Genomic DNA, 922,746 nt, shown 5'->3' with positions numbered 1-922,746 from the left:
AGCGAAGGACGTTCTGAAGATTTTCAAGCACATTTCTGTGGAACGCACTTTTTTAATCCGGCACGTTACTTAAAATTATTCGAAATCATTCCTGGTCCAAAAACCAATCCTGAAGTATTGGATTTCTTAACTGAATATGGTTCTAAGTTTTTAGGAAAAACTTCGGTTGTTGCTAAAGATACTCCAGCTTTTATTGGAAACCGAATCGGAATTTTTGGAATCCAAAGTCTATTTCATTTAGTAAAAGAAATGGGATTGACTATTGAAGAAGTAGATAAATTAACTGGCCCTGTTATTGGACGACCAAAATCAGCAACTTTTAGAACAGTAGATGTGGTTGGATTAGATACATTAGTTCATGTAGCAAATGGTATCTATGAAAACTGTCCAAACGACGAAGCTCACCACTTATTTCAACTTCCCGATTTTATTTCCAAAATGATGGAAAACAAATGGTTAGGAAGTAAAACAGGTCAAGGTTTTTACAAAAAAGAAGGTAAAGAGATTTTATCTTTAGACTTAAATACATTAGAGTACAGAGCTTCGAAAAGAGCTTCTTTTGCTACTTTAGAATTAACCAAAACGATTGATAAACCAATCGACCGTTTCAAAGTTTTAGTTAAAGGAAAAGATAAAGCTGGTGAATTTTACAGAAAAAATTTCGCTGCCATGTTCGCCTATTGTTCCAATAGAATTCCGGAGATTTCAGATGATTTCTATAAAATTGATGACGCTATGAAAGCTGGTTTTGGATGGGAAAATGGACCATTCGAAATTTGGGATGCGATTGGCGTTGCAAAAGGAATCGAATTGATGAAGTCAGAAGGATATGAACCAGCAGCATGGGTTAACGAAATGATTGCGTCAGGAAATACAAGTTTTTATACTGTAAAAGAAGGGGCTACTTATTATTACAACATTCCATCAAAATCAGCAACAAAAGTTCCTGGACAAGATGCTTTCATTATTTTAGATAACATAAGAGAAAGTAAAAAAGTTTGGAGTAATAGTGGTGCTGTAATTCAGCATTTGGGTGACGGAATTTTGAATCTTGAATTCCAATCTAAAATGAATACCATTGGTGGTGATGTGCTACAAGCTATCAACAAAGCCATTGACTTAGCTGAAAAAGAATATAACGGTTTGGTTATTGGAAATCAAGGCGCGAATTTCTCAGTTGGTGCCAACATCGGAATGATTTTTATGATGGCAGTTGAGCAAGAATACGACGAATTGAACATGGCTATTAAAATGTTTCAAGATACTATGATGCGTGTGCGTTACTCTGCAGCTCCTGTAATTGTTGCTCCACACGGAATGACATTAGGAGGTGGATGTGAAATGACGATGCACGCCGACCGAGTAGTTGCTGCGGCAGAAACTTATATTGGTTTAGTAGAATTCGGAGTAGGTGTTATTCCTGGTGGAGGTGGTTCTAAAGAAATGGCCTTGCGTGCTTCGGATTTATTCCACAAAAATGATGTTGAATTGAATGTATTGCAAGAATATTTCTTAACCGTTGGAATGGCAAAAGTAGCAACATCTGCTTATGAAGCCTTTGATATGGGTGTTTTACAAAAAGGAAAAGATATTGTGGTAGTTAATAAAGACCGTCAAATAGCTGTTGCTAAACAAGTGGCATTACAAATGGCGGAACAAGGTTATACGCAACCAATGCAACGAAAAGACGTAAAAGTACTTGGAAAGCAAGCGTTAGGAATGTTTTTAGTAGGAACAGATCAAATGCAAGCAGGTAAATACATTTCAGAACATGATAGAAAAATTGCCAATAAATTAGCTTATGTGATGGCTGGTGGTGATTTATCAGAACCAACCTTGGTAAGCGAGCAATACTTATTGGATATTGAACGTGAGGCTTTCTTAAGTTTATGTACTGAGAGAAAAACATTGGAAAGAATCCAATTTATGTTAACTAAAGGGAAACCATTACGTAATTAATTTTCTTAATCCACACTGATTGAAATTCTATCTGTGTACCAAAAAAATAAAAGATGAAAACAGCATATATTGTAAAAGCATACAGAACCGCAGTGGGCAAGGCTCCAAAAGGCGTGTTTAGATTTAAAAGACCTGATGAATTGGCTGCAGAAACCATCCAATTTATGATGAATGAGTTGCCTGATTTTGACAAAACTCGTATTGACGACGTGATGGTAGGTAATGCCATGCCGGAAGCAGAACAAGGATTAAACGTAGGTAGATTAATTTCGTTAATGGGATTGAAAGTTACTGATGTTCCTGGTGTAACTGTAAATAGATATTGTGCCTCAGGATTAGAAACTATCGGAATGGCTACTGCCAAAATTCAAAGTGGAATGGCTGATTGTATCATTGCTGGTGGTGCCGAAAGTATGTCTTTTATTCCGATGGGAGGTTACAAACCTACTCCTGATTACGGTGTCGCTGCGGCAGGAAATGAAGATTATTATTGGGGAATGGGTTTGACCGCTGAAGCTGTTGCAAAACAATTTAATATTTCTCGTGAAGACCAAGATGAATTTGCTTTCAACTCTCACCAAAAAGCTTTGAAAGCTCAAGCTGAAGGTAAATTTGATAAACAAATAGTTCCTATTACTGTAGAACAAACATTTATAAACGAAAACGGTAAAAAAGAAACTAAAACCTATACCGTATCGAAAGATGAAGGGCCAAGAGCCGACACCAACATTTCTGCTTTAGGTAAATTAAAACCTGTTTTTTCTGCTGATGGAAGTGTAACTGCTGGAAACTCATCTCAAATGAGTGATGGTGCTGCCTTTGTTTTGGTAATGAGTGAAGAAATGGTCAAAGAATTAGGCATTACTCCAATTGCACGATTAGTGAATTATGCCTCAGCTGGTGTAGAACCAAGAATTATGGGTATTGGACCTGTAAAAGCAATCCCGAAAGCGTTGAAACAAGCAGGATTGACATTAAACGATATTGACTTAATCGAGCTAAACGAAGCTTTTGCATCTCAATCATTAGCAGTTGTTCGCGAATTAGGTTTGAACCCAGACATCGTAAATGTGAATGGTGGCGCTATTGCTTTAGGTCACCCTCTAGGTTGTACTGGAGCTAAATTATCGGTGCAATTATTTGATGAAATGAAAAATCGAGGTAGCAAATACGGTATTGTAAGTATGTGTGTTGGAACTGGTCAAGGTTCAGCTGGTATCTACGAAATTTTATAATTAAACAATATTGATTTATCAAACAACAGTAAAAAAATAAATTATGGAAGATATTACTAGAGGAGGACAATTCCTTGTAAAAGAAACTAAATGTGAAAATATATTCACACCAGAAGATTTTTCTGAGGAGCAAATCATGATGCGTGATTCGGTTAAAGAATTTGTAGACAAAGAAATTTGGCCGTTCAAAGATCGTTTTGAAAAGAAAGATTATGCTTTAACCGAAGAAACCATGCGTAAAGCAGGGGAAATGGGTTTCTTAAGTATTGCAGTTCCTGAATCGTATGGCGGAATGGGAATGGGATTTGTAGATACTTGTTTAGTTTGCGATTATATTTCGGGAGCAACGGGTTCGTTTTCAACAGCTTTTGGTGCGCATACAGGAATTGGTACTATGCCAATTACTTTATATGGAACAGAAGAACAAAAGCAAAAATACGTTCCGAAATTAGCTTCGGGCGAATGGTTTGGAGCCTATTGTTTAACTGAACCAGGAGCAGGAAGTGATGCTAATTCAGGTAAAACAAAAGCGGTTTTGTCTGAAGATGGAACACATTACAAAATCACAGGACAAAAAATGTGGATTTCTAATGCTGGTTTTTGTTCACTTTTTATCGTTTTTGCAAGAATTGAAGACGATAAAAACATTACTGGTTTCATCCTAGAAAATACAGCTGACAATGGAATTTCTTTTGGAGAAGAAGAACATAAATTAGGAATTCGTGCTTCATCAACACGTCAGGTATTCTTTAACGAAACGAAAGTGCCAGTTGAAAACATGTTATCTGAAAGAGGAAACGGGTTTAAAATTGCTATGAACGCTTTGAATGTTGGTCGTATTAAATTAGCGGCTGCATGTTTGGATGCACAACGCCGAGTAGTTTCAAATGCAGTAAACTATGCTAATGAAAGAGTTCAATTTAACACTCCAATTTCAAGTTTTGGTGCTATTCGTGCTAAATTAGCTGAAATGGCTACCTCTACTTATGCGGGAGAAAGTGCAACTTATCGAGCAGCGCAAGATATTGAAACTCGAATCAAACTTCGTGAAGCGGAAGGTATTTCACACCAAGAAGCAGAATTAAAAGGAGTTGAGGAATTTGCTATTGAATGTTCTATCTTGAAAGTAGCCGTTTCAGAAGACGTACAAAATTGTGCTGATGAAGGTATTCAAGTATATGGCGGAATGGGATTCTCTGAAGATACTCCAATGGAATCGGCTTGGAGAGATGCTCGTATTGCACGTATTTATGAAGGAACTAACGAAATCAACAGAATGCTTGCTGTGGGTATGCTAATCAAAAAAGCCATGAAAGGTCAGGTAGATTTATTAGGCCCTGCAATGAAAGTGCAAGAAGAGTTAATGGGTATTCCTTCTTTTGACACACCAGATTATTATGAATTATTTTCAGAAGAAAAAGAAATGATTGGTAAATTGAAAAAAGCATTCTTAATGGTTGCGGGTGGTGCTATTCAGAAATTTGGAACTGATTTAGAAGCACACCAACAATTATTGATGGCTGCCGCTGATATGCTAATTGAAATTTATATGGCTGAAAGTACAGTTTTAAGAACTGAAAAATTAGCTAAAAAACAAGGCGAAGCTAATGTTCAAGAACAAATAGCAATGGCTAGATTATACTTATATCAAGCTGTTGATATTGTAACTCAAAAAGGAAAAGAAGGTATTGTATCTTTTGCTGAAGGAGATGAACAACGAATGATGTTAATGGGGCTACGTCGTTTTACTAAATATACTAATATGCCAAACGTAGTAGCGCTAAGAGAAGTAATTACTTCAAAATTAGTTTTAGAAAACACTTACTGTTACTAAGCATAAAGATAGTTTTTAGTTTGAATTTAATTTGTTTTGAAAACCGCTTTTGATTTAATTCAGAGCGGTTTTTGATTTTTAAATTATTTATCTTAGATTATCATTTTATGTGTAACTTTATGCAATAAATAAAAATCATGAAAAAAATAATCTTTTCAATTGTCTTAATAATCGTTGTAATTATTGGTTGTAAAACAGTGTCGAAAAACACCAAACAATTGCGATTAAATTTTGAAGCTAAAAGCAATAGTAATGTGTCAGGAACTGCAACTTTTATTGAAAATAAAGGTAAAGTTACTTTTGAAGCTAAACTTTCAGGATTACAGCCAGGTGTTCATGCAATACATATTCATGAAAAATCAGATTGTTCAGCAGCAGATGGTAGTTCGGCAGGTGGACATTGGAATCCTACTTTTAAAAAGCATGGTAAATGGGCCGAGGGAGAATATCATAAAGGAGATATAGGTAACTTTACAGCTGATGAAAATGGAAATGGAACAATAACTTTAACTACTGATGAGTGGTGTATTGGTTGTGATGATCCAACTAAGGATGTTACAGGCAAAAGTCTGATTGTTCACAAAGACAAAGATGATTTTGTATCACAACCTACAGGAAATTCAGGAGCACGAATAGCTTGCTCAGCTATAATAAAATAGGTGCATTTGTAAATCGTATATAAAACCGTTTTGTGAATTAATACAAAACGGTTTTTTATTTTTTATTTCATCTTTGGAACAAGAAAAAAACATAGCTTTGTATTTTAATTTGCATTAATGATTAACCCTTCAGTTCCAGGATGGATTGCTAAATTTTATAGCGAACAAAAAATTTCAGAAATGGAATTGGTTTCCGATAGTAGTTCATTTTATGAATCCCTACAAACATCGGGTTTTATCTACGGTCATATCATTGCACTTCATACCAACACTCCTATTCCAATTCAAGGTTGGTTTAAAGAAGAAGTTTCAAAAGTAGCGTTATTCAACTCGCTTTTGGAAGTATATTCATTAACTAATGATACGTTAAACTGGTCTGAATTCATTGAGAAAACTGTATCATATTACAACGAAATGCATCCTGAAGGTTTTAACTTATTCAAAAAATTACTTCCGAAAAATAGTCCTTCGCTAACACTTGAAAAATTCATTGATGAAAGAGTGCAAACTAATGAGAATAGTATCATCAAAAATTTCTCTCACTTAGTCACAAATGCACTTTTATTTATTGATGTTTTAGGATTTCGTCAATTTTTAATTCACGGCAATATACCTGAAAAATATCTCAAAAGAATTGAAGAAACCATTGTGAATATTGTGACTTTGGCATTAAAGGTGAAATCAGATAAATCTCAATATGATGACTTGCTGATCAAACTTTTTGAAGCATCAATTCGCTACAGCAAATTTTCTGCTCCAACCAAATTAAATCTAGATAGTTTTCAACTAGAGTACTTTACCGATGAACTTGAAAAAAAATATTTAATTGATATTGCGGGTATGGCGATGTGGAATGACGGCGTATTAGATTCCAATGAGTTATTCTTTTTAAAGGAATTAGCTGCAAAACTCTCAATATCAGAAGAATTTGTAGATCAAAGTGTTCTCAAAACAAATCAATTCATTTCTAAGCACAAGAAAAATATCCCATACTTCAATTATTCTAATCCTGTAAAGCATTTTTACGAGCATACTACTCAAAGTGTCCTCACATTACTTGCTAGAAACAAAACTAGATTGGTAAAAGAAATTGTTCAAAGTAAAGAATTAATGATGCTTTTAGCTATTTCAACCAGAAGAGATTTAGACGAAAAGGAGAAAAAGAAGATAAAAAAACAAATTCTTGATATTTGTAAAACTATTCCATCGCTAACTATTTTTCTTTTACCAGGAGGAAGTTTACTATTGCCATTGCTGATTAAATTTATTCCAACAATGCTTCCTTCGTCATTTAATGAAAATTTAGAGGACTAGTAATTATTAATCCAAGAAAAAACACTTTCATTAATTCTTAATTTTTCTGCTTGTAAATAAGTTAGATAAGCTTGTGCTACAGGGCTCATTTTTTTATCCTTTAACCATATTAATTTCCAATTGGAAATCATAGGTAAATCTTCAAACTGAATTATTTTTATGTCGCCTCTTTCTAGCTCATTCTTCAACCCAATCAAAGGCATAATGGAAACTCCTAAACCGGATATTACTGCTTGTTTTACAGCTTCATTTGATGTGAGTTGGAGTTTGCTTTTTACAACTAACCCTTTATTTTTTATGTATTCTTCCATATACAATCTAGTAGCCGAACCCTCTTCTCTGAAAATTAATGGAATATCTTGAAGAAGAGTTTTCATCTTAAACTCATCACTATATCGTATTTGTTTTCCCCCAACAAGAAATAATTTATTTTCCATTAAGGATTCAAATTCTAAATTGATATCATCTGGAATGCTAGACACTAATGCAAAATCGATTTCATTATTCTTGAGAGCTGTAATTACTTTTGTTTTATTTGTTACATCCATTTCTAATTCAATCCCTTTATTGGCATTCATAAAATCAGATAAATAAAAAGGCATTACGTACTTACCGGTAGAAACAACTGAAATTTTTAAAACACCAGACATAATCCCTTTATATGCCAGTGACTTATAATTAATTTTATTAACCTCATTTACGATTTGCTCAACAGCAATTGCAATTTCTTTTCCAAAATCAGTTATATAAAGCTGTCTACCAATAACTTCTGTTAAAGGTATCTCAAATTGATCTTGTAAATTTTTTAATTGAATGGACACCGCCGGTTGAGAAAGATTTAACTCCTCTGCAGCCTTAGTAATACTTCTAGTTTTTGAAACTTTCAAAAAAACTTTTAATTGATGTAGAGTATAATTCATAAGATTAATTTATAAGTTTTATAACAAATATAAATAAAAATATATACATAAAAAAAAGGAAATTTGTCAAAAATAGGAATTGATGAAAAATATTGTTTCAAAAATTAAAAAAATTATTTTAAACTATTTGATAACAAACTCACAATTTACCTATTTATTAATCCTTTTCGTTTTAATAATTGGGTTAATTACAAACATTCTGTTTGAATTTTCTTTATGGTCAATTAGTATTCTTGGAACATCCTTGCTTATTGCAACCTACTTATTAAAAATCTTAAAAATTAAACTTTAACTAATGGAAAATGAATTTGAATTTGAATTAGTAAATGGAAATTTCAATCCTGAAGAAGCCAAAACAGTAATTAATTCATTGATAAATAGTAAAATTAACTTTCACAATTTAGAAGATTTTAGTAATAGTATTCGATTCAATTCTGATAGTTCACATTCTAAAATTAGAATTGAACAATTGAATGAAATTAAGACCAAAATAAATCAATTATTGACTGAAGCGAATTCAAAAAGCTTAAGTGTTGAACTCAATTGTCATTTCGAAGTAAAATTTAAATAAGAATGTTTCAAGGTCGTAAACTACTTATTGCAACAAAACATAAAAAAGAGAAAGTAATTTCTCCTATAATTGAAAGTGAGTTAGGAGTAATTAGTGAAATCAACACACTTTTCGATACCGATAGTTTGGGGACTTTTAGTGGAGAAATCGATAGAAAGGATGACGTAATCACTACTCTCAAAAAAAAATGTTTACAAGCTATGGATCTTCATAATGTTGATCTAGCTATAGCAAGTGAAGGCTCTTTTGGAGCTCATCCATCAGTATTTTTTTTACCTGGCAATGAGGAGTTTTTAATATTAATTGATTTTAAAAACAATTTAGAAATTACAGCTAGTGAATTAGTAACAGATACTAATTTCAATGCTCAATTTGTTTCAGAAAAAGACGAATTACTAGAATTTGCCAAACGGGTTCATTTTCCATCGCATGGATTAATTTTAAAATCTGATAAGGAAAAATGGGAAAAAATATATAAAGGAATTACAAACGAGGATGAACTTATTGAAACATTTGAAAATCTAAAACAAGAATTTGGTAAGGCTTATGTTGAAACTGATATGAGGGCCAATTACAATCCAACTAGAATGAATGTAATTGAAAAAACTACTCGAAAACTGGTTGATAAAATTAAGAATAAATGTCCTCAATGCGCTTGTCCGGGATTTGATGTTACTAGTGTAAAAAGAGGATTAGCTTGTAGCCAATGTAATTCTGCAACTCAATCCATACTTAGTCTATTGTATTGCTGCAAAAAATGCAACTACTCATTAGAAAAAATGTACCCAAATAATAAAAAATCAGAAGATCCAATGTATTGTGACTATTGCAATCCTTAACTATTTATGACACTAATCACTAAAGATATTCAAAAAGCTGTAGCCGCTTTAAACAAAGGGCAAGTAATTGCTATACCAACTGAAACTGTATATGGATTAGCGGCTAATATTTATGATGACAATGCCGTAAATTCTATTTTTGAAATTAAAAAAAGACCGAATAATAATCCATTAATTGTACACATTAAGTCAATAGACGAGTTAGCTAGTGTTGCAAGAGAAGTCCCTCCTATTGCAGAAAAACTCGCAAGTCACTTTTGGCCAGGACCTTTAACACTTGTTTTAAAAAAACAAAAAACAATTTCCAATCTTATCAGTTCTGGGAAAGATACCGTAGCAGTAAGAGTTCCAAATCATAAAGTGACACTCAATTTACTTGAAAATTTAAATTATCCACTTGCTGCTCCAAGCGCAAATCCATTTGGTTCAATTAGTCCAACAAATACTAACCATGTATTTCAATATTTTAACGATCAAATTGATATCATTTTAGAGGGTGGAAGTTGTAGTAATGGAATTGAATCTACTATTATAGGTTTTGATAACAACGAAGCTATACTTTACCGACATGGTTCAATCGCCATAGAAGAAATTGAAAAAATCACTGGACCTCTTACAATTGTTACTAAAGATAATACTGCCCCAAGTGCTCCTGGAATGTTCACAAGACACTACGCACCGTCAACCAAATCATTTCTGGTGGACGATTGTCGCAAAGAATTGGAATCATTTGGTACTGAAAAAATAGGTGTGCTACAATTTCAACATAAAATAGAAACAGATAGACCTATAACTCAATATGTTTTATCCTCAACTGGAGATTTTATGGAAGCTTCAAAAAACTTATATGCGTATTTACATGAAATGGATTCTCTTCAATTAGACATCCTTTTGATTGAAAAATTACCAAACATCAATTTAGGAAAATCAATTAACGACCGATTAAACAGAGCAGTTGCAGAATCATGAGACTAATTATTAGAAACGCCAAAATTGTTAATGAAGGTACAATTGTAACAAAGGATATCTTAATCAACAATGAAAGAATAGAGAAAATTGACCATTCGATTTCTTTAGATGCTGGACATTTATATGAAGAAATTAACGCAGAAGGTCTGTATGTACTTCCAGGTTTTATTGACGACCAAGTTCATTTTAGAGAACCTGGATTAACACATAAAGCAACCATTTTCTCAGAATCTAGGGCAGCTGTAGCGGGAGGAATTACATCCTTTATGGATATGCCTAATACGGTGCCAAATACACTCACCAATGAACTACTTGAAGAAAAATATGCGTTAGCTTCTAAAAGCTCATTGGCAAACTATTCTTTTTTTATGGGATTAACCAAAGACAATTGGGAAGAAACTTTAAAAACGGATACAGAAAATGTTTGTGGAGTTACTGATGACGGTTTATATTTTTCTAAAGAGGATGGAATAATAGCAAATTACCCTGACTATATTGAGAAAATATTTGCTAATTCAAATACATTAATTGCTTTGCACAGTGAAAATGATGGCATTATTAAAAACAACACAGCGCTTTACAGACAACAATTTAACAATGACATTCCTTTTAAATACCATTCTTTAATTCGAAGTGAAGAAGCTTGCTATGAAACAACAAAAAATGTAATTGATATAGCAAAAAAGTATGATAACCGACTGCATCTTTTTCACATTTCGACAAGTGCAGAAACTGAGTTGTTTGAAAATTCAATACCATTACATAAAAAACGAATTACTGCAGAAGCTTGTGTCCATCATTTATGGTTTTCAGATAAAGATTACGATAATCTTGGCGCAAAAATAAAATGGAATCCATCAATTAAGTCCAAAGGCAATCAAATTGGGTTATTCAATGCATTACATAGCGGAAAGATAGATATAATTGCTACTGATCATGCGCCACATACTTTGGAAGAAAAAAGTGGTAATTATTTTGAAGCAATGTCGGGCGGTCCATTAGTTCAACACGCATTACCTGCCTTACTTGAATTTTACCATGAAAACAAAATGTCGTTAGAAATGATTGCTGCTAAAACAGCTCACAATGTAGCCGAAATATATAAAATAAAAGAGCGAGGCTATATTAGAGAAGGCTACTACGCTGACTTAGTGTTAGTCGATTTGAATAATTCATGGCAGGTTACACCAAATTCTATCTTGTACAAATGTGATTGGTCACCATTTGAAAATCAAATATTCAAGAGCAAAATAATATCTACAATTGTCAATGGTCAGGTTGTGTATTCCAATGGGAAATTCAATGAGATCAAAAACGGAAAGAGATTAAAATTCGATAAAATTCGATAAAATTCGATAACATATTAAACTAATTAAAATAATGAACACAAATTTACTGATTGAAAACCTCACAAATCCAGCCCTTCTTTTCTTTGTATTAGGAATTATTGCCGTTTACTTAAAAAGTGATTTGGAAATTCCAGAGAACTCATCAAAATTTATATCACTCTACTTACTTTTTGCAATTGGATTTAAAGGGGGGCAAGAACTTTCGCATGAAGAATTTACTAGTGAAATTATTTGGTCCATGCTTTTTGGAATCGGAATTTCAGCTTTCATACCGTGTTACACCTTTTTTATATTAAAACGTAAATTAAATGTATTTGACGCAGGAGCTATTGCGGCAGCTTACGGATCAGTTAGTGCAGTGACTTTTGTAACCGCAGTGTCATATCTTGAGGCACATCAACTGGAGCTACACGGCCATATGGTTGCAATAATGGCTTTAATGGAATCCCCAGCAATAATCATTGGACTATTGCTAATATCAAATTATGACAATTCAGAAAAGAAAAAAATTAATCAGAAGTCAATATTAAAGCATTCTCTTACTAATGGAAGTGTGCTATTAATTTTAGGAAGTTTAATTATTGGCTTCTTTGCTGATGCTAAACAAGCTGAGGGAATAAAGCCTTTTACTAATGATTTGTTTAAAGGATTTTTAGCTATTTTTCTTTTAGATATGGGGATTTCTAGCGGTAAAAAATTAAAATCATTCTTTAACTGTGGATGGTTTCCATTCGTTTTTGCAATTGTGATTCCAATCCTCAATGGATGCCTTTTTGCTGTGCTAAGTTCCTTTGTCACTGACGAAATTACCAATCGATTTATATTTGCAATACTTGCTGCGAGTGCTTCTTACATAGCTGTTCCAGCAACAATGAAAATTACTGTTCCTAAAGCTAATCCTGGTTTGTATTTACCGATGGCTTTAGCAGTAACATTTCCAGTTAATATTACTATAGGAATGCCTATCTATTTGTCTGTCATCTATAATACTATGTAAAATAGAACGCAACTTTTTGGTTGACTTTTTAAAATTCATTTTCATTAGATAACAATTCTATATTTTTTTAAAATTATTAGAAAACGTTATATAAGACAAACTTATTGTTTTTATATTTGCATAAATAAATACTATTATAATGACAATCACTCAATTGAAATACGTACTGGCTGTTGCCGAATACAAGAATTTTACAGTAGCAGCAGATAAATGTTTTGTAACTCAGCCAACACTAAGTATGCAAATTCAAAAAATTGAAGAAGAACTTAGCATTCAAATTTTTGACCGTACAAAAAAACCGATTCAATTGACAGATATTGGTCTTAAAATAGTATCACAAGCTAAGAATATTGTGAATGAAGCTGACAGAATTCAAGATATCGTTGAACAACAAAAAGGATTTATTGGGGGTGAATTCAGATTAGGAATAATTCCAACAATTATGCCTACTTTGTTACCAATGTTCTTAAATAATTTTATCAAAAAATATCCCAAAGTTAAATTAATAATTGAGGAATTAAATACTGACGAAATTATCACTAAATTAAATAACGGACATTTAGATGCCGCTATAGCTGCTACACCTCTACAAGAAGAAAAAATTAAAGAAATTGTATTGTACTTTGAGCCATTTGTGGCTTATATCCCTGAACAACATCATCATTTTAATAAACAAGAAATTGAAGTTGCAGATTTGAATATAGATGAAATTCTTTTACTACAAGACGGACATTGTTTTAGAGATGGGATACTTAATCTATGTAAAAATAACAGCAAAAATGATATCAATCATTTTCAGATCGAAAGTGGAAGTTTTGAAACCTTAATAAAATTAGCAGACGAAGGATTAGGTACTACTTTATTACCGTATTTACATACCTTGGATTTAAAAGATGCAGACAAGTTAAAATTACGTCATTTTAAAGAACCTAAACCAGCTAGAGAAGTGAGTTTAATTTATCCAAAAAGTGAATTAAAAATACACATCATCGATGCATTGCGTACTACCATCTCTGGAGTCATAAAAGGAGCAATTACATTTCAAAATGTTGAAATAATAAGTCCGCTACAAAAAAAATAAAAAGGGAGAAATTCTCCCTTTTTTTATTTGATTACCTCTAAACAAGGTTTTAATTCTGGTTTTTCTTTTGTGAAATTTAACAACCATACTTTAAGTTGCTCCATTTCATAAGGAAGTAAGGAGCGAATAGCTTTTTGCAATTCTTTGTAAAAAAGTGCTGGGTCAAAACTCACTCTTTCTAAAATTGATTTTGTGTAGTCAAGCATAACTTTGGTCATAATGAATTCAATTTGGGTTAAACATTCATTTTAGTATAGTGTAAATATAAATCACAACTTTCAATTTCAAATGAGTTTTAACTTTGTTTTAAGTCATTATTAACTATCACTTATACTTAGTAGCCCTAAACATTTCTCTCTTACCTGGAGGTCCCGGAAGTTTTTCTACAGTAAAACCTACTTCGATCATACTTCTTTTTACTACACCTCGTGCTGCATAGGTTACTAATTTTCCTCCCGGTCGCAATGCTGTATGCATTTTTTTAAATATAGAAGTACTCCATAAGTCGGGTTGAACTCTGTAACCAAAAGCGTCAAAATAAATTAAATCGTATTGTTCACAATCGGTAATTTCTTCAAAAAACTGTTGTCTTTTAGTAATGGTAAAAAAAGGATCAATCACTACCTTTTCCTCCCAGTTTGATTCATGAAATAAATTAAAAATCGCATTCTTATCATCTGCATTCAATTCTGAAACATAATTCATAGCACTTAATTCAGAAATACTTACAGGATATGCCTCTACTCCGACATAGTTAATTTCCAAATCTAACTTTTTAGATTCGAGATAGGTAATAAATGCATTCAGACCTGTCCCAAAGCCAATTTCAAGAATTGAAACTGATTGATTTTGATATAAAGCAAGTCCATTCTTAATAAATACATGTTGTGCTTCTTGAATAGCACCATGTTTGGAATGATAACATTCATCCCAATCTTTAATATGTATGGTAGTTGAGCCGTCTTTAGTTCTAATTATTTCTCTCTCCAAAAGGTACTATTTAAATTTAAATTCATTATTTCACGAATTTAAGTTAAAAACTTAAGGTGTACGCATTAGAAATCGGAATTTTGTTAGTGTATAATTAACAAATCGTCTAAAAATATAGGATTAAATTTAAAAATGTATAAATCTCAGTTATTTGACACTATTTCTGTTTATTTCATAAGTTTCGTGATGATTTTTTTTTAATTTTGCAACAGTTTATTTTGCTTAAAAACATTTAATTACACAAAACTAATCAAGCCTAAAATGGAAATAATAAAAGCAACTAGCACAAAAATTAAAGATGTTGATTTTGAAAATTTAAGCTTCGGCGCAATTTTTACAGATCATTTATTTGAATGTGACTTTATAAATGGCGAATGGCAAACTCCAACAATCAAGCCCTATGCCCCTTTCTTAGTTGATCCTTCGTTAAAAGTATTTCATTACGGACAAGCCATTTTTGAAGGTATGAAAGGATACAAAGATGAAAACAATGACATTTGGTTGTTTCGTCCAGAAGAAAACTTCAAACGATTTAATAAATCTGCAGAAAGAATGGCAATGCCAGAAGTTCCTGAAGAAGTGTATATGAACGGTTTAGTTGAGCTATTACGCATTGATAGAGATTGGCTTCAAAAAGGAAAAAACCACTCTATGTACATTAGACCTTTCATGATAGGAACAGGTACTGGGGTTATTGCTAACCCGTCGAATAATTATAAATTCATGATAATAATGTCTCCAGTAAAATCCTATTATGCAGGAGAGGTCAAAGTTATAATTGCAGAACATTTCAGTAGAGCTGCGAATGGTGGTATTGGTTATGCTAAAGCTGCAGGAAATTATGCCGGACAGTTTTACCCTACCAATTTAGCTAACAAAGAAGGATTTCAACAAATTATTTGGACGGATGATGCTACACATACTAAGTTAGAAGAAGCCGGAACGATGAATGTTTTTTTCCGAATTAACAATACATTAATAACTGCTCCCGTAAGTGAACGAATTTTAGATGGTGTAACTAGAAAATCTTTGTTGGATTTAGCTAAAAGAAATGGAATGGATGTAGAAATTAGATCTGTTTTAGTGGACGAACTAGTTGAAGCAGCCAAAAACGGATCTCTTCAAGAAATATTTGGCGCAGGAACTGCGGCTGTTATTAGTCCAATTAGCGGTTTTTCATACAAAGACACCTATTATGAATTGCCAAAAAATGAAAATCCTTGGTCGTTACAACTAAAAGAAGAGTTAACCAATATTCAACACAAAGTAAGTGAAGATCATTTTGGTTGGACTTTCAAAGTATAATTTTTTAAAAAGCGATTTTCATCAGAAAATCGCTTTTTTTTAATCAAAATTTCAATTATTCCATTATGATTTTAGAAAAGTCCGGTTTAAAATAATTGGGACCTTTCATTACTTTTCCATCTTCGCGATAAATTGGATTTCCATCTTCTCCTAACTTACTCATATTGGAGCGCTGAATTTCATCAAAAACAGCTTCTATTTTATGCTGCAACCCATGTTCAATGATGGTGCCACAAAGAATATATAACATATCTCCTAAGGCATCGGCAATTTCAACCAAATCATTATTTAATACCGCTTCAAGATATTCCTCATTTTCTTCTTTCATTAAATTATATCGGAGCTGTTTTTTGGTTTCACCCAAATCAGCAATGGGAAATTCACTATGACCTATTCTAAATGCGGTATGGAATTCTTTGACTGCGTTAATTTGTTTTTGCATGATTTTAATCTTTAAATGATTTCGAAAATTAATAACTATTCCTGAACAATTGACTAAATTTGCTTTAAAATTTTACACTATGTTTAGCACCGGACAATTAATCTTTGGAATTATTTTCTTTTTTGCCTTTTTAATTGCAATGTTTTTTGCCTATAAAAAAGATGCAAAACTACACCAGTTATTTTATAAAGGAAATTATAAGATACTTTTAGGATTTGCTCTTTTCATTGTTTTACTGTTTGTAATTAAGATTTTCTTCAAGCGCTAGTTTATCAGTATTCCTGCTTATAATTAGATTTAAATAGCTAACTTTACGTTAGTAACCCATTAGTATTCCCAAAATGAAAATCTTAAAATACATATTCCTATTACTAATTCTAAGCTTTGTCTCTTTTTCTGTATTTATTGCTACCCAAAAAGGAACGTTTAAAGTAGAAAAAAGTAAATTAATTAAAACTACAAGGGCAAATGCGTTTGGTTATGTCAATGACTTTCAAAACTGGGAAGATTTTATGGTATTTATTGACGGAGAAAAAAGTGTTCAGTCCCGTTTTTCAAAAAAGTCAATCAGTCAAAATGCTCAATATTCATGGATTGGAACTGAAAATAGTGGATGGGTCGAAACCAATTCATTCCAAGAAAACTCCCGTATTGATCAAAAAATGAATATTGAAGGTTCTGAATTTAAAATGACTTGGGTATTCAAAGATACTTTAGGTGGAACTAAAGTAACTTTAAAATCAGAAGGTGAAATGAGCTTTTCATACAAGATTTACAATGCACTTAATGGAGGTGCTGGAAAAATTATTGGTAACTTATTTGAAAAAAGCTTAGTTAATCTAGATAAAAATCTAGACTATGAGATCAATACCTACAAGATCAACATTAAAGGATTAGTACAAAAGAAAGGTACTCCCTATCTGAAACAAACATTTACTTGTAAAATCAACACCGTTTTAAAAAACTCAAAAATTGTTTTTCCAAAATTAATTGCTTTTTGCAATCAAAATCAGATAGAACGAAATGGAAAACCATTTATTATCTACCACACCTACGATACAAAAAATGGTCTAACTAAAATCTCTCTATGCGTTCCGATCAAACAAGCTATAATGACAAGCGATGGAAGCGATATTTTGGCCGATGAGTTAGCTCCTTTTAAAGCTATTAAAACTACTTTATACGGTGACTACTCGCATATTAAAGAAGCGTTGAAAAAAACCAATGCATACATAAACCAAAAAATAATTACCAAAGATTCGGATTTTTCTCATTTAGAAGTATTTAGTATTGGTAAATCTGAAAGTAAATACCCGTCCCAATGGAAAACAGAAATCTACTTTCCTATTCGCTCTAAAAAAACTAGTCCAAAAGTGGAAGTTAAAACTGAAGATACAAATCCAATCGAATCTGAAATTAATCCCACAACAATTTAATCGTTCATTTTAAACCTTTTGATTGAATCAAAATCTAATTAGTTAAACCAAAGTTTTGGAAGAAGAAAAGGATTTTATTAAACTACTGTTGGATCCCAAAACGCAAAATGAAGCGTTTCAAAAACTCTTGAATACCTACCAAAAGCCTTTATATTTTCATATTAGAAACATCGTGTTAAATCATGACGATGCAGATGATGTATTGCAAAACACGTTTTTAAAAATATATCAATACTTAAAAAACTTCAAAGGAGATAGCAAACTCTTTTCTTGGATGTATCGAATTGCAACTAATGAAGCATTGACGTTTCTCAAACAAAAAGCACAACGCAATAAAGTTTCAGTCGAGGAGCTAAATTCCAAAATAATTGATAATCTTAGTGCAGATAGCTATTTTGATGGTGATGAAATCCAAATTAAATTACACAAAGCGATTGCGCTTCTTCCTACAAAACAACAATTGGTTTTTAAAATGAAATATTTTGAGGAATTGAAATATGAAGAAATTGCAAGTATTTTAGATACGTCTGTAGGAGCATTAAAAGCGTCTTACCATCACGCATCAAAAAAAATAGAAGCTTATATGCATCACAATTAAACCTTTACATCATTACAAAGTCTAATTAACGTTATGGAAAAAGATAAATTAAATACAAAATCAAAAATCACTTCTGGATTTTCTACTCCAGAAAATTATTTTGATGATTTTTCAGATAAGATACTTTCAAAATTACCTCAGGAGGAAAGTAAAATAATCTCTTTGAAGGCTGACAAAAAGTATTGGCTATTTGCAGCCGCTGCTGCAGTTTTAATTCTGCTTTCAATACCTGTTTTCAATTTAATTCAATCAAACTCTGCAGAATTAGATTCTGCCACTTATGAAGATCATTTTGTATACCACTCAGAAATTGATGCTTATGAACTTATCAATGATTTGGATGGAAAAGATCTAGACACACTTAAGTCTCAATTAATTGTTCAAGACGAAACATTAGAAACCATTCTAGCAACAAGTCCTTCTATAGAAATCTTACTATCAGAATAACCATTTAATAATACCACCATGAAACTATCCTCTATTATAGCGCTGCTTTTTTTATTGATTTCTTTCAATTCTCAAGCTCAATCAGACAAAATGAAAGAAAAAAGAGAGCAAATTAAATCAATGAAAGTTGAATTTCTAACTACTGAATTGGACTTAAGTCAAAGCGAGGCTGATAAATTTTGGCCTATCTACACTGCTTTTGAAGATAAAGAGTTTGAATTGAAACACTCTAAATCAAAAACATTGATCAAAAAATACAATGAGAGTAAAGATAAAATGACAGAAAAAGAGGCAAGTCTTTTATTGAACCAAATGGACAAAAACGAGGAAGAATTATTTTTGCTTAGAAAAAAATTTGCAGCTAATTTGAAAGGAGTTATCCCTCCATCAAAAATAATTCTCCTAAAAAAGTTAGAAGAAGATTTTAATAGAAAATTATTAGCCCAATACCGAAATAAAGGGCAACAACGAAAAGATTAAATGCTAAAAAACTAATGTACACTACTTCTTAAAATGAATTAGAATAATTTTATTTTTTCCAGCAGCAACAGCAGTAACGTTATTTATCATTCTAATAGTATACAATGTTTTATCCGAACTGAATTGTTTCCAAGTATGTCCGCGATCTCCAGAATAAAAAATTCCTGATGCGCCAACAGATAACAATTCGTTTCCTTTACTTCTTGGAACATACTGCACACAAGACGCATAACCAAACCCTAAATTTTGAGCTACTAATTTCCAGGTTTTACCGCCATCTAATGTGAGTGCTTTATTATCGTAATTTTGCTCTAAATTCTCATAGTTTCCTCCAGAAATAAAACCAATTTTATCATTGTAAAAATCGGCAGTAAATATTCCTGTCATGGATTTACCTTGAACTATAGGAGTGGAATATACTTCCCAATTTTTTCCTTTATTATTTGAAAAAAACACCCTTGATTGTTTTCCTCCAGATACCACCCAAGTTTTTTCTTTTTTGGTAATAATACTCGTATTACTCGCAGCAAAAAAAGCTTCTCCTTCTTCTAATTTTGGCAATTGACTATCTGGTATCTTTTGCCAAGTTTTACCGCTATCTTTGGTAACAATCAAAGAAAAACTTGATGCAATGGGATCGCCAATTGCAATTCCTTCTTTATCATTCCAAAATTGCATACTATCATAAAAGACTTTTTCATGCTGTTCATGATATACTAATTCATAACTTAAGTCTTGTTTATCAATTCGATACAATAATGCTGGATTGGCAACGCTTAACACAAAAATAAAGTGTTTTGTTTTAGCAATACTTCTAAACTCTGTTTGCTTATTGGAACCTATTTCGATTTCTTTTTTTTGTAACGATACTAAATCTATACAGCCAAATCGAGACTTATCAGCAGAATACCAAACTTTATCATTAGCGATTGTGATTGCTCTAATACTAATTTTATCCATTAACAATGTATCTACTCTTTCTATACCTGAAAGCGCAATAGATTGATTCTCTGAATGCCTTAGTCCTATAGAAGAACAGGAAAAAAGTGTTTGAAACACTAAAAAATAAACCAAAAATTGTTTCATAAAATGGAATTAAAATAAAAAAACAGTAGCTGGTTAAAACTACTGTTTTTAAATGAATTAGAATACATTAATTTTTTATTACAAATTTCCTCTTAATTCTTGTTCTCGTTCTAGAGACTCAAATAATGCTTTGAAATTTCCAGCACCAAATGATTGTGCTCCTTTTCTTTGAATAATCTCAAAAAATAAAGTAGGTCTATCCTCAACAGGTTTTGTAAAAATTTGCAACAAATACCCTTCCTCGTCACAATCAACTAAAATCCCAAGACTTTTTAAAACTGATACTTCTTCATCTATTGATCCTACTCTGTTAGATAACATTTCATAATAGGCATTGGGTGGAGCGCTTAAAAATTCGACTCCATGGGCTTTCAATTGCGTTACTGTAGTAATTATATCGTTCGTAGCCACTGCGATATGCTGTACTCCTTCCCCTTCATAGAAATCTAGATATTCCTCTATTTGAGATTTCTTTTTGCCAATAGCAGGCTCGTTAATTGGAAATTTTGAATAACCGTTTCCGTTGCTCATTACTTTACTCATCAATGCAGAGTATTCAGTATTAATTTGTTTATCGTCAAAAGTTAGGATATTGACAAATCCCATTACCTCTTCGTACCACTTAACGGTTTCATTCATACGGTTCCAACCCACGTTTCCAACACAGTGATCAATATATAATAGACCTGCATCTTTTGGATTATAGTCTGATTTCCACTCTTGGTAACCCGGCATAAATAAACCTTTGTAATTTTTTCTTTCAATAAAAAGATGCACTGTTTCTCCGTAGGTGTAAATTCCAGACATACGAATTTCTCCATTCTCATCTTTCAAAGTAGTAGGCTCTAAATAGGTCTTACCTCCTCTTTTTGTAGTTTCTTCAAAAGCTAAATAAGCATCATCCACCCATAAGGCAAGTACTTTAACACCATCGCCATGTTTTTTAGCATGTTCAGCAATAGGACTATCGGATTTTAAAGCTGTAGTTAATACCAAACGGATTTTCCCTTGTTGTAAAACATACGATGCTCTATCTCTAACTCCGGTTTCAGGACCCGCATAGGCAAGCGATTGAAACCCAAAAGCAGTCTTATAATAATGCGCTGCTTGTTTAGCATTTCCAACATATAATTCAATAAAATCAGTTCCATTGATAGGAAGAAAGTTTGGCGCTTTAGCGATCTTTTCAGCAAAAGTTTCAGTATTCATATATAGTATAAAAATTTAATTGTACATAATTTTAAGACTGCCAACTAGCAAAATAGTCCTCGTCTTCTATGGCTAAAGCCTCTTCAGTAATCATTAATGGCTTGAATGGGTCTATCATCACAGCGAGTTCTTCTGTACTTTCCTTTCCAATCGACTTCTCAACAGTTCCAGGATGAGGTCCGTGCGGAATTCCAGCAGGATGCAAAGTGATTTGACCTTTTTCTACACTTTTACGGCTCATGAAATCGCCATCAACATAGTACAATACTTCGTCACTATCTACATTACTATGATGGTAGGGCGCTGGTATTGACAAAGGGTGGTAATCGTATTTTCTTGGAACAAATGAACAAATGACAAAATTATGCGCTTCAAAAGTTTGATGCACAGGAGGCGGTTGATGTAATCTACCAGTAATAGGTTCAAAATCATGTATTGATAAAGCCCAAGGATAATGAAAACCATCCCAACCCACAAAATCAAAAGGATGTGTTCCGTAAGTATAGGGATACATCATTCCTTGTTTTTTTATTAAGACTTTAAAATCTCCGATCTGATCTATCGTTTCTAAATCTTTAGGTTTTCTTATATCTCGCTCACAATAAGGAGAATGTTCTTGCAATTGACCAAATGCATTTCTGTAACGCTTTGGAGTTTGAATGGAACTAAAACTTTCGACAATAAAAAGTCGGTTTTTTTCATCGTCAAATTCAATTTGATAAATAGTTCCTCTTGGAATAACTATATAATCGCCATAACCAAAATTAAGTTTGCCAAAACCAGTTTTTAATACACCTGAACCTTCATGAATAAATACGACCTCATCAGCCTGACTATTCTTATAAAAATAGTCTGTCATCGATTTTTTTGGGGCAGCTAGAGAAATATGCAAATCATTATTTGCCAATATCACTTTTCTACTCTCTAAATAATCATCTACAGGCTGAATTTTAAATCCTTTTAAACTGGTATGCTTCAAATGTTTCTCACGCGCTATTTTAGGCTCTACAGAATAAGGAGTTCCCATAGATTTAACTATTGTAGGCGGATGGCAATGATACACTAAAGAATACAAACTCGAAAAACCCTCTGTAGAAACTAGCTCTTCTGCATAAAGTTCCCCGTCAGGTTTGCGAAAAACGGTATGTCTTTTTAAAGGAATTTTTCCTAAAGAATGATATATTGGCATACTTCAAATATTTAAAAGTCAACTTAGTTAAAATAAATAAAAAAGAATCTAATTGCAATTACTAAAAGCAGATTTAGTAATATAAAATATTCAATTTAATTACGACATATCAATTTTTTTAATGATTTTCTGATGATATGACATATTCTCAAAAAGAAATCCAAATTTAATTAAAATATTCTTAATTTTACGTCGCTTTGATTTATTTTTACACATCACTAAACAATACCCATTTCAATATGAAATTAGTAAGTTACTCACAAGACAAAAAAACACATTTAGGAATTATGGTACATAATTCTATTTATAATTTAAATGCTATTAATGAATTGATTCCAAATGATATGGCAACTTTTCTTGAAGGTGGCCAATCAATGATGGATAAAGCCAAATTAGTTGAAACATCAATTCTTAATGATAGTAGTATTGCAACACCAATTTCTAATTTCAATCTCCTAGCGCCAGTTCCAAAGCCTAGCTCTTGTAGAGATGGATATGCTTTTAGACAGCACGTTGCTTCGGCAAGAAAGAATCGTAAATTAGATATGATTCCGGAGTTTGATCAATATCCAATATTCTATTTCACAAACCACAATGCGATTCAGGGACCAGGAGAAATTGAATGTATGCCCGATCACTTTGAAAAATTAGATTTCGAATTAGAAGTAGCAGTAGTAATTGGTAAAAAAGGTAGAAATATCTCTGCAAAGGATGCCGATTCTTATATAGCTGGCTATATGATTATGAACGATATGAGCGCAAGAACGCTTCAAATGGAAGAAATGATTTTGAATTTAGGACCTGCAAAAGGGAAAGATTTTAGCACAGTGATTGGACCTTGGTTAGTAACTCCTGACGAGTTAGAACCCTATAAAGTTCCAGCCAAACCAAATCACGTTGGAAATAATTATAATCTAACGATGAGTTGTAAAGTCAACGGTATAGAAGTATCTCGTGGTAATATGGCAGATATGGATTGGACTTTTGCAGAAATTATAGAGCGATGTGCCTATGGAGTAGATATATATCCTGGGGATGTAATTGGATCCGGAACAGTGGGTACTGGATGCTTTTTAGAACTTAATGGAACCGGATTACTAAATGACCCTAATTTTAAACCACAATGGCTACAAGACGGAGATACTGTAGATATGGAGATTACTGGTCTTGGTGTATTGAACAATACAATTAAAAAAGTGGATACCAATTTTTCAATTTTAGCATTAAAAAAAATATAACCAATTAGTACTATACTACTAAACAAGTAAACATATGATTACGCTTAAATGTGAAGACCTTTCAACGGTAGAGCTGCAAAATTATTTACAGTACGCTATAGCTCCTAGACCAATTTGCTTTGCCTCAACAATTGATTTAGAGGGCAATATCAATCTTAGTCCATTTAGCTTTTTCAATATGTTTAGCACAAACCCACCCGTTTGTATTTTTTCTCCTGCAAGAAGAGTTCGCGACAACACGATAAAACATACGCTTGAAAACGTAATGGAGGTCAAAGAGTGTGTGATCAATATTGTCAATTACGATATGGTACAACAAATGAGTTTAGCAAGTTCTGAGTATGCCAAAGGCATAAATGAATTTGAAAAATCGGGATTCACAATGTTACCTTCGGAAGTTGTTCGTCCGCCAAGAGTGGCAGAAGCACCTGTACAGTTTGAATGTGTTGTAACGCAAATAATTCCGCTTGGAGATCAAAATGGAGCAGGTAATTTAATTTTGGCCGAAATAAAATTAATCCATATTTCTGAGGCTGTACTTGGTGACGACGGTAAAATTGATCAAAACAAAATGGATTTAGTAGCGCGTCTTGGAGGCGATTGGTATTGTAGAATAACTGAGGACAATTTATTCAAAATTCCAAAACCAGTAACCACTAATGGCATTGGTGTGGATGCTTTACCAACATTAATTCGGAATTCAAAAATTTTAACTGGAAATGAATTAGGATTACTAGGCAATATGCCCAACATTCCAAATCCAGCTGCAATAGAAAAGAAAAAAGAATGGCCTCAACTAAAGTCCATTTTAAATACTTCAGATACTGATGTTGATGCAAAACAACTTCAAATTCACCAATTAATTAGTTCCCTTTTGAAAAATTCGGAATTTGAGGCTGCTTTAGAAATTGCTTTTTTAACTATTTAGAAAAGCAATTTCTATTTCTTAACTTAAAGTTTCAATTACCATTAATCCATCAGAAATTAACTTACTAAAGTTAGGATTTTCTTTAATTTTTGTATTTAAATGATTTCGCAAATCAGTACTAAATGAGTGATCGAAATCAGCCGTTTTAGCTATTTCATATATTTCTAACAAGCTCAACCAATCATGAGGATAAACTTCCATAATTTCCTGAGCCAACTCAGGTAGTTTTGCAAATTCTTCTTGTTTCTCTCTAATCTGACGAATTGTTGCATAAATAGCTTGTAATCTTAGTTCTTCAGCAGAGAAGCAAAGATTATTGCTTTTTTGAGTGGTAACAGATTCTTGAATAACGCATTTTGACTTATCAGCAACTCCATTAAATACAGATACAATCTTCTCACCCACTGCCATATCATAAATTCCCCATTCTGGTAAAAACAATACTTTCAAATCTTGATCAAGGACAGTACAATTTTCAAAACTAATGAGAATAATTTTATCACCATTCTTAAGAATATTAAGCACGGTTCCACTAACTTGAATACCACTTTCAAAAACCAATTGGGCAAAACTACCAATTGCAATATGGAGTTTTTCTAAATCTTCCTGAGAGGCGTCTTCTAATGAAACCTCTAAAGAATTCAACTTACCGACAGGAGACGAAAATCCAGCAGCATGATAATCACTTCCTTGATTGGGTAATTCAGCATCATTACACGCTAAAGAAGTAGGACCCTCTGTTTTAATAAAAGACAAATTATTGTTATGATCTCTATAGAACAAACTAAATACTCCTGTAACTTGAAGTCCTGAACTATATACTGCAGTGCAAGTATTTTGGCACTCAATAGCCTTTGAAATCCCGGACCAACCACCTGTTCTAAAAGCCATACTATTAGCAAAATCTTCCAGAACATCCATCAAATTTTGAAAATTAGGGGTCACAAATAATTGAGGTTGTGGTTTTGTGATATCGTATGAATAATGAATTGCATTAGAATCATATAGCAATTTTGGAACATCTTTGCTCATGCAAGTAGCGCTTTCGCCAATAGAGGACAACAAACCTGCGCCGTAAATTTTAGGATCTTCTAAAGTCCCAATTAAACCATATTCTACTGTCCACCAATGCAAACGACTTAACAATGCCATTTCTGAGGGTTCACCCATATTTTGTGAAATGGTCTGAAGTTTATTTTCTACAAGCTCAATTTCTTCTGGAGTAGAATCTAAAGCTTCTTTTAAAATAGACAGCTCTCTAATTGCTTCATACAATTCAAAATCTTTTTTGGAAAACATGGCCTTGGAACCAATAGAACCAAAATAACTTAAATATGAACTGTATTCTGCATCAGCAATAATTGGAGCATGTCCAGCGCTTTCGTGAATAATATCGGGTGCTGGAGTATATTCAATATGATTAATCTGTCTAATATCTGCAGCAATAACTAAAACATGATAAGCTTGAAATTCCATAAAGGCCGCTGGAGGAATAAATCCGTCAACAGTAACAGCACCCCATCCAATCTTGCCCAAATTGTCATTCATTTTTTGCAAATCAGGAATAGACTCTATACTTAATCCAGCAATTTCAAGACCTTTAATGTATGGATAATAAGCGACATTTTTTAAATAACTGTAGTTTTGACGCATTACATAACGCCATACAGCATGATCTATCGGAGTATACGTATCGTAATTTTGATCAACAATAAATTGCTTCAAATGTGAGGGCAAACCCGCCACCTGAATATTATTAAAATCATTAAAGCTTTTCATATTTCAAAAATTAGCATTGCTAAATTAGTAATTTGAACTGATTTTTAATTGCTTTTTTTAAATAATCAATTAAATAATATGTTAAAAAATAATTATAATACAATTACTTCATAACGAAATTAAATTGGCACAGTAATTGAAAATATTTAAAAGTAATTTAAAACTAACGAATTATGAAAACGAAACTATTTTTTTGGAGCTTAGTTGGAATTTTAACTTTTCAAAATATTGAGGCTCAAAATAGAGCTAATATAAACGCTGTAAACTCTCAAATCAGTGCTAATTTAGATTTAAAATCAATTGCTAGAATTTTTGGAGAAGCACAAAATTTAGAAGATTTTGAAATACGATTGAATGATCCAGAATACCAAATATCCAATTTAGATTTAAATGAGGATAACGAAGTAGACTATCTTAGAGTTGTTGAATCTATAGAAAACAGATCTCATTCAATCGTAATCCAAGCTGTTTTAGACCATACACTTTTCCAAGATGTGGCAACTATTACTTTAGAAAAGAATAATTTGAATTCAGCACCAATTACTATTATCGGAAATCAAAGTTTGTTTGGTTCTAACTACTATTACAGACCAGTTCTTCATAGGAATTCAATTATTTTAAATCTAATATGGAAATCGAATTACAGACCCTATTATTCAAATTGGAGATGGAAGAAGTATCCAAATAGTTTTTGTTCAAGAAAACCTTTTGGAGCTATTAAATTCAGACACAACAAGAGGGCACCCTTCAATTTATATCATTATAGATCTATTCCAAAACAAAATAGAAACTACTATCCTGTAAGCAATCAGAGCAATTTCAACAAACGAATTGAAAAAACAAAACAGAACAATCGCAGAGCAAACTATGACAACAATTCGAGACCGATAGTACCTATACCAGAGCAAGAAAACAAGGTAGCATTGAAACTAAATGAAATAGAAATACATAATAGAAAAACACAGTATGTAGACATCCCGAAAAAATCGGAAAACTCTGAAAACTCTAGACAAATTAGTCGACGAAATTAAAAATAACATCGCATCAATAAAAACACGATAAATCAATCGTGTTTTTTTTATATTTTTTGAACTCATATATTTAAAAAGAGTAAATTTGCCCTCTTTATAATTGAATATCATGAGCGTAGCGCACAAAGATCTGCACAGTAAATTAACACTTGGCGGATTATTAGTTTCATTGGGAATTATTTATGGTGACATTGGAACTTCCCCATTATATGTAATGAAAGCCATTCTTGGAAATCATATTATTGATGCCAACATTGTTTTAGGAGGAATATCTTGTGTTTTCTGGACACTTACCTTACAAACTACAATCAAATACGTACTAATCACATTAAGCGCTGATAATCATGGCGAGGGTGGAATTTTTGCTTTGTACGCTTTGGTCAAAAAAACAAAAATCAGATGGCTCATAGTCCCTGCTATAATTGGGGGAAGCGCATTATTAGCTGATGGAATTATCACACCTCCTATCTCGGTATCATCTGCAGTTGAAGGAGTTAGAACATTTTACCCAGAAATCAATACAATCCCAATTGTTATTGGCATTTTATTTATTCTTTTTACCATACAACAATTTGGAACCAAATTAGTTGGAAAGTTTTTTGCACCAATGATGTTAATTTGGTTTAGCATGTTAGCTATTTTGGGGGGAATTCAAATTTTTAAGCACGTTGAAGTTCTTCAAGCCATTAATCCTTACTATGCTTATAAGTTATTATCCATTCACCCAGACGGTTTTTTTGTTCTTGGGTTTGTATTTCTATGTACAACTGGAGCTGAAGCATTGTATTCAGACATGGGGCATTGCGGAAGAAAGAATATCCGAATCAGTTGGATTTTTGTTAAAACTGCTTTAGTTCTTAATTATTTTGGTCAAGGGGCTTATTTAATTCATCACGAAGGAGAAACTCTTCAAAGTCTGGGTGGAAAAAATGGAAATCCTTTCTATTTAATTATGGCTGATTGGTTCCAACCCATAGGAATTGTAGTCGCTACATTGGCAGCTGTAATTGCATCACAAGCTTTAATTAGTGGTTCGTTTACCTTAATTAATGAGGCCATGCGTTTGAACTTCTGGCCTAAAGTGAAGATCAAATACCCTACGGAATTAAAAGGACAACTCTACATTCCTTCTATCAACTGGTTGTTGTTTGTAGGTTGTGTTGGAATCGTGTTGCATTTTGAGGAATCAAGTAATATGGAACATGCCTATGGATTAGCCATTATTTTATGTATGATAATGACGACATTACTTTTAAATTATTTCTTAATAATGAAAAGGGTGAAATGGTATTTATATGTTCCATTAATTGCGATTTATTTAGCAATTGAATTCAGTTTTCTATCGGCTAACATAACAAAATTTGCAGAAGGAGGTTATGTAACACTATTAATTGCAATTACTCTTATTTCAATTATGACGATCTGGTATGTGGCTAAAAAAATTAATAAAGCCTATACTAAAATTGTGAAAATTGAAGATTATAAAAAAGTGCTTAGTGAGTTAAGTGCTGATTTATCTATCCCGAAATACGCAACTCATTTAGTATATATGACTAATGCGGGAAGAATCGATGAAATAGAAGAAAAAGTAATGTATTCTATTCTTCAAAAAAGACCAAAAAGAGCTGATTTGTATTGGTTTGTTCATGTCAATATACTTACAGAACCGTACAAAACTGAATACAAGGTAACAGAAATTTTAAAAGATGATATCTATCGAGTTGATTTCAACTTAGGTTTTAGAGAACCAACTAAGATCAATTTAATGTTCCGAGAGGTTTTGAAGGATATGGTTAAAAATGGAGAAGTAGATATTACTAGCCGTTACGAATCATTGAATAAAAACAATATCCTCGGAGACTTTAAGTTTGTATTGTCTGAGAAATTCTTATCTAATGATAGCGATTTATTATGGCATGAAAAATTAGTAATGAATTCCTATTTCTTTATCAAAAAACTAAGTTTATCTGAAGAAAGAGCATTTGGATTAGATAGTAGTTCTGTGAAAATTGAAAAATTCCCATTAGTACTTCATGCACCAGAAAATATAGGATTAACAAGACTAAAATAAAAACACTCTATTTATAGTAAACTTAAGACACTGTTTCACCACAGTGTCTTTTTATTTAAAGGATTAAATTTAGCTTTCCAATCAATAAATAGTACCTTTGCATTTCAATTTTTTACAATGAGATTACACAGAAATTTAGTTTATACTACCATTGACGCTTTGAATGCTATCTTCAATGAAGGAGAATATGCAGACAAAGTGGTAGCACGTTCCTTAAAAAAAGACAAACGTTGGGGAAGTTCCGACAGAAAGTTTGTTGCCGAAACCATATATGAAATAGTCCGCTGGAAGCGATTGTATTCTGAAATTGCCGAAGTTAAAGAACCTTTTGACAGAGACAATTTATGGAGAATTTTTGCGGTTTGGGCGGTTTTAAGAGGATATCCAATTCCTGATTGGCGCCAATTAGATGGCACTCCTGAACGAAAAATTAAAGGTCGTTTTGATGAATTGTCTAAAATTAGAACCTTTAAAGAGTCTATTCCTGATTGGATGGAAGAAATCGGCGTGAAAGAATTAGGAGAAAAAGTTTGGTCAAAAGAAATTGCAGCGCAAAATCAACCAGCAAAAGTTATTCTTCGTGTCAATACCCTTAAAACTACCAAAGAGAAGTTAAAAGCTATCTTGATGGATTTGAATATTGAAACCGACTATTTGAAAGACCAGCCTGATGCTTTGGTTTTAAAAGAAAGAGCCAATGTCTTTTTAACAGACGCTTTTAAGCAAGGTTTCTTTGAAGTGCAAGATGCCAACTCACAATTAGTAGCTGCTTTCCTTGATGTGAAACCTGGAATGCGTGTAGTTGATACATGTGCAGGTGCAGGAGGAAAAACATTACACATTGCTTCTTTAATGGAAAATAAAGGGCAATTGATTGCTATGGATTTATACGAAAGTAAACTAAAGCAGTTAAAACTAAGAGCGAAAAGAAATAGCGCTTTCAATATCGAATACCGTATAATTGACTCAACCAAAGTCATTAAAAAATTACACGAAAAAGCAGATCGCGTATTGATCGATGCACCATGTAGCGGTTTGGGAGTTTTAAAAAGAAATCCTGACGCTAAGTGGAAATTGCAACCTGAGTTTATTGATAACATTCGTAAAGTGCAATCTGAAGTTTTAGAAAACTATTCTAAAATTGTAAAACCTGGCGGCAAATTAGTCTATGCCACTTGCTCTATTTTACCTTCGGAAAACCAAGAACAAGTACAACGTTTCTTAACTACTGAAATTGGTAAACAATTTCAGTTTATTGAAGATCGAAAAATATTGGCTTCAGAATCAGGTTTTGATGGATTTTATATGGCGTTGTTAGAACGTAAAAACGCATAACCAAATAATATAAACATAAAAAAAGTCCCAATTGGGACTTTTTTTATGCAATTATAGTTCAGAATTAATCATTCATTGAAATCAAAAATTCCTCGTTATTCTTAGTTTTTTTGAATCGGTCATTGATGAAATCCATTGCTTCCACAGGATTCATATCCGAAAGGTATTTACGCATAATCCACATACGTTGTAAGGTTTGTGGATCCAACAATAAATCATCTCTTCTCGTACTAGAAGATGTTAAATCAATTGCAGGGAAGATACGCTTGTTAGCAATTTTTCTATCCAATTGTAATTCCATATTTCCAGTTCCTTTGAATTCTTCAAAAATCACCTCATCCATTTTAGAACCCGTTTCGGTTAAAGCGGTTGCAATAATACTCAACGAACCTCCATTTTCTACATTACGAGCTGCTCCAAAGAAACGTTTTGGTTTTTGTAAAGCATTGGCATCTACACCACCACTTAATACTTTACCAGAAGCGGGTTGAACTGTATTGTAGGCTCTTGCTAAACGAGTAATCGAATCCAAAAGGATTACTACATCGTGACCACACTCTACTAATCTTTTGGCTTTCTCTAAAACAATGTTGGCAATTTTAACGTGTTCTTGTGGCTCTCTATCAAAAGTAGAAGCGATAACTTCTCCACGAACACTGCGTTGCATATCCGTAACCTCTTCTGGACGTTCGTCAATTAAAAGAACAATTAAATAAACCTCAGGATGATTAGCAGCAATAGCATTAGCAATGTCTTTTAACAACATTGTTTTACCTGTTTTAGGTTGTGCTACAATCATACCACGTTGTCCTTTTCCTATTGGAGAAAACAAATCAATAATTCGCGTAGAAATAGTACTTTGCTTTTCAGCCAATTTGAATTTTTCTTTTGGAAAAACAGGCGTTAAATGTTCAAATGAAACTCTATCGCGAACCACTTGTGGATCGTGACCATTAATTTTTAATACGCGCACTAATGGAAAGAATTTCTCTCCTTCTTTTGGAGGGCGTACCACTCCTTTTACAGTATCTCCAGTTTTTAAACCAAATAGACGAATTTGAGAAGTTGATAAATAAATATCATCTGGCGAAGCCAAATAATTATAATCAGAAGAACGCAAGAAACCATAGCCATCAGGCATCATTTCTAATACACCTTCACTTTCAATGATTCCATCAAACTCATAATCCGAGTGACCAAAATTACTTTTCTTGTTCTTTTGGTTCGGATTCTGATTCTGGTTTCCGTTTTGATTTGGATTCTGGTTTTGTTTATTTAATTGATTTGGATTTACTTTTTTAACAACCGCTGGAGTTTCTCCAGATTCATTAGAAGGCGTTTCCAATGGCAATTCAGGTGCTCCTGTAGTAACTTTTGTTGTTACTTTTTCTTTTTTTGCTATCTTTTGTTCGTAAGCCAATTTATTGAACTTAACTATTTTAGGAGCCTCACTTTCTGAAGTCTCAGAGGCAATTTCAGCTCCATTAGATGTTGTATTGGAAACCTCTTCGGTATCCTGAGTCGCTTGAACTGATTCTTTTTTTGAAGGAAGTATTCTTGCTCTTTTAGGTTTTTCAGTTCCTACCTCAACTGATGTATTGTCTTCTTTTGAAGTTGCAAGTTGTTGCTCTACAATTTGAGCAATTAAATCTTCTTTTTTAACCCCAGCAAACTTTATGGTTTTAGCTAATTTAGCAATGTCTTGAAGCTCAGAAAGCTTCATGTTTTTTAATGCAGAAATATCAAACATGAATGTTCTTGTTTTAATTTATTTTTTTTTGGAAAACTGTTGTGAAAGATAAGCAGTAAAGTTTATTGGATTGTCCGCAAGATGAAGTGCTTACGATATAACTATGCAATAATACGAATATTTTTTAATCATACAATAGTATTTATAAAAAAGAAAACTTTATTTTTGTTGTTCATTTAATTACAATGATACAAAGAATACAAACCTTATATCTTTTAATAGCTTTTATAGTTACAGGCGTACTCCCATTTGTTTTTCCATTATGGACATTAGCAAATGGCAATGACTTTTTATTCATGCAAAATCAGTTGTATGTTATCCTTTTTGGTTTGAGTACCACTATGAGTTTATTAAGTATTATTTCGTATAAAAAAAGACAACATCAGTTTGTTATTGGCAGACTGAATATCATATTAAATTTAATTTTATTAGGATTATTTGTTTATCATTCACTAAATCTATCCGGAGAGACTCCAGCAGTTTCAGAGAAGGGTATTGGGATGTTTCTACCTATCTTGGCTATCGTATTATTAGGTTTTGCTAATAAGGCCATCAAGAAGGATGAAGATCTTGTAAAATCTGTGGATCGATTGAGATAAACCTATAAACTTAGTTTATTAGTGCGAGAAAAACCCGAATGTAACAATTCGGGTTTTTTATTTTAATTAAATTTCGAACCAAAGAAGTTATATTCGTCAAATTTTCTTACATTTGAAATTGAGACACCCCCAAAACGAATGGAAAACAAAATAAAAATCTATCTCGCTGATGATCATCAAGTCCTTCTTGATGGACTTCTTATTTTGCTTAAAACAGTCGCTAATTTTGAAGTAGTAGGATTTTCTCTAAATGGATACAATCTGTATGAAGAAGTAGAAAAAACAAATGCAGATGTATTAATTCTTGATTTAAATATGCCAGAAAAAGATGGTATTGAAGTAATTAAAGAATTTGCCCAAAAAGGAATTCCCTGTAAAGTAATCATTTTATCTAGTTACGACGATTTAAAATTAATCAAAGAGGTGATGCGATTAGGAGCTAATGGTTATCTAACAAAACAATGTGCTGGAGAAAATATTGTTGAAGCCATACAAGCCGTTAGTAATGGAGAGGACTATTTTTGTAGATCAGTTAGAGAAAAAATATTTAATCTAGTTACTAAAGACAATCAAAAAGTAAACCCCAATTTTACTCTTGCCAATACAATTTTAACAGAAAGGGAATTGGAAGTAATCACCCTTATTTCACTTGAATTAAGCGGAAAAGAAATTAGTGATAAATTATTCATAAGTACGAATACCGTAGAAACCCATCGGAAAAATATTATGAAAAAAATTGGTGCTAAAAATACGATTGGATTGGTCAAATATGCCATTAAAAATAACCTTATTAAAGATTAATTTTTTTCTAAAATTTATGGCTTTTAATCGTATTTCATCCCTTTTTATTCTTGTTTTACTTTTATGGAACTGTTCTGTTATATCTCAAAACAAAATAGTTTCTAAAAAAGAAACAGAGAAAGAATTGAAAGAGGCTATTCGATTAATGCGTAAAGGGAGCTATGATAAATCCCTTGTAAAATGCCGAACCATTCTTCGTAATGCAATAACACTAAAAGACAATGATATTATTGCGTCCACTTATAATACTATTGGAGGTAATTTTGATTTATTCTCAAATCCAGAAAAAGCCTTTTTTTACTATAAAAAAGGATTAATTTATGCAGATCGCACTAATAATTTAAAATTAAAAAATTTACTGCATAACAATCTAGGAAATATCTACTGTTTCGATAAAAAGGAATATCAAAAAGGTATTGAACATTATAAACAATCTCTCGAATACAGTGAACAAATTAAAGATTCTGCTCGACTTGTTTTAACCAATTTAAATGTTGCGTGGGCTTACTTTGATATCAACGAGTTTGACAAAGGTCTCCCCCATTTACAGTTTACGAATCTTCATCATGAAAAGCATGGAAGCGACTTAACTATTGTTGCTCTAAAAATGCTTAACGGTATCTACTATGGAGTAAAAAAAGAGCATTCTAAAGCTGAAAGTAATTTTAACGAAGCGATTCAGCTTGGCAATGCAGGTGATGAAAAATTTGACTTAGCTCTAACACATCAAGAGTATGCTAAATATCTAAATTCAGTTCAAAAACACAAAGAGGCTTTTGACCATCTAGCTACTTACAATACAATTACTGATGAGTTAAATGCAGAGGACAAATTAAACAAAGCAAAAAATGAAGGCCTTAATTTAGAAATTGAAGAATACAAGAGAGAGGTCGAAAAAATTGAATCTGAATTTAAAACACAACAAGACGTTTTAAATCAGGAAAAAGTGATGACTAGACGAAAACTTATTGCTATAATTTCTATTTTCTTAATAAGTATAGTATTGTTTTATTTTTACTTACAAAATTCAAGACTTATCCAGAAAAATAGATTAAGTGGTTTGCGAAATAAAATCCAACAGAATATTATAAACGCAACTATTTCTGGCCAAGAAACGGAACGAAAAAAAATCGCATCCTTTTTACACGACAATATTAGTGCCCTATTGTCCTCAGCTGGATTGCATCTTAGTGTTATTAAAAAAAATAACAGTAACTCTAATGAAGATGAAATCACAAAAACGATTCATCTTTTAGAAGAAGCTCACAATAAAGTGAGAGATTTGTCTCACGAATTAATTCCCGCTCTCTTAGTTCGATTTGGACTTCTTTTTGCTTTAGAAGATTTATGCGAAAAGAATTCTAACTCTACTTTACAATTTCAGTTTGAATGTAATATCAATAACAGCCAAAGGTATACAGAAGATTTTGAAATTAAAGTTTACTTTATAATTTCTGAACTTATCAATAATATTGTCAAACATAGTAAAGCGACTACAGCTAAAATCATAATTAAAGAAAACGCAAATTACTTTAAAATTCAAGTTATTGATAATGGAATCGGTTTTGATACCAACCAATTTCAAATAATTGAGGGATTTGGTCTCAACCAGATTAGAGCTAGAATTAATGTGATGAGGGGAAATTTAAATATCGACTCAAAAATAGAAAAAGGAACAACAATTAAGATTGATATTCCAAATTCCAAAGCGTAATAGATTTACCGCTTATCTATTTCGATAATTTCTAATTCTTTAATTGCATCACCGTCAATTATAAATCGTAGCATCGTTCTCACTTGATGGAAACCACTTTTGCCCGCTGCACCCGGATTCATAAACAACAAATTATTCTGCTTATCAAATTGTACTTTTAGAATGTGCGAATGTCCGCAAATAAATAATTGAGGTGAATTTTGCTCTAATTCGGAACGAACAGCTTGATTATATTTTCCAGGATAACCACCAATGTGGGTAATCCAAACCGAAACTCCCTCACAAAAAAACCGATGATGTAATGGAAATTCTAAACGAGCTTGTGCATCATCAATATTACCATAAACAGCGCGAAGTGGTTTTAATTTTTTAATTGTATCCGTTACAACAAGGTCTCCAATATCTCCCGCATGCCAAACCTCATCCGCTTGAACGACATATTTTAGAATCGTATCGTCAATATGACTATGAGTATCTGAGAGTAAAAGAATTTTTTTCATTGTAAGCGAACTTAGTTCGTCAAAGTTACAAACTAAAAAGACGAAATAAAAAGCCAAGAATAACTTACTTATTTGGCTTTGCCCAACCTAAAAACTTTGTACATTTGAAGCTTGAACTTTTTGACGAATCAACTTGAGATATTTCATACATTTAGCCTATAACGGTACCCGTTTTCATGGCTGGCAAATACAGCCAAATGCAACTTCTGTTCAGGAAAACCTGAACAAAGCATTTTCTGTTTTATTGCAAACTGAAATCAATTTGATGGGGGCCGGACGAACCGATACTGGAGTTCATGCAAGAGAAATGTATGCCCATTTTGATACGGATAACTCTTTTGACATAACAACCTTAGTTCACAAACTCAATTCTTTTTTACCAAAAGACATTGTGATTTATGACATCATTCCGGTTCATGATGACGCACATTCTCGATTTGACGCCACAAAAAGAACCTATGAATACCACATTCACCAATTCAAAAATCCATTTATAGATGAACTGAGTTGGTATTTCCATCAGCCTTTGGACATCGACTTGATGAACCAAGCTTCGCAATTATTATTTAATTATACCGATTTCGAATGTTTTTCTAAAGTCAATACCGATGTAAATACATTTGATTGTACTATTTTTGAAGCGTATTGGAAACGAGGAAAGAACGATCAACTTGTTTTTACGATTTCAGCAAATCGGTTTTTGAGAAATATGGTGCGTTCCATTGTTGGGACGCTTATCAATTTAGGGTTGCATAAGATTACATTAGATGATTTTACTAAAATTATTGAAAGTAAAAGCAGGGAAAAAGCAGGATTCTCTGTTCCAGCACATGGTTTATATTTAACGAAAATAGAATACGATTACATCAACCCATAGCCCTGATAGAAGCGGCATCCTTTTTATAGGAGGACTGAGGCTCTCGAAGTCCACATATAAAAAGATACAGCGGATAGCAGGAAATAGCTCCAAATAAAATGAAGGCAAAAGCATTCGATACACGATTATTCAAACGAATATTAAAATACACTAAACCCTATCAATTACGATTTAGAGGAGTGATTGTATTTGCCATATCATTATCTGTTTTTGCGGCTTTGCGTCCTTATTTGTTAAAACAAACTGTTGATGGTTACATCAAAACTCATGATCAACAAGGTTTATTATTCTATATAACTTTAATGGGAATTGTTCTTTTAGCCGAGGTTTTTTCACAATATTATTTTGTGTTTTGGGCCAATTGGCTAGGACAAGATATCGTAAAAGATATTCGAACTAAATTATTCAAGCATATTTTAAGTTTCAGAATGAAATATTTTGACCACGTTCCTGTTGGTCAATTAGTCACACGTTCTGTTTCGGATATTGAAGCTATTGCCCGAATCTTCAGTCAAGGCCTTTTTATGATCATCAGTGATTTGATGAAGATGGTGGTAGTACTATTTTTCATGTTTTACATGAACTGGAAACTAACATGGATTGTCATTGTAGCTATGCCTGTTTTAGTATTTTTTACTCGTATTTTTCAACGCAAAATGCAAATTGCTTTTGAAGAAGTGCGAACAGAAATTGCCAACATGAATTCCTTTGTTCAGGAACGTGTTACTGGGATGAAAATTGTGCAATTGTTCAATCGTGAAGATATTGAATTGGACAAGTTTAAAAACATCAACGAAAAACATAGAAAAGCATGGATTAAAACAATCTTATACAACTCCATCTTCTTTCCTATTGCCGATATAATTTCTTCATTAACACTTGGTTTTATTGTCTTATATGGAGGATTTAAAATTCTGAATGGCGATATGTTTACCACTTTTGGGGATTTATTTTCGTATACTATGTTCATTGGAATGTTATTCAATCCGTTGCGCCAAATTGCGGATAAATTCAACGAAATGCAATTAGGGATGATTGCTGCCAATCGTGTTTTTGATATTTTAGATACCCAAGACCAAATTCAAGATACTGGAACTATTGAGGCTCCCGTTTTTAAAGGTGATATTGAATTTAAGGGTGTGCGATTTGGATATATACCTGATGAAGAAGTGATCAAAGGAATTGATTTAGAAGTTAAAGCGGGACAAACCATAGCTATTGTAGGTTCTACAGGTGCTGGAAAGTCAACGATTATTAATTTGTTAAATCGTTTTTATGAGATCAATAGCGGAACCATTTGTATCGATCATCATAACATTGAGAATTATACATTGGACTCGTTACGAAAGCAAATTGCGGTGGTTTTACAAGACGTTTTCTTATTTGCAGATACCATTTACAATAATATAACCTTGAATAATCCAGCTATTTCTCGTGAAGAAGTTTTAGCTGCAGCACAAAAGATTGGCGTACACGATTTTATCATGAGTTTGCCAGACAATTATGACTTTGATGTAAAAGAACGAGGCGTAATGCTATCGTCTGGGCAACGCCAATTGATTGCTTTTTTACGTGCCTTTGTAAGTAATCCGAGTATTTTGATTCTAGATGAAGCTACTTCTTCTATAGATACCTATTCAGAAGAATTAATTCAACGAGCAACAGAAACAATCACACAAGGGCGAACTTCTATTGTTATTGCCCACCGATTAGCTACCATTATTAATGCTGATAAAATTGTAGTCATGGACAAAGGTTTGGTTGTAGAAGAAGGAACACATCAAGAGTTAATTAATAAAGAAAGTGGTTATTATAAAAATTTATACGATTCCCAATTTTCGGTGGCCAATTAAATTGTAAATAACTGGATAAATACTTACTCTGTCAAATGAAAAAAATCAGTCTTTATCTTCTATTTCTCTTAGTTTATTCTTGTATTCCATATAAAATTGCTCCAAAAATTGAGGGTGAAAAAATAATAAAGGCAAAGAAATTCAAAAAAGATCTACCTAATTATTATGGTTTTATATTTGAAGACACCAAGAATGCTAATGAGTTTTACAATTTCATAAACACTAAATACAACCTAAAAAAGCAAAATGTTGAGTCAAACGTTCCTATCAGCATAAATAACAAGACGTATTATTTATCATTTTTTGAGCGAGAGAGAACTACATCTACATTAAATTTGTTACCATTAGCTATTGATACCCATAGAAATAGTAATAATAAAAATCCAATGTTAGAAGATTTGTATACATCCAGAAGAGGTTTTTGGTATTTAATTTTAACAGTAATAGATAATGATATTAAAGATTGCCTTAATCCTAATTATCCTAATTATGAAGAAATAATTAGTCATTTAAAAAAACTAAAAAAAGAATACTATTCTACAAACAATTATTTAGAAGCTCATTTAAAAATGAAATAATATTTTTGAGCATTTCAAGATGTAATAAACTTTAAAAAGCTCTATTTTTTTTTAAATTTAATCCTTAATTTTGCCTCATCAAATCAAAAAAGAAAACAGTAAAATGAAATACGATATTATAGTTTTAGGAAGTGGACCTGGAGGATATGTAACTGCTATTAGAGCTTCTCAATTAGGTTTTAAAGTAGCCGTTATCGAAAAAGAAAATTTAGGTGGAGTATGTTTGAACTGGGGTTGTATTCCAACAAAAGCTTTGTTGAAATCTGCACAAGTTTTTGACTACTTAAAACACGCTTCAGACTACGGATTGACTGTTTCATCATTTGATAAAGATTTCTCTGCGGTAGTAAACCGTTCAAGAGGAGTAGCTGACGGAATGAGCAAAGGTGTTCAATTCTTGATGAAAAAAAATAAAATCGACGTTATTGATGGTTTTGGTAAAATCAAACCAGGAAAAAAAGTAGATGTAACTGATAAAGACGGTAAAGTAACAGAATACAATGCAGACCATATCATTTTGGCTACTGGAGCACGTTCTCGTGAATTGCCTAACTTACCTCAAGATGGTGTAAAAGTAATTGGATACCGTCAAGCAATGACCTTACCAAAACAACCAAAATCGATGATCATCGTGGGTTCGGGAGCTATTGGTATTGAATTTGCCCATTTTTACAACTCTATGGGAACAGAAGTAACCATTGTTGAGTTTATGCCTAATATTGTTCCTGTTGAAGACGAAGATATTTCGAAACAAATGGAACGTTCTATGAAAAAAGCAGGTGTCAATATTATGACTAACGCTTCAGTAGAAAAAATTGATACTTCTGGAAAAGGTGTAAAAGCATTTGTTAAAACAGCTAAAGGAGAAGAAGTATTAGAAGCTGACATGTTACTTTCTGCTGTTGGGATCAAAACCAACATTGAAAACATCGGATTAGAAGAAGTCGGAATCGCTACTGATAAAGATAAAATCTTAGTAAACGCATACAACCAAACGAATATCCCAGGTTATTACGCAATTGGAGATATTACTCCAGGACAAGCTTTGGCTCACGTAGCTTCTGCTGAAGGAATTAATTGTGTGGAAAAAATCGCTGGATTACATGTAGAACCAATTGATTACGGAAACGTACCAGGTTGTACCTATGCTACTCCTGAAATTGCTTCGGTTGGATTAACTGAAAAAGCAGCGAAAGAAAAAGGATACGAATTAAAAATTGGTAAATTCCCTTTCTCAGCTTCAGGAAAAGCAAAAGCTTCAGGAGCTTCTGATGGTTTCGTAAAAGTAATCTTTGATGCTAAATACGGAGAATGGTTAGGATGCCACATGATTGGTGCTGGTGTAACTGATATGATTGCTGAAGCAGTTGTAGCACGTAAACTAGAAACTACTGGACACGAAATCTTAAAAGCAATCCACCCACACCCTACTATGAGTGAGGCAGTAATGGAAGCGGTAGCAGATGCATACGGTGAAGTAATTCACTTGTAAAATAGTAATTGCATATTCAATTGCAAAGACAAAATTCAAAAATCCGATTGGCCAATGCTAATCGGATTTTTTTATGTCAATTATTAATTTTAATAAGCTAGTAGCATAATTTCAGTATCTTTATTCCAATTACCAACTAAATCACACAATTATGAAATGGAAAGCCGCATTGAGTTTAATCATTAGTATTTCCGCTTTTGCGTATAGCCAACAAATGGATGAAGAAACAGCTATCAAGAAACTATTAGAAAAAGAATCCGCTACCTGGAGAACCAAAGATGTAAAAGGTCATGCAGATTGTTGGCACATTCAACCCTATAGTAGAATCTTAGTTTCTTTACCCGATGGACAAACCATAGACGTACCTCCTACTGTAATGAAGAATCAAAAACCAGAAACTATGGGCAATGGCGGATTTGCAGTAAACTCCAATTATAAAATGAGTATTGCTAAAAATAATGCTTGGGTAAGCCATGACGAATTATCGACAGATGTTGAAGGGAAACGCACTTGGTCTTATGAAATTCGATTATTAGAAAAAGTGAACGAACAATGGAAATTAGTAGGACAATCACTCCACATTTACAAACGAGAAAACTAAATATACAATAGCGTTTCATAAGAAAAATTCAACCTAACTGTTGGATTTTTCCATTTTTATACGGTCTTAAAATGTTTATCTTTGTTTAAAATATAATATCATGCAACATATAATAGATAGATTCATTAGTTATGTCACAATAGACACCGAATCTGATCCCAATTCAACAACAACCCCAAGTACTAAAAAACAATGGGATTTGGCCAATAAACTAGTCGAGGAATTAAAAACAATTGGACTCCAAGACGTAAGTATTGATGACAAAGCCTATATCATGGCAACACTTCCAAGTAATGTAGAACATGAAGTTCCTACTATTGGATTCATTTCGCATTTTGATACTTCTCCTGATTTTACGGGTGCCAATGTTAAGCCTCAAGTAATTCCAGATTACGATGGTGGTGATATTGTATTGAATGCTGATAAAAACATTGTTTTGTCTCCAAAATACTTTAAAGATTTATTGCAATACAAAGGTCAAACACTAATTACTACAGACGGAACTACATTATTAGGAGCCGATGACAAAGCCGGAATTACCGAAATTGTTACGGCCATGGAATACCTTATACAACATCCAGAAATCAAACACGGCAAGATTCGAATCGGATTCACTCCCGATGAAGAAATTGGACGTGGAGCGCATCATTTTGACGTTGCTAAATTTGGAGCCGATTGGGCGTACACTATGGACGGAAGTCAAGTAGGTGAATTGGAATATGAAAACTTTAATGCAGCTGGCGCCAAAATTACGTTCAAAGGAAAAAGTGTGCATCCAGGCTATGCTAAAGGTAAAATGATAAATTCGATGCTGATTGCTAATGAATTTATCAATGCCTTACCAAAAGGAGAAACTCCAGAGGAAACGAAAGGTTATGAAGGTTTTTTCCATGTACATCATGTCAACGGAAGTATTGAAGAAAGCCTAGTCGAGTTGATTATTCGCGATCATAACAAAAAGAAGTTTGAAAAACGCAAGGCCTTAATTCATAAGATTACTCAAAAAATCAATAAAAAGTTTGCCAAACAATTTGGGGAAGACATTGCTATTGCTGAAATCAATGACCAGTACTACAACATGAAAGAAAAAGTATTACCGGTAAAACACATTGTCGACATAGCCGAAAAAGCAATGAAAGAAGTAGGCATTAAACCTTTGATAAAACCTATTCGCGGTGGTACAGATGGTTCTCAGTTGTCATATATGGGATTGCCTTGCCCTAATATTTTTGCTGGCGGACATAACTTTCATGGAAAATATGAATATGTCCCGGTTGAGAGCATTCAAAAAGCAATTGAAGTAATCATCAAGATTGCAGAATTAACTGCTGTTAAATAGTGGTTACAAAAAAAGCTCCCAATTGGGAGCTTTTTTTGTAAGTATCTATCTTTTATTTTTTGTTCAAAGCGGCACTCATTTCCATTGAAATAGCTGAACGCTCCATTTTCAATTTACCTGACATCGTTTCAACGACTACTGTAGTCTCAGCTAATTCAGCAATTTTACCGTGTAGCCCACTTTTAGTAATGATTTTATCGCCTACTTTCAAGTTACTTTCGAATTCTTTTTCAGCTTTAGCTCTTTTTTGTTGCGGTCTAATCATAAAGAAATAGATCACTACAAACATTAATAAGAACGGCGCAAATTGACTTAATTGTTCCATAATTGTATTATATTATTAATTTAACATTACATCAAGCCTCTACCGGCTTTGATCATTTTTTTATTGGTTTGAAATTCCTTAACTAGGTTATCTAAAATTCCGTTGATAAAAATACTACTTTTTGGAGTAGAATATTCCTTAGCTAATTCTAAATATTCGTTAAGAGTTACTTTAACAGGAATTGATGGAAATTTCAATAACTCACAAATTGCCATTTTTAAAATAATCGTATCCATTTCTGCAATACGATCCATGTCCCAATTGGGCGTTTTCGAATCAAATTCTTTGGCTAATTCTTTTTCGTTCAAAACAGTTTTTCGGAACAAATCTTTTGCAAAATCTTTGTCGTCAGCATCTTTAAATAGTTTAGGAACTCTAAAACTGTCATCTTCAGCCGACTTCAGACTTTTTAATTGTTTAACAATGTTCGTGTTTACCACCGGAATATCGTCAATCCAAGTTAATTTATCATCTTCCAAATATTCGTATAGTTTCTCATTTGGAACAATTATCTCTGTAAAAAGATCAATTACAAACTGTTTGTCTTCTTCAAAAGATACAGTTGGATTACTCATGTATTTATCATACAATTTACTTTCTTTCAATGATGTTAAAAGCAATTGAATATAATCATCATGGATATTCCAATTATTAATTTTTCTATTCTCTAAAGCAATGCTCAAAGAACTATTATCTTCTAATAATTTGAAAATTGAATTATTGATAAATTTAGTATTGGGATTTCGCTCTTCAGAGGTAGCTAAATGTTTCTGACTTGATAAATGCAAAAAAACTTTTTCTTTCTTGGCTAACTCAATTAAGGAAGAAACCATAACTAAGTATAAATCTTGTATCGAATCGATACTGTAAAATAGAAATTTCTCTTGACCTTCTAAATTATCCGAACCGTTTTGATGCATAGCATAAATCGTTTGCATAACCTTAACGCGAATGTGTCTTCTATTTACCACTGGGAAAGAACTTTTAATGAATTAGGCTGCAAAAATAGGTATTTCATACCTTAAAAGAAAATTTAAACCTCTTTTTTAATTCAAAAAAAACTGAGTCTGAATTAAAGTCCGCTTACTTTTACATTCAATTATTCCTTTAATTACTTTATATTTGCGAAGCTAAAAGTGCAGCGATACAATGAGAGAATTAAGTTATTTAAATAAGTACTTCGTCAAATACAAATTCAGTTTTTTACTAGGAATAGTAATTACCATTGTAGCACAAATCTTTTCTTTGTTCACACCAAAACTGATTAGTCAATCATTAGAAGCCATTGAGAAATTTGATCGCTTATCCATTCAAGAAAAATCCTCTGAATCTGTTCTATCGCATTTCAAAAGCGATTTGGTTGACAATATACTACTTATCATTGGAACCACTATTATTGCCGGATTTTTGACCTTTTTAATGCGACAAACATTAATCGTAATGTCACGTCATATTGAATTTGATCTGAAAAATGAAGTCTTTAGACAATATGAAAACCTTTCCCAACAATTCTACAAACAAAATAGAACCGGTGATTTAATGAACCGAATTAGTGAGGACGTTTCCAAAGTCAGAATGTATGTTGGTCCCGCCGTAATGTACACTATCAACACTTTTATTCGCTTTGCAATTGTTATTGCTTATATGTACAATGTATCGCCAAGATTGACTTTATATACTATTTTACCCTTACCTATTTTATCTTATACAATTTTTAAATTAAGTACTGAAATCAACAAACGTAGTACCGTATTCCAACAATATTTATCGAAAGTCTCTAGTTTTTCTCAAGAAATTTTTTCTGGAATTCGAGTTATCAAAGCCTATTCCTTAGAAAATCAGCATCAAGATAATATGATTGCTTTAGCCAATGAAAGTAAAAGCAAAAGCTTGGACTTGGCACGAGTACAATCTTTGTTTGGGCCGTTAATGTTAGCGTTAATTGGTATTAGTAACCTTGTAGTGATTTATTTTGGCGGACTGATGTACATGGACGGAACCATTAAGAGTATTGGTACCATTGCAGAATTTATCTTATATGTAAATATGTTGACATGGCCGGTGGCTTCTTTAGGTTGGGTTTCTTCTATGGTGCAGGAGGCAGAAGCGTCTCAAAAACGTTTGAATGAATTTTTAAAAATCGAACCTGAAATTAAAAATACAAATCCAAATCGTTCATCTATTGAAGGAAGCATTGTGTTTAATAACGTAAGTTTTACCTATGAAGATACCAATATCAATGCCATTCAAAACATTTCGTTTACTGTAAATAAAGGAGAGACTTTAGCTATTTTAGGAAAGACTGGTTCAGGAAAATCAACTATTTTATCTTTAATTTCCAGATTATATGATGTTAACGAAGGTGAAATTAATATTGACAACAGACCAATTCACACCCTTAACTTATTTGATTTACGAAATAGTATCGGAATTGTTCCACAAGATGCTTTTTTGTTTTCAGACAGTATAAAAAACAACATTAAATTTGGTAAAGAAGATGCCACCGATGAAGAAATTGAGTTAGCAGCTAAAAATGCGGTTGTTCATGACAACATCATGGGATTCAATAAAAAATACGATACGGTTTTAGGCGAAAGAGGAATTACACTATCTGGAGGACAAAAACAACGTGTGTCAATAGCTAGAGCTATTATTAAAAATCCGCCTATCTTACTTTTTGACGATTGTTTATCTGCAGTTGACACCGAAACGGAAGAAACCATTTTAAACAATTTGTACGAAATTTGTAAAGATAAAACTACCATCATCGTCAGTCATCGTGTTTCCTCTGCAAAAAATGCAGACCAAATTATTATTATCGATGAAGGAAAAATCATTCAACAAGGTTCTCATAATCAATTACTAAATGAGAAAGGGTACTATGCCGACTTGTATTTGAAACAATTATCGGAAAAAGAATTAACATAATTTTTGGTCAATCAATTTTTTTTTATCATTTTTGGATGTCAATAAACCAATAAATGAAGAACGGATTATGAGAGAAAATGATATGTTAGAAAAAGAGGAAATATTTTCTAAGATTTTAAGAGCCGGAAGAAGAACGTATTTTTTTGATGTAAGAGCTACTAAAGCAGATGATTATTACATCACAATAACCGAAAGTAAGAAGTTTACTGAAGAGGATGGTTCTTTCCACTTTAAAAAGCATAAAATATATTTGTACAAAGAAGATTTTGCAGCCTTTACTGAAATTCTTGGAGATATGACGTCTTACGTTTTAAATCATAAAGGAGAAGAAGTAATTTCAGAAAGACACCAAAAAGACTTTAAGAAAGAATACACATCTGAAAATACAGAAGACGAGGTTACTCCTCAAGTATCAAGCTTTACAGATATAGATTTTGATGATATTTAATCAAAATTGGAATTAATAAAAAAGCCCAAAATCAAATTGATTTTGGGCTTTTTTATTTCTAGTATTTAGCGGGAACACCTGGCTTTGGTAATGATTTTTGAATAAATATTCTTAAGTCTTCATTCCCTTTAATTAAATCTTCTTTACGAAGGTACATCATATGACCGCTTCGGTATCCTTCAAATGACATTCTATCTTTCAGTTTACCACTTGGATCCATTTGCCACATATTGTATTTGGCATTAAAATAATCACAAGCACCATCATAATATCCAGATTGAACTAAAACGTGTAAATAAGGATTCTGCGCCATAGCTTGTCTCAAATTCTCTCCAGTTTTGTCTCCTGAATTATCCCAAGGATAAACTGGTCCAAACATATTGTACTTTAAATCAGTTTTGTATCCTAAATTATTTCGTAAGTAAATATTAATTGCTGGCGTAAACGAATGCAACCAAGACGTCAACTCTGAATTAAAGTCAGGATTATCCCCAGCATCTTTGCGATCAATTCCTTTATAACGAGAATCCAAACGGCCTACAGTATGCCCTTGATCTCGCAACAATTCTTTCCAAAAATAATCCAAAGGAACATCTAGGTTATTTTGCAAAATCACTTTTTCTGACATTCCTGAATAACGGGCTATTTTAGCCGCTATAGCATTTCTTTGAGATGCTTCTAGAGAACCTCCTTTACTCAATGCCGGAATCAATTCGTTTAATGTGAAATTTTCTACTTCAGGCAACATAGCTGTTAAATCTTTGGATTGCAAATCAGACGGCAGCATTTTGTGAAACCAAGCTGTAGCAGCATAATAAGGCAAACGCAAAGCGGCTTTAGAAACCACACCTCTCTCTATTCCTAAAGTAGTTGGGGATACCAAAACAACGCCATTCAAATACATCCATTGACTATTTTGTAATTCTAAAGCCAAGCCAGAAACTCTTGTAGTTCCATAACTTTCGCCAATAAGATATTTGGGAGAAGCCCAACGATTAGAACGCGTAACAAATGTTTTGATCCATTCAGCTAAATATTTCACATCTGCATTCACACCAAAGAAAGTAGATTTTGGAGTTTCTTTATTGGTAATTCTTGAATACGCTGTGTTTACCGGATTAACAAAAACAATATCTGCTACATCCAAAATAGAATACGGGTTTTCTTTAATTCCGTAAGGTTGAACAGGATATCCTTCGTCATCTATATTCAATAAAGTGGGACCAGTATACGCTATTTGCATCCAGACAGAAGCTGAACCCGGACCTCCATTAAAGGAGATTACCAAAGGACGACTAGCGCGATCTTTTACATCAGAACGCTCATAATAGGTATAAAAAATTCCTGCAATAGTTTTTCCATCTTCATCCCAAACAGGCATAGTTCCTGTTGTGGCTTGATAAGGTACTTTTTGCCCTTTAATAGTCGTAAGATGTTGGGTAATTACTTTTTCGTCTGGATTGAATTTTATATTGGAAACTAAATTTTCTACTTTTTCAGCTGGAGTAGCAGCTGAAACCTCTGCTTTTTTTGAAGGTGATTGTGCAGTAACAAATAAGAAAGAACCTGTTAACGCAAAAGAAAACAACATTTTTTTCATAATAATAGTATTTGTGTGGTTACATATATTTGATTAGATAAACAAATGTAAAATAAATTGAGAATAAATCACGCTACACAAACAAGTTAAATACAAACACAAAAAAATCCCAAAGCAAGGCTTTGGGATTCTAGTACATACTATAAAGATGGATTATTTTACATCCATTAATTCTACATCAAAAATTAAAGTAGCATTTGGCGGAATAACCCCTCCAGCACCACGAGAACCATATCCTAGATGCGACGGAATTACAAAACGCGCTTTATCACCCACCTGCAACAACGCAATTCCTTCATCCCAACCTTCGATCACATTACCTCTTCCTAATGGAAATTCAATTGGTTTTTTACGAGCATACGAACTATCAAAAACTTTTCCGTCAGGTAATTGACCCGAATAGTGAACAGAAACTGTCTTACCATCTTCTGCTTTTTTACCAGAACCTCTTTGGATAAATTGGTAACGCAAACCGCTTTCTGTTTTTTCAAAACCAGCGGCTAATTTCTCCATTTCAGCTTCAGCAGCAGCGCGTTCTGCCTCAATACGTTTTGCACGTGAACCTTCAAAAGTTCTAAACGCTTCTACCGCATTCCATTGCTCAGCCTCTGCACCCACTCTTAAAATTTCTAAAGTTTCCAAAACATCCCCTTGAGCAACAGCATCTACAACATCCTGTCCTTCAACTACATGTCCAAAAACTGTATGTTTCCCATCTAACCAAGATGTAGGAACGTGAGTGATGTAAAATTGAGAACCATTAGTTCCAGGACCCGCATTAGCCATAGCCAAAACTCCTGGACGATCGTGTTTTAAATTGGGATGAAATTCATCGTCAAATTTATATCCCGCATCTCCAGTTCCAGTTCCTTGAGGACAACCTCCTTGTATCATAAAATCAGGAATCACACGGTGAAATGTTAATCCGTCATAATATTTTGTTCCTTGTGGTTTTACCTTGTTCTCTAAGTTTCCTTCAGCCAAAGCCACAAAGTTCCCAACCGTTCCAGGTGTTAAATCGTGTGTTAATTTTACTATAACCGAACCCTTAGCGGTGTTGAATTTAGCGTATATTCCGTTTTCCATTTTTGTTGATTTTTATTGAAGTGCAAAATTACAACAATAATATAGAAATGACAAAAACTTCTTAGGCGTGCCCTCCGCAAACGCTTCGGTCGGGCTGTACGTTCTATCTTTTTAGGCGGTCTCGAATGCCTCGACCACCTAAAAAGGATGCCACTTCCATCCCTCACGCAAATGCAGACTTCGTAAAACAAATTCGTTATTAAAAGTACTTTAAACTTTGTACCTTTGTCGCTTTACAACTTTGCACACTTCACAATGCGTATAGATATTATTACTGTTCTTCCTGAATTATTACGAAGCCCTTTTGAAGCCTCTATTATGAAACGAGCTATCGACAAAGGTTTGGTAGAAGTTCACTTCCATAATTTACGTGACTATACAACAAACAAACAAAAAAGTGTTGATGATTATCCTTTTGGCGGTGGCGCTGGAATGGTGATGACCGTACAACCTATTGACGCTTGCATTACGCATTTAAAAAGTGAACGAGAATACGACGAAATCATTTATATGTCGCCAGATGGTGAAACGCTGAATCAAAAAATGGCGAATACCATGTCTATGTATGAAAACATCATCATTCTTTGCGGACATTATAAAGGAGTAGATCAACGAGTGCGTGATCATTTTATTACCAAAGAAATTTCCATTGGCGATTATGTTTTAAGTGGAGGAGAATTAGGCGCATTAGTTTTATCAGATGCTTTAATACGATTAATTCCTGGGGTCTTAAGTGATGAAACCTCTGCCCTTACCGACAGTTTTCAAGACGGATTATTGTCAGGACCTATTTATACTCGTCCAGCAGATTACAAAGGATGGAAAGTGCCTGAAGTATTAACCAGCGGTAACTTTGCTAAGATTGATCAATGGCGAGAAGATAAAGCCTACGAGCATACTAAAAACCGTCGTCCCGATTTATTAGAAGAGTAATGGAATATTTTTTTTCTTTTTTTCTTTAATATTCAAAATTTATAATTAATTTCGCAGCCGCATTAGACCAACCTCTGGCGAGAACCGTGAATGTTGCTCTATATTAAACCATAATTAAAATTATCATGGCAGATTTAATGAAATTCGTTAAAGACGAATTTGTAACAAGAAAAGATTTCCCTGAATTCGGAGCTGGAGACACAATTACTGTTTTCTACGAAATTAAAGAGGGTGAAAAAACAAGAACTCAGTTCTTTAAAGGAGTAGTGATTCAAAGAAGAGGTTCTGGTAACACAGAAACTTTCACTATCCGTAAAATGTCTGGAGCTATTGGAGTAGAGCGTATCTTCCCGGTAAACTTACCAGCTTTACAAAAAATTGAAATCAACAAGAAAGGTGCTGTACGTAGAGCTAGAATTTTCTACTTCAGAGAACTTACTGGTAAAAAAGCGAAAATTAAAGATAAGAGAAGATTCTAAAATAATTTTCAAAATAGTTAAAGTCCCACAATGTTGGGACTTTTTTTTGTCAATAATTTAACTTAAAATTTTCAAATTAGGAATTTTACCCCTCTAAAAATAGCAATTAAGTAATTAGGTGTTAAAACCTCTAAAATATTCATTTTTAACAACTAACTCGAATCATTTTTACATCTGATTTTCCTATATTTGCCGCACTAAAAAAATTAACGCAAACGTTTTAGTTAATTATACATTAATTAAAGATTTATTTAATCATTATACAATGGCACAGAAATCCAAAATTTTTTACACGCTTACAGATGAAGCCCCTTTGTTAGCAACTTATTCTTTTTTACCTATCGTTCAAGCCTTCACTGGCACCTCTGACATTGAAATTGAAACAAGAGATATTTCATTGGCTGGAAGGATTTTAGCTAATTTCTCAGAGTATTTGACAGATAGTCAGAAAACAGGAGATGCATTAGCAGAATTAGGTCAGTTAGCAACAACTCCTGAAGCGAATATTATAAAACTACCTAACGTTTCTGCTTCTGTGCCGCAATTAAAAGCTGCTATTGCTGAACTGCAATCTCATGGATATGCATTACCTAGCTTTCCAGAAGATCCTCAGAATGAGGAAGAAAAAAACGTAAAAGCAAAATACGCTAAAATATTAGGATCAGCTGTAAATCCAGTTTTACGTGAAGGCAACTCAGATCGTAGAGCGCCAAAAGCAGTAAAAAATTACGCCAAAGCCAATCCACATTCTATGGGAGCTTGGTCGCCAACATCAAAAACCTACGTTGCCTCAATGGAATCGGGTGATTTTTACGGAAGTGAACAATCGGTTACCATTGCTGAAGCAACCGATGTAAAAATAGAATTTGTAGCTAAAGACGGAACAACTACCGTTTTAAAAGCTAGTACTCCATTAAAAGCTGGCGAAATTATCGATTCGTCAGTAATGAATGTAAACGCTTTAAAATCTTTTGTAAACAAAACAATAAACGAAGCCAAAGAACAAGGGCTATTACTTTCAGTTCACTTGAAAGCAACTATGATGAAAGTTTCTGACCCAATCATTTTTGGTGCTATTGTTGAAGTGTATTTCAAAGATGTTTTTGAAAAATATGCCGCTTTATTTGCTGAATTAAATATCGATACCAGAAATGGTCTTGGGGATGTTTATGCTAAAATTGCTGGTCATGCGAAACAAGCTGAAGTAGAAACTGCAATCAATAATGCTATTGCAAATGGCCCTGCTATTGCTATGGTAAATTCTGAAAAAGGAATCACAAATCTTCATGTTCCATCGGATGTAATTGTAGATGCTTCAATGCCAGCTATGATTCGTACTTCAGGCCAAATGTGGAACGCAGCAGGCAAACAACAAGATACTGTAGCCATTATTCCAGACCGTTGTTATGCTGGTGTATACACTGCTACAATTGATTTTTGTAAACAAAATGGTGCTTTTGATCCTACAACTATGGGAAGTGTTCCGAACGTAGGTTTAATGGCTCAAAAAGCAGAAGAATATGGTTCTCATGATAAAACATTCCAAATGCAAGCAGATGGGGTGGTTCGTGTTGTAGATACTAATGGAAATGTTTTGATGGAACAAGCTGTTGAAGCGAAAGATATTTTTAGAATGTGTCAAGCAAAAGATGCTCCAATTCAAGACTGGGTTAAACTAGCTGTAAATAGAGCGCGTTTGTCAAGCACACCAGCTATATTCTGGCTAGATGAAAATAGAGCTCACGATAGAGAATTGATTGTAAAAGTTCAAAAATATTTGAAAGACCACGATACAACTGGTTTAGATATTCAAATACTTTCTCCAATCGCAGCTACTAAAGCAACTTTGGAAAGAATCATTAAAGGACTAGATACTATCTCTGTTACTGGAAACGTATTACGTGATTACTTAACTGATTTGTTTCCAATTTTAGAAGTGGGAACTTCAGCTAAAATGTTATCTATTGTTCCTTTGATGAATGGTGGAGGCTTATTTGAAACAGGTGCTGGTGGATCAGCTCCAAAACACGTGGAGCAATTTACTGAAGAAAGTTATTTACGTTGGGATTCACTTGGTGAGTTTTTAGCTTTAGGTGCTTCTTTAGAACATTTGAGCCAAACATTAAACAATCCTAAAGCTATGGTTTTAGCTGAAACATTAGACGTTGCAACTGAAAAATTCTTAGCGAATGATAAATCTCCAGCGCGTAAAGTAGGTCAAATTGACAACCGTGGTTCTCATTTCTACTTAACAATGTATTGGGCAGAAGCATTAGCAGCACAAGATAAAGACGCAGAATTAAAAGCAACTTTTACTCCTGTTGCGAAAGCATTTATTGATAATGAAGCTACTATTAATTTAGAATTAATTGGCGCGCAAGGAAAATCACAAAATATTGGTGGATATTACCAACCAAATCCAGATTTAACATCAAAGGCTATGCGACCAAGCGCTACTTTTAATGCAATTCTAGCCACAATAAAGTAAAACTTGTAACTTATTTAAAAAAGGCAACTAACACAGTTGCCTTTTTTTATGTAACTTTATGTCTTCAATAATTAAATTGGGTTGATACAAAATAGTAACTATGAAATTGGAAAAATTGAAAAGAATTATTAAAAGTAAGCTAGTAATTTTTTTATTTTTATTTAGCTGTTTTTACACATCGGCTCAAGAAAAATATACTTTGAGTGGAACTATTAGCGATAGTAATAGTAATGAAACCCTAATTGGCGTTACTGTATTTATCCCTGAATTAAAAACAGGAGTTTTAACAAATGAATATGGATTTTATTCCATTACACTTCCTAAAGGAAAGTATTCTATTCGAATCAACTATTCTGATTATCAAAATCTTGATGAAGTACTAGAACTAAATCAAAATCTAAAAATAAATTACAAACTTATTCCGAAAGAAAACGTTTTAAGAGAAGTAATCGTAACCAGTAGTAAAAACATTACTGATATTCGAAAGCCCGAAATGAGTGTAAACAAGCTTTCAATATCAACAATAAAAAAAATGCCTGTTGTATTGGGCGAAGTGGATATACTAAAATCAATCTTATTACTTCCAGGTGTAACCAATGCAGGCGAAGGTGCTTCGGGATTTAATGTTCGTGGTGGTGGAGCTGATCAAAATTTAATCCTTTTAGACGAAGCTATGATTTTTAATTCGTCTCATGTATTCGGTTTTTTCTCAGTCTTTAATCCCGATGCAATCAAAGATTTAAAATTATATAAAGGGGGGATTCCTGCTCGATATGGCGGAAGAGCCTCTTCTGTTTTAGATATTTATCAAAAAGACGGAAGTAGTAAAGGTTTTCATGCCAATGGCGGAATTGGTCTAATCTCTAGTCGATTACTTCTTGAAGGACCAATTGTAAAAGACAAAGGTTCGTTTTTAATAGGAGGTCGAAGTTCGTATGCACATCTTTTTCTTAAGTTATCAGAAGACCAAAAAGATAACGCAGCTTATTTTTATGATTTAAATACCAAATTGAGTTACAAAATCAATCCTAACAATAATATTTTCTTATCCGGTTATTTTGGTCGTGATGTATTTAGTTTAGCAAATAGTTTTACTAATATTTACGGAAATTCAACACTAAACCTGAGATGGAACCATTTATTTTCTGACAAACTTTTTTCTAATTTGTCATTGATTTATTCCGACTATTATTATGGATTAGATTTGGATTTCGTGGGATTTAAATGGGATTCTGGAATAAAGAATTACAATATCAAGTACGATTTAAAAAATTATATTTCTGATAAATTCAAATTGAATTATGGAATAAACGCCATTTATTATGATTTCAATCCTGGTATTATTAGACCTTCAGATCCAAATTCAGGCATCAACTTTGCTCAACTTGACAAAAAATATGCTTTTGAACCAGCCGCTTATTTAGATGCTGAGCAAGAAATATCTGATAAAATTGCTATTTCTTATGGTTTACGATACAGTTTATTTTATCGTTTAGGTAATTCAAAAATAAATATTTACGAAAACAACAACCCTGTTTTATTTAATTCTGAAATGCAGATTTATGAAAAAGCAACTCCAATAGGGGTTCAGAATTATAAAAAAAATGAAACCATCACAAATTTCGGAAATCTAGAACCTCGTTTTTCACTAGCTTACCAAGTAAATGACTCTCAATCTATTAAAACGAGTTACAATAGAATGGTTCAATACCTTCAGTTAGTTTCCAATACCGCTTCTCCTACTCCATTAGATGTATGGACTCCAAGTGACTCATTCATAAAACCTCAAATTGCAGACCAAGTAGCGGTTGGATATTTTACGAATTTTTCTGAAAATAAGTATTCCTTAGAAATTGAAAGTTATTATAAAAAAATCCAAAACCGTATCGATTATATTGATGGAGCTGATTTAATTGCAAATAACGCATTAGAGCAAGTAATTTTAAACGGAAGAATGAGGGCTTATGGATTAGAAATCATGTTAAAGAAAAATGAAGGGAAATTCAACGGTTGGATTTCATACACATTATCTAGATCTGAACAACAAACTCCTGGAAGAACAATTTTAGAAACAGGTATTAATAATGGAGAATGGTACAAATCAGCTTTCGATAAAACCCATAACTTAGCCATTACAAGTGCCTATGAGTTAAATAAAAAATGGTCTTTTGGTGCGAATTTCGCATTACAATCTGGACAACCTGTGACCTTTCCTAATGGACAATATCAATATTTAGGAATCACTGTACCAAGTTATGGATTACGAAATGAAAACAGGTTACCTGCATACCACCATTTGGATATATCCGCTACATTATCACCAAGTAAAAATAGTTCGCGAAGTACAAAAAGTGAATGGGTGTTTAGTATTTATAATTTGTACAACAGAAAAAATGCAGCTGCTATCAATTTTAGGCAAAATAGTGACACAGGAAACAATGAGGCCATAAAAACCTCAATTTTCGGAATAGTTCCAGCTGTCAGTTATAATTTTAAATTTTAGAAAGTATGAAAAACATATATTATTTATCGTTCATAATATGGAGCTTCTTACTTGTTAGTTGCGAAGAAGTAATTCAGTTAGATTTAGACACTGCAGCCCCAAAATTAGTTATTGAAGCGGCTATCACATGGAAAAAAGGAAGTGCTGGAAATGTTCAAAAAATTAAACTTAGTACTACAACTAGCTTTTATAGCACTTCGCCTAATATAGCAAAGGGTGCAATTGTAAGTGTTGAAAATAGTAAAAATCAAAAATTTAATTTTGTTGAAGCCCCTAACACTGGTGAATACAGATGTTCGAATTTTGTTCCTGTAATTGGTGAAACTTATCGTTTGACAATACAATACAACGGGGATACGTATACAGCAGAAGAAATAATGCAGCCAGTGGCAGCAATTACTAAAGTGGTACAAAATAATAACGGTGGCTTTGGAGGGAATAGTATAGAGCTCAAAGCACATTATATAGATCCCGCAGTTGTAAAAAATTTCTACCTCTACAGATTTACCTATGCGACTCAAGTTACTTCTAACTTTTATACAGATGAAGATGTGTTTTTTAATGGTAATGAATTCTTTAGCATTTCCCAAAATGACGACATTAAACCTGGAGACAAAGTAGAAATCAATCACTATGGAATTTCCAGAACCTATTTTAATTATATGTCTGTTTTGGTAAGTATTGCAGGTAATAGCGGAGGCGGCCCTTTTCAATCTCCACCAGCAACAGTTCGTGGTAATGTTATAAATACTACAAAAAAAGAGAATTTCCCATTAGGCTATTTTTCATTAAGTGAATACGATTCTGTTAATTATATTGTAAAATAATTTAATAGTATTTGTTTTTTTTAAATTCGCATTATAATTATTAACCCTAAATCTTAACAAAATGAAATTACAAATTTTGTCAATTGCCCTATTTACATCAATTGTTTTTTACTCATGCGATTCTTCATTGATTCAAAGTAGTAATGCTAACAATGTAATCGAACAATCCATTACTAACAAAAAATGGAAAATTACACTTCTAAATTCCGAGAAAATTCAAGGAGACGAAAAAGACTTTTATCTTAAACTTAATTCTAATTCAAATCAATTAGAAGCCAAAGCAGGATGTAATCAACTATTTGGTGAGTTTCAAATAAAAGAAAATTTTATCTCATTTTCAAAAATTGGATCAACAAAAATGTATTGCGGAGATACTATGGCAATTGAAAATTCTTTTATTGCAATTTTATCTCAAACTAGTAAAGTGGTAGTCATAGATTCATCCAAGTTCATATTACTTACAGATGATATAGTTATTGCACAATTTGAACTAGTTAAATAAATTATCTTATTTAAATCCTGTAAGTTAAAATCTTACAGGATTTAATTCTTATTTAGTACTTTAAAAATAGATAATTTAATACATTTACGGTACTAAAAAACATCCAATGTCTTCACATCATATCGTTAGAGACGACCAAGAACCGGCTTTAATTATTGCTAATGGCGCCTCGTGCCAACCTGAATTATTAGGACAATTACTAGAGTGGTCTCCGCTCGTAGTGGTATTAGATTCAGCTATGGAACGCGTTATGGAATTGGATATCAAAGTAGATGTTTTAATAGGTGATTTTGATCGTAATTTTGATCCAGAAAAGTACCAAGAAGAACAATTTCCAATTGAAATCATTCATACACCCGATCAAAACAAAACCGATTTAGAAAAGGCATTTGATTATTTGATAGCGCGAAATATCCCTGCAGTAAATGTCGTTTGGGCAACTGGTAAAAGAGCCGATCATACTATAACTAATATAACGTCTATTTCTAAATACCGTAATGTTTTAAAAATTGTCCTTTTAGACGACCATTCCAAAATATTTTTATTATCCAAAAAGTTTGAAAAATGGTACACCGCTAACACTCCCATTTCTTTAATACCGATAGGAAATGTGACAGGAATTCGTTCTTTCAATTTATTTTACCCACTTCAAAATGACACTCTTACTTTAGGATATCGAACTGGAAGTAGCAATCATGTAACTCAAGATGGAATTGTAACCATAGAGCACGAAGATGGTGATTTACTCTTGATGGAATGTATTGATTAATATAATACCGTCGAGATTGCTTACTTTTGTAACGAAATGGAAAAACAACAAGTACTAGCACCGATACTAAAACAAAAATTACACCCTCGAAATCTTGATAATTCAGGTTATCATTTTGACCAATTAATTAATTCCTGTTCTGAACTTGCTAATTTTGTTTTTACCAATCCGCATAAGATTCAAACCATTGATTTTGCTAATCCTGAAGCTGTAAAAACACTAAACAAGGCGTTATTAGCTTTCCATTATGGAATTCAAAATTGGAATATCCCTAAAAACTACCTCTGCCCTCCCATTCCAGGTCGTGCTGATTATATTCATTACATAGCTGATTTATTAGCTGCAAGTAACAACGGTAGTATTCCACAAGGTGAAACAGTTCAAGGTTTAGATATTGGAATTGGAGCCAATTGTATCTATCCAATTATAGGAAATGGATCTTACGGATGGAGTTTTGTTGGGACAGATATCGATGAAAATGCCATTCAAAATTGCAAAAAAATCATTCAAAATAACTCTAAACTAATTGATGCAATTAGTTTGCAACTACAAACTGAATCCCGTTTTATTTTTAAAAACATCATTACTCCTGAAGATAAATTTGCTTTTACTGTTTGTAATCCGCCCTTTCATAAATCGGAAGAAGAAGCAAACAAAGGAACCCTTCGGAAAATATCGAATTTAAAACAGCAAAAGACCAAAAAAGTGGCACTCAACTTTGGTGGTCAAAATGGGGAGTTGTGGTGTGATGGTGGCGAACTGCGATTCATCACTCAAATGATTTACGAAAGTGTAAAATATACTATGAATTGTATGTGGTTTACTACTTTAGTATCCAAAAAAGAAAATCTTGCTAGCATTTATAAAACTTTAAATAAAGTAAATGCCGTCCAAATAAAAACTATCGATATGGCTCAAGGCCAAAAAACAAGTCGTTTTGTAGCATGGACTTTTATGACTTTGGAACAACGAAAAAATTGGCAATTTTAGATTGAGATAAACACTAATTTCACAAATTACACTATTAAATTGGATGAGTTGTAATTACAATTAGGTGCTTAGACCTCTTTTGTCTCTTGATTTGAATTAAGTATCTTTACCAAATGAATTTCCAAGTAGTATCTGATTACCAACCCAAAGGCGACCAACCACAAGCGATTGAAAAATTAGCTCGTGGCATCATTGAGGGTGAACAGTTTCAAACCTTATTAGGAGTAACGGGATCCGGAAAAACATTTACAGTAGCCAATGTCATTCAGGAAGTACAACGACCTACTTTGGTTTTGGCACACAATAAAACCTTGGCAGCCCAATTATATTCGGAATTCAAACAATTTTTTCCCAACAATGCTGTAGAGTACTTTGTTTCCTACTACGATTACTATCAGCCTGAAGCTTTTATGCCAGTTACAGGAGTATTTATTGAAAAGGATTTATCCATCAATGAAGAACTAGAAAAAATGCGTTTAAGCACGACCTCTTCCCTTCTTTCAGGCCGAAGAGATATTTTAGTAGTAGCTTCAGTTTCCTGTTTGTACGGTATTGGAAATCCGGTAGAATTTCAAAAAAATGTAATTGCCTTGGAACGCGACCAGGTGATTTCGAGAACCAAATTATTGCATAGTTTAGTTCAAAGTTTATACGCGCGTACCGAAGCTGATTTTAATCCAGGAACTTTTCGAATTAAAGGTGACACAGTCGAAGTTTTTCCAAGTTATGCCGATGATGCTTTCCGAATTCACTTCTTTGGTGACGAAATTGAAGAAATAGAAAGTTTTGATGTCAAAAATGCGCAGGTGCTAGAAAAGTTTGAAAAACTGACTATCTACCCCGCCAATATGTTTGTGACTTCGCCAGATGTTTTGCAAAATGCTATTTGGGAAATCCAACAAGATTTAGTCAAACAAGTTGATTATTTTAAAGAAATAGGCAAACATTTAGAAGCCAAGCGTCTTGAAGAGCGCACTAATTTCGATTTAGAAATGATTCGAGAATTGGGGTATTGTTCGGGTATCGAAAATTATTCCCGTTACCTTGATGGACGAGCAGCTGGAACACGACCGTTCTGTTTATTGGATTATTTTCCAAAGGATTTTTTAATGGTGGTAGACGAAAGTCACGTAACCCTCTCACAAGTTCACGCGATGTATGGAGGCGACCGAAGTCGAAAAGAGAACTTAGTAGAATATGGTTTTCGATTACCAGCGGCCATGGATAACCGTCCGTTGAAATTTGAGGAGTTTGAGGCGATGCAAAATCAAGTTATTTATGTCTCAGCTACTCCTGCCGACTATGAATTACAAAAAACAGATGGAGTTGTTGTAGAACAAGTCATTCGCCCTACGGGTCTTTTGGATCCAATTATTGAAGTGCGACCAAGTTTGAATCAGATCGACGATTTGATTGAAGAAATTCAGCAACGTTGTGAACTGGACGAAAGAGTTTTGGTGACCACCTTGACCAAAAGAATGGCGGAAGAATTGGCCAAATACTTGACTAAAGTGTCTATTCGATGTCGCTATATTCACTCGGACGTTGATACTTTGGAGCGAATTGAAATTATGCAAGATTTACGAAAAGGCCTATTTGATGTTTTGATTGGCGTCAACTTATTACGAGAAGGATTGGATTTACCCGAAGTTTCTTTGGTGGCCATTTTGGATGCTGACAAAGAAGGTTTTTTGAGAAGCCATCGTTCGTTAACACAAACTATTGGTCGTGCTGCCCGAAACCTGAATGGAAAAGCCATTATGTATGCTGACAAAATCACGGATAGTATGCAAAAAACGATTGACGAAACCAATTACCGAAGAACAAAGCAGATTAATTTCAATATCGAAAATAATCAAGTTCCTCAAGCTTTGAATAAGAAAATAGATTCGGCTTTTACCAAAAATCCTTTGGTGGAATACGAATTAGGACATACATTAAACATTGCGGCTGAAGCTGAAACTGCTTATTTATCTAAATCAGAAATTGACAAATTGATTCGCGAAAAGCGCAAATCAATGGAAAAAGCTGCCAAAGAACTGGACTTTATGCAAGCCGCAAAATTGCGTGACGAAATCAAAAAATTACAAGAACAAGCCGACTAATAGCATTGCTGATGGAAATGATTTTAAAAGCCTACGACCTCAAATTGAAACATACTTTTACCATTTCCAGAAAGTCAATTGATGTACAACCTTGTGTAATTGTAACTTTAAGAGACGGTAAATTTGCCGGATTTGGCGAAGCTTCTTCCAATCCCTATTATAATATTACGGTACCTATGATGATAGCTGATTTAGAAAAAATCAGATCGATTATTGAATCCTCAGGAACTGAAACCCCAGAAGTATTTTGGACCAAAATATTTCCCTATTTAAAAGACAACTTATTTGCTTTGTGCGCTTTAGACAATGCATACAACGATTTATACGCGCGCAAAAAAGGAAAGAAGTTATATGAATTATGGGGATATACCACTGAAAAAAATCCATTGACAGATTATACTATCGGCATAGCACCTATTGAAAAAATGGTAGCTAAAATGGAAGAATTGCCTTGGCCGATTTATAAAATTAAATTAGGAACACAAGAAGACATAGCCATTGTAAAAGCACTTCGACAACACAGTAACGCCATTTTTAGAATTGATGCCAATTGTGGTTGGGGTGTCGATGAAACAATTCGTAATTCAATTGAATTGAAAAAGCTTGGCGTAGAATTTTTAGAGCAACCCTTACAAGCTGATGATTGGGACGGACATAAAGAAGTGTTTAAACATTCCGCTTTACCTATAATAGCAGATGAAAGTTGTATCAAAGAAGAAGATGTAGCGAAATGCTTTCAGCATTTTCACGGAGTCAATATTAAATTGGCCAAATGTGGTGGAATTACTCCTGGAAGACGAATGATTCAAGAAGCCAAGCGATTAGGGTTACGAACCATGGCAGGTTGTATGACCGAATCTACCGTTGGTATTTCTGCTATTGCGCATATATTACCTGAATTAGATTATGTTGATATGGATGGTCCTTTACTATTGAGTGAAGATATTGCTAGTGGAGTTACTATGGAATTCGGAAAAATTAGTTATGCAGAAGGTAACGGAACCGGAGTGCATTTATTCTAAATTAAATACTATTTAAATGTACCTTTGTAAAAAATAAAAACATGACCAATAACGATATCTTTAAAAAATTACGTGTCGCTTTGATGCTTCGTGATGATCAAATAGTTGAGATTTTAGAATTAGTTGATTTTAGAATTTCGAAATCAGAGTTAGGTGCTTTCTTTCGTGATGAAAAACACGAAAACTATATGGAATGTGGTGATCAAGTGTTGCGTAATTTCTTGAATGGTTTAGTGATTCATTTGAGAGGAACCAAAGAAAACCCAAAAAATCCTAATGAGGTTTTAGCCAAACACAAAGCTGAAATTCCAAAGAAAGAAAATTCAAAAGACCGACCTGAATTTAAAGCCAGTACTAAAGATCCAGAAAAAGCAAGAGGAGATCAAAAACCCAAATCATTTGCTGGAGCAAAAAAACCGTTTAAGAAAAATAATGCTAAAGCAACTCCCAAAGTACAAGTGGTAGAAAAAGTACAATTCAAAAACGGTAAGAAAAATTCATAAAACAAAAAAATCCTGAGCTTTCACTCAGGATTTTTTTTTTATAAATTGGTTTTCTAATTAAGAAAGTGCCGCTTGAACTTGGTCAGCTGCTTCTTGGAATTCAACAGCAGATAAGATTGGCATTCCTGAATTATCAATTAATTCTTTTGCAATGGCAGCATTAGTACCTTGTAAACGAACAATGATTGGCACTTTAATTGCATCACCCATATTTTTGTAAGCATCAACTACACCTTGTGCCACACGGTCACAACGAACAATTCCGCCAAAAATATTGATTAAGATAGCTTTTACGTTAGGATCTTTTAAGATAATACGGAAAGCAGTCTCAACACGTTTTGCATCAGCAGTTCCTCCTACGTCAAGGAAGTTAGCTGGTTCAAAACCTGCATATTTAATCAAATCCATGGTAGCCATCGCTAATCCAGCTCCGTTTACCATACATCCTACAGTTCCGTCAAGATCAACATAGTTTAATCCAACTTCTTTTGCTTCTACTTCAATTGGATTTTCCTCACGGATATCACGCATGTCAGCATATGCTTTTTGTCTGTATAAAGCGTTATCATCAATATTTACTTTAGCATCTACAGCTAAAATTTTATCATCAGATGTTTTTAATACTGGGTTAATTTCAAACATAGAAGCATCTGAACCGATATATGCATTGTATAAAGAATCGATGAATTTTACCATTTCTTTAAACGCATTTCCAGAAAGTCCTAAATTAAAAGCAATTCGTCTTGCTTGGAATCCTTGTAATCCAACAGCTGGATCAATTTCTTCTGTAAAGATTAAATGTGGAGTGTGTTCAGCCACTTCTTCGATATCCATTCCACCTTCAGTAGAATACATAATCATATTGCGTCCCGTAGCTCTGTTCAATAAAACAGAAACATAAAACTCAGAAGTTTCACTTTCACCAGGATAATACACATCCTCAGCAATTAAAACTTTATGTACTTTTTTTCCTTCAGCAGAAGTTTGAGGAGTGATCAATTGCATTCCGATGATTTGCTCAGAAATCTCTTCTACTTGTTGTAAGTTTTTAGCCAACTTAACTCCACCACCTTTTCCACGACCACCTGCGTGAACTTGTGCTTTAACAACGTACCAACCTGTTCCGGTCTCAGCTGTTAATTGTTTTGCTGCAGCAACAGCTTCTACTGGACTATTAGCTACAATGCCGCGTTGAATGCGAACTCCGTAACTAGATAAAATTTCTTTTCCTTGATATTCGTGTATGTTCATAATTAAGAATTTGTCTGCTTCACTGAAATTATTTTCAGAGTAAAAGTGGTACAAAAATAACAAAATAATACACAAACAATAAATTTTTTTTAATAAAAAAGGGCAAAACACAAATAATCATCAATACAATTATAAAATAAGGTCATTTCATTCTAAATTTAAATTTTTCAGACAAATTTGTTAGAAAAAAATAAATCTGAATGAAACCTATCCTCTAATGCATAAAACCTAAAATAAAACACTAAAACTTATTACTTCAATTTGTCAAAAGCATAATTCGACCTAGGTAAAAAAACAAAATCGTCATTTAAAGATGTCTTTTTTAGCATTATGGTAAAAATGAATGGAAACAAGGCTAGTAAGGCATTAACTATCCATAAATCTTTAATTTTGTAAAAAAAATAATAAGCATGATAGTTAAAGAACAAGGCCTTTATTTACCAGAATTTGAGCACGACAATTGTGGCGCTGGATTTATATGTAATTTGAATGGAATTAAGTCGAATGATATCATTCACAAAGCACTTGATATCCTAATTAAATTAGAACATCGCGGTGCTGTAAGTGCTGATGGAAGAACTGGTGATGGAGCTGGAATTCTATTTGATATCCCAGATGCTTTTTTTAAGAAAGTATGTGATTTCGATTTGCCAGAAGCTCGTGAATATGCTGTAGGTATGCTTTTTTTACCAAAAAGTCAAAATCAAGTAGATTTTTGTATCTCTACTTTTGAAAGATGTGTTCAAGATCAAAATTTACAAATATTAGGTTGGAGAGATGTTCCTGTAGATGTTTCTAATTTAGGTCAAATTGCAGCAGAAAAAGAACCAACAATCAAACAAGTTTTTGTGGGTAAAAATGGTTTGCAATTGACTGAGCAAGAATTCAATGCCAAGTTATTTGCTGCGAGAAAAATTTCGGAGCATACAATTCGAAACTCCAAAACTTCAGAAAGTCACAGATATTACTTCACTAGTTTATCTACTACAGTAATCATATATAAAGGTTTGTTAATGCCAGAGGACATTAGTAGATACTATACTGACTTAGCAGATACTGATGTAGTTACCCGACTAGCTTTGGTTCACCAACGTTTCTCTACCAACACTTTCCCATCATGGGATTTAGCGCAACCATTTAGATACATGTGTCATAATGGTGAAATTAATACATTAAGAGGAAACGTGAGCCGTATGCGTTCTCGTGAAGAATTAATGGAGAGTCCAGTTTTTGGTGATGATATCAAAAAATTATTCCCAATTATATTAGAAGGAAAATCAGATTCGGCTTCCATGGATATGGTAGTTGAATTATTGATTATGACAGGGCGTTCTTTACCAGAAGCTATGATGATGGTCGTTCCAGAAGCTTGGGAAAAACACCAAACCATGTCGAAAGAAAAGAAAGCGTTCTATGAGTACAATTCTTGTATTATGGAGCCTTGGGATGGTCCTGCTTCAATACCTTTTACAGATGGAAATGTAATTGGGGCATTATTGGATAGAAATGGATTACGACCTTCTCGTTATACGTTGACAAAAAGCGGATTTGTAATCATGTCATCTGAAATTGGCGTTTTGGATATTGATCCAGAAGATGTAATTCAGCACGGTCGATTAGAACCTGGAAAAATGTTCTTGGTGGACATGAACGAAGGACGAATTATTGAAGACGAAGAAGTTAAAAATGCCGTTGTAACTAAACGTCCATATCAAAAATGGTTGGACGAAAACTTGGTTCAATTAGCAAAAATACCATACACCAATAACCCAATTCCTACAGAAAGTATTGATTTTCATACTAGACAACGTTTGTTTGGTTACACTATTGAAGATTTAAAAACAATCATTAACCCAATGGGGGCAAAAGGAGCTGAGGCGATTAGTTCTATGGGTAATGACACACCGCTTGCTGTTTTATCTGAACAACCCCAACTATTATACAATTATTTCAAGCAATTATTTGCTCAAGTTACCAATCCACCGTTAGATGGTATCCGTGAAGAGATTATTACAGATATCAGTTTAGCTATTGGCGGTGACTACAATATTTTTGACATTAGTGCTAAACACAGTAAAAAAATAAAAATTCAAAATCCAGTTATTTCTAACGAAGATTTAGATAAATTACGAAATATTGAACATTCTGATTTCAAATCAGTTACTATTTCTACATTATACAAAATTGAAAAAGGAGTTAATGGATTAGAACGTTCTTTGGAAAAATGTGTACAGGCGACATTCAAAGCAGTAGCTGAAGGCTGTAATATAGTTATTCTCTCAGATAGAGGTGTTACCGAAAAACTTGCTCCAATACCGATGTTATTAGCTTGTTCATACATACACCACACTTTAAACAAATTAGGAGTTCGTTCTAAATTCGGAATTATTATTGAATCAGCAGAACCACGTGAACCTCATCACTTTGCTTTATTATTTGGATACGGTGCCAGTGCCATCAACCCTTATATGGTGAATGAGATTATTCATGACCAAGTAAATGAAGGTCATATTACAGGAGTTAAAGCAGATTATGCTATTGCCAATTATAACAAAGCCATCGCAAAAGGAATTGTTAAGATTATGAATAAAATTGGTATTTCTACCTTACATTCCTACAGAGCTGCACAAATTTTTGAAATTCTAGGCTTAAACAAAACGTTTAGTACTAAATATTTCCCTTTCACTCCTTCACGAATTGAAGGTATTGGATTAATGGAAGTTGAAAAAGAAATCAAGAAAAGACATCAAAAAGCGTTTCCTAATTCTAAAATTGCCAACTTATTACCTTTAGAAATAGGTGGTATTTACAGATGGAGAAGATCAGGTGAAAAGCACATGTTCAATCCTACCACTATTGCTAAACTGCAACAAGCGGTTCGTTTGAACAGCCCTGAAGCCTACCAACAATATTCTGATATGGTCAACAATCAAAGTAAAAACTTGATGACCATTAGAGGTTTATTTGAATTCAATAATTTAGACCCAATATCTATTGACGAAGTAGAACCTTGGACAGAAATCGTTAAGAAATTCAAAACGGGTGCTATGTCGTATGGTTCAATTAGTTCTGAAGCACACGAGAATTTGGCTATAGCCATGAATAGAATTGGTGGCAAAAGTAACTCTGGAGAAGGTGGAGAAGATCCAAAACGTTTCCAAAAAGAATTAAATGGAGATTCAAGAAATAGTGCTATCAAACAAGTTGCATCAGGTCGTTTTGGTGTGTCAATAAACTATTTGACTAATGCCAAAGAAATACAAATTAAAATGGCTCAAGGAGCAAAACCTGGTGAAGGTGGTCAACTTCCTGGAGAAAAAGTAGTGCCTTGGATTGCAGAAACAAGAAATTCAACACCTTATGTTGGTTTGATTTCTCCTCCTCCACACCACGATATTTACTCTATTGAAGATTTATCACAATTGATATTTGACTTGAAAAATGCCAACCGTGAAGCACGTGTAAACGTAAAATTAGTTTCTGAAGTTGGAGTTGGAACTATTGCTGCGGGTGTTGCCAAAGCAAAAGCTGACGTCATCTTAATTTCAGGATACGATGGAGGAACAGGTGCTGCACCATTGACTTCATTACAACATACCGGTATTCCATGGGAATTAGGATTAGCCGAAGCACAACAAACCTTGATTCTAAATGACTTAAGAAGCCGTGTCGTTTTAGAGTGTGACGGACAATTAAAAACCGGCCGTGACGTAGCTATCGCTGCTTTATTAGGAGCTGAAGAATTCGGATTTGCAACTGCTCCATTAGTAGCTTCAGGTTGTATTATGATGAGAGCTTGTCACTTGAATACGTGTCCGGTTGGAATCGCTACACAGGATCCAGAATTGAGAAAGAATTTCAAAGGAACTCCAGAACATGTCATTAACTTCATGTATTTCATTGCTGAAGAGTTACGACAAATTATGGCGCAATTAGGATTTAGAACCTTGAAAGAAATGGTAGGTCAATCACAAAAATTAAATGTGAACAAAGCGATCGATCATTACAAAGCCAATGGTTTGGATTTATCAACTATTCTTTACAAACCAGAAAAAGCGAGTGTAGTTCCAAATAACAATACTACAACCCAAGATCACGCTTTAGAAAACGTATTGGATTTTGATATTATCAAAGCCGCTATTCCTTCTATTTATAGAAAAGAAAAAACAAGAGTTACTTTTAATATCAAAAATACGGACCGTTCAGTTGGTGCAATTTTAAGTAACGAAATTTCTAAAATATACGGTGCAAAAGGCCTTCCAGACGATACGATCTTAGTAGACTTTACAGGTTCTGCAGGACAAAGTTTTGGAGCTTTTGCTACGAATGGATTGTCATTCAAAATCCACGGTAACTGTAATGATTACTTAGGAAAAGGACTTTCTGGTGGTAAATTAATTATCAAAGTTCCGCCAACAGCAACTTTCAAACCAGAAGAAAACATCATCATTGGTAACGTTGCCCTTTACGGTGCGATTACAGGTGAAGCCTACATCAACGGTATGGCAGGAGAACGTTTTGCAGTTCGTAATTCGGGTGCAACAGCAGTTGTAGAAGGAATTGGAGATCACGGTTGTGAATACATGACGGGTGGAAACGTAGTCATTTTAGGCAAAACAGGTAGAAACTTTGCAGCGGGTATGAGTGGTGGTATTGCTTACATATACGACCCTGAAAGAAAATTCGATTCAACCGTTTGTAATATGGAAATGGTCGCTTTCGAAGAAAACGAAGCTGAAGACATCACTAAATTGAGACGTTTGATCAAGAATCATTCTATGTATACTAATAGCCCATTAGCAAAACGAATTTTAGCGGATTGGGAGAATCAACAAAAACACTTTATCAAAGTGATGCCAACAGATTACAAAAAAGCATTACAAAGATTGGCAGAAGAGGCCCCCCAACCCCCTAAGGGGGAGCTGGTTGAAATAAATAGTTAATATTTATTTAGGCATCTCAAAAATGAAAATGAATTAATAACAAAATAAATACTCCAAGTTACCTCTCCCCCTCCTTAGGAGGGGGCTGGGGGGAGGCTCAAAATCATGGGAAAGATCGGTGGATTTAAAGAATATAGTAGAGCGGACGAAAGTAATATCGCTGTAGCAGAACGTGTTTCTAATTACAATGAATTTACCGTTCCGTTATCGAAAGAAAAAATAAAAGAACAAGGTTCAAGATGTATGGATTGCGGTATTCCGTTCTGTCACAGTTCCTGTCCGTTAGGAAATTTAATTCCTGATTTTAACGACATGGTGCACCAAGAGGAATGGGAAAGTGCTTTAGCTATCTTGCAATCAACTAATAACTTCCCAGAATTTACTGGAAGATTATGCCCTGCTCCTTGTGAAAAATCATGCGTTTTAGGTATTATCAAAGAACCAGTTGCTATTGAAAATATTGAGAAAAATATTGTCGAAAGAGGCTTCGCTGAAGGTTGGATCAAACCACAAATTCCTACACAACGTACTGGTAAAACAGTTGCAGTTGTAGGTTCTGGACCAGCAGGTTTGGCTGCAGCACAACAATTGAACCGTGCGGGTCATACCGTAACCGTTTTTGAAAGAGACAATGCCATTGGAGGTTTATTGCGTTACGGAATTCCTAATTTCAAATTAGAAAAAGCAATCATTGACAGACGTGTTGCTATTTTAGAAGCAGAAGGTATTACTTTCAAAACAAATGTTCACGTAGGTGTAAACTTCAGCGTTGAAAATTTGAATGCGTTTGATTCTGTTGTACTTTGTGGTGGTGCTACTGAAAGAAGAGGATTACCAACCAAAGGAGCTGATGCTAAAGGAGTTGTTCAAGCAATGACCTTCTTAACACAACAAACTAAAGTGGTAATGGGAGAATCAATTCAAGACCAAATTGTAGCTACTGGTAAAGATGTAATCGTTATTGGTGGTGGAGATACAGGTTCGGACTGTGTAGGTACATCAAACAGACAAGGAGCTAAATCAGTAACTAACTTTGAGATTATGCCAAAACCTCCCGTGGGAAGAAGCGAATCTACTCCATGGCCTTACTGGCCGTTACAATTGAAAACATCATCTTCTCATGAAGAAGGTTGCAATAGAAACTGGTTGATTAACACCAAAGAATTTATTACCAATGATAAAGGCGAATTAACTGCTTTAAAAACAGTGGAAGTAGAATGGAAAATTGTTCCAGGACAACGCCCAGAATTAATTGAAAGAGAAGGTTCAGAAAAAATCTGGCCTTGCGATTTAGCCTTATTAGCACTAGGATTTACTGGTCCTGAAAAAACATTGAGCGAGCAATTAGGCATTGAAACTGATTTAAGAACGAACTATAAAGCTACCAACTACAAAACTAATGTACCTCACATTTTCACTGCTGGTGATATGAGAAGAGGACAATCGTTAATTGTTTGGGCTATCTCTGAAGGACGTGAAGCTGCAAGAGAAGTAGATTTATTCTTAATGGGTTCAACCAACTTACCTACAAAAGGAAACGGAGATTTACCAACTCTATAACTAAACCAACAACACAACTCTCCGATAATCCCTTGATTCATTTCAAGGGATTTTTTTTTGTAAAAAAAGGACTTAATGTTGTAAATTAAACATTTTGTTATATTTTGTTAAACAATCTTAATTTACTTGTATGAAGAAAATAAGTACTCTAAATTTGTACAAAATTTATATCCAATGCAAGGAAAAGACTTATTACAATTAGCAGAGCAATTTGGTAGCCCCTTATATGTTTATGATGCCGAAAAGATAGAATCACAGTACAACAGATTGACCAAAGCGTTTTCCAAAGTCGATACACTCCGTATTAACTATGCTATGAAAGCTTTGTCAAATGTTGCAATTCTTCAATTATTGAGAGATAAAGGAGCTGGATTAGATACGGTTTCTATTCAAGAAGTATTATTGGGATTACATGCAGGTTATTCACCTGAAAAAATATTCTTTACCCCAAATGGTGTTTCATTAGAAGAAATTGAAGAAGTGGCAGCAATGGGAGTCCAAATCAACATTGACAACTTGTCCATTTTGGAACAATTTGGAACAAAATATCCAGAAACTCCAGTTTGTATTCGTATCAATCCTCACGTAATGGCAGGTGGCAACACGAATATTTCTGTAGGACATATTGATAGTAAATTTGGAATTTCAATTCATCAATTGCCACACTTAATTCGGATTGTAGAGAATACAAAGATGAATATTGTTGGCGTTCATATGCATACTGGATCTGATATTTTAGATATCGAGGTGTTTTTGTATGCAGCTGAAATCTTATTTGATGTAGCTAAAAATTTCAAAAAATTAGAATTCTTAGACTTTGGAAGCGGTTTCAAAGTACCTTACAAGAAAGACGATATTGAAACAGACATTGAAGAATTAGGTAAAAAATTATCCAAACGATTCAATGATTTCTGTGTAGAGTATGGTAAAGATTTAACATTAATCTTTGAACCTGGAAAATTTCTAGTAAGTGAAGCAGGCTATTTCTTAGCTAAAGTAAACGTAGTAAAACAAACTACCTCTACTGTTTTTGCAGGAGTTGATAGTGGATTCAACCATTTGATTCGTCCAATGTTGTATGGATCACAGCACCACATCGAGAATATTTCTAATCCAAAAGGCAAAGAGCGTTTCTACTCTGTTGTGGGTTATATCTGTGAAACAGATACATTTGCCAATAACAGAAGAATCGCCGAAATCAATGAAGGAGATATTCTTTGTTTCAAAAATGCAGGAGCTTATTGTTTCTCCATGTCATCGAATTACAATTCAAGATACAAACCCGCCGAGGTTTTATGGATGAATGGTCAAGGGCATTTAATCCGTGCGAAAGAAACCTTTGAAGATTTATTACGAAATCAAATTCCGTTGCCAGTCGCTGCAACTGTTTAATACACAAAAATCCCGTTCTAGTTTAGAACGGGATTTTTTGTACAAGACCGTTTTTCTATTATTTTCCCAACAATTCTTCTAAAACTTCTGAATCCGTTCCATTAGGAAATGGGATTTTCAACATTTGAGAAAGCGTAGGTGCAATTTGGGTAATCTGTTTTTTAGAATACGAATTCCCTTTTGGCACGTGCCAACCATAAAAAAGCATTGGGACATGAGTATCATAACTATTCGGTGAACCATGAGTTGTTCCAGTTTCAATGTACTGCATATAACCAGCTTTATCTAAAAGAACTAGATCTCCATTTTGTTTTGGATCATAGCCTTTAGCGATAAAACTCAAAAAATAGTCATCTCCAGTCGAAGCTAAAATTTCTTCTTCGGTGTAAACTCTTTTCACATGCTCTTGAGTCATTATGAAATCTTTAAAAATTTGTTTCACTTTAACTAACTCTAAGCTCTTATCTTTCAATATGTTTCTATCAAAATACAAATTGAAATTAGAATAATTCAACAGTACATCTACACCAAAAGTAGCCACGGAAAATTTACGTAAAGCACTTTCAATTCCTCTTGATGGCACATTTTTGACGTTGTATTTATTATCTTTCAAATAATTAGAATTTTCTGCACCAGCATGGTCCGCAGTTAAAAAAACCAAATAATTATCTTTCCCAACTGTCTGATCCAAGTAAACCAACATTTTTTCAAGCGTTTGATCTAATCGTAAATACGTATCCTGCAACTCCATAGAACGAGGTCCAAAAGTATGTCCTACATAATCTGTAGAAGAAAAACTTACGGCTAAAAAATCGGTAAAATTGTCTTTACCCAAACTTTCTTTTTCAATAGCTTTAATTGCTAAATCCGCCAAGATATCATTCCCAAAAGGAGTAGAACGCAATACATCGGCTCCTTTTTCATCGTATATTTTCTTTAAATTATAAGGAAAAATAGGTTGGCTTGACTTGTCAATTTTTCCTTCGTATGGATTATCATCTACTAAACTTTCATCATAAGTAGCGATAGGTTTTAATAAATTCCAACCACCATTAATGTAGTTCATATAACGCTTTTCATTATTAAATTGAGTAACCCAATCTGGTAAATTAGCGCCGTAAAATGTACTCGAAATAAAATCCCCAGTTTTACTATACCAATAGGCATTATTAGCAAAATGACCTGCAGGCAAAATAGCGCCACGATCTTTTATGCTCATTCCGATGACTTTTCCTCTAAAATTAGTAGCCATTCGCAATTCATCTGTAATTGTTGTAGTCAATAAATTTCTTGGCGACATAGCGCCTTCTTTATCCGTTCCTCCTCCTATTGTTGTAACAGATGCATCATCAGTGCAATATAATTCTTTTCCAATGGCACGATTAAACCATTCATTCGCAACAATACCGTGACTAGAAGGTGTTGTCCCAGTATAAATTGACGCATGCCCTGGAGCAGTATAGGTTGGCGCATAATTGTAATGCATATTGTGAAAAGTATAACCTCCGTTCATGATTCGTTTGAATCCATTTGCAGAAAAGTCGTCTGAAAAACGGTACAAATATTCCATTTTCATTTGGTCCACTACAATTCCAACTACCAATTTAGGACGCTGCTGCGCTTGAACATTCAAAACAAAACTAAAAGTTAAAAACAAAACTAATTTCTTCATACTTAATAAATTTATTACACAAATTATATTACCAAAAATACGGTTTAAATTGGACAACTATTTTCAAAAAGAGAGTTTCTGACTAAGTTTAATTAAAAAATAACATCAAATTAAGAATCTATCATGGATTTTCCTCAAAATAACGTTGTTCAATTCGTTTGATGTCTTTGATGGAATTTTTGGCCCAAGCCAATCGTTTCTCCAAAATTTCGTCTTCAGATAATTGCCAATTAATATCCGAATTACGTAGTCTGTTGGTCAAATTCTGAATGATAATCGCAGCTGAGACCGAGATATTCAAACTCTCTGTAAATCCGACCATCGGAATCTTTAAAAACCCATCAGCTTCGCGCATAATTTCTTCTGACAAACCGTCGATTTCGGTTCCGAAAAACAAAGCGCTAGGTTTCGAAATATCAAAATTTTCTAATAAACAATCGTTCTCGTGTGGTGTAGTCGCAATGATTTGGTATCCTTTATTTCGTAAAGTGTGAACACAAGCAGAAGGCGATTCATAAGTATTGATGTCTACCCACTTTTGAGCACCCATCGCAATTTGTTTGTCGATACTTTTTCCGTAACGTTGTTCGATTACGTTCAATTCTTGGATTCCAAAAACTTCGCAGCTTCGCATTACCGCACTGGTATTGTGCATTTGAAAAACATCTTCTACTGCTATTGTAAAATGATTGGTTCTATTTTTCAAGACATTCAAAAAGCGCTCTTTTCGATTGTCTGTCAAAATATTTTCAAGAAAATTAAGGTAATCGATATCAATCATTGTCTCATTTTTTGGAGGCAAAAATACTAAAAAGGTTTATATTTGCACTTTCGAAAAAACAACACAAAAATGACTACTTTAAACGAATTGAATGCCATCTCTCCAATTGATGGAAGATACAGAAATAAAACCCTTTCTTTAGCTCCTTTTTTCTCGGAAGAAGCTTTAATTAAATACCGCGTTTTAATTGAGGTTGAATACTTTATCGCTTTATGTGAAGTCCCTTTACCTCAACTTAAAAATGTAAATCCAAATGTATTCGAAAGTTTGCGTGCCATCTACAAAAACTTTTCTACCGAAGATGCACTTTGGATCAAAGAAACAGAGAAAGTGACCAATCACGATGTGAAAGCGGTAGAATATTTCATCAAAGATGCTTTTGAAAAATTAAGTTTGTCTGAATACAAAGAGTTCATTCACTTTGGGTTGACTTCTCAAGATATCAATAACACTGCAATTCCTCTTTCGACCAAAGAAGCGTTTGAAAAAGTATATATGCCTTCTCTAATTGGTTTAATTTCAAAATTAAAAGAATTAAGCTCAGAGTGGCGTGACATTCCAATGCTTGCACGTACTCATGGACAACCGGCTTCACCTACTCGTTTAGGAAAAGAAATTGGTGTTTTTGTAGAACGTTTGGAAGAGCAAATGCGTTTGTTATTCAATATTCCGTTTGCAGCTAAATTTGGTGGTGCCACTGGAAATTACAATGCGCACCACGTAGCCTATCCACAAATCGATTGGAAACAATTTGGAGATTCTTTTGTAGAAAACAATTTAGGTTTACATCACTCCTTCCCTACTACACAAATTGAGCATTACGATCACTTTGCAGCATTTTTTGATGCCTTGAAGCGAATCAATACGATTATCATTGACTTAGATCGCGATATTTGGACCTATGTGTCAATGGACTATTTCAAACAAAAAATCAAAGCAGGAGAAATTGGTTCTTCGGCTATGCCACATAAAGTAAACCCTATTGATTTTGAAAATTCAGAAGGAAATTTAGGCATTGCTAATGCTATATTCGAACATTTATCGGCTAAATTACCAATTTCAAGATTGCAACGCGACTTGACTGACAGTACCGTTTTACGAAATATTGGTGTACCAATGGGGCATACTATTATTGCTTTTGAAGCTACCTTAAAAGGATTGAATAAATTATTGCTAAACGAACCTAAATTCCACGAGGATTTAGAGAAAAACTGGGCGGTTGTGGCTGAGGCTATCCAAACGATTTTACGTCGTGAAGCCTATCCAAATCCGTATGAAGCATTAAAAGGTTTAACAAGAACAAACGAAGCGATTACTAAAGAATCGATTCATAGTTTCATTGCTACTTTAGACGTTAGTGAGGCTATTAAAACAGAATTATTGCAAATTACGCCAAGTAACTTTGTGGGAATTTAAATTCAGTTATCAGCTATCAGCATAACAGTTATCAGCTAATCCTACTAATTTAGTTTAGTAGGATTTTTTTATTTAATAAACTGAAACTTTAGCATAAAAAAACCTGATACGGAATACATATCAGGTTTATAAATTAATGAACACTACTCAATGAGCACTGAACACTTATGTTATCTTGAATAATTAGGAGCTTCTTTAGTAATTGTCACATTGTGTGGGTGACTTTCTGTAATTCCACTTGAAGTAATACGAACAAAACGTCCTGTTTCTTGTAATGTTGGAATGTCTTTAGCGCCACAGTATCCCATTCCGGCACGAAGACCTCCAATGAATTGCAACATACTTTCGTTCAATTCTCCTTTGTAAGGCACACGACCTACAATTCCTTCTGGAACTAATTTCTTCACATCGTCTTCTACATCTTGGAAATAACGATCTTTAGAACCTCCTTGCATGGCTTCAACAGAACCCATTCCGCGATAAGATTTGAATTTTCTTCCTTCAAAAATAATCGTTTCTCCTGGAGATTCTTTTGTTCCTGCTAAAAGCGAACCTAACATCACACAGTCGGCACCTGCAGCAATCGCTTTAGGAATATCTCCTGTATAACGAATACCTCCATCAGCAATAACTGGAACACCAGTTCCTTTGATAGCAGCAGCTACTTCTAAAACAGCTGAAAATTGAGGAAAACCAACACCTGCCACAATACGAGTAGTACAAATCGAACCTGGTCCAATTCCTACTTTTACTCCATCAGCTCCATTTTCAACTAAATATTTAGCCGCTTCTGGCGTAGCAATGTTTCCAACAATAACATCAATTTTTGGAAATTTAGCTTTTACTTCTTTCAATACGTTCACCACACCTTGCGTGTGTCCGTGAGCCGTATCAATAATAATAGCATCAACTCCAGCATTCACCAAAGCTTCTGCTCTTTGAACCGCATCACCTGTAACGCCAATCGCCGCAGCAACACGCAAACGTCCATAAACGTCTTTGTTGGCAATTGGTTTCTGAGTTAATTTGGTGATATCTCTAAAAGTGATTAAACCTACTAATTCGTATTTAGCATTAACCACTGGTAATTTTTCGATTTTGTTTCCTTGTAAAACTACTTCTGCTTGCTCTAACGAAGTTCCTTCAGCAACAGTGATTAAGTTTTGAGAAGTCATTACCTCTACAATAGGACGTGCCCCATTTTTTTCAAAACGTAAATCACGATTGGTTACAATCCCTTTCAATATTCTATGTTCGTCTACAATTGGGATTCCACCAATTCCGAATTCTTTCATTGCATTTTTAGCATCTGCAATAGTTGAAGTCAAAGGTAAAGTTACTGGATCTATAATCATTCCAGACTCCGCACGTTTCACTTTTCGCACTTTAGCAGCTTGTTGCTCAATAGTCATATTCTTGTGTAGCACCCCAATTCCGCCCTCTTGCGCCATAGCAATTGCCATTGCACTTTCTGTAACCGTATCCATAGCTGCAGCTACAATTGGAACATTTAACGTAATGTTTCTTGAAAATTTGGATTGAATACTTACTTCTCGTGGAAGTACGTCAGAATAGTTAGGAACTAATAGAACGTCGTCGTACGTTAATCCTTCGCCGATAATCTTTGAATTGTGTGCGATCATTGCAATTTGTTGTAGTTGTTAAATTGCATGCAAATGTACAAAAATTTAATCAATAATATACAACCAACAAATTAGTAAATTTAATACTGATTATTAATGAAACTCCCCAAATACTTTTGATGCTTCATTATAAGCACTTTCAAAACTCATTGGACTTAAATTGGTATTTGCTTTTTTTGCAGTAAAGTAAGAAAGTAATTTTTCTGTAGGCATATTTCCAGTCAAATGATTGGTCGCCATTGGACAACCACCAAAACCTTGAATAGCTCCATCAAAACGAAAACACCCAGCTTGGTATGCTGAATCTACTTTTTCATACCAAGAATCAGGTGTGGTATGCAAATGCGCCCCAAATTCAATCGATGGATAGGCTGAAATCAAATTAGAAAATAAATATGAAATAGTTTCAGGAGTAGAACTTCCAATAGTGTCTGAGAGTGAGACAATTTTTACTCCCATCGCAGCTAATTTTTCAGTCCAATCTCCTACAATTTCTGTGTTCCAAGGATCTCCATACGGATTACCAAATCCCATTGAAAGATAAGCGACAACTTCTTTATTATTGGCATCAGCCAAATTCAAAATTTCTTCTAAACTGATCATAGATTGCGCAATCGTTTTGTGAGTATTACGCATTTGGAAATTCTCCGAAATAGAAAATGGAAAACCTAAATACTGAATTTCAGAAAAATTACAAGCCGCTTCTGCGCCAAGTGTATTGGCGATGATTGCCAATAACTTACTTCGGGTTTTCGACAAATCCAATTGGGCCAATACCTCGGCGGTATCTTGCATTTGAGGAATGGCTTTTGACGAAACAAAACTTCCAAAATCTATGGTGTCAAAACCAACACGTAGTAAAGACTGAATATAAGCCACCTTAGTTGCAGTAGGAATAAAAGATTTTATTCCTTGCATAGCATCACGTGGACATTCGATAATTTTTACTGTTTCCATAGAAATTCAAAGGTAGGAAAAATCAATAGTTCGAATGTAAAGAAAAAATTATTTGTTTCGCAAAATGGCTTTGTTGATTGCTTTTACTAAAGCAGGACCTTCATAAATAAATCCTGTGTACAATTGAACCAAACTGGCTCCGGCTTCCAACTTTTCTATAGCGTCTTCGGCAGTGTGAATTCCACCAACACCAATAATTGGAAACGATTTGTTGCTTTTCTCAGATAGAAATCGAATGACTTCAGTTGAACGTTTTGCCAAAGGTTTCCCAGACAAACCACCCATTTCTATTTTATTTTCAGAAGCCAAGCCTTCACGTGACAAAGTGGTATTAGTAGCGATAACTCCGGCTATTTTGGTTTCATTAATAATATCAATAATATCCAATAATTGTTCATCTGTTAAATCCGGTGCGATTTTTAACAAAATTGGTTTCTGCTTTGGCTTAGCCAAATTCTTATTTTGTAAAGTTTGCAACAAGTCAGTTAAAGGTTCTTTATCTTGTAAAGCACGTAAATTAGGGGTGTTTGGCGAACTCACATTGACCACAAAATAGTCCACATAATCAAACAGCGCCTCAAAACAAATTTCATAATCCGAAGTAGCTTCTTCGTTTGGAGTGACTTTATTTTTTCCAATATTTCCTCCTATTAAAACTCCGTTATTTTGCTTCAAACGCAATACTGCCTCATCCACTCCGCCGTTATTAAAACCCATTCGGTTAATAATGGCGCTATCTTCTTTTAAACGAAACAAGCGTTTTTTTGGATTTCCATCTTGTGCTTTTGGAGTAATAGTACCTATTTCGATAAATCCAAAGCCGAAATCAGACAATTCTTTGTACAAAACGGCATTTTTATCAAAACCTGCTGCTAAACCCACTGGATTTTTAAATTTCAATCCAAAAACTTCCGTTTCTAATCGGCTATCTTTGACTTCATATAAAGCACGAAAAAGTAATGAAAAACCAGGAATTTTAGCAAGTCTTCGAATTAAAGAAAAGGTAAAATAATGTACTTTTTCGGGATCAAAACAGAAAAGTATCGGACGAATTAGTAGTTTGTACATAGTGTTGTAATTGTGTGATGCAAAAGTAAAGAATAGTTTTCAGTATCGAAACTTCTCGAGTCAATTTTAGAATAAGCTTGTGTTTTTATAATTATATGGGATTTATTTGCCGAAAACCACGAAAAACCGCTCACAAACCCTGCTTATATTTTGTAAGTGTTTTTTCAATAGTCTATATTTGCATTCCTAAAAATAGTTAAAAATGATTAAGATTACTTTACCCGATGGGTCTGTGAAAGAATTTGCAGCTGGGATTACCCCAATGGACGTTGCAAAAAGCATTAGCGAAGGATTAGCTAGAAATGTAATTTCTGCTTCATTCAATGGTACTACCGTTGAAACCGTTACGCCTTTGACCACAGATGGTAGTCTTGTTCTTTTTACTTGGAATGACGAAGGAGGAAAAAAAGCGTTTTGGCACTCTACTTCGCACGTTATGGCTCAAGTTTTAGAGGAAATGTACCCAGGTATCAAATTAACCCTTGGACCTGCAATTGCTAACGGATTTTATTACGATGTTGATTTTGAAGATCATAAAATTACCGATGCCGATTTCAAAAAAATTGAAGACCGCGTATTAGAAATTTCAAGAGACAAACACGAATTCAAATTGCGCCCTGTTTCAAAAGCAGAAGCACTTGAAGTCTACAAAGACAATGTTTATAAAACTGAATTAATTTCGAACCTAGAAGACGGAACTATTACTTTTTGTGACCACTCTACCTTCACCGATTTATGTCGTGGAGGTCATATTCCAAATACTGGAATTATTAAGGCAATGAAAGTAATGAGTGTAGCCGGTGCTTACTGGAGAGGAGACGAAAAAAACAAACAGTTAACTCGTGTCTACGGAATATCATTCCCAAAACAAAAAGACTTAACTGAATACCTAGAATTGTTGGAAGAGGCGAAACGTCGCGACCATAGAAAACTAGGAAAAGAATTGGAATTATTTGCTTTTTCAACTAAAGTTGGACAAGGTTTGCCTTTGTGGTTGCCAAAAGGAGCTGCTTTGCGTGATCGTTTGGAGCAATTTTTGAAAAGAGCACAGAAAAAAGCAGGATACGAACAAGTAGTGACACCACATATTGGTCAAAAAGAATTGTACGTGACTTCTGGACACTATGCTAAATATGGTGCCGATAGTTTCCAACCCATCAATACACCTGCAGAAGGTGAAGAGTTTTTGTTAAAACCAATGAACTGTCCTCATCACTGTGAGATTTACAATGTTCGTCCTTGGTCATACAAAGATTTACCAAAACGTTATGCAGAATTTGGAACGGTGTATCGTTACGAACAAAGTGGAGAATTACACGGATTGACTCGTGTAAGAGGATTTACTCAAGATGATGCGCATATTTTCTGTACACCTGAACAATTGGACGAAGAATTCAAGAAAGTAATTGATTTAGTATTGTATGTTTTCGGTTCATTAGGATTTGAAAACTTCACTGCTCAAATTTCATTACGCGACCAAGAAAACAGAGAAAAGTACATTGGTTCCGATGAAAATTGGGAAAAAGCAGAAAATGCCATTATCAATGCTGCTAGAGATAAAGGATTGAATACTGTTGTGGAATATGGCGAAGCTGCTTTTTATGGTCCAAAACTGGATTTCATGGTAAAAGATGCTTTAGGAAGACAATGGCAATTAGGAACTATTCAGGTAGATTACAACTTGCCAGAACGTTTCGATTTGACTTACAAAGGTTCTGACGATCAATTACACAGACCGGTAATGATTCACCGCGCTCCATTTGGTTCAATGGAACGTTTCATAGCTATTTTATTAGAGCATACTGCTGGTAATTTCCCATTATGGTTAATGCCAGAACAAGCTATTATCTTGTCATTGAGCGAGAAATACGAAATATATGCTAAAAAAGTTTTAGATTTGCTAGAAAATCACGAAATTCGCGCCCTAATTGACAACCGAAACGAAACAATCGGGAAGAAAATTAGAGATGCTGAAATGCAAAAAACGCCTTTCATGCTGATTGTGGGTGAAGAAGAAGAAAAAAACGGTACAATTTCTATTCGACGTCACGGTCAAGAAGGAAAAGGAAATATAACAGTTACCATAGAGGAATTTGCCGCTATTGTTACTGAAGAGATCAACAAAACATTAAAAGTATTTACAGTTTAACTTAAATTTTAAAGCCATAGCAATAAGAAGCAACAGAGGTTACCAACCTCGAGTAGAAAAGAAAGATGCACACCGAATTAATAATTTTATTCGTGTACCAGAAGTACGTCTTGTAGGTGAAAATATTGAGCCTGGAGTTTTTAAAACTGCAGATGCTTTGAAATTAGCTGACGAATTTGAATTGGATTTGGTTGAAATTTCGCCAAATGCAGATCCACCCGTTTGTAAAATCATGGACTACAAAAAGTTTGTCTATGAGCAAAAGAAACGCGAAAAGGTTTTGAAAGCTAAATCAACACAAGTGGTGATTAAAGAAATTCGTTTTGGTCCTCAAACCGATGAGCATGATTACGAATTCAAAAGAAAGAATGCTGAAAAATTCTTGAAAGAAGGTTCTAAATTGAAAGCTTTTGTTTTCTTTAAAGGACGTTCAATCATTTACAAAGATCAAGGTCAAATTTTATTATTACGTTTGGCAACTGATTTAGAAGAACATGGTAAAGTAGAAGCGATGCCAGTTCTTGAAGGAAAGAGAATGATTATGTTCATTGCTCCTAAGAAAAAGAAATAATCCTGACTTCACACTTTTAAAAGTGTTTAGAGAAAAAGGGAAACTAATATTGAGATTGCTTCGCAAACTCGTAAAGACAGTAAGTAAGATAAATTAAAAACACTAGGAAAAAATGCCTAAAATGAAAACCAAATCTAGCGCCAAGAAACGTTTTAAAGTTACTGGTTCTGGAAAGATTAAAAGAAAGCATGCTTTTAAAAGTCATATCTTGACTAAAAAATCTAAAAAACGTAAATTAGCTTTGACTCACTCAGCGTTAGTTCACCAATCAGATGAAAAAAGCATCAAACAACAATTAAGAATTATCTAATCGACGATTTATTGTCAATTACAAAAATAATTCTTTAGGTTAAAAACAATTTAATAACCTTGGAGTATGGCCTTAAGTTCTCTTGATTAAATTCGGGACGCCTGCTACAAAAAAAACAGTAAAATTATGCCAAGATCGGTAAATTCAGTTGCTAAAAGAGCAAGAAGAAAAAAAATAATGAAGCAAGCCAAAGGTTTCTTTGGTAGACGTAAAAACGTTTGGACAGTTGCTAAGAACGCGGTAGAGAAAGCAATGTGCTACGCTTACCGTGACAGAAAAGTGAATAAAAGAAATTTCCGTGCTTTATGGATTCAACGTATCAACGCTGGAGCTCGTTTGGAAGGAATGTCTTATTCTCAATTCATGGGAAAAGTTAAAGCTAACAATATCGAATTGAACCGTAAAGTTCTTGCAGATTTAGCTATGAACCACCCAGAAGCTTTCAAAGCAATACTTAATAAAGTAAAATAAACGTTTTATCAACTCAATTTAGATTACTTACTTATAGAGAAACCTCAATCGAAAGATTGGGGTTTTTTGTTGGAAAAATATAAAATTCAACCGCAGATTCGCAGATTTATAAAAATTTTTTGAAATCCTTTTTAATCTATGGCAAAATAATATTATTAATTTCATGCCAACGGACTAAAAATTCTTAATCAACCTATCTCCCAATATTTAGCTGCTAAAGGAGCTTATTTAGTTTTAAATAAATTTAAATCTTAATGCCTTTGTGTCTTTATATCAAATAAACTATTTTTGAAGTAACCCAAATTCAGTCTTATGAAAAAACTAATTATTCTATTATTCCTTTTCCTATATTCTTCTGGCTTTAGTCAAGTTAAAATGATCTCTTGGAATATTGAAAACTTTGGCAAATCAAAATCTAATGACGAAATAGCCTATATTGCCACTCAATTAAATAAATACGATGTAGTTGCAGTACAAGAAGTCGTAGCGGGTTACGGAGGCGCACAAGCTGTTGCATGGCTCGCTGACGAACTTAATAGAAAAGGAAACAAATGGGAGTATACCATCAGTGATCCAACTACAAGTACGCCTAGCAAAACCGAACGCTATGCTTTTCTTTGGAAATCAGCAATAATTAAGAAAATAGGAAAAGCTTGGCTCGAAAAAAAATACGCGTTAGTTATGGAACGCGAACCCTATTTATGCACTTTTGAATACAACAAAAAGCAATTTACAGTTGTATCCTTTCACGCCATTACTAAAAGTCAGCAACCTGAAAGAGAAATTAAATATTTCAAATATTTTCCATCAGCATATCCTAAACTTAATCTAATTTTTGCGGGAGATTTCAATTGTCCACAATCACATTCTGTATTTGATCCTTTACGAAAAATGGGATATGCTTCGGCTTTAGTGAACCAAAAAACTTCGTTAAAACGCAGTTGTAAAAATGGAGTATGCCTCGCCTCTGAATATGACAATCTATTTTTTTCAAAATCAAAAATCAGAAAGTTAAATTCAGGTGTAATTCCTTTTTACCAAAACTTTCAATCATTAAAAGAGGCTAGAACTATATCTGACCACTGCCCTATTTGGATAGAGTTTAGTTTGAATTGATAATTTAAAACTATGCACTATGCAAAAACACCTCGGCAGGAATGCTAAAATAATTCTTCAGTTTTTGAGCCATTTTCAAAGTAATTTCGCGTTTACCTGAAAGAATAGCTGATACATGTCCTTTGCTACCTATAATAGGTTCCAAATCTTTTGCTTTCAACCCCATTTCTTCCATTTTATACTTTATTACTTCTAAGGCATCTAATTCTGGTAACTCATAATGTTTATCATCATAATCTTTAACTAAAACTAATAATAATTCTAATTCATCTCCTTCTAGAGTATTAGGAGCTGCATGGAATAATTCCATCAATCGCAAAGACGCGGTATTATAATCTTCTTCCGTTTTTAAAACTTTCCAATTCATAATTATTATTTTTTATATGCTAAAATTGCTGTATCAAAAGCAACAGTTTCTACCTTAATTTTGTCATATTCAGAATGTGTCCCAAACCAAATCACATAACAGGCTGTTTGTGAAAAATTAATTGAGACAACCAATCTAAAATCATTCCCTTTAATATTAAAAACGACTCTTTCATTATTTACTATACTTGCGTTTCCGTATACTTGTTTTAATTCATTAAAATTATGAAACTCTAATTTTGAAAACTCATTGTACCAAATTAAAAGCTGTGTTTTGGCAATAGGGTATTTATTAATGTAAAACAAAATGGTTTTCTTTACAAGAATTTTCATGGGGCAAATATAGTATAAAGTTTGCAAAAAGCAAACTTTTGGTTAATGTTAAAATTATTATGAATTAGGTCTTTTGTTTTTTCTTCTTAGCAGCAGGAAATAAAACATTGTTTAAAATCAATCGATAGCCAGGTGAATTCGGATGTAAATCTAAAACCGTTGGAGGATCACCTACTTGATGTTGAAAATCTTCTGGATCATGTCCCGAGTAAAAACTGAACATTCCTTTACCTTTTTGCCCATGCAAATAACGCACTTCACTATTCAATTCACAACTTCCTAAAACCAAGACATTAGACTTGACAAAATTTGTATCAAAAGCGGTAGTTTGTCCCATAAATCCTTTAATTAATTGCGTATGATTTTGACATAACATACTCGGAATGGGATCCCATTTAGCTGAAAATTCCATTAAAGTAAAGTAATCCTTGTCTGGTGGAATTTGTCTTTTAGAAGTCATGTCAATATCGGAAAACTCATATTGCTCAGGTTTTCGTTCCAAAGTAAAATTTTTAAACGCAAACGCATTGTCGTAATTCAATTTGGACTGATAACTAGGTTCACTTGGATCTCCATCAAACATAGCTTCACATATATCAATTCCGTCAGCAGCCAAAGCAATATCAAAACTATCTGTAGCAGAACACATCGCAAACATAAAGCCCCCACCAATGACAAAATCGCGAATTTTTTTGGCCACCGCACCTTTTTCTTGCGAAACCTTAGAAAACCCTAATTGCTCTGCCAACTTTTCTGCTGCTACCTTTTGCTCTATATACCAAGGAACGTTCCGATAGGCTGCATAAAATTTTCCGTATTGTCCTGTAAAATCTTCATGATGCAAGTGCAACCAATCGTATAATAGCAGTTGGTCAGATAATACTTCTTGATCATAAATGGGAGTAAATGGAATCTCAGCATAGGTCAGCACTAAAGTTACTGCATCGTCCCAAGGTTGTTTACCTTTGGGAGTATAAACCGCAATTTTGGGGGCTTTTTCTAATAAAACCGACTCCATATTTTGTGAGGGACTCGAAATTTCATTCAAAATAGCTTCTTGTTCTCCATCCGAAAGGATTTCAAAACTTACTCCACGAATCTGGCATTCTTTTCGGATTTCGTCAGCATCAGGTAATAAAAAGGAACCACCTCTATAGTTTAGTAACCAATTAACCTTATAACTTTTATCCAAACACCAATAGGTAATTCCGTAGGCCTTTAAATGATTTTGTTGAGTCGTTTCATCCATAGGCAACAAAATATAAGAGGCCTTTCCTGAAAAAGAAATCAGGAACAGCAATACCAAAATTATTTTTTTGAAGCACATGGTGTTTTTATTTCAAAGATAAATAGTTAAGTTAATGAACTTATTTACACCTAATTTACATAATTTAATCCAAGATAACTTAATCCATTAATCTTAAATTCTAACTATCTAATATTCTTAAAACGGAACATCACTGTCCTCATCATCGTCATTTAGATTACTACCAAAGGCTTCATTTGCCGACGGCAAGTTTTTAGTAATAAATAGATTATCGTCACTATTCATACTAGAAGGTAAGTCATCAAAACTACCTGAATAATCATCTAAATTGTCGAATTTCCCTAAGTGACCAATAAATTTCAAACGAACATTTTCGATACTACCATTACGGTGCTTGGCGATCATAATCTCGGCTTGACCAGCAGTTGGCGAAGCTTCATCATCATCCCATTCGTCAATTTTATAATATTCAGGACGGTATAAGAACGAAACAATATCGGCATCTTGCTCAATCGCTCCCGATTCACGCAAGTCAGACAACAAAGGTCTCTTACTTGAACCACGAGTTTCCACCGCACGCGATAATTGCGAAAGTGCAATAACTGGAACATTCAATTCTTTGGCTAATGCTTTTAAATTTCGAGAAATAGTTGAGATTTCTTGCTCTCTATTTCCACCACCTTTTCCGTTTCCTCCAGCAGTCATCAATTGTAAATAATCGACAATGATGATTCTAATGCCGTGCTGAGAGACTAAACGTCTCGCTTTGGCCCTTAAATCAAAAATAGAAAGCGATGGCGTATCGTCAATATATAATGGTGCTTTTTCAAGATTCTTTACTTTAGTACTCAATTGTTCCCATTCGTGTTTTTCTAATTTTCCTGTACGCAATTTTTCAGATGACAAACCTGTTTCCGAAGAAATCAAACGTGTAATCAATTGTACAGACGCCATCTCTAAAGAAAATAGCGCAACTGGCATTCCAAAATCAATAGCCATATTTCGCGCCATAGACAAAACAAAAGCGGTTTTTCCCATCGCAGGTCTAGCTGCAATAATAATCAAATCGCTTGGTTGCCAACCCGAAGTAATCTTGTCCAATTTTTCAAAACCAGTCGCCACTCCACTTAATCCTTCTTGACCAGCAATCTCTTCAATTCTTTTCTTGGCTTGTAAAACTAAACTTTGTGCAGTTTCAGAACTACGTTTAATGTTTCCTTGCGTTACTTCATACAATTTAGATTCAGCTCGATCCAACAAATCGAATACATCTGTAGTTTCGTCATACGAATCTTCTATAATTTCAGAGGATATTCGGATCAAGCTTCGCTGGATGAATTTTTGTAAAATAATTCTTGAGTGAAATTCGATATGTGCCGAAGAGGAAATTTTTTGAGTCAACTGAATCAAATAATAATCACCACCGGCTAAGTCTAATTTTCCATTCTTTTTAAGCTGAGCCGAAACTGTTAATAAGTCAATAGGTTGGGTTTCTGTAAACAATTGAACAATTGCTTCAAAAATATGTTTGTGAGCATCTTTATAAAAGGCATCGGCTTGTAAAATATCAATTACCTCATCCACTCCTTTTTTATCAATCATCATTGCCCCCAATACAGCCTCTTCAAGATCTAAAACCTGTGGAGGTAATTTCCCTTTTTCGAGATTAATGATAGTTGTCTTATCTACCTTAACTGGCGCTATATTCCTAAAATTTTCCATGTAGCGAAAATAAGAAAAATTAAAAAAAAGTAGACAAGGACTTATTACAAAAGAATGTTGATAACTAACTATTTTTTGTTTATAAGTCAAAAAAAATCCGAAACTGTAAGGTTTCGGATAAACTGAATTTTTGTAAGATTATTAGTCTTTAAAATGCCCCATTGCAAGGTATTTCTCGTATCGTTGGGCTAATAAATCTTCTGTTGATAAGTCTTTCAACTCGTTGTAGCCTTTCATGATATATTGCTCTACAGTTTTAAATGTACTCTCTCTATCAAAATGCGCTCCTCCTAAAGGCTCTGGAATAATATCGTCAATTAATTTTTGCTTTTTCATATCAGAAGAAGTCAATTTCAAAGCTTCGGCAGCTTGTTCTTTGTACTCCCAACTTTTCCAAAGGATAGACGAACATGATTCTGGTGAAATTACAGAATACCAAGTATTCTCTAACATATACACTCTATCCCCCACACCAATTCCTAAAGCACCACCAGAAGCACCTTCTCCTACAATAATTGTAATTACAGGAACTTTTAAGCGAACCATCTCGAAGATATTTCTAGCAATCGCTTCCCCTTGTCCGCGTTCTTCAGCTTCTAAACCTGGATAAGCTCCCGGTGTGTCCACTAAAGTCACCACAGGAATACCAAATTTCTCTGCCATTTTCATTAAACGTAATGCTTTTCTGTATCCTTCTGGATTAGCCATCCCGAAGTTACGGTATTGACGAGTTTTAGTATTGTATCCTTTTTGTTGACCAATAATCATAAACGATTGACCCGCAATTTTACCTAATCCACCCACCATTGCTTTATCATCTTTGAACCCACGATCTCCATGCAATTCTAAAAAAGTATCACCACAAAGCGCATGAATATGGTCTAAAGTATAAGGTCTATTAGGATGTCTTGACAATTGAACGCGTTGCCAAGCTGTTAAGTTTTTGTATATATTACGTTTTGTTTCTTCTAACTTTTTATTGATTTGTTTGCACGTATTGGTTACATCTACATCAGATTCTTTACCAATTACAACACATTTTTCTAACTGATCTTCTAGTTCTTTTATTGGAAGTTCAAAATCTAAATATTCCATGGAGTTACTGTGTTATTTATTTTTTCGATTAGAGATGCAAATATAAAATTTAAAATCGTTTGATAGTTGTTATTTACCATTTAAGTATAAAAACTAGTTCGATTTTGACTACTTTTTTGGTTTGTAATAATGTTTAATTATCCCATTTAAAATCACGGTGATTACAATTATTAAGGCTCCGATATAAAATTCTGTACTCATTTTTTCTTTTCCACCAATGATAAAATACGCAAGTACAATTCCGTAAACCGGCTCTAAATTAGTGGTTAGCATAACCGTGTAAGGGGTTAATTTACGCATTACTTTTACCGAAGCTGTAAAAGCATATGCCGTACAAACGGAAGCCAAAATAAAAAGGAAAAACCAATTATTGAGAGACAAAACAAAAAAATCAAGTGTAAACTTTCCTTGAAAAATAAAATAAAAAGATATGAAAAATACCCCCGAGAGGAATTCATAAAATGTTATTACTGATGGGTCGTGTTTCGCTATCAACTTTCCATTGATTAATGTAAATAAAACCCCTAAAATAATCGATACCAAAGCATAATAAAACCCATATATATAGCCGCTTTCTACTTGAAGAATCAAAAACAATCCTGCTATTATTATTAAACCAAAAAACACTTCGTACCACAAAACCTTTCTCCCGTAAAAAATGGGTTCTAATAATGACGCAAAAAAAGCACCTAAGGAAAAAACAGAAAGTGTTATGGATACATTAGAAATATGTATGGCTTGAAAAAAGAAAATCCAATGCAAGGCGATCAATAACCCTACGAAAACCAATTGCATCAACTCTTTAATTGGAATACAAAATGATTTTTTCTTTACAATTAAAAACAAACCTAAGAATCCACTTGCTAACACCATTCGATACCAAACTAAATTATCAGCAGGAATAGTAATTAAAGCACCTAAAATAGCGGTAAAACCCCATATAAAAACAATTAAATGAAGGTTAAGGTAACTTGTTAAATTATCGTTTCGCATTTCGTAATAAGTAAAAAGCTAGGATTCCAAAAAATAAATTGGGTGTCCAGACAGCAATAAAAGGTGAAAAACTTGTTTTCTCAGCCAAAACACCAAAAATTTTATCGAAAAACACATATGAAAATGCCACTGCAATTCCGATAGCTAAATTCATACCCATTCCACCTCTTCGTTTCATTGCTGAAACTGAGACTGCAATTATTGTTAGAATAAACGCAGAAATAGGAATGCTAAATTTTTTATAGTAAACAACCAAATACATATTGATATTAGAAGATCCTCTTTTCTTTTCTTTATCGATGAACTCGTTTAATTTTCCCAAGGGAAGAGTTTCCGCTATATAAACTACAGGAGCTAAATCTTCTAGATCAAATTTAAATTTCTTTTTTTTCTCGGGCGCTTTTTCAATCTTATCACCTAATGGACCAACTGTTCTTTTAGTATATTCAAAAAGAGTGTAGTTTTTCTCTTTTGGATTCCATTGAATTCGAGAGGCTGTAATTTTGTATACCAATTTTTCATTATTACAGTTTTCCAATGAAAAATTATAAGCGGTTTTAGTTTCGGTATTAAAGCTATTAACATAGATGAATTCAGTGTCACTAATTTGCCTATATACATCAGTATTATCGCCCTGCATTAATTGTTGACCGCCTGTTTTTAAATACGTATATCTAAAATTATTAAATCCTTCACTGGCAATGGGAACCAAATAAAAGCCCATAATTAAAACCACGAATGAAACTATAGAAGCGCCAATAATAAAAGGTCTTAAAAAACGTGTAAAAGATATTCCTGAACTTAAAATAGCAATAATTTCAGTGTTGTTTGCTAACTTTGATGTAAACCAAATTACCGATAAAAACAAAAATATCGGAAATAACATATTCGCCCAATAAATGGTAAAATGAAAATAGTAGATAGCAATTTTATTGAAAGGGACTTGATTTTTGATCATCATGTTAACCTTCTCCGATACATCAACAACAATTCCAATTGGAATAAACAACAATAGCATCACAGAAAAAGTGGCTAAATACCGCTTTAAAATATATTGATCTAGAATTGTTAATTTATTCATGAGAAAATTATAATCGTTGGCTCATATTTTTAACCATCATTTCTTTCCATGGTTTAAAATCTCCTGCTAAGATATGCTTTCTTGCTTCGCGAACCAACCACATATAAAATCCTAAGTTGTGAATGGTTGCAATTTGTTTTCCAAGAAATTCATTAGCAGCGAATAAATGACGTAAGTAAGCTTTCGTATATTCAGTATCTACAAAAGTGATTCCCATTTCATCAATGGGAGAAAAATCAGCTTCCCACTTTTTATTTTTGATATTGATTGTTCCATTAGCAGTAAATAACATCCCGTTTCTAGCATTACGAGTTGGCATTACGCAATCAAACATATCGATTCCCAGAGCAATATTTTCCAAAATGTTAATAGGAGTTCCTACGCCCATCAAATAACGCGGTTTGTCTTCAGGCAAGATTTCGCAAACTACTTCCGTCATGGCATACATTTCTTCTGCAGGTTCTCCTACTGAAAGTCCGCCAATCGCATTTCCTTGCTGACCAGAATTAGCAATATATTCTGCTGATTGTCTTCTTAAATCTTTATAGGTACTTCCTTGAACTATTGGAAAGAAAGTTTGTTCGTAACCGTATTTGAAAGGTAAATTATCCAAATGATTGATACAACGATCCAACCAACGGTGCGTCATGTGCATTGAGCGTTTGGCATAATTATAATCACAAGGATATGGTGTACATTCGTCAAAAGCCATAATAATATCGGCCCCAATTGTACGTTGAATTTCCATTACATTTTCAGGTGTAAAAAAGTGGTACGAACCATCAATATGCGATTTGAATTTCACCCCTTCTTCTTTAATTTTTCGGTTTGCCGAAAGAGAATATACTTGGTAACCGCCCGAATCAGTCAAAATATTACGATCCCAATTCATAAATTTATGCAAGCCACCTGCTTTTTCTAAAATTTCGGTTTGAGGACGCAAATACAAATGATAAGTATTCCCTAAAATAATATCAGGATTAATATCGTTTTTCAATTCGCGTTGGTGCACTCCTTTAACAGAAGCAACTGTCCCAACAGGCATAAAAATAGGAGTTTGAATCACCCCGTGATCAGTAGTGATACTTCCAGCTCTAGCTTTCGATTGTGGATCTTTTTGTAATAAATCAAACTTCATAATGGCTTTTTTCAGTCGGCAAAGATAGGCTAATTTGAATCCTTTTTAAAAAATTTTGCCAAATTGAATTTATAAAACCATTCAAACACTTATTTTTGCGCTATGGCAAGAAAAAATACAGACAAAGTTGTCTTTCATCAAATAAAAGTCCTTGATGCTGGTGCAAAAGGCGTATCGGTAGCAAAAGCGCCCGACGGAAAAGTAATTTTTATCCCTAATGTAGTTCCTGGAGACGTTGTAGATGTGCAAACATTCAAGAAACGTAAGGCTTTTTACGAAGGAAAAGCAGTAAAGTTTCACGAACTTTCAGAACATCGAATAGAACCTATTTGTGAACATTTTGGAGTTTGTGGTGGTTGTAAATGGCAAAATATGAACTACAGCCAACAATTGTTTTACAAACAAAATGAGGTAAAAAACCATTTGCAACGTATTGGAAAAATTGAACTTCCAGAATTTGATCCCATCTTAGGTTCAGAGAAACAATTCTTTTACAGAAACAAAATGGAATTTTCATTCTCGAATAGCCGTTGGTTAACCGAAAAAGAAATCGAAAGTACCGAAGACTTAGGCAATCGAAATGCGTTAGGATTTCACATTCCAAAAATGTGGGACAAAATCTTAGACATCAACAAATGTCATTTACAAGAAGATCCTTCTAATGCAATTCGTAATGAGATTAGGGCTTTTGCTAATGAAAACGGATTGACTTTCTTCAACCCAAGAGCGCACGAAGGTTTGTTGCGTACGTTAATGTTACGAACTGCTTCAACCGGAGAAATCATGGTTTTGATTCAGTTTTTTGAAGATGATAAAGCCAATAGAGAATTAATTTTAGATCATATTTACAAAAAATTCCCTCAAATTACTTCGCTTCAATTTGTGGTGAATAATAAAGCAAACGATACTTTATACGATACCAATATCCAACTATATAAAGGTCGTGATTACATTTTGGAAGAAATGGAAGGTTTGAAATTTAGCATAAATGCCAAATCTTTTTACCAAACCAATTCCGATCAAGCCTACGAATTGTACAAGATAACACGCGATTTTGCTGGACTTACAGGAAATGAAACCGTATATGATTTATATACAGGTACAGGAACTATTGCGCAATTTGTATCTAAAAACGCTAAAAAAGTAATTGGTGTAGAAAGCGTTCTGGAAGCTATTAGCGATGCTAAAGTCAATGCCAAACGCAACGAAATTACCAATTGTGAGTTTTTCGTGGGAGACATGAAAGTGGTTTTTAACGAAAGTTTTATCGCGCAACACGGTAAACCAGATGTGATTATTACTGACCCACCTAGAGACGGAATGCACAAAGATGTTATTGAGCAAATTCTTAAAATTGAACCTCAAAAAGTGGTGTATGTTAGTTGCAACTCAGCTACACAAGCACGTGACTTGGCATTAATGGACGAAAAATACAAAGTAACCCGTGTGCGTCCTGTGGACATGTTCCCGCAAACGCATCACGTAGAAAATGTTGTACTTTTGGAGAAACGATAATCAAATGAAAAAACGAATCCTTATTGTAGTTGTACTGCTGTCGGTGTTTTTCTCAGGATGTGAGAAAGACGACATTTGCGATGCTGCTACAATTACCACTCCCCGATTGGTTTTAACTTTTTATGACATCAATAATCCAAGTGTTGTAAAGAATGTATCGCAATTAAAAGTGGTTGGAGAAGGAATGACCGAAGGGATTATCTTTAGTCCAAATGCGATAGGTGATTCAAAATACGTTACCAATGGAAGTAGGATTTCTATTCCGTTGAAAGTAGATCAGGACATCTCCACTTATGATTTGATTTTTAATTCGGGTAACACAAACCCTGCTTTGGTATTTACTGACAAAATTCAAATCAATTATACCCGAACTAATACATTTGTCTCTAGAGCATGTGGCTACAAAACTACGTTTACTTTACGACCAACAAATCCAATAATTCACTCTGCATTATCTTCAAATAAGTGGATCCGATTCATATCAGTAGATAAAACAACAATAGTAAATGAAAATGAAACACATATTAAACTATTTTTCTAGTGTTTGTTTTTTGGTTGCGTTCACTTTAGTGCAGGCACAAGAAAAATCTACTGTAAAAGCAAATCTTGATACTAAGGCCCTAGAACAAACTGAAGATAGCATTCCAGTAAAAAAAGATCGTTATGGACTACGATTAGGAATAGATCTATTTAAATTCTCAAGAGGTTTTTATGATAAAAACTATAAAGGAATAGAACTTACAGGTGATTTTAGATGGAATAAAAAATACTTTTTAGCAGCCGAACTCGGAAATGAAAATAAAACTACTGAAGACGACCGATTAACATCAACGAGCAAAGGTTCGTACCTAAAAGTGGGTTTCGATTACAATTTATATGAAAATTGGTTGGATATGGAAAATATCATTTCAATTGGTTTGCGTTATGGATTCAGTACGTTTAGTCAAGAATTAAATGGATATAAAATTTATAACCCGCATCCCTATTGGGGAGAATTACCACTAATTCCTGCCAATCAAGAATTCAATGGCTTAAGTGCGAGTTGGATTGAAGTAGTAACCGGAATGAAGGCTAAAATGTTTAACAATGTCTTTGTTGGATTTAGTGTTCAATTAAAAACATTAGTTACCAATAAAAAACCAGACGGTTTTGATAATTTATACATTCCGGGATTTAACAGGACCTATAATGGAAATTTCGGAATTGGGTTTAACTACACTGTTAGTTATTTTCTCCCGTTGTATAAAAAGAAAGTAATCTCTAAATAGTAGTGCTGACTTTTGGCGAAAGCCAAAGATTACAACTCCTTTATACCTTTAATAAAAAGCCAAGACATAAAGAGTTTCTCTCCATCTTTAGTTTTAACGGATTGGAATTTTGGAGAAAGAATTGTCCCTACTACAAAAGCGGTAAACGGAATAAATAATCCTGTCAAATTGGTATAGTTATGAATCAAATAGCGAAAAGCAATAAACAAAATAGCAAAACTTCCCAACTGATACATAAAGGCTCTTAATTGTAATTTAGTCATATCATTTATTTTTTATTCTTTATCGGCTACTTGAAATTTAGTTCTTTTACTGCCTTCATACATTTCGTATTTCACTAATCGGGCTTCTAAACTTGCATTGAACAATTTAATTTTACGTGAAGGTTTCAATCCTACAAATTTCAATGCTTCTAGATTGGCGGTAATAAACCAAGCGTTAGTTCCTGGATAACTCTTTTTCAGCGTATCTCCAATATTCTTGTAAAACTCTTCCATATGAATGTCCAATCGTTCATCATACGGCGGATTGAAAACCATATGTAACTTTCCTTGGGAGTTCTTTTCAGTATCAAAAAAGTTATCTTCGGCAATGCTGATGTAATCTTCTAAGTTTGCATTTCGAATATTGTCTTTGGCTTTACTCACGGCACTTGGCGCCTTGTCATATCCTTTTATGGTATAATGAAACTCTTTTACTTTTTTCATTAAACTGTTGATAATTTGGTCAAACAAATCATTGTCCCAATCGTTCCATTTCTCGAATGCAAATTCTTTACGATTGATATTGGCTGGAATGTTACACGCAATCATAGCGGCTTCCGCCAAAAAAGTGCCTGAACCACACATTGGGTCAAGAAAATCGCTTTGTCCTTCCCAACCTGAAAGGATTAAAATTCCTGCTGCCAAAACTTCATTAATAGGGGCAATATTCGTTGCAGTTCGGTAACCACGTTGGTGCAATGAATTTCCAGAAGTGTCCAAAGCTACCGAGACTTGATCTTTACCAATGTGAATATTGATTCGTAAATCTGGAAAAGCTTTGTCGATACTCGGACGCTGCCCTGTTCTTTCTCTAAATTGATCTACGATCGCATCTTTACATTTTTGAGAAACAAATTCAGAATGGTTAAAATGATCCGAATGTACCGTCGCATCAATTACAAAAGTCTGATTGGCATTCAAATACTTCGACCAATTAATTCCTGAAATTCCTTTGTATAAGGCGTTTTCATTATTGGCTCTAAAAGTATGAATCGGTTTTAAAACTTTCAAAGCAGTTCGCAACGACAAATTGGCTTTGTACATAAAACCTTTGTCACCTTTGAAACTAACCATTCTAATTCCTTGTTCTACATCTTGTGCGCCTAATGCTTTTAATTCATTGGCTAATATTTCTTCAAAACCGAAAAAGGTTTTGGCAATCATTTTAAAATTATCTTCCATTTTTTTCTGTTCAATTCAACTACTTCTGTTTTATTTTAAAAAAAGCAGCGGCAAAAACCTATTTATTGAACTTTGAATTCAAATAATAGGGTTTATTTGTGCAAAAATACACTAAATTTGCGGACTTGATTTAATTGAAAAAGAATAAATGTCTGAAGATTTGATACCAACAGTTTTAGATAGTCAAAAGCCAACACAAAACTGGTTTGCTTCTTGGTTTGATACCCCGTATTACCATATCCTATATAAAGAACGCAATTACCGTGAAGCGCAAATTTTCATGGATAACTTGACGCACTATCTTAATCTTCCAGAAAAAGCCAAAGTATTGGACTTAGCTTGTGGAAAAGGACGTCATGCTATCTATTTAAACCAATTGGGGTTTGAAGTTATTGGTGCTGATTTATCAGAAAATAGTATTGCAGAAGCCAGTAAAAATAGCAATAGTAGTTTGCATTTTCAGGTACATGATATGCGTGAAAAATTCGAGGATCAATTTGATGCTATTTTCAATTTGTTTACGAGTTTTGGTTATTTTGAAAATGATGCCGATAACTTGAAAACGCTTATTGCCATTAAAGAGAGCTTAACCGAACACGGATTTGCAGTCATTGATTTCATGAATGTGAATCAAGTAATCGCTAATCTAGTCCCTGAAGAAACCAAAACAGTAGAAGGCATTGATTTCTATATAAAACGCTATGTGAAAGACGGACATATTTACAAAGAAATTGCCTTTGAAGATCAAGGTGAATCGTTTCATTTCACAGAAAAAGTACAAGCTTTGACTTTACAAGATTTTCAAACGATGATGGATGAAGCAGGTATCTATTTATTAGATATCTTTGGGGATTATAAACTGAAGAAATTCCATAAAACTGAAAGCGAACGATTAATCATGATTTTTAAATAATGAATTATCTTTTACCCTTACTTTCTGTATTAATTGGCTATTTATTTGCTTTGATTTTCCAACCGAAAGACAAGGCAAAACTAAAGCTGCTTTTGGCATTTAGCGGTTCTTTTCTATTGTCACTAACAGTAAGCCATTTGTTACCGGAAATCTATGAAAGTAATAATAATCGAATTGGATTATTTATTATGGTAGGGATTTTGTTCCAAATTATTTTAGAATATTTTTCGCAAGGTGCAGAACACGGACATGTTCATGGACAAGACAAAATGAATCATATTCCATGGTTGTTGTTTATCAGTCTTTGTATTCATGCTTTGGCAGAAGGTTTTCCCGTAGCTCATAATCATGATTTAGCAATTGGTATTGCCATTCACCATTTACCCATCGCTATCATTTTAACTACCTTTTTCATCAATGCTAATTTGAATAAAAAAGCTATTTTTATATTTATGATTAGCTTTGCTATAATGACCCCTTTAGGCACTATTCTGTCAGATTATTTACCGATACTTAATACATATTACACCGAAATAACAGCAATAGTTATTGGGATTTTATTTCATATTTCTTCGACTATCATATTTGAAAGTAGTGAGGGACATAAATTCAATATTGCTAAAATATCGATGATAGTATTAGGATTTGGATTGGCCTATTTAATTTAACTTAAAACATACCATTATGGGAATTTTTTCTGCTTTACTAGGAAATGCTGGAGCTGTAGATCAAGAAAGTTTAATGAATGACTACGGAAAATTACTAATCGAAGGGGAATCGATAGAACTTGGTTTCAAATTAATTAGAGATACATTTATCTTTACATCCAAACGATTGATATTAATTGAAAAACAAGGAATTACAGGAAGTAAAATTGAATATAAATCAATTGTTTACAAAAGTATTTCAAGATTTAGCATAGAAACTGCAGGAACATTCGATTTAGAGGCTGAACTAAAGATTTGGGTTTCTAGTGAAGTAAATCCTAGCATAGTGAAACAATTTAACAAATCTGTTAATGTTTACGATGTTCAAAATATCTTAGCATTTCATGTTTTAAAATAAATTCAATAATTTATTTATGACTTTTACTAAAACTACAGAACAATCCTCAAAATACGACCATTTAGAAAAAATGTCTGTGCAGGAATTGCTGTTCAATATCAATCAAGAAGATCAAACGGTGCCATTGGCTGTTGCCAAAGCAATGCCATCTATCGAGGCCTTAGTAACTCAAATTGTGGCTAAAATGAAATTAGGAGGTAGATTGTTTTACATTGGAGCCGGTACTTCTGGCCGATTGGGAATTGTTGATGCTTCTGAATGTCCGCCTACTTTTGGAGTTCCTTTTGACTTGGTTAATGGAATTATTGCAGGTGGGGACAAAGCCATTCGTCGTGCGGTTGAAAATGCTGAAGACAATAATACACAAGCTTGGATAGATTTACAAGAATACAACATTAACTCCGATGATGTGGTAGTTGGAATAGCGGCTTCTGGAACAACTCCATATGTTATTGGCGGTTTACAAGCTTGCAACGAAAATAATATCATCACTGGAAGTATTTCGTGTAATGCCGAAAGTCCACTTTCACAAACGGCTACATTCCCAATTGAAGTAATTGTTGGCCCGGAATTTGTTACTGGAAGTTCGCGAATGAAAGCCGGAACAGCACAGAAATTAGTGTTGAATATGATTTCTACAGCAACTATGATTCAGCTAGGGAAGGTCAAAGGAAACAAAATGGTAGACATGCAATTGAGCAACACCAAATTAGTAGATCGCGGAGTAAAAATGATTATGAGTGAAATTCCTGTTTCCTATGAAGAAGGAAGCCAATTACTATCTCAATTAGGCAGCGTTAGAAAAGCGGTTGATTTTTACCAGCAGCAAAAAAACTAAATAATGGCAACCAACAAAGCTCTTTTGGCGAAAGCCTTAAAATATTTATCTGGCGCTTTACCTTTATTATTCATTGGTCCTGCGATAATTCATAATGCGTTTATGAACCAAGGAAATAATTGGCATTACCTTGTATTAGGAATTGGAATTGCTTTATGTATTTATGGAGTATATTGCCTGTATGTTGGATTAAAAACTATTATGAACAGTTTATTCAACGATTAATGGAAAACCTCATCAACATTCAAAAAACATTTGAAAAAGTCATAGCTATTGATAGCCGAATCAATCATCGTGAATTTGAAGACTGCATCTTTAAAAACTGTGATTTTTCCAATTCTGATTTAAGTAACAATACCTTTATGGATTGCGAATTTATTGATTGTAATTTATCCATGATTAGCCTTGTTGGAACCAGTTTAAAAACTGTTCATTTCAAGAATTGTAAGTTATTAGGAATTCATTTCAATACTTGTACTGATTTTTTATTCCAAGTGAGTTTTCAAGATTGTGTTTTGGATTATGCCTCGTTTGCCAATAAAAAAATGCCTAAAACAAACTTTATAGCTTGTTCAATGAAAGAGACAGGTTTCATAAATACTCAATTATCCAATTCAATTTTTGATAATTGTAATTTAGATAACGCTATATTTAATGATAGCCAATTAGCAGGAGCTGACTTTAGAACTGCTTTTAACTACAAAATTGATCCAGAGTTCAACCCTATGAAGAAAGCGAAATTTTCAGCTCAAGGTATTGTGGGACTTTTAGATAAATACGATATAAAAATAGAATAATCATGAAGAATATAATCGCTTTATTTGGTTTGCTATTACTAGCCTCTTGTTACAGTACCGAGAACAATTGTAAAGATTTCAAAACAGGGAAATTCAAATTCGAACATGAAGTAGACGGTGTGAAAAAAGTTACATTTTTTGAACGCAATGACAGTATTGAGATCGAAACTTTTGAAGGAAAAACAGACACTGCAATTGTACGTTGGATTAGTGATTGTGAATATGTCCTAAGAAAAAAACATCCTAAAAATAATCAAGAAAAAAGGGCAATAAGCATGAAGATTTTGACCACCTCAAAAAATTCATATACCTTTGAATTCGGAATGGTTGGTGTAGATAGTAAACAGCGAGGTACGGTTATCAAAATTGGAGAAACTAACCTAAAATAAACAGAACATTTAATTCACTATAATGGAAGTATTTTTAAATCCAGATGCTTGGATAGCCCTTTTAACCTTAACATTTTTAGAGATTGTATTAGGAATAGATAATATTATTTTTATTTCTATCGCTACCGGAAAACTTCCTGAAGAAAAACGAAAAAGAGCGACCAAAATTGGTATGTTCCTAGCTATGTTTATGCGTATAGCGTTGTTGTTTGGAATTAATCTACTAATTCAAATGAAAGAACCTTGGTTCCATATTGACTTAAGTTGGTTCTCCGCAAATATTACTGGTCAAAGTATTATTCTTTTGCTAGGAGGCTTATTTTTAATTTATAAAAGCACCAATGAAATTCGTGAAAAAGTAGAAGAAAAAGGACAAGAAGAAAAAGAAATAAAAAAATCAGCTACAAAATCATTTAGAAATGTAATTTTCCAAATCATATTGATAGATATGGTGTTTTCTTTTGATAGTATTTTAACGGCTGTAGGTATGACTAATGGTGTTGAAGGTGCTATATACATTATGATTACAGCTGTTATCATTTCTGTATTTATAATGATGCAATTTGCAGTTCCAGTTGGTAATTTTGTAAATAAACATCCTTCTATACAAGTATTAGGTTTAGCATTTCTAATTTTAATTGGAATGATGTTACTTACCGAAAGCGCGCATTTAGCCGACGCACTTATATTTGGTAATCATGTTACCCCAATTCCAAAAGGATATTTATATTTTGCCATATCATTTTCATTAGTTATTGAAATGCTAAATATGAAAATGACTAAAAAGTAAACCTAAAAAAAGCTCCTGAAATAGGAGCTTTTTTTATTTTAATCTAAACTTAAAGTAATTTGACCGTCATCATTTGTGTCTGTAGGAATGTCTTCTAACTCAGTTGATTCTTCTATGCTTGTCTCCTCGACTTCTTCTTCAGGTTCTTCGTATGGCAATGACTCTAACAAATTCACTTGTTTTAACTTATCTGTTGTCAATTGATTACCAATAGCTTTTATTCCTTTAACCGCTATGAATTGTTCCAAATCAATCGTTTGATTTTCTTTTTGAACACCTTTCACTTTCGCAAATACAATTTCTGCCATTGGACGCCAATCAGTTGAAACAATTTCTAACTGTGATTTTTCGTGTTCAGTAATAAAAATTTCTTCTTTATTTTCATTTTCTACTAAGAAACGTTTTACAAAATAACGCTCTTTTTCTCCATCATAATAAATGGTAGCAATTGGTTTCTTAGGATTCCATTTTTCTAACACAATCATATCCTCGTCAAAATGCGTAGTCAATTCAGGAATAATCGTTTTAAGCTTACCTGATTGATTGATAATCAACAAACGATCATTAGGTCTAAACTCTCCTAACAACTCCCCTCTTCCGTCTACGTTCAATCTTTGGACCGTATCATCAAACCAAACTTTTCTTGGACGCAAAGTTGATATTCCTTTTTCTTTCAACTCAATTTTCTTAATTGGGTATTTAGAAACGGTATTACCTCTCGAAGCACGTCCTTTTATGGCAATATCAGAAAAATCGACATCCCATTTTAATTTCTTAACACTTCCAACCTGACGCAATAAAATAGTCACGACTTCAGCTTCTCCATTTGGATTGGCTGAAAAATACAAGACCATAGATCCAGCATTCTCTTGAGTCAAATCGTAGAACTTATCACGTGTCACTCCAGAAACATTGAAACGTTTGATAAAGGTTGATCCATTTTTACCATCTCGGTAGATCATATTGTAAATGGTACGTTTGTCGTTTTTGTCAAACACCGCAATATGTATAATGTCTTTGCCAATGAATTTCTTTTCATCCACTTTGGTAATCATCATTTTCCCATCGCGAAGGAAAACAATCACATCATCAATATCGGAACAATCGGCAACGTATTCGTCCTTTTTAAGTCCAGTTCCCAAGAAACCTTCCTCTCTGTTGACATATAATTTGGTATTACGCAACACCACTTTGGTAGCTTCAATAGTATCAAAACTTCGCAACTCCGTTTGGCGTTCTCGTCCTTTTCCGTATTTGTCTTTTAATTTTTGGAAAAAGTCAATGGTAAAATCAATGATGTTATCCAAATGATGTTTCACTTCTTCCATTTCGGCTTCCAACTTAGCAATTGCATCATCCGCTTTATCCGAGTCGAAACGCGTAATACGAATCATTGGAATTTGCGTTAATTTTTGCAAATCATCATCATTGGTTTCACGCACAAATGATTTTTTGAAAGGTTCAAATCGGTCGTACATATATTTGTACAATGATTCTCTATCTCCATACAATTTGAAATCAATATACATTTCTTCACGAATGAAAATTTTCTCCAAAGTAGAAAAATGCCATTTGTTTTCCAGTTCGTCCAATTGGATTTCTAGTTCCCGTTTCAACAAATCTACCGTGCGATGTGTGGAGATTTTCAACATTTCAGAAACACCAATAAACAAAGGCTTATTATTTTCAATAACACAACCTAACGGCGCCACAGAAGTTTCACAAGCAGTAAATGCATATAGGGCATCTATCATTTTATCAGGCGAAACACCTGGCGGGAGGTGAATCAAGATTTCTACCTCAGCAGCTGTGTTGTCCTCAATTTTCTTGATTTTGATTTTCCCTTTTTCATTCGCCTTCAAAATACTATCAATCAAGGTAGAAGTATTAGTTGAAAACGGAATTTGAGTAATCACCAAGGTTTGTTTATCCAATTGTGCAATTTTGGCACGAACACGAACACGCCCGCCTCGCAAACCATCATTATAATTAGAAACATCAGCAATACCTGCTGTTGGAAAATCAGGATATAAGGTAAATGATTTGCCCTTCAATACTTTGATAGAACAATCAATTAATTCATTAAAATTATGAGGTAAAATTTTAGTTGAAAGACCCACCGCAATTCCCTCAGCACCTTGTGCTAACAATAAAGGAAATTTAACAGGAAGATTGATAGGCTCAGCTCTACGTCCGTCATACGACATTCCCCATTGCGTGATTTTAGGCGAATATAAAATATCGTGTCCTAACTTACTGATTCGAGCTTCAATATAACGGGAAGCTGCAGCACTATCTCCAGTGAGAATGTTACCCCAGTTTCCTTGCATATCAATAATCAAATCTTTTTGACCAATTTGCACCATAGCGTCTCCGATACTCGCATCTCCGTGTGGGTGATACTGCATAGTGTGTCCTACGATATTAGCTACTTTATTGTAACGACCATCATCCAACTCTTTCATAGAGTGCATAATACGACGTTGCACAGGCTTAAAACCGTCTTCAATAGCCGGCACAGCACGCTCCAAAATTACATACGAAGCATAGTCCAAAAACCAGTCTTTGTACATTCCGGTTACTTTGGTAATCGTATCTTCGGGATTTTCATTATTTTCATAAAAATGATTCCCACCAAAAGCAACGATGTCGTCAAAACCTTCCTCGTTTTCGTTTGCCGTTGTATCCAAAGAATCGTTGGTTTCGTCTTCGTTTGGAATGATGTTATCTTCTTCTTCGTCTTTCATTTTTTTGTAGCACTAAGTTTCACAAAGTTTTACACTAAGTTTAACAAAGTTTATAATTATAATTTTACTTTATGCTATTTTTTACACAATGTTATTCAAAGTATTTCACTAAGTTCCACAATGTTTAAAATTCCTTCGAGAGACTTTACGCTATACTTGGTGTTACTTTGTGCTCCAATTAACTATTTCTCCACAACGTCTAATTCCACCTTCAAATTATTGATGATGAACGTTTGACGGTCGGGTGTATTTTTACCCATATAAAACTCCAATAACGTTTCGATTGAAGTCGCTTTATCCAGCATTACTGGATCCAAACGAATATCGGCTCCAATAAAGTGTTTGAACTCGTCAGGCGAAATTTCTCCCAATCCTTTAAATCGGGTAATTTCTGGTTTTGGTTTCAATTTTTCAATAGCGTTAACACGCTCTTCTTCACTGTAACAATAAATAGTTTCTTTCTTGTTTCGCACACGAAATAAAGGAGTTTGCAAAATATACAAATGGCCGTCTTTAATTAACTCTGGGAAAAATTGCAAGAAGAACGTAATCAATAACAACCGAATGTGCATTCCATCGACATCGGCATCGGTTGCGATAACAATATTATTGTAACGCAAATCTTCCATAGATTCTTCAATATCCAAAGCGGCTTGCAATAAATTAAACTCTTCGTTTTCGTACACAATTTTCTTGGTCATTCCATAGGAATTCAATGGCTTACCACGCAAACTGAAAACTGCTTGTGTATTCACATCGCGCGATTTAGTAATCGAACCCGAAGCCGAATCTCCCTCAGTAATAAACAAGGTACTTTCTAAATAACGTGGATTTTTAATGTCGGGTAAATGCACGCGACAATCACGTAGTTTTTTATTGTGTAAACTCGATTTTTTAGCACGATCTTTGGCTAATTTTCGAATACCTGATAATTCTTTACGCTCTCTTTCGGCTTGTAAAATCTTACGCAACAACAAATCGGCAACTTCTGGATTTTTGTGTAAGAAGTTATCTAATTTGGTGGTAATAAAATCGTGGACAAAAGTACGCACTGTTGGGCCATTCGGACCAATATCTGTTGAACCTAATTTGGTTTTGGTTTGACTTTCAAAAACAGGTTCTTCTACTTTGATCGACACAGCCGAAACAATTGATTTTCGGATATCCGAAGCCTCAAAACCTTTGTTGTAATAATCACGAATCGTTTTCACAACTGCTTCTCTGAAGGCATTTAAATGTGTACCTCCTTGAGTCGTGTTTTGTCCGTTGACAAACGAGTGGTATTCTTCCGAATATTGCGATTTACTGTGCGTTAACGCAATTTCAATATCTTCTCCAATCAAGTGAATAATTGGATATACTGAATCTTCTTCTGTTATGGTTTCTTCCAACAAATCTTTCAATCCATTGTCCGAATAGTATTTTTCGCCGTTGTAGTAAATGGTCAATCCAGTGTTGAGGTAACAATAGTTCTTCAACATTTTTACCACATACTCGTTACGGTATTTATAGTTTTTAAAAATCTGCTCATCCGCAATAAAAGCAACTTTTGTTCCTTTACGTTTGGTCGATTCCTGAACTTCTTCTTCCAAAACCAAATTACCTGCAGAGAATTCTGCTGCTTTTTGTTGGTTGTCACGAACCGATTCGACACGGAAATAATTCGATAAGGCATTCACCGCTTTGGTACCTACACCATTCAAACCAACTGATTTTTTGAAGGCTTTAGAATCGTACTTCCCTCCTGTGTTCATTTTGGAAACTACATCAACCACTTTACCTAATGGAATTCCACGACCGTAATCGCGCACTGTCACCATTTTGTCTTTGATAGTAACTTCAATGGTTTTTCCTGCTCCCATTACAAATTCATCGATACAATTATCTAATACTTCCTTGAGCAAGATATAAATACCATCGTCTGGCGAAGAACCGTCACCGAGTTTTCCAATATACATACCAGGACGCATACGAATATGTTCCTTCCAGTCGAGTGATCGAATATTATCTTCGTTGTATTGATTTTGTTCAGACATTTTAAAAAGTATCGATTTTGTGCTAATTTAAGATAATTTGATACAATCTTAAACAAGCGAAAGCCAAAGTTATTAAGAATGATATTGACAATAAAGGTAGGATATACGAAGTACGGTATACGAAGTACGATTTTCGAATTGGAGATAAAAAAACCGCTAAATTACTTTAGCGGTTTTTGATTGCTTCCTTCCTAGCAATGGATTTATTCCTTGCAATAACTACACATTAAATCTAAAGTGCATTACGTCTCCGTCTTTAACTATATATTCTTTTCCTTCTACACGCAATTTACCAGCTTCTTTTACTTTGGCTTCCGAACCGTATTGAGAGAAATCCTCAAAAGCGATAACCTCTGCACGAATGAATCCTTTTTCAAAATCAGTATGAATAACACCTGCAGCTTGAGGTGCAGTAGCTCCAATATTAATGGTCCAAGCGCGCACTTCTTTTACACCTGCTGTGAAATAGGTTTGTTGTTTCAATAATTTGTATGCTGCACGAATCAAAACAGAAGCTCCTGGTTCAGTCAATCCCATATCTTCTAAGAATACTTGACGCTCTTCGTAGCTCTCTAATTCGTTAATATCAGCTTCAGCACCTACAGAAAGAATAATTACTTCGGCATCCTCGTCTTTTACCAATTCGCGAACTTGATCTACATATTTATTTCCGTTTACTGCCGAATTTTCATCCACATTACACACATACAAAACCGGTTTATTGGTGATTAATTGGAAACTTTCCATTAATTCTTCTTCATCTTGATTTGCAGGCGAAACTGTTCTTGCAGATTTAGCCTGTAATAAAGCTTCGCGAATTCTATTCAACAACGATTGCTCGGCTTGTGCTTCTTTATTACCTGTTTTAGCTGCACGATTTACTTTTTCCAAACGTTTTTCAACCGTTTCTAAATCTTTCAGTTGCAACTCGATATCAATAGTTTCTTTGTCACGAATAGGATTTACATTCCCATCTACGTGAACAATATTATCATTATCAAAACAACGCAACACATGAATAATCGCGTTGCACTCTCTAATATTTCCTAAGAATTGGTTTCCTAAACCTTCCCCTTTACTTGCACCTTTAACTAAACCAGCAATATCTACAATATCAACAGTTGCCATTTGAACACGCTCTGGTTTTACCAATTCTTCCAATCGATTGATTCTTGGATCAGGTACATTAACCACTCCAATATTAGGTTCAATTGTACAAAATGGGAAGTTAGCACTTTGTGCTTTGGCATTAGACAAACAATTAAATAAAGTTGATTTTCCTACATTAGGCAATCCTACAATTCCTGCTTTCATGATAATTTATTTTCGAAAAGTGGTAATAACCACAAATATTAGCAATTCTATTAATAAAGGATGCAAATATAGGATTAAAAAAAGGTTCGTTAAACAAAAACATGGAATTCTTGCATTCTTTGTAAAATTACTGTCTTCAATGAGAAAATGTTAATTTATTCTTAAATAAACAGTAAATTGCGACTTCATTAAACCAATTAAAAACCAAACCAATTATTTATGAAAAAGTACAGTCTTTTTTTGTTGTTAATCAACTTCACTTATCTTTTTGCGCAAGAAAAAACCAATACTGATGCAAAGGAACTAAAAGAAGTTCAAATTGTTGGATCAAGAAACACAAAACGAACAGTTGTTAATTCTGCAGTACCTATCGATATCATAAACGTTAAAGATGTTACAACCCAAAGTGGAAAACTAGAAATTAACGAGTTGTTACAATATGTAGCGCCTTCATTTAATGCAAGTAAACAATCCGGATCTGATGGAGCCGATCACGTAGATCCAGCCTCATTGAGAGGAATGGGACCTGATCAGACATTGGTTTTGATTAACGGTAAAAGAAGACATCAATCTTCATTAATCAATTTATTTGGAACAAGAGGTAGAGGAAATACAGGAACTGATTTAAATGCAATCCCAGCATCTGCTATTAAAAGAATTGAAATTTTAAGAGATGGAGCGGCAGCACAATATGGTTCTGATGCTATTGCAGGAGTAATTAATATTGTATTGAATGACAATGTAAATGAACTAACAGGAGCTGTAACTTATGGTGCTTTCAATACCAATGCTCAAGGAAATTTTTTACCTGGAACTGCTAACACAAAAAACAATTTTCTTGATGAAAATAGTTTTGGAAATACATTAGGACAACAAAGAAATTTTGATGGACAGTCATTGAAAGTTGGTGCAAATTACGGAGTTACCGTAGGTAAAAAAGGAGGTACAGCAAATTTCACTGCAGAATATTTAAACAAAGAAAAAACCTTACGCCCAGGATATGATTTCAGAAAAGGTTTTGGTGAAGCAGCTATTCAAGGACTCAATCTTTTTGGAAACTTAAATTTACCAATATCTGATAGGACTGAGTTTTATGCTTTTGGAGGTAGAAATTTCAGAGATACTGACGCCTATGCTTTCACAAGAAATGGAGGAGAGAGAGTTGTTGAATCTATATTCCCAGGGGGGTATACGCCAAGAATAACTTCAGAAATTGTTGATAATTCTATAGCCGCTGGTATTAGAACAAAAACAGCATCAGGATGGAAAATAGATTTAAGTAATACATTCGGAAGAAATCTTTTTCATTACTACATTAAAGGTACACTTAACGCATCTTTGGCTGGAAATTCTCCAACAGAATTTGATGCTGGAGGACATAGTTTAAATCAAAACACAACTAATTTAGATTTTTCTAAAAACTATGAATCGGTTTTAAATGGGATGAACCTGGCTTTTGGTGCAGAATTTAGAACAGAGCAGTTTAGCATTTTTGCTGGAGAAGAAGGTTCTTATTCGACTTACGATGTTGCTGGAAGACCAATTACCAATCCAACTACTCAAACTGCACCAATTGATCCAATAAGTGGAGAGTTACGACCAGGTGGTTCTCAAGGGTTTCCAGGATACAGTCCTGCAAACGAAGTAAAGAAAAACCGAAGTAACGTATCTTTATATACAGATGCAGAATTTGACGTTACTAAAAGCTTATTAGTAAGTACTGCTGTCCGTTTTGAAAATTATAGTGATTTTGGAAGCACATCGAATGGTAAATTGGCAGCTCGATTGAAAGCGACAGACAATATCAACTTCAGAGGTTCTTTGAGTACAGGATTTAGAGCGCCATCATTGGCTCAGGTATATTATAACTTGCGATTTACAAACTTTAATTCTGGTGGTGCAACAGAAGTACTTCTTTCTCCAAACAATAGTCCAGTTACACAAGCATTCGGAATAAATAAATTAAATGAAGAGAAAGCCGTTAACGGTTCTTTAGGAGTAACTGCTAGTTTCGGAGCTTTCACAGCAACTGTAGATGGATACTTTATAAATGTTCAAGATCGTATCGTACTAACAGGCTATTTTGATGCATCAGCTTTAAATTTAGGAGTATCTGAAGCTCAATTCTTTTCAAATGGTGTGGATACTAAAACTGCTGGTGTTGATTTAGTTTTTGCATGGAAAAAAACAATTGGAGATGCAAAATTTGGAGCAACTTTAGTCGGAAACATTAATAACATGGAGATTAGTAATGTTAAAAATGGTAGTTTAGATGAAGGTACTTTCTTTGGAAAAAGAGAAAAAGCTTTCTTATTGGCTTCAGCTCCTCAAAGTAAATTTGGTTTGAATTTAAATTATTCAAAAAATAAATTTGACGCAGGTTTAGCTTTTACCAACTTTAGTAAAATAGTTCTAGTTGATTACGCTGATGAAGATGATGTATATACTGCTAAAACAGTAACTGACTTAACTTTCGGTTATAAACTATCTAAACAATTAAAGTTGAGTGTTGGAAGTAATAACTTATTCAATATTTATCCAGACCAACAAGATGAGCAAGGTAACACAGAAGCAGGTGGATACTGGGACTCAGTACAAATGGGATTCAGTGGAGCCTATTACTATGCTAGATTAGGATTTACTTTCTAATTCAAATTCTCTTAAACGAAAAAATCCTGAGCAATTGCTCAGGATTTTTTTTTATTTTTTATTTAATAAGGAATATAATCAATAGGCAACATATCACCCACTCTTTTTTCGCTTATATCTCCAGAAAATTCGATTTTATCCACCGGAAAAAAATTCCCGAATTCGTCAACTTGAAATTCGTTTATTTTAAAATTGATTTTAGATTGTTCTCGATTGTTATATAATATGTTGAAACTATTAAAGAATCCAATTTTTGAATTCTGAATTGCTTTCAATTTATTATTTAAAACCTTGATCGTATACAAATTAGCTATTTTATCTACCTTAAATTGAAGGTTAGGATCAGTTACAAAACTCCCTTCAAAAAGTAGAAAGCTTTTTTTATCCCATTTTTTTTCCACCAAGTTTTTAAATAAATGATTGTAGGATCCTAAATAAGACTTTATCCTATTCTTGTTTGTAATTTCAGCTTTATTATTAGTAAGATCGGTAAAAAAAGAAGTCCCAGCAAAGAAACTTGATTTCACATATTGATTGGAAATTGATTTTTTTGAAAACTTTAAATTAAAATCTTGTAATTCAAAAACCAATTTATAACCAAGATGTTTATTGATAATTACTAATTTAGAATCAGAATGTGCATTAAGTTGATTTTTAGAACCATCATAATCCAATTGAATCGCAGATTCATTTTCAATAAAACAACTTCTTCCCGCCTTTGTTTTACCTAGAAAATGGTCTTTAAAGGCTGACATCATTTGCTTTCTGGTAAAATACGGTTTAGATACTATTACTTCCCTTAATTGTGTAATACTGGGAGAAAGTTTAATCGATAGGAATGAAGAGCTATAGTTTTGAATACGTTGTGTTTCATAGCCTAAATAACCTACAACAAGAACAGATTGAGGCAAAACACTTTTTTCAAAATAAAAATTACCAGTCTCATCTGTCAAAAAACCAATTGTAGTTCCATCTAAAAAAAGAGAAACACCTACCATCGGGTTATTATTTTCGTCAACCACTTTTCCTTGAATCTTATTTTGAGAAAAAAGTAAAATAGAAACGCAGAAAAAAGAGATTGAAAAAAATAACTTCATAGGTTCATTTTAATACTATTCGTTATGTAAAAAAGCTTGTCGGTTTAACAATGTTTCTTCTGACTCTACATGATTATCGTCGGGAATACAACAATCAACTGGACAAACTGCAGCACATTGTGGTTCATCATGAAAACCTTTACATTCTGTACATTTTCCTGGAACAATGTAATACACATCGTCAGAAATAGGTGTTTGAGGCGCATCAGAATCTACTTCAGTACCATCAGGCAAAATTACTTTACCCGTAAGTTTAGTTCCGTCTTTATATCTCCAGTCATCAGCTCCTTCGTAAATTGCAGTATTTGGACATTCTGGTTCACAAGCCCCACAATTAATGCATTCATCTGTAATTATTATTGCCATATTTTCTTGTCTTTTATTTGGATATAGAAAGTATCAAAATTGTCTTTTTGACTTTCGTCTATTTTATGCTTAATTTTGCACAAAATTACAATCAAAACCATTCATAAACAAACATTCATGGACTTAGAAACAAAAAAAAATGTTTTTGTTACATTAGGACGATTTTTAGAACAATTTAAAGAAGATAAATCTTCTAAAGACCTTAGCGTTCCTTTAAACGATTTGTTTTATGATGACTTTTTAAATTTGATTCATTTATCACAATCACATAATGGATGGTATACTCCTGAACAAGTCTATTTTTCTATCCAATCTTGGGCTAAAGCATTGACAGAAGAGAACCTCAACAAATGGCTATCCAACTATGATTTCACCCATGTAGAACCAAAAAAAATAGCATTAATTCTAGCTGGAAATATTCCGTTAGTTGGGTTTCATGATTTTATTTCAGTATTAGTTTCCGGACATAATACCTTGGTAAAAACATCCTCTGACGACCAACATTTATTACCTTTTTTAGCAAAATACATTATCGCTATCCAACCCGAATTCGCTCATAGAATCGAATTTGTATCCGGAAAATTAGAAAATTTTGATGCTGTTATTGCTACAGGAAGTAATAATACAGCACGCTATTTTGACTATTATTTCAAAGACAAACCTTCCATTATTAGAAAAAACAGAAACTCTATTGCTGTTTTGGATGGAAATGAATCCAAAGAACAACTAATAGCTTTGGGTGAAGATATTTTTAGGTACTTTGGTCTAGGTTGTCGCAATGTGTCTAAACTTTTTGTACCAAAAGGCTATTCATTTGATGCTTTTTTTGAAGCCATTTTTGAATACCAAGACGTAATACATTATGAAAAATACGCAAATAATTACGACTATAATAAAGCGGTATTTTTGATGAGTAATTTTAAATTATTAGACAATGGTTTTTTAACATTGAAAGAAGACGAAAGTTTTGGCTCTCCTATTTCAAGTGTGTTTTATGAATTCTATGACACTATTGAATCTGTAAAAGAAAAGATCAGCAGTCAAGCCGACGCTATTCAGTGTATAGTAAGTTCAAATTTAGTTCCAAATAGCATTCCTTTTGGCCAAACGCAACGGCCTGAATTATGGGATTATGCGGATAATATCGATACTATTTCGTTTTCGTTAACAATAAACTAGTAAATTGTTTAAATGTTTCCATTATTTTAATTGATTTTAAGAAATGAATGTCGAAATTTGTAATCTTTAAATTTGGAACAAACAACTACCATGAAAAAACACAACTACAGCGCAGGTCCCTGCATTTTACCACAAGAAGTTTTTGAAAAATCATCACAAGCCATTTTAGATTTTAATAATTCAGGTTTATCCATTTTAGAAATTTCCCACCGAAGCAAAGATTTTGTCGCAGTAATGGATGAAGCTAGAGCCTTAGCACTTGAATTACTAGGACTAGAAGGTAAAGGATACCAAGCACTTTTCCTTGCAGGAGGAGCTAGTTTGGAGTTTTTAATGGTTCCGTATAACTTAATGAAAGTGAATGGAAAAGCGGCTTATTTAGATTCAGGAACTTGGGCTTCGGCTGCTATCAAAGAAGCTAAATTTTTTGGAGAAACCGTTATTGTCGCTTCATCAAAAGATCAAAACTACAATAATGTACCTAAAGGATATACTATACCTGCAGACGCAGATTATTTCCACTGTACAAGTAACAATACTATTTTTGGAACTCAAATGAAAGAAATTCCAACTACTAACATTCCAGTAGTTTGCGATATGAGTTCTGATATTTTTTCACGTCAATTGGACTTTACTAAATTTGATATTATCTATGCTGGAGCTCAAAAAAATATGGGGCCTGCTGGAACCACTTTAGTAGTAGTTAAAGAAGAAATTCTAGGTAAAAACGGTAGAGAAATTCCTAGTATTTTAGATTATGCAAAACATATCAAAGCAGAGAGTATGTACAACACGCCCGCTGTTTTCCCTGTATATGCTTCGCTGTTAACACTACAATGGTTGAAAAATTTAGGCGGAATAGCTGCAGTAGAAAAATTAAACAATGCTAAAGCTAATTTGCTTTACACAGAAATTGACAGAAATCCATTATTCAAAGGAGCGGCGGCTGTTGAAGATCGTTCGGCTATGAATGCTACTTTCTTATTGAATAACCCAGAACACGCAACTGTTTTTGATGCTATGTGGAAAGAAGCGGGTATATCTGGATTGCCAGGACACCGTTCAGTGGGCGGTTACAGAGCCTCTATGTATAATGCGATGCCAATTGAAAGCGTTCAAGTTTTAGTTGACGTAATGCAAGCTTTGGAAAAAGCAGTTTAATAAATAATTTATCAATTTGAGGATAAAATTACTTCCTTCCTCGCAATGAAATAAACACAATGAAAGTATTAGCAAATGACGGAATTTCTAAAAGTGGAATTCAAGCATTAGAAAAAGGTGGATTTGAAGTGATTACTACTAAAGTAGCACAAGAACAAGTAGCTAACTTTATTAACGAAAATAACGTAAGCGTTATCTTGGTTCGAAGTGCAACTAAAGTTCGTAAAGATATTATCGATGCTTGTCCTGGTATCAAAATCATCGGTCGTGGTGGTGTTGGAATGGATAACATTGATGTGGATTATGCAAAAAGCAAAGGAATCAATGTAATCAACACACCTGCTTCTTCATCTGAATCAGTTGCGGAATTGGTTTTTGGTCATTTATTTAATGGAGTTCGTTTTTTACACGACTCTAACAGAAATATGCCTTTGGAAGGGGATTCTAACTTTGAAGGTTTGAAAAAAGCATACGCTAACGGAACTGAATTAAGAGGTAAAACTTTAGGAATTGTAGGTATCGGTCGCATTGGCCAAGCTACTGCAAAAATGGCTCTTGGTTTAGGAATGAAAGTTATCGCTGCGGATAGTTTTATTGACAAAGTAGACGTAAAAGTAGAATTCTTTGACGGACAATCTGTAACGACAACAATTGTTTCACAATCTTTAGAATCTTTATTCAAAGAAGCTGATTTCATTTCGTTACACGTTCCTGCTCAAAACGGATACATTATCTCAAAAGCGGAATTGGCTATCATGAAAGATGGCGTAGGAATTGTAAACTGTGCTCGTGGTGGCGTAATTGACGAAATCGCTTTAATCGATGCTTTAGATAGTGGTAAAGTAGGCTTTGCTGGATTAGACGTTTTTGAAAGCGAACCAAAACCAGAAATTAGAATACTTATGCACCCAAAAATCTCTTTAACTCCTCACATTGGGGCTGCTACAGGAGAAGCACAAGACAGAATTGGAACGGAATTAGCCCAACAAATTATCAGTATTTTAGGTTAATTTATTTCAACTATACTCACAAAAAGGATGTCAAAAAAAGACATCCTTTTTTTATGCTTTACTTCGTTCGAAAATCATAACTTTGTATTGCTTTATTCCATAATAATGAAAAAATTAAAAGAGCGCTGGGGAGTGCAATCCAATTTCCAACTGACAATTATTTTTATCGTTTTTGCAATCACCGGTTCAGCTTCAGCAATAGCGTCGAAACCTGTTTGTGTATGGCTTGGAATTACTAAAGATGATTTTGGATTTTTCTTCACTCCTATCCGACTACTATTGCTATTTCCCTTATACCAAGTGTTGTTAGTTTCTATTGGATTTCTTTTGGGGCAGTTTGCCTTTTTTTGGGAGTTTGAAAAGAAAATGCTTCGTAGTATCGGTTTAGGATTTTTATTTAAAGAAAAATAAACTTAGACAAAATTCTTTACCCAAATTTTTCATTTGATAACCAAAAATCTTTGTTTCTTTGTAAAAACTAGTTCCAAATGATACAAGCCAAAAACTTACATAAATTCTACGACCAATTAGAAGTACTAAAAGGAGTAGATTTACACATTAAAAAAGGTGAAATTGTATCTATTGTTGGAGCTTCAGGAGCAGGAAAAACCACTTTGTTGCAATTATTAGGTACTTTAGATCAACCTTCAGTACAAGAGGGAACAGAGTTGTTGATCAATGGAGAAAATGTTTTGACAATGAACGACAAAACACTATCCAAATTCAGAAACCTAAATCTGGGTTTTATCTTTCAATTCCACCAATTATTACCAGAATTTACGGCTTTAGAAAATGTATGTATTCCGGCTTTTATTGCCAATAAAAACAAACAAGAAACAGAGACTGAAGCGAAACGATTATTGGAGTATTTAGGTCTTTCGCATCGAATGGATCATAAACCCAATGCGCTTTCAGGCGGAGAACAACAACGTGTAGCTGTAGCGCGTGCCTTAATCAATAAACCCGATGTGATTTTTGCTGACGAACCTTCAGGGAATTTGGATACGACTTCGGCAGAGAACTTACACCAATTGTTTTTTAAATTGCGTGATGAGTTCGGGCAAACTTTTGTGATTGTCACTCATAACGAAGATTTAGCCAATATGGCGGATAGAAAATTAATTATGGTAGACGGACAGATTAGCAATCTCTAATTGCAAAACACTTTACAATGTCCCAACTTATGAATTCTGCCGAACTACAATCTTTTCTAGACGAAAAAGTTACCCAATACAACACACGAGATTTTATTGATAGCGACCCCGTTCAAATTCCGCATTTGTTTTCACAAAAAGAAGATATTGAAATAGCAGGATTTTTAGCCGCAACTATTGCTTGGGGCAACCGCAAGATGATTATCAAAAATGCACATCGTATGGTAGAATTGATGGGCAATTCACCTTATGACTTTGTTCTTTCCCATCAAGAAAAAGACTTAAAAAATTTAGAATCATTTGTACATCGCACCTTTAACGGACAGGATTTTATTGTATTCATCAAAGGGTTGCAACATATTTATCAAAATCATAACGGACTAGAAGCTGTTTTTGCCAAAAATCAAGAAGCGTTTTCTATGCAAAAGAGCATTCATGAATTCAAGAAAGTTTTTTTTGATGTTCCGCATGCAACACGAACTCAAAAACACATTTCTGATCCACTTAATAATTCGGCGGCAAAACGAATTAATATGTACCTCAGATGGATGGTGCGCCAAGATACTAAAGGAGTCGATCTAGGTATTTGGAAAAGCATCTCACCCGGTGCGCTCTCTTGTCCGCTTGATGTACATTCGGGAAATGTGGCTCGAAAACTAGGTTTATTGAAACGTAAACAAAATGATGGTAAAGCTTTAGCTGAACTCGACACTCAGTTACGAATTCTAGACCCAAATGACCCAGTGAAATATGATTTTGCGTTGTTTGGTTTGGGAGTGTTTGAAGGGTTTTAAAATAATTATGTTTACTAATCAATAATTATTTAGTATTTTTCAAAATCAATATAACGTTTACGCCCCCTAAACTATGAATAAGGAAAAACTATTACTTGAGATAGACCAACTCTATGAAGCTTGTATAACAAATACTAAAGCTTTTCATTTGAAAATTGATATTTGCATCGCACCTGATTACTTGGTAAAAAAGGTTTTTGAAATGACCGATTTAGACATTTCAAATCATTGGATAACAATTGATAATTTCGGAATTATTCATACACTCCAACAACATTCCAATCCATTAACAGAAGCTAAACGAGGACAAATTGCCATTGAAAAAAATGATTTTTTCGATTTAATAGAAGTGGTGCTTTTCCCAGATTTAATTAAAAGATTAGGGAAAACGAATCGAACCAATTTACCACTCCTTCAATTTGAAAAAACAATACAATCTAAGAAAATTGTAGTTAAAGAAATCCGAACCATTACAAGCTCAAAGAAAAAGAAAGTCAGTCGTTTAGTATTTCATACAATGTATAAATTTAAAAAGTCCAACTAACTGATCAGCTGGACTTTACCTACGAATTGTGTTGAACGAATACAACCTATTCAATACGTCCGTGACGTTTAGGTGATACAAATATAAAACATAAATCCATTAAACAAATCATCTTTAATCAATTTTAACAAATTCATAAACAAGTCCCTATTAATAATGTGTTGAATAAATCTAACATGAACTAAACCTCAAGAAATCCCCCTTTTTAATGTACATTTGCACAAAATAGCAATTTATGAGCACTTTTGAGCAATTCAATCTTCCTAAATCCGTACAAAAAGCCATTGACGAATTAGGCTTCACTACGCCTACTCCCATCCAGGAAAAATCATTTTCTGTGATTATGTCGGGACGTGATATGATGGGAATTGCACAAACAGGAACGGGTAAAACCTTTGCTTATTTATTGCCATTATTAAAATTATACAAATTTACTCCTACCAATACACCTAAAATTGTGATTTTGGTTCCCACCAGAGAATTAGTTGTTCAAGTGGTGGAAGAAGTTGAAAAATTGACCAAATACATGTCGGTTAGCACTCTCGGAATTTACGGGGGTGTGAACATCAATACTCAGAAAAAAGCGGTTTATGAAGGCGTTGATATTTTAGTAGGGACACCTGGTAGAACGATGGATTTAGCATTAGATGCTGTAGTTCGATTTGACGAAACTCAAAAGTTAGTCATTGACGAATTTGATGAAATGCTGAATTTAGGATTTAGAACCCAATTGACTGCCTTATTGGCAATGATGAAAACCAAACGTCAAAACATCCTTTTCTCAGCTACAATGACCGAGGAAGTTGATGCTGTTTTGAATGACTTTTTTGATTATCCAGAAGAAGTAACACTTTCAGCTTCAGGAACTCCATTAGAAAAAATTACTCAAATTACTTACCAAGTTCCTAATTTCAATACCAAAGTCAATTTATTAAAACATTTATTGACTACGGATGAAAGCATGAGCCGAGTTTTGGTTTTTGTAAACAATAAAAAAATATCAGATTTACTTTTTGAAAGCATTGACGAGGAGTTTGAAGGACAGTTTGGAGTAATTCACTCTAACAAATCCCAAAACTACCGTTTGAGTACGATGGCTGAATTCCAAGAAGGGAATTTACGTGGTTTAATAACGACAGATATTATGGCGAGAGGTTTGGATATTTCCAATATCACCCACGTAATCAACTTCGAAATGCCTGAACTTCCTGAGTTGTATATGCACCGTATTGGTCGTACCGGTCGTGCTGATGCCGAAGGAACTTCCATTAGTTTTGTTACTCCTCGTGAAGAAGAATCTTTTGTAGAAGTAGAAGTATTAATGAACAAAGAACTTGAAATCACTCCTTTTCCAGAAGAAGTGGAAATTTCAATTAAGTTGATTGGTCCTGAAAAAGACCGCCAACCGGTGAAGTTTTTAATGAAAAAGGTAAAATTAGAAGGTGATGGTGCGTACCAAGAGAAAGCCAAAAAGAACACCAAAGTCAATTTGGGCGGACCTTCAAAAACCAAAAAGAAAACGCATGGTTCTGTCAACCGAAATATGCTAAAAACCAGAGCTCAAAAGAAGAAGAAAAAGTAAATTTTATCTTCTAATTTCCAAAAATCATACAAACCGGAGAACATAATTCTAGGCGTTTCCCTGAATCAGTTATAGCTCCCGAGACTGTATCTCTTTTAAAAACAACAACTTCATTAGAGTATTGGTGAGCTACTAAAAGAAACTTACCTGTTGGATCAATGACAAAATTACGAGGTCCTTTCCCCAAAGAAGAAACCACTGATTGCCTTTGCAATTGACTATTTTTCAGGATTTTAAAAATAGAAATGGTATTGGCTTCTCCCCTATTCGAAGCATACAAAAATTTACCGTCAGGCGAAATATGAATATCCGCTCCGGTAAAATTCCCTTTAAAGTCTTTTGCTAAAATAGTGGTTTCTTGAATTTTATTTAACTGCCCATTCGCAAAACTAAAAACCGACAAAGCGCCGTTTAATTCTTGCAACAGATATACAAACTTGCCGTCTTTACTAAAAGTTAAGTGACGTGGCCCACTTCCTGATTCAACTGTAACTGTACTTTTAAGTTTCATTATTTCAGAAGCTGCATTGGGATGATATTCATAGATATAAACAGCATCCGTTCCTAAATCGTTACTCAAAATGTATTTTTTATCTGGAGAAAAATAGACCATGTGTACATGAGCACTTACTTGGCGAGGATGGATTCCTTTTCCTTTATGTTGCAGTACTTGTTTCGCTTCGGTCAAACTACCATTGGTATTTTTACCGAAAACAGCAATGTTTCCACCTGAATAATTGGCAACAATCACATTTTTGTCATCGTTGATTATATAACAAGGATCGGCTCCTTGTGCTTTTTGCTGATTTAACTCTGTTAATTTTCCGCTACTAGAGTCAAACTGAAACGAACTCACGGTACTTACGGCTCCATTTTCATTAACCGAGTATACTATTTTTTGGTCTTTAGAAAGTGCTAAATAACTTGGATTAATCACTTTTTCAGTAGCGCTTTTGAACACGAAATCTCCTCTATTGGTGTCAAAATCATATACATAAATCCCTTTGCTATCGCAACTATTAGTATACGTACCAATTAATAAAGGAAGTTTTTGAGTTTGAGCCTGTCCAAAAGAAAAAAGAAAGGATACTACGATTGCTATACAATATTTCATTTTCTTGTGAATTGAATTGCTAAAATTAACAATAAATGAACACGAATTAAGATTAAATTGTAATCATTCTAGCTACTTAACTAATTTCAAATTTGTAATTTTGAATGCTATGCAATTTTAACACAAAAACTAATGCAATTCAAACATCCCGAAATCCTGTACTTTCTTTTTCTTTTGGTAGTACCCATTTTGGTTCATTTGTTTCAATTGCGTCGTTTTAAAAAAGAATATTTTACCAATGTTCGCTTTCTAAAAGCTCTTACCATTCAAAGTCGGAAAAGTTCTCAAATTAAAAAATGGCTGTTGTTAGTTACACGATTACTCTTTTTAACTGCTTTGGTTTTGGCCTTTGCCCAACCTTTTTCATCCACAAATGAAAGTTACAAATCACAAAAGGAATTGTACATCATTCTTGACAATTCGTATAGCATGCAAGCTAAAGGAAAGAAAGGGGAACTATTACAAAGAGCTATTCAAGAGTTATTTGAAAATCTACCACAAGAGCAAAATTTTTCTTTATTAACTGCTAATGAATCCTTTTGGAATACCGATATTCAATCCATACAGAAAGAAGTTCAAAATCTAGATTATTGCGCTACAGCTTTTGAATTAGAGCCAATTTTAACTCAGATACAAGCGCGACCATCATTAAATAAAAAAGAAATTTTGATTATTACCGATGGTAAAGGTGTAACAAGTAAAACACTTAAAACTATCAAGGATCAAGAAAACATTACATTTCATATTCCAAAAGTAGAACAACAATATAACGTGTCGATTGACAGTATTTTTATACGTCAAACTTTAGATAATTTTTATGAAATTGGAGTTCAAATTAGCAATTATGGGGAGAATAGCAAAGCTGTTTCGTTAGGAATATATGACCAACAAAAATTGGTAGCTAAATCAATGATTAAATTAGACAAACAAAAACAAGTCTTCCCTTTTACAATTCCCAAAAAGGAGTTCCATGGATATATTTCAATAATCGATAATGGTTTAGCTTTTGATAACACTTACTATTTTAGTATTGGCGAAAGTCAAAAAACCAAAGTAATCAGTATTGGCGAAGCTTCAAAAAGCACTTATTTATCTCGAATTTATACCAACGATGAGTTTGAATATCAAAACAGTAATCTATCACAATTAGACTTTACTAGATTAGAAGTACAAGATGTCATTATTGTTAATGAAATTGATGAAATTTCGCAAGCTCTTCAAACTACGTTACAGTCTTTTGCTGAGAAAGGTGGGACTGTGATAGTAATTCCATCTGCAAAAACTTCAACTTCAAATCTAAATTCATTGTTGAATCCAACAAAAACTATCCAATATAAATCCTTAAATAAAACAGAGAAATTAATTACCAAAATTCACTTTTCAAATCCTGTTTTCAAAAATGTTTTTGACAAACAAATAAGTAATTTTCAATACCCAAAAACTAAAGTAAGTTTTGATTTTAATTCCTTTGGAGCTTCGATTTTATCCTACCAAGATCAAAGCCCATTTTTACAATCTGCTAACTTGGGAACAGGAAAAGTATTTGTTTTCTCAGCACCTTTGAATTCTGACAATTCTAATTTCCAACAATCGCCTCTAATTGTCCCTGTCTTTTATAAATTAGCGCAAAACGAAGAGAAAAATGGGATTGTAGCAAGAACTATTGGAAATTCTGAACCTTATTTTGTACATACTAATAGTAGCAAAGATGGGGTATTACGAATTAAAAATAAAAAGGAACAATTCATTCCTGTACAACAAATTTTGAATACTAAAGTCAAAATGGACTTGGGGAATTTTCCTAAAAAAGATGGTAATTTTGAGATTTTTAACAACGATATAAAAATTGAAAATTGTAGTTTCAACTATGATAGAGTCGAAAGCAATCCCTTTGAAGCAGATCAAAAATGGCTTTCAGAATACCAGCAAATCGATTCAATAAATACTTTTTTTGATAGTATTCGAACCGAAAATAACGATAGTCAAATATGGAAATGGTTTCTTATATTTGCAGTGTTATTTCTACTTACAGAAACTGCAATTATCCGATTTGTAAAATAAATTTATATGAAAACAATCATCCGAAGTGCAAAAATTATAGATCCAAAAAGTCCTTATCATAACAAGACTGTAGATATTTTAATTGCCGATGGATGTATTTCAAAAATTGATTCAACACTATCAAATCCTGAAAATTACAACGAAATAAAGCGAGATAACTTGCATATATCCGTTGGATGGTTTGACAGTAGTGTATCTCTTGGGGAACCTGGTTATGAAGATAGAGAAACCATAAAAAACGGATTAGAGGTTGCTGCAAAAAGTGGTTTCAGCGGAATTGCTTTACAACCCAACTCCCACCCTATTATTGACAATCAATCGCAAGTTCTTTTCGTAAAAAGTAAAGCTCAAGAAGCAGCAACCGAATTGTTCCCAATTGGTGCCTTAACCAAAGAGAGCGAAGGAAAAGATATGGCCGAACTATACGATATGAAAAATGCAGGAGCAATAGCTTTTGGAGATTACAATCGTAGTTTGTCAAATGCCAATTTATTAAAAATTGCCTTGCAATACACCCAAGACTTTGATGGTTTAGTTATTGCATTTGCCCAAGATGATAAAATCAAAGGGAATGGCGTGGCTAACGAAGGAATAGTATCAACACGATTGGGGCTTAAAGGAATTCCTAATTTAGCCGAAGAAATAGAGGTTGCAAGAAACTTATTCTTGTTAGAATACACTGGAGGAAAATTACATATTCCAACCATCTCTACAGCAAAATCAGTTACTTTAATTCAAGAAGCAAAAGCAAAAGGATTACAAGTAAGTTGTAGTGTTGCGGTGCATCATTTGGTTTTGAATGATGAAAAATTGGAAGAATTTGATACTCGCTATAAAGTGACACCTCCATTACGTTCTGAAGCAGACCGATTGGCTTTGATCGAAGGTGTTAAAAATGGAATTATCGATACCATAACATCAGACCACAACCCAATTGATATCGAACATAAAAAAATGGATTTTGACACAGCAAAAAACGGAACCATTGGACTTGAAAGCGCATTTGGGGCATTACTTACTATTCTTCCTGTAGAGACAGTTGTTGAAAAACTAACTTCTGGAAGAGCATTATTCGGGTTAAAAACTCCTTCAATCATCGAAGGCACTCCAGCTAATTTATGCTTATTCAATCCTGATGGAAAAAGTACATTTACTTTGGATAAAATCCTTTCAAAATCAAAGAACTCAGCTTTTATTGGTTCCGAAATTAAAGGAGAAGTATATGGAATTCTGAATCAAAATCAACTGATTCTAAATCAATAAATCATGAATAAAGAGACCATTGAAGCAGGTAAAGCAACTGCTATCACCAGTTATATTTTAGGAATTGGGGTATTCATAGCTATGTCAATGAATGCGGATACTAAAAATCCATTTGCTTCATTTCATATTCGTCAAGGATTAGGATTAACTTTGACTTTTATTTCTTTAGGTTTAATTATCAGTAATTTTGATAGCTTATTAATTTCATTTCCCATGTGGATTTTCATTTCTGTATTATGGACTTATGGTATTTTTACAGCTATAAAAGGAGAAACTAAACCAATTCCTCTTCTAGGAAACTATTTCCAAAAGGGGCTATCCAATATTTCATAAACCATGAATTTATCTTTAGAATACCTCATCAGAGAACCAAAAATAAAAAAAGATTTCAATCCACTTTTACTCTTACTCCATGGCTATGGTAGTAATGAAGCGGATTTATTTTCTTTTACATCTGAACTTCCTGAAGAGTATTATGTGATATCAGCTCGTGCTCCTTACGACTTACAATACGGAAGCTATGCTTGGTATGCGATTAATTTTGATACCGACGAAAATAAATTCTCCGACCATGAACAAGCTAAAGTTTCAAGAGATTTGATAGGAACGTTTATCGATGAACTAATTGAAAACTATCCAATCAACCCGAAAAATATAAACTTACTTGGCTTTAGCCAAGGAGCAATCTTAAGTTATGGTGTAGCCCTTTCAAATCCAAGCAAAATCAAAAATGTAATTGGACTGAGTGGCTATGTAAGCGAACCCATTTTAAAAGAAGGTTTTGAAAATAATGACTTTTCTAAATTGGGAATTTTTGCTTCCCATGGAACTGTAGACCAAGTAATCCCTATTGATTGGGCTAGAAAATCAGATGCTTTTTTAACACAAAAAGGAATAGAACATACCTACAAAGAATATCCAATTGGACACGGTATTTCTCCTCAGGTATTTTTTGATTTCAAGAATTGGCTACAAGAGCATTCGTAAAGAACCTATTATTTTTGATACAAAAGAGATTGATTTACTTCAAACGAAATCGTTTCATCATCATTAACAAAATACTTCAATAAAACTTCACCCCATATTTCGCCATCACTAAAATCTGCAATAATCCAACGGTGATTCAAGATTTTGATTTTGTTGATAATGAATTTATTCGCACCAATTTGATCTTGACCTGTGTATGGGTTTCCTTTAGGATTAGAATTGTAATCCAATAACTTTTCTGTAACTACTGGAATTAGCTTCTCGTATTGAATCGTCTTATTTGAGTTTTGAGAATCAAAATAATTTTGAGCATTTTCATTTTTTTCTAAAGAAAAATAGTTGGCATCCGCCAACTTATTTGAAACAGCTGTCAAACTATCTCTCAACTTTGTAGTGGTTTTCTCAAAACGCTTTTGTTCAAATTGTACTTCACTATTTAAAAATGCATAGGTAAACAAGGTTGTCAAAGCAAAAAGTATTGTCAAATAAAGTAATAAAGATCGTTTCATAGTACGTATTATATAGTAATTTCTAAATTATCGTAAGCCAGAAAAACATTTTCAGGAAGCTTTTTTTGAACTTCTTCGTGAAAACCTAAAAGATGACTAATGTGCGTCAAATAGGTTTTTTCAGGTTGAATCAAAGTTATGAAATCCAAAGCTTCTTTCAAATTAAAATGAGTTTGATGCGGCTCCTCACGTAATGCATTTATTACAAGCACTTTGAGTCCTCTTAATTTTTCAATCTCTGATTCTTGAATGGTTTTCACATCGGTTAAATAAGCAAAATCATCCACGCGATAACCAAACACCTGTAAATCTCCGTGCAAAACATCAATTGGAGTAACCATTTTATTTCCAATAGCAAAAGGGACATTATTAACAACCTCCTGAGTAGTTACCGACGGAGCGCCAGGATACTTATTGACTGTTTCAAATACATAGTCAAAGCGTTTCTTTAAATTTTGAATTACTCGAGAATGAGCAAAAAAAGGTAGGGGTCCTTGACGAAAATTAAAGGGCCTGATGTCATCAATTCCTGCAGTATGATCAGCATGTTCGTGGGTGAATAAAATTCCGTCAACTTTTTGGCAATTCGAAGCCAACATTTGTTGCCTAAAATCAGGTCCACAATCCAGAACAAAGGAATAATCTTCCCAAGACAGCCAAACCGATACTCGCAAACGTTTGTCTTTTGAATCAGTACTTTTGCACACAGGATGATCACTCCCTATAACAGGAATGCCTTGAGATGTTCCAGTGCCTAAAAAATAAACTTTCAAAAAATAGAAGGTGTTGAAATTAAAATACTAACAAAAATAAAAAAAACCATATCGAAAACTAGTGATTCTACATTTCATTCCAAGAAAATTGTTGTTTTCATAATTTTATCGACAAAATGTTATTTTTTTTACAAAAATAAGGTTAATATTCTTTACACAAACTGCTAATTTATTAACTTTGTAACTAATAAGCATTCATATACTAAAGATGTACAGCAAAAAGATAAAATTAAAAGGCGATAAAGCTATAGAGCAAATTCCTTCAATAAAGGACAAAGCGCTTCGTATCAACTTAAATGAAAATATTTATGGAACATTTGCTGAAATTGGAGCTGGACAAGAAACAGTAAGACACTTTTTTAGAGCTGGTGGATCATCTGGAACTATAGCAAAAGCAATGTCGGCCTATGATAAAGACTTTAGTGATGCTGTCTATGGAATAGAAGAAGATGGCCGTTATGTTACTGAAAGTCGATTAAAAAAGATGCTTTCTCATGAGGTTAATTTGATCGAAAAAAGGTTGAGCAGAGACAAACATCCTAACAAAATGTTTTTTAGTTATGCGAATACTGTAGCAACAATCGATTTTGCAAAACAATTTAAAGGGCATGGATGGGTTGGAATTAGTTTCCAAATTGAACCTGACGAAGCTTACAACGAAATCATTCTTCACATTCGTTTCAAGGAGACTGATTCAAGATTACAACAAGAAACCTTAGGTATTCTTGGTGTTAATTTAATTTATGGAGCCTATTACAAATACAATGATCCTAAAAAATTATTGCGCTATTTGTATGATCATTTAGATAAAGACCAATTAGAGATTGACACCATCAACTTCTCAGGACCTCGTTTTGCAGATGTAGATAACCGTCTAATGAGTTTACAATTGGTTAAAAATGGCATGACAGATGCTGTAATGTTCAATCCTGAAGGAAAAAACATTTTACCTGCCTCCATATTATACAAGAAAAACATACTAGCTTTTAGAGGAAGTTTTCGTCCAGTAACTAAGGTAAATATGGACATGTATGAGAAATCTCTAAAAATGTTTTTAGATGAAAATAAAGTAGAAAAAGACAATACGTTAGTCATTTTTGAAATTACTTTATCAAATCTTCGCTCAGACGGAGAAATTGACGAAAGAGATTTCATGGATCGAGCTGAATTACTTTGTTCTCTGGGACAAACTGTAATGATTTCAAATTTTCAAGAATATTATAAAGTAGTAGAATATTTTGCTAATTACACCAAAGCCCGTATGGGATTAGCTATGGGAGTAAATAACTTAGTAGATATTTTTGATGAAAAATACTATCGCCACTTAAGTGGTGGAATTCTTGAGGCATTTGGAAAATTATTCTACCGAGATATGAAAGTCTTCTTGTATCCAATGATAGGTGAAAATGGAGAAATCATAACTTCAGAAAACTTAAAAGTACATCCTCGAATGAAAGAATTGTACAAATTCTTTAAATTCAATGGAAAAGTAATTGACATTGAAGATTACAATCCAGATATATTAGAAGTGTTCTCACGAGAAGTTCTAAAAATGATCAGTCAAGGAAAAGAAGGCTGGGAAGAAATGCTACCAAAAGGAGTATCTGAAATTATTAAAGAACACCGTTTATTTGGCTTTGAACCTAACAAATATTTAAAAGAAGTTTAAAAAAAATCCCAATTTTCATTGGGATTTTTTTTTAAACAATATATTTATTTACAATTTTTATCTAAGTGCTTCTTAATTCGCTGACTGTTAGTGGTATTTCCGCTACAATCAGGGATGTTATCAAAAGTATACAATTGATTCAGACCATTAGAATCTTTATAAGTTAATTCCAAACGAGTTGAGAAATTATCTCCGTCATCATCAACATCTAAATGATTTGGGAATCCATCACCATCTGTATCATCAGGATTAACAGTTGGCGTGATTGGATAACTAACTTTATTTCTAAAATCGTACATATATCCGTCTCCATTCAGATCTTCTAAATAAGAAGGAATTCCATCACCATCTTGATCTGCTCTTTGAATTTCGTATAATTTAAAGCTAAACACTAATGGAGAATAAGAAGGTATACTTCCGCTTCCTGATGCAAAATAGGCTAAGCCTGAAGGAAGAAACATTACTCCAGCTCCAAAATTAGAATAGGATATAGTTCCGTCTGCATTCGTAGTATAAGTCCCTTTTCTAAATTGAGGGAATATTTCACCCCAACCTGTAATGGTATTTAACAAGCTGAAAAAACTCTGAGGAAATTTAGACTCTTCAAATTGAGTAACTCTTAATTCAGCAGCTGTTGTGGTTGTTGCCGCAACTTGCGTTAAATAGTCACCTCTGTATGCAGCTAAAACTCCATCCACATTAGATGGTTTTTCACCCGTACCTTCTCTTAAAACTAGGCAGTAAATTTTATAAGTAATGCCATGAAAATTTACATCTCTAGATAATAACTTTGGAAAAGAAGTAGCATTTAAATAAGACCACATAGATCGTTGATTACCTCCGGTTGGTATCTTAGTAAAAACTACATCTTGATCATCATTAAAACCAGGTCTGTTAGTAACTGTAATGTAATACGATTTAAGATACTCTTCAATAGTAGCTATATCTGTAGTATATTGAACCGAATATTCTCTAAGTGGAACAATTTCAGCAGGATTGTCTTTAGAACATGAAAAAAATGAAATGGTTGTAACTAATACAATAAAATAATACTTAAATTTGTTCATTATGGCGAATTTTTAGATGCGCAAGATACAATATTGATTTATTTTTGTAAACTATTTAACTCCGATTTTAGAAAATTTATGCGAATAGATAAATATTTATGGTGTGTGCGTTATTACAAGACCAGAAACATGGTTACTGAGGCTTGTAAAAAAAACCATGTAACTATAAATGGCCAAATTGCCAAGCCTTCTAGAGAGGTTTTCCCTACTGATAAAATTACATTTAGAAAAGACCAAATAACTCAAATAATCACTGTTTTGGATATTCCAGAAAGCCGAATCGGAGCAAAATTAGTCGATTTGTATCGAAGAAATGACACTCCTCCAGAAGCTTTCGCCCATTTAGAATTATTAAAATTATCCAAAGAGCATTATAGAAAATCAGGGACTGGAAGACCTACAAAAAAAGATCGTAGAGACATTGATGAATACGGAAACGAAATTCCAGAAGATTTATACGATACCACTTTATAATATTTTACATCTTAAATTTGAACCATGAGTAAAAATACCATTTTAACACATCAAGAAATTGAACATAAAATAAAACGAATAGCCTACCAGATATACGAAACATTTGTTGATGAAGAAGAAATTGTAATTGCAGGAATAGCAAGTAATGGTTTTATTTTTGCTGAAAAAATTGCGGCTTCTTTAAAAGATATTGCCAACTTGAATATTCTACTTTGTGAGGTTATTATAGACAAACAACATCCCGAATCTGATGTGCAAACATCTATTCCTAAAGAACAATATGCAAACAAAGGATTAATCTTGGTCGATGATGTACTCAACTCAGGTACTACTCTAATTTATGCGGTAAGACATTTTCTGGATGTACCGCTAACTAAATTTAAAACGGCTGTTTTAGTAGATCGAAATCATAAAAAATATCCGGTAAAAGCAGACTTTAAGGGAATATCATTATCTACATCACTTTTAGAACATGTAAATGTAGTTTTTGATGACAATGGTCAAGATTCAGCTTATTTAAGCTAATATTGATTTAATATCTTCAACTGTTTCATCGATAGTTTTACCATCAACGTTTACTTTGAATTGAGCCTGGTGGTAATAATAATTGCGGTCAAACAAATGTTTTGCGATAAATTCTTTCAATTCTTCATCTGATTTGTTAGCAATAATTGGACGATTAGTTTTATTATTTACTAATCTTTGAAAAAGAGTATCAACCGATGCTTTTAAATATATAGAAGTAACCCCATCTCCATTTAATAATTCATGATTATTAGCATAACAGGGAGTTCCTCCTCCTAAACCGATAATCTGTTTTTCAGACGAAGCCAAAAGTTCGACAAAAACTTCGTGCTCTAACTTCCTGAAATAAATTTCTCCATACATTTCAAAGATTTGATTGATGGTTAAATTGGCTTTATTCTCTATGCTCTCGTCAAGATCGATATAGGGAACTTTCATTAAACTGGAAAGTTTTTTGGCAATCGTAGATTTGCCACACCCCATATATCCTAATATAATTATTTTTTTCATTGGAATAAAACCTTACTAATTAAGGCGTTAAAGACTTTTGTTTAAAAAAGACAAATTTAAAATAAAATAGCTTTGAAATATCAAAAATAAGGCCTTATATTTGCACCCGCATTCAAGAAATGAAAATGACTCGATAGCTCAGTTGGTAGAGCACATCACTTTTAATGATGGGGTCCTGGGTTCGAGCCCCAGTCGGGTCACAAATAGTAATACATTTCATTTCTTGAGTCAACGACTCGATAGCTCAGTTGGTAGAGCACATCACTTTTAATGATGGGGTCCTGGGTTCGAGCCCCAGTCGGGTCACAAAAGGTTGTTCGATTATCGAATGACCTTTTTTCATTTTTTGGCCACGTGGAGAAACGGTAGACTTGCCATCTTGAGGGGGTGGTGCTCGTAAGGGCGTGTGGGTTCAAATCCCACCGTGGTCACGAATAAAACAAAACGCATAAAAAATAATCAAGCTTGCTTGAAATTATTTTTTATGCGTTTTGTTTTTCAAAGCGGAGCTTTGTTGGGAAAGACGCAGTCAATCCCTGTTAACTGATTGAAATTATTTTTTATGCGTTTTGTTTTTCAAAGCGGAGCTTTGTTGGGAAAGACGTAGTCAATCCCTATTGATTACTTGAATTATTTTTTACCCGCCTTTCTCAATTCGGCACTTCCGGGAATTTTCATTTTATCTGTTAAAGCAGGTACTTCATTCAAATCAAAATCACCAATTATAGACATTAAAACCGTTTCTTTCGTTTTTGGATCTTCAATAAATAGTAATAACTCTTTTAATTGAGTTTCACTACTACCCTGCTTAGAGTGGATTCGAACCATTTTACCTCCGTCATTTATTGCCATTAGCTCACTCAATCCAATTGCTTTAATATACTTTTCAGAAGTAAGTCTCATTTGCATAGCAATTCGTTCATTTTGAGTTCGATATACCTTAAGATTATCTATCTTTTTAATTAAGCTCATGTATTGTAAAGTTTCTTTATCAGATGTTTCTAATTTAACTTTACTCATTAGCTCAAACATTTTCTTATTAATATTGATTGCGCTAACAGTTTCAATTCCTTCAAATTGATCAAAAACGGATTGCGCAAAAACTGGGCTTGCCAATACCAAAAAAATTATTGAAACAATATATTTTTTCATAATTTACTTACTTTTATAATAGTCGCATAAATGTATTGATAAAAGTTATTTTAATAAACATAATACGCTACTTTTTTGTTCTAACTAAAACAAAAGTTTGTATTTTTACTTGACAAACCCAAATTACACGAGCATACTATGAAAAAAATTATTCAGCTTTCGATTTTAGTATTTATTTCATTCTTTGTATTTCAAAGTTGCCAAAAAGATGCAGATGACGAAATAATTAGTACCCCAGAAGATGTATCTATTCAAAATTTTATTTGGAAAGGATTAAATCAATACTATCTATGGCAACCAGATGTACCTAATTTAGCTGACAACCGATTCAGAACTCAATCGGAGCGTGATGCATTTTTAAGCAATTACAAAGTACCCGAAGAATTGTTTGATGCACTGCGAGTGAGCCCTACTATTGATCGATTTAGTTGGATGGTAGATGATTATGTTACTTTAGAACAATCGCTTCAAGGAACATCAAAAAACAATGGTGTAGAATTTGGCTTGAGTTATAAACCTAATAGTACTACAGAGTTATTTGGCTTTGTCCGATATATCATTCAAGGTTCAGATGCTTCAAATAAAGATATAAAAAGAGGTGATATGTTTACTGCCGTTAATGGTACTCCATTAACGACAGCTAATTACCAAAGTTTGTTATTTGGTTCAAATGAGAATTATGTTTTAAATATGGCTGATTTTAACGGGACTACTGTTGTTTCAAATGGAAAAACTATATCACTAACAAAAACTACTTTAACTGAAAATCCAATTTTAGTTAAAAAAGTAATTTCGGTAGGAACTAAAAAAATTGGTTATTTAATGTACAATGGGTTCTATGCTGATTTTGATTCACAATTGAATACTGTATTCGGGGAATTCAAATCGCAAGGAATTACTGATTTAGTCTTAGATTTACGATACAATAGTGGAGGATCTGTTCGTACTGCAACCTATTTAGCCAGTATGATTACAGGGCAATTTACAGGGAAAATATTCGCAAAACAACAGTGGAATCCTAAAATTAACGACTATTTTGAAAAAAATGATCCAGATGGATTAAGTAATTTTTTTACAGATAAAATTGGCTCTACTCCAATTAACAGTGTGAATATGACAAAAGTATATATTCTAACTACTAAATCGTCCGCTTCTGCGAGTGAACTTGTAATTAATGGTTTGAAACCTCATATAAATGTCGTACAAATTGGAGATGCAACTACAGGTAAAAATGTTGGATCGGTAACATTATATGATTCTCCTGATTTTACAGAAAAAAATAAAAACCCAAAACACAAATACGCCATGCAACCTATTGTATTAAAAATTGTTAACTCAGCAGGTTTTGGCGATTATTTTAATGGCTTAACACCCACACATGAGTTAAAAGAAACCATTAGTACATTTGGCATTCTTGGAAATGAAAATGAACCTTTACTAAAATTAGCTATTGCAAAAATTACAGGTACAGGAAAATTAACCCCACAAAGTTCAGGTAAAGAATTTGAGTTTTTTAAAGATTCTAAATCTAGCAATCCATTTGGAAACCAAATGTATTTGGACAAAGCACCTAGAGGTCTTCAAAAAGCAATAGACTAGCAAGGTATACAGTACAAAAGAGGCTTTCCAAAAAATAGAAAGCCTCTTTTTTTTATTAATTAAAATTAATCCCTAAAAATTAAATACGAAACCTACTTTGAAATTTCTTCCCAAAGTGCTGTATCCAATATTTTCTACAAAATTTACATTAAATACATTATTCACTGAACCAAAAACAGACAAGCTATTTTTTACTAATTCGTATCGAGCTAAAGTATGTAACAATTGATATGAACCTAGATTAACATTTGCTAAAGCAAAAGTATTTCCATCAAAAAAAGCATCTTTTCTAGCATCCACATATTGGTAATTCATGTTCCAATAAAAACGATCTGAGATTTTAAAATCTAATGATGAATTGATTTTGTTTTTAGGAATTAATCGATTTAAGGCTTCGTCTACATAAGTAAATGTATAATTCCAATTCCATGTGATGGAGTTGCTTACAATAAATTGGAATTCAGATTCAATTCCTTTGGCTCTATTCAGCCCAACAATATTTACATAATTGGAATCAAAAGTACTCGGATTAAAATAAAATCCAATTGAATTAGTTTGTTCGCGATAAAACCCAACTACATTCCATCGTATTTTACTGTTTATTAATTGCGTTTCAAACCCCGCTTCAACTGTGCTGTTTTTTTCGGGTGTCAAATTTCTATTTCCAAATTGAGAATACAATTGGTATAAACTTGGAGTTACAAAAGCAGTACTGAACGAACTTACTAACTTAAACGGAAAAGACTTAAAATCAAAAGAAGGATTGATATTGTAGACTAATTGATTACCATACTCACTATGACTATTCCATCGAGCCCCAATATTCAAATTAAATCCAGATGTAGTTGTCAAAACTCCTGTGAAATAGGGATCAATCATATTAAATTTGGTATTCTCTCTAGCACTGTTTCCAAATGGAGTACTACTATTAGCATCATGAAACTGGTATTGAACACCCGAAACTAGATAGAAAGTTGGAGTAAATTTGTATTTATTATATCCATCAACTACTACAGTTCGAGATTCATATTCAGAAAAACCTACTGTATTAGAATACGAATCAAACTCGTTATAAGAACGAATAATTCTATTAAAACTAGAATTCAAAATGAATTCGCCCTTATCATATTGGAACTTTGGCATAAAGCCAAAACGAAATTGCTTCGAACTAGTTTTATTTTTTTCTGTATCGCTCATTCCTGTATTATCATAACCGCCATCATAATCATTTTTGATTTGATCGTAATTTCCAAAAAAATCAAATGACAATTTATCGGTTACGGCATAACCCACTTTGGCTAAATAATTCAAACGCGAAAAAGGATCATCTTCATACAAATCATCCGAATTAGTTGGAGCAATTTGAGACATTCCTTTTGTTTCTGTACTATTTAAAGAAGTGAAATAAGTAAGTTTTTTACTTGTTCCGTGTAAAGAAAAACCTTGATTAAAATCAGCTAATTTTTGACTTTGATGGGATGCTGTTGCGTTAGTTCCAGTATTTAGATAGGCATTTCCTGCAATCGACTTCTTACTCCCTTTCTTCAATTTAATAGAAATTACTCCTGTAGCAGCCCCAGAACCGTAAAGCGTGCTTGCTGCCCCTTTCATAATCTCAATGCTTTCTACTTGCTCCACTGGCAACAAACGCAAGTCATATTCCATATTTATTCCTGATGCATCGTTTACAGGGATTCCATCAATTAAAATCAAAACTTGATTGTTTTTTCCTCCCCTAATGTAATAGCCTAAATTTTTTCCAGCAACACTTTGATTGCCATTAATTTCTAGTCCCGCAACGGTGTTTAAAACGGCAGCGATACTTTGACCCAGTCTGTTCTTTAAATCCTCAGCGGTAATTTTTGAAATTACCTTTCCTGATTTTTCTTTGGCTAAAGCAAATTTAGAATCAGATACCACTACTTCTTGTAACTCGTTTTGAGAGTTAGCATTTTCTTTTTCTTGCGCAAAAGCACAAGCAGATACTAGCACAAACAATGCGCTAATCCGAACGTTTTTCTTGTTCATTATACATTAAACATTTTGCAACAGCTGAACTGTTACTTTACTAATAATGGGGAGAAAGGCATAGAATTACCCATACCCAAACCTTTTTTCCCGAAAGTTTGATACTCGATGTAATGGGCAGGTCTCCTGGCTTGCGTCTTGTTGTTCACCTTCTCATTCGCAAAGCGAACAATGGTTTTGTAGATAACAACAAGCTTTTTAGCTTACAGTTGCGGGTACAGCGTAAGATTTTTGAATTTTGATTGTTGAATTCTAAATTTCAGATGTTGTTAATTCAATCTAAAATCGTTAATCAGCGATCTTCAATCACTCACTTCCCTTTTAATGCTATTTTGAAAAACAAAAAAGCAACCTCAATACGAGTACAAAGATACCACTAAGATTGGGATAAAAAATTAAATTTGATTTTTAAATCCGTTTACACCTACCTTTGCATATCTTGTAATCAAAGCGATGAAATCATTTTTTTTAAAATTTATTTTCCTTTTGTATATTCTGCTTCTTGGCGGATGCAAACAAAATAGCGCCAATTCAGTAGTTTCAAAAAGAACTGCCAAAAATGAAATTCAGCACGCTAAAGGATTAGAAATATACCATTACCAAGGTTATTCTATTCTAAAGATTACACGTCCTTGGCCTGATGCCAAGACACCATTTACTTATATTTTACAAGAAAAAAATGGCAGTATTCCCGATAGCTTACAACAATACACACGAATTTCAGTTCCCATTCAATCCATAGTAGTTACCTCTACAACACACATTCCAGCATTGGAATTATTAGGCGTTGAGAATACCTTGGTAGGTTTTCCCAATACTGATTTTATTTCATCGGCAAAAACCAGAAAGCGAATTGACGCTGGACTTTTGAAGGAAGTAGGAACCAATGAAACCTTAAATACAGAAATACTAATTGATATGGCTCCGGAGGTTATTGTGAGTTTCGGTTTGAACAATAGTAATCCAACTTTGGATAACTTACAAAAGAGTGGTTTAAAAGTCCTTTTAAATGGCGATTGGAATGAACAATCTCCGCTAGGCAAAGCAGAATGGATCAAGTTTTTTGGTGCTTTGTATAGTTTGGATGCCAAAGCCAAAGCAATTTTTTCCTCCATCGAAAAAGAATACCAAACCACTTTGGCTTTAGCCAAAAAAGCAAAGCAAAAACCGACCGTTTTGAGTGGCGCTATGTACCAAGATCAATGGTTTGTTCCCCAAGGCGAAAGTTGGATGGCTTTATTTCTTAAAGAAGCGCAATCCAATTATTTATGGGCAAATACAACTGGGACTGGAAGTTTGACTTTGCCGTTTGAAACGATTCTCGAAAAAGCACAAAAAGCAGAATTTTGGATTGCTCCAGGTGATTTTACTTCTCTAAAAGAGATGAATAACAGCAATCCGCATTATGCAAAATTTGACGCGTTTAAAAATAAAAAAGTATATTCGTACGCTTTACACAAAGGCGCTAAAGGTGGAATTTTGTTTTTCGAATGGTCTTCTACTCGACCAGATTGGGTATTGAAAGATTTGATTGCTATTTTTCATCCTGAACTGCTACCAAAACATCATCCGTATTTTTTTGAGAAATTAAATTAATTTGAATACAACTAAACGAAATACGTTACTCTTTATTTTCCTGAGCATAGGATTGGTTTTTCTATTTCTAATAGATATCAGTTTAGGTGCCGTTGCTATTCCTTTAAAAGAGGTATGCAACAGTTTAATTGGTTCGGGTGCAAGTAAATCTTCTTGGGAATACATCATTATGGATTACCGCTTACCCAAAGCGATTGTAGCAATCCTTGTTGGTATGGGATTATCGATTAGCGGCCTTTTAATGCAGACATTGTTTCGAAATCCACTAGCAGGGCCTTATGTTCTGGGACTGAGCTCGGGAGCGAGTTTAGGTGTAGCATTAGTGATATTAGGTTCGGCATTTTTACCTTCTTTTGCAAGTAAATTGGTACTTTCTTCTTACGGAATAGTTATCGCATCAAGCTTAGGTAGTTTCCTAGTTTTGTTAGCCGTTTTGGCTGTTGCCCAACGATTGCGAGACACCATGGCGATTCTAATTGTTGGATTAATGTTTGGTAGTTTAACCAACGCTTTAGTGGGTACACTCACCTATTTTAGTACGGCTGAGCAATTGCAAAAATTCACTTTTTGGTCTTTAGGAACTTTAGGTAATTTATCTTGGACTTCAATTGCTATTTTATCTGTTTGTGTTTTGATTGGATTACTATTGAGTTTGGTTAGCATCAAACCATTAAACACCTTGCTTTTAGGCGAAAATTATGCGAAGAGTTTGGGATTGAATTATACTAAAGCGCGTTTCATCATCATCTTAGCTACCAGTATTTTAGCAGGAAGTATTACCGCTTTTGCGGGGCCAATCGCTTTTGTAGGTTTGGCTGTACCGCATATTGCCAAATTAGCTTTTCAAACGAGTAATCACTTGATTTTATTTTGGAGTACAGTGTTATTTGGCGCCATGATTATGTTGATTTGTGATAGTATTTCTCAGTTACCTAATTCAGCAATTGTAATTCCTATCAATGCAATAACTTCTATTTTAGGCGCACCAATTGTAATTTGGTTACTCATCCGCAAACGTAAAATGATGAACTAATGGAGAAAACATTTATTTTACAAGCAACAGATATCAGCATAGGCTATTCCAACAAAAAGGAAACTACCACAGTAGCATCAGAAGTTTCTGTTTCCTTAGAAAAAGGAAAATTGACCGCTTTGATTGGGGCTAATGGAATTGGAAAATCAACACTTTTGCGAACCTTAATTGGTATTCAATCACCTCTTTCTGGAAAAGTCCTTTTAGAGAATAAAGACATTCATTCCATTAATAATTTGACTTTAGCCCAACACTTAAGTGTGGTATTAACCGACAAATTACCTCCAAGTAATTTAACTGTTTTTGAACTCGTTGCTCTAGGAAGACAACCGTATACGAATTGGATTGGGAAACTTACTACAGAAGATATTGAAAAAGTAAAGGAAGCTTTAGAACTGACACAAATTACTCATCTTGCTGACAAAAAACATGATGAAATTAGCGATGGACAATTGCAAATTGTACTTATTGCAAGAGCATTGGCACAAGATACTCCGCTTATTGTTTTAGACGAACCCACTACCCATTTGGATTTATTGCATAAAGTAACACTCTTAAAGCTCTTGAAAAAATTGACTCAAGAAACTGGAAAGTCCATTTTGTTTTCTACTCACGATATTGATATGGCTATCCAATTGAGTGATGAAATGATTATTATGACTCCCGAATCAGTGGTACAAGACCAACCTTGTAATTTGATAATGAAAGGAAGTTTCAATACCTTATTTCAGGATGAACATATTCTTTTTGACGCCGAAAAAGGAAAATTCGTTATCAAAGGATAATAATTTTAAGACTTCAAACCGATTTGTCTTTTGGCTTCGCCAATAACAAAAGCCACCGAATTAGCGACGTTAAAACTTCGAATTAATGATGACATTGGAATGGTTAAATGATTGTCAAACAGATTTAAAACTTCTTCGCTTAAACCTACACTTTCTTTACCAAACACTAACCAATCTCCATCTTGAAATTGAGTTTCCAAATACGATTTTGAAGCACGAGCACTCATCAAAAATACTCGAGAACGATCTGGAATTTGATTCAGCCATTCGTCAACATTTTGATATTCAGCGACATCCAAATGGACCCAATAATCCAAACCCGAACGTTTTAAATTTTTATCATTGATTACAAATCCAAAGGGATGAATTAAATGCAATTTACTTTCAGTTCCAACACAAAGTCGGCCAATATTGCCTGTGTTATTTGGTATTTCTGGTTCTACCAATACGATGTTTAACATATATTTATTTATTTTCTATTTGAAAATCAGCTACTTCAATAACTTCGCCTGCCTGTAAGTCATTCAAACGTACATTTCCCACACGAACACGTACTAAACGCAAAGTAGGAAAACCTACACAAGCTGTCATTTTACGAACCTGTCTGAACTTCCCTTCATTAATCGTAATGGAAACCCAAGAAGTAGGTCCGTGACGTTCATCTCGAATTTTTTTTCCTCTATAGCCAAAAGCAGGAACTTCATGAATTAAAAAGGCTTTGCAGGGTTTAGTGATGTATTTTTTACCGTTAAATCCTATTTCAACACCTTTTTGCAATTGTTCCACCGCTTCTTGATGAATTACACCATCTACTTGCACATAGTATTCTTTTTCCACTTTTTTGCTACGAACAATTTCGCTCATCATACCGTCCGTAGTCAACAATAATAAACCTTCCGAATCTTCATCCAAACGACCGATAGCCATTGTGCCTTCTGGAAATGGGTATAACTCTCCCAAAAGTCGTTTCTTTCTTTTTAATTCATACACAAACTGACTCAAATAGCCGTAGGGTTTATGAATAATAAAATGCTGATGCGACATATGGATTCAATTTGCAGCAAAAGTACATTATTATTGAAGAAAAAATAATTATTTTAAAGCAGCAAATTCAGAGAATTCCCTACTTTTACTACTTACTAAATTCATCCTTTTTATGACAGCTATTCTTCCTGTTTTATTCAGTTTTATAATCGCATTAGCCATTGGGATTTACATTGGCAAACTCATTTTCTCTGCTAAAATGCAAGCTGAAAAAATTAGTTTGGAAGAAAAAGTTTTGGCAAGTCAAGCTCAAATTCAAAACTTGAAAGAAATCCTAGAAAAAGAAAGAAGCGAGAAAGAAGTGATTCGTAACGAGAAGGACAGTTTGGCTATTCAATTGTCTAAAAAAGAAGTTGATTTTGAAAATCTTTGGGAACGCAATAAAGAACAAAAACAAGAAGTAGAACAGCTTCAGGAAAAATTCACTAAAGAATTCGAGAATTTAGCCAACAAAATATTAGACGAAAAATCGAATAAATTTACCGAACAGAATAAAGAAAACATGCAAAATATCTTGACGCCGCTACAAGATAAAATTCAATTATTCGAAAAGAAAGTCGAAGACACTCACAAGGAAAGTATCGATTATCACGCGGCGCTTCGTCAACAAATTCTGGGCTTACGTGAAATGAATCTTCAAATGAGCAAAGAAACCATTAACCTAACAAAGGCCTTAAAAGGAGACAGTAAAATGCAAGGTAATTGGGGCGAATTGGTATTAGAGCGCGTTTTAGAAAAATCAGGTTTAGAAAAAGGACGTGAATACGAAGTGCAACAAGCCTTTACAACAGAGGAAGGTAATCGTGTATTTCCAGACGTAGTAATTAATTTGCCGGATGGCAAAAAAATGATTGTCGATTCAAAAGTATCGCTGACCGCATACGAAAAATACATCAACGAGGAAGACGAAGAATTGAAATCCAACTACCTCAAAGAACACGTCAACTCGATCAAACGTCACGTAGAACAATTGGGAAACAAAAATTACCAAGACTTGTACCAAATTGAAAGTCCTGATTTTGTGTTGCTATTTATTCCAATCGAACCGGCATTTGCTATGGCATTAAACGAAGACACTTCATTGTACAACAAGGCTTTTGAAAAAAATATTGTCATCGTAACTCCAGCTACTTTATTAGCTACTTTACGAACTATTGATAGTATGTGGACCAATCAAAAACAACAAGAAAATGCGTTAGAAATTGCGCGTCAAGCAGGAGCTTTGTATGATAAATTTGAAGGTTTCGTTGCTGATTTAATTAAAATTGGAAAGAAAATTGACGAAAGTAAAGTCGAATATGCTGGCGCAATGAATAAGTTAGTAGAAGGTAAAGGAAACTTAATCAGCAGTGTGGAACGTTTGAAAAAAATGGGAGCCAAAGCTAAAAAAGCATTGCCAGAAAATATCATCAATCGCGCTGAAACAGATGAAAATCAATTGGAATCATAAACCAATAGTTGTATAATTGTGAAAGAGTAACTACCATGCTTTAATACAAACCAAAACCCTACTTTTTTTATTCAACTATTTATTGTAAATTGTAGTTTAAATTTTTGAATTATGAGAAAAATAATTTCAATAATAATACTATTCAATTGCATCTATGTATTGGCACAAAAGAAGTTAGAAACAACTTCAGGAAAAGTATTTTTTGAAGCTTCAGTGCCTTTATTTGAGGAAATCAGTGCTGTAAACAATGCTGTAAATTGTACGCTGAATCTAAAAGACAACTCTATTGTATTTTCCTTAAAAATAAAAGATTTTAAATTCAAAAGAGATTTAATGCATACTCACTTCAATGAAATTTATTTGGAAAGTGATAAATATCCTAGGGCTACTTTTAAAGGGGTAGTACCCAATTTTGATCTCGACAAAATTTCGCCGGAGGGGACTTTTTTAAAGATAAATGGTACCATTAAAATTCACGGAGTTTCAAAACCAATCACTGTTTCTGGAATCTTCAAAAAAACAAAAAATCAACTACAGGTTACAGCTGATTTTATACTTAATACTGATGATTTTGAAATCAAAATTCCTAGTATGATTTTACCTAAAATATCCAAAAAAGTCCAAACACATCTTGAATGTTTCTTGCAATAAATTATTTATCCAAACAATTTTTTAAAGCGAGATTCAATTGTGTAAATTCAAACTTAAAACCAATAGCCTCTATTTTGTTTGATGTTACTCTACGTCCTGTAAGCACTAATTGTGCCATTTCTCCTAAAACAATTTGCAGTAAAAATGCAGGAACATTTGGCAACCAAATACTATAACCCAAAATTGAAGCTAAAGTCTTTGAGAAAATCGAATTCGTAGTACCATCATTAATGGCTGCATTGTAGGGTCCTTGAACTTCAGGATTGATTATTGCCTCCAAATAAATTCGGCATAAATCATCAATATGTATCCATGGCATAAATTGTTTTCCTGAACCAATAGCACTACCCAATCTCAATTTGAAAAGTGGAACTAATTGCTGTAAAACACCATCGCCTTTTCCTAAAACCAAACCCGTACGAATGTATACTGTACGAATACCTAAATCACGTATAGGTTGAGCAGCCGATTCCCATTTCTGGCATACCGTTCCCAAAAAGTCATTGGCAGCAGGAGTAGTTTCAGAACATAAAACATCATCAGTAATAGCTCCATAAATTCCAACACCCGAAGCTGAAATAAAAGCATCCAGTTGTTTGTTGTATTTTTGTAAAGTAGCCAACAGTAATTGAGTAGATTGTTCTCTACTGTCTAGAATTGCTTTCTTTCGATTCCTTGTCCAGCGTTTAGCGCCTATATTTTCTCCAGCTAAGTGTACAATATAATTGGCGCCTAAAATAGCTTGTTCGTCAATTGTTCCATCTTCAACATTCCATTGAGCATAGGAAACTCCAGCTGAATATTCTTTAGCAGTACGACTTAGAATCGTTACTGAATATCCGTTATCTAACAGTAATTGGGTTAATTTTTTACCAACAAAACCTGTACCACCCGTAACTACAACATTTTTTCTATCTTCTAACATAATGTGGTTTGAATTATTTTAATACAAATATATGAAAATATTTTGTTTAACTTTATTACAATATTGTTAAACATTTTGTATCTTTATGCTCTAATTTGAAAAGCAATCAAAATGGCTACTAAAAAATCTACTCTAACTAAAGAAAAAGTAATTTCATTCTATATGCAAAGTACTTTAGAGCACAATTCAAAACCTAAATCAGTATTTCATTTTGCAAAAGAAAATGGATTTACAGAAGCTGAATTCTATACATTTTTTGGCGGTATGGAAGGAATTGAGAAGGAAGTGTTCAATCAATTTCTATCTAAGACAATTGAATTATTAGAAAAAGATAAAGATTACGAATACTACGATATGAAAAGTAAAATGCTTAGTTTTTACTTCACCTTCTTTGAATTACTGACGGCAAACAGAAGTTATGTAGTCCTTAGCTTAAAAGAAAATAGCACTATGCTAAAAGGATTAATGCAACTAAGCGGTTTGAGAAATGGTTTCAAAGACTTTGTTAGTTCTATTATTTCGGATGAATACCGATTGAAACAAGAACGTTTTCAAGACATCCAGGAAAAGGCGTTGCAAGAATCAGCTTGGATTCAGTTGTTAATGACATTAAAGTTTTGGCTGGACGACACTTCAGCTGCATTTGAAAAAACAGACATCTATATTGAAAAATCCGTGAAGGCGTCGTTTGAATTAATGAATACTGCTCCGTTAGAAAGTCTAATTGATTTCGGGAAATTTCTTTTTAAAGAAAAAATACAACACAACTAAATGAAAACTATTGATTATATTCCTACTTCTAAAATCCAACGTGCTAGTAAATTAGTACAAACAGGTGCCAAAGTAGGTGTTAATTATTTAAAATATTATGGCGAAAAAGTAGTGAATCCTTCACTCAATCGTGATAAATTAAATGAAGATAACGCTGAGGATATTTATGATGGACTGAAAAGTTTGAAAGGAAGCGCCTTGAAAGTAGCACAGATGTTGAGTATGGATAAAAGTTTCCTTCCTCAAGCCTATGTGGAAAAATTTTCATTGTCTCAATTTTCAGTTCCGCCACTTTCAGCACCTTTAGTGTTAAAAACATTCAAATCGAATTTAGGCAAAACACCTTATGAAATCTTTGACGAGTTCAATCCAAACTCAGTCAATGCAGCGAGTATTGGTCAAGTCCATTTGGCAGTTAAAGATGGTAAAAAATTGGCCGTAAAAATCCAGTATCCAGGAGTGGCAAATAGTATTTCTTCTGATTTGGCTTTGGTGAAACCAATTGCTATTCGAATGTTTAATTTACAAGGCAAAGATTCAGATAAATATTTCAAAGAAGTTGAAGACAAGTTAATTGAAGAAACCAACTATTTATTAGAACTAAAACAAAGTCAGGAAATCGTAGCGGCTTGTTCTAAAATAAATCACTTGGTTTTTCCAAACTATTACAGTGACTATTCTTCTGAGAAAATAATTACTATGGATTGGATGACAGGATTACACTTGTCTGAGTTTACGAAGGAAAATACCAATGGTGAAATTGGAAATCAGTTAGGACAAGCATTATGGGATTTTTATATGTATCAAATACATGTCTTGCGCAAAGTGCATGCCGACCCTCATCCAGGAAATTTCTTAGTTAACGAAAATAATGAGCTAATTGCTCTAGATTTTGGATGTATGAAAGCCATTCCAAAAGAGTTTTACACGCCTTATTTTGAGTTAATTAAAAAAGAGGTCATTGATAATCAAGTGCTTTTTAACGAAAAATTATTCGAATTAGAAATTTTACGTATTGATGATACTCCTGAAGAAGTAGCTTATTTTACTTCCATGTTCTATGACTTGCTAACATTATTTACTAAGCCTTTTCAATCGGAAACTTTTGATTTTTCTGACGAAATGTTTTTTGAAAAAATAGCACAATTAGGAGAGCGTTTTGCCAATGATACCAATCTTAGAAAAATGAATGGAAATCGTGGATCTAAACATTTTATCTACATGAACAGAACCTTCTTTGGTTTGTACAACTTACTATTTGATTTAAAAGCTGAGATTGTAGTACATAACTATCAGAAATATAGCTAATGAAAAGAGAATTAACTGATATCGATAAAGACCGCATCATTGAAATGGCTTGGGAAGACCGAACAACTTTTGATGCCATTTTACTGCAGTTTGGTTTAAAAGAACAAGAAGTTATTGACTTAATGCGTGCCGAGATGAAACCTTCAAGTTTTAGAATGTGGCGTGCAAGAGTTCAGGGTAGAAAAACCAAACATGAAAAATTACGCGATTTTAGAGAAGGCCGTTTTAAATGTACGCGCCAAAGACAAATAAACAACAACAAAATAGCAAAACGATAAATAATTTAATTAATGAAAAATATACTCATAGTTGGAGGAAGTAAAGGAATTGGTAATGCCATTTTGTTACAACAATTGGAAAAAAATAAGGTGTATACAATCAGTCGTACTGCTCCTGAAATGAGCCATCCAAATCTAGTACATTTCAGTTTAGATGTATTGCAAGATGCATTACCAGAAATCGAAAGTTTGGACACTTTGATTTACTGTCCAGGATCTATTACTTTAAAACCAATTGGTAGCTTAAGTATTGATGATTTTAGAAATGACTTTGAAATCAATGTAATTGGAGCAGTAAAAGTGATTCAAAAATACTTAGCTGCTTTGAAAAAGGGAAACCAACCTTCTATCCTATTGTTTAGTACCGTGGCAGCTAAATTAGGAATGCCTTTTCATGCCAGTATTGCAACAGCAAAAGCGGGTGTAGAAGGATTAGTTAAATCTCTTGGTGCAGAATTAGCATCTAGTATTCGTATCAATGCTATTGCACCAACGATTACCGAAACCACATTGGCTGCAGGGATTTTAAGAAACGACCGAATGAAAGAAAATATGGTAGAACGCCATCCTATGAAAGGCTATTTACAGCCACAAGAAGTAGCTGAAATGGCAGATTTCTTGATTTCAGAAAAAGCAAAATCAATTTCCGGACAAATTTTTGAAATGGATTACGGTATTGTCAGTTTTAAAATATAATTAAATATCCCTACATCAATTTACATGAAAAATTACGAAAAAATAGAACAATACAATACTGAGGTTACTGAACTACTTTCTAATAATTATAAAACGATTATTGAAAATTTAGGAGAAGATGTTACGCGCGAAGGATTAGAGAAAACACCTGAACGAGTAGCAAAAGCGATGCAATATTTAACTCATGGTTACGAACTAGATCCATTAGAAATATTAAAATCAGCCTTGTTTACTGAAGACCATCAACAAATGATTGTGGTGAAAGACATTGAAGTGTATTCTATGTGTGAGCACCATATGTTGCCTTTCTTTGGGAAAGCACATGTAGCCTATATTCCCAACGGGAAAATTGTTGGCTTAAGTAAAATCCCTAGAATCGTTGATGCATTTGCAAGAAGAATGCAAGTTCAAGAACGTTTGACAGATCAAATTAAATGTTGTATTCAAGAGGCATTAGAACCCCTTGGTGTAGCGGTAGTTATAGAAGCACAACACATGTGTATGCAAATGCGTGGCATTCAAAAACAGAATTCAGTTACAACCACTTCATCGTTTACTGGAGCTTTTGAAAAAGACAAAACGCGTAAAGAGTTTATTAGCTTAATTACAAGTAAATTGAGTTAATATATTAGTTGTTTTTTAGGTTAGAGTTAGGTTGGAACTCCCGAATTACTAAAAACAGTTTTCGGGAGTTTTTTTTATAAAGCTATTTTAGAATCCCTGCTTTATAAGTCGCAATAGCGCGATCTCTAGCCATAGCATGATCTACCATAGGTTGGTCATAACCCAAATCAAATTCTTTAACCCACTGTCGAATATAAATTCCCTTTTCGTCAAATTTTTTCTGCTGAATTTCAGGATTAAAAACTCTAAAATAAGGAGCTGCATCACAACCAGTTCCAGCTGCCCACTGCCAATTTCCAACATTAGATGCCATTTCGTAATCTAATAACTTTTCAGCAAAATAGGCTTCGCCCCACTGCCATTCGATTAATAAATGCTTGCATAGAAAACTTGCGACTACCATACGAACTCGATTGTGCATATAACCCGTTTCGTTGAGCTGACGCATTCCAGCATCTACCATTGGATATCCTGTTCTACCCTCACACCAACGCTTGAATTCAGATTCGTCATTGCGCCATTGAATACCATCGTAAGCCGACTTAAAATTCTTATTTTGAACTTTAGGAAAATGATATAAAATTTGCATGAAAAATTCTCTCCATATCAATTCACTCAAAAAAACATCATTTTTACGTACCGCCCAATTGACTAATTTACGAACACTAACGGTTCCAAAACGCAAATGAGGTGACAAATAAGATGTGCTATCTAAAGCTGGAAAATCTCTTGTTTCGTGATAGGTAGCAACCAATTTTAAATTGTGAGGTTTTACTTTAATCGAACTTGGAGCAAAACCAATTTCTTCCAAAGAAAGAACATCTAATTTACTTTTGAAAAAATTAGAAAAATACGGACTAGCATCGTATTCAATAACTGGTGCTATAGTTTTGTATTTTTCCAACCATTTATTTTTAAAGGGAGTGTATACAGTATAGGGTAACCCATCTGATTTGACAATTTCTTCTTTTTCAAAAATGACTTGATCTTTATAGGTCGCTACTTCTACTCCATTTGATTGAAGAATATCAGTTACCGCTGCATCACGTTGCATGGCATTGGGTTCGTAATCTTTATTCCAAACTACTTCTTGAATGGCATACTCTTGAAGTAATGCTTCCCAAACTAATTCAGGCTTTCCCTTAAGAACCAAAAGAGAACTAGCTGTTTCTTGTAATTTAAGATGAATTTTAGAAAGTGATTCGTGAATAAAACCAACTCTTGGATCATTTTTTGGTAAACGTTCCAAAATAGTTTCGTCAAAAATAAATAATGGAATTACTGGATATTTTGATTGTAAAGCATGGAACAAACCTACATTATCTTCCAAACGTAAATCACGTCGAAACCAAAAAAAAACAACTTCTTGTTTAGTCATTATTTTGCATTAAATAATTCGTCTACTTTGATTGTTCGGTAGTTAAAAATGGATTTTAGTTTGTTTTTCACTATCAAAGCATTCATGATTCTACCCAAAAAACCTAATGGTAAGGCATAATGAATCAAGTCTGTCATAAGGACTCCATTGTCTTTTTCTTCAAAAAAATGCTTGTGATGCCAAAGTGTATAAGGTCCGAAACGCTGTTCGTCTACAAAATAACTTTCCTCCTTTACAACAGTTATAACAGTCATCCAACTTAATTTAATTCCAAAAAGTGGAGAAACTTTATATTGTATAATTTGTCCCGCATACATACTTTTTTCATCAAAATCAGTGATTTCAAATCCCATATCAGTTGGTGTGATTTTTTGTAAATTTCTTGGATTTGAAAAAAAAGACCAACATTCTTGAATACTGGCATTAACAAACTGTTCTGCTTTTAATGAATATACTTTCATATGATTATATTTTATAATATTTGAAAGGCACAAACAACATTCCAAAACATTCACCGTGCTCCTTACCTAAATGCTTGTGATGCACTTTATGCGCTTTTCTCAATCCAATCAAATATTTGTTATTGGTATTTTTAAACCATTTAAATCGTTGATGAATTAATACATCATGAATCATGAAATAGCACAATCCGTAAAACATAATCCCTAAGCCAATAAAGAATTTATAATTCAATCCACCCCCTACACCGTAGTAAAAAAGAGCAATACTTGGAATAGCAAAAATGACAAAAAACACATCGTTACGTTCAAAAACATTGGCATATTTTGGTTGATGATGGTCTTCATGAAAATACCACATAAATCCATGCATTACAAATTTATGTGTACACCAAGTTACACACTCCATAATCAAAAAAGTCCCAAGGAAAATCAGAAAAAACTGGATTTCGTTCATTGTAATAATAATTTAATTTTAAACTAATTTTAATTTATAGGTAACAAAAGATTGGGCTAGTAAACCCGCTTTAGTATAATTAGAAACTCGAATTCTTGCTGTGCCAATTTTGTCACTAGGAGTTTTCTCTAACTTTTTTAATAATTTTTTATAATACACATAGGCTGTATAAACTCCAAATTTAGCTTCAATTGGCAACTTGGTAATTCCTTGAAAAGCAACTTTAAAATCCTCTTCAATTTCATTAATAATTGCTTTTTTAGACTGCTCATCAAAAGAGTTTAAATCCACACCTGGAAAATAAGTTCTGTTAAGAACCAAGTTATCGTCTTTTAAATCGCGAAGGAAATTGACTTTTTGGAATGCCGACCCTAATCGCATCGCTTCATCTTTAAGTAGATTGTATTGATTAGTATCGCCGTCAACAAAAACTTTCAAACACATTAAGCCTACCACATCAGCAGAACCGTAAATGTATTCTTCATATTCTTCTTTAGTTTGGTAGTCTGATTTAACCAAATCCAACTTCATGCTTTTCAAGAATGCTTGAATCAAATCATCTGAAATATTATAGCGTTTTACGGTCAATTGAAATGAATTTAAAATTGGATTTAAACTAATTCCAGAATGATACGCTTTATAATACTCTTTTTCAAAATCGTGAATAAGAGTTTCTTTTTCAAAACCATGAAATGAATCTACAATCTCGTCGGCAAAACGAACAAATCCGTAGACACTATAAATGGCTTCTCTTATGCTTGGAGAAAGCATGTAGACTGCTAATGAAAATGAAGTGCTGTAATTTTTAGTTACTAGCTTACTACATTTAAAAGATACGTCATCAAATAACTGCTTCATGTTATGCTTTTGAAAATTGTTTATCAATTAATTCGGACACCAGTTTTCCAGAAATTAATGCTGGAGGTACACCTGGCCCTGGTACGGTTAGTTGTCCTGAAAAAAACAGGTTTCCAACTTTATTACTTTTCAATTTGGGTCTTAAAAAAGCGGTTTGCAATAAAGTGTTAGCCATCCCGTATGCATTGCCTTTGTACGAATTGTATTCGCTTACAAAATCATTTTTGCAAAAAGATTGTTTAACTATAATGCTAGATCGAACTTCTTGTTGTGTTAACGACTCAAAACGATCCATAATTTTGTCAAAATATTCATTACGCAACGCTTCAGTATCTTCAATTCCTGGGGCTAAGGGAACTAAAAAGAAAGCAGATTCCATTCCTTCGGGTGCTGCTGAAGCATCTGTCAAAGATGGGAAATTAGCATAAAACAATGGTTCATCAGGCCATCTCGGTTCGTCATAAATATCTTTAGCATGTTGGTAAAAATCAGTATCAAAAAACAAAGCGTGATGCGAAATGTTTTGAATTTTTTTATTGAAACCTACATAAAATAATAATGAAGAAGGAGCAAATACTCGGCTATCCCAATATTTTTCAGAATAAGCACGGTGTTGTTCTTCTAGTAATGTTTCTGTATGATGGTAATCCGCACCACTCAAAACTACATCCGAATAGATTTCGGTTCCATTAACTACGATTCCTTTGGCTGTTTTATTTTCAACAATAATTTTTTCAATAGCAGCATTAGTTACAAATTTCACCCCTAATTCGGTAGCTAAACTTTCCATACCACGAACCACATCAAACATTCCTGTTTTTGGATGCCAAGTACCTAAACCAAAGTCGGCAAAATTCATAAAACTATAAAACGAAGGGGTATCCGATGGTTTAGCACCAAGAAAAAGAACTGGAAACTCTAAAATTTGAATCAATTTTTCGTTTTTAAATTTATTACGAACATCTCGACTGATGTTACTAAAAAATTGGCCTACTTTTTTAGCCGTTTCCACTGTTATTAATTCCAATGGAGAAACTCCAGGGCGATATACTAAATCTTTAATTGCTATATCATAATTCGATTGCGCTTCCAACATGAACTTTTCTAAAACCGCACCACTCCCTTTTTCAATAGATTCAAAAGTAGCAACAATTTCAGGTAAATTATCTGCAATTGCGATGAATTCATCAACTCCAAAATATACTCGATATGCAGGTGAAAGTTTAATTAATTCATAATAATCAGTCGTTTTTTTGCCAAAATCAGCAAAGAAACGTTCAAATACATCAGGCATCCAGTACCAACTTGGCCCCATATCAAAGGTAAATCCATCGATTTTGAGTTGGCGAGCTCTACCGCCAATACTGTCATTTTTTTCATAAACAGTTACTTTATGACCGCTTTGCGCCAAATAACTTGCTGCCGCTAAAGAAGAAAAACCAGAACCTATTATTGTGATTGTTTTTTGTTGTATCATTAAACGTACAGACTATTTTTTTATTAAATACTACTTACTAACGCCTCAATAGATTGAAATACTTGCATCTTTTCATCAACGATTGCTGGATCGATATGAGCCACCATTCGTCCTATAAACCAAAGCGAAGTAGTGTCAGATTCTAACACCTGTTTCATTTCAGTTATATACTCATTTACATTGTCTTTATCTGGCTGCACTGTCAAGTACGAAACAAAAACAATAGACTCAAAATGATTTTTTAAATATTTCAAACTATCAATTGGAACACTTTCACCTAGATAAATGGTTTTATACCCTTTGGCAAGAATTTCATAATTAAGATACATCAATCCTAATTCATGAATTTCGTTCATTGGTAAAGATAATACAAAAACTTTATCTGTTTTGGTAGGTTTGCGTATTTGTAATTGTTCTGTTTGAATGAGTAATTTTTGCTTGATCAAAAAAGTAATAAAATGCTCGTGTGATGGGGTTATAGTATCTGTTTGCCACAACATACCGATCTCATTCATCAGTGGCAAGAAAACATCATAAAATATTTCTTGAAATGATTTCTCTTTGGTTAACCAATCGTAAGTGTTGAAAAATAACTCTTGATCAAAATTCATCATGGCTATCTTAAACTCACTTATCGCATGACTTTTGGCTGTTTTATTAGTAACAATTTCACGAACTAAAGCAGGAATTGTTTCCGGTGGATATTTGGAAATTTTAGATATTTTATATCCAAAGTCATGAAGTAAAGTAATGTTAAGCAACTTTTGCAAACTAGCTAAATCGTACAATCTAATATTAGTATCAGTACGCATAGGCTCCAAAACGTTGTATCGTTTTTCCCAAATACGAATAGTATGCGCTTTAATTCCAGATAAATTCTCTAGATCTTTGATACTGAATACGTTTTTAACGTTGTTCATCCTTTCTTTGTTTTAATTAAACAAATGTAAAATAAAAAATGGTATTACGCTAATTAATATTACTATTGAAAATTCATTTTTTTCTTTCAGAAGTAATCATAAAAAAAGCCTCCGCATAGAGGCTTTTTAATTCTAAATCTGTTTTTTTATTTACTCAAATACATTTTTCTTCGAGAATACAATTCATAGAATTGGTCGTCTTTCAAGTCGTCAATAAACAAAATACTTTCTCCTGTTGATTTCATCTCTGGTCCCAATGCTTTGTTGACATTTTGGAATTTACTGAAAGAAAAAACAGGTTGCTTAATAGCATATCCTTTCAACTGTGGATTGTATGTAAAATCAGTGACTTTGTTAGCTCCTAACATAACTTTGGTAGCATAATTCACATAAGGTTCCCCATACGCTTTAGCAATAAAAGGAACGGTTCTAGAAGCTCTTGGATTGGCTTCAATAATATAAACAACATCATTTTTGATAGCAAACTGAATGTTGATTAAACCAACGGTTTTAAGCGCAATTGCTATTTTATGGGTATGATCTTTAATTTGTTGCATCACAAATTCACCCAAGTTAAATGGAGGTAAAGTCGCATTACTATCGCCTGAGTGTACGCCACAAGGCTCAATGTGTTCCATAATTCCGATGATGTAAACATTGCCATCCGCATCACAAATCGCATCAGCTTCAGCTTCAATAGCGCCATCTAAGTAATGATCTAATAACAATTTATTTCCTGGAATCGATTTCAATAAATTGATTACGTGTTCTTCTAATTCTTGTTTGTTGATGACAATTTTCATTCCTTGTCCACCTAACACATACGAAGGACGAATCAATAATGGAAAATCTAATGTATCTGCTAGTGCGGCTGCTTCATCAGCTGTTTCAGCAATTCCGAATTTAGGGAACGGAATATTTAATTCGGTCAATAAATCAGAGAAACGTCCTCTATCTTCGGCTAAATCCAAAGCATCAAAACTAGTTCCTAAAATTTTCACTCCGTATTTAGATAATTTCTCTGCTAATTTCAAGGCAGTTTGACCTCCTAATTGCACGATAACACCATCTGGTTTTTCGTGTTGAATAATGTCATAAATATGCTCCCAAAAAACTGGCTCAAAATACAATTTATCCGCCGTATCAAAATCAGTCGAAACCGTTTCAGGATTACAGTTAATCATAATCGTTTCGTATCCACATTCTTTAGCTGCAAGTACCCCGTGCACACAAGAATAATCAAACTCAATTCCTTGCCCAATTCTATTTGGTCCTGAACCTAGAACAATGATTTTCTTTTTATCAGTAACAATACTTTCATTATGAACATAACGTTCTCCATTTGGCTTTTCAATTTCAGCCTCGAAAGTGGAATAATAATACGGAGTTTGTGCCTTAAACTCGGCAGCACAAGTATCTACTAATTTGTAAACACGCTTGATTTTAGACTCCATACGTAAACTATGCACCTGACTTTCTAAACAACCCATCATATGGGCAATTTGTCTATCTGAAAATCCTTTTTGCTTAGCTTCCAACAATAATTCTCTCGGTAAAGAATCTACTTTATATGTAGTAATTTCTTTCTCTAAAGTGAATAATTCCTCATATTGTTTCAAGAACCACATATCAATTTTTGTGATTTCGTGAATACGACTCAACGGAATTCCCATTGCGATAGCATCATAAATCACAAAAACACGATCCCAACTCGCATAAGTCAGTTTCTCAATAATTTGTTCGTAATTGGTATATCCTTTACCGTCAGCTCCTAAACCATTTCTTTTGATTTCCAATGATTGCGTGGCTTTGTGTAAAGCTTCTTGGAACGAACGTCCAATTCCCATCACCTCACCTACTGATTTCATTTGAAGTCCTAAAGTTTTATCAGCACCTTCAAATTTGTCGAAGTTCCAACGTGGTATTTTTACAATTACATAATCCAATGTTGGCTCAAATAAAGCCGAAGTTGATTTTGTAATTTGATTTTGCAATTCGTCTAAGTTGTATCCTAAGGCTAATTTTGAAGCAATTTTAGCAATTGGATAACCCGTTGCTTTGGATGCCAATGCCGAAGAACGAGATACACGAGGGTTGATTTCAATAGCAACAATATCTTCTTTTTCATCTGGCGAAACCGCAAATTGTACATTACAACCTCCAGCAAAATTTCCGATACTTCGCATCATCAAAATGGCCATATCACGCATTTTTTGGAATGTCGTATCCGATAATGTCATCGCTGGTGCAACTGTAATAGAATCTCCCGTGTGGATTCCCATTGGATCCATATTTTCAATAGAACAGATGATAACAACATTGTCATTTTTATCTCTCAATAACTCTAATTCGTATTCTTTCCAACCCAACAAAGCCTTGTCAATCAACACTTCGTGAATTGGCGACATTTCTAAACCGTAAGTTAGTTTTTCGTCAAATTCTTCTTTGCTATGCACAAAAGCCGCACCTGTTCCACCCAAGGTAAATGAGGGGCGAATTACTAATGGAAAGCCAAATTCTTGTGCAATTTCTTTTCCTTGTAAGAACGAAGTAGCTGTTTTTGCAGGCGCAGCAGGGATACCAATTTTCTCTAATAATTGTTTGAACTGCTCTCTATCTTCGGTAATATTAATGGCGTTCACATCAACCCCAATCAAACGAACCCCAAAATCTTCCCAAATTCCTTTATCTTCTGCTTCTAAACACAAGTTCAACGCCGTTTGCCCACCCATTGTTGGCAATACCGCATCAATTTGCGGATGTGCTTTCAAGATTTCAATAATCGACTTGGTTGTCAATGGTTTCAAGTAAACATGATCGGCCATAGAAGGATCAGTCATAATCGTAGCTGGATTCGAATTGATTAATATCACTTCGATTCCTTCCTCACGAATAGAACGTGCTGATTGAGAACCTGCATAATCAAATTCGCAAGCTTGACCAATTACGATAGGACCTGAACCTATTATTAAAACGGATTTTATGGATGTGTCTTTTGGCATTTTGGTAGTATTAGTGTGTTGTTGTAAACTTTATTTTATGATTGTATAGTATGTAGTGGAAACTCTTTTATGGTCAACCGACCCAAAGTTAGCTTAAATATTCAAAAAAAAGCCGTTACTAAAAAATAGTAACGGCTTTATATTGATTATAGAATAACCATTATTTTTTGTGTCTAGGTTCGCTAGAAACAGTCAATTTATGTCTTCCTTTAGCTCTTCTTCTTGCAAGAACTTTTCTTCCATTAGCAGAAGCCATTCTGTCCATAAATCCGTGTTTATTTCTTCTTTTTCTTTTCGATGGTTGAAACGTTCTTTTGCTCATTGGTTTGTATCTTTAAAATCTTTATTTATATGTCTTGTAGTTTTTGAATAACCGTTACCCGAAAACCGAGTGCAAATATACAAAGACTTTTTTTTCTAGCAAGTAGTTTTATAAAAATATTTTTAATTCCTTTTACTATCTTTGCAATCATAAATTCAAACCTATTATGTTTCACAAAAATATCAAACTTATTCTTGCCGGACTTATTGTAGCTGCTGGCATTTGGCAATTTACTGAAAGTAACATCGGAAATGGAATATTCCTTTTACTACTATCAATCATACCAGTTTTTTTATATTTCAAAAACGAATTCATTTTATTGGCGTTTCTAAAGTTAAGAAAGCAAGATTTTGAAGGTGCTAGAAAATGGTTGGATAAAATAAAAAATCCAGAAGGCGCTTTAATTCAAAAACAGCAAGGGTACTTTAATTACTTGCATGGAATTATGCTTTCGCAAACCAACATTAACCAATCAGAGAAATTTTTCAAAAAAGCTATCGAATTAGGATTGTCTATGGATATGGATTTGGCTGTTGCCAAATTAAACCTAGCTGGTATTGCTATGTCTAGAAGACGCAAACTAGAAGCAACTTCATTATTGAATGAAGCTAAAAAGCTGGACAAACAAAACATGCTGAAAGAACAAATCAGTATGATGAAAGAGCAAATGAAGAAAATATAGATTTTCTAGAACCTGAAACAAGTTCAGGTTGACAGATAATATATTATATATAGTACGTCTGTCATTCTGAACTTGTTTCAGAATCTAATTGTTCCCATAAATTAATCCAGTTAGGATTAGATTCCTCAATTAAATTTATCTTCCACTGTCTGTGCCAATTTTTTAATTGTTTTTCTCTAGCAATTGCATCATTAACATATTGAAATTCTTCGAAATAGACTAAAGTTTTTAACTTGTACTTTGAGGTAAATTTTGATCCTTCTCCGCTAACATGCCTCTCCATTCTATCATCTAAACCTCCTGTGACTCCAATATAAAGAACTCCATTAGGTTTATTCGTTACAATATACACCCAATAATTATGGTATACCCTATTAGCCATTTTAAATTCAATTAATTTAGAACCTGAAACAAGTTCAGGTTGACAGTTATCCTGCTTATGTTCTCGTCTTTAATTCTTAACTCGTTTACCTCACCTATTCATTACTTCTCAAGACATATTTTCAATTAGTTAATACCCTTCCAAAGGAATTTCTAGTTGGTATTTTTTATTGGTCGGATTGACCAACTTAGTGGCTCGCAACCAAGGATTGTGAATTTTTAGAATTTTATAATTTATCCCTTGTTGTTTTGCCAAACTAGCTAAATCGTTAACTGTGGTATCAATAGTAATTTTCTTTGTTGGCACTATTCGATATTTTTCTTCTTCACCAATAGGAAAACCATACTGTTCTGGATTTTGCATAATTTGTTTTAAAGCTAAGGTTCTAAAAATATAACGAGAAGTTTCGTCATTCAACAATAAATCGTAATAATTAGTTACTTTTTGAAGATCCATTTGTTTTTTGATGCCACTTCCACCGGCATTGTAGGATGCTGCTACTAAAGTCCAATTGCCAAATCTCTCTTTAGCTTTCAAGAAATAAGCACAAGCTGCTTCTGTTGCTTTTTCTAAATGATAACGCTCATCTACATTTTCGTTCACTTCCAAACCAATTTCTTTAGCCGTTTCAGGCATAAATTGCCAAACTCCTTTGGCTCCAGCCGGAGAAACAGCATTAACCAAACCACTCTCAATCACAGCAACGTATTTAAAATCATCCGGAATTCCGTTTTTCTTTAAAATAGGTTCAATTACCGAAAATGCTCGGCGAGCTCTTTTTAAAATTAAAAAAGTCGAAGCGTTCAAATGTTTATTCACTAATAACTCTCTATCCAAACGCTCTTGTACATCAGCAATTTGCAAAGGCACTGCCTCCCCAGCAAAATCAATTTTAGCAGGGAAATAATTAGGATTGAATTGGGCAATCCATTTAGAAGGTAATTCTAATTTGGATGCAAAAATAAAAAGACCACTAATTAGCATTACGCCAATAACAAGAACCGATTTACGAAAAATATTTGTTGATTTAATCATTGGGTATTGAATTGAATTTAGTACTTCTAATTCCCTTGAATTAACAAAGGAAGATTTTCGTTGAGCCATTTGTATTTACTTAAAATCATGACATGTGTACCGCCTTTAACTACAATACACTTTTTTATATTTTCAATGGGAAACACTTCATCGGCATCACCATGAATATGAATTACATTTTGGTTTAGTTGTTTTGGCTCCCATAAAATTACATTCTCGATTGCCCAATCCAAATAATGTACCTCGCGAACCGACAAATAGCGTTCATATAATTTTAATCGCTGAGTGATGGACTTTCCAAAAGAAAATGTACTTAATTTTTCAATATTTGCAAATATAGAAGTGGGAATTAATTTGTATGCTTTAGTAGTCTTTGCTATCTTCATTCGACGAGGAAACTCAGCATTAGATTTGACACTTGAGATAATGATTACTTTTAAAGGATTCAAAAATGCAGCCATTTCCTGAACCAGAATACCCCCAAAAGAGACACCTATCAATACCGGATTAGGAGCTGTAACCTTCTCTGACATTCGTTTAGCATAATCCATTAAAGGTTCGTTACCTATAGGCAATTCCCAATCTAAAAGATGCACTTCAAAAACAGATTCAGGCAATGCAATACGTTCAAATATTAACGAACTAGCCGCTAAACCAGGCATGCAATACACCGAAATCTTATTAGTATCCATAGTTAAAGCCATTACTTACGGGTAAAAATAAGGATATTTTTCAGAAGAATAGATTTGAATAGAAATAAAGAAAGTCGGTTCCGATAAAAACTACTTCTCGATTTCTCGAAGGTTTTCCATTTTTTTATGTGCTAAGAAACCCGCAATATCTTCAAAGTGTTCCACCACTCTTTTGTTTCCGAATTCAAAAACTTTAGTAGCTAATCCATCTAAGAAATCTCGATCGTGAGATACTAAAATTAAAGTACCATCAAAATCTTTTAAGGCGTCTTTAATTATATCTTTGGTTTTCATATCCAGATGATTGGAAGGCTCATCCAAAATCAATAAGTTAACAGGTTCTAACAACAATTTAATCATCGCTAAACGAGTTTTCTCTCCTCCTGAAAGCACTTTTACTTTCTTGGTCACATCGTCACCATGAAACATAAACGCTCCTAAAATATCTTTGATTTTGGTACGAACATCACCGACAGCAATATCGTCAATAGTTTCAAAAATCGAAGCGTTCCCATCCAATAAAGCCGCTTGGTTTTGAGCGAAATAACCAATTTGAGCATTGTGACCAATTTCGACACTTCCGCTATCAATGCCAATTTCTTTCATAATGGCTTTAATCATAGTCGATTTACCTTCTCCATTTTTTCCAACAAAAGCGACTTTCTGTCCACGCTCAATAACCAAATTAGCGTCTTTAAAAACGACATGGTCACCATACGATTTCGATAATTCTTTTACAATTACAGGATATTGTCCTGAACGTGCAGCCGGAGGAAATTTCAGTTTCAATGCAGATGTATCCACCTCATCAACTTGAACTATTTCTAGTTTCTCCAACATCTTAACTCGTGATTGTACGGCATCTGTTTTTGAAAAAGTACCTTTGAATCGGTCAATAAACGCTCTATTATCAGCAATCATTTTTTGTTGCTCATCGTAGGCTTTTTGCTGGTGCATACGTCGGTCTTTTCTCAATTCCAAATAATGAGAATATTTGGCTTTATAATCATAAATACGTCCCATAGTAACTTCTATAGTACGATTAGTAATATTATCAACAAAAGCCCTATCATGCGAAATCACCACTACTGCTTTGGCTTGGTTTACCAAAAAATCCTCTAGCCATTGAATACTTTCGATATCCATATGGTTCGTTGGCTCATCCAACAAAATCAGGTCGGGTTTTTGCAATAAAATTTTAGCCAATTCAATTCGCATTCTCCAACCACCAGAAAATTCAGATGTTTGTCGCGTAAAATCAGTACGCTCAAATCCTAAACCGATTAATATTTTTTCTACCTCAGCTTCGTAATTGACTTCTTCAATAGCGTAATATTTCTCACTCAAATCAGAAACACGCTCAATCAACTTCATGTACTCATCACTTTCATAATCCGTACGAACGGTCAATTGCTCATTTATTTCGTCAATTTCAGCTTTCATTTTAAATATTTCACCAAAAGCCTTAGACGCTTCTTCAATTACAGTTGCGCCATCCGTTGTCAATAAATGTTGAGGCAAATAAGCCACTACCGCTTCTTTTGGGGCCGAAATCGAACCCGTAGTAGGTTTACTTTGTCCTGCGATAATTTTTAAAAGCGTCGATTTTCCGGCGCCATTTTTACCCATAAGGGCAATTTTATCATTTTCATTTATTGCAAAAGAAACTTCACTAAAAAGTGTTGTTCCGCTAAACTGGACAGAAATATCATTAACTGTAATCATTACCTATTGGTTTTAGTGGATTGAGAAATCGATAATCCGACCTCTATTTTTAGAAGGCGCAAATATAATTCAATTCTCCTCTTTATTAATCATAGACAAAAAAATTAATTTCAAACCCATTTGGAATTTCAGATACTGCTTAAAAAAAGTACTCTAGTTGAATCAAAATAAGACATCAAATAGCTAGAAGAAGCCAATAAAAACAGACTTTCTATAGTCCAAAAAGTAAAAAAAATGGACAAAACATATTATTGAAGTTAATTTAAATAAATAATCCTATTTGATTAACAACTGTTTAGTCACGAAAAATAGCAGAAAATATTGTTTCGTGCATTTTTTTGAAGAGTAAAGAATCTTTTGCTGAATTTTACATTTAAGAAAGTATCCCTACTATTTTCTTCATTAACCAAAACCCCACATGTTATGATTTCAAAAGAAACCACAGCCATCATAAGCATATCAAACAATGGCATTATTTTGAATCCTAGATCTAATAGTAAAGAACAAATTCCATATTCTGATGTATCAAAAATTCACATTAGTGTACATCAGCGTCAATTCGTTTTGAAAATATTTCTTATCAGTTATTTTATTTTCACTCTTTTTTGTTTGAATTACTTGAACTTAGAATTATCAGTTTTTTCAATTGTAATATTTACAATCAACTTTTTGGTAATGAATTCTCTTGATTTCAAAAGTTACCGCCTTCAAATTGTGTTGAAAAATAATATGATCATTGAAAAGCGAATTCCTAAAAAATTGAAATACGAATTCATCAGTATAGTGAACGAAGTTAGGGGAAATCTTAATTTAGAACCAACAGTGGTTTTGTAGTATACTATTTTTTTGTATTTTAGAAAAAAATTAAACAATTCGGGATTTATGAATAGGCTTTTAATTATTTTCTATCTAGTACTTTTACATACCTCTCCAAAAGGATTTTCTCAAACTGACAAATACAAAGGGGAAAGTTTTCTTTTTAAAGATGCAAAAACCAATGACGCAATTGTCATTGAACATGATTCCATTTTTTACAGAAACAACCCTGACCAGATTCAGCGCTTAAAGCATTCTAATTATCCTGAAATAATTTCTAGATACAACGCTTTTCAAATTAAAGGCAAGAATTATTTTGCACACAATGGTTGCGGACCAGTGTTAGAATGGCGTAATGATTCTATTGTGCGCATTGATAAATCGTTTTTACATCAAAATCAATTTGGATCTTCTAATTTCGTTTACAATAACGAGATATACTACTTTGGAGGTTATGGTTTATTTACTTACAAAAACATTCTAACCAAATACATTTTTAAATCCAGAGAATGGATGTCTATTCAAACTTTTGGCAATGAATTTCCGTCTCCAAGACGCGATGCTAATATTGTTTTAATTGGAGATGCTTTATACGTTTTTGGTGGCTGGTCAGAAGACCCTGATAGTTTTTACTTTGGACAAAAATTTGCCGATGATATAGTTTGGAAACTCAATCTTAAATCCATGAAATGGAGCAAAGAAGGCGTATATAATACCAAATACAACTCAATAGAAAACCACATCAACTTTCAAGTTGGTTCAAAAATGTACATGCTGAGCCGTGGTTCTGATAATAAACTTTTAGAGATTGATATTGAGAATAACACCATTAAAAAGTATCTACTTCCTTCACTTATTCTACCTAAATTCATTTATTTTGATGAAAAATCTCAAGAAATAGTAGCATTACATTTCTTAAGCACGAATGCTTCTAGTAAAATTATTCGATTAAAATTAAAAACAATTTTAGTAAATCCAATATACACAGAAACGTTTATAACTACACCATATTCAACCTGGATGTATTCGTTTCTATTAATTGGTCTCGTATTGTTTCTTTTCTATCTGTTTTATAAATTAAAAATAAAAGGCACCATTAATTCTAATAATAGCTTGCTATTTGACAGTGCTTCACAACAATTACTCTTTAAGGGTAAAATTATCGACGCCTTTGATGCCAATGAATTAAAAATCATTTTACATTTAATTAAAAACCAAGCTGACTATATTCCGCTTAACTCATTAAACAATTTATTTGAACAAGAAGAAATTACAGAAAATTATTCAAGTACAACTAAACGCAGAGAAACCACTTTAAACAACATCATCACTAAATTAAGTTTAATTTCGGGAAATAAAGAAAGTGAGATTGTATTGTATCGAAAAAATCCTGACGACAAACGAATGAAAGAAATCAAGTTGAAAGATCGTTTTATTAGAGTCAAGTAAATAAATAAAAAAACTCGCGTCAATTGATGCGAGTTTTTTTTGTATAGTATTCTAATCTTTTATTCTTTTCTCCACTTCTTAGTTTCCTCAAAAACCTGTTCTAAAATTGCTTGTTCTTTTTCGTCAAATTCCACATTTCTGCGGCTCATAACTAGTTTTGCCGTTGCAAAAGCTTTGCTTGTAACATAGGTAGTAAATCCAGCGGCTCCTCCCCAAGAAAAACTCGGTACAAAATTACGCGGAAAACCACTCCCAAAAATATTGGCACTTACACCCACAACAGTTCCTGTATTGAACATAGTGTTTATTGCGCATTTACTATGATCTCCCATAATCAAACCACAAAATTGCAAACCTGTTTTTGCAAAACCTTCGGTTTCGTAACTCCATAATTTGACTTCCTCGTAATTGTTTTTAAGATTGGAATTATTACTATCCGCACCAATATTGCACCATTCTCCTAAAACCGAATTGCCTAAAAATCCATCATGCCCTTTATTAGAATAGCCAAATAAAACCGAGTTGTTCACTTCGCCTCCAATTTTAGAAAAAGGTCCTACAGTAGTTGCTCCGTAAATTTTGGCAGCCATTTTAACCCCTGCTCCTTCGCATAAAGCAAACGGACCACGAATTACAGCGCCTTCCATAATCTCAGCATTCTTCCCAATGTAAATTGGGCCTGTGGAAGCATTCAATGTAACAAACTCCAATTTGGCTCCTTCTTCGATAAAAATATTTTCAGGAGCAATTGTATTCACTGTTTTTGGAATGGGTTGCGATTTTCTATCCTGAGTCACCAACTCAAAATCGGCACGAAGTACCGCATCATTTTTAGAAAAAATATCCCAGGTATTTTGAACCGTCAAACAGTCACCTGAAAATTCTACTATTTCATACGTATCAAAATCAACTTCTTCTTGGTCTTCATTCGTAAAGAAAGCAACAACCTCATCTCCTTTAAAAATAGCTTGATTCGATTCTAAATTCTGAATCATTTCAACTAAAGAAGCGTTAGGCAAAAAAGAAGCATTAATCATTACGTTCTGCTCCATTTCCACCATTGGAAATTTATCTGAAAGATATTCTTCGGTCAAAGTGGTGGTAGTAGATCCTAAGTAAGCTTCCCATTTTTGACGAATTGTCAAAATTCCAATTAAAATATCGGCAACGGGACGTGTGAAAGTAAAAGGCAAAAGGGCATTTCTAGAGGGACCGTCGAAAAGAATATAATTCATTTTAAATTTTTACAAAGTTATAAAGGCTCAAAGTTACAAAGATTTACATAAAAAAAGCCTCACAAATTGTGAGGCTTAGTATAGTAAAAAACAAATTAAAATTATTTAACGTGTTTCGCGTATTTCGTTTTGAATTTATCGATACGTCCTGCAGTATCAATTAATTTAGATTTACCTGTGTAAAAAGGGTGAGAAGTTCTAGAAATCTCCATTTTAACAACTGGATATTCTACACCATCAACAGTGATTGTTTCTTTAGCATCAGCAGTAGATTTAGTAATAAAAACGTCATCATTTGACATGTCTTTAAAAGCAACTAATCTGTAATTTTCTGGGTGTACACCTTTTTTCATCGTAATTCTTTTTTATTAAATTCAATTATAATCTTGCTTTGAAGCTTTTCTTCTAACAGAAAAGGTATAAACCGATTATAACTTTTTGTTTTACATTTATTATTTTGAGACTGCAAATTTACACTTATTTTTCAATAAACAAATCTTTAACTTACTTTTTTTAACTATGGCTTAATACTGATTTTTAGCAGCAAATAAACTCGGAATTACTATATTTGTAGATTAATTTAAAACTACAAAGTCATGATAAACGAAATTATTAAAAAAAATGGCGTTACATATGGAATTATTACAGCTATAATTTCAGTTTTCTCTACTACTATAATGTATTCAATAGACTTAAATCTATTTGTCAATATGTGGATTGGATTTAGTCTTATTGGTTTATACTTGATTATTGGTATAATTTTACTTTTTAACACCAAAAAAGATTTAAAAGGTAATTTATCATTTAAAGAAGGATTTACTACTTATTTTATTTCAGCCTTGATAGGCGTAACGGTTTCTACAGCATTTAGCATACTTCTTTTTAACTTCATAGATACAGAAGCACGTGATCAAATCAGTGAGCTATTCATAAAAAGTCAAGTTAAAATGATGCAAAATTTTGGAGCACCACCAAAAGCAATTAATGAAATGATTACTCAATTAAAAGAAAATTCGCAATTTTCATTCCAAGGACTTATAACAGGTTTTTTTCAGTCAATGTTAGGTTCAATAATTTTTGGATTGATATTAGCCGCATTTTTTAAAAGTAAGTCACAAGAATAATAATACATGAATCTATCCATACTTATCCCGCTTCTTAACGAAGAGGAATCATTGAACGAATTGTACACTTGGATTGTCAAAGTGATGCAAACGAATAATTACACTTACGAAATCATCTTCCTTGATGATGGTAGTACAGATAATTCTTGGCAGTGCATCGAACAATTTGCTCAGGAAAATTCGAATGTAAAAGGAATTCGTTTCATGAAGAATTTTGGCAAGTCGCAAGCCTTACATGCAGGTTTTGCCAAAGCCAAAGGAGATGTTATCATTACTATGGATGCTGATTTGCAAGATAGCCCGGAAGAAATTCCTGGATTGTATGACATGATTACCAATGGAAACTTTGACTTGGTTTCGGGATGGAAAAAGAAACGCTACGATTCTGTTGTTGCTAAAAATTTGCCTTCCAAATTATTCAACTGGGCAGCTCGAAAAACTTCGGGTGTATATTTGAATGATTTCAATTGCGGTCTTAAAGCTTACAAAAATGTGGTGGTGAAAAATGTAGAAGTTTCAGGAGAAATGCACCGTTACATTCCTGTTTTAGCTAAAAACGCCGGTTTCAATAAAATTGGCGAAAAAGTAGTTCAACATCAGGCTAGAAAATATGGCGAGTCAAAATTTGGCATGAGCCGATTTATCAATGGATTTTTAGATTTAATTACCATTTGGTTTTTATCACGTTATGGGAAACGACCTATGCACTTTTTTGGAGCTGTGGGCGTATTAATGTTTATCATTGGTTTTGTTTCTACAGGTTTGATTATTGGTGTCAAATTATTCCGTTTGTACTCGGGTTACGATACCATATTGGTAACAAATAATCCACTGTTTTATATCGCGCTAACCGCTATGATTATTGGTTCGCAATTATTCCTAGCTGGGTTTTTAGGCGAAATAATCCTTCGCACAAAAAATAATGAAGAACGTTATAAAATTGCTAATGAACTGAATTAAAAACTTATTTGAATTAAATGCCCAACTCCCAAATCATTACCCAAAAAATTATCGAAATCAGAGATCACAAAGTACTACTCGATTTTGATTTAGCTGAATTGTACAATACGGAAACAAGAACTCTAAAACAAGCTGTTAGAAGAAATCTAAATAGATTCCCTGAAGACTTCATGTTTGAATTAACCGAAGAAGAATTTCAATGTTTGAGGTCACAAATTGTGACCTCAAACAGAGGAGGAATAAGATACATGCCCTTTGCGTTTACAGAACAGGGCGTAGCAATGCTTTCAAGTGTTTTGAATAACGAAAAAGCTATTGAAATTAACATTGCCATCATGCGCAGTTTTGTTTCGCTTCGAAAATTTGCACTGACGTATGAAGAATTAACAAAACGAGTAACGGAAATTGAACAGCAGTTTGCTGCGCCTGTTCGCCTTAAGGCTCGGGTCCAGAGATTTATAAAGCACTGAATCATTTGATGGATTCCAAGCAACAAGATAAGGTGCAACAAGAACGAAAAAAGATTGGTTATACCAAATAATAGACATAAATGGAAATCAAACAAACTATTTTAGACAAAGTAAACGAATGGCTTTCGCCTAATTTTGACTCAGCAACACAAAATACAATTAAAGAAATGATGACTTCAGCTCCACAAGAGCTAGAAGAAAGTTTTTATAAGAATTTGGAATTTGGAACGGGTGGAATGCGTGGCGTTATGGGAGTTGGAACTAACCGCATTAACCAATACACCTTAGGAAAAAACACCCAAGGTTTGTCTAACTATTTGAAAAAAGTATTTCCTGGTGAAAATTTACGTGTAGCTATTGCTTACGATTGCCGCCACAACAGCGATACTTTGGCTAAAGTAGTTGCTGATGTGTTTTCTGCCAATGGAATTCAGGTTTTCTTATTTTCAGAATTGCGTACAACTCCCGAATTGTCATTTACAGTAAAACATTTGAATTGTCATGCAGGAATTGTGTTGACTGCTTCTCATAATCCACCAGAATACAACGGATACAAAGTATATTGGCAAGATGGAGGTCAATTAGTACCACCTCAAGATGGTGAGATTATTGAGTTAATCGAAGCCTTGAATTATGACGAAATCAAGTTTGAAGCCAACGCTGATCTAATTCAATATATTGGAGCAGAAGTTGATGCTGCTTTTCATCAATCTACAATTGAGAACGCCAGTTTTAAAACAACACCGGCAGCAGCCAAAGAAAACTTAAAAATCGTATACACTTCGCTACACGGAACTTCGATTAAATCGATTCCAACCGTTTTGGCGCAAGCGGGATACTCACAAGTTCATATTGTTAAAGAACAAGCAGAACCAAACGGAGATTTTCCAACTGTTAAATCCCCTAATCCAGAAGAACCAGAAGCTTTAAGTATGGCCATGCAATTAGCGGAAGAAACAGATGCTGATATTGTAATTGGTACTGATCCCGATTCAGATCGTTTAGGCGTAGCTGTAAGAAATACTGAAGGTAAAATGATATTATTGAATGGCAATCAGACAATGATTATCATGACGGCATTTTTATTAGAACAATGGAAACGTGCCGATAAAATTACTGGAACTGAATTCGTAGGTTCGACAATTGTATCGACTCCGATGATGCTCGAATTAGCCTCTGCTTATGGAGTAGAATGCAAAGTTGGGTTGACTGGTTTCAAATGGATTGCCAAAATGATTAAGGATTTCCCTAACCAAAAATTCATCGGCGGTGGAGAAGAAAGTTTTGGGTTTATGGTAGGCGATGCCGTTCGCGACAAAGATGCGGTGGGCGCTTCGCTTTTAGTATGTGAAATTGCCGCTTTGGCGAAAGCCTCTGGAAGTTCGTTATACCAAGAGTTATTGAATTTGTATGTTGATTTTGGTTGCTACAAAGAGCATTTGATTTCGTTAACCAAAAAAGGTATTGACGGACTAGCCGAAATCAATCAAATGATGATTGACTTGCGTGAAAATCCTGTTGATGAAATCAATGGTCAACGCGTGGTATGTATTGATGATTACCAAAATTCAACTTCATTAAACAGAATAACAAACGAAATTGAGCCAATTGCTATTCCTAAATCGAATGTGTTAATCTACTATTTGGAAGACGGTTCTAAAATTTGCGCGCGACCAAGTGGAACGGAACCAAAAATAAAATTCTATTTTAGTGTAAACACTATTTTGGATAAAGTCGAAAATTTTAGAGCAGTTGAAACTGAATTGAATCAAAAAATTAAAAACATAATCGCAGCAATGCAATTGAATTAAATTAATGGAAAAAAACTTAATTAAACTATTACCATATACGAAACCGTATAAGACAAACATTGTTCTCAACATTGTATATAATATTTTATACGCTTTATTTAGCACTCTTTCCATGATTACATTATTTCCATTACTGGAAGTTTTATTCAAAAAAAGCAATGAAGTAATCAAAGAACCAGTGTTTAACGGAATTGAAAATATTGGGAAATTTGGAAAAGAATGGCTTTTCTATAATATCTCTCATTTAAATAAAACACAGGGGCCTGAGTCTGCTTTATTGTTAGTGGTTGTATTAGTAATTATTACCTTTTTATTGAAAAATGTATTTAATTTTTTAGCTTCTTATCACATTACCCATCTAAAAAACGGTGTTTTGCGTGATTTAAGAAAAACGATGTATGATAAGATTGTAGAATTACCTATCCCTTATTATTCAGAAAAAAGAAAAGGAGATATGATGGCGAGAATGCTAGGCGATGTGAATGAAGTTCAAAATTCATTTTTCTCTATTCTTGAACTCATCGTTAAAGAACCTTTAACAATACTTTTTACCATAATTGCAATGTTAAACATTAGTGTTAATTTAACATTATTTGTATTTATTTTTATACCAATTTCAGGATTTGTAATTTCAAAAGTAGGTAAAAGTTTAAAAGCAAAATCCACTCGAGCACAAGAGGAAAGTGGTTATTTTATTTCTTTAGTTGAAGAAAGTTTATCTGGACTTAAAGTAATCAAAAGTTACAATGCTGAAGGAATATTCAAAACTATGTTTGGAGATTCCATCAACAGACTTTTTGTTTTTTCAAATTTAATTGGAAACAAAAATAATTTAGCTTCACCCTTAAGCGAATTTATGGGAATTGTGACCATAGCAACCTTACTTTGGTATGGGGGCAATCTAGTATTAGTCGACAAAACATTGGATGGCTCGCTATTTCTTGTATATATGTTACTTGCTTACAACATATTGACACCTGCCAAAAACATCTCTAAAGCTTCTTATGCTGTTAAAAATGGATTAGCTGCCGCCGAACGTGTTTTTGAAGTTTTAGAAATTGAAAACACCATTCCAAATGATAAAAATGCCATAATTAAAAAATCATTTGATTCAAATATTACCATCTCAAATATCAACTTTAAATACAAAGATGATAATGTACTGAAAGAGTTTTCATTAGAGGTAAACAAAGGGCAAACAGTTGCGTTAGTAGGTCAATCTGGTAGCGGAAAAAGTACAATTGCCAATTTATTGACTCGCTTTTATGATGTGAACGAAGGTACCATTCAAATTGATGGTATTGATATTAAAAAATTAGATATTCATTGCTTGCGAGGTTTAATAGGCCTAGTTACTCAAGACAGTATATTATTTAATGACACAATAAAAGCTAATATTGCTTTAGGAAAAGAGGATGCTACTGATGAAGAAATTATCGAAGCCCTAAAAATTGCCAATGCTTTTGAATTTGTGAACGAATTGCCTCATGGAATTCACACTAATATAGGTGATAGCGGTAATAAATTATCAGGAGGTCAAAAACAACGTCTATCGATTGCACGTGCAGTTTTAAAAAATCCACCAATTATGATTTTAGACGAGGCGACTTCAGCATTGGATACTGAAAGTGAAAAATTTGTGCAAGTAGCCCTCGAAAATATGATGCAAAACCGAACATCTATTGTTATTGCACACCGCCTCTCTACTATTCAAAAAGCAAACAAAATTGTTGTAATGCAAAAAGGTCGAATTGTAGAACAAGGCACTCATGAAGAATTAATTGCATTGAACGGAACCTACAACAAATTGGTGAGTATGCAATCACTCGAATAAAAATGTATTTATCAAGTCCAAATATTAAACTCCCTGAAGATCCAAACACCATTGTTTGGAAATATTTGGATTTGTCTAAATTTTTGGATTTGTTACTTTCTCAAAAGTTATTCATGTCGCGTTCTGATAAATTTGAAGACCAATACGAAGGTACTTTTAGCGAACCCACTTTTGAGGAGATTAAAAAATTAGCTGTTAACAATCCTGAATTTTTAAATTATTACAAAACCCACCGCGAAAAAGTAGCTATTAGTAGTTGGCACATCAATGAATACGAATCTTTCGCTATGTGGCAAATTTTCACACAAAACAGTGAAGGATTGGCTATCCAATCTACTATTGGGCGATTGCAAAAAGCATTGGAACCTGAAAAAAACTTAAAGCAATACATCGGGCAAGTGAATTATATCGATTATAAGAAAGAATATATTCCGTTTGATGATTTATTTTTTCCCTTCTTGTTCAAACGAAAAAGCTTTCAATACGAACGTGAAGTCCGAATTATATCTGATACTTCCGATACTAAAATCAACATTAATGATGGAATTAAAATCAATGTGGATATCAGCCAATTGATTGATAAAATTTACATTCATCCAAAATCTGAAAACTGGTACAAAAACTTGGTTATAGAATTAGTATCTAAATTAGGTTTTGATATTGAAATTGAAAAATCAGATTTAGAAAGTGATATCTTAATTTAGACTATAATTTAGCCGTCAATTTGATATTAAAAACTCGTGTAGTCATGTAATTCGGAATAGCGTATTGATTTTTAGAATACACATCCCGAACCCAAGTATTGGTGATCGCATTTTGATTATTAAATAGATTAAATATCTCTGCTCCTACAGCTAATTCTTTAAAATTACCTAGCCAATTCTTCTTCTTTGAATTACTATAATTATCAATCAATACTTTAGAAAAACCAACATCCGCTCGACGGTAATCCCGCAGTCTATTTTGATATTGATACGGATCTGCATACGAAGGAGAACCGCCTGGTAATCCCGTATTATAGACTAAATTTAAATACACTTTCATACTCGGAATAGTGGGCATATAATCTTGAAATAAAATACCAAACTTTAATAACTGGTCCGTTGGTCGCGCAATATATCCTCTGTTTTCACTATTTTCCTCTGTTTTCAAATACCCAAAACTAAACCAAGACTCCGTTCCGGGAACAAATTCCCCATTCAATCGGAAGTCAAGACCTTGTGCATAGGCCTTCGCCAAATTGTTGGCTGCATACCGAATACGAACATTATCAATTGTATAGGTATTAACATCCGACATGGATTTAAAATAGAGTTCAGAAACCAATTTAAACGGACGATTCCACATCTTAAAATTGTAGTCATTCGCAACCACTAAATGAACAGATTGCTGGGCTTTGACATTAGTTTGTACTATGCCATCGGCGTCACGTAATTCTCTATAAAAAGGAGGCTGGTAATACAGTCCGCCGGATAGTCTGAATAGAATATCCTTTTCCCAATTGGGTTGAATGGCTATTTGTGCGCGCGGACTCCAAACAAATTGTGACTTTCCTAAAGCATTAGTTCCAGCTACTTCCCAATGCTGAAAACGCAAACCTGCATTGTACCAAAGCTTAGCAGACCCTAAATTAGACTTTGAATTCCATTGGGCAAAACCTGAGAATCTATTGATGGTGTTAAAATTTGTAGCACGCACATTTTGATAGGGAACAAGTGGTCCAGAATAGATGGTATTTGGCTCATCACGTTGAGGTAAAATAGTAGGAGGTGGAATCGAAAAACCAAGCGAATCAATGACTTCCCACTCCACTACTCGATCACGAATAGACTCTCGAGTATATTTTACTCCCCAGTCCAATTGGCTTTTCTTCCAATCATGAAATCCTTTCAATTCGATAGTAGCAATTAAAGCATCTAGATTATTTCGGGCGTGGTTTAACTGTGATCCAATACCACGCGAATAGGAAACTTTTCCGTAATTTTCAGAAGCAACATTGTTATCTACTTCCCCTAAACGATATTGAGCCAAAATATCAAAGTGCTCTTGTTCAACAGTATGATAGAGTGAGCTTATCAACTTTAAACTAAATGTCTCAATAGGCTTAAAAGTAGTTTTAATTGCTCCAAAATAAGTACCGTAGCTATTTTTTTCTTGTCCTTCATAAAAGACTAAAAGTGCCATAGGCTGGTCTAGAGTTCCAAAATTAGTTTGGCGCGTCAAAGGTTGGTATTCGTAGTTATTTTTAGAAATAGTACCTAAAAAACTCCACTGCCATTTGGCGGAAGCCTGATAATATATATTGGTTTGGACATCAACAAAGGAAGGAGTAAAATTAGTTTGTGTTTCTTGACTATTCACCAAAAGACTATTGTTGCGGTACCGAACTCCTGTAACAGCTGACCACTTTTTATTTTTTGAAACAGCGTCAACAGACAAACTCCCTCCTAAGAAACTAGCCTCAAAATTAGCTCCGAATGCGGTTGGTTTTCGATACGTAATGTCTAAAACAGAAGACAATTTATCTCCGTATTTAGCCTGAAACCCACCAGCAGAAAAGTCAATATTCTGGACTAAATCTGAATTGATAAAACTCAATCCTTCTTGCTGACCTGATCGAATTAAGAAAGGACGATACACTTCAACTTCGTTAACATAGACTAAATTTTCATCATAATTTCCACCACGAACACCGTACTGACTACTTAATTCATTATTAGAATTGACTCCTGCCAAAGTCTTTAACACATTCTCAACACCTGCATTCGCTCCAGGAGTTTTTCGCAAAATCTCTGGAGTAATTGATGTAATACCTTGAATTCGATTCTTATTTTTTGAAGACACAATTACTTCTCCCATTTGTTCTATCCTAGTATTCATAATAGGATTGAATTCAAAAATTGCATTGGGTTGTAAAGAAATTATTGCACTTACTGATTTAAATGCCAGATGAGAAAAAACAATAGTCGTTTTCTTTTGGGCGGGAATAGGCAGCTCATAAAAGCCATTACTATTGGATCGGGTGGAATTAGTTTCGCTAGAAATAGCAACATTCGCTATAGGAACCTTATTCTCATCTAAAACGACACCTTTAACTCTAGCATTTTGTGCCAAAGAGATAAAAGATACCCCTAAAAAGAAAAAATAAATGCTAAATGTTAGACTGTTTTTCAAACGATTATTTTTTTACACTCCGATTAAATCGAGTTTCAAAGGTAGTAGAATTTCCCATAGCATCTGACACAATTAGTTTCAACTCATTAGACCCATTCAAAAGAAATTCGTCATTAAAAACATGAGTAATGGTATTGGTCTTATTGTCGTACTCAAACAAAACCCAACGTCCGTTCAGAAACCCATTATACTTTTTTATGCCAGAACCTGTATCTGAAATTTGCAATTGGATTGCGTCTTGACTTATCCATTTTCCTTCAATTGACTTTGCTAATGTTATCTTAGGGGCTAACGTATCTGCAACTAATTTGTATTTCCCTAAAATCTTAACCTTAGCTGAAAAAGTAGTGTCTCTTCTGAAAGTTGGATTGTAAATTAATTTATCTCCTTCAATTCGTGCAATATAGGTTTTATCCTGTTTTTCTTTTGGAATTAAACAATCTGAAATAGTAATGGTGAAATTTGTATGTGCTGGTACACTGTCGTCATGAAGGTGTAAAATACTGTTTCGTACATCAAAATTCATTGTAAAATCATCGTAAAAAGTACCAGCAGGAAAAAATACAGAAGCATTGTCTTTTTCAAAAATATTATCTTTTATAGATTTTACAAAATATTTAGAAATTGTGGGTTCAGCAGGAACTAAAACTGGGGTTGTATCATATTGAATGGGTACAGAAATAATTGTTTTATTTCCAAAAAAATCACCCACTTCAATTCGGTATATCCCATCTAAATTGGGTACTGGGGAAATTTGACCTTTCGCTTCATCCGTCTTGATAAAAGGCAAATTATATTTAGAATTCATAAATAATTTTTGCACCCGCTGTTTCGTCTTTTTGTATTTGGAATAATCGATTAAGGCATTAATATAACGCATATCATCAAATGAATACGTATCGAATTGGTAACCAAAAGTTGCTTGTCCATTCAGAATTGAATGCACACTATACACTCCATTTTTATTGAATGAAATGTCATCGTAATCATCTGCAACAATTCCAAATCCAATAGGTCCATTAGCCAACACTTTATCTGAAATAAATCCACCCTCCTTTTGCATAGAAAAATTGATTAAAATAGGACGTTTGGATTTATTTACTGTTGTCGAGGGAGTTAACGGGTAAACATACAAAGCAGAAACTATTGGTTTTTTAGTGTCTTTAATTAAATTATCATAACCAAAAAGCATTGGGTTAATAATAAACTCTGTTTTTGAATCGCGAATTTCAAAATGCAAATGAGGCCCTTCTGAAGCTCCTGAATTACCCGATAAAGCAATCCACTCCCCTTTTTGTACTGGAATTTCTCCCGGTTTGAGATACATTTCAATTTCAAAAGCTTGTTCTTTATAATGCGTTTTTGTTATAAAATCCTGAATGGAACCTACTGCCTTCTGCAGATGAGCATAAACTGATGTATACCCATTTGGATGTGATATATAGATTGTTTTTCCGTTACCAAAAGTCGAAATTTTAATTCGAGAGACATAGCCTTCAGCCACAGCAAAAACCTTCAAACCTTCTTTTTGTTGGGTTTTAAAATCAAATCCTGCATGAAAATGATTCGGACGTAATTCTCCGAAATTCCCCGATAACTGCATAGGAATATCCAAAGGAGAACCAAAATAATCTTTAGGAAAATTATTTTGTGCCACTAATGAAATAGAAAAAAGAAAATAAAAAATAATGAGGCGCATATCAATTTATTTTGGCTAAGATAAAAAAACAAAATCACAAATAAAATCTGATTCAACTCAAATCCGTAACCCTTTGTATCCTAATAATTTAGTTGTTTTTCAATAAAAAAGCAAATAAACTATTGTATTAATAAAAAGGAATACTAACTTTGTAAGATTAAGTAATGAATTGGAATACTAATGAGTGTGATTGCTGAAATAATTGATACTCTTGAAAATAAGATTGAAAAACTCTTCGCTAGGAATACTAGTTTAGAGCAACTCAATCTAGAATTAAAGACCGAATTATCCAACACAAATGCTATCATACAAAACCAATCTCGTGAGATTGATTCTTTGAAAAAAGAGTATGAAGCACTCAAAATAGCCAACTCATTGCTCGGCAGTGAAGAAAACAAAAGAGATACTAAGCTTAAAATAAATTCGTTAATTCGCGAAATTGATTACTGCATAGCACAGCTATCAGATTAAAATTATGGACGAAAAGCTTAAAATAAAAATATCAATTGCAGATCGAGTTTACCCATTAACGGTAGACCCATCTCAAGAAGAAGGACTTCGAAGTGCTTCTAAAAAGATTGATACCATGATTAAGCAATTTGAAGAAAATTATGCTGTTCGAGACAAGCAAGATGTATTGGCCATGTGTGCCCTACAATTTGCTTCTCAAGTAGAACAAAAGCAAATCGATAACGCAATTGACGGAGAAGAAACTATCGAAAGATTGAATAAAATCAATACGATATTAGACAACTATCTCAATAAATAATACGTTCTTACATAGACTAAGATACTGCCTACATTAGTTCAATTTGGTAAACTCAACACTAACAATTTAGAATGAGCAAATCATCACTACTATAGCATGCCCTACTTTGGTAAGGAAGCTTGAACAGTGAGTTAGCTCAAAACTTGTCTTTTCGAGTTTATACAAGCACCTAATGTAGGCTTTTTTTATACATCAATTTTTAATTAACATGGACAACATAGTAACAATCATTATTACCGGAATAGTAGGAGTAGTAGCTGGTTTTGCAATTGCAAAAATCTTAGAAAAAAGCAACATTTCGAACCTAATAAAGACAGCGAAAAAAGAAGCAGCATCTATTATCAAAGACGCTAATTTTGAAGCAGAAAACATCAAAAAAGATAAAATTCTTCAAGCTAAAGAAAAGTTTATCGAATTGAAATCTGAACACGAACAAGTAATTTTAGCTCGTGATAAAAAAGTAGCTGAAGTAGAAAAAAGAGTTCGCGATAAAGAATCTCTAATTTCAAATGAATTGGCTAAAGCCAAAAGAGTAAACGACGACTACGAAGCTAAAACACTTGAGTATACTTCTAAATTGGAAATCTTAGAAAAGAAGCAAGCCGAAGTAGAAAGAATGCATAAAAGTCAGCTGCAACAGTTAGAAGTGATTTCTGGATTATCAGCAGAAGACGCAAAAGAGCAATTAATTGAAGGTTTAAAAGCTGAAGCTAAGACGCAAGCGATGTCTCAAATTCAAGATACTATTGAAGAGGCGAAATTAACTGCACAGCAAGAAGCGAAGAAAATAATCATCAATACCATCCAACGTGTAGGTACAGAAGAAGCAGTTGAAAATTGCGTTTCTGTTTTCAACATTGAATCAGATGATGTAAAAGGTAGAATTATTGGACGTGAAGGACGTAACATTAGAGCGTTAGAAGCCGCTACCGGAGTGGAAATTATAGTAGATGATACTCCTGAAGCAATTATCCTTTCTTGTTTTGATCCAGTACGTAGAGAAATTGCCCGTTTGTCATTACATAAATTAGTAACTGACGGACGAATTCACCCTGCGCGTATCGAAGAAGTTGTTGCTAAAACTGCAAAACAAATCGATGACGAAATCATTGAAGTAGGTAAACGTACGGTAATTGATTTAGGTATCCACGGATTACACCCTGAATTGATTAAAGTGGTAGGTAGAATGAAATACCGTTCATCTTACGGACAAAACTTATTGCAACACTCACGTGAAGTATCTAAGCTTTGTGGAATTATGGCTGCCGAATTAGGATTGAATGTAAAATTGGCGAAGAGAGCCGGTTTATTACACGATATTGGTAAAGTGCCAGATGCAGAAAGTGATTTACCACACGCTTTATTAGGGATGCAATGGGCTGAGAAATACGGTGAGAAAGAAGAAGTATGTAATGCTATTGGAGCGCACCACGACGAGATTGAGATGAAATCATTATTGTCTCCAATCATTCAAGTGTGTGATGCTATTTCAGGAGCAAGACCAGGAGCAAGAAGACAAGTATTGGATTCATACATTCAACGTTTGAAAGATCTTGAAGAAGTAGCTTACGGATTTGGCGGAGTAAAAAGTGCTTACGCGATTCAAGCAGGTAGAGAATTACGTGTAATTGTAGAAAGCGAAAAAGTTTCTGATGACAAAGCATCTAACTTATCATTCGAAATTTCACAAAAAATTCAAACTGAAATGACCTATCCAGGTCAAGTTAAAGTAACAGTAATTAGAGAGACTAGAGCGGTAAATATCGCTAAATAAAGTACTCTATCCCCATAAATAAAAAAAGCCAAATTTCAACTTTGAAATTTGGCCTTTTTATTTAATCCTTTCTGGGATGATAAGTATTCATTACTACGGTTAAGAACCTTCTATCTAAATGCACATATATTTCAGTAGTCGTAATGGACTCGTGCCCTAACATTAATTGAATAGAACGCAAGTCGGCTCCATTTTCTAATAAATGGGTTGCAAAGGAATGGCGTAATGTATGCGGACTGATCGTTTTGTTTAAATTGATTTTGGTTGCCAAATCTTTAATTATAGTAAAAATCATAGCACGGGTAAGCTGACTCCCTCTCCTATTAAGAAAGAGCGTATCTTCAAATCCTTTTTTTACAGCAATATGCGTTCTTATGGTTTCTTTGTATAAAAGAATATATTTTTGAGTCAAATGACCAATGGGTACAAATCGTTGTTTATTTCCCTTTCCCGTTATTTTTACAAAACCTTCATCAAAGAATAAATCGGATATTTTTAAATTGACCAATTCCGAAACACGAAGACCGCAACCGTATAAAGTTTCTAACATTGCTCGATTTCGCTCTCCTTCATTTGATGACAAATCAATAGCGTTGATTAAAGCATCTATTTCTGCTACAGAAAGTGTATCGGGTAGTTTTCTTCCCGTCTTTGGAGTTTCTATTAACTCTAAAGGATTGTCTGAACGATAATCTTCAAAAACCAAATAATTAAAAAAACTTTTTAATCCTGAAATAATTCGAGCTTGCGAACGGGCGTTCACTTGTTTTGAAACACTGTAAATAAATTGCTGAATCGTTTCCTCTGTAATTTTTACTGGCGAAACTTGAATTTGATTTTGCTCTAAAAAAAGACACAAACGATCTACATCAAAAGAATAATTGTCAATAGTATTCTTTGACAATCCCCTTTCGATTCTCAAATACGATTGGTAGTTTTTTATAAAAGTAGTCCAGTTCACTTAACAAAGAAACGCATTTTTTGAAAATAAAGATTGTACATTTGATACTAAATAAATATTTTATTCTGATCTATATAATGATTCGAAAATACATTCTAAAGAAATAAATACCAACACTAAACTGAGGGTAATTAAATATATTTCTTACATTTACACATCAATTATATAATTCACAACCCAATCTTAACAAAACAATTAATCATGAAAAAAAATCTTATTCCAATTTGTATCATCCTAATAACAACACTATCTGCTCATGCACAAATAGTTAAATTAGGTATTAAAGCTGGTGTCAATTACGCTAATCAAAATGGTTCTGATATTACAGTAAACAATGTAAATTATAAATCAGAAGCGATTACCAATTATCACTTTGGTCTTGTTGCAGAACTTCCTCTTGGAGAATCATTTGCCTTTCAACCTGAGGTTTTATATTCCACTGTAGGAGCCAACTACAAAGCAGCTGGAGTACTAGCTGATATAAACAATGAATTAGGCTATATCACAATTCCAGTTTTGGCAAAAATTAATTTAAGCAAGACATTTAGTTTAGACCTTGGTCCCCAAGCTTCTTTTTTAGTAAGCAATAAGGAAAATGTTTTACTAGATGATCCTAAGTCATTTGATTTTGGTGCAGCAGCTGGATTAGGAATCAAAGTTACTAAAAGCATTTTTTTACAAGGTAGATATGTAGTTGGATTGAGCGAGGCATCTACGAATGCTGAAATTAAAAATTCAGTAGTTCAAGTATCCGCTGGATTTTACTTTTAAAACTAAATCAAACTAATTTACATAACCGTTCTATTTATTGGAACGGTTTTTTTATTTTTACAGAAATATCATTGTATGAAAATTTGTATCATTAACGGACCCAACTTAAATCTACTTGGAAAACGAGAACCTGAAGTGTATGGAAACCAAACTTTTGAAGCGTATTTTGATTCTTTAAAATCAAAATTTCCTTCGATTGAATTCCACTATTTCCAAAGCAATATTGAAGGTGAGTTAATCAGTAAAATTCAAGAAGTTGGTTTTACGTATGATGGAATTATCCTAAATGCTGGAGCATATACTCACACTTCTATTGGTATTGGCGATGCTGTAAAAGCAATTACTTCACCCGTTATTGAAGTCCATATTTCGAATACTTTTGGAAGAGAAGAATTCCGTCATCAATCCTACATTTCAGGAAATGCCAAAGGTGTGATTTTAGGATTTGGTCTTAAAAGTTATGAATTGGCGATTCAATCCTTTTTGTAACCAATGAAATTAATAAAAAAAGGCGTTGCAATTGCAACGCCTTTTTTTATTCCGAATCATCTGGTTCGACATGAATTAGAACATGCCCTAACTCAGGTATTTCGGCACGTAATGTGTCTTTCAATTGATGTGCCAAATCATGTCCTTCTTTTACTGTAATTGTTGCCTTCACTGTAGCATGTAAATCGACATGGAATTTCATACCCGACTTACGAATAAAACACTTTTCAGTATCTACAATACCATCTACACTGCTTGCCACTTTTCTTATGTTTTCAATTACATCATCATAAACATGCTCGTCCATAATTTCGCTTAATGCAGGTCTAAAAATGAGATAACTATTGTACACAATGAAACCCGAAGCAAATAAAGCTGCCCAATCATCTGCTGATTCATACCCTTTACCTAAAAACAATGCAACAGAAATACCAATAAAAGCCGCAACAGAAGTAATTGCATCACTTCTATGATGCCAAGCATCTGCTCTCAAAGAAGAACTATTTGTTTCTTTACTTCTTTTCATCACTAATTGAAAAGAGTATTCTTTCCAAATGATGATTAGACCTAAAACATACAATGTCCATGACTTTGGTAAATCATGCGGTGTTCCAATATTCAAGATACTTTCATACGCTATAATCGTAGCCGAAGTAATCAAAAATCCAACTACCAAGAAGGTAATCAATGGTTCCGCCTTTCCATGTCCATACGGATGATTTTCATCTGCAGGTTTGTTAGAATACTTTATTCCAAATAATACCAAAAAAGAGGCAAATATATCTGTTGTAGATTCTATTGCATCTGCAATAAGTGCATAAGAATTTCCGAAAAAACCAGCTAATCCTTTTATGATAGCAAGAGCTGTATTTCCGATAATACTAAAATAAGTAGCTTGTATGGCCGCTTCTACTTTTGGCATTGTATGAGGTGTATAAATTAAAATATCGTTTAGAGATTATAAAAAAATGACTCTAAACGATATTTACTTTTTGATGTCTATTGTAATTAAGCGCGTACAATTTTAGCACCGATAGCTCTTAAACGCTCATCGATTCGCTCATAACCTCTATCAATTTGATCGATATTTTGAATGGTACTTGTTCCTTTTGCCGAAAGCGCTGCAATCAACAAAGAGATTCCCGCACGAATATCTGGAGATGACATTGTAGTAGCCTTTAATTGTGATTTAAAATCATGACCTATAACAACAGCTCTATGTGGATCACACAACATAATTTTGGCGCCCATATCAATCAATTTGTCTACGAAGAACAAACGGCTTTCAAACATTTTTTGATGAATCAAAACATCACCTTTAGCCTGAGTAGCTACAACTAATACAATACTCAATAAATCAGGAGTAAATCCTGGCCATGGTGCATCAGCAATAGTTAATATAGAACCATCAATATCTGTTTTTACTTCATAACCATCCACGTGAGATGGGATATAAATATCATCACCACGTCTTTCCAAAGTGATTCCCAACTTTCTAAATACATTTGGAATAACACCTAAATTATCCCAACTTACATCTTTAATTGTAATTTCTGATTTAGTCATTGCTGCTAAACCAATCCAACTTCCAATTTCGATCATATCAGGAAGAATTCTATGCTCACAACCACCCAAACTTGCAACACCTTCGATAGTCAATAAGTTGGATCCTATTCCTGTAATTTTAGCTCCCATAGAATTTAACATTTTACACAACTGTTGCAAATACGGTTCGCAAGCTGCATTGTAAATAGTAGTAATTCCATTTGCTAAAACAGCCGCCATAACAATATTAGCTGTTCCGGTTACAGATGCTTCATCTAAAAGCATATGTGCTCCCTGCAAACCTTCTGCTGGAGTTTCTACTCCATAGAAATGATCTTCTTTGTTGTATCTAAATTTGGCACCCAAATTAATAAATCCTTCGAAGTGAGTGTCTAAACGTCGTCTTCCAATTTTATCTCCACCTGGTTTTGGAATGTATCCTTTTCCAAAACGAGCCAAAAGCGGTCCAACAATCATAATAGAACCACGAAGTGCACCACCTTCTTTTTTGAAAGCTTCAGTCTCAAGGTAATTTACATTCACCTCATCAGCTTGAAATGTATACGAATTAGGTCCGTTTTTTTTGATTTTAACTCCTAAATTACCTAATAAAGTAATTAATTTATTGATATCAATAATGTCTGGAACATTAGTAATTGTAACTTTTTCTGGAGTTAATAATATAGCACAAAGTATTTGTAAAGCTTCATTTTTTGCTCCTTGTGGTGTGATTTCTCCTTTTAGACGAACGCCACCTTCTATTTTGAAAATTCCCATTTAATTCGATTTATTTTTTTGAAATGTTTTTGATTTTCCTTGCTTATTGTTTTTGTTTCCTTGGATCTTTGGCTGACCTGAAGGAGAGATTTTATTAGATACGCGTTTATTAGTTCGTAATAAATCAGTAGTATTAATTAACTCCTCTGTGCTTTGAAGTAAGTTTAATTTGCCATCTGATAATTCATATAAGTGTTCAAAAATCACATCATCTTTCACTGTATCTTTATTCCAACTCAGGTATGATTTTTTCATGTGATTGGCTATAACTTTAACCAATGCATTTTTCATTTCACCGTCTTCCCATTTATTGGCCACATCAATCATGTATTTGATATTGTTTCCATAATAACGATATTTTGGAAAATTCTGTGGGTATTGAAGTACATCTGGACGAAGTTGCAATACTTCTCGAGATGGAATTGGGTACGGAGATACTACATCTAATTTAAAATCAGACATAATAAATAATTGATCCCACAGTTTGTGCTGAAAATCAGGTACATCACGCAAGTGAGGATTCAATGTACCCATGACTTGGATAATGTATTTTGCTGCTTTATTTCGCTCCTCAGCATCTTCAATAAGCGTAGCTTGATCAATTAATTTCTGCAAATGACGCCCATACTCTGGAATAATTAAATGCGATCTTTCTGCATTATATTCCAAGTGGTGCACTACTTCATTTGCTATTTCTTTGGTGTATTTTAAACTCATATTTTATAAGGAAACGATTCCTTCTATTACAGATACTTCAATGTATTTATCAATTATTTCTTGCGCGTCTTTCATTTGGACATCCACCGAAACACTAGTGAACTTACCTGTTTTAGATTTTGTAGTTTTAATCACAGCACCCATACAATCAAAAGCATTTTCTACGCGCTGCACATTATCATCAACAGAGGGAACAATAAATTTGAATAAGTATTCAGCTGGCCAAGAGTTACTCCTGTCCAACTCTGCCTTTAATCTCTCGTAAAATTCCGCCGTCGTTTTTTCTTTTTCTTGATCCATTACTGTACTAAAAATTAACGCAAATATAAGGTATTGATTTTAGAATTTAGAATTTCAACTCGTTTTTTGAGCCTAATAAGTCTGTTGCATCAGAATATTTTTTTAATTACCATTTTGATTCGGTAAATTTGCGACTTATTTATTTTAAAGTGCAAAAAGAAATCATTGTAATTATTGGCGGACCTGGAACAGGAAAAACAACTATCATAGATGAGTTAGTTCGATTAGGGCATTGTTGCTATCCAGAAATTTCCAGACAAGTAACTGCCGAAGCACAAAAACAAGGAATTGAACAATTGTTTTTAGAAAAGCCATTACTTTTTAGCGAACTTTTGTTAGAAGGAAGAAAAAAACAGTTTCTAGACGCACACAAAGAACCACACAATATTGTGTTTTTAGATCGAGGCATTCCAGACGTTTTGGCTTATATGCATTACATTGGCGACAGCTATCCTGCTTTTTTTGATGCAGCTTGCAAAGAACATATTTACTCAAAAATATTTATTTTACCTCCTTGGGAAGACATTTATGTAAGTGACCAAGAACGCTATGAGAATTTTGAACAAGCGCAATTAATCCATAATCATTTGGTAGAAACCTACCAAAAGTATGGATACGAATTAATTGAGGTTCCGAAAGATAGCGTAGATAAAAGAATTCTTTTTATCTTAGATAAAATTTCAAACTAAATAACACAATGTAGCAGTGATTCACTATTGCATTGAAAACCTAAAGTAGCGCCCTGAAATCGATGCAAACAGCACTAGCTATTCTTCAGAAATATTGGAAACACGATCAGTTCCGATCGCTACAAAATGAAATTATAGATTCTGTGGTTGGCGGTAAGGACACTTTGGCTATACTGCCAACAGGTGGTGGTAAATCCATTTGCTTTCAAGTTCCTGCTCTAATGCAAGAAGGAATTTGTTTGGTAATTTCTCCATTAGTGGCTTTAATGAAAGACCAAGTCGCTAATTTGCAAGCACGCAACATCAAAGCCATTGCTTTAACTGGCGGAATCCGTTCCGAAGAAATGATTGATTTGTTAGACAATTGTCAGTTTGGAAACTACAAATTTCTGTATTTGTCTCCTGAACGTTTACAGTCGGATTGGATTTTGGACCGCATCAAAAACCTACCCATCAACCTTATTGCTATTGACGAAGCGCATTGTGTTTCGCAATGGGGACATGATTTTAGACCTGCTTATTTAAAAATATCCGATTTAAAGAAACACTTTCAAAAAATTCCTTTTTTGGCTTTAACTGCCACAGCAACGCCTAGAGTTAAAGAGGATATAATTACGGAAACCGGATTACAAAATCCGTCTGTCTTTCAAAAATCATTTGCAAGAGACAACATTGCCTATATGGTAATTGAAGCTGAGGACAAATTGTACAAAATAGAGCAAATTCTCAAAAAGAATCCGGAACCTTCTATTATATATGTGCGCAATCGGAGGTCATGTATTGACATTGCAAATCAACTTAAAGCTTTGGGCTTTCAGGCAACTTATTATCACGGTGGGCTTTCGCCAAAGGAAAAAGAAACCAATATGTCCATTTGGATGCAGGAAGAAGCTCAAGTTATGGTGGCGACCAATGCCTTTGGAATGGGAATTGACAAAGCGAATGTCAAAACAGTAATGCATATTCAACTACCCGACAATATTGAGAATTATTACCAAGAATCAGGACGAGCAGGACGCGATGGCGAAAAAGCCTTTGCTATTTTATTGACTAATCCTTCGGATAATTTACAAGCTGAAAACCAATTCTTATTGAATTTACCCGACAAGACATTTTTAAACTCAGTCTTTATCAAACTTTGCAATTACTTTCAGATTGCGTATGGAGAGGGTTTCAATGAGCAATTTGCTTTCAACCTGAATCATTTTTGTTTGAAATACAATTTCCCTACTCTTAAAACCTATAATGCAATTCAGTTTCTAGATAGACAGGGGATTATCAATTTGTCTCAAGAATTTTCTGAAAAGATAAGTTTACAATTTTTGATTCCTTCAAAAGAAGTAATTCGCTACAATAGTTTACATCCCAATGATGAAGAAATCATACTCACTATTTTGCGAACATATCCTGGAATTTATGAAATGCAAACCGCTTTCAATTTGGATTTTATTGCTAAAAAATCCAATCATAAACCAAATGAAGTTCAGGCTGTATTGCACAAGCTAAAAGAAAAAGGCATTGTAAGTTATAATGCAAAAAATAATGACGCTTCCATTTTATTTAATGAAATTCGCGAAGACGAACGAACCATTAATCGAGTAGCTAAATATTTAGAACGCCAAAACCAACTCAAGAAGGATCAATTGCATTCGGTTCTTAATTATGTAAATGAAAAGAAACGATGTAAGAACCAAATTATCCTGAGCTATTTTGGAGAAGAAACAAAAAGCGAATGCGGAATTTGCTCTTATTGTATTGGAAAGAAGAAAACGGTTCCTAAATTACAATCCGTAACGACTCAACTATTAGAGTTGTTACAAAAAGAGTCCCTCAATTCAAGAGAAATTCAAGAGCGAACACAATTAGATTCTGAAACCGTAATCAAAGGACTTCAGAAGCTATTAGAAGAAGAAAAAATCGTCCTTAAGGCGAATAACAACTATACTATACATATATAATGGAAAAACTACGAATAGTTTTTATGGGTACGCCCGAGTTTGCCGTTGGCATTTTAGATACTATTTTACAGAATAAGTACGAAGTAGTTGGCGTAATTACCGCAGCAGACAAACCCGCTGGACGCGGACAAAAATTAAAATATTCTGCAGTGAAAGAATATGCTTTGGACAACAACTTAAGTTTACTGCAACCTACTAATTTAAAAGACGAAAGTTTTTTAACTGAATTGAAAGCGTTAAATGCTAACCTACAAATTGTGGTGGCCTTTAGAATGCTACCCAAAGTGGTTTGGGAAATGCCTTCGTTAGGTACTTTCAATTTACACGCTTCCCTCTTGCCTAATTATAGAGGTGCAGCGCCTATTAACTGGGCGATTATCAATGGAGAAAATAAAACGGGTGTAACTACCTTCTTTATTGATGATAAGATAGATACTGGCGCTATGATTTTGAAAGCTGAAACTCCTATTGCTCAAAATGAATCAGCGGGAGAATTACACGACCGATTGATGTTACTAGGTAGTGAAACTGTTATCAATACTTTAGCCTTGATAGAAAAAGGAAATGTAGTCACCACTGTTCAACAAGACGATAGCGAAATTAAAACCGCTTATAAACTCAATAAGGAAAACTGCAAAATAGATTGGACTAAACCAGCCGCTGAAATACATAATCTTATAAGAGGACTAAGTCCATATCCAGCCACTTGGTGTTATATAAGTGACAAAGGAGAAGAATGGAATGTTAAAATATATGAAGCAATTCCGATTCTTGAATTACACGCATTACCCATTGGACAACTACTATGCAGCAAGAAAGAAATGAAAATTGCTGTTGCAAATGGGTTTATTCAGATAGAAAGCATTCAATTTCCAGGTAAAAAGAAGATGAAAACTGCCGAATTACTCAATGGAATTCAATTTTCTGGGGAGGCAAAAGCGCATTAAAACCTAAAAAAGTGAGCATTTATAACGTTTTCGTGGTAAAAAACAGATGCTTTATGAACAAATAACTCAAGTTATTAACAAATTAGCCATAAAATGAGCTTAGCCTTTGCACAGAAAGGATTTCCTGCTAAATTTGTTTAACAATTTTTTTTTAACCAACAATTAATAACTAATTATTATGAACAAATCAGAATTAATCGACGCTATCGCTGCTGACGCAGGAATTACTAAAGCAGCTGCTAAATTGGCTTTAGAATCATTTTTAGGAAATGTAAGTGGTACTTTGAAAAAAGGTGGAAGAGTATCATTAGTAGGTTTCGGATCTTGGTCAGTTTCTAAAAGAGCTGCAAGAGATGGTAGAAACCCACAAACTGGAAAAACTATCAAAATCGCTGCTAAGAATGTTGTAAAATTCAAAGCTGGAGCTGATTTAGAAGGAGCTGTAAACTAATTAAAGCTTTCCTGATATACTAAAACCTTCCCTTCGGAAGGTTTTTTTATGTTATTATATTTCAAATTGTCCTATTGATTTTAAAATAATTGTTAATTTTAATCAAAAATAAGGAAGTATGTTATCAGTAAAATTAGAAAAAGGGCAACTTCTTGTTGCTGATCCAGACTTGATTGGTGATGTTTCTTTCAATAAAGCAGTAATTCTATTGACAGATCATCACGAACAAGGGTCGGTAGGGTTTATAATAAATAAACCTTTGAAATTTACTATTCAAGATATAGTACCTGATATTATTGGAAATTTCAAAATTTACAATGGTGGTCCGGTAGAGCAAGATAATTTATACTTTTTGCACAATGTGCCCGACGTAATCCCAAACAGTATCGAAATCTCAAATGGAATTTATTGGGGAGGCTGCTTTGATACCGTCAAAGAATTACTAAATAAACAAGAGATAAATAAAGACAATATACGATTTTTCTTAGGATATACTGGTTGGGGTGAAACACAACTTGAAACAGAGATGGAACAAAAATCATGGATAGTTACTCCTAATAATTATAAAAATAAAATTATCGGAAAAACTACATCTCAAATTTGGAAAGAAAAAATTATTGAAATAGGTGGCGACTATCTTATCTGGTCCAATGCACCTGAAAATCCTTACCTGAATTAATTCAAAATTAGTTCGTTTAATTTTTCAACCAAACTACTGGCTAAATCCGTTTTAAATTCTTTTTTCCTATATTTTGTAATGGATTGAATTCCTTTTATAACATTGGTGTAGAATAATTCATCTGCTTTTTGCAAATCAAAAGGTGAAATTATTTCTTCAACAACTTCTAATCCCTCCATTTTTTTAGCCAAAGCAATAAGCTGTTTTCTCAAAATACCATTACAACAACCTTCAGAAATTGGAGGTGTGATCAATTTAGTTCCCTGAAGCATAAAAATATTCCCTTGGAGTACTTCGACTACGTTTTTGCTTTCGTTAAGTAAAATACAGTTGTCCAAATCATTTTCATTGGCATAAATACTAGCGGCAACATGAAGTACTTTATTTGTAGTTTTCAAAGTAGATAGTAACTGCTTACTAATGTAAAAATCTTTATACAAATCCACTTCACAGGATTTAGATTCCAAAACGTAAACTTGGTTTTGTAAAGGTGTCGCATGAATTAAATACGAAATTGTGTTGGTTAAAGGTAAATAATACCCCCCATCATTGCGATAGACTGTAATCCTAACCCTAGCAGAATCAAGAAAACCCTCATTTTTTACAGTTGAAAGTAGTTGCTCTTCAAAAAATTCCATAGTAAAATCCAGCGGGATTTCCATTCGCAAAATTCGCATCGAAGCCATCAGTCTAAAATAATGGTCTTCAAGAAAAAGAATTTTACCTTGTACAATTTTTAAAGTTTCGAAAACCGCGTCACCATATAAAAAACTACGATTATGCGTTAACTTGTTCTCAAATGCAGTAGTATCTCCGTTACAATTATCCATAAAAAAAGCCCTGAATTTATTCAGGGCAAATATAAGTCAAAAATAAATTTACTACACTGATCCGATAAGATGTTTTAAATCGGACACTTGATTTTCCCATAGCTGTTTAGCCTCATCCAACTCGTCTTTGGGTGCAAAATCAATAATAAGTAAGGATACATCTTTTGTTAACTCATCTTCTAAAATATGAATTTCAAAAAAATACTCGGTATCTTTAGCGTTATCATCTACCCATTTGAACTTTACCTTTTCACCCGATTTTTTAGACGCTAATCTTGCTTTCTCTTCAGAGTCATTCCAAATGAAAGTAAAAAATTCGCCACGAGAATTTACATTATCTGCAAACCATTCTGATAAGCCAGAAGGAGTAGCAATATATTGATACAATAATTGAGGGGAAGAATTAATGGGAAACTCTATCTCATAGCGTACTTTTGGTTCCATGTATACTGTTTAATTTTTTTGAAATATAAGAATATAAAGTCAAAAAAAAAGTGTTTTTAAAAATATTTTTTTGTTAAATATTACTTGGAAACGATATTATTATTTCTATATTTGCACCCGCATTGCAAGATGCATAACCCATAGAATTGGCGAGATAGCTCAGTTGGTTAGAGCGCAGGATTCATAACCCTGAGGTCCCGAGTTCAAATCTCGGTCTCGCTACCAAAAGTAAAACCCCTAATACCAAAGTGTTAGGGGTTTTTAAATTTACAACTTACTAATTATTTCATTCTGAAATAAAACCGAGTGATAAAAATTCCATCACCATCGCCTTTTCCAGCATCACTTTCTACACCGCTCACAATGTTAAATAATTCCCATCCATCCTTACTATATTTGTTCAACATAGAAGTAACCATAGCGTCATTAGAAGCAATATTCTGAAAATTAATTCCTACCAAACTGTAAAAATTAACTAAAGTGGATTCCTTTAAATTGTCAATTTTGACATCGCTACGGTCTTTATCGGTTTTCTCTTTTCCTTCTTTAGTTCTGGTTGTTGTGAATTGTGTGTAGTCAACTTCTGTTCCGTTTTCAATAATTCGGGATCGACCTATACCACCTGGAACAACAGATTCGATAGTAGTTACAATTTTGTATTGAAAACCTTGTGCGTTTACAAACAAACCTGCCATGAGTAAAGCAGTAATAATAATTTTTTTCATTTCAATAGATTTTGGGATTTATAATGACAAATATGCTAAAAAAAAATGAAAACAATAAATTAATTAATTCTAATAAATTTGAAAACATTAGAGCATAAATTTTTCTAGTGTATCAACCATATTTTTACTGCCGCAGAAAAAAGGAATTCGCTGGTGCAACTCTGTTGGCTGTAGTTCCATAATTCTATTCTTACCATCAGATGCTTTACCTCCAGCTTGCTCCACTACAAAAGCTAAAGGATTACACTCATACAACAAACGAAGTTTCCCTTTAGGAGATTTTGAACTAGTTGGATACAAATAAATGCCACCTTTAATCATGTTGCGATGGATATCTGAAACTAAACTACCTATGTATCTTGAAGTATATGGTCTATCCTCTTCCTCCATTTGACAATACTTAATATAATCTTTAACACCTTGTGGAAACTGACGATAATTGCCCTCATTGACAGAATAAATAGAACCGTTCTCTGGAAATCTCATATTAGGGTGAGACAAATAAAAAGTTCCAATAGCTGGATTTAAGGTAAAACCATTAACACCATGTCCGGTTGTATAAACTAACATGGTCGAAGTGCCATAAATTACATAACCCGCAGCTACTTGATTTACTCCTGGCTGTAAAAAATCGGCTAAAGTAACTGGAGTTCCCAAGGGAGTAATTCGTCTGTAAACCGAAAAAATAGTCCCCACAGAAACATTGACATCAATATTAGAAGAGCCATCTAGGGGATCCATTAACACAACATACTTATTAGAATTACTCTTATCTGAACCTTCAATCGTGATAAAATCATCATTCTCTTCAGAAGCAATTCCGCATACAATTTCTCTATTGATTAGTGTTTGAATAAAAACCTCATTGGCATAAACATCTAATTTTTGTTGGTCTTCACCTTGAATATTTTGTTCTCCAACCGCACCTACAATATCCACTAAACCCGCTTTATTCACTTTGTAGTTAACCACTTTTGCAGCCAAACGAATCGAATTAATTATACGCGATAATTCTCCAGATGAATATTGAAAATCATTTTGGTTTTCGATTATAAACTCGCCTAGGGTTTTGTTTTTATTACTCATGATGATCTATTAAATGGGTTAGAATTCCAATAAATTTAGGATTACGAAAATTAAAAATATCTCCTGTAAAATTAGTAAAAATTTACATTATTTAAGAAATAGATGCGTTTTGTTTATCAAAACATTTAAATCAAATGAAAAAGATGTCATATTCTCAATTCAATTCGTAGAAGTAAATAAAATAATGTTTGGTAGTAATATTTATCGTAATATTGCAATATAAAAATATAATGAAATGGGAATAACAAAAACAGAACATTTTACAACTACACAAAATGAATTAGCCATCTTAGCTAAAGCAATGGGACATCCTGCTCGAATTGCTATCATTGAATACTTATTAAAAACGGAATCCTGCATTTGTGGTGACATCGTTAACGAATTACCTCTTGCCCAGCCTACCGTTTCACAACACCTGAAAGAATTAAAAAATGCAGGTCTAATTAAAGGGAATATAGAAGGAAACGCTATTTGTTATTGTTTGAACGAAGAAGGATTTACCAAATTAAAAGGCTTTTTCGAGACTATTACTTCCTACCTTACTACTAAAGAATGTTGTTAACTAAAATCAAAATTCATGACACTATCAGCAATTAAATCCGAATTACAAAAAGCAACTACAATCGCTTTTCAGTTGCCTAATGGCGAACTCATAGCACCTCACTTTCATGTAACAGAAGTAGGTAAAATAACCAAACACTTTATTGATTGTGGCGGAACCATTCGAAGCGAAGAAGTAGCCAATTTTCAATTGTGGGAAGCGCAAGATTACGACCATCGTTTGCATCCTGAAAAACTTTTGAACATCATCGAATTATCAGAACAAAAGTTAGGTTTAACCGATTTAGAAATCGAAGTAGAATACCAAATGAAAGATAGTATTGGAAAATTTGGGTTGGAATTCGATGGAACCCACTTTCAACTGACTTCAAAAATAACCAACTGTTTAGCACCAGACCACTGCGGTATTCCAGAAAGTAAAATGCCTAAAGTAGGCGAATGGAAAGCAAAAGCAACTTCTTGTTGTACCCCTGATTCAGGTTGTTGTTAAACAAAAATATTTAAATATGCACCCACAATTAAGTAGCACCTTAGAAAATAGTTCAAAACTCATAATTTCAGAGGAACGAATCGCAGTTTTACAACCTTTAGTTGAATACATCCAAACCAAAATTAACAACCTTGAAACCATTCAATTGAATTTTATTTGTACTCACAATTCGCGCCGAAGTCATTTGTCTCAAATTTGGGCACAAACTATGGCGTATCATTTCGGAATCAAAAATGTATTTTGCTATTCGGGCGGAACCGAAGCAACGGCTATGTTTTCAAAAGTAGGCGAAACACTGACTAATCAGGGGTTTCAAATACAACAATTAAGCAGTGATAACAATCCTGTGTATGCTGTGAAATTTGATAAAAACGAAGCAGCAATTATCTGTTTTTCTAAAACCTTTGATAATGCCTTCAATCCAACTAGTGGTTTCGCAGCCATTATGACTTGTTCCTCTGCTGATGAAGAATGTCCTTTCATTGCAGGTGCCGAAAAACGCTTTCCCATTCGCTACGACGATCCTAAAGCATTTGACGGAACCGATTTAATGGATGCGAAATATGCTGAGCGAAGCTTGGAGATTGCTTCAGAACTGTATTTTGTTTTTTCACAAATAAAATCTCCTGCAAGGTTTTAAAAATCTTGCAGGTATTATAATTAACAAATATGAAAAAAAGACTTAATTTTTTAGACCGATTTTTAACCCTTTGGATATTCTTAGCTATGGCAATTGGGGTGTCAATTGGATACTTTATACCCAACACGGTTAGTTTCATCAACTCCTTTTCTTCAGGAACAACCAATATTCCTTTAGCTATTGGACTGATTTTAATGATGTACCCGCCTTTGACCAAAATTGATTTTTCAAAAGTCCCACAGATGTTTGAAAAACCAAAATTGCTTACTGCTTCCTTTTTCATAACCTGGATTGTAGGTCCCTTTTTAATGTTTTCTTTGGCAATTTTATTCTTACGAGACTATCCTGAATACATGACCGGATTAATTGTGATAGGTTTGGCGCCATGTATTGCGATGGTTATTGTTTGGAACGAACTCGCCGAAGGCAATCGCGAACTCACCGCAGGACTAATAGGTATCAATAGTTTGCTACAAGTGTTCTTTTTTAGTTTGTATGCGTATTTCTATCTCGAAATTATGTTGCCGCTTTTTGGCATTAAAGGATTAGCGTTGAACATTACTGTTGCTGAAATTGCGCAAACCGTTGGAATCTATTTGGGCATTCCTTTTGCATTAGCCGTAACTAGTCGGTATGCTATTAAGAAATACATCGGTGAGAAATGGTTCAATCAGCGATTTATTCCTTTTGTTTCTCCCATTACTTTGATAGCCTTATTGTTTACTATTGTAGTTATGTTTAGTTTGAAAGGTGAAATGATAGTTGATTTACCACTTGATGTACTTCGAATTGCCTTACCTCTTGTTATTTTCTTCGCTATCATGTTTACATTGATGTTTTTTGTCAGTAAAAAAATTGGCGCCAATTACCGTGATGCCGTTGCACTTTCTTTCACTGCTTCTGGAAATAATTTTGAACTAGCAATCGCTGTTTCTATTGGAGTTTTCGGAATCAATAGCGGACAAGCCTTCGCGGGTGTAATTGGTCCGCTAGTAGAAGTTCCAGCGTTGATCGCATTAGTAAATGTGGCATTTTGGTGGAGGAAAAAGTATTATAAGACAACTCAATAACAGCCAATCAATTAAGTTATACTTTTAAGCAAAATTTAACTTCTCCTAAAAATCAACTTAAAAAAAATTTCTATATTTGTTAAAGTAAAAACCAAATCCAATAAAACGAAAGATATGAAAAAAGTAATTGCAATAGTGGCCGTAGCTTTGTTTACAGTAAGCATGAATGCTCAAGAGCCAAAACAAGAAAAAAAAGAAATGGCATGTTGTTCAAAAAATGCTAAAAAGTCAAGTGACGAAGTAGCGAAATGCCAAGCTAAATGTAAAGCTGAAGGAAAAAAATGTGATGCTAAAGCACATAAAGCATCAGGAAAAAAATGCTAATCTAAAGTATAATCATTTTTTATTTACAACAAAAAGCCTCTTGATAGAGGCTTTTTTGTTATTTAACACGAACACTCCATTCAAAATCCATTTCAGAAACTTGAACGCCTTGTTCATTCATGCCAATGGATTTCATCCAAAAGGTTTGACCCTCACCAGTTGCAATTGTTTTTTGAATTGCTTCTTCAATCAGATGCCCATCGTTACATGTAAATGTAATTCGGCCAGTAGCCTTTTTAGTAAAGTTCCCTTTATTATTGGCTACTAACATGGATATTTTTCTTCCACTTTTTTGAATGTGATACATGACTAAAGCGCCTGTACTCAACTCAGCTCCCATCGCTTGGACTGCAAAATACATCGACTGAAAAGGATTTTGATTGATCCAACGGTGTTTTACTGAAACTATACATTCAGTTGCATCAATAGTTTTTACACGGACCCCACAAATAAAAGCAGACGGTAATTTGAAAAATAAAAATTGATTCAGTTTTGAAGCTGTAATTGTCATAATTGCTAATTTTTGTAAAAATAGTAAATTGAGTTAAATAAGTAACAATTAATACTATTCGAAAAAAACTCAACAAACACTAAGGTTAAACCATATACAATCATTTTGAAATGTTAATATTATGTTAATATTTACTACTATGTAAAGCAAGATACTGTTTTTAAGATATATATTTGCATAAGAAATTACTATATACAAATTATGATGCTAACAAATACAGAAAAAAATTGGGCTACAGTGACCCATATTGGAGCTTTTGGTCAATATCTTTTCCCATTTGGGAATTTTGTCATTCCTATAATTATTTGGAGTTCCAAAAAAAACGAGTCGGAATTTATTGATAACAATGGAAAACAATGTATTAATTTTCAATTGAGTGTGATTTTGTACTCGTTGATTTTAGGTGCTATTTTTGTTCCTGCCTTTTTTATCACTTTTCTAAGTCATGTAACTTTTAATGAATTGATTCACGACAGAAATTTTATTGTTCAGGATTTGAACTTTTCAGATAATATTGGATTAATTACCACTGGAGCAATTGCTATATTCTTTTTAGTTTGTCTTAAAATAGCTGAATTTTTCTTAATCATTCAAGCGGCAGTTAAAACAGCTAACGGAGAAAACTATAGCTATCCTTTAACTATAAAATTCATGAAATAACAGACACCCCTAGCCCTGATTGTAATGAAAATCCTTTTTATGTAGCGCAGCAAAATAAAAAGATTGCAATGGAAAGCGAGAAATAGCTCTTAAAAAAAAATAAAAAAAATGAATATAGAAAATACAAAAGCCCAAATGCGCAAAGGGGTTCTCGAGTTTTGCATACTCTCGGTTTTAAAAGAGAAATATGCCTACACCTCAGAGATTTTAGACACCTTAAAAAACGCAAAATTATTAGTGGTAGAGGGTACGATTTATCCGTTGTTGACTCGATTGAAAAACGATGGATTATTAGATTATCGTTGGGAAGAATCGACGTCCGGACCACCTAGAAAATATTATGGTTTGACTGAAGACGGACAAACTTTTTTAACTGAATTACACGGCACTTGGATGGAATTATCGAATGCCGTAAACTTAATTACCAATCAAAACGAATAGTCATGAATAAAACTGTAACCATAAATTTAGGCGGAATTGTATTCCATATAGACGAAGATGCATACCAAAAATTATCCCGCTATTTTGATGCGATCAAACGCTCTTTAACCAATTCGTCTGGACAAGACGAAATAATTAAAGACATTGAAATGCGTATCTCGGAACTACTTTCTGAGAAACTAATTTCTGAAAAACATGTAATTGGTTTAAAAGAAATTGACGAGGTGATTGCGGTAATGGGACAGCCGGAAGATTATATCATTGAAGATGAGGTAAAAAACGAGCAACAGTACACTAACTACAAATCCTCTAAAAAACTGTACCGCGACAAGGACAAAGGAATGATTGGTGGTGTAGCAGCTGGTTTAAGCCATTATTTAGGTATCGATGTAGTTTGGATACGAGTAATTTTATTACTGTTTTTCTTTGGTTTTGGAACAGGAATTTTAGCCTACATTATTTTGTGGATTGCTACTCCAGAAGCAGTTACCACTTCAGAAAAATTGGAGATGACTGGTGAACCAGTAACTATCTCTAGCATTGAGAAAAAAGTACGTGAGGAATTTGATTCGGTTTCTGAAAAATTTAAAAATGTGGATTATGACAAATATGGCAATCAAATCAAAACGGGTGCAGAGAAATTTGGCAATTCATTAAGTGAAATTATCACGACAATTTTTAAAGTGTTTGCTAAATTTTTAGGGGTAATTCTTATAATTACTGGACTTACCGTCTTGTTCTTTTTATTCATCGGTATCTTTACCGTAAGCAGTGGAACTTTTATCGAATTACCTTGGCAAGAATTTGTAAATGCTGGTAATTTTACAGATTATCCTATTTGGATTTTCGGACTAATTATGTTTCTATCTGTTGGAATTCCGTTCTTTTTCTTGACATTACTTGGATTTAGATTGTTATCACCTACAATAAAATCAATTGGTAGTATTGCTAAATATACCCTTTTAGCAATATGGATACTTTCAATTGCAATTTTAATTTCTATTGGTATTCAACAAGCATCTGAAGTTGCCTATGAAGGTAAGACCATTCAAAAAGATTATTTAAACATCAAACCTACCGATACGCTGCAAATAAAGTTCAGATATAACGAAAATTTCACCAATGATATTGATGACAATGAAAATTTCAGATTGGTTCAAGATGCCAATAATAATCAACTGATTTATTCCAATAACATTAGTCTTGAGCTTATAAAAACCGACGAAAAAGTCCCATACATACAGATTGAACGAATTGCACGAGGTAAATCATTTCAAGAAGCGAAAAAACGTGCAGAAAGAATTCAATTTGGGTACAAATTAGAAGGAAATCAATTAATTTTAGACAATTATTTATTATCTACGTTAAACGATAAATTCAGAGATCAAGAAGTTACAATTACTATTTACCTTCCTAAAGGTACTTTATTTAAAATATATGAGTCAGCCCAACATTATGAAATATCTGATAATGATTTTTTCGACCCTGAATATAGTAATGATGATTATATTTACAAAGTAAATAGCAATCAAGTTAAATGTTTGAATTGTCCTGAATACGAAAATGAATACAATGACGTTGATATGAATGTCACCGAAGATATTTCCGATAATGATACGGTAGTTACAACAACCGTAAAGGTAAATGGTGAGGTAGTTACAGTGAAACAAAGCTCAAAAAAAGGATTGAAAGTAAACGAAAACGGTATAATTATAAAAGAATAACGCCATGATAAAAATCATCACTTGGATTACCAAAATTATTATTACAGTTATTACAGCGCTTTTTTTTAGCTCTTGTCATTTAGATTACAATACCATAAAAGGCAGCGGTACGATAACGACTGAAAATAGAACTATTTCAGAAAAGTTTACTGGAGTTGATGTCAGCAGTGCTATTGAAGTAACTATTGAACAAGGAGATACAACCGAAGTAGTTGTGGAGGCAGATGATAATTTACTTAACACCATCAAAACGGAAGTAAAAAATGGGAAGTTAGTTATTTCAAATGAGTCGTATGTTAGCATTAGAAACGGTGTTCGAAAAGTAAGTGTTACAATGCCAATTATTGACAATTTGGAAGCTTCTAGTGCTTCTTCCATAACAAGTAAGAATACCTTGAAAGGTAACCAAATTTTCATCAAAACTTCTAGCGCAGGTTCGGCAAAACTAGACATAGAAATGGAAGCCGTGACTAGCAAATCTAGTAGCGGAAGCACGATTGAATTGAAAGGTTTGGCCATGCAGTTAGACAGTCAGGCGTCAAGTGGAAGTACAACAAAATGCTTTAAATTATTAACCAATTCAGTAGTTGCTGATGCTTCTAGTGGTGCCTCAATAAATGTACATCCCATTGTGAGTTTAAAAGCAGAGGCGTCTAGCGGTGCATCCATCAAATACAATAAAATGCCAAAAACATTTCAAAAAAATTCCAGTTCAGGTGGAAGTATAGAACAAGATTAGTTTTTGAAAATGAATTAATAAATAAGAAAAATCATTCATATCAGAATGATTTTTCTTATTTTTGTTGTAAACCGATTCATTATGAAGCTTAAATTCTTTGGTACTTTAGTACTACTACTTTTTTCAACGACCTTTCTTTTTGCACAAAAAATCGAAAAGATTAAAGGTTCAGGAATAATTAAAATTGCGTCAAAAGAAATTGAATCGTTCAATTCTATAGAAGTAGAAGACAACTTTACAATTGATCTGGAAAAAGGAGAAACTTCTGGACTTAAAATTGAAGCAGATGATAACTTACACGATGTAATTACTACTGTTGTTAAAAATAATGTCTTAGTTATTGCTACATCAAAAGAAGCACATGGGTTTAAAAAACTTTCCGTGAGGATTACTTACACTAATGATTTAAATTTAGTTACTTCAAAAGATGAGGCAATTGTTAACGCAATTCAAGAAATCAGTGTTGAAAATATCACATTCAAATCAATGAATAAATCAAAATTATTTTTGAATGCAAATGTGACTAATTTTAACTTGCAGGCAGATGATAAATCTAAAGTTGAACTCAATCTTAAAAGCGAAAACGCATTTATTGAATTAAGTAAGTATTCCAACTTAAAAGCATTAATTAATAGTGCTGAATTGAAATTCGATTTGTATCAAAAAGCAACAGCTAGTATTGAAGGAGATTCAGATAACACTATTGCTCGATTGGATAATTCATCGGAATTAAATGCACGTAACTTTAATTCGAAAAACATAGATGCCACAGTTGAAGACACCGCAAACTGTAGTATTTTTGCAGAAACTAGCTGTACTTTAGAAGCTACTGACAAAGCAGAAATTAATTTATATGGAAATCCTACAATTACTATCCGCAAATTGTCTGGAGAAGCGAAATTATTTAAAAAACTCCCTCCGAAAAAATAAATTATGACATAAAAAAAGTCCCTAAAGGGACTTTTTTTATATTAAAACATAGCCTACAATTAATGTCCTTTTGCAGCCAAATAACGCTCTGCATCTAAAGCAGCCATACATCCCGTTCCAGCAGCTGTAATGGCTTGACGGTATACATGATCGGCTGCGTCACCCGCAACAAAAACACCTTCAACATTGGTTTTAGATGTACCTGGAGTATTCACTATATAACCCGTTTCATCTAAACTGATGTAGTCTTTAAAAATTCCAGTATTCGGTTGGTGACCAATGGCAACAAAGAAACCGGTTGCCGGAATATCAAAAATTTCGTCGGTAGTTTTGTTCTTTACTTTTACTCCTGTTACTACTTGCTCATCTCCCAAAACCTCTACTGTATCGTGGTTCATTAAGATTGTGATATTTTCTGTTGCGCGAACACGTGCTTCCATAATTTTAGAAGCTCTAAACTTTTCACTACGAACCAACATGGTTACTTTTTTACACAATTTAGATAAATAATGTGCTTCTTCACATGCTGAATCTCCTGCTCCTACAATTACCACTTCTTGATTTCTGTAGAAAAATCCATCACAAACCGCACAGGCAGAAACCCCTCCACCCATTTTTAAATAATGTTGTTCTGAAGGCAATCCTAAATATTTAGCAGTAGCTCCAGTAGAAATAATTACGGTTTCGCAATGCAACTCGATAGAATCATTAATCCAAACCTTGTGAATTGGACCAGAAAAATCAACCTTAGTAGCCCATCCATCACGAATATCCGCACCAAAGCGTTGCGCTTGTGCTTGTAATTGAATCATCATTTCTGGACCAGTAACACCATCTACATAACCAGGAAAATTCTCCACTTCATTAGTAGTTGTTAACTGACCTCCAGGTTGCATTCCTTGATATAAAACAGGATTCATATTCGCTCTAGCTGCATAAATTGCAGCCGTATAACCCGCTGGACCTGAACCTATAATTAGGCATTTTATTTTTTCGATAGTATCTGACATGATAAAAGTATTTTTAATTTATAGTATTACTGCAAAGGTAGTTTTTAAATAAAAAAACCAAGCTAAAAAACATCATTTTTAGTTATACAAAAATAATCTTCCCCTATTTATGCATTTGACTTGCTCGAATAAAAAATAATTCTATCTTTGCACTCGCGTTACGGGGTGTAGCGTAGCCCGGTTATCGCGCCTGCTTTGGGAGCAGGAGGCCGCAGGTTCGAATCCTGCCACCCCGACAAAATCCTTTTAGCTCAGCTGAAAGGATTTTTTTTGTGAAAATCCCAAAATTTAAATTGAAGACCGAATTGATTATTAATTAGTTTTTAATTTCCAAAAATTAAAATGCTGCAGTTTTCCAACAATAATAATTCTAGATCTAACAAATGTTAACAAAATAGATTTTCAGAAACCATAAATAATTGTATTTTTACCGTTCTAAATCTGAAAAAATAAATGGGTAAAATCATTGCAATTGCTAATCAAAAAGGAGGTGTTGGAAAAACAACTACATCAGTAAATCTTGCTGCATCTCTTGGTGTTCTTGAAAAAAAAGTATTATTAATTGATGCTGACCCCCAAGCCAACGCAACATCGGGATTGGGAATTGATGTAGAATCAGTAGAAATTGGTACCTACCAAATTTTAGAACACAGTCACTTACCCAAAGAAGCTATCATTAGCTGTACTGCTCCCAATGTTGATGTAATTCCAGCTCATATTGACCTTGTTGCCATCGAAATCGAATTGGTAGACAAAGAGAACAGAGAATACATGCTGAAACAAGCATTGCAGGAAATCAAAGACGATTATGACTTTATCATTATTGACTGCGCGCCATCTTTAGGGTTACTAACCTTGAATGCGCTCACTGCAGCAGATTCTGTAATTATCCCTATACAATGTGAATATTTTGCATTGGAAGGTTTGGGTAAATTACTTAATACAATAAAAAGTATTCAGAAAATTCACAATACCGAACTGGACATTGAAGGATTGCTTTTAACGATGTACGATTCCCGTTTGCGATTATCGAATCAAGTAGTCGAAGAAGTTCAAAAACACTTTAATGAAATGGTTTTTGAAACCATTATCCAAAGAAATATTAAACTAAGTGAAGCGCCAAGTTTTGGCGAAAGCATCATCAATTATGACGCTACAAGTAAAGGGGCAACCAACTACTTGCATTTAGCTCAAGAAGTAATACAAAAAAACAGCAACTAACTGTATGGCAAAAGCAATTAAAAAACAAGCTCTTGGAAGAGGATTGTCAGCCTTATTAAAGGATCCTGAAAACGATATTAAATCTGTACATGATAAGAATGCAGATAAGGTTGTTGGAAATATTATTGAATTGGAAATTGATGCTATAGAAATCAATCCTTTTCAACCAAGAAGTAATTTTAACGAAGAATCCTTAAAAGAACTAGCTACTTCTATCAAGGAATTAGGCGTTATTCAACCTATAACTGTTCGTAAATTAGACTTTAATAAATACCAATTAATTTCCGGAGAGCGTCGTTTGCGTGCTTCTACTCTAGTAGGTTTAAAAACAGTCCCTGCTTACATTCGTATTGCTAATGACAATGAATCGTTAGTTATGGCTTTGGTAGAAAACATCCAACGTCATGATTTAGATCCAATTGAAATCGCATTATCCTACCAGCGTTTGATGGAAGAAATTGAATTAACTCAAGAGCAAATGAGTGAACGTGTAGGTAAAAAACGTTCTACAATTGCTAATTACTTGCGTTTATTAAAATTAGACCCAATTATTCAAACTGGGATTCGCGATGGGTTCATTAGTATGGGACACGGCCGTGCAATTATAAATATTGAAGATTTAGATGTTCAAACGACTATTTACCAAAAAATAGTAAGTCAAAACTTATCCGTTCGTGAAACGGAAGCATTGGTTAAAAACCATCAAGATAGCTTGAAACCGAAAGCCGCCACTAAAGCAAAATCTACCTCTTTTGATGTAGCTCCTAGTGAGCAAAAGAAATTTGTAGACTATTTTGGCACTAAGGTAGATATCAAAGTAGCTGGAAATGGTAAAGGTAAAATCACCATTCCATTCCACTCTGAAGAAGACTTCAATAGAATTGTCAAACTAATCAAAGGATAGTGCAAAGACATCTATTCATAGCTATACTTTTTTTGCTTTTGGGAAACAATTTAGTTTTGGCACAAGACAAAACGGTTACTCAAAAAGCACAAAAAGACAGCTTGAAACCGAATGATATTGATCCTTTAACACCTGCAAAAGCCGCTTTTTATTCGGCAGTTTTACCTGGATTAGGTCAGGCTTACAATAAAAAATATTGGAAAATTCCTATTGTCTACGGAGCTATTGGCACGAGCTTGTACTTTTATTTGGACAGCAATACCAAATACAACGAAGTGAGAGACGCTTATAAAAGAAGACTAGAGGGTTTTAACGACGATAAATTCAATTATCTGGATACCAACCGATTAATTACTGCACAGAAATTTTACCAACGTAATAGAGATCTATCTACATTGTTTGTGCTTGGTTTTTATGCGCTCAACATTATAGATGCTAATGTGGACGCAGCATTAAAACAATTTAATATCGATGAAAATTTATCATTACGCCCTTCATTATCTGCTGATTATGTAACATTAAGAGCTAATGTTGGACTAACACTTAATTATAATTTTTAGAATTGAATTATTTCTAAATACATCATAAATAGAATTAAATGAAAATTGCACTCTTAGGATACGGAAAAATGGGTAAGGTAATCGAAAGAATTGCCATAGAAAGAGGTCATGAAATCGTTTTGAAGAAAGACGAAAACAATACCTACGACGGACTATCCAATGCAGATGTTGCTATTGATTTTAGCGTACCAACTGCTGCAGTTGAAAACATTTCCAATTGTTTTCATACTCATGTTCCTGTGGTGTCTGGAACAACGGGTTGGTTAGAACGCTATGACGAAATTATAGCGCTTTGTAACGAAAAAAAGGGAGGTTTTATTTCCAGTTCTAATTTCAGCTTAGGGGTCAACTTATTTTTTGAATTAAACGATTATTTGGCTAAAATAATGGCACCATACAATTCGTATTCTGTTGCCATGGAAGAAATTCATCACACTCAAAAATTAGACGCTCCAAGCGGAACTGCAATATCTCTAGCAAATGGAGTTATTGAAAATAGTAATTACACTAAATGGACTATAGACAAGCCCGCTGCTAATGAAATCCAAATTGAAGCATTACGAGTTGAAGATGTTCCCGGAACTCATACCGTGACGTATAATTCTAATGTAGATAGCATCGAAATCAAACATACTGCACATAACCGTGAGGGCTTTGCACTAGGTGCTGTTATTGCAGCAGAATGGTTAGCTGGAAAACAAGGAGTATTTACAATGAAAGATGTATTGAATCTAGAACGTTAGATTTTTTTGACTTCTTAGATCATTAGAAAAATTAATAATAAACATATTTATAAAAAATAAAAAAATAGATTTTTAAAACTTCCAAAACATCTAAGGAATCTAAAAATCTAATAATCTAACAATCTTAATTATGACACTATCACAATGGTTTATATTTTTCTTATCAATACAAGTAATTCACTTTATTGGAACATGGAAATTGTATGTAGCAGCAGGAAGAAAAAGTTGGGAAGCAGCTATTCCCGTGTACAATGCTATTGTCTTGATGAAAATCATAAACAAACCAAGTTGGTGGACTCTTTTACTTTTTATTCCGGTAATTAACCTTATTGTATTTCCAGCAGTCTGGGTGGAAACATTAAGTAGTTTTGGTAAAAACGCAACCAAAGATAAAGTAATTGGTATTGCCACTTTTGGCTTGTACATCGCTTATATCAATTATTCGCAGCAATTGAATTATATCGCTGACAAAAGTTCCCAACCAATCAATAAAACGACAGATACAATTAGCTCTTTACTTTTTGCGATAGTAGTAGCCACTTTTGTACACACCTATTTCATCCAACCTTTTACCATACCGACTTCGTCACTAGAGAAGTCATTACTAGTAGGCGACTTTTTGTTTGTAAGCAAGGTAAACTATGGAGCACGAACTCCAATGACTACAGTAGCACTACCAATGGTTCACGATACCATTCCGTTGACAAAAAAGAAGTCTTACCTTAGTTGGCCTCAATTACCTTATTTCAGAATTCCTGGTTTTCAAACTGTCGAACGAAATGATATAGTAGTATTCAACTGGCCAGTAGACACTGTGTATAAGTTCAGAGATAACTCAGGATTGAGAGCAGACAAGCCTATCGATAAGAAATCAAACTATGTTAAACGTTGTGTTGGTATTCCTGGTGACCAATTGGAAATCAAAGACGGAACCGTTTTTGTAAACGAAAAAGAATTGATTTTACCAGAAAGAGCTAGACCTCAATTTTCCTATAAAGTAGCTTTAGATGGTAAGACACCTATCGATTTTGAATATCTCCTAAAAGACATGGATATTACAGATGGTGCAGGATTTATGGATGCGGAGAAAAGAGATACCTTGTTTATCGCAGCATTAACTGCTTCAAATGCAGAAAGACTAAAACAAATTCCCGGAATTACTGGAGTTGAAAAAATCATTTCAAAAGAAATTGAACCAGGCATTTTCCCTCACATCAATAAATGGAATCGAGATAATTTTGGACCCATTTATATTCCACAACAAGGAAAAACAGTGCCTCTAAATTTAAAGACCTTACCATTTTATAAAACGATCATCACTGATTACGAAAAAAATGATTTGAAAGTAACTGGTTCAGAAATCAGAATCAACGGAAAAATTGCAACTTCATATACCTTTCAACAAGATTACTATTGGATGATGGGAGACAATCGTCATAATTCGGAAGACAGTCGTTATTGGGGGTATGTACCCGAAAATCATATCGTTGGAAAACCAACATTTATCTGGATGAGTTATGATTCCAATGCAAAAGGAATGAAAAAAATTCGTTGGGAACGATTATTCACTACAGTTAGTGGTGAAGGTGAACCCCAATCCTATTTTAAATTTTTCCTGATGGCATTAGTAGCCTATTTTATTGGAGAATATTTTTGGAAGAAAAAGAAATCAGTATAACCAATCTAAACAAATAACCAAATCAACAAATAACCAAATTAACGAATAATCGAATGGACATTCTTATTCACCCCACTTACTTCCCTTCTATAAGTCATTTCGCAGCTATTGTTCAGGCCGAAAAAGTAACTTTTGAAATGGAAGATAATTTCCAAAAACAAACGAATCGCAACCGAACCTATATCTATAGCCCTAACGGAATTCAACTACTGAATATACCTATAAAACATTCTAAAACTGCTCATCAGAAAACAAAAGACATTCAGATTGAAAATGAGTTTGATTGGCAAAAACAACATTTCAAATCCTTAGAAGCAGCCTATAGAAGTTCGCCTTTCTTTGAATATTTTGAAGACGATTTACTTCCAATTTTTGAAAAGAAACATCAGTATTTAATGGACTTGAATTTGGAAGTTTTTGATTTGATTACTAGATGCATTCGAATGAAAATAGAATATACAAAGACAACTGAATATTTTCACGAAATCAATTCAGATGAAATTACTGATTTCCGCTTTTTGGCAAACGGAAAAAAAGACAGTTCGCAATTTGAAAGCTACACACAAGTATTTGATGATAAATTTGGTTTTATCAACAATCTTAGCGTATTAGACTTAGTTTTTAATGAAGGAAAATTTGCGTTGGATTATTTGAAATCACAACCCCTTGTATTGAAATAATTAATCAAAAGAGAGTTTTGCCATTATAGGATAGTGATCTGAATTTTCGAAATCAGAAAAGCTCTCAAACTGTTTTACTTTCATTCTTTCGTCAGCAAAAATATAATCAATGCGCGCTGGATAATAACGGAACTTATAGGTCGCGCCAAAACCTTTACCTGCTTCTTCAAAAGTATCTCTTAGTTTGCCTTTAATATTGCGATATACGTATGAAAAAGCGCTATTATTCATATCGCCGCAGATAATTAAAGGATAATCACAATCCGTTTTGTGTTTTTTGAACAACTCGGCTTGTTGCTGTTGCTGTTTGAACGCTTTACTAATACGTCTCAATAACTTTTGCGATTTACTTTGATTCATCACATTAATATCATCATTAATTTCAGTTACATCGGGAGATATTTTAATGGATTGCAAGTGCATATTGTACACTCTAATAATTTCTTTTCCTTTCTTGATATCCGCAAAAATTACATTATTGTTTGAATTTGGAAAAACTATATTTCCTTCATTAATAATTGGGAATTTAGAAAAAATGGCTTGACCTGTTTTAATTTGGTCACCCGCCATAACGATATATTTGTGTGGATACACTTTTAAATCTATATCCGCTGAATACGAAAACTCTTGGATACAAAGTATATCTGGATTCTTTTCATTAATAAAAGTAAGGATTTGCGAAGGAACATCATCTCGATCAATCCACTTAAAAAGATTTAACAAACGAACATTGTAACTCATTACGCTAAAATTCTTTTCGCTTTCAGGAAATTCTTTGGTAGAGAACTTGTAAAATTTATTAATAAAGGTAATTCCCATCAATAAAACCAAACCCGATAATATCATTCGTTTCTTAAACTGGAAACCCCAATAAAAAAAGAACAAAGCGTTAAATATAAAAAACAGGGGCATAAATAAGGTCAAAACCGATAGTAAAGGAAAAGCTTTTGGCGCAAGAAAAGGCAACAAATAAGCGCTGAAAGTAACTACAGTCAGAACTATATTTAAAAGAAACATCCCTTTATTGAACCACGAAAGATTTTTCATCTCTTTGCTAACTAATTTATTTACCTGCTTTAAACAAGAATTCTTTTTCTTCTTGTGTTAAGGAATCATATCCAGATTGACTGATTTTATCTAAAATTTCATCTATTTGTTGTTGGGTTTTGTCCTTAACCACAATTCTAGAACTTGGTTTTTGTGCCGATTTGGGATAATTTTTATGTACTTTTTTAAAAGGCGCGCGCTTTGATTTTGTAAATGGGTTATTTAAAATGCAACTTAAATCAATTCCATTTTGGAGCAATTTAATAAAAATAAATCCAAAAAAGGCACCCGCAAGATGCGCAATATGTCCGCCTGTGTTTGCAATTCGGAATTGCATAAAATCCAACACTAAAATTACCGCGGTAATATGCCATAATTTAACATTGCCAATAAGTAGTAATCGGACATTCATCAACGGACGAAAAGTTGTTGTTGCAACTAAAATTGCCATTATTGCTGCCGAAGCACCCACCATAGCCGAACTCAAATTCAAAAAGTAATACGCAATTACAAAGGCTAATCCAGAAAAAAATGCACTCAGCAAATACAATCCTAAAAACTGTTTAGTATTGAAAAAAGTTAAAAATAATGTACTGGAGAAATGCAACACCATCATGTTGAAAAACAAATGTCCAAACCCATAATGAAAAAAAGCATAGCTAATCAAGGTCCATGGTTTGGTCACCAAAACCGATGGCTCTGAAGATAAGGCAACCCAATTAGGATAATTAAAAATACCTAATTGAAATTGGTAGAAAAAGACTAACGAAATAAGAAAGCACAACAAATTCCAAAAAATCACTTGAACAGCGATTCCTCCCATTTTGTATTGCATCTTTAAATCGTCTATAATTCCCATTTGTATAAATTTCTTCTAAAAAAACTCTATTATTTATTAATTATTGCGGCTTAATTCCAGCGGTTAGAATTGAATTGATTTTTTTTCCAATACCAAACAATTAAAAAACCAAACAAAGCACCTCCTACGTGAGCAAAATGAGCTACTCCACCTCCACCAAAAATTGATTTTCCCGAGATTCCTAAATACAAATCAACCAGAACTAAGCCTGGTACAAAATACTTTGCTTTGATTGGTATAGGGATAAACATCAAACCCAGTTCAGCATTAGGGAACATAAAGGCAAAAGCTACTATAATTCCGTATATAGCTCCTGATGCTCCAACAGCGGTTCCTACATAGGCACTAGTGAAATTTTGAAACTGTGTTACAGTAATCACTTCTTGCCAACGAGTATCAATTCTTCCTTCGTTTAAAAGTGTTAGAATTTCAGATTTTGAAAATCCGTTGGAAATCAATGCGTCTAAACCTTCTTGAAAATGATAATAATTTACACCCGTATGAACTAGAGCCGAACCCAAGCCGCAGGAAATATAGAAAAACAAAAACTTCTTACTTCCCCAAAATTGTTCTAAAGCAGATCCAAAGGAAAATAAAGCAAACATATTAAATAAGATATGCATAAATCCACCATGCATAAACATATAGGTAATGGGCTGCCAAGCTTTAAAATCTGGGTTTTCCGGAAAAAACAAAGCTAAATATTGATAGGCTGGGCCCGAAACTAAAAGTGTACCAACAAAAAATAAAATATTAATAATAATTAACTGTTTGACAGTTTCCGTTACATTTCTCATAGGGCAAATTTTTTATCTATATCTTCTACACGCATCGTGATGAAAGTGGGTTTTTGAAAAGGGGAAACATTGGGTTCCTTACAAGCAAACAATCCGTTGACCAAGTTTTCTTGTTCTTTTTCGGTCAAATAACTTCCTGTTTTAACCGCCAAACTTTTTGCCATTGATTTGGCAATCGTATCGTTTTGACTGAAACTACTTTCTGGAATTCCGTCCTGCAGATCACTCAACAATTGTTCTAAAACTAAGGAAACTTCACTTTCGGTAATATTCACTGGAATACCAGAAATAACTACATGATCTTCTTGAGTTTCCTCAAATACAAATCCGGTATTCATTAAAGACAACTGCAATTCGGCAATCAATTCCATCTCATTCTTTGAAAAATACAAATTCAACGGAAACAACAATTGCTGACTAGAAGCTTGCTTTACGGTCATATTAACCAAAAATTGTTCGTACAGCACTCGTTGGTGTGCACGTTGCTGATCTACAATCACCATCCCTGATTTAATTGGAGAAACGATGTATTTTTTATGAATTTGGTAGGTCCTGTGAATGGTTGACTCCGCATCTTCTAAATCAAATAATGAAGCTGTTACTTCTTCTTGTTCAAAATTAAAATTACTGGAGGCTGAAAACGTTTCAGTTTCTTGCTTCAATCCCACATACAAACCTTCCCAACTCGAAGCAATTTCTGTTTTTTTATAACTCCCTCCAGAACCTGAATAGGATTTTGTAGGTTGCACTTCTGAAAAAGGATTAAAATTAGCATCAACTTGAACCGTTGGCATAGCTCCTTCCAAATCTTTATAATGGTAGGGTATATCTAAGTTAGCATCGCGATCAAAATCCAACACAGGAGCAACATTAAATTGTCCTAAACTGTGTTTGATAGCGGCTCTTAAAATAGCATATAGGGCTTGTTCATCATCAAACTTGATCTCAGTCTTCGTTGGATGAATGTTGATATCTATAGAATGCGGTGGAACGGTTAAATATAAAAAATAACTCGGCTGCGCACCGTCTTTTAAAATTCCGTCATAAGCCGCCATTACAGCATGGTGCAAATACCCACTTTTAATATATCTGTCGTTCACAAAGAAGAATTGTTCTCCCCTATTTTTTTTGGCAAATTCAGGTTTGCTCACAAATCCTTGAATTTGGACAATCTCTGTTTCTTCTTGAACCGGAACTAATTTCTCATTGGTTTTACCCGAAAAAATACCAACAATTCGCTGTCTAGAATTCGATTGAGGCAGATTGAACATTTCACTTCCATTGTGGTAAAAGGTAAAATGAATGTTGGGATGTGCCAAAGCAACGCGTTGAAACTCGTCAATTACATGACGGTATTCCACAATATCCGATTTTAAGAAATTGCGTCGAGCTGGAATATTATAAAATAAATTTTTAACTGCAAACGAAGTTCCTTTAGGCAAAACTGCCACTTCTTGAGAAATAAATTTACTCCCCTCAATGATCAGATGTGTTCCTAATTCTTCCTGGTCTTGCTTGGTCTTCATCTCCACATGAGCAATCGCCGCAATGGAAGCCAAAGCCTCTCCACGAAATCCTTTAGTGTGCAATGAAAACAAATCTTCCGCCTGGCGAATTTTAGAAGTAGCATGACGTTCAAAACACAAACGAGCATCAGTCACACTCATACCCACTCCATTATCAATCACTTGTATCAATGATTTTCCAGCATCTTTAATGATTAACTTAATGTCTGTTGCTTTCGCATCAACTGCATTTTCAAGCAATTCCTTTACTACAGATGCAGGCCGTTGCACCACTTCACCAGCGGCAATTTGATTGGCAACATGATCTGGAAGCAATTGAATAATACTCGACATCAAAAAGGTTTTAATTGTTGGGGTTTGTTTGTGGTTGCACCATAAAGTACAAATTTAGGGAATTTATACTTGGTTTTAAAACATCCGTAATTACAAAAAATAGACAAACCTATACTATTCTTGTAGTATAGGTTTGTTAGAGTATTTTACTTTTAACTATTCTTCTATTTGCAATGGATTGTTCTCGATTTGCAATGCGCTAGCACCTAATAAGTGTTGATTATCTATTTGATGAGACAACGAAGCTTGTTGACGGATAAAAGCCATTTTAATAGCTGCTATAGCCGCTTCAGTTCCTTTATTGCCATGGATTCCACCACTTCTATCAATAGACTGTTGCATGGTATTGTCTGTCAACACACAAAAAATAACCGGAATATCAGTTTGTACATTCAAATCCTTAATTCCTTGTGTTACCCCTTCGCAAACAAAATCAAAATGTTTTGTTTGTCCTTGAATGACACAACCAATTGCGATCACCGCATCTACATTTTGTGTTTGTAGCATTTTTTTAGCACCGTAGATTAATTCAAAACTTCCAGGTACATTCCAACGAACTATCTGTTGAACGGGAACTTGATTTTCAATCAAAGCAGAAAAAGCACCATTATATAGTCCTTCGGTAATCGTTTCATTCCATTCTGCCACTACAATTCCAAAACGAAAATTGCGTGCATCTGGAACACTATTTTTATCATAATCTGACAAATTCTTATTTTCGGTAGCCATAATCAGTTCGTATTAGTTTACTGTTAAAGATAAAAATAAAGGTTAGAAATTACAACTAATTAGATACAATCTAATTGCATTATAATTGCTAACCTACTAATTTATTGGAGTGTTTAACTATTGTGCCAATCCAATCAATACATCCACTGAAGCTGCTTCAGGAGTTGCATCATAAAAATCTTTGATTTCAGTGAAATATTTCAACGCTTCTTCTTTGTTTCCAAGAGCTAAAGCTGTCTTTCCTGCTTTCAATAAGAAACGTGGTGTAGTAAAATCATTTTTACTAGACTCAGCTGCTTTAATATAATTTTCTAAAGCTTCTTTTTGTTGGTTTTTTTGAGCGTATGCATCTCCAATAGCTCCTTTTGCTAAAGCACCTAAAATCATGTCTTTAGATTCGAATTTGCTTAAAAAATCAATTGCTTCAGCGTATTTACCTGTATTCAAGTATGCGATACCTGCATAATAGTTAGCCAAGTTACCTGCATCAGTTCCTGAATATTCTTCGGCAATTTTAATAAAACCAAATTTACCTTCAGAACCATTCAATGACAATTTGTATAAAGAGTCACTTGCAACTCCATCAGTAGCTTTTTGAAAATTTTGTTGTGCAACAAACATTTCATTAGCCGCTTCTTCTTCCTTAGGTGTTGCAATAAATTTTTCAAATGCTAAATACCCAACAGTTATTAATGCTATTGCAGCAACAAAACCAATAATTACTTTTTGATTTTTAGCAACGAAATCTTCTGTTTTAGTAGCTGTTTCATCTAATTTAGAAAAAACACCAGCTGTTGTACTGTCTTTTTCATCTACTTGAACATCTTCAACAACTTCTTTAACTTCTTTTTCTTTAGGTGTTTTATATCCTCTCTTATTATAAGTGGCCATTTGTATTTAATTTAGTGAGTGGCAAAAATAAAATTTTTATTCAAATCTAAAAGGCATTTTATGGATATTTTTCAATAATTTGCGCACAGTTAGCAAAAGGGTGCTAATAAAACGCTATTCTTCATTCCAGCGAGACAAAATGTATTTAAAAAAGATTTCATTATTCAATTATAAAAACTTTGCTGAGGCTAATTTCGAGTTTGACTCCAAAATCAATTGTTTTGTGGGAAAAAACGGAATTGGTAAAACCAATGTACTCGATGCAATTTACCATTTATCCTATGGAAAGAGTTATTTTAACCCTCTTGCAGTGCAGAATATTAAGCATGGCGAAGAGTTTTTCGTAATCGATGCCGAACTAGAAAAAGATAACAGAGCCGAACAAATTGTTTGCAGTCTAAAAAAAGGACAGAAAAAAGTCTTAAAACGCAACGGCAAAGTTTACGATAAATTTTCAGACCATATTGGCTTTGTTCCCTTGGTGATCATTTCACCAGCCGACAGGGATTTAATCATTGAAGGAAGCGAAACGCGTCGCAAATTTATGGATAGCGTCATTTCGCAACTGGATTCTCATTATTTACAGCAACTCATTCAGTATCAAAAAGTACTCAGTCAGCGAAATGCATTATTGAAGTATTTTGCTTTAAATCAAGTTTTCGAAAAGGATACCTTGTCAATTTACAATGAACAATTGAATGGATTTGCTCAGTCGCTTTTTGAAAAAAGAAAATCGTTTATTCAGGAATTTATCCCGATTTTTAATAAACACCACCAAGCGATAACTGATTCTCAAGAAACCGTTCAATTGGTGTATGAAAGTCATTTATTCGAAAATGATTTGGAAACACTTTTACAAGAGAACATTAACAAAGATAGAGCTTTACAATACACTAGTGTCGGAATTCACAAAGACGATTTATCGTTTGAAATCGACTCGTATCCTATAAAGAAATTTGGTTCACAAGGCCAACAAAAATCATTTCTTATTGCTTTAAAATTAGCCCAGTTTGAATTCTTAAAAAAACAAAGTGGCGTAAAACCATTACTACTTTTTGATGATATTTTCGATAAATTGGACGAAAGTCGCGTAGCCAAAATAGTTGAAATGGTCAATAGCGATACTTTTGGACAGCTTTTTATTTCTGATACGCATTCAGAACGAACAGAAACCATTGTAAAATCAACACATCAATCTTATAAAATTTTTAGTTTGTAAATGGTGTTGAATTAAAGATACAATTTAAAAAAACAGTACTTTTGTAATCTAATTTATACCCTATTAAACAATGAAATCATTCACCTCTTATTTATTGATTGTATTATCTTTTGTTATTGTTTCTTGTAACGGACAATCTTCAAAAAATATTAAAAATGTAGATGCGATGGCTTTTTCTAAATTAATCCAGACTACTACAAATCCTCAAATACTTGATGTAAGAACTCCAGAAGAATTTGCTGCTGATCATATTGATAATGCCAAAAACATCAACTGGCTAGGTTCTGATTTTACTGCAAAAACTACCAGCTTAGACAAATCAAAACCCGTTTATGTATACTGTAAAATTGGTGGAAGAAGTCAGCAAGCTGTAGAAAAATTATCTGAACTTGGTTTTACAGAAATTGTTCAACTAGAAGGTGGATTCTTAAAATGGGAAGCAGCTGGATTATCAAAACCTGCTTCAAAAAAAATTGGAATTTCTCAAAAAGAATATGCTGATTTACTAAATTCTGATAAAAAAGTATTAGTAGATTTTTATGCCGAATGGTGTGCACCTTGCAAAAAAATGACCCCTTATTTGTTGAAAATGGAAAAAGAAATGGCAGATCAAGTGGTAATTATTCGTTTGGATGCTGATAAAAACAAAAGTTTACTTTCAGAAATGAAAATTAGTGAATTACCTACACTTTTATTGTACGAAAATAAACAAATCAAATGGCAGCATTCTGGATACATTAGTGAAGCTGATTTGAAAAAACAATTATAAACGACAGTATGATTACTAAAGACAGTTTGCAATTTCTAGCTGATTTAAAAGCGAATAATAATCGGGACTGGTTCTTGAATAACAAAAAGCGTTACGAGCTTTTTAAGAAAGATTACCACCAACTCGTTGGGTCATTTTTGGACGCGATGAAACCACTTGATCCGTCGTTAGAATTACTTGAAATTAAAAATTGCACTTTTAGAATCAATCGTGATATTCGTTTTTCAAAAGACAAAACGCCATACAAAACCCACTTAAGTGTTTGGATGTCATCCGGAGCTAAGGGAAACAACCGTTCCGGTTATTACATTCATATTGAAAAAGATAAAAGCTTTATCGCTGGCGGATTGTATTGTCCTGAAGCCGAAGATTTGAAGAAAATCCGAAAAGAAATTGCTTTTTTCTATGATGATTTGGAAGCCATCCTACAAGAGAAAAACTTCAAAAAAGAGTTTAAAGATTTCGATCGAAACGAAACGAATGTTTTGAAAAATCCGCCTCGAGGTTATGAAAAAGACCATCCCGCTATTGATTTTTTAAAATTGAAAAGTTTTGAAAGCACTCAACATTTTGATTTCTCCGAAGTCTTGAAAAAAGATTTCGTACAAAATATGTCTCAAAAATTAATTGCCTTACGACCTTTAAACGAATTTATCAATCGAGCGCTAACTACCGACGAATTTTAATTCTTACTTTTGAGCTTTAAAAAGCATTTTATTCTATGACGCTACACTCTAATTTTTCTCTAAAAAACTACAATACTTTTGGCATTGAAGCCAAAGCAAATCAATTCATCGCGGTACATTCGTTAGATGAATTGAAAACTGTTTTAGTTGAAAATCCAACGGAGAAAAAATTTATTTTAGGTGGTGGAAGCAATATGCTTCTCACTCAAGATATAAATGCTTTGGTGATTCATATTGATTTAAAGGGCAAAAAAATCATTGATGAAAATGACGATTTTGTATGGGTAGAAAGTCAGGCAGGTGAAAACTGGCACGAATTTGTACTTTGGACCATTGATCAAAATTTTGGTGGCTTAGAAAATATGTCCCTAATTCCGGGTAATGTAGGAACTACACCAGTGCAAAATATTGGCGCTTATGGTGCCGAAATCAAAGATCACTTTATTTCTTGTCAAGCCATTTCGATAGCTAATCAAGAAGTGAGAACGTTTCAAAATGAGGAATGTCGTTTTGGTTACCGAGAAAGCATTTTCAAAAACGAAGTCAAAGACCAATACATCATCACTTCAGTAGTTTTTAAATTAACCAAACGCAATCATAAAATAAACACTTCTTATGGTGATATTTTAGGCGAATTGGAGAAAAACAACATCCAAAAACCAAGTTTGAAAGACGTAAGTAATGCTGTTATTGCGATTCGTCAAAGTAAATTACCTGATCCTAAAGAATTAGGAAACAGTGGTAGTTTCTTTAAAAATCCTATTGTTCCCAAATCAGATTTTGAGAAAATTCACCAACGATTTCCTGAAATGAAATACTTTGAAGTTTCTACTACCGAAGTGAAAGTTCCTGCAGGTTGGTTAATTGAACAAGCAGGTTTCAAAGGCAAACGTTTTGGCGATGCCGGAGTACACAAAAATCAAGCTTTGGTCTTGGTGAATTATGGAAATGCTACTGGTCAAGAAATATTGGCCGTTTCAAAAGACATTCAAGAAACTGTTTTTACTACTTTCGGAATTCGTATTGAGGCTGAAGTAAATGTGATTTAAGACAATTACTCCCTCTTATCTTGTAATTTAAATTGAATGAAAGGCATAAAAATTTGCCTCCTATTCATTTCAAATTCGTTTTTGTATTCCTACATTTGCACACGATTTAAAAAGACAATTTCCCCATGCTTATACTTTTATACATTTTTATTGGACTAGCCGTAATTCAATTGGCATACTATCTAGGTGTTTTTGGGCAATTTGCTTTTGCAAAAGCACAACAAATTACACCCAAAAGAATTCCTATTTCGGTAATTGTATGTGCTAAAAATGAAGAAGAAAATGTAGTGAAGTACATTCCGCTTTTAGCCGAACAAAATTATCCTGATTTTGAAATCGTTTTGATAGACGATGCCTCAGGTGACAATACATTAGAAATTTTCGAACAATTTGAAAAACAATATCCTAATGTTCGATTAGTAAAAGTAGAGAACAATGAAGCCTTTTGGGGTAATAAAAAATACGCATTGACATTAGGAATCAAAGCAGCTAAAAAGGAATACCTTCTTTTTACTGATGCCGATTGTTACCCAACATCAAAAGATTGGATTACAGCAATGAGTTCGCAATTCACCATGCAAAAAACGATTGTTTTAGGTTACGGTAAATATGAAAAAATCGCTAACTCATTCTTAAACAAAATCATTCGTTTTGAGAATGTATTGAACACTATTCAATATTTTTCTTGGGCAAAATTAGGCTTCCCATATATGGGATTAGGTCGTAATATGGCGTACAAAAGAGAAGAATTTTTCAATGTAAATGGTTTTATCGACCATATGCAAATTCGCACAGGAGACGATGAATTATTCATTAATCAAGCTGCCAACGGTAAAAACACAACCATTGCTTTTACTCCTGAAAGTTTTTCTGTTTCTAAACCAAAAACTACCTTTTCGGCTTTTTTCAACCAAAAGAGAAGACAAATTGCTACCGCAGACTACTTTAAGTCAAGTGATCAATTTAAACTAGGATTATTTTATGGTTCACAATTATTATTTATAATAACGGCGGCTGTTTTATTTGCATTTCAGTTTGAATGGATTATTGTTTTAAGTATTTTCTTGGGACGCTATTTGATTGCTTGGATCGTTGTCGGATTTTCAGCTAGAAAACTTAAAGAGAATGATATTAAATGGTGGTTTCCTATTGTTGAAATTGTACTTATCTTTACACAAGTGAATGCGTATTTTACCAATTTATTCTCAAAACCAATCCAGTGGAAATAAACCAACAAATAGAAAAAGCAAAACTAGGCGATCAAACTGCCTTCACTTTTCTATTGGATTATTATTGGAATGAAGTATATGGTTTTATGTTGGTACGTACTGAAAACGAAACGGATGCCGAGGACATCACCATCGAAACCTTCTCTAAGGCATTTAACAAAATCAGCACCTACAATAACGAATTTCAGTTCAATACTTGGTTAATCGCCATTGCTAAAAACGGTCATGTTGATTTGTTACGCAAACGAAAATCAAGTGTATTTATAGAAATTACGGATGACGAAGATCAGAAAGCTCACAATGTAGCCGACACGACGCCTTCTGTAGAGGACAAAATAATTACAGAACAAAACCTTTCACAATTATTGAAATTCATTAAAGAATTGAAACCACACTATCAGGAAGTCATTCAAATGCGGTATTTTCAAGAAATGAGTTATCAAGAAATAGCCCTCAAAATTGACGAACCGTTGAGCAATGTGAAAATCAAAATTTTGAGAGCTAAAAAATTATTAGCCGAAATCATTCAAAAAGGATCCAAAGGGTAGTTTGATTTTATTTAACTATTGTTAATCCAAAATTTTCGTCTATCTACTTCAATACATTACTTATATTTGCAAAAGAAATTTGATGTTATGGAAACTGTTTTAGAAAATAAATTACCAACAGCTAAGCCAAAATGGTTGCGTGTAAAATTGCCTATTGGTAAAAAATACACGGAGTTAAGAGGATTAGTTGACAAATACAGCTTGAACACAATTTGTACTTCTGGAAGTTGTCCTAATATGGGCGAATGCTGGGGAGAAGGTACTGCAACCTTTATGATTTTAGGGAATATTTGTACCCGTTCTTGTGGTTTTTGTGGAGTAAAAACAGGCCGTCCAGAAACAGTTGATTGGGACGAACCCGAAAAAGTAGCGCGTTCTATAAAAATCATGAACATCAAACATGCCGTGATTACCAGTGTAGATCGTGACGATTTAAAAGATGGCGGATCTATCATTTGGATAGAAACTGTAAAAGCGATTCGCAGAATGAATCCGAACACAACTTTAGAAACCTTAATTCCAGATTTTCAAGGCATTGAAAGAAATATTGATCGTATCGTAGAAGCCAATCCGGAAGTAGTTTCACATAATATTGAAACTGTACGTCGATTAACTCGTGAAGTGCGCATACAAGCTAAATACGATCGTAGTATGGAAGTATTGCGTTATTTAAAAGAAAAAGGAATCAACAGAACCAAATCGGGTATTATGCTTGGTTTAGGCGAAGAAGAGGAAGAAGTGATGCAAACACTTCGTGATTTACGCGCTGCCAATGTAGATGTAGTGACTATCGGTCAATATTTACAGCCTAGTAAAAAACACTTACCTGTTAAAGAATACATCACACCAGAACAATTCGAGAAATACGAAAAATACGGATTGGAATTGGGTTTCCGTCACGTAGAAAGCGGCGCTTTAGTGCGTTCGTCTTACAAGGCACAAAAACACATTCTTTAATTTTCCTATTTTGAAAATACGAATTGCCATCAATGGTTTTGGAAGAATTGGTCGAAATCTTTTTCGATTACTTTTGAACCATCCCCAAATAGAAGTGGTTGCTATTAATGACATTGCCGACACTAAGACAATGGCACATTTAGTAAAATACGATAGTATTCATGGCGTATTACCATTTGAAGTCAGCTCCGATGCAAACGGGATTATAGTAAATGGGAAGCACATTCCATTCTTCCACGAAAAAAGCATTGCTAATTTGGATTGGAAAACTCTCCACATTGACTATGTCATCGAATCAACTGGAAAATATAAAACTTTCGAAGAACTGAATGCGCATATTTTGGCTGGAGCCAAAAAGGTAATTCTATCGGCACCTTCTGAAGTAGATAGTATTAAAACAGTAGTATTAGGAGTAAATGAATCGATACTAGACGGGAGCGAAACTATCATTTCCAATGCGAGTTGCACGACCAACAATGCGGCACCGATGATTCAAATCATTGACCAATTGTGTGGCATTGAACAAGCCTACATCACCACCATTCACTCGTTTACTACCGACCAAAGCTTACACGACCAACCTCATAAAGATTTACGTCGCGCGCGTGGTGCAAGCCAATCTATAGTTCCTACAACAACTGGAGCAGCCAAAGCACTGACAAAAATCTTTACGCATTTAGAAAATAAAATGGGAGGTTGTGGCATTCGAGTTCCGGTTCCGGATGGATCTTTAACGGATATTACTTTCAATGTCAAACGAGCAGTGACCATTGACGAAATCAATACCGCATTTAAAACAGCTGCCGAAACCAATCTAAAAGGAATATTAGCGTACACCGAAGATCCAATAGTATCTGTAGATGTAATAGGCAATACGCATTCCTGTATTTTTGACGCCCAATTGACCTCTGTGATTGACAAAATGGTAAAAGTAGTGGGTTGGTATGACAATGAAATTGGCTACTCGTCTCGATTGATTGATTTGATTTTATACTCCAACAATCTGAAAGCCTAATCTATTGCTTCAAATAGTCCAATACCGAGGCATCAAATTCGTTTGAACCAACTAGTAACGAAGTTCGAATAGGCAAATAATACAATTGCTCTTTTAGGATAGAGTCTTTCAAACGAACATAATCTTTTTCGGTAGTTACAATCATCTTCTCTCCTGCTTGTTGTTTAATTTGTTGGATATCAGTTTCCGTAAAATGATGATGATCTGGATAGGTCAAACAAATAGATGCTGAGTTTGTCAAATAATTAAAAAACGAAGCTGGTTTTGCAATTCCTGCCAGAAGTACACAAGCCGATTGCTGAATAGTTGCCACTGGAACAGATGCAATACTAGATTGTACATTTTCATCAAAAGCAATCGTGCTAAAATAAACCGGAGCATCCGAATATGATTTTATTCTTTGCTTAATTTGACTTTGTTCTGTCTCAGAAAGTGTTGTAGGGCATTTGGTTACTACAATCACATCTGCTCTTTGAGCACCACTTCTTGATTCTCTTAAATTACCTGTTGGCAATAAAAAGTCATCCACAAATACATCATCATAAGCCGTCAACAAAATATAAAAACCCGCCTTGACTTTGCGGTGTTGAAAAGCATCATCCAATAAAATAACTTGAGGCTTCTTCTCTTGAGTCAATAATTGTTCAATCCCATTCTTTCTATCGACGTCTACCGCTACTTGGATCGATGGGAACTTTTGGTAAAATTGATAGGGTTCGTCTCCTAAATTTTCAGCTGTAGCATTGGCATTCGCCAAAACAAACCCTTTTGATTTTCTTTTATACCCTCTACTTAAAGTCGCTATGGCGTAGCGTTCAGAAAATAACCGAATCAGATACTCTATCTGCGGTGTTTTGCCTGTTCCGCCCACGCTCAAATTCCCTACAACAATAACGGGAAGGTCAAACGAATAGGAAGCTAAAATGCATTTGTCAAACAAAAAATTGCGAATACTTGTAATGAAACCATACAGAATAGCGAAAGGGAATAGTATTTTTCGGAGAAGATTCATAGAATTTATTTATCAGAATAATGACCCATTGCAGAAATAACATCTACAACAACCAAATCATCATTAACAGTATAAATTAATCGGTCTTTTGGGTTGATTTGTCTTGACCAAAAGCCAGATAAATTGGATTTTAAAGCTTCGGGTTTACCAACTCCCGAATAAGGAGTTTCAGATAATTCATTTAAAATTATTGCTATTTTTTTGATACTAGACTGATTGCCAGACTTTAAATGTTTAGCAATTTGCTTCTTTGCTAAATCTGTTATTTCAACCCTAAACTTCCCCATATATCATTCGGATCTACTATTGTTCTATTTTTACTTTTTTGAGCTTTTTTTACCATTGCAACAAATTCAGGATCATAGGGACTTTCCTCAATTTTATTAGAATCCGTTTCAATAATTTCAATTCCTTTTACCCCTTTAAAAAAAGATTCAGACATCGCCATAAAGGCTTTACCTGCCTTAGTGCGTTCGTTGATTTTAATGGTTAATGTAGTCATAAGTATTGATTTTTTGAATTACAAATATACAAAAATAGCCGTACCTTTTAATTTCATAAAAAACAGAAAAATAAGCACACTACAGCCAACTTATATTTTTTTAAACTCATCTCTCTTTTGATGCAAAAAGTCCAAAAGCATTAATTGATTATTACTTTTCTCTATCAATCTAGCTTTGGGATCGACATCACAAAATTCGAGAAAAAGAGCGACTTCATCCTCTTTCAAATGCAAGGTTTTAGTATAAAAATCAGGTTTAAAATTATTTTTTATTAGGTCTTTAAATACTATTGGTGGCGATTCCGCTTTAACAATTTCTTTCTCCTTGGAAAACAGTTTACCAATCATATTGGCAATTTTAAAAAAATCTATCCCTGCAGTTTGTCCGTCATAAACCCCAGGATTTTTAAGCGTTTTTTGTAGCTTATCCATAGCTATATCATCTAGTTTATCCTGCTCAAATTTTTCATCTTTACTCAAGTGAATGGAGGGCGTTTTGACAATCAGAACTTCTTGCAACTCTTCCGGCTTCTTTACTAAAACTACTAAATTATCTTGCTTTAGCATCATATCCGCATCAATTACAACACGTTTTAAATCGTATCCCTTAGCAATAAAAATTAGAATTTCCCCAAGTTTACCAGTTAGAACAAACTTGCCTTCAGTATCAGTAAGGGTACTTTTTTTGGAATTAAAATTTACGACATCTACTTTTGCCATTGGGAAATTATCCGATAAAACTGTACCTTTAATCGTTTTTTCGGATTGCGAAAAGCCAATTTGAAAAACAAACAACAAAAAAGCTATTTTTAATTTCATTTTTATTGGTTTATAGGTAATCAAAAATACCATTCAACAGAAATAAAACTCACAATAAAAAGATAAGCTATTGTTAAATTACGTTAAGATGAATTAAATGAAAATAAAAGAAATATTCCCTGTACTCGAAGCAATGGCCCCTTTAGCCTATGCCGAAGACTTTGATAATGTGGGGCTCTTAGTAGGCAATCCAGAAAATGACGCTACTGGAATTTTAGTATGTCACGATGCTTTAGAAAGTGTAATTGACGAAGCCATTACCAAAAATTGCAATTTGGTGGTTTGCTTTCACCCGATTCTATTTTCAGGTTTGAAGAAAATTACCGGAACAACTTATGTAGAGCGCGCAATTCTTAAAGCCATCAAAAACGACATTGCCATTTATGCTGTTCATACCGCTTTGGACAATCATCCTGAAGGAGTCAACAAAATATTTTGTGATGCTTTAGGGCTAAAAAACACCAAAATCCTCATCCCAAAAGAGAATTTCATCCGCAAATTAGTCACCTACACTGTTCCTGAAAATGCAGAAGCAGTTCGCAATGCCTTATTCCATGCAGGAGCTGGAAGTATTGGTAATTATGACAACTGCAGCTTCAACTCAAAAGGGACTGGAACCTATAAAGGCAACGAACATAGCAATCCTGAAATTGGAGAACGCTTTGAATTCGTTCAAGCTGACGAAATCAAAATCGAAGTTACGTTTGAAAAGCACCTAGAAAGTAGAATTTTGAAAACCTTGTTTCAAACGCATATCTACGAAGAAGTAGCTTACGAGATTTACGACCTCAAAAACCAACATCAAAATATTGGCTTGGGAATGATTGGCGAATTGGAAACACCAATGAGCGAAAAAGAATTCTTGGGAATGGTAAAAGAAAAAATGCAAGCAGGCGGCATTCGCCATTCGCAGTTTCTTGATAAACCCATAGAAAAAGTAGCTGTTTTAGGAGGCGCTGGAAGTTTTGCCATCAAAAATGCAATTCGCGCTGGAGCCGATGCTTTTTTAACCGCTGATTTGAAATACCATCAGTTCTATGAGGCAGAAAACCAATTACTTTTGGCAGATATTGGACATTTTGAAAGCGAACGGTATACAAAAAATTATATTGTTGACTTTCTTAGAAAAAAAATCCTTAATTTTGCCATCATTTTTTCAGAAGAAAATACAAATCCAGTTAAGTACTTATAAAATATGGCGACTAAAAAAGAATTAAGTGTCGAAGACAAGTTAAGAGCAATATACGATTTACAACTTATTGACTCAAGAATTGACGAAATCAGAAACGTAAGAGGAGAACTTCCTTTAGAGGTAGAAGATTTAGAAGATGAAGTAGCTGGTTTAAGCACTCGTTCAGAAAAATTAAAAAGCGAACTTGAAGTTATCGAAGAGCAAATCAAAGTAAAGAAAAATGCTATTGACGAGCACAAAGAGGCTATCAAAAAATATACAAAACAACAAGAGAGTGTTCGTAACAACAGAGAATACAACTCTTTGACTAAAGAAGTTGAATTTCAAGAATTAGAAATTCAATTGGCTGAAAAGCAAATCAAAGAAATGAAAGCTTCTATTGAGCACAAAAAAGAGGTGATTGCAAATTCTAAAGAAAAATTAGAATCAAAATCAACTCACTTGAAACATAAAAAATCAGAATTGGATGCTATTATGGCTGAAACTCAGAAAGAAGAAGAATTTCTTTCTCAAAAATCAGCAGAGTATGAAGCACAAATCGAAGAGCGTTTGTTAACTGCTTACAAAAGAATCAGAAGCAGCGTTCGTAATGGATTAGCTGTAGTTTCTATCGAAAGAGGAGCATCTGCAGGATCTTTCTTTACAATTCCACCACAAACACAAGTGGAAATTGCCGCTAGAAAGAAAATCATCACTGATGAACACTCTGGAAGAATTTTGGTTGACAGTACGTTAGCCGAGGAGGAAAGAGAAAAAATGGAAAAATTATTTTCTAAATTTTAACTACTTGAAGTCCCGATGCAAATCGGGACTTTTTTATTATGAAGCAATTTCTTTTCTTTATCACTACCAAATCCTACGGAGCTTACATTAACCTACTGTGTTTTATTGCTCCCAAAAAAGCAACGCTGCTTGCCTTCTCTCTTTTTAGCCATCCTCGAAAAGGAAAACTAAATAGTAACCAACTTCCACCCTTTTTGGCCGAAGCCAAAAAAGAAACTTTTGACAATAACGGTTTGCAGTTCCAAACCTACCGTTGGGACGGAGATGAAAAAATCATTTTTCTTTTACACGGTTGGGAAAGCAATACTATGCGTTGGAAAAAATTACTACCGCATCTCATTGAAACGGGACACACCATTATTGCAATAGACGCACCCGCTCACGGATTATCAGAAGGAAAAGAATTTAATGTGATACGCTATGTAGCCAGTATTGATTGTGTAGCCAAAAAATACAGCCCTAATTATATCATTGGACACTCTATTGGCGGAAAAGCAAGTTTGTATTACCAAGCGACCTACAATAATCCAACTGTAGAAAAAATGGTGCTTTTAGGTGCTCCATCCGATTATGCCATTATTTTTAAAAATTATGTACGCTTATTGCGATTGAATAGCCGAATGGAAAAATTGATTCACCAACATTATTGGGAGCGTTTCCAAGTTAAAGTCGCAGATTTTTCAGCACAGCATTACGCGCAATCCGTGACAGCTAAAGGGCTTTTATTTCATGACTTAGACGATACCGTAGTATTGTATGAAGAAAGTAAAAAAACGAATCAGTATTGGAAAAGGTCTGTTCTAGAAACCACAAAAGGATTGGGACATAGTTTGCAAAACAAAGAAGTCTACAAAAAAATATCCGCCTACCTCTTACAATAAACCCGTACTTTTTTTCAATATTTTTACTTTTTAAAATAAAAATAGTGGATCGCATACAACCTTTTCTCATCCACACTCGTCTATTACTATAACAACTAATTTATAAATCGAATTATAATTTAGAAAATTGTAAATGAAAGTAATTCCAATACATCAAGAAGAAAAACAAATCATTGATTTAGCCATTGCTAACAATCGGCAGGCTCAAAAACAGATCTATGATCAATTTTCTCCAAAGATGTTAGGCGTTTGCAGAAATTACATCAGTGACATTCACCATGCAGAAGACATTCTATTAACTGGCTTCATGAAAGTGTTTTCCAATTTGAAAAAATTTGAACACAAAGGAAGTTTTGAAGGTTGGATTCGACGCATTATGATTTATGAATGCATTGATTTTATAAGGGCAAAAAAAAACCATATCGTTCATCAAAATAATGAAGACTTTATAGTAAGCGAAAAGGAATCTTCTTATGAAATGGAAGATTTTGCAATAGATGATATTCAATATTTAATTGACAATTTACCTGATGGTTATAAAATGGTATTCAATTTATACGCTATTGAAGGATTTAAACATCATGAAATAGCAACAATGCTCAAAATAAGCGAAGGAACATCAAAGTCACAATTATCGCACGCACGAAAGTTGTTACAACACCAACTATTTGAATTAAAAAAGAGACTCAATGGAACAAAATAAAATCGAGAATCAAATCAAAAAGAAATTGAATGACAGAACCATTCAGCCGTCTGCAGCTAGCTGGGATCGATTAGAAGCGATGCTAAACAGTACAGAGAATGAAAAGGCAAAACCAAATTATAACTGGCTGGCTATAGCCGCTGCAGTAGTAGTATTTTTTGGATTAGGAATTCTCTACACTACAACCTCAACATCCACCACTCAAATTGATGATTCAATTGCTGTTGCAACCGTAGCGGAATCAAAAAATGATTCGGTGACAGCAACACCTATTGCAACAATTGCAGTCGAAAAAACATCACCGATTTTGACTCAAAACGAGTCAAACAAAATCAATACTAAAACTATCATTTCAGAGGAAAAAAGTAACCAAGAATTGAAACCCATTCAAATAATAGTTACTCAAGAAATAGTCACTAATTCAAAAGCCACTTCGCCAACAACATACAAATACATGAGTCCTGAGGCACTTTTAAATGAAATAGAGACCGGTCAAAAAACAACCAATCCTACCAGAAATACTGTTTCAAAAAATAAAATAAAAATAAATGCCGCAACACTGCTTACCGGCGTTGAAAAAGAATTAGACAGTGTGTATCGCGAAACTACACTAGACAAATTAAACAAAAACTATAACCGAATTAAGTCAGTCATTGCCAACAGAAATTTCGAATAAATCAAAATCGTACACTAATTAAAAATTAAATCACCATGCAAAAAATTATAATTTACACTGTTATACTTATTGTGAGCTTATTAAGTAAAGTAGTAGCGCAAGAAAAAACATTTGAAAAACAAGTAAAAGAAATTGCTTCAAATATTGAATTAATTACCAATAAGGAAAAAAATAACTTAAAAGTTGAAGTCGAAGCCATTGACCTACAAGTTAAAGAAGGAAAAATCACAGCAGAAAAAGGAAAAGAACTTAAACAGAAAATTGCAGAAGAATTCGCTAAAAATATTGAAAATAAAGTAGCAATGGAAGAGGCTAAATTAGCACAATTGGTACAAGATAAAGTAGATGGTAAATTTACAGTTTCGGAAGAAAAACTAAAAAAAGGAGGGACTACAATTATTCTAGGTAGTAGTCGAAATGATTCAATAGGAAAAAATAGAACAGAAATTAATCTCACTACAATGAAGGTTTACAAAGGTGAGCAAGATAAAATCGAACGCAAATCCAAAAGGACTATCTCACAATTTGTTTTTGCTATGGGATTAAACAATGCTATTCCGGAACTAAAAGATATAGAAAATTCAGATTTTAGAGTTTGGGGATCTCATTTTTATGAATGGGGAGTTACCTATAACAGTAGACTAATCAAAAATCATAATTTAGTTCATGCAAAATATGGTTTCTCTGTCATGTATAATAATTTGCGTCCTACAGACAATCGTTATTTTGTAAAGAGTGGAAATCAAACCTATTTAGCAACTTCAAATTTTGATTTAGAAGAGTCGCGATTAAGAAATGTGTATTTGGTTGCACCATTTCATTTAGAATTCGATTTTACACCAAAAAAATATTCGAAAGACGGCACTACATCCTATTTTAGAACACACGAATCAATTCGTTTGGGAATTGGTGGATATACTGGGGTTCGAATTAAATCCAAACAATTACTTCACATTGAGGTGGATGGAGATACAGAAAAAACCAAACAAAAAGGAGATTTCAATGTGTCTGATTTCAATTATGGATTGAGTACTTACATTGGTTATCGCGCGACAAGTTTGTATTTCAAATACGATCTGAATCCAGTGTTTAAAAAGAATTCCGATATCAATCATGTACCATTAAATAATGTCTCATTTGGTATTCGTTGGGATTTTAATTAAACCAAACTTTAAAGGTGCTTGAATAAAGCACCTTTTTTATTTTGACCTACAATCCTAGTTTAAAAACATTTCTAGTTTGTATCTTTGACCACGCTTAAAATTAGTATACGTAATTTATAGATTCAACTGATCCTTTGGAAAATACAAACGAAAATCTAAAACGCCTTAATAAATTCATTGGAGAAACCGGCTATTGCTCTCGCAGAGAAGCCGATAAACTCATCGAAGAAGGAAGAGTGACCATTAACGGAATTGTTCCTGAAATGGGTACTAAAGTGTCTCCTGATGACGAAGTGCGTATAGACGGCAAACTGATTGTCGAGAAAAATGAGAAATCCATTTATTTGGCTTTCAATAAACCGGTTGGTATTGAATGTACTACTAATTTGGACGTTCGCGATAATATTGTCGATTACATCAATTATCCCAAGCGTATTTTCCCAATTGGTCGTTTAGACAAAGCCAGTGAAGGATTGATTTTTATGACCAATGACGGCGATATTGTCAACAAAATACTGCGTGCCAGAAACAATCACGAAAAAGAATACACAGTAACTGTAAATAGACCCATAACCGATCGTTTTATAGAGCGTATGGGGAATGGCGTTCCAATTTTGGAAACCGTAACCCGAAAATGTAAGGTGGAACAAATCAGCAAATACACCTTCAAAATTATTTTGACTCAAGGCTTGAATCGCCAAATTCGTAGAATGTGTGAATATTTAGGCTACGAAGTAACCGCTTTGAAACGCATCCGAATTATCAATATCTCGCTAGATGTTCCTGTGGGGCGCTACCGCGAATTAACCGATGCTGAAATCAAAGAATTAAACCAACTGATTGAACCGTCCAGCAAAACCGAAGAAGCCAGTTTACCCAAAGCAGAACCAACCCGACGAAAAATAGAATTTCCAAGAAGGGATGATTCTAAATTCAGAAGAAACTAATACTAAAAAAGAGGTTGTCATAAAAGTTTTATACTTGTCAAACTGAACTTGTTTCAGTTTCTATAAATATTTGATTTCAATATTTAAAGATTCCGAAATAAATTCGGAATGACAAAAATGTAGCTTTTAAGACAACCTCTTTTGCTTATTCTATATTCTTTTATTTTCTAGCTCTAATTTGTCTTGCCAAAAGTGTGTTTTTCAACAACATCGCAATCGTCATAGGTCCTACTCCACCAGGAACTGGCGTAATAAAAGAAGATTTTTTACTAACCTCATCAAAATCAACATCACCAGTAATTACATAGCCTTTTGGGTGCGAAGCATCTTCTACTCTAGTGATACCTACGTCAATGACTACTACACCGTCTTTTACCATATCCGCTTTCAAATAATTAGGCACGCCTAAAGCTGTGATAATGATATCGGCATTCTTAGTATATTCTTCGATGTTTTTAGTTCTACTGTGAGTTAAGGTTACCGTTGAATCTCCAGGATAGCCTTTGCGACTCATTAAAATACTCATTGGTCGACCCACAATATGACTTCTTCCAATAACGACAGTATGTTTTCCTGCGGTTTCTACTTTGTAACGCTCTAACAACTGCATGATTCCAAACGGAGTAGCTGGCAAAAAGGTTTCCATTTCCAAAGCCATTTTACCAAAATTCGTTGGGTGAAAACCATCCACATCTTTATCCGGGTGAATCGCCATCAATATCTTTTCTTCGTTGATGTGTTTTGGCAAAGGCAACTGAACAATAAAGCCGTCCAAATTGTCGTCTTCGTTCAAATCAGCAATCTTAGCTAACAATTCGCTTTCGGTAATCGTTTCTGGCAAAGACACCAAAGTCGATTCGAAACCAATTTGTTCACAAGAACGCACTTTGCTGCCCACATAAGTCAAGCTAGCGCCGTTATTCCCAACCAAAACTGCGGCTAAGTGAGGTACTTTCTCGCCTTTGGCTTTCATTATTTGAACCTCGGCTGCAATTTCTTGTTTGATTTCTTCCGAAGTCTTTTTTCCGTCTAGTAGTTGCATTGTATTGTGTTGTATTAGTTTATTTGTTTAAGAGTTTATTTGTTTAAAATTGATCAAATTAAAAAATAAACCCTTACTAGTGTGTTGTAATTATAACCTTGTAACCCTTAACCTTATAACCTTATAACCTTATAACCTTATAACCTTATAACCTTATAACCTTATAACCTTATAACCTTATAACCTTTTAACCTTTAATTATCTCATCCCCGGCATACCACCTGGCATTCCTTTCATTCCGCCCATCATTTTCATTAGGTTTTTACCTCCAGGACCTTGCATCATTTTCATCATTTTACTCATTTGCTCAAACTGTTTCATCAATTGATTCACCTGTTCGATTTTGGTACCAGAACCTTTAGCAATTCTCGTTTTACGTTTCATATCAATCAAAGCGGGTTTGCTTCTTTCAATAGGCGTCATCGAATGGATAATCGCTTCAATATGTTTGAAAGCATCGTCTTCAATCTCTACATCTTTCATGGCTTTAGAAGCACCTGGTATCATTCCCACCAAGTCTTTCATATTACCCATTTTCTTTACTTGTTGAATTTGTGACAAGAAATCGTCAAAACCAAATTCGTTCTTCGCAATTTTCTTCTGTAATTTTCGAGCTTCTTCTTCGTTGTATTGTTCTTGCGCTCTTTCTACCAAAGACACAACGTCTCCCATTCCAAGGATACGTTCTGCCATACGATCTGGATAGAACACATCAATCGCTTCCATTTTTTCGCCAGTACCTACAAACTTAATCGGTTTGTTAACAACTGATTTAATAGAAAGCGCGGCTCCACCACGAGTATCTCCATCTAATTTGGTTAAGATAACTCCGTCAAAATTCAATCTGTCGTTGAAAGTTTTAGCTGTATTTACCGCATCTTGTCCAGTCATCGAATCGACAACAAACAAAGTTTCTTGCGGTTGAATCGCTTTATGAACGCGTTCAATTTCGTTCATCATTTCCTCATCTACTGCTAGACGACCAGCGGTATCGACAATCACTACGTTAAAACCATTGGCTTTAGCGTGTTTGATGGCGTTTTGCGCAATTTCAACAGGATTTTTATTTTCAGGTTCTGAGTACACCTCAACCCCAATAGAATCTCCTACCACATACAATTGCTGAATCGCAGCTGGACGGTAAATATCACAAGCCACCAAAAGTGGTTTCTTTCCTTTTTTAGTTTGTAAATAATTAGCTAATTTTCCAGAGAAAGTCGTTTTTCCAGAACCTTGTAAACCCGACATCAAGATCACCGTTGGCGCTCCCGAAAGATTAATTCCAGCCACATCGCCACCCATCAATTCCGTCAATTCGTCTTTGACCAACTTCACTAACAATTGCCCTGGTTGCAATGTCGTCAATACATCTTGACCCATGGCTTTGTCTTTTACTTTGGCAGTAAAATCTTTAGCAATTTTAAAGTTCACATCGGCATCCAATAACGCACGACGCACTTCTTTCAAAGTTTCCGCAACATTAATCTCAGTGATTTTTCCGTGTCCTTTTAATACGTGAAAGGCTTTATCTAATTTTTCGCTTAAATTACTAAACATACTCTATACTTTTTTTGAAACGCAAAGATAAACTAATTCAATAATTAGGCAATTCAATACTAAAGATAAATACGTTAACTATTTGTTAGTATAAAAGCAAAAAAATAATTTTAATTATAGATTTAACTAATTTAAAATCATTCATTTAACTCCTTAAAAGCTTCATTTAGCAAAAATAAATAGTTAAAAAAAAATTAAATTTTTTTGAAAAATTATTTCAGGAATTGTATTGAGATATATTTGCACTCAAATATGAAAAACAAAGTTTCAAATACAGGCAAAATACTCTCCTTGATTGCATTTTCAATTTATGCAATTATGGTGGGTCTTACTACCTTTGAAATTTCTTTAGAGAAAGAGTCTGCGTTCAATTTAATTGCAATGCATGATGCTGACAACAACTCGGGCAACGACAATTCTACAGACAATAATCAGTTAACTAATATTGATATAGAAGACACCACTGATTACTGGATTTCAAAAAATTTCTTCGAATTTAAAGTTCCAAAACAACTTATATCTAATTCTTTATCTTTCAATTACAAAGAATCAGACCAATTGCAATTTCAAATTGACATTGTATCTCCACCGCCTCAGGTGTAGCATTTACTAAATAGTTATTTCGGTTGTACTTTGAACGTGTAACCCATTCTTCTTGTTATTTACATTAACAATACCTTTTAATTATTCTATAAATGAAAAAAATTACTATGTGTGTTAGTCTGACTTTATTGTTAGGCCTAACAGTTGCTTGCAATTCTAATAAAAACGAAAAAATTGGTTTTGAAAAATATCCCACAACAAAACCAATACTTGTAGATACTACCATAACGAATGAATATGTAGCTGATATTCAATCCATTCAAAATGTGGAAATTAGAACAAAAATTAATGGCTTTATCGAAAAAATTCATGTTGATGAAGGAAAACCGGTAAAAGCAGGTCAGCTCTTGTTTACAATCAATAGCCAAACTTTTCAAAAAGATCTTTTGAAAGCAAAGGCTATGGTAAAAAATGCTATTGCGGAGGCAAAAAACGCAGAGTTGGATTTACAGAATGTGAAATTATTAGCTGGTAAAAATGTAGTCTCAAAAACAGAATTGGAAAAAGCTCAGGCCAACTATTCTGCTGCTCTAGCCCGTGTAGAAGAACACAAAGCCAATCAAGAGTCGGCCGAAATTCATTTGGCAATGACTAAAATACGCGCTCCGTTCAATGGAATAATCAATAGAATTCCGTTCAAAATTGGAAGTTTAATTAATGAAGGCACATTGCTAACCACCATTTCAAACAACAATCAGGTTTATGCCTATTTCAATGTATCGGAAAAAGAATATTTGCAGATTAAAGAACAGCGAAGCGAGAAATCTCATGATGATATTACGCTCCTTTTGGCAAACAATAAACCTCACGATTACAAAGGAACTATTGAAACCATAGAAGGCGAATTTGATCAAAACACCGGAAATATAGCCTTTAGAGCCAAATTCCCAAATCCGAATTTATTATTAAAACACGGATCGAGTGGGAAAATACAATTGACCAACTCAATACAAAATGCGTTGATAATTCCTCAAAAAGCAACCTTCGAAATTCAAGACAAACAATATGTTTTTGTAATTGACAAAAAAAATGTTGTTCGTTCAAGAGCAATCGAAGTTCAGCAACGATTACAACATCTGTACATCATCAAAAACGGACTTTCAGTAGAAGATCAAGTACTCTATGAAGGAATCCAAAACCTTAAAGAAGGGGATACAATTAGCCCACAAGTTATTGCTATGAAAGCACTAATGTCTAAACTGAAATAAGAAATAAATAAAAACCAACTTATGTTTTCAAAATTCATTCACAGACCCGTACTTTCAATTGTAATTTCGCTCATGATTGTACTTTTAGGAGTAGTGTCGCTGACACAATTGCCTATGACCCAATTCCCGGATATTGCTCCTCCTGAAGTAACTGTAACAACTAAATATACCGGTGCCAATGCCGAAGCCTGTGTAAAAGCCGTTGTAGTGACCCTAGAAAGAGCTGTAAATGGAGTGCCTGGAATGGCGTATATGTCCTCTGTATCTGGTAACGACGGAACCAGTGTCATAAATATCATTTTCAAAGCAGGAACCGATCCTGAAATTGCTGCCGTAAATGTTCAAAACCGTGTTTCTTCCGTTTTGGATGAGCTCCCTGAAGAAGTAATCAAGTCAGGAGTAATTGTAGAAAAAGTACAAAACAGTATGTTGCTCTATTTAAACGTACTGAGTTCTGACCCCAACTTGGACGAAAAGTTTTTGTACAACTTTGCAGATATCAATATTCTACCCGAACTAAAACGAATTGAAGGAGTTGGATTTGCAGACATAATGGGACAACGTGAATACGCCATGCGTGTTTGGTTAAATCCTGTAAAAATGGCGGCTTACAAAATTTCGACTGAAGATGTAGTTCAAAGTTTGAAACAACAAAATATAGAAGCCGCACCAGGAAAAGTGGGTGAAAGTTCGGGCAAAAAAGAACAATCTTTACAATATGTTGTGAAGTATGCCGGGAAATACAACACCAAAGAGCAATATGAAAACGTGGTAATTAAGCGCAATTTTGAAGGGGAATTGCTGCGCTTAAAAGATGTAGCTGAGATTGAATTTGGTTCATTGGATTACGATGTGCTTTCTAAAGAAAACGGAAAACCTTCTGCAGCCATTGTATTGAAGCAACGACCTGGAAGTAATGCCAGCGATGTAATCCAAAACATCAAAAGCAAGATGGATGAGTTGCAAAAAATCTTTCCTTCTGGAATTTCTTATACGTATAGCTATGATGTTTCCAACTTTCTAAACGCATCCATCGAAGGCGTTTTGTATACCTTAATTGAAGCCTTTTTATTGGTTGCATTAGTGGTATTTGTTTTCTTAGGAGATTTTAGATCCACTTTAATTCCTGCTATTGCGGTACCCATTTCCTTAATTGGAACCTTCTTTTTTATGCAATTATTTGGTTTCTCCATTAACTTAATTACGCTATTCGCCTTGGTATTGGCAATTGGAATTGTAGTTGATAATGCCATCGTAGTTGTAGAAGCGGTACACGCCAAAATGGAAGAACTGCATCTGGATCCAAAAGCGGCTACCGAAGAAGCGATGAAAGAAATTGGAGGTGCTATCATCGCCATTACACTCGTAATGTCGGCAGTATTTATCCCAGTTGCTTTTTTACCTGGACCAACAGGGGTATTTTACAGACAGTTTTCTTTGACTATGGCTATTGCAATTGTGCTATCCGGAATTAGTGCATTGACACTAACACCTGCCTTGTGTGCTTTGCTTTTAAAAAACACCCATGGGCAAGAAAGAAAACCTACATTAATCAACCGATTTATTGATGCGTTCAACTCCAAATACAATCGAGTTGCAGAACGCTACCGAAGACTATTGGAAATAATCGTTAATCGAAGAGTGGTGACTGTTGTAGCCTTGTTAGCCTTTTGTGTGGCTACCTTTGGATTGGGTAAAATTGTCCCTTCAGGGTTTATCCCTAATGAAGATCAAGGAACAATTTATGCCAGTATTACCACTCCATCTGGAGCAACATTAGAACGATCTGAAGATGTAGTAGATGCGATTCAAAAAGCCGCTTTGGAAAACCAAAATGTAGCCTCAGTTTCTACATTAGCGGGTTACAATTTTCTTACGGATGGAACAGGAGCTTCGTATGGAATGAACTTGATTAGTTTAAAAAGCTGGAAAGAACGCAAGGGAATAACAGATCAAAACATTATTACTGAATTAAAGGAGAAAACCCGTCACATTAAAGATGCTAAAATCGAATTTTTCACTCCGCCACCAGTGCCTGGTTATGGTAACTCTAGTGGATTTGAACTTAGAATTTTGGATAAAACCGGAAAAAGTGACTTGAAAAAATTAGAAACTGTAGCTACCGATTTTGCCAATGAACTGAATAAAAATGAAGCTATCAAAAATACGTTTTCTTCTTTTGATGCCAGTTTTCCTCAGTTTATGGTGAATATTGATAATGCTAAAGCCGCTCAGAAAGGAGTAAACATCAATGAGGTTTTGGGTACTTTACAAACCTATCTAGGTAGTGATTATGCCACTAATTTCATTCGGTTCAACCAAATGTACAAAGTGATGGTGCAATCTTCGCCGGAGTTCAGATCGAAACCTGAAGATATTTTAAAATTGTACACCAAAAATTCAGAAGGAGAAATGGTAGCGATGTCTTCTTTCTTGACTATCGAAAAAGTATATGGTCCAGAACAAATTACCCGCTACAATATGTATCCTGCAGCTATGCTTAATGGAGAGCCAAAAGAAGGCTACAGTAGTGGTCAAGCCATTGATGCTATCAAAAAAGTAGCCGAAGAAAAACTCCCAAAAGGATATGGATTCGATTGGGGAGGTTCATCGAGAGAACAGGCCAATGCCGGAAACGAAGCGGTGTACATCTTCTTGATTTGTTTGTTGTTCATTTACTTATTGCTTTCGGCGCAATACGAAAGTTTTGTCCTTCCGCTTGCTGTGATTTTATCACTTCCAACGGGTGTTTTTGGGGCGTTCTTTCTCTTGGCAACATTAGGTTTAGAAAACAATATTTATGCGCAAGTTGCTATGATTATGCTTATTGGTCTTTTGGGTAAAAATGCCGTTTTGATTATCGAATTTGCGGTTTTGAAAAACAAAGAAGGCCTTTCGCCACTGAAAGCAGCTATAGAAGGAGCAGTAGCGCGTTTGCGACCAATCTTGATGACTTCCTTTGCATTCATCGCCGGATTAATTCCGTTAGTGATCGCATCAGGAGCCGGAGCAATTGGAAACAGAACTATTGGAACTGCTGCTGCAGGAGGAATGCTTTTTGGAACTGTTTTTGGAATTCTAATTATTCCGGGACTGTATTTGATTTTTGCACTCATAGCTGAAAAACTATCCAAAAAAACAACGAATTAAATCAACTGATATTCATACACTATGTCACAATTCAAAAAAATAATGGGTTTGATGATTGTCTTGCTGGCTTTTATGGCGTGCAAAACAAAAGCAATACCAACTGATAAGGACCAAAAACCGTTGCCCGAAAGGTATACAAATCAATCAGACACTGTCAACTCGGGCAGCTTACAATGGCAGCTTTTTTACAAAGATGATAATCTGAAAAAACTGATTGAAACGGCGCTTAGCAATAACTTTGATCTTTTGGCTGCGGTACAAAAAATAGAAATCGCTCAAAATCAATTCCGATTGAAGAAAAGCGAGCTCTTGCCGCTGGTAAATGCAGGTGCAGGAATTGCACAGCGAAAATTTGGTTTATTCACTATGGATGGAGCCGGAAACGCCTCTACTAATATTCGCCCGAATCAAATCGTACCGGAACACTTACCTGATTATCAGGTTGGATTGAATACCAGCTGGGAAGCCGATGTTTGGGGAAAATTGAAAAACAAAAAGAAAGCCGCTTTAGCGCGATACAGCGGAAGCATAGAAGCGAAGAATGCCATTCAGTCTATTTTAATTGCAGAAATCGCTGCTACTTATTATGAATTAATCGCTTTGGATAACGAATTGGATATTATCAAGGAAACTGCTGTCTTGCAACAAGCTGCTTTGGATATTATTAAATTGAAAAAAGAAGCGGGCGTGTACAATGAATTAGCGGTAAAACAATTTGAAGGCCAAGTGTTTAACTCTAAATCTTTCGAGTTGAATATCCTTCAGTTGATTCAAATTACCGAGAACCATTTGAACTTTTTGTGCGGCCGATTTCCACAAGCAATTGCAAGAGATAAAACAACATTTAGCTCTTTTGATTTCAAAATCAGCACCGGAATTCCCTCACAGCTTTTGGCCTTACGACCTGATATTCGCGAAGTAGAATTGGAATTAGCAGCAGCCAAATGCGATGTGAAAGCAGCCAAAGCAGCCTTTTACCCCTCCTTCACGATGACTGGGACAGTTGGTTTTCAGGCCTTTCAATCGGCTTTGCTGTTTCAAACGCCAGCCTCTTTTGCCTATACCATTTTAGGAGGCATTAGTGCGCCACTGCTCAACAGAAGAGCAATCAAAGTACAATTCAATACAGCCAAAGCACTTCAAACGGAGAGTCTTCTCAAATACCAAAAAACAGTTTTGAATGGCTATATTGAAGTCGCTAATGAAATGGCAACTATTGAAACACTAGAAAAAACCCTTGACCTTAAAAATAAAGAAGTGTATTCCTATGAGAAATCTGTAGAAATAGCCAATGATTTATTCAAGTCAGGTAGAGCCAATTACTTAGAAGTCTTAACGGCACAACGAACGGCTTTAGAATCAAAAATAGATTTGATCAACACCAAAAAATCGCAATACAAAGCATCCATCAATTTGTATAAAGCATTGGGTGGAGGTTGGCAATAAAACCATACTAGGGCAGCTCATCGCTGCCCTATTCTATTCCATTAAATTGGTAAAAAAAGGGAACCGAAAAATTCGCGTCAGCTGCTAAATAATTAAATAACAATAATTTTAAAACAAAAAAACGACCCCTAAAGGTCGTTTTCATTTATAATAGAGTTTCAGTTTTTACATTCTTTCCGGAACATTAATTCCTAACAAACTAAACGAAGAAGCAATCGTATCGGCTACTTTTTTAGACAGTTGGACTCTGAATATTTTCTTTTCTTGGTTTTCTTCGCCCAAGATAGGCACCGCTTGGTAAAACGAATTGTATTCACGCACCAACTCATAGGTATAATTGGCAATCAAAGCGGGACTATGATTTTGAGCTGCATTCTGAATTACTTCTGGATACAATTCAATTTGTTTCAACAGTTCTTTTTCTTTTTCGTGCAAGTCGGTAGTTTTGGCTGTAGCCGAAAAATCAAAAGTCGCTTTACGAATAATCGACTGAATACGCGCATAAGTATATTGAATAAACGGCCCTGTGTTTCCAGCAAAATCAACAGATTCTTCTGGATTGAACAAGATGCGTTTTTTAGGATCTACTTTCAAAATGTAGTATTTCAAAGCACCCAAACCAATCGTATTGTATAATTTGGTTTTCTCTTCTTCTGAATAGCCTTCTAATTTCCCTAATTCTTCTGAAATGTTTTGCGCTGTACTCGTCATTTCTTGCATTAAATCATCCGCATCGACTACGGTTCCTTCACGGCTTTTCATCTTCCCTGAAGGCAAGTCCACCATTCCGTACGATAAGTGATACAAGCTTGAAGCCCAATCAAAACCTAGTTTTTGCAAAATCAAAAACAAGACTTTGAAATGGTAATCTTGTTCGTTACCCACCGTGTATACCATACCTCCCACATCGGGATGGTCTTTCACACGTTGGATCGCTGTACCAATATCTTGGGTCATATAGACCGCTGTCCCGTCGGAACGCAACACGATTTTTCGGTCCAAACCTTCGTCAGTCAAATCAATCCAAACCGAACCGTCTGGATCTTTTTCAAAAACGCCTTTTTCCAAACCAATTTGAACCACGTCTTTTCCTAATAAATAGGTATTGCTTTCGTAGTAAAAGCTATCAAAATTCACTCCTAAATTGCTGTAAGTAGTCGCAAAACCATCGTACACCCATTGGTTCATCATCGCCCAAAGGGATTTCACTTCCTCATCTCCTGCTTCCCATCTCAGCAACATTTCTTGCGCTTCTAGAATGATTGGCGCTTGTTTTTTGGCTTCTTCTTCTGTTTTACCCGCAGCCATTAATTGGTTGATTTCTTCTTTGTAGGCTTTATCAAAAGCTACATAGTAATTACCAACTAATTTATCTCCTTTTAATCCTGTGGAAGCGGGCGTTTCACCATTCCCAAATTTTTTCCAAGCCAACATCGACTTGCAAATATGGATCCCACGGTCGTTGATAATTTGGGTTTTATAGACTTTTTTACCCGATGCTTTCAAAATCTCAGCCACTGAATAGCCTAACAAATTGTTACGAACGTGTCCTAAGTGCAAGGGCTTGTTGGTATTGGGCGAAGAATACTCCACCATTACCGCCTTGTCGGAAGGATTTGGCGTTACAAAACCGTATTTTGCATCGTCTTTGATTCCGTTAAAGAAATTCAAGTAATACGAATCCGATATTACAATATTCAAAAATCCAGACACCACATTAAAACGGGCTACTTCTGGAACATTCTCCACCAAATAATTCCCAATTTTGTTTCCTAACTCCACCGGGTTGCTTTTTACCAATTTCAACAAAGGAAAAATAACCATTGTAATATCGCCTTCAAACTCCTTGCGGGTAGCCTGAAACTCTACTTTATCAACGGATACTTCAAATAAATCTTGAATCGCTTTTGCTATAGATGGGGTAAGAATGTGTTGTAATGACATTGAATCTGTTTTTTTAAGAGTGCAAATATAAGGATTTCAGAAGGAAATAGAATAGCCTTTTTTCTATCGGTTTTGGTCCGCAAAACAAAAAGCCGAAAGAATTGAATCCTTCGGCTTTCTGATTTTGCTATTTTGCAACTATTGTATCATAATACAACTTGGACTACCATTTTATAATAGCACTTGCCCAAGTAAAGCCACTACCAAAAGCCGCTAAAACTACCGTATCTCCCGACTTGATTTTACCTAATTCCCAAGCTTCAGTTAAAGCAATTGGAACAGAGGCAGCAGTAGTGTTACCGTATTTCATAATATTGTTATAGACTTGATCGTCATTCAATCCGAATTTCTTCTGAATGAATTGTGATATTCTCAAATTCGCTTGGTGCGGAATCAACATATCAATATCAGAAACCTGAAGATTGTTGGCTTCCAAACCTTCGTTAATTACCTCAGCAAAACGAACTACTGCATTTTTAAATACAAATTGACCGTTCATGTATGGGAAATAAGTTTCGTCGTCTGGATCATTGTCTTTCAAAATATCCGTTACCCAACGACCGCCCATTCCTGGAGCTTTTACAATTAATTCTTCGGCATGAACTCCTTCTGAATGCAAATGCGTAGATAGAATTCCTTTGGTCAAATCTTCTTCACGGCTTACTATAGCAGCTCCTGCCCCATCTCCAAAAATAACCGAAACACCTCTACCACGCGTAGTCATGTCTAGTCCCGCTGAATGCACTTCAGAACCAATCACTAATACGTTCTTGTACATTCCAGATTTGATGTATTGATCAGCTACAGATAAGGCATAGATAAATCCAGAACATTGGTTTCTAACATCCAAAGCGCCCACAGTTCCTATACCTAAATCACGTTGTACTAAAACACCTGGACCTGGAAAATAGTAATCCGGACTTAGCGTAGCAAATACAATAAAATCAATATCGTTTTTATCAATTCCAGCGCGCTCAATTGCAATTTTTGCGGCTTTAACCCCCATAGAAGTAGTCGTGTCTTGACCCGGAATAATATGACGACGTTCTTGAATCCCTGTTCTCTCCTGAATCCATTCGTCATTAGTATCTATAACTTTCGATAAATCATCATTAGTTACAACATTGTCAGGAACATAAAATCCTAATCCTGTAATTTTTGAGTGGTACATATATTTATTTTTAGTCTTTAAATTGTATTATTTGATCTCAAAATGGAGCACTAAAGTAGCAAAATATTTGAAGTGCAATAGTAAATTTTAGAAAATGCTCTTTTTTAAGGCAATCGGCTGCCCTTTTTCTAAAGGCGTTAATGATTCAAAAAAAACGCTTTGCTTGTCTATTGCAACTTCCACTAAATAATGACTACCTCTAAAATAGCACTGTTGCACTATCCCTTTCAATGAGCCTTTCGGGTCCAACTTGAGTTGGTGTGGATAGATTAAATGGACTTTGCCATCCAATTCTAATTCATTGACTTCGCCAAAAAGTGAGGCCACATATTTATTTGTTGGATGAAGATAGAGTTGTTGAGGAGCCTCTTCGGCAATGATTTTCCCGTGTTGCATCACTATCGATTTGTCGGAAAAAGACAACGCATCCGTACTATCGTGTGTAGCAATGATGCAAGTGATTTTCTTTTCTTTTAAATACTGAAATACATTTCTGCGCAAGGCATTTTTCCTGAAAGAATCGATTTGACTAAAAGGTTCGTCCAGCAATAAAATTTGAGGTTCTAAGGCCAAAACACGAGCCAAAGCGACGCGTTGTTGTTGACCGCCACTCAAGTATTTGGCTTTGACTTTGGCAAATTCTGTCATTTCGACCATTTCGAGTAATTCACGCACTCTGGCTTTCTTTTTATCGCGATAGATATTGGAAAGAAACTTGCCCACATTTTCTTCAACAGTGATAAACGGCATCAAATCAAAATCTTGTGCCAAATATTTAATGTACTCTTCTCCCGGAATCAAATTGTACTTCGGACCCAAAATAGGGTTTCCGTTATAACTGATGCTACCCGAATCCAAATCGTACAAACCATAAATCAACTTGAGCAAGGTACTTTTACCGCAACCGCTTTCGCCAATGACAGCAATATTTTGTCCTTGTTGCGCCACAAAACTAAGCTCGTTAATTACGGCTTGATCAATGTAAGTAAACGAAATGTCCTTGAGTTCGAGCATAGTTGAGTTTAAAGAAGCCAAATTTACAATGTTTAATTTGAATCCTGGAAGGGTTGCGACAATTTGTCACATTTTAATAAAATGGTACTCTATTTGAAAACTAGCATTTCATCAATTTAAACTTAAAATTTATACACTATGACAACTGGAAAAATTAATGTTTCGGTAGAGAACATCTTCCCATTAATCAAGAAATTTTTATACAGCGATCACGAAATTTTCTTGCGCGAATTGATTTCAAATGGAACAGACGCTACCTTAAAATTAAAACACTTAACAAGTATTGGCGAAGCCAAAGTAGAGTATGGCAATCCCATTATTGAAGTAAAAATTGACAAAGAAGGCAAGAAACTGCACATCATTGATCAAGGTTTGGGAATGACTGCTGACGAAGTAGAAAAATACATCAACCAAGTAGCTTTTTCAGGAGCTGAAGAATTCTTGGACAAATACAAAGATTCGGCTAAAGATTCTGGAATTATTGGACACTTTGGTCTTGGATTCTACTCCGCTTTTATGGTGGCTGAAAAAGTAGAAATCATTACTAAATCATTCAAAGACGAACCAGCAGCGCATTGGACTTGCGACGGTAGTCCTGAATTTACTTTGGAACCAGCTGACAAAACCGACAGAGGAACCGAAATTATTTTGCATATCGCCGAAGATTCTGTAGAGTTTTTAGAAGAAGCTAAAATCAGAGAATTACTGAACCGTTACAATAAATTCATGCCGATTCCAATTAAATTTGGAACCAAAACTGAAACACTTCCGTTACCAGAAGGTGCTGCCGAAGACGCAAAACCAGAAACTATCGAAGTAGATAATATCATCAACAACCCAAATCCAGCTTGGACGAAACAACCGGCTGAATTAAACGAGGAAGACTACAAAAAGTTCTACCACGAGTTGTACCCAATGCAGTTTGAAGAGCCGTTATTCAACATTCACTTGAATGTAGATTATCCGTTCAACTTAACAGGAATTTTGTACTTCCCTAAATTGGGCTCGGATTTGCAAATCCAAAAAGACAAAATTCAGTTGTACCAAAACCAAGTGTTTGTTACGGATAATGTAGAAGGCATTGTTCCTGAATTCTTGACAATGTTAAAAGGAGTAATCGACTCACCAGACATTCCGTTGAACGTATCACGTTCAGGTTTACAAGCGGATGCTGCGGTGAAAAAAATCTCGAATTATATCACTCGTAAAGTAGCTGATAAACTAAAAGCATTATTCAATGACAATCGTGCCGATTTTGAACAAAAATGGAACGACATCAAAATTGTTTTGGAATACGGAATGCTGTCTGAAGATAAATTCTATGAAAAAGCAGGCGCTTTTGTTTTGTACCCAACGGTAGATGACAAGTACTTCACTTTGGAGGAGTTGAAAGAACAACTGAAAGAAAAGCAAACCGATAAAGACAATAAATTAGTAGTGTTGTACGCAAGCAACAAAGAAGCGCAACACTCTTACATTGAAATCGCTAAAGAAAAAGGATACGAAGTATTGTTGTTGGATTCGCCAATTATCTCTCACTTAATCCAAAAAATTGAAGGAGACAATAGTGAGATTCGTTTTGTACGTGTCGATTCAGACCACATTGATAATTTAATCAAGAAAGAAGATACCGCGATTTCTAAATTATCTGAAGACGAACAAACGAGTTTGAAAACCGTAGTAGAAACGATTGTTCCAAAACAAAACTATACCGTGCAATTGGAAGCCTTAGACAGTCAGTCTGCACCATTCATCATTACGCAACCCGAGTTTATGCGTAGAATGAAAGAAATGAGTCAAACTGGCGGTGGTATGTTTGGTATGGGCAATATGCCAGAAATGTACAATTTGGTAGTGAACACCAACTCCGATTTGGCTACAACCATTTTGAACACCGAAGACAAAAACACTCAAGAAAGCTTAGTTAAACAAGCCTTAGACTTGGCTAAATTGTCTCAAAACTTATTGAAAGGAGAAGCCTTAACCGCTTTTGTGAAACGTAGTTTTGAGTTGATTAAATAATTACGAACTTCGTATAAAATAAAAACCCTGCTAGACACTAGCAGGGTTTTTTGTTTTTAATATTTTTTAACCACATAGAAACATAGCAAAATCTATAATAAAAGATTAATCTAGACGTTTCACTCTTCACATTAGTACTATGTTAAAAACAGTGTTTTTTTCTAAAACCTCTTTTTCTGTTTATCCCACTTCAAAAATTCAACAACTTTTAGTGATTATAAAAAACAATTACTTATCTTTGGCGTTAGTATTGTAACACGTGAGTAGTGATAAAAAGTTTTAGCAATAAAGAGACAGAGAAAATATGGAATGGCATACAGTCAAAAAAATTGCCTTCCGAAATCCAAAATGTAGCTAGACGAAAATTAAGAATGATTAATAATGCTCAAAACATCACTGATTTGAGAATTCCACCCGCTAATCATTTAGAAAAATTGAGTGGCAACCTCTCTGGCCTTTATAGCATTAGAATTAATAATCAGTGGCGAATTATTTTTAATTGGGAAAACGACAATGCATACGAAGTACAAATTATTGATTATCATTAATAAATAAGTGTTATGGAAAATTTGAAAAACATACATCCTGGAGAAGTCTTAAAAGAAGAATTTCTTGAACCGCTTGGAATATCTGCCTATCGTTTGTCCAAAGAAACATTTATTCCTCAAACAAGAGTTAGTGAAATAGTAAAAGGTAAACGTAGAATCACTGCTGACACAGCGCTAAGACTTTCTCTATATTTTGGAACTAGTGCTAAATTTTGGCTTGGGCTTCAAGATGATTATGATCTAGAAGAAGAAAACAACTTAAAGAAAAATGATTTCAAAAACATAAAACCTATGGAAAATAACGCTGCATAATTGTGTGTCTTTCAATTGTAAAAACCCGAAATCAATGTTTCTCACCTTTAAATAACAATAAAAAACCCTGCTAGATACTAGTAGGGTTTTTTGTTTAGTTTCCTATAATTCCGGCTTCTTCTTTTTTGTCCTTATTCAATAAAATTGGAGTTTCTCTCGCTAATTTATTCTTCGTTGGAATCTTGTAATTTATACTAAATCCAAAACGACGGGTATCTTGTTTATTATTCAAAAATAAAGGAGTATTTACCGAATTGAATACAATGCGATTCGTATTCAATAAATCATCCACATTGATTGAAACAGACAATCGATCATTGAAAAACTTCTTTGAGAAGGAAAGATCCAGCGAGTTATTAAAAGGTTTTTCTGCAAGGAAATAATAGTAATTCCCATTAGCAGTGATATAACTAAAATTGGTAACAAACTTAATTTTACTTGGTAAAACCAATTGTGACATTAGATTATAAATCCAAAAGCCACGAGTATCCAAGCTAGGAATTTGATGCAACTGATAGGCTGCATATACAAATAGAAAGTTCATCTCATCTGGATTGACATTCATTTTCATTGTTTCGGCAATTCCTTTGGTAAACAACATATACGGAATTGGCATTCCTATGTTAAAGTTATGCACTTTAAGCTCTGGTACATTCTCAAAAGTGTTGATTACCACATTCGAGCGGGGATTCAAATTTACTCTTTGTACTACTTGATTTCTGGCATTACTAACAGAATACCCGATAAATGCATAATCGTAAGCACTTAACTTGACTTCATAATTATCAAAAATAGTAGGCTGTAAATTAGGGTTACCTGTATTATCAATATTTTGATTTTGATAACTGGTGTTGTTTGGATTCAAAGCAGAGGTACTTGGCAATGTAATTTTCTTATTGTAGTTCACATTAAAGAAAACATTCTTGTTCAAATTGTACTGAGCACTTGCGTTGGGGAAGAAACGAAATTGCTGGAACGGAACTAATTCAGTAGTCAATGTCTTTCCAGTGATAGCATAATCTTCTGCGCGTCCACCTACAATAAAACTCAAGCTTTTAAACTTGGTCTGTAATTCAAAATATCCTGCAGTAGTACTTCTTTGATAATCTAAATTCGTAATTCCTTTACTTTGAGTTTGAAAAATCAAATCATCACGAAGTGCTCCAAAGCTAAGTTTACCTTCATCAGAAAAAGAAATGGGCTGTGAATAATCAAATTTAAGATTCAAGTATTTTTGAAAGGAAGAATTGTCAAGTATTGGCGCAACAATTCCGGCAGTATTTAACAAAAATTCATTGGTATTCTGGTTGAAATTCAGGACAAAATCCAACTTCTTTGACTTGTCATCAAATCGTTTTTGATAAGTGGCTACAGCATCTTGTCTAACCGTTTTTGAATTCGTCGCATCTATTGAAGAAAAACCTAAACCGGTTGCTTCCGTATCACTATTGTTGTTGTTTAGATTCAAATCGTAATTCAATAACAAGCGGTCTTTTTTCAAATCAAATGTCAAAGACGATTTCATAAAGTTAGACCTCCCAAGTCGATCTGAATTAACCTTAGAAAGTAAAGTACTAAGCTGGTTTTCATTTTTAGTAAATGAACCCCAAGTAGCACTCTCTCTATAATTTTGACCCATATTTAATTGCCACCCAAAATACTTGTTCTTAGCATTAAGCAAAATACTATTGTTGACTCTCCATCTTAGGCGATCATAATTAGTGGTATTAACACTATTAGAGTAGGTAGCACTTAAGAATTTTTTGGCGTTTTTATTGGTAATGATATTTAAAATAGCTCCACCAGATGTAGCTGGAAATTCGGCACCGGGTTGGGTAATAATTTCAATTTTCTCAATTGCATTGGCTGGCATTCCTTCTAAAAATCCGTTCAGTTCATTGGAAGAAATATTTAACGGACGTCCGTCCATGAACACCTCTAATTGTTTTCCCTGATACATCATTCCGGCAATATCTGAAGCAATTAATCCCGGCAATTTTTTCAATCCTTCTAAAACCGATCCTGAGTTCAAACTCGGCTGGCTAGCAAAATCAAAAATGGTACGATCGGCTTTTTGCTCAATGGCTTTTTTACTTTTTGTAATAGTAACTTCCTTGAGTTCTTCTGCTTTTTTTGAGGTTTCTTGAGCCGTAAGTTGGAAAACTGCACCAAATAATAAGGCTTGTAAAATAATTATCTTTTTCATTTTAAAATTATTGTTCGATGATTTAGTAGCAATTTCCCTTTTTTGTTACACAATTAAGCTGGAAAATTGAAAAAAAAGTAACAACAACTAAAAACAATGTAAAAGAACTTGAATACAATTAATCATAAAAAAAGTCACCTTTTCAAGAGAACTCGAAAAGGCGACTACTACTTAGCTTACTAATTCACTAAATAATCAAAAACAAACCATTCATTTATTGGTTAATTAAAAAAGGTGTTTTACCATCGGTAACAATTATTTTTGCATTCGGTGAGTTGGATAGTTCCTTGAACGCATCAATACTCCTTAATTTAATTATTTCGTTAGTTAATCCTTCTGAAAGAATTTTTTGAGCGTCTCTGGTTCCTTTTGCTTCAATAATTTTTCTTTCAGCTTCAAATTTTTCTTGTTGCAACACAAACTCCATTCGCATAGCATCTTGCTCTGCTTGTAATTTATTTTCAATTGACTGAGAAAGCCCCTGAGGCAATTGAATACTTTTCATTAAAACAGATTCGATAACAATTCCTTTGGCTAAAAGATTGCCTGCCATTTTCTTAAGAATATCTGTTTCGATTTCAGATCTTTTCCCAGAGTGCATGTCTTTGGCAAAATACTGCGAACAAACATCTGCTGAAGCTGATCTAAAAACGTTAGCAATGATACTCTCACTGTTTAAACCTAAATCATTGACGATTTTTACCACTTCATTTTTTTCCAATCGATACAAAATAGAAATTTGAGACATAATACTTAAACCTTCCTTACTTGGTAGGTTGAGCGTCAGTTCTAAATTTCTTGTTTGGATTGATGTTCTAACAATCTTAGAAGTAAATGGATTAAAAAAAACAGGCCCCTGAGGATAGATCTCATTAGAAAGTTTACCTAATCTTTGCTTTAACCCAACTTCTCCTGGCTTAATAGTTACACAACTACTAACAGCTAAACTAATTACTAAAATCAAACTAATTTTTTTCATGGTATTTTTTTTATTTTCAAATTTCGTAAAAATTATTCATAAGTTTTTATTCATATTTACAATGTTATGTATAAATAATTTTTATTTATAAAATTAAGTTTGGAGTTCAATTCATTTAATAAAAAAGATTAGCGAACTTTGTCGTTCAATACAATTCAAAACGAAATGACACTAGAAATTGGAACTCCAGCACTACTTTTTTCTGCTACCTCATTGATTTTGCTAGCTTACACCAATCGTTTTTTAACGATAGCAAGCATCATTCGTGGTTTAAAGAAAGTCTATAAAGAAAAAGAAAACAGCATGATTTTATTGGAAATCAAAAACCTCAACCTGCGATTAACTCTAATTCGTTACATGCAAATGGCTGGTGTGCTGTGCTTGTTTTTATCCGTTTTTGCTATGCTATTATTGTTTTTTGACGAACAAAATATTAGTATTTATTTCTTTGGTATGAGTTTGTTAAGCTTATTAATTTCTTTAGGATTGTCGTTTTGGGAAATCAGTATTTCTGTGAATGCTTTGCGTTTGCATCTAAGCGATTTATCTGAAATGGAAAAAAAACAAATTCATTAAAATGACGCGCAAATCAAAACTAAAAGGGGTTTTACTTATTGCACTTGGAGCTTCAAGCTATGGCATGTTAGCTACTTTTGTGAAAATGGCCTATTCGGAAGGATTTACCACTCCCGAAGTGACAATAGCGCAATTTACCTATGGAATTTTAGGAATTGTACTTATCAATACGATTCAAAAATCACAAAATAAAAATCAAGCGACTACAGCTTCAACCAAAACGATCATCCAACTCATGGCAGCGGGAACTTCGCTTGGTATGACTAGTGTTTTTTACTATTTGGCTGTGAAATACATTCCCGTTTCTATTGCAATTGTATTGCTAATGCAAACGGTTTGGATGGGCGTACTATTTGAAATGCTGCTGGAAAAGAAAATGCCTTCTGCTCAAAAAATCATTTCGGTTTTTGTGGTACTTGTAGGAACTGCTTTGGCAACGAATATCATCGAAAATAAATTGGTAACAGATTGGCGTGGTATTGTACTTGGATTGCTATCTGCAGCTTCGTTCACTACTACCATGTTTACCGCAAACCGAGTAGGTATTGGTGTATCATCGGCACAACGCAGTTTGTTTATGTTGTTAGGTGGTGCCGTCATTGTATTCGGATTTGCCATCGCCAACCAAACGGGAGATTTCCAATTCGAAATCTTTGCCAAATGGGGAATTATTCTAGCGCTTTTTGGTACTATTATTCCGCCTTTATTATTCAATGCAGGCTTTCCACTAACAGGAATTGGATTAGGAAGTATTGTATCGGCTTTAGAACTACCTGTTTCCGTATTAATGGCTTATTTCCTTTTGAATGAAAACATCAACACTTGGCAATGGATCGGAATTGTGCTAATTATCTTGGCTATTGTCATTATGAATGTCAATTATAAAAAAGACTAGTATTTTGGAGTCGCTATTTAATTTCAAATCAGAACCCCTTATACTCGACTTGCCAGACGCTGAGATTATATATTATCCTCAATTTTTTGACAAAGAACAAGCAGACAAAATATATACCGAATTACTCCAAGAAATAGCTTGGCAACAAGATACTATTACGATTTACGGCAAAACACATCCGCAACCGCGTTTGACTGCTTTGTATGGGAATGAAGGAAAACCCTACTCCTATTCCAATATCACGATGCATCCGCAGCCTTGGAATTCACTTTTGCAAAAAATAAAATACTACATTGAGGCTACCACAGAAAGCCAATTCACAACCGTTTTACTTAATCAATATAGAGATGGTAAAGACAGTAACGGTTGGCACGCCGATAACGAAAAAGAATTGGGTCACAACCCTATTATTGCCTCACTTAGTTTTGGTGCTGAACGGGTTTTTCAACTCAAACACAACACGATAGTTGATGCAAAAAAGAGCATTACATTAGAACACGGAAGCCTTTTATTGATGAAAGGAAGCACCCAACATTTTTGGAAACACCAAATTCCAAAAACAGCTAAACCTGTTGGCACAAGAATTAATCTAACCTTTCGCTCAATTGAATAATTGTTTATATTTGAATTCAAATTATACAATTATGGACACTATTATATCCTACTTTTCGACCATTCCCTCTTCGCATCGAAGCTTAATTTTAGTGAGCGGAATTACTATTTTCTGGTTAATTGAAAACGCATTTCCGTTATTCAATTTTAAATACCGTAGATTTCATCATGCTGGAATTAATATCTTCTTTACTTTAACCACCATCATCGTTAACTTTTGTTTGGCTTTCATTTTACTGCAAGTAGCCGATTGGTCGGTAAATAATGATTTTGGAATTTTACAATGGTTACCTGAAATGTCAATTGGAGTTTATGCCTTAGTTGGGCTGTTATTACTTGATTTAATTGGTGCTTATTTGGTGCATTTGGTAGAACACAAAGTAAAAATACTGTGGCGTTTTCATTTGATTCACCATACCGATACTTGGATAGATACGACTACTGCTAACCGTCACCATCCCGGCGAAAGTGTGATTCGATTTGTATTTACCACCTTAGGAGTACTTTTGGTTGGAACACCAATGTGGTTGGTTTTTTTATACCAAACACTTTCTGTAGTAGCCACTCAATTCAATCATGCCAATATTGCTTTACCTAAAAAAGTGGATTTGTATTTGAGTTACTTCATAGTATCTCCAGATATGCACAAAGTACACCACCATTATGTGATGCCGTATACAGATAGTAATTATGGTAATATTTTCTCTATTTGGGATCGCTTATTTGGCACTTTTAAGGTTTTACCAAGGGAAGAAATTGTCTTTGGTGTGGATACTCATATGCAACCTCATGAGCACAATGATTTGAAGAATTTATTAAAAATACCTTTTCAGAAAAAAAAGTAAACGGACAAGTTGAAGTCATTATTTTTTTTATTAATATTGATATCTATTTAAAAACTAAACAACTAAATAAATTATTAATTAAATTGATCTGAATTATTTTCACCTCATGAAAAAGAGTAGCCGTAAAGAATTAAATTGGGAAGAGACGGAAAAACTGATGACTTTAGCCCTAGAAGAAAGAAACCCTTTTGAAATTATCAAAAAAGAATTTGGACTGGTAGAGAAAGAGGTTTTAGAAATTATGAAAAAGAAAATGCCCGCAGAAAAATTCGAAATGTGGAAAAAGAAAGCGGCTGCCAACAAACCAAAACCAAAACCTGTAAAAATTGATGATTTTGACGATGAATTGGATGGTAAATATTATATCAAAAATAAATTAGACTAAAATACAGAACTCCTGAACAACAGGAGTTTTTTTTATACATCCAGCAAACCCATGAGAAAAATCTTTATTTCATTATTCCTTATAGTATCTGCATCTTCTTTTTCGCAAGTCACTGCAGCCTTTACTAAAGAGAACATAACAGTAAATTCCTTATTGAACGGTAGTTTGTATACTCCAAACCAACAGAACAAAAAACTAAATTTAGTCATTCTCATAGCTGGTTCAGGTCCAACAGATCGCGATGGCAATCAAATGGGCTTGGTCAATAATTCCTTGAAACTATTAGCCGAAGCGCTAGCCAATAATGGTATTGCAGTGTACAGTTATGACAAACGAATATTTGCTCAAATGGCTAGTGGTAAACTAGACGAAGCGAGTTTATCTTTCGACAACTTTATTGACGATGCTAAAGCAGTAATTCAATATTTCAAAAATCAAAAAAAATACAACAGCATTACCGTTGCAGGACATAGCGAAGGCGCTTTAATCGGAATGGTGGCAGCTAATGGCAATGCCGATGGGTACATCTCAATTGCTGGAGCGGGTCGCCCTATTGATGAAGTTCTGTTGGAACAAATTGAAAAGCAAGCCCCTTTCTTAAAAGAGGAAGTCCAGAAAAATTTAGAAACACTAAAAAACGGCACTACCTTCGAATTAAAAAATCAAATGCTAGCCTCTTTATTTAGAGCGAGTGTGCAACCCTATATGATTTCGTGGATCAAATACAATCCGCAAACTGAAATCAAAAAACTACAGATTCCAACCCTGCTAATCAACGGTGACAAAGACATTCAAGTAAGTGTGCAAGACGCTCAATTATTACAACAAGCCAAACTGAATGCTCAACTCCATATTATTCAGAATATGAATCATGTATTTAAAGAAATAAAAGGGGACGATGCAGAAAATAAAGCGGCTTACACGAATCCTGATTTACCTATTAGCATTGAATTATCTTCAATAATTACTACTTTTATTCGCTCGTTGTAAACTGTAACAATTACAGCAGACCTGATACTAATAACCCAATCTAAATTATTCAAAATGAAAAAATCAATTATTGCATTAGCTCTAGTGGCTTTTCTTTGGAACAACCAAGTGGCAAACGCCCAAAAAAAGGCTACTCCAAAACAAGATATTAAAGTAGGCATTGACCTTATCGATGTGAAAGACGATAAAGTAAAAGTGACTGTAAAATCTCCGAAATTTACTGCGGATAAAATTACCTATAGTATTCCTAAAATTGTTCCAGGAACGTATTCTGAGGATAATTACGGAAAATACATAGAAGATTTTAAAGCCTTTGATGCAAAAGGAACTGCACTAGCGGTAACAAAAACCGATGACAATACCTGGTCTATTTCCAATGCTAAAAATTTAGCAACTATTACCTATTTGGTAAATGACACTTTCGACACTGAAAAAGGCGGCAGCTTTGGAACTGATATTTTTTCTCCTGCCGGAACCAATATCGATGCCGGAACTAATTTTGTAATCAACACACATGGATTTGTAGGGTACTTCCAAGACAAAAAAGACTTGCCTTATCAAGTTACTATCACGCATCCGGAGACACTTTGGGGAGCAACTTCTATGATTGATACTGACGCCAGTGCAACCAAAGATGTTTTCAATACACCTCGTTATGCTGAGTTAGTAGAAAATCCAATTATGTATGCCAAACCGGATTACACCTCATTTAATGTAAACGGAATGGAAATTCAAATTGCAGTCTATTCGCCTTCAGGAAAAGTAACAGCAGAAAGCATTACTCCTGAAATGAAAAAAATGATGACGGCTCAGAAAACATTTTTAGGCGATATCAATGCTACGAAAAAATACTCTGTTTTATTGTACTTATCGTCTATGAAACCCGAAGATGCAAAAGGATTTGGAGCATTAGAACATCCTACAGCTACTACTGTTGTACTACCTGAAATGATGCCTCTTGATGAGTTACAAAAATCAATGATTGATGTGGTATCTCATGAATTTTTTCATATTCTAACCCCATTAACAATCCATTCTAACGAAATTCAATACTTTGATTACAATGCTCCTAAAATGTCACAACACTTATGGATGTATGAAGGTGTAACGGAGTATTTTGCTAATTTGTTCCAAATCAATCAAGGATTAATTGACGAAACTGACTTTCTAAATCGTATGGCAGAAAAAATCGAACAAGCAAAAAACTTAGACGATAAAATGCCATTCACCACTATGAGTGCCAATGTATTGAAGAGTCCGTATAAGGAGCAGTACTTAAATGTGTACCAAAAAGGTGCTTTAATTGGAATGTGTATTGATATCATTATTCGTGAAAAAAGCAATGGAGAAAGAGGTATTTTGAGCTTAATGCAACAACTATCAAAAGAATATGGTGTAGAAAAAGCATTCAATGACGACGAATTATTTGCAAAAATCACTGCACTAAGCTATCCAGAAGTAGGGAATTTTTTAAGTACTTATGTATCGGGACCAACACCTATTCCTTATGAGATTTTCTTAGCCAAAATGGGCGTAACTAAAACTAATGATAAAAAAGCGGGTAACGTATTCTTAAAAGGGCAATCGCCTTACATTACCGTTAATCAAGCCACTAAAGAAATTTTAGTACGACCTGATACAGAACTAATCGATTTCTATAAAAAATTGGATTTAAGAGCCAATGATATTATTGTAGCTATTAATGATAAAGCATACACATTGGATAACATTTATGAAATGATTGGCGAGAGTGAAAACTGGAAAGAAAACGATGCTATTTCTGTAAAAATCAAAAGAGACGGTAAAGAACAAATCCTAACTGGAAAAGTAAGCTTGCCTTATGAAGAAGTAGAAGGTTTAAAAGCAACTGACAGTGCTAAAACCAATATGAAAAATGCTTGGTTAAAAGGATAAAAAAATAGTTTTTCCTACAATAATCCCAATTTAGAAATAGATTGGGATTTTTTTTATAATTCAAACTCGCTTTCCAACAATTTTCGTTATTTTGCGCCAAAATACAAATACCCATGAAAAAAATAAGTATCGCTTTAGTAGCCGCTTCACTATTATTTGCTTGTTCTGAAAAGAAATCAGAAAACAACCTCCACCTTACAGGAACAATAAAAGGATTAAAAAAAGGAACTTTATATGTTCAAAGAGAAAAAGACAACAAACTTGTTGCAATAGATACGATTAAAATTGAGGGAAACTCCAGTTTTGAAACTGATATAGAATTAAAATCTCCAGAGATGTTGTATCTTTTCTTAGATCGAGGAGTAACCAATTCGATGGATAATAACCTTTACTTTTTTGCTGAACCTGGCAATGTAAACATTGAAACTAATTTAGAGAACTATTTGGCCGATGCAAAAGTAACAGGTTCTAAAAACCAAGATTTATATTATGATTTCAAAAAGATAGATCGCCGCTTTCAAGAAGAAAATTTAACTCTAATTGAAAAAAAATTCAATGCTCAGAAGAATAATAATGCTAAAGAAGTGGACCGAATCATCAACTTACAGGAATCCAACATAAAAAGAAAGTACCTGCACGCAGCTAATTTTGCTATCAATAACAAAGAGTATGAAGTAGCTCCTTATATCGCACTTTCTGAAATTTATGACATCAATTTGAAATACTTAGATACGATTCAAAAATCAATGTCACCAAAAGTAGCCAAATCGCTATACGGGAAAAAATTGACGGATTATATTGCTTCTATTAAAAAACAGCAATAAAGGAGTAATTAATACAAAAACAAAAACCGACAATTAATTGTCGGTTTTTTTTGTGAAATAGTATGAAATAAAAAAACCATAACTTCCGTTATGGTTTTTGGAGCCGGCGGAGGGACTCGAACCCACGACCTGCTGATTACAAATCAGCTGCTCTAGCCAACTGAGCTACGCTGGCAGCGTATTACGGGTGCAAATATAATTCTGAATTTCTATTTTCCAAAATAAATAAGCACTTTTTTACGGTTTTTTTCGACTATAATTCGTTGATTTTAGCAATCAATTGATTAGCAGTTTGTTCCAATTCAACATTGATTTGTTTGAAATGCGCTTTTTTGTTTTCAACGTTTTTAGCGTTAACTTTTGTGATCAATAAATCGAAAGCCGCAATAGCTTCATCGATTAAAGCATTAGTCTCAGGTGTAGGAACTCCTGAAGTAGAAATTTCAAATAAATATACTGCTTCAATAATATCTCCTAAAACGTAGTTGATGTCTTTCTTTAAATTCTTAACGTTTGCCATTTTATTTTTAATTTTAATTTGCGTGTGCAAAAGTACACATAATCTTTCTATTCCTTACTACGAAATGTAAATTTCTAAAATTGAAGCTTTTCCATTGAACCTACACTTAGTTAGCGCAGCTGGAATAGGTCTCAATCAAAATGTTATTGGTTTACTGAGCCACTATTTTTTTTACTGCGGCAAGTGCTTTGGGTAAATGCTGACCTGCTAACATACTATTAAAAACATATTGAACAACACCTTCCGTATCGATTACGTAAGTAACTCTTCCAGGCAACATTCCGAAAAGAGAGGTAGGAACACCAAACAATCTTCGGAGTTTTCTATCTGAATCAGACAGCAGTAAAAAAGGCAACTTATATTGTTTAGTAAACTTTTGATGAGAAGCTAAACTGTCGCCACTTACACCAATTACCTCAGCACCAAGATCTAAAAAATCTTCGTATTGATCCCTAAAACTACAAGCTTGTGCAGTACATCCTGGCGTATTGTCTTTTGGATAAAAATAAAGTACCAATGGCTTTTTACCAATGATAGTAGTGCTATCAAAGTTAGCTCCATTAGTATCTGTTGCAGTAAATTGAGGCACTTTATCGCCTATTGCTAATGCCATACTTATCCTTTAAAGGTTACAAAATTACGTGGCGTTTCATACAAAACCACTTCTAAGTCGTGAGCTGCAGGAATTCGTTTTCTGATTTTATTCCAAATTACAACAACAATATTTTCGGCCGTGGGATTTAAATCTTGAAACTCAGGAACATCTAAATTCAAATTTTTATGATCCATTTGGTTTTCGACTTCTTCCTTAATAATGTCTGAAAGAATCTTAACATCCATTACATAACCCGTTTCTGGATCAATCTCGCCAGTTACACTCACTATCAATTCGTAATTGTGACCGTGAAAATTCGGATTGTTACATTTCCCAAAAACGGCATTATTTTGTTCAAATGACCAATCTTTTCTGTACAATCGGTGTGCCGCATTAAAGTGGGCTTTTCTTGAAATCGTAACTCTCATTGGTAAGTGTTTTATAGGGTGTGTTCTTCTAAAAAATGATAAAATTCGTCAAAAATGATTTTGAACCAAATGGTATACAAATCAGGATTATTCTGAATGTCGGATTTAACTGCCTCTATAGGCATCCATTTCCAATCCTCTACTTCTTCGGTATTGATATGAGGAGCATAGTTGTAATAGCCAATCATCACATGATCCAATTCATGCTCAGTTAAACCATTGTCAAAAGGCGCTTTGTAAATAAAATGAAATAATTCTTTGAGCTCCGTATTAAAACCCATTTCCTCAAAAAGTCGGCGACTACCCGCTTGAATATTAGTTTCGCCTTCACGTTGGTGACTACAACAAGTATTCGTCCATAAAAGCGGAGAATGGTATTTGTGATGCGCACGTTGTTGCAACATGATTTCGTTTTTGCTATTCAATACAAAAACAGAAAAAGCACGATGCAAAACCGCTTTTTCATGGGCTTCCATTTTTGGCATTAAGCCAATGGGCTCATCTCTTTCGTTAACTAAAATTACATTCTCTTCAATCATACAAAACTATTGGTTCCCAAAAATACAAAAAAGAAGGGGTACAACCGCTGATTTTTTATTTTAAACAAAGTTTAACGAATGTCTAATCTACAAAAGTGTTAAATTTACATACCTATAAATCACCAACCAGTAAAAAAACAAACAATCAATACTATGAAATATTACTTTCTATTGCTCGTTCCCTTGCTATTTTTTTCTGCATGTGGTCAAACAACAAAACAAAAAAAATCCAAAACTACTGTTATGTCAAATACTATTTCTAAACCTGAAAATCCATACTATTCCAATACTGATACTGCAAAACTAACTGTTTCTAATGCCGAGTGGAAAAAAATCCTCTCTCCTGATTTGTACGCAGTTGCACGTGAGGCCGATACCGAAAGAGCTTTTACCGGTACGATGTGGAATGACGAAACCAAAGGAACTTATTATTGTGCTACTTGTGGGTACAAACTATTTCAGTCCAATCAAAAATTTACTAGCAGTTGCGGCTGGCCAAGTTTTTTTGAACAAGAAAATAAAGAAAGTATTGTTTTTAAATTAGACAAATCCTACGGAATGATTCGCACCGAAGCGCTATGTGGCAGATGCGACAGCCATTTAGGACATTTATTTAATGACGGTCCAGAACCAACAGGAAAAAGATATTGTATGAATGCTATTTCACTTGATTTTGTTCCAGATGCAGCACCCGTAGCAAAAAAAGGAGCCTTTAAAACGATTACTATTGGAGGAGGTTGCTATTGGTGTGTTGAAGCAGTATACGACAATCTAAAAGGGGTTCAATCAGTTGTTTCAGGATATGCTGGTGGTCGCACTGAAAATCCAACCTATGAGGAAGTTTGCTCAGGAACAACAGGACATGCAGAAGTTGTTCAAATTACCTATGATCCAACTCAAACCAATACGGATGAAATTTTCAAAGTATTTTTTACCGTTCACGATCCAACCACACTGAACCGTCAAGGTGCTGATGTAGGAACGCAATACCGTTCGGTTATTTTTTATACGAATGAAAAAGAAAAACAAGAGGCACACAACATCATTAACGCCTTAGAAACATCTAAAGTATACGACAGTCCTGTTGTAACTACAATTGAACCACTTACTCAATTCTATAAAGCCGAAGACTATCATCAAGACTATTACAATAACAACAAAAGTCAACCCTACTGCAAAATGGTGATTCAACCCAAAATTGAAAAATTTGAAAAATTATTTAAAAGCAGATTGAAGAAAGAGTAACTTATCCGAACTGCTTTTTGGTTTTAAGTAAAAGAAAAGATTAGTTTTTGTACATTTGGTTATTACACATTCTTATAATAAACCAAATGAAAAAACTAATCTTCTTTTTTTTCCTAGCAATAACCCCTATTGCTCAATCTCAAAATACGCTTCTTAAATCAAAAATAGCTCAAAAAGCAGCAGCTCTTGAGCAACAAGTTATTCAATGGAGACGAGACTTTCATCAACATCCTGAATTAGGCAATAGAGAATTTCAAACTGCCGAAAAAATTGCGACCTATTTAAAAAGTATTGGCATACAAGTGCAAACTGGAGTTGCAAAAACAGGTGTTGTCGGACTATTAAAAGGAGGTAAACCAGGTCCCGTTGTAGCACTTCGCGCAGATATGGATGCATTACCAGTAAAAGAAAGAGTAAACCTTCCTTTTGCATCTAAAGCAGAAGGCGAATATAACAATCAAAAGGTAGCAGTAATGCACGCTTGTGGACATGATACGCATGTTGCTATGTTGATGGGAACGGCGACTATTCTTGCTGAATTACGAAAAGAAATTAAAGGTACTGTAAAATTCATCTTTCAACCCGCTGAAGAGGGAGCTCCAGAAGGAGAAGAAGGTGGTGCCGAACTTATGGTGAAAGAAGGAGTCTTGGAAAATCCAAAAGTAGATGTAATTTTTGGACTTCATATCAACGCACAAACCGAGGTAGGTAAGATAAAATACCGCCCAAAAGGCACCATGGCGTCTTCGGATTGGTTCAAAATAAAAGTAAGTGGTAAACAATCTCATGGGGCGACTCCATGGCAAGGGATTGACCCAATTGTAACTTCATCTCAAATTATTCTTGGTTTGCAAACGATAGTAAGCAGAAACATGGCGCTTACTGAAAATGCTGCTGTGGTAAGTGTAGGTCAAGTGAATGCAGGTATCCGAAGTAATATTATTCCTGAAGAATTAAATATGAGTGGTACCATTCGAACTCTTGACAGCAAAGCGCAAGACTATATACACTCCAGAGTGAAACAAATCGCCACTAACATTGCCGAAAGCGCTGGAGCAACCGCAGTAGTAGACATTACAAAGAAAACATTGATAACTTATAATGACCCTAGCTTAACTGAAAAAATGGTTCCAACATTAGAAAGTTCAGCAGGAAAAGAAAATGTAATTCTAACGGAAGCCGTAACTGGAGCTGAAGATTTTTCATTCTATCAGGATAAAATTCCAGGCTTGTTCTTTTTCCTTGGGGGAATGCCAAAAGGGAAAAAAGCCGAAGAAATGCCTTCACATCATACCCCTGATTTTTATATCGATGAGAGTGGGTTTGTTCTGGGGATGAAGTCTATGGCCAATCTTACCATTGATTATATGGATAAGGCCTCAAAATAATTACTTCCCAAATTTATGAAACAGTTAATTCGTTTTTTAGTTCTTATTGTATTTGTAAACTGCAACAATAGTGAGGCACAAGAATCCAGCCCCAGTTGGACGCTAGTTGATTTTATAAAAATAGATAGTATTAATCCTATTTTATCGCCTAACGCTAAACAAACTTTTAATTGTCCGGTGAGCAAATCATTGGTCAATTGGGAAGAACGCAATGTTCTAAATCCATCTGCTATTGTAAAAGACAATAAAATCTATCTAATTTACCGAGCGCAGGATAACCAAATGACTTCTCGTTTAGGATTGGCAATTAGTGAAGATGGTTTGCATTTTAAAAAAGAAGCCGAACCTATCTTTTTTCCTGATAATGATACCATGAATGGCTACGAATGGAAAGGTGGTGTAGAAGATCCAAGAGTGATTGAATGTCCAGACGGAAGCTATTTTATGACCTATACTTCTTATGATGGGAAAATAGCACGTCTTTGTTTTGCAACTTCTAAAGATTTAAAACATTGGACCAAACAAGGATTGGTGCTAAAAGACGAAAAATACAAAGATCTTTGGGCAAAATCTGGTGCAGTTGTGGGCGAAAAAAAAGGAAATAAAATCGTTGCCACTAAAATTAACAATAAGTATTGGATGTATTTTGGAGATACCGATTTGTTCATGGCCTACTCTGAAGATTTGATTCATTGGCAAGCCGCTGTCAATGAGGAAAGTCAAAAAATGATTAGTGTACTTCATCCTAGAATGGGGTATTTTGATAGTCGATTAGTAGAACCTGGTCCATTTGCGTTGTTGCAAAAGGAAGGTATTCTGCTAATTTACAACGGTAGTAATGCGGCCAATTACAACACTGCCGAGTTACCAAAATTCACTTATGCTGCGGGTCAAGCTTTATTTGACAGAAACCAACCTTATAAATTAATCGATCGTACTCAAAATCATTTTATTCACCCTGATAAACCCTATGAAAAAATAGGCGAAGTCAACGAAGTTTGTTTTGTTGAAGGATTAGTTTTCTTTAAAAATAAATGGTTTTTATACTACGGTACTGCTGACTCAAAAATTGCAGTTACTGTACGAGATAAATAACTATTGATGTAAACTTTCAGCAATTTTCAAAGCACATTTTTCGCCATCAATAGCAGCTGAAATAATGCCGCCTGCATAACCAGCTCCTTCACCGCAAGGATACAATCCTTTGATTTGTAAATGCTCTAAACTAATTCCATCTCTCGGAATTCGAACAGGCGAAGAAGTTCGCGATTCAGGCGCATGCAAAATGGCATCATTAGTCAAATATCCTTTCATCGATTTTCCAAATTCGGTAAATCCTTCACGTAGAATTTGACTTAAAAATCCGGGAAACACCTGCCCCATTTCTACTGAAGTAGTTCCGGGTACATAAGACGTAGGAGGAATACTTGCAGACACTTTATTCTGAGTAAAATCAATCATTCGTTGGGCAGGAACACGCTGTGTTTGACCAGCCAAATGCCATGCTTTTTGTTCGATACTTTTTTGAAATTCCATTCCGGCCAAAGCACCAAATTTTGCAAAAGGTTTAAAATCTTCTAACTTCAATTCGATGACAATACCCGAATTAGCGGTAGCCTGATCTCTTTTAGAAGGCGACCATCCATTGGTCACCACCTCACCCGGACTTGTAGCACATGGTGCAATTACGCCACCCGGACACATACAAAAAGAATACATGCCACGACCGCCCACTTGTTTGACAATCGAATAAGGCGCTGGAGGTAAATGTTCACCACGGTAATCACAACTGTATTGAATGCTATCTATTAACGATTGTGGATGTTCTGTTCGCACTCCTAAAGCAAATGGTTTGGCTTCAATCAGTACTTTTTTGCGATCCAACATTTCAAAAATGTCACGAGCCGAATGCCCTGTTGCCAAAATCATTTTATTGGCGGATATAGTATCGCCATTTTGGGTTACCACACCTTGGACTTCGTTATTTTTAATCAAAATATCCGTTACACGGGTTTCAAACAAAACTTGTCCGCCACATTCGATTATCTTTTCTCGTATATCTTGAATAATTTGAGGCAATTTGTTGGTTCCAATATGCGGATGTGCCTCCACTAAAATATCGGGTGTGGCACCAAAAGCGACTAACAATTCTAATATTCTTGTAACATCTCCACGCTTTTTAGAACGAGTATACAGCTTCCCATCAGAATAGGTTCCTGCTCCCCCTTCGCCAAAACAATAATTGGAATCTTCATTGACAATATGATCTCGATTAATCGCTTTTAAATCACGACGACGCCCACGAACGTCTTTTCCGCGTTCTACCACAATGGGTTTTAATCCCAATTCTATCAATTGTAGTGCTGCAAAAAGTCCCGCTGGTCCTGCGCCAATAACAATTACTTCTTGTTTATTTGTAACATTTGGATAATCCGGAAGCGCTATCGATGATTCTTGAAAAGTTTCGCCTTGCAAATAAATTACAACTTTTAAATTGACTTTGATGGCTTTTTGACGCGCATCAATAGAACGTTTTACTATAGCAATATGTTGAATATCATTTACTCCAACCTTTATTTGTTTGGACAAATGCTCTTGCAACAAGGCAGTATTTGCAGCTATTTCGGGACTAACTTGAAGTAAAAGTTCTTTAGGCATTGGGTATGGATTAATTATTGTAAAGCCTATTTAGCAAAACAATTGGCAAAAATAACATTTTGAAGTGAATTCGGTCAATCAAAATACCAACCATTTTACTTTAGAGTTTGTACCTTTGCAACTCAATTGCAAAAAATGGAAAGAAAAATTAAATTAATTTGGGATTTTAGAGGACCCGCTGCTGCTAAAACTGCAGAACATCATGAAATTCATTTAAAAGAATATAGTACTATTGAAAAGTTACCAATCAATATCACTGGGTATCAAATACTCAATGATATGCATGCAATTGCCTTTATGGTGGTAACAGACGACTATATGATCTCGGTTCGTGATGCCTTAAAACCTCATCGAGGCGAACTATATGAAGAAAAATAAATTAATTAGCCACTTCGCTAATGAATTTAATACGCATCAAACGCAGTTCATCAATATCGTATTCTCCATCAAATTCTTTCAGTGCATCTTCTATTTTATCCGAATCCGATTCCATAAAATACTCATGGATTTCTTCTTGCTGATCGTCATCTAACATGTCGTCAATCCAATATTTGATGTTCAATTTGGTTCCAGAATAAACAATCTGTTCCATCTCTTTTATCAAATCATCCATTGTCATTCCTTTTGCGGAAGCAATATCATCTAGTGAAAGTTTACGATCAATATTTTGAATGATGTACAATTTATTGGCCGAATTCACACCCGTAGATTTGACTACTAAATCATCTGGTCGGATGATATCATTGTCCTCTACATAACGGCTAATTAGTGCTAAAAATGGCGCGCCATATTTTTTTGCCTTCCCTTCTCCAACACCGTGAATGTTTGTTAATTCATCAAGTGAGATTGGATATTTCAAAGCCATATCTTCTAGAGATGGATCTTGGAAAACTACAAAAGGAGGTACCCCTAGATTTTTCGCTTCTTTTTTACGCAACTCCCGTAACATTGCCATCAAAGCCTCATCGGCAGTTCCAGAAGAACTGGCAGCGCTTACAATAGCATCGTCTTCAGTTTCATTGTATTCGTGATCCTCAGACATCATAAACGAAATCGGGTTTTTGATAAAATCCAAGCCTTTATCCGTAATTTTTACGATACCATAGGTTTCAATATCTTTCGCCAAATAGCCATCAACCAAAACTTGTCTTAACAGCGCCATCCAGTATTTTTCATCATGATCAACACCACAACCAAAAAAGGATTGTGAATCTGTTTTGTGCGCTTTAATCACAGCATTTACTCGGCCAATCAAAGTAAACACTACTTCTTTAGACTTGTATAAATGTTTCGTATCTCTTACCACTTCAAGTAATTTCACTACTTGATTTTTAGCTTCTACTTTATTTTTCGGATTGCGAACATTGTCATCCATGTCGGCACCTTCTCCTGTTTCGCTATCAAATTCTTCTCCGAAATAATGCAATAAAAATTTACGTCTGGACATAGAAGTTTCAGCATAGGCCACAACTTCTTGCAATAAAGCAAATCCAATTTCTTGTTCTGCAACGGGTTTACCCGACATAAACTTTTCTAATTTCTCTACATCTTTGTAGGAATAGTAGGCTAAACAATGACCTTCGCCCCCATCGCGACCAGCACGACCAGTTTCTTGGTAATAACTTTCTAAAGATTTTGGAATATCGTGGTGAATTACAAAACGTACATCCGGTTTGTCAATTCCCATACCGAAAGCAATAGTTGCTACGACTACTTCCACATCTTCCATCAAGAACATGTCTTGATGTTTGGCACGTGTTTTGGCATCCAATCCAGCATGATACGGAACTGCACTAATGCCATTCACTTGCAACACCTCGGCAATCGCTTCTACTTTTTTACGGCTTAAGCAATAAATAATTCCTGATTTTCCTTTATTCTGTTTGATAAAACGAATAATATCCGATTCAATATTCTTAGTCTTTGTACGAACTTCGTAATACAAATTCGGTCTGTTGAAAGACGCTTTATAGGTAGTCGCATCGGACATATCTAAATTTTTCAATATGTCTTCCTGCACTTTTGGAGTCGCCGTAGCGGTCAACCCAATAATAGGCACATCACCTAACTGTTTTATTATATAACGTAAATTACGGTATTCCGGTCTAAAATCATGACCCCATTCGGATATACAATGCGCTTCGTCAATAGCTACAAAAGAGACTTTAACCGATTGAAGAAATTGAACGTATTCGTCTTTGGTAAGGGATTCTGGAGCGACATACAATAATTTTGTAATACCCGCTGTAATATCATTTTTAACCTGAGTAATTTCTGTTTTAGTTAATGAAGAATTTAATACGTGAGCAATTCCATTTTCAGAAGATAAACTCCGAATAGCATCTACCTGATTCTTCATTAAAGCAATTAATGGAGACACCACAATGGCTGTCCCTTCTTGAATCAAAGCAGGTAATTGGTAACAAAGTGATTTACCGCCTCCCGTGGGCATAATAACAAAAGTATTTTCTTTATTCAAAATACTTTTAATTACTGGTTCTTGCAGTCCCTTGAATTGTCCGAAGCCAAAATACTTCTTTAATTCTTTATGGATATCAATTTCGTTTGAATTCATTATTTACTGTGTGGTATTTTGTATAAATTTGCACCACATAAAGATACTATTTTCTTTTACAAACACAAATTTAACTATTCTGTTTTGACAACAACATCAAATATTTTGGCAAGTGCCAAAAAAACGATACTCTCTGAGAGCCTATCCATCTCAAAATTAGCCGATTTACTCGATGCTAATTTTGTTGCTGCGGTAGAAAAAATATACCAATCCAAAGGCCGATTAGTGGTTACAGGTATTGGCAAAAGCGCTATCATTGCTCAAAAAATGGTGGCTAGTTTCAATTCGACTGGCACACCATCACTTTTTTTACATGCTGCCGAAGCCATACATGGCGATCTAGGCATGCTTCAAAAAGAAGATGTTGTTATTTGTATTTCAAAAAGCGGCAACAGTCCTGAAATTAAAGTTTTAGTTCCGTTATTAAAACGCTTTGACAATATTTTGATTGCGATTACTGGAAATATGAGTTCGTTTTTAGCACAAGGATCTGATATAGTGTTAAACACAACTGTAGACAGCGAGTCTTGTCCAAATAATTTAGCGCCTACCAATAGCACCACTGCTCAATTGGTTATGGGAGATGCTTTAGTAGTTTGCCTAATGGAGATGCGCAACTTCAAAGCAGAAGATTTTGCCGTGTACCATCCAGGAGGCGCATTGGGTAAAAAATTATTACTTCGCGTAAAGGACATGCTCGAAAACTCCTTGAAACCTATGGTGGCTCCAGATGCTCCAATTAAAAAAGTTATTTTCGAAATTTCGGAAAAACGCTTAGGAGTAACCGCCGTTGTAGAAAACAATAAAGTAATCGGAATCATTACTGATGGCGATATCCGACGCATGTTGAACGAAAGAGATAACTTTTCCGATTTAACAGCAAAAGACATCATGACCCAAAATCCAAAAACTACTTCTTCTGAAGCGATGGTAATTGATGCCTTTCATTTGATGGAAAATTTTAAAATTACCCAATTGATTGTAGTAGACGATTCAGAGTTCAAAGGCGTATTGCATTTACACGATATTTTAAAAGAAGGAATTATATAATGGCAAAGAAAGATTTGAACGAAATGTCGTTTTTAGATCATCTAGAAGAACTACGATGGTTGTTGGTTAAGAGTACTATTGGTATTTTAGTAATGGCAACTTTGACTTTTTTTGTGAGCGACTTTATCTTTAATGATGTCATTTTTGGGCCAACCAAAGCGGATTTTATTACTTACCGATTTTTTTGTGATTTATCACACCAATTGGGTTTTGCCGATAGCATTTGCGTAACTGAAATGGCTTTCATCATTCAAAATACGAATATGGAAGGCCAAATCAATATTTTAATTTGGACTTGTATCACCGCGGGTTTCATTTTAGCTTTTCCTTTTATTTTGTGGCAAATCTGGCAATTTATCAGTCCCGCTTTGTATGAAAAAGAAAAAAAGCATGCTAAATTGTTTGTGTTCACCTCGTCTATTCTTTTCTTTTTAGGAGTATTATTTGGTTATTTTGTTATTGTACCCATGTCGGTCAACTTTTTTGCCACCTTTACTGTCAGTGATGTCATTAAAAATCAGTTTAGTGTAGACTCTTATATTGGGATGCTTAAAACTAGCGTTATTGCCTGTGGTTTGTTTTTTGAACTGCCAATTATTATCTACTTTCTAACTAAATTAGGTTTGGTCACCCCTACTTTTTTAAGAAAATACTGGAAGTACGCTGTAATTATCATTTTAATTGTAGCCGCGATTGTTACTCCGCCTGATGTGGTAAGTCAAATTATAGTTACCATTCCGATGTTAATTATATACGAAGCGAGTATTTTAATTTCTAAAATTGTAATCCGAAATAAAAACAAAGAAAATGGCTGATATTGTAGATGAATTTAATGAGTATCGTTCTAAAATGAACGAGAAATTATTGGCAGACAATAACAAAATTGTCAAAAGAATCTTTAACTTGGATACCAATGCCTATGCCGAAGGCGCTTTGGATGTAAAAACAAAAGAACTTTTAGGCCTTGTTGCTTCAGCAGTATTGCGTTGTGATGATTGCGTTAAGTATCATTTGGAAACTAGTCACAAAGAAGGCGTAACCAAAGCAGAAATGATGGAAGCTATGGGAATTGCGACATTGGTTGGCGGAACCATTGTAGTCCCTCATTTACGTAGAGCCTACGAATTTTGGGAGGCTTTAGAGAATAATAAATAATGTACCAATGCATCGATGTAACAATAAACCAATTGCTACATTTTACTAATTGATTAATTTACACATTTAAAATGATATTAAGAGCAGATAATTTGGTGAAAACCTATAAAGGCCGTAGCGTCGTAAAAGGGATTTCGGTGGAAGTAAACCAAGGAGAAATCGTAGGTCTCTTAGGTCCTAATGGTGCTGGGAAAACGACTTCATTTTACATGATTGTAGGTTTAGTGAAACCCAATTCAGGCAGTATTCATTTAGACAATTTGGAAATAACTGATTATCCGATGTACAAAAGAGCCCAAGCTGGAATTGGGTATTTAGCACAAGAAGCCTCTGTTTTTAGAAAACTAAGTATTGAAGATAACATTTTAAGCGTATTGCAATTAACCAACCTGTCAAAAGCTGAACAAGAAGCTAAGATGGAAAGTTTAATTGCCGAATTCAGTTTGGAACACATTCGTACCAATCGAGGTGATTTACTTTCAGGAGGAGAAAGACGTCGTACCGAAATTGCACGTTGTTTAGCTACCGACCCGAAGTTCATCTTACTAGACGAACCTTTTGCAGGTGTAGATCCAGTAGCGGTAGAAGATATTCAGCGAATTGTTGCGCAATTGAAAAATAAAAACATCGGTATCTTAATTACCGATCATAATGTTCAAGAAACCTTAGCTATTACTGACAAAACTTACTTAATGTTTGAAGGAGGTATTCTTAAAGCAGGAATTCCGGAAGAATTAGTAGAAGACGAAATGGTACGCCGAGTGTATTTGGGACAGAACTTTGAATTGAGAAAGAAAAAATTGGAATTCTAATTCGTCATCCAGAACAAATGGAGCAACCGGACAAAGAAACTTTAGAAAAATGGCACAAAGATCCGAATAATTGGAAATGGTGTTGCTTGTATTACAACAAAGAAGACCAACGTTTATTACCTCCTAAACGTCAAGAATGAATGGGATTAACAATTAATTTTGCCAATCCAAAGTCGGTTTTGGTTTTGGTATTTATGCTTCTTTTCTTCCTACTCATTGTGCTGTTAGCAACAAAAAAAGGACATTCCAACTAAAAGATTTGTTATTTTGATACTAGTACATTGGTAATTACCGATAGTAGAACATACAATACTATTACCAAAGGAATTCCGGCATATTGAAAACTAGCGATTAAAACTACCGAACTTAGCAAAAATCCAATTTGAAATGCATTTTTCTTCAAACTCATTTGCTTGATTTTCAATGAGAATAACGGAATTTCAGCATTCAGCATATACACGCTAAGCAAGGTGATTCCGATCAAAACGAAAGGATTCGTTAGCAATTCCAATACAAAAAAAGAATCCAAATTACGTAACACCAAAGGTAAACTCAAAATAAAAAGGGCATTCGCAGGGGTTGGTAAGCCAATAAACGAATCGGTTTGACGGGTATCAATATTGAAATTGGCCAAACGATAACAAGACCCTAAAGTAATTAAAAAGCCTACAAATGGAAACGGCTCAACGATCCAACCTAATTTAGGATACCCACTCGAGCTTCCCATCAACTGATACATAACAATTCCTGGAACAACACCACTGGTAACCATATCGGCTAATGAATCCAATTGCAATCCTAAGGGACTAGATACTTGAAACAAGCGCGCAAAAAAACCATCAAAAAAGTCCAAGAAAATACCTAAGCTTACAAAATAAAAAGCCATTTCGAACTCTTTGTTCAGCGCAAATACCATGGCAATACAACCACAGAAAAGATTGAGTAAGGTAATCGTATTTGGCACCTGTTTTTTTATCGTCATCATACTATTTATATAACTGTCTTGGGAGGCAAATTTAATACAATTAGTGAATGCTAAAACCTTTGACCCCTGTTTTTTCTCCTGAACTACTCCTTTATTATTATTTGTAGGCTATAAATAGTAACTCTTTGTAAAAAAGTTTAATTTTGAAAACAATAGCAATATACCCAACTATGAAATTTCTTAATCTGCAAAAAATAATTCTATTCACACTCTTTTGGATGAGTATTCCGTTGAGTTTTTCACAAACAATTTCCCTTTCGAAAGAAGCCGAAATAAGTGTATTGACCTGCGGAACCAGTACTGAAGTGTATGCCTTATTTGGTCATACCGCCATTCGAGTAAAGGACAAAGCAGATGGGATAGATGTGGTATATAATTATGGTGCCTTTGATTTTGGTACCCCAAATTTTGCCTTAAAATTCGCCAAAGGCAATCTCCAATATTTTGCAGTAGCCAATTCATATACTGATTTTATTACTAATTATAGCTACGAAAAACGTTCCGTATACGAACAAGTACTCCGCCTTTCGGCCACTGAAAAACAACGATTATTTGACTTGTTAAATGAATCATTATTACTAGAAAATCGCGAATACACCTATAAATTCATCGACCAAAACTGTACGTCAATGACAGTAGACGTAATTAACAAAGCGCTTACTAAAAATATAATTGTAAAAAAAGGAGATACAACTACAACTTATAGAAGCATTTTATTCCCTTATTTCAATAATCATTTTTATGAGCAACTAGGAACTAGTATTCTTTTCGGTACCAAAACAGATCAAGCTGGAACTGCTATTTTTCTGCCATTTGAATTAAAAGAAAGTTTGAATCAGATTCAAATTAACCAACTTCCTATCGTAAAAGAAAACAAAACCCTTTTGGAATTTGAACCAAAAACGAATTCCTCTTGGTGGAACAATCCGTATACTTACCTAATCGTATTAGCATTTGTACTTCTCATAAACAAAAAAACAATTGACACTATTTATTTGGCTACTATGGGAATCCTAGGAATTGTATTTATCATTTTAGGCCTCTACTCTACCCATTTAGAACTAGGTAACAACTACAACATCTTGTTATTCAATCCTATTTTACTCATTCTACTAGCATTTGCAAAAGCTAAAAATGTAAACGGAATACGATATACACTTTGGCTCAACTTGTTTGCGCTAGTAACCTACACCCTACTACTACTTAACAAAGCACATCTTTGGATTGTAGCACCATTGATTATTACTAGTTGTGTTGTATTAGTAAGAGGTTTTTGGAAAAAAGAAATATAATTTACGATATACGATATACGATGTACGATTTAGGAATGTAGCAATTTATAATGTTTGATTTAAGAGAGTGTTCAGGATTCAGCTGTAAGTGTTCAGGTTGTAATACTTAAATGAACTGTAACAGAGCGAAGCAACTTCTTATACTATCTTATATGACTTATATGGTTTTAAAATGTACGATTTACGACATTAGATATACGATTTAATAATCTAACAATTTGAAAATGTAACAATTCAAAATATTTGATTTAAGAGAGTGTTCAGGATTCAGCTCTAAGTGTTCAGGTTGTACTAATTAAATGAACTGTAAAAGAGCGAAGCAACTTTCTTATTTTTTCTTATATAACTTATATGGTTCCAAATTAAACACAAAGAGCACAAAGTCCTTCGGCATGCTCAGGATGACAGCTCAAAGATTCGCTAAAAATATAGCAATTGAATAATTTATAAATGTAACAATTCGCCTAATTAGCAGTACATTCCCCTCTTCAAATCGAAGATTCAACGATTCCAAACAAAATCAATAAAAAAGAGAGTTATAGGGGCTAGGGGTGTGTTATTTGATTTACGATATATAAGTTACGATTTGCGATATATGGAATGTTCAGGATTCAGCTCAAAGTGTTCAGGTTGTACTACTTAAATGAACTGTAACAGAGCAAGCGACTTTCTTATAATTCCTTATATGACTTATATGGTTTAAAAATATACGAGTTACGATATACAATTTACGATTTACGATATTCAAACTACAAGGCGTTCCCCTCTACAGAGGGGCTAGGGGTGTGTTAATTGATTTAGGATATACGAAGTACGATTTACGAAGTTTATTTAGAACTTCATGATAAAAATCTTTGTCGAATAGTGAACATTAGAACATGGAACGCTGAACAAAGAATGGAAAACTGACAACCGAAAACAGATAACTGATTTTATTTCCCAAAGAAGTCTTGCAAAATAATCTCGGTAAACTTTCGAGCGCCTTCATCGTTCAAATGCCCGCAAGAAGAAAAATACTGGTCTCCTTCAACTGCATTCTCATAATTATGAATTTCAGGATATTTGGATTTCACTCTATCAAAATAATCCATCCCCTTTACGTTGGAGCACATAGGAGTCATTAAGGCAATTAATTCGATATTATTGGCTTTACAAATCGCTTTTATCTCTTTGTAATAGCGATTATCCAAAGGTTGCATCTTACGAATATCATTTTTCATATTCCCCTTTTTCTTACCGCCCAAAGGATGATATCCCAAATTATCTAAATAATTCGTTGGCACTTGACGCCAACTACGGTTCATTTCGCGAAAACCAATTTTAGCATCAAAAGCCAAATAACGGTAAAACGGAATAAAATACAACTTCCAGAAATCTTGTTCTACCGAAAAATGATCTTTTATAATTTCAGAATCGTGCAAATAAGGTAGAAATTGAGCGGATATTCCAGCGTCACGGGTTTCGTTAGCCAAATTCATATCGGTTTCCAGAATCAATTTTTTAATTACAAATTTTCGTTCTACCATCAGCTTCAACAACAAGGAGGCTTCAAACAAATGCGAAGCACTCATGCCATAATTAAAGGCCTTAATTCCTTTTTCTTCAAAGAGTGGCGCCACAAAATGATTATTGGCTCGGGAGGAACCTAAAAAAACCACATCGTACTGTTGCGGACCAGCATGATAGACATATTCGATTTTTCCTCTAGTTGACGATTGCTGAAAAATGGTAGTATATCCCCAATCTAGTATTACTGCCAAAAACAAGACAGCGATTAGTATAAAGGCGATTAAACGGATGAATTTTTGCATTAAAATTGAAAATATATAAATTCTTTATAATCAGAAAAAGTACCCAAAGCCAAAATTGCGGCCAAACACAAGACTAATTTAATACCACTATACTTTCCTGAAATCGGTTCTACTTGAGTTCTATAATTCCACTCTACCACAACAAAAGCAGCAATCAAAAAGAGCAACTCATAATTGTATCGCTGATTTTTAAGAAATTGGGAGGTGAAATGTTGGTCAGTAAAAATCTGTTGGATATACTGCAACGCTTGGCTAATAGAACTCGCTCTAAAGAAAATCCAAGCCAAACAACTCATTAAAAAAGTAGTAAGTATACTTCCAAAAACGCGAACGGAATCCCAATTGCGTTGCAAGACCACCGTTTCCATATTAGAACGGTTTCTATTCAGTAGCAATAAGGGTAAGAAATAAATGGCATTAATCAATCCCCAGGCGATGAAGGTCCAATTGGCACCATGCCAAAAACCACTCACCAAGAAAATAATAAAGGTATTGCGAATTTTCATTCCCATGCCTCCACTACTCCCTCCTAACGGAATATACAAGTAATCTCGAAACCAAGACGAAAGCGAAATGTGCCATCTGCGCCAAAACTCGGCGATATCTCTGGAGAAATACGGATAATTAAAATTGCGCAATAAGTCAATCCCGAACAACTTTGACATTCCTAAAGCCATATCCGAATAGCCCGAAAAATCACCATAAATCTGAAAAGCAAAATAGACCGCTCCCAATATCAGCGACAGTGAATTCATCGCCGAATAATTATCGAAAATAGCATTGGCGTAGGTAGCACAAGTATCGGCAATGACCACTTTTTTGACTAATCCCCATAAAAATTGATAAACGCCTTCTTTGGCTTTTTCAAAATCAAAATGACGTTTGACTTTTACTTGAGGTAATAAATGGGTCGCTCGTTCAATAGGTCCAGCTACTAACAACGGAAAATAACTTACAAATAGTGAATAATCCACAAAATTCGTTTCGGCCTTGATGCGTTTCAAATAAATATCAATTACATAGGACAAACCATGAAAGGTGTAAAACGAAATCCCAACAGGCAATACAACATTCAGTAACAACGGACTAGTTGACAACCCAATCCCATTCAAAGCTTCGGATAGCGAACTAGCAAAGAAATTAAAGTATTTAAATACGCCTAGAAAACCAAGATTAACCCCAATACTCAACCAAAACCAAAACTTTCGTCCCAAATCCGTTTTCCCCTTTTCGATTCGGAGCCCCGTATAATAATCTAAGAAGGTTGAAAATACCAACAAGAACAAAAAACGCCAATCCCAACAGGAATAGAAGTAATAACTCGCTACAATCAGCACTGCATTCTGACTGGCTTTGCTTTTGTTAAAAACAAACCAATACAGCACAAATACGATGGGTAAAAAAACCGCAAAAGACAACGAATTAAAAAACATAAATGTGGGGTGTCGAAATTAAAACCGCAAAATTAAGATATATTCTTTTTACAAACTAACAATATACGATTTACGAGGGACGATTTAGAAATGTAGCAATTTATAATGTTTGATTTAAGAGAGTGTTCAGGATTCAGCTGTAAGTGTTCAGGTTGTAGTACTTAAATGAACTGTAACAGAGCGAAGCGACTTCTTATACTATCTTATATGACTTATATGGTTTAGCAATTTACGATATTTGATATGCGAGGTACGATATAGGAAAGGTTCAGAATTCAGCTCTAAGTGTTCAGGTTGTAGTACTTAAATGAACTGTAACAGAGCGAAGCAACTTCTTATACTATCTTATATGACTTATATGGTTTAAAATATTCGAGGTACGAAGTACGAAGTACGATCCCGATGCTTCGGGACGATTTTCAAACTACAATGCGTTCCCCTCTCGAAATCGAAGATTCAACGATTCCAAACAAAATCAATAAAAACTAGAGTTATAGGGGCTAGGGGTGTGTTATATGATTTATGATATACGAAGTACGATTAAGGGAAGGATCAATTTAAAAAAAAGTGTTCAGGTTGTAGTACTTAAATGTGCTGTAACAGAGCGAAGCGACTTCTTATACTATCTTATATGACTTATATGGTTTAAAAATATTCGAGGTACGAAGTACGAAGTACGATCCCGACGCTTCGGGACGATTTTCAAACTACAATGCGTTCCCCTCTTGAAATCGCAGATTCAACGATTCCAAAAAAATCAATAAAAACGAGAGTTATAGGGGCTAGGGGTGTGTTAGTTGATTTCGGATATACGAGTTACGATTTGCGATATAGGAAGGGTTCAGAATGCAGCGGTAAGTATTCAGGATGTACTATTTAAATGCGCTGTAACAGAGCGAAGCAACTTCTTATACTATCTTATATGACTTATATGGTTTAGAAATATACGATATTAGATATGCGAAGTACGATTAAGGGAAGGATCAATTTAAAAAAAAGTGTTCAGGGTAAACTACTTAAATGAACTGTAACAGAGCGAAGCAACTTCTTATACTATCTTATATGACTTATATGGTTTAAAAATATTCGAGGTACGAAGTACGAAGTACGATCCCGACGCTTCGGGACGATTTTCAAACTACAATGCGTTCCCCTCTCGAAATCGAAGATTCAACGATTCCAAACAAAATCAATAAAAACTAGAGTTATAGGGGCTAGGGGTGTGTTATATGATTTATGATATACGAAGTACGATTAAGGGAAGGATCAATTTAAAAAAAAGTGTTCAGGGTAAACTACTTAAATGAACTGTAACAGAGCGAAGCAACTTCTTATACTATCTTATATGACTTATATGGTTCCAAATTAATCACAAAGAGCACAAAGTCCTTCGGCAAGCTCAGGATGACAGCTCAAAGACTCACTAAAAATATAATAATTGAATAATTTGAAAATGTAACAATTCGTGTAAGTAGCAGTATACATTCCCGTCTACAGAGGGATTAGGAGTGTGTTTAAAATTTACGGTATGCGATTTATGATATTCGAAGTAAAAACTTCAATCTCGACACTTAGGTTCAAAATTCAATGTTGAATATTCAATAGTAGAACAATGAATGTTGAACAAAAAACAAAGAATGTTTACTTGAGATTGCTTCACTGCGTTCGCAATGACAAACAACTGACAACTGATAACCAACAACCGACTACCATTAACCAAGAACAGACAACTGACAACCGACAACAACCCTTTACGCCTTAGTGGCTATATACAAAAAAATCCCCAAAGAAATATTCTCTAGGGATTCATTTATTATTAAAAAAAGTATTACTTATCCAACACTTCAAAAGTTGAATTCATACTCTTAAACTCAGGAACAATTTTCTTCATTTGAGCTACAATAGCCTCATTGTCATACACCACTGAACCAGAAATCAATTCGATTATGTCTTGATGCAGTTCTTCAAACTCTTCTTCCTTCTCTTGAGCAATCATGATTTTCTCATGGTGTGTAGCAATTGTTTTTGAATTATCATTTAACAATTCCTCATATAACTTCTCCCCTGGTCGAAGCCCTACAATGTCAATTTTAATATCTACATCTGGAATAAAACCAGCGAGTTTAATCATTTTTCTTGCCAAATCGTATATTTTGACCGGTTTACCCATATCAAATATATAAATTTCTCCTCCGTTACCCATAGCACCTGCCTCTAGAACTAATTGACAAGCTTCTGGAATCGTCATGAAATAACGAATAATATCTTTATGTGTAATAGTTAAAGGGCCGCCTTCAGCAATTTGTTTGGTAAATAAAGGCACTACTGATCCGTTGGAACCCAATACATTTCCAAAACGAGTCGTAATAAATCGAGTGACAACACCAGTAGTTTCATTACTATGCTTCCATTGTAAAGACTGCACATATTTTTCTGCAATACGTTTACTCGCACCCATTACATTGGATGGATTAACCGCTTTGTCAGTTGAGACCATTACAAATTTCACTACGCCATACTTACAAGATAAATCAGCTAAATTCTTAGTTCCTTTCACATTGGTAATGATAGCCTGAGCTGGATTTTCTTCCATTAAAGGAACATGTTTGTAGGCAGCAGCATGGTAGACAACTTGGGGTTGGTAAGCTGCAAAAACAGCTTCCATGGCTTTTTTACTTCTCACATCAGCAATGACACTGTGCAAAGTACATTTTGTATCTAAAGCTTGGGTTTCTAATGTTAATTCATGCAAAGGAGTTTCAGCTTGATCTAACATAATTATAGATTTAGGCTCAAAACTAAGTACTTGACGTACTATTTCGCTTCCAATGGAACCCGCAGCCCCAGTGATTAAAATTGTTTTGTCTTTTAATTGTTTGGAAATGGATTTATCGTCAAGAACGATCGGTTTACGCTCCAATAAATCTTCAATCTGGATATTTTTGATTTTCTGAGAGATTTCTTTTTGATTCTCCCAATTGGTAATCAATGGAACAGTAAATACTTTAAAATTGTATTCCAAACATTGATCTACAATTACAATTTGTTCTTCTTTTGTTAATGCCTTATCAGCTATAATAATTCCCTCTGCACCAACTGATCGCATTAAAGCAGGCAGTTTTTTCTTTTGGGCCAAAATAGGCAAATCCAACATTCTTTTGGAAGCGTTTTGATTGCGATGATCTACAAATCCAATTACTTTAAACCGGGCTGGAGTTTCAAAATTTAAGGCATTGGCAACAGAAATGGCATTGGCATCGGTACCATAAATAATAGTGCGAACCAATTGATTTTTTGAATTTTCTGAAAAGTACAATTCAAAGGTGCGTTTTACTGTAACTCGATACAGAAATAAGCCACAAAATGTAAAAACCGTATTGACAAATAAAGCCGTATTTAAGTAGGCTTTTTCATTAAAATTCAATTCGTAAACCAAATTGAATACTAAAAAGAATACTAAAATTGAAATCTGTGAAAACAATAATTTCACAGCATCTATATAAGAGGAATGTCGAATAATTCCAGAGTAGGTTCTAAACAACCAAAAAGAAAAGACATTCATTATGAGAAAGAAACTGACTAGTTCTCTCCAATAAGGGGTGAAAATAAATTTCAAACCAGTACCCCTAAAAAGCAAAAAATTAAAAACACAAGCAGCAACTAGAACGGTAAAATCTATTGCCAGGATAATCCATCTTGGTAAATAATTCAAACTGCTGATGCTAAATTTCAAATTTTTTTTAGAAAAAATAGAAACCGAATTGTCTTTTTTATTTAACATATATTGGTAATCAAATGACTAGCTTATTCTAAATGTTTTTTAACAAATACATTTTCATTTCATTCAAAATTAAACAAATAAATGGAATCTAAGACTACTAATTTCTAAATTATTTCAACCTAATCTTACAATTTATTTTTTATCACACCCATAAGGTAGTCACCATATCCAGATTTACGCAATGGCTCTGCTAAAGCCTTTAACTGTTCCGTAGAAATAAATCCTTGTCTCCAAGCAATTTCTTCAATACAACCTACTTTTAAACCCTGACGCTCTTCTAACACTTGTACAAACTGTCCAGCTTGCATCAAACTGGCAAAAGTTCCGGTATCCAACCAAGCAGTTCCACGACTTAATATACCCACCTTCAACTTCCCTTGTTGTAAGTATTCCTTGTTAACATCGGTAATCTCATATTCTCCTCGGGCTGATGGCTGAATATTCTTAGCTATTTCAACCACCGAATTATCATAAAAATACAAACCCGGTACGGCATAATTCGATTTCGGTTCCAATGGTTTTTCTTCTATAGAAAGCGCCTTTAAATCAGCATCAAACTCTACTACTCCATAGCGCTCTGGATCTGAAACATGATAGGCAAAAACCACTCCGCCATCAGGCTTCGTATTGGATTGCAATAATTCTTGCATGTGTGCACCAAAGAAGATATTATCCCCTAAAACTAATGCCACCGAATCATTCCCAATAAAATCAGCACCAATTACAAAAGCTTGTGCTAACCCGTTAGGAACAGCTTGTTCGGCATAACTAAATTGGCAACCAATTTGCGATCCATCACCCAATAATTTTTGAAAATTAGGCAAATCATGAGGCGTTGAAATAATCAAAATTTCATGGATTCCAGCCATCATCAAAGTCGACAAAGGATAATAAATCATCGGTTTGTCATAGACAGGCATCATTTGCTTACTCATTGCTAATGTCAATGGGTGTAGTCGTGTACCGGATCCTCCGGCGAGTATAATTCCTTTCATAGTTTCTAATTTTACGAATTTTCGCGAATTACGCTAATATATCGAATTGTGCGAATTAGTCTAAATTTTTGAGTTTACTATTCTTTTATAGGTTAAGGACGGAGTGCCAAAATTAATCAACATTCCCAACTCCATATTAGTGCATTTTAAATAATTTTGCAGTTGAGCATAAAATACCGAAGGTATCTGAGCTACTGCTTTCAATTCCACAATGATGCTGTCATAACATACAAAATCAGCTCTATAGTGCTTTTTTAGTTGTACCCCTTCATAATACAATTTCAATTGTACTTGTCTTTTGTAGGGAATATTTTGAATGATAAACTCTTTTTCTAAAACTTCTTCATACACTGCTTCTAGGAATCCAGCACCTAATGCCCGATGTACTTTCATACAAGCGCCAACAATAGCATAGCTTTCGTCTTTATAGAGTATTTTGGAGGGGCATCCATTACAATTCGTGTTAATTCGTTTAATTCGTGTTAATTTGCATCAATTCGTGATAATTCGTCTTTTAATTCGCGTATTGCTTTTCATAGTAACTCGCATACGCTCCCGAGGTCACATTATCCAACCATGTCTGATTGTCCAAATACCAGTTCACAGTTCGCTCTAAACCTTCCTCAAAAGTAACCGATGGTTTCCAACCCAACTCTTGGTTGATTTTGGTCGCATCAATTGCATAACGCAAATCATGACCTGGACGGTCTTTGACATAGGTAATCAATTGAGCAGAAGTCCCCTCAGGTCGGCCTAATTTTTCGTCCATGATTTTGCACAACAATTGAACTAATTCAATATTTTGCCATTCGTTAAAGCCTCCAATATTATAGGTATCGTGATTGACTCCTTTATGAAAAACCAAATCAATCGCTACGGCATGGTCTTCTACGAATAACCAATCACGCGTATATTTCCCATCACCATAGACTGGCAAAGGTTTGTTATGAATAATATTATTAATAAATAACGGAATTAATTTCTCAGGAAAGTGAAACGGCCCGTAATTGTTCGAACAATTCGTTAACACATAAGGCAAACCATAAGTTTCACCATAGGCACGAACAAAATGATCCGAACTCGCTTTGGAAGCCGAATAAGGCGAATTGGGGTCATAAGATGTGGTTTCAGTAAACAAACCTTCAGCGCCTAAACTACCATAGACTTCATCGGTACTAATGTGGTAAAAACGTTTGCCTTCCATATTGTCTTTCCAAATGGTTTTAGCGGCATTCAATAAATTCATGGTTCCGATGACATTGGTTTTTACAAAGGCCAAAGGATCCGTAATGGAGCGATCCACATGCGACTCCGCTGCTAGGTGCAACACTCCTTCAAATTGGTGTTCAGCAAACAAAGCATCAATAAACGGAGCATCAACAATATCTCCTTTTACAAAAGTATAATTAGGCGCCTTTTCAATATCAGCTATGTTCTCTAAATTTCCTGCATAGGTCAAAGCATCCAAATTAAATATATGATAATTCGGATACTGATTCACAAATCGTCTCACTACATGAGATCCAATAAATCCGGCACCACCGGTGATAAGTATTTTTTTCATTCTATTTGTTTTATTGCCACTAAGTCGCTAGGGCACTAAGTTTATAAATACGATTAAGAAATTAGTAAAATTAAATTCTTCTAATTTGTATGAATTCGCATCAATTCGTGTCAATTCGTGTCAATTCGTGTCAATTCGTGTCAATTCGTGTCAATTCGTAACAATCCCATACACGTTTCCAAACTCTCTCGATACCCTGGCACCACCACCCCAAAGGTAGTTGCAATTTTGGATTTATCCAATAAGGAATAATGAGGTCGTTGTGCTGGAGTAGGATAATCCGTACTTGGTATACCCGAAATAGCGCAATTAAATCCTCCTATTTCTTGAATGGCTAAAGCAAATTCAAACCAGCTGATTTCCCCTTCATTTGAATAATGGTAGATCCCCGCTTGCCAATGCGAATGTGTAATTATAGTTAGAATGGCTTGCGCCAAATCGGCTGCGTAAGTAGGACTGCCAATTTGGTCGTTCACTACATTCAAACTATCGCGTTCCTGCATCAAGCGAGACATGGTTTTAACAAAATTATTCCCAAAACGAGAATACACCCACGAAGTGCGAATGACAATTGCATTGGGATTTTCACGAAGACAGGCTTGTTCACCTGCGAATTTAGTTTGTCCATAGACATTGATCGGTCCGGTTGGGGCATCTTCTGTCAATGCCGTACTTGAAGTCCCATCAAACACATAATCGGTGGAAACATGTACTAATTGACTGCCGTGAGATTGTGACCATTGCGCCAAAACCGCCACAGCTTGATGGTTCAAAACATCGGCTAATTCGGTTTCCGTTTCCGCTTGATCCACAGCCGTATAGGCTGCACAATTAATAATTATTTGCGGCTGAATCGTATCCAATACATTCGATATCGATCCTAAATCACTCAAGTCCAAAACCGAACGATCTGCAAACACCCATTCGAATTGCGAATAGTAAACTGACAATTCCTTCAATTCGGAACCCAATTGCCCGTTGGCACCTGTTACTAGTATTTTTTTCATTTTTTTTACAAATTGCTCTAATTACACGAATTAAAACGAATTAACTCCATACATTGCTCTTTTTTGCTTCGCCTCGGGTCGTGAATCGTAATACGTAATTCACTTTGCTTAAGTCATATCAACTGAACACTTACAACTGAACACTGAACACTTCCTATATCGTACCTCGTATATCGTATATCCCAAATCGTACATTAAAAAGTCATATAAGAAAATCGCATCACTTAAGCTAAATCAACTGAACACTTAAAACTGAACACTGAACACTTAGTCCTAAGCATCGCAATCCTAACTCCTAAATTGTATGCCAAAGCAATCAATACAATAACCCAAAATGCCATAAAGGAATTGTATTAATAAAACCACTTTCTATATCATCTTTTACAACAAAGCCGTTAACTGCTGTTTTGATCTGCTTGTTACTTTTGTTTTTACCTCCAATTTCAAACTCGAATGTGTCAATCGTAAAATCAGCAATCTTAGAAGAGACAATAGGATAACCAACCCGTAGTTGATTAATAAAAAATGTTTCTCTGACATTCCCTTTATTAAGACTTTCTTGGGCTAAGCCAAAGACTAAATTTGTATTGTCGAGGTACACTTTATCTATTTTTCCTAAACCTCTAATTCCGCTCGTTTCAGATCGCAATTGGGTTATCATTCCCGCTTCCTCCATATACAAAAGATAATCGGCAATATTATTTCTACTTATTGCCAACATTTCTGATATTTTACTCATATTTGGCTTAAATGGAACACTATCTGCTACTATTGCCATTAACTGTTTTAACTTTCTTCCTGTCGAAACATTCATAGACGCATACACAGGAATATCGCTTTCTAGTGTTTGATTGACTACTTGCAATAGTTTCATATCAAAGTCGTGCTCTAATGCAAAAGGATAATAGCCTCTTTTGAGATAATCTAAAAATAAAGGTAATGGATGCGCTAATTGAGGAGTGGCTACCTTGTGAGTTAGAATTTCATCCAATGTAAACTTTGGAATGGCTATCTCATGAAACAATTGTAAATATTCCCGAAATGACAACCCTTGCATAGAATAAAGCACCGCTCTTCTACTCAAATCCGAACTTCCTTTTTTAATATCTAATACTGATGATCCCGTAAATACAACCTGTAAATTTTGATGATAATCGTAAATTAGTTTCAATTCGGTAGACCAATCAGGGTATTTATGAATCTCATCAATAATTAAATGTGTACCACCTAATTTAACAAAATCGGAAGCAACATCCAAAAGTCGGTTTTTCGCAAAATAAAAATCTTCTGCAGTAACGTATAACGTATGTTTAAGACTTAGATTATTTTTAATGTGTTGTAAAACTAATGTAGTTTTCCCTATTCCACGTGGCCCGAACAAGCCAATGAGTCTGCTATCCCAATTGATTTGATCGTACATATAACGTGTAAATCCACTATTGATATTGGCAATTAGTCGATTTGAATATTCAAATAATGCTTCCATTTTTTATTTTATTTGAACAAAAATACAAAATTTGCACTACGATAAATCAAAAAATATAAATATTTGCACTTATGTAGTGCATTTTTAAGAAATATAGGAAAGTTTATTTGTTGTATTAATGAATATATACCTAATTTAACAATTAAGATCTACTGTTTTGCAATTGGTACATTGCTTCATTTTTAAATTAAAAAATTTCTTTGCGAACCTCCGTGCTGTCCTCCTGAGCTTAGCGAAGGACTTTTTGCTCTTTGTGGTTGAAACTTAATACTTAAATATCGTAGATCTAACATCGTACATCGTAAATTTCTAAACCATATAAGTCATATAAGAAAATCGAAGAAATTGCTTCACTTATTTAAGAACAGATAAGTATCAGCTATTAAACTATGTGAATAATAGTGTTATTACTATCTCTTCTTCTTTTTTTTAAATCTATGTTCCTATGTGGTTAAAAAAAATCAAAATTCATTATTCCTTATTGAAAATTCATTATTCTTAAACTGAATATTGAACTACTTCTATAGTAAATAATATAGTAATGAATTATTTCATTTTCAAATTGCTACATTTTCAAATCGTCCCGAAACGTCTTGATCGCATATCGTCGCTTGTATATTCCTATGTTAACAAATTATCTAACAGTTCCTTTTTTAATCTTAATCGGATTTTGACGAGAATCGAAGACATCCATTATTTCAATTGCCTTTCGGTCTTCGTTAAACCAATAGATAATTTTGTAGGATTTGTACAAAATATAACGAAACTTTCTAGGGTCTTTTTCTAACAATGGCTCTAAAGTACCCATTGTAGGTTGAAGTTGAAGTTGTTTTGTTTCAGCTACAATTCCAATAACTAATTTTCTAGCCAGTTTACGACTAACATGTTCAAGATAATAATCATAAATAGAACGAACTGCTGATTTAGCAAAATCAGTCCAAAGGATTTTTATTTCCATTCAGCTATTTCTTCCAGAAAATGTTCGGATGAAGTTAATTTACCTTCGTTTGAATCCGATAGCGATTGTTTGATTCTTTTTTGAAAATCAGCAACATTCATAGGCTCTAAAGTAGCGTTAGAATCAGTCTGTTTTTGCAATAATTTTTCAAATTGAACTATTACTTTTTCACTTTCTAATTTTAGGAAATCTTGAACAAAAGCTATTTTTCGAGTTTGTAAATCCATTGTATTTTTTTATAAAATTACAAATTATCTTAACAGGTCACAATTTTTAATTATTTATTATCAAAAGCATTTAGTATGAAATTCTTACTACCTGCTGAAGGCATTTTCAGTTGACTACAATTTGAAGCCAACTGGTTCCTTAAAGATTTATTTAAACCTAATTTACATTTTGTATTTCTAACTTTGTCCTCAAGCGTCGGGATCCAATATCATAAATCGTACATTTAAAAACCATATAAGTCATATAAGAAAATCAAAGAAATTGCTTCACTTATTTAAGAACAGATAAGTATCAGCTATTAAACTATGTGAATAATAGTGTTATTACTATCTCTTCTTCTTTTTTTTAAATCTATGTTCCTATGTGGTTAAAAAAAATCAAAATTCATTATTCCTTATTGAAAATTCATTATTCTTAAACTGAATATTGAACTACGTTTATGGTAAATAATATAATAATGAATTGTTTCATTTTCAAATTGCTACATTATCAAATCGTACTTAATATATCTTACTTCGTATATAACAAATCGTACATTTAAAAAACATATAAGTCATATAAGAAAATATAAGAATTCGCTTCTCTGGAATCAAATCAACTGAACAATAACAACTGAGTACTGAATACTTCCTATATCGTAAATCGTATATTTGTAAACCATATAAGTCATATAAGGGAATATAAAAAGTCGCTTCGCTCTATTCAAGTTCAGATAAGTTAGTTCAACCATTAAGAAGTTAAGTGACATTAAGAATATTTACTTTGTGAACCTTCGCGTCTTTCTTTGCGATCTTTGTGGTTAAATAAATCTAAACCATATAAGTCATATAAGAAAATATAAGAAAAACACTTCGGTTAAGTTAAATCAACTGAACACTTTTAGCCGAACACTGAACACTTTCTATATCGTACCTCGTACCTCGTATATCGTAAATATTAAAACTCACTATTACACCCCTCTATCCCCGGCAATACTAAATCCTTATCCGACACAATAGCGTCCTTTAAATCCATGCCCCAATCGATTTTTAAGCTGGGATCATCAAAACGAATACCACCTTCACTGGCTTTATTATAAAACTGATCGCATTTGTACATAACGACTGCGGTTTCACTGATAACCGAAAATCCATGGGCAAAACCATGCGGAATCAATAATTGTTTTTTATTCTCGGCGGATAGTTTAATAGCAAAATGCTGACCGTAAGTAGGCGATTGCTTTCTAATATCTACGGCTACATCAATGATTTCACCTTGGAGCACTCGTACCAATTTGGCTTGAGCAAAAGGTGGATTTTGATAATGCAAACCTCTCAAAGTACCGCGTTTGGAAAACGATTGGTTGTCTTGCACAAAGGATATGTTAACTCCTTGTGCTGCTAAAGTATTTTGATTATAGGCCTCAAAAAAATACCCACGAGCATCTTCAAATACAGTGGAATTGATAATTACTAAATCTTGTATGGGTGTGGTTTCTATTGTCATTGTTTTCGGTTGTCGGTTGTCTGTCATTGCGAATGTAGTTATGGAATTTCTTACTATCTTAAAATGTTACATTTTTAAATCGCACTTCGTATATCTAGTATCGAATATATCTATACCATATAAGTCATATAAGAAAATCGATTCGGTTAAGCTAAATCAACTGAACACTTTCAGCTGAACACTGAACACTTCCTTTAACGTAAATCGTATATCTTACCTCGTAAATTGACTTATCGTCCAAAATCATCCTGCACTCGTACAATATCGTCTTCATCCGAAGGATGATTGGCATCAGTATGTTGCCAAATCTCAGCAATTACAGCATAATCGTCCAGCCCAATTAAACGGTGACGTTCTCCTTGTTGTAAAGTAATGGTATCGCCTACATTTAATAGTTCCAACTCTCCTTCAATATCATTAGCACTCCGTTTTAACCCAACTTGTCCTTGAATAACACGCCATATTTCAGCTCTACGTTGGTGGTACTGCCAAGACAGTCGTTTCTCAGGGGCTACTATTAATATTTTTGGACTCAATATACTACACTTATTTATTGTCGATAAGTCCAATCCATCAAAGTAAGTGTCTGCAAATTGTTGCGCTTGGTCTTCAGCAATAACAAAAAAACCACCCCATGGGCGGTGTTTATCAAATGATAAAATAGTAAAACTTGAATCAGTAAGTAATTTATTGTACTCCGAAAATATATTCATTTACCTAATTAAATAGTAATTCAATGACTTTTTTTATCCTTTTTCTATCTTCTTCAGTTAAATTAGAACCTGATGGCAAACACAAACCATTGTCAAATAATTCTTCTGAAACCTTTTTTCCATAATACGGATACTTTTCAAAAATGGGTTGCAAATGCATGGGTTTCCATAACGGACGCGATTCGATATTTTCGGCTTCAAGTGCTAAGCGAAGTGTTTCAGCAGTTATGCCTTTGGTTTTTGTGGCATCTATAGTAATGGCGCTTAACCAGTAATTGGCAAAATAATCGTCATTTGGAGTAGAAAAAACTTCAACGCCTTCAATCGATGAAAAAACTGCTACATAAAAATCATGCATTTGTCTGCGTAAGGCAACATGCTTATCTAAAACCTCCATTTGCCCTCTACCAATTCCCGCACAAATATTACTCATACGGTAGTTGTACCCAATGTGACTATGTTGGTAATGCGGAGCATTATCTCGTGATTGTGTCGCATAAAAAACGGCTTTATCTTTTTGAGCAGCTGTTTTCGTTACAATAGCACCTCCTCCAGATGTGGTGATAATTTTGTTACCATTAAATGATAGTACACCAATATCCCCAAAAGTACCACATTTTTGTCCTTTGTACGAACTACCCAATGCTTCTGCGCTATCTTCAAGAATTGGAATAGAATATTTATCCGCAACTTCTCTGATTGATTCTATTTGATACGGCACTCCGTATAAATGTACGGCAATAACTGCTTTTGGTTTCTTGCCATTGTTCATACGGTCTTGAATAGCTTTTTCCAAAGCAATAGGACACAAGTTCCAAGTTTGTTCCTCACTATCAATAAAAATTGGTGTTGCTCCTAAATATAAAATAGGATTTGCCGATGCTGAAAATGTCATACTCTGGCAAATTACCTCATCACCCGCTTTCACGCCTAACAAGATTAAACCTAAATGTATTGCTGCAGTTCCTGAACTCAATGCACCTACGTAAGCTTGGTTATCTAAATATACTTCTAAATCATTTTCTAACCCATTCACATTAGGACCCAATGGGGCAACCCAATTGGCATCAAAGGCTTCTTGTATAAATTTTTGTTCGGTGCCTCCCATATGTGGAGAGGAAAGCCATATTTTTGAATTATTCATTTTAAAAAATTTTCTTTGCTGGATTCCCAAAATAGGTACCTGGTTGTTTTATGGATCTAAATACTACAGAACCTGCTCCAACTATAGTATTATCGGGTATTTTTACACCTGGAAGTATAACCGCATTTGAACCAATAAAAACATTTTTCCCAATTTGAGCCCCTCCTCCTATATCCACATTCGCCATAATACTAGTAAAATCACCTATAACAACGTCATGTCCAATTTGCGAACCATTATTTATAAAAACTAAATCCCCAATTATAGCATCGCAAGATATAATTGAATAAGGCAACATAACAATACCTTTTCCATGCGATGTTCTTTCTCCAATTAAACACGTACTATGAATATAATTAAGAAATATAATTTGATGATTTTCAGAATGTTTTAATAAATCCTCTTTTTTAACACAATTGGTAATCGCACAAATTGCTTTAATATTCTCAGAAAACTTATCGTACCCTATCTTACCTACCACATTTAAACCATATGGATTTGGTTGATCTAGATTATAAAAATCATCCATGTAACCAATTATATTTAACTTGTTTTCAGATAAATTATTCCAACTTGTGATTTCTCTAGCTAAACCACCCGCACCAAAAACTATTAATTCTAAATTATTGTATTGAATATCCTCCATCAATTATAAAATTTTGTCCAGTAATCCATCTTGAGCTAGCAGAAATCAAAAATTCAATTGTAGGCACTACATCACTAACTTCTCCAATTCCTAGTGGATGCATAGCCTTAATTTCTTCCACATTTTCAGCGCTAATTTGACTAAATAAATTTTGAGTCATCGGAGTATTAACAACCCCAGGCAATACTGCATTTACTCTAATTTTTCTTTTTGCAAACTCCAATGCACTAGCCTTTACCATTCCCAAAACAGCCGCCTTTGAAGAACAATAACCAATTTTACCTGGTTGTCCCAAAACACCCATTACTGACGAAACAAAAACAGCGGTAGCGCCATCATTACTATATTTTTTTTTAGTGAAATGCCTCAATAATTCTATTCCAGCAAAAACATTTACTTCATAAATATTCTTAATTTTTGCTGGCGAATATAATGTTAAAGGAATTGTTTCTTCTATCCCAGCACAGTGAATTAAAGCATCTAATTTTTCATCAACTAAATTAATTTCATTAAATATTTTTTCAATATTTTCAGTTTCTTTTAAATCAAATGTAATAGGAACAAGACTATCTGAATGTAATTCCAATAAATTGGATATTTTAGAAAAATCTCTAGCTACCGCAAAAACTTTATTTTTATCGTCAAGTAAACTTTTTAATGTCTCTAAGCCAATTCCAGAAGTGGCACCTGTTAATAGAATATTCATTTTTATTTTTTTAAATATTTATTATAGCTTTTTTGAAATTCACAAACGCGCTTTTCTTCATCGCTCAACTCGCCTTGATAATGTGAATTTTTTACGCCTATTTGAACCTTTTCACATATTACTTTATCCTCTTCAAAAACTTTTCTATTAAAATTTATCAAAGAATTTTTATACATCGATTCTATCGCCTCATTTTTGTATTCATCATCTTTTTTGGTTAAAAAAACAAAACTTCTAAAAAGAGATTTATTTTCATCTATTGGAAGTATTTGAGATAAATTAAATGAAACGCCATAAGTTGTAGAAATTAATATATTAGGAAAAACAATTAAGTGCTTATATCCTTCAATTTTATACATTCTATTTTGATAAGGTTGATGTACTTTTTTCTGTTTACCTTCATTTTCTTTCAATAACACAGAAGCATTCCAAGCAGAATGAACATTTTCAAAAACAAAATCCAAACCATCAGCACCTAATCTTTTAAAAGTTTCCTCATGAATTAAATTTACATGATAACTTTCAAGTGTGTTTTCCACTAAAATTTTCCAATTAGCATCAATGACCATCTCATTAATATCAATCAATTCTCCAAAATTTTGACTCATTTTTTCAATTTCAGAATAAAATGAACCTAAATAATCTTTTAAAGTTTCTAATGAATCATTATTGCTATTTACAAACACTAAATCGCCACAAAAATCAACTTTATATTCTCTCAGTTTTAAACATTCCATTTCCTCTTTATTAAAGCTGAACAAGGGCTTTTTTGGTATTCCAAAAGGCACCCCTTTTTCATTGTAGGCCCATCCATGGTAAGGACATAAAAGTGGTCTATTTCCTTTAGTATCAACTTGAATTATTGAATGTCTATGAGAACATATATTCTTAAAACATCTGATTTCACCTTTACAATTCTGGACAACTACAGGGATCCCTGCTATATCTTGCGTCTTAAAATCATTTACTTGAGAGAAATCATTTTTAAACCCAACAAAATTCCAAATATTAGAAAATAATAGCTTATTTTCATTTTCTAAAACTGTTTTATCACAATATTCTTTTGGTGAAATTAGTGCTTTCATATTGTATTTATATTTCTTTTATTCTTTCGATTTTTGTTTTTGAGATATCAATTATACAATTACCCCAGTTTAATCCCGAACCATAGCCACTGCAAACCACTTTAGATGTTTTAGAAAACTCCTCATTAAAGGATGAAATCAATAGCGGTATTGAAACACCACTAGTATTGCCATAATCCTGAATATTTATAGGCACTCTATCTTCTCCAGCTTCTAACTTTGCTGCAATTTGTTTTATTATAAATTTATTAGATTGATGAAACAAAAATTTATCAACTTTATCTAAATCTTGTTTATAATATTCAAATAATTCTATAATACTTGGATATATTTCTCGTAAAGTAAAATCAAAAACACTTGGTCCATCCATTGCTAATTGCAACCTGTTTTTTGTGTTATTTTTCTCATCAAAAATTGTTTTAAAACTATCTTCAGTAACAACATTTCGAAATCCACCATCGGGAATCATAATTGCATTTGACTTTCCTCCATCAGAATAAAAGTTAAAAAACGATTCTTCAGTTTCATTTTCTGATTTACAAATTAAAATTGCGGATGCGCCATCACCAAATAACATAGTGGTACTTCTGTCTGCACTTGAAAGTATTTTAGATAATGTTTCAGATACTATTAATAATACTTTTTGATCTTTTTGTAATGTATTTGCAATTGAATATGCCGTACTTAAACCTTGTATAAAACCAGCACAACCTGCGTTTACATCTAAACACAAGGTTTGATTTTCAAGACCTAATCTATGTTGTAAGATGTTCGAAGTAAATGGTATTCTATAATCTGATGTTTGGGATAAAAAAATTATACTTTTTATACTCTTTTTATCAATATCATTCTTATTCAAAATTTCAATGGCTGCATGATAACCTAAATCAGAAGCTGTCACATTTTTATCTGCCCATCTTCTTTCAAGGATTCCAACTGTTTTTTCAAACATTTTCGTTTCTTTTTCATTTAATAAAGATTTAAAAAATGAATTTTCGATTCTTCTTGATGGAACACAAGAAGAAATATGTTCAATTGCTACACCGTTGAATTTTTGAAACATAATAAATTAATTAAATTTATCTTGACCGATTTTTTCTATTAAAGATTCAATTGTAGTAATGGCTGTAATATCATCTGCATTTAAAGTCATTCCAAATTCATCTGAAACAAATCCAATAAGAACCATTGCAGCCATAGAATCCCACTCTTCTAAATCCTTAATATTTGTATTTATTTCTAACTCAGACTCAAATTCTAATTCTTCTTGTAATCTAGACAAAAACACTGATTTTTCCATAATTTTATTTTTATTTATAATTTACTATTAATCTTAATTATTCCTCCTGCCCAAGAAAGCCCAACACCAAAACCTACAAGGGCAATGGTTTCTGATTTGTTTTCTTCCATTGTTGACGCATATTTTTTTAATGCAATCGGAATGGTACATGATACTGTATTACCTCCATCTTCTAAATCAACAAAGAATTTATTAGCTTCAATTTTTAATCTTTTACGCATAAAATTTAGCATAAAAGCATTGGCTTGATGGAAAATAAATTGATTTACTTTTTCAAATTCTACTTTGTTTTTTTCTAAAACTTCTTTGGTGAAATTTGGGATTACTTCATTAGTAAAATTAAACACTTCTGGTCCATTCATATACAAATGATTATCAGTATAGACATTATTAGTTCCATAAGTGATTTCTTTTGCGTCAGTATCCGTAGGGTTTCTACTACAACCATTTTTTACAATTAATTTATCATACCCCGAACCATCTGTTCCAAAAAGAAACTCTCCAAAGTATTCTTTATCATCAAATGTAATTAATGTTGCGGCTGCGGCATCTCCAAAAATAGCTCTATTAGATCTGTCTTTAGGATGCATATATTTTGAATAGGTCTCTGCACTAACTAAGAGTACATTTTTTGCCTGTCCGGAATTTATTAATCCTTTTGCTAAACTCATTCCATATACAAAACCAGAACAACCAAGATTAAAATCTAAAGCTCCAACGTTTTTATTAATTTTTAAGTAATCTTGTAAAATACAAGCTGTAGTGGGCAAAAAATATTCTGGACTTTGCGTACAATATAATATATAATCTACATTGTCTTTTGAAAATTTTTTAAACAATTTATCACATGCTTTTTTTGCTAAATCAAGAGCTGTTTCGTTTTCTTTCACCCAATATCTATTCTTAACCCCTACTTTATCTTCAAATTTAGAAAAATCATAATCAGGGAATTCAATAGCTAATTCTTTATTTGTGACTTTTCGCTCTGGATAAACATATTCTATACCTTTAATAACTGAACCCATATTAATTTCCTTTAAAAGCTTCTGCCGAAACTGAATTTTCAGCGGTTATACCTTCTCTTTTAAACACTTTTTTTATTGTTAAAAACACAATTTTACAATCTAATAAAAATGATACATTGTCAACATACCAAACATCATACTCAAATTTCTGTTGCCAACTTATAGCATTACGCCCATTTACCTGTGCCCAACCCGTAATACCTGGCTTTACTTCATGTCTTCTCTTTTGCGTTTCGTTATATAACAGTAAATATTCCGGCAGTAAAGGTCTTGGGCCTATTAAGCTCATTTCGCTTTTTAATACATTCAATAATTGTGGAATTTCATCCAACGAAGTTTTTCGAACCAATTGACCAACTTTTGTTAAACGTTTCGCATCAGGAAGTAAATTTCCATCACTATCCCTTTTATCATTCATCGTTTTAAACTTGATTATTTTGAATAGTTGCTCGTTTTTACCAGGACGTAATTGAAAAAAGAAAGGTTTACCTTCATTAACTAAAGTCAAAAGCAAGGTAACGATGAACAAAAATGGAAAAGTAATAATTAAAATAACAAAAGAGACTGTAAAATCAATTAAGAATTTTATATAAATTTTATACATTCTGCAACCCTTTTTCAATTAACAAACTCTTATATTCATTTAATATAGCATCCCAAACTACTTGTTGTTCAAAACGTGAGACTATTTTATCTCTAGCATTACCAGCTAATTGACATCTCCAATGCTCGTTATTGACCATTTTTAGCATTGATTCAAATAAAGATTTAGGATCTTTAACTGGTATTATAGTTCCATTAATTCCTTCTTCAATAATTTCATTACATCCATTAATATCAGAAACTATGCTTGGCAATCCCATAGCTCCTGCTTGCATGACCACATTAGGAAACCCTTCTCGATAACTAGGAAAAACTAAACAATTACTTATAGCAAAATAAGGTCGTACATCACTTTGAAAACCAACTGATATAATATTTGGATTTTTTTCTATTTTATTAATTGTTTCTTCAAATAAAGGATCCAAATCAGATTCAGCCCCTCCAACTAAAACTAATTTTACATTATAATCATTTATTCTTGAAAAAGCCTCAATTAATTCATTAATTCCTTTATCACCAACTAAACGCCCAACAAAGATAAATACGAAATCCGTATTATGAATATTTAACTTTGTTCTTAAATCTTCTTTTTGTACTTCTAATATGCTTTCTGAGTCGAAATAAGATGTGTCAATTCCATTTGAACTACCGTTGGCAATCACTTTTAATTTTTTAGACGATACTAATTCTTCATTAACAATAAATTGATACAAACCTTTTGAGTTAGGATAAACATTAGTAGCACAAACATAGGTGACTTTTTCAACAAAATTCAATAATTTACGTTTATTTCCTTTAGCTTCCATTAACGGTAATCCTGCAACTGTATGCAATCTAATGGGGACATTAGCTAACTTTGAGGCTAACATTGAAACAATACCCGCTTTAGGAGTATGTGAATGAACTATTATTGGTTTCTCTTTCTTTAATATTTTAAAAAAATAATACACAGATAAGATATCTTTAAATAGCGTAATCTTTCTTGTCATATTTAAGCCTATAACTCTAATATTCTCATCTTGACTCGTTTCATCTAAAGCTTTACTATTAGATGCAACTCCAATTACTTCAAATCCATTTTCAGACATGAATTTATGTTGTCCTTTTAATAATATTTTAAGGGATTCCGATACTGTTGTAACTCTAAATAATTTAGGCTTCATATGTATTTTTATACCATTTTTGAAAACAATAGTAAGTCCAAACCCTGAAAGTGTTGTCTTTTTTTAAATTCAAATGATCTTCTACTATTTTTGAAACTATATCAAACTGAAATATATTCTGTTTATTGATAAATGCTTCATCAATATATGATAATAATTCTGATCGTAAGTCAGAACGTAACCAATCTCCAACAGGAACACCAAAACCTTTTTTTGATTTATTTAAAAAGTCATTTGGAAAATATTCTTTAAAAGCTTCTTTAAGTATGTGTTTTTTATCCCAACCATTAATAAGGTAGGAATCAGGCAATTGATTGGTAAAATCCCAAAGTTCTTTGTTTAAAAACGGAGCTCTACATTCTAAAGAAGCTAACATACTCGTTCTGTCTACTTTAACCAGCATATCTCCTTCTAAACTTAACTTCTTATCAATAGCTCTAAAATTACCTATTGTATTACTTTTTGCCAACGTAGAATTCTTATAGTAATTTAAAACCGCTGGCATATAAACATTGGGTTGTAATATATCTTTCAATTCGGATTCATTAAATCCTAAAGAAATAATATTGTAATAAAAATCACCTTCATAGTTTATCGATTGAAGCAATCTATTTGCTTTAAATTTCAATCCTCTTGAATCTTCTCTAGAAGCTAATAATTTATTCACAAAACTCAAACCATTTTCATGAAGTCTTTTTGGAATTAGGCTAGTATATTTTTGATTTAACTTACCCATATAGTATTTGTTATATCCACCAAAAACCTCATCGCCTCCATCACCAGTCAAAGCTACTTTTACATAGTCTTTAGTTTTTTTAGAAACCAAATAGGTTGCTAATGCAGAAGAATCCGCAAAAGGCTCGTCAAAATTCAATATGATTTCATCAATATTAGCAGTTAAGTCTTTTTCTGAAATTATGAACTCGTGATGGTTACTATTGATTAACTTGGATACTAATCGAGATTTATCGGATTCATCAAAAGATTTTTTATCAAAACCAATTGAAAAGGTATCAATTTTTTGCTCTTGTTGTTGTGCCAAACATAAAGAGACAATAGAAGAATCTACCCCTCCCGATAAAAATGTACCAAGAGGAACATCTGATATAGATCGTGATGCAACACTTTTTTGTACTAATTCATTAGTTACTTTAATCGCTTCCTTTTTTGATTGAATCATAAATTTAGAAGTAGATTCAACTAGTTCAAGTACTTTATAACTATTTTCTACACAATCTATTTCAATGTAATGATTAGCTTCCAATTTATGAATCCCTTCATAAATAGTATGAGGTGCAGGAATATATGTCAATTGAAAATACATTGTCAAGGCAGTTGTATCAATCTCTGGTTTATTATTTAATGTTCGAATGATTGATTTCAATTCGGAAGCCCAAATAAAACCATCTTTAGTTTGAGAATAATACAATGGCTTTTCCCCAAAAAAATCACGAGCTATATATACCTTACCAATCGTTTTATCATAAATACTAAACGCAAACATTCCGTCTAACTTACCAAAAGATCTTACTCCTTCTTTTTCATAAAGTTTCAAAATTACTTCAGTATCGGAGTTGGTTTTAAATACACATCCTTGATTAATTAATTGATTTTTTAAAATTTGATAATTGTATATTTCACCATTAAAAACAATTACTTTAGACAGATCTTCTGAATAAATAGGTTGATTTCCTGTATTTAAATCAATAATAGAAAGCCTGCGCATTCCCATTGCAATCGAGTATTGATACTCTATTGCAACAAATTCACCATTTGCATCTGGGCCTCTATGAATAATAAAATTATTCATAGCTGTTAATTGCTCAGATAGATTTTCTACTTTATTAAGTGCTAAAAAACCATTAATTCCGCACATTGAATAACTGATTAAATATATTAATATAACTTATACTATTGGCTTCAACGGAATAATATTCTTCTACAATTTTTTGATTCCTAAAACCGACTTCTCTATAAAAACTTTCATTAGAAATAAATTTATTGATACATTCTACCCATTCGTCTTTATTGGTTGCAAATAAATTACTATTATTTCTATTTATTTTCACATTTGCTTCCAAAGGTGTTGATAAAGTTGGCTTTCCCATTGCCATATATTGGATAAGTTTAAAACCGCATTTTCCTCTATTGAAAGGCGTGTCTTCTAATGGCATAATTCCCAAATCAATATCATTTAAAAAAATCAATTCTTCTTTCACAGACCAATTATAAAATTCAACATTTGGGAGATCCAATTGAGATTTCAAATTGCTATCAAATCCCATAAATTTAAATGTGATTTTAGGATTTATCCCATATATTTTTTTTATGACTTCTTTAATATTAATAATATTTATAGAAGTAGATTTAGAACCTATCCATCCTATAGATATTGAATTATTACTAGTTTTAAATTGGCATTTTGATTTATAATTTGCATAGTTTACACTCGTTGGAATTTCAACTATTTTAGTTGTAAATCTATTTAAATATGATGAAAGATATGGGCTTCCAGTAATTACCGTATTTGCATATTTAACTATTGAAGGTATTTTATTTCCATACAAATATCTGACCATCTTCTTTGAATGTAAATCATAATTATGAAATATAGCATCATCATAATCCAAAATTATTTTTACATTAGTCTTATACAGCAAATATTCTAAAATAGGTGGAAAATAGGGCAATAACTCATATTCAATAAAAACTATTTTATCTGTTCTAAGATATTTTAAAACTTTAAAAATTCGTGAACAATAGGATGTCAGTATTTGATAATAATTTATTTTTTTGTTGGCATATAGATTATTAATATAATCATCATCAAATAATGGATAATATTGGATATGGAACTCTTTCTCTAGAATATCCTTATATTGAAATGACCTATACCTACTGCTTGGTCCTTTTTCTGTATATTTAGTAAAATAAACTATACTATTCATTTATAACCTTATTAGAAATTGTATTATTTTTAATAATATAATAATACTTGTAAATGATTGCTAAAACAAACCAGAAAAGACCAAGTAACCTTGGACTTCTAAAAAGATTTGCAGCATAATTTTCAAACAAAAACGAAACATAAAAAGCTATAAAAGCGCATATAAAATAAAAAAAATAACTATCTATATTGCTTTTTTTCATTTTCAATAAGTCTAAAAATATTACAATCAATAATATGGCAGAAGTAACAAAACCAACGATACCTGTTTCGGCAAAATTGTGTATATAATAATTATCCGGTACAAGATTAAATTGATTTTCTAAATCCCCAAAACCAATTCCAAAAACAAAATTATCCCATACAACATCTAAAGTTGTTGATGAGTTTTCAAATCTAGCTACAACAGACGCTCCAGAATTAGTTGAACTATCAAAAGTACTTATTGCTCTTTCTATTATAGCAAACTCTTCATAATCTGATATAAAAGAAATTATAGCTAAAAATAAAATAATAAATGTACAGAATATAAATAAAATAGTTTTTATTATATTTTTTTTAAAAAAATATAATAAAACAAATAAACCTAATATCATTCCAATGAATGCACTTCTTGATAAAGTATAAAGAACTAAAACGAAACTAACATTTTGTAAAAAAACTAGGCAATACTTATGCGTAATCGATTTAAAATCATATCGTTTAAAAGAGTAAAAAAAAAGAAAACAACCTACTAAAAAAGCCCCAGCAACATTTGGATTTGAAACAGATTCTTCTGCAATATCTGCGGCTGACAGAAAAGTACCATAAATTCTTTTCTCATAAAAATTAAATGTAAAAGTTTGATAAACAGCGGTACTAATAAACCAAATTGAGGCCATCATTAATAAATATAGAGATTTATATATATTGTTCCTATCTGCCAAAGAATATATACAAACAAATAAAATAAAATATTCAATCCATCTTATTAATTCAATAATTGAAATTATAGAAATAAATCTTGAAGAAAAAATTAATGATAATATAATTGCTGCTAAATATGAAAGAAAGGCATAAATCAACCTTTTAGGAAAAATAACTTTGTTATCAATTAATAAACATATTAATAATAAAAAAATTACAAACTCTGAATATCCTATTGCAATGTTAATTCCAATTAAACCACTTAAATTAAAATTAGTTCCAACTATTAAAACAAAAGGAACTGTATAGATCAATAAATCTTTTAAAAATTTCAATTATACTATTTTTTTAAAAGATTAATATATGAATTTAGCATTAATTCTAAGGAAAATTCTTTTGATTTTAAAATGCCCATTTGTCTCACCTCATTTATTTGAGTCGGATTATTAAGCATATAATCTAATTTTTTTTCTAAATGCTTAGTATCTCCAGAATCAAACAGAAACGAGTTTGTTTCATCAAGAAAAGTTCTAACACCACCACAATCAGAACTTAAAACCGCACATCCTGATGCCATTGCTTCTAAAGGAGGTAATCCAAAACCCTCTTCATATGAGCCAAATATGAATATATTACAGCAATTATAGAAATTAGAAATATCTTCACTTGTTTTAGGAATTTTATGCTGAGAATTAATATTTAAAGGAAGTTTAATGTTCTCATTTGAAAGTACAAATAATTTTATTTGAGATCGCAAATCACATCTCAAATTAGAAATTGCCTCAATAATTAAATCATAACCTTTAATAGGTTTAGTTGAACCAACTATACCAATCGAGTAGAATTCTCTTTGCTCAGGTAATACTTTAACTTTAAAGACATCAAGGTCTATTCCATTTGGTATAACATTTATTTTAGGATCTTTTATTTGTAATTTAATCCAATCTGAAACAGCAACTTTAATGGATGGCACAATAAAACCAATATTTGCAATCCCGATTTTTATTAGTTTAGATAATTTATTTTGTTTTTTAGTGAAATTAATTTGACTTGAAATTTCATAATGTTGTATTAGGTAAACTATTTTGGTGTTAGAAAAGTTGAATAATTTAGATAAATAAACAAATAATGGAGTTTTATAGCCTGTTGCGAAAGAAAAATCATATTTTTTTTTTGCTGAATAACGAATAAAATAAAAAAGATAAAAAAGTCTTTTTCCAAAAATGGAATTTGTATTGACAATTATCAAATTTACCTTTTCAGAAAATTGATAAAAACAATCACTTCTATAATCAGGAACAATCACATCCACAATTAATCCATTTTCTGATAAATAGTTTGCTAAATCGGTTATTACCCTTAGTCCTCCTGAATTATTTAATCCCTCTAATGGAAAACAAACTTTAATCATTGTATAATATTTTATTTATAGAGAAATTATTGCGCTTCAAATATTCTGAAAGTTTTAAATTAGCTTGGTCAATATTATGAATTTCGCTATATAATAATGCGCTTCCAAAAAATTTATTTCTTAAATTTAATATTAAGTACTTAGCTCTTCTAAATATTAAATTTATATATTCAATTAGAACTTTAAATAAATTTAATACTATTGATTTTTGAAAAGTAAATAAAAAAGAACTAATTACATATTTGTAATAACTTCTATTAAACATTAATAAACTAGCATAAATTCTTGGAAAATTATAACTAGCTACTAAATCATCTCTTCTAATCGCTTTTAAAGACATATAAGCTGACTGACTCCAAACAGTTTCAACCGAAAAAATATTAGGTATTTGTTTCGGCCATGAAACAATAGCATTTCTAGAAATATGCTTTTGATCGTTTAATGATCCATGATGCTTTTTTAGATTACTTGATCCTGCAGTACTTTTTATGGAACTTCCAGCAATAAAAATCGGATAATCAATTACACAATATTTATTTATATATGCTGAAGCTACAATTGCTCCTGAAAGATCTGGGCTGACACCAGGAAAATTTGTTCCTATTTCATTTTTTGCTTTTTTTAAAACATCATTTTTAATGATCCCATAATATATTTTTGGAATATAAAATGAATCTGCTAAATCCATACCACAAGTTCTACTTAATTGATTTAATCCATTTTTAACATTTAAAAAAGAAAAATTATTATTGAATTTTTTTATCTTTAAAGTTCCACCAATTGTAGAATTATCTTTTAAATGATTTAAATCTGGCCATATATAATCAGCTATAAATTTAGGTGTCACTGCATCAATATTATTTTTTTTTGCCCATTTTACCAATTCTATTATTTCAGGGTTTAGCCCATCATCATCGCCCATGGTGCAAACATATTCTCCATTAGCATTATCAATACCAATTTGAAAATTTTCTACTACAGTGAGAAATTCATTTTTTCTAATATACTTTAATCGTGAATCTGAAATATTTGAATAAATCCAATTTTGCAACAAATCCTCATCGCTATTGTCTACTACAACTAACTCAAAATTATTATATTCAAAATTTAAAATAGAACAAATACAGATTTTTGCATACTCAACCCTATTTTTTGTTGGAATAACGATTGATAAAGCTATATTACTCATTTAAATATTTTTTTTAATCTTTTGATGTATTTCTCGTAATCTTTTGTTCTAAATAAAAAGACTATAGCAACTAATATTGAAACTATTGTAGATAATCCTATCCAAAAAAACTGTCCAAAACGACTTGGCCAAAAATTAGTAAACTGATTAAAGATATATGTAATTATCAATATAATTATTAATGGTTTAATATAATTGTTTATTGAAAATTTTAATTGAATAATATCTGGCAAGAATTTTTTATGTACTAAGTAAACATAAATAATTGTTATTAACGACTGAACTATGCACCAAGTTATTGCTGCTCCAATTGCACCATATATATTTGTCATGATCCAATATCCTGGCAATGTAACTATTAAACTTAAAATTCCTAATATATTATTAAGTTTAGTGTAGGCATTTGCTATTGCTAAATTAAATGGAAGAATTTGAAAAGAATACACAATCATTCCAACTGACAAAATCGGTATATATATTGAAGAATTATTTGCTAAACCCAAATTATTTGTCCAAATCCAAATTAAATTTTTGCCATTAAATAAAATATTAAGTCCAAATGAAAAAACTAAAATTGAAATAAATAAAGTCATTTTTTCATACAAATCTTTGACCTCAACATATTTGTCTTGAGAAAACAAAGAAGAAATCCTTGGCATAACAGCTGATGAAATTGGATTTACTAATAAAATAATAGATTGAGCTAATGAAATTGCTAAAGTGTAATATCCCAAAATATTAATTGGCAATAGCTTACTAATTGCAAGTTTGTCCATTTGTGTATTAAAACTTGCCACTAAAGACACTAAAAAAATTCCAGCTGCAAACTTCCATGTATTGTTTAATACACTTTTATCAAAAACAGGTTTACGAAATATTGGTATTTGTACATTTAATTCATTTAATAGGTTATATCTCAAAACTAATGCATAAATTATGGTAATTATTGATTGCCATATAAAGTACAATTTCAAACTAGGAAAAAAATAAATTGGTATTATTACAATTCCATTTCTAAAAATACCCCATATAATCTGATATGTGTTCGCTTTTATTTGTTTCTCCAAACCCATAAAACCTCCTATATAAAACTCACATAACAGTTGAAATGAAATGCCAAATCCAATAATTTTTATAAAAAAAGACACATCATCAGGTGAGACTTTATCAAGATTTAACCAATTATGAGAAATAAATCCTGAAAAAGTGAAAAATAATAACAAAATAACTAGACTAATAAAATAGTAGAAAAGTTCAAATGTTTTTATTGTATTAACTTTATCATTATTTGAATTGGTTTTTAGTGCAAATTCCCTAGTAAGTGTAGTAGATAAACCCGCTCCCAGAACAAACATAAAGCCTGACAAAACTAGTGAAAAACTTATTATAGAATAAGATTCAACTCCTAGAAATTTTATATATAAAGGAGTAAACAAAAAAGCGGATAAAAACCCCCAAAATCTTCCTAAAAAATTTGCTAATATGTTTCTTAACATTTACTAATATCTTTATTTCTTTGAAGGTATATAGCTGACATTTTTAAATATTAGTTTATTATCTTCTAAGAATGCATTTGGATATGGATCTGTTAAGCATTTAATAAAATTATATATTTCTTGTAAAGTCATTTTATTAAAATCCCCTAGATTTAATTTACTATCCTTAAATTTTCCAAAATCAAAATCTGTAAATTGATCACTTAAATCAGTATTAGTGATCTTCTGATTAGGAAAAACATATTTTATATTCTTAATTTCTGCCCCCATTTATTAAATTAAGTATTTATATAATTAGATATTTATTATGACTAAAAGTAAAATAAATTAATTATTAGGGATGAATCTTGCTTTGTTATTGTACAAAAACTTATAAATAGCTCTCTCGGATATCGAATTAGTTTTATTAAATGTTTTATCGAATAAATAAAAAATACTCTGAGACAAATCAAGTGACTTAGTTTTTGATTTTGTAAAAATTACATTTTGATTTTCTTTCAAATTAAAAAGATTTAATTCACTTTTGTCTACTTCTAATTTAAAAATTCCGTTGCTTAGCTCAACAAACTCATACAACCATAATTTTAGCATATCAAATTTTTCATCTATTGTTTTTGGAAGGTAAAATTTAACATGCTCCATAATCTTCGCCGGACTACCTGAATATGCTTTATCTGGCAAAGTATCTTTTGTAATTACAGAATTAATTAAAGCTGTACTTCTTTTCCCAAGAACAATTCCTGAACCAACAACACAACTGCCTACCAACCAAACATCATCATTTATGATTGTTTTTCTCTTAGCATAAAGTATACATCCTTCAATTTGTTCTCCACTTGCTACATGGGTCCAAATTTGAGAATACATACCCACTCTTACACCATTTCCAATTTCCAGTCCTCCCGCACCATCTAAAATCGTATTTTGTCCAAACCAGCAATTATGCCCTATTCTCATTGAATCTTCCGGCATTATTAGCATATCATTATGAAAAACATTCCAATCTCCAACGATAAATTCACCGTGAATATAAATTCTTGTATTATCACTTATAATATTATTATCACCTATTAGTGCGATAACATTAGGATTACTTCCTAAAATTTCAATTACAACATTTTTTCCAATTCTATTATACTCACCCAAAATAACATTAGGATGAATCTTTGCTGATTTGTCAATTTCATTTGTATTCATAATTAATGTCTTTTATTGTTAAACCACCACCCACAAGGAATAGCTACAAATTGTTTTTTAAATTTATTTACTCCTTTTAAATTTACTTTATTATTGAAAACAGAATAAATATTATTATTGATGTGTACTCCTGTTGCAAAATAACCTATCGATTTAAAATAAGCTATTGTTTCGTTACTGCTTTTTGAAAGCGTACCAAAAACCCAATAATTAGGCTGGGTATTACTTTCTATCTCTAATGGTTTAATGTCAGTACTATTTTGTAACTCTTTTTGCCATTTGATAGCATTCTGCTGCTGTTGTTTTAATAATTGGTTAATATCTAACATTTGCTTCGTACCAATAAACGAATTTACTTCGCTCATTAGTCCTCCATAGCCTTCTAATTGTATATCGCACTCTGGGTTGATTTCTCCATCAGCCGTTCTAAAATTAGTTCTATCAATACCGTAATCTCTAATTAATACAGCCTTATCATATAACGCTTTATCCTTAAATGCTATAGCACCTCCTTCAATGGTATTCGGCAATCTAACGGTTTGAAAAGAAAAAATGGTTACATCTGTCCCTAGATTTCCTACTCTCTTGCCTTTATATTCAGAACCAAAAGCTTCAATGCCATCATCAATAATAGGAATACCGTATTTTTTACCTAAATTATTAATGGCATCAATATCTCCAACATACCCACAGAAATGATTATGAAAGATGGCTTTTGTATTATCAGTTATTTTAGCTTCAACATCTTCAGGGCATAATGTTCCTGTAGCAGGATTAATATCAGCCCAAATCACTTTTAACCCTTTGGTTGCAAATGGTTGGTTTGATGCTAAACAACTTACCGGGCTGGCAATTATCTCATCGCCAAATTGCAACCCTAAAGTGGATGAAACCACCTGCATAGCTGTGTTATAAGAATTAATTGTTAATATGTATTCACAACCAATAAATTCTTTTAATTGTGATTCAAATTGCTTACCATACTTTCCATAACTTAATTGACCAGAATATAAAATTTCATTCAATTCAGGCAATAAATTTTCAGACATATAAGGTTTGTAAATAGGTATCATTACCAGCCTTGTTTTATCAATTCAACCATTTTATCGCAATCTTCTTCTGTAACCCACCATCCACAAGGGATGTGAACCAATTTAGAATAAAACTTATCTAAATTTGGCATTTCTGATGGATAATCATTTAAATAGGTGTGCCAATCGTTTCGCTTGTGAATTTCAGAAGCCATAAAACCATTGTCTGTCATCATTTTAATGAAATCTTCTCTTCTGTCCACCTTTAAAGTGTATAGCCAATATGATGATTCTGTATTTGGGTAATGAATAACTGTTTCAACTCCTGGTATCCCATTTAACTCAACATCTAAATATTTACCTATAGTGATATATTTTTGTAAAATATTTTGAATATTTTCCAGCTGTACTAAACCAATTGCAGCATTGACATTATTCATGTGGTATTTATATCCTTGAAACTGAATATCATTGTCTAATCTACTTAGCTTTTTATCTAAACCAAACCATCTGATTAACTTCGCTTTTTCATATAATTCTTTATCTTGAATTTGCAATGCTCCTCCGTCAACAGTTGTCAAATGTTTAATGGCTTGAAAGGAAAATACAGTAAAAGGAAAATGATTACCTGATTTTTTTCCATTATAAGTTGTCCCTAAGGCATGTGCTGCGTCCTCAATAACTGGAATACTATACTTTTTTGAAATTTCTTGAATGTTTTTTACATCTACAGATGTTCCTGCATAATCAACAACAATTATAGCTTTTGTCTTTGAATTAATTGCATTTTTAATAGCTTTTGGCGAAATATTACCTGTTTCATAATCAACATCTGCCCATCTCACTTTTGCACCTACCATTTTGATAGCAACATTCGTAGGTTCAGCGGTCATAGCTGTACTAATTACTTCATCCCCTTCTTTTACACCAGCTAAAATCAAAGCAATATGCAAAGCTGCTGTCCCAGAATTTAACGACAAGGTATGACCACTACCAATAAATTCTTCGAACTTTCTTTCAAAATTTTCTACAACATCACCCTGAGCTATATAACCGCTATATAATACCTCTTCTAATTTTGGCATTAATATATCTCGAGGTGGAATATATGTTTTGATTAATGGTAACATAAATTAATTAGTATAGTTTTTCAATTCCTCTTGAACATAATCTAAAGTCAATAACAACTTTTTTAATTCCTCTTTTGTTAGTCGATTTGTATTATGCGAATTGTATTCATCATTAACTAACTTGGGGCCATCCATTTGCAAATACTTCGTGTAATTTAAATCCCTAAAATCTGCGGGAACTCTATAAAATCTTCCTAAATCTTCTGCCTTAGACATTTCTTCTTTCGAGCATAGGGTTTCATATAATTTTTCAGCGTGTCGCTCCCCAATAATATTAATTTCATTTTTGGCATTGAATAATTCTTGTAAAGCTTCTGCTAAAACCTGAATAGTAGCTCCTGGTGATTTCTGTACAAAAATATCTCCTGGATTTCCATTTTGAAAAGCATACATAACCAATTCAACCGAATCATCTAATGACATCATAAATCGTGTCATTTCTGGATTTGTTATAGTCAGTGGTTTCCCTTCTTTAATTTGTTTGATAAATAAAGGAATTATTGAACCTCTTGAAGCCATTACGTTTCCGTAACGAGTAGCAGTATATACGGCATTTACATTTTGAACTCTAGGGTCTCGAGCCTTTGAAACCGCTAATTTTTCCATCATCGCTTTAGAAATACCCATAGCATTAATTGGATAAACTGCTTTATCTGTACTCAATACTACCACACGTTTAACGTTATTTCTTGCTGCTGCTTCTAAAACATTTTCAGCACCTGTAATGTTAGTATGTACTGCTTGCATTGGAAAAAATTCACAAGATGGCACTTGTTTTAATGCTGCTGCATGGAAAACGTAGTCAACTCCTGACATTGCATTATTGATACTATCAAAATCTCTAACATCACCAATCACGAAATTAAGCTTATCGTTTTTGTATTCAATACGCATATCTTCCTGCTTTTTTTCGTCTCTACTGAAGATACGGATTTCTTTCAGTTCTGAATTTAAAAATCCTTTAAGCATAGCATTACCGAAAGAACCTGTACCTCCCGTAATTAATAAAATTTTATTTTTAAACATATTTTATAATTTTCCGTCAGTTTCAACTTTTAACACACCCTTAATATCGTACAACACACTTTGTTTATTTTGAACCAAAGATAAATTTAAATCTAAAAACACTTTATGTGCCACTCCCAAGACTACTGCATCAAATTTTTCAATGGGCATCGAATTAGTAGTTTCTAGTTTATATTCTTGTTGTACCTCTTTCGGGTTAGCCCAAGGGTCATAAGTGGTAACATTTATACCGTACTCTTTTAAAGCCGCTATCACATCAACAATTTTTGTATTTCTAACGTCTGGGCAATTTTCTTTGAAAGTAATCCCTAACATTAACAAAGAAGCACCATTTACCGTAATCCCTTTTTTAATCATCAACTTTACCACCTGAGAAGCCACATACTCTCCCATACTATCGTTTAAACGACGCCCTGCTAAAATAATTTCGGGATGATAGCCCAATTCTTGTGCTTTTTGTGCTAAATAGTAGGGGTCTACACCAATACAATGTCCACCAACCAAACCTGGTTTAAAGGGTAAGAAATTCCATTTAGTACCTGCTGCTTCTAACACGGCATGCGTATCAATATTCATTAAATTAAATATCTTCGCTAACTCATTTACAAAAGCAATGTTAATATCTCTTTGAGAGTTCTCAATCACTTTGGCAGCCTCAGCTACTTTGATACTCGGTGCTAAATGAGTCCCTGCCGTAATGACAGATTGATATAATTCATCAACTTTTTTCCCTATTTCAGGAGTAGAACCCGAGGTTACTTTTAATATTTTTTCTACTGTATGCTCTTTATCGCCAGGATTGATACGTTCTGGAGAGTAGCCAGCAAAAAAATCAACATTGAATTGTAATCCGGAAACTTTTTCTAAAACGGGAATACATTCTTCCTCGGTTGCGCCAGGAAATACAGTAGATTCATATATGACAATATCCCCTTTTTTTAATACTTTACCAACTGTCTCACTTGCCTTATGCAAAGGCGTTAAATCAGGACGATTGTTTTTATCTACAGGAGTAGGAACCGTTACTATATAATAAGTACAATCTTTAATAGCTGCTAAATCATAGGAACAAAAAAGTCCTGTATCTTCATTGTTAGTAGCCTTCAAAACAGCTTGCAAAATTTGGTCTTCGACTTCTAATGTTCCATCATGTCCATTTCGGAGCTCTTCTATTCGAGTTTGATTGATATCAAAACCCACTACATTGTATTTAGTTGCAAATAAACGTGCAAGAGGTAAACCAACGTAGCCTAATCCTATAACTGCTATTTTTTTCATTTATCTATTACTTTAAATTATGAAAGTACCAAGAAACCGCTTCTTTAATGCCTTGTTCAATAGAAAATTGAGGTTTATACCCTAAATTATTTTTTGCTTTTTCGATACTTGCTAATGAATGGGGAATATCTCCTGCTCTGTTGGGACCATGAAGTACTTCTACCTCTCCAATTTTAGGATCAAACTGTGCTAAATTTTCTTTTAGTAGCTGTACTAATTGTGTTAGCGTTGTCCTATCTCCAAAAGCTGTATTGTATACCGTATTTACTGCTTGTGGATTCTCTGTTAGCATTGCCAATTCATTCATTTGGATCACATTATCAATATAAGTAAAATCTCTTGAATAATTACCATCTCCGTTAATTATAGGACTTTCATAGTTCATGAATTGTTTAACAAATAAGGGTATCACTGCAGCATAAGCTCCATTTGGATCTTGTTTTCTTCCAAAAACATTGAAATAACGTAAACCTATCGTTTGAATACCATACGTTTTACTAAATATTTCAGCATACAATTCGTTGACATATTTGGTGATAGCATATGGAGAAAGTGGTTTTCCTATTACATCTTCGACTTTAGGCAAACCTTGAGAGTCACCATAAGTCGATGAACTAGCTGCATATATAAAACGTTTTACTTTTGCATCTCGTGCAGCGGTCAACATATTCAAAAAACCAGTCACATTCACTTCGTTAGTTGTGTTAGGGTCTTTAATGGATCGAGGAACAGACCCTAAAGCAGCTTGATGTAATACAAAATCAACCCTTTGAACAGCTTTTTGGCAATCTTCAATGTTCCTAATATCACCTTCAATTAAAGTAAAATTTGGATTATTGATAACAGCTTTCAAATTATGTGAATGTCCAGTTGCAAAATTATCCAAACAAATAACTTGATGCCCTTTTTCAATAAAATAATCACAAAGATTGGAACCTATAAAACCTGCTCCTCCAGTTATTAGAATTCTCATTACTTTAAATTATTTAATATTCTTTTTATTATCAGAGCTAGAATTACTAAAAATCCAGTTAAAATACCTCCCAATACAATTCCTTTGGCTTTGCCGAATCTTTCTTTAGGCAAAGGTAAAATAGGTCGGTCAATGACTTGAATTAATGGTGTTTCTTTTCGCAGGGTTACCTTCGCTAATTCTACTTGTTTTATCAATTCAGTTAATATAGCCGTATTGGCTTGTACATCGACTTGGCGTTTGGCAGATGGTGCCCGGTTTACATTCAAAGCAGGATTCAACATAAAGGTGTTATCATTCGCTACTGCTACACCAGTAATCGCACCGTTCAATTCTGCACGAATAGAATCCGTTTGGTGTTGTAAAATTGCCATATTCATTCGGGCTTTCTTGCTTTTGGTATTCACATAAAAGTCAGAGACTTGCTTGGCTAAGGTTTCTGAGAACGCTTTAGCAAACGCCTCATTCTCTGATTTGACATCAATACTAATAATCGATATTTTTTTATCTTTCTGGGCTACTGTCAAACTAGTCTTGGACAAGTCTTCATACATCTTACCCATAATACTATCGTGTTCACGGGTAAAGTACTTTCTTTTGGTCAAAGGAGGAAATTGGATGGCTTTCAATTTCGATTTTTCATTCCATTTGTCTCTCCATTCCTGCGTACGAATATACATTTCGGCTAAGGAAATGGTATCGGTTCCTGCTTGTACGGGTTGCATTAAAGTTTGTTCTACCATCGAACGAGACTTGAATAATTCGGTCAAGTTGGCTCCAGAAAAAGCTCCTCCACCACTGCCACCACCTAAATCCAATCCTAAAGAACTAGCCAGTCCTAAAGCACCACTCATTCCTCCACCTTTTTCATCTTCTAAAGCAAAGGATAAGGTAGCCGTGTAAATCGGTTTCTTAAAAATGGAGTAGGTCAATCCTGTAGCTGCTCCTATTACTCCAGCTAAAACAATGATCTTCCATTGTGATAACAAATAAGAATACCATTCTTTGGCTTTTTCGAGTAGTTCTTTGAGGGTGATTTCGTCGTTTTCCATATAGTGTTGTCAGTTTTCTGTTATCGGTTTTCTGTCATTGCTAACAGTGTGAAGCAATCTGTCATTGCGAACGTAGTGAAGCAATCTGTCATTGCGAACGCAGTGAAGCAATCTCTATTGGTTCTTTGTTCAACATTCGTTGTTCTAATGTTCTTTGTTAAAATTTTGTCCCGAAGCGTCGGGATTCAATACGGAATGTTGAATGATGAATGTTTTAATTCGTACTTCTACTATCGTACTTCGACCCGAGGCGAAGCCGAACGGAGCGAAGCTAAAATTAATTAACCATATAAGGCATATAAGTAAATATAAGAAAGTCGTTTCGCTCTATTTAAGAACATTTAAGTAGTTATTCCTGAACACTTCCAGCTGAATACTGAATACTTTATTTATTTAACATCACGAATTGACACATATCATACTTCGTATTTCGTAAATCATAAATCGTAAATTTAAAACCATATAAGTCATATAAGTTAATTTAAGAAATTCGCTTCGCTCTATTTAGGAACATTTAAGTAGTTTTTCTGAACACTTACAGCTGAATACTGAACACTTTTATTAATTTGTATTCACACATTGTTACATTTCTAAATTGATACATTTCTAAATCGTAGCTCGTCCCGAAGCGTCGGGATCTAATATCGTAAATAGTTATCCTAGCCTACGCTAATATTTAAATTAGGCAATTCAATCTGCAATTTAACAGTTGCCTTTAATGCTGTAAAAACGCGCAATAAGGTATCCATGGTAACATTACTAGCATTATTTTCAATCCTAGATATCTGAGCTTTCTGAACTCCAATTAACTTTCCAAGTTGTTCTTGGGTTAAATTTCTTTCTTTTCGAGTTTGCTTGATTGCCTTGCCAATTAAGTCCATCTGAAGTTCATACTCAAAAATGTCACGCGATAGAGTACCTATCTTACCGATAAGTTCATCTTGTACTTGATCTAAGGTATATGTTTTCATTTTTTCTTATTTACTACTTTTTGTTCTTCAAAATAATAAAGCTTCAATTGAATGGCCTTCTGGATTTCTTTGTCTGGGACTTTACTTTGTTTTTTTATGAACCCATGTGTCGCAATTACTACTGTTTCTGTTGTTGCTGTTTTATCCCAAAAAGCAAGTAGTCGATACTGTAATCCTTGATACAAAGTTCTAAACTCCCAAATATCATTAGATAATTTCTTAAATAAATCAGAATTGGTTTCATTTTGTGCACGACGAATATTGTACAGCACTTTTTCGTAATGCTTTCGTTCCAATTGCTTCAAAAATTCAAATGCGTCTTCTAAAAAAAGGATTTCAAATTGGGGCTTCATCTTTTTTTATTATTGGGAACAAATATAATTTAAGTTTCGTTAAATAGAAACTTTTAATTGTAAAAGTTATCACAAATTGTGATAAGCTATTTACACGAATTGTTACATTTTCAAATTATTCAATTGCTTCTTTTTAGTGAGACTTTGAGCTGTCATCCTGAGCTTGCCGAAGGACTTTGTGAGCTTTGTGGTTAAATTTAAACCATATAAGTCATATAAGGTCGTATAAGAAAGTCGCTTCGCTCTATTTAATAACATTTAAGTAGTACTCCCTGAACACTTACAGCTGAATACTGAACACTTTATTTAATTTGTAACATGAATTGGTACATTCCTAAATCGTACTTCGTAAATCTAATATCTTACATCCTACAATCTCCAATAATTTTGATAATCGCTTTTGTTCAACACGCCCTTGATATCAAAAAGATAGACCGGTCCGTTGGACAAGGCTTCGAAATCTTTGGGTTGCATGTTGCGATAGGCTTGATGCCCTACGGCTAAGACAATACTGTCGTATTTGCCTTCGGGAGCTGCTTTTAATTGAATGTTGTATTCGTGTGCCAATTCGGCTGGACTGCCAAAAGGGTCAACCACATCAACGGTAATTGAATAGTCTTCTAATTCTTTGATTAAATCCACTACTTTTGAGTTGCGAATGTCCGACACCTCTTCTTTGAAGGTGATGCCCATCACCAAGACTCGCGATTTTCCTGGATTTTTATCTTGTTCAATCAAGGATTGTACAATGCGTTTGGCTATAAACGACGGAATGAAATCATTCACTCGTCGGCCTGCCGCAATCACTTGTGGCTCAATGCCGATCATTTTGGCTTTGTGCATCAAATAAAACGGATCTACACTAATGCAGTGTCCACCTACCAAACCGGGTTGGTATTGATGAAAATTCCACTTGGTTCCTGCCGCAGCAAGCACCGCCTGGGTATCAATGCCCATTTTATCAAAAATAATCGCCAATTCGTTCATTAACGAAATATTAATATCGCGTTGCGTATTTTCAATCACCTTGGCTGCTTCGGCCACTTTGATGGATTCGGCGCGATGCAAACCTGCTTTGATGATACTGCCGTAAACGCCAGCAATCAATTCTAAGGCTTCAGCATCATTACCCGATACTATTTTAAGTATGTTGGTTAAAGTTCTCACCTTATCGCCAGGAACAATGCGTTCTGGACTATAACCGTATTTAAAATCTTTTCCGCCTTGCAATCTAGAAACTGATTCTAAAATAGGCAAACAATCGTCTTCTGTACATCCTGGATACACCGTCGATTCATAAACCACCACATCCCCTTTTTTCAAGGCCGAAGCCACACTTTTAGAAGCTCCTAAAAGCGGATTCAAATTCGGTACTTTATTAGAATCAATATCCGTAGGTACGCCGATGATATGAAAATGCGCCTGTTGTAAATCGGCAACATTCGATGTAAATGTGATATCGCAACCTTCAAAAGCAGTACTCTCCAATTCCTTAGAAGGATCAATCCCTTGTTGCATCAAGGCAATACGCTCTTGATTGATATCAAATCCAATGACCTTAAACTGCTTCGCTAACTCTAAGGCCAAAGGCAAGCCCACATAACCTAATCCGGTTACGGAAATGCATTTTTCTTTGTCAATAAAAGGTTGGAGACTGTAGGTCATCTTTGTTGTCAGTTGTTGGTTGTCTGTCATTGCGAACGCAGTGAAGCAATCTTTAATTTACCACGAAGGCTCTAGGGCGCCAAGTTTTTATTTGTTATTCGTTGTCGGTTGACTGAGGCACTCGAAGTCAACATTTATTGTACTTTATTTATTGTTCAATATTCGTTATTCTAATGTTGAATATTCAACATGGAATTTTGAATTTTGAATGTTTTAATTCGTAAATCGTAGGTCATAAATCTTAAATTATTACACACCCCTAGCCCCTATAACTCTAGTTTTTATTGATTTTTTGGAATCGTTGAATCTTCGATTTCAAGAGGGGAACGTGTAGATTTACTTACACGAATTGTTACATTTTCAAATTATTCAATTGCTACATTTTTAGTGAGACATTGGGTCTTCTTTGTGAGCTTCGTGGTTAAATTTAAACCATATAAGTCATTTAAGGTCGTATAAGACAGTCGCTTCGCAAAATTAAAGTGCAGTTAAATAGAACATACTGAACACTTACAGCTGAATACTGAACACTTTTTTTAAATTAACATCAGGAATTGTTACATTTTTAAATTGATACATTTCAAAAACGACCCGAGGCGAAGCCGAACGGAGCGAAACTAAAATCGTATATCTTATTTAAACGCATTTAAAATTAACAACGACAAACTCGTAATCACACTACCAATACTTACCCATTCGCCAGTTGACATTTTCTTAGTCAATGGTTTTTCAGGAACTACGATTTGAGAACCAGCGGTTACTTTTGGATAGGATTTGAAAAACAAGAACGAACCCGTTACAGCCGCTTGTCCGTTGGGATAAATCACATACGCCTTTCTTTTCCAAGCTTTAGCATCGGTTCCACCTACAGAATTCAAATAATAATTCAAACTTCTACCATTGTTATATGGGATTTCAGAAGTCAACAATACGCTTCCGGTTACTTTTACACTTTCGCTATACTCCACTACTTCAATCTCATCGCCGGGCATTAAAGTAATATTCGTACGGTTGTTTGGATTACGTTCAATTTTGTTCCAATCTACTGGAATAGTAGCGTATTTTAGCTCTTCTTTTAGTTTTTTAAGTGCAGAATTTTTCACCGTGTCTTTTTTAGCTAAAGTTTCGTCCACTACATTTTTATCAACATCAAAATTGACATTTTCTAATTCTTCAATTTGCTTCGCTTTGATAGGACGCTTGATTTTCATTCCTTTATTGTTCGCCAAAGGAGTTAAACCACCGGCGCGCTGAATTACAGAATACAATTTTTCTTTTTTGTTAGCCAGTACGTATTTTCCAGGATAATGCACCGCTCCGGTTATCGTAACCATTTCTGGTTTCTCGTACACGGCCATTCTACGAATGTTCACCACATCAAAAGGAGCCAAAACAAAGTTCTCGGCTTGCTCGTTATTGCCAGGAGTAATTTCGATATTAAACAATTCGGCACGAGCCGAACTGGTTTGATCAATCTCTTCTGACTTGATCATACGGGCTACTTCCACTCTTTTGGAAGCTGAACCAATTAATCCTCCTGCTTGCACCAATAAATCATTTAAAGTCAAGGCAGGATTGTAGTCGTATTCTCCTGGTTTTTTAATTTCGCCATCAATAGTCACTTTGAACTCTTCTTTGAAATCCAAAATAGAAAAAACAGTTATAATATCTTCTTTTTTCAAGAGAATATTAGCTTGTACATCACCCGCTAACGCTTTGCCCAAATTCACAGCCACCGCTTCTTTAGTAAAATCCGATTTCAAACGGACAATAGTAGCACGAGCTGTATAAGCGTCTTCTTTCAAACCATCAGCTTTAGCCACTAAATCAGCAATTCGCATGCCTTCGTAAAACGAATAGGTATTAGGTCTGAACACTGCACCTTCAATTTTGATACGATTCTCGAATCGGTTTAGGATTTTAGTTACCGTAAATACATCCCCTGAACGAGGTTTGTACAATTTATATTCGGTCGCTTTGACGTCTTTTACTTTGAATTCTTTATCCGTTTTTTGCAGTACATTCACCGAAGCCGTGAAAGCAAATTCATTGAATCCGGAAGCAAAAGTCAACAAGTCTTGAAAACTCTCGCCTGACTTCATTTCAAAAATTCCAGGTCGTTTCACTTCCCCTTCTAAAGTAACTCTTTGGTTGTAGGCTGGAATACGAATGACATCATTGTCTTTCAATCCAATATTATCCGATTGGTTTCCATTCACCAAAAAACGATATAGATCGATGGTGCGGTATACTTTGTTGTTGCGAATCAACTCGATGTTACGGTAACTGCCGTTTTTGGCTGGACCGCCTCCTAAAAATAAGGCATTATACACTGTTGCTAAAGAGGAAACCGAATAATTACCCGGTTGTTTACTACCAATTAAAGTCACTTTTATGGTGCGAATGCGACTCAAACTGATTCCTACTTGCGATTGTCCGGAACGCACCGTACTGTAGACGCGCGCGATTGCATTTTTAATTTTTACAGTAGCTGCTTCAATAGTCATTCCTGAAACCGCAATTTGTCCTACATACTGAATGTTGACTTTTCCTTCTAGAGAAACGGGGACAGCATCACTAAATTCTTGAATGCCATACACGCTAATTTGCAATTCATCGCCTGGGCCAAGAACGTAATTCACGGGAGTAGCCAATTTTAAATTCGGCTCAAAATTCAAAGTCGGATTATCAAACAATTCCGATCCAAAAACCAGGGCGTTCAAACTATCCTTTACTTTTTTATTGATAATCTTTTCTTGTTTTCTAGCGTATTCGTCTTCAGAAAGGGTGTCGTTATCAAAAGAATAGGATGGTTTTTTAAGTTTGGGTTTAGCATTGGTACTTTTCATTCCCAAACGTGCTTTTAACTTGGCAAACTCATTGGCGGGCATTCCTTTTGCCAAAGCCGCTTGTTCTGCTTGTTCAATAGTGACCTTGTTGGTTTCTAATTGTGTACGGATTTTAGCCACATCCGCATCAGATAAATAATCCACTTTCAAAGTACTTAAATCTTGTGCTTTCAATAAATCTTGAGCTGAAGATTCTGTACTTTGCAATACAGCAGCAAATAAAAAAGCGATAAAGAGTAATTTTTTCATAATTCAAATTAGTATTTCGTAAATCGTCCCGAATTGTCGGGATCGTAAATCGTAAGTTATTTTTTTAATTCAATAAGTCCGAGCCCTGTCGTTCCAACTCATTGTAGATGTATTTCACATCCTGTGATTGTTCTTTTTGCAAAATCAAATTGGCATCAGGAGTACTCACAAAAATGGTGTTACGCATTCCAATAAAGGTGGAAAAAACATCCGTTCCAATGATCATATTGCCGAACGTATCAACCGGATGACCTTGAGCTAGCAAATAATCATAAACCGATTCGAATGAACCCAAGTCCGACCAAGCAAATTGCGAAGCCACTACTTTTATTTTTTTAGAACGTTCCATCACCGCATAATCAATACTGATAGACGGAATGGCCATTGACAAATCGTAATCCAATTTTCCTTCTAGATTCGCTTCCCAAGCTTGTTGTGCTTTGGCATAGACTTCCGGTTCAAAAGCTTTCAATTCGTTCAATAACACCCCTGCTTTAAAACAAAACATCCCACTATTCCATAAAAAATTGCCTCTGGAGATAAAATCAATGGCGGTAGCTTTATTGGGTTTTTCTCGAAAGGCAAGTACGGTATCGCCACGATATTGAATGTACCCATATCCTGTTTCGGGCTTGGTCGGCACAATACCAAAAGTAACGATTGAATTTTCTTTTGCTTTGGCAATAGCATCTGTAATGGCGCTCTCGTAAGCTTCGGTATCGTCAATAATATGATCAGAAGGGGTTACAATTAAAATGTCTTCAGGCTGAGCGGCAAAGGCAGCAAAAGCGATTGCTGCAGCGGTATTTCTGGGCGTAGCCTCAACAATATCAATGTAGGGAGTTTGAGTTTTATCCAAGACTCTGCGACTCAAATGACAATTATCGACATTTCCCACCACCATCACTTGGTCCACCAAATGACTATTGCGAGCCACAGTCATTTCAAACAAAGACTTACCATCAAACAATTCCAAATATTGTTTGGGTTGGCTTTTACGAGAGAGCGGCCACAATCGGCTACCTACTCCCCCAGTAAGAATAACATGTATAATGGATTGACTCATGTGTTTTTTTAATTTTTCAGTATTCGTTTTTTACATAAAACTGAAAAGATACTATTTTAGGTAGTAATATAGATTGCTTCACTAGGTTCGCAATGACTGACAACTAACAACCGAAAACAGACAACTGATAACTACTTCTTAACCTGTTTATCCGCTACTTCCTGACGCAAACTGCTGCTTGAAAAACGGTGTTCGCGAATGTTAAAACACAATTCGATGCCTTTTTCTTCGCAATAGGTGCGACCGGTGAAATTTTTATGTTGGTATTCGTCTCCAATGATGCGCACATCAATCTTGAAAGCACGTAAAATATCTTCTAAATCCTGCTCGGTAGCATAGGGTACAATTTCATCTACAAACTTGCAGCCTTTTAATTGAATATAGCGCTCCACCACAGATTGCACTGGGCGGTTTTTTTCTGGGCGATCAATGGTAGGGTCCGTTTGCAAGCCACAGATCAAATAATCACATTGTCTTTTAGCTTCTTCTAACATGGTGATGTGCCCCGCATGTAGCAAATCAAAGGCACTGAAAGTAATTCCAACTCTATGTTTAGCACTCATAATTTGAATCTAATTTAAAATAAACAATTGTTAATTTCAGTTCACGGCTTCGCCATTTCCAGTCACAAGTGGTGCTGGAAAATTGGCGTATTTTAGAACCTGGCAAAAGTAATAAAAATAAACGAATGGTAGGATGCGTTTGAAGCAATCAACCCCTATTTTATTATCAACAATACCTTACAAAGTCCTAAAATACTAATAATCAATTTAAAAACACTATCAAATCAAACGAATTAGTTTGAAATATCACTAAATTTAGTGAGAGAGGATATACGATGGACGGTATAGTAATCAGTGTTCAGAAATAAGTGTTCAGGGCTTACTACATGAATGATCTACAATAGAGTGAAGCGACTTTCTTAAATGACTTATATGACTTATATGGTTCAAATTTGTTTGACCACAAAGAGCACTAAGTCCTTCGGCAAGCTCAGGATAATAGCACTAAGGTTCACAAAGTGTATATTCTAAATGTTTAAATTAACTTATCTGAACTTGAATTGAGCGAAGCGACTTTCTTAAATGACTTATATGACTTATATGGTTTAAATTTGTTTGACCACAAAGAGCACTAAGTCCTTCGGCAAGCTCAGGATAATAGCACTAAGGTTCACAAAGTGAATATTCTTAATGTTTTAATTAACTTATATGAACTTGAATTGAGCGAAGCGACTTTCTTATATTTTCTTATATGACATATATGGTTCAAATATATTTAACCACAAAGAGCACAAAGTCCTGCGGCAAGCTCAGGATAATAGCACTAAGGTTCACAAAGTGAATATTCTTAATGTTTTAATTAACTTATCTGAACTTGAATTGAGCGAAGCGACTTTCTTAAATGACTTATATGACTAATATGGTTTCAAATTTATTTAACCACAAAGAGCTCAAAGTCCTTCGCGAAGCTCAGGATAATAGCACTAAGGTTCACAAAGTGAATATTCTTAATGTTTTAATTAACTTATCTGAACTTGAATTGAGCGAAGCGACTTTCTTATATTTTCTTATATGACTTATATGGTTTCAAATTTATTTAACCACAAAGATCTCAAAGCCCTTCACGAAGCTCAGGATAATAGCACAAAGTCTCACAAAATATAGTAATTCAATAATTTGAAAATGTAACAATTCGCATAAATAGCACTATACCATTCCCCTCTTGAAATCGAAGATTCAACGATTCCAAAAAATCAATAAAAACGAGAGTTATAGGGGCTAGGGGTGTGTAATTTATATAAACCATAATAATATTGGATATATCATCAATAAATACAAAATATATTTTCACACTAAACTATTCCCCTCTTGAGAGGGGCTAGGGGTGTGTGACTTTTAAAATCTATAATAATAATGGATATATCATCAATAAATACAAAATATCTTTTTACACTAAACGTTCCCCTCTTGAGAGGGGCTAGGGGTGTGTAATTTTGTAAAACAATTATGGCATTAGAAATAGAATTAATTATACGTTTCGAATTAATGAATGTGTAATTATTAAATTATAATTACATTTATAATCCCAAATCCCATCCCAAATGACAAAACGAAAAATCATCCCCTACAACCCAAAGCTAACTCAATTAGCTAAAAAACTCCGAAACGAATCAACTGAAACAGAAATCTACCTTTGGTTGAAACTAAAAGGAAAACAAATGTACGGTTATGACTTTCACAGACAAAAACCTATTGACAATTACATTTTAGATTTTTTCTGTTACGATTTAATGTTAGGTATTGAAGTAGATGGTTATTCACACGAAATTCTAGAAGTGCATAACAAAGACATAGTCAAAGAAAAAAGAATGAACGAATTAGGAATAACTATTTTACGTTTCAGTGACTTTGAAGTTTTGAGGGATATGGAAAATGTAATTCGTGCTATTGAATTCTATATTTTAGAATTTGAGAAGACGAATACATCTTTAGAAGAGTGAAAGTAAGTAGTAGAACAAAAAACACACCCCTAACCCCTCTCAAGAGGGGAATAATTCCGAATGAATAATGATGTTTAAAATAAAAAAACAACTAGTCACAAATTGTTACTAGTTCAAGAAACAAAATCGGAAAAAATACTTTAAATGGAAAAACACACCCCTAACCCCTCTCCAAAGGGGAATAAAAAAGTAGTAAATTAGAAATAGTCAGTATATTACAATTACTTATAACCGATAACAGACAACCGACAACCGACAACTCTTACTTATGCTTCATCTTCAGCACGCATCCCATGGATTCCAATACGAGAATGTAATGGGAGTTGGTTACTTTTTGTACTACGGCTTTGTGGTTCACAAAAGGACCTGAATCGACTTCAATAGTATCTCCCACTTGATAAGTGCTCACTTCAATTTCGGCAACATCTGGAGCATTCAACCATTTTTTGATGGTGGTAATTTCGTCTTCGCGCACAATAGCAGGTTTTTGTAACCAAAACAAATAGCGCACAGCACCCGGTGATTGAAACACCAAAGAACGGTCTTTCTCATCAAGGTGCACAAAAACATAGGAATTGAACAAAGGCATTTCGACCTTTTTCTTACGATCAGACCATTGACGTTCTTTGACCACTAAAGGACAATAGCAATCAATTCCGATCGCTTGCAATTGCTCTGCCACTTTCTTTTCCCATTTGGGTTTAGTATAGAGTACGTACCAGTTCATGTTATTTTGCTGCAAAGACACTTAGGCGCTAGGTTAGTAATAATTTAAAAGTCAAAAAAAATTAAGCTCCAATACCTTGGTATACAAAGCCAATGGTTTCCAACTCATTACGATTTAACAAATTACGACCATCGAATACAAAGGCCGGTTTTTGCATACCATCGTATATTTTTTGCCAATCGTAAGTAGTAAATTCATCCCATTCGGTCAAGACTGCAATGGCATGTGCTCCTTGACAGGCCTCATACGCATTAGAGAAAGATTGTATTTGAGCCACATTCGCATCATGCGAACGTGTTTCTAGATAATCCAAATCGGCAATCACCTTAGTAGGCGAAACTTTGGGATCATAAACCGCAATTTGAGCTTGTTCATTGATCAAATCATCAGCTACATAGATTGCAGCTGATTCGCGAGTATCATTCGTATCTTTTTTAAACGCCCAACCCAAAAATGCAATCTTTTTGGATGCCACCGTATTGTATAAGGTTTGAACAATTTTAGCCGAAAAACGTCTTTTTTGATGGTCGTTCATGATAATCACTTGCTCCCAATAATCCGCCACTTCGTTTAATCCATAGGACTTAGCGATGTAGACCAAATTCAATATGTCTTTTTGAAAACAAGAACCTCCAAAACCAACAGAAGATTTCAAAAATTTAGAACCAATACGGCTATCCATTCCAATAGCACGAGCTACTTCATTGACATCAGCTCCGGTTTTTTCACACAATTCGGATAGCGCATTAATCGATGAAATACGCTGCGCTAAAAAAGCATTAGCTGTCAATTTTGACAATTCGGAAGACCAAACATTAGTCGTCAAGATTTTATCTGTTGGCACCCAATTAGCATAGACATCTACTAAGGCCTGAATCGCATTTTGTCCCTCGAGAGTAGTATCACCTCCAATTAAAATACGATCTGGATGTAATAAGTCTTGAACCGCTGTCCCTTCCGCTAAAAACTCTGGATTGGACAAAATTTGAAATTGCACTCCGTTTCCGGTATGGTCTAATATATTTTTAATCGCCTCGGCAGTACGCACCGGCAAAGTAGATTTCTCCACCACAATTTTGTTGTCTTTGGCCACTTGAGCAATTTGACGCGCACACAATTCGATGTACTTTAAATCGGCCGCCATTCCTTTTCCTTTTCCGTAAGTTTTGGTTGGCGTATTCACCGAAATAAAAATCAATTGCGCTTCATCAATCGCTTTTTCCACATCGGTAGAAAAAAAGAGGTTTCTACCTCTGGCTTCTGCTACAACAGCGCTCAAACCCGGTTCATAAATCGGAATATTATCGACATTTTCGTCATTCCAAGCGGCAATACGCTCTGCATTTAAATCGACAACCGTCACTTGAATGTGTGGGCATTTTTGAGTAATTACTGCCATAGTAGGTCCGCCTACATATCCCGCTCCAATGCAACAAATTTTTGTAATCTTCATTGATTCTATCTTTAGTCGTTCGACTTTATTTTAATTGTTCTTGATGGATTTTTCAAAAGGAACGCGTTGTAAAATACTACGTCCTAAGGTCACTTCATCCGCATACTCCAATTCATCTCCCACCGAAATCCCTCTGGCTATCGTAGACAATTCCACTGGATAATCCATAATTTGTTTGTAAATATAAAAATTGGTTGTATCACCTTCCATAGTGGAGCTCAACGCAAAAATGATTTCGCTTACGCCACCTTGCTTTACTTTATCAATCAAAGGACTAATATACAATTGGCTAGGTCCTACCCCGTCAATTGGTGATATTTTACCTCCTAAAACGTGGTAAATACCTCTAAACTGTCCTGTATTTTCTATTGCCATCACATCGCGAATGTCTTCTACCACACAAATCATTTGATGGTTCCGACTCACATTGGCACAAATTTCACACAAATTAGTATCCGAAATATTATTACAGCTCGTGCAATGTTTAATTTCTTCGCGCATGCTTGTCAAAGCTTGGGACAAATACTGCGTTTGTTCCTGTGGTTGTTTCAACAAATGCAAAACCAATCGCAAAGCCGTACGCTTACCAATTCCTGGCAATTGAGACATTTCGTTGACTGCTTTTTCTAATAATTTTGAAGAAAATTCCATGGATACAAAAGTAGTGAATTGAACAAACGAATTGGCTTAATATTGATTGGTAGCCAATAAAACCAAAGTACAAGCAACTTCTACCTGAATATCATTCAGTGCTAACAGTTGGTAAAATTCTGGATTCTCCGTTCCTGGATTAAAAATCACCCGTTTAGGATGGGCTTCAATTATATAATTATAATATTCCCTTTGTCGTGCTGGATTAAGATACAAACTTACTGTGTCTATACTTTTTATAGGCAGTGCTTTGGTTTGGATTTTAACTCCTGCCACCTCACCTGCATTTTGCCCAATCGCCAATACAGAATGCCCTTTGCCCACCAAAGCGGTGATCGCTTTAAAAGCATAACGTTCCGGTTTAGTAGTAGCGCCAAGCACCAAAGTTTTTTTATTTTTCATCGATTTGAATTGTATGCTGCAAAAGTAATCAAAAAAGAAACGTTTGTGTCAAATTATTCCGACTAAACCGTTGCCATAGGTAAGAAAATTTCAGCCATCATACAACGTGCACTTCCCCCTCCACAAGCTTCAATGGTATCTAAATTTGCCTTTAAAATAGTCAAATGCTCTTCTAGTTGCGCAATCTGTTTTTTGGTTAAAGATTGGTAGGCCGAAGCACTCATCACTAAATAGCGACGTTCATTCGCTCCAATCACCTCCAACATATTGCCTGCAAAATTGTTCAACTGCGCTTCTGTAATCAAGATAATTTCTTTTTCGTCACCGCGTAGACTGTCCAAAACCATTTTGCGCTCTTTTTTATCATCAATACAATCCGCACAAATCACTGCAAAGGTGTCGCCAATACACATCATCACATTGGTATGATAAATTAGCTTTCGCTCATCTGCAACTGTTTGAAAGGCTTCAAAAATAACCGGTGTGTATTCAAAATCTTCGCAGAACTCAATGAATAATTCTTCATCAGCACGCGGAGATAAAGCACAATAGGCTTTGCCGTTTTCTCTGTCTAAGACAATACTACCTGTTCCTTCTAGGTAATACCCTTCCGTTTCAGCTGAAGTATAATCCATTATTTCGTTGACCACAAAACCCTCGTCTTCCAATACATCTAAAATATCTTCACGACGCTCCAAACGACGATTTTCAGCAAACATAGGATACAAAACCACATCGCCATTTTCGTGAAACGAAATCCAATTATTCGGAAAAATACTATCGGGCGTATCAGTATCAGTAGTATCCTCTACCACAATAACTTGAATCCCCACAGCACGCAATTGCGCAACGAAAGCATCAAATTCTTGTTGTGCCTTAGCATTAACCGTTGCAGGTAATAATCCGTCCAACACTTTTTGGTAGTAATTATTAACAGCAGTTTGTTCGTTCATTCGAAACGCCACTGGGCGAATCATTAGTATAGCGTTAGTAGTTTGGTTCATGTTTTTTTACTGTTTAAAGTTAGAAGTTTAAAGTTTAAAGTTAGTAACAACCTTAAACTTTAAACTTTAAACACATTTATTCTCTAATCAAAGGCAATGTCGAACATCGCAATAATCCTTCTTGTTTGGCTATTTCAGCATAGGGTATTTCTTCTACTGTAAATCCGTTTTCTCTAAGCCAGTTATTCAAACGTGTAAATTTTCGTTCAGAAACGACCACATCAGGAGCAATCGAAAACACATTCGAATACATATGATACATTTCTTCTCTCTCGATATGAAATAGATTTTCTTTACCAAACAATTGTACTAAGAACATATAATCTGCTTCCTCTCGAAAGCCACGTTTGTAGATAATTCCCTTTGTTTCACCCACAGGTTGAAAACAACAATCCAAATGCAAGGCATTATCACGCGCTTCAATTTTGGATTTAACCAAATCGAATTCTTTTACTATTTTGTTTGGGAACAATTTTCTAAGGTATTCCACACCTTGCCAATTAGTGCGTGCCGTAATATAATCTTTGTAATCACTTCCTTTGTAAGTACCTACAAAAATATAATTCCCCCAAAGCATCACATCGCCTCCTTCAATATGAACCTCTTCGGGTGGGCGAACTACCTTAGTAGGATTCATTTGATCAATCACATATTGAATTGCATCCAATTCGCGCTCTCTATCAGGTAGAATATTAGACTTTACAAATACATCCTCAATAACAAAACCGATATCACGAGTAAAAATCTGATTGTAATTTTCAATTATTTCAGGACGATACACGGTTACACCATACTTTTTGAAAACTGCTTCGAAAGCATCCATTTCAAGAACCATATCGGCTTCAATTGGGTAGGTCCCTGCTATAATATGTTCCAATGATTTTGGATCGTATGCCTCCTCAATTTTTGGAGTTGGCCCATTACTTTTTGCAGTCCCCAGCACTACAGCTCGAAGTCTTGACGACTCATCTTTCACATTTAATTGCAACATAAATTCGGGATTTAAGTGAGCTAAGATAACAAAAAAAGCTTCACTAGAAAGTGAAGCTTTAGAAATATTCGTATTCGAATTATCGTTTAAATTCTCTTAAAGGATGTCCAACATAAACTTGTCTTGGTCTACCAATAGGCTCTTTGTTTTCACGCATTTCTTTCCATTGCGCAATCCAACCAGGTAATCTTCCAATAGCAAACATTACGGTAAACATATCCGTAGGAATTCCTAAGGCTCTGTAAATAATTCCAGAATAGAAATCCACGTTTGGATATAAATTTCTTGATTTGAAGTATTCGTCTTCTAATGCAGACTCTTCTAATTTTTTAGCAATTGCTAAAATTGGATCTTCAACGCCAAGTGTTCCCAATACTTCATCAGCCGCTTTTTTGATAATTTTAGCTCTTGGATCAAAGTTTTTGTACACACGGTGACCAAATCCCATCAAACGGAATGGATCATTTTTATCTTTGGCTTTAGCCAAATACTTATCCGCATCACCACCTGTTTTGTAAATTTCTTCAAGCATTTCTAGTACCGCTTGATTTGCTCCGCCGTGAAGTGGTCCCCAAAGTGCAGAAACCCCTGCAGAAATAGAAGCAAACAAACCAGCATGTGAAGAACCTACCATACGTACAGTAGAAGTAGAACAGTTTTGCTCGTGATCAGCATGAAGAATGAATAATTTATCCAAAGCATTAATAACTACTGGATCAGCAGCATAAGGTCCTGTAGGCAATTCAAACATCAAATGCATGAAATTTTCTACGTATCCTTTTGTATTATCATAATAATTTAACGGGAAGCCCATGCTCTTTCTATACGTCCAAGTTGCAATAACTAAGAATTTACCCATAGTCTTACAAACCGCTTCGTACATTTCTTTACTATTCTCAACATTAACTGACTTTGGATTAAACGCAGTCAAAGCACTTGTCAAAGCTGACAAAACACCCATTGGATGAGCTGTTTTTGGGAAACCATCAATGATATTTTTCATTTCCTCGTTCACCAAAGTATATTTTCTAATGTCTTCCTCAAACTGATGCAATTGCTCTGCTGTAGGTAGTTCACCAAAAATAACTAAATAAGAAACCTCTAGAAAATTCGATTTTTCAGCCAAATCTTCAATAGAATAACCGCGGTAGCGTAATATACCTAGTTCTCCATCAAGGAAAGTGATTTCACTTTTACATGATCCTGAATTTTTGTAGCCTGGATCTAATGTAATTAAACCCGAAGCGTCACGTAATTTACTTATATCAACAGCACCTTCATTTTCGCTTCCAACAATAAGTGGGAGTTCAAATTGATTGCCATCGATTTCTAATGTTGCTATTTTTGACATATTATTAATAGAAATAAAAATTTATAAAATATTTTTCTCAAATTTAGGGAATTCAATATTAATTTGAAAATTAATCCCGTATTGAAAGTGTTAATTTTTTTACAAAAAAAAACCATTCACTATAAGCGAATGGTTAATTACTATCAAATGAGTTGATTATTTAATTTTGAAAGCATTTTTTCCAGGAAAGTAAGCTGTATTTCCTAGTTCTTCTTCAATACGAATCAACTGATTGTATTTGGCCATACGATCAGAACGTGAAGCCGAACCTGTTTTAATTTGACCACAGTTCAACGCCACAGCTAAATCAGCAATAGTGTTGTCTTCTGTTTCTCCTGAACGGTGTGACATTACTGAAGTATAACCTGCATTTTTTGCCATGTTTACTGCTGCGATCGTTTCAGTCAAGGTACCAATTTGGTTTACTTTTACTAAAATCGAATTGGCAATTCCTTTTTCAATTCCTGTTGACAAACGCTCTACATTAGTTACAAACAAATCGTCTCCAACTAATTGTACTTTGTCACCAATTTTTTCAGTCAATAATTTCCATCCATCCCAGTCGTTTTCATACATTCCGTCTTCGATAGAAATAATTGGGTATTTAGCAGCTAATTCAGCTAGATAAGTAGCTTGTTCTTCTGAAGTTCTTACTTTTCCAGTAGGGCCTTCAAATTTAGAATAATCGTATTTTCCGTTTACATAAAATTCTGAAGCAGCACAGTCTAAAGCAATCATAATTTCGTCACCAAAAGTATATCCTGCATTCTCAACCGCTTTTTTAATTGTATCCAAAGCATCTTCCGTTCCACCAGCTAGATTAGGCGCAAAACCACCTTCATCACCTACTGCAGTCGAAAGACCTCTATCGTGTAACACTTTTTTCAAACTATGAAAAATCTCAGTACCCATTTGCATAGAGTGTGAGAAAGAAGTTGCTTTTACAGGGAAAATCATAAACTCTTGAAAAGCAATAGGCGCATCAGAGTGAGATCCACCGTTGATGATATTCATCATTGGTACTGGCAAAGTGTTGGCTGATACACCACCTACGTAACGGTATAATGGCAATCCTAATTCATTTGCAGCCGCTTTTGCAGCAGCCAAAGACACTCCTAAAATAGCATTAGCACCTAATTTAGATTTATTTGGCGTACCATCTAAATCAATCATCATTTGGTCCAATACATTTTGTTCAAAAACTGAAGTCCCAACTAACTCATCAGCGATAAGAGTATTAACATTTTTCACAGCATTCAAAACTCCTTTTCCTAAGAACGCTTTTCCACCATCACGTAACTCAACAGCTTCGTGTTCTCCCGTAGAAGCTCCAGATGGAACTGCTGCTCTACCTAAAACACCATTTTCTGTGATAACATCAACTTCAATAGTAGGATTTCCTCTAGAATCAAAAATTTGTCTTGCATGAATTTTGACAATAATACTCATAATTGGTTTATTTTAAATTGTTGAACTTTATTATTTTATGGCAAATATATTACATCTTTAGTTAATGAAAATATAAAAAAAATCAATCTTATTAACGAAAACGTTGTAATTCTCGCAAGAAAAATTAAGATCAATCAATAAGCTTGTATTTTGAAAATAAGCCTATAAAAAAAGCGAAGTGGTATCACTTCGCCTTTTATTTTATTTTTTCATGTTCTCAATAAATTGATCAAACAGATACGATGAATCATGTGGACCAGGACTTGCTTCAGGATGGTATTGTACTGAAAAACAGTTTTTATTTTTCATACGCATACCAGCAACGGTTGCATCATTCAAATGCAAATGGGTAATTTCTAAATCAGGATGTTGTTCTAATTCTTCTTTATTGACAGCAAAACCGTGGTTTTGAGAAGTAATCTCTCCTTTACCCGTAATAACGTTCTTTACAGGATGGTTGATCCCTCGATGCCCATTAAACATTTTATAAGTAGATACACCATTTGCCAAAGCAATTACTTGGTGTCCTAAACAAATTCCAAATAGAGGTTTGTTGTTAGCAATAATTTCTTTTGCTACTCCAATAGCACTCGTCAAAGGATCGGGATCACCAGGGCCATTTGATAAGAAGTAACCATCCGGATTAAACGAAGCTAAGTCGGTATAAGTGGCATCATAAGGAAATACCTTGATGTAACAATCTCTTTTAGCAAAGTTGCGAAGTATATTGGTTTTAATCCCTAAATCTAACGCAGCAATTTTATAACTAGCATTTTCATCTCCAAAGAAATAAGGTTCCTTAGTAGATACTTTAGAGGCCAACTCCAATCCTTTCATATCTGGAACTTGAGCTAAAGCGGCTTTCAATTCTTCAATAGGAGTTCCGTCAGTACAGATAACAGAATTCATAGCGCCATTATCACGAATATAACTTACTAAAGCGCGAGTGTCTACATCCGAAATACAGATGAGATTTTGCTTGATAAAATACTCTTCTAAACTTTCGGTAGCATCTGGACGAGAATAATTAAAACTGAAATTTTTACATACTAAGCCAGCAATCTTTATTCCTTGCGATTCTATTTCTTTGTCATTCACACCGTAGTTACCAATGTGAGCATTAGTAGCGACCATGATTTGGCCAAAATAAGAAGGATCTGTAAAGATTTCTTGGTATCCTGTCATTCCGGTATTGAAACAAACTTCACCAAAAGTAGTTCCGCTAATTCCAATAGATTTTCCGTGAAAAATAGTTCCATCACTTAATAATAGAATGGCACTTTGTCTAGTTGTGTATTTCATGTGTAGTTAAATATGCTGCAAATTTAAATTATAAAAGCAGCGATTGCAATTATTTTATAGAAGATTTTGAAAAGTTATGATTTTGAAAAAAATCAAAAAAAAAGGATAAACTAAAATTAGTTTATCCTTTTCTATTATTGAATGATTAACATCATAACTATTCAGCAGCTTCAGTAGTTGGTTCAGCATCAGCAACTGGAATTTCTGCAACAGGAGCTGCTTCAACTTCATCCGCTTTTTTAGCTTTTCCACCACGACGGCTTTTTGCTTTTTTAACTTCTTTTTTACCTCCGTTGTAAAGTTCGTTGAAATCTACTAATTCGATCATCGCCATATCAGCATTATCTCCTAAACGATTTCCAACTTTAATGATACGAGTGTATCCACCTGGACGGTCACCTACTTTAGCAGCTACATCTCTGAACAAGTCAGTTACTGCATATTTGCTACGTAAGTAAGAAAAAACAATACGACGATTGTGAGTCGTATCTGCTTTTGATTTTGTTATTAATGGCTCAACAAATTGTTTAAGCGCTTTTGCTTTAGCAACAGTAGTGTTAATACGTTTGTGCTCAATAAGAGAACAAGCCATATTAGCCAACATAGATTTTCTATGTGCAGTCTGTCTGCTTAAGTGATTGAATTTTTTTCCGTGTCTCATTGCTTTATGAAATGTAACCTACCCTAAAGGGGAGATTAGATTATTCTTTATCTAGTTTGTATTTTGCCAAGTCCATTCCGAAGGTCAAGTTTTTAACCGCTACTAACTCATCAAGTTCAGTTAACGATTTCTTACCGAAATTACGGAATTTCATTAGGTCATTTTTATTGAACGATACTAAATCACCAAGTGTATCAACTTCAGCCGCTTTCAAGCAGTTTAATGCTCTAACAGAAAGATCCATATCAACAAGCTTAGTTTTAAGCAATTGTCTCATGTGTAATGATTCCTCATCGTATGATTCTGTTTGTGCTATTTCGTCAGCCTCAAGAGTGATTCTTTCGTCTGAGAACAACATGAAATGGTGAATTAAAACTTTAGCCGCTTCAGTAAGTGCATCTTTAGGATTAATAGAACCATCAGTTTTAATTTCAAAAACTAATTTTTCATAATCTGTTTTTTGCTCTACACGGAAGTTTTCAATAGCATATTTTACATTTTTTACCGGAGTAAAAATTGAATCTGTAAAAATGGTTCCAATTGCAGCATTTTGTTTTTTGTTCTCTTCAGCAGGAACATATCCTCTACCTTTTTCAATTGTTAAATCGAAATTCAGTTTGACTTTACTATCAATGTTACAAATTACAAGTTCTGGATTCAGAACTTGAAAACCTGAAATAAATTTTTGAAAATCACCAGCTGTTAATTGCTCTTTACCAGAAACTGAAATAGTAACAGATTCATTATCGATATCTTCAATTTGACGTTTGAAACGTACTTGTTTAAGATTAAGGATAATTTCGGTAACGTCTTCAACAACTCCTGAAATAGTAGAAAACTCATGATCTACACCTTCGATGCGAACCGATGTGATTGCATAACCTTCCAATGCTGAAAGCAAAACTCTTCTAAGTGCATTACCAACAGTCAATCCGTAACCAGGTTCTAAAGGTCTAAATTCAAATTTACCTTCAAAATCGGTTGAATCGATCATGATAACTTTATCGGGCTTCTGAAAATTAAATATTGCCATAAATTTCGACTAAGTCAATTATTATTTGTTGTACAACTCTACGATTAATTGTTCTTTAATGTTTTCTGGAATTTGCAATCTTGCAGGTACAGAAACAAAAGTTCCTTGCTTAAGATCGTTATTCCATGTAATCCACTCATAAACATGACTTGAATTAGATAAAGAACGTTCGATAGCCTCTAATGATTTAGATTTTTCACGAACTGCAACTATATCACCAGGCTTAAGGTGGTAAGAAGGAATATTAACCACTTCACCATTTACAGTGATGTGTCTGTGAGAAACGATTTGACGAGCACCTCTTCTAGAAGGAGCAATACCCATTCTAAAAACAACATTGTCTAATCTTGCTTCACACAATTGTAATAAAACTTCACCAGTAACACCTTTAGTAGCTGATGCTTTTTCGAATAAATTTCTGAATTGTTTTTCTAAAATTCCATAAGAATATTTAGCTTTTTGCTTTTCCATCAACTGGACAGCATATTCAGATTTTTTTCCTCTTTTTTTAGCCATCCCGTGTTGACCAGGTGGGTAATTTCTTCTTTCGAAAGCTTTATCGTCTCCGAAAATTGCCTCGCCGAATTTACGTGCGATTCTTGTACTTGGACCAGTATATCTTGCCATTTTAAATTGTTTAAGATAGAGATTATGAATTCAGGTCATATCCTTCGATAATCTATAACCTATCTAGTTATACTATAATTAATTTTTGAGTATTAAACTCTACGTCTTTTAGGAGGACGACATCCATTATGAGGCATTGGAGTTACATCAATGATTTCAGTAACCTCAATCCCACCGTTATGTAAAGAACGGATAGCAGACTCACGTCCGTTTCCAGGTCCTTTAACATACACTTTTACTTTTTTAAGTCCAGCTTCTAGAGCTACTTTAGTACAATCTTCTGCTGCCATTTGTGCTGCGTACGGAGTATTCTTTTTAGAACCTCTGAAACCCATCTTACCAGCTGAAGACCAAGAAATAACTTCACCTTTTTTGTTAGTCAAAGAAATGATGATGTTGTTAAAAGTAGCAGAAATATGAGCTTCTCCCGTTGATTCAACGATAACTTTACGTTTTTTTGCAGTTGCTTTAGCCATATTACTTATTATTTAGTTGCTTTTTTCTTGTTAGCAACAGTTTTTCTTTTACCTTTTCTTGTTCTAGAGTTGTTTTTAGTTCTTTGTCCTCTTAATGGAAGACCAGATCTATGACGGATACCTCTATAACAACCAATATCCATTAAACGTTTGATGTTCAAAGAAACCTCAGAACGTAATTCTCCTTCAATTTTGAAAGCTGAAACGGCTTCACGAATTGCTCCGATCTCGTCGTCATTCCAATCTTGAACTTTTTTATCTTGGCTAACTTGAGCTTTTTCTAAAATCTCAATTGCTCTACTTTTTCCTAATCCAAAGATATAGGTTAGTGCTATAACACCTCTCTTGTTTTTTGGGATATCTACCCCTGCTATTCTTGCCATAATTATCCTTGTCTTTGTTTAAATCTAGGATTCTTTTTGTTGATTACGTATAATCTTCCTTTTCTACGAACGATAATGCACTCGGCACTTCTCTTTTTCACTGATGCTCTTACTTTCATTGTTGAAATATCTTTTAATATCTATAAGTAATTCTTGCTTTTGACAAATCGTAAGGACTCATTTCTAGTTTCACTTTATCACCAGGTAATAATTTGATGTAATGCATACGCATTTTTCCAGAAATATGAGCAATTACAATGTGTCCATTTTCTAACTCCACACGGAACATTGCATTTGACAATGCTTCAATAATGGCTCCGTCTTGTTCTATTGCTGATTGCTTTGCCATAGGTTACGCTACTGCTTTTCTATTTTTACCCGTTTTCATTAAACCATCATAATGTTGGTTCAATAGGTAAGAATTAATTTGTTGCATCGTATCAATAGCAACACCAACCATAATAATTAAAGAGGTACCTCCAAAAAACATAGCCCAAGACTGTTGAACATCCATCACACTAACTACAATAGCTGGGAACACAGCAATCAAAGCTAGGAATAGAGATCCTGGGAAAGTAATTAAAGACATCACTTTATCAAGAAAATCTGAAGTTTCAACTCCTGGTTTAACACCTGGAATAAATCCACCACTTCTTTTCAAATCATCAGACATTTTGTTAGTAGGAACTGTAATTGCAGTGTAAAAGAATGTAAACACAACAATTAATGTTGCAAAAACAATATTATACCACAATCCGAACATATTACTAAAAGCACCAACAATAGATTGAGATGCATCTGATTTAGACAGACCTGCGACAGCAGCCGGAATAAACATAATCGCCTGAGCAAAGATAATTGGCATAACCCCAGCAGCATTAAGCTTCAAAGGAATCCATTGTCTATTACCACCCATAACGTCTTGTTCATAGTCACCAGTTGATGTACGACGAGCATATTGAACAGGTATCTTTCTAACCGCCATAACAAGTAATACACAAGAAATAATTACCAACAACCAAACAATAATTTCAATTACCAATAACATTGGTCCACCATTATTGTTAGTTACTCTAGTTGTAAATTCTTGAATAAAAGCTTGTGGTAAACGAGCTAAAATACCTACCATAATTAACAAAGAAATACCATTACCAATTCCTTTATCAGTAATTTTTTCTCCTAACCACATAGCAAATATGGTTCCTGTAGTTAAAATAACCACTGAAGAAAATAAGAATTCAAAAGAATTAAAACCTAATAAAAAAGCATTACCAGGTAAGGTTCTGTATAAATTGTAAATGTAAGTAGGCCCCTGAAGTAAAGTAATTCCAATTGTTAACCAACGAGTAATTTGATTGATCTTCTTTCTACCACTTTCACCATCGCTTTGTAGCTTCTGCAAGTAAGGAATAGCCATACCCATCAATTGTACTACAATAGATGCAGAAATGTAAGGCATAATACCTAAAGCAAAAACAGACGCTTGAGAAAAAGCTCCACCTGTAAACATATCCAAAATAGAACCTATTCCGTCTTTTGTTTGACCAGCTAAATTAGCCAATTGTGTAGCATCAATCCCTGGAAGCGTAACTTGAGCTCCAAATCGATAGATTAATAGCAAACCAAGAGTCATAAGAATACGATTCTTTAACTCTTCGATTTTCCAAACATTACTTATTGATTCAATAAATTTCTTCATCTTAATTGAAAATTATAATGTTACAGCTTCTCCACCTGCAGCTTCAATAGCCGCTTTTGCAGTAGCAGTAAATTTATGAGCAGTTACTTTTAATTTTGCTTTCAATTCACCTCTACCTAAAATCTTAACGATTTCATTTTTAGTAGCCAAACGATTAGCAACATATACTGCCATATCAACAGTATCAGTAATTACTCCATTATCAACTAATAATTGAAGAGTATCTAAATTAACACCTTCGTATTCTTTACGGTTGATGTTTGTGAAACCAAACTTAGGTACACGTCTTTGAAGTGGCATTTGACCACCTTCAAAACCAATCTTTTTAGAATAACCAGAACGAGACTTAGCTCCTTTGTGACCACGTGCAGCAGTACCACCTTTACCAGAACCTTCTCCTCTACCTAATCTTTTATTTTGATTGTGTGTAGCACCTTCAGCAGGTTGTAAGTTACTTAAATTCATAACTATAATTGTTATTTAACTTCCTCTACGGAAACTAAGTGTTTAACTTTATTTATCATACCAAGGATTGCAGGATTTGAATCATGCTCTACAACTTGTCCCATTTTACGTAGACCTAAAGCTTCTAAACCTCTCTTTTGAGAAAGAGGACAGTTAATTTTGCTTCGAACTTGTTTTACTACTAATTTAGCCATAATTTCCTTGAATATTAACCTTTAAAAACTTTTTCTAAAGATACTCCTCTTTGTTTTGCAACAGTGTGAGCACTTCTCATTTGTAACAAAGCATCAAAAGTTGCTTTTACTACGTTGTGAGGATTTGAAGATCCTTGAGATTTAGACAATACATCGTGAATACCTACTGATTCAAGAACTGAACGAACAGCTCCACCAGCAATAACTCCTGTACCATGAGAGGCAGGAATTAAGAATACACGTGCACCACCAAATTTACCTTTTTGTTCGTGAGGAACTGATTGTCCATTCAAAGGAATACGAACTAAATTTTTCTTAGCATCTTCTACTGCTTTCGCAATTGCTTCAGAAACATCTTTAGATTTTCCTAATCCGTGACCTACCACTCCATTTTCATCACCTACCACTACAATAGCAGAAAAACCAAATGCTCTACCACCTTTTGTAACTTTAGTAACACGATTTACACTCACCAAACGGTCTTTCAATTCAAGACCAGCTGATTTTACTAACTCTATATTTTTGTATTTATTAGACATACTATATTAGAATTTAAGTCCAGCAGCTCTCGCGCCTTCTGCTAATGATTTAATACGACCGTGATATAAATAACCTCCTCTATCGAAAGTTACTGCATCAATACCGGCTTTTAACGCTTTTTCGCCAACTAGTTTTCCAACTGCTGCAGCAACTTCAACGTTTGTACCTTTACCTATTTCTTTTTCTCTTGAAGAGGCAGCTATTAAAGTAACTCCATTTACATCATCAATTAATTGAGCGTAAATTTCTTTGTTACTTCTAAAAACAGAAAGTCTAGGTTTAGCAGCAGTACCGCTAACAATCTTTCTAATTCTGAATTTAATTCTCTGTCTTCTATCAGATTTTGTTAATGACATAATCTTATTTTTTAAGCTGATTTACCTGCTTTTCTTCTTAATACTTCACCTACGAATTTAACACCTTTTCCTTTGTATGGCTCAGGCTTACGGAAACCTCTGATTTTCGCAGCTACCTGACCTAAAAGTTGTTTGTCAAATGATGTTAATTTCACAATTGGGTTTTTCCCTTTTTCAGAAATCGTCTCCACATTTACTTCTGGAGCTACTTCTAAAATGATATTATGTGAATATCCAAGAGCTAAATCTAATTTTTGACCTTGGTTTGAAGCTCTATAACCTACTCCAACCAATTCCAATTCTTTAGTAAAACCTGTTGATACACCTTGAATCATGTTGTTGATTAAAGATCTGTATAAACCGTGTTTTGCTCTTTGGTCTTTCTGATCAGACGATCTTTCTACTAGAACTTGACCGTCTTCAACTTTTACAGTTACGTCCGAAAACTCCTGTGTTAGTTGACCATTCTTTCCTTTTACTGTAACGATACCTTCAGCAACTTCTACAGTTACACCAGCAGGGATTACAATTGGATTTTTACCTATTCTTGACATCTTATATAGTCTTTAATATTAGTATACGTAACAAATTACTTCACCACCCACATTCAATTGCTTAGCTTGTTTCCCAGTCATAAGACCTTTTGAAGTAGAAACAATCGCAATACCTAATCCGTTAAGGATTCTTGGAATTTTAGAAGCACCTGCATATTTACGTAAACCTGGTTTACTAATTCTTTGGATATCTTTGATAACAGGCTCTTTAGTATCTTTATCATACTTCAAAGCAATTTTGATAGAACCCTGAACGGTATTCTGCTCAAACTTATAACTTAAGATATACCCTTGATCAAATAAGATCTTTGTAATCTCTTTTTTTAGATTAGATGCCGGAATTTCAACAACTTTGTGGTTTGCAGCCACAGCGTTACGAACTCGCGTCAAGTAATCTGCAATTGGATCTGTATACATATGTATCAATTTGCGGTTTTGGTTTTCGATGGCACCCTGCCATCGAACCTTAAACCAATTTATAATTCTTTATTCTTACCAGCTAGCTTTCTTAACTCCAGGAATTAACCCGTTGTTAGCCATTTCGCGGAATGTTACACGTGAAATACCAAATTGACGAATATATCCTCTTGGTCTTCCAGTTAATTTACAACGATTGTGTAAACGAACAGGTGAAGCATTTTTTGGTAATTTTTGCAAACCTACGAAATCTCCAGCTTCTAACAAAGCTTTTCTTTTCTCAGCATACTTTGCTACCGTTTTTTCTCTTTTCACCTCGCGGGCTTTCATTGATTCTTTAGCCATGTCTTAATTCTTTTTAAAAGGTAATCCTAGTTCAGCCAATAACGATTTTGCTTCCTTATCTGTTTGAGCAGTAGTAACAAATGTGATATCCATTCCAGATATTTTGTTTACTTTATCAATATCAATTTCTGGGAAAATGATTTGCTCTAACACTCCAAGGTTATAGTTACCTCTTCCGTCGAAACCAGTAGCTTTGATACCACTAAAATCTCTAACACGTGGTAAAGCAGAAGTAATAAGTCTGTCTAAAAACTCATACATTCTTTCTCCACGAAGAGTTACTTTTGCTCCAATTGGCATTCCTTTTCTCAATTTGAAAGACGCAACGTCTTTCTTAGAAATTGTAGAAACTGCTTTTTGTCCAGTGATCTTTGTCAATTCATCAACTGCATAGTCGATTAATTTTTTATCAGATACAGCTGCACCAACTCCACGGCTCAAAACGATTTTTTCCAATTTTGGAACTTGCATTACGTTTGTATATCCGAATTCCTCTTTAAGAGCAGCAATAACTCTGCTCTTGTATTCTTCTTTTAGTCTAGGTGTATATGCCATCACTATAGTACTTGATTAGATTTTTTTGAAAATCTCACTTTCTTATCTCCTTCTACTCTAATACCAACTCTAGTTGTTCCTTTAGTTTTAGGATCAATTAAAGCAATATTTGAAATTTGAATAGAAGCTTCTTTCTTAACGATACCACCTTGAGGGTTTTTAGCACTTGGTTTAGTATGTTTCGAAACCATGTTTACACCTTCAACGATCGCTTTGTTTTTCTCACGGTACACGCGTAAAACTTTACCTTCAGCACCTTTATGGTCACCTGCAATAACTCTTACTACGTCTCCTGATTTTATTTTTAGCTTTATCATCTTAAAACGAATTAAAGCACTTCTGGTGCTAATGATACAATTTTCATGAATTGTTTTTCACGAAGTTCTCTTGCTACCGGACCAAAAACACGAGTTCCTCTCATTTCACCAGCAGCATTCAATAACACACATGCGTTGTCATCAAATCTGATGTATGAACCATCGGCTCTTCTCACTTCTTTTTTGGTACGTACAACAACTGCAGTTGAAACAGCTCCTTTTTTAACGTTTCCGTTAGGAGTTGCATCTTTGATAGAAACTACAATCTTGTCACCAACAGAGGCATACCTTCTTTTGGTACCTCCTAAAACACGGATAGTTAAAACTTCTTTAGCTCCTGTGTTATCTGCTACTTTTAGTCTTGATTCTTGTTGTACCATAATTATTTAGCTCTTTCAATGATTTCAACTAACCTCCAACATTTTGTTTTACTCAAAGGACGAGTTTCACTTATCCTTACAGTATCTCCAATGTTACAGTCGTTCTTTTCGTCGTGTGCGTGATACTTTTTAGTTTTCAACACGAACTTACCGTATAAAGGGTGTTTTACTTTACGTACTTCAGCAACAACAATAGATTTCTCCATTTTGTTAGAAGTAACAACACCAATTCTCTCTTTTCTTAAATTTCTTTTTTCCATCTTTCAGCAGATTACAATTATTGTAACTCTCTTTTTGTAAGCTCAGTCGCCAATCTTGCAATTGTTCTTCTTACAGTTCTAATCTGTAATGGATTCTCAATTGGTGAGATAGCGTGAGCCAATTTTAGGTTAGCATAAGCTTTCTTAGTCTGGCTAAGATTTTCTTGCAACTCAGCTGCAGAAAGATTTTTTATTTCTGATTGTTTCATAATATAATTAGATTATGCTTCGAAATCTCTCGCAACAACGAATTTAGTTTTTACTGGAAGTTTTTGTGCTGCAAGACGTAACGCCTCTTTTGCAACTGACAAAGGTACTCCACCAACTTCAAACATGATTCTTCCGGGTTTAACAACGGCAGCCCAATATTCAACGGCTCCTTTACCTTTACCCATACGTACTTCAAGAGGTTTCTTAGTGATTGGTTTGTCTGGAAATATTTTGATCCATAATTGTCCTTCTCTCTTCATGTAACGAGTTGCAGCAATACGTGCAGCTTCGATTTGACGAGAGGTTAAGAACATTCCATCTTCATGTACAGATTTAATACCAAACATTCCATTAGAAAGTTCATGCCCTCTTTGAGAGTTTCCTTTCATTTTACCTTTCTGTACCTTACGGTATTTTGTTCTTTTAGGCTGTAACATTTTTCTTTAGTTTAAAAATTTACTTTCTTTTACGAGCGTCTGGTTTTCCACCTTTATTAAAGTTAGATTTGCCTCTAGGAGCATCTCCACCTTTACCACCTGCACCAGATTGTTTTTTGTCCATTCCAGCAAGCGGAGAAAGATCTCTCTTTCCATAAACTTCACCTTTCATGATCCATACTTTAATACCCATTCTACCATAAGTAGTATGCGCTTCTGCTAAAGCATAATCAATATCGGCTCTGAAAGTTGATAGAGGAATTCTACCTTCTTTGAAACCTTCTGAACGCGCCATCTCAGCTCCATTCAAACGACCAGAAATCAAAACTTTGATACCTTCAGCGTTCATACGCATAGAAGCAGCAATAGCCATTTTGATTGCACGTCTGTAAGAAATACGACTCTCGATTTGACGACAGATACTTGTTGCAACTAAATAAGCATCAAGTTCAGGTCTTTTGATTTCAAAGATGTTAATTTGAACCTCTTTGTCAGTAATTTTCTTAAGTTCTTCTTTCAACTTGTCTACCTCTTGCCCACCTTTTCCGATAATGATACCAGGTCTAGCAGTTGTGATAGTAACGGTTACAAGTTTCAAAGTTCTCTCGATGATTACTTTTGATACACTAGCTTTTGATAAACGAGCATGGATGTACTTTCTGATTTTGTGATCTTCGGCTAATTTATCGCCATAATCATTTCCACCATACCAGTTAGAGTCCCATCCTCTGATGATACCAAGTCTATTTCCAATTGGATTTGTCTTTTGTCCCATCTTTATTAATTGCTTTGTGTGTTATTAATAGCTCCTAACACGATTGTTACGTGGTTAGAACGTTTTCTAATTCTGTGTGCACGACCTTGTGGAGCTGGACGAAGTCTTTTCAACATCATACCACCATCTACTCTGATCTCTTTTATAAATAAGCCTGCTTCAGTAACATTACCTTCACTATTTTTTTGCTCCCAGTTATTGATTGCAGATAATAATAGTTTCTCTAATTTTCTTGAAGCTTCTTTTGAGCTAAATCTTAATATATTAAGTGCTCTTTCCACTTTCTGACCTCTTACCAAGTCCGCAACTAAGCGCATTTTTCTAGGTGAAGTAGGGCAGTTATTCAATTTTGCAAAAGCTAGTGACTTATTAGCCTCTTTTCTTGCGTCTGCTGTTTCTCTTTTACGAACTCCCATTGCTTCTTATTTTTTACCTTTATTTTTTGCTCCAGCGTGACCTCTAAAAGATCTTGTTGGTGAAAATTCTCCTAATTTGTGACCTACCATGTTTTCTGTAACGTAAACTGGTACAAACTGACGACCGTTATGAACTGCGATTGTTTGTCCAACAAAGTCTGGAGTGATCATTGAAGCTCTAGACCATGTCTTAACAACTCCACTACCACCTTTTTCAATGTTTTCTTGAACTTTCTTGTCTAACTTATAATGAACGAAAGGTCCTTTTTTTAATGAACGTGCCATATCTTATTATTTCTTTCTACGTTCTACGATATACTTGTTACTCGGGTTTTTCTTAGAACGAGTTCTATAACCTTTAGCTGGTATTCCATTTCTTGAACGTGGATGTCCACCAGAAGAACGTCCTTCACCACCACCCATTGGGTGATCGACAGGGTTCATTGCAACAGGTCTTGTTCTAGGTCTTCTTCCTAACCATCTTGTTCTACCTGCTTTACCAGATACAACTAATTGATGATCAGAATTAGAAACTGCTCCAATTGTAGCTGAACAGGTTAACAAGATTAATCTTGTTTCTCCTGATGGCATTTTAATTGTAGCATATTTTCCATCTCTTGCCATTAATTGAGCGAATGTTCCAGCTGAACGAGCAATAACTGCTCCTTGACCTGGACGCAACTCAATACATGAAATAACAGTTCCTAATGGAATTCTGCTTAATGGCAATGTATTACCAATTTCAGGTTGAGATTCTGGTCCAGAAACTAATTTCTGACCCACTTTCAATCCGTTTTGTGCAATAACATAAGTTTTCTCTCCATCAGCATAAGCTAATAAAGCGATAAACGCAGTACGATTTGGATCGTATTCGATTGATTTAACCGTAGCAGGAATTCCTTCTTTAGTACGTTTAAAATCAATAATACGATATCTCTGCTTGTGACCACCACCCGTATAACGCATGGTCATCTTTCCTTGACTATTTCTACCTCCAGAGTTTTTTATCGGCGCTATCAAAGAGCGTTCCGGCTTATCAGTTGTAATGGCGTCATAACCATTCACAACTCTAAATCGCTGACCTGGGGTAATAGGTTTTAATTTTCTAACTGACATTGTTCTCTATTAGATATTGTTGTAAAAATCAATTGATTCTCCTTCTTTTACTTGTACAAATGCTTTCTTTTCAGCATTTGTTTTACCACTGATCAAACCACTTTTAGTGTATTTTGTAGTTCTATCCGGTCTTACGTTAATTGTGTTAACACTAACAACAGTTACTCCATAAGTAGCTTCAACAGCTTTCTTAATCTCAACTTTGTTTGCTTTTTTGTTAACAAAAAATCCGAAGCGGTTTAAAACTTCACTTTCTTTGGTTACTTTTTCAGTTACTATAGGTCTGATTATAATACTCATTTTCCTATTTATTTGCTTAAATTATCTTCAATTCCTTCCAAAGAACCTTCTAAAAGCACTACATTATTAGCGTTTAAGATGGCGTAAGTACTTAATTCTGAGCTACTTACTACGTTAGAAGCCTTTAAATTGCGTGACGACAAATATACATTTTTATTTGAATCACCCAACACGAACAAGGATTTTTTGTTTTCTAAGCCTAACGATTTCAAAACGTTAATGAAATTTTTAGTGCTTGGAGTTTCAAAATTGAAGTCTTCTAAAACGATGATATTTGACTCTTTTGCTTTGATTGAGAAAGCTGATTTTCTAGCTAAACGTTTCAAGTTTTTATTCAATTTGAATGAATAACTTCTTGGTCTAGGTCCGAAAACTGTTCCTCCACCTTTAAACAATGGGTTTTTTGCAGAACCAGCACGAGCTGTTCCGGTACCTTTTTGTTTCTTAATCTTACGTGTACTTCCCGCAACTTCAGCTCTTTCTTTTGCTTTGTGCGTTCCTTGTCTTTGATTAGCAAGATATTGCTTCACATCAAGGTATACTGCGTGATTATTTGGTTCAATTGCGAATACTGAATCAGAAAGTTGAACTTTTCTTCCAGTATCTTTTCCGTTGAAATCTAATACTTTTACTTCCATTACTTCTGAATGATTACATAAGAGTTGTTATGACCAGGAACACATCCTTTAATAACAAGTAGGTTCTTTTCAGCCACTACTTTTAAAACTCTAAGGTTTTGAACTTTTACATTATCTCCTCCCATTCTTCCAGCCATACGCATTCCTTTGAATACTCTAGATGGATAAGAAGAAGCTCCTACAGAACCTGGCGCTCTTAAACGGTTGTGCTGACCATGTGTAGCTTGTCCAACACCACCAAAACCGTGACGTTTAACAACACCTTGGAAACCTTTACCTTTAGATACACCTTGTACATCTACAAATTCTCCTTCTTCAAAAATAGAAACATCAATAAGATCTCCTAATTTTTGTTCAGTTGCAAAATTTTGGAATTCAACGACTTTTTTCTTAGCAACAGTTCCCGCTTTTTTAAAGTGACCTAAAGCCGCTTTTGTGGAATGTTTCTCGTTTTTGTCATCGAAACCAAGTTGCAACGCTTCATACCCGTCAACACCTTTGGTTCTGACTTGGGTAACAACACATGGTCCAGCTTCGATTACTGTACAAGGAATATTCTTCCCGTTTTCGTCGAAAATGCTAGTCATGCCGATTTTTCTACCAATTAACCCAGACATAAATATTAATTATTAATTATTAAATATAAATATAGAACACCCATTTAAGCGGATTCTATTTTTTTAAAATGAGGTGCAAAAGTAGAACTTATTTGCAGATATTCCAAAAAATAGTTTTCGCTTAAACGGAATGCTCTTGTATTTCGAAAATACAGCTACCTAAACTTTGATTTCTACTTCAACTCCACTAGGCAATTCTAATTTCATTAAAGCATCAATAGTTTTAGATGAAGATGAATAAATGTCAATTAATCTCTTGTATGACATCACTTCAAATTGTTCTCTCGCTTTTTTGTTAACGTGTGGAGAACGTAATACCGTGAATAATTTTTTGTGAGTTGGCAATGGAATTGGTCCTGTTACAACTGCACCGGTAGTTTTCACCGTTTTTACAATCTTTTCAGCAGACTTGTCTACCAACATATGATCGTAAGATTTTAGTTTTATTCTGATTTTTTGACTCATTTTCTTAAAAATTAAGCGTTACCTTTTGCTTTTTTGATCACTTCTTCTGAAATATTAGAAGGAGTTTGTTCATAGTGTGAAAATTCCATAGTAGAAGTTGCTCTACCTGATGATAATGTTCTTAATGTTGTAACATATCCAAACATTTCAGATAAAGGAACATTTGCTTTAATAGTTTTAGCACCTGCTCTGTCTCCCATGTCATTTACTTGACCTCTTCTTCTATTCAAATCCCCAACGATATCCCCCATATTTTCTTCTGGAGTAATCACTTCGATTTTCATAATAGGCTCAAGGATAACTGCACCAGCTGCTTTTGCCACTTCTTTATAACCCATTCTTGCAGCTAATTCAAATGACAATGCATCAGAATCCACTGGGTGATAAGAACCGTCTAATAAAGTTACTTTTAAACTATCTACAGTATAACCAGCTAATGGTCCTGTCTTCATAGCTTCTCTGAAACCTTTCTCAACAGCAGGAATATATTCTTTAGGAACGTTTCCTCCTTTAACTTCATTCACAAATTGTAATCCAACTGGAGCTTTTCCATCAACAACATCTGCAGGCTCTAAACGGAAAACGATATCTCCAAATTTACCACGACCTCCAGATTGTTTTTTGTACACTTCTCTATGTTGAGCTTCTTTTGTAAACGCTTCTTTGTATTCTACTTGAGGCTCACCTTGGTTTACTTCAACTTTGAATTCACGTTTCATACGATCTACAAGAATGTCTAAGTGTAACTCACCCATACCTGAAATAATCGTTTGACCTGAAGCTTCATCAGTTCTTACAGTAAATGTTGGATCTTCCTCTGCCAATTTAGCCAAAGCCATACCCATTTTATCAACGTCAGCTTTAGTTTTAGGCTCAATAGCGATACCAATTACAGGATCTGGGAATTTCATAGACTCAAGGATAATTGGGTGTTTTTCATCACACATAGTATCCCCAGTTTTGATATCTTTAAATCCAACAGCCGCTCCAATATCTCCAGCCTCAATATATTCGATTGGATTTTGTTTGTTAGCGTGCATTTGGTAGATACGAGAAATTCTTTCTTTGTTTCCTGAACGCGTGTTCAAGATGTAAGAACCTGCATCCAAACGACCAGAATACGCACGGAAGAAAGCCAAACGACCAACATAAGGGTCAGTAGCAATCTTAAATGCCAAAGCAGCGAACGGCTCTTTTACATCTGGACGACGTAATATTTTAGTTTGATCTTCTTCTAATAAATCAGCATCATCAGGATGAATTCCTTCAATACCTTCTTTATCCAATGGAGATGGTAAGTACTTACAAACTGCATCTAACATGAACTGAACTCCTTTATTTTTGAAAGAAGAACCTGCAATCATAGGAATAATCGCCATATCAATTGTAGCAGCTCTCAAAGCAGTGTTGATTTCATCCTCTGTAATAGAGTTTTCATCTTCCATGTACTTATCCAATAGATTTTCATCATAGTCAGCTACTGCTTCAATAAGAATAGATCTATATGCTTTTACATCATCTACCATATCAGCAGGAATATCAACAATATCAAAAGTCGCTCCTTGTGTAGCATCATGCCAAATAATAGCTTGATTTTTTACCAAGTCAACTACTCCTTTGAAATCATTCTCTTCACCAATAGGCAAAGTGATTGCAACAGCGTTAGATTTCAACATATCTCTAACTTGTTGACATACGTTTAAGAAGTTAGAACCTTGACGGTCCATTTTATTTACGAATCCCATACGTGGAACTCTATATTGATCGGCTAATCTCCAGTTAGTTTCTGATTGTGGCTCAACACCATCAACCGCACTAAATAAGAAAACTAAACCATCAAGCACACGTAATGAACGGTTTACCTCTACAGTAAAGTCAACGTGACCTGGGGTATCAATAATATTAAAATGGTAACCTGTAGTTTCAGGTAAAATTTTACCTTGCTCAGTTGGAAAATTCCACTCACAAGTTGTAGCAGCAGAAGTAATTGTAATACCTCTTTCTTGCTCTTGTGCCATCCAGTCCATTGTTGCAGCACCATCATGCACCTCACCAATTTTGTGTGATTTTCCTGTATAGAATAAAATACGCTCTGTTGTTGTTGTTTTACCAGCATCAATATGAGCAGCAATACCTATGTTTCTTGTATATTTTAAATCTCTAGCCATTTCTTATGAATTAAAATCTAAAGTGAGAGAAAGCTTTGTTAGCTTCTGCCATTTTGTGAGTATCCATTCTTTTCTTAACAGCAGCTCCTTCTTCTTTAGCCGCAGCTAAACATTCAGAAGCTAGTCTTTGAGCCATCGATTTTTCATTTCTTCTTCTAGAATAAAGTATTAACCACTTCATTGCCATAGAAATTTTTCTGTCTGGTCTAATTTGCATTGGAATTTGGAATGTAGCTCCACCAACTCTACGACTACGTACTTCTACGTGAGGCATAACATTAGTTAACGCATCTTTCCAAATTTCTAATGATGATTTTTCTGCATCTTGCTTTTTTGTTTCAATGATATCAATTGCATCATAAAAAACTTTAAAAGCTGTTGATTTCTTACCGTCCCACATTAAGTTGTTCACAAAACGAGTTACCAATTGGTCATTAAACCTTGGATCTGGTAAAAGTGGTCTTTTCTTTGCCGCTCTTTTTCTCATGTCTTTTTTGTTTTTAGAATAAAAATTTTTTCATTTATATATTTATAGGTATAGTAATAACTACACTTCTAAACTTATAAACTTCTAAACTTTTAGTTCAAATTACTTTTTTGCTTCTTTTGGGCGTTTAGCACCGTACTTAGATCTTCTTTGCGTTCTTCCAGCTACACCTGATGTATCAAGCGCACCACGAACGATGTGGTATCTAACTCCTGGTAAATCTTTTACCCTTCCACCCCTAACTAATACTATCGAGTGCTCTTGTAAATTGTGTCCTTCTCCAGGGATGTAGGCATTTACCTCATTACCATTTGTCAAACGTACACGCGCAACTTTACGCATTGCAGAGTTTGGTTTTTTTGGTGTAGTAGTGTAAACACGCGTACAAACCCCTCTTCTTTGAGGACAAGAATCTAAAGCAACCGATTTACTCTTCTTAGTTATCTGAGTTCTTCCTGTTCTTACTAATTGTTGAATTGTTGGCATAATTAATACTAAAAATTTCTTATTATATTAAATTCCCGCTTTTTACGGGGTTGCAAATGTATAAATAATTTTGAACTCTGCAAACCATAATTAATTAATTTTCAACAGTCTTAAAAATTTAATTTAAAAACCAACTTATTTTAGTAAGAGAATATGCTGTCCTTAACAGTAAAATATTTTTTTAACATAAATTATTAGATAAATTAAATAAACAAAGTCCGAATACTAAGAATATTAAAAAAAGCTTTATTAATTGCCTGAAAAAATGTAGAATTTTTAAAAACACAAAAACCAATAATAATAATTATTTATGATTTCTATAAAATAATTTAATATTTACTAGGATTGTTAACATATTATTAAGAGTTTTGCTTCACTAATTCAAAATAATTAAAAATGAAACTAAAATTAAATGGATTCTTAGTGCTGTTACTAGCACTAGTGACGCAAATTAGTTTTGCGCAAGAAAGAGTCGTTTCAGGAACTGTTTCTGACAATACAGGTTTACCTCTACCAGGGGTAAGCGTATTAGTTAAAGGAACTAAATCAGGAACGCAAACTGATTTTGATGGGAAATTCTCTATCAAAGCAACACCAAGTCAAATCTTGATATTTAGCTATATCGGGATGACCACTCAAGAAGTTAAAGCCGGATCAACTTCAATTAATGTTAAATTATCTGGAGGAGCTATTGAACTAGAAGGCGCTGTAGTTACGGCTATGGGTGTTAAAAAATCTAAAAAAGCTTTAGGTTATGCTTCTCAAGAAGTTAAGGGTAATGAGATAGCTGATACTCCAGTCACCAACTTTGCAGATGCACTATCTGGAGAAGTTGCTGGACTAGATATTCAATCATTTGGTACATTAGGTGGTTCTGCTAACATTATCGTTCGTGGATTTAAATCTTTGTACGGAAGTAATCAAGCCCTAATTGTAATTGACGGAACACCCGTATTGAACGAAACAAACAACAGTTCTGACGTTACATCAGGAAGAGGCGGATACGATTATGGGAATGCTGCATCTGACATAAACCCTGATGACATTGAAAACATAAACGTACTAAAGGGCGCTGCAGCAACAGCACTTTATGGGTCTAGAGCTTCAAATGGAGCGTTAATTATTACCACAAAAAAAGGTAAAAACGCTAAAGGAATTGGAGTTACTGTAAACTCATCCATAACAGTTGGAACAGTAGACAAGAATACGTTACCTGTTTATCAAAATAAATATGGCGCAGGATATGGAGCGTTTTATGGAGCAGATGAAGATAAATTTTTTAACGATCAATTTGATATTAATGGAGACGGTACAAATGACTTGTCAGTCCCATTTACAGAAGACGCTTCATACGGAGCAGCTTTTGATCCAAATTTAAATGTTTATCAATGGAACTCTATCTTTCCTGAGTTACCTGGTTACCGCAAGGCTACTCCATGGGTTGCAGGAAAAAATAATCCAAATTCATTTTTTGTAGATGCTTTGACTACAACAAATTCGGTTTCTTTCGGTAAAAGTACCGAACAAACAACTTTCCGAGTTGGATTTACTAATAAAATGCAGGAAGGGGTTGCGCCTAATGCATTGTTAAAAAGAAATACATTAACTTTTTCAGCTTCACAAAAGTTAAATGAGAAATTAACAATAACAGGAGATTTTTCATTTACAAACAACAACGGTAGAGGTAGAAATGGAACTGGATATAGTTCTGGAAATCCTATGCAAGCCTTTAGACAATGGTGGCAGACTAATGTTGACGTACAAGAACAAAAAGAAGCATTTTTTAACACTGGTAAAAATATTACTTGGAATACCAATTCTCATATAGATTTGTCTCCGATTTATACAGATAATGTATATTGGAATACCTATAAAAACTATCAAAGTGATAGTAGAGATAGATACACTGGTAACTTTGGAGCAACACAAAAAGTAAACAATTGGTTTAATATTGTTGGAAAATTTGCTTTTGATAGTCACTCAGAAATAAGAGAAGAAAGAATCGATGTTGGTTCAGCTGACGTTTCAGATTATACTGTTACTAACAGAAAAGCTTCTGAAATTAATTACGACATCATGGGTAACTTTAATCATGATTTCAGCAGTGATTTAAATTTTAATGGTTTAGTTGGTTATAACGTACGTGTTAACAAAAATAATTCCTTAGCTGCTTCAGCTAATGGAGGATTAGTAACGCCAGGTTTATTTACCCTTTCAAACTCAGTAAATCCTCTTACATCATTAGATTATAACAAAGTAGATTATACCAAACGAGTAGAAGGAGTTTTCGCAAAAGCCGGGATTGGGTATAAAGAGACTTATTACCTAGATGCATCGATAAGAAAAGATAAATCATCAGCCTTACCTTCTAGCAACAACGAATATTATTACCCTGCAGTTGCATCAACATTAATCTTTTCAAATTTAATTAAAAAAGATTGGTTAACATTTGGAAAATTTAGAGCTAATTATGCTGAGGTTGGAAACGACACTTCTCCTTATCAAGTATTGAATACCTATAATGTTGGAGCTGCCTTTAATGGAAATGCTTCTGCAAGTAATCCAAGTGCTTTAAATAATGCTAATCTAAAATCCGAAACCAGTAAAGAATTTGAATTAGGATTAGAGGCACAATTTTTAAATAATAGATTAGGAATTGATTTTTCATACTACAAAAGAAAAACCATCGATTTAATTACACCAATTACGGTATCTAATTCTACAGGAGCATCAAACCTTTGGTTAAATGGTGGGGATATGGAAAACACAGGATACGAAGTTGTGCTAAACGCTACCCCAATTAAAACATCGAGTTTTTCATGGGATGTTAAAGTAAACTGGTCTACCAACAAAGGAATTATTACAAGATTAGCTGAAGGAATTGAATTCATGCAACTAGCATCAGTTCAAGGTGGTGTAACTTTAGGTGGAGCCTTAAATGAGCCTTTTGGGGTTATTAGAGGAAAAGATTTGGTTTATCATACCAATGGACAACCAATTGTTAAAACTAATGGATATTACCAATTAACAAGTGGAACAACAGAAAAAATAGGAAATATAACTCCAGATTGGACTGGGGGTGTAAAAAACACTTTCAAGTACAAAAGCTTTAGTTTAAGTGCATTAGTTGATGTTCAAAAAGGTGGAGATGTATTTTCATTAGACACATGGTACGGTTACGCAACAGGATTGTATGACTTTACTGCAGGGACTAACGAATTAGGAAATCCAGTACGTAATTCAAAAGCTTCAGGTGGAGGAATTATACTGCCAGGTGTTCAGGCTGATGGATCTCCAAATACAGTTAGAGCGGCAGCCGATACCTATGCTAATCCATGGGGCTATGCTAGAGCAGCGCAATCTCAACACGTATACGATGCTTCTTTTGTTAAACTAAGAGAAGTTAGTTTATCTTATGTTTTCCCAAAAGACTTAATTAATAAATTATCTATTGAGAACTTATCTTTCTCATTGATTGGAAGAAACTTGTGGATAATTCACAAAAACACACCATACTCAGATCCAGAAGCAGGTTTAGGTTCAGGTAACGTTCAAGGATACCAATCTGGAGCTTACCCTGCAGTAAAAGAGATCGGAGCAAGTTTAAAATTTGAATTTTAAAAATGAAAAATATGAAAAAATATTTATTAATATTAGCTTCAATAATCATTGCTAGTTGTGCTAGTGATGAAAAATTTGAAGAACTGAATAAAGACCCTAACAATCCAACATCTGTGTCTTCGGAAGCACTATTTACTTCAGCAACGAAAGCATTATTTGATCAAATGGAAAGTACAAATGTCAATAATAACATATACCGTCTTTTATCTCAATATTGGACTGAAACAACTTATGTTGACGAAAGTAATTACGATTTTAACACTCGAGCTATTCCTCAAAATCATTGGAGTAGAATTAGCAGAGATGTGCTATTTGATTTGCAGGATGCAAAAAAATTAGCTTCAAATGATAAACAAAAAGCAATGATTTCAGTAATTGAAGTATATGCTTGGCAACAAATGGTAGATACTTATGGAGACATTCCATATACTGATGCTTTAAAAGGAGCAGTGGAACCAACACCCGCTTATAATGATGATGCAGCAATCTATACTGACTTAATAGTAAGAATTAATGATGCAATAACCAAATTAAACGGAGCTGGTACAGGATACACATCTGCAGATATTATTTTTAACGGAGACATTGCAAAATGGAAGAAATTTGCTAATTCTGTTAAACTAAAAATTGCCATGAGAATGGCAGATGCAAATAACAGTGTTGCTCAAACAACAGCTCAAGAGGCAGTAAATTCTGGAGTTTTAAATTCAAATAGCGACAATGTTGTTTTAAATTATCTTGGATCTACTCCAAATACAAATCCACTTTGGTTAGATTTAGTTCAATCTGGAAGAAGCGACTTTTTACCAGCTAACACAATTGTTGATCATATGAATGCTAAAAATGATCCAAGAAGAGCATTTTACTTTGACAATAATATGGGAGTTAATGTATATTCTGGTGCAACTTATGGAGCAGTTAGTAACTTTTTAAGTTATTCACATATTGGCAAAGTGATGCATCAACCAACATTCAGAGGAGTGTTGTTAGACTATGCTGAAGTTAGATTTTTATTAGCTGAAGCTATAGAAAGAGGCTATGCTGTAGGAGGTACCGCAGCTGCGCATTATACTGCTGCTATAGAAGCTAATATGACTGACTGGGGTGTTGCTTCTGCAGATATTGCAACTTACATAGCTAGAACCGATGTTGCTTATGCAACTGCAACAGGGACTTGGAGACAAAAAATTGGTTTACAATTTTGGTTAGCAATGTATAATAGAGGCTTTGAAGGTTGGTCTGTAAAAAGAAAATACGATGCTCCTTCATTCAATACTGCTGCTGTATCTGGTTTACCTTTACCAACTAGATATACTTACCCGTTGAATGAGCCAACACTAAATAAAACCAACTATGAAGCAGCTAAAACTGCAATGGGTGGAGATACTCAAACAACAAAAATATTCTGGGATAAATTTTAAGTTTTTTTTGATTAGTTGATAAGAAACCATCAGTCTTTGGCTGGTGGTTTTTTTTGTATTCAATAAAAAGGTATTTTGACTAAACTTTACTTAAAAACAGCAAATTTGGCAATGGAATAATTAAAAAATTAAGGTATAATTAGGATTATTAACAAATTATTAAGAGTTTTGCTTCACTAATTCAAAATAATTAAAAAAATGAAACTAAAATTAAAAGGATTCTTAGTGCTATTAGTAGCACTTGTGACGCAAATTACTTTTGCTCAGGAGAGAACCGTTTCAGGAACTGTTTCTGACAATGCTGGATTGCCTTTACCTGGCGTGAGTGTATTGGTTAAAGGAAGTAAATCTGGAACTCAAACAGATTTTGATGGTAAATTTACTATCAAAGCTACACCAAGTCAAACCTTGGTATTTAGCTATATTGGTATGAAATCTCAAGAAGTTTCTGCAAATTCTGTAACTGTTAATGTAAAACTTAAAGACGAAACAAATGTTTTAGACGCTGTTGTTGTCGTTGGGTATGGTACACAAACAAAGAAAAGATCTACAGATGCAATATCGAGAGTAACTGCTAAGGACATTCAACAAATCCCTGTTGCAAACGTTCAAAATGCTTTAGTTGGAAAGTTAGCTGGAGTTCAAGTTACTCAAACAAACGGAAAAGTTGAGGGAGGAATTAGCATTAGAGTTAGAGGTGCTGCTAGTATAAGTGCTGGTAAAGAACCTTTATACGTTTTAGATGGAGTTCCACTTATTACTACAAATGAGTCTAGTAATGGAGCACCAACAAACCCATTATTAACATTAAGTACTAATGAAATCGAATCCATTGACGTGCTTAAAGATGCATCATCTGCTGCTATTTATGGAGCAAGAGGTGCAAATGGTGTTGTAATTATTACTACAAAGAGAGGTAAAGAAGGAAAGGGAACTTTTACTATTAATATGTCTCAAGGGGTGAGTGAAGCAACCAAAAAAAGAAAATGGTTAAATGCTAAACAATATGTAGAGTTGTTTACAGAAGCTTCTATTAATGAATTAGGTGATGCTGCTGAAGCAGAAGATATGTTTGATTTCTTAGCACAAGGAACTGATTGGAGAAATAATGAAGTAGACTCTGATTGGCAAGATACAGCATTTCAAAGAGGACATACAAAAGATGTTGATTTTTCAACCTCAGGTGGTGATGCAAATACTAAATATTTTTTCTCAGGAGCTTATAACAATACTAATGGTATTATCAACAGCAACTCTTTGGAGAGAATAACTGCTAGAACAAACGTTTCCCACAAAGTGACTGATCGATTTACTGTTGGTATGAACTTAAGTTTTTCTAGAGCTGAAATTAATCGTGTTCAGGATGATAATGCCTTTACTACACCATTACAAGCGGTTGCTCAGTCTCCTCTTTCACCAATTCGATTGGAAGATGGTACGGCTAATCCAAACACTTTATATGCAAACTATTTATTAGCAATTGATAATTCATTTTGGAAAACTCTAGTTAGAAGAGTAACTGGAAAAGTGTATGGAGAGTTTAAAATTTCTTCACATTTTAAAGCAAATAGTGATTTTTCTTATGATTTAATGTCACAATCAGAGGATAACTGGAATGGTAAAAACACCCCTTTCCAAGCAACCGATGGAGATGTTTTTGCAAGTTCAGTAAATAATGAAACTTATATTACAAGTAACTATATTACATACGATCAAACATTAGCAGATAAACATTCTATTAATGCAGTTGTAGGTATGGAGTTTAACAAATTTAACAGAAGATACCAAGATGTTACTAGTATCTATTTCCCAAATGATAACTTTCAAACCATCGATGGTGGAGCCGAAGTAAATGGAGGAAGTGGAAATGAAACTGATTATACATTTGTATCTCAATTTGGAAGGGTAAGTTATTCATTTGACAACAAATACCTTTTCAAAGCAAGTATTAGACGTGATGGTTCATCTCGTTTTGGTATAAACAATCGTTTTGGGACTTTTCCTGCAGTATCTGCTGGATGGGTAGTTTCAGAAGAGAGTTTCTTAAAAGAAAATAAAGTTTTATCTTATTTAAAAATTAAGAGTAGCTGGGGAAAACTTGGTAATGCTGAAATTGGAAATTTTGCATCAAGACAATTTTACAGGCCTAATTCTTATAATTTAAGAACAGGACTTACATTTGCTCAAGCAGGAAATCCAAACTTAACATGGGAAAAGTCGGCTCAGATAGACCTTGGTACAGAAATTGGGTTGTTTAACAGAGTAAATTTAGAGTTTGATTACTACAAAAAGACAACAGATGGTTTATTGTTTAATGTACCACTTGCTTTAAGTTCAGGTACTACAACAATTAACCAAAATATTGGTGAATTAGTTAGTAAAGGAGTTGAATTTGTAATCAACACAAAAAATATTGACTCTGAAAATTTCAAATGGAATACTAGTTTGAATATTACAACTAACAATTCAATTGTTAATGCTTTACCAAATAATAATGCTGACATCATTAATACATTCACCATCAACAGAGTTGGCGAAAATGTATCGTCTTTCTACTTGAAAGAATATGCTGGTGTAGATCCTGCTAATGGAGATGCTTTATTTTATCTTAACACAAAAAATGCTGATGGTACTTTAAACAGAGCTACTACTAACAATTATGGTGCAGCTCAAAGAGTTATAGCTGGGAATCCTTTTCCAACTTTAATGTCTGGTTTAACAAATACTATTAACTATAAAGGTTTAGATTTTACATTTACATTTCAAGGAGAATGGGGAGCTAGTATCTATAATTCAGCAGGGCTTTATCAATCAGTTGCTGCAGACTATTTCGACAACCAAAGTATTGACCAATTAAACCGTTGGAGAAAACCGGGTGATATTACAAATGTTCCACAAGCTAGACTTTATGGAGGAAATGGTACAGGTCACTCAACTCGTTTCTTAGATAATTCTGATTTTGTTCGTTTAAGAAATATGACAATCGGCTATACTTTACCAAATAAAGTAATAAAAGATCTAGGTATGAGTAGTGTGCGTTTCTATGCAACAGGTGTAAATTTACTTACATTTACGAACTATTCTGGATATGATCCAGAAGCTAGAAGAGATGATACAGGAATTGGAGAAGAATTTTACTCAGCTCCTCCTGCCAGAACAATAGCATTAGGTGTAAATATTAATTTCTAAAAATTTCAAATATGAAAGCAAATCAATATATAATATATACACTTTTCGCAGCTCTTTTCATTAGTTGCGAAAGTGAGTTAGATGTTCAACCTAGACAAAGAGAAGATGCAACAATTTCTCTTAGTACAGAAAAAGGTATAAAAGATATTTTAACTGGAACTTATGCAATTGCAGCAACCGGTGATGTTTATGGAGGTAGAATTTTAGTGGCTGCCGATTTACTTGGGCAGACAGGTTCAACTGCTACTACGGATTTAAGATGGAGCGGAACTTTTGCTGATTTTAGACATATGTATGCAAAAACGATGTTAGTAAACAATCAATTTGCACAACAAATATGGGCTAGAAATTACGAAATGATAAATGCTGCAAATACAGTAATTGAAAACATAAGTAAAGTTGCAAGCGCGGATGATAAAAAAAGAATGATTGGCGAAGCTAATTTTTTGAAATCTCTAGCTTATTTTGACTTAGTTCGTTTCTTTGGAAAGCAATATGAAGCAGGTAAGAATAATACTCAACTAGGTGTTATTATTAGAGACAAAGCTATTAGTGATTTTACAATTGACCTTTCAGCAGAAAGAAGTAGTGTAGAAGCTGTTTATGCGATAGTAATTTCAGGACTTAATAAAGCATTTGACGATCTTCCTGAAGATAATGAATTTTATGCAAACAAGTATGCTGCAAAAGCTCTTTTAGCAAGAGTTTATTTGCAAATGCAAAACTATCCTGCTGCAAGAGATGCTGCTAATTATGTAATTCAAAATAGTGGTGCTGATTTATCAAGTAAATATGCAGATGCTTTCAATCATGATGTAAATCAAATTGAAGATATTTTCGCTATTCAAATTACAAAACAAACCGGAGACAATCAGGTTGTGAATCATTATGCCTCTGAAGCAAACGGAGGAAGAGGTGGAGATATTCACATTACTTCAAATTATTTAAATAAATTTGATGATGTAAATGATGATAGAAGAAATTTCAACAAAATAAATCCAGCAAATAATAGAAGACTTACTTCTAAATTTACGTCTCAATTTGGTGATGTAGGAATTATTCGTTTGGCTGAGATGTATTTGATTAGAGCTGAAACTAATTTTAGAGAAAACACTACTGTTGGAGCTACTCCGTTAGCCGATATTAATAAGCTAAGAACAAGAGCAAATGCAGTTAATTTTACTACACTAACTTTAGCTAGAATTCTAAGAGAAAGAGAATTAGAGTTAGGAATGGAAGGATTTAGAATTCATGATATCAGAAGAACGGGTGGAAGTGTAACTTCTAGTCTACCTTGGACTTCTGACAGATTGCTATTCCCAATTCCATTAAGAGAAATTGATAGTAATAAAAAGATTTCACAAAATTCAGGTTATTAAATCAATTCGTTTAGAATTAAATTAATGACTATAGTAAAAACCATCAGCCTTTGGCTGGTGGTTTTTTTTTGTATCTTTACGCCATGGAAAAAGAAAACATAATATTCGGGATACGCGCCATTATTGAGGCCATACAAGCAGGAACTGCAGTTGACAAAGTCTTTATTCAAAAAGAAATTGCAGGCGAACTGATGAAGGATTTAATGAAGGTGATGAAACGTGCCAATATTAATTTTTCCTATGTTCCAGTTGAAAAGCTAAACCGTTTAACACCTAACAATCACCAAGGAGCAGTGGCAAGTATTTCGCCTATTGGTTTCATGGAATTAGAACACTTAGTGGAATCCACTGTAGAATCGGGTAAAAAACCATTATTCTTGATATTGGATCAAATCTCTGATGCACGTAATTTCGGTGCGATTATTAGAACTGCTGAATGTACTGGAGTCAATGGTATCATTGTTCAAAAAGCAGGTTCCGCTCCTGTAAATGGAGACACAGTAAAAACTTCTGCTGGCGCTGTCTTCAATGTGCCAATCTGTAAGGTGGAACATATTAAAGATGCCATCTTTTACCTTCAAGGCTCTGGAATCAAAACAGTAGCCGCTACGGAAAAAACGGAGCAAAACATTTACGATATCACATTGAACGAACCGGTAGCCATCATCATGGGATCTGAAGACCGAGGAATCAATCCATCAGTATTAAAAATTGTAGATGAAAAAGCAAAACTACCTATGTTTGGAACAATTGGTTCTCTAAATGTGTCTGTTGCTTGTGGTGCCTTTCTTTACGAAGCAGTAAGACAAAGAAGTTAGATATATCAACCCCTTATTCCAAAAAAATAAATTTGTAATCCGGTTAAACAAATAACCGAATCAACAAATAAACTCATAACCAAATAAACTAATAACCCATTAATCCAATGGTAGCTCCTTTAGCAGAACGAATTCGTCCACAACAACTAGAAGACTATATTAGTCAACTACACCTTGTTGGACCAAATGGTTCGTTAACGCAACAAATTGCCAAAGGAATTATTCCTTCTTTGATTATATGGGGACCTCCTGGTTCCGGGAAAACTACTTTGGCCCAAATTATTTCGCAAGAATCAAAACGCCCTTTTTACACCCTTAGCGCAATTAATTCTGGAGTGAAAGATATTCGGGACGTTATCGAAAAAGCGAAACAAAGTGGCGGACTTTTTACCTCTAAAAATCCTATTTTGTTTATTGATGAGATTCATCGTTTTAGCAAATCACAACAAGATTCCTTATTAGCAGCTGTAGAAAAAGGTTGGATTACCTTAATTGGTGCGACAACTGAAAATCCAAGTTTTGAAGTTATTCCGGCATTATTATCGCGCTGTCAAGTATATACTTTGAATGCTTTTAATAAAGAAGACTTAGAGACCTTGCTTCACAGAGCAATGCAAACGGATGTTATTTTACAAAGGAAAAAAATAAATTTAGCAGAAACAGAAGCCTTGTTGCGACTTTCTGGCGGAGACGGACGCAAACTATTGAATCTTTTTGAACTAGTCGTAAACGCCTCCGATGAAGATGAAATTTTCATTACTAACGACCGTGTACTGGAATTAGTACAACAAAACACGGTTTTGTACGATAAAACTGGAGAGCAGCATTATGATATCGTTTCGGCCTTTATCAAATCCATCCGTGGGAGTGACCCTAACGGAGCCGTCTATTGGCTTGCTCGAATGATTGAAGGTGGTGAAGATGTAAAGTTCATTGCAAGACGTATGCTCATTCTTTCTAGCGAAGATATTGGCAATGCCAATCCAACTGCCTTTATAATGGCCAACAATACATTTCAAGCGGTCGCCACTATTGGCTATCCTGAAAGCCGAATTATTTTAAGCCAATGCGCCGTTTATTTAGCTACTTCTCCAAAAAGCAATGCCTCTTATCAAGCTATTGGCAAGGCGCAACAAATCGTAAAACAAACAGGTGATCTTTCCGTTCCAATTCATTTACGCAATGCTCCTACTCCATTGATGAAAGAATTAGGATATGGAGAAGAGTATAAATATTCGCATGATTATGCTAATAATTTTGCCGAACAAGAGTTTTTACCCGAAGCTATTGCAGGTTCAGCTATTTACGAGCCTGGAAATAATTCTCGAGAAAACTCGACTAGAGAATTCCTGAAAAACAGATGGAAGGACAAGTACGGTTACTAAAACTTAACTCGTACTAATTCCGAAAATAATTTATCGTTTTCATAGTATTCAAAAAACCACTGATTCTCTTTTTGAATTAGAACACCTTGTCTATTGTCCTTGATTGCAGTGTAAAGTGTTGGAACAGATGTTTTGTTCAACTTAAATACTACTTTTGGACTCGCATCAACTAATTGATAGCCTGTTGGGGTTGCTTGCGCATACAGTAATTCAGCGTTTGAATTAGGAGAATCTTGTACGACAGTTGCCGAACTTGAAATTGAAGAATTAACCGATTCTACCGGACTAACTTGTGTAAGTTGTTTAGCAGGTGATTGGTTCAACTCGTATTTATAATTCAAAGCATTTATTGATCTAAATGCATCATTTAAAGCCTCTGAATAAGCCGCTTCATACTCTTTTAGTTTACTTTTACCCATCTCCGATTGGTATACCAATTTGCCAAAACAATCGTTAAAGACTACAGCTAATTTAGTCATCAAAAAACCACTTTCTTTTTTTACATCTACCGTTAATAAACTGCATCGATCTTTATACTCAGATGGAATAGCTTCGTTGCTATAAAAAGCAACAAAACCTGCTTTCTGAAGGTTTAGTTTCGTTAGGGTAGCCAAACGATATTGATTTTCTGATTTCAAAAAATCGTATTTCAGTGGAATAATAACAGCTTTATAGTTATTGATATTTTGCGAAAAGGCAACTGTTGAAAACAAGATGAATACAAATACTAATTTTTTCATAATTATAAATAGTTTTTTAGTTCTAATAAATGGTTAATTTCAATTATCCCTTCTGGGCTAGTTTCTTTATTTGGGTTAAAAAATAGCGCTTCGATTCCAAAATCTATTGCGCCTTGAACATCCGCTTCTAAACTATCCCCAATCATAATGCTATTTTCTTTTTTGGCTTGAGCCAAATCTAAAGCATATTGAAAAATAATAGGATTGGGCTTCTTTACTCCTGCCATTTCAGAATTGGTAATCGTTTTAAAATACGTATCAATCTTTGAATTAGCAATTTTCTTATACTGAACATTAGCAAAACCATTGGTAATTATATGCAAATGATATTTTGTATTTAAATAATTTAATAATTCAATTGTCCCATCAAACAAATGATTATTGTCTGGTAAAATCGAGATATAATCTTCCGCAATTTGATGAATTAAACTATCTGGAATAGCATAATTTAAAGCATCGAAAGAATCTTTCAATCGTTTATAACGTAACTCTTCATGGGTAATTTTATCGTACTGATACAATTTCCAACAGGCTTGATTAATAGGCGCATACACTTCAATAAAATCATTTATTGCAATTTCAGGATGGTTTTTCTCAAATATAGTAGCAAACGCCATTTCAGAATTTTTATCGAAATCCCAAAGTGTGTGATCCAAATCAAAAAAAATGTGCTGTATAGTATTATTTTTCATTCCCCTTTTTACAAAATTCCTTGATCAACAAAACTGAAATAACTGGTCTCAGTTACTATTACATGGTCTAAAATAGCTATTTCTAAACTCTCCCCTGCGCGTTTTAACTTTTGAGTAATTTGCTTGTCAGCCTCACTGGGTTTCAAACTCCCAGAAGGATGATTGTGACACAAAACTAAGGAAGTGGCTCCCATTTCCAATGCTACTTTAAAAACCAAACGCACATCCACTACTGTTCCTGTAATTCCACCTTTACTCAATTGTGTTTTTGAAATCACCTTATTGGAATTATTCAGATATACTATCCAAAATTCCTCGTGAGGTAATTCGCCAATAATCGGTTGCATTAACTCAAAAATAATTTTACTTGATGTAATTTTAAGCAACTCAACAGACTCTTCTGCTCTTCGTCTCCTACCTAACTCTAATGCAGCAATTATTGTAATAGCTTTGGCCTCACCTATTCCTTTGAACTGCATCAATTGCGATAAACTTTGTTTTCCTAAGGCATTCAAATTATTAGAAACATTGGCTAAAATACGTTTGCTTAAATCAACTGCAGTTTCGTTTCGGCTACCAGAACCAATTAAAATAGCAATTAATTCGGCATCGCTCAAGGCATTTTTGCCTTTGAGCATGAGTTTTTCCCGAGGTTTATCATCTTCGGACCAACTACTAATGGGAAAGGGGGCGTTTTCCATATGCATTAATTTGGGTGTTTCTTATTCAATTAATTGTTTTACTTCATCAAAATTCAAACCTCCATAATTTCCAGAACTCATCAATAATAATGCGGAATTATCTAATTCTCGGTTGAATAAATAATTTTTAAACTCGGCTGGATTGGTATAGATAATCAAATCTTCTCTATTGAACGCTTTAGCAATTTGCTCATAGGTCACTTCTTCCAATTGTTTTATTTTTACCGCATCTGGCGAATAAAAAACAACCGCTTCATCAGCATATTCTAGGGCACCTTCGTATTCTTTTAAAAACTCAGCATTCAAACTACTGTAGGTGTGCAATTCTAAACAAGCCACCAAAGTACGTTTAGGATATTGTTCTTTTACAGCTTTGGTTGTAGCGGCTACCTTACTTGGCGAATGTGCGAAATCTTTATAGGCAACTCTTCCCTTTCCTTCGGCAATTTTTTCCAAACGCTTGGAAGCACCTTTGAAACTGGCAATGGCTTCATAAAAATCAGCTTCATCTACACCCATATTTTGACAAATCCATTTGGCTCCAGCCAAATTGTTTAGATTATGTGCGCCAAAAACTTCAATAGGCATTGGTCCTTCAGGAGTTTCCAAAAGTGTTACTCCATCACTTACCGAATACGCTGGCGTACTATATGCTAATTTCCGAATTGGATTCGTAGCGGCTTCTGAAACGCGTTTCACCTCAGCATCATCTTCATTGTATACTAAAATCCCACCATTCGTAATTTTATCGATGAAAATTTCAAATTGCTCTACATAGTTATCATAGGTTGGAAACACATTAATATGATCCCAAGCAATCCCTGAAATCAAGGCAATATTAGGTTGATACAAATGAAATTTAGGGCGTCTATCTATTGGCGATGACAAATATTCATCACCTTCCAAAACCATAAAATCATTTTCTTCGGTAAGATGTACCATGGTGTCAAATCCTTCCAATTGAGCCCCTACCATATAATCGACCGCAATATTGTGATAATGCATGACATGCAAAATCATCGAAGTAATAGTAGTCTTTCCGTGAGAACCACCAATAACCACTCGGGTTTTGTTTTTGGACTGTTCGTATAAGAATTCAGGATACGAATAAATTTTCAATCCTAATTCCTGTGCTTTCAACAACTCAGGATTGTCTGCCTTAGCGTGCATCCCCAGAATTACAGCTTCAATATCAGTTGTTATTTTTTCCGGAAACCAACCCATTTCAGTAGGTAGAATTCCTTTCTTTTCTAATCGTGATTTTGAAGGTTCAAAAATAGCATCGTCACTACCTGTAACTTGATATCCTTTGTTGTGTAGCGCTAAAGCTAAATTATGCATCGCGCTTCCGCCAATGGCGATAAAATGTAGCCCCCTAACCCCCGAAGGGGGAATACTTTTAGTATTATTTGTATCAATCATCTTAAGTTTATTTATTTACCTCATTTTTAAGTCCCTCCTTTGGAGGGGTTGGGGAGGCTTATTTTTCAAATTGTGCTTTTAACTGTTGTGCTTTATCCGAATTTTTCATTCTATTTAAATACAAATTGTATAATTTCTGAAAAGCTACTTTAGAATTGGTCAACTCCAAAGCCTTACTATAATTCAACTCCGCTTTTTTATTTCGACCAAAATACTCATCAATATATCCTTTAGACAGATATCCTTCTAAAGGCGACAATCGCATTAGTTCATTTGAATAAGCCATTGCTTTTGTTTCGCTACCGCCAATAATACCAGGCAATTCCAAATACAACATCACTAATGCCCAACGCGATTCAGTATGCTTAGGATCCAAAGCCGCAGCCTTTTCAAAGGAGGATTTAATTTCATCAATCATTCCTAATGCTTTAAATTTATTCACGGTCTTAGCTTTCATACCTAAAGTGCCACCATACTTGTAGTGGTAATCGGCATTATTGGGCTGAATTATCTTTATCTTTTTGTAATATAAAATTGCTTTGTCCCAATTCTTGTTTTGCCCTGCAATATCTCCTAAATACTCTAACGATTTACTATGTGATGGGTTTTCTTTGATCACACTCTCAAACGCTATTCGCGCTAACTCAGTTTTTCCAGAAGCCAATAACTGAGCTCCTTTTTCAAAATTAGATTGAGATAAAAGCATACTTGGAACAAACAATAAAAAAAATACCACTCGATTCATATTCCAAAAATAAGGAAATTTACACTTGCTTTTCACTCAAACTGAAAAGGTTTTTATAAAAAAATCCGTTTCAATTGAAACGGATTTGTATTTTAAATAAGTTGAAACTTAGTTATTCAACATAGACCATAATTTATCTTTCAATTCGGTCAAACCTTGTTGTGCCACAGAAGAGATGAACATATACGGAACATCTTTAAATGCAACATCCAACTCTATCTTTAGTTCTGCCTTCAATTCTTCATCCAGCATATCAATTTTTGAAATGACTAACAAACGCTCTTTGTCTAACATTTCTGGATTGTATTTGGTCAATTCGTTAACCAAAATATCATATTCTGCTTTAATGTCTGGTGTGTCTACAGGTACCAAAAACAATAAGGTAGAGTTACGCTCAATATGTCTTAAGAAATAATGGCCTAAACCTTTCCCCTCAGCTGCACCTTCAATAATACCAGGAATATCAGCAATTACAAACGATTGAAAATCACGATAGGCTACAATTCCAAGATTCGGTTTTAAAGTCGTAAACGGATAATCAGCAATTTTTGGCTTAGCCGAAGTCAAAACGGATAATAAAGTAGATTTTCCAGCATTGGGAAACCCAACCAAACCTACATCAGCCAAAACTTTTAATTCTAGAATCACGTCCATTTCTATACCTAGTAATCCAGGTTGTGCATAACGTGGTGTTTGGTTCGTAGAACTTCTAAAGTGCCAGTTTCCTAAACCTCCTTTACCTCCTTGAGCTAAGATGCGTTTCTCTCCGTCTTCTGTAATTTCAAATAATACGTCTCCGGTTTCTTTGTCTTTAACCACTGTTCCTAATGGTACTTCAATGTATTTATCATCCCCATCAGCTCCTGTACTTCGGTCTCCACCTCCATCTCCTCCATGTCCAGCTTTGACGTGACGTGCAAACTTTAAGTGAAACAAAGTCCAGAGACTTTTATTTCCAACTAAGTATACGTGACCACCGCGACCTCCATCTCCTCCATCAGGCCCCCCTTTTTCAATAAATTTTTCTCGATGCAAATGCGTTGAACCTTTTCCTCCTTTTCCTGAAGAAACAAATATTTTAACGTAATCTACGAAGTTTCCTTCTGTCATTTTTTCTTTTTTATTAGTAACAATATCGCTATTGTTATCAAGTACAATCTAAAAAGTAATTACTCTTTAAGTGTTGTGATTAATACTTTATCGATGATAACACCATCCATTTTTTGAGCTTCAAACTCTAATTTATTCCAAATCAATTTATCTCCTTCTTTAGGAATCGCACCAAGTTCGGTTATAATGAATCCACTTACAGTGGTTACTTCATAGTCCGTAGTCAACTCATCCATATCGAAATAAGTTAAAAAGTCATGTAACGAATACTGTCCGTCTACTAACCAAGAACCATCTTCATTAGCCACTAATTTATACTCATCGTCATCAAAATCTGAGGCGTCTCCTACCAGCGCTTCTAAGATATCATTCAACGTAATTATTCCTTGAAAAACACCATACTCATCGGTTACGAAAGCATAATGAATTTTAGACTTTTTAAAATTCTCAAGAGCTTTATATGCCGAAGTATGCTCAATAAAATAGGCGGGTTCTTTAGCAATTGACTTCAATTGAAAATTACCTTTTTCAAAATTGGCAAACAAATCTTTTAAATACACAACTCCAACTACCTCATCTAGATTTTCTTCGCACACAGGATAAACAGAATGCAATTCATCTAATACTTTGGATTTAATTTCTTCTACCGTATCTTCAAGTGATAAATACACCATTGAACTACGATGCGTCATTAACGAATTTACTTTTCTGTCTCCAATGTGAAATACTCGTTCCACTATATCTTGCTCAATTTCTTGAACTTCTCCTACCTCTGTACCCTCTTTAATAATTGCCTTGATTTCTTCTTCAGTGACTTTACCGTCAGCAGTAGGCTTAATTTGTAAAATATCCAGTAAAAAATCAGTAGAACTAGTTAACAACCAGATAAATGGCGCCATTACAACTGAAACGAATTTCATTGGCATTGCTATTGCTTTAGCTATAGATTCTGGATGATTTAAACCAATACGTTTTGGAAGCAATTCACCTAAAACCAATGAGAAAAAAGTCAAAATCACAACTACAATTCCTACTGCAATGGAATTCGCATAAGGTTGTAAGGCAGAAAATCCACTTACAAAAAATTCCACATCTTCGGTAATTTTATCTCCACTATAGATACCCGTCAATATTCCAATAAGAGTGATTCCTATTTGTACCGCCGAGAGAAATTTATTAGGAGAATTAGCTAAATCAAGTGCGGTTTTAGCCGTTTTACTTCCTTTTTTAGCAGCAGTTTCTAACCTACTTTTTCGTGAAGAAATCAACGCAATTTCCGACATAGAAAAGACGCCATTCAGTAGAATTAATAAAAATATAATAAGTAGTTCCAATTTTATTTTATTATGGTTGAAAAAATCAAGCTAAAAAAATTATTTAACAGATGTTTTGAACTGTTTTTGATTACAGATTATCGATTACAGTACTCAAGCGTTCTGTTATATCTGCGATAGAACCAATTCCGTCAACAGCATAAAACTTCTCTTGTTCTTTGTAATAATCCATTAATGGAGCAGTTTTTTCATTGTACTCGTCATAACGATTTCGGATTTTTTCTTCATCTTGATCATCCGGTCTTCCTGAAGTTTTTCCTCTTTCTAACAAACGTTGCACCAAAATTTCATCGTCTGCTTCTAAAGCTACAGTAGCCGTAATTTGTTGTCCTTTTGATTCTAAAAAACGATCCAATGCTCCTGCCTGTGCTAAAGTTCTTGGAAAACCATCAAATAAAAAACCAGCAGAATCAGGATTATTATCTACTTCTGATTGCAACATTTGAATCGTTACTTCATCCGGTACTAAATCGCCTTTGTCCATATAGGTTTTGGCTAACTTTCCTAATTCGGTTTCGTTTTTGATATTGAATCTAAAAATATCTCCTGTTGAAAGGTGTGTTAAATTGTATTTTCCTTTTAAAAATTCGGCTTGAGTTCCTTTTCCTGCACCTGGTTTCCCAAATAAAACAATGTTAATCATTTTCTAAATCTATTTTTGTGTGTTGTAAATATGGTTATTAATTAGTCTTTCAATTGATATACTTCGGGTAAATTACGACCCAATCCGTCATAATCCAATCCGTAGCCAACAATAAATTTGTTCGGAATTCGAATTCCAACATAATCTACAGGCAAGTCTTGTTTATAGGCTTCTGGTTTGAAAAATAAAGTAGCAATCTTAAACTCTTTCACATTTTCTTTTTCGAATAAAGCTTTCAAAGCCACCAAAGTGTTGCCAGTATCCACAATATCTTCAATTACAATTACGGATCTTCCTGACAAATCTTGATTCAAACCAAGTAATTGTTTCACATTTTCTGTAGAAGAAGTACCTTCATAAGAAGCCATTTTGATAAAACTAACTTCACAAGGCGAAGTATAGCGTTTCAATAAATCAGAAACTACCATAAAAGCACCATTCAAAACCCCAATAAAAACGGGAGTTTCACTAGAAAAATCAGCCGTTATCTGAGTTACCATTTTGGTAATCGCAAAATCAATTTCTTTAGCAGAAATAAATGGCACAAATTGCTTATCGTGTAATTGAATCATTATATTTAGTATAAAACAAAGAGCAAATATACTGAATTCGGATTGGACAATCTATATAATAAATGTGAATTTGTATTTTAAAAATGACGAATTATCCATTATCAATTGTTAATTATCAACGGACTAAGTATCTTTGCACAGTTAGGCTACAAAAGCCCAGCAATTGAAGTAAAAGAGAAAACAAATGAATTATTTTTCTTCTGATTTTAAATTAGGAATTCTTGGTGGTGGGCAACTAGGCAAAATGCTATTATTTGACACCCGAAAATTTGACATTCAAACCTACGTTTTAGACCCAAGTGATGAGGCGCCATGCAAAATCGCTTGCAATGAATTCTACCAAGGCGACTTGATGGATTTTGACACGGTGTACACCTTCGGAAAAAAAGTGGATGTATTAACTTTCGAAATCGAATTGGTGAACTTAGATGCTCTTGTCAAATTAGAAGAAGAAGGACTACCCGTTTATCCTTCACCAAAAACCTTGAAATTAATTCAAAATAAAGGAATTCAAAAAGATTTTTATACCCAACATAACATTCCAACTGCACCCTACTCGCGATTTGAAAATCTTCAAGATCTAAAATCAGCAATCAACAATCAGCAATCAGTAATCCAAATGCCATTTGTATGGAAGTGTACCGAATATGGTTACGATGGAAATGGCGTAAAAGTAGTCAGAAAAGCTAATGATTTAGACGAATTACCTAACGTAGAATGTATCGCTGAGGCAATGATTCCCTTTAAAAATGAATTGGCAGTTATTGTCTGTCGCAATCCTTCAGGCGAAATCAAAACCTATCCTGTAGTGGAAATGGAATTTCATCCCGAAGCCAATCAAGTGGAATATGTAATTTGTCCAGCGCGTATTGACGAGGAAGTTGCCAAAAAAGCCAGAGCTATTGCATTGAATGTTTCACAACAATTCAATCACGTAGGTCTATTGGCTGTAGAAATGTTCCAAACTGAAAATGACGAAATTTTAGTTAATGAAGTCGCTCCGAGACCACACAATTCAGGGCACTATTCAATTGAAGCGAGTTATACCTCACAATTTGAAAATCATTTACGTGCTATATTGAATTTACCTCTTGGAAATACCGATAGCAAAGCTGCCGGAATTATGGTTAATTTAGTTGGTTCAGAAGGGTATTCTGGCCAAGTAATTTACGAAAATATTGAAAAAATACTTGAATGGAATGGTGTTACACCACACATTTACGGTAAAAAGCAAACACGTCCATATAGAAAAATGGGACACGTCACCATAGTAAATAATGACGTAAACGAGGCACGTAAAATTGCCGAACAAGTAAAAAACACGATCAAAGTAATTTGTTAATTTGAAAATTTACTAATTTGAAAATGAAATCAATATCTTTAAACAACTAAACCATAAACACCTCAACCAAAATGAAAGTAGCCATTATAATGGGAAGCATTTCGGATATGCCAGTAATGCAAGACGCCATCGACATTTTAAAAGAATTTGGAATAGAAACCGAAGTAGATATCGTATCAGCTCACAGAACTCCCGAAAAGTTATTTGATTTTAGCACAAAGGCACACGAAAGAGGTATTTCGGTAATTATAGCAGGCGCTGGTGGTGCCGCACATTTACCTGGAATGGTAGCATCTATGAGTCCGCTTCCTGTAATTGGCGTTCCAGTGAAGTCAAGCAATTCAATTGATGGTTGGGATTCGGTTTTATCTATTTTACAAATGCCAAGCGGAGTTCCGGTAGCAACCGTAGCATTGAACGGAGCTAAAAACGCAGGTATCTTGGCTGCTCAAATCATCGGGAGTGCTGATGCTACTATTTTAAACCGAATTATCACTTACAAACAATCCTTAAAAGAAGCTGTAATCAAAGCGTCAGAAGGATTGAAAAAATAATTACCTTTGGTTAAAACAATTGTTATGAACATCCATTCAACTAAAATAGAACTTGCAAAAATTGTTTTGGATATTGAGAATCCGATTTTAATAGAAGAAATTTTGAATTTGATTCAGTCAAAGTCTGAATTAACTGAAAAACAAAAATCAGCCATTGATGATGCAATTTATTCACTAGAAAATAATGAAGGAATTTCTCATAACATAGTTATGGAAGAAACAAAAAATCGATATTCAAAATATTTTAAATAATGATTGTTTGGTCGCCCCAAGCCAAAAGAGACTATTGGCAAAATATTGATTATTTAGAATTGAAATGGTCAATTCAAGATGTCTTAAATTTCATTGAAAAAGTAGACTACACAATTCAATTAATTGCAAAAAACAACACCCTATTTACCACAACAAATTATAAAAGCGTTCATAAAGTAGTAATTACAAAGCAGATTACACTTTATTACAGAATTACTTCAACTAACATTGAACTTTTACGTTTTTGGAATAATTATCAAGATTTAGAAAATTTTAAACTATAAAACTTTGTGCTACCGACGCTTCGGACCGCTATTTAAAAATAATGAATATCTTAACCTCAACATACAATACCAAATATAACACAGCGCCTTTCTCTCAAATTCAAATGAGCGATTACCAATCTGCTTTTGAAACAACAATTGCAGCAGCGCGTGCCGAAATTGATGCCATAACAAACAACACCGAAAAGCCAACTTTTGAAAACACTATCGAATCCTTGGATTATTCAGGACAACCTTTAGATCGTTTATCATCTATTTTTTTCAATTTAAATTCGGCTGAGACTTCTGACGAAATGCAGAAAATTGCTCAAGAAGTATCGCCTATACTAACTGCTTTTAGTAATGATATTTCGTTGAATGAAATTTTGTTTCAAAGAGTTAAAGCAGTATACGATCAAAAAGACGAATTGACTTTAACACCTGAGCAAGCCACTTTATTAGATAAAAAATACAAAAGTTTTGCCCGAAACGGCGCCTTACTTAGCGAAGATAAAAAGTCCCGCTTACGTGAAATTGATACTGAATTAGCCAAACTAAAATTAACTTTTGGTGAAAATGTTTTGGCTGAAACCAACAACTACGAATTGCACATTACTAACGAAGACGATTTAAAAGGGTTGCCTGAAGGCGCTATCGAAATGGCTCGTTCTTTGGCTGAAACCAAAGAAAAAGAAGGTTGGATTTTTACTTTAGACTTTCCAAGTTACTTGCCTTTTGTGACCTATGCTGACAATCGTGAATTGCGAAAAGAGATCACCATTGCCGCAGGAAAAAAAGCCTTTCAAAATAACGAATTCGACAATCAAGCAATTACATTACAAATAGCTAAACTACGTTACGAACGCGCTAATTTATTAGGATATGAAACTCACGCACACTTCGTTTTAGAAGAACGTATGGCTCAGCATCCTAATCAAGTTACAACGTTTTTAAGTGATTTATTAGCCAAAGCAAAACCTGCAGCTGAAAAAGAATTTGCACAATTAACTGCTTTCGCGAAAGAATTGGACGGAATTGACCAATTAGAAAAATGGGACGGACCTTATTATTCAGAAAAATTGAAACAAAAATTATTCAATTTGGATGACGAACTATTAAAACCCTATTTCAAATTAGAAAATGTGTTGAATGGTGCGTTTACGATTGCTAACAAACTATTTGGATTGACGTTCAGAGAAATTTTTGACATCGACAAATACCATTCAGATGTACAAACTTTTGAAGTAGTAGACGAGAAAAACGAATTGGTTGCGATATTCTACGCCGATTTTTTCCCAAGAAAAGGCAAACGAAATGGCGCTTGGATGACATCGTTCAAACCGCAATACATTCAGAATGGCGTAAACGAAAGACCACATATTTCCAATGTATGTAATTTTACACCACCTACTCCAACCAAACCTTCTCTTTTAACATTTAACGAAGTGACTACTTTGTTTCATGAATTTGGACACGGTTTACATGGTATGTTAGCCAATACCACCTATCCAAGTTTATCAGGTACTTCCGTATTTTGGGATTTTGTAGAATTGCCTTCCCAAGTGATGGAAAATTGGTGTTACGAACCTGAAGCCTTGGCTTTGTTTGCCAAACATTACGAAACAGGCGAAATTATTCCGCAGGAATTTGTAGAAAAAATCAAAGAAAGCGCTAGCTTTTTAGAAGGAATGGCTACTTTACGCCAATTGAGTTTTGGCTTATTAGACATGGCTTTCCACAGTAATAATCCAACTGAAATTATGGATATCAAAGCGTTTGAAAAAGCTACTTTTGAAGGCACCAGTCTGTATCCTGTTGTAGCCGAAAACTGCATGAGTGTTTCCTTCTCTCACATTTTCCAAGGTGGTTATTCGTCTGGATATTACAGTTACAAATGGGCCGAAGTCCTGGACGCTGATGCCTTTGCTTATTTCCAAGAAAAAGGGATTTTCAACAAGGAGGTCGCTACGAAATTCAAAGACAATATCCTTTCAAAAGGCGGTACGGAACATCCAATGATTTTATACAAACGATTCAGAGGACAAGAACCAAAACCAGAAGCCTTATTGAAACGCGCTGGGTTGATTTAAACCGTTTTTTTTTGCGTTAGGGATAGAGGCGGCATCCTTTTCATGGTGGACTAAGGTACTCGAAGTCCACCATGAAAAGATACAGCTGAAAGCCCGACCCTGTCATTGCGAGGCACGAAGCAAACAGGAAACGCCCAAAAGCTAAATTTTCAAAATCTGTTGTAATAAATTGATTTGATTTTTAGCTCGATTTAGATTTTGTTCAGGATAATTACATTGGTAATAAATATCTCCATTCAAATAATCGGTTAAGAAACGTAAAGCTTGAATATAGACAATAACCTGCGGCGCATAGGATAAATATTGCAATTCGATATCGGTTAAAAAAGAACCTGCTTCTGACAAAAAACCATTCGTTAATTCGTGATAAACATCTGAATTAAATACACCTTCCGGATCGGGCTCATCTTCTGATTTTGTATTAGTATATGAACGAATCATATCGCCGTAATCATATAAAATTGTCCCAAGCATTAAGGTGTCCCAATCGATAATCGCTTTGGGTTGGTTTGTGGCGGAATCAAAAAGAACGTTACTAATTTTAGGGTCGGCATGTATGAGTCGGATTGGCAACTCTTTTTGTTGTTGTAATTGCATCCACTTTTGAGGTAAGTCTTGGTGTTTTACCATCCACACTATTTGCTCTTGGGCTTTGATTAATCGGTCGGAATTTGCTGATTGCAAAGCGAGTTGAAAAGCATCAATTCTATTCTTTGTATCTAGAAAATGAGGCAAAACTGCTTGAATTTGATTTAGTTCAATTCCGTTTAGAAAGGTATAGAATTGACCAAAAAAAGCACCTACTGCAAACGCCTGTTCCGGATTTTCCACAACATTAATAGTGTAACTATTTTCAATTTGTGCCATCATCCGCCAACTGTCTCCTTCAAAATTGATTTCATTTTCACCTTCAGAAGTCTCGCACAATTCCAATATTGGATGTGGGTAATTATTAATTTTTAAAAAGCTGCTAACTAAAACAATATTAGACTGAATAGCTTTTGGCTTTTGAAAAACTAGGGTGTTTATTTTTTGTAAAATGTACTTCTTTCTCTGTGTTTCTATGACTGCCTCAACGCTATAGGTCGAATTAATTAAGCCGTTTGTAATAGGAGAAATAACAACTGCTTTTGCAGAAGGCAAAAAATGACAAATTATTTTATTGAGTATTGGATTTACTTCCACAATTCGCTCGGATATAATTTATTAGTAACACATTCTGAAATAAAATCAACTAATTGTACTTTATCCTCGGGATAGGTAATTCCGTGCCAACAATCCGTCGTATCTAATACACTCACTTTAACACTTTTAGAATCAATCATTCGTTGTACTTCAGTGGGAATATATAGTTCTGAAGTTGGATCTGGAACCGATTCCAAAAAAGCATAAAATGCCTTTTCTAAATTTTCAAAAATGGCGGGGTGGAAACCCCAAAAATTCATTGAAACTAAAGTATCTGATTCAATAATTTCCTTTTTACCATTTTCTATAAATACAATATCTTTTCCTTCACGAGCAATTTTGGTTCTTTCGATTACCTTTTGCAAACTGCCATCATCAGTAAGTGTGCAAATTCCTCTAGAAACAGCTCCATTTTCGCTTAAAGTAGCTGAAACCGGAAAGGCAACCATTGCAAATTGTTGGTGCTGAATTTGGCCATTGTCAATACATGCAGCCATATTAACAAACGCTTGTTTTCCGTAATAATCATCTGCATTGATTACCACAAAAGGTTCGCGGATACATTCTTTCGCACACAGAATAGCATGTGCAGTTCCCCAAGGCTTTTGTCTGTCTTGTAACAAATAATAAAACTCTGTTGGAATAAATTTTTCAAGAGATTGTTCTGCTAAATGAAGTTCAAATTGTTTTTCTACTGCAATTTTTTCTAATCTAGTAAGATATGATTTTGGAAGATGTGAATTTACCACAACCACTATTTTGGTAAAACCTGCCATTAACGCATCGTAGATGGAGAATTCCAAAACAGTCTCTCCGTTTGGAGTGATGCCATCCACTTGCTTTAATCCTTTGTAACGACTCCCCAATCCACCTGCCATAATGAGCAGTGTTTTTGCCGGTCTAAAATGCCCCATCGAATCCAAATACTGGTTTTCTTGTTTGCCAAGCGCCTTTAGTAAAATCTGGGATATCCACTACTTGTCCGTTCTTTTTGATTGATTTTTCGCTTAAAGGAGTAATGGCGTACCAAGTCGCTAAATCATATACATCTAACGGAAATTCTATATTGCGTTTGATACACTCAATAAAAGTATTGTCCACAAAGAAATCCATACCGCCATGTCCTGAATTTTCGGCATCTTTAGAATAGCGCTGCCAAAGTGGATGGTCGTATTCTTGCAACCATTTTTCGGTATTGTCCCAACGATGAGAATGTTTCATCAATTTTTCAAAATAGATAAATCCTTGATTATTTTCGCCCCAACCAAAATCTTGCCATATTCCATCGGTACCTTGCACTCTAAATCCTAAATTATAAGGGCGCTGCAATGAAGTATCATGGGTTAATAAAATGGTTTCCCCATTAGCGCACTGGATTTGTGTGGTTACAATATCTCCTTGTTGGAATTTTACTTTTGCATTGGGATGGTTCTTGCCCCCTTTTGGGTGTTCTTCAATATATTTTGTTAATCCTCTTGATTTAGAAGAAAAAGAAGAAAGACGTAACAACCTATTTCCTCTATTAACGTCAAACATCACCGCTACTGGACCTAGTCCATGTGTTGGATACAGTTCGCCATTTCTATTAACATAATGATTGGTTCGCCATTTGGCCTCACTAAATCCTTTATCACCAAACTCTACTCCCGAATTATACGCCGTTTGGCCGTCATTAAACAATACGCCTCTTAAATCATGCTCATAACCGCCTTGTCCGTGAATCAATTCGCCAAACATTCCTTTTCGAACCATATTCAAAACTGCCATTACATCGCGTCGGTAACAAACATTTTCCATCATCATAATAGGAACCTTCGTCTCTTCATAAGCCTTCACATACTCCCAACAATCTTCAACTGTCATAGCGCCACAAACTTCCATTCCGACAATTTTTTTTGCGTACATCGATTCAACACCCTGAATTTTATGCCACTCCCAAGGAGATGAAATAATTACAGCGTCAATTGTAGGATCTTTCAATAGATTTCTATAATCATAATCTCCGTTGCCAAACTCTTTCGCAGGTTGTTGTTTGTACTTCGCCATTAATTTTTGACCCATTGCCATCATTCTTGGTTCTGGATCGGCAAAAGCTACTACTTCAACATCAGTTCGTTTAAGCATTTCTTCTAAATGTGCTTGTCCTCTATACCCCATGGCTATAAATCCTAAACGGACTTTTTTATCGCTTTGAAAATTAGCATTATAGGAAAATAAAGAATTAGGCAAAATAAGTGCTCCAAAACCTGCAGCAGCAGTAGTTGAAAGAAAATTTCTTCGGGTAAAATTCGGATTCATAAATTAGGTATTTTTAGCTAATTTAATAAAATTCTGTTTTGAAAGTTGATTATTAGCTAAAAAGGAAAATAAGTAACCAAAAAACAGGCAAACTTTCGACCCAAAATGATGTATAATACCAACTCCTTTTTTCAGTAGAAAAATAAATAGCAACTACTGAAGATAAAGCATAGATAAAGCATGGATAAAGGCAGTCTAGTGCATGAAATGATACTACACAAAATAGAACTACTAATACATATCCTATTTGTTTTGTTCTTTGTATGCCAAACCAATGAGGGAGTGTTTTTAAAGCAACCGAATCAGTTGTGCTATCTGAAATTTCAAAAGGAATCATCACACTAGACAACAATAAAAATCGTTGTAAATAAATTACAATTACTTCTTCATGATTCATTAACGGAATATATACCGTGATGAAGGTCACTACAAAAGCAACGAAAAATGGTTTTATCCAGCCTATTTTCCTAAAACTTGGGTACAATACAACCAAAAGCAAAGCAATAAATAGGTGAATCTGAATATAATATTCTTGTTTATAGAATAAAAAAACACATACAATACTAGCTACTAAAGAAACACTTAGAATAGCTTTTACTTTTTTATCAAATACATTCTTAAATCCAAACCATTGTGAATACTTCAGAAAATTATATCCTACTATAGTTCCAAAAAAAACTAAAAAGGCATACGAGTTGAGTTGGGTAAAACTTAGTTGAACCAAAGAAAAAACTGCTAATCCAACATGTAAAGAGGATTTAATATAAAAATCTAAATATTTTTTAGTTTTAGACATATTGCAATATTAATCAATCTGTTAATAAGAGTTGTTTTTGGTTAACAAATTCTTAAAATATTACCATTTGTTGAACCTTAAAATACAAGTTTAATAATTACTTTTGCTCATGTTTTTTTAAAAAACAAACTAAACACAACTATTTATTCTTAAATATAGCGCTAAAATGAGAACAGACGCATTCGCTTTACGACACATCGGACCAAGAGAAACCGATTTGAATTTGATGTTAAAAACCATTGGTGTAGATTCTTTGGACCAACTAATTCATGAAACAATTCCTTCAGATATTAGACTTAAATCGGAACTTCAACTTGACGAACCTATGACTGAATTTGAATACTTAAATCATATTCAAGAATTGGGAAGCAAAAATAAAGTTTTTAAATCGTATATCGGTTTAGGATATCACCCTGCAGCAATTCCTGCCGTAATTCAAAGAAATATTTTTGAAAATCCAGGTTGGTATACTGCTTATACACCCTACCAAGCAGAAATTGCACAAGGTCGTTTAGAAGCTATTTTAAATTACCAAACTACTATCATTGAATTAACAGGAATGGAGATTGCCAATGCTTCATTACTTGATGAAGGTACCGCAGCGGCTGAAGCCATGGCTTTATTGTTTGATGTTCGTACTCGAGACCAAAAGAAAAATAATGTAAATAAATTATTCGTTTCTGAAGAAATTTTACCGCAAACCCTATCCGTATTACAAACACGTGCTACTCCAAAAGGAATAGAAATAGTAGTTGGAAATCACGAAACATTTGATTTTTCGACTGACTTTTTTGCAGCTGTTTTACAATATCCAGGCAAATTTGGTCAAGTAACCGATTATACTGGATTTATAACCAAAGCACATGCTACCGAAATAAAAGTAGCCGTTGCAGCAGATCTTTTATCATTAGCCAAATTAACTCCTCCGGGAGAAATGGGAGCTGATGTAGTGGTGGGAACTTCACAACGTTTTGGTATTCCAATGGGGTACGGTGGACCTCACGCAGCATTTTTTGCAACCAAAGAAGAACACAAACGTTCAATGCCAGGAAGAATCATTGGTGTAACAATTGACGCCAATGGAAATCGCGCTTTGAGAATGGCTTTAGGAACTCGTGAGCAACACATCAAACGTGAAAAAGCAACTTCAAATATCTGTACTGCACAAGTTTTACTGGCGGTTATGGCTGGAATGTATGCTGTTTATCACGGACCAAAAGGACTTAAATATATTGCCAATAAAGTACATGCCTCGGCAGTAACTTTGGCGGAAGCCCTAAATAAACTTGGTGTATACCAAACCAATTCTGCTTTCTTCGATACCCTTTTAGTAAAAGTGGATGCTGCGAAGGTTAAAACTGTTGCAGAGAAAAACGAAGTAAACTTCTTCTATGTTGACAACGAAACGATTTCGATTTCATTAAACGAAACCACTTCACTAACAGACCTAAACCAAATTGTATCCATTTTTGCGGAAGCTTTAGGGAAGTCAAATGTGCAAATTAATGAATTTGCAAATGAAACAATGGTTCCTAAAAACCTAGAAAGAACTTCATCTTTCTTGCAACACGAGGTATTCAATAACCATCATTCAGAAAGTCAGTTGATGCGTTATATCAAAAAGCTAGAACGTAAAGATTTGTCATTGAATCACTCGATGATTTCTTTGGGTTCTTGTACCATGAAATTGAATGCTGCAGCCGAAATGTTGCCATTATCTATGGCTAATTGGAACAGTATTCACCCGTTTGCTCCAATTGAACAAGCCGAAGGATACCAAATCATGCTGAAAAAATTAGAACAGCAACTGAATGTGGTAACAGGTTTTGCAGGAACTACTTTGCAACCAAATTCGGGTGCACAAGGTGAATATGCTGGTTTAATGACCATTAGAGCCTATCATTTATCAAGAGGAGATCATCACAGAAATGTGTGTTTAATTCCTTCTTCGGCACACGGAACCAATCCAGCATCGGCAGCGATGGCAGGAATGGAAATTATTGTAACTAAAACTACTCCAGAAGGAAATATTGACGTTGAAGATTTACGTGCTAGAGCTATAGAATACAAAGACCGTTTGTCTGCTTTAATGGTAACCTATCCTTCAACTCACGGTGTTTTTGAAAGTTCGATTATTGAAATCACTAATTTAATTCATGAAAATGGAGGATTAGTATATATGGATGGTGCCAATATGAATGCGCAAGTTGGTTTAACCAATCCTGCTACAATTGGCGCTGACGTTTGTCACTTAAACTTACACAAAACCTTCGCCATTCCTCACGGTGGTGGTGGACCTGGTGTTGGACCAATATGTGTGAACGAGAAATTAGTGCCGTTTTTACCAACTAATCCAATTATCCCAACAGGAGGTAATCAAGCCATTTCAGCTATCTCAGCAGCTCCTTACGGATCAGCCTTAGTATGTTTAATTTCGTATGGTTATATTTCAATGTTAGGGTCAGAAGGCGTTACTAATGCAACTAAATATGCTATTTTGAATGCCAATTATATGAAAGCGCGTTTAGAAGCTCATTATCCAATATTGTATTCAGGAGAAATGGGAAGAGCGGCTCACGAAATGATATTAGATTGTCGTGCATTTAAACAACAAGGAATTGAAGTAACCGATATTGCAAAACGTTTAATGGATTATGGATTCCACGCGCCAACGGTTTCTTTCCCAGTTGCAGGAACTTTAATGATAGAACCAACTGAATCAGAAGATGTAGCAGAATTAGATCGTTTTTGTGATGCTATGATTGCTATTCGAAAAGAGATTGAAGTAGCTAATGCAGACGATCACAATACCGTTTTACACAATGCGCCACATACACTAGCAATGCTTACGACTGATGTTTGGAATTTTCCATACACTAGAGAACAAGCAGCTTTCCCGCTAGAATACATTGCAGAAAATAAATTTTGGCCAAGTGTGCGTCGTGTAGATGATGCTTACGGAGATAGAAATTTAGTTTGTTCTTGTGCACCAATTGAAGCATATATGTAAATCAATATAAGAAGTACGAGCTTAAAGTACGAAGAATAAGGTTTCAAGTGTCATTTTGAATTAAGTTCAGAATCCTTGAAACCTTTTTCATACATATGAATTGTGGTTTTAATCTTTATATTACAATTGAAATCACCTAACTTTAAAATTAAAATGTAACCAAAATGAAAGATATTCAAACTCCAGAAGAAATATATATTGTAGTAGATGAATTCTACAAAAAATTATTGGCTGACGATACAATTAGTTACATCTTCACAGATGTCGTAAAGATAAAGCTAGAAGAACACTTACCCATTCTGGTTACTTTTTGGTCACAAGCCATTTTAGGAACGGGTGGTTATGTCAACAATTTAACTCAAATTCATTTGGATGTGAACGCAAAATCCTATCTAACCAAAGAATTATTTGACATTTGGCTCAATCACTTTGAAGCAGCCATCAACGAAAACTTTGAAGGCTTCAATTGTGAACGAATGAAAAACCAAGCCCATAATTTATCCACCATTATGCAAATAAAAATTGCGCAACAAGATAAATAACTACTAAATTGTCATTTTTCAAATGTTTTTATTAAAATAATGATAATAAATTAACTTAGTTTCTGTTTTGCTATAGTTATTTCAGATAAAAAAGATAAATTCGTACTATAATATAGAATTTTATGAATATCAAAATAAGCGGAATAGGAAGTTATATTCCTGAAAAAAGCGTTAGTAACACTGATTTTTCCGATCATGTTTTTTTAAACGAAGATGGAAGTCCTTTTGGTTATCCAAATGAAGTAGTAGTCAACAAGTTCAAAAATATCACTGGAATTGAAAACAGACGTTATGCTAACGACCAATATACCTCATCTGATTTAGGTTTTTTTGCAGCCAAGAAAGCTATTGAAAACGCTAAAATAGATCCAGAAACAATAGATTATATCATTTTTGCACACAACTTTGGCGATGTAAAACACGGCACTGTACAATCGGATATGTTGCCAAGTTTAGCCACGAGAGTAAAACATAAATTGCAAATTCAGAATCCAAAATGCGTGGCATACGACCTTCTTTTTGGATGTCCAGGTTGGATAGAAGGCGTTTTGCAAGCTAATGCATTTATTAAGTCAGGAATGGCAAAACGTTGTTTGGTAATTGGAGGAGAAACCTTATCAAGAGTAGTAGATGATCACGACCGTGATTCAATGATATATTCTGACGGTGCAGGTGCTTCTATAATTGAGGCTTCAGACGATGAAAGCGGACTTTTATCTTACGAAAGCGCTACTTTTGCCAATGACGAAGCAGGTTATTTATTCTTCGGTAAATCATACAATCCAGACTTAGATCCAGAAACCAAATACATTAAAATGTATGGTAGAAAGATCTATGAATTTGCGTTGAGTAATGTCCCATCAGCAATGAAAAGTTGTCTAGACAAAAGCGGTTTAGGTATTGATGATGTCAAAAAAATATTGATTCACCAAGCCAATGAAAAAATGGATGAAGCCATTGTTCATCGTTTCTACAAACTATATGAAAAAACGCCTCCTAAAGACGTTATGCCAATGAGCATTCACGATCTAGGAAATAGTAGTGTTGCAACTGTTCCTACGCTCTTTGATCAAGTACTTCAAGGTAAAATAGAAAATCAAGAAATCAAAAAAGGAGATGTTTTAATCTTTGCTTCGGTTGGAGCTGGAATGAATATCAATGCGTTTGTATACCGATATTAATTGCAATTAATAAGTATATAAAAATTCGCGGTTTACATTCAAAGCCGCGAATTTCTTATTGATATCCTGCTCCATAAAAGTTCAAAATTCAAAACTTTATTTATCTTTGTTACTTTAACAAAATTGGACGAAATTTCAAATTGTCCCACATCAATACTATGTACGAAAAAACGTTTCCCAATAAAAGATTCAAACACACTTTAGAATTTTTACAAAAACACATTACTACTTCAGAAACCATTTTTGACTTAGGGGTTCCTAATCCATTCTCAAAAATTATGATTGAAAATGGATATACTGTAAAAAATACTAGTGGAGAGGATTTAGATAACAATCAAACTGCGATACAAAACGAAGATTACACTGTTTTTACTGCGTTTGAAATTTTCGAACATTTATTAAATCCGTACACTATTTTACAAAATGTAAAATCAGATAAATTGTTGATTTCAATTCCGCTTCGATTGTGGTTTTCTCCCGCTTATCGTAGCAAAACAGATATGTGGGATAGGCATTATCACGAGTTTGAAGATTGGCAATTGGATTGGTTGTTAGAAAAAACGGGATGGAAAATCATCGCAAGGGAGAAATTTACTCATCCTGTGAAAAAGATTGGTTTTAGACCATTGTTGCGTTTCTTTACGCCAAGATATTACATCGTTTACGCCGAAAAAATTAAATAATGAAGTATTATATCGTTATTCCTACTTACAATGAAGAACAATTTATTGCTTTAACATTACAATCGTTGGCAGATCAAACCGTTCTTCCATCGAAAGTAATTGTAGTGAATGACAATTCAACAGATAGTACTCCAGAAATAGTTTTGGCTTTCGCCGAAAAATACCCCTGGATTTCATTGGTAACCAAAAACTCTAGTGCAGTTCATTTACCCGGAAGTAAAGTTATCCAAGCTTTTCAAAAAGGATTAGAATCTATTGACGAAGACTATGATTTAATTGTAAAAGTAGATTCCGATTTGATTTTTCCAACAAACTATTTCGAAACGATAATTCAGCATTTTAACTCTGATTCCTCTATTGGAATGGTAGGTGGTTTTTGTTACATCGAAAAAAATGGCGAATGGATTTTAGAAAATTTAACCGATAAAGATCATATTCGGGGTGCTTTAAAAGCCTATCGAAAAGCAACTTTTAAACAAATAGGTGGATTGAGAGCACAAATGGGTTGGGATACGGTAGATGAATTATTGTGTAAATTTTACAATTGGAAAGTAGTTACTAATGAAAGTTTACACGTAAAACACTTAAAACCAACGGGAGCTAATTACAATAAAACCGCACGATATAAACAAGGCGAGGCATTTTATACTTTGGGCTACGGCTTCATTATTACCGCAATTGCTTCACTAAAATTAGCCCTCCGAAAGGGAAAACCGTTATTGTTTTTAGACTATTTACTTGGTTTTTGGAAAGCCAAATTAGCAAACAAACCTATGTTAGTTACTGATGAACAAGCGAAGTTCATTAGAAAATATCGACTTCAAAAAATGAAGAATAAACTTTTTCAATAATAGAAAGTTCAAACTCCTAAATCAATTAGACTAAAGCTATTTCATTTTTTGTAATTTAGCTTACAATTAAAAAATTATGATACTCATCAAATATTTAACCCAAATAGGAAGTTATTTTCTCATGTTGAAAGACATGTTCAACCGACCTGTAAAATGGAGCGTGATGAAACAGCTCATCCTAAAAGAGATTGAAGATTTAATTATTGATTCTTTGGGTATTGTATGTTTTATATCGTTTTTTGTGGGTGGAGTTGTAGCCATTCAAACGGCTTTAAACTTAACCAATCCGCTAATTCCAAGATATTTAATTGGATTTGCCACCAGACAATCCGTGATTTTAGAATTTGCACCCACTTTTATTTCCATTATTATGGCAGGTAAAATGGGTTCATTTATTACATCAAGTATTGGAACGATGAGAGTTACGGAACAAATAGATGCTTTAGAAGTAATGGGGGTCAACTCATTAAATTATTTAGTATTCCCGAAAATTGTAGCTTTATTCCTGTATCCTTTTATTATTGGAATCGCCATGTTTTTAGGAATATTTGGAGGGTATTTAGCTGCCGTTTTTGGCGGATTTGCAACAGAAACGGAATTTATAAACGGACTCCAAGTAGAATTTATTCCTTTTCATATTACTTATGCGTTCATTAAGACATTGGCTTTTGCTTTTATATTAGCAACTATCCCTTCTTTTCATGGTTATTATATGAAGGGTGGCGCGTTAGAAGTTGGTAAGGCAAGTACAATTTCATTTGTTTGGACTTCTGTAGTCATCATTATTGTCAACTATTTACTCACTCAAATTTTATTAAGCTAATGATTGAAGTTACAAACGTTGAAAAGAAATTTGGTAGTCAAAAAGTACTTAAAGGAATTAGTACCAATTTTGAAGCTGGACAGACAAGTTTAGTTATTGGACAAAGTGGATCAGGAAAAACTGTTTTTTTAAAATCGTTATTGGGTATTCATGAAATAGATAAAGGCACTATTGCTTTTAATGGAAGAGTTTATGGCCAAATGAATAAAGATGAAAAACGGGAACTGCGCAGTGAAATTGGCATGGTATTTCAAGGGAGTGCACTTTTTGACAGTATGACCGTTGAGGAAAATATTGGATTCCCATTAAAAATGTTTACCAATAAATCGCCAAAAGAGATTAAAGATCGTGTTGATTTTGTAATTGATCGTGTTAATCTTGTTGAGGCACATCACAAAAAGCCATCTGAAATTTCTGGTGGTATGCAAAAACGTGTTGCTATTGCTCGTGCCATTGTAAACAATCCAAAATACTTATTTTGTGACGAACCCAATTCTGGATTAGATCCAAAAACAGCTACGGTAATTGACAATTTAATTCAAGAAATCACAAAAGAATACAATATTACAACTGTAATCAACACCCACGATATGAACTCCGTTATGGAAATTGGAGAAAAAATTGTATTCTTAAAAAACGGATTAAAAGCTTGGGAAGGAACAAAAGAAGAAATTTTCAAAACCGATAATAAAGCAGTGGTTGATTTTGTGTATTCTTCTAATTTATTTAAAAAAGTTAGAGAAGCCGTTTTAAACGGACATTAATTAATTTTCAACAACTCTACCTCTGCATTTGGATTAAATAAATAGGTTTTACCAGTACTAATTTCCAAACATTCGAAGCGTTTGGTTCTCACCGCTATTTTTTTGAAAATTTTGCCGTTTGAAATTCGAAATATACTTCCATATGGAATTTCAAAAACATAATTTTTATCATTTTGTTGGTCAAATTGTTTGAGTGCCAATGATAAAGTAGTGTCCGTATCGCTACTTGCAGATGGATTTCTGAAGTGTCTTGCTAATAAAGGCAACAAATGCTGAGGGAAAATTTCTGGACGAATGAAAGGAACCATCAAACGTTGAAAAGTAATTTTCCATTCATTGCCATGTGGTTTGATGTGTCTTCCAAATTTTTCAAAAGCTGCAAGATGTGCAATTTCATGAATTAACGTAATCAAAAACTTGTACTGATTTAAACTAGCATTGACCGTAATTTCGTGATTACCATTTAATGATCTTCTATAATCGCCATGACGGGTTTGTCTTTCGTTAACAATTTTAAGATGCACTTGATTCGATACAATTAATTCAAAAACAGGTCGTACTGCATGCTCCGGAATATATCTTGCTAGGGTATCATTCAAAACTAAACTGATTTAAGGATTTGTAGATGAAACTTCCAACACTTTTCCGTTGTAATATCGATTACCCGTTAGCGTAAAATCCACAATGTATTGAGCCATATTAGCTGCAGAAATTGGGGCCTGATAGCCTGGAAACGCTTCTTCTAACATTTCGGTTTGAACTGCTCCAAGTGCCAAAACGTTAAATGCAATTCCTTTTTCTTTGTATTCTTCGGCTAACAATTCAGAAAGTGTAATGACAGCACCTTTACTCGAACTGTAAGCTGCTAAACCTGCAAACTTTAAACTACCTTGAATTCCGCCCATCGAACTAATCGTTACGACATGACTTCCTTTTTGTAAATACGGTAATGCTACGCGAGTTAAATTGGCAACACCAAAAACATTTACTTTATAAATGCTTTCAAAATCAGCTTGTGAAGTTTCGGAAAAAGGTTTTAATAACAAACTACCCGCATTGTGTACAATTGCATCAACCTGTTTCCATGTTGTAGAAATATAATCGGATACTTTTTGTAAGTCTGATTCAATGGCTAAATCAACTGATAAGCAACTGATGTTTTTATTACCTAAAAGAGTTTGAGGAATTGTTCTAGAAAGTGCTAAAACATGATGCCCTTTTGAAGCAAATTGTAATGCTAATTCTAAACCTATACCCCTACTCGTTCCGGTTACAATAATATTTTTCATAAAGCGAAAATAAACAAAATCAAACTCAAATAAATCTCTTTATTTAATAAAAATAAAAAAAGGTTCTTATTCTTTAAAAACAAGAATAAGAACCTTAGTAAATTTTGAATAAAAATTAATCTGCCAAAACGGCTCTTGAAATTACAATTTTCTGAATTTCAGAAGTCCCTTCATAAATTTGCGTAATTTTTGCGTCACGCATCATTCGTTCTACGTGGTATTCTTTTACATATCCATTTCCGCCATGAATTTGAACCGCTTCTATTGCAGTATCCATAGCTACTTGAGAAGCATATAATTTTGCCATAGCACCACTTACATCGTAATTATGATGGTTATCTTTATCCCAAGCGGCTTTGATGCATAAGTGTCGAGCGGCTTCGATAGCAACTGCCATATCAGCAAGTTTAAATGCTATCGCTTGGTGATTGCAAATTTCAGTTCCGAAAGCCTTACGTTCTTTCGAATATTTTAAAGCTAATTCATAGGCACCTGAAGCGATTCCTAAAGCTTGCGCAGCAATTCCAATACGACCACCAGCCAATGTTTTCATAGCAAACTTAAATCCAAAACCATCTTCACCAATACGATTAGCTTTGGGTACTTTAACATCTGAGAACATCAATGAATGTGTGTCTGATCCTCTGATTCCCATTTTTTGCTCTTTCGGACCAATAGAAAACCCTGGCATATCTTTGGTCATAATTAAGGCATTGATTCCTCTACTCTTTTTGTCAATATCTGTTTGTGCAATTACGATATAAAATGAAGCGGAATTTCCATTAGTGATCCAATTTTTTGTACCGTTAACCAAATAATGATCTCCCATATCTATAGCAGTAGTTTTTTGCGAGGTTGCATCACTTCCTGCTTCTGGTTCACTCAAACAAAAAGCACCATGAATTTCTCCTGAAGCTAGTTTGGGTAACCATTCTCGTTTTTGTTCTTCAGTTCCATAAGTTTGTAAGCCCCAACAAACCAAAGAATTGTTGACAGACATCACCACTGAAGCTGAAGCATCAACTTTGGAAATTTCTTCCATAGCTAATACATAAGAAATAGTATCCAATCCGCTTCCACCGTATTCAGGATCTACCATCATTCCCATAAAACCCAACTCACCCATCTTCTTTATTTGATCCGCAGGGAAAATTTGATTTTCGTCACGCTCAATAACGCCAGCTAATAATTCATTTTGAGCAAAATCTCTTGCTGCTTGCTGAATCATTTTATGCTCTTCTGTTAAATTAAAATCCATATAAGGTTAAAATTAATAGTTTAAATTATTAAATAATCAGTCAAAGATACTTTTTAATACGTAATTATCATATTTTAGTTTAAAAAAATAGCAGTCAAAAGTGCAACTTTTCCTTTTCACTCTTGACAATTTTTAGTACATTTCGACGTTATTTGAATACCGTATTAAAAATAAGCAAAATACATGGGTTTTACTCCTTCGACAGATCAAAAAAAGTCATTAGCATTTTCGTTGCTAATTTATGCAGCCATGTTGTTGATTTTATTTTTTATCCGATTTTGGCCACCTTCTAATTTGGCAGAGCTTACTGGTGGTGGAGGCGGTGGTGTTTCTGTTAATTTTGGAGACAGTGATTTGGGTTCGGGTAGTAATTTTGAAAGTGAAGTACTAGAAGTTCAGAATCGAACAAAAGAAACTCCAACAACTACTAGTTCAGAGGAAGCAATTATTTCCCAAGAAAATAGTACTGAAGAAAGCGTTGTGATTCCGAAAAAAGAAAAAACGGAGAAAAAACCAACTGTCGTTAAAGACGAAGCAAAACCTGAAGTAATAAAACCCAAAATCGCTAACACTACTAATGATGCCTTATCAAGTCTATTAAAAGGATCAAACAAGGGAGGTGACGGAGACGACAAAACTGCTGGTAATAAAGGAAAGTCTAATGGTAGTTTAACAGCCGCTAGTTATTATGGCAATGGTGGTTCCGGTGGCGGAACTGGTGGTGGTAATGGAACTGGAAACGGAATAGGCAATGGAAGCGGATACGGAGCAGGTTCGGGCGGTGGATCAGGCAATGGTAATGGAGGAGGTTATTCTTTAGGTAATCGGAAAGCAATATCAAAACCGGCACCTAAATATACCTGTAATGAGGAAGGAAAAGTAGTTGTAGAAGTTTCAGTTGATAGAACCGGAAGAACCATCAGCGCAATAGCAGGAATTAAGGGGACAACAAATACTGCCAAATGTTTGCTAGATCAAGCCAAATTGGCCGCAATGAATACCAAATGGGATGCTAGTAGTGATGCCCCTGAAAAACAAGTGGGGAAAATTGTGTATAATTTCAATTTGAATTGACGCTTTTAAAACCCTACTCTGTCAAACTGAACTTGATTCAGTTTCTTAAAATAATTGATTTATATTTTATTATAGATTCCGAAATAAATTCGGAATGACAAAACTTCTACTTAGGACTCGTAGCAATTACAAATTTCAAATTATTTCTAACCCCAATTTGCAATACATCCACTAAATCTTGTACTTGCAAATTAAACGGAATTCGCACCACAACCGTTTGGTCTTTTTGAGCGTTCATCTTAGACATAAGTGTACTCTCTAATGCCTCAAAAGTAACCGGCTCTTTATCGATATAAAACTGCTTATCTTCTGTAACAGATAAGCTAATGAATTGTTTGTTTGTCTTTTCGTTCGCTTGTGCTTTCGGCAAAGTCATTTTAATTACATTAGGATTGGCTAGTGTAGAAATGATTAGAAAAAACAACAATAAAAAAAACATAATATCACTCAGTGACGAAGTCGCCACTTCAGCATGAAATCTTCTTTTACGTTTAATTGACATACCTATGCTTTTTGAATAATATTGACAAATTCTAAAATTTGTTTCTGAATTTTCAAGGCAAAATTATCAATTTTACCATTCAATAAGTGGTAGGCACTATAAGCAATGATACCAACAACTAATCCAGAACCACTACTAATCATTTTCTCATACAAACCTCCTGAAATGTTTCCAATACTAATATTTTCAGTTACAGAAATACTATAAAAAATCTTAATTACACCCGAAATAGTTCCAATAAATCCTAATGTTGGGGCAATCCCAGCAATTAAACCTAAATGTCCTAATTTACTTTCCATTTGTGCAATTTCGATATCAGCAGCACGATCCATATTCGATTCGATTTCTGAAATTGGTCTTCCAATTACTAAAATACCTTCTTTTAAAATATTACCAGATGCCGAATTACTTCTTTCGACAATGCTTCTCGCTAAATCTAAATTTCCTAAATGCAATTGATCACGAACATCAGCCATCAAACGACTATCAATAACAGATGCTCTACTAATATATAAGTAACGTTCAATTATCACATAAATGGTGTAGAACAATAAAATAGCGATTGGAATCAAAAAGAAACCTCCTTTAAATATAAACTCCAATACAGAGATTTCAGTATTGGTAGCGATTTTTTCAACTACCACATTAGAGGCAGTATTAGCAAGGGTGTCCGATTGTAATTGTAGTAAACTAAACATATATTATTCTTGTTTTTTGAGCTTTAATTCTAAAATTTGTTTGAAATTTGCAATAAAGATACTTTTCGATGCAATAGTAAACTAAAAAAATCGAAAAATATTTTTAACAAAGATAATTTTCTCAACAAATGACCTATCAAGAAACTTTAGATTGGCTCTTTAATCAACTCCCAATGTACCAATTGCAAGGAGCTTCTGCCTATAAAAAAGATCTAACCAACGTTCATATACTAATGGATTACTTGGGGCATCCTGAGAAAAAATTACAATGCATTCACGTAGCTGGCACAAATGGCAAAGGCTCTTGTTCACATATGTTGGCTTCTGTTCTTCAAGAAGCAGGATACACAGTAGGTTTGTACACCTCACCCCATTTAAAAGACTTTAGGGAACGCATCAAGATTAATGGTGTAATGATTCCTGAAGACTTTGTTTGTGATTTTGTCAACCAACATCAATCGTTTTTTGAAGCCAAAGATATGAGTTTCTTTGAAATGAGCGTTGGATTGGCTTTCGATTATTTTGCCAAAGAAAAAATAGACATTGCTATTATTGAAGTGGGTATGGGCGGACGATTGGATGCTACAAACATTATTTTACCTCTCGTTTCAGTGATTACCAATATTGGTTTAGACCACACCCAATTCTTGGGAAACACTTTGGCAGCAATTGCATCTGAAAAAGCCGGAATTATTAAATCAAATATTCCTGTTGTTATTGGAGAATTTACAACTGAAACCCAGCCCGTTTTTTTGGCTAAAGCCAAAGAAAATCAAAGCGACCTCTACTTTGCCTCTGATTTGATCGCAACTACTTTCCCATCCGACTTAATTGGCGATTACCAAGTTCATAATAAAAAAACAGTAATTCAAACCCTTACCGTTTTAAATCAACACACAGCTTTCCAAACAACTGAAGCGCATTGGAAAACAGGATTATCTCAAGTAGTAAAAAACACTGGCTTACAAGGGAGATGGCAAAAATTGAACGAATTGCCAAAAACAATTTGCGATACAGCACACAATACACATGGGCTTACTATTGTTTTGAACCAAATTCAAAAAGAATCTTTTGACCAACTTCATTTTGTTTTAGGAGTAGTTAATGACAAAGATTTGGACGAAGTATTACCTTTATTTCCAAAAAAAGCAGAATATTATTTTTGCAAGCCCAATATTCCACGCGGACTTGAAGCTACTGTTTTAGCACAAAAAGCAGCTCAATTTGGACTTAACGGAAAAATATACAATTCTGTTTCAGCGGCTTACGCCAAAGCCAAGCAAAATGCACAACCTACTGATTTTATCTATGTAGGAGGAAGCACTTTTGTTGTTGCAGAAATTTTATAATTTTTTTTACATTTTTTCTTGCAAATACAAAAAACAGCTGTATATTTGCACTCGCAATAAGGGAATGAAAATTTACGAATTGCAATCGGGCGATTAGCTCAGCTGGTTCAGAGCACCTCGTTTACACCGAGGGGGTCGGGGGTTCGAACCCCTCATCGCCCACCGATTAAAACTCCTTAAGAAATTAAGGAGTTTTTTTTATGAATTCTAATTACTCATTTTACAGTAAATAAATTTCACAGCTTTAAGTTCGCACTTTTTATTATTAACTTTACGTCGATCAGAGCAAATCATCAAAATTCTCAAAGCAAAACAACACACAACAAATTACACTAGACAATGGCATCAAACACAACTCCTAATAGTATAGCCAAAGGCGTCATGCTGAACGCTTATCCTGATAGTATTGGAAAAAATCTAAAGGATATTGTCAGCATGCTGCAACTACCCGAATTCAAGGATACTTTTTCTCTTTTTTATGTGCTACCCACTTTTTTTAATAGTGACTTAGATCGAGGGTTTTCTATTGTTAATTATGATATCAATGAAGAATTAGTTTCAAAACAAGATATTGAAGCTTTGAAAGCATTAAATATTCAACTGAAATTTGACATTGTTTTAAATCACTTATCGGTAGCCTCTCCCCAATTTAAAGATTTAATTGCCAAAGGAGATCAATCAAAATTCAAAGACTTCTTCATTGACTGGAATGAATTTTGGAAAGGCAACGGAACACTTGGAGAAGATGGCGTCATTATTCCAAACAAAGAGTATTTGGACAAATTGTTCATGCGAAAATCAGGATTACCCATTTTAAATATTGTTTTCCCTGACGGCCAAGAACGCCCGTATTGGAACACTTTTTATCAAAAAGTAACCCTTCAAAAAATAACGGTATCCGATCTACAATCGCTAACTGAAATTACAACTGATCAAGCTAGTGTGATTTGTGAAACAATAAACCGTGCTATTGAGGAGAACAATGATATTCAAACTATTGATTTAGGTTTAAATGCTCAACTAACTTCTGAAGTACTAAAAATTGTAAACAACAAAAGAGAATATTTAGGCCAGATGGACGTAAACGCTAATTCGCCTTTGGTTTGGGAGTTTTATGAAGATGTTTTGGCAAAAGTAGCGAGTTACGGCGGACAGATTTTGCGTTTGGATGCCTTTGCGTATTTGCACAAAGCTATTGGGGAAAGTAATTTCTTTAACAAACCGGGAACTTGGGATTATCTAGCACGAATCAATGAAATTGCCAAAAGAAATAATTTAGAGTTATTACCGGAAATCCATGCTGAATACGGTTTGCATTTACACGAAGAAGTAGCCAAGGAAGGTTATGCTATTTATGATTTCTTCTTACCTGGTTTGTGTATTCATGCCATTGAAAAAGGATCAAACAAAGCAATTGTGACTTGGGCAAAGGATATAATTACCAAAGGTTTAAAAACAGTAAACATGTTGGGTTGCCACGATGGAATTCCTGTTCTAGATTTGAAAGGAAAAGAAGTGGATGGCGTGTACCAAAAAGGATTATTGGAAGACAATGAAATCGAAGACTTGATGAACCTCATCATCGAACGCGGCGGATTGGTAAAAAACTTATATGGTGCAGATGGTAAAAAAATATCGTATTACCAAGTGAATGCGACTTACTTTAGTGCTTTGGGTGAAAGCGAACAAAAATTAGCCTTAGCTAGAGCAATCCAACTCTTTATGCCTGGAATTCCTCAAATCTGGTATTTGGATATTTTTGCAGGGAAGAATGATTATGTTGGAGTTGAAAAAGCAGGAAAAGACGGTCACAAAGAAATCAACCGAACCACCTTAAGTTTAGAAGCTATTCAAGAAGGATTAAAAAAAGAAGTAGTCCTAAAACAATTGGACATGTTGCGTTTGCGTAACACATGTAAAGCCTTCTCAGGAACTTTAGAATTTGGTCAAACTTCTGAAAACGAATTGAATCTAATTTGGAGAAACGGAGCCGAATTGGCACAATTGAAAGCAAATCTAACCACGCACGAATTTTCGATTCAATATACAGAATCAGATGAAGTGAAAACATTATAAATAAAAAAGGCTTGTCTAATAAGACAAGCCTTTTTTATTAAACAATTAATTTTACCAACCTTGGTGCAAACCATTATTTAAAACCGTTTTGTATCGTTCTTTGTCAAATGAATATAAGTTAGGTGCTTTGTGTGCCACATTACTTTTCTTTTCGTCTAACTTGTTTAAAATACCTATCGAAGTTATTTTTCTTAGAAAATTTCGACGGTCTAGTTTTCTCCCTAAAATAGTTTCGTATAATTTTTGCAATTGAGGAATCGTAAATTTTTCAGGTAATAAATTATAGCCCACAGGAACTAGATTTAATTCCATTCGAAGAGTTTCGAGCGCTTTGTCAAAAATTTCTTTGTGATCTAAAATCAAAGAAGGAATGCAATTAATATCAATCCACTCCACTACTTCACTATTTCCTTCCGGTTGCGGAACGGCTTGTAAAAAATCGACTAACGCATAATACCCTATAGTTACAAAACGTCTTTGATACCATAGCGCTTCTTCTTTGGGAATACCAAAAAAATTGACTACTTTTTGACTAAACGCTATCGGATTTCGATTCACTTTGCCAAAAGTCGCAAACTGGCGTAGAAAAATTCCTTTTAAACCGGTTCTTCTTTGCAAGACATTTACCGCTCCTTCGTCAATACTTTCATCGACGCGAACAAACCCTCCAGGTAAAGCCCAATCCTCGGAGTATTTTGTTTTGATCAACAAGACTTTCAATTGGTTATCATGAAAACCAAAAATAACACAATCCGTAGATAAACCAGGTTGGTAATTTTCTTTGTTAGCTATAACCTCTTTTAACATGGAATTAATTTTAGTTTTGTTGTCTGTTTTTTTGGGTGCAACGAATATACTATATAAACCCAAACGGACAAAATTTATAAATAATCATAAAAATACAAAGGGATGTTTAAAAAATTAACATCCCTTTGTACACTATACAATAGTACTCTCTTTAAAAGTAGACTATTTAAATCATTTTACTAATTCAAAACCCGCTTTCAAACGAATACCAGATGAAGAGGTTCCGATCATCAAATCAAAATCACCAGCTTCTGTATTCCACTCTAATTTTTCATTGTAGAATGCTAATTTTTCTTTGTCAATTGTAAACTGAATGGTTTTGGTTTCCCCTGCATTCAAATAGACTTTTTGAAAATCTTTCAACTCAATAATTGGTCGAACTACCGACCCTACTTTGTCTCTTAAATACAATTGCACCACCTCATTTCCTGCAAATTTCCCTCCATTGGTTAACTGAAAACTAACTTCTATAGTTTCAGTATCCATAATTTTATTTTTTGACAATTTCAAATCAGAGTAATTAAAAGTAGTATAACTTAAACCGTGTCCAAAAGCAAACTTTGGACTATTCTTCAGGTCGGTATAAGCTGAAACATAATTGAAAGCTGTCTCATTTGGAGCAGGTCTTCCAGTGTTGAAGTGATTGTAATAAATTGGCAACTGTCCTTCCTCTCTTGGAAAAGTCATTGGCAATTTACCCGACGGATTATAATCTCCGAACAGCACATCCGCTATAGCATTACCTGCCTCAGTTCCTAACCACCATGTGTACAAGATAGTTTGAGCAGTATCTGCAGTTTGATTAAACACAAGTGGTCGACCAGCATTGATTAAAACAACAACTGGTTTACCCGTAGCTTGAAGTGCTTGTACTAATTCTTCCTGAACTCCAGGAATATGAATATTGCTTCGGCTTTTGGCTTCACCACTCATATTGCCTCTTTCTCCAATACTTACAATCACCACATCTGCTTGATTTGCCACAGCAATTGCTTCAGCAAATCCATCTCTATTGTTTCCTTCGATTTCACATCCTTTAGCATACAATAGCTGTGTGTTCTTCCCTACTTTATTTTGTAAACCTTGCCATTGCGAAACCACTTCTTTAGTGTAATCTAATTCAGGTAATTCCACTGCCCAAAATCCTATATTTTCTTTATGCTCCTTTACTAATGGCCCAATAAAAGCAATCTTTTTTACGTCTTTAGACAAAGGCAAAAGCTGTTTTTCATTTTTCAACAAAACAATACTTTTTGCTGCCATATCACGTGCAATTTTTCGGTGCAACGGATTATTTAATTCTTTAGCCTCACGCTTTGGATTGGAATATTTATAAGGATCTTCAAATAACCCCAACTCAAATTTTTTACGAAGAATACGCTTTACTGCATCATCAATCAAAGCTACATCAACTTTCCCTTCTTGTACTAATTGCGCCAAATTATAACGATACGCATTACTTTCCATATCCATATCACTTCCAGCTGTAATAGCTAACTGTGCGGCTTCTTTATTGTCTTTTACATTCCCGTGATTGACCATTTCGCCAATTGAACCCCAGTCGGAAACCACAAATCCTTGAAAATTCCATTTGCCTTTTAAGATGTCTCTTTGCAAAAATTTATTCCCCGTAGCTGGCACACCATTCAAATCGTTAAATGAATTCATAAACGTTGCAGCACCCGCATCCAAAGCGGCTTTGAATGGAGGTAAATACGTTTCCCACAACATTCTATCACTCATATCTACTGAATTATAATCTCTTCCTCCAACAGCAGCACCATAACCAACAAAATGTTTCACACAAGCCATCACCGAATTCACATCGCCTAAGTTTCCTTGAAATCCTTTTACTCTAGCAAAAGCAATTTTAGATCCTAAATAGGTATCCTCACCAGCACCTTCCATAACACGTCCCCATCTTGGATCACGAGAAATATCAACCATAGGTGCAAAAGTCCAGTGAATACCACTAGCCGAAGCTTCAACAGCTGCAATTCGCGCACCTAACTCAATAGCTTCTAGATCCCAACTTGCCGCTTCGGCTAAAGGAATTGGAAACGTAGTTTTATACCCATGAATTACGTCTTGACCAAACAACAATGGAATTTTCAATCGCGATTGCATGGCTAATTCTTGATATTGACGGGTATATTTTGTTCCAATCACATTTAGCATCGATCCAATCAAACCGCTTTTGATTTCGGCTTCTTTATTAGGATTAATAGTAATTGGGCCCGTAGCCTGATTGTTGCCTGTATATTGGTTCAACTGACCTATTTTTTCTTCCAAAGTCATTTGCTTAAGCAAAGCCTCTACTCTTTGGTCAATTGTTTTCTGTTGTGAAAAGCCTAGAAAGGATACTAATAATAATCCAAGAATAGTCGTATTTTTCATTTGTGTTGAATTAAATTTATGGTTTTGTTAGTGTTTTTTGCATTAAGATTGTTTGGTATTTGATTTAGACGATAGCGTAATTAATTCCAAATAAAAGTAGCTACAGACCCTCCATCAAGCGAAGTTGAAAATAATTTTTGATTGTATTCAATTGTGCATTTTTCATTGGCATCTCCATCATTTTCCAAAATTAGCACTTTTTTCCCTTCTGGTGTTTTAAATGCAATCGAATTTATATTGCCTTTTTGAGTAGATGCAATACGAACGGAACCCGGAGGAACAAATTTTGAAACATGTGCTATAATATAATAACTCACATTACGCTCATAACTATCAGAACTATTAATTGTAATTGCTCCTTTACAGGTTGTACATCCTCCATGCGTATGTGGACCAAAATTAGCATCATTAGCTAAATTCCATTCCAAAGCCACTTTACTCCAATTACGTATAGAGCCAATAATTACATTTTTCATATGCCATTTTAAATCACCTACAAAAGTTCCTGAAGTTCCTGTGTATTGCTCAGTGAAATATAAATTTTTATTAGGATAAGCATCATAAACAGTCGTTAAAGCACTTATATCACCAGCATATAAATGAAAAGCTGAACCGTCAATAAAAGCATTGGCAATAGGATCATTTAAAATTGACATAGGATAATCAGGTCTGTCACAATTGTGATCGTATATAATTATTTTTGTTGTTATATTGGCATTGGCAAAAGCAGGCCCTAAATGGTTTTTAATAAAACTAGCTTGTTGTTCTGCTGACATAAACATACTTGGATTGTTTCCGGGATGTAAAGGTTCATTTTGTGGAGTAATTGCCGAAATAGAAATACCCTCATCTTTCATTTTTTGAATATACTTGACAAAATAAGCTGCATATACCCCGTAATACTCAGGCTTTAGACTTCCGCCAATGAAACTATTATTATTTTTCATCCAAGTTGGTGGGGACCATGGGGTGGCTAAAATCTTAATATGAGGATTAATTGCTATAATTTCTTTTAGCATTGGAATTAGATCATCATTATCGGGCGATAAACTAAATTGAGATAAACTAACGTCCGTTTGTCCAGCAGGTAAGTCATTATAAGTAAAAGGCGTAGCATTCAAATCAGATGCACCAATACTAATTCGCAAATAACTTATCTTGATGGAATTCTCATTATAACCGAATAATTCTTGCAATAATTCTTTTCGCTTTTGAGAATTTAATTTGTTGATACTTTGTGCACTCCCTCCTGTTAATGTGTAACCAAATCCGTCTATAGTCTGGTAAGTATGAGAATCGTCAACTTGTATATTAACACTTTCTAATTTACCACTTTGAAATGTCAAAAAACCATTTTGCTTTTGTAAATAAATACTTCTATTTGCATTTGTAACCCAACAATCTACTTTATTTTCAAACACAGGATATTGAAATGAGCTATTTGAAAACGAAAAAGCATCAGTATATAGTGACCCATTAAAGAACATTACAATCCAACTGAATATTGAAAATAGAACCATATTTATTATTTTAATCAATGAATTAATTTACGCAATCCTATTAAGTTATTATATAGCAAAAAAACCTAATGACTACTCTAACCTGTTTAATTACGTAATCGCAAGTAGTTTTACAATACGAAAAATAAATAAATTAGTTGTAAACTCTTATATAATCAATCTCAAAAGTAGACGATACAAAATTAGGGTCGATTTTTCCCCCAAAATTTCCTCCCATTGCACTATTAACAATCAAGAAAAAATTCTGATTAAATGGTAAAGAAGCACTATTATTAAATGTATGGAATAAAGTACCATCTACGTAGAATTTGATAGTATCCGCTCTCCAATCTAAAGTGTAAATATGAAATTCAGAGGAAGCGTTAGTAATATTAATAGTTCTAGAAACAGCGTTACCACCAGAAAAATTTGGATAATGAAGGGTTCCATGAATTTTATTAGGCACATTACCTACATGTTCCATTATATCAATTTCTCCACAAGCTGGCCATCCCCCTGTAGTGATATTATTACCTAACATCCATAAAGCCGGCCAAGTTCCACCTCCTGATGGAAGTTTTGCTTTAATTTCGACTCTTCCGTATTTGAACGAAAATTTGCCTTGAGTTTTAATTCTTGCTGAAGTATAATTACTTCCGCTGAAAGTATCCTTTCTTGAGGTGATTTTTAAAACTCCGCCTTCAACTTTTACATTTTCGGCTCTATTGGTATAATACTGTGATTCATTGTTACCCCATCCCCAATCACCTGTCCCAATGTCATACGCCCATTTTGTTGCATCTGGAGCTCCATTCACATTAAACTCATCAGCCCAAATCAAATCCTTCAACTGATTAGTCTGTGCAAATAAACTTAATGAAACTAAACAAGCAAGAGTGACTAAAATGCTAAATTTCATAAATGAATTGTTGAATTGAACAGTAAAAAATATTATAAATAATCTAAAGTACGTTCTAATGCCATACCTCGTGAACCTTTAATTAAAATTGTGGATTTGTCTATTGGATGAATTTGCATGTAAGACACTAAATCTGTAAAATCTTTATGAAAAAATAAATTTTCTCCAGTTATAGAATTAGCAAAAAAATCAGGTCCAACAAAATGACAAATAATATCTTTTTGATTTGATAAAGAATTTACAAGTTGTTTGTGTTCCTGAAGGCTTTCGACACCTAATTCAAACATATCTCCTAAAATTGCGATTTTGTTTGACTTATCCAATTGTTTAAAATTATCTATTGCGACTGCCATACTACTTGGATTGGCATTGTAAGCATCTAATATGATTTGATTCGTCTCTTTAGTAACTAATTGTGATCGATTATTTTCAGGAATATATCCTTCTAATGCTATTTTAATTGCTTCTTTATCGATTTTAAAATAACTTCCAATAGCTATTGCTGCATTAATATTATTGGCATTATACAATCCTATTAAATGCGATACGATTTTTAAATTTTCAAATCCAACAGTTACAAATGGATTCGCAGTAACTTCTGAAATAGAAACATTAGCTTCCGATTTATTGATTCCAAAACTATAATGCTGTAAAGAATTTGTTTTCTCAACTTGAATCGGATCTTCTAAATTCACAAACGCTAACTTATTTTTATCTGATAAAAAGTGATACATTTCACTTTTGCCTTCAATAACACCTTCAACACCGCCAAAACCTTCTAGATGAGCTTTGCCAAAATTTGTGATATAGCCATAATCAGGCTGAGCTAATTCACAAAGAAATTCAATTTCCTTCTTATGATTAGCCCCCATTTCTACAATTCCAATTTCAGTATCTGTACTGAATGAGAGTAAAGTTAGTGGAACCCCAATGTGGTTATTTAAATTACCAACAGTTGCTTTAGTCCTATATTTTGAAGAAAGAACGACATAAATTAACTCTTTTGTAGTTGTTTTACCATTACTACCAGTCAAAGCAATTATTGGAAGTTTTAAAAAATTCCTATGATACTGTGCTAATTCCTGAAGTGTTTTTAGGCTGTCGTTAACCAAAATAGTTCTTTGATCAATACAATAATCAGGGTTATCAATTACGACATAAGACGCTCCTTTTTCTAGCGCTTCTTTGGCAAAAGTATTTGCGTCAAAATTATCTCCTTTAATTGCCACAAAGAAAGAATTCGGCTGAATTTTTCGAGTATCAATTGAAACTGATGTACATTTTAAAAATAACTCATGAATTTTTGCAATATCCATAATAGGGAAAATTTTACAAACAAAAAGCCCTAAAAAGGGCTTTTTGTTAGAATGAAATAAAAACTAATTTCTAGGTCTTTTTTTATTTTGTGATTTAGAACCAACTCTTGACATAGCACATCTAAATCCAATATAATCTGTAGCCATATCCTGAGGGAAATAACGCCTCTGTGCTGGGTCTAACCAATAGGCTCTATCTTTCCAAGACCCTCCCTTATAGACTCTGACATTGTCATTTACTAATGTGGTTCTTTTATTTGACTTATCAAATTTTCTTACCATTTTGCCTAAACTATCAATGGTAACATTGTGTTTAGGAGAATTGTACATGTTTTTAATATCTTTATTTGATTCCGATGATCCAAATTTAAAATCTTTAGAAGACTGTTGATCACCATCTCTGTAATTTAAATTATTACTTCTATCAAAATTTTGTCTAAGATAAGTTTCATTTTCATCTACAGGAACTTGAACTAGTTGACCAGGAAAAGATCTTGCAATTAATTTACCATTACTTAAAGTATCATATTTCATTGTTGCTTTAGTAACAATTTCAGCCTTCCCATCTTTACCTATTTTGTTTTTGGTATATTGATTTCCTCTAAAGTAATTAAAATCATTAAATTCATTATCAACTATCGGTCTGTATACATCAGCAACCCATTCTGCTACATTTCCAGCCATATCATACAATCCAAAATCATTTGCAGGGTATTTTTTAACTTCATTAGTAATATCCGCACCGTCGTCAGACCAACCTGCCAAACCTCCGTAATCACCATTACCTTGTTTAAAGTTGGCTAATTGATCTCCTCTAGTTGTACGTTTATTTGAACGCGTATACTGACCCGACCATGGGTATTTTTTTTGTCCTTTATAAATATTGTATTCTCTTTGACCAACATCAGCGGCAGCGGCATACTCCCACTCCGATTCAGTTGGCAGTCTATATTCTGGCAAAAGCAAACCTGATGAACGTTGAACATAAATGTTTTTTGGCTCAATTACTTTTCCATCTTTTGTAGTTTTAGAACCTTTCGCTGCTGAACCTTTTCTACCTTTAAGAACGATTTTATCATCTCCTCCATAAGTTTCAGTTGGGGCATTAAGATATGTTTCTGTGTTAAATGAGTTTTCAGCTGTAACATCTAAGGTCTTAGCATCTTTTTTTAAATATCCATTTCGCTCTAATAATGCCTCATTAACTCGATCAGTTCTCCATTTACTAAATTCGTTCGCTTGAATCCAATTAACTCCAACTACAGGGTAATTTGAATAGGCAGGATGTCTCAAATAATTATTAGTCATGTTTTCACTATAGCCTAATCTATTTCTCCATACCAATGTATCTGGTAAAGCGCCCTCATATATTGCTCTATAATTTTCTTCTGTTGGCGGAAAAACATTTTTTAACCATTGTAAATACTCTAAATACATAAAGTTAGTAACCTCTGTTTCATCCATATAAAAAGATTGGACGTGTTGTTGATTAGGAGAATTATTCCAATCATGCATGACGTCATCCTGAACTTTTCCCATGGTAAAGGTACCTCCCTCAACAAAAACTAAGCCTGGTCCAGCTTCTTGTTCGCCAGCCTGCTTAAAACCACCTTTCTTGTTATTTACGTTCCAACCCGTGGCCTGTGAAGAACCTTTTCTTGAGCTTGAAGATTTTTTACTACAACTAGAAACGCTAATGATAATCATCAAAGAAAGTACTAGTTGTAAAAAATTGCTTTTGTTCACTTTCATATTTATTTTATAAAATAACTTTGTCTTTGATCTCTCAAAACAAATAATTGCAACGTTTTTAATATTGATTAAAGTTCAAAAATAGGTTTTAAGTACTTACTGACAAAAATAAAACGCAAATTTATAATTTTTATTATTAATATTTAACTTTCAATTGCATTTTTGCCCATAAATCCAACTAAAAAATATAAACTAAGACTAAAAAATATTTTAGCACAATAAAGTCAAAAAAAGATTGTTTTAACTATTTATCTCAAATAGTAAGAAGTAATTTTGATTTCAAATTGAAAAACTAACTTTTTAATGTTATTTAAGTTGAATAAATTAATACCTTGTATAAGAAACAATCGATTTATCTTTACTTTTGCTTACCAAACAATGATTAAAATGTATAAAAATATTCTTTACACTATTTTATTTCTTTCAAGCATTCTGCTTCAAGGCCAGCAAAGAGTCATTACAACTGCCGTGCCTTTTTTGATGGTTGCAGCCGATGCAAGAGCAGCTGGAATGGCAGACATTGGTGTGGCAACTTCTCCAGATGCATTTTCCCAACAATGGAATCCTGCAAAATTTGCTTTTGCTAACGAACAAAAAGGATTCTCAGTTAGCTATACGCCTTATTTAACAGATTTGGTTAATGATATTTCATTAGGACAAATAACATATTACAATAAAATAACCGAACGAAGTGCTTGGGCTGGAAGTTTACGTTTTTTCGGTTTGGGTAATATTGAACTTCGAAACGATGCAAATGATCAACCAAGGATTGTATCACCAAATGAACTTGCTCTTGATGGTTCTTATTCATTACAACTCAGCAAAACTTTTTCTATGGCTGTTGCTGGAAGATACATTCGTTCAAATCTTAGAATTCCAAATGAGAATACTGATGCCTCTGCAGCGAACTCATTTGCTGTTGATATATCAGGATATTATCAGTCAGAAGAAAAAGCATATACCAATTTTAATGGAATATGGAGGGCAGGTTTTAATATTCAAAATTTAGGCCCTAAAATCAGCTATGATAATGATGAGTTTAATACTAATTTTTTACCTGCTAATTTAAAAATAGGTTCTGGTTTTGACTTTATTTTGGATGGAGACAATAAAATTGCGGTAAATCTTGAACTTAATAAATTGTTGGTACCAACCCCTCAAAATGCAGACTTAAATAATGACGGCATTATAACGGGGCAAGAAAACAATCAAAATTTTAATAATTACAGAACCATAGGCTGGGTGTCGGGCTTATTTCAATCTTTTGGAGATGCACCAGATGGATTTAGCGAAGAAATTAAAGAAATCACATACGCTTTAGGTACTGAATATGTTTACAAAGATGCTTTCGCTATGCGTTTAGGCTATTTTAACGAAAGTCCGATCAAAGGAGCTCGTCGCTATTTTTCATTGGGTGCAGGATTCAAATATACTTCTGCTAAAATTGATGTTTCCTATTTGTTTTCGGCATCTAAAGTCCGAAACCCTTTAGAAAATACGCTGCGTTTTTCATTAACGTTTAATTTTGGTGATAATTACGGTTCCAATTAATTCGCTACATTTACTAAATGAATTATTATATTAGTTTGAATTTTTTCAACAAACAAAAATGAAAAAAATATCAATTACCACTGATTTCGATGTTTTTGAATCCATTCAAGAATTACCTGAAATTATTCAATATTTGATGCAAGAAGCTATAGCTATTCGAAAAAAAGCATACGCACCCTACTCAAATTTCAAAGTTGGAACCGCATTGTTATTGGACAATGGTAAAATTATTTTAGGTTCAAATCAAGAAAATGCGGCTTATCCTTCAGGACTTTGCGCAGAAAGAGTAGCAATATACCAAGCAGGAACTCTTTATCCTGAAGCTAAAATTATAAAAATTGCCATTTCTGCAGCATCAGGAAATTCAACTACAAGCGTACCTATTCCACCATGTGGATCATGTCGCCAATCAATTGCTGAATATGAAATAAAACAAAACACGCCTATTGAAATATATTTTATGGGAGAAATTGGTTCTATTTATAAATCAGATTCATTAAAAAATTTACTTCCCCTGCTTTTTGACAAAAACTTCTTGTAAATTATTTAAAAAGTAGCCTATTAATTTTAGTGCTAAGTTGGAATGTCTTATTTTTGCATTTCGCAAATTTGTGTGAGGAAACTATTTTGCGTTAATAGATAGAATTGTTAACACAACATTATTAAAATGAAAGAAGTTACAAAAGAAGTTTATTTAAAGTGGTACGAAGACATGCTGCTTTGGAGAAAGTTTGAGGACAAACTTGCAGCACTTTACATTCAACAAAAGGTTAGAGGTTTTCTTCACTTGTACAATGGACAAGAAGCTGTTTTAGCCGGAGCACTTCATGCAATGGATTTATCCAAAGACAAGATGATTACAGCCTATAGAAACCACGTACAACCTATTGGAATGGGGGTTGATCCTAAAGCTGTTATGGCTGAACTTTTAGGGAAAGTAACTGGAACATCCAAAGGTATGGGCGGTTCGATGCACATTTTCTCAAAAGAGCATCGATTTTATGGTGGTCACGGAATAGTTGGTGGTCAAATCCCTGTAGGAGCAGGATTAGCTTTTGCTGATAAATATTTTGAAACAGGAGGAGTAACATTAACTTACTTCGGAGATGGAGCGGCTCGTCAAGGATCTCTTCATGAAGCTTTCAACATGGCTATGTTATGGAAATTACCTGTAGTGTTCATCGTTGAAAATAACGGTTATGCTATGGGAACATCTGTTGAAAGAACAGCTAATCATACCGATATTTGGAAACTAGGTTTAGGATATGAAATGCCTTGCGGACCTGTTGACGGAATGAATCCAGTAAAAGTAGCCGAAGCAATGACTGAAGCTATTGAAAGAGCGCGTCGTGGAGATGGTCCAACATTCTTAGAAATGAAAACGTACCGCTATAGAGGTCATTCGATGTCTGATGCACAATTATATCGTTCTAAAGATGAAGTAGAAGAATATAAAAAAATAGACCCTATTACTCAAATTCTTGACGTTATTAAAGCTGAAAAATATGCTTCTGACAAAGAAATTGAAACTATAGATCAGAGAGTGAAAGATTTAGTAGAAGAATGCGCAAAATTTGCTGAAGAATCTCCTTATCCGGAAATTCAACAACTGTACGATGTTGTGTATGAACAAGAAAATTATCCATTTTTACCTCACAAATTATAATCAATTATGGCTACATTAGTAACAATGCCGCGTTTGAGCGATACTATGACAGAAGGAACTGTGGCTACTTGGCTTAAAAAAGTAGGCGACAAAATTAATGAAGGGGATATTTTAGCCGAAATCGAAACTGATAAAGCTACAATGGAATTTGAATCATTTAATTCCGGAACGCTTTTACATATTGGCATTCAAGCAGGAGAAACTGCACCAGTAGATTCTTTATTAGCAATCATTGGTAATGAAGGAGAAGATATTACTGCTTTTTTAGCTAGCGGCGCTACGCCGACAACTCCAGTAGTGGAAACTACTTCAGTAGTTGAAACAAAAGCAGAAGCTACAACAGCAAAACTACCTGAAGGGGTAATTGTAGTAACGATGCCGCGTTTAAGCGATACGATGACGGAAGGAACAGTTGCTACTTGGTTGAAGAAAGTGGGTGATAAAGTAAGTGAAGGAGATATTCTTGCCGAAATTGAAACAGACAAGGCTACTATGGAATTCGAGTCATTTAATGCTGGAACTCTATTATATATTGGAATACAAGAAGGAAATACTGCCGCTGTAGATAGTCTTTTAGCTATTATCGGCCCAGCAGGGACAGATATTAGCGGAGTGGCTGATAATTTTAAAGTTGGAGGAACTAAAACTCCTGCCGCGGTAGAGACTACTGTTGCACCAGCTGAAAAAGCAGCGCCAATTACGCAAGATGCAGTAACAGACGGACACCGTATTTTGGCTTCACCATTAGCAAAGAAAATTGCAAATGAGAAAGGAATACAACTATCACAAGTGAAAGGCTCAGGTGAAAACGGACGTATTGTAAAAAGTGATGTTGAAAACTTCACACCTTCTGCAGTTAGCCAAGCTCAACCGCAAGAAACTGCTAAAACAGAAGCGCCAAAAGTATACGTTCCTGCGGGAGAAGTTTTTACAGAAGAAATTAAAAATTCGCAAATGCGTAAAATCATTGCGAAACGTTTGGCTGAATCCTTATTTACAGCACCACACTACAATTTATCTATTGAAGTATCAATGGATGAAGCTATAAAATCAAGAGCTGCTATTAATAGTGTTCCTGATACCAAAGTTTCATTTAATGATATGGTAATTAAAGCGTGTGCAACTGCATTGAAAAAACACCCAATTATCAATTCGCAATGGAGAGAAGACGCTATTGTCATCAATCATCACGTAAATATTGGTGTAGCAGTAGCTGTTGAAGACGGATTAGTGGTTCCTGTATTGCGATTTACAGATGCTATGAGTTTATCTCAAATTGGAACAAGTGTAAGAGATTTAGCTGGAAGAGCTAAAAACAAAAAATTACTTCCTAACGAAATGGAAGGAAGTACATTTACAGTATCTAACTTAGGTATGTTTGGTATTACCGAATTTAATTCAATTATCAACCAACCTAACTCGGCTATTCTTTCTGTAGGAGCTATTGTAGAAAAACCAGTAGTTAAAAACGGACAGATTGTTGTAGGGAATACAATGATGTTATCTTTAGCTTGCGACCACCGTACTATTGACGGAGCAACTGGAGCTCAGTTTTTACAAACATTAAAACAATTCATTGAAAATCCAGTTACTATGCTGGCATAATAATGAGTTAAAATACTTTATCCCGTTTTGATTTCTCAAAACGGGATTTTTTTTGTTTTTAAAACAATAGATTTAGTAATTTTAAAGTCAAATTTAAAAAAATGAAACCAACTATTACGATTATTGGCGGTGGGATTTCAGGCTTAACAGCAGCCGTTTATTTACATCAAAAAAATTATAAAGTTCAAATTCTAGAAGCAACAGACCGTGTGGGCGGAAGAATTAAAACGGATTGTATTGAGGGTTTTAAACTCGATAGAGGGTTTCAAGTTTTATTAACAGATTATCCTGAAACAAAAGCACTTTTAGATTACAACAAATTAAATTTGAAACGGTTTTTACCAGGAGCAACAATACTTTATGACGGAGGTCAATTCGATATTGCCGACCCATTTAGAAGACCTAGTGCATTATTCTCAACTTTATTTGCTCCAGTTGGATCGCTAAAAGACAAATTCAAAACATTTCTAGTAAAGAATAAATTAATACGAATTTCCAATTCGGATATATTTAAGCAAGCTGAAACAGATACTAATTCCCAGCTAAAAAAGTATGGCTTTAGTCAAAAAATGATTGATCGTTTTTACAAACCCTTCTTCTCTGGAATTTTTTTAGACAATGAGTTAAAGACTTCTAGTAATATGTTTGACTTTGTTATGAAATTATTTTCTACTGGTGATGCAGCAATTCCTGAACTTGGTATGGAAGAAATACCAAAACAACTTGCAGCAATGTTACCCGAAAACTCGATATATTGCCATCACAAAGTGACGTCAATTGTGGAAAACACGATACACTGTGAAAATGGTGCTGTTTTCCAAACAGATAAAATTATAATTGCTACTGAGGCAATTAGTATAGCCGCAAACTATATCAAAAAACAAAAACAACAATTCCATCAAGTTACTAATGTGTATTTTGAAGCTAAAATTGCACCTAATTCAAAAGAAATTGTAGTCTTAAATGCTGCTTCAAATAAAAAATGGGCAAACAACCTAACAGTGATGTCTAATGTTTCAAATGAATACGCGCCTAAAGGCAAAGTACTTCTGTCTGTTTCTTACAATGGAATACCTGAAATTGACGATGCAAGTCTAGCAGAAAATATGAAAGCTGAACTGAAACAATGGTATGGAAAACAAGTGGATGATTGGAAGCTTTTAAAAACCTACCGAATTAATTACGCCTTGCCCAACCAAGATACAGTTAGCAATGAAATTTCTAATTCTGAACTACAAATCAATGAAAATTTATTTATTTGTGGTGATCACTTAATGAATGGTTCAATTAATGCAGCAATGAAATCTGGACGATTGGTAACCGAATTAATTGCTAGCCAAACTAACATAAAAAATTAGACTACTTTTTTATTTTTTTCTTCAATCCAACGTGACATGTATTTTGTACTCTGCATGCTGTGATGATACAACATTTGACCTAAGAAATTATTTTTCCTGTGACTATCCAAATTAGTTTTCAAAAAAGACAATTTCTCGGCAAACTCATCTTCAAACAACTCTCTCAAATACCTTTTATTAAGTATTTCAAAACCATTTTGCTGACTTTGTTTCCAACTAATTTCATCTAGATACAATTGTACTGCTGCATTTGCAAATTGATGTGGATGATCTTCAATGCTTCCATTCCAATCTAAATCAGCACGCATCGATTCCGCACCAATAGAAGTTGTAACCGAAGGCGTTCCATATTCCATTGCTTCCAATAATTTACCTTTAATTCCAGCGCCAAAGCGAAGTGGTGCCAATACTACTCGGGCATTTGAAATAACTTCTTTAGCACTTTCTGCTCTCCCTTTAATTACAAAACCTTGCTTATCATTATGCAATTGAAAAACCTTCTGAGTAGGATACGCACCATAAATATCTAACACTGCAGTGGGAAGCTGTTTTCTAATTAGTGGCCAAATCGTTTCGTTCAAATATTGAACGGAATTCCAGTTCGGTTCATGAAGAAAATTTCCAATAAATACAAAGTGTTGTCTTTCATCAAAGGGTAAAGGATTCAAATCAACCGATTCAACCAATAAAGGTAAATAATACAAAAGCGATGGGTTAATTTTAAAAACGGTTTGCAAAACTTCCATTTCATATTCAGATACCATCAAAGATACATCCGAACGCAAAATGCTGGCAATTTCTCTTTTGGAAACTTCTTCCATTACTATATCTGACACTTCAAAAGTTCGTTTAGCTTTAAAAGCATTCTGGCGAGCCAAACGCAAACAATGTAAATCTTCGGTATCCAAAACCCTAATAGCATCAGGACAAATCTCGGCAACGCGCCAACCAAATTGTTCTTCGATCATAAAACGATCAAACAAAACTATATAAGGCTGCAACTCTTTCAAAAACAAATCAAAACTTGAATCATTCAATGCAATCGCCACCTTATCAACGTTAAAATCAGAAAGAGTAACCATAAAATCACTATCCTGAGCCGGACTCGCAAAAGTAATGAAAAAGCCCTGTTTCTTGAATAAGGAAATCAACTGCATCATTCTTCCACCAGCAGCAGAAGAATTAGGCTCGGGCCAAACAAAACCAATAATTAAGAGACGTTTATTTGTAATCATGTCGATTTAAAGTGAAATACAAAATAATACTAATTAAACGGGAAATCCATCCATATTTAATAAAAATTGAACATAAAAAGAGTAATTTTACATATCTAAATCAATAATTCATGTTAGGCCTAAAATTAGCTACCGATCCAAGATGGGTCAATATCGTAGAATCAAATATTGAAGAAATCTTAACCGACCATGCTTGGTGCGAACAAAAAGCGGCCTCTAATGCCATTTACATCATTGTCAACAATTCGGAAAAAGAAGAATTGGTTACCGAAATGACCCGAATTGCATTAGAAGAAATGGAACATTTCCAAATGGTTCACACGATCATTAAAGAAAAAGGATTGGTGTTAGGCAGAGAAAGAAAAGACAATTATGTGAATGATCTCGTCAAATTTGCCAAAAAAGACGGAAGCCGAAATGATGCTTTGGTAGAAAGATTATTATTTGCAGCGATGATTGAAGCTCGAAGTTGCGAACGTTTTAAGGTGCTATCAGAAAACATACAAGACCCTGAATTGGCAAAATTTTATAGAGACCTCATGATTTCCGAAGCAGGACATTACACCACTTTCTTAGGCTTTGCCAAACAGTACCAAGAGAATATTAAAGTAGATATACGTTGGAAAGAATGGATAGCCTACGAATCCTCCATTATTACCAAATACGGTAATCAAGAAACCGTTCACGGTTAAAAAATTAGGTGGTTTCTTAATTTGTCATTCCGAACTCATTTCGGAATCTCTTTTACTTACGACATTTCACTTCATCAATTTGACATTCTATTTTTGCTGTTTTTTAGTAGCACCTATTTTTACTTCCTGAACACGAGCTGTCCCGCTATCCGCGCTACAAGGTAGCTAGCTTCTATCGGGGCTAATAAAGACCTTTGTATTCTATAACAAAACACAATCATTATAAAACAAAAAAACCGTTTCCAACGAAACAGGGTTTTTAAAGAATCTGGCTCGAGCAAAGCGAATAGGCGAAGCAAACAAGTTCAGATTAAATAAAAGTGACGACTCCTGATAGCTATCGGGACTCCCACATAACTTCTGTACTCCCGAAGCGTCGGGACACAGGCGGGCTTAACTACTCTGTTCGGGCTAAATTTTATCTTATTTTTTTCAAAAATATTTAAAACAAAAAACCCGAGGCTATAGCCGAACAGGCGAAGCAAAGGCGACATTTGAGATTAAGAGGAGGAAGCCCGGTGGGCTTCAGGTATAAAAACAAAAAACCCCGTTTCGTTAGAAACAGGGTTTTAAAAAGAAAGGCGACGACATACTCTCCCACATAACTGCAGTACCATCTGCGCAGGCGGGCTTAACTACTCTGTTCGGGATGGGAAGAGGTGAGCCCCGCCGCAATAACCACCTTAAGATTATTGTTTAAGGTTTCAAGTTTTTTTAGTTTAAGGTTGTAACCTTGAACTTTAAACATTGAACTTCAAACGCAGCTTCGCTGCAAATATCTTAACATACTGAGATAAAGAAAAGTAATTAGAAAATTTCTCCCCTCCTTCCCCTGAGGTGACTCGAAGGGAGGAGGGAAAACGTACATAAGCTTACGGGTTATTAGTACTACTCGACTATGACATTACTGCCTTTACATCTATAGCCTATCAACGTGGTCATCTCCCACGACCCTTAAAAGAAATCTCATCTTGTGGTGGGTTTCGCGCTTATATGCTTTCAGCGCTTATCCCTTCCAAACGTAGCTACTCTGCGGTGCCCCTGGCGGGACAACAGATACACTAGAGGTTTGTCCAATTCGGTCCTCTCGTACTAGAATCAGATCCACTCAAATTTCTTGCGCCCACAGTAGATAGAGACCGAACTGTCTCACGACGTTCTGAACCCAGCTCGCGTGCCACTTTAATGGGCGAACAGCCCAACCCTTGGGACCTTCTCCAGCCCCAGGATGTGACGAGCCGACATCGAGGTGCCAAACCCCCCCGTCGATATGAGCTCTTGGGGGAGATCAGCCTGTTATCCCCGGCGTACCTTTTATCCTTTGAGCGATGGCCCTTCCATGCGGAACCACCGGATCACTATGCTCTACTTTCGTACCTGATCGACCTGTATGTCTCTCAGTCAAGCTCCCTTATGCCATTGCACTCTACGCACGGTTACCAAGCGTACTGAGGGAACCTTTAGAAGCCTCCGTTACTCTTTTGGAGGCGACCACCCCAGTCAAACTACCCACCAAGCAATGTCCCCCGCTTAAGCGGGGTTAGGCCTCAGATAAACAAAGGGTTGTATTTCAACAATGACTCCACAACGCCTGGCGACGCCACTTCATAGTCTCCAACCTATCCTACACATCATTTATCCAAGGTCAATACTAAGCTATAGTAAAGGTGCACAGGGTCTTTTCGTCCCACTGCGGGTAAACGGCATCTTCACCGTTACTACAATTTCACCGAGCTCATGGCTGAGACAGTGTCCAGATCGTTACACCATTCGTGCAGGTCGGAACTTACCCGACAAGGAATTTCGCTACCTTAGGACCGTTATAGTTACGGCCGCCGTTTACTGGGGCTTCAATTCAATGCTTCTCCGAAGATAACATCTCCTCTTAACCTTCCAGCACCGGGCAGGTGTCAGGCCCTATACTTCATCTTACGATTTTGCAGAGCCCTGTGTTTTTGATAAACAGTCGCCTGGACCTCTTCACTGCGGCCAGCTTGCGCTGGCGACCTTTCTCCCGAAGTTACAGGTCTATTTTGCCTAATTCCTTAGCCATGAATCTCTCGAGCACCTTAGGATTCTCTCCTCGACTACCTGTGTCGGTTTGCGGTACGGGTACTTATTACCTGAAGTTTAGAGGTTTTTCTTGGAAGCCCTTAGGCGCACTATCTCTTTGACCGAAGTCTCCGAGTACTATCGTATTTCCCCAAGATCTGTGGATTTGCCTGCAGATCTTATAGGTAGGTACTTCAACGAACTATTCCGTCAGTTCGCGGCGCTTTCATCACTCCGTCACCCCATCACAGTAATAAGTAGTACGGGAATATTAACCCGTTGTCCATCGACTGTCCCTTTCGGGTTCGCCTTAGGTCCCGACTAACCCACAGCTGATTAGCATAGCTGTGGAAACCTTAGTCTTTCGGTGTGCGGGTTTCTCGCCCGCATTATCGTTACTTATGCCTACATTTTCTTTTCCAGCCAGTCCAGCATACCTTACGATACACCTTCAACCCTGCTGGAATGCTCCCCTACCACTTGTATATAATACAAATCCATAGCTTCGGTACTATACTTATGCCCGATTATTATCCATGCTCGTCCGCTCGACTAGTGAGCTGTTACGCACTCTTTAAATGAATGGCTGCTTCCAAGCCAACATCCTAGCTGTCTGGGCAGACAAACCTCGTTCTTTCAACTTAGTATAGATTTGGGGACCTTAGCTGATGGTCTGGGTTCTTTCCCTCTCGGACTTGGACCTTAGCACCCAAGCCCTCACTGCTGGTAAACATTATATAGCATTCGGAGTTTGTCAGGAATTGGTAGGCGGTGAAGCCCCCGCATCCAATCAGTAGCTCTACCTCTATATAACTTAAATCCAGCGCTGCACCTAAATGCATTTCGGGGAGTACGAGCTATTTCCGAGTTTGATTGGCCTTTCACCCCTACCCACAGGTCATCCGAAGACTTTTCAACGTCAACCGGTTCGGACCTCCACTATGTGTTACCACAGCTTCATCCTGCCCATGGGTAGATCACACGGTTTCGCGTCTAACACTACTGACTAAAGCGCCCTATTCAGACTCGCTTTCGCTACGGATCCGTGACTTAACCACTTATCCTTGCCAGCAACGTTAACTCGTAGGCTCATTATGCAAAAGGCACGCCGTCACCCCACGAAAGGGCTCCGACCGCTTGTAAGCGTATGGTTTCAGGATCTATTTCACTCCGTTATTCACGGTTCTTTTCACCTTTCCCTCACGGTACTGGTTCACTATCGGTCTCTCAGGAGTATTTAGCCTTAGCGGATGGTCCCGCCAAATTCAGACAGGGTTTCACGTGCCCCGCCCTACTCAGGATACCACTATCCTTTACACTCATTACCTATACGGGACTATCACCCTCTACGGTCCTACTTTCCAGTAGATTCTAGTTCTTTGTGCAAGAAATCTCGTGGTCCTACAACCCCAACATTGCCGTAACAACATTGGTTTGGGCTAATCCGCGTTCGCTCGCCACTACTTACGGAATCACTTTTGTTTTCTTCTCCTCCGCCTACTTAGATGTTTCAGTTCAGCGGGTTTGCCCACCTATCGGTGTACTATGTCTTCAACATAGTGGGTTGCCCCATTCAGGTATTTACGGATCGTATCGTGTGTGCCAATCCCCGTAACTTTTCGCAGCTTATCACGCCTTTCATCGCCTCTGAGAGCCTAGGCATCCCCCATACGCCCTTATTTTGCTTATTGTACCAACTTATTAATTAAAATAAGCCGTTTCTTTTACTTGTCTAATGATAAACAAGCAAAAATGTTTTCTACTTTATTATTTTCTTATCTCAATATGTCAATGAACGTTAAACTAGTGTGCAGTATTCAGATTTTAGTATTCAGTTACTACTGATAACTAAGTCCTGTGGACTGTCCACTGTTTTTGTGGAGAATAACGGAGTCGAACCGTTGACCTCCTGCGTGCAAGGCAGGCGCTCTAGCCAGCTGAGCTAATCCCCCGTGTTTTAGTTGTCAGTTATCAGTCGTCTGTTGACAGTATAATGATAAAGACAACATCCATCGGATGACTCAACTTCTAAAATTTCCATAAGTTAAAAAATAGTAGTCCCGCCCAGACTCGAACTGGGGACCCCTACATTATCAGTGTAGTACTCTAACCAGCTGAGCTACGAGACTCTGTTTTTTACTTATTTGTATTATTTGAACTAACAGCAAGAGTAATATTATCATGAAATTCAATCCCATGTCGATCTATCGTCTTCTTTCTTGAAAGTGTTACCAAGGCAACTAACATTCAAGCTCTAGAAAGGAGGTGTTCCAGCCGCACCTTCCGGTACGGCTACCTTGTTACGACTTAGCCCTAGTTACCAGTTTTACCCTAGGCAGCTCCTTGCGGTCACCGACTTCAGGCACCCCCAGCTTCCATGGCTTGACGGGCGGTGTGTACAAGGCCCGGGAACGTATTCACCGGATCATGGCTGATATCCGATTACTAGCGATTCCAGCTTCACGGAGTCGAGTTGCAGACTCCGATCCGAACTGTGACCGGTTTTGTAGATTCGCTCCTGGTCGCCCAGTGGCTGCTCTCTGTACCGGCCATTGTAGCACGTGTGTAGCCCAAGGCGTAAGGGCCGTGATGATTTGACGTCATCCCCACCTTCCTCACAGTTTACACTGGCAGTCTTGTTAGAGTTCCCGACATGACTCGCTGGCAACTAACAACAGGGGTTGCGCTCGTTATAGGACTTAACCTGACACCTCACGGCACGAGCTGACGACAACCATGCAGCACCTTGTAATTTGTCTTGCGAAAGTTCTGTTTCCAAAACGGTCAAACTACATTTAAGCCTTGGTAAGGTTCCTCGCGTATCATCGAATTAAACCACATGCTCCACCGCTTGTGCGGGCCCCCGTCAATTCCTTTGAGTTTCATTCTTGCGAACGTACTCCCCAGGTGGGATACTTATCACTTTCGCTTAGCCACTGAGATTGCTCCCAACAGCTAGTATCCATCGTTTACGGCGTGGACTACCAGGGTATCTAATCCTGTTCGCTACCCACGCTTTCGTCCATCAGCGTCAATCCATTAGTAGTAACCTGCCTTCGCAATTGGTATTCCATGTAATCTCTAAGCATTTCACCGCTACACTACATATTCTAGTTACTTCCTAATAATTCAAGTTTAACAGTATCAATGGCCGTTCCACCGTTGAGCGATGGGCTTTCACCACTGACTTATTAAACCGCCTACGGACCCTTTAAACCCAATGATTCCGGATAACGCTTGGATCCTCCGTATTACCGCGGCTGCTGGCACGGAGTTAGCCGATCCTTATTCTTACAGTACCGTCAAGCTCCCTCACGAGGGAGTGTTTCTTCCTGTACAAAAGCAGTTTACAATCCATAGGACCGTCATCCTGCACGCGGCATGGCTGGATCAGGCTTGCGCCCATTGTCCAATATTCCTCACTGCTGCCTCCCGTAGGAGTCTGGTCCGTGTCTCAGTACCAGTGTGGGGGATCTCCCTCTCAGGACCCCTACCCATCGTCGCCATGGTAAGCCGTTACCTTACCATCTAGCTAATGGGACGCATGCTCATCTTTTACCGTTGGAACTTTAATGTGAAAACCATGCGATTCTCACATACTATGAGGTATTAATCCAAATTTCTCTGGGCTATCCCTCTGTAAAAGGTAGATTGCATACGCGTTACGCACCCGTGCGCCGGTCTCTAGTTCCGAAGAACTATACCCCTCGACTTGCATGTGTTAAGCCTGCCGCTAGCGTTCATCCTGAGCCAGGATCAAACTCTTCATCGTATATTATGCGAAGCAAATAAATTTACTTCTATGTATTATGACAATGATCTAATGGTCTTTTTCGAATCTTACGATTCTATTACTCTTTAATTTGTTTTGAAATCTCTTTCAAAACGGCTGTCAATTCAATATGTCTAGGAACGTGTCTTTTTTGTTTGTCGCTTGTTTCTCAAAGCGGGTGCAAAAGTACAACTTCTTTTTTATCTCGCAAGTATTATTAAAAGTTTTTTTTAAGAAAATTACTTTTCCTTTTTTCTCTCTTTTTACTCACTCAATCTATTCAAGAACTTGTCTCCTTTTCGGGAGGGCAAAGATAATTACTTTTTTATCTCTGGCAAATTTTTAAAGCAAAATTTCTTTTATCTTATTTGGTTTGCTTTTCAATATTGAAGTAAGAACGTCTGCTTTATTGCGGGTGCAAAAGTACAACCTAAATCCGCTCTCACAAGCTTTTCTACACTTTATTTTTATTCTTTTTCTTAACTCACTGATAACCCGTTTTCTATAAATGAAAGTTTTTTTTTGAATTCAATAGTTGTAAATGCTTTTTATTGATATTTACCGCAGATTCGCAGATTTAATAACCAAATAAGGAATATAAGAAAATATAAGGTTTTGTGAAATTTGAAATGTTATTGAACTTGGAATATTGAACAAGGAATTTTGAATTTTGAAATTGAAATTATTATTGAAGTTTAACCCGCGTTAGGGATAGTAGCGGCATCCTTTTTAAAAGGAGACTGAGGAACTCGAAGTCCACTTTTAAAAAGATACAGCGCATAGCGCGACCTGAAAGGGAACGCCCAAGTTAAAAAAGCTAAGTGTTTACAATTATTTATTCGTAGCGAATGGCTTTGATAGGAGAAATTTTAGTGATAATATAGGACGGAATCAGCAAAACCAGGAAACAAACTCCCACTGTAAGCAGGTTTAATGCAGCGATATATCCTAAATTAAAATAAACTGGAGCTTGGTTGACATAGTAATTTTCGGGATTGAGTTCAATAATTCCAAAGTATTTTTGGATAAGCAGTACTCCTATTCCAATACAATTACCCCATAAGAGTCCTCGAACAATTAGATAAAAGGCATTGTACAAAAATATTTTTCGCACGGACCAATTGTTTGCACCAAGTGCTTTTAAAATCCCTATCATTTGGGTGCGTTCTAAAATAAGCACTAATAAAGCCACCACCATATTAATTGTTGCAACTAAAATCATAACTCCCAAAATAATAATTATATTGAAATCAAATAAAAGCAACCAATCAAAGATGTAACTGTATTTTTCGATTATAGTCTTAGAATCCAAATTGGAAGGTGTTTGCTGATACACTTCCTCTCCAACAGATTGAATCTGATCGAAATCTTGTACGAAAATCTCAAACGCACCGATTTGATTTGGAGTCCATTTATTCATTCGTTGCACGTGCCGAATGTCTCCTATTATATAAGTAGCATCAAATTCTTGAAATCCCGAATTAAAGATTCCTGTGATTTTAAATCGTCGAATGTTGGGAAGTTGGTTTTGATTTTCTTTGATAAAAAAAGTATTGAAAGCGTCTCCAACTTTTAATTCTAATCTATCAGCTAAGAATTGAGAAATCACAACTTCTGAGTTAAGTTGGCTTGACAAATTAGGCAAATGTCCTGCTATCAAATATTCCTGAATATTATCCCATTTGTAATCTGTTCCTACTCCTTTGAAAATAATTCCTTCAAACGCTTTTTCTGTTCTAATAATTCCAGCTTTAGTAGCCACAGCTTGAATATGGCTAATACCATCTACCGAATTGAACTTGGGATAAAATTTTTGATTTTTGGAAATAGGAGTTAGTGTTGCTTCCGATTGGTTATTATCATAATTTGATATAATAATATGCCCATTAAACGCAGATACTTTTTCGCGAATTTTTTGCTGCAAACCAATTCCGGTAGCTACCGAAATAATCATCATTACCATTCCAATAGCAATAGCTGCGATAGCAATTTTTATTATTGGAGCAGAAATACTACTTTTATATTCTTTAGCAGTAACTAGTCTTTTGGCTATGAAATATTCTAAATTCAAATGATTGGGTATTTACTTGAGCCAAAAATACAGCTAAAACACGAATTACACTAATTGACCATCTATTTATTCGATGCATTATGATTACAAAATTTAAAAAATATTTTTCATTTATTAGTTTACTTTTATTGATTGTCTCTTGTTCAGTAAACAAGAATATCTCACTCCCAAAAGTAAATTCAAATTCAAACAACACAGAAAAATCAGATGTTTTTAACAGATTTCAACCTCTAGGTTTTAAAACAGGGGCAGACAATTTTGAAAACTACCTACCTTTATTAAAGGATAAAAAAGTGGGAGTGGTTAGTAATCAAACTGGACTTTTAACTAACAGAACACATCTAGTAGATTTTTTGGTAGCTAACACGATTACTATTCAAAAAATATTTGCACCAGAACATGGATTTCGTGGAACTGCTGATGCTGGCGAATTAATCGTAGATGGTAAAGATACCAAGACAGGATTGCCAATTATTTCTCTTTATGGCGCGAATAAAAAACCGAAACCCGAACAATTAGAAGGGATTGATATTTTAGTTTTTGACATTCAGGATGTAGGCGCCCGATTTTACACCTATATTTCTAGTCTTCATTACGTTATGGAAGCTTGTGCCGAAAATAACATTCCGCTACTGGTTTTGGACCGTCCAAATCCTAATGGATTCATTATTGATGGTCCAATTTTAGAAAAAGAATTCGCAAGCTTTGTTGGGATGCATCCTGTTCCGGTTTTGTATGGAATGACAATTGGGGAATATGCTCAAATGATCAATGGCGAAAACTGGTTGCATTCTTCTAAAGATTCAGGGCAAGCGCTGCAATGCAATTTAACAGTGATTCCTTGTGTTCAATATGACCGCAATGCTTCGTATGCTATTCTTGAAAAACCTTCGCCAAATCTTCCTAATGATCAATCGATAAATTTGTATGCAAGTTTGTGCTTTTTTGAAGGAACCAATGTCAGTAGTGGCCGCGGTACGGATAAACAATTTCAAATTTATGGTTCACCATTTTTACCCAAAACTGGATTTAGTTTTACTCCAGAACCCAATATTGGCGCCAAAGAACCTATGCATAAAGGCGTTTTGTGTTATGGAGAAGATTTGTCAACAGTTGAACCTGTCCACCAAATTGAATTGAAATGGCTAATTAAAGCCTACAAAACAACACAAGACACAAGTCAATTTTTCATTCCATTTTTTAGCAAATTAGCCGGAACAAAAACCTTGCAACTTCAAATTGAAGCAGGACTATCTGAACGAAAAATCAAAAAAAGTTGGAAACCAGGTCTGGAGCAATTCAAAGAAATTAGAAAAAAATATTTACTTTACTAAAGCGGTATTTTCTTTTTTATTTCTTCTACAATATTGTAGACTGCTGGACAAATCGGAATGTTTTTTAAAGTCAAATCGGAAATTTGCTGAAACTTTTTTCGGTCAGTGTGCGGAAATTCACGACAGGCTTTGGGACGAACATCATATATAAAACAAGTGTTGTCATTATCCAAAAACGTACAAGGTAATGATTGTAATACATAATCATTGTCCTCGTCAATGCGAAGATACTGTTCGATGAATTGTTGTGGTTTTTGCCTTAAATGTTTAGCTATACGTTCAATATCTGCCGAAGTAAACAAAGGCCCAGTCGTTTTACAGCAATTGGCACAAGTCAAACAATCCGTTTTTTTAAATTCGGCATCATGTAGCTCTTGCATCACATAATCTAAATTCTTAGGGGCTTTCTTTTTCAGCTTATCAAAATACTTTTTGTTTTCGATATGCTTATCTTTGGCAAGTTTCCCGAGTTCATTTAAATTTGGCTTTAACATCCTATTGTATTTCTAATGCAAAGTTAAACAACTTGAAACTATAAACTATAAAAAGAGGAAAGATTGCTTCGTTCCTCGCAATGACATTATGAAAGACCTTTTCGGAAAAGCCATACTCGATTATCAAACCAATTCTTTACCTGAAAATATCATTACCTCGACTTCTATTTCGGAAGAAGATGAGATGGAAGTGGCGTATTTATTCAGAAGCTTTGACGAAATGCCAGCAATTGAACAAAAAGCTTTACAATTAGCCAATGGAAAAACTTTAGATATAGGTTGTGGCGCAGGTAGTCATAGTTTGTATTTGCAAAACGAACGGACTATTGATGTTCATTCTATTGATATTTCAAAAAATGCTATTCAAGCATGCTCACTTCGTGGTTTGAAAAATATACGAGCTATCGACGTATTAGATTTAGAAAACGAAAAATACGACACGATTCTTTTATTAATGAACGGCACAGGTATTTTTGAAACTTTGGAAAAATCAACAATTTATCTGCAAAAGCTAAAAAGCATACTGAATCCAAACGGGCAAATTTTAATTGATTCCTCAGACATAATTTATATGTTTGATGAAGACGAAGATGGCGGAAAATGGATTCCGAGTGACAATTACTATGGAGAATTGACTTTTAGCCTTCAATATAAAAAAGAAAAAGAAGTTGATTTCCCTTGGCTATATTTAGATTACAATACGCTTCAAAATGCAGCTTTAGCTAATGAGCTACAATGCCAACTCCTTATGGAAGGCGACCATTTTGATTATTTAGCACAACTTACAATTTTATAACTTTACTAAAAATGGAAAATAAATTTCGCTACCCTATCGGAAAATTTACAGCTCCTGAAGTTTATTCAACAGAATATTTATCTAAGCGAATTCAAGAAATAGCCGAATTTCCCACATTACTTAAAAAAGAAGTTTCACAATTGAGTGATGAACAATTAGAAACACCCTATAGAGATGGCGGATGGACTATTCGACAAGTGGTACACCATTGTGCTGATAGTCATATGAATTGTTTCATCCGAATCAAATGGGCCTTAACAGAAGACAGTCCTACTATTAAATTCTACTATGAAGACCGTTGGGGCGAAATGGTAGACAATACAAAAATGCCTATTGAATCGAGTCTAACTTTATTAGAAGGATTGCATTTCCGTTTGTCTTATTTAATGAATAGTCTATCAGTATCGGATTTAAACAAATCATTTATTCATCCCGAACACAACGCATCGTTCCAAATCAAAGAAATTATCGGCACCTATGCCTGGCATGGATTACACCATTTGGCACATATAACCGAATTGAAAAAAAGAAAAGGCTGGCAATAAAAAAACTCCAAACAGTTGTTTGGAGTTTTTTTATTTACGGAATATTCAAATATTTATGTGTTTGTAAGGATACTCTCCATTTAGGATTGTTCATCACATAATCAACAATCAAAGGGGTCATTTCTTCTCTTTTACTCCATTCTGGCTGCAGAAACAAAATAGCATTTTTATTGACTTTTTCAGCCTGCTCTTCTGCAAAAATAAAATCGTGTTTGTTGTAAATAATCACCTTCAACTCATCGGCATTGTCGTATACCGTTTGTGTAGGTAATTTATATTTTTTTGGCGAAAGACAAATCCAATCCCAAGTCCCTGAAAGCGGGTACGCGCCGGAAGTTTCAATATGTACTTTTACCTTGTTATCTTTTAATTTTTGAGTTAGCAAGGTCATGTCCCATGTAAGCGGTTCTCCACCTGTTACTACTACAGTATCAGCATACTTAATGGCATTAGCCACAATTAAGTCCACATTAGTTGGTGGGTGTAATTCAGCATTCCAACTTTCTTTCACATCGCACCAATGACAACCTACATCGCAACCTCCTATTCTTATAAAATAAGCTGCTGTTCCTGTATGTGACCCTTCGCCTTGAATGGTGTAGAATTCTTCCATCAAAGGCAACATGGCTCCTTTATTAACTTCTAATTGTATTTCTTTTGATAACATCTAGTTCTTTTGAAGGGGCAAAGATAGTCATTTACAAAATTCATTTCCTATCTTCATTTGCCTAAAATTGAGCATAAAAAAACCGACAATTAATTGTCGGTTTTATATAATCTGAATAGCTAACTTATTTCAATTGTTTGATTGAACTTAATGCGTATGCATTTGTTGGATCAATTACTAATGTTTTATTGAAATATTCTACAGCTTTGACTTTATCCGTGTTTGCATAAGTTGCTCCAATCGTATTGTAACTTTCTGCAATTTTTTTAATTACAGCTGGCTTAGCAACTTCTTCAGCGCCTTTAGCAGTTACAGCAGCTACATAAGCCTCATAAAATTTAATGGTATTCTCATCGTTTTCCATTAAACTATTTGTTCTAGCTTTAAAAATATAAGCCTCGTAATAACTTGGCGAAGCAACTAAAACTTTATCAAAGGCAGCATCTGCTTTTTGAAGATCTGCAATCTCAGGCTTAACATCTTTTTTATTATTAGCATAATACAATGATAAACCTAAATATAAGTTGTCATCAAGATAACTTTTAGACTCTACATTAGCTGCACCTAATTCAAAAATTGCAGCAGCTTCTTTGTACAATTTTTGACTAAACATTTTCTTACCTACCTCATTTAAATCCTCAACCGCTAAAGGTTCCATTTCTATAGATTTGTTTATAGAGGCTAAACCCATTTCAAAAGCAGCTGGATCAATTGAAAGTCCATCAGCACTAGTTCCTTTTTTTATCTTAGCCAATCCTAAAACTTGATAATCTCTAGCAATAATTTTATTAGATGGATTAGAAGTAAATGTTTCCAACGATTGAATTGCTTTATCCGCATTTCCATTCTCAAAAGCAGCATAGCCTAAATAACGGAAAATTCTTGGATTTACTTTGTCCAATTCAATCATCTTATTAGCTTCTTCTTCTAAGGCTTTGTATTCTTTAGCTAAAATTAAAAAGTCAGCACGACGCATTCTTGAATGGATAGAATAATCAGTCAAGTCCATGTACTTTTGGTAATAATCAATTGCGATTTTGAAATTCTCAGCCGCTTTAGACGGTTTGTTTCTTGCAATTTTATAATAGGTCTCTGCCAATTCTCTATAAACTGGACCATAATTTGGATTAATTGCAATTACTTCATTGTAAGCTTTTGATGCTTCATCGTATGACTTTGCACCTTTTAATAAAACTCCCAATTGCATTTTTGCTCTTAATAAAGTATTATCAGCAGTAAATGCATCTCTATACGATTTATAAGCATCATTTTGATTACTCAAACCATAGTAAGCATCACCTAAGGCCAATTGAACTTGTGCATCCATAGGATTGTTAACTAAGGCTCTTTTTAAAACAGCGAGAGCTGATTTGTAATTAGGCTTTTCAGCATTCATGTATGCTCTTGCAACATATATGTATTCTTCAAAATCTTTTTTACGCATGTCTTTTGTTGCTAAAATAAATTTAGCATTTGCAGCAATTGTATCATTTCGATCTAAATCCATTTGACCTAAACCAATGTTGTTAAAACGAGCAAACTCAGAAGCAGTTAAACCTTTTTCAAAAGATAATTTAGCTGAATCCTTAACACTTTGAGTTAAATATACATTACCCAAAATAAAAGAGGCCATACCGTTAGATGGTTTTACCTGTAAAATTGATTTTAAAATAGTTTTGGCTTCCTCGTACTTTTCGGCATCTATAGCCTTTTTTGCTTGATTAATATCTTGAGCATTTGCTGTTGAAACAGTAGCTAAAAGAATTAGTCCGAAAATTTTAAATGTATTCATCTTTAGTTATATAATTAATTTATTTTTTATCATTCGTAATTTGATTTCTAATACTTAGTTTTCTTGGGGGTATTTTATAAGGCAATAATCCGGATTTCAAAATGATACGCTGTCCAATGTCTCCCGCTACAAATGAAGCAAAACCCATGCCTAAACCCGAAAATCCTTGACAATTCACAATATAAATCTCACGAGCTAATGCATATTTCCCTTCGGCAATATTATTTTGGTCTGGAGCAAAAAAATCAGATTGATTTTTACCCTTCACACTCATTATAGTGATGCCGTCAACAAACTTTTGCATTTCAGGTCTTGGCTGTGTTAACCAATTAAGACCAACCACTCCAATCATTCCTTCATTATCATTTACAAATTTAATAACTTCATTGTTAGTTCCAAAAGAAAAGACTCCTTTTTGAGGAATTGATGAAATTCCAGCTAAATTGTTCATATATCGCACTGTACTAGAGTTAGGATTATCAAAAACCAACCCTTTAATGCCAGGTGTGTTTTTTCCATTCATAAAACTAATTACATCTTTAATATCAACAATTGTATCATTCGAATTCTTATTAATAATTAAGGCAACTGCATCTAAAGCAATTGGTGTAATTTTAGGAATAATCTTTCTATTAGAAAATATTTTAAGTTCATCTGGATTCAATTTCCTTGAAAGAACAGCAATACTTGAAGTATCTTTGACTAGAGTTTGTACAACTTCAACTTCAGACTTAACAATCATTTTAATCTTAGCATCATACCTATTCTCAAATATCTCGATTTGATCTTCCATAACGGGCATCAAAGTAGCATCAACAAGTAAAGTTGCATTCCCTTTAAGAATAGTTTCTTGGGATGTTTTGTTTGAATTGTTACAAGCATTAAAAGAAAAAACAAGTACAATCAAACATACAGATTTGAAAAAGGTATTCATAAATTAATCTTTATTATCGTTAATGATTCTAAAAAATCGGATAACAGAATATACTATCAGAAGTGTTCCAAATGCAACTCGATAATTATATTCCATTTGTAATGGCAATTGTTTTAGAAAAATAATTAGCAATCCAAGGACTAAATAGGATACTAAAAACAAGATTCCCATAACGAGAAGAAATCGCTCTTTGAGCGATTTCTTCAAAAAACTAGTAACAAAGTTTTTAATCATTATTCAGCAGATTGAATAGTAATAGGTAGTGAGTATAAAACCCTAACTGGCTTACCATTTTGCTCTCCTGGAGTCCATTTTGGACATTTCTTTAAAACTCGGATAGCTTCTTTTCCAGTACCGTATCCGATATCTCTTAATACTTTGATATCAGTTAAAGAACCATCTTTTTCCACTACAAAGGTAACATAAACTTTACCTTTTAATCCTTCTTCTTCAGGTGTTTGATAATTGCTTCCTACAAACTTGTAAAACTTTTCCATTCCACCAGGAAAATCTGGCTTTACTTCAATTCCCGCAGTGTTGTATACCGTATTATCTTCTTCTACTACTGCTGCAGTACCAGTACCAACAGGTTCAACAGTTAATTCAGCATCTGGATCACCTTTAATGGTTTCATTACCTAATTTTTTATCTTTAATTTCAGTAATTTTTGGTGGCTCTTCAGTTACTTCCTCTGCTTTTGCCACAACTGGCTTAACAAATTTCACTTGATCCACTTTTGGTGGAGGTGGGGGAGGTGGCGGAAGATCTTTTTTAGGCTCTTCTTTCTTTGGTGGCAACTTCATAGTTACTATTTTAGTATCTAAACTATCGTCGTCTCCAGAAGAATCAGGTAGCAAACTCATAATTAATGGAGCGGCAACTGTAACAGAAAAAACAATTGCTCCAATAATTAAAGCTCTAACAGTGGTCTTAGTATTGTTTTTTCTAAGATCGTAAGCACCATAGGCTTTATTTCGACCTTCGAATACAATATCTAACCATTGATTTGTAAATATATCTAATTTCATATTTCTTAGTTATTAGGTTATTGAGTATTAAGACGAATCTTATTTACCTTCTAACAATTTTTTTTCTTCAGGAGTATACTCATTTACAATTGCGTAGGTAGGTACATCAGCAATAGCCATTTCATCCAGAATATCCACAAGATTTCTATATGTAGACTTTTTACTTGGTTTGATAATAACAATCATCCCCTTATCCTTATTTCCAGTATACTCTAAAACTAATTTTTTTCTTGATAGTAACTCCTTACGGATACCATCTTTTCCGTATGTAAAATCTTTAGGAGTTCCTCCACTAACCGGAGTTGCAAGTAAACCTACATACCTAACTAGTTTGTCATCATCACCCAATAAAATAGTCATAGTTCGGTTTTCGTCTACCTTAACTTGATTTTTAGGATCTGGTTTATCCTCTTTATCTGGCAATCCCAAACTCATCGATTGGGGTTTTGACAAGGTCGTAGTAAGCATAAAGAAAGTAATCAACAAGAACGCTAAATCCACCATCGCTGTTAAATCAACTTTAGAATTGGATTTCTTACTTCTTACTTTACCATCGCCTTTTTTACCACCACCGTCGCCGGTATTTAATTCAGCCATCTTAGTATCTTTTTATATTATTTATCTTTTGCTCTTAAACCCGTAACTAAATTAAAGCTATTGATTTTTTGATCTTGTAAAATATCCATTACTTTCTTAATAGCAGGATACTCTTCTTTAGCATCTCCTTTGATTGCAATTTGTAATTCTTTATCTTGAATTTCAATATTAGCAATTCTTGAGAATTGAATCCATTGAGACAATTGATTATCTAAAGAATCTTTAGGTATACCAGGTTGCAAACCAGTCTTACTTCTGTCTGAACTTTTCATTGCTATAATTTCTTTAAGATTGGTAATTGGAACACCAAAACCTTCCATCAAAGCAAATTTAGCAGTTTCTTCTTCAGTGAATGAAACACTATATTTTTGACCCATTAACTCTAAAGCTCTTTTTCTAACTTCTCTACCTTTAAGATCAAAGAAAACCTTTCCTTTTCCTACGGTAATTGTAGCTAAATCAGTGTCTGGCAATTTTGTTTGAACTGTTGATGCAGGCGTATCTACTGGTAACGGCTCAGGTATTTTGGCTGTAGCAGTCAAAATAAAAAAAGTTAACAATAGAAAGGCAACATCACACATAGCGGTCATATCAATTGACGCAGCTTTTTTGGACATTTTTACAGCCATTACTTTATTTTTTATAATTGAATACGATACAATTAGTAAAGTATTTAATTAATTAATTAATTATTTTTTTGAACTTCTGAAATGTCTGTACGTGTTAACAATTGTATTACCTGCCTCATCAATAGAATAAGTCAAAGTATCAATTTTAGATGTAAACAAATTGTAAGTAATAATTGCTAAAGCAGATGTAGAGATTCCAGTAGCAGTATTGATCAAGGCTTCAGAAATACCATTTGCCAATGCAGCTTGGTCAGGAGTACCAGCAGATGCTAATGCACCAAACGCTTTAATCATACCAGTTACAGTCCCTAACAATCCAGCTAATGTTCCTAAAGAAACCATTGTAGACAAAATAGTCATGTGCTTCTCTAACATTGGCATTTCTAATGATGTAGCCTCTTCGATTTCTTTATGAATTGTCTCAGCAGCGGCTTCACTATCTAAACCTTCAGCTTTAACATCTTGATACTTCAATAATGCAGATTTGATTGCGTTAGCTACAGAACCTTGTTGTTTATCACAAGCTGCAATAGCTGAATCGATATCTCCTTTAGTAATACTAGATTGAATGTTTTTCATGAAAACATCTAAGTTACCTTTACCAGCAGCTTTAGAAATAACAGCAAAACGCTCAAATGAAAATACAATAACCATTAATAAACATCCTAATAATATTGGTACAATAGGTCCTCCTTTATAAACCATTGCTAAATAGTTTCCTGGAAGTGGGTGTCCTGTATTTACTCCTCCTTCGAAGTTTGCACCATTACCCATAATAAATTCCCAAATAATCCAACCTACAAAAATACAAGCTGCAATAATTATACCTGCAATTGCTCCTCCACCTTTTTGAGTTCCGTTTTCTTTTTTAACGTTTGCCATTTTTTTTAATTTTTAATAGTTTTAAATAATTTAATTTTTAGTGTTTAAATAAACTTGTAGTGGAGCAAATTTATATTTTTAGTTTAAATAAAAAAACTTTTTTTAATTTTATTGATGTTAATTTTTCACATACAATTAACACGTAGAACTCTTAACTTTGTATTTGCTAGAAAATAAACAGAGAAATCGAATAATTAATAGCAAAACCTCACTCAAGAAGGTTTAAAATAGGTAATTTGTTAATAAAACCGAAAATAAAATTTGAATACAAAATTTTCATTTTCTTTAAAAAAAACGATGTAGTTCATTTAAATCTTGGAAATATTAGGATTTTAAGTACACATTTATGTATAAAATTAATCCCCCAAATTTCTTATTTTATTTATGTTTGCATTGTAAAGTTAAACACTATTATATTCAATTAAAGATATTCCTAATTATGAAAAAGTATACCCTACAAAAATCTCCATTTATTGTTCCTACAACAGATGGGAAACTAATTGAAGAACATCATGGTCTAGCAAGTACAAAAAATCCAGAACTGTCTTTAGCGCATATGATTGCTCCTGCCGGATGGAGCGAACCTTTTCAGACACCAGAGTTTGATGAATACACTTATATAATACGTGGAAAAAAACAATTTATTATTGAAGACGAAGTGGTAGTATTAGAAGCTGGACAATCTATCCGTATTGATAAAAACACACGAGTTCAATATTCCAACCCATTTGAAGAAGAATGTGAATACATTGCTATTTGTACCCCTGCTTTTGATTTCACTAAAGTACACCGAGAAGAATACTAATTATTGTTTTTGGAGTAATTCCAGAATTTTATTTTCTACTTCAACTGAATCCCAATTCGACTCAATATCATTCATTTTCAAAACAGATTCCATAATTTTATTTTGAGCATCTCCAATGGCTAATGCTTCTGTATAAGGGCGGTCGCTAAACGTTACTCTACTATATAATGGAATCCATAAATCTGGATATTTGTCTGAAAAAAGTTTCTCTATTTTCTTTTGTAGTAAGAATTTTTCATCTGCAGTTTTACTACTCATCTCCATGAAATTGCGATAGGACAATTCTGCAATGGCATCAGCATTGGGTTTTCTTGATAGTTGATATTCGGAAAGAATTGTTTTCCAATCATTTCCATACAACTGCATCATGTCGTTTAGTATCGAAATATCTTCAAAACCAGAGTTCATCCCTTGTCCATAAAACGGAACAATAGCATGGCATGCATCACCAATTAGAGCAATTTTATCCTCATAGGTCCAAGGAAAACATTTCATAGTAACCAAAGTACTAGTAGGATTCTTAAAAAAATCCTCTGTTAATTTAGGTATTACATCAATTGAATCTGGAAAGTTTTTAGCGAAAAAGGTTTCTACTAGCTGAATATCTTTCAGTTCCTCAAAAGAGTTTTTACCTTCAAAAGGCATGAATAAAGTACAGGTGAAACTTCCATCTAAATTAGCCAAAGCAATCAACATGTATTCGCCTCTTGGCCATATATGAAAGGAATTCGGATCTAATTTATGTGTTCCATCTTCATTAGCAGGAATATTCAATTCTTTGTAGCCAATTTTTAAAAACTCTTGTGAGTAATCGAACATGCTCTGGCGTTGCATTCGGTGACGAATTCTAGAAAAAGCGCCATCAGCACCAAAAACCATATCGTATTTTTTCTCTTCCCAAGCTCCGCGTTCGCTTTCACCAATATGAAGCGTAGCATCTGCAAGGGTAACATCCCAGATTTTTTGTTCGAAAAAGAATTTAGCTCCCACATCTTCAGCCAAATCAATCATTTTCCGATTTAAAAGACCTCTTGAAATGGAATAAATGGCCTCACCCTCTTGTCCATAAGCTTGAAAATTGAGTTTGTCTACCAAATGAATAGCACGCTTGTCCATAGGGATGGCGATTTCGCGGACGGCATCACCTACTCCAACAACATCTAGGGCTTTCCAACCTCGATTTGACATCGCTAAGTTTATCGAGCGGCCAGAAAATTCAATTTGGCGAATATCCGGACTTCTGTCGTAAACGTGAACGGTATGACCAGCCTTTCTCAAATAGATGGCCAATAATGAACCAACTAATCCGGAACCTACAACTGCAATTTTTTGGGGAGTCTGCATTACTATTTTTAAAAGTTGGGCAAAATTAATTATAAAAATGCACTAACCATTATCTATTTACTTTTTATTGGGAATAAAAACCAATTTTGTTGAAGTTTGAATAATTTCTGCTTTGTTCAATTTCATCTTTCTGAACTTTCCTGTATTGTACATTTCAGCCTGGTCTTTATAATGAGGACTCATTGGATTTCCAGATTGTCCTGTTGGCAAAATACTCCAACTGTTTTCAATATCCGAAAAGTCAATAATTCGTCTTGTTGACGGACCTCCTTTTACAACATAGTTTCCGTCTTCTGTAAAATCAAAAAACAAATTATTAATCACTTCCATAGAACCTGAAACCTCAAATGGACCAACATTGAAAAATGGTTTCAAAGCCTCAACTTTACTCAATGGATGTTGGTGTTCTGCAGTATGGACTTTATTCCAAGTCCAAGAAGTAACTGATTTACCTAATTGTTTTTCTAAAGCGTTAATCGCTTCTTTAAACGATTGAGTAACAATTTCATTTTTGGTCTCCTTTTTATTTTTAGTGGCGCTATTATCCCACCAAAGCGAGTTGTTATTTGCTATTTGTCTTGCCACTACTTGTTTTGAAATATGAGTTCCTAAAAACTGCTTGAAATTGGCTTCGCCCATTTGGTCTTTAAATGTATTTTTTAAGGTACAATAAATCCATTTGTTATAAACTGTAGGCGCAACGTCTTGCAAATTATTTGACCCCTTCCAACTTTTTAAAATCGCAATTGCTTCTTTTTCATTTTTAGAAAGGGTAGAAGCATCAATAGCTTGGATTAAATTTTGAACTACTGATGGCGCTACCGAAGAAGTATTATCAAAAATCATTTTACTTGCTGATTCTTTGTCCCAGTTGGATTTGGAATCTAACAATTGAACAATTCGTTTGGCTCTATCTTCTGGCAAATAATATCCAGGATATGAAAATCCGTCAACTGCTTCGGGTTGGTTATTGGCAGAATACACATAATTCCAACTCGGATTAACCGATGATGGGTTTTTGGCAAAATCCAAATATTCTTTGATATCTTCTTTACCACTAGCACCTTCTAAAATGAAATTAGGATTTACGCCCTTATTGTGCTTGTATAATTTTCCAGTTGCCCACCAAGCTACATTTCCTTTAGTGTCTCCATACATTACGTTCAAACCAGGAGCAGCAATTAGTTGTACCCCTTTTTGAAAATCAGCGATGTTTTTAGCGTGCGAAAGTGTATAAACGGCATCCAAAATTAAAATAGGTTGTTGGGTATAAATCCAAGATAAGGCAACTGGTTTGTCCTTTTGCAATCCTTCAATCAAATCATTGACAATAGGTCCGTGACGACTTACCTTGACATTTACAATTACATCCGAACTGTCTTTAATTTTGATTGTTCTTGTTCTATTTTCATATTTACTAAATCCAGTTGGCGTTCTGTATTGACTCTGATCTGAAGGACTATTCTCTTCTTGATACATATCAATATCATCATTCTCAAACATGGTTAAGCCATAGGCATATTGACGGTTGTGGCCTAACAAAGGAAACGGAGTTCCTGCTAAGTAATAGCCATAAATTTCATGGTCAGGCGTAACCAAATGCGCTTCATACCAAGTGCCCGGTTGCGAAAATCCAATATGCGGATCATTTGCAAAAATTACTTTCCCGTTCTTGGTCTTTTGAGGAGCAATTACCCAACTGTTACTTCCAATAAATGGTGGAATTGGTGATTGGTCTATTAAAGCTGCAACCGATTTTGAAATAGCCGAGTATTCTTGAACATTTTCTTTAGCATTTTTAATCTTAGTAGTGTTGAATTCACCTTCTAATCCAAATTCTTTTACATAGTCTATTCCAAGTTTATTGCGTAAATCAGTCATCAAAGGATCTGATTTTTGCGCCATAGCAAAACTAAAAGCCATATAACCGAAAATATTGTAGACATCTTTAACCTCAAATTTTTGCTTTTGGATGCCTAGCAATTGAAATTCGACTGGGGTTTTTCCTTCTTCTAAATATTGATTAATTCCATCCAAATAAGCTTGTGTCAACTGGTAGCTCGGACTGTTTTTATCCAATTGAGCTATGGCTTTTGCAGAAGCTTCTTCAATTCCTAAACCAGCAAAGAATTTATCATTCTTTAAAGCTGCCGATCCGAAAATTTCAGACAGACGTCCCGGTGCAATTCGGCGCATTAACTCCATTTGCCACAAACGGTCTTGAGCATGAACATAACCCAAAGCTTCCATTGCATCCAAACTATTTTCGGCATAAATATGAGGAACTCCAAATTCGTCAAAGTAAACGGTTGTTTCTTTCTGTAGGTTATTTAGCGGTACTTCGCCTTCATATTTTGGCTTGGAATAAAATGCAAACCCTGCTAAACCTAGAACCAGAAGAGCAACGATTGAAACTAGAACGATAAGTGCTTTTTTGAAAATTTTCATATTGATATCAATTAATATAACAAATATAAAAGAATAATTCACAAATACTGTTGAACAAAGTGCCTATTTAACTAAATTTTGTTTAACAAAAATGTAATTTTAATTAAACAAAATTTATCTTTGTGCAAAATACAGCCCGCATGAAAAATATTTCGAAAGAAGAAATAACAAAGATGGACAAAGTACCTCGCTTGAATTTAATTAATTCGTGTACGGGATACAAATCAACTAATTTGATTGCTACACAGTCTGTAAATGGCGGATCGAACGTCGCTATTTTTAGCAGCGTGACTCACCTAGGAAGCGATCCAGCCTTAATTGGTTTTATTATGAGACCTACTACTGTTCCTCGTGATACGTACAAAAACATCAAGGAAACTGGTTACTTTACAATTAATCACGTAACTGTTGATATGATTGAAGATGCCCATCATAGTTCGGCTAATTATGATTTAGGTATTTCTGAGTTTGATAAAACGAATCTGGAAGCAGAATACAAAGAAGGTATTGCAACACCATTTGTAAAAGGTAGTCCTGTGCAATTGTATTGCAAATATCTCAATGAATACCACATTAAAGAAAATGATACTATTCACATTATTGCTTCTATTGAAGAATTATTTTTTGATGAAGTATTACAACATGAAGACGGCTGGTTACAATTAGACAAAGGAAATGTTGTAACCGTAAATGGTTTAGATGGTTATTGCTTACCTAAATTAGTAGACCGTTTAAAATATGCTAGAAAAAATCAACCAACAGAATCTTTTTTGAAATAAACAATTTTTTATTTATTCAATATTCCCGTTTTCAAAATTTGCCCAAATCGATAAATATCTTCGTAAGAGGTGTATAAAGGAACTGGAGCAAATCGAATTACATTCGGTTCGCGCCAATCCACAATTACTCCATTTTTCATTAGATAATCAAATAGACTTCGGCCTTCTCCATGTAAAAAAACCGAGAGTTGACAGCCTCTTTCCAGTTGATTAGCAGGTGTAATAATTTCGAAATTACCCTTTACTTCTCGGTCAATTTCGTGTAATACAAACTCTAAATAGGAGGTTATTGTATTTCTTTTTGCAATTAAAGTCGCCATACCTATTTCGGCAAAAAGTTCCACCGAAGCCAAATAGGGTGCTAAAGATAAAATAGGTAAATTACTAATTTGCCAACCATCTGCGCCTTGAACTGGGTCAAAATTAGGTTCCATTTTGAATCGGCGTTCTTTATTATGTCCCCACCAACCGGCTAATCTTGGCAATTCAGAATTAGTGTGGTGTTTCTCGTGGATAAAACAGCCTGAAGCATTTCCGGGCCCTGAATTCATATATTTATAACTGCACCAAGCAGCAAAATCTACTTGCCAATCGTGCAATTGCAACTCGATATTTCCAGCGGCATGCGCTAAATCCCATCCGACATAAGCCCCAGCTTTATGTCCTGCCTCGGTAATGGTTTTCAAGTCAAAAACCTGTCCGGTATAATAATTGACCCCGCCAATTAAGACCAAAGCCAACTCATCTCCCACTTCTTGAATTTTTGCTAATACATCTTCTAATCGAATATTATGTTCTCCTTCTCTACGCTTAATTTCTACTATAGCATCTTCTGGTTCATACCCATGAAAACGGACTTGACTTTGAAACATATATTGATCTGAAGGGAAGGCTTTTTCTTCGCAAATAATTTTATATCGTTTGGATGTTGGTTGATAAAACGAAACCATTAGTAAATGAAGGTTTACTGTTAAAGTATTCATTACAGTAACTTCAGTAGGCAATGCTCCAACTATTTTACTCAACGGATTTGCAAAACGTTCGTGGTAATCCCACCAAGGTTTTTTGGCATAAAAATGACCTTCAACAGCTAACGTTGCCCAATCGTTCATTACCTCATCTACATAGGTTTTGGCTCTTTTGGGTTGTAATCCCAAAGAGTTTCCTGTAAAGTAAATCACTTTCTTTCCATTAACTTGTGGGAAATAAAATTCATTCTGATAATGACCTAATGTATCTTGAGAATCTAGTTGCTGTGCAAAAGCTAGGTTGTTTTCGAATTTCATTTATACGTATTTTATGAAGTAAAAATAGCAAACTAATATGAAAAAACACGAATGACACGAATTTGAACGAAGAATTAAAACACGAATTAAACGAATTACACAAATTAAACGAATAAAATAAAGCATTGGGTTTGCGTGAGGGATAGCAACGAAAAGCCCACAGTGGTGTGTAGCGAATGCGGAACAGCACGAGGACTTGAAGTGTATAGCCCGACCCAAGTGTTGGATCCAGGAAGGGTAAGGGTCACGCCCCCAAAAAAAATCTCGCCATGACTGACGAGATTTTATAATATTTAAAATGATTTAGCTATAAGATTAACATAGCATCTCCATACGAATAGAATTTGTATTCTTCTTTGATTGCTTCTTCATAGGCACGTTTCATTAAATCGTGACCACAGAAAGCAGAAATCATCATTAATAAAGTCGATTTGGGTGTATGGAAATTGGTAATCATACAATCGGCTATACTGAAATCGTGAGGAGGAAAAATAAATTTATTAGTCCAACCGTCAAAAGGATTTAATGTTCTTTGTGAAGAAACAGCACTTTCAATTGCTCTCATAGAAGTAGTTCCAACTGCACAAACTCGTTTCTTGTTCAACTTTGCATTGTTAACAACATCACAAGCTTCTTGAGTAATTTTTAACTCCTCTGAATCCATTTTGTGTTTCGATAAATCTTCCACCTCAACTGGGTTAAAAGTTCCTAAACCAACGTGAAGTGTTACTTCGGCAAAATTAACTCCTTTGATTTCTAATTTTTTAAGTAAATGCTTAGAGAAATGTAATCCTGCGGTTGGCGCAGCAACCGAACCTTCTTCTTTGGCATAAATAGTTTGGTAACGTTCTGCATCTTCTGGAGTTACGTCACGTGAGATGTATTTTGGGATTGGGGTTTCTCCTAATTCAGTTAATTTGTTTCTGAATTCTTCATACGAACCATCGTAAAGAAAACGCAATGTTCTACCACGAGAAGTTGTGTTATCAATAACCTCAGCTACTAATGAATCATCGTCTCCAAAATACAATTTATTTCCGATTCTGATTTTACGAGCTGGATCAACTAATACGTCCCAAAGGCGTTGTTCAGCATTCAACTCACGTAACAAAAATACTTCAATTCTTGCTCCAGTTTTTTCTTTGTTTCCGTACAAACGTGCTGGAAAAACTTTGGTGTTATTCAAAATCATTACATCTCCGTCATCAAAATAATCGATAACATCTTTGAACATTTTGTGTTCTATCGTTTGTTTTTTACGGTCAATAACCATTAAACGAGACTCGTCTCTGTTCTCTGCTGGAAACTCAGCTAAAAGTTCTTTTGGTAAATTGAATTGAAAGTGTGATAATTTCATTGAATAAAGTTTATGTGTTTAAAAGTTTAAATGTTTATACACTATAAACATTTAAACTTGGAATGCAAATATACGACTGCGAAAGAGGCGTTGTCAAGTGTTTTGGTGTTTATTTTTACCAACCCAATGATAGAAAGGGATTTCGACTATTCAATAATCTAATTTAAGCGGTTTCTTCTATTGCAAAGCCCAAACTTTTCAAATCTTCCCAAAAATCAGGGTAGGATTTTGAGACTACTTCGGCATTTTCAATATAAATTGGCACTCGCAAAGCCAAAGGCGCAAATGCCATTGCCATTCGGTGATCATTATACGTAGCGATAGTAATATTTGGATTAATTTTTTTGGTAGCAACCAAAGTCAAACTATCATTGGTTACCGAAATATTGGCTCCCAACTTAGTAAGTTCAATTCGTAGTGCTTCTAAACGATCTGTTTCTTTGATTTTTAAAGTATGCAAACCAGTTAGATGACAACCAATTCCTAAACCTAAACAGGTAACGACAATAGTTTGCGCAATATCAGGTGTATTGTTCAAGTCGAAAGTAACGTCTTGGTAATTGAAATTGGCTTGTTTGTTTAAAGTCAATTGGTTTCCGTTAAATTGAGATTTCACTCCCATAGCTTTGTAAAGGTTTACCAAATCCGAATCGCCTTGTAAACTATTTTCTTTATAACTTGAAATGGTGATGGAAGCAGCATCTGCTAAAGCGGCAATACTAAAATAATACGAAGCCGAGCTCCAATCGGACTCCACGGTCATTTCTTTAGTTTTGACTGCTGGTTTTGGCGCAACGGTAATGACATTTCCTTCAAAACTAGTTTGAATATTTAAATCATTGAGTAACGCCAAAGTCATTTTAATATAAGGAATGGAAGTAATTTCTCCTTCTAAAGTCAACTCTAAACCATTTTCAAGTTTTGGGGCTACTAACAGTAAAGCCGAAATGTATTGACTACTAACATTGGCAGCTAAATTCACTTTAGAAGCCGTGATTTTTTGACCTTTGATTCGGATAGGTGGATAACCCACTTCTTTTTCGTAAGTTATAACAGCACCTAATTGTTCTAAGGCGTCTACCAAAATTTTAATCGGACGCTCTTGCATTCGGCTAGAGCCTGTCAACACTACTTCACGACCTTCATTTACAGCAAAGTAAGCGGTAAGAAAACGCATTGCTGTTCCTGCGTGATGAATATCTACAATTGCATCTGATCCAATCAATGCTTTTTCCATCACTTCGCTATCATCTGAATTGGAAGTATTGGCTAAAGTAATATTGGAAAACAAAGCTTTCAGTAACAACAAACGGTTGGTTTCGCTTTTGGAACCCGTAATTTTTATTGCAGCATTGATTTCAGATAGCGCAGATTGTAGTAGTAATTTCATTCTGTTGTGTGTTGTTCAGTAATTGGGTGCAAATTATTTCAATTTTTCATTATTCTTGTGACGGTCTTTATCGCGAACCGATTTCAAATCCATTTTCTTGTCAAAAGCCGCTTGTAAGTCAATTCCGGTTTGGTTGGCCAAACACAAGACTACAAAAACCACGTCAGCCAGTTCTTCACCTAAATCTTTATTTTTATCCGATTCTTTCTCAGATTGTTCCCCATAACGACGGGCAATAATTCGAGCGACTTCACCTACTTCTTCTGTCAATTGCGCCATATTGGTCAATTCGTTAAAGTAGCGAACTCCGTGTTCTTTAATCCAAGTATCTACGTCTAGTTGTGCGTTTTTTAAATCCATTATTCCTTATTTTTACTATCCATAATTATAGTCACAGGGCCATCATTCAGTAAAGCTACTTTCATATCTGCGCCAAAAATACCTGTTGGTACTTTTTTACTTAATTTATGTTCTAATGCAGTTACAAATTTTTCATAAAGTGGAATTGCCACTTCTGGTCTAGCCGCTTTGATATACGAAGGACGGTTGCCTTTTTTGGTAGCTGCATGGAGCGTAAACTGACTTAGTACAAGTAGATCTCCATTTACCTCTTCTACGGATAAATTCATTACTTCATTTTCATCACCAAAAATACGTAGTTGTGTAATTTTGGTAACCAACCAATCAATATCTTCTTGGGTATCGGCATCTTCAATTCCTACTAAGACTAACAATCCTTTTTGGATTTCTCCTACTATTTTTTCAGAAACGGAAACTGATGCCGAAGAAACTCTTTGTAAAACTACTCTCATAAAAATTATAAATTATGAATTGTGAATTGTAAATTTTCGAAACCAATCATAATTATCTTTTTAAATTGTTCTTTGTTGAAATAATAATGGAAGCTAGTATTTTATTTATTTCGACAATATCTGAATTTAATGATTGAAATTGAGACTCATTTAAATAATCAGATTGAAATAATAATTCTAACCAGTAATCACTTTCGTTAGCTTCTTTTTGAGCAATAGCTAATTTATGAATAAAATCTTGTTTACTTTCAGCATGTTCGGATTCTCTAACCAACGCTCCAATTGAAGTTCCGCTTCGCAATAATTGCTTACTCAAAACAAATTCTTTTTTTTCTGAACTTAAAAATTGATACAATTTTACAATTCGCAAAGCAAAAGCAAATGATTTGGTTTTTATAATATTTTCAGCCATAATTCACCATTTATAATTCATAATTAATTTCTGGTTTTATCGCTAGCTATTCGGTCTTCATTATACACATCGGTGCGGTAATGTTCGTCATCGCCTTCTAAAATTTTTAAATAGCTGTTGTAACGCGACCAAGCAATTTCATCATTTTCTAAAGCGGCTTTTATAGCGCAATGTGGCTCTTCTTTGTGCAAACAATTATTGAATTTGCATTGGTCTTGTAATTTGAAAAATTCCGGAAAGTAACCTCCAACCTCTTCTTTTTCCATATCTACAATCCCAAATCCTTTAATTCCTGGCGTATCAATAATCTTGGCCCCAAAACTCAAATCATACATTTCGGCAAAAGTGGTCGTATGTTGTCCTTGTTTACTTTGCTCCGAAATATTTTTTGTTTTCAAATGTAAGGAAGGTTCTAATGCATTAACCAAAGTCGATTTTCCTACACCAGAATGTCCCGAAAACATGCTCACTTTATCTAACATCAATTGTTTTAATTCTTCGACTCCTTTTCCTTCAGTTGACGAAACACGCAAACAACGATACCCAATTTCTTGATACATATGTTGCATGTACAATTGCTCGTCTAAAGAAGCATCCGTTAAGGTGTCAATTTTGTTAAAAACCAAAACCGTTTCAATACCGTAGGCTTCGGCTGTAACCAAAAAACGGTCAATAAAACTAGTTGTTGTAGGCGGGTTATCAATCGTAATCAATAAAAAAACCTGATCAATATTGGATGCAATAATATGGATTTGCTTGGATAAATTTACCGATTTACGAACAATATAATTCTTTCTATCGTGAATGTTATGAATAGTTCCCGTTACAGTATCTGAACTATTGTCTAATTCATAATCTACCACATCTCCTACAGCAATTGGATTGGTACTTTTAATCCCTTTCATACGGAACTTCCCTTTCATACGACATTCCATAAAATCACCTGTTTCAGATTTTACAGTGTACCAACTTCCTGTAGATTTATAAACGATTCCTGTCATAAAGGATTTTTGAATGTAGATTAACGATATTAGACTTATGATTTAAAAACCTAAAACTAGTTACAAAGATAAATGATACATTATGTTTATACAGACAGTTTATTATAAAATTTAAAAAAAGATGACTTATTAATAAGCAAAAATCCCAAAAGTATAAGCCTTGGGATTTTAATAAATTTTAATTTATAACTCAAGAAATCTAAAATATTAAATCGTTAATCCTCGATAACAAATCATTTTATGAATTCAATATTTTTTCTTGTTGTTCGATGCTTTCTTGGTGAATTCCTTTGAACAATTTAATGATAAATTCTTCTGACAATCCTTTTTTAGCGCCTTCAGCTGTCATTTTTGCTTGAATTTCATTCCAACGACTGTTTTGCAAAACCGCTACGTTAGCTTCTTTCTTCACTTGGCCAATTTCTGCCGCGACTTGCATACGTTTTCCAAGAACCTCTAATAAATTAGCATCTAAAACATCAATATTCGCTCTTAACTTAGTCATTTTATTGTCAAAATCAGCAGTATCTCCAGTTTGTTTTCTAATTTTCAAATCTTTAAAAATTTGTTTCAAAGTATCAGGAGTAACTTGTTGTGCTGCGTCACTCCATGCATTATCTGGATCAATATGCGTTTCGATAATCATACCGTCGTAATTCAAATCTAATGCCTCTTGAGTCACTTCTAATATCATATTACGATTTCCCGTGATGTGAGATGGATCAATAATCAAAGGCAAATCAGGGAATTTGTTTTGCAATTCGATAGCTATTTGCCATTCTGGAATGTTTCTATATTTTGTTTTTTGGTAGGTAGAGAAACCTCTATGAATTACTCCTAATTTCTTAATTCCAGCAGCATGCAAACGTTCTACACCACCTAACCATAAAGCCATATCTGGGTTTACTGGATTTTTAATCAACACTATTTTATCAGTTCCCTTTAAGGTGTCCGCAATTTCTTGAACCGCAAATGGATTCGCTGTTGTACGTGCTCCCACCCATAAAACATCAATATCATATTCCAAAGCTAATTTACAGTGTGCTGCAGTAGCTACTTCAGTACCCATTAGTAAACCTGTTTCTTCTTTGGCTTTTTTTAACCATTTCAATCCAATTTCACCTACACCTTCAAAGCCTCCTGGACGAGTTCTAGGTTTCCATATACCAGCTCTAAAAATACTTACGTCTGAATCTTTTAATTCGTGAGCAATTTTTAAAACTTGCTCTTCAGTCTCAGCACTACATGGACCAGCTATTACTAATGGATGATCCAATTTGAATGCCTCCAACCAACTTCTCATTTCTTTACTATTTTCCATCTTTACTAAAATTACTTTTTTATGTTTATTCCGTTTAATATTTCTTTAATTCTATTGACACTTTGCATCTCATTATAAATTGCATCATAATCACCATTTTCTAATAACTCTTTAAAATTAGTTAAATTAGAAATGTATTCTTCTAAGGTATTCACCACTTGTTCTTTATTCTGTTTGAAAATCGGTGTCCACATCGCTGGCGAACTTTTAGCTAAACGCACTGTACTTTCAAATCCACTGCCTGCCATATCAAAAATATCTTGTTCTTCTGTTTCTTTATCAATTACAGTCTTTCCTAACATGAACGAACTAATGTGCGACAAATGAGACACATACGCAATATGTTTGTCATGCGCTTCGGGATCCATATAGCGGATGCGCATTCCTAAAGCCGTAAACAATTGCAAGGCTTTTTCTTGTAATTTAAAAGTTGTTTTTTCTACCTCACAAATGATATTCGTCTTTTCTTGAAACAATCCTTTTATGGCTGCCGAAGGTCCTGAAAACTCCGTTCCTGCAATGGGATGTGTTGCAATATAATTGCGACGCTTGGGATGATTAGCCACTGCTTCACAAATAGGTAACTTGGTGGAACCTACTTCAAAAACAATTGTATTCTCACCAACAGCATCCAATACTTGTGGCAAAACTACCAAGGCAATATCTACTGGAACCGAAACAATCACAAAATCTGCATCGGCTAAATCTTCAGTGCTTCCTGCTTTTTCAACAACGCCTAAATCAATGGCTTCTTGCAAATGGTTCTCATTCGCATCTATCCCTAGAATAGTCGCATCCGGATGCAGCGCTTTGATGTCTAAAACCATCGAACCACCTATTAAACCTATACCTATTACAACTACTTTCATTTTTTGTTTTTTTATTCCTACTCCAATTATAAATAATGATGTAGAAAAATCTGAAATCTAAAATCGATCAATCGCTTCTTGTACTACTTCTTCTTTTACACAAAGTGCAAATCGAATGTAACCTTCTCCATTACTTCCAAAAATTGTTCCCGGGGTAATAAAAATATGTTTCTCGTATAAAATTTGGTCGATAAATGCTTCTGAAGAAGAAATTCCTGCTGGCAATTTTGCCCAAACAAACAAGCCTACTCCTTCTTTATACACTTCGCAACCTAATTTCTCTGCCAATTGTTCGGTTAAAATGCGACGTTTTCTATAAATAACGTTCATCGATTCGAACCAAGAAGCATCACTTTTTAAAGCTGCAATAGCACCTTTTTGTATCCCGTAAAACATTCCGCTATCCATATTACTTTTTACTTTCAAAACGGCATCAATACAAGCAGCGTTTCCTAAAACCATCCCAACGCGCCATCCGGCCATATTGAAGGTTTTACTCAATGAATTCAGTTCCAATGCTACTTCTTTTGCACTTTCGACTTGTAATAAACTCATCGGATTGTCATTCAAAACAAAACTGTACGGATTGTCATTAACTAACAAAATACTGTGTTTTTTGGCGAAAGCCACTAATTTTTCAAACAAAGCTAAACTTCCTCTCGCTCCCGTTGGCATGTGCGGATAACCCACCCACATAATCTTCACTTTGGATAAATCCAATTGTTCCAACGCCTCAAAATCAGGTTCCCAATTCGTGCTTTCTTTTAAATCATAATACACAGGAACCGCTCCTACTAAATTCGTCACCGAAGTATAAGTTGGATATCCTGGATTAGGAATCAACACCTGGTCTCCTTCATTCAAGAAAGCCAAAGAAATATGCATAATCCCTTCTTTAGATCCCATCAAAGGCAAAATTTCAGTGGTAGGATTCATAACCACTCCAAAGTTGTTCTGATAAAAATCAGCCATACTTTGACGCAATTCAGGTATGCCTTGATAACTTTGGTATTGGTGCGCATTTTCTTCTTGCATTGCCGAAACCACAGCTTCAATAACCGCTTGCGAAGGCTTCAAATCGGGACTTCCAATTCCCATATTGATGATGGGTTTTCCTTCTGCAGCCAATTGCCTTACTTCTCTCAATTTGGAGGAGAAATAATATTCTTCTACTATATCTAAACGTTTTGCCGTTGTAATCATCTCAGTTATTCTAATTTTATATCAACCTCAAGGTTTTGTATTCTTATATTCTCCCAAAACTTTGAAATACTCGGCCATAATGTCGATTAAGGCTTTTGCTTTGGCATAATCTTCGTATTTCTCAAAGGTCACATCTACAAAAAACGAATATTTCCATGGCGTTTCAATTTTGGGTAACGACTGAATCTTGGTCAAATTCAATTTGCAATCGCTCATTACATTTAGTACCGCAGCCAAACTACCGCGTTTGTGATCCAATTCAAATTTGAGAGAAGCTCTGTTAATTTCATCTGTCGATAAAAGTGACTGTGTTTTACTAATAATTACAAAACGTGTCATGTTATTATTAATCGTTTGAATCTCTGGCGCCAAAATTTCCAAATCATACATTTCAGCAGCAACTTTACTAGCAATGGCGGCAATTCCTTTTAATTGTTTTTCGTGAATTCTTCGAGCTGTTTCTGCTGTATCCTTATCTTCAACAATTTTAATATGAGGATACTGTTTCAAAAACTCCATACATTGCAACAAGGCCATCGGGTGCGAATGCACTTCCTCAATATCTTCTATTTTCTGACCGTTTAACGCCATTAAATTTTGATGAATATCTAAATAATGTTCGCCAATTATGTGCAAATTATTCTTGTCAATCAACGCATAATTAGGAATAATCGGACCTGCAATCGAATTTTCAATCGCCATAACTGCCTGAGTTGACTTTTCAGTCAACAAACTTGCTATTAACTCTTCAAATGACAAACACTCGTCTACTTCAACTTCTTTCTCAAAATACTCTTGAGCCACTTGATGATGGAACGAGCCTTTAATACCTTGTATTGCAATTTTTGCTGCCATAAATTCAAAAAAAAATCCTGATTTTCATCAGGATTGTATATTGTTTTAATTTGCTTTTTAATTTTTCAAATAACCATATAACAATCCTTACTTCCTAAAAAAGAAGTAATAAGTATTGCTAAAATAAAAACGGTTACTACACATATGATGCTTTTTTTGCCTTGTTTAACATTGCAAATATTAGCATTAATTTTAACTCAACCAAGTAAAATAAAGGATATTATAAAACAAAAACAGAATTCTTTATCAAACTATAAAATAATTACAAATTGGCTAAAAAAGTAGTGTTTTAATAATCGATAATTGTGAATTTGAAAATAGTAACCAAATTGAAATCTAAAGAAATAATAAATAATTGCTTTTTCTGTTTACTTTTGTAGTAAATAATAAGCAATGTCAATAGAAATTAAGAACCTTTCTAAAAGTTACGGAACACAAAAAGCATTAGATGCTATTTCATTTGCTATCAAAAAAGGAGAAATTGTGGGTTTTTTAGGTCCCAACGGAGCTGGAAAATCGACTTTGATGAAAATTCTAACTACCTATCTGACAGCTGATGAAGGCAGTGCCAAAGTGAACGACTATGATGTCAATTCGCAACAAAAAGACGTCCAACTTTCTATTGGCTATTTGCCAGAACACAATCCGTTGTATTTGGATTTGTACGTTCGGGAATATTTAGCTTTTAATGCTGATGTATATAAAGTAGCCAAATCACGAATTGAAGAAGTGATTCAATTGACTGGATTAGCTAGTGAAAGTCATAAAAAAATTGGACAACTCTCTAAAGGATACCGCCAACGTGTGGGTTTAGCCAATGCATTATTGCACAACCCTGACGTTTTGATTTTGGACGAACCTACAACAGGTTTGGATCCCAATCAATTGATAGAGATTCGAAATGTGATTAAAAACGCAGGTAAAGACAAAACTGTTTTCCTTTCTACGCATATTATGCAAGAAGTAGAAGCGATTTGCGACCGTGTCATTATTATTGACAAAGGGAAAATTGTAGCCGATACAAAATTGGAAAAATTAATCTCAGAAACCTCTACTCAAATTATCGAAGTAGAGTTTGACCAAGAAGTAACCGAAACCCAAATTGCCACGATTGAAAACATTAGTTCGTATACCAATACCAATGGTACTATTTGGGAATTGACTTTTGCTGCCGATAAAGACATGCGCCCTGTAGTATTTGATTTTGCTACTGCCAACGGATTGAAAACATTACAACTCAACCAGAAAAATAAAAACCTAGAAACGGTGTTCAGAGAGGTTACAAAATAAAAAAGCTTCCAGCCTTTGAAAGATTAGAAGCTTTAAATATCTATAGGTTTCAATTAAAAAACTTTACTCGCTATTTGACGGATATTCTCTGATTTACCCATAGAATAATAATGTAAAAACGGCACTCCAGCAGCTTTTAATTCTAATGACTGTTGTATTGCCCATTCCACTCCTACTTGTCTAATATCAGCTGGTGTTTTACATTTTTCCACTGCATTGATTAAATCTTCTGGTAAGTCAATTCTAAAGATTTGAGGTAAGATTTGCAAATGCCTTTGTACTGCAATCGGTTTTATCCCCGGAATAATAGGAACGTTGATTCCAATTTCTCTTGCTTTGGCAACAAATTCAAAGAATTTTGAATTGTCAAAAAACATTTGAGTTACTACATAATCAGCTCCTGCATCTACTTTTTCTTTCAAACGTTTCAAGTCAGAAGTTAACGATGGTGCCTCCAAATGCTTTTCTGGATAACCCGCTACTCCAATACAAAAATCGGATTTATGTTCGATATCCTTCAAACCGTGTAAATAATTCCCTTGATTCAATTGGTGAATTTGGCTCACCAAATCAGCTGCATAATGGTTTCCGCCTTCTTTCGGAATAAAAGATTGTTCGTCTTTCATGGCATCGCCACGCAAGGCCATTACGTTATCAATACCCAAATAATGACAGTCTACTAAAAGGTACTCCGTTTCTTCTTTGGTAAATCCGCCACAAAGTACGTGAGGTACAGTATCCACATTATACTTGTGTTTAATAGACGCACAAATTCCCAAAGTTCCTGGACGCATTCTGGTTAATTTTTTTTCTAGTAAACCATTGCCTTTATTCACATAAACATATTCCTCACGAGAAGTGGTTACATCTATAAATGGCGGTTTGAATTCCATTAACGGATCTATATTATCATACAATTCCTGGATACTTGTTCCTTTGGTAGGCGGCACAATTTCAAATGAGAATAAAGTTTCTCCTTTGGCTGCTGCTATATGGTCTGTTACTTTCATAGTATCGGTTGTTGGTTGTTGGTTGTCGGTTGTTAGTTGTCGTTTTACTTTAAAACTGACAACAGTCAACCGAGAACTGAATTAATCTGCAATATTCGGAGCCAACCATTTTTGAGCTTGCTCCAGTGTTGTATTTCTTCGTTTCGAATAATCTTCTACTTGATCTTGTTTTATTTTACCCAAACCAAAATACTTACTTTCTGGGTTGGCAAAATAATACCCTGAGACCGATGAAGCCGGCCACATGGCCATACTTTCAGTCAAAGTTACTCCAATTTCTTGTTCCACATTTAAGAGTTTCCAAATCGTTGGTTTTTCTAAATGGTCTGGACAAGCTGGATATCCTGGTGCAGGACGAATTCCTTTATAATTTTCAGCGATCAAATCTTGATTTGATAAATTTTCCTCAGAGGCATAACCCCAAATTTCCTTACGAACTTGCAAATGCAAATATTCAGCAAAGGCTTCCGCCAAACGATCGCCTAAGGCTTTGACCAAAATCGAATTATAATCGTCTAGGTCTTTTTCAAATGCTTTGGCTTTTTCTTCTACTCCAAAACCAGTGGTTACACAAAAACAACCCATATAATCTTGAACTCCTGAATCTTTTGGCGCAATAAAATCAGCTAAGGCGATATTAGGCGCGCCAGCCGTTTTTTGGGATTGTTGACGTAGCGTTAAAAAAGTGAATTGTTGTCCATTATTAGTTGTCAACTGAATGTCATCATCATTAATCGTATTGGCAGGGTAAATTCCTAAAATACCTTTGGCAGTCAACCAATTTTCTTGAATTAACTGATGTAACATTTTTTGTGCATCCGCAAATAAAGACGTAGCTTGTTCTCCAACCACCTCATCGGTTAAAATAGCTGGATACTTTCCGTACAATTCCCAAGAATTGAAAAATGGTGTCCAATCGATAAAATCTACTAAATCAGCAATCGCAACCTCAACGGTTTTTGTACCAATGAAATTAGGTTTTGTTGGCGTATAGGTACTCCAATCTAACTTTAATTTATTTACTCTTGCCTGCTCAATCGTTAGGAAATTTTTATCCCTACTACGATTCAAGTAGCCTTCACGAAGCGCATCGTATTCGGTACGAATGTCTTGTGTGTATTTTTCTTTAGTTTCTGAATTCAATAAGTTTCCAGCAACTGTTACTGCTCTAGAAGCATCGTTTACGTGAACTACTGTCGCTTTATATTGAGGTGCAATTTTCACGGCTGTATGCGCACGCGAAGTGGTTGCTCCACCAATCATAATTGGAATTTGAACATTCAATTTATCCAATTCTTTGGCTAAATATACCATTTCGTCCAGCGAAGGCGTAATCAAACCACTCAATCCAATAACATCTACATTATGCTCGATAGCTGCTGCAATAATTTTCTCAGGCGCTACCATTACACCTAAATCGACTATTTCGTAATTGTTACAAGCTAAAACAACTGAAACAATGTTTTTTCCAATATCGTGAACATCACCTTTCACAGTCGCCATCAATACTTTTCCAGCACTTGAGGAAGCCGAACCGTCTTTAGCCGCTTCAATGAAAGGCAATAAATACGCTACCGCTTTTTTCATTACACGTGCTGATTTAACTACCTGTGGCAAGAACATTTTTCCGCTTCCGAATAAATCGCCTACCACATTCATTCCTGCCATCAAATTGATTTCGATAACTTCAATGGGTTTCGAAGCCGCTTGTCTTGCTTCTTCTACATCTATTTCTATAAATTCGTCAATTCCTTTTACTAACGAATGAGTTAAACGTTCTTGTATTGTTCCTGAACGCCATTCTGCAATTGCTTTTTCATTGGCTTTGAAATCCCCTTTGAAACTTTCTGCTAAATCCAATAAACGCTCTGTAGCATCCTCTCTTCTGTTTAACAAAACATCTTCTACATGTTCTAACAAAACAGGATCAATTTCGTCGTAAATCTCTAACATTTCAGGATTCACGATACCCATTGTCATTCCATTCTTAATGGCGTGGTATAAAAATGCGGAGTGCATTGCCTCACGCACTTTGTCATTTCCTCTAAACGAAAAAGAAACATTACTTACTCCTCCCGAAATATGAGCATACGGCAAGTTTTCTCTAATCCATTTGGTCGCACGGAAAAAGTCCAAAGCATTTAATTTATGCTCTTCCATTCCTGTTGCCACTGGGAAAATATTCGGGTCGAAAATAATGTCTTGAGCAGGAAAACCAACTTTATCGACTAATACATCGTAACTTCTTTTACAAATTTCGATACGTCGCTCGTAATTATCAGCTTGACCCTTTTCGTCAAATGCCATTACAATTACCGCAGCACCGTAACGTTTGATTTTTTTAGCGTATTCAATGAATTTTTCTTCTCCTTCTTTAAGCGAAATAGAATTCACCACCCCTTTTCCTTGAACTACTTTCAATCCCGCTTCGATGATTTCCCATTTAGAGCTATCAATCATTACAGGAACACGAGAAATATCGGGTTCGGCAGCAATTAAATTCAGGAATTTGGTCATGGCATACACCCCGTCCAACATTCCTTCATCCATGTTGACATCAATGATTTGCGCACCACCTTCAACCTGATTTCTAGCGATATCTAAGGCGTCTTCGTATTGCTCTTCTTTGATTAATCGAAGGAATTTTCGGGAACCGGTAACATTAGTTCGTTCCCCCACATTCACAAAATTAGTTTCTGGGGTAATAATTAATGGCTCTAGACCGGATAATTGTAAATATTTCTTTTCGTGTGTACTCATATCGTATAAAAACCTAGTAGGTTTTGAAAACCTTTCCGGTTTAGTTTAATTCAATAGTTCTGGGTTTAAACTCTCTCGCTACATCAGCAATTGCTTTGATGTGATCTGGAGTCGTTCCGCAACAACCTCCAATGATATTGATTAAATTATCTTGTAAATACTCTCTAATCAAAGCCTGCATTTCTTCTGGGGTTTGATCGTAATGTCCAAAGGCATTAGGCAAACCTGCATTCGGATGAGCTGAAATATTCAATTGCGTATTCATCGACAAACGTTTCAAATACGGCTTCAATTGGTCGGCTCCTAAAGCACAATTAAAACCAACGCTCAATAACGGAATGTGTGAAATCGAAATTAAAAAAGCCTCCACCGTTTGGCCCGAAAGTGTTCTTCCTGAAGCATCGGTAATCGTTCCTGAAACCATTACTGGCATATCTATTTTACGTTCTTCTTTTACTTCTTCAATGGCGAAAAGAGCAGCCTTAGCATTCAAAGTATCAAAAATAGTTTCTACTAATAACACATCGCAACCACCATCAATCAAGGCTTCTACTTGTTGCTTGTACGCCACACGCAAATCGTCAAAAGTAACTGCACGATAACCCGGATCGTTTACATCAGGCGACATCGAAGCCGTTCTGTTAGTTGGTCCGATAGAACCAGCTACAAATCGGGGACGGTCTGTAAATTCATCAGCTACTTCTCGGGCAATTTTAGCCGATTGGTAATTCAACTCGTACACTAAATCTTCCAAATGATAATCGGCCATACCGATAGTCGTTCCAGAAAATGTATTGGTTTCTACAATATCAGCTCCCGCTTGAAAATACAAACGGTGGACTTGTTTTACGGCTTCGGGTTGTGTAATCGAAAGTAAATCGTTATTTCCTTTTAACGGATGTGGAAAATCTTTGAAGCGTTCGCCACGAAAATCATCTTCAGAGAAATTGTTACGTTGCAACATGGTTCCCATCGCCCCGTCTAGGACTAAGATTCTTTCTTTTATGGCTTGTTGAATTTTTGACATATTTTTTATTTTGGCCGAAAAGGCACTTCATCAAACTATTATGTTGTTTATTTCTTGGCAAAAAATCCCTTTCTGCCCTTTAGCCCTGACCTGTCTGCCGAAAGGCAGGTGGAAGCGGCATCCTTTTATTCTGGGTTTCAGAAAAAAGATACAGCGTACAGCAGGAAAAAATCTTGGCAAAAATACGCCATTCCTTTGCTTTAAAAAAATATTAGTAACGATCCTTTTAAAAATTTGGAATTGCGTCAGTTGCCAACAAACAAAAAGCGCTAAAACTCGAAAGTAATAGCGCTTTGTATTGTTATGCAAAAGTTTTTACACGATCGCTTTTACTACTGCTTTTGGCGCTTCTTTACGAGTTCCATCAAATCCGTCTACCCCAGAAACGGTAGTGTATTTCAACACATAACGTTTTCCTGGGTTGATGATTTGGTAGGCCGCCTGGCACATCAAAGTGGCTTCGTGGAAACCACAAAGAATCAATTTCAATTTACCCGGATAAGTATTAACGTCACCAATGGCGAAAATTCCGGGAATGTTCGTTTGGTAATCCAAAGCGTTGTTTACTTTGATCGCATTTTTCTCGATTTCCAATCCCCAATCAGCGATTGGACCTAATTTAGGTGTCAAACCAAAAAGCGGAATGAAATAATCTGTTTCGATCGTTCTTTGCACTCCATCTTCTTCAATTACAATCGATTCAATATGATTCGCACCGTTTATACCCACTACTTCTGCAGGCGTAATCATTCGGATTTTACCTTCGTTTTTCAACTCTTGTACTTTTTCTACTGAATCTAAAGCACCTCTAAACTCATTTCGTCTATGAATTAAAGTTACTTCTGAAGCTACATCAGCCAAGAAAATACTCCAATCCAAAGCCGAGTCTCCTCCACCAGCAATTACGACTCTTTTATTTCTGAACTCTTCTGGATTTTTAATGAAGTATTTTACTCCTTTATCTTCGTAGAATTCGATATTTTCAATTAAGGGTTTACGAGGTTCAAAACTTCCTAAACCACCTGCAATGGCAACTACTGGTGTGTGGAATTGTGTTCCTGCATTAGAGGTTACGATAAAGGTTCCGTCTTCTTGTTTTACAATGGTTTCAGCACGCTCCCCAAGCGTAAATCCTGGTTCGAATTGCTTGATTTGCTCCATCAAATTATCTACCAAGTCACCTGCCAATACTTCAGGAAAACCTGGAATATCATAGATGGGTTTTTTAGGATATAATTCGGAAAGCTGTCCACCCGGTTGTGGCAAAGCATCTAGAATATGACATTTTAATTTTAATAATCCCGCTTCGAATACGGCAAATAAACCTGTTGGGCCTGCTCCAATTATAAGTATGTCTGTTTTAATCATGCTATTAGGTTTTATCCTTTAATTATTCTTATCTAATTTTATGCAAATGAACGAATGATTTTAGTTTTTAAAGGTAACATTTATCACTTTTTCAATTCAATCACTATTTCTTATTTTTCAACGATTCGGTAATTTCATTCATTTTTTGGACTTTTTCTTCAAAATTTCCTTTTAAGGTTTTTCGGTATTCATTCAAATTTTCGACCATTGTATTGATGTCGTCTGGAATTATTTCTTCAAAAAATTCTCGCAATCGCTTAGCTGTTGTGGGTGATTTTCCGTTGGTTGAAATAGCAATTTTTACATTTCCTTTGGTTACAATTCCCCCCAAATAATAATCACACAACAGAGGTGTGTCGGCAATATTGCAAATCAAATGACGCTTGCGACACAAATCAAATACTCTTTTATTTACCTTCAAATCATCCGTACACGCAATTACCAAATGGCGTTTGCGAAGCATCCAACGATTGAATTTCTTTGCTGTTAGCTTAACCGAAGGATGTTGTGCAACCAAAGCTTCCAGTTCAGGAAGAAATCGTGGCGCTACTACTTCAACATTGGCATTCGGACTGGATTTCAACATAAATGATAACTTCTCTAAACCTACATTTCCGCCACCCACAATCAACACATTCAATTGATGTAGTTTTAAAAACACAGGATATAGTTCGTTTCTTTCTTCCATATTTTTTTAGCTTTCGCCAAAGGAACGCTGTTTATCTTTTTTCTATCAAATAGTCGTGATAGAAATCTTTTAGTTTATTACTTTCTCTTACCACTTCGCCAATAACAATAATGGCAGGTGAACTTAATTTCTTTTCTGCTACTACGTTTTGAATCGTATCAATGGTTCCCACTCCTATTTTTACTTTTGGAGTCGTTCCGTTTTGAATAATGGCTACCGGAGTTGTTCCTTTTGATTCGTTTTGGAACAAACTCACAATCTGCGCCAATTTACTCATTCCCATCAAAATCACCACCGTGGCTGATGATTGTGCAGCTAAAGCTACATCAGTTGACAATTTTCTATCCGAAGTAGTTCCTGTAATTACCCAAAAACTTTCTGAAACTCCGCGTTTAGTTAATGAAATTCCTTGATAAGCCGGCACTGCTACCGAAGAAGATATTCCAGGCACTACGGCTGTAGGAATTCCAAAGCTCTCAACAAAATCAATTTCTTCACTTCCACGACCAAAAATAAACGGGTCGCCTCCTTTTAAACGCACTACGTGTCCATAAGTCAGGGCATTGTCCACAATCAATTGATTGATTTCGTCTTGCGAATACGCGTGACATCCTTTTCTTTTTCCCACAAAAATCTTGATTGATTTTTTTGGTGCATAGGTTAGAATTTCTTCGTTTGCCAAGGCATCATACAAAACCACCTGAGCTTCTGCTAAAGCATTGGCTCCTTTGATAGTTAGCAAGTCTGGATCGCCTGGACCAGCACCAACTAAAGTTACTTTGGGTTGTATTGTTTTATGCATCAGCTAAATCTTTTTCTCTATATTTTTCAATCGTTTCGAAGAATGCTTTTGCTTGTTCTAAATACTCTTTCGCAAATACTTCTGAAGCTTCGTTCGCTTTAATTTGGTACACCAAATCTTTGAAAGCAGTTGCTAGTTGAATGGTATTGGTTTCCACAAAAACGGTGTCAAACAAATCGATGATTCCGGCGTGGTGGTTTGTTTTTTGATTTTCAGCAAGCAATAACGCTTTGGCAGCATTCACAAATCCTGCGTAAGTCAAATAAATGGAATCCGACCATTTTTGATCGTTCACCGCTTCTTGAGAAAACGTCAATTTGTCTTTGGCTTCTACCAATAATGTAGCTACTAAGTCAATAACAACTCCCGCACATTCACCTACACCAACTGCTTTTACGTAGTTGTCTGCATTTCCCCAATCGACAAAATCAGCTTCTGTTAAATTGGTTACATCAGCCAAAGGTTTCAAATATTCGTAAAAATATTTTTCTCCTTTGGCATCATAATAATTCAAGAACGATTGTCCGTTGGCATTTGCTTCAAAATCATTTAAGATCAAACGCAAGGCTTCAGGTCCTCTTCGACTTGGAATTTTAATTACTTTATCTGAAAAACGACCTTGACCGTTTCCTAAGTTTCCTCCACCCAACAATACCTGAAGGGCTGGTGCTACTAATTTTCCAGAATTGATTGACATTCCTTGAAAACCAATTTCTGCCATATTATGTTGTCCACAAGCATTCATACAACCACTGATTTTAATCGTGATTTCTTGATTGTTGCTGTATTGCGGATATTCTGTTGCTAAAACGCGTTCTAATTCTACTGCGATTCCAGTACTACTGGCAATCCCTAAATTACAGGTATCGGTTCCAGGACAAGCCGTAACATCATTGATGGTGTTGTACCCTAAAGTAACAAAATCCAACTTGGCTAATTCTTGGTAAAAGAATGGCAAGTTTTCTTCTTTAATGTTACGAATCAAAATGTCTTGACGCAAGGTAAAACGCAATTCATTGGCACCATAATTTTTAATCAAATCAGCTAAAGCTCTTGCTTTATCCGTATAAAAATCGCCTAACGCTACTTTGATTCCGATAGCCACATATCCCGCTTGTTTTTGAGCAATGACGTTTGATTTTTTCCAAGCCTCAAAAGCTGCAACATCTTCGATAGTTACTTTTGGAGCAGTTACTAATGGTGCTGGAATTGGACCTTCAAAAGCAGTAGTGTCAATTTCTACTGTCTGAAAAGACAAGGCTTTTTTCTCTTCTTCTACCAATCGCAAGAATTCGTCTTTACCAATATCTTTAATTAAGAATTTCATACGGGCTTTCAAGCGTTTGGCTCTTTCGCCATAGCGATCAAAAATACGCAACACACCTTCTGTCATCGGAATGATTTGATTGACCGGAACAAATTCAGAAAGTAATTCGGCATGGCTTGGTTGTGAACCTAACCCACCGCCTAACATCACTTTGAATCCGCGCTCTCCATTGACAATTTTTGGAATGAATCCTAAATCGTGCAAATAACTCAAAGCTGTATCTTTATCAGAAGAAGAAAAAGACATTTTGAATTTACGTCCCATTTCTTGACACACTGGATTTCTTAAGAAAAACTGAAACAAAGCGTGTACATAAGGCGACACATCAAATGGTTCTTCCGGATCAATCCCCGCATTTTCACTCGCTGTAATATTTCTAACCGTATTTCCGCAAGCTTCTCTCAGCGTGATATCGTCTTTTTCCAAATCAGCCCAAAGCTGCGGCGTTCTATCCAAACTTACGTAGTGGATTTGAATATCCTGACGCGTAGTAATGTGCAAACGTCCTGTCGAATATTCGTCAGACACTTTAGTAATTCGCACTAATTGTTCGCTGCTCACTTTACCAAAAGGCAATTTGATACGAATCATTTGCACCCCTTCTTGACGCTGACCATACACTCCTCTGGCTAAACGAAGGCTACGAAAACGTTCGTCATCAATTTTTCCTTCTTTGAATAATCGAATTTTTCTTTCTAAATCGATAATGTCTTTTTGGACAATCGGATTTTCTATTTCGGTTCTAAAACTTTCCATAAGCCCCACCCCAGCCCTCCCCAAAGGGGAGGGAGCCGAGTTCTGATTTTAAATTACTATTCTTTAGTTTGTGTAGCTCCTTCATCCCCCCTTTGGGGGTTAGGGGGCTGTTATTTTATAAATCCAACTCCCGCTGTTGTGTTGGTATTAGCGTCAATTAAAATAAACGCTCCATTTGATTTATTATCGTTGTATTTATCAAAATACAATGCTTTGCTTAATTTGATAGTCACTTCTCCAATTTCGTTTATGGCTAATTGTGTAGCAGGAACAGCTCCGGAATAATCCGTTGCAATTACATTTTTGATAGCGTCAATTTTAGCCAAAACTCTGTTCGTATTGTGTTGCACCAAATACTTGGTTCCTGGCACTAATTTCTTGCTGTCCATCCAACAAATAGTCGCATTAATATCTTTTTCTACTTGCGGTAATTCTCCTGATTTTACAATCATGTCGCCACGAGTCACATTGATGTCGTTTTCCAATTCAACTACAATAGACGAACCCGCTTTGGCTTCATCAAATTGTTGGTCAAAGAAGTGAATTTTGGACACTTTAGATTCGGTTAACGAAGGTAATACCGTAACGGCATCGCCAACTTGAATTGAGTTTCCATATAATTTTCCAGCATAACCCCTAAAGTCGTGGTATTCTTCGGTTTTTGGACGAATCACTGTTTGCACAGGAAAACGTGTTTTACCAGTTTCGAACACATCTTCTGGAGATAAATCTTCTAAATGTTCCAAAACTGTTTGCCCAGTGTACCAAGGCATATTTTCTGATTTATCAGCTACATTTCCGCCGTTAATAGCACTTAAGGGAATGTAACTTACGTTTTGTTCTTTGAATGAACTTTTGGCATTCAAAGCTTGGAAGTCGGCTTTGATTTTGTTAAAAACTTCTTCTGAATAATCGACTAAGTCCATTTTGTTTACTGCAACAATTACCTCTTTCACACGCAATAAATTATTGATAAAGAAGTGTCGGTAAGTTTGCTCAATCACTCCTTTACGAGCATCAATCAAAATGATCGACACTTGAGAAGTCGAAGCTCCTGTTACCATATTACGCGTATATTCTACGTGACCTGGAGTATCGGCAATAATGTAACTTTTCTTTGCAGTCGAAAAATAAATATGAGCCACATCAATCGTAATCCCCTGCTCTCTTTCGGCAACTAAACCATCCGTAGCCAAAGAAAAGTCAAGATAATCGTAGCCTTTTTGCTTGCTGCTTTTTTCTATTGCTTCAATTTTATCCGTAGTCAATGATTTGGTGTCATACAATAACCTCCCGATTAAAGTACTCTTTCCGTCATCTACACTTCCTGCTGTTGCTATTTTTAAAACTTCCATAAGCCCCTCCCCAGCCCTCCCCAAAAGGGAGGGAGCTGAGTTTTGATTTTAAATTAATATTTTGTTTATTGTATATTACTCCTTCGTTCCCCCTATGGGGTTAGGTGGCTTAAAAGTACCCTTGTTGTTTTCTTTTCTCCATTGCCGCTTCTGAACGTTTATCGTCAATTCTAGCCCCTCTTTCAGAAATGGTTGAGGATCGAATTTCTCCTACTACTTCTTGAATAGTAGCTGCATATGATTCAACAGCCGCCGTACAACTCATATCACCTACCGTTCTAAAACGAACAATTCTCTCTTCAATTTCTTCATCTTCCTCTTGGTAAACAAATGGCGAATGCGACCAAATCAACCCGTCTCTCAAAAATACTTTACGTTTGTGTGAAAAATAAATCGATGGAATTTCGATTCCTTCTTGTTCGATATAACTCCAAACGTCTAATTCTGTCCAGTTCGAAATTGGGAAAACACGAACGTTTTGTCCCAACTCAATTTTTCCGTTCAACAAATCAAACAATTCAGGACGTTGGTTTTTTTCATCCCACTGACCAAAATCATCACGTACCGAAAAAATTCGTTCTTTCGCTCTTGCTTTTTCTTCATCTCTTCGCGCTCCTCCAATACAAGCATCAAATTTGAATTCTTCAATCGCATCCAAAAGTGTAGTCGTCTGTAAGCTATTTCTACTCGAATATTTCCCAGATTCTTCAACTACTTTTCCTTGATCAATAGCATCTTGTACATTGCGAACAATTAATTCTAACCCTAATTCGGCTACCAATTTATCTCTAAATTCAATCGTCTCAGGAAAGTTGTGTCCAGTATCTACGTGCAACAATGGAAAAGGAATTTTGGCAGGAAAAAAGGCTTTTTGTGCTAAACGTACTAATGTAATTGAATCTTTTCCACCTGAAAAAAGCAATACGGGTTTTTCAAATTGAGCAATTACTTCTCTAAAAATATAGATCGCTTCGCATTCTAAAGCATTTGTTTTTACTATTGAACTCATTTTATTAATTTAATATTGAAAAATTAAAAGATTGAAAGATTTAGAATTCACCTTTCAAAACTCATAATTCATAATTTATTTTTGGTGTAACCCACATTCTTTGTGGCTCGATTCCCAAGACCATCTTCCTGCTCTGATATCTTCTCCTGGCAAAATCGCTCTGGTACAAGGTGCGCAACCAATACTTACAAAGCCTTGTTTGTGCAAGGTGTTTTGAGGTACGTTATTCTTTTCTAGATGTGCTTCCACTTCTTGTAACGTCCATTTTAACAATGGATTGAATTTGACAATATCAAAATGGGCGTCGTATTCAAAAAAGTTCAAATCACTTCTATTCTCTGATTGCTCTGCTCTTAAACCGGTTATCCAAATGGCATTGCCTTTCAAAGCTTTGGTTAAGGGCGCTACTTTTCGAATGAAACAACATTCTTTTCTATTTTCTACCGAATCATAAAAACTATTCGGTCCTTTCTGATTCAACAAAGTTTCTACCGCAGCAGTATCAGGAAAATAGGTTTTAATTTCCGTTTTATATTTTTTCACAGTCTTATGAAAAACATCGTAGGTTTCTTGGAACAAACGTCCTGTATCTAAAGTAAAAACCGTTATTGGCAACTGATTTTGACCAATAAAATCGATAATTACCTGATCTTCTTGCCCAAAAGAAGTAGAAAAAACCACTTGATTTGGATATTCCTTAGCCAAAAAAGCAAGCGTTTCCTCAATAGAGAAGTCCTTTGTTTTTTCCAATAAACTGGCTACGACTGATGTACTCATTATAGTAATTTATATAAGGTTCGTAAACTTAAAATGATAATTAAAATTCCTACTGCAATCATCATGGGTTGCCTTTTAATTTTATTTACTAAAATTGCTGCAATAGGTGCTGCAATTACGCCACCTAAAATCAAACCAATAATTACCTGCCAACCTTCTATTCCACCAAAAAGCATAAAAGTTACCCCACTGGCGAAAGAAACAGCAAACTCGGCAGCATTTACAGAACCAATTGTGTAGCGTGGATTTCTACCACGTCCTAACAATGTAGAGGTTACAATTGGTCCCCAACCACCACCACCAACAGCGTCCATAAAACCTCCAAAAGAAGCAAGAATACTTAATCGTTTGGTCTTCTTTTTGACTATCTTCTTTTGAGCTGCTTTTCTGATAATGATGATCGCCAATGCAATCATATACACCGCAATAAATGGCTTTATTACATCTCCGTCAATCACATCAGACAGCAAATAGGCTCCTGTAACAGAACCCAAAACTCCAGGAATTAACAAATGTCGCACTAGTTTTTTGTTGATATTTCCAAAACGATGGTGCGATATAGCCGAAACTCCCGTAGTAAACATCTCTGCAACGTGAACTCCTGTACTGCTGATTGCAGGCGGAATACCATAAGCCAATAAAAACGAAGTGGAAGTAGCTCCATACCCCATTCCTAAAGTGCCGTCTACTAACTGAGCAAATACTCCAATTGAGAAAAAGATTAAAAATTCTTGATCAAAATCTGCGACTAAACCATCCCAAGAAAACTCCGCATGATGGTTGTAGATTAAATTAGAAATCAAGCCTACCAATAAAGCAACTGGAATAATAACCCACAAACGTTGTTTGAAAGGTACTTTTGCGTTTACTGAAACTGTATTTTCTTTAACTTCTTGACTCATTAGTACTACTTTTTCATAAAATTGATTCGTTAAAATCTATTTCCCTATCGGACTAGTAGATTAAAGTGCAAAAATAGTACTTTTTTACTAAATACAAAATGAAATTTAAAAAAGTTTAGATTTAAAAAGAGACGTCTGCGAGGGTGTTGTTTTCGAGTATCATCAGCGTGTTATCGCGGACTTCGGTCATTAATTTGTGTACTGAACAACTAGCTTCGTCCACACAATCATCACATTTTTCATAAAAATTGTGACTTACGCAAGGTAGTAATGCAATGGGGCCTTCTAAAATACGATACACATGCGCCATATTGATGTCTTTGGGATCTTTAATTAAATAATATCCGCCCCCTTTTCCTTTTTTGGCACCCAAAAAACCGGAATGACGTAACAATAATAAAATGCTTTCTAAAAACTTAATCGAAATATGCTCGCTCTTTGCTATTTCAGCAATTTGCACTGGCGTTTGATTCTCTTGGCGCGCCAAGAAAGTCAATGCTTTTATTCCGTATTTTGTTTTCTTTGATAACATGAATTATATGTACGATTTACGATGTGGGATTTACGATGTGCTAAATTATAACACTAAATCGTAAATCCAATATTCAAATCGTAAATTTTAAGACAAGGCTTGTTCCAAATCAGCAATTACATCCGCAACCGTTTCTAAACCTACCGAAACACGAACTAAACCATCAGTTATGCTTACCGCTAAACGTTCTTGAACAGATAATTTACTATGTGTTGTTGATGCTGGATGAGTAACAATTGTTCTGGTGTCTCCAAGATTTGGCGACAGAGAGCATAATTTTATTTTATCCAAAAAGGCTCTTCCAGCTTCGATTCCGCCTTTGATTTCGAAAGCGACAATATTGCCTCCTAACTTCATTTGCTTTTGCGCAATAGCGTGCTGAGGATGCGATTTCAAGAAGGGATATTTAACTTTATTTACTTGAGGATGGTTTTCTAAAAACTCGACTACTTTTAACGCATTTTCGCAATGTTTCTCTAAACGAACGGCTAATGTTTCCAGACTTTTTGACAAAACCCACGCATTAAACGGAGATAAAGTAGGTCCTGTTAATCGAGAAAAAAGATAAATATCTTTAATCAAATCAGCTCTACCAACTGTGATTCCGCCCAAAACACGCCCTTGTCCATCCATCAATTTAGTAGCGGAATGGATCACCAAATCTGCTCCCCATTTGATAGGCTGTTGCAAATACGGCGTTGCAAAACAGTTGTCAATGATTAAAATCAAATTGTGTTTTTTGGCAATATTTCCCAACAATTCCAAATCGATAATATCTACCGCAGGATTCGTTGGCGACTCTGCAAATAAAATTTTAGTATTGGGTTGGATACAACTTTCTATTGTCTCTGGAGCATTAATGTCAAAATAAGTAGTTTCAATATTCCATTTCGGAAAATAGTTTACAAACAACGAATGCGTTGCTCCAAAAACACTACTTGCTGAAACAATATGATCTCCAGATTTCAATAGAGTGGCAAAAGTAGAATACACGGCTGCCATACCTGATGCAAAAGCAAAACCGGTTTCGGCACCTTCCATTTGGCACACTTTATTAATGAATTCAATCGTATTAGGATTACTATAACGGCTATAAATATTGCGCTCTTTTTCGTCTGCAAAAGAAGCGCGCATATCTTCAGCATCTTCAAAAACAAAACTAGAGGTTAAGTACAAAGGCACTGAATGCTCCAAATATTGTGTTCTTTCTAATTGACCGCGTATCGCTTGAGTTTCAAAACCAAAATCGTGTTCGTTCATTTCATTTATTTGTTTAAAGTTTAAGGTTTAAAGTTGTTGGACTATTAAATCCAGACATCTTGCCTAAACTACAATGGTTTGTTATTCAATACTACTTTGTACAAAATGGTTGCCGTTGGCTCCAATGTTTTGGAAACCGAACAATATTTTTCAAAGGATAATTTTGCCGCTTTAGCTGCTTTGTCTTCATTAATTGGGCCTTCCAAAAAGAAAACCACGTGGATTGTTTTGAAAGGATTTGCCTCTCCAACAGGAACTCGTTCCCCTTCTACCTCAGCTTTAAAAGACGTGATTTCTTGACGTTGTTTTTTCAAAATTGAAATCATATCAATTCCGCTACAACCCGCAACACCCATCAAAACCAATTCCATTGGACTTGGCCCCATATCGTTTCCTCCATACTCTGGACGCGCATCCACATTGACAAGATGCCCTCTATCATTTTTTAATTGAAAATGAAAGTTATCATTTACTCTTTCTAATGTTATTTTCATTTGTTTGTTTTTAAAATCGTAAATCTGAAATTTGAAATCTTATCCTTTATCCGATAACCTCAAAATATCTCCAAAAACACCTCTTGCAGTTACTGCCGACCCTGCGCCTGCGCCTTGAACTACAATCGGTCTATCTCCATAGGATTCTGTGTAAATTTCGAAGAATGAATCCGATCCTTTCAATCCGCCTAATGCCGTATCTGATGGAACTGAAACTAATTTTACTTCTAAATTTCCTTTGTCGCTTTGCAAATCGCCTGACAATTCGCCGATATATCTCAACACGTGATTCGGTTGTTGTTCTGCTTTTATTTTGGCGTAGACCGCATCAAATTCTTTTAATTTAGTCAAAAATTCAGATACGCTTCCTTCACGCAAATGTTCTGGAATTAAATTCTGAATTTCAATTTCTTCAAATTCATTTTGCAAATCCAATTCACGCGCTAAAATTAACAATTTTCTACCCACATCATTTCCACATAAATCTTCTCTTGGATCGGGTTCTGTATAACCGTTATCAATAGCCTCTTTCAAGATGTCACTGAACGGAACGTCTTTGGCTGAGTAATTATTGAACAAATAACTCAAGGTACCTGAAAACACTCCTTTAATTTTAGTGATATTTTCTCCTGAAAGGTGTAATAATTTAATCGTATCAATCAATGGCAAACCAGCACCAACATTGGTTTCATACAAATAGGTTTTTTGATTGTCTGCCAATACTTTACGCAGTTTTTTGTAGAAACTGTAGCTCAAGGTATTCGCTACTTTGTTTGACGAAATTAAGTCAAAACTACTTTCTATCAACGGAATGTAATTCTCAACAAATTCAGCACTAGCAGTATTATCTACTGCAATTAGGTTTTCCAAATGGTGCTCATTAGCATAATCAATTACATCTTGAATAGTATATAAAGTTCCTTTGTTTTGGATTTCGTTTTTCCAGTTGGGTGTTACTCCATTCTTATTTAAAAGTACATTTTGTGAATTGGCGATAGCAAAAATATTCAACTTCACATCTTTACGTTTCTCAATTGCAGTAGCCGATTCCAAAATTTGATTAATCAAAGTTCCGCCTACTAATCCGTGTCCAAAAATAGCAATGTTGATTTTTTTAGAAACCCCAAAAATCTCTCCGTGAATTACATTCAAGGCACGATTCAATTCGGATTTCTTTACTACCAAACTCACGTTTTTACCCGTAACCGTGTTGTTGAACAAAATCGGAACAATCTTGTTCTTAATCAAAGCGGTATATGGTTTGTGGAAAGTGCTTAAATCTTGTCCAATGATAGAAATCACCGACACATTATCCGTCACCGAAATTTTATTCACGTCTTTCGAATAGAAATCATTTTCAAATTCTTTCTCTAATTGGATCATCGCTAAAGATGCTTTATCCGCATCAACTACTAAACCAATTCCTCTCTCTGAAGAACCTTGCGAAATGATACTTACACTAATATCATTATCGCCCATTACTTTGAAAATTCGGGCATCGACACCTGTTTTACCAAGTAATCCGCGTCCTTCTAAATTGACCAGAGCTACATTTTCAAGCACAGAAAGTGTTTTGATTCCTTCTTTGCTTGCTGTAGAACGAATTAAGGTTCCTTTATTTTCGTGATTGAAAGTATTCAAAATACGAAGTGGAATATTTTTTTCCAATAACGGAATGATCGTTTTAGCGTGTAAAATGGTAGCTCCAAAATTAGCCAACTCATTTGCCTCGTTAAACGTCAAATAATCAATTTTCTTGGCGTCAGGCACTAAATCAGGATTTGCAGTGTAGATTCCATCTACGTGTGTGTAGTTTTGTAATTCTTCCGCATCCAAATAATTAGCAATCAAAGAAGCGGTATAATTACTTCCGTTTCTTCCTAAAGTAGTCGTAACGTTTTTAGCATTCGAAGCAATAAAACCGGTTACAATATTCACCGCATCTTCATTCTCTTTGAAATACTGAATTACATTTTTCTTAGAGGCTTGTTCGATGGGTTGTGCATCGCCAAATTTCGAATCGGTTTTTATCAATTCTCTACTATCAGCAAAACGCGCGTTAACTCCATTATTTAGCAAAATAGCCGTCAGTAATTTTGCCGAAAGTAATTCGCCAATCGACAAAATTTGGTCTTTAATTTTGCTGCTGTAATCTCCAATTAAGCTTACACCTTCAAATAATTTTTCAAGAACAGTAAATTCCTCTGAAAAATCAACATCTATAAAACCATTTTGCTGTTCCAATTTGAATTGGTCCAACATTATCTTATAACTTTCATTTTTAGCAGCACTATCCAATATTCCCTCCAATTCATCAGTGGCATTGCCACGTGCCGAAACCACCACAGCAATTTTTTCGCCTTGGTTCACCTTGTCTAAAATAATTGCAACTACTTTATCTAATCCTTCTCCATTGGATAATGATTTTCCTCCAAATTTTAAAATCTTCATAGTATTTGATTTTTGGTTATACCACTAAAAAATGGTAGCCAATAAATTATGTAATTGTTGGTATTCTATCAAAAAAGCATCGTGACCGTGAATGGAAACAATCTCTTGATAGGATACACTTTCTTTATATTTTTTTAATTCTTCATAGGTAGCTCGGTTCTCATTTGCCGTAAAAAACAAATCAGAATCAATTCCAATAATATGAATATTCGCTTCAATTTTTGAGGCTACTGCTTCGAAAGAATCTCTTCCTCTTGTAATATCAATCGTCTTTAATAACTGGTTCATCATTTTATAAGCCGAAAGCTGAAAACGCTTTTGCAACTTATTTCCGTGATGCGCTAACCAACTTTCTACATTATACATTTGCAATTCTTCATTTAGTGTCCGTTGAAATTTAGCCGAAAAAGAGGCTGGTGTCCTATAACATAACATAGCGTGAATGCGAGCGTCTTCAATTGGTTTTGACGAATTGGCTAAAATTTGCTCTTGCAAAAAACAATTCGCAATCAACCAATCTGTCGATTTCCAATCAGTTGCAATCGGAATTAAATGTTGGGTAATTTTAGTTTCTAAAGCTGCCATTTCCCAAGCAATTCCACCACCAACAGAACCTCCAATTATCGCAAACAACTGTTTAATTTGCAAGTCTTTAATTCCTTGGTTAAATAACCGTGCAACATCTCTTGCATTGAAATCTTTGTAATTTTCTATCAGGAAACCATCATATCCGTTTCCTGGAACATTGAAAGCTAAAACAGTATATTTCAATGTATCTATGGTTTTGCTTTCGCCAATAAGATCATTCCACCAACCTTGTTCTCCAATAACTTGAGAATTTCCCGTCAAGGCATGATTGACCAAAACAACAGGCGCTGTATTCAATTGAGGTCCAAAAACTTGGTAACTTAAATTGATTATAGGATAATGCGCACCACTTTCTGTGATGAAATTATGTATTTGTATTTGGTTGAATTTATTTTCCAATGTCAAATCGGTTGTAAATATTGATTTGTGCTGGAAATATTAGAAAGAAAATCTAGAAGTAAACTAGAAAAAATCTCGTGTTATCTTTCCACATTAATGTGGTAGAATGCAGCACCTTCTTCGATTTACCGAAGGGTTGCTAAGGCTTCACTGGGTCTAATCCCTCTACCTTTCTTTATAACATTTCAATACGTTTATTTGAACTTTGAATTGCAAATTAACGTCATAATTATTAAAGAAACAAATCTCGCCGACTTATATTCAACCTAACATAGCTCTGATAGCGGTAATGTTTCTCTTGCCAACTGTGAAAATTTTAGTTATTTTTCATTTATAAGAATCAATTTTACCCCTATAATACAACTTTACAACAGAATCAAATCGTTTTATTATGAATTCATCAAAATGAAAGAAAATTAAAAATGAACTCATTTTTTTTTATTTCGTATTAGTTAAACTATTTAAATTTTAAAAAAAAGAGAAAGTTTAATTTGGAAATCAAAATCGTTTTATAACTTTGCACTCTAATTTCAGAGGAAAAATTTGAACTGATTGCAACCTCATTAAAAAATGCTAAAGCAGGAACTTCCCTTTAGCATTTCGTGGCAATACCCTTTTTTCCTCGCTTAATTTTAAATAAAATTAAATCATTATGGCTTATTTATTTACGTCAGAATCTGTGAGTGAAGGACATCCAGACAAAATAGCTGACCAAATCTCCGATGCATTAATCGATAATTTTTTGGCATTTGATGCCGATTCAAAAGTAGCTTGTGAAACTTTGGTAACTACCGGTCAGGTAATCTTGGCTGGAGAAGTTAAATCCAATACCTACTTAGATGTGCAACAAATTGCTCGTGATGTGATCAAGAAAATTGGTTACACTAAAAGCGAATACATGTTTGAAGCGAATTCTTGTGGAATTCTTTCAGCTATTCACGAACAATCAGCTGATATCAATCAAGGAGTGGATAGAGCCAGTAAAGAAGAACAAGGAGCAGGTGACCAAGGAATGATGTTTGGTTACGCTACTAATGAGACGGAGAACTACATGCCTTTGGCTTTGGATTTATCTCACGCAATTTTGATCGAGTTGGCGAACTTGAGAAGAGAGAACAACGAAATCAAATACTTGCGTCCAGATGCTAAATCGCAAGTAACGCTTGAATATTCAGATGATAATAAACCCGTTCGTATTGATGCGATTGTAATCTCTACACAACACGACGATTTTGATGAAGAAGCTAAAATGTTAGCTAAAATCAAATCAGACTTGGTTAGTATTTTGATTCCGCGTATTAAAGCTAAATACCCACAATATGCACATTTATTCAATGATAATATTACCTATCATATCAACCCAACAGGAAAATTCGTTATTGGAGGACCTCACGGAGATACTGGTTTGACAGGAAGAAAAATCATTGTGGATACTTATGGTGGAAAAGGTGCTCACGGTGGTGGGGCATTCTCCGGAAAAGATCCATCTAAAGTTGACCGTTCTGCAGCGTATGCAACCCGTCATATTGCTAAAAACTTAGTAGCAGCGGGATTGTGTGACGAAGTTTTAGTTCAAGTATCGTACGCTATTGGTGTGGCAAAACCAACATCAATCAACGTAAACACTTACGGAACTTCTAAAGTAAGTTTGACAGATGGAGAAATAAGTAAAGTAGTGGAAGGTATTTTTGATATGCGTCCGTACTTTATTGAGCAACGTTTGAAATTAAGAAATCCTATTTATAGTGAAACAGCAGCTTACGGACATATGGGACGTACTCCTGAAACAGTTACTAAAACTTTCTCTGCTCCTGGCGGATTAACAAAAACCGTTACTGTAGATTTATTTACTTGGGAAAAATTAGATTTTGTAGATGCTGTAAAAACAGCTTTCAAATTATAAATCTTTTTATCCAAAAATATAAAACGAGTTTTCTTAAATTAAGAAAACTCGTTTTTTTTATATGTTGTATTTCAATACGAATGTAACAAACCTAGGAAGGATAATCGTCTCATTGGCATTGTATCCATTCACGCTAAATGAATTGTTCAATCTTGACTTGGTATTCAATAAGTTATTCGCTTGAATTCTGTATTCCAATTTGGCATCTTTTTTAGCATAATTGATACTTGCTGCCATAATTTTAAAATCATTGGTTAACCCAGATGTTTCATTTCTAAATCGGTTGAACGAATAATCCCAATTGATATTCAATCCTTCTAAGAAATAATAATTCAATTTCACATTTGGACTCTGAGTGGTAAATGCATTATTTGCTTGTTCAGAAAAATTGATTCTATACCCTAAATCTATATTGGGTAACTTCTTGAATTGAGTACCCAACGTTAGATTGTACCCGTGATTAACATTTTCAATTCCTTGAATAAATTCTTTAACGGCTCCACCAATAATAGCTCTGTTAAGGACAAAATTTCTATTCCAACTGGCATTTACTCCACCAGATATCTTGTAATATTTTTTAAAACTTTTAGAATAAAAAAGAGTACTATTCAAATTTTCATTTTCAGCATCTAAATTCAATCGATCAGAAGTAGAATAAATCCCTTGGAATAAAATTCCATTGACAACAGGATTTTTAGTAGTAGTGTAGGATATATTCCCAAAAATAGTGGTAAAATTATACAAATTGTATTTTGAATAATTCAATCGGTGTGAGGTAATTAATGAATTTTCTAATCCCGAATTCCCTCTTGCTATACTATTAAAATTAGTAAATACATATCCTTCAACCAAAGAGTTAATGTCGTTAAAGCCGTTTTTAACACTATAATTATAGGTAATGTTTTCTGATTTTTTCATATCCCATCTCGCAAACACATCTGGTAAAAATCGATTGAAATTCAATTGAAACGGTCTGTTAAACTGAGTGTTATTGGTACGGTATTGATGGTAGGATATCCCAGGATTAAAGGTAAATTTACCTAACATGAACTTGTAGTGAACTCCTAAGAAAGAGTCGTTAAATGAATAACGAACTTGATTACTATATAATGCATTGTCTATTTCAACGACAGACTTGTCTTGTAATATTTGTAATAAACTGGAGTTATACGATTGGAAAGCATTGGTATTCCCCACCGTTAAGTTCAAAATACTTTTATTGGTAATTTGATAGAAGTAATCCAATTTAGCATCCAACTTATTCGTTTTAACAAATCTGGATTGCTCTATATTTAAGGTGCTTTCCCTTACAAAAATAGAGCTAGGATCATTAGGGTTTGATGTATTTGAGTTTTGATATGGATTTACTGACAATTGAGGATTGTAAAATGGATCTTCATCCTCATACTGATGTTGCATCTCAACTACCCAAGTGCTTTTTGGATTTTGAGTATAAAACAAGTTTAAACTTTGATTGAATGAAATAGGATCTTGTTCTTGAAAAGAAAAAATAGAATTCGAGCTGTTAATTGGAGTTGAATTAATAAATGACGTATAATTCGTTTGGTTAACGTTGTCTTCTTGTTGCCCATTTTTTCTTAAAAAGGCATCATAATCCAATTGAAAATTATCATTGGGTTTGAACTTGGATCCGAATTTAGAAATAAAGGCTATATTTTTTGAATCGGTTTGATTTTTTCTATTTTCAAGGGTTGCGATTTGAGTAGTATTGGGTTGAAAAATACCGCGCTCTGAATTAGTAATGGACTGATTATAGGTTGAAGAATAGGCTCCGAATCCTGAAACCGTCCATTTTTTTGAAAACGAATGATTCAAATTCAGTGCCCCGAATTTATCCGTCATTTTAGCCACATTATCTCCACCAGATAAACCGAAGAAGTTTCGATTCAAATTCAATGAAGTCCCGTTTCTACCGATAGTATTTCTTGCTCCTCCTGTTATTCTGAAAAAATCAGCGGATGTTAAAGAAACTTCTCCAATATTATTCAAGTTAACAATAGTATTGACACTCGTTTTTGGAGAATAATAAAATAATTTTGGATTAACAATATATCCTCTATCATTAGCTGCACCAGCACTTATATCTCCAAACCAAAATTTATCTTTTCCTTTTTTTAGTTTAATATTAATTGCGATATCATCATTGTTATTTTCAATCCCTTTCATTTGCGAAACTTCATTGAAATTACGCATCACTTGTACCTTATCTACCGCATCAGAAGGAATGTTTTTAGAACCCAATTTTGTATCGCCTTCCATAAATGGCTTTCCGTCCACAAAAAGTTTTTTGACTTGCTTTCCTTCCACTTGAATTTGTCCATCTGACGACACTTCAAATCCAGGCAGTTTTTTAAAGACGTCTTCTAATTTTCGTTCTTCCCCAGTTTTGAATGAATCTGTGTTGTAAACGATAGTATCGCCTTTGATAGAAACAGGCATTTCACGAACAATTTCAACACCTGCCAATTCAATTCCGCCCGATTCCATTGTGATATTCTGAACTATATTTTCTGATTTTGTAGTAACTGAAATTTCTTTGTTTTGCATTCCAATATAACTCAGCTTTACAATGTAAGACGTATTCGATTTTAGATTCAAAACAAACTTCCCTTTATCACTAGTAATGGCATAGGCATCCATCGCTTTAGACGTTTGATTGACTGCCATAACATTAGCCATTTCGAGTGGCGCTTTTTCAGAGTCGAGAACAATCCCTTCAAAACGTACATTCTGACCGTAAACGAAAGGCATTACGAACAATATGATAAACAGAATTATTTTTTTCATTCCAATCAATTTTTAATTAAAGTCTTTTAGATTTTATTGCCCCATTCGTATTTGGAATCCGCCACCACCACTACGACCTTGGTTCATTTCTCTAAACTCTTCCATTTTTTTCACTACAATTTCATCATATTCATTTTGAGAGACTGTTTTGCCTTTTGAAGGCGCTTTAATTTCAGTTTTTTCTTTTGGATTCAAAACTACTTTAGAACAAAGAATAATTGTTTTACCATCGTTTACCTCTAAAATCAAACCAGGTAAACCCCAATATCCTTCAGGTCCTTGACTTACTGGAATTTCAGGAGTATACCAAGCTGTAATCGTAATTTCTTTTGGCAATTCAAGGGCGTCCATAAAACTAGTTTTAGGTGCTTCCTTTGGTTTTTCTTGTTGTGCAGTTTCTTCTTTTTTAGGCGAATCTTTTTGTGCTGCCTCTTCTTTTTTTGGACGGAAGTTTCTAAAATCTGTTTTACTAGCGGCTTTCACTGCAGTAGCTTTGTAACAGGTGTATCCGCCAATTACTCTGGTTTCAGCTTCCATTTTCCAATTCAAACTGGCTAACGAATCTTTAACTAAAAATTCCTTACCCATAAAATCTTTGTCAACACTATACGTTTTATCTTTTACGTTTTTATAGTAAGTACCTCCGCCACCTGTCATTGAACTCATCATACGAAATCCTCCTCCTTGATTTGAAGCCTCTAATTTTTCTTCTTCTTTATAAATTGAAGCCGATTTGTCAAAATTTAAAACAAAGGTTTTTTCAAACATTTTTTTCATTCGCTCTTCCATCATTTTTTGCATATCCGGAGTTATGCTTTTATTTCCTTCAAAGCGCGCTTTAAAATCTGAGGTGCTGGTTTTTGATTCGTACACCGCCATCCCTTGGAAATCTTTTTGGGCGAAAGAATTAGTGTAAACTAATGCAAAGAAAAATAGTAGAATTGTTTTTTTCATCAGGTATTGATTTATGGGTTATTTGTGCAAATATGTCGAATAAACTTCGATTTGTTACCAAAAAAATGTTAAATACATATTTTAGACTAGTTGAAAATCAAATGGTTTAATACCAATACATAAAATAACAGCAAAATAAAAACTAAGTGTTTAATTCTTCAATTGTGAATAAATCATTCGATAAAATGTGTGGCAAACATTAATTTTTATCTATTTTTACCCCTTTAGAAATTTATCAATTATTAAATCACACTACCGTAATGCATATAGCAGTAGCAGGAAACATAGGTTCAGGAAAAACAACATTAACTAATTTATTGGCTAAACATTTCAAATGGGAACCGCATTTTGAAGACGTGGTTGACAATCCGTATTTGGATGATTTCTATCACCAAATGGAGCGTTGGTCATTCAACTTGCAAATTTATTTCTTAAACAGTCGTTTTCGTCAAGTAATGCAAATTCGCGAAAGCGGTAAAAAAATCATTCAAGACAGAACGATTTACGAAGATGCTCACATCTTTGCTCCCAACTTACACGCGATGGGCTTGATGACCAATCGTGATTTCCAAAACTACTCTTCGCTTTTTGAGTTGATGGAATCTTTGGTAAAAGCACCTGATTTATTGATTTATTTGCGTAGTTCTATACCTAATTTAGTAGGTCAAATTCACAAACGTGGTCGCGAGTACGAAAACTCGATTTCAATTGATTACTTAAGCCGTTTGAACGAACGTTATGAGGCTTGGATTCATACCTATGACCGAGGAAAATTGTTAATTATCGATGTAGACAATATTAATTTTGTTGACAATCCAGAAGATTTAGGAAACATCATTAACCGAATTGACGCTGAAATCAACGGTTTGTTTTAATCTAAATCAAAATTATATTCATAAAAAAATGCCTCAAGAAATTGAGGCATTTTTATTGGTTTAAAATTGAAACCTATTTAATAGCTTCAACTTTGGCTTTCACTTCAGCTTCTGTTCCTTCAAAAACTTGAACAATTTGTTTTCCGTTTTCAGAAACAGTAACTGTTGCTTTTACTTTACCATTTTCATTGGTCATTTGAACATTCACTTGCTTTTTAGCCTCTCCTTTTTTTGCACAACAGGCTTTTTCTTCTTTCGCTATATATTTACCATTAGCATCATATTTAGATAAACACATTGCTTTTTGCTCTGGAGTACATTTAAGACTGTCGCACATTTTAGCACATTCGTCTTTAGTCATAGTAGCGCATTTGCTCATATCACAATTACCCATCATTTCTCCTTCTTCACACGATTTCATTTCAACTGTACAAGTCATTTCTTTGTGAGTTGTACTTCCTTCGCCTAAAATTGGCGCAATTACTAATCCAATCAAACACGTCAATTTAATTAAAATGTTCATTGAAGGTCCAGAAGTGTCTTTAAACGGATCTCCAACAGTATCACCAGTTACAGCTGCTTTGTGTGCGTCAGAACCTTTGTAGGTCATTTCGCCATTGATTTCTACACCTGCTTCAAAAGATTTTTTAGCATTATCCCAAGCACCTCCAGCGTTGTTTTGGAACACTGCCCAAAGCACACCTGAAACGGTAACTCCCGCCATATAACCTCCTAACATTTCCGCGATCAATTGGTTGTTATCTGCATATACTAATTTACCTAAAAGAACAATCGCAATTGGGAAACCAATCGTTAAGATTCCTGGCAACATCATTTCGCGTAAAGCCGCTTTAGTAGAAATCTCCACGCATTTACCGTATTCTGGTTTGCCAGTTCCTTCCATAATTCCTGGAATTTCTTTGAACTGACGACGCACTTCATATACCATATCCATAGCCGCTTTTCCAACCGAGTTCATTGCCAAAGCAGAGAATACAACTGGAATCATTCCTCCTACAAATAACATAGCTAAAACTGGTGCTTTGAATATATTGATTCCGTCAATACCTGTAAAGGTTACATAGGCCGCAAACAAAGCTAAGGAAGTCAAGGCAGCCGAAGCAATTGCAAAACCTTTTCCGGTTGCTGCAGTTGTGTTTCCAACAGAATCCAAAATATCAGTACGTGTACGTACTTCTTTTGGTAATTCACTCATTTCTGCAATACCTCCAGCGTTGTCTGAAATAGGTCCGAAAGCATCAATTGCTAATTGCATAGCTGTTGTAGCCATCATAGCCGAAGCTGCTAAAGCTACCCCGTAGAATCCTGCAAAAGCATAAGAAGACCAAATGGCTGCAGCGAATAAAATCACAGTTGGGAAAGTAGAAATCATTCCTGTTGCCAAACCTGCAATTACGTTAGTTCCAGCACCTGTTGAAGATTTTTGAACAATCGCCAAAACGGGTTTTGTACCTAATCCTGTATAATATTCGGTTACTGATGAAATCGCTCCACCCACAATTAAACCTACAATAGTAGCATAGAATACACGCATAGATGAAATGTCTTTCAATCCTTCGCCATAGAATTCCATTTTCATAGTAGCAGGCAACATATATGCAACTAAAAAGTAACAGGCTACTAAAGTCAATGCTATAGAAACCCAGTTTCCAATGTTCAACGCTTTTTGTACTTGTGCCTCTTTAGCATCATCACTTGAAATTTTCACTAACATCGTTCCGATGATCGAAAATAAAATTCCGAAACCAGCAATCGCCATTGGTAACAAAATTGGTCCGATTCCGCCAAAAGCATCTTCGATTTTACCACCCATATCTTTAATCACATAATTTCCAAGCACCATCGCAGCTAAAACGGTCGCTACATACGAACCAAATAAATCGGCACCCATTCCAGCAACGTCACCCACATTATCACCAACGTTATCAGCAATAGTCGCTGGGTTACGCGGATCATCCTCTGGAATACCTGCTTCTACTTTACCAACTAAGTCAGCACCAACATCGGCAGCTTTAGTATAAATACCACCACCCACACGAGCAAATAAAGCAATTGATTCTGCACCTAATGAGAATCCTGCTAAGGTTTCTAATACAATAGTCATTTTTTCAGTTCCATCAACTCCCCAAACTCCATCCATAAAGAAATGAAAGAAGAAAATAAAGAAAGCTGTTAGACCTAAAACTGCTAAACCAGCAACTCCTAATCCCATTACGGTTCCACCGCTAAATGAAACTTTTAAGGCTTGAGGCAAACTCGTACGAGCAGCTTGTGTTGTTCTTACATTGGTTTTGGTAGCAATTTTCATCCCCATATTTCCTGCTAAAGCAGAAAAGAATGCACCAAAAACAAACGCGACTACTATTAAAATATGTGTAGTAGGCACTATAAAAGAAATCCCCGCTAAAACGGCACTTGCGCCAATAACGAAGAAAGTTAATAATCTGTACTCTGCTTTAAGGAAAGCTAATGCACCCTCGTAAATGTAATCTGAAATCTCTTTCATCTTTCCATCTCCAGCGTCTTGTTTTAGTACCCAAGCTCTTTTAACCGCCATGAACAAAAGTCCAATAATTGCCATTACTATTGGCAAATAAATCATAAATGCATTCATAAAAAATAATTTTGGTTTAATTAATAATTCATTGATAACGAACGAATTTAAACAAAAAAGCAATACTCTTTTCAGAATATTGCTTTTTTTATATCAATTAACTAAAAAAATTATTTAATACTAAATAAGTTTTTAGGTTTGTTTTCAATCGCATCGAAACGCTCTGTACATTCTTTAATGATAGCGTACGCTTCGTTCACATCTCCCCAACCTTCAACATCAACTTGCTTGTTTTCTAAGTCTTTGTAGACTTGGAAAAAATGCTCAATTTCTTTGATTAAGTGTGGGTTTACATCGCTTAAATCATTTAATGAATTCCAAATTGGATCAGAAACCGGAACACAAATTACTTTCTCATCTGGTCCTTTATCGTCTGCCATGTGGAAAACACCAATTGGTTTTACTTCCATTACACAACCCGGAAAAGTAGGCTCGTTAATCAATACCAAAACGTCTAGTGGATCTCCGTCTAAAGCTAAGGTTTCAGGAATAAATCCGTAATCAGCTGGGTACATCATAGACGAGAATAACATTCTATCAAAACGCATTCTTCTAATCTTAAAATCGTATTCGTATTTGTTTCTACTTCCTCTTGGTATTTCGATTAAAACATCGAAAGTTTTTAATTTGTCTGCAGTCATTGTATTTGTTGTATTTTTCTTTTAAAATTTGGTGCAAAAGTAAGGAAACTATACGTTTTTACAAGAGTAAATTGAAGATATCTCTAGAATATTTTAAAACCGTTGCATTTTAGCCAATAATTAGAAAAAACAACAACGCTTCCATTATTCAAAATACGAACAAAGCTTCCAGCCTTGTGAAGGTTGGAAGCTTTGTGTATAAATAGTCTGTTATAATTAAAAGTGAAATCCAAAAGCGCCTTTAATGGCAAATTTATTGGCATCTGGAGTATTTAAATAGCTGCCTCGCCATGAAAAATCAATACGAAATACTTTAAATATGTTCCCAATGCCCGCACTGTATTCCCAATAGACATTTTCAGGAGCATTGTAAGCCAATCCAGAAGCATTGATCAATCGGTTCTCCTCCGATATTGTTCCATAAACAGCTCGTATTCCTATGATTTCGCGCCAGTTTAACTTTCGCATAAAAGGAATGCGAGAAAAAATGCGACCGTTAAAATTATGATCCCATTTAAAAGTGGCATACTGATCGCTTAAAAATTCGTAAAAATTAAGATTGTTAAAGGTGTTCTCAATTATAAAATAGGTTTGGTTCCCAGGAATCACACTCATTAATCCAAGTGGAATAGTGCCAAAAGTTTTCCCTAACTCCATAGTAATATTCGTTCTACCCAATGGACCAATGATGAAAGGTTGTTTATAATACAATTGCAATTTATCATACTTGAAATCACTGTTCAACACTCCTTTGAATCCGTGACTGTAATTGACAAAAAAGCGACTGTAAGGATTGTCTACGACATCTCTTTCTACTCCGTAACCAATCGTCTTTCTTTTAGGCATGAACTCAATTTGAATATTGGCTTCCGATTGTTTTACCTCACTCTGAGTAGCCGTTCTCGAAGCATCTGTATAATAATCCAAACTAAAAGTAGGCGATGCGGATGCTAAAGTACGATGAGAAATCCCTGCTTGAAAGATTAGATTTTTCACTGGCTCAATTTCAACTGAAAAGGTCGTTAGATTGATATTGGTTAACTTCCCATTATTTCCAGTAGTAAATAAAGCGGATGAAGCAAAACTTCGCCCCATCACATCATTAGTAGTAGTTAAACTCGCTCCTATTTGCTCAATATCACGTCGATTACCTCCTGAGAGAATAAGTCGGTTTTTCTTATCCACCATCCATTTCCCTGAAAAGCCGTATTTAAATTGTTGGTCTTTCAATCCATAAGCGGTAAACGCTTGAATTCGCCATGGATCATTAGGTCCAAAATAGGTTCTTCCACCAACACGCAATCGAACTCCTTCTACTTCGTTAAAACCTAATGAAGAAAAGATAGGTCCGTAATCAAAATTCTTAAACTCGACATAACCGCTACCCAAAATAGAAACCAAACTGTACATCTGTTTGAACTTTTTGACGGTTTGAAGCGTATCCAGCATTTTATAGACTCCGGCCTCGTCTTTATTTAATTTTTCGAAACGGTTTTCATGCCAATATTCTTCTGACTTTTTGTACACATCGTTGTCAATGAAATTCACTTCCTCTTTATAAAAAGCGAGCGGTTTTTCTTTATTGAATTCATGATTGCGATACAAAGTAGTTCTTTTTCCATACACCCCTTTTGAGTCTTCTTTCTTATTTAAGGCAAAATCAGACATCATATAATCTTTTGTCAACAAGAAAACAGAATCGTTAACAACTTCAAATTCTTGTTCAATATAAATGTCTTTAATCCAGTTAATGTTAGCACTTTTAGTTACTGCCATATTAATTTTTTTAATGGCAAACGTAGTATCATTCACCCAAAAATCACCTTTGAATGTCAATTCGTTTTTGCGTCTTGGATAAAATAAAATATTGTAGCATTTTTTATTGTCAATATAAGCGCTGTCTCTTAATACATAATTATAGACATCAATACCCGTTCGAGACAATGGGCTTGTAAAACTCTTGTCGAAAAAAGTCAAGTAATTGTTATAAATCGAATAATCGGTATATAAATCTTTGATAAAAGATAAAATCTGTTGATTTCCCTCAAAGCCTGAAGTTTTATTTGCTTTCAGTTTTTCTTTCACCTTTTTTTGGCGGTTATCCCCGAAAACATCAGATAAAGATTCGTTGATAAAGATAGGCAAGTAGGTTTTCCCCGTAACTTTAGAAGTATCCACATGTTTGAAAACAAACTCCATACCCTTGAAAATTTTATTTTTCATGAAAGCACTATCAATAGTGTTCATGTCAAACTCTACCTTCTCGTACTTTTCAAATTGGTATTGATTGAACTGATACAAGCCGTTCTTACGTTTTCGTTCCCAAATTTTTCGAAGAATATCCAAAGCCGGATTATTTTTTTTAGACGTTTTACCAGTAAATATAACTACCTCGTTTAAAGATTCAGCTTCATTTAAGATTGCTTTTAAATTGTAAACAACACTATTTTCTAGGATAATTTCTCTTTCTGAATATCCCGCTGACGAAATAATTAAAACGCTATGTTTTTGAGGAGACTCAATATAAAATCGCCCATCCTCATTGGCCACTACACCTATATTTGATTTTTTGAACACAACGTTGGCAAAAGGAATTGGCTGTTTTGATTTATCCAAAACAATTCCGCTGACTTTGGTCTGTGCTACAATCCACTGACTTAGAATCAGAAAAACAAATAGAATGATTTTAGAGAATTTGGCTGTCATAATTTAAAAAAAATCTCCATCAAATAGAACATCTGATGAAGATTCAAAGGTAATCTTTATATCATTGTTTAAAAAACAATAAATGAATTGTATTTATCTATTTAGCACTTTTTTTACTGCTTTGATAACATCATCAGCATTAGGCAACCATTCTTTCAATAATACAGGAGAGTATGGAGCAGGAGTATCTGCTGTTGTGATACGCTGAATCGGGGCATCTAAAAAGTCAAAAGCACGTTCTTGAACAATGTACGTAATTTCAGAAGCAACACTTGCAAACGGCCAAGCTTCTTCAAGAACAACCAATCTATTTGTTTTTCTAACCGAAGTTAAAATAGCATCATAATCCATTGGACGTACCGTTCTTAAATCAATTATCTCGCAAGATATTCCTTCTTTTGCTAATTCATCTGCAGCAATAAAAGCTTCTTTAATAATTTTTCCAAAAGAAACTATTGTTACATCGGTTCCTTCACGTTTGATATCTGCAACTCCAAGTGGAATGGTATATTCTCCATCAGGCACCTCTCCTTTATCACCATACATTTGTTCTGATTCCATAAAAATTACAGGATCGTTATCACGAATGGCTGCTTTCAATAAACCTTTAGCATCATAAGGAGTTGATGGTACTACCACTTTAAGACCCGGTGTATTGGCAAACCAATTCTCTAAAGCTTGAGAGTGAGTTGCTCCTAACTGTCCTGCAGAGGCTGTTGGTCCTCTAAAAACTATTGGCACATTAAATTGACCACCAGACATTTGACGCATCTTAGCAGCATTACTTATAATTTGATCAATTCCCACTAAACAGAAATTGAATGTCATGTACTCTACAATTGGACGACAACCATTCATTGCTGAACCTACTGCAATCCCAGAAAAACCAAGTTCTGCAATTGGAGTGTCTATAACTCTCTTTTCGCCAAACTCAGCTAGCATTCCTTTAGAAGCTTTATAAGCACCATTGTATTCAGCAACTTCTTCACCCATTAAATATATGGATTCATCTCGGCGCATTTCTTCACTCATCGCCTCACAAATAGCCTCTCTAAATTGAATCGTTCTCATAATTGTTTAGTTATATATGTAATTTCGAAAGCGCAAAAATAAATATTTTATATTACTTAAATGCATAAAATCTACTAAAATATCAAAAGTTGTATTTCACTATTTATTGGATTTGTTCAACTAGTTTAATAGTTGAAATAAGGCAAATTAGGTAAAAAGTTAAAAAAATAATAAATTAAATAAAAATATTATGCGCGCATAGTAAATATTCATTTTTATTCTATAGATTTGTACAATACAAAAGATAAAAAAAACGTATTCTTATGAAAATATTAGTTTGCATCAGCCATGTACCTGATACTACTTCGAAAATTAATTTTACTAACGGCGATACCGAATTTGATACTAATGGGGTTCAATTTGTGATCAATCCTAACGATGAATTTGGTTTAACAAGAGCTATTTGGTTTCATGAGCAACAAGGCGCTCACGTTACTGTAATTAATGTTGGTGGACCAGAAACCGAACCTACATTGAGAAAAGCACTAGCTATTGGTGCAGATGAAGCAATTCGAATCAATGCTAATCCAACAGATGGTTTTTTTGTAGCTAAACAATTAGCGCAAGTTATTCAAACCGGAGGCTACGATTTAATTATTGCTGGAAAAGAATCTTTGGATTATAATGGTGGAATGGTTCCGGGGATGATAGCTTCATTACTAGACTATAACTTTATTAATTCTTGTGTTGGATTAACTGTAGATGGTGCTAGTGCTACTGCAAGTAGAGAAATTGACGGAGGTAAAGAAATTTTATCTTCTTCTTTACCATTAATTATTGGTGGCCAAAAAGGATTGGTGGAAGAAAAAGACTTAAAAATTCCAAACATGAGAGGAATTATGACGGCACGAACTAAAGCCTTAACTATTTTAGAACCTGTTCATGCTGACGCAAAAACCAAATCAATCCAATTTGAAAAACCGGCAGCTAAATCTGCTGTAAAACTTGTTGATGCTGACAACCTTGATGAATTAATCAATTTGTTACACAATGAAGCTAAAGTAATTTAGTCCTACAAATAATTAAATTAGTATAAAAAATTTAAAAATATAAACATGTCTGTATTACTATTCGCTGAATCATCAGATGGAAAATTTAAAAAAGTAGCTTTTGAGTTGGCTTCCTACGCTAAAAAAATAGCCGAAACAACTGGAACTACTGTGACTGCAGTCACTATCAATATGAATGACGTATCAGAATTATCAAAGTACGGTGTAAATAAAGTCCTTAAAGTAACTAACGAATCTTTATCAGGGTTTTCTGCAAAAGCTTATGCTAATGTAATTGCTCAAGCTGCTAAAAAAGAAAGTAGCACTATAGTTGTTGTATCATCAACAACGGATAGTATTTATCTTTCATCCATTTTGGCTGTGAAATTAAATGCGGGTTTAGCATCCAATGTAGTTGGTCTTCCAATAAGCATTTCGCCTTTTCAAGTAAAGAGAACTGCTTTTTCTAACAAAGCATTTACAGTTACTGAAATGACTTCTGAAACTAAAATAATCGGACTTGCGAAAAACTCTTTTGGTATTTTCGAAAGTGCGGTAACTGGTTCTGAAGAAGATTTTAATCCTTCAATTGATGCTGCTGATTTTAATGTAAAAATCAATTCTGTAGAAAAAAGTTCTGGAAAAATCTCAATTGCTGATGCTGATGTAGTTGTTTCAGGAGGTAGAGGATTAAAAGGGCCAGAAAATTGGGGTATGATTGAGGAATTGGCAGGAGTTCTTGGTGCCGCTACAGCTTGTTCAAAACCGGTATCTGACTTAGGTTGGAGACCACATGGAGAACACGTTGGTCAAACAGGAAAACCTGTTGCAACTAACTTATATATTGCTATTGGTGTTTCTGGAGCAATTCAACATATTGCAGGAATCAATTCGTCTAAAATCAAAGTGGTAATCAATAGTGATCCTGAAGCGCCTTTCTTTAAGGTTGCTGACTACGGAGTTGTAGGAGATGCTTTTGAAATTGTGCCAAAATTGATTGAGAAATTTAAAACATTCAAAGCGCAACAGTAATTTTAAATTATTGGTCAAAAGGCTACCTAAAAAGTTGGATATTTGTATATTTGCTTTTTAGGTAGTCTTTTTTTTGAATACCTTCAAATCACATTCAAATGTTATGAGTTTAGTAAAATTATCAATTAAAGGAATTTCGTATAGTCAAACACAAAATGGAGCCTATGCTCTAATCCTAAATGAAGTGGATGGCGATAAAAAATTACCAATTGTTATTGGTGCTTTTGAAGCCCAATCCATTGCTATAGCATTAGAAAAAGAAATTAAACCTCCTCGCCCACTTACACACGATTTGTTTAAAAATTTTGCAGATCGTTTTGACATCGCTGTAAAGCAAGTTATCATTCACAAACTAGTAGATGGTGTGTTTTATTCGAGCATAATTTGTGAGCGTGATAAAATTGAAGAAATAATTGACGCAAGAACTTCAGATGCAATTGCCTTGGCACTTCGATTTGGAGCTCCAATTTTTACTTATAAAAATATTTTAGACAAGGCTGGTATATTTCTAAACCCAAACGCAGCAGAAACCAACAATGAGCCTCAAACCGTTGATGATTTCCTGTCCCGTTCAGAAAATTACGCGAACGAAATGGAATCAAATCGTTCTGGCGATACTTATAGCCAATTGAGTTTAAATGATTTAAATGATTTATTAGATGGTGCTGTAGAAAATGAAGATTATGAAAAAGCAGCTAAAATCAGAGACGAAATTTCAAAAAGAGATTTATAAATTTTAAAAATACAAACTATGAAAGTCAAAAATGTAATTTCGTTGTTCTTTATTGGATTCGTTTCATTTAGTGCATTTTCCCAAGATTATTACCTACACTGTGGTTCTATTTTAGACACGCAAACAGGTCAATCAACTAAAAATGCTACTATTATTGTTAAAAACAATAAAATTAGTACAATTAAAGAAGGGTTTGTTTCTAAAGACAATGCATCTGATATTGAAATCAACTTAAAAAATAAACACGTACTTCCTGGTTTAATTGATTTGCATGTACATTTGGAAAGTGAACAAAATCCAAAAAGCTATGCTGCAAAGTATACAAATAACGAAGCAGACGTGGCTTTTGAAGCAGCTCGCTTTGCCGAAATTACCTTACTTGCCGGATTCACAACTGTTCGTGATTTGGGAGGAACCGGAGTAAATATTGCGTTACGAAATGCAATTAATAAAGGAATTGCTAAAGGGCCTAGAGTGTACACCGCAGGAAAATCTATCGCTTCAACTGGTGGACATGCTGATCCAACCAATGGAAGTAATCGTTCTTTGATGGGTGATCCGGGACCTCATGAAGGTGTTGTAAATTCGCCAGAAGACGGAGTAAAAGCAGTACGCCAACGCTACAAAGAAGGTGCTGATGTCATTAAAATTACAGCAACAGGCGGTGTTTTAAGTGTGGCAAAAAATGGAAAAAATCCTCAATTTTCAATTGAAGAGATAAAAGCAATAACTACAACTGCTAAAGATTACAACATGCTAACTGCAGCTCATGCTCATGGCGACGAAGGAATGCAAAGAGCGATTCTTGGCGGAATTAAAACTATAGAGCACGGAACTTTTATGAGTGAAGAGACTATGGAATTAATGAAAAAGTACGATGCCTATTTAGTTCCCACAATTACTGCAGGAAAAGAAGTAGCTATAAAAGCGGAAGTTGAAGGGTTTTATCCAGCTATTATTGTGCCTAAAGCGAAGGAAGTTGGACCTCAAATACAGTCTACTTTTGCAAAAGCATATAAAAAAGGGGTTAAAATAGCTTTTGGCACCGATGCTGGAGTATATGACCATGGAAAAAATGGTAAAGAGTTTGGCTATATGGTGGAAGCCGGAATGCCGACTTTGGCAGCGATTCAATCTGCTACTACAACTAATGCAATGCTTTTAGGAGTTTCAAACGAAATTGGTCAAATTAAACCGAATTTCTTTGCAGACATTATTGCAGTTGACGAAAATCCACTTAACAATATTAAAACATTAGAAAACGTTCAATTTGTAATGAAAAATGGGGTGGTATATAAAAACCTTTAATATATTCTATCCCAATTAAAAGACAATTAAATTTCCTCAGATGAAACAATATGTAGACTTAGTAAAGCATGTAATGGAAAATGGTTGCCAAAAAGGAGACCGAACAGGAACAGGAACCAAAAGTGTTTTTGGTTACCAAATGCGTTTTGATTTAAATGAGGGTTTTCCAATGGTGACAACAAAAAAACTACATTTGAAATCCATAATACATGAATTACTATGGTTTTTAAAAGGCGACACCAACATTCAATACTTGCAAGAAAACGGAGTTAAAATTTGGGATGATTGGGCAGATGCAAATGGAAATCTTGGGCCAGTATATGGTCATCAATGGCGCAACTGGAATAGTGAAGAAATTGATCAAATTGAAGACCTAATCAAAGAATTAAAAACAAACCCGAATAGTAGACGACTTTTAGTATCTGCATGGAATCCATCTGTGCTTCCAGATACCACTAAATCATTTACTGAAAATGTAGCAAATAATAAAGCCGCTTTACCACCTTGTCATGCTTTTTTTCAATTTTATGTAGCAGATGGTAAGCTTTCGTGTCAATTATACCAGCGCTCAGCTGATATTTTCCTTGGAGTGCCATTCAACATTGCCTCCTATGCTTTACTGACGATGATGATTGCTCAAGTGTGTAATTTAGGAGTTGGAGAATTCATCCATACGTTTGGTGATGCCCATATTTACAATAATCATTTTGAACAATTAGAACTTCAGCTTTCTAGAGAACCGAAGCCTTTACCTAAAATGATTTTAAATCCCGCAATTACAAATATTTTTGATTTTATCTTTGATGATTTCACATTAGAAGGATATGACCCACATCCGGCAATTAAAGGAAGTGTGGCGGTATAAATAAACTTTTAAGAAATCCATCTATATATTTAGTAGCATGATTATAATGATTGCGGCTGTAGCCGAAAACAATGCTTTAGGAAAAGATAATGAACTAGTTTGGCATTTGCCAAATGACTTTAAAAGGTTTAAAGAGCTTACGACTGGTCACTACATAATCATGGGGAGAAAAACATTTGAAAGTTTTCCTAAACCACTACCAAATAGAACCCATGTAGTAATTACAAGACAAAAAGAGTATTCGCCTGAAGGCTGTATAGTAGTCAATAGTATCGAAAATGCAATTAAAGTGTGTCCAAAAGATGCTCCCGTATTTATTATTGGTGGTGGAGAAATTTACCAACAAGGATTAGAATATACTGATAAAATAGAAATTACAAAAGTACACGGCCATTTTGATGCCGATACTTTTTTTCCAGAAATTGATTTATCTAATTGGGAATTGGTAACATCAAAGTTTAACGAAAAAGACGAAAAACACTTGTTTTCCTTCACTTATCAAACTTATCTCAGAAAATAATTACTTTCAATGTATCGGGAGAGTAAATGTCTTTTGGTTTATACTGATTCCATTACCAAATACCACAAAGGCAATAGATCGTAATAAATTAAAGTTTCCAAAAACAAATTAATTCTTAAGAACGTATTAGCGTTAAAAACCCCTTAAAAAGAATAGGAGTTTGTAAAACCTGAAGACACAAATAACAATAACACTAAATTATTATTTGCTTTCTTTTTCCTCTCCCAATAAATCATTGAAAATAATTTTCATTTTGTAAAATTCATAATAAATTTTAAAGGCTACAATACCAACATTTAGTGATATTTTAGAATTAAAAAAGCGAGTTAGAAACCCACTAAATCCTTTAATTTAAAGTTGTTTGCTTATATTTGCACAAACTTTAAAAATGGCCAGCAAAATTACCCCTTACAAAGACTCTTCTTTAAGTAAAAAAGAACAGGTTGCTCAAATGTTTGACACTATTTCGGGAAACTACGATAATTTAAATCGTGTCATTTCTTTCGGAATCGATGTAAAATGGCGCAAAAAAGTGCTAAAAATGATAGGGAAATCTCATCCAAAAACCATTTTAGACATCGCAACTGGTACCGGAGATTTAGCCATTTTGATGGCACAAACCAAAGCAGACAAAATCATTGGTCTGGATATTTCTGCTGGAATGTTAGAAGTAGGTGTGCAAAAAATAGCCAACAAAAACTTATCCAAAACTATCGAGATGGTTTTAGGAGATTCAGAAAACATACCCTTTGAGGATGACTATTTTGATGCAATAACTGTTGCTTTTGGGGTTCGTAATTTTGAGAATCTAGAAAAAGGATTGTCTGAAATTTTACGCGTTTTAAAACCTAATGGTACTTTCGTGATTTTAGAAACCTCTGTGCCTGACAAAACACCTTATAAACAAGGTTATGAATTTTACAGTAAAAATATTTTACCATTAATTGGAAAATTATTTTCAAAAGACAATGTGGCGTACGGATATTTGTCAGAATCTGCAGCAGCTTTCCCTTACGGTGAAAAGTTAAACAATATTTTACGAAAAATTGGGTTTATAGATGTTGTAGCTTTACCACAAACCTTTGGGGTAGCTACTATTTATTCAGCATCTAAAAAATAATATGAAAAAACGTTATTCTCTTATTTTACTAGTTTGCTCTATGAGCATTCAGGCTCAATTTAGAGAGAGTATTTTTAGCAAAAACCCTGTTAGACACCTTGAGACTTGGCAACAACAGCCTTTGTATTTTGGTTTTTTCTTGGGCTTGAACTCCTATGATTTTAAGTTTGATTACAAAAATGAAATCGAAGATATTCAAGTTCAAAAAACAACTGGATTCAATGTGGGTTTGGTAGCCGATTTGAGGTTACAAGAATATATTAATTTGCGCTTCGAACCCGGATTGTATTATACCAAGCGAATTTTAAATTACCCCACTACTCATTTTTCGTTCGTTCCAAAAGCATCTGACACTATTCGAGAGGTAAACAGCACCTATATTCATCTTCCGTTATTGTTGAAATTTTCAGCTTTACGAACTGGAAATATTCGTCCTTTCATACTAGGAGGCGTTTCAACAACTCTAAATTTATCGAGCAATTCAAAATCCACCGACGATAATCTTGGCCAACGGTTTAGAGTAAAAGCTTGGAGTCCGAATTACGAATTAGGCTTCGGAATAGATATTTTTTCTGAGTATTTTATTTTTTCACCCTCAATTAGAGGCGTATTTAGTCTAAAAGACGAATTAATCCGAGACAATGACCCTATGAGTCCATGGACCGGAAATATAGAATCGATGAGAACAAGAGGACTCTTTATCAACTTTACTTTTCATTAACTTAAAGCGAAACCCTTCTAAATTCACTTAAAATTATAGCTGTGGCTGTGGCAACATTCAAACTTTCTGTTTTTTGAAGAGTTCCAAAACGAGGAATTGTTAATCGATGTTGAATGCTATTTTCTACTTCTTTTGAAATTCCATTTGCCTCGTTACCCATCACAATAATCCCTTCTTTAGGTAAGGTTGTAGAATAAATATTTTCGCCATTCATAAACGTTCCAAAAACAGGGAGTGAAGTTGTGGAAATAAAATCTTCTAAATTAATATAACTCACATTGACACGAGAAATTGAACCCATAGTCGCTTGGACTACTTTCGGATTATAAACATCAACCGTTTCATTTGAACAAATCAATTGTTGTATGCCAAACCAATCGCATAAGCGAATTATAGTTCCTAAGTTGCCTGGATCTCTGATAGCATCTAAGGCTACAATCAAACCCGACTGATATAATTCCTTTTGTTCAGGAATTTTAAAAACTGCTAAACAAGAACTAGCTGTTGTTAAGGCGCTGATTTTTTTTAAATCATCCGCTGAAACAATTTGTTTTTTACTGTCGTTAACAGATTTGAAATCATCTTCAGTGGTATATAACTGATGTAATTCAAAATCGGCATCTAGTAATTCTTGAACAACCTTTACCCCTTCTGCTACAAACATTTTATGAATTAAACGTTGTTTTTTTTGCTGAAGACCCGATATAAACTTTATTTGGTTTTTACTAACCATAAAAAAATGTACTTTTGAATTAAATTTTTATTCCACTTGAAAAGTAATACCGCAAAAGTAAGCGCATTTATCTTAATTGCAATAGCCATTGCCGCTTGTAATTCTGTAAAAAGAGTTCCAGATGGCAAATTATTATTGACCGAAAATAAGATATTTGAAAATAATAAAGTAATTAAGACCGAAATTACTTCAAATCAATTGTCTCAAAATCCGAATGCTAAACTATTTGGGTTCCCCTTAGCGCTAACACTTTACAATTGGGCTAAACCAAATCCAGACTCTACCTACCTTTTAAAATTCAAGAATAATCCAAAAAAATTAGAGCGAATGACCAAATGGTTGTCTGCTAAACAAGTAGAGCAATTAGGAAATTCATTTTTTTATAAAGGGATTCACAACGTATTAAAAAAAATTGGAGATGCTCCTGAAATTATTGATAAAACTAGAGCAGACAAATCTTTACTTAGATTAAAATACTATTATTTCAACCAAGGTTTTTTTGACATTAAAGCAAATTATACCATTGATAGCTTGAAATCTAAGAAAGGAAGGGTCAATTATTTTATCACCACAGGAAAGCCTTATGTATTAGACTCAATAACGCCTTTTATAACATCCCCTGCAATAGATTCGTTGTATCGTTTAACTGCTGAAAGTTCTATTATAAAATCAGGGATCCAATATAAAACAGAGGATTTTGAGAATGAAAAAAACAGGCTAACTAGTTATTTTAGAAATAATGGGGCATATCATTTTCAACCTAACAATATTACGTTCAATGTAGATACCATTAATAAAAACCACAAAGCAAATATCAATTTAAAAATAAGTGATTTTAGTTTCCAAGAAAATGATTCGTCTAAAACAGCTCCTTTTAAGTTGATGAAAATTAGTGAGGTAAAAATATATACTGATTATAAAGCCGCTGAAGCAAACTACAGTATAACTGATAGTACAAACTACAATAATTTTACATTGCTGAGTAAGCAAAAATTAAAATACAGACCAAAAGCAATTACAAATGCTATCTTTATTTATAAAGGAAGTCTTTTTTCAGATAACAACACATCGCTAACAAGTAGGTATATAAGTAATCTTAAGATATTTAATTATCCATCTATTATTTATGAAAATGACAAAAGGGACTCAACCTCTCAATCATTGATTGCTAAAATTTATTTAACTCCTAAGAAAAAATACAGTTTTGGACAATCTATTGATATTACGCATTCTAACATTCAAAATTTAGGAATAGGATTTAGCCCTTCAATTTCGATACGAAATGTATTCAACGGAGCTGAAACGTTAGAATTTTCAGGCAGAGCCAATGTAGGTTCCTCTCAAGATTTTGCAAATCCTAACGATGTGTTTTTCAATGCCTCCGAACTAGGATTGGACTTAAAATTAAATTTTCCAAGAATTGTTTTTCCTTTCAAAACAGAAAGAATCATACCTAAAAATATGTTTCCTTCTACTTTAATTTCAACAGGATATTCCATTCAAAAGAATATAGGTTTGGATAAAGAAAATTTAATTGGTGCCATTGCCTACAATTGGACACCAAAGAAAAATAATACAGCGCGCTTTGACTTATTCAACGTGCAATTTGTTAGAAACTTAAATCCTACGAATTATTTTAATGTGTATACTTCTTCGTATGATGCATTAAATGAAATAGCAAAGAAACCCGAATATAATGTTAACCCTAGTTATTTTGATCAAGAGCAAAATTTGATTGTTGAAAATGGGACGAATAGTTTTATTCAAAATGTACTAAGCGCTACTCCGTCGATAAACACAACTCCAACTGATTTTTCAGCAATTAAAAGTATTGAAGAAAGACGAATTAGATTAATTGAAAATGATTTTATTTTAGCAACAAGTTTTAGCTTTTCAAAAACCACAAAAAAAGACATCAGCGATAATAACTTCTATTTATTTAAAACAAAAATAGAATCTGCCGGTTCACTATTATCACTTTTTGCGAATGCAAGCAATATGGACAAATCCAGTAATGGTCGCTTTGAATTGTTCGATTTAGAATATTCAGAGTACATTAAAACAGAATTTGATTATATCAAACATTGGGGGTTTTCAAAAGAGACTGTTTTTGCCCTACGTAGTTTTTTTGGTATTGCGATTCCTTTTGGGAACTCTAATAATATTCCTTTTTCTCGAAGTTATTATTCTGGAGGTTCTAACGATAACAGAGCTTGGAATCCTTTTCGTTTGGGTCCAGGAAGTACAGGAGGCGTAAATGACTTTAATGAGGCTAATATGAAATTAGCAGTTAGTGCTGAATTTCGTTTTCAATTGGTAGGCAATCTTAAAGGCGCTTTATTTGTTGATGCAGGAAATATTTGGAATGTTTTGGACAACACAGAAGATCGAAAAGCGCAGTTTACTGGCTTAAAGGATCTGGAAAATATAGCAATTGGTTCTGGTTTTGGTATGCGATATGATTTTGGTTTGTTTGTATTTCGATTGGATTTAGGATTTAAAACTTATAATCCAGCCAACGAAATGAATAGAAGATGGCTAAAGGACTTTGGTATTGGACGCTCTGTTTTAAATTTTGGGATAAATTATCCTTTCTAATGCTAATAAATTCTTATTTTTGCGGTCTAAAAACTAAAAACAACTAAAAACAATTACAATGTCACACAACATCAAACCAGGGGTTGCAACCGGAGACCAAGTGCAAGAAATTTTCAACTATGCAAAAGAAAAAGGGTTTGCGCTTCCTGCGGTTAACGTTACTGGATCAAGCTCAATTAATGGAGTTCTTGAAACGGCTGCAAAATTAAACGCACCTGTTATTATTCAATTTTCTAATGGAGGTGCACAATTTAATGCTGGAAAAGGATTATCTAATGCAGGAGAAAAAGCAGCTATCGCTGGCGGAATTGCTGGAGCTCTTCATATCCATACTTTAGCAGAAGCATACGGAGCTACTGTAATTTTACACACTGACCACTGCGCTAAAAAATTATTACCTTGGATTGACGGTTTATTAGACGCGTCTGAAAAACACTTTGCAGCTACAGGAAAACCTTTGTTTTCATCGCATATGATTGACTTGTCAGAAGAGCCAATTGAAGAAAATATCGAAATTTGTAAAGAATATTTGGCTCGTATGAGTAAAATGGGAATGACATTAGAAATCGAATTAGGAATTACTGGTGGTGAAGAAGATGGTGTAGATAACTCTGATGTTGACAGCTCAAAATTATACACTCAACCAGAAGAAGTAGCATATGCTTACGAAGAATTATCAAAAGTAAGTCCTAAATTTACTATTGCTGCTGCTTTTGGAAACGTTCACGGAGTTTACAAACCAGGTAACGTAAAATTAACTCCAAAAATCTTAAAAAATTCTCAAGATTTCGTTCAAAACAAATACAATACAGGTGCTAATCCAGTTGATTTCGTTTTCCACGGTGGATCAGGTTCTACTTTGGAAGAAATCAGAGAGGCGATTGGATATGGTGTAGTTAAAATGAACATTGATACTGATTTACAATTTGCTTATACAGAAGGAATTCGTGATTATATGGTTACCAATATTGATTATTTAAAAACTCAAATTGGTAATCCTGAAGGGGCAGATGTTCCAAATAAAAAATACTACGATCCAAGAAAATGGATTCGCGAAAGTGAAGTTACATTCAACACAAGATTAGAGCAAGCATTTGCTGACTTGAACAATGTAAATACTCTATAATTAACAATTAACCATTGACGATTTATTTAATTGTCAATGGTTCTTTATTTAGTACAACTATGGCTTGGTTTAAAAGACAGGAAAAAGGAATTACTACTCCTACTGAAGACAAAATGGATGTTCCAAAAGGTCTTTGGTACAAATCTCCAACGGGAAAAATTATTGACGCAGAGGAATTAGCACGCAACTTGTATGTGAGCCCTGAAGATGATTTTCACGTTCGAATTGGAAGTGAAACTTATTTCGAAATTTTATTCGACAATAATGAGTTTGTTGAATTAGATAAAAATATGACTTCTAAGGATTCACTTAATTTTGTGGATACCAAAAAATATTCAGACCGTCTTAAAGATGTCACGGCAAAAACAAAATTGAACGATGCAGTTCGAACTGCTGTTGGGAAATCCAAAGGAAAAGACATAGTGGTTTGCTGTATGGATTTTGCTTTTATTGGAGGATCAATGGGAGGAGTTGTAGGTGAAAAAATAGTTAGAGGAATTGAACACGCAATCCAACACAAAATGCCTTTTGTAATGATTTCGAAATCAGGTGGAGCGCGTATGATGGAAGCGGCATTTTCTTTAATGCAATTAGCTAAGACTTCTGTAAAATTGGTTCAATTAGCAGATGCTAAATTGCCTTATATTTCATTATGTACTGACCCAACAACCGGAGGAACTACTGCTTCTTATGCCATGCTTGGAGACATCAACATCTCTGAACCCGGCGCGCTAATTGGTTTTGCGGGACCTCGTGTAGTGAGAGATACTACTGGAAAAGATTTGCCTGAAGGATTTCAAACTGCAGAATTTCTTTTAGAACATGGTTTCCTTGATTTTATTACACCAAGAAAAGAATTAAAAGACAAGATCAACTTGTATATCGATTTAATTCAGAATAACGATATTCGCTAGTCGAAAAATAACAATAAGAAAAAACCCCAAAAGGCAAATTGCTTTTTGGGGTTTTTTATACTTTAAAATAGTCCTACATTCCAGTTCTAATGGCTTCTACGGGATCTAATTTAGATGCTGTAATTGCAGGCATAATTCCAGAAATCAAACCAATTATAGCTGCTAAGCTTGTCCCTAAAATTACATTACCCATGCTTAACACAAATTCAAAATCCATAGCTTTACTTAGCACTATAGATATAATCCAAACTAAAAACAATCCCACTACACCTCCAATTACTGAAAGAATTACCGCCTCAAATAAAAATTGAAATAAAATAAATCGATTTTTAGCCCCCAAAGATTTTTGTATTCCAATCAAATTGGTTCTCTCTTTTACCGAAACAAACATGATATTAGCAATACCAAATCCTCCTACCAATAATGAGAATCCGCTGATAATCCAACCGACTACATTCATTTGCCCAACAATTCCATCAATTAAATCGGTAAAACCAGACAAAACATTGATAAAGAAATTGTCTATTTCATCGGTTTTCATACCGCGATAATTACGTAACTTCTGGGTAAGTTCTGCTTTAAAAGCATCCATATCGACTCCTTTTTCAGGCTTTATTAAAATTACCGGAGTTAAAGCATCGTTATTATCACCATACATTCTTCTTAAAAAATTAACTGGAATAAATACAGAAGTGTCATTACTATCCCCAAAAATTCCAGCGCCCTGTTTTTTTAACACTCCAATTACCGTAAATCGTTGTCCATAAAGTCTAACATTTTTGCCAATAGGACTAGCCCCTTCAAAAAGACCCGATGCAATTTCATTTCCTAAAACGATGACCGCTGAACCTGAATTGGACTCGGATTCATTGTAAAAACGCCCTTCATCAAATTCTAATCCCTCAATTTCTATAAATTCGTGAGAAACAGGAACTACATTAATATCGCTCACTGTAGCCGACTGGTATTTTATTGTTTCTCTATTAACAAAAAATTGAAAAGCCATTTGATTGAGATCATTTAATGAACTTTTTAAATATTCGTATTCATCATACTTTACATTTGGGAATTGTTCTCTTTTCCATTGAGGAATTTCAGAGGGTCCAAAAGAAAAGCGCATTAAATAAATGGTGTTTTTATCTAAACTACTCAGGTCTTTTTTAATTTTTCTATCCAAAGAATCTACCGCAGCTAACACTGCTATAATAGAAAATATTCCAATAGTAACCCCCAGTAAAGAAAGTAAGGTCCTGAGTTTATTATTGCGTAAAGCATTCAATGCAAACCCAAAACTCTCTTTTAATAAACGAAGATATACTAACATACTATTTCACTTTTGTATTATTGTAAAATTGAACAAATTTTATTCAAAAACCTAATATAAATTAACCCTCCAATTTGTCTTCATAATTAGTAGAATGTTACAGCTCTAGATGGATATTTATAATCAAAAAAAAACTATTTTTGCACTTTATAATTTTAACTACACAATGAGCACAACTAAATCCATTCAATCTGCATTAATTTCAGTATTTTCTAAAGACGGTCTTGAACCAATTGTAAGAAAATTGCATTCTCAAAATGTAACACTTTATTCAACTGGTGGAACAGAAGATTTTATCAAAAATTTAGGCATTCCAGTAATTCCTGTTGAAGATGTAACTTCATATCCATCGATTCTTGGCGGAAGAGTTAAAACATTACATCCGAAAGTTTTTGGAGGCATCTTGAACCGTCAGGATAATGAAAGTGATGTGCAACAAATGAAAGAATTTGACATTCCTCAAATTGATTTAGTCATTGTTGATTTATACCCTTTTGAAAAAACAGTTGCTTCAAGAGCAAGTGAAGCAGATATTATTGAAAAAATTGATATTGGCGGAATTTCATTGATTCGTGCCGCTGCAAAAAACTTTAAAGATACTGTTATTGTAGCTTCGGTTGACGATTATAGCTTGTTTTTAGATATGATTACCAATCAAAATGGTACAACTTCATTAGAAGATAGAAAACTTTTAGCAACCAAGGCATTTCACGTTTCTTCTCACTATGATGGAGCAATTTTTAATTATTTCAATACTGACGAAACGATTTATAAAGAAAGTATTGCCAATGGACAAGTATTGCGTTACGGAGAAAACCCTCATCAAAAAGGATTTTTCTTTGGCGAATTTGAGAAAATGTTCAATAAAGTCCACGGAAAAGAACTATCCTACAACAACCTACTTGATGTAGACGCTGCAGTCAATTTGATTAATGAATTTCAAAATGACGGACCAACTTTCGCTATTCTAAAACACAACAATGCTTGTGGGTTAGCTTCAAGAAAAACAATTTGTGAAGCGTATTTAGCTGCTTTGGCTTGCGATCCAACATCAGCTTTTGGAGGCGTGCTAATTGCTAATACCAAAATTGATGTTGCTACAGCAACTGAAATTAATCATCTGTTTTGTGAAGTTGTTATTGCACCTGAATTTGATTCAGAAGCCATTACTATTTTAGAAGAAAAGAAAAACAGAATTATTTTGGTTCAAAATAAAGTTGCCTTGCCAGAAAGACAAGTTCGAACTTGTTTGAACGGAATTTTAGTTCAGGATAGAAATAATATTACCGATACAAAAGAAGATTTAAAAACAGTTACAATTACAGCACCAACAGCTCAAGAAGTAGAAGATTTAATTTTTGCATCAAAAGTGTGTAAAAACACTAAATCGAATACGATTGTTTTTGCTAAAAACGGAACGCTCATTTCCTCTGGAACAGGGCAAACTTCTCGAGTTGATGCGCTAATGCAAGCTATTGATAAAGCAAGTGCTTTTGGTTTTGACCTTAACGGAGCTTCCATGGCAAGTGATGCTTTTTTCCCTTTTCCTGACTGTGTGGAGTTGGCTAAAAAAGCTGGAATCACTGCTGTAATTCAACCAGGAGGTTCAATTAAAGACCAATTGAGTATCGACTATTGTAACGAAAATAAATTAGCAATGGTATTTACAGGAACACGTCATTTTAAACATTAATTTGTTTAACTTTGCTTGTTATTTAATTTTAAATTTAAAACCCAATTACGCTTATGGGATTTTTTGATTTCATGACCGAGGATATCGCAATCGACCTTGGTACCGCAAACACACTAATTATTCACAACGATAAAGTTGTTATAGATAGCCCTTCTATTGTTGCTAGAGATAGAATTTCTGGTAAAATAATTGCTGTTGGTAAAGAAGCCAACATGATGCAGGGTAAAACTCACGAAAACATTAAAACAATTCGCCCTCTAAAAGACGGAGTAATTGCTGATTTTGATGCGTCAGAGAAAATGATTAATATGTTTATTAAGAGCATTCCTGCATTGAAAAAAAGAATGTTTACTCCAGCATTACGAATGGTCGTTTGTATTCCATCAGGGATTACAGAAGTAGAAATGCGCGCGGTGAAAGAATCCTGTGAAAGAGTAAATGGAAAAGAAGTATATTTGATTCACGAGCCAATGGCAGCTGCTATTGGTATTGGTATTGACATTATGCAACCTAAGGGAAATATGATTGTCGACATCGGTGGTGGTACTACTGAAATTGCAGTAATTGCGCTTGGCGGAATTGTTTGTGACAAATCGGTTAAAATTGCTGGAGATGTATTTACCAATGACATCATTTATTATATGCGTACCCAACACAACTTATTTGTTGGAGAAAGTACTGCCGAAAAAATTAAAATTCAAATTGGAGCTGCTTTAGACGATTTGGAAACTGCTCCAGAAGATATGTCAGTACAAGGACGAGATTTATTAACTGGAAAACCAAAACAAGTTGAAGTTTCTCACCGTGAAATTGCAAAAGCCTTGGATAAATCTATTCAACGTATCGAAGATGCGATCATGGAGACGCTATCTCAAACTCCACCTGAATTAGCCGCTGATATTTATAATACTGGTATTTATCTTGCTGGAGGTGGATCTATGTTACGTGGTCTTGATAAACGTATTTCGTTAAAAACTGACCTGCCTGTTTACATAGCCGAAGATCCATTAAGAGCTGTGGTAAGAGGAACTGGAATGGCATTAAAAAATATCAATAGATTCAAAAGTATCTTGATTAAATAATATTTTTTTAAAAGAAAATCATCAATTATACATTTAAAAAATGCAGCAAATAGTATCTTTTATATTTAAAAACAGTAATCGCTTACTGTTTTTGCTGCTTTTAGGTATTTCGTTATCACTAACTATTCAATCCCATTCTTTTCATAGAAGTAGAGTAATTAGTTCAGCTAATTTCTTAAGCGGAGGAGTATACGAACAACTTAGCGAATTTGATGAATACTTGAATTTAAAATCACAAAACGAGGCTTTAGCACAAGAAAACGCCACATTAAAAAGCCTACTATTTAAGACAGCTGATTCTTCTGTAGCAGCAAGATTAGATAGTATAAAAGGAGTACGCTCTCAAGACATAATTGTATCCAAAGTTATTCGTAACTCGTACAGTGTATATGAGAATTATCTAACCATCAATTCCGGAGAACGTCAAGGCATTAAACCCGACATGGGTGTTATTAATAGTTTGGGAATTGTTGGGATAATTGATAATACGTCTCCAAACTATGCAACTGTAATAAGTATTTTGAATAAAAAATCGCAAATAAATGCGAAAGTAAAAAAATCAAATCACTTTGGTTCATTAATTTGGAATGGAAAAAGTACAGGATATGTGCAATTAATTGATGTCCCAAGATTAGCTTCGGTTAGAAAAGGAGATACTATTGTAACAGGAGGACAATCTGTAATTTTTCCAGAAAATATCAATATTGGAACTATTGATAAAGTGTATATCGACAATGAGACAAATTATTATACTTTAGATATCAAATTATTCAATGACATGACCAATCTAGGACATGTATACATCATTAAAGGAAAAGACCGACAAGAAATTATCAATCTAGAAAAAAGTAAAGAAGATGAATAGCAGCTTTTTTTTAAATATTTTTAGATTTATCAGTTTGTTCTTATTGCAAATAATTATTTTCAATAACATTAATCTATTTGGCTTTGTAAGTCCGTTTCCCTATGTACTTTTCATCATTTTATTTCCTGTAAACGGAAATAAATCGGCGCTTTTAATTAGTAGTTTTTTTCTTGGTTTATTGCTAGATATTTTTAGTAATTCTGGAGGAATACATACAACTGCAAGTATACTATTAGCTTACTTCAGACCTAGTATTTTTAAATTTGCTTTTGGAGTGAGTTATGAATACCAAACCATTAAACTAAACGATACTCTAACTCCAGAGAGATTTTCATTTCTTTTTGTTGCAATTTTATTGCATCATTTGATTTTATTTATTTTAGAAGCTTTTCAATTCAGTTTAATTTTTGATATTCTATTGAGAAGTATTACTAGTACAGCCTTAACAATTATCATTTCAGTTATTATAATCTATTTAATTAAGCCAAATAAGCGATGAGAAAAGTCTTGCTACCTACCTTAATTATTATTGGAGCTTCATTATTAGTTTTACGTATTTTTTTTCTACAAGTTGTCGATGATTCATTTAAATTGAAATCCGATAACAATGCCATCAAGATAAAATATGACTATCCGGAGAGAGGTTATATTTTTGATAGAAAAGGCAAACTTTTGGTTTCAAACCAAGCTTCTTATGATATTATGGTAATCCCAAGGGAGGTTAAAAAAATTGACACAACCGAATTTTGTGAACTTCTCAATATCACAAAAGAGGATTTTATCAAGAAAATCGAGAAAGCTACAATATACAGCCCAAGATTACCTTCGGTATTTTTAACTCAACTTAACAAAATTGAATTTGCTGCTTTCCAAGAAAAAATTAGAAAATTTCAAGGTTTTTATTTTCAAAAACGTTCTCTTCGAGATTATGAAGTAAATTATGGCGCAAATATTTTTGGCTTTATCACCCAGGTAAATGAAAACTTAATTGCAAAAAACCCCTATTATAATAGCGGTGATTTAATTGGCGAACAAGGGGTGGAAGAAAGTTATGAGGAAGTTTTGCGAGGAATTAAAGGGGTAAAATACATTCAAAAAGACAAATACAACAGAGAAATAGGTTCTTTCAAAGAAGGAAAATACGACACTATTGCAGTACAAGGAAGCGACATCAACTTAACAATTGATGCAGAACTTCAAAAGTACGGCGAAGAGTTAATGATCAATAAACGCGGTGGTATTGTAGCAATCGAACCCAAAACAGGAGAAATATTATCATTAATTACAGCACCCTCCTATGATCCATCCATATTAGTAGGTAGACAACGTTCTAAAAATTATACCCAGTTGTATCGAGATTCCATTGCCAAACCATTATATGATAGAGGGCTACTTGCAGAATATCCGCCAGGATCACCTTTTAAAATTTTAACTGGTTTAGTTGCTTTACAAGAAGGCGTTATTAATGAACAGACAGCTGTTGCCTGTAATCATGGATTTAGTTATGCAAGAGGTCGTTTCATGAGATGTCACTGTCATGGTGGAATGTTGCAATTACACAGAGGAATTTATGAATCTTGTAATGCCTTTTTCGGAACTTCTTATATGAAAACAATCAATAAATATGTAAAACCAGCTTATGCGGTTGATGTTTGGAGTAAACATGTAAAAAGTTTTGGACTTGGACAATTTATGGGATATGACCTTCCAACTGGGAGAAAAGGCAACATTCCGGATTCAAAAACGTATAAAAGAATCTATCCAAATGGAGGTTGGCGAAGTACAGCTATTGTATCTAATGCAATTGGTCAAGGAGAAGTGTTAATGACACCTATTCAATTAGCGAATATGATGGCAACAGTAGCGAATCAAGGTTATTATTATACTCCTCACATTATTAAAAATATTAAAGGGAGAAAAATAGAAAAAAAATTCACAACGAAACATTATACCACAATTGATAGAAAATATTTTAAACCAATTATTGATGGTTTATTTGATGTATATAATTTAGGTACGGCCTATCATCTTAAAGTAGAAGGAATCGATATTTGTGGAAAAACTGGAACTGCGGAGAATTTTGCTAAGATTGGAGGAGTTAGAACTCAACTTGAAGATCATTCAATATTTGTTGCCTTTGCACCAAAAGATAATCCAAAAATTGCAATAGCCGTAATGGTAGAAAATGGTGGTTATGGGGCAACAATTGCCGGTCCAATTGCCAGTTTGATGATTGAAAAATACCTTAGAAATAAAATAACAAGAACTGATCTAGAAACTCGTATTCTAAATAAAAGTTTACAAGGTCAATATGCAAAACTGGGCGGGCTTTCGGAAACTGTTAAAAAAGAAATGAGAAAACAAGACTCTATTATAAAAAGTAAAACGAGTAGTCCCAAATTAAAAAAAGACACAATACAATCCGTTAAAAAAGTGGCTCGTTAAATTGTGAAATCGGCATTTACAACAATTTTACGCAAGCAAACACAATGATAAAAAAGCGAAACCATATGTTACCGCTAAAAAATAGAATTTAAACATATGAAAAACCAAAGTATAACCAATAATATTGATTGGAGTTGCGTAATTATATATACCATCCTTGTTCTTTTAGGATGGCTAAATATTTATTCCTCTTCTTTATCATCAATGGAAGGAACTTCTGAAAAGCAATTTTTATTTATTGTTTTATCTATACCATTAATATTTATTGTGCTTTTTGTAGACGGTAAATTTTATGAAAAATACGCCTCAATTATTTATGGTGTAGGTTTAATTTCTCTTTTGGGTTTATTTGCTTTTGGAAAAACGATAGCTGGACAACGTTGTTGGTATGGTATCGGAAGTTTCACATTACAGCCTTCTGAATTTGCAAAAGCAGCGACCGCATTAGCGCTAGCTAAATACCTAAGTGACAGTCAAATTAATCTGTCTCATACCAATAGACAAATTCAAGCTTTAGCACTTGTTTTTTTACCTGTATTATTAATCCTACCTCAGCCAGATCCAGGTAGTGCGCTTATTTATAGCGCATTCTTCTTAGTATTGTACCGAGAGGGTTTACCTTCATGGTATATTTGGACAGGTTTTGCAGCAATACTTTTATTTGTATTAACATTACTTTTCCAACCCGTTTATGTTATTCTTTTAGCGTTAATTGTCATCGTATTTGTTCACTTTAAATCGCGTTTAGCAGATAGAAATATTGTTCTTAGCGGAATATTATTGGGTATAATTTCAGGTTTTGTACTATCTGTAAATTATGTATTTACAAGTATTTTTAAACAACATCACAGAGATCGTTTTAATATTTTACTTGGAAAAACAGTAGATATGAAGGGGATTGGATACAACACAAATCAATCTGAAATTGCGATTGGCTCAGGAGGCTTTTTTGGAAAAGGTTTCCTCGAAGGAACCCAAACTAAAGGAGGTTTTGTTCCAGCACAACATACCGATTATATTTTTACAACCGTTGGAGAAGAATGGGGATTTTTAGGTTCTTTAGTTGTAATTGGACTTTTTGTAACCTTACTATTGCGTATTATCTATTTAGCGGAGCGACAAAAAACTAAATTTAGTCGTGTATATGGATACTGTGTTGCGGGTATTTTGTTCATCCACTTTTTTGTGAATATAGCGATGGTAGTAGGTATTTTCCCAACTATAGGCGTACCATTGCCGTTCTTTTCTTATGGAGGTTCAGGACTTTGGGGCTTTACAATTTTGCTCTTTATCTTTTTAAAAATGGATGCCAATAAAGTTAATGAATGGTAGTTTAAATAAAAAGCGCTTTATAAGCGCTTTTTATTTAAATCTTTTGGTTACGATTTTACTAGTTTACCATCTTTTAATTTTGCATTCATTGGTTTTTTGACAATTGGTTTGCCTTGTAAATCGTCTAATACATTTAGCGCTTCTTCTACATAAATATCTTTGGATAAAGATTCGTGCCAACGCTGTCTTTTTTCTTTCAAGGAATTATCCTTTGCCATAATTTCAATTTCATAAGGAAGCGAATTGAACTTTAACTTATTAGAATAATTCTTAAGCGGCTTGTACATTTTTGCGCGTTCTTCAATTTGCTTTTGTGCCAATTTAAATTTATCAATGTTCAAACTATATACATAATCCTCACTTCTGCTGTCTATCCATTTAGCATTATCCTCTACTAATTGAAATTGGGCATTTTTGGCGATTCTATTTTTACTATTCATAATTACTTGGTTGAAGTTTTTATTGTTTACCCAAGTAGAATAAGACGCTGGATCAATTTTATCCCAAGGCATCGCATTTTTCATATCACGCTCTCCCATTTTAAGATAAGAATAACGATCTGGCATAACAATATCGCTACTCACACCTTCTAATTGTGTTGAACCACCATTTATTCTATAAAATTTTTGAGTAGTTGTTTTAAGTGCTCCTAAATCCCCTACAGAACTACTTCTAACAAATTGGTTTAAATCAATCACATTTTGAACTGTTCCTTTACCATATGTTTGTTTACTTCCAATGATGATTCCGCGTTTGTAGTCTTGGATCGCTGCAGCTAAAATCTCTGAAGCCGAAGCAGAAAAACTATTCACCATAATTACTAACGGACCATCCCACTCAATTTTTTTATCACGATCATAAAGTACTTCTTTTCTTTTACCTGCTGATTTAATTTGTACAATTGGACCTTCTTCTATAAAAAGTCCTGCAATATCAACCACAGTAGACAAAGATCCTCCCCCATCATCTCGGACATCCAAAACAATTCCGCTAACATTTTCCTTCTTTAATCTTGCTACTTCGAGTGCAATGTCTTTTCCAGCGTCTCTACCGTCTCTATCTTCAAAGTCAATATAAAATTTAGGCAAATAGATTACGCCATACTTCGTTCCGTTTTTTTCAACAATACTTGACTTGGCATAGGTTTCTTCTATTTCGACAATGTCTCTAATAATTGAAATTACTTTGATGGTTCCATCCACTTTTTTAACCGTAAGTCGTACTTCAGTTCCTTTGGTTCCTTTGATTTTCTTAACCACATCATCCAATCGCATTCCTACTACATCAATAGGCTCTTGATTACCCTGACCTACTTTTATAACAATGTCTCCAGCCTCCAATTGTTTTCCTCTCCAAGCAGGGCCTCCTGAAATCAACTCTGATATTTCAGTATAGTCATTTTTCTTTTGTAAACGAGCGCCAATTCCTTCTAGTTTACCACTCATACTCACATCAAATCGTTCTTTATCTTCTGGTGCCAAATAATTTGTATGTGGATCAAACTTTGAGGTAACTGAATTCAGATATACCGAAAAGTAATCCTTTCGAGTTAAATCTTTAATAAAGCCAAAATATTCATCTAACGATTTTAGAGAACTCTCTCTTGTTTCTTTTTCTAATTCATCAAAAGATTTTTTCTTGTCTTTAGTAACTGCAACTTCTTTCTTATTTTCAGTTTCTGCTGCATCCTGAAAATCAGATTCCTCGTCTAAGGGAGCCGCAACTGCCTTTAAATCTTTATCAATTACACCATTGCTATCCTGAATTTCCTGACGATCAACAAGAGAAGACAATGTAGATAATTTGATTTGCTTGCGCCATCTTTCCTTTAACTCGGAAGTGTTTTTAGCGTATGGCATTTTTTCATAATCTGTATTGAATGATTCGTCAATAGTATAGTCAAAAGGTTGATTCAAAATAGATTTGTATATTGACTTACTTTCCTCAATACGTTGAATTAATCGCGTGTAGGTTAAGTCAAAAAACGTCAAGTCTTTATTCAATAATTGATCGTCAAGTTCCAATTCATATTTAGAAAACTCATCAATATCTGCTTGCAAAAAGAAACGTTTGGATGGATCCAAAGCTTCGATATAATCCTTGTACACTCCTTTAGAAAACTCATCATCCATAGTTGCGGGACTATAATGTCCTTTTTCCAAAACAAAGGTTAATAGCTCTATCAATAGCTTGTCTTTCTCAGGGTCTGAAGAAGAACTAAAATTAGATTTAAAAGCTAGTAAGGATAAAGATACAAAGGTGACTACTAAGAGTAGTTTATAATTTTTTTTCATAAATTGTAAAATGGTATTCATCCGGTTTTTTGTCTAAATTACAGTAAAAGTTATTTTAACAATGATAAGGCGTGCATAATTTTTTGTTAAAGATATAAAATTGTTCTTTTTGGCAAGAATTAAATGAATGAAGTTGGTATTTTTTGTTTTTCTTTGTTCATTATTTTGATTAAAGTGTATTAAAAACCAACACCGATATCTTTTGAAAAACAAAACCGACCTTCTACTTGGATTTACAATAGGAATAATAACTTCTGTTTTTGGATGTTTTTTATTCATTCAATTGTTTACAAAATTTACTTTTATCGCTGGAGTTGAATTACTACAAGCTGACGGTAAATTAGGAAAAATAATTACCTTAGGAACTGTTTTAGATTTAGTGCTTTTTTGGGGACTATTAAAATTGAATAAAGAGTTTATGGCACGCGGCGTAATTTTAGCCGTAATTACACTCACCTTGATTACGCTGTTAGTTTAACCTTCCGCAAAAGAAGAAACAATGAGATATTATATCATAGCAGGAGAAGCCTCTGGAGATTTACACGGATCGAATTTAATGAAAGCCCTCTATCAAGAAGATCCAAAAGCTGATATTAGGTTTTGGGGTGGCGATTTGATGCAATCTGTGGGCGGAACTTTAGTAAAACATTACAAAGAACTCGCTTTTATGGGTTTCATTGAAGTGGTATTCAATTTAAAGACCATTTTAAACAATATTACCCTTGCCAAAAAAGACATTTTGGAGTTCCAACCTGATGTACTTGTATTTATAGATTACCCTGGATTTAACTTGCGTATTGCTAAATGGGCAAAAACCTTAAACATCAAAACTCATTATTATATTTCACCTCAAATTTGGGCTTGGAAAGAGAATAGAATTAAAGACATTAAGCGAGATGTAGATCAGATGTATGTGATTTTACCTTTCGAAAAAGAGTTTTATGAAAACAAACACCACTATCCAGTTCACTTTGTGGGGCATCCGTTGATTGATGCAATTCATAACCAACCCAAGGTTGACGATGCTGTTTTTAGAAAAGAAAATCAATTAAATGACCAACCCATAATCGCTATTTTACCTGGAAGTCGCCAACAAGAAATTACCAAAATGCTCTCCGTAATGTTGAGTGTTGCCAATGATTTTCCTGACTACCAATTTGTAATTGCAGGCGCGCCAAGTCAAGATTTTTCTTTCTACGAAAAGTTTATTACGAATGATAATATCAAATTCATCTCTAATAAAACCTATTCACTATTAGGAATCGCAACTGCTGCTTTGGTCACTTCTGGAACTGCTACTCTAGAAACCGCACTTTTTAAAGTTCCCGAGGTAGTGTGCTACAAAGGAAGTTGGGCTTCGTACCAAATTGCTAAACGAATCATTACTTTGAAATACATTTCATTAGTAAACCTCATTATGGATAAAGAAGTTGTGACTGAATTAATTCAAGACGACTGTACAACAGAACGCATTAAAGAGGAATTAACTAAAATTCTTGAAGAAAACTATCGCGCAAAACTTTTGGCTCAATACGACCAACTAGAAAAAAAATTAGGAGGTATCGGAGCAAGTCAAAAAACAGCACAATTAATAGTAAAAGATCTAAGCTAATTTTTAAAATAAATACCCACATAGCTTCCTACTTTTAAAAGCAGGAAGCTTTTTTAATTTATTATCATTTCATTTTCATTTTTTTGTATTTTAGTACAATGAAAGTTTTGCAATTCCCCCTAGCAAGAGTTACATTGGTTTTTATTGTAGGCATTTTATATGCTAATACTATTCAGCCAAGTCCCAATCTTGTTTTCACATCCCTTTTTATTTCCTCACTTCTTTTGGGGATTTTTTATTATTGGTATTCCAAAAAATATCATTTTGTTCGTCCCTTTGGATGGACAGTGTTAGTAGCCGGTTTCTGTATTGGTATGACCACTCAAACTATTCACACTGCTACCAACCAAAATAATCATTATTCCAAAATTCCAAATGTGTATGAACATCCACATACCATTACGGTAATTCTCCACGAAAAATTAAAAAGCAACGCCTTTAGTCATCGCTATGTGGGATTAGTTCAACAAATTGATACAATAAATTGTTCAGGGAAAATTCTCATCAACATCAAAAAAGACAGCTTAAATCATTCCTTTAGCATTGGCAACCGACTTCAAATCAAAAGCAATTTAAACCCCAATAGTGCTCCAAAAAACCCTAATCAATTTGATTATAGCAACTACCTGAAAAAAAAACAAATTTATGGTCAGCTTTATGCTGATGCTACTGAAACTAAAGTAAGTACGCTAATTGAAAAAGACATTTGGTATTATGCCGCCCAAATTCGAAATACGATCATTAACAATCTAAAAAAAGACGGCTTTACTACTACTGAGCTAAATGTAGCAATTGCACTCCTTTTGGGACAACAACAGGAAATTGACCCCCAAATTATCCAAGATTATCAATATGCAGGTGCAGTACATATTTTGTCGGTATCTGGTTTGCATATTGGTTTCATCTTATTATTTGTAACCTTTATACTTAAACCAGTTCCAAACAATAGAAAAGGATCTTTATTAAAACTATTTGTAATTATAAGTTCGCTATGGTTATTTGGGATTCTGGCAGGTTTATCGCCATCAGTGGTAAGGTCTGTTACCATGTTCTCGTTTGTTGCTATTGGACAACATTTAAGACGTAGCGTAAATATTTACCACACTTTACTGGTTTCTATATTGCTAATAGTAGTAGTGCAACCGGCTTTTTTATTTGATGTTGGGTTTCAATTAAGCTATTTGGCATTATTTTTCATTGTTTGGTTGCAGCCATTACTCGCGCAACTTTGGGAACCTAAAAATAAATTCTTAAAATACGTTTGGGATATAATTAGTGTTTCCTTTGCGGCTCAAATCGGCACATTACCATTAAGTTTGTATTATTTCCACCAATTTCCAGGACTATTTTTTATAACTAACTTGGTTATCATTCCGCTCACAGGTATCATTATGGGATTGGGATTAGTGGTTATGGTATTAGCTTATTTTAATCTTTGTCCGTTAATTTTATCCAAGGCATTAGAATGGAGTCTGTATCTAATTAACCAAATTATCCATACGATTGCTTCTTTCGAAGAATTTATCCTGAAGGATATTCCGTTTAATACATTGTTGTTAATTGGAAGTTATTCATTGATTTTAGCTGGCATTCTTTGGTTCGAAAAACGAAATTACTCTCGATTAGTAGCTCTTCTATTTTCCGTTATTGGCATCCAATGTTCGTATTTATGGAACGAGTGGAATGTTGAAAATCAAAATGAGTGGGTCGTTTTTAATATAAAAAAGAATACTTTAATTACTGAACGCAACGGCAAGAAAGTAACTCTATTTGCCAATGATAGTCTTCAAAAAATAGGTGCGAAAAACAATAACTTGAACGCCTATCTTGTTGGAAATTTTAGTCATTTGGCTGCAGCCAAACAATTAAAAAACACTGTATTCTTCCATGGAAAAAGGATTCTTATTGTAGATAGTACAGGAGTATATCCTAAAAACATACACCCAGATATTCTTCTATTAAGACAATCTCCTAAAATAAATTTAGATCGGCTTATACAAACCATTCATCCAAAAGTAATCATTGCCGATGCATCCAATTACAAAACAGTTCAAAAGCATTGGGAAACAAGCTGTGTAAAAGCAAAAATCCCTTTTCACTCAACAAGTGAAAAGGGATTTTATATCCTAAATTAACATTTTTACTTCTTCTTCAAAAAACCATTTGCAACACCTAACCAAGCTGTTGGGCCTCCTGCTAAATAACCAGTATTTCCTAAAGATTGAAAGTTAACTTTCCCTTTAGTTTCAGTAACGGTTGCAAAATGAACCGTTGGATAGCCTTGAATACCAAATATTTGTTGCAATTGTGCATTCTGTTGTTTGATTTCATTGGTTTGAGCTTTTGCTCTTGGATAATCCAATTCAACTAAAACCACATTTTGTTTTGCCCAAGTAGCAAATTCAGGTGTTTTCAAGACTTCTTTTTGCAAACGAATGCACCATCCACACCAATCGCTCCCTGTAAAAAATAAGAGCATAGGTTTATTGGTCTTTTTAGAAACTTCGATAGCTTTAGTAACATTGGTTTCCCAATACAATTCTTGTGCCTGTAGAGAAACAGAACCTAAAACAAAAAGTATAGTGATAATTATTTTTTTCATTTTATTGCTAATTTTATTTACAAAAATACTATAATTTTTTTATCGTACCCCGTGCATTAACTTTTTAATAATCGGTGACATAACTAAAGAAATAAAAGCTACTGCCAAAGATACAATTGCTAACATCCAAAAGAAATAACTCAAGCCTTTTTCATCGGCAATTTTGTCAATATTTTCTCCAAATTTAGCCGCACCTTTCATTCCAATCGCAACAGCTAAATACCAAATTCCAAACATCATTCCAATCATTCTAGCTGGCACTAATTTACTCACATACGACAAACCAACTGGCGAAATACACAATTCAGCCATAGTAATAAAAAGATACACTAAAATAAGATAAATCATACTTACTGATGCCGTTTTTGCGCCTGGTACAATTCCGTCCGATCCAATAGCAACACATATCATTCCGATTGCCAAAAAAGACATTCCGATTGCATATTTCATATTAGCCGAAGGATTGTATTTACTCTCCCACCATTTAGAGAATAAAGGTGCCAAAGTGATAATGTAAAGCGAATTTAAAGAGGCGAACCATGAAGCAGGCACTTCCAGTGTCTCCCCAGAAAACTGATCATTCAACATCCAAAATGCAATTCCCCAAATAATGATAAAACTTATAGCCAAAACAATGTTAGCCATTGCATACTTTGCAAAAGTTTGCTTAAATAATAGAAATAAAACCCAAGTAATAATTCCTAGAGGAACTAAAGTAATAGCTGCATTTACAATCATAAAAATAGTACCTGCGTTGCCCTCTAAAATACGATTCGTGTAATCATTAGCAAAAATCGTTAAGGTCCCCGGAGATTGCTCAAAAATAGCCCAGAAGAAAATAGTTAAGAAAGCAAAAAAAGTAACCGCAATCATTTTCTCTTTGGTAATCTGAGAATAGGTCAACAAACGATAGGTTAAAAGAAATAAAAATAAGACTACCGCTAAAAGAATGGTGAAATTATTTCCTGTTAAACCCATTACTTCAAAATTGAATAGATCTACTCCTCCATCTGTAATAATTTTAGCAGGTTCAAAAATAATCCACACCAAACCTAATACGATCATAATGCCAATTAAAGCCAATTGCCAAATTGAAAAAGGATTAAGAGTGTCATTATTTTCATCTGTCAATGCCACTTCTTTTTTCACTGGTTTCAAACCGATATCCCCAAAGATATTTCGAGAAAGCCAAAATTGAATTAATCCGAAGAGCATAAAAATTCCAGCCAAACCAAATCCCCAATTCCATCCTACTTGCTCTCCAAGATAACCACATAAAACGATACCGAAAAAGGCTCCTGAATTTACACCCATATAAAATATGGTATAAGCGCCATCTTTTTTCTCAGGACGATCTTTATACATTTCTGAAACGATGGAAACCATATTAGGTTTAAAGAATCCATTACCAAAAACCAATAAAATTAATCCTAAATAGATGAAGAAAGGAGTTTCCAATGCCATAGAGCCGTGCCCTAAGGTCATTAATAAAGCACCTATAACTACTGCCCATCGATACCCAATTATTTTATCTGCAAAATAACCACCAAGCATAGTAGACAAATAAACTAAACCTACATACGATCCAAAGATTGCCATCGCTTGTTCCCTAGTCCAATCCCAACCGCCATTAGCCACTGTTGATGTAAAAAACATGACAAGTAAAGCGCGCATTCCGTAAAACGAAAAACGTTCCCACATTTCGGTAAAAAATAGTACAAAAAGTCCAGCAGGATGTCCTAAAACGGTACTCTTAAAAAATTGATCAGTTGAATTTTCAGTCATAATATTAATTGTTTAGTTCTTTATCAACTCCATGCATTAACTTTTTAATTACAGGAGATAATATCAATAAAAGTAATCCAAAACCAATTCCTGTATAGAAAAGGTATTCAAATAATTTCAGGTAACTCTGTTTAGCCAAATTCAAATCTGGAGCTAAACCATTTGAAGTATCGATAGAGGCAATATTTGCCAAAACAGAAGCAATAAACTCAGAACTCGCCGTAGCCAAAAACCAAACTCCCATCATAAATCCTACGATCTTCACTGGCGAAAGCTTCGTTACTGCGGATAAACCAACAGGAGACAAGCTCAACTCACCACAAGTATGTAATAAATAGGTTAAGATTAACCAAAATGCAGCCACTTTTCCTGTATCTGACAAATTGATTCCTAAAACTAAGGAACCAAAACCTAATCCTACAAGAATTAATGCAATAGAAAACTTTACGGCAGTATTGGGATTGTATTTCCCTAATTTAACCCAAAGCCAAGCAAAAACTGGCGCTAAAAGAATAATGAACAAAGCGTTAAAACTTAAGAATTGTCCAGCAGTAAGTTCAAAACCAAGTACATTTCTGTCCAAAATTCTGTCTGCAAATAAATTCAAAGAAGTATATGCCTGTTCAAATAAAGCCCAAAAAACAATGGTAAAAACAATTAAAATCGTCAATGCAATTAATTGATCTCTCTCTTTTCCTGAAAGTTGAGTTGCTGCAAAATACACGATATACAAAAAGGACAAACCACCTGCGATTTTTAAAATCCATGAAACCGCTTCGTGACTTTGAACCATTTGCCAAAAAAAGAAAGCTGATAAAGCACTAGCGCCATAAATTAACCATTCATTCTTAATACCAAAAGAAGTTTTAGCTAGTAATTCAGGAACCAGAGATTCTCCTTTGCCTTCTAAAAATCGTTTCCCTGAAATAAAAGTGATTAGTCCTAAAAACATTCCAACTCCAGCTGCAGCAAAACCATAACTCCATCCGTAATTTTCTCCTAACCAAGCACAAATAATTGTAGCAAAGAAAGAACCTAAATTAATTCCCATATAAAAAATGGTAAATCCAGAATCTCTTCGTGCATCTCCTTTAACATACAATTCCCCCACTAAAGAAGAAATATTAGCTTTCAAAAAGCCAACTCCTACAATGATTAAGGACAATGAAAAGTAAAAAACTTGTAAAGCAAAATTATCCCGAACAATTTCACCCGTCATGGATTGCGTAGCAGCATTCCCTTCATAAGCCATTCCTAAATGACCTAAGACTAACATAATACCACCAAAAATAATTGCCTTTCTAAACCCTAAATACTTGTCAGCAATAAAACCGCCAATAACAGGAACAGCATACACTAAAGCAGCATAGCTTCCAATTAATAAATTTCCTGAATCATCTGAAAAAAGATGGTACTTTGTTAGATAGAATATTAATAAAGCCTTCATTCCATAGAAAGAAAACCGTTCCCACATTTCGGTGAAAAATAAAATAAATAACCCTTTTGGATGTCCAAAAATGGTTTCTTGTTGCAAACTTGTATTTGTCATATTATAAATTTTCTTTGATGAAATTAGTCATTTTAGTAAACAATTGAATTCTCGTTTTACCACCATAAATACCATGGTTTTTATCTGGGTAAATTTCCGAATCAAACTGCTTGTTAGCTTGAATCAAAGCTTCCATCATTTGCATAGAATTTTGAACATGTACATTGTCATCACCAGATCCGTGAATCAATAAATATTTCCCTTTTAACTTATTCACGTGATTGATAGGTGAATTTTCGTCATATCCACTTGCATTTTCTTGTGGCGTTTGCATATAACGTTCTGTGTAAATACTATCATAAAAACGCCAGTTGGTTACCGGAGCCACTGCAATAGCCATTTTAAATACATCTGCGCCTTTCAAAAGACAATTGGACGCCATGAATCCTCCATAACTCCAACCCCAAATTCCAATTCTGCTTTTATCTACAAAAGGATAATTACCAATTACTTTAGCCGCATCAATTTGATCTTCTACTTCGTATTTACCCAATTCTTTTTGAGTTACTTTTTTGAAGGCAGCTCCTTTGAAACCTGTTCCACGCCCGTCCACACAGGCTATGATATAACCTTGTTGCGCTAACATTTGAAACCAATAATCATCATTTGAATTCCAATCATTATTTACTTGTTGTGATCCTGGACCAGAATATTGGTACATAAAAACGGGATATTTTTTAGTTGGGTCAAAATCTTTTGGTTTCAAAATCCAAGCATTCAGTTCGTTCCCTTTTGCTGTTTTTAACACAAAGAATTCTTTAGCTGGCAAATTGTAGCCTTTTAATTTAGATGCCAATGCTTCGTTATTTTCAATCACTTGCACTTGAACTCCTTTTTTAGCTTCGTTCAAAGTATAGGTAGTAGGTTGAGTTGCACTTGAAAACGTATTGATAAAATACTGGAAATTCGGACTGAAAGTAGCCGCGTTTGTTCCAGTAGATTTGGACAAACGTACTTTGTTTTTCCCATTCAAGCTAATGCTATACACATCTCTATTTATTGACCCGTTTTCAACAGATTGGTAGAAAACTGTATTATTTTTTTCGTCAAAACCATAATAATTGGTCACTTCCCAATTGCCTTTGGTTACTTGATTTTTTAATTTTCCTGTTTTATCATACAAGTAAATATGGTTGAAACCATCTTTTTCACTTGTCCAAATAAAGCTATTATCTTTCAAAAAAGTCAAGTTATCGGTTACATCCACATACGCTTTGTCTTTTTCATTTAATACTACTTTGGTAGCACCTGAATTTCCATCAACAAACAACAAATCCAAATTATCTTGATGACGATTCAAGACCTGAGCCGAAAGTACGTTCGCCTCATTTGTCCATTGCATTCTAGCTATATAAAAATCAGAGTACTGAGATAAATTCACTTTTTGTGTTCCTTTTGAGGTTACATCATAAATATGTAAAGACACTTCTGAATTTTTTTCTCCCGCTTTAGGGTATTTGAATGTTTCTACTGTTGGGTACAAATCCTTTTTAAAAATAGACATTGAGAATTCTGGAACCTGACTTTCATCAAAACGAATAAAAGCTACTTTTTTACTGTCTTTACTCCAATCAAAGGCACGAACAAAAGCAAATTCTTCTTCATACACCCAGTCAGTAATTCCGTTAATGATGCTATTCTTTTTACCATCATTGGTTAATGCAACTATTTCCTTAGTTGTAATATCATATACATATAAATTATTTTCTCTCGCAAAAGCTATCTTTTTCCCGTCTGGCGAAAAGGTAGGCTCTTGCACTTGGAAATCAAATAATTTAGATACCTTTTTAGAATTGATATCATACAAATAATAATCAGCTGTAAAAGAATGACGGAAAATTTGATTCGTATTATTAGCTATCAAAACCAATTTCTCATCTGGTGAGAATGTATAGCTGTCAATTCCATCCGCTAATACGGAATGATTTTTTGTATCAATTAACGTACTTACTTTTTTTAATGTAGCAAAATCGAACAAATCAATTTGCATGCTTCTTGAAGCGGCGTCAAAATTTAAAACAGTATATTGATTGGTGTTTTTCATGGACTGTAATTCATCCATTCCTTTGGTTCTAAAAGCTCCAGAATAAATTTCTTCAACAGTGATTTTTTGTTGGCTATAAACAGATAGCGTGAGTACAAAAAATAAAATAGAGGATAAACTTAATTTCATAAAAAATCGGTTTTTAATAGACCCCAATTTTAGTGAAAATTTTACAATTATTTCACATTTGTGTTGTTAAATGTTAAAGCAATTACACTTGCTCATTTTATTTGAAGTTATCAAGTTATAACTGAAAAGGTTGAAAAGTGTATCTTTGCAACAAAATCATTTTAATCTACTGAGAATGAATCAAGCCGTAAGCGGATTTTCAAAATTATCCAAAGAAGAAAAAATAGTCTGGATTGCCCAAACCTATTTTTCAACTCCTGAATCTGCCATTCAATTATTGAAAAATTATTGGAATTCAGACGAAAAAATCCAGAAACTGCATGACGAATTCATCGAAAATACGATTTCAAATTTCTATATCCCTTTAGGCGTTGCGCCTAATTTTCTAATTAACGGAAAGTACAAAACCATTCCGATGGCTATTGAAGAAAGTTCGGTAGTGGCAGCGGCTTCTAAAGCAGCTAAATTTTGGTCCACTCGTGGCGGATTTACGGCTACAGTAATTGACACCGAAAAAATTGGGCAAGTCCATTTCATTTTCAAAGGAGATACTGAAAAATTACATACTTTCTTTTCCAAAATCAAAGCTAATTTCTTTACTGAAACCGAAAGCATTACTAAAAACATGCAAGCGCGTGGCGGCGGAATCTTGGATATTATTTTAAAAGACAAAACCGATTTAATTCCGAATTACTATCAACTTCATGTAAGTTTTGAGACTAAGGATAGTATGGGCGCCAATTTCATCAACTCGTGTTTAGAACAATTTGCCAAAACCTTAAAAGAAAAAGCAAGCCAATACGAATTGTTCTCTGAAACAGAAAAAGACATACAAGTTGTCATGAGCATTTTGTCGAATTATGTTCCCAATTGCATAGTTCGCGCAGAAGTTTCGTGTCCTATTGCCGACTTAGAAGAAAAACACATCCCGAATCCGCAGGAGTTTGCCGAGAAATTTGTGCTGGCTGTTCGCATTGCCGAAGTAGAACCTTTCCGAGCCGTTACGCATAACAAAGGGATTATGAATGGCGTTGATGCAGTGGTATTGGCAACTGGAAATGATTTTAGAGCCGTAGAAGCTGGAATTCACGCTTATGCTTCACGCAACGGTCAATATTCGAGTTTATCTCATGCTAAAATAGAAAATGGCATTTTTAGTTTTTGGCTGGAAATTCCATTGGCTTTAGGAACCGTTGGTGGTTTGACAAGTTTACATCCTTTGGTAAAATTAGCTTTGGAAATGCTGGAAAAACCATCTGCTCAAGAATTGATGCAAATTGTTGCCGTTGCAGGTCTGGCTCAAAACTTTGCTGCTTTGCGTTCTTTAACCACAACAGGAATTCAAGACGGACATATGAAAATGCATTTGAATAATATTTTGAATCAATTCGACGCAACAGAAGAGGAACGTATCGCTGTTCAAAAACACTTTAAACACCAAACCGTTTCGCACAGTGCAGTTGTTGAATTGATGAAACAATTGAGAAACTAATTAGAATGCAAAAGACCTTCTACAGTAACGGCAAATTATTAATTTCAGGGGAATACCTTATTTTGGATGGTGCCAAAGGATTGGCATTGCCTACCAAAATGGGACAAAATCTCATTGTAGAAGAAACACAAACAAAAAGTATTCATTGGAAAAGTTATGATGCCGATGGAAGTATTTGGTTTGAAGAATTTCTTTCATTTCAAGAAATTCAAGATAACACCACTACTACTGAATCAGTAAAAGCAACGCTCATCAAAATATTGCAAGTGGCTAATACTATGAATTCCAATGTGTTTTCTAATTCAGAAGGGCTTGCAGTTACCACACAATTAAGTTTTCCAAGAAATTGGGGATTAGGCACATCGTCCACCTTAATTAATAATATTGCGCAATGGTTTCAAATAGACGCTTTTGAATTGCTACATCAAAGTTTTGGCGGCAGCGGCTATGATATTGCTTGTGCGCAAAACAACACCCCTATTACCTACTCTATTGCAAATGGGAAACCCAAGATAGCACAAGTAGTTTTTGAGCCTGAATTCGCTAAAAACCTCTATTTTGTGTATTTGAACAAAAAACGCAATAGTAAATCGGCAATAGCAGAATACCATTCTAATAAAACAAATCAATTAACAGACTATATTGCAACGATTGACAAAATAACCCAGTCTATTATAGATGCTGACAACTTAGAAGTATTTACACAGATAATTAACCAACACGAAACTCTTTTAAGTGCGCTTTTAAATACAGAAACGGTGAAAAATGCTTTGTTCCCTGAATTTGACGGTGCCGTAAAAAGTTTAGGCGCTTGGGGTGGTGATTTTGTTTTAGTAGTTTCAAAAGAAAACCCAAAGTCTTATTTTGTTGCTAAAGGATATGAAACGGTGATTCCTTATCAAGAAATGATAGTATAATTTCTCAAAATATAACCAACAAAAAAAGCCAAGACAATGTCTTGGCTTTTTTTATATATAATGTACAACTTAGTAATTAAACTTACTTCTGTTGTCTTCAATTGTAGCATTCGCTTTCAACGCTGGAAGAATTCTTCCTGCATCACCAGCAGTTTGTTGTTTTAATTTAGCTACATAAGCTGAGTGGTTCTTTAAAGCAGGTGCTTTTACAGTACTTACATTTTTAACAACATACACACCAGTTGCACCTTCAATTGGCGCAGACACTTTATTAGCAGTTAAGGCAAAAGCAGTTCCAACCACTTTAGGCTCTGCTCCTACTAAACCGAATACTGGATTTTCCATTGTAATATTGGCTGCTTGTTCTACTTTAGTTTTATTTGCTTTTGCAATTGCCTCTAAAGAAGAACCTGTCATCTTCGCTTTGATTAACTCTGCTTTTTTCTTGTTTTTAAGAATTGGCTCTACATAAGATCTAACTTGAGTTACAGGCGCTAAACCTGAATCGTCAATTGATTTTACTCTTGCAATTACGTGACCAATATTAGCCAACTCAAAACGCTTAATTGAACCCACTTTAGAACCTTCTTCAAACGCCCATCTCACGATAGCTCTTTGGTTTCCTAAAGAAGCAAAATTTTCTTCCATACCAGTTACTGTAACAGGAGAAGCAATCGTTAATTTCATGTCTTTCGCTAATTTAGCAAAGTCTTTGTTAGCCGCATCCATTTCAAATTGTGTAGCTTGTGTAAAGATTTTGTCTGAAGTTGCTTCAGAAGGCTGTATTTTCTGAGCTACTGTAGCTAAACGCACACCATCTTGTTTATCTGTAATTCTGATAATATGAAAACCGAAAGGAGTTTCAACTAAACCAACTTTTCCAATCGCATTTCCAAAAACGAAATCATTGAATGGTTTAACCATTTGGTTAGGACCAAAATATCCTAAATCACCACCTTGTTGTGCAGAAGAATCATCTGAGTTAGAAAATGCTAACATCATAAAACTATCTGGATTTGCATTTACTTGAGCTAAAACAGCTTGTGCTTTTGCTAAGGCTTGCTCTTTTGTTCTTTTCTCTCTCTTGTTTGGCACTTGAGTTCCTTCATAGCTAATCAAGATATGACTTGCTTTAGCATTTACACCGGCTCTTTTTCCAAAAGATTTAGAAAGACAATAGTAATTTCCAAATTTGTACGGCCCGTAAACAGATCCAGGAGCCAAGTTGAATAACTGATCTGCATCAACTGCAGGCAAGTCTTTCTTAGCTACATAAGTAGAATCGTAAGGTACATCTGAATTTGAATTTACAAAATCTATTGCGTTAGCAGCAGTTCTAAAACCAGCTACTGTATCATTTTTTCCGGTTTTTGAGTTGTAAACTACGCTACCAGCCAATAATGCTGTTATTTTAGCTTTAACATCAGCTTCATCTTGCGCCGATGCTTTATCTTCTAACAAAACATACTCAATCTCTCTTGATGGATCAGCTTTGTATTTTTTCTCATTTTTCTTCATGAAATCTACAATTTCAGCATCAGTTACTTTAACTTCACTGTCCTTAATAGTAGAATATAATCCTGCAACGTAAGCAAAATTTACTTTATTTGCTTCCATTTCGTATTTCAATTTCCCTTCAGCTTCAGTAGTATATAAACTAGCTTTCACCAAAGTGCTATACATTTGGAATTTAGCATTTAATTCAGCTGACTTTTCTCTCTCTTGTAAAAATTGAGCTTGCTCTGGATTTGCTTTAAAATATTCTTTAAATTTTGCCAAATCAAATAATCCTGCTGCATTTAAAAACAAAGGATTACCTCCAATATTTTGATCGGCCTTCAACACTTCAATTAAGTGTTTCTCACCAGCTCTTAATCCTAATTTTTCAAACTCTGAAGTTAACAAAGCAATAGAAACTTCTTGATCCCAAACTTGGTTTGCTGCTTGGGTAGATGTGATTCCTTGACCACTTTTCTCAACATTACTTACTTTAACTCTAAAGTCTTCAAACGAAATATCTTTGTCATTAACAGTTCCTACATCTTTTGTATCTTGTCCGATACCACCTTTACCAATCAAATCTTGAATGATAAATGCAAATAAAGCAAGTGCTATTGCACCAATTAATAATGCGGAACGTTGTCTAATTTTTGCTAAAACTGCCATTTTATTCTAATTAATTTATATTCAGTTTGCGAAAATACAATTATCTAGTTAATATTTATAGTACAAGTAGTTTATTTTGAAAGTTTTTTTTAATTTTTTCAAATAAAAACAATAGACTATGAAAATACTTTATGATTGCTTTGCTACTATTCTTGATTTCTATTGTTTCTTCGCTCTTCAAAACGTTTCGCATAGCGTCTTCTAAATCCAAATAAGAAAATAGCAATTGCTGCGAAAATCAAAGTTAATTCGGCATTTTCAGCCGGATTATTCCAATTAATAACGGAATCAATAATAAGATAAATTCCTAAAATTAGATACAAATAAGGGGTATACTTAAGGTAGCTCATACTATATATGTTTAATCGGCGGAGTCAACTTCGCCTGTTATTCTTTGTGAATTAATTACTTTAAAATCTTTGCTGAAATCTATTCCTTGTCCATTAGAAACTCCCCTTGGAGAGCTAAATTTGTATTTTCTTTCAGTAAAAAACCAAGAATTTTTTTGATCGAAATACAATTGTTCTGTTTCTAGAATTTGACCATCAGTTGAAACTATTTTAACTTTATCTTGCAAATCAATGATTCCTGTTTGTTTATACGATACCGCATAATTTGATGTAATCACCGTTTCTTTTGCATTTTTATCAAATAGAGTGACGCGAATCCCTTTAGGAAATTCAGTAAATGGAAAATCAACTACTGCATAATCCAACATTTTTTTACTGACTAAAATCCCTGTAATTCTTCCTGAATCAGTGTATTTTAAATTAACCTCATCAGCATTGTTACTTGGAACAAAATCTGAAAAATTGTCTTTTTGAATGTCTTTAAAATTACTCTCACAAGCAGTAAGCGAAATTAAAAAAAGACAAAATAAAAATTGACAGGTTTTATTCATAAGTACAAATTAAACAGTGTAGGTGAGATTAAGTTTAGTCAAATTTTCTCTTCTGAAACCATCTGTCATTTAACGACAAACTAAGACTCAAAATAGCATAATTCTCTTGAATTAAACCTTGGGATGTAGTTCCCCTTTTACCAATTTCAAATCCTAAATTTATGTTCGAGAAAGATCCTGACACAGGAAAACCGATACCCATTGTAGCTCCTATATCATTAATCGACTTAGAGTTCACAATTAAGCCTGTTTGTTCGTATTTCAACCCTCCTCTATACACTATTCTTTTAGCATAACTCGTAAAGGAATTATAATTTGGAATGTAATACCCTCCAAGACTTACTTTTTGGTATTTACCATAAGAAACTGCATTAAAGTCATTGTATGTATTAACAAAATTAGCCGGATCTCTAAAACTAATTTGTGTTCCTAACAACCATTTTTTAGAAGATCCAAAGCCAATACCTAAAGTCATTTTACTTGGAGTAGTTAAATTAGTGGTAGTTTCAATTTGGTCTGAAGTATCGACTAATGAATTATTAAATTCAGCGTCAATTAAAACTGTAGAAATTGAACTTAGATTAACTGATTTCAAACTACTCTCCAACGAATAATTGAAACTGCTATAAAAATTAGTTTTAGCGGTTAGCTTTGTTTGAAACATTAAACCAACATTGAAGTTAAAACCCGTCAAGGTAACATTATTTATCTCTCTAGTTCCCACAGGAATTGTAGATAAAAATTCCAAACTGGATGTGTTTATTGTTCCAAAATTATAATGAGCATCTGCGCCCAAACTTAATTGTGGGAGCAATTTGTATCCGAAACCTAGAAACACTTTGTTAAGACCACCTTTACCGTCAAAACGACTACTGTTTTGCGTCGCATCTGTTGCAATTGATTCAATTTTGTATCCAACAGAAGAATACGGAATTAAACCAAAACCTAACCCTGCCTTAGTACCCAAAGGCAATCCAACTGCTAAATAATCTAACGCAACCCTTTGAACAGCTGCCGACTCCTTAGCTGATTTTAAATTAGTTTGATTAAAACCACCGCCCAACGCAAATGTGGTAAGTTTCAAATTAGCAAAACTTGAAGGGTTATCTAAGTTAATATGGATACTGTCTTGTTCTACACCTATTCCAGCCATAGCTCGCATTTCAACGGTTCCTTTAAAACGAACATCCCCGATTCCAAAAAAAGAATACGGTGAGGCTGTTCCTTCTTGAGCAACAGAATAAGCAGAAACTAGAAGACAAATACTAAATACAATTCTTTTAATCATTTTTCATTTTATATTGAAAGGTTTGATTCAAACTCTCCAACAGAAAATTTGAATTGGCAAATATGGTATTTTTTAATCGTTTAGCCAAAAATTCTGCGTCTCCACCCGTTAAAATTATAATAAAATTTGGGTAACGCATTCGGTATTCTTCAATAAAGCCATCTATCTCATGAGCTAATCCGTTTACAACACCCGAGTGGATTGAATTAGCCGTTGAGTTTCCGATAAAATAATCTGGACATTCTGACTCCAATAAAGGCAAAGCTGCCGTAAACCTATTTAAAGACTGATATCGTAAGCGTAAACCCGGAGAAATAGCACCGCCCAAATACACATCATCTTGACTTATGAAATCGTAAGTCACACAGGTCCCAGCGTCAATTACTAATCTATTTTGATTTGGATATCGAATTGTTGCGCCCGAGGCCAAAACCATTCTATCAATCCCCAAAGTATTTGGAGTAGCGTATGCATTCAGAAATGGGAAAGGGTCGTGATGCGATACAAAGTGAATTGCAATCTGATTTGAAAAGGATAAAAAGTCGTTTTTGTCAAAATTTCCGACACTTGCAACTACCAAATCGGAGGCACTGGGATATTTATTTAAAATACTTTCAATACCATTTTGTAGTGCTTTTGGCTCAAATTGAAATTGCTCAACAAAGGTATCGTTCTCAAAAACAGCACCTTTAATTCGGGTATTCCCAACATCGATTGTTAGAATCATATAGTTTTAATTTACAAGGCGAAGGTACGAATTGATTTTTTTTAATATTTGTTTTGGATAAATTAAAAATGATTCTATATTTGCACCCGCATAAGCAAGGTACCTTAGCTCAGATGGTAGAGCAATGGACTGAAAATCCATGTGTCCCTGGTTCGATCCCTGGAGGTACCACTTTAAAAACTCATAACTGGCAATATAACAGCTATTTATGGGTTTTTTTTATTTTACAGGGTGTTTGTCAGGGTGTTTTTAAAGTCTAGAACCCCATTTCTACATCTTATTTGATCTCTTTAAATTTCAAAAGTTTTTTTAGATAACTTTTTAAAAAATCAGCTTCTTATTTAAAAAGGGAGGGGGTATCCAAAAACAGCTCCCTACTAGCCCAATCTTACGGCAGGATGGTTACAGTCAGGGTTATGTAAATTAAAAATTATCTTTTTTACTATATATAAATCATATTCAGTACATAGATTAATTTTAATATGAGCAGTATTGTAAAAATCTAGTCAGACTACATACACCGAATCTCCAAATTATAAAATAATTTTGTTTAAGTCATTTTTTTAAAGTAATTCTGCCAATTCAATATTTAATCATTTTCATTTTGATGGATCCGGAGAATTTATTTTACATTAATCACAAAGGTAAAAGGATTGACAGTAATTCTTCATACAAAGTAATCCTTAAAGAAATTCACTGGCTGGGGATTAACACTTCCAATATGACAATTAATGAGTTGTTATATGAGTTAGATTTAAAATTAGCTATTAAGCACAATCTGATAGTTCAGGACAAAACTTATTTAGAACAACTTAGAGAATATAGTCAATTTCACAACCAAATTAGAGTTTTGTACAAACATATAATTGCTGATGCGTTTAATCTGTATTCTTATAATGAAGACAAAATGCCTAAAGAAATCAAGCTGATATTTAATAGTAAATATATCTAGTCTTCTAAATTTAGATCAAAAAAAGATCTAAGAGGTATGTTTAGTGCTATCGAGATATCATAAAAAGTGACTACTGAAGTTGCAATTAGTCCTCTTTCTATTCTGCTTATTTGTGAAATTTCAACACCAATCTCATTAGCTAACTGTTCCTGTGTAAAATTTGCCCGAAGTCTTAGTGACTTCAGGTTCATGCCTAGCTTGATTAAAAATTGTTTGTCTTTAGATTTTTTCACAATTCAAAATTGCTCATAAACCATTTATTTTAAATAGGCAAATTTGCCTATGTGTCAGATTTTATTTAATATTGTATTAAAAATTTTTAAAAATGAAACAATTACAAAAATGCCTGTTTGTTATTATGATTATTTGCTCATCGACTGCAATTTCTCAAACATATGAAATCAGAAGAACTGATAACCAGCGTAGAGGAATAAATTATGGCAATACTATTCCAACTACAGATTTAGCTGGTTATATTGGTGGTGTTCAGTCACAAATGCAATCAAAATATGAGAATAATTATTTGAGAGTTGAAGATAAAGTCAAGGATATTGCTCGAATAGTTGCAAGGTTAACCAATTCAGGATCAATTTCTACTTATCAAAGGAGAGAATATCTTACTGGTTATACAGAAAGTTTACAAAAAATTAATAAAATAAACTTTTCAGACACCGTAACTGTTAATAAAGTTTTGAACTATATGAGAGAAGTTGAAGATGAACTTAACTCTTGGTAAAAATTATTATTATGTTAGAAAAAACAATTCAAGTAAAAAAACGAGATGTAAAATATTTTGTCTTATCCTTTTTGATAGGCTTTATTATTTTATTTGGTTTAGAACATTTTGGAAGTTTTACATTTGAATATGATTACGATGTAGAAGACCCAATTGGAGTAAAACCTTCTCTCACAGTAAGTGTTCCATACAGTACAAAATTAAGAGAAATTACATTTCACACTTTTTTTGAAAATCAGGTTAAAACTGGCGGTAACGGATTTACTATTGCTGATATGGTTTGGTCAGAAGGTGAATTTAAAAACTATACTGTTAAAAGTTACTATTATACCAAAGCACTAACTGAAGATTATATTTATGGAGTATATATCTCTTTAACACTTTTTTTAATGTCAATCTTCTTTTCAACTTTCAAATTCAAATTTGTATAACATGAGAAAAGGGTTAATTTTTATGGGCTGCATAGTTTTTTACTCTTGTTTTAAAGAGCCTAAAAAGGCTCATGATTCAAATTCATTACAGAATAATCAAGGAATTGATAAAATATCTGAATCAACTCGACTTGATAATCAAATTGAAAAAAATCAAATTGAATCAAAGTATTCATACATCAAAACTCTTGAAGGAAAGTATTTGGCTGATGAAAATTTATTTGAGACCGGCATATTAAAAATCCAGTTATTAAAACTTTTGGGAGAAGAAAACTATAACTTATTTATTCAAAATATGGAAGTTCAAGTGCCAATAGAAATAATTGATGATGAATATGCTTTTGTAAGTGGTGGTGCTCCACATAATTTTGGTTCAGAGGAAGCTTGTGTTGAGATTGATTTTGTAAATGATGTAATATCTGTTGGAATCTTGTCAGAAGATAAAGGAATACTCTACTTTACTGAAAAAGAAAATAAAAATGTTACTAAAGGAAAACTAAAAGAATGGCTTAAAGAAGTAAATGATAAATCAACCACCGATTAAATCAAATATTATAAATAGATGCAATCTTAAAATGTTAATATTTCAACAAAGAAAGTACTAAATTTAGCAATTTTGTAGAGATTCAATCTTACAGATATTAGAAAATAACTAATGCTATTACTTGCTTTGGACTATAAGCCCAACTAAATCTATGTATTGATACAAATTGTTCCATTCAATGGTTTGATGTTAATGTAGCTGGCTCTATTAATTTAGATAAAATAAATAGATTTTTTGAAGTTAATTTTTCGGAAATGGAAGTATTGATTATCTTTTAGTATTGATTAATAAATACAAATAAAGCCTTAAAAAATTAAATGATTATATGGATTATTTTGATTACAAATATGCTTTGGGTGGCTACTTATTACTTTCTTATATTTTGTATAGTTTAATAATTGTTGTTAGGCGTTACTTACTTAAAAAAAAGTCAACTCAAATTATTAAAATTCCTGTAGCAAGAAATACAATTCAATATGTTCTATTAATTATATTAACTTATATAGTTACTATTCCGATATTGACTTACTACTTCACCAAAAGTCTAAGATTGTTATATAATCAATTTGTTAATAAAGAAGATCACTATTTAAATCGACAAGGGTTTTTCTTAGAACATTATGACCATCATGTAACTGGTTGGGTTGTTTGGTTTTACTTTTTCTTATTAGTTAAATTAATTTTTAGTCATATACTTCATTATACTATTAGAAAAGACAGCTTTATAATAATAAGTATGTTCACTTTATTAGTTCTCATAGAATCCTATGGGAAAGGCTATGATATTAGGACTTACAGTCATTTTGTGATAACTGAATTTTTCTTACTAGTTATTTATTTGATTTTCAGGAACAAAACTTTAAAGGATTTTAATTAAAATTTATCGATTTTATTTAATCTCAAAAATATGTTTGATTATTTACTTAATCTCTCATAAACCTTCTTCAACATATACCCTTTCACCAATCCACCGAATTCCTTATCATCCATCATTTTACCGAATATATCTTGGTTCTGCTCCATTCTACTAATTAGTGCATCCATGAATATGTCATCGAAACCGAATTTGAAGTTCTCAATTGGGTTGTTTTTGGCTTGTTCTGCTAACTTTTCATCCAGCACCATATCTTCCTCAATTTGGTCAAAGAATAGCTTGTCTGCTGTATTAAATTCTGTTTGGAACTTCTTGTTCAAAACTTCAATGATTTCAGATAAATTAGCTTCATCTTCTTTAGTTAAACGCAATCCAGCTTGACCACCACCTTCAAGTTCATAAACACTTTGGCTTTCCATAACGATGTTATGTTCTGCAATCTTTTGTAGTCTATAATATTCCAAAGAAACCTCGTCACCCAACTTGAATTTATCATTCTGGCTGGTTCTTGGTAGTTTTTTGTACAAGAATCGAGTATAAGTAAATAGCTTCTCTAAGTCAACATCTGAGAAAGGCATAATCTGAGTTAAAAACGAATATGTTCTGTTAAAACTCTGCATCGTGTTCTTGAAGTCTTCTTGTGTAACTTCCGTGCCAATTACGTTCTTATCTGAGCTTTCTTCTGGTAACTGTTTGAATCGTTCTACCGCTGGGTCAATGTATGCGTTCAGCTTTGCTTGGTCAGAAACTGTCAACGATTTTGCCGATTTAAAATATAGATTACAGAAATTGTTCACCTCTGTTTCCCATATCACATTTGCTTTATCCAATTCCGCTTTGAGGTCATACAGGTAATTAGGGTCTGAATTCTCCTTGATGGAAGTTAGTTCATAATAGGGTTGGAACGATTCCAATATTTCATCGGTATCATTCGCAAAGTCCAATACAAATGTGTCCTCTTTACCAGCACACATTCTGTTCAATCTGGATAGTGTTTGTACAGCTTTAACGCCAGATAATTTCTTATCAACATACATGGTATGCAACAACGGTTGGTCGAATCCTGTTTGGTATTTATCTGCAACCAATAACAATTGGTATTCATCCGATGCAAACTTTCTAGGTAATTCCTTTTCTGCAAAACCATTTAGCTCAACCTCGGTCACACCTTCTGGAGCGTTTCCGTAAATTACTTTTCCAGAAAATGCTACAATGGTTTTCACATCGTTATATCCTTTGTCCTTGATGTATTTGTCGAATTCTTCTTTGTATCTCACTGCATGCAAACGTGAACTTGACACCACCATTGCTTTTGCTTTTCCACCAATTTTCTTAGAAACCACTTGACGGAAATGCTCCACCATCACTTCGGTTTTCTGTGCCAAGTTATGTGGATGCAATGACATGAATCGTCCAATGGCTCTTGATGCTTTCTTCTTATTTACTTTCGGGTCGTCCTCAATTTCTTTGGACAATTTGAAGTAGGTTTTATATGTAGTATAGTTCTTTAACACATCGAGAATGAATCCTTCTTCGATAGCTTGTTTCATCGAGTACAGGTGAAACGGTTCTGGCTTTCCATGAGCACCCATCGTCCCAAATACTTCAACAGTTTTAGGTTTTGGTGTTGCTGTGAACGCAAAGAAGCTAAGGTTGTTCTGTTTACCTCTGGCTAACATAGACTTTCTTATTTCATCTTCTGCATCTTCTTCCAATCCTGTATAAGCCTCATCCTTTTCAGCTTCTTCTAATGATTTAGCTGATAATACTTCCTTCATTTTTTTGGTAGCTTCACCACCTTGTGAACTATGAGCCTCATCAATGATTACAGCATATTTTCTAGCTGGGATTTCTCCGATTTTATCCAGAATAAAAGGAAACTTTTGAAGTGTTGTGATAATGATATTCGAACCAGCTGAAATGGCATTTGCCAACTGAGTTGAATCTTTATCAATTTTTTGAACAACACCGTCTTTGTGTTCGAATTGGTAAATAGTATTCTGCAACTGTGAATCCAAAACCTTACGGTCAGTAATTACAATCACCGAATCAAAGATTCTATTGTTAGCCTCATCATGCAAACTAGATAGTCTATAAGATAGCCAAGCGATTGAATTAGATTTGCCAGAACCAGCTGAGTGTTGAATCAAATAGTTTTTTCCAGCACCACTTTGTCTTGCATCAGATGTCACTTTACGAACGACTTGCATCTGGTGGAAACGTGGGAAAATGATGGTTTCTTTTTTCTTTTTAACACCGTTCAATTCAAATTCTTCCACGCTAAGGTGAAGGAACTTGCCAATAATATCCATGAAACTATCTTTTGTCCAAACCTGTTCCCATAGATATGATGTTCTATATCCATTTGGGTTTGGTGGGTTACCAGCTCCATTGTTATAACCTAAATTAAATGGTAAGTATCTTGTTTTCTTTCCGTCCAGTTTCGTTGTCATGAAAGCCTCATCGGTATCCACAGCAAAGTGAACCAATGTTCTTTTCTTGAATTGAAATATCGGTTCGTTTGGCTCACGGTCATATACATACTGCTTTTTGGCATTCTCTACAGATTGTCCAGAAAACTGATTTTTAAGCTCAATGGAAGCAATTGGTAATCCATTTAACGAAAGCACCATATCCAATGAATTCTTGCCTACACGCTCATAATACAACTGTCTAGTAACTGACAAATGATTGGTAAGATACAATTCGTCTGCTTCTGGATTTAGCGTGCTTTCTGGCTTGAAATATGCCATCTGGAACTTCACTCCATAATCAGTAAATCCTTTGCGAATAACGTCCAATACACCACGCAAATCAATTTCTTTGACCAAACGTAGTATTACTTTTTTCTCAGCTTCGTCCTTGTGGATAGTAACTAGTTTATCCCAAGCCTTCGGTTGTGATTGCTTCAAAAAATCAGTGATGTAGCTAGGAAATAAACCCTGTTGCACATCGAAGTCTGTTGAACTACCTTTTACATAGCCACCGTGCTCCAACAAGTTGGATTCGATTGCCTGTTCAAAAGTTAGTTCTGTATGTATTCCTTTTGCCATTATTATTTCTCTAAAAATTTTAATAACCCTTTGAAAAGTTCTTCTGATTGCTCCTTTGATATTGTCTCGTTAGCAATTTCAAAAGCTTGTTTGACTTTATTGTTACTTTCACTTGATAATCTAAGCCCAAGTTCTTTACTTAAAAAAGCTTCTAAATTTGGTTCTAATTCAAGTCCTTTGTCTTCATTTTTGATTCCTTCGAGTAATTGAGGTTTAGCAAGTTCTTCATCTGAATCCCATATTGAAAAAAAATTTTCAATACCCATTGCTTTGCATAAACCAGTAAAGTATGATACCCCACCTTTGCCACCACAACTTAAGATAGATACTCCATTTTTATCTAAATCAATTCCCCAAAGTTTTTCAGAAATTGTCTGATAAAATATTTTATCAGAATCACCCTCAACCAATACTACTTTTTTTGCAAAGAAAATTTCATTCCTTTCAGTATTAAATTGTGTGAAAATTTTAAATCTTTCTTTATCAGCTTGAACAATATTAATATAATGTGTATTTTTTTGAGTATTTATAGTTCCATCCTCAGCTGTTTTATAAACCATTTCTATCTCATAAGCTCGAGAAGCATCTATGAAATTTGGGTTGTGTGAAGTGTAAAATATTTGTGATGTTTCAGATATATTCTGAAAACTTTTATACAATGCTCTTTGTGCTTGTGGATACAAATAAATTTCTGGTTCTTCAATTCCAAATATTACTTTGCCCCCCATTAATTCGGCATAAGTTTGAAAAATTGAAATTAAAATCATGTTTTGCATTCCAGAACCTACTTCTTCTGAATCAAAAACTTTATCTGATTGATTCTCAGTTAAAGTAATTTGTAAAGTTTTATAAAACCAATTTAAATTATAGATGTTTAATTCTGGATTCATTCCATTACTTAATCCTAGAGAATTAATACTACAATTCTTTACAAAAGAATCTGAAAATTTTTTGTAAGTTAAACTATTAGCATCAAAATCATCCTCTAAAAATTCTCTAGCTGGACTTATTATTTCTTTGAATGTTTCCCTTAATTTTTGTTCATCATTATGATAAAAATTAATATAGTTCTGGTAAACTTCTTTCATGAGCTTACCAAGTAATGTCCAATTACTCACTCTTAATTGTCCACTTAAATCTCTATTCGAAGGAATATATATAAAATGACAATTTCTTTTAAAATCGTCATTTAAATAAAAATCTTTGGTTGAATCATTACTCTTTAACCTAACTTCACATTTAAAATCGGGTATCATTTCCATTTTAAGTGTTATGTAATGAATTTTATAATTAGTGCCGAAATATTCATGAATAATGTGCTCACTAAAATCAATCCTTATTTCAATAGGTTGTCCTGTGTCGTAAAATAGTTCTTTTGCAACCTTAGCTTTTGTTGCCCAACCTTCACCTAGAACTAAATCTATTGCTTTTAAAATATTTGTTTTTCCAGCACTGTTAGCTCCTAAAATCGCACAAAGGGAGTTAGGTTCAATATAAATTTCCTTAATAGAGCGAAAGTTTTTTATGTGAACACTTTTTATCATATCAGTTCAATTTTTCGTTTCTAACATCCACCTTACCAGTAACTACCTCACTGATTAATGCCATTTTGTATTCTTTTAATAACTCAATTTCATGTTTGGTCTTTGATATAATTACATCAATATCTTTAGTCTTTTGCGTTAAAAATGTTATTATATCTTGTTCTTCTTCAATACTAATTTTTGGAATGTAAAAGTTACCAATACTTTCCATTGATAGATTTGGTTGAGCAGATTGAGTTGCATCTAGTGAAATTCTTTCTTTAATGTAAGAACTTTGTAACCAATACCACACAAAACAAGAGGAATTTGGATTTTTAAGTCTAATAAATGATACTGCTTGGTTTGTATTGGAAGGACAAAAATCATCTGTTAAAATTGCCACTTTACCTATCGAAGCACCAGCAATAACTATTAGAACATCGTTTAATTCCAACATAGACCTTTTTAATATCTGGTTTGTTTCATTATCAATATAAAATTCTGGTGTTTTAAGAAGTTGATTATCTACTATGTTTTCTGACTTTAAATACCGAATTTCACCATTATCACTTACTTCTTTTCCAACTGTTGATGGCGTTGTTCCTTTAGAAATTAATGTACTTAAACGTTTAATTTTTGCTATTTCCCAATGCTCTGGAATCTCGCCCAACATTTCAATCCCAGAATCCTTCATCGAAACATTCGGGTCAAGACCTTTAGTCACTGCTTGGTTGATTACCGCAACACGTTCTTCTTCTAACAATTGAATAAACTGCCCTTTCTTTGCAATTAGGTGGTCAATTTGAGTTGTTTTGTTGTCGAGGTATTTTGTAATAACCTCAATTTCGTCATCTGTTGGAATAGGAATAAAAATATTTCCAACAGTTTCTGTGTTTAAATTTAACTGTGTTCCAAGTTTGCCAAGTCCTAAATAAGGTAGTCCAGTTTGAAAAATGTAATACAGAAATTCTGGGTTAATAGATAGACTTGGAAAATATACAAAACCATCATGAATACAACATTTTATCTTTGTAATCATTGGTTTACCTACACTCCCAGCTATGCTTAAAAAGAAATCTCCTTCATGTCTTTTCACACTTAATGATGCTCCTAATTCAGATAATCGTTGTGTTGTATTTAATAAATAACGGTCACTTGCTGTTACATCAGCTATTCTTACCCATGCATATTCTCCATTTTCATCAAAATATTTTGGGTCATCAATTGGACGGGGCGAAGCACCTCTTTTTACAGGACTAAAAAGCTTAATCCTTTTAGCTTCCCAGTTACTTGGTATATTTCCAATCCATTCAACACCCGAATCTTTATAGCTATCGTACTTTTTCATAGTCTATCCGATAACTTCTTTTAATAATCCGTCTGTTTCTTGCTCAATAGCCATTATGTCCTTTCTTATGTCGTCCAACGAACGTAAAGGCTTGTACTGATAGAAATATTTAGTAAAGTTCACTTCGTATCCTACATTGGTTTTACTATGGTCAATCCACGCATCTGGCACATGTGGTAACACTTCTTTTTCCATGTATTCCTGTACATCCATTAGCAACGGAATGTTTTCCGTATCACGCAAAGATGAATCTGGTTTTGCATTGCCTTTTTTATCGGTCACAACTTGACCTTCAGCATTTCGTTCTGGTCGCTCTACCGTAACTTTAGCATAACCAAAAGCTTTGTTGTCGAATACTTTTGAGTAGTCTCCTTCTTTAAATTCACCATATATTTTTGTAATTTGAGCAATGTGGTCATCGGATAACTCGTTTCGTTTATCACCCAACGATTTGCTCATTTTCTTGAAGAAATCAACACCGTTTATCAACTGAACTTTACCTTTTCTGTTATTGGGTTTGTGATTGGATATTACCCAGATATACGTTGATATCCCTGTGTTATAAAACAACTGATTCGGCAACGCAATTACAGCCTCTAGGAAGTCGTTTTCGATTATCCACTGGCGAATACTGCTCTCGTTCTTGGTTTTGCTTGGAGAACCAGAGAAAAGCGGTGAGCCATTGAATACAATAGCCAATCGAGAACCTTCTGGTTTCATCTTGCTCATCAAGTGCATCAAGAACAAGAACGAACCATCACCAACCGATGGTAATCCAGCTCCAAATCGTCCACCATGTCCCAGCTGTTCGTGTTCCTCTTTAACTTTCTTTCCAAACTTTTCCCATTTCACACCGAACGGTGGATTAGTAATCAGATAATCAAATTTCTCGTTGGATAATTGGTCTTCAGATATACTGTTGCCTTTTTTGATGTTGGATGCGTTTTGACCTTTAATCAATAAATCCGACTTACAAATAGCATACGATTCTGGATTCAGTTCTTGACCAAACACCTCCAAACGTGCATCTGGATTCAATTCGTGTAAGTACTCTTCTGCTACAGAAAGCATACCACCTGTTCCCGCACAAGAATCGTATATCGTTTTGGTAATACCTTTTTTGGTTAGAATATCACGGTCATTCAAGAACAAAATGTTCACCATCAATTTGATTACCTCTCTAGGTGTAAAGTGCTCCCCAGCAGTTTCGTTCGAAATCTCAGCGAATTTTCTAATCAGTTCTTCAAACATATAACCCATCTCCATACTTGAAATACGGTCTGGATGCAAGTCGATTTCTTGGAAACGCTTCACCACCATAAACAACAAGTTGGCATCATCCATTTTATTGATTTGGTTTTCGAACTCAAATTGTTCAATGATTTCTCTTGCATCTTCTGAGAATCCGTTGAGATAGTTTCTAAGATTTGATGCTATGTTATTTGGGTCAGCTATTAGCTTCTCAAAGTCGAATTGGCTTTTATTATGGAACTTGAATCCAGCCGTTTTGTTTAAAATCGGGTCAAGGTTCTCAAAGTTGGTTGTTTTCAGCTGGTCATACTTTTTAAGTACATCCACTTTGGTGCTTTCTAGCACGCAATCCAATCGTCTAATTACTGTTAACGGTAAAATAATCTTCCCATAGTCACTTTGCTTATAGTCACCTCGAAGTAGGTCTGCAATTGACCAAATAAAATTTGCTGATTCTTTAACGTTTTTCATTTATTTAATTCAATTTATTATCACTTAATAATTCTTTTGCTTGCACTTCTAAAAGATTAGCAATTCTAAAAAGCACCTCTATTGAAGGCTGTCTTTTATTTGTCACATAACCATTTACCATATTGTATGACTTACCAAGTTTATCCGCAAGCCATACTTGTTTGATATTCTTCTGATTAAGCACCTCTTTTATACGATTCATTTTTGTGGGGAATTTCGTTACAATATAGTACTTATTATCTCATAATTTGATATAAAATGAAAATTTAAGTAAAAAATTATATCATAGTATCAATAATAATAGTTAGTAAGTATGAGTAAGATGAGATTATGTTTATGGAATCCTATTTTTTATTTGTTAAGCAAAGTCTTTAGTAGCTATTTTACTTATAAAAATTTGAGATAGTGAAAAATTGAAATCAGTCATAATATCAAGTGTTTCCTCTTTAATATAAGATGTTAAGTATTTTTGATTTTGATGCCTTAGAATGTAAATTTAGGTGCTTTAGTGTAGCGGTGAAGTATTTTGCTTTTTAAACTTAATCTAAATTTTGATTGAGGAGCAACATTGTTTTTGGCGGTCTTTTTTAGGTAAGTTTGAAACAAAAAAAACAGCCCCGTCAATAGAGCTGTTTTTTTTTAATAAAGAGAATGCCAATAAATATATTACAGGTATTTTCTCTCTAGGCAACTTTTTTAGAACCACTTGCTAATAACAATTCCAAGAATTTAATTTCCATTTTAAGTAGAATTTCTTTCTTTGTTTCTAAAAGCTGGTACTTCTCTAAAAGTAATTTGAAATCTTTCTTTAACTTATAAATTTGGTTACTAGTTTTACTTGATTTCAACCTTATCCAATAGTTAGGGTTCATATACTCGTTAAGTCTATTTAAGTGCTGGAGAGGGATAGTTTTACCCTCAAACTCATCTACTATCACAAGCCCCTCTATATTTCGCTTAAAATCAAAATACAGCCTTCTAAGGGTGTTTCTATCGGTTAAATCTTCAAGTTTAAATACTCCAAGTTTATTTAAATATACTTTCTTAATAATTTTAAGTTCCAATCGCAATATAAAATTATCCAATTTAAAGGGTTTAGACTTATTATAAGTCTTTATCCAGTGACTATCAGTATGAAACTCTTTATAATCCCCCCTGCCGGAGAACTTTAAGTCTTTATTGGGAGCTTTGCAATTATTCATCAAAATATTCTTGTCAATGATTAACTGGGGGTCTTTGCCCACAGCTATATTTAGTCCAAATTCAAGATTTGTCAGATAATTTGAATCCCCTAATTCGTACTTAATTAATAAACTGTTAATCTCGTTCTCAATATCAGGGTAACTAAAATCATCATAATTTTGGTCGCCTTTATCATTTCTAATATTATGATATTTGTGAAGACTGCCTTTTATGTATGAGGATTGTTTAGTCAAACTGATATCTAGATTAGAATCTTTACCTCTTTTGGGGTACTCCATTATCTCGCCTGTCGCAATATCAAATGGACTAACTAGCTGAATCACTCCATTGTTTACAATGTGATTTTCTAGCCTCTGTTTATCAGATGCGAAAATTTTTATATTATCTACCATTAGGATACTTCTTTAAGAGGGTTAAGAATGGCTAAAACATCTGATTCTCTATAAAGAACTCTTCTTCCAGCTTTGAAGTTTACTAAAATCTTATTTTTGTTCCAGTTGTACAAAGTACCTTCACATACTCCTAAAAGTATACATACTTGTTTTCTGTTTAATGTCGGTACCAAAACATCCTTAGGAGCTTCGGTAAATAAATTTTTAACTTTTTGTAACTCTGATGAAACTATCTCACGGATAGTACTAGCCATGACCTCTATAGGCACATTGACTAAATTGATATGGTTTTCCATACTCCTACTTTTTTTTAAAATTAATAATTAATAACCCCACCTCCGAAAAATTACTTTGTTTTTCTGATATACAAATCTGATTTGTATGATGGGTAAAAAATCTGTTTTAATGCATTAAAAAGATTGTAGAAATTGATCGATCAAATTTCTTTTGCAAAGGTCCGATTTTTTTTTAGGTACGTATTTTTGTACCTGTACGAGAAAAGTACGAGATTAATTATTTCGTTCAGAAAGTTGTTGTAAACGTAATTCATAATAAGAAGAAACCTCCTTATTATCTGCAAGTAAATCAAATTTAATATTCTGTAATGTTTCTATATTTCTAGGCTCAAAAATATTCTTATTTGAATTTTCTCCTATTGTTTCAGAAATATAAGGTCTAAGTGAATCTTTTTTTAAACATAAAACATCTTCTATGTGATGAGACATTTTGTTAATATTTGTAAACTCTAAATCTTTAAAAAAAAACCTTGGGTTACTCCTCTTTTCAGAAATAACTCTAATATCTCCATTTGCAAACATTACAGCCACTTTTTTCCACGCCGGGACATTAAAATTCGGAACCCTCTCAGTCAACCTACTCAGATATTCAAGTTTTTGATCAATACTCGAAGTTATTTTTATGTTTTCACTTTGGATATAATCTTTGAAGTTAGCAATATTTAATAAATCTAAATTTGAAATTTTACCATCCGAATAACTAGAAAAGTTGGTATTCATATAATCTCTAAAATATTTTAGTTTATCGATAATTGAAAATTGATTATTAAGATAGTTGGCATAATAAAATGTTTCTAAATCTAAAAGCAAACCTTGATATAACGAATTGGTTTTATCAACAAAATATGAGTTATTTATAAGTAAAACTTCCTTATGGTGTAACGTAATTACATTATTATTTACGTCATACAAACTCGAATCTCTCTGAGAAGAAAAGGATATGTAAGAACCATTTAGAACCGTTATTTCCTTTTTCAAAAGATTGTCATACTCTTTAGTTTTTTCATCGTAATAGTCAAAAAAAGAATATACATACCCTTCGATAAATTGTTGTTTAACCAATCTATTAAATCTTGCTTTCAGTTGAAAAAAATCAATTTCAAATTTTTCCATTTCAATTATCTTATTAAACATTAAAAAAACCTTGACCTACAATATGAGAAGCCCTTTCTTCTCCTTGAATTCTAATGTACTTATAAAATTCTCTCTCGGTTTTATGTCCCGAAAAATGCATTATATCAAACACCGGCATTTTCTTTTTATACATATTTGTACAGAAACTTCTTCTAGCAGTATGCGAGTGTATTAATTTATACTTGGGAATAAAATCTTTTACTTCTACACCTCCTCTTGTGATTGAAAACTCAATAGGCTCATTCAATTCAATAGCCTGTCCTACCTCCTTTATACAACGATTCAACAATTGCTCAAACATTTTTTTAGGAGGATTCCCAACATGCCTCTCATCCATTATCTCTCGAATCTCCTTTGTAATTGGACACTGTACCTCGGCTTTTGTTTTTTTCTGTTTAATTTTGAAATAATCAACCCCATTAATTCGCTTTATAGATTCCTTAGTCAATCCATTATAATCACTAATTCTTTGACCTGTGTAACATCCAATTAAAAAAATATCTCTTGCCAATTCAAGTTCAGGATATTTAGAAAGATCTTTATTTAGCATCAATTCCAATTCATTATCTGTTAAATAAATAGCTGTTGTTTCTTCGGCTTTCAAATTAAAATCAGACAAGTTAAAATCAACATTATCTATAAACTTCTTTCTATTGGCTTCTATAAGAAATGTCTTTAAATTTTTTAAATGTTTTGTAATTGTATTCAGAGCAAAATCAAGCTCCTCTAAATATGTTATAAAGCTCAATGCAAACGATTTATCAAAACTATTAAAATCAACTTTTATATTGTTTGACTCCGAAAAAGCCTTTACTTTCTTTAAAGTTTGATTATAAGATGTATATGTGATTTTAGTAATACCTTTCTTCTTTAACTCAAGATAAGCATCGGCAAAATCAAAAAAAGTAATTGGGGCAATCTTTTCACTTTTAACATTTTTGTTTAAAAAGTTGTCCAAAAATTGTTTTAAAACTTCATTAGTGACGATGATATTTTCAGCAATAAGTCTAGAGTACTCTTTTTTAATAGCGTTTTCAATATTACTCAAAAATTCATTTACCTCTCTTGCATTAATAATATTCGATTTTGTCTCTTTGATCTTTTGTTTATCAAAATCCCAATTTTCAAAACATGACTTATAACCAGTTGAGTACTTAAAACGTGCCCCATACGAAAAATGGAGAAAAATCAAACTTTCCTTTTTCTTAGATGCTTCAAGCATATATACTGGATCTTTAAAAGCAAATCTAACTACCCCATTAAAATTATCAATAGTTGTTTTCATTTTATACATCTTTATACAAAGATACAAAAAAATAATATTAGGGTGCTTGATAGGGTGCTTATAAAATTGTATTAATTTAAATTTAAATTGATCAATTAAAACATATTAAGATATAAAACTTAATAAAACAAAGGTTTAACAGATTTATTAATGGATATTAAAAATTAAAGACATTTAATAAATATGGTACTGGAGGTACCACAAAACCCACTCTAACGAGTGGGTTTTTTGTTTTTTAAACTCCCAAACCATGTCCCATTTCCTATACATACTACATTCAAAAACAAGCACAAAATATTATGTAGGCGAAACTCATGATGTTAAAGAGAGAATTCTCAAACACAACCAACATAAATATGCTAATGCTTATTCTAAAATTGCCAATGACTGGACATTAGCTTTAAATTTTGAATGTATTGACCGAAACGAAGCGCTCTTTCTTGAAGGTTTCATTAAAAAAATGAAAAGTAAAATTTTTATTGAAAAAATTATTCAAAACCCTGAAATACTTAAAGATATTTTATCGAAAAAATAAAAACACATGTGTCCCTGGTTCTCCCGAAGCGTCGGGACTGGAGGTACCACAAAACCCACTCTAACGAGTGGGTTTTTTGTTTTTTAAACTTATTAAACAACTGCGACTTCTTCAATTAAAAATATCAGGTTATTACTCAAAGTGAAATTTACCTTTTTTAATAATCACCCATTTTACTATTAAAAGTTTACTGTTTTTCTATTAAAAATAAAGTCTCTCTAATTTTTTAGATGTTTTTTTATTGATTTATGATTTGTATATTTGCTAATTTACTATATTTATGCAAAATTTATATATATGGAAATTCTTGCCTGTCCAAAATGCCAAAACGATCATATTGTTAAAAGTGGCATAATTAACCATAAACAAAGGTATGCTTGTAAAAAATGCAACTATTTCTTTACTGTTAATAAAATAGGAAAAAAGATAGATGATTATTATGTCACTAAAGCTCTGCAACTCTACTTAGAAGGTCTTAGTTATCGAGAAATCGAACGCATTATAGGCGTTTCTCACGTTACCATTAGTAATTGGGTAAAAAGCTTCAATATCAAAAAGCCAACCCATACTAACTACCACCCTACTTACAAGATCTTTAATCATTTAGAACTTGTAGAATATTTAAAAAATAAAGATTTACTCTCCGGTGCCGGAATGATAATTACTGAACTTGGAGATAAATTTATGCTAATAAAATGGGAACGTTTTAAAGACTAACTATAGTAGTTTACAAAAAAATATATAGTAATTTTTTTTAATGGAAAAATAATTGAATTTGGCACTGTGAAAACTAACCATTTTATTATTTAACCAATTATTACTATGAAAAAAACACTTTTTATTGCTGCACTATTATGTACAGCTTTTGTTTTTTCGCAAGAGAAAACCCCTCCAAAACCATTTAAAACAGAGCTGTACGGTTTTGCTCGAGTAGACTATAGTATAGACACGAGACAATCTGCACAAGTAAGAGAATTCCATCTTAATCTTTGGCCACTTGATAAAAAAATTGATTCAAAAGGAGCAGATATCAATGCGAGCGGTGCTTCTAATTTTCTTTCCGTAGTGTCTCGACTTGGAGTTAAAGCGTCTGGCCCAGATGTATGGGGGGCAAAAGCTTCTGGTGTTTTAGAAGGCGATTTCTTTGGAAATACAGAACAATCTATTGCCCTTTTTAGATTACGTCATGCATACGCTAAATTAGACTGGGAAAAAACATCATTAACATTTGGTCAAACTTGGTACCCTCAATTTATACCTGAGGTATTCCCGGGGGTGGCTAACTTCTCTACGGGTATTCCTTTCAATCCTTTTGGATGGGCAACTCAATTTAGATTAGATCAAAAATTAAGCAATCAGTTTAAATTTTCGTTCATTGCTTATAAAGACAGAGAATTTGGAGCTTTCCCAATTGATGGAAAGCAAAACTCTCCTGTTTACAATAGCGTTATTCCAGCGATGCATGGAAAAATAGAATTCAGAAACAAATCGGTAATTGCTGGTTTAGGAGCTGAGCTTTACCCAAACAAACCATTAATTGAGAGTAATGGTGTTAAATCTAACGAGACTCTAAATTCAACTTCAGTTCTGGCTTATTTTAAATACAATGCAGAAAAATTTCATATTAAAGCATATGGAATATCTGGAGAAAATTTACATCATTTAGTTATGCTTGGCGGCTATGCAAGCTATGCAAATGGAACTAATCCGGTTACCTATGAAGGAATTCGAACTAACTCATTTTGGTTGGATATTGCAAGCAATAGTGCAACAACAGCACCTGGTTTTTTCTTTGGATTCACTAACCAAGATGGTACATCGACGAACACATCAGCTCTTGGTATTTATGGCAGAGGGATTAATAGCACAAGAGGAGTTAAGGATATAGTAAGAGCATCAGCTCGAATTGATTTCAAACAGAACAAATTTAGACTTACTCCTGAAATCGAATATACAGCTGCTACACATGGAAACACTCAAAAAGACCTTTCTATTTCTGGAATAGAAAACAAAGTAGCAAATTTTAGAGCGACTGTTTCAGCAGTTTACAGTTTTTAAAAAATTATTAACAATCAACCCAAAAACAATTACATTATGAATGAAAACAAAAAAAGCTCCTTATGGACAGTTATTGGAGCGTCTTCAGTAGGTACCATGATCGAATGGTATGATTTTTACATCTTTGGTAGTTTAGCTACTATAATTTCAACTAAATTTTTCCCTTCAGACAATCCAACTGCTGCCTTCCTATCTACATTGGCAACTTTTGCTGCAGGTTTTGTTGTGCGCCCTTTTGGAGCATTGTTCTTTGGTCGTTTAGGCGATTTGATTGGACGTAAATATACGTTCATGGTTACTCTTTTATTAATGGGAGGAGCCACTTTTTTAATTGGATGTATTCCAAGTTATGAAACGATTGGTTTCTTAGCGCCAACTTTAGTATTAATTTTACGTTTACTTCAAGGTTTAGCTCTTGGTGGGGAATACGGTGGTGCAGCAACTTATGTAGCTGAACACGCTGGTCCGGGACAAAGAGGTTATTGGACTTCATGGATTCAAACTACTGCTACAATTGGATTATTTGTATCATTACTTGTTATTATGGCTACTAAAAGCGCCATGAGTAAAGAGGCATTTGAAGATTGGGGATGGAGAGTTCCGTTTTGGGTTTCAATCCTTATGATTTTAGTTTCTTACTTGATTCGTAAAAACATGAGCGAATCTCCTGAATTTGCAAAAGTAAAAGCAGAAGGTAAAACTTCTAAAAATCCATTGAAAGAAAGCTTTGGTAATAAATTGAACTTTAAGTTTGTGTTGCTAGCTTTATTTGGATTAGTTATGGGTCAAGGTGTAGTTTGGTATACAGGACAATTCTATGCTATGAGTTTTATAGAAAAAGTAATGGGCTTAACTGACCAAGTAGGTGATATCATGATGTATGCTATTTTAATGGCAACTCCATTCTTCGTATTCTTTGGATGGTTGTCTGATAAAATCGGTAGAAAATGGTTAATGCTTGCAGGTATTTTAATTGCAGTGATCGCATACAGACCAATTTACAGTGCAATGTATGAAACTGCTAGTATCAAAAACAAAACTGAAATTGAGGCTAAAACAGTTGTAGTAGCTGAAACGAAAGAGAATAAAGCAAAAGCATTAGACTCTGTGTACACGACAACTAAAGAGTATACTGATGGTGCAACTTGGAAAGAAGTTAAAACCGTAACTTTAGAAAATGGAGTAGCTAAAATTGGTGACGATGGAAAACCTAAAGTAGAAGTTAAGAAAACTATGGTAGTGAATGAATCAGACAAATGGACTTTGATTTGGTTAGTATTTATTCAAATTTTCTTTGTAACTATTGTGTACGGACCAACAGCAGCATTCTTAGTTGAATTGTTCCCAGCAAAAATTCGTTACACTTCAATGTCATTACCGTACCATATTGGAAATGGAATCTTTGGAGGTTTGCTTCCAGCAGTGGCAACATCATTGGTAGCGGCAGCTACAAAAAAGAATGAAATTGCAGCCGAAACTGGTTCAGCCATTGCAGTAGCCGAACCTTATTTAGAAGGTCTTTGGTATCCAATCTTAATTGGTGGTATCTGTTTTGTAATTGGAGCAATATATATAGACGGAAAAAGTAAAGCTCACAAGGCATAAGAAATCAAATAAGTTTTAACTTTAAAAAAAATATTATGAACGCAATAAAAAAAATATTAGGGATTGTTTGGATAGATTTATCTCAGTTGGCTGGATATTATCTAATCATAAACCAAGCTTTACCAAAATTTGAATCTGGAAAACCAGAAGATATGATTCCTGCCATTATTTATACCTTTGTTCTTGCTCCAATTATTATTGGAGGTTTAGGAATCTTTGGTTATTACTCATTGACAGGAGAATACAGTGATAAATAATTAGTAATTTCTATTTAAAATTATGCAATCGCTGTCATTTATGGCAGCGTTTGTATATTTTATGAAATACTACTGAAAATAAAATATACTAGACCAATAACTTTACTGAATACCTAGTAGTATACAATATGAAAAAAAGACATGAACAAAAATTGGTAATCCTTTCAATGCTATTACTCTTAGCTTTGAACATGCCATTATTGTTATTGTTTGATAGTTCTGAACCTTTTTTAGGCTTTCCTATTGTGTATATTTACGTGTTTTCTATATGGTTATTTTCTATAGGCATAACCTACTTAATTATTAAAAGATATTATGAGTAGTGTAGCCCTTTTGTTAATTTTAGTATTGTATATGCTAATCCTTTTTTATATTGCCTATTGGGCAGAAAAAAGAGGACATTCTCGTTGGACAAACAATCCTTATATCTATTCGCTGTCCCTTGCCGTATATTGTACAGCTTGGACCTATTACGGAAGTATTGGCGTTGCAGCCAATTCTGGTTTAAATTACTTACCTATTTACTTAGGACCTATCATTATTATTCCTACTTGGATGATTATTTTAAAAAAAATAATTCGCATTTCAAGAGTGAATAAAATATCAAGTATTGCTGATTTTATTTCATTACGTTATGGTAATGACAGATTTTTAGGTGCTTTAGTTACCATCGTTTGTATCTTTGGTATTGTACCTTACATTGCTTTGCAACTCAAGTCCATCTCGGACACTTTTCATATCGTTACTAAAACGGAATCTAGTTCAAACATTTTTTACGACACCTCTACCTATGCGTGTATCGCACTCGCTTTATTTGCGTCTTATTACGGAACCCGTTATGTAGATGCATCAGAGAAAAGACGAGGTATTGTAACTGCGGTAGCCTTAGAGTCGGTATTGAAATTAGTATTCTTTTTGATCATTGGAATCTATGTCACCTACTTTGTATTTGACGGATTTGATGACATTTATACACAAGCTTCAGGACTAGAAAAATTTGCCGAGAAAAATTCTATTGGAGGTTTGACTGGCGCCATCAACTGGTTTTTTCTTTGCATACTCTCTATGTTTGCCATTTTTCTTTTACCAAGACAATTTCATACCGCAATTGTAGAGAATAACAAAGAAACTCATTTAAAAACCGCCATGTGGTTGTTCCCACTCTACCTGTTGCTATTCAATATTTTTGTTTTCCCAATTGCTTGGGGAGGAAATATTTTATTTGAAGGCAAAGGATTAAATTCGGATACTTATTCCTTATTGATTCCACAATTTTTCAATAACAACACACTAACCGTTCTAGTATTTTTAGGAGGGTTTTCTGCCGCCATTTCGATGATTATTGTTTCGTCTATTGCATTGGCAACCATGCTTAGTAATAACTTATTAATTCCGTATGGTTTTGTTGGCAGGCTGAGAAACAAGTCACAAGATAAAAACAATACAAGAATTTTACGAAGCAGGAAAATAGGTATCTTTTTATTGATTATTTTGTCCTATGCGATTTACAAAATTTTCATTTTAGATTACTCCCTTGTTTCCATTGGACTTGTTTCTTTTGTAATTATAGCGCAACTAGCCCCTGCTTTTTTCGGCGCTCTTTTTTGGAGAAGAGGATCCAATAAAGGGGCAATAACCGGAATTATTCTTGGCTTCATTATTTGTTGTTATACTTTATTAATTCCTTATGCTTTAGGGATATCTAATTCTACTAGCCAATTCATAAAAGAAGGCCCTTGGGGATTTGATTTATTACAACCCTTACAACTTTTTGGATTGGATTATTTAGACCCTATCCCACATGCTTTATTTTGGAGTTTATTTTTTAATATAATTGGGTTTGCTTCGATTTCTGTTAGTTTTAAAGGAAATTACAGAGAACGAAATTATGCCGAAATGTTTGTTGATATTGACAAGTACATCACCAATCACGAAGATGCTTTTGTATGGAAAGGAACAGCCTATGTCTCTGATATTGAAAAGGTTTTGCAGCGTTTTCTTGGTGAAGAAAGAACCAAACGAGCCTTATCCATATTTAATTTAAAGTACAACATTGACAAAAATGTTACCACAGCAGACCCACGTTTTATAAAATTTGCAGAGAATTTATTAACGGGACATATTGGTACGGCTTCCGCCAAAATTTTAATAGCAAGTGTGGTGAAAGAAGACGAAATAAGTCTGCCAGAGGTGTTGCGAATCTTAGAAGAGTCCAAAGAAAACATCATCATCAATAAAAAATTGACCGATACTTCCAATGAATTGCAAAAAATATCCGAGCAATTAAAAGTGGCCAATGAAGAACTTGTTAAGAAAGACATTCAAAAAGATGAATTTTTAGATACCGTTACTCATGAATTACGTACACCAATAACAGCTATTAGAGCCGCTAGTGAAATTTTACATGATGACGAAGATGTGCCGTTTGAAGTGCGCAAACAATTTTTGCAAAATATCATTTCAGAATCCGATCGTTTGAATCGTTTGATTGATAAAATCTTAGATTTAGAAAAATTTGAAACAGGCAAACAAAAGATTTATCTCTCTAAAAATAACATTGTTTCAACAGTTGAAAAAACCTTAGAATCGGTTAAGCAACTAATTGCAAATAAAAAAATACAGGTGGTATTTGAAGATGCTGGCCAAGAAATTCGAGCTTTTTATGACGAAGAACGCATCATTCAAGTGATTCATAACTTATTGTCGAATGCAATTAAATTTTCAGCTGAAACAGATGGTTTAATTCACATTCAAATTACCGAAAACGAATCCAATGTTGCTGTAACGATTCATAACAACGGCAAAGGAATCAAAAAAGAAGATTTTGAAGCCATCTTCGACAAATTTTATCAATCTAGAAACCAAAATGTCAAAAAACCAATTGGTAGCGGATTAGGATTGGCCATTTGCAAACAAATAATTGAACATCATAAAGGCGCCATCTGGGCCGAAAATAACGTAAAAGAAGGAGCCACTTTTGTCTTCACACTACCCAACTACAACACAACAGAAAACAACTAAGAGGATGAAAAAGATACTAATCGTAGACGACGAACCGAATATCGTAATGGCTTTAGAATACACCTTCAAAAAGAACAATTTTGAAGTATTTATTGCGCGCGATGGAAAAGAGGCGCTGGAAATTTTAGAAAAACAACTTCCAGATGTAATCATTTTGGACGTAATGATGCCAATGGTTGACGGATATGCCACCATAGAAGAAATCAAAAAAGACGATCGATTAGCCCATTGTAAAGTCATCTTCCTTTCGGCAAAAAACAAAGAAAGTGATATTGAAAAAGGGATGATGTTAGGCGCTAATTTGTATGTCGTCAAGCCATTTTCAGCAAAAAAATTAGTTGAACAAGTACACGAATTATTAGAAAACTAGCCCCAATTTATATAAAAAAGTTACAATGAATTATAAAGATACCTACGCAGCAAGCACCGAAAATCCGGAAGCGTTTTGGAAAAAACAAGCCGGAAGTATTGATTGGTTTACACAACCTGAAAGCATTTTATCTTCTGATGAGAATGGTTATCCGCTTTGGTACAAAGACGGAGAATTAAACGTATGCTATTTAGCATTAGACAAACATATTGAAGAGGGTTTTGGTGATCAAGTGGCTATAATTTATGATTCACCTGTTACTCAAACCATAAAAAAATATACTTTTTTAGAAGTAAAAACTGAAGTGGCTAAACTTGCTGGAGGAATGCAATCTTTGGGATTAAAAAAAGGAGATACAGCCGTAATTTATATGCCTATGATTCCGCAAGCCGCATTTGCCATGTTGGCATGTGCGCGAATTGGAGTGACACATTCAGTTGTTTTTGGAGGATTTGCTCCTCACGAATTGGCTATTCGAATTGACGATTGCAAACCAAGAGCAATAATCACTGCCTCTTCAGGAATTGAAATTGACCGATTGATTGCTTACAAACCGTTAGTTGATGAAGCTATTCAATTGGCCGAACACAAACCTAAAAAAGTAATTATTCTGAACCGAAAATTAGGGGCAAAAGTGCCATTTAAAAAATACGATGTGGATTATGACGCATTGGTATACGGATCTGAAGAAGCCGATTGTGTTCCGTTGAACTCCACACATCCTTTGTATGTTTTATACACATCTGGGACTACTGGGAAACCAAAAGGAATCGTTCGTGATTCAGGTGGTTATGCAACGGCTCTAAAATATTCAATGCAAAATGTGTATAATGCCAAAGAAGGTGAAGTATTTTGGGCAGCATCTGATGTGGGTTGGGTTGTAGGACATAGCTATATTGTTTATGGCCCACTAATCAATAGAAATACAACTATTATTTTTGAAGGAAAACCAATCAAAACTCCCGATGCAAGTACGTTTTGGAGAATGATTGAAGAGCATAAAGTAAGCGTTATGTTTACAGCTCCAACAGCAATTCGTGCTATCAAAAAAGAAGATCCAAACGGAGAATTCATCAAAAAACACGATTTAAGTTCGCTAAAAATTCAGTTTTTAGCGGGTGAACGTTGTGATGTAGCTACTTTAGAATGGTACCAAGAACACATTCCGGTTCCAGCTATTGACCATTGGTGGCAAACAGAAACAGGTTGGCCAATTGTAGCTAATATGATGGGGATTGAATATTTACCAATCAAACCGGGATCTGTTGGAAAAGCAGTTCCAGGATTTGACATCCGAATTTTTAGTGAAAACGGTACAGAAGTAGGACCCAACGAAGAAGGATATGTAGTTATCAAATTGCCTTTGCCTCCAGGAACCTTATTGGATTTATGGAAAGACAACCTAAGATTCAAAGCAGGTTATTTAGAAAAATTTCCAGGTTACTATTTCTCAGGTGATGGCGGATTCAAGGATGACGATGATTATATTTTTATTACCGGTCGTGTGGATGACGTAATCAACGTAGCGGGTCACCGTCTTTCTACTGCCGAAATGGAAGAAATTGTAGCTTCACATTCGTCTGTAGCAGAATGTGCCGTTATTGGAATTCACGATGAACTAAAAGGGCAAACACCATTGGCTTTGGTAGTCATAAAGCACGGAGATGACATGGAGCATTTCCAATTGGAACAAGAAATTGTAAAACTAGTACGCCAACAAATTGGTGCCGTTGCTTCATTGCGAAATGTAGTTATTGTAAATCGTTTACCAAAAACCCGTTCGGGTAAAATTCTTCGTAAATTAATGCGAAGCATAACTGACGGTGAAGATTTCCAAATTCCGTCCACTATTGATGACGAAGCCATTGTAGGCGAAATTATCGAGGTATTGAAAAAATACAAAATTGGAAGTTACAGCAAATAAAACAAACAGAATTAGAACATATAAAATAGAATACCATGAGTTATTATAAAATTGAAAATTTAGAAGAATACTTCAAACACTACAAAAAATCGATTCGTGAACCTAAAAAATTCTGGGACCGAATTGCCTCTGAAAATTTCACTTGGTACCAAGAATGGGACAATGTAATTGATTTTAATATGGCTGAAGCCGAAATTAAATGGTTTACCAATGCCAAAGTAAATATTACAAAGAACTGTATTGACAGACACCTTGCCAAAAGAGGAGAAAAAACAGCCATTATTTTTGAACCGAATGATCCTTCAGAGGCAGCGCAACACATTTCGTATAACGAATTGTACGAACGAGTCTCAAAAATGGCTAATGTTTTGCGTGAGCAAGGCGTCAAAAAAGGAGATCGCGTCTGTATTTATTTGCCAATGATTCCAGAACTTGCCATTTCATTATTGGCTTGTGCTAGAATTGGAGCGATTCACTCGGTCGTTTTTGCAGGATTCTCTGCTTCGGCAGTGGCTTCAAGAATCAATGATTGCGAATGTAAAATGGTCATCACTTCTGACGGAAGTTACCGCGGGAACAAAGCGATTGACTTAAAAGGCATTGTGGACGAAGCCTTAGAAAAATGTCCTTGCGTTGAAACGGTTTTGGTTGCCAAAAGAACCAACACCAACGTGAATATGAAAGAAGGACGTGACCAATGGTTGCAACCACTTTTAGACGATGCAATGAATACTAACGTTGCTGAAATTATGGATGCTGAAGATCCTTTGTTTATTCTTTACACTTCAGGTTCTACAGGAAAACCAAAAGGAATGGTTCACACTACAGCAGGTTATATGGTGTATACTGCTTATACTTTCAAAAATGTATTTAGCTACGAAGAAAATGATGTTTTCTGGTGTACCGCAGATATTGGTTGGATTACAGGTCACTCGTATATTCTTTACGGACCTTTATTAAATGGAGCTACTACTGTTATTTTTGAAGGAGTTCCTTCGTATCCAGACTTCAGTCGTTTCTGGGAAGTAATTGAAAAACACCAAGTCACTCAATTCTATACTGCCCCAACAGCTATTCGTGCATTGGCTAAAGAAAGCGTAGAATACGTTCAAAAATATCCTTTACAATCGTTAAAAGTCATTGGATCTGTTGGTGAGCCAATCAATGAAGAGGCTTGGCATTGGTACAACGACCACGTAGGCGGAAAAAGATGTCCAGTTGTAGATACGTGGTGGCAAACAGAAACAGGAGGAATTATGATTTCGCCTTTGGCTTTTGTGACGCCTACAAAACCAACCTACGCTTCGCTTCCATTACCAGGAATTCAACCGGTATTAATGGATGAAAAACGCAACGAAATTGAAGGCAATCAAGTAACCGGAAGTTTATGTATTAAATACCCTTGGCCGAGTATCGCAAGAACCATTTGGGGAGATCATCAACGCTACAAAGAAACCTATTTTAGTGCTTTCCCAGGGAAATATTTTACTGGCGACGGAGCTTTGCGTGACGAAGTGGGTTACTATAGAATCACAGGTCGTGTCGATGACGTAGTGATTGTTTCTGGACACAATTTAGGAACTGCACCTATTGAAGATGCTATCAATGAACATCCAGCAGTAGCTGAATCAGCTATTGTAGGTTTCCCACACGACATCAAAGGAAATGCCCTATATGGATTTGTCATCTTAAAAGAATCAGGAGAAAACCGTGATAGAGATAACTTAAGCAAAGAGATTAACCAACATATTTCAGATCATATTGGACCTATTGCCAAATTGGATAAGATTCAATTCGTTTCGGGTTTACCAAAAACACGATCTGGAAAAATTATGCGTAGAATCTTGCGTAAAATTGCAGAAGGCGACTTCTCAAACTTTGGAGACATCACCACTTTATTAAATCCAGAAATTGTGGATGAAATTAAAGATGGAAAAATTTAGTTTTTAGTTTAGGTGTTAATTGTAGTTAAAAAAAGCTACTCCTTGAATGGAGTAGCTTTTTTGTTTGTTCTGAATAGTATTTTAATTGTGAAAATTAAATTTACCTTTATACGCAATTATTATTTCCGTTTATTTAAATCATGAAGAGAAAAGTAACGCTAAAACAGATTGCAAAAGACCTCAACGTCTCCATTTCGACCGTTTCAAAATCGATCAGAAATAGCTCTGAAATTGGAGAAGAAACCCGTCAAAAAGTTCAAGCTTACGCTAAATTGCACCATTATACACCTAATAATATTGCTTTAAGTTTAAAAAACAGAAAAACCAAAACTATAGGAATCATTATTCCTGAAATTGTGCATCATTTTTTCTCAACCGTAATTAATGGCATTGAGCATGTAGCCAATGAAAATGGTTACAATGTTATTATTTGCTTGTCTGACGAGTCTTTTGACAAAGAGGTTTTGAATATGGAAATGCTTGCTAAAGGTAGTATTGACGGATTTATAATGTCATTATCTAAAGAAACCCAATTTAAGGGCGATTTTAATCACATTACCGAAGTGATCAATCAAGGAATGCCTGTTGTAATGTTTGATAGAGTCACAGATGAAGTTTTGTGTGACAAAGTCATCATTAATGATAAAGCTGCCGCATATGAAGCAGTACAAAGTCTAATCGATAAAGGAAGAAAAAAAATAGCTCTTGTCACCACAATGGATTATGTAAGCGTTGGAAAACTGCGAACCGATGGTTACACCAAAGCATTACTTGACAACAACATCGCCTTTGATGAAAATTTAATACTCAAAATTGAGGACATAGCAAATAGCGAAATTACGATTAGTACATTTTTAAAGGATAAGGCAATAGACGCTGTTTTTGCTGTAAACGAACTTTTTGCTGTTACCATAATTAAAACAGCTACTAAAATGGGATTGAATGTTCCAAATGATATTGCAGTAATAGCATTTACAGACGGTATTATATCTAAATATTCTACCCCAACAATAACTACTGTCTCTCAAAGAGGGAAAAAAATGGGTGCAAAAGCTGCGAAAATTCTAATCAATAGACTAGAATCTGAAGAGGAAGAAGAAGGGGAAGAAAATTATAGAACAGAGGTTATTGCTACCCATTTAATTGAACGGGAATCTACAATTTAAATTAAAAATGTTACTTCTATCGCAACTACAACCTTGTAGTTAAAATTATTTATCCAAAATTCAATTTGGCTCTTTTTAGTTACAAATATATTTTTACTTTTACGATTCAATGGCTGTTTTTAAGTATAAAACAAACCCATTTTTTAAAGTAAATTACTATGGAAAAGCGTAAATTAAGTACCGCTGAAATCTGGACAATGAGTTTTGGATTTTTAGGCATCCAAATGGGTTTTGCATTGCAAAATGCTAATGCTAGCCGAATTCTTCAAATCTTTGGTGCCGATGTGCACGAACTCTCTTGGTTTTGGATAATTGCACCTTTAATGGGGTTAATTGTACAACCTATAATTGGGTATTATAGTGACAAAACATGGGGCCGTTTTGGAAGAAGAAAACCATTTTTCTTTGCAGGTGCGATTCTAGCTTCTATTGGTTTAATCTTGATGCCACAAGCCGAAATCTTCATTGCTGTACTTCCCGCTTTATGGGTGGGCGCTGGAATGTTAATGATTATGGATGCTTCATTTAATATAGCTATGGAACCTTTCAGAGCATTAGTAGGTGATAATTTAAGAACCGACCAAAGAACTGCGGGATTTAGTGTACAAACCGCCTTAATTGGTTTTGGAGCAGTTATTGGATCATGGCTTCCTTATGTTTTAACCAATTGGTTTGGCGTTTCCAATAAAAATGAAGAAGGCGGAGTTCCTTATAATTTAATCTTATCCTTTATAATTGGTGCAATCGTCTTAGTAGGATCCGTATTGATTTCTATTTTCAGTACTAAAGAATATTCACCGGAAGAGTTAGCCCAATTTTCGGATGAAAAACCAGCTTCAGAAAAAGAATCTAGCCTTTTTGATGTAATTGATGATTTCAGACTAATGCCATCCACAATGAGACAACTGGCTTTTGTTCAGTTTTTCTCTTGGTTTGGACTATTTGGCATGTGGGTTTTTACTACTCCAGCCATTGCACATCACATTTACGGTTTACCTATTAGTGACAATTCAAGTGATGCCTATCAAACCGCAGGTGATTGGGTTGGTGTATTATTTGGGGTGTACAACTTAGTATCTGCCATCTATGCTTTTGCTTTGCCTTACATCGCCAAACAAATTGGACGAAAATCAACTCATGCCATCTCATTAATTATAGGCGGCATAGGTCTAATCTCCATTTATTTTGCACCTAATGAGGATTTCTTAATTCTTTCGATGGTAGCCGTAGGAATTGCTTGGGCAAGTATTTTATCGATGCCATTTGCCATTCTTGCAGGTTCGATTTCTCCTTTCAAAATGGGAGTATATATGGGAATTTTTAACTTTTTTGTGGTATTACCACAGATTGTGAATGCCTTAATTGGAGGTCCTCTTGTAAAATATGTGTATCAAGACAACGCCATCTATGCTATTGTAACCAGCGGAGTTAGTTTTATTATTGCCGCACTTTTAGTTACAAGAGTTAAGGATGTCGATGATGTAGTAAAAAAATAAATAATGACAAAAAAAGCATTTATATTCGACCTTGACGGCGTAATTGTAGATACGGCCAAATACCATTATTTGGCTTGGAAAAAAATCGCAAACGAATTGGGTATCGAATTCACACACGAACACAACGAATTATTAAAGGGAGTGAGCCGAGTGCGTTCACTCGATATCATTTTAGGTCTTGGAAACGTTGAAGCTTCTCAGGATCAAAAAGACCAATGGTTAGTTCAAAAAAACGAGGAGTATTTGACTTATCTAGTAGATATGGATCAAAGCGAAATACTTCCTGGCGTAATGTCGGTTTTAGAATTCTTGAAAGCCAACCAACAACCTATCGCTTTGGGTTCGGCAAGTAAAAATGCCCGACCTATTTTAGAAAAAACAGGTATTCTATCTTACTTCGATGTGATTGTTGATGGAAATGACGTAAGCAACGCTAAACCAGACCCTGAAGTTTTTCTTCAAGCAGCGCAAAAATTGGGCGTTACCAATGAAAATTCCATAGTTTTTGAAGATTCAGTTGCCGGAATTCAAGCAGCTAATATTGCGACAATGACTAGTATTGGCATTGGAGATGCAACCATTTTAAACGAAGCCAAATACAATTTTAAAGACTTCACTTTTATAGATGAAGCTTTTTTAAATTCACTGATAAGCCCCCTAACCCCCAAAGGGGGAAATTAGGGAGTAAATAAAATATGTTTAACAAATAAAATTCCCGCGTTGTATTCCTCCCCTTTGGGGAGGTTAGGTGGGGCTACTATTATGAACCAAGATTATATTAAACCAGACAACTGGTCGATTATTGAAGAAGGATTTGATGTAGAAAGAGTAAAATCATCCGAAAGTCTTTTTAGTATTGGAAACGGCGCCATGGGGCAACGTGCCAATTTTGAAGAAAGCTATTCTGGCGAAACCTTCCAAGGAAGTTATATTGCCGGAATCTACTACCCTGACAAAACCAAAGTGGGTTGGTGGAAAAATGGTTATCCAGAATATTTTGCCAAAGTATTGAACGCACCCAATTGGATTGGAATTGATATCGAAATCAATGGTGAAAATTTAGATTTACACAATTGTAGTTCAGTTCGAGATTTCCGTCGTGAATTGAATATGAAAGAAGGTTGGTACCAACGTTCTTTTGAAGCTACTTTGCAAAATGGAACTGAAATTGCAGTCAATGTAAAACGTTTTCTATCTATAGATTTAGACGAAGTGGGAATCATCAATTACGAAATTTCTCCTTTGAATAAAGATGCTAAAATTGTCTACAAACCTTATATCGACGCTGGAGTAACCAATGAAGATGCGAATTGGGAAGAGAAATTTTGGGAACCATTAGAAGTTAAAAAAGGAAGTAATGAAGCTTTTGTAACGGCACAAACGTTCAAAACGCATTTCAAAGCAACTACTTTCATGCACAATAGTATTTGGGCCAATGGAAAAAATGAAAACATTTCGCCAGTTGCTATTGATGCTACCAACGAAAAAATACAACACAGTTACGAAACTGTAATTGCAAAAGGACAAACATCTGCTATTCAAAAAATTGGTGGCTACACCGTTTCAATGAATCATGCTAACACCCAAACGGCCGCTGAAAATGTAATAAAATTGGCTTTAGCCAAAGGATACGAAGCTCTTTTAGAAGAACAAAAAGTAGCTTGGGCTAAAATTTGGGAAATGTCAGACATCACCATCGAGGGCGATGTGAAAGCGCAACAAGGAATTCGTTTCAACATTTTCCAATTGAATCAAACCTATTTAGGAAAAGATTCTCGTTTGAATATTGGACCAAAAGGATTTACCGGAGAAAAATATGGTGGTTCAACGTATTGGGATACCGAAGCTTATTGTATTCCTTTTTACATGGCAACCAAAGATCAAGAAGTAGCTCGTAATTTATTGACGTATCGCTACAATCAATTGGACAAAGCGATTGAGAATGCAGCTAAATTAGGCTTTACCAATGGCGCAGCTTTGTACCCAATGGTTACGATGAACGGAGAAGAATGCCACAACGAATGGGAAATTACCTTCGAAGAAATCCACCGAAATGGCGCGATCGCCTTTGCTATCTTTAACTATTACCGTTTTACGGGAGATTACAGTTATATTCCTGAAAAAGGATTGGAAGTTCTGATTGGTATTGCTCGTTTTTGGCACCAAAGAGCTACTTTCTCAACTAACCAAAATCAATATGTGATTTTAGGGGTTACAGGTCCTAACGAATACGAAAACAACGTTAATAATAACTTCTACACCAATTATATTGCTAAATGGTGTATTGATTATGCAGCTGAACAAATTCAGAAAGTATCTTTAGAATACCCATCCGATCACAAACGCATTATTGAAAAAGTAAATTTATCGAATGCTGAGTTGCAAGAATGGAAAAAAGTAGCCGACAATATGTACTTTCCAGAATCCAAAGAATTGGGAGTGTACTTACAACAAGACGGTTTCTTGGATAAAGAATTAGTTCGCGTAGCCGATTTGGATAGAAGCCAACGCCCAATCAACCAAAAATGGTCTTGGGACAGAATCTTACGTTCGCCATACATCAAACAAGCCGATGTATTGCAATGTTTCTATTTCTTTGAAGATCATTTCTCAAAAGAACAATTGAAAAATAACTTTGAGTTTTACGAGTCATTTACGGTTCACGAAAGTTCACTTTCGCCTTGTGTTCACTCTATTCAAGCGGCTGTTTTGGATAAAATGGATATGGCATATACTTTCTATTTAAGAACGTCACGTTTGGACTTAGACGATTATAACAAAGAAGTGGAAGAAGGATGTCACATCACTTCTATGGCGGGTACTTGGATGAGCATTGTGGAAGGATTTGGCGGTATGCGTGTTAAAGACAACACCTTACATTTTGCTCCAAAAATTCCGAAAGAATGGCAAGGATATTCGTTTAAAATCAATTTCAGAAACCAAATTGTAAAAGTAACCGTGAACCAAAAAGCAACTCAAATTGCTTTGGAAGGAAATACTGCAATTACTGTTGTGGTGAATGGAAAAGAGGTTGCTGTTGAAGCTAATGGTTTGGTGAACATATAACCAAACAAGACTGGATTAAAATCCAGCCTTTGAATATAGGCCGAACCTACGGCTCTCGGAAATATCCCAAAGTTCCGTAGGAACGACTCATTTTTTAACAACGGATTTTAATCCGTTGGTTGCCTGGGTAAAAAATAATATTGCTATGAAGAAAGTCTTCTTTTTACTGCTTACTACAACATTTGCATTTGCTCAAATAGACCGAGTTGAACCTCCTTTTTGGTATACCGACATGAATCTAGCAGAAGTGCAAATTATGTTCTATGGGAAAAATATTGCTCAAAATGAGGTAACGGTTTCCAATGGAGTGGTTATCAAAAACATTCAAAAAACTGAAAACCCAAACTATCTTTTTGTAACTATTGATACCAAAAATATAGCGGCGCAAGAACTTATTTTTTCTTTTTCAAAAAATAAAAAAGTAGTTTTTACAAAGTCATACAGCTTAAAATCAAGAAGAAAAGATTCTCGCTTTCGCAAAGGATTTGACAGTTCGGATATGATTTATTTACTCATGCCCGATCGTTTTGCCAATGGTAATCCGAATAACGACAGTACCAATGAAACGATTGAAAAAGCCAATCGCGCTAATAAAGACGGTCGTCACGGTGGTGATATTGAAGGAATTATCAATAACTTAGATTACATTAAGTCTCTCGGAGCTACTGCTATTTGGCCTACACCACTTTGCGAAGACAATGATGAAAGAGGTTCGTATCATACCTACGGGCAATCCGATGTATACAAAATTGATTCCCGTTTTGGAACCAATGAAGATTATGTTCGTTTGAGTGCCGAATTACACCAACGCGGTATGAAAAACATTATGGATTATGTGACCAATCATTGGGGATACAAACATTGGATGATGAATGATTTACCTACTTATGATTGGATTCACCAATTCCCTGGTTTTGCGCCAACCAATTACCGAATGACATCTCAATTTGATCCCAATGCTTCCAAAACAGATGCTCAAATGTGTATGGACGGGTGGTTTGTCAAGTCAATGCCCGATCTGAACCAGACCAATCCTTTAGTTTTGAATTATTTAATTCAAAATGCCATTTGGTGGATTGAATATGCTGATTTAGATGGTTTCCGAGTGGACACTTATTCGTATTGCGATAAGAAAGGAATTGCAACCTGGACCAAAGCCATTACAGACGAATATCCGCATTTCAATATCGTGGGAGAAGTTTGGATGCACGACCAAGCTCAAATGGCCTATTGGCAGAAAGATAGTAAAATTGGTGCTATTCAAAGCTATAATTCTAACCTGCCTTCGGTGATGGATTTTACGCTACACGATGCTATTAACGGAGGTGTTTTTAATGAAGACAAAGCCAGTTGGGACAAAGGAATAATTAAAGTTTATGAAAATTTCACCAATGATTTCTTGTATCCAAATACTAACAATATCTTAGTTTTTGCCGAAAATCACGACACTAACCGTTTTAACCAAATTTACCAAGGGGATTTGAAAAAATACCAGATGGCAATGAGTTTGGTGGCAACTGTTCGAGGTATTCCACAATTGTATTATGGTTCTGAAATTGGAATGAAAGGCGATAAAAATGTGGGTGATGGCGATATCCGTCGTGATTTTCCTGGTGGTTGGAAAGACGATTCTAAAAACGCTTTTTCTGCTGAAAGTCGCACTAAAGAACAACAACAATACTTCGATTTTACTTCCAAATTATTCAACTGGAGGAAAGGAAAATCGGTAATTCATAACGGAAAAACCACACATTATGTTCCTGAAAATAATGTCTACACTTATTTTAGATACAATGATGCTGAAAGTGTAATGGTAATCATCAACAATTCGGATGAAAAACAAGAAGTAAACGTTTCTCGTTTTAAAGAAAATACCCAACACTATTCAACAGGAAAAGATGTAATTTCGGGACAAAGTATTAATATTAAAAACAACATTACTATCGAGGCTAAATCAGCTTTGATATTAGAACTTAAATAATCAAGACCATGAAAAAAAATATTTTATTACTAACTCTTTTGACTGTTTTCATTTCGTCAAATGAAACAAAAGCTCAAAACCAACCCCAATCGAATACAACTCCTTTTGTTTGGGAAGGCGCCAATTTGTATTTCTTATTGACCGATCGTTTTAATAACGGAGATCCGAGCAATGACATCCATTACAATCGAAATAAAGAAACGGGTAAACTACGCGGATTTATGGGTGGCGATGTCAAAGGAATTACTCAAAAAATTGAGGAAGGCTATTTTGACCAATTGGGAATCAATGCCATTTGGATGACACCTTTAGTTGAACAAATTCACGAAGGAACGGATGAAGGAACTGGTTTTAGTTATGGATTTCATGGTTATTGGACAAAAGATTGGACAGCCTTGGATCCTAATTTCGGAACTGCTGAAGAGGTGAAGAATATGGTAGAAAAAGCGCACCAACATGGAATTCGTATTGTTTTTGACGGAGTTATCAATCATACTGGTCCTGTTACACCACAAGATGCGGTTTGGCCAGAAAATTGGGTAAGAACTACTCCAGCTTGCGATTATAAAAATTACAAAAACACAACCGCTTGTACCTTAGTAGCCAATCTTCCAGATATTCTAACTGAGAGTGAACAAAACGTGGAATTACCTGCTGCTTTAGTAGAGAAATGGAAAAAAGAAGGTCGTTACGAACAAGAAGTAAAAGAATTAGATGCTTTCTTTGCCCGAACAGGCTACCCAAGAGCACCCAAATATTACATCATCAAATGGTTGACAGATTACATCACTGAATATGGAATTGATGGATACCGTGCTGATACAACAAAACATCTTGAAGAAGGTGTTTGGGCCGAATTTAGAAAACAATGCGATTACGCATTTACCAATTGGAAGAAAAACAATCCTGAAAAAGTTCTAGACAGCAATTCGTTTTACACCACAGGTGAAGTGTCTGGTTACAACATTAGCGGTGGTTTATACTATGATTTTGGTGACAAGAAAGTAAATTATTTTGCCAATGGATTCAATAGTTTAATCAATTTCGAATTTAAAAATGAAGCTAAAAAAGACTATGAAAGTTTGTTCTCATACTACTCAAATACATTGCAAAAAGAATTAAAAGGTTTTGGCGTACTGAATTATGTTTCGTCACACGATGACTCAACACCTTTTGACGGAAAAAGAGAAAAAACCTTTGAGAGCGCTACAAAATTATTATTGACTCCAGGGACGGCACAAGTATATTATGGAGATGAATCGGCTAGAAACTTAGTAATTGAAGGCACAAAAGGTGATGCTACCTTGCGTTCATTTATGAATTGGGACGATATTAAAAATGACCCATCTACTCAAAAAACACTAGCACACTGGCAAAAATTAGGTCAGTTTAGAAAAAATCATCCATCAGTTGGTGCTGGAGTTCACCAAAAAATAACTGCTAAACCGTATGTATTTAGCCGTAGTTATTCTAAAGAAAATTACAGCGATCAAGTAGTTATTGGATTGGATTTAGCCAAAGGCAAAAAAACAATTTCGACTGGAACTATCTTCCAAAACGGAGCCAAAGTAAAAGATGCTTATTCTGGAAAAGAAACGGTTGTTGTTAATGGAAAAGTAACAATTGATTCAGAATTTGATTTGGTTCTTTTGGAATTGAAAAAATAACATCCGTTCAAATTATAGCAACGCCTTTAGCAATAAAGGCGTTTTTTTATGCTTAACTTTGTCGTTCAAAAACAAAAAATGAATCAAGACTTTGACATACTAATTGTGGGAGGTGGTGCTGCAGGATTTTTTTCTGCAATCAACATTGTAGAACGCAATCCAAAACTCAAAGTGGCAATTCTTGAACGCGGAAAAGAAGTGCTTTCTAAAGTTCGTATCTCTGGAGGAGGACGTTGCAATGTTACCCACGCTTGTTTTGAACCCAACGAATTGGTCAAATTCTATCCTAGGGGCGAAAAAGAATTGCGTGGTCCATTTCATCAATTTGGGGCAGGGGACACAATTGAATGGTTTGAAAAACACGGAGTCGAACTGAAAATTGAGGACGATGGCAGAATGTTTCCTGTTTCCAATTCTTCTCAAACCATCATCGATTGTTTTTTAAATGCCAGTAAAAAATTAGGCATTTCTATCTTAACAGGACAAAGTGTCCAATCCATTTTCAATACCGGAGGCTCGGATGGAAATTATTGGAAAATTGAAACTCAAACTGAAACTTACTTAGCCGAAAAACTCATATTAGCTACAGGAAGCAATCCGAAAATATGGGATTTGTTACATACGTTTGGGCATGCCATTGTCACCCCTGTCCCTTCCCTATTTACCTTTAACATCAAAGATTCTAGAATCAAGGAATTACCTGGTATTGCCACCCAGGCAACTGTCAAAGTCAAAGACACAAAACTAGAATCGACAGGTCCTTTATTAATTACCCATTGGGGAATGAGTGGGCCAGCTATATTAAAATTATCGGCTTGGGGAGCGCGAATCTTACACGATAAAAACTACCAATTTACTATCGAAGTCAACTGGCTGAATGATATCGAATCTGAAGAGGCAGAAATGCTTTTAAAAGAGCTCAAACAAGAACATGCTAAAAAAACAGTGGCCAAAAAATCACCATTTGAATTACAAAATAGATTATGGGAAAGTTTAGTTTTAGCCTCAGGAATTAGTAACGAAACCAAATGGGCTGATTTATCAAAAATCCAATTGCAAAACTTGGCAAACCAACTCACAAAGGGTCTTTTTCAAGTCAATGGGAAAAGCACTTTTAAAGAAGAATTTGTCACCGCCGGTGGAATTGATTTAAAAGAAATCAATTTCAAAACCATGGAAAGCAAATTGCACCCTAACCTGTATTTTGCTGGTGAAATTGTCAATATTGATGCCATAACTGGCGGATTTAACTTCCAAAATGCGTGGACTAGTGGTTTTATAGTTGCAGATGCAATAATAAACTAAAATTACTGATAATTTAAAATTTAAGACTTATGCTTTAAATTTATTTTGTTTTACAAAAAAAGGTTTGTAAATTTGGCTTACAAATTATTGATTACTGTCCCATTTAGCCCCTACACTTACCCAATGACTACCACCAGCTACCGTATCCAGCTCATAAACAATTTTAAACCCTTTGTTTTTTCCAAAAAGAAACCTTTAAATCAAAAATTAAGTAACTGCACAATTTCATTAATAATTAGTAGTATTTCTTTAGTAACACTAATTGGGTATGGTTACTTGACAATTATATTGGAATTAATTGGAATTCAAGATTTTTTTGGATGGAACAAGAGTGGACTGATAATGATTGTACTAATATTGAACAGTATTAGTTTTCAAAATAGCGTGTTTCAATACCTTTTACTAAAACACATTCGCTTTTTAAATCAAAGTTCAGATCAATTCATTGATCGAGAAATTAATGATAATTTACAAAAAATAATTAAAGAATTAAACACACCTTTTACAACTAAAACAGTAGTTTTAGCAATCTGTTTATTACTAATTTGTTTACTGCTAAATTATGTAACAAGTTCGAATTTTGAATATGGAAACTGTTTCAAAATTCCATTTATACTCTATTCCATTTACTTTATTAAACTTTTTTGGAACAATTATAAAAATCTCCTAGAAAATTTAATTCATGCAGAAATTAACTAAACTTATTTATTCAACCACCAAATACTAGCGGTTAATATTGAAGCAAAACTCACCCAAGCCAAATACGGCAATAACAAATAACTAGCCGTTTTGTTGATTTTGGCAAACTGAGAATAGGTTTCAAAAATCATAAGCCATAGCAAAACTACTTCAATAGTTGCCAACATCAGATTATGCAATCCAAAAAACAAATACGACCAAAGCGCATTTAATACCAACTGTAAAGCAAAAAAACGTAGCGCTTTAACAACCATTTCTTTATTTGAACCTATTTGATTCCAAACTAGGCCTGCAGCAATACCCATCATGATGTACAAAGATGTCCAAACAGGTGCAAAAATCCAATTGGGCGGATTAAAGCTTGGTTTTACTAAAGTAGGATACCAAGTCGTTATGGATGCACGAGTAACCATCCCAGATACATACCCCACTACTAAACAAATAACGACAACAATTGCAATACGAGTAACTTTATTCATCTTATTTTTTTATCAAAATTAATCAAAACTTTCCATGTTCTACAAATAAAGGAATTAGCATTGATTACCAATTTCATTTATATTACCGCAAATTCGCAAATTAAACGAAAAGTAGCACTTGGAATTTTTATCAAAAATAAAAATTTGCGAATTTGCGGTTATAATAACCTCATAAATTAGCCATAGAAATCAGTATATTTGCTAAAATTTTTATTTATGGTAACCGCAAACGATTTTATTCCAGCTCCGTATACAAAGTCTATTGAAAAAGGTGTTTTTCAATGGAGTGCGCCAAGTAATATTGCCTTGGTAAAGTATTGGGGCAAAAAAGAAAATCAAGTTCCCGCTAATCCTTCGGTTAGTTTTACTCTGAATAATTGTAAAACAATTACCCAATTGGCTTTCGCCAAAAGACAAAATACCAATTCAAATTTTTCTTTTGACTTGCTTTTTGAAGGTAAACCGAAAGAGGATTTTAAACCAAAAATTCAGAAATTTTTGGAGCGAATTGAATCCTACTTGCCTTTCTTGAAAGACTACCATTTTACGATTGACACTCGAAATACTTTTCCGCACAGTTCTGGAATTGCTTCTTCTGCTTCAGGAATGGCAGCTTTGGCTATGAACCTGATGAGCTTGGAAAAGGAATTAAATCCCGCAATGACCGAAGACTATTTTTACCAAAAAGCTTCTTTCTTAGCGCGTTTAGGATCCGGTAGTGCTTGCCGAAGTGTACAAGGTCAAGTTGTCGTTTGGGGGAAACAAGCTAATATTCCTGGAAGTTCTGATTTGTTTGGAGTGGAATTCCCACACACTTTTCACGAAAATTTCAAGAACTACCAAGACACAATTCTACTAGTAGATAAAGGTGAAAAACAAGTATCGAGTACTTTGGGGCACGATTTAATGCACAACCATCCTTTTGCCGAAAGGCGATTTGCACAAGCGCATGAAAATTTAGACCAAATGATTTCGATTTTTGAATCAGGAAATGTAGAGCAATTCATCGCGGTTGTGGAGAGTGAAGCCTTGACACTACATGCTATGATGATGACTTCAATGCCTTATTTCATACTTATGAAACCCAATACTTTGGAAATTATCAATCGTATTTGGCAATTTAGAAATGAAACTAAAATTCCTGTTTGCTTCACTTTAGATGCTGGTGCCAATGTTCATGTTCTTTATCCAAATCATGTGAAAGAAAAAGTATTGCAATTTATTCAGGACGAATTAGTTGGCTATTGTCAAAATGGTCAGTATATTTGTGATGAAATTGGAATTGGCAGTCAATTAATTGATTAAACAAAACTATGAAAGGACCTTTATTTTATTCAAAAATATTACTCTTTGGTGAATACGGAATTATCCAGGACTCCAAAGGACTTTCTATTCCTTATAATTTTTATAATGGTGCTCTAAAAAGCGATGTAAATCCTTCTGAAGAAGCTATTGCTTCTAACGGACATTTGAAACGTTTTGTGGCTCATTTGAAAAATTTAGAAATCGAACAACCTGATTTAGTTCAGTTCGATTTAGTTACTTTAGAAGCTGATGTTGCAAACGGCATGTACTTCGATTCCAGCATTCCGCAAGGATATGGTGTGGGAAGTAGTGGTGCTTTAGTCGCTGCGATTTACGATAAATATGCTCAGAACAAAATCACCGTTTTAGAAAACTTGACGCGTGAGAAGTTATTGGAACTGAAAACTATTTTCTCCCAAATGGAGAGTTTTTTCCACGGAAAAAGTTCAGGTTTAGATCCTTTAAATAGTTATTTAAGCATTCCGATTTTAATCAATTCCAAAGATAATATCGAAGCTACTGGCATCCCTACACAAAGTTTGGATGGCAAAGGTGCTGTTTTCTTAATCGACTCTGGAATTGTAGGAGAAACTGCTCCGATGGTGAACATTTTCATGGAAAACTTAAAAGATCAAGGTTTCCGTAACATGCTAAAAACACAATTTGTAAAATATACCGATTCGTGTGTAGAGAACTTCTTAGGTGGCGATATGAAATCTTTGTTTGCCAACACTAAAAAATTATCCAAAGTGGTTTTGAGCCATTTCAAACCAATGATTCCGGAAGAATTCCATGCTATTTGGCAAAAAGGAATTGACACTAACGATTACTATTTGAAACTATGTGGTTCAGGCGGTGGTGGTTATATCTTAGGATTTACTGAAGATTTAGAACGCGCCAAAACTTCTTTGAAAGACTACAAGTTAGAAGTAGTCTACCAATTTTAGTCCAAAACATTTAACGCTAAATAAAACATAATGCTAAGCAGAGCGAACAAATTGGTGATTAAGAAAATTATCAGCTTGTTCTCTGTGGTAAGAGGCTATAATATTCCCATTATCATTCTGGCTCAGTATTTATCAGCTATATTTATTTTGGCTCCTGAGAAAAGAGCATTAAATGTACTTTTCGATTTCCATTTATTTATTTTAGTATTTGCCTCTTCATTAGCTATTGCTTCGGGCTATATCATTAATAATTTTTACGACAGTCGTAAGGATTTAATTAATCGCCCCAACAAATCGATGTTGGATCGATTTGTAAGTCAAAAAACAAAATTAAACGTCTATTTTTCACTCAATTTCATTGTAGCTTTAATGGCGTTATTTGTTTCTTGGCGCGCTTTTTTATTCTTTTCGGTGTATATTTTCCTGATTTGGTTGTATTCTCACAAAATCAAAAAGCAACCACTAATTGGTAATTTAATGTCGGCTTTTTTAGCGGTTTTGCCTTTTTTTGCCATCCTTTTGTATTATTACAACCAAATCCCTTTTGAAGAAATTGAAAACTACAGCAGTCAATTGGCGGTCATTTTTGCACACGCAAGCTTCCTGTTTTTGTTATTGCTTATTCGAGAAATGATTAAAGATTTAGAAAACCTAAAAGGCGATTTAGCTAATAATTACAAAACCATTCCAATTGTTTACGGTGAAAATACTGCTAAAAAAATTATAACTGCTTTGGCTTTATGCACTGTGCTTCCTGTCTATATTTTAATTGAAATTTATGATGTGGGTTATATGGATATTTACTTTTACGGTTGCTTAATCGTATTGATTTTCTTTTTATTATCCTTACAAAAAGCAATTACCAAAGAAGCATTTCTTCGATTACACAACCTACTTAAATTTTTAATTGTAGCAGGCGTTTTTTGTATTGTACTTATTAATCCTGAAGTGCTTTGGCACGGAAAACGATTGTTTTTTTGAGGTAAATTACTGTTGCGATAGGTGATTTATTTTCGATTATATTTCATTATCGCGTGGGAGCCGGAGGCAGCACTTAACTTCATTAGATGCACATAACTTTCTGCTTCCAAAAACTATCTAACGCTAAGTCAGCTTGTTCAAAAGTTAATAATTGTTGTCCTATGTCAACTTTATATTTTGTCTAACAAGTCGTCCAACGGCAGAAATACCAGCCGTCATAGCACAAATTAAAGGTGCTTGTCCGCTGTACCCAAAAACATTAATCCAACTTATGCCAAATCCAATAAGCCAACCTATAAAAATACTAATTAAAACTTGTCCGATTAAATTACCGTTGATTGTGATTCCAAATATTTTCATAATTGCTGAATTTTTAGTTTATGAATGTATCCTTAATTGTTTTATGTTCTATTTAATAAATATCCTATATCTTATTTTAAATTAATGAATCCGTTTTTAGTTTTTTCCGTCTTTGCTTAACCGTTTTTGCTGTCGTTATGAAATGATTGCTAACGTTTTGCAGCTTGGCGAAGTAGAGATTAAGGAAGCATCAATTTTCGGTTAAAAACTAAACTTTGTAAATATAGAATTTATTCGGGAGTACACAAAAAATGTTTTGAATACAAATCCCTAGCCCTAATCGCGAAGTATCGGGAGCGGCATCCTTTTTAGGTGACTGAGGTACTCGAAGGCACTAAAAAAGATAGAGCGAATAGCTGGAATAAGCTACTAGTCAAAACCTACTGTAAAGTAAGTCTTTGAATGGAATTTCGTTTCTCAAGGATATAAATACTATCTTTGCCAATTGAAGGACAAGGCTGTCCGAATGCAGCAATAAATTACAATTATTATGAGTACTACCAGAGGAGGCGGAAGAACCAATAGTTCTAGACCGAGTTCAAATAAGCCCACCCGAGCCAGAGGCGAACGGAGCGGAGCTAAACCTGCCATGCAAAAGCGTGCGCAAGGTCCTAAAAAGGCTAAAATCAATACCAAAGTAGCCGAAGTGGAAGCTAATAAAGTGGTTAAAAAACCAAATCAAGCGCCAAAAAGATCCAAAGCAGCTGACGAAATTCGTTTGAATAAATACATTGCCAATTCAGGCGTTTGTTCGCGTCGTGATGCGGATATTTACATCCAATCAGGAAACGTAAAAGTAAATGGCGTTCCTGTAACTGAAATGGGGTATTTAGTAAAAATTACCGATACAGTTAATTTTGACGGAGTGCTTTTAACTCCAGAGAAAAAAGAATACATCTTGTTGAACAAACCTAAAAATTTCACTACAGCTTTAGACGAAGGTCAAGAGTTTCGTAATGTTTTAGAATTAGTTCGCGGTGCAACTACAGCAAAAATTGGAGCGGTAGGTAGAATGGACAAAAATACAACGGGATTGTTATTGTTTACTAATGACACCGATATGATTAGAAAGTTTACTTTACCTAATCAAAAGTCATCAAAAATATACCAAGTTTCCTTAGATAAAAACTTGAAATACGAAGATTTAGAAAAAATTAGCAAGGGTTTAGTTTTAGATGGACACCGAGTATTTGTTGAAGAAGTAAGTTATATCGACAACGAACCTAAAAGTGAAATCGGTCTAAAATTACGTTCTTCAAATGTAAAGGTGGTGCGTTCTATTTTTGAGCACTTTGATTACAATGTATTGCGAATTGATCGTGTGGCTTTTGCTGGTTTAACCAAAAAGAATTTACCACGAGGCAATTGGAGAATGCTTACGGAACAAGAAATTATCAATTTGAAAAACGTATAATTTTTTCAAATCTATTTTATAAAAAAAACCTGCAAAGTAATTTACAGGTTTTTTGTTTTTCAGAGGCATTAATTATCCTTTTATCTTTTTAAGAGGCGTTTCTTCTTTCTTATCTAAACCTCTTTTTCTCAATAAAGGTTCGATACTTGGCTCAGCACCACGGAAACGTTTGTACAATACCATTGGGTCTTCTGTACCTCCTTTTTCCAAAACATTTTTACGGAAAGACTTCGCTTTTTCTGGGTTGAAAAGTGTAGTCACTTTAAACGCTTCAAAAGCATCTGTATCTAATACTCCAGACCAGATATAGCTATAATATCCTGAAGAATAACCTCCTGAGAAAATATGACTAAAGTACGTACTTCTGTATCTTGGAATAATAGATTCGATCAAGCCAATTTTATTCATCGCTTGTTTTTCGAAAGTATTGGCGTCAATGGTGATGTCTTTAGTTTGTGAGTGGTATGCCAAATCCAATAAGGAAGCCGCTAGATATTCAGTAGTTCCAAAACCTTGATCAAACGTACCTGCTTTTTTCAATTTCGCAATTAAAGCATCAGGAATGACTGCTCCTGTTTGATAATGTTTAGCAAACATTTTTAACACTTCATCTTCTGCAGCCCAGTTTTCCATAATTTGCGAAGGCAATTCGACAAAATCTCTTGGCACACTTGTTCCCGCTAAACTTTTGTAGGTTACATTAGATAACAATCCGTGCAATGAATGTCCAAATTCATGAAAAAGCGTACTCACTTCATCAAAAGTTAATAAAGCGGGTTTGTTTTCAGTTGGCTTAGTAAAGTTACACACAATAGAAACCACAGGGGCTTTACGTACTCCATTTTCTGTTTTTTGCGCGCTATATGACGTCATCCAAGCTCCACCTCTTTTCGATTCGCGTGGGTGGAAATCAGTATAAAGTACACCAACATGAGTCCCGTCAGCTTCAAGAACTTCAAAAGCAGTTACTGCTTCGTGGTATTTTGGAATGTCTTTTAATTCTTTAAATTGCAATCCGTATAATTTTTGAGCTACTTGGAAAGCGCCATTTCTTACATTTTCCAAACTGAAATACGGACTCAATTCTTGCTCGTCTAAATCAAAACGTTCTTTTCTGATTTTCTCTGTATAATACCTCCAATCGTAAGGTTGTACTGCTTCTTTGATTCCGTCTTTAGCCATCATTTTTTGAATGTCGGCAGCTTCCACCTTCGCTTTTTCTAAAGCAGGTTTCCACAAATCATTCAATAATTTATTGACATTTTCTGGCGTTTTAGCCATCGATTCTTCTAGAACATAATTAGAATGTGAAGCATAGCCTAACAAACGGGCTTTTTGTCCACGAAGATTGGCTAACTGAATAGCGTTTGATTTATTATCCATTTCATCATCGTGATTGGCACGAGTTTGATAAGCGTTCCAAATCTCTTGACGCAATTTTCTGTTAGCACTGTACTGCAAGAAAGGCATCACGCTAGAATTGGCTAGAGTAAATACCCAGCTTCCGGCTTTTCCTTTTGCTTTGGCGTCTGCAGCAGCAGCATCAATGACACTTTGAGGAAGTCCTGTTAAATCTTTTTTATCGGTAATTACTAATTGGTATTTATTAGTCTCTGCCAAAATATTTTGACCGTATTTCAAACTCAATAAAGACAAATCGCCGTTAATTTTTCGAAGTGTTTCTTTCTCTGAAGAAGACAAATTAGCACCTGAACGAACAAAGTCTTTGTATGCATTCTCTAAAATTTTAGCTTGCTCCAAGTTCAATCCTAAGGTTTCTTTTTTGTCCCAAAGTGCTTTAACTCTTGCAAATAATTTTTCATTCAAATAAATGTTATCGCGGTGCGCCGATAAATTAGGTGAAACTTCTTTAGCAATGGTTTGAATTTCTTTATTGGTATGTGCCGAATTCAAATTAGAGAAAACCGTATTGACATTAGACAATAATTCTCCCGCATTTTCCATGGCTAAAATGGTGTTTTCAAAAGTAGGTGCGGCTGTATTGTTTGCAATCGCATCAATCTCGGCGGCATTTCTTTTAATTCCTTCTAAAATAGCCGGTTTAAAATGTTCGTTTTTAATTTGTTCAAAAGGAGGAACGTTAAATGGGGTGTTGTACGACTGAAAAAATGGATTCATAGTAGTCATTTCTTGTGCATTTGTAGTTAGCATACTCCCGATAGCCAAGCAAACAAATAAAGTTTTTTGTATCATGTGATGGGTTTTTAAAAAAGTAAATTTAAGGGAAAGATAGTATATAAAATAAAAAAACCTTAAAAATGTTAATCACTTTTAAGGTTTTTTGTGCGGATAATAGGACTCGAACCTACACGCCTTGCGGCACCAGATCCTAAGTCTGGCATGTCTACCAATTTCACCATATCCGCGTAATTGTGGGTGCAAATATACACATAAGTTCTAATTTTCAAAGTAAATTAAACAAAAAATATTTCAGTCCTTTTTCGTATTTTTGATTCTATAATTTGAAACCTAATTATGGAAAATATAACTTCTTACGTTCAGGAAAATAAAGAACGTTTCATTAATGAATTAATTGAATTATTAAAAATACCATCAGTAAGTGCTGATACTGCTTACTCTCAAGATGTATTCGATACCGCCGATGCCGTAAAAGTAAGTTTAGAAAAGGCAGGTTGTGATTTAGTCGAAATTTGCGATACTCCCGGCTATCCAATTGTCTATGGCGAAAAAATCATCGATCCTAATTTACCAACCGTATTGGTGTATGGACATTATGATGTACAACCACCAGATCCAATGGAATTATGGACTTCTCCTCCATTTGAACCTGTAATCAAAACTACCGAAATTCATCCAGAGGGAGCTATTTTCGCTCGTGGAGCTTGCGATGACAAAGGACAAATGTACATGCATGTTAAAGCATTCGAATACATGGTTTCTACGAATTGCTTGCCTTGTAATGTAAAATTCATGATTGAAGGCGAAGAAGAAATTGGGTCCAAAAGTTTGAGTTGGTTTGTAGAACGCAACCAAGAAAAACTAAAAAATGATGTGATTTTAATTTCGGATACTGGAATGATTTCAAATCAACAACCCTCTATTACGACGGGCCTTCGTGGTTTGAGTTATGTTGAAGTGGAAGTTACAGGACCTAATCGCGATTTACATTCTGGGCTGTATGGTGGCGCTGTAGCTAATCCAATTAATGTATTGAGCAAAATGATTGCTTCATTACATGACGAAAACAATCATATTACCATTCCTGGCTTTTATGATAAAGTAGAAGAACTCTCTGCTGCCGAAAGAGCTGAAATGGCCAAAGCACCATTTAGTTTAGAGAACTACAAAAAAGCCTTAGACATTGATGCTGTTTATGGTGAAACAGGCTATGTAACTAACGAAAGAAACTCGATTCGCCCTACACTAGACGTGAACGGAATTTGGGGTGGTTATACAGGCGAGGGTGCCAAAACCGTTATTGCAAGTAAGGCTTTCGCCAAAATTTCAATGCGTTTAGTTCCAAATCAAGATTGGGAGGAAATCACCGAATTGTTTACCCAACATTTCTTGAGCATTGCTCCAGCAGGAGTAACTGTAGAAGTTAAACCGCACCATGGCGGACAAGGCTACGTAACTCCAATTGACAGCATTGGTTATCGCGCAGCAAATAAAGCTTACACCGAAACTTTTGGCGTTCCAGCTATTCCAGTTCGTTCTGGCGGAAGTATTCCAATTGTAGCCTTATTCGAAAAAGAATTGAAAAGTAAAACCATTTTAATGGGATTTGGATTGGACAGCGATGCCATTCACTCACCAAACGAACACTTCGGAATTTTCAACTACTTAAAAGGAATCGAGACTATTCCGTTGTTTTATAAGTATTTTGTTGAAATGAGTAAATAAAACATAACCGCTTCAAGTTAAACGAAGCGGTTTTTTTAAATAATATTATACAGATTCTTGATCTATATTATATCCTAAATAAGGAACATCGTCTTCTTTAAATACAATACCATATTCCTCTAGTTCTTTTAGAATGGGTTGGTATACTTCTTTCATTATTGGGAGCTGCACTCCTTTACTATTAATCTTACCGTTTAAAATTAAAAGAGTAGCCATAGCTACTGGCAACCCGACTGTTTTTGACATGGCGGTATACGTTTGATTTTCGCCTATGCTCACCATTTTTGAATCAATTTGAGATTTAATTCCATTTAATTCAAACCCAAATTTGTGATACATCACAATCATGTCTTTATCCTGCTCTTGTAGTGTCCAACTGTCCGAAAGGATTTTTTGTAATATTTGAGCTGGAGTAGCGTCTTTTAATCCGACAATTTTATTGGGATTGAATAGATCTAACTCCACCAATTTATCCCACATACTATCATCTTGGTCAATTTTAAGAATCAAACGCGTTTTAATCTCAACTGAATCTGTTGGGTGATACGGTAAAAATGAATTGGTAAACTGACGGTAAGACATCGTTTCTGATCCATCCATAGTATAAGAGTCGTCTGTCATCCCTAATTGAACAAACATATTCCAAGCTTTTGAAAAACCTACTCTGCGAATAGTCCCTCGATACAAAGTTAACACATCTTCTAATCCGTAAACAGTTCTATATTTTAGCGAATCTCTATTGGAATACGCTTCAAATCTTCCGAATCCTTCCACTTCTAAAAACTCTGTTCTGCGAAACACATTACAATATGGAATGTACTTGTAAGTTCCTTCCTGAATAAATTTAGCCGCACCGCCTTGACCTGCAAGTACCACATTTCGGGGTGCCCATGTGAATTTATAGTTCCATAAATTAGTATCGTTTTCTGGTGCTACAAGACCACCGCAAAAGGATTCAAACAACAACATCTTACCACCTTTCTCCTTGATTTCGTCAATCACTTTCATCGCACTCATATGATCAATCCCTGGATCTAATCCTACTTCATTCATGAACAGTAATCCATTTTCCTTTACTACAGTGTCTAATGCTTGCATTTCATCACTGATGTACGAGGCTGTAACCATATTTTTTTTGTACAAAATACAATCTTTTGCAATCTCAATATGCAAATGCGCAGGCAACATCGAAACCACAATGTCAGCCTGTTGAATTGCCTTTTGCCGTTCCAACTCATTTAAAATATTCAAAGCAATTGGAGTTGCATTAGGATGATTATTCGTTTTCTTTTGAGCCAACTCTATAGATAAATCAGCAATCACTAAATGCAATTGTTCTTCTGTTGATTTCACTAAAAGATATTGAATCAAAGAAGAAGCAGATCTACCAGCGCCAAAAATTAAAACCGTTCTCATTTATAACTATATATAACACAAATATACATTTTTGTTTCATTTATAACAATATTTCATAAAAAATGACTAGAACTTCCCTAAAAAAGCCTTTTAGAATAATCTAATAAAGAATACTTTTGTATAAAAAAGAAAAAATGAATAAGAAAATCGTAGCTACAGGAGCACTTTTAGGAATGATAGCGATTATTTTAGGAGCATTTGGCGCTCACGCTTTGAAAAAAGTATTGACCCCAGAACAATTGATTAGTTTTGAAACGGGAGTTCGCTACCAAATGTATCAAGCCTTCTTTTTGTTCTTTTTAGCAACACAAAATGATATTCAGGAGAAAACAAAAAGAATAATATACAGACTAAATCTATTTGGAATAGTTTATTTTTCAGGATCAATTTATCTGTTGTCCACAACGAGGATTACTGGTATTGATTTTAAACCTATCGGTTTCATAACTCCTATAGGTGGATTATTGCTTATAGTAGCCTGGGGAATACTCGGGTATTCGATTTTAAAAACAAGAAAATAAAAAATAAGTCTGTCCAAAAGCAAGTGTTTTGTCATTCCTAATTTATTTCGGAATCTATAAAATAGCATAAAATTATTTATAGAAACTGAAACGAGTTCAGTTTGACAAGACTTTTATGACATACTTATTATTACATATAACTCAGAATTTCCTTTTTCAAGGCATCGTATTCGCCTTGGAGAATCAAGCCGTTATCGAGCAACTTTTTATAGTTCTGCAATTTTTCAAAAAGCTCGTCTGATGACAATTCGTTGAGTGGCTTATCTGCATCCATAGAGCTGAGTTCAGAAAACGAAGTGGATTGAGTAGGCATAATCTCTGCAAATGAAGTGACTTCTTCCGTATCTACTTCTTCTATTGCCAAGTTGGTAGTAGACCCTGAACCTCCTTTTAACAAATCGATTTGTTCTTTTGCAAAAGCATACATTTTTCTCGCTTGAACTTTTGGAATATATTCTATTGTAACCGAAAGAGCTGTTTTGGTTACAAATGAAAAATCAGAACCCAAAATCCCTTCTTTAACAAACGTACTTTCGATTTCGTCCCAAGAATAATCAGTGAAATTCATTGAAAGTCCTAAATTCTTTGGTTGGCAAATAATGATTCGCTTATTCGTCACTACGATACTATCTGGCAAAACGGTAATAGCTGGTTTTTTCTGTACGGCTATATAACCAATCTCTTCATTTTTCATCAATAAATCACTCAATTTTGACATGACTTTTTCGATGGCTTTAGGATCTTGTTCTTCGTTTAAAAACTTTTTAAGCTGCTCATTCATAATAACTTTGTTTGGGAATATTAATTTAAGTAAAGATACTACCTAATTTGTGTTGTTTATAAAATAACTTTGAAACTGTTCTATTATTGTATCGAGTACAAAATAGGTTTGCTGGGACTCGCATCATTTTCGAAAGAAGCAATTTGTAAATTCAACACATAATTTCCGTCATGAACTTCATTGGGAACAAAAATCATCTCAGTAATTGTAGAATTTAGTCTTGCGTCCACGTTCAAATGGTTCACATCAGTAACATTCCAAAACGCCTTGTGCGCTACTAATTTCCCTTCATCTCTCTCTTTATCGACACTAGGTAAATCAATTAATAAATGTTGTATTCCGCTTTCGCGAAGAAACAATGCCGCTTCTTCTGATAAAAAAGGCGGATTGGTATTCGAATACTTTAATGATTTTTTAGAAGCCTCATTGGGCAATGTCCGAATTACAATCGCTTCAGATTTAATTTCTGAATTTTGAACAGATTGCAACGCCTTTTCAATCTGCGATTTAGAAATGACTAAATCCTCTCCCACTTTTTCTGGTTGAACCGAAATTAGTGTCGCCCAAAAGAAAAACTGTTTCAAACATTGATTAATGCTATAGAATTCCTTCGTGATATGTCCCAAACACTCGGTATGTGTTCCGTGAGCATGTGGATTAAAAAACAGGTTATTGAAATTAGTTGACGATTTACCCTCTGACACTTTCCCAATCCAATCTCCCATAACGACAGGATTAATTTCTGGCGCATTTTGGTACCAAGCAATAGGATTTTGCTCGTCATTCGTTATAGGAATCGAGATATCAATGGGTTTTGATAAGTCTATTTCGGAATTATGGATTTTTGTTATCATAATTATTTAACCGCAAAGGGCGAAAGGTTTTCACTAAGTTCAGAAAGCTTTGTACTTCTTTATGCTTTCTTCGTGTTCTTAGTGGTTAAGAATTATTCCAAATTTAAGTAAAACAAATCACTTGCAATTCCATCTGTTAAAAATTTGCCTTTCAATGTTGGCTTCAAAATGTCGTCAGTGATAGAAAGCAACCCATCGTCAATAAATTTTTGTGATTGTTTTTTCAAATAATTTAAAAAATCTATGCCAAAATCTTGGTCAATTCGGACCAAAGAAACACCCCAAATGGTTCGTAAACCTGTCATAATATATTCATTATACCGATCTTCCAAAGTTAATTTTTCGACTTCATTGGGTAATTCATCATTCTGGAGCGCTTTCAGATACAAGGCGTTATTTGCAACATTCCAACTCCTCGAAATACCATCATAACTATGTGCCGAAGGGCCAATTCCTATGTATTTTTTGCCCAACCAATAGGCCGAATTATTTTGAGAAAAATAGTTTTCTTTACCAAAGTTGGACAATTCATAATGAACAAATCCATTTTTTTCAAGTGTTTCGACCAAAATCATAAAATGTTCTTGGGCTACCTCATCATTCGGTGAAGCTATTTTTCCGGTTTGAATCAGTTTGTTCAAAGCCGTTTTAGGTTCAACAGTCAAAGCATAACTGGAAATGTGCGGTATCCCAAAAGACAGCGCCGTTTCAATATTCTGCTGCCATCTTTCGTTCGACATTTGCTTCGCCTGTTCGCCATTCTGGCTCAGGTCAGGAATTCCGTAAATTAAATCCAATGAAATATTATCAAAATAACGGGTAGCTATTTCCAAACACTTTTTGGCTTCTGCCGAATTATGAGCGCGGTTCATTAACTTCAAATCATCCTCAAAAAAAGACTGAATTCCAATAGACAAGCGATTAACTCCAATAGTTTTAAGATCGGACAAATAGGATTCTGACAAGTCATCAGGATTGGCTTCGAGAGTAATTTCTGGTTTTTCTACAATTGTATACTGTGCATAAATTGAAGCAATCAACAATTGTAAATCCGCAATAGTCAATCTACTCGGCGTTCCTCCTCCAAAATAAATTGTTGCGACTGATTCGTTTTCAAACTCACTCTTTCGCAATTGCAATTCCTTGGCCAAAGCCAAAACCATTTCCTCTTTTTTCTGCATTGAGGTCGAAAAATGAAAATCGCAGTAATGGCAAGCCTGCTTGCAAAAAGGTATGTGAATGTATATTCCGCTCATTTTTAAAGTGGTCAGTGGTCAGATTTTAGTGGTCAGACGAGATTAAGAAAATATTAGTTTTCAGATTTAGAACCAAATTTACCTGGATTTAATATCATAAAATTGATAAGCTTACCAACTTCTTTTGACTTTTCAAGAATAGAATCGTGAATTTCTTGTGAAATATATTTACAAGCTAAAGCGTATTCTAACCAACCCTGCGTCTCTGAATTTTCTGAATCAGCGTCAGTTAATTTACTATGAAAATATTTTGGATACTCTCTTTTTCTATATGCTTCAGCTATAGTTATTGTAACACTTCTAGAACTTCTACGAATTTGATCCGTTAAAGAATAGATTTCCTCTTTTGGGAAATTTTTCGTTAATTCAAAAATTTCCATCGCAACAATAAATCCTTTTTTGTAGGCTAATAAATCTTGAAATCTCATAGAATAAAATTAGTTTGACTGAACACTAAAACCTGCACACTGAACACTATTGCTTAATTCGTTCCTCATTTTGCTTCACAAAAGCATCCCAACCCGAATAACTTTTTCCAATTTCTAGTCGGCCCGAATTAAAGAAGTGACAAACGGCCGCAGCTAATCCATCAGTGGAGTCTAAATTTTTCGGCAAGGTTTTAAGACCTAACAGTTGTTGGAGCATTTTGGCTACTTGTTCTTTACTAGCATTACCGTTTCCAGTGATGGCCATTTTTATTTTTTTAGGTTCGTATTCTGTAATGGGAATTCCGCGAGAAAGTCCCGCTGCCATAGCTACTCCTTGTGCGCGACCTAGTTTCAACATCGATTGCACGTTCTTTCCAAAGAATGGCGCTTCAATAGCTATTTCATCCGGATGGTGGGTTTCAATGAGTTCAATAGTACGTTCAAAAATGATTTTTAACTTTTGATAGTGATTGTCGTATTTGGATAATTGTAGTTCGTTCAATTGCAAGAATTCCATCTTTTTATTGACTACTTTAATCAATCCAAAACCCATAATAGTGGTTCCAGGGTCAATTCCTAATATGATGCGTTCGTTTGCCAATTGAAGTTTTTTAAGGGTAGCAGCTACTCGACTTTTAATATAACAGGAAGTACAAATTGTGTTTTGACAGGAATGCCGCGTTTAATTGCTGGATTCACTTTTGGAAAATCCACTAGACGTGCTTTTAAAATACTGTCAATTTTGATCGTATCATACGCCACTGAATCTTTAGGAAATTGCGGTTCAAATTGCATCGTTGAATTAGGAAAAACAGTTACTTTCACCTCAATAGTATCTAATTCTGGGTAAAGAACTGATAAAGTATCAACACTCAATTTCTCTTGAATTAACTGGGTTAGTATTTCGAAAAAACATTGTTGTCGTTGAGTTTTATCATCGATTTTTTCGCAATCTGCAACCGAAGGAAATTCATCTACTTCTTTCCAGTTGATTTCTTTCAATTCTTTTGCCAATAATTCCTTTTCAGAAGGCACAAGCCTATCAAAATACTGACATGAATTGAACAATAGGACTACTAAAAAAAGAAAAAAATGTTTCAATGTAAAGGTTTTGAATAGAACTAATTTTTTATAAAAATACAATTATTTTTTTGAGTAGCTTTATTAAGCACCAAATCTTGATAGAAAGAATAAAAAAAAGGAAAGTAAAGTTGGTTTTCTTTTAGAATGGATTTCTGAAAAACTAATATTGAAGAGTAAAATAAAACCACTATATCGTTTTAGTACAGTCTTAAATCAAAAAAGCTATCCTTAGTTCTGAAAATCAGAATTTCTGGAAAGCTTTTCATCGGTCTAACTACTAAACCAGGTCAGCTTACAAGGCCGACCAAACAACACAACTAGCTTTAGATACCGTTTTTGGGCAAAAAAGCACTTCATAATGAAGTGCTTTTCCCAATTTAGCGGTCTGGACGGGACTCGAACCCGCGACCCCATGCGTGACAGGCATGTATTCTAACCAACTGAACTACCAAACCTCTGCTTAATTGCGGTTGCAAATATACAACAGATTTCCTTTTATACAAGTGTTTTGATAAAAAAATTAAATATTCTAAACTAGAATTAACCAAAGTTTTGTTTCTCAACGAAATAGGTAAGTAATATTTTTTTAAAATTTTGCCCTACTTCCACTGGAACATATTGAATTCTATTTTGAGCACATGATAATGCTAATTTTTTGAAATAGTTTGAAACTGAATTTTCATACTCTTTCTGAACTGAATCAGCAAAAACAGCAACTTCTTCACCTGTTTCAATATCCACAAACTTTCGGGGTATATTATCAAAATCTAAATCCAACTCTGATTTAGCATCATAAACATGAAATATAACTACTTTGTGTTTGTTGTGCTTCAAATGTTGTAAGGCACTAAACAAAGCCGCTTCATTTTCTGATTGAAACATATCGGTAAACAAAATAATCATAGAACGGCGATGAATCTTCTCCGCAATTTGATGTAAATACGTAATCGTATCAGTAGTTTTGGTTACTTTGGGGCGTTCCAAAAGACTTTCTAAGGTATTCAGTAACATTCGATGATGGCGATCACTTCCTTTCTCTGGCGCATAGTATTCGTATTGATCTGAAAAAACACTTAATCCCACTGCATCACGTTGCTTTTTTAAAACGTTCATCAATACAGCTGAAGCAAGTACTGAAAATCCAATTTTATTTTCATAAAAAGACTGCCCATCATTTAAATTAGGATAATGCATGGAAGACGAATTGTCTATAATTAAGTGGCAACGCAAATTGGTTTCTTCTTCATATTGCTTGGTATACAGCCTATCGGTTTTGGCAAATAATTTCCAGTCGATATGTTTGGTGCTTTCTCCAGAATTGTACAATTTATGCTCTGCAAATTCTGCAGAAAAACCATGAAAAGGACTCTTGTGCATCCCTGAAATAAATCCTTCCACCACTTGATGAGCTAACAACTCCAAATGATGAAAGCTAGAAACAATATCTCTTTTTGATTCAATCTTCATAATTCAAATATAGGAAAACGATTGGTACTTTATATACAATAAAAAAGGATTGACTTTCGCCAACCCTTTTTTAAAATAATGCAATCAGTTGATTACAACAATGCGTCTAAACTATCTGCATAGGTTTGTTTTGGAGCAACTCCAACTTGCTTACCTACTACTTCTCCATTTTTGAAAATCAAAACTGTAGGAATGTTTCTAACACCGTATTTTGCAGCAAATTCTTGGTTAGCATCTACATCCACTTTCCCAACAACTACTTTGCCTTCGTATTCATTACTCAATTCATCAACGATTGGTCCAACCATTCTACATGGTCCACACCAAGCCGCCCAAAAATCTACTAAAACCGGTTTGTCTGATTTTAAAACTACTTCGTCAAAAGTAGCATCTGTTATTGCTAATGCCATAATATCTATGTTTTTGTTTGTTTATTAATGTTCTGCAAATCTATTAATTAAAAATCATTTTCTTATCATTCCCAAATTAGTTTTGGTTATGAAAGTATTGCCTTTGTTTATTTACTAATTCAATTTAAAATTAATTTGTCTTTTTTCCAATTCAAAAAGCAATTCATTGGATATTTTGACTTTTAATTTTCGACTTGGCATACTTAATTTAGTTACCACATTGATTTCTTCCACTTCAGTAGTTGAGCTGATTTTTTGTGCTTCCATTAATGGAACATCTACCTCATCGCCATCGGTTTCTTCTACAAAAATTTCTTCTTCAGTATCCGAAATTTCAGAAGTGGTTTCTACAATTTTTGTGATTTTTTCCAATTCCATTATTTCAAAAGTAACAGTGTTATCTCCTTTGTTCTCTTGAAAAAGTTGGTTCAATTGCTGGATGAAATCAGTTTGAATATCGTTGATATTCAATAACAAAACTAATTTTTTGGCAAATGACGGTAAGACATCTTGTAAATATTGGATTAATGTAAATTGTAATCGAGGTTCTCCTTTTTTACCAGTTTCTTTATCAGCCCATCCTTCTTTTACCAAAACACGCATATAAGTAAAGTTGTTCTGAATCAAAAAGTGACGAAATTTCAAATACTCTTCTCCAAAGATTCTGAACTCGTAGCTTTCATCGTATCCTTCCAGAAAAAAAGAAGCCCAACCTTTACCGTTTTTAGCCACTCTGTGTTGGACGTTATTGATAATTCCTCCAAAAGAAAGCGTTTTCCCTACATAATGCTCTAAATGTTTCAGCGCTTCCAATTTGGCATTGCAAAAGTGTTTCATCTCAAATTTATAATCATCTAAAGGATGTCCAGAAATATAAATTCCAACGACTTCTTTCTCCTTGGCTAATTTTTCCATGGTACTCCAATCCTCACAAGGCGGCACTACAGGCTCGGCGATTTGCACATCGCTACTTTCTCCAAACAAACTCACTTGTGATGAATTTTCGTTTTCTTGGAACTTAGCTCCGTAACGCATTGCTTTTTCATAAAAAGTAATTCCGTCGCCATCATCATGAAAATATTGTGCACGAGTCGTACCTTCAAACGAATCAAATCCTCCGGCTAAAGCTAGATTCTCTAATGCTTTTTTATTCGCGGCACGCAAATCAATACGTTTAGTCAAATCAAAAATCGATTTGTATTTTCCGTCTTTTCTGTTCTCGACAATAGTTGCTACAGCACCCGACCCTACTCCTTTTATCGCTCCCATTCCAAAACGAACAGCATAATCATCGTTTACAGTAAATTTATAAAACGACTCGTTCACGTCTGGACCTAAAACCTGCAATCCCATTCGCTTGCATTCTTCCATAAAAAACGACACTTGTTTGATATCGCTCATATTGTTTGAAAGTACGGCAGCCATATATTCGGCAGGATAATTGGCTTTCAAATAAGCGGTTTGATAGGCAATCCAAGCGTAACAAGTAGAGTGCGATTTATTAAACGCATATTCGGCAAAAGCCTTCCAGTCATTCCAAATTTTCTCTAATTTGTCTTTGGCGTGTCCTTTTGCCATGGCTTGCTCAATGAATTTCGGTTCCATTTTAGCCAAGACATCAATCATCTTTTTCCCCATTGCTTTACGCAAAACGTCAGCATCGCCTTTCGAGAAATCAGCTAATTTTTGCGACAAAAGCATTACCTGCTCTTGGTAAACCGTAATTCCGTAGGTGTCTTTCAATAACTCTTCGCAATCATCTAAGTCATACACAATAGGCTCTTCTCCGTTTTTACGTTTAATAAAACTTGGAATATACGCAATTGGTCCCGGACGATATAATGCATTCATGGCAATCAAATCAGGAAAAACCGTAGGTTTTAATTCCTTCATGTATTTCTGCATTCCAGGACTCTCATATTGAAAAATCCCTACTGTCTCACCACGTTGAAAAAGCTCATATGTCTTTTGGTCATCAATAGGAAATTCATCTGGATTCAAATCAATTCCAGATCTGTATTTCACCAATTTAACCGTATCTTTTATTAAGGTTAGGGTTTTCAACCCCAAGAAGTCCATCTTTAACAAACCGGCACTTTCTACCACCGAGTTATCGAATTGAGTCACGTACAAATCCGAATCTTTAGCAGTTGCAACCGGTACAAAATTTGTAATATCATCAGGGGTAATAATCACACCGCAAGCGTGAATTCCTGTGTTTCGAAGATTTCCCTCTAAAACTTTAGCTTGTTGTATGGTTTGTCCTCCTAAATCTGTTCCACCAGCTAAGGCAATTAATTCTTTGATTTTATCGTATTCTTCTGGACGAACCGTTTTCTTGATTAACGCATCGTCTTCGTTTAAAAAACGAGCCAAATTCCATTTCGACGGCATCATGCCTGGAATTAACTTCGCAATTTTATCGGCCTCAAATAAGGGTAAATCCAATACACGTGCTGTATCACGAATAGCCGATTTCGTTGCCATTTTACCATAGGTAATAATCTGAGCTACTTGTTTGGAACCATATTTTCGAATCACATAGTCCATCACACTGCTTCGCCCTTCATCATCAAAATCAATATCAATATCGGGTAAAGACACACGATCCGGATTTAAGAAACGCTCAAAAAGCAGGTTGTATTTCAGTGGATCGATATTGGTAATTTTCAAACAATAGGCTACTACTGAACCCGCTGCCGAACCCCTTCCAGGACCAACAGACACGCCCATATTTCTGGCTTCGGCAATGAAATCTTGCACAATCAAAAAGTAACCTGGATAACCTGAATTTTCAATCGTCATCAACTCAAAGTCCAAACGCTCTTGTATTTCGGGAGTAATCTCGGGGTATCGTTTTTTTGCTCCTTCATAAGTAAGGTAACGTAAATACTTATTTTCACCTCGTTTTCCACCGTCTGCCTCATCTTCTGGAACTAAAAACTCCGATGGAATTTCAAATTTTGGCAATAAAACGTCACGGGCTAAATCATAAATTTCAATTTTATCTACAATTTCAGCAATATTGGAAATCGCTTCAGGCAAGTCGTTGAAAAGTTGTTTCATCTCATCGCCCGACTTGAAATAATATTCTTGATTGGGCAAACCGTAACGGTAACCACGACCTCGGCCTATTGGTGTAGTTTGTTTTTCACCATCGCGCACACACAATAAAATATCGTGGGCATTGGCATTTTCTTTATCGATATAAAAAATATTGTTGGTCGCAACCAGCTTCACTTCGTGCTTTCTAGCCAAAGCAATCAAAGCGGTATTCACCCGATTTTCATCTTCTTGATTGTGGCGCATAACCTCAATATAAAAATCGTTTTGGAATTCATTTTTCCACCAAAGCAAGGCTTCTTCGGCTTGGTTTTCACCCAAGTTCAAAACTTTGTTTGGGATTTCGCCATAAAGATTACCTGATAAAACAATAATATCTTCTTTGTACTCTTGAATTACTTTTTTATCAATTCTAGGTACATAATAAAAGCCTTCGGTATGCGCAATCGAAGACATTTTAGCCAAATTATGATAGCCTTTTTTGGTTTTTGCCAAAAGAACAATTTGGTAACCATTGTCTTTACGAGACTTGTCTTTATGATTGTCGCAAACAAAAAACTCACAGCCTACAATGGGTTTCATAGGAACCTCTGTTGGTTCTTCTCCTTTTTCAACCGCTTCTTTGTTTTTGGTTGCAGCTGATTTATTATGGGCTAAAATATCGCGAACAAAATGAAACGCTCCCATTAAATTGGCGTGATCTGTCATTGCCACAGCAGGCATTTTATGTTTAGCTGCAGCTTTTACTAATGCAGCAACACTTATGGTAGATTGCAAAACTGAGAACTGAGTATGATTATGAAGGTGCACAAAATCAGCATCAATTAATGCTTTTTTATTGTCTGAAAGTGTTTGTTTCGAAACCGTAGGTGCTTGTTTCTCTCCGAACTGTTGACGAATTCGATCTGAAGCTTCTTTTAAATTGATGTGTTGTAATCCAATTAGTTCAATCGTTCTCGGGTTTCTATTTTGAAAATCTTGGAAATACGAAGCGGGTACATCTAATTCTTCCTTAGTAAATATTTCGCGTCGAATTAATTCTAAAAAACATCGTGTTGTAGCCTCCACATCGGCAGTGGCATTGTGGGCCTCTGCAAATGGCTGATTAAAAAGATAACTGTGCAATTCGGTTAGGGTAGGTAATTTGAATTTCCCTCCACGACCGCCGGGTAATTTTAAAAGGGAAGCCGTTACTTCAGTACAGGTATCTAAAACCGGTAACGATGCCATTGGCGATTCTACTCCCATTCGGTGGAATTCGCATCCCATAATATTGACATCAAAACCTAAATTCTGACCTACAATGAACTTGGCTTTCGCCAAAGAACTATTGAATTTTTCTAAAACTTCAGCTATAAGAATTCCTTCCGCCTCCGCTAACTCCGTTGAAATACCGTGAATTCGTTCTGCATCATAGGGAATATTAAAGCCTTCTGGTTTGACCAAATAATCTTGATGCTCGATGAGTTTTCCCATATCATCGTGCAACTGCCAAGCAATTTGTATACAACGTGGCCAGTTGTTAGTATCGGTAATGGGTGCGTCCCAACGCTTTGGTAAACCTGTGGTTTCGGTATCAAATATTAAATACATACTTCATCGTTCCAGCCCGAAAACAGTATTCGGGAACCAAAATCACATCGATTTTGATAGTTTATTTAACTGGTTGTAAACATTTTAAAATTAGAAAAACTCACAAAAAATGAGTTTCAAATTTAGTTTTTTTTGGTCTAAAAAATGAGGGAAGTTATTAACAAAAAAGTAAAGTTGTGATTTTTTGGATGTCGTAAAATGAATTCATAAAATCAACTATTATTTTTCAAGCAAGCTCATAAAAAAATAACCTTAAACAAGGCATAAAATGTAAATTATAATTTGACTTTTTTTTGCCTTTTTTATTGTTTTTTACTGCATAATGAGGTGTTTTTGTTTAAAATTGACGAATTATTAGCGAAATTATTCTAAAATTTTCAAATCTTAAAAACAAAAAAGCGCTCCTGAAAAGAGGTAAATAAGAACCCCATTTTTTAAAATTTAAGAAAATAGTTTTCAATTAGCGTAAAGTAATATTTGATTTTAAAAGCAAAAGTTAATTTGGGTATCGTATATAGCATAAGTACTACTAAGTCTACTTAATTTCTTTTTCTAATTTTGCTACTATTATTACAATTGTTATCTAATAAACCAACTGTAATACAGAGAAATACATTAAAAAAAGTTACAATGAGTAAAACATTATTTGACAAAGTATGGGATTCGCACGTTGTGCGTAAAATTGAAGATGGACCGGACGTGTTTTTTATTGACCGTCATTTCATTCATGAAGTTACTAGTCCCGTAGCTTTTTTAGGTTTAAAATCAAGAGGTGTTTCGGTTTTATATCCAGAACGCACTTTTGCAACTGCTGATCACAACACACCAACAATAAATCAACACCTACCTGTTGAAGACCCGCTTTCTGCTAATCAATTGAAAGCTTTAGAAGACAATGCCAAAGAATATGGGATTTCTCACTGGGGATTGGGTCACCAAAAAAATGGAATTGTTCACGTAGTAGGTCCTGAAAACGGGATTACTTTACCGGGTGCAACCATTGTTTGTGGAGATTCACACACTTCTACTCACGGAGCTTTTGGTGCCATTGCTTTTGGTATCGGAACATCTGAGGTGGAAATGGTATTGTCTACGCAATGTATTATGCAGCCCAAACCAAAGAAAATGCGTATTAACGTAAATGGTCAATTGAGCAAAGGCGTGGGTCCAAAAGATGTAGCGCTTTATATTATTGCACAATTAACTACTTCTGGTGGAACTGGATATTTTGTGGAATATGCTGGTGATGTTTTTGAAAACATGACCATGGAAGGCCGTATGACTGTGTGTAATTTAAGTATCGAAATGGGTGCTCGTGGCGGTATGATTGCTCCTGACCAAACTACTTTTGATTTCTTAGAAGGAAAATTGCACGCTCCGAAAGGCGAAGCTTGGGATAAAGCGGTAGCCTATTGGAAAACATTAAAAACAGATGCTGATGCGGTTTTTGATGCTGAATTGAACATCAACGCAGCTGACATTGAACCGATGATTACTTATGGTACAAATCCAGGAATGGGAATTGGTATTTCTAAACATATTCCCAATGCTAACCAAGTAGAAGGTGGCGCGGAAACCTACAAAAAATCACTAGCCTACATGGGCTTCGAAGAAAATGATATGATGATTGGAAAACCAATCGATTACGTTTTCTTAGGAAGTTGTACAAATGGTCGTATTGAAGATTTTAGAGCTTTTACCGAAATTGTAAAAGGTAGAAAAAAAGCAGACAACGTTACGGCTTGGTTAGTTCCAGGTTCCCACGTAGTGGAAGCACAAATCAAAGAAGAAGGATTGTTAGATATTCTTACCGAAGCAGGATTTGTATTGCGTCAGCCAGGTTGTTCAGCTTGTTTGGCAATGAATGATGACAAAGTACCTGCTGGAAAATATGCAGTAAGCACATCTAACAGAAACTTTGAAGGACGTCAAGGTCCTGGCTCTAGAACTTTATTGGCAAGTCCAATTATGGCTGCTGCAGCTGCAGTTACAGGTAAATTGACTGATCCGAGAGAGTTGTTATAAGCCCCCTAACCCCCAAAGGGGGAACAAACGAAATAGAAAAAAAATATAAAAACATACGTCCTCCTGCAACTCCCCCTTTGGGGGTTGGGGGGCTAATCAAAAATCAAATGGCATACGATAAATTTAATGTTCTTAGAAGTAGTGCGGTGCCACTACCTATAGAAAACGTAGATACTGATCAAATTATACCAGCACGTTTCTTGAAAGCGACCAAACGTGAAGGTTTTGGTGATAATCTTTTCAGAGACTGGAGATACAATGGAGACGATACTCCAAAAGCAGATTTCGTATTAAACAATTCAACGTACAGCGGAAAAATTCTTGTGGGTGGAAAAAACTTCGGTTCAGGTTCTTCAAGAGAACACGCTGCTTGGGCAGTATACGATTACGGATTCAGAGCGGTAGTATCGAGTTTCTTTGCAGATATTTTCAAAGGAAATTGTTTGAACATTGGAGTACTTCCTGTTCAAGTAAGTCCAGAATTTGCTGCTACTATTTTTAGTGCAATTGAAGCGGATCCCAACACGGAATTGGAAATCAATTTACCAGCACAAACAATTACGTTATTGGCTACAGGTCAAAGTGAGTCTTTTGATATCAATGGATACAAAAAGAACAATATGATCAATGGTTTTGATGATATTGATTACTTACAAAGTATGAAGGAAGAAATTGTTGAGTTTGCCAACCAATTGCCTTACTAAATATAAATTCAGAATAAAATTAGGTTTCTGGATGGCTCTTTAATTTGAAATAAATTGCTTTCCGAATCAAATGAAAAATGGGGAAAAGAAAAATTGAAATAATGGACACGACACTTCGCGATGGGGAACAAACATCGGGAGTATCATTTTCTGCTGCAGAAAAATTAACCATTGCACAATTATTGCTTGAAGAACTTCATATTGATCGTATCGAAATTGCTTCAGCGCGGGTAAGCGAAGGAGAATTTCAAGGAGTGAAAGGCATCATGGAGTGGGCTGCTAATAAAGGATACACAGATAAAATTGAAGTTTTATCTTTTGTAGATAATGGCATTTCAATTGAATGGATGAAAAAAGCAGGAGCAAAAGTCCAAAATTTATTGACTAAAGGTTCGCTCAACCATTTGACATATCAATTAAAGAAAACACCCGAACAACATTTCGATGAAATTGCTCAAGCAATCGCATTGGCAAAAGAAAATAATATTGAAACCAACGTCTATTTGGAAGATTGGAGCAACGGAATGCGCAATTCTCCTGACTATGTTTTTCAATACTTAGATTTTTTGACACAACAACCGGTTAAAAGAATCCTGTTACCGGATACTTTAGGAGTATTGATTCCGTCAGAAGTATTTGATTTTGTTTCAACAATTACGGCAAAATACCCTAACACCCATTTTGATTTTCATGCTCACAATGATTACGATTTAAGTGTTGCTAACGCAATCGAAGCAGTTAAAGCGGGTATTCATGGCCTACATGTTACCGTAAACGGAATGGGAGAACGAGCAGGAAATGCACCACTTGAAAGTACCGTTGCGGTAATCAATGATTTTATGCATGACGTGGATATCAATGTTAAAGAATCGTCTCTGTACTCCGTGAGCAAATTGGTTGAAACTTTTACAGGCTATCGAATTCCAGCTAACAAACCTATTGTGGGAGACAATGTTTTCACGCAAACCGCAGGAATTCACGCTGACGGTGACAATAAAAACAATTTATATTTCAACGATTTACTTCCAGAACGTTTTGGAAGGAAAAGAAAATATGCCTTAGGAAAAACTTCAGGAAAAGCCAACATCGAAAAGAATCTTCAAGAAATAGGATTACAGCTCAATCAAGACGATTTAAAATTGGTTACCCAAAGAATTATTGAATTGGGCGACAAAAAACAAACCGTTACCAAAGAAGATTTACCCTATATTATATCGGATGTTTTGGATAGCCAAAGCTATGAAGAACGTATTACTGTGGAATCTTACGTATTAGTTCACGCGAAAGGTATTCGCCCTTCGACAACGCTTTGTTTAAAAATTGACGGGGAAGTTATCGAAGAAAATGCACAAGGTGACGGACAATTTGATGCTTTTATGAATGCGTTAGCTAAAATTTACAAAAGCAAAAAAATGAGTTTACCCAAATTAATTGACTACGCCGTGCGAATCCCTCCTGGTAGTAGCTCTGATGCATTGTGCGAAACCATCATCACCTGGACCAAAAGCGGAAAAGAATTCAAAACCCGCGGATTGGATTCAGATCAAACTGTAGCCGCAATTGTAGCGACTCAAAAAATGCTGAATGTCGTAAGCGTATAAAGCAACAAATTAAAAATTATAACAAAAAATACTCAATGAAATTCAATATTGCTCTTTTAGCCGGAGACGGAATAGGACCAGAAGTAATTAATGAAGCTGTAAAAGTTTCGGATGCTATTGCAAAAAAATTCAATCACGAAATTGACTGGACGCCAGCATTAACAGGTGCTTGCGCTATCGATGCTGTTGGCGTTCCTTATCCAGATGAAACACACGAAATTTGTATGAAAGCCGATGCAGTTTTATTTGGTGCTATTGGACACCCAAAATACGATAACGATCCATCGGCAAAAGTACGTCCAGAACAAGGATTGTTGTTGATGCGTAAAAAATTAGGTTTATTTGCCAATGTGCGACCAACCTTTACTTTCCCTTCTTTAATTGACAATTCTCCTTTAAAAAGAGAGCGTATTGAAGGCACTGATTTAGTTTTCTTAAGAGAATTAACGGGCGGAATTTACTTTGGTGAAAAAGGAAGAAAAGACAATGGCGAAACAGCTTTTGACAACTGTGTTTACACTAGAGCCGAAGTACAACGTTTGGCTAAAAAAGGTTTTGAATTAGCCATGACGCGTTCTAAAAAATTATGTTGTGTGGACAAAGCCAACGTATTAGAAACGTCTCGTTTATGGAGAGAAACCGTTCAAGCAATGGAAAAAGACTATCCAGAAGTGGAAGTATCGTATGAATTTGTAGATGCTGTTGCGATGCGATTGGTGCAATGGCCTAATTCGTATGATGTATTAATTACTGAAAACTTATTTGGAGACATTTTAACGGATGAAGCTTCTGTGATTTCAGGATCAATGGGATTAATGCCGTCGGCATCTGTGGGAGAACATACTTCTTTATATGAACCCATTCACGGATCATATCCACAAGCTACCGGATTGAATATTGCTAATCCCTTGGCTACTATATTATCAGCGGCGATGATGTTTGAAGATGCTTTCGGATTAAAAGCCGAAGCAGATGCCATTAGAGCAGTAGTCAACAAATCATTAGAACAAGGAGTTGTTACGGAAGATTTAGCTCCAAAAGAATCAAAAGCTTACAAAACAAGTGAAGTTGGCGATTGGTTAGTGTCGAATTTGTAATTTACAATCCGATTTAAAATAAAAAAGGTGTCAATTTTCATTGACACCTTTTTATATATAAAGAAAAAATATTAATATCCTCCTCTACCTCCACGGTCTCCACCGCCACGGTTGTTTCCGTAACCTCCGCGTGAATCTCCACCACGGTTGTTGTTAAAACTTCTTCTTTCGCCTTCTGGTTTAGGCTCAGATTTGTTTACTACGATTGAACGTCCTTGAACAGTAGCACCATTCAATTCGTCAATTGCTTTTTGAGCTTCCTCATCGCTTGGCATTTCAACAAAACCAAAACCTTTACTTCTACCAGTAAACTTATCAGTAATAATTTTTACTGAATCTACTGCTCCGTAAGCCTCGAAAGACTCTCTTAAATCTGCTTCCTCAATACTGAATGGAAGACTTCCCACAAAAATGTTCATATAAACTTATTTAATTAAGCGACAAATGTAGTCTTAATATATCCTAATCTACTATGATTGCACTTATTTATGATATAATTATCAAAAAACGTCCTTAAGGTCAATGAATTAGACCTAATAACAGTTGCACATTTATAAATTAATAAATATAGAATTCGAATTAGCATTTTTAAATAAAAAATGTATCTTTGCACCCTTAATTAACCGAGGTCGAGTACCTCAAAATTTAATCATAAGATTATGTCAGTAAAAATTAGATTACAAAGACACGGTAAAAAACAAAAACCGTTTTACTGGGTAGTAGCAGCTGATGCTCGCTCAAAAAGAGATGGTAAATACTTAGAGAAAATCGGTACTTACAATCCAAACACTAACCCTGCAACTATCGAATTAAACTTGGATAGCGCTGTAAAATGGTTGCACAATGGTGCACAACCAACAGATACTGCAAAAGCAATTCTTTCTTACAAAGGTGCTTTATTGAAACACCACCTTGATGGAGGTATTCGTAAAGGCGCTTTAACTCAGGAACAAGCTGATGCAAAATTAGCTGCTTGGTTAGAAGCAAAAGCTGGTAAAGTAAATGCTAAAAAAGATGGTTTATCAAAAGCGCAAGCAGATGTTAAAGCAAAAGCTTTAAAAGCAGAAAAAGAAGTAAATGCAAAACGTTTAGCTGCAGCGGCTCAAGCTGAAGCTGATGCTATTGCTGCTGCAACTCCTGCTGTTGAAGAAGAAGTTGTTGCTGAAGAAGAAGTAGCTGTTGAGGCTGCTGCTGAAGAAGTTGTTGAAGCTCCTGCTGAGGAAGTAGCTGTTGAAGCTGTTGCCGAAGAAGTTGTTGAAACTCCTGCTGAAGAAGCTCCTGCTGCTGAAGAAGAAAATAACGAAACAACTGAAGCATAAATTCTCTAAGCGACAATGCGTAAAGAAGATTGTTTCTATTTAGGTAAAATCGCTAAAAAATTTAGTTTCAAGGGTGAAGTCTTAGCCTATTTAGACACAGACGAACCTGAGTTATACGAAAATTTGGAATCAGTGTTTGTTGAATGCAACAAACACTTGGTTCCTTTTTTTATTGAAACCTCCTCCCTACATAAAAACGACTTTCTTAGAGTTCGTTTTGAAGATGTAACTACAGAAGAAGAGGCCGAAGCCCTTTTAGGCAATGACCTATACCTCCCATTAAGTATGTTACCTAAATTAAGTGGTAATAAATTTTATTTTCACGAAGTAATAGGTTTTGAAGTAGAAGACCAACGCCTTGGTGTAGTTGGAAAAATTCAATCCGTTAACGATTCAACTGCACAACCTCTTTTTGAAGTACTCAACGGTGCTGTTGAAATTTTAATTCCAATGATTGACCATTTCTTGGTGAAAATTGATCGCGAGAATAAAAAAGTCGTAATGAATTTGCCAGAAGGTTTGATTGAGATGTACCTTTAAGCCGTTTTTAGATTCGCTGCGCTTTTAGATTAATAGAAACGTCTGCGACTTTAGAAAAAATCTGAGTTATCTAATATTCTAAAAAATCTAAGTTGTCTAAATTCCAGTTCAAACAATTCTCACTCGAGCAAGATCAATGTGCTATGAAAATTGGCACTGATGGTGTATTACTAGGCGCTTGGGCTCCAATTTTACACAATCCATATAGCATTTTAGACATCGGAACTGGAACTGGAATTATTGCTTTGATGCTAGCACAACGCTCTAATGCAGCCCAAATTGACGCTTTAGAAATAGAAGAAAACGCATACGAACAAGCCACAGATAATTTTGAAAATTCGCCTTGGAACGATCGCTTATTTTGTTTTCATGCAGGCTTAGACGAATTCATGGAAGAGCCGGAAGACGAGTATGATTTAATTGTATCTAATCCGCCGTTTTATGCTGAAGATTATAAAACAAATGACGAACAACGTGATTTAGCGCGCTTTCAAGACGCACTTCCTTTCGAGGATTTAATTGAAGCCGCTGATTTATTATTATCCGAAAACGGAATTTTGGCCGTTATTATACCTTATAAAGAAGAAGAACGATTTTTAGCTATCGCCAAGGAATTTGAATTGTATCCAATAAAAATCACACGCGTTAAAGGAACCCCAACTACTGAAATCAAACGTAGTTTATTGGCTTTTAAACGTTTTGAATTACCTACTTTACACTCAGACGAGTTAATCATCGAAACAGCCCGCCATCAATACACCCCAGAATACATCGAACTGACAAAAGAGTTTTATTTAAAAATGTAGTTTCGTGAAATTATAACATTTTATTTTTATTTTGTTATATTACTTTGTGTAAATTTGTTTTCATAAAAACCGAATATAATGAAGCCAGACTTATTTCAAGCACCTGATTATTACAATTTAGATGATTTATTGACTGAGGAACACAAATTAGTTCGTGACTCTGCTAGAGCATGGGTAAAACGAGAAGTTTCCCCAATTATTGAAGATTATGCACAACGTGCAGAGTTCCCAAAACAAATCATTAAAGGTCTAGGTGAAATTGGTGGATTTGGCCCTTATATTCCTGAAGAATATGGCGGAGCAGGATTAGATCAAATATCCTACGGACTCATTATGCAAGAAATAGAACGCGGTGACTCTGGAGTTCGTTCCACTTCATCAGTGCAGTCGTCATTAGTGATGTACCCTATTTGGAAATACGGAAACGAGGAACAACGTCAAAAATATTTACCTAAACTAGCAACAGGTGAATTAATGGGATGTTTTGGTTTGACTGAACCCGACCATGGTTCAAATCCTGGCGGAATGACGACCAACTTTAAGGACAAAGGCGACCATTATTTATTAAATGGTGCCAAAATGTGGATTTCTAATGCCCCGTTTGCAGATATTGCTGTGGTTTGGGCTAAAAATGAAGAAGGTCGTATTCATGGGTTAATTGTTGAACGCGGTATGGAAGGTTTTACAACTCCTGAAACACATAACAAATGGTCTCTTCGTGCATCTTCTACTGGTGAATTGATTTTTGACAATGTAAAAGTTCCTAAAGAGAACCTACTGCCTAATAAATCAGGATTGGGAGCTCCGCTTGGCTGTTTGGATTCTGCACGTTATGGAATCGCATGGGGAGCTATTGGAGCTGCAATGGATTGTTATGATACAGCTTTGCGATATGCTAAAGAAAGAATTCAGTTTGACAAACCCATTGCCGGAACTCAATTACAACAAAAAAAATTAGCCGAAATGATTACAGAAATCACTAAAGCTCAGTTGCTAACCTGGCGTTTAGGTGTGCTAAAAAACGAAGGAAAAGCTACTACCGCTCAGATTTCAATGGCAAAAAGGAATAATGTTGAAATGGCTATTCAAATTGCGCGCGATGCGCGACAAATGCTAGGTGGAATGGGAATCACAGGCGAATATTCTATAATGCGTCACATGATGAACTTGGAATCGGTTGTTACCTATGAAGGGACGCACGATATTCATTTACTAATTACAGGTATGGATATTACAGGAATTTCGGCATTCAAATAAGAACAAACAGTTATTAAAGTATTCATAAAATCGATAGTAAAAGCTTCTTGTAAATAAGAAGCTTTCTTACTTTTACAAAAAATTAGAAAAATGAATATTGAAACTATAAACAATAGCATTCAGTCTCAAAAAGAAACTTTACTTCAACACTCTCTCTACAATAAAGTACAAACTCTAGAGGATTTACATCATTTTTTAGAAAATCATGTGTATGCCGTATGGGATTTTATGTCTTTATTGAAAGCCTTACAATCTAAGTTAACTTGCACAACAACTCCATGGTTTCCAACAGCCAACACCCAAACTCGTTATTTGATTAATGAAATTGTGGTAGCCGAAGAGAGTGATTTAACTTTAGATGGCCGTCGCCAAAGTCATTTTGAAATGTACTTAGAAGCTATGCAAGATTGCGGAGCGAATACTAAAGAAATTGAAGATTTTTTAACTAATCTCAGTTCCTTAAACAATATTTTTGTTGCCATTAAAACAAGTAATTTACATCCTAATATAAAAGCGTTTTTAGATTTTACATTCAGAGTTATTGAAGAAGGTAAAGCTCATGAAATTGTAGCAGCATTCACATTTGGAAGAGAAGATTTAATTCCGAGTATGTTTACTGCTATTTTGAAAAACTTTCAAGCGAATTTCCCTGAAACTGATTTGAAAAAACTAATTTACTATTTTGAACGACATATTGAATTAGATGCTGATGAACATGGACCTATGGCTATGGGAATGGTAACTGAATTGTGTGGCAATGATGCTAAAAAATGGAATGAAGTAGAAAAGATTTCCATATTAGCTCTAGAAAAACGCATCGGCCTTTGGGATGCTATTGAAGAAAGTTTATCACTAAAAACTGAAATGGCCTAATTTAGAAATTTTCAAAACACAAAAAAGCGAGAAAAAATTCTCGCTTTTTTTATTAATTTTCAGGAGCTAATTCTAATTCTAATCCATCTAAATCTTCGGTTATGGGTATTTGACATCCTAAACGACTATTTGACTTTACATAAAAAGCTTCAGATAACATAGCTTCTTCATCTTCTCCTTTTTCTGGCAAAGACACATCGTTTAGTACATAACATTGACAAGAAGCACACATCGCCATTCCTCCACAAGTTCCTTCAACTGGAAGCTCATAGGCTTTACACAATTCCATGATATTCATCGCCATATCTGTTGGCGCCTGCAATTCATGGACCACTCCTTCTCTGTCTTTAATTTTAATTAAAACGTCCATTTGTAATTTATTCTTTAGTTGTATTTATTGTTATCAAAAAAGCAAGCTAAAGTACATTTATGACTGTTTCAATTTGAGGCGCGTATTTTTTTATGGTAGTTTCAACACCCGCTTTTAATGTCATCTGATTGACACTACAGCTTGTACATGCCCCTTCAAGACGAACTTTTACATGCTTATCATCTTCAATTTCTACCAATGAAATGTCTCCACCATCCGAATTCAAAAAAGGTCTAATTTCCTCTAGGGCTTTTAGCACATTCGCCAATACTTCTTCTGTTGTCATATCTTTAAATTATTTTTTAACTGCTGAACAACCTGCCATAGTTGTAATTTTTATTGCTTCAGTCGCTGGTAAACTTTCGTTTCTAGCAACCGTTTGTTGCACAACATTACGAGTAATTTCTTGGAAAACTGCTTCGATCACTGAACCTTCTTGCATCGCGGCAGGGCGACCATAGTCTCCTGCTTCACGAATAGATTGAACAATTGGCACTTCTCCAAGGAACGGAACATTCAAGTCTGCAGCTAGGTTTTTAGCTCCTTCTTGTCCAAAAATATAGTATTTATTATTAGGTAATTCCTCCGGTGTGAAATAGGCCATATTTTCGATAATTCCTAAAACTGGAACATTGATTGCTTCTGATAAAAACATGGAAACTCCTTTTTTGGCATCCGCCAAAGCTACAGCTTGAGGCGTACTTACAACAACAGCGCCTGTTATTGGGAGCGATTGCATGATGGAGAGGTGAATATCACCTGTTCCAGGAGGTAAATCAATTAAAAGAAAGTCTAATTCACCCCAATTAGCATCAAAAATCATTTGATTCAATGCTTTAGCTGCCATTGGTCCACGCCAAATAACTGCTTGACTTGGAGAGGTAAAAAATCCTATTGATAAAATCTTTACTTCGTAACTTTCAATTGGTTTCATCTTAGATTTACCATCTACCTCAATAGAAATTGGTTTCTCATTTTCTACATCAAACATAATAGGCATCGACGGACCATAAATATCAGCATCTAAAACCCCGACCGAAAATCCCATTCTAGCTAAAGAAACAGCTAAATTAGCTGTAGTTGTAGACTTCCCTACACCTCCTTTGCCAGAAGCGACTGCAATAATATTTTTAATTCCAGGAATCGCTTTGCCTTTTATTTCAGGTTTATCCGCTACTTCTACTTTACTATTCACCTTCACCTTAGCGTCAGGCGAAATCAAATCATGAATTGTTTTTTTGATATCGTCTTCAGCTCTTTTTTTAATGTGCATTGCTGGGGTGTGCAAAACTAAATCTACCACCACTTCATCGCCAAAAGTAATTACATTAGCTACTGCACCACTTTCCACCATATTTTTCCCTTCTCCAGCAATTGAAATAGTTTCTAATGCTTTAAGGATCTCTTTTCTATCTAATTTCATTTTCTTTTTTATTAAAAATACTTCGTCTTAGCAAATGGGTTATATTCCTTTTATTTAAACTGAATATGAATTGCAAATATAGCAGATTCTATTCGTAATTCCGTGTTTTTAGATTGGATTTATTGATATGAAAATCAATACTTATTATTTGATTTTAAATTGTAAAATCAGAAGAATTATCTGTTATTGGCTCCCAGAAATGACTTTCAAAATCAACAATTTGATTGTCTTTAATTTCAATTCCTTCATTTTCGAGCAATTGCTGCATTAAATTGGTTCCGTCAAAATGTAATTTACCCGTAAGCAATCCTTTTCTATTTACAACACGATGGGCTGGAACATCATCTAAATGGTGCGATGCATTCATAGCCCAACCAACCATACGAGCAGAACGGGCTGTGCCTAAAGCTTTAGCAATGGCTCCATAAGAAGTTACTTTCCCATAAGGGATTTGCCTTACAATATCGTAAACGCGTTGGAAAAAATTATCGTTTGACTTAGTCATACACTAGTTAAGTCCAATAATATTGAACAATATTGAATAATGCTATAATTGCAACTACAGCAGTTATACTTCCGATAATTTTATTCATGTTTTTCATGAAAAAATCAGTTTTCGTTTCAATTTTTACAAAAAACAGAATGTAACTGTAAAAAACTAGAATAGATCCAAGAATTGCACCAAAAACAAAAATTAGTATGGAAAGAGGTTCAAAAATAAACCAATTTAAAGAAGCTAACCAAAGACTTACTACAACATAATATGGGATTGGAAAAAAATTCAATGCCGATAACAACATCCCTAAAAAAAAACGAGTAGAAGTTCGTTGTTTAATCACCTTACCTTTTATTTTTTTCGGTGGCGAAGCAATCCATAGAAAGTAGACCGCTAAAATTGAAAAAATAACAGCGCCTATTTCTCTAAACAAAAGACCAACTTCTGGACGGGCTCCAATAAATTGAGCAAATAAAATTGCAAGTGAAACTTGGACGAAAATTACAATTACTGCTCCAAAAACAAACCAAAGAGCAGCATTCTTACCTTCTTTACTATTTACTTTAGCCACAGTCATATTGATTAATCCAGGTGGAAGAATCCCTATTACCGCACTGATAAACCCAAAAAATAAAGTGGAAATTATAGTCATATAGCCTTTGTTTCAGTACCAATGTGTTGCTTTTACTCCAAATCCTGAAACTGAAACGACACTATTTAATTTTAAATCTAATATACGTAATTGCTTTGTTAATTTCTAAATATTGTTTCTCATAAAATGTTTGAAAAGCAGTAACCTCTTCTGGACTTCCTTCATTTGTATATACATTATGATTAGCATATACCACTTCATGACCTTCTCCATGCAATAATCCAAGGGTGTATCCGTGCATGAATTCACTATCGGTTTTTAAGTTCATCACACCGTCTTTCTTCAATATTTTTTTATACAACTTCAAAAACTCTGAATTAGTCATTCGGTGCTTCGTGCGTTTGTATTTTATTTGTGGATCAGGGAACGTAATCCAAATTTCATCTACTTCATTTTCAGCAAAAATATGATTAATGAGTTCGATTTGAGTTCGAATAAAAGCAACATTATGCATCCCCGTTTCAACAGCTGTTTTAGCCCCACGCCAAAAACGCGCGCCTTTAATGTCAATTCCAATAAAATTTTTATTTGGATATCTTTCGGCTAGACCTACAGAGTATTCTCCTTTTCCACAGCCCAACTCTAAAACGATTGGATTGTCATTTTTAAAAAAATCTGAATTCCATTTGCCCTTTAACGGAAATAAATCACCTACAACTTCTTCTCTTGTTGGCTGAAAAACATTGTTAAACGTCTCGTTTTCCTTGAACCTTTTTAATTTGTTTTTACTTCCCACTTTATTTAAAATATTTTGGCAAAATTAAGGAAATATATAGGATAAAAGTAGGCTTCATTAGAATTATCTTAGAGAAAAGATAGTTTAAAATGTTATGATTTAGATCGAAGACGTGTTATTATGGGCTGTTCAATAGGAGACTTAATTGTTATTACTGATTTACTAGTCTCATTTGGGATAGTCATTGATAAAACATAATGTTTAATTTTCCATCGGCCTCCCGTTTTAACAAGTACTCCTGAACCTCTACAAATTTTCATTTGTGTATCCAATAATTCATCAAACCAAGCGGTATTTCCTGTTGAATCAAAATAAATATGTCTCTCTAAAGTAGTAAAAGACCAAGCCTTTCCTTTATCAAAATGAGGTTTGGCATAGTTTTCAAATTCTTGTTTATTCCAATATTCAGTAGCGTCAGTCCCAATAAAAATTGCATCATCTGCCATTACATCAAAGTATTTTTTGAAATTAGCTTCTGAAGCTGCTTTGTGCCATAAATCCACTAATTGGTTAACATCATTTTTTTGCGATTCATTTTGAGCAAAAAAAGATAAAGAATAAAAATTCAATAGTCCAAAGAATATATATTTCTTCATATTGGTATAAAATAATAGTTATTGTGGTTCTGTAAAACTATAAAAATGAGAGCAATAATTACTAAAATTAAGAGAGAAACATAAAAAAAGCCATTTACTTTCAATGAGTAAATGGCTTTTTAATAAATATAAATTCAACTATACTAGTTTAGCTGCAATCAAATACTCTGCAATTTGAATGGTGTTTGTAGCAGCTCCTTTTCTTAAATTATCTGCTACAACCCACATATTGATTGTGTTGGGTTGGCTTTCGTCACGGCGAATTCTACCTACAAAAACTTCGTTTTTACCTTCGGCATAACGCGGCATTGGATAAGTAAACGTATCCAAATTATCTTGAACCACTACACCATCTGTTTGACTCAAAATAGTTCGCACTTCATTTACATCAAAATCATTAGTAAACTCAACATTTAAAGCTTCACTGTGCCCACCAACAACAGGAACACGAACAGCGGTTGCGGTCACTGCTATGGAATTATCACTTAAGATTTTCTTCGTTTCGTTCACTAATTTCATTTCCTCTTTAGTGTAACCATTGTCCTCAAAACTATCACACTGTGGAATACAATTTCGGTTGATTTTATATTTGTATACCATATCTCCCTCGATACCAGCACATTCGTTTTCGAATTGTTGTACGGCTTTTACTCCCGTTCCTGTAATGGATTGATACGTTGAAACAATGATACGTTTGATATTGTATTTTTTATGTAAAGGTGCTAAAGCCAATACCATCTGGATTGTTGAACAGTTGGGATTAGCAATAATTTTATCTTCAGCTGTTAATTCTCCTGCATTGATTTCAGGCACAACTAATTTCTTAGTAGGATCCATTCTCCAAGCCGATGAATTATCAATCACGGTAGTTCCTACAGCAGCAAATTTTGGAGCCCATTCTAACGACGTGCTTCCACCAGCAGAAAATAAAGCAATATCTGCTTTCATATCAACCGCTGTTTGTAAACCCACTACTTTGTACTTAGTTCCTTTGAAATCAATTTCTTTACCCACTGATTTTTCAGAAGCCACAGGAATTAACTCCGATACCGGAAAATTTCTTTCTGCTAAAACTTTTAACATTATTTCGCCAACCATTCCGGTAGCTCCTACTACTGCTATTCTCATTGTATATAATTAGAGTTGAATTGTAATTTTATTGGACAAAAATAACCAATAAAGAGTTTGGAACAAGTGTGTTCACAAAAAATAACAAATTGTTAAATTTATAACATTTTTATTTGTTTTTCAACAAATCGCGGATTTCAGTAAGTAATTGTTCTTGCGTAGGGCCGCTTGTCTCTTTAGGAACTTCATTTTTAATGATTTTTTGTTGGGCTTTTTCGTAGGCTTTTAAAACTATAAAAATACAAAAACCGATAATTACGAAATCAAAAACAGTTTGAATAAAAGCTCCGTAATTAAGAGTAACCTCAGCAATAGCTGGCGCTTTTTGAATACCATTCTCAGTTACCGCAGGAACACCGTCTTGAAGTATTAATTTTAAATTCTTGAAATCTACCTTTCCTAAAAGCAGCCCGATAGGAGGCATTAAAACATCATTTGTAAATGAGGTAACTATTTTTCCAAAAGCACCTCCAACAATTACCGCAGTGGCTAGATTAACTATCTCGCCTTTCATTAAAAAGGCTTTAAAATCTGTAAAAAATCCCATAAATAATTACTATAAAATCTTATTCTCTATAAAAAATACGTTTCACACGTTGTGAAATACTGGTTAAAATTTCATACGGAATCGTATGTGTTTTTTGTGCTATCTCAATTACCGTTGGAGAATCTCCAAAAATAATAACCGGATCACCTTCAACACAATTAATTCCAGTAACATTAACCATCAACATGTCCATACATATACTACCTATAATTGCTGCTTTTTGTTTGTTTATCGAAACATAGCCTACTTCATTTCCCCATAACCTGGAGATTCCATCAGCATATCCAATAGGGATCGTGGCTACATCTGTTGAGCAATTAGCAACAAATCTCCTTCCGTACCCTACACTTTCACCTTCTGAAATTGTTCTAATCTGTGAAATGACTGATTTTAAAGTACTAACATTTTCTAACTGTTTTTGTTCTTCCTGATCGTTAGAAATTCCGTACAATCCAATCCCTAACCGAACCATATCATATTGCCCGTGAGTAAAATTACTTATCCCAGAAGTGTTTAGAATATGACGAATAGGTTGAATATCTAATTCAACCATCAATTGTTGAGATAAGATTTCAAATAACTTAATTTGATGTAATGAAAAATCAAGGTGTTCGACTGCATCACTCGTGGCCATGTGCGATAAAATACTTTTGACAATTACATGTTGATTTCCTTTCAAGGCAGCAATTAACTCTTCAATAGTGTTGGATTCAAAGCCCAAACGATGCATGCCTGTATCCAACTTGATATGAATAGGAAAATGTCTTAAGTTTTTTTGTTCTGCAAGTTTAAGAAAAGCATTAAGCCCTTTCAAACTGTATATTTCTGGTTCTAATTGATATTGAATGATTGCCTCAAAACTGGTTGTTTCTGGATTCAAAACCATAATTGGCAATTGAATTCCTGCATTTTTTAATGCAATACCCTCGTCTGCAAATGCAACTCCCAAATAATCAACACAATGATGCTCTAATAATTTAGCTATCTCTACTCCGCCATTGCCATAACTAAAAGCCTTTACCATTACCATCATTTTGGTTTCTGGCTTCAATTTTGATTTATAAAAACTTAAATTATTGCTAATCGCATTCAAATTCACTTCTAGTACCGTCTCATGCGTTTTTTCTTCAAAAGCAGTAACAATTTCTTCAAAATGGAAACTTCTAGCACCTTTTATCAGAATCGTTTCATTTCGTAAATTATCACTATCAAATTGTTCAATAAACTCATGAGTGGTGGCATAAGTTGAGCAATTAACAAACTTGTGTTTGAACTCCGAAATTGTTTTTCCAATTCCGATTACCCTATTTATTTTATTAGCAATAATTAATTGTGACACTTTAGAATACAACTCCTCATTAGACAGTCCACTCTGAAAAATATCAGAAAGTATAACTGTCTTTTTTTTGTGATGCTTTTGACTTTCTAAAAAATCTAATGCTATTTTTAAAGACTGAAAATCGGAACTATAACTATCATCAATAAGGGTAGTTCCGTTAATTCCATTCTTTAGTTTAAGTCGCATTTCTACAGGATAAAGCAATCGTATTCTACTCTCAATAATTAAAGGATCATAGTTAAAATATAACAATACCATCACGCAGTGAATCGCATTCTCAATAGAAGCATTGTCTTGAAAAGGTATGGTAAAATCGAAACTGTTTAATTTATACTTTACCTGAAATTGAGTGTTTTCGATTCCACTAATTTTTTGGATAAAAACGTCTGCTTCTTTATCATTAAAACTCCAAGAAAAAGTATTCAACCTAGGATTTAAGAAAGCATCAATTGTTTTGTTTTTATTATATATTAATGTGTTGCAATTACTAAACAATCTAAGCTTCTCTTTAATTTTTTCTCCTATGGAAGCAAATCCCTCATCATGTGCAGATCCTATATTAGTTAAGATACCAATCGTTGGACGAATAATATCTTGTAACTTTTCCATTTCAGCTACTGTGGAAATACCTGCTTCAAAAATCCCTAAATTGTGCTGGCTATTAATCCCTAAAATTGAGAGCGGAACTCCAATTTGAGAATTATAACTTTTGGGACTTCTTATGATATTAAAATCTGGGCTTAATAGAAAGTTAAGCCATTCTTTAACTATCGTTTTTCCGTTACTTCCAGTAATGCCAATTATTGGAAAATCATATTGACTTCGATAGCTAATTGCTAATTGTTGTAAGGCGATTAAAGTATCCTTGACTACTAAAAAGTTAGCTTTACCAAGGCAATTTTCAGGTATGTGATTGACTACAAAATAACGAACTCCTTGACGAATCAAATCCTCAATGTAATGATGAGCATCGTTATTTGGCCCTACAAGTGCAAAAAACAAACTTGTAGCGCTATTTTGCAATGACCGACTGTCTATCGATATAGAATCAATCGTGTAATCACTACAATCTCCAATGAATTGGGCATTGAGATTTGAAATGCTATTTTGGATGGATATTTTCATGTATCAAATTAAGAAACTCAGGTCTTAGTGAATCAAAAATAGTACTTCTTTTCGAATTCGAGCTTTATACTATAAAATATAAAAGACCAACCCTATATTTAATGACCTTGCATTAATTGGATTGCCTGCAATTTGAGCTGTTTTAAACAAAGAATTCAAACCGTACTGAATGTATAAATTAGCACTACCATATCCTGCTGCAGCAAATAATCCGTACTGGATTTTGTTGAAGTCAGGATTGTTATTAATGACTACATCACCCAAATTACTAGTAAATACAGACCTGTCAAATACCAAATAACTTAGTTTTAGTCCTGCATGAATGCGAAAAAAAGTATGATTTTGAAAAGTAGAACCCCTCCATCTCAACTCTATAGGAACATCTAAAAATAATTGTGAAAACTTATTGTTAGAATATTTTGACGGATCACTCAATAAAGAATAAGAGGGTATTCCGTTACTGGTTGATATGCCAATATTTTGATTGTAATTATTAAAAGTCAGACCTAATCCTGGTGCAATAGCTAAATTTCTTTTTGCATTTATTGGCATGTCTCTCAAAAATCCGGCAGTTAAACCGGCAGCAAATTTATCATTTGAAAAACCGACAGGTGTTTTGTTTAAAAGATTATAAGTAAGCCCGATAAAAAACTGATCTTCTCGGTACAACGAATCGATTTTAGTTTCAGAGATGATTTCTGATTTTTGAATCTCCTGACCAAAAATAGGAATACAATACAGTAAAAATAATTGGAAAACCAAAATCGATTTTACATAGCTATTCATTTCTTTCATAGGGTTTGTATTAATTATTCCTAATAACAAAGATACCGTTTTGAAGGTTGAAAATTATCTAAATTAAAACAAAAAAACCCAAGATCGCTCTTGAGTTTTAATTTTGCAGAGAGGATGGGATTCGAACCCACGATACAGTTACCCATATACAAACTTTCCAGGCTTGCTCCTTCAACCACTCGGACACCTCTCTAATTGGGATTGCAAATAACTTAAAAAAAAATGAGGTATAAAAATGAAACTAGACTATTCTTGAATTTCACCACGCAATGGTGTTTCAAATCTATTTCTGAAATTAGACGGTGGTGTATTTTGTCCTAATAAATACATCAATTTTGTAATAGCCGCTTCAGTAGTCATGTCTTTCCCTGATATAACGCCAATTTCAAGTAAAGCGGCACTGGTTTCATATTGTCCCATTCTAACACTTCCGCCTGAACATTGCGTTATATTAATTATATGAATTCCATTCAGAATTGCTTTTTTCAAAACCAATAAGAACCATTCGTCAGTAGGAGCATTGCCAGACCCATAGGTTTCCAAAACGATTCCTCTTAAATTAGGAATTGCCACGACAGCATCAATTAATTGTTCGCTGATTCCAGGAAACAATTTTAGAATAATAACATTGGTGTCTAATTCTTTATGAACCTGCAATCTCGTATCCACGTTTAAAGACAAAAACAAGTCCGAATTAATTTTGAGATGCACTCCTGATTCTATTAAAAAAGGATAATTGGGCGAGGTGAATGCTTTGAAATGTTCGGCATTGATTTTAGTAGTTCTATTGCCACGATACAATTTGTATTCAAAATACAAACATACCTCTTTCACTAATGCTTCACCATTTTCCCGCAAAGAGGCAATTTGAATAGCAGTAATTAAATTTTCTTTAGCGTCGGTACGTAAATCTCCTATGGGCAATTGAGACCCAGTAAAAATAATTGGCTTGCCTAAATTTTCCATCATAAAACTCAAAGCCGAGGCGCTATAAGACATCGTATCTGATCCGTGTAGCACTACAAACCCATCAAATGAATTATAATTTTCTTCTATAATAGTAGCGAGTTTCACCCATTTCTCCGGATTCATATTGGAAGAATCAATTGGATTTTCAAAAGAAATGGTTTCGATTTCGCAGTCCAATAATTTAAGCTCAGGAATGCGTTGCAACAATTTACTAAAATTGAACGCTTTTAAAGAACCTGTTACGAAGTCCTTTTTCATACCGATAGTCCCTCCGGTATAAATCAACAGTATTTTTGCTTTAGAAAGCATTGGTATATTTTAATTTATTAACAACCGGATTCGCATACATAGCTAAAAATCCATCTATTGCAACCGGATTGTCAGTTCCAATTCGAATTTCTAAACGGCGCTCAAAAAGAGATTTCTCAGATTCCGTATACAAATGAGAAAAGGCATTCGATTTATTCACAATATCGTAAGCAATAAAATTAGTGGGCCACAACTTATAATTACTCAAAATAGCATCATCAATTTCTTGTGCTAGTGCCTGAATTTGTTTGTTTGACGAATCATTTTCTGTTATAATTCGGTCAATTTCTGTGTCCAATACTTTTCCGATATGCAAATGGATGCGTTTCTTTTGCCCCATTACACCACTCATAATCGTATTAAAATCTTCATTCTTAGATTTCACATAGACTTCATTATTGGCTTCCGCCAAAAGTTGAGGCATTTTTAAAACGTCTGTTGGGTCGTATTCGTAAGAAATAGAAACAGGAACAATTTTAATTTTTTTGAAGTACTTCATTACATCGGCTTCGTCTGATGCCATTCCAATCATTTTTAAAACTCCTGGGTTGGTTTCGTCATTTCCGTCTTTGGTTCGACCTTCTCGCTGCGCAATCCAAACCGAACGATTTTCGTGCAACAACAACTGACCCATATATTCTGACAATAATTTAGAACTCTGCAACATCTCTCTTGGCGACAAACCTCTTAAAACTAAAAAGTTGCGATTCAATCGCGCCAAAGTTTTGATAAATGATTTCTTTACTAAATTATCTCCGATGGCTGAGGCCGTCATCAAATGGCCATTTTGAAACAAAGAGGCGTTTAACAGTGTAGTATCTAAAAGAATGTCTCGATGATTCGAAATAAACAAATAGGAATTATTTTTTTCTAAATGCTCAAATCCAGAAGTAGTAAGTCCGTCGGAACTATTTTCAAGAATTTTTTGAACTGTTTGATAAATAAAATTACACTGAAAATCTCGTATGGAGTGGGTTTTTTTCAATTGCTCTTTCCATACCTCATCCTCCACATCAGGGAAAGTAAAATTCATCAACGCCTTCATCATCGGATGGGGAATTACACTTTGTAAAGCCTCATTTACTTCCGTTTCATAAAAAGGGCGTATTGCGTCAAACTTTTGCATTTTGAAATCATTTTATTGAGAACAAAAGAACAAAAAAAATATCAAACTAAGTCTGATTCTGAGTTAAATCCCAAAAATAGCTTTGGAATTTTCAGTCGTGATACGTGCAATTTCTGATAACGGCATGTTGTATAATTCCGCTAATTTTTGAGCGACCAAAACAGCATAACTACTTTCATTGCGTTTGCCTCGATGCGGTACAGGAGCTAAATAAGGTGAATCCGTTTCAAGTACTATGTGTTCTAATTCGATTTGATTTAAAAACTGATCAATTTTACCATTTTTGAATGTCGCAACGCCTCCAATTCCTAATTTTAATCCAAACGAAATAGCTCTTTTGGCTTGTTCCAAATCGCCCGAGAAACAATGAAAAATTCCAAATAATTCAGGAGATTTCTCTAATTCCAACACTTCGAAAACTTCGTCAAAAGCATCTCTGCAATGAATATTAATGGCTAATTTATGTTGTTTTGCCAATTGTATTTGGCGTTGGAAAGCGGTTTTTTGGATAGCTAAAGTTGTTTTGTCCCAGTACAAGTCAATCCCAATTTCGCCAATAGCATAGAATTTATGAAGAGCTAATTGTGCTTCTACATGAGCCAATTCGTCCAAATAATTATCTTTTACATAACAAGGATGCAAACCAATCATCAGACGCACATTGTCTGGAAATTGCGCTTCCAAATCATACATTTTTTGCGTTCCAGAACTATCAATTGAAGGAATAAAAAATCGAGAAACTCCAGCCGCAATTGCGCGCTGAATCGTCTCCGTTCTGTCTTGGTCAAATTCTTCTGAACACAAATGGGTATGGGTATCTGTAATAATCATGAATTGGAATTTATAAAATTTAGTCGCGCTTTTTAAAAGATAAATAGGCAATAATTGTACTCAATAACATCAAAATACTTGCTAAAACAAATGGCGCTCCAGGAAATTTAAATGGAGCTTCGTTATGAGTAAAGTAATAAAAAACAGTAGACATCATTGGGGGTCCAATAATTGCCGAAGCACTCATTAAACTCGACATTGTTCCTTGGATTTCGCCTTGCTCATTGGCAGGGACTTGTTCTGAAATTACGGCTTGCATAGCAGGTCCGGCGATTCCTCCCAAACAATACGGAATTAAAAAGACAAACATCATCCAGCTTTCGGTAGCAGTGGCAAATAAAAACATACCTAAAGTATATAAAGCCATTCCTACATAAATACTCTTTTCATTTCCTAATTTTGGATTAATCCAGCGTATCAGACCACCTTGAACTAGCCCTACTAACAGTCCAATTACACCTAACGATATTCCTACCATTTTTTCGTCCCAATTGAATTGATACATGGTAAAGAAACTCCAATTACTATGCACTGCGTGAGACGCAACATACAATAAGAAAGTAGCTATTACTAAACCAATTAACTTAGGGTATTTTTTTAAATGCAATAAAGCACCAATAGGATTGGCTCTTTTGATATCAAATTCTCTTCTATTTTCTTTAACCAATGATTCAGGTAAAATAAAGTAACCGTACAAAAAGTTTAATAAACAAAGACCTGCTGCAGCATAAAACGGAACCCTGGCGCCAAATTGTCCTAACAAACCTCCAATAACAGGTCCAATAATAAATCCTAATCCAAATGCCGCACCTATCATCCCAAAGTTTTTCGCTCTGTTTTCTGGTGTGCTCACATCGGCAATATAAGCAGTTGCTGTTGAAATACTTGCTCCTGTTAGTCCAGCAATAATTCGTCCTACAAATAACCATTCAATTGTTGGCGCAAAAGCCAATAACAAATAATCCAATGAAAACGCAAACAGCGAAATCAAAATGATAGGTCTTCGCCCAAATTTATCACTCAAATTACCTACTAATGGCGCAAACAAAAACTGAGTTATCGCATAAGCAAATGTCAACCAACCTCCAATTTTGGCTGCTTCACTAATATCACCATGAATCAATTCTTTGATCAATTTAGGGATAACTGGGATAATGATTCCCCAACCCGTAATATCGATTAACATGGTAATGAAGATAAACCCTATTGCGGCCGACTTTTTATTGGATGACATAGTTTGATTTTTAGGTTTGGCAAATAAACGAAAAATCCTAAACTCTTTAGAGAGTTTAGGATTTAGATTCTGAAACAAGTTCAGAATGACAATTATTTAGACTGATCTTATCGAAGTCTTACAATTCAAATGCTTTTTTAGGATTGTTATCGCAAAGCAATTCTACTGGATTTTCAAGCGCTTCTTTTACTGCTACTAAGAATCCAACAGACTCACGACCATCAATAATTCTGTGGTCATATGAAAGTGCCACATACATCATTGGATGAATCTCTACTTTACCATTTACAGCAATTGGACGCTCAATAATGTTGTGCATTCCTAAAATTCCTGATTGTGGTGGGTTGATAATTGGTGTAGACAACATACTTCCAAAAACACCTCCATTAGTAATAGTGAATGTTCCTCCTGTCATATCATCAACTGTGATTTGCCCGTCACGTGCTTTGATTGCCAAACGTTTGATTTCAGCTTCTACTCCACGGAAAGTTAAGTTTTCTGCATTACGAACTACCGGTACCATTAATCCTTTTGGACCAGAAACTGCGATAGAAATATCACAGAAATCATAAGCCACTTTATAATCTCCATCCATCATAGAGTTTACATCTGGATACAATTGTAACGCTCTTGTAACTGCTTTTGTAAAGAAAGACATATATCCTAAACCAACACCAGCGTGTTTTGCTTTGAATTCATCTTTGTATTCGTTACGCAAATTATTTATTGGTGTCATGTTCACTTCATTGAAAGTAGTCAACATAGCCGTATCATTTTTAGCAGCTACTAAACGTTCCGCTACTTTACGACGCAACATCGATAATTTAATTCTTTCAGTACCACGAGAACCTCCTGTTGGAGTTCCCATTGAAGGTACTGCGTTCACAGCATCTTCTTTAGTGATACGTCCATCTTTTCCTGTTCCAACAATGTCAGAAGGTTGGATGTTTTTTTCGTCTAATATTTTACGTGCCGCTGGCGAAGGCGCTTGAGCAGCATAAGTTGCTGCTGGAGCTGGAGCCGCTTTTGGCGCTTCTGCTTTCTTTTCTTCAGCTTTTGGTGCTTCCGCAACTGGAGCTGGAGCTGAACCAGATGGTTTTGCCGCAGCTGTATCAATCAAACAAACTACCGCACCTACAGCAACTGCATCTCCTTCTTCAGCTTTAAGTGTAATGACACCACTTGCTTCTGCTGGCAATTCTAAAGTTGCTTTGTCTGAATCTACTTCAGCAATGGCTTGGTCTTTTTCTACATAATCGCCATCTTTTACTAACCAAGTTGCGATTTCTACTTCTTTGATTGATTCCCCAGGTGAAGGGACTTTCATTTCTAAAATCATCGTTTGTAACTTTATATTGTTATTGTTCTAATATTATTCTAATAAATTTTCTACTGAAATGTCTTCATCAATTTCCGACCAATGAATTCCTTCTCCTTTTCCAATAAGCCTCCATTTACTTAATTGTTCAGAAGTAGCTTTTCTTAATCTTGGAAACCATTCAAGAGGTATTGACAATTCTCTTCCGTCTTCTAAAAAAACAATCATTTTTGAATCTTCAAAAGCTATATCAACTGCGTTTTTTGACTTGTTAATTGTTAAAATACTCATCCCATTTTTTAATTAATAGTTCTTGATTTTCTTCGACTAAAATACGTATTTGCTTTAATTCATTTGGATTAAATCCAAAAGACTTTACTAATTCAGCATTTTCAAGATAAAACTTTGCTGTTTTATCTCCAATTTCAATATGAATGTGTTTTGGCAAATGTTCATTACTATAAAAGAAAAATCTAAATCCGTTTATGTAAAAAACAGTTGGCATTTTATCTAAATAAATTCTTGTCAAAAACCATTCTAATGGCATCAGCATGACGTCTTCTATCTCTAGTGTGACTTCCTGAAGCTGGTGCTGCATAATTTTTCAATGAGGCTAAACGCCAAGGAACCAAATCAAAGTTCACTAACATATAACTGTAAGCTCCCATGTTTTTAGGCTCTTCTTGTGCCCAAACGTAATCATCTGCATTTGGATAGCTCGCAATAATCGCTTTCAATTGTTCTGTTGGCAACGGAAATAATTGCTCAATTCGAACCAAAGCTACATCATTTCGTTCTAGTTTTTCTCTTTCAGCTACTATATCATAGTAAAATTTACCAGTACAGAAAACTACTGTTTTTACTTTTGATTTATCTACTGATGTATCGTCAATTGTCTCTTGGAAACTTCCGTTTGCCAATTCCTCTTGAGTAGAAATACATAATGGGTGACGCAATAAACTCTTTGGAGAAAAAACCACCAAAGGTTTACGGAATTTCGTTTTCATTTGTCTTCTCATCAAGTGGAAGAAGTTGGCTGGTGTAGTACAATCAGCTACATACATATTATGACGAGCACACAATTGTAAATAACGTTCCATTCTTGCCGAAGAGTGCTCAGCACCTTGTCCTTCGTAACCGTGTGGCAATAATAGTACGATACCATTTTGGTTGTTCCATTTATCTTCTCCACAAGAAATATATTGGTCAATCATAATTTGGCAACCGTTTGAGAAATCTCCAAATTGCGCTTCCCAAATCGTTAAAGCATTTGGGTTAGCCAAAGCATATCCGTAATCAAATCCTAAAACACCATATTCTGAAAGGAACGAGTTAAAGGCATTGAACTGTCCTTTTTTATCTTTCACTGAATTTAAAAGAACTACTTCTTCTTCGCTATCTTCTACTTTTACCACAGCATGACGATGAGAGAACGTTCCTCTTTCTACGTCTTGTCCTGACAAACGAACATCGTATCCTTCTTGTAACAACGAACCGTAAGCCAAAGCTTCGGCAGTACCCCAATCGATTTGATTGTTGTCGTACATTGTTTTTCTATCGGTTACAATCTTAGAAATTTTGTTGATGAATTTTTTATCCGATGGTAATGTGGAAATTGTTTCTAAAATACCGTCTAATTTTTTCTTGTCGTAAGTAGTGTCTACTTTTTGCAACATCACGTCATCAGACACTTGAACAAATCCTTGCCACTCATCTTGCATAAATGGCTTAATTATAGTCAAATCTTTCTTGCGCGATTCTTGTAAATTTTCGTCCAATTTCGCTTTGTAATCACTTTCAATTTTGTTTACATAGGCTTGATCAATAATTCCGTCAACAATCAATTTTTCAGCATAAATATCTCTTGGATTTTTATGACGCGCAATGATTTTGTATAAAACGGGTTGCGTAAAACGAGGCTCATCCCCTTCGTTATGCCCGTATTTTCTATATCCTAAAAGGTCGATGAACACATCGCCACCAAAAGTCATTCTATAGTCAAGTGCAAACAACATAGCGTGCACTACCGCCTCAGTATCATCTGCATTCACGTGTAATACTGGTGAAAGAGTAACTTTAGCTACATCCGTACAATAAGTCGATGAACGTGCATCTTGGTAATTGGTAGTAAAACCAACTTGGTTATTTATCACTAAATGAATCGTTCCACCCGTTTTGTAACCGTCTAGTTGTGCCATTTGAACAATTTCGTACACAATCCCTTGTCCTGCTACCGCAGCATCACCGTGAACGGCAATTGGCAATACTTTTGAGAAATCGTCTGGAAAATATTTGTCTTGTTTAGCACGCGCAATTCCTTCAATAACTGCCCCAACAGTCTCTAAGTGAGACGGGTTTGGCGCTAAATTAATATTGATTGATTTGCCTGATTTAGTTTTTCTTTCAGAAGTTAATCCTAAATGGTATTTAACGTCACCGTCAAAATATTCTTGATCGTAATCTTTTCCGTCAAATTCAGAGAAAATGTCTTGAGTGGCTTTGCCGAAGATATTGGCTAAGATATTTAACCTCCCACGGTGGGCCATCCCCATTACAAATTGCTCTACTCCTTTTTCGGCAGCAGCTTCAATTAAAGCATCAAGAGCTGGAATAATACTTTCTCCTCCTTCTAATGAGAAACGTTTTTGACCAACATATTTGGTATGCAAGAAATTTTCAAAAGAAACTGCTTCATTTAATTTATCTAGAATATTTTTCTTTTGTTCAACATTAAAATGGGGTAAGTTTTCATTAATATTCAATCGATCTTGAATCCATTGTACTACTTCTGGCTTACGAATGTACATGTATTCCACACCAATAGATTGACAATAAATATTTTCGAGATGACGAATAATTTCTTTAAGCGAAGTCGGTTGTTTTCCTAAAATTTTAGCTGCATCAAACACCGTTTCTAAATCGGCCGCAGCCAATCCAAAATTTTCAATATCTAAATTAGGAGAATAGGTTCTTCTATCACGAACAGGATTTGTTTTAGTAAACAAATGCCCACGAGTTCGATATCCGTCAATTAATTTAATTACGTTGAATTCTTTCAGTAATTTCTCAGAAACGGTTCCATTAGAAACAGAATTAGAAGCGAAAGAAGTCATTTGATCAATGACATTTTCCTCATTATAGGTTGCCATTCCAAAATCAAAACCTTGGAAAAAACTTCTCCAACTTGGTTCAACACTATCAGGGTTATCTAAATATTGATCGTATAATTGAGCGAAAAATTCGGTATGAGCTGCGTTTAAAAAGGAAAACCTATCCATAATTATTGATTAATATGCTTTTTGTTTATTTTGTTGACAAAAGTACAATAAACCAATCTATTTAATCCTATTATTTATCTACTTTTACGTTAAATTTTGTTAAAAATACCGAAAAAAATTATGCGCAAAATTAATTTTAGCCAGGTTATCAAATTAAATTCAATTGTAATTTTGTTTGTTTTAATCGGATTTGATTATGGCTACTCGCAAACGATTGCGAATAAAACTCCTACTATGTTCTGGGAAAAAGTCCAGTTTGGCGGTGGTTTTGGATTGAATTTAGGATCAGGTTACACAGAAATAGCTGTTGCTCCAAGCGCAATTTATCCTTTAAACCGTTATATAAGTATTGGTTCTGGGCTGATTGGAAGTTATACCCGATTAAAAAATCAATACAGTTCTTCTATTTATGGCGTGAGTGCAATTAGCTTATTTAATCCAATTGAAAAAATTCAACTTTCTCTTGAGCTGGAACAAATTAGAGTCAATACAACATCATCATTTATTTCAAATCAAGAATCAAGAAAATATTGGAATACTGGTCTGTATGTTGGAGCCGGATATCGCAATGGAAATGTAACCCTTGGAGCTCGATACAACTTATTATTTGACAAAAATGAAAGTACATACAGCGATGCGCTTATGCCATTCATTCGTTTTTATTTTTAAATTAATTACCTTTATTTGACCCGTAAATACTACTTTAGCACTCAATAAATACATTATGAAAAATATCTTTCTTTCCCTTTTAATTAGCTTTTCATTCTTTGGATATTCTCAAAAAACTCTTTTGCAGTCCGGTCCAATGGTGGGTTATTGCGAAATGACTGAAGCCGTTATTTGGGCACAAACTTCAAAAGAGGCAGATGTTCGAGTTGATTATTATGCAAAAGACAAACCGGCAGAAGTTTTTTCATCGAAGACGTATAAATCATCAGAGAATAATTATTTTACCAATCATATTGTACTAACGCAATTGCAACAAGGCAAAGAATACCATTACGATTTATTGATTAATAATCAAAAAATTGCGTTGCCTTATGACACTTCATTTTCATCAAAAAAATTATGGCAATGGCGCGAAAAAGCGCCTGATTTTACGATTGCTTTAGGAAGTTGCTCTTACATTAGTGAAGAAGCATTAGATAGACCAGGAAAACCTTATGGTTCTAACTATTCGATTTTTGAAAGTATTGCTAAAAAAAATCCAGATATAATGCTATGGGGAGGAGACAATGTGTATTTACGAGAAGCGGACTGGGATAGTAAATCCGGAATTTATCATCGTTACACACATTCAAGAGCATTAAAAGAAATGCAACCTTTGCTTGCAAGTACACAAAACATAGCCATTTGGGACGACCACGATTTTGGACCAGATGATAGTGATCGTAGTTTTTACAACAAATACATTACCCAACAAGCATTCAAAGATTTTTGGGCCAATAAATCTTACGGGATGGATGCCGAGCAAAAAGAAGGCATTTTCTCGAGCTATAATTGGAGTGATGCCGAACTTTTTTTGTTAGATAATCGTTTTTTCAAATCGCCGAACAAACGTTTAACTGGAGAAAAAACTATGCTTGGATCAGCACAAATCAAATGGCTAATTGACGCCTTAACCTATTCAAAAGCGAGTTTTAAAATCATAGTTATTGGCGGACAAGTTTTAAATACCGAAGCTGTTTTTGAAAACTATGAAAACTACAAATCTGAAAAAGACTTTTTGTTAAGCGAGATTTTGGCGAACCAAATAAAAGGAGTTGTATTTATTTCTGGAGACAGGCATTTTACAGAATTATCCATCTTAAAAAGACCTAACACTTATCCATTGTACGATTGGACGGTTTCACCTTTAACCTCTGGGCATGGAAACGTTGAAAGAATAACTAAAGAACCTAACACTAATAGAGTGCCTGGCAGCTTATTTGCGCAACATGTTTTTGGGACTTTGTCTTTTTCTGGCGAAAAAGAAACCCGCCAAATGAAAATGAGTTTGTTTGATAAAGACGGCGCTGAGTTGTGGAATAAAACAATCTTAAAATCAGAACTAGAATAGTTTAGTATTTATTTCGAAACCAGACTTTCATCCATTCGCGTTTCAATACCAAGAAAGCAACTTGCTTAGCTAATTCTGCAATGTCAGAACCATCCAATTTCTTTATTTGATCTTCTGGCACATCAACAATGTAAAGTAAGTTCAAGTATTCGGCGAACTTATACTGAATCAATCGATAGATTTTTTCGTGTAAAGCCGATTTTAGTTCTTCGGGTTGAATGTCCTGAGGTAAATCAATGGATTCGTTCGCTAAATTGAAATCTTTATTAATTTGCTCAATTAAGTTGAAGTACAAATTTTCGTTACTAGCTTCGGTAAGCAATACATCTGTATTTAATGGGGCGACGAAAGAACTAGACATTGCGATTCATTAAATTCTCCCCAAAAGACCTCAACATCGATTTCTTCTCTGAGCTAATATTCATTTTGTCTAAGGTTGCAAAAGCCATTAATGTATAATCTTGTATAGCTTGTTGCGTAGCCTTAGTAGCGCCAGTTGTATTAAAAATAGTTTTAACTTCCTCAATTTTAGTGGCATTTTCTTCTAGTGATACCGAAAACAATTGTAATAATTTAGCTTTCTCTTCGGCAGAAGCAAACTCAATTGCTTTTAAATACAAATAGGTTTTTTTATTCTCAATGATATCTCCACCTATTTGTTTTCCGAAGGTAGCAGGATTACCAAAAGCATCCAGATAATCATCTTGTAATTGGAAAGCCAAACCTAAATTCAGTCCGAAATCATAAATTAAATCGCCATTTTCAGCCGACGTTTCTGCTACAATAGCACCCATTTTCATAGCTGCCGCCACTAGAACTGCTGTTTTGTATTCGATCATTTTTAAATACTCCGGAATGGTAACATCTGAACGAGTTTCAAAATCAACATCCCATTGTTGACCTTCGCAAACTTCCAATGCCGTTTTACTAAACAACTTCGCTAATTCTCTGAAAATAAATGGTTCGTACTGCTCAAAATATTGGTAGGCCAAAATTAACATCGCATCCCCAGAAAGAATTCCAGTATTAATATTCCATTTTTCGTGTACTGTTATGTTTCCTCTTCGCAAAGGAGCATCGTCCATAATATCATCGTGAACTAAAGAAAAATTATGGAAAACCTCAACTGCTAAAGCTGCTGGTAGTGCTTTTACATAATTAGCATCAAAAATTTCAGCACTCATTAAAGTAAGTACTGGACGCATTTTTTTTCCTCCAAGTCCTAAAATGTATTGAATAGGCTCATACAAATTTTTAGGTTCTCGCTCCTGCTGTTGCGCATTTAGAAACTCCAAAACAAATTCTTGATACTGTTGAATAGAATGCATAGCTACTTTTATTCTGGTTAACAAAGCTCCAAAGATACAATTACAATCGGAATAATTACTGCCAAAAAAGGCCGAGATTTTATAAATACAATTTCTCAATCACACTATCAGAAAAAACAATGGAAACTTTTTTGGTATTCAAAGTTTCCGTCTTATATTTGCACCTCCTAAAATAAACATGAAAGAAAAAATTATTGCAAAAGCGACCCAACTATTTTTGAAACTCGGTTTCAAAAGCGTTACTATGGACGATATTGCCAATGAAATGTGTATTTCAAAAAAAACAATCTATAAATATTTTTGCAATAAAGAAATACTAGTTGCTGAGTCTACCTACATTATGACTAATACCATTTATTCTACTATAAATGAAATAGTAGCTAAAAATCATAATGCCATACAAGAAAATTTTGAAATCGTTAAGATGATTAAAGAAATGTTTGTTTCTATAGAAACATCTCCATCCTATCAACTTAAAAAACATTATCCTGAAATACATGAAAAGTTGACTGAAAAATTGCAATTAGAATGCAATTCTTTATTCAAACAGAATATTGAGAAAGGAATAAACGAAGGGCTATATCGAAACAATATCAATGTAGAATCTTATGTTTATTTTTATTATGCACTTATTTTCACCATTAATGAAAATATTAGCTCCGAAAAAGAAGCTAAAAAATTGGAACTAGAAGCCTTAGAATACCATATCAGAGCTATGGCAACAACAAAAGGAATTTCAGAATTAAACAACTATTTAAATTCAAATCAATCTTAATCATACAATGAAGAAAATTCAATTAATTGTCCTTTTAACTATTAGCTTTGTGTTTCATGCGCAAACTAATCTCACAAAAGAATCCTATTCTTTTAGCTTAAACGAAGCTATAGAGCACGCACTAAAAAACAATTACGCTGCAATCAACGCTGCGCGTGATATTGATGCTGCAAAAAAGAAAAAATGGGAAACCACTACTATTGGTTTGCCTCAAATTAATGCGTCGCTTGGATACCAAAACAATATTGAATTGCAAAAATCTTTGATTCCGGCGGAATTTTTTGGAGGACAACCAGGAGAGTTTGCAGAAGTAGCTTTTGGAACCCGACACAATATGATTGGAAACGCAACAGTTAGCCAATTAATTTTTAATGGTTCCTATATTGTAGGGCTTCAGTCGGCTAAAGTGTATTTGCAAATCTCAGAAAATGCCAAAATCAAAACCAACCAAGAGATTCGCGAAATGGTAGTCAATGCCTATGGAAATGTTTTATTAGCTAACGAAAGTATTGCTATTTTAGAAAAAAATAAAACCAATTTGGAGAAAACATTAAATGAGACTACTCAAATTTTCAAAAATGGTTTGATCGAAGAAGAAAATGTAGAACAACTTCAGATTACATTAACTACAATCAAAAGTGCGCAGGAAAACATCAAAAGACAAAAGGTAATTGCTACCAATATGTTGAAATTAATTCTTGGAATTACTATAGAAAAAGAATTGATTCTAACTGAAAATCTAAATAATCTTGCCTTAAACAATATCAATTTTGAATTAAGCACTACTCCATTTCAAGTTGAAAATTCGATTGATTTCAAAATTCAGGAGAATCTTGTTCAAAGTAAAAAACTATTGCTTTTGTTAGAAAAAAGTAACGCACTCCCTTCTCTAGCTGCTGCTTATAATTTTGGATACAATGCCTTTGGAAACCAATTTCAATTTTTCACTAACAATCAGAGATGGCTTAATTTTTCTAATGTAGGATTAAGTTTAAACGTCCCTATCTTTAGTAGTTTAGGTAGAAGCGCTCGAACACAACAAGCCAAAATTGCCTTAGAACAAGCCAAAACACAAATGACACAAGTAGAGCAAAGTTTAAAACTGCAATTTGAGAAAGCAAAAAGCGATTACGAATACAGTTTAGAACAATTGAACACCACAAAAAGCAGCTTGACTCTTGCTGAACGAATTGAAAATAAACAACAAATCAAATTAAAAGAAGGTCTGTCTTCTAGCTTTGATTTGAGCGAAGCACAGCGCCAATTATATGCTACACAACAAAATTATTTACAAGCTATGCTTGACGTAATCAACAAAAAAGCAAGTCTCGAAAAAATTATAACCAAGAACTAAATCTTAACAATATGAAATATAATAGAACACCAATGACAAAATTAATATTCCCTCTACTGGTAGCCACATCGCTTATAGTCTCTTGTGGTGATAAACAAAATGATCAAACTGTTGACCAACTGATTGCTGCAAAAAACAATAAAGAATTGCAAGCAAGAAAAGCGGATATTCAGGCAGATCTTGCCAAAATAGATGCTGCTCTAGCAACATTGAATGTTAGAAAAGAAGAAGCTTTAGTTTCAGTATTAACTTTAAAAGATACTGTGTTCAATCACTATTTGGACATTCAAGGTAGTGTGAACACCAAAGAGAATATCTTAATTCAACCTGAAATGCCTGGAACTTTAATAGCACTCAATGTAAAAGCAGGACAACGTGTTAGCAAAGGACAACTTTTAGCACGTGTGGACGATGGTGGATCTAGCCAACAAGTAGCTAGTTTAGAAACCCAATACCAATTAGCTAAAACTACTTTTGAAAGACAAAAAAATCTTTGGAATCAAAAAATTGGTTCTGAAATTCAGTATTTACAAGCTCAAACACAAATGTTGAGTTTACAACGTTCTGTGGCTCAAGCTAAAGCTATGTTGTCTAAAACGGAAATTCGCGCGCCTTTCTCAGGAACAATTGACGAAGTTTTCGTTGAAAGAGGACAAGTAGTTGCGGCAGGACCTCAAGGTTTAATGCGAATTGTAAACTTGAATAATATGTACGTATCGACTACTATTCCAGAAAGTTATATTGGCAAGCTAAAAGTAGGTACTCAAGTGGATGTTTTCTTAACTTCATTAAATAAAAATTACAAAGGAAAAGTACGTCAAATAGGAAATTTCATCAACCCAAACAACAGAAGTTTCGGAATTGAAGTGAGTATCCCAAACCCAGAAAATCTTTTGCGCCCTAACCAAGTAGCGAAACTAAAAGTAATTGATTACACAGTTAAAAATGCAATTGTAGTGCCATCAAATGTTATTCAAGAAGATGGAAAAGGAAATCAATTTGTTTTCGTAGCATCTAATAGTAATGGTAAAACCGCAACTGCTAAAAAAGCAATGGTAACTACAGGAAAGTCATCTGATAATGTAACTGAAATACTAAGCGGTTTATCTGCTAACGATATCATTGTAATCGAGGGAGTAAATACTATTTCTGAAGGAATGAAATTGAACTTTTAAAGCCCCCTAACCCCCAACGGGGGAATTAGCAACTTTGTAAACAAAGTAGAAAGGCATAAAATTATTTTATTGATTATTAACATAAATTCCTATTGACCCCTAATAGGAGTTCCCCCTTTGGGGGTTAGGGGGCTACTATGTCACATCAAAATAAAGAATTCGGCATTTCAAGTTGGGCAGTTGACAATCGCGTCACGGTCTATATCTTGACTTTTATAATTGTCATTGCAGGTTTGACTGCATACATTAATATGCCTCGAGAAGATTTTCCTGAAATCATCGAAAACAAAATTTACATCTCATCTGTTTTCCCAGGAAACTCGGCTGAGGATGTAGAGAAATTGGTGATTAAACCGCTTGAAAAACAAATCAAAAACATCAGTGGAGTTGATAAAGTCACTTCCAGTTCATTTCAAGATTACGGAATGATTATCGCTGAGTTTTCAGATGATGTTTCGGTAGAACAAGCCAAACAAAAAATTAAAGACAAAGTAGATAATGCCAAAGCAGATACCGATTGGCCAAATATGGACAATGGTAGCAAGGTGGAGCCTAATGTGTTTGAATTAAACATCTCTGAGGAAGTGCCAATTTTGAACATCAACTTGCAGGGTAATTACACCACGCAACAGTTAAAAAAATATGGTGAATTATTACAAGATGATATCGAAGAAATTTCAGAGATCAAAAAAGTAGACATTTTAGGTGTTGATGATAAAGAAGTTGAAATCGCTGTAGACATCTTTAAAATGACTGCTGCTCAAGTTACTTTTGACGACATTCAAAACGCAGTGAAATATGAAAATATGACACTTTCGGGTGGAAATTTAACTTCGCAAGGATCACGTAATAACATTCGAATTGTAGGAGAATTTAAAAACCCAAAAGAGTTAGAAAACATTATTGTAAAATCCTTCGGCGGAACTGTTTATCTTAAAAACATTGCTACGGTGAGTTTCAAAGAAAAAGAAAAAACCACCTATGCTCGTGAAAAAGGAACGGAAGTAGTGATGCTGAACGTTAAAAAACGTTCCAATCAGAATATGATTTCCGCAATTGATCAGGTAAAAGAAAAAGTAGCTTTGGCGCAAGAAACTTATTTGCCTAAAAACTTAAAAGTAGAATTAACTAGCGACCAATCGTCTCGAGTAGAACACCAAGTAGATGAATTGTCCAACCATATTATTTTTGGAATCATTCTCGTAATGATTGTGTTGATGTTTACTATGGGATTGCGTAACTCTTTATTTGTTGGTGCTGCCATTCCATTATCTATGATGATTGCTTTTGCCATCTTATCTATGTTTGGTTTAACCCTAAACACTATGGTGCTTTTTGGCTTAGTAATGGGATTAGGAATGTTGGTGGATGACGGTATTGTGGTTGTAGATAATGTTTATGCCAATATGCAAAAAGGAATGACTCGAATTCAAGCTTCTAAAGTAGGAATTGGAGAAATTGCTTGGCCGGTAATTTCGTCAACAGCAACCACTTTGATGGCCTTTTTACCTTTTGCCCTTTGGCCAGGGACAATGGGTAAATTCATGAAATATTTCCCAATAACATTGACAGTAACTTTAACAGGATCTTTATTTGTAGCAATGGTAATCAACGCTGCTATGACGGGAGGTTCTATGGCGTTAGAAGATAAAAACATCAAGAAAAAAAGCTTGCATTTTTACACCATACTATTCATTGCTTTAGGAATTCTATTTGCCGTTCCTGGAAATATATATGACAGCAAACTATTAAGAGGTCTAGGACATTTATTGCTAATTTCGGTAGGATTGATGTGGTTGTATTATTGGAAAATTTTCCAATGGACCCAAGATTTTCAGTACAGCTTTTTCCCAAAAATGGAAGAAAAATACAAAATCTTCTTAGCAAAAATTTTATCTGGAAAAGTCGCTTGGAAAGCCTTCGGCGGAATTATTGTCTTATTAATTTTTTCATTTGTGCTTTTAGGAATTTTCCCAAGAAAAGTATTGTTCTTTCCTGATAATATTCCAAATCAAGTGATTACTTACATTGAATATCCTCAAGGAACTTCAATCGAAAAGACGAATAAAGCTACTTTATTTGTGGAGAAACAAATCATCCAGATATTAGAGAAATATGTTGAACCTGGTACGGACCAAAACTTTATGGCGGAATCAATTATTTCGCAAGTAGGGGTTGGTGCTGGAAATCCAAATGTAGATGCTGGTTCAGCCTCTGAAACGCCATTCAAAGGAAAAGTGACGGTGAGTTTCTCCGAATTTAAATTCAGAAAAGGCATCAACACTTCGGTGATTTTAGAAGAAATTAGAGCTAAAGTAACTGGAATTGCTGGCGCTACTGTAACCGTTGAAAAAGATGCTAACGGGCCGCCTGCAGGGTATCCAATTAGCATTCAATTAACCGGTGCTGATTATGAGCAAATGTTGAAAGAAGCAGATAGAATGATTGCTTTTATCGATTCTAAAAACATTCCTGGTATCGAAAAATTAAGTATCGACATCAACAAAGAAAGCCCAGAACTAGAAGTAAAAGTAGATCGTGCCAATGCAGGAAGTATGGGTATTTCTACTGGACAATTAGGTTTCAACCTAAGACGTTCGGTGTATGGACAAGAGATTTCGACTTATAAAGAAGGAGATGATGATTACAATATCGTGATGCGTATGCAAGACGATCAACGTAAAAACGAAAACATCCTTTTCAACCAATCGATGACGTTCAGAAACCCAAATAATGGACAAATTATGCAAGTCCCTATTTCTGCTGTTTCTAATACTGAAAAAACCAATACTTATAATCAGATAAAAAGAAAGAATTACAAACGAATCATGACCATTTATTCGAATGTACTTACAGGATATAATGGAGATGAAATAACGAAACAAATTAAAGAAGAACTTAACAGTTATAATCTTCCAAAAAGTGTGAGTTATTCATTCTCAGGAGTTCAAGAAGAACAAGGTAAAAACCAAAGTTTCTTGATGTACGCGTTATTTTTAGCCTTAGCGGGTATTACTATTATCATTGTGTTGCAATTTAATTCAGTTTCAAAAACGATGATTATTATGTTTACTGTGTTATTAAGCTTTAGTGGTGTATTTTATGGTTATGTAATTGCGAATATGGATTTTGTAATCCTAATGACTATGATGGGAATTATCTCATTGGCTGGAGTTGTAGTGAAAAACGGAATCGTATTAATGGATTTCTTCGTTTTATTATTGGACAAAAAAGTTGCCGATAAACAATTAGAAAGCCACGATGATTTAAGTTTAGAAGAAATTAAAGAAGTGATTATCGAATCAGGTAAATCAAGATTACGTCCAGTATTGTTAACTGCTTTAACCGCCATCTTAGGATTAATTCCTTTGGCTATCGGATTGAACTTTGACTTCTTTACTTTGGTAACCGATTTCAACCCTCATTTCTTTATGGGTGGAGATAACGTAATGTTCTGGGGACCTTTGGCTTGGACCATTATCTTTGGATTGACTTACGCAACTGTTTTAACTTTAATAATGGTGCCTGTAATGTTCTATTTAGTGAAACGAACTAAATACTGGTTACGTGACCGTAGAAATCAAGATACAATAGGAGAATAAAGAAATATAATAGCGAAAATGAAAAACCTGCAAAGTACTATTTGCAGGTTTTTTTATTCCCACAATTTTATTCTGCATATATTCATAATTAGTCCTAAATTTGCACACAAATATTTTTAATCATGTACAGAAGTCATAACTGCGGCGAATTGAACGCCTCACATATCAATACAGAAGTTACACTAGCCGGTTGGGTTCAAAAATCACGCGATAAAGGATTTATGAATTGGGTCGATTTACGAGACCGTTATGGAATTACGCAATTGATTTTTGACGAAAGTCGCACCGAAAAATCGGTTTTTGAATTGGCCAAAACTCTTGGACGTGAATTTGTAATTCAAGTAAAAGGGACTGTAATTGAGCGTGAGTCTAAAAATGCTGCAATGACTACAGGAGAAATTGAGATTTTGGTTTCAGAAATGACCATCTTGAATGCTGCCTTAACCCCACCTTTCACGATTGAAGACGAAACAGATGGTGGTGAAGACATCCGAATGAAATACCGTTATTTGGATATTCGAAGAAATCCAGTAAAAAACAGTTTGCTTTTCCGTCATAAAGTAACCATGGAAGTACGCAAATACCTTTCTGATTTGGATTTTTGCGAAGTGGAAACGCCTTATTTAATCAAATCAACTCCTGAGGGAGCTCGAGATTTTGTGGTGCCTTCGCGAATGAACGAAGGACAATTTTATGCCTTACCACAATCGCCACAAACCTTCAAACAATTATTAATGGTGGGTGGAATGGATAAGTATTTCCAAATTGTGAAATGTTTCCGTGACGAAGATTTACGTGCCGACAGACAACCTGAGTTTACTCAAATTGACTGCGAAATGGCCTTTGTAGAACAGGAAGATATTTTGAATGTTTTTGAAGGACTTACTCGTCATTTATTAAAAGAAATTAAAGGCGTTGAAGTAGCAAAATTCCCAAGAATTACCTACGACTACGCTATGAAAACCTACGGAAATGATAAGCCGGACATCCGTTTCGGAATGGAATTTGGCGAATTAAATGCCGTCGCACAACATAAAGATTTTCCAGTTTTTAATACCGCTGAATTAGTAGTAGGAATTGCCGTTCCAGGCGCTGGAAATTACACCCGAAAAGAGATTGATGCTTTGATTGATTGGGTAAAACGTCCACAAGTTGGCGCTTCGGGAATGGTGTATGTAAAATGTAACGAAGACGGAACTTACAAATCATCAGTAGATAAATTTTACGATCAAGACGATTTGACTCAATGGGCAAAAGCGACACAAGCAAAAGTAGGCGATATGATTTTTGTTTTGTCAGGACCTGCTAATAAAACTAGGGCACAACTTTCGGCATTACGTATGGAACTAGCTACACGTTTAGGTTTGAGAAAACCAGACGAATTTGCTCCATTATGGGTAGTCGATTTTCCATTATTAGAATTAGATGAGGAAAGTGGTCGTTACCATGCCATGCACCATCCGTTTACATCGCCAAAACCAGAAGACATTAATTTACTTGCAACTGATCCAGGAAAAGTTCGTGCCAATGCCTACGATATGGTGTTGAACGGAAACGAAATTGGCGGAGGTTCTATTCGTATTCACGATAAGGCGACACAAGAATTGATGTTCAAATATTTAGGATTCACTCCCGAAGAAGCAAAAGCACAATTTGGTTTCTTAATGGATGCCTTCCAATTTGGCGCACCCCCTCATGGTGGATTGGCCTTTGGATTGGATCGATTAGTTGCTATTTTAGGTGGGCAAGAAACCATTCGTGATTTTATTGCCTTCCCAAAAAACAATTCGGGTCGCGATGTGATGATTGATGCACCTTCAACGATTGATGAAGCACAATTGAAAGAATTGCATATTCAATTGGATTTGAAAGCGTAATTCGGCAATTATTTTATACCGAATGCGTTGAAAATCAATATTTTTGCAAAATAAAAATCGAAAACGCATTTCGTATTGTATTTAATACTACATTTGTTCTATTATAAATTATTATTACTATTACAATGCGTACAGGTACAGTTAAATTTTTTAATGAATCAAAAGGTTATGGATTCATTACGGACGAAGAAACAGGAAAAGACATCTTCGTTCATGCATCAGGAATCACAGCGGAAGAATTACGCGAAGGTGACAGAGTGAGCTACGAAGAAGAAGAAGGAAGAAAAGGAAAAGTAGCTGCACAAGTAGCAGTTATCTAAGCTAGAAAATATTTTTTTAGCCTGAGAATGGTCAAAACGCCTCGATTAACATCGAGGCGTTTTTTTGTTTATAGTTTTTTTTAACTTATTAAACACGTTTTAAATTATCTCTTTATTTATAATTAATAAAAATAAGGTGTAATTTAGTTTTATATTAACATTAAATTCAGTTTTACACTTGTGTTTTAAATACTTGAAAGTTATCTTTGTGCCTGATTTTCATTAAAAACATCAAATTTATTATGCAATCAGAACAATTGAATTATATTCCAATTTTCATGCAGCTACTTTTAGCTGTTGGTTTTGTAGCAGGAACCATTTTTGCTTCTGGAAAATTAGGTCCAAAAAGAAATTCACAATCCAAAGATAAAAACTTCGAGTGCGGTATCGAATCCGTGGGTAACGCACGTATCCCTTTCTCAGTTAAATATTTTGTGGTTGCTATCCTATTCGTTTTATTCGACGTAGAGGTTATTTTCTTATATCCTTGGGCTATTAACTTTAGAGAATTAGGAATCGAAGGAATGATCAAGATGGTCATCTTCATGCTTTTGTTGTTGGTTGGATTTTTCTATATCATCAAGAAAAAAGCATTAGACTGGGAATAATTAATTCAAAATTATAAATTCAAAAATTACGAATTCGAAATGAGTGATTCAAAAACAACAATGGTAGCGCCACCGGAAGGAGTTGTAGGAGAAGGTTTCTTCGCTACAAAGCTAAATGATGTAGTAGGTTTGGCTCGTGCCAATTCACTTTGGCCTTTGCCTTTTGCAACTTCATGTTGCGGAATTGAATTTATGGCCACAATGGCTTCGCATTACGATTTAGCGCGTTTTGGTTCTGAGCGTGTGAGTTTCTCTCCTCGTCAAGCCGATATGTTAATGGTAATGGGAACTATTTCTAAAAAAATGGCTCCAATCTTGCGTCAGGTATACGAACAAATGTCAGAACCTCGTTGGGTAATTGCTGTAGGAGCTTGCGCTTCTTCAGGAGGTGTTTTTGACACCTACTCTGTTTTGCAAGGAATTGACAAAGTAATTCCTGTTGACGTATACGTTCCAGGTTGTCCTCCAAGACCAGAACAAATCGTAGACGGTGTAATGAAATTACAAGAAATCGTTAAAAACGAATCGGTTAGAAGAAGAAGTTCTCCTGAGTACCAAGAATTATTAGCTTCTTATAATATCAAATAACAAGATGGCTTTAGAAACAAACGAAATACAAGAAAAATTAGTAGCCACTTTTGGTTCCGATGTTTTTCAATTCAATCAAGAGAAAGATATTTTTTCATTTGAAGTAGCTGCTGACAAAATCACAGCCGTTATCCTTTTCTTAAAAAACGATCCTGTTTTACGTTTTCACTTCTTGACTGATTTATGTGGAGTTCATTATCCAGATAATGAAGAAACAAGACAGTTTGCAGTGGTATACCATATGCACAATTGGTACGAAAACAAGAGAATTAAAATTAAAGCGTTCATCAGCGGAAACAATCCTGAAATTAAAACGATATCAACTATTTTCTTAAGTTCAAACTGGATGGAAAGAGAAGCTTACGATTTCTACGGTATCAATTTCATTGGTCACCCACAGTTGAAACGTATTTTGAATATGGATGAAATGGTTTCATTTCCAATGCGAAAAGAATTCCCGATGGAAGACAGCGGAAGAACAGACAAAGACGATCGTTTCTTCGGAAGAACAACAGCAAATTGCTAAAACAACAACATATAATTTTTCACATTCATTAAATGTCAGAACTATTATTACCACCAGAGCATCGCTATGCTAAAATAATCAAAGAGCGCCAAAATGAAGACGGAAGTGAACTTTCTATTCTGAATTTGGGGCCAACTCACCCGGCAACACACGGTATTTTTCAAAATATCTTGTTAATGGATGGTGAGAAAATTTTAGAAGCTGAACCTACTATTGGATACATCCACAGAGCTTTTGAAAAAATTGCGGAAAACCGTCCTTTTTACCAAATTACACCACTTACTGATAGAATGAACTATTGCTCCTCTCCTATTAACAATATGGGATGGTGGATGACATTAGAAAAACTATTGGATATTGAAGTGCCAAAGAGAGCGCAATACTTACGTGTTATCGTAATGGAATTAGCTCGTATTACAGATCACTTGATTTGTAATTCCATCTTAGGTGTAGATACTGGAGCGTATACAGGATTTTTATATGTATTCCAATTCAGAGAAAAAGTGTACGAAATCTACGAAGAAATTTGTGGTGCGCGTTTGACAACAAATATGGGAAGAATTGGTGGTTTCGAAAGAGATTGGTCACCAGAAGCTTTCCGTAAATTAGAAGTGTTTTTAGAAGAGTTTCCAGTAGCTTGGAAAGAGTTTGAAAACCTATTCGAAAGAAATAGAATTTTTATTGATAGAACCGTAAATGTAGGTGCTATTTCAGCTGAACAAGCGATGGCTTATGGATTTACTGGACCTAACTTGCGTGCTGCAGGTGTTGATTATGACGTTCGTGTAGCACAACCGTATAGTTCTTACGAAGATTTTGACTTTATTGTTCCGGTTGGAAAATCAGGAGACACCTACGATCGTTTTTGCGTTCGTAATGCCGAAGTATGGGAAAGTTTAAGCATTATTCGTCAAGCTTTGGCGAAATTGCCTGAAGGACCATACCACGCTGATGTTCCAGAATACTACTTGCCTCCAAAAGAGGATGTATACCATAATATGGAATCGTTAATTTACCACTTCAAAATTGTAATGGGTGAAGTTCCAGTTCCAGTAGCTGAAATTTACCATCCTGTGGAAGGTGGAAATGGAGAAATTGGATTCTATTTAGTAACTGATGGAAGTCGTACTCCTTATAGATTGCATTTCCGCAGACCTTGTTTTATCTATTACCAAGCTTATCCAGAAATGATAAAAGGTGCCATGCTTTCGGATGCCATTGTAATTTTATCAAGTTTAAATGTTATTGCCGGAGAATTAGACGCATAAATTATGGAACGTACAATACACAAACAAGAAATAAATATGACCGAAACGTTGATGAATCGCATCAACGAATTGATTGGTCATTATCCTGAAGAGAACAGAAAATCAGCCTTGATTCCTGTTTTGCACGAAGTACAAGATGCACACCAAAACTGGTTGAGTATTGAATTAATGGATAAAGTAGCCGAAATACTTCACATTAAACCTGTTGAAGTATACGAAGTAGCTACTTTTTACACCATGTTCAATTTAAAGCCTATTGGAAAATACATGTTTGAGTTTTGTCAAACGTCTCCTTGTTGTTTGAATGGAGTTGAAAATCTAATGGATTACACCTGTAATAAATTAGGCGTAAAAGTGGGCGAAATCACTTCTGACGGTCTTTTTGAAGTTCGCGGTGTAGAATGCTTAGGTGCTTGTGGGTATGCCCCAATGATGCAATTAGGCGATTTCTATAAAGAGCATTTGAACGAACAAAAGATCGATCAAATAATTGAAGAGGCTAAAGCGGGTAAAATAATCTTACACGATAAATAAGATGTCACAAAAAATATTATTAGACAAAATCAATATTCCAGGGATTAAAACCTACGAAGTATACCGTCAAAATGGTGGTTATGCCTCTGTAGAGAAGGCCCTAAAAACATTAACCCCTGACGAAGTAGTTGAAGAAGTTAAAACTTCAGGACTACGTGGTCGTGGTGGTGCCGGTTTCCCTGCCGGAATGAAATGGAGTTTCATTGATAAAAAATCAGGTAAACCAAGACATTTAGTATGTAATGCTGACGAATCAGAACCGGGAACTTTCAAAGACCGTTTCTTGATGGAGTACATTCCGCACTTATTAATTGAAGGAATGATTACTTCAAGCTATGCCTTGGGTGCCAACCGCTCGTACATCTACATTCGTGGGGAGTACATGTGGGTGTATAAAATTTTAGAAAGAGCCATCGCCGAAGCAAAAGCTGCCGGTTGGTTAGGAAAAAATATATTAGGCACAGGTTACGACTTAGAGCTTTATGTTCATTGTGGTGCAGGTGCTTACATCTGTGGTGAAGAGACCGCATTAATTGAATCATTAGAAGGAAAACGTGGTAATCCACGTATTAAGCCGCCTTTCCCTGCGGTATCAGGACTTTGGGCAAACCCAACGGTTGTAAACAATGTGGAAACTATTGCTGCTGTGCCTTGGATTGTCAACAATTCAGGAGCTGATTATGCCGCTATTGGAGTAGGTCGTTCTACCGGGACTAAATTAATTTCAGCTTCAGGAAATATTAAAAATCCAGGGGTTTACGAAATTGAATTGGGATTAAGCGTCTATGAATTCATGAATTCTGATGAATATTTAGGAGGAATGAGCTCTGACCGACCTTTGAAAGCCTTTGTTCCAGGAGGAAGTTCAGTGCCAATTTTACCAGCTAATCTGATTTACAAAACTGCTAATGGTGAAGACCGATTGATGACTTACGAAAGTTTATCTGACGGAGGTTTTGCCACCGGATCAATGTTGGGTTCAGGAGGATTTATTGTGTATGATGACACTGCTTGTGTTGTTCGAAACACTTGGAATTTCTCTCGTTTTTACCACCACGAAAGTTGTGGTCAATGTACCCCTTGCAGAGAAGGAACAGGTTGGTTAGAAAAAGTATTACACCGAATTGAAAACGGTCACGGTCGTGAAGAAGATATTGAATTGCTTTTGAGTATTCAAAGTAAGATTGAAGGAAATACAATTTGTCCTTTAGGTGATGCTGCTTCTTGGCCGGTTGCCGCAGCAATTCGTCACTTTAGAGAAGAATTTGAATACCACATTCGTTTCCCAGAAAAAATAAAAAATAGAGACCATTTTGTCAATGAACCATTTGAAAAAGTGAGACATTTAGTAGCAAAACAAACAGTATAAAAGTTGAAGGCCAATAGTTAAAGGACATTCCAAAAACTAAAAACCAACAACCAACAACTAATAATATGAAAGTAACAATAGACGGTCAGTCAATAGAAGTAGAACCAGGAACAACGATCCTGCAAGCAGCTCGTATGATTGGTGGAGATGTAGTTCCGCCAGCGATGTGCTATTATTCTAAACTAAAAGGAAGCGGTGGAAAATGCCGTTGCTGTTTAGTCGAAGTTTCGAAAGGAAGTGAAGCCGACCCAAGACCTATGCCGAAATTAATGGCGTCTTGTGTAACGGGATGTATGGACGGCATGGAAGTGAACTCAAAATCTTCGGAGCGAGTTACTGAGGCTAGAAAATCAGTTACTGAATTCTTATTGATCAATCACCCTTTGGATTGCCCAGTATGTGACCAAGCCGGTGAATGTGATTTACAAAACTTAAGTTTTGAACACGGAAAATCACAAACCCGTTATATTGAAGACAAAAGAACATTTGAGCCAGAAGATATTGGACCAAATATTCAATTGCACATGAACCGTTGTATTTTATGTCAGCGTTGTGTTCAGGTGGCTGATCAATTGACTGACGATAGAGTTCATGGAGTAATGGATCGTGGTGATCACGCTAATATTTCTACTTGTATCTCAAAAGCAATTGACAATGAATTCTCTGGAAATATGATTGACGTATGTCCAGTAGGTGCATTGACTGACAAAACATTCCGATTCAAATCGAGAGTTTGGTTCAGCAAACCGTACAACGCGCACAGAGATTGTGATAAATGTTGCGGAAAAACAACTGTTTGGATGTTTGGAGACGAAATTCAAAGAGTTACAGGAAGAAAAGACGAATACCATGAAGTGGAAGAATTCATTTGCAACGGATGTCGTTTTGACCATAAAGATGTAAAAGATTGGACTATCGAAGGGCCTAGAGCATTTGAAAAAGATTCGGTTATCAATCAAAACAAATACAACCACAAATTAGAAAAAGTGGTTATCAATACCGAAGAGAAAATCCTTTTAGGTAGAGAAGAAGACCGTAAAAAAATCAGTATGGCTGAATTCCCATTGGATACTAACAACCAAAAATCGTAAGCAATGGATAGTACCTTTATTATAGAGAAAAGTGTTGTTATTGTAGTGGTTTTTGCTGTAACAATGATTATGGCCATGTATTCCACTTGGGCAGAACGTAAAGTAGCAGCATTTTTACAAGACCGTGTAGGTCCTAACCGTGCCGGTTTTGGAGGTTTACTTCAACCACTTGCAGATGGTTTAAAATTATTCTCAAAAGAAGAATTTGAACCGAATACCCCAAACCGTTTTTTATTCTTCGTTGGACCAGCTATTGCAATGAGTACGGCTTTAATGACCAGTGCCGTTATTCCTTGGGGAGATAAATTACACTTATTTGGACGTGATATTTTATTACAAGCTACCGACTTAAATATTGGTCTGTTGTACTTCTTCGGAGTAGTTTCTGTTGGAGTGTACGGAATCATGATTGGTGGTTGGGCATCGAATAATAAGTTCTCTTTGATGGGAGCGGTTCGTGCTGCTTCGCAAATGGTATCGTATGAAATAGCTATGGGATTGTCTATGATTGCTTTATTAATGATGACAGGAACATTAAGCTTACGTGAAATTTCGGCGCAACAAGAAGGAATGAACTGGAATGTATTTTACCAACCCGTTTCTTTCTTGATTTTCTTGATTTGTGCTTTTGCTGAAACCAACCGTACTCCTTTTGACTTAGCAGAATGTGAGAGTGAATTAATTGGTGGATACCATACTGAATATTCATCGATGAAAATGGGATTCTATTTGTTTGCTGAATATGCTAATATGTTCATCTCTTCTACGATTTTAGCCATTTTATTCTTCGGAGGATACAATTATCCAGGAATGAGTTGGGTAGTAGAAAACGTGGGTGTAAATATTGGAAACATCATTGGAATTGGTGTATTATTCATCAAGATATGTGGGTTTATCTTTTTCTACATGTGGGTTCGATGGACGATTCCAAGATTCAGATACGATCAATTGATGCATTTGGGATGGAGAATATTAATCCCACTATCCATTATTAATATCATGATTACAGGGATTGTAATTTTAAGAGCGGATATCGCAGCTTATTTAGGATTCTAAACTATATCAATTTTAGAGGTGAAATTAAAATCACCTTAAAAAATAAAAAAATAAAAAATGTCAATAGAAACAATATCCTTATCGGGAAGAAAAAAAGTAGTCTCCAACAAAGAGATGACTTTTTTGGAAAAAATGTATCTGATCGCAATTATTAAAGGATTGTGGATTACTATTCAACACTTTTTTACTAAAAAAGCAACTATCCATTATCCGGAACAAGTGCGTGAAATGAGTCCGGTGTACCGTGGTCGTCACATGCTAAAACGTGATGAACAAGGACGAGAAAACTGTACGGCATGTGGTTTATGCGCCTTGTCTTGTCCAGCAGAAGCTATCACAATGAAAGCAGCAGAACGCAGACCAGACGAAAAACATTTATACAGAGAAGAAAAATATGCAGAGATCTACGAAATCAACATGCTGCGTTGTATTTTCTGTGGATTGTGCGAAGAAGCTTGTCCAAAAGATGCTATTTATTTGACTATGTCTAAAGAATTAGTACCTTCTAATTATGATAGAGAAGATTTTATTTTTGGAAAAGACAAATTGGTCATGCCTCTAGAAATGGCAATTCAAAATGCTCAACTTAAAAACGCTAACTAATGTCAGTATTATTAATTATTTTTTGCGTTTTAGCCGCAATCACTTTAGCAACGGCATTTTTAACCGTTTTTAGTCGAAATCCAATTCACAGTGCTATATACTTAGTAATCTGTTTCTTCTCAGTAGCAGGTCATTATTTAGTATTGAACGCGCAATTTTTAGCCATTGTACACATCATTGTATATTCAGGCGCAATCATGATTTTGTTCTTATTTACCATTATGTTGATGAACTTAAACAAAGAAAACGAAGTGCACAAACCGAGAATTACTCGTTTAGGCGCTATTGTTTCTTTCTGTTTGGTTTGTTTGATTTTGATTGCAATTTTCATCAACTCAAAACCAATTGCTGGAGATTATATTGCTACTGGCGAAGATTACCAATCAATAAATGTATTAGGTAAAATCTTGTTGAACGAATATATGGTTCCTTTTGAGTTTGCCTCCATTTTGCTTTTGGTAGCTATGATTGGTACAGTTCTATTGTCTAAGAAAGAAAAACTAGAGAAATAAAATGAATAATATTTTAAATCAAATTGGTATAGAAAACTATATCTTCCTGAGTGTTATCCTTTTTTGTATTGGAATATTCGGAGTATTGTACAGACGAAATGCCATTATCGTTTTTATGTCCATTGAGATAATGTTGAATGCTGTAAACTTATTGTTTGTTGCTTTTTCAACCTACCATCAAGATGCTCAAGGACAGGTTTTCGTGTTTTTCTCTATGGCTGTTGCTGCTGCCGAAGTAGCGGTGGGACTAGCGATTTTAGTATCGATATTTAAAAATTCTGGTTCGATTAGTATCGATGCCCTAAAAAACTTAAAAGGATAAATGGAAATGAATACCAATATAGCTTTACTTTTAGTTCTTGCTCCTTTCGCGGGATTTTTAATCAATGTTTTCTTTGGGAAAAGTTTAGGGAAAACCGTTTCAGGAATTATCGGGACACTTTCGGTAGCGATTTCTTTTGCTACTTCAATTTATTTCTTTGATGCGCTAGCAGCCAACCCTAATGGATTTCAAATAAGTCTTTTTGATTGGATTCAAATTAGCAATTTCAAAGTTGAATTTGGCTTCTTGTTAGACCAATTGTCAATTTTATGGTTGCTATTTGTCACTGGAATTGGTTCACTAATTCATTTGTATTCGATTAGCTACATGCACGACGACGAGAACATGCACAAATTCTTTGCTTACCTCAACTTATTCGTATTCTTTATGATTACTTTGGTAGTAGGTAGCAACTTATTAGTGATGTTTATAGGATGGGAAGGAGTTGGTTTGTGCTCGTATTTATTAATTGGATTTTGGTACAAAAACCAAGACTACAATGATGCGGCTAAAAAAGCCTTCATCATGAATAGAATTGGAGATTTAGGATTGTTAATCGGAATCTTCATTTTAGGGCATTTGTTCTCTACATTGGATTATGCAACATTAAAAACTGCAATTGCAGGTGCAACTAACCTTGATTTATATTGGTTATCTGCAGCTGCCTTGTGTTTGTTTATTGGTGCAACAGGAAAATCAGCTCAAATTCCATTATACACTTGGTTACCCGATGCAATGGCTGGACCAACACCAGTTTCGGCTTTGATTCACGCTGCTACGATGGTAACAGCGGGTATCTTTATGATTACGCGTTTGAATTTTATATTTGATTTAACACCAGACGTACAAAGCATTATTGCTGTCATTGGAGCCATTACGGCCTTAGTAGCAGCTACAATTGGTTTGGTACAAAACGATATTAAAAAGGTATTGGCCTACTCTACTGTTTCGCAATTAGGCTTAATGTTTTTAGCATTAGGATTAGGCTCTTATGAAGTAGCTGTTTTCCACGTAATCACTCATGCCTTCTTTAAAGCTTGTTTGTTTTTGGGTTCAGGTTCTGTAATCCACGCTTTACATGGTGAACAAGACATGCGTAACATGGGTGGTTTGAAAAAAGTAATGCCAATTACGTTCATCACGATGTTAGTTTCTTCATTAGCTATTTCAGGAGTGCCGGTATTTTCAGGATTCTTCTCTAAAGACGAAATTTTGTTAACGGCTTTTCATCATAACATTCCGCTATGGGTTGTCGCTTCGGTGGCGTCTATTATGACCGCTTTTTATATGTTCCGTCTGATGTTCTTAACTTTCTTTAACGAGTTTAGAGGAACAGAAGAACAAAAACACCACTTACACGAAAGTCCTGCTTTGATTACGTTCCCATTAATTGTTTTGGCTATTTTAGCAACAGTTGGTGGAGTAATTAGCTTGCCTGGAAATTCTTGGTTGAATCACTACTTGATTCCAATTTTACCAAAATTAGCAACTGCACAACACCATTTAGGAACTACTGAATATATACTAATGGCTATTGCTGTTGTAGGTGGATTAGTAGGAATTGGATTGGCTTATGCCAAATACAACAAACAAAATACGGTTCCTGGAGAGGATGCTTCTATCACAGGATTTGCTAAAGTATTGTATAACAAATACTACTTAGACGAGATTTACGATTTCTTGTTTGTTAAATCGATTAATGCAATGTCTAAATTCTTTAGAGACCAAGTAGAAACTAGCTTGTCTTCATTCGTATTTGGATTTGGAAAAGTAACCAATGAAATTAGTGTTCAAGGGGAAAAAGTACAAAACGGAAGTGTTGGTCTATACCTGTTTGCTTTTGTTTTAGGTTTATGTGCCATTATTTCCTTTTTATTTTTAGCTCAATAATACATTACTATGAACGTATCTCTAATATTAATTATTCTTTTAATTGGTGCTTTAGCAACCTATATGGTTGGTGACAAATTTGCATCTAAAATCGCCTTGCTTTTTGGATTAGTTTCCTTAGGCGCTTCTATCCTTTTATTAAATCACTACAATCTAGGTGAAAATATCGGTTTCTTTACACAATGGATTGCAAAACCGAATATTTCTTTTGCTTTACAAGCAGATGGATTAGCTTTATCTATGCTTTTGTTAACCACAGCTTTAACGCCGATAATTATCTTTTCATCATTTGGAACCGAAGTGAAAAATGCCAAAACATTTTATGCCTTGATTCTATTTATGGCATTTGCTATGGCGGGAACATTCTTAGCCGCTGACGGATTGTTGTACTATATCTTCTGGGAATTGGCTTTGTTACCAATTTATTTTATTGCCTTAGTTTGGGGGAATGGAGATGCCGAAGAACGTAAAAAAGCAGTAGTGAAATTCTTCATCTACACTTTAGCAGGTTCGTTGTTCATGCTAATAGGATTTGTGTATTTGTATCAAAAAGCGGGAAGTTTATTAATTGAAGATTTATACCAATTAAATTTAAACGGAACAGAACAAATTTGGCTTTTTGCAGCTTTCTTCTTGGTGTATGCCATTAAAATTCCAATCATTCCTTTCCATACTTGGCAGGCTAGTGTGTACCAAAAAGCACCAACAGTTGGAACGATGCTTTTGTCTGGTATTATGTTGAAAATGGGATTGTATAGCGTAATTCGTTGGCAGTTGCCTATTGTCCCTTTTGCTGCCAAAGCTCACGTTACTATTATGTTAGTTTTAGGAATAGCAGGTGTGGTTTACGGTTCCATTGTAGCATTAAAACAAAAGGATCTAAAAAAATTATTGGCCTATTCTTCTTTGGCTCACGTTGGTTTAATTGCTGCGGGAGCTTATACTTTGACCACTGACGGAATGAGTGGTGCCGTATTACAAATGATTGCTCACGGTTTCGTGGTAGTAGGTTTATTTTTTGCAGCTGAAATCATTTTTAGACGTTATGACACCAGAGCTATTACAGATATGGGGGGAATTCGTTCACAAGCACCAAAATTCACTTCTTTGTTTTTAATCCTTGTGCTGGCTTCAGTAGCTTTGCCAGGAACATTTAACTTTGTGGGAGAGTTTACCGTTTTATATAGTTTGTCTCAAGTTAATATGGGGTTTGCCATTGTAGGTGGAACAACAATTATTTTGGGAGCTTATTATATGCTTAAAATGTTCCAATCGGTTATGTTAGGCGAAACCAATGCTAAACCCTTTGCAGATGTTACGGCAAATGAAGGAATTGTTTTGGTAGTAATTATTTCAGTATTGTTCTTCTTTGGATTGTATCCAAAACCAATCGTAGAGTTAATTGCACCAAGCATTGAAGAAATTGTAAATCAAATTAATAGAATCAAATAAGTCCACTACAAAAATGAATACATTAATAGCAATAATAGGATTAGGCGTTTTATGCCTTATATTTGAAATTCTAAATCAAAGAAAAGCAATTGTACCGGTTACCATCATTGGTTTGTTAGCGGTATTGGGATTGAATATCTCAGAATTTGGTTCAACAGAATCTTACTATGGAAATATGATTGTGGTGAGTAAATTCTCTACTACATTTTCTTCTCTGTTCATTGTACTGACAATTTTCTTAGTGGCATTAGGACATAATTTTTATGAAAATCATCAAAACAAAATCTCGGATTACATTGCTATCAAGGTATTTTTATTATCGGGAGCTGTAGCCATGGTTTCTTTTGGCAACTTGGCGATGTTTTTCTTAGGTATCGAAGTATTGTCTATTTCTTTATATGTTTTGGCAGCCAGCGACCGATTAAATTTAAAAAGTAACGAAGCCGGAATGAAGTATTTCTTGATGGGATCTTTCGCTTCAGGGATCTTATTGTTCGGGATTTGCTTGGTATATGGAGCCATGGGAAGTTTTGACGTAACTGAAATAAGTGAATTATCACAATCAGCTGAATTGCCAATATGGTTTCCAATTGGAATTGCATTGTTGACCGTAGGTATGTTTTTCAAAATTGCTGCCGTACCATTCCATTTCTGGGCGCCAGATGTTTACGAAGGTTCTCCAGCATTAACAACAGCCTTGTTGAGTACCTTAGCTAAAGTAGTTGCTATGGCTACCCTATACAAATTATTGTCTGTTATGAACGCTGATATCTCTGAAGCCTATAAAATGGTTATCGTAGCCGTTTCTATGGCTTCTATGACGGTAGGAAATATTATGGCATTGAAACAAACCAATGTAAAGCGTATGTTGGCTTTCTCAGGAATCTCACATGCTGGTTTTATGTTGATGACCTTATTGAGTTTATCGACTTCGGCAAGTAGTTTATTGTATTATACCACTGCATATGCGCTTTCAGGAATTGCTGCTTTTAGTGTGATTTTATACGTTTGCAAAAACCAACACAACGAAGACATTACTAACTTCCACGGATTAGGAAAAACACATCCCTTTTTAGCAGCTATTTTAACGGCTTCTTTGCTTTCTATGGCAGGTATTCCAATTTTCGCGGGATTCTTTGCTAAATTGGTTTTGTTCTCTCAAACCATCGAAAATGGATTTATTGCCTTAGTAATTGTGGCTGTAATCAACTCGATTATTAGTGTGGGTTATTATTTCAAATTGATCTTGGCCATGTACACCAAAGAATCTAACGAAGAACGCACAGGAAAACCATTCTTAATCTATGCTGTGGCTTTTACCGCTATTGCTTTGAATATCATTATTGGAATGTTCCCATCATTAGTATTAAACTTATTGTGATAAATCCATTTACATTATATAGTATAACCCGTCAAGAGTGATTTTGGCGGGTTTTTTTATTATTGTTTTATGCCACGAAGGCACCAAGGCACGAAGTGATTGCTAGAAGGAACGACGAAGCAATCCAGCCAATGATTCACAGACAAATTAAAAAATTTGAACCATATAAGGCATTTATGATTTTAAAAGTAAGATGCTTCACTTTATTAAAGTACAAATAAGTTTGACCACTAATTTGCAGACTAATTTAAAAAATGAAGTTAGTCTCTAAAGTTGATGTTTCAATTGATTAACAGCCAAATAGCTATAATGAAAATACTAGAAACCATACTTTCTTTTGATTTATTATAATTAATAAAGTAATTATTGCTACATTTCCTACATTAATTTTTTATCCCCAAAAAAATGAGAACGAAACAAATCCAATTTTTACTTATTGCTTTACTATTTTCACTCAATAATTATGGGCAAACTTGGAATTACAATGATCGTATTTCTTTGTTTATTGAAGCCAAAACACAAAAAACTATTATATTCATTAACGATTCCCTTTTTTATAAAAATGGGAAACGATTTCAATTAAAATCAACCTCTTTTCCAGGTAAATTAAACGAATATCTTGCATTAAATATTGGTAAGAAAACTTTTTTAGCACACTCAGGTTGCGGACCCGTATTGGAATTTAGAAATGATTCTTTAGTTAGAATAGACAATTCCTATTTACACAATAGCCAGTTTGGCACCACTCCATTTGTTTACAACAACCAGATTCATTATTTTGGCGGTTATGGTCTTTTTACCTACAAAAACATCATTACACGATATGATTTTAAGAACGGAGAGTGGAACCAAGAGCAAACTTATGGAGAAGAATTTCCTGAAGCAAGATGTTGTGAAGTAGTTAGTTATAGGAAAAATGATCATTTGTATATTTTTGGTGGGGTTGCAAACGACCCTAAAAACATTAGAGAGGTTAATGACGTCAAACCAATTGTTTGGGACTTAGATTTAACAACAATGACCTGGAAAAAAATGGGTACGTATAATTCCGCACTTATTACTTCCCAATATGATGGTGTGCAAATAAAAAACAAATTATATCTATTTCATCAAATTCTTCTAGAAGTAGATTTGGAAAACAACACAGTTAAAAAATACGATTATTCTAACCATATCGTTCCAAAAGCTATGTTGGCAAAAAATGATTCTATATACGGTGTTTTTGAAAACAACAACAGAAAACTTTATTTTTCAAAAAAGGCAATCGAAGATATTAAAGGCAAATATTTAGGTAGTGAGCCGTTTATTTTGCCTTATGGTGGAATACCAATTGAAAAATATGGTGTTTTGGGAGTGCTTGTGTTATGTGTTAGTGCTGTCTTGATTTTCTTTTTTATAAGAAAAAGTAAAAAAAATACGAGTGCTAAAATTATATTCAATAGAAAAACAAACGAATTTGAATTCAAACAAAAAACCATAACTTCCTTCGAAGAGAATGAAAAAAAGGTGCTTCACTTTTTATTAGAACACCCTAACGAATATGTTTCGTTAAACACATTAAATGAACTATTTGAAAATTCAAAACAAACCGAAACTGTTACCGCAATAATCAAAAGAAGAGAATTAACGGTAAATAGTTTAATTGCAAAAGTTGCAATGATTACTGATATTCCTGAATCGGATTTACTATTAGAACGTAAAAACGCTGAAGACAAACGCTTAAAAGACGTGTTGTTGTTGCCTGATTTACTTGAAGAAATAAAGTTAAATTATTAAAATTTCTTATCAATATAAATTTAAATGCTGTAGAACAACCTGCTTGAAATGCGGGATTTTAATATTACTTTATTAGTGGAAATTGCATTTTCTAGTAATTTATTTTACATAGCTACCAATTAAATTAGATATTTGACTTTATTTCATACTCATAAGTTTCCCTCACAACATGGTCAAAAAAAATATACTACTGCTGCTATTTTCTCTATTGATTGCTACCACAAGTCAGGGGCAAAAATTGAAACGCTATGATGATTTGCTATTGTTCAAAGAAGCAAAATCAAAACAACCCATTATTATCATCAACGATTCTCTTGTTTACAAAGGAAAGCAGCTTATTCCTTTCAAGCATACCGAATATCCTGATAAAATTAGTGAGTATATTCCTTTTGGAATTGGAACAAAAACATACTTAGTACATAAAGGTTGTGGCCCTGTATTAGAATTTAGAAATGACTCTATAGTACGAATTGACCATTCTTTTTTACAAAAAAACCAATATAAAAGTGCACCATTTTCATATGGCAACGAAATGTATCTTTTTGGCGGTTATGGGCTATTTACTTATAAAAATATAATTACCAAGTATGATTTAAATAGTGGAGAGTGGAATCAAATACAAACAATTGGTAAATCAAAACCAGAAGGAAGAACACATGCATTTACCTATCGAAATGGCAATAATCTATTTGTGTTTGGTGGATATACAGGTGATGATGAGGACGTATTAATAAGCAAACCCGTTGAGGCGAAACTCTGGAAACTCCATTTACCTACTATGTCTTGGACAAATGTTGGGCAATATAATCCTACCATCTTAAGCGACTTTACAAAAAATATCCAAATTAAAAATAAACTGTATTTAATTGATGCTTATATTATTGAAATAGATTTTACTAATAAGATCGCAAAGAAATATCAATTTAAAAATTACGAGTTGATCAAACAACATTACGTAGTTGGAGATACAATTCACGGTATATTTTCAACAACTGAAAATAAATACTATTTCAAAAAAACGACCATCACTGATTTAAAAGGAAAATACATTGAAACAGTTCCTTTTTTTGTTGAGGATAATACAACTTTTAATAATTATCTTATAATTGGATTCATTGGAATACTATTTTTGGGTTTAGTTGTAATAGGCTATAAAAAAAGAATCATTTCATTCCAAAAACCTTTCAAAGGAATTGTTTATGACAGCAATAAAGACCAGTTTTTATACAATAGAAAACCGATACAACACTTTGAAGAAAACGAGAAAAAGCTGTTGTATTTCTTAATGGATTCTATAGATGAATTTGTCTCTTTGAACCAAATCAACGAACTCTTTGAAAACCCAGCGCAACCTCAAACTACCTCAGCCGTTATTAAACGAAGAGAACAAGCCATTAATGGCTTGCTCAATAAAGTTTCTAAATTGACCGGTATACCAGAGAACCAACTACAGTTGGAACAAAAAAACTTGGAAGACAAACGACTTAAAGACCTACTTTTACTCCCAAAACTGCTTAAAAAAGTATAATATATAGTAGAAATACATCAAAAAACGCCTTCAATTAGGCGTTTTTATTTTTATATATAATATTAATAATCAAATCATTGACTTAATAAAAATAGTGGAAAAAATGATTTCCAACGATATTTTGAAATGCTTAAATGAGTTAGGCTATTTTTAATTCGAACTGTCCCCGCATTTTCAATTTTACTAAAAACACGAATGAAAAAAACAATACTAGTAGTATTTCTAGCAATTGGTAGCACTCTTTATAGTCAAAACTTACAACGCCAAATGGTAACTGCTCAAGGTAATAGTTTTACCATTGCTAATGGAATGTACATATCTCAGTCTATAGGGCAGCAGAGTTTAACTGGTACTTCTCAAAAAAACAATCTTACTATTTCGCAAGGATACCAACAAAGTCTGTGGAGCAATTATATTAAAACCTATGACGCTTCGATTATAAGTACAAAAACTTATCCCAATCCTTTCTTTGACACAGTCTATTTTCAATTTTCACAACTAATAAATACAAGCATTCAGATTACACTATTTGACATAACAGGTAAAATAGTATATCAAGAAACAAAAAAACCAAACGAAAAAATACTTTCTATTACAAACCTACAACTACCATCCGCAACTTATCTAGTACGTTTAACTGCAGATAAATTGAATTATTACACTCAAATCATACAATCAAAATGAAAAAACTATTTCTAATTATCAGCTTTTATATAATTTCTCAAAATAGTTTCGCACAAGAAGTCTATTTCTATACAGGGAAAAATTTTACTACTTATGATTTTAAAAATTCCAATGGCGCTACCAATCCTAACTTAAAAAATGGAACAGGTAATTTTTATGAATTGGGTTATACTAAGCCACTATCTAATGAAAAAATAAATGTGCATATAGGCTTATCCCTGAATGAATACAATTGCGTAGGCGGCAACACAAGTAATAGTTATAGCTGGGATACACAATATCTGGGAATTCAATCCCGTCTATCCTACTCTCTATTAGACAGACGTAGTAGTTTTGACATTATGCCTCATTTAGGTATGAACTTAGGAACTATCATTAGTGGTAAGCAGACCATCAACGGAACCTATTTTGACTTGACTAAAGAAAAAGAGTTCAGTGGATTATTAGCAACTCCAGCATTAGGTATACAGGTAAAATACAACCTTGCTGCTGCGGGTTACATCAGTTTAGGATATGATTATTGTAAAGGAATCAATTTAAGTAATTCAACCACACAAAAATTAGCCTTTACGACCCATCAATTACAATTTGGATTACACTATGTTATTAAATAACACATCAAAATGAAAAAACACTACACCTTCCTTATTTTATTATTTACATTTTGGAGCTATGCTCAAAATGGAATTACCTATCAAGCAGTAATTTTAAATCCAAATACAGAAGAATTGCCAGGTGCAGACAACTCCCGTTTGCCTTTGGTAAATCAAGACATTACTTTAGAATTTAAAATTCTTAATGCCTCTTCTTCATTAGACTATCAAGAAACCATCAACACACAAACTGATGAATTTGGAATGGTCAATGTTGTCATTGGTACCGGTACACGAAAAGCTGGAATAGCAACTCAATTTAGCACCATCAATTGGGATGGTTCTGCTAAAAATTTAATTGTATCCCTAGATCCAAGTGGTCAATCAACTCATTTTATAGAAATTAGCAATCAGCCTTTTACTTATGTTCCGTTTGCGCTCTATGCTGCACATACAGGAGTGGCTGGAACACAAGGCCCTGCTGGAAACAACGGATTAGATGGTAAAACTCTCTTAAATGGAACAACTAATCCAATTGCTAGCCTTGGAACCAATGGGGATTTTTATATTAATACTGTTTCAAGTAGTCTTTTTGGACCAAAAACAAATGGGATTTGGGGAAGTGGTGTACCACTAGTTGGCCCACAAGGAATTGCAGGACCGCAAGGAATTGCAGGGACTAATGGAACCAATGGAACTAACGGATTAAGTGCTTACCAAATTTGGCTAAATACTGGTAATACCGGAACAGAAGCACAATTTTTAACAGCATTACGCGGGGCAACTGGAGCTCAAGGAATACAAGGTGCTACAGGACAGCAAGGCATAGCAGGAACAAACGGCACCAATGGCTTAGATGGAAAAACTATCCTAAACGGTAATCAAGACCCGACAAATAGCACTGGAAACAATGGTGATTTTTACATTAACACGACTACTAATTTGTTGTTTGGCCCTAAAACTAGTGGGGCTTGGGGGAGCGGTATTGCTTTAGTAGGACCACAAGGTGCAGCTGGAGTCAATGGAAAAAATTCACTAATAAACACAACTACTGTACCTTTAGCTAGCAATGATTGTCCTAACGGCGGAATAAAAATTGAAGTTGGTTTAGATTTAAATAATAATGGAATACTAGAAAGTAACGAAATTGAAAATAGTAAAACAAAATATATTTGTCAAACAACTCAAAATTCAGGAAGAGTATTTGCAATTAATAGCCAGGGTACTTACCAAGTCCCGTCAGGTAAAACTTGGACTATAACAAATATTATTGTTGGGTCTACTCCACCAACAATAAATTGGACAGGTAATTTTGTTAGATACATTTCATCTGGGGTAGATTGGAGTGGGTATGGAAATTGGATAATTGCAGATTTTGGAAATATATTAATACAAAAATATAAAGCCGAGGTTTTTCAATTTGGACAAAATGGGGTCACTAGTTCAAGTACGCGAAACTTATCAGATACATTCTTGCAAAATGAATTGAATATCTCATTACCAATCGTACTAAACTCTGGCCAAAGTTTAACAATAGTGTCAGGATTAATACTAAACATTACTGAAAATTAGTATGATAAAAAATAAAACTTAAACAAAATGGAAGAATTAAAAAATATTTTACTTGAATTTTCACAAACACATTTAACTGAAAATAACGGTTGGTTCAATTGGTGCGTAAATGAAAATCATTTACCAAAAAATATAATACTGCCAGACGGTAATAACTACAGTAAGAACATTAGTTTAAAAAAACAGCTTCATACTTTATGGAAAAATGAAAAAAATGAAACTATTAAAGGTGATTTAATCGAGTATTATATTGTAAAATGGGGTGGAATTAAAACTAACGGAGTTGCTTCTCTAAATATATATAGATCAAACAATGCAGAAGAACTTATTCTGAAAGGAAACCAAGGTGTTGCTTCATGGTCAAAGGCTTTGGTTGTTCACGATTGGAATAATTATGCCATTTTTGATGCAAGAGTTTCTTGTTCTTTAAATATTCTACAGATTTTATCCAATAACGAGGCTAAAATTCTGTTTCCTATTCTTTCTAGCCGCAATAATTTAATAAAAAAAGGTAATTCAGAAATAAAAGAAATTTCAAGAATTGAAAATTGGTCTAGACTTTCAAATAGAATATTTTATGAAGAATACATAAAACTTCTAAAATCCGTCGCAAAAGAGTTAAACTCTAATATATCAACAATAGAAATGTTACTTTTTGCTAAAGCTGAAGTATTAGTTAATGAACTACAAAATAAATGAAAAGAACAAAAGAAACTATATCCGCACCCATTTTTACCCATTTAACCTTAGGCAAAAGATCTTCGTTTGATTATGCAATTGAGAATGGTGTTTTACTACTTCGTTTTGGAAAAATGAATTATTTCTTAGCTGTTAAAAACGAAAGTGTTGAAAGTGTTAAAGAACGAATTAATCAAGTCAAAAAAACAGATAAAGAAATATACCACTTTCGCTCTTCGTTGTACAACCAACCTAAATCGCAAGAATGTCCTAATAACAAATTTTCGGTTTATGTAGCTTGTTTACTGATACATCATAAAATTTAAAATACTCCCAACAAATATGAAATTGAAACTAAAAATACTGCTCTGGATTAGCTTCCTTTTTACACATTTAGTTTTTGGGCAAAGTCTTAAACTGACTAATACGAATCAATATGTGAATATTGGTGATTTAGATATTTCAGGTAACCAACTCACCGTTGAAGCAAAAATTTTCATATCTGCAACTTCAGCCTATGCTATGAATATTGTTTCAAAACATACTGACTCCTCCAATCTAAATTATTTATTACGACCTAAAACATTTGAAATTAGCACAAGCAATGGGTTTTACTTAATGAACAATCCCTATGCTTTAGAATTAAATAAATGGTATCATGTTGCAGGCACTTATGACGGTCAATTTGTGAGGTATTATGTGAATGGATGCTTGGTAATTAAAAATCCTGCCACTGGGAATTTATTGCAAAATAATATAAACACTGGAATTGGAAATAGAACTTCAAACTTTCAAGAGTTTGAACAATTTTTTGGCTCTATTGATGAAGTGCGAATATGGAATGTATGTAGAAGTGAAAATGATATTAAAAACAACATGAACACTCTACCCAATCCATCTACTCAAGTTGGACTTAAAGGGTATTATAAATTCAATTCTAGTTTATTAAATGAGATAGCTAATATAAATCATGGAGCTGCTGTAGGTTCAATTCAATATGATAATGAAGCAACCTCAATTAACACTTTTAATTATACTGGTTATACTATACTAAGTTCAACCTGCAGTCAATATACTGTTGAATTATTGTCCAATGTAAATACTGCTCAATATTCGCTTAATGGCACCAATTACTCAACTTCTAATTCACTTACAATTAGTCCAGGAAATCAAAATATTTGGATACGAAGTCCTGAAGGATGTGTGATTCAAAGCGTTTTAAATTTACCCCCTATATCACTTACAACGCCTGCTTTTAATCAAATAGCGCCTATTTGTTCAGGTGGCACAATCAGTTTGCCATTAACTTCCAACAATGGAATAACAGGAACATGGTCTCCAGCTTTAAATAATACAGCTACAACTATGTATACTTTTACACCAATAGCTGGTGCATGTAGTACTACAGCTACGATGACCATCGAAGTTTTACAATGTAGTGAAATTTGTGCGGATGGTTTAGATAATGATAATGATGGATTTGTGGATGGATTTGATTCTGATTGCCCATGTGTTGATAATACTTATTTTAATATTTGTCAGCCAGAATGCCAAATTGATTTTACTCCTGAACCCTTATCTATAATTCAGAATTGGTCAACTAATACGCCAATTATTACAATGTCTTCTATAGTTAGTGGTGATATAAATAATGATGGTATGACTGAAATTGTTGCTCTAGGAACAACAGGTATGACTGTAAATAACCCTAGAATTACATCTGGAATAAATATTTTTAATGGGTCAAATGGAAGTTTAATTTCAACTTTTCCAACACCATATATATATTGGGAAGCCCCCGGTAGTATACTTATTGCGGATGTAAATAATGATGGATTAGGGGAAATCATTTTTGCATCAAGTACTTCAGGTAATAATGCGATTAATCAAAGGTATTTGTTTTGTTATGATATTAATGGGAATTTAATATGGAAATCTAATGTACAATATGGCGCAAATACCCCTGGTAATAATAAAGGAGGTGGAACTCTAGGTATTGCAGATTTTAATTTAGATGGAATCCCTGAAGTATATATTTTTAATGAAATCTTTAATGCTCAAACAGGAATTAAATTAATTGATGGAGGTAGTAACGGTATTGGAAGAATGGAAACTTCACTAAACAATTTACTTAATGGGGTCTACTCGTTAACTGTAGCAGCAGATTTAACCAATAATTTTGGATTAGAATTAGCTGCAGGTAAAACAGTTTATGATATAATTATTACCAATACTAACGGCACTTCTGGAAATACTATGTCACCAATTAATAATCCTTTAAATAAGGATGGATTTACTTCAATTGCTGATATCAATTTAGATGGTCTATTGGATGTTGTAGTTTCAACCTCTGGTAACTCCTCCTCTAGTTTATTATATATATGGAACCCAATCACAAATAATATTATTTCTAGCATTAATATACCTACTGGCACCAATTTAGATCTGGTTGGAGTGCCTTTTATAGGAGATATGGATGGAGATGGAGCTCCAGAAATAGGGGTATGTAGGCCATATAAACTCCTTACTTACAAATTTATTAATAACAATTTAGTCTTGAAATGGGAATTAATTACAACTGATAATAGTGGAGCTACAAAAATTTCTATGTTTGATTTTAATCAAGACGGAATTCAAGAAATTATTTATCGTGATGAAACCCAATTAAGAATAATTAATGGTTCTGGCACAACACCTATAGTATTATCAAATTTTTCTTCATTGTCTGGCACAGCATTTGAAGGACCTGTAATTTGTGATATAAATAATGATAATCAATCAAACATAATAATCACCTCAGACGACCCAACACTTGGCCCTTTTAAGGGAAGAATTCAATCTTTTAAAAGTAATGGACAACCATGGGCTCCTTCTAGAAAGATATGGAATCAATATGCCTATTTTAATGTCAATATCAATGATGACTTAACCATACCGATTCAACAACAAAATCACGGATTACAGTTTTATAATTCTCTAGGAAGTTGTTTAGGCGCAACTTTAAGACCATTAAATAGTTTTATGGCCCAAGAAACAATTAGAGACATTTCGGGCTGTCCAATATATCCGGCTCCAGATTTAATAATTAGCCAAGTAGATAATATAGTTTATGATTGTAATAACCAGATTACTAGTTTTGATTTAACAATTGAAAATCAAGGATCTAAAACTGTTTTAACAGAATTCAACATATTGATTTTTGAAGGCAATAACACTAATCCAGGTAGCTTAATTAAAAGTGAAATGGTTAATTTTTCAATAGCTCCATCAACACAAGCAACTGTTACTATTGAACTATCAAATTTATCTTTAACGGATGTATTTGCAATAATTAATTTTAATAACTCAAATCAATTTTTTCCATATAACTCAGTTAATGAGTGTGATTATTCAAATAATTTTTTTAATTTTTCTTTAGTGTCAAAACCAATTACTCCTACTTTTACTCAAGCACCTACAATTTGTTATGGGAATCCATTAGTAGATTTGCCTAATTTATCAACAAATGGAATTACAGGAACTTGGTCACCAGCTCTTAATAATACTGCAACTACCACATATACTTTTACACCAAATTCAGGTCAATGTGCAACGACAACTACCATGACCATAAATGTTATTTCAAACATTTCACCCCCAACAGGCAACCCTATACAAGTATTTTGTGCTAATCCAACACCTTTGATTTCAGATTTAACTGCAACAGGAACTGCTATTCAATGGTATGCATCAGCTACGGGTTCAACAACTTTAAATAATAATGACGATTTAACTAACGGAACTATCTATTTTGCTACTCAAACTATTGATGGTTGTGAAAGTGCTAATCGTTTTCAAACCACTGTTACAATCCAAAAATTACCAACACCCGAAGGAGATGGAATCCAAAAATTCTGTACTGAAGAGAATCCTGTTATTTCAAATTTAATTATAACAGGCAACTCTGTCCTATGGTTTGATGCCCTTACAAATGGAATGATTATTGACAATCCAACATTATTACAAGACAATACAACGTATTATGCAACAACTCTAGATAAAGCAACTGGTTGTGAAAGTTCACAACGATTAGCTGTTAAAGTAGATCTTTTTAAATGTAATATTACTGCATACAACTTAATTACCATTAATGGAAATTCATTAAACGACCAATTAACTTTTGATGAGATCTCCTATTTCCCAGATAATTCGGTGAAAATTTACAATCGATATGGAAAATTAGTTTGGGAAACTACCGGATATGACAATATGAATAACTCTTTTAAAGGCAAAGCTAATGTTTCGGGGGTGTATATGAAAGACAGCTTTTTACCCTCTGGAACCTATTTTTTCATTTTAGTTTACAATAATACATTTGTAGATAAACAAACCGAATTAACCGGTTATTTACAAATTGACAGTACAAATTAATATGCACATAATTAAATCAAAATTTCTTTTTTTGTTTATAGCATTTGGTTTTATGCGCTTATCTGCTCAGGCTGATTTTAAGTTGTCTAATTTTAGCTTAACGCCTTTAGCATATAATCCAGCCTATGCAGGGAGTAATGGAGGCATAAGTCTAACTAGCGTATATAGTTCACAGTGGGTAGGATTTCCTGGCGCACCAAAAACAATTCTTTTTAATGGTCATCAAGCAATTTCTGACAGATTAATGGGATTAGGTGTCAATGCTGAAATTGACAAAAGAGGAACTGAAGAAGAAACAAAATTAGTTGCCAATTATGCTTACCATTTATACTTAAATAACTATTGGCAAATTTCAATGGGTATTAAAGCTGGAGTTCAAAACTATGTTGTAGACTATAGTCTTCTATCAATTGAGAATCCCTCTGAATTCATTGCTGGAATTGGAGAACAAAAAACATTAAATTACATTTTTGGCACAGGGTTTTATCTTTATAATAAGAATTTTTTTATTGGTGCATCAATTCCTAATCTAATTAAACCTAATTTATTAGATTCAAGAAATTCAATTATTTCTCAACAATCCATGAATTATTATTTAAGTTCAGGTTACAAAATTTATACAAATGAAAATATATACATTCAACCTACATTTCTAACTCGATTAGTAAAAGGGGCACCAGTTAGTACTCTAATTTCGATGAACTTTAATAGTAAAAATGAAATATATGCAAGTGCAAATTTTGAATTCAAATCTTCAATAGGTCTTTTTGCAGGAATTAGAATTTATGAAAACTACTTATTTGGATATGCATTTGATAAATCGATAACAAAATTTAATTCTCAAAATAACGGAATTCATTCTTTTTATATAAACTTCAATATTGAAGGAAGAGATAATAGACCTTGTAGTTGTTACAATTTTTAAGGCCTTACTTAAAAAACGTTAACATTAAATCATACTGTTAGAGGTTTTTTTTATTTATTGAATCATATCCTACTACCAAAACCTTACATACAAGGCAAAAATAATCAAGACTAAGGCCACAATTAAAACAGTTGTTTGTGGTTTCATTCTGAACATCACTTTGTCCAATTCAAAGGCTTTTTCGTTGACTTTAGGTCCAGCCAAACTTACTATAATCATTAAGAGCATAGTAAATATAAAAGACAAACCCATGCAAATTAAGAAGGGTATTTCGTAACCGCCTTTGCCGTTAGGGTAAGCTGTGTACAACCAAGTGTCGTTGCCAAACCAAGCCGGTGCCAGTTCGTTAAATACCACAGACAAGGCAAATCCTGCCAATACACCTACAACAGCTGCAGCACCTGTAGTGCGTTTCCAAAACATTCCTAAAATGAACATCGCAAAAACTCCCGGGCTAATAAAACCAGTGTATTTTTGGATGTAGGTAAATCCGCCCACACCTCCAATGCCTAAAGTATCGTTCCAAGTAAAAAGTACTGCCAGCAATAAAGCAGCAATAACAGCATATTTCCCAACGTTCACTTGTTTCGTATCTGTTGCTTCCTTTTGAATATATTTTTTATGAATATCTAAGGTGTAAATTGTAGAAATACTGTTGACTTTTCCTGCCAAAGAAGCCACAATCGCTGCAGTTAATGCGGCTACTGAAAGTCCTTTCAAACCCGTAGGCAAGAAAGTTAAAATTGCCGAGTAAGCACCGTCTTTCCCTCCCACTAATTGTGGTAAATGACCTCCCTGATGTAAAACATAAGCCGCAATTCCAGGCAAAATCACAATGAGAGGCATAAATAATTTAATAAAACCTGCAAATAAAATTCCCGAACGCGCCGTGTCTAAATCGGCACCCAAAGCACGTTGGGTAATGTATTGGTTACAACCCCAATAATTCAGATTGATAATCCAAATCCCCGCCAAATAGGCCATTGCTCCTGGAATAGTCAAATATTTATTAATCTCTTCTTGAGTCGAAGTGGCTGTTGGTTCAGGCATAATCATTTTGAAATGTTCTGGCGCCTGTTCCATCAATACCTGAAAACCAGCAATGGCATCGTGACCAAAACCAAAATAATGACTTACCGTAGTCAAAGCAATATAGGAAGTTACCAATCCGCCAATCAGCAAAACCGCCACCTGAATCACGTCGGTATAAGCTACTACTTTCATTCCGCCAAGTGAAATTACTAAGGCAAAGGAAGCTAATCCAATCATTATAATATGCAAGTATTGGCCTCCAGCCAAACCATTAATAGCCACAGCTCCTAAGTATAAAATGGAAGTCAAATTCACAAAAACATACAAAAACAACCAAAACACCGCCATAATCAAAGCCGTCGATTCGTTATAACGCGTCTTTAAAAATTGGGGCATAGTGTAAATTTTATTTTTCAAATAGACGGGAATGAACCAAATGGCAACTATCAATAAAGAGATGGCCGCAATCCATTCGTAAGCGGCAACAGCAATCCCCAAAAAGAAGCCTTCGCCACTCATTCCAATGAATTGTTCTGCCGAAATATTAGAAGCAATTAAAGAAGCCCCGATAGCCCACCAAGTTAATTTACCTTCAGCTAAGAAATAAGCCTTGGCATCGTTTTCGTTCTTTTCGCGTTTGCGATAAATAACATATCCATAAATGGATACTACTAAAAAGTAGGTAATAAATACAATATAATCGGTTAATTCAAGGCTGTTTTGGTTCATAGTTTTTTTGGTTAAATAGCGGAAATAAATATAGTGGTTTTGGTTTAAATGATGTTGAATACCTATCAAATTCTTTCATTGCTTCAAATTATCTTATTTTATCCTAATTTTTTGTTTTGTTTAACCAATATAAAATTTGAAATAGTGTAATTTTGAACTCTTTAGCGATTCCCACATTAAAAACACGAACAACAAAGTATGGACAATAAAAAACCTGACAACATTGTATATTCTGAAGAGCAAGGATACAACGCAAGTTTACTTCCGTATGCTACGAGTGTAGGTGCACCCGTTATTACAACGGATGATGTTGTTGCTTGGAAATCCCGTGGAATCCATAGTGTCAATAAGGAATTTGAAAACAAATTTCAGGAGTTACAATCGGCATACCAAAAATTAATGGACGATTACAAATGGAATGAATTAGTCTACAACGCTAAATTTTCCTTCGAACCAGTCATTGGCGAAACCTATCATATGTATTTGGGTGATGATGGTATTGAATTTTTATCATTGATTGCACCCAATGAATGGAACAAAGAATTCATCGCTTCATTCAAACTCAATAGTGATAAAAAATGGGTGGTTTTAGAAACAAAAACCGACTAAACTTACTCGGTTAACCAAAGTTTTCTGAACGCTTTGTTTTTGTCATAATCAGTTGCTTGTTTCTCAATATTAAAGTAACGGTGTCCCCTTGGGTCATTACCAACTCCAGCTAAATAGGCCCAATTGCCCCAATTGCTGCACACATCATAATCGATTAATTGCTCTTCAAAATAGGCTGCTCCAAGTCGCCAATCCATATTCAATTCGTTACAAAAATAACTCGCTACGTTTTGTCGTCCTCTATTACTCATAAATCCTGTTTGTTGTAATTCGAGCATATTTGCATTTATAAAATCAGAAGCCGTAGTTCCATTGACCCACTGAGAAAGTAGTTTTTCGTTTAAAGATTTGGAGTTGCCTTTTTTTAATTTGATTCCCTCATACAAGAAAAATTTGGTTTGGTATTTCTTAAACATAAATCGGAAAAAATCACGCCATAGCAATTCAAAAACCAACCAATAAGTCGAATCATTAGCGCCAAATTGCATTTCGTATTTTTTAACTTCGGCATAAATGTATCGTGCCGAAATACAACCCATAGCCAACCATGGCGAAAATTTAGACGAATAGTCCGCACCTACCATTCCGTTTCGGGTTTCTTTGTAAGTAGACAAACACTGCGTATCATAAAAATAATGCTGTAACCGCTGAATGGCCTCACTCTCTCCTCCTTTAAATGCTAAAACGGCACGAGAATCGATAGTAGTTTTCGAAATACCTAAGTCCTCTAATGTTGGTAATTCTATAGCAGGGATTTCAGGCGAATTAATTTGTTTTGGAGCTGTAAATGGTGGCCTAATTTCAGCATCCTTTTCTGTTTTTTTTCTGAAATTAGTAAATACATCCGGAATATTTTTGATAGAAAAAGGCAAATCTTCGGCATGGTATAATGTACTGGTACTATAAGTGTCCAATTCGCAACGCAATTTGAACAATTCCGTTTGCACTTTTTTCTCAGTTTGTTTTTCTTCAAAAGCTACCTCGCGCTTGGCGAAGACTTTTTGCGCTTTATATTCTTGAACTAATTTGGGAATTTCAACTTCAGGCTTACCCATTACTATGCGCAAACCTGAACCTAAAGTTCGCAATTTGGCATCTAAATCTTCAAGCGATTCCAATAAAAACTGCGCTCTAAAACTCCCCGTTTTTTTAAATCCGTAAACCGAAGTTTCAAAATGAGCTTCATCAAAACAATACACAGGAATTACCTTCTCGCTTTGTGAAATGGCTTTTAAAAGTGTTTCGTTATCTTCAATTCGTAAGTCGGTTTTAAACCAAACTAATGCGTTCTTTATCATAAATTATTGATGTTTTTCAAATAATAATCGGCTTGTTCCAATAAGGCAACTTTGTCATCGGGTTTCATTTTGCGCCATACATTGTACATCATACCAATTCGGGGATTTTTACCTAATTTGTCTTCATTTTTATCATAAAAATTCCAATACAAACTATTGAAAGGACAAGCTTTGTCTCCTGTTTTTACAGCCTTTTTATAAAAGCAACTTCCACAATAATGACTCATTTTGTCAATGTATGCTGCCGAACTCACATAGGGTTTTGTACCTACGATGCCGCCATCTGCAAACTGACTCATCCCGCGCGTGTTCGTAATTTCTACCCATTCAATCGCATCGATATAAATGCCCAAATACCAAGCGTCCACTTCATCAGGATGAATTTCTGCTAAAAGTGCAAAATTACCTGTAACCATCAAGCGCTGAATGTGGTGTGCATAGGCGTAATTCAGAGATTGATTGATTGCATCTTTCAAACAATTCATTTTGGTTTTTCCTGTCCAAAACCATTCCGGAAGTGAGTTTTCGTTATTGAAATAATTCATCGTGGCATATTCGGGCATTTTGTTCCAATAAATACCTCTCATATACTCGCGCCAGCCAATAATTTGGCGCACAAATCCTTCCAATTGATGGTAGGCAATTGCTTCAGGACGGTTTTCCCATTCTGTAATTGCTCGCTGAATCACTTCCAAAGGTGAAATTAGTTTCACATTCATAGAAAACGAAAGTCGGGCGTGATACAACGACCATTCGTTAGGCGTCATCGCATCCTGGTAACTCCCAAAAAGTGCTAAACATTCCGTCACAAAAAAATCGAGTAATTCAAGTGATTGCTTTCTGTTAATGGGCCAAACAAAATTTTCTGCATCGATGTTTCCAATGCTTTTGATATCTGTTTTTTGAATTTCTGAAACGATTTTGGTTACATCATTTTGGAAAACCAAAGGCGAAGTGGGTTTGTGATCTTTGGGTAATTTTTTTCGATTTTCTCCATCGTAATTCCATTTTCCTGTCAAAGGCTTGTCGCCCTCCATTAAAATATGGTGTTTTTTACGCATCATATGGTAAAAACTCTCCATTAAAAAGGTTTTTTTACCTTCGAAAAAATCACCTAATTCGTTTCTTGAACTCATAAAATGCTCCGAATCGCATACGTAACTTGTAATAGAAAGCGACTGGCATAAATTTTTCAACTGTTCGTCCAATCGGTATTCGTCTGGGAATTGGTATTCAAAATGGGTAAACTGTTCTTTCTCTATTAATGATTTGATGTTTTTCTCAAACGATTGTAAATTATTGCCATCATTCAAACGAATATAAATTACTCGATGTTGTTGCGATTGTATTTCGGCAGCAAATTCTTGCATCGCCGAAAAAAACCCAACTATTTTTTGAATATGATGCGTGGCATAATCCGTTTCTGTTCGGATTTCCATCATCACATAAGTCACCGAATCATCAATGGTTTTGAACCAAGAATGATTGCTGTTCAATTGATCTCCGAGAACTAATCGTAACGTTTTTGACATTTATTAATTTATTTTTTTCCTCTGCATTTATCACTACAGTATTTTACTTCGTCCCACACTTTTTCCCATTTTTTACGCCAAGCGAATGGTTTTTGGCAAACGACACAAACCTTAGTTGGTAGGTTTTGTTTTTTTACTCCTCGCATTTTTTGGTTTATTGGGGTTACTCACGTGTTTTTGCAAAATTCGTTTTCCTTCTTGTTTCACTTCATCTTTTTTGCGAAAGCTCCAAACGATATCGCTGGCATACTTTCGAGTTGCTTCAATATCAACAATAGGAGCTGGATAATCTGTGCCAATAATGCAATTATAAAATTGCTGCTCCATTTCGTTCATTTTCCAAGGTTCGTGAAGCAAATGCACGGGTACTTCAGCTAATTCGGGGAGCCATTGTTTAATGAAAATTCCATCAGGATCATGCTCTTCAGAATTTTTAATCGGACTGTAAATTCGTATCGTATTAATTCCCGTGGTCCCAGATTGCATTTGAATTTGCGGATAATGAATTCCAGGTTCGTAATCTAAAAACTGCCTTGCCAAGAAATGCAATTCACGCCAATCTTGCCATAAATTAAAAGTGAAAAATGACACTACCATGGCGCGCATTCTAAAATTAATATAGCCCGTTGCTACCAAACATCTCATACAGGCATCGACAATTGGCACACCCGTTTTTCCTTCTTGCCAAGCTTTGATGTAGGTCTCGTTTTTTGGTTTTACCAAAGAATCATAGGCACGGTTGGCGTTTTCAAATTCCATTTCGCATTCGTCTTCAAACTTTTGAATGAAATGGCAATGCCAATGCAAGCGCGAAACAAAATTGAGAATCGCTCGTTTATTTTTAGATGACTCGTAATGCTGATTCGTATACTGATAAATCATCCGCATACTAATGTTTCCATACGTTAAATAAGGCGACAAGCGACTGCAGCCTTTTCTACTCAAGGCCGGTTTTGAAATGTGTTTGCTGTAATTGACATACCGTTCTTTAACAAAACTATCCAAATAACGCCAGGCCCAATATTCGCCTCCACGTTGAAAGTTAGGATTTGGAGTAGTGATTTCAGTTGATAAATCCGCGCCTTTTATTTTGTCATAAAACTCCGAATCTAATGCTATCGTTTTTAAATCGGATTCATTTATAATTTTTGGGGTATCACGCATGACTTGTTCCCAGCGCTTGTCCCAATCTTGTCTTGATTTTAATTTACGAATGACACCGTGCATCTGAAACTCTTTCCAAATGATGTCATTGTCATCGAAAAACGCTTTCATTTCCAAATCGCGGTCGTAGGTTAACTTATTTCCGATTTCTTGATGGGAGAAAACAGATTTTACTTCATATTTTTGAATTAATTTGGAAAAAACAGTTTTGACTTCGTCATGAAAAAAATAGATTTTTGCTTTCGACGGCGCTAATTTTTTATTCAAATCCTGAATAGATTCGTAAATGAATCGCCAATGGCGAACATCCGAATCGGGATAACTCATAACGCTAGGTTCAAAAAAACAAATGAACAACAGCGGCACACCCGATTGATGCGCATGAAACAAGGCTTCATTATCCACCAAACGGAAATCACGTTTGAACCAAACAATATGTAGGGACTGTTTTTTCAAGAAAGAAAAATAGATTGATTTTTTGTTTAATTATTCTTTAAAAATAATAAACAAATGTACTGTTTTTCGTCTCACAAAAAAGTAAAAAGTGAATATCAATTAGAAAAGTTAGCAAAACAAAAAAGCCTCTTCTTTCGAAGAGGCTTTTGTACCCGGAGCCGGAGTCGAACCGGCACGGTTTCCCACAGGTGTTTGAGACCAGCGCGTCTACCAATTCCGCCATCCGGGCAAATTGTAGCTTCGAAATTTCTGATTTATTTTTAAAAAAAATAAAAGTAAAACAGTCATCCGGGCTTAGCAGACATAAAATAACAACAGTTATTTTAACGCAATAAAAGAGGAGTTTAATACAAAATCAAGCCTCGATTCCTTTAACACGGTGCAAATGTAAAAAATAAAATTAAACGTGCTACAAAAAATACTTAAATTTTTCCTTTCAGAGTTGGATAAATTTTATAAATTTGCAGCTCGTTAAAACACAGCTAACTAACTAACTACAACCGAGGCGTATAAAGTAGCTACAACTATTATAAAATTAATAGTATAACTATAAAAAGGTCACGGACTAATAAACAATACGAATGTCGCACCACGAACCAGAAGCTAAAATTTTTGCATGTTCAAAAAGTGTATACCTAGCAGAACAAATTGCGCAAGCATATGGAGTGCCACTAGGAAAAGTAATTACCTCAACCTATAGCGATGGTGAATTCCAGCCTTCTTTTGAAGAGTCTATAAGAGGATTACGTGTATTTATAGTTTGTTCGACTTTTCCAAGTGCGGACAACTTGATGGAATTGTTATTAATGATTGATGCGGCTAAACGTGCATCAGCTAGACATATTACTGCTGTCATTCCTTACTTCGGTTGGGCAAGACAGGATAGAAAAGACAAACCAAGGGTGCCAATTGGAGCTAAATTAGTAGCCAACTTATTGGATGCCGCAGGAGCAACAAGAGTAATGACTATGGATTTACACGCAGATCAAATCCAAGGTTTTTTCGAAAAACCAGTAGATCATCTTTTTGCTTCTACTATCTTTTTACCGTATGTAAAAAGTTTAGGTTTGGATAATTTAACGATTGCTTCCCCTGATATGGGAGGTTCTAAAAGAGCCTATGCGTATTCTAAATTTTTAGAATCAGATGTGGTGGTTTGTTACAAACAAAGAAAAGTAGCCAATATAATTGACACTATGGAGTTAATTGGAGAGGTGAAAGGCAAAAATGTAATTCTTGTAGACGATATGATCGATACCGGAGGCACATTGGCGAAAGCAGCCGATTTAATGATTGAAAAAGGAGCATTGAGCGTAAGAGCCATTTGTACTCACCCAATCTTATCTGGAGACGCCTACGAAAAAATAGAAAACTCAAAATTGAGTGAATTAATAGTTACCGATTCTATTCCGTTGAAGAAAAAATCGGACAAGATTAGAGTGTTGAGTTGTGCGCCTCTTTTCGCAGAAGTAATGCACATGGTGCACCACAACAATTCCATTAGTGGAAAGTTTATTATGTAATATTTTTAATAACTATATTTTTTTACAATGAAATCAATTACAATCAAAGGATCAGAAAGAGAAAGCGTGGGCAAAGTTGCTACTAAAGCCTTACGTAATGCTGGAGCGATTCCTTGCGTTTTATACGGAGGAGATCAACCAGTTCATTTTTCAGCAGAAGAAAAAGCATTTAAAAACTTGGTTTACACTCCAAACGCACACACAGTTGTGATTGATTTGGGTAAAGGAAAATCATTCAATGCAATTTTGCAAGACATTCAAGTTCACCCAGTAACTGACAGAATTTTACACATTGACTTCTTCCAATTGTTTGACAATAAAGAAATCACTATGGAAGTTCCTGTGAAAATTGTTGGTACATCTAAAGGTGTTCTTGCAGGTGGTGTTTTACGTTTGAACACTCGTAAATTAAAAGTGAAAGCTTTACCTAAAAATCTTCCAGATTTTGTTGAGGCTGACATCACTCCACTTGAAATGGGTAACAAATTGTATGTTACGAAATTAGTTTCTGACAAATACAAATTAATGCACCCAGACAATACTGTAGTTTGTCAAGTAAGAATTTCTCGTGCGGCTATGAAAGCGGCTCAAGAAGCTGCAAAGGCTGCAAAAGCACCAAAAGGAAAAAAATAATTTTTTTTCAATCCTACGAAAAAGCATCAGTTCTACAACTGGTGCTTTTTTTTTGGTTGATTCTTTTAAATAAGTTTATTTTTGCAGTATGATTCAATGGATAAAACAACTGTTTGCCTCTAGTAAAACAGTAAGTGATACAGATAGTAAGAAACCGGAGGTTCACGAACACACAAATGACAATATGAAAAGCGTGAGTAATAAATTTTTAATTGTTGGGCTAGGGAATATCGGAGCCGAATATGTCAATACACGCCATAATATTGGATTTAAAGCATTGGACTTTTTGGCTAAAAAGGAAAATCTTTCTTTTGAAACGGTTAAATTAGGCGCTCTTGCCGAATACAAATTCAAAGGGCGTACTTTCTTTTTGTTAAAACCCAACACCTACATGAATTTAAGCGGGAAAGCGGTTAAATACTGGATGGATAAAGAAAATATTCCTTTAGAAAATATATTGGTAATTACCGATGACTTGAACTTGTCTTTTGGCACAATTCGCATCAAACCCAAAGGAAGTGATGGCGGGCATAACGGACTCAAAAACATCAATTTAATCTTGAATACTCAAAACTATACTCGTTTCCGTTTTGGAATTAGTGACCAATTCAAAAAAGGACAACAGGTGGATTATGTTTTAGGCGAATGGGATGAAGAAGAAAAAGCTAAACTCCCTGAACGACTTGAATTAGCAGCTACAATTATACAATCTTTTGGAACTGCTGGTCTAGAAAACACTATGACTAGCTACAATGGAAAATAAGAACCACTAATTACTCGATTACTATTTTCTTGGTTAATTGTCTTGGACCATCTTTTACTGTTACAATATAGACTCCCGTTTGAACATTGACTAGTTGGATTGTTTCATAAAAAATGGTAGTACTAAGGAATTGTTTTTCGTAAATTTTTCTTCCTAGTAAATCATGTACCATAATTGTTTTTTCTGCGACTTGATCGCTTGTAAAAATAACATTAAATTCTCCTTGATTTGGATTTGGATACACTAAAACTGAGCTTAAATCTATTTCAAATGGAGCGATCGGAGTAAATGCTTTGGTGCAAATGGTTACAGAAGCTGACTGAATAGACCCACTATCTCCACTAAACAAATCTCTGGCTCTGATGGACCAATTTCCGGAAGGATTACTATCATTTAATACATTTAACGGATCTATTGGAACTACATTTTGCAGCAGCGAAGAGGTGCAATTAAGTTCTGTTCCTTGGTCATCAAAATTAAGTTTTAAACTAGAATTAGTATCTCCACATTTGTTTTCTAACAGTTTTATTACTCTCCTTTGCGGACTTATTAATTCAATTTGAACGTCTGAAATATATTCATGACTCAATTCTACTTTTACATTAACATCAGAAACCATTGACGAGTTAACTGGAACTGAAATTGTTCTAGTTAACGGAGTAATAGACTCTGGTATCACGAATGGCGTAGGAAAATCGTAGGTGCTACATGTGGTAACAGAAGAGTATCCTATTGCAAACGATTCTTTATTTACGGTGTAAAAAATTGAGGATACCGGTTCAATTAAGAGTCTGCAATTTTTACCAACAATTCCTTTAGGAACTACTATTAATTCTGAACCATCGTTTGGAGTATTTGATTTTAAAACAATCGGAAATGTTTGACCACCATCTATTGATAATTTTATATTGACATGAGAAGCTCCTGGCAACTTCATAGTGTTATTTACAGCCCATGTTATGGTTTGAAAACTAGAAGCAGGCCATGACAAATCAGCTTCGCTTTGCGATAAAAATTCAAAAGGACCTGTAGTCGCATCAACCTGAACTTTCATAGTGTCTGAATTAGTCTGTGCTACATTACCTAAAGCATTATCTCTAACTGTTAATGCAAAATTTAATTCTCTTGAAATGTCTACAACAGATTCCCACTTTGATGTTAAAACTGAGTTTAAAACATTCGAAAATGAAGGAAAAAAACGAATTGGAGATGAAGAGGGATAAACGGATCTAAAAAGGGGTCCGTTTTCTTTTGTTGGAAATGCAACGCTAGAACTTCCAGAAGTATTGATAGCAGAATCTATTTGTTCCCAACAATAGCTAATGCTATCTCCATTTGGATCTGTAGAGGTTCCTTTTAAATAAAATGGCGTGCTTTTTGGAATTACATAATCAGGACCGGCATTTACTGTTGGAGTCTGACTAGACAAAGTGGTAACTACGGGACAACTTTTAGCGGAAAGATTAGTTAAAATTTGTTCGATGCTAACTTTAGAAAAATAATCGTCCGAATTCAATTGAACATTGTAATCTGTTAACCCAGCATAACCCATTATAGTGGAACCGCTACCTGGTTCAACACTAACTCCAGTGCCCTCTATTTCATGAGAAAAAGTATGATTAGCACCTAATTGATGTCCGATTTCATGCGCTACAAAATCTATATCAAAGGTATCTCCCTCGGGTTTACCATCTGAAGGCGAGGAATAGCCACTGCCTTTAGCTAAATCATTCTGTGATTGTGGATTGTTACAAACACACCCTATACAGCCAGCATTTCCACCGCCACCTGAAGCGCCAAGTAAATGTCCAATATCGTAATTTGAATTTCCGATTTTTGCAGAAAGATCTCTTTGAAGTTGCATATTCCAAGCGCCTTGAGCGCCAATATTTGCAGGCGAAAAAGGATCAGTCGCGGCATTGGGATAAATTAAAATTTCTGTATTGGGGATTAAATTTAAATGCAATGCTAAATCTTTATTAAAAACTCCATTTACTCTTGTCATGGTTGCATTCATAGCCGCCAAAGCTTGTGGCACTCCTCCAAAATGAGCAGTGTACTCTCCTGTACATGCGAGTGCCAAACGAAGTGTTTTGAACATACCGTTAGAAGAAACAGTCTTTGATGATAGAGACCGTATCGGTTTAGCCATTGATTCAAAAGAAGTGCAAATTAAACGTGCCTCCGATTCATTATCACGACTTGAAAAAATAGTATAAATGGATTGCGGAATGGAATACCCTTCTATAAACTCTGACCCAGAATTAGCGCGAAGTATCATAGACTGAAATCCATAGGGCGAAAAACTAAAATGAATAACAGCTGTTTTATCACCACTACTTTTACCTGAAAAAGCTCTGATTTCTGGATATTTTTCTTGTAATTCAGGAGCAAAATTAGATAATTCTTTCACTACAAATTGTTCTAGGTCTCCATTGGAATTAGGAAACTCAATTAGTACGAAATCACCTTTCCTTTTATGAGACAAAACTTCTAATGAGGTCTTAAGTTGCTCTTGATCTAAATAAAATAGCAACTTACTCTTCCTTGATGGATTAGCTCCAGCATCGTTTTTTAGGGTAAAATCGGAACTAGGGACTCGTTTCCATGGAGAAACAACTTGGGCATTTACAAGTGTATAAAAAGTAAATAAAAAGAATACAATACAATTTCTTTTCATGGATTTGGAAGCTTTGGATGACCAAAATTAGCTTATTTTAACGGAATTAAATTAGGGAGCTATATAATTTTACACATAAAAACAATTTTTTTTAAACTTTTGATTGATAGTTTAAAATTTCAGATAAAACCAACACGCATTGCTTCAAAATTTCAAATAGATTAACGTAAATTTGCAATCAAAATAAACGAAAAAATATTGAAAATTTTTCATTCCATACACGATTTTGAATCAGATAAGAAAACCATTCTTACGTTAGGCACTTTTGATGGTGTGCATATTGGACATACTGCAATTCTTAAAAAATTGATTCAAAACACTCATAATGGAGAGTTTGAAAGTACCGTTCTCACTTTTTTTCCTCACCCTAGAATGGTATTACAAGGAAAAACAGATTTGAAATTATTAAATTCCATTGATGAAAAAATAGGGTTATTTGAGAAAATAGGGATTGAAAATTTAATCATCCATCCTTTTGATGAGGTTTTTTCTCAATTGACTGCTGAAGAATTTGTCAAAACTATTTTGGTTGACCAATTGCATATTCAGAAAATAATTATTGGCTATGATCATCGTTTTGGAAAAAACAGAACCGCTAATTTTGAAGATTTAGAAGCGTTTGGTAAAATATATGGTTTCGAAGTCGAACAAATATCAGCACAAGAAATTAATGCAATTTCGATTAGCTCAACCAAAATCAGAACTGCACTCGAAGAAGGAGAAATTCATCTCGCTAACGATTATTTAGGTTATGATTATGTTTTTAGCGGAACCGTTGTAAAAGGAAAACAATTAGGGAGAACCATTGGGTTTCCAACAGCTAATATTCAATTAAGTGAAGATTATAAACTAATTCCTATAAACGGCGTTTATATTGTGCAAGCACTTATTGAGGAAAAGGCAGTTTTTGGGATGATGAACATTGGATTTAATCCAACCGTTGAGGGCAAAGAGAAAACGATTGAAGTACATCTATTTGATTTTGAATCAACCATCTACGACCAAAAAATTACCGTATCTATTATTCATCCTATTCGGTCAGAACAAAAATTTGAGTCGGTAGCATTACTAATCCAGCAACTTCAAAAAGACAAAGAGTATTCGTTACGCTATCTTAGCGGATTATAAATGGTGGATTGGTGTGAGATAATACCATTGCTTGTTTGAAACTATTTGATTACTTTTGATACATAAAATTATACCCATGAGCATTACAAAACACGATTGGACTAAAGAAGAAATTATAGCGATTTACAATAGACCGTTAATGGATTTATTGTATGACGCAGCCACTATACATAGAGAAAATCACGATCCTAATGTGGTTCAAGTTTCTACATTATTATCCATCAAAACGGGTGGTTGTTCTGAAGATTGCGGGTATTGCCCTCAAGCAGCACGTTACAACACCAACGTTGAAGGGAATGATTTAATGACTGTTAACCAAGTAAAAGCGCAAGCTTTAAATGCTAAATCTGCTGGATCATCTCGCGTTTGTATGGGAGCCGCTTGGCGTAATGTAAAAGACGGACCAGAATTTGACCAAGTGTTAGAAATGGTACGCACCATCAACAAATTAGACATGGAAGTATGTTGTACTTTAGGTATGATTACAGAAAACCAAGCACAACGTTTAGCCGAAGCGGGTTTATATGCTTACAATCACAATTTAGATACCTCTGAAGAATATTATAAAGAAGTTATTTCGACACGCGGTTTTGAAGACCGTTTGCAAACTATAGAGAATGTTCGTAAAACAAATGTTACTGTTTGTAGTGGGGGAATCATCGGAATGGGAGAAAGTATTGAAGACAGAGCCGGAATGCTGGTAGCTCTTTCTACATTGAATCCTCAACCCGAATCAGTGCCAATTAATGCTTTGGTGGCTGTAGACGGAACTCCATTGGAAGATGAAGAACCAGTTGAAATTTGGGAAATGATTCGAATGGTAGCCACAACTCGAATTGTAATGCCGGATACTCAAGTACGTTTATCAGCAGGAAGAACAAATATGAGTCGCGAAGGCCAGGCGATGTGTTTCTTTGCAGGTGCCAATTCCATTTTTGCAGGAAATAAATTATTGACTACGCCTAATCCAGATGTGAATGAAGACATGAAAATGTTTGAATTACTAGGATTGAAACCACAAAAACCATTTACAAAAATGGTACAACCGCCAACGGTAGAAGCCGAAGATTCTCAATTTGTTGCCTTAGGCGAAAAACCAAAATGGTCTCGTCCAGGACACAAAATCGAAAGAAATTTAGAGGCCTCTATAAAAGGAAAATAAAAATGAATTGCAACTATATAAAAGCTTCCAGCCTGAAAAGACTGGAAGCTTTTTCATTTTAAAACAAAACTTTACGACGGACTACTTCTCCAGTTTCCAGAGTAATTTGAACAATAAGTATTTTAGATTTCCAAATCGCTGCTTCAATTAAATGCGTTTTTGTTTTTAATTCTGAAGCTTTGTATAATTGTTTCCCATCTAGTGAATATAACACTACTTTATTTATCGTTTCTTTTGAAGAACTTATCTGGATTTGATTGTTTTGTGCTACAACTTGCACCTCAATATCTGTATTTTCAAGAACTGCATTTTTGTCTTGAAAAAGTAATTTAAAGCGGTTATCAAAAGTTCCTTTAGTTGTAAAGAAAGAATACTGTCCTTTCTTCAAATCTTGAATTTTTGATTCTTGAAGGTCTTCTAAATAAATGGATTGATTTACAAATAAGCCATCAAAATCGTCCAAGTCAATTGTAAAACTACCCTCCTGCTTTGCTCGATAGCCAATTTTGATAGCGTCTTTTATGTCAAAAGGCAATGCGCGCGCCTGAATCGAATTTTTATCCCCATTATTTAAGCTATAAAAATCCAACCATTCATTTCCGTCCAATGAAAACCCATCAAACAACACGTCTCTTTCATTGGTGGCTCCTGTGGCATATCCCAATAAAATTTGTTTAAAAAGTCCTTGTTTATTGGACAAATTAAGCCAAATTCGATGTTTCTCAAAATTAGAATTTATGATCGCTTTTTGTGAATTTCCAATTTTAAAGAATAAGTTATTATCTGCTTTTAGTCGCATAGAATTCTTAAACGTAATCGCACCTAATTGGTTGGTTCCTACAACAAAAAACGCTTGCCCTGATGCAATTTTACCATTAGGAATTTTATTATTTACTCCGCTATTTTTAGCTGCTGTTCCTATTCCGCCGAAAATGTTATAAACTGCATAATCATTTGAAGTATATTGACCATTTGTAATTGGTGTATTATGTGTCCAAAAATATAGACTTCCTTGAAGGACATTTTGATTCTCCAAAATAAACGCATCAGCATTTAGTGCAGATGGATAGGGATTCCCAATTAAAATAGGATTGACTGTTTTTATATTTGGAATAATTAGTAAACCATTATTTGGGATTCCTGAAAAAACCGCATCAAAAACCGAAGGAGTAGTCTCTGAAAAATTTTGTGGCGCTTGAAAAATATACCCTTTACCTGGAATCATCTTTGCATTAGTAGATTCGTTTTGCCAATTATTGGATTGTGAATTAAAGGAATAAAATGTAGCACTGGGTGAGTTAGGAGAAAGGAGTTTTAATTGCTGACCCGCCACAGGTGTAGACCAATAAGTATAATCCGTTTTCCGCATAGGTGTAGATTTGCGAATGTATTCAATGGAACCGGAGTTGATGATAGCGTCATCAAATTGATAGAGTGACGAATTGGTTTCAAAAATTAACTTTCCTTGACCTGAAAGATGTAGAGTCAGCTCAAGGGTTGCCGAATTTTTTACTCCAACTCTAACTCCGGAATTAACAACGCAAGAACAGATTTTTAAATCTGTTTCAATATTATAATTGGAATTAAAAATAACGGTCTTATCTATCGTTGGCAATCCATTACTCCAATTTGTACCGTCCCAAATTGTACCTTCTTGACAAAAGAGTAGCTTAGCAATTCGATGCTTAGATATTCCTGAAATTGAATTAAAATTACCCCCAATCAGGGCACCCCCTTTGACTAATGCAATAGCTAAAACTTCCCCATTTATTGAAATTGGAAAAGAGGAATCAAAAGTCCCATTCGAAAAAAGACGAAGCATTCTTTTTACATTTAATCCATTATACTTGTTCGAAAACGAACCCCCTAAAAGAATACTACCATTGGTTTGTACTGCTATTGTTCTCACAATTCCATTACTAAATCCTGACCCAGAATTAAAAGAAGTATCTTGACTTCCATCTAGATTTAAACGAATAATTCGCCTGTTTGACTGACCATTAAAACTTGTGAAAGAACCACCAACAAGAATTTTTCCGTCATTTTGCAAAGTAATTGCATATACAAACCCTGCAAATCCATTCCCAACATTAAAACTTGTGTCAACAGAGCCATCAACATTGAGCCGAATTAATCTATTCGAAGCTACCCCATTAAAAGTACTAAACTCTCCACCTACTAAAACCTTCCCATCAGCTTGTAGTACTACTAAAGTAGGATTGTCGTTTGGATTTGTACCTATATTAAAACTACTATCCAAATCACCATTCGCTAACAAGCGAATGACTTTATTTACCGATACTCCTTTGTAGCTAGAAAAACTTCCCGCAGCAATAATTTTACCGTCATTTTGTAATATAATAGAATGAACCATTAAATTAAACCCAGATCCTATATTGAATGACGAATCCACCGTGCCATTGGCATGTAACCGAACCATACGCCTAATAGAAGAGTCATTGTAATTTGTAAAATTTCCAGCAACTAATAATTTACCATCGGGGAGCACTAACACTTCTTTTACTGTATTGTTTGCTCCTATTTGATTGGAATTAAAGGTAGTGTCCAACTCTCCTTTTGAATTAATCTTCGCTATTCGACTCACTAATTTTCCGTTGAATTGAGTAAAACTTCCAAAAGCTATACAACTCCCATCAGCTAATGGAATCAATTTATTGACCGTTTTATCAAACCCAACACCAGAAGTTAGAAATTCATTATCTAGTTCTCCCTTAAAACTAATCTTAGCTAATCTGCCTTGTTTTAACTCATCAAAAACAGAAAATGAACCTCCTACAAAAAAACTATCGGATGATGCAGCTAAAGCATAAACAGTTGATGTTGCGGGACCTTCGCCAATAGTAAAATCAGTAGCAATAGTTCCGTTACTTTTTAAAAGAACCAAACGATTCACATCAGTTGTTTTGTATTGATCAGAAAAATTACCCCCAATCAAAATACCACTTGATGCTACAAGAATGGTATGGACTGTTCCATTATTAAAACCTGTACCTGAAAGAAAACTTGAATCAACAACTCCATTTGAATTCAAACGAACAATTCTATTTTGAGTCGATCCGTTGTAGTTTAGAAAACTACCGCCTACTATTATTTTACCATCGGGCTGAACCGCTATCGCTTCAATAGAGTCGTCAAATCCGGCACCTATTGAAAACGAAGTGTCAATACTTCCATTGGAGTGTAACCGAACTAATTTGGAATAACTCGAATTTCCATTAAAAGAAGTAAAGGTTCCCGAAAGGACTATTTTACCATCGGCACCAATCACTACATCATCAATAGTACTCGTAGCTGCTGTTCCGGTGACAAAAGAACTGTCCAAAGTACCATTTGGTAAAAGTCTTGCTATTCTGTTAACGGTAGACTCATTGTATTTGGTAAAACTCCCAACCGCAATCAATTTCCCATCAGCTTGTAATGCTAATCCATAAATAATTCCACTTCCGACCGCAACAGAAGTGTCAAAACTACTATCTCTTGATCCGTCAACATTCAATCGGATTAAACGCCCTACGGGAGCTCCATTAAATGAAGTAAAACTACCTCCAATAATAATTTTTCCATCGGGTTGGATAACTGATGCGTTTATTCTGCCATTGAACCCTGATCCCAAAATAAACGTAGGGTCTTTGGACCCATCTGTCAATAATCTGCAAAAATAAGGGGTGGCATTTCCGTTGAAATTAAGAAACTCTCCTCCAACGAGTAGCTTCCCATCAGTTTGAATCGCGACAGATCTAACGGTGCCGTCAAAGCCATCTCCTGATTGACCATCATCTTGTTTGTTAAAATTGGAATCGACTTGAACTTCTTGGCTATAGCCAATGAATAAAGTAAAATGAATAAGCCAAAAAGCTATCGCTTTTCCGTGCTTGATTTGGAAAAAAGAATACATAAAGGGGGCACAATTATTATGATTAACGTTAATGAATTCAACTAGTTAAAACAAATTTAACCTAAAAAGAAATATTTTAAAATACCTATATTTAGTGATTTTTGACAAATTGTAAGTTTTGAATCCAATTAAAATACTTACTTTTCAAGTATAAAAGCTAACCCAATGAACGAAGTCAATTCCGTTAAAGAAGCGATTCATAAAATAGAACATTTTTGTGCCTATCAGGAGCGTTGCCACGATGAAGTGATGCAAAAACTCCGCGCTATGAAAATGGATGCGAATGAAATTGACGAAATAGTAGCTCATTTAATTAAAGAAAACTACCTCAACGAAAGTCGGTTTGCTTGTAGCTTTGCCAGAGGAAAACACCGCATTAAATTTTGGGGCAAAGTGCGCATCATCAACGAACTGAAATTTAGAAATATCTCTACTTTCAACATCAATTTGGCACTCAAAGAAATTACACCCGAAGAATACGATACTAATTTCAATGCACTAGCCGAACGAAATTGGCATTCCATAAAAGAATCCAACGGGCTCAAAAAACGTAAAAAATGTTGTGATTTTTTATTGCGTAAAGGTTACGAAAGTAATTTAGTGTACGAAAAAGTGAAGGAATTAGAAGCTAGAAAAAATTAGTCTTCGACAAGCTCAGACAAGCTCCAACTACAAGGACAATAAAATACTCACTGCATTGCCGCCAAAACCAACTGCATTCACCAAAACCTTTTTATTGGATTGCGTCTGTTCTTGCTTTTTCGCAAAAGGAACGCCCACGAATTGATTGTGTTGCAGCATTAAAATAGCCAACTCCATACTCAAAATCCCAGAAGCACCAAAAGTATGTCCTATTTTCCATTTGTTGGAAGTCAATAAAGGAAGTTTGCTGCCAAATACTTTTTCAATGGCTTTGTATTCTGTCAAATCGCCTTTGATAGTTCCAGGAGCGTGCATTACTATGGCGCCTACTTCGGACAAATCCGTATTTGCTAATGCCATTCTCATTGATTTTTGGAAACAGTCTGCTTCAGCCGAAATGGAAATATTGTGTTCTAAAATTTCTGTAGCATAGCCGATACCTTCAATATAAGCTAAAGCGTTTTCTTTTTTTCCAATTTCCAAACAACAAACGCCAGCACCTTCACCTAAAATTAATGTGTTTTGTTTTTTTTCAAAATCCAATGCGCGATTAGGATATTCATCTTGACTTCGAGAGTAAATTTTTAAGGCGCGCATTTGAGCAATAGTGAAATCAGTCAAAGGAGCTTCGCTACCCCCAACTAAAAACTTGTCTGCCATTCCAGATCGTAACCAAGCAACGCCATTCAACACTGCGTGTAAAGCGGTCGAACAGGTGATTGAATGAGAAATTTCTGGTCCCGAACTTTGTAAATCGTGTGCTACCCAAGAGGAAATATTACCTAAGGTTGTAGTAGGAGACGTTAAGGTTGGCGCACTACCTGTAGCAATATATTCTTTAAAATGGTTTTCAAACAGATCCGTTGCGCCACGAGACGATCCAATATTTATTCCGAAAACATCCTGCTTTGACCACCCTGCTTTGGCAATGGCTTTACGAGAAGCCAGCATTGCAAATAAAACAGAATTATCTAGTGAATTGTATTTAGTATCGGATTGTCTTAAAGCGGAAACTTCTGCTTTTGATTCCTCATCTAATGCCCCTACCCAAGTATTCTTTTGATCTAATAATTGAATATGAAAACTAGGTTCAGGGTTTTGGTAATTCTTCCAAATAGTTTCGGAATCATTTCCCAAAGGAGAAACAGAAGCAATGGCCGTTATGGAGATGGTTTGTGACAAAGAATTTATTTTATGCAAAATTAAACTATTTCAAGAGCATTTTCGATGACTTGATATACTTTTTGTAATTGCTCTTTAGAGATAATGTAAGGAGGTAAAATGTAAACAACATTCCCAACTGGACGTAATATTACTCCATTTTCAATGAAATGATTATACAATGTATTGCGCATAGTCCCATAATAGCTCTCTTTCACATCTGACTTTATTTCTAATGCAAAAATTACTCCTAAGACTCGAGTGGCAACTACTTTTGGATGCTTTTTTATATGTTGTTCAAATTGCAAATGAGATTGATTTACCTCTTGAATATTTTTTTGAATTGCCTCTGTTTGTAAAATAGAAATACTGGCTAAAGCTGCAGCACAACCTGTTGGATTTGCAGTAAAAGTATGTCCGTGAAATAAGGCTTTTGAAGTATCATCGTCATAAAATCCATCAAAAATTTCCTGAGTAAAGGTCGTAATTGCCATAGGAATTGTACCTCCTGTAAGTGCTTTGGACAAACACATCATATCAGGTTGCAGCGATAAATAATCACAGGCAAATGTTTTTCCTGTTTTACCAAAACCGGTCATTACTTCATCGGCTATGGTAAAGACATTATGGCTTTTGCACAACGCAATCAACTCATCTAAAATTTGTGGAGAATACATAATCATTCCCGCCGCACCAAGCACCAAGGGTTCAAAAATAAATGCCGCAAATTCATTGGTTGTCAGCAATTCCTCTAACAGCTGTTTGGTTTCATTTTCTTTTCCTTCGACTGGAATAGGAATTCGAACAACTTCTAAAAGTGATCCTTCAAAAGCTTCTGTGAAAAAAGAAATTCCACTTGCAGCCATGGCACCAAAAGTATCTCCATGAAAGGCGTCTTCAAAAGCAATGATTTTAGTTTTTTTAACTCCCTTATTGTAATGGTATTGCAAGGCCACTTTAATAGCAACTTCAACTGCAGTAGAACCGTTATCGGAATAAAATAATTTTTGTTGGTTTATTGGTAAAATTTGAGTGAGCTTTTCTGAGAGTTCAACCGCTACATTATGTGTAAATCCGCCAAACAAGACATGCTCTAAAGTTGTCAATTGCTTGTAAATAGCATCTGCCATAACTTGGTTTGAATGCCCATACGGATTGACCCACCAAGAAGCAATTGCGTCAATGTATTCTTTCCCATTTTCATCCCAAAGTAAAGCTCCATTCCCTTTAACAATTGCAGGGAATTCGGGTGCAGTCTTGTGTTGGGTATAGGGATGCCAATTGTGTTTTTTATCTCTTAATGAAAAACTCATATTTACATTTTAAAGAACAAAGATACACCGAGAAAAATTAGCAGATTGACAAATGAATTATAAACTTTGCAATGGCTCTCTAAATTTATCCGCGTAATACTGAATTACATTCTGATCAAAATAAGGTTCGTTTTCTATTCTTCCAATAAGTTTAGCATTTGACTTGCTTAAAATAATTTCTTCAGAAGAAGGGTATTCATCACCTGAAAATACAATACCCGCAACAGGAATATTGCGGGAGCGCAAGGCTTCTAAAGTTAATAATGTATGATTAATACTGCCCAAATAATGTCTAGAAACTACAATCACTTTGTAATCATCTTTAATTAAATCGATGATACAATCGGAGTTATTCAGGGGAACTAAAACGCCACCTGCACCTTCGATAACAAGATGATTAGCTGTTTTTGGCTCAACAATTTGTTGAATGTCAATCGTGATTTGATCTAATTTAGCAGCTAAATGTGGACTAGCTGGCGTAGTTAATTTATAACTATTTTCGTGTATAACTGTTGAAGAATTAGAAATATAAGATTGAATTTTATGACTGTCTGAGTTATCTAAATCACCCGCTTGAACCGGTTTCCAATAATCAGCTTGAAGTGCTTCAACAATAATTGATGAGGCAATAGTTTTACCCACATCGGTACCAATTCCTGTAATAAATAGTTTCATTTTTTATACAATTTGAGTACAAATATCGATAAGTTATCAGGAAATAAATGATAGAAAAAAGTTAAATTATACAATTAGATAATAATTGTACTAATTGAGTAATTTCATTTTCTGAATTGTAACTGTGTAAACAAAAACGCAAGCGCTCTTGGCCTTCAGGAACCGTTGGAGACAAAATAGGCTTAACATCAAATCCTTTGCTTTGTAATTGATGGGCTATGCTTTTGACTCTTTCATTCCCAGGAATAATAGCTGACTGGATGGCTGATTTACTAAATACAAACAAAGGCTTTAAGCTCAATCGATTCTTTTCCTGATTGAAATGAGCAATGTTATTTTTTAATTGTTGTTGACTATCTGTTGCTTTTTCCAACTGCTGATAAGCCATCAAAATAGTAGCCACCGAATGAGGCGATAAACCTGTCGTATAAATAAAACTTCGAGCAAAATTGACTAAATAACTTTTTAATTCTTGGCTTCCCAAAATTGCCGCACCATGACAGCCCAATCCTTTACCAAAAGTCATGATTCGCGCAAAAACTATATCTTGTAGATGTAAACTTTGAACAAGACCTTCCCCTTTGTCACCTAAAACACCTAAAGCATGTGCTTCGTCAACTACCATATAAGCATCGTGTTTTTCAGCCAACTGAACTAATTCTTCCAAATTAGGCGTATCACCATCCATTGAAAAAACGGATTCAGTAACGATATAAATTGTCTTTTCTGAATTCCGAACTAATAATCGTTCTAAATCCTCTAAATCATTATGTTGGAACTTATAGGCTTTCGCATTGGATAGCTGAATCCCGTCCCGAATAGAAGCATGACATAATTCATCATACAAAATCAAATCTCCTTTTTGAGGAACAGCACTGAAAAAACCAACATTCGCATCATAACCAGAATTGAAAATCAAAGCTGATTGTGCTTGATGAAATTGAGTGATATAATCCTCCACAGTTTTGTAAATAGAATGGTTGCCAGAAAGCAAACGAGATCCTGTAGCGCCATTTTGTATTTGATTATGTTCTAACAAATACTGATGTGTAGTATCAAAAATTAATTTAGAATTAGAAAAACCCAAATAATCGTTCGATGAAAAATCAACCAAGTCAGTTTCTTGTGGCAACTTACGTAATGCGTTGTTTTGCAAACGAACATTTAATTTATTAAAAAGTATTTCTGGCAGCTTTTTCATACGCTACAAAAATAAGGCAATTTTTTGATCTTTTGGTTTCTTCAAATTTTTGAGGCAAAATCGAAAAGGTTTTCGTTGTAGCAACAGTTCAATTTTTGTTAAAAAAATGTTAAAATAATCTAGTTAGAAGATTTGGCGATTGAATAGTTTTCTATTTTCGTTACCGATGAAGAGATTAGCCACCCTTTTTTTAGTAGTAACCTTATTCTACAACATGATAGGTTATTATTTAATGTTTGCGTTCAAAGAGCAGCAAGCATGGGTTGCGCGTATGGGAAATACAAGCCCTTCTGATTTTCGAGTTTTACGATTAAATGCCTCATTGTATTCGTTTGTCGATGACACAGAATTTGAAGATGTAAACGAAGATGTAGTCATCAATAATAAAAGCTATCATATCTTTAAAAAGCAAATAAAGGACAATGTATTAAGTTTGTATTATCTGCCTAACGCTAATGAAAATACCGTAAGCAAAGACTTAAACGACCTTGTTCATAGTCAATTATTCAATACAGGATCTTCGAAAGAATCGCCTACAAAAAAATTATTGAAATCATTTATCAAAGATTATATCGATAATCCTGAAGTCAGCATTCCTATGCCAACTCAGGCGGTTGTTTCAACTGATTCTTTTTATACCAATGACGCTGAATTTACTAATCCAGGTCATCTTTCATTACCCTATTCTCCTCCGGATTGTATTTAATTTTGGGTTAACCAATTATTATTTACTCAATTGAATTGTCTGTTTAATACACCTTATTTTACAACAAGGTATTCTTTCATTCTGTAAAATTATTGGCTACACTCGTGACGTAAAACCCATTTAGGGTATAATGCTACACGTCAAATATAGTATCCTATCTTATTTACTATTTATTTTTCTTAGAATGAATATGCCATCACGTTACCTAAAAGTAATGGTGTCTTGTTATCACTCATTTCATCAACGCTATTGAGTTGAGGCTATTCATTTGTAAGATGCTATTAATTATCTAAAATGAAAAAAATATATTTCTGCTGTCTATTATTATGCCATTTTATTGCAAATGCGCAAACTGAGATTGACGGCATCATGATGAGTAAAAACCAACTTTGTACAGGAGCGATTTTTCAATACGGAGCCTGGAGCAATTATTGGGAAGGAACCTTCAAAAGAGACAATCAAAATTTAGGAACGGTTTCTAACAACAATATTAGCATCAATGGAAACTACGGAGTTACTGACAAATTGAACGTGATTGTGAGTTTGCCTTATATTGCTACCGAAGCTTCGGCAGGCACTTTGAAAGGACAAAATGGATTGCAAGATTTATCCGCTACGATAAAATACATGCCTATTGAAAAAACGATTGGGCAAGGTATTTATTCAGTGTACACGATAGCAGGCGTCTCAATTCCAACGACCAACTATGTTGCCGATTATTTACCCTTAAGTATTGGTCTACAAAGTAGAACCGCTACTTTCCGTTTAATGGGTGACTATCAAAGAGGTAACTTTTTTACCACACTGTCTGCAGCTTATCAAAAAAGAGCTGCAATTACAATAGACCGAAATGCCTATTTTACAACGGAAATGGTCTACTCCAATGAGGTAGCGATGCCTGATGTAATTAATATAAACTTACGCACGGGGTACCGTTCCGGTCGTTTAATTGCTGAAGCTATTTTGGATAACCAAGTAACGCAAGGCGGTTTTGACATTACAAAAAACAATATGCCTTTTCCAAGTAATACAATGAATGCTCTTAGAATTGGAATGCATTCTAAATATACTTTCCCTGGTAAAGAAGCACTTTCGCTTGTTGGTGGTTTCAATCACGTTTTAGACGGACGAAATGTGGGTCAAACAAATGCCATCTATGCAGGCTTCTTTTACATCATCAATTTCAATAAAAAAATTCAATGAAAAATATAATTATCACCCTTTTAGGATTTGTTTCATTTATCTCTATATCATCTTGTAGTAATGAATTTGATGATCGTTCAGAAAACTATCCAATGTTAAATCCTTCCAATAATGATGATATGGCTGGAAATTGGAAACCTATTTTACTTTCTGCTCCTGATGAATTCAGCTTGGAGGCTCCTGCAGCAACAAACAGCACTGCTTTTATTAGAGAATTAAACGAAATTAAGAGCTATCAAGCCAATATTAATAAGGAACAAAAAGGCATCATCCAATACTGGAGTGCCGGTAGTGTTTTACGTTGGAACGAAATTATGCGCACTTTGGTAGCCAAATATAATTTACCTCCTTACCAAAATGCAGATGGAACCTATCCTACGCCTTCGGCTACTAATCCGTTTGCCAATACTCCTTTTCCCTTTTCAAATCCACCTTATGCCGCTCGTGCTTATGCTTATGTTAGTGCTGCCCAGTATGATGCATTGGTCGCAACTTGGCATTACAAAAAGCTATACAACCGTGCAGCACCCTATGTTGTAGACAATGCAATAAAAGTGCACATCCCTAAAAACGGAATGCCTTCATATCCGTCAGAGGATGGAGTATTAGCTGGTGTAACTGTAGAATTATTAAAACTATTATTCCCAACTGAAATTGCTTATATCAATGGAAAAGCAGAAGAAGAAAAATTATACCGAATTATCAGCGGTGCCAATGTGCGAAGCGATGTAGAAGCCGGTATTGCTTTAGGTAGAAAAATTGCGGCAAAATACATCACAAGAGCAGCAGCTGACGGAATGGGTGCTGCTGTTGGAAATCAAACTATTTGGTCGCAACTCGAAACTCAAACAATAGCGAAAGGCGAAATTCCGTGGTTATCTTTAGATTTACCTGCTCGGCCTCCTATGTTGCCTTTGTTTGGAAATGTACGTTCGTTCTTGATGTCTACTGCTGACGTTATTGCTAGTCGTCCTGTCCCGCCACCATCAACTAAATCGATACAGTTTGCACAAGAACTAGCTGAAGTAAAAAAATTCAGTCAAAATGCTAGTCGCAAAGAAATGGATATTGTAACATTTTGGGCAGATGGTGTAGGAACTTATACGCCGCCGGGTCATTGGAACGCAATTGCAGCAGATGCCTTTGTAACAAAAAATTATAGTGAGGTACGTTGGGCTAGAAATATGGCCTTATTGAATCTTTCTCTTATGGATGCCGCAATTAGTTGTTGGGATGCTAAATATTATTATTTTAATCCTAGACCAACACAAATAGACCCGTCTATAAAAACATTAACAGGGATTCCAAACTTCCCAGCCTATGTATCTGGACACTCTACATTTAGTGGTGCAGCCGCTACTGTTTTGTCTCATATTATACCTGAAAAGGCTACCCAATTTAAGGCTATGGCAAAAGACGCGTCCAACTCACGGTTGTTTGGCGCAATCCATTACAGAAGTGATTGCGAAAAAGGATTGCTTTTGGGAGAAACGGTTGGGAAATTTGCAATAGCAAGAGCCCGTGTTGATGGAGCAGAATAAATTACATTCAAGTTGAAAATTTAAATAAGTGGTTTGTTTTATTTTCAACTAATCTATAGAGCAATCTAAAACAAAAAAGCCTAACGAATGTTAGGCTTTTTTTATGAATCTTAATTCGTATTAGTCAGCTAATAGAATTACTTTATTGTCTTTCATTTCGATTGTTCCTGACTCCACTGATAAAGTATACAATTGGTCATTTACTTTCGTTAATTTAGCTGCTGCTTCTTTAGAAAGCGTAAAACTTGGCGCTGCAATTTTTACAGTTCCTTTTTTAAGTAAAGAAACAATTGGCGCGTGATTATTCAAGATTTGAAAATCTCCATCAACTCCTGGAAGGTATAATGAAGTAATTTCTCCTGAAAATAACTTTGCCTCTGGTGATACTATTTCTAAAATCATTTTGATAATTGATAATTGATAATTGATAATTGATAATTGATAATTGATAATTGATAATTTTTTACATTGTCAATTGTTAATTATCCATTGTTAATTGAATTATGCTTCTGCCAACATTTTTTCTCCAGCCTCAATTGCTTGTTCAATAGTTCCTTTAAGGTTGAAAGCAGCTTCTGGCAAGTGATCTAATTCACCATCAATAATCATGTTAAATCCTTTGATAGTATCTTTAATGTCAACTAATACCCCTGGAATTCCTGTAAATTGCTCAGCAACGTGGAATGGTTGAGATAAGAAACGTTGTACACGACGTGCTCTAGATACAGACAATTTATCTTCTTCAGATAACTCTTCCATACCAAGGATCGCAATGATATCTTGTAATTGTTTGTATTTCTGTAAAATTTCTTTTACTCTTTGTGCACAATCATAGTGCTCATCTCCTAAAATTTGTGGAGTTAAAATTCTTGAAGTAGAATCCAATGGATCTACCGCAGGATAAATACCTAACTCAGCAATTTTACGAGACAATACTGTTGTAGCATCTAAGTGGGCAAATGTTGTTGCTGGCGCCGGGTCAGTTAAGTCATCCGCAGGTACGTAAACCGCTTGTACAGATGTAATAGATCCTTTGTTAGTAGAAGTAATACGCTCTTGCATAGCTCCCATTTCAGTTGCTAATGTCGGTTGGTAACCTACTGCAGATGGCATACGACCTAAAAGTGCCGATACCTCAGAACCTGCTTGTGTAAAACGGAAGATGTTATCCACGAAGAATAATACATCTTTACCTTGATCAGATCCAGCTCCATCACGGAAATACTCAGCGATAGATAATCCAGAAAGTGCTACACGAGCACGAGCTCCTGGTGGCTCATTCATTTGTCCGAAAACGAAAGTAGCTTTTGACTCTCTCATTCCTGGCATATCTACTTTAGATAAATCCCATCCTCCATTTTCCATAGAGTGCATGAATTCCTCTCCGTATTTAATAATTCCAGACTCTAACATCTCACGAAGTAAGTCATTCCCTTCACGTGTTCTTTCTCCTACTCCTGCGAATACTGAAAGTCCACCGTGACCTTTTGCAATATTATTAATTAGCTCTTGAATCAATACTGTTTTACCTACTCCAGCTCCACCAAACAATCCAATTTTACCCCCTTTTGCGTAAGGCTCAATCAAATCGATTACTTTAATCCCTGTAAATAAAACTTCAGAAGAAGTTGATAAATCTTCGAATTTTGGAGCAGCTCTGTGGATTGACAATCCATTTTCTCCTGTTTTTGGTAAGTTCCCTAAACCGTCAATGGCATCTCCAATAACATTGAATAAACGTCCGTAAACGTCTGGTCCAATTGGCATTTGGATTGGATTACCTGTTCCTACTACTTCATAACCTCTGCTCAAACCATCTGTTGAATCCATCGAAATGGTACGTACAGTGTTTTCACCAATGTGCGATTGTACTTCTAGAACCAAGATAGTTCCATCTTTTCTTGTGATTTCTAACGAATCATAAATTTTTGGAAGTTCAACATCTTTACCGTTGAAAACTACATCAACTACTGGACCAATGATTTGGGCAACTTTTCCTATTACTTTAGACATTACTTATGTATTTATTAAATAGCTATTTAGGTTTATGAAATTGACTTAATTGAAAGTTATCAAATAAATCCTTTTTACAGAGTGCAAAGATAATTTTTAAAATATAAAATCAATAATTTTTTGTTAAAAAAACTACATAAATATTAACCCATAAAAAAACCACTGCCTTTTGAGCAGTGGTTAATAATTTAAAGCTGTTTATTTATAAACTAGCTGGAAATAAAATTCTATACTTACCTAAATCAACTTTTTTCAAAGTTGAAGCGTATTTAGCATTAATTGCATCAATAAAAGCATTTGAAATTAAAGCATATCCTCTTGGACTTGGATGAACTCCGTCTAATGAAAACGAACCTCCAAATACAAATTGAGATGTCATTGTAAAATTATTAGCAACAATACCAGTACTTGACAATTGGTTCATTATCGCTTTAGCATCAACAAAAGCTAACCCTTTAGCATCTGCAATAGCCTTAATGCTTGTGTTATAAGCGTCTGTTGCTACTCTAATCGCAGCAATTTCAGAAGGAATTAATACATGCATATCTTGTAATGGATATGAGATCCCAAAACTATTTAAAGGTGCTGGAGGAGCAATTCCAAGCCCTGAATTTGCAGCTGTAGGTGCAGCACCAATAGCAGATTGTGTAGTCAATAAAACCAAATCAGCTGAAGTTGTTTGACGCGCTTGACCAAAAACAGCCCCGTAAAAAGCAGCGGTTGTAGCCCCTAATGTAGGAGTAAAAGCAGCGGTTAATTGAGCTGACAAATTAGGTAATGATTCATCTCTAATTAAAAGAGGATTTGCAGCTGTGGCAGAAAGTAAATTAATTCTATCCCCAGCTCCAAAAACAGTTAACGCTTGTTTTAAAGGTCCGTATAGCTGTGCATTTAGTGTAGCAAGGTTAGCCCCTAATGCAGCTGGAGACAAAGGACTTGAAGGTACTGTAGTAAAGAATGGCAAGGTATTAACATACGGTAAATTAGCCACCACTCCTTTTGCTCCATTAGCTGTCATACCGTTTACTAAAGTATTGTAAACACTAGCAAAAACAGTAGGGTCAGTTATATCATTTGAACCGTATGTAGCTGGGTTCATATTTCCAGTTTGGTTAGTTCCTACTCCTCCAGATGTTGCAAATCCTAAAACATCATTTCCTCCAATCCATAATGAAAAGAAAGTTGGTGTTTGCGCCACGGCATCTCCTAAAACAGTTGATGTAGCAGAAGTTGAAAAACGAGCATAGTAAGGATTAGCTAAACCCGCAGCAACTCCAGCAACATTACCATAACCAGCAGCAACTAAGTGGTAACTTTTAGCTCCAGGCACTCCTAAGTTTCCAAACGGACCAGTTACTTTAGTAGCAACATTAGTTGTAGGCGTTCCTGAAACAGGAGTTGGAGCAGCTCCGTTAAAAAACAAACGTTGATTTGCAATAACATTTCCTCCTAATAGTAAGCCTCCAGTGTTATCAGCTGTAAAAGGAGTTGTAAAAGCACCTCCACCAGCTTCCGAAAATTGCTGAGCTAATATGTTAGGATAAGCTCCTTTTTGAGCTTCAATAAATAAAGCGCCATCGCTAAAACCTGCCGCAAAAGAATCTCCTAAAGCAACATATTTTGAGAATACTGCAGAACCAGCAGATACTGGCTCTTCAACAATAATATCTTCATCATCATTACAAGCTACAAAAGTTAACGAAACTAATAATAGCCATTTGAAATTTTTTATCATGATTGTATTTTTTATATTATTAAATCAATTATGGATTAATTGTCCATGAAGCAAAATACTGTTGCCCGATTGCACCTGCACCTAACACTTGGATATACTCTCTACCTCCTAAGTTAGCCGCTCCAATTTTAAGCGTAGACTTCAATTTTGGTATCAAATAGTTAATTTGAGCATCAATAACTGTAGCTGAAGGAATTACCCCATCCACCATTGTAGATTCCCATATGTATTCACTATTCCATCTTCCACTAATATTGAACCCAAAGTTTTTGAATAGTTTTTCGTTTCCAAAAGAAGCTTTAACTCTGTGTTTTGGTGTGTTAAATCCTGCTTCAAAACTTGGATTTGCTGTGCGATCAAAATCAAATTCAGCAAAGTTATAATTCATTCCTACTTCAAAATCCTTGTATACTTTTCTAGATAATCCAACACCAAAACCAAGTGATTGGATTTCAACATCCGTATTAGTATACAATTGGAAAGCTCTGATGTTCCCATTCTGCAATGCATGAAGCGACTGCACTCCTGGATCAGCAGCTCCAGCACCAGGATTTGGAGCGTCTTGTGCTTTACCATATAATGGCGCAACTACATTTAAGTTTCCAATAAAGTTGTTGTACACATTATAATAACCATTAAGATCTATTGACATATCTTTAATAAATGAACGGTATCCTAATTCAAAAGCTTTCACTTCTTCTGGTTTTACGAACTGTAAATTTGTTTTTCTTAATACAGCAGGATTTCCAGTAGCACTCAACTGAGCTACAGAAGCCGCAGTATAGGAGTTGTTATAAGCATTTAGACCTGTAATATTTACTGATGAACCACCCGCAAACAATTGCCCTATCGGTGTTTGAATCTGCAAAGTTTCTCTATATCTAGTCAAGTTATCAGGAGCAGATCCTAATAAAATAGCACTACCTACGTTAAACCCAATATATTGATCTTGTGTGGTAGGGTTTCTAAATCCTGTTTGAAAAGACGCTCTAAAATTATGTCTTCTGCTTTCTCCTCCTGTATATACCATAGAAACTCTAGGAGAGAAGTTGCCTTCAAAATTTTGAGCTTTGTCATAACGAATAGATCCTGTAAATTTTAAACGATCATCCATTACTTTTTTCATAACTTGAGTGTAAGCTCCATATTCATTATAACGAATTGGACCATCAGCATCCGTATAAATACGACCAAATGAATTCAATACGTATTCTCTGAAAGATCCCCCTACTTGAATTTCTGCAAATTTGATTTGATCTTTAAAATTATAATTCACATCCGAATGATTAATTCTTGAATTATCTACTAATCTGGATCCTGATAATACATTTGGATCAGCAATTACTTGATTGAAAGCATTAACGAATCCCGGTGTTCCTGGTAATAATCTTCCAGTATCTGCTGTAGCACGAGCTGCTTTGTGAGCGTTCTCTGGCGTCATTCCTCCCAAAGTTGATTGGATATATGCTCCTGCATATTCCCCAAACCATTGACTGTCTGCTTTCCATTTACGGTTAACATTAATACCTGTAAACAACATATCATACGATTGTCCTCCATCTTCTGTAGTGGTATATCCTCTAAGAAAGAAGTTTTTACCTTTGAATTCCAGCTTATGCTGTTGCATAGAGAAATTATTCAAATAATACCTATTGGCACCTTGATAAACGGCATTACCAAAACCGAATTTACTTTGCCAAATCACTTCTAATTTTTCATTACCAAAAGGTCTCAAATGAACTGAGAAGTCAATTTTTGTATTTGAAGCTTTATTATCTGTCAAATCTGTCTCATTGTATCCAGTTCTACTTACATTTGTATTTGGCAATAAATTCACTGCCGATGCTGGAATTCTTCCAAGTGCAGCCAATGAGTTTCCAACTCCTTTAATATTGGTTGAAACCTCATCTCCATAGACGTTTATACCATTATAATTTATGTTAGATCTGTCAATTCCAACGATCTCATCACCATTTACTGAATTTATACCATTAGTGTTTGTAGCAAACCAATCGGTTGCTCTCATATAAGTAAAATTAGCTTTAGCTGCTAAATAAGGACTAAATGCTTTAGCCATTCTTACACCATAATCCAAATAATCATTAACACCAGCGGCTTGTTGACTAGTTTGACCAAATTTTGCATACGCCGTGATTCCTTCACTTGTGAATGGATTTTTACTATTCATAAATAAAATCCCGTTGAAGGCATTTGCTCCATACAAAGCAGAAGACGCTCCTGGAAGTAACTCTACACTTTGTGTATCTATTTCTGAAACACCTATCAGGTTTCCTAAAACAAAGTTCAACAATGGAGAAGAGTTGTCCATACCATCTACTAGTTGCATGAAACGTGTATTTGCTACCGTAGCAAAACCTCTAGTATTAATGGACTTGAATGACATACTACTCGTATTCATTTGAACCTCTTTAAGATTCTCTAGTCCGTCGTAGAAAGAAGGCGATGCAGTTTTCTTAATCTCTGCAATACCCATTCTTTCAATAGTTACTGGAGATTCCAATACACGCTCTGGTGTTCTTGAAGCAGAAACTACTATTTCATTTAACTTTGTTTCTTCATCCATAAGTGTAACTTCTACTTTTTGATTAGCAGTAGTAATTGACACTTTTTTAGATCCAAAACCTAAAGCGGTAATTTCAATTTGGAAGGGTAATTTTTTAGTTGTATTCAAAATGAATTTTCCGTCAAAATCAGTTATAGCACCTGATTTGTCTCCAACAACCTTAATGTTGGCTCCGGGAACAGATTGTTTATTACTGTCTAAAACAGTACCTGAAATTGTGTTTTGAGCAAAAGAAATGCTGCAAAAAAACAAGGTCAAAAAAAGTAAGTATACTCTCATTGGTTTAAATTTTGTTGGTTTATGCAGCCAAAATACAAATATTTTTTGCTTTTAATAGAAAAATCGTATAAAAATTTCATTTTTAACAACTAATACCCAAAATTCTAGCTATTTAGCATTTGCCTTCGTTAAATAATTGTCAGTATTTGATGTGGTTTTTGAAAAAAAAGAATGTATTTTTTCAAAAAACGGAACGTTATTGAAAAAATCATAAAAAAATAGCGTTGGGTAAAAAATAAAAAAAGCAAGATAAATCTTGCTTTTTTACTAACTATATGTGCTAATTTTTACTCCACTGTAACCGATTTTGCTAAATTTCTAGGCTGATCTACATTACAATCTCTCATTACTGCTATATGATATGACAATAATTGCAAAGGAATTGTTGTAATAAGTGGCGATAAAGCATCTGAAGTTTCAGGTATTTCTATCACAAAATCAGCTAAATCGCGAACTTGAGTATCACCTTTAGTTACTACCGCAATAATACGCCCACTTCTTGATTTTATTTCTTGAATATTACTAACTATTTTATCATAATGTCCTTGCTTAGGAGCAATAACAATAACAGGCATTTGTTCATCAATTAAAGCAATTGGACCATGTTTCATTTCTGCTGCAGGATAACCTTCAGCATGGATGTATGATATTTCTTTTAATTTTAACGCCCCTTCTAAAGCAACAGGGAAATTATAACCTCTTCCTAAATACAAACAATTCGTTGCATCTTTGAAAGTAGCTGCAATTTCTTTTGCTCTTTCATTCGTATCTAAAGCTTCTTTAACTTTCTCTGGAATAATCTCTAATTCTTGTAAATACTGATGGAAATCAGATTTTGACAAGGTACCTTTGGCTTTAGCCAAACGCAACGCAATCATGGTTAAAACTGTAATTTGTGTGGTAAATGCCTTTGTAGAAGCAACACCAATTTCTGGACCAGCATGGGTATAAGCACCCGCATGCGATTCTCTAGAAATAGAAGATCCCACCACATTACAAACCCCAAAAACAAATGCTCCGTTTTCTTTTGCCAACTTAATAGCGGCCATTGTATCCGCTGTTTCACCAGATTGTGAAATGGCAATAACAACGTCTTTACTGCTTATAATTGGGTTTCGGTATCTAAATTCGGAAGCATATTCCACTTCTACTGGGATTCTTGCAAATTCTTCAATAACATATTCAGCTACAAGTCCTGCGTGCCAAGAAGTTCCGCAAGCCACAATGATAATTCGATCTGCATTTAAAAATTTTTCTAAATTATCTTCAATACCAGCCATTTTGATAATTCCTTCATTAGCATGAAGTCTTCCTCTGTAGGTATCTTTAATTACACTTGGCTGTTCGTATATTTCTTTTAACATGAAATGATCGTAACCTCCTTTTTCAATTTGCTCCAAATTCATTTGAAGTTCTTGAATATAAGGATCTACAAGCGAATCATCTTTGATTTTACGAACTTTCATAGGTTTATGCAACCTGATATTTGCCATTTCTCCATCCTCTAAATAAATAGCATTTGAAGTGTACTCTATAAATGGTGAAGCGTCTGAAGCTATAAAATATTCTCCTTCGCCTACCCCTATTGCTAAAGGGCTGCCTAAACGAGCTGCAACAATTTCATTAGGGTTTTTAACATCAAAAACTGCAATTGCATAAGCACCTACCACTTGGTTTAAAGCTACTTGTATTGCTTTTCCTAATTTTAAATTTTCTTTAATCTGAACATCTTCAATCAAATTAACTAAAACCTCTGAATCCGTATCAGAGTGGAAAACATATCCTCTTTTTATCAATTCTTCTTTAAGAGGAGCATAGTTTTCAATAATCCCATTATGAATAATGGCTAAATTTCCTGAATTTGAAAGGTGAGGGTGCGAATTTACATCGTTTGGAACACCATGTGTAGCCCAACGTGTATGACCCATTCCAATTGTTCCATTAGTTGTAATTTCAGAAGCGGCTTTAGCTTCAAGATCAGAAACTTTACCTTTTGTCTTAGACAATTTTAAGGTTACTCCATCATATAACATAACACCTGCACTATCATAGCCACGGTATTCTAATCTTTTCAATCCTTTAATTACTATAGGATAGGCCTCTCTATATCCAATATATCCAACTATTCCACACATATATTTAGTCTAATTAGGTTTTGTATAATAAATTTGAAGTTTTAACCTTTTATCTGCAGGTACTCTGGAGCTGGTACCGTAAAGTACTGTTCCAAGAGGATTCATAACTGCTGCTTTAGGAAACTTTGATGTAAATGCATTTGCGCTTCTTAATTTCGAAAAAGTAGGTTCTGCGATATTCTCTGTAACAACTAAGCCTAACTTTACATTTGTAGAATCAGAATGCTTGATTAAATTTCTAATCTGATTAGTAACTCTAACTTTGTAGGATAGGCCTCGACCATTAGCTCCTTCTTGTTTTGTAAGTAGTCCTCCAAAAATAAATTTAGATTTTTTCACATCAGGTGAGCTGGTGGGGTCTAAATTAAAATCAGCTATTGGTATATTATGAGTAAGATCATAAAGATACAAACGGTTAGGCTCTTCAGAACCATTCATTTTATTTGCATCAATATGAAAAATTAAATTCGCTTCGTTAATTAACCAACCGCTAGTTCTTATTCTGTTCAACTCAGCCGCTGAATTGAATAAATTAATTACCGCCATTGACCCTTGCCCGCCTTTAATATAGAGATTATCATCTCCCTCAGTGGTGTTTGGATTATTTACCGTATTTAAATACGATGCAACTGTATTAGTATCTTCAAATAAGTTAACCGAATTACCTGTTAAATTTAAATCTAGAGATTTAGAAACTCTAGTTGTTACTCCATTGGTGACCAAATCTTCTTTATAATTAATAGTAATTCGTCCTGCTTTGAAATTCATCATAGCCAAGCTTCCTTCGCTTCCTGGAACTGTTTCTACTTTAAAATAAAGGCCTCTAAAATACTCTTTGAAAACATCGTTTGCAGCTAACTTAGCTGCTGGTGCATTCAAAATTTTAGAAGTGAAAAAATTGCTATTTAATCGCAAACGCATTGCGGGAACTGATCTATTTAAAACTTCCTTCCCATCGGTAGCAATGGATTTTTGAACTATTTCTTTTGGGCTAAATACAAAGGCATCATTCTGAGAAGCATCTGAAGAATTATTCAGTCTAGAACCGATTTTTGCATTATCAAAAGTACTGTTTTGATCGGTAAAAAAAGGCTGTGGAGTCTGAAAATTAGTCGATGGATCTAGATCTCTCATAAAAAAACCCGATTCGAAAACACTCAACTTTATAGGTGCTTGCCCTCCATATATTGAATCTAATTCGTAGGTTTTACTGCCATTTGCATTGGTTGTTTTTAAAGTACTAAAATAGGGTACAGATAAATAAACGCTATCGATTACAGCATTAGCTCCTATGGAAGGGGAAACAGTTGACAAATTCACTTGTGTTGCAAAATGAGATATTGTTTTGCCAAATGAAGAATTAGTGGCAATCCCTAACGAATTTACAGATAAATTAATTGCATCTACTGGTCCAACTTTTTGGTTATAGGCTACAACATCAGAAGTATATTGTAAAAAATCAAAATTGTTTTGACCAAGTAAATCAGCTCCTATTGAATTATATTCTTTATCGCAAGAGTATAGAAAAAAGATTGAGATAAAAAATAGCAGTGTTCTCTTTGCAAAAGAATTATTGTACATATTATTGGGTTGAATTTTAAACTTTAAGCACTTCGTTTTTGTAAAAATTAGTATACGCATCTGCAAATACTTCTTTTGACTGGAAAGGTAAAAAAGGTTTTCCCGAAGATTCAATATATTTTGTTAAACTTGGTGAAACATTTTCACTAGCAACAATAATTGCATCCGAATGCTTGAGACTTGTCATGATAATGTTCTCATAATTTGGCACTTCAAGATCCAAAATAGATTCTAAAGGAACATTGTCAAACTTCACTTTTTGCATCATTTGAGTGTCTAAAGCACCTTCAAAAGATTGACTATAAACAGACGTAACTATTTTTGTATCAGAAAATAAAGCTTCGTTTTTATAAAAATGCTTCATATAAACCGGTAACATTGCAGCTAACCAACCATGAACATGAATAATATCTGGTACCCAATTTAACTTTTTGACTGTTTCTACAACTCCTTTAGCAAAAAATATTGCGCGTTCGTCATTGTCTGGATACAACACATCATTCTCATCGGCGAAAGTAGCTTTCCTCTTAAAGTAGTCATCATTATCGATGAAATAAACCTGAATTCTTTCTTTTGGAATAGATGCAACTTTAATAATAAGTGGCATATCTAAATCATTTACTACCAAATTCATCCCTGAAAGTCGAATTACTTCATGCAACTGATGTCGTCTTTCATTAATATTACCATATCTAGGCATAAAAATTCTGATTTGCCCTCCTTGATCATTTATCATTTTAGGAACGTCATAGGACATCAAAGAAACCTCATTTTCAGCAAGATAAGGAACTACTTCAGATGATACATATAATATCTTCTTGTCTTTCATATTATAATTAACTAAATTTTTTGGCAATAAAAACCGAGCAAAATTACAAAAATTTATGCACTTTATAACAAATATGTTAAGTTTGCACTCCATTTAAAACAACTGGTATGCCAATTTTCTACGCGAAAGAACAATTAATAGCACACTTAGAGCTTATCAGTACTGCTGATTCTTCAATTGGTTTTGTTCCTACGATGGGCGCGTTACACAGTGGTCATCTTGCTTTAATGCAACAATCGCTTACAGAAAACACACATACTATAGTTAGTATTTTTGTCAATCCAACTCAATTTAATAATCCAGAAGATTTAGCAAAATACCCCCGCAATCTTGAAGCTGATCTAACAAAAATTACCGCATTAAGTACCAATATAATTGTTTATGCTCCCACAGTAGAAGATATTTACAGTGGAAATCCTGTCTCACAATCTTTTGATTTTGATGGATTAGAAAATCAAATGGAAGGTCAATTTAGACCCGGTCATTTTAATGGCGTAGGAACAATCGTTAAGCGTTTATTTGAAATAGTGAATCCTACTAGGGCTTATTTTGGAGAAAAAGATTTTCAACAATTACAAATTGTAAAAAAACTAGCTGTTAAATACAATCTTCCTGTAACAATTATTGGCTGTCCAATATTCAGAGAGGCCAATCAACTAGCGATGAGTTCAAGAAACGAACGCTTATCTGAAGAAGAAAGGAAACAAGCTGGACTTATATACCAAACATTGGCTCAGGCTAAAATTAAATTCCAAAATGAAGATATTGAAAAAGTGAATCAATTTGTCCAAAAGACATTTGAAAATCATCCACTTTTTGAATTAGAATACTTCGTTATAGCCGATGAAGAAAAGTTAATCACATGCCATAATAAAGATAAAAACAAAAACTATCGTGCTTTTATAGCAGTTTTTGTCAACAATATTCGTTTGATTGATACCATTTCATTAAATTAATTTACTTTTGTACTATGCAAATTCAAGTTGTAAAATCAAAAATACACCGCGTTAAGGTAACTGGAGCTGATTTAAATTACATCGGCAGTATTACTATTGACGAAGCTTTGTTAGAGGCTTCTAATATAATTGAAGGAGAAAAAGTAGCCATTGTGAACGTAAATAATGGCGAACGTTTTGAAACCTATGCTATTAAAGGAGAAAAAAATTCAGGGACTATCACATTGAATGGACCCGCTGCAAGAAAAGTACAAAAAGATGATATTATCATCATTATTTCCTATGCAACACTTGAATTTGAAGAAGCAAAAACCTTTAAACCTTGGATTATTTTTCCAAATGAAAACGACAATTCTTTGACTTAATCAAGGATTAATATACGCAACTAAACCACTCTCAAAAGGAGTGGTTTTTTGTTTTATCAACAATCTATTTCCAATAATTTTTTTAAACGATTCTTTACTGTAAATTTGAATTCAATTTATTCCAAGAATTATGTCGAAAGTGAAAACTACTTTTTTCTGTCAAAACTGCGGAACGCAATATGCCAAATGGCAAGGGCAATGCAATGCCTGTAAAGAATGGAACACCATTGCGGAAGAAATTGTTCAGAAACAAGAAAAAGTAGCATGGAAAAGCGAACCGACAAGCGCTGGAAAAGCACCAAAACCCTTGCGAATAAATGAAATCGACTCAGCGCAAGAAATTCGTCTAGACACTACAGACAACGAATTGAATCGCGTTTTAGGAGGCGGAATTGTCCCGGGTTCCTTAATTCTTTTGGGAGGCGAACCGGGTATTGGAAAAAGTACGCTTTTATTACAAATTTCGCTTAGCTTACCCTATAAAACATTATATGTTTCGGGGGAAGAGAGTCAGAAACAAATCAAAATGCGTGCAGAACGCATTACGCCAAATGGCGATAATTGCTATATTCTGACCGAAACCAAAACACAGAATATCTTCAAACAAATTGAAGCCATCCAACCTGAAATCGTCATTATAGATTCGATTCAAACGCTGCATACCGATTATATTGAATCTACACCAGGTAGTATTTCTCAAATTAGAGAAACTACAGCTGAACTAATAAAGTTTGCCAAAGAAACCAATACACCTGTTATTTTAATTGGTCACATCACTAAAGACGGAACCATAGCTGGACCGAAAATTTTGGAACACATGGTCGATACGGTTTTACAATTTGAAGGCGACCGAAATCATGTGTACCGTATTTTACGTTCGTTAAAAAATCGTTTTGGCTCCACTGCCGAAATCGGAATATACGAAATGTTAGGCAGCGGCTTACGCGAAGTATCCAATCCTTCTGAAATTTTGATTTCACACAAAGACGAAGAATTGTCAGGTACTGCTATTGCTACTACTTTGGAAGGTATGCGTCCTTTGATGCTCGAAATACAAGCTTTAGTCAGCACGGCAGTATACGGAACACCGCAACGTAGTACAACGGGATACAATGCCAAAAGACTGAATATGATTTTGGCGGTTTTGGAAAAACGTGCTGGTTTCCGTTTGGGTGCTAAAGACGTTTTCTTGAACATCACTGGAGGCATTTCCGTGGATGATCCAGCTATTGATTTGGCAGTGGTGGCCGCTATTTTATCTTCTAATGAAGACATTCCTGTGAACAAAGATTTTTGTTTTGCAGGCGAAGTAGGCCTTTCAGGCGAAATTAGACCTGTAAACCGCGTAGATCAACGCATCCAAGAAGCTGAAAAATTGGGATTTTCAACTATTTTTGTATCCAAATACAACAAAATTGCCTTGAAAAATACAGGAATTAAAATCCGTTTGGTTGCCAAAATTGAAGATGTGGCTGGCGAATTATTTGGATAATTTTAATTTTGTGTTGGAAATGCTTTTGCGTTAAAAAAAAGTAAAATCCCCACGCCGGTAGAAATGGCTACGTCAGCAACATTGAAAATAGCATTGAAAAAAGTAAATTCTTTACCGCCCCAAAAAGGAATCCAAGAAGGTAAATTACCTTGCCAGATGGGAAAATAGAACATATCCACTACTTTACCATGAAACCAGGTTCCGTAGGGTTGATTGGAAAACATAGTAGCTACATTTTGTTGACTATCATCAAAAAATATTCCGTAAAAAACAGAATCAATTATGTTCCCAAAAGCTCCTGCCATAATTAATATTATCGCAACTATAAGGTAGTTAGAACTGTTCTTTCTTGTAATAGAATCCCATAACCAATACCCTATGCCTGCAACAGCAACTAATCTAAATAAAGTTAAAAACAACTTCCCATATTCGCCAGGTATTTTAGTACCCCAAGCCATTCCTTCGTTTTCAATAAAATAAATTTTAAACCAAGAAAACACTTCCACTTCTTCCCCTAAAACGAAGTTAGTTTTTATGTAAATTTTAGACAATTGATCTATTATTAAAATCAAAATAACTAAAAGATAAGCTAGACGTAATGAGATAAAATTCTGTTTCATGCGGCAAAAGTAAATAAATTCTAAAATAAAAATTCCAAATTCCAAGTTTTCTTATCTAAAGATCCTGGAATTTGGAATACTATTCTTAAAATGAGCCTGTTCTTATCGCTGCATGTTTTTGGCTTCGATACTCATTGTAGCGTGAGGCACAATCAACAGTCGCTCTTTGCTAATTAACTTACCCGTAACTTTACATACTCCGTAAGTTTTGTTTTCAACTCTAAAAAGCGCATTTTTCAAATCACGAATAAACTTTTCTTGGCGAATAGCTAATTGTGAGTTGGCTTCTTTAGACATGGTTTCACTACCTTCTTCAAACGCTTTGAATGTTGGAGAAGTATCATCAGTTCCATTATTCAAATCATTCATATAAGCACTTTTAATCAAGTCTAAATCTTCTTGAGCTTTTTGTATTTTCTTTAAAATTAATTCTTTGAATTCTGCTAAATCAGCTTCTGAATATCTTGCAATTTCATCTATCATAATCCCTTATTTAGTAATTAGTATTCTTGTTTTTATATCGTCAAATTCTATTTCTAATCCATTGGTTACCTCATCATCAAAAACCAAACTTTCAGTTAGCGTTTCCGACATGATGTAGTCTAAATTCGCTTCAACTGCGGTTTTTAATTCAGCATTCTGTTGTAAGGTTACTTTAATTTTATCTGTTACTTCAAATCCTGAATCTTTACGGATATTTTGGATTCGGTTAACCAATTCTCTGGCAATTCCTTCTTGTTTCAATTCTGTCGAAATTGTAATATCTAAAGCTACCGTAATTCCGTTAGAATTAGCTACCAACCATCCTTCAATATCTTGAGACGTAATTTCTACATCTTCTAAAGTTAAAGATACAGTATTCCCTGCAATAACAATAGCTAAAGTTCCTTGCTGTTCCAGTTCGTTGATTTGATCTGGAGAAAACCCTTGAATTTCCTTAGAAATCAAGCCCATGTCTTTGCCAAAACGAGGTCCTAATGCCTTGAAATTAGGTTTGATTTGCTTCACCAAAACACCCGAGGCATCATCCAAAAGCACTATTTCTTTTACGTTAACCTCCGCTTTAATTAAATCGGATACTGCTTCAATTTCAGCTCTTTGATTACTGTCAAGTACTGGAATCATTACCTTTTGCAAAGGTTGGCGTACTTTAATCATCTCTTTTTTACGAAGCGATAATACCAATGATGAAATCGTTTGTGCTTTTTGCATTTTGCTTTCCAACGATTTATCAACAAAGTTTTCAACGAATTCTGGAAATTTTGCCAAATGTACACTCTCAAAACCTTCTAAATGTGTCGCTTGTGTTAAATCTCTGTATAATTTGTCCATATAAAATGGCGCAATTGGAGCAGCCAATTTACTTATGCTTAACAAACAGGTATATAAAGTTTGATAGGCCGCGATTTTATCTTGCGCATATTCACCTTTCCAAAAACGTCTTCTACACAAACGAACGTACCAGTTACTCAAGTTTTCTTGAACAAAATCAGAAATCGCACGAGCAGCTCTTGTTGGTTCATAATCAGCATAGAAACCATCCACATCTTTAATTAATGTATTCAATTCGGATATAATCCAACGATCAATTTCTGGACGCTCTGCCAACGGAATTTCAGCTTCTGAATAAGTAAATCCATCGATATTAGCATACAAACTAAAGAATGAATAAGTGTTATATAAAGTGCCAAAGAATTTACGACGCACCTCAGCAATTCCTTCCAAGTCAAATTTCAAATTGTCCCAAGGATTCGCGTTAGATATCATGTACCAACGCGTTGCGTCTGGACCATATTCTTTCAAAGTTTCAAAAGGATCAACGGCATTCCCTAAACGTTTCGACATTTTCTGTCCATTTTTGTCCAATACCAATCCGTTAGAAACCACATTTTTATAGGCAACTGTATCAAAAACCAAAGTCCCAATAGCGTGTAAAGTATAGAACCAACCACGGGTTTGATCCACTCCTTCAGCGATAAAGTCTGCAGGGAATGATTTATTTTGGTCAATCAACTCTTTATTTTCAAATGGATAATGCCATTGTGCATAAGGCATAGCTCCAGAATCGAACCAAACGTCTATCAAATCGCTTTCGCGTTGCATTGGTTTTCCTGAAGCCGAAACCAAAGTGATTTCGTCTACTACATTTTTGTGCAAATCAATCAAATCATAATTCGCTTCTGACATATTTCCAATTTCAAAACCCGCAAACGGATTTGTTTTTTGGAAACCAGCCTGAATTGATTTTTCAATTTCGTTGTACAATTCTTCAACCGAACCAATCAAAATTTCTTCTTGTTTGTCTTCAGTTCTCCATATTGGCAACGGAATTCCCCAATATCTAGAACGGGATAAATTCCAATCGTTAGCGTTTTTCAACCAGTTTCCAAAACGACCTTCTCCAGTCGCTTTTGGCTTCCAGTTGATGGAATCATTCAAGTCAAACATACGGTCACGCACTTCGGTAATCTTGATGAACCACGAATCCAATGGGTAATATAAAATAGGCTTGTCTGTTCGCCAACAATGTGGGTAACTGTGAACGTATTTCTCTACTTTGAACGCCTTATTTTCTTCTTTTAACTGAATGGCAATTTCCACATCGGCAGAACGCTCTGGCGCTTCGCCTTCGTTATAGTATTCGTTTTTAACGTATTTACCTGAAAGATCCCCCAATCCATTGACAAATTTACCTTGCAAATCTACCAAAGGAACTGGTGTACCATTTTCGTCCAAAACCAACATAGGCGGTATTTCAGGAGTAGCTTCTTTGGCTACTTTAGCATCATCTGCACCAAAAGTAGGTGCGGTATGCACAATTCCTGTTCCGTCTTCGGTAGTTACAAAATCTCCTGCAATCACTCGGAAAGCATCTTCGGCATTTTGATACGGTAACACTAATGGCATTAATTGCTCGTAACGAATCCCAACCAAGTCCGCTCCTTTGGCTTCCGCCAAAATTTGGAATGGAATTTTCTTGTCTCCTGCTTTGAAGTTTTCAAAATCAGCCGCATCTGTCGATTCGAAGAAGGTTTTTCCGAATTGTTTTCCAACTAAATTTTTAGCCAAAATAACATTCGATGGTAAAAAAGTATACTGATTGAAGGTTTTCACCAACACATAATCAATTTTTGGTCCTACGGTCAAAGCCGTGTTCGATGGCAAAGTCCAAGGAGTAGTTGTCCAAGCCAAAACATGAATCTCTCCAAATCCTTGTAAAAAGCTTGGCAATGACTCTGGTTTAGTTTTGAACTGTGCTACGATAGTTGTATCAGTTACATCGCGGTACGAACCCGGCTGATTCACCTCGTGAGAAGACAATCCAGTCCCCGCTTTTGGCGAATACGGCTGAATGGTGTAGCCTTTGTACATCAAATCCTTGTTGTAGATTTGTTTCAACAACCACCACACGGTTTCCATGTATTTGGGTTTGTACGTCACATACGGATCTTCCATATCTACCCAATACCCCATTTTTTCTGTTAGGTCGTTCCAAACATCCGTATAGCGCATTACAGTGCGTTTGCACGCCTCGTTGTATTCTTCTACTGTGATGGTTTTACCGATGTCTTCTTTGGTAATTCCGAGTTCTTTTTCGGTACCCAATTCGACAGGCAAACCATGAGTATCCCATCCAGCTTTACGCTTTACTTGGAACCCTTTTTGAGTTTTATAGCGACAAAAAATATCTTTAATAGCACGTGCCATCACGTGGTGAATTCCTGGTAAACCATTTGCCGAAGGCGGCCCTTCAAAAAATACGTATGGCGGATTCCCCTCGCGGGTAGTTACCGTTTTTTCAAATATCGTTTCTTTCTTCCAAAAATCCAGCACTTCTTCTGCCGATTTTGGCAAGTCAAGTCCTTTGTATTCAGTAAATTTTGTGCTCATGGTATGCTTTTCTAAATCGAGTTGCGAAAGTAATGATTTATAGGCAAAAGGCAAAAGGCAATAGCTAAAAGTTATTGATACTGATTAATGTGTGATTTTCAAAGGAAATTAAAACACAGATTTCGCATATTATCAAAGAGACATACTACATCTGAGAAATTTGTGCCAATTCGTGAAATTCGTGTTTTTTTAAGCAAAAACCTCCTTCAACACATCCAAAGATTTGGGTTTTCGAAAGCCGTCCAAATGATAACTGTAGTAATCCATTAGGATTTTCAAGAGGATTTGTCTTTCAATCACATGGAAGATTTTTTGATCCGAATCCCATTTTAAATCAATCAGTTTTTTGAATAAAAGTGTTTCGTGTTCAGTAAGTGAACTTACTGCATGAAACGGAGAAAAAACACCTTCTATCAATTCGAAAAAGGCTTGATCCTTGTCGGAAACATCCGGGTAAAATCCAAAATGCTTGGTCATTTCAAGCAATAAAATCAAATGGAAATTAGCCGTTTCATTATGATTGTCGAGCCACTGTAAGGCCGCTTCTAAAAAGGCAAAGAGCGGTTCGTTTTTTTCTTCTTCGTGAATGGAATGGTGCAAAATCTCTGACAGAAACAACACAATGGTGCTTTTGACAATGTCGGTATGAATTGAATGAAAAGGCGTGGCAATTTTAATTTCTTTGAAATTCTCCAAGGTACCTTTATTCTTATGCACCGCTTCAATTTCTAAAATATTCAACGGCTGGAAATACGCAATTTTCTGATTCGATTTTCGAGCCGAAAAAGCATCCCGAACAAAATAGGATTTCAAACCGTGAGTCAACGTAAAGCATTTTACAATCAGGCTTTTTTCCTGAAATTTTAATGCCGAAATAACAATCGCTTTGGTTTTGACTTGCATCGTTTGAATTTTGATTCACAAATATAATATACTCTACCACACAAAATAAAAAAAACCTTCTCTCGAAAATCGAAAGAAGGTTTTAAGTATTTGAATTAATAGTCTTATACCACTCCTTGTGCAAGCATGGCGTCAGCCACTTTTACAAATCCAGCGATATTAGCTCCTTTTACATAGTTAACATACCCATCTTCTTCCGCACCATATTTTTTACATTGATTGTGAATACCCACCATAATGTCTTTTAATCGTTCATCTACTTCCTCGCTCGTCCAGTTCAAACGAATCGAATTTTGAGTCATCTCTAACCCAGAGGCGGCAACTCCTCCAGCATTCGCAGCTTTTCCTGGAGCAAATAATACTTTAGCATCTAAAAATTGTTTAATAGCGTCTAATGTACAAGGCATATTAGCCGCTTCAGTAACACAAATTACTCCATTAGCAATCAATTTTTTAGCATCTTCTTCGTTCAATTCATTTTGAGTCGCGCATGGAATAGCGATATCTACTTTTGCTTCCCAAGGACTTTTACCTTTGTGGAAAACTGCATTTGGATATTTCTCTAAATAGGCTTCGGCTTTATTATCGCCGCGCGCTCTCAACTCTAACATAAATTCAATTTTATCACCTGAAATTCCATCTTGATCATAAATATATCCGTCAGGACCTGAAAGGGTAACTACTTTTCCGCCCAGCTCATTTACTTTTAAAGCAACTCCCCAAGCTACATTTCCAAAACCTGAAATAGCAACCGTTTTACCTTTAATTTCATGACCTATAGAACGCAACATTTGCTCTGTAAAATACACTACACCGTATCCTGTTGCTTCTGGGCGAATTAACGAACCTCCGTAAGCCAATCCTTTTCCAGTTAATACCCCAGTAAATTCATTGCGAATGCGTTTGTATTGTCCGAATAAGTAACCAATTTCTCTGGCTCCAACTCCAATATCTCCCGCAGGAACATCCAAGTCGGGTCCAATATGACGACACAATTCCGTCATAAATGATTGACAAAAACGCATGATTTCACCATCTGATTTTCCTTCTGGATCAAAATCAGAACCTCCTTTTCCACCACCCATTGGTAGTGTAGTCAAACTATTTTTGAATACTTGTTCGAAAGCCAAGAATTTCAATACCGATAAGTTCACAGTATGATGAAAACGAATTCCGCCTTTATACGGTCCGATAGCCGAATTCATTTGAATTCTAAATCCACGATTTACGATAATTTCTCCATTATCTGCTACCCATGGCACTCTAAAAATAATAGAACGCTCTGGCTCAGCAATTCGAAGTAATATGTTTTTCCCGTCGTATTTTTTTCGTTCTGAGATGAACGGAATTACCGTTTCAGCAAATTCTCTCACCGCTTGAATGAATTCCGGTTCGTTGGGATTTTTGGCTTCCACCAAAGCCATAAATTGATTTATTTTATCTTCCATAGTTTAGGTACTAAGTTTAGGTCTATATACTTGATTTTGGGTTCCGATGACAATTTTAAGAAATCGATTTCGTAACTACAACAAAGATAGTTGTAATTGATAAATAAATTCCTCTATATTTTTGACTTTTTTTGACGATTTACAATTTTAACAAGCTATACTGAAGAAATATGCATTTACAACACAGCTTTTCACGAAAATGATATGGTTTTCGCAAATAATGTTGAAAAATAATTGTTATTTAAAACTATACTATTTTCTTCATACTCATTAGTATTCCCAGATGAAGTCCTTCGTGGAAATTATTGTATGCCATCGCGTCCTGAACACTTTTTAAAACAAAACCACTAGAGGTTGGATACTCGGTAAATTGAGTAAATACTCCACTTCCATAATCGGCTTGTGTTTGATCAATTGTATCAAATAATAATGATTTAATTTGATCTACATCTTCCTGAGACGCAGCATGTTCAGGTTTTGAGCCTTTCTTGTATTTATCAACCAATTCATCCGAAATTAACATAGGCAAACCTGAAAGTTTATACACTAATAACTGCTGAGTTACCACGACATGGGCAATATTCCAAAATAGATTATTGGTAAATCCTTCAGGAATTGTATTCAGTTGGTCTAGGCTCAATTCCTCTAAAAAAGGAGCAATTAATTTTCGTAGGGTTCGGTTCAGTTCGAATATTTGTTCCATTAGGTTTGATTTGAAATTTTTGCTAAAAATAATCATTTTAAGTATCAAATGAATTTTCTTTGCAAAAAAGTAATCTCGTTTCAAAATGAACAAAATATACTACCTCGCCTCGTGCGATACCTGCCGAAAAATCATTAAAGCCTTACCAAAAGGACATGATTTAGTTTTTCACGACATCAAACAAGACCCTATTAACGAAGAGCAATTGGATGAGATGTATCAACTTTCAGGCAGTTACGAAGCTCTTTTTAGTAAAAAAGCACAATTGTACAAATCTTTAGGTTTAAAAGACAAAGCCTTGACCGAAGCTGATTTCAAAAAATACATCTTAGAACACTATACTTTTTTGAGTCGTCCCGTTTTTATTATTAAGGGCGCCATATATATTGGCAACAGCCAACAAAACATACTTCAAGTTCATAAAGCATTGAGTTAATGTACAAACGAAATCTCGCATTACTAGCCGCTACTATTGTTTCCATAATTTATGGGGTAACATTCACTATTGCTAAAGATGTGATGCCTCAATACATAGACGCTTTTGGTTTTATTGCGATACGAGTGGGCGGAACCATGGCTTTATTTTGGATGGTATCGATAGCTATAAATGCATTCAAAAAATCGCCGGCAGAAAAAATAGACCCATCCGATTACAAAAGAATAATTGCAGCCGCTTTCTTTGGGGTAGCGCTCAACATGCTTACTTTTTTCAAAGGATTAAGTTTGACATCACCAATAAGCGCCGCAGTAATAATGGTATCTACTCCAATGATCGTTATGGTGCTTTCGGCAATTTTGGTTAAAGAAAAAATGAAGAGACGAATGATTTTCGGACTTCTTTTGGGTTTGTTAGGAACCGCCTTATTAATTCTTTACGGAAAATCTATTGGTAATTTAAAACAAGCAGGCTTAGGTAATTTTTTAGTTTTAGTAAATGCCATTTCTTATGGGTATTATTTAATTATTGTTAAAAAATTAATGCATAAATACCAAGCTTTCACTTTTGTAAAATGGATTTATCTCGCTGGATTTCTGATGGTTTTACCTTTTGGATGGGAAGAATTTCAATCCGTTCAATGGATTGCAGTTCCTACTGAAATGTATTGGAAAATAGGTTTTGTAGTGTTTTGCTCTACCTTCTTAACCTATTTATTGAACCTGCTTTCTATGAAAGAATTAAGCCCAACCACTGTAGCCGTTTTCATTTATTTACAACCCCTTTTTGCTTCTATTTTTGCCATCGGATTAGGGAAAGACGAGTTGAACAGTATTAAAATAATTTCGGCAGCCCTAATTTTTAGTGGGGTTTATCTAGTTACGATAAAGAAATCCTAAAATTTCAATACATTTGTAGCTATTACACAATTCATATATGATACAATCAATGACTGGTTTTGGCAAAGCCACCTTGCAATTGCCAACCAAAAAAATCACGGTAGAAGTAAAATCTTTAAATAGTAAAGGACTCGATTTAAATGTACGAATGCCTTCGCTTTACCGCGAAATGGAATTGGGCTTACGCAACCAAATTGCGCTTAAACTAGAAAGAGGTAAAGTCGATTTTTCGATTTTCATCGAAAGTACTGCCGAACAAACTTCGACCAAAGTCAATGTACCAATTGTGAAAGGATATATGGAACAATTAAGAGCTGTTTATGCTGAGGCGGATGAAGTGGAATTGATGAAAATGGCAATTCGTATGCCGGATACAATGAAAATTGAGCGTGAAGAAATTAACGAAAATGATTGGGCACAAATCACAACCGCTATAGATGAAGCCATACAAAACATCTTGAACTTTAGAAAAGACGAAGGACAATCACTAGAAAAAGAATTTCAATTGCGTATTGCTAATATTCGCCAGTACATGAATGAAGCTTTGGCATTAGATCATGAACGCGTTCAAACTATAAAAGACCGTTTGCACAATGCGATAACTGAGTTAAAAGTTGCTGTTGATGAAAATCGTTTCGAACAAGAATTGATTTATTATCTAGAAAAATTAGACATTACCGAAGAAAAAGTGCGCTTGACGAATCACTTGGATTATTTCTTAGAAACTATCAAAGGGACAGAAGCCAATGGTAGAAAATTAGGTTTTATCACCCAAGAAATGGGACGTGAAATCAATACCATGGGTTCTAAATCGAATCATGCACAGATGCAAAAATTAGTCGTTCAAATGAAAGACGAATTGGAGAAAATTAAGGAGCAGGTATTGAATGTACTGTAATTAGAATAGTATGAAAGGAAAATTAATCGTATTCTCGGCGCCATCGGGTTCAGGAAAAACTACCATAGTTAGGCATTTATTAAAGCAAGATGATTTGAATTTGGAGTTCTCCATTTCGGCAGCTACTCGCGAAGCCCGTGGCGAAGAAGTAAATGGAAAAGACTATTATTTTATGTCCATTCCCGAATTCAAAAAACATATCAAAAATGAAGATTTTGTCGAATGGGAAGAAGTGTACCGCGATAATTTTTACGGGACTTTAAAAAGCGAAGTAGAACGCATTTGGGCCAAAGGAAAAAATGTGATTTTTGATATTGATGTTGCAGGTGGATTGCGTATTAAGTCTAAATTTCCAAAAGAAACTTTGGCTGTTTTTGTAAAACCACCAAGCGTTGACGAACTCAAGCGCAGATTGAAAGAACGATCTACAGAAAGTGATGAAAAAATCAATATGCGAATTGCAAAAGCTCACGTAGAATTGGCTACTGCTCCTCAATTTGATGTTGTAATTAAAAACTACGACTTAGAAGTAGCTTTAGAGGAGGCGAATGAATTAGTTAAAAATTTTATTGCCACGAATTAGTAGAAATTTTGTGAGATTTAATTATTTTGGATTCGTGATAATTTGTAAAATTAGTTTTTGAAAAATGAAAATAGGTCTCTATTTCGGAACGTTTAATCCCATTCATGTGGGGCATTTGATTATTGCCAATCACATGGCGGAGCATGCCGATTTAGATCAAGTTTGGATGGTGGTTACTCCACACAATCCGTTAAAAAAGAAAAGTACTCTTTTAGCTGATCATCACCGATTAGAAATGGTGTTTTTGGCAACGGAAGATTTTCCGAAAATCAAACCTTCCGATATTGAATTCAAACTTTCGCAACCCAATTATACGGTGAATACCTTAGTTCACTTAGAAGAAAAATATCCTGAGCATGCGTTCTCCTTAATTATGGGCGAAGACAATTTGAAGTCGTTTCATAAATGGAAAAATTACGAAGCTATTTTGGTGCATCACGAAATCTATGTCTATCCAAGATTAGACGCTACAGCTGAAAATACGTTATTTAAAAACCATTCGAAAATCCATTTGATTGATGCTCCGGTTGTAGAAATCTCTTCTACATCTATTAGAGAAAATATCAAAAAAGGAAAAAATGTATTGCCTTTGCTCACTCCAAAAGTTTGGGAATACATTGATCACAACAATTTTTACAAAAAATAAAATACTACAATTAACAGTCGTTCATCATAAACAACTATGCAATAGTGTATCTTTAATTAAAACTTACTCTTATGTTAAACTTTGAATTATACAATCCTGTCAAATTAGTTTTTGGAAAAGGAGAAATAGAAAAATTAAGCACTTTAATTCCTAAAAAATCAAAAATCTTAGTAGCCTATGGCGGCGGAAGTATTTTTAAAAACGGAATTTACGATCAAGTAAAATCGGCATTAGAAGGGTTTGACGTGGTGGAATTTGGTGGAATTGAAGCCAATCCGTATTTCGAAACCTTAATGAAAGCGGTGGAAATCATTCGCGAACAAAAAATAGATTTCATACTAGCTGTTGGGGGCGGAAGTGTAATTGATGGCGTAAAATTCATCTCGGCTGCTGCCAAATTTGAAGGCAATCCATTAGACATTCTTCAAAAAAGAATCATCTTCAAAGAAGGTGCTGATGTGGTGCCTTTTGGAACCGTTCTGACTTTACCTGCTACAGGAAGTGAAATGAATTCAGGTTCGGTAGTTTCCATAAAAGCGACTCAAGAGAAACGCGACTTTGGAGGCTCAGCCATGTTTCCAAAATTTTCTATTTGTGATCCAACTGTAATTGCTTCTTTACCAAAAAGACAATTGCAAAATGGCGTGATTGATGCATATGTTCATGTTTTGGAACAGTATTTAACTTATCCTCACAAAGGATTTCTACAAGACCGCATCGCCGAAAGTATTTTACAAACATTAATTGAAATAGGTCCTGATGTGGTTGAAAATCCAACAGATTATGCCTTAGCTTCTAATTTTATGTGGAGTTGTACCATGGCATTAAATGGATTGATACAAAAAGGAGTTCCTTCAGATTGGGCAACACATATGATTGGACACGAATTAACTGCGTTGTACAATATTGACCATGCTAGAACATTAGCTATTATTGGTCCTAATCTTTACCGTGTTTTGTTTGAAACCAAAAAAGAAAAATTAACGCAATACGGTAAAAGAGTATTCCAATTGACTGGAACTGATGAAGAAATTGCACGTCAAGCCATTGAAGCAACAGTAGCATTTTACCATACAATGGGTATGAAAACTAAAATCTCTGAAAACGCTTCCAATATTGAAAATACTGCTGATTTTATTGTCAACAGATTTGAAGAAAGGGACTGGAAAGCTTTAGGAGAAAGACAAAATATTACTTTAGAAAAACTACGTGAAATTGTAGAATTGAGCTATTAGTAAATAATAAAAAGACGTTCTACTAGCTCATTTGTGGAACGCCTTTTTCAAATACAAAAAACAAAACTAATTAACTCAAAGTAGATTTAAATACAAAATAATGACACTTAATACTTTATAACGTAAAATAGTACATTTTTATTGTGTGTGGATATTTATTTTTTTACAATTCAACTGCTTACAATTCTAAACAGCCTTCTATTATTGGCGTAAGAACACTAATAAATTGGTGCTTTTTATTTTTTTTCCTACTTTTGATTAAATCCAAAACACAAAATGACCGAAAATTTAAAGTTTGCAGTTATTGGTGGAGGTAGTTGGGCTACCGCTATTGCAAAAATGTTATGTGCTAATGTACCTGAGATTTCTTGGTACATGCGTAACGAAGCTGCAATTGAACATATCAAAACCGAAAAACACAATCCGAATTACTTAAGTTCGGTTGAGTTTGATACCAATAAACTAAAATTAACCCACGATATTAACGAAGCCGTTGCTTATGCCGACTATCTAATTTTTGCAATTCCTTCAGCTTTTTTGGAAACTGAATTGGGTAATTTGACCCGTTCGCTTGAAGGCAAAATCATTTTCTCAGCTATTAAAGGTATTGTTCCTGAAACCAGTTTAATTGTTGGAGAACATTTTCACAACAATTACGGAATTCCATTTGAAAATATTGGAGTTATAACTGGCCCTTGCCATGCCGAAGAAGTAGCATTAGAGCGTCTTTCCTACTTAACTATTGCATGTGGAGATCCTAAAAAAGCAACCATTGTAGCTAAAAATCTATCCAGCAATTACATCAAAACTAAAATTACCGATGACATTATTGGCACTGAATATGCAGCGATGTTAAAAAACATTTACGCAGTAGCTGCAGGTATGGCTCACGGTCTAGGCTATGGAGATAACTTCCAATCGGTTTTGATGAGTAATGCGATTCGAGAGATGAAAAAGTTCATCAAAAAAGTCCATAAAATGAAACGCAACATCAATGATTCGGCTTATTTAGGCGATTTATTGGTTACTGGTTATTCCGTTTTTTCTCGAAATAGAATGTTCGGAAATATGATTGGGAAAGGCTATACTGTAAAAAGTGCTATGATGGAAATGAGTATGGTGGCTGAGGGCTATTATGCTACTAAAAGTGCCTACCAATTGAATCAAGGCTATGGCGCTAAAACTCCCATTATTGACGCCGTGTATAGTGTTTTATACGAAGGAAAAAATGCCAAAAAAGTATTCAAAAATTTGACAGATCAACTGGATTAAATACAATAATTATGAGCGACAGATGGAAATATCAGGTTAAAACAGGCGTTTTTTGGGGACTTTTCATGATAGGGTTTTCTACTTGGTACCTGTCTGAAACCACGCCGCTTGCAGTCCAATTAGCAGACTATGGTTACTATTTTAGAGCCGTTGGTTATATTGTTTTTGGGGTTTTTGTGTTGGGCTATTCTAGCTGGACCGCTAAAAAACGCCGTGAAGGAAAATAGAATTTTAAACCATATAAAAGAAAAACCGCAGATTCACTGATTATACTAATTCCGCTGATCTGCAGTTTGTTGTAGGATATATTATCGAACAATTACGCCGTCTACAAATAGAATTGGCACTTCTTCCTGATTCGCTTCGTTTATACTATTTGCTTTGAAAATAAATTTCTTGTCATACAAAGTATTGCCTATAAAAAAAGTGACCATAAACTCATTGTTTAAAGCCAATACGCTTTTTTCAATCAATTCGATTTTAGCCACCGAAACCTCAGGGATTTCAGCAAAAGCATGACGCAAAAGCGAGGTTTTTTTCATTTCTCCATCAATGGTTCCAAATGCTTTAGAAACGACCATTACTCCGTCTAGTTGGAAATCAGAATCATTTACTAAATAAGCATACCAGACTTTTTCCATGAACTCATCGCTCCATTCTTGAACGACCGCCATGAAAACATTTTCTACTTCGGGGATGATGATGTCTTTCTTCATATTGTAAAAAACCCTTTCTAAATATTACTTCAAAAAGGGCGAATTATTTTTTTATACTATTGATTTGAATTGTTCCAAGAAACGAACGTCATTTTCGTAAAACATTCTAATATCTCCGATTTGGTATAGCAACATGGCAATACGTTCCACTCCCATTCCAAAAGCAAAACCATTGTACTCCTCTGGATCAATACCGCAATTTTTCAAAACATTAGGATCAACCATTCCGCAACCTCCAATTTCTAACCAACCTGTTCCTTTAGTAATACGGTAATCCGTTTCCGTTTTCAAGCCCCAATAAATATCGATCTCGGCACTTGGTTCTGTAAAAGGAAAATAAGACGGTCTCAAACGAATTTTTGACTTGCCAAACATCTCTTTGGTGAAATACAATAAGGTTTGTTTTAAATCAGCAAAAGAAACGTCTTTGTCGATATACAAGCCTTCTACTTGGTGGAAAATACAGTGGGAACGTGACGAAACCGCTTCGTTACGAAAAACACGCCCAGGAGAAATAGTTCTAATTGGCGGTTTGTTATTTTCCATATAACGCACTTGAACAGATGAAGTATGCGTACGCAATAAAATATCAGGATTGGTTTGAATAAAAAAAGTATCCTGCATATCTCTAGCCGGATGGTATTCTGGCAAGTTCAAGGCAGTAAAGTTGTGCCAATCGTCTTCGATTTCTGGACCTTCAGACACGTTAAAACCAACAGTAGAAAAAATATCGATGATTTGGTTTTTAACCAATGAAATTGGATGACGTGATCCTATCAAAACCGGCTCAGCAGCACGAGTTAAATCACCATAAAATCCTTTGCTTTCTTCTTTACTTTCTAAGGCTTCTTGAATAGACTTTACTTTGTCTTCAGCAGAGGTTTTTAATAAATTAATTACTTGTCCAAATTCTTTTTTCTGTTCATTAGGAACATTTTTAAATTCGGCAAATAACTCTTTTAAAAGTCCTTTACTTCCTAAAAATTTAATTCTGAAAGCTTCTAGTTCTGCTGGATCTTGTGAGGAAAACCCTTGTGCTTCGCTAATATATTCTTTTATCTTATCTATCATCCGTCTTTTGGTAAAGGTGCAAAATTACGTTTTTTTAGTGAAAAGTGAAACCTCGATTGGTATTTACTACTAACGCTCTTACTTAATTAATTCTCTTTCCAGAAAATAATTCACAATCGCCTCTTTCATTAATACCGATTGTTCTCCAGCTTTTAAAGGCGGTAATTCCTCTTTTACTTTGTAATGAGGCCAACCTTCTTCGTCGAAAAATTCAAATTCGTAATAGCCATACGGTTCTAGCAATCTACAAATAGCAATGTGCATCAGATTGAGTTTTTCGTCTTTCTTGAATTCGCGATGCAATTTTCCTAATTCTTGAATTCCTATTAAATAAATAATGGCATCCAAATCCAAATCTTCGCCTTGCGAAAACCGATCGGATAATATAGTTACAAGCTGTTCCCAGCGTTCTTTTAATTGTGCGTCTCTTGACATTGGATGTGCGATTTACGATTTACGATTTACGAATTGCAAAAAGAAACCAAATTTGAGCTACAAAGATAAGAAGTAGAAAATTGAGAATGGACAATCGACAATTCTTTTATCTTTGGGTTTTTTATACAATTCAACTATGGGTTTTTTAGACATTATTATTGGGACATTATTGATCTATGCAGCGTTCAAAGGCATTCAAAACGGACTTTTTGTAGAACTAGCTTCTTTTTTTTCTTTAATTGTAGGAATTTATTTGGCTTTCCAATTTTCGTCTATGGCAAAAACGGCACTTGCGGGAGTAGTCAAGTGGAATCCGTATTCCATCCAAGTTATTGCTTTTATCCTTACTTTTTTGGTAGTGATAATTGGTGTGTCTTTAGCAGGAAAGTTTTTGACTAAATTGGTAAGTTTCGCTTATTTGGGTTGGATCAACAAGGCTGGTGGTGGCTTTTTCAGAGTGCTAAAAACAGTTTTAATAGTGAGTATCTTTTTTAGTGTTTTCGAAAAGATCAATTACAATCATTTTTTAGCCAAAAAAGAAACTTTAGATCGTTCTATTTTCTTTAATCCAATTCAAAAAACAGCTGATTTTATTTTTCCTTCAATTCAGAAATTGTATCAAAAAGCGACTACGAAATAAAAATACCCGTTATAAATAACGGGTATAATCAATTCATTTTAAACAAACCATAACCATAAAAATGAACTATCTCCCAAAATCATCTTGAAGTCGAACTATGTCTTCTTCGTTAGATGGATTTTCTAAATCTGTATGTTGCCATATTTCTGCAATAACGGCCCAAGATTCAAGACCAATTAGTCTATGGCGCTCTTCTTTTTCTAACATAACACAATCGCCCGTAACAAGAATTTGACTTGGATTTTCACTGTCATTCATACTACTCACAAAACCCACTTGTCCGTTAATTACTTTCCAAATTTCTGACCTTCGGTAATGAAATTGCCAGGACAAACGCTCTTTTGGAGCTACGATTAATATTTTAGGACTCAATTTAGCAGTAACTTGGATTTCTGACATTTTTAAATGAGGAAAGAAAACGGATGCAAAATAACTGGCTTGATTTTCATCAATTACAAAAAAACCTCCCCAAGGTCTGGACTGATCTTGATTGGATATTTTAAATTCATTTTGCTTTAAAAAATGCTGTACTTTATTAAATACTGAGTCTTTATTGTCTTCTGAATGTATTTCTAAAATCATTATTAATTATTTTTATTACTAGTAAATTGCTGAATCAAATGAAATCCAATGTCATTTAAATATTTTGAAGCTTCTGCTATTGCCTCTTTTTGAGTAACGCCTGTCTCCATTATGGAATACATTGCGTTTGGATTCAATTCATTTTGTATTTGTTTGACGTCCTTAGCGATGCCGGAAACAATAATAAAAGGGATATTAAATAAAGAAGCTTTACTAGCAACTCCACTAACTACCTTACCTTCTATTGTTTGTTTGTCTACACTGCCTTCTCCTGTAATAATTAAGTCAATATCAGAATTAACTATTGTATTAAAATTAGTATGCTCCATAACAAAATCAATTCCCGATTGAAGTTTTGCATTTAAAAAACAAATGGCTCCAGCTCCTAATCCACCAGCAGCTCCAGCTCCTGGAATTGTAGCAATCTTTTTATCTAAAAACAATTCTACTTGATTACTAAAATTAATTAATCCTTGATTTAATTGATCCACTTGTGATGATGTAGCTCCTTTTTGAGATGCATAAATATAGGCAGCCCCATTAGGTCCGTATAATTCGTTTTTCACATCACAGATAACCGTGCATTTAATAGAATTAAGGTCAATCTTCAGATTTTTTCTTTCTATACTATTAATATTAATAAGTTCTTTCCCTATGGGCTCAACTATTTGATTGTTAATGTCATAAAATTCATAACCTAATGCTGAAGCCATTCCAATACCGGCATCATTTGTAGCGCTACCACCAATAAATAATATTATATTTTTAAACCCATTATTAACTGCATCTAGAATTAATTCTCCCGTTCCATAGGTACTTGTATAAAAACAATTTCTCTCATTTTCAGAAAGTAATTGAAGTCCTGAAGCGGTGGCCATTTCAATGTAAGCAGTATCATTACTGACCAAATACGTTGCCTCGCAAGGCTGAAATAAGGGATTATTTACAATTACGTTTCTCTCCTTTAATTTGAAAAAATCATTTAGAATTGTTAAAGTACCTTCGCCGCCATCGGCTAATGGATGTTTGATAATTTCAACGGATTGATCAAACCTTTTTATGCCTTTTTCGATAGCATTGCATACATCGACTGCAGAGAGTGACCCTTTGAATTTATCAGGAGCTAATATTATTTTCATTTTTAGTTAGGGTTTAACTAACACAATTGGCAATAAATAACAGAACGTAAGAATCAACAAGAAAAACACAAACAAAATTATATTCTCTTTAACTAATAATTTTCCTAAAGTGATCTTAGAATTTGATGCGTTGTTTTGTTGAGGTAAAATAAAACTAATTAAAGTCCCTAAAAATAAGGTTACTAATGCACCAATGGCATTCCACCAAAACCAGAAAATATTTTCAAAAAACAACCAAATCACTACATTAGTTAATACCCCACAAACAAGTCCTATATTCGCTGCCGTAGCTTTAATCTTGTTCCCAATAATTGCCAATAAAAACATCGCTAGGATTGGACCATAAAACATGGATCCGATTTTGTTTATTGCTTCAATTACCGTTTTAGCAATATCGCCAACATAAAAAGCAAAAAACATGGTTAATAAACCCCATCCTAAACCAGTTAACTTACTATATAGTACATATTTCTTTCCAGAAGTATCCCATTTTTTGGTAACAAAATCTTCCATAGTAACTGCACTAAGAGAATTCAATGTGGAGCTATAAGCAGACATTCCTGCTGCAATTATTGCAACCACTATAACTCCAATTATACCATGCGGAAGATAGTTAGTGATAAATAATGGAATCATTAAATCTGGTTTTTCTGCCGGAATAAGATTGGCGAAATTTTGATTCGAATTCGCAAATGCTCCTAAAATTAATCCTCCAAAACAGTAGGCTAAAGTGATAGGAAATCTAAATAAACCGTTGAAGAGTAATAATTTTTTTACTGTCAACTCGTTTTTAGCAGATAATAATCTTTGAACCTGAATTTGATCAGTTCCATAGTAAGAAGTATATAGAAATATACCCCCGAAAAGCATCGGAAAAAAACCATACTCTGATCCGTCAAATCCTGACTTTGAAAAGTCAATAACAGTAAGTCGGTCATAATCTAAATGGGTTAGGAAATTACCCCAGCCACCAATATAATATAGTCCTGCAATAATGATAATGATTATTCCCATAAATTTTATAATCATTTGTGCCACTTCGCTATAAACGATAGCTTTCATTCCTCCTTCAAGAGAATAAATAATTGTAATGAATCCTACAATTACCATAGTTTGCCAAAAAGAAATTTGCAAAATGGAAGACAAAATTAATCCAACTGCATATATGGTTACCCCAGTAGCAAAAGACCTACTAATTAAAAACATACTACTAATTAAAAGCCTTGATGTTCTATTAAATCTTTTTTCTAAAAATTCGTAAACACTTACAATACCCGAATTATAAAGAACAGGTCCAATAATAGTAATTAAAATAATCATTGCTATAGGAACTCCAAATTCAAAAGTGAGCCATTGCATCCCTCCTCCTTCTCTCAATCCAACAAATGCTGGAGCAGAAACAAAACTGATTACGGAAAGTTGTGTTGCCATAGTAGATAAGCAAAGGCTAAACCACCCAAAACTTTTACCTCCTAGAAAATAATCATTGCTCTCTGAATTTTTTTTAAACCGTATTCCTAAATAGACCATTAAGGCTAAATAGATAATTACAATTAGATAATCAATCGAATTCATATTTCCTATTTTTAATTGTTAATTAGATCTAAATATAAAGCAGCCGTCCATGAAAAATCACTTCCGCCATAACCGCCATTTTCAAATTCATATACTTCTTTATTGGGGTTAAAGTACTCATAAAATCCCGCTTTTGAAATTAACTCTAAGCTGTCAGACTTAATTTTATTTGCCAACTCATCGTGGCCATAGTCCAACAACCCATAATACAAAAACCAATTCATATTAATCCAAACAGGACCTCTCCAGTATTTCTTTGGATTAAAACGATCACTTTCTGGATCAAATGATGCACATAAATAGCGATTCTCACCGCCAAACTTATCTAACATGGTTGCTACGATATTTGCAGCTTGCTCTTTTGAAGGTATTCCTGCATATAATGGAGCAAAAGAAGACGAACTTATTTGATTGATGTATTTTTCATTTCTTAAATCATAATACACATAAGCCCCTAAATCAGCATTATATAATTTATCATTAAATGAATTTATACTTTTCGTTTGCCATTCTTTCAATTGTTTGATTTTATCTTCATTCCCTCCAATAATTTGATAAAGATTAATCAAGGATTGATTTGATTTGATTAACAAGGTATTAAAAAGAGGATCTTGAACCAAAAAAGGTGAAAGTTCTGCAATTTTTTTATCATCGTAATTATGCTCTTTAGCTATATCGATAATATGTAAATAATGATCGTATTCTCTGTTGGTAGGTCGCTCTGAAGGATCTACTATTTTAATATCTTTCCTTTCAACTTTATATTCGGGAGGATTCATTGTTAACCATATATCATCCCATACAGGCGAGTTATCTGTACCTGATTCCCAATTGTGATAAATGTATACTAATCCTTCATTTTTTGGATCTCTACAGCTGTAAAAATAGTTATGACTATTATATACTTTATCGATATTATCTTTTATAAAATCTAAAATATCCTTTTTGTCTTTTGCAATATGATATATTTTTTCAAGTGTAAATCCTACTACAGGTGGCTGAGTCATTCCTGTTGATGGATAATTTTTATTTGACAAAGGATTTAACTCTGCTTGATGGAAATCGGGACCTGGAAAATAGGTGTCGCTTTCTTGATGAAAAACGATGTGTGGAATAAATCCATTTAACCATTGGGAGCTCAGCAAACTAGTGATTTCCGTTTTGGCTTTCTCTATGTCATAGTGTGCGTATCCAATTGCAATAAATCCCGCATCCCATTTCCATTGAAATGGATATAAACCTTTACATGGAATTGTATAGCCTCCTGGTTGAGAATTTGTATTTAGAATGTTTTGAGCTTGTTCAATTAATCCAATTGACATAGTATTTAGGTTTTATAAAAGATGCCTAGATATAATATCTAGGCATCTTAAAAATTTATTTAAATTATTACACTAGAAGTTAAAAGTTAAATTAACAACTGCTGTTCTAGGAATGATTGGTCGGCCTACGAAAAACTCTTCTTCCGTTTGGTTCTCACCAAGTCTTGGAGATCCTTCTGTAATTCCAGCTGAATTAAATAAGTTAAATGACTGTACTCCTAATCTTAATGTTTCTTTTTCATTGCCAACTTTAAAAGTATATCCTATACCTAAATCAACAATTCCAAAACCGTCTAATTTGATTGTATTAGCATCGTTAGTGAATTTATCCCCTGCATAATTATAATCAAGGTTTAAATCAAAGTTAGATTTGTCATAAGAAAACCCAAGTTTTCCCATAAAATCAGGCTGTCTTGCAATTTTATTTCCTACAAATAAAGGATTGTTTTCAGATTTTGTTAACTCATGCTTTTGATAAGTAAATCCACCATTAAAAGAGAATCCCTCAGTGAATCTCCAATTCCATGTTCCTTCAATTCCATAGGATTCAGTGTCTTGCATATCTACTTTTTCAATAAAGCCTCCTGGATTTGCAGGATCGTTTATAAATTGTACATTCCTTCTGTCTGATAAATTCGCAGAGTACAAAGCAAGTGTCCCAGAAAAAGTACCATTACCATATTTTACCCCTGCTTCAGATTGAATGATTTTTTCAGGAGAATATGTAGCTGGTTGATCTAAAGCATTGAATCTCACAGAACGTAATTCAGGAAAGAAATACCCTTTAGAGTAGTTAGCGTAAGCACTTAAATTTGAGTTTACTTTATATAGTGCTGCTAAAGAGATTGCATAATCATCAGTTGAAACTTTAGCGCGCTGAAATGCTCCTGTTCCCCATTGAACTACATCTATTCCTGGTATACCCGTATTTCCTGAAGTAAAATTGGCTGTTTTTTCATTTTCAATTGTCCCCGAAACCGATTCGTGTCTAATCCCAAAATCAAAATTCCATTTTTCTAATTTAATTTGATCTGTTAAAAAGAATGCTAATTTATTGCTAGTTAGATTTCTATTCAAATACGATGTTCCTGTATTAGTAACTCCGTTTCTAGTGTAACCAGATAGATTAATTAACTGAGGTGTATTAGTATACTCACTCAAATAACTAGTTGTAATATTTAAATCTCCAGCAGAAGATCTAGACATGAATGTCCCCCCTGTTAATGTATGATTATTGATCTTTTTAATAACTTTAACTTCTGAAACCAATTCATCTAAAGGACGAATTCTATCTACAATTCTGTTCTCATACAAACGTGCACTAGCTGGTAATGCTTGCCCATTTAAATAAGTGAAGTTTCCTGATGTTAATCTTCTAGCAGCCTTATATTGGCTTTGAGTTTCTACCGCTTTCGCTCCTGAAACACCACTTCCATCAGTAAAAAAGTTAAATTGATGATCGTATTTAGACTTTCTAACTTTAGTGTCTATAGTAAAGCTATCAGAGAAATTATGTATAAAGTTTGTCATAAAGTATCCACCCTTAGTAGCAACACCATCTCTTATTCTAGATGTAAATATACCATCTGGTGTAGCGTAAGAAATATTAGAAACTGCAGCGGTTTGAAGCGTGATAATCTCTTTACCATCACTTCCTATAGGTCTTTCTCTTGACCCTCCGATAAGTGGGTAAGGTAGAAAAAATTGAACTTTGTCATCAATAATTTGACCAGAGAAAGTAATCGAACCCTTTTCGGTAACTTTTTTCACATTAGCTCTTATTTGATACCCTTCCGTTGGCAAACCAGTTTTGATTGGGCCTTCGTCATATCTATAAAATCCTGTTAATGCATAAAATAAATTTGAATCTTTCCCTCCTAATTGACCACTAGAAAGAAAGTCTGCTTTATATCTTGAATTATTACCTGTTTCAACTCTCAAAATATTTTTTGCCTCTTCTGAACCCGTTTCACTTGTATAGTTAATAATACCAGCTACTGATCCTGCTCCGTGAAGAACTGAAGAGCCTCCACGAACAAATTCCAAGCTCTTCATCCCAATATCCGTTCTAAAATAAACATCATGCGCAGATGAGTTCAAACCGAAAGTAGAAAGAACTGGCATTCCGTCAATTTGCAATGGGTTAAACTGAAATTGTCCTCCAGATGGTAAACCTCTAACAAAAACGTTAGACGCAACCTCACCACCACCATTTTCTGTTGTGATTCCAGGTACACTTCTTAAAATATTAGCTTGGCTACTTGTATTTAACTTAATTAAATCTTTTGCACTAAATGAAGTAATAGACAATGGTGTTTCTTTTTGAGAACGTTTAACCGATGTAGCAGTCATTACTACCTCGTTTAAAGTTTCTGAACTTTCTTTCATTACGAAATTTAAAGTACTATTAGAAGACACATCTAAACTCTTTGTTTGAGATAAAAAACCTAAGTAAGTTACCTTAATTTTTTGGATTCCCTTTAAATTGGTTACTACTGAAAATTTTCCATCAACATCCGTAGAAGTTGCAGCATTGCTCCCAACAATAAGAACATTTACCTGTGGGAGAGGATTGTTTTTTTCATCAGTCACGACTCCCTTGACTGTTGTTTGTGAGTAGGAACTAATTCCTATCAAAAGAATAATTACTTTGATAAAATTTTTCATAATTTTTGGTTGATTAAATTAATGCTATTTGCTTGTCAAAACTATGTGGGTTTAACATAAAAAGATTCTCAATTATTGCAAAATAATTACGCAAACGTTTGCACAAACGTTTGCGGAAATAAAAAGAATTACATAATTTAGATTTTTAATTTGATTCTATGTCTAAAAAAAACATTGTTACTTTAAAGAAGATAGCTACCGATCTAGGCTTATCTATATCTACTATTTCAAGATCGTTAAATGATCATCCAGACATTAGTGACGAAACTAAAGAAAGAGTGAAATCGTATGCCAATAAAATTAAATACATCCCCAATTTATTTGCAAAAGGGTTTAGATCCCATAAATCAAATATTATAGGTGTCATAATTCCAAATATAGAGCATAGCTTTACCGCTACTTTATTGCGAGGAATTATTCAAAATGCCGAGATAAATGGATTCCGGGTTATTATTTGCGAATCATTTAATGACGAACAAAAACAATCGGAATTAATGGAAACAATGATTCAATTTGGAGTAGATGGCATCTTATTGTCATTAACAAAAAAAACAAAAAACGTAGATGAAATTCTAGAAATGATGGAACATATTCCATTGATTATGTTTGATCGAATTTCATCTAAAGTTCCTTGTACTCAAATTGTAATTGACGATGAAGACGCCTCCTATAAAGCTGTTCAACATTTAATAAATGTGGGTAAAACAAAAATTGCAATTATTAAAGAATCAGACACTTCGAATATATCTGAGAGAAGATACCAAGGCTACTTAAAAGCATTAAAAGAAAATCAGATTATCATTAATGAAGATTTGATTATGAGTAGCGAGAATCTTTCAATTGAAGAAGGAAGGAGACTTACAAGAAATCTTTTAAGCTGTCAAGAAGTTCCGGATGCTATCTTCACAATAAGCGATGAAGCCGGAATTGGTGCTATTCAAGAATTGAAAAAACATAAAATAAAAATTCCTGAAGAAATAGCAGTTGTTGGTTTTAGTAATTCAAAATTTTGTACAATAATTAAACCAAATCTTACTAGTGTTGATCAGCCTGGAAATAGAATTGGGAAACTTTCTGTAGACTATTTGATTGAAGAGATTAACTCCCCAAGCACAATAATTCATAAAACAATAGAGATAAAAACAAATCTAATTATTAGGAAATCTTCATTTAAACCAAATATTAATATGAAATAAACCCTTATTTCACTTCTCTGATAGCTCCAGACTCAATCCAACCTTCAGTGCCGTCTGTAAGTTCAATTTTTTTCCATTTCCCCAAGATTTCTTTTACAAAGACTTTAGTTCCTTCGTGTAAAATAAAAGTAGCTGGACTAGCTTTTTGAGGTTCGCTCTTCACTTCAGTAACTTCCGCAAAAACGATGGCTGGTCGGTCCGTTACAAAATGATTTCTTTCAAAAATAGCAGCTCCAACACTAACTAATAAAAATAAAACCCATACAAACATTCCAAAAAAGAAAATGCGTTTTAATACGGCAGCAAGCGAAAAATAGTAACCAATAAAAAATCCTAAAAACATCAATCCAAAGACAATAGAAATCCAAGCCCAAGTATTGTAATGATACATCCCTGTAAAATCATGAAGTAGTTTGGCAAAACCCACTTTCGGAACTTCTTTTACCTCATCAATGGTTAGTTTTTGAGCAAATTTTAGGTTGTTTGCTATATCTGCATCTTCAGGAGCCAACACCAATGCTTTCTCATAGTTGTAGATTGAGGGCGCCACTTTATTCAATTTATAGTAACAATTTCCTAAATTGAAATACAAGTCCGCTGATTGCTGACGCGAATCCAACACACTTTCATAGGCTTGAATCGCTTGTTCGTATTGCCCTTTTTGATACAAAACATTCCCTTTTTCAAATCCGCTTTGAGCGAATAAAAAAGAAGAGATGAACAAAAATATGTAAACTAAATGTTTCATTGTGTCCTTAGTGTTTAAACAATCTGTTTTTCCAATTCTGAAATAATCACCACTGCTTTATCAAAATCATTTTGAATTGACGTGCTTGAGGCTGGTGCATAACGAGCCAACTCACAACTTTCTGTCAAGGCAATAAAATCAGTAACTACATCTGGATTGGCATTGCGAGACAACAACAATTCTTGAATGTTGTCTTTACTCATTTCCGAAGTTTCAATATGCAATTTGGCTTTCAAGAAATTGTGCATTGCTTTTTCCAAAGCCACATAAAACGGCTCTTTATTATGGATTTGTTTTTTGGCTTCTGACAAATATTTTTTAGCCAATCGGTTGTTCATTCGGATTCTGTTTCCAGTCACATCGCTATCTAATGCTTTTTTTCTTTTTCTAAGAAGTACTAGTATTGGTAATGCAATAAATGGCACTGCCAACAAAATATAATACCATAGCGATCCAAAGAAATCTTGGCGTTTTAATGGTTCTAATTCTGTTTTCAATTTAATGAATTTGAACTGCTCTGCTTTTTCAATTTTGTTTTTATTTCCAGCTGAATTCGATGCTACCGCATTTGTAGCTGTAGGTCCGTCCAAAACATTAATCAGTATTTCCTTTGATGTTAGCGTTTTATAGCTTCCTGAACTTAAGTCAAAATAACTAAACTGCATTGGCTTAACAATATATTTTCCTTTGTATTGAGGTACAATTGTATAACTATCCGAGATTTTTCCTAACATTCCTGATAAACCAGTATTGACTGCTTCTTTATGAACCGCATCGTACATTTCGAGAGCATTAGGAACTACTGGTTTAGGCAAATCAAATAATTTTAAATTTCCTTTCCCACTAACACTCACAACCAAATCTAAACTTTCTCCGTTTTTTAAATCCGTTTTAGTAGGCGTTACTTTAAAATCAAAATTACCAACTGCTCCAGTAAATCCTTCTGGTTTTCCAGCTTCAGGAAGTGCTTTTACCATTATCGTTTTGGTTCCTGCTGAAACGCGTTTGTTGCCTTCGGTAATCATTACACGACCAAACATATCTCTACGATTAGTTGGCAATTGCACATCAATATCTAGTGCTAATGGTTCAATCTTTAGACGCCCTGATTTTTGAGGATACAATACTGTTTTACGTAAGGTTACATAACGATAACGTTGTCCTTTGAACATTCCTTCTTCGGCAACTAACTGCTTGATGTCAATATTCTGACTCCAAAAATCATTGTATTTCGGTTTGTCTAATTCACGCCAATTGGAGATTCCAATATTGTAGCTGAAATACAATTTGTACACCACCGTTATCGGTTCGTTGATATACGGATTGGTTTTAGAAATATCGGCGACAAGGTAGATATTATTGTCGGCTGAAATTTGTGGTGCATTCGGATCGTTTGGATCGGCTTGTTGTTGTACTGGACTAGTAACTGTAACTCGAACAGGAGCCGTTTTATACAATTGTCCATTGAACTCAATGACCGCCTGTTTGATCACCAAATTCCCTTTTTGCAAAGGCAATAAAAAATAAGAGTATACTTTTTCAAACGAACTTCGTCCGTTAATCCACGATTGACTAATTTGCTGACTGGGTCCTGCAATTACTCGAAAACCTTCGAAATTGGGTTGAACAAAATTATCTCCGTCTACATTCATTATAAAATCTACTCGAAGTCTTTCGTTGAGTCCGAGCGTGTTTCTACTGACTTTTGCCTCAAATTCTACCTGAGCCAGAAGTCCTTGGAAACTGATTAATAATAGCAGTATGTATTTTTTCATTATTTATAAAATGGCATTCTTATTTCAAATTACTTACCAGTCTTTTTCTGTTTGAACTGGTTTTCCTTTTACTTTTTGGGCATTAACTTTATTTTGAACTTTCTTTTCTTCATTATTCACGGCGTCCAATAAATTTTGAACGCGTTGTTGTGAAATTCCACCTGGATTAGGTTTAGGCTGACCTTGATTCTTGGAAGAGTCGTCTTTCTTTTCTTTATCTCCCTGATTTTCTTTTTTATCTTTATTTTGATCGCCTTTATCCTTGTTCTTATCTTTATTTTCTCCGTCTTTCTTGTCGTCTTTTTTATCCTTGTCTTTGTTCTTGTCCTTGTTTTTGTCTTTATCTTTATTCTTGTCGTCTTTTGGTGGATTGTCTTTTAGCATTTTTTTTGCCAAAGCATAATTGTATCGCGTTTCTTCATCTTCAGGATTATTGCGAAGCGCATTTTTATAGGCTTCGACCGCCTGTGAATAATTCTTCTCTTTCATAAACACATTACCAAGATTGTGAAGGGCTTTGTGTTTTTGAGGATAGGTTCTAATTGTTTTTAAAGCATTGGCAAATGCTATTTTGGATTCCGAAAACTGGTTTTGACGATAAATTGCATTTCCTAAGTTATAGGATGCAACCGTTCTTCTTGGAAATTTAGAATGTGAAATTCTATAGTTGGCTTCGGCATCGGCATAGTTTTTTGCTGCAAACTCTTCATTCGCTTTTGGCAAAAGAGCGTCTTTCTCTTGGGCTGTAATCGCCAAAGAAAACACGAGCAAAATCGATACAATTACCTTTTTCATCATTTTATTGTTCCTTTTCATTAAACAAATTGAGTCGGTTTACCCATTTAGTTTTGCGTTCCAATAGAAAAACATCTGCAAACAACAACACAAATGCAAATCCTAAAAACCACTGAAATTGCGACTGAAAATCGGCCATTTGAGTAGCTTCAAATTCGGTTTTTTCAATGTTGTTTAAGGCGTTTTTCACATAGTCAATCACCTCTTTTGTATTAGCTCCATTGGCATAACCACCTTTAGTCGCTTTTGCAATGGCGGTCAAACTTTCTGAGTTCAATTTGGTAATAACTACTTCGTTATTACTATCTCTTTTTAAGCCTTCCATTACACCATTACGACGCAACGGAATAGTTCCACCATTTGGAGTTCCTACTCCTATTGTTATGATTTTAATGCCCAATTTATTAGCTTCTTCCGCAGCAGCTTCAGCGCCCTCAGAATGATCTTCTCCATCCGAAACTAAAATCAATAACTTGCTCGTTTTTTTATCATCAAAATAGGTGGCTGACAATCGTATCGCTTCATCCAAAGAAGTTCCAACAGATGAAACCATATCGGTATTCATGCTTTGTAGAAACATTTTGGCAACACTATAATCGGTTGTAATAGGCAAGACAGGAAACGAACTCCCCGCGTAAGCTACAATCCCTATTCTGTCGTTACCCAATTGATTAATAATTTGAGAAACCAATTGTTTGCTTTTCTCTAAACGGCTAGGAGCTACATCTTCGCAGAGCATACTTTTAGATACATCTATTGCAAAAACAATATCGATCCCTTCGCGTTTAACGGTTTCCATTTTAGTTCCAACTTTTGGATTGACCAAGCCCAAAATCAAAGCTGCTAATGCCAAAAGTAAGACCCCTAATTTTAAAATCGGTTTGAATACCGAACTATCTGGACTCAATCGTTGTACCAATTCTAAGTCGCCAAATTCACGTTGCTTTTTTCGCTTCCAATATTGATTGAAAAGAAAAACCAACACCAAAATTGGTAGTAGGAAAAGTAAGTACAAATATTTTTTCTCGTCTAATTCCATTATTGAATTTCTCTTTTTAACCACTAAGTTCACTAAGTAATTACACTAAGTTCACTATTTTCTATGTTGTATATTCAAAATCTACTGTGTGCCCTGTGCGTTCCTTGTGATCTTTGTGTTTAAATAATTTAAATAAATGATCGGTAAACCGTATTTCGCAATCCTAATTCTAGCAACAATAAAAAACCTGCTAACCAAACAAAGGGTCTGTATTTTTCATCATAATCATAAAATTTCAACTCTTCAATTTCTGTAGTTTCTAATTTATTGATGGCTGCATATATTTCTTCTAACTTATTGTTACTTGTCGCTCTGAAATATTTTCCGTCTGTTTTACGCGCAATATTTTTCATTAACTGTTCGTCAATTTCTACTTGCATCATACGGAATAAAAATTGTCCGTTAGGTGCAATCGCATACGGAAATTCAGCCATTCCATTGGTTCCAATTCCCACTGTATAGACTTTGATTCCGTATTGCTTTGCAATATCAGAAGCTGTTTCTGGCTCAATAAATCCAGCGTTATTTACACCATCAGTCAATAAAATAATCACTTTGCTTTTGGCTTTACTATCTTTCAAACGGTTTACGGCTGTCGCCAATCCCATTCCGATTCCCGTTCCGTCTTGCAATACATTATCGTATTTGATACTTTCTATCGCTTGCAGTATAATCGCTTTATCACTTGTTACCGGAGTTTTAGTATACGCTTCAGAAGCATAGACTACTAATCCGATTCGGTCATTGGGTCTTTCGTCAACAAAACTAGCTGCCACTTTTTTCAAAGCTTCCATTCGGTTCGGTTTCAAATCCTTGGCTAACATACTTCCCGAAACGTCAATCGCCATTACAATATCAATTCCTTTTGTTGTTTTGGTTTTGTTACTAATATCCACCGTTCTTGGTCGAGCCATCGCTACAATTAAAGCCGTCAATGCCAATAAACGAAATACCCCTAAAAAGGGATACAACTTCACAAAAAACGATTTAGAACCTGAGAACCCTTCCGTTGAACTTATTTTTAAAGTCGCCGTTTGTTGGTCTCTTTTCAAGTACAACCAAGCAGCTGCCGCTGGAATCAACAACAACAACCAAAAAAAATCTGGATTTAAAAAACTTAATTTTTCCATTAATTACTGGCTTGTCTTAGTTCAACTGATTGTAACATTCGCTCTGCAATGGCGCTTCCGTATTGATCGCCTTCAGGAAATACAATCATAATTTGTTGTAATCCTTGATTTTGTTTGAAGTATAAAATCTCATAATATACTTTTTCACTCGACTTGGTCAAAGGATTTAACATAGACATCGTCCCATAACCTTTCATACCTTGTACACCGCTTTCGGTTTCAAAGTCTTCTTGTTTAACGATAATATTTTGACCGCCTTGGGCTTCAATTATTTTTAAATTTCCTTCCATGGCTTTTGCCAAATCAATATCCGTTGGTTGTTTGAATTGACTGGTAGAAACCATAATGTAAAACCCATTCATCATGTCGCCATATTGAAACAACTGCATTTCTTTAATCAACGCCATGGTGTTTTTTGGCAACACTTTTTCAGCATCAATACGTTTTAACACTTGAGGAGTTTCAATTAGAATTCCTGGATTTCCGTATTCACTTTTTACCCATTCGCCTTCTAATAATTCTTTGGTTTCACGACCAAAAACAGTATCGATAACATATCCAAAACCACGAGTTACCACAAAAAATCCGGTTACTAAAACAAGTAAAAGTACTACTGAAACAATCGCAGTACGAATTTGTTTCGCTTTCTTTTTCTTTAATTGCAATTGGATTTGCTGTTGTCTTTGCGCCTCGTTTAATAGCAAATCTTCCTCTTCAGGCACATCAACTGGAATCGCCTTATCCAAAGTTAAAATCGCTTTTTGAATCTTATTCCTATCCTCGGTGATTTCGAAATCAAGCGGTTTAGATTTAGCAAATTTTACCAAATCGGCTTGTTTTAAAACACGTTCTAAGTTTTCGATTGTTTCTTTAGAAAGTGTCATTTTCTTTTTGACAGAAGCCGCTCTCAAAGCAGTAATCAGTTCCGAAGTCGTACTTTCCATCGCTGGAATTTCGATAGCCTCTTCGATATAGTTTCTAGCTATGTCTGTCAATTCACTATAATATTCTTTGATTTCTCCGTTTTGCCACAATTCTTTTTGCTCCAAAATGGTCAATAAAGAGGTTGCTTTTTCGATAGGTGTTTTATAGACTTCTTCTTCAGTCTCTTTGTTTTGCCTTTTCTTAAAGTACCAGTACGCGAAAGCTCCTATTCCTGCAAGGATTATAATCGCTAATAAATACTTCCACCAATTTCCCCAATGACTCTCAGCTGCCACAATGTTCTTGATGTCGTACATTTTTTGTTGTAACGTATCTACTTTCACATTAGCTACCTCAACCAAAAGTGAGTCGGAAAAAAAGGGTTTTTTGTTAATCAATATTGGCACTCTTGGAATAGTATATTTCCCAGAATCAAATTGGGTTAAGCCATATATTTTAACCAATTCGTAGCGATCGTCATTCCAAATAGTATCTATTGGATACGAACGAATCACTTCCAATGCTCCAAAGTTTTTCAATTTAGGAAAAACCACTCTGGCAGCAGTATCAACGGAAGCTTTCAAGGTCAATTTGAACTCGGCGCCAATTTTATTGCGCGTTGTGTCCAAAGCCGTTGTCACTTTTTGTGCAAAAAGGGAAGTGGAAATTAGAAACAATACTATGTATGCTATTTTTTTCATTTATTCTATTCAGAAATTTTGATTTCTGATTGTTGATTAACGATTAGTGATTTTTGATTTTACTATTTAAAATACTACTTAATCTAAAATCTCTATCTCGATTTAAAATACCCTAATAATTTGGTTACATAACTTTCATCAACTCGGGTGTTCACGACTCCAGCGCCTGATTTACTGAAGGTTTCTTTAAAATAATTCACTCGATCGTAATAGTGTTTTTCATAGTTCAAACGAACCGATTTAGAACCTGTATCTACTAATTGGACTACTCCTGTTTCGGCGTCCAACATAGGAACCATGCCTAAATTCGGCATTTTTTCTTCGCGAATGTCATATACTCGAATTCCAGTAATGTCGTGCTTTTTTGAAGCTATTTTCAATGTTTGTTCGTATTCCTGAGTCATAAAATCAGAAATAACAAAAACGATAGCTTTCTTTTTTTGTGTTCCCGACAAGAATTTTAGGGCTTGTGCCAAATCGGTTTTATTGCTTTTAGGTTCAAACTCGATGAGTTCGCGAATGATTCGCAACACATGCGAGCGGCCTTTTTTGGGTGGAATGTATAATTCGATTTCATCTGAAAATAGAATTAACCCAATCTTATCATTATTTTGCGTTGCAGAAAAAGCCATAGTAGCGGCAATTTCTGTGACAATGTCTTTTTTAAACTGATTTTTGGAACCAAAACTCTCTGAACCCGAAATATCAACCATTAACATCATCGTCAATTCACGTTCTTCTTCAAAAACTTTAACATGTGCCTCGTTATAACGTGCGGTAACATTCCAGTCAATCGCACGAATATCATCTCCATATTGGTATTGACGTACTTCGCTAAAAGTCATTCCACGTCCTTTAAAAGACGTATGGTATTCTCCCGAGAAGATATGATCACTCAATCTTCGGGTTTTGATTTCTATTTTTCGGACTTTTTTGAGTAGGTCTTTTGTATCCATTTTGTTATTTAGGCAATAGGCAATAGGCATCAGACTTGCTAATGGCTTTTGACTAATTACTTTTAGGGAACCTCAACTTCGTTAACGATTTTGTTGATGATATCCACAGAAGTAATGTTTTCAGCTTCTGCTTCGTAAGTAACACCAATTCTGTGTCGCAATACATCATGAACAACGGCACGAACGTCTTCTGGAATAACATACCCACGGCGTTTAATGAAGGCATAACATTTAGCGGCATTTGCCAAGTTGATACTTCCACGTGGCGAAGAACCAAAACTAATCAACGGCTTCAAGTCGGCTAGTTTGTATTTTTCTGGATAACGCGTAGCGAAAATAATATCTAAAATATATTTCTCGATTTTTTCATCCATATACACTTCACGAACTGCCTCTTGTGCGCGTAAAATTTGTTCGATAGAAACGACTTGGTTTACTTTTTCGTAGCTACCACTCAAATTCTGACGAATCACCAAACGCTCTTCATCCATTTTTGGATAATCAATCACTGTTTTCAACATAAAACGATCGACTTGTGCTTCTGGCAACTGATAGGTTCCTTCTTGCTCAATTGGGTTTTGCGTAGCCAAAACTAAAAATGGCTTATCTAATTTAAAAGTAGTATCGCCAATAGTCACTTGTTTTTCCTGCATCGCCTCTAATAAAGCTGATTGCACTTTGGCTGGCGCACGGTTAATCTCATCCGCTAAGACGAAATTGGCAAAAATCGGTCCTTTTTTAATTGAGAATTCATTTTGCTTGATGTTGTAAATCATCGTTCCCACTACATCGGCAGGCAATAAGTCTGGTGTGAATTGGATTCGGCTAAACGAACCAGCTACAGCTTGCGAAAGCGTATTAATTGCCAAAGTTTTAGCCAGTCCAGGAACCCCTTCTAACAAGATATGTCCTTGACCCAAAAGCCCAATTAACAATCGTTCCACCATGTGCTTTTGACCTACAATTACTTTATTCATTTCCATAGTTAGGAGATCAATAAAAGCACTTTCTCTTTCTATTTTCTCGTTGATTGCTCTAATGTCTAAAGACGCTGTATTCTCTTCCATTGTGATATATTTTAAACCATTTTTAATGTGGTTGCCATTTGCGAGTGCAAATTGAATTATTTTTTAGAAGTACGATGTTAAAGAATGGTTAAAACTTTAGCTAAAAACCTAATTTAAAGGTGGATTTATGATCAAATTTATCTATTTTTAAAATCTCGATTAAAATCGGATTAAAATACTTGAAATAAAAACGTAAAAGAGGCAATACTACTATGAGTAAATCGACTTTATCTCCCATAATTGCGGGAGTAATGAACTGGGGGATTTGGGATAAAAAACTCAATACTAAAGAAATGGATAATATTATCCATCTTTGCCTCGAAAACAAAATTTCAACTTTTGATCATGCCGATATTTATGGTGATTATACCACGGAAGCTGATTTTGGAAAAGCTTTGGTTTCAAGCACATTTGACCGATCTAAAATTCAATTGATTTCGAAATGTGGTATCCAAATGGTGACCAAAAACCGGAACAATTCTATAAAACATTACGAATATTCCAAAGACTATATTATTTGGTCCGTAGAGAATTCGTTGAAAAACTTAGCGACAGACTATTTAGACGTGCTTTTATTGCACCGCCCGAGTCCTTTGATGCAGGCTGACGAAATTGCCGAAGCAGTAACGAAATTAAAATCTGATGGGAAAATTATCGATTTTGGTTTGTCGAATTTCACTACGTCACAAACCGAATTAATTCGTCAAAAAACCGAAGTTAGTTTTAACCAAATTCAATTCTCTGCGTCCCATCATGAGGCAATGTTAGATGGGAGTTTAGACTATATGCAAACTCATGGTATTCGTCCTATGTCGTGGAACCCATTAGGTAGTGTGTTTCGAGAAGACAATGAGCAGACCCGACGCATGAAAAAATTATTGGCGCAATTGGTTGCAAAATATGAAGTGGGTTCAGATACGATCTTGTTGTCCTGGATTTTACAACATCCCGCCCAAGTAATTCCAATTGCCGGTACGGTAAATGTAGCACGAATTCAAGCCTTAATGAAAGCAACTGAATTACCTCTTGAAAAAGAAGATTGGTTTGCAATTTGGACAGAAAGTATGGGTAAAAATGTACCTTAAATAAAATAGAAACAATGACCAAAATAGCCTTAATTACAGGAGCAACAAGCGGAATTGGTAAAGCAACCGCTGAGATTTTAGCTAAAAATAATTACAAATTAGTACTTTGTGGCCGTCGCCAAGATCGTTTGGATCAACTTCAAAAAACACTTTCCTCACATACCGAAGTGCATACTTTACAATTTGATGTGCGCGATAAAAAAGCAGTTTCTGAGCAAATTGAATCACTCCCCAAAGCATTTTCTTCAATTGATATTTTGATTAATAATGCAGGAAATGCCCACGGTTTGGACCCTATTCAAAATGGTAATCTAGACGATTGGGACGCTATGATTGACGGAAATATCAAAGGTTTGTTGTATGTTTCCAAAGCGATTATTCCACAAATGATAGCGCGTAAATCAGGACACATCATCAACATTGGTTCTACCGCTGCCAAAGAAGTGTATCCTAACGGAAATGTCTATTGTGCTACCAAACACGCTGTGGATGCTTTGAACCAAGGAATGCGAATGGATTTGAATCCATTTGGAATTCGCGTGGGTGCCATTCATCCTGGAATGGTCTCAACGGAGTTTAGTAATGTACGTTTTAAAGGCGATGATGAGAAAGCGCAAAATATATACAAAGGATTTGCTCCTTTGCAAGCAGAAGATATAGCTGATATTATCCATTTTGTGGTGTCAAGACCGTATCATGTGAATATTGCAGATTTGATTGTTATGCCAACTGCACAGGCGTCATCAGGAATTGTGAATCGTTCTTTATAAATATTTATATGAGAACATTAGTTATTGGAGATATTCATGGAGGCTTGCGTGCCTTACATCAAATTTTAGAAAGAGCTAAAGTCAGCCCACATGACAAATTGATTTTTTTAGGTGATTATGTAGATGGCTGGAGCCAATCGCCAGAGGTGATTGATTTACTTATTTCCATGAAAAAGTCGCATAACATTATTTGTATTCGTGGCAATCATGATGATTTATTGTTGGAGTGGCTCAAAAACGGAACCGACAATCCGCAATGGTATCAGCACGGCGGAGAAGCTACAGTAACGGCTTATCAAAAAAGAGATGGGAAAACTTTAGAAGCCCATATCGCTTTCATCGAATCATTAGAAGATTACCATCTAGACGAAAAAAATAGATTGTTCATTCATGCCGGATTTACCAATATGAATGGTGTTGATTTTGAATATTTCCCTAATCTTTTTTATTGGGACAGAACCCTCTGGGAAACAGCATTGGCCTTGGATAAAACCATGAAAATAACTGATGTTGCTTATCCTAAACGCTTTGCCCTATATAACGAAATATATATTGGTCACACGCCTGTTTCAAGAATTGGAAAAACAATTCCTGTTCAGATGGCGAATGTATGGAATGTAGATACTGGAGCCGCTTTTAAAGGACCGTTAACGATTATGGATGTAGATTCTAAAGCCTATTGGCAAAGTGAAAATTTAGATGTTTTATACCCAAACGAAAAAGGAAGAAACTAAAAAAATCCGCTTGATTTAGGTAATTCAAGCGGATTTTTAAATTAAATAATTCTTTACTACAAGTCAAATTTAATTCCTTGTGCCAATGGCAAACTTGTGGTATAATTAATTGTATTCGTTTGGCGTCTCATATAAACTTTCCAAGCATCAGAACCTGATTCGCGTCCACCACCCGTTTCCTTTTCACCTCCAAAAGCACCTCCAATTTCAGCGCCTGAAGTTCCGATATTTACATTAGCAATACCACAATCTGATCCAGCTACTGATAGAAATAGTTCGGCTTCACGAAGATTATTGGTCATTATTGCCGAGGACAAACCTTGAGCTACTCCATTTTGAATAGCAATGGCATTAGTAACTTCTCCTGTATATTTTAATAAATATAAAATTGGTGCAAACGTTTCATGTTGTACAATTTCAAAAGAATTATCTGCTTCTACGATTGCAGGTTGAACGTAACAACCGCTCTCATACCCTTCGCCAACCAAAACTTTTCCTTCTACAAGGATTTTTCCGCCTTCTTCAACTGCTTTAGCTAAAGCATTAGTATACATAGCAACCGCTTGAACGTCAATCAATGGTCCGACATGGTTTTTCTCATCCAATGGATTTCCAATACGCAATTGTTTGTAAGCGGATACTAAAGCATCTTTTACTGTATCGTACATACTTTCATGTATAATCAAACGACGCGTAGAAGTACACCGTTGACCTGCAGTACCTACCGCACCAAAGACTGCACCAATAACCGTCATTTTAATATCTGCATCAGGAGTAACAATAATAGCATTGTTCCCTCCTAATTCTAACAACGATTTTCCTAAACGACTTGCAACTGTTTGAGCTACAATTTTACCCATTCGTGTAGAACCTGTTGCAGAAATTAATGGGACTCTAGTATCTTGAGTTAGTAATTCTCCTATTTTGTAATCGCCATTAATTAGACAAGAAATCCCTTCTGGTAAGTTATTTTCGCGGATAACTTCGGCAATAATATTTTGGCAAGCAATCCCGCAAAGCGGCGTTTTTTCAGAAGGTTTCCACACACAAACATCGCCGCAAATCCAAGCTAAAGCGGTATTCCAAGCCCAAACAGCAACAGGAAAATTAAATGCCGAAATGATTCCGACAACTCCTAAAGAATGGTATTGCTCATACATTCGGTGACCCGGACGTTCAGAATGCATTGTTAAACCGTGTAACTGGCGCGAAAGCCCAACTGCGAAATCGCAGATGTCTATCATTTCTTGTACTTCCCCGTACCCTTCTTGCAACGATTTTCCCATTTCGTAGGAAACCAGTTTACCCAAGGCTTCTTTATTTTTGCGTAATTTTTCTCCAAACTGACGTACAATTTCTCCTCGTTGAGGCGCCGGCATTATTCGGAAAGTCTGGAAGGCCTCGGTAGCTTTTTGCATTACTTTTTCATAATCAGCAGCAGATGTAGTTTGAACAGATGCTATTAATTGTCCGTCCACAGGAGAATAACTTTTTAGTATTTCACCTGAACCAAAACCAGAAGTTCCGGTAGAAGTTCCTAAATTTAAGTCTTTTACGCCCAATTGAGCTAAGGCTTCTTTCATTCCGAATGCAGATGCTATTGTTGTCATTGTAACTTTTCTGTTAAAAATTGTTATATTTTTGTAAAGATATTATTTTCAACTTAATAATTAAATTGAAAACAATTTATTTCAAGAGCAAGTAATTCCTTTAAAGATTTGGAAATAGTATTCCAATTATTTTTTGGACAAAAATCTTGAATCCGTATCCATAATTGTTCCGCATTGGGAACAAGTTCGTAACTTTTCTGAGCTGTAAAAATGTTCAAAATGAGTTAAAAAGTCTTTTTCAATATTATGAAGTTCAAAATAAACTTCGTGTAATTTGTGATTGCAATTTTCACAATGCCAAAGTAATCCATCTGTAAAACCTAAACCTGCTCTTTTGCGTTCTATAACTAATCCGATAGAACCTTCTGAACGGACTGGTGAATGGGGAATTTTGGCTGGATTCAAATACATATCGCCTGGATTCAAATCCATCTCTTTACGCTCTCCGTCTTCCTGAATGACTACTTTAATACTGCCTTCCAATTGGTAAAAAAGCTCTTCGGTTTCGTTATAATGGTAGTCTTTTCTTGCATTCGGCCCTGCTACAATCATGACAATATAATCGCCTGATTCTGTATATATATTTTTGTTGCCAACGGGTGGCACTAGTAGATGACGGTTTTCATCAATCCATTGATTCAAATTGAACGGTTTTGCAATAGCCATATCCTTAAATTTAGAATGGTAAAGTTACACTTTTACTCGTACTATTTTTTTTCTTTAATCAAATAGATATATACTGGGAAATGGTCACTAAATCCTATTTCGGTTGCTCCATGCCGTAAAGGATATCCTTTAAATTGACCGCTAGTTTGAACTAAAAAAGATTTGTTATAAATTCCTGCTTTCCAGAATTGATAGCTGGAATAATCTGACTGCAAAAGCGACTTGGTAATCAAAATTTGGTCAAAAATATCCCATGCATCCCGATGTGCAATTGTTCCCATCCCTTTTTTTGCCATATCTTCAAATGGATTATAAATCCCCATTGGGGGAACATCTGCTTTTTTCGCCTTAGCCCCTAAAGCAATTTTCACACTTTTATTGTAGGGACCGTCATTCAAGTCTCCCATAGTAATGACTTTGGCGTTTGGATTTATGCGTTGCAGCGAGTCAATTATTTTTCTATTCAAAGCCCCAGCAGCTTCCCTAAAGGGACTCGATCGCTGTTCACCGCCAGAACGTGATGGCCAGTGATTGACAATCAAATGGATTTCTTCGCCCTCTAAAAACCCTGAAACGAGAAGCTGATCACGAGTATAGACTCGTTTGTTTTTTGAACTTACTACCTCAACATCATCTGTGAGTTCTTCTTTATTTTTTTTGGAAATAGACTCCTTTTGAAAAACGTATAATGGAATATTAGAATAGGTTATGGGTTGAAAAAACTCTTTTCGATACAACAAAGCCACATCAATTCCTCTTTTGTCTGGAGAGTCAAAATGGATTATTCCGTACTTTTTATCTACTAAAATAGGCTGTGCAATTAGATCTTCTAATACCCCGCGGTTTTCAATTTCACAACCCCCGATAAAAGTTGGCGACTCCGAGTTTTCTGAATTACCAATTTCGGCCAAGACTCGAGATAAGTTGGCTAACTTTTTTTGGTACTTAGCAAATGTCCAATTTTGCGACCCTTTTGGAGTCCAATCTTCATCAAATGTTTCAGGGTCATTGATGGTGTCAAATAGATTTTCGAAATTATAAAAGGCTACCGTATGAATTTTAAATTTTTTGGTTTGGCCGAAAGATTTTGGATATACAGCCAAGACCAAAATACAATACAGAAAGATAGAAATTCTCATTTTATTTCAATTTAGGATCTTTAAGAGTGGGTATAGTAAAAGTAAGAAATTGAAACTGAAATTAAAAGTGATTTGGTATTTGCCTATATTTGTTTTTATAAATTACTGTAGCAATTCAGAATTGATTTATGAAAAAAACGTTCATTTTATTCACTATTAGTTTACTTTCCTTCACTTTTCAAGCTCAACCATCAATGATTACACCACCGTATTTACAAAAAGGAGATACTGTTGCAATTCTAGCAACTGCACGAAAACATATTGTAAAAAGTATGCAACCCACCATTTCATTATTGGAAAGCTGGGGCTTGAATGTTGTTATTGGGAAAACTATAGGTTTAGAAAAAAATCAATTGGCGGGAAATGACAAAGAACGTGCCGCTGATCTACAAGAGCAATTGGACAATCCCAACATCAAAGCAATATGGTGTGCGAGAGGCGGTTATGGTACAGTACGAGTAATTGATTTAATTGACTTTACTCAATTCAAAAAAAATCCGAAATGGGTGGTTGGTTTTAGCGATGTTACCGTTTTACACAATCATCTTAATACTATGGGGTACAAATCCATTCACGGAATTATGCCAATCAATCTGTCAAAAGCAACGCCAGCTGCGATTGAAAGTTTGCGTTTGTCCTTATTTGGACAACCTTTGCAATATGCTATAGACGCGCATCCTATGAATCGTATTGGAACAGCCTCAGGCGAACTAGTAGGAGGTAATTTGTCCATCTTATATAGTGTATTGGGTTCGCCATCAGCAATAGATTGTAAAGACAAGATTTTATATATTGAAGATTTAGACGAATACTTGTATCATATTGATCGTATGATGATGAATTTGAAACGAAATGGTTGTTTGGAAAGTCTGAAAGGAATAATTGTTGGGTCTATGACAGATATGAAAGATAACGATATTCCGTGGGGGAAAAATGCGCTTGAAATCGTACAAGACGTAACTAAAAATCTCAATATTCCTGTAATTTTTAATTTCCCAGCGGGTCATATTCATGACAATAGAGCCTTGATTTTAGGAAATACGGTTACTATTGATATCACCGAAAATTGTAGCACTGTGGTTTTTGAAAAGTAAATTCAACTAATTGCATTATGGCTGAGCACAACGAACTAGGTAAATTCGGAGAGGAATTAGCCGCTAAGTACCTTCAAAATAATGGATATACTATCTTAGCAACCAACTGGACTTTCCAAAAAGCAGAAATTGATATTCTAGCGCAAAAAGATAATGTTCTAGCTGTTGTCGAGGTAAAAACACGTACGTCAATTGATTTTGGTCTTCCTCAAGACTTTGTTAAGCCAAAAAAAATCCAATTATTGGTAAAAGCGGTTCACGCCTATGTTACCGAAAACGATATAGATAGCGAAGTACGTTTTGACATCATTGCCATCAGAAAGGATGGTCAAAACTTTGAAATTGAACATCTTACAGACGCATTTTATCATTTTTAAATTTGTTTTTACATGTTATAATTGTAACAAATTGTTTTTTTATTTATATTTGCAGTGTTTTTAACACAACTACTACCTACTAATAAAAAACAATTTAACACAACTACTATGAAAACAGTTTCTTCTATTGTAGAAAATTACATTAAAACAAAACCATTTTTGTTGAATGCCTTATCACTTGGTATTATTAATTTGACTTCTCTTTCGCGCAATATTATGAGTGAATTAGAAAACGAATTTGGTAAAGAAGTAAAACAAGGCGCTATTGTAATGGCCTTGAAACGATTAACCGAAGAATTAGACTTTAAATTGAATCACAAAATCAATAAGGTGATTAAAAATATTGGAGAAATTACGGTGCGTTCTCAGTTAACAGATTACACTTTTGCCGCCTCAGAAACTGTTTTGAATAAACAAGCCGATTTAATTACCGATATCAATAATTTTTCCGATATTTTTTATACTTCATCAAGAGGAGTAAACGAAACCAATATTGTGGTAAGCAACAGTGTGAATCATTTGGTTGACAAACATTTTGCCAACGAAAAATTGATTCAAAAACTAGAAAATTTAGCTTCCATTACGGTAAAATTACCAAAAGAAAACATCGTAGTTCCTGGAATTTATTATTTCATTTTTCAACGCTTGGCTTGGGAAGGAATTATTATCAATGAGGTGATCTCAACTTCGAATGAGTTTACGATTTTAGTTAGCGAAAATGAAGTAGAAGTTGCTTTCAAAGTAATTAAGGATTTGAAAAATTAGAAAACTCCAAAGCTTCCAGCCTTCAAAAGGCTGGAAGCTTTTTTTATTTCCCCATCAACTCCATCAACTCCAAAGCTCTTCGAATTGATTTTACATTGTCAAACGTCAATAACAATCGTAATCCGTTAGGGGTTTGTTTTTCTTTCATTTTACACAAAGCGCTTTGCTTTTGCACAAACTGTAGTACGTGATGAAAACGTCCGGATTGGTAATAATCCGATTGTTGGTCGGATACGAAATACCCAATCATTTTGCCTTGTTTTAAGACTAATTTTTCAATCCCTATACGGGTAGCAATCCATTTGATTTTCATACTGCTCAGTAAAGAAACAGCTTGTTTTGGCAAAGGGCCAAAGCGGTCAATCAGCTTATTTTCATAATTCAAAAGTGACGCTTCGTCTTTAATTTCTGCTAACTCGTTATACAGCAGTAATCGTTCAGAAACCGTGTTGATGTATTCATCTGGGAACAACAATTCGAAATCGGTATCGAGTTGCAGGTCCTTAACATATTCTTTAGTTTCGATATCATTTTGTTCTGGATACAAATCCTTGAATTCGTTTTCTTTCAATTCTTCGATGGCTTCGTTCATGATTTTTTGATAGGTGTCAAACCCAATTTCATTGATGAAACCACTTTGTTCTCCTCCTAATAAATCACCTGCGCCGCGAATCTCCAAATCTTTCATGGCAATATTAAATCCACTTCCTAATTCGCTAAATTGTTCCAAAGCCTGAATTCGTTTGCGGGCATCATCCGTCATTGCCGAATACGGCGGACAAATGAAATAGCAAAACGCTTTTTTATTACTTCGCCCTACTCGACCGCGCATTTGATGCAAATCAGACAGTCCGAAATTATTGGCATTATTGATAAAAATTGTGTTGGCATTTGGGACGTCCAATCCACTTTCAATAATCGTGGTGGCTACCAAAACATCAAATTCACCGTTCATAAAAGCCAACATCAATTCTTCGAGTTTTGCGCCTTCCATTTGGCCGTGACCAATTCCCACTCGGGCATTAGGCACCAATCGCTGAATCATTCCAGCAATTTCCTTGATGTTTTCAATTCGGTTATTGATGAAAAATACTTGTCCGTTTCGTTGAATTTCATACGAAATGGCATCGCGAATTAACTCTTCGTTGAACCCAACCACATTCGTTTCAATAGGATAACGATTGGGTGGTGGCGTGGTGATTACTGATAAATCTCGGGCAGCCATCAACGAGAATTGCAAAGTTCTCGGAATTGGCGTAGCTGTTAAAGTCAAGGTATCCACATTAGCTGCAATCGTTTTGAGTTTGTCTTTGACATTCACTCCAAATTTTTGTTCTTCGTCAACAATCAGCAATCCAAGGTCTTTGAAAACCACATTTTTATTCACTAATTGGTGGGTTCCAATGACAATATCCAGTTTTCCTTCGGCCAATTGTTTGAGGGTTTCTGCTTTCTGTTTTGCCGTTCTAAAACGATTCAAATAGCCTATCGAAACCGGCATATCTTTCAATCGTTCCGAAAAAGTTCGGTAATGTTGGTAGGCCAAAATAGTAGTTGGGACCAAAACAGCCACTTGCTTACTATTGTCCACCGCCTTAAAAGCAGCGCGAATTGCCACCTCTGTTTTTCCAAAACCTACATCGCCACAAACCAAACGATCCATTGGGCGATCGCTTTCCATATCGGCTTTTACATCCTGTGTTGATTTGATTTGGTCCGGTGTATCTTCGTAAATGAACGAACTTTCTAATTCGTTTTGCAAATAACTATCGGGCGCATATTGAAATCCTTTTTCCAGACGTCTTTTGGCATACAACTGAATCAAATTGAACGCAATATGTTTGACGCGAGCTTTGGTTTTTTGCTTTAAAACTTTCCAAGCATTCGAGCCTAATTTATAAATTTTAGGCGGCGTTCCGTCTTTGCCATTGTATCTTGAGATTTTATGTAAAGAGTGAATACTCACATACACAATATCATTATCGGCATAGACCAATTTAATCGCCTCTTGGGTTTTGCCTTCCACTTGGATTTTTTGCAAACCGCCAAATTTCCCAATTCCGTGATCGATATGCGTAACATAATCCCCAACCGAAAGCGAAGTCAGCTCTTTTAAGGTAATATTCTGTTTTTTCGAATAGCCATTTTTGATGCTGAATTTGTGGTACCGTTCAAAAATCTGATGATCGGTATAGCAGGTAATTTGGTTTTCCTCGTCAATAAATCCTTGGTACAAAGGCAGTACTACGGTGTTGTATTGTTTTCGAATATTCTCCGAATTAGCCTCGTCTAAGGTTTCGAAAATATCATGGAAACGCTTGGCTTGATTGTCATTCGAACAGAACAAATAGTTCTTGTATCCATTGAAATGATTGTCGTTCAAATTGTTCAACAACAAATCAAATTGCTTGTTAAATGACGGTTGCGGCTGAATATGAAATTCGAATTTTTTAGTGGTTTTAAAAATGGCTTTGGAAGCCAATTCCACCACCGAAAAATCCAAGGCTCGTTTTGTAAATTGTTCTTGATTTAGGAATAATTGCTCAGGTGTAGCGTGTTTGATGTCTTTGGAAAGTTTGTCAAACGCTTCTTCTGCCTTAGCAAATTGTTTGTCCAATTGACTTAAAAACCCTTCCGTATTTTGAATAAAAAGAACCGTTTTCTCGGAGATATAATCCAAAAAACTCTCGCGGTTTTCCTGAAAGAATTTATTTTCTACATTAGGTATAATCGCAATTTTCTTTTGTTGTTCCAATGACAATTGGGTAGCTATATCAAAAGTTCTTATACTATCTACTTCGTTGCCAAAAAATTCAATTCGATAGGGATTGTCGTTCGAAAACGAAAACACATCGACAATTCCGCCACGAACGGAAAATTCACCAGGTTCAGTTATAAAATCGACTCTTTTAAATTCGTATTCAAACAATACTTCGTTGATAAAATCAATCGAAATTTGGTCGCCTACGGCCACTTTTAAAGTGTTTTTGTCCAATTCCTTTCGAGTCACTACTTTTTCAAAAAGCGCTTCGGGATAGCTGACAATTATGGCTGGTTTTTTTCGAGAATTGATGCGGTTTAAAACTTCAGCGCGAAGCAAAACATTCGCGTTGTCTGTTTCTTCTATTTGATATGGCCGGCGAAACGAAGCGGGGTAAAACAATACGTCTTGGTCGCCAATCATTTGTTCCAAATCATTCAAATAATAGGCCGCTTCTTCTTTATCGTTTAAAATGAGTAAAAACGGTAATTCTGATTTTTTAAAAATCGAACGTACAACAAAAGAAATTGAAGATCCCACCAAGCCTGAAAGATGCAGTTTTGGACTGTTATTTTGGGCTAACAACGCAACAATCTGTTCTGTTTTAGGTGAAGTATCGTAAATGGAATAGACTGTTTTACTCAACGCGTGAAAGGTTTGGTTTTGTTGGAGGAGTAGGCATTGGAGTTGTAGAAATGGCTCTTGTAGTATCCAACATTCTCAACATATCAGATTCGCCATCTTCCACAGGAATTTTACTTTTCTCTGTAATTTTATCCATTTGTCTTTGCAAAGAAACTAGCTCAGCATTGATTTCGCTCACTAAAACGACTACTTTTTTATCAGGAATAGCGTCTAAATGGATAAATAGGTCCAGTAAACGCACTTTAGTAATCAAGGTTCCAATTCTGCTTTTGATTTGAGGTTGTTGGAATTGATACGGAATATTACTGTTGAGAAGCAAGGCTTTTTTAGACAATTCGGCTGCTTTTTTTTGATACCCATTTAATGATTTTCCAGGATTCTGTGCCAATTCATCTAAAAATTGACGAAACTCAGTCCAGCTTGCCACGCTTTGTTCTGAAGTAGTATTGATGGGCGTAGCATAAAAATTCCAGTTTTTACTGATGTTTTTATAAATTACTTCTCTTTTTTTAGCGGCTTTTTTATTCTCGGCTAGGCGTTGTTGATTGTCTTCTTTGCAAGAAGTCAAAAGCAAAAATAAAGCACAAAAAACAACTACTATTTGTCTCATTACCATTTTCATTGGAACGCAAAGTTACAAACTAAATTTACAATACCGAATACCTGCTGTCGTACAAATTAAAAACATAAAAAATGGCTTGTCAATTACAACAAGCCATTTCACTAATTAACCAATTACAATCCCCTTAATTGTTTTATTGATTAATTATTACAAAAGTACTTCTACGATTCAATTGATGTTCTGCCTCGCTACATTTAACCCCATCAGCGCATTGGTTGATTAGTTGTGTCTCTCCATATCCTTTGGCAGTTAAACGGTTTTTATTAATTCCGCGTTGCACCAAATAATCCAAGGTAGATTTTGCTCTTCGTTGAGACAAAGCTTGATTGTACGACTTGCTTTGACGGCTGTCTGTATGTGAACCAATTTCAATTTTAAGAGACGGAAACTGATTCAAAACCTCAACGATTTTCTCTAGCTCCACTCGAGCATCTTTTCTAATATTGGATTTGTCCAAATCAAAATAAATATGTCTCAATGATAAGGCTTTAGCTAAATCCAAACCTTGTTGTATTTTATAACTATCTTGATCTAAAGCAATATTAGCTTCCGCTTCCTTATCATAAATTGCAACCGAAGCCGTTGTCTCGTTAGGAGTGTAGGTTGCAGCATTAGCCTGAAGTCTATAAGTTTGGTTTGGATTTACTTTTTCAAAAACAAAGGTTCCTGATTCATTCGTTTGATACCTATTGATCTCTCTTCCAAAATTGTCAAATAAAACAACTGTTCCAACTAAAGGGTGGTTGGTGTTTTTATCCGTTAACTTTCCGAAAATTCTGGTGTTGTACTCGAATGCAAAAGGCTGTAACGCATTATTAGTGAACTCATACAAATCATCATCTCCTTGACCTCCAGGTCTATTTGAAGTAAAAACACCTTGATTTGTATTTCTATTCCAATAGATACCGAAATCATCGAACGGACTGTTTATCGGGCTGGTAAGATGCACTGGCAATGCGTCTTTTTGATTAAGGTCAACCGCAAAAATATCAAAACCTCCCATCCCTTGGTGACCGTCTGAAGCAAAAAGTAAAATATTATCCTTAGTGATAAACGGATAGCTTTCTCTACCTTCGGTATTGATGTTTGTTCCTAAATTCTCTGGCGCGGTATAAGAACCATCTTCGTTGATAGTTACTTTAAACAAATCTGATTGTCCAAAAGATCCTCTTGCATCAGAGGCGAAATAAAGTGTTTTACCGTCTGGAGATAAAGCCGGGTGGGCTACTCTAGCGGCATCTTGAGCAAAGATGTCTTGTACCCCTAGGTTATTCCATTTACCATTTTTAAATACGGATTTGTAGATCTTGTATCTCCCGCCATCAACCACTCGTTTCTGATTGTTCTCTTTCAACTCATTTTGAGTGTAGTACATTGTCTTACCGTCTTGGGTAAACACTGGACTGGCCTCGTGGAAGATAGAAAACGTGCTCTTTGAATACAAGGCGGTTTTACTATAGCTCCCGTCAGCTCGTTTAACTGCATAATACAAATTCGTGTAGGATTGTCCTGTTCTGGCGTAGATTTGATTTCCTACTGCTTTAGGCCGTGCGCTAGCAAATAAAAGAGTATCTCCTTTTATACTGCTGCTATAATCAGAGTACTTACTATTGGTATTAAGATTAGTTATGGTAAATACATCACTACCTTTTTTTATGCTTTCTTGCGCTTTGGTTTGTAGCTGATTCTTTGTACGCAATTGGGTTGGATTCTCTTTAGCGTATTGCACCATGATTTGCTTGGCTTGATCGGTTTTACCTGCTGATTTTAATGACTGAGCATAACGATACAAAAACTCTTTTGGGAAAGTCCCTTTTAGCTCATAACGCTTGGTGTACCATTGTTCTGCTTGAACGTAATTGGCATTAAAATAGTTGGCATCACCCAATTTTTCATAAATCTGCTCTGATCCCATGCCTTTATTGGCTATACGTTCATAGATTTGAATGGCAGATACATACGCCTCGCTGTCAAATTTCTTATCTGCTTTATTAAGTGTTCTAACTTGAGCTACTATTCCCATTGGGAGTAATAGTAATAATGCTAATTGTTTTTTCATTGTTGTTATTAATTAGAAGAATCTTGGCGTTTCTACTTGTTGGGTGATTTTAAACAAATCAAATTGCAAGAAAATTTCATGAGAGCCCGAGTTGAAATTTGACAACCTTGTTGTTTCTCTATCATAACCATACCCTATAGAAATACGATCACTTACCTTAAATCCTACTAAAGCCGATAGTGCTGCACTCCATCTGTAAGCAAGCCCTACTGTGAATTTCTCATTGATTAAAAAGTTCCCCGTTAAGTCAACCTGTAGAGGAGCACCCGCTACCATTTTGGCAACAAAAGCCGGTTTGAATTTTAGGTTGTAGGCCAAATCAAATACTTTACCTCCCATTACATAAAAATGTTGGCGTCTATTCGCTGCCGAAAAAGCAAATTCATCGTACTGAGTAGTTTCCAAAATCATTGGCACAGACACTCCAAGATAAGTTGTATTAGTGTAATAAAATAGTCCAGCGCCTATATTTGGAGAAAATTGATTGTTAATGTTGTTTCTAAAAGAGTTGTCACTAGGATTAAAATGATTCAACTTATTGTAATCTATATTCAATAAAGCACCACCCGCTTTGATCCCAAATGCCAATCTGCTTTCGTTTTCAAAATTTAGTGTGTAGGATAAATCAACTGCAAATGATGTAGTTGTACTAGGCCCAATTTCATCGTGCAAAACATTTCCTCCAATACCTAAATTTGAGTTTTCTATAGGTTGGTGATAGGCTAGATTTACTGTTTTAGGCGCACCTTCTAGACCAATCCACTGCGTGCGATACAAACTGAATAAAGTTCCGTAACCTAAAGAACCTGAATAGGCAGGATTAATTACCGAAGGATTGTACATATACTGTGTGTATTGTGGTTCCTGTTGTGCATACACACAAGTCGTGAGGATAAGTAGTAACCAGCAAATTATTTTTTTCATATTATGAATTATTTTGATTCTTAAAGAAACTAATTATTTTTTAATGTACAAATAACCGGCTTTTTGTCTTTGTATTCCTTTACTATTTAGGTACATCAAAGTATAAAAATAAGTGCCTTCTGGCAGTTCCTCGTTTCTATTCATTGTAGTTCTTCCATCTGACAGTCCTTTAAAAAGAACATCTTTTTGTCCGTATCCATCAGCTTGATAGACCAATACGCCCCATCTATTGTATATTTCTAAGGTGTTATTTGGATAAAAATCAATGTTTTTAATGATCAGTTCATCATTGACACCATCGCCATTTGGCGAAATAGAATTATACATTTCTACATCATCTTCAATTACAACTCTAACGTCTAATTGTTGTTCAGGACCTGCACAACCATTTGCAGAAATTGCATTTACTTTTATTGTACCCCCTTGTTTCCCTACTGTAACATTTAATTGTTCGGTTACTGAGCTTCCAGTCCAATCGCTTGGTAAACTCCATTTATAGGTTACCATACTAGAGCTAGAAACTACACTATAATCTTGCGTTGTTTCTGCTCCTACTACAATTGGACCAGAAATAACCGATGGTAATTCAGGTAAAGAATGTACTTCTATCTTAATTTCGGTACGCTCACTTTCAGCTCCGTTTAAAGTCTGACTCGCGTAAAATGTAACTACACCCGCCACTTTTGTATTAGGCACTGGCGCAATTCTTGACGCAACTCCTCCTGATGGAACGGTATACCAATTAACAACTGCTCCAGAATCTGCATCTACATTGACACTAGTCGCCACTTGATTAAGACAAAAATGATAGGTTTTTGGTTGTAAACTTGGAATCTTTGTAGGTACTGTTGTAATAATTGCTGTATTATTTGTAGTTACTGGATCTAACTCTGCACCAGCAATCACAGCCACGCTTCTATAATCTCCATTAGCTTTTACAATTGCTCTTACTACTAAATTAGCAGTGGCTCTATTTGCAAAGTCACCAATTGTCCAAACCCCAGTTATGCTATTGTAGCTGCCCAAGCTTGATGTTGCACTTACAAAAGTGTAACCACTTGGTAATAGATAAGTAACATTCACACCAGTTGCATTGATAGGACCACTATTTTCCACTGTAATGTTAAAACTAAGCTCATTGCCTTCAACTGGTGACACAGTATTTACTAGTTTACTAATACTTAAATCAGCACAACTAACCGTGGCTTTTGTAAAATAGGCAGTAGCATCAACCGTGTCAGGCAAGATAAAATCGGCTTGAGTACTACTTGTTGGTGTGCCGCCGTTTGTACCCGTACAGCTTTGCGACCATACACCAGAAGTTAATTGCTGACTAGCATACGACATAGCATTGTTAAACAAGCTTTGGTTAGTGCCTGCGCCATTTGCATTGTTTGCAGCATTGTGTTGCAATACAATCTCGGCCGTACCAGCGCTGCTTGCTGTTATTTGCCAAGTTCTGTCCATTCCTTTGTTAGCAAAAGTAGTTTCATCAGCTACACTGGTGGTATAATCTTTTACTTGAACATGAATTGTACGTGCTGCTATTGTTTTGTTTTTTACAGTTGCAGGCGTATAATCTGCACCCGCAATACTTATAGGGAACAAGAAATTAGCATTATTGGCTAGACCTTCTTTGCTCAACACACCTGTACCATTAGTAACTATGTGTTTATCCACATCGAAATTTACCAAATTAGTATTGCTATCCAATACTAAATTAAAGTCGTTTAAAAAGATATGCCCATTAGTAAATTTAATTGAATTACTTACACGTACATTGCCTGAAAGAGCCAAACCATTGGTATTGTCTATTTCTATATTGATAAAGGCTGGGTCTAAAGCGGTGCTGTAGCCACCATTTAAGGTTTGCTGAAGTGGATAATTAGTGTATAAAGGATTCGATCCTTTAAAAATAATAGTCCCTGTGCCCGTTTGATTGTTACCCGGTAAAGCAATAAACTTAGCAGCAGCATCGACTGTCATGTTTTTACCGTAAAAAATTGCCGTAGCCCCATCTTCAATGTAAACAAGAGCATTAGGTCCAAAAGTGACATCGCCATACCATGCTACTGGAACACCTGCATTGATGTTAAAAGTTCCATTGATGTAAGTAGGCGATTGAGCCCTTAAGTCTAGCCAAACTATGCAAAACATCAAAAGCAAAAATATTTTTTTCATATTATAATTTCTTGTAGTGTATTTAATATAGCACTACGATATAAATTTCAATAATTAGTAAGTGTTACTAGTAATAAATATTGATTACACCGTTTCCTTTATTATTTTGATTAGCCATATTTATAGAACCCACCGTTACATAAGATAAATTTATAAATGAAGAGCCGCCACCGCCGCCAGCTTGTGCATTACCACCACCAGCACCGCCGCCGCCGCCAAAATAACCAGCGCCACCACCGCCGCCGCCGTTCCAGCCTGATAAGCCAGCACCTGGATTGACAATTCCCCCATTACCGCCGTTAAGTGCGCTACCAGCAGTAGGTGCCGTTGAATTTGGGTCATAAGTTGCTCCTGCTGCCCCACCGGCAGACTGTGTAGCACCTTTTCCACCTATCAACGAACCTCCATAATCACCAGATATGCTACCACCTATAAGGCCTCCTCCGCCAGCGGTACTAAAACTAGCGTTACCAGACGCACCACCGCCGCCTGCTGCAATAACTAAAGCATTAGCCTGTGTTAAAGGAAAAGCTGTAGAAATGGCACTTAGGCCACCACCTGCCATTGCCCTTTGTGTGGCTGGAAAGGAGATGTGAAAACCGCCATTGCCACCAAAACCATATACAGGTACGTTGGTTGTAGGCTGGCCGCCAACAGTTAAATACAAAATCTGACCTGATGTAACTGGAATTTTGCATCTTACTCTACCGCCTGAGCCACCAAGAACTGAACCACGAGTTCCTCCTTGTGCCCCCATCACATCAACAAATATTTCGGTAACACCAGATGGCACTGTCCATTGTTGGTCTGCCCCGGTATAAATAAAATTAACTACAGTTAAGTTATTTGTTGGCAAAATATAGGGGGTACCTACCACTTGGCCATAACTTTTGCTCTGACCTATTGCGATAATACCAACGATTAAAAATAATTTTAATTTTGTGATCATTAGATATAAAATTAAAGACCAGTTGTCATATAAAAATAAACAAAAGTACCCATGACCATAAAGGTATAAAGGGTCTCTTTACCTTCAGCTGTTAAACCGTTATTCGGACTTTTGATATTTGATGCAGTAAATCCAGTTATTGTAAAACTTGCTTGCCCAGCAGTTTTACCTTGAACGGCCAAAGTATAGGTACCCCCATCTTTAAGGTTAGATAAGGTGAATGTATTACCTGGACTTGCTGTGGTATAAGCCAAATTACTTCTTGAAAAATCTATGGTAGTGCCAGCTCCTGCATTAAATGCTGTTGTATTGGTTGCAGCACCATTAACTTCTAATCTTGATGTTGGTGTTGAAGTCCCAATACCCACATTGCCATTACCTAATACATTAAATAAGGGACTTGAACTTGTATTTACTGTATTTGCTTGACCTACTTCAAAGGCGATTGTTGAAGGAAGATTTCCTCGAACTTTAACATTCAAACCATGACCTGTAATATCAGGATTGTATAATGCATGAACAAAACCTGGTCCACTATGCTGCCAAGTTAAAGATTGGGTAGATACCCCCATATTATTAGAAGCATTGATATTGCTACTTGTATTTGATAACAATGAAATTGGAGTATTAGTACCAATTCCAACAAATCCATTATGATTTATTCTCATACGTTCAGACAGAGTTGATGTAGCATTATTTGTTGTACTAAAAACCAACCCCATACCTTTCGCAGAACTTGTCCAGTTTTCTGTTGCTATACCTGCCATTCCAGCCGAGGTTGTTGAAAATATTGAACCATCGTAACCTGCAAATCCAAAGGCTGACACATCATTTGTTTGAATGGCAGTAGGCGCAGTAGACGGACCTCTTCTCATTCGTATGGCCATTGCTCTTGTGTAGGTATTCGAAACAGGACCTTCAGCCTCTATTATTCCATTGTGTGAATTGGAATTGTTCACTACATCCAAAAATCTAGAAGGCGCAGTGGTTCCAATACCCACATTCCCATTGGCTTGCCAAGTCATTATATTATTGGTTTGAACACCCATGCCATCGTTCATTGCTAAATCTAATCTACTAGTTGCACTAGTATTCGGTGCAGTTGTTGAAGCATAGCTTCCTAAATTAAACTGAGCAATATTTTCCCATTTAATACCTGGAGATTGTGTGCGCTGCATTCTAAAAACTTGTGCATTTGCATTCACCGTATTTGTAGCAGCTAAAGGATTGTTTAGATGCAATGTAGTTAATGGATTATTAATTCCAATACCTATGTTTCCAGCCCTCCAAATGCTTCCCGTTGTATTATTTCCTGCATTGGTTTCAGTGTAAGCTAGATTAAAAGGAGTTGAAGCAGCTACAGCATACGTTTTATAAGATCCTGCACCAGTATTGTCATACGTCCAAGTAGAACCATCGTTACCAATATATAAATTGTCATCCTTTGATTTTAAGGCATTATCATTTGATAAAGGAGGATTAGCTTCATCAAAAATAGTAGCAGTACTCGGTAAAGCAGTATTTACATATACGGTTTTAGAAAAAGCGATTGGAGGTGTTTCAACAGCTAATTTTACCCATCTTGAACCGTTCCAATAATAATAGCCTGGGGTTACAGTATTGGGCGCAGTACCGTCCGTGACAGTGTTAAAAACTGTAAGCCCAGTTGTTGGTGATACAATCGGCCCTGCAAGAATAGTTGAGGTTAAAGCCACACGAGGGAACAACACGCCTTTGTTGTCGCTTTCAATGTCTAAGACTGCACTTGACGCAATGTTAGTAGGATTTTTACCAATTTTTTGCGCAGTAGTTTGTGCAGTTGCGGTATAGCTTAAACCTAGGGTTAAAGCCATTGCAACGATGATATGTTTAATTTTATTTTTCATTTTATATGGAATGAGAGATAGTATTTAAATGCTTTGTAAAGGTTAATTAATCAATTTTATACCAAGCTGTACCATCGCTTTGTATGCGAATGGTAGTGTTAATGTTTAGTGTGGTGAAACTAGTGGTTTCAGAAATTTTAATTGGTAAATCAAATGTTATTGCGTTGGCGGTTTCGTCTATTTTGCGAATAATTAAAATCTTACCTAGGTTTGTATTAGCCGGTGGTAGAGTGAGTGTAAAGGCAGCAGTTGTAGCATCGGCTAAAATGGTATTATCGGAGGGAAGAATAGTATAATTCGTGGATTTTTTTACAATAGTTGTAGAATTCACTGCATCAATAAATTTTAAATTTCTACCCGTTGGATCTATTGTGAGGTACTGGTTAGGCAAGCCTGTTACCATTTTACCCTGAATGGTGTTAGTGCCATCATAATAAAAATAGGGTGGGCTAATTAGGTGTTGTGCTTTAGTAGTGCTAAATGAAAGTAAGATTACTAATAGTAAGAATTTACCAATATGAATTTTTTTAAGGAGTTGCATAATTTGAAAAATTAAATAGTTTTATTTTTAGTTGTAGGTCTTTCTCGTAATTGTACTTAATTGATTCGATATTTGATACGTATTAGGTGCTGAACCATTGTTATAACCTGCTTCAAGGTAAATTCTAACCACATCGCCACTAGTCAAAGATAAATTAGCAGTTCCTGAAAGACTAGATGTATTGCCAGGTACAGTTGATAAAGGATCAGCACTCGAAAGATAAATTTTTTGAGACGAAGCACCCGTAGTTTCTAAGACTAATCTTATTTTAACATCAGAATTTAATGGGGTAAAGTCGGATGAGGCATAGATCTCATAGTAACCATTTCCCGGAACGGTATAGGTGCGATTGGTAGCATTCCAACCAGATCCCATATTTATACCTATACTGCTTAGATTTAAATTATGTTTAATTAAGTCGTTCTCAATAGTTGTTGATGTAGACGAACTTTTTCCTGCAAGTACTATACTCGGAATACCCAATTGGGAAACAAAATTTTGAGTAGTAATTTGGCTAACATTTCCAGAGGCATCCGTTAACAATATATTTTTACCTGTAAAATCAGTAGAAAGGTCTATCCCTCTAATTCTTAAACTTCCATTGATATCAAGCTCTGCTGTAGCTGCTTGACTAGGAAAAATAGTTCCAATTCCCATTTTCCCATCAGCAAAAATGGTCATTTTTGGCCTATTATCTGTCCCGAAAGTTAGTTTTGTATCAGTTCCTGAAGTTAACAAAAAGGCCGAGTTTTCTGTAACTGCTGAACCTGCAAAAGTACCTGCAGAGTTTGTTATACCAAAATTGATTACCCTAGTTTGATCATTCCTAATTTGCATACGGGTTGAGCCATTTGGGTCTGTGAGGTTATGTGGAGTCAATCGCAACGCTTGACCGGCATCGGTAGCAATAGTAAGCTCTGCAATAGGAAGAGGATCAGTCCCTATACCCACTTTACCATCATCTGATATTGCGAATTTTGCAAGACCATTACTAGCTCTATTGGCACCTGTTGATGTTTTACCAAGTTCTACACGACCAGCTGTAGGATTATTTACCCAAGCATCATCTGTAGTATCTGCACTGGTAATTGTATTTGAGCTTGCTATCCAGCGTGTACCATCATTATAATAGATACCAGGCACAACTGCATTTGGAGCCGTACCAGCCGTAGCGGTGTTGTATATGACCATCCCTGCAACATGGCTCGCAAGCGGACTGGCACTATTGGTAGCCGTTAATGCAATACGAGGCATTAAAAAACCTTTGTTTGCACTTTCTATCTCTAAAATTGACGATGGGTTAATTGATGTAGGGTTTTCTCCTATTTTAACTTGGGCATTGGACAAACCGAAAAAAAGTATTGCAACAATTAGAAGGAGAGCATTTTTACTAAATAAATTTTTCATGAACTTATAATTATATTTTATTTTTTTTAATACTGTAATGCCTCAGAAAAAGCGTTACGTGATGGCTAGTTGCCATATAAGGTGGAGTTATATTCAATTTAATATTTCGAAAAAACAAAATCGCCATAAAAGACATACTGGGGGAAATGTTTTGGGCAACTAGAATTAATTTTATCATCATTATTTGAATTATTTTTTAATGGGGCACAATTACTAATTTGTATTTAAAAAACTTAAAAAAATGAAAATTGAAACTCTACAAATACTATTGCACTGAAAATAAAACAAATTATTCTTACAATTAATATAAAAATGTTTGCAAACATAAAATACAAATTCCATTAAAAAGTTGCAAAATCACAAGTTTTTGAAAAAATACTACTAAATATTATAAAATAATTCAATTTTAATCATAAACTAGCCGCAATAGCGACTAGTTTTTTGTTGATTAAACAGTAAAGATTTGGGATCTTCGTCTAGGGGCAACACAATTGAATTATAAATAAATCGTTTTAACTATTTTTTTATTGAATAATAAGGGTATAGTTTCTTTACTATTTTTTCCGGATTTAAATGCGGATGTCGTTTTTTCATTTTTTTTATCATTGTATAAAAGACAAGTATCTCGCTTTCGGGCACGATGAGTAAATTTGATTTTCTTTTAAAAAATTTACAAGCCATCTTGTTTTCATGTTACTAATTAGTTGTTTTAATACTTCTTCTTTTATTCATTGGCCAAAAATAAACTGCTGGTTTCATTAAAAAGTTGTGAAATCACAACTTTTTGAAAAAAACAGGATTTTTTTCAATATATTTGTGTTGTTAATCGGCTTTTTAAGCGTTTTAGAGTGTTTTATGTGCTAAAAATAATTGGCTTGAACCACCGATTTACAATTACCCAAACCCAAAATCTTTTACCCATGAAATCTCAATCTGACAAAAAAGACCCAAAGCTTGCTCCTAAAGAATCTGACTTTTCTTTTATTCAAAAATTTGCCCAATTTCTTTTTAGCAAAAAATACAAGAAAAAAGAATTTTTACTTCGCGCAGGCGAAATCAACGATCGTATTTTTTATGTAAAAAAAGGTTTGCTGAGAGTATACATGGTATATGAGGAAAAAGAAATTAACACTTGGTTTGTCAAGGAAAATGAATTTATAAGTTCTGTTAACAGCTATTATAATGAAACTCCTAGCGAAGAATTCATTCAAGCCTTAGAAGATTGTGAAATTATATCGTTCAAAAAAAGCACTTATTCTATGGTGCTCAAACACAATCATAAATTAGCACTTTTTGCTATCAAACAATTGTATATAAAGTTATGCGAATACAGTGATCAATGTCAATATTTACGAATTCTATCTGCTGAAAAAAAATACGAGTTTTTGAAAAATAGAAACCCTGAGGTCTTGGAGCGAGTGAGTCAAAAGCATGTAGCTTCTTTCTTGGGCATAGAAACTACTTATTTGAATAAAATAATTGCAAGTCATAAAGAGTGAACTTGTTTACTAAATACTAAATACCATGAATATTATCAACCGCGTTATTGGACTTGAAAAATTCTTTAAAAAGAAAGATATACCACTTCTTGAACAATTAGCTACGTTGCCTTTTACCAAAAAAATTAAAAAAGGAAACCATATTTTACATGCAGGAGATGTAAACAAACATATTTTTTATGTTCAATCGGGATTGTTTCGTGTGTATTTACTTAATGACGACAAAGAAGTGAACACTTGGTTTGTTAAAGAAGGAGAATTTATTACATCAGTTAAAAGTTTCCACAAACAAGAACCTGCTACTGAATACATTCAGGCATTAGAAGATAGTGTGGTATTGAGCATTCGAAAAGATGTGGTGGATATGGTTTTGAAAAGCAATCATAAATTTGCCTTATTTGCTATAGATGAATTATTCAACAACCTTTGCGAATATTCTGATCAATGCGATATGCTACGTTATATGACATCCGAAAAGCGCTACCTTTTTCTTAAAGAGCGAAAGCCCGAAATCTTAGAACGATTGAGCCAAAAACATTTGGCCTCTTATATTGGAGTAGATAGCACCTACTTAAGTAAAATTGTAAATCAGTTTAAATAAACCTAATTCTATATTTTAAAAAATTACCCAAATTTAACAAAAGCCCCTATCATGAATATCATTGAAAAAGTCCTAGAATCTGGTATTTCCTTTCAAAAAAAAGAACGTCACGTAGTTGAAAAATTGGTTTCTTTAATGTTTACCAAAAAAATTGCTAAAAAAGAAATTCTATTACGTGAAGGAGAAATATGTAAAGAAATCTTTTATGTCCAAAAAGGATTACTACGCGTTTACATTATTAATGAAGGTAAAGAGGTGAATACTTGGTTTGTAAAAGAAGGTGAATTCATTACCTCAATTAGTAGTTACCATAAACAAAAACCGAGCGAGCATTATATTGATGCGCTTGAAGATGGCGAAATCATTTCGATTAAGAAAACCACTCTTGATTTCATCATGAAAAACAACCATAAAGCGGCCTTATTTGCTAATCATGAATTGTTTGATAAACTCTGTGATTACCAAGAACAAGCAAGTACCTTACGCTTTATGAGTGCAGAGAACCGCTACAGCTATCTTTTTGAAAAACAAGCTGCTATTTTTTCTCGACTGAGTCAAAAACACTTAGCATCTTTTCTAGGAGTAGACACGACTTATTTGAGTAAAATAATAAGCAAGGAGAAAAAATAAATTCAACTAAGAGTTACAAAAATCAAGACCTAATAGTTCTGAAAAGTCAACTCTGTTTATAAATTTACTATTCAAGTATGTGGTTATTATTGCTTCGTCCTGGTCAGTAGAACTTAAATTTAAAGTAGTGCTTTGTCCAAAACATTTAACAGAGAATACATTTGATTCTACCTCATAATATAAAATTAAATATCCTGCGGCAATACCCGTTTGAAGAATTTCTTGATGACTAATCGTTTCACTAAAAATGATTGGAATATTTTCTTCGTTAATGATGTACTTTAAAATATTCATTTGTAAAATTTAAGTTTTGTCCAAAAAAACCAAAACCATACCGGCAAGAGGTTAGCCGGTATGGTGGTTGGTTTCCCGTGGCATTTGCGATTGTTGAAACTAAATCGACAATACTAAAGTAAATTGCCACGGGAAATGATTAGAAAAACACTACATGATTTTATTAAAAATGCATACTGTTATAAATGTCCCCACATCTTTTCTAATCATTATTTTTTTAAATTATCAATCTTTTTTTTTAAATCCAACACAAATAAAACTAACTGTTTAGATCGAGTTATGTTTTCTTGATTTTCATATGCCAAAGTAAATTCATATCATTTTAATAAAAGTTGTGATTTTACAACTTTTTGATTTTTTTTAAATTTTTTTTAGATCAGCAACTATTTATTGGTTGATTTAATGTTTGTTTTTAATTTAAAAAATTGATTTTCAATTATTTAAATAATTTTAAATACTAGCACCCGCCTGCTGAAAACCCTCTAAAAATTAACTTTTTCCCTGAATTTTTTCAAAAAAGGGTTGTTTTTGTCTGTCTTATATAATGTCACGATTATCAATAAAGTAGATTTTTTACTACTCATTCTGTTAGGTTACAAAAAACCGGGAAAAATACAAATCGATAAATGAATCCTATTAAGTTGTACCTTTGTACTGTAAAAGTGTCCCCACTCTTTTCAATTAATGTGAATAACACATTTAATTTCCGTTTTCAATAGTATGAAAACGGATTTTTTTTAACAACTACTGGAGCTATTGTGACAGCCTTACTCTTTATCTTTGTTCTTATTAGATTTTCATACATTGCAGATTCAAAAGACGAATTTCAATTTACAGCATTGAGATTATACTCATGAATCTTGTTTGACACTACTTTACAATAGAACACACTAATTATGAACTTTTCTTTTTTAAAAAATTGGATTTATTTCAGTGCTCTGCTTTTTTCAAGCATAGTGTTGGCTCAAAAAGACTTTGCCTATTTTAAAAAAGAACTCGACCTCAGTTTAGCCAAATCTGAAGAGTATTTAAAAATAAAAAACGATCGAATTCGTGGTCTTAAAAACACTATATACGAAGCCTCAACTGCACAAGTCCGTTATACCATATACACTAAATTATTCCATGAGTACAGATCCTATCAATCTGATTCGGCTCTTGTGTATGCCAGAAAGGCGGTAAATACCGCAACTTTATTGACTAAAAAAGAATTACACCAATCCCAATTTGATTTAGCCTCTATCCTTACCACTTTAGGTACTTATGACCAAGCCCTAGCTGTTCTAAATAGTGTTGAGTCCCAAATAATGCCTACAGAAAAAGGACGTTTTTTTTGGACTAAAGAGAACGTATATGGCGGCTTAGCCAATTATGCCAACGACGCTGATGAGAAAAAGAAATACATCCAGCAATCTAAGTTGTTTCGAACCAAAGCAATTGCACATTTGCCTAAAAACGAAACGCTATACTATATTGCCCTTTCAGGCCAATTGCTAAATCAAAAAAAATACCTGCAAGCCTATCAATTATTGTTTCCTGTTTTTAATAGAACTCCAAAAACTGATCCTAATAGAGCGGTTATCGCTTATATAGTATCGGAAACTTTTCGGTACAGAAAATCGAAAGAAGAAGAGAAAAAATGGCTCGCTATTTCGGCCATTTCAGACTTGGAATTAGTAAAAAAAGAAAATATTTCTTTACGAAAACTAGCATTATTGTTGCATGAAGAAGGAGAAATCGAAACCGCCTATGAATACACAAAACGTTCTCTTGACGATGCAGTTTTTTGCAATTCTAAACTTCGAACCTACGAAATATCAAAAATGTTACCCATCATTAACGAAAGTTATGAAGCCAAAAACAAGTCAAATCAATCGCAGTTAATTGTCTTTTTGATTAGCGTTAGTATTTTGTCTTTGTTTCTTATTGGTGTTTTGATTTTGCTCTTCAAACAAATGAACAAACTGGCTAAAGCACAAAAAAATGTGGAACAAGCAAATCACCAACTTTCAATTGCAAACCAACAATTACAAGGATTTAACACGGCATTAAATCAAACGAATTCAGCACTTGCCGAAACGAGTTTACTGAAAGAAATTTATATTGGGCGCTATATGGATCAATGTTCCATTTATATTGGAAAAATGGAAGAGTATAGCCAAAAACTAAAAGTGATGGCGACTGCTGGTAAAGTAAACGACTTAATCAGTACCGTTAAATCAAAAGCGTTTATCGACAAAGAATTGAAAGAATTCTATTCGCAATTTGATCAAACCTTTGTCCAACTTTTTCCCACTTTTGTGGAAGAGTTCAAAACTTTATTGACAGAACCAGAAACTTTAGTTGTCAAAAAAGGGGAACTCTTAAATCCTGAGTTACGGATTTTTGCCTTGATTCGTCTTGGCATTAAAGACAGTGCTAAAATTGCCGACTTTCTTCGCTATTCTCCCTCCACGATTTATAACTATCGTTCACAAATCAAAAATAAGGCTAGAGGACCAAGAGAAGAGTTTGAAATGAAAGTAATGAGAATTGGCACTAAATCAGACTAATAAAAGGAGGTTATTTTTTCAATTTGATTACAATAACACCACTCGCTCCTCTTGAACCATAAATGGATGCTTCTGCATCTTTCAAAACAGTAATGCTTTTTACTTCATTGGGCACAACAAAGTCAATACTTTGGACAAAATTTCCATCGACTATAAATAATGGTTCTGAATTGTTTCTGATAGAATTTATTCCTCTTACAATAATTGTATTGTCTTGTTGCACGACAACGCCGGCAATTCGCCCACGCATCATGTCGTAAATAGTACGAAATGAAACGGTAGTTTTGTCTTTATCAGGATTTAATCCATTAGGCGGTGTTAAGGATTGGTCGGCTGGAGCCGTATCTAAATACATAAAGTCCATGGTTGATTCTTTGGCGTAAGCACTGCTCAACCAACCCAATTTTTTAGAATAAACCTTTATGTTTTTTATACTATCCGGGACAATTAAGCTATATCCTCCCGACTTATTGGTAATCACATTAGTTGCTATAGTATCCAAATACAATATTGCACCTGAAACGGGTTTGTTTTTATGATTCAACACCTTGCCCGAAACCGTTGTTTGTGCATGGCCAAAACTTGTAACTATCAAAAGGGCAAAAATTAAGGTGTTTACTAATCTCATAAGTATTGGTTGTTAATTACTACTTATAAAAGTAGTTGATTAATTGATTGAAAAAACAAAAGCCCTTTACATTGTTGTAAATGGCTTTTGAATTCAATTATTTTTTTAGACTGTATTTTTCGGTTCTAGCATCTTTGATTACGCCTTTCCAGTTCAATCCAAAACCAAAATCATAGACATTTCCATTGGAATCGCGATATGGAATCATGTCATGAGGCACGTCTTCCAACTGTTTTTCAACTGTTGTCATATCCATCGGCATTTGTAAAGGTAACAATCCCGAAGGTTCTGTTTTTCCAGAAACAATATCCAACAAAGCTTCCATTTGTACTCCAAACTCTCCTACAATTGCATCCACTTCTTTTTCAAATTCGCCAAAAACCATTGGATTAGAAACGGTAATCGCTACTACTACTGGTTTCCCATTCATCGCTTTTTTGGTGTCTAAAATGGTATTTAAATCAGGGTATGAATTAGATTTTGAGGTCTTATTCAAGTACGAACGATTGGTAATAGTGGGATCAATTACTGGATCTCCAGCTGCGATACTTTGCGCTCTAGCCTCAGTTGCTGTATAATCTTTCAATTGTAAACTAATTGGCACATAGCCATTCCCTCCTGCTTCTCTATCGGATCTACTATACCCATTACTAACTGGACTTTTGATAAATACTATGGCAAAATCAGCTTTTGTAGGATCATCTGTTACATTGTAATATTTTTTAATCAAATCCAAATTCACTGGATATTCTGTTTTTTCTGGTGTTGGCATGCCAAAGAAATTCACCCCAGGTGGGGTAGTTCTTTTTGGAACATATACTGTTTTTCCATTAGCAATTGGCAAGGTCTTATTTTGATTTTTAATCAAAACAATCGATTTCAATTGGGCATCATAACCCGCTTTCATAAACTCTGGTTTCCCAACGATAGCTTTAGTTTCTTCTGGATCCAAATAAGCGTTTTCAAATAAACCTACTCTAAAAATATTCAACAACAAACGTACTGCTGATTTCTCAAAACGATTGCGCATAAAGGCTTCACCGTGTTCTTTAACCCCCATTTGATAGGCTTCCAAAACAGGTTTGATATCGTTGTTGCCCCCAAATTGATCTACGCCTGCCATCATTACTTTATAATGTCTTTCGGCAATAGTCATTTTCTCGGTTCCCCATGATTTTCCAGCAAAAACATCCGGTGTTTTTCCTTCGTCACCGGTTATTAACCAATCCGTACATACTACTCCATCGTATCCGTATTTGTCTCTCAATAAATCAGTAATGATGTATTTGCTAAATCCATTCCCTACATTCTCTCCGTACTTTTTATCTTGGTTGTACGAAATCGTATAATACGGCATCACGGCAGATGCTTTTTTAGTCCCGCCATTTAATTTAAATGCCCCATCAAGAAAAGGTTGTAGATGCATTTCGAAATTATTTCCTGGATAAACTGCAAACTTGCCATACGCAAAATGCCCGTCACGGCCACCTTCTTCAGGACCACCACTTGGCCAGTGTTTGATCATGGCATTCACACTTTGATTACCCCAACCTTCATAAGCTGCAATGGTTTTTGGTGACGATTGAAAACCATCCACATAGGCTCTAGACATATCGGTTGCTAATTTTGGGTCTTCGCCAAAAGTCCCCACAAAACGGTTCCACCTTGGCTCTGTAGCCAAATCAATTTGAGGAGATAATGCTGTCGCAATACCTAAAGCACGGTATTCTCTGGCGGCAATGGTTCCAAATTGTTCTGTAATAGCAGGGTCAAAAGTGGCTGCTAAGCCTAATTCTTCTGGCCATTGCGAAATTGCACCGCCTGAACCGGCATTGTATTCTGAATCTTTATTGGCTCCATGCCTTGGATCTGAACTATTATTAGCTGGAATTCCCATTCCAATGCTTTCTACTAATTCTTGTACATTGTTATTCCAAAGTGCAGATACCGTTGGGTTCTCCACCGATGTCATCAAAACGTGACGCAAATTATCTGTCGTTAAAAAGTTTTTTTGTTGATCGGATAAATCGTGAGCTTTAGCCCCACTTTCTGGAAATGATTTGCCATTATAGGTTCCGCCAAAGTAACCTCCTGCTTGCGCCGGAACCGATTGATGGCGACTGTACAACATCAATCCAGCAATTTGTTCTACAGTCATTTGACTAGCCAAATCTTTGGCACGTTCGGCAACCGGTAGTCTCCAATCTTCGTAACGGTCTAATTTCCCGTTTTTATTCAAATCCTTGAACGCTAATCCGTCAACGGTCATGATTTTTACACCTGATTTTGGTGAATAGCCCAAGGTTTGCCCACCTGTATTTTCAATGCGATTAAAACTCCCTTTAGGTGTTTCTGACCATTTTTTTTGTGCTTCCACTTGTGTTGCTAGAAGTAGCATCAAAGAAGCGAATGTGATTTGTGTTTTCATTATCGGTGGTTTATCTGGTAGTTAATTTAATTAGCAATTTACAAATTATATCTTGCCCCTAGGGTCCAATTGAATTTTCCGTTTGAAATCGTCTTGTTGGCAAAGCCTCTGAAATCAATATTTTTAGTCACTTTATAGGTTATTGTTTCCGAAACTCCATAAGTAGTATCTAAATCAAGTCCATACGCTTGCGTTAAAAAACTAAACTTCCCTTCAACTAATGTTGTGCTTAAAGCTAGAAAATTAGTCTTAAAGTCGTTGTTTCTTCCTTCACCATGCAAATAAAACAAGCCCATAGACCATTTATTTGACAAAGGATAGCTCGCAAGAACTTCTTGTGCAAAAAAGGTATCGACATTAAAGTTTTCGTCGATTTGTATCGCAGGCAAGTGAATTCCGAAACTTGCTTTCAATTTTTTGTCAATAAATTTGTAACGAGACATAAAAATTACGCCCCTTGGGTTTAAATTTTCTAGACGAATGGTAGATAACAAATGGAACGAAAGTCTTTTAGTGTTAGTCGTTCCAGCATTAACAATAATATGCGGGTCTTCTGAGGTAAATGCGGGAATAAAAGAGAATCCGCCTGTACTAGCTTCAAAACTAGCATGTTGTGCTTGTGCCAATGTGATACAAAAAAAGGCTAAAACGGTTAAAAATGTAGGTTTCATGAAGAAAATAATCTTGGTTGATTAGTATACGAATGACAAATATAAATTATTGCGTCAATAATACGCAATGAATATTCAATTATTTTATACCAATCCTTTTTAAACCTCTACTTTATTCTAAGTTCATTTCCATTGTTACATACTGCAACCCATTTTTGAGATAGGGATAACCGTTGGGTTGCATTCCAAATTTTTGATAATAACTTTGTTTTTCAACACGAGCGCTACAAGAAATAGTTATAATTCCGAGTTGTTGGAGGTAGTTAAAACTGTAATGTAATAATTGGCTACCATACCCTTTATTTTGGAAATCAGGGAGGGTGGCAAATTTTCTAAAAACCGCGTGTTGATTCTCCTCAATAAAAAGAGAAATACAAGAAACCCATTCGCCTTCGATGAAAATACCCAAATGAATACCGCAATCGTCGTTTGGGGTACGAACAAAATCAAGGCCTTTATCAGGCCAAAGTACTTTTTGACGTAATTGCAATACTGCATCAATAGGAATTTCTCGAATCATAAATCAGATTATAGATTCAAACTTAACCAAAAAAGCGGATTCGTAATGGCCGATTGTAAAAAAGTAGTACATTTATATTTCAATAAATAGCATTTCTACCATGAAAATACACTATGTCCTGCCCTTATTTTTAGGGTTCTCAAGTTTTGTTTTGGCTCAAAAAACAGATAAAATCACAGCTAATTTAGAAGCTAAAAAAGAAGTCTATAGTTCAATAGCTCAACAAATTTGGGGCTTTGCCGAAATGGGCTACCAAGAAGAAAAAAGCGCCGCATTGTTACAAGAAACTTTAAGCGCCGAAGGATTTAAGGTTACTAAAAGCGTGGCAGGAATTCCCACCGCTTTTATTGCCGAATATGGAGAAGGACTGCCTGTAATTGCCATTTTAGGAGAATACGACGCCTTACCAGGCTTGTCACAAGAAGCGGTTGCGGAGAAAAAATCGGCCGGAAAAGCCGCAGGACACGCCTGTGGTCATCATTTATTTGGTACCGCTTCTACCGCTGCTGCGATTGAAGTAAAAAATTGGTTAAAAGCCAATCATAAAAAAGGAACCATTCGTTTTTATGGCTGTCCTGCCGAAGAAGGTGGATCGGGAAAAGTATACTTAGTACGCGAAGGTTTGTTTAAAGACGTTGATGTAGCCTTGCATTGGCACCCAGCCGACGCCAATGATGCGAATCCGGGATCGGCTTTGGCTAATAAATCAGCAAAGTTTCGTTTTCACGGAATCGCTTCTCATGCTGGAATGGCTCCAGAAAAAGGACGTTCTGCTTTAGATGGCGTTGAAGCAATGAATATGATGGTGAATATGATGCGCGAACACATACCTTCAGACACCCGCATTCATTATGTGATTACCAATGGTGGGAAGGCGCCTAATGTAGTACCTGATTTTGCGGAAGTCTATTATTATGTACGTCACGGCAATCGAAAAATGGTGATCGATATTTTTGATCGCATCGCTAAAGCTGCTGAAGGAGCTGCGCTAGGTACTGGAACAAAAATGGAGTACGAACTTATAGGAGGAACACACGAATTGTTGCCAAATATCACGCTCCAAAAGATGATGTATTCGAATCTAGTTAAAGTGGGAGGTGTTACATATACTGAAAAAGAAAAAGAATTTGGAAACCAAATCATTCAATCCTTGGGAATTGAAAATGGAGATTTAAATAAAGCAGCAATCGTACAACCTTACAAAAATTTGGATCCAAGTTTTGGATCAACCGATGTAGGCGATGTGAGTTTTGCTGTTCCAACAGCAGGAATGGGAAGCGCCACTTGGGTGCCTGGAACTCCGGCTCATAGTTGGCAAGCGGTGGCTGCAGGCGGAACCGATATTGGCAACAAGGGAATGATGGTCGCAGCCAAAACGATTGCCTTAACTGCTATTGATTTGTTTTTACACCAAGACCAAATTGCAAAAGCCAAAGCTGAATTGGAAGAAAAAAGAGGAAAGGATTTTAAATATACGCCACTTCTAGGCGATCGAAAACCTGCTTTGGATTATAGAAAATAATTAAAATTTACTTTATTTCTTTAATTTTAATATTGCGCAAGGCTACTCCTTTTGACCAATCTTGAAAAGCAATTTTACCCTGAATTGCCTTTCCAAAAGAAGGGAAATTACCTAATTTGCTTCCGGCTATTAATTGTTTCCAACGGTCGGTTTTCATGTCTTCGTGACCTGTTTCAATGCCATTTAACCAAAAGGTAATGACGCCGTTTTGTTGCAGAATTCTTGAAATATTCCACTCTCCAGCAGGTTTCGGCTGAACTTGATTCAATAAAGGTGACAAACTGTACACACAACCCGCCGAATGCTTGCCATCAATCAGATAATCTTTAGGCATGTTGGCATTGTCTAATAATTGGTATTCGGGACCTGTTGTCCATGCAGTGGGAAATTCAGGAGCTTCTTGCACATTAATAAAAACCCCGCTATTGCCTGCTTCAGAAATTTTCCATTCAAAACTAAAATCATAATTGGTAAAAACCGAATCAGAAATCAAATCACCGCGTTCTACTTTCTCTATAGTTGGATCGCAAACTAATTCGCCATTACGAACTGTCCATGCGGACTTGATATTCCCTTCATTATATAAATGCCAGCCAGAAGTAGATTTCCCATCAAAAAGTAATTGCCAACCCTCGGCTTCTTCTACTGGACTCAAAACATTGTGTTGGAAATTATTTTGAGCATCAGAAAATAGTGCCATTAGACTCAGCAATCCAATAAAATAAAACCTTGGTTTTAGGACGATCATTTGCTTTGATTTAAGGCGTTTTAAATGTATAAACGATACTAGTAGAAGTATTAAACCCATCACTAGTAATCACTCTCCAATAGTAAACCGTATTGGCATTCACAACAACCTCTTTAGTTTTGGAAGTCAAATTCTTGTTTGCGTCAATTGGCGTTTGTTTCCCGTCTACTGTGTCAAAAAATAAAGTATAGGTTAAAGGACTGGCCTCAACATCGCTTGTTTCCCAACTGAGTGTTACTTTTCCGTTAGTTGGCGTTACTACAGTACCTGACAATGGACTAACTGCCGCCGCAGGGAATGGTGCGTAATTCGTCACGCCAACCCCTGCTAAATAAAATTTCCAAGTATCACTGACTGTGGTAGTAGCCCCTTTGTTTTTTGAAGTTACAGACCAAGAATACGGAATCCCACGATTTAACGTTACTGTTGCAGTAGCCGATGTAATCCCCGTTTGTGTTACTGTTTCTTGAGTATTCAAATTGATTACTTTTAATTCATAGCTTTCTGTATCGGTAGCAGCATTCCAACTAAATACTACTGAACTTTGTGTAGGGGTAGCATTGGCTCCCGGTTCGCAAGTAGTGCCACTTGCTGGAGCAACTAAAGTTGCTTTTCCTGGAATTTTAATTGCAACCTCTACTGGCGCTTCGTCTTCGGAACTTCCTCCGCAAGAAACCAATCCTATTACAAGAAAAATAGCTGTTATTTTAATGATACTTTTCATCTTGTTTTATTGTTTAATTACTTTTATTGTTTCCTCAAATTGATCGCCTTTAACACGAACTATATACAAACCTGATGCGTAACCACTTAGGTTTAGTTTTGCCATTCTTGAGGCGTCAAGTTTGCACTTTACAACCTCTTTTGTTGTAGCTGATAGACTCATAGTGGTTATGGTAACTTCTTGATCTGTCCCTGGAAAAAATAGCGTAACATAATCGAGAACAGGATTTGGATAAAATATGATTTGGTCTCCTAAAAAGACCGTTTGTTCAAATTTTCCTTGACAATCCATGTCCGTTGCTATAGAAATAACGTTTTGGCCTGCCTCCAGGTTTAAGGTAATTTCGTTAGAAAAATACTTTTTAGTTTGTCCGTTCAATGTGACATTGTAGCTAGATGAACCACTTAGGTTATAGGTAACTTGCTTAGCTGATGCACTTACTTTATTTGTCAGGGCTAAAATACTTGGTTCTCTTACTATTAAGTTATAACACTGTAAATAGTTAGGCTTTCCTTGAACACTAATACAAATTTCATAGCTTCCAGGTGCTAAGTTTTGAAATTGATTGGTAAAACTATTGGCCGCATTCAATTGGAATCCTGTTTGTCCATTAATCGTAACATTATATATGAAGGTTGTGTTCTTAGCGCTCACACTAATCGTTCCGTTTTTTTGTCCCACACAAGATGTTGCAGTTACCAAAGCCGAGAAGTTATCCGAAGGTAAAAGGAATATTTCGCATCCTTTAAAATCTACTTTAACTCCAGCAATAGTATTAGGACACTGATCTTCATCATCTCGAACTCCATCGGCATCTAAGTCGGTTACAACAGTAATTGTAAACGTTTTTTCAAATGATAATCCTCCAGAATCAGTCACTTTAATTCGAATGGAATGACTTACTTTAGTTTGAACTGAAAAAACTACTGCTGCTTTTAATTGATTGTTTTCTATTCTGAAGTTACCATTGTCGGTACTTCCTGTACCACTTACTAGTGCATAAGTAAAACTATCGGTGGTGTCGGTATCGGTTGCTGATAAAGACCCAATTGTTGCGCCAACACTATTATTTTGAATTATAAAATTAGAACTTAAACTAATGTTTGTTGGAGCCTTAAATGGATAGGTAAAGGGTGAAGAACTCAGATTACAGGAGTTGGTTACGACAATTGGGCCGCCATTATTACTCGATGGAAGTGTTGCAATAATTGTGGTTCTAGTAACCGAACTAATTAAGGCTTGTACTCCTCCAATTGTTACAGTAGTTCCATTGACAGAAAAATGATCCCCATTGATAGTAATTGTATTGCCTGTTGCAATTGCTACACTAGCAACTGTTGGGACTTTTCCGATAGTGATTGTCCCTGTAGCTGTTGCGGTATCACAAGACGAGGTTATTTTTACGACATAATTAAAAATACCTGTCTCAGTTGGAGTACCTGAAATTGTAAGAGTATTTGACTGCCAGTTAGCAGTAATTCCAGCTGGAAGCCCTGTCACAGTTGCGCTAGTTACACCAGTAGTGGAAAAAGTAATTGGGGTAATCGCCCCAGCATTACATAACGATTGGATATTGGTACCTGCGCCTGAGCTTAGAGTTAATGTAGGAATTCCTGGAGCTGGTAGGCCATATGCCACGGCTCTAATTCTAAAGTTATTAGAAGAAGTCCAAGAGATTCCATCCGAAGAAAAATAAGAGCGCCCAGAATTTGAACCTTCTTGCCCAAGGGATAAAGTACCTCCTGAATTGGGAACTAAAACAATGAAATAATCTGTTGCAGATGTTAATTCAACTGCTAAAGAACTCAAATCAATAAAATTCCAAGTGTTTTTTGAAATGGTTGTTGGAGGCTTGATAACAGTTCCTAATAAAGTTCCTGGATTTCCATTAGTATTGGCTCTTAATTCTACCGAAAAACTAGTTAAATTTATACTTGTGCCCGTTTTAAAGTAGACTCCTCCTATTAAACCAGATGTAGTAGTAGTAAATCGAACTGCTGCTCTAGATGAATTTAAATTAACTCCTGTATTTTGAGTATTATTATAGGGTTGTTCGTAATTAAATGTAGTAACTGTCAAAGGTTGGCAGTAGGAGAAACTAGATGCTGCTTTAAAAATATTGATTTTACCACTCCCCCAGGTCGGATTTGCCGTGGGTCCTGTAAACGAATCTTTTGTTGCAGTTGTTGTTATGGCATTTTTTATTTCTGTAAAAGTAGCATTCGGTTTCATTTGAAGTAATAACGCTACACATCCTGCAACTGCGGGCGTGGCCATACTAGTACCTTGTTCTACTTTATACAAACCATTGACTACATTATAGGCTGAAGAATTAGCTAATCCAGAATCTGAAGACAAACAAGAAACAACTGCTTGACCATTTGCCGTAATATCTGGTTTAAGTACGTTATCTCTTCGCGGACCAACAGAGCTGAATCTAGAAATATCATCTTGAGTTCCTGAAGTATAACTATATCCTGCAAATCCAGTAGAAGTGCCTCCAAACCAATCTATCTTTGCCATAAATGAACCTACAGTTACTGCTTTTGTAGCACAACCCGGAATGGCTACCAAATAATTGTTATCACCCCCAACCACAAAAGCGTCAGAATAATCTTTTCCTTTGTTGTCCAACCAACCATCAATCGTGATTGTTGAATTAGTCGAATTGGTATATTTGATGCTCCATGTTCCGGTAACATTAGCTGAAAAACTTGTTCTTGAAATCTCCACTTCTATTTTTCTATCTCCACTTCCTGGGTCTATAAAATTTGACAAATACACTGTAGCCAAACCATCCATAACCAAAGTCCCATTAGCCGAAAAAGTGCTAACTTGTGTTCCATCTGGGGCGGTAACAACCGCAGCAATTTCTGATGCATCATTAGCATAAGCAGAAAATTGAAAAACCTCCTTAGACTGAGTCGTCGTTATACTTGGCACTACTACATCGACAGTAACATTACTATTGCTGTTGACTATGGCTTGTTTGTGTATATTTTCTCCATTTTCATTTCCCGCAGCTACAACTACAATTCTTCCGGCTGCAGTATTTGTAAAATTATCAATAGCCACTTCCAGAGGATCAGTACCGTCATGAGCTCCAGACTGTGAACCCAAACTCATATTAACTACGATAGGTCTTGACAAACTCGTCGCTAAATTTTTTAAATAATCTAAGGCTGCAATCAAATTTGAAGTTGAAAAAGTTCCGTTCCCAGCTTTTACCACCACAATATCCGATTTTGGAGCTAATCCCGAGTAGATAGGACTCAAAGCGGCACCATTTCCCGCGGCAGTACCAGCCACATGCGTTCCATGACCATCGGTGTCTTTTTCTCTAACAAAACCTGCTGGTGATCCGTCAATTTCATTATTTATATGAGCTTGTGTGTATTCCACTCCAAATGTAAATCCTTGAGGTGCGCTTTCACCAGGGCCTGCAGTTATCGTTTGATCCCAAATTCGCAAAATTCGGCTTTTAGTTTGATCTAAAGGGTCTCTAAAATCAGGATGGTCCCAGTCTATACCAGAATCAATTATAGCTACAATAATTCCTTCTCCCTTATATTGTGTGTTATTTAATCTCCCACTATGCAATAAAAATGCTCCTGTTCCAGCCACAGCTATATCATTATTTTTTTTGAAATTTTTTGGCATATCAATAAACTGAACTTCTGGAAAAGCAGCGACTTCGTCAAGTTGTCTTAGACTTAGCCAAGCCGTTGAGAATGTTGGATGAATACTCTCTAAAGCAATTCCTTTAGCCAAAAGCAATTCTGGAGACTTAGTATAAATAATACAATTAAATCCGGTCTCTGTAATACCTGTGCTAGAATTTTTCTTTGAAGTAATTGTGCCAGAATACTTATTGTTAGTGGATTGATTCGCTACATTAGTATTACTTTGTTGTTCTTTCAAATAGATAAAAGATGGCGCTATTTTTGGATTATTTTGAGCCAACAAAGTGGTTGCAAAAAATAGAAGAATCCAACACAACCTAAAACGTTTTCTCATAATCTTACTTTCTAATTGGTAATTTAATAGATAAGAACTTCATTTGCTTCTTATTAGGTTAGTAAATGTATTTTTTTTTTACATTACATACAAACTATAGCCATAAAAAAAAGCAACTTATAAAAATAAGCTGCTTCTTTAAAAGGGCAATAAATGATTGCTATAGCAATTTACTATTTTAATTTTTGGCAAATACTTGATTTACTATTCTTTTCAACCTGAACCAAAAAGCATTCTTCCTCACTATTTTTTCTTCTTCAATTCCAAATTCATTAAAATTAAATTTAAGGTCTACATCTTTCCAATACTCATACTCAATGCCTGCATATTGACCATTGAAAGAAAACCGAACTAAATATTCTGTATTCTTTTCTATAAATTTAGCATAAAAAAAATAGGGGTCTTTTTTTACAATTTCTATTGTAAGATGTTTTAATCTTGATTGTAAATAATCAAAAAAACAAGGGTCGTCTTTTGTTTTAGGTAGCAAATCAATTAGTCTCGTTTGCTCTTTTGAGGGCTTAAAAGTAAAATTGCCTATTTTCATTTTTTAATTTATTCCTTAAAGCTAATACCTGAATTAGGATACAATTTTTCAAATAATCGTTTCGCATCGAAAGCAGGATGGTGTTTTTTGAATTTCAAGAGCATTTTATAAAAGCTCTTGAGCTCCTTTTCAGACCATTTTGTTTCAGCGCTTTTTATTTGATTATTTTTAAATTTTTTAATCATTTTTTGGAACTCTGTTTCAGTTATAAACTGATAAACATTTTCAAATATAGTTTCTAGTTTACTGATAAACAAAAAAATAACCCTACATGAAGATGTATATTTAATTTTCCTATAAAAAATCCCCTTTTCTTCAAAAGGGGATTTGATAATTTATTATTCTATTATTCTACAATCACAAAAGTACTTCTTCGGTTTTGTTGGTGTTCTGCCTCAGTACATATGATTCCGTCGGCACATTGGTTAACCAATTGACTCTCGCCATAACCCTTGGCCGTTAATCGCTCTGGTGCAATACCTCGTTTGATTAAATAGGCCATGGTAGCATCGGCTCTTCTCTGTGAGAGTAGCTTGTTGTACTTTCTGTGTTGGCGACTGTCCGTATGTGACCCAATCTCTATTTTGATCTCTGGGTATTCTATCATCGCCTCTACTATTTTCTCTAGCGGTGCTATCGCATCTTTTCTAATGTTTGATTTGTCTAGATCAAAGTAGATTTGTGTGATCTCAAATACATTAGCTAAATCCAAGCCCGGTGCAATCTCATAGACATCTTTCTTCAAGCGGATGTCTTTGCTGATGTTATCTCCATACAATCTGGCTATAACTTCTACCCCTGCCGTTGAATACATTTCCTTGGATCCTTGAATGGTGTACATCGCATTGGATTTGACATTCTCAAAGGTAAAGTTTCCGTTTTCATCGGCTAGTGTTCTTGCCACTTCGTTGTTGTCCTTGTCTAACAACACAAGGGCTGCATATTCTACCGGATTCGAACCATTTAAATCCATTACACGTCCTTTAATGGTAGTTAGGTATTCAAATACAAATGGAGCTCCTGTGTTTTTAAAAGCGTATAAATCATCGTCTCCTTTGCCTCCTGGTCGGTTGCTACTGAGTACCCCTTGGTTGGTGGTGCGATCCCAATTGATTGCAAAATCATCAAAAGGGCTGTTAATTGGTTCCCCTAGATGAACCGGCAAGGCATTGGGCGTGTTTAAATCGACCGCATAAATATCATATCCTCCCATTCCTAATCTTCCATCTGAAGCAAATAACAAGATGTTGTCTTGGGTAACAAATGGATAACTCTCCCTGGCTTCGGTGTTGATAGCGCTGCCTAAGTTTACCGGATTGCCAATAGTACCATCGGGATACAGGTCGATTTTATACAAATCGGATTGGCCATAACCTCCTTTGGCATCTGAGGCAAAATACAAGCTGCTTTCATCTGCTGATAAGGCTGGGTGGGCCACCCGTATGCTGTCTAAAGCAAAGATATCTAATACGCCTTGATCAATCCATTTGCCGTTTTCATTAATGGCCTTGTAGATCTTGTTCAGACCGTTGGTGAGTTTTCTTTTGTTGTTTTCTCTGAGCTCATTCTGAGTATAATAGATCGTCTTGCCGTCCTTAGTGAAAATAGGCGTTGCCTCGTGATAGACCGAGAAGACTTTCTTTGAGAATAGTTGAGGTTCGCTATAGGTGTTAGTAGTGTCGTTACTCTTTACACTGTAATACAAGTTAGTAAAGACCTGTCCTGTTCTTTGGTAGATTTGATTGGCGATGATTCTGGGTCTCGCACTTGCAAAGAGTAGGGTGTCTGCTTTGAAAGTACTACTAAAGTCCGAGTACTTCGAGTTGATGTTCAAATTAGTAATGCTAAAAATATCAGATCCTTTCTTGATACTATTCTGTGCTCTGAGTGTTGGGGTTTGGTTTCTAACTCGTAGTTCTGTGGGTTTTTCCCTGGCATACTCTGCCATTACCTTTTGGGCTTCTTCTTGCATTGCTGCCGACTTAAGAGATTGGCTATAGCGGTATAAAAAACCTTCTGGAAAAGGCGCATTGAATGCATAGCGTTTCTCATACCATTTTTGAGCCTCAACATAATTGGCATTGAAGTAATTGGCATCGCCTAATTTTTCATAGATCTCAGCAGTTCCTTTGCCTTTCTTGGCTAAATGCTCGTAAATCTTAATAGCTGAGATATAGGATTCTTGCTCAAATTTAGCATCGGCTCTTCGCAAGGGTTGTTGCGCCAAGGCGATTATGGGGAATAACAATACTAGGATTAGCTGCTTTTTCATAATGTTTTGTGTTTTCAGTTTCATGGCGCTACGAATTAAAAGAATCGTGTGGTTTCTACTGTTTGACCATTTCTCAACAAATCAAACTGTAAAAATAGTTCGTGTGAGCCTGAATTAAAATTGGACAATCTTGTGGTTTCTCGATCGTAACCATAGCCAATCGATAATCTGTCATTTACTCTAAATCCAACCAAGGCCGATACGGCTGCGCTCCATCTATAGGCTAGACCAAATGTCAAGCGCTCATTGTAGAGAAAATTGGTGGTTAAATCTACTTGTAAAGGAGCACCTGCCACTACTTTAGTAACAAAAGCCGGTTTGAATTTTAGATTGTACATCAAGTTGTAGACTTTCCCTCCAACAAAATAGAAATGTTGCTTGCGCTTTGTGTTTGAAAAAGCGATAGCGTCTACAAATCGGGTTTCTAGTAATCTTGGAACGGATAATCCTAAATAACTATTCTGTTTATAATAATACAACCCTACTCCAACATTAGGAGAGAATTGATTGATCATATTGAGCTGTAAAAACGGGTCTTCTGGATTGTAATTGTTTAACTTTTGGTTGTCTATGGCAAAAAGCTCTCCTGCGGCTTTAACCCCAAAAGCCAAGCGGCTTTCATTAGCGAAAACAATCGTGTAGGAAACATCCACTGAGGCAAAAGTAGTATTAGTAGGTCCTATCTGATCGTGCAGTAGGTTCACTCCTACTCCTATTCTACTATTCTCGATGGGTTGGTGATAGGCTAAATTTAAAGTGCGTGGTGCTCCTTCGAGACCTAGCCACTGTGCGCGGTACATACTGAAAATAGTTCCATAATCCATCGATCCTGCATAAGCGGGATTAATTACCGTGGGGTTGAACATATACTGGGTGTATTGAGGCTCTTGTTGGCCCCAAACACTCAGACTCATTAGTACTACTAAACTAAATAGTTTCTTCATCTTTTACTATTATTTTGTTATATATAAATACCCTGAACGTTGCTTATCTACCCCTTGCTTGTTTTTATATCGTAATATAAAATAGTAAGTGCCCTTAGGTAATTCTGCCGATTGTGAGATCGTATTACGCCCTTCTGACAAACCTCTAAAGTATTTGTCATCTTGACCATAACCCTCTACATTATACACCTCTACTCCCCAACGGTTATAGATGTATAAGTTATTATCCGGATAGTTCTCAATGCCTCTAATTACAAATACATCGTTAAGCCCATCACCGTTTGTTGTCATCGAATTGAATATCTCCAAATCGTCCTCGCTCTGGCTGTGGTTGTTAAACTCCAAATAATCTGGCGTTCCGTTATTATCCACATCCGTTGGTAACATTGGATTTAATCCCAATTCCTCGCCATTGCTTAATCCATCACCATCACAATCGCCATCTAAAAACAATTGACTCAATGGTACGGTAATGCTTTGAGGGTTTGATGAACATGGATCCGTAGGATCTGTGCCGTCGATTAACTCTTGCGAATCTGTAACGCCATCACCATCGGTATCTGGATTTAAATTTACATTAGGTAAATCTCTGTAATCTGGAACGCCATCACCGTCTGTATCTATTGGATTAGTTCCATCGGGGCCTTTTTCGTCTGCATCAGGAATGCTGTCGTTATCAGAATCTAAATCCAAGTAATCTGGTGTACCATCGTTGTCAGTGTCAACTGGTGTTGCACCGTTTAGTCCTTTTTCTACTGCGTCTGGAATACCATCATTGTCCGAATCTAAATCTAAATAATCAGGTGTGCCATCACCGTCCGTGTCAATTGGAGTAGCTCCGTTTGGTCCTTTTTCTACTGCGTCTGGAATACCGTCGTTATCCGAATCTAAGTCTCTATAATCTGGTGTTCCGTCGCCGTCCGTGTCAATTGGAGTAGCACCGTTTGGTCCTTTCTCCACTGCATCTGGAATACCGTCACCATCTGAATCTAAATCTAAATAATCTGGCGTTCCGTCGCCATCCGTGTCAACTGGTGTAGCTCCATTTGGTCCTTTTTCTACTGAGTCTAGGATTCCGTCGTTATCAGAATCTAAGTCTTTATAATCTGGTGTTCCGTCACCATCCGTGTCAACTGGAGTGGCTCCGTTTGGTCCTTTCTCAATTGTATCTGGAATACCATCACCGTCTGAATCTGCATCCAAATAGTTTGGTGTTCCATCACCATCTGTATCGGTTGGTGTATATGGAGCTGTTCCTGTACATCCGCTGTCCTCTACTGAGTCTGGAATACCGTCACCGTCACTATCCGTGTCTAAGTAATCTGGTGTTCCGTCGCCATCCGTGTCAACTGGTGTTGATCCGTTTGGTCCTTTCTCTACTGCGTCTGGAATACCGTCGTTATCCGAATCTAAATCTAAATAATCCGGTGTGCCGTCGCCATTCGTGTCAATTGGAATGGCACCATTTGGTCCTTTTTCTACTGCGTCTGGAATACCGTCGTTATCTGAATCTAAATCCAAGTAATCTGGTGTTCCATCTCCGTCCGTGTCAACTGGTGTAGCTCCATTTGGTCCTTTTTCTACTGAGTCTGGAATTCCGTCGTTGTCTGAATCCAAATCTCTGTAATCTGGAATACCATCATTATCAGTGTCTACTGAAGTGGCTCCATTTGGTCCTTTCTCTACTGCGTCTGGAATTCCGTCGTTGTCTGAATCCAAATCTCTGTAATCTGGAATACCATCATTATCAGTGTCTACTGGAGTGGCTCCATTTGGCCCTTTCTCTACTGCGTCTGGAATACCATCGTTATCAGAATCTAAATCTTGATAATCTGGAGTTCCATTTCCGTCCGTGTCAACTGGTGATGCTCCGTTTGGTCCTTTCTCTACTGAGTCTGGAATACCGTCACTATCACTATCCGTGTCTAAATAATCTGGTGTTCCATCGCCGTCCGTGTCAACTGGAGTGGCACCGTTTGGTCCTTTCTCAATTGTATCTGGAATACCGTCACCGTCTGAATCTAAATCCAAGTAGTTTGGTACGCCGTCACCATCTGTATCGGTTGGTGTACATGGTGCTGTTCCTGTACAACCGCTGTCTTCCACTGAATCTGGAATACCGTCACCGTCTGAATCTAAATCTCTGTAATCTGGTGTGCCATCATTATCAGTGTCAACTGGAGTGGCTGATGGGCCTTTCTCAATGGCATCTGAAATGCCGTCATTGTCTGAATCTAAGTCTCTATAATCTGGAGTGCCGTCATTATCAGTATCAACTGGAGTGGCTGTTGGACCTTTCTCAATCGCATCAGAAATACCATCGTTATCTGAATCTAAATCTCTATAATCTGGTGTTCCATCATTATCAGTATCAACTGGAGTGGCTGTTGGGCCTTTCTCAATCGCATCTGAAATACCGTCGTTATCAGAATCTAAATCTCTGTAATCTAGCGTTCCGTCGCCGTCCGTGTCAACTGGAGTGGCTGACGGGCCTTTCTCAATGGCATCCGAAATACCGTCGTTATCAGAATCTAAATCTCTGTAATCTAGCGTTCCGTCGCCGTCCGTGTCAACTGGAGTGGCTGATGGGCCTTTCTCAATGGCATCCGAAATACCGTCGTTATCCGAATCCAAATCCAAGTAATCTGGCGTTCCGTCTCCGTCTGTATCTACTGGTGCGTTTGAATTCGCTCCTTTCTCTACTGAATCAGAAATGCCATCATTGTCAGAATCTACATCGTATGGATTGCGTCTTCCATCACCATCAGTATCGGGAGGAGTTGTTCCGCCATTGGCAGCAACTGGAACCCCATTTGCATTAACTGATCCGTCTATTCTACCATCGCCATTCGCGTCTATACCATTAGATTCCCTTGCATCGGTAATACCATCGTTATCTGAATCTAAATCCAAACTATTGATGATTCCGTCGCCATCCGTATCGCAATTCGAAGCAGTTGGCGTACAAGCTGCATTTTCAACAACATCAGTGATTCCATCATTGTCGTCATCTAAATCTACAGCGTCTGGAATACCGTCGTTATCGGAATCAATTCCTGGGCAACCTTTTAATACAACGCTGCCAATAGTTAACGGGCAATCGTCTTCAAAATCACCTACTCCATCACCGTCTGAATCTACATCTCGATAATCTGGAGTACCATCTCCGTCAGTATCAACAGGATTATTTCCATTTGGTCCTTTCTCTACTGCATCTGGGATACTATCGTTATCTGAATCCAAATCACGGTAATCAAGTATGCCGTCTCCATCTGTGTCTACTGGAGTAGCTCCATTTGGTCCTTTCTCTACTGCATCAGGAATACCATCGTTATCCGAATCTACATCTCTATAGTCTGGAGTTCCATCACCATCAGTATCTAAAATACTGGTTCCTGTTCCTTTTTCAATTGTATCAGGAATACCATCGTTATCCGAATCTAAATCCAAATAATCTTGCGTGCCGTCACCATCACTGTCCACCGGTGCATTGCCATTGGTTCCTTTTTCAATAGCATCTGTAATACCATCGCCATCTGAATCTAGATCGTATGGATTTGGATTAGCATCTCCATCTGTATTTGGAGGTGTTACCCCGCCATTAGATGATTGTGGAATACCATTAGCATCTACATTGCCATCTACTTTGCCGTCGCCATTAGTATCTGTTCCATTTGATTCTCTTGCATCAGAGATACCGTCGTTGTCTGAATCTGGATCCAATCGGTTTGGAATACCATCGCCGTCAGTATCACAATCAACTGATGCTGGACTACAAATTCCATTCTCCACTGTATCTAGGATACCATCGTTATCATCATCCAAATCAATATCATCTGTTATTCCGTCACTGTCTGAATCTGGCGGACAACCATTTAAAATAGCTGTTCCTGCCACATACGGACATTGGTCATTTACATCCAAAACGCCATCGTTATCAGAATCAGTATCTCTATAATTAGGAACACCATCTCCATCTGTATCTGTTAATCCTTCCTGATTATCAGGTTTATTATCTACATCAGAATCTGCATCTCGGTAATCTGGAATATTATCTGAATCTGTATCGACAGGTGTAGCTCCATTTGGTCCTTTCTCTATTGCATCTGAAATACCGTCGTTGTCCGAATCCAAATCTCGGTAATCTGGGGTTCCATCATTATCCGTATCAATTGGATTTGCTCCGTTTGGTCCTTTCTCAACTGAGTCTGGAATACCGTCATTATCCGAATCAGTATTAAGATAATCTGGAGTGCCGTCGCCATCAGTATCAACAGGTGTGCTGCCGCTTCCTTTTTCTACTGCATCAGGAATCCCATCGTTATCCGAATCTATATCTCGGTAATCTGGTATTTGATCATTATCGGTATCCAAAGGAATAGTTCCTGTCCCTTTTTCAACTGAGTCTGAAATACCATCGTTATCCGAATCTAATTCTCGGTAATCTGGAGTTCCATCATTATCCGTATCCAATGGAGTACTTCCAGTTCCTTTTTCAGTAGCATCAGGAATGCCGTCGTTATCCGAATCCAAATCTCTGTAATCTGGAGTGCCGTCGCCATCCGTGTCTATTGGAGTGACTCCGTTAGGCCCTTTTTCGATAGCGTCTGTAATTCCGTCATTATCCGAATCAGTATCGCGATAATCTGGAGTGCCGTCTCCATCAGTATCTACTGGTGTACTGCCACTTCCTTTTTCTACTGCATCTGGCATACCATCGTTATCTGAATCTAGATCACGGTAATCTGGAATATTGTCTCCATCGGTATCGATTGGAGTGGCTGTTGTTCCTTTTTCTACACTGTCTAGAATACCGTCATTGTCTGAATCCAAATCTCTATAATCTGGTGTTCCATCGCCATCTGAATCTAAAATACTTGAGCCGGTTCCTTTTTCAATTGCATCTGGAATACCGTCATTATCCGAATCCAAATCCAAATAATCTGGTGCTCCATCACCATCTGTATCCACTGGACTAGCTCCGTTAGCTCCTTTTTCAACTGAGTCTGAAATACCATCTCCGTCTGAATCTAGGTCGTATGGATTCGCTTGCCCGTCACCATCTGTGTTTGGTGGTGTTGTGCCTCCATTAGTCGAGCTAGGTACTCCATTAGCATCTACCCCACCGTCTGCTTTTCCATCGTTGTTAGCGTCTACAACTCCCGCTTCTTTGGTGTCTTTAATACCGTCATTATCTGAATCAGCATCGTATCGATTAGGGATGCCGTCTCCATCAGTATCGCAATCTGGATCAGTTGGTGAACAAGCTGCCGCTTCTACTGAATCCAAGATTCCATCGTTATCATCATCTAAATCAGCTGTATCATCAATTCCATCACCATCAAAATCAGCTGGACAGCCGTTCATTTGTGCTGTTCCTACCACTAATGGGCATTGGTCGTTAGTGTCTAAAACACCATCTCCATCCGAATCCAAATCTCTATAATCTGGAATTGTATCGCCATCAGTATCGACTACTCCTTCTTGGTTGTCTGGAATGCCATCGTTATCAGTATCCAAATCTCTATAATCTGGTATATTATCCCCATCGGTATCCACTGGAGTAGTACTTGGGCCTTTCTCAACTGCATCTGGAATACCATCGTTGTCTGAATCTAGGTCTCTATAATCCGGTAATCCATCACCATCAGTATCTACTGGTGTCGCTCCCGAACCTTTTTCATTTGCGTCAGATATCCCATCATTATCTGAATCGGTATCACGATAATCCGGAATTCCGTCACCATCTGTATCCACTGGTGTCGCTCCCGGACCTTTTTCAATCGCATCCGAAATACCATCACCGTCTGAATCTAGATCTCTATAATCTGGAATGTTATCGCCATCAGTATCAACAGGTGTTGTTCCAGGTCCTTTTTCAATCGCATCTGAAATACCATCGTTGTCAGAATCTAAATCTCGGTAATCTGGTGTTCCGTCACTATCTGTGTCCACTGGAGTTGCGGTTGGCCCTTTTTCAATAGTGTCAGACATTCCATCATTATCGGAATCCGTATCACGGTAATCTGGGGTTCCATCGCCATCGGTATCTACTGGTGTTGTTCCAGGTCCTTTTTCAATGGCATCTGAAATACCATCGTTGTCTGAATCTAGATCTTTGTAATCTGCAATGCCGTCGCCATCTGTATCAATTGGGGTAGTTCCATTTGGTCCTTTTTCAATCGCGTCCGAAATACCATCGCCATCCGAATCTAAATCAAGATAATCTGGAATGTTATCGCCATCAGTATCAACAGGTGCATTTCCATTAGCTCCTTTTTCAATCGCATCTGGAATTCCGTCACCATCAGAATCAATGTCATACGGATTAGTTCCACCGGTTCCGTCTGTATTTGGAGGTGTTAGACCTCCATTCGCAGACGTTGGAACTCCGTCAGCATCAACTCCTCCGTCAACTCTTCCATCATTATCAGAATCCGTTCCTCCTGCTTCCTTCACATCAGAAATGCCATCATTATCAGAATCGGAATCCAAACGATTCGGAATACCATCACCATCCGTGTCACAATTTGGACTAGCCGGTAAACAAGCCGCCGCTTCCACTGTATCTAAAATTCCGTCATTGTCGTCATCTAAATCAACTGTGTCTATTAAACCATCGCCGTCAAAGTCAGGTGGACATCCGTTGGATGCAGCTGTGCCTGCAACTAAAGGACATTGATCAACCGCATCTAAAACACCGTCGTCATCTGAATCCAAGTCTTGGTAGTTAGGAATAGTATCCCCATCTGTGTCTATGTTGCCTTCTTGAGCATCAGGTTTACCGTCGCCGTCGGAATCCAAATCACGATAATCTGGTGTTCCGTCACTATCTGTATCTACAACTGTGCTGCCACTTCCTTTTTCTACTGAATCCAGAATTCCATCATTATCCGAATCCGTATCGCGGTAATCTGGTATTCCATCGGCATCGGTGTCTAATGGTGTATTCCCGCTTCCTGGTCCTTTTTCAATGGCATCTGAAATACCATCATTATCTGAATCGGTGTCCAGAAAATCTGGAATATTATCTCCATCGGTATCGATTGGAGTAGCTCCTGGTCCTTTTTCAATGGCATCTAAAATACCATCTGCATCTGAGTCTCTATCTAAGTAATCTGGTATATTATCTCCATCGGTATCGATTGGTGTCGATCCCGGACCTTTTTCTATCGCATCTGAAATGCCATCATTATCAGAGTCGGTATCACGGTAATCAGGAGTTCCATCACTATCTGTATCTATTGGAGTTGCTCCCGAACCTTTCTCTATTGCGTCTGAAATGCCATCTCCATCTGAATCAATTTCTTGGAAATCTGGAGTACCATCTCCATCTGTATCTAAAGGTGTGGATCCTGGTCCTTTTTCAATAGCATCAGAAATACCATCAGCATCTGAATCTAGATCTCTATAATCTGGGATGTTATCTCCATCAGTATCCGTTGGAGTACATGGCGTTGTTCCTGAACAGCCTGTGTCTTCAATACTGTCAAGAATACCATCGTTATCTGAATCCAAATCTCTATAATCTGGTGTTCCATCTCCATCGGTATCTAATAGGGTATTTCCACTGCCTTTTTCTACTGCATCTGGTATGTTGTCATTATCAGAATCCACATCCAAATAGTTTGGTGTGCCATCCCCATCCGTATCTATAAGACCTTCTGTTCCATTTGGAATTCCGTCACTATCACAATCTGCTGCTTGCCAAATGGCATTTGAAGTATTTGGTATGGCTGCACCTCCCACACATGGGTTTAATGGTTGATTATCTGTTCCATTTGGCGTTCCGTCACCATCACAATCTGCCGCTCTCCAAGCTAGACTTGTATTAGCGCTAATTTGACTAGATGGTAAATAATTACATCCGTCATTTGGATTGGTGTTATCCGATGCTTCGATATTATCTGACACACCGTCTCCATCAGCATCGTTGATGGCAACCGTAATTGTTACCGTAGCTGTAGCGCAAACACTGCCTTGACATACTTCATATATAATTGTTACGGCAGTACCCCCTTCAGCATTGGTTGGCGTATAGGTCATTTGACCGGTAACTGGATTGAAGCTTACGGTACCTGTTGCGGTACCACCCACTCTGGTTATTGTGTTTCCGTCATTAGGTAAATAATCGTCATTCGCTAATACATTTACTACAGAAGCAACTCCAACTGAACCATTAGCAGTATCGTTAATTGCTGTTGGGGTCGTTTTACGGGTATCTGTATTGTCAGGGTTTCCATCACCATCAGTATCCGAATTCAATGGATTCGTTCCTCCTGTAATTTCTGAAGCATTCGTAAGACCATCGTTATCACAATCCAATAGAGACCAAGTAGAGTATACTGAACTAGAAGCTGTAGGTGCTGTGGTGAAAGAACAAGCATTGTTATAATTTGTTCCATTGGCATCTTCAAATCCATTGGTTTCACCATCTTGATCACAATCAGCAGCTTGCCATAAAGCATTTGTTCTGTCGGGTTGTGCATTGACTGCGTGAATACAAGGGTCTAATGGCGCGGTGTCTGTTCCATTTCGGGTTCCATCACCATCACAATCAGCTAAATTCCACGCTCCAGTTCGGGTTCCCATTACCGAAGTTGGTTTATAATCACAGAAGTTATTTGGATCTGTACCGTCAGCCGTTTCCTTAAAATCATAAACCCCATCGCCATCGGTATCTGGAGCAGTAATACTTAATGTTAAGGCAGCTGTTGCTGTTGCTGTTCCATCGCTGACCGTATAGGTCGCTACTGGTACAGGGCCTAAATAATCTGTCGCCGGTGTAAAGGTATAGGTGCCATCAGCATTAATGACCAAGGTTCCAACGCCTGGAATGGTTGCAGTGTCACCTGCGTTAAAAGTCGTAACGACGCTATTTATTGTAAGAACAAATTGTGTTACTGTAAGAGCGCTGCCTTCAATATCTGAGTCATTGTCTACTACATTTCCAGTTGCTGCAGTATTTATAGTAGCTGAAGCCGTATCAGGACGTGCGGTTGGCGCATCGTTTACAGGATTTACATTAATTGAAAGAGAACCGTCAGTAGTAAGTGCAGGACTTTGACCGTCAGATACTGTATAACCAATAACCGGCACTGAACCATTATAATTGGCTACTGGTGTAAATGTGAAGGTTCCATCGGTATTAACTCGGATTGTTCCCACACCATCAATAGTAGCGGTTAGACCTGCGGTATAGGATTGCCCTGCTACTGTAAATCGAGTTATTGTTAATGTATTATTTTCAGGATCGGTATCATTAGCTAAAACATTACCTGTAAGTGGTGAGTCTTCATTAGTACTTAACGATTCATTCACCACAACTGGTGCATCATTTACAGCTGCAACTGTAATATTTAAATCCGCAGTATCTGTTCCTCCATTGCCATCTGATAGAGTATAGGTTATGACTGGAACTGCTCCACTAGTATTAGGAGCTGGTGTAAACGTATAAGTTCCATCAGCATTGAGTATTAATGTCCCTATGTTCGGAATGGTTACGATTGTTCCTACTTGATAGGTTATTCCGTTAATAGTAAAACTAGTTACCGATTTGGTGTTGCCTTCAACATCAGTATCGTTAGTCACTACATTACCTGTAGCCGCAGTGTTTTCCGGTGTGCTTACCGTATCATCAACTGCAACTGGGGCATCATTCACAGGGGTTACTGCTAATTTTAAAGTCGCGGTTCCCGTTCCTCCATCAGCATCTCTAGCAGTATAGGTAACTGTAGGTACTGCACCCGAATAATTGGCTGCCGGTGTAAACGTAAAACTACCGTTTGTATTTACAATTAAAGTTCCTACGCCTGTAATTGTAGCTGATGTTCCAGCAGGATAGTTCGTACCGTTTATAGTAAATTGCGTAACTGTAATAGCGGTACCTTCTGGATCACTATCGTTGGTCAATACATTGCCTGAAATTGGCGTGTCTTCTGGGGTAACTTTATTGTCGTCATTGACTGTAATTGGATTGTCGTTGACTGGTGTAATCGTAATGGTTAAGGTACTCGAAACCGTTGCTCCGGTGGCTGCAAGATTATTATCATCTGTAATGGTATAGGTAATTACGGGCACTACTCCATTGTAATTGGAGTTTGGTGTAAAAGTGTAAGTACCATCTGCATTAACTACTATCACACCCACTCCAGGTATTGAAGTTGTGGTTCCTGCTGGATAGGTATATACCGTACTGCCAATAGTAAATGAATATTGCGTTACCTTTAATACCGTATTGGCATCCGGGTCTGAGTCAGGAGTGCCGTCTGAAAGTACATTTCCCGTAGCTGTTGTATCTTCATTAATTGTTTTAGCATCAGGCCTTGCTATTGGAGTCTGATTGACCGGTGCTACATAAATGTCTAAAACAGCTGTATCTGTGCTATTGCCATCAGAAAGTGTATAGGTAATCAATGGCGCCTGTCCAGTAAATGTACTTAATGGAACAAAAGTATAGGTTCCATCAGGATTAATAGTAAGGCTACCAACTCCCGGAATCGAAAACGGTGTGCCTATTACTGGTGTGCCAGCAACTCCCACAACAGTAAATCCAGTTACTGTTAAGTTATTTCCTTCTAAATCCGAATCATTAGTTCGCACTGAACCGGTTAAAGTAGTTCCTTGAGATCCCGTTACAATATCATCAGCCGCTAAAGGAGCGTCATTAACTGGGGTGATAACAATTGATAATTTAGCGGTATCCGAGCCGCCATTTCCATCAGAAATAGTATAATCTACATCCGGAACAATTCCAATATAATTCAATGCTGGTGTAAAAGTAAACGATCCATTGGCGTTGACTACAATCGTTCCTACCCCTGGAATTGCAGCCGAAACTCCTGCATTGAAAGTTACTATAACATTATTAATAGTAGTGCTAAATGTACTTACCACTAAACTATTCCCTTCAGCGTCGGTATCGTTTGACAATACATCCCCTGTAAACGGTATATCTTCAGTAACATTTACAAGCTCATCCGTAGCTCCCGGAGGATCATTGGTTGGTGTAATTACAATAGACAGGGTTCCTGAATCGGAGGCCCCAACGGTGTCTGTCGCGGTATATTCGATTGCAGGTACTGTTCCTATATAATTTAATTGAGGTGTAAATGTAAATGTTCCGTCTGAATTCACTCGAATTGTTCCAACTCCTGCAATTGTTGCAGTATCTCCTGCATTGTAGGTTGTCGCTCCAATTTTAAATCTGTTTACGGTAAGGGCGGTATTTCCTGACCCCTTATCATTGGTCAAAACATTTCCGCTAACTACCGTGTCTTCGGCAGCGGTAACCGCATCGTCAACTATAGAAACAAAAGGAACAATTTCAATTTTAGCAGGGTTGGATACTACAGTACCACACACATAATTGGCTTGGGTAATTACTAATTTATAGCTGTACCCTTTCATGCTCATAGTAATGTTTGATACTGTTAAGCTGGTAGTAGTTGCCCCTGAATAAGGCGCTGTATTGGTCACATTGGCCCAAGTTGTTCCCCCATCTGTGCTTAATTTCCATTGGTAAGCTACAGGAGCTGATCCAGCAGTAACTGTAGCGGTAAAGCTTACTGTTGCCCCTGGACTCACACCCGCATCTACAGGTTGAGCAGTAATCACACTAGCCGAACCTGCAACTGCTGCATTAGTGTATGTACCACTATAACTGGCCGCGGTAACTGACCCATTCGCATTGATTGCTGGTGGATTTCCTGTTCCGAAATAACTATTCCCATCTGTGCCTTGAGCAGTAGCGGAATTGTAATATTCGTTAGCATCAGAACAACCATCGTTATCTGAATCTAAATCTTGCGAGTTAGGAATACCGTCTCCGTCAGTATCCGCATCGCAACTATTGATAGAGATAGAAGCAAAACCAATATCATCCACTTCTCCGGCAGACGATGATGCAATAAATTCGATAATTAATGATGCAGAAGCAATCGTAGGATTAGGTAATTTAAGAATTACATTAGACTTAGCAGATGCTGTATTTGCAGAGGTACTTGGTAGCGAAGATAAATTAGTTGTTGCCCCATTTGAAACCGTAATTGAAGGCAAAGCCGTATTGGCTGATCCCGTTTTTATCGTAGCATAAGTAACGCCATTTAATTTAACATTCAAGGTTGCTACAACAGAATTATCAGCAGCATTTGTATTAAACCAATACAAATTACCTAGGGTTATCTCACTGTTAGCAGGAAGGTTAGTTATTGTTCTAGTAATTGTGGAGGTTGTGGATGCATCTCTTCTAAATTCTAACCCATTCGTATTTAAATTTATTCTCCCTGTAGCACTTGTCCAGGATCCTGAACCTGCATAAGTTCCACCTACGGTCCAACCAGTAAGCGTATTGGTATTTCCTCCCGATGTAGGGAAATTTTGGGATAAGGCCGAAACGCATTCATTACTATCTAAAATTCCATCATTATCATCATCGACATCCTCAAAATCTGGCAACCCGTCAAAATCAGTGTCAATACACGATTTTATATTAGGATCTGTGGCTCTCGAGTACAAATAAGTGCCATTATAAATCCCACTTCCCGCAGCAGTTTCTAAACCATTTACAAAACCATTATCCCCAACAGTTCCTGGAATAGTACTCGTTGTTAATTTAGCAGTACTCACAATTCCTGAACCAGCATTATAAGTAGTTTTTGCTTCCACTGCGTCGAAACAGCCATCCCCATCAGAGTCTGTGTCTAACCGGTTTGAAATGCCGTCGTTATCCGTATCAATGTCAGTACATACTGGTAGAATAGCATTAGCACTGATCGAAATATTTGTGTTCCACGTTGCAGATGTTGGTCCTGTATTTTGGAATTGCAACTCTTGGCTCGATGCCGCAGCAGTAAATGTGATTGTTCTTGTTTCCCAACCGCATCCAACCGTTGGCGTATATTGATCAATTACTGTTGTCCCTAACTTAACTGTTACTTGTCCTAAACCAACTCCTAATGCAGCAAATCTTCCGTAAAAAACTGTTAGTGAATAACTTCTGCCTGGTATTAAATTGTTGAGTGTCGTCTTAAATGCTTCTTGTGTATTAGAGAAGAAACTCATCCATGTTAAGTGACCATTTGGAGGTAGTGGAGCAGTTCCTACACATCCTACATTCCAAGTGCCATACACATGACCCGCAGCATTAGCAATGTCTGGCGAGGATACAGAACTTGTCCAACCAGGTGGAGCTGTATTTTCAGCTCTAACACCACCGTTAGTTCCAGTTATATTTACACCTTGATCACAACCCATCTCAACTGAATCTAAAATTCCATCATTATCGTCATCTAAATCTAAAATATCCCTAACCCCGTCGTTATCGGAATCTGTACAAGCATTAATGGTATTGCTCAACGCAAAATTATAACTGTAGGTTCTACTGAAAACTCCAGAACCTGGACTGGTTTCTAACTCATCAGCAAAACCGTTGGTTCCTGCTGTAGAAGTAAATTTATAATTGGCTGTAGTAACATTAGTAGCTCCTCCTTCGAGTGCATCACTACAACCATCACCATCACTGTCTAAATCCAAGTGATTTGGAGTACCGTCCAAATCAGAATCAGGACATCCAATAGCGGTGATTGAAATATCATCGATAGAGAAGTCATTGCCACTTGAATTAGTAGAAACATTTTTAATAATAAAACTTACCGTTTGGTTAGTTGCTGATGTAAAATCAATAGAAGCTAATTTCCAACCCAATGAATTTTGCGGGCCGGAATTAGCCGTTGCTATAACCGCATTGCTTGCCGAAAGTACTTCAGCTGCTAATTGGTAATCGTTATTAGCTGAAGCGGCTTGGTGCCAAAACGAAATTCGGTATCTTGCACCTGCCTGCAAGCTGATACTTTCTCTGTAAAATGTACCCACAGTTGTACTACCGTTTACAGCTAAATAAGCGTCTGTAGCAGTTCCTGTGGTGCGGCCTGAATACCTCCAAAATTCAGCAGCTGGGTGGTACGGAGTCCCCTGATTGATTACAGCATATTGAGCAGCCCCACTATTTGTCCCTGAATACACATATCCTCCAGTAACATTAGTATTTGAAGTATTACGAGGGGTTGCTTCAGTACCAAAAGTTCCATTACTTTCGTTGGTGTTTAATTGGGTTAACGGACATTCAATACTGTCTAAAATACCGTCATTATCATCATCTAAATCTCTAACATCTGTAATTCCATCACCATCGGTATCGGTACATGCATTGATTGTATTAGACAAGGCAAAACTGGTATAGGTAGAGGTATAATTTATTGTTCCTGCTGTACCACCTTCGTAGTTGTTTAACAATCCATTTCGATTGGTGTCGTTCCCTGCTGAAGCAGGAAAATTTGAAGTGCTTGTTGCTGTAGTTGAACTTCCAGCTTCTATGGCATCTGCACAACCATCGCCATCAGCATCTAAATCCAAATGGTTTGGAACACCATCTCCATCGATATCTAACAAACAGATACGCTCTGTAAAATAAGCCTCCTGAATCCAACCCGAAACTGTCCCTCGGTTGGATGTACCAAAAATTCGGTATCGGGTATAGGCCGTATAATTTGATGGCATATTGAATTTATACGAATTGTTGGCTGCATTGATTGGCGCTGTTGGTGTGCCAAATGTTTGATTGGCTGTCAAATCTATCCATTCAGTCCCATCCCAAGCTTGCATTCTGTAGGTTCCTGTAGTACCCAATGGGTTATTGCCTGCTTGGTTTCCAATTTCAATTTGGCTCAAGATTCTTGCCGTAGGCAAATTGAATTGTAATATAGTTTGATTTAAAAATTCGCTATCCGAATAGGCAACAATAGCTTCTGCATTGTCCACCATATTGGCTAAAGTAGTAGCTCCATTAAAGCCCCATGTTACTGTAGAGGAAACAGTAATCCCGGTTTTATTCATCCTGGCTGGCGTACAGTTGAATTCTTCTGTGTCTAAAACCCCATCATTATCATCATCCAAATCGATAATATCGCCAATGCCATCACTATCGGTATCGATACAGGCATTTAAATTGGCATTCGTAGCCAAATTATAGGTATATGTTCCGTTGTATATCCCATTTTCTGACGTTAATTCTAAACCATTGGCAAAACCATTTAAGCCATAAGGGCCTGCGGCTACTGCATTGGCTACTCCTGCTGTGGTAGTATTGGTTGAAGTTCCTGCCGTGCGGTTAATTATTGTTCCTGTGGTTAAAGTTCCGATAACACCCGCTTCTCTTGCATCGGGACAACCATCCCCGTCACTATCTAAATCCAAAGAGTTGATAATTCCATCATTATCTAAATCCCAACTACACACATTCTCCCTAAAATAAACCTCGGTTGCCCAACCGCCACCAGTAGTTGCTGCGATACCAAAAATTCTATAAAACTTGTACGCTGTGGTATTAGAAGGGAAACTAGCAATATTAGAGTTATTGGTTGATAAACCACCACTTGTACTGGTAGCAACATTGTTATAGGTTAATGTTCCTGTAACATCGGTCCAGTTGTTGTTATCTGTACTTCCTTGAATTTTGTAGGTTGAAGTAGTTGCAAACAAAGTCTGACCTGAGAAATGTCCAATTTCAAGATAACTTAATGCTCTTGGCGTTGGAAATTCAAAAATTAACCACGGACTATTGTTTAATGTTCCTGTTGGGGTGTGATTTACAATCGTATTGGCATCAACGCCATCTACTAAATTGGCTAGAGTGTTTCCATTAAAGGAATAATTTATGGTAGATGGTCGGGTAACGAGTACCCCTGCTTTAGCAGTAAGCTGTTGCGTACAAACTAATTCGGTGGCATCTAAAATTCCGTCATTATCATCATCCAAATCGATAATATCGCCAATGCCATCATTGTCAGTATCGATACAAGCATTTATCGAGGCATTCGTAGCAAAATTATAAGTGTAGGTTCCGTTGTAAACTCCATTTTCTGACGTTACTTCTAAACCATTGGCAAAACCATTTAAGCCGTAAGGGCCTGCGGCTACCGCATTGGCAACATTTGCTGTGGTGGTATTAGTTGTTGCCCCAGCAGGACGGTTAATTACTGTTCCTGTGGTTAATGTTCCAATAACACTCGCTTCTCTGGCGTCGGGACAACCATCGCCATCACTGTCTAAGTCTAAATAATTGGGAATGGTATCTCCATCGGTATCGTTTGTACAGCTACTTTTTGGATATAAACTTGCTTGGTAAGTAGTTGGTAAAACTAAACGCAATTCATACACGCCACCATAACTACAAGTTCCTGCTACACCAACAATTCGGAATAAGGTATATTTAACTGTTGGGTTCAAGGTGTTTGAAACCGTAAACAATCCTGTACTAGCAGTTGAACTAACAGCTGCAGATAAGTCTGCCCAAGTTGTTCCATTGTCTAAGCTACCTTGTAATTTAAAGGTACTGGTTGGTGAACCAGATAGTGCCCAATTGAACAACTCCATTTGTACACCACTAATAGCGATTGGACCTACAACAGATGGGGTTATTCTAAACAACTCTTTTCCTACCCAATTTTGCCCATTACTAAATGCAGAATAAGTTGTAGCATTATTATCTATTGCATTTATTATAGAATTAGTACTATGTATTAGTAATTCACTTGTTAAGCTTATTGGCAAACTTGCTTCTTGATTTGTTGAGAAACAAGTAGGTGATTCTACAGCATCTAGAACCCCATCATTATCATCATCGATATCTGAAAGATCTATTACACCATCATTATCTGAATCCAAACAGGCATTTAATCCTGAGCTTGCTGCAAAATAATACGTATATACACCTGTATAATTACCGTTCCCTGATGTTTCTAATGCATCCGCAAAACCATTTGTACCATAGGGTCCATTTGCAATTGTATTTGCTACATTAGCTGTGGTTGTGGTAGTTGATGTTGAACCTGCCGTTAAATTAACAATGCTACCTGGATTTAAAGTGCCTGATACCCCCGCTTCTTTTGCATCCGAACAACCATCGCCATCTGAGTCTAAATCTAACTGGTTTGGTATGCCATCGTTATCAAAGTCACAGTTTTTATTGATAACCCCATAATCTCCTGTAATAAAGGTTTGTGCAACAACTAATTGTCCAATTTGGAAAGTATTCGGAGCATTCGTATTTAAAGTAATGTTATTGAACGATCCATTGCGTAAACGCATTTCTTCTAAAGGTCCATTGGTTGTTCTACTACCATACAATTTGACATCTCCTAATTCATCAATATAAATGCGAATAATTGGTTGTGCTTGATTACCAGTTATTGTCCATATACTTGGATGTGAAGTTCCGTCTAAGAATTCTACAATTGCATTTGTATTCGCTGGTGACCAGTATTCTAATTCATTTGGAGTTGTTAGATAGGTTCCATTGATACGAACATTGAATGAATTATCTAAGGTCCAAACATTAACCACTAACCCATTTGGTGCAGCTGGAAAGGTTTGAGATGCTGAGGCACCATTCGTAACAGCAAATGACCGTGGTGAATAATTAACATTATTAGGATCAAAAGGCGCACACTCTTGGGCATCCAAAATCCCGTCGTTGTCATCATCTAAATCAAATAAATTAGCTACTCCATCATTGTCGGTATCAAGACAGCCATTGTATTTGGTTGAAAGCGCATATTTATAAACGAACGTTCCATTGTAAACCGCACTTTCTGCCGCAGTTTCAACGCCATTAGCAAATCCATTGGCACCATAAGGTCCTGAAGCAACTGCACCTGCTACATTTGGTGTAGCTGTACGTGTTCCATTGACTAAATTAATGATTTCAGCTGGTGCTAAAGTTCCGATAATCCCTGCTTCTTTGGCGTCTGGACAACCATCACCATCAGAGTCTAAGTCTAAATTATTGGCAATTCCATCACCATCTGTATCTGTAGCTGTACACGTTGCTTTTGGATAGAAACTTGGTTCATAGCTGCTTGCTGTAGTGAAATAAAATTCTGTAGCATATCCATTTGCATTAACAGATCCAGCTGTACCATACAAACGGTAATATTTGTATCGTGCTTGGTTTTGAGTAATTGTGAAGACTTCATTAGAGGTAGCTGCAGTCCAAAATGGAGCAACAATGGTGTTATCTGTAAGGGTATTGAAGGTTGTTCCTGTGTTTAAGTCTGTCCAAGCAGTATTATCGTTACTACCTTGAACTTTAACAATTGCTCCTGAATTAAAATGACTGTTTCCATCTGCAAAACGAAGCGTTAATTGTGATAAAGGAACGGGATAATTAAACGTAATTTTATACAATTCTTTATTTACAATAGATGAGCTATTAACAAATCCAATAGCTATCGTTGTACCATCACCATCAATTAAATTTTTGGGTTGATTATTTGGGCTAACTCTTGGGATTTCAGATGAAATAGTAAAGCTAGCTTGTCTGTTGCCACTTGCAAAAAATGTGGCTGGTAAATAACAGTCGGGAGATTCTGTTGCATCTAAAACGCCATCATTGTCATCGTCAATATCTAGGATATCAGGTACACCATCGTTATCAGAATCAGCACAAACATTCATCGTTGCGCTTTTCGCAAAATCAACATAGGTTGAAACATAATTAATAGCTCCTGAGTTAGCCGAAGTTTCTACGCCGTCTGCTAATCCGTTAGCCCCATACGATCCCTGAGCAATAGCATTAGTAACAGTTGTGTTGGTTATTGAGCCGTTTACCCTATTGACAAGAGTGCCTGAAATTAAAGTTCCTGAAACACCAGCTTCTTTGGCATCACTACATCCGTCACCATCGGTGTCTAAATCTAAGCGATTGATGATACCATCTTTATCAATATCTGGGTTACAGGTTGCTGCAATGTTGTCTGAAAAATCAGTTCCTCTTTCGAACGGATTGAAGATATAAACGGCTCGGTTTTGAGTTGATCCATCACCAAAAGCCCCCGATACATTGTGTCCTACGTTTCCAATCTCGCCTTTATCATTCAACATTGGTGTCACGTGACCTCCATTTTCAATCACATAAATAAATTCTGTTTCTGAAATACCATTAGGTAAGGCTGGTACTAGCGCATTTGTATTCCCTAATCCGATCATATTGGCTCCACCAGCATCGCCCCACGACAGCGGTTGGCCCGTGTTTGTAATTACTGAAGCTGAGGTGTATAAATCCGTTGAGTTTTGAGCGCTTAGATATTCTATATTTTCTAAGATTCCAATACCGTTCCTACCCCTAACGTTTACCCAAGTTGTTGAATTAGCTACACTATTTTGACCTAAAATACCTGCCGAACCCGACCCCATTGCATATACTTTTTTGTCTGTGCCCAAAACCAAATAAGTCATACTGGCATTGTAGGTCGCGTCAATCATCGCAATTCCAGTTCCGCTCGGTAAAGGATTGGTCATTTCGGTAGCAAAATTTCTATTTGATGCTGCCGAACCGTTTCCTAAATACACTTGGTCACCCCATGTATAGATTTTATTATTGGCTACATCGGCAGCAAAAGAACCAGCCGAAGTAGCCTCAATCTGATCAATATTGGCTAATGGTGTATTGGGTGCCACTAAAACTTTGGTAAATCCTTTGGTCGCTACAGTTAATCCTGCTCCATTTAAAGAAGGAAATGTCATTGCGTAGGTATATACGCTTCCATCCTGCAATAAGATCATGAAGTTATTGGTGGAGGCGCTAATCGACTTGATGTTTTTAGGATCAATTTCTGAAGGCAAGGCTACTTTTTGAAATGGACTTCCTGCAGTATTAGTAGTTCCGGGCAATACAAAGTTGGTATTCAAATACCCCCACACCCAAATTCCATCAGTTGTAGCAAGAACATAACAACTATTTGACCCTACAGCAGCCATGTCGATGATCTCACCGGTATAATTATAACCATTGGCTGGTGTAACTAAAGTTGGTGTTACTTGATCATTCCCATCTGGCTTTGCGTACTGCCCTGCTACATAATATTTTCCACTTTTACTTCTAAATAAGGTTCCGTGAAAGGCAGAACTCATTATTTTAGTTTTAAATCTTGCTTCATCGGTCCAACTAGAAAAAGACGGAGCATCACATTCTTCATCGTCTAATACACCATCATTGTCATCGTCCAAGTCAATTACATCGCTACTATTATCTCCATCAGAATCTATACACCCTTTTATATTATTATCAATAACATGCAAAGAATTGTAGGTCCCATTATAAATTCCATTGTCGGGAGTAGCTTCTAAGCTGTTAGAAAAACCATTTGTACCAACTCCAGTTGTAGGATGAGCGAAGTCGACCGTTCTATTTGTTGTTGTTCCGGCCTCAAACGCGTCGCTACATCCATCACCATCCGAATCTAAATCCAAACGGTTAGGAATCCCATCACCATCCGTATCCCGATCCAAACAAATCGTTTTTTCTGGGTTAGCAGCATTGGTTAAACGAATGTTTGAAATCAAAGCAGATGTAGTACTTGCTGAAATTGCTAACTTATAGGCTGAGTTTACCCCTTGGTAGGCTTGTTTTTGCACACCATTGATTTTCACGGTCACATAGCCTGTTGCAGAAATATCAATGCTGTACTCTTCATTACCCGTAACAGCTCCGTGATTAAAACTCCAAGCGACACCGTTGAAATAACCATATCCTTGTGTAGCTGCAATGTAAAATTTAGCGCCATTATCATTCCAATTGGTTGGGGTTTGTGCTGCAGCGGCTGGGAGTAAACCAAACATAAACGACCCTTCGGTTGTATTACGGTTAAATTTAAGTGATAATGGGAGTGAAAAATTTTGTGTAGAATATGCCGAATTCCAGCCATTGTTATTTGTAGTAATGGAATTGATGGTTTTATTTATAACCGAAACTCCATTAAAGGTTACATTTTCTAAATTGACACCATAAGGCGCACAAGATACTTGTTCTTGGCTATCTAAAATACCATCGTTGTCGTCATCTAGGTCATTGATATCAAGAACACCATCAATATCCGTATCTCTTAGGTTTTGTTTTACTGCAAAACCAATTACCGCATTGTTTGGTAGTACTCGATTGATTTCCCAAGTAGCATTCGCCCCTGTTCCCACTTTAGTCATGGCGGAAAAAGTAGCATTGGCAAAGTTGCCGTCTCCATCTGCATCAAAAACTAAATACACTGTTTCCGCATCGAATTTTTCAAAACCTGAATTTGGCAATGCATTTACAGCAGAATTTCCAAAAGCTGGCACACTAATTTTAGTAGCCGCAGTAATTCCTGTATTACTTACTCTCCACTTACGCAGTAAAGGGTAATAATCACCTGTTAAAGTTTCTGAATACAATAGATTAGCGTTGTCATCTCCAATTATAAGGTAGGTATTATCCGTTGTAAGATTATTTCCAACAGTCGCTGCATTGGTAACACCTATCACCGAGTTATTTCCTATGGTAATGAATTTACCTGTAAAATTGGTTGAAAACGATTGGCGTTGGTGTAAACCTTGGCTATCAGAACGGCCAATACCAAATACATTGTTGTGGTATGTGGTGTTAGCAGTTCTGTTCCAAACAATCGTCCCGTTTGGAGTTATATAGTCATGCCCTAGGGTAATTCCGTATTTAATACCCAAATAGGTTTCTACAATCTCTTGTTGATTGGTACTAAATTGGTTTTGGAAGGTAATGATTTCAGCGATGGGCCCTCGCCAAGAACGGGCCTGCCCAGCTTGAAACGAAATGCTTTGTGCGCTAAATGGCGCATTGTCTTGCAAAGCAAACGAAGTCATTAAGTTAGGTTTACCTTGCGGACCAAAATCATAGAGGGAAGCTGCTGAACCTAAGGTTCCGTCTTTGCGCCAACCCCCTTGAGCTGCTGACATGGTAGCGGTAAATTGTACCGCACCAGCTGTACCACCGTGGAAATTTGGTGTGGTTGCGGCACCATATAAATTAGTTTCATTACCAAAAAGCACGTGGAAATAGGTATTCCCTTCTGCCGTGGCATCTTGTGCCACCCAGTAGCTTTGGCGAATATTGGCCAAGTCAGGAATATTTAAAGAAGTGCCTGGATTATTAGTAAAATTAACGGCTGGATTAAAGTTAATTTGATTGGTATTGAAAGTAGGCTGTGGGGCAACATTATTTTGGAATGCATGCCATTGATTGCCTGAAGTTTCTTCCCACACAGCCACTTTCGAATTATTGGCGATGGCAACTGGGGTTTTAGTATAGACATCTACACGCAACGCTCTATTGCCTTCAAAACCAGAAGGAATGATACGCACATAACGACAGCTTATAGGGGTATCAAAATCTGCAAAACGCAAAGCAGTGTTCAGTTCATTCCCCATAAACAACCCTAAATCAGTATAGGTAACATTGTCAGTAGACACGCGCACCACATAATCTTTTACATGAAAAGCATTTGCGCCTGCACCTAAAGTAGCCACACCATGTATGGTTTGCACCGAACCTAAATCTAGGGTCAATGCGCCTAATTGGTTATTACCTGTTGGAGTTGCACTGGCTCCCTGTGCAGCATTTGGTATCCATGCATTGGTTGCGTTGAGTACAGAATTGGCAGCCACCCAACTAGCATTTAATTCACTTGTAGCAGTTCTTCTATTTGCGGGCACGTTTAAAAAAGTACGTGTGGCATTGAGCGCGCCATCTGCCTTTAACCAAAAGGAAGGTTTATTGGCTACATTAGCTGGGGTAACCACCGCCAAGTTAGGCGTAAAAATATATTTGATGCCATTGCCTGCTCCTGGAAAAAAGGTATTGGCATTGTAATTTAATGTTGCAGAAGGAATGTGATTAAAGGTATAAATAGACTGGTACTCGTTGGCACCAAAATTGCCTAAACCAACAGAGGCGCTTAATGTTCCTGATGGAGGTATTGCTCCATATAAATACTCAATAACATTTGTGGTTTCGTACAATTTTACTTGGTAACTAAAACCAGCAGAGGCATTGGTGGTATACGCTACTCTCCATTGTACCGTTAATACACGGTTAGGAGCTGAACCACTTAAAGCAAAAGTCACTCCGCCGCCATTAGCAGCTGCTACGGTCGCGGTGGCATCCCACCAAGCATATAGTTTTGGTGTATTGGTAGTAGAACTGGCATTGTTGGCGCTTTCTGTAGTCACAGCAACTGTGCCTAATTTCAATAATCCGGCTGCATTTACTGAAAAATTCGAATAGGTATTTCCTTGAAAAACAAAATCAAATCCAATAGGCGTTACAGACGATGCTGCTCCTATTGCCGAGCCACCAGCAACTAAGTTGGTTCCTCCTGAAATTTCGGTGTAGGTAATGGGATCAGTGGATAACTTAAGATTGGTAATTTGAGCATTTGTACTTGTACTACTTCCAAATAGAAATCCTAGCACGACCACAGAAATCATAGCATGATGAAAACTGTTGTATGTTGTTGTTGAACTTGATTTCTGTTTGAATTGAAAAATAGTACTTAAACGCATCATTATTCGGTATATAAATTGAGTCATAGTAAACCTATATAAAGTAGTCATTATTGAATCTGTCGATTGGGAATGGTTTATTGTAGCTTTCGAATCAGCAGTAGACTTACACTGTTGCTGGACGCTAGCTGTTAAATCTGTATTGATTGTTGGATGGAAAACCTGCACTGTTTTGGATAGTGTAGCTTTTCTCTTAACTGGGTGTATTGACATTCGTTGAATGCTTTCTCGCATATTCTTAAATACAATTATTTAATACTAATTCGAGATTTGGGAAGATGATTTTTATACAAGCCAATTGGGGTGGATTGATTTGTATATGGATACATTGTAAACATTAGGTTTACTGCAGTATACACCAACTTGCAAAATTAGGTTTTCGTAAAAGGGAAGAGAAACGTTTTATATCACATAAAGATGTGGTTTTTGAGGTGCGATATACGATATACGATCCCGAAGCGTCGGGACGGTATACGATGTGCGATTGCTGATTAACTATTTTAGATTTTAAAAGTAATCCGCTGAACGTAAGCTAAACGTTCCCCTCTTGAAATCGAAGATTCAACGATTCCAAAAAATAATATTAAAGAGAGTTATAGGGGCTAGGGGTGTGTTTTTATTTCAACATTGAACATTCGTTATTCAACGTTCGTTATTCAACATTCAAAATATAAAACAAGGAATAATTTGCTTTACTACTCTTCAATTGAGCGAAGCGACTTCCTTATACTCTCTTATATGACTTATATGTTTTGAAATTTACGAGGTACGATATACGAAGTACGAGGTACGAATTAAGATTGCTGATTAACTATTTTAGATTTTAGAAGTAATGCGCTGAACGTAAGCTGAACATTCCCCTCTTGAAATCGAAGATTCAACGATTCCAAAATAAAATAAAAACGAGAGTTAGAGGGGCTAGGGGTGTGTTTTATTTCAACATTGAACATTCGTTATTCAACATTCAAAATTTAAAACAAGGAATAATTTGCTTTACTACTCTTTAATTGAGCGAAGCGACTTCCTTATATTCTCTTATATGACTTATATGTTTTGAAATTTACGAAGTACGATATACGAGGTACGATATACTTTGTATAATTTGAAAATGTAGTAATGTGACAATTTGAATATTCTATATGCTAGACGTCCACCATTCAAGAACAATTTACTTTAATGCTCTTTAATTGAGCGAAGCGAATTCCTGATATTCTCTTATATGACTTATATGTTTTGAAATTTACGAGGTACGATCCCGAAGCGTCGGGACGATATACAGTTTACGATTTACAATTTTTAAAACTCATAACCTTTTAAACCTATAACCCCCATACCCTTTTAAACCCATAAACATATACCCTTTTAAACTTTACCCCTTTGCGCCTTTGCGGCAATAAAAAAAATTTAATTAGTTTTGGCATAATTAATTCATTTCAACACATGAGATTTCTCGCGCATTTACTTCTCTTTTTCACATTATCTTTTTGGGTGCCTATTGCGCGTGGGGCGTCTATAAAAAAAACCACACAAATATTCACGACTGTCAACGGATTGCCAGACAATTCTATTAATGACATTCAAAAAGACCGAGATGGTTATTTATGGATTGCCACAAATAAAGGGCTTTCTCGATTTGACGGTAAAAATTTTGTGACGTTTTCTAATGCTAATTGCAAAGGCTTTTTTGAAGACAATAGTGTCAATGAAATTATAATTGATCAAAACAAGATATACCTACTATCGAATCAAAAAGGCATCAAAATTTTAGATCGTTTAAAATTAACTGTGCAAAATTTTATCCAAGAGGCGGTGCAAAGTATGCAGGTGGAGCAAGGTCGCCATTTGGTTTTGTTTGGCTCTGGAAAACTGACTCTTTTTGTCGATTTTAAACCTAAAAAAACTATTTATTTAAAAAATTTCATTCCAAAAAACGCGATTGTATATAACTCTAAAATATATGTATTAACCGACCACAACGGAATCATTAAGCTTGACGCCAATAGTTTAATAAAAGAAGCGGTAATTCCAGCCGAATTTATTTATATGTATGGACGATTATTTGTGTCAAAAAAATTAGGTCTGGTTTATGTAACAGGTAACAAAGTATTTGTACTTAAAAACAATCGATTTGAATTTCACCCTTTACTAGGTGAAACTATTGGAATTACCAACTACTTTGAAAGTCAAGATAGCGATCCTTTTTATATTGCCAGAAGTAAAACTCTTTTTGGCTTAGTCAAAGGAGAATTTGTAAATCACAGGATTAATGGTTTAAAAAATGCTGAAATTAGAAAATTTTTCTATCTCGATGCAAACACCTATTTTTTAGCAACCAATCAAGGCTTAATTCGAGTAACTAACCCTAAGCCCTATGTAAAAGTGATTGATGACAACGCTTTTGTGGAGAATGAAATGATTCGGATACGCAGAAAAATCATCCCTATTGATGCTGAAAGTATGTACCTACTAGGGCATCCTCAAATTGCAGTTTGGTCTAAGGGGAAAATCAAAAATATCTCTACTGAAAACTACTCCATGTACGACAGCAGCTTACTAAATGGGAAAATTTACTGCACAACAGATAGTTACGGATTTGTTTCTTTTGATATAGCAACTAAAAAGACAACTCCAATTCAATTAGAAAATATTCCTCTTCGAGAATTTTTCTATGTGATAGAAAAAGGATACAACAACGAGCTTTTTTTAGGAGGAACCAACAAAATTGTAGTTTATTATCCTGAATTGAGAAAGTCCATTACGACACCTTTACCTGATTTAATTGTGTTTTCTATCGCACAAGACGGTCCATTAATTTGGTTAGGGACCAATAAAGGACTTAGATGTGCTTCTTATAGTGAGGGTCGTTTTAAATGGAAAAGCATCCCTTTTTCTTACTCAAAAACCATTCGAACCATTGAGCTCGATAAAAAAAATCAAAAAATTTGGCTTGGAACAGAAGAAGATGGTTTGTTTATAGTAAACACGGCCAATTTTAGTTTTGCACAAAAAAAAGATAAAGTTTTAAAAACGATAGCTACTCTAATTAATGATCAAAAAGGACGAATGTGGGCGAGTACATTTACTGGTATTGTAGTATTTGACCTTGTCAATAATCGCTCTTTTCAACTCACACAAAAGAATGGATTAAGCAACTTAGAATTCAACTATAAATCAGCTGCTTTACTCCCTGACGGCAAAGTTATTTTTGGCGGCCTAAATAGTTACGATGTCATTGATTTTGAAAGGCTGAAACAAAATTTGAAAGAAAAAAACACAATTCATATTACGGGAATTCAAAGGAATAGTATTTTAAACCAACAAAAAGCGCAGTTTACAAATTATTCCAATTCCAATACTGTTTCGTTTCAAACAGGGGAAGAAGACTTAACATTATTCCTTTCTGATCTGGATGTCTCCACTTCGTATTCGAACTTTTTCACGTATCAAATTGACAACCAAAAACCTGTAACAGCATATAACAATTCGATTCGTATCTCGAACTTGCCCTATGGTATTTATTCCTTATCCATTAAAATGTATGATAATTTTGGAAATCTAATTACCAAAAAAAGTGTTGCTATAAATGCTATGGTTCCTTTCTATTATAAAACAAGCTTTTTTGTGTTTTTATTGGTAATCCTAATTCTTTTTGGGAGCATAACTGTATATAGCGTGTATCATGCTCGAAAAACCGAAGCAGTAGTCAAAGACCGAATCGCCATGGACTTGCATGACGAAGTGGGGACGGTACTCACTCGAATGTTAATGACAACCCACAGTAAAAAAGAGGTGACACAGCAACATACCGAGTTAAAACAAGGAATTACTGAAGCCTTATTTAGTATCCGCACCTCCATCCATGCACTATCAGGTACAAAAACCCATATTGAAGACTTAATTGATGATACGCTAGAATTCTTGAAAAAAGAATTTAGTAATTCTTCCATTAGCTATCAATTTAATTACACTAAAGATATTCCGAATCAGCTCCTCAAGCCAGAATTGTTTAGAGATTGTAAATTAATCCTTTTTGAAGCTACTGCCAATGCTTTAAAATATTCAAATGCATCAAAAGTTACCGTTGATTTTCAATTGGATTCTGAGTTGGTCATCACCATTTCAGACGATGGTATTTTAACCGATGTCAATAGTATTTATAACAAAGGAAACGGTATTGGAAACATCATTAAACGCACCGAACGTAACTCAGGAAAAGCTCGTTTTTATTGTAATTCGCCTCAAGGATTAACTATAGAATTAACCTTTAATTGGACGTAATGTCCCCCCTAATTGAAATATGAAAAATGTAATTATTCTAGAAGATGATTTTCACATGGCGCAATTGATGAAAGAAAAAATCAATGAACTGCCTGATTATCAGTGCAATTCAATTTATACTAATCCTGTTGATTTTTTCGAAAATCCAAATGCAGCAACTATTTTTCTTTTGGATATTGTTATGCCCAAAATGAACGGTTTGGAAGCCATTAAAAAAATTCTAAACCTGTATCCAGACACCAATATTATCATCAATTCGATCAAAGAAGATTCGGATACTATTTTTAATGCGATTCAATTGGGAGCTATTGGCTACATTGACAAACAAAGCTTTCAGATGGACTATCAAGAAGTTTTTGATGCCATTAAAGATGACGGTGCCTATATGACGCCAAAAATTGCTCGAAAAGTGATGTCTCACTTTCAAAAAAAGGAAAATGACTTGGAAAAATTAACTAAGCGCGAAATAGATGTGACCAATGGTATATTAGACGGATTAAGTTATAAACTAGTGGCTGATAGGCATAATTTATCCATCGATTCGGTGCGAAGTCATATTAAAAATATCTACAGAAAACTGAATATCAATAGTAAATCAGAACTTTTCAATAAGTTCAAAGTATAAAAAAAGGGCTGTTTCAAATGAAATAGCCCTTTTTAATTGGTGTTCTTTTAAATTACTTCAAAACAACAGTATAAGTAACTGAGGCATCTGTTGCTCCACCTGCGTTAGCAATCGCTCCCTGTGCTACGCCAGCTGCCGTTTTATTTGGCTCATGACGCAATACCACAGTAATTGTTCCAGTAGTTGGCGAAGCAGCAGTTCTTAAAGTAAAGGCTAAACCAATCGGATTTCCTTTTGTATCAGCATCAGTATAAGTAAACGCACCTATACTAGTCGCTGCTTGATAAAAAATTTGGTGTTCTAATCCTTCTTCTTTGATTTCTTTGGTAATATCTATAGCCGGACTTACAGATTCATTTAAAAATGTAACAGAACCGGTATAAGTAGTATTTACCGTTAAATCTCCAGAAGCCGAAACTACAGGTGGATTAGGTCCATTCCCATCTAAGTCTTTTGAAGTCAAAGTGATGGTTTGATTTCCTGAGGTAAGTGTTGTAACAACTGTTGTAATTAATTCCTCTTCGTTTGCACCATGTGAATGACCATCGTCATTACTACAAGAAGAGAATACTGATATTGCAATTAAGGCTAGTGTTGTCAATTGTAATTTTTTCATTTTATAAATTTTTTTAATAATTAAATTTTAGTTGAATTTGAATGTTTCTACCCATTTCGTCAGCAAAAAAACGCTGTCTGTTGAGGTAGTCACGGTAAGTGGTGTTGAACATATTTTGAACAAAAAAGGCTGCGGTTACCGACGAACTGGTCGTGGTTTTGAACTTCATTTCGGAATAAAAATGCAGCAAATGGTAGCCTGGAGGAGGCGTGCTTATGTCCACCAAAACAGGAACTAAACTGTTATTTTCTATAACATTGGCAACAAAATTATTGTCCGGAAAATGGTTTTGACGAAATACCATTTCGCTCTTCAATTCGGCTTTAAAATGATGCCACTCTTTTTTGGCAAACTGAATGGTATTTCCTAAATTCAATGGCGGTATATCAATTAAAGAACTGCGATTGGTCAAATCCTTGCCTCTCACATAAGCCAGATTAAAATCGTATTGCCAATTCGGTTTGATTTTCCAGCGCGATTGAAAGTCTATTCCGGTTAGTCGGGCATTCGTTTGTTGGTATTCCCAAACCGGAAAAGCACCGCGAATAGTGGTTTCAAAAGCTATGGGTCTCAAAAACATAAAGTTTTGGATTTGATTTAAAAAAGGACTGATTTCTAAACTCAACTGATCCCATTTTTTAATAAAACTGGTCGCTATTTTTAGGGATTGTTCTTTTTGTAAACCTAAATCTCCTAACTCAATTATTCCTGTCGAATGGTGCAAGCCATCACTAAAAAACTCGGAAGGATTCGGATTTCTATTGGCTAAACTCAGGTTGAAATACCAATCCAAATTTGTTTCAAATGTCTTATGAAAACCCAAACTTGCTGAAAGATTGTGAAAATTAAATTCCGGTTTAGTAAACCATTGATTGCCTTGCTCTCTCACAATAAAATGGTCAAAAAGAGTTGTAAATCCTCTTTCAATCCAACGCGATTTCGAATAAAATTTTGTCGCTTGCAATTGGTAAAAATCATAACGCAAACCGGCATCAACGGTAAAAGTATCTGACCAATCATAACTTGCTATACCATAAGCTCCTAATTCAATTTTAGTATAACTAGGAATTAAAGGTTGGACACCCGTTGCCGGATTGGCAAAATTATTCTGAAACGAAGCTGAGCCTCCTGATTTAACAATCCAATCGTGAACTACTTTTTTATAATCCGCGTTAAAGCTATGCGTAGCCAATTCTAAATCCAAAGCGGGACGGTTTCTAAAATCACCTCTACGGAGATCAAACTCCTTTCTTTTATTGAATTGAAAAGCATATTGAAGCGATAACGAAGCCGTTTCATCAAAATAATAATTCAAATGAGTAGTGGCTAAATGATGTTGTACTTCTTGCTTTGGATTACCAATATCGTGAGTAAAATCAGCGACAACCGAAGGTACTTTATTGGTTATCGAATTATACAAATCATTCACATTTCCGGTATGAGAAGCTCTTAAAATACCAATAGTGGTCGAATACAAACTATAACTAGTGGTCAGATCGTATTGGGCTCCGGAATATTTAACATCGCCAAAGAAATTAAATTCACGGTTTCCTGTATTGGATAAGACGTAATTGGGAGCCTCTCTGTCGCCCATATATTTGTATGTGGTTAAGGCATTCCAACTCCATCCTTTGTCGTTTCCTTTATGCAAACTGGAACTGATGGACCCGCCTCTTCCATTCGACGCATAATTCAGAATGGTTTTTCCGTAAAGCGTATCTTTAGTAACAGCTACCGGCGAAATAATGACCAAGCCTCCAACTGCGTCACCGCCGTATTGCAAGCCCGAAGCGCCTTTAATTACCGAAATTTTTCCTGCGGCATTTGTGTCAAAATTAGGAGCGTGTTCTGTTCCCCATTGTTGGTCTTCTAACCGAACGGAATTGTTAATTACCGGCACTCGGCTACCAAACAAACCATTAATAACCGGCTTGACAACAGTGCTTCCGGTTTTTAAACTAGAAACACCTGGAATGTTTTTTAAAAGCTCGCCTAAGGTTTGATTGCTATACTTCTCAATGGTTTCTCCTTTAATTTTCTGTTCTAATACAGAGGTATTTACGGAATTGGCTTTCTCTTTAATGACCACTTCTTTCAACTCATCCATTTGTGGTTGCAATGCAAAATCAAGCACAACATCTCCCTTGATGGTCAATACGGTATCTATTGACTTATAACCAATGTAGGAAACGTGCACTTTCGTAACACCCGATGGTAATCGCTTGATAAAATAAATTCCCGTATCATTTGAAGACACCGACTTTGTTCCTATGTGGATATGACTCCCGGAAAGCGGTGCTCCATTCTGATTGGTAATTTTCCCTCTAACTGTATTTTGCGAAAAGCCAATAACAGCAAACAAAGAGAAAAAGAAAATGAAGCTGTTTTTTTGCATTTTTTTCTTGTTCAAAATAGATCAACCTAATTGCGTTTCCAATCATTGAAAACGACTAATTGTGATACAAACTATTTAAACTAAGGGCGGGCCACGGAGTGAAAATTGACTTCCTTTGAAAAAAGAAATCAATTGCTCTGATGAGAAAAATGATGGATTCGAATAGCTAGAAGTCAGATCTGAGGTAATGGTTGGAAAACCAAAAACAACAAAATGACTTACTTTAAAATCGCAAGTGCCACAAAAATCTAGGTAATAATGCTGGTGGGTTATTTCGCCAGCCGCATTTTTTTTATGGGCACAATGCTTCTCGGGAAGTTGCTGTGCAATATGCTCGTATTTATGCAACGATTGAAACAGCATTGATACCAATACTGCCAACGTAAATACAAAGCTATATCCAGAAATTCCTTTTTTCATTGAGACAAATATAAGAGTTGCAATACTATAAACGAATATAATTTAATGTTAAATACACTATTCAAATTGCATTTTTATGTTTTTTCAACTTTCTAGCTTAGAATTGAGTCCAAAATACTGTAGCATTGAAAGCGCCATTTGGATTTTATCTATTAATTCTCCAACCCCTAAGCTAGACCACAAAATGAAAATTGCCAAAACTGTGAGTCCTAATTTTGGCATACGCCAGCCTAACTTTTTCTCTATCGCAAATCGAATGGGCGGATAAAATAATAAAGAAGCAAATACAATAAAAATTCCAAATTCAGGATCGTTGCCAACGAAGGAATTAATCAATCCTATTGCTGAAAAAACGATGGCAAAAAACCAGCTCAAAAAAGCAATTACTCCTTGCTTCATATTAGTTGATTTTTTTAATTTTTTTGGCCGGTACTCCTGCTACGATAGTATTATCTGCTACGTCTTTATTGACTACGGCTCCAGCAGCAACAATGGCATTTTCACCTACGGTTACGCCTGGCAATATAATGGCACCCGCACCAATCCAAGCATTCTTTTTAATCACAATTTTAGCTAAGTCCAAGGATTTACGATTGGTAGGGTCTGTAGGGTGATTTTCGGTAATTAAACTCACTTTTGGCCCTATCAACACCTCATCTTCAATAGTGATGCCGCCCAGGTCTAAAAACGAACAGCCGTGGTTGATGAATACATTTTTACCTATCGTGGTGTGTTTTCCAAAATTGGTATGAAAAGGCACAAAAATAATAGTGCTCGAATCGATAGTACTGCCTATAATTTTGCTTAATTGGAGTCTAATTTGATTGATATCTGTAGCGCTATTCAAGGCCGAAGACAAAGCGATCGTTTGCGACACCTGTTTCCAAAGTTTCGGCAAGTCCGGATCGTTTTTATCGATAATTCCTCCCGCTAACATTCTGCTAAAAATTCCACTTTCCTGTTTCAAATTTGATGCTTTTTTAGTGGATAAATATATACAATTAAATTTTATATTTGCGGCTATGAATTCGTTTGCAATTAAAAAAATAGGCTTGGACCAATTGGTCCCACTACAAGAAATAGGACGCAAAACCTTCTATGATACTTTTTTTGAGTCCGATTCCGAAGACAATATGGCTTTGTATTTAGCTACTAGCTTTTCGGCCGAAAAACTGACGGCTGAGTTGGAAAATCCGAACTCTGAATTTTATTTTGCCTACCATAACGAAGAGGTTATTGGCTATTTAAAAGTCAATTTTGGCCCTGCTCAAACCGAACTTCAAGATGAGAGTTCGCTCGAAATTGAACGCATTTATGTGCTTCAAGACTTCCACGGGAAAAATGTAGGTCAAAGGCTTTTTGAAAAAGCCATTGCTATCGCAAAAGCCAATTCTTGCAACTATGTATGGTTAGGCGTTTGGGAGGAAAACCATCGCGCGCTTCAGTTCTATACCAAAAATGGTTTCGTCGCTTTTGACCAACATCAATTTATCTTTGGCAATGAAGTACAAACCGACATCTTAATGAAGTTGGTTTTGTAATCCACTATTATTTATCATTCCAACCTATAGCATAGCCAAAAAACGCGGCTGCTACGGCCAAATGAACGAATAAAACGGCTTTCTGCCAAGTGGGTCTGTCATTCCATTTTTGTTCTTGATCAAACGGATCAAAAATCAAACCAATTGCAAAAGAAGATGCGGCTTGCATATAATCTTTTGAAAAGAAGGCTTGGAATAGCCCAACGAGAATAAATCCGATGTAAAGAAATTTGTTAAATGATGTTTTCATAATTGTTTGTTTGTAAATCAAAAATAGACTTTTTGATGAATGCAACAAAAAAAGCCCTTACATTGCTGTAAAGGCTTTTTTGATTTTGTTGAATTAAAATCAGTCGTAAATTCAGTTTTTTCAGATTTAAAAAAAAGCTAACTTAGCGTATTATTTAACCCGATCAAATACAACTAATGTGTAAAAATGCACTTCCTCTTTTACTTTTTTTGCATATTGTGTTGTACTTCAGTCCTGTTTATAGTCAAGTAAAAAAAGACACTACAGCGCTATCTGAAATAATAGTAGATGCTTCCCCTATCAAAAATGTACTTCAAAACACCGCTTCTTCCATCGTTTTAATTAGCAAAGCCGATATCAATAAAACCGATGGAATACTACTCACTCCCGTTTTAAATAAAATACCGGGAGTATTTATGCAGCAAGGCGCATTAAATACTAATAGAATTTCTATTCGAGGTATTGGAGCGCGCGCACAATACGGAACGAATAGGATAAAAGCCTATTTTGATGGAATTCCTATAACTTCTGGAGATGGAGAGACGGTTATTGAAGATATTGATATTGCATCCATCGAAAAGATAGAAATAATTAAAGGGCCCAACTCAACTAGTTTTGGCTCCGGTATGGGAGGAGTAATTCATTTATTTTCAAGAGAAACACCATTGTTGCAATCGTTTGGCAAATCAAACATCAATTTTGGGAGTTTTGGGATGATACAGCAACAATTGTCTGGAGGTTTCAGTGATACGAAATCAAACTTAATTTCAAGTTATTCCAATATAACCCTTGACGGACCAAGAGAAAATAGTTCCTACAACAGGGAAAATTTCAACTTGTTTGGAAAACAAAAATTAGGAAATAATGGATCTTTATCTTTTATCGGAATTTACACCAAGCTTAAAGCTTATATCCCGAGCTCTTTAAGCGAAAAGGACTTTAACAACAATCCCAAAAAAGCAGCGTCAACATGGGCGGCAGCTCAAGGATATGAGTCTTACGACAAGTATTTATTTGGATTAGGCTATGATTATCAAGTCTCCAATAAATGGTCATTAAATTCAAGTGTTTTTTCAAATTATAAAGAGGCTTACGAAACCAGACCTTTTGATATTTTAGATGAAAACACCCGTTCTTTAGGAATTCGTTTAAATATTAATTACAAAGACCGATTACTTTCTTTTCCTTTCGAATTTAGTTTTGGTACCGAAATTGCTTTGGAAGAAAACGACTATTCCCTTTATAAAAACCTATACCTATCTCAGCCTGGACGAGGCAGCCTACAAGGGAATTTGTTCAGCGCCATTGACGAAGAAAGAAAGTACTCCAACTATTTTATACAAATGGAGTTTTGGCTTTCCAAAGCTATTCATTTAGAAACTGGATTTGCATTAAATTCTACCGCGTATTCATTTAAAGATGTATTCCAACCGCCTCAAAATTCAAACATTCAAAACTATACTTTTGGAACAATTTGTTCGCCAAGGATTGGTCTTTCATATAAGGTAAGCAATGGAAAAAACATATATACCTCTGTTAGTAAAGGATTCTCAGTTCCTACATTTGCCGAAGCCTTAACTCCAGAAGGTAAAATCAATACCAATTTGGAACCAGAAATCGGTTGGAATTACGAAATTGGATTCAAAGGAAATTGGTTGGACAATAAATTATATACAGAGGTAGCTCTGTTTAGCGCACAAATTGAAAATTTATTACTAGCACGACGGACAGCCGAAGATCAATATGTTGGATTAAATGCGGGCTCGAGTTCTCACCCAGGAATAGAATTTACAGTGAATTACAATATTGTGAAATCTGATAGTTTTAAAATTACTCATTATTTTTCAGGCGCAATAAATTATTTTAAATTTAAGGATTTTATTGATTTAAACGTCGATTATTCAGGTAATCAACTTACCGCAGTTCCCCAAAAACAATTGAATTATGGATTAGATATTATTACAAAATCTGGGATTATTATAAATACGTCTTATAGAACCGTAGGAAAAACACCCATAAATGATGCCAATACAAAATATACCGAAGCCTATGCTTTACTTGATCTTAAAACGACCTATGCTTTTAAGATTTTTAAGAAATTAAATGCAGAATTAACTGCCGGCGTCAACAATGCATTGAATGAGAAATATGCAGCCTCTATCGTGCCTAATGCGTTAGGTTTTGGCGCAGCTCCGCCACGATATTATTATCCAGGTAATCCTATAAATTATTATGGAGGGTTCTCCATTTCGTATCTGTTTTGATAAAGTAGTAATGAATTACTTTATTGCTTCACATCTTCAACTTGGCTTAAAGTAATCATTTTGTTATGCTTGTTGCTCCAGGAGTTTCTAATGTAATTCATTACGTCGGCAACTTCTTGATTTGACAATCCCATAGGAGGCATAGCATTATTGAATTTTTTGCCATTTACTACTATTGGGCCTGTTTGTCCAAATTTAACCGCATAAATACTTTGAGTTATTTTATCAGACAACCAATTGGATCCATCCAAAGGAGGAAAATTCTTCAAATCTCCTTTTCCATCTGCCATATGGCATTGGATACAAAAATCAGCATAAATTTCTTTCCCGCTCTCTATGCTTTTTTCCAGAGGTGATTTTTCCTGAACTACTTTCGTAAATGTCGAATGATTTTCCTTTGATGAGAAATTAAAAGAATAGAAAAGCAATGCCGTTAATCCTAATATGTATTTAACTTTTATCATCCTAATTAGGGATTATTTTAAGAATACCTTTCCCTTCAACAGCGATGTAGATAAATCCATCAGGGCCTTGAGCAATGTTTCGTATACGACCAATATCAGTAGCGATTTTTTGACGTCCAATAATTTCATTTCCTTTCAATTTTAACCATTCCAAGTATTGAAATTTTAGTGAGCCAATGAGCAAATGTCCTTTCCATTCTGGATAACGATCACTTGTTACAAAAGTTATTCCGCTAGGAGCTATTGAAGGAACCCAATAATAAACAGGGTTTTCAATACCTGGTTTTTCTGTTTGAGTGCTGATAATAGTTTCATCATAATCAATCCCAAACGTAACCAATGGCCATCCGTAATTAGCCGCTTTTTTTATGATGTTGATTTCATCTCCTCCTTTTGGTCCGTGTTCATGTTCCCAAATCTCTCCAGTTGTAGGATGAAGTGCCAGTCCTTGAGGATTTCTATGACCATACGAATAAATGGCTTCTTTGGCATCCTTTTGCCCTACAAAAGGATTGTCTTTAGGAATGCTTCCATCGTCATGCAATCGGTATATTTTTCCATTATCACGAGTGATGTCTTGTGGGTTTACAAAATGATTCCCTCTATCTCCAGCTGAAAAATAGAGAAACCCCTCTTTATCAAAAATAATTCGAGAGCCAAAGTGCTGTCCTTTAGTCGTATTTGGGCCTGCTTTGTATAAGGTTTCAATTTGTGTTAAGGCTCCATTTTGCAATTTGGCGCGAATAAGTTGGGTGTTTCCACCTTCACCTTCTCCTTCAGAAGAAGCATATGTTATATAAATCCATTCATTTTGGGCATAATTGGGATGTAAAGCAATATCAAGTAACCCTCCCTGTCCTCTATTGTATACTTTTGGAACGTTTTTAATTTCCGTTTTTACCCCGTTTTCAATTTGGTATAAAATACCGCTTTTTTCGGTAACTAACATTGCTCCTCCAGGAAGCCAAGCCATTCCCCAAGGTATTGAAATGCCTGAAGCTACTGTTTCTAAAGTATAGTTTTTTACCTCCTCTTGAATTGGAGGAAGGTTGTTTTTTACTTGTGCTATGGAACTAGCGAATAGGAAAAAAAGTAGTAGGGGTGTCAATTTATTCATACTTTCAGTTTAGTAATGTTTGTTTTTGTGAATTATTCCTATCGAAGATACTAAAAAGGTTGAATAAAATGGTTTCATAAATACTAAAAACAAAAAAACCTTAGATTGCTGTAAAGGCTTTTTGAAAAATTTATAATGCATCAATTAATACTCTTCTTTTTGTAATCTTGCAACTAATTTGGTATCTATTAGCTCTAAAGACAAAACCATGTCCTTAACCGTTTCTTTGTATTTTTTAAAATGAGGGGTTGCAATATGTGATTGATAGGCTTCAAGGCTCGCATACACTTCAAAAATTGTTATGGAGCTCGCGTCTTTTTTATCAGCGACAACCGTATACGATAACACCCCTGGCTCCAATTGTATGGCAGTATTCATTTGCTCATTTAAAGCAACTTGGTAAAGGTCTAGTTGCTTCGCATCGACTTTGATTTTGGCTATTCGATACATCGCCGGGTTTTCTTGTGCGTATGTTGAGAAACACATGTTGTTCAATAAACTCAAAAATAGGATAGTAAGTAGAATTCGCTTCATCATAAAAAAGGTTAGACTACAAAAGTAACCTCTTTTTTTAGATTTCGAAGTGTTCTTTGCTCCGCCAAAGAGCAAAAAATGCAACTTTAACACAATGGTTTAGTAATTGAAAATCAACAAATTAAATATTTAGCTTTGAATAAAATAACAAGAAGGTCAATTAATTGTAACTAATTTCCTGCAAAAGGAGTTCCAAAAATTCCAACCGCTAATTCCGCCCATACTAATAAAAATATTAGTAAAATTGACCCAATCAAAAGAATTCGATAATGCATCGAATTAGTCCTTTTGATGATTTGCTTGATTCCAAAACTTACCAACAAAATAAGCATACCCATAACAATGAAGTCAAAAAAACTCCAATTGACTTCATTGGATACCAATGTTCCTACTAATGGGAAAAGCAACAATAATAAGGGAGAGTAAACACTCCATTTTTTATTCATCATAATTTCTAATTTTTTATACCTGTTTTTTATATTCTAATAGATCTGATGGCTGACAATCTAAAACTTCACACAATGTGGCTAATGTTGAAAAACGGATTGCTTTTGCTTTACCCGTCTTTAAAATGGAAAGATTGGACAAAGATATTCCTACTCTCTCTGATAATTCATTCAATGACATTTTCCTTTGTGCCATTACCACGTCAAGATTTACAATAATTTCCATCAATTATATGGTTAATTCGTTTTCGGATTTATATCCAATGGCATTAATTAGAAGTTTCTGTAAAATATAGGTAAAAACAGCAACAGAAAATGGCCCCATAATTAAAATGATATTAATTAGTACGACTCCTGGGGCATCATCTTGCTGGGCAACATTGAAAATAAATGGTGAACCCATCAAATACATTAAACTGATTAGAAACGAACACACTTTTATAATTCGTAAAGAATTAACGGATGAATCGGTTAATGATAAATTGGCATCAATATTATTCAATAAGTTATACGCTTGATAAAAAACATATAGAAAGGGAATGGTTGAAATAAGAACACCAATTAATATTGGTTGATAATCCCCTAAAGAATCCGATTGGGTAATTTGATACAGCAGGAATCCGCAGAAAGTTAGGACTGCTAAACTTAAAACTAAAAGAATTAACTTTAAAAATAAGGTGGAACTTCTTTCGAGCACTTTTACATTTGGAGTAGCCATTATTGTTTCGTGTTAAATTTAATGACAAAAGTAATAAATTTATTGAAAAACAACAAATATTGTACGAATAACAATTGATACTGACTTAAGTATATTTTATTTAAATACAAAAAGGGTTACACCATTCAGGGATAACCCTTTTACTTTGCTATTTGATCCTTTTTTTGTCAGAAGATGCAACTTGAATGCGATAATTTAGCAATTGAAAATCAGTAAATTAAATATTAAACTTCGTGTAAAATTGAATGATGCTTACTTATAAATTGTAACTTTTTCTAACCATCAAAAAGTACAACTTATCCGAAAGCCATTTTCTAAGTACTAATAACATTGGGCCGGGTTTACCAACAGCGTATCGCATTTGATTACTATTGTCTGTTGCCGACTTGTAAATCATCTTGGCGACAACTTCAGGGCCTTCAGCGTCTTTCATCACTTTCGCCGCCGCATCATTAAATTTTGCAATAAAAGTATCGTACTCATTGGTGTAATCCGGCTTAATGAATTGACGACTTCTTCCATAAAAATCGGTTACAATTGGTCCCGGTTCTATCAATTTCAATTTGATGTTGAATTGTGCTAATTCATAATGCAACGACTCTGTAAAACCTTCCATGGCAAATTTAGTGGCGTGATAAATACTGTATAATGGAAACGTAATTTTACCACCCATACTTGAAATTTGAATAATTGTTCCGCCACCCGAAGGGCGCATCGCTTTTATTGCCTCTCTGGTCACTCGCATTAGTCCAAAAACATTAGTATCGAATTGCTTTTCAATAACCGCATCAGTCATCGCTTCAAAAGCTCCATCTACGCCATAACCAGCATTGTTTACAACAACATCAATAGTCCCAAATTCTTCTTTAACTTTCTGAAATACTTTAGTGATACTATCGAGATTTGTTACATCTAAAGGAAAAAGTTTGACATTATTAAAGGTCTTAAAATCAGATTCCTTTTCAGGATTTCGTTGGGTAGCAATTACATTCCATCCCTTTTTTGCAAATTCAATAACGGTTGATTTACCAATCCCGCTTGAGGTTCCTGTAATTAAAATTGTATTTTTCATATAATTGTATTTTTAATTTTGAACAAACGTAGTGGTATAAATTGAAACCCACAACCTTAGAGCGTAGTCTATAGTTGTTATTTTTTTATAATTTTTTATCTTTGCTTTATGTTAATCAATGAAATAGCTAAAATTACTGGGATTTCTGCCCATACCATTCGCTTCTATGAGAAGTCTGGACTAATTGAAGGCAAACGCGATGAATCAATTACCTCTAACAATTATTTTCACTATGATGAGGAAACAATTGAAAAATTAGAATTCATTAGCGATGCTAAATCTGTTGGGTTCACGATAAGAGAAATAGGACAACTCATCGATGCTTGGTACAATAATCGATTCAGTAAAGAAGAAAAATTAAGTATTCTCGATGAAAAATTACTTTCCCTTGAACAAAAGATGAAAGAGATTAAAGAAATGAAAAAGCAAATAGATGCGTTCAAAAAAGATGTCCTAAACGATAAGTGTTAATTCCAAAATAAAAAAGCCCTTACATTGCTGTAAAGGCTTTTTGCTTTTTGCTCCCCTTGTTGACAGAAGCTGCAGCTATAATGCGATGATTGAGTATGTAACTGTAAGGAAATTGAAGGGTTGAACTTATTTCTTTTCAGCACTTAATTTTTTCGCAACGCTATCATAATATTCTTGAGTTAATGGTTCAGTCCATACAGTCGGTTTTGACCCATCATATAAAGCTAAATAAGTAATCAGGTTTTCCTTACTGGCTGTGTGCCAGTGCTCGGTGTCTTTACCACATCTTATAACATCTCCTTTTTTTATAATAATGGCATCTTTTCCTCTTTCTTGATAATAACCTTCCCCATCTACAACTATAAGCACTTGTGGTGTTGAATGTTTATGCCAATCAAGGGTGGAATTTTTTCTAAAAGTTGCTTTAGTAATATTGAAATTCAATTCGGCATCACCTTGAAGCACGTTATTTAACCACGCTTCACCAATGTAATGCGTATTTGGTGCTTTTGGTCCCTCAAGCAAATATGAAGATACCGTATAATCAGACTTTTGTGTAAACCCTAAAAATGGAATTAACAGGAAAAAAAGCAGAGTTGATTTTTTCATTTTAATGTTAGTTTGAAACAAATATAACGTAATAAAAAGTAAAAGATACAACATTTCTATTGCTTGCAGTAAAAGAAAAAGCCATCAGAAATGATGGCTTTTTGCTTTTTGCTCCCCTTATTGACAGAAGCTGCAGCCAAAACTCTCTTTATGAATACATAACTATAAGGAAATTAATGTATTAAGCTTCCTTCAAAATTATATAAAGTCAAAAACAAGAATTATTATATTTACAGAGATTTTGAAGACTAAACTTATTTACCAAGTTTTTTCAATGCTTTTTCAAGGTCTTTAAAAGATTTGTTAACATCCTCTATTGCCTTTTTACTTGTTCCGTTACTATCCTTTAATTGAATTTCTTGTCCACAAATACAATTAACCATAATTTCCTCTGCAACTTGTTTAAGATTTACTGAGATTAAATGTTTACAGTCTGGACATTCAATTTTTACAGATTCGTTACTAATATCAATCATATTTTAGTGTTTTTTGTCTTTTGGAGGATTCGGGTCGTTACCAAAACTATTTTTATTTTGAATTTTACCGTTCTTACCAAGTACTGTTAATTCAGATTTTTGATTCTTAGCGATACTTGTGCCTTTTTTTTCTGCTTCAGCTTTAGTTACCGTTTTTACGGTTAACTTATTATTTCCTTCGCCTTTGACACCCCAACCCTCTTTAGTTGGAACAACGTATTGATTTTTCCCTTTTGCCATTACTACATTATTTAAAGTTGTTTAAAATTCTTTCTTTGTCTTCAATCTCCTTAGTATTCTTATGATACAACTCGATAAAAACAATTTTATTTTCTTCAGGGAAATGGGCATAAATTAATCTTAAACCAGAATTCACTCCTCTTCCTTTCATTGATTTACATGCTATTTTTTTAACCTTTATAATACATGTTTTCAACCCCAAATCATCAATCCTAAAACTGAATGGCGGTCTCTCATCAGGAGATACTTCTAGCACACGCTTTACTACGCCCAAGTCATCATTCAGCGTTCGGTATTTTTTTGTAAGGGTTTTTAAATCCTTTTTAAACTCTGCTAATTCTTCAAAGGTCATTATTCTTCATTTTCTTCTCCGTAGTTTCTCACAGAGAAAGGTGTGTCTCTATAAAACGCTAGTTCATAATTAATTTCTTCTCCATCTTTAGATGCTAACCAAGGCATATCTTTATGAGAGTAATTACTAATTGCAGATGCAGACCAATCACTCATTTGTTCAATTACTCGATCAATTATTTCTTTTTCACTTGCTTTCAATTCCGTTAAATCTGCTTTCTCTAAAGGAAGATAACGAGTTTGTGGATATCCATGATATTCTGTTTTTACCCTTTGTAACTGCTCTTTATCAATCATTTGATTTATAATTGTATCCAATTTTTGAGGGACGGGTCCAAATGGTAATTTACGATATTTTGCTCCGGTTAAGTGCTCTTCATACAACTCATAATAATTGAAATCAGAAAAGTATAAAAGTTTATAGAGTACTGTCTCTCCAACATTCGGCTTTCCTGCACACCTTTCAAGGATATATAACAATACATTTTTAAATTTATTTACTTGAAGAGTTGGCACGGATATACGTTCGTTATCTTCTTTTGATTTTGATTCTATTTTCCCCTCAACATCTTGAGTTACATTAAAGTCTTTAGACATAAATTCATCTAATGAAAATTCTAATTTCAAAGATAATTTTTGCAATTCAAGTATGTCTACGCCTCTATTACCTAATTCAATTTGAGCTAATGATGACCTTGAAATCTTGACACTTTTAGCCAAATCCTCTTGAGATAATCCTTTCATTTTACGAAGCTCTGTAACTCTTTGTCCGATTTGCTTCTTTGACAATTTTGTGTTCATTTCAGTTTGGTTTTTCATAATTCTGATGCGCAAAGATAATAAAAAGTTGGAAATTAAAACATTTTTATGTTTAAAAACAAAACATTTTGTTTTAGATTGAATATTTTGATAGTTATCACAGAAAATTGAGAAGATAATTGTAAAGCAAACTAGGAATTTTTAGATTTACTATACAATCCCAAAAACTATCTAAACTTATTACTACTGTTATTGAAAGCAAATAAAACGATATTCAAATAAAAAAGGTCCCAAGAAATAAATCTTGAAACCCTTATCATTGTTGCTCCCCTTATTGACAGAAGCTGTAAATTTTATTCTGTTAAAAATTACTTAACTCTAATAAAATCAATTTATTAAATTTATAATTGCTCTATTGCACACTATTTTTAAACTCTTTCAACATCATGAATTTTTTAATTTCTTTTTCTGAAATTTCAGGATTAGCCCCTTCTTTTGAAGCAACAAGTGCCCCTATTGCACATGCAAAATTCAACGCTTTTTGTGGAGAATCTCCACGCAAAATTTTTGTTACTAAAGAAGCTAAAAACGAATCCCCAGCCCCTACTGTATCTGCAACTTTTATAAAATACCCACTGTTATAATAAAACTTGTCATTATAAAACAAAACAGCCCCAAACGCACCTTTCGTTACACATATTTGACTAGTTCCCATTTGGGAAGCTATAAAACGGATATTCTGTTCAAATGAATGAAATGGTGAGTTTAGCATTTGAGATATTTCAAGCAACTCCTCATCATTTAGTTTAATAAAATCAGAGGCTTTCATTAATTCTATTAAATTTTCTTTGGTGTAGTAAGGTTGTCTCAAATTAACATCAAAAACTGAGTAATTTGAATGATGAATAATAGTAAATAAGGTATTTCTCGAAACCTCATCTCTGCAAATTAAACTGCCAAAAATAAGCACATCTGTGTTTGAAACTAAAGAAAGTAAATCTTCATCTTGTTCAATTTTATCCCAAGCTGAAGGGTAGGCAATGTCATAGGAAGCATTCCCTTTTTCATTAATCATTACATGAACCACTCCTGTCCTATAATCTTTTGATTTTTGGATGTAATTTGTATCAATTTCTTTAGATTGCAAATAATCAATTATCTCTTGACCCTCTTGATCTAAACCAATTTTACTGATTATTTTTGATTGTACTCCTAACGATTTCATTCGTATTGCTACATTGAGTGGAGCCCCACCAATTTTTTTATGAGTTGGAAATAAATCAAATAAAACCTCGCCATAACTAACCGCACTAAGTGCATATTTTTTTTCCATTTTTAACAAAAATTAAAAATTAAGGGTAAACCGAAGTCTACCCCTAACCTAATTCAAAACAAACCTATTTATTAAACATTTAAAACTCAAAATAATACTCCTAAATAAACCCACTTCTTTATATAGATATAAAAATTATATTGGGTTATAGGTTTTCTAATTATAAATAATAATTTACAAAAAATTTATAACGGCAGTTCTAAATGAATTATACTGCCGTTAAATAAGTTACTAGTTTGCAAGACCTAAATCAGCTAAATGACTTAAAATATTTTTAGTAATAATCTTCATATTATTGCCATTAGGCACACCACCTAGTTCCCAGTCCCAAGTACCACCTATGGCGCAAACTACAGTTCCAGAATTTCCTTTTGGAGCCCATTCTACTCCCCAAACTTCATTTCCACCACAATTACCCCAAAGTATATTACCTCCAACCATAGATTCAAATTTAGATCTTGTTTGCTCTAATGTCCCTGTTTTCCATGGGCCAAAATCCATATTATATTGAGCCACTCTGTTTTTCTTTTTTGTACCAGCTGCTAACGTTTCAAAATTTGTACCTGCACAACTACTTGTACTAGTACTTACTCCTGAAAAATATGGGCTTGAAGTACTTGCCGTCCAAGTACCTGTCCATGCGTCTGCTGTTGCCCAAGACTCATATCCGGTTCCTCCCCAAGCTTGATTAGGGATTCCATTAGCATCAACTACTCCAATATCATCCAAAATAAAAACCGCAAAATTACCCACAAGTATATTACCACCCGCTTGATAATACGTCTTAACTTTGTTGATTAACTTATCTGCTAAGTCTGAACATGGAGGACCATCTGCAGGGCCTTCGCCAATAATACAGTTGGCACCATTTTTAGGGAATTGGGCAACTCTATCTCCCCACCAGCCGCCATCGAACTGTATCCAAATTGCATCATAAATACTTAAATCTACTTCACCATTAGCTACGTCTGTAAATGAATGATAATAAACCTGTGTTAAATCATTTGCCAAACTTGGAAACCATTGTGCAGCTGTTTCGTCATCATCAAGTGTAAAATCACTGCCGTTTACATTATTCCAAGCCTGTGGAGTATTCTCAGCTGCAGCGCCTAAAAATGCAATTTTTCTAATCTTAAAACTTACTAAAAAGTCTAATTTTCTTGAAGGAGAGATAACATCCGTACTATTGAAAACATTAATTTTAAGAGCATAATTCCCCGCGCTTACATTTAATACCTTGTGTGAAGTTGCTGTGCCAGGAAGTGTTACTAGACTTCCATTAATTAATAACTCAATCTTTTTAAGACCTGACTGAGCCAAATCCCATGTTAAAACCAAATCTTTTCCTTCCTGAACAGCCTTAAAATTTTTAACTGCTTCAGGTCCCTCTCTACGCAAATACACTGTTTCGCCTAAAGATAAATTACCATCTACATCTTTAGTTTTTACAGTAAAAAAATAATCTTTATTTACATCAATTATACCGTAACTCCAAGTGGCAACAGCTTCTTCTACTGTACTAGTCCCATTTGAGTGAAGTATTACTATACTTTTAACATTGGCTGGATTAGTCCAAGTCAGAACTGCATCGTCGCCTTTTAATTCAACCTTCAATCCACTCACTTTTTGTGCAATTGTTGGTGTTATTGAGGCTAATTCTAAATTGTCACACGATGATACTATCGATAACAAGAAATAGAATGTAAAAAACATCGATATTCTTTTAATAATTTGATTCATAGTTTTTCTTATTTAGTTGTTAATTTATTTTTTATATATACTTAGTAAATAGTCTAAGGCTTAGTCACTGTTATTGTTTTAAAAACAACAGAACTATTATCTGCAAATACACCCCAAGATGTATTTGGTGCTTTGTAAACTCTTGATGTTAGGGCAACTTGATTATTAACATAGATTACCACTATGGAATTTTCAATAACCACTTTAACATCATAATCTATATTTGGCTCTAATTGGAAAGAAGTTTCATTGTATGAAGTTGTTGTACTAGACAAGGTTGATCTTGTTGTTTTATCTAATCTTATCTTATTTTCTCCAGGTACAAAACGCAAACTTATCACGTTGTTACTTTGGTCACAAGCTCCAAGAAAAAAGCCAAAATCCCTATTAGAATTGGAAAAGGATACTGTAGTTGATATCAAATACCTCGGCGCATCAATTGGTTCATAAAAAATAGCGGAAACATTGTTAGATGATGTACTAGTTAGCTTATACGACTCTTTATTTGCGTCTACTTTTTCAAAACCACCAACCTTCCTGTTTATTTCTAAAGGAAGATTAGTTGAAATACCATTCCTAATAGCATCAGGTATACTCAAATTCAAATCTGTATTTGATTTTTGTGACAATTTATGAACTACTAGATTGCCTCCCCAAGTTTTTACACCAGAATCCAAATTGTTTTCGGTTTTTGGAGTCCAACCCATTATGAATGCATCTTTTCCGTTGCTTACAGCTTTTGCTGCATAAAAATCTTTCCCATCTAAAAATTCAGAACCGTTGGGTTGTACCCATGGACCGGTAGCTGAGCTACTTTTTCTATATACAACTCTTCGTGAATCAATATCAGAATAGAGTAAATAATACGTACTACCCATTTTGAAAACTTGAGCTGTTTCCATAAAAAAGTAATTCCTTGTACCACCATCGTAAAAAATACCGTCGTATTTCCAAGACATTAAATCTTTGGATGTATAGTAGACTAATACCCCTTTAAAAACACCTCCAACTCTAGCTCTAGCACTGATTAGCATGAAGTAGGTCCCAGAATCTTCAAAAACATAAGGATCTCGAAAATTATCTTGTTCATCAAACTGAAGGCCTTTAGGCGCATAAATGGTTGTAAACGATTTGTTTTTTGTAAATCCCGCTTCAGGATTAGTTGAAGTTGCCAGCATTATACCTTCTTTAGTAGTAACACAACTTGATGGGAAATTAGGATTATGCCCCGTGTAAAAACCATAGTAAACTTTGTCTTTTACAAAAATCGAACCTGAACCGATTGCAAAGTCTTGATCGCATCTTTGCGAACTAGAACTCAATATTTCTTGATTTATCTCATTATAGGATGAAAAATCAACTGTTGATAGCGCATACCATGGATGTCTTTGGTTTGAATTATCGTCCCAAATATCCTTTAAATAATATAAGTAAAACTTATTAGAAGCAACATCATAAATAGGCATTAAATCACCTATGCGCTTATCATTTGATCCCATTTTATAAATAGAATAATCTGATTGTTCTGCTTGCTGCGTGCACTTCAAATTTTTAATTGTTGGCTCGGTTGGATTAGGTTTAACTGGGTTTTCAGTGGTCTCTTTAAGATCATCATTTGATGTGCAACTGCTTGACCCAATAAAGAGGTGCAACAGAAGTACAGTTATAAAGAATTTTATTTTATTTTTTGATTGCATAATTTCTTTAATGATGATTGGATTTTTGTAATAACCAGAAGAAACTAGTTGTATAAAATTTCTTCTGGGATTACTAAAAACTCAAAAAAATATTATTTTCAATTAATACCCTGGATTTTGTTTATATAAACCTCCAGTTACGTCAATTTCTCTTTGTGGAATTGGATAGTATTCATCTCTTCCAGCTGTAAAACGTGCATTAGATAAAAAGCTTCTTTTAGTTTTCTCAACTTCAATATATCCATTTAAAACCTCAGCAGCATCACCCCATCTCACTAAATCAAAGAATCTAAACCCTTCCATAGCAAACTCTAATCGACGTTCAAACTTTAAAGCTTTAAGAGCTTCATCTTTAGAAAGTGTTAATGGATAAGTTTTAATATTATAAACGTCAGAAGCTCCAGCATTAATTGGTCTATTTTTACTATTATTTGCTCGAGTTCTTATTTGATTTATAATTGAAACTCCTTGAGAGATTTGGTTTAATTGAATTAAAGCTTCCGCTTTCCAAAGTAGTACATCTGCATATCTAATAAAATCGATGTTTTTTGATGTTCCAACGAACGGCCCCTCTTTTACATAACAAGAACAGTCTGGCGCTTGTTGTTCTTTCATGTTACCGAAATACCCATAAACACCTGGATCTCTTGCCCATGAAAAATTGTATATCATATCATTTGGGTTGTTAATTCTATTTCGATATTTAAAAGGTCTTCCAGGAATTCCAACAGTATGATCAATTCTTGGGTCTAATGTCACGCCAGAGGCTAATGGTGCTTTACCGCTTCCATCTATTTCGTTAAAAATATCCACCTGATTAAAATTATCCAATAGTGGCAAACCATTTGCATTTGTTTTAAAGGCATTTACCATATTTTGACTTGCTAAGTGAAAACCGCAACATCCGTATAATCCTGTACCATGAGGTGAATTTAGCCCAGTAACAAAACTTACTCTACTAACCAAAGTTCCGTCATTTTTAGAAAATTGAGCTGCCCAAATTGACTCTGGTCCGTTATCATGCCCAAATAAAAAATTATTTCCAAAATCAGGTTCTAAGCCCCCAATTACTTGATCAGCATACGAAATAACTTCTTGTAATCTTGTAGGATTAATATTCACCACTTTATGTGTGTCATTTTGCTCATAAGCTTGATACAATCTTAACTTAGACAAGTAGGCTGCTGCTGCGCTCTTATCTGCTCTTCCAACTTCAGCTTGTGTTTGTGGCAAAGTATTGAAAGCAAATAAGAAATCCTCTGCAATCTTATTCCACAACTCTTCATTAGTCATGTCGTTGGATGCTTTTGCCTTTTCATCGGCTGACATAGTTTCAACTATATAAGGCACTTTTTTAAACAACAACTTTAACATAAAATGACTGTGAGCTCTCAAAAAACGTAGTTCTGCTTGTCTGATTTTTTTATTTGGAAAAGTAGTTTCAGAAGTTTCGTTAATCAATTCTAAAGCAAAATTAGCACGGCTAATCGCTTTATAATAGTTCACCCATGTTTTTGGCGTCATCCAATCTCCATAATCCGGTATAGTTAGATTATACATTTCGTAACGGTGAATTACATCTACATCACCAATTCCTCCTCCACCTTTGTAGGCATCGTCTGCCCTTACACTTCCATACACCCATTGATGTGTAATTGGGCCTACCATTTCATCATTAGCTATACCTGCGTAAGCTGCTATAACTAACCCTTCTAAATTCTCGGCTGTACTAACATCATCTTTTGATAATAATCCTTCTGGTTTATAATCTAAAAGTTCTGAGCTACAAGATGATAGAAAAATCATCGCTAACAGCCCAATTAAAAATAATTTATTGTTTCTCATGATTTATTTTTTTAAAAGTTTAAGTTAAATCCTAAAGAAAGGACCGTTGGAACTGGTATTCTATTTACATCTGTTCGTTCTGGATCTGGACCGATATAATCTTTGTGTGCTATCCAAAGTAAATTTTCTCCTTGTAAATAAAATCTAGCACTTGAAATATTACCAATTCTAGCAATAAAATCTTTTGGTAAAGAATATCCAATTTGTAAATTTCTTAATTTGAAATAAGAATTTTTTCTAAATGTATAATCTGAAGTTCTTGTATCATTAAAAGCTAAAGTTGCAGCGGGAACATTTGTATTTTTATTATCTGGAGTCCACGCATTTAAGAGCCCAACACCTCCATTTTCTCTACCGGACACAAAATTGTTAAAGAAAACATACGGATCTTGACCTATACGACTTGCAACACCTGATCCAAATAAAGATACGTCGAAATTCTTGTACGCTAAGTTAATTGTAACTCCATACTCAAATTTAGGTAGTGTTGTGCCTAACCAATCTCTATCGTCTACGTTTATAACACCGTCGCCGTTAATGTCAACATATTTAATACTTCCTGGTCTAGCCAAACTTTGGGTTGGACTATTATTTACATCTTCTTGACTTTGAAAAAGACCGTCAGATCTATATCCAAAAATGGAGAATAAAGAACGTCCAAGAATTGAATTTTCAACGGTACCTCCAAAATCTGTTTCTCCTCCTTTATTAAGCTTCGTTATTTTATCTGTAAAATGAGATACATTGGTTGAAATCCCTAATTTAAAACCGTTATCAAAAGTTTTGTCATAAGCTAATGCTAATTCCCAACCACGTCCTTCTGTATCAGCAATATTTAATACAGTATTTGCACCTTCACCTTGCGTTGCAATTGTTCTAGGAGCACGTAAAATATCTGTAGTTTTTTTGGTGTAATAATCAAATGAACCCGTAATGTTATTTTTAAATAAAGAGAAATCAACACCATAATTGTATTCTGCTGTTTCTTCCCACTTTAAATCTTTATTCTCTGATTGAATTCTTACAAATCCTGAAGGCAATGTTCCTGTATTATTTCCATTAATATCATATGCTGTTCCTACATTATAATAGATATTAAAAAAGTCTGGTGAAAATACATTTTGATTAGGTCCATATCTTGTTTCGAATAAACCAAAACGAGCACCATCACCAATTTCTTGATTACCTACTATCCCATAACCAGCTCTTAATTTCAAACTAGAAACGATATCGTTTTTCTTAAAAAAGTCCTCATTGCTTATTCTCCAACCAACAGTTGTTGCAGGAAAAATACCAAATCGAGTATTCTCACCAAATCGAGAAGAACCATCACGGCGTAAAGTAAATGATGCCAAATATCTGTCTGAATAAGCATAATTAATTTTTCCAAATTGTGAAAGAGTTGTATTTGCAGTTGAGATACCTCTGGATGTTCTAGCTCCAGTAGCTGCATTTAAAACAAAAAAGTCTTCCGTCTCAAAAGGGAAATCATCCGCTTGCGCTACAAATGTGTCAAAGTCATTTCTAATATACTCGTAACCTAATAAGGTTGTAATTTTATGGTTTTTCCCTATTTCTAAATCATAGTTTAAAGTATTAGAAAATACAACACTTGAAAACTTATTAGTATCAATAATTAAACGATTATTACCTCTAACAATAAAACCATTGTTTACTTTACGTTCAATATCTTTTCTTTTAAAATCGCTAAAATCTAAACCTGCATTTGTTCTAAACTTTAAACCTTTTAAAATATCAATTTCTGCGAAGACATTACCAAAAAAACTGTTTTTGTCAGCATTATCCCATCGATTTAAGTATTGCATTAACAATGGATTATTTCTATCGGAATAACCCGCTCCAATAGGACCAGCAAATTCACCCTTACTATCATAAACTGGAATTGTTGGAGCTAAAGTAATTGCTAAACCTGTAGTTGGAGCACTACCAACATCTGGAGAAACTAAAGTTTCATTAGAAGTAAAAAACTGTGTATTAACGCCAACTCTAACTTTGTCGTTAAATAACTTTGTACTACCGTTTATTTTTGCGGAATACCTGTCATAATTGGTATGTTTTAACATTCCTGTATTCTTTAAATAGCCGAAATTCATCATTAAGGATGATTTTTCAGAATTTGCAGAAATAGTTACCTCATTATTATAAACGAAACCTTTTTCATACATGACGTCTTGCCAATCAGTATCTCCAACTGGTACATTTTCATCCCCACCAACAAATGGCTTTGGTGTTATGCTGTTTAACACAGGATTTTTGAAATTTCCGTTCCAATCAAAATTGTAAATTGAACCATAACCCGAATTTGGATCTACTCCATCGTTTATTGACGCTTGATATAAAACTTGCCCTCTTTGAAGTGAGTTCATCATTTCGTAACGTTGCTTTTTCTCAGATTGAATGGATGTATTTGAGTTAAAGCTTACCGTAACACGCTCTTTCTTACCTCCACTTTTAGTAGAGACTACAATAACACCATTACCTGCTCTAGATCCATAAAGAGATGATGCTGATGCATCTTTTAACACTTGAATTGACTCTATTGATTCAGGATTCAAACTCGCAAAAACTTCTGACCTTTTGGTTGGAACTCCATCAATCACATAAAGAGGGCTGTTGTCTCCTAGAGTACTAATTCCACGAATTAAAATGTTACTAGCCGCACCTGTTGGATCTCCTGTTTTTTCAACAAAAAGTCCTGGAACACGTCCTTGTAAAGCCTGCATCGCATTTCCAGAACTCATACCCTGTCCTTGAATTGCTCCAATATCTACAACACTAATAGCCCCAGTTACATCTACTTTACGTTGTTTAGAATATCCAGTTAACACAACTTCATTTAGTTGCGCCATATCGCTTTCTAATTGAACATTAATTGTAGTTTGACTATTTACTGAAATTTTAAATGTTTTATAGCCAATATAGCTAATCATTAATGTAGCGTCTTTTGATACGCCATTTAAAACGTATTTTCCGTCAAAATCTGTCGTGGTACCTTGCTTTGTACCAGATACAATAACTGAAGCTCCAGGCAATGGTACTCCGTCCTCTTTTGAGGTAACAGTACCTTTTATCTGTGCTTGTGCCAACATACTACAAAGAGCAAATACTGGCAGAAATAAAAGTTTTTTTAATTTCATTTTAATTTAGTTTGGTTAATATTTAGTTGGTGAAGTTCTAGGTTGTCAAGAATAATTTCTTTTGATTTTGGCTCAATAATTAATTCGCTGAATGGCGATCTAGGGAAAAATATTTCTGTCATTACTGTTTCTCCATTATCAAAAAACAATTCTATCGAGGTTTTGTCAAGAATAATTTTCCCCTCCAAATTTGGGTTTAAAGAGGTTCTTTTAGCAAAAGAAACACGATTTGCAAAATTTTCTGAATAATCTATTTTGCCCGATTTTCTTCTGTCAATAAAAAAATTATTATTGGTATTATCATACCCAAAAATCAAAGTGTCGCCTTGTTTGTTAGAAAGTTTGAAGTTGAAACCACTATTTTTTAAATCTGAAATTTTAAAATTGATTTCTGTACTTGATAAATCGATTGCTTTGGAATCAATTATCTTTTCAGTTCTTTTTATAGCAATGGCATCTTTTTTATATTTAACACTTCTATAATTAGATAATTCTTTGACTGGTTGAGACACTAATTTGTAACTATTTTCTATTTTTCGGAGCTCAACAGATCGAGCCACTGTCATTGCGCTTCTCCATTTGAACGTTGGTACTTTTTGCGAATAATCCCAATTTGACATCCATCCCATAAATAATTTACGCCCATTGGTATCAGGAATATTAGCCCAGGTTACTCCAGCATAATTATCCCTTCCATAATCAATCCAAATTGACTTATGCTCAGAATTACTTAAGTCTTTCTCAAACGATGGATCTAACTTAAAATGAGTCCCGTCAAAATCTCCCACAAAATATTGTGTGGCACTGCCTCCATTGGGTCCGCCTGGATTAATACTTACAAATAAAACCCACTTAATTTCATCTGTTCCTTGAACTGCCATTGGAAATAAATCAGGACATTCCCAAACACCTCCGTGAGCGCCAATTCCATCTCCAAAATCAGATTCTAAATTCCATTCTTTTAAATTCGAAGAACTGTAAAACATAATTTTTTGGCCTGCCGCCAAAACCATCAACCATTGGTTATGTATTGGATCCCAAACTATTTTGGGATCTCTAAAATCTTTTATACCAGGATTTTTAATAACCGGATTTTCAGAATATTTAATAAACGTTTTACCTTCATCTAAAGAATAAGCTATGGCTTGCGATTGATAATTACTTTTGCCTGCTTTTTCCTCTTTCATATCATGATAAGTAAACATAGCAACTATGGGTTCAATGCCGTTTTTAGAAAACCCTGAACTATTATTTACGTCTACGACAGAACTTCCAGAAAATATATATCCCTTTTCATCAGGATATAGTGCTATTGGCATCTCTTTCCAACTGATCATATCAGTACTTATCGCATGTCCCCAATGCATCGGTCCCCAAGTGTTTCCATCTGGATAATGCTGAAAATACAAGTGATAATATCCATCTTTGAAAAACATCCCATTAGGGTCGTTCATCCAACCTTTTTTAGGTGTGAAATGAAAATTTGGCCTATATAATTCCTCTTCCATGGTATTTTTTTTATCAAATAGCTGCTGCCCTTTTACAGTCAAAGAAAACATCAGGGATCCTATTAGAATAATATTTATTTTATTTATCATTATCTATCTTTTTGTTAATTGTTCACTTAGCTCCTCTAAAGAAATTCCTTTGGTTTCAGGCATTAAGACAAAAACAAAAAGAAGTTGAAAAACCATCATAATTGCAAAAAATAAAAAAACTATTCCTGGTCCTATTGTAGCAAACAAAAAAGGAATCATTGAAGGAATAATTGCGGCCAATATCCAATGAGTAGTGCTTCCAAATGCCTGCCCAGATGCTCTTAAATGATTCGGGAAAATCTCAGAAATGAAGACCCAAATAACTGCACCTTGTCCAACTGCATGTGAAGCAATAAAAAAGAATAAAAAGAGAGGAACTGCTAACCCTTGCCAATGGAAGAAAAATGCAATTGCAACTAAACTGAGAGAAATAATGTATCCTATAGATCCGATATACATTAAAACTTTTCGCCCTAATCTATCTATCAAGAAAACACCAATTAAAGTAAAAACTAGATTAACCGCTCCAATACCAATACTGCTTAATAGAGCTGTACTTTCACCCAAACCAGCTTCTTGAAAAATTCTAGGCGAATAATATAAAAAAGCATTAATTCCAGAAAGCTGATTAAAAAAAGCAATCAAAAATGCCAAAAGTAAAGGGGTGCGGTATTTTTTAGAAAAGATAGTATCATTTGTTATAGCCGAAGTATTGTCCTGTTCTATCTCTCTTTTTATAGCTTCAAAATCAGCCAACTGTCCCATTGAGTCCAAAACCTTTTTCGCTTCCTCATTTTTGGATTTGGACAATAACCATCTTGGACTTTTTGGAATGTTAAAAATAAAAAGGGTGTAAATTAAAGAAGGAATTGCTTGTACTCCCATCATCCATCTCCATGAATTTTCCCCTGCATTCCTTAATAAGTAATTTGAAAGAAAAGCAATAAGAATTCCTAAAACGATATTAAACTGGTAAAAAGCAACTAATTTACCTCGGTCTTTTGCAGGGGCTATTTCGGAAATATAAGCAGGAGCAGCTATTGTTGAAGCGCCAACTCCAAGTCCGCCTAAAAAACGAAAAATAGCAAAAACTATTGGGTCATTGGCTAAAGCAGATCCAATAGCTGAAAAGAAGAATAGTACTCCAATCCATATTAAAGTATTTTTTCTCCCTATTTTATTAGCTGGTATTCCTCCAAATATAGCTCCAAATACAGTACCCCATAAAGCCATTCCCATAACAACTGTTCCATGGAAAGCATCGGATGAATTCCAAAGTTCTTGTAACTTTTTATCGGCTCCTGAAATAACTACTGTATCAAAACCAAAAAGAAATCCTGCTAAGGAGGCAATCAAAGACCAAACAACAATTTTGTTCATTATTAAAATATTAAAGTTCGAATGCTAAAATATTTGTAAAATGAATGTTAGTTATTTGTATATGTATCAATTACATATAATTTGAATAAAATTTATATAAAGCGCTATATTTCAGAACATTATGCTGATAAATTACAATAACTATTTCGTTGTAGTTACAATGATGTTACACAAGTTATACTGATGTTACATCAGATAATACTAGAAAAAGAATTTTTACGGCTCAAATTTTATGATATATCTTTTTCAACACTGGTAACGGAAAAAATGTTTTTTCGTTGAGGAATTATTGTTAATAGTATAAATTGGATTTGAGGAGGTCAATTAGTACAATATAGTTAGCATTGCGTGTGGTATGGATTCTTTTAAAACAACACGATTAGGTTAATATAAAAATTGACATTAAACAGCGGGTCAAGTAGGTTATATTTCAAAACGGATATCTTAATTACTTAAACTATTGAATCTAGTTCATTAATTACAAACTTGTGTTTTGAATTAAAATATGTATTGTTAAAAACAAAATTTTATAGATATACCAGTTTTCTTATAGAAGCGTTTTGACTGTAAAATAAATGGGATAGAGTAAAAACCTACTCAATGGAAATTATTAATCCTAATTTAAAGAATATTAGTACGCTCTAAATCACACAATCTCTATAGCCAATACTAGGTAATTAAAGTGTTGGGTCAAGATACAAGGTTTTAAACTCTTTTGGGGACATTCCAAACTTATTTTTAAATGAAGAAGAAAAATAATTAGGAGTTGTAAAACCAACAGCGTAGGCAATTTCTGAAATTGAAAGATTTGACTTTTTAAGCAACTCTTTTGATTCGTGTAATCGTAAATTATTGATATGATCACTAATGCTGATTCCCATTATAGCTTTAACTTTTCTGTATAGTTGTACACGAGATATGGCTAAATCACTTGCTAACTCCTCAACCGTGTAAGACGAATTTTCTATGTTTTTTCCAATTAAATCGTTTAATTTTTTCAAAAAATCTTGTTCAGAAATCCCAAAACTACCTTCCTGAAAATTGACAATATTATTGGAATAATAGTACCTTAGTTTTTCTCTGTTGAAAAGTAATCCTTTTATTGACTGTGCAAGAACTTTTAGATTAAAAGGTTTAGTCAGAAATATATCTGAGCCACTTTCCAATGCCTTTAGATAAGAATTTTGATCGTCTGAAGCAGTCAATATTATAATAGGAATATGTGATGTTCTTAAATCTTTCTTAAGTATTTCACATATTTGCAAACCACTCATTTCTGGCAAATTCAAATCACATATAATAATGTCTGGAATTAACTCTAATGCTTTATCAATCGCATCGGTCCCATCCGACAAGAAAAAAGTATAGTCCGTTGAAAATTTAGCCGAAACAAAATCTAAAAGATCTTTGTTGTCTTCAATATATAAAATAGAATATTTATCTTCAACGTTCTTAAACTCTGATTTTTGAATTACCTCTAAATCCAGATAATCCGAATGATGAACGTAATCTAAAACTGGGTCTTTTATAATTTCTTTTTCATTGAGATGTGCCGAGCCTAAGGGTAATGTAATTATAAATTCAGCACCGTTTTTTGAATGAATCTCGATACTCCCTTTATGTAGTTCAACGAAACTTTTTGATAAATGAAGTCCTATTCCAGATCCATTCCTGTTGCTATTAGACCCCTGATAGAAAGCATTAAAAACCTCGCCTAATTCATGATCTGGTATTCCAATTCCAGAATCCTTAAAATAAATTATAACGGCATTTTTACTTTTATCTTCTTTAATAGTAATAGAAATTTTTCCTTTTTCAGGAGTAAATTTAAAAGCATTAGATAACAGGTTAAAATAAACTTTATCCATTAAATTACGATCCAAATACACTTCTAAATCAGGATTTGTTGTTGTTAAAGAAAAATCAATATTCTTTTTCTTTGCCTCCCTATCAAAATCAGAAATAATACTCTTTGAAAAATCTAATATATTCGTTTTGGATGCTCTTAAAGTAAATTTCTGATCCTCCATTTTTCTGTAATCTAATAACTGATTAATAAGACGCAATAATCTTCGCGAATTATTGTACATCAAATTAATTTCCTTAGTTACAGAAATTCCTTTATTTTTAAATTCCGTTTCTAAAGATTCTACTGAACTTAAAATTAGTGTTAGTGGTGTTTTAAATTCATGAGACAAACCAGTGAAAAAATTTAATCTTGCTTCATTACTCAATTTTAATTCTTCCGAATAACTTTTAATTTGATTACGTTGGTTTTTAATTTTTAAGTTTTTTGTTTCTAATTCTTGTTTTTTACGACTAATTATGATTCTAGAGTAGACACTAAATAATGCGAGACCCAAAACAATTAAAAATAAAAAAAATAAAAGTTTCAAAAGATTATTTTGAGTTGAGTACTTTATCTCTTGATTTTTAATAATATTTTGTTGCTGCTCTATATTCGATTGCTGAACAGTTATTTTATCAAACTGACTACTCATCATATCGGCATTCAGTGAGTCAATCATCGTTGTATTAAGCTTATTGTTTTTTGGAACAATTTCTTTATTTATAATTTTTAATGCTACCTTAATAGCTTCACTTCCACCGGTTGGATATAATACGGTTCCAGATAAAACGCCATCTTTCACTAATTGTAAACCTCCGTTTGGACCATTAAGGCCGTCAACTCCAATAAATTTGATTCGATTATTTGGAAATCTTTTTTTAGTTATTTCCCATGCTTTGTATGCTATTATGTCATTAAAAGAAAAAACATAATCAATGTTAGGATTACTAGTTAACAATTTTAAATATTTACTGTTTGGGGAGTTAAAATCGTCATAATCAACACTAGATGATTTTATATTCGGATATTGGTCAATTATTTTTTTAAATCCAAGACTCCTTTCTGTACCAGGTGAAGTAATTGATTCTCCTCTAATCTCAATGATGTTTGCTTTACCTTTAGATAATGATACTATTTGCTTTCCAGCTATTTTACCAACCTCTATATTGTCGGCCCCTATAAATGCAGTGTAATTAGATGTTTTTACCTTCCTGTCTACTATAATTACCGGAATACCAAGTGTATTAGCTTTTTCTAAAACTGGGACTATTGAGTCAGACTCATATGGCGCAACAATAATAACATCAACATTTTGCTCAATCATATTTTCGATATCACGAATCTGATTTTTAGCTCTACGGTTTGCATTATAAATTGTTAATGAAACTCCTGGATGAAGTGAAGCTTCTACCTCCATAGCATGATCCATCGATTTCCTCCAAATATCATTATCAATACTTTGAGAGAATCCAATTTTAATCTTCGGACTTTTATCTGAATAATTTTCACATGAAACTAATACAATCGTTAGAATGAAAACTATTACTAAATACTGATTTTTTTTCATTTTTTGTGAATATGCAATAAATTCCATTTTTAATTTCAAATATATAATTTAAAAATAACTAGCTGATATTAAATCGATTTAAAAAATATTTTATAACTATAAATTTGAATTGTGTTTGAAATTTTATTTTTTCCCTATTTGAATATATTTAATGTAAGTATTCCCTTAAGTGGATTTATGATAAGTTGTCTCGGCCAATGAATTTAATACTTCGTAAAATATAATTAGAACCCTCATTAAATATAAAGATGTTAAATATATAAACTCTTTATGTTATATACCGGTTTTACCATACTTCTCGAAAAGAAAAACGGCTTCTTTTTTGACCACCGGGGTATGAAAAATTAGAAATAGTTTCAACTTTTTTAGGTTTTTATACCTACTAAAACAAAGGGTGTTGGATAAATGGTTGGATAAAAAAATATCTGTAAAAAGGAAAAGCCCCAGCTAGTAATAGCTGAGGCTTTTAACCTGCTCCCCCTCTTGGGCTCGAACCAAGGACCCTCTGATTAACAGTCAGATGCTCTAACCAGCTGAGCTAAGGAGGAAAGTCTCTTTTAAAGCAGAACTCTCGTTATGTGCAAACAGTGTGCAAACAAAAACCTGTTGATTATTTATTTGATCTGTGTGAGACAAATGTATCAAAACTTTTCGATTTGATGCAACCACTATCCCAACATCTCTTTTCCAAAAGAAAAAAAGAAAAAAGAAAGCGCCTCTATAGAGGTAATGATGAACGAGAATGGAGGAAGAATTCCGACTGGTAGTGAAGAATGGACTCTACATTTGCTGGATTTTATCTTGATGACTTATTACTACTAAACGAGAATAACACCCCTGAGCACCGCAGAAATTTATGTAGAGCAACGAAATAAATTTTGAGGAGCGACGGTTGGTGTTGTGGCAATCGAACAAGCTACACTAGACCGAGAATGAAATGCAGCTTTAGCGAAATGGAATGTAGGGATAGTAGCGTGTAACGGCAAGGAATAAATTAACCACAACGAAGCGTTCCTTGATTAATAGCAAACGAAGTGAGCTAACCTTGATAGCTGAGAGAAAGCGCAACCACCAAATTATCATAGAGCGAAAGACAACAATACTGCTGAATGCAGAGAAGCGAAATGAAGCTGTATGTTGGATTAAGTAGCTCTTACGAACGCAATGAGTGCGCGTGTGAAGATTGGGAGCGCAGAAAGCAAAAAAGGGCTGTTATTTTTCATAACTGCCCTTGGTTTTGGTTTCAAGTGGTCTGTGAAACGGAGCTTCTTAAAGCGACTGGAACAGCCCAACGCAACAAAGCAAACGATTGGAGAGAGACCGCTTGATTGCGAGTAAAGTTATGATCAAGAGTTAAAGCATAATGTTTTACTTTGAAGTTGAAGTTATTCTTTTTCATGATCTACTAAATACTGATAGCTTTTAGTAATATTACCTTGAATCCTGTTAAAATTATCAACAATATTTTGGAATTGATAATTATCTGCAAAATCACTGCTTCTAAGATTATAAGAGTTTGAATATTTAATTAATTCCTTTTTTAGCCATTCCCTTGTTTCTAAAATCCTCAAACTTGGAAAATTATCCTCATTAACATTTTCATCTATTGCGTTAATCAATCCATTTATTCGTGATTGTATCCAATCTTTTCTTTCATCATAAATTCTTTGCTTGTACATTCCAACCGAACTCATCGCATTTACAGGGTTTTGGGGAACGTATGGCCTAAATTGACAATATCCAAATGTTGAAAAGAGAATTAATAAAAGAGAAATGTTTTTTTTCATTAGGTATGCTTTTTGAATTATCTTAAATTTATAGTTCCATCAAGATCCATAATTGGTATAAGGTATGGGCATAATTTGTTCCATTCATCTTTACTAATTGGTTTGTAAACCATATTATAAAGTCGAAAATAATCGTCGTGCTTAGTGGTTCTACTGTAATAGTTTCCAGTTATCTGCATTTGTTTTAAGTCAGCTGGACTAAACATTAACAGTACTCTTTTAAGTAGTTGTTGATTTCCATTTAGTTCCTTTTTAACAGGGATGAAATTTACTCTCTCAATTACATCTACAAAATCTGATGATTCAAAATTACTTTCAATTCCAGAAGGATGAAGTTTGTAGTACGCATCCCAAGTTATATCAATATTATAATTTGATTGTGCTTGAACTGTAATAATACTTAACAATGCAATTGCAGCAAATAAAAATCTTCTCATTATTACTGGATTTAAAATTTCTAAAATTACTTATTTATTTCAATCTCTCTATCAGTAGATGTGTATGCTTTATATTGAGTCCCAGCTTGAATTGTTGCTGCCTGACCTTTAAGAAGTAACAATGGTGCTGCAACTAAAGCTGCTGCAACTACAACACCAGCTCCTCTAGATTTACCTTCATCATTTACATTTAAATTAACTGGAATTCTCTGTCCATCAACAGCTTTAATATAATCTACACTAAATGAAATCGATCCTTTTTTACCAAGAGCACCATTCTTCTCAGACTTAGTAATAGTTGCAATTACTTGACTTCCAGCTGTAGCTACTACAGTTTTACCATCATCACCAAAAATATCATCTTTAACACCCATTTGGAATGTAGTACCTACCTTAGTAGTCTTAGATGATAATGTTTCATTAGCAATTAATATTATTGGTGTTCCTGCACTGATTTTAGCCTTATTACTTTTAGCAGCTGATTTTTCAGAAACTTGAGGGATAAACTTTTCTCCGTTTTTGAAAGTTACCATTAAAACATCTGCTAATGGAATTGTAAAGGCTACAGTAAGCCCTGGTTTTTCATATTTTAATTGTGTATCACTAATCTCAGTGATCTTAACTTTTAATTCTTCTCCTGTCTTTTTAATTACAAGATCTTGTGAATGTACATTACCAAATACTAATAAAGTAATTAGTGTAAATAAAAATGATTTCATGTGGGGTTGTTTAAAAATTATTAATCTACAATTATAACTATTTTATGTGCAATACTACATCACTAAATTTAGTGATATTATATTTTATTTCAGATGCAAAAATATAAAAATTAAGTTACAAACAACCGATTGAATACAATCACTTGTTTTAAATCTTCTACCGCTAATTTTCAACTATGGAAAAAAGAGTTAGAAAGAACGATTTGAGTGCTGATATTATTTCTTTAGGGAAGCGTATAGAGGAGATTATAAAGGAGAAGGGGCTAAAGACCAGAGAAGTTGCTCATGATGCTGATTTGGATGTTGAGAACCTTAGGAAGTACATTAAAGGTAAACAAGAGATGAAGATTAGCACGATGCTTAAAATCATTAAATCTCTTGATGTTACTCCAAACGATTTATTTGTTTTCTTAAACAAGCAATAACGGGGGTGCTATCGGTTTGAAATCAACTCTAGGGGTATTGATTGGGAGGTCTCCACTCTTTCATATAAACAGTAAATAATACAGCTGATAATTTAGAAATTAAGTAGTTAATAATAACCTTTGCCTTGAATACAATGTCTTATGCCTCCTCTAGGGTTTTTCGTATCGCCTTTGTATCTTGGAATAATGTGACAATGAAAGTGCATTACAGTTTGCCCAGCATCTTCACCACAATTCATTCCAATGTTGTACCCTGAAGGAGAAAATTGTTTTTCAATCTCCCCTTTACCGCTTTCAATAGCTGTATTTAGATCGTTTTTTTCTTTTTCATCTAAACTAAAGTAATCTTTTTTTAAATCCTTAGAAATGATTAAAAGATGTCCTAATGAAACAGGAAACCTATCATAGATTGCGAAGAAATAATTTGTTTCAAAAACGTAATGTTTTGGTTCTATCTGTTGAAAGACGCTCATCGATTATTTAGTTTGGTTATTAGTCTTTTAAAAAAGGGATCTGTTTCTCTGTTATAATGTGGAGAGTTCTCCCAGTAATTGTTCTTAAGGACAATCTTTGCGTTCTCATAATGATATAGCATTGATTTATTCCTCTTTACAGAAGTGTCTCCAAGAGCGTTAGCAATTTTCTTTTTCCATGGATGATTACTTCCCATGATGTTCTCATTACGTGCTACTAGCTTCTCAAAGTAGTGCTTACCTATTAATGAGTCATTTTTGTTCATGTTGCAGATGCTATGACTCAACACAAGATTCCATATTTCATCATGTTGGATGAATTGTCTTGGTAATACATGATCTACATGAATGTCTTTATCTCCAATTTTTTCTCCGCAATAGAAGCATATATTTCCTTGGTAACCTTGTAAGAACGGAATGTTGGAAGTTATATTTGTACGCATGTAGCTATTCTCTAGATAAACATCTCTGACATCATTGGACAACTTAAAGTCACCATGTGCTAAAGAGAAAGCCCCTTCTAATAAACTCCATCTAGCATCAAGCTCATCTGCGAGCTCTTGTTTCAATGTTTCATTTATTTGGAAAGTAGCATCATGTAAATAGAGCTTTTTTCCAAAATCAAAGTGGTAGAACTTCTCCCCAACAATATCTTTATCAGTTCCAATCGTTTGAAACCTTGGAATAACATCATTGAAAGCTTCTGTTGCCACTAAATTAACTGCGCCATTATAATCAATTAATTCTTTTTTTAGTAAGTCAACAATTCTTTCCATCTTTGTTCTTCTCGAGGGATTACTTTGCTGTGGATTATCACTAGATTTAAGCCTCTCAATATACGTGTCCAAATAAACTTTGGATAGCTGATGCCATTCTATAGTCTCTTTACCTTCAGAAGCAAGTTCTAGAATAGTTTTACCAAGAGCAATCTTGTAAGTGGCTTGATTTAAACCATAAAGAACTATCCCTTTCCAGTAGTCTGCATCTTCGAATTTATCCATTAGATACTATATAATGTTTTGTGTTACGTCCATACAAACATAAGAATATTTTATCTCATGGAAAGAAAGCTCTAATTATTGTATATAGTGTAAGTATTCCAAGTTGATTACTTGGATTGGTGTTTGGAATTTGGTGCTAAGACTGTTCTGAACATGCGAAATAATCTTTCTCGTTACAAATCTGCTATAACTAACATTTCTCGTGATGAATGTGCATCAATGCTATATTAATTCTATTGGAAGCTTATAACAAGTTTCTGCTTAAAAATAGTCTTCCTACAGGAGGTGTGAATACAGCTGTAAAAGAACTGACATCAATGTTTCTTGTACTAGAGAATATCAGGCTCTTGCTCATATATCCAAGGTGGATTTATTGATGTTTTAAAGTGAAATGTTATATTATTTAAAAGAATAATATAATTATATTTGATATTCAATTAGTTAGTGTTTATTTTTTATAAAAATTATTCAAAAAATTGCTTAAAATCAACAATATTTATATCTTTGTAAACTAAATAATTAAACTATGGGAACTGTAAAACAAAGATACAAAGACACAAAAGCGAAAGAAATTGTTGACCATGAGACTGGCGAAATAATAGATGTTAGCTATGCGGGCTTGATAGAAAGAAAAAGTACAAATGACATCAGCATTAGTAGCAAGGCATATGTTTACCTTGACACAGACCAACTATTTACATTGCTAGCTAATGGCATAACACAGGTTGAATTAGCGTTATTAGTAACAGTTTCAAACAACTTAATGATAGGTAGTAACATTTGCATGATAAATGATGATAAGCCCCATACAGCAGACAGCATCGCTAAAATGATTGGTACATCACAACAATCAGTCAAACTCAAATTAAAGAGCTTAGAAAAGATTGGAGCGATATACCATGGCATAATGAAGGAGAACAAAAGATTAGGGAAAGTGTACATAGTGAATCCGCATATTATTAGAAAAGGTCATAAAATGAAACAGTCATTAGCAACAATATTTGACGAAATTAAAAGACAGTATTAGCTAATAACGTGTTTATGCATTGCATCAAGTACATCAGTATCGAATGTGTCCAAATAGATGTTTGTAATTTTATTACCGAACTCGTGGCCCAATGCTTCTGCAATTAACTCATTGGAGTATCCCAATCGTTTAGCTATTGTACCAAAAGAATGCCTCGAGGTGTATGTTGTTACAGGAGAACTTAGTCCAACTTGCTCGGATAAACGTTTGAGGTATTTGTTGGTGGTTTTGATGAATTGACGAATGAGTTTTTTAGCTCCAAGACTATCCTCTAGAGCGTCATTTGGTAAAATAGGCAACAAGTATTTACTTCCATCAACATTGAACTGTTTAAAAAGTACTTGTGCTTCAGGAAAGAGCTTTATGCTGTAGTTTTTATGTGTCTTACGTCGTTTGTATTCCACTCTCCCATCGATTATATTGGATTGCTTAAGGTAAGCCATATCAGTAAAGGACATACCACGCAGATAGAAGCTCAAAAGGAAGTATTTTAAAGACCTCTCTGCTGTAGAATTTGTTTCAAGGTTTAAACGTATCAGCTTAGTGATATCGTCTTTAGAAACGGCTCTTTTTGCTGTTTTTTCAGTCCTTATACTAATCTCAGCAAAAGGATAGTTTGATCGTTCTATGATCTTGGCTTTAATGGCCTTGTTGTAAATAGCCCGAATAGACCTAAAGTAGTTTGAAATACTGTTTTGCTTCAATCCGTTCATGGATAGGTGGTGTGCAAAATCATCTAAGAGAGAGTAATCTATTTCCTGAAACCCTAAATCATCTCTACCATAAAAACTTAGCAGTCTGTTAACCGCTGTTTGGTATATAATAGCGTTACCTGTTCTGTTTACCTCAATCATCTGAGAAATTAGCTTATCAGAAAACGTTTTAAAGGTGGTATTCAGCTGCTTCTTTGGATTGTCATCTATCATAAACCGAAGTTGTTCAATACTAAACTCATCATCTAACTGTAAAATAGCTTTTTGTATCTTGAAGTACTTTTGGGTAATTTTTAGATTGAGTAAGTTGGCATTGGGGTGTGATTTATCGATTTCAATTCTTTTATCATTCCAATAAGTTAATGATATTGATACTCCAGAATTGAGTGTGTACACTTTTCGGTTTTGGGTGATTCGGAAGATGATATTGAAACTTCCGTCAGATTTAGCTCTTCTTGTATCAAGAAGTGTTTTAAGATTTACCATAATTTGGTTTTAATTATGGCTTTTGCTGTACAAAATATGCGCAAACAATTATTAGAAAGTGAACCAAAAAGTTATAAAAACAAAAAAGTCCAACATTTCTGCTGGACTTTTGCTCCCCCTCTTGGGCTCGAACCAAGGACCCTCTGATTAACAGTCAGATGCTCTAACCAACTGAGCTAAGGAGGAAAGTGTATTTCACTTTTAAAGCGGTGCAAATATAGGGCTAAAATTGTTTTTCGCAAATAATTCGCTCTAAATTTTAAAAAAAATTTACTTGCCTACAATTGCTTTATAAATATCATTTCCGTTAGCAAACAACAACAAGCTGATAAGTAAAACAATACCAACCATTTGTGCGTTTTCTAAAAATTTCTCGCTTGGTTTCTTGCCGCTAATAATTTCAAACAATAAAAACACCACATGACCCCCATCCAAAGCCGGAATTGGCAATAAGTTCATAACCCCAAGCATAATAGATAACAAGGCCGTAATGTTCCAAAATACTTCCCAACTCCATGAACTTGGGAATATGTTAAATATTGCTGCAAAACCTCCTACTTGTTTGTACGCCTTCGTTTCTGGATTGAAAATCATCTTCAATTGTTTGCCATAGCCCACTAATTGATCCGCTCCTTTTTGAATTCCAATCGGGAACGATTCAAAGAATCCAAATTCGTGTTTACTTACTTTGTAATAGCCTAGTTTTTCAAGAGATTTTAAATCCAAAGCACCCAATTGAACCCCTAATTTTCCATCTGCATCCACCTGAACCGGTACTTGTATTTCCTGGTCGTTTCTCAAAACACCCGCTACAATGAGCTTGTTTTTATTCTTTTCCAAAATTGTTCTAGCTTGATCCATATATTTTGCTGGCTCTTCGTTCAAACGCAAGACGATATCTTTAGGTTGTAAAGTCTTGTTTTTTGACCCTTCAGAAACAGCTCCTACCACAAACGGCATACGAATAGTTGCAAGTGATACTTTTTCTATTTTTGACAATTGGTCTACAAAATCGATAGGCATAGCGATGGTTTTTGAAACCCCATTTCTTTCTATAACTACTTCTTTAGCCATAAGAATTTGAGCGTTCATTTGGCTGTCAACACGCTCTAATGGCTCTCCGTCAATAGCAAGTATTTTATCTCCCGTTTGAAAACCTGCTTGTTGCATTACAGGGTTTTCAATTAGTAATCCGTCTTTCAAATCTTTGGTAGCTACAAACATTTCGCCATAAGCAAATGCCATCCCGATATAAATGATAAACGCCAAAACAAAATTCACCGTTACACCGCCTAACATTATGATCAAACGTTGCCAAGCTGGTTTAGAACGAAACTCCCAAGGTTGTGGTGGCAAGGCCATTTGTTCTTTGTCCATACTCTCGTCGATCATACCCAAAATTTTTACATAGCCGCCCAAAGGCAACCACCCAATTCCGTACTCGGTTTCGCCAATTTTCTTTTTCAAAAGCGAAAATTTTACATCAAAAAACAAGTAGAATTTCTCTACTCTAGTTTTGAATAATTTGGCAGGTATAAAATGCCCTAATTCGTGTAAAATAATTAGTAATGATAAACTCATTAAAAATTGAGAAAGCTTGATAACAATATCCATGTTCTAGTTTTAATTCTAATTTTGATGCACAAAAATAGGGTTTTCTTTTGTATTATAAATAGTTTAAAAAACCATCGGCTGCTAAAAGTTTGTTAATTCGATATACGATTTGCGATCCCGAAGCGTCGGGACGAAGTACGATATAAGAGGTAAATGACGTTTTTTGAAAGCTACACGTTCCCCTCTCGAGAGGGGCTAGGGGTGTGTTTATATTTCTCGTTTAAAATAATAAACGCGAAAAAAGAAATTCTTAATCTCAAAAATCTTGGCGTCCTTGAGTCTTCGCGGCAGAAAAAAACTTTACTTTGCATACGCATTCAAAACAAAAAAACATGCAAAAAATCAAAACTGCTTTACTCTCTTACGGCATGTCTGGAAAGGTGTTTCATGCTCCTTTTTTAACGCTTCATTCTGGTTTCGAATTAGTAGGTTCTTGGGAAAGAAGCAAAAAATTAATCCAAGAAGACTATCCAAGTGTAACGAGTTATCCTAGTTTGGAAGCGGTTTTGGAATCAGATGCAACGTTAATTGTGGTGAATACGCCTGTAGGAACGCATTTTGAATACGCCAAACAAGTATTGCTGGCAGGCAAACATGCTTTGGTCGAAAAAGCCTTTACCACCACTGTTGCAGAAGCGAAAGAATTAACCGATTTGGCTAAAGCCAAAGGACTAAAATTAGCCGTTTTCCAAAACAGACGATGGGACAGCGATTTTAAAACGGTTCAAAAAATCATTGATGATAATGCGTTGGGCGAAATTGTTGAAGCCGAATTCCACTTTGACCGTTACAACCCCGTTTTAAGCCCTAAAATTCACAAAGAAACAGCCAATGGTGGCGCTGGAATCTTAAAAGATTTAGGACCACATTTGATTGATCAGGCCTTGTATTTATTTGGCATGCCCAAAGGCGTTTTTGCGGACATTCGTATCACGCGTGAACAGTCTATTGTAGACGATTACATTGACATTTTGTTGTATTATTCAGATAAAAGAGTCCGATTGAAAGCGGGATTTTTTGTTCGCGAGCCTAATCCTGCCTTTGTATTACACGGCAAAAAAGGATCGTTTCTAAAACCCCGTGGCGATGTACAAGAAGACGAATTAAAATTAGTCAAAAAACCCAACTTAACCACTTGGGGAACTGAACCCAAAGACAAAGAAGGCTTGCTGCATACCGAGTTAAACGGAGAAATCGTTCGAGAAAAAATCCCGACACTTCAAGGGAATTATTACGATTATTTTGACGGCGTGTATCAATCTATAACTCAAAACCAACCTGAACCCGTTACCGCTCAAGAAGGCGCTAATGTGATGCAAATTATTGAAGCGGCGATACAAAGTAATACTGAGCAAAAAGTAATTACAATAAGTTAGATTTACGATATAGGATTTGCGAAAGCTACACGTTCCCCTCTCGAGAGGGGCTAGGGGTGTGTTTTGTTTACAATACACTACATAGAACTCAGATTTAAGAAATTCTAAAAATAGTGAAATAAAAATCTGTGAATCTGTGGTGGAAAAACAAAGATTGCTTCGTCGTCCCTCCTCGCAATGACGCAATAATCCGCTGAATCTGTGGCAAAAAAATTATAAACAATAACGTTGTAATTGAGTGTCATTACAGATTTATCACTTTCGAACAATCCGTTTTTGTATTTTTGACACAATGAAATCCTAAAGACAGCATTTTGATAGATTTAAACTTTTTAGGCCGATTCAAAGGCAAAGGAAAATATAAGAAAAGCTACCGCGAAGCCAAAGCATCTTACTTGAATAGAATTCGGTTAGGAGTAGGTTCTTTCTACTTCGGAATGGGGTTGTGTTTTGCTTCGTGGGCCAGTCGGATTCCAGATATCAAAACCAGTTTACATCTTAGCGAAGCCACTTTAGGGTCTATTTTATTTGCCGTTCCGGTAGGTCAATTGGCCATGATGCCATTTTCAGGAAAATTAGTCACGCGTTTCGGCAGCCACAATACACTTCTTTTTGCCATTATCATGTACACTATAAGTTTGGCCAACTTAGGTTTGGCTTCCAATCCTTGGGTATTGGCCTTAGGCTTGTTCTTTTTTGGCGTTTTTGGCAACTTGTCGAATATTTCTGTAAATACTCAAGGGGTGTATACCGAAGGTTTGTTTAAAAGAACCATTATGTCGTCTTTCCATGGTATGTGGAGTTTGGCGGGTTTCACTGGCGCTTTTGTGGGACTGGGAATGTTGGCATTGGAACTTACACCTTTCCAACATTTTGTTTGTGTTGGCATTCTCGTTTTATCGTTGATTTCGTTCAACATCAAATACCTCATCAAAGCGGTCGAAAAACCACAACCCAAAAAAGAAAAAGGATTTAGAAAACCCGATAGATTATTGTTGTGGTTAGGCATAATTGGTTTCTGTTGTATGGCAAGCGAAGGGGTGATGTTTGACTGGAGCGGCGTATATTTCAAAGATGTAGTAAAAGCACCTGGGCCTTTAGTAATTTTGGGCTATACTTCGTTTATGATTATGATGGCAAGCGGACGTTTTTTTGGCGATCGTTTCATTCAAAAATTTGGTCGAAAAAGAGTGATGCAAATCAGTGGTGTGGTGATTTCGAGCGGTCTTTTTACGGCTGTCTTTTTCCCTTATATTATACCGTGTACCATTGCTTTTATGTTTGTTGGGCTAGGAGTTTCGACCATTATTCCTACTTTGTATAGCATTGCTGGAAAACATCCTGAAATACCAACAGGCGAAGCTTTAACAGCGGTTTCAAGTGTAAGTTTCTTAGGCTTTTTAATGGGCCCGCCCATTATTGGCTACATCGCTGAGGCTTTCGGACTGCAATTTTCTTTTGCCTTTATCGGCGTTTTTGGTGTTCTTATTTCGTTTATGGTATCTAAAATTTCTACTGCGGAATAGGTTTTAGAAGGACGATTTACGATATACGAAGGACGATTTGGAACATAGATGTCATAAATTAGAGAAGTCCAAAGATTCTTAATTAACTTAATCGTTCGAAACATTTTGCGCTTTTGCGCCTTCGCGGCAAAAAAAATCAATAAAAAAATTAAACCAATAAATAAAATTATTATTTTTAACCAACGAATAGGTTTAAATGCCACAAAGCCAATTCGTTTTTTCCAAAAACAACCTTTTTAATCGTTACATTTCAAGACAATACACCCATTATTGTTTTGAAAATCCCCCTTTTCATTTTAATCCCAAATTCTATGAAAACCCATTTCCTATGTCTATTATTTCTGTGTAATTGCGTCTCGCTTTTTGCTCAAAAAGAAAGTATTCTTTTAGGTAAAATTATTGATAAAAAATCTCAGTCTCCATTAAACTCTGTTGCTGTTAGTATCCAAAACACTAACGAAATGCAATTAACCTCTTCTGATGGAAAGTTCCGATTGGTAACTCAACTTCAAAATAATCAATTGCTTTTAATTCACTCTGATGGCTATCAAGACAAATTAATCAAGGTCGTTTTGCTGCCTGGCAAGTCGTTTGATTTAGGGACAATCCCTCTTGAAGAAAACGATGAAATCGAAAAAGAAGCTGGCAATATTGCCCTTTTAGACAGTGATATAAATGATGATAGCGGAGGTAACGAAAGTAGTTCAGGTCTACTTCAAGCTACGCGAGATGCCTACCAACAGGCAGCGGCATTCAATTGGGGAACAAGCCGGTACAGAGTTCGTGGCTTGGACAGCAAATATGCTGTTCTAATGATGAACGGTATTAAAATGAACAAATTTTTTGATGGAAGGCCACAGTGGAGTAATTGGGGCGGGATCAATGATGTGTTACGAAATCAGGAAATTTCAATTGGAACCAACCCTTCTGATTTTAGTTTTGGCGATCTCTTGGCTACACAAAATATAAGTACGCAAGCCAGCCAATACAGAAAGGGAACAAGAATCTCATTTTCTGGAACCAACACGAACTACCAATGGAGAACTATGGTAACCTACGCCTCTGGAATGAATGAAAACGGATGGGCGTTTGTGATTTCTGCAGGGAAAAGATATGCCGGAGAAGGGTATTTTGATGGAACTAACTATGACGCAAATTCATTTTTTATAAGTGTTGAAAAAAAACTAAGCGATCGGAATTCACTTAATTTCACTGCGTTTTACACTCCGAATTCTCGCGGGAAAAATTCACCAAATACAGATGAGGTTACGGACTTAACCTCAACAAGATACAATTCGTATTGGGGTTTCTTTAATGGGCAAAAACGCAATTCTCGAATCAAAAAAGTAGAAGAACCCGTTTTTATATTGAATGATTATTTTAAAATAAATGATAAAACCACCTTAAATCTTGGTGCCTTATTTCAGTTTGGAAAAATAAGTAATACCAATATCGATTTTCAAAAAGCAAACAGCCCCGATCCCTCTTATTATAGAAAAATGCCAAGCTTCTTCAGTTCTTTATATGCACGAGATGAGGGGGAGTTTTCGGGTGCGTTTACTCCTGACTTAGCGAATGCCGAATTAAATAAACTCGCGTTTTTATCTCAGCAGCAAATCGACTGGGGGGCAATCTACAAAGCCAATCAAAACCCTGTTACTAATTCGAATGGAGAAATAACGGGTTATGAGCCCGGAAAAAGTAAATATATCTTGTTTGAGGATCGAACAGATGATACAACGGTAGCGCTAAACTCTCAGTTGCACTCAAAAATAACCGATCATATTCATTTCAATTCCAATGTATCGTATAATCAGCTGTATTCTCACAACTATCAAAACGTAGTAGACTTACTTGGCGGAAGCTATTTTGAGGACATTGACCCTTTTTATAGAGGAGATCAGGCTCAATCTGATTTAAACCAACCAAATAGACAAGTTCGGGTTGGTGATCAGTATGGTTATAATTACTCGTTTCTCGTGAAAGAATTGGAAGGATTCACGCAATTTCAATTTCAATATAAAAAAATTGATTTTTATTTAGCTCAAGAATTTTCAACTACCAATTTCCAACGAGAAGGATTTTACAAAAACGGCCTCTACCCCACTACTTCTTTTGGTAAAAGCGCCAACGTCCAATTTGAAAATTATGGGTTTAAAGGAGGTCTCGTATTAAAAATTTCTGGAAAACAATTAGTGTTGTTTAATGGATACTTTGCTACTAAAGCCCCTAATTTAAGGTCTGTTTTTCCTAACTCAAGACTAAATAACAACATTGTAGACCAAATAAGTAATGAAAACAATAACAGTCTAGATGCTAGTTATGTGTATCGTTCGCCAAAATTAAAATTGCGTTTTTCTAGTTTTTATAATGAAATTATTGGGAGCACCGAAAACTCCTTTTTCTATGCCGAAGGGATTTTTGATAACGGAGCTGGAAACAATAGTACCAATGCGTTTGTGAGCCAAACATTAACACAATTGGATAAAAAAAATTGGGGAACTGAACTGAGTTTTGAATACCAAATTGATCCAACATTAAAAGCTACTTTAGCAGCCGGTTTTGGAGAATATATTTATAATAGCAATCCCAATGTAACGATTACAAACGATGCCAAAGCCTCTGCAGAAAACAGATTACCAATTTTTGATTTTGGAACTGCTGCACTCAAAAATTATCGTCAAGCGGGCATGCCACAACAAGCCTATTCTGTGGGTTTAGAATACAGAAATCCAAAATACTGGTGGATTAGTGCTAATGCTAATTATCTGGCAGATCGATATGTCGATATTTCACCTATTGCGCGCACTTCCATTTTTTTTACCAATCCCGTCAGCGGATTTCCGTTTCCAGAAGCCACTTTAGATCGAGGAAAAACCCTTCTCAAACAAGAAGAACTACCCTCAGTAATGCTCCTAAATTTAGTTGGCGGTAAATCTTGGAGAGTGATGAAAAAAAATCTGAATCTATTTTGTAGTATTAATAACGTATTGAATACAACATTTAAAACAGGAGGGTTCGAACAAGCCCGTAATGCCAACTTTAGGCAACGGAATCAAGACGTTTCCAACGGAACACCCAACTTTGGCAACAAATATTTTTATGGCTACGGAAGAACCTACTTCGTTAGCTTATCTTTCAATTTATAAATCCCAAATTAGTATGAAATCATTTGACTTAAATCGTATTGTGTTAGTATTGCTATTCTTTTCAGCAACAAGTTGTGTAAAAGACGAAATAGCCCTTCCTTCAATAGAATGTAACCAGCCGGATTTAGTGGTGAATAAGCGCGTAGAAGACATTCGAAATGCCGCTAGCGGTTTGGTTACTCAATACAAATTCAACGATGTGATTGAAGCCTACGTGGTTTCAACTGATGAATTTGGAAATTTTTTCAAGACCATTTCCTTTCAAACTTTGGCCACGGCCACACAGCCAGCCATTGGATTTAGTGTGCCCATCGATGTTAATAATACTTACATCGATTTTAGACTAGGGAGCAAAGTCTATGTCAAGCTTCAAGATCAATATACCGATCTGTTTTATGGTGGGTTGCGTATTGGAACTCTTTTTGTAAACTCATTTAATGAGGGTGGTATAGGTCGCCTTTCTCAAAATGATTATAAAAAAGTCCTTTATGTCTCGTGCACTACTTTGAAAGAATCGGAATTAATTCGCAAAATTTCATTAAACGAAATAGAAAACGACTTGTTATTAAATACTTTAGTAGAAGTCTCTGATGTACAATTTTCACAAGAGGCTATCGGTAGAAATTTTTATGAAAGCACCAATGATGTTGGTGGTGCTACAAATTGGCTTCTAGAAGATCGTTTTGGAAATAAATTAGTTTTCCGAACCAGTAGTTTTGCCAATTTTTCTGCCAACAAAGTTCCATCAGGAAGCGGAAAAGTAAAGGGAATCCTAACTAAATTTGGTTCTACTTATCAATTACTACCAAGATCAGATAAAGACATTTCAATGTTGGGTAAAAGAAACGTTCCATTTTTTACTGAAAATTTTGAAAGCGTTGCAGACAATGTAAATGTAAATCTACCAGGCTGGGCAAACATCGTTCAAAATGGTAGGCTTTTTTGGAAAGGATCTGTTTTTTCAGGAAATGGTTGTGCCGAATATGCGATTAGTGGGACCAGGGTTGCGCTCAATGTGGGCTGGTTAATCTCACCAAAAATTGATATGGACATTCATACCAATGAAATTTTAACCTTTAGAGCCGCACAACACAACCTAGATTTAGATTCTCCTTTAAATTCGCTGGAAGTTTTTGTGTCCTCAAATTTTAACGGAACGAATGTTGCGTCAGCTACCTGGATTCCGCTAAAAGCAAAACTACCAACACAGTCAACACCTTGGTACCAATTTGTGGGATCGGGAGGAATTGATTTGTCTTCATTTAAAGGAAAAATAAATATTGGTTTTCGTTATAGGGGCGAAGGAAGAAATTTGGCTTTAGATGGAGCATTCCAAATTGACGATGTTCAGATTTATGGGGAGAAGTAAAAGCAATTGCCTAAATTTGTAGCTTATTCAATATTATGCTAGAAAAAGAAGTATTAAATTTCGAAAAAACCGCTATAGTTGGAATAGTTACTCAAAATCAATCCGAAGAAAAGCTAAGAGAATATTTGGATGAATTAGAATTTCTAACTTTTACAGCAGGAGGCCAAGTGGTGAAGCGTTTTTGGCAAAAAATGGACAAACCCAATCCAAAAACTTTTTTAGGCACTGGAAAAATAGACGAAATCAATTTGTATGTCAAAGAAAACGAAATTTCAACCGTTATTTTTGACGACGAATTAACGCCTTCACAACAAAAAAATATTTCTAAGATTATTGATTGCAAAATTCTAGACCGTACCAATTTAATCTTGGATATTTTTGCTCAACGAGCCGAAACTTCCTACGCCAGAACTCAGGTAGAATTGGCACAATGTGTTTATTTATTACCGCGTTTGTCGGGACTTTGGACGCACTTGGAACGTCAAAAAGGAGGTATCGGAATGCGTGGGCCTGGAGAAACTGAAATTGAAACGGATAGACGTATTGTTCGTGACCGAATTTCCCTTTTGAAAGACAAAATCAAAACCATTGACAAACAAATGGGTGTTCAGCGAAGTAACCGTGGCGCGATGGTGCGTGTAGCTTTGGTGGGATATACCAATGTGGGGAAATCTACTTTGATGAATGCCGTTGGAAAAAGTGAAGTGTTTGTAGAAAATAAATTGTTTGCCACTTTGGACACCACCGTACGTAAAGTAGTAATCAAAAATTTACCATTCTTACTTTCGGATACGGTAGGATTTATTCGAAAATTGCCTACACAACTGGTAGATTCTTTCAAAAGTACGCTTGATGAGGTACGCGAAGCGGATTTATTATTACACATTGTTGACATTTCTCATGCTGATTTTGAAGATCATATTGTGGCGGTAAACCAAATTTTAATGGATATCAAAGCCAGTGATAAACCTGTTATCATGGTATTCAATAAAATTGATTCTTATCAACATTTGACCATTGACGAGGACGATTTAATGACCGAAAGAACGACGCGTCATTATACACTAAACGAATGGAAATCGACTTGGATGAATCGTGTGGGAGAAGAAAACGCCTTGTTTATTTCGGCTACACAAAAAGAAAACTTCGAAGAATTTAGAGAACGAGTGTATGAAGCGGTTAGACAAATACACATTACGCGTTTCCCTTACAATAAATTCTTGTATCCAGATTACAAAGACGCTATCGAAAAAGAAGAATAAAAAACAAAGCCCTTTTGAAAAATCAAAAGGGCTTTTGGGTATTATAAAACACAGCTGTTTATTTTTTTGCTTTATAGAGCGGTACTGCAGAACAAGCTTCGCCAAACATCACGCTTTTGGATACTTTGATTAATTTTTGAATCGCCAAGGTATACACTTGATTTGGAACAGCTTTTTTGGAACAGCCTTTCAAAATAACTGGGTTTTCAAAATAATCCGTGTAATCCAACTTGTTTAAAATGTCTTGGTACCATTCTATAGTGGCTAATTCCTTAGTGCCGTGAATAATTTTTAATGCAAAAGGCGCTAAATGAACCGATACTAAAGCAAATGCCCAAGCAGGCAAAATAGCGTCAGTCGAACAGTATAAAGCTACATATTTATCTTCAAATGGAGACCAATCGTACTCTTTTAATTGCGATCTAAAATCGGTTTCTCTCAGGATAAACCCTTCGGTTAACCACTGCGAAACATCCAAATCAACCACATGATCATCTGGATAGTAATCTTCTAAATCGAATACCATCAAAGAACTCTGGGCTACTTTATTTACTATTTCTTCCATGATGAATTTATTGTTTAGTCTTTAGCTGAACACTCAATTACTAAAGCATTCCCAGCTCTAGTTTTGCTTCTTCGCTCATCAAGTCTTTGCTCCATGGCGGATCAAATGTAATTTCTACATCAGCCGATTTAACGTTTTCAATTGACTTCACTTTCTCTTCTACTTCTCTTGGTAAACTTTCTGCTACAGGACAGTTTGGAGAGGTTAATGTCATTAAAATTTTCACTTCGTAATCGGTATTCACCATTACATCATAAATCAATCCAAGTTCGTAAATGTCAACCGGAATTTCAGGATCGTAAATCGTTTTTAATTTTTTAACAATCGCTTCTCCTAATTCGTTAGTGTCTATTTCTTGTGTCATAATTTTATATTTTTGACCATATAAGTCATATAAGTTTTACTTGTTATTATTTAATCTTCTAATCTTCTGTATAGTTCGTTAACAATAGTTTTTTGTCCCTCGTAATAGATGTTTTTCACATTAAAATTAATTAACAACCCCATTGGAGCATTTAATAAGTTCATATAAGTTAGTAATTGTGCTTCGAAAATGGGATTTGTTTCGGCAACCGATTTCAGTTCAACAACAAGTGTGTTTTCAACAAACAAGTCACATCTTAGTTTTGATTCTAATTCATAACCCTTGTAATTTAATGGAATCAAAAACTCAGATGAATAATTTATATTTCGTAATTCTAATTCTTTTTTAAGACATTGATGATATACACTCTCTAAAAGTCCAGGCCCTAAATTTTTATGAACTTCTATAGCCGCACCATTTACTTGGTAAACTAAATCCTTAAGATAAGTTCTGGTTATATTCATAATTTTAAAAAGTTTATAAATCTTCTCCTTCTTAAGTTTCAAAAGCCTTATTTAACTAAATAGGTTTTCCTTTAATATTACTTATAATCACTATATTTTTAAAACTTAAATGACTTATATGTTTAAATCATTTTTTTGAGTTGAATGCCAAGGCATACATTTTTATATTTTTTATCATTGAAACGAGTCCGTTAGCGCGAGTGGGTGACAAATGTTCTTTTAATCCAATGGCGTCTATAAAATCCATATCGGCTTCCAAAATATCCGCTGGCTTTTGATTCGAAAAAACCCGAATCAAAATGGCGATAATGCCCTTGGTTAATATCGCGTCGCTGTCTGCTGTAAAAGCAATAAGGTCTCCCTGTTGTTCGCCTTGCAGCCACACTTTAGATTGGCAACCTTTTATGATGTTCTCTTCGGTTTTGAACTCCTCTTTGATTAATGGTAAGTTTTTACCTAGCTCAATGATGTATTCGTAACGCTGCATCCAGTCGTCAAACATCGAGAACTCGTCTACTATCTCGTCTTGTATTTCTTTAATTGTCATATTAATCTTTGCTTTTTACTTCACAAAAGAAAGCATTTTATTTACTACTTTTTCTATTTCTACTGGCGGATAACCGTGATCAAAACTTTGAGATTCAAATGTTTTCCCTTGTTTTGTTATTTTCAAACTAGCAATCGCTGCACCGTCAAACAATCGCTTTTCGGTTGGGGCTTTTAAATTGGGAAGCGATTCTAAATTTAATCCTTGAACAGTCATTTTTATGTAATTCCAATCGCCATTTGACAATCTAAAACCATCTGGTTTTTCATCCCTACTTTTGGTTACAAAAACCATTTGGTTTTCTATTGTAATCAATTGATAAAAACCTCTAGAATAGGCTTTGTATTCTATTTTTAATCCGTTTTTATCTCCAGCTTTTTGTCCTGCACATCCTGCAAAAACTAAAATACTCAACAACAAAAGAAGACTCTTTTTCATTTTAAGACAGCATCATTTTAGCTTTCTTCACCGCTTCAACCATCACGTCAATCTCTTCTTTGGTGTTGTAAAACGCAAACGAAGCGCGAATCGTTCCGGGAATTTCAAAGAAATTCATAATCGGTTGTGCACAGTGGTGTCCTGTTCGAACCGCAATCCCTAATTTATCAACAATTGTTCCAATATCATACGGATGAATGCCATCAATATTAAATGAAATCACCGAAGTTTTCTCCTCAGCTGTTCCGTATATTTTCAATCCTTCAATAGCTAAAAGTTGTTCCGTTGCATAATGTAGTAATTCTGTTTCTTGTTTTTGAATATTCTCAAAACCAACTGAATTCATATAATCAACCGCGGTTCCTAGTACAATTCCACCAGCAATATTCGGAGTTCCAGCTTCAAACTTATGCGGCAATTCAGCATAAGTAGTTTTTTCAAAAGTAACTTCCTTAATCATTTCTCCACCACCTTGATAGGGCGGCAATTTATTCAACCACGCTTCTTTTCCGTACAAAATTCCGGTTCCTGTTGGTCCGCAAATTTTATGTCCTGAAAAAGCATAAAAATCACAATCCAATTCTTGCACATTGGGTTTCAAATGCGGGACAGCTTGTGCGCCATCAATGAAAACGGCAGCGCCAAATTGATGCGCTTTATCAATCATATATTTGATTGGGTTAATCGTTCCCAAGGCATTCGAAATATGATTGACTGTTACGATTTTCGTTTTATCCGAAAGCAATTGGTCGAACTTCTCCATCACCAATTCGCCTTTTTCATTCATCGGAATGACTTTCAAAACAGCGCCTGTTTTTTCGCACAACATTTGCCAAGGCACAATATTACTGTGGTGTTCCAAAGCCGAAACCAGCACCTCATCACCTGCTTTCAAAATCGAGGCAAATCCATTGGCAACCAAATTCACACTATGCGTCGTTCCTGAAGTGAAAAGTACTTCGTGAGCAAATTGGGCGTTGATGTGGTTTTGGATTTTAGTTCGAGACGCTTCGTAGGCATCCGTGGCTAACTGACTCAACGTATGCACCCCACGATGAATATTCGCGTTGATTTCCTGATAATAAGTCGCAATCGCATCAATAACCACTTGCGGTTTTTGAGTAGTCGCTCCGTTGTCAAAATACACCAAAGGTTTCCCGTTCACTTGTCTTGAAAGTATCGGGAAATCGGCTCTTATTTTTTGAATGTCAAACATTTATTTAGAATTTTTCTAAATACAAAAGTAATAAAATTGAAGTGGATTTTTAGCAAACAGATGTTAATAAAATTAAAGTTTTGCTCAACACAAATCCTCAAATTATCACAGTTATGATTTTGAAATTGTTTCAATACGTAAAATCTATGTTTATTATTTACTAAATTGCATCAATTTCAAATCACTCCAAATGAAAAAAATATTCCAACTTATTGGTATTGCAGCTGTTATTGGGCTGTTGTATTTTGGGTTTACCACCTACCCTAAACTCGATTTAATCTCTGGTTTTTCGGCAAAAAGCATTGCCTCTGGACATTTTATCGACCATCGTTCGCAACAAATGATTGAACAAGGCGACAACGATATTGACCTCATCGATTTGGCACAAAACACAATCGACGAAGCGGGTCAGTTTGCCACTGCTTCTGTTAAAGGCTTGAAAGAACGCAAAGCCATTTACCGTGAAGGTTTAGGAGTCACTTTAATCAACGATGATTTTGATACTTCAAAACCGTTTTTGGTTCCGAAAAGAGACGCTTCAAAAGCCAGCTTAGTTTATCCTCTTGGAGATGCAGAGCAAAAAGACACTGTTTTTTCTAACATCGATTACGATCAATTAAACCGAACCGTGGATAACGCTTTTGACAAAAAGGGTCAAAAAAACAAACGAACCCGTTCTCTAATTGTGATTTACAAAGACAAAATTATTGCCGAGAAATACGATACAGGATTTACAAAAAACAGTAAAATATTAGGTTGGTCCATGACCAAAAGTATTACCGCAACCTTATTTGGAATCCTCGAAAAACAAAAGAATTTTAATATTTACCAACCCGCACCTATTGCAGAATGGGCTAATGATGAACGCAAAAAAATCACCACTAACGATTTATTGCACATGAACTCCGGTTTAGAATGGGAAGAAAATTACGGCGCCATATCCGATGTGACTAAAATGCTTTTTCAAGCGGAAGACATGACACGTTCGCAACTCGAAAAGCCATTGGCTTTCCAGCCTAATTCTCATTGGAACTATTCGTCAGGAACGACTAATTTGCTATCCGGCATTTTGAGAAAACAATTCAAAACCCACCAAGAATACTTGGATTTTTGGTATGCAGCTTTGATTGATAAAATTGGGATGCACTCGATGTTGGTGGAAACCGATATGGCAGGCAATTATGTGGGTTCGTCTTATGGATGGGCAACCACTCGCGATTGGGCGAAGTTTGGATTGTTGTATTTACATCAAGGAAATTGGAACGGAGAGCAGCTTTTTAAGCCGAGTTGGGCAAAATATGTTGCCACACCAACCAACACTTCAAACGGACGTTATGGAGGTCAATTTTGGCTCAATGCTAGCGGACGTTTTCCTGATGCTCCAAAGGATTTGTATTTCGCAAGTGGTTTTCAAGGCCAAATGGTGGCGATTTTCCCTAGTCACGACTTAGTTATCGTTCGAATGGGATTAAAAGAAGATCCTGAATTTGATTTTAATGGTTTGCTGGGAGGAATTGTTCGCAGTATCAAAAAATAAAAACAAAAGAGCGCAAAGTATAAAACCTTGCGCTCTTTTTATATTCTTTAATTTATCATTTTCTACAAATCAAACCCCAACTTCACCCCTAATTTAGTAGCAATAATAGTCGTAATTCGGTTTTTTAATTCCGGGATTTTAATGCTTTCAATAACCGCATTTGAAAATGCATACATCAATAAGGCTTTCGCTTCTTTCTTTGGAATACCGCGTTGTTGCATATAAAACAAAGCCGTTTCGTCTAATTGCCCTACCGTACATCCGTGAGAACATTTTACATCATCTGCAAAAATCTCCAATTGTGGTTTGGCATTGATCGTGGCTTTATCGCTTAACAAAATGTTATTGCTTTTTTGGAAAGCATTCGTCTTTTGCGCTTCTTTTTCTACATATACTTTTCCATTGAACACTCCTGTAGAACGATCAGAAAAGATCCCTTTGTAATCTTGGAAACTTTCACAGTTCGGTTGCGCGTGGTGTACTAAGGTATAATGATCTACGTGTTGCTTATCACCAATAATCGTAATTCCGTTCAAAGTACTTGTCAAACGTTCGCCGAATTGATAGAAATTCAAGTTGTTTCTGGTCAAATTTCCTCCAAAAGAAAAGGTCTGAACGGAAACGTGACTTTCTTGTTTTTGAGACACATAGGTGTTGTCAATCAAGTTGGCTTCCAACTCATCATTTTGGATTTTATAATAATCCACGATGGCGCGTTTTTGAGCAAAAATTTCAGTAACCGAATTGGTCAAAACCGCATTTTCATTCAAACATTGGTGTCTTTCGATAATTTGAACATGAGAATTTTCGCCTACAACAATTAGATTTCTTGGTTGTGCCAAAAGCGCTGTTTCTGAGCCAGTAGAAAAATACATGATCTCAATTGGTTTATCGGCTACTTTGCTTTTCGGGATGTTAATGTAAGCTCCTTCATTGGCGAAAGCCGTATTCAAAGAAGTCAAACTTTCATCCTTGCTGGCAATTTGATTGAAATAGGTGTCAATTACCATTTTATATTTTGGTTTGGTCAATGCCGAAGACATTAAACAAACATCAATTCCCTCGTGAGTAGTAGAAGACAAATTAGAGGCAAAAACACCATCTATAAAAACCAATTTGTAGGTGTCAATTTCATGTAAAAAATATTTTTTTACGTCCTTGAACTCAATAGTAGATTCGTTTTTTGGGAATACAGTAAAATCTTTTTTAAGAATTGCATTCAAAGAAGTGTATTTCCAAGCTTCGTCTTTCTTAGTTGGAAAACCTTTATGTTCAAAGTTTTTTATAGCCAAAGTACGCAAGTCGTGTAGTTCGGTTTGAACATCCACGCGCTCTTCAAAAGCCATAAAAGACGATAGTAATTTTTCTTTTAATTCCATTTTCATTATTGTTTAAAGTTTAAGGTTTAAAAGTTTAAAGTTGTTTAGTAGGCAACTTGAAACTTTAAACCTGAAACAAATTTTAAACCAACTCTTCCTTAATCCAATCGTATCCTTTTTCTTCTAGTTCCAAAGCCAGAGCTGCAGTACCAGATTTTACGATTTTTCCATCCATTAATACATGAACAAAATCAGGAACAATATAGTCTAACAAACGTTGGTAGTGCGTAATTACTAAAACCGCGTTGTTTTCGTTTTTCAATTTATTTACACCATTGGCAACAATTCGTAATGCGTCGATATCCAAACCAGAGTCCGTTTCGTCCAAAATAGCAATTTTAGGCTCTAACATCGCCATTTGAAAAATCTCGTTACGTTTCTTTTCTCCACCAGAAAAACCTTCATTTAAAGAACGCGACAAGAACTTTCTGTCCATTTCTAACAATTCTGATTTTTCACGAATCAATTTCAGCATTTCGTTAGCCGGCATTTCCTCTTGACCGTTGGCTTTGCGCTTTTCGTTAATAGCTGTTTTGATGAAATTAGTCACCGAAACACCTGGAATTTCTACTGGATATTGAAATGACAAGAAAACGCCTTGGTGCGCTCTTTCTTCGGGAGCTAAGTCGGCTAAGTCTTCGCCATCCAAAAAGATTTCTCCATCTGTAACTTCATAATTTTCGTTTCCAGCAATGATAGAAGACAGGGTCGATTTTCCGGCACCGTTTGGCCCCATAATTGCGTGTACTTCTCCTGCTTTTACTTCAAGATTGATTCCTTTTAGTATTTCTTTATCGCCAATTGAAGCGTGTAAGTTTTTTATCTTAAGCATTTGTTTTAAGGTTTAAAGTTTAAGGTTTAAAGTTATTTGAACTTCGTTCCTTTGTAATCGTTATTATTTAAATAAATTATGAAATTATTAATTTTACCACTTAAATTTTCATACTCTAAGACCAAAGAATTTAATTGGTCTTCATTAATATAATCATTGTCAAAAACTCTATATAATTGAGAGCGAGCTTCTCCTGCCGAACCTTTAGCAATAGATAGAAATTGTCTGAATTCTAAATTTCCATTCCTTTCAAATCCTTCCGCAATGTTATCCATAACCGAACCGGATGAGGCTTTTATTTGATCCTTTAATCTAAAATCTGTTTTTAAATCTGATTCTTTAGCTATCGTAATAATTACTTTAGAAAGTCTTCTTGCTTCTTTCCAAATTTCTAAATCTTCAAATTTCTTTATTGTAGCCATTCTTTTTGTTTAAAGTTTCTTTTGTTCAAAGTCTAAAGTTATTATAATTCTGTAACATTAAACTTCAAACCTTAAACTCTTTAAACATTGAACAAATTTATTTACCCTACGCTTCCTTCAAGCGAAATTTCTAGTAATTTTTGTGCTTCAACAGCAAATTCCATTGGCAACTTGTTCAATACATCTTTGCTAAATCCGTTTACGATTAAGGCAATAGCTTTCTCTGTTGGAATACCACGCTGATTACAATAAAACACTTGGTCTTCTCCAATTTTACTCGTTGTAGCTTCGTGTTCTATTTTAGCTGTTGGATTTTTGCTTTCGATATACGGAAACGTATGTGCACCACAACTATTTCCCATCAACAACGAATCGCATTGAGAAAAGTTACGCGCATTATCAGCTCGCGGACTAATTTGAACTAATCCTCGGTAACTGTTTTGTGATTTTCCTGCTGAAATTCCTTTGGAAATAATGGTTGATTTGGTGTTTTTACCCAAGTGAATCATCTTAGTTCCTGTATCCGCTTGTTGGAAATTATTGGTAACGGCAATCGAATAAAACTCGCCTACTGAGTTGTCGCCTTTCAACACTACTGAAGGGTATTTCCAGGTAATTGCTGAACCAGTTTCTACTTGAGTCCAAGAAATTTTAGCGTTTTTCTCGCACAAACCTCTTTTAGTTACGAAGTTATAAACCCCACCTTTTCCTTCTTTGTTTCCAGGATACCAGTTTTGAACGGTTGAATATTTAATTTCAGCATCTTCCATCGCGATTAATTCTACTACGGCAGCGTGCAATTGATTTTCATCACGGCTTGGCGCTGTACAACCTTCTAAATACGAAACATAACTGCCTTCGTCAGCAATTAAAAGTGTTCTTTCAAATTGACCTGTTCCAGCTTGATTGATTCGGAAATAGGTTGATAATTCCATTGGGCATTTGACACCTTTTGGAATATAACAAAACGAACCATCTGAGAATACCGCTGAATTCAAAGCGGCATAAAAATTATCTTTTTGTGGAACTACAGTTCCTAAATGTTTTTGAACTAATTCGGGATATTCCCGAATGGCTTCAGAAATACTCATAAAAATGATGCCTTTTTCGGCCAATGTTTTCTTGAAAGTCGTAGCTACTGAAACAGAATCTACCACAATATCCATCGCTACATTGTTCATCATTTTTTGCTCATCAACAGAAATACCAAGCTTTTTGTACATCTCTAAAAGTTCAGGATCTACATCGTCTAGCGTTTTGTTAGGATCCGCTTTTTTTGGCGCCGAATAATACGAAATCGCTTGAAAATCGGGTTTTTCGTAGTGAACATTCGCCCATTCTGGTTCTACCATTTGTTCCCAAGCACGAAACGCCTCAATTCGCCAATCGGTCATCCATTGTGGCTCCTCTTTTTTCTTAGAAATAGCGCGAACAATATCTTCATTTAACCCAATCGGAAAGGTCTCCGAATCAAGTTCAGTATAAAATCCGTACTCGTACTCTTTATTTTCGAGTTCAATTTTTAAATCGTCTTCAGTATATTTACTCATAATTTATATCGTTTAACCCTTAGAAGGGTTGGAACCATTGAATGGTTTTATAAAGAAAAAGATTCCCCGCAACCACAAGTTCTGCTTGCGTTGGGATTGTTAAACACAAATCCTTTTCCATTTAATCCCCCTGAAAATTCTAAAATCGTTCCTGCTAAATACAAAAATGATTTTTTTTCAACAGCAATTTTCACCTTGTTATCTTCAAAAACTTTATCGTTTTCCGTCAGCTCTTTGTCAAATTTTAATTCATAAGACAAGCCTGAACATCCTCCGCTTTTAACTCCTACACGAACATAATCTTGAGAAGCATCAAAGCCTTCTTCTTCCATCATATTGATGATTTTTTTGCTAGCAGTGTCTGAAACTTTTATCATATTCAAAAAATTTGTTATTTTTATTTTTTCTAAATAAACGCCAAAGATACTACCTTTTAAAAGAATTGAAATAAAAATTAAGATTTTTATAACTAATATTGAAATAGAAAAAATCGATTAAAATAATCAATGGCGGAAGAGTTGCTAAATTACAAAACAAACAATCTTTAATTATGAAATTATATCCAATAGAAAGCGGAAATTTTAAACTCGATGGCGGCGCTATGTTTGGCGTGGTGCCAAAAACCATTTGGAACAAAACCAATCCCGCGGACAATAATAATTTAATTGATATTGCAGCACGTTGTCTGTTAATTGAAGACGGAAACCGTTTGATTTTAATCGATACCGGAATGGGAAACAAACAGTCAGAAAAGTTTTATGGCTATTATTCGCTTTGGGGAAACCATTCGATAGACAAATCTTTGGCAAAATACGGTTTTCATCGCGATGATATTACCGATGTGTTTATGACGCATTTGCATTTTGACCATTGTGGAGGAAGCATTCAATGGAACAAAGATAAAACGGGCTATGAACCTGCTTTTAAAAACGCGACTTTTTGGAGCAATGAAAACCATTGGCAATGGGCAACTGAACCCAATGTGAGAGAAAAAGCCTCCTTTTTGAAAGAAAATATTATCCCAATGCAAGAAAGTGGACAACTTCGTTTTATCCAAAGACCGGAAAGCGATTTCTTATCGAAATCGGACCTGGGTTTTGGAATTTTATTTGTGGATGGACACACCGAAAAGCAAATGATCCCGCACATCCAATACCAAGACAAAACCATTGTTTTTTGTGCTGATTTATTGGCTACGGCTGGCCATATTCCAATTCCTTATGTAATGGGTTACGACACCCGACCACTATTAACCATGCCGGAAAAAACAAAATTCATGAACATGGCGGCAGAGAACAATTTCTATTTGTTTTTAGAACATGATGCGCACAACGAAATCATCACGGTGGAAAAAACCGAAAAAGGAGTGCGTTTAAAAGATGTGTTTTCTGCTGAAGAATTGTTAAAATAAATTTAAGCATTGCATTACTATCTAATAATTAAAAGTATTTTTGAATAATTAATAAAATTTACACCATGAAAAAACATACTATTTCTTTTTTATCACTTGTTGTGATGGCAGGTTTATCGCTTTCGACAACTGCACAAACTTTAACTAAAAAAGCGAAACTAACAGAAGTCGAAATGAATCGATGGAGTCATTTGGATCTAGCCAAAGACACTATTCCAGGAATGAGCGTTGACAAAGCGTATGCCGAATTATTAAAAGGAAAAAAAGGAGTTCCTGTAATTGTAGGAATTGTTGATTCTGGAGTTGACATTGAGCATGATGATTTAAAATCAGTGGTTTGGACCAATAAAAAAGAGATTCCTAGCAACGGAATTGACGATGACAAAAACGGATACATCGACGATATTCACGGATGGAATTTTTTAGGGGACATTACCAAAGAAAATGTCGAATACGAACGTATCATCAAAGACAAATCGTTAGTTGATGAAAAAACATATTTGGCCGCCAAAGCGATGAATGATAAAAAAGTAGCCGAAGCGGCTCAAGGCAAAACCCGTTTAGAGCAGATGTTAGTAACCCTAGCTGAAAGTCAGGTTACAATTAGTAAAGTTTTAGGAAAAACAACTTATACCGTTGAGGAAGTTAATGCCATAACATCAGAAGATCCGGCTATTTTAAAAAGTAAATCAGACATGCAACGTATTCTTTCTTACGGAATGTCAATGACAGAATTGAAAGATGTTGTGCAAAAACAATTAGATGGTTTCTTGGCTTTGTTAAACGGAGACAATCTTAAAACAGATTACCGAAAAGTACTAGGAGATAATCCAAACGATATTACCAAAACTAAATACGGTAATAACACTGTTATTGGGCCGGACAAAGAGGAAGCACGTCACGGAACTCACGTTGCGGGAATAGTAGCTCAAGTACGCAACAACAATTTAGGGGGTGATGGAATTGCTAATAATGTTCGAATTTTAACTGTTCGTGCTGTTCCAGATGGAGACGAATATGACAAAGATATTGCGTTGGGAATTCGTTATGCGGTAGATAATGGAGCAAAAGTAATTAACGGAAGTTTCGGAAAAGCATTTTCTCCTCAAAAACAATGGGTGTACGATGCTATTAAATATGCAGAGAAAAAAGACGTTCTAATTGTTCACGCCGCTGGAAATGATGCCAAAGACATCGATTATAACGATAATTTTCCTAACGATTCAGACGATAAACTAACTGAGTTTGCAGATAATTTCATTACGGTTGGTGCATTGAATTTTGAAACTGGAGACAAAGTGGTTGCTCGTTTTTCTAATATTGGAAAAATAAACGTGGACGTATTTGCTCCAGGGGTTAAAATTTATGCTACTACTCCAAAAAACACCTACAGTTTTTTACAAGGCACTTCGATGGCGGCTCCCAATGTAGCTGGTGTTGCTGCTTTGATTCGTTCTCATTATCCTAAATTAACTGCTAAGCAAGTGAAACACATTTTAATGGATTCAGGGGTGGCTTTAGATAATAATGTAATCGTAGGAGGAAAAGCTTCTGATACGCGTCCGTTTTCTGCGCTTTCTAAATCAGGGAAGATTGTAAATGCTTTTAATGCGTTACAAATGGCTGAAAAAATGTCAAAAAAATAATCGAAAAATAATACTAACTTGGAAGGGCAAAAGCCCTTCCTTTTTTATTTTAAACCATGAAGAACCTCTTTTTAATCGCTACTTTTTCTTTTGGATTAGCTGGAATAGCGCAAAACACTTACTATTGGCAACAACACGTTGATTATAAAATGGATGTGAAAATGGATGTGAAATCCTATCAATACAAAGGAAAACAAGAATTGGTGTATACCAACAATTCGCCAGACACTTTACGAAAAGTGTATTATCATTTATTCAATAATGCCTTTCAGCCTGGAAGCGAAATGGATGCGCGTATCCAAAGCATCAAAGATCCAGACGGTAGAATGGTTCATAAAATAAAAGTGGGGGATACAGAAGTTAAAGAAAGCCGAATCAAAACTTTGAAACCAAATGAAATTGGCTATTTACACGTTTCTAATTTCAAACAAGATGGACAAACTGCTTTTACAAAAGAAGTGGGAACAATATTAGAAGTGACTTTGGCAAAACCTATTTTACCAAATTCAAAAACTACTTTCAGCCTTGATTTTGACGGTCAAGTACCCGTTCAAATTCGTCGTTCTGGAAGAAATAATGCCGAAGGCGTTGAATTATCTATGGCGCAATGGTATCCTAAATTAGCCGAATTTGACTTTGAAGGTTGGCACGCCAATCCTTACATCGCGAGAGAATTTCACGGGGTTTGGGGAAATTTCGATGTAAAAATTAGCATTGATTCCAACTATATCTTAGGTGGTTCGGGCTATTTGCAAAATAAAAACGAAATTGGTCACGGTTACCAAGATGCCGGAATTAAGGTAGTTCATCCAAAGAAAAACAAAACACTTACTTGGCACTTTATTGCGCCAATGGTACACGATTTTACTTGGGCTGCAGACAAAGATTATATTCACGATGTAGTGAAAGGACCTAATGATGTAGACCTGCACTTTTTGTACAAAAACAATCCAAAATACATTCAAAACTGGAAAAATCTCCAGCCAAAAACAGTTCAGTTGATGGAAGTGTACAACAAAACCGTTGGGAATTATCCGTACAAACAATATTCTGTGATTCAAGGGGGCGATGGCGGAATGGAATATGCCATGTGTACGTTGATTTTAGGGCAAGGAGATTGGGATGGTTTGCTTGGTGTAACCGCTCACGAAATGGCACATTCTTGGTTCCAACACGTTCTGGCGTCTAACGAATCGAAACACGGTTGGATGGACGAAGGATTTACTTCTTTCTTAGAAGATTATGGATTGAATGAAATTGCAGAAACTAAAGTGGAAAACCCTTTTAGTGGGGCTTATAAAGGGTATTTTTGGATGGCTAATTCCGGAAAAGAATTACCTCAAAGCACCCACGCTGATCGTTTTGACGAAAACCGCGTATACAGCATCACTTCGTATAGCAAAGGTGAATTGTTCTTGACACAATTGATGTATTTGATTGGAAAAGAAAATTTGCTAAAAACTTTGAAAAAATACTATGCTGATTTCAAATTCAAACACCCTACACCTAACGACATAAAACGCACTGCTGAAAGAGTTACAGGCGCTAATTTAGATTGGTATTTAACGGATTGGACAGCAACAACCAATACGATTGATTACGGTATTAAAGAGGTAAAAGAAAATGCTGCAACAACTTTGGTAACTTTAGAGCGAATTGGAAGAATGCCAATGCCAATGGACGTGTTAGTTGAATATACTGACGGAACTTCAGAAAGCTTTTACATTCCGTTGCGTATGATGAGTTTTGAAAAAGAGAACCCAACTCCTGCTGTTAAAAGAACAGTGCTAAACGACTGGGCTTGGGCCTACCCTACTTATGAATTAAACATTGCGAAACCTAAAGTTAGCATCAAAAAAATCTCCCTTGACCCAAGTGGATTAATGGCAGATGTGAAACCTGAAAATAATAGTTTTATAGCGAAATAGTTCATTCGCACTACTATCAAAAAGGTCTAAGCAATTAGGCCTTTTTTTGTGGTTTAAAATCGAATCTGAGGCGGTTTCGAGTAAATCAGTTTTAAATTAATTTTCATTAATTTAAAAAAAGAACCGAAAGCTTATGAAAATGCCGCAAACTTTGCGAAATTTGCGTACAAGAAAAAACAACAATGGCAAAAATACTTACCGGGGTTCAAAGTACAGGAACTCCCCATTTAGGAAACTTATTAGGCGCAATTATTCCTGCAATTGAATTGTCTAACAATCCAGCAAACGAATCGTTTCTTTTCATTGCTGATTTGCATTCGGTTACCCAAATCAAAAACGGCGAAACCTTACGTGCTAATACGTACAGTACTGCAGCGGCTTGGTTAGCTTGTGGATTAAATGTGAACAAGGTGGTGTTTTATAGACAATCAGATGTGCCTCAAACAGCTGAATTGTCTTGGTATTTGAGTTGTTTTTTTCCGTTCCAACGCTTGACTTTGGCGCACTCTTTCAAAGATAAATCAGATCGTTTAGACGATGTCAATGCCGGTTTGTTTTCGTATCCTATGTTAATGGCAGCCGACATTTTATTGTATGATGCCGAGTTTGTTCCTGTGGGAAAAGACCAATTGCAACATCTTGAAATTACCCGAGATGTGGCTTCTCGTTTCAACCACCAAATGGGCGAAACCTTTGTTATTCCTGAAGCCAAAATCCAAGAAGACAGTATGCTTATTCCGGGTACTAATGGTGGGAAAATGAGTAAATCAGCCAATAATGTCATCAATATTTTCTTAGACGACAAAGCCTTGCGCAAGCAAATTATGAGTATAGAAACCGACAGCACACCGCTGGAAGATCCTAAAAATCCAGATACTTGCAACGCCTTTGCTATATACAAACTCTTAGCTTCTGAAAGTGAAATCGAAACCATGAAAGCCAATTATTTAGGCGGAAACTACGGCTACGGTCACGCCAAACAAGCTTTGTTTGAACTGATTGTAGAAAAATTCAAAAACGAAAGAGCACAATACAATTACTACATGAGAAACTTAACCGAGGTAGATGAATTACTGCGAAAAGGCGCTCAAAAAGCGAGTAATGTAGCCAATGGTGTTTTGGCAAAAGTAAGAGCAAAATTAGGCTTCGAAAATTAATTTTTGCCACGAAGACGCTAGGGCGCTAAGTTATTTAACCTATAAGAAATTACGGTTTTTTGATTTCTCAAATTTCTTGAATCTGCGTTAGAAATCGTATATCTAATATCGTAAATCGTACCTCAAATTGCCTCAAACAACTTCCCAGGCAAAGGTCGAATCACGCCTTTCAATTCCATATTTAATAAGATTCCCGAAATTTTATAAATAGGAAAATCACAATGCAACGCAATAATATCAAGTAATTCTTTCCCTGTTTTTACCAGATAATCGTATATTTTTTGTTCGTCTTCGTCTAAAGCCACAAAGAGTTGTTTTTGAACCGATTTGGTTTCCTTTTTTATATCCCAATTCAACATATAAATCAAATCCGCTGCACTGGTTAGTACATTGGCTTTTTGGGTTTTAATCAACGTATTGCATCCTTGACTGTACTTATCGGTCACTCTTCCTGGAACAGCAAACACATCTCGGTTGTACTCATTGGCCATATTCGCCGTAATCAAAGACCCTCCGCGCTCTGCCGATTCGATCACAATTGTAGCCTCGGTCATTCCTGCAACAATTCGATTTCTTCTCACAAAATTCTCTTTATCCGGATTGGATGAACTCCAAAACTCAGTCATAAAACCTCCGTTTTCTTCCATTCTAGCGACATATTTTTTGTGCGCTTTGGGGTAAATTTGGTTCAAACCGTGTGCTACGACGCCAATGGTTTGTAGGTTATTTTCCATGGCTAACTGGTGCGCAACAATATCGACTCCATAAGCAAAACCGCTCACAATAACGGGGTTCAAAGGCGCTAACTCTTCAATGAATTTGCGGCAAAATTCCAATCCATACGAAGTAATTTGACGCGTACCCACAATGCTAATCATTTTCTGGTTTTTTAAATCGATGTTACCTGAACTAAACAAGACGAGCGGACTATCAAAACAATGTTTCAGCCGTTCTGGATACTCGGCATCTTGAAATGTGTTGACGGTAATGGAATTGGTAGTGATAAATTGCATTTCGCGTTCTGCTTTTGCAAAAACAGATTGGTCTTTAATGTTTTTCAAAAGGACATTTCCTATTCCTTCAATAGACGCTAATTGAGATGACTTGGCTTTGAAAACTGCTTCAGGATTACCAAAATAGGTTAACAATTTTTTGGCTACAATATCGCCTACACCTTCAACGCGTTGTAGGGCTAGCAAGTAAAATAATTCTTGATCGTTCATTTGGGGGCAAATTTGGAATCTAAATGTAGGAATAATGTCTGAAATGCACTTCTTTACCACTAAAAATTAATGCTAAAAATTCATTTTCTCAATTTTTCAATCAATCCGAATCTTATTAACTAATTGAAAAAGAAATAAGTGTAAAAATAATTCCAATTGTTAATAAAAATTGTGAATAAAATTTTGATAACTATTTTGGTTGCCTAACTTTGTTACTATGAAAATCGAAAATTACATCGCGCAACTTTTGTACCGTTACCAATGTGTAACTGTCCCTGGTTTTGGTGCCTTTTTAACCGAAATCCAATCCGCTCAACTAGTGGAAAGTTCCCATTCGTTTTTTCCCCCTAAAAAATTGATCTCTTTTAATTCGTATTTAAAAAATAATGATGGCTTATTGGCTAATCATATTGCACAGACAGAGAAAACCTCTTATGAATACGCAGTAAGCGCTATTCAATATGAAGTGTTTAATTGGAAAAAAACCTTGCAAGAAACAGGTGTTTTTTCTATTAAAAACGTAGGTGATTTTTGCTTAAATGCCGATAGAAATTTAATTTTCACTCCATATGACCAAACCAATTACTTAAGTAGTTCATTTGGTTTGAGTCCGTTTGTTTCTCCTCTTGTAAAAAGAGAAATTTTCGAAAAACAACTGGAAGCTTTAGAAGAGACAGAAGCAATTCAATTGGTTCCAGAACATAAAAACAAGTATGCTTTCTTGAAATATGCTGCGATTTTCGTTTTAGGATTGGGGTTAACTGCTACTGTGGCTTATCCTATAGTACAAAATGAAATTGAAACTCAAAAAATCATTGTTGAATCGGCTGTTCAAAGACAGGTTCAAAACAAAATACAAGAAGCCACTTTCTTCATCGAAAGTCCTATTCCTGCAGTAACTCTTACTGTTAAAGAAGGAAAATTGCCCTATCATATTATGGCGGGAGCTTTTAGAGATGAGAAAAATGCCCAACGTGTTTTTGAAGACTTAAGCGAAAAAGGGTACAAAGCCAAACGAATTGAGCGCAACAAACACGGTTTATATCCAGTGCTTTACGGAAGCTTTACAACCTACACCGAAGCGGAAAAATTGAAAAACGAAATCAGGGAAAAAGAAAACCCACAAGCGTGGATTTTAATTGAATCATTATAAAACAAAAACCGTCTTTCGAGACGATTTTTTTATATGTTATATATTCAAACTGGCTTTGAACATTCTGGCTTCTTCCCAACTGAATTTATCTCCGTGTTTTTCCATTAACGCATTCAAAGATTCTTCTTTGTAGCCTTTAAACGCAGCCGCAAGTTGGTCTAATTTATCCGAAGGGATAATGTCTTCAATCGCTACTTTTTCCGACTGAATTAACTTTACAAAATGACCGTAAATGGTTTGTTTGGTCAATACCCTAATGGAGGCAATTTCGGCTATCGAATTGTTTTGTTTCCACAAATCGTAGGTTTCTTCCACCGTGGTTTTCTTGGTTGGTGATTTTGTTTTCTTTTTTGGAAGATAGCGTTCTTCGTCTAAGTCGTCGTCAATCAAATTGGCATTTACCTTTTTAAATGTTGCTTGAATCGCAGTAACTTTTCTGCTGACATACAATTTTATATCTGGTGAAGTCAGCTTTTCTTTCGAAATGGTTTCTCCTGCCACAACCGTTTCAATTAAGAGTTTGGCTTTCATTAAGCGCAAGACGGCTTTGGTTTGAAGTTCTTCTAAAAGTACTAATTCCTCAAAATAGGCCTTTGCTTTTTTAAGTCGCTTCACTTCTTCTAGTTTCCACAAAATCTCAAAAACCAACTCGTCCATTGGATTGAAAAAATAGGTGTATGCTGCTTGCATTCGATCTGAAATGTGATTCAAATCAACCGTTTCTTGACTAAAAAGCACGTTCAATTGCTGAATGAACTTTTTTGCGGGATCGACCACTTTTTCAATTCGTTCGGTTTGTTCTTTGGCCCAATACGAATATTTGGCTTTGGACGACACTTCCGATTTTTCGTTATAACTAAACTGATGATTACGCCATTCCTGAGCTAAATCAGCCCAATCAAAGGTTTGGACCAAATACTGATGAATAAAATTTTTGGTTTCAAAATGCAAGGCGTTTTCTAAATGCGTTTCAGAAGCTTTGTTCAACGAATAGTCCATCACGTCCTGATCGTTTGAAATACCATTCATTTGCAGCGGAGAAAGTAAAATAAGCCCGTTTAACGAACGCAAACGCGATAATGCCACATAGGCTTGTCCGGGCAGAAAAACTTGCGATACGTCCAGCGCTGCTTTGTCAAAAGTCAAGCCTTGACTCTTATGAACGGTTATCGCCCAAGCCAACTTAATCGGATAATGCACAAACGTGCCTAAAACCTCCTCTTCGATTTCTTTAGTCGTGTCGTTTACCTTGTAGCGAATGTTTTGCCATTCGTATTTTTCAACTTCAATGGTTTTGTTTTCTTCCGGAAAATGGACTAAAATTTCTTTGGCGGAAAGCGATTTGACGACTCCCATTTTTCCGTTGAAATATTTTTTGTCGAAAGACAAATCGTTTTTAACAAACATAATTTGCGCCCCTTCTTTTAAACGCAAAATTTCATCTAATGGAAAAATCTTGTCTGGAAAATCACCAGTTATTTCGGGTGAATACTTCCATTCTTTTCCTTCTAAGGCTTCCAAAGCTTCTGTATTCATTGAGTCAGCTTTGGCATTATGAGTAGTTAAAGTGATGTAGCCTTTATTGGCTTTCAAATCAAAATTAGGTTGGACGTATTGATTTAAAGCCGCAATATCTTCTTTTGAAATTTGGTTGTTGCGAAGGTTATTCAAAACAGAAATAAACGCATCATCTGTCTGACGGAAGATTTTATCCAACTCAATATATAGTGGCGGATTTTGTTGTACTACATGTGAATGAAAAAAGAACTTTCCTTTGTAATATTTCTTTAAAGTATACCATTCGTCATCTCGAATTACGGGTGGTAATTGCAATAAATCCCCAATAAACAACACTTGAACACCGCCAAAAGGTTGGTTTCTTTTACGTACTGTTTGCATCATAAAATCCATCGCGTCCAATAAATCAGCACGTAGCATACTCACCTCGTCAATAATCAATAATTCCATATTCCGAATTACTGATTTCTTTAAACCACTCATTTTGAATTGTCTGCGTAAAGTCGCTTTGGTTTCAAACTTCGTGCTTTCTGAAAAATCAGGTGCCGAATTATCGGGAATAAATCCGCCAAAAGGCAATTGAAACATCGAATGAATCGTAACTCCGCCCGCATTCAAGGCAGCAATTCCGGTAGGTGCAACGACAACTGTATTTTTATGGGTGGTTTCAATAATTTCACGAAGAAGAGTTGTTTTTCCTGTTCCGGCTTTACCGGTAAGAAAAACAGAGCGTTGCGTTTGATTGATAAATCGTAAGGTGTAAGAAGCGGCTTCAGAAATAGTTTGCATTGGGCGTGTAGATTTGAGATTGCTAAAATATTGAAAATAAAGTTTCCTTAGTAAATTTTGCTCAAAAAAAATGCCTTCGATCTAGTTCAAGATGAAGGCATTATTAAGAAATAAATATCAATTATTTTTTAGCTGGAGCTTTTTCTTCTTTAGCACCGCTAGCTTTGTATTTTTCGTTCAAAGCTTTGATTAACTCTTTCGTGATGTCATATTGGTCTTCAGCGTAAAGAACCGAAGCAACGTCACCTGTTCCAAAGATATAAGAGTATCCTTTTTCTTTTCCGTACGATTTGATGAATTTTTTCACACCCGATACCAACGAATCCATTTCTTTACCGCTTTCTTGTTGCAATTGTTGAGACAGTTGTTGTTGAGCGTAACCCAATTGTTGTTCTCTTTTTTGTAATTCAGCACCTCTTTGTTGTGCCCAAGCTTGACCATTGGCTTGTGCTTGCGCTTGAAAATTTCCAGCATCTTGTTTGAAACGATTAATTTCAGCTTCTAACAATCTTCCTTTCTCTTCTGCCTGTGCTTTGTATTTTGCTTCTAAGTCTTTTGCTTCTGTATATTCGCTCATTAATTTAGAAGTGTCAACATAAGCGGTTTTAACTTCTTTAACCTCTGCTTTTTTGTCACAAGCAATAACTGAAATTGAAAGTGCAATAATTACTAATACTTTTTTCATTTTGTGATTTTGTAAATTTTATAAGTGTATTAGACAAAAATATAAAAAATTAGGTAGCTCTAACAAAAACTTAGAAAAATGCTACACTTTTTACTGCATCAGTTTTTATTATGTTGTTTGTATGCGCTATAAATCAAAGCTATTAAAAGCGACTTCGTATTTTTTGTTTTAAAGCAAGTTCTTGAAAAAGGCAACACAAATCCTTTATAAAAGAAAAAAACGCCTTAAAAGCGCTTTAAATGGTTTTTACCAGTTTTTTATGATGTAAATGTGTGAAGAATACTCTAAATCGGATTGTGCTTTAATATTAGACCATAATCCGATGAAAAATGCTTTTATAAAATTCATTCTTCCTGTTTTGTATTTTTCAGATAATAAACTCACATAAAAAGAATCGAATTTCATTGGTAGAATTTTGACTAATTCCATTTGTTCTCTTTGAAACAATTTTTGAATAGCTGTTTTTGAGAAATGCCAAAAGTGAATTGGCACATCATAGGCGGCCCAAAATTTTCCATAATGTTGGGCGTCGAAAGATTTAAAATTAGGAACTGCAATAATTAAAGAGCCAGTTGGTTTTAACAATCGCTTCAATTCTTTTATTTGGTGATCCAAATCAGGAACGTGTTCCAAAACGTGCCACATCGTAATGACATCAAAAGAATGATCTTCTAATTGGGCAATAGTTTCAACAAAAGAAACTCCTTTATTTATCGCGATTTGTTTGGCTTTATCACTTGGTTCTACTCCAATAGTTTCCCAACCATATTGTTGTGCTACTGAAAGAAACTCTCCGGTTCCAGCTCCAATGTCAAGAATTTTTCCTTTATTTGGTTGCAACGAATTAATTAAATTCAGTTTGTTTTTTAAAGCGATGCCTTTTACAAAATGATAGGCTTTTTCAAACAATGAACGTTTGCTGTCGGTATGCGAAATATAATCGGCACTTTCATAATACTTCCCCAATACATCTAAAGAGGGCTGCGGATGTGTAATCAACATATCCAATTCTTCGTCATGATATAATTCGAAAGTTTCTTTAGAAACAGAATAATCCGTTACGGTAAGAAAATGCTTTTTGTTTGAAATATTCATTTTAATTATTTTCTTTTATATACATCTTTTAAAAACAAGCCTTCACGACATAGTTTCACGTGGAACAATTTATCTTCCCATATAAATCAACAGCACCGAAACATCGCTCGGCGACACTCCGCTTATTCGAGATGCTTGCGCAATAGTTGCAGGTCTGATCTTGCTTAACTTTTGTTTCGCTTCGATTGACATTGATTTGATTTTATTATAATCAAAGTCTTCCGGAATTTTAACTTCTTCTAAACGCGTTAATTTATCCGCGTTATTTCTTTCCTTTTCAATATAGCCCGAATACTTCACTTGAATTTCAGCTTGTTCCAAAATCTCTTGATCTAGATTGTTTTCTTCAATATATGTTTTAACTTTTTCAAAACGCAACATGTCTTCCAAATCAATTTGTGGTCGAGAAAATATCTTAAACATCTTGTCTCCTTGCGTAATCGGCGCCGTCTCTTTTGCTTCTAAAATTGGGTTTGTTTCGGCAACAGAAACGCTAGTTTCTTTGAAAAAACTTACCATTTTTTCTGACTCGTTTAACTTAAATTCCATTCGACGTAAACGTACTTCAGAAGCTAAGCCTATCTCATACGACATAGGCGTCAATCTAAAATCGGCATTATCTTGGCGCAATAAAGTTCTATATTCGGCACGAGAAGTAAACATTCGATACGGCTCTTCGGTTCCTTTGGTAATCAAATCATCAATTAAAACTCCTATATATGCTTCGTCTCTTTTTAAAATTAAAGGCGCTTTTTCATGCACTTTTAAATGCGCATTAATACCCGCCATTAATCCTTGGGAAGCCGCTTCTTCATATCCTGTAGTTCCATTAATTTGTCCAGCAAAATACAAGCCTTCTACCAACTTCGTTTCTAAGGTGTGTTTCAATTGCGTTGGAGGAAAATAATCGTATTCAATAGCATAACCAGGACGTAAAAATTTCACTTTTTCAAATCCCGCTACTGAACTCAATGCTTTAAACTGAATGTCTTCTGGTAAAGAAGTAGAGAACCCGTTTACATATACTTCGCAAGTTTTCCACCCTTCTGGTTCAACAAACAATTGGTGTCTTTCTTTATCGGCAAAACGATTGATTTTATCTTCGATAGAAGGACAATATCGCGGTCCTAAACTCTTAATTCGACCATTAAACATTGGCGAACGATCAAAGCCTTCTCTTAAGATATCGTGCACATCTAAGGAAGTGTACGTCATATGACAAGACCTTTGATGAATCAATGGAGCTGTTATGTCTGAATATGAAAACTTATCCGGTTTTGCATCCCCTTTTTCTTCATTCATTTTTGAATAGTCCAACGAACGTCCGTCCACACGCGGAGGAGTTCCTGTTTTCATTCTTCCCGCTTGAAAACCTGCCTTAACTAAATCCTCTGTAATTCCAAAAGAAGCACTCTCTCCCGCTCTCCCTCCACCAAATTGTTTTTCTCCAATATGAATTAATCCGTTTAAGAAAGTTCCATTAGTTAAGACCACAGATTTGGATTTAATCTCTATTCCAAGAGATGTTCTAACACCTAAAATTTTACCGTTTTCGATAATCAATCCGCTCACCATTTCTTGGTAAAAATCGAGATTGGGAGTTGCTTCCAACATCATTCTCCATTCTTCCGAAAAACGCATTCTATCACTCTGCACTCGCGGAGACCACATCGCCGGTCCTTTAGATTTATTTAGCATTTTAAACTGTATCGCTGTTCTGTCGGAAACAATTCCAGAATACCCACCTAGAGCATCAATCTCGCGAACAATCTGCCCTTTTGCAATTCCTCCCATAGCAGGGTTGCAAGACATTTGCGCTATGTTCTGCAAACTCATTGTAACCAACAGGGTTGTAGAACCTAGATTTGCAGCAGCAGCAGCAGCTTCACACCCTGCGTGACCCGCACCCACAACAATTACATCATACTCGTTTAAAAACATTTTCTTATTGATTTAACCCTTATAACAGGATTGTGAATTGAATATATTTGTAGATGTTCCACGTGAAACATCTTGATTGTGATTTAAAAAAATTAATTATTGTTCCACGTGAAACATTGCTAATTTTTCGTCTTCTTTAGACCGCATTAATTGCTCGTCAGCTTCTGTTTTGTCTTTATAACCACAGTAGTGTAACACACCGTGAACCAATACGCGTTTTAGCTCTTCTTCAAACGAAACCTTGAAATCATTTGCGTTGTCTTGAACTCTTTCGACCGAAACAAAAATATCACCGTTTAACTCATTCCCCATCGAATAATCGAAGCTAATGATGTCGGTTAACGTATCGTGATTGAGATATTCTAAATTGATTTTTAAAAGATACTCATCATCACAAAAGATATAATTAATCTCTCCTTCCTTCTTATTTTCTGAAACAATTACTTGAGACAACCAAGAGGAAATAGCCTCTTCATTCTCTAAAGTAAAGTTGGTTTCGTAATTGAAATCGATCATTTTTTATTAAAATAATTTTGAACCTTTTTATTAAAATTCGAGCGCAAAGGTAAGGATTGTCTATTTAATATTTCAATGCTATTCAAATATTCTAACAAAGGCTTAGGTAGACCTTTAGCGGGGTTTGAGAATTGCTTTTTATTCGTTTCTGATTCACGCTTATTGTCTTCTCCTTGTTGTTGTAGTGCCGTATTTAACTTTAATAATTCTTGCTGAATATTCGTTGCTTTTTGAATGGTTTCATTCTTAAAGCCTTTGTTTAACAATTGCTTTTCTAATTGCTTCATTTGCTCTAAAGCCGACTGCCCCTTACTGCCCAATCCTTGTTTTTCTAACTCGCCTTCTAAAGCATCCCTGAGCTTGCGTTGCTCTTTGTAAATTCGCATAATGGATTCTGCATCATCTTCACCTTGTTCGCCATTTTGACCATTTTTTTGTGGTTTGCCTGACTTACCTTCTTGTCCGTTTTCTCTCATCCCTTGCTTCATTTGTTCGCCTAGACCTTGTTGTTTTTTGATGATATCTGGCAATTGCATTCCTTGTCCTTGTCCATGTTTAGGTTTTCCACTGCTCATTCCAGATAAAGACATTTGCATATTGAACAACTCATCGCTCAAACGATCTGCAAGAATATTAGCACTTGAAACTGCAAATTGTTGGTGTGAAACACCCTTGGCAAAACGAGAATTTGTTAGTGATTCAATAGCATTGTTAATGTTATATTCAACATTACCCACTTGCTTAGTAATATCTTCGGCAAATTTAGGATTGCGCAAAGACATCGCAAATAAACTATCATCAATATGTTTGAATTGCTGTTTTAAATTTTGTTGGATTTTTAAGTTTTTATTGAATGAAGGAGAAGTTGATTTTGTGGATTTAAATTGTTTCATTACCGCTTCTTGGGCATTAGAAAATGCTAAAAGATTATCTGTGATTTGGCGCAACATTTTTACATCTTCCTGCAATTGTTCCATCTCAGATGACTCCATACTCTCTTTCATTTCTTGAGACATTTCTTTCATTTTTTTAACCGCAGCTTTTTGCTTGGATTGCGCTTTTAGAGTGTTGTTTTGTTGTAATTCGTTTAGCGCTTTTTTCAAATCCTCATCAATGCTTTTTTCTTTAGCCTCTTCTTTTGGTAAGTCCAATGGTGATTTTAATTCTTTATTGTCTTTTTGAAGCTCCTTCAATTCTTTTTGAATTTTATCAAAGGCAGAATTAATATCCTCCTGCTTGTCAGATTTGTTATCTTTCCCTTTATTGGATAACTGCTCTTGTTGGTTAGAAAGTTGGTCTAATTTATTGGCTAGTTGTTCCGCTTTCTTCTCTACATAAAATCGCTTAGTAAGCTCTACCAATTGCGCTAAATTTTTAGTTTGGTTTTTACTTTGCTGTTTGTAATTGTCTAGTTTTTGAAGCAACTCCTCTGCTCCAATTTTATCATTTAACTTTTGAAGTTCGTCTAACAACTTTTTGTTTTTATCGGATTCTTGAGCCGCCTTTTCTAAACGTTTTACTAAATCTTCTTTTAAAGGATCTTTCTGTTCCGACTTAAAATTTTCTAAGTTGTCTTTCATCTTTTCAGCAAATTCCCGCATCATTTGTTCTTGACTTTTTTGACGCTTTAAGAAATCGGCTACTTGTTGTTGTTCTTTGAATTCAAACTCGTTTTTTTCTTTGCCTAATTTTTTCAATTTATCCAATTCGGACAATTGCTTTTCTTGAGACTTGAGTGACTTCTCTAGTCTATTCGTGTTTTCATTTTGTTGTTGTAAGGATTGCTCTTCTTTCTCTTCTGTCGTAGCTAAACGAGAAGAAAAAATAGACGTCTTAGTGCTCTTAAATTGGTGTAATGCGTCATTATCAAAAACCTCAAAATAATACTCATACACAATTCCTGATTGAACCGGTAAATTACTAGGAAAAGAAAAAATAAATTGGTCAAAAGCTGCTGACTTAATTGCGATGGTTCCACGTTTAGCATTAGTGGGATTGTCTTTTTGATAATATACTATTTGTAGCTTTGACAAACCGTAATCGTCTGCAATTTGGCCTACATAATAATTTGTCCCTAACTTCAAGCTATCTGGAGCGGGGTTTACTTGAATGGTAGGAAACTGATCTTTCACAACCGCTAATTGATAATTCAGCTTTTCGTGCTGATTTACAGTAGAATTAGAACTACTAATCTGATAATCTGTATTTTGAAGAATATTCTTAGACAAAACAAATTGATTTCCTTGCTTAGTAAAAGAAACCTCAGTTGACGCCCTTTTCCAAACCATTTTTTGTGTAGCCTTGGCGATTATTTTCCAAATTACTTGGGTGCCTTCGGGAATAATCGCATTACCTGTTCCTTGAATAATTTCAGATTTCTTTTTTAAATAAGACGGGTAACGCAACTGCATTTCAAAATTAGTGATTGAAGGCACTGCAACAACTTTTAATTGATGCTCGTTGGAACTAACTTCATTGGCTTCTAAATGAAAATTCAAGTCATTTGTGGGATTGGTTATTTTAAATTCAAACTCTCCCGGGCGAACAGATTCCATATAATAACTTTCGTTATTGAAAAAAATCATTGTTTTCTCGGGAATCACTTTTCCTTCAGTTCTCACCCGAATTGTAAAATCTTTATTCTCTTCGGTGGTTAAAGAAGTATTCAAAATTTTAAATTGAAATGGTGCTGGCGGCGCAAACGGCGAAGTATAATGTACTACTCTGTCAAGGCTTTGAGAAAGAAGGGTTCCGTTGCCAGTTGCGTAAAACGTCAAAATACAAACCAATGGCACCATTGCCCAAGGCAAATACTTTTTATTAGCTTTAAAATTAACAGCCTTAGTAAACGGAATAGGTTGTAACTCGATTGATTTTTGTTGAATAGATGCCAATAACAATTCAGATTGCTCTTTGTTTTGTGCCAACTGAAGAAAGTTGGTCAGCTTGTCCCCCACTTCGTTAAAATGGCTCCCAATGATCTCAGAAGCTTGTTGATAATCGATTCCCTTTTGTAGTTTAACCAACTTAAAGGTCGGCAACAAGATGAACCGTATTAATAAAACTAATTCAACCAAAACAAACAACCAAAACAAAAAAGTACGTCCTATTGGCTGTAGCCAAAGAAATAATTCAATACTTAAAGTGAAAATAAAATACAGTAATCCCAAACCGAAAAAGAAGATAGTTCCCTTTATCAATTCATTGGTGTAAAACTTCCTAATGAAAGCTTCTAATTTCTGATATATAATTCCTTCTGTTGACAAATACGAGCGGTTTGTTTTTAACCAATAAAAGTAACAATTTATAAGAATACAACGCTGTTAAAAATTCAATCAAAATATCAAGTAATTTGAAGCTATATTTGCACAAGAATAAAAAGATAAAAAAAGCTATCATGTCAAAGCCAATTCGTGTGCGTTTTGCACCTAGTCCAACAGGACCTTTACATATCGGTGGGGTTCGTACCGCCTTATTTAATTATTTGTTTGCTAAGAAAAATAACGGAACTTTCTTCTTACGAATTGAAGATACCGATCAAAATCGTTTTGTTCCAGGAGCCGAAGAATATATTTTGGAAGCACTTAATTGGTTGGGAATAGCTCCAGATGAAACGGTTGGAAAGAATGAAAAATTTGGTCCTTATCGCCAAAGCGAAAGAAAAGAATTATACCAACACTATGCAGATCAATTGATTAATTCAGGAAATGCCTATTATGCATTTGATACGGCAGAAGCTTTGGACGCACATAGAAAACAACACGAAGAACAAGGAAAAACATTTATCTACAATCATCACAATAGAGAAAAATTAGATACTTCGTTAGTGCTTTCTGAAGAAGCAACCGAAAAAAGAATCGCTGCAGGAGAAGATTATGTTATTCGTTTTAAAACTCCGGTAAATGAAACTTTGCATCTAAAAGACATCATTCGTGGAGACGTAAAATTTGAAACGAATTTGTTAGACGATAAAGTATTATTCAAAAGTGACGGAATGCCAACGTATCACTTAGCAAATATTGTAGACGATCATTTGATGGAAACCTCACACGTTATTCGTGGCGAGGAATGGTTGCCTTCTATGCCGTTACACGTTTTGTTGTACCGTGCCTTTGGATGGGATACGCCAGAATTTGCTCATTTACCATTAATTCTAAAACCTATTGGAAACGGGAAATTATCTAAAAGAGATGGCGACAAAATGGGATTCCCTGTATTTCCTTTGGAATGGAAAACCGAAGAGGGGATTTCGTCGGGTTACAGAGAAAAAGGATTTTTCCCAGAAGCTGTGGTTAACTTTTTAGCACTATTGGGATGGAACGACGGAACTGAAAAAGAATTGTTTTCATTGGAGGAATTAGTGCAAAATTTTGATTTGAATCGAGTGCATAAAGCGGGAGCTAAATTTGATCCTGAAAAAAATAAATGGTTCAATCACCAGTATTTGATGCAACAGTCCGATGTTGATTTGGCGAAAGCCTTCTCTCCTATTTTGAAAGAAAAAGGAATTACAATTGAAGAAAATAAATTAATTACCATTGTTTCTTTAATAAAAGAACGTGCGCATTTTGTGTCGGAATTTTGGGAATTGAGTGACTACTTTTTTGAAGCGCCAAGTTCGTATGATGAAAAAGCAGCTAAAAATTGGAAAGAGGAAACGCCTGCTTTAATGCAAAATTTAATTGCTGTTTTAGACGGGATTCCAGACTTTACTGCTACAACAATAGAAACTGTTGTAAAAGAATGGATGACGGCAAACGAAATTGGAATGGGAAAAATAATGCAGCCTTTCCGTTTGAGTTTAGTGGGCGCTTTGAAAGGGCCTCACTTATTTGACATTGCTGAATTGGTTGGAAAACAAGAAACCATTCAACGAATTCAAAAAGCAATAGCAACATTATAAAATCAAAGCCTCTTTATAGAGGCTTTTTTTTGTACATTTAATCATTATTAACCCAATCTTTATATTATGAATGCATTTTTAATCATTTTTGGCTTTATTGCCATCTTTATTTTGTTTTCTTCTTTTTTTACTGTGAAACAACAAACCGCAGTAATTATTGAACGTTTTGGAAAATTCTTAAGTATTAGACAGTCTGGTCTTCAACTAAAAATTCCTTTGATTGACCGGATAGCAGGCAGAGTCAACCTTAAGATTCAACAATTGGATGTTATTATCGAAACCAAAACCAAGGACAATGTTTTTGTTAAGCTTAAAGTTTCTGTTCAGTTTATGGTAGTGAAAGAAACCGTTTATGATGCATTTTATAAATTAGAATATCCGCACGATCAAATTACTTCCTATGTTTTTGACGTGGTTCGTGCTGAAGTTCCCAAACTAAAACTAGACGATGTATTTGAAAGAAAAGACGATATTGCAATCGCTGTAAAAAGAGAACTTAATGAAGCGATGACAACCTATGGTTATACGATTATTAATACTTTAGTAACCGACATTGATCCAGACATTCAAGTTAAAAATGCAATGAATCGAATCAATGCTGCAGATAGAGAAAAAACAGTTGCCGAATTTGAAGCAGAAGCGTCAAGAATTAGAATTGTGGCAAAAGCACAAGCCGAAGCCGAAAGTAAAAAACTACAAGGACAAGGTATTGCTGATCAAAGAAGGGAGATTGCTCGAGGTTTGGTTGAAAGTGTAGATGTGTTAAACAAAGTGGGTATAAATTCACAAGAAGCTTCAGCGCTAATCGTTGTTACACAGCATTACGACACGCTTCAGGCTATTGGGGCTGACACTAATTCTAATTTAATTCTATTACCCAATTCTCCTCAAGCCGGTAGCGATATGTTAAATAATATGATTGCTAGCTTTAGTGCAAGTAACCAGGTGGGAGAAGTTATGAAAAGTAGAAATAAAAAGAAAAAAGACACGCCTGTTATTCAAGAAATAATTAGTGAAGAAGAAACCGCTACTGAAGACGAAGAATAAATAAAAAGAGGCTTAATCGCCTCTTTTTTTATTGATAAGCCAATTGATTAGATACGGAATAGCGATTTGTAAAATCATCCCGTAAGAATTAGAAAGCTTTAATCGTAAAGATGCTAAAGCTTCCCGAAACAAATTTTCAGGCTGAAGCGATTCTTTAGTTTTATCAATGTTTAACAAAATATGCTGCAAATGGATTTCTTTCTCCAGCTTTAGCATTTCTAAATCAGCATTGATTTGATCGTAAGAGGAATATTTTTTTGCCATGGTTATTCATTAAAAAAGATGGTTGAAAATTTCTCTAAAATAGGTCCTTCAACAATCTTGTCTTTCACTAAAAACAACAATAAAGATAGGATTAAATAAAACCCTCCAACGGATAAAAATCCTAAAACAATATTATCTAAATAAGCGCCAATTGCGAATGCTGCAGCAATAGAACCAAACAAAATTACCATACTCAAACATATTCCTATCAAAAGGAATTTAACAATCATAGTAGTCGATTGCATTAAAACTTTAAAACCACGAAGCTTGTAATACTCCATATTGGTTTCAAGATAGCCTTTTGCGTGTTCTTGAATTTGTTCGGTTTGATTTTTTATTTCTTCAAAAGCCATAATCTGAGATTTGAGGTACAATTATTTTTGAAACTTAGCATTTTGTTCTTTCAGTTCGGCTAATTTTTGTTCTAAAAAAGAAATAAGATCTTCGGTTTTATGACTAACATTAGAAACCATATCTTCAAACGAATCTTCTAAATTATCTTTTGAATGCGTCAGCTTACTTTTTAACTGTTCTGAAACTTCGTCTAATTTATGTTTCAAATCGTCTTTAGCATCCTGAAAACCATCTTTGATTTTTTCTCTAGTTTTTGTTCCTTTATCCGGAGCATACAAAATTCCGATTCCAGCTCCAATTAATGCACCCGTTAAAAGTGCTAATAAAGAATTTCCTGAAGTATTTGACATAATTTCTATTTTTTATTGGTTCCTACTTTAAAGATACAACAATTTTATTCTTTTGTGGGTTAAGAACTCGTTAAAGTGCTTTTTTTAAAAGACAAAACGCTTTTAAAGGTTGATACCGGCTTTTGTTTTACAAAATGACGTGTTAGGTTGTAAAAAAGAAAAAAACGCTTTAAAACTGGTTTATTTAAGTCGTTTTTAATTAGTTAAATCAATAGAAAAAGATAAAACAATAAAAACTAATTATAATAATAAAAACCCACTATGCAGCGGGTTTTTAATTTATAAAATCTATGCATGTGATTTTTTATATTTGGTTCAAAAGAGATAAAACAGTTTCGTTTTTTTCTGTTGCTTTTAATTCAAATAAAATCGATTTGAAACTATCCAAATGAATCGGGTCGTGAATCAAATTTTGTAAAACAGCAATTCGAACTAAAGCCAATTGACTTTTTATGGACATCGAATATAATTTTGATAAAGCTTCTGAATCAATGTCGGCTGGATTTACTTTGTCTGAATGTTCCAAAATTAAATTAGCAAACAATAACGAATTGTTGTCGTTTTTGATGTTTTTTACAATCGTTTGATTGACTAAACTGTAATTATCAATGGTTTTGATGTTTTCGACAATCATCTTCAATAGTAATTCAGCAGCTGAAACCTCTTTTTCTTTAACGTATTTGTTGATTTCTTTTTGCGTATTCATCAATACGTTTTCTTCCTTCTTGCCTTTTTCTTCCCAAGCATCTTTCAATCCTACGGTTTTATTGAAAACTAACTTTTCAACCGTTGAATCCTTATCAACGTTGAAATAACCTAAACGTTGGAACTGGAATTTATCTCCCGCTTGAACGGTTTGTAAGCTTGGTTCTACAAATCCAGTGCTAATTTGCAGTGAATTAGGATTCATAAATTCTAAGAAATTCTTCTCTTTGTGACTGTCTGGTGCTTCGTCAATAAACAAACGATCGTACAAACGCACTTCGGCTTCTATCGCGTGAGCAATTGACACCCAGTGTAGGGTTCCAGCTACTTTTCGTTGACTGGCTTCACTTCCACTTCCACTTCGGCTATCTTCATCATACGAAACGTGAATTTCTGTAATTTTTCCAGTAGCATCTTTCACAACCGACTCTCCTTTAATGATATAGGCGTTTTTTAAACGCACTTCTTTACCTAAACTCAAACGGAAAAACTTAGCAGGAGCTTCTTCTAAAAAGTCTTCTCTTTCAATGTATAATTCTCTAGAAAAAGGCACTTTTCTAAAACCTGCACTTTCGTCTTCTTGATTGTTCTCAGCGTCCAACCACTCCTCTTTTCCTTCTGGATAATTCGTAATTACTACTTTTACAGGGTCTAAAACCGCCATAACACGAGGCGCAGTTTTATTCAAATCTTCGCGTAAGCAAAATTCTAAAAGCGAATAATCAATTACATTTTCTCTTTTGGCTACGCCAATAATATCACAGAATTTACGAATTGAATTCGGAGTATAGCCTCTTCTTCTTAAACCAGAAATTGTTGGCATTCTAGGGTCGTCCCAACCATCAACAAAATTTTCTTGAACCAATTGCAAGAGTTTTCTTTTACTCATTACAGTGTAATTCAAATTCAACCGAGCAAATTCGTATTGATTTGGTCGCACTTTATTGGCATCATAAATTTGGTCTAAAAACCAATTGTATAATTCGCGGTGCATCACAAATTCTAAGGTGCAAATAGAATGTGAAATTTGTTCTAAATAATCACTCTCCCCGTGTGCATAATCGTACATTGGGTAGATCTTCCATTCGTTGGCTGTTCTATGATGATGGCGGTGTAAAATACGGTACATCAACGGGTCGCGCATCAACATATTAGTCGATGCCATATCAATTTTAGCACGCAAAACGTGAGTTCCTTCTGGAAAATCTCCGTTTTTCATCGCTTCAAATAAGGTTAAATTTTCTTCAACAGAACGGTTTCTATACGGTCCGTCAACTCCTGGTTGAGTTGGAGTTCCTTTTTGAGCAGCCATTTCTTCTGAAGTTTGGCTATCAACATAGGCTTTCCCGTTTTTAATCATTAATACCGCCCAATCGTATAATTGTTGAAAATAATCAGACGAATACAATTCTTCGGTCCAATTGAAACCTAACCATTTCAAATCTTCTTTAATAGCATCTACATATTCCTGCTCTTCTTTAGCTGGGTTGGTGTCGTCAAAACGCAAATTTACAGGCGCATTATACTTTAAACCCAAACCAAAATTCAAACAAATCGACTTCGCGTGACCAATGTGTAAATACCCATTTGGCTCTGGTGGAAAACGGAAACGCAATTGATCCTGAGGGAAACCAGAGGCTAAACTGTCTTCTATAATTTGTTCGATGAAATGCAATGATTTTTCTTCTGATGCCATTTTAAAAATTTTGAAAAGCAAAGTTATCAAAATTGTTGGTGATTCGTCGATTTATAGGGTGGTTAATTCCGCTTTAAAACTAAAAAAACAAAACATTTTGTACTTTTATCCCATCAAAGCGATAAAAATTTATCCAGAAAATAACAAAAATGGGAACCATTAAACTAAAAAATATTCGCACTTTTTCGTATCACGGCTGTTTGGTTGAAGAAAGTAAAATTGGGTCAGATTACAGAGTGGATTTAGAAATTAAAACAGATTTACGTAAATCGTGTATATCTGATGCTTTAGCTGATACGGTGGATTATGTTCTTTTAAACCAAATTGTAGTAGAAGAAATGGCTATTCGTTCTGAATTATTAGAACATGTAGCACACCGAATAATTGTTCGTGTTTTTGCTGAAGCTCCTGCTGTTTCCCGAATTAAAATTGGGGTTTCTAAAATCAATCCGCCTATTGGTGGTGATGTTGAAGCAGTTACCATTGAATTGGAAGAGTATAGAAATTAATAGCTAAGTGATATAGTCATTAACGATAAAGTTTTTACCATAAGCCTTTTAAACTTTAAAGTTTTTGCTATATTTGCAACCCAATAAACAATTGGCGTCGTGGCCGAGCGGCTAGGCTGGGCTCTGCAAAAGCTCCTACTCCGGTTCGAATCCGGACGATGCCTCTGAAAGAGATACAGCAATGTATCTCTTTTTTTTGTTTTATTGCGAGGCACGAAGCAATCTTAAAAATAGATAAATTATATGCTCCTACTCCGGTTCTCCCGAAGCGTCGGGACGGACGATGCCTCTGAATTAACCTCTCTTTTTGAGTGGTTTTTTTATGTCTTATTGCGAGGTACGAAGCAATCTGAAAATTAGATAAAGTTAGACTTATACTCCGTTTCTCCTGAAGCATCGGGACTAAAATACAGCCGAAACCTTGGGTATGCTTAGAAGTTTAAATTTATCTATCCTCTATTTTCTCCCAAGCGTTTTTAACCATTTCTTTTTCTTTAGGGAACCAACCCTGAGCCATTAATGCTAATCCAAAAACGATTAAAACAATACTAATTCCTTTTTTGATTTTAAAAATGTTAGTAGGTGTTAATTTGGATTTTAACTGCTTAGCTAAAACCATTTTTACACAATCAATAAGCAAATAAGAAACAATAACAGAGGTAAAAAAAGTCATCATTCTAGAGGTTTGCATTTCTAATTTAGGTCCTACAGAAATAATAATAGCCAACCAAAAACCCAATACCCCAATATTAATAATATTTAGAAAAAATCCTTTGATAAAAAGGCTTCCGTAATTCTTTTTAATGATTTCATCATCAATCGATTCGTACTGAATTTTAGCTTGTTTTTTTAATTTAATAAATGAAATAATACCGTAAGCAACCATTAGAATTCCTCCAAAAATAAATAAAGCGGGTTTGTCCTTTAAACTAGCAATTAGACGGTAACTTCCTAAATAAGCAACTCCAATAAAGAAAATATCTCCTAAAACTACCCCTAAATCAAAAGTTAAAGCAGCTCTAAAACCTTTAGTAATACTAGTTTCTATTAAAATAAAAAAAACCGGACCTATCATAAAACTGAGAAAAATTCCCCAAGGAATTCCGGTTAGAATATCATTTATCATTACTATTAAAATTTGGGATTAAACTAGTTATTTTACAATTTTGATTCGGCCGCCTGCGAACGTTTTTTTGTTGACTTGACTTGGGTTTCCGTAAATCATAATATCACCTCCAGCTCTTGCTTTTGCGTCAGCTAATTCTGTTGCAAAAATTGTTGCTTCTCCACCAGCGTTGATACTAATTACGGTTTGTTCGGTAATTAATTCTTTAGCTTCATAAATAGCCCCTGCTGAAATCACTACATCTTGATTTTTAGCTGTTCCTGCTGTTTTTACTATACCGCCACTTGTGATTTTTACATTTAAATTCGACACTTCTAAATTAATATCAATTTTAGACCCTTCTTTTGCAATAATTTCAAATCCAATTGCTTTTATACTTGAATCAGATGAAATTTGAGAACCTTCATTCGCTTCAATAGCAGTTAAATCAGTGTAATAAACCTTTGCGTTAACTTGATTTCCTTTTAATAAATTAGTTAATGGCATTCTAAGTTTAAGTTCACCATTTTTATTTACAACTTCTACTACATCTGAATTAGTTCCTGAAAGCACTACTTTGTTTTCCTTTGAAGCAATTAAATCCACTGTTATTTGATCAAAAGCAGTTACTTTATTAAAATCACCTACTTTTTTATCGGTTTGAGCATAGGTTAATGAACTGATTAATAATAAAATAAATAGTAATTTTTTCATATTAGTGTTTTTAAAAATAAGCTTATTCGTTTCTTCTTATAAAGTGAAAATCCAATTGTTTTTTAACTAAATCGGCGTTTTTTACTTTTACATAAATCTCATCTCCTAGCTGTAATAAACCGTGAGAAGTGGCGCCAACTAATGCATATTGTTTTTCGTCAAAAGTATAATAATCCTCTTTAATATCTCTAATTCGAACCATCCCTTCGCATTTATTTTCGATAATTTCGACATAAATACCCCATTCAGTTACTCCTGAAATCACTCCTAAAAACTCTTGATCTTGGTGATTCTGCATGTATTTTACCTGCATGTATTTGATGGAATCACGTTCCGCATTTGTAGCCAAACTTTCCATTGACGAAGAATGTAAACATTTGGTTTCGTATGTTTCTTCATCCGCTGATTTTCCACCATCTAAATAATACTGCAACAAACGATGTACCATCACATCAGGATATCTTCGAATAGGTGAAGTAAAATGGGAATAATAATCAAAAGCTAAGCCGTAATGTCCAATATTATCCGTAGAGTATTTCGCTTTACTCATACTACGAATAGCCAACGTATCTATTAAATTTTGTTCTTTAGTACCAATAACTTCGGTCAATAAATTATTTAATGATTTAGAGATATCACCTTTGTTTCTAAAGTCGATTTTATAACCAAACTTCGCAATAACAGTTTGCATTGCAATCAGTTTATCTTCATTAGGTTCGTCGTGAATACGATAAATAAAGGTTTTCTTTTGTTTACCAATAAATTCCGCTACTTTTCTATTCGCTAAAAGCATAAATTCTTCAATCAAATGATTCGCATCTTTTGAAATTTTAAAATACACTCCAGCAGGTTCTCCTTCTTGATTTAAGTTGAATTTTACTTCTACTTTATCAAATGAAATAGCACCTTCGTTCATTCTATTTCTGCGTAAAATTTTAGCTAATTCATCTAGTTTTAAAGTAGCATCAACAATTGCTGCTGAAACTTTATAGGGTACACCTGTAATAGAAATTTCTTGCGGAATTGTATCATCTTTTGTTTCGATAATATATTGCGCTTCTTCGTAAGCAAAACGTTGATCAGAGAAAATTACTGTTCTTCCAAACCATTGGTTCACCACTTGTGCTTTTTCATTGATTTCAAATACCGCTGAGAAAGTATATTTTTCTTCTTGAGGTCTTAAGGAACAGGCAAAATTAGACAACACTTCAGGTAACATAGGTACTACTCGATCCACTAAATATACCGAAGTGGCTCTTTGATAGGCTTCATCATCTAAAATAGTTCCTTCTTCTAAATAAAAAGAAACATCGGCAATATGAATTCCTATTTCGTAATTTCCATTCTCTAATTGTTTGAAAGACAGCGCATCATCAAAATCTTTTGCATCTTTTGGATCGATAGTAAAAGTCAAAGTATCACGCATATCGCGACGTTTCGCAATTTCAGAAGCTTGAATACTAGTATCTATTTGTTGAGCATAGGTTTCTACTTCAATAGGAAATTCAGCAGGTAAACCATATTCAGCTAAAATAGCATGAATTTCTGTATCGTGTTCGCCTGGTTTTCCAAGTACTTTGATCACTTTTCCAAAAGGACTATCGGCTCTTTTAGGCCAATCTTCGATATGAACTAAAACTACATCACCTTGCTCCGCCTCTCCTATTTTATCTTTTGGAATAAAAATATCGGTGTACATTTTTGGATTTGCTGTAGCAACAAAAGAAAAATTCTTTTGAATATCAATAACTCCAACAAAATCAGTTTTATTTCGTTCAATAACTTCAATAACTTCACCTTCTGGTCGACGTCCTTTTCTTCGGTTATAAACATAGACTTTAACAGTGTCTTTATCTAAAGCGCGATTTAAATTATTAGTTGGTATAAAAACATCTTCTTCTAAATCCGGACAAACAAAATAAGCTGTTTTACGACCTGTCATATCAATTTTACCTTCGTAATAATCTTGACTAACTGCTTTGATTAGATATTTTCCTGGTTCTGATTCGATAATTGTTTTTTGAGCAGCTAAAATTTTTAAATCTTTTATAATTTGATTTCTACTTTGTGTATCGTCTAGATCTAATTTGGCTGCTATTTGTTTGTAATTGAATACTTTATTAGCACTTTGAGATAGTATTTTTACAATTTTTTCAGAGTAAGTCTTCTCTTTTTTGAGCGGTTTTCTTAAACGCTTTCCCATATTTCTTTTCTTAAAAGTCTAAAATTACAAATAAGAAATCAGAATACCTTTTTAAAGACTCAGATTTATTAAAAATATAACTTTTAGAAAAAGGATAATTATTCTTAAAAAATATTTTTTTAAAACTTCAAAGTTGTCAACATCTATTTAAAACAATAAAAAGAAAAGGAAATTTAAAATTATTTTTTAATGGTTATTATAGCGTGTTAATAGTTAGTATAAATTTTTTAAAAAAGGATTTGAAATGAAGTTACAACTAGTTATTTTTAGTTATTAACATGGTTTTTTATTGGTAAAGATTTAAAAACAAACACTTTCTTGATTTTAATTAACAGCTGTTTATAACCTAAAATGTATTCTTTTTGTAGATAAGTAAATTTTCAAAATATGTTAATAAAGCAGTTTTTTCTATTCATAACTTTTCTAAAAATCACTCTAACTAAATTAGGTTTTTTAAACTCGGTTTTGGATTAAACTTTTTTTCTTTTCTTCTTCAAAAAACTTCTTATTTTCTATCTTGAGTTATGAACACAGTATGTTAATTTAATGTTATCTGAAAATCAACCAATTGCGTTTTGCTATTAACAATTCAAAATTTTAAAATTTATAGTATAAAAAAGCAGCTGATTTTTAAATAACTAAAAATTATTTTTCAAGTTCTAACTTGATTTATTGCTATTTGTAACACTTTTAAAAAGCATTTATTTTTTGGTTAATAAACAAACAAAGAAACCAATCTATTTATGAATTCTAACTCAAAATCTTTCCTTAATTTTGAACACGAACTTAACACACTACTAACAATGAATATTTCTATTGGAAACGACCACGCAGGTCCAGAATATAAAAAAGCAATTGTGGCTATGCTTGAAGCAAAAGGCCACCAAATCACTAATTACGGAACCGATTCTTTTGATGCTGTAGATTATCCAGATTTAGCGCATCCTGTAGCTAAAGATGTGGAAGAAGGAAAAGCTGATTTTGGAATTGTGATTTGCGGAAGCGGTAACGGAATTGCCATGACAGTTAATAAACACCAAAAAGTGCGTGCCGCTTTATGTTGGATGAAAGAAATCGCAGCTTTAGCTCGTTTACACAATGATGCGAATGTGATTAGTATTCCTGCTCGTTATACTTCTGTTCCGCAAGCGGTAGAAATGGTAGAAACCTTTTTAAACACAGAATTTGAAGGTGGAAGACACCAAAACCGCGTGAATAAAATTGCTTGTCAATAAACACAAATACTATCAGTAAAATAGAGTGCTAGCACTACTAAAAGCTGAAAAAATACAATACCCAAAAACTTCCAAAGGAAACTTCTTTTGGAAGTTTTATGTTTAAATACCCACATCCCAATTCCAGCGCCCAAACTTCCGCCAATAAACCCCAAAAAAAGGAAAGTGTTTTCAGAGATTCTCCTTTTTTTATTTCGAGCTAAATACTTGTCGTAACCCATTATAAAGAAGCTCAAAAAGGAAATGGCTAAAAAATAAAAATATAAAAGTAGCATAGGGATAGATATGTGCGGTAAAGATATTATTTTCGTGTTACAATATATTTACAACCCATGACCAACATTCAATTCATTGCAAAATCGGTACCAACTGCCGCAATCAACATTCAAAAAACAGTTCAATTATTAAACGAAGATTGTACCATTCCATTTATTTCTCGATATCGAAAAGATCAAACAGGAAATCTAGACGAAGTAGTGATTGAGCAAATTGCTAAATTGAATAAACAATACGATGAGATTTTAAAACGCAAGGAAAGCATTCTCAAAACCATCGAGGAGCAAGGTCAACTTTCGCCTGAATTAGCCAAAAAAATCCAAGACAGTTTTGATTTGCAAGAGCTAGAAGATTTGTACTTGCCGTTCAAAAAGAAGAAAAAAACTAAGGCCGATGTGGCGCGCGAAAACGGTTTGGAGCCATTGGCAAAAATCATTTTCGCACAAAACAATGACAATATTGACTTTATTTCGACTCAATATGTCAATGAAAATGTAATCAACGAAGAAGCTGCTTTACAAGGAGCACGTGATATTATTGCCGAATGGATTAATGAAAACATTCACGTTCGTCAACAATTACGACGCTTGTTCCAGCGAAAAGCAACCATTACTACCAAGGTGGTGAAAACCAAAAAAGATGACGAAGCGGCTCAAAAATTTTCCCAGTATTTTGATTGGTCGGAATTATTAAGCAAAACACCACCTCATCGATTAATGGCGATGTTGCGTGCCGAAAATGAAGGTTTTGTAAAACTAAAAATCGAAGTGGATATTGACGAGGCGTATGATATTATTGACGAAATTATTTTGAAACGTCAAAACGATACTACACCGCACATTCAACTAGCCATTGAAGACAGTTACAAACGATTGTTGCAACCTGCTATTGCTAATGAAACATTACAAGAAGCTAAGGCTAAAGCCGACGCGAATTCCATTCAGGTTTTTGCAACTAATTTAGGGCAGCTTTTATTGGCACCACCTTTGGGCGAAAAACGTATTTTAGCGATTGATCCCGGCTATCGTTCGGGATGTAAAGTAGTGTGTTTGGACGAAAAAGGCGATTTGTTGTACAACGAAACGATTTACCCGCATGCGCCTCAAAATGAAGACGCTATGGCGATGAAAAAAATCCGTTCGATGGTCAATTCCTATAAAATTGATGCGATTGCTATTGGAAACGGAACCGCTTCGCGCGAAACGGAATTTTTTGTCAAAAAAATCGCTTTCGATAAGGAAGTTCAGGTTTTTGTGGTGTCAGAAGCGGGCGCTTCGGTCTATTCGGCAAGTAAAATTGCCCGTGAAGAATTCCCTAATTACGATGTCACTGTTCGAGGTTCGGTTTCTATTGGGCGACGATTGAGCGATCCATTGGCGGAGTTGGTAAAAATTGATCCAAAAGCCATTGGCGTAGGCCAATACCAACACGATGTGGATCAAAACAAACTGAAAGAAGAGTTGGATGCCACGGTGATTCGTTGTGTGAACTCAGTAGGAATTAACATCAATACAGCAAGCAAGCATTTGTTGAGTTATGTGAGTGGAATAGGAGAGAAGCTGGCCGAAAATATTGTGCAATACCGTTCTGAAAACGGCCCATTCGACGATCGAAAACAACTGAAAAAAGTGCCTCGTTTGGGAGACAAAGCGTTCCAACAAGGCGCGGCTTTTATCCGAATTAAAGAAGGGAAAAACCCATTAGACAATTCGGCGGTGCATCCCGAAGCCTATCCGATTGTAGAAAAAATGGCAAAAGATTTGAAACTTTCGGTACACGAATTAATTGGCAACAAAGACAGAACCGCTTTAATCAAACCCGAAAATTATACCACGCCCGAAATAGGTTTGCTGACTTTAAAAGATATTATCAAAGAATTGGAGAAACCAGGTTTGGACCCTAGAAAATCAGCTAAAATATTTGAGTTTGACCCGAATGTTACATCCATAAAAGACCTAAAATCAGGAATGATTTTACCGGGAATTGTAAATAACATTACCAACTTTGGATGTTTTGTGGATATTGGAATTAAAGAAAGCGGTTTGGTTCACATTTCCCAACTTAAAGCAGGTTTTGTGAGCGATGTGAATGAGGTAGTCAAATTACACCAACACGTTGAGGTTAAAGTAACTGAAGTGGACGAAGACCGCAAACGAATTCAGTTGACAATGGTGTTGTAAATAGAAATATTTTGTAAGTTTGTTTATTAAAAATCAGATACTAATGACGGCAATTACAATCACTCCTAGAAACAAAAAAGAACTTCTGGCTCTGAAACAGTTTATCAAAGTGAATGATTTAACTTTCGAAGAATCTGTTTCTGAAGTGAATGAACAAAGCTCATCGAAAAGTTCCATTTCAAAAATGCCAAAAGATTTTGAAAAAGAAATGAAAAATGCCATCACAATTGATGAGTTTTCTAGTAAGACTACTTCTTTTATAGAGGGCTTATCATGGAGCAAATAACAATTTTTTTTAAAAAAGAAGTACTAGAATCTTTTAACGACTTGGTTTTTGAATTGTACTCCAAAGATTATTTTGCATCACTAGATTATGCCATTGATTATAAAGACAAATTAGTTTCATTCATTAACAATTCTATTGCCAGTTTTCCTCATAAAACCACTCCAAAGAAATTAAAGCATTTTGGAGAAAAGTATATTTTTTATAATTCCAATCAAAGAACCACTTGGTATGTTTTTTTTAAAAAACACGAACAGATTTATATTATTACAGCAATTTTAAATATTCATTCACATTACGCTAAATATTTATAAAAAAATAAATACATAAGATCATAAAAACAAAAAAACCAAGTTATTTAACTTGGGTTTTTATATTAGAATTGATAAAGAATTACTCTTTAGTTTGCTTCGCCTATTCGCCTTTTTGGCTCGAGTCTTCTTTCTTAACTGCAGACGAATCGTCTTTAGCTGCGTTTTTAAATTCTTTAATTCCACTTCCTAAACCTTTCATTAGTTCTGGAATTTTTTTACCTCCAAAAAGCAATAAAACTACTGCTAAAATGATAAGTATTTCTGGTAAACCTATTCTTCCCATGATTTATTATTTTTATGCCGAAGCAAATTTGTTTAATAATGAAGTACAAATGTATATAGAATTAGCGAATAGCAATTCTTTTTTGATCATTTATTTAGTTTCAAAAGCGTTAAATTTGTATTAAAACGTGATTTAGTAGTCTTTGTACTTCTAAAATCAAGTCATAACATCAAAGACAATAATTGTTTATATTTGTTCAATAAACCACAAGCAATGTCTAAAAAGGGATTAAAAAGACAGCAATTAAAAGAAAATTTATTCAATAAAAGGCGTTTAATCATTTTAAATGAAGACACTTTTGAAGAAACCTTCTCTTTAAAACTAACCCTGATGAATGTTTTTGTAGTATTGGGTTTAGGCGCTATTTTCATCATTTTTGTCACTACATTTATTATTGCTTTTACTCCTTTACGCGAGTTTATTCCGGGATATTCTTCTTCTAAATTAAAACGAGACGCTACAGAATTAGCTTTAAAATCAGATTCTCTTTCGCGCGCATTGGAACAAAACGAAGCCTACATTAAATCACTTAAAAAAGTGTTGACAGGCGAGTTAGAGTTTGCTAAATTCAACAAAGATTCTATTTTATCATCTGTAGATGAAGCTCCAGTAGAGGGAAGTCTATCAGCATCAAAAGAAGAATTAGAATTGCGAAAAACAGTAAACAAAGAAGAGCAAAAAGCTTCCAAAAAGAATAAATAAAACCAACAGCATGTCTATAAAATCTATTGCGGCTCGATTATTTGCAAGCCAAGTGGTTAAAAAAACACAGGCTTGGGCCAGTAACCCTGTAGCAACCCAAAACAAGGTGTTCCAAGAATTAATTCGTCAAGCGCAAGACACGCAGTTTGGGAAAGATCATCATTTTGCTCAAATACAATCTCCAGCCGATTTTGCTCAACAAGTTCCTGTTCGCGATTATGAAGAACTGAAACCCTATGTGGAGAGAGTGGTAAAAGGGGAGGAGAACGTACTTTGGAAAGGAAAACCACTTTATTTTGCCAAAACTTCTGGGACAACTTCAGGGGCAAAATACATTCCGTTGACCAAGGAATCCATGCCGTACCATATCGAAGCGGCTCGTAATGCCATTTTGCATTACATTCACGAAACAGGCAATTCCGATTTTGTGGATGGTAAAATGATTTTTCTGCAAGGAAGCCCTATTTTAGAAGAAAAAAATGGAATAAAATTAGGGCGTTTGTCTGGAATTGTCGCGCATTTTGTTCCCAAATATTTACAAAAAAACCGCATGCCTTCCTGGCAAACCAATTGTATTGAAGATTGGGAAACCAAAGTCAACGCCATTGTTGAGGAAACTTTCAATGAAAACATGTCGGTGATTTCAGGAATTCCGTCTTGGGTTCAAATGTATTTTGAAAAACTGCAGCAAAAGGCGAATAAGCCCGTTGGTGAAATCTTCAAAAACTTTAATTTGTTCATTTATGGCGGAGTTAACTATGAACCTTACCGTGCAAAATTTGAAAATTTAATTGGCCGAAAAGTCGATTCAATTGAGCTTTTCCCAGCTTCGGAAGGATTTTTTGCTTACCAAGACTCCCAAAAAGAAAAAGGAATGTTACTATTGTTGAATTCAGGAATTTTCTACGAATTTATCAAGAGCGACGAATTTTCGAGCCCCAACCCTAAGCGCTATACCATTGGCGAAGTAGAATTGGGTGTGAATTATGTTTTAATTTTGTCTACCAATGCAGGACTTTGGGCATACAATATTGGCGATACTGTTCAGTTTACAAGTTTACAACCGTATCGTTTGATAGTTTCAGGCCGAATTAAACATTACATTTCTGCTTTTGGCGAACACGTGATTGGTAAAGAAGTAGAAAGTGCTTTACAAGAGGCAATGCAAGGAACAACAATTCGCGTGAATGAGTTTACGGTTGCTCCACAAATCAATCCAGCCGAAGGATTGCCTTACCACGAATGGTTGATCGAATTTGAAAACGAACCGGATAATTTAGAAACATTTGCTTTACATATAGACGCTGCCATGCGCAAGCAAAATGTGTATTATGACGACTTGATTGTGGGCAACGTTTTGCGACAATTAGTGATTACTAAAGTTCCTAAAAACGGTTTCCAAGACTATATGAAATCCATAGGAAAATTGGGCGGTCAGAATAAAATTCCACGACTGTCTAACGACAGAAAAACAGCAGATTTTTTTAGCAATACTATATAGTAATATTGTCATTCTGAATTTATTTCAGAATCTAAATAAAAATTGAAATCGAAGATTCACCGAAGTTAAACATCCCGACAATTCGGTACAGCTTGACAAATTTAATATCCAGTTATGAATAAGTTTTATTTTTTATTCTTGGTTTCATTTTCCCTATCCGCCCAAATCAAAGGCGTGGTCAAAGACAGTATTTCTGGTCAACCGATTCCGTATGTGAATATTTGGGTGGAGAACGAAACTATTGGAACAACCTCTGAAGAAAACGGCAGTTTTTCATTGGATATAAAAGAAGAAAAAGCATTGGTTTTTTCGGCTTTGGGGTATGAAAGCAAGAAATCATCTTCTAAACACGGAATAATTCTTTTAAAACCTAAAGTTTTTGAGCTGAATGAGGTGGTGATTGAACAACTAAAATTTCAAAAAGAGATTGAAGTTGGTAATTTTAGTAAAACAGAGGGCTATCATATTTCGGGAGATTTAGAATGGTCTAACGCAAAATTCTTTAAATATGAAACCACTTATGAACAAACAAAGTTTGTGAAAAAAATAAAAATTACAACTCGAAGTAAAGTGAATAATGCTAAGTTTAAGATTAGACTTTATAGCGTGAATAAGGAAGGTTATCCGGAAAACGATTTACTTAACGAAGATATAATTGTAACGGTCAAAAAAGGGAAAAAGAATAATGTAATTGATATTTCTATGTTTAAATTAGTTTTTCCAGAAGAAGGTTTATTTGTTGCTTATGAAGTTTTAAAAATTGAAAGTAATAAATATGAATTTAAATACACTGAAAATAATGGTAAAAAGCTGATTAAAAAGAGCTATTATGCACCTGATTTTGAATGTAATCTTGTAGATGAGCAAAACACGTATCATTTTAGAAATGGTAAATGGAATCAACATCAGAGATGGCATAATAGTGAGATAGGTTCACTAAAACATATCAACAATAAAGTCTTCGAACCATCCATCAATTTAATTCTAACCAACTAATGAAAATCGTACTTTTCTTTTTTATCACATTTTCCCTATCCGCCCAAATCAAAGGCGTGGTCAAAGACAGCATTTCGGGCCAACCGATACCGTATGTTAATATTTGGGTAGAGAATGAATCAGTTGGCACTACTTCAGAGACCGATGGTAGCTTTTCATTAGATATAAAAGAAGAAAAAGTATTGGTTTTTTCAGCTTTGGGTTTTGAAATAAAGAGAGCCTCTTCAAAAAACGAGATAATTTTTTTGATACCCAAAGTTTTCGAATTAAATGAGGTGGTTATTGAGCGACCAAAATTTCAAAAAGAAATAGAAATTGGGGAAAAACTTCAAAAAAAAGCGATACGAATTTCTGATAAAGTTGGTAATTTGAAAGCGCGTTATTTTCCTTTTAATGAAAGCTTCAGTGAGACAAGATTGATTAAGAAAGTGAAAATTGTTACACAATCACAAATACCCAATGCGAAATTTAAAATACGGGTTTTAAGCGTCAATAGCAAAGGTTTTCCAGATGCAGATTTAATTGAAGAAGAAATTATTGTAACGGTTAAAAAAGGAAGAAATGAAAATGTAATCAAATTTGAAAAATACAATCTTGTATTTCCAGACAATGGTGTTTTTATAGTTTTTGAAACACTCTTTTTAGACACGAATAAAAGTTATACACGTTTTGCAAATCAAAAATCAAAAACAGTAACATATGAACCCGGTTTGTCATATAATCTTGTTGAAGAAGAGAATAGTTTTGTTTTTACCTCAAAAGGATGGTATAGATTCCCAAGACAACCAAGAAGTCAAAAGGGTGATTTTAAAATATACGACAATAAGGTTTTTGAACCAGCCATCAATCTAACCCTAACCAACTAAAAATAAAATTGTACTTTTGCAGGTTAAATAATATACAAAGATGATAGAAATCAAAAACATTTCGCGCTCACGAGCGCAAGAGTCGTCAGCAGCTATTGAACGACTGTACATTACAATGAGGCATTTATTTAACCGCGGTTTTTACAAGCCGATGGGAGTTTCGGGAGACACTTTACGCGAAGCTTTATTGGCTTTACGTCCTGAAATTTACGGAAATATTGCCGACGAAAAAGTAGAACTCAACGGACTTTTGTACGTTATTGAACGACTTCCTATTGGGATTGAAGAATGCCGATTTATCAATTTAACTTCAGAAGAAGGCTATTCAAAATCGCACTTTAAAGCGATTGTTCCTCCAAAAAGACGTCGTAATTGCTACCGTATTGATGAAGACCAAATGAACGTGGTTATTACCCGAGGGCGTTCAGACATTTACGATATTTTGACGCACTTGACCTTTATCTTCATCGAATCGCACAAAATTAAAAACAGAGTGTTGTTGGACGAAGCAGGCGAAGTGTCACACGATTGGAAAAAATTAGAAATTGCGGTTCAGCAACCCAAAAAACTAACCCAAATAGAAAAAGAGAAAGCGATTTCTCACACCGCTAATATTTTAGGCAGAACCTTCGAAGAAGTTTTAGACATCTACGATGCATTTGGTTCGGCTACCTCGCCAGATCGTTTCTTACACGTAATTTATTGGTTGGGAAAATTAGCCATCGAAGAAATCGTAGAAAACAACAAACGCACCATCACTTTCAGTCCGGTTTTGAGAGAGCGATTGGGACACCATATACATGGTGAAATTTGGGCAACCAATATCAAAGAAGTTTTAAAAGAAAACGATTTGTTAGGCAGACCGATCCATGTGATTAGTGCCAATATGCACTCGGTGATGAACTCCATTTTTGCTGTTCCGGCTTTGAAAACGAAGTTCAAAAACCAATCTGATTTCTTTATTTATGAAGAATTGAGTAAGTCGGGAGCACACGAAGTGCGAGATTTAGTTGAAGCAATAGCTTTGAAACAAGGAATGATTTCGTTACCCGATACTTCAGGAACGAATATTGATGTTCAGATATTTGACACAGCCAAAATTGATTGGAGCAAAACCTCTTTCCCTAAAGCGGATTTAGGCGACGAAAAACCAGTGCTAATCGTAATGGATTATGCTTTTGGGGAACAAGCGTATGAAACGATTGACGAGTTGTTCAAGCCGTATAAAAAAGAAACCTTCTTAAACGCTCAGTCGATTTCGATTATGGGTAAAGCGGGAATTCTAGAGGGAGGCAAGGGGGACATTATGATTCCGAATGCTCATATTAACGAAGGAACAGCGGACAATTATTTCTTTGAAAATGAATTAACTGCCGAGATGTTTGAAGGGAATGATATTGCAGTATTTGCCGGTCCAATGGTAACGGTTTTAGGCACTTCATTGCAAAACAGGGATTTGTTGAAATTCTTTCACGAATCGACTTGGAGAGCTATCGGATTAGAAATGGAAGGGGCTTATTATCAAAAAGCCATCCAATCAGCTTCGAGAATTAGAAAAAGTGTACCAAAAGATGTCAAAGTCCGCTATGCCTATTACGCCTCAGATAATCCATTAGAAACCGGAAGCACATTGGCTTCAGGAGGTTTAGGAACTACAGGAGTAAAACCAACGTATTTGATTACGATCAAAATTTTGGAACAAATTTTTAATGTAAAATAATCAAATACCAATTATGAAACGAATATTGATAACAGGAGCAGCGGGATTTTTAGGATCGCATCTTTGTGACCGATTTATAAAAGAAGGCTATTTTGTTATAGGGATGGACAATTTGATTACGGGCGATTTGAAAAACATTGAGCATTTATTTAAGCTCGAAAACTTTGAATTTTACCACCATGATATCACTAAATTTGTTCACGTTCCAGGAAAGTTAGATTACATTTTACATTTTGCTTCGCCAGCAAGTCCAATAGATTATTTAAAAATACCGATTCAAACCCTAAAAGTTGGTTCGTTAGGGACACACAATTTATTAGGATTAGCGAGAGTAAAAAAAGCACGAATTTTAATTGCTTCGACTTCAGAAGTCTATGGCGATCCTTTGGTACATCCACAAACCGAAGAATACTATGGCAACGTAAATACAATAGGCCCAAGAGGAGTGTATGACGAAGCCAAACGTTTCCAAGAATCGATTACTATGGCGTACCATACGTTTCATGGTGTAGAGACCCGTATTGTTCGAATTTTCAATACGTACGGACCAAGAATGCGCCTTAACGACGGACGAGTAATCCCAGCTTTTATTGGGCAAGCCATTCGGGGCGAGGATTTAACCATTTTTGGCGACGGAATGCAAACACGTTCGTTCTGTTATGTAGACGATCAGGTGGAAGGAATTTTTAGGTTGCTACATTCGGATTATGTGTATCCAGTGAATATTGGGAATCCAGACGAAATCACCATCAAAGATTTTGCCGAAGAAATCATTAAATTAACAGGCACGAATCAAAAAGTAGTCTATCATCCGTTACCCATAAACGATCCATTGCAGCGCCAACCGGACATTAGCAAAGCTAAAGAATTGTTAGGATGGGAAGCCAAAGTAGGCCGTGCCGAGGGAATGAAAATTACGTACGACTATTTCAAATCCTTATCTCCAGAAGAACTCTCGAAAGAGGAACACAAAGATTTTTCGAATTATATTAAATAACTATTTTATTGGCTTTTGAATTAAAATAATTTTTAAAAATTAATTATTATTTCCGTTCAAAAGCCATTATTTTTGCACCATCCTCCGAAAGGCGGACAAGTAACTAAACAACTACAACATGACTATTTTACTATTGGGTTCAGGCGGAAGAGAGCATGCGTTTGCATGGAAAATGATTCAGAGTCCGCTTTGCGACACCCTTTTTGTTGCACCAGGAAACGCGGGAACCGCAGCAATAGCCAATAATATCAATATCAACCCAACTGATTTCCCAGCTATTAAAGACTTTGTATTAAAAGAAAAAGTGGAAATGGTTGTCGTTGGTCCAGAAGACCCATTGGTAAAAGGGATTTACGATTTCTTCTTGAACGATGCCGATTTAAGAAATATTCCTGTAATTGGCCCATCGACTGTTGGCGCACAATTAGAAGGAAGTAAAGAATTTGCTAAAGAATTCTTATTCAGACACAACATTCCAACAGCGGCTTATGATAGTTTTACGGCTGAAACCGTTGAACAAGGATGCCAATTTTTAGAAACACTACAACCGCCGTATGTATTGAAAGCAGACGGATTGGCTGCCGGAAAAGGAGTATTGATTATTCAAGATTTGGCGGAAGCCAAAGAAGAATTACGCAATATGTTGGTACACCAAAAATTTGGAAGCGCGAGCGCTAAAGTGGTGATCGAAGAATTTTTGGACGGAATTGAATTGAGTTGTTTCGTTTTAACTGACGGAAAGAGTTATAAAATTTTACCAACAGCCAAAGATTACAAACGCATTGGCGAAGGAGATACCGGCTTGAATACGGGCGGTATGGGAGCCGTTTCTCCAGTGCCTTATGTTGATGCTGTTTTGATGGAAAAAATCGAAACACGCATCGTAAAACCAACAATTGATGGATTTCAAAAAGACGGAATTCCCTACAAAGGATTTGTTTTTATTGGATTGATTAACGTAAAAGGCGAACCGATCGTAATTGAATACAACGTGCGAATGGGTGATCCAGAAACGGAAGTTGTAATTCCAAGATTAAAAACCGATTTAGTGGAATTGTTTTTGGCGGTAGCCAATGAAAAACTAGACCAAATTGCGTTGGAAGTGGATGAAAGAAGTGCTACAACGATAATGGTGGTTTCGGGCGGTTATCCAGAAGAATTTGAAAAAGGAAAAGTAATTACAGGAATAGAAAACATCACGGATTCGATTGTTTTTCACGCAGGGACGAAATTAGAAAACAATCAAGTGTTATCTAACGGAGGGCGCGTGTTGACCGTTACTTCGTATGGCGATAACTTCGAAGAGGCCATAAAAAAATCTTACCAAAATATCGCTAAGCTTCAATTTGATAAGATGTATTTTAGAAAAGATATTGGAAACGACTTAAAGTAGTTTCCAATATTTCTTAATTATTTCAAGAATGAATGTGCAGTAGTGTCTTGATTTTCAGTACCTGCTTCGTCAAAAATTTGTAATTGTTTGATCCAATATACGATTGCAGCAGCACAAATAATCATAAAGATCCAGTTGATTGCATTAGCAGCAGTCCATGAAGAAAGCTCTAAAGATCTTAAAAAATCAAGAGGAGCAAATAATACATCTACAAATAAGAATTGAATTCCTTCGAAAAATGATTTCATAATAATATAAAATTATAGTGTTATTTAGTGTTTGAGTAAGTACTTAAAAAAAGAAAGCTATTTATTAAAAAGAATCTTTTTTGAACTTGTTTTAAACAAGTAGTATATTTACAGACACAAAAGTATAAAATATCCTTATGATTGCAAGTGTTTTTAAAAAATCTACACCATTAAATTACGCTTTAATCGTATTTTTAGTGTTGTTTTTCTTTTTTATCTACCAAATTCAGGAGACTTCTTGGATGTCTTCGGGTGTTTTACTACTAAAAAAAGGATTTACTTTTCTGTTAGTGTTGGCGTCTGTTTTCTTGACCAGCTTTATTGGAAAACGCAACGGATTGACCAAAGATAGCGGTTATACCGCGATTTTTTTCTTGTTGCTCTTGTTGTTCTTTCCAACAATTCTTTCCAACTTAAGTATTCTTTTCGCTAATTTTTTTGTTTTGTTAGCCTTGCGTCGATTGATTTCGCTGCAGTCGATGAAAGCGTCTAAAGAAAAAATATTTGATGCTTCTTTATGGATTATTTTAGCCTCATTATTTCATTTTTGGTCGATTTTGTTCTTGATTTTAGTGTTTATTTCAATTATTTTATTGGTTTCTAGAGATTATACCAACTGGGTTTTGCCTTTTATCGCCTTGTTGGCTGTTGGAATATTGTTTGCCTTTTTCACTTCTATTTTTGACATTAATACACTTCAATATCTTGAAAATGCAAGTCAAACTAATTTTGCGATTGATTATTTTAAAAACACTAGCGAAAATATTGCCTTTTCTATCTACGTGTCAGTAGCTTTGTTTTTTGTGTTTTTAATGTTCATTAGTTTATCACATCGACCTTCAATGACTCAAACTTCCTATAAAAAGGTAGTTGCCTCCTTTTTTATAGGAGCTATTGTTTTTGTTCTATCAGCAAATAAAAGCAGTGATTTTTTAGCATTGACAATTGCGCCTTTAGCCATTTTAGCAACTGCGCATCTAGAGCATTCTCAAACGAGATTCAAGCAAGAAATAGCGTTTGGATTAGTGCTTTTGTGTAGTTTGTATTCGTTTGTGAGCCAATTATAATTTTGGGCCATAAGCCAAATCTCCCGCATCGCCCAATCCCGGAACAATATAACTATGCTCGTTGAGGTGGTCGTCTGTGGCGGCAATCCAAAGATGGCAAGTGTCGGGTAATTCGGCTTTCAAATGCGCAATTCCTTCAGGAGCGGCAATCACCACTGCGATATGAATTTCGGCAGGAGCTCCTCTTTCCATCAATTGTTTGTAGACCGCTACAATGGATTGTCCTGTGGCCAACATAGGATCTACAACAATAACTGTTTTGTTGTTAATATCTGCAACCGCTTGGTATTGCACTATAATTTCAAAAAAATCGTCGTTGTTGGGGTGGTGGCGGTAAGCCGAAATAAATCCGTTTTCAGCAGCATCAAAATAATTTAAAAAACCATTGTGCAGCGTTAAACCTGCGCGCAGAATAGAGCAAATCACCAATGGATTTTTAATATACTGCGTCGCCTTTGTTCCTAAAGGTGTTGGAATATCCGCCGCTTTATACTCGAATTTTTTACTCATTTCATAGGCCATGATTTCGCCAATGCGCTCCATGTTTTTTCTAAAACGGAGGCTGTCGTTGTGAATTTTCACATCGCGAATTTGACCCAAGAAATGATTTAAAACACTATTATTATCCGAAAGATGATGAATTTGCATAGTTAGAAATTTAGCTATTGGGATAAAACTTTAATCCTTTTTCCACACTATAAATGTATAAAAAAGTATCTTTGTCTTTCAATTTTATAAGAGATGTTTTCAAAACTAGCCTATTCAGTATTCGAAAAAAGTATCCAAGATTATCATCAATTTGATAATGTAGATCAACCGATTAACAATCCTTTTCCAAAGGAACAATTCGAACATTTATTGTATTTAAAAAATTGGATCGATACGGTACAATGGCATTTTGAAGATATTATTCGCGACCCGAATATTGACCCGGTTGCGGCTTTAACGTTGAAAAGACGAATTGATGCATCTAATCAAGAACGTACCGATATGGTAGAATATATTGACAGCTACTTTTTGCAAAAATACAGTCATGTTAATGCTAAACCAGAGGCTAAAATCAACTCAGAAAGTCCCGCTTGGGCTTTTGACCGATTGTCAATTTTGGCTTTGAAAATTTACCACATGCAAGAGGAGGTAAGTCGTCCAAATGCTTCGCAAGAACACAAAGATAAGTGCCAAGAAAAGCTAAACGTTTTATTGGAACAAAGAACCGATTTATCTACTGCTATTGACGATTTGTTGACCGACATTGAAAACGGAAACAAATTCATGAAAGTGTACAAACAAATGAAGATGTACAACGACGATGATTTGAATCCGGTGTTGTACCAAAACAAAAAGTAAACTCCAGACAATAATTTGTCACACAAAATCCAACATATAGCCGTCATGAGACTTTCCGCAATGGGAGATGTCGCCATGACGGTTCCTGTTTTACGGGCGCTGGTAAACCAATATCCCGAGCTGAAAATCACTGTAATTTCAAGGCCGTTTTTCCAACCCTTTTTCAAGGATATTCCGAATCTACATTTCTTTGCTTTTGACGAAAAAGAACGTCATAAAGGGATTTTGGGTTTGTGGCGCCTGTTCCAAGATTTAAAAGAATTTAAAATCGATGCTTTTGCTGATTTACACAATGTATTGCGTTCCAAAGTAGTGCGCAGTTTATTTGCTTTAAGCGGCAAAAAAATCGCTTTTGTAGACAAAGGTCGTGCTGAGAAAAAGGCTTTAACACGAGCTGAAAATAAAATTTTTCAGCCTTTGACTACGATGTTTGAAAGACACCAATTCGTGTTTGAAAGTTTAGGTTTTCCAATCGATTTGGCTCAGCCGAAATTTCCTCCAAAAGCCAAAATTTCCCAACCTGAAATAGCAGCAATTGTTGCCCAATCAAAAAACACAATAGGCATTGCACCTTTTGCCCAATACGATTCTAAAGTCTATCCGCTGGATTTAATGCAGGAAGTAATTGATGCTTTGGCAGCCAACGAAAACCAAACTATTTTTCTCTTTGGTGGAGGCCAAAACGAAAAAGAACAACTTCAAAACTTAGCAGGCGATAAAAAGAATGTCATCAATATGGCGGGAAAAATTTCATTTCAAGACGAGTTGAATTTAATAAGCAACTTAGACGTGATGTTGTCTATGGATTCTGGCAACGGACATATAGGGGCTATGTTAGGTGTGCCTGTGGTGACACTTTGGGGCGCCACCCATCCGTATGCGGGTTTTTTACCGTTCAATCAAACACTAGACAACGCCTTGGTGTCCGATAGAAAACAATATCCTCAATTGCCAACTTCGGTGTATGGGAATAAAAAAGTAGCGGGTTATGAAAATGCCATGCGTACGATTTTACCAGAACAGGTCGTTGCCCGAATAGCCGAAATTCTGAAGAGGTAAACACGAATTACCCCAATTTCACAGATTTGTATTCTAATAAATAGTTATATTTGTTCAACCCAAATCTGAACCCAAATGAAAGCTTCAAACCTTCTTAATTTTCCTATTTTTATAGGAAGAAATTCTCTAAACACATTTCGATTGCAAATTAGCACTTCCAATGGAATATTTTTAAATTATTTTAGAAAAAGTTCGGATATAAGCGCAACTTATTTATATTTGTAAACCGTTTGCAATGAGAATTATTGGAAAGAAAATTATTGTAAAAGTAAAAGTTAAAAATAGCGGCAATCAAAAATTGTGCAAAGCGATCGATCAATTAGTTGCTGATTTAGAGCAATTTAATCCCATTGAGGTCCCGCTTCGTGACCTTAGACCTGATGCAGATTGCGTTCACAATGATGGTTTTTATTTTTTTAATATTCATGTTCATAGGACATTGATCTTAATAGAAATGGATGAAGAGGGCGAAGCAACTATTGTTTGGGCGGGAACGCATCAAGAATATGAGATCACATTTAAAAACAATAAAGTTACCATTGAGAAATGGTTGCGAAAAAAAGGATACATAGACTAATGAAAACACATTTTGACATAGAAAAAATAGTCCAAAATGGTACAATTACTAATGGACTGGATTATGAAAGAGCCCTTGTTGCTGATAAGAAATTGCGTCTTTTAGCAAAGGAAAGTCTTCATTTTAAAAAATTAAGAACACAATTGCGCGACTTGATTGTCCAATTCGAAAATGTCAATTGGAACGATGCTAATGCAATAGACGCTAAAAAATTAGCCGAGAGCGAAAAACAAGAATGTCTTGCAGAACAAGAGAGACTGTTTATAGAAACCCGAAAAAAAATTATTAAATCTAAGCTCAAAGCGGCCGAACTTACCCAAGAAAACTTAGCTTCAATTCTTGGGCATAAGAGTAAGACGCACATGTCAGAATTAATGAATGGTATTAAGCCGTTTACCTTAAAAGATTTGATAATTATGCATCGATTATTAGCTATTGAAATAGCGATTTTGCTTCCTGTATTTCTTTCTAAAGAAGATCAAAACAGGGTAAAAGAAGTGGTTTTGAAACTGAACAAACCCAAAATAGCCCTATATTTGTAACACATAAAAACAAAAAGTAAAAAAATAGAAACATAAATTTTTAAACATATCGTTGAGCTTTTAGCTCTTATTCTCGTAACTCGAAATCTGGTAAATTTCAAATACAACAGGAGAATAAGTCGCGGAGGTTCACACCAGTCTGGTGTGGACCGTTCGTGCTTATTTCTGTTACGGTCTTACCAGAGCCTGAGTTACGAATAAGCATTTTAACGGACGGCAACCACACCTTTTTTATGCTTATTAGTTTAAGAGCAAGCTTCGCTTTTAAACTAAACTATGGCAAAGCAATCTTCCAACACCAATCTTCACAAAGCCAAAAACAATAAAAAAGACGAGTTTTATACCCAACTTTCGGATATTGAAAACGAGTTACGGCACTACAAAGACCATTTTAAAGACAAAGTAGTTTATTGCAATTGCGACGACCCCAGAGTCAGCAATTTTTTTCATTATTTCTCTTATAATTTTGAGCATTTAGGACTCAAAAAATTGATAGCTACTTGTTATAAAAACCAAGATGCTGATTTATTTAGTACCAATGAATCAGAACAGGCTGTGTATCTCGTTTATACAGGCGACAAGAATGGGAATAGTGTGCCAGACGCCAATGAAATAGGCGTAAAACCTTTGAAAGGTGATGGCGATTTTAGAAGTGCTGAAAGTATTGAACTTTTGAAACAAGCCGATATTGTGGTCACCAATCCACCTTTTTCTTTGTTTCGGGAATATGTAGCCCAATTGATAGAATACGATAAAAAGTTTATCATCGTAGGCCATCAAAATGCCATTGGATATAGAGATATATTTAAATTAATTAAGGAAAATAAACTTTGGTTAGGCTATGGTTTTAAAGGTGGTGCAGGACATTTTATCAATACTCAATATGAAGATTATGCTTCTGCGGGAGACCATAAAGAAGGTATGATACGAGTTTCTGGGGTTCATTGGTTTACCAATTTGGATATAGATAAAAGACACGAAGACCTGATTTTACATAAAAAACACACTCCAAAAGAATATTCTGTTTATGAGAATTTCAATGCAATTAATGTAGATAAAACTAAAGACATTCCCTTTGATTATGATGGTTTAATAGGTGTTCCTTTAACTTTTATGGATAAATACAACCCAGATCAATTTGATATAATTGGATTAGGTATTGCCAACTTAGGATTAGAAATTGGAGTTCAAAAATATAAACCGGAGCACAAAAAATTCAGAAAAGAAGTTCAAAAAAGAGGTGCGGTTGATGGAGATCTCTATATGATGAAGAATGGTATAGTTGAGGTTCCATATTCTCGAATAATTATCAAAAACAAAAAACTATGAACATAGAACTCAAAGAAATTACCGTAAGAGAATTAACCAATGGTTACAAAGACAATAACGATGATGGTGTGGTAGGTTATGGAGGTAAACTTGATATTCGTCCGCCTTACCAACGAGAATTTGTATATGATGTAAAAGAACGCAATGCGGTAATTAATACCTTGCAAAAGAACTTTCCATTGAATGTTATGTATTGGGCAGTACGAGATAGTTCAACAAGCTCAGCTCAAGAGTTGGAAGTAATTGATGGGCAACAACGCACCATTTCTATTTGCCAATATGTCAATGGCGATTATTCTATTGATGGTTTGGCGTTTCATAATTTACCCAAAGACAAGCAAGAACAAATTTTGGAGTACAAATTAATGGTGTATTTCTGTTCAGGAACCGATAGCGAGAAATTAGATTGGTTTGAAACCATCAACATTGCCGGAAAAGTATTGACAGAACAAGAATTACGCAACGCAGTCTATTCCGGTTCATGGGTGTCGGATGCGAAACGCTATTTTTCCAAAAATTCGCGTCCAAAAATAGGCGATGAATACTTAAATGGCTCGGCAAATCGCCAAGAATATTTAGAAAAAGCAATTGACTGGATTTCGGAAGGAAAGATTAAGGAATATATGTCTAAAAATCAGTTTGAACCCAATGCCAATGAATTGTGGTTATATTTTCAATCGGTAATAAATTGGGTCAAAGTCACGTTTCCAAAATACCGCAAAGAGATGAAAGGCATTGAATGGGGAACTTTATACAACGAATTCAAAAACGACAAATGGGACGCTAAAGCCCTAGAAGAAGAAATTACTGATTTGATGTTAGACGAAGATGTGTCCAATAAAAAAGGGATTTATTATTTTGTTTTAAACCGAAAAGAAAGACATTTAAGTATTCGTGCTTTTTCCGAAAAACAAAAACGAGAAGCTTTTGAGCGCCAAAAAGGAATTTGCGTAAAATGTCTAGAAAAATTTGAACTAAATGAAATGGAAGCTGACCACATAACCCCTTGGCACGAAGGCGGAAAAACAGCTGCAGATAATTGTCAAATGTTGTGCAAACACTACAATAGAATCAAGTCAGGGAAATAGAAGCTGAAATCGAAAATTTAACGAAGTTAAACAAGTTCAGCTTGACAAAAAAGAACTATCGATTGCTTTGTCATTCCGAATTTATTTACTTCGTCAGTTCGCAAGCTCGGGGCGGAATCTAGAAATCATCCAAGAAGTTAGAAGCTGAAACAAGTTCAGCTTGACAAAAGAAAACGGATTTATCCTGCAAGTTCTTTTTAGAAGTTGTAGGTATAAAACAAAAAACGAGAAGCAATCACTTCTCGTTTATTATATAAATCAATTATAAACCTAGCGCCTTTGTGTCTTAGCGGCAAAGGTTCGCGACAATAATTAAACATCATCAAAATCCACACGAATCGTATTCGAAGTAGGATGCGCTTGACAAGTCAAGATCAATCCGTCCGCTACATCTTTTTCTGTTAGGATGGAATTTTTAGTCATTTCGGCTGTTCCTTCGGTAACGCGTGCCAAACAGCTGCTGCAAATTCCGCCTTGACAAGAATAAGGAGCATCAATACCTTGTTTTAAAGCAGCATCCAGAATGGTTTGTTTGGCTGACATTTCGAAAGTCGTTTCTTCATCGTCCACCATTACCGTAATTTGCGCATGTCCTTCTAACGATTGTTCGATAGTATGTTCTTTGGCAGAAGTTGAAAACAATTCAAATTTGATATTGGATTCTTTAATATTCTTTTCTTTTAAAGCATCAGAAACGGCGTTTATCATTTCTTCAGGGCCACACAAATAGAATTTGTCAAAATCCAAACTGGCGTGTTTTTCTCTCAAGATATAATTCACAGTTGTTTTGTCAATTCGTCCAGACAAAGCTCCATCTGCTTTGGATTGGCTATACACATACTGAACAAACAAGCGACCTACATATTGCGATTGTAAATCGTGTAATTCTTGGTGGAAAATTGTTTCTTCTGGTGATTTGTTTCCGTATACCAATACAAAGCTGCTTTTTGGCTCGCTTTTTAAAACCGATTTCAAGATAGAAATTGCTGGTGTGATTCCGCTACCTGCCACAAAAGCGGCATAATTACGCTGGCGATCCGCTTGTGGTTCAAAGGTGAATTTTCCTTCTGGTTGTCCCACTTCAAGAACATCACCTGCTTTAAGTTTGGTATTGGCAAACTGTGAAAAAAGTCCGTTTCGAACGGCTTTAACTGCAATGCGCAATTCGCCACTATCCGGAGCAGAACAAATCGAATAGGCACGACGAATTTCTTGGTTGTCCAAAGTCAATCGCAAATTAATGTATTGACCAGCAATGAAAGTATAGTTGGATTGTAATTCTTCAGGAACTGAAAAAAGAATTGAAACAGCGTCTTTGGTTTCGCGTTTTACTTCTTTAATGATTAATTTTAAAAAGGAAGACATAGTTGTAATTTTTGACAAATATAGTAAACCATAGGGGTTTTAGAAAATGATAAAGATCAGGTTTGCAATGGCAATTTCAATTTCAATTTCAAAAATCAATTTCAAAAGGTAATTTTAATTATGTTGTGCTTCATGTCATTGCGAGGAGAAACGACGAAGCAATCTTTTAGCCTCGGATTAAAGGATTTAAATGGATTATTTTTTAGTTTGATTTTAAAACAAAAGATAAAAAAACATACCTAAAAGTATTATGTATAAGTTTCTTATGTATATTTGTTTTTCCATTGAAAGTATTAGAAGGTATTTAAATAGCAAGAAAAATGAAAAATTCCCAATTGTATAAAGGAAGTCTGAACACGATTATCATGAAGCTCCTAGAGGAAAACGGTAAGATGTACGGATACGAAATTACGCAGAAAGTAAAAGCGATTACGCTAGGGGAACTCACTATTACCGAAGGCGCTTTATATCCTGCCTTGCACAAACTGGAGGCCGAAGGATTGCTCGATGTAGAAATAGAAAAAGTAGACAATCGCTTGCGAAAATATTATAAACTAACGGAAAAAGGAACCACTGAAACCGTTAATCGATTGGCGGAATTGGAAGATTTTATCCGCAACATGCAGACTTTAGTGAACCCAAAATTAGCCATTTAAATCGTAAAAAAAATGAAACTTAGCCCCTCACAAATAGAATGCATCAATCAAACTTTAATTAAAAAAGGAGTGAAGTTTGACGATTTGAAAATGGAAGTTTTAGATCATATTGCGTCACAAATTGAATATGAAATGAAAACTACCAAAAAAACTTTTCCAGATGCATACAATCAGGTTTTTGACAATTGGAGTGATGAGTTCAAATTGACAAGAGACTTTTTTTCAATTAAATCGACTTATCCTAAACTAGTTCATAGTAAATTAAAAAAACAGTTACAAAGAGAAGTTATTATATCAGTAGTAACGTCAATACTATTAATTATTAGTTTTCAGTTGGTAGAAAATATACAAGAAAAATTAGAATTTATTCGTCTGATGAAAGATATAATGTTTTACGCCTTTTGTACAACTGCGGCCGTAGCACTTATAATCAAATTATGGAATTTAAAATCTAAAGCCACTTCTACGTATAAGCATTTGTTTGACAGACGTTTTTCGCTTCTGATTATTTTCTTATCATTTATAATTAATCCAAGTATCCCTCATGATTTAACCAACCAAAATTTATTTGTAGCAACAATAGGTTGTTTTTATGTGTTTTTACTTTCGATCATTTTTATGGGAATGAAGCACATACAATTTCAAAGAATATTTTCAATTCAATAGCTCATGAAACTTAGCCCCTCACAAATAGAACACGTTTTCAATTATATCCAATCCTTCGACATTAAATGGTATGAACTTCAAGTGGAGTTGACAGATCATTTTGTTTCGATTATGGAAAACATTTGGAACGAGCATCCTGAACTGTCATTTCATCAAGTGAAACATAGAGCTGAGCAAAGTTTTGGCAGAAATTATTTTAAGGAAGTTGAAAAAGAAAGGAAAATGATTTTGCAAAAAGAATTCAATAGACAAATGCGAAAAATGGTTGCAGAGTTTTTAAAATTCCCAAAAATCATAGGTAGTGTTTTATTAGGGATTTTAATTTATCAAGGTTCTTTTTATTTCGATAATCCATCTAAATATATAACGGGACTTTTCGCATCATTATATTTACTTACAATACCAATATTTTACAGCTGGTTTAAAAACCGAAAAATTAATGGAGAACGTTTTTTAGCGGTAGATATTTCCTTTGGTTTAGCATCAGGAGGCCCTTTGTTAGGAAACTTAGGAATATTCCTTAAAGACGAAGTTAATGAAAATCCAAGCTTAATTATACCACTTATCTGTCTTTGGGTTGTGCTATTTTTATTTTGTATCACAGGAATACATTTAACTAATAAAGTTGTTTCCAACATTAAAAACCAATACAGACTAAACTAATCATGAAACTCAACCCCTCACAAATCGACCGATTATACACATTTACCCGTCAACATTATGTGGAATATTATGATTTACAAACTGAATTAGTAGATCATTTAGCTCATGCTATTGAGGCTGAATTGGAACAAAATCCGCAATTTTATTTTGAGGAAGTGTTGAACAAAGAGTTTAAAAAATTCGGTGTTTTTGGTTTTATGGATGTAGTAGAAAAACGCCAAATCGCTTTAGGTAAAAAATACAATCGTTTGGTTTTAAAACATTTTAAAGAATTTTTTACAATCCCTAAAATTATACTAACTGCTTCTTTGGTATTAGGGTTGTTCTTGTATTTACGAATTGAATATTGGGAGTATTTCTTTCCAGCTTCAATGTTGCTATTGTTGATTGGGATTCTTCCAGTTGCGATTATAAAAAATAGAAAAAGGAAACAGCACCAACAAAAAACAGGAAGAACATGGCTGTTTGAGAAGATGATTTTTAACTATGGTAGCGGAATTTCTTTGGTTTTTTTACCAATTCAATTTTTTAATTTTCTCGATCCAATTATATTTAAAACGCACATTCCAACAGATGTGATTCTATTTCTCCTCAGTTTTTTCACGGTTTCAATTTATTTAATTATTTATATTGTAATTATTACTATTCCAAAAAAAGCCGAAGAATATCTGAAACAAACCTATCCCGAATATGAATTTGCAAATTAATTGGTAACTTTTTATTATTTTTAACTACTTATTCACCAAATCTACACCTAATGAAGTTTATTCTACATTTTCTCTCGCTGGAATGGAAATCGTTTTCCCGTTCCGCTTCTTTTGGAACTAATCTCGCCATCAAGATTTTAATGGCCATTGTAGCGTTATTGTATTCTTTCGCTTTGCTTTCGATGGGTATTGGGTTGTATTATGGTCTAAAAGAAAATCATTTAGATCCTTTAGTTCAAATCAATACCTTCTTGATTTACTATTTTCTCTTCGATTTAACGCTGCGTTTTTTATGGCAAAAAATCCCCGTAATGAACATTCGCCCCATGTTAATTTTGCCTATTAAAAAAAGTACGATTGTTCATTTTTCTCTTGGAAAAACGGCTTTGTCTTATTTTAATTGGATGCACGCTTTTTTCTTTCTTCCTTTCTCCGTAGTGTTGTTCATAGAAAACCATCCAATAGAGAGTGTTATTTCTTGGCATTTAGCGATGTTTTCGATAGTGTACATTAACAATTTCATCAATGTATTATTTAGCAACAAAGACAATTTGTTTGGAATTTTACTAGCAATTGTAGTTGTTTTAGGCGGATTACAACATTACGGCTATTTCAACATTACAGATTATTCGGCACCCTTTTTTGAAGGACTATTTCACAGTCCGGGATTATTTTTAGTTCCACTTTTAGTGCTTATAGGATTATATAAAATCACTTATGATTTCTTTAAAAAGCAATTGTATCTCGATGCAGGTCTAGCCACTAAATCAGCGATTGCAAAAACAGAAAATTTTACTTGGCTGAATCAGTTTGGAACCTTAGGCACATTTTTGAAAAACGACATCAAATTAATTAAAAGAAACAAGCGCTCCAAAACCACGGTAGGAATGAGCATTTTGTTTTTGTTTTACGGTTTTATTTTTTTTAATAACCCTTCTCAGCCACAATTCATGCAAATTTTTGCAGGCATTTTTGTCACAGGTGGCTTTTTGTTCACTTTTGGTCAGTTTGTGCCAAGTTGGGACAGTCAATACTACCCATTAATGATGACCCAAAACATTTCATATAAGAACTATTTGACTTCAAAATGGTGGTTAATTGTGATTGCAACAGTAATTTCTACCGTAATATCTTCCTTTTATATCTACCTCGGTTGGGAGATCTATTTGATTATTTTGGCGGGTGCTATTTATAATATTGGCATCAATTCACATTTAGTTTTGTACGCTGGCGCTTACACCAAAACCCCAATTGATCTAACTTCGAGTAAAGGGGCTTTTGGGGATAAAAAAGCGTTTAATTTACACACGACATTAATTTCTTTACCAAAGATTGTCTTACCCGTTTTGCTGTATGCATTAGGCAAATACATGGAAGGGCCCAATACAGGTTTAGCTCTTGTGGCAGGAGCGGGATTAATTGGTTTTGCAATACGCGATCGGGTTTTTTCACAAATTGAAAAAGTCTATAAAGTAGAGAAATACAAAACCATTCAAGCCTACAAACAAAACAATTAACATTCAGTTTCCGGTTAGCAGCAATATACATTTTCTAACCCCATAAACTTTAACCTCATAACCTTAATTCACTATGATCCAAGTCAATCAACTTTCAAAAAAATACAACGGGACTACCGTTTTACAAATCGATAATTTAAGCATTCCAAAAGGACAAAGTTTTGGACTAGTAGGCAATAATGGCGCAGGGAAAACCACTTTTTTTAGCTTGCTTTTGGATTTAATCCAACCTACAACTGGCGAAATCATCAATAATGAAATTCCGGTACATACTAGCGAAAATTGGAAATCCTTTACCGCCTCTTTCTTAGACGAAAGTTTCTTAATTGGCTACTTAACTCCCGAAGAATATTTTTATTTCATTGGTGATTTACGCGGTCAAAACAAAGCCGATGTAGATGCGTTATTAGCAAAACACGAAGAGTTTTTCAATGGTGAAATTTTGAACAATAAAAAGTATTTGCGCGATTTATCCAAAGGGAATCAAAAGAAAGTCGGCATTATTGCTACTCTAATTGGTAATCCGGAAGTGGTAGTTTTAGATGAGCCGTTTGCTAATTTAGATCCTACTACAGTCAATCGTTTGAAAAAAATCATCAAAGAACTAAGCGAAAATCCGCAAGTGACGATTTTGGTTTCGAGTCACGACTTGCAACATACGGTGGAAGTGTGCGATAGAATTGTGGCATTAAATAAAGGCGAAGTAGTAAAAGACATTGTAACATCAGCAGAAACGCTTCAAGAGCTTGAGGCCTTTTTTGCGGTTTAAGTTTCCATATTTCAAAAAGAAACGTAATTTTACCTTTCTGTATACTAAATCAGTAGTATAGAAGTTAAAGTTATAAACCGGTTCCAATTGAAAATTAACAAATCATATCCTTTTTTTATTTTTTTCACCATTCTTTTTTTAGTGGCTTGTTCTACTAAAAAAGACACTTTCATTTCCAGGAATTATCATGCATTAACGACTAAGTATAATGTGTTGTATAATGGTGGAATCGGCTATGATAAAGGATTGGTTGGAATTAACGAGAAAAGCAAAAACAATTTCTGGAAACGATTACCCGTGGAAAAAATGGAGTTGTCTGACGGCTCAACTTTTGACACTACTAGGAATGCTAATTTTGATTTGGCTGAAAAAAAAGCCACAAAAGGGATTCAAAAACATTCTATGAATATTGGCGGAAAAGAAAGAAATAGCCAAACAGACGAAGCTTATCTTATGTTAGGAAAGGCGAGGTATTATGAGCAGCGCTTTATCCCCGCTTTGGACGCATTTAATTACATTCTTTATAAATATCCCGGTAGCGATAAAATTTATGAAGCTAAAATTTGGCGCGAAAAAACCAATATGCGTCTAGGAAATGACGCTTTAGTAATTAAAAATCTTTCGAAATTGTTGAAGGATTTTAAATTAAAAAATCAATATGTCGCTGATGCTAATGCTGTTTTAGCAGAAGCCTTCTTGAATTTAGAAGAAAAAGACAGTGCGGTTTCCAAATTAAAAATAGCACAAGGGCTAACCAACCGTAACACTCAAAAAGCACGATATCGATTTATTTTAGGACAGCTATATGAAGAATTAGGTAAAAGAGACAGTGCACTTCTTTGTTACCAATCCGTAATTGATATGCATCGAAAAGCCGATAGAGATTATGTGATTCAAGCCTACGCTAAAAAAGCGCAGTTGTTTGATTTTCAAAAGGGCAACAAAGAACAAATAGAAAAAATGTTTGCTAAACTTTTGGAAAACCGAGAAAACCGACCTTTTCTAGACCTGATTTACCACCAAATCGGATTGTATTACGAAAAAAGTAATACTGCAGAATTAGCATTAAAAAACTACAATCTCTCTTTGAAAAAAGCAAAAGACAACAGCTATTTAGCCGCTTCTAATTATAGAAATCTAGGCAATATGTATTTCAAAAGCGCTGATTTTCCTTTGGCGGCAAAATACTATGATAGTACATTGGTGAAATTAGAAAAGAATACTAGAGAGTTTCTCCAAATTGAAAAAACCAGAAAAAATTTAGACGACGTAATTAAGTATGACGCACTTGCTCAACAAAACGATAGTATTTTAAAAGTCGTAGCTTTTTCTGATTTGGAACGCATAACGTTTTTTGGTAATCACATAGAAAAACTCAAAAAAGCGGAAGAGAAGAAACAATTAATGGCGAAGAGGCAACAAGAAGCTATGGCTAGCATAGAAAATGCAGGTTCTGCTCCAATGGGCAATCAAAAAGGGCTTTTAAAATCGCCTTCTTCGAGTCCTTTGATTACTTCAAAATCGCAAGCAACTTCAACAAACACCTTCTATTTTTACAACCCCACCACAGTTTCCTACGGTCAGTTAGAATTTAAAAAGAATTGGGGCAGCAGAAGCGCTAAAGGCTATTGGAGAATGAGTGCCAATACTAAAGAGATTTTAATTTCGCCATCCAGCGAAAGCGAATTAATTGAGGGATCCACCACAGCAAAAGCGCCTCAACCAACCGACAAATTTGAAATAAAGTATTATTTAGCTCAATTGCCTACTGAAAAAAGAGAACTGGACAGCATTAATCAAGAACGAAATTTTGCCTACTTGCAGTTGGGACTTATTTATAAAGAGAAATTTAAAGAATATGCTTTGGCAACAGCCAAACTAGAAAGCGTTTTAAAACAAAATCCGGAGGAAAAACTAGTTTTACCAACAATGTACAACCTCTATAAAATCTATTTAATTACAGACTTAGATAAAGCATCGGAGATGAAAAGTCAAATTGTTGCTCAGTTTCCTTCTTCGCGGTATGCGCAAATTATAAACAATTCTGACACGGATGGTTTAAAGTTAGACACTCCTGAAAAAACGTACAGTCAGTTGTATCAAGAATTTAAAGAAGGGCAGTTTGTGTCGGTTTTAGAAAAAATAAATACGGCAATTATTCAGTTTTCAGGAGATGAAATTGAGCCGAAATTGGAATTGTTACGAGCCAATACAGAAGCTAAATTATTTGGAATTGAAGCGTATAAAAAAACACTAGAAGCAATTGCAGCTCAATATCCCAACACTGACGAAGGAAGACAAGCCAAAGAGATTGTTAACGATCAGATTCCCGTATTGGAAAAAATGGAGTTTACCACGAATGCTAAAAGTTGGAAAATACTATTTAAAGCGGGTTTAAGAACAGATCCAATTACTATTGAAATTGAAGATAAAATTAAAAAATTCATCGCCGAAGAAAAAATAGAAAAACGATCGTATTCCTATGATGTTTATACTGACAAAGAAAACTTTGTAGTAATTCACAACATAAAATCCGAGGCTTATGCAGCGGATGTTATAAAGTATATGAAAACGAACAAGCAATATACAATTAGCCAAGACGCAATTATTATTTCGAGTGATAATTATAAAGTGGTTCAAATTAAAAAAAACCTAGAAAGCTATTTAGCCTCAAAAAAGCAGTAAATTATGTTTGACAAAAAAACCAAATCCTACACCGACCTTTTAGGGAAAACCAACCGAATTGTAGAAGGAACAAGAATTAAAGGCAATATTTATTCGGTTGCCGACTTTAGACTAGACGGAGAATTAACCGGAAATTTCCAAACAGAAGGTAAAATTGTTATTGGTCCTGCCGGAATAGTTGTGGGAGATATTGTATGTAAAAGTGCCGATATTGAGGGTCGATTTAGCGGGAAAATCCAAGTAGAAGAACTACTCAATGTTAAAGCAACAGCGGCCATTTATGGCGAAGTTACCGTTGGTAAATTAGCGGTTGAACCTGGCGCTGATTTTTCGGCTACTTGTACCATGACAACAAAAACAACTACTCACCCAAATGGAGAATAAGTTTCCGACTAAAAAAAACAAGTGGTTAGTTTTAATTACTATTCCTGCTCAAATGGGAATCACTATTTTTCTATTTTCTTTTTTAGGAGAATGGCTGGACAACAACTACCCTAATGATTGGGTATATTATCATAAAGTTCTTTTGATTATAGGCGTTTTTCTGGCCATGTACAACACCATTAGATTAGTAAATCAAGTTAACAAACAATAAGACCAGACCCTAATGAAGCTTGTAAATAAAACACTATTCTTGGTTTTAATCCCGTTAACAGTTTTGTTTTATCTTGTTCATTTACAAGTACTACATTTTATAAGCGTCAAGCCTTCCACGTTCTATTACTCGCTTGAATTAGAGTATTGCTGTTTTGCATTAGCATCCGCTTTAATTGTTTTTGTTTTACAAAAAATTAAGCAAAAAAACTTTGACACCGTTGGGCTTATTTTTCTATCGATAACCTCAATTAAAATGATTGCCTGTTTTTTTGCAGTTCGTCCAATTTTACAATTGGAAAGTCCGACCGCTTCAATAGAAAAAATTAATTTTTTTGTGATTTTTATTCTTTTTTTAGCAATAGAAACCGCAATAACTATTAATTTATTGAATGAAAAGAAGGAATTTTAAAAAACGATTTTAAATATCCCTAAAAATAAATTTTTATATTCTTTTGAATATTAATAAAAAATGTACCTTTGCACCTAAATTTTAGAAACCTAAATAAACTAAGATATTTAACTGTTATGGTGATTTCAAACAAACCACTTCAATTCCTATTTATAGCTTTAGTCGCAATGCTTCCTTTGGCAGGTTTTGCTAACTCAACTGAAGAAAAAGAGGCAACTCCAACAGCAAGCACAGATGTTAAATCTGAAATAAAAGAGTTTATTAATCATCACTTATTAGATTCACATTCTTTTTATTTTAATGCAGATAAAGAAACAGGAGAACACAATGGTTTTTCTTTGCCAATTATTCTTTGGGATAACGGTTTGCAAGTTTTTTCTTCTGGCGAATTTCATCATGGCCCAGTAGCTGATGTTGCAGAGCATAACGGGAACTTCTATAAATTACACCACGAAAAAATATACAAAACAGATGCTTCAGGAAAACTAACTGAAGAACACGGTCACCCAACGAATGTTAAACCATTGGATTTATCTATTACTAAAAGTGTAGTTGGAATTTTATTCGTGTCTATTTTAATGTTTGTATTATTTAGAGGATTAGCAAAATCATACGCTAAAAATGGCGGAATTGCATCTGGAGCAGGTCGTTTCTTTGAGCCTTTAGTTTTATACGTAAGAGACGAAATTGCGATTCCAAACATTGGAGAAAAAGCATATAAAAAATACATGAGCTACTTGCTTACGATCTTTTTCTTTGTGTTTTTCTTGAATATTTTAGGATTAACACCACTAGGATTTAACGTAACTGGAAATATCGCAATCACTGCTTCTTTAGCATTAATGACGTATTTGATTACTACTTTTTCTGCTAACAAAAATTATTGGGGACACATTTTCTGGATGCCAGGAGTGCCTACACCAATGAAATTTATTTTGGCACCAATTGAATTGTTGGGGACAGTTATTAAACCATTTTCATTAATGATTCGTTTGTATGCTAATATATTGGCAGGACACGTTGTATTAATGAGTATTATTGGTTTGATGTTTATTTTTAAAAGCTGGATTGGAAGCACCTTGTCATTTGGATTGGCATTTGCACTTTCTATCCTTGAAATATTAGTAGCGTTTTTACAAGCGTATATTTTCACGATGTTGTCTGCTTTGTATTTTGGTGCAGGAAATGAAGAGCACCACCACGAGGAGGCGCATCACTAATTAAGTTTAATGGTTGATTGTTTAATAGTTTAACCTCATAAACAACTAACCTAGTTAAACCATAAATAAGAATGTTTAATTTTTAATATATATATTATGCAAATTCCAACTATTGTAGGAGCAGGATTAATTGTTATCGGAGCAGGTTTAGGTATTGGTAAAATTGGTGGTTCAGCAATGGACGCTATTGCTCGTCAACCAGAAGCTTCAGGAAAAATCCAAACAGCTATGCTTATTGCAGCTGCACTTATTGAAGGTATTGGTTTCGCTGCGTTATTCGCTGCTTAATTAAAACACAAAACAGTAGTTACAACGGTTGGTTGTAACTATTGTTTTTAAAAATTAAAACAGATTCAATTGCTACAAGCAATTAAAAAAAAGTTTACAATTTTATAATTACATATAATGGAGAAGTTAATTAATGATTTTTCGTTTGGTTTATTTATTTGGCAAGTAGTCATTTTTGTCGGATTAATATTCTTATTAAAAAAATTCGCTTGGAAGCCTATTTTAGATGCGGTTAACGAAAGAGAACAAGGTATTAAAAATGCTTTGGAATCAGCTGAAAACGCACGTAACGAAATGCAAAATTTACAAGCAGATAACCAACGTATTCTTCAAGAAGCAAGAGCTGAACGCGACGCCATGTTAAAAGACGCTCGTGAAATGAAAGAGAAAATGGTAGCTGACGCTAAAAGTGAAGCACAAGAGCAAGGTCAAAAAATGATTGACCAAGCTAAAGCAGCTATCGAAAGCGAAAAGAATGCAGCTATGGCTGATTTGAAAGCACAAGTTGCTACCTTGTCATTAAGTATTGCAGAAAAAGTATTGAAAGACGAATTGTCTAACAAAGAATCTCAAACTAAATTAGTGGAGAAAATGTTAGGTGACGTAAAACTGAACTAATTATGGCAGGTACAAGAGCAGCAATTCGTTATGCAAAAGCAATCTTAGACATCTCTAATTCAAAAGGGGTGGCAGATGTTGTGAATAACGATATGAAATTGATTGCTTCTACAATCAACGCAAACGAAGAGTTAAACACTTTCATTCAAAGCCCGACTACTTCAGTTGAGGTAAAAGAAAAAGCGTTGTTGGAAGTTTTTTCAGGAGTAAATGCAGTAACTCAAGGATTGTTTCATTTGTTGTTTGAAAACAAACGATTTGAAATCCTAGAAGCAATTGCTTTGGAATACAATAAATTGTCTGATGAGATGAACGGAATTGAAGTAGCCAAAGTAACTACAGCTATTGCAATGGACGCAGCTTTAGAAGCTAAAGTTTTAGCCAAAATCGCTACGCTATCAGATAAGAAAATCACAATTGAAAATACGATAGATGCTTCCATCATTGGAGGGTTTATTTTAAGAATAGGCGACAAGCAATACAATGCTTCTGTTGCTAATAGATTACAAGTATTAAAAAGAGAGTTTAGTAATTAGTTATTACACATAAAAGTGTTTAAATTATAAAGTAAGATGGCGGAAATCAAACCTGCTGAAATTTCAGCAATATTAAGAAAGCAAGTAGAAGGTTTTGAATCTGGTGCTACACTAGAAGAAGTAGGAACAGTACTTAATGTTGGAGATGGTATTGCTCGTGTGTACGGGCTATCTAATGTTCAATACGGAGAATTAGTTGAATTCGAAAATGGTCTTGAGGCTATTGTATTGAACTTAGAAGAAGACAATGTTGGGGTAGTACTTTTGGGTGCTTCAACAGGAATCAAAGAAGGTTCAATCGTTAAAAGAACACAACGTATTGCTTCTCTTAAAGTAGGAGAGCAAATGTTAGGACGTGTTGTAAACACACTAGGTCAACCAATTGATGGTAAAGGACCAATCGGTGGGGAATTATACGAAATGCCTTTGGAAAGAAAAGCGCCAGGAGTTGTATTCCGTCAACCAGTAACTGAACCATTACAAACAGGAGTAAAAGCAGTTGATGCGATGATTCCAGTTGGTCGTGGACAACGTGAGTTGGTTATTGGTGACCGTCAAACAGGAAAATCAACTGTTTGTATCGACACGATCTTAAATCAAAAAGAATTTTACGATGCAGGAAAACCTGTATTTTGTATCTATGTTGCTATTGGACAAAAAGCTTCTACAGTTGCAGGTATTGCAAAAATGTTAGAAGAAAAAGGAGCTATGGCGTATACGATTATCGTAGCAGCTAACGCTTCTGATCCAGCTCCAATGCAAGTATATGCTCCAATGGCAGGTGCTGCAATTGGGGAGTATTTCAGAGACTCTGGACGTCCAGCTTTGATTGTTTATGATGATTTATCTAAACAAGCGGTGGCGTATCGTGAGGTGTCTCTTTTATTAAGAAGACCACCAGGACGTGAAGCATATCCTGGAGACGTTTTCTACTTACACTCTCGTTTATTAGAGCGTGCTTGTAAGGTGATTGCTGATGATGATATTGCAAAAAATATGAACGACTTACCAGATTCTTTAAAAGGAATTGTAAAAGGAGGAGGTTCATTAACTGCTTTACCAATTATCGAAACACAAGCGGGTGACGTTTCTGCATACATCCCAACTAACGTAATTTCGATTACAGACGGTCAAATTTTCTTGGATGGAGATTTGTTCAACTCTGGAGTTCGTCCTGCAATTAACGTAGGTATCTCGGTATCTCGTGTTGGAGGTAATGCACAAATCAAATCAATGAAAAAAGTATCAGGTACTTTAAAATTAGACCAAGCGCAATTCCGTGAATTGGAAGCGTTTGCTAAATTTGGTTCTGACTTAGATGCGGTTACTTTAAACGTAATTGAAAAAGGAAAAAGAAACGTTGAAATCTTGAAACAAGGTTTGAACGAACCTTATACTGTTGAAGATCAAGTAGCTATTATCTACGCTGGTTCTAAAAACTTATTGAGAAATGTTCCTGTAAACAAAGTAAAAGAATTTGAGAAAGATTTCTTAGAATTCTTGAACAACAAACACAGAGACACTCTTGATGCTTTGAAAGCAGGTAAATTAGATGACAACATTACTGATGTTATCGAAAAAGTAGCAAAAGAAGTTTCAGCGAAGTATAATTAATCAATATAACAATATGTCAATGTGTGAATGACAGTCATTTGCACATTGATAAATTGATAAATTTTCATATTTAGAATGGCAAACTTAAAGGAAATCCGTAATAGAATTACTTCCATTTCATCTACGATGCAAATCACATCGGCAATGAAAATGGTTTCTGCTGCAAAGCTTAAGAAAGCACAAGATGCGATTACAGCGATGCGCCCTTATGCCGAAAAATTAACGGAATTATTACAAAACCTCTCTGCTACCTTAGATGGTGATGTTGGGGGTGATTACACAGCGCAACGCGAAATCAAAAAAGTATTAGTTGTAGCTATCACTTCTAACAGAGGGTTGTGTGGTGCTTTTAATACAAACGTAATTAAAGAAGTTAAAAATCGTTCTGATTATTACGCAGGAAAACAAGTAGATGTTTTTGCAATTGGTAAAAAAGGAAATGATATTTTGAGCAAAACATTAACGGTTATTGATAATCAAAGCGCCATTTTTGACGATTTGACTTTTGATAATGTAGCTCAAATTGCAGAGGTATTAACCCAAAAATTTGTGGCTGGAGAATACGACCGTATCGAATTGGTGTACAACCAATTTAAAAATGCGGCGACTCAAATTATTCAAACAGAACAGTTTTTGCCTTTGGCTCCAATTCAATCAGACCTACCTGTTTCAACAGGAGATTATATTTTTGAACCTTCTAAAGAAGAAATTGTATTGACTTTGATTCCGAAATCATTGAAAACACAATTGTACAAAGGAATTAGAGATTCGTTTGCTTCTGAACACGGAGCGCGTATGACGGCTATGCATAAAGCAACTGACAACGCAACGGAATTAAGAGATCAATTGAAATTAACCTACAACAAAGCGCGTCAAGCAGCAATTACTAACGAAATTTTAGAGATTGTTGGTGGTGCTGAAGCGTTGAACGGATAATATTAGTTTGAAATATATCATGAGAGCCTCGCATTGCGGGGCTCTTTTTTTTGAGTATTTTTATAAAAAAAATTTACAACTTGGAAATTAGAGAACTTACAACTTTAGAAGAGATGTTAGCTCAATTTGAGCTTATGAAGCATTTGTACAGCAATAACTTTACTATAGAAAAATACGAAGCCTATTTGACCGAAATGCTTCCTCATAACTATATTCAAATCGCTGTATTTGAAGGCGAAGAATGTATTGGACTTTCGGGTCTATGGTCCGGAATTAAACTGTGGTCAGGCCGCTATTTTGAGATTGATAATTTTATAGTCCATCCAGATCATCGTTCTAAAGGTGCAGGAAAATTTATGACCGATTATATCAATGCAAAAGCTGAAGAAGCCGGTTGCACTATGATTGTATTAGATGCCTTTACAGGGAATTTTACGGCACACCGTTTTTATTATAACCAAGGCTATTATCCAAGAGGATTTCACTTTATTAAGACCTTGAACGAAGCCGGATTGTCTTAAAAAAGCTGTTAACAAAACCAATTTCAAAACCCGAATTAAACCAAAGAATTCGTTATTTTTGTTTTTATCAAAACCTAAACCAGACCAACTTGGGATTATATAAAAGTCTTTTCAAACAAACCGCAATCTATGGATTAGCAACGGTTTTACCGCGAATGCTGAGTTTTTTACTTGTGCGTTTGTACACCGGAATCTTGCCTACAGGTGAGTATGGAGAAGTTTCTATTGTGCTTTCATGGATGGTTTTTTTCAACGTGGTATTGTCGTACGGAATGGAAACGGCTTTTTTCCGATTCTATAATTCGGAGACCGATAAAGAAAATGTGATTGCTACTTCGACCATTTCTATTTTTTGGTCCTCCATTATTTTTATTTTTGGGGCTTTAATTTTCAGAGGCACTTTAGCTTCATTGGCTAATGTTGATGTGCAGTATATTACTTATGCTATTTGGATTTTGGTGTTAGATGCCTTAGTGATTGTGCCTTTTTCGAAGTTGCGCGCCAACCAAAAACCGATGTTGTATGCGGTTATAAAAATTGGAAATGTAGCCGTTAATTTGGCATTGAACCTTTTCTTCTTATTGCTTTTACCAAAAATTGCCGCTTCAAGTCCTAATTCATTTATTGGGAATTTGTATGTTGCCAATTATGAGATAGGTTATATTTTCGTTTCTAATTTAGCAGCAAGCTTATTAACTTTAGTTGTGTTATCACCCAATTATCTTTTCTTAACGCGAAAATTTGATGTGGCACTTTGGAAAAAGATGATGCGTTACGGATTGCCTATTTTGGTTGCTGGAATTGCCTTTGCAGTCAATGAACATTTCGATAAAATTCTGTTGGGATATTGGTTGCCAGAAAGCGTTGCTAAGTCGGAAGTTGGAGCCTATTCAGCTTGTTATAAACTAGGATTGTTTATGGTGTTGTTTGCCACAGCATTCCGATTGGGAATTGAACCCTTCTTTTTCAGTCATTCTAAAAATGAAAACGCGCCACAAACCTACGCCATGATTACCAAATATTTTGTGATTTTTGGTTCTTTGATTTTGTTGGGTGTAATCGTTTTTGCCGATGTATTGAAGTTTTTGCTTTTGGATGACAAATCCTATTGGGAAGCCATGAAAGTGGTGCCGTTGATTATTTTGGCTAATTTCTTTTTAGGGATTTACAACAATCTTTCGGTTTGGTATAAACTAACTGACAGAACTAAAATGGGCGCCTATATTTCGATTGTAGGAGCTGTTTTGACTTTGGTGCTGAATTACCTTTTAATTCCAAAATTCAGCTATTACGGCTCAGCTATCGCAACCATTGTGGCGTATGGAAGCATGATGTTAATTTCTTATGTATTGGGAAATCGGTATTATCCAATTCCGTATGATATGGAAAAGATTGGCGGCTATTTGGGCTTGTCGATTGTATTCTCTGCTATTTCTTTTTACGGATTCCGAGAGAACTATTTTATAGGAATCTCTTTATTGTTGGTATTTGTATATTTTGTATACCACAACGAAAAAGCAACCATACTCTCTATTATTAAACGAAAAAAATAAAATGACTATAAAAATCATCAATAAGTCGCAACATCCGTTGCCTAATTACGAAACGATTGCTTCGGCTGGAATGGATTTAAGAGCCGATTTAGACGCTCCCATCACCTTAGCTCCTTTGGGGCGAGTTATTGTAAAAACAGGCTTGTTTATTGAGTTGCCGATTGGTTACGAAGCTCAGGTTCGTCCAAGAAGTGGCTTGGCTATCAAAAAAGGAATTACAGTACTCAATTCGCCAGGAACAGTCGATGCCGATTACAGAGGAGAAATAGGAGTGATATTAGTAAATCTATCCAATGAGGATTTTGTAATTGAAAACGGCGAACGCATTGCTCAATTAATCATTGCCAAGCACGAACGTGCCGAATGGATTGAAGTTCAGGAACTGTCTGAAACCTTTAGAGGCGAAGGCGGATTTGGTAGTACTGGGGTGAAGTAAGCCCCCTAACCCCCATAGGGGGAACAGAAAAATTCGACAAAAAACAATTAATTTTTAAAATCCTATTTACCCCTAATAGGAATTCCCCCTTCGGGGGTTAGGGGGCTAACATGAAAATAATAGTACCAATGGCAGGACGAGGTTCTCGTCTTCGCCCACACACATTGACCATTCCTAAACCGTTAATTCCTGTTGCTGGAAAACCAATAGTTCACCGTTTGGTGGAAGATATTGCGGGGGTGTTGAACCAAGAGATTGAAGAAATTGCTTTTATTATCCACGAAAGTTTTGGTAAGCAAGTTGAAGCCGATTTGATTGCTATTGCTGAAAAATTAGGTACTAAAGGAACGATATATTACCAAAATGAAGCTTTGGGAACAGGTCACGCCATTATGTGTGCCAAAGATTCTTTGAGCGGCCCAGCGGTTATTGCTTATGCGGACACCTTAATTCGTGCCGATTTTGATTTGGATCAAAATGCCGATAGCGTGATTTGGGTAAAACAAGTAGATCAACCAGAAGCCTTTGGTGTAATAAACTTGAACGAAGCCAATGAAATCGTCGAATTGGTTGAAAAACCAAAAGAATTTGTTTCCGATTTAGCCGTAATTGGAATTTACTATTTCAAAGATGTGGCGGTGTTGAAAAATGAATTGCAATTGGTGTTAGACAATAATATCATTCACGGAGGTGAATACCAAATCAACGACGGAATCAAACAAATGATGGCGAAAGGCATGAAATTTGTTCCAGGAGAAGTGGCTGAGTGGATGGATTGCGGTAACAAAGATGTAACGGTAGAAACCAATTCTAGAATGTTAGGATTTTTGCACAATGACGGAGAACATTTGGTAGATTATGGAGTAAAATCGGAGAATTCTACGATTATTCCGCCTTGTTATATTGGTGAAGATGTGGTGTTGATTAACGCTACTGTTGGACCTAATGTGTCTTTAGGGAAAGGATGTCACGTTGTTAATAGCACGATTAAAAACAGTTTGGTACAAACGCATTCGCATATTAAAAATGCCAATTTAGACAATGCGATGATTGGAAATCACGCGAGTTTTGACGGGAATTTTACCAGCATCAGCATCGGAGATTATTCAGTTTTAGAATAAAAACAATATGAACACAAAGACGATAGTACTTTTCTGTATCACTCTGTTTCTTCCGCTTTCGGGATGGACGCAAACAGAACCTGAAGAAATTGCTATGGTCTCGGATGAATTTCAGGATTCCTTTTACGAATCCTTGTTGCAAAAAGGAATTGAGAATTACGACAAAGCGATTGTGGCTTTGGAGAAATGTTTGGTGAGCCAACCCAATAATGCGACAGTTCATTTTGAATTAGGCAAAAACTATTTGGCTTTAAAGCAATACGAAAACGCGTATCAAGCGTTTCTAAAAGCATCCCAAATTGAGCCGAAAAACAAATGGTTTTGGACAGGAATCTATGACTTGAGTTTTCAAACGAAGAATTACGAACGTGCGATGACTGCGGTACAACAACTGATTTTGTTTGACGAGCGTAATAAAGACGATTTGATTCCGTTGTATATGGCAACCAATCAATTAGAAAAAGCATTGACTTTGATAGGGGAGATGAATGCTAAATACGGTAAGTCACAAGAGCGCACGCAGTTTAAAAATCAAATTCTTTTGGCGACCAAAAATCAATCTTCGGACTGGAAAGAGTTGTCTGATTTTAAGAATTATTTGGATGCCAATGACGGAAACCAAGCGGTTCAAACGATGAATAGTATTTTGGCAAACGCCCAGATTCCTAATGCTGTTAAGCACCGGGTGGTCAATGAATTTTTGATTTTTGCATATACTAATCCGCAATATGAAGGCGCTTTGGAAAATGCAATTTCAGTTTTCGATTCAGATAAAGAAGTCAACGTTGCACAAGCTATTGGGAAGTTCTATCAAAATAAAAACAATTCAGAGAAAGCGATTCGTTTTTATGAATTGGCACTTCAAAAAGAAGTTGGAATAGTGGAAACTAATTTGCTTTTGCTTCAAGCCTATACAACGGCTAAACAGTTTCAAAAACTAGCAAAGAAAGCAGAAGAAGGAACGGAATTGTATCCTTCTCAGGCGTATTTTTATTTTTATTTTGGCTTAGCCAACAATCAAATGCGCCAATTTAATAAAGCGAAGGAAGCATTAGAAACCGGTTTGGATTTTGTAATAGACGATTTGGATTTGGAAATCAATTTTAATTTGCAATTGGCGGAAGCCTATAATGGTTTGGGCGACTTTAAGAAAAAAGACAGCTTTTTTGCGAAAGCAAATCAATTAATACAGCAGAAAAAGAAATGAGAAAGGTCATACTATTGGTGTTTTTAACGTTGTTGGCGTCTTGTAAAACTAAACAAGCTGCCGTGACAACAGTGCCTGAAGTTACTTCAACTAAAGAAGTTTCGGCAGAGGATATTATAGCCAATCATTATAACAACATAACCAACTTTGAGACTGTTTATATCAAATCGAATGTGCGTTTTTCAGATGAAAAGCAAACACAAAACGTAACGGCAGAAATTAAAATTAAGAAAGACGAGCAAATTTTAGTTAGCATTCGCTTCTTAGGAATCACAATGGCGAAAGCCTTAATTACCCCCTCATCTGTAAGTTATTACGAAAAAATGAACGGAACCTATTTTGAAGGCGATTTCAGTGGTTTAACACAATGGTTGGGAACCGATTTGGATTTTTCTAAAATTCAGAATATGTTGTTAGGCCAAGCATTTGATAATTTACAACAAGGAAAATACGCTTTAGCCAAAGTGGATCAAGGGTATGAATTGACTGATTTGCAAGCAGGAAAGACCTTGAAATCTTTCATTTTGGATCAAGAGAATTTCAGAATACAAGGACAGGCTATTGCTCAGCCAGAGCAAGATAGAATGATTAATGTGAGCTATGCCAACCAGACTAGTTTTAATGAAGGAACGCTTCCTTTATCCGTTTTAATCCATGCTTTACAAGCCAAAGAAAAAACAGAAATTAGTTTAAATTACACCACAGTTACTTTTAACGAAGCACTTTCTTACCCGTATAGTATTCCAAATGGCTATAAAAGAATTTTAATTAAGTAAATTTGCAAAAAACCTTCTATCATGTCAAAATTTCTCCTCAGTTTATTTTTTGTTTGCGCTACTTCATTAGTTTGGAGCCAAGACTCGCAACAAGAGAAGTTAGAACAACGAAAAGCTCAAATTCAGCAAGAAATTAAAGAGAATGAAAGACTCTTGCAATCCGTTAAGAAAAAAGAAAAATCAGCGGTGAGTGTCATGGCTATTCAAGAGAAAAAAATAGCGCTGAAAGAGAACTTGATCAAGACCACAGAAAAACAAGCGAAGTTGTTGAGTAACGATATGTACATCAATCAGGTGGAAATCAACAAGCTTAAGAAAGAACTCAAGGTACTTAAAGAAGATTATGCTAAAATGATTGTTAAGTCGTATAAAAGCCGTTCAGAAGAGAGCAGGGCGATGTTTTTATTATCGTCTAAAAATTTCCAACAAGCTTACAAACGCTTGCAATACATGAAACAATATACTAGTTTCAGAAAAATCCAGGGCGAGGAAATTAATGTGAAGTCAAAAGAACTATCGGTCTACAATCAAAAACTAGAAGTTCAGAAAACGGCTAAACAAAAATTAATCGAGGAGAAAGAAAAAGAGCGTTTGTCTTTAGAGCAAGAAAAGAAAGAACAAGAAAAAATAGTTAATTCAATTAAGAAAGACAAGAATAAGATTGCAAACGACATCAAGAAAAAACAACAAGAAGCGCGCAATATTGATAAGCAAATAGACCGTTTGATTCGTCAAGCTATTGCTGAAGCTAATAGAAAGGCTGCTGCTGAGCGTGCAAAACAAAAAGCTGCCGCTACTGCTGCAGCCAAAGAAAAGAAAGCAGCTGCTGCTGCCGCTGCAAAAGAATTAGCGAATGCTAACAAAAGCGGCAAAACCATCAAAACGGTGGCTAAAGCTGTAGTGGAAGAAGAACCGGAAGAAGAAGCTAAGAAACCAATTTCGTCTACAAAAATTGACTTAACACCCGAAGCAAAAATTGTAGCCGATAACTTTAGAGCTAACAAAGGAAGATTGCCATATCCTGTAGAACGAGGCAAAATTACTTTAGGGTTTGGAAATCAAGCACATCCAGTATACAAATCGCTTATGGTACATAATAGTGGTGTGGAAATCACCACCGATCAAGGTGCTACTGCAAGAGCCGTTTTTGATGGCGTAGTAACTAGTGTTTTTGATTTAACAAAAGTAACTAAGGCAGTAATGATTCAGCACGGCGATTATTTTACTGTGTATCAAAACTTAAGCTCAGTAAATGTGAGTACTGGAGATAAAGTAACTAGAAAACAAGCTTTAGGGCGCATTCGTTCCAATGGAGAAACAGGTAAAACAGTGCTTAAATTCTTGATATATCAAAACACTTCGTACATTAATCCTGCGGGTTGGTTGTCGAATTAATAAATAAAAAAAGCACTACGAGAGTAGTGCTTTTTTGATATAAATAATCTTTATAAGGCACGTTATTACTTGTCAGCGGTATATTCTAAAATGTCACCTGGTTGACAGTCTAAAGCGGCGCAAATAGCGGCTAAGGTGCTGAACCGAATCGCTTTTGCTTTTCCAGTTTTTAAGATGGAAAGATTGGCCAAAGTCAGTTCTACTTTTTCTGACAATTCGTTTAATGATATTTTGCGTTTTGCCATCATTACATCTAAGTTTACGATAATTGCCATCCTTTAAATTGTTAGGTCGTTTTCTTGTTGTAATTCAATCCCTCTTTTGAATATTTGTGATATGACATACACAATGGCCGCCATCATTAAAAATGCCGCGGTATCGTTCCAATACGCACTTGTATCACTTAGTTCGTATCCCTTTTGAATCAGTCTTTTAGCGTATTGTTTCGTAATTATACTCAGCATTGCTATTGAAAAAGCTTCGTAACTAATTTTTTCTATGATTTTGGCAATTTCGACGCTAAATGGAGCAACGATGTTTAATTGAGTAAATAGTTTTACCACCAAATAAAACAAGTAGGATTTCATAAATGCTAAAATAACGATACAACTCATTATTCCCACAAAGTGAGGAAATTCTTTTTCATATAATACAGAAAGATCTAATCCGTTGTAAACATTTTGTGTTGCTAGGGGTTGGAATAAGGTAAAAACAAAATTAAAGAGTAGCGCACCCGCTTCAATACAAAGTCCGATAAAAATGATCCAAGAAGCAATATGTAAGCCTTTTAAAACAGTAGTATTGTTTTTTTTCATAATTAGTAAATTTTAAATTATACCAACAAAGATATAAATTTATTGATAATCAATAAATATTTATTGTAAAAATCATCATTTTAAAAAAATGTGGCTTTGGAATAAAAACAACTCTCTGTATAATGATAGAAATAAAACGGAATTACAATGAATTCAATTATATTTTCAAAATGCAGTTCCATTTCATACATTTGGCAACTATGAGAGGAATTAAAATGCTATTTTGGTTGCTGTGGCGCATATGGTTTTACATCATGATCGCCTTTCCTATATTGGTGATGTTGCCATTATTGTTATTGTCAATAGTATCAGAGCGCGGCTATAACTATTTTTTTGCATTAGCAAGAATTTGGGGCAAGTTCATATTGTTTAGCATGGGTTTTTATTATAAAGTGGAAACCATCGAGAAGCTAGTACCCAACAAAAGCTATATGATTGTGGCCAATCATACTTCGATGACCGATATTATGTTGATGTTGGCCGTAGTAGATCGTCCTTTTGTGTTTGTAGGAAAAAAAGAATTGGCTTCAATTCCGTTGTTTGGATTTTTTTACAAGAGAACCTGCATTTTAGTAGATAGAAATAATGCCGAAAGCAGAAGAGCGGTATATGAAAGTGCACAAAAAAGATTGAATAGAGGATTGAGTGTTTGTATTTTTCCAGAAGGGGGAGTTCCTTATGACGAGTCGATTGTACTGGACAAATTTAAAGATGGTGCTTTCCGATTAGCCATTGAACATCAAATCCCGATTGTTCCTATTTCTTTTGGCGACAACAAAAAACGATTGTCCTATACTTTTTTTAGCGGAAGTCCCGGATTAATGAGGGTAAAAATCCACTCACACATAGAGACAAAAGGTAAAACCCTAGACGACAGAAAAGCGATTAAAGATGAAGTTTATCAAATTATTTACAACCAATTAGTAACTTTTGATAATACAATAGCATAAAAAAACCGCAAGTAATTCAAGTACTTGCGGTTTTTTGTGTGTGTGGAAGAAAATTTACTCAGCCGCTAATTCTTTGATTTGCGATTTGATTTTTTCTTCTAATTCATCAGCTAATTCTGGGTTGTCTTTGATTAAGGCTTTAACTGCATCACGTCCTTGACCTAATTTAGTATCACCATAACTGAACCACGAACCTGATTTTTTGATGATTTCAAATTCAACAGCCAAATCTAAGATTTCACCTGTTTTAGACACCCCTTCGCCATACATAATGTCAAATTCAGCAGTTCTAAATGGTGGTGCCACTTTGTTTTTTACCACTTTCACTTTGGTTCTATTTCCAATTACGTTTTCGCCATCTTTAATTTGAGACGAACGACGAATATCCAAACGAACTGAAGCATAGAACTTTAATGCGTTTCCACCCGTTGTAGTTTCTGGATTACCAAACATTACTCCGATTTTCTCTCTCAACTGGTTGATAAAGAAAACAGTACAGTGTGTTTTACTAATTGTACCAGTTAATTTACGTAGTGCTTGTGACATCAAACGCGCGTGAAGACCCATTTTAGAATCTCCCATTTCGCCTTCAATTTCGCTTTTTGGAGTCAAGGCTGCAACCGAGTCAATAACCACAATATCAATAGCTCCAGAACGAATCAAGTTTTCAGCAATTTCTAATGCTTGTTCCCCATTATCAGGCTGTGAAATAATTAAGTTTTCAATATCAACTCCTAATTTCTCTGCATAGTTTCTATCAAAAGCATGTTCTGCATCAATAAAAGCAGCAATTCCACCAGCTTTTTGCGCTTCGGCAATAGCGTGCAATGTCAAAGTTGTTTTACCAGATGATTCTGGTCCGTAGATTTCGATGATTCTGCCTTTTGGATAACCACCAACACCTAATGCTAAATCGACACCAAGCGATCCAGAAGAAATGACTTCTACTTCTTCAACGGCTTTATCGCCCATTTTCATTACAGTTCCTTTTCCGTAGGTTTTGTCTAGCTTATCCAGCGTAAGTTGTAACGCTTTTAACTTGGCTTCTTTCTCTGAACTCATTTTTTATGTATCTATTTGGTTATCAATTAAGGGAATAGAAGGGATTGGTTTCCCTAATTTGTTTTCGTAAAAATAGTTTTTTTTTCTGAAGTTACAAGAGATGCAATTTGCATTTTTTAGTACTTCTTTAAAAATAAGGAGGCTAGAAATGTAAAATAGAAATGGAAATGAAAAAAAGGCGGTTATTGAACAAAACTCACTCCTTTTTTCTTTTGATTTTCTATATATTCGGAGGGAGTAACGCCAGTCAAATCTTTAAAGGTTGTATAAAAATTGGAGCGTGTTTTAAAGCCTGATTTTTCGCCAATAGCTTCTATAGTTAACACTTCTTTGGAATTACTTTCCAACAAATCAATTGCGTATTGTACGCGTAGTTCCGATTTTAACTTTGGGAATCGGGTGTTTAGTATTTCATGAATACAGTAACTCACGTGGTTTTGAGGTATTTTCAAGGCAAAACTAATATCACTTATCGAGAAGCTCGGGTCTACAAATGGTTTCTCTGTTTTAATATATTCCAGAATTTGTTGCGCTATTTCTGCAAAAGGTTCGTTTGTAGCGGTATCCTTTTCCCATTTGTAATTGATTTGATTTTCATTGTTTTCAAACGGCCTTCTGTTTTTTAAACGTCTTGGAATTCCATATAAAATGGTAGGGAATAAGAGTAGAAAAAATGAAATTGAACAAAAAGTCAACCCCATAACAAGGTATAGAGGATAGGATTTTTCTAAACCTATGCTCGGTTTTGAACTTAAAGAGGATACAGTGATATAAAGAAAACCTAGTGTAAGTAATATAACCGTAGTGAGTAAAATTACAATCCATCTGTAACTGAAAGCCAATTGTTTTTTTGGAATGTCTTTGTCTTCTGTTTTTACTTTGTAATTGGTCCAAACCAAATAACAACTTACTATGGCGTAAATTAATAAGTGAATCGGTCTAGTGAGAAAGCTCGTGCCTGCGCTATACCAATAGTTTACATTAATTTTAGTCAGCACGTCTATATCGAGAATAATGGAGTTTGCAATTTTAATTTTTTCTTCAAACGGTAGAATTAGATAAGGAATTAATCCAATGCCGTGAATAAGCGCAGGTATAAAATGAAGCAAGTCTTTTTTAGTTAATGAAGAAGTGTCGTTAATTACACCTCGCACATAAAAATACAACAGCGGACCAAGAAGCAACATTAATGCGGTAAAGTGGTTGTAAAAAATCGCAATCCAAAATGCCGATTGACTGTAAAGAATTAAATAATGGGTAATGCCATAGATGGCTGTAATTTGTAAAAAAAAAGATAAATACACGGCGGTTTTATTTCCGCTCCAATTGTTTTTTAAAACAACGAAAGATAAAAATAGCGTAAACAGAGAAACAGTTAAAAGCATGACGTGGGGATAAGGAAAACAAATATAATCAATTAAAAACAAATAAACTTGTCCTGTTTTTTTGTTTTTAGGACATATTTCTGTCAAAACGAATAGATTTTGTCTGCCAAAGCCAATAAATTTGCGGGTTATTCAGCAAAAAAACCTATTTTATTGATAAAGTATTTCTAAAAAATGAGTGTCATGCGATTTTTATTTTTATTTTTTTTCACAGGAGTAGCCTTTGGCCAACAGTTACATCGTCAAATGTTGTCCGCTCAAGGTAAGGTTGCCACTACATCCAAGGGTATTGTGGTGAGCCAAACATTTGCTCAACAATCCACCATTGGAACCTCGGTAAACGGAAAGATGATCGTTAGCCAAGGTTTTCAGCAGAGTAAATCCTCTTCGGCGGCTCCCATAAAGCCAATAGAAAATAAAACCACGGTTTTTCCAAATCCAATTACCGATCAAGTAAATTTTAAAATGGATCATCCCGTTCCGGGCAAAATCTCTTTTTCATTATTTGATATTCACGGACGTCTTTTGGAACACCAAGAAAAAGAAGCACCAAATCAAGTACTTACCATCAACAACCTGATGCTTGCCGCAGGCGAATATTTTGTCAAATTGGAAGGCACCAATTATTCCTTCGGAACCGCAATTCTTAAATCTAAATAACTTAAAAAATGAAAAAAATTGTACCCCACATCCTTTTTTTTCTCATCAGTTTTTCAATCTACTCTCAAGGCGTTTTTTTCAACACGGAAAAAAACTTCAGTACTTTCTCGTACAAAAATCGTTCTGCCTTTACAGAGAAATTGGACATTAACGGTGTTGGTGACGCCTATGAATTTGAGTATACTGACGTTTTGAAATACAAAAATTTCAAAGATTTAAAATACAGCGGTAGTGTCACTATCAACGATTTCAATGCTATTGCCGAAACCTCTCTCAACACACTAGAGTGGAAAACCACCTATTTGGGAATTCAAAGTACCGTTGACTATCAATTTTATGATTCTTATTTCTTTTTCTTGAGCGCAAGAGCCGGTTTAAATATGTCTACTATTCTTCGAGGAAAACAAACAGTGAACAATACAAGCTGTGATTTAACAGTTAACAAAGAGTTTTCGGTTTGAGATTATTTGTTATATAATTAGAATTGTTTAAAAGTAAAAATTATATTGAAAATATGAATTTTAATCTTCATAAGATCTTTCCAACTATTTTTTCTTTGATCTTGATCAACACTTTTGTTGTGGCCCAAAATAAATTAATTTCAGAAACTAGCCCTCAACAAATTTCTTCTATTGATTCTAACATAGCAGAAAATAATCCAATAATTATTAAAGTTAAAGCCAATGCCGAGTTGCCAGCGACATTGATTGAAAATTACTTGAACCAAAACAAAGAGGTACATGTTGAAAGCGAAGGCGCTATTATATTTTCTGGACAGATACACAAAAATTCATCAGGAACCGCCAATTTAACTATTGTAAATAAGAATTCAGGGTCAATCACTTTTCTAGATAATTCAAAAATTTACGCAACCAACGGAACCTTAAACCTTAACATTGAAACAGATGGTACAATTGCTGTAGCGAATTTAGCCTTATTAGAAACCAATGGGGGTAGCATCCGTTTACGCGCGTTGAAAACCCCACAGTCTTTATCTGACAGCACTATTAATTCTATTGTTATTAAGGGTAAATTAGACGCCTCTTCAGTTCAATATGGAGGAAAAATTGTGATTGAATCTGACCACATCAAATTGGAGGATCAGTCTACAATTTTAGCTCAAGGGGAGCAAGGCGGTGGCGCTATTTTAATTGGGGGCGATTGGCAAGGTGGAGCAAGCGCCGAGCGTCGTGTTTTTTCTGATCCCAAGGCGATATATCAAGCCACCACTGTGACGATGGAATCCGGTGCAGTAATAGACGCAAGCGCGACTCAAAATGGAAATGGTGGAACAGTTGTTCTTTGGTCTGATATTAAAAATTCAAACTCTGTCACCGCAGTAAAGGGTAGTGTTTTTGCTAAAGGGGGAGTTGTTTCAGGTAAGGGTGGAAATGTTGAGACATCTGGTGCTAAATTAGATTATGTTGGTGTGAATATAAATACCCTAGCTTTTGATGGAAGTGCCGGTCTATGGTTCTTAGATCCATATGATTTTTTCTTGGATGCTGGGGAGCTATCCACCCTTGCTACTAATTTAAATAACGGCGATGTTACTATCTCGACAGTTAATACAACGAATGGAGGTATAAATACCGAAAGTTATGGTTATGGGAATATTGTCTTTATGGCGAATTTTTCCTATACCGGCTCAAATAATAGAACCCTCACCCTAACCGCTGATGCTGATATTTATATTCAGGGCAATATTTCTGCAACTAGCTCAGGTCGTTTAAACATCAATTTCAACGCCACAGGTGATCAAGTTTATTTAAACGGGGATATTTCTACCAACGGTGGGAGTATATCATTTAGCGCCCAAGATGTTCACTTCCAGAAAACCAGCGGTACTCAATCCATAACATCTAGTGGAGGTGCACTAAGTTTTAATTCATCGAATATTTTTCACCTAAGACAGTCAGGTAACGGTAACGTTAGCTTTGATACAGGGGCTGGTTCACTTAGTCTTGGATCCGGCTCTACTTCGATTACAAATATTCAATATAGCATCACAGCACCCACTGTGCTGATCAGTTGGGGTGGTCCTACTGGTAAGGATGACACGGGCTATAGCGCCAACATTGTTGCTGGGCGAGAGTACTCATTACGACTCTGGTATTGGGATACTTGGGACAACGAGAGGGGAGAGCTGATGTTTAGCACCTC

Annotated in this window: 825 protein-coding genes, 17 tRNA genes, 3 rRNA genes and 2 riboswitches (2 of these 847 only partly in view); of the genes, 396 read left to right on the top strand and 449 right to left on the bottom strand. The window is 34.7% G+C overall.

All coding sequences use genetic code 11. From position 1 onward, the window contains the following. The 5 genes from LPC20_RS06890 to LPC20_RS06870 form a co-directional block, all read left to right on the top strand. Positions 1-1,959, top strand: the 3' portion of a protein-coding gene (locus LPC20_RS06890) for a 3-hydroxyacyl-CoA dehydrogenase/enoyl-CoA hydratase family protein (RefSeq protein ID WP_229323827.1). 432 nt of this gene lie to the left of the window's left edge; 1,959 of the gene's 2,391 nt are visible here — the last part of the coding sequence; its start codon lies off the left edge, out of view; the stop codon is at positions 1,957-1,959. A gap of 53 nt (positions 1,960-2,012) precedes the next feature. Continuing rightward, positions 2,013-3,194, top strand: coding sequence for an acetyl-CoA C-acyltransferase (locus LPC20_RS06885; protein ID WP_229323824.1), 1,182 nt, complete (start codon positions 2,013-2,015; stop codon positions 3,192-3,194). A 43-nt stretch (positions 3,195-3,237) separates the two neighbouring features. Continuing rightward, entirely contained in the window at positions 3,238-5,028 is a 1,791-nt protein-coding gene (locus LPC20_RS06880; RefSeq protein WP_229323822.1) for an acyl-CoA dehydrogenase family protein, read from the top strand. A 137-nt stretch (positions 5,029-5,165) separates the two neighbouring features. Continuing rightward, complete coding sequence (locus tag LPC20_RS06875; protein WP_229323820.1) at positions 5,166-5,687, top strand: superoxide dismutase family protein; 522 nt, start codon at positions 5,166-5,168, stop codon at positions 5,685-5,687. A gap of 117 nt (positions 5,688-5,804) precedes the next feature. Beyond that, positions 5,805-7,001, top strand: a complete 1,197-nt coding sequence (locus tag LPC20_RS06870) for an LETM1-related biofilm-associated protein (protein ID WP_229323818.1) — start codon at positions 5,805-5,807, stop codon at positions 6,999-7,001. Here the strand turns inward: LPC20_RS06870 and LPC20_RS06865 are convergent. Beyond that, positions 6,998-7,921: a LysR family transcriptional regulator gene (locus tag LPC20_RS06865; RefSeq protein WP_229323816.1), complete on the bottom strand. Its 924-nt coding sequence runs from the start codon at positions 7,919-7,921 to the stop codon at positions 6,998-7,000. The genes LPC20_RS06870 and LPC20_RS06865 overlap by 4 nt on opposite strands. Before the next feature lie 295 nt (positions 7,922-8,216). On the opposite strand from LPC20_RS06865, the gene LPC20_RS06860 reads away from it, so the two are divergent. The 6 genes from LPC20_RS06860 to LPC20_RS06835 all read left to right on the top strand — a co-directional run bounded on the left by LPC20_RS06860 (position 8,217) and on the right by LPC20_RS06835 (position 13,727). Next, on the top strand, positions 8,217-8,492 hold the full coding sequence (locus LPC20_RS06860; RefSeq protein ID WP_229323813.1) for a hypothetical protein: 276 nt from the start codon (positions 8,217-8,219) through the stop codon (positions 8,490-8,492). Positions 8,493-8,494: 2 nt separating this feature from the next. Then, the gene (locus LPC20_RS06855) at positions 8,495-9,331 is read left to right on the top strand and encodes a DUF6671 family protein (RefSeq protein WP_229323811.1); all 837 of its coding nucleotides are present in this window, start codon (positions 8,495-8,497) and stop codon (positions 9,329-9,331) included. A 6-nt stretch (positions 9,332-9,337) separates the two neighbouring features. Then, positions 9,338-10,300 carry an L-threonylcarbamoyladenylate synthase gene (locus tag LPC20_RS06850; protein WP_229323809.1) on the top strand — a complete coding sequence of 321 codons (963 nt, stop codon included), beginning with the start codon at positions 9,338-9,340 and terminating at the stop codon, positions 10,298-10,300. After that, a complete protein-coding gene (locus tag LPC20_RS06845) occupies positions 10,297-11,649 on the top strand; it encodes a dihydroorotase (RefSeq protein ID WP_229323807.1) in 1,353 nt (450 codons plus the stop codon). The genes LPC20_RS06850 and LPC20_RS06845 overlap by 4 nt, the downstream gene beginning before the upstream one ends. 31 nt (positions 11,650-11,680) lie before the next feature. Then, positions 11,681-12,646 (top strand): sodium-dependent bicarbonate transport family permease, encoded by a 966-nt coding sequence (locus LPC20_RS06840; protein ID WP_229323805.1) that lies wholly within the window; start codon positions 11,681-11,683, stop codon positions 12,644-12,646. A 139-nt stretch (positions 12,647-12,785) separates the two neighbouring features. Next, positions 12,786-13,727, top strand: a complete 942-nt coding sequence (locus LPC20_RS06835) for a LysR substrate-binding domain-containing protein (RefSeq protein ID WP_229323803.1) — start codon at positions 12,786-12,788, stop codon at positions 13,725-13,727. A gap of 23 nt (positions 13,728-13,750) precedes the next feature. On the opposite strand, the gene LPC20_RS06830 is transcribed toward LPC20_RS06835, so the two are convergent. Together LPC20_RS06830 and mnmC2 are read right to left on the bottom strand one after the other, a co-directional pair. After that, positions 13,751-13,945, bottom strand: coding sequence for a hypothetical protein (locus LPC20_RS06830; RefSeq protein ID WP_229323801.1), 195 nt, complete (start codon positions 13,943-13,945; stop codon positions 13,751-13,753). A gap of 106 nt (positions 13,946-14,051) precedes the next feature. Next, entirely contained in the window at positions 14,052-14,717 is a 666-nt protein-coding gene (gene mnmC2 / locus LPC20_RS06825; protein WP_229323799.1) for a tRNA (5-methylaminomethyl-2-thiouridine)(34)-methyltransferase MnmC2, read from the bottom strand. Positions 14,718-14,978: 261 nt separating this feature from the next. Here mnmC2 and LPC20_RS06820 point away from each other — a divergent pair, with 261 nt between their 5' ends. Beyond that, on the top strand, positions 14,979-16,022 hold the full coding sequence (locus tag LPC20_RS06820; RefSeq protein WP_229323797.1) for a branched-chain amino acid aminotransferase: 1,044 nt from the start codon (positions 14,979-14,981) through the stop codon (positions 16,020-16,022). Between the two features lie 55 nt (positions 16,023-16,077). Here LPC20_RS06820 and LPC20_RS06815 read toward each other — a convergent pair whose 3' ends face one another. Beyond that, a complete protein-coding gene (locus LPC20_RS06815) occupies positions 16,078-16,464 on the bottom strand; it encodes a nucleoside triphosphate pyrophosphohydrolase family protein (protein WP_229323795.1) in 387 nt (128 codons plus the stop codon). A gap of 341 nt (positions 16,465-16,805) precedes the next feature. Between LPC20_RS06815 and LPC20_RS06805 the strand changes: the two genes are divergently transcribed. The 4 genes from LPC20_RS06805 to LPC20_RS06790 are packed head-to-tail and all read left to right on the top strand — an operon-like array spanning position 16,806 to position 19,425. Next, the gene (locus LPC20_RS06805; protein ID WP_229323792.1) at positions 16,806-17,900 is read left to right on the top strand and encodes a transcriptional regulator; all 1,095 of its coding nucleotides are present in this window, start codon (positions 16,806-16,808) and stop codon (positions 17,898-17,900) included. 55 nt (positions 17,901-17,955) lie between these two features. After that, positions 17,956-18,498 carry an RNA polymerase sigma factor gene (locus tag LPC20_RS06800; protein ID WP_229323790.1) on the top strand — a complete coding sequence of 181 codons (543 nt, stop codon included), beginning with the start codon at positions 17,956-17,958 and terminating at the stop codon, positions 18,496-18,498. Positions 18,499-18,531: 33 nt separating this feature from the next. After that, positions 18,532-18,945: a hypothetical protein gene (locus tag LPC20_RS06795; RefSeq protein ID WP_229323788.1), complete on the top strand. Its 414-nt coding sequence runs from the start codon at positions 18,532-18,534 to the stop codon at positions 18,943-18,945. An 18-nt stretch (positions 18,946-18,963) separates the two neighbouring features. After that, positions 18,964-19,425 (top strand): sensor of ECF-type sigma factor, encoded by a 462-nt coding sequence (locus LPC20_RS06790; RefSeq protein WP_229323787.1) that lies wholly within the window; start codon positions 18,964-18,966, stop codon positions 19,423-19,425. 21 nt (positions 19,426-19,446) lie between these two features. Here LPC20_RS06790 and LPC20_RS06785 read toward each other — a convergent pair whose 3' ends face one another. From LPC20_RS06785 to LPC20_RS06775, 3 genes are all read right to left on the bottom strand, one after another. Then, positions 19,447-20,511 carry a WD40/YVTN/BNR-like repeat-containing protein gene (locus tag LPC20_RS06785; RefSeq protein ID WP_229323785.1) on the bottom strand — a complete coding sequence of 355 codons (1,065 nt, stop codon included), beginning with the start codon at positions 20,509-20,511 and terminating at the stop codon, positions 19,447-19,449. A gap of 78 nt (positions 20,512-20,589) precedes the next feature. Then, entirely contained in the window at positions 20,590-21,720 is a 1,131-nt protein-coding gene (gene hppD, locus LPC20_RS06780; protein WP_229323783.1) for a 4-hydroxyphenylpyruvate dioxygenase, read from the bottom strand. Positions 21,721-21,751: 31 nt separating this feature from the next. After that, positions 21,752-22,909 (bottom strand): homogentisate 1,2-dioxygenase, encoded by a 1,158-nt coding sequence (locus LPC20_RS06775; protein ID WP_229323781.1) that lies wholly within the window; start codon positions 22,907-22,909, stop codon positions 21,752-21,754. A 239-nt stretch (positions 22,910-23,148) separates the two neighbouring features. On the opposite strand from LPC20_RS06775, the gene LPC20_RS06770 reads away from it, so the two are divergent. Together LPC20_RS06770 and LPC20_RS06765 are read left to right on the top strand one after the other, a co-directional pair. Then, a complete protein-coding gene (locus LPC20_RS06770; RefSeq protein ID WP_229323779.1) occupies positions 23,149-24,147 on the top strand; it encodes a fumarylacetoacetate hydrolase family protein in 999 nt (332 codons plus the stop codon). Positions 24,148-24,181: 34 nt separating this feature from the next. Continuing rightward, the gene (locus tag LPC20_RS06765; RefSeq protein ID WP_229323777.1) at positions 24,182-25,075 is read left to right on the top strand and encodes a flavin reductase family protein; all 894 of its coding nucleotides are present in this window, start codon (positions 24,182-24,184) and stop codon (positions 25,073-25,075) included. 18 nt (positions 25,076-25,093) lie between these two features. Here the strand turns inward: LPC20_RS06765 and LPC20_RS06760 are convergent, their stop codons facing one another. Continuing rightward, the gene (locus LPC20_RS06760) at positions 25,094-26,854 is read right to left on the bottom strand and encodes an aromatic amino acid hydroxylase (protein WP_229323775.1); all 1,761 of its coding nucleotides are present in this window, start codon (positions 26,852-26,854) and stop codon (positions 25,094-25,096) included. A 173-nt stretch (positions 26,855-27,027) separates the two neighbouring features. On the opposite strand from LPC20_RS06760, the gene LPC20_RS06755 reads away from it, so the two are divergent. From LPC20_RS06755 to LPC20_RS06745, 3 genes are all read left to right on the top strand, one after another. Continuing rightward, positions 27,028-27,885 carry a hypothetical protein gene (locus tag LPC20_RS06755; RefSeq protein WP_229323773.1) on the top strand — a complete coding sequence of 286 codons (858 nt, stop codon included), beginning with the start codon at positions 27,028-27,030 and terminating at the stop codon, positions 27,883-27,885. 109 nt (positions 27,886-27,994) lie between these two features. Next, the gene (locus LPC20_RS06750) at positions 27,995-29,956 is read left to right on the top strand and encodes a KUP/HAK/KT family potassium transporter (protein ID WP_229323771.1); all 1,962 of its coding nucleotides are present in this window, start codon (positions 27,995-27,997) and stop codon (positions 29,954-29,956) included. Between the two features lie 117 nt (positions 29,957-30,073). Beyond that, positions 30,074-31,291 carry an RsmB/NOP family class I SAM-dependent RNA methyltransferase gene (locus tag LPC20_RS06745; protein ID WP_229323769.1) on the top strand — a complete coding sequence of 406 codons (1,218 nt, stop codon included), beginning with the start codon at positions 30,074-30,076 and terminating at the stop codon, positions 31,289-31,291. Positions 31,292-31,355: 64 nt separating this feature from the next. Here LPC20_RS06745 and rho read toward each other — a convergent pair whose 3' ends face one another. Continuing rightward, a complete protein-coding gene (gene rho / locus LPC20_RS06740; RefSeq protein ID WP_229323767.1) occupies positions 31,356-33,041 on the bottom strand; it encodes a transcription termination factor Rho in 1,686 nt (561 codons plus the stop codon). A 185-nt stretch (positions 33,042-33,226) separates the two neighbouring features. On the opposite strand from rho, the gene LPC20_RS06735 reads away from it, so the two are divergent. The 3 genes from LPC20_RS06735 to LPC20_RS06725 all read left to right on the top strand — a co-directional run bounded on the left by LPC20_RS06735 (position 33,227) and on the right by LPC20_RS06725 (position 36,155). Then, entirely contained in the window at positions 33,227-33,640 is a 414-nt protein-coding gene (locus tag LPC20_RS06735; RefSeq protein ID WP_229323766.1) for a DUF4293 domain-containing protein, read from the top strand. 138 nt (positions 33,641-33,778) lie between these two features. Next, complete coding sequence (locus LPC20_RS06730) at positions 33,779-34,441, top strand: response regulator (protein WP_229323764.1); 663 nt, start codon at positions 33,779-33,781, stop codon at positions 34,439-34,441. After that, positions 34,410-36,155, top strand: coding sequence for an ATP-binding protein (locus LPC20_RS06725; RefSeq protein ID WP_229323762.1), 1,746 nt, complete (start codon positions 34,410-34,412; stop codon positions 36,153-36,155). The genes LPC20_RS06730 and LPC20_RS06725 overlap by 32 nt, the downstream gene beginning before the upstream one ends. A 5-nt stretch (positions 36,156-36,160) precedes the next feature. On the opposite strand, the gene LPC20_RS06720 is transcribed toward LPC20_RS06725, so the two are convergent. Beyond that, the gene (locus LPC20_RS06720; protein ID WP_229323751.1) at positions 36,161-36,655 is read right to left on the bottom strand and encodes a metallophosphoesterase family protein; all 495 of its coding nucleotides are present in this window, start codon (positions 36,653-36,655) and stop codon (positions 36,161-36,163) included. 133 nt (positions 36,656-36,788) lie between these two features. Here LPC20_RS06720 and truA point away from each other — a divergent pair, with 133 nt between their 5' ends. The 6 genes from truA to pepT all read left to right on the top strand — a co-directional run bounded on the left by truA (position 36,789) and on the right by pepT (position 43,395). Beyond that, positions 36,789-37,532: a tRNA pseudouridine(38-40) synthase TruA gene (gene truA / locus LPC20_RS06715; protein WP_229323749.1), complete on the top strand. Its 744-nt coding sequence runs from the start codon at positions 36,789-36,791 to the stop codon at positions 37,530-37,532. 98 nt (positions 37,533-37,630) lie between these two features. Next, positions 37,631-39,385: an ABC transporter ATP-binding protein gene (locus tag LPC20_RS06710; protein ID WP_229323747.1), complete on the top strand. Its 1,755-nt coding sequence runs from the start codon at positions 37,631-37,633 to the stop codon at positions 39,383-39,385. 35 nt (positions 39,386-39,420) lie between these two features. Next, positions 39,421-39,963, top strand: coding sequence for a hypothetical protein (locus LPC20_RS06705; protein ID WP_229323745.1), 543 nt, complete (start codon positions 39,421-39,423; stop codon positions 39,961-39,963). A 103-nt stretch (positions 39,964-40,066) separates the two neighbouring features. After that, the gene (lpdA, locus tag LPC20_RS06700; RefSeq protein ID WP_229323744.1) at positions 40,067-41,455 is read left to right on the top strand and encodes a dihydrolipoyl dehydrogenase; all 1,389 of its coding nucleotides are present in this window, start codon (positions 40,067-40,069) and stop codon (positions 41,453-41,455) included. A gap of 151 nt (positions 41,456-41,606) precedes the next feature. Beyond that, the gene (locus tag LPC20_RS06695; protein WP_229323742.1) at positions 41,607-42,056 is read left to right on the top strand and encodes an endo-arabinase; all 450 of its coding nucleotides are present in this window, start codon (positions 41,607-41,609) and stop codon (positions 42,054-42,056) included. Between the two features lie 100 nt (positions 42,057-42,156). Continuing rightward, positions 42,157-43,395 carry a peptidase T gene (gene pepT / locus LPC20_RS06690; RefSeq protein WP_229323740.1) on the top strand — a complete coding sequence of 413 codons (1,239 nt, stop codon included), beginning with the start codon at positions 42,157-42,159 and terminating at the stop codon, positions 43,393-43,395. 52 nt (positions 43,396-43,447) lie between these two features. Here pepT and yajC read toward each other — a convergent pair whose 3' ends face one another. Beyond that, positions 43,448-43,720 carry a preprotein translocase subunit YajC gene (gene yajC / locus LPC20_RS06685; RefSeq protein ID WP_229323738.1) on the bottom strand — a complete coding sequence of 91 codons (273 nt, stop codon included), beginning with the start codon at positions 43,718-43,720 and terminating at the stop codon, positions 43,448-43,450. A 26-nt stretch (positions 43,721-43,746) separates the two neighbouring features. Next, positions 43,747-44,658, bottom strand: coding sequence for a transcription antitermination factor NusB (nusB, locus tag LPC20_RS06680; protein ID WP_229327140.1), 912 nt, complete (start codon positions 44,656-44,658; stop codon positions 43,747-43,749). A 211-nt stretch (positions 44,659-44,869) separates the two neighbouring features. Here nusB and LPC20_RS06675 point away from each other — a divergent pair, with 211 nt between their 5' ends. After that, positions 44,870-46,648, top strand: coding sequence for an ABC transporter ATP-binding protein (locus LPC20_RS06675; RefSeq protein WP_229323736.1), 1,779 nt, complete (start codon positions 44,870-44,872; stop codon positions 46,646-46,648). 67 nt (positions 46,649-46,715) lie between these two features. Next, a complete protein-coding gene (locus LPC20_RS06670; protein ID WP_229327138.1) occupies positions 46,716-47,096 on the top strand; it encodes a PUR family DNA/RNA-binding protein in 381 nt (126 codons plus the stop codon). Positions 47,097-47,154: 58 nt separating this feature from the next. Here the strand turns inward: LPC20_RS06670 and LPC20_RS06665 are convergent, their stop codons facing one another. Both LPC20_RS06665 and LPC20_RS06660 read right to left on the bottom strand, forming a co-directional pair. Next, a complete protein-coding gene (locus LPC20_RS06665; protein WP_229323734.1) occupies positions 47,155-48,696 on the bottom strand; it encodes a S10 family peptidase in 1,542 nt (513 codons plus the stop codon). A gap of 153 nt (positions 48,697-48,849) precedes the next feature. Then, complete coding sequence (locus tag LPC20_RS06660) at positions 48,850-49,782, bottom strand: peptidylprolyl isomerase (RefSeq protein ID WP_229323732.1); 933 nt, start codon at positions 49,780-49,782, stop codon at positions 48,850-48,852. Positions 49,783-50,037: 255 nt separating this feature from the next. Between LPC20_RS06660 and trmD the strand changes: the two genes are divergently transcribed. From trmD to LPC20_RS06605, 11 genes are all read left to right on the top strand, one after another. Continuing rightward, positions 50,038-50,715: a tRNA (guanosine(37)-N1)-methyltransferase TrmD gene (gene trmD / locus LPC20_RS06655; protein WP_229323730.1), complete on the top strand. Its 678-nt coding sequence runs from the start codon at positions 50,038-50,040 to the stop codon at positions 50,713-50,715. 125 nt (positions 50,716-50,840) lie between these two features. Beyond that, positions 50,841-51,194: a 50S ribosomal protein L19 gene (gene rplS, locus LPC20_RS06650; protein ID WP_229323728.1), complete on the top strand. Its 354-nt coding sequence runs from the start codon at positions 50,841-50,843 to the stop codon at positions 51,192-51,194. Between the two features lie 265 nt (positions 51,195-51,459). Further along, positions 51,460-53,682 (top strand): NADP-dependent isocitrate dehydrogenase, encoded by a 2,223-nt coding sequence (locus LPC20_RS06645; RefSeq protein WP_229323726.1) that lies wholly within the window; start codon positions 51,460-51,462, stop codon positions 53,680-53,682. Positions 53,683-53,782: 100 nt separating this feature from the next. Next, positions 53,783-56,185, top strand: a complete 2,403-nt coding sequence (locus LPC20_RS06640) for a TonB-dependent receptor (protein ID WP_229323724.1) — start codon at positions 53,783-53,785, stop codon at positions 56,183-56,185. A gap of 5 nt (positions 56,186-56,190) precedes the next feature. Continuing rightward, a complete protein-coding gene (locus LPC20_RS06635; RefSeq protein WP_229323722.1) occupies positions 56,191-57,012 on the top strand; it encodes a DUF4249 family protein in 822 nt (273 codons plus the stop codon). A gap of 61 nt (positions 57,013-57,073) precedes the next feature. Next, entirely contained in the window at positions 57,074-57,514 is a 441-nt protein-coding gene (locus LPC20_RS06630; RefSeq protein WP_229323720.1) for an META domain-containing protein, read from the top strand. Positions 57,515-57,620: 106 nt separating this feature from the next. Next, a complete protein-coding gene (locus tag LPC20_RS06625) occupies positions 57,621-58,283 on the top strand; it encodes a thiamine diphosphokinase (RefSeq protein ID WP_229323718.1) in 663 nt (220 codons plus the stop codon). Positions 58,284-58,319: 36 nt separating this feature from the next. Next, positions 58,320-59,273 (top strand): 23S rRNA (adenine(1618)-N(6))-methyltransferase RlmF, encoded by a 954-nt coding sequence (gene rlmF, locus LPC20_RS06620; protein ID WP_229323716.1) that lies wholly within the window; start codon positions 58,320-58,322, stop codon positions 59,271-59,273. Between the two features lie 113 nt (positions 59,274-59,386). Further along, positions 59,387-61,378 (top strand): excinuclease ABC subunit UvrB, encoded by a 1,992-nt coding sequence (uvrB, locus tag LPC20_RS06615; protein WP_229323714.1) that lies wholly within the window; start codon positions 59,387-59,389, stop codon positions 61,376-61,378. 11 nt (positions 61,379-61,389) lie between these two features. Further along, on the top strand, positions 61,390-62,400 hold the full coding sequence (locus LPC20_RS06610; RefSeq protein WP_229323712.1) for a dipeptide epimerase: 1,011 nt from the start codon (positions 61,390-61,392) through the stop codon (positions 62,398-62,400). Positions 62,401-62,441: 41 nt separating this feature from the next. Further along, the gene (locus LPC20_RS06605; RefSeq protein ID WP_229323710.1) at positions 62,442-62,903 is read left to right on the top strand and encodes a DUF1456 family protein; all 462 of its coding nucleotides are present in this window, start codon (positions 62,442-62,444) and stop codon (positions 62,901-62,903) included. A gap of 57 nt (positions 62,904-62,960) precedes the next feature. On the opposite strand, the gene sucC is transcribed toward LPC20_RS06605, so the two are convergent. Further along, entirely contained in the window at positions 62,961-64,154 is a 1,194-nt protein-coding gene (gene sucC / locus LPC20_RS06600) for an ADP-forming succinate--CoA ligase subunit beta (RefSeq protein ID WP_229323708.1), read from the bottom strand. A gap of 410 nt (positions 64,155-64,564) precedes the next feature. On the opposite strand from sucC, the gene gltB reads away from it, so the two are divergent. The 3 genes from gltB (at position 64,565) to lysA (ending at position 72,049) form a co-directional block, all read left to right on the top strand. Continuing rightward, positions 64,565-69,097: a glutamate synthase large subunit gene (gene gltB / locus LPC20_RS06595; protein ID WP_229323706.1), complete on the top strand. Its 4,533-nt coding sequence runs from the start codon at positions 64,565-64,567 to the stop codon at positions 69,095-69,097. A 105-nt stretch (positions 69,098-69,202) separates the two neighbouring features. Next, positions 69,203-70,657: a glutamate synthase subunit beta gene (locus LPC20_RS06590; protein ID WP_229323704.1), complete on the top strand. Its 1,455-nt coding sequence runs from the start codon at positions 69,203-69,205 to the stop codon at positions 70,655-70,657. A gap of 174 nt (positions 70,658-70,831) precedes the next feature. Next, positions 70,832-72,049, top strand: a complete 1,218-nt coding sequence (lysA, locus tag LPC20_RS06585) for a diaminopimelate decarboxylase (protein ID WP_229323702.1) — start codon at positions 70,832-70,834, stop codon at positions 72,047-72,049. Between the two features lie 58 nt (positions 72,050-72,107). On the opposite strand, the gene pafA is transcribed toward lysA, so the two are convergent. Together pafA and LPC20_RS06575 are read right to left on the bottom strand one after the other, a co-directional pair. Further along, the gene (pafA, locus tag LPC20_RS06580) at positions 72,108-73,721 is read right to left on the bottom strand and encodes an alkaline phosphatase PafA (protein WP_229323700.1); all 1,614 of its coding nucleotides are present in this window, start codon (positions 73,719-73,721) and stop codon (positions 72,108-72,110) included. A gap of 121 nt (positions 73,722-73,842) precedes the next feature. Beyond that, the gene (locus tag LPC20_RS06575; RefSeq protein ID WP_229323698.1) at positions 73,843-74,502 is read right to left on the bottom strand and encodes a TrmH family RNA methyltransferase; all 660 of its coding nucleotides are present in this window, start codon (positions 74,500-74,502) and stop codon (positions 73,843-73,845) included. Between the two features lie 69 nt (positions 74,503-74,571). Between LPC20_RS06575 and purB the strand changes: the two genes are divergently transcribed. Further along, complete coding sequence (purB, locus tag LPC20_RS06570) at positions 74,572-75,918, top strand: adenylosuccinate lyase (RefSeq protein ID WP_229323697.1); 1,347 nt, start codon at positions 74,572-74,574, stop codon at positions 75,916-75,918. Positions 75,919-76,088: 170 nt separating this feature from the next. Here purB and guaB read toward each other — a convergent pair whose 3' ends face one another. The 3 genes from guaB to LPC20_RS06555 all read right to left on the bottom strand — a co-directional run bounded on the left by guaB (position 76,089) and on the right by LPC20_RS06555 (position 79,586). Further along, positions 76,089-77,561 (bottom strand): IMP dehydrogenase, encoded by a 1,473-nt coding sequence (guaB, locus tag LPC20_RS06565; protein ID WP_229323695.1) that lies wholly within the window; start codon positions 77,559-77,561, stop codon positions 76,089-76,091. A gap of 93 nt (positions 77,562-77,654) precedes the next feature. Then, positions 77,655-78,518 carry a hydroxymethylglutaryl-CoA lyase gene (locus LPC20_RS06560; protein ID WP_229323694.1) on the bottom strand — a complete coding sequence of 288 codons (864 nt, stop codon included), beginning with the start codon at positions 78,516-78,518 and terminating at the stop codon, positions 77,655-77,657. A gap of 48 nt (positions 78,519-78,566) precedes the next feature. Continuing rightward, positions 78,567-79,586: a quinone-dependent dihydroorotate dehydrogenase gene (locus tag LPC20_RS06555; RefSeq protein ID WP_229323692.1), complete on the bottom strand. Its 1,020-nt coding sequence runs from the start codon at positions 79,584-79,586 to the stop codon at positions 78,567-78,569. A 202-nt stretch (positions 79,587-79,788) separates the two neighbouring features. On the opposite strand from LPC20_RS06555, the gene thrS reads away from it, so the two are divergent. The 5 genes from thrS (at position 79,789) to LPC20_RS06530 (ending at position 84,203) form a co-directional block, all read left to right on the top strand. Continuing rightward, entirely contained in the window at positions 79,789-81,735 is a 1,947-nt protein-coding gene (thrS, locus tag LPC20_RS06550) for a threonine--tRNA ligase (RefSeq protein WP_229323690.1), read from the top strand. 16 nt (positions 81,736-81,751) lie between these two features. Then, the gene (gene infC, locus LPC20_RS06545; protein WP_420827835.1) at positions 81,752-82,306 is read left to right on the top strand and encodes a translation initiation factor IF-3; all 555 of its coding nucleotides are present in this window, start codon (positions 81,752-81,754) and stop codon (positions 82,304-82,306) included. A 112-nt stretch (positions 82,307-82,418) separates the two neighbouring features. Next, the gene (rpmI, locus tag LPC20_RS06540) at positions 82,419-82,616 is read left to right on the top strand and encodes a 50S ribosomal protein L35 (protein ID WP_229316965.1); all 198 of its coding nucleotides are present in this window, start codon (positions 82,419-82,421) and stop codon (positions 82,614-82,616) included. A 126-nt stretch (positions 82,617-82,742) separates the two neighbouring features. Continuing rightward, positions 82,743-83,087: a 50S ribosomal protein L20 gene (gene rplT / locus LPC20_RS06535; RefSeq protein WP_024982755.1), complete on the top strand. Its 345-nt coding sequence runs from the start codon at positions 82,743-82,745 to the stop codon at positions 83,085-83,087. Between the two features lie 312 nt (positions 83,088-83,399). Next, positions 83,400-84,203 carry an endonuclease/exonuclease/phosphatase family protein gene (locus tag LPC20_RS06530; RefSeq protein ID WP_229323688.1) on the top strand — a complete coding sequence of 268 codons (804 nt, stop codon included), beginning with the start codon at positions 83,400-83,402 and terminating at the stop codon, positions 84,201-84,203. 10 nt (positions 84,204-84,213) lie between these two features. Here the strand turns inward: LPC20_RS06530 and LPC20_RS06525 are convergent, their stop codons facing one another. From LPC20_RS06525 to tgt, 8 genes are all read right to left on the bottom strand, one after another. Continuing rightward, on the bottom strand, positions 84,214-84,570 hold the full coding sequence (locus LPC20_RS06525; RefSeq protein WP_229323686.1) for a helix-turn-helix domain-containing protein: 357 nt from the start codon (positions 84,568-84,570) through the stop codon (positions 84,214-84,216). A 5-nt stretch (positions 84,571-84,575) separates the two neighbouring features. Beyond that, the gene (locus LPC20_RS06520; protein ID WP_229323684.1) at positions 84,576-84,902 is read right to left on the bottom strand and encodes a type II toxin-antitoxin system HigB family toxin; all 327 of its coding nucleotides are present in this window, start codon (positions 84,900-84,902) and stop codon (positions 84,576-84,578) included. A 64-nt stretch (positions 84,903-84,966) separates the two neighbouring features. Then, positions 84,967-86,229 carry an asparagine synthetase B gene (locus tag LPC20_RS06515; RefSeq protein ID WP_229323682.1) on the bottom strand — a complete coding sequence of 421 codons (1,263 nt, stop codon included), beginning with the start codon at positions 86,227-86,229 and terminating at the stop codon, positions 84,967-84,969. Positions 86,230-86,346: 117 nt separating this feature from the next. Next, complete coding sequence (gene dnaB, locus LPC20_RS06510) at positions 86,347-87,891, bottom strand: replicative DNA helicase (RefSeq protein WP_229323679.1); 1,545 nt, start codon at positions 87,889-87,891, stop codon at positions 86,347-86,349. Positions 87,892-88,032: 141 nt separating this feature from the next. Next, positions 88,033-88,986 carry an acetyl-CoA carboxylase carboxyltransferase subunit alpha gene (locus LPC20_RS06505; protein WP_229323678.1) on the bottom strand — a complete coding sequence of 318 codons (954 nt, stop codon included), beginning with the start codon at positions 88,984-88,986 and terminating at the stop codon, positions 88,033-88,035. A gap of 108 nt (positions 88,987-89,094) precedes the next feature. Beyond that, positions 89,095-89,979 (bottom strand): DMT family transporter, encoded by an 885-nt coding sequence (locus tag LPC20_RS06500; protein WP_229323676.1) that lies wholly within the window; start codon positions 89,977-89,979, stop codon positions 89,095-89,097. After that, entirely contained in the window at positions 89,966-91,060 is a 1,095-nt protein-coding gene (locus LPC20_RS06495) for an LptF/LptG family permease (protein ID WP_229323674.1), read from the bottom strand. Before LPC20_RS06495 ends, LPC20_RS06500 begins: the two co-directional genes overlap by 14 nt. 7 nt (positions 91,061-91,067) lie before the next feature. Beyond that, positions 91,068-92,198, bottom strand: coding sequence for a tRNA guanosine(34) transglycosylase Tgt (tgt, locus tag LPC20_RS06490; RefSeq protein ID WP_229323672.1), 1,131 nt, complete (start codon positions 92,196-92,198; stop codon positions 91,068-91,070). Between the two features lie 102 nt (positions 92,199-92,300). On the opposite strand from tgt, the gene rlmD reads away from it, so the two are divergent. Genes rlmD through LPC20_RS06475 form a run of 3 tightly spaced genes read left to right on the top strand, consistent with a single transcriptional unit; the run spans position 92,301 to position 94,981 of the window. After that, on the top strand, positions 92,301-93,713 hold the full coding sequence (gene rlmD, locus LPC20_RS06485) for a 23S rRNA (uracil(1939)-C(5))-methyltransferase RlmD (RefSeq protein ID WP_229323670.1): 1,413 nt from the start codon (positions 92,301-92,303) through the stop codon (positions 93,711-93,713). Between the two features lie 4 nt (positions 93,714-93,717). After that, positions 93,718-94,254, top strand: coding sequence for a DUF6452 family protein (locus LPC20_RS06480; RefSeq protein WP_229323668.1), 537 nt, complete (start codon positions 93,718-93,720; stop codon positions 94,252-94,254). After that, complete coding sequence (locus LPC20_RS06475; RefSeq protein ID WP_229323666.1) at positions 94,226-94,981, top strand: DUF6048 family protein; 756 nt, start codon at positions 94,226-94,228, stop codon at positions 94,979-94,981. Before LPC20_RS06480 ends, LPC20_RS06475 begins: the two co-directional genes overlap by 29 nt. 29 nt (positions 94,982-95,010) lie before the next feature. Here LPC20_RS06475 and LPC20_RS06470 read toward each other — a convergent pair whose 3' ends face one another. Beyond that, positions 95,011-95,244 carry a hypothetical protein gene (locus tag LPC20_RS06470; protein WP_229323664.1) on the bottom strand — a complete coding sequence of 78 codons (234 nt, stop codon included), beginning with the start codon at positions 95,242-95,244 and terminating at the stop codon, positions 95,011-95,013. A 12-nt stretch (positions 95,245-95,256) separates the two neighbouring features. Next, positions 95,257-96,426, bottom strand: coding sequence for a THUMP domain-containing class I SAM-dependent RNA methyltransferase (locus LPC20_RS06465; RefSeq protein WP_229323662.1), 1,170 nt, complete (start codon positions 96,424-96,426; stop codon positions 95,257-95,259). Positions 96,427-96,574: 148 nt separating this feature from the next. Between LPC20_RS06465 and LPC20_RS06460 the strand changes: the two genes are divergently transcribed. Genes LPC20_RS06460 through LPC20_RS06425 form a run of 8 tightly spaced genes read left to right on the top strand, consistent with a single transcriptional unit; the run spans position 96,575 to position 101,218 of the window. Continuing rightward, entirely contained in the window at positions 96,575-97,339 is a 765-nt protein-coding gene (locus LPC20_RS06460) for a class I SAM-dependent DNA methyltransferase (protein WP_229323660.1), read from the top strand. After that, on the top strand, positions 97,339-98,007 hold the full coding sequence (locus LPC20_RS06455; RefSeq protein ID WP_229323658.1) for a ZIP family metal transporter: 669 nt from the start codon (positions 97,339-97,341) through the stop codon (positions 98,005-98,007). The genes LPC20_RS06460 and LPC20_RS06455 overlap by 1 nt, the downstream gene beginning before the upstream one ends. A 16-nt stretch (positions 98,008-98,023) precedes the next feature. Further along, positions 98,024-98,404 carry a PH domain-containing protein gene (locus LPC20_RS06450; protein ID WP_229323656.1) on the top strand — a complete coding sequence of 127 codons (381 nt, stop codon included), beginning with the start codon at positions 98,024-98,026 and terminating at the stop codon, positions 98,402-98,404. A 16-nt stretch (positions 98,405-98,420) separates the two neighbouring features. Next, positions 98,421-99,242, top strand: coding sequence for an N-acetylmuramic acid 6-phosphate etherase (gene murQ, locus LPC20_RS06445; RefSeq protein ID WP_229323654.1), 822 nt, complete (start codon positions 98,421-98,423; stop codon positions 99,240-99,242). A 3-nt stretch (positions 99,243-99,245) separates the two neighbouring features. After that, positions 99,246-99,467, top strand: a complete 222-nt coding sequence (locus LPC20_RS06440; RefSeq protein ID WP_229323652.1) for a DUF6095 family protein — start codon at positions 99,246-99,248, stop codon at positions 99,465-99,467. Further along, positions 99,467-100,039 (top strand): pentapeptide repeat-containing protein, encoded by a 573-nt coding sequence (locus LPC20_RS06435; protein ID WP_229323650.1) that lies wholly within the window; start codon positions 99,467-99,469, stop codon positions 100,037-100,039. The genes LPC20_RS06440 and LPC20_RS06435 overlap by 1 nt, the downstream gene beginning before the upstream one ends. Positions 100,040-100,041: 2 nt before the next feature. Continuing rightward, on the top strand, positions 100,042-100,428 hold the full coding sequence (locus LPC20_RS06430; RefSeq protein ID WP_229323648.1) for a DNA topoisomerase IV: 387 nt from the start codon (positions 100,042-100,044) through the stop codon (positions 100,426-100,428). A gap of 22 nt (positions 100,429-100,450) precedes the next feature. Next, positions 100,451-101,218, top strand: coding sequence for a TerC family protein (locus LPC20_RS06425; protein ID WP_229323646.1), 768 nt, complete (start codon positions 100,451-100,453; stop codon positions 101,216-101,218). Between the two features lie 38 nt (positions 101,219-101,256). Here the strand turns inward: LPC20_RS06425 and LPC20_RS06420 are convergent, their stop codons facing one another. The 3 genes from LPC20_RS06420 to ychF all read right to left on the bottom strand — a co-directional run bounded on the left by LPC20_RS06420 (position 101,257) and on the right by ychF (position 107,315). Beyond that, positions 101,257-103,965, bottom strand: coding sequence for a DNA gyrase/topoisomerase IV subunit A (locus tag LPC20_RS06420; protein ID WP_229323644.1), 2,709 nt, complete (start codon positions 103,963-103,965; stop codon positions 101,257-101,259). A gap of 182 nt (positions 103,966-104,147) precedes the next feature. Beyond that, entirely contained in the window at positions 104,148-106,001 is a 1,854-nt protein-coding gene (locus LPC20_RS06415; protein WP_229323642.1) for a DNA topoisomerase IV subunit B, read from the bottom strand. Between the two features lie 219 nt (positions 106,002-106,220). After that, positions 106,221-107,315 carry a redox-regulated ATPase YchF gene (gene ychF / locus LPC20_RS06410; protein ID WP_229323640.1) on the bottom strand — a complete coding sequence of 365 codons (1,095 nt, stop codon included), beginning with the start codon at positions 107,313-107,315 and terminating at the stop codon, positions 106,221-106,223. Positions 107,316-107,534: 219 nt separating this feature from the next. Here ychF and LPC20_RS06405 point away from each other — a divergent pair, with 219 nt between their 5' ends. Beyond that, a complete protein-coding gene (locus tag LPC20_RS06405) occupies positions 107,535-109,964 on the top strand; it encodes a TonB-dependent receptor plug domain-containing protein (RefSeq protein ID WP_229323638.1) in 2,430 nt (809 codons plus the stop codon). Between the two features lie 62 nt (positions 109,965-110,026). Here LPC20_RS06405 and LPC20_RS06400 read toward each other — a convergent pair whose 3' ends face one another. Next, positions 110,027-111,061: a carboxypeptidase-like regulatory domain-containing protein gene (locus LPC20_RS06400; protein WP_229323636.1), complete on the bottom strand. Its 1,035-nt coding sequence runs from the start codon at positions 111,059-111,061 to the stop codon at positions 110,027-110,029. Between the two features lie 15 nt (positions 111,062-111,076). Further along, entirely contained in the window at positions 111,077-111,427 is a 351-nt protein-coding gene (locus LPC20_RS06395) for a 4Fe-4S dicluster domain-containing protein (RefSeq protein ID WP_229323634.1), read from the bottom strand. Positions 111,428-111,544: 117 nt separating this feature from the next. Between LPC20_RS06395 and LPC20_RS06390 the strand changes: the two genes are divergently transcribed. The 8 genes from LPC20_RS06390 (at position 111,545) to LPC20_RS06355 (ending at position 118,851) form a co-directional block, all read left to right on the top strand. After that, entirely contained in the window at positions 111,545-112,606 is a 1,062-nt protein-coding gene (locus LPC20_RS06390) for an acyl-CoA reductase (protein WP_229323632.1), read from the top strand. A gap of 90 nt (positions 112,607-112,696) precedes the next feature. Beyond that, the gene (gene serC, locus LPC20_RS06385; RefSeq protein WP_229323630.1) at positions 112,697-113,767 is read left to right on the top strand and encodes a 3-phosphoserine/phosphohydroxythreonine transaminase; all 1,071 of its coding nucleotides are present in this window, start codon (positions 112,697-112,699) and stop codon (positions 113,765-113,767) included. A 59-nt stretch (positions 113,768-113,826) separates the two neighbouring features. Next, positions 113,827-114,777: a D-2-hydroxyacid dehydrogenase gene (locus LPC20_RS06380; protein ID WP_229323628.1), complete on the top strand. Its 951-nt coding sequence runs from the start codon at positions 113,827-113,829 to the stop codon at positions 114,775-114,777. 105 nt (positions 114,778-114,882) lie between these two features. Then, the gene (locus tag LPC20_RS06375; RefSeq protein WP_229323626.1) at positions 114,883-115,188 is read left to right on the top strand and encodes a DUF6787 family protein; all 306 of its coding nucleotides are present in this window, start codon (positions 114,883-114,885) and stop codon (positions 115,186-115,188) included. Positions 115,189-115,265: 77 nt separating this feature from the next. Further along, the gene (locus LPC20_RS06370) at positions 115,266-115,931 is read left to right on the top strand and encodes an ABC transporter ATP-binding protein (RefSeq protein WP_229323624.1); all 666 of its coding nucleotides are present in this window, start codon (positions 115,266-115,268) and stop codon (positions 115,929-115,931) included. A gap of 29 nt (positions 115,932-115,960) precedes the next feature. Next, on the top strand, positions 115,961-116,725 hold the full coding sequence (locus tag LPC20_RS06365) for a TIGR02757 family protein (protein ID WP_229323622.1): 765 nt from the start codon (positions 115,961-115,963) through the stop codon (positions 116,723-116,725). Between the two features lie 73 nt (positions 116,726-116,798). Further along, on the top strand, positions 116,799-117,269 hold the full coding sequence (locus LPC20_RS06360; protein WP_229323621.1) for a PBECR3 domain-containing polyvalent protein: 471 nt from the start codon (positions 116,799-116,801) through the stop codon (positions 117,267-117,269). A 235-nt stretch (positions 117,270-117,504) separates the two neighbouring features. Beyond that, positions 117,505-118,851, top strand: coding sequence for a DEAD/DEAH box helicase (locus tag LPC20_RS06355; protein WP_229323619.1), 1,347 nt, complete (start codon positions 117,505-117,507; stop codon positions 118,849-118,851). A gap of 10 nt (positions 118,852-118,861) precedes the next feature. On the opposite strand, the gene LPC20_RS06350 is transcribed toward LPC20_RS06355, so the two are convergent. Next, positions 118,862-119,965 carry a lactonase family protein gene (locus tag LPC20_RS06350; protein WP_229323617.1) on the bottom strand — a complete coding sequence of 368 codons (1,104 nt, stop codon included), beginning with the start codon at positions 119,963-119,965 and terminating at the stop codon, positions 118,862-118,864. 132 nt (positions 119,966-120,097) lie between these two features. Between LPC20_RS06350 and LPC20_RS06345 the strand changes: the two genes are divergently transcribed. Genes LPC20_RS06345 through LPC20_RS06330 form a run of 4 tightly spaced genes read left to right on the top strand, consistent with a single transcriptional unit; the run spans position 120,098 to position 124,276 of the window. Then, positions 120,098-122,026: a vWA domain-containing protein gene (locus LPC20_RS06345; protein ID WP_229323615.1), complete on the top strand. Its 1,929-nt coding sequence runs from the start codon at positions 120,098-120,100 to the stop codon at positions 122,024-122,026. Positions 122,027-122,032: 6 nt separating this feature from the next. Then, positions 122,033-123,289: a dihydroorotase gene (locus tag LPC20_RS06340; RefSeq protein WP_229323613.1), complete on the top strand. Its 1,257-nt coding sequence runs from the start codon at positions 122,033-122,035 to the stop codon at positions 123,287-123,289. A gap of 3 nt (positions 123,290-123,292) precedes the next feature. Further along, on the top strand, positions 123,293-123,622 hold the full coding sequence (locus tag LPC20_RS06335) for a hypothetical protein (protein ID WP_229323611.1): 330 nt from the start codon (positions 123,293-123,295) through the stop codon (positions 123,620-123,622). Between the two features lie 3 nt (positions 123,623-123,625). Continuing rightward, a complete protein-coding gene (locus LPC20_RS06330; protein WP_229323609.1) occupies positions 123,626-124,276 on the top strand; it encodes an alpha/beta hydrolase in 651 nt (216 codons plus the stop codon). 8 nt (positions 124,277-124,284) lie between these two features. On the opposite strand, the gene LPC20_RS06325 is transcribed toward LPC20_RS06330, so the two are convergent. Together LPC20_RS06325 and LPC20_RS06320 are read right to left on the bottom strand one after the other, a co-directional pair. Next, positions 124,285-124,785: a hypothetical protein gene (locus LPC20_RS06325; RefSeq protein WP_229323607.1), complete on the bottom strand. Its 501-nt coding sequence runs from the start codon at positions 124,783-124,785 to the stop codon at positions 124,285-124,287. 8 nt (positions 124,786-124,793) lie between these two features. Next, the gene (locus LPC20_RS06320) at positions 124,794-125,558 is read right to left on the bottom strand and encodes an MBL fold metallo-hydrolase (protein ID WP_229323605.1); all 765 of its coding nucleotides are present in this window, start codon (positions 125,556-125,558) and stop codon (positions 124,794-124,796) included. A gap of 208 nt (positions 125,559-125,766) precedes the next feature. Here LPC20_RS06320 and LPC20_RS06315 point away from each other — a divergent pair, with 208 nt between their 5' ends. Then, a complete protein-coding gene (locus LPC20_RS06315) occupies positions 125,767-127,227 on the top strand; it encodes a TonB-dependent receptor (RefSeq protein ID WP_229323603.1) in 1,461 nt (486 codons plus the stop codon). A gap of 44 nt (positions 127,228-127,271) precedes the next feature. On the opposite strand, the gene LPC20_RS06310 is transcribed toward LPC20_RS06315, so the two are convergent. Further along, positions 127,272-128,294: a BamM family beta-barrel-assembly machinery protein gene (locus LPC20_RS06310; protein ID WP_229323601.1), complete on the bottom strand. Its 1,023-nt coding sequence runs from the start codon at positions 128,292-128,294 to the stop codon at positions 127,272-127,274. A gap of 78 nt (positions 128,295-128,372) precedes the next feature. Between LPC20_RS06310 and LPC20_RS06305 the strand changes: the two genes are divergently transcribed. Together LPC20_RS06305 and LPC20_RS06300 are read left to right on the top strand one after the other, a co-directional pair. Beyond that, a complete protein-coding gene (locus LPC20_RS06305; protein ID WP_229323599.1) occupies positions 128,373-128,768 on the top strand; it encodes an RNA-binding S4 domain-containing protein in 396 nt (131 codons plus the stop codon). Between the two features lie 24 nt (positions 128,769-128,792). Then, positions 128,793-129,293 carry a phosphoribosyltransferase family protein gene (locus LPC20_RS06300; protein WP_229323597.1) on the top strand — a complete coding sequence of 167 codons (501 nt, stop codon included), beginning with the start codon at positions 128,793-128,795 and terminating at the stop codon, positions 129,291-129,293. On the opposite strand, the gene LPC20_RS06295 is transcribed toward LPC20_RS06300, so the two are convergent. Beyond that, positions 129,285-129,803 (bottom strand): shikimate kinase, encoded by a 519-nt coding sequence (locus tag LPC20_RS06295; RefSeq protein WP_229323595.1) that lies wholly within the window; start codon positions 129,801-129,803, stop codon positions 129,285-129,287. The two genes, LPC20_RS06300 and LPC20_RS06295, sit on opposite strands and share 9 nt — an antisense overlap. A gap of 127 nt (positions 129,804-129,930) precedes the next feature. Between LPC20_RS06295 and LPC20_RS06290 the strand changes: the two genes are divergently transcribed. The 3 genes from LPC20_RS06290 to LPC20_RS06280 all read left to right on the top strand — a co-directional run bounded on the left by LPC20_RS06290 (position 129,931) and on the right by LPC20_RS06280 (position 130,234). Beyond that, positions 129,931-130,003 (top strand) — tRNA-Lys (locus LPC20_RS06290). Positions 130,004-130,036: 33 nt separating this feature from the next. Beyond that, positions 130,037-130,109, top strand: a tRNA-Lys gene (locus tag LPC20_RS06285). A 42-nt stretch (positions 130,110-130,151) separates the two neighbouring features. Beyond that, positions 130,152-130,234, top strand: a tRNA-Leu gene (locus LPC20_RS06280). A gap of 199 nt (positions 130,235-130,433) precedes the next feature. On the opposite strand, the gene LPC20_RS06275 is transcribed toward LPC20_RS06280, so the two are convergent. Further along, positions 130,434-130,955, bottom strand: coding sequence for a DUF4252 domain-containing protein (locus LPC20_RS06275; protein ID WP_229323593.1), 522 nt, complete (start codon positions 130,953-130,955; stop codon positions 130,434-130,436). A 138-nt stretch (positions 130,956-131,093) separates the two neighbouring features. Between LPC20_RS06275 and LPC20_RS06270 the strand changes: the two genes are divergently transcribed. Beyond that, positions 131,094-132,554, top strand: coding sequence for a S41 family peptidase (locus LPC20_RS06270; protein ID WP_229323591.1), 1,461 nt, complete (start codon positions 131,094-131,096; stop codon positions 132,552-132,554). A gap of 72 nt (positions 132,555-132,626) precedes the next feature. Here the strand turns inward: LPC20_RS06270 and LPC20_RS06265 are convergent, their stop codons facing one another. Further along, positions 132,627-134,582 (bottom strand): TonB-dependent receptor plug domain-containing protein, encoded by a 1,956-nt coding sequence (locus LPC20_RS06265; protein WP_229323589.1) that lies wholly within the window; start codon positions 134,580-134,582, stop codon positions 132,627-132,629. Between the two features lie 97 nt (positions 134,583-134,679). Further along, a riboswitch (cobalamin riboswitch) is annotated at positions 134,680-134,953 on the bottom strand. A gap of 82 nt (positions 134,954-135,035) precedes the next feature. Between LPC20_RS06265 and LPC20_RS06260 the strand changes: the two genes are divergently transcribed. The 3 genes from LPC20_RS06260 to LPC20_RS06250 are packed head-to-tail and all read left to right on the top strand — an operon-like array spanning position 135,036 to position 137,996. Continuing rightward, entirely contained in the window at positions 135,036-136,178 is a 1,143-nt protein-coding gene (locus LPC20_RS06260) for an ABC transporter substrate-binding protein (protein ID WP_229323587.1), read from the top strand. Between the two features lies 1 nt (position 136,179). Beyond that, positions 136,180-137,211, top strand: coding sequence for an iron ABC transporter permease (locus tag LPC20_RS06255; protein WP_229323585.1), 1,032 nt, complete (start codon positions 136,180-136,182; stop codon positions 137,209-137,211). Continuing rightward, positions 137,211-137,996, top strand: a complete 786-nt coding sequence (locus LPC20_RS06250) for an ABC transporter ATP-binding protein (RefSeq protein WP_229323583.1) — start codon at positions 137,211-137,213, stop codon at positions 137,994-137,996. Before LPC20_RS06255 ends, LPC20_RS06250 begins: the two co-directional genes overlap by 1 nt. Before the next feature lie 5 nt (positions 137,997-138,001). Here the strand turns inward: LPC20_RS06250 and LPC20_RS06245 are convergent, their stop codons facing one another. Further along, on the bottom strand, positions 138,002-138,457 hold the full coding sequence (locus tag LPC20_RS06245) for a tRNA (cytidine(34)-2'-O)-methyltransferase (RefSeq protein WP_229323581.1): 456 nt from the start codon (positions 138,455-138,457) through the stop codon (positions 138,002-138,004). Positions 138,458-138,461: 4 nt separating this feature from the next. Further along, the gene (locus LPC20_RS06240) at positions 138,462-139,040 is read right to left on the bottom strand and encodes a pseudouridine synthase (protein ID WP_229323580.1); all 579 of its coding nucleotides are present in this window, start codon (positions 139,038-139,040) and stop codon (positions 138,462-138,464) included. 112 nt (positions 139,041-139,152) lie between these two features. Here LPC20_RS06240 and LPC20_RS06235 point away from each other — a divergent pair, with 112 nt between their 5' ends. Further along, entirely contained in the window at positions 139,153-140,490 is a 1,338-nt protein-coding gene (locus LPC20_RS06235; RefSeq protein WP_229323578.1) for a DNA recombination protein RmuC, read from the top strand. A 111-nt stretch (positions 140,491-140,601) separates the two neighbouring features. After that, positions 140,602-141,141, top strand: a complete 540-nt coding sequence (locus LPC20_RS06230; protein WP_229323576.1) for a YceI family protein — start codon at positions 140,602-140,604, stop codon at positions 141,139-141,141. A gap of 1 nt (position 141,142) precedes the next feature. On the opposite strand, the gene LPC20_RS06225 is transcribed toward LPC20_RS06230, so the two are convergent. After that, the gene (locus LPC20_RS06225; RefSeq protein WP_229323574.1) at positions 141,143-142,066 is read right to left on the bottom strand and encodes a TIGR01777 family oxidoreductase; all 924 of its coding nucleotides are present in this window, start codon (positions 142,064-142,066) and stop codon (positions 141,143-141,145) included. A 111-nt stretch (positions 142,067-142,177) separates the two neighbouring features. Here LPC20_RS06225 and LPC20_RS06220 point away from each other — a divergent pair, with 111 nt between their 5' ends. Genes LPC20_RS06220 through folE form a run of 5 tightly spaced genes read left to right on the top strand, consistent with a single transcriptional unit; the run spans position 142,178 to position 145,743 of the window. Then, a complete protein-coding gene (locus LPC20_RS06220) occupies positions 142,178-142,837 on the top strand; it encodes a TetR family transcriptional regulator C-terminal domain-containing protein (protein ID WP_229323572.1) in 660 nt (219 codons plus the stop codon). Then, positions 142,838-144,145, top strand: a complete 1,308-nt coding sequence (locus LPC20_RS06215; RefSeq protein WP_229323570.1) for an ABC1 kinase family protein — start codon at positions 142,838-142,840, stop codon at positions 144,143-144,145. Next, positions 144,145-144,423, top strand: coding sequence for a TIGR03643 family protein (locus tag LPC20_RS06210; RefSeq protein ID WP_229323567.1), 279 nt, complete (start codon positions 144,145-144,147; stop codon positions 144,421-144,423). Before LPC20_RS06215 ends, LPC20_RS06210 begins: the two co-directional genes overlap by 1 nt. A 12-nt stretch (positions 144,424-144,435) precedes the next feature. Further along, on the top strand, positions 144,436-145,119 hold the full coding sequence (locus LPC20_RS06205) for an SDR family NAD(P)-dependent oxidoreductase (protein ID WP_229323565.1): 684 nt from the start codon (positions 144,436-144,438) through the stop codon (positions 145,117-145,119). A gap of 24 nt (positions 145,120-145,143) precedes the next feature. Continuing rightward, the gene (gene folE, locus LPC20_RS06200) at positions 145,144-145,743 is read left to right on the top strand and encodes a GTP cyclohydrolase I FolE (RefSeq protein ID WP_229323563.1); all 600 of its coding nucleotides are present in this window, start codon (positions 145,144-145,146) and stop codon (positions 145,741-145,743) included. An 82-nt stretch (positions 145,744-145,825) separates the two neighbouring features. Here folE and LPC20_RS06195 read toward each other — a convergent pair whose 3' ends face one another. From LPC20_RS06195 to rpmH, 8 genes are all read right to left on the bottom strand, one after another. Continuing rightward, positions 145,826-147,121, bottom strand: coding sequence for a cryptochrome/photolyase family protein (locus LPC20_RS06195; protein ID WP_229323561.1), 1,296 nt, complete (start codon positions 147,119-147,121; stop codon positions 145,826-145,828). After that, the gene (locus LPC20_RS06190; RefSeq protein WP_229323559.1) at positions 147,121-147,582 is read right to left on the bottom strand and encodes an SRPBCC family protein; all 462 of its coding nucleotides are present in this window, start codon (positions 147,580-147,582) and stop codon (positions 147,121-147,123) included. The genes LPC20_RS06195 and LPC20_RS06190 overlap by 1 nt, the downstream gene beginning before the upstream one ends. A gap of 4 nt (positions 147,583-147,586) precedes the next feature. Next, entirely contained in the window at positions 147,587-148,036 is a 450-nt protein-coding gene (locus LPC20_RS06185) for a sterol desaturase family protein (RefSeq protein WP_229323557.1), read from the bottom strand. A gap of 18 nt (positions 148,037-148,054) precedes the next feature. Next, positions 148,055-148,894: a phytoene/squalene synthase family protein gene (locus tag LPC20_RS06180; RefSeq protein WP_229323555.1), complete on the bottom strand. Its 840-nt coding sequence runs from the start codon at positions 148,892-148,894 to the stop codon at positions 148,055-148,057. Position 148,895: 1 nt separating this feature from the next. Continuing rightward, a complete protein-coding gene (locus LPC20_RS06175; RefSeq protein WP_229323553.1) occupies positions 148,896-150,371 on the bottom strand; it encodes a phytoene desaturase family protein in 1,476 nt (491 codons plus the stop codon). A gap of 23 nt (positions 150,372-150,394) precedes the next feature. After that, complete coding sequence (locus LPC20_RS06170) at positions 150,395-151,291, bottom strand: MerR family transcriptional regulator (RefSeq protein ID WP_229323551.1); 897 nt, start codon at positions 151,289-151,291, stop codon at positions 150,395-150,397. Between the two features lie 146 nt (positions 151,292-151,437). After that, the gene (carB, locus tag LPC20_RS06165; RefSeq protein ID WP_229323549.1) at positions 151,438-154,293 is read right to left on the bottom strand and encodes a carbamoyl-phosphate synthase large subunit; all 2,856 of its coding nucleotides are present in this window, start codon (positions 154,291-154,293) and stop codon (positions 151,438-151,440) included. A 160-nt stretch (positions 154,294-154,453) separates the two neighbouring features. Further along, entirely contained in the window at positions 154,454-154,615 is a 162-nt protein-coding gene (gene rpmH, locus LPC20_RS06160) for a 50S ribosomal protein L34 (protein ID WP_008464848.1), read from the bottom strand. Positions 154,616-154,781: 166 nt separating this feature from the next. Between rpmH and LPC20_RS06155 the strand changes: the two genes are divergently transcribed. Then, positions 154,782-155,297: a DUF2892 domain-containing protein gene (locus LPC20_RS06155; protein WP_229323547.1), complete on the top strand. Its 516-nt coding sequence runs from the start codon at positions 154,782-154,784 to the stop codon at positions 155,295-155,297. 61 nt (positions 155,298-155,358) lie between these two features. On the opposite strand, the gene LPC20_RS06150 is transcribed toward LPC20_RS06155, so the two are convergent. The 4 genes from LPC20_RS06150 to LPC20_RS06135 form a co-directional block, all read right to left on the bottom strand. After that, positions 155,359-155,679, bottom strand: a complete 321-nt coding sequence (locus tag LPC20_RS06150) for a GIY-YIG nuclease family protein (RefSeq protein WP_229323545.1) — start codon at positions 155,677-155,679, stop codon at positions 155,359-155,361. A 129-nt stretch (positions 155,680-155,808) separates the two neighbouring features. After that, on the bottom strand, positions 155,809-156,714 hold the full coding sequence (locus LPC20_RS06145) for a lytic transglycosylase domain-containing protein (protein ID WP_229323543.1): 906 nt from the start codon (positions 156,712-156,714) through the stop codon (positions 155,809-155,811). Positions 156,715-156,740: 26 nt separating this feature from the next. Next, complete coding sequence (locus LPC20_RS06140; RefSeq protein WP_229323541.1) at positions 156,741-157,406, bottom strand: alpha/beta hydrolase; 666 nt, start codon at positions 157,404-157,406, stop codon at positions 156,741-156,743. A 90-nt stretch (positions 157,407-157,496) separates the two neighbouring features. Next, positions 157,497-159,131, bottom strand: a complete 1,635-nt coding sequence (locus LPC20_RS06135; protein ID WP_229323539.1) for an ABC-F family ATP-binding cassette domain-containing protein — start codon at positions 159,129-159,131, stop codon at positions 157,497-157,499. 423 nt (positions 159,132-159,554) lie between these two features. Here LPC20_RS06135 and LPC20_RS06130 point away from each other — a divergent pair, with 423 nt between their 5' ends. Further along, a complete protein-coding gene (locus LPC20_RS06130) occupies positions 159,555-159,965 on the top strand; it encodes a hypothetical protein (RefSeq protein WP_229323537.1) in 411 nt (136 codons plus the stop codon). A gap of 48 nt (positions 159,966-160,013) precedes the next feature. After that, the gene (locus tag LPC20_RS06125) at positions 160,014-161,396 is read left to right on the top strand and encodes a Kelch repeat-containing protein (RefSeq protein ID WP_229323535.1); all 1,383 of its coding nucleotides are present in this window, start codon (positions 160,014-160,016) and stop codon (positions 161,394-161,396) included. Between the two features lie 59 nt (positions 161,397-161,455). On the opposite strand, the gene LPC20_RS06120 is transcribed toward LPC20_RS06125, so the two are convergent. Together LPC20_RS06120 and LPC20_RS06115 are read right to left on the bottom strand one after the other, a co-directional pair. Further along, positions 161,456-162,631 carry a GlmU family protein gene (locus LPC20_RS06120; protein ID WP_229323533.1) on the bottom strand — a complete coding sequence of 392 codons (1,176 nt, stop codon included), beginning with the start codon at positions 162,629-162,631 and terminating at the stop codon, positions 161,456-161,458. A gap of 101 nt (positions 162,632-162,732) precedes the next feature. Next, the gene (locus LPC20_RS06115) at positions 162,733-162,984 is read right to left on the bottom strand and encodes a type B 50S ribosomal protein L31 (protein WP_229323531.1); all 252 of its coding nucleotides are present in this window, start codon (positions 162,982-162,984) and stop codon (positions 162,733-162,735) included. 243 nt (positions 162,985-163,227) lie between these two features. Here LPC20_RS06115 and LPC20_RS06110 point away from each other — a divergent pair, with 243 nt between their 5' ends. The 6 genes from LPC20_RS06110 (at position 163,228) to LPC20_RS06085 (ending at position 169,534) form a co-directional block, all read left to right on the top strand. Further along, positions 163,228-163,755: a DUF4199 domain-containing protein gene (locus LPC20_RS06110; protein ID WP_229323529.1), complete on the top strand. Its 528-nt coding sequence runs from the start codon at positions 163,228-163,230 to the stop codon at positions 163,753-163,755. Positions 163,756-163,761: 6 nt separating this feature from the next. Further along, positions 163,762-164,715 (top strand): glycosyltransferase family 2 protein, encoded by a 954-nt coding sequence (locus LPC20_RS06105; RefSeq protein ID WP_229323527.1) that lies wholly within the window; start codon positions 163,762-163,764, stop codon positions 164,713-164,715. A 17-nt stretch (positions 164,716-164,732) separates the two neighbouring features. Then, positions 164,733-165,185 carry an ORF6N domain-containing protein gene (locus tag LPC20_RS06100; RefSeq protein ID WP_229323525.1) on the top strand — a complete coding sequence of 151 codons (453 nt, stop codon included), beginning with the start codon at positions 164,733-164,735 and terminating at the stop codon, positions 165,183-165,185. An 80-nt stretch (positions 165,186-165,265) separates the two neighbouring features. Further along, positions 165,266-166,996 (top strand): phospho-sugar mutase, encoded by a 1,731-nt coding sequence (locus LPC20_RS06095; protein WP_229323523.1) that lies wholly within the window; start codon positions 165,266-165,268, stop codon positions 166,994-166,996. Positions 166,997-167,000: 4 nt separating this feature from the next. Next, the gene (locus tag LPC20_RS06090) at positions 167,001-168,830 is read left to right on the top strand and encodes an ABC transporter ATP-binding protein (RefSeq protein ID WP_229323521.1); all 1,830 of its coding nucleotides are present in this window, start codon (positions 167,001-167,003) and stop codon (positions 168,828-168,830) included. A gap of 2 nt (positions 168,831-168,832) precedes the next feature. Beyond that, positions 168,833-169,534: a hypothetical protein gene (locus tag LPC20_RS06085; protein WP_229323519.1), complete on the top strand. Its 702-nt coding sequence runs from the start codon at positions 168,833-168,835 to the stop codon at positions 169,532-169,534. A 1-nt stretch (position 169,535) separates the two neighbouring features. On the opposite strand, the gene LPC20_RS06080 is transcribed toward LPC20_RS06085, so the two are convergent. Together LPC20_RS06080 and LPC20_RS06075 are read right to left on the bottom strand one after the other, a co-directional pair. Next, the gene (locus LPC20_RS06080; RefSeq protein ID WP_229323517.1) at positions 169,536-172,004 is read right to left on the bottom strand and encodes a TonB-dependent receptor; all 2,469 of its coding nucleotides are present in this window, start codon (positions 172,002-172,004) and stop codon (positions 169,536-169,538) included. Between the two features lie 4 nt (positions 172,005-172,008). Then, positions 172,009-173,703, bottom strand: coding sequence for a M23 family metallopeptidase (locus LPC20_RS06075; protein ID WP_229323515.1), 1,695 nt, complete (start codon positions 173,701-173,703; stop codon positions 172,009-172,011). 180 nt (positions 173,704-173,883) lie between these two features. Between LPC20_RS06075 and LPC20_RS06070 the strand changes: the two genes are divergently transcribed. From LPC20_RS06070 to rny, 3 genes are all read left to right on the top strand, one after another. After that, positions 173,884-174,174 (top strand): hypothetical protein, encoded by a 291-nt coding sequence (locus tag LPC20_RS06070; RefSeq protein ID WP_229323513.1) that lies wholly within the window; start codon positions 173,884-173,886, stop codon positions 174,172-174,174. 4 nt (positions 174,175-174,178) lie between these two features. After that, the gene (locus LPC20_RS06065) at positions 174,179-174,472 is read left to right on the top strand and encodes a cell division protein ZapA (RefSeq protein ID WP_229323511.1); all 294 of its coding nucleotides are present in this window, start codon (positions 174,179-174,181) and stop codon (positions 174,470-174,472) included. Positions 174,473-174,680: 208 nt separating this feature from the next. Further along, positions 174,681-176,246, top strand: a complete 1,566-nt coding sequence (gene rny, locus LPC20_RS06060; RefSeq protein ID WP_229323509.1) for a ribonuclease Y — start codon at positions 174,681-174,683, stop codon at positions 176,244-176,246. A gap of 61 nt (positions 176,247-176,307) precedes the next feature. Here rny and xerD read toward each other — a convergent pair whose 3' ends face one another. Beyond that, on the bottom strand, positions 176,308-177,207 hold the full coding sequence (xerD, locus tag LPC20_RS06055) for a site-specific tyrosine recombinase XerD (protein ID WP_229323507.1): 900 nt from the start codon (positions 177,205-177,207) through the stop codon (positions 176,308-176,310). A 201-nt stretch (positions 177,208-177,408) separates the two neighbouring features. On the opposite strand from xerD, the gene LPC20_RS06050 reads away from it, so the two are divergent. Together LPC20_RS06050 and aroQ are read left to right on the top strand one after the other, a co-directional pair. Beyond that, a complete protein-coding gene (locus LPC20_RS06050; protein ID WP_229323505.1) occupies positions 177,409-177,978 on the top strand; it encodes a porin family protein in 570 nt (189 codons plus the stop codon). A 75-nt stretch (positions 177,979-178,053) separates the two neighbouring features. After that, entirely contained in the window at positions 178,054-178,467 is a 414-nt protein-coding gene (gene aroQ, locus LPC20_RS06045; RefSeq protein ID WP_229323502.1) for a type II 3-dehydroquinate dehydratase, read from the top strand. A gap of 46 nt (positions 178,468-178,513) precedes the next feature. Here aroQ and LPC20_RS06040 read toward each other — a convergent pair whose 3' ends face one another. The 4 genes from LPC20_RS06040 to LPC20_RS06025 form a co-directional block, all read right to left on the bottom strand. Further along, the gene (locus LPC20_RS06040) at positions 178,514-179,389 is read right to left on the bottom strand and encodes a cation diffusion facilitator family transporter (protein WP_229323500.1); all 876 of its coding nucleotides are present in this window, start codon (positions 179,387-179,389) and stop codon (positions 178,514-178,516) included. A gap of 86 nt (positions 179,390-179,475) precedes the next feature. Continuing rightward, positions 179,476-180,789, bottom strand: a complete 1,314-nt coding sequence (gene murA / locus LPC20_RS06035) for a UDP-N-acetylglucosamine 1-carboxyvinyltransferase (protein WP_229323497.1) — start codon at positions 180,787-180,789, stop codon at positions 179,476-179,478. After that, positions 180,790-181,506 carry a DUF4290 domain-containing protein gene (locus LPC20_RS06030; RefSeq protein ID WP_229323495.1) on the bottom strand — a complete coding sequence of 239 codons (717 nt, stop codon included), beginning with the start codon at positions 181,504-181,506 and terminating at the stop codon, positions 180,790-180,792. It lies immediately after the preceding gene. A gap of 3 nt (positions 181,507-181,509) precedes the next feature. After that, positions 181,510-181,806: a DUF493 family protein gene (locus LPC20_RS06025; RefSeq protein WP_229323493.1), complete on the bottom strand. Its 297-nt coding sequence runs from the start codon at positions 181,804-181,806 to the stop codon at positions 181,510-181,512. Positions 181,807-181,955: 149 nt separating this feature from the next. On the opposite strand from LPC20_RS06025, the gene LPC20_RS06020 reads away from it, so the two are divergent. From LPC20_RS06020 to LPC20_RS06000, 5 genes are all read left to right on the top strand, one after another. Next, positions 181,956-182,495 (top strand): AAA family ATPase, encoded by a 540-nt coding sequence (locus tag LPC20_RS06020; protein ID WP_229323491.1) that lies wholly within the window; start codon positions 181,956-181,958, stop codon positions 182,493-182,495. A gap of 62 nt (positions 182,496-182,557) precedes the next feature. Beyond that, entirely contained in the window at positions 182,558-184,453 is a 1,896-nt protein-coding gene (locus LPC20_RS06015) for a RecQ family ATP-dependent DNA helicase (protein WP_229323489.1), read from the top strand. Continuing rightward, a complete protein-coding gene (gene fmt / locus LPC20_RS06010; RefSeq protein WP_229323486.1) occupies positions 184,453-185,400 on the top strand; it encodes a methionyl-tRNA formyltransferase in 948 nt (315 codons plus the stop codon). The genes LPC20_RS06015 and fmt overlap by 1 nt, the downstream gene beginning before the upstream one ends. A gap of 178 nt (positions 185,401-185,578) precedes the next feature. Continuing rightward, a complete protein-coding gene (locus tag LPC20_RS06005) occupies positions 185,579-185,851 on the top strand; it encodes an HU family DNA-binding protein (protein ID WP_229323484.1) in 273 nt (90 codons plus the stop codon). A gap of 118 nt (positions 185,852-185,969) precedes the next feature. Further along, positions 185,970-186,530, top strand: coding sequence for a YqgE/AlgH family protein (locus tag LPC20_RS06000; RefSeq protein WP_229323482.1), 561 nt, complete (start codon positions 185,970-185,972; stop codon positions 186,528-186,530). Here LPC20_RS06000 and LPC20_RS05995 read toward each other — a convergent pair. Together LPC20_RS05995 and LPC20_RS05990 are read right to left on the bottom strand one after the other, a co-directional pair. Beyond that, complete coding sequence (locus LPC20_RS05995; protein ID WP_229323480.1) at positions 186,527-187,360, bottom strand: aminotransferase class IV; 834 nt, start codon at positions 187,358-187,360, stop codon at positions 186,527-186,529. The two genes, LPC20_RS06000 and LPC20_RS05995, sit on opposite strands and share 4 nt — an antisense overlap. Before the next feature lie 51 nt (positions 187,361-187,411). Continuing rightward, positions 187,412-187,804, bottom strand: coding sequence for an START-like domain-containing protein (locus tag LPC20_RS05990; RefSeq protein ID WP_229323478.1), 393 nt, complete (start codon positions 187,802-187,804; stop codon positions 187,412-187,414). 148 nt (positions 187,805-187,952) lie between these two features. On the opposite strand from LPC20_RS05990, the gene LPC20_RS05985 reads away from it, so the two are divergent. Beyond that, positions 187,953-188,029 (top strand) — tRNA-Met (locus tag LPC20_RS05985). Positions 188,030-188,085: 56 nt separating this feature from the next. Here the strand turns inward: LPC20_RS05985 and LPC20_RS05980 are convergent. Next, positions 188,086-188,529 (bottom strand): hypothetical protein, encoded by a 444-nt coding sequence (locus LPC20_RS05980; RefSeq protein ID WP_229323476.1) that lies wholly within the window; start codon positions 188,527-188,529, stop codon positions 188,086-188,088. 87 nt (positions 188,530-188,616) lie between these two features. Beyond that, positions 188,617-189,615, bottom strand: coding sequence for a class 1 fructose-bisphosphatase (gene fbp, locus LPC20_RS05975; protein WP_229323474.1), 999 nt, complete (start codon positions 189,613-189,615; stop codon positions 188,617-188,619). Positions 189,616-189,850: 235 nt separating this feature from the next. Here fbp and LPC20_RS05970 point away from each other — a divergent pair, with 235 nt between their 5' ends. The 5 genes from LPC20_RS05970 to LPC20_RS05950 all read left to right on the top strand — a co-directional run bounded on the left by LPC20_RS05970 (position 189,851) and on the right by LPC20_RS05950 (position 192,700). Beyond that, the gene (locus tag LPC20_RS05970; protein ID WP_229323471.1) at positions 189,851-190,177 is read left to right on the top strand and encodes an ArsR/SmtB family transcription factor; all 327 of its coding nucleotides are present in this window, start codon (positions 189,851-189,853) and stop codon (positions 190,175-190,177) included. 15 nt (positions 190,178-190,192) lie between these two features. Beyond that, complete coding sequence (locus tag LPC20_RS05965) at positions 190,193-190,666, top strand: DUF6428 family protein (protein ID WP_229323469.1); 474 nt, start codon at positions 190,193-190,195, stop codon at positions 190,664-190,666. Between the two features lie 16 nt (positions 190,667-190,682). Beyond that, a complete protein-coding gene (locus LPC20_RS05960; RefSeq protein WP_229323467.1) occupies positions 190,683-191,306 on the top strand; it encodes an arsenate-mycothiol transferase ArsC in 624 nt (207 codons plus the stop codon). A 29-nt stretch (positions 191,307-191,335) separates the two neighbouring features. Further along, positions 191,336-192,376 (top strand): ACR3 family arsenite efflux transporter, encoded by a 1,041-nt coding sequence (gene arsB / locus LPC20_RS05955; RefSeq protein WP_229323464.1) that lies wholly within the window; start codon positions 191,336-191,338, stop codon positions 192,374-192,376. Positions 192,377-192,490: 114 nt separating this feature from the next. Continuing rightward, positions 192,491-192,700, top strand: coding sequence for a hypothetical protein (locus LPC20_RS05950; protein ID WP_229323462.1), 210 nt, complete (start codon positions 192,491-192,493; stop codon positions 192,698-192,700). A 58-nt stretch (positions 192,701-192,758) separates the two neighbouring features. On the opposite strand, the gene LPC20_RS05945 is transcribed toward LPC20_RS05950, so the two are convergent. After that, positions 192,759-193,211: a DUF4442 domain-containing protein gene (locus tag LPC20_RS05945; RefSeq protein ID WP_229323460.1), complete on the bottom strand. Its 453-nt coding sequence runs from the start codon at positions 193,209-193,211 to the stop codon at positions 192,759-192,761. A gap of 201 nt (positions 193,212-193,412) precedes the next feature. Between LPC20_RS05945 and LPC20_RS05940 the strand changes: the two genes are divergently transcribed. From LPC20_RS05940 to LPC20_RS05920, 5 genes are all read left to right on the top strand, one after another. Continuing rightward, the gene (locus LPC20_RS05940) at positions 193,413-193,871 is read left to right on the top strand and encodes a DUF4870 domain-containing protein (RefSeq protein WP_229323458.1); all 459 of its coding nucleotides are present in this window, start codon (positions 193,413-193,415) and stop codon (positions 193,869-193,871) included. A gap of 108 nt (positions 193,872-193,979) precedes the next feature. After that, positions 193,980-194,312 (top strand): PadR family transcriptional regulator, encoded by a 333-nt coding sequence (locus tag LPC20_RS05935; RefSeq protein ID WP_229323456.1) that lies wholly within the window; start codon positions 193,980-193,982, stop codon positions 194,310-194,312. 2 nt (positions 194,313-194,314) lie between these two features. Beyond that, positions 194,315-196,036, top strand: a complete 1,722-nt coding sequence (locus LPC20_RS05930) for a PspC domain-containing protein (RefSeq protein ID WP_229323454.1) — start codon at positions 194,315-194,317, stop codon at positions 196,034-196,036. Positions 196,037-196,040: 4 nt separating this feature from the next. Then, entirely contained in the window at positions 196,041-196,775 is a 735-nt protein-coding gene (locus LPC20_RS05925; protein WP_229323452.1) for a head GIN domain-containing protein, read from the top strand. Between the two features lie 81 nt (positions 196,776-196,856). Continuing rightward, entirely contained in the window at positions 196,857-197,705 is an 849-nt protein-coding gene (locus tag LPC20_RS05920) for a GIN domain-containing protein (protein WP_229323450.1), read from the top strand. A gap of 59 nt (positions 197,706-197,764) precedes the next feature. Here LPC20_RS05920 and trxB read toward each other — a convergent pair whose 3' ends face one another. Then, positions 197,765-198,715 (bottom strand): thioredoxin-disulfide reductase, encoded by a 951-nt coding sequence (trxB, locus tag LPC20_RS05915; protein ID WP_229323448.1) that lies wholly within the window; start codon positions 198,713-198,715, stop codon positions 197,765-197,767. Positions 198,716-198,876: 161 nt separating this feature from the next. Between trxB and LPC20_RS05910 the strand changes: the two genes are divergently transcribed. The 7 genes from LPC20_RS05910 (at position 198,877) to LPC20_RS05880 (ending at position 204,501) form a co-directional block, all read left to right on the top strand. Further along, a tRNA-Pro gene (locus tag LPC20_RS05910) sits at positions 198,877-198,951 on the top strand. 217 nt (positions 198,952-199,168) lie between these two features. Beyond that, positions 199,169-199,936, top strand: a complete 768-nt coding sequence (locus tag LPC20_RS05905) for a ParA family protein (RefSeq protein WP_229323446.1) — start codon at positions 199,169-199,171, stop codon at positions 199,934-199,936. A 4-nt stretch (positions 199,937-199,940) separates the two neighbouring features. After that, a complete protein-coding gene (locus LPC20_RS05900; protein WP_229323444.1) occupies positions 199,941-200,840 on the top strand; it encodes a ParB/RepB/Spo0J family partition protein in 900 nt (299 codons plus the stop codon). A gap of 38 nt (positions 200,841-200,878) precedes the next feature. Next, the gene (locus LPC20_RS05895) at positions 200,879-201,400 is read left to right on the top strand and encodes a DUF5683 domain-containing protein (protein WP_420827823.1); all 522 of its coding nucleotides are present in this window, start codon (positions 200,879-200,881) and stop codon (positions 201,398-201,400) included. 38 nt (positions 201,401-201,438) lie between these two features. Further along, positions 201,439-202,143, top strand: a complete 705-nt coding sequence (gene dapB / locus LPC20_RS05890) for a 4-hydroxy-tetrahydrodipicolinate reductase (protein WP_229323440.1) — start codon at positions 201,439-201,441, stop codon at positions 202,141-202,143. A gap of 130 nt (positions 202,144-202,273) precedes the next feature. After that, positions 202,274-203,821: a signal peptidase I gene (lepB, locus tag LPC20_RS05885; RefSeq protein WP_229323438.1), complete on the top strand. Its 1,548-nt coding sequence runs from the start codon at positions 202,274-202,276 to the stop codon at positions 203,819-203,821. 53 nt (positions 203,822-203,874) lie between these two features. After that, on the top strand, positions 203,875-204,501 hold the full coding sequence (locus LPC20_RS05880) for a WbqC family protein (protein WP_229323436.1): 627 nt from the start codon (positions 203,875-203,877) through the stop codon (positions 204,499-204,501). Here the strand turns inward: LPC20_RS05880 and LPC20_RS05875 are convergent, their stop codons facing one another. The 6 genes from LPC20_RS05875 to LPC20_RS05850 form a co-directional block, all read right to left on the bottom strand. Next, on the bottom strand, positions 204,502-205,548 hold the full coding sequence (locus LPC20_RS05875; RefSeq protein ID WP_229323434.1) for an endonuclease/exonuclease/phosphatase family protein: 1,047 nt from the start codon (positions 205,546-205,548) through the stop codon (positions 204,502-204,504). A 16-nt stretch (positions 205,549-205,564) separates the two neighbouring features. Next, the gene (locus tag LPC20_RS05870; protein ID WP_229323432.1) at positions 205,565-206,407 is read right to left on the bottom strand and encodes a rhomboid family intramembrane serine protease; all 843 of its coding nucleotides are present in this window, start codon (positions 206,405-206,407) and stop codon (positions 205,565-205,567) included. Positions 206,408-206,457: 50 nt separating this feature from the next. Further along, on the bottom strand, positions 206,458-207,204 hold the full coding sequence (locus LPC20_RS05865) for a rhomboid family intramembrane serine protease (RefSeq protein ID WP_229323430.1): 747 nt from the start codon (positions 207,202-207,204) through the stop codon (positions 206,458-206,460). Continuing rightward, positions 207,201-209,063: a DNA mismatch repair endonuclease MutL gene (gene mutL, locus LPC20_RS05860; protein WP_229323428.1), complete on the bottom strand. Its 1,863-nt coding sequence runs from the start codon at positions 209,061-209,063 to the stop codon at positions 207,201-207,203. The genes LPC20_RS05865 and mutL overlap by 4 nt, the downstream gene beginning before the upstream one ends. A gap of 156 nt (positions 209,064-209,219) precedes the next feature. Beyond that, positions 209,220-209,792 carry a 6,7-dimethyl-8-ribityllumazine synthase gene (ribH, locus tag LPC20_RS05855; protein ID WP_229323426.1) on the bottom strand — a complete coding sequence of 191 codons (573 nt, stop codon included), beginning with the start codon at positions 209,790-209,792 and terminating at the stop codon, positions 209,220-209,222. 117 nt (positions 209,793-209,909) lie between these two features. Further along, positions 209,910-210,683: a tetratricopeptide repeat protein gene (locus LPC20_RS05850; RefSeq protein ID WP_229323424.1), complete on the bottom strand. Its 774-nt coding sequence runs from the start codon at positions 210,681-210,683 to the stop codon at positions 209,910-209,912. Between the two features lie 139 nt (positions 210,684-210,822). On the opposite strand from LPC20_RS05850, the gene recF reads away from it, so the two are divergent. The 8 genes from recF (at position 210,823) to gap (ending at position 218,155) form a co-directional block, all read left to right on the top strand. Further along, on the top strand, positions 210,823-211,902 hold the full coding sequence (recF, locus tag LPC20_RS05845; RefSeq protein WP_229323422.1) for a DNA replication/repair protein RecF: 1,080 nt from the start codon (positions 210,823-210,825) through the stop codon (positions 211,900-211,902). A gap of 70 nt (positions 211,903-211,972) precedes the next feature. Beyond that, the gene (locus tag LPC20_RS05840) at positions 211,973-212,671 is read left to right on the top strand and encodes a thioredoxin domain-containing protein (protein ID WP_229323420.1); all 699 of its coding nucleotides are present in this window, start codon (positions 211,973-211,975) and stop codon (positions 212,669-212,671) included. An 8-nt stretch (positions 212,672-212,679) separates the two neighbouring features. Beyond that, a complete protein-coding gene (locus LPC20_RS05835) occupies positions 212,680-213,357 on the top strand; it encodes a DUF2461 domain-containing protein (RefSeq protein WP_229323418.1) in 678 nt (225 codons plus the stop codon). Positions 213,358-213,392: 35 nt separating this feature from the next. Further along, complete coding sequence (gene murB, locus LPC20_RS05830; protein ID WP_229323416.1) at positions 213,393-214,406, top strand: UDP-N-acetylmuramate dehydrogenase; 1,014 nt, start codon at positions 213,393-213,395, stop codon at positions 214,404-214,406. A gap of 125 nt (positions 214,407-214,531) precedes the next feature. Then, positions 214,532-215,635, top strand: a complete 1,104-nt coding sequence (locus tag LPC20_RS05825; RefSeq protein WP_229323414.1) for a glycosyltransferase — start codon at positions 214,532-214,534, stop codon at positions 215,633-215,635. Further along, complete coding sequence (locus tag LPC20_RS05820; RefSeq protein ID WP_229323412.1) at positions 215,626-216,183, top strand: RNA polymerase sigma factor; 558 nt, start codon at positions 215,626-215,628, stop codon at positions 216,181-216,183. The genes LPC20_RS05825 and LPC20_RS05820 overlap by 10 nt, the downstream gene beginning before the upstream one ends. Before the next feature lie 87 nt (positions 216,184-216,270). Continuing rightward, positions 216,271-217,140 (top strand): lipoyl synthase, encoded by an 870-nt coding sequence (gene lipA, locus LPC20_RS05815; RefSeq protein WP_229327134.1) that lies wholly within the window; start codon positions 216,271-216,273, stop codon positions 217,138-217,140. 10 nt (positions 217,141-217,150) lie between these two features. Next, complete coding sequence (gene gap / locus LPC20_RS05810; protein WP_229323410.1) at positions 217,151-218,155, top strand: type I glyceraldehyde-3-phosphate dehydrogenase; 1,005 nt, start codon at positions 217,151-217,153, stop codon at positions 218,153-218,155. A gap of 1 nt (position 218,156) precedes the next feature. On the opposite strand, the gene lpxK is transcribed toward gap, so the two are convergent. The 4 genes from lpxK to LPC20_RS05790 form a co-directional block, all read right to left on the bottom strand. After that, entirely contained in the window at positions 218,157-219,167 is a 1,011-nt protein-coding gene (lpxK, locus tag LPC20_RS05805; RefSeq protein ID WP_229323408.1) for a tetraacyldisaccharide 4'-kinase, read from the bottom strand. Between the two features lie 5 nt (positions 219,168-219,172). Beyond that, positions 219,173-219,454 (bottom strand): Txe/YoeB family addiction module toxin, encoded by a 282-nt coding sequence (locus tag LPC20_RS05800; protein ID WP_229323406.1) that lies wholly within the window; start codon positions 219,452-219,454, stop codon positions 219,173-219,175. Then, on the bottom strand, positions 219,430-219,669 hold the full coding sequence (locus LPC20_RS05795; RefSeq protein WP_229323404.1) for a DUF2683 family protein: 240 nt from the start codon (positions 219,667-219,669) through the stop codon (positions 219,430-219,432). The genes LPC20_RS05800 and LPC20_RS05795 overlap by 25 nt, the downstream gene beginning before the upstream one ends. A gap of 90 nt (positions 219,670-219,759) precedes the next feature. Further along, entirely contained in the window at positions 219,760-220,488 is a 729-nt protein-coding gene (locus LPC20_RS05790) for a carboxypeptidase-like regulatory domain-containing protein (RefSeq protein WP_229323402.1), read from the bottom strand. Between the two features lie 97 nt (positions 220,489-220,585). Between LPC20_RS05790 and LPC20_RS05785 the strand changes: the two genes are divergently transcribed. The 7 genes from LPC20_RS05785 to rluF all read left to right on the top strand — a co-directional run bounded on the left by LPC20_RS05785 (position 220,586) and on the right by rluF (position 226,833). Next, positions 220,586-221,680, top strand: a complete 1,095-nt coding sequence (locus tag LPC20_RS05785; RefSeq protein ID WP_229323400.1) for a Nif3-like dinuclear metal center hexameric protein — start codon at positions 220,586-220,588, stop codon at positions 221,678-221,680. 3 nt (positions 221,681-221,683) lie between these two features. Continuing rightward, positions 221,684-222,463 carry a zinc ribbon domain-containing protein gene (locus tag LPC20_RS05780; protein ID WP_229323398.1) on the top strand — a complete coding sequence of 260 codons (780 nt, stop codon included), beginning with the start codon at positions 221,684-221,686 and terminating at the stop codon, positions 222,461-222,463. 38 nt (positions 222,464-222,501) lie between these two features. Then, the gene (locus LPC20_RS05775; protein ID WP_229323396.1) at positions 222,502-223,344 is read left to right on the top strand and encodes an alpha/beta hydrolase; all 843 of its coding nucleotides are present in this window, start codon (positions 222,502-222,504) and stop codon (positions 223,342-223,344) included. Positions 223,345-223,477: 133 nt separating this feature from the next. Beyond that, the gene (locus LPC20_RS05770) at positions 223,478-224,047 is read left to right on the top strand and encodes an RNA polymerase sigma factor (protein WP_229323394.1); all 570 of its coding nucleotides are present in this window, start codon (positions 223,478-223,480) and stop codon (positions 224,045-224,047) included. Further along, positions 224,034-224,723: a hypothetical protein gene (locus LPC20_RS05765; RefSeq protein ID WP_229323392.1), complete on the top strand. Its 690-nt coding sequence runs from the start codon at positions 224,034-224,036 to the stop codon at positions 224,721-224,723. Before LPC20_RS05770 ends, LPC20_RS05765 begins: the two co-directional genes overlap by 14 nt. A gap of 35 nt (positions 224,724-224,758) precedes the next feature. Next, positions 224,759-225,886 (top strand): hypothetical protein, encoded by a 1,128-nt coding sequence (locus LPC20_RS05760; protein ID WP_229323389.1) that lies wholly within the window; start codon positions 224,759-224,761, stop codon positions 225,884-225,886. Positions 225,887-226,020: 134 nt separating this feature from the next. After that, positions 226,021-226,833: a 23S rRNA pseudouridine(2604) synthase RluF gene (gene rluF / locus LPC20_RS05755; protein WP_229323387.1), complete on the top strand. Its 813-nt coding sequence runs from the start codon at positions 226,021-226,023 to the stop codon at positions 226,831-226,833. Between the two features lie 160 nt (positions 226,834-226,993). Here the strand turns inward: rluF and LPC20_RS05750 are convergent, their stop codons facing one another. Beyond that, complete coding sequence (locus tag LPC20_RS05750; protein WP_229323385.1) at positions 226,994-227,875, bottom strand: bifunctional 5,10-methylenetetrahydrofolate dehydrogenase/5,10-methenyltetrahydrofolate cyclohydrolase; 882 nt, start codon at positions 227,873-227,875, stop codon at positions 226,994-226,996. Positions 227,876-228,073: 198 nt separating this feature from the next. Continuing rightward, the gene (gene ffh, locus LPC20_RS05745; RefSeq protein ID WP_229323383.1) at positions 228,074-229,432 is read right to left on the bottom strand and encodes a signal recognition particle protein; all 1,359 of its coding nucleotides are present in this window, start codon (positions 229,430-229,432) and stop codon (positions 228,074-228,076) included. Positions 229,433-229,684: 252 nt separating this feature from the next. Here ffh and LPC20_RS05740 point away from each other — a divergent pair, with 252 nt between their 5' ends. The 4 genes from LPC20_RS05740 (at position 229,685) to LPC20_RS05725 (ending at position 235,839) form a co-directional block, all read left to right on the top strand. Continuing rightward, positions 229,685-230,035 (top strand): hypothetical protein, encoded by a 351-nt coding sequence (locus LPC20_RS05740; RefSeq protein ID WP_229323381.1) that lies wholly within the window; start codon positions 229,685-229,687, stop codon positions 230,033-230,035. Positions 230,036-230,127: 92 nt separating this feature from the next. Next, positions 230,128-231,243, top strand: coding sequence for an efflux RND transporter periplasmic adaptor subunit (locus LPC20_RS05735; protein ID WP_229323379.1), 1,116 nt, complete (start codon positions 230,128-230,130; stop codon positions 231,241-231,243). 21 nt (positions 231,244-231,264) lie between these two features. After that, positions 231,265-234,393: an efflux RND transporter permease subunit gene (locus LPC20_RS05730; RefSeq protein WP_229323377.1), complete on the top strand. Its 3,129-nt coding sequence runs from the start codon at positions 231,265-231,267 to the stop codon at positions 234,391-234,393. Between the two features lie 21 nt (positions 234,394-234,414). After that, a complete protein-coding gene (locus LPC20_RS05725; RefSeq protein ID WP_229323375.1) occupies positions 234,415-235,839 on the top strand; it encodes an efflux transporter outer membrane subunit in 1,425 nt (474 codons plus the stop codon). A 165-nt stretch (positions 235,840-236,004) separates the two neighbouring features. Here LPC20_RS05725 and argS read toward each other — a convergent pair whose 3' ends face one another. From argS to LPC20_RS05710, 3 genes are all read right to left on the bottom strand, one after another. After that, the gene (gene argS / locus LPC20_RS05720; RefSeq protein WP_229323373.1) at positions 236,005-237,783 is read right to left on the bottom strand and encodes an arginine--tRNA ligase; all 1,779 of its coding nucleotides are present in this window, start codon (positions 237,781-237,783) and stop codon (positions 236,005-236,007) included. Positions 237,784-237,946: 163 nt separating this feature from the next. Then, on the bottom strand, positions 237,947-238,954 hold the full coding sequence (locus LPC20_RS05715) for a 3-oxoacyl-ACP synthase III family protein (protein ID WP_229323371.1): 1,008 nt from the start codon (positions 238,952-238,954) through the stop codon (positions 237,947-237,949). An 87-nt stretch (positions 238,955-239,041) separates the two neighbouring features. Continuing rightward, positions 239,042-239,968 (bottom strand): ABC transporter ATP-binding protein, encoded by a 927-nt coding sequence (locus LPC20_RS05710; RefSeq protein ID WP_229323369.1) that lies wholly within the window; start codon positions 239,966-239,968, stop codon positions 239,042-239,044. Between the two features lie 138 nt (positions 239,969-240,106). On the opposite strand from LPC20_RS05710, the gene htpG reads away from it, so the two are divergent. The 3 genes from htpG to LPC20_RS05695 all read left to right on the top strand — a co-directional run bounded on the left by htpG (position 240,107) and on the right by LPC20_RS05695 (position 242,850). After that, positions 240,107-241,990, top strand: a complete 1,884-nt coding sequence (gene htpG, locus LPC20_RS05705) for a molecular chaperone HtpG (protein WP_229323367.1) — start codon at positions 240,107-240,109, stop codon at positions 241,988-241,990. A gap of 266 nt (positions 241,991-242,256) precedes the next feature. Next, entirely contained in the window at positions 242,257-242,538 is a 282-nt protein-coding gene (locus tag LPC20_RS05700) for a type II toxin-antitoxin system RelE/ParE family toxin (RefSeq protein ID WP_229323365.1), read from the top strand. Positions 242,539-242,550: 12 nt separating this feature from the next. Further along, complete coding sequence (locus LPC20_RS05695) at positions 242,551-242,850, top strand: HigA family addiction module antitoxin (protein ID WP_229323363.1); 300 nt, start codon at positions 242,551-242,553, stop codon at positions 242,848-242,850. 94 nt (positions 242,851-242,944) lie between these two features. On the opposite strand, the gene LPC20_RS05690 is transcribed toward LPC20_RS05695, so the two are convergent. Continuing rightward, on the bottom strand, positions 242,945-245,056 hold the full coding sequence (locus LPC20_RS05690; RefSeq protein WP_229323360.1) for an outer membrane beta-barrel protein: 2,112 nt from the start codon (positions 245,054-245,056) through the stop codon (positions 242,945-242,947). A 214-nt stretch (positions 245,057-245,270) separates the two neighbouring features. Next, positions 245,271-246,035, bottom strand: a complete 765-nt coding sequence (locus LPC20_RS05685) for a prohibitin family protein (RefSeq protein WP_229323358.1) — start codon at positions 246,033-246,035, stop codon at positions 245,271-245,273. 165 nt (positions 246,036-246,200) lie between these two features. On the opposite strand from LPC20_RS05685, the gene LPC20_RS05680 reads away from it, so the two are divergent. The 8 genes from LPC20_RS05680 to LPC20_RS05645 all read left to right on the top strand — a co-directional run bounded on the left by LPC20_RS05680 (position 246,201) and on the right by LPC20_RS05645 (position 253,076). Then, positions 246,201-246,611, top strand: a complete 411-nt coding sequence (locus LPC20_RS05680) for a DUF2721 domain-containing protein (protein ID WP_229323355.1) — start codon at positions 246,201-246,203, stop codon at positions 246,609-246,611. A gap of 1 nt (position 246,612) precedes the next feature. Beyond that, positions 246,613-247,506, top strand: a complete 894-nt coding sequence (locus tag LPC20_RS05675) for an EamA family transporter (RefSeq protein ID WP_229323353.1) — start codon at positions 246,613-246,615, stop codon at positions 247,504-247,506. Continuing rightward, positions 247,484-248,119, top strand: a complete 636-nt coding sequence (locus tag LPC20_RS05670; RefSeq protein WP_229323351.1) for an alpha-ketoglutarate-dependent dioxygenase AlkB family protein — start codon at positions 247,484-247,486, stop codon at positions 248,117-248,119. Before LPC20_RS05675 ends, LPC20_RS05670 begins: the two co-directional genes overlap by 23 nt. Before the next feature lie 31 nt (positions 248,120-248,150). Next, on the top strand, positions 248,151-248,963 hold the full coding sequence (locus LPC20_RS05665; RefSeq protein WP_229323349.1) for a sterol desaturase family protein: 813 nt from the start codon (positions 248,151-248,153) through the stop codon (positions 248,961-248,963). A gap of 106 nt (positions 248,964-249,069) precedes the next feature. After that, positions 249,070-249,348: a DUF2805 domain-containing protein gene (locus LPC20_RS05660; RefSeq protein WP_229323347.1), complete on the top strand. Its 279-nt coding sequence runs from the start codon at positions 249,070-249,072 to the stop codon at positions 249,346-249,348. A gap of 51 nt (positions 249,349-249,399) precedes the next feature. Continuing rightward, positions 249,400-250,338, top strand: a complete 939-nt coding sequence (locus LPC20_RS05655; RefSeq protein ID WP_229323345.1) for an alpha/beta hydrolase — start codon at positions 249,400-249,402, stop codon at positions 250,336-250,338. Between the two features lie 54 nt (positions 250,339-250,392). After that, on the top strand, positions 250,393-252,252 hold the full coding sequence (locus LPC20_RS05650; RefSeq protein WP_229323343.1) for a M61 family metallopeptidase: 1,860 nt from the start codon (positions 250,393-250,395) through the stop codon (positions 252,250-252,252). A 113-nt stretch (positions 252,253-252,365) separates the two neighbouring features. Then, a complete protein-coding gene (locus tag LPC20_RS05645) occupies positions 252,366-253,076 on the top strand; it encodes a DUF4369 domain-containing protein (RefSeq protein WP_229323341.1) in 711 nt (236 codons plus the stop codon). Between the two features lie 98 nt (positions 253,077-253,174). Here the strand turns inward: LPC20_RS05645 and LPC20_RS05640 are convergent. The 5 genes from LPC20_RS05640 to idi all read right to left on the bottom strand — a co-directional run bounded on the left by LPC20_RS05640 (position 253,175) and on the right by idi (position 255,158). Then, a tRNA-Thr gene (locus LPC20_RS05640) sits at positions 253,175-253,251 on the bottom strand. A gap of 78 nt (positions 253,252-253,329) precedes the next feature. Next, positions 253,330-253,596: a hypothetical protein gene (locus LPC20_RS05635; protein WP_229323339.1), complete on the bottom strand. Its 267-nt coding sequence runs from the start codon at positions 253,594-253,596 to the stop codon at positions 253,330-253,332. 151 nt (positions 253,597-253,747) lie between these two features. Beyond that, entirely contained in the window at positions 253,748-254,209 is a 462-nt protein-coding gene (locus tag LPC20_RS05630) for a peroxiredoxin (RefSeq protein WP_229323337.1), read from the bottom strand. A 2-nt stretch (positions 254,210-254,211) separates the two neighbouring features. Beyond that, positions 254,212-254,619, bottom strand: coding sequence for a 6-pyruvoyl trahydropterin synthase family protein (locus tag LPC20_RS05625; RefSeq protein ID WP_229323335.1), 408 nt, complete (start codon positions 254,617-254,619; stop codon positions 254,212-254,214). Between the two features lie 11 nt (positions 254,620-254,630). Beyond that, positions 254,631-255,158, bottom strand: coding sequence for an isopentenyl-diphosphate Delta-isomerase (gene idi / locus LPC20_RS05620; protein WP_229323333.1), 528 nt, complete (start codon positions 255,156-255,158; stop codon positions 254,631-254,633). Positions 255,159-255,311: 153 nt separating this feature from the next. Here idi and LPC20_RS05615 point away from each other — a divergent pair, with 153 nt between their 5' ends. From LPC20_RS05615 to LPC20_RS05605, 3 genes are all read left to right on the top strand, one after another. Beyond that, entirely contained in the window at positions 255,312-256,403 is a 1,092-nt protein-coding gene (locus LPC20_RS05615) for a bifunctional methionine sulfoxide reductase B/A protein (RefSeq protein WP_229323331.1), read from the top strand. A gap of 86 nt (positions 256,404-256,489) precedes the next feature. After that, positions 256,490-257,791, top strand: a complete 1,302-nt coding sequence (locus tag LPC20_RS05610) for an amidohydrolase (protein WP_229323329.1) — start codon at positions 256,490-256,492, stop codon at positions 257,789-257,791. Positions 257,792-257,806: 15 nt separating this feature from the next. Beyond that, entirely contained in the window at positions 257,807-258,886 is a 1,080-nt protein-coding gene (locus LPC20_RS05605; RefSeq protein WP_229323327.1) for a glycoside hydrolase family 130 protein, read from the top strand. On the opposite strand, the gene LPC20_RS05600 is transcribed toward LPC20_RS05605, so the two are convergent. Further along, the gene (locus LPC20_RS05600) at positions 258,887-260,449 is read right to left on the bottom strand and encodes an NAD(P)/FAD-dependent oxidoreductase (RefSeq protein WP_229323325.1); all 1,563 of its coding nucleotides are present in this window, start codon (positions 260,447-260,449) and stop codon (positions 258,887-258,889) included. A 135-nt stretch (positions 260,450-260,584) separates the two neighbouring features. Here LPC20_RS05600 and LPC20_RS05595 point away from each other — a divergent pair, with 135 nt between their 5' ends. After that, a complete protein-coding gene (locus LPC20_RS05595) occupies positions 260,585-260,827 on the top strand; it encodes a hypothetical protein (protein WP_229323323.1) in 243 nt (80 codons plus the stop codon). Between the two features lies 1 nt (position 260,828). Here the strand turns inward: LPC20_RS05595 and recQ are convergent, their stop codons facing one another. After that, the gene (recQ, locus tag LPC20_RS05590) at positions 260,829-263,024 is read right to left on the bottom strand and encodes a DNA helicase RecQ (protein ID WP_229323321.1); all 2,196 of its coding nucleotides are present in this window, start codon (positions 263,022-263,024) and stop codon (positions 260,829-260,831) included. A gap of 84 nt (positions 263,025-263,108) precedes the next feature. Between recQ and LPC20_RS05585 the strand changes: the two genes are divergently transcribed. From LPC20_RS05585 to LPC20_RS10730, 5 genes are all read left to right on the top strand, one after another. Next, positions 263,109-264,074: a KpsF/GutQ family sugar-phosphate isomerase gene (locus LPC20_RS05585; RefSeq protein WP_229323319.1), complete on the top strand. Its 966-nt coding sequence runs from the start codon at positions 263,109-263,111 to the stop codon at positions 264,072-264,074. Next, positions 264,074-264,889, top strand: coding sequence for a twin-arginine translocase subunit TatC (gene tatC, locus LPC20_RS05580; RefSeq protein WP_229323317.1), 816 nt, complete (start codon positions 264,074-264,076; stop codon positions 264,887-264,889). The genes LPC20_RS05585 and tatC overlap by 1 nt, the downstream gene beginning before the upstream one ends. Further along, on the top strand, positions 264,882-265,229 hold the full coding sequence (locus tag LPC20_RS05575) for a carboxymuconolactone decarboxylase family protein (RefSeq protein ID WP_229323315.1): 348 nt from the start codon (positions 264,882-264,884) through the stop codon (positions 265,227-265,229). The genes tatC and LPC20_RS05575 overlap by 8 nt, the downstream gene beginning before the upstream one ends. Positions 265,230-265,300: 71 nt before the next feature. Further along, positions 265,301-266,041 carry an LPS export ABC transporter ATP-binding protein gene (gene lptB / locus LPC20_RS05570; protein WP_229323312.1) on the top strand — a complete coding sequence of 247 codons (741 nt, stop codon included), beginning with the start codon at positions 265,301-265,303 and terminating at the stop codon, positions 266,039-266,041. A gap of 17 nt (positions 266,042-266,058) precedes the next feature. Beyond that, positions 266,059-266,181, top strand: a complete 123-nt coding sequence (locus tag LPC20_RS10730; RefSeq protein WP_255658700.1) for a hypothetical protein — start codon at positions 266,059-266,061, stop codon at positions 266,179-266,181. 122 nt (positions 266,182-266,303) lie between these two features. Here the strand turns inward: LPC20_RS10730 and LPC20_RS05565 are convergent, their stop codons facing one another. Next, the gene (locus tag LPC20_RS05565) at positions 266,304-267,023 is read right to left on the bottom strand and encodes a CDP-alcohol phosphatidyltransferase family protein (RefSeq protein ID WP_229327132.1); all 720 of its coding nucleotides are present in this window, start codon (positions 267,021-267,023) and stop codon (positions 266,304-266,306) included. A 173-nt stretch (positions 267,024-267,196) separates the two neighbouring features. Here LPC20_RS05565 and LPC20_RS05560 point away from each other — a divergent pair, with 173 nt between their 5' ends. Beyond that, complete coding sequence (locus tag LPC20_RS05560) at positions 267,197-268,318, top strand: lipoprotein N-acyltransferase Lnb domain-containing protein (RefSeq protein WP_229323310.1); 1,122 nt, start codon at positions 267,197-267,199, stop codon at positions 268,316-268,318. A 932-nt stretch (positions 268,319-269,250) separates the two neighbouring features. On the opposite strand, the gene LPC20_RS05555 is transcribed toward LPC20_RS05560, so the two are convergent. Next, positions 269,251-270,129, bottom strand: a complete 879-nt coding sequence (locus tag LPC20_RS05555; protein ID WP_229323308.1) for a hypothetical protein — start codon at positions 270,127-270,129, stop codon at positions 269,251-269,253. Next, positions 270,129-271,562 (bottom strand): MBOAT family O-acyltransferase, encoded by a 1,434-nt coding sequence (locus tag LPC20_RS05550; RefSeq protein ID WP_229323306.1) that lies wholly within the window; start codon positions 271,560-271,562, stop codon positions 270,129-270,131. The genes LPC20_RS05555 and LPC20_RS05550 overlap by 1 nt, the downstream gene beginning before the upstream one ends. Positions 271,563-273,174: 1,612 nt before the next feature. On the opposite strand from LPC20_RS05550, the gene LPC20_RS05545 reads away from it, so the two are divergent. After that, positions 273,175-273,324, top strand: coding sequence for a hypothetical protein (locus LPC20_RS05545; RefSeq protein ID WP_229323303.1), 150 nt, complete (start codon positions 273,175-273,177; stop codon positions 273,322-273,324). Positions 273,325-273,390: 66 nt separating this feature from the next. On the opposite strand, the gene LPC20_RS05540 is transcribed toward LPC20_RS05545, so the two are convergent. From LPC20_RS05540 to LPC20_RS05350, 39 genes are all read right to left on the bottom strand, one after another. Next, positions 273,391-275,343 carry a polysaccharide biosynthesis protein gene (locus tag LPC20_RS05540; protein WP_229323302.1) on the bottom strand — a complete coding sequence of 651 codons (1,953 nt, stop codon included), beginning with the start codon at positions 275,341-275,343 and terminating at the stop codon, positions 273,391-273,393. Positions 275,344-275,468: 125 nt separating this feature from the next. Then, positions 275,469-276,338, bottom strand: coding sequence for a glucose-1-phosphate thymidylyltransferase RfbA (gene rfbA / locus LPC20_RS05535; RefSeq protein ID WP_229323300.1), 870 nt, complete (start codon positions 276,336-276,338; stop codon positions 275,469-275,471). Between the two features lie 60 nt (positions 276,339-276,398). Continuing rightward, entirely contained in the window at positions 276,399-276,773 is a 375-nt protein-coding gene (locus tag LPC20_RS05530; protein ID WP_255658819.1) for a GxxExxY protein, read from the bottom strand. 79 nt (positions 276,774-276,852) lie between these two features. Further along, positions 276,853-277,902 carry a dTDP-glucose 4,6-dehydratase gene (gene rfbB, locus LPC20_RS05525; RefSeq protein WP_229323296.1) on the bottom strand — a complete coding sequence of 350 codons (1,050 nt, stop codon included), beginning with the start codon at positions 277,900-277,902 and terminating at the stop codon, positions 276,853-276,855. A gap of 140 nt (positions 277,903-278,042) precedes the next feature. Continuing rightward, on the bottom strand, positions 278,043-278,909 hold the full coding sequence (gene rfbD, locus LPC20_RS05520; protein ID WP_229323294.1) for a dTDP-4-dehydrorhamnose reductase: 867 nt from the start codon (positions 278,907-278,909) through the stop codon (positions 278,043-278,045). A 316-nt stretch (positions 278,910-279,225) separates the two neighbouring features. Then, positions 279,226-280,395, bottom strand: a complete 1,170-nt coding sequence (locus LPC20_RS05515; RefSeq protein ID WP_229323293.1) for an ATP-binding protein — start codon at positions 280,393-280,395, stop codon at positions 279,226-279,228. A 634-nt stretch (positions 280,396-281,029) separates the two neighbouring features. Then, positions 281,030-281,353 (bottom strand): type II toxin-antitoxin system RelE/ParE family toxin, encoded by a 324-nt coding sequence (locus tag LPC20_RS05510; RefSeq protein ID WP_229323291.1) that lies wholly within the window; start codon positions 281,351-281,353, stop codon positions 281,030-281,032. Next, positions 281,344-281,580: a hypothetical protein gene (locus LPC20_RS05505; RefSeq protein ID WP_229323289.1), complete on the bottom strand. Its 237-nt coding sequence runs from the start codon at positions 281,578-281,580 to the stop codon at positions 281,344-281,346. Before LPC20_RS05505 ends, LPC20_RS05510 begins: the two co-directional genes overlap by 10 nt. A 937-nt stretch (positions 281,581-282,517) precedes the next feature. After that, complete coding sequence (rfbC, locus tag LPC20_RS05500; RefSeq protein WP_229323287.1) at positions 282,518-283,066, bottom strand: dTDP-4-dehydrorhamnose 3,5-epimerase; 549 nt, start codon at positions 283,064-283,066, stop codon at positions 282,518-282,520. 230 nt (positions 283,067-283,296) lie between these two features. After that, positions 283,297-283,779 (bottom strand): cupin domain-containing protein, encoded by a 483-nt coding sequence (locus LPC20_RS05495; RefSeq protein ID WP_229323285.1) that lies wholly within the window; start codon positions 283,777-283,779, stop codon positions 283,297-283,299. 4 nt (positions 283,780-283,783) lie between these two features. Further along, on the bottom strand, positions 283,784-284,923 hold the full coding sequence (locus LPC20_RS05490) for a DegT/DnrJ/EryC1/StrS family aminotransferase (RefSeq protein ID WP_229323283.1): 1,140 nt from the start codon (positions 284,921-284,923) through the stop codon (positions 283,784-283,786). Position 284,924: 1 nt separating this feature from the next. After that, on the bottom strand, positions 284,925-285,569 hold the full coding sequence (locus LPC20_RS05485) for a NeuD/PglB/VioB family sugar acetyltransferase (protein ID WP_229323281.1): 645 nt from the start codon (positions 285,567-285,569) through the stop codon (positions 284,925-284,927). Continuing rightward, positions 285,547-286,275 carry an SDR family NAD(P)-dependent oxidoreductase gene (locus LPC20_RS05480; protein WP_229323279.1) on the bottom strand — a complete coding sequence of 243 codons (729 nt, stop codon included), beginning with the start codon at positions 286,273-286,275 and terminating at the stop codon, positions 285,547-285,549. The genes LPC20_RS05485 and LPC20_RS05480 overlap by 23 nt, the downstream gene beginning before the upstream one ends. A gap of 2 nt (positions 286,276-286,277) precedes the next feature. Continuing rightward, positions 286,278-287,360 (bottom strand): aromatic ring-hydroxylating oxygenase subunit alpha, encoded by a 1,083-nt coding sequence (locus LPC20_RS05475; protein ID WP_229323277.1) that lies wholly within the window; start codon positions 287,358-287,360, stop codon positions 286,278-286,280. A 7-nt stretch (positions 287,361-287,367) separates the two neighbouring features. After that, the gene (locus LPC20_RS05470; RefSeq protein ID WP_229323275.1) at positions 287,368-288,423 is read right to left on the bottom strand and encodes a 3-oxoacyl-ACP synthase III family protein; all 1,056 of its coding nucleotides are present in this window, start codon (positions 288,421-288,423) and stop codon (positions 287,368-287,370) included. A 6-nt stretch (positions 288,424-288,429) separates the two neighbouring features. Then, entirely contained in the window at positions 288,430-288,660 is a 231-nt protein-coding gene (locus tag LPC20_RS05465; RefSeq protein WP_229323273.1) for an acyl carrier protein, read from the bottom strand. Positions 288,661-288,674: 14 nt separating this feature from the next. After that, a complete protein-coding gene (locus tag LPC20_RS05460) occupies positions 288,675-289,685 on the bottom strand; it encodes a 3-oxoacyl-ACP synthase III family protein (protein ID WP_229323271.1) in 1,011 nt (336 codons plus the stop codon). Between the two features lies 1 nt (position 289,686). Further along, positions 289,687-290,289, bottom strand: coding sequence for a sugar transferase (locus tag LPC20_RS05455; protein ID WP_229323269.1), 603 nt, complete (start codon positions 290,287-290,289; stop codon positions 289,687-289,689). Further along, the gene (locus LPC20_RS05450; RefSeq protein ID WP_229323267.1) at positions 290,282-291,451 is read right to left on the bottom strand and encodes a glycosyltransferase family 4 protein; all 1,170 of its coding nucleotides are present in this window, start codon (positions 291,449-291,451) and stop codon (positions 290,282-290,284) included. The genes LPC20_RS05455 and LPC20_RS05450 overlap by 8 nt, the downstream gene beginning before the upstream one ends. After that, positions 291,441-293,327, bottom strand: coding sequence for an asparagine synthase (glutamine-hydrolyzing) (gene asnB / locus LPC20_RS05445; protein ID WP_229323265.1), 1,887 nt, complete (start codon positions 293,325-293,327; stop codon positions 291,441-291,443). The genes LPC20_RS05450 and asnB overlap by 11 nt, the downstream gene beginning before the upstream one ends. After that, positions 293,314-294,399: a glycosyltransferase family 4 protein gene (locus LPC20_RS05440; protein ID WP_229323263.1), complete on the bottom strand. Its 1,086-nt coding sequence runs from the start codon at positions 294,397-294,399 to the stop codon at positions 293,314-293,316. Before LPC20_RS05440 ends, asnB begins: the two co-directional genes overlap by 14 nt. Beyond that, positions 294,392-295,639, bottom strand: a complete 1,248-nt coding sequence (locus tag LPC20_RS05435; protein WP_229323261.1) for an O-antigen ligase family protein — start codon at positions 295,637-295,639, stop codon at positions 294,392-294,394. Before LPC20_RS05435 ends, LPC20_RS05440 begins: the two co-directional genes overlap by 8 nt. A 5-nt stretch (positions 295,640-295,644) precedes the next feature. After that, positions 295,645-296,715: a glycosyltransferase family 4 protein gene (locus LPC20_RS05430; protein ID WP_229323258.1), complete on the bottom strand. Its 1,071-nt coding sequence runs from the start codon at positions 296,713-296,715 to the stop codon at positions 295,645-295,647. After that, positions 296,708-297,904, bottom strand: a complete 1,197-nt coding sequence (locus LPC20_RS05425; RefSeq protein ID WP_229323256.1) for a glycosyltransferase family 2 protein — start codon at positions 297,902-297,904, stop codon at positions 296,708-296,710. Before LPC20_RS05425 ends, LPC20_RS05430 begins: the two co-directional genes overlap by 8 nt. Next, positions 297,901-299,400, bottom strand: a complete 1,500-nt coding sequence (locus LPC20_RS05420; protein ID WP_229323254.1) for an oligosaccharide flippase family protein — start codon at positions 299,398-299,400, stop codon at positions 297,901-297,903. Before LPC20_RS05420 ends, LPC20_RS05425 begins: the two co-directional genes overlap by 4 nt. 12 nt (positions 299,401-299,412) lie before the next feature. Continuing rightward, complete coding sequence (locus tag LPC20_RS05415; RefSeq protein ID WP_229323252.1) at positions 299,413-299,670, bottom strand: DNA-3-methyladenine glycosylase; 258 nt, start codon at positions 299,668-299,670, stop codon at positions 299,413-299,415. A gap of 57 nt (positions 299,671-299,727) precedes the next feature. After that, positions 299,728-300,597: an acyltransferase gene (locus tag LPC20_RS05410; RefSeq protein WP_229323251.1), complete on the bottom strand. Its 870-nt coding sequence runs from the start codon at positions 300,595-300,597 to the stop codon at positions 299,728-299,730. Positions 300,598-300,599: 2 nt separating this feature from the next. Further along, positions 300,600-301,670: a DegT/DnrJ/EryC1/StrS family aminotransferase gene (locus tag LPC20_RS05405; RefSeq protein WP_229323249.1), complete on the bottom strand. Its 1,071-nt coding sequence runs from the start codon at positions 301,668-301,670 to the stop codon at positions 300,600-300,602. Beyond that, positions 301,670-302,758: a DegT/DnrJ/EryC1/StrS family aminotransferase gene (locus LPC20_RS05400; RefSeq protein ID WP_229323247.1), complete on the bottom strand. Its 1,089-nt coding sequence runs from the start codon at positions 302,756-302,758 to the stop codon at positions 301,670-301,672. Before LPC20_RS05400 ends, LPC20_RS05405 begins: the two co-directional genes overlap by 1 nt. A 3-nt stretch (positions 302,759-302,761) precedes the next feature. Continuing rightward, complete coding sequence (locus LPC20_RS05395) at positions 302,762-303,784, bottom strand: polysaccharide biosynthesis protein (RefSeq protein ID WP_229323245.1); 1,023 nt, start codon at positions 303,782-303,784, stop codon at positions 302,762-302,764. A gap of 3 nt (positions 303,785-303,787) precedes the next feature. After that, a complete protein-coding gene (locus tag LPC20_RS05390) occupies positions 303,788-305,062 on the bottom strand; it encodes a nucleotide sugar dehydrogenase (protein ID WP_229323243.1) in 1,275 nt (424 codons plus the stop codon). Positions 305,063-305,069: 7 nt separating this feature from the next. Next, positions 305,070-306,035 carry an SDR family oxidoreductase gene (locus LPC20_RS05385; RefSeq protein WP_229323240.1) on the bottom strand — a complete coding sequence of 322 codons (966 nt, stop codon included), beginning with the start codon at positions 306,033-306,035 and terminating at the stop codon, positions 305,070-305,072. Further along, entirely contained in the window at positions 306,035-307,087 is a 1,053-nt protein-coding gene (locus LPC20_RS05380) for a Wzz/FepE/Etk N-terminal domain-containing protein (RefSeq protein WP_229323238.1), read from the bottom strand. The genes LPC20_RS05385 and LPC20_RS05380 overlap by 1 nt, the downstream gene beginning before the upstream one ends. 659 nt (positions 307,088-307,746) lie before the next feature. Then, positions 307,747-308,058 (bottom strand): helix-turn-helix domain-containing protein, encoded by a 312-nt coding sequence (locus LPC20_RS05375; RefSeq protein WP_229323236.1) that lies wholly within the window; start codon positions 308,056-308,058, stop codon positions 307,747-307,749. Continuing rightward, positions 308,055-308,411 carry a type II toxin-antitoxin system RelE/ParE family toxin gene (locus tag LPC20_RS05370; protein ID WP_229323234.1) on the bottom strand — a complete coding sequence of 119 codons (357 nt, stop codon included), beginning with the start codon at positions 308,409-308,411 and terminating at the stop codon, positions 308,055-308,057. The genes LPC20_RS05375 and LPC20_RS05370 overlap by 4 nt, the downstream gene beginning before the upstream one ends. Before the next feature lie 369 nt (positions 308,412-308,780). Then, positions 308,781-310,106, bottom strand: a complete 1,326-nt coding sequence (locus tag LPC20_RS05365) for a nucleotide sugar dehydrogenase (RefSeq protein WP_269807773.1) — start codon at positions 310,104-310,106, stop codon at positions 308,781-308,783. Positions 310,107-310,708: 602 nt separating this feature from the next. Beyond that, positions 310,709-313,174 (bottom strand): SLBB domain-containing protein, encoded by a 2,466-nt coding sequence (locus LPC20_RS05360; RefSeq protein WP_229323232.1) that lies wholly within the window; start codon positions 313,172-313,174, stop codon positions 310,709-310,711. Positions 313,175-313,238: 64 nt separating this feature from the next. Continuing rightward, positions 313,239-314,240, bottom strand: coding sequence for a mannose-1-phosphate guanylyltransferase (locus tag LPC20_RS05355; protein WP_229323230.1), 1,002 nt, complete (start codon positions 314,238-314,240; stop codon positions 313,239-313,241). A 131-nt stretch (positions 314,241-314,371) separates the two neighbouring features. Then, positions 314,372-314,803, bottom strand: a complete 432-nt coding sequence (locus LPC20_RS05350) for an adenylyltransferase/cytidyltransferase family protein (RefSeq protein WP_229323228.1) — start codon at positions 314,801-314,803, stop codon at positions 314,372-314,374. Positions 314,804-316,344: 1,541 nt separating this feature from the next. Here LPC20_RS05350 and LPC20_RS05345 point away from each other — a divergent pair. Then, positions 316,345-316,743 carry an endonuclease domain-containing protein gene (locus LPC20_RS05345; RefSeq protein ID WP_229323225.1) on the top strand — a complete coding sequence of 133 codons (399 nt, stop codon included), beginning with the start codon at positions 316,345-316,347 and terminating at the stop codon, positions 316,741-316,743. Between the two features lie 262 nt (positions 316,744-317,005). Here the strand turns inward: LPC20_RS05345 and LPC20_RS05340 are convergent, their stop codons facing one another. From LPC20_RS05340 to rpsL, 41 genes are all read right to left on the bottom strand, one after another. Beyond that, entirely contained in the window at positions 317,006-317,470 is a 465-nt protein-coding gene (locus LPC20_RS05340; protein ID WP_229323222.1) for a UpxY family transcription antiterminator, read from the bottom strand. Positions 317,471-317,531: 61 nt separating this feature from the next. Beyond that, entirely contained in the window at positions 317,532-318,923 is a 1,392-nt protein-coding gene (locus tag LPC20_RS05335; RefSeq protein ID WP_229323220.1) for a UDP-glucose 6-dehydrogenase, read from the bottom strand. Between the two features lie 30 nt (positions 318,924-318,953). After that, complete coding sequence (gene recR, locus LPC20_RS05330) at positions 318,954-319,574, bottom strand: recombination mediator RecR (RefSeq protein WP_229323218.1); 621 nt, start codon at positions 319,572-319,574, stop codon at positions 318,954-318,956. 36 nt (positions 319,575-319,610) lie between these two features. Continuing rightward, positions 319,611-319,976, bottom strand: a complete 366-nt coding sequence (locus LPC20_RS05325) for a CoA-binding protein (RefSeq protein ID WP_229323216.1) — start codon at positions 319,974-319,976, stop codon at positions 319,611-319,613. Between the two features lie 62 nt (positions 319,977-320,038). After that, positions 320,039-320,980: a citrulline utilization hydrolase CtlX gene (ctlX, locus tag LPC20_RS05320; RefSeq protein ID WP_229323214.1), complete on the bottom strand. Its 942-nt coding sequence runs from the start codon at positions 320,978-320,980 to the stop codon at positions 320,039-320,041. Positions 320,981-321,056: 76 nt separating this feature from the next. Then, positions 321,057-321,971 (bottom strand): dimethylarginine dimethylaminohydrolase family protein, encoded by a 915-nt coding sequence (locus LPC20_RS05315; protein ID WP_229323212.1) that lies wholly within the window; start codon positions 321,969-321,971, stop codon positions 321,057-321,059. Between the two features lie 79 nt (positions 321,972-322,050). Further along, complete coding sequence (locus LPC20_RS05310; protein ID WP_229323210.1) at positions 322,051-323,322, bottom strand: citrate synthase; 1,272 nt, start codon at positions 323,320-323,322, stop codon at positions 322,051-322,053. 156 nt (positions 323,323-323,478) lie between these two features. Next, a complete protein-coding gene (eno, locus tag LPC20_RS05305) occupies positions 323,479-324,771 on the bottom strand; it encodes a phosphopyruvate hydratase (protein WP_229323208.1) in 1,293 nt (430 codons plus the stop codon). 201 nt (positions 324,772-324,972) lie between these two features. Next, on the bottom strand, positions 324,973-326,073 hold the full coding sequence (gene carA / locus LPC20_RS05300; RefSeq protein ID WP_229323206.1) for a glutamine-hydrolyzing carbamoyl-phosphate synthase small subunit: 1,101 nt from the start codon (positions 326,071-326,073) through the stop codon (positions 324,973-324,975). A 157-nt stretch (positions 326,074-326,230) separates the two neighbouring features. Beyond that, entirely contained in the window at positions 326,231-326,734 is a 504-nt protein-coding gene (gene rplQ / locus LPC20_RS05295; RefSeq protein WP_229323204.1) for a 50S ribosomal protein L17, read from the bottom strand. Between the two features lie 40 nt (positions 326,735-326,774). Continuing rightward, positions 326,775-327,767 (bottom strand): DNA-directed RNA polymerase subunit alpha, encoded by a 993-nt coding sequence (locus LPC20_RS05290; RefSeq protein ID WP_229323202.1) that lies wholly within the window; start codon positions 327,765-327,767, stop codon positions 326,775-326,777. A 21-nt stretch (positions 327,768-327,788) separates the two neighbouring features. Next, on the bottom strand, positions 327,789-328,394 hold the full coding sequence (rpsD, locus tag LPC20_RS05285) for a 30S ribosomal protein S4 (protein ID WP_229323200.1): 606 nt from the start codon (positions 328,392-328,394) through the stop codon (positions 327,789-327,791). 92 nt (positions 328,395-328,486) lie between these two features. Beyond that, positions 328,487-328,870, bottom strand: coding sequence for a 30S ribosomal protein S11 (gene rpsK, locus LPC20_RS05280; protein ID WP_229316093.1), 384 nt, complete (start codon positions 328,868-328,870; stop codon positions 328,487-328,489). A gap of 8 nt (positions 328,871-328,878) precedes the next feature. After that, a complete protein-coding gene (gene rpsM / locus LPC20_RS05275) occupies positions 328,879-329,253 on the bottom strand; it encodes a 30S ribosomal protein S13 (protein ID WP_064716171.1) in 375 nt (124 codons plus the stop codon). A 2-nt stretch (positions 329,254-329,255) separates the two neighbouring features. Beyond that, on the bottom strand, positions 329,256-329,372 hold the full coding sequence (ykgO, locus tag LPC20_RS05270; RefSeq protein WP_002987490.1) for a type B 50S ribosomal protein L36: 117 nt from the start codon (positions 329,370-329,372) through the stop codon (positions 329,256-329,258). 14 nt (positions 329,373-329,386) lie between these two features. Further along, positions 329,387-329,602, bottom strand: coding sequence for a translation initiation factor IF-1 (gene infA / locus LPC20_RS05265; protein WP_011963449.1), 216 nt, complete (start codon positions 329,600-329,602; stop codon positions 329,387-329,389). 3 nt (positions 329,603-329,605) lie between these two features. After that, positions 329,606-330,952, bottom strand: coding sequence for a preprotein translocase subunit SecY (secY, locus tag LPC20_RS05260; RefSeq protein ID WP_229323198.1), 1,347 nt, complete (start codon positions 330,950-330,952; stop codon positions 329,606-329,608). A gap of 12 nt (positions 330,953-330,964) precedes the next feature. Next, complete coding sequence (gene rplO / locus LPC20_RS05255; protein WP_229323196.1) at positions 330,965-331,417, bottom strand: 50S ribosomal protein L15; 453 nt, start codon at positions 331,415-331,417, stop codon at positions 330,965-330,967. Between the two features lie 11 nt (positions 331,418-331,428). Next, positions 331,429-331,611 carry a 50S ribosomal protein L30 gene (gene rpmD / locus LPC20_RS05250; protein WP_229323194.1) on the bottom strand — a complete coding sequence of 61 codons (183 nt, stop codon included), beginning with the start codon at positions 331,609-331,611 and terminating at the stop codon, positions 331,429-331,431. Between the two features lie 14 nt (positions 331,612-331,625). Beyond that, the gene (gene rpsE / locus LPC20_RS05245) at positions 331,626-332,150 is read right to left on the bottom strand and encodes a 30S ribosomal protein S5 (protein ID WP_229318511.1); all 525 of its coding nucleotides are present in this window, start codon (positions 332,148-332,150) and stop codon (positions 331,626-331,628) included. Positions 332,151-332,156: 6 nt separating this feature from the next. Beyond that, complete coding sequence (gene rplR, locus LPC20_RS05240; RefSeq protein WP_229323192.1) at positions 332,157-332,507, bottom strand: 50S ribosomal protein L18; 351 nt, start codon at positions 332,505-332,507, stop codon at positions 332,157-332,159. Positions 332,508-332,518: 11 nt separating this feature from the next. Continuing rightward, on the bottom strand, positions 332,519-333,061 hold the full coding sequence (gene rplF, locus LPC20_RS05235; protein WP_229323190.1) for a 50S ribosomal protein L6: 543 nt from the start codon (positions 333,059-333,061) through the stop codon (positions 332,519-332,521). An 18-nt stretch (positions 333,062-333,079) separates the two neighbouring features. Next, positions 333,080-333,478 carry a 30S ribosomal protein S8 gene (rpsH, locus tag LPC20_RS05230; RefSeq protein ID WP_229318508.1) on the bottom strand — a complete coding sequence of 133 codons (399 nt, stop codon included), beginning with the start codon at positions 333,476-333,478 and terminating at the stop codon, positions 333,080-333,082. Between the two features lie 75 nt (positions 333,479-333,553). Beyond that, on the bottom strand, positions 333,554-333,823 hold the full coding sequence (gene rpsN / locus LPC20_RS05225) for a 30S ribosomal protein S14 (RefSeq protein WP_121337687.1): 270 nt from the start codon (positions 333,821-333,823) through the stop codon (positions 333,554-333,556). A gap of 3 nt (positions 333,824-333,826) precedes the next feature. Beyond that, positions 333,827-334,378: a 50S ribosomal protein L5 gene (gene rplE, locus LPC20_RS05220; RefSeq protein WP_047774308.1), complete on the bottom strand. Its 552-nt coding sequence runs from the start codon at positions 334,376-334,378 to the stop codon at positions 333,827-333,829. 2 nt (positions 334,379-334,380) lie between these two features. Then, positions 334,381-334,695 (bottom strand): 50S ribosomal protein L24, encoded by a 315-nt coding sequence (gene rplX, locus LPC20_RS05215; RefSeq protein ID WP_229318507.1) that lies wholly within the window; start codon positions 334,693-334,695, stop codon positions 334,381-334,383. An 11-nt stretch (positions 334,696-334,706) separates the two neighbouring features. Next, the gene (gene rplN, locus LPC20_RS05210; protein ID WP_007803649.1) at positions 334,707-335,075 is read right to left on the bottom strand and encodes a 50S ribosomal protein L14; all 369 of its coding nucleotides are present in this window, start codon (positions 335,073-335,075) and stop codon (positions 334,707-334,709) included. A 2-nt stretch (positions 335,076-335,077) separates the two neighbouring features. Further along, on the bottom strand, positions 335,078-335,335 hold the full coding sequence (gene rpsQ / locus LPC20_RS05205) for a 30S ribosomal protein S17 (RefSeq protein WP_229318505.1): 258 nt from the start codon (positions 335,333-335,335) through the stop codon (positions 335,078-335,080). A 17-nt stretch (positions 335,336-335,352) separates the two neighbouring features. Continuing rightward, positions 335,353-335,544 carry a 50S ribosomal protein L29 gene (gene rpmC / locus LPC20_RS05200; protein ID WP_229323188.1) on the bottom strand — a complete coding sequence of 64 codons (192 nt, stop codon included), beginning with the start codon at positions 335,542-335,544 and terminating at the stop codon, positions 335,353-335,355. Positions 335,545-335,556: 12 nt separating this feature from the next. Then, positions 335,557-335,982, bottom strand: coding sequence for a 50S ribosomal protein L16 (gene rplP / locus LPC20_RS05195; protein WP_017495016.1), 426 nt, complete (start codon positions 335,980-335,982; stop codon positions 335,557-335,559). Positions 335,983-336,001: 19 nt separating this feature from the next. Next, positions 336,002-336,757, bottom strand: a complete 756-nt coding sequence (gene rpsC / locus LPC20_RS05190) for a 30S ribosomal protein S3 (protein ID WP_229318501.1) — start codon at positions 336,755-336,757, stop codon at positions 336,002-336,004. A 5-nt stretch (positions 336,758-336,762) separates the two neighbouring features. Then, entirely contained in the window at positions 336,763-337,173 is a 411-nt protein-coding gene (gene rplV / locus LPC20_RS05185) for a 50S ribosomal protein L22 (RefSeq protein WP_229323186.1), read from the bottom strand. Between the two features lie 6 nt (positions 337,174-337,179). Further along, entirely contained in the window at positions 337,180-337,458 is a 279-nt protein-coding gene (gene rpsS, locus LPC20_RS05180) for a 30S ribosomal protein S19 (RefSeq protein ID WP_229318495.1), read from the bottom strand. A 6-nt stretch (positions 337,459-337,464) separates the two neighbouring features. Continuing rightward, positions 337,465-338,289: a 50S ribosomal protein L2 gene (rplB, locus tag LPC20_RS05175; protein WP_059114053.1), complete on the bottom strand. Its 825-nt coding sequence runs from the start codon at positions 338,287-338,289 to the stop codon at positions 337,465-337,467. A 9-nt stretch (positions 338,290-338,298) separates the two neighbouring features. After that, positions 338,299-338,589, bottom strand: a complete 291-nt coding sequence (rplW, locus tag LPC20_RS05170; RefSeq protein ID WP_229318493.1) for a 50S ribosomal protein L23 — start codon at positions 338,587-338,589, stop codon at positions 338,299-338,301. A gap of 8 nt (positions 338,590-338,597) precedes the next feature. Then, complete coding sequence (gene rplD / locus LPC20_RS05165; RefSeq protein WP_229318484.1) at positions 338,598-339,227, bottom strand: 50S ribosomal protein L4; 630 nt, start codon at positions 339,225-339,227, stop codon at positions 338,598-338,600. Beyond that, positions 339,227-339,844, bottom strand: a complete 618-nt coding sequence (gene rplC / locus LPC20_RS05160) for a 50S ribosomal protein L3 (RefSeq protein ID WP_229323185.1) — start codon at positions 339,842-339,844, stop codon at positions 339,227-339,229. Before rplC ends, rplD begins: the two co-directional genes overlap by 1 nt. 159 nt (positions 339,845-340,003) lie before the next feature. Continuing rightward, the gene (gene rpsJ / locus LPC20_RS05155; protein ID WP_007803605.1) at positions 340,004-340,309 is read right to left on the bottom strand and encodes a 30S ribosomal protein S10; all 306 of its coding nucleotides are present in this window, start codon (positions 340,307-340,309) and stop codon (positions 340,004-340,006) included. 11 nt (positions 340,310-340,320) lie between these two features. After that, the gene (gene fusA / locus LPC20_RS05150; RefSeq protein ID WP_229323183.1) at positions 340,321-342,477 is read right to left on the bottom strand and encodes an elongation factor G; all 2,157 of its coding nucleotides are present in this window, start codon (positions 342,475-342,477) and stop codon (positions 340,321-340,323) included. A gap of 10 nt (positions 342,478-342,487) precedes the next feature. Continuing rightward, complete coding sequence (gene rpsG / locus LPC20_RS05145; RefSeq protein ID WP_121337677.1) at positions 342,488-342,964, bottom strand: 30S ribosomal protein S7; 477 nt, start codon at positions 342,962-342,964, stop codon at positions 342,488-342,490. A gap of 102 nt (positions 342,965-343,066) precedes the next feature. Further along, on the bottom strand, positions 343,067-343,450 hold the full coding sequence (rpsL, locus tag LPC20_RS05140; protein WP_007136570.1) for a 30S ribosomal protein S12: 384 nt from the start codon (positions 343,448-343,450) through the stop codon (positions 343,067-343,069). 396 nt (positions 343,451-343,846) lie between these two features. Here rpsL and LPC20_RS05135 point away from each other — a divergent pair, with 396 nt between their 5' ends. The 6 genes from LPC20_RS05135 (at position 343,847) to LPC20_RS05110 (ending at position 355,263) form a co-directional block, all read left to right on the top strand. Next, positions 343,847-347,071, top strand: coding sequence for a SusC/RagA family TonB-linked outer membrane protein (locus LPC20_RS05135; protein WP_229323181.1), 3,225 nt, complete (start codon positions 343,847-343,849; stop codon positions 347,069-347,071). 11 nt (positions 347,072-347,082) lie between these two features. Next, a complete protein-coding gene (locus tag LPC20_RS05130) occupies positions 347,083-348,492 on the top strand; it encodes a SusD/RagB family nutrient-binding outer membrane lipoprotein (protein WP_229323179.1) in 1,410 nt (469 codons plus the stop codon). A gap of 198 nt (positions 348,493-348,690) precedes the next feature. Further along, the gene (locus LPC20_RS05125) at positions 348,691-351,681 is read left to right on the top strand and encodes a SusC/RagA family TonB-linked outer membrane protein (RefSeq protein ID WP_229323178.1); all 2,991 of its coding nucleotides are present in this window, start codon (positions 348,691-348,693) and stop codon (positions 351,679-351,681) included. Positions 351,682-351,692: 11 nt separating this feature from the next. Then, positions 351,693-353,060 (top strand): RagB/SusD family nutrient uptake outer membrane protein, encoded by a 1,368-nt coding sequence (locus LPC20_RS05120; protein WP_229327109.1) that lies wholly within the window; start codon positions 351,693-351,695, stop codon positions 353,058-353,060. 83 nt (positions 353,061-353,143) lie between these two features. Further along, the gene (rlmB, locus tag LPC20_RS05115; protein WP_229327106.1) at positions 353,144-353,878 is read left to right on the top strand and encodes a 23S rRNA (guanosine(2251)-2'-O)-methyltransferase RlmB; all 735 of its coding nucleotides are present in this window, start codon (positions 353,144-353,146) and stop codon (positions 353,876-353,878) included. A gap of 107 nt (positions 353,879-353,985) precedes the next feature. Then, positions 353,986-355,263 (top strand): replication-associated recombination protein A, encoded by a 1,278-nt coding sequence (locus LPC20_RS05110; RefSeq protein ID WP_229327104.1) that lies wholly within the window; start codon positions 353,986-353,988, stop codon positions 355,261-355,263. Here LPC20_RS05110 and LPC20_RS05105 read toward each other — a convergent pair. The 9 genes from LPC20_RS05105 to hpt form a co-directional block, all read right to left on the bottom strand. After that, complete coding sequence (locus LPC20_RS05105; protein WP_229327101.1) at positions 355,260-356,003, bottom strand: hypothetical protein; 744 nt, start codon at positions 356,001-356,003, stop codon at positions 355,260-355,262. The genes LPC20_RS05110 and LPC20_RS05105 overlap by 4 nt on opposite strands. Before the next feature lie 2 nt (positions 356,004-356,005). Beyond that, positions 356,006-356,695 (bottom strand): YjjG family noncanonical pyrimidine nucleotidase, encoded by a 690-nt coding sequence (locus LPC20_RS05100; protein WP_229327098.1) that lies wholly within the window; start codon positions 356,693-356,695, stop codon positions 356,006-356,008. An 8-nt stretch (positions 356,696-356,703) separates the two neighbouring features. Then, positions 356,704-357,396, bottom strand: a complete 693-nt coding sequence (radC, locus tag LPC20_RS05095) for a RadC family protein (protein WP_229327096.1) — start codon at positions 357,394-357,396, stop codon at positions 356,704-356,706. Between the two features lie 21 nt (positions 357,397-357,417). Next, positions 357,418-358,818 carry a UDP-N-acetylmuramate--L-alanine ligase gene (locus LPC20_RS05090; protein WP_229327094.1) on the bottom strand — a complete coding sequence of 467 codons (1,401 nt, stop codon included), beginning with the start codon at positions 358,816-358,818 and terminating at the stop codon, positions 357,418-357,420. A 58-nt stretch (positions 358,819-358,876) separates the two neighbouring features. Next, the gene (locus LPC20_RS05085; RefSeq protein ID WP_229327092.1) at positions 358,877-359,524 is read right to left on the bottom strand and encodes a tetratricopeptide repeat protein; all 648 of its coding nucleotides are present in this window, start codon (positions 359,522-359,524) and stop codon (positions 358,877-358,879) included. A gap of 147 nt (positions 359,525-359,671) precedes the next feature. Further along, entirely contained in the window at positions 359,672-360,673 is a 1,002-nt protein-coding gene (obgE, locus tag LPC20_RS05080; RefSeq protein ID WP_229327089.1) for a GTPase ObgE, read from the bottom strand. Between the two features lie 59 nt (positions 360,674-360,732). Then, complete coding sequence (locus LPC20_RS05075; RefSeq protein WP_229327128.1) at positions 360,733-361,956, bottom strand: hemolysin family protein; 1,224 nt, start codon at positions 361,954-361,956, stop codon at positions 360,733-360,735. 121 nt (positions 361,957-362,077) lie between these two features. Next, positions 362,078-362,650, bottom strand: coding sequence for an adenylate kinase (locus LPC20_RS05070; protein WP_229327087.1), 573 nt, complete (start codon positions 362,648-362,650; stop codon positions 362,078-362,080). Positions 362,651-362,691: 41 nt separating this feature from the next. Beyond that, positions 362,692-363,222: a hypoxanthine phosphoribosyltransferase gene (hpt, locus tag LPC20_RS05065; protein WP_229327085.1), complete on the bottom strand. Its 531-nt coding sequence runs from the start codon at positions 363,220-363,222 to the stop codon at positions 362,692-362,694. Positions 363,223-363,406: 184 nt separating this feature from the next. Here hpt and LPC20_RS05060 point away from each other — a divergent pair, with 184 nt between their 5' ends. The 5 genes from LPC20_RS05060 (at position 363,407) to LPC20_RS05040 (ending at position 367,723) form a co-directional block, all read left to right on the top strand. Beyond that, positions 363,407-364,564 (top strand): 5-(carboxyamino)imidazole ribonucleotide synthase, encoded by a 1,158-nt coding sequence (locus tag LPC20_RS05060; protein WP_229327082.1) that lies wholly within the window; start codon positions 363,407-363,409, stop codon positions 364,562-364,564. A 71-nt stretch (positions 364,565-364,635) separates the two neighbouring features. Next, complete coding sequence (gene purE, locus LPC20_RS05055) at positions 364,636-365,118, top strand: 5-(carboxyamino)imidazole ribonucleotide mutase (protein WP_229327080.1); 483 nt, start codon at positions 364,636-364,638, stop codon at positions 365,116-365,118. A gap of 24 nt (positions 365,119-365,142) precedes the next feature. After that, positions 365,143-365,370 (top strand): hypothetical protein, encoded by a 228-nt coding sequence (locus LPC20_RS05050; RefSeq protein ID WP_229327078.1) that lies wholly within the window; start codon positions 365,143-365,145, stop codon positions 365,368-365,370. Next, positions 365,370-365,654, top strand: coding sequence for a type II toxin-antitoxin system RelE/ParE family toxin (locus LPC20_RS05045; protein WP_229327076.1), 285 nt, complete (start codon positions 365,370-365,372; stop codon positions 365,652-365,654). The genes LPC20_RS05050 and LPC20_RS05045 overlap by 1 nt, the downstream gene beginning before the upstream one ends. A gap of 41 nt (positions 365,655-365,695) precedes the next feature. Continuing rightward, the gene (locus LPC20_RS05040) at positions 365,696-367,723 is read left to right on the top strand and encodes a M3 family metallopeptidase (protein WP_229327073.1); all 2,028 of its coding nucleotides are present in this window, start codon (positions 365,696-365,698) and stop codon (positions 367,721-367,723) included. A 141-nt stretch (positions 367,724-367,864) separates the two neighbouring features. Here LPC20_RS05040 and LPC20_RS05035 read toward each other — a convergent pair whose 3' ends face one another. Genes LPC20_RS05035 through LPC20_RS05020 form a run of 4 tightly spaced genes read right to left on the bottom strand, consistent with a single transcriptional unit; the run spans position 367,865 to position 372,002 of the window. Next, positions 367,865-368,908 carry a phosphotransferase enzyme family protein gene (locus LPC20_RS05035; RefSeq protein ID WP_229327071.1) on the bottom strand — a complete coding sequence of 348 codons (1,044 nt, stop codon included), beginning with the start codon at positions 368,906-368,908 and terminating at the stop codon, positions 367,865-367,867. Continuing rightward, positions 368,899-369,822, bottom strand: coding sequence for a nucleotidyltransferase family protein (locus tag LPC20_RS05030; protein ID WP_229327069.1), 924 nt, complete (start codon positions 369,820-369,822; stop codon positions 368,899-368,901). Before LPC20_RS05030 ends, LPC20_RS05035 begins: the two co-directional genes overlap by 10 nt. Continuing rightward, entirely contained in the window at positions 369,809-371,206 is a 1,398-nt protein-coding gene (locus LPC20_RS05025) for a Gfo/Idh/MocA family protein (RefSeq protein ID WP_229327067.1), read from the bottom strand. The genes LPC20_RS05030 and LPC20_RS05025 overlap by 14 nt, the downstream gene beginning before the upstream one ends. 52 nt (positions 371,207-371,258) lie before the next feature. Beyond that, the gene (locus LPC20_RS05020; RefSeq protein WP_229327064.1) at positions 371,259-372,002 is read right to left on the bottom strand and encodes a hypothetical protein; all 744 of its coding nucleotides are present in this window, start codon (positions 372,000-372,002) and stop codon (positions 371,259-371,261) included. A 166-nt stretch (positions 372,003-372,168) separates the two neighbouring features. On the opposite strand from LPC20_RS05020, the gene gcvP reads away from it, so the two are divergent. From gcvP to LPC20_RS04985, 7 genes are all read left to right on the top strand, one after another. Next, a complete protein-coding gene (gene gcvP, locus LPC20_RS05015) occupies positions 372,169-375,012 on the top strand; it encodes an aminomethyl-transferring glycine dehydrogenase (protein ID WP_229327062.1) in 2,844 nt (947 codons plus the stop codon). 164 nt (positions 375,013-375,176) lie between these two features. Further along, positions 375,177-375,554 carry a group III truncated hemoglobin gene (locus tag LPC20_RS05010; protein WP_229327061.1) on the top strand — a complete coding sequence of 126 codons (378 nt, stop codon included), beginning with the start codon at positions 375,177-375,179 and terminating at the stop codon, positions 375,552-375,554. Positions 375,555-375,676: 122 nt separating this feature from the next. After that, positions 375,677-376,735, top strand: coding sequence for a 3-oxoacyl-ACP synthase III family protein (locus LPC20_RS05005; RefSeq protein WP_229327059.1), 1,059 nt, complete (start codon positions 375,677-375,679; stop codon positions 376,733-376,735). 158 nt (positions 376,736-376,893) lie between these two features. Next, the gene (locus LPC20_RS05000) at positions 376,894-377,418 is read left to right on the top strand and encodes a methyltransferase (RefSeq protein ID WP_229327057.1); all 525 of its coding nucleotides are present in this window, start codon (positions 376,894-376,896) and stop codon (positions 377,416-377,418) included. After that, the gene (locus LPC20_RS04995) at positions 377,418-378,269 is read left to right on the top strand and encodes a glycosyltransferase family 2 protein (protein ID WP_229327055.1); all 852 of its coding nucleotides are present in this window, start codon (positions 377,418-377,420) and stop codon (positions 378,267-378,269) included. Before LPC20_RS05000 ends, LPC20_RS04995 begins: the two co-directional genes overlap by 1 nt. Before the next feature lie 76 nt (positions 378,270-378,345). Then, positions 378,346-379,092 carry an MlaE family ABC transporter permease gene (locus LPC20_RS04990; protein WP_229327054.1) on the top strand — a complete coding sequence of 249 codons (747 nt, stop codon included), beginning with the start codon at positions 378,346-378,348 and terminating at the stop codon, positions 379,090-379,092. After that, entirely contained in the window at positions 379,092-379,856 is a 765-nt protein-coding gene (locus tag LPC20_RS04985) for an ABC transporter ATP-binding protein (protein ID WP_229327052.1), read from the top strand. Before LPC20_RS04990 ends, LPC20_RS04985 begins: the two co-directional genes overlap by 1 nt. Here the strand turns inward: LPC20_RS04985 and LPC20_RS04980 are convergent. The 3 genes from LPC20_RS04980 to LPC20_RS04970 form a co-directional block, all read right to left on the bottom strand. Next, a complete protein-coding gene (locus LPC20_RS04980; RefSeq protein WP_229327050.1) occupies positions 379,853-380,455 on the bottom strand; it encodes a SprT-like domain-containing protein in 603 nt (200 codons plus the stop codon). The two genes, LPC20_RS04985 and LPC20_RS04980, sit on opposite strands and share 4 nt — an antisense overlap. A 12-nt stretch (positions 380,456-380,467) precedes the next feature. Then, positions 380,468-381,145, bottom strand: coding sequence for an SDR family NAD(P)-dependent oxidoreductase (locus LPC20_RS04975; RefSeq protein WP_229327048.1), 678 nt, complete (start codon positions 381,143-381,145; stop codon positions 380,468-380,470). Between the two features lie 115 nt (positions 381,146-381,260). Next, entirely contained in the window at positions 381,261-382,403 is a 1,143-nt protein-coding gene (locus tag LPC20_RS04970) for an acyl-CoA dehydrogenase (RefSeq protein WP_229327046.1), read from the bottom strand. 183 nt (positions 382,404-382,586) lie between these two features. Between LPC20_RS04970 and LPC20_RS04965 the strand changes: the two genes are divergently transcribed. Continuing rightward, complete coding sequence (locus LPC20_RS04965; protein WP_229327044.1) at positions 382,587-383,477, top strand: energy transducer TonB family protein; 891 nt, start codon at positions 382,587-382,589, stop codon at positions 383,475-383,477. Between the two features lie 106 nt (positions 383,478-383,583). On the opposite strand, the gene LPC20_RS04960 is transcribed toward LPC20_RS04965, so the two are convergent. Together LPC20_RS04960 and LPC20_RS04955 are read right to left on the bottom strand one after the other, a co-directional pair. After that, positions 383,584-383,979, bottom strand: coding sequence for an ExbD/TolR family protein (locus LPC20_RS04960; RefSeq protein WP_229327042.1), 396 nt, complete (start codon positions 383,977-383,979; stop codon positions 383,584-383,586). Positions 383,980-383,981: 2 nt separating this feature from the next. Beyond that, positions 383,982-384,677, bottom strand: a complete 696-nt coding sequence (locus tag LPC20_RS04955; RefSeq protein ID WP_229327040.1) for a MotA/TolQ/ExbB proton channel family protein — start codon at positions 384,675-384,677, stop codon at positions 383,982-383,984. A 128-nt stretch (positions 384,678-384,805) separates the two neighbouring features. On the opposite strand from LPC20_RS04955, the gene LPC20_RS04950 reads away from it, so the two are divergent. From LPC20_RS04950 to LPC20_RS04940, 3 genes are all read left to right on the top strand, one after another. Continuing rightward, positions 384,806-386,026 (top strand): bifunctional folylpolyglutamate synthase/dihydrofolate synthase, encoded by a 1,221-nt coding sequence (locus tag LPC20_RS04950; protein ID WP_229327038.1) that lies wholly within the window; start codon positions 384,806-384,808, stop codon positions 386,024-386,026. Positions 386,027-386,113: 87 nt separating this feature from the next. Then, positions 386,114-386,188 (top strand) — tRNA-Val (locus tag LPC20_RS04945). Positions 386,189-386,365: 177 nt separating this feature from the next. Then, positions 386,366-388,102 carry an alpha-amylase family protein gene (locus LPC20_RS04940; RefSeq protein ID WP_229327036.1) on the top strand — a complete coding sequence of 579 codons (1,737 nt, stop codon included), beginning with the start codon at positions 386,366-386,368 and terminating at the stop codon, positions 388,100-388,102. 51 nt (positions 388,103-388,153) lie between these two features. Here LPC20_RS04940 and LPC20_RS04935 read toward each other — a convergent pair whose 3' ends face one another. The 6 genes from LPC20_RS04935 to gldJ all read right to left on the bottom strand — a co-directional run bounded on the left by LPC20_RS04935 (position 388,154) and on the right by gldJ (position 396,792). After that, positions 388,154-388,909 (bottom strand): NUDIX hydrolase, encoded by a 756-nt coding sequence (locus LPC20_RS04935; RefSeq protein ID WP_229327034.1) that lies wholly within the window; start codon positions 388,907-388,909, stop codon positions 388,154-388,156. A 171-nt stretch (positions 388,910-389,080) separates the two neighbouring features. After that, positions 389,081-391,306 carry a beta-glucosidase BglX gene (gene bglX, locus LPC20_RS04930; RefSeq protein WP_229327032.1) on the bottom strand — a complete coding sequence of 742 codons (2,226 nt, stop codon included), beginning with the start codon at positions 391,304-391,306 and terminating at the stop codon, positions 389,081-389,083. Positions 391,307-391,386: 80 nt separating this feature from the next. Continuing rightward, on the bottom strand, positions 391,387-392,826 hold the full coding sequence (locus LPC20_RS04925) for a glycoside hydrolase family 30 protein (protein WP_229327030.1): 1,440 nt from the start codon (positions 392,824-392,826) through the stop codon (positions 391,387-391,389). A 133-nt stretch (positions 392,827-392,959) separates the two neighbouring features. Beyond that, positions 392,960-393,724 (bottom strand): glycoside hydrolase family 16 protein, encoded by a 765-nt coding sequence (locus LPC20_RS04920; RefSeq protein WP_229327028.1) that lies wholly within the window; start codon positions 393,722-393,724, stop codon positions 392,960-392,962. Between the two features lie 32 nt (positions 393,725-393,756). Then, positions 393,757-395,040, bottom strand: a complete 1,284-nt coding sequence (locus tag LPC20_RS04915) for a UDP-N-acetylmuramoyl-tripeptide--D-alanyl-D-alanine ligase (RefSeq protein ID WP_229327026.1) — start codon at positions 395,038-395,040, stop codon at positions 393,757-393,759. Between the two features lie 63 nt (positions 395,041-395,103). Then, positions 395,104-396,792, bottom strand: coding sequence for a gliding motility lipoprotein GldJ (gene gldJ, locus LPC20_RS04910; protein WP_229327024.1), 1,689 nt, complete (start codon positions 396,790-396,792; stop codon positions 395,104-395,106). Positions 396,793-397,179: 387 nt separating this feature from the next. Here gldJ and porV point away from each other — a divergent pair, with 387 nt between their 5' ends. The 5 genes from porV to LPC20_RS04885 all read left to right on the top strand — a co-directional run bounded on the left by porV (position 397,180) and on the right by LPC20_RS04885 (position 402,972). After that, positions 397,180-398,343 carry a type IX secretion system outer membrane channel protein PorV gene (gene porV / locus LPC20_RS04905; RefSeq protein ID WP_229327022.1) on the top strand — a complete coding sequence of 388 codons (1,164 nt, stop codon included), beginning with the start codon at positions 397,180-397,182 and terminating at the stop codon, positions 398,341-398,343. A 58-nt stretch (positions 398,344-398,401) separates the two neighbouring features. Continuing rightward, positions 398,402-398,884, top strand: coding sequence for a cytidine deaminase (locus tag LPC20_RS04900; protein ID WP_229327020.1), 483 nt, complete (start codon positions 398,402-398,404; stop codon positions 398,882-398,884). 126 nt (positions 398,885-399,010) lie between these two features. Continuing rightward, positions 399,011-400,009 (top strand): pyruvate dehydrogenase (acetyl-transferring) E1 component subunit alpha, encoded by a 999-nt coding sequence (gene pdhA, locus LPC20_RS04895; RefSeq protein ID WP_229327010.1) that lies wholly within the window; start codon positions 399,011-399,013, stop codon positions 400,007-400,009. 6 nt (positions 400,010-400,015) lie between these two features. After that, the gene (locus LPC20_RS04890) at positions 400,016-401,614 is read left to right on the top strand and encodes a dihydrolipoamide acetyltransferase family protein (RefSeq protein WP_229327008.1); all 1,599 of its coding nucleotides are present in this window, start codon (positions 400,016-400,018) and stop codon (positions 401,612-401,614) included. Positions 401,615-401,715: 101 nt separating this feature from the next. Next, positions 401,716-402,972, top strand: coding sequence for an NAD(P)/FAD-dependent oxidoreductase (locus LPC20_RS04885; protein ID WP_229327006.1), 1,257 nt, complete (start codon positions 401,716-401,718; stop codon positions 402,970-402,972). On the opposite strand, the gene LPC20_RS04880 is transcribed toward LPC20_RS04885, so the two are convergent. After that, positions 402,969-404,207: a glycosyltransferase gene (locus LPC20_RS04880; protein WP_229327004.1), complete on the bottom strand. Its 1,239-nt coding sequence runs from the start codon at positions 404,205-404,207 to the stop codon at positions 402,969-402,971. The genes LPC20_RS04885 and LPC20_RS04880 overlap by 4 nt on opposite strands. Before the next feature lie 110 nt (positions 404,208-404,317). On the opposite strand from LPC20_RS04880, the gene LPC20_RS04875 reads away from it, so the two are divergent. Next, positions 404,318-404,899 (top strand): MiaE family protein, encoded by a 582-nt coding sequence (locus LPC20_RS04875; RefSeq protein WP_229327002.1) that lies wholly within the window; start codon positions 404,318-404,320, stop codon positions 404,897-404,899. Positions 404,900-405,475: 576 nt separating this feature from the next. On the opposite strand, the gene rrf is transcribed toward LPC20_RS04875, so the two are convergent. The 6 genes from rrf to LPC20_RS04845 all read right to left on the bottom strand — a co-directional run bounded on the left by rrf (position 405,476) and on the right by LPC20_RS04845 (position 412,794). After that, positions 405,476-405,585 (bottom strand): 5S ribosomal RNA (gene rrf / locus LPC20_RS04870). Between the two features lie 176 nt (positions 405,586-405,761). Further along, a 23S ribosomal RNA gene (locus LPC20_RS04865) occupies positions 405,762-408,642 on the bottom strand. Between the two features lie 187 nt (positions 408,643-408,829). After that, positions 408,830-408,903 (bottom strand) — tRNA-Ala (locus LPC20_RS04860). A gap of 103 nt (positions 408,904-409,006) precedes the next feature. Beyond that, positions 409,007-409,080, bottom strand: a tRNA-Ile gene (locus tag LPC20_RS04855). A gap of 129 nt (positions 409,081-409,209) precedes the next feature. Then, a 16S ribosomal RNA gene (locus LPC20_RS04850) occupies positions 409,210-410,723 on the bottom strand. Together the 16S, 23S and 5S rRNA genes with 2 tRNA genes alongside form the textbook arrangement of a ribosomal RNA operon. Positions 410,724-411,558: 835 nt before the next feature. After that, positions 411,559-412,794: an ABC transporter permease gene (locus tag LPC20_RS04845; protein ID WP_229327000.1), complete on the bottom strand. Its 1,236-nt coding sequence runs from the start codon at positions 412,792-412,794 to the stop codon at positions 411,559-411,561. Between the two features lie 80 nt (positions 412,795-412,874). Between LPC20_RS04845 and LPC20_RS04840 the strand changes: the two genes are divergently transcribed. Then, entirely contained in the window at positions 412,875-414,128 is a 1,254-nt protein-coding gene (locus tag LPC20_RS04840; protein ID WP_229326998.1) for an exo-beta-N-acetylmuramidase NamZ family protein, read from the top strand. Here LPC20_RS04840 and LPC20_RS04835 read toward each other — a convergent pair. Continuing rightward, complete coding sequence (locus LPC20_RS04835; RefSeq protein ID WP_229326996.1) at positions 414,125-414,622, bottom strand: YkgJ family cysteine cluster protein; 498 nt, start codon at positions 414,620-414,622, stop codon at positions 414,125-414,127. The two genes, LPC20_RS04840 and LPC20_RS04835, sit on opposite strands and share 4 nt — an antisense overlap. An 88-nt stretch (positions 414,623-414,710) precedes the next feature. Between LPC20_RS04835 and LPC20_RS04830 the strand changes: the two genes are divergently transcribed. Together LPC20_RS04830 and LPC20_RS04825 are read left to right on the top strand one after the other, a co-directional pair. Further along, entirely contained in the window at positions 414,711-415,418 is a 708-nt protein-coding gene (locus tag LPC20_RS04830) for a class I SAM-dependent methyltransferase (RefSeq protein WP_229326994.1), read from the top strand. An 11-nt stretch (positions 415,419-415,429) separates the two neighbouring features. Next, the gene (locus LPC20_RS04825; RefSeq protein WP_229326992.1) at positions 415,430-415,963 is read left to right on the top strand and encodes a YfiT family bacillithiol transferase; all 534 of its coding nucleotides are present in this window, start codon (positions 415,430-415,432) and stop codon (positions 415,961-415,963) included. A 34-nt stretch (positions 415,964-415,997) separates the two neighbouring features. Here the strand turns inward: LPC20_RS04825 and LPC20_RS04820 are convergent, their stop codons facing one another. From LPC20_RS04820 to LPC20_RS04785, 8 genes are all read right to left on the bottom strand, one after another. Beyond that, positions 415,998-416,630 carry a 7-carboxy-7-deazaguanine synthase QueE gene (locus LPC20_RS04820; RefSeq protein WP_229326990.1) on the bottom strand — a complete coding sequence of 211 codons (633 nt, stop codon included), beginning with the start codon at positions 416,628-416,630 and terminating at the stop codon, positions 415,998-416,000. A 124-nt stretch (positions 416,631-416,754) separates the two neighbouring features. Beyond that, positions 416,755-418,422, bottom strand: a complete 1,668-nt coding sequence (locus LPC20_RS04815; RefSeq protein ID WP_229326988.1) for a tetratricopeptide repeat protein — start codon at positions 418,420-418,422, stop codon at positions 416,755-416,757. 19 nt (positions 418,423-418,441) lie between these two features. After that, positions 418,442-419,356, bottom strand: a complete 915-nt coding sequence (locus tag LPC20_RS04810; RefSeq protein ID WP_229326986.1) for a PstS family phosphate ABC transporter substrate-binding protein — start codon at positions 419,354-419,356, stop codon at positions 418,442-418,444. A 3-nt stretch (positions 419,357-419,359) separates the two neighbouring features. Further along, on the bottom strand, positions 419,360-419,590 hold the full coding sequence (locus LPC20_RS04805; RefSeq protein WP_229326984.1) for a hypothetical protein: 231 nt from the start codon (positions 419,588-419,590) through the stop codon (positions 419,360-419,362). Continuing rightward, positions 419,590-420,384: an energy transducer TonB gene (locus LPC20_RS04800; protein WP_229326982.1), complete on the bottom strand. Its 795-nt coding sequence runs from the start codon at positions 420,382-420,384 to the stop codon at positions 419,590-419,592. Before LPC20_RS04800 ends, LPC20_RS04805 begins: the two co-directional genes overlap by 1 nt. Positions 420,385-420,423: 39 nt before the next feature. Continuing rightward, positions 420,424-420,981, bottom strand: a complete 558-nt coding sequence (locus tag LPC20_RS04795; RefSeq protein ID WP_229326980.1) for an ExbD/TolR family protein — start codon at positions 420,979-420,981, stop codon at positions 420,424-420,426. A gap of 17 nt (positions 420,982-420,998) precedes the next feature. Then, positions 420,999-421,610, bottom strand: coding sequence for an ExbD/TolR family protein (locus LPC20_RS04790; RefSeq protein ID WP_229326978.1), 612 nt, complete (start codon positions 421,608-421,610; stop codon positions 420,999-421,001). Between the two features lie 60 nt (positions 421,611-421,670). After that, positions 421,671-422,492 carry a MotA/TolQ/ExbB proton channel family protein gene (locus tag LPC20_RS04785; RefSeq protein ID WP_229326976.1) on the bottom strand — a complete coding sequence of 274 codons (822 nt, stop codon included), beginning with the start codon at positions 422,490-422,492 and terminating at the stop codon, positions 421,671-421,673. A 439-nt stretch (positions 422,493-422,931) separates the two neighbouring features. Between LPC20_RS04785 and LPC20_RS04780 the strand changes: the two genes are divergently transcribed. After that, positions 422,932-423,297 (top strand): cupin domain-containing protein, encoded by a 366-nt coding sequence (locus LPC20_RS04780; protein ID WP_229326974.1) that lies wholly within the window; start codon positions 422,932-422,934, stop codon positions 423,295-423,297. Here LPC20_RS04780 and LPC20_RS04775 read toward each other — a convergent pair whose 3' ends face one another. After that, positions 423,298-424,641, bottom strand: coding sequence for an FAD-dependent oxidoreductase (locus LPC20_RS04775; RefSeq protein ID WP_229326972.1), 1,344 nt, complete (start codon positions 424,639-424,641; stop codon positions 423,298-423,300). Positions 424,642-424,698: 57 nt separating this feature from the next. Then, complete coding sequence (locus LPC20_RS04770) at positions 424,699-427,089, bottom strand: penicillin acylase family protein (RefSeq protein ID WP_229326970.1); 2,391 nt, start codon at positions 427,087-427,089, stop codon at positions 424,699-424,701. 140 nt (positions 427,090-427,229) lie between these two features. Between LPC20_RS04770 and LPC20_RS04765 the strand changes: the two genes are divergently transcribed. Next, complete coding sequence (locus LPC20_RS04765) at positions 427,230-427,868, top strand: flavin reductase family protein (protein ID WP_229326968.1); 639 nt, start codon at positions 427,230-427,232, stop codon at positions 427,866-427,868. Between the two features lie 8 nt (positions 427,869-427,876). Here LPC20_RS04765 and kynU read toward each other — a convergent pair whose 3' ends face one another. From kynU to LPC20_RS04710, 11 genes are all read right to left on the bottom strand, one after another. Next, entirely contained in the window at positions 427,877-429,154 is a 1,278-nt protein-coding gene (gene kynU, locus LPC20_RS04760) for a kynureninase (RefSeq protein ID WP_229326965.1), read from the bottom strand. Positions 429,155-429,461: 307 nt separating this feature from the next. Further along, complete coding sequence (gene queA / locus LPC20_RS04755) at positions 429,462-430,511, bottom strand: tRNA preQ1(34) S-adenosylmethionine ribosyltransferase-isomerase QueA (RefSeq protein ID WP_229326963.1); 1,050 nt, start codon at positions 430,509-430,511, stop codon at positions 429,462-429,464. A 163-nt stretch (positions 430,512-430,674) separates the two neighbouring features. Continuing rightward, positions 430,675-431,901: a 3-phosphoshikimate 1-carboxyvinyltransferase gene (gene aroA, locus LPC20_RS04750; RefSeq protein ID WP_229326961.1), complete on the bottom strand. Its 1,227-nt coding sequence runs from the start codon at positions 431,899-431,901 to the stop codon at positions 430,675-430,677. Positions 431,902-431,934: 33 nt separating this feature from the next. Then, complete coding sequence (locus LPC20_RS04745) at positions 431,935-432,261, bottom strand: nucleotide pyrophosphohydrolase (RefSeq protein WP_179001729.1); 327 nt, start codon at positions 432,259-432,261, stop codon at positions 431,935-431,937. Then, a complete protein-coding gene (dtd, locus tag LPC20_RS04740) occupies positions 432,261-432,713 on the bottom strand; it encodes a D-aminoacyl-tRNA deacylase (RefSeq protein WP_229326960.1) in 453 nt (150 codons plus the stop codon). Before dtd ends, LPC20_RS04745 begins: the two co-directional genes overlap by 1 nt. A 52-nt stretch (positions 432,714-432,765) precedes the next feature. Next, positions 432,766-433,125, bottom strand: coding sequence for a four helix bundle protein (locus LPC20_RS04735; RefSeq protein ID WP_229326958.1), 360 nt, complete (start codon positions 433,123-433,125; stop codon positions 432,766-432,768). Positions 433,126-433,148: 23 nt separating this feature from the next. Then, positions 433,149-434,126, bottom strand: coding sequence for a ribosome small subunit-dependent GTPase A (rsgA, locus tag LPC20_RS04730; protein WP_229326956.1), 978 nt, complete (start codon positions 434,124-434,126; stop codon positions 433,149-433,151). Positions 434,127-434,364: 238 nt separating this feature from the next. Further along, complete coding sequence (locus LPC20_RS04725; RefSeq protein WP_229326954.1) at positions 434,365-435,447, bottom strand: bifunctional 3-deoxy-7-phosphoheptulonate synthase/chorismate mutase type II; 1,083 nt, start codon at positions 435,445-435,447, stop codon at positions 434,365-434,367. An 11-nt stretch (positions 435,448-435,458) separates the two neighbouring features. Beyond that, positions 435,459-436,316: a prephenate dehydrogenase gene (locus LPC20_RS04720; RefSeq protein WP_229326952.1), complete on the bottom strand. Its 858-nt coding sequence runs from the start codon at positions 436,314-436,316 to the stop codon at positions 435,459-435,461. 57 nt (positions 436,317-436,373) lie between these two features. Further along, positions 436,374-437,519: a pyridoxal phosphate-dependent aminotransferase gene (locus LPC20_RS04715; protein WP_229326951.1), complete on the bottom strand. Its 1,146-nt coding sequence runs from the start codon at positions 437,517-437,519 to the stop codon at positions 436,374-436,376. Between the two features lie 27 nt (positions 437,520-437,546). After that, positions 437,547-438,374: a prephenate dehydratase gene (locus LPC20_RS04710; RefSeq protein WP_229326950.1), complete on the bottom strand. Its 828-nt coding sequence runs from the start codon at positions 438,372-438,374 to the stop codon at positions 437,547-437,549. A 393-nt stretch (positions 438,375-438,767) separates the two neighbouring features. Here LPC20_RS04710 and gldA point away from each other — a divergent pair, with 393 nt between their 5' ends. Then, entirely contained in the window at positions 438,768-439,664 is an 897-nt protein-coding gene (gene gldA / locus LPC20_RS04705; protein ID WP_229326949.1) for a gliding motility-associated ABC transporter ATP-binding subunit GldA, read from the top strand. Positions 439,665-439,717: 53 nt separating this feature from the next. Here gldA and metF read toward each other — a convergent pair whose 3' ends face one another. The 16 genes from metF to LPC20_RS04625 form a co-directional block, all read right to left on the bottom strand. Next, on the bottom strand, positions 439,718-440,674 hold the full coding sequence (gene metF, locus LPC20_RS04700) for a methylenetetrahydrofolate reductase [NAD(P)H] (protein ID WP_229326948.1): 957 nt from the start codon (positions 440,672-440,674) through the stop codon (positions 439,718-439,720). An 81-nt stretch (positions 440,675-440,755) separates the two neighbouring features. Then, on the bottom strand, positions 440,756-443,434 hold the full coding sequence (metH, locus tag LPC20_RS04695; RefSeq protein WP_229326947.1) for a methionine synthase: 2,679 nt from the start codon (positions 443,432-443,434) through the stop codon (positions 440,756-440,758). Positions 443,435-443,474: 40 nt separating this feature from the next. Next, positions 443,475-444,461: a homocysteine S-methyltransferase family protein gene (locus LPC20_RS04690; protein WP_229326946.1), complete on the bottom strand. Its 987-nt coding sequence runs from the start codon at positions 444,459-444,461 to the stop codon at positions 443,475-443,477. 315 nt (positions 444,462-444,776) lie between these two features. Next, positions 444,777-445,829 carry an NAD(P)/FAD-dependent oxidoreductase gene (locus tag LPC20_RS04685; protein WP_229326944.1) on the bottom strand — a complete coding sequence of 351 codons (1,053 nt, stop codon included), beginning with the start codon at positions 445,827-445,829 and terminating at the stop codon, positions 444,777-444,779. 103 nt (positions 445,830-445,932) lie between these two features. Then, entirely contained in the window at positions 445,933-446,517 is a 585-nt protein-coding gene (locus LPC20_RS04680; protein ID WP_229326942.1) for a precorrin-2 dehydrogenase/sirohydrochlorin ferrochelatase family protein, read from the bottom strand. A 31-nt stretch (positions 446,518-446,548) separates the two neighbouring features. After that, on the bottom strand, positions 446,549-447,319 hold the full coding sequence (gene cobA / locus LPC20_RS04675; protein ID WP_229326940.1) for a uroporphyrinogen-III C-methyltransferase: 771 nt from the start codon (positions 447,317-447,319) through the stop codon (positions 446,549-446,551). After that, positions 447,312-449,402 carry a nitrite/sulfite reductase gene (locus LPC20_RS04670; protein ID WP_229326939.1) on the bottom strand — a complete coding sequence of 697 codons (2,091 nt, stop codon included), beginning with the start codon at positions 449,400-449,402 and terminating at the stop codon, positions 447,312-447,314. Before LPC20_RS04670 ends, cobA begins: the two co-directional genes overlap by 8 nt. A 110-nt stretch (positions 449,403-449,512) precedes the next feature. Then, positions 449,513-450,757 carry a sulfate adenylyltransferase subunit 1 gene (locus LPC20_RS04665; protein ID WP_229326937.1) on the bottom strand — a complete coding sequence of 415 codons (1,245 nt, stop codon included), beginning with the start codon at positions 450,755-450,757 and terminating at the stop codon, positions 449,513-449,515. A 109-nt stretch (positions 450,758-450,866) separates the two neighbouring features. Then, on the bottom strand, positions 450,867-451,766 hold the full coding sequence (cysD, locus tag LPC20_RS04660) for a sulfate adenylyltransferase subunit CysD (RefSeq protein ID WP_229326935.1): 900 nt from the start codon (positions 451,764-451,766) through the stop codon (positions 450,867-450,869). Positions 451,767-451,841: 75 nt separating this feature from the next. Next, positions 451,842-452,543, bottom strand: coding sequence for a phosphoadenylyl-sulfate reductase (locus LPC20_RS04655; RefSeq protein WP_229326933.1), 702 nt, complete (start codon positions 452,541-452,543; stop codon positions 451,842-451,844). Next, the gene (locus LPC20_RS04650; protein ID WP_229326931.1) at positions 452,543-453,445 is read right to left on the bottom strand and encodes a sulfite exporter TauE/SafE family protein; all 903 of its coding nucleotides are present in this window, start codon (positions 453,443-453,445) and stop codon (positions 452,543-452,545) included. The genes LPC20_RS04655 and LPC20_RS04650 overlap by 1 nt, the downstream gene beginning before the upstream one ends. Positions 453,446-453,566: 121 nt before the next feature. Next, positions 453,567-453,977: an RrF2 family transcriptional regulator gene (locus tag LPC20_RS04645; RefSeq protein ID WP_229326929.1), complete on the bottom strand. Its 411-nt coding sequence runs from the start codon at positions 453,975-453,977 to the stop codon at positions 453,567-453,569. A gap of 87 nt (positions 453,978-454,064) precedes the next feature. Beyond that, complete coding sequence (locus tag LPC20_RS04640; RefSeq protein WP_229326927.1) at positions 454,065-455,237, bottom strand: trans-sulfuration enzyme family protein; 1,173 nt, start codon at positions 455,235-455,237, stop codon at positions 454,065-454,067. A 68-nt stretch (positions 455,238-455,305) separates the two neighbouring features. Then, the gene (locus LPC20_RS04635) at positions 455,306-455,731 is read right to left on the bottom strand and encodes an OsmC family protein (protein WP_229326925.1); all 426 of its coding nucleotides are present in this window, start codon (positions 455,729-455,731) and stop codon (positions 455,306-455,308) included. Positions 455,732-455,770: 39 nt separating this feature from the next. Next, the gene (thrA, locus tag LPC20_RS04630; protein ID WP_229326923.1) at positions 455,771-458,182 is read right to left on the bottom strand and encodes a bifunctional aspartate kinase/homoserine dehydrogenase I; all 2,412 of its coding nucleotides are present in this window, start codon (positions 458,180-458,182) and stop codon (positions 455,771-455,773) included. A 24-nt stretch (positions 458,183-458,206) separates the two neighbouring features. Continuing rightward, the gene (locus LPC20_RS04625) at positions 458,207-459,169 is read right to left on the bottom strand and encodes an alpha/beta fold hydrolase (RefSeq protein ID WP_229326921.1); all 963 of its coding nucleotides are present in this window, start codon (positions 459,167-459,169) and stop codon (positions 458,207-458,209) included. A 77-nt stretch (positions 459,170-459,246) separates the two neighbouring features. Then, a riboswitch (SAM riboswitch) is annotated at positions 459,247-459,353 on the bottom strand. 468 nt (positions 459,354-459,821) lie between these two features. Here LPC20_RS04625 and metK point away from each other — a divergent pair. Next, positions 459,822-461,072 carry a methionine adenosyltransferase gene (gene metK, locus LPC20_RS04620; protein ID WP_229326919.1) on the top strand — a complete coding sequence of 417 codons (1,251 nt, stop codon included), beginning with the start codon at positions 459,822-459,824 and terminating at the stop codon, positions 461,070-461,072. Positions 461,073-461,129: 57 nt separating this feature from the next. On the opposite strand, the gene LPC20_RS04615 is transcribed toward metK, so the two are convergent. Both LPC20_RS04615 and LPC20_RS04610 read right to left on the bottom strand, forming a co-directional pair. Next, positions 461,130-463,880: a carboxypeptidase regulatory-like domain-containing protein gene (locus LPC20_RS04615; RefSeq protein ID WP_229326918.1), complete on the bottom strand. Its 2,751-nt coding sequence runs from the start codon at positions 463,878-463,880 to the stop codon at positions 461,130-461,132. Positions 463,881-463,913: 33 nt separating this feature from the next. Next, on the bottom strand, positions 463,914-464,834 hold the full coding sequence (locus LPC20_RS04610) for a GLPGLI family protein (protein WP_229326917.1): 921 nt from the start codon (positions 464,832-464,834) through the stop codon (positions 463,914-463,916). Positions 464,835-465,094: 260 nt separating this feature from the next. On the opposite strand from LPC20_RS04610, the gene LPC20_RS04605 reads away from it, so the two are divergent. Further along, positions 465,095-465,709, top strand: a complete 615-nt coding sequence (locus LPC20_RS04605; RefSeq protein ID WP_229326916.1) for a deoxynucleoside kinase — start codon at positions 465,095-465,097, stop codon at positions 465,707-465,709. 73 nt (positions 465,710-465,782) lie between these two features. Here LPC20_RS04605 and LPC20_RS04600 read toward each other — a convergent pair whose 3' ends face one another. The 4 genes from LPC20_RS04600 to LPC20_RS04585 form a co-directional block, all read right to left on the bottom strand. Further along, a complete protein-coding gene (locus LPC20_RS04600) occupies positions 465,783-468,344 on the bottom strand; it encodes a sodium-translocating pyrophosphatase (protein WP_229326915.1) in 2,562 nt (853 codons plus the stop codon). Positions 468,345-468,454: 110 nt separating this feature from the next. Continuing rightward, a complete protein-coding gene (locus tag LPC20_RS04595) occupies positions 468,455-468,985 on the bottom strand; it encodes an inorganic diphosphatase (RefSeq protein WP_229326914.1) in 531 nt (176 codons plus the stop codon). Between the two features lie 216 nt (positions 468,986-469,201). Beyond that, positions 469,202-471,691, bottom strand: coding sequence for a DUF5686 family protein (locus LPC20_RS04590; RefSeq protein ID WP_229326912.1), 2,490 nt, complete (start codon positions 471,689-471,691; stop codon positions 469,202-469,204). 93 nt (positions 471,692-471,784) lie between these two features. Next, positions 471,785-472,762 carry a pyruvate dehydrogenase complex E1 component subunit beta gene (locus LPC20_RS04585; RefSeq protein ID WP_229326910.1) on the bottom strand — a complete coding sequence of 326 codons (978 nt, stop codon included), beginning with the start codon at positions 472,760-472,762 and terminating at the stop codon, positions 471,785-471,787. A gap of 263 nt (positions 472,763-473,025) precedes the next feature. On the opposite strand from LPC20_RS04585, the gene LPC20_RS04580 reads away from it, so the two are divergent. From LPC20_RS04580 to porT, 8 genes are all read left to right on the top strand, one after another. Then, on the top strand, positions 473,026-473,772 hold the full coding sequence (locus LPC20_RS04580; RefSeq protein WP_229326907.1) for an electron transfer flavoprotein subunit beta/FixA family protein: 747 nt from the start codon (positions 473,026-473,028) through the stop codon (positions 473,770-473,772). Positions 473,773-473,817: 45 nt separating this feature from the next. Next, positions 473,818-474,783 (top strand): electron transfer flavoprotein subunit alpha/FixB family protein, encoded by a 966-nt coding sequence (locus LPC20_RS04575; RefSeq protein ID WP_229326905.1) that lies wholly within the window; start codon positions 473,818-473,820, stop codon positions 474,781-474,783. 103 nt (positions 474,784-474,886) lie between these two features. Continuing rightward, positions 474,887-475,516, top strand: coding sequence for a bifunctional nuclease family protein (locus tag LPC20_RS04570; RefSeq protein ID WP_229326903.1), 630 nt, complete (start codon positions 474,887-474,889; stop codon positions 475,514-475,516). A gap of 18 nt (positions 475,517-475,534) precedes the next feature. Continuing rightward, on the top strand, positions 475,535-476,824 hold the full coding sequence (locus LPC20_RS04565; RefSeq protein ID WP_229326902.1) for a metal-dependent hydrolase family protein: 1,290 nt from the start codon (positions 475,535-475,537) through the stop codon (positions 476,822-476,824). A 40-nt stretch (positions 476,825-476,864) separates the two neighbouring features. Next, positions 476,865-477,689: a thymidylate synthase gene (locus LPC20_RS04560; protein ID WP_229326900.1), complete on the top strand. Its 825-nt coding sequence runs from the start codon at positions 476,865-476,867 to the stop codon at positions 477,687-477,689. Positions 477,690-477,726: 37 nt separating this feature from the next. Further along, positions 477,727-478,209, top strand: a complete 483-nt coding sequence (locus LPC20_RS04555) for a dihydrofolate reductase (protein WP_229326898.1) — start codon at positions 477,727-477,729, stop codon at positions 478,207-478,209. A 388-nt stretch (positions 478,210-478,597) separates the two neighbouring features. Beyond that, on the top strand, positions 478,598-479,329 hold the full coding sequence (ubiE, locus tag LPC20_RS04550) for a bifunctional demethylmenaquinone methyltransferase/2-methoxy-6-polyprenyl-1,4-benzoquinol methylase UbiE (protein WP_229326897.1): 732 nt from the start codon (positions 478,598-478,600) through the stop codon (positions 479,327-479,329). Position 479,330: 1 nt separating this feature from the next. Then, positions 479,331-480,050 (top strand): type IX secretion/gliding motility protein PorT/SprT, encoded by a 720-nt coding sequence (gene porT / locus LPC20_RS04545; protein WP_229326896.1) that lies wholly within the window; start codon positions 479,331-479,333, stop codon positions 480,048-480,050. A 1-nt stretch (position 480,051) separates the two neighbouring features. On the opposite strand, the gene LPC20_RS04540 is transcribed toward porT, so the two are convergent. Further along, positions 480,052-480,783, bottom strand: a complete 732-nt coding sequence (locus tag LPC20_RS04540; protein ID WP_229326895.1) for a TrmH family RNA methyltransferase — start codon at positions 480,781-480,783, stop codon at positions 480,052-480,054. 36 nt (positions 480,784-480,819) lie between these two features. Here LPC20_RS04540 and tamL point away from each other — a divergent pair, with 36 nt between their 5' ends. Genes tamL through accD form a run of 3 tightly spaced genes read left to right on the top strand, consistent with a single transcriptional unit; the run spans position 480,820 to position 485,421 of the window. After that, complete coding sequence (tamL, locus tag LPC20_RS04535; protein WP_229326894.1) at positions 480,820-483,381, top strand: translocation and assembly module lipoprotein TamL; 2,562 nt, start codon at positions 480,820-480,822, stop codon at positions 483,379-483,381. Between the two features lie 58 nt (positions 483,382-483,439). Continuing rightward, the gene (fbaA, locus tag LPC20_RS04530) at positions 483,440-484,507 is read left to right on the top strand and encodes a class II fructose-bisphosphate aldolase (RefSeq protein ID WP_229326893.1); all 1,068 of its coding nucleotides are present in this window, start codon (positions 483,440-483,442) and stop codon (positions 484,505-484,507) included. A gap of 59 nt (positions 484,508-484,566) precedes the next feature. Continuing rightward, positions 484,567-485,421 carry an acetyl-CoA carboxylase, carboxyltransferase subunit beta gene (accD, locus tag LPC20_RS04525; RefSeq protein ID WP_229327126.1) on the top strand — a complete coding sequence of 285 codons (855 nt, stop codon included), beginning with the start codon at positions 484,567-484,569 and terminating at the stop codon, positions 485,419-485,421. A 73-nt stretch (positions 485,422-485,494) separates the two neighbouring features. Here the strand turns inward: accD and LPC20_RS04520 are convergent, their stop codons facing one another. Further along, entirely contained in the window at positions 485,495-486,745 is a 1,251-nt protein-coding gene (locus LPC20_RS04520) for an ABC transporter permease (protein WP_229326892.1), read from the bottom strand. Positions 486,746-486,911: 166 nt separating this feature from the next. Here LPC20_RS04520 and purH point away from each other — a divergent pair, with 166 nt between their 5' ends. The 6 genes from purH to rodA all read left to right on the top strand — a co-directional run bounded on the left by purH (position 486,912) and on the right by rodA (position 494,162). Next, positions 486,912-488,438, top strand: a complete 1,527-nt coding sequence (gene purH, locus LPC20_RS04515) for a bifunctional phosphoribosylaminoimidazolecarboxamide formyltransferase/IMP cyclohydrolase (protein WP_229326891.1) — start codon at positions 486,912-486,914, stop codon at positions 488,436-488,438. Positions 488,439-488,491: 53 nt separating this feature from the next. Continuing rightward, complete coding sequence (locus tag LPC20_RS04510; protein ID WP_229326889.1) at positions 488,492-489,520, top strand: rod shape-determining protein; 1,029 nt, start codon at positions 488,492-488,494, stop codon at positions 489,518-489,520. Between the two features lie 40 nt (positions 489,521-489,560). Beyond that, entirely contained in the window at positions 489,561-490,385 is an 825-nt protein-coding gene (mreC, locus tag LPC20_RS04505) for a rod shape-determining protein MreC (RefSeq protein ID WP_229326887.1), read from the top strand. Beyond that, positions 490,378-490,884 (top strand): rod shape-determining protein MreD, encoded by a 507-nt coding sequence (locus LPC20_RS04500; protein WP_229326885.1) that lies wholly within the window; start codon positions 490,378-490,380, stop codon positions 490,882-490,884. Before mreC ends, LPC20_RS04500 begins: the two co-directional genes overlap by 8 nt. Beyond that, entirely contained in the window at positions 490,881-492,830 is a 1,950-nt protein-coding gene (mrdA, locus tag LPC20_RS04495) for a penicillin-binding protein 2 (RefSeq protein ID WP_229326883.1), read from the top strand. The genes LPC20_RS04500 and mrdA overlap by 4 nt, the downstream gene beginning before the upstream one ends. 96 nt (positions 492,831-492,926) lie before the next feature. Next, positions 492,927-494,162, top strand: coding sequence for a rod shape-determining protein RodA (rodA, locus tag LPC20_RS04490; protein ID WP_229326881.1), 1,236 nt, complete (start codon positions 492,927-492,929; stop codon positions 494,160-494,162). Between the two features lie 47 nt (positions 494,163-494,209). Here rodA and LPC20_RS04485 read toward each other — a convergent pair whose 3' ends face one another. Then, complete coding sequence (locus LPC20_RS04485; protein WP_229326879.1) at positions 494,210-496,477, bottom strand: carboxy terminal-processing peptidase; 2,268 nt, start codon at positions 496,475-496,477, stop codon at positions 494,210-494,212. Between the two features lie 181 nt (positions 496,478-496,658). Between LPC20_RS04485 and LPC20_RS04480 the strand changes: the two genes are divergently transcribed. From LPC20_RS04480 to LPC20_RS04470, 3 genes are all read left to right on the top strand, one after another. Further along, entirely contained in the window at positions 496,659-496,934 is a 276-nt protein-coding gene (locus tag LPC20_RS04480) for a hypothetical protein (RefSeq protein WP_229326877.1), read from the top strand. Between the two features lie 21 nt (positions 496,935-496,955). Continuing rightward, positions 496,956-498,068, top strand: a complete 1,113-nt coding sequence (gene lpxB, locus LPC20_RS04475) for a lipid-A-disaccharide synthase (RefSeq protein WP_229326875.1) — start codon at positions 496,956-496,958, stop codon at positions 498,066-498,068. Positions 498,069-498,166: 98 nt separating this feature from the next. After that, positions 498,167-500,203, top strand: coding sequence for a ComEC/Rec2 family competence protein (locus tag LPC20_RS04470; RefSeq protein WP_229326873.1), 2,037 nt, complete (start codon positions 498,167-498,169; stop codon positions 500,201-500,203). A 5-nt stretch (positions 500,204-500,208) separates the two neighbouring features. Here the strand turns inward: LPC20_RS04470 and LPC20_RS04465 are convergent, their stop codons facing one another. The 4 genes from LPC20_RS04465 to LPC20_RS04450 are packed head-to-tail and all read right to left on the bottom strand — an operon-like array spanning position 500,209 to position 506,177. Further along, a complete protein-coding gene (locus LPC20_RS04465; protein ID WP_229326871.1) occupies positions 500,209-500,670 on the bottom strand; it encodes a thioredoxin family protein in 462 nt (153 codons plus the stop codon). A 39-nt stretch (positions 500,671-500,709) separates the two neighbouring features. Beyond that, complete coding sequence (locus LPC20_RS04460; RefSeq protein WP_229326869.1) at positions 500,710-502,455, bottom strand: peptide MFS transporter; 1,746 nt, start codon at positions 502,453-502,455, stop codon at positions 500,710-500,712. Between the two features lie 4 nt (positions 502,456-502,459). After that, the gene (locus LPC20_RS04455; RefSeq protein ID WP_229326867.1) at positions 502,460-504,004 is read right to left on the bottom strand and encodes a peptide MFS transporter; all 1,545 of its coding nucleotides are present in this window, start codon (positions 504,002-504,004) and stop codon (positions 502,460-502,462) included. A 1-nt stretch (position 504,005) separates the two neighbouring features. Further along, positions 504,006-506,177 carry a S9 family peptidase gene (locus LPC20_RS04450; RefSeq protein ID WP_229326865.1) on the bottom strand — a complete coding sequence of 724 codons (2,172 nt, stop codon included), beginning with the start codon at positions 506,175-506,177 and terminating at the stop codon, positions 504,006-504,008. Between the two features lie 175 nt (positions 506,178-506,352). On the opposite strand from LPC20_RS04450, the gene LPC20_RS04445 reads away from it, so the two are divergent. Beyond that, positions 506,353-507,669 (top strand): hydroxymethylglutaryl-CoA reductase, degradative, encoded by a 1,317-nt coding sequence (locus LPC20_RS04445; protein WP_229326863.1) that lies wholly within the window; start codon positions 506,353-506,355, stop codon positions 507,667-507,669. A 5-nt stretch (positions 507,670-507,674) separates the two neighbouring features. After that, positions 507,675-508,586: a GYDIA family GHMP kinase gene (locus LPC20_RS04440; protein WP_229326861.1), complete on the top strand. Its 912-nt coding sequence runs from the start codon at positions 507,675-507,677 to the stop codon at positions 508,584-508,586. A 69-nt stretch (positions 508,587-508,655) separates the two neighbouring features. Here the strand turns inward: LPC20_RS04440 and LPC20_RS04435 are convergent, their stop codons facing one another. The 5 genes from LPC20_RS04435 to LPC20_RS04415 all read right to left on the bottom strand — a co-directional run bounded on the left by LPC20_RS04435 (position 508,656) and on the right by LPC20_RS04415 (position 513,668). Then, the gene (locus tag LPC20_RS04435) at positions 508,656-510,752 is read right to left on the bottom strand and encodes a peptidylprolyl isomerase (RefSeq protein WP_229326859.1); all 2,097 of its coding nucleotides are present in this window, start codon (positions 510,750-510,752) and stop codon (positions 508,656-508,658) included. Positions 510,753-510,898: 146 nt separating this feature from the next. Next, positions 510,899-511,102 (bottom strand): hypothetical protein, encoded by a 204-nt coding sequence (locus tag LPC20_RS04430; protein ID WP_229326856.1) that lies wholly within the window; start codon positions 511,100-511,102, stop codon positions 510,899-510,901. An 11-nt stretch (positions 511,103-511,113) separates the two neighbouring features. Further along, positions 511,114-511,653: an LPS export ABC transporter periplasmic protein LptC gene (lptC, locus tag LPC20_RS04425; RefSeq protein ID WP_229326854.1), complete on the bottom strand. Its 540-nt coding sequence runs from the start codon at positions 511,651-511,653 to the stop codon at positions 511,114-511,116. Between the two features lie 34 nt (positions 511,654-511,687). Next, positions 511,688-512,941, bottom strand: coding sequence for a BamG family beta-barrel-assembly machinery protein (gene bamG, locus LPC20_RS04420; RefSeq protein WP_229326852.1), 1,254 nt, complete (start codon positions 512,939-512,941; stop codon positions 511,688-511,690). After that, positions 512,934-513,668, bottom strand: coding sequence for a type III pantothenate kinase (locus LPC20_RS04415; protein ID WP_229326850.1), 735 nt, complete (start codon positions 513,666-513,668; stop codon positions 512,934-512,936). Before LPC20_RS04415 ends, bamG begins: the two co-directional genes overlap by 8 nt. Positions 513,669-513,766: 98 nt before the next feature. On the opposite strand from LPC20_RS04415, the gene LPC20_RS04410 reads away from it, so the two are divergent. Then, positions 513,767-513,839: transfer RNA gene (locus LPC20_RS04410), tRNA-Phe, on the top strand. A gap of 777 nt (positions 513,840-514,616) precedes the next feature. On the opposite strand, the gene LPC20_RS10750 is transcribed toward LPC20_RS04410, so the two are convergent. Continuing rightward, positions 514,617-514,811 carry a helix-turn-helix domain-containing protein gene (locus LPC20_RS10750; RefSeq protein ID WP_420827834.1) on the bottom strand — a complete coding sequence of 65 codons (195 nt, stop codon included), beginning with the start codon at positions 514,809-514,811 and terminating at the stop codon, positions 514,617-514,619. Between the two features lie 134 nt (positions 514,812-514,945). On the opposite strand from LPC20_RS10750, the gene LPC20_RS04405 reads away from it, so the two are divergent. Genes LPC20_RS04405 through LPC20_RS04395 form a run of 3 tightly spaced genes read left to right on the top strand, consistent with a single transcriptional unit; the run spans position 514,946 to position 516,331 of the window. Further along, on the top strand, positions 514,946-515,356 hold the full coding sequence (locus tag LPC20_RS04405; protein ID WP_229326848.1) for a hypothetical protein: 411 nt from the start codon (positions 514,946-514,948) through the stop codon (positions 515,354-515,356). An 11-nt stretch (positions 515,357-515,367) separates the two neighbouring features. After that, positions 515,368-515,787 (top strand): hypothetical protein, encoded by a 420-nt coding sequence (locus tag LPC20_RS04400; protein ID WP_229326846.1) that lies wholly within the window; start codon positions 515,368-515,370, stop codon positions 515,785-515,787. A gap of 1 nt (position 515,788) precedes the next feature. Next, positions 515,789-516,331 (top strand): hypothetical protein, encoded by a 543-nt coding sequence (locus LPC20_RS04395; protein WP_229326844.1) that lies wholly within the window; start codon positions 515,789-515,791, stop codon positions 516,329-516,331. A 915-nt stretch (positions 516,332-517,246) separates the two neighbouring features. Here the strand turns inward: LPC20_RS04395 and LPC20_RS04390 are convergent. The 9 genes from LPC20_RS04390 to LPC20_RS04350 form a co-directional block, all read right to left on the bottom strand. Beyond that, positions 517,247-520,258 (bottom strand): type I restriction endonuclease subunit R, encoded by a 3,012-nt coding sequence (locus tag LPC20_RS04390; protein ID WP_229326843.1) that lies wholly within the window; start codon positions 520,256-520,258, stop codon positions 517,247-517,249. 2 nt (positions 520,259-520,260) lie between these two features. Continuing rightward, positions 520,261-521,802, bottom strand: coding sequence for an ATP-dependent nuclease (locus LPC20_RS04385; RefSeq protein ID WP_229326841.1), 1,542 nt, complete (start codon positions 521,800-521,802; stop codon positions 520,261-520,263). A 1-nt stretch (position 521,803) separates the two neighbouring features. Then, on the bottom strand, positions 521,804-523,129 hold the full coding sequence (locus tag LPC20_RS04380) for a restriction endonuclease subunit S (protein ID WP_229326839.1): 1,326 nt from the start codon (positions 523,127-523,129) through the stop codon (positions 521,804-521,806). 3 nt (positions 523,130-523,132) lie between these two features. Continuing rightward, positions 523,133-524,851, bottom strand: coding sequence for a type I restriction-modification system subunit M (locus LPC20_RS04375; protein WP_229326837.1), 1,719 nt, complete (start codon positions 524,849-524,851; stop codon positions 523,133-523,135). 4 nt (positions 524,852-524,855) lie between these two features. Beyond that, positions 524,856-525,053, bottom strand: a complete 198-nt coding sequence (locus LPC20_RS04370; protein WP_229326835.1) for a helix-turn-helix domain-containing protein — start codon at positions 525,051-525,053, stop codon at positions 524,856-524,858. A 481-nt stretch (positions 525,054-525,534) separates the two neighbouring features. Continuing rightward, complete coding sequence (locus LPC20_RS04365; RefSeq protein ID WP_229326833.1) at positions 525,535-526,446, bottom strand: hypothetical protein; 912 nt, start codon at positions 526,444-526,446, stop codon at positions 525,535-525,537. Continuing rightward, a complete protein-coding gene (locus LPC20_RS04360) occupies positions 526,446-526,742 on the bottom strand; it encodes a helix-turn-helix domain-containing protein (protein WP_229326831.1) in 297 nt (98 codons plus the stop codon). The genes LPC20_RS04365 and LPC20_RS04360 overlap by 1 nt, the downstream gene beginning before the upstream one ends. A 213-nt stretch (positions 526,743-526,955) precedes the next feature. Beyond that, the gene (locus LPC20_RS04355) at positions 526,956-527,855 is read right to left on the bottom strand and encodes a hypothetical protein (protein ID WP_229326829.1); all 900 of its coding nucleotides are present in this window, start codon (positions 527,853-527,855) and stop codon (positions 526,956-526,958) included. A gap of 13 nt (positions 527,856-527,868) precedes the next feature. Further along, complete coding sequence (locus LPC20_RS04350; protein ID WP_229326827.1) at positions 527,869-529,161, bottom strand: site-specific integrase; 1,293 nt, start codon at positions 529,159-529,161, stop codon at positions 527,869-527,871. A 250-nt stretch (positions 529,162-529,411) separates the two neighbouring features. Between LPC20_RS04350 and LPC20_RS04345 the strand changes: the two genes are divergently transcribed. The 16 genes from LPC20_RS04345 to LPC20_RS04265 all read left to right on the top strand — a co-directional run bounded on the left by LPC20_RS04345 (position 529,412) and on the right by LPC20_RS04265 (position 551,555). After that, complete coding sequence (locus LPC20_RS04345; RefSeq protein ID WP_229326825.1) at positions 529,412-529,696, top strand: GIY-YIG nuclease family protein; 285 nt, start codon at positions 529,412-529,414, stop codon at positions 529,694-529,696. 297 nt (positions 529,697-529,993) lie between these two features. After that, complete coding sequence (locus tag LPC20_RS04340) at positions 529,994-530,413, top strand: IS1/IS1595 family N-terminal zinc-binding domain-containing protein (RefSeq protein ID WP_229326823.1); 420 nt, start codon at positions 529,994-529,996, stop codon at positions 530,411-530,413. A gap of 105 nt (positions 530,414-530,518) precedes the next feature. Next, the gene (locus tag LPC20_RS04335; protein ID WP_229326821.1) at positions 530,519-531,754 is read left to right on the top strand and encodes a hypothetical protein; all 1,236 of its coding nucleotides are present in this window, start codon (positions 530,519-530,521) and stop codon (positions 531,752-531,754) included. Positions 531,755-531,790: 36 nt separating this feature from the next. Beyond that, a complete protein-coding gene (locus LPC20_RS04330) occupies positions 531,791-533,359 on the top strand; it encodes an MFS transporter (RefSeq protein WP_229326819.1) in 1,569 nt (522 codons plus the stop codon). Between the two features lie 35 nt (positions 533,360-533,394). Next, positions 533,395-533,616, top strand: coding sequence for a DUF6814 family protein (locus LPC20_RS04325; RefSeq protein WP_229326817.1), 222 nt, complete (start codon positions 533,395-533,397; stop codon positions 533,614-533,616). Positions 533,617-533,931: 315 nt separating this feature from the next. Beyond that, positions 533,932-536,637, top strand: coding sequence for an ATP-binding protein (locus LPC20_RS04315; RefSeq protein WP_229326813.1), 2,706 nt, complete (start codon positions 533,932-533,934; stop codon positions 536,635-536,637). Positions 536,638-536,641: 4 nt separating this feature from the next. Beyond that, positions 536,642-537,007, top strand: a complete 366-nt coding sequence (locus LPC20_RS04310; RefSeq protein WP_229326811.1) for a response regulator transcription factor — start codon at positions 536,642-536,644, stop codon at positions 537,005-537,007. Between the two features lie 25 nt (positions 537,008-537,032). Next, positions 537,033-538,931, top strand: a complete 1,899-nt coding sequence (locus tag LPC20_RS04305; RefSeq protein ID WP_229326810.1) for an acetate--CoA ligase — start codon at positions 537,033-537,035, stop codon at positions 538,929-538,931. 35 nt (positions 538,932-538,966) lie between these two features. Beyond that, entirely contained in the window at positions 538,967-540,874 is a 1,908-nt protein-coding gene (acs, locus tag LPC20_RS04300) for an acetate--CoA ligase (RefSeq protein WP_229326808.1), read from the top strand. A gap of 140 nt (positions 540,875-541,014) precedes the next feature. Continuing rightward, a complete protein-coding gene (locus LPC20_RS04295; protein ID WP_229326806.1) occupies positions 541,015-542,040 on the top strand; it encodes a LacI family DNA-binding transcriptional regulator in 1,026 nt (341 codons plus the stop codon). A gap of 158 nt (positions 542,041-542,198) precedes the next feature. Continuing rightward, entirely contained in the window at positions 542,199-543,536 is a 1,338-nt protein-coding gene (locus tag LPC20_RS04290; RefSeq protein WP_229326804.1) for an MFS transporter, read from the top strand. Positions 543,537-543,539: 3 nt separating this feature from the next. Beyond that, entirely contained in the window at positions 543,540-544,217 is a 678-nt protein-coding gene (gene pgmB / locus LPC20_RS04285) for a beta-phosphoglucomutase (RefSeq protein ID WP_229326802.1), read from the top strand. Between the two features lie 81 nt (positions 544,218-544,298). Then, positions 544,299-546,602, top strand: a complete 2,304-nt coding sequence (locus tag LPC20_RS04280) for a glycoside hydrolase family 65 protein (RefSeq protein WP_229326800.1) — start codon at positions 544,299-544,301, stop codon at positions 546,600-546,602. 145 nt (positions 546,603-546,747) lie between these two features. Beyond that, positions 546,748-548,583 (top strand): glycoside hydrolase family 13 protein, encoded by a 1,836-nt coding sequence (locus LPC20_RS04275; protein ID WP_229326798.1) that lies wholly within the window; start codon positions 546,748-546,750, stop codon positions 548,581-548,583. 8 nt (positions 548,584-548,591) lie between these two features. Next, positions 548,592-550,250, top strand: coding sequence for an alpha-amylase family glycosyl hydrolase (locus LPC20_RS04270; RefSeq protein WP_229326796.1), 1,659 nt, complete (start codon positions 548,592-548,594; stop codon positions 550,248-550,250). Positions 550,251-550,328: 78 nt separating this feature from the next. Continuing rightward, on the top strand, positions 550,329-551,555 hold the full coding sequence (locus LPC20_RS04265) for a BaiN/RdsA family NAD(P)/FAD-dependent oxidoreductase (protein ID WP_229326794.1): 1,227 nt from the start codon (positions 550,329-550,331) through the stop codon (positions 551,553-551,555). Positions 551,556-552,256: 701 nt separating this feature from the next. On the opposite strand, the gene LPC20_RS04260 is transcribed toward LPC20_RS04265, so the two are convergent. Continuing rightward, entirely contained in the window at positions 552,257-552,733 is a 477-nt protein-coding gene (locus LPC20_RS04260; protein ID WP_229326792.1) for a TspO/MBR family protein, read from the bottom strand. A gap of 216 nt (positions 552,734-552,949) precedes the next feature. Between LPC20_RS04260 and LPC20_RS04255 the strand changes: the two genes are divergently transcribed. From LPC20_RS04255 to LPC20_RS04245, 3 genes are read left to right on the top strand one after another with little or no spacing between them, the layout of a single operon-like run. Beyond that, positions 552,950-554,038, top strand: a complete 1,089-nt coding sequence (locus LPC20_RS04255) for a diphosphomevalonate decarboxylase (protein WP_229326790.1) — start codon at positions 552,950-552,952, stop codon at positions 554,036-554,038. 8 nt (positions 554,039-554,046) lie between these two features. Further along, positions 554,047-554,985, top strand: a complete 939-nt coding sequence (locus LPC20_RS04250; protein WP_229326788.1) for a mevalonate kinase family protein — start codon at positions 554,047-554,049, stop codon at positions 554,983-554,985. Between the two features lie 30 nt (positions 554,986-555,015). Next, positions 555,016-555,966, top strand: coding sequence for a geranylgeranylglycerol-phosphate geranylgeranyltransferase (locus tag LPC20_RS04245; RefSeq protein ID WP_229326786.1), 951 nt, complete (start codon positions 555,016-555,018; stop codon positions 555,964-555,966). A gap of 159 nt (positions 555,967-556,125) precedes the next feature. Here LPC20_RS04245 and LPC20_RS04240 read toward each other — a convergent pair whose 3' ends face one another. After that, positions 556,126-556,326: a hypothetical protein gene (locus tag LPC20_RS04240; protein ID WP_229326784.1), complete on the bottom strand. Its 201-nt coding sequence runs from the start codon at positions 556,324-556,326 to the stop codon at positions 556,126-556,128. Positions 556,327-556,816: 490 nt separating this feature from the next. Between LPC20_RS04240 and LPC20_RS04235 the strand changes: the two genes are divergently transcribed. Further along, positions 556,817-557,740 (top strand): pseudouridine synthase, encoded by a 924-nt coding sequence (locus LPC20_RS04235; protein ID WP_229326782.1) that lies wholly within the window; start codon positions 556,817-556,819, stop codon positions 557,738-557,740. Positions 557,741-557,812: 72 nt separating this feature from the next. Here LPC20_RS04235 and LPC20_RS04230 read toward each other — a convergent pair whose 3' ends face one another. Together LPC20_RS04230 and LPC20_RS04225 are read right to left on the bottom strand one after the other, a co-directional pair. Next, positions 557,813-559,879 (bottom strand): M3 family metallopeptidase, encoded by a 2,067-nt coding sequence (locus LPC20_RS04230; RefSeq protein WP_420827833.1) that lies wholly within the window; start codon positions 559,877-559,879, stop codon positions 557,813-557,815. A gap of 166 nt (positions 559,880-560,045) precedes the next feature. Further along, a tRNA-Leu gene (locus LPC20_RS04225) sits at positions 560,046-560,127 on the bottom strand. 109 nt (positions 560,128-560,236) lie between these two features. On the opposite strand from LPC20_RS04225, the gene LPC20_RS04220 reads away from it, so the two are divergent. Then, positions 560,237-561,625 (top strand): dipeptidase, encoded by a 1,389-nt coding sequence (locus LPC20_RS04220; protein WP_229326777.1) that lies wholly within the window; start codon positions 560,237-560,239, stop codon positions 561,623-561,625. Between the two features lie 45 nt (positions 561,626-561,670). Here the strand turns inward: LPC20_RS04220 and LPC20_RS04215 are convergent, their stop codons facing one another. Next, a complete protein-coding gene (locus LPC20_RS04215) occupies positions 561,671-563,041 on the bottom strand; it encodes a saccharopine dehydrogenase family protein (protein WP_229326775.1) in 1,371 nt (456 codons plus the stop codon). A 134-nt stretch (positions 563,042-563,175) separates the two neighbouring features. Here LPC20_RS04215 and LPC20_RS04210 point away from each other — a divergent pair, with 134 nt between their 5' ends. Then, positions 563,176-563,562 carry a DUF423 domain-containing protein gene (locus tag LPC20_RS04210; protein ID WP_229326774.1) on the top strand — a complete coding sequence of 129 codons (387 nt, stop codon included), beginning with the start codon at positions 563,176-563,178 and terminating at the stop codon, positions 563,560-563,562. A gap of 130 nt (positions 563,563-563,692) precedes the next feature. On the opposite strand, the gene LPC20_RS04205 is transcribed toward LPC20_RS04210, so the two are convergent. The 10 genes from LPC20_RS04205 to dnaE form a co-directional block, all read right to left on the bottom strand. Then, entirely contained in the window at positions 563,693-564,343 is a 651-nt protein-coding gene (locus LPC20_RS04205) for a PH domain-containing protein (RefSeq protein WP_229326773.1), read from the bottom strand. An 83-nt stretch (positions 564,344-564,426) separates the two neighbouring features. Beyond that, positions 564,427-565,197, bottom strand: a complete 771-nt coding sequence (locus LPC20_RS04200) for a cyclase family protein (RefSeq protein WP_229326772.1) — start codon at positions 565,195-565,197, stop codon at positions 564,427-564,429. A gap of 92 nt (positions 565,198-565,289) precedes the next feature. Next, positions 565,290-566,453 carry a radical SAM family heme chaperone HemW gene (gene hemW, locus LPC20_RS04195; RefSeq protein WP_229326771.1) on the bottom strand — a complete coding sequence of 388 codons (1,164 nt, stop codon included), beginning with the start codon at positions 566,451-566,453 and terminating at the stop codon, positions 565,290-565,292. Between the two features lie 53 nt (positions 566,454-566,506). Next, positions 566,507-566,881, bottom strand: a complete 375-nt coding sequence (locus LPC20_RS04190; RefSeq protein ID WP_229326770.1) for a four helix bundle protein — start codon at positions 566,879-566,881, stop codon at positions 566,507-566,509. A 46-nt stretch (positions 566,882-566,927) separates the two neighbouring features. Next, positions 566,928-567,482, bottom strand: coding sequence for a crossover junction endodeoxyribonuclease RuvC (gene ruvC / locus LPC20_RS04185; RefSeq protein WP_229326769.1), 555 nt, complete (start codon positions 567,480-567,482; stop codon positions 566,928-566,930). Between the two features lie 23 nt (positions 567,483-567,505). Continuing rightward, positions 567,506-567,982, bottom strand: coding sequence for a hypothetical protein (locus tag LPC20_RS04180; RefSeq protein WP_229326768.1), 477 nt, complete (start codon positions 567,980-567,982; stop codon positions 567,506-567,508). Between the two features lie 363 nt (positions 567,983-568,345). Further along, positions 568,346-568,419: transfer RNA gene (locus tag LPC20_RS04175), tRNA-Asp, on the bottom strand. An 85-nt stretch (positions 568,420-568,504) separates the two neighbouring features. Continuing rightward, positions 568,505-569,431, bottom strand: a complete 927-nt coding sequence (locus LPC20_RS04170) for a DUF58 domain-containing protein (protein ID WP_229326767.1) — start codon at positions 569,429-569,431, stop codon at positions 568,505-568,507. Positions 569,432-569,523: 92 nt separating this feature from the next. After that, positions 569,524-569,841 carry a thioredoxin gene (gene trxA / locus LPC20_RS04165; RefSeq protein ID WP_229318210.1) on the bottom strand — a complete coding sequence of 106 codons (318 nt, stop codon included), beginning with the start codon at positions 569,839-569,841 and terminating at the stop codon, positions 569,524-569,526. Between the two features lie 114 nt (positions 569,842-569,955). Then, the gene (gene dnaE, locus LPC20_RS04160) at positions 569,956-574,497 is read right to left on the bottom strand and encodes a DNA polymerase III subunit alpha (RefSeq protein ID WP_229326765.1); all 4,542 of its coding nucleotides are present in this window, start codon (positions 574,495-574,497) and stop codon (positions 569,956-569,958) included. A 630-nt stretch (positions 574,498-575,127) separates the two neighbouring features. Here dnaE and leuC point away from each other — a divergent pair. From leuC to leuB, 4 genes are all read left to right on the top strand, one after another. Further along, positions 575,128-576,522 carry a 3-isopropylmalate dehydratase large subunit gene (leuC, locus tag LPC20_RS04155; RefSeq protein WP_229326763.1) on the top strand — a complete coding sequence of 465 codons (1,395 nt, stop codon included), beginning with the start codon at positions 575,128-575,130 and terminating at the stop codon, positions 576,520-576,522. 107 nt (positions 576,523-576,629) lie between these two features. Next, the gene (gene leuD / locus LPC20_RS04150; RefSeq protein WP_229326762.1) at positions 576,630-577,226 is read left to right on the top strand and encodes a 3-isopropylmalate dehydratase small subunit; all 597 of its coding nucleotides are present in this window, start codon (positions 576,630-576,632) and stop codon (positions 577,224-577,226) included. A 77-nt stretch (positions 577,227-577,303) separates the two neighbouring features. Further along, positions 577,304-578,827: an alpha-isopropylmalate synthase regulatory domain-containing protein gene (locus LPC20_RS04145; protein ID WP_229326760.1), complete on the top strand. Its 1,524-nt coding sequence runs from the start codon at positions 577,304-577,306 to the stop codon at positions 578,825-578,827. A gap of 35 nt (positions 578,828-578,862) precedes the next feature. After that, complete coding sequence (gene leuB, locus LPC20_RS04140) at positions 578,863-579,924, top strand: 3-isopropylmalate dehydrogenase (protein ID WP_229326757.1); 1,062 nt, start codon at positions 578,863-578,865, stop codon at positions 579,922-579,924. Positions 579,925-579,995: 71 nt separating this feature from the next. Here the strand turns inward: leuB and LPC20_RS04135 are convergent, their stop codons facing one another. Next, positions 579,996-580,343, bottom strand: coding sequence for an RNA recognition motif domain-containing protein (locus LPC20_RS04135; RefSeq protein ID WP_229318204.1), 348 nt, complete (start codon positions 580,341-580,343; stop codon positions 579,996-579,998). Between the two features lie 240 nt (positions 580,344-580,583). Here LPC20_RS04135 and LPC20_RS04130 point away from each other — a divergent pair, with 240 nt between their 5' ends. The 5 genes from LPC20_RS04130 (at position 580,584) to LPC20_RS04110 (ending at position 584,719) form a co-directional block, all read left to right on the top strand. Then, positions 580,584-581,243 carry a 30S ribosomal protein S16 gene (locus LPC20_RS04130; protein ID WP_229326755.1) on the top strand — a complete coding sequence of 220 codons (660 nt, stop codon included), beginning with the start codon at positions 580,584-580,586 and terminating at the stop codon, positions 581,241-581,243. A gap of 15 nt (positions 581,244-581,258) precedes the next feature. Continuing rightward, the gene (gene rimM / locus LPC20_RS04125; protein WP_229326753.1) at positions 581,259-581,783 is read left to right on the top strand and encodes a ribosome maturation factor RimM; all 525 of its coding nucleotides are present in this window, start codon (positions 581,259-581,261) and stop codon (positions 581,781-581,783) included. A 143-nt stretch (positions 581,784-581,926) separates the two neighbouring features. Continuing rightward, positions 581,927-582,589, top strand: a complete 663-nt coding sequence (locus LPC20_RS04120) for a tRNA1(Val) (adenine(37)-N6)-methyltransferase (protein ID WP_229326751.1) — start codon at positions 581,927-581,929, stop codon at positions 582,587-582,589. A 78-nt stretch (positions 582,590-582,667) separates the two neighbouring features. Continuing rightward, the gene (locus LPC20_RS04115) at positions 582,668-583,846 is read left to right on the top strand and encodes an acyl-CoA dehydrogenase family protein (RefSeq protein ID WP_229326749.1); all 1,179 of its coding nucleotides are present in this window, start codon (positions 582,668-582,670) and stop codon (positions 583,844-583,846) included. A gap of 90 nt (positions 583,847-583,936) precedes the next feature. Then, positions 583,937-584,719 (top strand): DUF3050 domain-containing protein, encoded by a 783-nt coding sequence (locus LPC20_RS04110; RefSeq protein ID WP_229326747.1) that lies wholly within the window; start codon positions 583,937-583,939, stop codon positions 584,717-584,719. Positions 584,720-584,771: 52 nt separating this feature from the next. Here LPC20_RS04110 and LPC20_RS04105 read toward each other — a convergent pair whose 3' ends face one another. The 20 genes from LPC20_RS04105 to LPC20_RS04010 all read right to left on the bottom strand — a co-directional run bounded on the left by LPC20_RS04105 (position 584,772) and on the right by LPC20_RS04010 (position 602,991). Next, positions 584,772-585,089: a 2Fe-2S iron-sulfur cluster-binding protein gene (locus LPC20_RS04105; protein ID WP_229326745.1), complete on the bottom strand. Its 318-nt coding sequence runs from the start codon at positions 585,087-585,089 to the stop codon at positions 584,772-584,774. 46 nt (positions 585,090-585,135) lie between these two features. Beyond that, entirely contained in the window at positions 585,136-585,375 is a 240-nt protein-coding gene (locus tag LPC20_RS04100) for a NifU family protein (protein ID WP_229326743.1), read from the bottom strand. A 9-nt stretch (positions 585,376-585,384) separates the two neighbouring features. Next, positions 585,385-586,512, bottom strand: a complete 1,128-nt coding sequence (locus LPC20_RS04095; protein WP_229326741.1) for an Mrp/NBP35 family ATP-binding protein — start codon at positions 586,510-586,512, stop codon at positions 585,385-585,387. A 154-nt stretch (positions 586,513-586,666) separates the two neighbouring features. Further along, positions 586,667-587,017, bottom strand: coding sequence for an MGMT family protein (locus LPC20_RS04090; protein WP_229326739.1), 351 nt, complete (start codon positions 587,015-587,017; stop codon positions 586,667-586,669). 7 nt (positions 587,018-587,024) lie between these two features. Next, positions 587,025-587,660, bottom strand: coding sequence for a LysE family transporter (locus tag LPC20_RS04085; protein ID WP_229326737.1), 636 nt, complete (start codon positions 587,658-587,660; stop codon positions 587,025-587,027). Between the two features lie 61 nt (positions 587,661-587,721). Then, a complete protein-coding gene (gene trmB, locus LPC20_RS04080) occupies positions 587,722-588,396 on the bottom strand; it encodes a tRNA (guanosine(46)-N7)-methyltransferase TrmB (RefSeq protein ID WP_229326735.1) in 675 nt (224 codons plus the stop codon). 92 nt (positions 588,397-588,488) lie between these two features. Further along, positions 588,489-588,992: a nuclear transport factor 2 family protein gene (locus LPC20_RS04075; protein WP_229326733.1), complete on the bottom strand. Its 504-nt coding sequence runs from the start codon at positions 588,990-588,992 to the stop codon at positions 588,489-588,491. 138 nt (positions 588,993-589,130) lie between these two features. After that, positions 589,131-590,120, bottom strand: a complete 990-nt coding sequence (locus LPC20_RS04070) for an aspartate-semialdehyde dehydrogenase (protein ID WP_229326731.1) — start codon at positions 590,118-590,120, stop codon at positions 589,131-589,133. 109 nt (positions 590,121-590,229) lie between these two features. Further along, on the bottom strand, positions 590,230-590,667 hold the full coding sequence (mscL, locus tag LPC20_RS04065) for a large-conductance mechanosensitive channel protein MscL (protein WP_229326729.1): 438 nt from the start codon (positions 590,665-590,667) through the stop codon (positions 590,230-590,232). A 19-nt stretch (positions 590,668-590,686) separates the two neighbouring features. Then, positions 590,687-593,131: a bifunctional UDP-N-acetylmuramoyl-tripeptide:D-alanyl-D-alanine ligase/alanine racemase gene (locus LPC20_RS04060; protein ID WP_229326727.1), complete on the bottom strand. Its 2,445-nt coding sequence runs from the start codon at positions 593,129-593,131 to the stop codon at positions 590,687-590,689. A 69-nt stretch (positions 593,132-593,200) separates the two neighbouring features. Then, positions 593,201-593,926 carry a porin family protein gene (locus LPC20_RS04055; protein ID WP_229326725.1) on the bottom strand — a complete coding sequence of 242 codons (726 nt, stop codon included), beginning with the start codon at positions 593,924-593,926 and terminating at the stop codon, positions 593,201-593,203. A gap of 106 nt (positions 593,927-594,032) precedes the next feature. Continuing rightward, a tRNA-Ser gene (locus tag LPC20_RS04050) sits at positions 594,033-594,119 on the bottom strand. Positions 594,120-594,172: 53 nt separating this feature from the next. Next, positions 594,173-595,204, bottom strand: coding sequence for an asparaginase (locus tag LPC20_RS04045; protein ID WP_229326723.1), 1,032 nt, complete (start codon positions 595,202-595,204; stop codon positions 594,173-594,175). Beyond that, complete coding sequence (locus LPC20_RS04040) at positions 595,194-596,330, bottom strand: 1-acyl-sn-glycerol-3-phosphate acyltransferase (protein ID WP_229326721.1); 1,137 nt, start codon at positions 596,328-596,330, stop codon at positions 595,194-595,196. The genes LPC20_RS04045 and LPC20_RS04040 overlap by 11 nt, the downstream gene beginning before the upstream one ends. Before the next feature lie 63 nt (positions 596,331-596,393). After that, positions 596,394-597,161: a TatD family hydrolase gene (locus LPC20_RS04035; protein WP_229326719.1), complete on the bottom strand. Its 768-nt coding sequence runs from the start codon at positions 597,159-597,161 to the stop codon at positions 596,394-596,396. 19 nt (positions 597,162-597,180) lie between these two features. Next, a complete protein-coding gene (locus LPC20_RS04030) occupies positions 597,181-598,395 on the bottom strand; it encodes a TCR/Tet family MFS transporter (RefSeq protein WP_229326717.1) in 1,215 nt (404 codons plus the stop codon). A gap of 118 nt (positions 598,396-598,513) precedes the next feature. Continuing rightward, positions 598,514-599,734: a 2-oxoglutarate dehydrogenase complex dihydrolipoyllysine-residue succinyltransferase gene (odhB, locus tag LPC20_RS04025; protein WP_229326715.1), complete on the bottom strand. Its 1,221-nt coding sequence runs from the start codon at positions 599,732-599,734 to the stop codon at positions 598,514-598,516. A 33-nt stretch (positions 599,735-599,767) separates the two neighbouring features. After that, positions 599,768-600,004 carry a DUF2442 domain-containing protein gene (locus tag LPC20_RS04020; protein WP_229326713.1) on the bottom strand — a complete coding sequence of 79 codons (237 nt, stop codon included), beginning with the start codon at positions 600,002-600,004 and terminating at the stop codon, positions 599,768-599,770. Then, a complete protein-coding gene (locus tag LPC20_RS04015; RefSeq protein ID WP_229326711.1) occupies positions 599,985-600,218 on the bottom strand; it encodes a DUF4160 domain-containing protein in 234 nt (77 codons plus the stop codon). The genes LPC20_RS04020 and LPC20_RS04015 overlap by 20 nt, the downstream gene beginning before the upstream one ends. Before the next feature lies 1 nt (position 600,219). Beyond that, a complete protein-coding gene (locus LPC20_RS04010) occupies positions 600,220-602,991 on the bottom strand; it encodes a 2-oxoglutarate dehydrogenase E1 component (RefSeq protein WP_229326709.1) in 2,772 nt (923 codons plus the stop codon). A gap of 120 nt (positions 602,992-603,111) precedes the next feature. On the opposite strand from LPC20_RS04010, the gene LPC20_RS04005 reads away from it, so the two are divergent. Together LPC20_RS04005 and LPC20_RS04000 are read left to right on the top strand one after the other, a co-directional pair. Further along, a complete protein-coding gene (locus LPC20_RS04005; RefSeq protein ID WP_229326707.1) occupies positions 603,112-603,660 on the top strand; it encodes a hypothetical protein in 549 nt (182 codons plus the stop codon). Between the two features lie 55 nt (positions 603,661-603,715). After that, entirely contained in the window at positions 603,716-605,050 is a 1,335-nt protein-coding gene (locus LPC20_RS04000) for an alkaline phosphatase D family protein (RefSeq protein WP_229326705.1), read from the top strand. A gap of 1 nt (position 605,051) precedes the next feature. On the opposite strand, the gene LPC20_RS03995 is transcribed toward LPC20_RS04000, so the two are convergent. Together LPC20_RS03995 and LPC20_RS03990 are read right to left on the bottom strand one after the other, a co-directional pair. Beyond that, complete coding sequence (locus LPC20_RS03995; protein WP_229326703.1) at positions 605,052-605,411, bottom strand: hypothetical protein; 360 nt, start codon at positions 605,409-605,411, stop codon at positions 605,052-605,054. Beyond that, the gene (locus LPC20_RS03990; RefSeq protein WP_229326701.1) at positions 605,404-606,378 is read right to left on the bottom strand and encodes a polyprenyl synthetase family protein; all 975 of its coding nucleotides are present in this window, start codon (positions 606,376-606,378) and stop codon (positions 605,404-605,406) included. The genes LPC20_RS03995 and LPC20_RS03990 overlap by 8 nt, the downstream gene beginning before the upstream one ends. Positions 606,379-606,556: 178 nt before the next feature. Here LPC20_RS03990 and LPC20_RS03985 point away from each other — a divergent pair, with 178 nt between their 5' ends. The 29 genes from LPC20_RS03985 to LPC20_RS03845 all read left to right on the top strand — a co-directional run bounded on the left by LPC20_RS03985 (position 606,557) and on the right by LPC20_RS03845 (position 640,847). Then, positions 606,557-607,153 (top strand): TetR/AcrR family transcriptional regulator, encoded by a 597-nt coding sequence (locus LPC20_RS03985; RefSeq protein WP_229326700.1) that lies wholly within the window; start codon positions 606,557-606,559, stop codon positions 607,151-607,153. Between the two features lie 7 nt (positions 607,154-607,160). Further along, positions 607,161-608,507: a TolC family protein gene (locus LPC20_RS03980; protein ID WP_229326698.1), complete on the top strand. Its 1,347-nt coding sequence runs from the start codon at positions 607,161-607,163 to the stop codon at positions 608,505-608,507. 32 nt (positions 608,508-608,539) lie between these two features. Further along, positions 608,540-609,682: an efflux RND transporter periplasmic adaptor subunit gene (locus LPC20_RS03975; protein WP_229326696.1), complete on the top strand. Its 1,143-nt coding sequence runs from the start codon at positions 608,540-608,542 to the stop codon at positions 609,680-609,682. Positions 609,683-609,819: 137 nt separating this feature from the next. Further along, positions 609,820-613,284 (top strand): efflux RND transporter permease subunit, encoded by a 3,465-nt coding sequence (locus tag LPC20_RS03970; RefSeq protein WP_229326694.1) that lies wholly within the window; start codon positions 609,820-609,822, stop codon positions 613,282-613,284. 122 nt (positions 613,285-613,406) lie between these two features. Then, a complete protein-coding gene (gene aspS / locus LPC20_RS03965) occupies positions 613,407-615,161 on the top strand; it encodes an aspartate--tRNA ligase (RefSeq protein WP_229326692.1) in 1,755 nt (584 codons plus the stop codon). Between the two features lie 125 nt (positions 615,162-615,286). After that, entirely contained in the window at positions 615,287-615,481 is a 195-nt protein-coding gene (locus LPC20_RS03960) for a cold-shock protein (protein WP_220763283.1), read from the top strand. 242 nt (positions 615,482-615,723) lie between these two features. Beyond that, positions 615,724-616,089 carry an NADH-quinone oxidoreductase subunit A gene (locus LPC20_RS03955; RefSeq protein ID WP_229326690.1) on the top strand — a complete coding sequence of 122 codons (366 nt, stop codon included), beginning with the start codon at positions 615,724-615,726 and terminating at the stop codon, positions 616,087-616,089. 39 nt (positions 616,090-616,128) lie between these two features. Further along, a complete protein-coding gene (locus LPC20_RS03950) occupies positions 616,129-616,677 on the top strand; it encodes an NADH-quinone oxidoreductase subunit B (protein WP_229326688.1) in 549 nt (182 codons plus the stop codon). Positions 616,678-616,681: 4 nt separating this feature from the next. Further along, complete coding sequence (locus tag LPC20_RS03945) at positions 616,682-617,203, top strand: NADH-quinone oxidoreductase subunit C (RefSeq protein WP_229326686.1); 522 nt, start codon at positions 616,682-616,684, stop codon at positions 617,201-617,203. 32 nt (positions 617,204-617,235) lie between these two features. Continuing rightward, entirely contained in the window at positions 617,236-618,471 is a 1,236-nt protein-coding gene (locus LPC20_RS03940) for an NADH-quinone oxidoreductase subunit D (RefSeq protein ID WP_229326684.1), read from the top strand. 3 nt (positions 618,472-618,474) lie between these two features. Then, positions 618,475-619,005 carry a complex I 24 kDa subunit family protein gene (locus LPC20_RS03935; RefSeq protein ID WP_229326682.1) on the top strand — a complete coding sequence of 177 codons (531 nt, stop codon included), beginning with the start codon at positions 618,475-618,477 and terminating at the stop codon, positions 619,003-619,005. A 1-nt stretch (position 619,006) separates the two neighbouring features. Then, the gene (nuoF, locus tag LPC20_RS03930; protein WP_229326680.1) at positions 619,007-620,374 is read left to right on the top strand and encodes an NADH-quinone oxidoreductase subunit NuoF; all 1,368 of its coding nucleotides are present in this window, start codon (positions 619,007-619,009) and stop codon (positions 620,372-620,374) included. A 65-nt stretch (positions 620,375-620,439) separates the two neighbouring features. Further along, a complete protein-coding gene (locus LPC20_RS03925) occupies positions 620,440-621,465 on the top strand; it encodes an NADH-quinone oxidoreductase subunit G (RefSeq protein WP_229326678.1) in 1,026 nt (341 codons plus the stop codon). Between the two features lie 3 nt (positions 621,466-621,468). Next, entirely contained in the window at positions 621,469-622,521 is a 1,053-nt protein-coding gene (gene nuoH, locus LPC20_RS03920; RefSeq protein ID WP_229326676.1) for an NADH-quinone oxidoreductase subunit NuoH, read from the top strand. Between the two features lie 57 nt (positions 622,522-622,578). Then, positions 622,579-623,124, top strand: coding sequence for a NuoI/complex I 23 kDa subunit family protein (locus tag LPC20_RS03915; RefSeq protein WP_229326674.1), 546 nt, complete (start codon positions 622,579-622,581; stop codon positions 623,122-623,124). Continuing rightward, positions 623,124-623,636: an NADH-quinone oxidoreductase subunit J family protein gene (locus LPC20_RS03910; protein ID WP_229326672.1), complete on the top strand. Its 513-nt coding sequence runs from the start codon at positions 623,124-623,126 to the stop codon at positions 623,634-623,636. The genes LPC20_RS03915 and LPC20_RS03910 overlap by 1 nt, the downstream gene beginning before the upstream one ends. A gap of 1 nt (position 623,637) precedes the next feature. Then, positions 623,638-623,958, top strand: coding sequence for an NADH-quinone oxidoreductase subunit NuoK (nuoK, locus tag LPC20_RS03905; RefSeq protein ID WP_229326671.1), 321 nt, complete (start codon positions 623,638-623,640; stop codon positions 623,956-623,958). 6 nt (positions 623,959-623,964) lie between these two features. Next, positions 623,965-625,848 carry an NADH-quinone oxidoreductase subunit L gene (nuoL, locus tag LPC20_RS03900; protein WP_229326670.1) on the top strand — a complete coding sequence of 628 codons (1,884 nt, stop codon included), beginning with the start codon at positions 623,965-623,967 and terminating at the stop codon, positions 625,846-625,848. A 9-nt stretch (positions 625,849-625,857) separates the two neighbouring features. Then, a complete protein-coding gene (locus tag LPC20_RS03895) occupies positions 625,858-627,300 on the top strand; it encodes a complex I subunit 4 family protein (RefSeq protein WP_229326669.1) in 1,443 nt (480 codons plus the stop codon). A 13-nt stretch (positions 627,301-627,313) separates the two neighbouring features. Beyond that, positions 627,314-628,681, top strand: coding sequence for an NADH-quinone oxidoreductase subunit N (locus tag LPC20_RS03890; protein WP_229326668.1), 1,368 nt, complete (start codon positions 627,314-627,316; stop codon positions 628,679-628,681). Positions 628,682-629,086: 405 nt separating this feature from the next. Then, positions 629,087-630,457, top strand: coding sequence for a Kelch repeat-containing protein (locus tag LPC20_RS03885; protein WP_229326667.1), 1,371 nt, complete (start codon positions 629,087-629,089; stop codon positions 630,455-630,457). 169 nt (positions 630,458-630,626) lie between these two features. Next, positions 630,627-631,985 carry a Kelch repeat-containing protein gene (locus tag LPC20_RS03880; protein ID WP_229326666.1) on the top strand — a complete coding sequence of 453 codons (1,359 nt, stop codon included), beginning with the start codon at positions 630,627-630,629 and terminating at the stop codon, positions 631,983-631,985. Positions 631,986-632,180: 195 nt separating this feature from the next. Next, the gene (locus LPC20_RS03875) at positions 632,181-632,669 is read left to right on the top strand and encodes a T9SS type A sorting domain-containing protein (RefSeq protein ID WP_229326664.1); all 489 of its coding nucleotides are present in this window, start codon (positions 632,181-632,183) and stop codon (positions 632,667-632,669) included. Continuing rightward, complete coding sequence (locus LPC20_RS03870) at positions 632,666-633,283, top strand: hypothetical protein (RefSeq protein WP_229326662.1); 618 nt, start codon at positions 632,666-632,668, stop codon at positions 633,281-633,283. Before LPC20_RS03875 ends, LPC20_RS03870 begins: the two co-directional genes overlap by 4 nt. 9 nt (positions 633,284-633,292) lie before the next feature. Then, positions 633,293-634,834 (top strand): DUF7151 family protein, encoded by a 1,542-nt coding sequence (locus tag LPC20_RS03865; RefSeq protein ID WP_229326660.1) that lies wholly within the window; start codon positions 633,293-633,295, stop codon positions 634,832-634,834. A 27-nt stretch (positions 634,835-634,861) separates the two neighbouring features. Further along, positions 634,862-635,533 carry a hypothetical protein gene (locus LPC20_RS03860; RefSeq protein ID WP_229326658.1) on the top strand — a complete coding sequence of 224 codons (672 nt, stop codon included), beginning with the start codon at positions 634,862-634,864 and terminating at the stop codon, positions 635,531-635,533. Then, positions 635,530-635,838, top strand: a complete 309-nt coding sequence (locus LPC20_RS03855; protein ID WP_229326657.1) for a hypothetical protein — start codon at positions 635,530-635,532, stop codon at positions 635,836-635,838. The genes LPC20_RS03860 and LPC20_RS03855 overlap by 4 nt, the downstream gene beginning before the upstream one ends. A 16-nt stretch (positions 635,839-635,854) precedes the next feature. After that, positions 635,855-639,922: a LamG-like jellyroll fold domain-containing protein gene (locus LPC20_RS03850; protein ID WP_229326656.1), complete on the top strand. Its 4,068-nt coding sequence runs from the start codon at positions 635,855-635,857 to the stop codon at positions 639,920-639,922. Between the two features lies 1 nt (position 639,923). After that, the gene (locus LPC20_RS03845; RefSeq protein WP_255658818.1) at positions 639,924-640,847 is read left to right on the top strand and encodes a PorP/SprF family type IX secretion system membrane protein; all 924 of its coding nucleotides are present in this window, start codon (positions 639,924-639,926) and stop codon (positions 640,845-640,847) included. 72 nt (positions 640,848-640,919) lie between these two features. On the opposite strand, the gene LPC20_RS03840 is transcribed toward LPC20_RS03845, so the two are convergent. Next, entirely contained in the window at positions 640,920-642,608 is a 1,689-nt protein-coding gene (locus tag LPC20_RS03840; RefSeq protein ID WP_229326654.1) for a sodium/sugar symporter, read from the bottom strand. Between the two features lie 198 nt (positions 642,609-642,806). Here LPC20_RS03840 and LPC20_RS03835 point away from each other — a divergent pair, with 198 nt between their 5' ends. Then, on the top strand, positions 642,807-643,217 hold the full coding sequence (locus LPC20_RS03835; RefSeq protein ID WP_229326653.1) for a DUF2452 domain-containing protein: 411 nt from the start codon (positions 642,807-642,809) through the stop codon (positions 643,215-643,217). Between the two features lie 2 nt (positions 643,218-643,219). On the opposite strand, the gene LPC20_RS03830 is transcribed toward LPC20_RS03835, so the two are convergent. From LPC20_RS03830 to LPC20_RS03810, 5 genes are all read right to left on the bottom strand, one after another. Next, positions 643,220-644,515 (bottom strand): DASH family cryptochrome, encoded by a 1,296-nt coding sequence (locus LPC20_RS03830; RefSeq protein WP_229326652.1) that lies wholly within the window; start codon positions 644,513-644,515, stop codon positions 643,220-643,222. Then, entirely contained in the window at positions 644,512-646,047 is a 1,536-nt protein-coding gene (locus LPC20_RS03825) for a cryptochrome/photolyase family protein (RefSeq protein WP_420827831.1), read from the bottom strand. The genes LPC20_RS03830 and LPC20_RS03825 overlap by 4 nt, the downstream gene beginning before the upstream one ends. An 8-nt stretch (positions 646,048-646,055) precedes the next feature. After that, positions 646,056-646,193 (bottom strand): DUF2256 domain-containing protein, encoded by a 138-nt coding sequence (locus LPC20_RS03820; RefSeq protein ID WP_229326651.1) that lies wholly within the window; start codon positions 646,191-646,193, stop codon positions 646,056-646,058. Beyond that, positions 646,159-647,667 carry a cryptochrome/deoxyribodipyrimidine photo-lyase family protein gene (locus tag LPC20_RS03815; protein WP_229326649.1) on the bottom strand — a complete coding sequence of 503 codons (1,509 nt, stop codon included), beginning with the start codon at positions 647,665-647,667 and terminating at the stop codon, positions 646,159-646,161. Before LPC20_RS03815 ends, LPC20_RS03820 begins: the two co-directional genes overlap by 35 nt. A gap of 149 nt (positions 647,668-647,816) precedes the next feature. After that, positions 647,817-647,896: transfer RNA gene (locus LPC20_RS03810), tRNA-Leu, on the bottom strand. A 352-nt stretch (positions 647,897-648,248) separates the two neighbouring features. Between LPC20_RS03810 and LPC20_RS03805 the strand changes: the two genes are divergently transcribed. From LPC20_RS03805 to pth, 3 genes are all read left to right on the top strand, one after another. Continuing rightward, positions 648,249-649,190, top strand: a complete 942-nt coding sequence (locus LPC20_RS03805; RefSeq protein ID WP_229326647.1) for a ribose-phosphate pyrophosphokinase — start codon at positions 648,249-648,251, stop codon at positions 649,188-649,190. Positions 649,191-649,217: 27 nt separating this feature from the next. After that, positions 649,218-649,823 (top strand): 50S ribosomal protein L25/general stress protein Ctc, encoded by a 606-nt coding sequence (locus LPC20_RS03800; RefSeq protein ID WP_229326645.1) that lies wholly within the window; start codon positions 649,218-649,220, stop codon positions 649,821-649,823. An 88-nt stretch (positions 649,824-649,911) separates the two neighbouring features. Next, positions 649,912-650,586, top strand: coding sequence for an aminoacyl-tRNA hydrolase (gene pth / locus LPC20_RS03795; protein ID WP_229326643.1), 675 nt, complete (start codon positions 649,912-649,914; stop codon positions 650,584-650,586). Positions 650,587-650,596: 10 nt separating this feature from the next. Here the strand turns inward: pth and LPC20_RS03790 are convergent, their stop codons facing one another. Then, the gene (locus LPC20_RS03790; RefSeq protein ID WP_229326641.1) at positions 650,597-653,266 is read right to left on the bottom strand and encodes a zinc-dependent metalloprotease; all 2,670 of its coding nucleotides are present in this window, start codon (positions 653,264-653,266) and stop codon (positions 650,597-650,599) included. A gap of 198 nt (positions 653,267-653,464) precedes the next feature. Here LPC20_RS03790 and LPC20_RS03785 point away from each other — a divergent pair, with 198 nt between their 5' ends. Then, positions 653,465-654,394, top strand: a complete 930-nt coding sequence (locus LPC20_RS03785) for a bifunctional riboflavin kinase/FAD synthetase (protein ID WP_229326639.1) — start codon at positions 653,465-653,467, stop codon at positions 654,392-654,394. 76 nt (positions 654,395-654,470) lie between these two features. Continuing rightward, positions 654,471-655,556, top strand: a complete 1,086-nt coding sequence (gene bioB / locus LPC20_RS03780) for a biotin synthase BioB (RefSeq protein ID WP_229326638.1) — start codon at positions 654,471-654,473, stop codon at positions 655,554-655,556. 58 nt (positions 655,557-655,614) lie between these two features. Here bioB and LPC20_RS03775 read toward each other — a convergent pair whose 3' ends face one another. Continuing rightward, positions 655,615-659,472: a calcium-binding protein gene (locus LPC20_RS03775; RefSeq protein WP_229326635.1), complete on the bottom strand. Its 3,858-nt coding sequence runs from the start codon at positions 659,470-659,472 to the stop codon at positions 655,615-655,617. Between the two features lie 165 nt (positions 659,473-659,637). Here LPC20_RS03775 and LPC20_RS03770 point away from each other — a divergent pair, with 165 nt between their 5' ends. Continuing rightward, positions 659,638-660,114, top strand: coding sequence for a regulatory protein RecX (locus LPC20_RS03770; RefSeq protein ID WP_229326633.1), 477 nt, complete (start codon positions 659,638-659,640; stop codon positions 660,112-660,114). Positions 660,115-660,141: 27 nt separating this feature from the next. Here the strand turns inward: LPC20_RS03770 and LPC20_RS03765 are convergent, their stop codons facing one another. From LPC20_RS03765 to LPC20_RS03750, 4 genes are all read right to left on the bottom strand, one after another. After that, positions 660,142-661,296: a beta-ketoacyl synthase N-terminal-like domain-containing protein gene (locus LPC20_RS03765; RefSeq protein WP_229326631.1), complete on the bottom strand. Its 1,155-nt coding sequence runs from the start codon at positions 661,294-661,296 to the stop codon at positions 660,142-660,144. A gap of 20 nt (positions 661,297-661,316) precedes the next feature. Then, positions 661,317-662,588, bottom strand: a complete 1,272-nt coding sequence (gene bioA, locus LPC20_RS03760; RefSeq protein WP_229326629.1) for an adenosylmethionine--8-amino-7-oxononanoate transaminase — start codon at positions 662,586-662,588, stop codon at positions 661,317-661,319. 57 nt (positions 662,589-662,645) lie between these two features. Continuing rightward, positions 662,646-663,263 carry a dethiobiotin synthase gene (bioD, locus tag LPC20_RS03755; protein WP_229326627.1) on the bottom strand — a complete coding sequence of 206 codons (618 nt, stop codon included), beginning with the start codon at positions 663,261-663,263 and terminating at the stop codon, positions 662,646-662,648. 61 nt (positions 663,264-663,324) lie between these two features. After that, complete coding sequence (locus LPC20_RS03750) at positions 663,325-664,464, bottom strand: aminotransferase class I/II-fold pyridoxal phosphate-dependent enzyme (RefSeq protein ID WP_229326625.1); 1,140 nt, start codon at positions 664,462-664,464, stop codon at positions 663,325-663,327. A gap of 166 nt (positions 664,465-664,630) precedes the next feature. Here LPC20_RS03750 and LPC20_RS03745 point away from each other — a divergent pair, with 166 nt between their 5' ends. The 3 genes from LPC20_RS03745 to LPC20_RS03735 all read left to right on the top strand — a co-directional run bounded on the left by LPC20_RS03745 (position 664,631) and on the right by LPC20_RS03735 (position 667,914). After that, positions 664,631-665,170: a hypothetical protein gene (locus tag LPC20_RS03745; protein ID WP_229326623.1), complete on the top strand. Its 540-nt coding sequence runs from the start codon at positions 664,631-664,633 to the stop codon at positions 665,168-665,170. A 294-nt stretch (positions 665,171-665,464) separates the two neighbouring features. Continuing rightward, a complete protein-coding gene (locus tag LPC20_RS03740) occupies positions 665,465-666,373 on the top strand; it encodes a hypothetical protein (RefSeq protein WP_229326621.1) in 909 nt (302 codons plus the stop codon). Next, positions 666,370-667,914: a vanadium-dependent haloperoxidase gene (locus LPC20_RS03735; RefSeq protein ID WP_229326619.1), complete on the top strand. Its 1,545-nt coding sequence runs from the start codon at positions 666,370-666,372 to the stop codon at positions 667,912-667,914. The genes LPC20_RS03740 and LPC20_RS03735 overlap by 4 nt, the downstream gene beginning before the upstream one ends. A 120-nt stretch (positions 667,915-668,034) precedes the next feature. On the opposite strand, the gene LPC20_RS03730 is transcribed toward LPC20_RS03735, so the two are convergent. The 7 genes from LPC20_RS03730 to LPC20_RS03700 all read right to left on the bottom strand — a co-directional run bounded on the left by LPC20_RS03730 (position 668,035) and on the right by LPC20_RS03700 (position 679,070). Continuing rightward, positions 668,035-668,316, bottom strand: coding sequence for a F0F1 ATP synthase subunit delta/epsilon (locus tag LPC20_RS03730; protein ID WP_229326617.1), 282 nt, complete (start codon positions 668,314-668,316; stop codon positions 668,035-668,037). 99 nt (positions 668,317-668,415) lie between these two features. After that, positions 668,416-669,927 carry a F0F1 ATP synthase subunit beta gene (gene atpD / locus LPC20_RS03725; RefSeq protein ID WP_229326615.1) on the bottom strand — a complete coding sequence of 504 codons (1,512 nt, stop codon included), beginning with the start codon at positions 669,925-669,927 and terminating at the stop codon, positions 668,416-668,418. Positions 669,928-670,129: 202 nt separating this feature from the next. Next, complete coding sequence (locus tag LPC20_RS03720) at positions 670,130-671,662, bottom strand: SGNH/GDSL hydrolase family protein (RefSeq protein ID WP_229326614.1); 1,533 nt, start codon at positions 671,660-671,662, stop codon at positions 670,130-670,132. 28 nt (positions 671,663-671,690) lie between these two features. Further along, positions 671,691-674,525, bottom strand: coding sequence for a TonB-dependent receptor (locus LPC20_RS03715; RefSeq protein WP_229326612.1), 2,835 nt, complete (start codon positions 674,523-674,525; stop codon positions 671,691-671,693). Between the two features lie 287 nt (positions 674,526-674,812). After that, positions 674,813-676,660, bottom strand: a complete 1,848-nt coding sequence (gene glmS, locus LPC20_RS03710) for a glutamine--fructose-6-phosphate transaminase (isomerizing) (protein WP_229326609.1) — start codon at positions 676,658-676,660, stop codon at positions 674,813-674,815. A 9-nt stretch (positions 676,661-676,669) separates the two neighbouring features. Next, a complete protein-coding gene (locus LPC20_RS03705) occupies positions 676,670-678,241 on the bottom strand; it encodes a BamH family beta-barrel-assembly machinery protein (RefSeq protein WP_229326607.1) in 1,572 nt (523 codons plus the stop codon). 16 nt (positions 678,242-678,257) lie between these two features. Next, positions 678,258-679,070, bottom strand: coding sequence for a glycogen/starch synthase (locus LPC20_RS03700; RefSeq protein WP_229326606.1), 813 nt, complete (start codon positions 679,068-679,070; stop codon positions 678,258-678,260). A 107-nt stretch (positions 679,071-679,177) separates the two neighbouring features. Here LPC20_RS03700 and panC point away from each other — a divergent pair, with 107 nt between their 5' ends. From panC to radA, 3 genes are all read left to right on the top strand, one after another. Continuing rightward, on the top strand, positions 679,178-680,026 hold the full coding sequence (panC, locus tag LPC20_RS03695; protein ID WP_229326605.1) for a pantoate--beta-alanine ligase: 849 nt from the start codon (positions 679,178-679,180) through the stop codon (positions 680,024-680,026). A gap of 14 nt (positions 680,027-680,040) precedes the next feature. Then, positions 680,041-680,391, top strand: coding sequence for an aspartate 1-decarboxylase (panD, locus tag LPC20_RS03690; protein ID WP_229326604.1), 351 nt, complete (start codon positions 680,041-680,043; stop codon positions 680,389-680,391). Positions 680,392-680,521: 130 nt separating this feature from the next. Beyond that, a complete protein-coding gene (gene radA / locus LPC20_RS03685; RefSeq protein WP_229326603.1) occupies positions 680,522-681,883 on the top strand; it encodes a DNA repair protein RadA in 1,362 nt (453 codons plus the stop codon). 2 nt (positions 681,884-681,885) lie between these two features. On the opposite strand, the gene LPC20_RS03680 is transcribed toward radA, so the two are convergent. From LPC20_RS03680 to LPC20_RS03655, 6 genes are all read right to left on the bottom strand, one after another. After that, the gene (locus LPC20_RS03680; protein WP_229327124.1) at positions 681,886-682,488 is read right to left on the bottom strand and encodes a lipoprotein signal peptidase; all 603 of its coding nucleotides are present in this window, start codon (positions 682,486-682,488) and stop codon (positions 681,886-681,888) included. Between the two features lie 117 nt (positions 682,489-682,605). Beyond that, positions 682,606-682,986, bottom strand: a complete 381-nt coding sequence (locus LPC20_RS03675; RefSeq protein WP_229326602.1) for a TraR/DksA family transcriptional regulator — start codon at positions 682,984-682,986, stop codon at positions 682,606-682,608. A 6-nt stretch (positions 682,987-682,992) separates the two neighbouring features. Continuing rightward, positions 682,993-686,394 (bottom strand): isoleucine--tRNA ligase, encoded by a 3,402-nt coding sequence (ileS, locus tag LPC20_RS03670; RefSeq protein ID WP_229326601.1) that lies wholly within the window; start codon positions 686,392-686,394, stop codon positions 682,993-682,995. Between the two features lie 189 nt (positions 686,395-686,583). Continuing rightward, entirely contained in the window at positions 686,584-687,297 is a 714-nt protein-coding gene (gene recO, locus LPC20_RS03665) for a DNA repair protein RecO (RefSeq protein WP_229326599.1), read from the bottom strand. A 104-nt stretch (positions 687,298-687,401) separates the two neighbouring features. After that, positions 687,402-688,745: an NADP-specific glutamate dehydrogenase gene (gene gdhA, locus LPC20_RS03660; protein WP_229326597.1), complete on the bottom strand. Its 1,344-nt coding sequence runs from the start codon at positions 688,743-688,745 to the stop codon at positions 687,402-687,404. Between the two features lie 247 nt (positions 688,746-688,992). Continuing rightward, a complete protein-coding gene (locus LPC20_RS03655) occupies positions 688,993-689,448 on the bottom strand; it encodes a DinB family protein (protein WP_229326596.1) in 456 nt (151 codons plus the stop codon). A gap of 85 nt (positions 689,449-689,533) precedes the next feature. On the opposite strand from LPC20_RS03655, the gene LPC20_RS03650 reads away from it, so the two are divergent. The 8 genes from LPC20_RS03650 (at position 689,534) to LPC20_RS03615 (ending at position 695,644) form a co-directional block, all read left to right on the top strand. Next, positions 689,534-689,884: an arsenate reductase family protein gene (locus tag LPC20_RS03650; RefSeq protein ID WP_229326595.1), complete on the top strand. Its 351-nt coding sequence runs from the start codon at positions 689,534-689,536 to the stop codon at positions 689,882-689,884. Further along, the gene (locus LPC20_RS03645) at positions 689,884-690,783 is read left to right on the top strand and encodes a DMT family transporter (RefSeq protein WP_229326594.1); all 900 of its coding nucleotides are present in this window, start codon (positions 689,884-689,886) and stop codon (positions 690,781-690,783) included. The genes LPC20_RS03650 and LPC20_RS03645 overlap by 1 nt, the downstream gene beginning before the upstream one ends. Before the next feature lie 37 nt (positions 690,784-690,820). After that, positions 690,821-691,681: a YicC/YloC family endoribonuclease gene (locus tag LPC20_RS03640; RefSeq protein ID WP_229326593.1), complete on the top strand. Its 861-nt coding sequence runs from the start codon at positions 690,821-690,823 to the stop codon at positions 691,679-691,681. 10 nt (positions 691,682-691,691) lie between these two features. Beyond that, complete coding sequence (gene gmk, locus LPC20_RS03635; protein ID WP_229326592.1) at positions 691,692-692,264, top strand: guanylate kinase; 573 nt, start codon at positions 691,692-691,694, stop codon at positions 692,262-692,264. 64 nt (positions 692,265-692,328) lie between these two features. Continuing rightward, the gene (gene nadD, locus LPC20_RS03630; protein ID WP_229326591.1) at positions 692,329-692,910 is read left to right on the top strand and encodes a nicotinate (nicotinamide) nucleotide adenylyltransferase; all 582 of its coding nucleotides are present in this window, start codon (positions 692,329-692,331) and stop codon (positions 692,908-692,910) included. Positions 692,911-692,981: 71 nt separating this feature from the next. Continuing rightward, complete coding sequence (locus LPC20_RS03625) at positions 692,982-694,145, top strand: iron-containing alcohol dehydrogenase (protein WP_229326588.1); 1,164 nt, start codon at positions 692,982-692,984, stop codon at positions 694,143-694,145. Between the two features lie 276 nt (positions 694,146-694,421). After that, positions 694,422-695,417 carry an NAD(P)H-dependent glycerol-3-phosphate dehydrogenase gene (locus tag LPC20_RS03620; RefSeq protein WP_229326586.1) on the top strand — a complete coding sequence of 332 codons (996 nt, stop codon included), beginning with the start codon at positions 694,422-694,424 and terminating at the stop codon, positions 695,415-695,417. 11 nt (positions 695,418-695,428) lie between these two features. Continuing rightward, complete coding sequence (locus tag LPC20_RS03615) at positions 695,429-695,644, top strand: hypothetical protein (RefSeq protein WP_229326584.1); 216 nt, start codon at positions 695,429-695,431, stop codon at positions 695,642-695,644. Between the two features lie 81 nt (positions 695,645-695,725). On the opposite strand, the gene LPC20_RS03610 is transcribed toward LPC20_RS03615, so the two are convergent. The 3 genes from LPC20_RS03610 to LPC20_RS03600 all read right to left on the bottom strand — a co-directional run bounded on the left by LPC20_RS03610 (position 695,726) and on the right by LPC20_RS03600 (position 697,639). Further along, positions 695,726-696,133: a hypothetical protein gene (locus tag LPC20_RS03610; protein ID WP_229326582.1), complete on the bottom strand. Its 408-nt coding sequence runs from the start codon at positions 696,131-696,133 to the stop codon at positions 695,726-695,728. Between the two features lie 51 nt (positions 696,134-696,184). Continuing rightward, positions 696,185-697,204 (bottom strand): phenylalanine--tRNA ligase subunit alpha, encoded by a 1,020-nt coding sequence (pheS, locus tag LPC20_RS03605; RefSeq protein ID WP_229326580.1) that lies wholly within the window; start codon positions 697,202-697,204, stop codon positions 696,185-696,187. 78 nt (positions 697,205-697,282) lie between these two features. After that, the gene (locus LPC20_RS03600) at positions 697,283-697,639 is read right to left on the bottom strand and encodes a hypothetical protein (RefSeq protein ID WP_229326579.1); all 357 of its coding nucleotides are present in this window, start codon (positions 697,637-697,639) and stop codon (positions 697,283-697,285) included. Positions 697,640-697,775: 136 nt separating this feature from the next. Between LPC20_RS03600 and LPC20_RS03595 the strand changes: the two genes are divergently transcribed. Continuing rightward, entirely contained in the window at positions 697,776-698,279 is a 504-nt protein-coding gene (locus LPC20_RS03595; protein ID WP_229326578.1) for a CvpA family protein, read from the top strand. A gap of 66 nt (positions 698,280-698,345) precedes the next feature. On the opposite strand, the gene LPC20_RS03590 is transcribed toward LPC20_RS03595, so the two are convergent. From LPC20_RS03590 to LPC20_RS03570, 5 genes are all read right to left on the bottom strand, one after another. Beyond that, a complete protein-coding gene (locus tag LPC20_RS03590; protein ID WP_229326577.1) occupies positions 698,346-698,861 on the bottom strand; it encodes a cupin domain-containing protein in 516 nt (171 codons plus the stop codon). Between the two features lie 2 nt (positions 698,862-698,863). Continuing rightward, positions 698,864-700,000, bottom strand: a complete 1,137-nt coding sequence (locus LPC20_RS03585) for a glycerate kinase (RefSeq protein WP_229326576.1) — start codon at positions 699,998-700,000, stop codon at positions 698,864-698,866. Between the two features lie 6 nt (positions 700,001-700,006). After that, complete coding sequence (locus LPC20_RS03580) at positions 700,007-701,575, bottom strand: sodium:solute symporter family transporter (RefSeq protein ID WP_229326575.1); 1,569 nt, start codon at positions 701,573-701,575, stop codon at positions 700,007-700,009. A gap of 11 nt (positions 701,576-701,586) precedes the next feature. Continuing rightward, positions 701,587-702,897, bottom strand: coding sequence for an MGH1-like glycoside hydrolase domain-containing protein (locus tag LPC20_RS03575; RefSeq protein ID WP_229326574.1), 1,311 nt, complete (start codon positions 702,895-702,897; stop codon positions 701,587-701,589). Positions 702,898-702,969: 72 nt separating this feature from the next. Further along, positions 702,970-705,564 (bottom strand): TonB-dependent receptor, encoded by a 2,595-nt coding sequence (locus LPC20_RS03570; RefSeq protein WP_229326573.1) that lies wholly within the window; start codon positions 705,562-705,564, stop codon positions 702,970-702,972. 158 nt (positions 705,565-705,722) lie between these two features. Between LPC20_RS03570 and LPC20_RS03565 the strand changes: the two genes are divergently transcribed. Continuing rightward, positions 705,723-706,760: a LacI family DNA-binding transcriptional regulator gene (locus LPC20_RS03565; protein WP_229326572.1), complete on the top strand. Its 1,038-nt coding sequence runs from the start codon at positions 705,723-705,725 to the stop codon at positions 706,758-706,760. Positions 706,761-706,764: 4 nt separating this feature from the next. Here the strand turns inward: LPC20_RS03565 and LPC20_RS03560 are convergent, their stop codons facing one another. From LPC20_RS03560 to LPC20_RS03525, 8 genes are all read right to left on the bottom strand, one after another. Next, positions 706,765-707,508, bottom strand: coding sequence for a tetratricopeptide repeat protein (locus LPC20_RS03560; protein ID WP_229326570.1), 744 nt, complete (start codon positions 707,506-707,508; stop codon positions 706,765-706,767). A gap of 14 nt (positions 707,509-707,522) precedes the next feature. Further along, entirely contained in the window at positions 707,523-709,283 is a 1,761-nt protein-coding gene (locus tag LPC20_RS03555; RefSeq protein WP_229326568.1) for a BatD family protein, read from the bottom strand. A 33-nt stretch (positions 709,284-709,316) separates the two neighbouring features. Further along, positions 709,317-710,099 (bottom strand): tetratricopeptide repeat protein, encoded by a 783-nt coding sequence (locus LPC20_RS03550; protein WP_420827830.1) that lies wholly within the window; start codon positions 710,097-710,099, stop codon positions 709,317-709,319. Continuing rightward, a complete protein-coding gene (locus LPC20_RS03545) occupies positions 710,083-711,117 on the bottom strand; it encodes a VWA domain-containing protein (protein ID WP_229326566.1) in 1,035 nt (344 codons plus the stop codon). The genes LPC20_RS03550 and LPC20_RS03545 overlap by 17 nt, the downstream gene beginning before the upstream one ends. A gap of 128 nt (positions 711,118-711,245) precedes the next feature. Beyond that, positions 711,246-712,247, bottom strand: a complete 1,002-nt coding sequence (locus LPC20_RS03540; RefSeq protein ID WP_229326565.1) for a vWA domain-containing protein — start codon at positions 712,245-712,247, stop codon at positions 711,246-711,248. Further along, a complete protein-coding gene (locus LPC20_RS03535) occupies positions 712,247-713,872 on the bottom strand; it encodes a hypothetical protein (protein WP_229326564.1) in 1,626 nt (541 codons plus the stop codon). Before LPC20_RS03535 ends, LPC20_RS03540 begins: the two co-directional genes overlap by 1 nt. Positions 713,873-713,964: 92 nt before the next feature. Beyond that, positions 713,965-714,828 (bottom strand): DUF58 domain-containing protein, encoded by an 864-nt coding sequence (locus LPC20_RS03530; RefSeq protein WP_229326563.1) that lies wholly within the window; start codon positions 714,826-714,828, stop codon positions 713,965-713,967. Between the two features lie 62 nt (positions 714,829-714,890). Beyond that, positions 714,891-715,895: an AAA family ATPase gene (locus LPC20_RS03525; protein WP_229326562.1), complete on the bottom strand. Its 1,005-nt coding sequence runs from the start codon at positions 715,893-715,895 to the stop codon at positions 714,891-714,893. A gap of 212 nt (positions 715,896-716,107) precedes the next feature. Here LPC20_RS03525 and LPC20_RS03520 point away from each other — a divergent pair, with 212 nt between their 5' ends. The 3 genes from LPC20_RS03520 to LPC20_RS03510 are packed head-to-tail and all read left to right on the top strand — an operon-like array spanning position 716,108 to position 718,484. Beyond that, positions 716,108-716,980, top strand: coding sequence for an aldo/keto reductase (locus LPC20_RS03520; protein ID WP_229326561.1), 873 nt, complete (start codon positions 716,108-716,110; stop codon positions 716,978-716,980). 14 nt (positions 716,981-716,994) lie between these two features. Next, positions 716,995-717,750, top strand: a complete 756-nt coding sequence (locus LPC20_RS03515) for an SDR family NAD(P)-dependent oxidoreductase (protein ID WP_229326560.1) — start codon at positions 716,995-716,997, stop codon at positions 717,748-717,750. Between the two features lie 8 nt (positions 717,751-717,758). Then, complete coding sequence (locus LPC20_RS03510) at positions 717,759-718,484, top strand: metallophosphoesterase family protein (RefSeq protein ID WP_229326558.1); 726 nt, start codon at positions 717,759-717,761, stop codon at positions 718,482-718,484. A gap of 56 nt (positions 718,485-718,540) precedes the next feature. On the opposite strand, the gene amaB is transcribed toward LPC20_RS03510, so the two are convergent. The 3 genes from amaB to LPC20_RS03495 all read right to left on the bottom strand — a co-directional run bounded on the left by amaB (position 718,541) and on the right by LPC20_RS03495 (position 721,899). After that, the gene (amaB, locus tag LPC20_RS03505) at positions 718,541-720,094 is read right to left on the bottom strand and encodes an L-piperidine-6-carboxylate dehydrogenase (RefSeq protein WP_229326557.1); all 1,554 of its coding nucleotides are present in this window, start codon (positions 720,092-720,094) and stop codon (positions 718,541-718,543) included. A 126-nt stretch (positions 720,095-720,220) separates the two neighbouring features. Beyond that, positions 720,221-720,760, bottom strand: a complete 540-nt coding sequence (locus tag LPC20_RS03500; RefSeq protein WP_229326556.1) for a 3-hydroxyanthranilate 3,4-dioxygenase — start codon at positions 720,758-720,760, stop codon at positions 720,221-720,223. Positions 720,761-720,801: 41 nt separating this feature from the next. Next, complete coding sequence (locus LPC20_RS03495; protein ID WP_229326555.1) at positions 720,802-721,899, bottom strand: endonuclease/exonuclease/phosphatase family protein; 1,098 nt, start codon at positions 721,897-721,899, stop codon at positions 720,802-720,804. Between the two features lie 128 nt (positions 721,900-722,027). Between LPC20_RS03495 and LPC20_RS03490 the strand changes: the two genes are divergently transcribed. The 3 genes from LPC20_RS03490 (at position 722,028) to LPC20_RS03480 (ending at position 724,135) form a co-directional block, all read left to right on the top strand. Beyond that, positions 722,028-722,993: a S66 peptidase family protein gene (locus LPC20_RS03490; RefSeq protein WP_229326554.1), complete on the top strand. Its 966-nt coding sequence runs from the start codon at positions 722,028-722,030 to the stop codon at positions 722,991-722,993. Positions 722,994-723,010: 17 nt separating this feature from the next. Further along, on the top strand, positions 723,011-723,370 hold the full coding sequence (locus tag LPC20_RS03485) for a YraN family protein (RefSeq protein ID WP_229326553.1): 360 nt from the start codon (positions 723,011-723,013) through the stop codon (positions 723,368-723,370). A 108-nt stretch (positions 723,371-723,478) separates the two neighbouring features. Beyond that, positions 723,479-724,135: an aspartate kinase gene (locus LPC20_RS03480; RefSeq protein ID WP_229326552.1), complete on the top strand. Its 657-nt coding sequence runs from the start codon at positions 723,479-723,481 to the stop codon at positions 724,133-724,135. Between the two features lie 43 nt (positions 724,136-724,178). Here the strand turns inward: LPC20_RS03480 and mfd are convergent, their stop codons facing one another. From mfd to LPC20_RS03435, 9 genes are all read right to left on the bottom strand, one after another. Then, complete coding sequence (gene mfd, locus LPC20_RS03475) at positions 724,179-727,541, bottom strand: transcription-repair coupling factor (RefSeq protein WP_229326550.1); 3,363 nt, start codon at positions 727,539-727,541, stop codon at positions 724,179-724,181. Further along, positions 727,534-728,151, bottom strand: coding sequence for a hypothetical protein (locus LPC20_RS03470; protein WP_229326548.1), 618 nt, complete (start codon positions 728,149-728,151; stop codon positions 727,534-727,536). The genes mfd and LPC20_RS03470 overlap by 8 nt, the downstream gene beginning before the upstream one ends. Positions 728,152-728,296: 145 nt before the next feature. Further along, positions 728,297-730,222 carry an OmpA family protein gene (locus LPC20_RS03465; RefSeq protein WP_229326546.1) on the bottom strand — a complete coding sequence of 642 codons (1,926 nt, stop codon included), beginning with the start codon at positions 730,220-730,222 and terminating at the stop codon, positions 728,297-728,299. A gap of 12 nt (positions 730,223-730,234) precedes the next feature. Continuing rightward, positions 730,235-731,164: a PorP/SprF family type IX secretion system membrane protein gene (locus LPC20_RS03460; protein WP_420827832.1), complete on the bottom strand. Its 930-nt coding sequence runs from the start codon at positions 731,162-731,164 to the stop codon at positions 730,235-730,237. A 15-nt stretch (positions 731,165-731,179) separates the two neighbouring features. Continuing rightward, positions 731,180-733,327: a T9SS type B sorting domain-containing protein gene (locus LPC20_RS03455; RefSeq protein WP_229326542.1), complete on the bottom strand. Its 2,148-nt coding sequence runs from the start codon at positions 733,325-733,327 to the stop codon at positions 731,180-731,182. A gap of 67 nt (positions 733,328-733,394) precedes the next feature. Next, positions 733,395-734,276 (bottom strand): glycine-rich protein, encoded by an 882-nt coding sequence (locus tag LPC20_RS03450; protein WP_229326540.1) that lies wholly within the window; start codon positions 734,274-734,276, stop codon positions 733,395-733,397. A gap of 11 nt (positions 734,277-734,287) precedes the next feature. Next, positions 734,288-736,162 (bottom strand): autotransporter outer membrane beta-barrel domain-containing protein, encoded by a 1,875-nt coding sequence (locus tag LPC20_RS03445; protein WP_229326537.1) that lies wholly within the window; start codon positions 736,160-736,162, stop codon positions 734,288-734,290. A gap of 46 nt (positions 736,163-736,208) precedes the next feature. After that, a complete protein-coding gene (locus LPC20_RS03440) occupies positions 736,209-736,703 on the bottom strand; it encodes a hypothetical protein (protein WP_229326535.1) in 495 nt (164 codons plus the stop codon). A gap of 27 nt (positions 736,704-736,730) precedes the next feature. Further along, on the bottom strand, positions 736,731-738,110 hold the full coding sequence (locus LPC20_RS03435) for a hypothetical protein (protein ID WP_229326534.1): 1,380 nt from the start codon (positions 738,108-738,110) through the stop codon (positions 736,731-736,733). 920 nt (positions 738,111-739,030) lie between these two features. On the opposite strand from LPC20_RS03435, the gene LPC20_RS03430 reads away from it, so the two are divergent. Genes LPC20_RS03430 through LPC20_RS03420 form a run of 3 tightly spaced genes read left to right on the top strand, consistent with a single transcriptional unit; the run spans position 739,031 to position 740,840 of the window. Beyond that, positions 739,031-739,609: a Crp/Fnr family transcriptional regulator gene (locus LPC20_RS03430; protein WP_229326532.1), complete on the top strand. Its 579-nt coding sequence runs from the start codon at positions 739,031-739,033 to the stop codon at positions 739,607-739,609. 25 nt (positions 739,610-739,634) lie between these two features. Next, positions 739,635-740,210 (top strand): Crp/Fnr family transcriptional regulator, encoded by a 576-nt coding sequence (locus tag LPC20_RS03425; protein ID WP_229326530.1) that lies wholly within the window; start codon positions 739,635-739,637, stop codon positions 740,208-740,210. A 51-nt stretch (positions 740,211-740,261) separates the two neighbouring features. Further along, positions 740,262-740,840 (top strand): Crp/Fnr family transcriptional regulator, encoded by a 579-nt coding sequence (locus tag LPC20_RS03420; protein ID WP_229326527.1) that lies wholly within the window; start codon positions 740,262-740,264, stop codon positions 740,838-740,840. 6 nt (positions 740,841-740,846) lie between these two features. On the opposite strand, the gene LPC20_RS03415 is transcribed toward LPC20_RS03420, so the two are convergent. After that, positions 740,847-741,134 carry a hypothetical protein gene (locus LPC20_RS03415; RefSeq protein ID WP_229326525.1) on the bottom strand — a complete coding sequence of 96 codons (288 nt, stop codon included), beginning with the start codon at positions 741,132-741,134 and terminating at the stop codon, positions 740,847-740,849. Positions 741,135-742,030: 896 nt separating this feature from the next. Between LPC20_RS03415 and LPC20_RS03410 the strand changes: the two genes are divergently transcribed. After that, positions 742,031-743,686 carry a DUF6377 domain-containing protein gene (locus LPC20_RS03410; protein WP_229326524.1) on the top strand — a complete coding sequence of 552 codons (1,656 nt, stop codon included), beginning with the start codon at positions 742,031-742,033 and terminating at the stop codon, positions 743,684-743,686. Between the two features lie 10 nt (positions 743,687-743,696). Here the strand turns inward: LPC20_RS03410 and LPC20_RS03405 are convergent, their stop codons facing one another. The 4 genes from LPC20_RS03405 to LPC20_RS03390 form a co-directional block, all read right to left on the bottom strand. Beyond that, on the bottom strand, positions 743,697-744,314 hold the full coding sequence (locus LPC20_RS03405; RefSeq protein ID WP_229326522.1) for a TonB-dependent receptor plug domain-containing protein: 618 nt from the start codon (positions 744,312-744,314) through the stop codon (positions 743,697-743,699). 97 nt (positions 744,315-744,411) lie between these two features. Then, complete coding sequence (locus tag LPC20_RS03400) at positions 744,412-746,742, bottom strand: glycoside hydrolase family 3 protein (RefSeq protein ID WP_229326519.1); 2,331 nt, start codon at positions 746,740-746,742, stop codon at positions 744,412-744,414. A gap of 38 nt (positions 746,743-746,780) precedes the next feature. After that, entirely contained in the window at positions 746,781-747,413 is a 633-nt protein-coding gene (locus LPC20_RS03395; RefSeq protein ID WP_229326517.1) for a hypothetical protein, read from the bottom strand. Between the two features lie 112 nt (positions 747,414-747,525). Then, positions 747,526-747,933, bottom strand: coding sequence for a GNAT family N-acetyltransferase (locus LPC20_RS03390; protein WP_229326515.1), 408 nt, complete (start codon positions 747,931-747,933; stop codon positions 747,526-747,528). 100 nt (positions 747,934-748,033) lie between these two features. On the opposite strand from LPC20_RS03390, the gene LPC20_RS03385 reads away from it, so the two are divergent. Beyond that, positions 748,034-749,455: an amidohydrolase gene (locus tag LPC20_RS03385; RefSeq protein ID WP_229326513.1), complete on the top strand. Its 1,422-nt coding sequence runs from the start codon at positions 748,034-748,036 to the stop codon at positions 749,453-749,455. A 7-nt stretch (positions 749,456-749,462) separates the two neighbouring features. Here LPC20_RS03385 and LPC20_RS03380 read toward each other — a convergent pair whose 3' ends face one another. From LPC20_RS03380 to LPC20_RS03345, 8 genes are all read right to left on the bottom strand, one after another. Continuing rightward, entirely contained in the window at positions 749,463-750,203 is a 741-nt protein-coding gene (locus LPC20_RS03380) for a 3-keto-disaccharide hydrolase (RefSeq protein WP_229326511.1), read from the bottom strand. 10 nt (positions 750,204-750,213) lie between these two features. Next, positions 750,214-750,927 (bottom strand): hypothetical protein, encoded by a 714-nt coding sequence (locus tag LPC20_RS03375; protein ID WP_229326509.1) that lies wholly within the window; start codon positions 750,925-750,927, stop codon positions 750,214-750,216. Between the two features lie 6 nt (positions 750,928-750,933). Continuing rightward, entirely contained in the window at positions 750,934-754,944 is a 4,011-nt protein-coding gene (locus tag LPC20_RS03370) for a S8 family serine peptidase (RefSeq protein ID WP_229326506.1), read from the bottom strand. A gap of 178 nt (positions 754,945-755,122) precedes the next feature. Continuing rightward, positions 755,123-755,491, bottom strand: coding sequence for a hypothetical protein (locus tag LPC20_RS03365; protein ID WP_229326504.1), 369 nt, complete (start codon positions 755,489-755,491; stop codon positions 755,123-755,125). Positions 755,492-755,499: 8 nt separating this feature from the next. After that, positions 755,500-755,676, bottom strand: coding sequence for a hypothetical protein (locus LPC20_RS03360; RefSeq protein ID WP_229326502.1), 177 nt, complete (start codon positions 755,674-755,676; stop codon positions 755,500-755,502). Positions 755,677-755,837: 161 nt separating this feature from the next. Continuing rightward, complete coding sequence (locus LPC20_RS03355) at positions 755,838-757,763, bottom strand: OmpA family protein (RefSeq protein ID WP_229326500.1); 1,926 nt, start codon at positions 757,761-757,763, stop codon at positions 755,838-755,840. Positions 757,764-757,798: 35 nt separating this feature from the next. Next, a complete protein-coding gene (locus LPC20_RS03350) occupies positions 757,799-758,707 on the bottom strand; it encodes a PorP/SprF family type IX secretion system membrane protein (protein ID WP_229326498.1) in 909 nt (302 codons plus the stop codon). Positions 758,708-758,716: 9 nt separating this feature from the next. Further along, positions 758,717-782,323 carry a cadherin-like domain-containing protein gene (locus LPC20_RS03345; RefSeq protein ID WP_229326496.1) on the bottom strand — a complete coding sequence of 7,869 codons (23,607 nt, stop codon included), beginning with the start codon at positions 782,321-782,323 and terminating at the stop codon, positions 758,717-758,719. Between the two features lie 1,227 nt (positions 782,324-783,550). Between LPC20_RS03345 and LPC20_RS03340 the strand changes: the two genes are divergently transcribed. Continuing rightward, on the top strand, positions 783,551-786,388 hold the full coding sequence (locus tag LPC20_RS03340) for a ligand-binding sensor domain-containing protein (protein WP_229326494.1): 2,838 nt from the start codon (positions 783,551-783,553) through the stop codon (positions 786,386-786,388). A 19-nt stretch (positions 786,389-786,407) separates the two neighbouring features. Then, a complete protein-coding gene (locus LPC20_RS03335) occupies positions 786,408-787,013 on the top strand; it encodes a response regulator (RefSeq protein ID WP_229326492.1) in 606 nt (201 codons plus the stop codon). 52 nt (positions 787,014-787,065) lie between these two features. Here the strand turns inward: LPC20_RS03335 and LPC20_RS03330 are convergent, their stop codons facing one another. The 5 genes from LPC20_RS03330 to LPC20_RS03310 all read right to left on the bottom strand — a co-directional run bounded on the left by LPC20_RS03330 (position 787,066) and on the right by LPC20_RS03310 (position 791,411). After that, positions 787,066-787,629 carry an SRPBCC family protein gene (locus LPC20_RS03330; protein ID WP_229326490.1) on the bottom strand — a complete coding sequence of 188 codons (564 nt, stop codon included), beginning with the start codon at positions 787,627-787,629 and terminating at the stop codon, positions 787,066-787,068. Between the two features lie 13 nt (positions 787,630-787,642). Then, the gene (locus LPC20_RS03325) at positions 787,643-790,024 is read right to left on the bottom strand and encodes a TonB-dependent receptor (RefSeq protein ID WP_229326488.1); all 2,382 of its coding nucleotides are present in this window, start codon (positions 790,022-790,024) and stop codon (positions 787,643-787,645) included. Between the two features lie 75 nt (positions 790,025-790,099). Then, entirely contained in the window at positions 790,100-790,444 is a 345-nt protein-coding gene (locus LPC20_RS03320) for a hypothetical protein (protein WP_229326486.1), read from the bottom strand. Positions 790,445-790,528: 84 nt separating this feature from the next. After that, positions 790,529-790,843, bottom strand: coding sequence for a hypothetical protein (locus tag LPC20_RS03315; protein ID WP_229326484.1), 315 nt, complete (start codon positions 790,841-790,843; stop codon positions 790,529-790,531). A 1-nt stretch (position 790,844) separates the two neighbouring features. Beyond that, positions 790,845-791,411 (bottom strand): sugar O-acetyltransferase, encoded by a 567-nt coding sequence (locus LPC20_RS03310; RefSeq protein ID WP_229326482.1) that lies wholly within the window; start codon positions 791,409-791,411, stop codon positions 790,845-790,847. Between the two features lie 55 nt (positions 791,412-791,466). On the opposite strand from LPC20_RS03310, the gene LPC20_RS03305 reads away from it, so the two are divergent. Beyond that, positions 791,467-791,985, top strand: a complete 519-nt coding sequence (locus LPC20_RS03305) for a GNAT family N-acetyltransferase (protein ID WP_229326480.1) — start codon at positions 791,467-791,469, stop codon at positions 791,983-791,985. Between the two features lie 7 nt (positions 791,986-791,992). Here LPC20_RS03305 and LPC20_RS03300 read toward each other — a convergent pair whose 3' ends face one another. Continuing rightward, positions 791,993-792,235, bottom strand: coding sequence for a hypothetical protein (locus LPC20_RS03300; RefSeq protein ID WP_229326478.1), 243 nt, complete (start codon positions 792,233-792,235; stop codon positions 791,993-791,995). Between the two features lie 176 nt (positions 792,236-792,411). Here LPC20_RS03300 and LPC20_RS03295 point away from each other — a divergent pair, with 176 nt between their 5' ends. Further along, positions 792,412-794,499 (top strand): TonB-dependent receptor family protein, encoded by a 2,088-nt coding sequence (locus tag LPC20_RS03295; protein ID WP_229326476.1) that lies wholly within the window; start codon positions 792,412-792,414, stop codon positions 794,497-794,499. Between the two features lie 20 nt (positions 794,500-794,519). Here LPC20_RS03295 and LPC20_RS03290 read toward each other — a convergent pair whose 3' ends face one another. The 7 genes from LPC20_RS03290 to LPC20_RS03260 form a co-directional block, all read right to left on the bottom strand. Further along, positions 794,520-794,963 carry a c-type cytochrome gene (locus tag LPC20_RS03290; RefSeq protein WP_229326474.1) on the bottom strand — a complete coding sequence of 148 codons (444 nt, stop codon included), beginning with the start codon at positions 794,961-794,963 and terminating at the stop codon, positions 794,520-794,522. 1 nt (position 794,964) lies between these two features. Beyond that, positions 794,965-796,080 (bottom strand): PQQ-dependent sugar dehydrogenase, encoded by a 1,116-nt coding sequence (locus tag LPC20_RS03285; protein WP_229326472.1) that lies wholly within the window; start codon positions 796,078-796,080, stop codon positions 794,965-794,967. A 144-nt stretch (positions 796,081-796,224) separates the two neighbouring features. Further along, a complete protein-coding gene (locus tag LPC20_RS03280; RefSeq protein ID WP_229326470.1) occupies positions 796,225-796,617 on the bottom strand; it encodes a putative quinol monooxygenase in 393 nt (130 codons plus the stop codon). 167 nt (positions 796,618-796,784) lie between these two features. Continuing rightward, complete coding sequence (locus LPC20_RS03275) at positions 796,785-797,063, bottom strand: hypothetical protein (protein WP_229326468.1); 279 nt, start codon at positions 797,061-797,063, stop codon at positions 796,785-796,787. Positions 797,064-797,076: 13 nt separating this feature from the next. Next, entirely contained in the window at positions 797,077-797,286 is a 210-nt protein-coding gene (locus LPC20_RS03270; protein ID WP_229326466.1) for a helix-turn-helix domain-containing protein, read from the bottom strand. A gap of 3 nt (positions 797,287-797,289) precedes the next feature. Next, a complete protein-coding gene (locus LPC20_RS03265; protein ID WP_229326464.1) occupies positions 797,290-797,778 on the bottom strand; it encodes a DUF2975 domain-containing protein in 489 nt (162 codons plus the stop codon). A 256-nt stretch (positions 797,779-798,034) separates the two neighbouring features. Continuing rightward, a complete protein-coding gene (locus tag LPC20_RS03260; protein ID WP_229326463.1) occupies positions 798,035-798,850 on the bottom strand; it encodes an SDR family oxidoreductase in 816 nt (271 codons plus the stop codon). A 108-nt stretch (positions 798,851-798,958) separates the two neighbouring features. On the opposite strand from LPC20_RS03260, the gene LPC20_RS03255 reads away from it, so the two are divergent. Next, positions 798,959-799,321 carry a MerR family transcriptional regulator gene (locus LPC20_RS03255; protein WP_229326461.1) on the top strand — a complete coding sequence of 121 codons (363 nt, stop codon included), beginning with the start codon at positions 798,959-798,961 and terminating at the stop codon, positions 799,319-799,321. A 126-nt stretch (positions 799,322-799,447) separates the two neighbouring features. Here the strand turns inward: LPC20_RS03255 and LPC20_RS03250 are convergent, their stop codons facing one another. The 17 genes from LPC20_RS03250 to LPC20_RS03170 all read right to left on the bottom strand — a co-directional run bounded on the left by LPC20_RS03250 (position 799,448) and on the right by LPC20_RS03170 (position 820,806). Continuing rightward, entirely contained in the window at positions 799,448-799,930 is a 483-nt protein-coding gene (locus tag LPC20_RS03250) for a cupin domain-containing protein (protein ID WP_229326459.1), read from the bottom strand. A gap of 254 nt (positions 799,931-800,184) precedes the next feature. Further along, on the bottom strand, positions 800,185-800,406 hold the full coding sequence (locus LPC20_RS03245; RefSeq protein ID WP_229326457.1) for a hypothetical protein: 222 nt from the start codon (positions 800,404-800,406) through the stop codon (positions 800,185-800,187). Between the two features lie 3 nt (positions 800,407-800,409). Further along, positions 800,410-800,646 (bottom strand): DUF2188 domain-containing protein, encoded by a 237-nt coding sequence (locus LPC20_RS03240; protein WP_229326455.1) that lies wholly within the window; start codon positions 800,644-800,646, stop codon positions 800,410-800,412. Positions 800,647-800,653: 7 nt separating this feature from the next. Then, positions 800,654-800,998 (bottom strand): hypothetical protein, encoded by a 345-nt coding sequence (locus LPC20_RS03235; protein WP_229326452.1) that lies wholly within the window; start codon positions 800,996-800,998, stop codon positions 800,654-800,656. Then, positions 800,998-801,831 (bottom strand): type II toxin-antitoxin system antitoxin SocA domain-containing protein, encoded by an 834-nt coding sequence (locus LPC20_RS03230; RefSeq protein ID WP_229326450.1) that lies wholly within the window; start codon positions 801,829-801,831, stop codon positions 800,998-801,000. Before LPC20_RS03230 ends, LPC20_RS03235 begins: the two co-directional genes overlap by 1 nt. A gap of 337 nt (positions 801,832-802,168) precedes the next feature. Next, positions 802,169-803,089, bottom strand: coding sequence for a carbohydrate kinase family protein (locus LPC20_RS03225; RefSeq protein ID WP_229326448.1), 921 nt, complete (start codon positions 803,087-803,089; stop codon positions 802,169-802,171). A gap of 231 nt (positions 803,090-803,320) precedes the next feature. Continuing rightward, positions 803,321-804,829 carry a DUF4960 domain-containing protein gene (locus tag LPC20_RS03220; protein WP_229326446.1) on the bottom strand — a complete coding sequence of 503 codons (1,509 nt, stop codon included), beginning with the start codon at positions 804,827-804,829 and terminating at the stop codon, positions 803,321-803,323. Between the two features lie 53 nt (positions 804,830-804,882). Further along, positions 804,883-806,526 carry a GH32 C-terminal domain-containing protein gene (locus LPC20_RS03215; protein ID WP_229326444.1) on the bottom strand — a complete coding sequence of 548 codons (1,644 nt, stop codon included), beginning with the start codon at positions 806,524-806,526 and terminating at the stop codon, positions 804,883-804,885. A gap of 102 nt (positions 806,527-806,628) precedes the next feature. Then, complete coding sequence (locus tag LPC20_RS03210) at positions 806,629-808,371, bottom strand: RagB/SusD family nutrient uptake outer membrane protein (RefSeq protein ID WP_229326442.1); 1,743 nt, start codon at positions 808,369-808,371, stop codon at positions 806,629-806,631. A gap of 11 nt (positions 808,372-808,382) precedes the next feature. After that, positions 808,383-811,529, bottom strand: a complete 3,147-nt coding sequence (locus tag LPC20_RS03205; RefSeq protein WP_229326441.1) for a SusC/RagA family TonB-linked outer membrane protein — start codon at positions 811,527-811,529, stop codon at positions 808,383-808,385. Next, positions 811,526-813,127, bottom strand: a complete 1,602-nt coding sequence (locus tag LPC20_RS03200) for a glycoside hydrolase family 32 protein (RefSeq protein ID WP_229326439.1) — start codon at positions 813,125-813,127, stop codon at positions 811,526-811,528. The genes LPC20_RS03205 and LPC20_RS03200 overlap by 4 nt, the downstream gene beginning before the upstream one ends. A gap of 3 nt (positions 813,128-813,130) precedes the next feature. Next, entirely contained in the window at positions 813,131-814,447 is a 1,317-nt protein-coding gene (locus LPC20_RS03195; protein ID WP_229326437.1) for a sugar porter family MFS transporter, read from the bottom strand. 677 nt (positions 814,448-815,124) lie between these two features. Continuing rightward, the gene (locus LPC20_RS03190; protein ID WP_229326435.1) at positions 815,125-817,890 is read right to left on the bottom strand and encodes a hybrid sensor histidine kinase/response regulator transcription factor; all 2,766 of its coding nucleotides are present in this window, start codon (positions 817,888-817,890) and stop codon (positions 815,125-815,127) included. Positions 817,891-818,337: 447 nt separating this feature from the next. After that, positions 818,338-818,411, bottom strand: a tRNA-Asn gene (locus LPC20_RS03185). A gap of 837 nt (positions 818,412-819,248) precedes the next feature. Further along, positions 819,249-819,650 (bottom strand): hypothetical protein, encoded by a 402-nt coding sequence (locus tag LPC20_RS03180; RefSeq protein ID WP_229326433.1) that lies wholly within the window; start codon positions 819,648-819,650, stop codon positions 819,249-819,251. Positions 819,651-819,667: 17 nt separating this feature from the next. Further along, positions 819,668-820,087, bottom strand: coding sequence for a hypothetical protein (locus LPC20_RS03175; RefSeq protein ID WP_229326431.1), 420 nt, complete (start codon positions 820,085-820,087; stop codon positions 819,668-819,670). 26 nt (positions 820,088-820,113) lie between these two features. Then, positions 820,114-820,806 (bottom strand): hypothetical protein, encoded by a 693-nt coding sequence (locus LPC20_RS03170; RefSeq protein WP_229326429.1) that lies wholly within the window; start codon positions 820,804-820,806, stop codon positions 820,114-820,116. Between the two features lie 176 nt (positions 820,807-820,982). Between LPC20_RS03170 and LPC20_RS03165 the strand changes: the two genes are divergently transcribed. Further along, entirely contained in the window at positions 820,983-821,231 is a 249-nt protein-coding gene (locus tag LPC20_RS03165) for a helix-turn-helix domain-containing protein (protein ID WP_229326427.1), read from the top strand. A 107-nt stretch (positions 821,232-821,338) separates the two neighbouring features. On the opposite strand, the gene LPC20_RS03160 is transcribed toward LPC20_RS03165, so the two are convergent. Both LPC20_RS03160 and LPC20_RS03155 read right to left on the bottom strand, forming a co-directional pair. Further along, positions 821,339-821,704, bottom strand: coding sequence for an HIT family protein (locus LPC20_RS03160; RefSeq protein ID WP_229326426.1), 366 nt, complete (start codon positions 821,702-821,704; stop codon positions 821,339-821,341). Then, positions 821,701-822,705: an HNH endonuclease gene (locus LPC20_RS03155; RefSeq protein ID WP_229326424.1), complete on the bottom strand. Its 1,005-nt coding sequence runs from the start codon at positions 822,703-822,705 to the stop codon at positions 821,701-821,703. Before LPC20_RS03155 ends, LPC20_RS03160 begins: the two co-directional genes overlap by 4 nt. A gap of 526 nt (positions 822,706-823,231) precedes the next feature. Here LPC20_RS03155 and LPC20_RS03150 point away from each other — a divergent pair. Then, complete coding sequence (locus LPC20_RS03150) at positions 823,232-823,732, top strand: replication/maintenance protein RepL (RefSeq protein WP_229326422.1); 501 nt, start codon at positions 823,232-823,234, stop codon at positions 823,730-823,732. Here LPC20_RS03150 and LPC20_RS03145 read toward each other — a convergent pair. The 3 genes from LPC20_RS03145 to rseP form a co-directional block, all read right to left on the bottom strand. After that, a complete protein-coding gene (locus tag LPC20_RS03145) occupies positions 823,729-824,931 on the bottom strand; it encodes a site-specific integrase (RefSeq protein ID WP_229326420.1) in 1,203 nt (400 codons plus the stop codon). The genes LPC20_RS03150 and LPC20_RS03145 overlap by 4 nt on opposite strands. Before the next feature lie 112 nt (positions 824,932-825,043). Further along, positions 825,044-825,117 (bottom strand) — tRNA-Asn (locus LPC20_RS03140). A gap of 84 nt (positions 825,118-825,201) precedes the next feature. Next, positions 825,202-826,545, bottom strand: a complete 1,344-nt coding sequence (gene rseP / locus LPC20_RS03135) for an RIP metalloprotease RseP (RefSeq protein WP_229326418.1) — start codon at positions 826,543-826,545, stop codon at positions 825,202-825,204. 332 nt (positions 826,546-826,877) lie between these two features. Between rseP and LPC20_RS03130 the strand changes: the two genes are divergently transcribed. The 5 genes from LPC20_RS03130 (at position 826,878) to hflX (ending at position 835,227) form a co-directional block, all read left to right on the top strand. Next, positions 826,878-827,921 (top strand): Gfo/Idh/MocA family oxidoreductase, encoded by a 1,044-nt coding sequence (locus tag LPC20_RS03130; protein ID WP_229326416.1) that lies wholly within the window; start codon positions 826,878-826,880, stop codon positions 827,919-827,921. 314 nt (positions 827,922-828,235) lie between these two features. Then, positions 828,236-829,447 (top strand): MFS transporter, encoded by a 1,212-nt coding sequence (locus tag LPC20_RS03125; RefSeq protein ID WP_229326414.1) that lies wholly within the window; start codon positions 828,236-828,238, stop codon positions 829,445-829,447. 311 nt (positions 829,448-829,758) lie between these two features. Then, positions 829,759-832,596 carry a TonB-dependent receptor gene (locus LPC20_RS03120; protein WP_229326412.1) on the top strand — a complete coding sequence of 946 codons (2,838 nt, stop codon included), beginning with the start codon at positions 829,759-829,761 and terminating at the stop codon, positions 832,594-832,596. Beyond that, a complete protein-coding gene (locus LPC20_RS03115; protein WP_229326410.1) occupies positions 832,550-833,965 on the top strand; it encodes a DUF5689 domain-containing protein in 1,416 nt (471 codons plus the stop codon). Before LPC20_RS03120 ends, LPC20_RS03115 begins: the two co-directional genes overlap by 47 nt. 35 nt (positions 833,966-834,000) lie before the next feature. Next, positions 834,001-835,227 (top strand): GTPase HflX, encoded by a 1,227-nt coding sequence (gene hflX / locus LPC20_RS03110; protein WP_229326408.1) that lies wholly within the window; start codon positions 834,001-834,003, stop codon positions 835,225-835,227. A gap of 58 nt (positions 835,228-835,285) precedes the next feature. Here the strand turns inward: hflX and LPC20_RS03105 are convergent, their stop codons facing one another. The 6 genes from LPC20_RS03105 to LPC20_RS03080 form a co-directional block, all read right to left on the bottom strand. Next, the gene (locus LPC20_RS03105; protein WP_229326406.1) at positions 835,286-835,792 is read right to left on the bottom strand and encodes a DUF2480 family protein; all 507 of its coding nucleotides are present in this window, start codon (positions 835,790-835,792) and stop codon (positions 835,286-835,288) included. 40 nt (positions 835,793-835,832) lie between these two features. Further along, on the bottom strand, positions 835,833-836,156 hold the full coding sequence (locus tag LPC20_RS03100; protein WP_229318030.1) for an SUF system Fe-S cluster assembly protein: 324 nt from the start codon (positions 836,154-836,156) through the stop codon (positions 835,833-835,835). A 50-nt stretch (positions 836,157-836,206) separates the two neighbouring features. Next, positions 836,207-836,620: a GxxExxY protein gene (locus LPC20_RS03095; RefSeq protein WP_229326404.1), complete on the bottom strand. Its 414-nt coding sequence runs from the start codon at positions 836,618-836,620 to the stop codon at positions 836,207-836,209. Between the two features lie 127 nt (positions 836,621-836,747). Continuing rightward, entirely contained in the window at positions 836,748-837,167 is a 420-nt protein-coding gene (locus tag LPC20_RS03090) for a SufE family protein (protein ID WP_229326402.1), read from the bottom strand. Between the two features lie 15 nt (positions 837,168-837,182). Then, positions 837,183-837,605, bottom strand: coding sequence for a hypothetical protein (locus LPC20_RS03085; protein ID WP_229326400.1), 423 nt, complete (start codon positions 837,603-837,605; stop codon positions 837,183-837,185). A gap of 1 nt (position 837,606) precedes the next feature. Next, positions 837,607-838,821, bottom strand: a complete 1,215-nt coding sequence (locus LPC20_RS03080) for an aminotransferase class V-fold PLP-dependent enzyme (RefSeq protein ID WP_229326398.1) — start codon at positions 838,819-838,821, stop codon at positions 837,607-837,609. A 190-nt stretch (positions 838,822-839,011) separates the two neighbouring features. Here LPC20_RS03080 and LPC20_RS03075 point away from each other — a divergent pair, with 190 nt between their 5' ends. Further along, a complete protein-coding gene (locus LPC20_RS03075; protein WP_229326396.1) occupies positions 839,012-840,358 on the top strand; it encodes a serine hydrolase domain-containing protein in 1,347 nt (448 codons plus the stop codon). 62 nt (positions 840,359-840,420) lie between these two features. Here the strand turns inward: LPC20_RS03075 and sufD are convergent, their stop codons facing one another. The 5 genes from sufD to LPC20_RS03050 all read right to left on the bottom strand — a co-directional run bounded on the left by sufD (position 840,421) and on the right by LPC20_RS03050 (position 844,918). Further along, a complete protein-coding gene (gene sufD, locus LPC20_RS03070; protein WP_229326394.1) occupies positions 840,421-841,737 on the bottom strand; it encodes a Fe-S cluster assembly protein SufD in 1,317 nt (438 codons plus the stop codon). An 82-nt stretch (positions 841,738-841,819) separates the two neighbouring features. Next, complete coding sequence (gene sufC, locus LPC20_RS03065) at positions 841,820-842,569, bottom strand: Fe-S cluster assembly ATPase SufC (RefSeq protein WP_229326392.1); 750 nt, start codon at positions 842,567-842,569, stop codon at positions 841,820-841,822. 32 nt (positions 842,570-842,601) lie between these two features. Next, a complete protein-coding gene (locus LPC20_RS03060; protein ID WP_229326390.1) occupies positions 842,602-842,991 on the bottom strand; it encodes a four helix bundle protein in 390 nt (129 codons plus the stop codon). Between the two features lie 101 nt (positions 842,992-843,092). Continuing rightward, positions 843,093-844,541 carry a Fe-S cluster assembly protein SufB gene (gene sufB, locus LPC20_RS03055; RefSeq protein WP_229326388.1) on the bottom strand — a complete coding sequence of 483 codons (1,449 nt, stop codon included), beginning with the start codon at positions 844,539-844,541 and terminating at the stop codon, positions 843,093-843,095. Between the two features lie 47 nt (positions 844,542-844,588). Then, entirely contained in the window at positions 844,589-844,918 is a 330-nt protein-coding gene (locus LPC20_RS03050) for a HesB/IscA family protein (protein WP_229326386.1), read from the bottom strand. Positions 844,919-845,091: 173 nt separating this feature from the next. On the opposite strand from LPC20_RS03050, the gene LPC20_RS03045 reads away from it, so the two are divergent. From LPC20_RS03045 to trpS, 4 genes are all read left to right on the top strand, one after another. Then, positions 845,092-845,952 carry an MBL fold metallo-hydrolase gene (locus LPC20_RS03045; protein WP_229326384.1) on the top strand — a complete coding sequence of 287 codons (861 nt, stop codon included), beginning with the start codon at positions 845,092-845,094 and terminating at the stop codon, positions 845,950-845,952. A gap of 65 nt (positions 845,953-846,017) precedes the next feature. Then, on the top strand, positions 846,018-847,598 hold the full coding sequence (locus LPC20_RS03040; protein ID WP_229326382.1) for a S8 family peptidase: 1,581 nt from the start codon (positions 846,018-846,020) through the stop codon (positions 847,596-847,598). A gap of 56 nt (positions 847,599-847,654) precedes the next feature. Then, the gene (locus LPC20_RS03035; RefSeq protein ID WP_229326380.1) at positions 847,655-849,526 is read left to right on the top strand and encodes a M1 family metallopeptidase; all 1,872 of its coding nucleotides are present in this window, start codon (positions 847,655-847,657) and stop codon (positions 849,524-849,526) included. Positions 849,527-849,708: 182 nt separating this feature from the next. Then, positions 849,709-850,683 carry a tryptophan--tRNA ligase gene (gene trpS, locus LPC20_RS03030; protein ID WP_229326378.1) on the top strand — a complete coding sequence of 325 codons (975 nt, stop codon included), beginning with the start codon at positions 849,709-849,711 and terminating at the stop codon, positions 850,681-850,683. A 122-nt stretch (positions 850,684-850,805) separates the two neighbouring features. Here trpS and dprA read toward each other — a convergent pair whose 3' ends face one another. Next, positions 850,806-851,906 carry a DNA-processing protein DprA gene (gene dprA / locus LPC20_RS03025; RefSeq protein ID WP_229326377.1) on the bottom strand — a complete coding sequence of 367 codons (1,101 nt, stop codon included), beginning with the start codon at positions 851,904-851,906 and terminating at the stop codon, positions 850,806-850,808. A gap of 217 nt (positions 851,907-852,123) precedes the next feature. On the opposite strand from dprA, the gene LPC20_RS03020 reads away from it, so the two are divergent. Next, positions 852,124-853,059: an HU domain-containing protein gene (locus LPC20_RS03020; RefSeq protein WP_229326375.1), complete on the top strand. Its 936-nt coding sequence runs from the start codon at positions 852,124-852,126 to the stop codon at positions 853,057-853,059. Between the two features lie 36 nt (positions 853,060-853,095). On the opposite strand, the gene LPC20_RS03015 is transcribed toward LPC20_RS03020, so the two are convergent. From LPC20_RS03015 to LPC20_RS02990, 6 genes are all read right to left on the bottom strand, one after another. Then, the gene (locus tag LPC20_RS03015) at positions 853,096-855,366 is read right to left on the bottom strand and encodes a helix-turn-helix domain-containing protein (RefSeq protein ID WP_229326373.1); all 2,271 of its coding nucleotides are present in this window, start codon (positions 855,364-855,366) and stop codon (positions 853,096-853,098) included. A gap of 121 nt (positions 855,367-855,487) precedes the next feature. Further along, positions 855,488-856,051 (bottom strand): OmpH/Skp family outer membrane protein, encoded by a 564-nt coding sequence (locus tag LPC20_RS03010; protein WP_229326372.1) that lies wholly within the window; start codon positions 856,049-856,051, stop codon positions 855,488-855,490. 246 nt (positions 856,052-856,297) lie between these two features. Next, positions 856,298-857,146, bottom strand: coding sequence for a class I SAM-dependent methyltransferase (locus LPC20_RS03005; protein WP_229326370.1), 849 nt, complete (start codon positions 857,144-857,146; stop codon positions 856,298-856,300). 69 nt (positions 857,147-857,215) lie between these two features. Continuing rightward, a complete protein-coding gene (gene mnmG, locus LPC20_RS03000) occupies positions 857,216-859,087 on the bottom strand; it encodes a tRNA uridine-5-carboxymethylaminomethyl(34) synthesis enzyme MnmG (RefSeq protein WP_229326368.1) in 1,872 nt (623 codons plus the stop codon). A 96-nt stretch (positions 859,088-859,183) separates the two neighbouring features. Further along, complete coding sequence (ybeY, locus tag LPC20_RS02995) at positions 859,184-859,603, bottom strand: rRNA maturation RNase YbeY (RefSeq protein ID WP_229326366.1); 420 nt, start codon at positions 859,601-859,603, stop codon at positions 859,184-859,186. Beyond that, complete coding sequence (locus LPC20_RS02990) at positions 859,600-862,869, bottom strand: hypothetical protein (protein ID WP_229326364.1); 3,270 nt, start codon at positions 862,867-862,869, stop codon at positions 859,600-859,602. The genes ybeY and LPC20_RS02990 overlap by 4 nt, the downstream gene beginning before the upstream one ends. 131 nt (positions 862,870-863,000) lie before the next feature. On the opposite strand from LPC20_RS02990, the gene gltX reads away from it, so the two are divergent. Next, on the top strand, positions 863,001-864,506 hold the full coding sequence (gene gltX, locus LPC20_RS02985; protein WP_229326362.1) for a glutamate--tRNA ligase: 1,506 nt from the start codon (positions 863,001-863,003) through the stop codon (positions 864,504-864,506). A 66-nt stretch (positions 864,507-864,572) separates the two neighbouring features. Further along, positions 864,573-865,553 carry an SPFH domain-containing protein gene (locus LPC20_RS02980; RefSeq protein WP_229326360.1) on the top strand — a complete coding sequence of 327 codons (981 nt, stop codon included), beginning with the start codon at positions 864,573-864,575 and terminating at the stop codon, positions 865,551-865,553. Positions 865,554-865,565: 12 nt separating this feature from the next. Here LPC20_RS02980 and LPC20_RS02975 read toward each other — a convergent pair whose 3' ends face one another. The 4 genes from LPC20_RS02975 to LPC20_RS02960 all read right to left on the bottom strand — a co-directional run bounded on the left by LPC20_RS02975 (position 865,566) and on the right by LPC20_RS02960 (position 868,922). Continuing rightward, positions 865,566-865,817: a DUF6327 family protein gene (locus LPC20_RS02975; RefSeq protein WP_229326358.1), complete on the bottom strand. Its 252-nt coding sequence runs from the start codon at positions 865,815-865,817 to the stop codon at positions 865,566-865,568. Positions 865,818-865,819: 2 nt separating this feature from the next. After that, positions 865,820-866,170 (bottom strand): competence protein, encoded by a 351-nt coding sequence (locus LPC20_RS02970; protein WP_229326356.1) that lies wholly within the window; start codon positions 866,168-866,170, stop codon positions 865,820-865,822. A gap of 21 nt (positions 866,171-866,191) precedes the next feature. Next, complete coding sequence (locus LPC20_RS02965) at positions 866,192-866,521, bottom strand: YtxH domain-containing protein (protein WP_229326354.1); 330 nt, start codon at positions 866,519-866,521, stop codon at positions 866,192-866,194. A 304-nt stretch (positions 866,522-866,825) separates the two neighbouring features. Further along, positions 866,826-868,922 carry a glutamine--tRNA ligase/YqeY domain fusion protein gene (locus LPC20_RS02960; RefSeq protein WP_229326352.1) on the bottom strand — a complete coding sequence of 699 codons (2,097 nt, stop codon included), beginning with the start codon at positions 868,920-868,922 and terminating at the stop codon, positions 866,826-866,828. A 149-nt stretch (positions 868,923-869,071) separates the two neighbouring features. Between LPC20_RS02960 and folB the strand changes: the two genes are divergently transcribed. Together folB and LPC20_RS02950 are read left to right on the top strand one after the other, a co-directional pair. Further along, the gene (gene folB / locus LPC20_RS02955; RefSeq protein ID WP_229326350.1) at positions 869,072-869,431 is read left to right on the top strand and encodes a dihydroneopterin aldolase; all 360 of its coding nucleotides are present in this window, start codon (positions 869,072-869,074) and stop codon (positions 869,429-869,431) included. Positions 869,432-869,524: 93 nt separating this feature from the next. Beyond that, a tRNA-Cys gene (locus tag LPC20_RS02950) sits at positions 869,525-869,595 on the top strand. Between the two features lie 281 nt (positions 869,596-869,876). Here the strand turns inward: LPC20_RS02950 and LPC20_RS02945 are convergent. Genes LPC20_RS02945 through rnr form a run of 3 tightly spaced genes read right to left on the bottom strand, consistent with a single transcriptional unit; the run spans position 869,877 to position 873,453 of the window. After that, positions 869,877-870,557, bottom strand: coding sequence for a LysE family translocator (locus tag LPC20_RS02945; RefSeq protein ID WP_229326348.1), 681 nt, complete (start codon positions 870,555-870,557; stop codon positions 869,877-869,879). A 27-nt stretch (positions 870,558-870,584) separates the two neighbouring features. Further along, on the bottom strand, positions 870,585-871,250 hold the full coding sequence (locus LPC20_RS02940) for a head GIN domain-containing protein (RefSeq protein WP_229326346.1): 666 nt from the start codon (positions 871,248-871,250) through the stop codon (positions 870,585-870,587). Positions 871,251-871,272: 22 nt separating this feature from the next. Continuing rightward, positions 871,273-873,453: a ribonuclease R gene (gene rnr / locus LPC20_RS02935; protein ID WP_229326343.1), complete on the bottom strand. Its 2,181-nt coding sequence runs from the start codon at positions 873,451-873,453 to the stop codon at positions 871,273-871,275. Between the two features lie 803 nt (positions 873,454-874,256). On the opposite strand from rnr, the gene rpiB reads away from it, so the two are divergent. Continuing rightward, positions 874,257-874,688, top strand: a complete 432-nt coding sequence (rpiB, locus tag LPC20_RS02930) for a ribose 5-phosphate isomerase B (RefSeq protein ID WP_229326340.1) — start codon at positions 874,257-874,259, stop codon at positions 874,686-874,688. Here rpiB and LPC20_RS10745 read toward each other — a convergent pair. Beyond that, positions 874,682-874,963 carry a DUF1294 domain-containing protein gene (locus LPC20_RS10745; protein ID WP_420827829.1) on the bottom strand — a complete coding sequence of 94 codons (282 nt, stop codon included), beginning with the start codon at positions 874,961-874,963 and terminating at the stop codon, positions 874,682-874,684. The two genes, rpiB and LPC20_RS10745, sit on opposite strands and share 7 nt — an antisense overlap. Before the next feature lie 57 nt (positions 874,964-875,020). On the opposite strand from LPC20_RS10745, the gene LPC20_RS02925 reads away from it, so the two are divergent. From LPC20_RS02925 to LPC20_RS02915, 3 genes are read left to right on the top strand one after another with little or no spacing between them, the layout of a single operon-like run. Continuing rightward, positions 875,021-877,144, top strand: a complete 2,124-nt coding sequence (locus LPC20_RS02925) for a Tex family protein (RefSeq protein ID WP_229326338.1) — start codon at positions 875,021-875,023, stop codon at positions 877,142-877,144. Between the two features lie 43 nt (positions 877,145-877,187). Then, positions 877,188-877,430, top strand: a complete 243-nt coding sequence (locus LPC20_RS02920; RefSeq protein WP_229326336.1) for a hypothetical protein — start codon at positions 877,188-877,190, stop codon at positions 877,428-877,430. Continuing rightward, positions 877,418-877,741 (top strand): hypothetical protein, encoded by a 324-nt coding sequence (locus LPC20_RS02915; protein WP_229326334.1) that lies wholly within the window; start codon positions 877,418-877,420, stop codon positions 877,739-877,741. The genes LPC20_RS02920 and LPC20_RS02915 overlap by 13 nt, the downstream gene beginning before the upstream one ends. 100 nt (positions 877,742-877,841) lie before the next feature. Here the strand turns inward: LPC20_RS02915 and LPC20_RS02910 are convergent, their stop codons facing one another. Continuing rightward, on the bottom strand, positions 877,842-878,024 hold the full coding sequence (locus LPC20_RS02910; RefSeq protein ID WP_229326332.1) for a Sec-independent protein translocase subunit TatA/TatB: 183 nt from the start codon (positions 878,022-878,024) through the stop codon (positions 877,842-877,844). A gap of 213 nt (positions 878,025-878,237) precedes the next feature. Between LPC20_RS02910 and LPC20_RS02905 the strand changes: the two genes are divergently transcribed. From LPC20_RS02905 to purD, 7 genes are all read left to right on the top strand, one after another. Further along, positions 878,238-878,726 (top strand): peptidase, encoded by a 489-nt coding sequence (locus LPC20_RS02905; protein ID WP_229326330.1) that lies wholly within the window; start codon positions 878,238-878,240, stop codon positions 878,724-878,726. 10 nt (positions 878,727-878,736) lie between these two features. Beyond that, positions 878,737-880,227, top strand: a complete 1,491-nt coding sequence (locus tag LPC20_RS02900) for a GH3 auxin-responsive promoter family protein (RefSeq protein ID WP_229326328.1) — start codon at positions 878,737-878,739, stop codon at positions 880,225-880,227. A 114-nt stretch (positions 880,228-880,341) separates the two neighbouring features. Continuing rightward, positions 880,342-881,223 (top strand): carboxypeptidase-like regulatory domain-containing protein, encoded by an 882-nt coding sequence (locus LPC20_RS02895; RefSeq protein ID WP_229326326.1) that lies wholly within the window; start codon positions 880,342-880,344, stop codon positions 881,221-881,223. Next, positions 881,223-882,089, top strand: a complete 867-nt coding sequence (locus LPC20_RS02890) for a carboxypeptidase-like regulatory domain-containing protein (RefSeq protein WP_229326324.1) — start codon at positions 881,223-881,225, stop codon at positions 882,087-882,089. Before LPC20_RS02895 ends, LPC20_RS02890 begins: the two co-directional genes overlap by 1 nt. Before the next feature lie 40 nt (positions 882,090-882,129). Next, entirely contained in the window at positions 882,130-883,809 is a 1,680-nt protein-coding gene (locus LPC20_RS02885) for a DUF6909 family protein (RefSeq protein WP_229326322.1), read from the top strand. Between the two features lie 13 nt (positions 883,810-883,822). Then, positions 883,823-884,806, top strand: coding sequence for a UDP-glucuronic acid decarboxylase family protein (locus LPC20_RS02880; protein ID WP_229326320.1), 984 nt, complete (start codon positions 883,823-883,825; stop codon positions 884,804-884,806). 118 nt (positions 884,807-884,924) lie between these two features. Then, entirely contained in the window at positions 884,925-886,199 is a 1,275-nt protein-coding gene (purD, locus tag LPC20_RS02875; RefSeq protein WP_229326318.1) for a phosphoribosylamine--glycine ligase, read from the top strand. A 17-nt stretch (positions 886,200-886,216) separates the two neighbouring features. Here the strand turns inward: purD and LPC20_RS02870 are convergent, their stop codons facing one another. Continuing rightward, positions 886,217-886,447 (bottom strand): DUF6341 family protein, encoded by a 231-nt coding sequence (locus tag LPC20_RS02870; protein WP_229326316.1) that lies wholly within the window; start codon positions 886,445-886,447, stop codon positions 886,217-886,219. A gap of 137 nt (positions 886,448-886,584) precedes the next feature. Here LPC20_RS02870 and LPC20_RS02865 point away from each other — a divergent pair, with 137 nt between their 5' ends. Continuing rightward, positions 886,585-887,514, top strand: coding sequence for a DUF6427 family protein (locus tag LPC20_RS02865; protein ID WP_229326314.1), 930 nt, complete (start codon positions 886,585-886,587; stop codon positions 887,512-887,514). On the opposite strand, the gene upp is transcribed toward LPC20_RS02865, so the two are convergent. Beyond that, on the bottom strand, positions 887,509-888,162 hold the full coding sequence (gene upp / locus LPC20_RS02860) for a uracil phosphoribosyltransferase (RefSeq protein WP_229326312.1): 654 nt from the start codon (positions 888,160-888,162) through the stop codon (positions 887,509-887,511). The two genes, LPC20_RS02865 and upp, sit on opposite strands and share 6 nt — an antisense overlap. 93 nt (positions 888,163-888,255) lie before the next feature. Between upp and LPC20_RS02855 the strand changes: the two genes are divergently transcribed. From LPC20_RS02855 to LPC20_RS02830, 6 genes are all read left to right on the top strand, one after another. Further along, the gene (locus tag LPC20_RS02855) at positions 888,256-888,861 is read left to right on the top strand and encodes a DUF4254 domain-containing protein (protein WP_229326310.1); all 606 of its coding nucleotides are present in this window, start codon (positions 888,256-888,258) and stop codon (positions 888,859-888,861) included. Between the two features lie 45 nt (positions 888,862-888,906). Further along, entirely contained in the window at positions 888,907-889,920 is a 1,014-nt protein-coding gene (locus LPC20_RS02850) for a glycosyltransferase family 9 protein (RefSeq protein WP_229326308.1), read from the top strand. Between the two features lie 235 nt (positions 889,921-890,155). Next, complete coding sequence (locus tag LPC20_RS02845) at positions 890,156-890,497, top strand: type II toxin-antitoxin system HigB family toxin (RefSeq protein ID WP_229326306.1); 342 nt, start codon at positions 890,156-890,158, stop codon at positions 890,495-890,497. Further along, positions 890,497-891,039, top strand: coding sequence for a transcriptional regulator (locus tag LPC20_RS02840; RefSeq protein ID WP_229326304.1), 543 nt, complete (start codon positions 890,497-890,499; stop codon positions 891,037-891,039). Before LPC20_RS02845 ends, LPC20_RS02840 begins: the two co-directional genes overlap by 1 nt. A 276-nt stretch (positions 891,040-891,315) precedes the next feature. Continuing rightward, positions 891,316-892,368 carry an adenine-specific methyltransferase EcoRI family protein gene (locus LPC20_RS02835; RefSeq protein ID WP_229326302.1) on the top strand — a complete coding sequence of 351 codons (1,053 nt, stop codon included), beginning with the start codon at positions 891,316-891,318 and terminating at the stop codon, positions 892,366-892,368. After that, complete coding sequence (locus tag LPC20_RS02830) at positions 892,365-893,456, top strand: GmrSD restriction endonuclease domain-containing protein (RefSeq protein ID WP_229326300.1); 1,092 nt, start codon at positions 892,365-892,367, stop codon at positions 893,454-893,456. The genes LPC20_RS02835 and LPC20_RS02830 overlap by 4 nt, the downstream gene beginning before the upstream one ends. Positions 893,457-893,768: 312 nt before the next feature. Here the strand turns inward: LPC20_RS02830 and LPC20_RS02825 are convergent, their stop codons facing one another. Continuing rightward, positions 893,769-894,821: a ferredoxin--NADP reductase gene (locus LPC20_RS02825; RefSeq protein WP_229326298.1), complete on the bottom strand. Its 1,053-nt coding sequence runs from the start codon at positions 894,819-894,821 to the stop codon at positions 893,769-893,771. Between the two features lie 320 nt (positions 894,822-895,141). Here LPC20_RS02825 and LPC20_RS02820 point away from each other — a divergent pair, with 320 nt between their 5' ends. The 22 genes from LPC20_RS02820 to LPC20_RS02715 all read left to right on the top strand — a co-directional run bounded on the left by LPC20_RS02820 (position 895,142) and on the right by LPC20_RS02715 (position 915,711). Beyond that, positions 895,142-895,477, top strand: a complete 336-nt coding sequence (locus tag LPC20_RS02820) for a PadR family transcriptional regulator (RefSeq protein ID WP_229326296.1) — start codon at positions 895,142-895,144, stop codon at positions 895,475-895,477. 12 nt (positions 895,478-895,489) lie between these two features. Continuing rightward, positions 895,490-896,143: a hypothetical protein gene (locus LPC20_RS02815; protein WP_229326294.1), complete on the top strand. Its 654-nt coding sequence runs from the start codon at positions 895,490-895,492 to the stop codon at positions 896,141-896,143. 3 nt (positions 896,144-896,146) lie between these two features. Beyond that, the gene (locus tag LPC20_RS02810) at positions 896,147-896,806 is read left to right on the top strand and encodes a hypothetical protein (protein ID WP_229326292.1); all 660 of its coding nucleotides are present in this window, start codon (positions 896,147-896,149) and stop codon (positions 896,804-896,806) included. 2 nt (positions 896,807-896,808) lie between these two features. Beyond that, positions 896,809-897,513 carry a hypothetical protein gene (locus tag LPC20_RS02805; protein ID WP_229326289.1) on the top strand — a complete coding sequence of 235 codons (705 nt, stop codon included), beginning with the start codon at positions 896,809-896,811 and terminating at the stop codon, positions 897,511-897,513. Between the two features lie 50 nt (positions 897,514-897,563). After that, the gene (locus LPC20_RS02800; RefSeq protein ID WP_229326287.1) at positions 897,564-899,030 is read left to right on the top strand and encodes a DUF5687 family protein; all 1,467 of its coding nucleotides are present in this window, start codon (positions 897,564-897,566) and stop codon (positions 899,028-899,030) included. Between the two features lie 73 nt (positions 899,031-899,103). After that, positions 899,104-899,799: an ABC transporter ATP-binding protein gene (locus tag LPC20_RS02795; protein WP_229326285.1), complete on the top strand. Its 696-nt coding sequence runs from the start codon at positions 899,104-899,106 to the stop codon at positions 899,797-899,799. A gap of 87 nt (positions 899,800-899,886) precedes the next feature. Beyond that, positions 899,887-902,484 carry a type IX secretion system periplasmic lipoprotein PorW/SprE gene (porW, locus tag LPC20_RS02790; protein WP_229326283.1) on the top strand — a complete coding sequence of 866 codons (2,598 nt, stop codon included), beginning with the start codon at positions 899,887-899,889 and terminating at the stop codon, positions 902,482-902,484. 3 nt (positions 902,485-902,487) lie between these two features. Then, entirely contained in the window at positions 902,488-902,868 is a 381-nt protein-coding gene (locus LPC20_RS02785) for a bactofilin family protein (RefSeq protein ID WP_229326281.1), read from the top strand. Next, positions 902,858-903,079, top strand: a complete 222-nt coding sequence (locus tag LPC20_RS02780) for an AtpZ/AtpI family protein (protein ID WP_229326280.1) — start codon at positions 902,858-902,860, stop codon at positions 903,077-903,079. The genes LPC20_RS02785 and LPC20_RS02780 overlap by 11 nt, the downstream gene beginning before the upstream one ends. A 527-nt stretch (positions 903,080-903,606) precedes the next feature. Beyond that, entirely contained in the window at positions 903,607-904,710 is a 1,104-nt protein-coding gene (gene atpB / locus LPC20_RS02775) for a F0F1 ATP synthase subunit A (RefSeq protein WP_229326277.1), read from the top strand. A gap of 96 nt (positions 904,711-904,806) precedes the next feature. Then, positions 904,807-904,998 (top strand): ATP synthase F0 subunit C, encoded by a 192-nt coding sequence (gene atpE / locus LPC20_RS02770; protein ID WP_008255642.1) that lies wholly within the window; start codon positions 904,807-904,809, stop codon positions 904,996-904,998. A 117-nt stretch (positions 904,999-905,115) separates the two neighbouring features. Then, on the top strand, positions 905,116-905,616 hold the full coding sequence (locus LPC20_RS02765) for a F0F1 ATP synthase subunit B (protein ID WP_229326275.1): 501 nt from the start codon (positions 905,116-905,118) through the stop codon (positions 905,614-905,616). Between the two features lie 2 nt (positions 905,617-905,618). Next, positions 905,619-906,152 carry an ATP synthase F1 subunit delta gene (atpH, locus tag LPC20_RS02760; protein WP_229326273.1) on the top strand — a complete coding sequence of 178 codons (534 nt, stop codon included), beginning with the start codon at positions 905,619-905,621 and terminating at the stop codon, positions 906,150-906,152. A 36-nt stretch (positions 906,153-906,188) separates the two neighbouring features. Beyond that, positions 906,189-907,766 (top strand): F0F1 ATP synthase subunit alpha, encoded by a 1,578-nt coding sequence (atpA, locus tag LPC20_RS02755; RefSeq protein WP_229326271.1) that lies wholly within the window; start codon positions 906,189-906,191, stop codon positions 907,764-907,766. A 75-nt stretch (positions 907,767-907,841) separates the two neighbouring features. Then, positions 907,842-908,702 carry an ATP synthase F1 subunit gamma gene (gene atpG / locus LPC20_RS02750; protein ID WP_229326269.1) on the top strand — a complete coding sequence of 287 codons (861 nt, stop codon included), beginning with the start codon at positions 907,842-907,844 and terminating at the stop codon, positions 908,700-908,702. A gap of 80 nt (positions 908,703-908,782) precedes the next feature. Then, a complete protein-coding gene (locus tag LPC20_RS02745; protein WP_229326267.1) occupies positions 908,783-909,223 on the top strand; it encodes a GNAT family N-acetyltransferase in 441 nt (146 codons plus the stop codon). 89 nt (positions 909,224-909,312) lie between these two features. Next, positions 909,313-910,776 (top strand): lipopolysaccharide biosynthesis protein, encoded by a 1,464-nt coding sequence (locus LPC20_RS02740; protein ID WP_229326265.1) that lies wholly within the window; start codon positions 909,313-909,315, stop codon positions 910,774-910,776. A 1-nt stretch (position 910,777) separates the two neighbouring features. Next, positions 910,778-911,212, top strand: a complete 435-nt coding sequence (dut, locus tag LPC20_RS02735) for a dUTP diphosphatase (RefSeq protein ID WP_229326263.1) — start codon at positions 910,778-910,780, stop codon at positions 911,210-911,212. Between the two features lie 110 nt (positions 911,213-911,322). Then, positions 911,323-912,333, top strand: coding sequence for a sugar phosphate nucleotidyltransferase (locus tag LPC20_RS02730; protein WP_229326261.1), 1,011 nt, complete (start codon positions 911,323-911,325; stop codon positions 912,331-912,333). Positions 912,334-912,340: 7 nt separating this feature from the next. Next, positions 912,341-913,540, top strand: coding sequence for a tetratricopeptide repeat protein (locus tag LPC20_RS02725; protein WP_229326259.1), 1,200 nt, complete (start codon positions 912,341-912,343; stop codon positions 913,538-913,540). After that, positions 913,537-914,316 carry a lipoprotein insertase outer membrane protein LolB1 gene (gene lolB1, locus LPC20_RS02720; protein WP_229326257.1) on the top strand — a complete coding sequence of 260 codons (780 nt, stop codon included), beginning with the start codon at positions 913,537-913,539 and terminating at the stop codon, positions 914,314-914,316. The genes LPC20_RS02725 and lolB1 overlap by 4 nt, the downstream gene beginning before the upstream one ends. A 21-nt stretch (positions 914,317-914,337) precedes the next feature. Beyond that, on the top strand, positions 914,338-915,711 hold the full coding sequence (locus tag LPC20_RS02715) for a murein hydrolase activator EnvC family protein (protein WP_229326255.1): 1,374 nt from the start codon (positions 914,338-914,340) through the stop codon (positions 915,709-915,711). Between the two features lie 65 nt (positions 915,712-915,776). On the opposite strand, the gene LPC20_RS02710 is transcribed toward LPC20_RS02715, so the two are convergent. Both LPC20_RS02710 and LPC20_RS02705 read right to left on the bottom strand, forming a co-directional pair. After that, positions 915,777-915,986, bottom strand: coding sequence for a helix-turn-helix domain-containing protein (locus tag LPC20_RS02710; protein ID WP_229326254.1), 210 nt, complete (start codon positions 915,984-915,986; stop codon positions 915,777-915,779). A 3-nt stretch (positions 915,987-915,989) separates the two neighbouring features. Continuing rightward, a complete protein-coding gene (locus tag LPC20_RS02705; protein ID WP_229326252.1) occupies positions 915,990-916,526 on the bottom strand; it encodes a DUF2975 domain-containing protein in 537 nt (178 codons plus the stop codon). 200 nt (positions 916,527-916,726) lie between these two features. Between LPC20_RS02705 and LPC20_RS02700 the strand changes: the two genes are divergently transcribed. Further along, positions 916,727-917,476: a lysophospholipid acyltransferase family protein gene (locus tag LPC20_RS02700; RefSeq protein ID WP_229327120.1), complete on the top strand. Its 750-nt coding sequence runs from the start codon at positions 916,727-916,729 to the stop codon at positions 917,474-917,476. 54 nt (positions 917,477-917,530) lie between these two features. Here LPC20_RS02700 and recA read toward each other — a convergent pair whose 3' ends face one another. Both recA and LPC20_RS02690 read right to left on the bottom strand, forming a co-directional pair. Beyond that, complete coding sequence (gene recA / locus LPC20_RS02695) at positions 917,531-918,538, bottom strand: recombinase RecA (RefSeq protein WP_229326250.1); 1,008 nt, start codon at positions 918,536-918,538, stop codon at positions 917,531-917,533. Positions 918,539-918,720: 182 nt separating this feature from the next. Then, on the bottom strand, positions 918,721-919,923 hold the full coding sequence (locus tag LPC20_RS02690; RefSeq protein WP_229326248.1) for a helix-turn-helix domain-containing protein: 1,203 nt from the start codon (positions 919,921-919,923) through the stop codon (positions 918,721-918,723). Positions 919,924-920,097: 174 nt separating this feature from the next. Here LPC20_RS02690 and LPC20_RS02685 point away from each other — a divergent pair, with 174 nt between their 5' ends. The 3 genes in view from LPC20_RS02685 to LPC20_RS02675 are tightly spaced (at most 53 nt apart) and all read left to right on the top strand, a layout consistent with a single transcriptional unit that may run on beyond the window. Then, complete coding sequence (locus LPC20_RS02685; RefSeq protein WP_229326246.1) at positions 920,098-920,583, top strand: T9SS type A sorting domain-containing protein; 486 nt, start codon at positions 920,098-920,100, stop codon at positions 920,581-920,583. A gap of 8 nt (positions 920,584-920,591) precedes the next feature. Next, a complete protein-coding gene (locus tag LPC20_RS02680; protein WP_229326244.1) occupies positions 920,592-921,044 on the top strand; it encodes a hypothetical protein in 453 nt (150 codons plus the stop codon). A gap of 53 nt (positions 921,045-921,097) precedes the next feature. After that, positions 921,098-922,746 carry the start of an MBG domain-containing protein gene (locus LPC20_RS02675; protein WP_229326242.1) on the top strand. The gene runs 22,486 nt beyond the window's last position, so only the first 1,649 of its 24,135 coding nucleotides appear in the window; it begins with the start codon at positions 921,098-921,100; the stop codon falls past the right edge of the window.

Origin of the sequence: Flavobacterium ammonificans (genome assembly GCF_020886115.1) — a bacterium.
Classification (GTDB): domain Bacteria; phylum Bacteroidota; class Bacteroidia; order Flavobacteriales; family Flavobacteriaceae; genus Flavobacterium; species Flavobacterium ammonificans.
The sequence above is the reverse complement of the archived record's forward strand: the minus strand, read 5'-3'. Positions and strand labels throughout refer to the sequence as shown.

What these genes read in the sequence shown, in the direction of transcription:
- LPC20_RS06885 (WP_229323824.1), top strand. Translation starts at nt 2,013, where the DNA reads ATGAAAACAGCATATATTGTAAAAGCATACAGAACCGCAGTGGGCAAG.
- LPC20_RS06880 (WP_229323822.1), top strand. Translation starts at nt 3,238, where the DNA reads ATGGAAGATATTACTAGAGGAGGACAATTCCTTGTAAAAGAAACTAAA.
- LPC20_RS06875 (WP_229323820.1), top strand. Translation starts at nt 5,166, where the DNA reads ATGAAAAAAATAATCTTTTCAATTGTCTTAATAATCGTTGTAATTATT.
- LPC20_RS06870 (WP_229323818.1), top strand. Translation starts at nt 5,805, where the DNA reads ATGATTAACCCTTCAGTTCCAGGATGGATTGCTAAATTTTATAGCGAA.
- LPC20_RS06865 (WP_229323816.1), bottom strand. Translation starts at nt 7,921, where the DNA reads ATGAATTATACTCTACATCAATTAAAAGTTTTTTTGAAAGTTTCAAAA.
- LPC20_RS06860 (WP_229323813.1), top strand. Translation starts at nt 8,217, where the DNA reads ATGGAAAATGAATTTGAATTTGAATTAGTAAATGGAAATTTCAATCCT.
- LPC20_RS06855 (WP_229323811.1), top strand. Translation starts at nt 8,495, where the DNA reads ATGTTTCAAGGTCGTAAACTACTTATTGCAACAAAACATAAAAAAGAG.
- LPC20_RS06850 (WP_229323809.1), top strand. Translation starts at nt 9,338, where the DNA reads ATGACACTAATCACTAAAGATATTCAAAAAGCTGTAGCCGCTTTAAAC.
- LPC20_RS06845 (WP_229323807.1), top strand. Translation starts at nt 10,297, where the DNA reads ATGAGACTAATTATTAGAAACGCCAAAATTGTTAATGAAGGTACAATT.
- LPC20_RS06840 (WP_229323805.1), top strand. Translation starts at nt 11,681, where the DNA reads ATGAACACAAATTTACTGATTGAAAACCTCACAAATCCAGCCCTTCTT.
- LPC20_RS06835 (WP_229323803.1), top strand. Translation starts at nt 12,786, where the DNA reads ATGACAATCACTCAATTGAAATACGTACTGGCTGTTGCCGAATACAAG.
- LPC20_RS06830 (WP_229323801.1), bottom strand. Translation starts at nt 13,945, where the DNA reads ATGACCAAAGTTATGCTTGACTACACAAAATCAATTTTAGAAAGAGTG.
- LPC20_RS06820 (WP_229323797.1), top strand. Translation starts at nt 14,979, where the DNA reads ATGGAAATAATAAAAGCAACTAGCACAAAAATTAAAGATGTTGATTTT.
- LPC20_RS06815 (WP_229323795.1), bottom strand. Translation starts at nt 16,464, where the DNA reads ATGCAAAAACAAATTAACGCAGTCAAAGAATTCCATACCGCATTTAGA.
- LPC20_RS06805 (WP_229323792.1), top strand. Translation starts at nt 16,806, where the DNA reads ATGAAAATCTTAAAATACATATTCCTATTACTAATTCTAAGCTTTGTC.
- LPC20_RS06795 (WP_229323788.1), top strand. Translation starts at nt 18,532, where the DNA reads ATGGAAAAAGATAAATTAAATACAAAATCAAAAATCACTTCTGGATTT.
- LPC20_RS06790 (WP_229323787.1), top strand. Translation starts at nt 18,964, where the DNA reads ATGAAACTATCCTCTATTATAGCGCTGCTTTTTTTATTGATTTCTTTC.
- LPC20_RS06785 (WP_229323785.1), bottom strand. Translation starts at nt 20,511, where the DNA reads ATGAAACAATTTTTGGTTTATTTTTTAGTGTTTCAAACACTTTTTTCC.
- hppD (WP_229323783.1), bottom strand. Translation starts at nt 21,720, where the DNA reads ATGAATACTGAAACTTTTGCTGAAAAGATCGCTAAAGCGCCAAACTTT.
- LPC20_RS06775 (WP_229323781.1), bottom strand. Translation starts at nt 22,909, where the DNA reads ATGCCAATATATCATTCTTTAGGAAAAATTCCTTTAAAAAGACATACC.
- LPC20_RS06770 (WP_229323779.1), top strand. Translation starts at nt 23,149, where the DNA reads ATGAAATTAGTAAGTTACTCACAAGACAAAAAAACACATTTAGGAATT.
- LPC20_RS06765 (WP_229323777.1), top strand. Translation starts at nt 24,182, where the DNA reads ATGATTACGCTTAAATGTGAAGACCTTTCAACGGTAGAGCTGCAAAAT.
- LPC20_RS06760 (WP_229323775.1), bottom strand. Translation starts at nt 26,854, where the DNA reads ATGAAAAGCTTTAATGATTTTAATAATATTCAGGTGGCGGGTTTGCCC.
- LPC20_RS06755 (WP_229323773.1), top strand. Translation starts at nt 27,028, where the DNA reads ATGAAAACGAAACTATTTTTTTGGAGCTTAGTTGGAATTTTAACTTTT.
- LPC20_RS06750 (WP_229323771.1), top strand. Translation starts at nt 27,995, where the DNA reads ATGAGCGTAGCGCACAAAGATCTGCACAGTAAATTAACACTTGGCGGA.
- LPC20_RS06745 (WP_229323769.1), top strand. Translation starts at nt 30,074, where the DNA reads ATGAGATTACACAGAAATTTAGTTTATACTACCATTGACGCTTTGAAT.
- rho (WP_229323767.1), bottom strand. Translation starts at nt 33,041, where the DNA reads ATGTTTGATATTTCTGCATTAAAAAACATGAAGCTTTCTGAGCTTCAA.
- LPC20_RS06735 (WP_229323766.1), top strand. Translation starts at nt 33,227, where the DNA reads ATGATACAAAGAATACAAACCTTATATCTTTTAATAGCTTTTATAGTT.
- LPC20_RS06730 (WP_229323764.1), top strand. Translation starts at nt 33,779, where the DNA reads ATGGAAAACAAAATAAAAATCTATCTCGCTGATGATCATCAAGTCCTT.
- LPC20_RS06725 (WP_229323762.1), top strand. Translation starts at nt 34,410, where the DNA reads ATGCCATTAAAAATAACCTTATTAAAGATTAATTTTTTTCTAAAATTT.
- LPC20_RS06720 (WP_229323751.1), bottom strand. Translation starts at nt 36,655, where the DNA reads ATGAAAAAAATTCTTTTACTCTCAGATACTCATAGTCATATTGACGAT.
- LPC20_RS06710 (WP_229323747.1), top strand. Translation starts at nt 37,631, where the DNA reads ATGAAGGCAAAAGCATTCGATACACGATTATTCAAACGAATATTAAAA.
- LPC20_RS06705 (WP_229323745.1), top strand. Translation starts at nt 39,421, where the DNA reads ATGAAAAAAATCAGTCTTTATCTTCTATTTCTCTTAGTTTATTCTTGT.
- lpdA (WP_229323744.1), top strand. Translation starts at nt 40,067, where the DNA reads ATGAAATACGATATTATAGTTTTAGGAAGTGGACCTGGAGGATATGTA.
- LPC20_RS06695 (WP_229323742.1), top strand. Translation starts at nt 41,607, where the DNA reads ATGAAATGGAAAGCCGCATTGAGTTTAATCATTAGTATTTCCGCTTTT.
- pepT (WP_229323740.1), top strand. Translation starts at nt 42,157, where the DNA reads ATGCAACATATAATAGATAGATTCATTAGTTATGTCACAATAGACACC.
- yajC (WP_229323738.1), bottom strand. Translation starts at nt 43,720, where the DNA reads ATGGAACAATTAAGTCAATTTGCGCCGTTCTTATTAATGTTTGTAGTG.
- nusB (WP_229327140.1), bottom strand. Translation starts at nt 44,658, where the DNA reads ATGCAAACGATTTATGCTATGCATCAAAACGGTTCGGATAATTTAGAA.
- LPC20_RS06675 (WP_229323736.1), top strand. Translation starts at nt 44,870, where the DNA reads ATGAGAGAATTAAGTTATTTAAATAAGTACTTCGTCAAATACAAATTC.
- LPC20_RS06670 (WP_229327138.1), top strand. Translation starts at nt 46,716, where the DNA reads ATGAGAGAAAATGATATGTTAGAAAAAGAGGAAATATTTTCTAAGATT.
- LPC20_RS06665 (WP_229323734.1), bottom strand. Translation starts at nt 48,696, where the DNA reads ATGAAAAAAATGTTGTTTTCTTTTGCGTTAACAGGTTCTTTCTTATTT.
- LPC20_RS06660 (WP_229323732.1), bottom strand. Translation starts at nt 49,782, where the DNA reads ATGGAAAACGGAATATACGCTAAATTCAACACCGCTAAGGGTTCGGTT.
- trmD (WP_229323730.1), top strand. Translation starts at nt 50,038, where the DNA reads ATGCGTATAGATATTATTACTGTTCTTCCTGAATTATTACGAAGCCCT.
- rplS (WP_229323728.1), top strand. Translation starts at nt 50,841, where the DNA reads ATGGCAGATTTAATGAAATTCGTTAAAGACGAATTTGTAACAAGAAAA.
- LPC20_RS06645 (WP_229323726.1), top strand. Translation starts at nt 51,460, where the DNA reads ATGGCACAGAAATCCAAAATTTTTTACACGCTTACAGATGAAGCCCCT.
- LPC20_RS06640 (WP_229323724.1), top strand. Translation starts at nt 53,783, where the DNA reads ATGAAATTGGAAAAATTGAAAAGAATTATTAAAAGTAAGCTAGTAATT.
- LPC20_RS06635 (WP_229323722.1), top strand. Translation starts at nt 56,191, where the DNA reads ATGAAAAACATATATTATTTATCGTTCATAATATGGAGCTTCTTACTT.
- LPC20_RS06630 (WP_229323720.1), top strand. Translation starts at nt 57,074, where the DNA reads ATGAAATTACAAATTTTGTCAATTGCCCTATTTACATCAATTGTTTTT.
- LPC20_RS06625 (WP_229323718.1), top strand. Translation starts at nt 57,621, where the DNA reads ATGTCTTCACATCATATCGTTAGAGACGACCAAGAACCGGCTTTAATT.
- rlmF (WP_229323716.1), top strand. Translation starts at nt 58,320, where the DNA reads ATGGAAAAACAACAAGTACTAGCACCGATACTAAAACAAAAATTACAC.
- uvrB (WP_229323714.1), top strand. Translation starts at nt 59,387, where the DNA reads ATGAATTTCCAAGTAGTATCTGATTACCAACCCAAAGGCGACCAACCA.
- LPC20_RS06610 (WP_229323712.1), top strand. Translation starts at nt 61,390, where the DNA reads ATGGAAATGATTTTAAAAGCCTACGACCTCAAATTGAAACATACTTTT.
- LPC20_RS06605 (WP_229323710.1), top strand. Translation starts at nt 62,442, where the DNA reads ATGACCAATAACGATATCTTTAAAAAATTACGTGTCGCTTTGATGCTT.
- sucC (WP_229323708.1), bottom strand. Translation starts at nt 64,154, where the DNA reads ATGAACATACACGAATATCAAGGAAAAGAAATTTTATCTAGTTACGGA.
- gltB (WP_229323706.1), top strand. Translation starts at nt 64,565, where the DNA reads ATGATAGTTAAAGAACAAGGCCTTTATTTACCAGAATTTGAGCACGAC.
- LPC20_RS06590 (WP_229323704.1), top strand. Translation starts at nt 69,203, where the DNA reads ATGGGAAAGATCGGTGGATTTAAAGAATATAGTAGAGCGGACGAAAGT.
- lysA (WP_229323702.1), top strand. Translation starts at nt 70,832, where the DNA reads ATGCAAGGAAAAGACTTATTACAATTAGCAGAGCAATTTGGTAGCCCC.
- pafA (WP_229323700.1), bottom strand. Translation starts at nt 73,721, where the DNA reads ATGAAGAAATTAGTTTTGTTTTTAACTTTTAGTTTTGTTTTGAATGTT.
- LPC20_RS06575 (WP_229323698.1), bottom strand. Translation starts at nt 74,502, where the DNA reads ATGATTGATATCGATTACCTTAATTTTCTTGAAAATATTTTGACAGAC.
- purB (WP_229323697.1), top strand. Translation starts at nt 74,572, where the DNA reads ATGACTACTTTAAACGAATTGAATGCCATCTCTCCAATTGATGGAAGA.
- guaB (WP_229323695.1), bottom strand. Translation starts at nt 77,561, where the DNA reads ATGATCGCACACAATTCAAAGATTATCGGCGAAGGATTAACGTACGAC.
- LPC20_RS06560 (WP_229323694.1), bottom strand. Translation starts at nt 78,518, where the DNA reads ATGGAAACAGTAAAAATTATCGAATGTCCACGTGATGCTATGCAAGGA.
- LPC20_RS06555 (WP_229323692.1), bottom strand. Translation starts at nt 79,586, where the DNA reads ATGTACAAACTACTAATTCGTCCGATACTTTTCTGTTTTGATCCCGAA.
- thrS (WP_229323690.1), top strand. Translation starts at nt 79,789, where the DNA reads ATGATTAAGATTACTTTACCCGATGGGTCTGTGAAAGAATTTGCAGCT.
- rpmI (WP_229316965.1), top strand. Translation starts at nt 82,419, where the DNA reads ATGCCTAAAATGAAAACCAAATCTAGCGCCAAGAAACGTTTTAAAGTT.
- rplT (WP_024982755.1), top strand. Translation starts at nt 82,743, where the DNA reads ATGCCAAGATCGGTAAATTCAGTTGCTAAAAGAGCAAGAAGAAAAAAA.
- LPC20_RS06530 (WP_229323688.1), top strand. Translation starts at nt 83,400, where the DNA reads ATGAAAAAACTAATTATTCTATTATTCCTTTTCCTATATTCTTCTGGC.
- LPC20_RS06525 (WP_229323686.1), bottom strand. Translation starts at nt 84,570, where the DNA reads ATGAATTGGAAAGTTTTAAAAACGGAAGAAGATTATAATACCGCGTCT.
- LPC20_RS06520 (WP_229323684.1), bottom strand. Translation starts at nt 84,902, where the DNA reads ATGAAAATTCTTGTAAAGAAAACCATTTTGTTTTACATTAATAAATAC.
- LPC20_RS06515 (WP_229323682.1), bottom strand. Translation starts at nt 86,229, where the DNA reads ATGTGCTTCAAAAAAATAATTTTGGTATTGCTGTTCCTGATTTCTTTT.
- dnaB (WP_229323679.1), bottom strand. Translation starts at nt 87,891, where the DNA reads ATGGAAAATTTTAGGAATATAGCGCCAGTTAAGGTAGATAAGACAACT.
- LPC20_RS06505 (WP_229323678.1), bottom strand. Translation starts at nt 88,986, where the DNA reads ATGGAATATTTAGATTTTGAACTTCCAATAAAAGAACTAGAAGATCAG.
- LPC20_RS06500 (WP_229323676.1), bottom strand. Translation starts at nt 89,979, where the DNA reads ATGCGAAACGATAATTTAACAAGTTACCTTAACCTTCATTTAATTGTT.
- LPC20_RS06495 (WP_229323674.1), bottom strand. Translation starts at nt 91,060, where the DNA reads ATGAATAAATTAACAATTCTAGATCAATATATTTTAAAGCGGTATTTA.
- tgt (WP_229323672.1), bottom strand. Translation starts at nt 92,198, where the DNA reads ATGAAGTTTGATTTATTACAAAAAGATCCACAATCGAAAGCTAGAGCT.
- rlmD (WP_229323670.1), top strand. Translation starts at nt 92,301, where the DNA reads ATGGCAAGAAAAAATACAGACAAAGTTGTCTTTCATCAAATAAAAGTC.
- LPC20_RS06480 (WP_229323668.1), top strand. Translation starts at nt 93,718, where the DNA reads ATGAAAAAACGAATCCTTATTGTAGTTGTACTGCTGTCGGTGTTTTTC.
- LPC20_RS06475 (WP_229323666.1), top strand. Translation starts at nt 94,226, where the DNA reads ATGAAACACATATTAAACTATTTTTCTAGTGTTTGTTTTTTGGTTGCG.
- LPC20_RS06470 (WP_229323664.1), bottom strand. Translation starts at nt 95,244, where the DNA reads ATGACTAAATTACAATTAAGAGCCTTTATGTATCAGTTGGGAAGTTTT.
- LPC20_RS06465 (WP_229323662.1), bottom strand. Translation starts at nt 96,426, where the DNA reads ATGGAAGATAATTTTAAAATGATTGCCAAAACCTTTTTCGGTTTTGAA.
- LPC20_RS06460 (WP_229323660.1), top strand. Translation starts at nt 96,575, where the DNA reads ATGTCTGAAGATTTGATACCAACAGTTTTAGATAGTCAAAAGCCAACA.
- LPC20_RS06455 (WP_229323658.1), top strand. Translation starts at nt 97,339, where the DNA reads ATGAATTATCTTTTACCCTTACTTTCTGTATTAATTGGCTATTTATTT.
- LPC20_RS06450 (WP_229323656.1), top strand. Translation starts at nt 98,024, where the DNA reads ATGGGAATTTTTTCTGCTTTACTAGGAAATGCTGGAGCTGTAGATCAA.
- murQ (WP_229323654.1), top strand. Translation starts at nt 98,421, where the DNA reads ATGACTTTTACTAAAACTACAGAACAATCCTCAAAATACGACCATTTA.
- LPC20_RS06440 (WP_229323652.1), top strand. Translation starts at nt 99,246, where the DNA reads ATGGCAACCAACAAAGCTCTTTTGGCGAAAGCCTTAAAATATTTATCT.
- LPC20_RS06435 (WP_229323650.1), top strand. Translation starts at nt 99,467, where the DNA reads ATGGAAAACCTCATCAACATTCAAAAAACATTTGAAAAAGTCATAGCT.
- LPC20_RS06430 (WP_229323648.1), top strand. Translation starts at nt 100,042, where the DNA reads ATGAAGAATATAATCGCTTTATTTGGTTTGCTATTACTAGCCTCTTGT.
- LPC20_RS06425 (WP_229323646.1), top strand. Translation starts at nt 100,451, where the DNA reads ATGGAAGTATTTTTAAATCCAGATGCTTGGATAGCCCTTTTAACCTTA.
- LPC20_RS06420 (WP_229323644.1), bottom strand. Translation starts at nt 103,965, where the DNA reads ATGAAAGACGAAGAAGAAGATAACATCATTCCAAACGAAGACGAAACC.
- LPC20_RS06415 (WP_229323642.1), bottom strand. Translation starts at nt 106,001, where the DNA reads ATGTCTGAACAAAATCAATACAACGAAGATAATATTCGATCACTCGAC.
- ychF (WP_229323640.1), bottom strand. Translation starts at nt 107,315, where the DNA reads ATGAAAGCAGGAATTGTAGGATTGCCTAATGTAGGAAAATCAACTTTA.
- LPC20_RS06405 (WP_229323638.1), top strand. Translation starts at nt 107,535, where the DNA reads ATGAAAAAGTACAGTCTTTTTTTGTTGTTAATCAACTTCACTTATCTT.
- LPC20_RS06400 (WP_229323636.1), bottom strand. Translation starts at nt 111,061, where the DNA reads ATGAAGTTATTTTTTTCAATCTCTTTTTTCTGCGTTTCTATTTTACTT.
- LPC20_RS06395 (WP_229323634.1), bottom strand. Translation starts at nt 111,427, where the DNA reads ATGGCAATAATAATTACAGATGAATGCATTAATTGTGGGGCTTGTGAA.
- LPC20_RS06390 (WP_229323632.1), top strand. Translation starts at nt 111,545, where the DNA reads ATGGACTTAGAAACAAAAAAAAATGTTTTTGTTACATTAGGACGATTT.
- serC (WP_229323630.1), top strand. Translation starts at nt 112,697, where the DNA reads ATGAAAAAACACAACTACAGCGCAGGTCCCTGCATTTTACCACAAGAA.
- LPC20_RS06380 (WP_229323628.1), top strand. Translation starts at nt 113,827, where the DNA reads ATGAAAGTATTAGCAAATGACGGAATTTCTAAAAGTGGAATTCAAGCA.
- LPC20_RS06375 (WP_229323626.1), top strand. Translation starts at nt 114,883, where the DNA reads ATGAAAAAATTAAAAGAGCGCTGGGGAGTGCAATCCAATTTCCAACTG.
- LPC20_RS06370 (WP_229323624.1), top strand. Translation starts at nt 115,266, where the DNA reads ATGATACAAGCCAAAAACTTACATAAATTCTACGACCAATTAGAAGTA.
- LPC20_RS06365 (WP_229323622.1), top strand. Translation starts at nt 115,961, where the DNA reads ATGAATTCTGCCGAACTACAATCTTTTCTAGACGAAAAAGTTACCCAA.
- LPC20_RS06360 (WP_229323621.1), top strand. Translation starts at nt 116,799, where the DNA reads ATGAATAAGGAAAAACTATTACTTGAGATAGACCAACTCTATGAAGCT.
- LPC20_RS06355 (WP_229323619.1), top strand. Translation starts at nt 117,505, where the DNA reads ATGAGCACTTTTGAGCAATTCAATCTTCCTAAATCCGTACAAAAAGCC.
- LPC20_RS06350 (WP_229323617.1), bottom strand. Translation starts at nt 119,965, where the DNA reads ATGAAATATTGTATAGCAATCGTAGTATCCTTTCTTTTTTCTTTTGGA.
- LPC20_RS06345 (WP_229323615.1), top strand. Translation starts at nt 120,098, where the DNA reads ATGCAATTCAAACATCCCGAAATCCTGTACTTTCTTTTTCTTTTGGTA.
- LPC20_RS06340 (WP_229323613.1), top strand. Translation starts at nt 122,033, where the DNA reads ATGAAAACAATCATCCGAAGTGCAAAAATTATAGATCCAAAAAGTCCT.
- LPC20_RS06335 (WP_229323611.1), top strand. Translation starts at nt 123,293, where the DNA reads ATGAATAAAGAGACCATTGAAGCAGGTAAAGCAACTGCTATCACCAGT.
- LPC20_RS06330 (WP_229323609.1), top strand. Translation starts at nt 123,626, where the DNA reads ATGAATTTATCTTTAGAATACCTCATCAGAGAACCAAAAATAAAAAAA.
- LPC20_RS06325 (WP_229323607.1), bottom strand. Translation starts at nt 124,785, where the DNA reads ATGAAACGATCTTTATTACTTTATTTGACAATACTTTTTGCTTTGACA.
- LPC20_RS06315 (WP_229323603.1), top strand. Translation starts at nt 125,767, where the DNA reads ATGTACAGCAAAAAGATAAAATTAAAAGGCGATAAAGCTATAGAGCAA.
- LPC20_RS06310 (WP_229323601.1), bottom strand. Translation starts at nt 128,294, where the DNA reads ATGAACAAATTTAAGTATTATTTTATTGTATTAGTTACAACCATTTCA.
- LPC20_RS06305 (WP_229323599.1), top strand. Translation starts at nt 128,373, where the DNA reads ATGCGAATAGATAAATATTTATGGTGTGTGCGTTATTACAAGACCAGA.
- LPC20_RS06300 (WP_229323597.1), top strand. Translation starts at nt 128,793, where the DNA reads ATGAGTAAAAATACCATTTTAACACATCAAGAAATTGAACATAAAATA.
- LPC20_RS06295 (WP_229323595.1), bottom strand. Translation starts at nt 129,803, where the DNA reads ATGAAAAAAATAATTATATTAGGATATATGGGGTGTGGCAAATCTACG.
- LPC20_RS06275 (WP_229323593.1), bottom strand. Translation starts at nt 130,955, where the DNA reads ATGAAAAAATATATTGTTTCAATAATTTTTTTGGTATTGGCAAGCCCA.
- LPC20_RS06270 (WP_229323591.1), top strand. Translation starts at nt 131,094, where the DNA reads ATGAAAAAAATTATTCAGCTTTCGATTTTAGTATTTATTTCATTCTTT.
- LPC20_RS06265 (WP_229323589.1), bottom strand. Translation starts at nt 134,582, where the DNA reads ATGAACAAGAAAAACGTTCGGATTAGCGCATTGTTTGTGCTAGTATCT.
- LPC20_RS06260 (WP_229323587.1), top strand. Translation starts at nt 135,036, where the DNA reads ATGAAATCATTTTTTTTAAAATTTATTTTCCTTTTGTATATTCTGCTT.
- LPC20_RS06250 (WP_229323583.1), top strand. Translation starts at nt 137,211, where the DNA reads ATGGAGAAAACATTTATTTTACAAGCAACAGATATCAGCATAGGCTAT.
- LPC20_RS06245 (WP_229323581.1), bottom strand. Translation starts at nt 138,457, where the DNA reads ATGTTAAACATCGTATTGGTAGAACCAGAAATACCAAATAACACAGGC.
- LPC20_RS06240 (WP_229323580.1), bottom strand. Translation starts at nt 139,040, where the DNA reads ATGTCGCATCAGCATTTTATTATTCATAAACCCTACGGCTATTTGAGT.
- LPC20_RS06235 (WP_229323578.1), top strand. Translation starts at nt 139,153, where the DNA reads ATGACAGCTATTCTTCCTGTTTTATTCAGTTTTATAATCGCATTAGCC.
- LPC20_RS06230 (WP_229323576.1), top strand. Translation starts at nt 140,602, where the DNA reads ATGAGAAAAATAATTTCAATAATAATACTATTCAATTGCATCTATGTA.
- LPC20_RS06225 (WP_229323574.1), bottom strand. Translation starts at nt 142,066, where the DNA reads ATGTTAGAAGATAGAAAAAATGTTGTAGTTACGGGTGGTACAGGTTTT.
- LPC20_RS06220 (WP_229323572.1), top strand. Translation starts at nt 142,178, where the DNA reads ATGGCTACTAAAAAATCTACTCTAACTAAAGAAAAAGTAATTTCATTC.
- LPC20_RS06215 (WP_229323570.1), top strand. Translation starts at nt 142,838, where the DNA reads ATGAAAACTATTGATTATATTCCTACTTCTAAAATCCAACGTGCTAGT.
- LPC20_RS06210 (WP_229323567.1), top strand. Translation starts at nt 144,145, where the DNA reads ATGAAAAGAGAATTAACTGATATCGATAAAGACCGCATCATTGAAATG.
- LPC20_RS06205 (WP_229323565.1), top strand. Translation starts at nt 144,436, where the DNA reads ATGAAAAATATACTCATAGTTGGAGGAAGTAAAGGAATTGGTAATGCC.
- folE (WP_229323563.1), top strand. Translation starts at nt 145,144, where the DNA reads ATGAAAAATTACGAAAAAATAGAACAATACAATACTGAGGTTACTGAA.
- LPC20_RS06195 (WP_229323561.1), bottom strand. Translation starts at nt 147,121, where the DNA reads ATGACTAAACAAGAAGTTGTTTTTTTTTGGTTTCGACGTGATTTACGT.
- LPC20_RS06190 (WP_229323559.1), bottom strand. Translation starts at nt 147,582, where the DNA reads ATGAAAGTATATTCATTAAAAGCAGAACAGTTTGTTAATGCCAGTATT.
- LPC20_RS06185 (WP_229323557.1), bottom strand. Translation starts at nt 148,036, where the DNA reads ATGAACGAAATCCAGTTTTTTCTGATTTTCCTTGGGACTTTTTTGATT.
- LPC20_RS06180 (WP_229323555.1), bottom strand. Translation starts at nt 148,894, where the DNA reads ATGAAGCAGTTATTTGATGACGTATCTTTTAAATGTAGTAAGCTAGTA.
- LPC20_RS06175 (WP_229323553.1), bottom strand. Translation starts at nt 150,371, where the DNA reads ATGATACAACAAAAAACAATCACAATAATAGGTTCTGGTTTTTCTTCT.
- LPC20_RS06170 (WP_229323551.1), bottom strand. Translation starts at nt 151,291, where the DNA reads ATGAACAACGTTAAAAACGTATTCAGTATCAAAGATCTAGAGAATTTA.
- carB (WP_229323549.1), bottom strand. Translation starts at nt 154,293, where the DNA reads ATGCCAAAAGACACATCCATAAAATCCGTTTTAATAATAGGTTCAGGT.
- rpmH (WP_008464848.1), bottom strand. Translation starts at nt 154,615, where the DNA reads ATGAGCAAAAGAACGTTTCAACCATCGAAAAGAAAAAGAAGAAATAAA.
- LPC20_RS06155 (WP_229323547.1), top strand. Translation starts at nt 154,782, where the DNA reads ATGTTTCACAAAAATATCAAACTTATTCTTGCCGGACTTATTGTAGCT.
- LPC20_RS06150 (WP_229323545.1), bottom strand. Translation starts at nt 155,679, where the DNA reads ATGGCTAATAGGGTATACCATAATTATTGGGTGTATATTGTAACGAAT.
- LPC20_RS06145 (WP_229323543.1), bottom strand. Translation starts at nt 156,714, where the DNA reads ATGATTAAATCAACAAATATTTTTCGTAAATCGGTTCTTGTTATTGGC.
- LPC20_RS06140 (WP_229323541.1), bottom strand. Translation starts at nt 157,406, where the DNA reads ATGGATACTAATAAGATTTCGGTGTATTGCATGCCTGGTTTAGCGGCT.
- LPC20_RS06135 (WP_229323539.1), bottom strand. Translation starts at nt 159,131, where the DNA reads ATGATTACAGTTAATGATATTTCTGTCCAGTTTAGCGGAACAACACTT.
- LPC20_RS06130 (WP_229323537.1), top strand. Translation starts at nt 159,555, where the DNA reads ATGATTTCAAAAGAAACCACAGCCATCATAAGCATATCAAACAATGGC.
- LPC20_RS06125 (WP_229323535.1), top strand. Translation starts at nt 160,014, where the DNA reads ATGAATAGGCTTTTAATTATTTTCTATCTAGTACTTTTACATACCTCT.
- LPC20_RS06120 (WP_229323533.1), bottom strand. Translation starts at nt 162,631, where the DNA reads ATGAATTATATTCTTTTCGACGGTCCCTCTAGAAATGCCCTTTTGCCT.
- LPC20_RS06115 (WP_229323531.1), bottom strand. Translation starts at nt 162,984, where the DNA reads ATGAAAAAAGGTGTACACCCAGAAAATTACAGATTAGTTGCTTTTAAA.
- LPC20_RS06110 (WP_229323529.1), top strand. Translation starts at nt 163,228, where the DNA reads ATGATAAACGAAATTATTAAAAAAAATGGCGTTACATATGGAATTATT.
- LPC20_RS06105 (WP_229323527.1), top strand. Translation starts at nt 163,762, where the DNA reads ATGAATCTATCCATACTTATCCCGCTTCTTAACGAAGAGGAATCATTG.
- LPC20_RS06100 (WP_229323525.1), top strand. Translation starts at nt 164,733, where the DNA reads ATGCCCAACTCCCAAATCATTACCCAAAAAATTATCGAAATCAGAGAT.
- LPC20_RS06095 (WP_229323523.1), top strand. Translation starts at nt 165,266, where the DNA reads ATGGAAATCAAACAAACTATTTTAGACAAAGTAAACGAATGGCTTTCG.
- LPC20_RS06090 (WP_229323521.1), top strand. Translation starts at nt 167,001, where the DNA reads ATGGAAAAAAACTTAATTAAACTATTACCATATACGAAACCGTATAAG.
- LPC20_RS06085 (WP_229323519.1), top strand. Translation starts at nt 168,833, where the DNA reads ATGTATTTATCAAGTCCAAATATTAAACTCCCTGAAGATCCAAACACC.
- LPC20_RS06075 (WP_229323515.1), bottom strand. Translation starts at nt 173,703, where the DNA reads ATGCGCCTCATTATTTTTTATTTTCTTTTTTCTATTTCATTAGTGGCA.
- LPC20_RS06070 (WP_229323513.1), top strand. Translation starts at nt 173,884, where the DNA reads ATGAGTGTGATTGCTGAAATAATTGATACTCTTGAAAATAAGATTGAA.
- LPC20_RS06065 (WP_229323511.1), top strand. Translation starts at nt 174,179, where the DNA reads ATGGACGAAAAGCTTAAAATAAAAATATCAATTGCAGATCGAGTTTAC.
- rny (WP_229323509.1), top strand. Translation starts at nt 174,681, where the DNA reads ATGGACAACATAGTAACAATCATTATTACCGGAATAGTAGGAGTAGTA.
- LPC20_RS06050 (WP_229323505.1), top strand. Translation starts at nt 177,409, where the DNA reads ATGAAAAAAAATCTTATTCCAATTTGTATCATCCTAATAACAACACTA.
- aroQ (WP_229323502.1), top strand. Translation starts at nt 178,054, where the DNA reads ATGAAAATTTGTATCATTAACGGACCCAACTTAAATCTACTTGGAAAA.
- LPC20_RS06040 (WP_229323500.1), bottom strand. Translation starts at nt 179,389, where the DNA reads ATGCCAAAAGTAGAAGCGGCCATACAAGCTACTTATTTTAGTATTATC.
- murA (WP_229323497.1), bottom strand. Translation starts at nt 180,789, where the DNA reads ATGGGAATTTTCAAAATAGAAGGTGGCGTTCGTCTAAAAGGAGAAATC.
- LPC20_RS06030 (WP_229323495.1), bottom strand. Translation starts at nt 181,506, where the DNA reads ATGAGTTTAAAATACACCAAAGAAATAGCAAATGAAGTAGTGCACCAC.
- LPC20_RS06025 (WP_229323493.1), bottom strand. Translation starts at nt 181,806, where the DNA reads ATGGATCAAGAAAAAGAAAAAACGACGGCGGAATTTTACGAGAGATTA.
- LPC20_RS06015 (WP_229323489.1), top strand. Translation starts at nt 182,558, where the DNA reads ATGCAAACAGCACTAGCTATTCTTCAGAAATATTGGAAACACGATCAG.
- fmt (WP_229323486.1), top strand. Translation starts at nt 184,453, where the DNA reads ATGGAAAAACTACGAATAGTTTTTATGGGTACGCCCGAGTTTGCCGTT.
- LPC20_RS06005 (WP_229323484.1), top strand. Translation starts at nt 185,579, where the DNA reads ATGAACAAATCAGAATTAATCGACGCTATCGCTGCTGACGCAGGAATT.
- LPC20_RS06000 (WP_229323482.1), top strand. Translation starts at nt 185,970, where the DNA reads ATGTTATCAGTAAAATTAGAAAAAGGGCAACTTCTTGTTGCTGATCCA.
- LPC20_RS05995 (WP_229323480.1), bottom strand. Translation starts at nt 187,360, where the DNA reads ATGGATAATTGTAACGGAGATACTACTGCATTTGAGAACAAGTTAACG.
- LPC20_RS05990 (WP_229323478.1), bottom strand. Translation starts at nt 187,804, where the DNA reads ATGGAACCAAAAGTACGCTATGAGATAGAGTTTCCCATTAATTCTTCC.
- LPC20_RS05980 (WP_229323476.1), bottom strand. Translation starts at nt 188,529, where the DNA reads ATGAAAAAAATTATTATTACTGCTTTACTCATGGCAGGTTTGTTTGTA.
- fbp (WP_229323474.1), bottom strand. Translation starts at nt 189,615, where the DNA reads ATGAGTAATAAAAACAAAACCCTAGGCGAGTTTATAATCGAAAACCAA.
- LPC20_RS05970 (WP_229323471.1), top strand. Translation starts at nt 189,851, where the DNA reads ATGGGAATAACAAAAACAGAACATTTTACAACTACACAAAATGAATTA.
- LPC20_RS05965 (WP_229323469.1), top strand. Translation starts at nt 190,193, where the DNA reads ATGACACTATCAGCAATTAAATCCGAATTACAAAAAGCAACTACAATC.
- LPC20_RS05960 (WP_229323467.1), top strand. Translation starts at nt 190,683, where the DNA reads ATGCACCCACAATTAAGTAGCACCTTAGAAAATAGTTCAAAACTCATA.
- arsB (WP_229323464.1), top strand. Translation starts at nt 191,336, where the DNA reads ATGAAAAAAAGACTTAATTTTTTAGACCGATTTTTAACCCTTTGGATA.
- LPC20_RS05950 (WP_229323462.1), top strand. Translation starts at nt 192,491, where the DNA reads ATGAAAAAAGTAATTGCAATAGTGGCCGTAGCTTTGTTTACAGTAAGC.
- LPC20_RS05945 (WP_229323460.1), bottom strand. Translation starts at nt 193,211, where the DNA reads ATGACAATTACAGCTTCAAAACTGAATCAATTTTTATTTTTCAAATTA.
- LPC20_RS05940 (WP_229323458.1), top strand. Translation starts at nt 193,413, where the DNA reads ATGATGCTAACAAATACAGAAAAAAATTGGGCTACAGTGACCCATATT.
- LPC20_RS05935 (WP_229323456.1), top strand. Translation starts at nt 193,980, where the DNA reads ATGAATATAGAAAATACAAAAGCCCAAATGCGCAAAGGGGTTCTCGAG.
- LPC20_RS05930 (WP_229323454.1), top strand. Translation starts at nt 194,315, where the DNA reads ATGAATAAAACTGTAACCATAAATTTAGGCGGAATTGTATTCCATATA.
- LPC20_RS05925 (WP_229323452.1), top strand. Translation starts at nt 196,041, where the DNA reads ATGATAAAAATCATCACTTGGATTACCAAAATTATTATTACAGTTATT.
- LPC20_RS05920 (WP_229323450.1), top strand. Translation starts at nt 196,857, where the DNA reads ATGAAGCTTAAATTCTTTGGTACTTTAGTACTACTACTTTTTTCAACG.
- trxB (WP_229323448.1), bottom strand. Translation starts at nt 198,715, where the DNA reads ATGTCAGATACTATCGAAAAAATAAAATGCCTAATTATAGGTTCAGGT.
- LPC20_RS05905 (WP_229323446.1), top strand. Translation starts at nt 199,169, where the DNA reads ATGGGTAAAATCATTGCAATTGCTAATCAAAAAGGAGGTGTTGGAAAA.
- LPC20_RS05900 (WP_229323444.1), top strand. Translation starts at nt 199,941, where the DNA reads ATGGCAAAAGCAATTAAAAAACAAGCTCTTGGAAGAGGATTGTCAGCC.
- dapB (WP_229323440.1), top strand. Translation starts at nt 201,439, where the DNA reads ATGAAAATTGCACTCTTAGGATACGGAAAAATGGGTAAGGTAATCGAA.
- lepB (WP_229323438.1), top strand. Translation starts at nt 202,274, where the DNA reads ATGACACTATCACAATGGTTTATATTTTTCTTATCAATACAAGTAATT.
- LPC20_RS05880 (WP_229323436.1), top strand. Translation starts at nt 203,875, where the DNA reads ATGGACATTCTTATTCACCCCACTTACTTCCCTTCTATAAGTCATTTC.
- LPC20_RS05875 (WP_229323434.1), bottom strand. Translation starts at nt 205,548, where the DNA reads ATGAAAAATCTTTCGTGGTTCAATAAAGGGATGTTTCTTTTAAATATA.
- LPC20_RS05870 (WP_229323432.1), bottom strand. Translation starts at nt 206,407, where the DNA reads ATGGGAATTATAGACGATTTAAAGATGCAATACAAAATGGGAGGAATC.
- LPC20_RS05865 (WP_229323430.1), bottom strand. Translation starts at nt 207,204, where the DNA reads ATGAGAAATGTAACGGAAACTGTCAAACAGTTAATTATTATTAATATT.
- mutL (WP_229323428.1), bottom strand. Translation starts at nt 209,063, where the DNA reads ATGTCGAGTATTATTCAATTGCTTCCAGATCATGTTGCCAATCAAATT.
- ribH (WP_229323426.1), bottom strand. Translation starts at nt 209,792, where the DNA reads ATGGCTACCGAAAATAAGAATTTGTCAGATTATGATAAAAATAGTGTT.
- LPC20_RS05850 (WP_229323424.1), bottom strand. Translation starts at nt 210,683, where the DNA reads ATGGCCACTTATAATAAGAGAGGATATAAAACACCTAAAGAAAAAGAA.
- recF (WP_229323422.1), top strand. Translation starts at nt 210,823, where the DNA reads ATGTATTTAAAAAAGATTTCATTATTCAATTATAAAAACTTTGCTGAG.
- LPC20_RS05840 (WP_229323420.1), top strand. Translation starts at nt 211,973, where the DNA reads ATGAAATCATTCACCTCTTATTTATTGATTGTATTATCTTTTGTTATT.
- LPC20_RS05835 (WP_229323418.1), top strand. Translation starts at nt 212,680, where the DNA reads ATGATTACTAAAGACAGTTTGCAATTTCTAGCTGATTTAAAAGCGAAT.
- murB (WP_229323416.1), top strand. Translation starts at nt 213,393, where the DNA reads ATGACGCTACACTCTAATTTTTCTCTAAAAAACTACAATACTTTTGGC.
- LPC20_RS05825 (WP_229323414.1), top strand. Translation starts at nt 214,532, where the DNA reads ATGCTTATACTTTTATACATTTTTATTGGACTAGCCGTAATTCAATTG.
- lipA (WP_229327134.1), top strand. Translation starts at nt 216,271, where the DNA reads ATGGAAACTGTTTTAGAAAATAAATTACCAACAGCTAAGCCAAAATGG.
- lpxK (WP_229323408.1), bottom strand. Translation starts at nt 219,167, where the DNA reads ATGAATCTTCTCCGAAAAATACTATTCCCTTTCGCTATTCTGTATGGT.
- LPC20_RS05800 (WP_229323406.1), bottom strand. Translation starts at nt 219,454, where the DNA reads ATGGGGAAGTTTAGGGTTGAAATAACAGATTTAGCAAAGAAGCAAATT.
- LPC20_RS05795 (WP_229323404.1), bottom strand. Translation starts at nt 219,669, where the DNA reads ATGACTACATTAACCATTAAAATCAACGAACGCACTAAGGCAGGTAAA.
- LPC20_RS05790 (WP_229323402.1), bottom strand. Translation starts at nt 220,488, where the DNA reads ATGAAATTAAAAATAGCTTTTTTGTTGTTTGTTTTTCAAATTGGCTTT.
- LPC20_RS05785 (WP_229323400.1), top strand. Translation starts at nt 220,586, where the DNA reads ATGAAAATAAAAGAAATATTCCCTGTACTCGAAGCAATGGCCCCTTTA.
- LPC20_RS05780 (WP_229323398.1), top strand. Translation starts at nt 221,684, where the DNA reads ATGGCGACTAAAAAAGAATTAAGTGTCGAAGACAAGTTAAGAGCAATA.
- LPC20_RS05775 (WP_229323396.1), top strand. Translation starts at nt 222,502, where the DNA reads ATGAAGCAATTTCTTTTCTTTATCACTACCAAATCCTACGGAGCTTAC.
- LPC20_RS05770 (WP_229323394.1), top strand. Translation starts at nt 223,478, where the DNA reads ATGAAAGTAATTCCAATACATCAAGAAGAAAAACAAATCATTGATTTA.
- LPC20_RS05765 (WP_229323392.1), top strand. Translation starts at nt 224,034, where the DNA reads ATGGAACAAAATAAAATCGAGAATCAAATCAAAAAGAAATTGAATGAC.
- LPC20_RS05760 (WP_229323389.1), top strand. Translation starts at nt 224,759, where the DNA reads ATGCAAAAAATTATAATTTACACTGTTATACTTATTGTGAGCTTATTA.
- LPC20_RS05750 (WP_229323385.1), bottom strand. Translation starts at nt 227,875, where the DNA reads ATGCAACTACTAGACGGAAAAAAGACTTCGGAAGAAATCAAACAAGAA.
- ffh (WP_229323383.1), bottom strand. Translation starts at nt 229,432, where the DNA reads ATGTTTAGTAATTTAAGCGAAAAATTAGATAAAGCCTTTCACGTATTA.
- LPC20_RS05740 (WP_229323381.1), top strand. Translation starts at nt 229,685, where the DNA reads ATGAAAAACAAAGTTTCAAATACAGGCAAAATACTCTCCTTGATTGCA.
- LPC20_RS05735 (WP_229323379.1), top strand. Translation starts at nt 230,128, where the DNA reads ATGAAAAAAATTACTATGTGTGTTAGTCTGACTTTATTGTTAGGCCTA.
- LPC20_RS05730 (WP_229323377.1), top strand. Translation starts at nt 231,265, where the DNA reads ATGTTTTCAAAATTCATTCACAGACCCGTACTTTCAATTGTAATTTCG.
- LPC20_RS05725 (WP_229323375.1), top strand. Translation starts at nt 234,415, where the DNA reads ATGTCACAATTCAAAAAAATAATGGGTTTGATGATTGTCTTGCTGGCT.
- argS (WP_229323373.1), bottom strand. Translation starts at nt 237,783, where the DNA reads ATGTCATTACAACACATTCTTACCCCATCTATAGCAAAAGCGATTCAA.
- LPC20_RS05715 (WP_229323371.1), bottom strand. Translation starts at nt 238,954, where the DNA reads ATGTACCACTCAAAAATTACAGGATTAGGATTTTATGTTCCTGACAAT.
- LPC20_RS05710 (WP_229323369.1), bottom strand. Translation starts at nt 239,968, where the DNA reads ATGCTCGAACTCAAGGACATTTCGTTTACTTACATTGATCAAGCCGTA.
- htpG (WP_229323367.1), top strand. Translation starts at nt 240,107, where the DNA reads ATGACAACTGGAAAAATTAATGTTTCGGTAGAGAACATCTTCCCATTA.
- LPC20_RS05695 (WP_229323363.1), top strand. Translation starts at nt 242,551, where the DNA reads ATGGAAAATTTGAAAAACATACATCCTGGAGAAGTCTTAAAAGAAGAA.
- LPC20_RS05690 (WP_229323360.1), bottom strand. Translation starts at nt 245,056, where the DNA reads ATGAAAAAGATAATTATTTTACAAGCCTTATTATTTGGTGCAGTTTTC.
- LPC20_RS05685 (WP_229323358.1), bottom strand. Translation starts at nt 246,035, where the DNA reads ATGAAAAAAATTAGTTTGATTTTAGTAATTAGTTTAGCTGTTAGTAGT.
- LPC20_RS05680 (WP_229323355.1), top strand. Translation starts at nt 246,201, where the DNA reads ATGACACTAGAAATTGGAACTCCAGCACTACTTTTTTCTGCTACCTCA.
- LPC20_RS05675 (WP_229323353.1), top strand. Translation starts at nt 246,613, where the DNA reads ATGACGCGCAAATCAAAACTAAAAGGGGTTTTACTTATTGCACTTGGA.
- LPC20_RS05670 (WP_229323351.1), top strand. Translation starts at nt 247,484, where the DNA reads ATGTCAATTATAAAAAAGACTAGTATTTTGGAGTCGCTATTTAATTTC.
- LPC20_RS05665 (WP_229323349.1), top strand. Translation starts at nt 248,151, where the DNA reads ATGGACACTATTATATCCTACTTTTCGACCATTCCCTCTTCGCATCGA.
- LPC20_RS05660 (WP_229323347.1), top strand. Translation starts at nt 249,070, where the DNA reads ATGAAAAAGAGTAGCCGTAAAGAATTAAATTGGGAAGAGACGGAAAAA.
- LPC20_RS05655 (WP_229323345.1), top strand. Translation starts at nt 249,400, where the DNA reads ATGAGAAAAATCTTTATTTCATTATTCCTTATAGTATCTGCATCTTCT.
- LPC20_RS05650 (WP_229323343.1), top strand. Translation starts at nt 250,393, where the DNA reads ATGAAAAAATCAATTATTGCATTAGCTCTAGTGGCTTTTCTTTGGAAC.
- LPC20_RS05645 (WP_229323341.1), top strand. Translation starts at nt 252,366, where the DNA reads ATGAAAAAAATAAGTATCGCTTTAGTAGCCGCTTCACTATTATTTGCT.
- LPC20_RS05635 (WP_229323339.1), bottom strand. Translation starts at nt 253,596, where the DNA reads ATGGCAAACGTTAAGAATTTAAAGAAAGACATCAACTACGTTTTAGGA.
- LPC20_RS05630 (WP_229323337.1), bottom strand. Translation starts at nt 254,209, where the DNA reads ATGGCATTAGCAATAGGCGATAAAGTGCCTCAATTTACTGCAACAGAT.
- LPC20_RS05625 (WP_229323335.1), bottom strand. Translation starts at nt 254,619, where the DNA reads ATGAGAGTTACGATTTCAAGAAAAGCCCACTTTAATGCGGCACACCGA.
- idi (WP_229323333.1), bottom strand. Translation starts at nt 255,158, where the DNA reads ATGATTGAAGAGAATGTAATTTTAGTTAACGAAAGAGATGAGCCCATT.
- LPC20_RS05615 (WP_229323331.1), top strand. Translation starts at nt 255,312, where the DNA reads ATGAAATATTACTTTCTATTGCTCGTTCCCTTGCTATTTTTTTCTGCA.
- LPC20_RS05610 (WP_229323329.1), top strand. Translation starts at nt 256,490, where the DNA reads ATGAAAAAACTAATCTTCTTTTTTTTCCTAGCAATAACCCCTATTGCT.
- LPC20_RS05605 (WP_229323327.1), top strand. Translation starts at nt 257,807, where the DNA reads ATGAAACAGTTAATTCGTTTTTTAGTTCTTATTGTATTTGTAAACTGC.
- LPC20_RS05600 (WP_229323325.1), bottom strand. Translation starts at nt 260,449, where the DNA reads ATGCCTAAAGAACTTTTACTTCAAGTTAGTCCCGAAATAGCTGCAAAT.
- LPC20_RS05595 (WP_229323323.1), top strand. Translation starts at nt 260,585, where the DNA reads ATGGAAAGAAAAATTAAATTAATTTGGGATTTTAGAGGACCCGCTGCT.
- recQ (WP_229323321.1), bottom strand. Translation starts at nt 263,024, where the DNA reads ATGAATTCAAACGAAATTGATATCCATAAAGAATTAAAGAAGTATTTT.
- tatC (WP_229323317.1), top strand. Translation starts at nt 264,074, where the DNA reads ATGGCAAAGAAAGATTTGAACGAAATGTCGTTTTTAGATCATCTAGAA.
- LPC20_RS05575 (WP_229323315.1), top strand. Translation starts at nt 264,882, where the DNA reads ATGGCTGATATTGTAGATGAATTTAATGAGTATCGTTCTAAAATGAAC.
- lptB (WP_229323312.1), top strand. Translation starts at nt 265,301, where the DNA reads ATGATATTAAGAGCAGATAATTTGGTGAAAACCTATAAAGGCCGTAGC.
- LPC20_RS10730 (WP_255658700.1), top strand. Translation starts at nt 266,059, where the DNA reads ATGGAGCAACCGGACAAAGAAACTTTAGAAAAATGGCACAAAGATCCG.
- LPC20_RS05565 (WP_229327132.1), bottom strand. Translation starts at nt 267,023, where the DNA reads ATGACGATAAAAAAACAGGTGCCAAATACGATTACCTTACTCAATCTT.
- LPC20_RS05560 (WP_229323310.1), top strand. Translation starts at nt 267,197, where the DNA reads ATGAAATTTCTTAATCTGCAAAAAATAATTCTATTCACACTCTTTTGG.
- LPC20_RS05555 (WP_229323308.1), bottom strand. Translation starts at nt 270,129, where the DNA reads ATGCAAAAATTCATCCGTTTAATCGCCTTTATACTAATCGCTGTCTTG.
- LPC20_RS05550 (WP_229323306.1), bottom strand. Translation starts at nt 271,562, where the DNA reads ATGTTTTTTAATTCGTTGTCTTTTGCGGTTTTTTTACCCATCGTATTT.
- LPC20_RS05545 (WP_229323303.1), top strand. Translation starts at nt 273,175, where the DNA reads ATGAATGTTGAACAAAAAACAAAGAATGTTTACTTGAGATTGCTTCAC.
- LPC20_RS05540 (WP_229323302.1), bottom strand. Translation starts at nt 275,343, where the DNA reads ATGTTAAATAAAAAAGACAATTCGGTTTCTATTTTTTCTAAAAAAAAT.
- rfbA (WP_229323300.1), bottom strand. Translation starts at nt 276,338, where the DNA reads ATGAAAGGAATTATACTCGCCGGAGGATCCGGTACACGACTACACCCA.
- rfbB (WP_229323296.1), bottom strand. Translation starts at nt 277,902, where the DNA reads ATGAAAAAAATACTTATCACCGGTGGTGCCGGATTTATTGGATCTCAT.
- rfbD (WP_229323294.1), bottom strand. Translation starts at nt 278,909, where the DNA reads ATGAAAAAAATACTAGTAACAGGTGCCAACGGGCAATTGGGTTCCGAA.
- LPC20_RS05515 (WP_229323293.1), bottom strand. Translation starts at nt 280,395, where the DNA reads ATGGAAGCATTATTTGAATATTCAAATCGACTAATTGCCAATATCAAT.
- LPC20_RS05510 (WP_229323291.1), bottom strand. Translation starts at nt 281,353, where the DNA reads ATGGAAATAAAAATCCTTTGGACTGATTTTGCTAAATCAGCAGTTCGT.
- LPC20_RS05505 (WP_229323289.1), bottom strand. Translation starts at nt 281,580, where the DNA reads ATGGATTTACAAACTCGAAAAATAGCTTTTGTTCAAGATTTCCTAAAA.
- rfbC (WP_229323287.1), bottom strand. Translation starts at nt 283,066, where the DNA reads ATGACAATAGAAACCACACCCATACAAGATTTAGTAATTATCAATTCC.
- LPC20_RS05495 (WP_229323285.1), bottom strand. Translation starts at nt 283,779, where the DNA reads ATGAATATATTTTCGGAGTACAATAAATTACTTACTGATTCAAGTTTT.
- LPC20_RS05490 (WP_229323283.1), bottom strand. Translation starts at nt 284,923, where the DNA reads ATGAATAATTCAAAAATATGGCTTTCCTCTCCACATATGGGAGGCACC.
- LPC20_RS05485 (WP_229323281.1), bottom strand. Translation starts at nt 285,569, where the DNA reads ATGGAGGATATTCAATACAATAATTTAGAATTAATAGTTTTTGGTGCG.
- LPC20_RS05480 (WP_229323279.1), bottom strand. Translation starts at nt 286,275, where the DNA reads ATGAATATTCTATTAACAGGTGCCACTTCTGGAATTGGCTTAGAGACA.
- LPC20_RS05475 (WP_229323277.1), bottom strand. Translation starts at nt 287,360, where the DNA reads ATGAAAGCACTAATTTCACCAAAAGAATATTGTGATAAAACAGTTTTA.
- LPC20_RS05470 (WP_229323275.1), bottom strand. Translation starts at nt 288,423, where the DNA reads ATGTTTCAAAAATTCAACGGTGTAGCAATTGAACATATTTCTTCTTGT.
- LPC20_RS05465 (WP_229323273.1), bottom strand. Translation starts at nt 288,660, where the DNA reads ATGGAAAAATCAGTGTTTTTGTCTAGATTACAAGAAGAATTAGAATTT.
- LPC20_RS05460 (WP_229323271.1), bottom strand. Translation starts at nt 289,685, where the DNA reads ATGGGTTCAGTTATTAAAGGTATAGAATATGTTTATCCAGAGCGAAAA.
- LPC20_RS05455 (WP_229323269.1), bottom strand. Translation starts at nt 290,289, where the DNA reads ATGTATAAAATTTATATAAAATTCTTAATTGATTTTACAGTCTCTTTT.
- LPC20_RS05450 (WP_229323267.1), bottom strand. Translation starts at nt 291,451, where the DNA reads ATGAAGCCTAAATTATTTAGAGTTACAACAGTATCGGAATCCCTTAAA.
- asnB (WP_229323265.1), bottom strand. Translation starts at nt 293,327, where the DNA reads ATGTGCGGAATTAATGGTTTTTTAGCACTTAATAAAGTAGAAAATCTA.
- LPC20_RS05440 (WP_229323263.1), bottom strand. Translation starts at nt 294,399, where the DNA reads ATGAATAGTATAGTTTATTTTACTAAATATACAGAAAAAGGACCAAGC.
- LPC20_RS05430 (WP_229323258.1), bottom strand. Translation starts at nt 296,715, where the DNA reads ATGATTAAAGTTTGTTTTCCATTAGAGGGATTAAATAATTCAGGAGGA.
- LPC20_RS05425 (WP_229323256.1), bottom strand. Translation starts at nt 297,904, where the DNA reads ATGAGTAATATAGCTTTATCAATCGTTATTCCAACAAAAAATAGGGTT.
- LPC20_RS05420 (WP_229323254.1), bottom strand. Translation starts at nt 299,400, where the DNA reads ATGTTAAGAAACATATTAGCAAATTTTTTAGGAAGATTTTGGGGGTTT.
- LPC20_RS05415 (WP_229323252.1), bottom strand. Translation starts at nt 299,670, where the DNA reads ATGGGGGCAGAAATTAAGAATATAAAATATGTTTTTCCTAATCAGAAG.
- LPC20_RS05410 (WP_229323251.1), bottom strand. Translation starts at nt 300,597, where the DNA reads ATGAATACAAATGAAATTGACAAATCAGCAAAGATTCATCCTAATGTT.
- LPC20_RS05405 (WP_229323249.1), bottom strand. Translation starts at nt 301,670, where the DNA reads ATGATACCTATTTACAAACCTTATATGTCTGAAAATTTATTGCCTGAA.
- LPC20_RS05400 (WP_229323247.1), bottom strand. Translation starts at nt 302,758, where the DNA reads ATGTTACCATTAATCAAAACATATATTCCACCTCGAGATATATTAATG.
- LPC20_RS05395 (WP_229323245.1), bottom strand. Translation starts at nt 303,784, where the DNA reads ATGTTTAAAAATAAAATTTTATTAATTACGGGAGGTACAGGTTCTTTC.
- LPC20_RS05390 (WP_229323243.1), bottom strand. Translation starts at nt 305,062, where the DNA reads ATGAAAAAAATAGCAGTTATAGGATTAGGCTACGTTGGTTTACCTCTT.
- LPC20_RS05385 (WP_229323240.1), bottom strand. Translation starts at nt 306,035, where the DNA reads ATGAGAATTCTAATAACTGGAGGAGCAGGTTTTATAGGTTCCAATCTT.
- LPC20_RS05380 (WP_229323238.1), bottom strand. Translation starts at nt 307,087, where the DNA reads ATGGAAAACGACGAAATCACCCTCAAAGAACTACTCGAAAAAGCCAAA.
- LPC20_RS05375 (WP_229323236.1), bottom strand. Translation starts at nt 308,058, where the DNA reads ATGAAAACATATACCTTAGATCAAGTACAAGATGAACTTATCGGTAAG.
- LPC20_RS05370 (WP_229323234.1), bottom strand. Translation starts at nt 308,411, where the DNA reads ATGAAGCCCCAATTTGAAATCCTTTTTTTAGAAGACGCATTTGAATTT.
- LPC20_RS05365 (WP_269807773.1), bottom strand. Translation starts at nt 310,106, where the DNA reads ATGACAGACAACCAACAACTGACAACAAAGATGACCTACAGTCTCCAA.
- LPC20_RS05360 (WP_229323232.1), bottom strand. Translation starts at nt 313,174, where the DNA reads ATGAAAAAATTACTCTTTATCGCTTTTTTATTTGCTGCTGTATTGCAA.
- LPC20_RS05355 (WP_229323230.1), bottom strand. Translation starts at nt 314,240, where the DNA reads ATGAGTCAATCCATTATACATGTTATTCTTACTGGGGGAGTAGGTAGC.
- LPC20_RS05350 (WP_229323228.1), bottom strand. Translation starts at nt 314,803, where the DNA reads ATGAGTGCTAAACATAGAGTTGGAATTACTTTCAGTGCCTTTGATTTG.
- LPC20_RS05345 (WP_229323225.1), top strand. Translation starts at nt 316,345, where the DNA reads ATGACAAAACGAAAAATCATCCCCTACAACCCAAAGCTAACTCAATTA.
- LPC20_RS05340 (WP_229323222.1), bottom strand. Translation starts at nt 317,470, where the DNA reads ATGAACTGGTACGTACTCTATACTAAACCCAAATGGGAAAAGAAAGTG.
- LPC20_RS05335 (WP_229323220.1), bottom strand. Translation starts at nt 318,923, where the DNA reads ATGAAGATTACAAAAATTTGTTGCATTGGAGCGGGATATGTAGGCGGA.
- recR (WP_229323218.1), bottom strand. Translation starts at nt 319,574, where the DNA reads ATGGAATTTTCTTCAAAATTATTAGAAAAAGCAGTCAACGAAATGTCT.
- LPC20_RS05325 (WP_229323216.1), bottom strand. Translation starts at nt 319,976, where the DNA reads ATGAAAAATAAAAAAACTTTGGTGCTTGGCGCTACTACTAAACCGGAA.
- ctlX (WP_229323214.1), bottom strand. Translation starts at nt 320,980, where the DNA reads ATGAACCAAACTACTAACGCTATACTAATGATTCGCCCAGTGGCGTTT.
- LPC20_RS05315 (WP_229323212.1), bottom strand. Translation starts at nt 321,971, where the DNA reads ATGTTGCAATTAAATGTGAAAGATGAGTCGTCAAGACTTCGAGCTGTA.
- LPC20_RS05310 (WP_229323210.1), bottom strand. Translation starts at nt 323,322, where the DNA reads ATGTCAAAAATAGCAACATTAGAAATCGATGGCAATCAATTTGAACTC.
- eno (WP_229323208.1), bottom strand. Translation starts at nt 324,771, where the DNA reads ATGAGTATTATTGTCAAAATTCATGCAAGACAAATTTTTGATTCTAGA.
- carA (WP_229323206.1), bottom strand. Translation starts at nt 326,073, where the DNA reads ATGAAATACACAACTAGACAAAGTGCCATTCTATTATTAAGTGATGGA.
- rplQ (WP_229323204.1), bottom strand. Translation starts at nt 326,734, where the DNA reads ATGAGACACGGAAAAAAATTCAATCACTTAAGCAGACAGACTGCACAT.
- LPC20_RS05290 (WP_229323202.1), bottom strand. Translation starts at nt 327,767, where the DNA reads ATGGCAATATTTAATTTTCAGAAGCCCGATAAAGTTATCATGATCGAT.
- rpsD (WP_229323200.1), bottom strand. Translation starts at nt 328,394, where the DNA reads ATGGCAAGATATACTGGTCCAAGTACAAGAATCGCACGTAAATTCGGC.
- rpsK (WP_229316093.1), bottom strand. Translation starts at nt 328,870, where the DNA reads ATGGCTAAAGCAACTGCAAAAAAACGTAAAGTTATCGTTGAATCAACG.
- rpsM (WP_064716171.1), bottom strand. Translation starts at nt 329,253, where the DNA reads ATGGCAAGAATAGCAGGGGTAGATATCCCAAAAAACAAGAGAGGTGTT.
- ykgO (WP_002987490.1), bottom strand. Translation starts at nt 329,372, where the DNA reads ATGAAAGTAAGAGCATCAGTGAAAAAGAGAAGTGCCGAGTGCATTATC.
- infA (WP_011963449.1), bottom strand. Translation starts at nt 329,602, where the DNA reads ATGGCAAAGCAATCAGCAATAGAACAAGACGGAGCCATTATTGAAGCA.
- secY (WP_229323198.1), bottom strand. Translation starts at nt 330,952, where the DNA reads ATGAAGAAATTTATTGAATCAATAAGTAATGTTTGGAAAATCGAAGAG.
- rplO (WP_229323196.1), bottom strand. Translation starts at nt 331,417, where the DNA reads ATGAATTTAAGTAACTTACAACCTGCTGAAGGTGCTACACACAATCAA.
- rpmD (WP_229323194.1), bottom strand. Translation starts at nt 331,611, where the DNA reads ATGGCTAAATTAGTAGTAAAACAAGTTCGAAGCAAAATTAACTGTCCT.
- rpsE (WP_229318511.1), bottom strand. Translation starts at nt 332,150, where the DNA reads ATGTCTAATAAATACAAAAATATAGAGTTAGTAAAATCAGCTGGTCTT.
- rplR (WP_229323192.1), bottom strand. Translation starts at nt 332,507, where the DNA reads ATGTCATTAACAAAATCTGATAGAAGACAGAGAATTAAATTCAGAATT.
- rplF (WP_229323190.1), bottom strand. Translation starts at nt 333,061, where the DNA reads ATGTCAAGAATAGGTAAAAATCCAATTGTAATCCCTGCTGGTGTAACT.
- rpsH (WP_229318508.1), bottom strand. Translation starts at nt 333,478, where the DNA reads ATGTATACAGATCCAATTGCAGATTACTTGACGCGAGTTCGTAACGCT.
- rpsN (WP_121337687.1), bottom strand. Translation starts at nt 333,823, where the DNA reads ATGGCTAAAGAATCAATGAAAGCCCGCGAGGTGAAAAGAGAAAAAACG.
- rplE (WP_047774308.1), bottom strand. Translation starts at nt 334,378, where the DNA reads ATGGCATATACACCTAGACTAAAAGAAGAATACAAGAGCAGAGTTATT.
- rplX (WP_229318507.1), bottom strand. Translation starts at nt 334,695, where the DNA reads ATGATAAAGCTAAAAATAAAATCAGGAGACGTAGTAAGAGTTATTGCA.
- rplN (WP_007803649.1), bottom strand. Translation starts at nt 335,075, where the DNA reads ATGGTACAACAAGAATCAAGACTAAAAGTAGCAGATAACACAGGAGCT.
- rpsQ (WP_229318505.1), bottom strand. Translation starts at nt 335,335, where the DNA reads ATGGAAAAAAGAAATTTAAGAAAAGAGAGAATTGGTGTTGTTACTTCT.
- rpmC (WP_229323188.1), bottom strand. Translation starts at nt 335,544, where the DNA reads ATGAAACAATCAGAAATAAAAAATCTTTCTGCAGCTGAGTTGCAAGAA.
- rplP (WP_017495016.1), bottom strand. Translation starts at nt 335,982, where the DNA reads ATGTTACAGCCTAAAAGAACAAAATACCGTAAGGTACAGAAAGGTAAA.
- rpsC (WP_229318501.1), bottom strand. Translation starts at nt 336,757, where the DNA reads ATGGGACAAAAGACAAATCCAATTGGAAATAGACTTGGTATCATCAGA.
- rplV (WP_229323186.1), bottom strand. Translation starts at nt 337,173, where the DNA reads ATGGGAGTTCGTAAAAGAGAAACAGCAGACGCAAGAAAAGAGGCTAAT.
- rpsS (WP_229318495.1), bottom strand. Translation starts at nt 337,458, where the DNA reads ATGGCACGTTCATTAAAAAAAGGACCTTTCGTTCATTATAAGTTAGAC.
- rplB (WP_059114053.1), bottom strand. Translation starts at nt 338,289, where the DNA reads ATGTCAGTTAGAAAATTAAAACCTATTACCCCAGGTCAGCGATTTAGA.
- rplW (WP_229318493.1), bottom strand. Translation starts at nt 338,589, where the DNA reads ATGAGTATTATAATCAGACCTATAGTAACTGAAAAAGTAACCAAAGAA.
- rplD (WP_229318484.1), bottom strand. Translation starts at nt 339,227, where the DNA reads ATGGAAGTAAAAGTATTAGATTTCAACGGAAAAGATACTGGAAGAAAA.
- rplC (WP_229323185.1), bottom strand. Translation starts at nt 339,844, where the DNA reads ATGTCTGGGTTAATTGGTAGAAAAATCGGCATGACTAGCATTTTCGAC.
- rpsJ (WP_007803605.1), bottom strand. Translation starts at nt 340,309, where the DNA reads ATGAGTCAAAAAATCAGAATAAAACTAAAATCTTACGATCATATGTTG.
- fusA (WP_229323183.1), bottom strand. Translation starts at nt 342,477, where the DNA reads ATGGCTAGAGATTTAAAATATACAAGAAACATAGGTATTGCTGCTCAT.
- rpsG (WP_121337677.1), bottom strand. Translation starts at nt 342,964, where the DNA reads ATGAGAAAAAGAGCGGCAAAGAAAAGACCACTTTTACCAGATCCAAGG.
- rpsL (WP_007136570.1), bottom strand. Translation starts at nt 343,450, where the DNA reads ATGCCAACAATTCAACAATTAGTAAGAACAGGAAGAACTCAGATAACT.
- LPC20_RS05135 (WP_229323181.1), top strand. Translation starts at nt 343,847, where the DNA reads ATGAAACTAAAATTAAATGGATTCTTAGTGCTGTTACTAGCACTAGTG.
- LPC20_RS05130 (WP_229323179.1), top strand. Translation starts at nt 347,083, where the DNA reads ATGAAAAAATATTTATTAATATTAGCTTCAATAATCATTGCTAGTTGT.
- LPC20_RS05125 (WP_229323178.1), top strand. Translation starts at nt 348,691, where the DNA reads ATGAAACTAAAATTAAAAGGATTCTTAGTGCTATTAGTAGCACTTGTG.
- LPC20_RS05120 (WP_229327109.1), top strand. Translation starts at nt 351,693, where the DNA reads ATGAAAGCAAATCAATATATAATATATACACTTTTCGCAGCTCTTTTC.
- rlmB (WP_229327106.1), top strand. Translation starts at nt 353,144, where the DNA reads ATGGAAAAAGAAAACATAATATTCGGGATACGCGCCATTATTGAGGCC.
- LPC20_RS05110 (WP_229327104.1), top strand. Translation starts at nt 353,986, where the DNA reads ATGGTAGCTCCTTTAGCAGAACGAATTCGTCCACAACAACTAGAAGAC.
- LPC20_RS05105 (WP_229327101.1), bottom strand. Translation starts at nt 356,003, where the DNA reads ATGAAAAAATTAGTATTTGTATTCATCTTGTTTTCAACAGTTGCCTTT.
- LPC20_RS05100 (WP_229327098.1), bottom strand. Translation starts at nt 356,695, where the DNA reads ATGAAAAATAATACTATACAGCACATTTTTTTTGATTTGGATCACACA.
- radC (WP_229327096.1), bottom strand. Translation starts at nt 357,396, where the DNA reads ATGGAAAACGCCCCCTTTCCCATTAGTAGTTGGTCCGAAGATGATAAA.
- LPC20_RS05090 (WP_229327094.1), bottom strand. Translation starts at nt 358,818, where the DNA reads ATGATTGATACAAATAATACTAAAAGTATTCCCCCTTCGGGGGTTAGG.
- LPC20_RS05085 (WP_229327092.1), bottom strand. Translation starts at nt 359,524, where the DNA reads ATGCTTTTATCTCAATCTAATTTTGAAAAAGGAGCTCAGTTATTGGCT.
- obgE (WP_229327089.1), bottom strand. Translation starts at nt 360,673, where the DNA reads ATGACAGAAGGAAACTTCGTAGATTACGTTAAAATATTTGTTTCTTCA.
- LPC20_RS05075 (WP_229327128.1), bottom strand. Translation starts at nt 361,956, where the DNA reads ATGTCGGAAATTGCGTTGATTTCTTCACGAAAAAGTAGGTTAGAAACT.
- LPC20_RS05070 (WP_229327087.1), bottom strand. Translation starts at nt 362,650, where the DNA reads ATGATTAACATTGTTTTATTTGGGAAACCAGGTGCAGGAAAAGGAACT.
- hpt (WP_229327085.1), bottom strand. Translation starts at nt 363,222, where the DNA reads ATGATTCAATTACACGATAAGCAATTTGTGCCATTTATTTCTGCTAAA.
- LPC20_RS05060 (WP_229327082.1), top strand. Translation starts at nt 363,407, where the DNA reads ATGAATTATTTTTCTTCTGATTTTAAATTAGGAATTCTTGGTGGTGGG.
- purE (WP_229327080.1), top strand. Translation starts at nt 364,636, where the DNA reads ATGAAAGTAGCCATTATAATGGGAAGCATTTCGGATATGCCAGTAATG.
- LPC20_RS05050 (WP_229327078.1), top strand. Translation starts at nt 365,143, where the DNA reads ATGAACATCCATTCAACTAAAATAGAACTTGCAAAAATTGTTTTGGAT.
- LPC20_RS05045 (WP_229327076.1), top strand. Translation starts at nt 365,370, where the DNA reads ATGATTGTTTGGTCGCCCCAAGCCAAAAGAGACTATTGGCAAAATATT.
- LPC20_RS05040 (WP_229327073.1), top strand. Translation starts at nt 365,696, where the DNA reads ATGAATATCTTAACCTCAACATACAATACCAAATATAACACAGCGCCT.
- LPC20_RS05030 (WP_229327069.1), bottom strand. Translation starts at nt 369,822, where the DNA reads ATGGGGCATTTTAGACCGGCAAAAACACTGCTCATTATGGCAGGTGGA.
- LPC20_RS05025 (WP_229327067.1), bottom strand. Translation starts at nt 371,206, where the DNA reads ATGAATCCGAATTTTACCCGAAGAAATTTTCTTTCAACTACTGCTGCT.
- LPC20_RS05020 (WP_229327064.1), bottom strand. Translation starts at nt 372,002, where the DNA reads ATGTCTAAAACTAAAAAATATTTAGATTTTTATATTAAATCCTCTTTA.
- gcvP (WP_229327062.1), top strand. Translation starts at nt 372,169, where the DNA reads ATGAGAACAGACGCATTCGCTTTACGACACATCGGACCAAGAGAAACC.
- LPC20_RS05010 (WP_229327061.1), top strand. Translation starts at nt 375,177, where the DNA reads ATGAAAGATATTCAAACTCCAGAAGAAATATATATTGTAGTAGATGAA.
- LPC20_RS05005 (WP_229327059.1), top strand. Translation starts at nt 375,677, where the DNA reads ATGAATATCAAAATAAGCGGAATAGGAAGTTATATTCCTGAAAAAAGC.
- LPC20_RS05000 (WP_229327057.1), top strand. Translation starts at nt 376,894, where the DNA reads ATGTACGAAAAAACGTTTCCCAATAAAAGATTCAAACACACTTTAGAA.
- LPC20_RS04995 (WP_229327055.1), top strand. Translation starts at nt 377,418, where the DNA reads ATGAAGTATTATATCGTTATTCCTACTTACAATGAAGAACAATTTATT.
- LPC20_RS04990 (WP_229327054.1), top strand. Translation starts at nt 378,346, where the DNA reads ATGATACTCATCAAATATTTAACCCAAATAGGAAGTTATTTTCTCATG.
- LPC20_RS04985 (WP_229327052.1), top strand. Translation starts at nt 379,092, where the DNA reads ATGATTGAAGTTACAAACGTTGAAAAGAAATTTGGTAGTCAAAAAGTA.
- LPC20_RS04975 (WP_229327048.1), bottom strand. Translation starts at nt 381,145, where the DNA reads ATGAAAAATATTATTGTAACCGGAACGAGTAGGGGTATAGGTTTAGAA.
- LPC20_RS04970 (WP_229327046.1), bottom strand. Translation starts at nt 382,403, where the DNA reads ATGGATTTTAATTTAACAGAAGAGCATAAAATGATTCAGCAAGCAGCA.
- LPC20_RS04965 (WP_229327044.1), top strand. Translation starts at nt 382,587, where the DNA reads ATGGGTTTTACTCCTTCGACAGATCAAAAAAAGTCATTAGCATTTTCG.
- LPC20_RS04960 (WP_229327042.1), bottom strand. Translation starts at nt 383,979, where the DNA reads ATGTCAATTAAACGTAAAAGAAGATTTCATGCTGAAGTGGCGACTTCG.
- LPC20_RS04955 (WP_229327040.1), bottom strand. Translation starts at nt 384,677, where the DNA reads ATGTTTAGTTTACTACAATTACAATCGGACACCCTTGCTAATACTGCC.
- LPC20_RS04950 (WP_229327038.1), top strand. Translation starts at nt 384,806, where the DNA reads ATGACCTATCAAGAAACTTTAGATTGGCTCTTTAATCAACTCCCAATG.
- LPC20_RS04940 (WP_229327036.1), top strand. Translation starts at nt 386,366, where the DNA reads ATGGCATCAAACACAACTCCTAATAGTATAGCCAAAGGCGTCATGCTG.
- LPC20_RS04935 (WP_229327034.1), bottom strand. Translation starts at nt 388,909, where the DNA reads ATGTTAAAAGAGGTTATAGCTAACAAAGAAAATTACCAACCTGGTTTA.
- bglX (WP_229327032.1), bottom strand. Translation starts at nt 391,306, where the DNA reads ATGAAAAATACGACTATTCTTGGATTATTATTAGTATCCTTTCTAGGC.
- LPC20_RS04925 (WP_229327030.1), bottom strand. Translation starts at nt 392,826, where the DNA reads ATGGTTCTATTTTCAATATTCAGTTGGATTGTAATGTTCTTTAATGGG.
- LPC20_RS04920 (WP_229327028.1), bottom strand. Translation starts at nt 393,724, where the DNA reads ATGAAATTTAGCATTTTAGTCACTCTTGCTTGTTTAGTTTCATTAAGT.
- LPC20_RS04915 (WP_229327026.1), bottom strand. Translation starts at nt 395,040, where the DNA reads ATGGATATTGCAAAAATTCATGAGTTATTTTTAAAATGTACATCAGTT.
- gldJ (WP_229327024.1), bottom strand. Translation starts at nt 396,792, where the DNA reads ATGAAAGTGAACAAAAGCAATTTTTTACAACTAGTACTTTCTTTGATG.
- porV (WP_229327022.1), top strand. Translation starts at nt 397,180, where the DNA reads ATGTATAAAAATATTCTTTACACTATTTTATTTCTTTCAAGCATTCTG.
- LPC20_RS04900 (WP_229327020.1), top strand. Translation starts at nt 398,402, where the DNA reads ATGAAAAAAATATCAATTACCACTGATTTCGATGTTTTTGAATCCATT.
- pdhA (WP_229327010.1), top strand. Translation starts at nt 399,011, where the DNA reads ATGAAAGAAGTTACAAAAGAAGTTTATTTAAAGTGGTACGAAGACATG.
- LPC20_RS04890 (WP_229327008.1), top strand. Translation starts at nt 400,016, where the DNA reads ATGGCTACATTAGTAACAATGCCGCGTTTGAGCGATACTATGACAGAA.
- LPC20_RS04885 (WP_229327006.1), top strand. Translation starts at nt 401,716, where the DNA reads ATGAAACCAACTATTACGATTATTGGCGGTGGGATTTCAGGCTTAACA.
- LPC20_RS04880 (WP_229327004.1), bottom strand. Translation starts at nt 404,207, where the DNA reads ATGATTACAAATAAACGTCTCTTAATTATTGGTTTTGTTTGGCCCGAG.
- LPC20_RS04875 (WP_229327002.1), top strand. Translation starts at nt 404,318, where the DNA reads ATGTTAGGCCTAAAATTAGCTACCGATCCAAGATGGGTCAATATCGTA.
- LPC20_RS04840 (WP_229326998.1), top strand. Translation starts at nt 412,875, where the DNA reads ATGATTACAAAATTTAAAAAATATTTTTCATTTATTAGTTTACTTTTA.
- LPC20_RS04835 (WP_229326996.1), bottom strand. Translation starts at nt 414,622, where the DNA reads ATGTTAAAGCCAAATTTAAATGAACTCGGGAAACTTGCCAAAGATAAG.
- LPC20_RS04830 (WP_229326994.1), top strand. Translation starts at nt 414,711, where the DNA reads ATGAAAGACCTTTTCGGAAAAGCCATACTCGATTATCAAACCAATTCT.
- LPC20_RS04825 (WP_229326992.1), top strand. Translation starts at nt 415,430, where the DNA reads ATGGAAAATAAATTTCGCTACCCTATCGGAAAATTTACAGCTCCTGAA.
- LPC20_RS04820 (WP_229326990.1), bottom strand. Translation starts at nt 416,630, where the DNA reads ATGTTATCAAAAGAAATACAATTAGAAGTTAATAAAGGAGCCATGTTG.
- LPC20_RS04815 (WP_229326988.1), bottom strand. Translation starts at nt 418,422, where the DNA reads ATGAATACATTTAAAATTTTCGGACTAATTCTTTTAGCTACTGTTTCA.
- LPC20_RS04810 (WP_229326986.1), bottom strand. Translation starts at nt 419,356, where the DNA reads ATGAATACCTTTTTCAAATCTGTATGTTTGATTGTACTTGTTTTTTCT.
- LPC20_RS04805 (WP_229326984.1), bottom strand. Translation starts at nt 419,590, where the DNA reads ATGATTAAAAACTTTGTTACTAGTTTTTTGAAGAAATCGCTCAAAGAG.
- LPC20_RS04800 (WP_229326982.1), bottom strand. Translation starts at nt 420,384, where the DNA reads ATGAAATTAGATATATTTACAAATCAATGGTTAGATATTGTATTCGAA.
- LPC20_RS04795 (WP_229326980.1), bottom strand. Translation starts at nt 420,981, where the DNA reads ATGGCTGAATTAAATACCGGCGACGGTGGTGGTAAAAAAGGCGATGGT.
- LPC20_RS04790 (WP_229326978.1), bottom strand. Translation starts at nt 421,610, where the DNA reads ATGGCTGTAAAAATGTCCAAAAAAGCTGCGTCAATTGATATGACCGCT.
- LPC20_RS04785 (WP_229326976.1), bottom strand. Translation starts at nt 422,492, where the DNA reads ATGGCAAACGTTAAAAAAGAAAACGGAACTCAAAAAGGTGGAGGAGCA.
- LPC20_RS04780 (WP_229326974.1), top strand. Translation starts at nt 422,932, where the DNA reads ATGAAAAAGTATACCCTACAAAAATCTCCATTTATTGTTCCTACAACA.
- LPC20_RS04775 (WP_229326972.1), bottom strand. Translation starts at nt 424,641, where the DNA reads ATGCAGACTCCCCAAAAAATTGCAGTTGTAGGTTCCGGATTAGTTGGT.
- LPC20_RS04770 (WP_229326970.1), bottom strand. Translation starts at nt 427,089, where the DNA reads ATGAAAATTTTCAAAAAAGCACTTATCGTTCTAGTTTCAATCGTTGCT.
- LPC20_RS04765 (WP_229326968.1), top strand. Translation starts at nt 427,230, where the DNA reads ATGAAAAATATTTCGAAAGAAGAAATAACAAAGATGGACAAAGTACCT.
- kynU (WP_229326965.1), bottom strand. Translation starts at nt 429,154, where the DNA reads ATGAAATTCGAAAACAACCTAGCTTTTGCACAGCAACTAGATTCTCAA.
- queA (WP_229326963.1), bottom strand. Translation starts at nt 430,511, where the DNA reads ATGAAATTATCACACTTTCAATTCAATTTACCAAAAGAACTTTTAGCT.
- aroA (WP_229326961.1), bottom strand. Translation starts at nt 431,901, where the DNA reads ATGAAATTACTACTACAATCTGCGCTATCTGAAATCAATGCTGCAATA.
- LPC20_RS04745 (WP_179001729.1), bottom strand. Translation starts at nt 432,261, where the DNA reads ATGGATTTAAAAAACGCACAACTAGACGTAGATACTTGGATTAAAGAA.
- dtd (WP_229326960.1), bottom strand. Translation starts at nt 432,713, where the DNA reads ATGAGAGTAGTTTTACAAAGAGTTTCTTCGGCATCAGTTTCCGTTTCT.
- LPC20_RS04735 (WP_229326958.1), bottom strand. Translation starts at nt 433,125, where the DNA reads ATGGCTGAAAATATTATAAAAACCAAATCATTTGCTTTTGCTTTGCGA.
- rsgA (WP_229326956.1), bottom strand. Translation starts at nt 434,126, where the DNA reads ATGACAGGAATCGTTTATAAATCTACAGGAAGTTGGTACACTGTAAAA.
- LPC20_RS04725 (WP_229326954.1), bottom strand. Translation starts at nt 435,447, where the DNA reads ATGGAAAATAGTAAAGAAATGAGAAGTTGGTTGGAGGCATTCAAATTG.
- LPC20_RS04720 (WP_229326952.1), bottom strand. Translation starts at nt 436,316, where the DNA reads ATGAAAGTAGTTGTAATAGGTATAGGTTTAATAGGTGGTTCGATGGTT.
- LPC20_RS04715 (WP_229326951.1), bottom strand. Translation starts at nt 437,519, where the DNA reads ATGATTACAACGGCAAAACGTTTAGATATAGTAGAAGAATATTATTTC.
- LPC20_RS04710 (WP_229326950.1), bottom strand. Translation starts at nt 438,374, where the DNA reads ATGGCAGCAAAAATTGCAATACAAGGTATTAAAGGCTCGTTCCATCAT.
- gldA (WP_229326949.1), top strand. Translation starts at nt 438,768, where the DNA reads ATGTCAATAGAAATTAAGAACCTTTCTAAAAGTTACGGAACACAAAAA.
- metF (WP_229326948.1), bottom strand. Translation starts at nt 440,674, where the DNA reads ATGAAAGTAACAGACCATATAGCAGCAGCCAAAGGAGAAACTTTATTC.
- metH (WP_229326947.1), bottom strand. Translation starts at nt 443,434, where the DNA reads ATGAGTACACACGAAAAGAAATATTTACAATTATCCGGTCTAGAGCCA.
- LPC20_RS04690 (WP_229326946.1), bottom strand. Translation starts at nt 444,461, where the DNA reads ATGTCAAAAATTCAACAAGCCATAAAAGAAAGAATCTTAGTCCTAGAC.
- LPC20_RS04685 (WP_229326944.1), bottom strand. Translation starts at nt 445,829, where the DNA reads ATGATTAAAACAGACATACTTATAATTGGAGCAGGCCCAACAGGTTTA.
- LPC20_RS04680 (WP_229326942.1), bottom strand. Translation starts at nt 446,517, where the DNA reads ATGGAAGAAAGAAACGAACTATATCCTGTGTTTTTAAAACTACATCAA.
- cobA (WP_229326940.1), bottom strand. Translation starts at nt 447,319, where the DNA reads ATGCATAAAACAATACAACCCAAAGTAACTTTAGTTGGTGCTGGTCCA.
- LPC20_RS04670 (WP_229326939.1), bottom strand. Translation starts at nt 449,402, where the DNA reads ATGGAAAGTTTTAGAACCGAAATAGAAAATCCGATTGTCCAAAAAGAC.
- LPC20_RS04665 (WP_229326937.1), bottom strand. Translation starts at nt 450,757, where the DNA reads ATGGAAGTTTTAAAAATAGCAACAGCAGGAAGTGTAGATGACGGAAAG.
- cysD (WP_229326935.1), bottom strand. Translation starts at nt 451,766, where the DNA reads ATGAGTTCAATAGTAAAAACAAATGCTTTAGAATGCGAAGCGATCTAT.
- LPC20_RS04655 (WP_229326933.1), bottom strand. Translation starts at nt 452,543, where the DNA reads ATGAGTACATCAGTCGTAGCCAGTTTATTGGAAAAAACAAAGGACTTC.
- LPC20_RS04650 (WP_229326931.1), bottom strand. Translation starts at nt 453,445, where the DNA reads ATGAGTCAAGAAGTTAAAGAAAATACAGTTTCAGTAAACGCAAAAGTA.
- LPC20_RS04645 (WP_229326929.1), bottom strand. Translation starts at nt 453,977, where the DNA reads ATGTTATCAAAGAAAACAAAATACGGAATAAAAGCATTGACTTTCTTG.
- LPC20_RS04640 (WP_229326927.1), bottom strand. Translation starts at nt 455,237, where the DNA reads ATGAACGAACACGATTTTGGTTTTGAAACTCAAGCGATACGCGGTCAA.
- LPC20_RS04635 (WP_229326925.1), bottom strand. Translation starts at nt 455,731, where the DNA reads ATGAAAATAACATTAGAAAGAGTAAATGATAACTTTCATTTTCAATTA.
- thrA (WP_229326923.1), bottom strand. Translation starts at nt 458,182, where the DNA reads ATGAAGATTTTAAAATTTGGAGGAAAATCATTATCCAATGGAGAAGGA.
- metK (WP_229326919.1), top strand. Translation starts at nt 459,822, where the DNA reads ATGGCTTATTTATTTACGTCAGAATCTGTGAGTGAAGGACATCCAGAC.
- LPC20_RS04615 (WP_229326918.1), bottom strand. Translation starts at nt 463,880, where the DNA reads ATGAAAAAAATAATTCTGTTTATCATATTGTTCGTAATGCCTTTCGTT.
- LPC20_RS04610 (WP_229326917.1), bottom strand. Translation starts at nt 464,834, where the DNA reads ATGAAAAAAACAATTCTACTATTTTTCTTTGCATTAGTTTACACTAAT.
- LPC20_RS04605 (WP_229326916.1), top strand. Translation starts at nt 465,095, where the DNA reads ATGCATATAGCAGTAGCAGGAAACATAGGTTCAGGAAAAACAACATTA.
- LPC20_RS04600 (WP_229326915.1), bottom strand. Translation starts at nt 468,344, where the DNA reads ATGAATGCATTTATGATTTATTTGCCAATAGTAATGGCAATTATTGGA.
- LPC20_RS04595 (WP_229326914.1), bottom strand. Translation starts at nt 468,985, where the DNA reads ATGACTGCAGACAAATTAAAAACTTTCGATGTTTTAATCGAAATACCA.
- LPC20_RS04590 (WP_229326912.1), bottom strand. Translation starts at nt 471,691, where the DNA reads ATGACAGCCAAATTCTCTAAAATCATTCTATTTGTTTTTCTGATTCTA.
- LPC20_RS04585 (WP_229326910.1), bottom strand. Translation starts at nt 472,762, where the DNA reads ATGAGAACGATTCAATTTAGAGAGGCTATTTGTGAGGCGATGAGTGAA.
- LPC20_RS04580 (WP_229326907.1), top strand. Translation starts at nt 473,026, where the DNA reads ATGAAAATATTAGTTTGCATCAGCCATGTACCTGATACTACTTCGAAA.
- LPC20_RS04575 (WP_229326905.1), top strand. Translation starts at nt 473,818, where the DNA reads ATGTCTGTATTACTATTCGCTGAATCATCAGATGGAAAATTTAAAAAA.
- LPC20_RS04570 (WP_229326903.1), top strand. Translation starts at nt 474,887, where the DNA reads ATGAGTTTAGTAAAATTATCAATTAAAGGAATTTCGTATAGTCAAACA.
- LPC20_RS04565 (WP_229326902.1), top strand. Translation starts at nt 475,535, where the DNA reads ATGAAAGTCAAAAATGTAATTTCGTTGTTCTTTATTGGATTCGTTTCA.
- LPC20_RS04560 (WP_229326900.1), top strand. Translation starts at nt 476,865, where the DNA reads ATGAAACAATATGTAGACTTAGTAAAGCATGTAATGGAAAATGGTTGC.
- LPC20_RS04555 (WP_229326898.1), top strand. Translation starts at nt 477,727, where the DNA reads ATGATTATAATGATTGCGGCTGTAGCCGAAAACAATGCTTTAGGAAAA.
- ubiE (WP_229326897.1), top strand. Translation starts at nt 478,598, where the DNA reads ATGGCCAGCAAAATTACCCCTTACAAAGACTCTTCTTTAAGTAAAAAA.
- porT (WP_229326896.1), top strand. Translation starts at nt 479,331, where the DNA reads ATGAAAAAACGTTATTCTCTTATTTTACTAGTTTGCTCTATGAGCATT.
- LPC20_RS04540 (WP_229326895.1), bottom strand. Translation starts at nt 480,783, where the DNA reads ATGGTTAGTAAAAACCAAATAAAGTTTATATCGGGTCTTCAGCAAAAA.
- fbaA (WP_229326893.1), top strand. Translation starts at nt 483,440, where the DNA reads ATGTCACACAACATCAAACCAGGGGTTGCAACCGGAGACCAAGTGCAA.
- accD (WP_229327126.1), top strand. Translation starts at nt 484,567, where the DNA reads ATGGCTTGGTTTAAAAGACAGGAAAAAGGAATTACTACTCCTACTGAA.
- LPC20_RS04520 (WP_229326892.1), bottom strand. Translation starts at nt 486,745, where the DNA reads ATGTTAGTATATCTTCGTTTATTAAAAGAGAGTTTTGGGTTTGCATTG.
- purH (WP_229326891.1), top strand. Translation starts at nt 486,912, where the DNA reads ATGAGCACAACTAAATCCATTCAATCTGCATTAATTTCAGTATTTTCT.
- LPC20_RS04510 (WP_229326889.1), top strand. Translation starts at nt 488,492, where the DNA reads ATGGGATTTTTTGATTTCATGACCGAGGATATCGCAATCGACCTTGGT.
- mreC (WP_229326887.1), top strand. Translation starts at nt 489,561, where the DNA reads ATGCAGCAAATAGTATCTTTTATATTTAAAAACAGTAATCGCTTACTG.
- LPC20_RS04500 (WP_229326885.1), top strand. Translation starts at nt 490,378, where the DNA reads ATGAATAGCAGCTTTTTTTTAAATATTTTTAGATTTATCAGTTTGTTC.
- mrdA (WP_229326883.1), top strand. Translation starts at nt 490,881, where the DNA reads ATGAGAAAAGTCTTGCTACCTACCTTAATTATTATTGGAGCTTCATTA.
- rodA (WP_229326881.1), top strand. Translation starts at nt 492,927, where the DNA reads ATGAAAAACCAAAGTATAACCAATAATATTGATTGGAGTTGCGTAATT.
- LPC20_RS04485 (WP_229326879.1), bottom strand. Translation starts at nt 496,477, where the DNA reads ATGAATACCATTTTACAATTTATGAAAAAAAATTATAAACTACTCTTA.
- lpxB (WP_229326875.1), top strand. Translation starts at nt 496,956, where the DNA reads ATGAGATATTATATCATAGCAGGAGAAGCCTCTGGAGATTTACACGGA.
- LPC20_RS04470 (WP_229326873.1), top strand. Translation starts at nt 498,167, where the DNA reads ATGAAAGTTTTGCAATTCCCCCTAGCAAGAGTTACATTGGTTTTTATT.
- LPC20_RS04465 (WP_229326871.1), bottom strand. Translation starts at nt 500,670, where the DNA reads ATGAAAAAAATAATTATCACTATACTTTTTGTTTTAGGTTCTGTTTCT.
- LPC20_RS04460 (WP_229326869.1), bottom strand. Translation starts at nt 502,455, where the DNA reads ATGACTGAAAATTCAACTGATCAATTTTTTAAGAGTACCGTTTTAGGA.
- LPC20_RS04455 (WP_229326867.1), bottom strand. Translation starts at nt 504,004, where the DNA reads ATGACAAATACAAGTTTGCAACAAGAAACCATTTTTGGACATCCAAAA.
- LPC20_RS04450 (WP_229326865.1), bottom strand. Translation starts at nt 506,177, where the DNA reads ATGAAATTAAGTTTATCCTCTATTTTATTTTTTGTACTCACGCTATCT.
- LPC20_RS04445 (WP_229326863.1), top strand. Translation starts at nt 506,353, where the DNA reads ATGAATCAAGCCGTAAGCGGATTTTCAAAATTATCCAAAGAAGAAAAA.
- LPC20_RS04440 (WP_229326861.1), top strand. Translation starts at nt 507,675, where the DNA reads ATGCAAAAGACCTTCTACAGTAACGGCAAATTATTAATTTCAGGGGAA.
- LPC20_RS04435 (WP_229326859.1), bottom strand. Translation starts at nt 510,752, where the DNA reads ATGGCAGTTTTAGCAAAAATTAGACAACGTTCCGCATTATTAATTGGT.
- LPC20_RS04430 (WP_229326856.1), bottom strand. Translation starts at nt 511,102, where the DNA reads ATGAGCTACCTTAAGTATACCCCTTATTTGTATCTAATTTTAGGAATT.
- lptC (WP_229326854.1), bottom strand. Translation starts at nt 511,653, where the DNA reads ATGAATAAAACCTGTCAATTTTTATTTTGTCTTTTTTTAATTTCGCTT.
- bamG (WP_229326852.1), bottom strand. Translation starts at nt 512,941, where the DNA reads ATGATTAAAAGAATTGTATTTAGTATTTGTCTTCTAGTTTCTGCTTAT.
- LPC20_RS04415 (WP_229326850.1), bottom strand. Translation starts at nt 513,668, where the DNA reads ATGATTCTAACAATCGATGTTGGGAATACCCGAATTAAAGGTGCTGTT.
- LPC20_RS10750 (WP_420827834.1), bottom strand. Translation starts at nt 514,811, where the DNA reads ATGAACCTGAAGTCACTAAGACTTCGGGCAAATTTTACACAGGAACAG.
- LPC20_RS04405 (WP_229326848.1), top strand. Translation starts at nt 514,946, where the DNA reads ATGAAACAATTACAAAAATGCCTGTTTGTTATTATGATTATTTGCTCA.
- LPC20_RS04400 (WP_229326846.1), top strand. Translation starts at nt 515,368, where the DNA reads ATGTTAGAAAAAACAATTCAAGTAAAAAAACGAGATGTAAAATATTTT.
- LPC20_RS04395 (WP_229326844.1), top strand. Translation starts at nt 515,789, where the DNA reads ATGAGAAAAGGGTTAATTTTTATGGGCTGCATAGTTTTTTACTCTTGT.
- LPC20_RS04390 (WP_229326843.1), bottom strand. Translation starts at nt 520,258, where the DNA reads ATGGCAAAAGGAATACATACAGAACTAACTTTTGAACAGGCAATCGAA.
- LPC20_RS04385 (WP_229326841.1), bottom strand. Translation starts at nt 521,802, where the DNA reads ATGATAAAAAGTGTTCACATAAAAAACTTTCGCTCTATTAAGGAAATT.
- LPC20_RS04380 (WP_229326839.1), bottom strand. Translation starts at nt 523,129, where the DNA reads ATGAAAAAGTACGATAGCTATAAAGATTCGGGTGTTGAATGGATTGGA.
- LPC20_RS04375 (WP_229326837.1), bottom strand. Translation starts at nt 524,851, where the DNA reads ATGAAAAACGTTAAAGAATCAGCAAATTTTATTTGGTCAATTGCAGAC.
- LPC20_RS04370 (WP_229326835.1), bottom strand. Translation starts at nt 525,053, where the DNA reads ATGAATCGTATAAAAGAGGTGCTTAATCAGAAGAATATCAAACAAGTA.
- LPC20_RS04365 (WP_229326833.1), bottom strand. Translation starts at nt 526,446, where the DNA reads ATGGTAGATAATATAAAAATTTTCGCATCTGATAAACAGAGGCTAGAA.
- LPC20_RS04360 (WP_229326831.1), bottom strand. Translation starts at nt 526,742, where the DNA reads ATGGAAAACCATATCAATTTAGTCAATGTGCCTATAGAGGTCATGGCT.
- LPC20_RS04355 (WP_229326829.1), bottom strand. Translation starts at nt 527,855, where the DNA reads ATGGAAAAATTTGAAATTGATTTTTTTCAACTGAAAGCAAGATTTAAT.
- LPC20_RS04350 (WP_229326827.1), bottom strand. Translation starts at nt 529,161, where the DNA reads ATGAAAACAACTATTGATAATTTTAATGGGGTAGTTAGATTTGCTTTT.
- LPC20_RS04345 (WP_229326825.1), top strand. Translation starts at nt 529,412, where the DNA reads ATGTCCCATTTCCTATACATACTACATTCAAAAACAAGCACAAAATAT.
- LPC20_RS04340 (WP_229326823.1), top strand. Translation starts at nt 529,994, where the DNA reads ATGGAAATTCTTGCCTGTCCAAAATGCCAAAACGATCATATTGTTAAA.
- LPC20_RS04335 (WP_229326821.1), top strand. Translation starts at nt 530,519, where the DNA reads ATGAAAAAAACACTTTTTATTGCTGCACTATTATGTACAGCTTTTGTT.
- LPC20_RS04330 (WP_229326819.1), top strand. Translation starts at nt 531,791, where the DNA reads ATGAATGAAAACAAAAAAAGCTCCTTATGGACAGTTATTGGAGCGTCT.
- LPC20_RS04325 (WP_229326817.1), top strand. Translation starts at nt 533,395, where the DNA reads ATGAACGCAATAAAAAAAATATTAGGGATTGTTTGGATAGATTTATCT.
- LPC20_RS04315 (WP_229326813.1), top strand. Translation starts at nt 533,932, where the DNA reads ATGAGTAGTGTAGCCCTTTTGTTAATTTTAGTATTGTATATGCTAATC.
- LPC20_RS04310 (WP_229326811.1), top strand. Translation starts at nt 536,642, where the DNA reads ATGAAAAAGATACTAATCGTAGACGACGAACCGAATATCGTAATGGCT.
- LPC20_RS04305 (WP_229326810.1), top strand. Translation starts at nt 537,033, where the DNA reads ATGAATTATAAAGATACCTACGCAGCAAGCACCGAAAATCCGGAAGCG.
- acs (WP_229326808.1), top strand. Translation starts at nt 538,967, where the DNA reads ATGAGTTATTATAAAATTGAAAATTTAGAAGAATACTTCAAACACTAC.
- LPC20_RS04295 (WP_229326806.1), top strand. Translation starts at nt 541,015, where the DNA reads ATGAAGAGAAAAGTAACGCTAAAACAGATTGCAAAAGACCTCAACGTC.
- LPC20_RS04290 (WP_229326804.1), top strand. Translation starts at nt 542,199, where the DNA reads ATGGAAAAGCGTAAATTAAGTACCGCTGAAATCTGGACAATGAGTTTT.
- pgmB (WP_229326802.1), top strand. Translation starts at nt 543,540, where the DNA reads ATGACAAAAAAAGCATTTATATTCGACCTTGACGGCGTAATTGTAGAT.
- LPC20_RS04280 (WP_229326800.1), top strand. Translation starts at nt 544,299, where the DNA reads ATGAACCAAGATTATATTAAACCAGACAACTGGTCGATTATTGAAGAA.
- LPC20_RS04275 (WP_229326798.1), top strand. Translation starts at nt 546,748, where the DNA reads ATGAAGAAAGTCTTCTTTTTACTGCTTACTACAACATTTGCATTTGCT.
- LPC20_RS04270 (WP_229326796.1), top strand. Translation starts at nt 548,592, where the DNA reads ATGAAAAAAAATATTTTATTACTAACTCTTTTGACTGTTTTCATTTCG.
- LPC20_RS04265 (WP_229326794.1), top strand. Translation starts at nt 550,329, where the DNA reads ATGAATCAAGACTTTGACATACTAATTGTGGGAGGTGGTGCTGCAGGA.
- LPC20_RS04260 (WP_229326792.1), bottom strand. Translation starts at nt 552,733, where the DNA reads ATGAATAAAGTTACTCGTATTGCAATTGTTGTCGTTATTTGTTTAGTA.
- LPC20_RS04255 (WP_229326790.1), top strand. Translation starts at nt 552,950, where the DNA reads ATGGTAACCGCAAACGATTTTATTCCAGCTCCGTATACAAAGTCTATT.
- LPC20_RS04250 (WP_229326788.1), top strand. Translation starts at nt 554,047, where the DNA reads ATGAAAGGACCTTTATTTTATTCAAAAATATTACTCTTTGGTGAATAC.
- LPC20_RS04245 (WP_229326786.1), top strand. Translation starts at nt 555,016, where the DNA reads ATGCTAAGCAGAGCGAACAAATTGGTGATTAAGAAAATTATCAGCTTG.
- LPC20_RS04240 (WP_229326784.1), bottom strand. Translation starts at nt 556,326, where the DNA reads ATGAAAATATTTGGAATCACAATCAACGGTAATTTAATCGGACAAGTT.
- LPC20_RS04235 (WP_229326782.1), top strand. Translation starts at nt 556,817, where the DNA reads ATGAGTACTACCAGAGGAGGCGGAAGAACCAATAGTTCTAGACCGAGT.
- LPC20_RS04230 (WP_420827833.1), bottom strand. Translation starts at nt 559,879, where the DNA reads ATGAATCCATTTTTTCAGTCGTACAACACCCCATTTAACGTTCCTCCT.
- LPC20_RS04220 (WP_229326777.1), top strand. Translation starts at nt 560,237, where the DNA reads ATGGAAAATATAACTTCTTACGTTCAGGAAAATAAAGAACGTTTCATT.
- LPC20_RS04215 (WP_229326775.1), bottom strand. Translation starts at nt 563,041, where the DNA reads ATGAGAACGGTTTTAATTTTTGGCGCTGGTAGATCTGCTTCTTCTTTG.
- LPC20_RS04210 (WP_229326774.1), top strand. Translation starts at nt 563,176, where the DNA reads ATGAATAAGAAAATCGTAGCTACAGGAGCACTTTTAGGAATGATAGCG.
- LPC20_RS04205 (WP_229326773.1), bottom strand. Translation starts at nt 564,343, where the DNA reads ATGAATGAGCAGCTTAAAAAGTTTTTAAACGAAGAACAAGATCCTAAA.
- LPC20_RS04200 (WP_229326772.1), bottom strand. Translation starts at nt 565,197, where the DNA reads ATGATAACAAAAATCCATAATTCCGAAATAGACTTATCAAAACCCATT.
- hemW (WP_229326771.1), bottom strand. Translation starts at nt 566,453, where the DNA reads ATGAGCGGAATATACATTCACATACCTTTTTGCAAGCAGGCTTGCCAT.
- LPC20_RS04190 (WP_229326770.1), bottom strand. Translation starts at nt 566,881, where the DNA reads ATGAGATTTCAAGATTTATTAGCCTACAAAAAAGGATTTATTGTTGCG.
- LPC20_RS04170 (WP_229326767.1), bottom strand. Translation starts at nt 569,431, where the DNA reads ATGAAGATTGAATCAAAAAGAGATATTGTTTCTAGCTTTCATCATTTG.
- trxA (WP_229318210.1), bottom strand. Translation starts at nt 569,841, where the DNA reads ATGGCATTAGCAATAACAGATGCTACTTTTGACGAAGTAGTTTTAAAA.
- dnaE (WP_229326765.1), bottom strand. Translation starts at nt 574,497, where the DNA reads ATGTATTTAATATTTGATACCGAAACCACAGGTTTACCAAAGCGTTGG.
- leuC (WP_229326763.1), top strand. Translation starts at nt 575,128, where the DNA reads ATGAGTAAAACATTATTTGACAAAGTATGGGATTCGCACGTTGTGCGT.
- leuD (WP_229326762.1), top strand. Translation starts at nt 576,630, where the DNA reads ATGGCATACGATAAATTTAATGTTCTTAGAAGTAGTGCGGTGCCACTA.
- LPC20_RS04145 (WP_229326760.1), top strand. Translation starts at nt 577,304, where the DNA reads ATGGGGAAAAGAAAAATTGAAATAATGGACACGACACTTCGCGATGGG.
- leuB (WP_229326757.1), top strand. Translation starts at nt 578,863, where the DNA reads ATGAAATTCAATATTGCTCTTTTAGCCGGAGACGGAATAGGACCAGAA.
- LPC20_RS04135 (WP_229318204.1), bottom strand. Translation starts at nt 580,343, where the DNA reads ATGAACATTTTTGTGGGAAGTCTTCCATTCAGTATTGAGGAAGCAGAT.
- LPC20_RS04130 (WP_229326755.1), top strand. Translation starts at nt 580,584, where the DNA reads ATGTCAGTAAAAATTAGATTACAAAGACACGGTAAAAAACAAAAACCG.
- rimM (WP_229326753.1), top strand. Translation starts at nt 581,259, where the DNA reads ATGCGTAAAGAAGATTGTTTCTATTTAGGTAAAATCGCTAAAAAATTT.
- LPC20_RS04120 (WP_229326751.1), top strand. Translation starts at nt 581,927, where the DNA reads ATGAAAATTGGCACTGATGGTGTATTACTAGGCGCTTGGGCTCCAATT.
- LPC20_RS04115 (WP_229326749.1), top strand. Translation starts at nt 582,668, where the DNA reads ATGAAGCCAGACTTATTTCAAGCACCTGATTATTACAATTTAGATGAT.
- LPC20_RS04110 (WP_229326747.1), top strand. Translation starts at nt 583,937, where the DNA reads ATGAATATTGAAACTATAAACAATAGCATTCAGTCTCAAAAAGAAACT.
- LPC20_RS04105 (WP_229326745.1), bottom strand. Translation starts at nt 585,089, where the DNA reads ATGGACGTTTTAATTAAAATTAAAGACAGAGAAGGAGTGGTCCATGAA.
- LPC20_RS04100 (WP_229326743.1), bottom strand. Translation starts at nt 585,375, where the DNA reads ATGACAACAGAAGAAGTATTGGCGAATGTGCTAAAAGCCCTAGAGGAA.
- LPC20_RS04095 (WP_229326741.1), bottom strand. Translation starts at nt 586,512, where the DNA reads ATGAAATTAGATAGAAAAGAGATCCTTAAAGCATTAGAAACTATTTCA.
- LPC20_RS04090 (WP_229326739.1), bottom strand. Translation starts at nt 587,017, where the DNA reads ATGACTAAGTCAAACGATAATTTTTTCCAACGCGTTTACGATATTGTA.
- LPC20_RS04085 (WP_229326737.1), bottom strand. Translation starts at nt 587,660, where the DNA reads ATGACTATAATTTCCACTTTATTTTTTGGGTTTATCAGTGCGGTAATA.
- LPC20_RS04075 (WP_229326733.1), bottom strand. Translation starts at nt 588,992, where the DNA reads ATGAAGAAATATATATTCTTTGGACTATTGAATTTTTATTCTTTATCT.
- LPC20_RS04070 (WP_229326731.1), bottom strand. Translation starts at nt 590,120, where the DNA reads ATGAGAATAGCAGTAGTAGGAGCTACCGGAATGGTTGGCGAAATAATG.
- mscL (WP_229326729.1), bottom strand. Translation starts at nt 590,667, where the DNA reads ATGGGATTTTTTACAGATTTTAAAGCCTTTTTAATGAAAGGCGAGATA.
- LPC20_RS04060 (WP_229326727.1), bottom strand. Translation starts at nt 593,131, where the DNA reads ATGAAAATATCCATCCAAAATAGCATTTCAAATCTCAATGCCCAATTC.
- LPC20_RS04055 (WP_229326725.1), bottom strand. Translation starts at nt 593,926, where the DNA reads ATGAAAGAAATGAATAGCTATGTAAAATCGATTTTGGTTTTCCAATTA.
- LPC20_RS04045 (WP_229326723.1), bottom strand. Translation starts at nt 595,204, where the DNA reads ATGCTTTCTAAAGCAAAAATACTGTTGATTTATACCGGAGGGACTATC.
- LPC20_RS04040 (WP_229326721.1), bottom strand. Translation starts at nt 596,330, where the DNA reads ATGCAAAAGTTTGACGCAATACGCCCTTTTTATGAAACGGAAGTAAAT.
- LPC20_RS04035 (WP_229326719.1), bottom strand. Translation starts at nt 597,161, where the DNA reads ATGATTATTACAGATACCCATACCCATTTGTGTTCAGAAGAATTTGAC.
- LPC20_RS04030 (WP_229326717.1), bottom strand. Translation starts at nt 598,395, where the DNA reads ATGTCATCCAATAAAAAGTCGGCCGCAATAGGGTTTATCTTCATTACC.
- odhB (WP_229326715.1), bottom strand. Translation starts at nt 599,734, where the DNA reads ATGATTTTAGAAATGAAAGTCCCTTCACCTGGGGAATCAATCAAAGAA.
- LPC20_RS04020 (WP_229326713.1), bottom strand. Translation starts at nt 600,004, where the DNA reads ATGAGTATTTTAACAATTAACAAGTCAAAAAACGCAGTTGATATAGCT.
- LPC20_RS04015 (WP_229326711.1), bottom strand. Translation starts at nt 600,218, where the DNA reads ATGCCAACTGTTTTTTACATAAACGGATTTAGATTTTTCTTTTATAGT.
- LPC20_RS04010 (WP_229326709.1), bottom strand. Translation starts at nt 602,991, where the DNA reads ATGGATAGGTTTTCCTTTTTAAACGCAGCTCATACCGAATTTTTCGCT.
- LPC20_RS04005 (WP_229326707.1), top strand. Translation starts at nt 603,112, where the DNA reads ATGCGCAAAATTAATTTTAGCCAGGTTATCAAATTAAATTCAATTGTA.
- LPC20_RS04000 (WP_229326705.1), top strand. Translation starts at nt 603,716, where the DNA reads ATGAAAAATATCTTTCTTTCCCTTTTAATTAGCTTTTCATTCTTTGGA.
- LPC20_RS03995 (WP_229326703.1), bottom strand. Translation starts at nt 605,411, where the DNA reads ATGTCTAGTTCTTTCGTCGCCCCATTAAATACAGATGTATTGCTTACC.
- LPC20_RS03990 (WP_229326701.1), bottom strand. Translation starts at nt 606,378, where the DNA reads ATGCATTCTATTCAACAGTATCAAGAATTTGTTTTGGAGTTTCTAAAT.
- LPC20_RS03985 (WP_229326700.1), top strand. Translation starts at nt 606,557, where the DNA reads ATGAAAGAAAAAATTATTGCAAAAGCGACCCAACTATTTTTGAAACTC.
- LPC20_RS03980 (WP_229326698.1), top strand. Translation starts at nt 607,161, where the DNA reads ATGAAGAAAATTCAATTAATTGTCCTTTTAACTATTAGCTTTGTGTTT.
- LPC20_RS03975 (WP_229326696.1), top strand. Translation starts at nt 608,540, where the DNA reads ATGACAAAATTAATATTCCCTCTACTGGTAGCCACATCGCTTATAGTC.
- LPC20_RS03970 (WP_229326694.1), top strand. Translation starts at nt 609,820, where the DNA reads ATGTCACATCAAAATAAAGAATTCGGCATTTCAAGTTGGGCAGTTGAC.
- aspS (WP_229326692.1), top strand. Translation starts at nt 613,407, where the DNA reads ATGTACAGAAGTCATAACTGCGGCGAATTGAACGCCTCACATATCAAT.
- LPC20_RS03960 (WP_220763283.1), top strand. Translation starts at nt 615,287, where the DNA reads ATGCGTACAGGTACAGTTAAATTTTTTAATGAATCAAAAGGTTATGGA.
- LPC20_RS03955 (WP_229326690.1), top strand. Translation starts at nt 615,724, where the DNA reads ATGCAATCAGAACAATTGAATTATATTCCAATTTTCATGCAGCTACTT.
- LPC20_RS03950 (WP_229326688.1), top strand. Translation starts at nt 616,129, where the DNA reads ATGAGTGATTCAAAAACAACAATGGTAGCGCCACCGGAAGGAGTTGTA.
- LPC20_RS03945 (WP_229326686.1), top strand. Translation starts at nt 616,682, where the DNA reads ATGGCTTTAGAAACAAACGAAATACAAGAAAAATTAGTAGCCACTTTT.
- LPC20_RS03940 (WP_229326684.1), top strand. Translation starts at nt 617,236, where the DNA reads ATGTCAGAACTATTATTACCACCAGAGCATCGCTATGCTAAAATAATC.
- LPC20_RS03935 (WP_229326682.1), top strand. Translation starts at nt 618,475, where the DNA reads ATGGAACGTACAATACACAAACAAGAAATAAATATGACCGAAACGTTG.
- nuoF (WP_229326680.1), top strand. Translation starts at nt 619,007, where the DNA reads ATGTCACAAAAAATATTATTAGACAAAATCAATATTCCAGGGATTAAA.
- LPC20_RS03925 (WP_229326678.1), top strand. Translation starts at nt 620,440, where the DNA reads ATGAAAGTAACAATAGACGGTCAGTCAATAGAAGTAGAACCAGGAACA.
- nuoH (WP_229326676.1), top strand. Translation starts at nt 621,469, where the DNA reads ATGGATAGTACCTTTATTATAGAGAAAAGTGTTGTTATTGTAGTGGTT.
- LPC20_RS03915 (WP_229326674.1), top strand. Translation starts at nt 622,579, where the DNA reads ATGTCAATAGAAACAATATCCTTATCGGGAAGAAAAAAAGTAGTCTCC.
- LPC20_RS03910 (WP_229326672.1), top strand. Translation starts at nt 623,124, where the DNA reads ATGTCAGTATTATTAATTATTTTTTGCGTTTTAGCCGCAATCACTTTA.
- nuoK (WP_229326671.1), top strand. Translation starts at nt 623,638, where the DNA reads ATGAATAATATTTTAAATCAAATTGGTATAGAAAACTATATCTTCCTG.
- nuoL (WP_229326670.1), top strand. Translation starts at nt 623,965, where the DNA reads ATGAATACCAATATAGCTTTACTTTTAGTTCTTGCTCCTTTCGCGGGA.
- LPC20_RS03895 (WP_229326669.1), top strand. Translation starts at nt 625,858, where the DNA reads ATGAACGTATCTCTAATATTAATTATTCTTTTAATTGGTGCTTTAGCA.
- LPC20_RS03890 (WP_229326668.1), top strand. Translation starts at nt 627,314, where the DNA reads ATGAATACATTAATAGCAATAATAGGATTAGGCGTTTTATGCCTTATA.
- LPC20_RS03885 (WP_229326667.1), top strand. Translation starts at nt 629,087, where the DNA reads ATGAGAACGAAACAAATCCAATTTTTACTTATTGCTTTACTATTTTCA.
- LPC20_RS03880 (WP_229326666.1), top strand. Translation starts at nt 630,627, where the DNA reads ATGGTCAAAAAAAATATACTACTGCTGCTATTTTCTCTATTGATTGCT.
- LPC20_RS03875 (WP_229326664.1), top strand. Translation starts at nt 632,181, where the DNA reads ATGAAAAAAACAATACTAGTAGTATTTCTAGCAATTGGTAGCACTCTT.
- LPC20_RS03870 (WP_229326662.1), top strand. Translation starts at nt 632,666, where the DNA reads ATGAAAAAACTATTTCTAATTATCAGCTTTTATATAATTTCTCAAAAT.
- LPC20_RS03865 (WP_229326660.1), top strand. Translation starts at nt 633,293, where the DNA reads ATGAAAAAACACTACACCTTCCTTATTTTATTATTTACATTTTGGAGC.
- LPC20_RS03860 (WP_229326658.1), top strand. Translation starts at nt 634,862, where the DNA reads ATGGAAGAATTAAAAAATATTTTACTTGAATTTTCACAAACACATTTA.
- LPC20_RS03855 (WP_229326657.1), top strand. Translation starts at nt 635,530, where the DNA reads ATGAAAAGAACAAAAGAAACTATATCCGCACCCATTTTTACCCATTTA.
- LPC20_RS03850 (WP_229326656.1), top strand. Translation starts at nt 635,855, where the DNA reads ATGAAATTGAAACTAAAAATACTGCTCTGGATTAGCTTCCTTTTTACA.
- LPC20_RS03845 (WP_255658818.1), top strand. Translation starts at nt 639,924, where the DNA reads ATGCACATAATTAAATCAAAATTTCTTTTTTTGTTTATAGCATTTGGT.
- LPC20_RS03840 (WP_229326654.1), bottom strand. Translation starts at nt 642,608, where the DNA reads ATGAACCAAAACAGCCTTGAATTAACCGATTATATTGTATTTATTACC.
- LPC20_RS03835 (WP_229326653.1), top strand. Translation starts at nt 642,807, where the DNA reads ATGGACAATAAAAAACCTGACAACATTGTATATTCTGAAGAGCAAGGA.
- LPC20_RS03830 (WP_229326652.1), bottom strand. Translation starts at nt 644,515, where the DNA reads ATGATAAAGAACGCATTAGTTTGGTTTAAAACCGACTTACGAATTGAA.
- LPC20_RS03825 (WP_420827831.1), bottom strand. Translation starts at nt 646,047, where the DNA reads ATGTCAAAAACGTTACGATTAGTTCTCGGAGATCAATTGAACAGCAAT.
- LPC20_RS03820 (WP_229326651.1), bottom strand. Translation starts at nt 646,193, where the DNA reads ATGCGAGGAGTAAAAAAACAAAACCTACCAACTAAGGTTTGTGTCGTT.
- LPC20_RS03805 (WP_229326647.1), top strand. Translation starts at nt 648,249, where the DNA reads ATGTCGCACCACGAACCAGAAGCTAAAATTTTTGCATGTTCAAAAAGT.
- LPC20_RS03800 (WP_229326645.1), top strand. Translation starts at nt 649,218, where the DNA reads ATGAAATCAATTACAATCAAAGGATCAGAAAGAGAAAGCGTGGGCAAA.
- pth (WP_229326643.1), top strand. Translation starts at nt 649,912, where the DNA reads ATGATTCAATGGATAAAACAACTGTTTGCCTCTAGTAAAACAGTAAGT.
- LPC20_RS03790 (WP_229326641.1), bottom strand. Translation starts at nt 653,266, where the DNA reads ATGAAAAGAAATTGTATTGTATTCTTTTTATTTACTTTTTATACACTT.
- bioB (WP_229326638.1), top strand. Translation starts at nt 654,471, where the DNA reads ATGAGCATTACAAAACACGATTGGACTAAAGAAGAAATTATAGCGATT.
- LPC20_RS03775 (WP_229326635.1), bottom strand. Translation starts at nt 659,472, where the DNA reads ATGTATTCTTTTTTCCAAATCAAGCACGGAAAAGCGATAGCTTTTTGG.
- LPC20_RS03770 (WP_229326633.1), top strand. Translation starts at nt 659,638, where the DNA reads ATGAACGAAGTCAATTCCGTTAAAGAAGCGATTCATAAAATAGAACAT.
- bioA (WP_229326629.1), bottom strand. Translation starts at nt 662,588, where the DNA reads ATGAGTTTTTCATTAAGAGATAAAAAACACAATTGGCATCCCTATACC.
- bioD (WP_229326627.1), bottom strand. Translation starts at nt 663,263, where the DNA reads ATGAAACTATTTATTACAGGAATTGGTACCGATGTGGGTAAAACTATT.
- LPC20_RS03750 (WP_229326625.1), bottom strand. Translation starts at nt 664,464, where the DNA reads ATGAAAAAGCTGCCAGAAATACTTTTTAATAAATTAAATGTTCGTTTG.
- LPC20_RS03745 (WP_229326623.1), top strand. Translation starts at nt 664,631, where the DNA reads ATGAAGAGATTAGCCACCCTTTTTTTAGTAGTAACCTTATTCTACAAC.
- LPC20_RS03740 (WP_229326621.1), top strand. Translation starts at nt 665,465, where the DNA reads ATGAAAAAAATATATTTCTGCTGTCTATTATTATGCCATTTTATTGCA.
- LPC20_RS03735 (WP_229326619.1), top strand. Translation starts at nt 666,370, where the DNA reads ATGAAAAATATAATTATCACCCTTTTAGGATTTGTTTCATTTATCTCT.
- LPC20_RS03730 (WP_229326617.1), bottom strand. Translation starts at nt 668,316, where the DNA reads ATGATTTTAGAAATAGTATCACCAGAGGCAAAGTTATTTTCAGGAGAA.
- atpD (WP_229326615.1), bottom strand. Translation starts at nt 669,927, where the DNA reads ATGTCTAAAGTAATAGGAAAAGTTGCCCAAATCATTGGTCCAGTAGTT.
- LPC20_RS03720 (WP_229326614.1), bottom strand. Translation starts at nt 671,662, where the DNA reads ATGATAAAAAATTTCAAATGGCTATTATTAGTTTCGTTAACTTTTGTA.
- LPC20_RS03715 (WP_229326612.1), bottom strand. Translation starts at nt 674,525, where the DNA reads ATGAGAGTATACTTACTTTTTTTGACCTTGTTTTTTTGCAGCATTTCT.
- glmS (WP_229326609.1), bottom strand. Translation starts at nt 676,660, where the DNA reads ATGTGTGGAATAGTTGGATATATTGGATATAGAGAGGCCTATCCTATA.
- LPC20_RS03705 (WP_229326607.1), bottom strand. Translation starts at nt 678,241, where the DNA reads ATGTACAATAATTCTTTTGCAAAGAGAACACTGCTATTTTTTATCTCA.
- LPC20_RS03700 (WP_229326606.1), bottom strand. Translation starts at nt 679,070, where the DNA reads ATGAAAGACAAGAAGATATTATATGTATCATCTGAAGTAGTTCCTTAT.
- panC (WP_229326605.1), top strand. Translation starts at nt 679,178, where the DNA reads ATGCCAATTTTCTACGCGAAAGAACAATTAATAGCACACTTAGAGCTT.
- panD (WP_229326604.1), top strand. Translation starts at nt 680,041, where the DNA reads ATGCAAATTCAAGTTGTAAAATCAAAAATACACCGCGTTAAGGTAACT.
- radA (WP_229326603.1), top strand. Translation starts at nt 680,522, where the DNA reads ATGTCGAAAGTGAAAACTACTTTTTTCTGTCAAAACTGCGGAACGCAA.
- LPC20_RS03675 (WP_229326602.1), bottom strand. Translation starts at nt 682,986, where the DNA reads ATGATAGATGAAATTGCAAGATATTCAGAAGCTGATTTAGCAGAATTC.
- ileS (WP_229326601.1), bottom strand. Translation starts at nt 686,394, where the DNA reads ATGAGCACAAAATTTACTGAATACAAAGGACTTGACTTGCCAAAATCG.
- recO (WP_229326599.1), bottom strand. Translation starts at nt 687,297, where the DNA reads ATGCAAGTCAAAACCAAAGCGATTGTTATTTCGGCATTAAAATTTCAG.
- gdhA (WP_229326597.1), bottom strand. Translation starts at nt 688,745, where the DNA reads ATGGAAGATAAAATAAATCAATTTATGGCTTTGGTGGAAGCCAAAAAT.
- LPC20_RS03655 (WP_229326596.1), bottom strand. Translation starts at nt 689,448, where the DNA reads ATGGAACAAATATTCGAACTGAACCGAACCCTACGAAAATTAATTGCT.
- LPC20_RS03650 (WP_229326595.1), top strand. Translation starts at nt 689,534, where the DNA reads ATGAACAAAATATACTACCTCGCCTCGTGCGATACCTGCCGAAAAATC.
- LPC20_RS03645 (WP_229326594.1), top strand. Translation starts at nt 689,884, where the DNA reads ATGTACAAACGAAATCTCGCATTACTAGCCGCTACTATTGTTTCCATA.
- LPC20_RS03640 (WP_229326593.1), top strand. Translation starts at nt 690,821, where the DNA reads ATGATACAATCAATGACTGGTTTTGGCAAAGCCACCTTGCAATTGCCA.
- gmk (WP_229326592.1), top strand. Translation starts at nt 691,692, where the DNA reads ATGAAAGGAAAATTAATCGTATTCTCGGCGCCATCGGGTTCAGGAAAA.
- nadD (WP_229326591.1), top strand. Translation starts at nt 692,329, where the DNA reads ATGAAAATAGGTCTCTATTTCGGAACGTTTAATCCCATTCATGTGGGG.
- LPC20_RS03625 (WP_229326588.1), top strand. Translation starts at nt 692,982, where the DNA reads ATGTTAAACTTTGAATTATACAATCCTGTCAAATTAGTTTTTGGAAAA.
- LPC20_RS03620 (WP_229326586.1), top strand. Translation starts at nt 694,422, where the DNA reads ATGACCGAAAATTTAAAGTTTGCAGTTATTGGTGGAGGTAGTTGGGCT.
- LPC20_RS03615 (WP_229326584.1), top strand. Translation starts at nt 695,429, where the DNA reads ATGAGCGACAGATGGAAATATCAGGTTAAAACAGGCGTTTTTTGGGGA.
- LPC20_RS03610 (WP_229326582.1), bottom strand. Translation starts at nt 696,133, where the DNA reads ATGAAGAAAGACATCATCATCCCCGAAGTAGAAAATGTTTTCATGGCG.
- pheS (WP_229326580.1), bottom strand. Translation starts at nt 697,204, where the DNA reads ATGATAGATAAGATAAAAGAATATATTAGCGAAGCACAAGGGTTTTCC.
- LPC20_RS03600 (WP_229326579.1), bottom strand. Translation starts at nt 697,639, where the DNA reads ATGTCAAGAGACGCACAATTAAAAGAACGCTGGGAACAGCTTGTAACT.
- LPC20_RS03595 (WP_229326578.1), top strand. Translation starts at nt 697,776, where the DNA reads ATGGGTTTTTTAGACATTATTATTGGGACATTATTGATCTATGCAGCG.
- LPC20_RS03590 (WP_229326577.1), bottom strand. Translation starts at nt 698,861, where the DNA reads ATGATTTTAGAAATACATTCAGAAGACAATAAAGACTCAGTATTTAAT.
- LPC20_RS03585 (WP_229326576.1), bottom strand. Translation starts at nt 700,000, where the DNA reads ATGAAAATAATATTAGCTCCTGATAAATTCAAAGGGTCACTCTCTGCA.
- LPC20_RS03580 (WP_229326575.1), bottom strand. Translation starts at nt 701,575, where the DNA reads ATGAATTCGATTGATTATCTAATTGTAATTATCTATTTAGCCTTAATG.
- LPC20_RS03575 (WP_229326574.1), bottom strand. Translation starts at nt 702,897, where the DNA reads ATGTCAATTGGATTAATTGAACAAGCTCAAAACATTCTAAATACAAAT.
- LPC20_RS03570 (WP_229326573.1), bottom strand. Translation starts at nt 705,564, where the DNA reads ATGAAAAATTTTATCAAAGTAATTATTCTTTTGATAGGAATTAGTTCC.
- LPC20_RS03565 (WP_229326572.1), top strand. Translation starts at nt 705,723, where the DNA reads ATGTCTAAAAAAAACATTGTTACTTTAAAGAAGATAGCTACCGATCTA.
- LPC20_RS03560 (WP_229326570.1), bottom strand. Translation starts at nt 707,508, where the DNA reads ATGAAACATTTAGTTTACATATTTTTGTTCATCTCTTCTTTTTTATTC.
- LPC20_RS03555 (WP_229326568.1), bottom strand. Translation starts at nt 709,283, where the DNA reads ATGAAAAAATACATACTGCTATTATTAATCAGTTTCCAAGGACTTCTG.
- LPC20_RS03550 (WP_420827830.1), bottom strand. Translation starts at nt 710,099, where the DNA reads ATGAAAAGGAACAATAAAATGATGAAAAAGGTAATTGTATCGATTTTG.
- LPC20_RS03545 (WP_229326566.1), bottom strand. Translation starts at nt 711,117, where the DNA reads ATGGAATTAGACGAGAAAAAATATTTGTACTTACTTTTCCTACTACCA.
- LPC20_RS03540 (WP_229326565.1), bottom strand. Translation starts at nt 712,247, where the DNA reads ATGGAAAAATTAAGTTTTTTAAATCCAGATTTTTTTTGGTTGTTGTTG.
- LPC20_RS03535 (WP_229326564.1), bottom strand. Translation starts at nt 713,872, where the DNA reads ATGAAAAAAATAGCATACATAGTATTGTTTCTAATTTCCACTTCCCTT.
- LPC20_RS03530 (WP_229326563.1), bottom strand. Translation starts at nt 714,828, where the DNA reads ATGGATACAAAAGACCTACTCAAAAAAGTCCGAAAAATAGAAATCAAA.
- LPC20_RS03525 (WP_229326562.1), bottom strand. Translation starts at nt 715,895, where the DNA reads ATGGAAGAGAATACAGCGTCTTTAGACATTAGAGCAATCAACGAGAAA.
- LPC20_RS03520 (WP_229326561.1), top strand. Translation starts at nt 716,108, where the DNA reads ATGAGTAAATCGACTTTATCTCCCATAATTGCGGGAGTAATGAACTGG.
- LPC20_RS03515 (WP_229326560.1), top strand. Translation starts at nt 716,995, where the DNA reads ATGACCAAAATAGCCTTAATTACAGGAGCAACAAGCGGAATTGGTAAA.
- LPC20_RS03510 (WP_229326558.1), top strand. Translation starts at nt 717,759, where the DNA reads ATGAGAACATTAGTTATTGGAGATATTCATGGAGGCTTGCGTGCCTTA.
- amaB (WP_229326557.1), bottom strand. Translation starts at nt 720,094, where the DNA reads ATGACAACAATAGCATCTGCATTCGGAATGAAAGAAGCCTTAGCTCAA.
- LPC20_RS03500 (WP_229326556.1), bottom strand. Translation starts at nt 720,760, where the DNA reads ATGGCTATTGCAAAACCGTTCAATTTGAATCAATGGATTGATGAAAAC.
- LPC20_RS03495 (WP_229326555.1), bottom strand. Translation starts at nt 721,899, where the DNA reads ATGAGAATTTCTATCTTTCTGTATTGTATTTTGGTCTTGGCTGTATAT.
- LPC20_RS03490 (WP_229326554.1), top strand. Translation starts at nt 722,028, where the DNA reads ATGAAAAAAACGTTCATTTTATTCACTATTAGTTTACTTTCCTTCACT.
- LPC20_RS03485 (WP_229326553.1), top strand. Translation starts at nt 723,011, where the DNA reads ATGGCTGAGCACAACGAACTAGGTAAATTCGGAGAGGAATTAGCCGCT.
- LPC20_RS03480 (WP_229326552.1), top strand. Translation starts at nt 723,479, where the DNA reads ATGAAAACAGTTTCTTCTATTGTAGAAAATTACATTAAAACAAAACCA.
- LPC20_RS03470 (WP_229326548.1), bottom strand. Translation starts at nt 728,151, where the DNA reads ATGAGACAAATAGTAGTTGTTTTTTGTGCTTTATTTTTGCTTTTGACT.
- LPC20_RS03465 (WP_229326546.1), bottom strand. Translation starts at nt 730,222, where the DNA reads ATGAAAAAACAATTAGCATTATTACTATTACTCCCAATGGGAATAGTA.
- LPC20_RS03455 (WP_229326542.1), bottom strand. Translation starts at nt 733,327, where the DNA reads ATGAAAAAAATATTTTTGCTTTTGATGTTTTGCATAGTTTGGCTAGAC.
- LPC20_RS03450 (WP_229326540.1), bottom strand. Translation starts at nt 734,276, where the DNA reads ATGATCACAAAATTAAAATTATTTTTAATCGTTGGTATTATCGCAATA.
- LPC20_RS03445 (WP_229326537.1), bottom strand. Translation starts at nt 736,162, where the DNA reads ATGAAAAATAAAATTAAACATATCATCGTTGCAATGGCTTTAACCCTA.
- LPC20_RS03440 (WP_229326535.1), bottom strand. Translation starts at nt 736,703, where the DNA reads ATGCAACTCCTTAAAAAAATTCATATTGGTAAATTCTTACTATTAGTA.
- LPC20_RS03435 (WP_229326534.1), bottom strand. Translation starts at nt 738,110, where the DNA reads ATGAAAAATTTATTTAGTAAAAATGCTCTCCTTCTAATTGTTGCAATA.
- LPC20_RS03430 (WP_229326532.1), top strand. Translation starts at nt 739,031, where the DNA reads ATGAAATCTCAATCTGACAAAAAAGACCCAAAGCTTGCTCCTAAAGAA.
- LPC20_RS03425 (WP_229326530.1), top strand. Translation starts at nt 739,635, where the DNA reads ATGAATATTATCAACCGCGTTATTGGACTTGAAAAATTCTTTAAAAAG.
- LPC20_RS03420 (WP_229326527.1), top strand. Translation starts at nt 740,262, where the DNA reads ATGAATATCATTGAAAAAGTCCTAGAATCTGGTATTTCCTTTCAAAAA.
- LPC20_RS03415 (WP_229326525.1), bottom strand. Translation starts at nt 741,134, where the DNA reads ATGAATATTTTAAAGTACATCATTAACGAAGAAAATATTCCAATCATT.
- LPC20_RS03410 (WP_229326524.1), top strand. Translation starts at nt 742,031, where the DNA reads ATGAACTTTTCTTTTTTAAAAAATTGGATTTATTTCAGTGCTCTGCTT.
- LPC20_RS03405 (WP_229326522.1), bottom strand. Translation starts at nt 744,314, where the DNA reads ATGAGATTAGTAAACACCTTAATTTTTGCCCTTTTGATAGTTACAAGT.
- LPC20_RS03400 (WP_229326519.1), bottom strand. Translation starts at nt 746,742, where the DNA reads ATGAAAACACAAATCACATTCGCTTCTTTGATGCTACTTCTAGCAACA.
- LPC20_RS03395 (WP_229326517.1), bottom strand. Translation starts at nt 747,413, where the DNA reads ATGAAACCTACATTTTTAACCGTTTTAGCCTTTTTTTGTATCACATTG.
- LPC20_RS03390 (WP_229326515.1), bottom strand. Translation starts at nt 747,933, where the DNA reads ATGATTCGAGAAATTCCTATTGATGCAGTATTGCAATTACGTCAAAAA.
- LPC20_RS03385 (WP_229326513.1), top strand. Translation starts at nt 748,034, where the DNA reads ATGAAAATACACTATGTCCTGCCCTTATTTTTAGGGTTCTCAAGTTTT.
- LPC20_RS03380 (WP_229326511.1), bottom strand. Translation starts at nt 750,203, where the DNA reads ATGATCGTCCTAAAACCAAGGTTTTATTTTATTGGATTGCTGAGTCTA.
- LPC20_RS03375 (WP_229326509.1), bottom strand. Translation starts at nt 750,927, where the DNA reads ATGAAAAGTATCATTAAAATAACAGCTATTTTTCTTGTAATAGGATTG.
- LPC20_RS03370 (WP_229326506.1), bottom strand. Translation starts at nt 754,944, where the DNA reads ATGAGAAAACGTTTTAGGTTGTGTTGGATTCTTCTATTTTTTGCAACC.
- LPC20_RS03365 (WP_229326504.1), bottom strand. Translation starts at nt 755,491, where the DNA reads ATGAAAATAGGCAATTTTACTTTTAAGCCCTCAAAAGAGCAAACGAGA.
- LPC20_RS03360 (WP_229326502.1), bottom strand. Translation starts at nt 755,676, where the DNA reads ATGATTAAAAAATTTAAAAATAATCAAATAAAAAGCGCTGAAACAAAA.
- LPC20_RS03355 (WP_229326500.1), bottom strand. Translation starts at nt 757,763, where the DNA reads ATGAAAAAGCAGCTAATCCTAGTATTGTTATTCCCCATAATCGCCTTG.
- LPC20_RS03350 (WP_229326498.1), bottom strand. Translation starts at nt 758,707, where the DNA reads ATGAAGAAACTATTTAGTTTAGTAGTACTAATGAGTCTGAGTGTTTGG.
- LPC20_RS03345 (WP_229326496.1), bottom strand. Translation starts at nt 782,323, where the DNA reads ATGTCAATACACCCAGTTAAGAGAAAAGCTACACTATCCAAAACAGTG.
- LPC20_RS03340 (WP_229326494.1), top strand. Translation starts at nt 783,551, where the DNA reads ATGAGATTTCTCGCGCATTTACTTCTCTTTTTCACATTATCTTTTTGG.
- LPC20_RS03335 (WP_229326492.1), top strand. Translation starts at nt 786,408, where the DNA reads ATGAAAAATGTAATTATTCTAGAAGATGATTTTCACATGGCGCAATTG.
- LPC20_RS03330 (WP_229326490.1), bottom strand. Translation starts at nt 787,629, where the DNA reads ATGAAAAAATTACAATTGACAACACTAGCCTTAATTGCAATATCAGTA.
- LPC20_RS03325 (WP_229326488.1), bottom strand. Translation starts at nt 790,024, where the DNA reads ATGCAAAAAAACAGCTTCATTTTCTTTTTCTCTTTGTTTGCTGTTATT.
- LPC20_RS03320 (WP_229326486.1), bottom strand. Translation starts at nt 790,444, where the DNA reads ATGAAAAAAGGAATTTCTGGATATAGCTTTGTATTTACGTTGGCAGTA.
- LPC20_RS03315 (WP_229326484.1), bottom strand. Translation starts at nt 790,843, where the DNA reads ATGAAGCAAGGAGTAATTGCTTTTTTGAGCTGGTTTTTTGCCATCGTT.
- LPC20_RS03305 (WP_229326480.1), top strand. Translation starts at nt 791,467, where the DNA reads ATGAATTCGTTTGCAATTAAAAAAATAGGCTTGGACCAATTGGTCCCA.
- LPC20_RS03300 (WP_229326478.1), bottom strand. Translation starts at nt 792,235, where the DNA reads ATGAAAACATCATTTAACAAATTTCTTTACATCGGATTTATTCTCGTT.
- LPC20_RS03295 (WP_229326476.1), top strand. Translation starts at nt 792,412, where the DNA reads ATGTGTAAAAATGCACTTCCTCTTTTACTTTTTTTGCATATTGTGTTG.
- LPC20_RS03290 (WP_229326474.1), bottom strand. Translation starts at nt 794,963, where the DNA reads ATGATAAAAGTTAAATACATATTAGGATTAACGGCATTGCTTTTCTAT.
- LPC20_RS03285 (WP_229326472.1), bottom strand. Translation starts at nt 796,080, where the DNA reads ATGAATAAATTGACACCCCTACTACTTTTTTTCCTATTCGCTAGTTCC.
- LPC20_RS03280 (WP_229326470.1), bottom strand. Translation starts at nt 796,617, where the DNA reads ATGATGAAGCGAATTCTACTTACTATCCTATTTTTGAGTTTATTGAAC.
- LPC20_RS03275 (WP_229326468.1), bottom strand. Translation starts at nt 797,063, where the DNA reads ATGATGAATAAAAAATGGAGTGTTTACTCTCCCTTATTATTGTTGCTT.
- LPC20_RS03270 (WP_229326466.1), bottom strand. Translation starts at nt 797,286, where the DNA reads ATGGAAATTATTGTAAATCTTGACGTGGTAATGGCACAAAGGAAAATG.
- LPC20_RS03265 (WP_229326464.1), bottom strand. Translation starts at nt 797,778, where the DNA reads ATGGCTACTCCAAATGTAAAAGTGCTCGAAAGAAGTTCCACCTTATTT.
- LPC20_RS03260 (WP_229326463.1), bottom strand. Translation starts at nt 798,850, where the DNA reads ATGAAAAATACAATTTTAATTACAGGAACCTCAAGCGGGATTGGTAAA.
- LPC20_RS03255 (WP_229326461.1), top strand. Translation starts at nt 798,959, where the DNA reads ATGTTAATCAATGAAATAGCTAAAATTACTGGGATTTCTGCCCATACC.
- LPC20_RS03250 (WP_229326459.1), bottom strand. Translation starts at nt 799,930, where the DNA reads ATGAAAAAATCAACTCTGCTTTTTTTCCTGTTAATTCCATTTTTAGGG.
- LPC20_RS03245 (WP_229326457.1), bottom strand. Translation starts at nt 800,406, where the DNA reads ATGATTGATATTAGTAACGAATCTGTAAAAATTGAATGTCCAGACTGT.
- LPC20_RS03240 (WP_229326455.1), bottom strand. Translation starts at nt 800,646, where the DNA reads ATGGCAAAAGGGAAAAATCAATACGTTGTTCCAACTAAAGAGGGTTGG.
- LPC20_RS03235 (WP_229326452.1), bottom strand. Translation starts at nt 800,998, where the DNA reads ATGACCTTTGAAGAATTAGCAGAGTTTAAAAAGGATTTAAAAACCCTT.
- LPC20_RS03225 (WP_229326448.1), bottom strand. Translation starts at nt 803,089, where the DNA reads ATGGAAAAAAAATATGCACTTAGTGCGGTTAGTTATGGCGAGGTTTTA.
- LPC20_RS03220 (WP_229326446.1), bottom strand. Translation starts at nt 804,829, where the DNA reads ATGAATCAAATTATTAAAAGAATATCGATGTTTTTTACATTCTATTTC.
- LPC20_RS03215 (WP_229326444.1), bottom strand. Translation starts at nt 806,526, where the DNA reads ATGCAATCAAAAAATAAAATAAAATTCTTTATAACTGTACTTCTGTTG.
- LPC20_RS03210 (WP_229326442.1), bottom strand. Translation starts at nt 808,371, where the DNA reads ATGAGAAACAATAAATTATTTTTAATTGGGCTGTTAGCGATGATTTTT.
- LPC20_RS03205 (WP_229326441.1), bottom strand. Translation starts at nt 811,529, where the DNA reads ATGAAATTAAAAAAACTTTTATTTCTGCCAGTATTTGCTCTTTGTAGT.
- LPC20_RS03200 (WP_229326439.1), bottom strand. Translation starts at nt 813,127, where the DNA reads ATGATAAATAAAATAAATATTATTCTAATAGGATCCCTGATGTTTTCT.
- LPC20_RS03195 (WP_229326437.1), bottom strand. Translation starts at nt 814,447, where the DNA reads ATGAACAAAATTGTTGTTTGGTCTTTGATTGCCTCCTTAGCAGGATTT.
- LPC20_RS03190 (WP_229326435.1), bottom strand. Translation starts at nt 817,890, where the DNA reads ATGGAATTTATTGCATATTCACAAAAAATGAAAAAAAATCAGTATTTA.
- LPC20_RS03180 (WP_229326433.1), bottom strand. Translation starts at nt 819,650, where the DNA reads ATGAAAAAAAACATTTCTCTTTTATTAATTCTCTTTTCAACATTTGGA.
- LPC20_RS03175 (WP_229326431.1), bottom strand. Translation starts at nt 820,087, where the DNA reads ATGAGAAGATTTTTATTTGCTGCAATTGCATTGTTAAGTATTATTACA.
- LPC20_RS03170 (WP_229326429.1), bottom strand. Translation starts at nt 820,806, where the DNA reads ATGAAATCATTTTTATTTACACTAATTACTTTATTAGTATTTGGTAAT.
- LPC20_RS03165 (WP_229326427.1), top strand. Translation starts at nt 820,983, where the DNA reads ATGGAAAAAAGAGTTAGAAAGAACGATTTGAGTGCTGATATTATTTCT.
- LPC20_RS03160 (WP_229326426.1), bottom strand. Translation starts at nt 821,704, where the DNA reads ATGAGCGTCTTTCAACAGATAGAACCAAAACATTACGTTTTTGAAACA.
- LPC20_RS03155 (WP_229326424.1), bottom strand. Translation starts at nt 822,705, where the DNA reads ATGGATAAATTCGAAGATGCAGACTACTGGAAAGGGATAGTTCTTTAT.
- LPC20_RS03150 (WP_229326422.1), top strand. Translation starts at nt 823,232, where the DNA reads ATGGGAACTGTAAAACAAAGATACAAAGACACAAAAGCGAAAGAAATT.
- LPC20_RS03145 (WP_229326420.1), bottom strand. Translation starts at nt 824,931, where the DNA reads ATGGTAAATCTTAAAACACTTCTTGATACAAGAAGAGCTAAATCTGAC.
- rseP (WP_229326418.1), bottom strand. Translation starts at nt 826,545, where the DNA reads ATGGATATTGTTATCAAGCTTTCTCAATTTTTAATGAGTTTATCATTA.
- LPC20_RS03130 (WP_229326416.1), top strand. Translation starts at nt 826,878, where the DNA reads ATGCAAAAAATCAAAACTGCTTTACTCTCTTACGGCATGTCTGGAAAG.
- LPC20_RS03120 (WP_229326412.1), top strand. Translation starts at nt 829,759, where the DNA reads ATGAAAACCCATTTCCTATGTCTATTATTTCTGTGTAATTGCGTCTCG.
- LPC20_RS03115 (WP_229326410.1), top strand. Translation starts at nt 832,550, where the DNA reads ATGGCTACGGAAGAACCTACTTCGTTAGCTTATCTTTCAATTTATAAA.
- hflX (WP_229326408.1), top strand. Translation starts at nt 834,001, where the DNA reads ATGCTAGAAAAAGAAGTATTAAATTTCGAAAAAACCGCTATAGTTGGA.
- LPC20_RS03105 (WP_229326406.1), bottom strand. Translation starts at nt 835,792, where the DNA reads ATGGAAGAAATAGTAAATAAAGTAGCCCAGAGTTCTTTGATGGTATTC.
- LPC20_RS03100 (WP_229318030.1), bottom strand. Translation starts at nt 836,156, where the DNA reads ATGACACAAGAAATAGACACTAACGAATTAGGAGAAGCGATTGTTAAA.
- LPC20_RS03095 (WP_229326404.1), bottom strand. Translation starts at nt 836,620, where the DNA reads ATGAATATAACCAGAACTTATCTTAAGGATTTAGTTTACCAAGTAAAT.
- LPC20_RS03090 (WP_229326402.1), bottom strand. Translation starts at nt 837,167, where the DNA reads ATGACAATTAAAGAAATACAAGACGAGATAGTAGACGAGTTCTCGATG.
- LPC20_RS03085 (WP_229326400.1), bottom strand. Translation starts at nt 837,605, where the DNA reads ATGAAAAAGAGTCTTCTTTTGTTGTTGAGTATTTTAGTTTTTGCAGGA.
- LPC20_RS03080 (WP_229326398.1), bottom strand. Translation starts at nt 838,821, where the DNA reads ATGTTTGACATTCAAAAAATAAGAGCCGATTTCCCGATACTTTCAAGA.
- LPC20_RS03075 (WP_229326396.1), top strand. Translation starts at nt 839,012, where the DNA reads ATGAAAAAAATATTCCAACTTATTGGTATTGCAGCTGTTATTGGGCTG.
- sufD (WP_229326394.1), bottom strand. Translation starts at nt 841,737, where the DNA reads ATGGAATTAAAAGAAAAATTACTATCGTCTTTTATGGCTTTTGAAGAG.
- sufC (WP_229326392.1), bottom strand. Translation starts at nt 842,569, where the DNA reads ATGCTTAAGATAAAAAACTTACACGCTTCAATTGGCGATAAAGAAATA.
- LPC20_RS03060 (WP_229326390.1), bottom strand. Translation starts at nt 842,991, where the DNA reads ATGGCTACAATAAAGAAATTTGAAGATTTAGAAATTTGGAAAGAAGCA.
- sufB (WP_229326388.1), bottom strand. Translation starts at nt 844,541, where the DNA reads ATGAGTAAATATACTGAAGACGATTTAAAAATTGAACTCGAAAATAAA.
- LPC20_RS03050 (WP_229326386.1), bottom strand. Translation starts at nt 844,918, where the DNA reads ATGATAAAAGTTTCAGACACTGCTAGCAAAAAAATCATCAATATGATG.
- LPC20_RS03045 (WP_229326384.1), top strand. Translation starts at nt 845,092, where the DNA reads ATGAAATTATATCCAATAGAAAGCGGAAATTTTAAACTCGATGGCGGC.
- LPC20_RS03040 (WP_229326382.1), top strand. Translation starts at nt 846,018, where the DNA reads ATGAAAAAACATACTATTTCTTTTTTATCACTTGTTGTGATGGCAGGT.
- LPC20_RS03035 (WP_229326380.1), top strand. Translation starts at nt 847,655, where the DNA reads ATGAAGAACCTCTTTTTAATCGCTACTTTTTCTTTTGGATTAGCTGGA.
- trpS (WP_229326378.1), top strand. Translation starts at nt 849,709, where the DNA reads ATGGCAAAAATACTTACCGGGGTTCAAAGTACAGGAACTCCCCATTTA.
- dprA (WP_229326377.1), bottom strand. Translation starts at nt 851,906, where the DNA reads ATGAACGATCAAGAATTATTTTACTTGCTAGCCCTACAACGCGTTGAA.
- LPC20_RS03020 (WP_229326375.1), top strand. Translation starts at nt 852,124, where the DNA reads ATGAAAATCGAAAATTACATCGCGCAACTTTTGTACCGTTACCAATGT.
- LPC20_RS03015 (WP_229326373.1), bottom strand. Translation starts at nt 855,366, where the DNA reads ATGCAAACTATTTCTGAAGCCGCTTCTTACACCTTACGATTTATCAAT.
- LPC20_RS03010 (WP_229326372.1), bottom strand. Translation starts at nt 856,051, where the DNA reads ATGAAAAAAGTATTAGTAATTATTGCACTTTCAATTTCAGTTATTGCT.
- LPC20_RS03005 (WP_229326370.1), bottom strand. Translation starts at nt 857,146, where the DNA reads ATGAATATTTCAAACAAAAAGCATTTTCTTACCGTAACGGATTATTCT.
- mnmG (WP_229326368.1), bottom strand. Translation starts at nt 859,087, where the DNA reads ATGTTTTTAAACGAGTATGATGTAATTGTTGTGGGTGCGGGTCACGCA.
- ybeY (WP_229326366.1), bottom strand. Translation starts at nt 859,603, where the DNA reads ATGATCGATTTCAATTACGAAACCAACTTTACTTTAGAGAATGAAGAG.
- gltX (WP_229326362.1), top strand. Translation starts at nt 863,001, where the DNA reads ATGTCAAAGCCAATTCGTGTGCGTTTTGCACCTAGTCCAACAGGACCT.
- LPC20_RS02980 (WP_229326360.1), top strand. Translation starts at nt 864,573, where the DNA reads ATGAATGCATTTTTAATCATTTTTGGCTTTATTGCCATCTTTATTTTG.
- LPC20_RS02975 (WP_229326358.1), bottom strand. Translation starts at nt 865,817, where the DNA reads ATGGCAAAAAAATATTCCTCTTACGATCAAATCAATGCTGATTTAGAA.
- LPC20_RS02970 (WP_229326356.1), bottom strand. Translation starts at nt 866,170, where the DNA reads ATGGCTTTTGAAGAAATAAAAAATCAAACCGAACAAATTCAAGAACAC.
- LPC20_RS02965 (WP_229326354.1), bottom strand. Translation starts at nt 866,521, where the DNA reads ATGTCAAATACTTCAGGAAATTCTTTATTAGCACTTTTAACGGGTGCA.
- LPC20_RS02960 (WP_229326352.1), bottom strand. Translation starts at nt 868,922, where the DNA reads ATGGCATCAGAAGAAAAATCATTGCATTTCATCGAACAAATTATAGAA.
- folB (WP_229326350.1), top strand. Translation starts at nt 869,072, where the DNA reads ATGGGAACCATTAAACTAAAAAATATTCGCACTTTTTCGTATCACGGC.
- LPC20_RS02945 (WP_229326348.1), bottom strand. Translation starts at nt 870,557, where the DNA reads ATGATAAATGATATTCTAACCGGAATTCCTTGGGGAATTTTTCTCAGT.
- LPC20_RS02940 (WP_229326346.1), bottom strand. Translation starts at nt 871,250, where the DNA reads ATGAAAAAATTACTATTTATTTTATTATTAATCAGTTCATTAACCTAT.
- rnr (WP_229326343.1), bottom strand. Translation starts at nt 873,453, where the DNA reads ATGGGAAAGCGTTTAAGAAAACCGCTCAAAAAAGAGAAGACTTACTCT.
- rpiB (WP_229326340.1), top strand. Translation starts at nt 874,257, where the DNA reads ATGAATATTTCTATTGGAAACGACCACGCAGGTCCAGAATATAAAAAA.
- LPC20_RS10745 (WP_420827829.1), bottom strand. Translation starts at nt 874,963, where the DNA reads ATGCTACTTTTATATTTTTATTTTTTAGCCATTTCCTTTTTGAGCTTC.
- LPC20_RS02925 (WP_229326338.1), top strand. Translation starts at nt 875,021, where the DNA reads ATGACCAACATTCAATTCATTGCAAAATCGGTACCAACTGCCGCAATC.
- LPC20_RS02920 (WP_229326336.1), top strand. Translation starts at nt 877,188, where the DNA reads ATGACGGCAATTACAATCACTCCTAGAAACAAAAAAGAACTTCTGGCT.
- LPC20_RS02915 (WP_229326334.1), top strand. Translation starts at nt 877,418, where the DNA reads ATGGAGCAAATAACAATTTTTTTTAAAAAAGAAGTACTAGAATCTTTT.
- LPC20_RS02910 (WP_229326332.1), bottom strand. Translation starts at nt 878,024, where the DNA reads ATGGGAAGAATAGGTTTACCAGAAATACTTATCATTTTAGCAGTAGTT.
- LPC20_RS02905 (WP_229326330.1), top strand. Translation starts at nt 878,238, where the DNA reads ATGTCTAAAAAGGGATTAAAAAGACAGCAATTAAAAGAAAATTTATTC.
- LPC20_RS02900 (WP_229326328.1), top strand. Translation starts at nt 878,737, where the DNA reads ATGTCTATAAAATCTATTGCGGCTCGATTATTTGCAAGCCAAGTGGTT.
- LPC20_RS02895 (WP_229326326.1), top strand. Translation starts at nt 880,342, where the DNA reads ATGAATAAGTTTTATTTTTTATTCTTGGTTTCATTTTCCCTATCCGCC.
- LPC20_RS02890 (WP_229326324.1), top strand. Translation starts at nt 881,223, where the DNA reads ATGAAAATCGTACTTTTCTTTTTTATCACATTTTCCCTATCCGCCCAA.
- LPC20_RS02885 (WP_229326322.1), top strand. Translation starts at nt 882,130, where the DNA reads ATGATAGAAATCAAAAACATTTCGCGCTCACGAGCGCAAGAGTCGTCA.
- LPC20_RS02880 (WP_229326320.1), top strand. Translation starts at nt 883,823, where the DNA reads ATGAAACGAATATTGATAACAGGAGCAGCGGGATTTTTAGGATCGCAT.
- purD (WP_229326318.1), top strand. Translation starts at nt 884,925, where the DNA reads ATGACTATTTTACTATTGGGTTCAGGCGGAAGAGAGCATGCGTTTGCA.
- LPC20_RS02870 (WP_229326316.1), bottom strand. Translation starts at nt 886,447, where the DNA reads ATGAAATCATTTTTCGAAGGAATTCAATTCTTATTTGTAGATGTATTA.
- LPC20_RS02865 (WP_229326314.1), top strand. Translation starts at nt 886,585, where the DNA reads ATGATTGCAAGTGTTTTTAAAAAATCTACACCATTAAATTACGCTTTA.
- upp (WP_229326312.1), bottom strand. Translation starts at nt 888,162, where the DNA reads ATGCAAATTCATCATCTTTCGGATAATAATAGTGTTTTAAATCATTTC.
- LPC20_RS02855 (WP_229326310.1), top strand. Translation starts at nt 888,256, where the DNA reads ATGTTTTCAAAACTAGCCTATTCAGTATTCGAAAAAAGTATCCAAGAT.
- LPC20_RS02850 (WP_229326308.1), top strand. Translation starts at nt 888,907, where the DNA reads ATGAGACTTTCCGCAATGGGAGATGTCGCCATGACGGTTCCTGTTTTA.
- LPC20_RS02845 (WP_229326306.1), top strand. Translation starts at nt 890,156, where the DNA reads ATGAGAATTATTGGAAAGAAAATTATTGTAAAAGTAAAAGTTAAAAAT.
- LPC20_RS02840 (WP_229326304.1), top strand. Translation starts at nt 890,497, where the DNA reads ATGAAAACACATTTTGACATAGAAAAAATAGTCCAAAATGGTACAATT.
- LPC20_RS02835 (WP_229326302.1), top strand. Translation starts at nt 891,316, where the DNA reads ATGGCAAAGCAATCTTCCAACACCAATCTTCACAAAGCCAAAAACAAT.
- LPC20_RS02830 (WP_229326300.1), top strand. Translation starts at nt 892,365, where the DNA reads ATGAACATAGAACTCAAAGAAATTACCGTAAGAGAATTAACCAATGGT.
- LPC20_RS02825 (WP_229326298.1), bottom strand. Translation starts at nt 894,821, where the DNA reads ATGTCTTCCTTTTTAAAATTAATCATTAAAGAAGTAAAACGCGAAACC.
- LPC20_RS02820 (WP_229326296.1), top strand. Translation starts at nt 895,142, where the DNA reads ATGAAAAATTCCCAATTGTATAAAGGAAGTCTGAACACGATTATCATG.
- LPC20_RS02815 (WP_229326294.1), top strand. Translation starts at nt 895,490, where the DNA reads ATGAAACTTAGCCCCTCACAAATAGAATGCATCAATCAAACTTTAATT.
- LPC20_RS02810 (WP_229326292.1), top strand. Translation starts at nt 896,147, where the DNA reads ATGAAACTTAGCCCCTCACAAATAGAACACGTTTTCAATTATATCCAA.
- LPC20_RS02805 (WP_229326289.1), top strand. Translation starts at nt 896,809, where the DNA reads ATGAAACTCAACCCCTCACAAATCGACCGATTATACACATTTACCCGT.
- LPC20_RS02800 (WP_229326287.1), top strand. Translation starts at nt 897,564, where the DNA reads ATGAAGTTTATTCTACATTTTCTCTCGCTGGAATGGAAATCGTTTTCC.
- LPC20_RS02795 (WP_229326285.1), top strand. Translation starts at nt 899,104, where the DNA reads ATGATCCAAGTCAATCAACTTTCAAAAAAATACAACGGGACTACCGTT.
- LPC20_RS02785 (WP_229326281.1), top strand. Translation starts at nt 902,488, where the DNA reads ATGTTTGACAAAAAAACCAAATCCTACACCGACCTTTTAGGGAAAACC.
- LPC20_RS02780 (WP_229326280.1), top strand. Translation starts at nt 902,858, where the DNA reads ATGGAGAATAAGTTTCCGACTAAAAAAAACAAGTGGTTAGTTTTAATT.
- atpB (WP_229326277.1), top strand. Translation starts at nt 903,607, where the DNA reads ATGGTGATTTCAAACAAACCACTTCAATTCCTATTTATAGCTTTAGTC.
- atpE (WP_008255642.1), top strand. Translation starts at nt 904,807, where the DNA reads ATGCAAATTCCAACTATTGTAGGAGCAGGATTAATTGTTATCGGAGCA.
- LPC20_RS02765 (WP_229326275.1), top strand. Translation starts at nt 905,116, where the DNA reads ATGGAGAAGTTAATTAATGATTTTTCGTTTGGTTTATTTATTTGGCAA.
- atpH (WP_229326273.1), top strand. Translation starts at nt 905,619, where the DNA reads ATGGCAGGTACAAGAGCAGCAATTCGTTATGCAAAAGCAATCTTAGAC.
- atpA (WP_229326271.1), top strand. Translation starts at nt 906,189, where the DNA reads ATGGCGGAAATCAAACCTGCTGAAATTTCAGCAATATTAAGAAAGCAA.
- atpG (WP_229326269.1), top strand. Translation starts at nt 907,842, where the DNA reads ATGGCAAACTTAAAGGAAATCCGTAATAGAATTACTTCCATTTCATCT.
- dut (WP_229326263.1), top strand. Translation starts at nt 910,778, where the DNA reads ATGACTATAAAAATCATCAATAAGTCGCAACATCCGTTGCCTAATTAC.
- LPC20_RS02730 (WP_229326261.1), top strand. Translation starts at nt 911,323, where the DNA reads ATGAAAATAATAGTACCAATGGCAGGACGAGGTTCTCGTCTTCGCCCA.
- LPC20_RS02725 (WP_229326259.1), top strand. Translation starts at nt 912,341, where the DNA reads ATGAACACAAAGACGATAGTACTTTTCTGTATCACTCTGTTTCTTCCG.
- lolB1 (WP_229326257.1), top strand. Translation starts at nt 913,537, where the DNA reads ATGAGAAAGGTCATACTATTGGTGTTTTTAACGTTGTTGGCGTCTTGT.
- LPC20_RS02715 (WP_229326255.1), top strand. Translation starts at nt 914,338, where the DNA reads ATGTCAAAATTTCTCCTCAGTTTATTTTTTGTTTGCGCTACTTCATTA.
- LPC20_RS02710 (WP_229326254.1), bottom strand. Translation starts at nt 915,986, where the DNA reads ATGGCAATTATCGTAAACTTAGATGTAATGATGGCAAAACGCAAAATA.
- LPC20_RS02705 (WP_229326252.1), bottom strand. Translation starts at nt 916,526, where the DNA reads ATGAAAAAAAACAATACTACTGTTTTAAAAGGCTTACATATTGCTTCT.
- LPC20_RS02700 (WP_229327120.1), top strand. Translation starts at nt 916,727, where the DNA reads ATGAGAGGAATTAAAATGCTATTTTGGTTGCTGTGGCGCATATGGTTT.
- recA (WP_229326250.1), bottom strand. Translation starts at nt 918,538, where the DNA reads ATGAGTTCAGAGAAAGAAGCCAAGTTAAAAGCGTTACAACTTACGCTG.
- LPC20_RS02690 (WP_229326248.1), bottom strand. Translation starts at nt 919,923, where the DNA reads ATGCTTTTAACTGTTTCTCTGTTTACGCTATTTTTATCTTTCGTTGTT.
- LPC20_RS02685 (WP_229326246.1), top strand. Translation starts at nt 920,098, where the DNA reads ATGAGTGTCATGCGATTTTTATTTTTATTTTTTTTCACAGGAGTAGCC.
- LPC20_RS02680 (WP_229326244.1), top strand. Translation starts at nt 920,592, where the DNA reads ATGAAAAAAATTGTACCCCACATCCTTTTTTTTCTCATCAGTTTTTCA.